871 protein-coding genes, 9 tRNA genes and 14 pseudogenes (2 of these 894 running past the window's edge) are annotated in these 893154 nt (G+C 65.2%); 445 read left to right on the top strand and 449 right to left on the bottom strand.

The genetic code is table 11. The features are described from left to right. A protein-coding gene (locus NMQ09_RS13350; RefSeq protein ID WP_255191078.1) for a zinc ribbon domain-containing protein crosses the window boundary here: on the bottom strand, positions 1-222 show its 5' portion. Its footprint begins 201 nt before the window's first position; the window shows 222 of its 423 coding nt (coding positions 1-222); its start codon is at positions 220-222; the stop codon falls past the left edge of the window. Positions 223-455: 233 nt separating this feature from the next. On the opposite strand from NMQ09_RS13350, the gene NMQ09_RS21230 reads away from it, so the two are divergent. Next, a complete protein-coding gene (locus NMQ09_RS21230; RefSeq protein WP_486637568.1) occupies positions 456-548 on the top strand; it encodes a DUF7989 family protein in 93 nt (30 codons plus the stop codon). A gap of 199 nt (positions 549-747) precedes the next feature. Further along, positions 748-1173, top strand: coding sequence for a universal stress protein (locus NMQ09_RS13345; RefSeq protein WP_255191077.1), 426 nt, complete (start codon positions 748-750; stop codon positions 1171-1173). A gap of 66 nt (positions 1174-1239) precedes the next feature. Here the strand turns inward: NMQ09_RS13345 and NMQ09_RS13340 are convergent, their stop codons facing one another. From NMQ09_RS13340 to NMQ09_RS13330, 3 genes are all read right to left on the bottom strand, one after another. Then, complete coding sequence (locus NMQ09_RS13340; protein ID WP_255191076.1) at positions 1240-2052, bottom strand: universal stress protein; 813 nt, start codon at positions 2050-2052, stop codon at positions 1240-1242. 51 nt (positions 2053-2103) lie between these two features. After that, positions 2104-2436, bottom strand: coding sequence for a hypothetical protein (locus tag NMQ09_RS13335; protein ID WP_255191075.1), 333 nt, complete (start codon positions 2434-2436; stop codon positions 2104-2106). A 225-nt stretch (positions 2437-2661) separates the two neighbouring features. Continuing rightward, positions 2662-2808, bottom strand: coding sequence for a hypothetical protein (locus tag NMQ09_RS13330; RefSeq protein WP_255191074.1), 147 nt, complete (start codon positions 2806-2808; stop codon positions 2662-2664). 142 nt (positions 2809-2950) lie between these two features. Between NMQ09_RS13330 and NMQ09_RS13325 the strand changes: the two genes are divergently transcribed. Next, positions 2951-3808, top strand: a complete 858-nt coding sequence (locus NMQ09_RS13325) for an NOP5/NOP56 family protein (protein WP_255191073.1) — start codon at positions 2951-2953, stop codon at positions 3806-3808. Then, positions 3801-4439 carry a fibrillarin-like rRNA/tRNA 2'-O-methyltransferase gene (locus NMQ09_RS13320; protein ID WP_255191072.1) on the top strand — a complete coding sequence of 213 codons (639 nt, stop codon included), beginning with the start codon at positions 3801-3803 and terminating at the stop codon, positions 4437-4439. Before NMQ09_RS13325 ends, NMQ09_RS13320 begins: the two co-directional genes overlap by 8 nt. Before the next feature lie 376 nt (positions 4440-4815). On the opposite strand, the gene NMQ09_RS13315 is transcribed toward NMQ09_RS13320, so the two are convergent. Continuing rightward, entirely contained in the window at positions 4816-6732 is a 1917-nt protein-coding gene (locus NMQ09_RS13315; protein ID WP_255191071.1) for a DEAD/DEAH box helicase, read from the bottom strand. Between the two features lie 77 nt (positions 6733-6809). Here NMQ09_RS13315 and NMQ09_RS13310 point away from each other — a divergent pair. Then, positions 6810-7093: pseudogene (locus NMQ09_RS13310) on the top strand (hypothetical protein); the annotation flags it as partial. On the opposite strand, the gene NMQ09_RS13305 reads toward NMQ09_RS13310, so the two are convergent. The 6 genes from NMQ09_RS13305 to NMQ09_RS13280 form a co-directional block, all read right to left on the bottom strand. Beyond that, positions 7082-7462 (bottom strand): hypothetical protein, encoded by a 381-nt coding sequence (locus NMQ09_RS13305; protein WP_255191070.1) that lies wholly within the window; start codon positions 7460-7462, stop codon positions 7082-7084. The pseudogene NMQ09_RS13310 and the gene NMQ09_RS13305 sit on opposite strands and share 12 nt — an antisense overlap. A gap of 287 nt (positions 7463-7749) precedes the next feature. Next, positions 7750-9405, bottom strand: a complete 1656-nt coding sequence (locus NMQ09_RS13300; protein WP_255191069.1) for a hypothetical protein — start codon at positions 9403-9405, stop codon at positions 7750-7752. Positions 9406-9587: 182 nt separating this feature from the next. Further along, on the bottom strand, positions 9588-10319 hold the full coding sequence (locus tag NMQ09_RS13295; RefSeq protein ID WP_255191068.1) for a zinc metalloprotease: 732 nt from the start codon (positions 10317-10319) through the stop codon (positions 9588-9590). 68 nt (positions 10320-10387) lie between these two features. Beyond that, positions 10388-10648: a hypothetical protein gene (locus NMQ09_RS13290; protein ID WP_255191067.1), complete on the bottom strand. Its 261-nt coding sequence runs from the start codon at positions 10646-10648 to the stop codon at positions 10388-10390. A gap of 318 nt (positions 10649-10966) precedes the next feature. After that, the gene (locus NMQ09_RS13285) at positions 10967-11350 is read right to left on the bottom strand and encodes a hypothetical protein (RefSeq protein WP_255191066.1); all 384 of its coding nucleotides are present in this window, start codon (positions 11348-11350) and stop codon (positions 10967-10969) included. A gap of 32 nt (positions 11351-11382) precedes the next feature. Then, on the bottom strand, positions 11383-11934 hold the full coding sequence (locus tag NMQ09_RS13280; RefSeq protein ID WP_255191065.1) for a GNAT family N-acetyltransferase: 552 nt from the start codon (positions 11932-11934) through the stop codon (positions 11383-11385). Between the two features lie 149 nt (positions 11935-12083). On the opposite strand from NMQ09_RS13280, the gene NMQ09_RS13275 reads away from it, so the two are divergent. From NMQ09_RS13275 to NMQ09_RS13265, 3 genes are all read left to right on the top strand, one after another. Continuing rightward, positions 12084-12641, top strand: coding sequence for a hypothetical protein (locus NMQ09_RS13275; protein WP_255191064.1), 558 nt, complete (start codon positions 12084-12086; stop codon positions 12639-12641). A 58-nt stretch (positions 12642-12699) separates the two neighbouring features. Further along, complete coding sequence (locus NMQ09_RS13270) at positions 12700-13152, top strand: pyridoxamine 5'-phosphate oxidase family protein (RefSeq protein WP_255191063.1); 453 nt, start codon at positions 12700-12702, stop codon at positions 13150-13152. 116 nt (positions 13153-13268) lie between these two features. Next, positions 13269-13538, top strand: coding sequence for a hypothetical protein (locus NMQ09_RS13265; RefSeq protein WP_255191062.1), 270 nt, complete (start codon positions 13269-13271; stop codon positions 13536-13538). 122 nt (positions 13539-13660) lie between these two features. Here NMQ09_RS13265 and NMQ09_RS13260 read toward each other — a convergent pair whose 3' ends face one another. From NMQ09_RS13260 to NMQ09_RS13250, 3 genes are all read right to left on the bottom strand, one after another. After that, positions 13661-14080 (bottom strand): hypothetical protein, encoded by a 420-nt coding sequence (locus NMQ09_RS13260; protein ID WP_255191061.1) that lies wholly within the window; start codon positions 14078-14080, stop codon positions 13661-13663. A gap of 148 nt (positions 14081-14228) precedes the next feature. Beyond that, on the bottom strand, positions 14229-14936 hold the full coding sequence (locus tag NMQ09_RS13255; RefSeq protein WP_255191060.1) for a DICT sensory domain-containing protein: 708 nt from the start codon (positions 14934-14936) through the stop codon (positions 14229-14231). A gap of 63 nt (positions 14937-14999) precedes the next feature. After that, complete coding sequence (locus NMQ09_RS13250) at positions 15000-15368, bottom strand: DUF7344 domain-containing protein (protein ID WP_255191059.1); 369 nt, start codon at positions 15366-15368, stop codon at positions 15000-15002. Positions 15369-15585: 217 nt separating this feature from the next. Here NMQ09_RS13250 and NMQ09_RS13245 point away from each other — a divergent pair, with 217 nt between their 5' ends. The 3 genes from NMQ09_RS13245 to NMQ09_RS13235 all read left to right on the top strand — a co-directional run bounded on the left by NMQ09_RS13245 (position 15586) and on the right by NMQ09_RS13235 (position 18099). Next, positions 15586-16002 (top strand): cobalamin B12-binding domain-containing protein, encoded by a 417-nt coding sequence (locus tag NMQ09_RS13245; RefSeq protein WP_255191058.1) that lies wholly within the window; start codon positions 15586-15588, stop codon positions 16000-16002. Then, on the top strand, positions 15999-17084 hold the full coding sequence (gene meaB / locus NMQ09_RS13240; RefSeq protein WP_255191057.1) for a methylmalonyl Co-A mutase-associated GTPase MeaB: 1086 nt from the start codon (positions 15999-16001) through the stop codon (positions 17082-17084). The genes NMQ09_RS13245 and meaB overlap by 4 nt, the downstream gene beginning before the upstream one ends. 82 nt (positions 17085-17166) lie before the next feature. Beyond that, positions 17167-18099: an alpha/beta fold hydrolase gene (locus NMQ09_RS13235; protein ID WP_255191056.1), complete on the top strand. Its 933-nt coding sequence runs from the start codon at positions 17167-17169 to the stop codon at positions 18097-18099. A 116-nt stretch (positions 18100-18215) separates the two neighbouring features. Here NMQ09_RS13235 and NMQ09_RS13230 read toward each other — a convergent pair whose 3' ends face one another. Genes NMQ09_RS13230 through cobN form a run of 5 tightly spaced genes read right to left on the bottom strand, consistent with a single transcriptional unit; the run spans position 18216 to position 25681 of the window. Continuing rightward, the gene (locus NMQ09_RS13230; RefSeq protein WP_255191055.1) at positions 18216-18905 is read right to left on the bottom strand and encodes a cob(I)yrinic acid a,c-diamide adenosyltransferase; all 690 of its coding nucleotides are present in this window, start codon (positions 18903-18905) and stop codon (positions 18216-18218) included. Between the two features lie 36 nt (positions 18906-18941). Then, positions 18942-20261: a cobyrinic acid a,c-diamide synthase gene (locus NMQ09_RS13225; RefSeq protein ID WP_255191054.1), complete on the bottom strand. Its 1320-nt coding sequence runs from the start codon at positions 20259-20261 to the stop codon at positions 18942-18944. Further along, positions 20258-21052 carry a cobalt-precorrin-7 (C(5))-methyltransferase gene (locus NMQ09_RS13220; RefSeq protein ID WP_255191053.1) on the bottom strand — a complete coding sequence of 265 codons (795 nt, stop codon included), beginning with the start codon at positions 21050-21052 and terminating at the stop codon, positions 20258-20260. The genes NMQ09_RS13225 and NMQ09_RS13220 overlap by 4 nt, the downstream gene beginning before the upstream one ends. Then, positions 21049-21807: a precorrin-8X methylmutase gene (locus NMQ09_RS13215; RefSeq protein WP_255191052.1), complete on the bottom strand. Its 759-nt coding sequence runs from the start codon at positions 21805-21807 to the stop codon at positions 21049-21051. Before NMQ09_RS13215 ends, NMQ09_RS13220 begins: the two co-directional genes overlap by 4 nt. After that, positions 21800-25681: a cobaltochelatase subunit CobN gene (gene cobN / locus NMQ09_RS13210; RefSeq protein ID WP_255191051.1), complete on the bottom strand. Its 3882-nt coding sequence runs from the start codon at positions 25679-25681 to the stop codon at positions 21800-21802. The genes NMQ09_RS13215 and cobN overlap by 8 nt, the downstream gene beginning before the upstream one ends. A 48-nt stretch (positions 25682-25729) precedes the next feature. Here cobN and NMQ09_RS13205 point away from each other — a divergent pair, with 48 nt between their 5' ends. Then, a complete protein-coding gene (locus tag NMQ09_RS13205) occupies positions 25730-27868 on the top strand; it encodes an ATP-binding protein (RefSeq protein WP_255191050.1) in 2139 nt (712 codons plus the stop codon). A gap of 40 nt (positions 27869-27908) precedes the next feature. Here NMQ09_RS13205 and NMQ09_RS13200 read toward each other — a convergent pair whose 3' ends face one another. The 8 genes from NMQ09_RS13200 to cbiG are packed head-to-tail and all read right to left on the bottom strand — an operon-like array spanning position 27909 to position 34719. After that, positions 27909-29195, bottom strand: a complete 1287-nt coding sequence (locus tag NMQ09_RS13200) for an outer membrane protein assembly factor BamB family protein (RefSeq protein ID WP_255191049.1) — start codon at positions 29193-29195, stop codon at positions 27909-27911. Next, a complete protein-coding gene (locus NMQ09_RS13195) occupies positions 29195-29572 on the bottom strand; it encodes a DUF3209 family protein (RefSeq protein ID WP_255191048.1) in 378 nt (125 codons plus the stop codon). Before NMQ09_RS13195 ends, NMQ09_RS13200 begins: the two co-directional genes overlap by 1 nt. Before the next feature lie 32 nt (positions 29573-29604). Next, complete coding sequence (locus NMQ09_RS13190; protein ID WP_255191047.1) at positions 29605-30837, bottom strand: CbiX/SirB N-terminal domain-containing protein; 1233 nt, start codon at positions 30835-30837, stop codon at positions 29605-29607. Continuing rightward, positions 30834-31517, bottom strand: a complete 684-nt coding sequence (locus NMQ09_RS13185; protein WP_255191046.1) for a cobalamin biosynthesis protein — start codon at positions 31515-31517, stop codon at positions 30834-30836. Before NMQ09_RS13185 ends, NMQ09_RS13190 begins: the two co-directional genes overlap by 4 nt. Then, a complete protein-coding gene (locus NMQ09_RS13180) occupies positions 31514-31786 on the bottom strand; it encodes a ferredoxin (protein ID WP_255191045.1) in 273 nt (90 codons plus the stop codon). Before NMQ09_RS13180 ends, NMQ09_RS13185 begins: the two co-directional genes overlap by 4 nt. Positions 31787-31814: 28 nt before the next feature. Beyond that, on the bottom strand, positions 31815-32852 hold the full coding sequence (gene cobJ / locus NMQ09_RS13175) for a precorrin-3B C(17)-methyltransferase (RefSeq protein ID WP_255191044.1): 1038 nt from the start codon (positions 32850-32852) through the stop codon (positions 31815-31817). Between the two features lie 5 nt (positions 32853-32857). Further along, positions 32858-33757 carry a precorrin-3B C(17)-methyltransferase gene (locus NMQ09_RS13170; RefSeq protein WP_255191043.1) on the bottom strand — a complete coding sequence of 300 codons (900 nt, stop codon included), beginning with the start codon at positions 33755-33757 and terminating at the stop codon, positions 32858-32860. Beyond that, positions 33754-34719 (bottom strand): cobalt-precorrin 5A hydrolase, encoded by a 966-nt coding sequence (gene cbiG, locus NMQ09_RS13165; protein ID WP_255191042.1) that lies wholly within the window; start codon positions 34717-34719, stop codon positions 33754-33756. The genes NMQ09_RS13170 and cbiG overlap by 4 nt, the downstream gene beginning before the upstream one ends. Before the next feature lie 380 nt (positions 34720-35099). Between cbiG and NMQ09_RS13160 the strand changes: the two genes are divergently transcribed. Continuing rightward, positions 35100-36245: an outer membrane protein assembly factor BamB family protein gene (locus NMQ09_RS13160; protein ID WP_255191041.1), complete on the top strand. Its 1146-nt coding sequence runs from the start codon at positions 35100-35102 to the stop codon at positions 36243-36245. Positions 36246-36316: 71 nt separating this feature from the next. Here the strand turns inward: NMQ09_RS13160 and NMQ09_RS13155 are convergent, their stop codons facing one another. The 7 genes from NMQ09_RS13155 to NMQ09_RS13125 form a co-directional block, all read right to left on the bottom strand. After that, positions 36317-39403 (bottom strand): DUF7286 family protein, encoded by a 3087-nt coding sequence (locus tag NMQ09_RS13155; protein ID WP_425607239.1) that lies wholly within the window; start codon positions 39401-39403, stop codon positions 36317-36319. Between the two features lie 63 nt (positions 39404-39466). Beyond that, positions 39467-40525, bottom strand: a complete 1059-nt coding sequence (locus tag NMQ09_RS13150; RefSeq protein ID WP_255191039.1) for a DUF7284 family protein — start codon at positions 40523-40525, stop codon at positions 39467-39469. Then, positions 40519-41016 (bottom strand): DUF7285 family protein, encoded by a 498-nt coding sequence (locus NMQ09_RS13145; protein WP_255191038.1) that lies wholly within the window; start codon positions 41014-41016, stop codon positions 40519-40521. Before NMQ09_RS13145 ends, NMQ09_RS13150 begins: the two co-directional genes overlap by 7 nt. Then, positions 40994-41938, bottom strand: a complete 945-nt coding sequence (locus NMQ09_RS13140; protein ID WP_255191037.1) for a DUF7283 family protein — start codon at positions 41936-41938, stop codon at positions 40994-40996. The genes NMQ09_RS13145 and NMQ09_RS13140 overlap by 23 nt, the downstream gene beginning before the upstream one ends. Positions 41939-42033: 95 nt before the next feature. Continuing rightward, the gene (locus NMQ09_RS13135) at positions 42034-43764 is read right to left on the bottom strand and encodes a secretion system protein (protein ID WP_255191036.1); all 1731 of its coding nucleotides are present in this window, start codon (positions 43762-43764) and stop codon (positions 42034-42036) included. A 5-nt stretch (positions 43765-43769) separates the two neighbouring features. Next, a complete protein-coding gene (locus NMQ09_RS13130) occupies positions 43770-45689 on the bottom strand; it encodes a type II/IV secretion system ATPase subunit (protein ID WP_255191035.1) in 1920 nt (639 codons plus the stop codon). Positions 45690-45912: 223 nt separating this feature from the next. Further along, the gene (locus NMQ09_RS13125; RefSeq protein WP_255191034.1) at positions 45913-46425 is read right to left on the bottom strand and encodes a DUF7382 domain-containing protein; all 513 of its coding nucleotides are present in this window, start codon (positions 46423-46425) and stop codon (positions 45913-45915) included. 74 nt (positions 46426-46499) lie between these two features. Here NMQ09_RS13125 and NMQ09_RS13120 point away from each other — a divergent pair, with 74 nt between their 5' ends. The 4 genes from NMQ09_RS13120 to NMQ09_RS13105 all read left to right on the top strand — a co-directional run bounded on the left by NMQ09_RS13120 (position 46500) and on the right by NMQ09_RS13105 (position 51468). Continuing rightward, complete coding sequence (locus NMQ09_RS13120; RefSeq protein WP_255191033.1) at positions 46500-47555, top strand: ATP-binding protein; 1056 nt, start codon at positions 46500-46502, stop codon at positions 47553-47555. Positions 47556-47653: 98 nt separating this feature from the next. Next, positions 47654-48307, top strand: coding sequence for a DUF7310 family coiled-coil domain-containing protein (locus NMQ09_RS13115; RefSeq protein WP_255191032.1), 654 nt, complete (start codon positions 47654-47656; stop codon positions 48305-48307). Continuing rightward, a complete protein-coding gene (locus NMQ09_RS13110) occupies positions 48304-48795 on the top strand; it encodes a DUF7311 family protein (protein WP_255191031.1) in 492 nt (163 codons plus the stop codon). The genes NMQ09_RS13115 and NMQ09_RS13110 overlap by 4 nt, the downstream gene beginning before the upstream one ends. Before the next feature lie 357 nt (positions 48796-49152). Next, positions 49153-51468: a CARDB domain-containing protein gene (locus NMQ09_RS13105; RefSeq protein WP_255191030.1), complete on the top strand. Its 2316-nt coding sequence runs from the start codon at positions 49153-49155 to the stop codon at positions 51466-51468. A gap of 210 nt (positions 51469-51678) precedes the next feature. Here NMQ09_RS13105 and NMQ09_RS13100 read toward each other — a convergent pair whose 3' ends face one another. The 11 genes from NMQ09_RS13100 to cobA all read right to left on the bottom strand — a co-directional run bounded on the left by NMQ09_RS13100 (position 51679) and on the right by cobA (position 61421). After that, complete coding sequence (locus NMQ09_RS13100) at positions 51679-52377, bottom strand: MinD/ParA family ATP-binding protein (RefSeq protein ID WP_255191029.1); 699 nt, start codon at positions 52375-52377, stop codon at positions 51679-51681. Then, entirely contained in the window at positions 52374-52739 is a 366-nt protein-coding gene (locus tag NMQ09_RS13095; protein ID WP_255191028.1) for a DUF7857 domain-containing protein, read from the bottom strand. The genes NMQ09_RS13100 and NMQ09_RS13095 overlap by 4 nt, the downstream gene beginning before the upstream one ends. 33 nt (positions 52740-52772) lie before the next feature. Beyond that, a complete protein-coding gene (locus tag NMQ09_RS13090) occupies positions 52773-53924 on the bottom strand; it encodes a TrkA C-terminal domain-containing protein (RefSeq protein WP_255191027.1) in 1152 nt (383 codons plus the stop codon). After that, positions 53924-55075, bottom strand: a complete 1152-nt coding sequence (locus tag NMQ09_RS13085; RefSeq protein ID WP_255191026.1) for a DUF8167 domain-containing protein — start codon at positions 55073-55075, stop codon at positions 53924-53926. The genes NMQ09_RS13090 and NMQ09_RS13085 overlap by 1 nt, the downstream gene beginning before the upstream one ends. Beyond that, positions 55072-56370, bottom strand: coding sequence for a DUF7125 family protein (locus NMQ09_RS13080; RefSeq protein WP_255191025.1), 1299 nt, complete (start codon positions 56368-56370; stop codon positions 55072-55074). Before NMQ09_RS13080 ends, NMQ09_RS13085 begins: the two co-directional genes overlap by 4 nt. A gap of 215 nt (positions 56371-56585) precedes the next feature. Next, complete coding sequence (locus NMQ09_RS13075; RefSeq protein WP_425607238.1) at positions 56586-57503, bottom strand: transcription initiation factor IIB; 918 nt, start codon at positions 57501-57503, stop codon at positions 56586-56588. 249 nt (positions 57504-57752) lie between these two features. Continuing rightward, positions 57753-58556, bottom strand: a complete 804-nt coding sequence (locus tag NMQ09_RS13070; protein WP_255191023.1) for a cobalt-precorrin-4/precorrin-4 C(11)-methyltransferase — start codon at positions 58554-58556, stop codon at positions 57753-57755. Then, positions 58553-59293: a cobalt-factor II C(20)-methyltransferase gene (locus NMQ09_RS13065; protein ID WP_255191022.1), complete on the bottom strand. Its 741-nt coding sequence runs from the start codon at positions 59291-59293 to the stop codon at positions 58553-58555. Before NMQ09_RS13065 ends, NMQ09_RS13070 begins: the two co-directional genes overlap by 4 nt. Next, complete coding sequence (cbiT, locus tag NMQ09_RS13060) at positions 59290-59847, bottom strand: precorrin-6Y C5,15-methyltransferase (decarboxylating) subunit CbiT (RefSeq protein WP_255191021.1); 558 nt, start codon at positions 59845-59847, stop codon at positions 59290-59292. The genes NMQ09_RS13065 and cbiT overlap by 4 nt, the downstream gene beginning before the upstream one ends. Positions 59848-59937: 90 nt before the next feature. Next, positions 59938-60561, bottom strand: a complete 624-nt coding sequence (locus tag NMQ09_RS13055) for a precorrin-2 dehydrogenase/sirohydrochlorin ferrochelatase family protein (RefSeq protein ID WP_255191020.1) — start codon at positions 60559-60561, stop codon at positions 59938-59940. Further along, positions 60561-61421, bottom strand: coding sequence for a uroporphyrinogen-III C-methyltransferase (cobA, locus tag NMQ09_RS13050; RefSeq protein WP_255191019.1), 861 nt, complete (start codon positions 61419-61421; stop codon positions 60561-60563). The genes NMQ09_RS13055 and cobA overlap by 1 nt, the downstream gene beginning before the upstream one ends. A 161-nt stretch (positions 61422-61582) precedes the next feature. Between cobA and NMQ09_RS13045 the strand changes: the two genes are divergently transcribed. Continuing rightward, positions 61583-62137, top strand: a complete 555-nt coding sequence (locus NMQ09_RS13045) for a GMP synthase subunit A (RefSeq protein WP_255191018.1) — start codon at positions 61583-61585, stop codon at positions 62135-62137. A gap of 194 nt (positions 62138-62331) precedes the next feature. Here NMQ09_RS13045 and hflX read toward each other — a convergent pair whose 3' ends face one another. Both hflX and allB read right to left on the bottom strand, forming a co-directional pair. After that, on the bottom strand, positions 62332-63645 hold the full coding sequence (gene hflX / locus NMQ09_RS13040; protein ID WP_255191017.1) for a GTPase HflX: 1314 nt from the start codon (positions 63643-63645) through the stop codon (positions 62332-62334). Positions 63646-64107: 462 nt separating this feature from the next. Beyond that, on the bottom strand, positions 64108-65481 hold the full coding sequence (allB, locus tag NMQ09_RS13035; protein ID WP_255191016.1) for an allantoinase AllB: 1374 nt from the start codon (positions 65479-65481) through the stop codon (positions 64108-64110). 162 nt (positions 65482-65643) lie between these two features. Between allB and NMQ09_RS13030 the strand changes: the two genes are divergently transcribed. After that, on the top strand, positions 65644-66609 hold the full coding sequence (locus NMQ09_RS13030; RefSeq protein WP_255191015.1) for an NAD-dependent epimerase/dehydratase family protein: 966 nt from the start codon (positions 65644-65646) through the stop codon (positions 66607-66609). A gap of 193 nt (positions 66610-66802) precedes the next feature. Here NMQ09_RS13030 and NMQ09_RS13025 read toward each other — a convergent pair whose 3' ends face one another. Beyond that, positions 66803-68080 (bottom strand): MFS transporter, encoded by a 1278-nt coding sequence (locus tag NMQ09_RS13025; protein ID WP_255191014.1) that lies wholly within the window; start codon positions 68078-68080, stop codon positions 66803-66805. 393 nt (positions 68081-68473) lie between these two features. On the opposite strand from NMQ09_RS13025, the gene NMQ09_RS13020 reads away from it, so the two are divergent. Together NMQ09_RS13020 and NMQ09_RS13015 are read left to right on the top strand one after the other, a co-directional pair. After that, positions 68474-68833 carry a hypothetical protein gene (locus NMQ09_RS13020; RefSeq protein ID WP_255191013.1) on the top strand — a complete coding sequence of 120 codons (360 nt, stop codon included), beginning with the start codon at positions 68474-68476 and terminating at the stop codon, positions 68831-68833. Between the two features lie 106 nt (positions 68834-68939). Next, positions 68940-69146: a dodecin family protein gene (locus NMQ09_RS13015; protein WP_255191012.1), complete on the top strand. Its 207-nt coding sequence runs from the start codon at positions 68940-68942 to the stop codon at positions 69144-69146. 108 nt (positions 69147-69254) lie between these two features. On the opposite strand, the gene NMQ09_RS13010 is transcribed toward NMQ09_RS13015, so the two are convergent. Then, the gene (locus NMQ09_RS13010; RefSeq protein ID WP_255191011.1) at positions 69255-69830 is read right to left on the bottom strand and encodes a MaoC family dehydratase; all 576 of its coding nucleotides are present in this window, start codon (positions 69828-69830) and stop codon (positions 69255-69257) included. A 309-nt stretch (positions 69831-70139) separates the two neighbouring features. On the opposite strand from NMQ09_RS13010, the gene NMQ09_RS13005 reads away from it, so the two are divergent. The 3 genes from NMQ09_RS13005 (at position 70140) to NMQ09_RS12995 (ending at position 72536) form a co-directional block, all read left to right on the top strand. After that, a complete protein-coding gene (locus NMQ09_RS13005) occupies positions 70140-70346 on the top strand; it encodes a hypothetical protein (RefSeq protein WP_255191010.1) in 207 nt (68 codons plus the stop codon). A 158-nt stretch (positions 70347-70504) separates the two neighbouring features. Further along, positions 70505-70993 (top strand): helix-turn-helix transcriptional regulator, encoded by a 489-nt coding sequence (locus NMQ09_RS13000; protein WP_255191009.1) that lies wholly within the window; start codon positions 70505-70507, stop codon positions 70991-70993. 160 nt (positions 70994-71153) lie between these two features. Then, a complete protein-coding gene (locus NMQ09_RS12995) occupies positions 71154-72536 on the top strand; it encodes a CARDB domain-containing protein (RefSeq protein ID WP_255191008.1) in 1383 nt (460 codons plus the stop codon). A gap of 291 nt (positions 72537-72827) precedes the next feature. Here NMQ09_RS12995 and NMQ09_RS12990 read toward each other — a convergent pair whose 3' ends face one another. The 3 genes from NMQ09_RS12990 to NMQ09_RS21180 form a co-directional block, all read right to left on the bottom strand. Then, entirely contained in the window at positions 72828-73331 is a 504-nt protein-coding gene (locus tag NMQ09_RS12990) for a DUF7344 domain-containing protein (protein WP_255191007.1), read from the bottom strand. A gap of 82 nt (positions 73332-73413) precedes the next feature. Further along, positions 73414-74871, bottom strand: a complete 1458-nt coding sequence (gene tnpC / locus NMQ09_RS12985) for an IS66 family transposase (protein WP_255191006.1) — start codon at positions 74869-74871, stop codon at positions 73414-73416. Positions 74872-75152: 281 nt separating this feature from the next. Next, the gene (locus NMQ09_RS21180; RefSeq protein ID WP_425607237.1) at positions 75153-75314 is read right to left on the bottom strand and encodes a DUF7563 family protein; all 162 of its coding nucleotides are present in this window, start codon (positions 75312-75314) and stop codon (positions 75153-75155) included. Between the two features lie 671 nt (positions 75315-75985). Here NMQ09_RS21180 and NMQ09_RS12980 point away from each other — a divergent pair. The 3 genes from NMQ09_RS12980 to NMQ09_RS12970 all read left to right on the top strand — a co-directional run bounded on the left by NMQ09_RS12980 (position 75986) and on the right by NMQ09_RS12970 (position 78614). Continuing rightward, the gene (locus NMQ09_RS12980) at positions 75986-76312 is read left to right on the top strand and encodes a winged helix-turn-helix domain-containing protein (protein WP_255191005.1); all 327 of its coding nucleotides are present in this window, start codon (positions 75986-75988) and stop codon (positions 76310-76312) included. A 494-nt stretch (positions 76313-76806) separates the two neighbouring features. After that, positions 76807-77082: a PadR family transcriptional regulator gene (locus tag NMQ09_RS12975; protein WP_255191004.1), complete on the top strand. Its 276-nt coding sequence runs from the start codon at positions 76807-76809 to the stop codon at positions 77080-77082. 191 nt (positions 77083-77273) lie between these two features. Continuing rightward, positions 77274-78614 (top strand): DUF1616 domain-containing protein, encoded by a 1341-nt coding sequence (locus tag NMQ09_RS12970; protein WP_345781266.1) that lies wholly within the window; start codon positions 77274-77276, stop codon positions 78612-78614. A 333-nt stretch (positions 78615-78947) separates the two neighbouring features. Here the strand turns inward: NMQ09_RS12970 and NMQ09_RS12965 are convergent, their stop codons facing one another. Beyond that, positions 78948-79484: a DUF7344 domain-containing protein gene (locus NMQ09_RS12965; RefSeq protein ID WP_255191003.1), complete on the bottom strand. Its 537-nt coding sequence runs from the start codon at positions 79482-79484 to the stop codon at positions 78948-78950. Positions 79485-79862: 378 nt separating this feature from the next. Here NMQ09_RS12965 and NMQ09_RS12960 point away from each other — a divergent pair, with 378 nt between their 5' ends. The 8 genes from NMQ09_RS12960 (at position 79863) to NMQ09_RS12925 (ending at position 90156) form a co-directional block, all read left to right on the top strand. Beyond that, complete coding sequence (locus NMQ09_RS12960) at positions 79863-80441, top strand: acyltransferase (protein ID WP_255191002.1); 579 nt, start codon at positions 79863-79865, stop codon at positions 80439-80441. Next, positions 80438-81550: a DegT/DnrJ/EryC1/StrS family aminotransferase gene (locus NMQ09_RS12955; protein ID WP_255191001.1), complete on the top strand. Its 1113-nt coding sequence runs from the start codon at positions 80438-80440 to the stop codon at positions 81548-81550. Before NMQ09_RS12960 ends, NMQ09_RS12955 begins: the two co-directional genes overlap by 4 nt. Further along, positions 81540-82559, top strand: a complete 1020-nt coding sequence (locus tag NMQ09_RS12950; protein WP_255191000.1) for a Gfo/Idh/MocA family protein — start codon at positions 81540-81542, stop codon at positions 82557-82559. The genes NMQ09_RS12955 and NMQ09_RS12950 overlap by 11 nt, the downstream gene beginning before the upstream one ends. Beyond that, positions 82556-84019, top strand: a complete 1464-nt coding sequence (locus tag NMQ09_RS12945; protein WP_255190999.1) for a nucleotide sugar dehydrogenase — start codon at positions 82556-82558, stop codon at positions 84017-84019. Before NMQ09_RS12950 ends, NMQ09_RS12945 begins: the two co-directional genes overlap by 4 nt. A gap of 180 nt (positions 84020-84199) precedes the next feature. Then, on the top strand, positions 84200-85843 hold the full coding sequence (locus NMQ09_RS12940; RefSeq protein ID WP_255190998.1) for an alkaline phosphatase family protein: 1644 nt from the start codon (positions 84200-84202) through the stop codon (positions 85841-85843). Then, the gene (locus tag NMQ09_RS12935; protein ID WP_255190997.1) at positions 85843-87885 is read left to right on the top strand and encodes an oligosaccharide flippase family protein; all 2043 of its coding nucleotides are present in this window, start codon (positions 85843-85845) and stop codon (positions 87883-87885) included. Before NMQ09_RS12940 ends, NMQ09_RS12935 begins: the two co-directional genes overlap by 1 nt. Positions 87886-88115: 230 nt before the next feature. Further along, a complete protein-coding gene (locus NMQ09_RS12930) occupies positions 88116-89666 on the top strand; it encodes an alkaline phosphatase family protein (protein WP_255190996.1) in 1551 nt (516 codons plus the stop codon). Between the two features lie 190 nt (positions 89667-89856). Then, positions 89857-90156, top strand: coding sequence for a hypothetical protein (locus tag NMQ09_RS12925; protein ID WP_255190995.1), 300 nt, complete (start codon positions 89857-89859; stop codon positions 90154-90156). A 116-nt stretch (positions 90157-90272) separates the two neighbouring features. Here NMQ09_RS12925 and NMQ09_RS12920 read toward each other — a convergent pair whose 3' ends face one another. Further along, a complete protein-coding gene (locus NMQ09_RS12920) occupies positions 90273-90740 on the bottom strand; it encodes a pyridoxamine 5'-phosphate oxidase family protein (protein ID WP_255190994.1) in 468 nt (155 codons plus the stop codon). Positions 90741-91124: 384 nt separating this feature from the next. Here NMQ09_RS12920 and NMQ09_RS12915 point away from each other — a divergent pair, with 384 nt between their 5' ends. Next, on the top strand, positions 91125-91253 hold the full coding sequence (locus tag NMQ09_RS12915; protein ID WP_255190993.1) for a hypothetical protein: 129 nt from the start codon (positions 91125-91127) through the stop codon (positions 91251-91253). 119 nt (positions 91254-91372) lie between these two features. Beyond that, positions 91373-91741, top strand: a complete 369-nt coding sequence (locus NMQ09_RS12910; RefSeq protein ID WP_255190992.1) for a hypothetical protein — start codon at positions 91373-91375, stop codon at positions 91739-91741. Positions 91742-92127: 386 nt separating this feature from the next. Here the strand turns inward: NMQ09_RS12910 and NMQ09_RS12905 are convergent, their stop codons facing one another. From NMQ09_RS12905 to NMQ09_RS21175, 5 genes and pseudogenes are all read right to left on the bottom strand, one after another. After that, complete coding sequence (locus tag NMQ09_RS12905; RefSeq protein WP_255190991.1) at positions 92128-92907, bottom strand: hypothetical protein; 780 nt, start codon at positions 92905-92907, stop codon at positions 92128-92130. A gap of 621 nt (positions 92908-93528) precedes the next feature. Beyond that, on the bottom strand, positions 93529-93780 hold the full coding sequence (locus tag NMQ09_RS12900) for a hypothetical protein (RefSeq protein ID WP_255190990.1): 252 nt from the start codon (positions 93778-93780) through the stop codon (positions 93529-93531). Positions 93781-94915: 1135 nt separating this feature from the next. Then, positions 94916-95188, bottom strand: a complete 273-nt coding sequence (locus NMQ09_RS12895; RefSeq protein ID WP_255190989.1) for a hypothetical protein — start codon at positions 95186-95188, stop codon at positions 94916-94918. Beyond that, a pseudogene (locus NMQ09_RS12890) lies at positions 95185-95652 on the bottom strand (IS630 family transposase); the annotation flags it as partial. The gene NMQ09_RS12895 and the pseudogene NMQ09_RS12890, both read right to left, overlap by 4 nt. 166 nt (positions 95653-95818) lie before the next feature. Next, positions 95819-96085 (bottom strand): annotated as a pseudogene (locus tag NMQ09_RS21175) (helix-turn-helix domain-containing protein); the annotation flags it as partial. A gap of 595 nt (positions 96086-96680) precedes the next feature. Between NMQ09_RS21175 and NMQ09_RS12885 the strand changes: the two are divergent. Continuing rightward, on the top strand, positions 96681-97532 hold the full coding sequence (locus NMQ09_RS12885) for an eIF2B alpha/beta/delta subunit family protein (RefSeq protein ID WP_255190987.1): 852 nt from the start codon (positions 96681-96683) through the stop codon (positions 97530-97532). Between the two features lie 3 nt (positions 97533-97535). Here the strand turns inward: NMQ09_RS12885 and NMQ09_RS12880 are convergent, their stop codons facing one another. Then, positions 97536-98237 carry a ThuA domain-containing protein gene (locus NMQ09_RS12880; protein WP_255190986.1) on the bottom strand — a complete coding sequence of 234 codons (702 nt, stop codon included), beginning with the start codon at positions 98235-98237 and terminating at the stop codon, positions 97536-97538. 291 nt (positions 98238-98528) lie between these two features. On the opposite strand from NMQ09_RS12880, the gene NMQ09_RS12875 reads away from it, so the two are divergent. Together NMQ09_RS12875 and NMQ09_RS12870 are read left to right on the top strand one after the other, a co-directional pair. Then, on the top strand, positions 98529-99638 hold the full coding sequence (locus tag NMQ09_RS12875; protein WP_255190985.1) for a Gfo/Idh/MocA family protein: 1110 nt from the start codon (positions 98529-98531) through the stop codon (positions 99636-99638). Positions 99639-99685: 47 nt separating this feature from the next. Beyond that, on the top strand, positions 99686-101881 hold the full coding sequence (locus NMQ09_RS12870) for a pentapeptide repeat-containing protein (RefSeq protein ID WP_255190984.1): 2196 nt from the start codon (positions 99686-99688) through the stop codon (positions 101879-101881). A 142-nt stretch (positions 101882-102023) separates the two neighbouring features. On the opposite strand, the gene NMQ09_RS12865 is transcribed toward NMQ09_RS12870, so the two are convergent. From NMQ09_RS12865 to lrpA1, 6 genes are all read right to left on the bottom strand, one after another. Next, positions 102024-102623, bottom strand: a complete 600-nt coding sequence (locus NMQ09_RS12865; protein ID WP_255190983.1) for a nitrous oxide reductase accessory protein NosL — start codon at positions 102621-102623, stop codon at positions 102024-102026. A gap of 106 nt (positions 102624-102729) precedes the next feature. Then, positions 102730-103401 carry a nitrous oxide reductase accessory protein NosL gene (locus tag NMQ09_RS12860; RefSeq protein WP_255190982.1) on the bottom strand — a complete coding sequence of 224 codons (672 nt, stop codon included), beginning with the start codon at positions 103399-103401 and terminating at the stop codon, positions 102730-102732. Between the two features lie 100 nt (positions 103402-103501). Next, entirely contained in the window at positions 103502-104260 is a 759-nt protein-coding gene (locus NMQ09_RS12855) for a helix-turn-helix domain-containing protein (protein WP_255190981.1), read from the bottom strand. A 98-nt stretch (positions 104261-104358) separates the two neighbouring features. Beyond that, a complete protein-coding gene (locus NMQ09_RS12850; protein WP_255190980.1) occupies positions 104359-105063 on the bottom strand; it encodes a nitrous oxide reductase accessory protein NosL in 705 nt (234 codons plus the stop codon). 98 nt (positions 105064-105161) lie between these two features. Next, on the bottom strand, positions 105162-105647 hold the full coding sequence (locus tag NMQ09_RS12845) for an SRPBCC family protein (protein WP_255190979.1): 486 nt from the start codon (positions 105645-105647) through the stop codon (positions 105162-105164). 87 nt (positions 105648-105734) lie between these two features. Further along, complete coding sequence (gene lrpA1 / locus NMQ09_RS12840; RefSeq protein ID WP_255190978.1) at positions 105735-106163, bottom strand: HTH-type transcriptional regulator LrpA1; 429 nt, start codon at positions 106161-106163, stop codon at positions 105735-105737. Positions 106164-106345: 182 nt separating this feature from the next. Here lrpA1 and NMQ09_RS12835 point away from each other — a divergent pair, with 182 nt between their 5' ends. Further along, complete coding sequence (locus tag NMQ09_RS12835; RefSeq protein WP_255190977.1) at positions 106346-106657, top strand: hypothetical protein; 312 nt, start codon at positions 106346-106348, stop codon at positions 106655-106657. Positions 106658-106728: 71 nt separating this feature from the next. Here the strand turns inward: NMQ09_RS12835 and NMQ09_RS12830 are convergent, their stop codons facing one another. The 7 genes from NMQ09_RS12830 to NMQ09_RS12800 all read right to left on the bottom strand — a co-directional run bounded on the left by NMQ09_RS12830 (position 106729) and on the right by NMQ09_RS12800 (position 113706). Then, positions 106729-107664: a thiamine pyrophosphate-dependent enzyme gene (locus NMQ09_RS12830; RefSeq protein ID WP_255190976.1), complete on the bottom strand. Its 936-nt coding sequence runs from the start codon at positions 107662-107664 to the stop codon at positions 106729-106731. Between the two features lie 3 nt (positions 107665-107667). Beyond that, positions 107668-109575 carry a 2-oxoacid:acceptor oxidoreductase subunit alpha gene (locus tag NMQ09_RS12825; protein WP_255190975.1) on the bottom strand — a complete coding sequence of 636 codons (1908 nt, stop codon included), beginning with the start codon at positions 109573-109575 and terminating at the stop codon, positions 107668-107670. 242 nt (positions 109576-109817) lie between these two features. Continuing rightward, positions 109818-110969, bottom strand: coding sequence for a chorismate synthase (gene aroC / locus NMQ09_RS12820; RefSeq protein WP_255190974.1), 1152 nt, complete (start codon positions 110967-110969; stop codon positions 109818-109820). A 185-nt stretch (positions 110970-111154) separates the two neighbouring features. Further along, positions 111155-111892, bottom strand: coding sequence for a 7-cyano-7-deazaguanine synthase QueC (gene queC, locus NMQ09_RS12815; RefSeq protein WP_255190973.1), 738 nt, complete (start codon positions 111890-111892; stop codon positions 111155-111157). A gap of 4 nt (positions 111893-111896) precedes the next feature. Next, the gene (locus NMQ09_RS12810) at positions 111897-112670 is read right to left on the bottom strand and encodes a 7-carboxy-7-deazaguanine synthase QueE (RefSeq protein ID WP_255190972.1); all 774 of its coding nucleotides are present in this window, start codon (positions 112668-112670) and stop codon (positions 111897-111899) included. 2 nt (positions 112671-112672) lie between these two features. After that, positions 112673-113161: a 6-pyruvoyl trahydropterin synthase family protein gene (locus NMQ09_RS12805; protein ID WP_255190971.1), complete on the bottom strand. Its 489-nt coding sequence runs from the start codon at positions 113159-113161 to the stop codon at positions 112673-112675. Between the two features lie 188 nt (positions 113162-113349). Beyond that, complete coding sequence (locus NMQ09_RS12800; RefSeq protein WP_255190970.1) at positions 113350-113706, bottom strand: winged helix-turn-helix domain-containing protein; 357 nt, start codon at positions 113704-113706, stop codon at positions 113350-113352. 144 nt (positions 113707-113850) lie between these two features. Here NMQ09_RS12800 and NMQ09_RS12795 point away from each other — a divergent pair, with 144 nt between their 5' ends. The 4 genes from NMQ09_RS12795 (at position 113851) to NMQ09_RS12780 (ending at position 119381) form a co-directional block, all read left to right on the top strand. Beyond that, a complete protein-coding gene (locus NMQ09_RS12795; RefSeq protein WP_255190969.1) occupies positions 113851-114543 on the top strand; it encodes a competence/damage-inducible protein A in 693 nt (230 codons plus the stop codon). Between the two features lie 261 nt (positions 114544-114804). Beyond that, positions 114805-117426 (top strand): leucine--tRNA ligase, encoded by a 2622-nt coding sequence (gene leuS, locus NMQ09_RS12790; protein WP_255190968.1) that lies wholly within the window; start codon positions 114805-114807, stop codon positions 117424-117426. Positions 117427-117531: 105 nt separating this feature from the next. Further along, entirely contained in the window at positions 117532-117819 is a 288-nt protein-coding gene (ddfA, locus tag NMQ09_RS12785) for a DdfA family disk-determining factor (RefSeq protein ID WP_255190967.1), read from the top strand. A 305-nt stretch (positions 117820-118124) separates the two neighbouring features. Then, entirely contained in the window at positions 118125-119381 is a 1257-nt protein-coding gene (locus tag NMQ09_RS12780; RefSeq protein WP_255190966.1) for a polysaccharide deacetylase family protein, read from the top strand. Between the two features lie 36 nt (positions 119382-119417). Here the strand turns inward: NMQ09_RS12780 and msrA are convergent, their stop codons facing one another. From msrA to NMQ09_RS12760, 4 genes are all read right to left on the bottom strand, one after another. After that, on the bottom strand, positions 119418-119954 hold the full coding sequence (gene msrA, locus NMQ09_RS12775; protein ID WP_255190965.1) for a peptide-methionine (S)-S-oxide reductase MsrA: 537 nt from the start codon (positions 119952-119954) through the stop codon (positions 119418-119420). A gap of 108 nt (positions 119955-120062) precedes the next feature. Continuing rightward, positions 120063-120413 carry a hypothetical protein gene (locus NMQ09_RS12770; protein WP_255190964.1) on the bottom strand — a complete coding sequence of 117 codons (351 nt, stop codon included), beginning with the start codon at positions 120411-120413 and terminating at the stop codon, positions 120063-120065. 48 nt (positions 120414-120461) lie between these two features. Beyond that, positions 120462-121778: a M28 family peptidase gene (locus NMQ09_RS12765; protein WP_255190963.1), complete on the bottom strand. Its 1317-nt coding sequence runs from the start codon at positions 121776-121778 to the stop codon at positions 120462-120464. A 61-nt stretch (positions 121779-121839) separates the two neighbouring features. Next, a complete protein-coding gene (locus tag NMQ09_RS12760) occupies positions 121840-122475 on the bottom strand; it encodes a ribonuclease H family protein (RefSeq protein WP_255190962.1) in 636 nt (211 codons plus the stop codon). A gap of 179 nt (positions 122476-122654) precedes the next feature. Here NMQ09_RS12760 and NMQ09_RS12755 point away from each other — a divergent pair, with 179 nt between their 5' ends. The 7 genes from NMQ09_RS12755 to NMQ09_RS12725 all read left to right on the top strand — a co-directional run bounded on the left by NMQ09_RS12755 (position 122655) and on the right by NMQ09_RS12725 (position 131572). Further along, positions 122655-124280: an ABC transporter substrate-binding protein gene (locus NMQ09_RS12755; protein ID WP_255194593.1), complete on the top strand. Its 1626-nt coding sequence runs from the start codon at positions 122655-122657 to the stop codon at positions 124278-124280. Positions 124281-124368: 88 nt separating this feature from the next. After that, positions 124369-125358 carry an ABC transporter permease gene (locus NMQ09_RS12750; protein ID WP_255190961.1) on the top strand — a complete coding sequence of 330 codons (990 nt, stop codon included), beginning with the start codon at positions 124369-124371 and terminating at the stop codon, positions 125356-125358. Then, positions 125355-126362: an ABC transporter permease gene (locus tag NMQ09_RS12745; RefSeq protein WP_255190960.1), complete on the top strand. Its 1008-nt coding sequence runs from the start codon at positions 125355-125357 to the stop codon at positions 126360-126362. Before NMQ09_RS12750 ends, NMQ09_RS12745 begins: the two co-directional genes overlap by 4 nt. Position 126363: 1 nt before the next feature. Further along, positions 126364-127632, top strand: coding sequence for an ABC transporter ATP-binding protein (locus NMQ09_RS12740; RefSeq protein WP_255190959.1), 1269 nt, complete (start codon positions 126364-126366; stop codon positions 127630-127632). Beyond that, a complete protein-coding gene (locus NMQ09_RS12735; protein ID WP_255190958.1) occupies positions 127629-128945 on the top strand; it encodes an ABC transporter ATP-binding protein in 1317 nt (438 codons plus the stop codon). Before NMQ09_RS12740 ends, NMQ09_RS12735 begins: the two co-directional genes overlap by 4 nt. A gap of 119 nt (positions 128946-129064) precedes the next feature. Next, on the top strand, positions 129065-130564 hold the full coding sequence (locus NMQ09_RS12730) for an FAD-dependent oxidoreductase (protein WP_255190957.1): 1500 nt from the start codon (positions 129065-129067) through the stop codon (positions 130562-130564). 81 nt (positions 130565-130645) lie between these two features. Next, positions 130646-131572: a DMT family transporter gene (locus NMQ09_RS12725; RefSeq protein ID WP_255190956.1), complete on the top strand. Its 927-nt coding sequence runs from the start codon at positions 130646-130648 to the stop codon at positions 131570-131572. A gap of 21 nt (positions 131573-131593) precedes the next feature. Here the strand turns inward: NMQ09_RS12725 and NMQ09_RS12720 are convergent, their stop codons facing one another. The 3 genes from NMQ09_RS12720 to NMQ09_RS12710 form a co-directional block, all read right to left on the bottom strand. Continuing rightward, positions 131594-131794 (bottom strand): DUF7511 domain-containing protein, encoded by a 201-nt coding sequence (locus tag NMQ09_RS12720; RefSeq protein ID WP_255190955.1) that lies wholly within the window; start codon positions 131792-131794, stop codon positions 131594-131596. A gap of 155 nt (positions 131795-131949) precedes the next feature. Beyond that, positions 131950-132411 (bottom strand): pyridoxamine 5'-phosphate oxidase family protein, encoded by a 462-nt coding sequence (locus tag NMQ09_RS12715; protein WP_255190954.1) that lies wholly within the window; start codon positions 132409-132411, stop codon positions 131950-131952. A gap of 121 nt (positions 132412-132532) precedes the next feature. Then, the gene (locus NMQ09_RS12710) at positions 132533-133930 is read right to left on the bottom strand and encodes an ADP-dependent glucokinase/phosphofructokinase (protein ID WP_255190953.1); all 1398 of its coding nucleotides are present in this window, start codon (positions 133928-133930) and stop codon (positions 132533-132535) included. Positions 133931-134165: 235 nt separating this feature from the next. On the opposite strand from NMQ09_RS12710, the gene NMQ09_RS12705 reads away from it, so the two are divergent. Beyond that, a complete protein-coding gene (locus tag NMQ09_RS12705) occupies positions 134166-135140 on the top strand; it encodes a nucleotidyltransferase family protein (RefSeq protein ID WP_255190952.1) in 975 nt (324 codons plus the stop codon). A 42-nt stretch (positions 135141-135182) separates the two neighbouring features. Here the strand turns inward: NMQ09_RS12705 and NMQ09_RS12700 are convergent, their stop codons facing one another. Continuing rightward, a complete protein-coding gene (locus NMQ09_RS12700; RefSeq protein WP_255190951.1) occupies positions 135183-136076 on the bottom strand; it encodes a universal stress protein in 894 nt (297 codons plus the stop codon). Positions 136077-136155: 79 nt separating this feature from the next. Next, entirely contained in the window at positions 136156-137400 is a 1245-nt protein-coding gene (locus NMQ09_RS12695; protein WP_255190950.1) for a glycosyltransferase, read from the bottom strand. Between the two features lie 101 nt (positions 137401-137501). Here NMQ09_RS12695 and ppsA (NMQ09_RS12690) point away from each other — a divergent pair, with 101 nt between their 5' ends. Then, positions 137502-139772 carry a pyruvate, water dikinase gene (gene ppsA, locus NMQ09_RS12690; RefSeq protein WP_255190949.1) on the top strand — a complete coding sequence of 757 codons (2271 nt, stop codon included), beginning with the start codon at positions 137502-137504 and terminating at the stop codon, positions 139770-139772. 6 nt (positions 139773-139778) lie between these two features. Further along, positions 139779-141110: a RimK family alpha-L-glutamate ligase gene (locus NMQ09_RS12685; protein ID WP_255190948.1), complete on the top strand. Its 1332-nt coding sequence runs from the start codon at positions 139779-139781 to the stop codon at positions 141108-141110. Positions 141111-141223: 113 nt separating this feature from the next. Here NMQ09_RS12685 and NMQ09_RS12680 read toward each other — a convergent pair whose 3' ends face one another. The 3 genes from NMQ09_RS12680 to NMQ09_RS12670 form a co-directional block, all read right to left on the bottom strand. Next, the gene (locus tag NMQ09_RS12680) at positions 141224-142075 is read right to left on the bottom strand and encodes a class 1 fructose-bisphosphatase (RefSeq protein ID WP_255190947.1); all 852 of its coding nucleotides are present in this window, start codon (positions 142073-142075) and stop codon (positions 141224-141226) included. Continuing rightward, complete coding sequence (locus NMQ09_RS12675) at positions 142072-142860, bottom strand: class I fructose-bisphosphate aldolase (protein WP_255190946.1); 789 nt, start codon at positions 142858-142860, stop codon at positions 142072-142074. Before NMQ09_RS12675 ends, NMQ09_RS12680 begins: the two co-directional genes overlap by 4 nt. 179 nt (positions 142861-143039) lie before the next feature. Further along, positions 143040-143969: a DUF7983 family protein gene (locus NMQ09_RS12670; protein ID WP_255190945.1), complete on the bottom strand. Its 930-nt coding sequence runs from the start codon at positions 143967-143969 to the stop codon at positions 143040-143042. Positions 143970-144099: 130 nt separating this feature from the next. Between NMQ09_RS12670 and fen the strand changes: the two genes are divergently transcribed. Further along, positions 144100-145080: a flap endonuclease-1 gene (gene fen / locus NMQ09_RS12665; RefSeq protein ID WP_255190944.1), complete on the top strand. Its 981-nt coding sequence runs from the start codon at positions 144100-144102 to the stop codon at positions 145078-145080. Between the two features lie 149 nt (positions 145081-145229). Here the strand turns inward: fen and NMQ09_RS12660 are convergent, their stop codons facing one another. After that, on the bottom strand, positions 145230-145832 hold the full coding sequence (locus tag NMQ09_RS12660; RefSeq protein ID WP_255190943.1) for a hypothetical protein: 603 nt from the start codon (positions 145830-145832) through the stop codon (positions 145230-145232). A 257-nt stretch (positions 145833-146089) separates the two neighbouring features. Next, positions 146090-146887 carry a hypothetical protein gene (locus NMQ09_RS12655; protein ID WP_255190942.1) on the bottom strand — a complete coding sequence of 266 codons (798 nt, stop codon included), beginning with the start codon at positions 146885-146887 and terminating at the stop codon, positions 146090-146092. Between the two features lie 228 nt (positions 146888-147115). Here NMQ09_RS12655 and NMQ09_RS12650 point away from each other — a divergent pair, with 228 nt between their 5' ends. The 3 genes from NMQ09_RS12650 (at position 147116) to NMQ09_RS12640 (ending at position 148997) form a co-directional block, all read left to right on the top strand. After that, complete coding sequence (locus NMQ09_RS12650) at positions 147116-148303, top strand: hypothetical protein (protein WP_255190941.1); 1188 nt, start codon at positions 147116-147118, stop codon at positions 148301-148303. A gap of 66 nt (positions 148304-148369) precedes the next feature. Further along, complete coding sequence (locus NMQ09_RS12645) at positions 148370-148597, top strand: antitoxin VapB family protein (RefSeq protein ID WP_255190940.1); 228 nt, start codon at positions 148370-148372, stop codon at positions 148595-148597. Beyond that, positions 148584-148997 carry a type II toxin-antitoxin system VapC family toxin gene (locus NMQ09_RS12640; RefSeq protein ID WP_255190939.1) on the top strand — a complete coding sequence of 138 codons (414 nt, stop codon included), beginning with the start codon at positions 148584-148586 and terminating at the stop codon, positions 148995-148997. The genes NMQ09_RS12645 and NMQ09_RS12640 overlap by 14 nt, the downstream gene beginning before the upstream one ends. Positions 148998-149069: 72 nt before the next feature. Here NMQ09_RS12640 and NMQ09_RS12635 read toward each other — a convergent pair whose 3' ends face one another. After that, the gene (locus tag NMQ09_RS12635) at positions 149070-150812 is read right to left on the bottom strand and encodes an ATP-binding protein (protein WP_255190938.1); all 1743 of its coding nucleotides are present in this window, start codon (positions 150810-150812) and stop codon (positions 149070-149072) included. Between the two features lie 147 nt (positions 150813-150959). Between NMQ09_RS12635 and NMQ09_RS12630 the strand changes: the two genes are divergently transcribed. The 7 genes from NMQ09_RS12630 to NMQ09_RS12600 all read left to right on the top strand — a co-directional run bounded on the left by NMQ09_RS12630 (position 150960) and on the right by NMQ09_RS12600 (position 157067). Then, positions 150960-151382 carry a CBS domain-containing protein gene (locus NMQ09_RS12630; RefSeq protein WP_255190937.1) on the top strand — a complete coding sequence of 141 codons (423 nt, stop codon included), beginning with the start codon at positions 150960-150962 and terminating at the stop codon, positions 151380-151382. Positions 151383-151439: 57 nt separating this feature from the next. Then, on the top strand, positions 151440-151841 hold the full coding sequence (locus tag NMQ09_RS12625) for a DUF2267 domain-containing protein (RefSeq protein WP_255190936.1): 402 nt from the start codon (positions 151440-151442) through the stop codon (positions 151839-151841). Positions 151842-152007: 166 nt separating this feature from the next. After that, complete coding sequence (locus NMQ09_RS12620; protein ID WP_255190935.1) at positions 152008-152349, top strand: cupin domain-containing protein; 342 nt, start codon at positions 152008-152010, stop codon at positions 152347-152349. Positions 152350-152431: 82 nt separating this feature from the next. Continuing rightward, positions 152432-152695, top strand: a complete 264-nt coding sequence (locus NMQ09_RS12615; protein WP_255190934.1) for a DUF7861 family protein — start codon at positions 152432-152434, stop codon at positions 152693-152695. A gap of 252 nt (positions 152696-152947) precedes the next feature. Beyond that, positions 152948-153721 (top strand): response regulator, encoded by a 774-nt coding sequence (locus tag NMQ09_RS12610; RefSeq protein ID WP_255190933.1) that lies wholly within the window; start codon positions 152948-152950, stop codon positions 153719-153721. Positions 153722-153830: 109 nt separating this feature from the next. Further along, positions 153831-155927 (top strand): PAS domain-containing sensor histidine kinase, encoded by a 2097-nt coding sequence (locus NMQ09_RS12605; RefSeq protein WP_255190932.1) that lies wholly within the window; start codon positions 153831-153833, stop codon positions 155925-155927. Between the two features lie 180 nt (positions 155928-156107). Beyond that, positions 156108-157067 (top strand): Gfo/Idh/MocA family protein, encoded by a 960-nt coding sequence (locus NMQ09_RS12600; RefSeq protein ID WP_255190931.1) that lies wholly within the window; start codon positions 156108-156110, stop codon positions 157065-157067. A gap of 36 nt (positions 157068-157103) precedes the next feature. Here the strand turns inward: NMQ09_RS12600 and NMQ09_RS12595 are convergent, their stop codons facing one another. Next, the gene (locus NMQ09_RS12595; protein ID WP_255190930.1) at positions 157104-158213 is read right to left on the bottom strand and encodes an OBG GTPase family GTP-binding protein; all 1110 of its coding nucleotides are present in this window, start codon (positions 158211-158213) and stop codon (positions 157104-157106) included. Positions 158214-158422: 209 nt separating this feature from the next. Here NMQ09_RS12595 and NMQ09_RS12590 point away from each other — a divergent pair, with 209 nt between their 5' ends. Continuing rightward, positions 158423-158626: a VNG_1110C family protein gene (locus NMQ09_RS12590; RefSeq protein WP_255190929.1), complete on the top strand. Its 204-nt coding sequence runs from the start codon at positions 158423-158425 to the stop codon at positions 158624-158626. 7 nt (positions 158627-158633) lie between these two features. Here NMQ09_RS12590 and NMQ09_RS12585 read toward each other — a convergent pair whose 3' ends face one another. Next, entirely contained in the window at positions 158634-158828 is a 195-nt protein-coding gene (locus NMQ09_RS12585; RefSeq protein ID WP_255190928.1) for a helix-turn-helix domain-containing protein, read from the bottom strand. A gap of 328 nt (positions 158829-159156) precedes the next feature. Between NMQ09_RS12585 and NMQ09_RS12580 the strand changes: the two genes are divergently transcribed. Next, the gene (locus NMQ09_RS12580) at positions 159157-159462 is read left to right on the top strand and encodes a DUF7116 family protein (RefSeq protein WP_255194592.1); all 306 of its coding nucleotides are present in this window, start codon (positions 159157-159159) and stop codon (positions 159460-159462) included. Here NMQ09_RS12580 and NMQ09_RS12575 read toward each other — a convergent pair. The 5 genes from NMQ09_RS12575 to NMQ09_RS12555 all read right to left on the bottom strand — a co-directional run bounded on the left by NMQ09_RS12575 (position 159454) and on the right by NMQ09_RS12555 (position 165089). After that, complete coding sequence (locus NMQ09_RS12575; protein WP_255190927.1) at positions 159454-160653, bottom strand: pyridoxal-phosphate-dependent aminotransferase family protein; 1200 nt, start codon at positions 160651-160653, stop codon at positions 159454-159456. The genes NMQ09_RS12580 and NMQ09_RS12575 overlap by 9 nt on opposite strands. A 103-nt stretch (positions 160654-160756) precedes the next feature. Further along, a complete protein-coding gene (locus tag NMQ09_RS12570; RefSeq protein WP_255190926.1) occupies positions 160757-161779 on the bottom strand; it encodes a threonine ammonia-lyase in 1023 nt (340 codons plus the stop codon). A gap of 140 nt (positions 161780-161919) precedes the next feature. Further along, the gene (locus tag NMQ09_RS12565) at positions 161920-162276 is read right to left on the bottom strand and encodes a winged helix-turn-helix domain-containing protein (RefSeq protein WP_255190925.1); all 357 of its coding nucleotides are present in this window, start codon (positions 162274-162276) and stop codon (positions 161920-161922) included. Between the two features lie 234 nt (positions 162277-162510). Next, the gene (gene otsB / locus NMQ09_RS12560) at positions 162511-163428 is read right to left on the bottom strand and encodes a trehalose-phosphatase (protein ID WP_255190924.1); all 918 of its coding nucleotides are present in this window, start codon (positions 163426-163428) and stop codon (positions 162511-162513) included. 5 nt (positions 163429-163433) lie between these two features. Further along, a complete protein-coding gene (locus NMQ09_RS12555) occupies positions 163434-165089 on the bottom strand; it encodes an alpha,alpha-trehalose-phosphate synthase (UDP-forming) (protein ID WP_255190923.1) in 1656 nt (551 codons plus the stop codon). A 306-nt stretch (positions 165090-165395) separates the two neighbouring features. Between NMQ09_RS12555 and NMQ09_RS12550 the strand changes: the two genes are divergently transcribed. Continuing rightward, positions 165396-166535 (top strand): M24 family metallopeptidase, encoded by a 1140-nt coding sequence (locus tag NMQ09_RS12550; RefSeq protein ID WP_255190922.1) that lies wholly within the window; start codon positions 165396-165398, stop codon positions 166533-166535. A gap of 90 nt (positions 166536-166625) precedes the next feature. Here the strand turns inward: NMQ09_RS12550 and NMQ09_RS12545 are convergent, their stop codons facing one another. The 4 genes from NMQ09_RS12545 to NMQ09_RS12530 all read right to left on the bottom strand — a co-directional run bounded on the left by NMQ09_RS12545 (position 166626) and on the right by NMQ09_RS12530 (position 169343). Beyond that, positions 166626-166772 carry a hypothetical protein gene (locus NMQ09_RS12545; RefSeq protein ID WP_255190921.1) on the bottom strand — a complete coding sequence of 49 codons (147 nt, stop codon included), beginning with the start codon at positions 166770-166772 and terminating at the stop codon, positions 166626-166628. A gap of 76 nt (positions 166773-166848) precedes the next feature. Next, a complete protein-coding gene (locus NMQ09_RS12540; RefSeq protein WP_255190920.1) occupies positions 166849-167430 on the bottom strand; it encodes a DUF420 domain-containing protein in 582 nt (193 codons plus the stop codon). A 106-nt stretch (positions 167431-167536) separates the two neighbouring features. Beyond that, positions 167537-167929, bottom strand: a complete 393-nt coding sequence (locus NMQ09_RS12535; protein ID WP_255190919.1) for a hypothetical protein — start codon at positions 167927-167929, stop codon at positions 167537-167539. Between the two features lie 67 nt (positions 167930-167996). Further along, positions 167997-169343, bottom strand: coding sequence for an FAD-dependent oxidoreductase (locus tag NMQ09_RS12530; RefSeq protein WP_255190918.1), 1347 nt, complete (start codon positions 169341-169343; stop codon positions 167997-167999). 238 nt (positions 169344-169581) lie between these two features. On the opposite strand from NMQ09_RS12530, the gene NMQ09_RS12525 reads away from it, so the two are divergent. Beyond that, a complete protein-coding gene (locus NMQ09_RS12525; RefSeq protein ID WP_345781265.1) occupies positions 169582-171213 on the top strand; it encodes a protoglobin domain-containing protein in 1632 nt (543 codons plus the stop codon). Here NMQ09_RS12525 and NMQ09_RS12520 read toward each other — a convergent pair. The 6 genes from NMQ09_RS12520 to NMQ09_RS12495 form a co-directional block, all read right to left on the bottom strand. Continuing rightward, positions 171210-172331 carry an aminotransferase class V-fold PLP-dependent enzyme gene (locus tag NMQ09_RS12520; protein WP_255190916.1) on the bottom strand — a complete coding sequence of 374 codons (1122 nt, stop codon included), beginning with the start codon at positions 172329-172331 and terminating at the stop codon, positions 171210-171212. The genes NMQ09_RS12525 and NMQ09_RS12520 overlap by 4 nt on opposite strands. 81 nt (positions 172332-172412) lie before the next feature. Next, positions 172413-173471, bottom strand: coding sequence for an NAD(P)/FAD-dependent oxidoreductase (locus NMQ09_RS12515; RefSeq protein ID WP_255190915.1), 1059 nt, complete (start codon positions 173469-173471; stop codon positions 172413-172415). Next, complete coding sequence (gene trxA, locus NMQ09_RS12510) at positions 173468-173812, bottom strand: thioredoxin (RefSeq protein WP_255190914.1); 345 nt, start codon at positions 173810-173812, stop codon at positions 173468-173470. The genes NMQ09_RS12515 and trxA overlap by 4 nt, the downstream gene beginning before the upstream one ends. A 323-nt stretch (positions 173813-174135) precedes the next feature. Continuing rightward, on the bottom strand, positions 174136-174537 hold the full coding sequence (locus NMQ09_RS12505; protein WP_255190913.1) for a helix-turn-helix domain-containing protein: 402 nt from the start codon (positions 174535-174537) through the stop codon (positions 174136-174138). Positions 174538-174630: 93 nt separating this feature from the next. Then, positions 174631-175662 carry a sulfite exporter TauE/SafE family protein gene (locus tag NMQ09_RS12500; RefSeq protein ID WP_255190912.1) on the bottom strand — a complete coding sequence of 344 codons (1032 nt, stop codon included), beginning with the start codon at positions 175660-175662 and terminating at the stop codon, positions 174631-174633. A gap of 1 nt (position 175663) precedes the next feature. Then, positions 175664-175813 carry a DUF7512 family protein gene (locus tag NMQ09_RS12495; protein WP_255190911.1) on the bottom strand — a complete coding sequence of 50 codons (150 nt, stop codon included), beginning with the start codon at positions 175811-175813 and terminating at the stop codon, positions 175664-175666. A 709-nt stretch (positions 175814-176522) separates the two neighbouring features. Here NMQ09_RS12495 and NMQ09_RS12490 point away from each other — a divergent pair. The 3 genes from NMQ09_RS12490 to NMQ09_RS12480 all read left to right on the top strand — a co-directional run bounded on the left by NMQ09_RS12490 (position 176523) and on the right by NMQ09_RS12480 (position 178554). Continuing rightward, the gene (locus NMQ09_RS12490; protein WP_255190910.1) at positions 176523-176963 is read left to right on the top strand and encodes a thioredoxin family protein; all 441 of its coding nucleotides are present in this window, start codon (positions 176523-176525) and stop codon (positions 176961-176963) included. Positions 176964-177089: 126 nt separating this feature from the next. Next, entirely contained in the window at positions 177090-177629 is a 540-nt protein-coding gene (locus NMQ09_RS12485; RefSeq protein WP_255190909.1) for a DUF1684 domain-containing protein, read from the top strand. A gap of 127 nt (positions 177630-177756) precedes the next feature. After that, the gene (locus tag NMQ09_RS12480) at positions 177757-178554 is read left to right on the top strand and encodes a ZIP family metal transporter (RefSeq protein ID WP_255190908.1); all 798 of its coding nucleotides are present in this window, start codon (positions 177757-177759) and stop codon (positions 178552-178554) included. 146 nt (positions 178555-178700) lie between these two features. Here NMQ09_RS12480 and NMQ09_RS12475 read toward each other — a convergent pair whose 3' ends face one another. From NMQ09_RS12475 to NMQ09_RS12465, 3 genes are read right to left on the bottom strand one after another with little or no spacing between them, the layout of a single operon-like run. Beyond that, on the bottom strand, positions 178701-179159 hold the full coding sequence (locus tag NMQ09_RS12475; protein ID WP_255190907.1) for a YeeE/YedE family protein: 459 nt from the start codon (positions 179157-179159) through the stop codon (positions 178701-178703). Next, positions 179156-179647: a YeeE/YedE family protein gene (locus NMQ09_RS12470; RefSeq protein WP_255190906.1), complete on the bottom strand. Its 492-nt coding sequence runs from the start codon at positions 179645-179647 to the stop codon at positions 179156-179158. The genes NMQ09_RS12475 and NMQ09_RS12470 overlap by 4 nt, the downstream gene beginning before the upstream one ends. 20 nt (positions 179648-179667) lie before the next feature. Then, the gene (locus NMQ09_RS12465) at positions 179668-180864 is read right to left on the bottom strand and encodes an MBL fold metallo-hydrolase (RefSeq protein ID WP_255190905.1); all 1197 of its coding nucleotides are present in this window, start codon (positions 180862-180864) and stop codon (positions 179668-179670) included. Positions 180865-181107: 243 nt separating this feature from the next. On the opposite strand from NMQ09_RS12465, the gene NMQ09_RS12460 reads away from it, so the two are divergent. Both NMQ09_RS12460 and NMQ09_RS12455 read left to right on the top strand, forming a co-directional pair. Beyond that, a complete protein-coding gene (locus NMQ09_RS12460) occupies positions 181108-181353 on the top strand; it encodes a sulfurtransferase TusA family protein (RefSeq protein ID WP_255190904.1) in 246 nt (81 codons plus the stop codon). Between the two features lies 1 nt (position 181354). Further along, on the top strand, positions 181355-181921 hold the full coding sequence (locus tag NMQ09_RS12455; RefSeq protein WP_255190903.1) for a DsrE/DsrF/DrsH-like family protein: 567 nt from the start codon (positions 181355-181357) through the stop codon (positions 181919-181921). A 64-nt stretch (positions 181922-181985) separates the two neighbouring features. Here the strand turns inward: NMQ09_RS12455 and NMQ09_RS12450 are convergent, their stop codons facing one another. Further along, on the bottom strand, positions 181986-182372 hold the full coding sequence (locus tag NMQ09_RS12450; protein ID WP_345781264.1) for a ubiquitin-like small modifier protein 1: 387 nt from the start codon (positions 182370-182372) through the stop codon (positions 181986-181988). A 124-nt stretch (positions 182373-182496) separates the two neighbouring features. Between NMQ09_RS12450 and NMQ09_RS12445 the strand changes: the two genes are divergently transcribed. Continuing rightward, positions 182497-183897, top strand: coding sequence for an FAD-binding oxidoreductase (locus NMQ09_RS12445; RefSeq protein WP_255190902.1), 1401 nt, complete (start codon positions 182497-182499; stop codon positions 183895-183897). Positions 183898-183902: 5 nt separating this feature from the next. Continuing rightward, the gene (locus NMQ09_RS12440) at positions 183903-185306 is read left to right on the top strand and encodes an NAD(P)/FAD-dependent oxidoreductase (protein ID WP_255190901.1); all 1404 of its coding nucleotides are present in this window, start codon (positions 183903-183905) and stop codon (positions 185304-185306) included. Positions 185307-185343: 37 nt separating this feature from the next. On the opposite strand, the gene NMQ09_RS12435 is transcribed toward NMQ09_RS12440, so the two are convergent. Continuing rightward, on the bottom strand, positions 185344-186018 hold the full coding sequence (locus NMQ09_RS12435; RefSeq protein WP_255190900.1) for a hypothetical protein: 675 nt from the start codon (positions 186016-186018) through the stop codon (positions 185344-185346). Positions 186019-186208: 190 nt separating this feature from the next. Here NMQ09_RS12435 and NMQ09_RS12430 point away from each other — a divergent pair, with 190 nt between their 5' ends. The 4 genes and pseudogenes from NMQ09_RS12430 to NMQ09_RS12415 all read left to right on the top strand — a co-directional run bounded on the left by NMQ09_RS12430 (position 186209) and on the right by NMQ09_RS12415 (position 190754). After that, complete coding sequence (locus tag NMQ09_RS12430; protein ID WP_255190899.1) at positions 186209-186871, top strand: helix-turn-helix domain-containing protein; 663 nt, start codon at positions 186209-186211, stop codon at positions 186869-186871. Between the two features lie 76 nt (positions 186872-186947). Beyond that, positions 186948-187997: a diphthamide biosynthesis enzyme Dph2 gene (dph2, locus tag NMQ09_RS12425; RefSeq protein ID WP_255190898.1), complete on the top strand. Its 1050-nt coding sequence runs from the start codon at positions 186948-186950 to the stop codon at positions 187995-187997. Positions 187998-188076: 79 nt separating this feature from the next. Then, positions 188077-189129, top strand: a pseudogene (locus NMQ09_RS12420) (NAD(P)/FAD-dependent oxidoreductase); the annotation flags it as partial. 257 nt (positions 189130-189386) lie between these two features. After that, complete coding sequence (locus tag NMQ09_RS12415; protein ID WP_255190896.1) at positions 189387-190754, top strand: sodium-dependent transporter; 1368 nt, start codon at positions 189387-189389, stop codon at positions 190752-190754. 16 nt (positions 190755-190770) lie between these two features. Here the strand turns inward: NMQ09_RS12415 and NMQ09_RS12410 are convergent, their stop codons facing one another. From NMQ09_RS12410 to NMQ09_RS12395, 4 genes are all read right to left on the bottom strand, one after another. Then, a complete protein-coding gene (locus NMQ09_RS12410; protein WP_255190895.1) occupies positions 190771-191091 on the bottom strand; it encodes a hypothetical protein in 321 nt (106 codons plus the stop codon). Between the two features lie 132 nt (positions 191092-191223). Then, positions 191224-191442 (bottom strand): YgaP family membrane protein, encoded by a 219-nt coding sequence (locus NMQ09_RS12405; protein ID WP_255190894.1) that lies wholly within the window; start codon positions 191440-191442, stop codon positions 191224-191226. A gap of 177 nt (positions 191443-191619) precedes the next feature. After that, positions 191620-192702: a glutamate--cysteine ligase gene (locus NMQ09_RS12400; protein ID WP_255190893.1), complete on the bottom strand. Its 1083-nt coding sequence runs from the start codon at positions 192700-192702 to the stop codon at positions 191620-191622. A 387-nt stretch (positions 192703-193089) separates the two neighbouring features. Then, positions 193090-194559 carry an aldehyde dehydrogenase family protein gene (locus tag NMQ09_RS12395; RefSeq protein ID WP_255190892.1) on the bottom strand — a complete coding sequence of 490 codons (1470 nt, stop codon included), beginning with the start codon at positions 194557-194559 and terminating at the stop codon, positions 193090-193092. Positions 194560-194772: 213 nt separating this feature from the next. Here NMQ09_RS12395 and dpsA point away from each other — a divergent pair, with 213 nt between their 5' ends. Beyond that, positions 194773-195324 carry a DNA starvation/stationary phase protection protein DpsA gene (dpsA, locus tag NMQ09_RS12390; RefSeq protein WP_255190891.1) on the top strand — a complete coding sequence of 184 codons (552 nt, stop codon included), beginning with the start codon at positions 194773-194775 and terminating at the stop codon, positions 195322-195324. Between the two features lie 134 nt (positions 195325-195458). Here the strand turns inward: dpsA and NMQ09_RS12385 are convergent, their stop codons facing one another. Together NMQ09_RS12385 and NMQ09_RS12380 are read right to left on the bottom strand one after the other, a co-directional pair. Then, positions 195459-195743, bottom strand: coding sequence for a hypothetical protein (locus NMQ09_RS12385; RefSeq protein ID WP_255190890.1), 285 nt, complete (start codon positions 195741-195743; stop codon positions 195459-195461). Positions 195744-195822: 79 nt separating this feature from the next. Next, positions 195823-196149 carry a hypothetical protein gene (locus tag NMQ09_RS12380; RefSeq protein WP_255190889.1) on the bottom strand — a complete coding sequence of 109 codons (327 nt, stop codon included), beginning with the start codon at positions 196147-196149 and terminating at the stop codon, positions 195823-195825. Between the two features lie 247 nt (positions 196150-196396). Between NMQ09_RS12380 and NMQ09_RS12375 the strand changes: the two genes are divergently transcribed. Both NMQ09_RS12375 and NMQ09_RS12370 read left to right on the top strand, forming a co-directional pair. Beyond that, positions 196397-196969: a helix-turn-helix transcriptional regulator gene (locus NMQ09_RS12375; protein WP_255190888.1), complete on the top strand. Its 573-nt coding sequence runs from the start codon at positions 196397-196399 to the stop codon at positions 196967-196969. Between the two features lie 109 nt (positions 196970-197078). Next, positions 197079-197234 carry a hypothetical protein gene (locus NMQ09_RS12370; RefSeq protein ID WP_255190887.1) on the top strand — a complete coding sequence of 52 codons (156 nt, stop codon included), beginning with the start codon at positions 197079-197081 and terminating at the stop codon, positions 197232-197234. Between the two features lie 299 nt (positions 197235-197533). On the opposite strand, the gene moaA is transcribed toward NMQ09_RS12370, so the two are convergent. Continuing rightward, positions 197534-198493, bottom strand: coding sequence for a GTP 3',8-cyclase MoaA (gene moaA / locus NMQ09_RS12365; RefSeq protein WP_255190886.1), 960 nt, complete (start codon positions 198491-198493; stop codon positions 197534-197536). Positions 198494-198770: 277 nt separating this feature from the next. Here moaA and NMQ09_RS12360 point away from each other — a divergent pair, with 277 nt between their 5' ends. After that, positions 198771-199451 carry a helix-turn-helix domain-containing protein gene (locus NMQ09_RS12360; RefSeq protein ID WP_255190885.1) on the top strand — a complete coding sequence of 227 codons (681 nt, stop codon included), beginning with the start codon at positions 198771-198773 and terminating at the stop codon, positions 199449-199451. 11 nt (positions 199452-199462) lie between these two features. Here NMQ09_RS12360 and NMQ09_RS12355 read toward each other — a convergent pair whose 3' ends face one another. The 3 genes from NMQ09_RS12355 to NMQ09_RS12345 all read right to left on the bottom strand — a co-directional run bounded on the left by NMQ09_RS12355 (position 199463) and on the right by NMQ09_RS12345 (position 202854). Beyond that, positions 199463-200257, bottom strand: coding sequence for a helix-turn-helix transcriptional regulator (locus NMQ09_RS12355; protein ID WP_255194590.1), 795 nt, complete (start codon positions 200255-200257; stop codon positions 199463-199465). Positions 200258-200791: 534 nt separating this feature from the next. Further along, entirely contained in the window at positions 200792-201256 is a 465-nt protein-coding gene (locus NMQ09_RS12350) for an NYN domain-containing protein (protein ID WP_255190884.1), read from the bottom strand. 95 nt (positions 201257-201351) lie between these two features. Further along, positions 201352-202854 carry a DUF790 family protein gene (locus NMQ09_RS12345; RefSeq protein ID WP_255190883.1) on the bottom strand — a complete coding sequence of 501 codons (1503 nt, stop codon included), beginning with the start codon at positions 202852-202854 and terminating at the stop codon, positions 201352-201354. A gap of 190 nt (positions 202855-203044) precedes the next feature. Here NMQ09_RS12345 and NMQ09_RS12340 point away from each other — a divergent pair, with 190 nt between their 5' ends. After that, positions 203045-203932, top strand: a complete 888-nt coding sequence (locus tag NMQ09_RS12340; protein WP_255190882.1) for a mechanosensitive ion channel family protein — start codon at positions 203045-203047, stop codon at positions 203930-203932. A 118-nt stretch (positions 203933-204050) separates the two neighbouring features. On the opposite strand, the gene NMQ09_RS12335 is transcribed toward NMQ09_RS12340, so the two are convergent. Next, a complete protein-coding gene (locus tag NMQ09_RS12335) occupies positions 204051-205460 on the bottom strand; it encodes a DEAD/DEAH box helicase (RefSeq protein WP_255190881.1) in 1410 nt (469 codons plus the stop codon). A 116-nt stretch (positions 205461-205576) separates the two neighbouring features. On the opposite strand from NMQ09_RS12335, the gene NMQ09_RS12330 reads away from it, so the two are divergent. The 4 genes from NMQ09_RS12330 to NMQ09_RS12315 all read left to right on the top strand — a co-directional run bounded on the left by NMQ09_RS12330 (position 205577) and on the right by NMQ09_RS12315 (position 211025). Then, positions 205577-206647, top strand: coding sequence for a nucleotide exchange factor GrpE (locus tag NMQ09_RS12330; protein ID WP_255190880.1), 1071 nt, complete (start codon positions 205577-205579; stop codon positions 206645-206647). A 207-nt stretch (positions 206648-206854) separates the two neighbouring features. Further along, positions 206855-208765: a molecular chaperone DnaK gene (gene dnaK, locus NMQ09_RS12325; RefSeq protein ID WP_255190879.1), complete on the top strand. Its 1911-nt coding sequence runs from the start codon at positions 206855-206857 to the stop codon at positions 208763-208765. A gap of 70 nt (positions 208766-208835) precedes the next feature. Next, positions 208836-209984, top strand: a complete 1149-nt coding sequence (gene dnaJ, locus NMQ09_RS12320; protein ID WP_255190878.1) for a molecular chaperone DnaJ — start codon at positions 208836-208838, stop codon at positions 209982-209984. Positions 209985-210275: 291 nt separating this feature from the next. Further along, positions 210276-211025 carry a hypothetical protein gene (locus NMQ09_RS12315; protein ID WP_255190877.1) on the top strand — a complete coding sequence of 250 codons (750 nt, stop codon included), beginning with the start codon at positions 210276-210278 and terminating at the stop codon, positions 211023-211025. 42 nt (positions 211026-211067) lie between these two features. Here the strand turns inward: NMQ09_RS12315 and NMQ09_RS12310 are convergent, their stop codons facing one another. Both NMQ09_RS12310 and pdhA (NMQ09_RS12305) read right to left on the bottom strand, forming a co-directional pair. Continuing rightward, entirely contained in the window at positions 211068-212060 is a 993-nt protein-coding gene (locus NMQ09_RS12310; RefSeq protein ID WP_255190876.1) for an alpha-ketoacid dehydrogenase subunit beta, read from the bottom strand. Continuing rightward, on the bottom strand, positions 212057-213193 hold the full coding sequence (gene pdhA / locus NMQ09_RS12305; RefSeq protein WP_255190875.1) for a pyruvate dehydrogenase (acetyl-transferring) E1 component subunit alpha: 1137 nt from the start codon (positions 213191-213193) through the stop codon (positions 212057-212059). The genes NMQ09_RS12310 and pdhA (NMQ09_RS12305) overlap by 4 nt, the downstream gene beginning before the upstream one ends. 495 nt (positions 213194-213688) lie before the next feature. Here pdhA (NMQ09_RS12305) and NMQ09_RS12300 point away from each other — a divergent pair, with 495 nt between their 5' ends. Both NMQ09_RS12300 and NMQ09_RS12295 read left to right on the top strand, forming a co-directional pair. After that, positions 213689-214576: a cell division protein CdpA domain-containing protein gene (locus tag NMQ09_RS12300; RefSeq protein WP_255190874.1), complete on the top strand. Its 888-nt coding sequence runs from the start codon at positions 213689-213691 to the stop codon at positions 214574-214576. A 177-nt stretch (positions 214577-214753) separates the two neighbouring features. Next, complete coding sequence (locus NMQ09_RS12295; protein ID WP_255190873.1) at positions 214754-215773, top strand: cell division protein FtsA; 1020 nt, start codon at positions 214754-214756, stop codon at positions 215771-215773. 130 nt (positions 215774-215903) lie between these two features. On the opposite strand, the gene NMQ09_RS12290 is transcribed toward NMQ09_RS12295, so the two are convergent. Next, entirely contained in the window at positions 215904-216092 is a 189-nt protein-coding gene (locus NMQ09_RS12290) for a hypothetical protein (RefSeq protein WP_255190872.1), read from the bottom strand. Between the two features lie 160 nt (positions 216093-216252). Here NMQ09_RS12290 and NMQ09_RS12285 point away from each other — a divergent pair, with 160 nt between their 5' ends. The 3 genes from NMQ09_RS12285 (at position 216253) to NMQ09_RS12275 (ending at position 217670) form a co-directional block, all read left to right on the top strand. Continuing rightward, positions 216253-216654, top strand: coding sequence for a DUF7961 family protein (locus tag NMQ09_RS12285; protein WP_255190871.1), 402 nt, complete (start codon positions 216253-216255; stop codon positions 216652-216654). 10 nt (positions 216655-216664) lie between these two features. After that, positions 216665-217279, top strand: coding sequence for an METTL5 family protein (locus NMQ09_RS12280; protein WP_255190870.1), 615 nt, complete (start codon positions 216665-216667; stop codon positions 217277-217279). Between the two features lie 76 nt (positions 217280-217355). Further along, the gene (locus tag NMQ09_RS12275) at positions 217356-217670 is read left to right on the top strand and encodes a hypothetical protein (protein WP_255190869.1); all 315 of its coding nucleotides are present in this window, start codon (positions 217356-217358) and stop codon (positions 217668-217670) included. 19 nt (positions 217671-217689) lie between these two features. Here the strand turns inward: NMQ09_RS12275 and NMQ09_RS12270 are convergent, their stop codons facing one another. After that, positions 217690-219462, bottom strand: coding sequence for a rhomboid family intramembrane serine protease (locus tag NMQ09_RS12270; protein ID WP_255190868.1), 1773 nt, complete (start codon positions 219460-219462; stop codon positions 217690-217692). Positions 219463-219660: 198 nt separating this feature from the next. On the opposite strand from NMQ09_RS12270, the gene NMQ09_RS12265 reads away from it, so the two are divergent. Continuing rightward, a complete protein-coding gene (locus tag NMQ09_RS12265) occupies positions 219661-220500 on the top strand; it encodes an alpha/beta fold hydrolase (protein WP_255190867.1) in 840 nt (279 codons plus the stop codon). Between the two features lie 63 nt (positions 220501-220563). Here the strand turns inward: NMQ09_RS12265 and tuf are convergent, their stop codons facing one another. The 3 genes from tuf to NMQ09_RS12250 all read right to left on the bottom strand — a co-directional run bounded on the left by tuf (position 220564) and on the right by NMQ09_RS12250 (position 223368). Continuing rightward, positions 220564-221829 carry a translation elongation factor EF-1 subunit alpha gene (gene tuf, locus NMQ09_RS12260; protein WP_255190866.1) on the bottom strand — a complete coding sequence of 422 codons (1266 nt, stop codon included), beginning with the start codon at positions 221827-221829 and terminating at the stop codon, positions 220564-220566. 109 nt (positions 221830-221938) lie between these two features. Further along, positions 221939-222463: a DUF7122 family protein gene (locus tag NMQ09_RS12255; protein ID WP_255190865.1), complete on the bottom strand. Its 525-nt coding sequence runs from the start codon at positions 222461-222463 to the stop codon at positions 221939-221941. Next, the gene (locus NMQ09_RS12250; protein ID WP_255190864.1) at positions 222460-223368 is read right to left on the bottom strand and encodes an RsmB/NOP family class I SAM-dependent RNA methyltransferase; all 909 of its coding nucleotides are present in this window, start codon (positions 223366-223368) and stop codon (positions 222460-222462) included. The genes NMQ09_RS12255 and NMQ09_RS12250 overlap by 4 nt, the downstream gene beginning before the upstream one ends. Before the next feature lie 161 nt (positions 223369-223529). On the opposite strand from NMQ09_RS12250, the gene NMQ09_RS12245 reads away from it, so the two are divergent. The 4 genes from NMQ09_RS12245 (at position 223530) to NMQ09_RS12230 (ending at position 226828) form a co-directional block, all read left to right on the top strand. Further along, positions 223530-224165 carry an HTH domain-containing protein gene (locus tag NMQ09_RS12245; RefSeq protein WP_255190863.1) on the top strand — a complete coding sequence of 212 codons (636 nt, stop codon included), beginning with the start codon at positions 223530-223532 and terminating at the stop codon, positions 224163-224165. A gap of 155 nt (positions 224166-224320) precedes the next feature. Further along, positions 224321-225691, top strand: coding sequence for a geranylgeranyl reductase family protein (locus NMQ09_RS12240; protein ID WP_425607236.1), 1371 nt, complete (start codon positions 224321-224323; stop codon positions 225689-225691). Between the two features lie 123 nt (positions 225692-225814). Then, entirely contained in the window at positions 225815-226564 is a 750-nt protein-coding gene (locus NMQ09_RS12235) for a hypothetical protein (RefSeq protein ID WP_255190862.1), read from the top strand. Between the two features lie 66 nt (positions 226565-226630). Continuing rightward, positions 226631-226828: a DUF7333 family protein gene (locus NMQ09_RS12230; protein WP_255190861.1), complete on the top strand. Its 198-nt coding sequence runs from the start codon at positions 226631-226633 to the stop codon at positions 226826-226828. A gap of 58 nt (positions 226829-226886) precedes the next feature. On the opposite strand, the gene NMQ09_RS12225 is transcribed toward NMQ09_RS12230, so the two are convergent. Then, positions 226887-228233, bottom strand: a complete 1347-nt coding sequence (locus NMQ09_RS12225; protein WP_255190860.1) for a cytochrome P450 — start codon at positions 228231-228233, stop codon at positions 226887-226889. Between the two features lie 89 nt (positions 228234-228322). Here NMQ09_RS12225 and NMQ09_RS12220 point away from each other — a divergent pair, with 89 nt between their 5' ends. Beyond that, positions 228323-228988 (top strand): helix-turn-helix domain-containing protein, encoded by a 666-nt coding sequence (locus tag NMQ09_RS12220; protein WP_255190859.1) that lies wholly within the window; start codon positions 228323-228325, stop codon positions 228986-228988. A 134-nt stretch (positions 228989-229122) separates the two neighbouring features. After that, positions 229123-230460, top strand: coding sequence for an aminotransferase family protein (locus NMQ09_RS12215; RefSeq protein WP_255190858.1), 1338 nt, complete (start codon positions 229123-229125; stop codon positions 230458-230460). Between the two features lie 45 nt (positions 230461-230505). Here NMQ09_RS12215 and NMQ09_RS12210 read toward each other — a convergent pair whose 3' ends face one another. From NMQ09_RS12210 to rocF, 4 genes are all read right to left on the bottom strand, one after another. After that, entirely contained in the window at positions 230506-231093 is a 588-nt protein-coding gene (locus tag NMQ09_RS12210; RefSeq protein WP_255190857.1) for a small multi-drug export protein, read from the bottom strand. Positions 231094-231152: 59 nt separating this feature from the next. Then, entirely contained in the window at positions 231153-232307 is a 1155-nt protein-coding gene (locus NMQ09_RS12205) for an NAD(P)/FAD-dependent oxidoreductase (RefSeq protein ID WP_255190856.1), read from the bottom strand. A 261-nt stretch (positions 232308-232568) separates the two neighbouring features. Then, entirely contained in the window at positions 232569-233267 is a 699-nt protein-coding gene (locus tag NMQ09_RS12200) for a DUF4013 domain-containing protein (RefSeq protein WP_255190855.1), read from the bottom strand. A 206-nt stretch (positions 233268-233473) separates the two neighbouring features. Further along, entirely contained in the window at positions 233474-234394 is a 921-nt protein-coding gene (gene rocF / locus NMQ09_RS12195) for an arginase (RefSeq protein ID WP_255190854.1), read from the bottom strand. Positions 234395-234513: 119 nt separating this feature from the next. Here rocF and NMQ09_RS12190 point away from each other — a divergent pair, with 119 nt between their 5' ends. The 3 genes from NMQ09_RS12190 to NMQ09_RS12180 all read left to right on the top strand — a co-directional run bounded on the left by NMQ09_RS12190 (position 234514) and on the right by NMQ09_RS12180 (position 236915). Continuing rightward, positions 234514-235194, top strand: a complete 681-nt coding sequence (locus NMQ09_RS12190) for a metal-dependent transcriptional regulator (protein WP_255190853.1) — start codon at positions 234514-234516, stop codon at positions 235192-235194. 146 nt (positions 235195-235340) lie between these two features. Beyond that, entirely contained in the window at positions 235341-236264 is a 924-nt protein-coding gene (locus NMQ09_RS12185; protein WP_255190852.1) for a ZIP family metal transporter, read from the top strand. Between the two features lie 117 nt (positions 236265-236381). Beyond that, complete coding sequence (locus tag NMQ09_RS12180) at positions 236382-236915, top strand: Rrf2 family transcriptional regulator (RefSeq protein ID WP_255190851.1); 534 nt, start codon at positions 236382-236384, stop codon at positions 236913-236915. 203 nt (positions 236916-237118) lie between these two features. On the opposite strand, the gene gyrA is transcribed toward NMQ09_RS12180, so the two are convergent. Continuing rightward, on the bottom strand, positions 237119-239665 hold the full coding sequence (gyrA, locus tag NMQ09_RS12175) for a DNA gyrase subunit A (protein WP_255190850.1): 2547 nt from the start codon (positions 239663-239665) through the stop codon (positions 237119-237121). Between the two features lie 69 nt (positions 239666-239734). After that, positions 239735-241666: a DNA topoisomerase (ATP-hydrolyzing) subunit B gene (gene gyrB / locus NMQ09_RS12170; RefSeq protein ID WP_255190849.1), complete on the bottom strand. Its 1932-nt coding sequence runs from the start codon at positions 241664-241666 to the stop codon at positions 239735-239737. Positions 241667-242001: 335 nt separating this feature from the next. On the opposite strand from gyrB, the gene NMQ09_RS12165 reads away from it, so the two are divergent. Beyond that, on the top strand, positions 242002-242745 hold the full coding sequence (locus NMQ09_RS12165; RefSeq protein ID WP_255190848.1) for a DUF2250 domain-containing protein: 744 nt from the start codon (positions 242002-242004) through the stop codon (positions 242743-242745). Here NMQ09_RS12165 and NMQ09_RS12160 read toward each other — a convergent pair. Next, positions 242684-243982, bottom strand: coding sequence for an RNA-guided endonuclease InsQ/TnpB family protein (locus tag NMQ09_RS12160; RefSeq protein WP_255190847.1), 1299 nt, complete (start codon positions 243980-243982; stop codon positions 242684-242686). The genes NMQ09_RS12165 and NMQ09_RS12160 overlap by 62 nt on opposite strands. A 285-nt stretch (positions 243983-244267) precedes the next feature. On the opposite strand from NMQ09_RS12160, the gene NMQ09_RS12155 reads away from it, so the two are divergent. The 3 genes from NMQ09_RS12155 to NMQ09_RS12145 all read left to right on the top strand — a co-directional run bounded on the left by NMQ09_RS12155 (position 244268) and on the right by NMQ09_RS12145 (position 250061). Then, a complete protein-coding gene (locus NMQ09_RS12155; RefSeq protein WP_255190846.1) occupies positions 244268-248437 on the top strand; it encodes a DNA topoisomerase VI subunit B in 4170 nt (1389 codons plus the stop codon). Then, complete coding sequence (locus NMQ09_RS12150) at positions 248434-249525, top strand: DNA topoisomerase IV subunit A (protein WP_255190845.1); 1092 nt, start codon at positions 248434-248436, stop codon at positions 249523-249525. Before NMQ09_RS12155 ends, NMQ09_RS12150 begins: the two co-directional genes overlap by 4 nt. A 110-nt stretch (positions 249526-249635) precedes the next feature. Next, positions 249636-250061 (top strand): hypothetical protein, encoded by a 426-nt coding sequence (locus NMQ09_RS12145; protein WP_255190844.1) that lies wholly within the window; start codon positions 249636-249638, stop codon positions 250059-250061. A 30-nt stretch (positions 250062-250091) separates the two neighbouring features. Here the strand turns inward: NMQ09_RS12145 and NMQ09_RS12140 are convergent, their stop codons facing one another. Then, positions 250092-250790 carry an MBL fold metallo-hydrolase gene (locus NMQ09_RS12140; RefSeq protein ID WP_255190843.1) on the bottom strand — a complete coding sequence of 233 codons (699 nt, stop codon included), beginning with the start codon at positions 250788-250790 and terminating at the stop codon, positions 250092-250094. Positions 250791-250873: 83 nt separating this feature from the next. After that, positions 250874-251611, bottom strand: a complete 738-nt coding sequence (locus tag NMQ09_RS12135) for a fumarylacetoacetate hydrolase family protein (protein ID WP_255190842.1) — start codon at positions 251609-251611, stop codon at positions 250874-250876. Between the two features lie 160 nt (positions 251612-251771). On the opposite strand from NMQ09_RS12135, the gene NMQ09_RS12130 reads away from it, so the two are divergent. Beyond that, a tRNA-Glu gene (locus NMQ09_RS12130) sits at positions 251772-251846 on the top strand. A gap of 292 nt (positions 251847-252138) precedes the next feature. Here the strand turns inward: NMQ09_RS12130 and NMQ09_RS12125 are convergent. The 3 genes from NMQ09_RS12125 to infB all read right to left on the bottom strand — a co-directional run bounded on the left by NMQ09_RS12125 (position 252139) and on the right by infB (position 256344). Further along, positions 252139-252945, bottom strand: coding sequence for a potassium channel family protein (locus tag NMQ09_RS12125; protein WP_255190841.1), 807 nt, complete (start codon positions 252943-252945; stop codon positions 252139-252141). Between the two features lie 115 nt (positions 252946-253060). Next, positions 253061-254137, bottom strand: coding sequence for a PGF-CTERM sorting domain-containing protein (locus NMQ09_RS12120; protein ID WP_255190840.1), 1077 nt, complete (start codon positions 254135-254137; stop codon positions 253061-253063). A gap of 407 nt (positions 254138-254544) precedes the next feature. Further along, positions 254545-256344, bottom strand: coding sequence for a translation initiation factor IF-2 (gene infB / locus NMQ09_RS12115; RefSeq protein WP_255190839.1), 1800 nt, complete (start codon positions 256342-256344; stop codon positions 254545-254547). 192 nt (positions 256345-256536) lie between these two features. Between infB and NMQ09_RS12110 the strand changes: the two genes are divergently transcribed. Continuing rightward, positions 256537-256782, top strand: a complete 246-nt coding sequence (locus NMQ09_RS12110; protein WP_255190838.1) for a PRC-barrel domain-containing protein — start codon at positions 256537-256539, stop codon at positions 256780-256782. A gap of 4 nt (positions 256783-256786) precedes the next feature. Further along, positions 256787-257245 (top strand): NOB1 family endonuclease, encoded by a 459-nt coding sequence (locus NMQ09_RS12105; protein ID WP_255190837.1) that lies wholly within the window; start codon positions 256787-256789, stop codon positions 257243-257245. A 21-nt stretch (positions 257246-257266) separates the two neighbouring features. Here NMQ09_RS12105 and NMQ09_RS12100 read toward each other — a convergent pair whose 3' ends face one another. From NMQ09_RS12100 to NMQ09_RS12090, 3 genes are all read right to left on the bottom strand, one after another. Further along, positions 257267-258382, bottom strand: a complete 1116-nt coding sequence (locus NMQ09_RS12100; protein ID WP_255190836.1) for a CPBP family intramembrane glutamic endopeptidase — start codon at positions 258380-258382, stop codon at positions 257267-257269. Positions 258383-258490: 108 nt separating this feature from the next. Beyond that, positions 258491-259786, bottom strand: a complete 1296-nt coding sequence (locus NMQ09_RS12095; RefSeq protein WP_255190835.1) for a glucose-6-phosphate isomerase — start codon at positions 259784-259786, stop codon at positions 258491-258493. Positions 259787-259823: 37 nt separating this feature from the next. Further along, on the bottom strand, positions 259824-260207 hold the full coding sequence (locus tag NMQ09_RS12090; protein ID WP_345781263.1) for a DUF8152 family protein: 384 nt from the start codon (positions 260205-260207) through the stop codon (positions 259824-259826). A gap of 18 nt (positions 260208-260225) precedes the next feature. Here NMQ09_RS12090 and NMQ09_RS12085 point away from each other — a divergent pair, with 18 nt between their 5' ends. Further along, the gene (locus NMQ09_RS12085; protein ID WP_255190834.1) at positions 260226-261647 is read left to right on the top strand and encodes an FAD-binding oxidoreductase; all 1422 of its coding nucleotides are present in this window, start codon (positions 260226-260228) and stop codon (positions 261645-261647) included. Between the two features lie 14 nt (positions 261648-261661). Here the strand turns inward: NMQ09_RS12085 and NMQ09_RS12080 are convergent, their stop codons facing one another. Together NMQ09_RS12080 and NMQ09_RS12075 are read right to left on the bottom strand one after the other, a co-directional pair. Next, positions 261662-262732, bottom strand: coding sequence for a sensor histidine kinase (locus NMQ09_RS12080; RefSeq protein ID WP_255190833.1), 1071 nt, complete (start codon positions 262730-262732; stop codon positions 261662-261664). Between the two features lie 127 nt (positions 262733-262859). Beyond that, positions 262860-264575 (bottom strand): thiamine pyrophosphate-binding protein, encoded by a 1716-nt coding sequence (locus tag NMQ09_RS12075; RefSeq protein ID WP_255190832.1) that lies wholly within the window; start codon positions 264573-264575, stop codon positions 262860-262862. A gap of 146 nt (positions 264576-264721) precedes the next feature. Here NMQ09_RS12075 and NMQ09_RS12070 point away from each other — a divergent pair, with 146 nt between their 5' ends. From NMQ09_RS12070 to NMQ09_RS12055, 4 genes are all read left to right on the top strand, one after another. After that, positions 264722-265582, top strand: coding sequence for a UbiA family prenyltransferase (locus NMQ09_RS12070; RefSeq protein WP_255190831.1), 861 nt, complete (start codon positions 264722-264724; stop codon positions 265580-265582). A 121-nt stretch (positions 265583-265703) separates the two neighbouring features. Further along, complete coding sequence (locus NMQ09_RS12065; protein WP_255190830.1) at positions 265704-265889, top strand: HEWD family protein; 186 nt, start codon at positions 265704-265706, stop codon at positions 265887-265889. Positions 265890-266066: 177 nt separating this feature from the next. Continuing rightward, positions 266067-266375: a divalent-cation tolerance protein CutA gene (cutA, locus tag NMQ09_RS12060; RefSeq protein WP_255190829.1), complete on the top strand. Its 309-nt coding sequence runs from the start codon at positions 266067-266069 to the stop codon at positions 266373-266375. Positions 266376-266492: 117 nt separating this feature from the next. Beyond that, on the top strand, positions 266493-266969 hold the full coding sequence (locus tag NMQ09_RS12055; protein ID WP_255190828.1) for a 50S ribosomal protein L11: 477 nt from the start codon (positions 266493-266495) through the stop codon (positions 266967-266969). A gap of 286 nt (positions 266970-267255) precedes the next feature. On the opposite strand, the gene NMQ09_RS12050 is transcribed toward NMQ09_RS12055, so the two are convergent. From NMQ09_RS12050 to NMQ09_RS12035, 4 genes are read right to left on the bottom strand one after another with little or no spacing between them, the layout of a single operon-like run. After that, entirely contained in the window at positions 267256-268032 is a 777-nt protein-coding gene (locus tag NMQ09_RS12050) for a hypothetical protein (protein WP_255190827.1), read from the bottom strand. A 55-nt stretch (positions 268033-268087) separates the two neighbouring features. After that, complete coding sequence (locus NMQ09_RS12045) at positions 268088-268984, bottom strand: class I SAM-dependent methyltransferase (RefSeq protein WP_255190826.1); 897 nt, start codon at positions 268982-268984, stop codon at positions 268088-268090. Continuing rightward, positions 268981-270141 (bottom strand): glycosyltransferase family 4 protein, encoded by a 1161-nt coding sequence (locus NMQ09_RS12040; protein ID WP_255190825.1) that lies wholly within the window; start codon positions 270139-270141, stop codon positions 268981-268983. The genes NMQ09_RS12045 and NMQ09_RS12040 overlap by 4 nt, the downstream gene beginning before the upstream one ends. A gap of 4 nt (positions 270142-270145) precedes the next feature. Continuing rightward, positions 270146-270526 carry a 6-pyruvoyl trahydropterin synthase family protein gene (locus tag NMQ09_RS12035; protein ID WP_255190824.1) on the bottom strand — a complete coding sequence of 127 codons (381 nt, stop codon included), beginning with the start codon at positions 270524-270526 and terminating at the stop codon, positions 270146-270148. Between the two features lie 123 nt (positions 270527-270649). On the opposite strand from NMQ09_RS12035, the gene NMQ09_RS12030 reads away from it, so the two are divergent. Beyond that, positions 270650-270832 (top strand): hypothetical protein, encoded by a 183-nt coding sequence (locus NMQ09_RS12030; protein WP_255190823.1) that lies wholly within the window; start codon positions 270650-270652, stop codon positions 270830-270832. 75 nt (positions 270833-270907) lie between these two features. Here NMQ09_RS12030 and NMQ09_RS12025 read toward each other — a convergent pair. From NMQ09_RS12025 to NMQ09_RS12000, 6 genes and pseudogenes are all read right to left on the bottom strand, one after another. After that, positions 270908-271138 (bottom strand): annotated as a pseudogene (locus NMQ09_RS12025) (2-oxo acid dehydrogenase subunit E2); the annotation flags it as partial. A gap of 117 nt (positions 271139-271255) precedes the next feature. Further along, the gene (locus NMQ09_RS12020; RefSeq protein ID WP_255190822.1) at positions 271256-272269 is read right to left on the bottom strand and encodes a zinc-dependent alcohol dehydrogenase; all 1014 of its coding nucleotides are present in this window, start codon (positions 272267-272269) and stop codon (positions 271256-271258) included. Between the two features lie 118 nt (positions 272270-272387). Beyond that, positions 272388-273155, bottom strand: a complete 768-nt coding sequence (locus NMQ09_RS12015) for a CDP-alcohol phosphatidyltransferase family protein (protein ID WP_255190821.1) — start codon at positions 273153-273155, stop codon at positions 272388-272390. Positions 273156-273185: 30 nt separating this feature from the next. Next, positions 273186-273557 carry a DUF7475 family protein gene (locus NMQ09_RS12010; RefSeq protein ID WP_255190820.1) on the bottom strand — a complete coding sequence of 124 codons (372 nt, stop codon included), beginning with the start codon at positions 273555-273557 and terminating at the stop codon, positions 273186-273188. Positions 273558-273658: 101 nt separating this feature from the next. Further along, positions 273659-274267 carry a hypothetical protein gene (locus NMQ09_RS12005; RefSeq protein WP_255190819.1) on the bottom strand — a complete coding sequence of 203 codons (609 nt, stop codon included), beginning with the start codon at positions 274265-274267 and terminating at the stop codon, positions 273659-273661. A gap of 154 nt (positions 274268-274421) precedes the next feature. After that, positions 274422-275366 (bottom strand): DMT family transporter, encoded by a 945-nt coding sequence (locus tag NMQ09_RS12000; protein ID WP_255190818.1) that lies wholly within the window; start codon positions 275364-275366, stop codon positions 274422-274424. A gap of 185 nt (positions 275367-275551) precedes the next feature. On the opposite strand from NMQ09_RS12000, the gene NMQ09_RS11995 reads away from it, so the two are divergent. Beyond that, the gene (locus tag NMQ09_RS11995) at positions 275552-276034 is read left to right on the top strand and encodes an Lrp/AsnC family transcriptional regulator (protein WP_255190817.1); all 483 of its coding nucleotides are present in this window, start codon (positions 275552-275554) and stop codon (positions 276032-276034) included. On the opposite strand, the gene gatE is transcribed toward NMQ09_RS11995, so the two are convergent. Continuing rightward, positions 276035-277942 (bottom strand): Glu-tRNA(Gln) amidotransferase subunit GatE, encoded by a 1908-nt coding sequence (gatE, locus tag NMQ09_RS11990; protein WP_255190816.1) that lies wholly within the window; start codon positions 277940-277942, stop codon positions 276035-276037. A gap of 273 nt (positions 277943-278215) precedes the next feature. Here gatE and NMQ09_RS11985 point away from each other — a divergent pair, with 273 nt between their 5' ends. Next, on the top strand, positions 278216-278470 hold the full coding sequence (locus NMQ09_RS11985; protein ID WP_255190815.1) for an amphi-Trp domain-containing protein: 255 nt from the start codon (positions 278216-278218) through the stop codon (positions 278468-278470). 67 nt (positions 278471-278537) lie between these two features. On the opposite strand, the gene NMQ09_RS11980 is transcribed toward NMQ09_RS11985, so the two are convergent. After that, the gene (locus tag NMQ09_RS11980; protein WP_255190814.1) at positions 278538-279146 is read right to left on the bottom strand and encodes an HD domain-containing protein; all 609 of its coding nucleotides are present in this window, start codon (positions 279144-279146) and stop codon (positions 278538-278540) included. 7 nt (positions 279147-279153) lie between these two features. After that, complete coding sequence (locus NMQ09_RS11975) at positions 279154-279849, bottom strand: phosphoribosyltransferase (RefSeq protein ID WP_255190813.1); 696 nt, start codon at positions 279847-279849, stop codon at positions 279154-279156. A 163-nt stretch (positions 279850-280012) separates the two neighbouring features. Here NMQ09_RS11975 and NMQ09_RS11970 point away from each other — a divergent pair, with 163 nt between their 5' ends. The 3 genes from NMQ09_RS11970 to ppsA (NMQ09_RS11960) all read left to right on the top strand — a co-directional run bounded on the left by NMQ09_RS11970 (position 280013) and on the right by ppsA (NMQ09_RS11960) (position 283904). Beyond that, positions 280013-280321 (top strand): DUF7344 domain-containing protein, encoded by a 309-nt coding sequence (locus NMQ09_RS11970; RefSeq protein WP_255190812.1) that lies wholly within the window; start codon positions 280013-280015, stop codon positions 280319-280321. A 76-nt stretch (positions 280322-280397) separates the two neighbouring features. Next, positions 280398-281357 carry a PhzF family phenazine biosynthesis protein gene (locus NMQ09_RS11965; protein WP_255190811.1) on the top strand — a complete coding sequence of 320 codons (960 nt, stop codon included), beginning with the start codon at positions 280398-280400 and terminating at the stop codon, positions 281355-281357. Between the two features lie 222 nt (positions 281358-281579). Next, positions 281580-283904, top strand: coding sequence for a phosphoenolpyruvate synthase (gene ppsA / locus NMQ09_RS11960; RefSeq protein ID WP_255190810.1), 2325 nt, complete (start codon positions 281580-281582; stop codon positions 283902-283904). Positions 283905-283970: 66 nt separating this feature from the next. Here ppsA (NMQ09_RS11960) and NMQ09_RS11955 read toward each other — a convergent pair whose 3' ends face one another. Beyond that, entirely contained in the window at positions 283971-284258 is a 288-nt protein-coding gene (locus NMQ09_RS11955; protein ID WP_255190809.1) for a hypothetical protein, read from the bottom strand. Between the two features lie 443 nt (positions 284259-284701). On the opposite strand from NMQ09_RS11955, the gene mfnA reads away from it, so the two are divergent. The 4 genes from mfnA (at position 284702) to NMQ09_RS11935 (ending at position 289536) form a co-directional block, all read left to right on the top strand. Beyond that, complete coding sequence (gene mfnA, locus NMQ09_RS11950) at positions 284702-285784, top strand: tyrosine decarboxylase MfnA (protein ID WP_255190808.1); 1083 nt, start codon at positions 284702-284704, stop codon at positions 285782-285784. Between the two features lie 65 nt (positions 285785-285849). Continuing rightward, complete coding sequence (locus NMQ09_RS11945; RefSeq protein WP_255190807.1) at positions 285850-286689, top strand: MBL fold metallo-hydrolase; 840 nt, start codon at positions 285850-285852, stop codon at positions 286687-286689. Between the two features lie 101 nt (positions 286690-286790). Beyond that, positions 286791-288554, top strand: coding sequence for an AAA family ATPase (locus NMQ09_RS11940; RefSeq protein WP_255190806.1), 1764 nt, complete (start codon positions 286791-286793; stop codon positions 288552-288554). Positions 288555-288612: 58 nt separating this feature from the next. After that, a complete protein-coding gene (locus tag NMQ09_RS11935; protein ID WP_255190805.1) occupies positions 288613-289536 on the top strand; it encodes a phosphoribosyltransferase HisG-related protein in 924 nt (307 codons plus the stop codon). A gap of 1 nt (position 289537) precedes the next feature. Here the strand turns inward: NMQ09_RS11935 and NMQ09_RS11930 are convergent, their stop codons facing one another. After that, on the bottom strand, positions 289538-290251 hold the full coding sequence (locus NMQ09_RS11930; protein WP_255190804.1) for a polysaccharide deacetylase family protein: 714 nt from the start codon (positions 290249-290251) through the stop codon (positions 289538-289540). Next, positions 290244-290492 (bottom strand): hypothetical protein, encoded by a 249-nt coding sequence (locus NMQ09_RS11925; protein WP_255190803.1) that lies wholly within the window; start codon positions 290490-290492, stop codon positions 290244-290246. Before NMQ09_RS11925 ends, NMQ09_RS11930 begins: the two co-directional genes overlap by 8 nt. Before the next feature lie 2233 nt (positions 290493-292725). Here NMQ09_RS11925 and NMQ09_RS11920 point away from each other — a divergent pair. Together NMQ09_RS11920 and NMQ09_RS11915 are read left to right on the top strand one after the other, a co-directional pair. Further along, positions 292726-293121 (top strand): DUF5805 domain-containing protein, encoded by a 396-nt coding sequence (locus tag NMQ09_RS11920; protein WP_255190802.1) that lies wholly within the window; start codon positions 292726-292728, stop codon positions 293119-293121. Further along, positions 293111-294157 (top strand): tyrosine-type recombinase/integrase, encoded by a 1047-nt coding sequence (locus tag NMQ09_RS11915; RefSeq protein WP_255190801.1) that lies wholly within the window; start codon positions 293111-293113, stop codon positions 294155-294157. Before NMQ09_RS11920 ends, NMQ09_RS11915 begins: the two co-directional genes overlap by 11 nt. Before the next feature lie 409 nt (positions 294158-294566). Here the strand turns inward: NMQ09_RS11915 and NMQ09_RS11910 are convergent, their stop codons facing one another. Next, positions 294567-296324 carry a transposase gene (locus NMQ09_RS11910; protein ID WP_255190800.1) on the bottom strand — a complete coding sequence of 586 codons (1758 nt, stop codon included), beginning with the start codon at positions 296322-296324 and terminating at the stop codon, positions 294567-294569. Between the two features lie 276 nt (positions 296325-296600). On the opposite strand from NMQ09_RS11910, the gene NMQ09_RS11905 reads away from it, so the two are divergent. From NMQ09_RS11905 to NMQ09_RS11895, 3 genes are all read left to right on the top strand, one after another. Beyond that, a complete protein-coding gene (locus NMQ09_RS11905) occupies positions 296601-297107 on the top strand; it encodes a hypothetical protein (protein WP_255190799.1) in 507 nt (168 codons plus the stop codon). Between the two features lie 110 nt (positions 297108-297217). Continuing rightward, complete coding sequence (locus tag NMQ09_RS11900; protein WP_255194587.1) at positions 297218-298522, top strand: IS4 family transposase; 1305 nt, start codon at positions 297218-297220, stop codon at positions 298520-298522. A gap of 609 nt (positions 298523-299131) precedes the next feature. After that, positions 299132-299608, top strand: a complete 477-nt coding sequence (locus NMQ09_RS11895) for a hypothetical protein (protein WP_255190798.1) — start codon at positions 299132-299134, stop codon at positions 299606-299608. A 209-nt stretch (positions 299609-299817) separates the two neighbouring features. Here the strand turns inward: NMQ09_RS11895 and NMQ09_RS11890 are convergent. Next, positions 299818-300448, bottom strand: a pseudogene (locus NMQ09_RS11890) (IS630 family transposase); the annotation flags it as partial. 130 nt (positions 300449-300578) lie between these two features. On the opposite strand from NMQ09_RS11890, the gene NMQ09_RS11885 reads away from it, so the two are divergent. Beyond that, complete coding sequence (locus tag NMQ09_RS11885) at positions 300579-301814, top strand: trypsin-like serine protease (RefSeq protein ID WP_255194586.1); 1236 nt, start codon at positions 300579-300581, stop codon at positions 301812-301814. A gap of 257 nt (positions 301815-302071) precedes the next feature. On the opposite strand, the gene NMQ09_RS11880 is transcribed toward NMQ09_RS11885, so the two are convergent. After that, positions 302072-302434: a ribbon-helix-helix protein, CopG family gene (locus NMQ09_RS11880; protein WP_255190797.1), complete on the bottom strand. Its 363-nt coding sequence runs from the start codon at positions 302432-302434 to the stop codon at positions 302072-302074. 502 nt (positions 302435-302936) lie between these two features. Between NMQ09_RS11880 and NMQ09_RS11875 the strand changes: the two genes are divergently transcribed. Continuing rightward, entirely contained in the window at positions 302937-304298 is a 1362-nt protein-coding gene (locus NMQ09_RS11875; protein ID WP_255190796.1) for a hypothetical protein, read from the top strand. A 6-nt stretch (positions 304299-304304) separates the two neighbouring features. On the opposite strand, the gene NMQ09_RS11870 is transcribed toward NMQ09_RS11875, so the two are convergent. Both NMQ09_RS11870 and btuC read right to left on the bottom strand, forming a co-directional pair. Next, on the bottom strand, positions 304305-305582 hold the full coding sequence (locus NMQ09_RS11870) for an ATP-binding cassette domain-containing protein (RefSeq protein ID WP_255190795.1): 1278 nt from the start codon (positions 305580-305582) through the stop codon (positions 304305-304307). After that, positions 305579-306676 (bottom strand): vitamin B12 ABC transporter permease BtuC, encoded by a 1098-nt coding sequence (gene btuC / locus NMQ09_RS11865; protein WP_255190794.1) that lies wholly within the window; start codon positions 306674-306676, stop codon positions 305579-305581. The genes NMQ09_RS11870 and btuC overlap by 4 nt, the downstream gene beginning before the upstream one ends. Before the next feature lie 61 nt (positions 306677-306737). Here btuC and NMQ09_RS11860 point away from each other — a divergent pair, with 61 nt between their 5' ends. From NMQ09_RS11860 to NMQ09_RS11845, 4 genes are all read left to right on the top strand, one after another. Continuing rightward, positions 306738-307868: a PGF-CTERM-anchored ABC transporter substrate-binding protein gene (locus tag NMQ09_RS11860; RefSeq protein ID WP_255190793.1), complete on the top strand. Its 1131-nt coding sequence runs from the start codon at positions 306738-306740 to the stop codon at positions 307866-307868. Between the two features lie 54 nt (positions 307869-307922). Beyond that, a complete protein-coding gene (gene srp19 / locus NMQ09_RS11855) occupies positions 307923-308204 on the top strand; it encodes a signal recognition particle subunit SRP19 (RefSeq protein ID WP_255190792.1) in 282 nt (93 codons plus the stop codon). Next, positions 308204-308431: an H/ACA ribonucleoprotein complex subunit GAR1 gene (locus NMQ09_RS11850; protein WP_255190791.1), complete on the top strand. Its 228-nt coding sequence runs from the start codon at positions 308204-308206 to the stop codon at positions 308429-308431. The genes srp19 and NMQ09_RS11850 overlap by 1 nt, the downstream gene beginning before the upstream one ends. A gap of 97 nt (positions 308432-308528) precedes the next feature. Then, complete coding sequence (locus tag NMQ09_RS11845; protein WP_255190790.1) at positions 308529-309593, top strand: presenilin family intramembrane aspartyl protease PSH; 1065 nt, start codon at positions 308529-308531, stop codon at positions 309591-309593. Positions 309594-309869: 276 nt separating this feature from the next. Here NMQ09_RS11845 and NMQ09_RS11840 read toward each other — a convergent pair whose 3' ends face one another. The 4 genes from NMQ09_RS11840 to NMQ09_RS11825 all read right to left on the bottom strand — a co-directional run bounded on the left by NMQ09_RS11840 (position 309870) and on the right by NMQ09_RS11825 (position 313066). Beyond that, positions 309870-310184, bottom strand: coding sequence for a hypothetical protein (locus NMQ09_RS11840; RefSeq protein WP_255190789.1), 315 nt, complete (start codon positions 310182-310184; stop codon positions 309870-309872). Positions 310185-310582: 398 nt separating this feature from the next. Beyond that, positions 310583-310921, bottom strand: coding sequence for a hypothetical protein (locus NMQ09_RS11835; RefSeq protein ID WP_255190788.1), 339 nt, complete (start codon positions 310919-310921; stop codon positions 310583-310585). An 88-nt stretch (positions 310922-311009) separates the two neighbouring features. Next, positions 311010-312494, bottom strand: coding sequence for a cysteine--tRNA ligase (cysS, locus tag NMQ09_RS11830; RefSeq protein WP_255190787.1), 1485 nt, complete (start codon positions 312492-312494; stop codon positions 311010-311012). Positions 312495-312556: 62 nt separating this feature from the next. Continuing rightward, on the bottom strand, positions 312557-313066 hold the full coding sequence (locus NMQ09_RS11825) for a DUF7523 family protein (protein WP_255190786.1): 510 nt from the start codon (positions 313064-313066) through the stop codon (positions 312557-312559). A gap of 91 nt (positions 313067-313157) precedes the next feature. Between NMQ09_RS11825 and NMQ09_RS11820 the strand changes: the two genes are divergently transcribed. The 5 genes from NMQ09_RS11820 to NMQ09_RS11800 all read left to right on the top strand — a co-directional run bounded on the left by NMQ09_RS11820 (position 313158) and on the right by NMQ09_RS11800 (position 317882). Then, positions 313158-313406 carry a BolA family protein gene (locus tag NMQ09_RS11820; RefSeq protein WP_255190785.1) on the top strand — a complete coding sequence of 83 codons (249 nt, stop codon included), beginning with the start codon at positions 313158-313160 and terminating at the stop codon, positions 313404-313406. A gap of 73 nt (positions 313407-313479) precedes the next feature. Next, positions 313480-313941, top strand: a complete 462-nt coding sequence (locus NMQ09_RS11815; RefSeq protein WP_255190784.1) for a PH domain-containing protein — start codon at positions 313480-313482, stop codon at positions 313939-313941. Continuing rightward, complete coding sequence (locus tag NMQ09_RS11810) at positions 313938-315749, top strand: PH domain-containing protein (RefSeq protein WP_255190783.1); 1812 nt, start codon at positions 313938-313940, stop codon at positions 315747-315749. Before NMQ09_RS11815 ends, NMQ09_RS11810 begins: the two co-directional genes overlap by 4 nt. A gap of 118 nt (positions 315750-315867) precedes the next feature. After that, a complete protein-coding gene (locus NMQ09_RS11805) occupies positions 315868-317277 on the top strand; it encodes a class II fumarate hydratase (protein ID WP_255190782.1) in 1410 nt (469 codons plus the stop codon). 371 nt (positions 317278-317648) lie between these two features. Next, positions 317649-317882, top strand: coding sequence for an HVO_2901 family zinc finger protein (locus NMQ09_RS11800; RefSeq protein ID WP_255190781.1), 234 nt, complete (start codon positions 317649-317651; stop codon positions 317880-317882). 226 nt (positions 317883-318108) lie between these two features. Here NMQ09_RS11800 and NMQ09_RS11795 read toward each other — a convergent pair whose 3' ends face one another. From NMQ09_RS11795 to NMQ09_RS11775, 5 genes are all read right to left on the bottom strand, one after another. Continuing rightward, complete coding sequence (locus NMQ09_RS11795) at positions 318109-319572, bottom strand: MATE family efflux transporter (protein ID WP_255190780.1); 1464 nt, start codon at positions 319570-319572, stop codon at positions 318109-318111. A 132-nt stretch (positions 319573-319704) separates the two neighbouring features. After that, positions 319705-320184, bottom strand: a complete 480-nt coding sequence (locus tag NMQ09_RS11790) for a DUF8108 domain-containing protein (protein ID WP_255190779.1) — start codon at positions 320182-320184, stop codon at positions 319705-319707. A gap of 71 nt (positions 320185-320255) precedes the next feature. Further along, positions 320256-321236 (bottom strand): segregation and condensation protein A, encoded by a 981-nt coding sequence (locus NMQ09_RS11785; protein WP_255190778.1) that lies wholly within the window; start codon positions 321234-321236, stop codon positions 320256-320258. Then, on the bottom strand, positions 321229-324801 hold the full coding sequence (smc, locus tag NMQ09_RS11780; protein WP_255190777.1) for a chromosome segregation protein SMC: 3573 nt from the start codon (positions 324799-324801) through the stop codon (positions 321229-321231). The genes NMQ09_RS11785 and smc overlap by 8 nt, the downstream gene beginning before the upstream one ends. A 60-nt stretch (positions 324802-324861) precedes the next feature. After that, positions 324862-325137 carry a DUF7518 family protein gene (locus NMQ09_RS11775; RefSeq protein ID WP_255190776.1) on the bottom strand — a complete coding sequence of 92 codons (276 nt, stop codon included), beginning with the start codon at positions 325135-325137 and terminating at the stop codon, positions 324862-324864. Positions 325138-325438: 301 nt separating this feature from the next. Between NMQ09_RS11775 and NMQ09_RS11770 the strand changes: the two genes are divergently transcribed. The 5 genes from NMQ09_RS11770 (at position 325439) to NMQ09_RS11750 (ending at position 330478) form a co-directional block, all read left to right on the top strand. Next, entirely contained in the window at positions 325439-326797 is a 1359-nt protein-coding gene (locus NMQ09_RS11770) for an ABC transporter substrate-binding protein (protein ID WP_255190775.1), read from the top strand. 94 nt (positions 326798-326891) lie between these two features. Continuing rightward, a complete protein-coding gene (locus NMQ09_RS11765; protein ID WP_255190774.1) occupies positions 326892-327824 on the top strand; it encodes a branched-chain amino acid ABC transporter permease in 933 nt (310 codons plus the stop codon). Next, a complete protein-coding gene (locus NMQ09_RS11760) occupies positions 327821-328972 on the top strand; it encodes a branched-chain amino acid ABC transporter permease (RefSeq protein ID WP_255190773.1) in 1152 nt (383 codons plus the stop codon). Before NMQ09_RS11765 ends, NMQ09_RS11760 begins: the two co-directional genes overlap by 4 nt. A 1-nt stretch (position 328973) precedes the next feature. Further along, a complete protein-coding gene (locus tag NMQ09_RS11755; RefSeq protein ID WP_255190772.1) occupies positions 328974-329750 on the top strand; it encodes an ABC transporter ATP-binding protein in 777 nt (258 codons plus the stop codon). After that, complete coding sequence (locus tag NMQ09_RS11750; protein WP_255190771.1) at positions 329747-330478, top strand: ABC transporter ATP-binding protein; 732 nt, start codon at positions 329747-329749, stop codon at positions 330476-330478. Before NMQ09_RS11755 ends, NMQ09_RS11750 begins: the two co-directional genes overlap by 4 nt. 198 nt (positions 330479-330676) lie before the next feature. On the opposite strand, the gene NMQ09_RS11745 is transcribed toward NMQ09_RS11750, so the two are convergent. Beyond that, entirely contained in the window at positions 330677-331408 is a 732-nt protein-coding gene (locus tag NMQ09_RS11745; RefSeq protein WP_255190770.1) for a helix-turn-helix domain-containing protein, read from the bottom strand. A gap of 194 nt (positions 331409-331602) precedes the next feature. On the opposite strand from NMQ09_RS11745, the gene NMQ09_RS11740 reads away from it, so the two are divergent. From NMQ09_RS11740 to NMQ09_RS11725, 4 genes are all read left to right on the top strand, one after another. Further along, entirely contained in the window at positions 331603-332460 is an 858-nt protein-coding gene (locus NMQ09_RS11740; protein WP_255190769.1) for an SDR family NAD(P)-dependent oxidoreductase, read from the top strand. 49 nt (positions 332461-332509) lie between these two features. Further along, positions 332510-333610 (top strand): pyridoxal phosphate-dependent aminotransferase, encoded by a 1101-nt coding sequence (locus NMQ09_RS11735; protein ID WP_255190768.1) that lies wholly within the window; start codon positions 332510-332512, stop codon positions 333608-333610. A gap of 86 nt (positions 333611-333696) precedes the next feature. Beyond that, positions 333697-334014, top strand: a complete 318-nt coding sequence (locus NMQ09_RS11730; protein WP_255190767.1) for a hypothetical protein — start codon at positions 333697-333699, stop codon at positions 334012-334014. 467 nt (positions 334015-334481) lie between these two features. After that, the gene (locus NMQ09_RS11725) at positions 334482-334760 is read left to right on the top strand and encodes an Ig-like domain-containing protein (RefSeq protein ID WP_255190766.1); all 279 of its coding nucleotides are present in this window, start codon (positions 334482-334484) and stop codon (positions 334758-334760) included. A 26-nt stretch (positions 334761-334786) separates the two neighbouring features. On the opposite strand, the gene NMQ09_RS11720 is transcribed toward NMQ09_RS11725, so the two are convergent. Together NMQ09_RS11720 and NMQ09_RS11715 are read right to left on the bottom strand one after the other, a co-directional pair. Beyond that, positions 334787-335101 (bottom strand): DUF7521 family protein, encoded by a 315-nt coding sequence (locus NMQ09_RS11720; RefSeq protein ID WP_255190765.1) that lies wholly within the window; start codon positions 335099-335101, stop codon positions 334787-334789. Beyond that, positions 335098-335451, bottom strand: a complete 354-nt coding sequence (locus tag NMQ09_RS11715) for an ArsR/SmtB family transcription factor (protein ID WP_255190764.1) — start codon at positions 335449-335451, stop codon at positions 335098-335100. Before NMQ09_RS11715 ends, NMQ09_RS11720 begins: the two co-directional genes overlap by 4 nt. Before the next feature lie 184 nt (positions 335452-335635). On the opposite strand from NMQ09_RS11715, the gene NMQ09_RS11710 reads away from it, so the two are divergent. Both NMQ09_RS11710 and NMQ09_RS11705 read left to right on the top strand, forming a co-directional pair. Further along, positions 335636-335830 carry a multidrug transporter gene (locus NMQ09_RS11710; protein WP_255190763.1) on the top strand — a complete coding sequence of 65 codons (195 nt, stop codon included), beginning with the start codon at positions 335636-335638 and terminating at the stop codon, positions 335828-335830. A 130-nt stretch (positions 335831-335960) separates the two neighbouring features. After that, positions 335961-337121, top strand: a complete 1161-nt coding sequence (locus NMQ09_RS11705) for an ArsA family ATPase (RefSeq protein ID WP_255190762.1) — start codon at positions 335961-335963, stop codon at positions 337119-337121. A 36-nt stretch (positions 337122-337157) separates the two neighbouring features. Here NMQ09_RS11705 and NMQ09_RS11700 read toward each other — a convergent pair whose 3' ends face one another. The 6 genes from NMQ09_RS11700 to NMQ09_RS11675 form a co-directional block, all read right to left on the bottom strand. Further along, positions 337158-337697 (bottom strand): hypothetical protein, encoded by a 540-nt coding sequence (locus NMQ09_RS11700; RefSeq protein WP_255190761.1) that lies wholly within the window; start codon positions 337695-337697, stop codon positions 337158-337160. Positions 337698-337844: 147 nt separating this feature from the next. Next, positions 337845-339182: a glycerate kinase type-2 family protein gene (locus NMQ09_RS11695; protein ID WP_255190760.1), complete on the bottom strand. Its 1338-nt coding sequence runs from the start codon at positions 339180-339182 to the stop codon at positions 337845-337847. Between the two features lie 72 nt (positions 339183-339254). After that, positions 339255-340229, bottom strand: coding sequence for an SDR family oxidoreductase (locus tag NMQ09_RS11690; RefSeq protein WP_255190759.1), 975 nt, complete (start codon positions 340227-340229; stop codon positions 339255-339257). Positions 340230-340328: 99 nt separating this feature from the next. Next, positions 340329-341078: a Yip1 family protein gene (locus NMQ09_RS11685; RefSeq protein WP_255190758.1), complete on the bottom strand. Its 750-nt coding sequence runs from the start codon at positions 341076-341078 to the stop codon at positions 340329-340331. A gap of 117 nt (positions 341079-341195) precedes the next feature. Then, on the bottom strand, positions 341196-341975 hold the full coding sequence (locus NMQ09_RS11680) for an endonuclease V (RefSeq protein ID WP_255190757.1): 780 nt from the start codon (positions 341973-341975) through the stop codon (positions 341196-341198). 22 nt (positions 341976-341997) lie between these two features. Then, the gene (locus tag NMQ09_RS11675) at positions 341998-342942 is read right to left on the bottom strand and encodes a rhomboid family intramembrane serine protease (protein ID WP_255190756.1); all 945 of its coding nucleotides are present in this window, start codon (positions 342940-342942) and stop codon (positions 341998-342000) included. A gap of 106 nt (positions 342943-343048) precedes the next feature. Here NMQ09_RS11675 and NMQ09_RS11670 point away from each other — a divergent pair, with 106 nt between their 5' ends. The 4 genes from NMQ09_RS11670 to NMQ09_RS11655 all read left to right on the top strand — a co-directional run bounded on the left by NMQ09_RS11670 (position 343049) and on the right by NMQ09_RS11655 (position 346274). Next, a complete protein-coding gene (locus NMQ09_RS11670; protein ID WP_255190755.1) occupies positions 343049-343489 on the top strand; it encodes a DUF5788 family protein in 441 nt (146 codons plus the stop codon). Then, on the top strand, positions 343486-345288 hold the full coding sequence (locus NMQ09_RS11665) for a DNA polymerase/3'-5' exonuclease PolX (protein WP_255190754.1): 1803 nt from the start codon (positions 343486-343488) through the stop codon (positions 345286-345288). The genes NMQ09_RS11670 and NMQ09_RS11665 overlap by 4 nt, the downstream gene beginning before the upstream one ends. Positions 345289-345292: 4 nt before the next feature. Beyond that, positions 345293-345754 (top strand): Mut7-C RNAse domain-containing protein, encoded by a 462-nt coding sequence (locus NMQ09_RS11660; protein ID WP_255190753.1) that lies wholly within the window; start codon positions 345293-345295, stop codon positions 345752-345754. 121 nt (positions 345755-345875) lie between these two features. Continuing rightward, positions 345876-346274 carry a hypothetical protein gene (locus tag NMQ09_RS11655; protein WP_255190752.1) on the top strand — a complete coding sequence of 133 codons (399 nt, stop codon included), beginning with the start codon at positions 345876-345878 and terminating at the stop codon, positions 346272-346274. Positions 346275-346407: 133 nt separating this feature from the next. Here NMQ09_RS11655 and NMQ09_RS11650 read toward each other — a convergent pair whose 3' ends face one another. Beyond that, positions 346408-347637 (bottom strand): Cdc6/Cdc18 family protein, encoded by a 1230-nt coding sequence (locus NMQ09_RS11650; RefSeq protein WP_255190751.1) that lies wholly within the window; start codon positions 347635-347637, stop codon positions 346408-346410. A gap of 419 nt (positions 347638-348056) precedes the next feature. Here NMQ09_RS11650 and NMQ09_RS11645 point away from each other — a divergent pair, with 419 nt between their 5' ends. The 3 genes from NMQ09_RS11645 to NMQ09_RS11635 all read left to right on the top strand — a co-directional run bounded on the left by NMQ09_RS11645 (position 348057) and on the right by NMQ09_RS11635 (position 355133). Further along, the gene (locus NMQ09_RS11645) at positions 348057-351233 is read left to right on the top strand and encodes a bacterio-opsin activator domain-containing protein (protein WP_255190750.1); all 3177 of its coding nucleotides are present in this window, start codon (positions 348057-348059) and stop codon (positions 351231-351233) included. A 370-nt stretch (positions 351234-351603) separates the two neighbouring features. After that, complete coding sequence (locus NMQ09_RS11640) at positions 351604-352323, top strand: helix-turn-helix domain-containing protein (protein WP_255190749.1); 720 nt, start codon at positions 351604-351606, stop codon at positions 352321-352323. Between the two features lie 293 nt (positions 352324-352616). Next, a complete protein-coding gene (locus tag NMQ09_RS11635) occupies positions 352617-355133 on the top strand; it encodes an efflux RND transporter permease subunit (protein WP_255190748.1) in 2517 nt (838 codons plus the stop codon). 3 nt (positions 355134-355136) lie between these two features. Here the strand turns inward: NMQ09_RS11635 and NMQ09_RS11630 are convergent, their stop codons facing one another. The 3 genes from NMQ09_RS11630 to NMQ09_RS21075 form a co-directional block, all read right to left on the bottom strand. Further along, complete coding sequence (locus NMQ09_RS11630) at positions 355137-355430, bottom strand: HalOD1 output domain-containing protein (RefSeq protein ID WP_255190747.1); 294 nt, start codon at positions 355428-355430, stop codon at positions 355137-355139. A gap of 64 nt (positions 355431-355494) precedes the next feature. Then, complete coding sequence (locus NMQ09_RS11625) at positions 355495-357354, bottom strand: transposase (protein WP_255190746.1); 1860 nt, start codon at positions 357352-357354, stop codon at positions 355495-355497. Between the two features lie 154 nt (positions 357355-357508). Continuing rightward, on the bottom strand, positions 357509-357961 hold the full coding sequence (locus tag NMQ09_RS21075; protein ID WP_345781262.1) for a GNAT family N-acetyltransferase: 453 nt from the start codon (positions 357959-357961) through the stop codon (positions 357509-357511). A 15-nt stretch (positions 357962-357976) separates the two neighbouring features. Here NMQ09_RS21075 and NMQ09_RS11620 point away from each other — a divergent pair, with 15 nt between their 5' ends. From NMQ09_RS11620 to NMQ09_RS11610, 3 genes are all read left to right on the top strand, one after another. Then, on the top strand, positions 357977-359317 hold the full coding sequence (locus NMQ09_RS11620) for a transposase (RefSeq protein WP_255190745.1): 1341 nt from the start codon (positions 357977-357979) through the stop codon (positions 359315-359317). A 314-nt stretch (positions 359318-359631) separates the two neighbouring features. After that, positions 359632-359949 carry a histone acetyltransferase gene (locus NMQ09_RS11615; RefSeq protein WP_255190744.1) on the top strand — a complete coding sequence of 106 codons (318 nt, stop codon included), beginning with the start codon at positions 359632-359634 and terminating at the stop codon, positions 359947-359949. A gap of 533 nt (positions 359950-360482) precedes the next feature. Beyond that, positions 360483-360830, top strand: a complete 348-nt coding sequence (locus tag NMQ09_RS11610) for a DUF192 domain-containing protein (protein ID WP_255190743.1) — start codon at positions 360483-360485, stop codon at positions 360828-360830. A gap of 27 nt (positions 360831-360857) precedes the next feature. On the opposite strand, the gene NMQ09_RS11605 is transcribed toward NMQ09_RS11610, so the two are convergent. From NMQ09_RS11605 to hpt, 3 genes are read right to left on the bottom strand one after another with little or no spacing between them, the layout of a single operon-like run. Beyond that, positions 360858-361511 carry a DUF3267 domain-containing protein gene (locus NMQ09_RS11605; protein WP_255190742.1) on the bottom strand — a complete coding sequence of 218 codons (654 nt, stop codon included), beginning with the start codon at positions 361509-361511 and terminating at the stop codon, positions 360858-360860. A 14-nt stretch (positions 361512-361525) separates the two neighbouring features. After that, a complete protein-coding gene (locus tag NMQ09_RS11600) occupies positions 361526-362083 on the bottom strand; it encodes a class I SAM-dependent methyltransferase (RefSeq protein WP_255190741.1) in 558 nt (185 codons plus the stop codon). A 53-nt stretch (positions 362084-362136) separates the two neighbouring features. Next, positions 362137-362694, bottom strand: coding sequence for a hypoxanthine/guanine phosphoribosyltransferase (gene hpt, locus NMQ09_RS11595; RefSeq protein WP_255190740.1), 558 nt, complete (start codon positions 362692-362694; stop codon positions 362137-362139). A 254-nt stretch (positions 362695-362948) separates the two neighbouring features. On the opposite strand from hpt, the gene NMQ09_RS11590 reads away from it, so the two are divergent. The 3 genes from NMQ09_RS11590 to NMQ09_RS11580 all read left to right on the top strand — a co-directional run bounded on the left by NMQ09_RS11590 (position 362949) and on the right by NMQ09_RS11580 (position 366243). Then, entirely contained in the window at positions 362949-364517 is a 1569-nt protein-coding gene (locus NMQ09_RS11590) for a (R)-citramalate synthase (protein WP_345781297.1), read from the top strand. A gap of 158 nt (positions 364518-364675) precedes the next feature. Continuing rightward, on the top strand, positions 364676-365692 hold the full coding sequence (gene thyA / locus NMQ09_RS11585) for a thymidylate synthase (protein WP_255190739.1): 1017 nt from the start codon (positions 364676-364678) through the stop codon (positions 365690-365692). Continuing rightward, a complete protein-coding gene (locus NMQ09_RS11580; RefSeq protein ID WP_255190738.1) occupies positions 365689-366243 on the top strand; it encodes a dihydrofolate reductase in 555 nt (184 codons plus the stop codon). The genes thyA and NMQ09_RS11580 overlap by 4 nt, the downstream gene beginning before the upstream one ends. A 164-nt stretch (positions 366244-366407) precedes the next feature. On the opposite strand, the gene NMQ09_RS11575 is transcribed toward NMQ09_RS11580, so the two are convergent. Both NMQ09_RS11575 and NMQ09_RS11570 read right to left on the bottom strand, forming a co-directional pair. Next, the gene (locus tag NMQ09_RS11575) at positions 366408-366680 is read right to left on the bottom strand and encodes a hypothetical protein (protein ID WP_255190737.1); all 273 of its coding nucleotides are present in this window, start codon (positions 366678-366680) and stop codon (positions 366408-366410) included. A 341-nt stretch (positions 366681-367021) separates the two neighbouring features. Next, positions 367022-367597 carry a carboxymuconolactone decarboxylase family protein gene (locus NMQ09_RS11570; protein ID WP_255190736.1) on the bottom strand — a complete coding sequence of 192 codons (576 nt, stop codon included), beginning with the start codon at positions 367595-367597 and terminating at the stop codon, positions 367022-367024. A 139-nt stretch (positions 367598-367736) separates the two neighbouring features. Here NMQ09_RS11570 and NMQ09_RS11565 point away from each other — a divergent pair, with 139 nt between their 5' ends. Continuing rightward, positions 367737-369893: a thioredoxin domain-containing protein gene (locus NMQ09_RS11565; protein ID WP_255190735.1), complete on the top strand. Its 2157-nt coding sequence runs from the start codon at positions 367737-367739 to the stop codon at positions 369891-369893. 89 nt (positions 369894-369982) lie between these two features. Here NMQ09_RS11565 and NMQ09_RS11560 read toward each other — a convergent pair whose 3' ends face one another. Then, positions 369983-371182: a M24 family metallopeptidase gene (locus NMQ09_RS11560; protein ID WP_255190734.1), complete on the bottom strand. Its 1200-nt coding sequence runs from the start codon at positions 371180-371182 to the stop codon at positions 369983-369985. Positions 371183-371398: 216 nt separating this feature from the next. Here NMQ09_RS11560 and NMQ09_RS11555 point away from each other — a divergent pair, with 216 nt between their 5' ends. The 4 genes from NMQ09_RS11555 (at position 371399) to aroA (ending at position 374857) form a co-directional block, all read left to right on the top strand. Next, positions 371399-372655 (top strand): hypothetical protein, encoded by a 1257-nt coding sequence (locus NMQ09_RS11555; RefSeq protein WP_255190733.1) that lies wholly within the window; start codon positions 371399-371401, stop codon positions 372653-372655. 160 nt (positions 372656-372815) lie between these two features. Continuing rightward, positions 372816-373160, top strand: a complete 345-nt coding sequence (locus tag NMQ09_RS11550) for an ArsR/SmtB family transcription factor (RefSeq protein ID WP_255194585.1) — start codon at positions 372816-372818, stop codon at positions 373158-373160. Continuing rightward, positions 373161-373487, top strand: a complete 327-nt coding sequence (locus tag NMQ09_RS11545; RefSeq protein ID WP_255190732.1) for a DUF7521 family protein — start codon at positions 373161-373163, stop codon at positions 373485-373487. A 74-nt stretch (positions 373488-373561) separates the two neighbouring features. Then, entirely contained in the window at positions 373562-374857 is a 1296-nt protein-coding gene (gene aroA, locus NMQ09_RS11540; RefSeq protein ID WP_255190731.1) for a 3-phosphoshikimate 1-carboxyvinyltransferase, read from the top strand. A 150-nt stretch (positions 374858-375007) separates the two neighbouring features. Here the strand turns inward: aroA and NMQ09_RS11535 are convergent, their stop codons facing one another. Together NMQ09_RS11535 and tpiA are read right to left on the bottom strand one after the other, a co-directional pair. Further along, entirely contained in the window at positions 375008-376006 is a 999-nt protein-coding gene (locus tag NMQ09_RS11535; RefSeq protein WP_255190730.1) for a DUF7718 family protein, read from the bottom strand. A 119-nt stretch (positions 376007-376125) separates the two neighbouring features. Continuing rightward, on the bottom strand, positions 376126-376770 hold the full coding sequence (gene tpiA, locus NMQ09_RS11530) for a triose-phosphate isomerase (protein WP_255190729.1): 645 nt from the start codon (positions 376768-376770) through the stop codon (positions 376126-376128). Between the two features lie 598 nt (positions 376771-377368). On the opposite strand from tpiA, the gene NMQ09_RS11525 reads away from it, so the two are divergent. Both NMQ09_RS11525 and NMQ09_RS11520 read left to right on the top strand, forming a co-directional pair. Next, positions 377369-377956: a GNAT family N-acetyltransferase gene (locus NMQ09_RS11525; RefSeq protein WP_255190728.1), complete on the top strand. Its 588-nt coding sequence runs from the start codon at positions 377369-377371 to the stop codon at positions 377954-377956. Between the two features lie 196 nt (positions 377957-378152). After that, positions 378153-379394, top strand: coding sequence for a tripartite tricarboxylate transporter permease (locus NMQ09_RS11520; protein WP_255190727.1), 1242 nt, complete (start codon positions 378153-378155; stop codon positions 379392-379394). A 6-nt stretch (positions 379395-379400) separates the two neighbouring features. On the opposite strand, the gene NMQ09_RS11515 is transcribed toward NMQ09_RS11520, so the two are convergent. Beyond that, positions 379401-380216: an SDR family NAD(P)-dependent oxidoreductase gene (locus NMQ09_RS11515; protein ID WP_255190726.1), complete on the bottom strand. Its 816-nt coding sequence runs from the start codon at positions 380214-380216 to the stop codon at positions 379401-379403. Positions 380217-380399: 183 nt separating this feature from the next. Here NMQ09_RS11515 and NMQ09_RS11510 point away from each other — a divergent pair, with 183 nt between their 5' ends. Together NMQ09_RS11510 and NMQ09_RS11505 are read left to right on the top strand one after the other, a co-directional pair. Next, positions 380400-380579: an HVO_2753 family zinc finger protein gene (locus tag NMQ09_RS11510; RefSeq protein ID WP_255190725.1), complete on the top strand. Its 180-nt coding sequence runs from the start codon at positions 380400-380402 to the stop codon at positions 380577-380579. Positions 380580-380581: 2 nt separating this feature from the next. Next, positions 380582-380848 (top strand): elongation factor 1-beta, encoded by a 267-nt coding sequence (locus NMQ09_RS11505; RefSeq protein WP_255190724.1) that lies wholly within the window; start codon positions 380582-380584, stop codon positions 380846-380848. Between the two features lie 143 nt (positions 380849-380991). On the opposite strand, the gene NMQ09_RS11500 is transcribed toward NMQ09_RS11505, so the two are convergent. Beyond that, the gene (locus NMQ09_RS11500) at positions 380992-381666 is read right to left on the bottom strand and encodes an RNA ligase partner protein (RefSeq protein WP_255190723.1); all 675 of its coding nucleotides are present in this window, start codon (positions 381664-381666) and stop codon (positions 380992-380994) included. A gap of 96 nt (positions 381667-381762) precedes the next feature. Between NMQ09_RS11500 and NMQ09_RS11495 the strand changes: the two genes are divergently transcribed. Further along, positions 381763-382884 (top strand): RNA ligase, encoded by a 1122-nt coding sequence (locus NMQ09_RS11495; protein ID WP_255190722.1) that lies wholly within the window; start codon positions 381763-381765, stop codon positions 382882-382884. A 99-nt stretch (positions 382885-382983) separates the two neighbouring features. Here NMQ09_RS11495 and NMQ09_RS11490 read toward each other — a convergent pair whose 3' ends face one another. Further along, the gene (locus NMQ09_RS11490) at positions 382984-384504 is read right to left on the bottom strand and encodes a flippase (RefSeq protein ID WP_255190721.1); all 1521 of its coding nucleotides are present in this window, start codon (positions 384502-384504) and stop codon (positions 382984-382986) included. Between the two features lie 138 nt (positions 384505-384642). Continuing rightward, complete coding sequence (locus tag NMQ09_RS11485) at positions 384643-385029, bottom strand: FxLYD domain-containing protein (RefSeq protein WP_255190720.1); 387 nt, start codon at positions 385027-385029, stop codon at positions 384643-384645. Between the two features lie 262 nt (positions 385030-385291). Between NMQ09_RS11485 and NMQ09_RS11480 the strand changes: the two genes are divergently transcribed. The 4 genes from NMQ09_RS11480 to NMQ09_RS11465 all read left to right on the top strand — a co-directional run bounded on the left by NMQ09_RS11480 (position 385292) and on the right by NMQ09_RS11465 (position 388138). Further along, a complete protein-coding gene (locus tag NMQ09_RS11480; protein ID WP_255190719.1) occupies positions 385292-386221 on the top strand; it encodes a sulfide-dependent adenosine diphosphate thiazole synthase in 930 nt (309 codons plus the stop codon). A gap of 36 nt (positions 386222-386257) precedes the next feature. Then, positions 386258-387025 carry a DUF7001 family protein gene (locus tag NMQ09_RS11475; RefSeq protein ID WP_255190718.1) on the top strand — a complete coding sequence of 256 codons (768 nt, stop codon included), beginning with the start codon at positions 386258-386260 and terminating at the stop codon, positions 387023-387025. A 43-nt stretch (positions 387026-387068) separates the two neighbouring features. Next, positions 387069-387536 (top strand): universal stress protein, encoded by a 468-nt coding sequence (locus NMQ09_RS11470; protein ID WP_255190717.1) that lies wholly within the window; start codon positions 387069-387071, stop codon positions 387534-387536. Between the two features lie 152 nt (positions 387537-387688). After that, positions 387689-388138: a universal stress protein gene (locus tag NMQ09_RS11465; RefSeq protein ID WP_255190716.1), complete on the top strand. Its 450-nt coding sequence runs from the start codon at positions 387689-387691 to the stop codon at positions 388136-388138. A gap of 21 nt (positions 388139-388159) precedes the next feature. Here NMQ09_RS11465 and NMQ09_RS11460 read toward each other — a convergent pair whose 3' ends face one another. Then, positions 388160-388612, bottom strand: a complete 453-nt coding sequence (locus NMQ09_RS11460; protein ID WP_255190715.1) for an ArsR family transcriptional regulator — start codon at positions 388610-388612, stop codon at positions 388160-388162. 317 nt (positions 388613-388929) lie between these two features. Here NMQ09_RS11460 and NMQ09_RS11455 point away from each other — a divergent pair, with 317 nt between their 5' ends. The 6 genes from NMQ09_RS11455 to NMQ09_RS11430 all read left to right on the top strand — a co-directional run bounded on the left by NMQ09_RS11455 (position 388930) and on the right by NMQ09_RS11430 (position 393190). Beyond that, on the top strand, positions 388930-389271 hold the full coding sequence (locus NMQ09_RS11455; protein WP_255190714.1) for a winged helix-turn-helix domain-containing protein: 342 nt from the start codon (positions 388930-388932) through the stop codon (positions 389269-389271). A 2-nt stretch (positions 389272-389273) separates the two neighbouring features. Next, entirely contained in the window at positions 389274-389591 is a 318-nt protein-coding gene (locus tag NMQ09_RS11450) for a DUF7521 family protein (protein WP_255190713.1), read from the top strand. Then, positions 389588-389785 (top strand): hypothetical protein, encoded by a 198-nt coding sequence (locus NMQ09_RS11445; RefSeq protein ID WP_255190712.1) that lies wholly within the window; start codon positions 389588-389590, stop codon positions 389783-389785. Before NMQ09_RS11450 ends, NMQ09_RS11445 begins: the two co-directional genes overlap by 4 nt. Further along, positions 389782-390123: a DUF7521 family protein gene (locus NMQ09_RS11440; RefSeq protein WP_255190711.1), complete on the top strand. Its 342-nt coding sequence runs from the start codon at positions 389782-389784 to the stop codon at positions 390121-390123. Before NMQ09_RS11445 ends, NMQ09_RS11440 begins: the two co-directional genes overlap by 4 nt. Positions 390124-390301: 178 nt before the next feature. Next, positions 390302-391066 carry a sensor domain-containing protein gene (locus NMQ09_RS11435; protein ID WP_255190710.1) on the top strand — a complete coding sequence of 255 codons (765 nt, stop codon included), beginning with the start codon at positions 390302-390304 and terminating at the stop codon, positions 391064-391066. A gap of 546 nt (positions 391067-391612) precedes the next feature. Continuing rightward, positions 391613-393190: a hypothetical protein gene (locus tag NMQ09_RS11430; RefSeq protein WP_255190709.1), complete on the top strand. Its 1578-nt coding sequence runs from the start codon at positions 391613-391615 to the stop codon at positions 393188-393190. Positions 393191-393227: 37 nt separating this feature from the next. Here NMQ09_RS11430 and NMQ09_RS11425 read toward each other — a convergent pair whose 3' ends face one another. From NMQ09_RS11425 to NMQ09_RS11405, 5 genes are all read right to left on the bottom strand, one after another. Then, positions 393228-395693, bottom strand: coding sequence for an efflux RND transporter permease subunit (locus NMQ09_RS11425; protein ID WP_255190708.1), 2466 nt, complete (start codon positions 395691-395693; stop codon positions 393228-393230). A 105-nt stretch (positions 395694-395798) separates the two neighbouring features. Next, the gene (locus NMQ09_RS11420) at positions 395799-397439 is read right to left on the bottom strand and encodes a globin-coupled sensor protein (protein WP_255190707.1); all 1641 of its coding nucleotides are present in this window, start codon (positions 397437-397439) and stop codon (positions 395799-395801) included. Positions 397440-397755: 316 nt separating this feature from the next. Continuing rightward, entirely contained in the window at positions 397756-398058 is a 303-nt protein-coding gene (locus NMQ09_RS11415) for a DUF8036 family membrane protein (RefSeq protein ID WP_255190706.1), read from the bottom strand. 55 nt (positions 398059-398113) lie between these two features. Further along, entirely contained in the window at positions 398114-398401 is a 288-nt protein-coding gene (locus NMQ09_RS11410; RefSeq protein WP_255190705.1) for a winged helix-turn-helix domain-containing protein, read from the bottom strand. Positions 398402-398534: 133 nt separating this feature from the next. Next, positions 398535-399446, bottom strand: coding sequence for a DMT family transporter (locus NMQ09_RS11405; protein WP_255190704.1), 912 nt, complete (start codon positions 399444-399446; stop codon positions 398535-398537). A gap of 104 nt (positions 399447-399550) precedes the next feature. Between NMQ09_RS11405 and NMQ09_RS11400 the strand changes: the two genes are divergently transcribed. Then, a complete protein-coding gene (locus NMQ09_RS11400) occupies positions 399551-400417 on the top strand; it encodes a DMT family transporter (protein ID WP_255190703.1) in 867 nt (288 codons plus the stop codon). A gap of 11 nt (positions 400418-400428) precedes the next feature. On the opposite strand, the gene NMQ09_RS11395 is transcribed toward NMQ09_RS11400, so the two are convergent. Continuing rightward, positions 400429-400698, bottom strand: a complete 270-nt coding sequence (locus NMQ09_RS11395) for a HalOD1 output domain-containing protein (RefSeq protein WP_255190702.1) — start codon at positions 400696-400698, stop codon at positions 400429-400431. A gap of 338 nt (positions 400699-401036) precedes the next feature. On the opposite strand from NMQ09_RS11395, the gene NMQ09_RS11390 reads away from it, so the two are divergent. The 5 genes and pseudogenes from NMQ09_RS11390 (at position 401037) to NMQ09_RS11370 (ending at position 404992) form a co-directional block, all read left to right on the top strand. Then, entirely contained in the window at positions 401037-401312 is a 276-nt protein-coding gene (locus tag NMQ09_RS11390; RefSeq protein WP_255190701.1) for a DUF5827 family protein, read from the top strand. A 69-nt stretch (positions 401313-401381) separates the two neighbouring features. Next, on the top strand, positions 401382-402491 hold the full coding sequence (locus NMQ09_RS11385) for a thiamine ABC transporter substrate-binding protein (RefSeq protein ID WP_255190700.1): 1110 nt from the start codon (positions 401382-401384) through the stop codon (positions 402489-402491). 10 nt (positions 402492-402501) lie between these two features. Beyond that, positions 402502-404481 carry an ABC transporter permease gene (locus NMQ09_RS11380; RefSeq protein WP_255190699.1) on the top strand — a complete coding sequence of 660 codons (1980 nt, stop codon included), beginning with the start codon at positions 402502-402504 and terminating at the stop codon, positions 404479-404481. Next, positions 404478-404681: pseudogene (locus tag NMQ09_RS11375) on the top strand (ATP-binding cassette domain-containing protein); the annotation flags it as partial. The gene NMQ09_RS11380 and the pseudogene NMQ09_RS11375, both read left to right, overlap by 4 nt. 29 nt (positions 404682-404710) lie before the next feature. After that, positions 404711-404992, top strand: a complete 282-nt coding sequence (locus tag NMQ09_RS11370; RefSeq protein WP_255190698.1) for a hypothetical protein — start codon at positions 404711-404713, stop codon at positions 404990-404992. Between the two features lie 84 nt (positions 404993-405076). Here the strand turns inward: NMQ09_RS11370 and NMQ09_RS11365 are convergent, their stop codons facing one another. Continuing rightward, complete coding sequence (locus NMQ09_RS11365) at positions 405077-405655, bottom strand: MBL fold metallo-hydrolase (protein WP_255190697.1); 579 nt, start codon at positions 405653-405655, stop codon at positions 405077-405079. 140 nt (positions 405656-405795) lie between these two features. Here NMQ09_RS11365 and NMQ09_RS11360 point away from each other — a divergent pair, with 140 nt between their 5' ends. From NMQ09_RS11360 to NMQ09_RS11350, 3 genes are all read left to right on the top strand, one after another. Continuing rightward, complete coding sequence (locus tag NMQ09_RS11360) at positions 405796-406950, top strand: metal-dependent hydrolase family protein (protein ID WP_255190696.1); 1155 nt, start codon at positions 405796-405798, stop codon at positions 406948-406950. A gap of 61 nt (positions 406951-407011) precedes the next feature. Then, on the top strand, positions 407012-408121 hold the full coding sequence (locus NMQ09_RS11355) for a helix-turn-helix transcriptional regulator (protein ID WP_255190695.1): 1110 nt from the start codon (positions 407012-407014) through the stop codon (positions 408119-408121). 102 nt (positions 408122-408223) lie between these two features. After that, a tRNA-Glu gene (locus NMQ09_RS11350) sits at positions 408224-408298 on the top strand. A gap of 430 nt (positions 408299-408728) precedes the next feature. Here the strand turns inward: NMQ09_RS11350 and ribB are convergent. Together ribB and NMQ09_RS11340 are read right to left on the bottom strand one after the other, a co-directional pair. Further along, complete coding sequence (gene ribB / locus NMQ09_RS11345) at positions 408729-409460, bottom strand: 3,4-dihydroxy-2-butanone-4-phosphate synthase (protein ID WP_255190694.1); 732 nt, start codon at positions 409458-409460, stop codon at positions 408729-408731. Then, the gene (locus tag NMQ09_RS11340) at positions 409457-410845 is read right to left on the bottom strand and encodes an FAD-binding oxidoreductase (RefSeq protein WP_255190693.1); all 1389 of its coding nucleotides are present in this window, start codon (positions 410843-410845) and stop codon (positions 409457-409459) included. Before NMQ09_RS11340 ends, ribB begins: the two co-directional genes overlap by 4 nt. Positions 410846-411130: 285 nt before the next feature. Here NMQ09_RS11340 and NMQ09_RS11335 point away from each other — a divergent pair, with 285 nt between their 5' ends. The 6 genes from NMQ09_RS11335 to NMQ09_RS11310 all read left to right on the top strand — a co-directional run bounded on the left by NMQ09_RS11335 (position 411131) and on the right by NMQ09_RS11310 (position 417727). Further along, positions 411131-411976, top strand: a complete 846-nt coding sequence (locus NMQ09_RS11335; RefSeq protein ID WP_255190692.1) for a TatD family hydrolase — start codon at positions 411131-411133, stop codon at positions 411974-411976. A 137-nt stretch (positions 411977-412113) separates the two neighbouring features. Further along, on the top strand, positions 412114-412692 hold the full coding sequence (locus NMQ09_RS11330; protein ID WP_255190691.1) for a DUF2150 family protein: 579 nt from the start codon (positions 412114-412116) through the stop codon (positions 412690-412692). Between the two features lie 208 nt (positions 412693-412900). After that, a complete protein-coding gene (gene hmgB, locus NMQ09_RS11325) occupies positions 412901-414238 on the top strand; it encodes a hydroxymethylglutaryl-CoA synthase (RefSeq protein WP_255190690.1) in 1338 nt (445 codons plus the stop codon). 174 nt (positions 414239-414412) lie between these two features. Beyond that, positions 414413-415750 carry an aminomethyl-transferring glycine dehydrogenase subunit GcvPA gene (gcvPA, locus tag NMQ09_RS11320; RefSeq protein ID WP_255190689.1) on the top strand — a complete coding sequence of 446 codons (1338 nt, stop codon included), beginning with the start codon at positions 414413-414415 and terminating at the stop codon, positions 415748-415750. Further along, the gene (gcvPB, locus tag NMQ09_RS11315; protein WP_255190688.1) at positions 415747-417225 is read left to right on the top strand and encodes an aminomethyl-transferring glycine dehydrogenase subunit GcvPB; all 1479 of its coding nucleotides are present in this window, start codon (positions 415747-415749) and stop codon (positions 417223-417225) included. The genes gcvPA and gcvPB overlap by 4 nt, the downstream gene beginning before the upstream one ends. 259 nt (positions 417226-417484) lie before the next feature. Further along, the gene (locus NMQ09_RS11310; RefSeq protein ID WP_255190687.1) at positions 417485-417727 is read left to right on the top strand and encodes a hypothetical protein; all 243 of its coding nucleotides are present in this window, start codon (positions 417485-417487) and stop codon (positions 417725-417727) included. Positions 417728-417958: 231 nt separating this feature from the next. Here the strand turns inward: NMQ09_RS11310 and NMQ09_RS11305 are convergent, their stop codons facing one another. Continuing rightward, positions 417959-418120 carry a DUF7838 family putative zinc beta-ribbon protein gene (locus tag NMQ09_RS11305; protein ID WP_255190686.1) on the bottom strand — a complete coding sequence of 54 codons (162 nt, stop codon included), beginning with the start codon at positions 418118-418120 and terminating at the stop codon, positions 417959-417961. A gap of 565 nt (positions 418121-418685) precedes the next feature. Between NMQ09_RS11305 and NMQ09_RS11300 the strand changes: the two genes are divergently transcribed. The 5 genes from NMQ09_RS11300 (at position 418686) to NMQ09_RS11280 (ending at position 426753) form a co-directional block, all read left to right on the top strand. Next, positions 418686-420473, top strand: a complete 1788-nt coding sequence (locus tag NMQ09_RS11300) for a hypothetical protein (protein WP_255190685.1) — start codon at positions 418686-418688, stop codon at positions 420471-420473. Positions 420474-420558: 85 nt separating this feature from the next. Next, on the top strand, positions 420559-421782 hold the full coding sequence (mct, locus tag NMQ09_RS11295) for a succinyl-CoA:mesaconate CoA-transferase (RefSeq protein ID WP_255190684.1): 1224 nt from the start codon (positions 420559-420561) through the stop codon (positions 421780-421782). Between the two features lie 11 nt (positions 421783-421793). Further along, positions 421794-423008: a GNAT family N-acetyltransferase gene (locus NMQ09_RS11290; RefSeq protein WP_255190683.1), complete on the top strand. Its 1215-nt coding sequence runs from the start codon at positions 421794-421796 to the stop codon at positions 423006-423008. A gap of 256 nt (positions 423009-423264) precedes the next feature. Then, positions 423265-424227 (top strand): hypothetical protein, encoded by a 963-nt coding sequence (locus NMQ09_RS11285; protein ID WP_255190682.1) that lies wholly within the window; start codon positions 423265-423267, stop codon positions 424225-424227. Positions 424228-424926: 699 nt separating this feature from the next. Continuing rightward, a complete protein-coding gene (locus NMQ09_RS11280) occupies positions 424927-426753 on the top strand; it encodes a hypothetical protein (protein ID WP_255190681.1) in 1827 nt (608 codons plus the stop codon). A gap of 214 nt (positions 426754-426967) precedes the next feature. Here the strand turns inward: NMQ09_RS11280 and NMQ09_RS11275 are convergent, their stop codons facing one another. Continuing rightward, positions 426968-427564, bottom strand: a complete 597-nt coding sequence (locus NMQ09_RS11275) for a DUF7344 domain-containing protein (RefSeq protein ID WP_255190680.1) — start codon at positions 427562-427564, stop codon at positions 426968-426970. A gap of 779 nt (positions 427565-428343) precedes the next feature. On the opposite strand from NMQ09_RS11275, the gene NMQ09_RS11270 reads away from it, so the two are divergent. Next, positions 428344-429291 carry a transcription initiation factor IIB gene (locus NMQ09_RS11270; protein ID WP_255190679.1) on the top strand — a complete coding sequence of 316 codons (948 nt, stop codon included), beginning with the start codon at positions 428344-428346 and terminating at the stop codon, positions 429289-429291. Between the two features lie 91 nt (positions 429292-429382). Here NMQ09_RS11270 and NMQ09_RS11265 read toward each other — a convergent pair whose 3' ends face one another. The 4 genes from NMQ09_RS11265 to NMQ09_RS11250 all read right to left on the bottom strand — a co-directional run bounded on the left by NMQ09_RS11265 (position 429383) and on the right by NMQ09_RS11250 (position 431792). Further along, complete coding sequence (locus NMQ09_RS11265) at positions 429383-429559, bottom strand: hypothetical protein (protein ID WP_255190678.1); 177 nt, start codon at positions 429557-429559, stop codon at positions 429383-429385. 60 nt (positions 429560-429619) lie between these two features. Next, entirely contained in the window at positions 429620-430822 is a 1203-nt protein-coding gene (locus NMQ09_RS11260) for a site-2 protease family protein (protein ID WP_255190677.1), read from the bottom strand. An 84-nt stretch (positions 430823-430906) separates the two neighbouring features. Then, entirely contained in the window at positions 430907-431317 is a 411-nt protein-coding gene (locus tag NMQ09_RS11255) for a universal stress protein (RefSeq protein ID WP_255190676.1), read from the bottom strand. 43 nt (positions 431318-431360) lie between these two features. After that, positions 431361-431792, bottom strand: a complete 432-nt coding sequence (locus tag NMQ09_RS11250; protein WP_255190675.1) for a universal stress protein — start codon at positions 431790-431792, stop codon at positions 431361-431363. A 126-nt stretch (positions 431793-431918) separates the two neighbouring features. On the opposite strand from NMQ09_RS11250, the gene NMQ09_RS11245 reads away from it, so the two are divergent. From NMQ09_RS11245 to NMQ09_RS11205, 9 genes are all read left to right on the top strand, one after another. Beyond that, positions 431919-432284, top strand: a complete 366-nt coding sequence (locus NMQ09_RS11245) for a nascent polypeptide-associated complex protein (protein ID WP_255190674.1) — start codon at positions 431919-431921, stop codon at positions 432282-432284. Next, complete coding sequence (locus NMQ09_RS11240; RefSeq protein WP_255190673.1) at positions 432281-433027, top strand: methyltransferase domain-containing protein; 747 nt, start codon at positions 432281-432283, stop codon at positions 433025-433027. The genes NMQ09_RS11245 and NMQ09_RS11240 overlap by 4 nt, the downstream gene beginning before the upstream one ends. 351 nt (positions 433028-433378) lie before the next feature. Next, complete coding sequence (locus NMQ09_RS11235; protein WP_255190672.1) at positions 433379-434131, top strand: DUF7260 family protein; 753 nt, start codon at positions 433379-433381, stop codon at positions 434129-434131. Between the two features lie 358 nt (positions 434132-434489). After that, the gene (locus NMQ09_RS11230) at positions 434490-435512 is read left to right on the top strand and encodes a PstS family phosphate ABC transporter substrate-binding protein (RefSeq protein WP_255190671.1); all 1023 of its coding nucleotides are present in this window, start codon (positions 434490-434492) and stop codon (positions 435510-435512) included. A gap of 15 nt (positions 435513-435527) precedes the next feature. Continuing rightward, positions 435528-436529, top strand: coding sequence for a phosphate ABC transporter permease subunit PstC (gene pstC / locus NMQ09_RS11225; RefSeq protein WP_255190670.1), 1002 nt, complete (start codon positions 435528-435530; stop codon positions 436527-436529). Next, on the top strand, positions 436526-437425 hold the full coding sequence (gene pstA / locus NMQ09_RS11220; protein ID WP_255190669.1) for a phosphate ABC transporter permease PstA: 900 nt from the start codon (positions 436526-436528) through the stop codon (positions 437423-437425). Before pstC ends, pstA begins: the two co-directional genes overlap by 4 nt. 1 nt (position 437426) lies before the next feature. Next, positions 437427-438263: a phosphate ABC transporter ATP-binding protein PstB gene (gene pstB / locus NMQ09_RS11215; RefSeq protein WP_303841856.1), complete on the top strand. Its 837-nt coding sequence runs from the start codon at positions 437427-437429 to the stop codon at positions 438261-438263. Between the two features lie 2 nt (positions 438264-438265). Next, positions 438266-438949, top strand: a complete 684-nt coding sequence (phoU, locus tag NMQ09_RS11210; RefSeq protein ID WP_255190668.1) for a phosphate signaling complex protein PhoU — start codon at positions 438266-438268, stop codon at positions 438947-438949. Between the two features lie 55 nt (positions 438950-439004). Next, positions 439005-439481, top strand: coding sequence for an arsenate-mycothiol transferase ArsC (locus NMQ09_RS11205; protein ID WP_255190667.1), 477 nt, complete (start codon positions 439005-439007; stop codon positions 439479-439481). 53 nt (positions 439482-439534) lie between these two features. Here the strand turns inward: NMQ09_RS11205 and NMQ09_RS11200 are convergent, their stop codons facing one another. Both NMQ09_RS11200 and NMQ09_RS11195 read right to left on the bottom strand, forming a co-directional pair. Beyond that, complete coding sequence (locus tag NMQ09_RS11200; protein WP_255190666.1) at positions 439535-439843, bottom strand: transcription factor S; 309 nt, start codon at positions 439841-439843, stop codon at positions 439535-439537. Between the two features lie 149 nt (positions 439844-439992). Further along, positions 439993-440250 (bottom strand): DUF5789 family protein, encoded by a 258-nt coding sequence (locus NMQ09_RS11195; protein ID WP_255190665.1) that lies wholly within the window; start codon positions 440248-440250, stop codon positions 439993-439995. Between the two features lie 144 nt (positions 440251-440394). Between NMQ09_RS11195 and NMQ09_RS11190 the strand changes: the two genes are divergently transcribed. The 3 genes from NMQ09_RS11190 to NMQ09_RS11180 all read left to right on the top strand — a co-directional run bounded on the left by NMQ09_RS11190 (position 440395) and on the right by NMQ09_RS11180 (position 443056). Next, on the top strand, positions 440395-441690 hold the full coding sequence (locus NMQ09_RS11190; RefSeq protein WP_255190664.1) for an MFS transporter: 1296 nt from the start codon (positions 440395-440397) through the stop codon (positions 441688-441690). Positions 441691-441757: 67 nt separating this feature from the next. Next, complete coding sequence (locus NMQ09_RS11185) at positions 441758-442255, top strand: DUF5797 family protein (RefSeq protein WP_255190663.1); 498 nt, start codon at positions 441758-441760, stop codon at positions 442253-442255. 48 nt (positions 442256-442303) lie between these two features. Beyond that, on the top strand, positions 442304-443056 hold the full coding sequence (locus NMQ09_RS11180; protein WP_255190662.1) for a cyclase family protein: 753 nt from the start codon (positions 442304-442306) through the stop codon (positions 443054-443056). Between the two features lie 4 nt (positions 443057-443060). Here NMQ09_RS11180 and NMQ09_RS11175 read toward each other — a convergent pair whose 3' ends face one another. From NMQ09_RS11175 to NMQ09_RS11160, 4 genes are all read right to left on the bottom strand, one after another. Beyond that, a complete protein-coding gene (locus tag NMQ09_RS11175; protein ID WP_255190661.1) occupies positions 443061-443471 on the bottom strand; it encodes a DUF7988 family protein in 411 nt (136 codons plus the stop codon). Between the two features lie 45 nt (positions 443472-443516). Continuing rightward, positions 443517-444326 carry a HesA/MoeB/ThiF family protein gene (locus NMQ09_RS11170; RefSeq protein ID WP_255190660.1) on the bottom strand — a complete coding sequence of 270 codons (810 nt, stop codon included), beginning with the start codon at positions 444324-444326 and terminating at the stop codon, positions 443517-443519. A gap of 46 nt (positions 444327-444372) precedes the next feature. Beyond that, positions 444373-445503, bottom strand: a complete 1131-nt coding sequence (locus NMQ09_RS11165) for a YihY/virulence factor BrkB family protein (RefSeq protein WP_255190659.1) — start codon at positions 445501-445503, stop codon at positions 444373-444375. A 111-nt stretch (positions 445504-445614) separates the two neighbouring features. Beyond that, positions 445615-446121: a macro domain-containing protein gene (locus NMQ09_RS11160; protein ID WP_255190658.1), complete on the bottom strand. Its 507-nt coding sequence runs from the start codon at positions 446119-446121 to the stop codon at positions 445615-445617. Positions 446122-446235: 114 nt separating this feature from the next. Here NMQ09_RS11160 and NMQ09_RS11155 point away from each other — a divergent pair, with 114 nt between their 5' ends. Beyond that, the gene (locus tag NMQ09_RS11155; RefSeq protein ID WP_255190657.1) at positions 446236-446400 is read left to right on the top strand and encodes a hypothetical protein; all 165 of its coding nucleotides are present in this window, start codon (positions 446236-446238) and stop codon (positions 446398-446400) included. Positions 446401-446638: 238 nt separating this feature from the next. On the opposite strand, the gene NMQ09_RS11150 is transcribed toward NMQ09_RS11155, so the two are convergent. Continuing rightward, positions 446639-447835 (bottom strand): MFS transporter, encoded by a 1197-nt coding sequence (locus tag NMQ09_RS11150; protein WP_255190656.1) that lies wholly within the window; start codon positions 447833-447835, stop codon positions 446639-446641. Between the two features lie 219 nt (positions 447836-448054). Then, a complete protein-coding gene (locus NMQ09_RS11145) occupies positions 448055-448495 on the bottom strand; it encodes a universal stress protein (protein ID WP_255190655.1) in 441 nt (146 codons plus the stop codon). Positions 448496-448603: 108 nt separating this feature from the next. Between NMQ09_RS11145 and NMQ09_RS11140 the strand changes: the two genes are divergently transcribed. From NMQ09_RS11140 to NMQ09_RS11130, 3 genes are all read left to right on the top strand, one after another. Next, positions 448604-448813: a heavy-metal-associated domain-containing protein gene (locus tag NMQ09_RS11140; RefSeq protein WP_255190654.1), complete on the top strand. Its 210-nt coding sequence runs from the start codon at positions 448604-448606 to the stop codon at positions 448811-448813. Positions 448814-448873: 60 nt separating this feature from the next. After that, entirely contained in the window at positions 448874-449809 is a 936-nt protein-coding gene (mch, locus tag NMQ09_RS11135; RefSeq protein WP_255190653.1) for a methenyltetrahydromethanopterin cyclohydrolase, read from the top strand. 161 nt (positions 449810-449970) lie between these two features. Further along, positions 449971-450222 (top strand): hypothetical protein, encoded by a 252-nt coding sequence (locus tag NMQ09_RS11130; RefSeq protein WP_255190652.1) that lies wholly within the window; start codon positions 449971-449973, stop codon positions 450220-450222. A gap of 135 nt (positions 450223-450357) precedes the next feature. On the opposite strand, the gene NMQ09_RS11125 is transcribed toward NMQ09_RS11130, so the two are convergent. Further along, positions 450358-452013 carry a GTPBP1 family GTP-binding protein gene (locus tag NMQ09_RS11125; RefSeq protein ID WP_255190651.1) on the bottom strand — a complete coding sequence of 552 codons (1656 nt, stop codon included), beginning with the start codon at positions 452011-452013 and terminating at the stop codon, positions 450358-450360. A 180-nt stretch (positions 452014-452193) separates the two neighbouring features. Between NMQ09_RS11125 and NMQ09_RS11120 the strand changes: the two genes are divergently transcribed. The 3 genes from NMQ09_RS11120 to NMQ09_RS11110 all read left to right on the top strand — a co-directional run bounded on the left by NMQ09_RS11120 (position 452194) and on the right by NMQ09_RS11110 (position 453844). Next, positions 452194-452373, top strand: coding sequence for a hypothetical protein (locus NMQ09_RS11120; RefSeq protein ID WP_255190650.1), 180 nt, complete (start codon positions 452194-452196; stop codon positions 452371-452373). Beyond that, positions 452373-452639: a hypothetical protein gene (locus tag NMQ09_RS11115; protein WP_255190649.1), complete on the top strand. Its 267-nt coding sequence runs from the start codon at positions 452373-452375 to the stop codon at positions 452637-452639. The genes NMQ09_RS11120 and NMQ09_RS11115 overlap by 1 nt, the downstream gene beginning before the upstream one ends. A 92-nt stretch (positions 452640-452731) precedes the next feature. Further along, entirely contained in the window at positions 452732-453844 is a 1113-nt protein-coding gene (locus NMQ09_RS11110; protein ID WP_255190648.1) for a nitric oxide synthase oxygenase, read from the top strand. An 18-nt stretch (positions 453845-453862) separates the two neighbouring features. On the opposite strand, the gene NMQ09_RS11105 is transcribed toward NMQ09_RS11110, so the two are convergent. The 6 genes from NMQ09_RS11105 to NMQ09_RS11080 all read right to left on the bottom strand — a co-directional run bounded on the left by NMQ09_RS11105 (position 453863) and on the right by NMQ09_RS11080 (position 460122). Beyond that, a complete protein-coding gene (locus NMQ09_RS11105) occupies positions 453863-454888 on the bottom strand; it encodes a Bug family tripartite tricarboxylate transporter substrate binding protein (RefSeq protein ID WP_255190647.1) in 1026 nt (341 codons plus the stop codon). Between the two features lie 543 nt (positions 454889-455431). Beyond that, positions 455432-455504, bottom strand: a tRNA-Thr gene (locus NMQ09_RS11100). Between the two features lie 230 nt (positions 455505-455734). Then, entirely contained in the window at positions 455735-457132 is a 1398-nt protein-coding gene (locus NMQ09_RS11095; protein WP_255190646.1) for an outer membrane protein assembly factor BamB family protein, read from the bottom strand. A gap of 342 nt (positions 457133-457474) precedes the next feature. Beyond that, positions 457475-458455: a class I SAM-dependent methyltransferase gene (locus NMQ09_RS11090; RefSeq protein ID WP_255190645.1), complete on the bottom strand. Its 981-nt coding sequence runs from the start codon at positions 458453-458455 to the stop codon at positions 457475-457477. A gap of 65 nt (positions 458456-458520) precedes the next feature. Continuing rightward, positions 458521-459555 carry a proline racemase family protein gene (locus NMQ09_RS11085; RefSeq protein ID WP_255190644.1) on the bottom strand — a complete coding sequence of 345 codons (1035 nt, stop codon included), beginning with the start codon at positions 459553-459555 and terminating at the stop codon, positions 458521-458523. A 168-nt stretch (positions 459556-459723) separates the two neighbouring features. After that, positions 459724-460122: a CopG family transcriptional regulator gene (locus NMQ09_RS11080; protein ID WP_255190643.1), complete on the bottom strand. Its 399-nt coding sequence runs from the start codon at positions 460120-460122 to the stop codon at positions 459724-459726. Between the two features lie 194 nt (positions 460123-460316). Between NMQ09_RS11080 and NMQ09_RS11075 the strand changes: the two genes are divergently transcribed. The 7 genes from NMQ09_RS11075 (at position 460317) to NMQ09_RS11045 (ending at position 470114) form a co-directional block, all read left to right on the top strand. Continuing rightward, positions 460317-460565 (top strand): MTH865 family protein, encoded by a 249-nt coding sequence (locus NMQ09_RS11075; RefSeq protein ID WP_255190642.1) that lies wholly within the window; start codon positions 460317-460319, stop codon positions 460563-460565. Positions 460566-460822: 257 nt separating this feature from the next. Continuing rightward, entirely contained in the window at positions 460823-462793 is a 1971-nt protein-coding gene (acs, locus tag NMQ09_RS11070) for an acetate--CoA ligase (protein WP_255190641.1), read from the top strand. A 166-nt stretch (positions 462794-462959) separates the two neighbouring features. Continuing rightward, positions 462960-465158 (top strand): bacterio-opsin activator domain-containing protein, encoded by a 2199-nt coding sequence (locus NMQ09_RS11065; protein WP_255190640.1) that lies wholly within the window; start codon positions 462960-462962, stop codon positions 465156-465158. Between the two features lie 333 nt (positions 465159-465491). Next, the gene (gene acs, locus NMQ09_RS11060) at positions 465492-467477 is read left to right on the top strand and encodes an acetate--CoA ligase (protein ID WP_255190639.1); all 1986 of its coding nucleotides are present in this window, start codon (positions 465492-465494) and stop codon (positions 467475-467477) included. Between the two features lie 68 nt (positions 467478-467545). Further along, positions 467546-467953, top strand: a complete 408-nt coding sequence (locus NMQ09_RS11055) for a DUF4212 domain-containing protein (protein WP_255190638.1) — start codon at positions 467546-467548, stop codon at positions 467951-467953. Then, positions 467950-469650 carry a solute symporter family protein gene (locus NMQ09_RS11050; RefSeq protein WP_255190637.1) on the top strand — a complete coding sequence of 567 codons (1701 nt, stop codon included), beginning with the start codon at positions 467950-467952 and terminating at the stop codon, positions 469648-469650. Before NMQ09_RS11055 ends, NMQ09_RS11050 begins: the two co-directional genes overlap by 4 nt. 2 nt (positions 469651-469652) lie before the next feature. Further along, entirely contained in the window at positions 469653-470114 is a 462-nt protein-coding gene (locus NMQ09_RS11045; protein WP_255190636.1) for a universal stress protein, read from the top strand. A gap of 85 nt (positions 470115-470199) precedes the next feature. On the opposite strand, the gene NMQ09_RS11040 is transcribed toward NMQ09_RS11045, so the two are convergent. Then, positions 470200-470457 (bottom strand): DUF8119 family protein, encoded by a 258-nt coding sequence (locus NMQ09_RS11040; RefSeq protein WP_255194625.1) that lies wholly within the window; start codon positions 470455-470457, stop codon positions 470200-470202. Between the two features lie 158 nt (positions 470458-470615). On the opposite strand from NMQ09_RS11040, the gene NMQ09_RS11035 reads away from it, so the two are divergent. Further along, entirely contained in the window at positions 470616-471164 is a 549-nt protein-coding gene (locus NMQ09_RS11035) for a tRNA (cytidine(56)-2'-O)-methyltransferase (protein ID WP_255190635.1), read from the top strand. 212 nt (positions 471165-471376) lie between these two features. On the opposite strand, the gene katG is transcribed toward NMQ09_RS11035, so the two are convergent. Then, entirely contained in the window at positions 471377-473521 is a 2145-nt protein-coding gene (katG, locus tag NMQ09_RS11030) for a catalase/peroxidase HPI (protein ID WP_425607235.1), read from the bottom strand. 543 nt (positions 473522-474064) lie between these two features. Further along, the gene (locus tag NMQ09_RS11025; RefSeq protein ID WP_255190633.1) at positions 474065-475237 is read right to left on the bottom strand and encodes an outer membrane protein assembly factor BamB family protein; all 1173 of its coding nucleotides are present in this window, start codon (positions 475235-475237) and stop codon (positions 474065-474067) included. A gap of 146 nt (positions 475238-475383) precedes the next feature. Between NMQ09_RS11025 and NMQ09_RS21070 the strand changes: the two are divergent. Next, positions 475384-475551 (top strand): annotated as a pseudogene (locus tag NMQ09_RS21070) (zinc ribbon domain-containing protein); the annotation flags it as partial. Between the two features lie 100 nt (positions 475552-475651). Here NMQ09_RS21070 and NMQ09_RS11015 read toward each other — a convergent pair. The 3 genes from NMQ09_RS11015 to nrfD form a co-directional block, all read right to left on the bottom strand. Beyond that, positions 475652-475846: a hypothetical protein gene (locus NMQ09_RS11015; RefSeq protein WP_255190631.1), complete on the bottom strand. Its 195-nt coding sequence runs from the start codon at positions 475844-475846 to the stop codon at positions 475652-475654. A 93-nt stretch (positions 475847-475939) separates the two neighbouring features. Beyond that, positions 475940-476761: a BtpA/SgcQ family protein gene (locus NMQ09_RS11010; protein ID WP_255190630.1), complete on the bottom strand. Its 822-nt coding sequence runs from the start codon at positions 476759-476761 to the stop codon at positions 475940-475942. A 33-nt stretch (positions 476762-476794) separates the two neighbouring features. Then, positions 476795-478144, bottom strand: coding sequence for an NrfD/PsrC family molybdoenzyme membrane anchor subunit (nrfD, locus tag NMQ09_RS11005; RefSeq protein ID WP_255190629.1), 1350 nt, complete (start codon positions 478142-478144; stop codon positions 476795-476797). Between the two features lie 209 nt (positions 478145-478353). On the opposite strand from nrfD, the gene NMQ09_RS11000 reads away from it, so the two are divergent. From NMQ09_RS11000 to NMQ09_RS10985, 4 genes are all read left to right on the top strand, one after another. Next, positions 478354-479436 (top strand): NADH:flavin oxidoreductase/NADH oxidase, encoded by a 1083-nt coding sequence (locus NMQ09_RS11000; RefSeq protein ID WP_255190628.1) that lies wholly within the window; start codon positions 478354-478356, stop codon positions 479434-479436. A 66-nt stretch (positions 479437-479502) separates the two neighbouring features. Then, positions 479503-480294: a M14 family metallopeptidase gene (locus NMQ09_RS10995; RefSeq protein WP_255190627.1), complete on the top strand. Its 792-nt coding sequence runs from the start codon at positions 479503-479505 to the stop codon at positions 480292-480294. A gap of 83 nt (positions 480295-480377) precedes the next feature. Further along, positions 480378-480869 carry a YeeE/YedE family protein gene (locus tag NMQ09_RS10990; RefSeq protein WP_255190626.1) on the top strand — a complete coding sequence of 164 codons (492 nt, stop codon included), beginning with the start codon at positions 480378-480380 and terminating at the stop codon, positions 480867-480869. A gap of 184 nt (positions 480870-481053) precedes the next feature. Further along, positions 481054-481527 (top strand): YeeE/YedE family protein, encoded by a 474-nt coding sequence (locus NMQ09_RS10985; RefSeq protein ID WP_255190625.1) that lies wholly within the window; start codon positions 481054-481056, stop codon positions 481525-481527. Positions 481528-481621: 94 nt separating this feature from the next. Here the strand turns inward: NMQ09_RS10985 and NMQ09_RS10980 are convergent, their stop codons facing one another. Further along, complete coding sequence (locus NMQ09_RS10980) at positions 481622-482281, bottom strand: HAD family hydrolase (protein ID WP_255190624.1); 660 nt, start codon at positions 482279-482281, stop codon at positions 481622-481624. 232 nt (positions 482282-482513) lie between these two features. Between NMQ09_RS10980 and NMQ09_RS10975 the strand changes: the two genes are divergently transcribed. The 5 genes from NMQ09_RS10975 to NMQ09_RS10955 all read left to right on the top strand — a co-directional run bounded on the left by NMQ09_RS10975 (position 482514) and on the right by NMQ09_RS10955 (position 487054). Beyond that, positions 482514-482939, top strand: coding sequence for a universal stress protein (locus NMQ09_RS10975; protein ID WP_255190623.1), 426 nt, complete (start codon positions 482514-482516; stop codon positions 482937-482939). A gap of 44 nt (positions 482940-482983) precedes the next feature. Beyond that, positions 482984-485254, top strand: a complete 2271-nt coding sequence (locus NMQ09_RS10970; RefSeq protein WP_255190622.1) for an amino acid permease — start codon at positions 482984-482986, stop codon at positions 485252-485254. Between the two features lie 54 nt (positions 485255-485308). Beyond that, positions 485309-486031 carry a universal stress protein gene (locus NMQ09_RS10965; protein WP_255190621.1) on the top strand — a complete coding sequence of 241 codons (723 nt, stop codon included), beginning with the start codon at positions 485309-485311 and terminating at the stop codon, positions 486029-486031. 110 nt (positions 486032-486141) lie between these two features. Beyond that, complete coding sequence (locus tag NMQ09_RS10960; protein WP_255190620.1) at positions 486142-486618, top strand: universal stress protein; 477 nt, start codon at positions 486142-486144, stop codon at positions 486616-486618. Between the two features lie 34 nt (positions 486619-486652). Continuing rightward, a complete protein-coding gene (locus tag NMQ09_RS10955) occupies positions 486653-487054 on the top strand; it encodes a universal stress protein (protein WP_255190619.1) in 402 nt (133 codons plus the stop codon). A gap of 140 nt (positions 487055-487194) precedes the next feature. On the opposite strand, the pseudogene NMQ09_RS10950 reads toward NMQ09_RS10955, so the two are convergent. Continuing rightward, positions 487195-488136 (bottom strand): annotated as a pseudogene (locus NMQ09_RS10950) (formate/nitrite transporter family protein); the annotation flags it as partial. Positions 488137-488289: 153 nt separating this feature from the next. Here NMQ09_RS10950 and fer point away from each other — a divergent pair. The 3 genes from fer to NMQ09_RS10935 all read left to right on the top strand — a co-directional run bounded on the left by fer (position 488290) and on the right by NMQ09_RS10935 (position 490131). After that, positions 488290-489522, top strand: coding sequence for a ferredoxin Fer (gene fer, locus NMQ09_RS10945; protein ID WP_255190618.1), 1233 nt, complete (start codon positions 488290-488292; stop codon positions 489520-489522). Between the two features lie 108 nt (positions 489523-489630). Next, a complete protein-coding gene (locus NMQ09_RS10940; RefSeq protein ID WP_255190617.1) occupies positions 489631-489843 on the top strand; it encodes a hypothetical protein in 213 nt (70 codons plus the stop codon). A 93-nt stretch (positions 489844-489936) separates the two neighbouring features. Beyond that, the gene (locus tag NMQ09_RS10935; RefSeq protein ID WP_255190616.1) at positions 489937-490131 is read left to right on the top strand and encodes a hypothetical protein; all 195 of its coding nucleotides are present in this window, start codon (positions 489937-489939) and stop codon (positions 490129-490131) included. A 26-nt stretch (positions 490132-490157) separates the two neighbouring features. Here NMQ09_RS10935 and NMQ09_RS10930 read toward each other — a convergent pair whose 3' ends face one another. From NMQ09_RS10930 to trkA, 3 genes are all read right to left on the bottom strand, one after another. After that, entirely contained in the window at positions 490158-491855 is a 1698-nt protein-coding gene (locus NMQ09_RS10930; RefSeq protein WP_255190615.1) for a cation:proton antiporter, read from the bottom strand. Next, complete coding sequence (locus NMQ09_RS10925) at positions 491848-493593, bottom strand: cation:proton antiporter (protein ID WP_255190614.1); 1746 nt, start codon at positions 493591-493593, stop codon at positions 491848-491850. The genes NMQ09_RS10930 and NMQ09_RS10925 overlap by 8 nt, the downstream gene beginning before the upstream one ends. Before the next feature lie 294 nt (positions 493594-493887). Beyond that, positions 493888-495222: a Trk system potassium transporter TrkA gene (gene trkA / locus NMQ09_RS10920; RefSeq protein WP_255190613.1), complete on the bottom strand. Its 1335-nt coding sequence runs from the start codon at positions 495220-495222 to the stop codon at positions 493888-493890. Positions 495223-495355: 133 nt separating this feature from the next. On the opposite strand from trkA, the gene pyrF reads away from it, so the two are divergent. Then, positions 495356-496147, top strand: a complete 792-nt coding sequence (gene pyrF, locus NMQ09_RS10915) for an orotidine-5'-phosphate decarboxylase (RefSeq protein ID WP_255190612.1) — start codon at positions 495356-495358, stop codon at positions 496145-496147. A 2-nt stretch (positions 496148-496149) separates the two neighbouring features. Here the strand turns inward: pyrF and NMQ09_RS10910 are convergent, their stop codons facing one another. Next, a complete protein-coding gene (locus NMQ09_RS10910; RefSeq protein WP_255190611.1) occupies positions 496150-498297 on the bottom strand; it encodes a CDC48 family AAA ATPase in 2148 nt (715 codons plus the stop codon). 339 nt (positions 498298-498636) lie between these two features. Here NMQ09_RS10910 and NMQ09_RS10905 point away from each other — a divergent pair, with 339 nt between their 5' ends. Together NMQ09_RS10905 and NMQ09_RS10900 are read left to right on the top strand one after the other, a co-directional pair. Further along, positions 498637-499536 (top strand): hypothetical protein, encoded by a 900-nt coding sequence (locus tag NMQ09_RS10905; RefSeq protein WP_255190610.1) that lies wholly within the window; start codon positions 498637-498639, stop codon positions 499534-499536. A 79-nt stretch (positions 499537-499615) separates the two neighbouring features. Then, a complete protein-coding gene (locus NMQ09_RS10900; RefSeq protein WP_255190609.1) occupies positions 499616-501334 on the top strand; it encodes a pyrroloquinoline quinone-dependent dehydrogenase in 1719 nt (572 codons plus the stop codon). Between the two features lie 17 nt (positions 501335-501351). On the opposite strand, the gene NMQ09_RS10895 is transcribed toward NMQ09_RS10900, so the two are convergent. After that, complete coding sequence (locus NMQ09_RS10895) at positions 501352-502173, bottom strand: class I SAM-dependent methyltransferase (RefSeq protein WP_255190608.1); 822 nt, start codon at positions 502171-502173, stop codon at positions 501352-501354. Next, entirely contained in the window at positions 502170-502472 is a 303-nt protein-coding gene (locus NMQ09_RS10890) for an amphi-Trp domain-containing protein (protein WP_255190607.1), read from the bottom strand. Before NMQ09_RS10890 ends, NMQ09_RS10895 begins: the two co-directional genes overlap by 4 nt. A 183-nt stretch (positions 502473-502655) precedes the next feature. On the opposite strand from NMQ09_RS10890, the gene NMQ09_RS10885 reads away from it, so the two are divergent. Next, the gene (locus NMQ09_RS10885) at positions 502656-503387 is read left to right on the top strand and encodes a GNAT family N-acetyltransferase (protein WP_255190606.1); all 732 of its coding nucleotides are present in this window, start codon (positions 502656-502658) and stop codon (positions 503385-503387) included. 49 nt (positions 503388-503436) lie between these two features. Here the strand turns inward: NMQ09_RS10885 and NMQ09_RS10880 are convergent, their stop codons facing one another. The 6 genes from NMQ09_RS10880 to NMQ09_RS10855 form a co-directional block, all read right to left on the bottom strand. Next, complete coding sequence (locus NMQ09_RS10880; RefSeq protein WP_255190605.1) at positions 503437-504288, bottom strand: ABC transporter permease subunit; 852 nt, start codon at positions 504286-504288, stop codon at positions 503437-503439. Next, positions 504285-505238 carry an ABC transporter ATP-binding protein gene (locus tag NMQ09_RS10875; protein ID WP_255190604.1) on the bottom strand — a complete coding sequence of 318 codons (954 nt, stop codon included), beginning with the start codon at positions 505236-505238 and terminating at the stop codon, positions 504285-504287. The genes NMQ09_RS10880 and NMQ09_RS10875 overlap by 4 nt, the downstream gene beginning before the upstream one ends. Positions 505239-505352: 114 nt before the next feature. Next, a complete protein-coding gene (locus NMQ09_RS10870) occupies positions 505353-505496 on the bottom strand; it encodes a hypothetical protein (protein WP_255190603.1) in 144 nt (47 codons plus the stop codon). Between the two features lie 115 nt (positions 505497-505611). Next, positions 505612-506085 (bottom strand): DUF7384 family protein, encoded by a 474-nt coding sequence (locus NMQ09_RS10865; RefSeq protein WP_255190602.1) that lies wholly within the window; start codon positions 506083-506085, stop codon positions 505612-505614. Further along, positions 506078-506254, bottom strand: a complete 177-nt coding sequence (locus NMQ09_RS10860) for a hypothetical protein (protein WP_255190601.1) — start codon at positions 506252-506254, stop codon at positions 506078-506080. The genes NMQ09_RS10865 and NMQ09_RS10860 overlap by 8 nt, the downstream gene beginning before the upstream one ends. A 55-nt stretch (positions 506255-506309) precedes the next feature. Continuing rightward, positions 506310-507407 carry a putative sulfate/molybdate transporter gene (locus NMQ09_RS10855; RefSeq protein ID WP_255190600.1) on the bottom strand — a complete coding sequence of 366 codons (1098 nt, stop codon included), beginning with the start codon at positions 507405-507407 and terminating at the stop codon, positions 506310-506312. A 143-nt stretch (positions 507408-507550) separates the two neighbouring features. Between NMQ09_RS10855 and NMQ09_RS10850 the strand changes: the two genes are divergently transcribed. Further along, complete coding sequence (locus NMQ09_RS10850) at positions 507551-508615, top strand: YhjD/YihY/BrkB family envelope integrity protein (RefSeq protein WP_255190599.1); 1065 nt, start codon at positions 507551-507553, stop codon at positions 508613-508615. A 24-nt stretch (positions 508616-508639) separates the two neighbouring features. Here NMQ09_RS10850 and NMQ09_RS10845 read toward each other — a convergent pair whose 3' ends face one another. Both NMQ09_RS10845 and NMQ09_RS10840 read right to left on the bottom strand, forming a co-directional pair. Next, on the bottom strand, positions 508640-509533 hold the full coding sequence (locus NMQ09_RS10845) for a dihydrodipicolinate synthase family protein (protein ID WP_255190598.1): 894 nt from the start codon (positions 509531-509533) through the stop codon (positions 508640-508642). Positions 509534-509575: 42 nt separating this feature from the next. Then, on the bottom strand, positions 509576-510301 hold the full coding sequence (locus tag NMQ09_RS10840) for an alanyl-tRNA editing protein (RefSeq protein WP_255190597.1): 726 nt from the start codon (positions 510299-510301) through the stop codon (positions 509576-509578). Between the two features lie 123 nt (positions 510302-510424). Between NMQ09_RS10840 and NMQ09_RS10835 the strand changes: the two genes are divergently transcribed. Further along, positions 510425-511912: an amidase gene (locus NMQ09_RS10835; RefSeq protein WP_255190596.1), complete on the top strand. Its 1488-nt coding sequence runs from the start codon at positions 510425-510427 to the stop codon at positions 511910-511912. Positions 511913-511981: 69 nt separating this feature from the next. Here NMQ09_RS10835 and mutS read toward each other — a convergent pair whose 3' ends face one another. Further along, positions 511982-514660 carry a DNA mismatch repair protein MutS gene (gene mutS, locus NMQ09_RS10830; RefSeq protein ID WP_255190595.1) on the bottom strand — a complete coding sequence of 893 codons (2679 nt, stop codon included), beginning with the start codon at positions 514658-514660 and terminating at the stop codon, positions 511982-511984. 401 nt (positions 514661-515061) lie between these two features. Between mutS and NMQ09_RS10825 the strand changes: the two genes are divergently transcribed. Further along, on the top strand, positions 515062-515871 hold the full coding sequence (locus NMQ09_RS10825; protein WP_255190594.1) for a class I SAM-dependent methyltransferase: 810 nt from the start codon (positions 515062-515064) through the stop codon (positions 515869-515871). 396 nt (positions 515872-516267) lie between these two features. Here NMQ09_RS10825 and NMQ09_RS10820 read toward each other — a convergent pair whose 3' ends face one another. Continuing rightward, positions 516268-516537 carry a HalOD1 output domain-containing protein gene (locus tag NMQ09_RS10820; protein ID WP_255190593.1) on the bottom strand — a complete coding sequence of 90 codons (270 nt, stop codon included), beginning with the start codon at positions 516535-516537 and terminating at the stop codon, positions 516268-516270. A gap of 169 nt (positions 516538-516706) precedes the next feature. Here NMQ09_RS10820 and NMQ09_RS10815 point away from each other — a divergent pair, with 169 nt between their 5' ends. Next, positions 516707-517471, top strand: coding sequence for a universal stress protein (locus NMQ09_RS10815; RefSeq protein WP_255190592.1), 765 nt, complete (start codon positions 516707-516709; stop codon positions 517469-517471). A gap of 25 nt (positions 517472-517496) precedes the next feature. On the opposite strand, the gene NMQ09_RS10810 is transcribed toward NMQ09_RS10815, so the two are convergent. From NMQ09_RS10810 to NMQ09_RS10800, 3 genes are all read right to left on the bottom strand, one after another. Beyond that, on the bottom strand, positions 517497-517703 hold the full coding sequence (locus NMQ09_RS10810) for a hypothetical protein (protein ID WP_255190591.1): 207 nt from the start codon (positions 517701-517703) through the stop codon (positions 517497-517499). Positions 517704-517943: 240 nt separating this feature from the next. Then, positions 517944-518546 carry a VIT1/CCC1 transporter family protein gene (locus tag NMQ09_RS10805; RefSeq protein WP_425607234.1) on the bottom strand — a complete coding sequence of 201 codons (603 nt, stop codon included), beginning with the start codon at positions 518544-518546 and terminating at the stop codon, positions 517944-517946. Then, the gene (locus NMQ09_RS10800; RefSeq protein WP_255190590.1) at positions 518528-518809 is read right to left on the bottom strand and encodes a DUF211 domain-containing protein; all 282 of its coding nucleotides are present in this window, start codon (positions 518807-518809) and stop codon (positions 518528-518530) included. Before NMQ09_RS10800 ends, NMQ09_RS10805 begins: the two co-directional genes overlap by 19 nt. 114 nt (positions 518810-518923) lie before the next feature. On the opposite strand from NMQ09_RS10800, the gene NMQ09_RS10795 reads away from it, so the two are divergent. Then, positions 518924-520225, top strand: a complete 1302-nt coding sequence (locus NMQ09_RS10795) for a TIGR00341 family protein (protein ID WP_255190589.1) — start codon at positions 518924-518926, stop codon at positions 520223-520225. Positions 520226-520514: 289 nt separating this feature from the next. On the opposite strand, the gene NMQ09_RS10790 is transcribed toward NMQ09_RS10795, so the two are convergent. The 3 genes from NMQ09_RS10790 to NMQ09_RS10780 all read right to left on the bottom strand — a co-directional run bounded on the left by NMQ09_RS10790 (position 520515) and on the right by NMQ09_RS10780 (position 522100). Further along, the gene (locus tag NMQ09_RS10790) at positions 520515-521465 is read right to left on the bottom strand and encodes a formyltetrahydrofolate deformylase (protein ID WP_255190588.1); all 951 of its coding nucleotides are present in this window, start codon (positions 521463-521465) and stop codon (positions 520515-520517) included. Between the two features lie 123 nt (positions 521466-521588). Continuing rightward, positions 521589-521882 carry a hypothetical protein gene (locus NMQ09_RS10785; RefSeq protein WP_255190587.1) on the bottom strand — a complete coding sequence of 98 codons (294 nt, stop codon included), beginning with the start codon at positions 521880-521882 and terminating at the stop codon, positions 521589-521591. 65 nt (positions 521883-521947) lie between these two features. Then, positions 521948-522100, bottom strand: coding sequence for a C2H2-type zinc finger protein (locus tag NMQ09_RS10780; protein ID WP_255190586.1), 153 nt, complete (start codon positions 522098-522100; stop codon positions 521948-521950). A 183-nt stretch (positions 522101-522283) separates the two neighbouring features. Between NMQ09_RS10780 and samp2 the strand changes: the two genes are divergently transcribed. Then, the gene (samp2, locus tag NMQ09_RS10775) at positions 522284-522502 is read left to right on the top strand and encodes a ubiquitin-like small modifier protein SAMP2 (protein WP_255190585.1); all 219 of its coding nucleotides are present in this window, start codon (positions 522284-522286) and stop codon (positions 522500-522502) included. A gap of 39 nt (positions 522503-522541) precedes the next feature. On the opposite strand, the gene ilvA is transcribed toward samp2, so the two are convergent. The 3 genes from ilvA to NMQ09_RS10760 form a co-directional block, all read right to left on the bottom strand. Further along, positions 522542-523768 (bottom strand): threonine ammonia-lyase, encoded by a 1227-nt coding sequence (ilvA, locus tag NMQ09_RS10770; RefSeq protein ID WP_255190584.1) that lies wholly within the window; start codon positions 523766-523768, stop codon positions 522542-522544. Then, a complete protein-coding gene (locus tag NMQ09_RS10765) occupies positions 523765-523929 on the bottom strand; it encodes a hypothetical protein (protein WP_255190583.1) in 165 nt (54 codons plus the stop codon). The genes ilvA and NMQ09_RS10765 overlap by 4 nt, the downstream gene beginning before the upstream one ends. Positions 523930-524067: 138 nt before the next feature. Further along, on the bottom strand, positions 524068-524859 hold the full coding sequence (locus tag NMQ09_RS10760; RefSeq protein WP_255190582.1) for an SIMPL domain-containing protein: 792 nt from the start codon (positions 524857-524859) through the stop codon (positions 524068-524070). 362 nt (positions 524860-525221) lie between these two features. Between NMQ09_RS10760 and NMQ09_RS10755 the strand changes: the two genes are divergently transcribed. Together NMQ09_RS10755 and NMQ09_RS10750 are read left to right on the top strand one after the other, a co-directional pair. Continuing rightward, complete coding sequence (locus NMQ09_RS10755) at positions 525222-526223, top strand: DUF8073 domain-containing protein (RefSeq protein WP_255190581.1); 1002 nt, start codon at positions 525222-525224, stop codon at positions 526221-526223. A gap of 348 nt (positions 526224-526571) precedes the next feature. Next, entirely contained in the window at positions 526572-526751 is a 180-nt protein-coding gene (locus NMQ09_RS10750; RefSeq protein WP_255190580.1) for a hypothetical protein, read from the top strand. Between the two features lie 62 nt (positions 526752-526813). Here NMQ09_RS10750 and NMQ09_RS10745 read toward each other — a convergent pair whose 3' ends face one another. Continuing rightward, positions 526814-527782: a bifunctional 5,10-methylenetetrahydrofolate dehydrogenase/5,10-methenyltetrahydrofolate cyclohydrolase gene (locus NMQ09_RS10745; RefSeq protein ID WP_425607233.1), complete on the bottom strand. Its 969-nt coding sequence runs from the start codon at positions 527780-527782 to the stop codon at positions 526814-526816. A gap of 72 nt (positions 527783-527854) precedes the next feature. On the opposite strand from NMQ09_RS10745, the gene epsC reads away from it, so the two are divergent. Continuing rightward, complete coding sequence (epsC, locus tag NMQ09_RS10740) at positions 527855-528718, top strand: serine O-acetyltransferase EpsC (RefSeq protein ID WP_255190578.1); 864 nt, start codon at positions 527855-527857, stop codon at positions 528716-528718. A gap of 39 nt (positions 528719-528757) precedes the next feature. Here epsC and NMQ09_RS10735 read toward each other — a convergent pair whose 3' ends face one another. Both NMQ09_RS10735 and NMQ09_RS10730 read right to left on the bottom strand, forming a co-directional pair. Next, positions 528758-529624: a methylenetetrahydrofolate reductase gene (locus tag NMQ09_RS10735; protein ID WP_255190577.1), complete on the bottom strand. Its 867-nt coding sequence runs from the start codon at positions 529622-529624 to the stop codon at positions 528758-528760. Between the two features lie 125 nt (positions 529625-529749). Then, a complete protein-coding gene (locus NMQ09_RS10730) occupies positions 529750-531126 on the bottom strand; it encodes an aminomethyltransferase family protein (RefSeq protein ID WP_255190576.1) in 1377 nt (458 codons plus the stop codon). A 475-nt stretch (positions 531127-531601) separates the two neighbouring features. On the opposite strand from NMQ09_RS10730, the gene NMQ09_RS10725 reads away from it, so the two are divergent. From NMQ09_RS10725 to NMQ09_RS10715, 3 genes are all read left to right on the top strand, one after another. Next, a complete protein-coding gene (locus tag NMQ09_RS10725) occupies positions 531602-531736 on the top strand; it encodes a hypothetical protein (protein ID WP_255190575.1) in 135 nt (44 codons plus the stop codon). A gap of 82 nt (positions 531737-531818) precedes the next feature. Then, positions 531819-532124, top strand: coding sequence for a hypothetical protein (locus NMQ09_RS10720; protein WP_255190574.1), 306 nt, complete (start codon positions 531819-531821; stop codon positions 532122-532124). A gap of 287 nt (positions 532125-532411) precedes the next feature. Then, positions 532412-534211: a BCCT family transporter gene (locus tag NMQ09_RS10715; protein ID WP_255190573.1), complete on the top strand. Its 1800-nt coding sequence runs from the start codon at positions 532412-532414 to the stop codon at positions 534209-534211. 31 nt (positions 534212-534242) lie between these two features. On the opposite strand, the gene NMQ09_RS10710 is transcribed toward NMQ09_RS10715, so the two are convergent. From NMQ09_RS10710 to NMQ09_RS10695, 4 genes are all read right to left on the bottom strand, one after another. After that, positions 534243-534668, bottom strand: coding sequence for a universal stress protein (locus NMQ09_RS10710; protein ID WP_255190572.1), 426 nt, complete (start codon positions 534666-534668; stop codon positions 534243-534245). A gap of 76 nt (positions 534669-534744) precedes the next feature. Continuing rightward, on the bottom strand, positions 534745-534903 hold the full coding sequence (locus NMQ09_RS10705; protein ID WP_255190571.1) for a hypothetical protein: 159 nt from the start codon (positions 534901-534903) through the stop codon (positions 534745-534747). 37 nt (positions 534904-534940) lie between these two features. Further along, entirely contained in the window at positions 534941-535111 is a 171-nt protein-coding gene (locus tag NMQ09_RS10700; RefSeq protein WP_255190570.1) for a hypothetical protein, read from the bottom strand. Positions 535112-535152: 41 nt separating this feature from the next. Then, positions 535153-535578 carry a universal stress protein gene (locus NMQ09_RS10695; RefSeq protein ID WP_255190569.1) on the bottom strand — a complete coding sequence of 142 codons (426 nt, stop codon included), beginning with the start codon at positions 535576-535578 and terminating at the stop codon, positions 535153-535155. 91 nt (positions 535579-535669) lie between these two features. Here NMQ09_RS10695 and NMQ09_RS10690 point away from each other — a divergent pair, with 91 nt between their 5' ends. Next, positions 535670-536890, top strand: coding sequence for an NAD-binding protein (locus NMQ09_RS10690; protein ID WP_255190568.1), 1221 nt, complete (start codon positions 535670-535672; stop codon positions 536888-536890). Positions 536891-537032: 142 nt separating this feature from the next. Next, complete coding sequence (locus tag NMQ09_RS10685; protein WP_255190567.1) at positions 537033-538880, top strand: BCCT family transporter; 1848 nt, start codon at positions 537033-537035, stop codon at positions 538878-538880. On the opposite strand, the gene NMQ09_RS10680 is transcribed toward NMQ09_RS10685, so the two are convergent. Next, positions 538877-540595 (bottom strand): formate--tetrahydrofolate ligase, encoded by a 1719-nt coding sequence (locus tag NMQ09_RS10680; RefSeq protein WP_255190566.1) that lies wholly within the window; start codon positions 540593-540595, stop codon positions 538877-538879. The genes NMQ09_RS10685 and NMQ09_RS10680 overlap by 4 nt on opposite strands. Positions 540596-540960: 365 nt before the next feature. Between NMQ09_RS10680 and NMQ09_RS10675 the strand changes: the two genes are divergently transcribed. Genes NMQ09_RS10675 through NMQ09_RS10665 form a run of 3 tightly spaced genes read left to right on the top strand, consistent with a single transcriptional unit; the run spans position 540961 to position 545294 of the window. Then, the gene (locus tag NMQ09_RS10675) at positions 540961-543495 is read left to right on the top strand and encodes a GcvT family protein (RefSeq protein ID WP_255190565.1); all 2535 of its coding nucleotides are present in this window, start codon (positions 540961-540963) and stop codon (positions 543493-543495) included. A 51-nt stretch (positions 543496-543546) separates the two neighbouring features. Beyond that, entirely contained in the window at positions 543547-544320 is a 774-nt protein-coding gene (locus tag NMQ09_RS10670) for an electron transfer flavoprotein subunit beta/FixA family protein (RefSeq protein WP_255190564.1), read from the top strand. After that, entirely contained in the window at positions 544317-545294 is a 978-nt protein-coding gene (locus NMQ09_RS10665) for an electron transfer flavoprotein subunit alpha/FixB family protein (protein WP_255190563.1), read from the top strand. The genes NMQ09_RS10670 and NMQ09_RS10665 overlap by 4 nt, the downstream gene beginning before the upstream one ends. An 805-nt stretch (positions 545295-546099) precedes the next feature. Here NMQ09_RS10665 and NMQ09_RS10660 read toward each other — a convergent pair. Continuing rightward, complete coding sequence (locus NMQ09_RS10660) at positions 546100-546843, bottom strand: helix-turn-helix domain-containing protein (protein WP_255190562.1); 744 nt, start codon at positions 546841-546843, stop codon at positions 546100-546102. A 92-nt stretch (positions 546844-546935) separates the two neighbouring features. Between NMQ09_RS10660 and NMQ09_RS10655 the strand changes: the two genes are divergently transcribed. Continuing rightward, entirely contained in the window at positions 546936-548468 is a 1533-nt protein-coding gene (locus tag NMQ09_RS10655) for an aldehyde dehydrogenase family protein (protein WP_255190561.1), read from the top strand. A 287-nt stretch (positions 548469-548755) separates the two neighbouring features. Next, a complete protein-coding gene (locus NMQ09_RS10650; protein ID WP_255190560.1) occupies positions 548756-549673 on the top strand; it encodes a YncE family protein in 918 nt (305 codons plus the stop codon). 54 nt (positions 549674-549727) lie between these two features. On the opposite strand, the gene NMQ09_RS10645 is transcribed toward NMQ09_RS10650, so the two are convergent. The 19 genes from NMQ09_RS10645 to NMQ09_RS21225 all read right to left on the bottom strand — a co-directional run bounded on the left by NMQ09_RS10645 (position 549728) and on the right by NMQ09_RS21225 (position 567298). Further along, complete coding sequence (locus NMQ09_RS10645; RefSeq protein WP_255190559.1) at positions 549728-550537, bottom strand: CBS domain-containing protein; 810 nt, start codon at positions 550535-550537, stop codon at positions 549728-549730. Positions 550538-550574: 37 nt separating this feature from the next. Then, entirely contained in the window at positions 550575-552068 is a 1494-nt protein-coding gene (locus NMQ09_RS10640; RefSeq protein WP_255190558.1) for a DHH family phosphoesterase, read from the bottom strand. Between the two features lie 38 nt (positions 552069-552106). After that, positions 552107-553615: an NADH-quinone oxidoreductase subunit N gene (locus NMQ09_RS10635; protein WP_255190557.1), complete on the bottom strand. Its 1509-nt coding sequence runs from the start codon at positions 553613-553615 to the stop codon at positions 552107-552109. Beyond that, positions 553615-555147, bottom strand: coding sequence for a complex I subunit 4 family protein (locus NMQ09_RS10630; protein WP_255190556.1), 1533 nt, complete (start codon positions 555145-555147; stop codon positions 553615-553617). Before NMQ09_RS10630 ends, NMQ09_RS10635 begins: the two co-directional genes overlap by 1 nt. Further along, positions 555144-557183 carry an NADH-quinone oxidoreductase subunit L gene (gene nuoL, locus NMQ09_RS10625; RefSeq protein ID WP_255190555.1) on the bottom strand — a complete coding sequence of 680 codons (2040 nt, stop codon included), beginning with the start codon at positions 557181-557183 and terminating at the stop codon, positions 555144-555146. The genes NMQ09_RS10630 and nuoL overlap by 4 nt, the downstream gene beginning before the upstream one ends. A 4-nt stretch (positions 557184-557187) precedes the next feature. Continuing rightward, the gene (gene nuoK / locus NMQ09_RS10620; protein ID WP_255190554.1) at positions 557188-557493 is read right to left on the bottom strand and encodes an NADH-quinone oxidoreductase subunit NuoK; all 306 of its coding nucleotides are present in this window, start codon (positions 557491-557493) and stop codon (positions 557188-557190) included. Further along, positions 557490-557921 carry a hypothetical protein gene (locus tag NMQ09_RS10615; protein ID WP_255190553.1) on the bottom strand — a complete coding sequence of 144 codons (432 nt, stop codon included), beginning with the start codon at positions 557919-557921 and terminating at the stop codon, positions 557490-557492. Before NMQ09_RS10615 ends, nuoK begins: the two co-directional genes overlap by 4 nt. Further along, positions 557918-558184 carry an NADH-quinone oxidoreductase subunit J gene (locus tag NMQ09_RS10610; RefSeq protein WP_255190552.1) on the bottom strand — a complete coding sequence of 89 codons (267 nt, stop codon included), beginning with the start codon at positions 558182-558184 and terminating at the stop codon, positions 557918-557920. Before NMQ09_RS10610 ends, NMQ09_RS10615 begins: the two co-directional genes overlap by 4 nt. 50 nt (positions 558185-558234) lie before the next feature. Next, the gene (locus NMQ09_RS10605; RefSeq protein WP_255190551.1) at positions 558235-558696 is read right to left on the bottom strand and encodes a NuoI/complex I 23 kDa subunit family protein; all 462 of its coding nucleotides are present in this window, start codon (positions 558694-558696) and stop codon (positions 558235-558237) included. Further along, positions 558693-559772 (bottom strand): complex I subunit 1/NuoH family protein, encoded by a 1080-nt coding sequence (locus NMQ09_RS10600; RefSeq protein WP_255190550.1) that lies wholly within the window; start codon positions 559770-559772, stop codon positions 558693-558695. Before NMQ09_RS10600 ends, NMQ09_RS10605 begins: the two co-directional genes overlap by 4 nt. Continuing rightward, entirely contained in the window at positions 559772-561418 is a 1647-nt protein-coding gene (locus NMQ09_RS10595) for an NADH-quinone oxidoreductase subunit D (protein WP_255190549.1), read from the bottom strand. Before NMQ09_RS10595 ends, NMQ09_RS10600 begins: the two co-directional genes overlap by 1 nt. Further along, complete coding sequence (locus NMQ09_RS10590; protein ID WP_255190548.1) at positions 561415-562119, bottom strand: NADH-quinone oxidoreductase subunit B; 705 nt, start codon at positions 562117-562119, stop codon at positions 561415-561417. Before NMQ09_RS10590 ends, NMQ09_RS10595 begins: the two co-directional genes overlap by 4 nt. After that, positions 562116-562523 carry an NADH-quinone oxidoreductase subunit A gene (locus NMQ09_RS10585; RefSeq protein ID WP_255190547.1) on the bottom strand — a complete coding sequence of 136 codons (408 nt, stop codon included), beginning with the start codon at positions 562521-562523 and terminating at the stop codon, positions 562116-562118. Before NMQ09_RS10585 ends, NMQ09_RS10590 begins: the two co-directional genes overlap by 4 nt. 195 nt (positions 562524-562718) lie before the next feature. Then, a complete protein-coding gene (locus tag NMQ09_RS10580) occupies positions 562719-563351 on the bottom strand; it encodes an AIR carboxylase family protein (RefSeq protein ID WP_255190546.1) in 633 nt (210 codons plus the stop codon). A gap of 3 nt (positions 563352-563354) precedes the next feature. Continuing rightward, complete coding sequence (locus NMQ09_RS10575; protein WP_255190545.1) at positions 563355-564515, bottom strand: 5-(carboxyamino)imidazole ribonucleotide synthase; 1161 nt, start codon at positions 564513-564515, stop codon at positions 563355-563357. 102 nt (positions 564516-564617) lie between these two features. Continuing rightward, on the bottom strand, positions 564618-565553 hold the full coding sequence (locus NMQ09_RS10570) for a winged helix-turn-helix domain-containing protein (RefSeq protein WP_255190544.1): 936 nt from the start codon (positions 565551-565553) through the stop codon (positions 564618-564620). Positions 565554-565964: 411 nt separating this feature from the next. Further along, positions 565965-566139, bottom strand: a tRNA-Trp gene (locus tag NMQ09_RS10565). 46 nt (positions 566140-566185) lie between these two features. After that, a complete protein-coding gene (locus NMQ09_RS10560) occupies positions 566186-567097 on the bottom strand; it encodes a DUF5794 domain-containing protein (RefSeq protein WP_255190543.1) in 912 nt (303 codons plus the stop codon). A gap of 3 nt (positions 567098-567100) precedes the next feature. Beyond that, complete coding sequence (locus NMQ09_RS21225) at positions 567101-567298, bottom strand: DUF8099 family protein (protein WP_486637481.1); 198 nt, start codon at positions 567296-567298, stop codon at positions 567101-567103. A gap of 190 nt (positions 567299-567488) precedes the next feature. On the opposite strand from NMQ09_RS21225, the gene guaB reads away from it, so the two are divergent. The 3 genes from guaB (at position 567489) to NMQ09_RS10545 (ending at position 570306) form a co-directional block, all read left to right on the top strand. Then, on the top strand, positions 567489-568991 hold the full coding sequence (gene guaB / locus NMQ09_RS10555) for an IMP dehydrogenase (RefSeq protein ID WP_255190542.1): 1503 nt from the start codon (positions 567489-567491) through the stop codon (positions 568989-568991). A 160-nt stretch (positions 568992-569151) separates the two neighbouring features. Further along, on the top strand, positions 569152-569598 hold the full coding sequence (locus NMQ09_RS10550; protein WP_255190541.1) for a hypothetical protein: 447 nt from the start codon (positions 569152-569154) through the stop codon (positions 569596-569598). A 60-nt stretch (positions 569599-569658) separates the two neighbouring features. Then, positions 569659-570306 (top strand): DUF6517 family protein, encoded by a 648-nt coding sequence (locus NMQ09_RS10545; protein ID WP_255190540.1) that lies wholly within the window; start codon positions 569659-569661, stop codon positions 570304-570306. A 111-nt stretch (positions 570307-570417) separates the two neighbouring features. Here NMQ09_RS10545 and NMQ09_RS10540 read toward each other — a convergent pair whose 3' ends face one another. Then, entirely contained in the window at positions 570418-572079 is a 1662-nt protein-coding gene (locus tag NMQ09_RS10540; RefSeq protein ID WP_255190539.1) for a gamma-glutamyltransferase family protein, read from the bottom strand. 145 nt (positions 572080-572224) lie between these two features. Here NMQ09_RS10540 and NMQ09_RS10535 point away from each other — a divergent pair, with 145 nt between their 5' ends. The 6 genes from NMQ09_RS10535 (at position 572225) to NMQ09_RS10510 (ending at position 579023) form a co-directional block, all read left to right on the top strand. Then, entirely contained in the window at positions 572225-572434 is a 210-nt protein-coding gene (locus NMQ09_RS10535) for a hypothetical protein (protein ID WP_255190538.1), read from the top strand. A 938-nt stretch (positions 572435-573372) separates the two neighbouring features. Next, a complete protein-coding gene (dinB, locus tag NMQ09_RS10530) occupies positions 573373-574632 on the top strand; it encodes a DNA polymerase IV (protein ID WP_255190537.1) in 1260 nt (419 codons plus the stop codon). A gap of 108 nt (positions 574633-574740) precedes the next feature. Then, positions 574741-576030: a J domain-containing protein gene (locus tag NMQ09_RS10525; RefSeq protein WP_255190536.1), complete on the top strand. Its 1290-nt coding sequence runs from the start codon at positions 574741-574743 to the stop codon at positions 576028-576030. 96 nt (positions 576031-576126) lie between these two features. Beyond that, positions 576127-577191, top strand: a complete 1065-nt coding sequence (locus tag NMQ09_RS10520; protein ID WP_255194537.1) for a saccharopine dehydrogenase family protein — start codon at positions 576127-576129, stop codon at positions 577189-577191. A 305-nt stretch (positions 577192-577496) separates the two neighbouring features. Continuing rightward, positions 577497-578120, top strand: a complete 624-nt coding sequence (locus NMQ09_RS10515) for a DUF1326 domain-containing protein (RefSeq protein WP_255194536.1) — start codon at positions 577497-577499, stop codon at positions 578118-578120. A 12-nt stretch (positions 578121-578132) separates the two neighbouring features. After that, positions 578133-579023 carry a DUF2182 domain-containing protein gene (locus tag NMQ09_RS10510; RefSeq protein WP_255194535.1) on the top strand — a complete coding sequence of 297 codons (891 nt, stop codon included), beginning with the start codon at positions 578133-578135 and terminating at the stop codon, positions 579021-579023. 49 nt (positions 579024-579072) lie between these two features. Here NMQ09_RS10510 and glmS read toward each other — a convergent pair whose 3' ends face one another. Then, a complete protein-coding gene (gene glmS, locus NMQ09_RS10505) occupies positions 579073-580887 on the bottom strand; it encodes a glutamine--fructose-6-phosphate transaminase (isomerizing) (RefSeq protein ID WP_255194534.1) in 1815 nt (604 codons plus the stop codon). A gap of 622 nt (positions 580888-581509) precedes the next feature. Between glmS and NMQ09_RS10500 the strand changes: the two genes are divergently transcribed. Then, positions 581510-581659, top strand: coding sequence for a hypothetical protein (locus tag NMQ09_RS10500; protein ID WP_255194533.1), 150 nt, complete (start codon positions 581510-581512; stop codon positions 581657-581659). Positions 581660-581678: 19 nt separating this feature from the next. Then, on the top strand, positions 581679-582062 hold the full coding sequence (mce, locus tag NMQ09_RS10495; RefSeq protein ID WP_255194532.1) for a methylmalonyl-CoA epimerase: 384 nt from the start codon (positions 581679-581681) through the stop codon (positions 582060-582062). Between the two features lie 3 nt (positions 582063-582065). Here mce and NMQ09_RS10490 read toward each other — a convergent pair whose 3' ends face one another. Then, complete coding sequence (locus NMQ09_RS10490) at positions 582066-582620, bottom strand: twin-arginine translocation signal domain-containing protein (protein ID WP_255194531.1); 555 nt, start codon at positions 582618-582620, stop codon at positions 582066-582068. A 196-nt stretch (positions 582621-582816) separates the two neighbouring features. Here NMQ09_RS10490 and NMQ09_RS10485 point away from each other — a divergent pair, with 196 nt between their 5' ends. Then, entirely contained in the window at positions 582817-583239 is a 423-nt protein-coding gene (locus NMQ09_RS10485) for a zinc ribbon domain-containing protein (RefSeq protein WP_255194530.1), read from the top strand. Between the two features lie 16 nt (positions 583240-583255). Here the strand turns inward: NMQ09_RS10485 and glmU are convergent, their stop codons facing one another. Further along, positions 583256-584437, bottom strand: a complete 1182-nt coding sequence (gene glmU, locus NMQ09_RS10480) for a bifunctional sugar-1-phosphate nucleotidylyltransferase/acetyltransferase (protein ID WP_255194529.1) — start codon at positions 584435-584437, stop codon at positions 583256-583258. Positions 584438-584862: 425 nt separating this feature from the next. Here glmU and NMQ09_RS10475 point away from each other — a divergent pair, with 425 nt between their 5' ends. After that, positions 584863-585072 carry a DUF7563 family protein gene (locus NMQ09_RS10475; RefSeq protein ID WP_255194528.1) on the top strand — a complete coding sequence of 70 codons (210 nt, stop codon included), beginning with the start codon at positions 584863-584865 and terminating at the stop codon, positions 585070-585072. A 61-nt stretch (positions 585073-585133) separates the two neighbouring features. Here the strand turns inward: NMQ09_RS10475 and glmM are convergent, their stop codons facing one another. Continuing rightward, positions 585134-586447 (bottom strand): phosphoglucosamine mutase, encoded by a 1314-nt coding sequence (glmM, locus tag NMQ09_RS10470; protein WP_255194527.1) that lies wholly within the window; start codon positions 586445-586447, stop codon positions 585134-585136. Positions 586448-586632: 185 nt separating this feature from the next. Here glmM and NMQ09_RS10465 point away from each other — a divergent pair, with 185 nt between their 5' ends. Next, complete coding sequence (locus NMQ09_RS10465) at positions 586633-586893, top strand: MarR family transcriptional regulator (protein WP_255194526.1); 261 nt, start codon at positions 586633-586635, stop codon at positions 586891-586893. 4 nt (positions 586894-586897) lie between these two features. Here NMQ09_RS10465 and NMQ09_RS10460 read toward each other — a convergent pair whose 3' ends face one another. Both NMQ09_RS10460 and NMQ09_RS10455 read right to left on the bottom strand, forming a co-directional pair. Further along, positions 586898-587908: a lipid II:glycine glycyltransferase FemX gene (locus NMQ09_RS10460; RefSeq protein WP_255194525.1), complete on the bottom strand. Its 1011-nt coding sequence runs from the start codon at positions 587906-587908 to the stop codon at positions 586898-586900. Between the two features lies 1 nt (position 587909). Continuing rightward, positions 587910-589529, bottom strand: a complete 1620-nt coding sequence (locus tag NMQ09_RS10455) for an alkaline phosphatase family protein (RefSeq protein ID WP_255194524.1) — start codon at positions 589527-589529, stop codon at positions 587910-587912. 225 nt (positions 589530-589754) lie between these two features. Here NMQ09_RS10455 and NMQ09_RS10450 point away from each other — a divergent pair, with 225 nt between their 5' ends. Further along, positions 589755-590858 (top strand): DegT/DnrJ/EryC1/StrS family aminotransferase, encoded by a 1104-nt coding sequence (locus NMQ09_RS10450; RefSeq protein ID WP_255194523.1) that lies wholly within the window; start codon positions 589755-589757, stop codon positions 590856-590858. Positions 590859-590867: 9 nt separating this feature from the next. On the opposite strand, the gene NMQ09_RS10445 is transcribed toward NMQ09_RS10450, so the two are convergent. Further along, entirely contained in the window at positions 590868-592010 is a 1143-nt protein-coding gene (locus tag NMQ09_RS10445; RefSeq protein ID WP_255194522.1) for an NAD(P)/FAD-dependent oxidoreductase, read from the bottom strand. Positions 592011-592071: 61 nt separating this feature from the next. Then, entirely contained in the window at positions 592072-593559 is a 1488-nt protein-coding gene (locus tag NMQ09_RS10440) for a sulfatase (RefSeq protein WP_255194521.1), read from the bottom strand. 148 nt (positions 593560-593707) lie between these two features. Between NMQ09_RS10440 and truA the strand changes: the two genes are divergently transcribed. Both truA and NMQ09_RS10430 read left to right on the top strand, forming a co-directional pair. Further along, complete coding sequence (gene truA, locus NMQ09_RS10435; protein WP_255194520.1) at positions 593708-594544, top strand: tRNA pseudouridine(38-40) synthase TruA; 837 nt, start codon at positions 593708-593710, stop codon at positions 594542-594544. A 56-nt stretch (positions 594545-594600) separates the two neighbouring features. Then, positions 594601-594843 (top strand): hypothetical protein, encoded by a 243-nt coding sequence (locus NMQ09_RS10430; RefSeq protein WP_255194519.1) that lies wholly within the window; start codon positions 594601-594603, stop codon positions 594841-594843. Positions 594844-594847: 4 nt separating this feature from the next. Here the strand turns inward: NMQ09_RS10430 and NMQ09_RS10425 are convergent, their stop codons facing one another. The 3 genes from NMQ09_RS10425 to NMQ09_RS10415 form a co-directional block, all read right to left on the bottom strand. Continuing rightward, positions 594848-595549 (bottom strand): helix-turn-helix domain-containing protein, encoded by a 702-nt coding sequence (locus tag NMQ09_RS10425; RefSeq protein WP_255194518.1) that lies wholly within the window; start codon positions 595547-595549, stop codon positions 594848-594850. Positions 595550-595625: 76 nt separating this feature from the next. After that, positions 595626-597272: an AMP-binding protein gene (locus NMQ09_RS10420; RefSeq protein ID WP_255194517.1), complete on the bottom strand. Its 1647-nt coding sequence runs from the start codon at positions 597270-597272 to the stop codon at positions 595626-595628. Continuing rightward, the gene (locus NMQ09_RS10415) at positions 597269-598087 is read right to left on the bottom strand and encodes an alpha/beta fold hydrolase (protein ID WP_255194516.1); all 819 of its coding nucleotides are present in this window, start codon (positions 598085-598087) and stop codon (positions 597269-597271) included. The genes NMQ09_RS10420 and NMQ09_RS10415 overlap by 4 nt, the downstream gene beginning before the upstream one ends. 150 nt (positions 598088-598237) lie before the next feature. On the opposite strand from NMQ09_RS10415, the gene cofD reads away from it, so the two are divergent. The 5 genes from cofD (at position 598238) to NMQ09_RS10390 (ending at position 602746) form a co-directional block, all read left to right on the top strand. Beyond that, the gene (cofD, locus tag NMQ09_RS10410; RefSeq protein ID WP_255194515.1) at positions 598238-599230 is read left to right on the top strand and encodes a 2-phospho-L-lactate transferase; all 993 of its coding nucleotides are present in this window, start codon (positions 598238-598240) and stop codon (positions 599228-599230) included. Between the two features lie 3 nt (positions 599231-599233). After that, positions 599234-599995 carry a beta/alpha barrel domain-containing protein gene (locus tag NMQ09_RS10405; RefSeq protein WP_255194514.1) on the top strand — a complete coding sequence of 254 codons (762 nt, stop codon included), beginning with the start codon at positions 599234-599236 and terminating at the stop codon, positions 599993-599995. 60 nt (positions 599996-600055) lie between these two features. Continuing rightward, entirely contained in the window at positions 600056-600631 is a 576-nt protein-coding gene (gene cmk, locus NMQ09_RS10400) for a (d)CMP kinase (protein ID WP_255194513.1), read from the top strand. Further along, a complete protein-coding gene (locus tag NMQ09_RS10395; protein ID WP_255194512.1) occupies positions 600631-601533 on the top strand; it encodes an RNA-guided pseudouridylation complex pseudouridine synthase subunit Cbf5 in 903 nt (300 codons plus the stop codon). Before cmk ends, NMQ09_RS10395 begins: the two co-directional genes overlap by 1 nt. Positions 601534-601903: 370 nt before the next feature. Further along, positions 601904-602746 carry an alpha/beta fold hydrolase gene (locus NMQ09_RS10390; protein ID WP_255194511.1) on the top strand — a complete coding sequence of 281 codons (843 nt, stop codon included), beginning with the start codon at positions 601904-601906 and terminating at the stop codon, positions 602744-602746. A 199-nt stretch (positions 602747-602945) separates the two neighbouring features. Here the strand turns inward: NMQ09_RS10390 and NMQ09_RS10385 are convergent, their stop codons facing one another. Beyond that, complete coding sequence (locus tag NMQ09_RS10385; RefSeq protein WP_255194582.1) at positions 602946-603245, bottom strand: DUF5658 family protein; 300 nt, start codon at positions 603243-603245, stop codon at positions 602946-602948. 337 nt (positions 603246-603582) lie between these two features. On the opposite strand from NMQ09_RS10385, the gene NMQ09_RS10380 reads away from it, so the two are divergent. The 3 genes from NMQ09_RS10380 (at position 603583) to NMQ09_RS10370 (ending at position 606107) form a co-directional block, all read left to right on the top strand. Continuing rightward, a complete protein-coding gene (locus NMQ09_RS10380) occupies positions 603583-604092 on the top strand; it encodes an OsmC family protein (RefSeq protein ID WP_255194510.1) in 510 nt (169 codons plus the stop codon). A gap of 651 nt (positions 604093-604743) precedes the next feature. Further along, on the top strand, positions 604744-605913 hold the full coding sequence (locus tag NMQ09_RS10375; protein ID WP_255194509.1) for a hypothetical protein: 1170 nt from the start codon (positions 604744-604746) through the stop codon (positions 605911-605913). Between the two features lie 2 nt (positions 605914-605915). Next, positions 605916-606107 (top strand): DUF8119 family protein, encoded by a 192-nt coding sequence (locus NMQ09_RS10370; RefSeq protein ID WP_255194508.1) that lies wholly within the window; start codon positions 605916-605918, stop codon positions 606105-606107. Between the two features lie 64 nt (positions 606108-606171). Here the strand turns inward: NMQ09_RS10370 and NMQ09_RS10365 are convergent, their stop codons facing one another. After that, positions 606172-606450, bottom strand: a complete 279-nt coding sequence (locus tag NMQ09_RS10365) for a DUF8028 family protein (RefSeq protein WP_255194507.1) — start codon at positions 606448-606450, stop codon at positions 606172-606174. 305 nt (positions 606451-606755) lie between these two features. Next, positions 606756-608987: a CDC48 family AAA ATPase gene (locus NMQ09_RS10360; RefSeq protein WP_255194506.1), complete on the bottom strand. Its 2232-nt coding sequence runs from the start codon at positions 608985-608987 to the stop codon at positions 606756-606758. 202 nt (positions 608988-609189) lie between these two features. On the opposite strand from NMQ09_RS10360, the gene larC reads away from it, so the two are divergent. Further along, positions 609190-610569 carry a nickel pincer cofactor biosynthesis protein LarC gene (gene larC / locus NMQ09_RS10355; protein WP_255194505.1) on the top strand — a complete coding sequence of 460 codons (1380 nt, stop codon included), beginning with the start codon at positions 609190-609192 and terminating at the stop codon, positions 610567-610569. A 470-nt stretch (positions 610570-611039) separates the two neighbouring features. On the opposite strand, the gene NMQ09_RS10350 is transcribed toward larC, so the two are convergent. Further along, entirely contained in the window at positions 611040-611414 is a 375-nt protein-coding gene (locus NMQ09_RS10350) for a hypothetical protein (protein ID WP_255194504.1), read from the bottom strand. 602 nt (positions 611415-612016) lie between these two features. Between NMQ09_RS10350 and NMQ09_RS21170 the strand changes: the two are divergent. Together NMQ09_RS21170 and NMQ09_RS10345 are read left to right on the top strand one after the other, a co-directional pair. After that, positions 612017-612175, top strand: a pseudogene (locus NMQ09_RS21170) (ATP-binding cassette domain-containing protein); the annotation flags it as partial. Between the two features lie 429 nt (positions 612176-612604). Beyond that, positions 612605-612775 carry a hypothetical protein gene (locus tag NMQ09_RS10345; RefSeq protein ID WP_255194630.1) on the top strand — a complete coding sequence of 57 codons (171 nt, stop codon included), beginning with the start codon at positions 612605-612607 and terminating at the stop codon, positions 612773-612775. Between the two features lie 19 nt (positions 612776-612794). Here NMQ09_RS10345 and NMQ09_RS10340 read toward each other — a convergent pair whose 3' ends face one another. The 4 genes from NMQ09_RS10340 to NMQ09_RS10325 form a co-directional block, all read right to left on the bottom strand. Further along, positions 612795-613949 carry a glycosyltransferase family 4 protein gene (locus NMQ09_RS10340; RefSeq protein ID WP_255194503.1) on the bottom strand — a complete coding sequence of 385 codons (1155 nt, stop codon included), beginning with the start codon at positions 613947-613949 and terminating at the stop codon, positions 612795-612797. 38 nt (positions 613950-613987) lie between these two features. Continuing rightward, on the bottom strand, positions 613988-615424 hold the full coding sequence (locus NMQ09_RS10335) for a sugar transferase (protein ID WP_255194502.1): 1437 nt from the start codon (positions 615422-615424) through the stop codon (positions 613988-613990). Between the two features lie 387 nt (positions 615425-615811). Then, positions 615812-618265 carry an MFS transporter gene (locus NMQ09_RS10330; protein WP_255194501.1) on the bottom strand — a complete coding sequence of 818 codons (2454 nt, stop codon included), beginning with the start codon at positions 618263-618265 and terminating at the stop codon, positions 615812-615814. A gap of 185 nt (positions 618266-618450) precedes the next feature. Continuing rightward, complete coding sequence (locus tag NMQ09_RS10325; protein ID WP_255194500.1) at positions 618451-618705, bottom strand: hypothetical protein; 255 nt, start codon at positions 618703-618705, stop codon at positions 618451-618453. 481 nt (positions 618706-619186) lie between these two features. Here NMQ09_RS10325 and NMQ09_RS10320 point away from each other — a divergent pair, with 481 nt between their 5' ends. Beyond that, positions 619187-620995, top strand: a complete 1809-nt coding sequence (locus NMQ09_RS10320) for an ABC transporter ATP-binding protein (RefSeq protein ID WP_255194581.1) — start codon at positions 619187-619189, stop codon at positions 620993-620995. Positions 620996-621068: 73 nt separating this feature from the next. Further along, positions 621069-621911 carry a hypothetical protein gene (locus tag NMQ09_RS10315; RefSeq protein WP_255194499.1) on the top strand — a complete coding sequence of 281 codons (843 nt, stop codon included), beginning with the start codon at positions 621069-621071 and terminating at the stop codon, positions 621909-621911. A 95-nt stretch (positions 621912-622006) separates the two neighbouring features. Here the strand turns inward: NMQ09_RS10315 and NMQ09_RS10310 are convergent, their stop codons facing one another. The 6 genes from NMQ09_RS10310 to NMQ09_RS10285 all read right to left on the bottom strand — a co-directional run bounded on the left by NMQ09_RS10310 (position 622007) and on the right by NMQ09_RS10285 (position 629175). After that, entirely contained in the window at positions 622007-622456 is a 450-nt protein-coding gene (locus NMQ09_RS10310) for a hypothetical protein (RefSeq protein WP_255194498.1), read from the bottom strand. A gap of 434 nt (positions 622457-622890) precedes the next feature. Further along, the gene (locus NMQ09_RS10305) at positions 622891-623814 is read right to left on the bottom strand and encodes an NAD-dependent epimerase/dehydratase family protein (RefSeq protein ID WP_255194497.1); all 924 of its coding nucleotides are present in this window, start codon (positions 623812-623814) and stop codon (positions 622891-622893) included. Positions 623815-625089: 1275 nt separating this feature from the next. Continuing rightward, on the bottom strand, positions 625090-626259 hold the full coding sequence (locus NMQ09_RS10300) for a phosphoenolpyruvate carboxykinase (ATP) (protein ID WP_255194496.1): 1170 nt from the start codon (positions 626257-626259) through the stop codon (positions 625090-625092). Between the two features lie 147 nt (positions 626260-626406). Continuing rightward, on the bottom strand, positions 626407-627306 hold the full coding sequence (locus tag NMQ09_RS10295; protein ID WP_255194495.1) for a glycosyltransferase family 2 protein: 900 nt from the start codon (positions 627304-627306) through the stop codon (positions 626407-626409). A 54-nt stretch (positions 627307-627360) separates the two neighbouring features. Next, the gene (locus NMQ09_RS10290; protein ID WP_255194494.1) at positions 627361-628278 is read right to left on the bottom strand and encodes an FkbM family methyltransferase; all 918 of its coding nucleotides are present in this window, start codon (positions 628276-628278) and stop codon (positions 627361-627363) included. Between the two features lie 141 nt (positions 628279-628419). Continuing rightward, positions 628420-629175 carry a polysaccharide deacetylase family protein gene (locus tag NMQ09_RS10285; protein ID WP_255194493.1) on the bottom strand — a complete coding sequence of 252 codons (756 nt, stop codon included), beginning with the start codon at positions 629173-629175 and terminating at the stop codon, positions 628420-628422. 190 nt (positions 629176-629365) lie between these two features. Between NMQ09_RS10285 and NMQ09_RS10280 the strand changes: the two genes are divergently transcribed. Further along, positions 629366-630366, top strand: a protein-coding gene (locus tag NMQ09_RS10280; RefSeq protein ID WP_255191903.1) for an IS630-like element ISNma5 family transposase whose coding sequence is annotated in 2 segments (ribosomal slippage) — positions 629366-629858 and positions 629858-630366 — 1002 coding nt in all. Because the reading frame shifts where the segments join, the coding sequence is not laid out codon by codon here. A 65-nt stretch (positions 630367-630431) separates the two neighbouring features. Here the strand turns inward: NMQ09_RS10280 and NMQ09_RS10275 are convergent. Then, positions 630432-631337, bottom strand: coding sequence for a glycosyltransferase family A protein (locus NMQ09_RS10275; protein WP_255194492.1), 906 nt, complete (start codon positions 631335-631337; stop codon positions 630432-630434). A 179-nt stretch (positions 631338-631516) separates the two neighbouring features. On the opposite strand from NMQ09_RS10275, the gene NMQ09_RS10270 reads away from it, so the two are divergent. Next, a complete protein-coding gene (locus NMQ09_RS10270; protein WP_255194491.1) occupies positions 631517-632467 on the top strand; it encodes a glycosyltransferase family 2 protein in 951 nt (316 codons plus the stop codon). Between the two features lie 312 nt (positions 632468-632779). On the opposite strand, the gene NMQ09_RS10265 is transcribed toward NMQ09_RS10270, so the two are convergent. The 4 genes from NMQ09_RS10265 to aglF all read right to left on the bottom strand — a co-directional run bounded on the left by NMQ09_RS10265 (position 632780) and on the right by aglF (position 637029). Further along, positions 632780-634042 (bottom strand): hypothetical protein, encoded by a 1263-nt coding sequence (locus NMQ09_RS10265; RefSeq protein WP_255194490.1) that lies wholly within the window; start codon positions 634040-634042, stop codon positions 632780-632782. Between the two features lie 61 nt (positions 634043-634103). Further along, positions 634104-635243 (bottom strand): glycosyltransferase family 4 protein, encoded by a 1140-nt coding sequence (locus NMQ09_RS10260; RefSeq protein ID WP_255194489.1) that lies wholly within the window; start codon positions 635241-635243, stop codon positions 634104-634106. A 22-nt stretch (positions 635244-635265) separates the two neighbouring features. Then, the gene (locus tag NMQ09_RS10255) at positions 635266-636252 is read right to left on the bottom strand and encodes a GDP-mannose 4,6-dehydratase (protein WP_255194488.1); all 987 of its coding nucleotides are present in this window, start codon (positions 636250-636252) and stop codon (positions 635266-635268) included. 6 nt (positions 636253-636258) lie between these two features. After that, positions 636259-637029 carry a UTP--glucose-1-phosphate uridylyltransferase AglF gene (aglF, locus tag NMQ09_RS10250; RefSeq protein WP_255194487.1) on the bottom strand — a complete coding sequence of 257 codons (771 nt, stop codon included), beginning with the start codon at positions 637027-637029 and terminating at the stop codon, positions 636259-636261. A gap of 213 nt (positions 637030-637242) precedes the next feature. Here aglF and NMQ09_RS10245 point away from each other — a divergent pair, with 213 nt between their 5' ends. Both NMQ09_RS10245 and NMQ09_RS10240 read left to right on the top strand, forming a co-directional pair. Continuing rightward, positions 637243-637941, top strand: a complete 699-nt coding sequence (locus tag NMQ09_RS10245) for a phosphatase PAP2 family protein (protein WP_255194486.1) — start codon at positions 637243-637245, stop codon at positions 637939-637941. A gap of 561 nt (positions 637942-638502) precedes the next feature. After that, positions 638503-640380, top strand: a complete 1878-nt coding sequence (locus NMQ09_RS10240) for a PGF-CTERM sorting domain-containing protein (protein ID WP_345781288.1) — start codon at positions 638503-638505, stop codon at positions 640378-640380. A 194-nt stretch (positions 640381-640574) separates the two neighbouring features. Here the strand turns inward: NMQ09_RS10240 and NMQ09_RS10235 are convergent, their stop codons facing one another. Continuing rightward, positions 640575-641348 (bottom strand): hypothetical protein, encoded by a 774-nt coding sequence (locus NMQ09_RS10235; protein ID WP_255194580.1) that lies wholly within the window; start codon positions 641346-641348, stop codon positions 640575-640577. Positions 641349-641470: 122 nt separating this feature from the next. Here NMQ09_RS10235 and radB point away from each other — a divergent pair, with 122 nt between their 5' ends. From radB to NMQ09_RS10175, 12 genes are all read left to right on the top strand, one after another. Further along, positions 641471-642172 (top strand): DNA repair and recombination protein RadB, encoded by a 702-nt coding sequence (gene radB / locus NMQ09_RS10230; RefSeq protein ID WP_255194485.1) that lies wholly within the window; start codon positions 641471-641473, stop codon positions 642170-642172. 7 nt (positions 642173-642179) lie between these two features. Further along, positions 642180-643031: a triphosphoribosyl-dephospho-CoA synthase gene (locus NMQ09_RS10225; protein WP_255194484.1), complete on the top strand. Its 852-nt coding sequence runs from the start codon at positions 642180-642182 to the stop codon at positions 643029-643031. Continuing rightward, positions 643028-643675 carry a DUF447 domain-containing protein gene (locus NMQ09_RS10220; protein WP_255194483.1) on the top strand — a complete coding sequence of 216 codons (648 nt, stop codon included), beginning with the start codon at positions 643028-643030 and terminating at the stop codon, positions 643673-643675. Before NMQ09_RS10225 ends, NMQ09_RS10220 begins: the two co-directional genes overlap by 4 nt. Before the next feature lie 94 nt (positions 643676-643769). Then, entirely contained in the window at positions 643770-643937 is a 168-nt protein-coding gene (locus NMQ09_RS10215) for a hypothetical protein (RefSeq protein ID WP_255194482.1), read from the top strand. A gap of 85 nt (positions 643938-644022) precedes the next feature. Further along, a complete protein-coding gene (locus NMQ09_RS10210) occupies positions 644023-644862 on the top strand; it encodes an NAD(+)/NADH kinase (RefSeq protein ID WP_255194481.1) in 840 nt (279 codons plus the stop codon). A 67-nt stretch (positions 644863-644929) separates the two neighbouring features. Then, the gene (locus NMQ09_RS10205; protein ID WP_255194480.1) at positions 644930-646465 is read left to right on the top strand and encodes an aldehyde dehydrogenase family protein; all 1536 of its coding nucleotides are present in this window, start codon (positions 644930-644932) and stop codon (positions 646463-646465) included. 176 nt (positions 646466-646641) lie between these two features. Next, positions 646642-647649, top strand: a complete 1008-nt coding sequence (locus NMQ09_RS10200; RefSeq protein WP_255194479.1) for a WD40/YVTN/BNR-like repeat-containing protein — start codon at positions 646642-646644, stop codon at positions 647647-647649. A 135-nt stretch (positions 647650-647784) separates the two neighbouring features. Next, positions 647785-647979, top strand: a complete 195-nt coding sequence (locus NMQ09_RS10195; protein ID WP_255194478.1) for a methytransferase partner Trm112 — start codon at positions 647785-647787, stop codon at positions 647977-647979. A gap of 7 nt (positions 647980-647986) precedes the next feature. Continuing rightward, complete coding sequence (locus NMQ09_RS10190) at positions 647987-648577, top strand: DUF7524 family protein (protein WP_255194477.1); 591 nt, start codon at positions 647987-647989, stop codon at positions 648575-648577. Positions 648578-648824: 247 nt separating this feature from the next. Then, positions 648825-649949, top strand: a complete 1125-nt coding sequence (locus tag NMQ09_RS10185; protein ID WP_255194476.1) for an acyl-CoA dehydrogenase family protein — start codon at positions 648825-648827, stop codon at positions 649947-649949. 134 nt (positions 649950-650083) lie between these two features. Further along, positions 650084-650689, top strand: a complete 606-nt coding sequence (locus NMQ09_RS10180; RefSeq protein WP_255194475.1) for an HAD family hydrolase — start codon at positions 650084-650086, stop codon at positions 650687-650689. An 86-nt stretch (positions 650690-650775) separates the two neighbouring features. Then, complete coding sequence (locus tag NMQ09_RS10175; RefSeq protein WP_255194474.1) at positions 650776-651738, top strand: TIGR03557 family F420-dependent LLM class oxidoreductase; 963 nt, start codon at positions 650776-650778, stop codon at positions 651736-651738. Between the two features lie 28 nt (positions 651739-651766). Here NMQ09_RS10175 and NMQ09_RS10170 read toward each other — a convergent pair whose 3' ends face one another. From NMQ09_RS10170 to NMQ09_RS10160, 3 genes are all read right to left on the bottom strand, one after another. Beyond that, positions 651767-651931, bottom strand: coding sequence for a hypothetical protein (locus tag NMQ09_RS10170; RefSeq protein WP_255194473.1), 165 nt, complete (start codon positions 651929-651931; stop codon positions 651767-651769). A gap of 501 nt (positions 651932-652432) precedes the next feature. Beyond that, positions 652433-653869, bottom strand: coding sequence for a heme o synthase (locus tag NMQ09_RS10165; protein ID WP_255194472.1), 1437 nt, complete (start codon positions 653867-653869; stop codon positions 652433-652435). A gap of 131 nt (positions 653870-654000) precedes the next feature. Continuing rightward, positions 654001-654282: a DUF7111 family protein gene (locus tag NMQ09_RS10160; RefSeq protein WP_255194471.1), complete on the bottom strand. Its 282-nt coding sequence runs from the start codon at positions 654280-654282 to the stop codon at positions 654001-654003. A 120-nt stretch (positions 654283-654402) separates the two neighbouring features. Between NMQ09_RS10160 and NMQ09_RS10155 the strand changes: the two genes are divergently transcribed. Beyond that, a complete protein-coding gene (locus NMQ09_RS10155; RefSeq protein WP_255194470.1) occupies positions 654403-655320 on the top strand; it encodes a DUF3267 domain-containing protein in 918 nt (305 codons plus the stop codon). A gap of 36 nt (positions 655321-655356) precedes the next feature. After that, positions 655357-655662, top strand: coding sequence for a PadR family transcriptional regulator (locus tag NMQ09_RS10150; RefSeq protein ID WP_255194469.1), 306 nt, complete (start codon positions 655357-655359; stop codon positions 655660-655662). Between the two features lie 28 nt (positions 655663-655690). Here NMQ09_RS10150 and NMQ09_RS10145 read toward each other — a convergent pair whose 3' ends face one another. Together NMQ09_RS10145 and NMQ09_RS10140 are read right to left on the bottom strand one after the other, a co-directional pair. Beyond that, positions 655691-656992, bottom strand: coding sequence for a digeranylgeranylglycerophospholipid reductase (locus tag NMQ09_RS10145; RefSeq protein ID WP_255194468.1), 1302 nt, complete (start codon positions 656990-656992; stop codon positions 655691-655693). 88 nt (positions 656993-657080) lie between these two features. Beyond that, complete coding sequence (locus NMQ09_RS10140; protein WP_255194467.1) at positions 657081-658223, bottom strand: acyl-CoA dehydrogenase; 1143 nt, start codon at positions 658221-658223, stop codon at positions 657081-657083. Positions 658224-658352: 129 nt separating this feature from the next. Between NMQ09_RS10140 and NMQ09_RS10135 the strand changes: the two genes are divergently transcribed. Beyond that, positions 658353-659399 (top strand): phytoene/squalene synthase family protein, encoded by a 1047-nt coding sequence (locus NMQ09_RS10135; protein ID WP_255194466.1) that lies wholly within the window; start codon positions 658353-658355, stop codon positions 659397-659399. On the opposite strand, the gene NMQ09_RS10130 is transcribed toward NMQ09_RS10135, so the two are convergent. After that, positions 659400-660737 carry a hypothetical protein gene (locus NMQ09_RS10130; protein WP_255194465.1) on the bottom strand — a complete coding sequence of 446 codons (1338 nt, stop codon included), beginning with the start codon at positions 660735-660737 and terminating at the stop codon, positions 659400-659402. Positions 660738-660836: 99 nt separating this feature from the next. Then, positions 660837-661691: a 3-hydroxyacyl-CoA dehydrogenase family protein gene (locus NMQ09_RS10125; RefSeq protein WP_255194464.1), complete on the bottom strand. Its 855-nt coding sequence runs from the start codon at positions 661689-661691 to the stop codon at positions 660837-660839. A gap of 183 nt (positions 661692-661874) precedes the next feature. Here NMQ09_RS10125 and NMQ09_RS10120 point away from each other — a divergent pair, with 183 nt between their 5' ends. From NMQ09_RS10120 to NMQ09_RS10110, 3 genes are all read left to right on the top strand, one after another. Further along, positions 661875-662432 (top strand): DUF7409 domain-containing protein, encoded by a 558-nt coding sequence (locus NMQ09_RS10120; protein WP_425607264.1) that lies wholly within the window; start codon positions 661875-661877, stop codon positions 662430-662432. A 374-nt stretch (positions 662433-662806) separates the two neighbouring features. Beyond that, positions 662807-664741: a hypothetical protein gene (locus NMQ09_RS10115; RefSeq protein ID WP_255194462.1), complete on the top strand. Its 1935-nt coding sequence runs from the start codon at positions 662807-662809 to the stop codon at positions 664739-664741. A 31-nt stretch (positions 664742-664772) separates the two neighbouring features. Then, positions 664773-665825, top strand: coding sequence for a hypothetical protein (locus tag NMQ09_RS10110; RefSeq protein ID WP_255194461.1), 1053 nt, complete (start codon positions 664773-664775; stop codon positions 665823-665825). 184 nt (positions 665826-666009) lie between these two features. On the opposite strand, the gene NMQ09_RS10105 is transcribed toward NMQ09_RS10110, so the two are convergent. Both NMQ09_RS10105 and NMQ09_RS10100 read right to left on the bottom strand, forming a co-directional pair. Next, complete coding sequence (locus NMQ09_RS10105; RefSeq protein ID WP_255194460.1) at positions 666010-666393, bottom strand: Zn-ribbon domain-containing OB-fold protein; 384 nt, start codon at positions 666391-666393, stop codon at positions 666010-666012. Positions 666394-666499: 106 nt separating this feature from the next. Then, a complete protein-coding gene (locus NMQ09_RS10100; RefSeq protein WP_255194459.1) occupies positions 666500-667666 on the bottom strand; it encodes a thiolase domain-containing protein in 1167 nt (388 codons plus the stop codon). A 134-nt stretch (positions 667667-667800) separates the two neighbouring features. Here NMQ09_RS10100 and NMQ09_RS10095 point away from each other — a divergent pair, with 134 nt between their 5' ends. After that, complete coding sequence (locus NMQ09_RS10095) at positions 667801-668871, top strand: M42 family metallopeptidase (protein WP_255194458.1); 1071 nt, start codon at positions 667801-667803, stop codon at positions 668869-668871. Between the two features lie 24 nt (positions 668872-668895). Here the strand turns inward: NMQ09_RS10095 and NMQ09_RS10090 are convergent, their stop codons facing one another. Beyond that, positions 668896-669144, bottom strand: coding sequence for a hypothetical protein (locus NMQ09_RS10090; RefSeq protein WP_255194457.1), 249 nt, complete (start codon positions 669142-669144; stop codon positions 668896-668898). Positions 669145-669380: 236 nt separating this feature from the next. On the opposite strand from NMQ09_RS10090, the gene NMQ09_RS10085 reads away from it, so the two are divergent. Next, positions 669381-670634: an ABC transporter substrate-binding protein gene (locus NMQ09_RS10085; RefSeq protein ID WP_255194456.1), complete on the top strand. Its 1254-nt coding sequence runs from the start codon at positions 669381-669383 to the stop codon at positions 670632-670634. Positions 670635-670797: 163 nt separating this feature from the next. Here the strand turns inward: NMQ09_RS10085 and NMQ09_RS10080 are convergent, their stop codons facing one another. The 7 genes from NMQ09_RS10080 to NMQ09_RS10050 all read right to left on the bottom strand — a co-directional run bounded on the left by NMQ09_RS10080 (position 670798) and on the right by NMQ09_RS10050 (position 677435). Beyond that, complete coding sequence (locus NMQ09_RS10080; protein ID WP_255194455.1) at positions 670798-671502, bottom strand: ABC transporter ATP-binding protein; 705 nt, start codon at positions 671500-671502, stop codon at positions 670798-670800. A gap of 1 nt (position 671503) precedes the next feature. Continuing rightward, positions 671504-672532, bottom strand: a complete 1029-nt coding sequence (locus NMQ09_RS10075; RefSeq protein WP_255194454.1) for an ABC transporter ATP-binding protein — start codon at positions 672530-672532, stop codon at positions 671504-671506. Next, entirely contained in the window at positions 672529-674244 is a 1716-nt protein-coding gene (locus tag NMQ09_RS10070; protein ID WP_255194453.1) for an ABC transporter permease subunit, read from the bottom strand. The genes NMQ09_RS10075 and NMQ09_RS10070 overlap by 4 nt, the downstream gene beginning before the upstream one ends. A gap of 4 nt (positions 674245-674248) precedes the next feature. Next, the gene (locus NMQ09_RS10065; protein WP_255194452.1) at positions 674249-675685 is read right to left on the bottom strand and encodes a branched-chain amino acid ABC transporter permease; all 1437 of its coding nucleotides are present in this window, start codon (positions 675683-675685) and stop codon (positions 674249-674251) included. Positions 675686-675945: 260 nt separating this feature from the next. Further along, a complete protein-coding gene (locus tag NMQ09_RS10060; RefSeq protein ID WP_255194451.1) occupies positions 675946-676236 on the bottom strand; it encodes a GYD domain-containing protein in 291 nt (96 codons plus the stop codon). A gap of 361 nt (positions 676237-676597) precedes the next feature. Further along, entirely contained in the window at positions 676598-677119 is a 522-nt protein-coding gene (locus tag NMQ09_RS10055; RefSeq protein ID WP_255194450.1) for an SRPBCC family protein, read from the bottom strand. Between the two features lie 31 nt (positions 677120-677150). Beyond that, the gene (locus NMQ09_RS10050; protein WP_255194449.1) at positions 677151-677435 is read right to left on the bottom strand and encodes a DUF8072 family protein; all 285 of its coding nucleotides are present in this window, start codon (positions 677433-677435) and stop codon (positions 677151-677153) included. Positions 677436-677545: 110 nt separating this feature from the next. Between NMQ09_RS10050 and NMQ09_RS10045 the strand changes: the two genes are divergently transcribed. Both NMQ09_RS10045 and NMQ09_RS10040 read left to right on the top strand, forming a co-directional pair. Next, positions 677546-678553 (top strand): DUF3179 domain-containing protein, encoded by a 1008-nt coding sequence (locus NMQ09_RS10045; RefSeq protein WP_255194448.1) that lies wholly within the window; start codon positions 677546-677548, stop codon positions 678551-678553. 63 nt (positions 678554-678616) lie between these two features. Next, the gene (locus NMQ09_RS10040) at positions 678617-679534 is read left to right on the top strand and encodes a DMT family transporter (protein ID WP_255194447.1); all 918 of its coding nucleotides are present in this window, start codon (positions 678617-678619) and stop codon (positions 679532-679534) included. A gap of 58 nt (positions 679535-679592) precedes the next feature. Here NMQ09_RS10040 and NMQ09_RS10035 read toward each other — a convergent pair whose 3' ends face one another. Next, positions 679593-679952 carry a DUF7344 domain-containing protein gene (locus NMQ09_RS10035; protein ID WP_255194446.1) on the bottom strand — a complete coding sequence of 120 codons (360 nt, stop codon included), beginning with the start codon at positions 679950-679952 and terminating at the stop codon, positions 679593-679595. A gap of 194 nt (positions 679953-680146) precedes the next feature. Next, on the bottom strand, positions 680147-680437 hold the full coding sequence (locus NMQ09_RS10030; RefSeq protein WP_255194445.1) for a transcriptional regulator: 291 nt from the start codon (positions 680435-680437) through the stop codon (positions 680147-680149). Positions 680438-680705: 268 nt separating this feature from the next. Here NMQ09_RS10030 and NMQ09_RS10025 point away from each other — a divergent pair, with 268 nt between their 5' ends. Further along, complete coding sequence (locus NMQ09_RS10025) at positions 680706-681680, top strand: nucleotidyltransferase family protein (protein WP_255194444.1); 975 nt, start codon at positions 680706-680708, stop codon at positions 681678-681680. Between the two features lie 9 nt (positions 681681-681689). Here the strand turns inward: NMQ09_RS10025 and NMQ09_RS10020 are convergent, their stop codons facing one another. Both NMQ09_RS10020 and NMQ09_RS10015 read right to left on the bottom strand, forming a co-directional pair. Continuing rightward, entirely contained in the window at positions 681690-682382 is a 693-nt protein-coding gene (locus NMQ09_RS10020; protein WP_255194443.1) for a sensor domain-containing protein, read from the bottom strand. A 159-nt stretch (positions 682383-682541) separates the two neighbouring features. After that, a complete protein-coding gene (locus NMQ09_RS10015; protein ID WP_255194442.1) occupies positions 682542-683378 on the bottom strand; it encodes a proline dehydrogenase family protein in 837 nt (278 codons plus the stop codon). Positions 683379-683540: 162 nt separating this feature from the next. Between NMQ09_RS10015 and NMQ09_RS10010 the strand changes: the two genes are divergently transcribed. Together NMQ09_RS10010 and NMQ09_RS10005 are read left to right on the top strand one after the other, a co-directional pair. Then, entirely contained in the window at positions 683541-683837 is a 297-nt protein-coding gene (locus tag NMQ09_RS10010) for a UPF0175 family protein (RefSeq protein ID WP_255194441.1), read from the top strand. Then, positions 683834-684394 (top strand): PIN domain-containing protein, encoded by a 561-nt coding sequence (locus NMQ09_RS10005; RefSeq protein WP_255194440.1) that lies wholly within the window; start codon positions 683834-683836, stop codon positions 684392-684394. The genes NMQ09_RS10010 and NMQ09_RS10005 overlap by 4 nt, the downstream gene beginning before the upstream one ends. A 4-nt stretch (positions 684395-684398) precedes the next feature. Here the strand turns inward: NMQ09_RS10005 and uvrA are convergent, their stop codons facing one another. After that, a complete protein-coding gene (uvrA, locus tag NMQ09_RS10000; RefSeq protein ID WP_255194439.1) occupies positions 684399-687350 on the bottom strand; it encodes an excinuclease ABC subunit UvrA in 2952 nt (983 codons plus the stop codon). Positions 687351-687645: 295 nt separating this feature from the next. Between uvrA and NMQ09_RS09995 the strand changes: the two genes are divergently transcribed. The 8 genes from NMQ09_RS09995 (at position 687646) to NMQ09_RS09960 (ending at position 694294) form a co-directional block, all read left to right on the top strand. Continuing rightward, positions 687646-688581 carry an ABC transporter ATP-binding protein gene (locus NMQ09_RS09995; RefSeq protein ID WP_255194438.1) on the top strand — a complete coding sequence of 312 codons (936 nt, stop codon included), beginning with the start codon at positions 687646-687648 and terminating at the stop codon, positions 688579-688581. After that, entirely contained in the window at positions 688581-689363 is a 783-nt protein-coding gene (locus NMQ09_RS09990) for an ABC transporter permease subunit (protein WP_255194579.1), read from the top strand. The genes NMQ09_RS09995 and NMQ09_RS09990 overlap by 1 nt, the downstream gene beginning before the upstream one ends. Position 689364: 1 nt before the next feature. After that, positions 689365-690147 carry an ABC transporter permease subunit gene (locus NMQ09_RS09985; RefSeq protein ID WP_255194437.1) on the top strand — a complete coding sequence of 261 codons (783 nt, stop codon included), beginning with the start codon at positions 689365-689367 and terminating at the stop codon, positions 690145-690147. 113 nt (positions 690148-690260) lie between these two features. After that, the gene (locus tag NMQ09_RS09980) at positions 690261-691199 is read left to right on the top strand and encodes a hypothetical protein (RefSeq protein ID WP_255194436.1); all 939 of its coding nucleotides are present in this window, start codon (positions 690261-690263) and stop codon (positions 691197-691199) included. A gap of 141 nt (positions 691200-691340) precedes the next feature. Continuing rightward, on the top strand, positions 691341-691742 hold the full coding sequence (locus NMQ09_RS09975) for a universal stress protein (protein WP_255194435.1): 402 nt from the start codon (positions 691341-691343) through the stop codon (positions 691740-691742). A 124-nt stretch (positions 691743-691866) separates the two neighbouring features. Next, positions 691867-692160, top strand: a complete 294-nt coding sequence (locus NMQ09_RS09970) for a thiamine-binding protein (RefSeq protein ID WP_255194434.1) — start codon at positions 691867-691869, stop codon at positions 692158-692160. Positions 692161-692346: 186 nt separating this feature from the next. Further along, entirely contained in the window at positions 692347-692967 is a 621-nt protein-coding gene (locus NMQ09_RS09965) for a dienelactone hydrolase family protein (RefSeq protein ID WP_255194433.1), read from the top strand. An 85-nt stretch (positions 692968-693052) separates the two neighbouring features. Continuing rightward, positions 693053-694294 carry a type 2 periplasmic-binding domain-containing protein gene (locus NMQ09_RS09960; RefSeq protein WP_255194432.1) on the top strand — a complete coding sequence of 414 codons (1242 nt, stop codon included), beginning with the start codon at positions 693053-693055 and terminating at the stop codon, positions 694292-694294. Here NMQ09_RS09960 and NMQ09_RS09955 read toward each other — a convergent pair whose 3' ends face one another. The 3 genes from NMQ09_RS09955 to NMQ09_RS09945 form a co-directional block, all read right to left on the bottom strand. Further along, entirely contained in the window at positions 694295-694915 is a 621-nt protein-coding gene (locus NMQ09_RS09955; RefSeq protein WP_255194431.1) for a universal stress protein, read from the bottom strand. Positions 694916-695050: 135 nt separating this feature from the next. Then, positions 695051-695851, bottom strand: coding sequence for a universal stress protein (locus NMQ09_RS09950; RefSeq protein WP_255194430.1), 801 nt, complete (start codon positions 695849-695851; stop codon positions 695051-695053). After that, entirely contained in the window at positions 695844-697244 is a 1401-nt protein-coding gene (locus tag NMQ09_RS09945) for an APC family permease (RefSeq protein WP_255194429.1), read from the bottom strand. Before NMQ09_RS09945 ends, NMQ09_RS09950 begins: the two co-directional genes overlap by 8 nt. A 132-nt stretch (positions 697245-697376) precedes the next feature. Here NMQ09_RS09945 and nthB point away from each other — a divergent pair, with 132 nt between their 5' ends. Genes nthB through NMQ09_RS09930 form a run of 3 tightly spaced genes read left to right on the top strand, consistent with a single transcriptional unit; the run spans position 697377 to position 699110 of the window. Next, positions 697377-698060: a nitrile hydratase subunit beta gene (gene nthB / locus NMQ09_RS09940; protein ID WP_255194428.1), complete on the top strand. Its 684-nt coding sequence runs from the start codon at positions 697377-697379 to the stop codon at positions 698058-698060. A 20-nt stretch (positions 698061-698080) separates the two neighbouring features. Beyond that, entirely contained in the window at positions 698081-698701 is a 621-nt protein-coding gene (nthA, locus tag NMQ09_RS09935) for a nitrile hydratase subunit alpha (protein WP_255194427.1), read from the top strand. Position 698702: 1 nt separating this feature from the next. Then, positions 698703-699110 (top strand): nitrile hydratase accessory protein, encoded by a 408-nt coding sequence (locus NMQ09_RS09930; RefSeq protein WP_255194426.1) that lies wholly within the window; start codon positions 698703-698705, stop codon positions 699108-699110. A gap of 66 nt (positions 699111-699176) precedes the next feature. Here the strand turns inward: NMQ09_RS09930 and NMQ09_RS09925 are convergent, their stop codons facing one another. Genes NMQ09_RS09925 through NMQ09_RS09910 form a run of 4 tightly spaced genes read right to left on the bottom strand, consistent with a single transcriptional unit; the run spans position 699177 to position 703559 of the window. Beyond that, positions 699177-700349: an XdhC family protein gene (locus tag NMQ09_RS09925; RefSeq protein WP_255194425.1), complete on the bottom strand. Its 1173-nt coding sequence runs from the start codon at positions 700347-700349 to the stop codon at positions 699177-699179. Continuing rightward, positions 700346-701263, bottom strand: a complete 918-nt coding sequence (locus tag NMQ09_RS09920) for a Rossmann-like domain-containing protein (protein ID WP_255194424.1) — start codon at positions 701261-701263, stop codon at positions 700346-700348. The genes NMQ09_RS09925 and NMQ09_RS09920 overlap by 4 nt, the downstream gene beginning before the upstream one ends. After that, the gene (locus tag NMQ09_RS09915; protein ID WP_255194423.1) at positions 701260-702585 is read right to left on the bottom strand and encodes a vWA domain-containing protein; all 1326 of its coding nucleotides are present in this window, start codon (positions 702583-702585) and stop codon (positions 701260-701262) included. Before NMQ09_RS09915 ends, NMQ09_RS09920 begins: the two co-directional genes overlap by 4 nt. Before the next feature lie 5 nt (positions 702586-702590). Next, positions 702591-703559, bottom strand: coding sequence for an AAA family ATPase (locus NMQ09_RS09910; protein WP_255194422.1), 969 nt, complete (start codon positions 703557-703559; stop codon positions 702591-702593). A gap of 173 nt (positions 703560-703732) precedes the next feature. Here NMQ09_RS09910 and NMQ09_RS09905 point away from each other — a divergent pair, with 173 nt between their 5' ends. After that, a complete protein-coding gene (locus tag NMQ09_RS09905) occupies positions 703733-704962 on the top strand; it encodes a molybdopterin molybdotransferase MoeA (RefSeq protein WP_255194421.1) in 1230 nt (409 codons plus the stop codon). Then, on the top strand, positions 704959-705621 hold the full coding sequence (locus NMQ09_RS09900) for a nucleotidyltransferase family protein (RefSeq protein WP_255194420.1): 663 nt from the start codon (positions 704959-704961) through the stop codon (positions 705619-705621). The genes NMQ09_RS09905 and NMQ09_RS09900 overlap by 4 nt, the downstream gene beginning before the upstream one ends. Positions 705622-705786: 165 nt before the next feature. Here the strand turns inward: NMQ09_RS09900 and NMQ09_RS09895 are convergent, their stop codons facing one another. Next, complete coding sequence (locus NMQ09_RS09895) at positions 705787-706317, bottom strand: acyltransferase (RefSeq protein WP_255194419.1); 531 nt, start codon at positions 706315-706317, stop codon at positions 705787-705789. A gap of 96 nt (positions 706318-706413) precedes the next feature. On the opposite strand from NMQ09_RS09895, the gene NMQ09_RS09890 reads away from it, so the two are divergent. Further along, the gene (locus NMQ09_RS09890; protein WP_255194418.1) at positions 706414-707046 is read left to right on the top strand and encodes a class I SAM-dependent methyltransferase; all 633 of its coding nucleotides are present in this window, start codon (positions 706414-706416) and stop codon (positions 707044-707046) included. 116 nt (positions 707047-707162) lie between these two features. On the opposite strand, the gene NMQ09_RS09885 is transcribed toward NMQ09_RS09890, so the two are convergent. Together NMQ09_RS09885 and purD are read right to left on the bottom strand one after the other, a co-directional pair. Next, complete coding sequence (locus NMQ09_RS09885) at positions 707163-708041, bottom strand: UbiA family prenyltransferase (protein ID WP_255194417.1); 879 nt, start codon at positions 708039-708041, stop codon at positions 707163-707165. A 141-nt stretch (positions 708042-708182) separates the two neighbouring features. Then, positions 708183-709475, bottom strand: coding sequence for a phosphoribosylamine--glycine ligase (gene purD, locus NMQ09_RS09880; protein WP_255194416.1), 1293 nt, complete (start codon positions 709473-709475; stop codon positions 708183-708185). A 420-nt stretch (positions 709476-709895) separates the two neighbouring features. Here purD and NMQ09_RS09875 point away from each other — a divergent pair, with 420 nt between their 5' ends. From NMQ09_RS09875 to NMQ09_RS09860, 4 genes are all read left to right on the top strand, one after another. Continuing rightward, positions 709896-710177 carry a helix-turn-helix transcriptional regulator gene (locus NMQ09_RS09875; protein WP_255194415.1) on the top strand — a complete coding sequence of 94 codons (282 nt, stop codon included), beginning with the start codon at positions 709896-709898 and terminating at the stop codon, positions 710175-710177. 260 nt (positions 710178-710437) lie between these two features. Further along, on the top strand, positions 710438-710854 hold the full coding sequence (gene ribH, locus NMQ09_RS09870) for a 6,7-dimethyl-8-ribityllumazine synthase (protein WP_255194414.1): 417 nt from the start codon (positions 710438-710440) through the stop codon (positions 710852-710854). Further along, the gene (locus NMQ09_RS09865) at positions 710851-711999 is read left to right on the top strand and encodes a pyridoxal phosphate-dependent aminotransferase (protein WP_255194413.1); all 1149 of its coding nucleotides are present in this window, start codon (positions 710851-710853) and stop codon (positions 711997-711999) included. Before ribH ends, NMQ09_RS09865 begins: the two co-directional genes overlap by 4 nt. 103 nt (positions 712000-712102) lie before the next feature. After that, positions 712103-713359: an MFS transporter gene (locus tag NMQ09_RS09860; RefSeq protein WP_255194412.1), complete on the top strand. Its 1257-nt coding sequence runs from the start codon at positions 712103-712105 to the stop codon at positions 713357-713359. Positions 713360-713551: 192 nt separating this feature from the next. Here NMQ09_RS09860 and NMQ09_RS09855 read toward each other — a convergent pair whose 3' ends face one another. Then, on the bottom strand, positions 713552-714604 hold the full coding sequence (locus NMQ09_RS09855) for a hypothetical protein (RefSeq protein WP_255194411.1): 1053 nt from the start codon (positions 714602-714604) through the stop codon (positions 713552-713554). Between the two features lie 657 nt (positions 714605-715261). On the opposite strand from NMQ09_RS09855, the gene NMQ09_RS09850 reads away from it, so the two are divergent. Together NMQ09_RS09850 and NMQ09_RS09845 are read left to right on the top strand one after the other, a co-directional pair. Next, a complete protein-coding gene (locus tag NMQ09_RS09850; protein ID WP_255194410.1) occupies positions 715262-716173 on the top strand; it encodes a winged helix-turn-helix domain-containing protein in 912 nt (303 codons plus the stop codon). A 177-nt stretch (positions 716174-716350) separates the two neighbouring features. Further along, positions 716351-718906, top strand: a complete 2556-nt coding sequence (locus tag NMQ09_RS09845) for an efflux RND transporter permease subunit (RefSeq protein WP_255194409.1) — start codon at positions 716351-716353, stop codon at positions 718904-718906. 18 nt (positions 718907-718924) lie between these two features. On the opposite strand, the gene NMQ09_RS09840 is transcribed toward NMQ09_RS09845, so the two are convergent. Continuing rightward, positions 718925-719692: an enoyl-CoA hydratase/isomerase family protein gene (locus NMQ09_RS09840; RefSeq protein ID WP_255194408.1), complete on the bottom strand. Its 768-nt coding sequence runs from the start codon at positions 719690-719692 to the stop codon at positions 718925-718927. 25 nt (positions 719693-719717) lie between these two features. Then, the gene (locus NMQ09_RS09835) at positions 719718-720338 is read right to left on the bottom strand and encodes a class I SAM-dependent methyltransferase (RefSeq protein ID WP_255194407.1); all 621 of its coding nucleotides are present in this window, start codon (positions 720336-720338) and stop codon (positions 719718-719720) included. A 170-nt stretch (positions 720339-720508) separates the two neighbouring features. Between NMQ09_RS09835 and NMQ09_RS09830 the strand changes: the two genes are divergently transcribed. From NMQ09_RS09830 to NMQ09_RS09820, 3 genes are all read left to right on the top strand, one after another. Next, positions 720509-721108 (top strand): TlpA family protein disulfide reductase, encoded by a 600-nt coding sequence (locus NMQ09_RS09830; protein ID WP_255194406.1) that lies wholly within the window; start codon positions 720509-720511, stop codon positions 721106-721108. A 145-nt stretch (positions 721109-721253) separates the two neighbouring features. Next, the gene (locus NMQ09_RS09825) at positions 721254-721931 is read left to right on the top strand and encodes a TlpA family protein disulfide reductase (RefSeq protein ID WP_255194405.1); all 678 of its coding nucleotides are present in this window, start codon (positions 721254-721256) and stop codon (positions 721929-721931) included. Between the two features lie 3 nt (positions 721932-721934). Then, positions 721935-722618, top strand: coding sequence for a cytochrome c biogenesis protein CcdA (locus NMQ09_RS09820; RefSeq protein ID WP_255194404.1), 684 nt, complete (start codon positions 721935-721937; stop codon positions 722616-722618). Here NMQ09_RS09820 and NMQ09_RS09815 read toward each other — a convergent pair. Continuing rightward, complete coding sequence (locus NMQ09_RS09815; protein ID WP_255194403.1) at positions 722594-723787, bottom strand: iron-containing alcohol dehydrogenase; 1194 nt, start codon at positions 723785-723787, stop codon at positions 722594-722596. The genes NMQ09_RS09820 and NMQ09_RS09815 overlap by 25 nt on opposite strands. A 70-nt stretch (positions 723788-723857) precedes the next feature. Between NMQ09_RS09815 and NMQ09_RS09810 the strand changes: the two genes are divergently transcribed. From NMQ09_RS09810 to NMQ09_RS09800, 3 genes are all read left to right on the top strand, one after another. Then, positions 723858-724394, top strand: a complete 537-nt coding sequence (locus NMQ09_RS09810) for a CinA family protein (protein WP_255194402.1) — start codon at positions 723858-723860, stop codon at positions 724392-724394. A gap of 191 nt (positions 724395-724585) precedes the next feature. Continuing rightward, positions 724586-725308, top strand: coding sequence for a DUF4336 domain-containing protein (locus NMQ09_RS09805; RefSeq protein WP_255194401.1), 723 nt, complete (start codon positions 724586-724588; stop codon positions 725306-725308). Then, positions 725305-726216, top strand: a complete 912-nt coding sequence (locus NMQ09_RS09800) for an alpha/beta fold hydrolase (RefSeq protein WP_255194400.1) — start codon at positions 725305-725307, stop codon at positions 726214-726216. The genes NMQ09_RS09805 and NMQ09_RS09800 overlap by 4 nt, the downstream gene beginning before the upstream one ends. Before the next feature lie 29 nt (positions 726217-726245). Here the strand turns inward: NMQ09_RS09800 and NMQ09_RS09795 are convergent, their stop codons facing one another. Then, positions 726246-727604, bottom strand: coding sequence for a S8 family serine peptidase (locus tag NMQ09_RS09795; RefSeq protein ID WP_255194399.1), 1359 nt, complete (start codon positions 727602-727604; stop codon positions 726246-726248). A gap of 222 nt (positions 727605-727826) precedes the next feature. On the opposite strand from NMQ09_RS09795, the gene NMQ09_RS09790 reads away from it, so the two are divergent. Further along, entirely contained in the window at positions 727827-728663 is an 837-nt protein-coding gene (locus tag NMQ09_RS09790; protein ID WP_255194398.1) for a universal stress protein, read from the top strand. Positions 728664-728702: 39 nt separating this feature from the next. On the opposite strand, the gene NMQ09_RS09785 is transcribed toward NMQ09_RS09790, so the two are convergent. The 7 genes and pseudogenes from NMQ09_RS09785 to NMQ09_RS09755 all read right to left on the bottom strand — a co-directional run bounded on the left by NMQ09_RS09785 (position 728703) and on the right by NMQ09_RS09755 (position 734753). Further along, positions 728703-728897: a CbaC protein gene (locus tag NMQ09_RS09785; RefSeq protein WP_255194397.1), complete on the bottom strand. Its 195-nt coding sequence runs from the start codon at positions 728895-728897 to the stop codon at positions 728703-728705. Continuing rightward, positions 728897-730636 carry a b(o/a)3-type cytochrome-c oxidase subunit 1 gene (locus tag NMQ09_RS09780; RefSeq protein ID WP_255194396.1) on the bottom strand — a complete coding sequence of 580 codons (1740 nt, stop codon included), beginning with the start codon at positions 730634-730636 and terminating at the stop codon, positions 728897-728899. Before NMQ09_RS09780 ends, NMQ09_RS09785 begins: the two co-directional genes overlap by 1 nt. Before the next feature lie 14 nt (positions 730637-730650). After that, positions 730651-731136 (bottom strand): annotated as a pseudogene (locus NMQ09_RS09775) (cytochrome c oxidase subunit II); the annotation flags it as partial. Then, on the bottom strand, positions 731133-731297 hold the full coding sequence (locus NMQ09_RS09770; protein WP_255194395.1) for a cytochrome oxidase: 165 nt from the start codon (positions 731295-731297) through the stop codon (positions 731133-731135). The pseudogene NMQ09_RS09775 and the gene NMQ09_RS09770, both read right to left, overlap by 4 nt. Before the next feature lie 108 nt (positions 731298-731405). Continuing rightward, the gene (locus NMQ09_RS09765; protein WP_255194394.1) at positions 731406-731930 is read right to left on the bottom strand and encodes a cupredoxin domain-containing protein; all 525 of its coding nucleotides are present in this window, start codon (positions 731928-731930) and stop codon (positions 731406-731408) included. 105 nt (positions 731931-732035) lie between these two features. After that, positions 732036-733220, bottom strand: coding sequence for an MBL fold metallo-hydrolase (locus NMQ09_RS09760; RefSeq protein ID WP_255194393.1), 1185 nt, complete (start codon positions 733218-733220; stop codon positions 732036-732038). Positions 733221-733307: 87 nt separating this feature from the next. Further along, the gene (locus tag NMQ09_RS09755; RefSeq protein WP_255194392.1) at positions 733308-734753 is read right to left on the bottom strand and encodes an NCS2 family permease; all 1446 of its coding nucleotides are present in this window, start codon (positions 734751-734753) and stop codon (positions 733308-733310) included. A 229-nt stretch (positions 734754-734982) separates the two neighbouring features. On the opposite strand from NMQ09_RS09755, the gene NMQ09_RS09750 reads away from it, so the two are divergent. The 3 genes from NMQ09_RS09750 (at position 734983) to NMQ09_RS09740 (ending at position 738920) form a co-directional block, all read left to right on the top strand. Continuing rightward, positions 734983-735633: a potassium channel family protein gene (locus NMQ09_RS09750; protein ID WP_255194391.1), complete on the top strand. Its 651-nt coding sequence runs from the start codon at positions 734983-734985 to the stop codon at positions 735631-735633. A gap of 650 nt (positions 735634-736283) precedes the next feature. Then, positions 736284-737321, top strand: coding sequence for a DUF5787 family protein (locus NMQ09_RS09745; RefSeq protein ID WP_255194578.1), 1038 nt, complete (start codon positions 736284-736286; stop codon positions 737319-737321). 153 nt (positions 737322-737474) lie between these two features. Next, complete coding sequence (locus NMQ09_RS09740; RefSeq protein WP_255194577.1) at positions 737475-738920, top strand: MATE family efflux transporter; 1446 nt, start codon at positions 737475-737477, stop codon at positions 738918-738920. Between the two features lie 8 nt (positions 738921-738928). Here the strand turns inward: NMQ09_RS09740 and gatB are convergent, their stop codons facing one another. Continuing rightward, complete coding sequence (gene gatB, locus NMQ09_RS09735) at positions 738929-740413, bottom strand: Asp-tRNA(Asn)/Glu-tRNA(Gln) amidotransferase subunit GatB (RefSeq protein ID WP_255194390.1); 1485 nt, start codon at positions 740411-740413, stop codon at positions 738929-738931. A gap of 74 nt (positions 740414-740487) precedes the next feature. Further along, entirely contained in the window at positions 740488-741585 is a 1098-nt protein-coding gene (locus NMQ09_RS09730; RefSeq protein WP_255194389.1) for an LEA/WHy family protein, read from the bottom strand. Between the two features lie 284 nt (positions 741586-741869). Here NMQ09_RS09730 and NMQ09_RS09725 point away from each other — a divergent pair, with 284 nt between their 5' ends. After that, the gene (locus tag NMQ09_RS09725) at positions 741870-742649 is read left to right on the top strand and encodes an RNA methyltransferase (RefSeq protein WP_255194388.1); all 780 of its coding nucleotides are present in this window, start codon (positions 741870-741872) and stop codon (positions 742647-742649) included. Between the two features lie 7 nt (positions 742650-742656). Here the strand turns inward: NMQ09_RS09725 and NMQ09_RS09720 are convergent, their stop codons facing one another. The 4 genes from NMQ09_RS09720 to NMQ09_RS09705 form a co-directional block, all read right to left on the bottom strand. After that, on the bottom strand, positions 742657-743859 hold the full coding sequence (locus NMQ09_RS09720; RefSeq protein ID WP_255194387.1) for a M20 family metallopeptidase: 1203 nt from the start codon (positions 743857-743859) through the stop codon (positions 742657-742659). A gap of 447 nt (positions 743860-744306) precedes the next feature. Continuing rightward, positions 744307-744379: transfer RNA gene (locus NMQ09_RS09715), tRNA-Arg, on the bottom strand. 15 nt (positions 744380-744394) lie between these two features. Then, positions 744395-744682 (bottom strand): twin-arginine translocase TatA/TatE family subunit, encoded by a 288-nt coding sequence (tatA, locus tag NMQ09_RS09710; protein WP_255194386.1) that lies wholly within the window; start codon positions 744680-744682, stop codon positions 744395-744397. 153 nt (positions 744683-744835) lie between these two features. Continuing rightward, complete coding sequence (locus tag NMQ09_RS09705) at positions 744836-745123, bottom strand: GYD domain-containing protein (protein ID WP_255194385.1); 288 nt, start codon at positions 745121-745123, stop codon at positions 744836-744838. 122 nt (positions 745124-745245) lie between these two features. On the opposite strand from NMQ09_RS09705, the gene pyk reads away from it, so the two are divergent. The 5 genes from pyk (at position 745246) to NMQ09_RS09680 (ending at position 750115) form a co-directional block, all read left to right on the top strand. Continuing rightward, positions 745246-747003: a pyruvate kinase gene (pyk, locus tag NMQ09_RS09700; RefSeq protein WP_255194384.1), complete on the top strand. Its 1758-nt coding sequence runs from the start codon at positions 745246-745248 to the stop codon at positions 747001-747003. 39 nt (positions 747004-747042) lie between these two features. Beyond that, entirely contained in the window at positions 747043-747498 is a 456-nt protein-coding gene (locus NMQ09_RS09695) for a DUF7312 domain-containing protein (RefSeq protein ID WP_255194383.1), read from the top strand. A 43-nt stretch (positions 747499-747541) separates the two neighbouring features. After that, positions 747542-748174 carry an NfeD family protein gene (locus NMQ09_RS09690; protein ID WP_255194382.1) on the top strand — a complete coding sequence of 211 codons (633 nt, stop codon included), beginning with the start codon at positions 747542-747544 and terminating at the stop codon, positions 748172-748174. 77 nt (positions 748175-748251) lie between these two features. Continuing rightward, on the top strand, positions 748252-749418 hold the full coding sequence (locus NMQ09_RS09685; RefSeq protein ID WP_255194381.1) for an SPFH domain-containing protein: 1167 nt from the start codon (positions 748252-748254) through the stop codon (positions 749416-749418). A gap of 79 nt (positions 749419-749497) precedes the next feature. Continuing rightward, positions 749498-750115 (top strand): winged helix-turn-helix transcriptional regulator, encoded by a 618-nt coding sequence (locus tag NMQ09_RS09680; RefSeq protein ID WP_255194380.1) that lies wholly within the window; start codon positions 749498-749500, stop codon positions 750113-750115. Between the two features lie 22 nt (positions 750116-750137). Here NMQ09_RS09680 and NMQ09_RS09675 read toward each other — a convergent pair whose 3' ends face one another. The 5 genes from NMQ09_RS09675 to NMQ09_RS09655 form a co-directional block, all read right to left on the bottom strand. Beyond that, on the bottom strand, positions 750138-750791 hold the full coding sequence (locus NMQ09_RS09675; protein ID WP_255194379.1) for an HAD family hydrolase: 654 nt from the start codon (positions 750789-750791) through the stop codon (positions 750138-750140). A gap of 79 nt (positions 750792-750870) precedes the next feature. Next, a complete protein-coding gene (locus tag NMQ09_RS09670; protein ID WP_255194378.1) occupies positions 750871-751107 on the bottom strand; it encodes a DUF7123 family protein in 237 nt (78 codons plus the stop codon). A gap of 238 nt (positions 751108-751345) precedes the next feature. Then, entirely contained in the window at positions 751346-752179 is an 834-nt protein-coding gene (locus tag NMQ09_RS09665; protein ID WP_255194377.1) for a sulfite exporter TauE/SafE family protein, read from the bottom strand. Further along, positions 752176-752856 (bottom strand): SCO family protein, encoded by a 681-nt coding sequence (locus NMQ09_RS09660; protein ID WP_255194376.1) that lies wholly within the window; start codon positions 752854-752856, stop codon positions 752176-752178. The genes NMQ09_RS09665 and NMQ09_RS09660 overlap by 4 nt, the downstream gene beginning before the upstream one ends. Before the next feature lie 69 nt (positions 752857-752925). Continuing rightward, the gene (locus NMQ09_RS09655; RefSeq protein ID WP_255194375.1) at positions 752926-754545 is read right to left on the bottom strand and encodes a TraB/GumN family protein; all 1620 of its coding nucleotides are present in this window, start codon (positions 754543-754545) and stop codon (positions 752926-752928) included. Between the two features lie 169 nt (positions 754546-754714). Between NMQ09_RS09655 and NMQ09_RS09650 the strand changes: the two genes are divergently transcribed. Beyond that, the gene (locus NMQ09_RS09650) at positions 754715-755320 is read left to right on the top strand and encodes a nitrous oxide reductase accessory protein NosL (protein WP_255194374.1); all 606 of its coding nucleotides are present in this window, start codon (positions 754715-754717) and stop codon (positions 755318-755320) included. A 98-nt stretch (positions 755321-755418) separates the two neighbouring features. Here the strand turns inward: NMQ09_RS09650 and NMQ09_RS09645 are convergent, their stop codons facing one another. From NMQ09_RS09645 to NMQ09_RS09630, 4 genes are all read right to left on the bottom strand, one after another. Next, positions 755419-756336, bottom strand: coding sequence for an ABC transporter permease (locus NMQ09_RS09645; protein ID WP_255194373.1), 918 nt, complete (start codon positions 756334-756336; stop codon positions 755419-755421). Further along, positions 756333-757070: an ABC transporter ATP-binding protein gene (locus NMQ09_RS09640; RefSeq protein ID WP_255194372.1), complete on the bottom strand. Its 738-nt coding sequence runs from the start codon at positions 757068-757070 to the stop codon at positions 756333-756335. Before NMQ09_RS09640 ends, NMQ09_RS09645 begins: the two co-directional genes overlap by 4 nt. Beyond that, positions 757067-758992 (bottom strand): NosD domain-containing protein, encoded by a 1926-nt coding sequence (locus NMQ09_RS09635; protein ID WP_255194371.1) that lies wholly within the window; start codon positions 758990-758992, stop codon positions 757067-757069. The genes NMQ09_RS09640 and NMQ09_RS09635 overlap by 4 nt, the downstream gene beginning before the upstream one ends. A gap of 281 nt (positions 758993-759273) precedes the next feature. Continuing rightward, on the bottom strand, positions 759274-759816 hold the full coding sequence (locus NMQ09_RS09630; protein WP_255194370.1) for a winged helix-turn-helix transcriptional regulator: 543 nt from the start codon (positions 759814-759816) through the stop codon (positions 759274-759276). Between the two features lie 225 nt (positions 759817-760041). On the opposite strand from NMQ09_RS09630, the gene NMQ09_RS09625 reads away from it, so the two are divergent. Beyond that, complete coding sequence (locus NMQ09_RS09625; RefSeq protein ID WP_255194369.1) at positions 760042-760392, top strand: DUF7471 family protein; 351 nt, start codon at positions 760042-760044, stop codon at positions 760390-760392. A gap of 27 nt (positions 760393-760419) precedes the next feature. Here the strand turns inward: NMQ09_RS09625 and NMQ09_RS09620 are convergent, their stop codons facing one another. Beyond that, complete coding sequence (locus NMQ09_RS09620; protein WP_255194368.1) at positions 760420-760677, bottom strand: hypothetical protein; 258 nt, start codon at positions 760675-760677, stop codon at positions 760420-760422. 272 nt (positions 760678-760949) lie between these two features. Between NMQ09_RS09620 and NMQ09_RS09615 the strand changes: the two genes are divergently transcribed. The 3 genes from NMQ09_RS09615 (at position 760950) to hemG (ending at position 763825) form a co-directional block, all read left to right on the top strand. Further along, the gene (locus tag NMQ09_RS09615; RefSeq protein ID WP_255194367.1) at positions 760950-761261 is read left to right on the top strand and encodes a HalOD1 output domain-containing protein; all 312 of its coding nucleotides are present in this window, start codon (positions 760950-760952) and stop codon (positions 761259-761261) included. Positions 761262-761459: 198 nt separating this feature from the next. Next, a complete protein-coding gene (hemH, locus tag NMQ09_RS09610; protein ID WP_255194366.1) occupies positions 761460-762530 on the top strand; it encodes a ferrochelatase in 1071 nt (356 codons plus the stop codon). Continuing rightward, entirely contained in the window at positions 762527-763825 is a 1299-nt protein-coding gene (hemG, locus tag NMQ09_RS09605) for a protoporphyrinogen oxidase (protein WP_255194365.1), read from the top strand. The genes hemH and hemG overlap by 4 nt, the downstream gene beginning before the upstream one ends. A 42-nt stretch (positions 763826-763867) precedes the next feature. Here hemG and NMQ09_RS09600 read toward each other — a convergent pair whose 3' ends face one another. The 4 genes from NMQ09_RS09600 to NMQ09_RS09585 all read right to left on the bottom strand — a co-directional run bounded on the left by NMQ09_RS09600 (position 763868) and on the right by NMQ09_RS09585 (position 768001). Beyond that, positions 763868-765529: a M48 family metallopeptidase gene (locus NMQ09_RS09600; RefSeq protein WP_255194576.1), complete on the bottom strand. Its 1662-nt coding sequence runs from the start codon at positions 765527-765529 to the stop codon at positions 763868-763870. Positions 765530-765770: 241 nt separating this feature from the next. Continuing rightward, complete coding sequence (locus NMQ09_RS09595) at positions 765771-767042, bottom strand: amidohydrolase (protein ID WP_255194364.1); 1272 nt, start codon at positions 767040-767042, stop codon at positions 765771-765773. A 58-nt stretch (positions 767043-767100) separates the two neighbouring features. Further along, positions 767101-767568 carry a DUF7960 family protein gene (locus NMQ09_RS09590; protein ID WP_255194363.1) on the bottom strand — a complete coding sequence of 156 codons (468 nt, stop codon included), beginning with the start codon at positions 767566-767568 and terminating at the stop codon, positions 767101-767103. Positions 767569-767677: 109 nt separating this feature from the next. Next, positions 767678-768001: an uS10/mL48 family ribosomal protein gene (locus tag NMQ09_RS09585; protein ID WP_255194362.1), complete on the bottom strand. Its 324-nt coding sequence runs from the start codon at positions 767999-768001 to the stop codon at positions 767678-767680. Between the two features lie 105 nt (positions 768002-768106). Here NMQ09_RS09585 and NMQ09_RS09580 point away from each other — a divergent pair, with 105 nt between their 5' ends. Next, a complete protein-coding gene (locus tag NMQ09_RS09580) occupies positions 768107-768544 on the top strand; it encodes a bis(5'-nucleosyl)-tetraphosphatase (protein WP_255194361.1) in 438 nt (145 codons plus the stop codon). A 58-nt stretch (positions 768545-768602) separates the two neighbouring features. On the opposite strand, the gene NMQ09_RS09575 is transcribed toward NMQ09_RS09580, so the two are convergent. Both NMQ09_RS09575 and gfcR read right to left on the bottom strand, forming a co-directional pair. Further along, a complete protein-coding gene (locus NMQ09_RS09575; RefSeq protein ID WP_255194360.1) occupies positions 768603-769031 on the bottom strand; it encodes an RDD family protein in 429 nt (142 codons plus the stop codon). 85 nt (positions 769032-769116) lie between these two features. Next, on the bottom strand, positions 769117-769755 hold the full coding sequence (gene gfcR / locus NMQ09_RS09570; protein WP_255194359.1) for a transcriptional regulator GfcR: 639 nt from the start codon (positions 769753-769755) through the stop codon (positions 769117-769119). A 168-nt stretch (positions 769756-769923) separates the two neighbouring features. On the opposite strand from gfcR, the gene NMQ09_RS09565 reads away from it, so the two are divergent. The 3 genes from NMQ09_RS09565 to NMQ09_RS09555 all read left to right on the top strand — a co-directional run bounded on the left by NMQ09_RS09565 (position 769924) and on the right by NMQ09_RS09555 (position 772777). Beyond that, positions 769924-771168: an HAD family hydrolase gene (locus NMQ09_RS09565; RefSeq protein ID WP_255194358.1), complete on the top strand. Its 1245-nt coding sequence runs from the start codon at positions 769924-769926 to the stop codon at positions 771166-771168. An 84-nt stretch (positions 771169-771252) separates the two neighbouring features. Then, on the top strand, positions 771253-772188 hold the full coding sequence (locus NMQ09_RS09560; protein ID WP_255194357.1) for a dihydrodipicolinate synthase family protein: 936 nt from the start codon (positions 771253-771255) through the stop codon (positions 772186-772188). Between the two features lie 49 nt (positions 772189-772237). Next, a complete protein-coding gene (locus NMQ09_RS09555) occupies positions 772238-772777 on the top strand; it encodes an HAD family hydrolase (RefSeq protein WP_255194356.1) in 540 nt (179 codons plus the stop codon). A gap of 72 nt (positions 772778-772849) precedes the next feature. Here NMQ09_RS09555 and NMQ09_RS09550 read toward each other — a convergent pair whose 3' ends face one another. Together NMQ09_RS09550 and NMQ09_RS09545 are read right to left on the bottom strand one after the other, a co-directional pair. Beyond that, on the bottom strand, positions 772850-773635 hold the full coding sequence (locus NMQ09_RS09550; protein ID WP_255194355.1) for an iron-sulfur cluster assembly protein: 786 nt from the start codon (positions 773633-773635) through the stop codon (positions 772850-772852). Then, positions 773635-774699, bottom strand: a complete 1065-nt coding sequence (locus tag NMQ09_RS09545; protein ID WP_255194354.1) for an amidohydrolase family protein — start codon at positions 774697-774699, stop codon at positions 773635-773637. The genes NMQ09_RS09550 and NMQ09_RS09545 overlap by 1 nt, the downstream gene beginning before the upstream one ends. Positions 774700-774940: 241 nt before the next feature. On the opposite strand from NMQ09_RS09545, the gene NMQ09_RS09540 reads away from it, so the two are divergent. Beyond that, positions 774941-775984: an NAD(P)-dependent alcohol dehydrogenase gene (locus NMQ09_RS09540; protein ID WP_255194353.1), complete on the top strand. Its 1044-nt coding sequence runs from the start codon at positions 774941-774943 to the stop codon at positions 775982-775984. A gap of 101 nt (positions 775985-776085) precedes the next feature. On the opposite strand, the gene NMQ09_RS09535 is transcribed toward NMQ09_RS09540, so the two are convergent. Continuing rightward, on the bottom strand, positions 776086-776331 hold the full coding sequence (locus tag NMQ09_RS09535) for a DUF5822 domain-containing protein (protein ID WP_255194352.1): 246 nt from the start codon (positions 776329-776331) through the stop codon (positions 776086-776088). A gap of 116 nt (positions 776332-776447) precedes the next feature. Between NMQ09_RS09535 and panB the strand changes: the two genes are divergently transcribed. Beyond that, positions 776448-777260 carry a 3-methyl-2-oxobutanoate hydroxymethyltransferase gene (gene panB, locus NMQ09_RS09530; protein WP_255194351.1) on the top strand — a complete coding sequence of 271 codons (813 nt, stop codon included), beginning with the start codon at positions 776448-776450 and terminating at the stop codon, positions 777258-777260. Positions 777261-777328: 68 nt separating this feature from the next. Here panB and NMQ09_RS09525 read toward each other — a convergent pair whose 3' ends face one another. Then, the gene (locus NMQ09_RS09525) at positions 777329-777550 is read right to left on the bottom strand and encodes a helix-turn-helix domain-containing protein (protein ID WP_255194350.1); all 222 of its coding nucleotides are present in this window, start codon (positions 777548-777550) and stop codon (positions 777329-777331) included. 244 nt (positions 777551-777794) lie between these two features. Between NMQ09_RS09525 and NMQ09_RS09520 the strand changes: the two genes are divergently transcribed. Further along, complete coding sequence (locus tag NMQ09_RS09520) at positions 777795-777989, top strand: XapX domain-containing protein (protein WP_255194349.1); 195 nt, start codon at positions 777795-777797, stop codon at positions 777987-777989. Positions 777990-777999: 10 nt separating this feature from the next. On the opposite strand, the gene NMQ09_RS09515 is transcribed toward NMQ09_RS09520, so the two are convergent. From NMQ09_RS09515 to NMQ09_RS09495, 5 genes are all read right to left on the bottom strand, one after another. Then, positions 778000-779844, bottom strand: coding sequence for an FAD-binding protein (locus NMQ09_RS09515; RefSeq protein ID WP_255194348.1), 1845 nt, complete (start codon positions 779842-779844; stop codon positions 778000-778002). Between the two features lie 5 nt (positions 779845-779849). Next, complete coding sequence (locus NMQ09_RS09510; protein ID WP_255194347.1) at positions 779850-780737, bottom strand: succinate dehydrogenase/fumarate reductase iron-sulfur subunit; 888 nt, start codon at positions 780735-780737, stop codon at positions 779850-779852. Position 780738: 1 nt separating this feature from the next. Beyond that, entirely contained in the window at positions 780739-781104 is a 366-nt protein-coding gene (locus NMQ09_RS09505) for a succinate dehydrogenase/fumarate reductase transmembrane subunit (protein ID WP_255194346.1), read from the bottom strand. Then, a complete protein-coding gene (sdhC, locus tag NMQ09_RS09500) occupies positions 781104-781532 on the bottom strand; it encodes a succinate dehydrogenase, cytochrome b556 subunit (RefSeq protein ID WP_255194345.1) in 429 nt (142 codons plus the stop codon). Before sdhC ends, NMQ09_RS09505 begins: the two co-directional genes overlap by 1 nt. Before the next feature lie 136 nt (positions 781533-781668). Beyond that, positions 781669-782739, bottom strand: a complete 1071-nt coding sequence (locus NMQ09_RS09495; RefSeq protein WP_255194344.1) for a succinylglutamate desuccinylase/aspartoacylase family protein — start codon at positions 782737-782739, stop codon at positions 781669-781671. A 107-nt stretch (positions 782740-782846) separates the two neighbouring features. Between NMQ09_RS09495 and NMQ09_RS09490 the strand changes: the two genes are divergently transcribed. From NMQ09_RS09490 to NMQ09_RS09480, 3 genes are all read left to right on the top strand, one after another. Then, positions 782847-783602, top strand: a complete 756-nt coding sequence (locus NMQ09_RS09490; RefSeq protein WP_255194343.1) for a GNAT family N-acetyltransferase — start codon at positions 782847-782849, stop codon at positions 783600-783602. Positions 783603-783754: 152 nt separating this feature from the next. Then, on the top strand, positions 783755-784108 hold the full coding sequence (locus NMQ09_RS09485) for a HalOD1 output domain-containing protein (protein ID WP_255194342.1): 354 nt from the start codon (positions 783755-783757) through the stop codon (positions 784106-784108). Between the two features lie 121 nt (positions 784109-784229). Then, positions 784230-784544, top strand: coding sequence for an MTH1187 family thiamine-binding protein (locus tag NMQ09_RS09480; protein ID WP_255194341.1), 315 nt, complete (start codon positions 784230-784232; stop codon positions 784542-784544). 4 nt (positions 784545-784548) lie between these two features. Here the strand turns inward: NMQ09_RS09480 and NMQ09_RS09475 are convergent, their stop codons facing one another. The 5 genes from NMQ09_RS09475 to NMQ09_RS09455 all read right to left on the bottom strand — a co-directional run bounded on the left by NMQ09_RS09475 (position 784549) and on the right by NMQ09_RS09455 (position 792054). Beyond that, positions 784549-786735 (bottom strand): TRAP transporter permease, encoded by a 2187-nt coding sequence (locus tag NMQ09_RS09475; RefSeq protein ID WP_255194340.1) that lies wholly within the window; start codon positions 786733-786735, stop codon positions 784549-784551. A gap of 90 nt (positions 786736-786825) precedes the next feature. Continuing rightward, positions 786826-787881, bottom strand: a complete 1056-nt coding sequence (locus tag NMQ09_RS09470) for a TAXI family TRAP transporter solute-binding subunit (RefSeq protein WP_255194339.1) — start codon at positions 787879-787881, stop codon at positions 786826-786828. Between the two features lie 737 nt (positions 787882-788618). Continuing rightward, positions 788619-789164, bottom strand: coding sequence for a DUF7519 family protein (locus NMQ09_RS09465; protein WP_255194338.1), 546 nt, complete (start codon positions 789162-789164; stop codon positions 788619-788621). Continuing rightward, positions 789161-791104 (bottom strand): DUF58 domain-containing protein, encoded by a 1944-nt coding sequence (locus NMQ09_RS09460; RefSeq protein ID WP_255194337.1) that lies wholly within the window; start codon positions 791102-791104, stop codon positions 789161-789163. The genes NMQ09_RS09465 and NMQ09_RS09460 overlap by 4 nt, the downstream gene beginning before the upstream one ends. After that, positions 791101-792054 (bottom strand): DUF4129 domain-containing protein, encoded by a 954-nt coding sequence (locus tag NMQ09_RS09455; protein WP_255194336.1) that lies wholly within the window; start codon positions 792052-792054, stop codon positions 791101-791103. Before NMQ09_RS09455 ends, NMQ09_RS09460 begins: the two co-directional genes overlap by 4 nt. A 189-nt stretch (positions 792055-792243) precedes the next feature. On the opposite strand from NMQ09_RS09455, the gene NMQ09_RS09450 reads away from it, so the two are divergent. From NMQ09_RS09450 to rpsB, 13 genes are all read left to right on the top strand, one after another. After that, positions 792244-792327, top strand: a tRNA-Ser gene (locus NMQ09_RS09450). A gap of 73 nt (positions 792328-792400) precedes the next feature. Then, positions 792401-792895, top strand: coding sequence for a 30S ribosomal protein S13 (locus NMQ09_RS09445; protein WP_255194335.1), 495 nt, complete (start codon positions 792401-792403; stop codon positions 792893-792895). Continuing rightward, a complete protein-coding gene (locus NMQ09_RS09440; protein ID WP_255194334.1) occupies positions 792895-793416 on the top strand; it encodes a 30S ribosomal protein S4 in 522 nt (173 codons plus the stop codon). The genes NMQ09_RS09445 and NMQ09_RS09440 overlap by 1 nt, the downstream gene beginning before the upstream one ends. Position 793417: 1 nt before the next feature. Next, the gene (locus NMQ09_RS09435; RefSeq protein ID WP_255194333.1) at positions 793418-793801 is read left to right on the top strand and encodes a 30S ribosomal protein S11; all 384 of its coding nucleotides are present in this window, start codon (positions 793418-793420) and stop codon (positions 793799-793801) included. Positions 793802-793804: 3 nt separating this feature from the next. Continuing rightward, positions 793805-794554, top strand: a complete 750-nt coding sequence (locus NMQ09_RS09430; RefSeq protein WP_255194332.1) for a DNA-directed RNA polymerase subunit D — start codon at positions 793805-793807, stop codon at positions 794552-794554. A 119-nt stretch (positions 794555-794673) separates the two neighbouring features. Next, a tRNA-Leu gene (locus tag NMQ09_RS09425) sits at positions 794674-794758 on the top strand. A 186-nt stretch (positions 794759-794944) separates the two neighbouring features. Then, on the top strand, positions 794945-795298 hold the full coding sequence (locus NMQ09_RS09420; protein ID WP_255194331.1) for a 50S ribosomal protein L18e: 354 nt from the start codon (positions 794945-794947) through the stop codon (positions 795296-795298). Beyond that, positions 795295-795732 (top strand): 50S ribosomal protein L13, encoded by a 438-nt coding sequence (locus NMQ09_RS09415; RefSeq protein ID WP_255194330.1) that lies wholly within the window; start codon positions 795295-795297, stop codon positions 795730-795732. The genes NMQ09_RS09420 and NMQ09_RS09415 overlap by 4 nt, the downstream gene beginning before the upstream one ends. After that, on the top strand, positions 795726-796124 hold the full coding sequence (locus NMQ09_RS09410) for a 30S ribosomal protein S9 (protein ID WP_255194329.1): 399 nt from the start codon (positions 795726-795728) through the stop codon (positions 796122-796124). The genes NMQ09_RS09415 and NMQ09_RS09410 overlap by 7 nt, the downstream gene beginning before the upstream one ends. 12 nt (positions 796125-796136) lie before the next feature. Beyond that, positions 796137-796331 carry a DNA-directed RNA polymerase subunit N gene (locus NMQ09_RS09405; RefSeq protein WP_255194328.1) on the top strand — a complete coding sequence of 65 codons (195 nt, stop codon included), beginning with the start codon at positions 796137-796139 and terminating at the stop codon, positions 796329-796331. Then, positions 796331-796510, top strand: coding sequence for a DNA-directed RNA polymerase subunit K (locus tag NMQ09_RS09400; RefSeq protein ID WP_255194327.1), 180 nt, complete (start codon positions 796331-796333; stop codon positions 796508-796510). The genes NMQ09_RS09405 and NMQ09_RS09400 overlap by 1 nt, the downstream gene beginning before the upstream one ends. Then, positions 796507-797712 (top strand): phosphopyruvate hydratase, encoded by a 1206-nt coding sequence (gene eno, locus NMQ09_RS09395; protein WP_255194326.1) that lies wholly within the window; start codon positions 796507-796509, stop codon positions 797710-797712. Before NMQ09_RS09400 ends, eno begins: the two co-directional genes overlap by 4 nt. Continuing rightward, on the top strand, positions 797709-798488 hold the full coding sequence (gene rpsB / locus NMQ09_RS09390) for a 30S ribosomal protein S2 (RefSeq protein ID WP_255194325.1): 780 nt from the start codon (positions 797709-797711) through the stop codon (positions 798486-798488). Before eno ends, rpsB begins: the two co-directional genes overlap by 4 nt. 749 nt (positions 798489-799237) lie before the next feature. On the opposite strand, the gene NMQ09_RS09385 is transcribed toward rpsB, so the two are convergent. Next, positions 799238-800038, bottom strand: a complete 801-nt coding sequence (locus tag NMQ09_RS09385) for an IclR family transcriptional regulator (protein WP_255194324.1) — start codon at positions 800036-800038, stop codon at positions 799238-799240. A 341-nt stretch (positions 800039-800379) separates the two neighbouring features. Between NMQ09_RS09385 and NMQ09_RS09380 the strand changes: the two genes are divergently transcribed. The 9 genes from NMQ09_RS09380 to NMQ09_RS09340 all read left to right on the top strand — a co-directional run bounded on the left by NMQ09_RS09380 (position 800380) and on the right by NMQ09_RS09340 (position 810492). Next, complete coding sequence (locus tag NMQ09_RS09380; RefSeq protein WP_255194323.1) at positions 800380-801630, top strand: Zn-dependent hydrolase; 1251 nt, start codon at positions 800380-800382, stop codon at positions 801628-801630. A gap of 194 nt (positions 801631-801824) precedes the next feature. Continuing rightward, positions 801825-803429, top strand: coding sequence for an ABC transporter substrate-binding protein (locus NMQ09_RS09375; protein ID WP_255194322.1), 1605 nt, complete (start codon positions 801825-801827; stop codon positions 803427-803429). A 148-nt stretch (positions 803430-803577) separates the two neighbouring features. Next, on the top strand, positions 803578-804537 hold the full coding sequence (locus tag NMQ09_RS09370) for an ABC transporter permease (RefSeq protein ID WP_255194321.1): 960 nt from the start codon (positions 803578-803580) through the stop codon (positions 804535-804537). Then, on the top strand, positions 804537-805418 hold the full coding sequence (locus tag NMQ09_RS09365; RefSeq protein WP_255194320.1) for an ABC transporter permease: 882 nt from the start codon (positions 804537-804539) through the stop codon (positions 805416-805418). The genes NMQ09_RS09370 and NMQ09_RS09365 overlap by 1 nt, the downstream gene beginning before the upstream one ends. After that, positions 805415-807535 (top strand): ABC transporter ATP-binding protein, encoded by a 2121-nt coding sequence (locus tag NMQ09_RS09360; RefSeq protein ID WP_255194319.1) that lies wholly within the window; start codon positions 805415-805417, stop codon positions 807533-807535. Before NMQ09_RS09365 ends, NMQ09_RS09360 begins: the two co-directional genes overlap by 4 nt. Next, a complete protein-coding gene (locus NMQ09_RS09355) occupies positions 807532-808191 on the top strand; it encodes a DUF1028 domain-containing protein (protein WP_255194318.1) in 660 nt (219 codons plus the stop codon). Before NMQ09_RS09360 ends, NMQ09_RS09355 begins: the two co-directional genes overlap by 4 nt. 477 nt (positions 808192-808668) lie before the next feature. Beyond that, a complete protein-coding gene (locus tag NMQ09_RS09350) occupies positions 808669-809838 on the top strand; it encodes a thiolase domain-containing protein (RefSeq protein WP_255194317.1) in 1170 nt (389 codons plus the stop codon). Next, positions 809835-810194, top strand: coding sequence for a Zn-ribbon domain-containing OB-fold protein (locus tag NMQ09_RS09345; RefSeq protein WP_255194316.1), 360 nt, complete (start codon positions 809835-809837; stop codon positions 810192-810194). Before NMQ09_RS09350 ends, NMQ09_RS09345 begins: the two co-directional genes overlap by 4 nt. Before the next feature lie 67 nt (positions 810195-810261). Next, positions 810262-810492 (top strand): hypothetical protein, encoded by a 231-nt coding sequence (locus tag NMQ09_RS09340; RefSeq protein WP_255194315.1) that lies wholly within the window; start codon positions 810262-810264, stop codon positions 810490-810492. Positions 810493-810847: 355 nt separating this feature from the next. Here NMQ09_RS09340 and NMQ09_RS09335 read toward each other — a convergent pair whose 3' ends face one another. Together NMQ09_RS09335 and NMQ09_RS09330 are read right to left on the bottom strand one after the other, a co-directional pair. Continuing rightward, complete coding sequence (locus NMQ09_RS09335; RefSeq protein ID WP_255194314.1) at positions 810848-811603, bottom strand: enoyl-CoA hydratase/isomerase family protein; 756 nt, start codon at positions 811601-811603, stop codon at positions 810848-810850. Further along, positions 811600-813111, bottom strand: a complete 1512-nt coding sequence (locus NMQ09_RS09330) for an acyl-CoA synthetase (protein ID WP_255194313.1) — start codon at positions 813109-813111, stop codon at positions 811600-811602. Before NMQ09_RS09330 ends, NMQ09_RS09335 begins: the two co-directional genes overlap by 4 nt. 316 nt (positions 813112-813427) lie before the next feature. Between NMQ09_RS09330 and NMQ09_RS09325 the strand changes: the two genes are divergently transcribed. The 7 genes from NMQ09_RS09325 (at position 813428) to NMQ09_RS09295 (ending at position 820093) form a co-directional block, all read left to right on the top strand. Beyond that, positions 813428-814801 (top strand): ABC transporter substrate-binding protein, encoded by a 1374-nt coding sequence (locus tag NMQ09_RS09325; protein WP_255194312.1) that lies wholly within the window; start codon positions 813428-813430, stop codon positions 814799-814801. A 2-nt stretch (positions 814802-814803) separates the two neighbouring features. Next, on the top strand, positions 814804-815637 hold the full coding sequence (locus NMQ09_RS09320) for an ABC transporter ATP-binding protein (RefSeq protein WP_255194311.1): 834 nt from the start codon (positions 814804-814806) through the stop codon (positions 815635-815637). After that, a complete protein-coding gene (locus NMQ09_RS09315; RefSeq protein ID WP_255194310.1) occupies positions 815634-816332 on the top strand; it encodes an ABC transporter ATP-binding protein in 699 nt (232 codons plus the stop codon). The genes NMQ09_RS09320 and NMQ09_RS09315 overlap by 4 nt, the downstream gene beginning before the upstream one ends. After that, positions 816329-817369 carry a branched-chain amino acid ABC transporter permease gene (locus NMQ09_RS09310; RefSeq protein WP_255194309.1) on the top strand — a complete coding sequence of 347 codons (1041 nt, stop codon included), beginning with the start codon at positions 816329-816331 and terminating at the stop codon, positions 817367-817369. The genes NMQ09_RS09315 and NMQ09_RS09310 overlap by 4 nt, the downstream gene beginning before the upstream one ends. Positions 817370-817475: 106 nt before the next feature. Beyond that, positions 817476-818738, top strand: a complete 1263-nt coding sequence (locus tag NMQ09_RS09305) for a branched-chain amino acid ABC transporter permease (protein WP_345781295.1) — start codon at positions 817476-817478, stop codon at positions 818736-818738. A gap of 131 nt (positions 818739-818869) precedes the next feature. Next, positions 818870-819892, top strand: a complete 1023-nt coding sequence (locus NMQ09_RS09300) for a 3-oxoacyl-ACP synthase (RefSeq protein WP_255194307.1) — start codon at positions 818870-818872, stop codon at positions 819890-819892. A gap of 36 nt (positions 819893-819928) precedes the next feature. After that, on the top strand, positions 819929-820093 hold the full coding sequence (locus tag NMQ09_RS09295; protein ID WP_255194306.1) for a hypothetical protein: 165 nt from the start codon (positions 819929-819931) through the stop codon (positions 820091-820093). Here NMQ09_RS09295 and NMQ09_RS09290 read toward each other — a convergent pair. The 3 genes from NMQ09_RS09290 to NMQ09_RS09280 form a co-directional block, all read right to left on the bottom strand. Further along, a complete protein-coding gene (locus NMQ09_RS09290; protein ID WP_255194305.1) occupies positions 820088-820414 on the bottom strand; it encodes a hypothetical protein in 327 nt (108 codons plus the stop codon). The genes NMQ09_RS09295 and NMQ09_RS09290 overlap by 6 nt on opposite strands. 120 nt (positions 820415-820534) lie before the next feature. Further along, on the bottom strand, positions 820535-821023 hold the full coding sequence (locus NMQ09_RS09285) for a DUF4870 domain-containing protein (protein ID WP_255194304.1): 489 nt from the start codon (positions 821021-821023) through the stop codon (positions 820535-820537). A gap of 234 nt (positions 821024-821257) precedes the next feature. After that, positions 821258-821917: a phosphate ABC transporter permease gene (locus NMQ09_RS09280; RefSeq protein ID WP_255194303.1), complete on the bottom strand. Its 660-nt coding sequence runs from the start codon at positions 821915-821917 to the stop codon at positions 821258-821260. Positions 821918-822060: 143 nt separating this feature from the next. Here NMQ09_RS09280 and NMQ09_RS09275 point away from each other — a divergent pair, with 143 nt between their 5' ends. Next, positions 822061-822507 (top strand): universal stress protein, encoded by a 447-nt coding sequence (locus tag NMQ09_RS09275; protein ID WP_255194302.1) that lies wholly within the window; start codon positions 822061-822063, stop codon positions 822505-822507. Positions 822508-822579: 72 nt separating this feature from the next. After that, complete coding sequence (gene pdhA, locus NMQ09_RS09270) at positions 822580-823719, top strand: pyruvate dehydrogenase (acetyl-transferring) E1 component subunit alpha (RefSeq protein WP_255194301.1); 1140 nt, start codon at positions 822580-822582, stop codon at positions 823717-823719. Here the strand turns inward: pdhA (NMQ09_RS09270) and NMQ09_RS09265 are convergent, their stop codons facing one another. From NMQ09_RS09265 to NMQ09_RS09250, 4 genes are all read right to left on the bottom strand, one after another. After that, positions 823720-824553 (bottom strand): phosphatase PAP2 family protein, encoded by an 834-nt coding sequence (locus NMQ09_RS09265; protein ID WP_255194300.1) that lies wholly within the window; start codon positions 824551-824553, stop codon positions 823720-823722. Positions 824554-824561: 8 nt separating this feature from the next. Next, entirely contained in the window at positions 824562-826310 is a 1749-nt protein-coding gene (locus NMQ09_RS09260) for an ABC transporter substrate-binding protein (protein ID WP_255194299.1), read from the bottom strand. A gap of 71 nt (positions 826311-826381) precedes the next feature. Further along, on the bottom strand, positions 826382-827218 hold the full coding sequence (locus NMQ09_RS09255) for a phosphatase PAP2 family protein (RefSeq protein ID WP_255194298.1): 837 nt from the start codon (positions 827216-827218) through the stop codon (positions 826382-826384). Continuing rightward, positions 827218-828864 carry an ABC transporter substrate-binding protein gene (locus NMQ09_RS09250; protein WP_255194297.1) on the bottom strand — a complete coding sequence of 549 codons (1647 nt, stop codon included), beginning with the start codon at positions 828862-828864 and terminating at the stop codon, positions 827218-827220. The genes NMQ09_RS09255 and NMQ09_RS09250 overlap by 1 nt, the downstream gene beginning before the upstream one ends. 395 nt (positions 828865-829259) lie before the next feature. Here NMQ09_RS09250 and NMQ09_RS09245 point away from each other — a divergent pair, with 395 nt between their 5' ends. The 6 genes from NMQ09_RS09245 (at position 829260) to NMQ09_RS09220 (ending at position 836470) form a co-directional block, all read left to right on the top strand. Then, a complete protein-coding gene (locus tag NMQ09_RS09245) occupies positions 829260-829535 on the top strand; it encodes a ribonuclease P protein component 4 (RefSeq protein ID WP_255194296.1) in 276 nt (91 codons plus the stop codon). Between the two features lie 456 nt (positions 829536-829991). After that, on the top strand, positions 829992-832034 hold the full coding sequence (locus NMQ09_RS09240) for an ABC transporter substrate-binding protein (RefSeq protein WP_255194295.1): 2043 nt from the start codon (positions 829992-829994) through the stop codon (positions 832032-832034). A 25-nt stretch (positions 832035-832059) separates the two neighbouring features. Beyond that, the gene (locus NMQ09_RS09235; protein WP_255194294.1) at positions 832060-833016 is read left to right on the top strand and encodes an ABC transporter permease; all 957 of its coding nucleotides are present in this window, start codon (positions 832060-832062) and stop codon (positions 833014-833016) included. A gap of 4 nt (positions 833017-833020) precedes the next feature. Beyond that, positions 833021-834037 carry an ABC transporter permease gene (locus tag NMQ09_RS09230; protein WP_255194293.1) on the top strand — a complete coding sequence of 339 codons (1017 nt, stop codon included), beginning with the start codon at positions 833021-833023 and terminating at the stop codon, positions 834035-834037. Next, entirely contained in the window at positions 834037-835107 is a 1071-nt protein-coding gene (locus tag NMQ09_RS09225) for an ABC transporter ATP-binding protein (protein ID WP_255194292.1), read from the top strand. Before NMQ09_RS09230 ends, NMQ09_RS09225 begins: the two co-directional genes overlap by 1 nt. Then, on the top strand, positions 835100-836470 hold the full coding sequence (locus NMQ09_RS09220) for an ABC transporter ATP-binding protein (RefSeq protein ID WP_255194291.1): 1371 nt from the start codon (positions 835100-835102) through the stop codon (positions 836468-836470). Before NMQ09_RS09225 ends, NMQ09_RS09220 begins: the two co-directional genes overlap by 8 nt. Before the next feature lie 17 nt (positions 836471-836487). Here NMQ09_RS09220 and NMQ09_RS09215 read toward each other — a convergent pair whose 3' ends face one another. From NMQ09_RS09215 to NMQ09_RS09195, 5 genes are all read right to left on the bottom strand, one after another. Further along, positions 836488-837096 carry a DUF8054 domain-containing protein gene (locus NMQ09_RS09215; RefSeq protein WP_255194290.1) on the bottom strand — a complete coding sequence of 203 codons (609 nt, stop codon included), beginning with the start codon at positions 837094-837096 and terminating at the stop codon, positions 836488-836490. 391 nt (positions 837097-837487) lie between these two features. Beyond that, positions 837488-837560 (bottom strand) — tRNA-Gln (locus NMQ09_RS09210). Between the two features lie 585 nt (positions 837561-838145). Further along, positions 838146-838571, bottom strand: coding sequence for a metal-dependent transcriptional regulator (locus NMQ09_RS09205; protein ID WP_255194289.1), 426 nt, complete (start codon positions 838569-838571; stop codon positions 838146-838148). 31 nt (positions 838572-838602) lie between these two features. Beyond that, entirely contained in the window at positions 838603-839097 is a 495-nt protein-coding gene (locus NMQ09_RS09200) for a ferritin-like domain-containing protein (protein ID WP_255194288.1), read from the bottom strand. A gap of 74 nt (positions 839098-839171) precedes the next feature. Next, positions 839172-840152 (bottom strand): radical SAM protein, encoded by a 981-nt coding sequence (locus NMQ09_RS09195; RefSeq protein ID WP_255194287.1) that lies wholly within the window; start codon positions 840150-840152, stop codon positions 839172-839174. Positions 840153-840443: 291 nt separating this feature from the next. On the opposite strand from NMQ09_RS09195, the gene NMQ09_RS09190 reads away from it, so the two are divergent. The 3 genes from NMQ09_RS09190 (at position 840444) to NMQ09_RS09180 (ending at position 843111) form a co-directional block, all read left to right on the top strand. Then, the gene (locus tag NMQ09_RS09190) at positions 840444-841424 is read left to right on the top strand and encodes a transcription initiation factor IIB (protein WP_255194286.1); all 981 of its coding nucleotides are present in this window, start codon (positions 840444-840446) and stop codon (positions 841422-841424) included. A gap of 117 nt (positions 841425-841541) precedes the next feature. Then, positions 841542-842441 (top strand): thiamine-phosphate synthase family protein, encoded by a 900-nt coding sequence (locus tag NMQ09_RS09185; protein WP_255194285.1) that lies wholly within the window; start codon positions 841542-841544, stop codon positions 842439-842441. Between the two features lies 1 nt (position 842442). After that, positions 842443-843111, top strand: a complete 669-nt coding sequence (locus NMQ09_RS09180; protein ID WP_255194284.1) for a class I SAM-dependent methyltransferase — start codon at positions 842443-842445, stop codon at positions 843109-843111. A gap of 368 nt (positions 843112-843479) precedes the next feature. On the opposite strand, the pseudogene NMQ09_RS09175 reads toward NMQ09_RS09180, so the two are convergent. After that, positions 843480-844172 (bottom strand): annotated as a pseudogene (locus NMQ09_RS09175) (aldo/keto reductase); the annotation flags it as partial. 94 nt (positions 844173-844266) lie between these two features. Between NMQ09_RS09175 and NMQ09_RS09170 the strand changes: the two are divergent. Next, positions 844267-845607 carry a transposase gene (locus tag NMQ09_RS09170; protein WP_255190745.1) on the top strand — a complete coding sequence of 447 codons (1341 nt, stop codon included), beginning with the start codon at positions 844267-844269 and terminating at the stop codon, positions 845605-845607. A gap of 36 nt (positions 845608-845643) precedes the next feature. Here NMQ09_RS09170 and NMQ09_RS09165 read toward each other — a convergent pair. The 5 genes and pseudogenes from NMQ09_RS09165 to NMQ09_RS09145 form a co-directional block, all read right to left on the bottom strand. After that, positions 845644-845784: pseudogene (locus tag NMQ09_RS09165) on the bottom strand (aldo/keto reductase); the annotation flags it as partial. Positions 845785-845894: 110 nt separating this feature from the next. Beyond that, positions 845895-846884, bottom strand: coding sequence for a CPBP family intramembrane glutamic endopeptidase (locus tag NMQ09_RS09160; RefSeq protein ID WP_255194283.1), 990 nt, complete (start codon positions 846882-846884; stop codon positions 845895-845897). A gap of 103 nt (positions 846885-846987) precedes the next feature. Next, the gene (locus NMQ09_RS09155) at positions 846988-847953 is read right to left on the bottom strand and encodes an NADPH:quinone reductase (RefSeq protein WP_255194282.1); all 966 of its coding nucleotides are present in this window, start codon (positions 847951-847953) and stop codon (positions 846988-846990) included. Positions 847954-848050: 97 nt separating this feature from the next. After that, the gene (locus NMQ09_RS09150) at positions 848051-848518 is read right to left on the bottom strand and encodes a pyridoxamine 5'-phosphate oxidase family protein (RefSeq protein ID WP_255194281.1); all 468 of its coding nucleotides are present in this window, start codon (positions 848516-848518) and stop codon (positions 848051-848053) included. Between the two features lie 78 nt (positions 848519-848596). Further along, positions 848597-850279, bottom strand: a complete 1683-nt coding sequence (locus NMQ09_RS09145) for an acyl-CoA mutase large subunit family protein (RefSeq protein WP_255194280.1) — start codon at positions 850277-850279, stop codon at positions 848597-848599. Positions 850280-850443: 164 nt separating this feature from the next. On the opposite strand from NMQ09_RS09145, the gene NMQ09_RS09140 reads away from it, so the two are divergent. Beyond that, entirely contained in the window at positions 850444-850809 is a 366-nt protein-coding gene (locus NMQ09_RS09140) for a HesB/IscA family protein (RefSeq protein ID WP_255194279.1), read from the top strand. Here the strand turns inward: NMQ09_RS09140 and NMQ09_RS09135 are convergent. Then, positions 850806-851006: a dodecin gene (locus NMQ09_RS09135; protein WP_255194278.1), complete on the bottom strand. Its 201-nt coding sequence runs from the start codon at positions 851004-851006 to the stop codon at positions 850806-850808. The genes NMQ09_RS09140 and NMQ09_RS09135 overlap by 4 nt on opposite strands. Positions 851007-851116: 110 nt before the next feature. Here NMQ09_RS09135 and NMQ09_RS09130 point away from each other — a divergent pair, with 110 nt between their 5' ends. Together NMQ09_RS09130 and NMQ09_RS09125 are read left to right on the top strand one after the other, a co-directional pair. Beyond that, on the top strand, positions 851117-852004 hold the full coding sequence (locus tag NMQ09_RS09130) for a nucleotidyltransferase domain-containing protein (protein WP_255194277.1): 888 nt from the start codon (positions 851117-851119) through the stop codon (positions 852002-852004). A gap of 134 nt (positions 852005-852138) precedes the next feature. Beyond that, on the top strand, positions 852139-852309 hold the full coding sequence (locus NMQ09_RS09125; protein WP_255194276.1) for a hypothetical protein: 171 nt from the start codon (positions 852139-852141) through the stop codon (positions 852307-852309). Positions 852310-852348: 39 nt separating this feature from the next. Here the strand turns inward: NMQ09_RS09125 and NMQ09_RS09120 are convergent, their stop codons facing one another. Continuing rightward, positions 852349-853026, bottom strand: a complete 678-nt coding sequence (locus NMQ09_RS09120) for a 2,5-diamino-6-(ribosylamino)-4(3H)-pyrimidinone 5'-phosphate reductase (protein ID WP_255194575.1) — start codon at positions 853024-853026, stop codon at positions 852349-852351. Positions 853027-853195: 169 nt separating this feature from the next. On the opposite strand from NMQ09_RS09120, the gene NMQ09_RS09115 reads away from it, so the two are divergent. Genes NMQ09_RS09115 through NMQ09_RS09105 form a run of 3 tightly spaced genes read left to right on the top strand, consistent with a single transcriptional unit; the run spans position 853196 to position 856957 of the window. Then, positions 853196-854467: a Single-stranded DNA binding protein gene (locus tag NMQ09_RS09115; RefSeq protein WP_255194275.1), complete on the top strand. Its 1272-nt coding sequence runs from the start codon at positions 853196-853198 to the stop codon at positions 854465-854467. Then, a complete protein-coding gene (locus NMQ09_RS09110; RefSeq protein ID WP_255194274.1) occupies positions 854464-856140 on the top strand; it encodes an RPA family protein in 1677 nt (558 codons plus the stop codon). The genes NMQ09_RS09115 and NMQ09_RS09110 overlap by 4 nt, the downstream gene beginning before the upstream one ends. Before the next feature lie 52 nt (positions 856141-856192). Then, positions 856193-856957 carry a metallophosphoesterase gene (locus NMQ09_RS09105; protein ID WP_255194273.1) on the top strand — a complete coding sequence of 255 codons (765 nt, stop codon included), beginning with the start codon at positions 856193-856195 and terminating at the stop codon, positions 856955-856957. A gap of 173 nt (positions 856958-857130) precedes the next feature. Here the strand turns inward: NMQ09_RS09105 and NMQ09_RS09100 are convergent, their stop codons facing one another. Genes NMQ09_RS09100 through NMQ09_RS09090 form a run of 3 tightly spaced genes read right to left on the bottom strand, consistent with a single transcriptional unit; the run spans position 857131 to position 860351 of the window. Next, entirely contained in the window at positions 857131-858366 is a 1236-nt protein-coding gene (locus tag NMQ09_RS09100; RefSeq protein WP_255194272.1) for an ABC transporter permease, read from the bottom strand. Positions 858367-858385: 19 nt separating this feature from the next. After that, positions 858386-859600 carry an ABC transporter permease gene (locus NMQ09_RS09095; RefSeq protein ID WP_255194271.1) on the bottom strand — a complete coding sequence of 405 codons (1215 nt, stop codon included), beginning with the start codon at positions 859598-859600 and terminating at the stop codon, positions 858386-858388. Beyond that, positions 859590-860351 carry an ABC transporter ATP-binding protein gene (locus NMQ09_RS09090; RefSeq protein ID WP_255194270.1) on the bottom strand — a complete coding sequence of 254 codons (762 nt, stop codon included), beginning with the start codon at positions 860349-860351 and terminating at the stop codon, positions 859590-859592. The genes NMQ09_RS09095 and NMQ09_RS09090 overlap by 11 nt, the downstream gene beginning before the upstream one ends. 485 nt (positions 860352-860836) lie before the next feature. On the opposite strand from NMQ09_RS09090, the gene ddfA (NMQ09_RS09085) reads away from it, so the two are divergent. After that, complete coding sequence (gene ddfA, locus NMQ09_RS09085) at positions 860837-861127, top strand: DdfA family disk-determining factor (RefSeq protein ID WP_255194269.1); 291 nt, start codon at positions 860837-860839, stop codon at positions 861125-861127. 76 nt (positions 861128-861203) lie between these two features. Here ddfA (NMQ09_RS09085) and NMQ09_RS09080 read toward each other — a convergent pair whose 3' ends face one another. Next, a complete protein-coding gene (locus NMQ09_RS09080) occupies positions 861204-862601 on the bottom strand; it encodes an NAD-dependent succinate-semialdehyde dehydrogenase (protein WP_255194268.1) in 1398 nt (465 codons plus the stop codon). A gap of 131 nt (positions 862602-862732) precedes the next feature. Continuing rightward, positions 862733-863236, bottom strand: a complete 504-nt coding sequence (locus NMQ09_RS09075) for an SPW repeat protein (protein ID WP_255194267.1) — start codon at positions 863234-863236, stop codon at positions 862733-862735. A 387-nt stretch (positions 863237-863623) separates the two neighbouring features. Between NMQ09_RS09075 and NMQ09_RS09070 the strand changes: the two genes are divergently transcribed. After that, the gene (locus NMQ09_RS09070) at positions 863624-864676 is read left to right on the top strand and encodes a S1C family serine protease (RefSeq protein WP_255194266.1); all 1053 of its coding nucleotides are present in this window, start codon (positions 863624-863626) and stop codon (positions 864674-864676) included. Positions 864677-864728: 52 nt separating this feature from the next. Here NMQ09_RS09070 and NMQ09_RS09065 read toward each other — a convergent pair whose 3' ends face one another. Next, the gene (locus tag NMQ09_RS09065; protein WP_255194265.1) at positions 864729-865472 is read right to left on the bottom strand and encodes a TraB domain-containing protein; all 744 of its coding nucleotides are present in this window, start codon (positions 865470-865472) and stop codon (positions 864729-864731) included. 134 nt (positions 865473-865606) lie between these two features. Here NMQ09_RS09065 and NMQ09_RS09060 point away from each other — a divergent pair, with 134 nt between their 5' ends. Next, a complete protein-coding gene (locus tag NMQ09_RS09060) occupies positions 865607-866077 on the top strand; it encodes a bifunctional nuclease family protein (protein ID WP_255194264.1) in 471 nt (156 codons plus the stop codon). A gap of 9 nt (positions 866078-866086) precedes the next feature. On the opposite strand, the gene NMQ09_RS09055 is transcribed toward NMQ09_RS09060, so the two are convergent. Next, positions 866087-867127, bottom strand: coding sequence for a transcription initiation factor IIB (locus NMQ09_RS09055; protein WP_255194263.1), 1041 nt, complete (start codon positions 867125-867127; stop codon positions 866087-866089). Positions 867128-867298: 171 nt separating this feature from the next. Beyond that, a complete protein-coding gene (locus NMQ09_RS09050) occupies positions 867299-867748 on the bottom strand; it encodes a universal stress protein (protein WP_255194262.1) in 450 nt (149 codons plus the stop codon). A 97-nt stretch (positions 867749-867845) separates the two neighbouring features. Here NMQ09_RS09050 and NMQ09_RS09045 point away from each other — a divergent pair, with 97 nt between their 5' ends. Together NMQ09_RS09045 and NMQ09_RS09040 are read left to right on the top strand one after the other, a co-directional pair. Next, a complete protein-coding gene (locus NMQ09_RS09045) occupies positions 867846-868280 on the top strand; it encodes a universal stress protein (RefSeq protein ID WP_255194261.1) in 435 nt (144 codons plus the stop codon). 52 nt (positions 868281-868332) lie between these two features. Further along, on the top strand, positions 868333-868758 hold the full coding sequence (locus NMQ09_RS09040) for a universal stress protein (protein WP_255194260.1): 426 nt from the start codon (positions 868333-868335) through the stop codon (positions 868756-868758). Between the two features lie 52 nt (positions 868759-868810). On the opposite strand, the gene NMQ09_RS09035 is transcribed toward NMQ09_RS09040, so the two are convergent. Next, entirely contained in the window at positions 868811-869038 is a 228-nt protein-coding gene (locus tag NMQ09_RS09035) for a hypothetical protein (RefSeq protein ID WP_255194259.1), read from the bottom strand. A 183-nt stretch (positions 869039-869221) separates the two neighbouring features. Further along, positions 869222-870790, bottom strand: coding sequence for an ABC1 kinase family protein (locus tag NMQ09_RS09030; RefSeq protein ID WP_255194258.1), 1569 nt, complete (start codon positions 870788-870790; stop codon positions 869222-869224). Between the two features lie 216 nt (positions 870791-871006). On the opposite strand from NMQ09_RS09030, the gene NMQ09_RS09025 reads away from it, so the two are divergent. Then, positions 871007-871894 carry a universal stress protein gene (locus NMQ09_RS09025; protein WP_255194257.1) on the top strand — a complete coding sequence of 296 codons (888 nt, stop codon included), beginning with the start codon at positions 871007-871009 and terminating at the stop codon, positions 871892-871894. A gap of 110 nt (positions 871895-872004) precedes the next feature. Further along, the gene (locus tag NMQ09_RS09020) at positions 872005-872235 is read left to right on the top strand and encodes a hypothetical protein (protein ID WP_255194256.1); all 231 of its coding nucleotides are present in this window, start codon (positions 872005-872007) and stop codon (positions 872233-872235) included. A 47-nt stretch (positions 872236-872282) separates the two neighbouring features. On the opposite strand, the gene NMQ09_RS09015 is transcribed toward NMQ09_RS09020, so the two are convergent. The 3 genes from NMQ09_RS09015 to NMQ09_RS09005 all read right to left on the bottom strand — a co-directional run bounded on the left by NMQ09_RS09015 (position 872283) and on the right by NMQ09_RS09005 (position 874709). Beyond that, entirely contained in the window at positions 872283-872702 is a 420-nt protein-coding gene (locus tag NMQ09_RS09015; protein WP_255194255.1) for a universal stress protein, read from the bottom strand. Positions 872703-872737: 35 nt separating this feature from the next. Continuing rightward, a complete protein-coding gene (locus NMQ09_RS09010) occupies positions 872738-873148 on the bottom strand; it encodes a universal stress protein (RefSeq protein WP_255194254.1) in 411 nt (136 codons plus the stop codon). 82 nt (positions 873149-873230) lie between these two features. After that, positions 873231-874709 carry an AMP phosphorylase gene (locus tag NMQ09_RS09005; protein WP_255194253.1) on the bottom strand — a complete coding sequence of 493 codons (1479 nt, stop codon included), beginning with the start codon at positions 874707-874709 and terminating at the stop codon, positions 873231-873233. Positions 874710-874916: 207 nt separating this feature from the next. Here NMQ09_RS09005 and NMQ09_RS09000 point away from each other — a divergent pair, with 207 nt between their 5' ends. Then, on the top strand, positions 874917-875450 hold the full coding sequence (locus tag NMQ09_RS09000; RefSeq protein ID WP_255194252.1) for a cob(I)yrinic acid a,c-diamide adenosyltransferase: 534 nt from the start codon (positions 874917-874919) through the stop codon (positions 875448-875450). A 161-nt stretch (positions 875451-875611) separates the two neighbouring features. On the opposite strand, the gene NMQ09_RS08995 is transcribed toward NMQ09_RS09000, so the two are convergent. The 3 genes from NMQ09_RS08995 to NMQ09_RS08985 all read right to left on the bottom strand — a co-directional run bounded on the left by NMQ09_RS08995 (position 875612) and on the right by NMQ09_RS08985 (position 879180). After that, positions 875612-877552: an archaea-specific SMC-related protein gene (locus NMQ09_RS08995; RefSeq protein ID WP_255194251.1), complete on the bottom strand. Its 1941-nt coding sequence runs from the start codon at positions 877550-877552 to the stop codon at positions 875612-875614. 85 nt (positions 877553-877637) lie between these two features. Continuing rightward, positions 877638-878243 (bottom strand): rod-determining factor RdfA, encoded by a 606-nt coding sequence (gene rdfA, locus NMQ09_RS08990; RefSeq protein WP_255194250.1) that lies wholly within the window; start codon positions 878241-878243, stop codon positions 877638-877640. Positions 878244-879105: 862 nt separating this feature from the next. After that, positions 879106-879180 (bottom strand) — tRNA-Val (locus NMQ09_RS08985). A gap of 172 nt (positions 879181-879352) precedes the next feature. Between NMQ09_RS08985 and NMQ09_RS08980 the strand changes: the two genes are divergently transcribed. Both NMQ09_RS08980 and NMQ09_RS08975 read left to right on the top strand, forming a co-directional pair. Continuing rightward, positions 879353-880303: an MBL fold metallo-hydrolase gene (locus NMQ09_RS08980; protein ID WP_255194249.1), complete on the top strand. Its 951-nt coding sequence runs from the start codon at positions 879353-879355 to the stop codon at positions 880301-880303. Between the two features lie 13 nt (positions 880304-880316). After that, entirely contained in the window at positions 880317-882059 is a 1743-nt protein-coding gene (locus tag NMQ09_RS08975) for an adenine deaminase C-terminal domain-containing protein (RefSeq protein WP_255194248.1), read from the top strand. Here the strand turns inward: NMQ09_RS08975 and NMQ09_RS08970 are convergent. After that, a complete protein-coding gene (locus NMQ09_RS08970; protein WP_255194247.1) occupies positions 882056-883429 on the bottom strand; it encodes an NAD(P)/FAD-dependent oxidoreductase in 1374 nt (457 codons plus the stop codon). The two genes, NMQ09_RS08975 and NMQ09_RS08970, sit on opposite strands and share 4 nt — an antisense overlap. Positions 883430-883608: 179 nt before the next feature. Between NMQ09_RS08970 and NMQ09_RS08965 the strand changes: the two genes are divergently transcribed. From NMQ09_RS08965 to NMQ09_RS08955, 3 genes are all read left to right on the top strand, one after another. Continuing rightward, positions 883609-884397, top strand: coding sequence for an enoyl-CoA hydratase/isomerase family protein (locus NMQ09_RS08965; RefSeq protein ID WP_255194246.1), 789 nt, complete (start codon positions 883609-883611; stop codon positions 884395-884397). A gap of 141 nt (positions 884398-884538) precedes the next feature. Continuing rightward, positions 884539-885507, top strand: a complete 969-nt coding sequence (locus NMQ09_RS08960; RefSeq protein WP_255194245.1) for a D-2-hydroxyacid dehydrogenase — start codon at positions 884539-884541, stop codon at positions 885505-885507. Between the two features lie 54 nt (positions 885508-885561). Then, positions 885562-885987: a universal stress protein gene (locus NMQ09_RS08955; protein ID WP_255194244.1), complete on the top strand. Its 426-nt coding sequence runs from the start codon at positions 885562-885564 to the stop codon at positions 885985-885987. A 1-nt stretch (position 885988) separates the two neighbouring features. Here the strand turns inward: NMQ09_RS08955 and asd are convergent, their stop codons facing one another. From asd to NMQ09_RS08940, 3 genes are all read right to left on the bottom strand, one after another. After that, positions 885989-887023, bottom strand: a complete 1035-nt coding sequence (asd, locus tag NMQ09_RS08950) for an aspartate-semialdehyde dehydrogenase (RefSeq protein ID WP_255194243.1) — start codon at positions 887021-887023, stop codon at positions 885989-885991. A gap of 179 nt (positions 887024-887202) precedes the next feature. Continuing rightward, complete coding sequence (locus NMQ09_RS08945; RefSeq protein ID WP_255194242.1) at positions 887203-887394, bottom strand: 30S ribosomal protein S17e; 192 nt, start codon at positions 887392-887394, stop codon at positions 887203-887205. Positions 887395-887581: 187 nt separating this feature from the next. Next, entirely contained in the window at positions 887582-888811 is a 1230-nt protein-coding gene (locus NMQ09_RS08940; protein ID WP_345781286.1) for a cation:proton antiporter, read from the bottom strand. A gap of 268 nt (positions 888812-889079) precedes the next feature. Between NMQ09_RS08940 and NMQ09_RS08935 the strand changes: the two genes are divergently transcribed. Continuing rightward, positions 889080-889556, top strand: coding sequence for a YbaK/EbsC family protein (locus NMQ09_RS08935; protein ID WP_255194241.1), 477 nt, complete (start codon positions 889080-889082; stop codon positions 889554-889556). 27 nt (positions 889557-889583) lie between these two features. On the opposite strand, the pseudogene NMQ09_RS08930 reads toward NMQ09_RS08935, so the two are convergent. After that, positions 889584-890120: pseudogene (locus NMQ09_RS08930) on the bottom strand (peptidase dimerization domain-containing protein); the annotation flags it as partial. A 310-nt stretch (positions 890121-890430) separates the two neighbouring features. On the opposite strand from NMQ09_RS08930, the gene NMQ09_RS08925 reads away from it, so the two are divergent. From NMQ09_RS08925 to NMQ09_RS08915, 3 genes are all read left to right on the top strand, one after another. Further along, positions 890431-891513 (top strand): Bug family tripartite tricarboxylate transporter substrate binding protein, encoded by a 1083-nt coding sequence (locus NMQ09_RS08925; RefSeq protein WP_255194239.1) that lies wholly within the window; start codon positions 890431-890433, stop codon positions 891511-891513. Between the two features lie 174 nt (positions 891514-891687). Then, positions 891688-892542, top strand: coding sequence for a hypothetical protein (locus NMQ09_RS08920; RefSeq protein WP_255194238.1), 855 nt, complete (start codon positions 891688-891690; stop codon positions 892540-892542). Then, positions 892542-893154 carry the 5' end (the start) of a tripartite tricarboxylate transporter permease gene (locus NMQ09_RS08915; RefSeq protein WP_255194237.1) on the top strand. It continues 902 nt past the right edge of the window, so the window shows 613 of its 1515 coding nt (coding positions 1-613); it begins with the start codon at positions 892542-892544; its stop codon lies off the right edge, out of view. Before NMQ09_RS08920 ends, NMQ09_RS08915 begins: the two co-directional genes overlap by 1 nt.

Genomic DNA, 893154 nt, shown 5'->3' with positions numbered 1-893154 from the left:
GACGAACCGGTCGATCCGTGAGAGTTCGGCCGTCGCGACGTCCATGGCGGCCGCCATCGAGCCGGCTGCCGACAGCTGCTGTGTCGGCAAGAAGACGTAGAGCGCCGAGACGAACAGGCCAGCGAACAACAGGGCACGAACCCAGTCGCGAAGCAGGGCGTGACCTGCCCCGGGTAAGAACACCGAGAGGCCGGCGGCGGCCAGCGCGCGAAGCCAGGTCATTGTCGATACAGACCACTCGTTAGCGAACGGGGTTAATACTCTCGTTTTGATTCTGGCACTGGTGACACTGTGAATCAGTGATCGGTCGGAACGAACGCCGAGCCAGGCGGTGACGACGCAGCCGACCGGAACTCGACTCGAGCGTCTCGCCACGTGGTATATTAACACATAATACTGTGAATACACATTCTCCGAAACACCCATATACGAGAGAGTCGGTACCGTGTATCACGATGAAAACGCAGACTATGAAAGACGTCAGTCACACCCCTCCGAACGGAGAGTCCGTGACGAACGTCTGGCATCGAGGAACCGAAGACGACTGATCGCGCTTGCGGACGAGCCTGGACCGACTAGCGACTGCCGATGATCGTGAACGATCCTGATCGCGCGATGGTCGAGAACGAGTATCGGACCTCCGTCCTCGGCCAATCGTTCACCTGAATGGACACCGTTACGGCCGTCGCTGCGGGCGCGGTCGTCAGCGGGGACAATCATTATACCGTATCCAAGACCAGTGAGCGCATGGCAATCGTCGCCGCAGTCGACCGATCCGACCGCGCCAGCACCGTCATCGCGGAAGCTGCCGAACTGGCAGTCGCGTTCGGCGAACCTGTTCACGTCGTCCACGTGATGACTCGCTCTGAATTCGCCGACCGCAACCTGGCGAACGTCGAAGAGAGCGGAAAACCGGTCGAGATGGATCGAATTCGCGAGTTCGCACGGGACGTCGCCGCCGAGGCGGCCGAGGAGCTCGAGGTACCGTTCGAGGCGGTCGGGCTACTGGGAAAACCAGCCGAACGACTCGTCGAGTACGCCGACGAACACGACGCTCGGTACGTCGTCATCGCCCCTCGGAAACGGTCGCGAACCGGGAAGGCGTTGTTCGGGAGCGTCGCTCAATCGATCATCCTGAACAGCGATCGACCGGTCGTCACCGCCACGCAGTAGTACCGGCGTGCTCATCGAACGGTGCCACCGAGCGGTCACCACCCGTCGGTGACGCGTTCTGACGCGCTACGCTTCCTCGAGTGTCCGGACGGTCAGCACCGGCACCCTCGCGTTCGGGACGACCCGCTGGGAGACGCTGCCGACGACGAGCCGTCCGAGCGTCGACTTGCTCTCTGTCCCCATCACGATCAGGTCCACGCTGCTCTCGTCGGCGTGTGCGAGAATCTTTTCGTGTGGCTCTCCCTGCACGACCGTTCGCGTGGCCTCGAGTCCCGACTCCTCGGCGCGTTCGGCGATCTCGGCCGTCGTTCTCCGTCCGTGTTCGTCGAACGACTCGCGAACCTCCGGCGCGTTTGACTGGACGTCGACCGCGTAGAAGGCGTGGAGGCGGGCGTCGAACGCCGACGCGAGCGCCAGCGCGTGCTCGACTGCGCCGCCAGATCCCGACCAGCCGTCGGTCGCGACGAGCACGTCGTCGATCGGCCGCGGGACATCGGCGACGCCGCCCCCGACCGTGAGCACCGGTCGGGACGAGTCACGGATCACCTCGAGGGCGACGCTGCCGACCAGTACCTGCTCGAGCCCGGTCCGGCCGTGGGTCCCGAGCACGACCAGGTCGACGTCCGCCTCCTCGGCGTAGGCGAGGAGTTCGCTCGAGGGGCGGCCTTCGCGGACGGCCGTCTCGACGGTAAGTCCCGCGTCGGTGGCCTCAGTCGCGGTCGCCTCGACGTACCCTTCGTGTCGTTCGCGGTCGGCGTCGTCGACGACCGACAGCACGTGGACGGTCGCGTCGACCGCTCGTGCGACGTCGATTCCCTGCAGCACCGCGTCCGTGGCGACCTCGCTGCCGTCGGTCGCGACGAGTACGTCGTCGTACATATCTGAGGGTACGGAGGCCACCGTCTTGAAACGTCACCTCTCGGAGGATCGCTACACGACGCCGACCTCACCGCCCGCGGGTGGGCCGTCGGGCTCGACGGCCTCGAGGCCGTCGACGTCGTGGACGCCGACGCCGGCCTCGAGCGTCCGTCTCACCACGGCGAGGTCCTCGCCGCGTTCGCCCACCAGCGTCACGCGGGCGCAGAGGTCGACGACGGTGTCGTTCAGGCCGGGCTGGAGGCCGCAGATCTCGGCCTGCTCGACGCGTTCGACCGCATCTATTCGTTCGACGGTACGTGCAGCGCCGTCTGCGAGGCTGCCGGCGGCGTTCACGGGAACGCGCACGACGAGCGTCGCGTCGACGGCTCGTGGCTGTCGTGCCATGACTCCCCCGTCGAGGATCGAACTCGAGGGCGGGCCGGCGCCCGCCTGCTGGCCACCACACCGCCGACCGGCGGTGTACACCGCGGGGGTGTCCCCGCACACCGCACAGTCCTGTCTGGCCGAACGAACGTCAGCGCCGGTCGCACACTGGCCGGGTCGAAACGCACGACCCACGAACCAGAAGCGACGACCGCGGTGAACAACCCGTCCGGCCGGAGAAAGGACCTATGCGGCGCGGACGGACATCGGATACCGGGAGCCCCGTCCACGCACGATCGTCCCGAGCCCGATCGTGGGCTTCGGAACGAGCGACCCATTCCCGGCGTTCGAGAGCGCGCGGGCGAGGGTGCGATTGTGCGTGGTACGGGTCATCGGTTGGTCGTGGTCGCGTGCTGGCGCGACCGTTCGATCACAACATTTGCACGTGGTTACATAATGGTTCCCCAGCCATGCGGGAACGTGTCACAGTCGAGAAGACGCGGCCTTTAATCGTTCCCGGCGGGAACGGACGGCCATGACCGACACCGAGGCATGGTTCGCGGCCGGCGACCCCGACGACCTCGAGGCGCTCGCCGCCGCTGTCCGCGAGGACTCGGCGGACGAGCCACGTGCGTGGCCCCGGCTCGCCGTCGAAGCCGGCTTCGCGGCCGACGAGGAGGCGTACTACGATACCCTGAAGGCGGCGACCACGGCGGCGACTCGAGCGGCCGTCGAGGAACGCGAGCGGGCCGACGACCGCCAGCTGGTCCACGCGGTGCGGGCCATGGACGACTGCCGGCGGACGGCGAACGAACTCGCCGAACGGCTCGCCGAGTGGGCGGGCACCGTAGATCCCGACGCCGAGGTGGGCCTCGAGTACGCCCACGACCTCGCTGCACGCGCTCCCGAGCCCGGCCAGGAACCCCTCGTCTCGCTCGCGACCCGCGTGGCGGACCTCGCCGACGAGGCCGACGACCTCCGCGAGTACGTGGAGACGCGGGCGCCGGACGTCGCACCCAACCTCGCCGCGCTCGCGGGGCCGGTCCTCGCGGCGCGGCTGCTCTCGCTCGCCGGTGGGCTCGAGTCCCTCGCGAAGAAACCCAGCGGGACGATCCAGGTGCTCGGAGCCGAGGACGCCCTGTTCGCCCACCTCCGGGGCCACGCCCCCTCGCCAAAACACGGGATCATCTACACCCACGACGCGGTTCGCGGAACGCGCCGCGAGGATCGGGGCTCGGCGGCGCGCGCCCTCGCCGGCAAGCTCGCCATCGGTGCAAGGATCGACCACTACTCGGGCGACTACCGCCCGGAACTCGAGGCCGAACTCACAGATCGCATCGAGACGATCCAGGCGCGAGCCGACGACTCGAACGGGGGTGGCGACGATGAGTGACGCCGAGCTCCCTGCGGGCGTCGAGCGCCGGGAGATCGACGGCCGGGAGCGACTCGTGACGCGCGGCGAGCCGGTGTACGGCGAGCCAACCGACGGCGAGTGGCGCGCCTGGGATCCGAACCGCTCGAAGCTCGGCGCGATGTTCGAGCTGGGGATGGACACCGGCCTCGAGGGCGGCGAAACGGTCCTCTACCTCGGCGCCGCCAGCGGAACGACGGTGAGCCACGTCGCCGACTTTGCGGGGCCGACCTACGCCGTCGAGTTCGCCGCCCGGCCCGCCCGCGATCTGCTCGAGGCCGCCGACTCGCGCCCGCGGCTGTTCCCCCTCCTCGCGGACGCCCGCAAGCCCGAGACGTACGCGCACGTCGTCGAGGCCGGAGCCGACGCGATCGTCCAGGACGTCGCCACGCGGGGACAGGCCCGAGTGGCCCTCGAGAACCGCCGCTTCCTCGCCGACGACGGCCGGCTGCTCGTCGCGATCAAAGCCAGAAGCGAGGACGTCACCCGTGACCCGGACGCGGTCTTCACGGACGTCCGGGCCGAACTCGAGGACGGCTACGAGGTGCTCGAGGCGCGCCGACTCGAGCCCTACCACGCCGACCACCTCGGGATCGTCGCGCGGCCGCTGTGAGTGTTCGGTGAGATTTCGGTGAGCTTTCGGTAAGTGTTCGGTGAGTGTTCGGTGAGCTTTCTGTGACTCGAGCGGCGTGGTCGCTCGAGTCGTGCCTCGAACACCTCGAGTCGTCTACCGGTGTGGCCGCCGTTCGATACCGGATGGATGGTGTCGACAGCTCCGGATCGCACGAAACGCGACGAGGGGCTGCCCCTCTCGCGCGGGCCTCGCGGGCTCACGGCTCCTCGCGGAGCCGTTCGCATCGCTCGGCCCCCGCTCGAGAGTGAGTCCACCACGCCTCCCCGGCGGCGCAGCGGTGTCGAGGCGCGCCGTCGCTGACGCTCCGGCGCGACTCGGGGTGCGCCGCCGCTTCCCGTGGGGTGGTGAGGGGGGGCTACCGATCGACGGTGTGTTCCCTGACGGTCAGCCCCTTCCGGCCGAGGTGCTGGAGCTGTCGGCGGGCGAAGTCCTCCTCGCGCGTGCCGCGCGTCGCGAGCACGTAGACGAGCGCGCCGCCGGCGGGGCGCATCGTCCGGCCCGCTCGCTGGGTGCCCTGCCGGCGCGAACCGCCGAGCCCCGAGGCGACGATGGCGAGGTCGGCCGTCGGCAGGTCGATTCCCTCGTCGCCCACGCGCGAGATCACGAGCAGGTCCCGTTCGTCCCGGCGGAACGACTCGAGCAACCGCCGGCGCTCGTGGTGGGGCGTCTCGCCGGAGAGGAACGGAACGTCGAGGGCGTCGGCGAGCTCCCGGCCCTGCTCGAGGTAGTCGACGAAGACGAGTGCCTTCGAGCCGGGGTGGGACGCGAGCAGGAATCGAATCTCGTCGATCTTCCCGCGATTCGAGGCCGCGATCTGGTACTTCTCGCGTCCGTCGGCCGATCCGTACGCGTTTCGTTGTTCGTCGTCGCCCCACGGCACGTACCGGATCTCGAGTTCGGGTTCGGCGACGAAGCCCGCCTCGAACAGCGCCTCCCAGTCGGTGCCGATCGGCGGGCCGACGAGGGTGAAGATCTCGGCCTGGCGGTCGTCTTCCCGGATTGGACTCGCGGAGAGACCCAGCCGGTGGCGGGACTGCAGGCGGGCGCTGCGCGAGTAGACGTCGCTCGGCACGTGATGCACCTCGTCGAAGACGAGCAGTCCCCACTCGCGGTCGTCGAAGAGTGAGCGGTGGCGGTCCATCCCGGCGATCTGGTAGGTCGCGACCGTCACCGGACGGACCTCCTTGCGGCCGCCGTGGTACTGGCCGACCTGGTCGGGCCCGAGGCTGGTATACTCGAGGAGGCTCTCCTCCCACTGGCGGGCGAGATCGCGGCTGGGGACGAGCACGAGCGTCTCGCCTTCGACTTCGGCCATCGCACCCATCGCAGCCACCGTCTTCCCGCTCCCTGGCGGCCCGACGAAGACGCCCTCGCCGCCCTCGACGAACCGGTCGATCCACTCGCGCTGGTACTCGCGCGGGCGCAGGTGGAGTTCCATCGGGAGCGGTTCGCCGCGCTCGAGGTCGCGTTCGTCCTGGACGGGGTAGCCCGCCTCGTAGAGGATGCGCTTGATCGCCGCCTCGGAGCCCTCGCGCACCCAGTCTTCGGTTTCGGAGATCGGCGCGTGGACGTGCTCCTCGTCGAGCTTCTGGCGGGCGACGTTTCCCATCACCGCCGGACTCTCCGCCTCGAGGACGGTGTAGCCGTCGGGGTGGGTGCGCAGCCGGAACTGGTTGGCGCGGTCGAACTGGCTCTCGACGTACGTCTCGAGTTCGGGCGAGCGCTGGCCAAGCGCCTGGCGCATCGTGCGAACGAGTGCGTCGAACGACTCGTGGGGGGCGCTCCAGACGTCCTCGGGGCGGACGACGTAACGGTAGCCGCCCTCGCCGTTCGCGTCCGCGAGGTGGGCGAACGACGACAGCTGCGCGCGGGTGAACTGATCCGGCCGGTCGACGACGATCTCCCGGCGCTTCGGGAAGACGACGACGCGCTCGCGGTCGGTGAGGTCCTCGAGTTCGCTCGGGTACCAGACGACGGGGTCGGCCGAGACGGCGAGCCGTTCGACGTCGCCGCGCTCGGCGAGGGCCTCGAGGGCCTCGCTCGCCACCTCGTGGGTGCACTCGAGTTCGCGCGCGACGGCGCCGGCGGTGACGACGGGGCGGCCCTGGCGCTGGCAGACGTCGTGAAAGGTGGAGAGGGAGATCGGGACGTCTTCGTCGCCATCGGCAGCGGGGTCGTCGGCCGCGGAATCGTCTGCGGCTGGGTCGTCGACGTGGTCGTCAGTGCGGTCGTCACTCGCGTCCTGGTCCGGGGGAAGACGGTCGTCGGTCACTGGCTGATGGTATCGGCCTCGGGGGTAAACGGGTTACGCTCGGGGGTGGGTAGCCGTGATCTTGCGCCTGCTCCGCAGATACCCATCCCGACGCCGACCTCACCGTCCTCCACGTCGGTGGCGTCCCATCGATGAGGATGGACGATGCGGTGGGGCAGACGCTCGAGGACAGCAGCGAAGCTGCGTCCGAACGCGCCGAACCGGCTTTCGACCGCGCGCCCACACGATCGGTAGCCACGACGTAGATCGAGACCGCGCAGTGGGCCGATTGCTGGTCGGGAACGTCGCCGAGACGGTGTCCGACTCAGATATCGGGTCCGATCGTTCGTTGACGGAAGCCCTCAGCCGTCTACTGGTCTGATTTGTTCTCGGTCGAGTCCTCGATGATCTCTTCAACTTCGTCCTCCCGGGGACGCCGATCGACGCGTTCATCCACGGCCTGAACCTGTGCCTGGACTTCTTTGACCTGCTTTTCGACCGTTTCACCGATAGTCTCTTCGACCGTTTCACCGACGGTCTCTTCGACCGTTTCCTCGACCGCTTGCGTCATCCAGTCAGGATCGAAGCGGGCCATCTTCCAGACCACGTGGACGACGTACGCCGAGAAGACCCCCAGCCCGAAGGCGAGCCCGATGCCGAACTCGAGCGTCACGATCAAGACAATTGCGAGGACGATCAACACCCCGTAGGCGAGGTCGACGATTGCGTCGACGTGGATCGGGTTCAGCATCGACGACCCGTAGCCCCGATCGATCGAGAGGGGTCTCGGTGATAACCGACGTGTCCGCCTCGAACAGATCGCTGAGTCGATTCAGTTCGCCGTCGCTCGCGTTGCCACACGCATTCCCGATCGAAGCACATGATGGTGTACGTAGGGGGCTCACGATTGAAATCCTTTGGCAGAGAGGCGCGCTGACAGCGGCCAGTCGTCAAGGATTCGATCGTCGTCCCTCGACGAGGTGATCGGCTTGCATCGGTGCAGATCGACGCATCAGGCGGTGAAATCGGTCGTAAACATCACCCCATCGACGTGTCGTGTCTCTCCCCGTCGAACGTCTCGAGGATCGCCGCCTGACACTCCTCACCCTGCGGGTTCTCGACCACGACGTCGCCGCCGCCGGGCACGACGGGCGTCCCCTCGGCGAACGCCTCGACGCTCGTGAGGACGGGCCCGAAGGGAAACTCGCCGAACTCCTCGGTGACGGCGATCGTCCGTTCGCCTTCGACACCGCCGACCGGCTCGCTGATCGTCCCGACCAGGTCCTCGTCGGGTTCCTCCCACCAGATCACGTTCAACAGGACGTCGGCGACGTCGCCGGTCACGCGAACGGTCTCACAGTCGAGGAAGTCGAACGTCCACTCCCTGGGGTCGGCTTTCGGCTCTTCGTCGTTCCGATCGTCCGGCTCGGCCGCGAGTGAGCGAATCAGGCGCGCCCAGGCGTCGACGCGGTCGCCGTCGATCCGGTTCCCCGCCGCGACCAGTTCGCCCTCGTGGGCCGTCGCGAGCGACGCGACGACGCTCGAGTCGGCGGCCTCGAAGTCGGTTCGATCCGGCGTTCCGACCCAGGCTCGCCCCGCTCGAGCGCCGCCGGCGACGAGCCCGCGGCTGCTTCGCGCCACGCTGAACGCGGGCGTCCCGTCCAGTTCCCTGAACTGCCGTCGATCGCCGTCGGCAGTGTACGCGGCGACGAAGCCGTCCCCCTCGAGAGTGATGGCTGCCCTCGAGCGCGCCCGGGCGTCGAAGACGGCCCCTGCCGAGCCGACGACCAGGAGGTCGTAGCCGACGCCCTCGTCGCTCACCGCGAGGTCGTTCGCCCGCGTCGGGCCGGCGGTCTCGAGCGCGACGTCGTCTTCCCACCGGACCGAGCCGCGCTCGTCGATGCCGACGACCCAGGCCCGCGAGCCACCCTCTGGCGGCTCGTAGTGCCCCGAGAGCACGTAGCCGTCGTCGACGGGCACGATCCCGGTGAAGACGTCCTGTCTGACCGTCTCCGCGAGGTCGCGCTCGGTCGCCGGGATGCGCTCGAACCAGTTCAGCGAGCCGTCGGCCGCGACCGAGACGAGCCAGCCGCCCCCGCCCAGCATGATCCCCGGGGACTCGATGCCACAGAGCAGGTAGCCGTCGTCGGTCACGACGCCGTCGGCGAGGTAGCTGTAGGCGGAGGCGTCCTCGAGGCTGGCGAACGATCGCTCCCAGCGTACCTCGCCGTGCTCGTCGACGCGGACGAGCCGGCTGACGTAGACGGCAGGGCCGTCGTAGTAGGTCCAGCCGACGAGCAGGAAGCCGTCGTCGGCGGGCAGCGAAAACGCGAAGCCGTCCTCCGGGATCGGGCCGACGACCTCGTCCTCGAGTGCCTCGAGCTGGTCGGGGGAGGGGTAGCGCCGTTCCCAGACGACGTCGCCGCCGGGAGTGAGCTTCGTCGCCGTCGCCACCGCCGGCCCGGTGTCGTCTCGGGCCGTTCCGACGAGGAGGGAGCCGTCGTCGGTCGTACGGACGTCAGCGTACGTGTTGAACGGCCCCTCGTCGGCCGTCAGCTCCCACTCCTCGACGGCTCGGTCTTCGACCTGTCTGACAGGTTGATCCTCGGCCCCGGTGAGGCACCCGGCCACCGGGCCGACCGTGACTGCCGCCGCCGTCGCGAGAACGAAGTGCCGCCGGTCGACGTTCGACATGGCCCGGCGTTGCACGACCCTACGCATCAATCATTTTTCAGTTCCACGAGAGGGTTCGGCGAACGGACACGAGTAGCGACGGGCTATCGTTCGGAAGGGGTGACGTACGCAACCTCGAGCCGTGATACGGAGAACGTACGCGGATTCGATCGTTGTGCAGCGAAATCCTACGCGACCTCAAGTCACGGTGTAATTCCACCTCTGTACGCCTCGAGTTCGCGGTGCGCACAGTCGGAGAACGTGAAGGTGAGCTTCCGGCCGCGGCCTGCCGTCTCGGGCAGGACCGCGCCACAGCACGACCAATGGTCGTAGCCGGAGTCCCAGGCGTACGCGCTGAGCATCGGCGTCGCGACGACCGCGTCGCCGTGCTCGTAGGCGCTCCCGTGTCCATGACGCAACCCCAGGGCGTGGCCGACCTCGTGGACGAGCACCTGCATGACCCGGTCGGCCCTCGAGTACGGGACCGGGTCGGGACGGCCGTCCGGGAACGACACCGTCTCGAGAAATCGCGCGCCGCCGACCGACGCGACGTGAGGGATTCCGAAGCCCGTCGGCGCGTCGCGCACGTCGCCGTCGGTAACGAGGAGATTGACGTCCGAGGCGGGGTCGACGCCTCCCAGCCCAGTCGCTCCCGCAGCGACCCGCGCGGGCCACTCGCCACGGATCGTCACCGACGCGCCGTGTTCGATCTCGACGGGGACGACACCGCCGTAGGAGACGTCGACTGACCAGCGCTCGACGTCGAGGGCAAACGCGAGATACGCTTCGATTCGTTCGACGACGTCGTACTCGGCGGCGCGCTCGGAGAGCCAGAATCGAACCTCGAGCTCGTCGACGGGGGCTCGAGTCGCGTACGCGAGCGCGCTCAGCGAGCCGACTGCGCCGACTGCGCCGAGGAACGTCCGTCGGTTCACGCGTCCTCCTTCCGAGGCGTCGCTCCAGTACGTTCGTCTTCACATGCGCAGCCGTTATCGGCGTCGGCCTACGGGACCGTTCGCCGCACGTCGACGGCGCGGGGTCCCGCCCGGTCGAGCCGGATCCGGATCCAGTCTGGGAGGTCGTTGAAACCCGTCGGCTCGAGCAACACCAGCTCGTCGTCGACCCCCACGAGGCGGCGATCGGTCGTCGTCTCACGAATGCACGGCCGCCACGCCCCGGTGTGGAGCCGTCGCTCGACCTGCCAGCCGGTGTAGTACCGGCCGTTCGATCCCCGGTACACGCGTTCGTCGTCCAGTCCGTTCACTGGTCGGCCACCTCGCGTGCTCGACCGTCGTCCGCCGTGGGAGTGTTCGGCCCCACCATCGTACCTGATCGACGGTACCGAGTCCGAATCTATCACCGATCGGGTGTACATGCGAGACTATTAATACACGATTTCGTGACTGTCCGGAAGCGGTGGGAGTCGCACCGATTGCACTCGAACACGAGGGTCTGTGGTCAGCGGACGGCCGCCATCGATCTGCACTCGATGCGGTCGCTCTCACGGATTGACGCGTCGAAAACGGCGGTCGGTCGGAAACGAGCCGTGCGCTCTCCTCGCTGGGAGCGACTCGAGTGGCGATCAGTCGTCCTCGAGCGCGTCGGCGATTCGCTGGAGGGCGCGGTTGGCGTCGCGGACCTCGTCGCGGAGCTGTCGGACCTCGCGGACGAGTTCCTCGTTGCCGACTTCCTGTCCTGCTGCGCCGCCGGGGCCGCCACCCATCATGCCGCCCATCATCTGCGCGAAGGGGTTCCCGCCACCCATGCCGCCCATGCCGGGACCACCGCCACCGCCGAACGGATCGTCGGGTCGGTCGTCGCCCTCCTCGGCGCGCTTCTCGCGGATCTCCTCGACGCGCTCGCGGAAGGACTTCTCCTCGTCGTCGTTCGACCCCTCGTCCGCACCGGTGTCGTTTTCGTCGGTCATGACTCCGACTTCAGCCGCCCGCCGGAAAAGGATTGCCATACGTCTGAGTGGCAGTGTCGACTGACGCGGCGCTAGCCCCCGGATTCCGTCGGTTCCGGTGGCCCACGCTCGAGTCGCTGCTCGAGGAATTGCCGTTCGGCTTCGGTAAGATCCCGGCCGCGGAATTCCTCGAGCCCAGCGCGGTAGCGCTCGCTCGCCGTCGGCGACGGCTCCCGGTCGCCACCGTCGGCGTCGTACTCGAGGACGAGTTCGGCGATGCCCGTCGTCTCTCCGGTGTAGGCGAACCCGGACCGGTGGAGGGCCTCGTAGGCGTAGGGGTTGTTGACGGCGATTCGGAGACGCTCGTAGCCGCGCTCGAGTGCGCGGTCGCGGACGTACCGCAGCAGCGCCGGGCCGAGTCCTTCGCCGCGGCGGTCGCGGTCGACGGTGACGTACCGGAGCCAGAGGGTCGTCTCGTCGGTTCGATCCTCGTTGAACGCGACCGCAGCGACGACGTCGCCGTCCTCGCGGGTAACGGCTTTCCCGGTGGTCGTCATCACGAATTTGCCGGCGTAGCTAAAGCGCTCGTGATCGAGCCGGAGCTTCGGTCCGTCCGGCGGCCAGCCCAGTATCTCGTGCTCCACGGGCGTCGTTCGGCCGGGGGCGCCGTAAACGTTCACGGTCGTCGGCCTGTCCCCGTCCGATCCGTTCGCGATCCCGCGAAGCGGTCACGTCGTCGACCCGGGGTGTGCCGGTCCAACGCTTTTGCATCGCTTCGTCCTAGGGCGAGCACATGAGCGCCGAGTCCGATACAGAGCAGACGACGGGGTTCGGAATCGAGAGTCGCTACGGCTGGCCGATCGGCGGCGCACTGGGCGGGGTGATCGGCGCCGCCGCGTTCGGCCTCCTGCTCTGGCTGTTCGACCCAGAGTTCGTCGAGGTCGCCATCCCCGGCATCTACGGCATCGAGGCCACGGGGATCACCGGCTGGCTCATCCACCTCGTCCACGGGGCGGTCCTCGGCATGCTCTTCGGATTTCTGGTCACCCGCAGACCCATCCTCGGCATCCTCAGAACGGACGTCGAGACCGACGCCATCGCCGGCCGCGGGAACTGGGTTCGCCTCGTCGCCGCCGGCTTCGTCTACGGGCTGGCGATCTGGGCGATCCTCCCGGTGACGATCCTCCCGCTCTGGGTCGAGGTCTTCGGCGCGGCGGCCGCCGGCGGCTTCCCGACGCTCGTCGTCGAGAGCATGCTCGGCCACTTCGTCTTCGGGATCGTCCTCGGACTCGTCTTCGCCGTGACAGTCGACCTCCGGGACCGCGGCGCATCCGAACCGCTCGAGGAGTGACGGCTTCGTCGACGCGTACACGAAGAGTGTTATCACGGCTCGGAGCGACAGTGAACCCGTGCAACTCCGCGGCCCACTCTCCCGGTCGACGGTCGAATCGTTCCTCGAGTCGACGGCGGTCCCGCTGCGACTGGCTTGCCACCGGCCCGACGGCTCGCTCTGGATGCTCTCGCTGTGGTTTCGCTACCGCGACGGGACGCTCCAGTGTGCCACTGGCGCCGACGCCGACGTCGTCACGTTCCTCGAGCACGATCCCGCCGTCGCGTTCGAGGTGTCGACGAACGATCCGCCCTACCGGGGCGTCCGCGGCAACGGAACGACCACTGTCGAGCCAGATCCCGAGAAGGTCGTCCTGCGGGAGTTGCTCGAGCGCTACCTCGAATCGACCGAGACGCCGTTCGCCCGTCGACTCCTCGCCGACGACCGCGAGGAGGTGACGATCACGATCGACCTCGAGACGGTCTACGGCTGGGACTTCTCCGGGCGGATGGCCGACGCGCTCGAGGAGTGAGCGAACCCGTGGCTGCTCGAAGGGGGGCGGAGGATGACTACGGGGCGCGAGTGCACTACTGTAGCAGCAAGAGAAATAGCACTATATTTTTGACAGTACTCAGAATAGTTAGAGGCATGACAACCGGAGACGGATCGGGTACTTCAGAGGTGCGATTCAGAAAGCGTCTTGTGAGGGTGATCGTTTCGATCGTCGTACTGACCGGTGTGACTGTCGTTCTCGGGTACGGCGGCTGGATTGTCTTGACGCTCACCGCCAAGATTAGCGGATACGATCCGGAGACAGCCGACGGCGAGTTGCTTCGTGAGCGGTTGTTGGTGTGGCCCGACCGCAACAGAGAAGTAATGCGCTCTAACGGAAGAACGAGTCTTCCGTTGAGACCGTAGCGGATAAGCGGCATTCCTCCTCTGAATCGGTCACGTCGGTTCTAACAGTCATCAGGAAGTTCATCCAGAGTCTGCTGGATACACAGCGCGGACTGACCGGCCATAATCACCCCCGACATCTATTATTTTGTAGACGAAGTATGTTTTTCTTCGCTTGAATAAACATCAGTGACAAAACCGCTTCCACCTGACCACCTTATAATTGCAAATACGCGTGGTTGGTCTCTAGAGATCTCTCCGATAGTATTGATTTCAACAGTTCTATCGTCATTAGTTACACGAATTGTGTATCTGCCGGGATCGGTAACCGGTTCCCATATGGCAACATTTGTTTTCTCACCATATCTTTCCGAGAGGGAAACGGTTTCGGTGAATACATCTGACCCCGTCTCGCTGATTGAGAGTTCCAGATCAACAGGCTCATCTGATGTGTTTTGAAGAGTGATATTATCCACAAACGCTTCTGGCTCGTCCTGCCAACTGAGGCAGCCAGAGAGGCCAGAACTACAACCCAGAAGAACCATCATTTGTCGGCGGCGCATTATTGCTCTTCAGCACCCAAACGGCAAATAGCTGTTTATGTCAAATGGCGTGTGCCTGCCCTACATGCAGCATGTAACCCCTGGCAGATACCGGATAGACTGACGGTCTTACTGCTGACGCTCCCATCCGCGCTGAACGCGAGCAGGATCAACCGTACGTCCGCCGAACGTACGCCGAGAGGTCGTCCACCAGTTCGGGGTCGTACGTCCAGAAGCCGTCGTACTCCCCCTGCGACCGCTCCTCGGCCAGCAGGGCACACTTCTGGTCGTCGTCGCCGTCGCCGTCGAACGCGAGGAACCAGTAGTCTCCGATCTCGCCGTCGTCCTCGAGGTGGACGGCGACGTCTGAGCGCTCCGGGACGGTGCTGTCGTCACGGACGTAGACGTGGACTTCGAGGGCGGTGTCGTCGACGAGTGCGTCGTAGATCGGGCGTTGCTTCTCGAACGCCGCTGGCCGCTGAAACCCAACCAGGAGCGTCCCTCGACCGACGCGCCACGCGCGGTTCTCGATCTCACGCGAGGCCGACAGGAGCTGGCTGCGGTCGAGCGAGACGAACACAGAGTTCTCGAGGATCTCGAACAGCGTTCGATAGCCCTCGGAGAGAATCGCCGGGTCCCAGGGTCGTGGAACCGGCGGCTCGAGGAGCTCGCGGAGCGTCTCGATCGCGATGGCGCCGACGAATCCCTCGTGGTCGTGGACGACGACGAACCCGTCGACGTCGCCCGGAAGCGATCGGGTTTCGACCGCCACGTTCCGGCCGTCGAAGTACGCCTCGACGTCGGGGTCGTCGCTCGAGTAGACCGTGAGCCGCTTGCGCCTCGTCTCGACCGTGGCGCGGAACTGTTCGAACGTCATCGGAAGGTGGCGAACTGGCGAGTTCGCGGGCTCGACGGTCGTCGGTCGTCCGGTTCGAGAGATTCAGGAGCCATGCGTGCTGGTTTCCCACTCGAGTCCGCGTCGAACGAACGACGGGACCGGGTCCGTCCAGTTCGCACGCGTGACGAACTCCCCGTCCCGGTCGATCAGGCCCACGTCCTCGAGGAGCGGGAGGTGCTGGTGAACGAGGGCCGCGTGGAGTTCGTCTCGGTCTTCGCGGGTCGCGATTCCTGCCTCGAGGTGCGTCCAGCCGGCGATCACGTCGGCGAGTTCCGTAGTCGAGACGGACTCGTGCTCGAGGAGGAAGTAGAGCGCGTACCGTCGGTGACGATTCCGGAGGGCGACGAAGAGGTCGTCGTCGATTGCGTCGACCGCCGTGCTCGACCCGCCGTGGTTTCGTCCGTCGGCCATCGGTGACTATTCTACCCTCGTAACTGTAATGATTGTCCCTGATCGAGTGGCGTTAGGAGCTGGATCATCTCCTGGGCCGACGCACGCCGCCCGGGACGTCGGCGTTTCGTCGTCGAGTTGGTGGCCCGTCGATCACTCCTCGAGTGCCGACTCGGCCGTTTCGGCAGGTTCAGAAACTTCCGTTAAAGTCAAACGACCGGCCACGAAAGGGTGTGACATGAGCAGCGAACAGGAGCAACGGTCCATCCGGTGTCTCGTCGCCAAGGTCGGCCTCGACGGCCACGACCGCGGAGCCCACGTCATCGCACGCGCGTTTCGAGACGCCGGCTTCGAGGTCATCTACTCCGGGCTGCACAAGGCCCCGGAGGACATCGTCCAGGCGACGGTCCAGGAGGACGTCGACGTCCTCGGCATCTCGATCCTCTCTGGCGCGCACAACACCCTCGTCCCCAAGGTGATGGAGGGACTCGAGGAGTACGGCGCAGCCGAAGACACACTGGTGCTCGTCGGCGGCGTCATCCCCGACGAGGACAAGGAGGGACTCAAAGAAGAGGGCGTCGCCGCCGTCTTCGGCCCCGGAACGTCGATCGAGGAGACCATCGAGTTCGTCCGGGAGAACGTCCCCGAGCGATGAACGCCGACGACGAAGCACTCCTCGAGGACCTCCTCGAGGGGAACCACCGGGCGCTGGCGCGAGTGATCTCAAAGATCGAGAACCGTTCGCCGGGTTATCGCGACCTCGTCTCCGAACTCTACGCACACACCGGCGAGGCAGACGTCATCGGGATCACCGGTAGTCCGGGGGCGGGGAAATCGACACTCGTCGACAAGCTCGCCGAAACCTACCGCGAGCGCGGCGAGACGGTCGGTGTCATCGCTATCGACCCCTCGTCGCCGTTCACCGGTGGGGCGGTTCTCGGCGACCGCATTCGGATGGCCTCGACGATCGGCGACATGGACGTCTTCGTGCGGTCGATGAGCGCCCGCGGCACCCTCGGGGGGCTATCGACGGCGACCGCCGACGCCGTGAAAGCGATGGACGCCTTCGGGAAGGACAAGATCATCATCGAGACCGTCGGCGCTGGCCAGAACGAGATCGACATCGTTCGCACGGCCGACACCGTCGCCGTCCTCGTCCCGCCCGGTTCGGGCGACTCGATCCAGACGCTCAAGGCGGGCATCCTCGAGATCGCCGACGTCTTCGTCGTCAACAAGGCTGACCGACCCGGTACGGATCGGACGGTTCAGGAGCTGCTAGAGATGATCGAACTCGGCGAGGGGACCGGCATCGTCGACGTCGGCCACCACGGCGCCGACGCGATGGCCGACCACTCGTGGGGCGATGAGGACGCGGCCGAAGACGCGGACGACGGGACGTGGACGCCGCCGGTCGTCGAGACGGTCGCGACGAAAGGCGACGGAATCGAGACGCTCATCGGCGAACTCGCCACCCACCGGTCGTTCCTCGAGGAGACGGGACGGCTCGCCGAACGGACGCGGCTGCGCTACGCCGAGGAGATTCGTACCCTGTTGCGCGAGGACGTCCACGCCCTCCTCGAGGACGAACTCGAGCACGCCGGCGGCGTCGCCGAACTCGCAGAGGCCGTCCGGCAGGGCGAGACCGACCCGTACACCATCGCGAATCGGGCGCTCGAGCCCGTCGAGGAGTGTCTCGGCGACCTCGAGTCCGGCCCGCTCGAGCGGACCTCACGGTAGCCGCCACCGGCGCGTGAACGCCTCGGCGGGGTCGATCTGTCGCCATCCGCAGGACTAAAGCCATCGCCGTCGAATCGGGGGTATGAAGCTCCGAACGGCCTTCGGTCTCGCAGTCGGTGCAGTCGGTGCAGCCGTCGTCGGCGACCGCGTCCTGCGGCGACGCGCTGGCGACCTGGAAAACCCACTCCCGGGCGTCGAGCGAACCTATCGATGGCGTGGAATGAACGTCGCGTACACGGCGGCTGGCGACCCGGATGACCCCGACGTGCTCCTGTGCCACGGCGTCAACGCGGCGGCGAGCAGCTACGAGTTCGAGCCGATCTTCGCCGCCCTCGCCGAGAACTATCACGTGATCGCAGTCGATCTGCCCGGGTTCGGCCGGTCGGATCGCCCACCGCTGGTCTACTCCGCCGACCTCTACGAGGAGTTCGTCAGCGAATTCGCCGCGGACGTGACCGACGAACCGATCGTCGTCGCCTCCTCGCTCTCGGCGTCGTTCGCGACCGCCGCAGCCCACGACACCGACGTCGCCGCACTCGTCCTGATCTGTCCGACTGCCGAGACGGCCGACGACCGACCCTGGTTGCGAACGCTCGTCCGGACACCCGTCGTCGGCCAGACGCTGTTCAACCTGCTCTCGAGCGGTCCGTCGATCCGACGCTTCCTCGCCCGTGACGGCTACTACGACGGCTCGAACGTCGACGACGCGGAGGTCGACTACGCCTGGCGCAGCGCCCACCAGTCCGGCGCTCGTTTCGCCCCCGCCTCGTTCGCCTCCGGGCTGCTCGATCCGGACTTCGACCTCGCGACAGAGCTCGCCGCCCTCGAGATCCCGGTGACGCTCGTCTGGGGCCGTGACGCCGAACTCGTACCGCTTCGAAAAGGACGGGAACTCGCCGAAGCTGCCGACCTCGAGCTGCTCGTCGTCGACTACGCGACGCTGCTTCCCCACGCCGAACACCCGACGGAGGTCCTCGAGGCGCTCGAGACAGCACTGGCTCGAGCCGAAGAGTAGCGACGTTCCGACGCACCGAGCGCGTCAGCTCGACACGTTTGTTACCCGGCCGTCCGGTCGATTCAGCAGTCCGTCGTGACGAACGACCAGCTGGCGTCCGGCCGAACGATACCCGATCAGTACTCGGTTCCCTTTCGTGCCCGTTGCCCGGCGTCGATCGGGTGTTTCTCCTTGCGGACGTTCGTCACCAGATCGGCGTCTTCGAGGACGTACGCTGGTCGCTCGTGTCCGCCGGTGAGCACCAGTTCGAGGCCCTCCGGTTTCTCACGAACGAGCTCGAGGACGTCCTCGGGGTCGATCAGCTCGCGGTTGGCTGCATAGAGGATCTCATCGAGGATCAGCATGTGGGCGCCCTCCTCGGGGTCGGCTTCGAGGTCCAGTGGCGCCGTGAGATCGACCTCTCTCGCGCCGTCGACGATCTCGCGGGCGCGCTCGAGGCCGCCTTTCGCTTTCGCTTCGTGTTCGTCGTCGTCGGAGCCATCTACAAATCTGTGCCAGCCGTAGTTGCCAGTGTTCTCGTAGCTCAGTCCCGGTATTTTTGCGATTGCATTGTACTCTCCACGGACGTCCTCGACGCTCGAGGCCCCGCCTTTCATGAACTGCAGGAGGTGGACGCGGTAGCCGTGGCCGGCCGCACGGATGGCCATCCCGAGTGCGGCGGTCGTTTTCCCCTTGCCGTCGCCCCACCAGACCTGGGTCTGCCCGAACTCGTCGGGGGCGTCGGGTTCGATCTCCCTGGCAACGGGGGTCCGTCCTTTACCGGGCGTTCGTTCGATCGGGTCTTTCGGGTCGGTGTCGTCGGTCATAGTCATCGTTGGTAGGTGGTCGTCTTCGTCTCGTCGTTACAGTCCCTCGAGGAACCGATCGAACGCCCCGCTCTCGGCGTGGACGTGGACGTACGTTCCGAGCGAGTCGTACTCGGTCAGCCCGTCGTGGTCGCCGTCGATCCCCTTCCCGCGGACGGTCTCGAAGCCGAAACGGGCGTCGCCGTCGACGTCGGCACTCGAGTAGTGAAACTCGTGACCCCGAAGTCGCTCGCCCACGTCGGCGGTCAGCGTTCCGTCCACGGCCTCGAGTTCGACGTGATCGAGTGCCTGATAGCGGTCGTGCATGGTCACGTCGGCGGGCAAAATCGAAGCCATCGTGTGGGTGCCCCCCTCTGCGGTCGTGAGCGTCTGGGACATCGCCATCAGGCCACCACACTCCCCGAGGACCGGAAGCCCCTCGCTCGCTCGCTGGCCGAGTTCCTCGAGTGTGCCGGCCGACTCCAACTTCGCGGCGTGCAGTTCCGGATAGCCACCCGGAAGGTAGATACCGTCACAGTCGGGGACGGGGTCGCCCGCGAGCGGCGAGAACGTGACCAGCTCCGCCCGTTCGCGGAATCGCTCGAGGGTCGCCGAATACCGGAAACAGAAGGCTGCGTCGTCGGCGACAGCGACTCGAGCGTCGACGGCGGGACCGGGTTCGGGGCTCGCGGCTGGCGCTGGCGGCTCGCTCGCCACGCCGGCCAGGCGCTCTGCCTCGAGCGTCTCGGCGGCCTCCGCCAGTGCCTCCTCGGGAAGCGCGGCCTCCTCGCCCATGTGCAAGCCGAGGTGACGGTCGGGGATCTCGAGGTCCGGTTTCGGTGGAATTCGGCCGAAGTACTCGAGGTCGTCGGGCAGGGCGTCGCGGATCCCCTCCTCGTGTCGGCCACCGTGGGCGCGCTGGGCGACGATGCCGGCGACCTCGACGTTACGGCCGATCTCCTCGGCGTAGGCCTGAAAGCCGAGTGCAGTCGCTGCCACGCTCTCCATGCCGGCTTTCGCGTCGACGACGAGGACGACCGGGAGACCGAGGGCCTCGGCGACCATCGCCGTACTCGAGCCGTCGCCGTCGTACAGTCCCATCACGCCCTCGACGACACAGACGTCGCCCTCGCCGCGGGCGTAGTTGCGCCGGACGCCCTCCTCACCACAGAGCCACAGGTCGAGGGTACGAGAGGGCCGGCCGGCGATCGCCTCGTGGTGGCTCGGATCGATGAAGTCCGGCCCGGCCTTTGCGGGCTGGACGGAGTGGCCCGCGTCCTCGAGTGCCCGCACGATCGCCAGCGTCGTGACGGTCTTGCCGACGCCGGAGCTGACGCCACCGAGGACGAACCCCGGCGGGCCACCTGCTCCGGTCATTCGATCGCGACCTCCCGGCGAACCGCGAGCACGACCAGGTCAGAAAAGGGCGTGTCGTCCTTTCCGTCGCCACCTGCGTGCTCGGAGAGCTCCCCGAGCGTAGAGCGGTGGATCTGTTCGTCGTCGTGGGTCAGTTTCTCGAGTACCAGCGCCTCGAGGTCCGGGTCCGCGCCGGCCTCGAGCAGGAACTCGGCGATGTCCCCGGGCATGATGTCGTAGGGCCGGGGGAGCACGAGCAGGTGGCGCTGGCCGACGGCTTCGGCGAGACGATCCATATCACTGGAGACGTCGCCACGCTTGTGGAGGGTGACGAACTCCGAATCCTCCTTGGGTGTGCGGGCGCGACTCGCCGCGAGTTGAATCGAGGAGATGCCGGGGATCATCCGTACCGGAACGTCGGGATCCTCGCGTTCGACGGCGTCCTGGACCTTCCCGACGAACTGATAGCCCGAGTGGTTGGGGTCGCCCATCGCGACGGCAGTGCCCGACTCGCCGGCAGCGACCCGTTCGGCGAACTCCTCGAGGGCCTCGGCCTCGTCTTTATAACCACAGGTCATCAGGTCGGCGTCGGTACACTCGGAAACGAACTCGACGACGGTCGTAAAGCCGACGACGACGTCCGCCTCGCGGATGGCGCGCTCGCCACGTGGGGTCAGGTACTCGAGGTTGCCCGGTCCGACGCCCACGGCGTAGACGGGATCGTCCGTCGCTTCGTCGATATCCGGCTCCGCCGCCGCAGCAGCGAACGTCGCCGGGTCGGGGCCTGACTCGAGGTCGTACTCACCGCTCATCGCGCTTCCTCCACATCCTCGCTCGCCCGCACCTCAGCCGTCAACTCGAGGTCGAGTTCGTCCGTCCGGACGTCTTTCGCGACGTGGATCAGTTCGTTCGTCAGCGCGGCTGCGAGGCCGCTACCACCGCGCCGGCCGACGTTCGTAATCGCCGGAACACCGTACTCCTCACTGACCTCACGAATCCGCTGGCGGCTCTCCTCGGCCTTGACGAAGCCAACGGGGGTCGCGACGATCACGGCCGGACGGGTGCCGTTCTCGATGCAGTCCGCGAGTGCGAAGGCGGCCGTCGGGGCGTTGCCCACCGTCGCGATCGAGCCGTCGTAGACGCCTTCCTTGTCGAGCTCGAACACCCCCGAGGCGGTCCGGGTCATCCCCGTCTCTTTCGCGAGCTCGGCCCCGTGGCCGATCGCCTTGTGCTTCTCACAGTCGTGGCCGCGGCCGGTGATGCCTGCCTGGGCCATTGTGATGTCCGTGACGATGTTCGCTCCCTCGAGGATGGCTCTTGCACCCGCGCGGACGGGAGCGTCCTCGTCGTCTCCGAGGTCGTCCCCGCCGGTAAAGCGGATCAGGTGCTGGAACTCGATGTCGCCCATCGAGTGGACCGATTTCTGCCGGATCCGGTCTGCGAGCGTCTCGTCGGGGACGAACTGCCGGACGATGTCCATGCTCGTCTCGGCGATGTCCATCGCCTCCTGTGTCGTTGCGCCCAGATCCGCGTACTCATTCTCGTATTCACCGTCGGTTTCAGTCATCGTTAGTCACTCCTGCAACTTCGTTTGTCGTTCGTGCTTCCAGGTCACCCTCCACGGAGAGGTTGATGTCCCGGAGTCTGTCCTCGATCTCTTCGTTCGCGTCCCAGAGATCCCGGTCGATGGCCTCGAGTAACGTCGCCGTGATGGACTCGAGGGCCCACGGATTGACGTCTTTCATCCATTCCTGGCGATCCTCGTCGAAGGCGTAGGCCTCGGCGACGTCCTCCCAGAGACGGTCGCTGATGACGCCCGTCGTGGCGTCCCAGCCCAGCGTGACGTCGACCGTCGTCGAGAGGTCGCCCGCGGCCTTGTAGCCGTGTTCTTCCATCGACTCGAGCCAGTCGGGGTTGAGCACGCGAGCGCGCATCGACTTGCGGACTTTCTCCTCGTTGGTGTAGACGTCCACGTTGTCGGGATCGCTCGAGTCGCCGACGTACGACGCCGGCTCTTCGCCCGAAACTTCCGACACAGCCGAAATGAAGCCGCCGTGGAAGGCGTACCAGTCCGAGGAGTCGAACTCGTCCTGTTCCATCGTGTCCTCGAGCTTGACCGTGGCGTCGACGCTCGAAAGTCGCCGCTCGAACGAATCGTGGGCATCAGAGACCCGGCCGCGCGAGCCCATCGCGTAGCCGCCCCACTGGACGTAGACGCTCGCGAGATCCGACCGATCGTCCCAGTTACCTTCGTCGATGGCCTTGTTCGTCCCGGCTCCGTAGCCGCCGGGTTTCGTCGTGAAGACCCGGTCCATGACGGCGTCGCGGGCCTCGTCGCCCTCGAGGTCTTCCTCCTCTTCGAGTTCGGCCGCCTCTTCCTCGACGTGTTTCTTGACGTAGTTCATCTCGTGGGGCTCGTCGAGGTCGACCACCGCGTCGACGGCGTCGTGGATAACCCCAGCCGCGGCGGGGAAGGCGTCCCGGAACAGTCCCGAAACCCGGGTCGTCACGTCGATCCGCGGTCGGTCGAGTTCCTCGAGTGGGATCGGCTCGACGTCGTCGATCCGGCCCGCGTCGGTCCAGACCGGCTCGACGCCCATCATTGCGAGTACCTGAGCAATGGTCTCTCCACGGGTGCGGATCGTGGGGGTTCCCCAGGCGACGACGCCGATCTCTTCTGGATATTCGTCGTTCTCGTTGTAGTGGCGCTCGAGGACGCCCTCTGCCACCTCTTTTCCAACTTGCCAGGCGGCTTTCGCCGGCACCTTGCGGGGGTCGAGCGTGTAGAAGTTCCGCGCGGTCGGCAGCAGGTCGACGCCGCCGCGGGTCGGTGCGCCCGACCCTCCTGGCGGGACGTACTCGCCCTCGAGGGCGTCCGCAGTCTGTGGGATTTCCTCGGCGGCTCCCTGGACGCGGGGCTGAGCTTCCTCACAGATGAACGCCAGCGCCTTCCGCAGGTCGTCGTGTGCGCCCGGTTTGGCCTTCGCGTCGCCGATGGTCTCGAGGTCGACGATGAGCAGGTTGATGTTCACTTCATCGTCGGGGCCCCCCTCCAACTCGGAGACGGGAACGTCGAAGTCGTGTTCGGCGAGCGTCTCGATCAGTTCGACGCTTTGCTCGTAGACGATATCGGCGGCCTCGGCGTAGGTCATGCCGAGATCCTCGTCGTAGGTTCCCGGCGAGGAGAGCATGGTCTCGTAGTCGACGCCGAGTGCGCCCGCCACACTCTCACGGAGACTCGGCGCGCCGGGATTCTCGAGGCGCGTGAGCGCGACGAGGTACTCGACCAGTCGCTCACCCTCCGGCGGCTCGCTCATCGTGTGTAAGCCCATCCGGATTTGGGTTGTCTTGACGTCGGTGAGGTACTCGTGGATGCGCTCGACGAGTTCGTCGATGTCGACCTCGTCACCTTCGACGTCTCCCTCTGCCAGACTCGAGCCGGCCTCGTCGGGTCCGCGGACGTCTGCCTTCTCGTCTATGGTACCAGCGATGCCGAGTTCCACCGCGAGGTCCAGTTCTTCGACTTTCTCCCGGAGGAGGGCCTCGAGGTGCTCACCATCGTCGCTTCGGGCGTCTTCCATCCCGGCCTGGCGGTACTCACTCGCCAGTTCCTCGAGTTCGGCCAGGTCGTCGTAGGTCCCTGCCGCCCGCATGACGGGTGTGAGGTAGTCGACGATGGCGGCGTAGGATCGCCGTTTGGCCTGGGTCCCCTCGCCGGGGTTGTTGACGATGTAGGGGTAGACGTTCGGCAGGTCGGAGACCAGGGCGTCGGGGGCGCTCTCGCCGTTGAGCCCGACGGTCTTTCCGGGAAGCCACTCGAGGCTGCCGTGGGTGCCCAGGTGGACGACGGCGTCGGCCTCGTAGTGCTCGCGCAGCCAGGCGTAGAAGGCGTAGTAGTCGTGTGGGGGCTGCAGATCTGAGTCGTGGTAGACCTTCGAGGGGTCCATCCCGAAGCCACGCGGGGGCTGAACGGTCACGAGAACGTTGCCACACTCCATGCCGGGGATGGCGAACGGTCGTTCCGGTGGCTCGCCCCACTCCTCGATAATGTGTTCCTGGAAACGCTCGTCGGCGTCGGCGAACCACTCGGCGTACTGGTCGGGGGAGACGACGTCGACGCTCAGCTCGCGGACGTCCTCGGGGGCGACCCAGCGGTCCTCGAGGGTGAGCTGGGAGGTCAGCTCCTCGATCAACGCCTGGCCGTCGTCGGGGCGGTCCTCGAGATCGTAGCCGCGGGCCTCGAGTTCTTCCAGTAAGTTGATCGTGCTCTCGGGGCTGTCCAGTCCGAACGCGGTCCCGATGCCGTCGTCACTCGGCGGGTAGTTGTGGAGGACGACGGCGACCTTCTTGTCCTCGTTCGGGGTGTGTCGAAGCTGTGCCCAGTTGACCGCCAGGGAGGCGACGTGCTCGACCCGATCTTCGATCGGGAAGTGCTGTTTGGGCACGCTGCCGACGCCGGCCTCGTCGTCCATGCGCTCTTTCCCGCTGATCGGATGGGTGATGACGTTGCCGTCGAACTCCGGCAGCGCCACCGAGAGGGCGAGTTCGAAGCCCATCACGCCCGTGTCACTCGCCTCGTAGCGCGACCGCGAGCGCATCGTCGTGATCGCCTGCAGGACGGGAACGCCCAGTTCCTCTAAGAAGATGTCCTCCGTTCCTCCCTCGTCGCTCGCCGACCGACCGCGCTCGCTCATCCCCAGCGAGAACATAAAGGAGCTGACGACAGCATCGACGATCGGTCCGTCCTCGTCGCTGAACCAGTTCTTGGCGACCCACTCGGCGTTCTCTTGACCCTTCTCGTCGGTCGCGGGATTACAGAAGGCGGGCAGGACGTTCACGCCCTTTTCCTCGAGTGCGCGGACGAGCGCGTCCACGTAGCGGGTGTTGGCGTGGGTCCAGTGGGACTCGTAGAACCAGACGCCCACCGTCGGTTTGTCGGAATCGTGGGTCTCGAGTAACTCCTCGTACTCGACGGCGGGGTAGTCAGGGTGGTAGACGCCCTCCGTCGGCAGTTCGACGGGGTCGTCGACCTCGCCGTCGTACTCGCCGTACTCGCCGGCGAGATAGCGACAGCAGTGCTCGAGGTTGACCACGCCACCCCGCTCTAAGTACTCGTAGACCTGCTCGCGGTCGTCCTCGGAAACCGTCGTGTCCTCGAGTGCGTACGCGTCACCCGTCGCTTTCACGACCAGCGGGACGCCAGCCTCCTCGAGGCGGTCGGTCGCCAGGTCGTAGCCCGGCATGCTGTCTTCAGCCCCGTGGAGCCAGAAGACCGCGGCGTCGACCGACTCGAGTGCGTCGAGGTAGGCCTCGAGTTCGGCTTCGTCTTCGAGGTCGCTCTCGGAGCGAACCACCAGGTCGATTCCCTCGAGTCGGGTCGCAGCCTCCTGTAGCGCGCCCAACTCGTTTTCCGTCGCAGTGTATAGCCCGATCGTCGGCATCGATAGTAAAGCATTATTTCGGTACTACAAATAAGGTTTCACATCGACATGGAGCGTCACCGAACGCCGTTTCCGGCGATCGTCGGACAGGAGGAACTGAAGCGGGCGCTGTTGGCCGTCGCGGCCAACGACGCGCTCGACGGGCTGCTCGTCCAGGGGGAGAAAGGGACCGCCAAATCGACGGCCGTCCGTGGACTCGTGGACCTACTGCCCGAACAGGAAGCCGTCGCGGACTGCCCCTACGGCTGTCCGCCCGACGATCCGGCCGGCCAGTGTGAGTCCTGCCGATCGCGTGATCCCGCGGATCTCGAGGTCGAGACCCGTCCCGTCCCGCTGGTGACGCTTCCGCTCGGGGCGACCCGCGAACGCGTCGTCGGGACCCTCTCGGTGGCTGACGCGCTGGAGGGCGAGGCCGAGTTCGACCCCGGCCTGCTCGCCCGCGCCAACCGGGGCATCCTCTACGTCGACGAGGTCAATCTGCTCGAAGATCACCTCGTGGACGTCATCCTCGATGCGGCCGCGAGCGGGGTCAACCGCGTCGAACGCGACGGCGTGAGTGTCTCCCACCCCGCCGAGTTCACCCTCGTCGGAACGATGAACCCCGAAGAGGGAGACCTGCGCCCACAGCTTCGGGACCGCTTCGCCCTCCAGGCAACCGTCGTCGGCTGTCGCGACCTCGAGGATCGGATCGAGGTCATCGACCGCGCCCTCGAGCGAAACGAGGACCCGGAGACGTTCGTCGGGGAGTACGACGAGGAGACCGCCGCCCTCGCCGAGGAATTGCTCGAGGCCCGGACACTCCTCGAGGACGTTTCTCTCCCCGCCGATTTCAAACGCGACATCGCCGAGCTCTGTCTCGAGGCGGGCGTCGACGGCCACCGCGCCGACATCGCCATCGCCCGCACCGCCCGGACGCTTGCCGCCCTCGACGGCCGAGGGAAGGTGATCCAGCCCGACGTCGAGGAGGCCGCCCGGCTGGCACTTCCCCACCGGATGCAGAGCCGCCCGTTCGAGGACGCCCCCGATCCGGAGGACGTCCTCGAGGATCACTTCGACGACGAGGACGATCAGGAGGACGAGGGGGGAAACGACGACGGTGAGGCTGAGGCCGATGAGCCGGCGGACGCAGATGGTGACGACGAAGCGGAAACCGACGAGCGCACGGAGGACGACACTCGAGGAGACGACGAGGACGACGGGGATGATCCCGGCGACGGTGACGACGACTCGAGTGGCTCCGGCGGTGGCGGGGGCGGGGGCAGTGGATCGAGCGGGTCCTCGAGCGAATCCCCTGCCGACGACGACGGAGAAGGGGACGACGGGCCGGATAACGACGAGGACTCTCCCGGCGAAGGCGACGACGAAGAGGAGGCGACGCCCTTGGTCCCGGGTCAGCGACGAGCCGAGATCGGCAATTCGGGAAGCCCACCCATCGAGGACCTCGAGGCTGAAACAGCTGCCTCGAGTGACGGCTCTCGCGCTCGGGTCGAGGCATCTGACCGGGGCCGTGGCGCACGGGTTCGGACCGAACGCGCAACCGCAGACGAGGCCGCCGACGCGGCCGCCTCGATCCGAGCCGCCGCGGCAGACGGCCGAACGCGCGTCGAGGAAGGTGACCTGCGCAAGTCAGTCAGGCGGTCTCGAGCGGGCACGCTGATCGTCTTCGTCGTCGACGCCAGCGCCTCCATGCGTCCGGCGATGGCCGACGCCAAGGGGACGGTCATGAGCTTGCTCCAGGACGCCTACGAGCAACGCGACGGGGTGGCGTTCGTGGCCGTCGCGGGCGAGCAAGCCGAGGTCGTCCTGCCGCCGACCGACAGCGTCACCCTCGCCGCTCGTCACCTGAAAGAACTCCCCACCGGAGACCGGACGCCGCTTCCATCAGGTCTCGAGGAAGCCACCCGGATCGTCACGCGAGCCGACGCCGACGCGAGCCTCGTGGTCGTCGTGACCGACGGCCGGGCGAACGTCGCCGAGGGGAGCCCGACGGTAAAAACGCGGGAGGCGGCCCGTCGGCTCGCTCGAGCCGACTGCGAGACCGTCGTCGTCGACGCGAGTGACGATGGCGATCGGACGGGACTGATCGGCGTCCTCGAGGGCGAGATCGGCGGTCGACGAATCCCGCTTTCGGAGCTGTCGGCCGAACGGGTAGCCGAGACGGCTGCAGCCGTCGAACACGGCGAATAACTAAAAATCGAGTTCTTCTAGACGGTCTCGCGTCCGCCGATCAGTGCTCGAGTCGCCACGTGTGGAGCCGATACTCCCCTCGAGTGACCCCCTCGTCGTGGTACTCGACGGGTTCTTCGATCACGGCGAGTCGATCCCCGGCGAGGTCGCCGGCACTCGAGATCCCCTCGATCGGGTGGGTCTCGAGTGGCCCCGACTGGGCCTCGAGTAGATGCACGGCGTGGGTCTCGGCGTCGCGCTCGCGGAAGTTCTGTGCGGAGGGGATCGCCACGAACTCACCGGAGGCGAAGACATAGCGGGCGAAGCCACGGACGTCGTGTGACCAGGAGACCTCGCCGGACTCGGGGTCGACCCCAACTGCGGTGTGTTCGTTCGGATGGCGGCCGTCGGGATCGCGGGTCTCCTCGGCGAAGGTGTTTCCAGTGACGAAGACGGCCGTGCCGTCGGCGGCGACGGCGTGGTTCGGGTAGGCGTAGACCGTCTCGCCCTCGAGGTCGCGTTCACTCGCGAGGTCGACGCGCCAGATCTCTCCACAGTTCTCGTCGAGGTGGTAGCCGTATTTGTCGCCGTGGCTGGCGACAGCGATGCCCGCCTCGGTGAAGGCCACGTCGCCGACGCGACGCTCGCCCGGCGTGCCGGGGTCCCAGTTCGCCACTTCCTCGCCGGTCTCGAGGTCGAGGACGACGAGGCCGTGGTCGTGATCGTGGTTGTCGGGACAGCGGTTGTACGCCACGGCCACCCGTTCGTCGTCGACGTCGAAAGCGATCGGCGAGGCCCGGACGTCGAAGGTCCACTCGAGGTCGCCCTCGCGGTCGAAGCCGTAGACGACGCTCGACCACTCCTGGACGTCGCCGTCGCGTTCGTAGCGGCGGGCGGCGGCGACGATCGTTTCGCCGGCAACCTGCACGTCGACGACGAACGGTTGGGCGAAGAACGTCTCGTCCGCGGGCGAACCGACGTCCTCGGCCGTGACGTACTCCCACAGGAGGTCGCCGGTCTCGGTCGAGAGGACGCAAATTCGTCCCTCGGGACCGCGTTCGCCGGTTACGAGGATGCCGTCGTCGACGTCCATCGAGACGACGTAGCGCTCGTCGTCGCCCTCGACTGACCACCGCTCTTCTGCCTTGCCCTCGGCGAGGTCGGTGGCGATTACACGCCCGCCGGCGAGACCAGCGAAGACGGTCTCCCCGTCGACGGCGACCGCCGAGCGACGCCAGTTGTGTCTGCTCGCGGCCGGGCCGAGGTCGCCCAGAGAGAGGCACGTCTCTGCCTCGAGGACGCCATCGTCGTCACTGTCGTCGGCACGCGGCGGTTCGTTCACGCTCATCACTCCTCGATCGGGAACGCCTCGTGGAGGGTGTGGTGGGTTTCACCCAGATCCTCGAGGAGGCCGTCGGTTCGTTCGCGGAGCCGTCGGATTCGCTGTTCGGCATCCCGGACGGCGACGACCCGGCCGCGGAGGTAGGCGCCGTGTGGGTCAGTTGAGTCGGCATCCGAGGCTTTCTCCTCGAGATCGACCAGCGCCGCGTCGAGGTGACGCTGGATCTCGTCTAACGTTTCGGCGTTCGCCAGCGCTGCGATCGGGCCGTTTTCCTCCAAGGCGTCGCCGATCTCGGCTTCGGCGTGTTGTTTGACGTGTTCGTCGACGGTGCCGTTGACGTTCATTAGTGCGAGTCTCAGTGCTTCGAGTTCTGCGCAAGCCATTGTTCTGTTAGTGTGTTATGTCGTCTGCTCGGTCACAGCGTCTGCTGGACCAGATCGGAAACGATGCGGTCCCGTTCGAGGTGGGACGAAACGATGCGTTCAGTGTCCTCGGGGGTGACGCCGCCGTACCAGATCCCGTCGGGATAGACGGCGACCATCGGCCCCTCGCCACACTGGCCGAGACAGGAGCTCCGGGTGATATGGACGTCACACTCCTCGGCGTCGCGGGCCTCCTGGCGCAGGCGCTCGAGGACGGTCGCCGCGCCACTGGCCGCACAGGTCTGGTTGGTGCAGACGGCGACGTGGTTCTCGGGGGCGTCGTGGACGTGTGGGTCGTCTCCGACGTTCTCGCGGTCGGCGTGTTCGGCCTGGTGGACGAGCGAGCGAAGCATTGCGCGAGCGCCACCCTGGTCGTCCTCGTAGCCGTCGAGTTCGACCTTGTACTTGCAGGTGTCACAGGACATCTCGACGCCGTCGGCGCGAGCCTCCCGGAAACGATCGGCGAGCACCTTCACGATGCGCTCGTCCGTGCCAAGCGGATCGCCCGCCCCCGCGGCGACGTAGGGGTACTCCGCGTCGAAGTCTGCCGCCCCGTCCCGGATCCGCTGGGTCAACACGCCGTCGCCCAGCATGTACGGCAGGACGACCACCGCGTCGGGGCGCCCCTTCGCGACGGTGTGAAGGGCGTCCTCGAGTCGGGGCTCCGTGACCCCGATGAAGGCCGTCTCCACGCGGGAGAACTCCCGGCCCTCGTAGAGCAGCCGGGAGAGTTTGTGCGCGTCGGCGTTGGCGTCCGGATCGCTCGAGCCCCGGGCACAGACGACGACCGCGACGTCGTCGTCCTCGCGGTCGACGCCGAGATCCTCCTCGACGGCGCGAGCCCGTTCGTCGAGCAACTCGACGAGTGCGGGGTGGACGCCCAGGTGGGCCCCGCAGTGAAGCGCCAGCTCATCGTATTTCGCTCGAGCGGTCTGGACCGCCAGTGGCACGTCGTTTTTGACGTGGCTCGCCCCGAACAGCGACAGGGGGACGACCGAGAGGTGCTCGCAGGTCGGCGCGAGCCCCTCGATCGCCTTGGGGATCGACGGCTCCGCGAGTTCGAGGTAGGCGACGTCGACCGGAACCTCGACCCGATCCTCGAGCATCGCCGCTAACTCGCGGACCTGCTCGTTTGACTTCTCCCGCCGCGAGCCGTGGCCGACGACGAGGACGGCGTCGTCCTCGAGTGTGTCCCCGACCACCTGTCCGCTGTTCTCGGTGCTCATACGTTTTCAGCCTGCTCGAGACTTCGCTGGAGCTTCCGTCGGCGACTCGGTGCGTACAGTCCCGTTTCGTCGCTCTCGTCGTACACCCAGGTTCCAAAATCGGGGGCGGCCGAATCCTCGAGCCCGAACCAGTAGCCCCCGGAGGAGGTCTCGCTTATCTCGCCCGTTGGGGCTTCCACGGGACAGCTCTCGAGAAGGTCGTCGATGACCTCGAGCAACGCTCGGTCGTCGGCGACGAACGAGATTCCGACGGTGCCACTCGAGGACTTGAAACAAACCGTGCCACAGCCCTCGAGCAGTCCCCGGAGCAGTTCACGCTTGTGAGCCGAGAAAGCGCTAAAGCGGTAGTTCCCGCGGCCGTCGACCGGGAGGCCGAGGGGACCACTCGCGCCGTAGAGGTCCGAGCCGTCGATCGAGACCGTGTACTCCTCTTCGGTCCGGGTGATCGAGGTGTCGTGGGCGTACTCGCGGGTGGTCGTCTCGTGTGCGAGGTCGGCAAAGTCGCCGCCTGCGATGGCCGCGAGGACAGCCGCGCTCTCCTCGTCGTTCGTGACGACCTCGAGGCCCTTCGCGGTGACTGCGCCGCTGCCGGCGACGTGGCCCCAGAGGTACGCTGTCGCGGGGTGGCCGGCAAGCAGGTCGGCAGGGGGATCGAGGGCGACCCCTCCCTCACGACTCATTCGTCCACCTCCCGAACCTCGATCGCGTCGACGGGACAGGCCTGGGCGGCCTTTTTCGTGTCCTCGATCCGGTCGTCGTCGAAAGTGGCGACGACCCGACCGTCTTCGACCGTGACGGTCTCCTCGCCCGTCGCGTCGTAGATCGGGTCGGCGTCGGGGTCGACCGTCGCCAGGCCGTCTTCGTCCTCGACGAATCGCGGATCGCGGGTCAGGCAGGCGAAGATGCCGTCACAGGCGTCCTTCTCGAGGGTGACTTCGTATTTTGGCATGTGGTGTGTTGGGTTCGTGGTCGGGTCCTCAGTAGTCGTATTTCGTCTCGTAGCCACGCGGGGTGACCATCCGGTCGTCCCAGACGTACGTTTCCTCGTTGCCGACGACGATGGTCGTCGTCATGTCGATGATCTCGCTTTCACCGAGCTCTTCGAGTTCGCCGAGTTCGGTGATCATCACCTGCTCGTCCTCGCGGCCGGCACCGTGAACGATGCCCACGGGCGTGCCGGGATCGCGGTGCGTGAGGAGAATCTCACAGCACTTCTCGAAGTTCTCCCGACGCTTGCGGCTCCAGGGGTTGTAGATCGTGATGATGAAACTCTCCTTTGCGACCGAGTGCAGCCGGGACTCGATCTCGGGCATCGGCACGAGGTGATCGGACAGCGAGACTGAGACGGTGTCGTTCACGAGGGGGGCACCCAGACGGGCCGCACACGACTGTGCGGCGGGGACGCCCGGGATAACCTCGAAGTCGACCATCGAGGCCGTCGCACCCTTCGACTCGAGGATCTCGAGTGCCAGCCCCGCGAGCGCGTAGACGTTCGGGTCGCCGCTGCCGACGATCGCCACGTCGTTGCCCGCGAGCGTGCGGTCGACCGATTCCTCTGTCCGGGAGACCTCGCCACACATCGGCGTGTCGTAGATGTCGTCGGCCTGCTCGACGATCTCGTCGGGCAGGAGCTCGATGTAGGTCGTGTAGCCGACGATGTGCTCGGCCTCGAGCAGTGCGTCTTTCGCACGCTGGGTCATCCCCTCCGGATGGCCGGGGCCGAGGCCGACAGCCATCAGCTGGCCGGGCTCGCCGTCGAAGTCGTCGACGGTCGCGCCGACTTTCTCCTCGGTGCTCTCTTTCTTGCTCGAGGCCCCACACTTCGATCCCGAACTGCTCGAGTCGCTCGAGCTCGAACCTGAGGCCCCGCATTTCGATTCCGAGGACGAGCTCGAGTCGTCGCTCTTCGACGCGCCGCACTTCGAGCCCGAAGCGGAACTCGAGGTCTCGCCGCCGTCGGTTTTCGCGCCACACTTCGAGGTCGATTCGTCGGAGTCGGTGTTGGTGTCAGTCATGGTTATCAGAAATCGTCGACGTCACGCCCGCCACGCGGGGTGACCAGGTACGTTCGATCGTCGTTGCTCCAGGTTTTCGTCTCGTGGTTGCCGATGATGAGCGAGGTGCCCATTCCCGAGACTTTGTCGTCGTGATTCACAGCGTCGCCAAGCGTCGTGACGAAGTGACCCTCGCCGTTGCGGCCGGCGTCTTCCCGGCCCGCGTCGTTGACGATCGCCACGTAGGCGTCGTCGGTGCGTTCCTCGCGGACGATCTCGACGGCCTTCTCGTAGTTGCGCCAGCAGTTGTAGAGGACGATCACGAAGTCGGAAATCGCCGCGGCACGCAGTTTCTCCTCGATCTCGTCCCAGCCACGCCACTTATCGGACAGCGAGACGGTACAGAAGTCGTTACACAGGGGTGCACCGACCATCGCCGACCCGCCGAGTGCGGCGGTCACGCCGGGGACGATCTCGATTGGAATGTCCGTCGCTTCCTCCTCTTCGGCCATCAGAAAGAGGAGGTCGGACTTGCCGTAGACGGAGGGGTCGCCACCCGAAACGTGGGCGACGTCCTCGCCCGCGCGAACGCGCTTGAACGCCTCCTTCGCCAGTTCGATCTGGCGTCCCATCGACGACCGGACGATCTGCTGTTCGTGGCCGTCCTCGCGATCGCCTTCGTCTCGCGCTGCGGTGTCAGCGTCTCGAGTGACGAACCCGTCGTCATCCACCTCGTCCTCAGGTGGCAACGTTCCGTCCTCACGGAGGAACGACTGGTAAAGATTCGAGGCGATCACGCAGTCGGCCGTCTCGATGACCTCTTTGGCTCGCTTGGTCATGTGGTCGGGCAGGCCGGGGCCGATGCCGACGACGTAGAGGGTGCCGTACTCGTCGGGAGTGCCGGCAGATTCGTTGCCCGAACTCATCGGCCGATCGCCACCGTTACCTCGTCCTCGTAGCCGATCTTCTCGAGTACGAGTTCGTTCTCACGGCCACCGGCGATGGCTGACGCCTCCGAGACGCCCGGCCAGCCGATCAGTTCCTTCGACTTCGAGGGGGTCGGTCCCTCGTGCTCGAGCAGCGTCCCCTTCTCGAAGGCGACGACGCCGAGGCCGAGTTCGTCGGCCGCGGCGAGCAACCCCTCCTCGTCTTCTTTCCGGGTCGCCGTCGCGACGAACTCGACGTCCGCTATCTCGTACTCCGTTCGCTCGAGGGCGGTCTCCCAGGCTTCCAGGAACGTCTCTTTCTTCGCCCCGGAGACACTTCCGGTGCCGACGACGACGCCATCGTCCTTGTTGCGCTTGAGGACCGTAACGTCGTCGCCGACCAGCACCGCCTTCGGGCCGTCGAGTCGTGCGACGGGACCGAGTTCGTCGTCGAGGACGGCGAGGTTCGTCGCCACGGTCGAATCGCCGTTGACGACGTGGGCGTCCATCGCCTTCGCGCGGGCCTCGACGCCCTGCTTACCCGCCGCCTCGCTCGCGGTGGTCATCGCCGGGATCGCACCCATCGTCGCGAGATCCTTCGCGACCTGGTTCGCACCGTGGTGGCCACCCGTGATCGGGATCGCCCAGGTCAGTTCTTCGTCGATGACGACGATCGCCGGGTCGTCCCACTTGTCCTCGAGTAAGTGGGCGGTCTTTCGCATCGCGATGCCGCTCGCCATCAGCCCGACGAAACAGTCGTACTCGCCCCAGTACTCCTCGAAGACGTCTGAGTGATACTCGAGGATGTCCACCGAGTCGTAGCGATCGTCGATGCCCTCGACGATTTCCTCGGCGGTGTCCATCTTCCGCTTGAAGGCGATGATGGCGATCTCCTCGGCGACCTCGCCGTCGCTGTCGGGGGTCGAACAGTGACCGCCGTCGCGGTCTGATTCCGAACTCATCGTGCCCCTCGGCTGGGAACGGTTCTCGTTCGAACGCTCATGCTCGACAGCAGACAGTGCTCACTAATACAATCTACGTTTCTAATTAACAAGTTGAGTTTAGGAAAAGCGTTGTTTCCTAGGCCCAAGCTGTGTTTCACTCCCTCGTCGGTGACTGTTCCAGTTGCACCCCGATGACTCGAGGTCGCCGACAGCCAGTTCGACGAACGGACTCGAGTGGCCGTCTCGCTGCCCTATTCGTGATCTCTCACCCAATCAGTCTTGGTATTACAACTTTCGAAATTTTCATTATAGGTTAGGAGGTAGCAAGCAACCACATGTCCAAGCGCAGACAGACGCGCCGCCAGTGGCTCGCGACGTGTGTCGGATCGACCGCCGCGATGGCTACTCTCGCCGGCTGCACCGGCGGTTCGGACGACCCCGACACATCCCCACCGGAGGACGACCCCGGCGTCGCCGACGACGACAGCGACTACGGCAGCTGGCCGATGATCCACTACAACGCTGCCAATCGACTCTCGGTCCCCCACGACGGCCTCGACGGCGAACCCGAAATTCTCTGGACTGCCGAACTCGAGGGGACCGTAAGTCCACCAGTCGTGTACGACGACGTCGCGTACGTCAGTCACGGAAGTGGCTTCTACACCGCCCTCGATCTCACCGAACGCGGCGATACCGTCTGGGAACACGAAACGGGCGAGCGAGGCACGCCCGCCGTCTCGGATGCGGCCGTCTTCGTCGCCGGTGACGGTGTCGAAGCGCTCGATCACGACGACGGTGACGTTCTCTGGAACACCGGCCACGACGAATCGGTCGAATCACTCCGGATCTACGACGACCTGCTCTACGCTGGCCTCGAAGACCGTGTCATCGTCCTCGACGAAACCGGTGAGGAACGACTCGAGATCGACGTCACTGAGACGGTTCAGTCGCTTGCGGTTGACGACGAACGTGTTTACGTTCGATCTCGTCCAGACCTGGATGAAGACGACTTTGTGATAGCTGCGTATGATCTCGACACTGGTGATTCGATTTGGGAACACGAAATCTTTCACGCACAACAGTGGTTCGATGATCGTCTGACCAAAACATTCCCACTTGTTGATGGATTAGTGTATACTGTTGATCGTGAATCGCTTATCTCGATCAATGGGGAAAGTGGCGAATTACAAACAGTTGCTGAATTCGAACAGTCTTCGTGGAATCGACCCACTATACATGACGACTGTGCTTATATTCGGATAGACGAATTAGTAGCATATGATTTTAACCAAGGTCGGAAGTCACCTACGTGGGACCCTGAAATAAACACTACTTATCCTGTTGTAGTCGCAGGAGATTCGGTCTACACCATACGAAGTACGAGTTTTTCGGCACCACCAGATATTACGTCAGTAGAATACGAAACGGGAGCTGTTAATTGGGAAGCCCAACCACCAGAATTAGACGAGGCTCATTTTCCGGTGGTCCTAAACGAACTCATCCTTTTATCAATTGATGATCCAGGAATTGTAGCATTTGGCTAATACTTTTTGTTTTCATACCAGTATATATGCCCTAAAGGGTTAAAATTGTTCGGGAAAGGTGGGTATGAAGATCAGCTATGAGGGTCATCACACATAGAAGTATCGGACTCTGCGTTCGGGCCAACATCTTCCCAGGTCTCGGAACAGAATGTGGTTCCATCTAGCGATCCCTGGCCATCAGCAACCGCAGGCACCGGCCCACCGCGCTGAACGACGGCTCCGGGCATCACGACGATCACTTCCGTCTCCGTCTCGAAGTCGATCGCCTCGTTCTTCCCGACCTGCACCGTTTCGCCGTCGGAGAGTTCGACCGTTATCGGACGATGTTCGGCGACGTAGGTGAGCCGATCGCTGTCAGCAGGGTCGCCGATGGTCGAACTGACTTCGAACCGAGAGTACTCGCCCCTGACGTCGACGGACCAGGTGTTGATCGTCGCGTACCACTTATTCGGTATTGCGAACACGACCGGCAGTCCCGGCCACGGCATGCGATTGTCCGTCTGCACCGCCATCGGATCGTGGTGGACGTCCTCGTCGAACTCGAGGTCGAGGACGCCTGCGTCTTCCGGTCTGATCGCTGAATCACGTTCGCGATTGATCGAGGTCGTCGTCAGGTACGTCGGCGAGCCGGAGACTTCGTACTGGGCGTCGTCGAGTACTGGTGAGCCCTCGAGGTCGATCGGCTCGGGATCGAAGTCGGCGTTCGCGAATCCCTGCACGAAGTCGAGTGCGTCGTCGAGATAGCCGAGTCCGGCCCCGTCACCGATATCGTCGAGTTCGGATTCGACGGCGTCCAGTTGCTCGTCGTACTCGTCGTCGAACTCCCCGAGCCAGTAGTAGATACGATCGAAGTACGCCTTCCGAATCTGGGCTTTCGCCTTCTCTTCGGGCGTCTCGTACGGTCCCCCGTCGTCGACGTACTGGTCCTCGAATCGGGCCTGAATGTCCTCGATTGCCTGCTTCGGTGGCGTCTCCCCGTCGGTTAGTTCGGCGACCTCGACGCGGAGCGGGTCGTCGTTCCACTCGGCGGTGAAATTTCCGTGCACGGTTTCGAGCTCTTCGGTCAGCGCGTCGATCACGGCCTGCCGTTCACCCGGGATGACGTCGTCCGACTCGAGCACCGTGCTCGACTGCTCGAGAACGCTCTCTTCGGCCGCGGATTCGAGGCCGTCTGGATCGCTCGACTCGAGTGCAGAGGTCAGTTCGCTCTCGATGTCACGCTCTGCAGTGTCGTAGGACTCCGCGCTCGTCACTTCGACGAGCGCGTTCTCGAATCCCGTCTCGAAGGTCACGTCGTCGTGGTGGCCGTAGTCGGTCTCGATCGGGTTCGATGCGACTGGGAACTCGTTGGTTCCGGTGTAGTACTCGCCCCCTGCGTCGAAGCCGTACGAGCCATCGATCGTCGTCTCCACCTCGACGTCGACGGTGTCGGTGGTGGAGACGGTCGTGTATTCCGTCTCGTTTCCGGTGGTGTCCTTGTAGCCGTGGACGACGCGCACCTCGACGGCGGCCGTTCCGGAGAGTTTGTGAATCGTTCGATCGTAACTGTCGCCCGCTCGGATCGGCGTGTGATCGACGTCTACACTCGCAACGCCGCGAACTGACTCGGAGTCGCTATCCCGGTCGCGTTCCCAGTCACTTCCATCGGGTGGGCTGGGCGTGGGTAGCTGGCCGGACGAAGTGCTCTGGTCGGTCGTCACGTCGATTCGATAGAGTTCGTCGACGATGTCTCCCGGGCTCCGTTCGTACTCGCCGTCGGGGACGTCGTACATGTACTCATCCGGCATCTCCCTGTCTTCCATCTCGGATTCGATCTGCTCGGCCTCCGCTTCGAGGTAGTCGACGACGTTCTCGCCCTGGTACTCGAGTAGCGTGGCCTTGGCGACCATATCGACCGGGACCTCGATTTCGTAGGTTGCCGCGTCCATGCTCTCGATGCCGTCCTGGATGAGGTCAGAGAGTGGTGGCACGTCCGGGAGGTCGCCAGTCGCTTCGTCACCGAACACCCAGTCGTTGATCAAGCCGCCGTCGTCACACACCTGCTCTTCGAAGTCGACCTCCTCGTTGAAGCCGATTATCGTGTCGTTTTCGTCGCGTTCGACGATCTCCTCGAGGTCGTCTTCGAACGTGACGTTGTCGCTCGGAACCATGTCGTTCAGGTCTGCCTCGAGTTCGACGTCGCTGATCGTCGTGGCGAGGTCGAGGCTCGTACAGACGTACTGGGGACGCATCGTTCGATCGGCGTGTGGATCGCGGGTGCCGAAGACGTCCTCCTGGACCGAGAAGATAGCGTGGTTGGCGAGCACTTCGGTGTGGTCGGTATCGATGACCTCCTCGAAGGCGTGATCTTCGGGTCTGGTAGTCTCCTCGCCGAATCGGTCCCAGCTCGCTTTCAGGTACGCCATCGGATACAGTCGAAGGGCGAGCTCCTGGCCGAGTCCGTCGGGGTCGGTCGCATCGGGTGCTCCTTCGCTGTCGAAAAATCCTTTGTTGAGTTGTGCTTCGTACTCCGTCATCCGTTCGTGCAGTTCGAAGACCGGCGAGCCTGCGCTGACGCTGAGCGATCGCGTCTCCGTCGGGAGTTCTTCTCCGCCGACGACGCCGTCGAATTCGACGCCGTGGACGGTCGCGTGAATCGTTCCCTGCTCGACGTCCTCGTCGAAGTAGCCGATCTCGAGGTCGACCCGGTCGATGGCCTCGTCTGGATCGATCTCGCCGTCGCCGGGGTCGCTCGAGACTGGCGGGAGTGACACTGTCGACTCGGCGTCCGGGCCGACGGACTGGCCGGCGGCAGGCAACCGATCGGCGGCTTCGAGGTAGACGAGCAGTTTGACGTACTTTCGGAACGCCTCACGGTCGTCGTCGGCAGCCGAAATCGCATCGATATCGCTGCCGGCCGTCGTGTTGATCGGTGCTGCGCCCGCCTGGTGCGTCGCATCGAGTACCGCGGTGCGAAGCTCACTTTGTGCGGCGGTCACGCTCCGGTCGAGCACGAGTTCAGCGTCACGGTCGATCACCGGATCGGGGCGCTGTTCGAGCACGGCGATGATCCCGACGCTCGAAACGAGTAACAACACCGCGATCATCGCGAACGGAATGCGTGCGCGGTCGTCATCTGCAATCGATATGCTCCGATTCGGTCGGTTACGGCCTGTCATCGGTTCTATTTCGGGCCCTGTACGGCTCCGTTCGGTTGCCAGCGGTGACTGTTCACGTTCATATTATCGATCCCAGGTTTGTACGGTGATCTTGATCGTTCCGGTCGAGACGACCGCGTCGAACTCAGACTCGAGCGCTTCCACCTTTTCCTCGGTCGGAACGTCGTCGTCGAGTTCGGCGTACGCCTCCTCGATTTGCTCGCCAGCCGGACTGTCGCGCATGTCGTCGGCGATCACTGCGGCGAGTCCCTCGTCGTCGCCTGCGGTCCCTGCGAGTGCTTCGTTCGCCGCGATGGCGTTGGGTGACGTTCCGGTCACGTGGTCTTCGACGTCGGCCCCGGTGGCGTCGGCGAGCGTTCGGTAGTTGTACAGCGTCATTGAGTTCTCGGTGAGCGTCGACTCGAGGGTGTACTGCGTTGCCTCGGGCGGGAAGTAGCCCTCGACCGTGGCGTGGGCGATGTCCTCGCCGACGAGGTCGAAGCCGTCTTCGATGCCGCTCCGGCTGGCACTGCGCTCTTGCCCGTCGACGAACGACTCGGCAAGCGTCTTCGCCTCGACCGGAGGAACGGTGCTCGAGACCGCCATCGTCGAACTCGAAACGTCGGCGGTGCGCGGTGGTCGGTCGCCGGCGGTGGCCGTGCCGTTGATCGACGCTCCTTCGTAGGGTTCCCAGGTTGCAATTGCGTAGGTTCGGCCCTCACTGCCGACCAGCCGATCGCGGATCGCCGCGTCGACCGACCGTTCGACGTCGTACCCGTAGGCGAAGGGCTTGGTATCGTTTATCTGGAGGTTCACCAGCGCAGCCTCGCCGAGCAGATCCGCCGCCGAGCCGTAGGTCGTGATCTGGTAGAGTTCGCCGATTTCGTCGGGGTCGAGGTCCGGGTGGTCGTAGTGTTTGCTGTCGGTCGTCGCGTTGCCAGCCTCGTTCTCGGCTCGCAAATCGTACGTGATCGTCACCGTCGAACCGGACAGCGTCTGGATTGCGTGATCACCGCGGTCCCCGCCGATCGACTCGTCGTCGCTGTGGAGGTAGACGCCGATCAGTAACACGCTCGTGCTGACGATCAGCAGCGCCAGTGCGACGTCCATCACCGTCGAGATCGCCCGATCGTCGGTCACCATACCGACACCTCGAGCGTCCCCGACCGGACCTCGGCCGAGCTGACGACGGCGACCGGGATCGTTCTCGTGGCGACGGACGCGTCCTCGGGTGGTCCCTCCGACTCGAGGTAGCGCTCGAGTTCGGCGACCTCTGCCGGTCTCGTCTCGTGTGGATATCCCGACGGGAAGGCGGCCTCCGCGACCGTCCGTTCCTCGCCCCCGTCGATTGCGGTCACGCGAACGTAGACGGTCGCGCCGGCCGGAAGCGACTGGTCGGTGACTCTATCGTAGAGTTTGGCGTCACCGTCGTGGGTGGCGTGAAAGACACCGTCTTCTTCGATCTCGTCCCAGATACGATCGATCGCCCGGTCGGCGGTCGTAGATTCCGACGTACCGGGAAGGGTGACCTGAACGTACACCGCGTAGATGCCGATACCGACGACGAGCATCGACACGGCGACGATCGCCGCGATCGGCTCGGTCTGGGCTCTAGACGATGACGAGTGTGACATAGTAGTTCCCTCCGTCGTTGAGGCCGATTAGCAGGTGGTCGTGATCGAACTCGACTTCTCGTTCGATTTCGTTTTCCCATACCTCCAGATCGTCGATCTCCAGGTCGTCGTCCTCCCACGTCTCTTCGGTCAGTTCGCCGTCTTCCTCGAACGTAACGCTGAACGTGACGGGTTCGTCGCCAGGCTGGCGGAGGTTCGAGGAGCTGATCTCGATCGGGATCTCCCCCGAACCGGTCGTGAATCGTTCGCTGTCCGATTCCTCGAACTCGCCGGAGCCGGCGTAGTCGCCTGTCACCTCGAAGTGAACGTCTCGGCCTTCGACGCCATCGTATCGCAACGTCACTTCCCGAACGTTGTCTCTGATCTCGCCTTCGCCCGGCAAGCTATCGGTCTCTGTGACCTCCACTTCGGCAGACTCCGACAACGGCTCGAGTTCGTCGATTCCGGCGTCGATCGTGAGCTGTCGGGCGTGGAGTTCGCCGTTCGCCTGGAGGGCGTTGCCGGTGTTCTCGTCGAACGCTGCTTCGACGTCCTGTTTGAATACGGCGAACGCGTGCGTATCACCGTCCTGAAGTTCCGTCTCGTACTCGTCTGCAAATTCCGCACCGTGGACGAGGTTCTCCAACCGTTCGTCACCGTTCACTGGGACGACGATTCCGTACGAGAAACTCGCGTGTGACGTTCCGTGGTCGTTCTCCATGGTGATGGTCTGGCGGTTGATCGTGACCACGTCCGCATCGTGGTCGTAAGAGGCGCTGGCTGTGAGTTCACTCGCGGTTGCTCCTTCGATGGTGTTCGCTGCCTGTTCTGCGTCTGGGGGAGGTCCCGTCGAGACTCCCAGCGCGAGGCCAGCGAGCGCGATACTGACGATCGCTACTGCGACGTAGACGTACCACGCGTCGGCTGGTGCCTCCAGATCCATACCGGGTTTGATTCCCGTTCGTATATAAATTCAAACAGCTGGGAACTAGGTCCATTCGACATCTTCAGATAAAATCGCCACCCTGTTGGGCACGATCAACCGATATCGACGATGGCGACGTCGATCAGCGCGACGGTCAGCGTGAACAGGATCATCGACGATACCAGGGTTCGACCGATGTGATAGCCGAACAGCGTCCGGTCCATTCCGTGTCGAAGCGCGTACGACAGTGGTGTCATGATGAACGCCAGGAGGATCAAGTAGACGGCCACGACGATCCCGAGTCCGTCGACCGCCAGCGTCGTTGCGTCCTCGAACCCATCGGCCATGCTGAAACTCTCCTCGGTAAGCATCCCTGCCATTCCGACGGTCGCACCGCCGACCATCGGTCCGAAATAGGCGGCGGTGTTGTCGAGCGTGCTCGTCACCTGCACGAGTGCGCGTTTCGTCTCCGCCTCGACTTCCTCGAGTTCTTCCAGGTGGTCGGCCATCGAGACGATCGCTCGACCGGCTGGCTTCCCCTCGTCGCCGGCGATTGCGAGGAGCGCCGCCATGCTGTGTGCTCGCTGACTGGGGACGTCCCGAAGCGCCCCGTACGTTCCGAGGAACGCTTCCTCGACGCTCGTGTGAAGCCGACGCTGGACACCGGCGGCGTGGGTGAATACCTCGCCGGTTTCTGCGGGAACGCGGTCGGCGGCCAGTTCAATCGCTGATTCGACGGATTCTCCCTCGGCGACCTGTCGCCCGACGATGTACAGGGCGTCCGTCAGGTGTTCTTCGACGTCTCTGACGTAGTGACGCAGTGTGAGGATCGGGCTGTAAACCGAAAGTAACGCGACTCCGAGGCCGACACCGAACGCGACGACCGTCGAGAGATACGCTGGGCCGAACGCCGCTACCGTGACGTAGACGACGCCACCGGCGACGATCCCCCATCCGGATCGCAGCCAGAGTCGGTTCGGTAGCGCCGGATGGTCCCGGTCGATTTTCGGCGGCGGGAACGCGACCGGCCGGCGGACGAGCAGCCACAGTGCCGCGCCGATCAGCGAGAGCGGTAACACGATGTTGTAGAGGAGGACGAACATCCAGATGTTGAGGTTGACTCCGGCCAGCGGGGCTGCGGGCACGAGCGCGATGAGCGCGAGCGGTAGCAGGATGCCGAACGCGAAGAGCATGGTCGTCGGCGCCCGGATCGACGCCGTGAACTCGGCCATCTGGCTGCGGGTCCCATCGAGAATCGCGGACAGCGACCGGTCGAGCGTGCGACCGCGTTCGCCCTCTGGAGCGTCCTGTGCAGTCGCGAGAAGCGTCGACGACCGCCGGAGCGCCGGAAAGTACTCCGCCCACTCTTCGGCGAACGACAGCAGTCCGGCGTGGGGGGTCCCCTTCGCTCGATTGAAATGGGCGCCGAGACTCCGTGAGAGTGGTCCGTTGCCGGTTCGCGCGGCGAACCGCACGGCGTTCTCGAGCGACGGCTGGATCTGCATCCGTAACACCGCACGGCCGATGAGGTTCGGCGTCTCCCCCAGCGCTTCAGTCCGGCGAAACGCCGCTGCCAGGTGTGGCCACGAGTGGACGGCGTGGACCGCTGCGAGCGATCCGGTGAGGACGAACACCGCGACGAAGAATACCTGAACGTCGTACAACAGCAGGGGAAGCGGCACGAGTGCACCGACCACTCCGGCACCGTACCCCGCCCTGACGATCGTCTCGGCCTCGTACGGGGCCTCGATGAACCGGATCGATTCGACGAGTTCGTCGCTGGCCTCCACGTCGTAGGGATACAACCTGGCGAGGACGTGTACGGCCGTCGTCGTGAGTGACACAGTCGTCACCTCCGGGTGGTGTACTCGGCGGCGACCTCCGCCGGTGTGATTCGTCCGTCCGCTGCGAGCGTTTCCATCAGCTCCGTTCGCTCGGCGATCGCTCGCCTGACGTCGGCGTACGCCTCGGTTGGACCGGCCATCGCGTTCACGAATTGGCTCTCCCCTCGATCGATCCGTCCGGTCGGCGCCGCTCGCGTTCCGTCGAGTTCGTAGAGCGGCTCGAACCAGATCTCGTCGCCGTTTCCGAGCACTTCCTCGACGCGGGCGACGCGTCGGCTGCGTCCCTCGGGCGTCCGGTACGCCTGGACGGTGACGACGAGATCGGTGGCACCGAACGACGACGGCTCGACTTTCAGATCAGAGACGACGCGCTCGTAGACGTCGGCGGCACCGTCGCCGTGGATCGTTCCGAGGACGGCGTTCGCGTTTGCACCGACGCGCATCGCCTCGTAGAGCACGCGCGCTTCTTCACCACGGATCTCACCGACGACCAGTGCACCGTCGCCCAGGCGGAGGGCTGTTCGGAGCGCGTCCGCCGGACTGATCTCCGGACCGTCGCCGGTGCCCGTCCGGAGTGCCTGGACGTCTCGACCGACCGACTGGAGCGGCCCGACCGGCAGCTCCGGCGTGTCCTCGATGATCACCGTTCGCGTCTCCGGCGGTACCTCGTAGAGCAACGTCCCGAGCAGCGTCGTCTTCCCGGCGCCACGGGTGCCGGCGATCAGCGCGGCCGCGTTCCGCTCGATCGCCGTCGAGAGGAAGCCCGCCACCTCGGGCGGCATCGTGTCGTTGGCGACGAGCGCCGGCAACGTGAAGCGGTCGTCCGACTGTTCACGGAAGGCGAAGCCGATACCCGCGGCGACCGGATCCGTGACGCCAGCGATCCGGAGTCCTCGGCCGTTCGCCAGCGACGCGGTCGCGTCGATCGTCGGCTTCGCCCGTGAGAACGCCCGACCGCTGGTCCGCCTGACCCGCGAGGCGAGCGCCTTCGCTCCGGTTTCGGTGAGGTGGACGTTCGTCTCCATCGCCATCCCGTCGAGTTCGACCCGCAGCGGGTTCGCCGCCACCGGCGAGGTGACGTAGACGTCGGTCACGTCCGGATCGGCGAACAGATCCTCTAAAATACCGTAGCCGTCGGTGTGTTTCTCGAGTATCGACGTCACCGTCGGGTCGACCGGCTCCTCCGAGACGTACTCGATCGCCCGCGACGGCGCCCGGTCGCCGTCGACCCATCCCTCGGCGATCGCCTCGTAGCCGTCGACGAGCAGCTCGTGTCGTTCCGGCGACAGCGTGAGGTCGACGACGTCGAGTGCGTACAACGGGAGTTGCCCCTCACGTTCGTAGACTCGGACCGTACTCCCGGATTCGAGCTCCCTAACGTCGACGAGCCTGGCCGTCTCGTCGATCGATCGATCGACGTAGTAGTACGCGATCGCTAACCCGACGAGCGGGGAGAACGCGTCGGGATAGTCCGTGGCCGTGCCGACGGCCTCGAGCAGTCCGGACTCGACGGCCACGTCACCAATCACGTCGACTCTCGACTCGAGTCCTCTGGCCGCACCGAGGGGGTCCCGGGCGACGTCGCGTGCGAGGACGTCGTCTCGGTCCCCGAGCAGTTCGACGAATCGGCCGGCTGCGCCGAGAATCGACGCCCCGTCGCCGTCGTATCGGTGTTTCAACCCGTTCGAATGGACGACGATCGCCTCCGCCTCGCGCGCTGTGAGTGCCTCGACGACGGACTGGCGACAGTCCGCCGACTGGACGAGATCGCCGCTACACGCCGAGGCGTCGACGAGGAGCGTGCGGTCGTCGAACGCTAGCTCACAGTCACAGTGTCCAGTCGAATCGTCGTCGCCGAGCAGGCCGTCGAGACCGATCGTCGAGAGGAAGTCGTGAATCGAACGGGCGCCCCCCTCCAGTGACATGCTCTATCTGGGATCGGTCTCTGGTTTAAAATTATACACCAGTACGAGAGGCGATGCGACAGTCTTCACGACCCCTGCCTCTCAAAAATGTGGTCGTCGACGGTACGCATCGACGCGAGGTGGAGCGGTGCTCCGGTCGCCGTCGGTCACGTCTGGCGAGACTGCGACCCCGATGGGGCCGCGAGACGGTTCACGGTGTCCTGATCCCGCCTCACGACGACCGTTATTCGACCACCAGTAGCTCGTCGTTTGCTTCGTCGTCCGTCCAGTCCGTGCCCGTGGGTGGCCGAACTTCGAATTCGATGGTGCCAACGGCCTGATCTGGTGCGAGTCGGATGTTCTCGTCTGCGAACGTGAACTCTGCTTCGTTAGAATCCTCTCCAGTGTGTTCTACTATCGCGCCGTCCATCCGCGCGTCGCCCGCCGTCGCGATGACTCTCGCATCGGTGACGTTGTTCCCGTCTTCGTCGACGACGTACACGCTGAAGGCGCTCGTATCGTCGCCGTCAGAAAGGTCGAGCTCCGCGCTTTCGAACTCGACCTCTACTTCGGTATCGCTTTCGAACGTATCGATTCCACCCAGGATCTGCATCATGATCCCGAGTGAGACTACACCGACGATCAACGCGATCACGAGTCTGATCGGCAACCCTTCGATCGCACGGTCGTCGTCGGCTAACGATCGGCTGAATCTGGGCGAGCGGTTCGTCGGTTCAGTTCGTTGATCAGTACCCATGCCCCAGTTGGTCCCACCATCTAACTTAAATTTTGACTCAAAAGTTAAAGTACGACCGCGGGGCAAGCATCGGTATGAGCTTTGTCATCGGTCGGGGGGTCGACGCCGAACCGACGCAGGTGGGACATCTGGGCCGGTATCGCGCACTCGACGGCAGCGAAGGTGCCGAGTTGTACGTCGACCTGGACGGACCCCACGCGATGCTGATCGTCGGCAAACGCGGCTACGGCAAGTCGTTCACGCTGGGTGTCGTAGCGGAGGAACTCGCGCGCGCACCAGGGGTCGCACCGGTGATCGTCGACCCGATGGGCGTCTTCTCGACGCTCGACGATCCAGCAGACGGAGAACCGGTTCCCGTCGAGCTCATCACGGAGCCGGCGATCTCGGCCGACGTGCTCGATCCCCGGTCGTGGTGTGCACTGCTCGGTCTGTCACCCGAGAGCGGCGCTGGCGGGCTCGTCTGGCAGGCAGCACAGGAAACGCGAACGCTCGAGGAGATGCAGGTGCACATCGAGGAGGCCGATGCACCGGACGTCGACAGACGGGCGGCGAGCAACCACGTCTCGCTAGCCCAGTCGTGGGGGGTGTTCGATCCCGACGGCCTCGATGCCGAAACTCTGGCCAGCACGGCCGTCTCCGTCGTGGACGTCTCCGGACTCGACACGGCACCGATGAACGCGGTCTGTCGCGGCATCGGTGAAGCGCTCTACCGTGCGCGGGTTGACGAGACGATCGATCGGCTCCCGTGGCTCCTGATCGACGAGGCCCACACGTTCTTCGACGGCGTCGCGGAGTCGGCGCTGCACACGATCCTCACGCGCGGTCGCGCCCCGGGAGTCAGCCTCGTGCTCGCGACCCAGCGACCGAGCGCTGTCTCCGAGATCGCGATCTCACAGTCCGACGTGTTGATCTCTCACCGCCTGACCGCACAGGCAGACCTCGAGGCGCTGTCGACCGCCCAGCCGACGTACATGAACGACTCGCTCGACGAGCGACTGCCGACCGATCCCGGGGAGGTGGTCGTGATCGACGACGCAACCGAGACGATCCACGCCGCACAGATCCGGTTCCGTGATACGCCACACGGTGGAGGAAGCCCGAGTGCACGCGAAGTGGCAGGACTCGAGTGACGGTCGGACACCGACGTCGATATCACCGAATCGGTTGACGTCGACGTCGGATCGCGGCGCTGTCGAGGTTTAAATGTGATCGAGCAGAAAGCAGGGATATGACCGACGTCGATCGGCTCGAGCAGCGTCTGTCGGCCGTCGAGCGCGTCGTCGTCGACGGCGACGTGGCGCTCGACGAACTGGCGACGCTGGCCTCACTGTCGGAGACTGTCTCGACACTCGAAACGCGTCTCGAGGAGCACGAGCGCCGACTCGCCGATCTCGAGGCCGCGGTCCAGTCGATCGAGGGATACGTCGGGAACGTCGAGTCGATCAACGACGACGTGGAGCGACAGGCAGCCACGGCGGTCGCGACGGTCGACCGACTCGAGCGTCGGATGGAGGCGCTCGAGGTCGAACTCGACGACCTTCAGGGCGGGATTCTCGAGGGCGAGCGAGAACGTGACGAAGAGACCGTCGCTGAACGCAACGGGTCTGTCGGTACCGAACGCGACGAGAGCGTCACGCTCGGGTTCGAGGCAGGCGAGGCCGGGAAACCGACGCCGGAGCAGTCAGTGAGCGAGCTCTTCGGCTCGGATCGCGGGTCACGAGCGACCGTCGACGACGGTGTAGACAGACCGTCGTCCACCGCGAACCAGTCGGCAGTCGACTCAGCACTCGAGGAGGACGAGCCGTCTGAACCAGCCCGTTCGGAGGGTGATGGCGGAACGAACGACGGCTTGCTCGACGCACTCCGGTCCCGGCTTTCATGATCCGCTACGTGCTGGCAGCCTTACTCACGGTGGCAATCCTGTCGCTCGCCGCGGTCGCGATCGACGCCGGTGGAAGCGACAACACCGAACGGCAGGTGCAGACGGCGATTGCCGACATCGAGCGGAACGCCGTCGCGTTAGCGGAGCACGAGGAACTTTCGCCGACGGGACACCCGGATCCACAGCGGGTCGTCGAGGTGTCGATCCCGGCGCGGTCGCTCACGACCGAAGGCGTCTCACACGTCGAGATCGAGCCGCTCGAGGAGGCAGACGCGAGTATCGCCAGATACGTCCTGGACGACGGGACCACGAACGAGGAGCTCGTCGATCAGCGAATCGTCTACCGTGACCCGACGGACAACCGGACGACGGAACTCGGCGGTACCGGGACGCAGCGTCTCAGGCTGGTGCTCTTGCCGGACGAAAACGGTGAGCCGGTCGTGGTCGTCGAGCCGCCGGAGACCGACGGCTTCGTGTCCTCGACGTAGCGGACGAACCGAGTTCGCGAGCGCGTCGGGAGCTGATACTACTGGACAACAGTCAGTACCCACTCGATCGGGCTGTGGCCGGCCGTCGGACTCGCTGACGGCCGGTCGCGTGCGATCGATGGGTGAACCGTTTTGTCCGGTAGTACGAGATCGTGGCCGTCGAAACGAGTGACACCGAACTGACGTTCACCGACGACTACTGTGAGGCGTACTGGTGCGAGCAGGGGTGCGGTGGCGTTCAGTGGCTCCGCTTGTCGTCACGGCAGTAACTGGCGACCAGGATCAGCCATGATTACTGTTACTCCGTGGCAATCATTGCCGTAAAACAATAAGTACGGTCGGGAATCAAACCGGGTGATGGCCCCGCTGATTACGGACGACGGGACGCGACTGGTGGCTCTCGTAGTCGTCGCACTCGGGATCGGTCTCGTCCTCGCCGGCTCGGCAGCCGCCGACGAGGCCGCTGAACTGGAATCGCTGGACGGTGACGGTACCGAAGACGACCCCTACGTCATAACCACTGTCGAAGAGTTACAGGCGATGAACCAGGATCTCGAGGCCCACTACGTTCTCGGGAACGATATCGACGCCAGTGAAACCGACCGCTGGAACGCTGGCGCTGGCTTCGAACCGATCGGCGATGGCGAGTACGGGGATCGAACGAGAACGCCGTTCAGTGGCACGTTCGATGGACAGGGTCACACCATCACTGACCTCGCTATCGACCGACCCGGCGAATCTCACGTGGCCCCGTTCGGTGAGAACGATGGCACAATCAAGAACGTTCGGTTCGAGAACGTCGATGTGTTCAGCAGTGATCGCAACGTTGCCGGCGCCGTTGCAGACAACCACGGCACGATCAAGTCAGTCTCGGTGACCGGGTCCGTCGAGGGACAGGACCGCTGGACGGCAGGTCTCGTCGCTCGCGGAGATGAGGGCGCCACGATCGAACGGTCGATGGCCGACGTCGAGGTGACCGGCGACGAGTATGTCGGTGGACTGGTCGGCGACAACAGCGAGCAATCGATCGTCCACTCGTACGCAACTGTGACTGTGGAAGGGAACGATCGAGTGGGCGGACTAATCGGGTGGAACAATGCAGACGACGGAGTGAGAAACAGCTACGTAACTGGCACCGTCTCGGGAGAGAGTGAGGTCGGCGGTCTGGTCGGCTGGTTCGCCGGTCCCGTCAGCGACGGATACGTCGCCGTGGACGTCACTGGCGATGATACGACCGGGGCGTTGGTCGGCGCCGAATACCATTCCAGGTACGTGAGTGATGGGACCGTCTCGAACGTCTATTACGACACGAGGCGCTCCGCTCTCGACTCGACCGGTGAAGATAGCGACTTCGGAACCGGTCTTCGAACCACCGAACTGACGGGTGCCGACGCCGAACGGAACGTGGACTTCGACTTCGACAACTTCTGGACGGCCACCGACGAGTATCCGGTCCTCGAGTGGCAGGTCGAAGCCGTCGACCTGTCGGTCTCCCAATCCGCCATCGGCGAGGGCGAAACGACTCCCGTCACCGTCGAACTCACGCTCGACGACGGCTCGACGGTTACCGCTTCGGAGGTCGCCGACTACGACTCCGAAGCAGCCGTCGCGTCCGTCTCGGAGGGGGTGCTCGAGGCGAACTCGGTCGGTGAGACCGAGATCACGGCGACCGTCGCTGGCGAGAGCGATACCGTTACCGTCGAAGTGCTCGAGCCGCCGAACATCGCGTTCGTCGACGCCGAGTTCGACGTCGAGGCTGCCGTCGAGGGCACGACCGTCGGCCTCGATGCGACCTACGAGAACACCGGCGGTCCCGGCTCCGAACGCGTCAGCGTTGCGGTGGGTGACGAAGACGTCACCTCGACGCAGCTCCAGCTCGGGGCCGACGAAAAAACGACCGAGTCAATCGAGTGGACCGCAGCCGAGTCCGGAACCGTGACGGTCGACGACGAGCCTTACGGTGAACTGACCGTCGTCGACGCCGAAAACGTCTCCCTCGAGGCGATCGAACTCCCCGACGAAGCCGCCGAAGGCAGCGAGTACGAGATCGGCCTCGAGTTCGCGACCGACCTCGACACGCCTGTCCTCGAGACCGTCGAACTCCGCGTCGACGGCGACCGCGTCGCGACGGAGGTCGTCGAGATCGACGCCGACGGCTCGGCCGACCCGATCAGCTACGCACACGACGAGCAGGGCACGGCGACGCACGTCGTCGAACGGCACAACGAGACGGAGACTGGTATCGTCGAGATTCTCGAGCCGGCCGAATTCGAAATCGAGGACCTCGACGCCCCCGAGTCGGTCGAGGAGGGTGAGCAGGAGACGGTTTCGGCAACGGTGACGAACGTCGGCGGCGGCGAGGACGACGCCGAACTCGAGCTCAGGATCGACGGCGAGGTTCAGGACACGCAGACAGTCACGCTGGATTCGGGCGATTCCGAACCCATCCAGTTCGACGTCACGTTCGACACCGACGGCGACGTCACCGTCGGAATCGCGTCGCCGGACGACGAGCGTGAGGTCAGTGTCGCCGTCGAAGCGGCTGGCGACAGCGCTGCGATGGCAACCGGTGACGATGCCGGCGCCGACGACGACAGTATCCCTGGACTCACCGCCGTTGCTGCCGTCCTCGCGGTTGCGCTCGCGCTCGCCGCCGTCGCTCGGCGCCGGTGAACGACGGCGAGGTGACGTCGGAGCGCTTGCTCGAGTCGCTCGAAAACTGAGCGCCTCCGGACTGCTGTACTGATACTGCCGGAGAAAACGGTTCACCCATCGATCGCACGCGACCGGCCGTCAGCGAGTCCGATGGCCGGTCACGGCGCGATCGAGTGTTCACTGACTGTTGTCCAGTAGTATGAGTTCTACAGTCTCTCAGGATTGTGTTCAGCCGGAAGTGGAGCGTCCGGAGAGCCGTGCCTGTGCTCGTTCGAGTCGGTCCGCGACCGATCGGAACGCCTCGACTGCCTGTGCGTCGGGCGCGTGATCGCGGACTGGCATCCACCGGGCCTGTGCGTCGGCGACCGCCTGTTGACGATCGACGCGCGTTATCTCGACGCCGAGTGCTCGACCGAGTCGGTCAGCGACCTCCTCGTGGGCCTCGCGGTCGGTCTTGTTCAGAACGGCGGATGCGACCGGCGTCTGGAGCGCTTCTGTGAGTCTGTACGCCCGGAACGCGTCGACCAGTGCTGCCTCGTTCGGCGTCGTGACGAGCACTGCGAGGTCGGCGTTCCGGAGTTCGATTCCGACGTCACGGGCGAGTCCCGCGGGACAGTCGACGACGACGCGCCCCCACTCCCGTTCGACGCGTCGGAGTACCCGACCGAGTTCCTCGAGGTTCGACGCACGGGCTCCAGAGAGCGTTCGCCCACAGGGGAGGAGCGTCACCGGACCGACGTCTTCGATCGCGTCGACCGGCTCGACGCGGCCGGCGAGGACGTCGTGGAGGTCGGGGCCAGTACCTGGTGGGAGGTCGGCGGTCGCCAGATCGGCGTCGACGACGACGGCGTCGAGTTCGCGGCCGAGGTTCCACGCCGTCGTCGATTTGCCGACGCCGCCTTTTCCTCCCGAGACGGCGACGATCATCGCTCTCGTTCGAGCACCTCGTTCGTCGGGCGCCAGTCGTCGAGGTCGGCGAGCACCGTCTCCGGTGTCCGATCGCCGACGGCCACGCGGCGGTCACTCGAGACGACCTCGACTGCGGGATCGACCGGCTGCGCCGGGCTGGCGAAACCGATGCCGCGGCTGCGATCCGGTCGAATCGTCGTCTCCCAGACGCCGTCGTTCCACCGTGGATCGACGACGCCGTTACGGCGTGGCGGCCAGACGGGGCCGTCGAGCAGGCTTCGCAGACGGACGGTCTGTGGCGTCGACTGCGTGTTCCTGACCACGACCGCGACTCTCGTAACCTCCCTCGTCCGTTCGGCGTTCGTCTCGACCTCCACCATACTGCTACTGTGATCGTACCGAAATTTAAACTTCTACACCGATCCGGTCGGCTCTCCGTCGGCCGGCGCGCCGTCGAACGCTTCCAGGTCGTCCGGAGAGGCGAGGAGCCAGAGCTCATCACCCGCGGTCAGCGTTTCGCTGTCGTCGGGGAGGGTGAGGAGGTCGCCGTCGCGGTCGATAACGAGCACCTGTCCGGGTAACCAGCCGGCGAACTCGCCATCGAGTGGTCCGTCGGGTTCGACGGTCGTTGCATCGACCGTCTCGTCGACCGTCCGGAGTGTCGAGGCGAATTCGTACCCGTCGGTTGGATCGTCGGGACGGGTGACCAGTCGGTAGCGTTCGTCGGCCGAGAGCGAAGCTGCGGCGTCGGCGTCGACGATGACCGTCGCGATCGAACCGTTGGCGCTCCGGAGTGTCCCGGTCGCGACCAGTCGGCTCTCCTCCTCGGCCGACCAGATCTCGACTGGATCGCCGAGGGTCGCGTCGTGTGCGGGATCGGCGCTGATCGCGAGCGCGACGGTCCGTGGCGGAAGCATCGAACCCAGGCCGGTGGGTCGGTGGCCGACGAGGACGCGGTCGACGGTTCCATCGTCTGCCATCGTGACGTTGGCGTACCCGACGTCGTAGTCGCGCTCGAGGTGGCGTTCGATCCGGTTGGATTGCTCCGAGACGGCGAGTCCGTGTGGTAGCCTGACGGTCGTTCCGGACAGCGATCGACGCACCGACGCATCGATCGGCCGATAGCCGTCCGCGTCTTCGATGGTCTCGGGAAGCCCGACGTCGATGGCGAGCCTCGCGGATCGAACCGCGTCGGCCGCCTCACCGCGTTCGTCGATTCTCGTGAGGTCGACGACCTGACAGGCGATTCGGTCGCCGAGGCGGCCACTGGCTGACGCGACGAACCCACTACTCGCGAACACCGCGAGCAGATAGCCAGCGCTGAACTGGTGATCGAGGGGAACGTCTCCGACGAGGGTGCTCGAGCCGAGAACGACGTACCAGAGGTAGCCGGTAACTACCGAGAGGCCGACCAGAACTGGCATCCCGTCCGGGGATGCCCTGGTCGTCATCCACCGGTATCCCGCTGCCACAAGCAGGCCGACGACTGCCGCTACCAGCGTCGTGCCGGCGACGCCGATTGCGGCCTCTCGCAACAGCCCGATGAGGTCCAGACGGTCGAGCATCACTCGCTCACCACCTGCTTGGGTCCTGCGACGAACGCCCGATCTCCCCCGGTTGCGTGTTCGTCACCGACGGCGAACTGCCACCCCTCGTCGTCGTGCACCCCGAGCACCTCCATGGATGTGATCGAATCGGCATCGGGACCGTCGATCACGGTTACGGGCTGACCGGCCGCTTCAAGGAGCGCTGCCACCTCGAACTCGTGGTTGTCACCATTCGGCAGGACTGCGATACGGTGTCTCGTTCCCTCGAGCAACCGTCCGGCGTCGGACGTCTCGACGGCGACCGTGAGTTGCCCCTCTCCACCGTCGAAACCGAGATCCGCGGTTCGATGGGTCGTCGCGAGGGTGTCGGCGTCCGATCGACGCTCCTCGGCCGGATCCGACCCGTCGACCTCCGTCCCGACCGAGAGCACCGTCGCGCGGACGGCAGTTTCACCGGTCTCGACCGCGACGGTGTCGCCGGGTTCGATCCCGGTCGGGAGGAGTCCGGACACCGTCACCGCCCGGGTTCCCGCCGGGAGCGTCGTGGCCACACCTTTGGCCGGTGGGGCAGCAGCGATCGTCGCCCGGCCGCGTCCGTCGATCGAGACCCCGACGAGCGAGAGGTCGTACTCGGCCTCGAGACGACACTCGAGCCGACGCTCCAGTTCCGAGAGCTGGAGGTCGGCCGGGAACCGCCAGGCACCGTCCTCGAGGGCGGTGCGCAGCGCGGGGGGTAACGGCGGGTAGCCCTCGAACTCGCGGATCGAACCGGTCGGACGGATCGTCACGTGCCCCATCGCGTCGACGGCGTCGATCGCGTCCGCCGAGAGGACCTGTCCCCTGACGATCGGAACCGTCCGGTCCTGTGGAAATTCGGTGGCGATCCGGTTACCGTAGCTCACCGCGACGACGCCGAGCAGGCCGGTGACGATCGCCACCATCGAGAACCGATACCCGTGTGAGAGGCCCGCTCCTGGGTCGATGACGCCCATCGCGACGGTGAGTGCGACCGCGACCGGGACGGTGACGACGCCGGCACCGGCGGGAAGCGGACGGTTCCGAAAGACGGTCGCGCCGATCGCGGTCAGTCCGACTAGTATGGCGGGAACGAATCCAGTCAGCAGGCCGTACGAAACGCCGACCAGTGACTCGTATGGAAGCTCGGTCATCGGTTCTCTTCGTTCGGGTTCGGCGGTGATTCGATCGGCGCCACGCCGTTTCGGTCGGCGAACTCGAGTTCGATCGTTTCGGTGAATCCCGCGTCCGGACGGTACTTGGGCACCGTCAGGTAGTGTTCGACGTCGGTGCCGACGCCGGGCGCAACGGCCTCGAGTTCGAACACCGCATCGGCGGCGCGGAGCGTTGCCGATCGATTCGGGGAGTCGTCGAGACAGTGCAAGATAGCGAGGCCGTCGGTCTCGTCTATCCGCGCCGTAAGCGCGTCGAGGAACGAGACGTACGCCGACCTGTTTCGTCTCTCTAACCCGTCGATCGGGTCGACGATCAGATTCGCCGCGTCCGGGAGCTTCTCGATCAGCGCGGTCGCCTCCTCGAGCGCGTCTTCACCGGTTACACTCCTGATCGTAGGGGCACCCGATGTGACCGACGCAGACTCCATCGCGCGACGGACGCCGTTGCGCGATCGTTCCGTCGAGAGGTAGAGCGTTCCGCGGACGTCGGTGGCGCGATAGAGGAGCTGTTCTGCCTGGCTGGCCGGATCGGCTACGAGTGCAACGACGGATCCGGCAGGGATCCCGCCACCGAGTCGGCGGTCGAGTTCGTTCGTCCCGGTGGGCAGTCGATCGCCGGCGAACGCCGGTGGTGCTCGGTCGACCGGCGACTGGGCAGACAGTCGCTCGACGATTTCGTCGAACGCCGCTGTGACCTCGTCGTTCACCAGTGGCGATGTCCGATCGGGAACACAGCCTAACAGTGGGACGCCCTCCCAGCGGGTCGCCCGCGATGGGATTTCTGAACGGCGGTTCAGAACGGCCCCGTAGACGGGGACGCCGAGTCGACGAGCCATCTCGATCGTCGTTTCTGCGGCCTCGAGGCTCCGCTCGGTGTCTGCACCGACGACGATTACCCCCGCTGCCTGACGCAACGGATCGACGACGTCCGGGCCGGCACCGGAGGGGCAGTCGATCAACACCTGTGTCCCATCGGCGTCGAGGTAATCGTCGAGTGAGTCGAATTCGAACGGATCGGACGGCTTCGGCGCGGGGACGACGCCGACAGTCGGCGATCGCGGGTGTGGTTGGGCGACCTCACGAAGATCGACGCCGTCGTCGATTTCGGCGAGCGTCGGCTCCCGATCGAGACCAGCCATTACGTGGAGGTTCGGGAGCTGTCTATCCGCATCGATGGCGAGCGCTGGCGTGTCCGCACGGGCGAACGCTTCGGCGAGTCCGAGCGTTACCGTCGACGTTCCACACCCCCCTTTCGATCCAGCGATGGCGATCATGCCGCTATTGTTCCCTTCTTCCCTTTTGAAGTTAGGCAGCAGCGGGGCCTCGAGTGGCCCACCTGACGCTCAGCAGTGGCCGACTCACCGACGGAAGCCGAACAAGTTATAGTAGCCACTGAAAGTCATTGCACACCTGCTCGCGACTCAGCGGCCAGTACTGGCGAGATTCCGTCAGTACTGGCCGCTCTGCTGCGAGCAGTGTGTAAATCGTTTCAGTTGTTACTATAGCGAAGCTGCTTTAGCTCCGATATCCTCGAGTGGATCGTCATCCGCGAGACGTCGGCTACGTCGGCCGCATCGGCCTGTCTCACGTCGACGCCCTGCTCGGAGGCGGCGACGTACAGACAGGCTGCGGCGACGCCGCTTGGGTTCTTCCCGCCCAGGGACTCCGACTCGACGAACGCTTTTGCGTACTCCCGGGCGCGCGCCTCACACTCGCTGTCGAGGCCGAGCGCCGTGGCATATCGAGGCAGGTACTCGAGCGGCGAGATCGGTCCCACAGGGAGGCCGAGTTCCTGGTTGAGTGCGTCGTAGGCCACGAGCAGTTCGTCTCGGTCGGCTCGTGCGACCGTCACGACCTCTTCGATCGTCCGGGCGATCGACTGAACGCGACAGGCCGCGTACACCGCGCCGGCCGAGAATCCTTCGATTGATCGGCCACAGAGCAGGTTTTCGGTCTGTGCCGAATCGAAGAGCGAACAGGACTGATCTTTGACGGTCGTCGGCAGCGACAGCGCCGAGACGATTCGTCGAATTTCCGTGAAGCCGTACGCTTTGTTTCGCTCGGCTTTCGAGGCGAATCGTGCACGGTTGTGCAGCCGACGCATGCGTACCAGCTGGCGTGCATTCGGGCCGCTCACGTCGCTGTCCGGACCGAAGCCGATCCGTGTCGTCAGCCCATTGTCGTGCCGTGAGCGATCCACTGGTGCACCCGTCCGTCGAACGTTCGTCTCCGATTCCGAACGCCGCCACTCCGGGCCGCGGTCGAGTTGGTCGACAGTGTCGACAAGGCCGCACTCGGAGCAGACTTTCTCGCCGTCGACCGTCTGGAGTGAACCCCCACACGCTTCGCAGGTGTCCGCTGCTGTACAATCATCGGTAGATTCGGCACAAGGATTAAGTTCACTCATTATATTATCCATATGATCGAATTTCCGGTGCTAATAGACGGTAATTACTGGCTGTATATAATTACACCTGTTATGGATTATCGGTAGACAGTTTGCGGCCAATGGAACGGGGGCTTGATACGGATCGCTGTTCCGTGTTACCGGTGGTCGTTCGAACGGGGCAGCGATCACCCGGCGTCGGTTCCGGACACGGCAACGGTCGTAGCCGACGCGTGGTCGACTCGGTGTACCAGTGTCGGCTCTCGGCGATCAGCGGTTCGCCCACTCGCCGTAGAGGTAGGACCGTTCGTAGCCCGCACCCGTTACGGCCTCGCCGATCAGGACCAGCGCGGAGGCGCGATAGCCGGCCCCCTCGACCGTGTCGGCGATCGTCTCGATCGTCCCGGTCATCACGTCCTCGTCGGGCCAGGAGGCGTGGTAGACGACTGCCACGGGAGTCTCGGGGTCGTGACCGTCCTCGAGCAGCCGATCCATCGTGTCGCGAACCGCGTGGGTGCCCAGGTAGATGCAGGTCGTCACGTCGCCCATCCCGACGAAGTCGCTGATGTGGTCTTCCTCCTCGGTCAGGGTCTTGCCCTGCGGGCGGGTGAACGCCACGTGGTTGGCGACCTCGTTCAGCGTCAGTTGCGTCCCGAGGGTGGCACTCGCCGCGAAGGAGGAGGTGACGCCGGGGACGAAGTAGGTCGGCACGTCCTCGGCTTCGAGGGCGTCCATCTGCTCGAGTGCGGCCCCGTAGATCGCGGGGTCGCCGCTGTGGAGGCGAACGACCTCCCGACTCTCGTGGTAGGCAGTCGCCATCAGCGGGATCAGTTCCTCGAGATCCTTGCCGACGGAGTTGACCAGTTCGGCATCCGCACAGTATTCGTCCAGCAGCTCGCTGTTGACCAGCGAGCCGGCGTGGACGACGAGGTCTGCGGCCTCGAGCAGCCCCTTGCCCGTGACGGTCAGCAGACCCGGATCGCCGGGGCCCGCACCGACGAAGGGGATCCCCTCGCGGACGTCACCCGCGGTGTACTGGGTCTCACCGTCACTGGATTCCGCGTCGTCGCTCATGCCGAGCCCTCCGATTCGGCGGCTGCGTCTCCGTCCGTCTCCGCTCCCTCGTCGACGTCGAACTTCACCGTCGCGAGGTCGCGCTCGAGGCCGTCCCGCTCCGCATACGCGAGCGTGTAGTAGTCTCGCTCGTCGATCTCTTCGGGATCATCGGTGACGATCGTCTCGCCCTGTTCCATGAACAGTCGCCGACCGAAGCGAACGTCGTAGCCCGCTTCGGTCAGTTTCTCGTACGTGGTCGGTGCGTCGGTGACCTTGAACAGGACCATCCTGTCGGGGCCCGTCGGTGCTGCTCCGTTGGCAGCCTCCCGGAGTGCCAGCCCCGTCCCGGACTCGATCTCGACGCCCAGCGCCGTCGCGAAGGCGGTCATCGCGCTCACGCCGGGGACGACCTCGAGGTCCACGTCGGGGTGGAAGGTATCCAGCGTCCGGCGAAGGTGGCCGAACGTCGAGTAGACGTTGGGGTCGCCGAGCGTGACGAACGCAACGTCCTTCTCGCGCGCCTGTGCTGCGACCGCTTCGGCGGCCTCCTTCCAGGCACTTCGCAACTCCTCTGGATCGCGAGTCATCGGGAAATCGAGGTCGCCGATCTTCGATTCGTCGACGTACTCGAGTGCAACCGACCGCGAGAGGCGACCGGGCGAGTAGACGATCTCGGCGTCCTTGAGGACGCGCTTACCCTTGACGGTCACCAGTTCGCCGTCGCCGGGGCCAAGCCCCACACCGTAGACGGTCACGCCAATCCCTCCGCGTCCCGGCGGCCGACGACCATGTAGACCGGGTTCTGTGAATCGAAACTCGTCGCGCCGACGAGTTCGTAGCCGTGGCTCACCTGCAACTGGACGACCCCCTCGAGAATACCGCGCTCGCGGAAGGCCTCGACGGCCCGGCCGGCGACCTCCAGACGGGCGACGTTCATCACGATCCGGTCGACGTCGGTCTCGACGGCGTGGTCAAGCACGGCCTCGAAGTTGCGACTGCCGCCGAGGAACATGGCGTCGGCGTCTTCGGGCAGGCCCTCGGGCGCCTCGGCTGCACGCACCGTTACGTCGGCGTCGTACTCGTTGGCCGCAAGGTTCTTCTCCGTGACCTCGAGGCGTTCGGGGTTGCGCTCGATCGCAGTCACGCGCTCGACCCGGCGAGCCGCCTCGATGGTGATCGAGCCGGTACAGGAGCCGACGTCGACGAAGTGGTCCGGCGGTTCCAACGCGAGTTTCTCGAGTGTCACCGCCCGGACCTCCGGCTTCGTCGGTCCGGCTTTCGCGTCGTGTGGCAGGGCTACCTGGGGCATTATCCGTACCCTTCGACCGATGCTTAAAAACAATTTTGTTTGTGCTATCGAAAGCAGGTTTTCACTGTTTGGGCTAACACTCCCGATGGCTTACTCGAGGTCGTCGATCAACTCCCACGCCCGTTCTCGAGCCGCCTCCTCGCGGCCGTCCTCGAGTAACGCCCACGTCCGATCGTCCTCGAGGACCGACCAGAGGGCTTCACGGCGCTTCGCTGTCGGTACCTCGTCGGCTGCCTGCAACTCCTCGCGAAGCTCCGCCTGCAGGGCGACCATCGGATCGGCACGCTCGAGCAGCGGCTCGAGCCGCTTTCGGAGGTACTTCGACATGGCAGGGCTCGCCCCGTCGGTAGAAATCGCGACCGTCACTCGATCGGATTCGGCCCGGCTCGGCGTCACGACGTCGCCGCGTTCGTCGACCCGGTTGACCAGACAGCCGGCCTCGCGTGCGGCCGCCGCGAGGGCGTCGTTGAGCCGTTGATCGTCCGTCGCTGGCACGACGAGGGAGGCGCCGGCGACGACCTCGGGGGCTTCGGCGGGCTCGAGCGTTCGACGGACCAGCGTACACTCGAGATCCTCGAACCTGTCGACGAACTCGGACGCAACGACCGTTACGTCGGCCACCTCGGCGAACGTCCGTGCTTTCCGGTGGGCGACGGGGCCGCCGCCGACGACGACTATCGCACGCCCCTCGAAGTCGTGAAAGAGCGGGAGCATCAGGCGGGTTCGAAGGGGACGAGCTGTGCCTCGATCTGGTCCCGGAGCGCAGCCACGTCGCCGACGATCGCCGTCGCGGGCGGTTTCACCGACTCCTCCTCGACCACGTCGACGATCGTCTCGAGCGTCCCGCAGACGACGTGCTGGTCCGCCCAGGTGGCTTTCTGGACGAGCGCGACCGGTTTCCTGCCGTCGACCCCGTGTGAACGCAATGCGTTCACGTTTCGCTCGAGGGTCCGCACACCCATGAGAATGACTAACGTGGCGCCGCTCTCGACGGCCGCCGAGATGGCGTCCCAGTCGAGCGCGCTCTCGTCTTTCGCGGGGGTTTCGTGGCCCGTGATGACGGTAAAGCGCGAGGAGACGTCCCGGTGGGTGAGCGGAATGCCGGAGACGCCAGGGGCAGCGAGGACGCTCGAGACGCCGGGGACGACCTGGAAGGGAACGCCGTGATCGGTTAGATGCTGGGCTTCCTCCCCGCCGCGGCCGAAGACGAACGGATCGCCGCCTTTCAGCCGGACGACGGCGTTGCCCGCCCGGGCGTACTCGACCAGCAGTTCGTTGATCTCCGACTGGGGCGTCTTGTACTCGACGCGTTTGCCCACGTCGACGACTTCGGCACTCGAGGGCAGACTCTCGACCATCGCCTTTCGGACCAGCGCGTCGTGAAGGATCACGTCGGCGGTTTCGATCAACAGCCGGGCTCGGACGGTGAGCAGGTCGGGATCGCCCGGGCCAGCCCCGACGAGGTAGACCGTCCCGGACGACGCACGAGACCGGTCGGGAACCGACGGCGACGAACCACGATCCAGTACTCTCGCCCGAGTTCCGCTCGATCCAAAACCACTGTCGTCCTCCATCGGTAGTAAGGCTAAGTTGTTATAACTTCAATCTACTTGTTTACCGGGCGAGTGGAGTCGACGATTCGCCGCCTAGTGCAGGCAGCCCTTCACGCTCGCCAGCGTGTACACGACGGCGCGGTCCGGGCCGTTTTTATCGGCTGGGTCGCTACAGGCCGTCAATGACGAAGATCGTCGTGGTGGACAACCACGGACAGTTCACCCACCTCGAGCACCGGGCACTTCGCGACCTCGGCGTCGACGCCGAGTTGATCGACAACGACACCCCACCCGAAGCGGTCGACGCCGACGGCGTCATCCTCTCCGGCGGTCCCGACATGGACCGGGTCGGCCGCTCGGCCGAGTATCTCGAGGACGGCCGTCCCGTCCTCGGCATCTGTCTGGGAATGCAGCTCATGGCCGAAGAACTCGGCGGCCGCGTCGGCAGCGGCGACTACGGGGGCTACGCCGACGTCACCGTCGAAATCCGCGATCCCGAGGACCCGCTGATCGGCTCGCTCGCCCCCGAGACCCGCGTCTGGGCGAGTCACGCCGACGAAGTCAAGGAACTCCCCGAGGGGTTCACACTCACCGCGAGCAGCGACGTCTGCGGCGTCGAAGCGATGAGCGATACCGATCGACATCGCTACGGCGTCCAGTGGCACCCCGAAGTCGCCCACACCGAGGAGGGTGAGGCGGTCTTCGAGAACTTCCTCGAGATCTGCGAATCCGCGTAACGACGAGCGGCGACACGCCGGAATCGCGTTTTCTCCGAACTTCGGCTCCCGTCTGTCCGAACCATCCGTCTTCTGTCCCTGTGGATCCCATCGCGACCGATCGTGGTGCGTCACCGGTGCGTTCGATCTCGGCTCGCGACGACGTGTCGATGCGTCGCGTACCCGTAGTCGAAACGCACGGGATCTGCACTGGGTCATACCGGGTCGACGGACTCGGCCGTCGCCCGTAACCGCTCGAGTACCGACGGCCGGCCGCGACACTCGATGGTGACCTCGTCACCCTCGTACGCCACGGCGTCGACGATCGCTCGATCGTACGCCCGCGAGAGAAGCGCCATCGCCTCGTCGCAGTTGGGAAGGCTGAGCGTCACCCGCGCTTCCGGGAGTCGGGATTGGATTGCCGCCGAGAGCGCCTCGAGGTTCGTCCCCTCGAGTACGCTCACCGGGATGGGATCCTGTGCATCGTCCGGAACGAGCGACTCGGCGATCGAGTGACGGCGAGCCAGCTCGCTCGAGGAGAGCCGATCCACCTTGTTCAGGACTGTCACCAGCCGCTCGTCGTCGACGTCCTGGGCGGCCAGGACCTCGAGTGCGACCGTGAGGCGCTCGCGGAACGGCTCCGGTGGATCGCTCGCGTCGACGACGAGGACGACGACGTCCGCTACGGCCGCCTCCGACAGCGTCGAGCTGAACGACTCGACGAGGTCGTGTGGCAGGTCGTCGACGAATCCGACCGTATCCGTCACGAGAACGGGACGACCGCCGATCGTGGCCCGTCGCGTCGTCGTCTCGAGGGTCTCGAACAGGCGATCAGCGATCGACGCGGTGGCATCCTTTTGTGAGCTGTCCACCGGCTTCGAGTCGATTGCCTCGAGCGAGAGGTCGTCTCCGAGCCGATGCAACAGCGTCGACTTGCCGGCGTTGGTGTAGCCGGCGATGGTGACGAGGTCGAATCCCTCCTCGCGACGCCGTTCGCGGAACTGCTCGGTCGGGTCCGGGAGTTCGGCGAGCGTCCGCTCGAGGCGGGCGATTCGGTCGCGGACGTCGTACACGGGCGATCCCTTCTCGGTGCGTTTGTTGAGCAGCCCCTCGTCCGCTGACTCGATCAGCCGCGGGAGTTCATAGCGCAGCGTGGCCAGTTCGACCTGGAGCTGCGCCCGACGTGAGCCGGCCCCTCGCTCGAAAATCTCGAGGACGAGCCGGTATCGATCGACGACGGCCGTTCCCTCGGGCATCGCCGACGCGATCGCGTGGTGCTGTGCCGGCGTGAGTTCGTCGTCGACGACGACGCGAGCCACGTCGTGGCGCTCGACGGTCGCCGCGAGAGAGTCGAGTTTTCCGGCGCCGACGTACGTTCCCGGCTCGGCCGGACCGACCTGGGTCACTTCGGCGACGACGGTCCCGCCGGCGGTGCGGACGAGATCCCGGATCTCGTCGGTCTCGACGGGGGCCGCTTTCGATCTGCTCACCGCGACTGTACGTCTACCGCGTGTTCTCGATGTTGACATTGTGTGTGCTGCGTTCGTGGATACTCGAACTCGGTGCCAGCACTCGCTCGGGAGTGCTGTGGCTGCGTGGTCGAATACGGACCGGGCGGTTCGATCACGAATCAGGCAATTCGATCACGGACCAGGCATCCGGATCGCCATCGGTCGACGCTGATCGCGACGCTCACGACGATCGGACGGTCGGTGCGAGCCCGGCCTAGCGGAAAGAAGTGGTCTCCATGGACCTCGGGACGAAATTCGCGAACCCGATACTAATCTGTTCTGGTGGTGTGTGGAGGGGAGTCACGCGGGGAGTTGGGCCGAAACGGCGGGATCGACTCGAGGCGAGTCGCAGTCGCCGGTCAGACGCAGTCGCCGATCAGACGCAGTCGCCGATCAGAAGCCGACGCCGAGTCTGATCGGCTCGCTCCGAACCCCGCGTCTGGACCTGCCCTGCACCATGCGAAACATAGCGGTACTGTATCAGTCTTCGACGCTCGAGACCCGTGTCCCGTAGCCCGACTCGCCGACGACCTCGCCCTCTTCGTACACCACTTCCCCACGGACGACGGTCGTCGTCGCCTTCCCGACGAACGTCTCGCCCTCGAACGGCGTCACCGTGCTCTTCGAGTGGAGTTCGTGGCGATCCGCGAGCGTCCACTCGTGGTCGGGGTCGACAATCGTGAAGTCGGCGTCGGTGCCGACCTGCAGCGACCCCTTCTGCGGATACATGCCCCAGACCTGGGCCGGCCGAGTCGAGTGGTGGTAGACCCACTCTTCGAGCGTCAGTCGCCCCTCGGTCACGAAGCTGAGCATGACGGGTACCTCGGTCTCGAGGCCGACGAACCCCGAGATGGAGTCCCAGGTGTTTCCGAACGGATCGTCGACGCCCTTCTCATCGTCGGTGTGGGGGGCGTGGTCGGTCGCGATGCAGTCGATCGCGCCGTCCTCGAAGGCGCGCCACAGCCGCGCTCGCTCTTCGGCGTCGCGGATGGGCGGCTGGATGCGCGCGACGTTGCCTTTCTCCCGGAGCACCTCCTCGGTGAACCAGAGGTAGTGGGGGCAGGTCTCGGCGGTGACGTCGACGCCGCGGGCTTTCCCCCGCGCCACCGCTTCGGCACCCGACCCCGAGGAGACGTGGTACATGTGGACCGCCGCGTCGGTCTCCTCGGCGAAGGTGATCATCCGCTCGATCGCCTCGCGTTCGGCGATTACGGGCCGAGAGTGGGCGAAGTCGATCGGTTCGTTCCGACCCTCCTCCCTGAACTTCGCCTCGGTGTAGTCGATGATCTCGCCGTTTTCCTCGTGAAAGCCGAGTCGCTTCCCCGTTTCGCGGACCCGCTCCATCGCCTCGAGCACCTCGCCGTCGGTCGGCGCCGGAACGTCTCCCACTGTCGAGCCGAGGAAGATCTTGAAGCCGGTCGCACCCGCCTCGTCGAGCGCCGGAATCCGGTGGAGGTTCTCGGAGGTGATCACGGCGAACGTCCCGAAGTCGACGTGGGCGCTCGCCTCCCCGCGGTCGAACTTGCGCTCGAGGTGTTCGGGCCGGTCGATCACGGGGTCGGTGTTCGGCATGCCGACGACGGTCGTGACCCCGCCCGCTGCGGCCGCCCGCGTCGCCGACTCCCAGTCTTCTTTGTACTCGAGGCCGGGTTCGCGGTTGTGGATGTGCGCGTCGACGATCCCCGGCACCAGGACCTTCCCCTCGGCGTCGAGGGTTCGGTCGGCGTCGGGAAGCCGATCGCTTCGGCCCACGGCGACGATGGTCCCGTCTTCGACGGCGACGCCGGCGTCGGGGACGCGCCCCGCAGGCGTCACGACGGTGCAGTTCGACACGACGAGGTCGACGGCGGTCATTGCCGGGGGTTCCCGAGCGGCGCGGATATAGCTTGTGTTGCCCGCCGATCCGCCGTCGGCTGCTCGTCGTCTGTATCGATCTGCCCGAGCGTTCTCGGTAAGCACCCGATAGGATCGGGTACGGATGTGATACTAAACGACCGGGGGCTGGAAGCGCTGGGCATGACCGTTCCACCCGTCCACGATCGGACGGTGCTCGTTACCGGTGGCGCTGGCTTCGTCGGAAGTCATCTCGTCGACGCGCTCGTCGAAGAGAACGAGGTCCGCGTCCTCGACGATCTCTCGACGGGCGAGTGCACGCACGTCCACGACGATGCGACGTTCATCGAGGGATCTGTCAGTGATCCGTCGTTCCGCGACCGGGCGATGGCCGGCGTCGACCTCGTCTTCCACGAAGCGGCGATCGTCGACGTTCCCGAAAGCGTCGAGAACCCTCGGGGGACACACCGCGTGAACCTCGAGGCCAGCCTCGACCTCCTCGAGGACGCCCGCCGCGAGGACGCCCGGGTCGTGTTAGCCTCGAGTGCGGCGATCTACGGCCATCCCGAGGCGCTGCCGGTGACCGAGTCGACCGTCAGTGAGCCCACCTCGCCGTACGGCGTTCAGAAACTCGCCCTCGACCGGTACGCGCGCGTGTACGCAGCGTTGTACGATCTGCCGACCGTGGCACTTCGATACTTCAATGTGTACGGCCCACGCCAGCGCGGCCCCTACAGCGGCGTCATCTCGACGTTCCTCGAGCAGGCGGGGGCGGGCCAGCCGATCACGATCGAAGGCGACGGCGAGCAGACGCGCGATTTCGTCCACGTCAGGGACGTCGTCCGGGCGAACCTGCTCGCGGCGACGACCGAGCACGTGGGCGAGGCGTACAACGTCGGCACCGGCGACTCGACGACGATTCGGGAGCTAGCGGAGACGATCCGTGACGCCACGGGTGCGGACGTGCCGATCGTCCACCGCGAACCGCGCGAGGGGGACGTCAGACACAGCCGGGCGGACGTCTCGAAGGCGAGGGACCGACTGGGATTCGAGCCGACGATCGACCTCGAGTCAGGGATTCGCGATCTGGCGGGTCGGGAGTCACTCGAGGGGGACGTCTCGTCCGCGATTCACGACCGCCGTGGATAGCGTACTATAGTACTCGTTGAAACGAGTTACACCCGGTCACAGCCGAGCGGCCAGCCTCGGTAACGAGGCCGAGGCTGGCCGCCGACGTTCGTGACTGGGTGTGCAATGACGTTCAACGTATACTATAATCGAACCGAGATAGACAGACGGGTGGCAGTGACGTTCAGCGGCTCCGATAGCGCGATAGCGATCGTCAGTCCGCCGGGTCGGCCCGGGGCGTCGGAGGACGTCGCCGGGAGAGCGTCGTCGCGAGCAGGCCGCCGGTGGCCGCGAAGACGGCGAGGACGACAAACACGTACGACACCGACGGAGCGTGGGTGAGGACGGTACCGACGATCGCCGCACCCAGCGCACCGATGCCGAAGATTGCGAGGTAGGTGTAGCCGAAGGAGATGCCGCGCGCTTTCGGCGGCGAGTACTTCGCGATCGTCGCCTGCGTGAGCGGCTGCATCGCAAACAGTGAGAACCCGAGGGCGACGCTCATCAACACCAGTTGCCAGAGGCCGGCGCTGGCGACGGGGGCGAACACGAGCGCAATGACTGTCAGCACCGAGAGCATGATGACCAGCCCGCGGTCGGGTTCGATCGAATCCACGAGTCGACCCCCGACGTACTGACCGCCGATCCCGACCATCAACAGCCCCGCGTAGAGGTACTGTGCCAGGTCGAACGCCTCGGCCAGTGGACTCTCCGGATCGAAGACGCCGGGTTCGACGTCACCGATCGCCGTCTCGAGAAAGCCGCCGAGGAGGTCGGGAAGGAACGTCAACATCCCGCGGTAGTAGAGGCCGTTGAGCGCGACGACGACGAAGACGGTGAGAAAGGCGATCGTGAACAGTCGACGCGTGTCGCCGACGACGTCCGCGATCGACCGGCCCTTCGAGGTAAACTCACGCCCACCGCCAGTCCCGACGGCTGCGGTTTCGTCGAAGCTGATGAACACCCCGACGATCGCGGCGATCAGCGCCGGCACCGCCAGCACGCCGGCAACGAACCGCCAGTCGAACGCCAGTAACAACAGCGCCGTCACGAGCGGACCGAGCGCGATGCCGACGTTGCCGGCCATGCCGTGGTATCCGAAGGCACGACCGTGTTCGGTGACGCCGTTGCTGATCAGGGTGAGTCCGGCCGGGTGGTACACACTCGCAGCGATTCCCCAGACGGCCAGCGCGAGGCTGATCGAGAGAATGCCGTCTGCGATGCTCAACAGGAGAAAGGAGACGCCCATCCCGGCGAGACAGGCAGAGATCAACGCGCGTGAACCGTACTTGTCGACGAGAATTCCACCGGGGAGTGCGCCGACGCCGAACAACCCGTACCCGATCGCCACGGCGATCCCGAGCACCGCCTCCGTCGTCCCGAATTCGAGCAACCAGATCGTCATCAGGATCGGGATCGACAGCTCGTAGGTGTGAACCATCGCGTGGCCGACCATCGTGAATCCGACGATCGATCGGTCGTTGTCGTTCATGAACGCCTTCCCCTCCGGAATCGACTTCGCCTGGCAACGTGACGGACGCGTCCGCTCATGTGCAGGGTATCGTACGGTCTCTCGGATAGTGCTTTCCGATTGCCGACAGCTGGTTCGGTGACGACTCGAGTGAGTCTGCGCGAGTGACCGACGCCGTTCAGGTTTCGAGAACGGTATCGGGGACGTAGCAGAGACGGCACGGACTCGTGACGGTCGTCGGCTCCGTCACGTCGAACGATTGCGTTTCCACGAGGGGAGTGGATCGTTTACCGTCGCTCACGAACCGTTATCCAGACTGGCGTCGCACAGCCGGTATCTCCGGCCGTTCGTGGATCGCCGGCTGGATGGTGTATGCCGCCGATAACTAACGGTATGCTCGTCGTTCGTTCAGCCATGGCGCTCATCGATAGCATCGTGGTCTTCGTCGTGAGCCTCCTGATCGGCGCGCTCGGCATTTACGTCGGGGCGAACCTTCTCGTCGACGCGCAGGATTACACGTACGCGATCGTCACCGCGCTGATCGGCGCGGTCGTGTGGGGGGTCGTCGGGTTCTTCCTGGGATGGATCCCGCTGCTCGGGCCGTTGCTGGTGTTCCTCGCGTACCTCGCAGTGATAAACGCCCGATACCCTGGCGGCTGGACGGAGGCGATCGGAATCACCCTCGTCGCCTGGATCGCCGTGTTGATCGTCCTGTACGTGCTCGCCCTCGCTGGACTTACGGCGTTCGACGCCGTGGGCGTCCCGGGCGTGTAGCGAGCACTTTCGGGCGACAACGTCACACTGGCGGTCGCAACGACTGCCGAGGCTTTTTTCACGCACCCTCGTCTCGAGAGACGGTCCGAACGACCAGTGATACGTAATGACCACAGTCAAAGTGATCAAAGTAATGGGAACGTCGGAAGAATCCTGGGAAGACGCCGCTGCCGAGGCGGTAGCGACCGCGAGCGAGACGATCGACGACATCACCGGAATCGAAGTCGAATCCAAGACCGCGGACGTCGAAGACGCCGAGATCGTCGAATTCAAAACGACCGTTCACGTCGCGTTCCCGGTCCACGGCGAATAGCTATCGGAACCGTTGAACGACAGTGCACAGCCGATCACGACCGTCGACGGTCATCCTCGTCGACGAGGTCGAGGCCGACTGCTCGGCTGTGACCGGGTGCAACTCGTGTTAACGAGTACTGTATCCCGAGTCGGTCTCGGGGGCGTCGTCGACCATAACGACCGCCTCCCCGTTGACGACGACGTCGGCTTCGTTCTCGACGATCGTCTCGAGTCGGTATCGGTCGCCACCGAGGCTCTCGACGACCTCGACTCTCGCGGTGAGTTCTTCGCCGATGGAGACGGGGGCGACGAACTCGAGATCCTGACTGAGGTACACCGTGAGCCCAGGTATGCGCGCGAGTGCAGCGCTGATGAGGCCGGAAACGAGCGTTCCGTGAACGATTCGCCCGCCGAAGCGCGTTTCTGTGGCAAACGCGTCGTCGAGGTGGAGCCGGTTGGTATCACCGCTGGCGTGGGCGAACGCTCGGACGTCCTCCTCGGAGATCGTTTTCGAGAACGTGACGACGTCACCAACGTCGATCGCGGTAGGCTCGTCGACCGTCCGGTCGTACTCCCACCGCTCGTGTTCGTGCTGGATCGATCGATCGACGGTGCCGCCGTCCTCGAGCTCCGATTCGGAGTCGTCGACGGACTCTTCGGGAACGCCGAGCGCAGCGAGCGTCGCCCGATTAGCCTCAAGCATACTCGAGACGGCGTGATCTGATGCCCGGTTCCAAGCTCTGAGCGTGTGTGTGAGCGGGGTCATCTGTCTGTCGCGTACCACGTGGAGCCGAAATCGTCGACGGGCGATTCTCCCTGGAATGGTACGTCGATACGGTATCGGCCCTCTTCGATGATAAGGATTTTGCACACAGCTGCCAAAAATTGAGTGCCGGTAAACGGGATATTTCTCTAATTCTATACTTACTGGCTAGAACGCGGACAGATTTGGGATAATCGTCACAAACGTCCAGCGCTGTTTATTCGGGGAGAAGGTGTCAGACGACAGTGCATGAATCGCACGATCATCGTCATCGTCGTCGCACTCACAGTGCTGGTAGCCGGCTGCGGCGGCCCAGGAGACGCACCGGAAGACGAGGACCTACCGGAGGAAGACCCCGGCGACCCCGCTGAAGAAGGTCCCGACGATCCAGACGAAAGAGACGATGAGGTCCCGTCGATCGGCCACAGTAGCCTGACGTCACTGGCAGTTATCTGAGGCCGAAAGTGTGCCGATCGAACGACCTGATATTCGTGATGACTTAAAGATAAAACAATATCAATATTATCTTTACAAAAATGCTTTGTGGCGGGGTAGCGTCGAGAACGAATACTGGCACAGCAGACTGGAGGAGAGGCCGATTATGAGTCCAAATTATGTATAACGTCGCCACCCCGTCGATCGACAGCTCGATTGGCACTCTCGGCCAGGTGATCGAATCGGCGGTGGCGTCCGTTCCGTGTGGCATCGGGTGGAGTTCGATCCTCGCGCTCGAGTTAGGTCCGCACCTGGTTGCCCTCCTCGGCATTGTCGCGCTCGCCCTCCTCGGCGGTGGGTTACTGATTCGAAATCGGTTCGACGAGTCGAGCTCGTCGATAGCGGAAACGCAGTCGGTGGCTCGCGAAGAGTTCATGACGGATCAGGAGAAGATACGACACCTCGTCAGGTCGAACGGCGGGCGGATGAAACAGTCGGCAATCGTCGACTCAGTCGACTGGTCAAAGGCCAAGGTGAGCCGGTTGTTAGCTGATTTAGAGGACGACGGTGAGATCACGAAGTTACGACTGGGACGTGAGAATCTAATCTGTCTCCAGGGACAGGAACCGCCGGCGTCGAAGTCCTCGGATGGGGCGGAAAGCGAGTGACCTGTTTTCGTGTTGGTGAGTGATCGCCAATAGACGTTTACGGATCCGAACGAACGACTGTAATCGTCTTCAGTGAGTGGCATTATTTCCTTTCTCTCCGTAATGGTTGTGTCGGTTTATGCGCCAAAACCACGATGAGCCTATGCCTTCACGGCACAACATGAACGCACGCAATCAGCTACTCGTCGTGGTCATTTCGCTGATGCTCGTGTGCTCGAGTGGGGTGGCGATGGCGGCGACGGCAGCGCCAGCAGCCACGAGCGTAGACGAGCACGACGACGACCCCGACGCACCCGGCGAGGACGAACCCGACACACCGGACGAGGAAGTTGACGAGCCCGAAGAGGAACCGATCGACGAACCAACCGAAGAAGCGCCGATAGAGGAGGTCACGATAACCGTCCACATCGAAGAGCTGAACGTCTTCCTGATCGACGGCCACGAGATGGTCGACGAGGAGATGCCGGTCGAGGATGACGAAGAGTACCCCGACGAGGAGGACGACGTTGAGGAGGAACACATCGACGACCGTGACGGGATCACGATCGAGCACGTCAGCGTCGTCGTATTCCTCGACGATCTAGACGAGATCATCGACGAAGAGATGCCGGTCGACGATGACGAAGAGATGCCGGTCGACAATAACGAGGAGGAAGAACCCCTCGAGAACGACGTCGATGACGAGGAAATGCCGGTCGAGAACGACGTCGATGACGAGGAAATGCCGGTCGACGATGATGCCACGGTCCAGGTTACCATCGAGCGGGTCACTGTCTTCGTGGTCCTCGATGACGTGGCGCCCGAAGAGCCGCCCGTTGAGGAGGAGCCTGAGGTCCCCGACGAGGAGGAGCCTGAGGTCCCCGACGAGGAGGAGCCTGAGGTCCCCGACGAGGAGGAGCCTGAGGTCCCCGACGAGGAGGAACCTGAAGTCCCCGACGAAGAGGAGCCTGAAGAACCCGATGAGGAACCTGAAGTCCCCGACGAAGAGGAGCCTGAGGTCCCCGACGAGGAGGAACCTGAAGAACCCGACGAGGAGCCAGCAGAGTCGTTCACCGTCGATGAACTCGATGCACCTGAGACCGCAGAGCTCGGGGAGACGATCGACGTCACTGCGACCGTGACGAATCCCGGTGACGAAGAGGCAACCCAGGACGTTCAATTCCGGCTCGAGGGGGATCTCATCGACTCCCAGTCGGTGACGCTGGACGCCGGTGAGACTGACGACGTGACGTTCGAGGTCGACACGACCGGACTCGAGGCCGGCGAGTTCGTCCACATGGTGCTCACCGACGAGTTCGGTCAGGTCGCGTTCATTGAACTGACCGAAGAGGACGAGATCGTGGATGACGAAGTTGACGACGAGGACGACGTAGTGGACGACGAGGACGACGTAGTGGACGACGAGGACGACGTAGTGGACGACGAGGACGACGTAGTGGACGACGAGGACGACGTAGTGGACGACGAGGACGACGTAGTGGACGACGAGGACGACGTAGTGGACGACGAGGACGACGAGCAGGCTGCCCTGCACCTGCTGTAACTACGCCGAACCCGACTACCGCGGTCTTTTTTGGTCTATCACGGCGATTAGCAGTCGGCGTGGTCACGTCAACCGCCTCGGGGCTTGTCCCCGGGGCTTGTCAGTAAACTCCGGGCACGAAACGGCGGGTCGGGAGCCGACGACGACGAGCGGGAACTCGCGTCCTCGAGAACGCCTGTTCGACTATTCGGCGACCGTTGCTCCGGAGCCTCGGCGACCGTCGTTCTGGAGGCGGTCAGTTGTCACCGCGGGTCCAACGGGTCCAGGGGACGCGACGGTCACTCTCGTCAGTTAGCTCAACAGACTGTAGAGACTGCTCGCGGCGACGGCCAGTAACACGAGTACGCTCCACATGACGGGATCGACGCTCGAGACGAGTGGGACAGTCGTTGCGGCGAGGACGATCAGCACGAGGCCGAGCACACAGAGACCGAGGTGGAGCTGCAAAATCGTCTCTTGACCATCGGTGTCGCCGTCGACGTACTGGTAGACCTCGTCGAAGTGCGGTCCGGGCTGGATCGTCTTGACCTCCGGGTCGTACTCGATCACGGCGTCCTCCTCGAGCTGTGGGAGGTGTGTCTGCTGGAGCGAGACGTAGACGCTCTTATAGAGGTTGTTGGGGACCGGTGTGGTGTCGGTTTCACCCTCGGCGATCGTCGTCGCGACGTCGGAAACGTCGACTCGCTCTTGATGTTCTGCGAGTAGCTGGACGATCGCCCGTCGCCTGTCGTTGCCGAGAATGTGGAAAATCTCGCTTTCAGCGAGTGATCCCGATCGACTCGTCTGTACAGACATACGTCAAGAAGGAGGGTCGCCCTGCTCGTTGACTCGTTGTAGTTGGATAGCGTGATCAGGACTCACCGGTTAGTGATGCCTCTCATCCTAATCTGAGTTCTTGCCCACCGAGGATGGACTGGAGCTGTTCAGGTGGATCAAGTCCTCGTCGTTTCCACGTGGCTAACATGGTCGTGATCGTCTCGTGAATCTGGACCCCTTCGGCTGAGCGGAGGGTCCGGAACATCTTCCGCAGCACCACTTGCTCGCGCAGAGCGCGCTCTGCGCGATTATTCGTCGAATCGACGTCTGGCTCTGTCACGAACGTCAGCCAGTGGCCTAACCCGTTCCTGATCTTCTCGATCAGTTTCTGAACCTCCTGTGACTCATACTCCTCCCTGATCAGCCCTTCCAAGTGTAACGACGCCTCCGCCCGCATCTGCTCGCGGGCGGAGGCAGACGGGTCCTCTTCGTCGAACGCCGTTAAGTCATCGTGGAGATCGTGCAACTCCGCAGAAAGCCACTCTGCTTCCTCATACCGCTCAGCAACGTACTCTGCCTCCCGTAACAGATGCGCCCAGCATCGCTGGAGTTTCGTGTGGTAGCTCCGGTACGCCGACCAGCCGTCACAGCTGAGCGTCGAGTCCTCGGCGAATTCCTCGCCGAGGACGTCCTCTAACACCTGGCTTCCACGACTCTCATCAACCCAGAACAGCACCTCTTCGTCAGTAACAAACGTCCACGCCCAGTGTTGCTCTCCATCAACAGGAAAGCCCGTCTCATCACAATAGACGACGTCACTCTCCCGAACACTGGCTTTGACGTCTTCATACGCGGGTCGCAGCCGGTCTGCGACCCGCTTGGTCAGGTTGTAGATTGTCCGGTGGGAGATGGGGAGATCGAGCTCCCACTCAAACAACTCTGCCTGCTTTCGGTTTGGAAGTCGCTGATGGAACCTTCCAAGGGCGGTTTGGGCCATGATATTTGGCCCAAACCGCCCGGTTTCCGGGCAGTCAGGATGTTCAGCAACGACCTCGTTTCCACAGGAACAGTGGTGTTTGCCGAGTTCGTACTCGGTGACAGTGGTTGGAATGGGGAGTGGTATATCGATAATCGTCCGTGAGACGTAGCTGTCCGGGTTAGAGAGTGTCTGCTCACAGTCTGGGCAATATCCCCGATCAACTCGAATAGTCTCCTCTGGTTCCGGAGGCGGTCGAGTTGTTCCCTCGTGACCTTCGTCACGTCCTGGAGAGGAGTCGCTGGCGGCGTCAGCGTCGCCGCCAGCGTCGTCCCCTTGGTCTTCGTTCTCTTCCTCGTCGCTGTCATCGTTGCCAGGTGATCCAGCCGCGCCACCCTGCTTACTGGGTGGTGTGTTTGGGTTTTCGTACCACTTGAGGCGTGCTTGCAGATTCTCGATCTGCTGTTGCTGTGCTGTGAGTTGACGACGGAGAAGACGGTTCTCGAACTCTTTGACTACGAGCTGCTGGCGGAGATGCGTACTGTCCTCAGCGCGGATCGCGGAATCTGTCGATTCCGGCGATCCGCCAATCCCCAGCGACACACTTGATTTACCATTGAGAGACCATTCATGAGACTGCTACGAAATCGGTCTGGCAGCAAGTCGCTATCCAACTACGACTCGTTCTCCACCACCTACCGTCATAGACGTACGTTGTTTCTGGAACAGAACATATGAAGCTAGTGCATGACCATTAATGGTGGTTTAAACTGTTCGGTGAGACGACGGGAGTCGACGCGACCAGCGTCGGATAGGACGGTGCCCGACGCCCAGGAACAGGACAAATCGAGTGGTCGTGAGTTCGAACTGTGACAGTTGCGGGCTCAATCTCCCGGGAGGTGTCCGCCAGATTGCATCTCTCGATACGTGGTGCACGCGGGACAGCCGTGGACTACGTCGCCGTTATCCCCGAAGACGCGCGCAAATTGCTGGGTCACGTGCGTTCCGCAGTTACGGCAGCGAGCGCCCGCTGTCGACTCTTCCATCGGTGTCCAGTTGTGGTGGGTTGGTGTCATGGGTTGTCGGTGAAGCTGGTCAGTGCGCGACACTCGAGTGAAACGAGCGAGTGCCGTGGTCGATCGCGCGTGTGGGTTCTGTCCGCTGGCGAACGCGCCCTGTCGAACGCACTCGAGGGGAGATGTCGTCTCCCTCGGTTGCGTGATTCGCCGGGAGAACGGCGACGGCACGTCGGTCGGTCGGACATCATGCTACCGGGGACGTCAGACGTGAATAAAGGACGTAGACTGTTCACCCGAGCGGTGGTTCAAGACGCCTGGTAAATTAGCCGTTTCCCGTCGTGTTCGGACTGGAGTTCCCGTTTCGGCGGGGTTTAACGTCTTCAGGCGTTCGTCGACGTAAACGTGAATTCAGTCGCTTTGTTCTGAGATTCGGCCGCCAAACGATCCGTTAGAATGAATGCTCCCCACCGAAACACCGCGTTTCTCCCTCGAAATAGTATATTTCGTCGGTGTACGACCGCCTTTCCCGATGTAAGGTACGGCGTTATAAAATACCATGTCGGGTTACCAGTACCATCGTTGGAGCACGCCTATGGCAACCGAACCGATCGGAGCAAGACCCCGTACTGGACCCGATTGTGCTCGGAGTACCGAGATCAGCTCTCTCCGAATCCCCGCTGTGATGGGTGAATGTGAACATGTCAAGTCAAGCAAATGACGCCGCGACGGAATCGAATTCGGCTCTCGCACTCGATGCCCTCGGTGATGAATGCGCACGGATCATCCTCGTCGCGACGAGCGAGGGACCACGAACCGCCAAAGAACTAACCGCACGAACCGACAGTTCGTCGGCGACGGTCTATCGGCGGATCAACAACCTCCTCGAAAGTGACCTCATCGCCGAGTGTATCCGGTTCGAAGAAGACGGCTCTCACACGACGGCCTACGAGGCAACCGTCGACCACCTCCGTGTCGACATCGATACCGGGGGGATAGACGTGACCCCGGTCCGATCGGACGAGTAGCGACGTCGGCCGTGATATCGTTCTCGTGAGACAGCGTTCACCCGATCACAGACAGGTGGCGCCCTCGACCCCGTTGCCGAGGCTGGTCGCCGACGTTCGTGGCCGGAGTGTGCACTGCCGTTCAACGGTGCCGCTCTCGTCGACGCTCGAGCACCCGTCGGATCACACACGAGCGAACCGACCGACGAGAACGTTCGACTGTGCCGACACGTTCCCAGTTTTCGACTGTTCGGAACGGATTGTGAGCCGCCGAGTCGATCGGTTGCGGAAATCGAACTCCCCACTCCGACGCGCTGTAACCGATGAAAACGAGGCATTCGACGATCCACGTTCGATGTGTCGTGTTCTCCCTCTGGGCGATCGTGTTGGTTTTGGTGTCACTCATCGAAACGACCTGATTCATTCGACGAAACAGTCGTGAAATGAGCCGTAAAATCCCTGTATGAAGCGGATAACAAATATCCAGTCAGCGGAACGGTCCACGTGATTGAGCAATGCACGACCTCACTGGGTTCCAGCGTGACCTGCTGTACGTGATCGCCGGCGCAGACCGCCCGTCCGGGCAGTCAGTCAAAGAAGAAGTCGAGAAGTACTACAGTTCGGAGATCAACCACGGCCGGCTGTATCCGAACCTCGACACGCTCGTGAACAAGGAGCTGGTCGAGAAGGGACAGCTCGACAGACGGACGAACTACTACGCGATCACCGAGGCAGGTGAGCAGCGGATCGACGAGCGACGCGAGTGGGAAGAGCAGTACGTCGAGTTCTAACCCGGAAGTCGTGCGTGGCGTCCGCTCGAGCGGTGTGGACGTCGATCTCCGGTTACTGGTCGTTGTCCCAGTAACAGAGACATAACAAAGCCGGTGACGAGTGATCGCTCCAACGATTCGAGAATGTCTGATACTCCGTCCGGTGGGAGAGCGAGCCGACGTCGAGCCGTGTGGCTGGCGGTGATCCGGCGATGAGTCTCCGGTCAGCGACGCGGACGCGACTCGGCTACGTTCGGCTCTATCCGGTGGACCTCGCGACGGTGTCGCTCGCGGCGGTCGCCGCCTACTTCCTCGTGACGACGTACGGTTCCGGGAGCACGCTCCGTCTCCTGGTGACGTTTCCGCTCGTCCTGTTTCTCCCCGGGTACGCGCTCGTTTCGTTTCTGTTCCCAGCGACGGCCAGGCCAGCCCGAGAGAACGCGCACAGTGACGCCGAGGGACGACCCGGCGGGATCGACACGGTAGAGCGGCTCGCGCTCGCGGTGGCGCTCTCGCTCGCGCTAGTTCCGATGATCGTGATCCCGCTCGCGCTCACCGAGTGGGGGCTGCACGCAGAGCCGGCCGCAGCCGCGTTCACGGCCGTCACCGTCGGCTTTGCGCAACTCGGCGTCGTTCGCCGGCTGCTCGTTCCAGAGCCCGAACGGTACACCGTCTCACCGCTTGCCGCCCTCGAGCGATTCCAGCGCAGGCGTGAGGAAGGGACGCTCGAGGCGGCGTCGTCGGTGGTGCTCGCGCTCGCGATCGTCGTCGCCGGCGTCGCGATGGCGGGCGCGTTCGCAGCACCGAACTCGGCGACGGGGTTCACCGAACTCGGTCTCTACACGGAAGACGAAGATGGCGAACTGATCGCTGGCGACCTTCCGTCGACCGTCGGGCCGGGTGAGGAGATTCCGCTCACCGTCGTCATCGAGAGCAACGAGGGTGAGACGGTAAACTACACCGTGGTGATCCAGGAAGAGGTGATTGAGGACGGCGAGGTGGTAGAACGGAACCACCTCACGGAGTTCGGTGCGTGGAGCTGGGACGGGGGCGTCGTAAAAGCTGACCGCAACGTCACGCCGACGGTGGACGAGGGAACGGTCCGGATCGCCGTCCTCCTCTACGAGGAGGACGCACCGGCCGACCCGACGAGAGCGAACGCCGACGAAGACGTCTACTTCTGGGTGACGGTCGGAGAGGACGTCGACGAACTGGCGGACGCGATCGATATCGGCGAAGAAACGGGCGATGCAGACGCTGGTGCTGAGGCTGACGGCGACCCCGACGAGGCTACCGACGCGGACGTCGACGATGACGGAACTGCGGATGTCGACGGTGGCGAAGACGAAGCCGATGGCGTCGGTGAAGACGGGGCCGATGGAGACGAGGTCGATGGTGATGACGTGGACGAGACTGATGACGTCGAGGAGGACGAGACTGATGACGTCGAGGAGGACGAGACTGACGACGTCGAGGAGGACGAGGACGACGATGGGGGTGGAGGTCTGGACGACCTCATCGGGTCACTGTTCGGTGACGACGAGGACGACTGATACCGCTCGAGTGGCAGGATCGCGCACTCCGTTTCTCGAGGCTCTGTTTCAGTTCGTTCTGGTTCCAGTCCCTGTGGGTCGTTTGGCCCCTCGGTTGGTTTCGCCCGCTTACTCGCCACGTTGGCGGACGAAGCGGCACGCAGCTGCTCGTGGCTCGTCAGGCCTGAACGAGTAGGTACACTCGGTAGCAGTCAGTCGGATTCACCTGGGAGCCAGCGCTGAGAGGGACGAACTCGTCCGTCACAACGCTGTGGAATCGGTCGTCGACTACTGACGAGAAACGAGAACCACGTCGATTCGACCGCCGCTCGAGCGCGCCCACGGCCTGCTGACTTACCGTCGTGAGGTGGAGCGGGGCAGCCCAAGGCCAGGTCGGCGAGCGGCGTGCTGGGCAGCGGCGACGGCCAGAACGGCCAGGCTCAACAAGAGGGCGACGATCGGGGCGGCCGCGGCCGAGAGCGGCCCGATCGAAAGGGCAGTCAGTCCGAGTGCGAGCGCGCCAGCGACCGAGAGCGACGCGTACAGGGTGTGCCAGGGCCGTTGCCGGTCAGGGCTTCGATCGAGGTACGGTTCGAACGTCTTCACGTTGGGCAGCAACTCGATCCGGTGACCGTCGGGGTCCCAGTCGACGATACCGTGATCCTCGAGCATCGGGAGGTGCGTCTGGTACAGCGAGATGTAGACGCGCCGACGTTGTGCCCGCGTCACGTCGTCGGCGTCGACGTCGTTCTCCCACGCCGCGACCTGTTCGACGAGCGGTGAGAGGTCACACGTTCCACCTCGTTGTTTCAGATACTGCACCGTCCGTCGACGACGGGCGTTGCTGAAGACGTCGAACAGCTCCGCCTGAGTGAGATTCTCGTCGGTCATCGGTCCCCTCGACTTCCTGTGAGCGTCCCCGTGGCGGCAATCATCGATATCTCACACAACCGACTGTGCGGGATACGCACTTTACTATCGGCCAGCTACCCCTGCGCAAGGACGTTATACCAGTTAGACGCAATGAAGGACTCGAGATCCAACGATTCAGGAGGATAACGACGAGTCGGTTCCAGGGGACCGCCGCCTGGCGGTGGTGACTGGATCGTCGATGTAATTCGATGCTACTGGCCAATCAGGTCGGGGATAACAAAGCGCCGTTACCGGATGTATCAGCACGATTGCCCCCTCTGGGTATCGATTTGCCATGACTCAACGGACACGGATTCACGACGAACCTGCTGACCTCGTCACTCGAGGTGATCGTCGATGACCGACGTCGTCTGCGGCGAACGGCCGGCGATCGACGACGGCGCGACGGTTGGCTACGGCGACTTCGAGGAACCGACGCGGATCGGCGACGACGCGACGATCCGTTCGGGGTCGATCGTCTACGGGAACGTGACGATCGGCGACGACTTCACTACCGGTCACGACGTGCTCGTCCGCGAAGAGACCACGGTCGGTGACGACGTGCTCGTCGGGACTAAAACCGTCATCGACGGGCGGACGACGATCGGCTCGAACGTCAGCCTCCAGACGAACGTCTACGTCCCCACCGAGACGACCATCGGGGACAACGTCTTCCTCGGCCCCGGAGCCGTCCTCACGAACGACGAGTATCCCATCCGCACCGAAGCCGACCTCGTCGGACCGACGGTCGAGGACGGGGCATCGATCGCGGCGAACGCGACGATCCTCCCCGGCGTTCGAATCGGCGAGAACGCCTTCGTCGCCGCCGGCGCCGTCGTCACCGACGACGTGCCGCCGGAGACGCTCGCCGTCGGCACACCAGCACGGACGCGACCGCTTCCGGAACCGCTCGAGGGACCCAACCAGCTCGCATGACCGACGTTCCAATCGCCGATCCCGAGGTGAGCGATCGGGCCCGTGAGCGGGTCGACGCGGTCCTCGAGAGCGGCTATCTGGCCGACGGCCCCGAGGTCAGACGCTTCGAGACGGCGTTCGCCGACTACTGTGGGACGGAACACGCCGTGGCGACGTCGAACGGAACGACGGCGCTGCAGACGGCCCTCGAAGCCCTCGGCGTCGAGGAGGGCGACGCGGTCGTCACCTCACCGTTCTCGTTCGTCGCGAGCGCGAACGCGATCCGTCTGGCGGGTGGGACACCCGTGTTCGCCGACGTCGGTCTCGAGACGTACGCGCTCGATCCCGAGCACGTCGAGGCGATCGTCGCCCGTCGCGACGACGTCGTCGGGCTCTTGCCCGTCCACCTCTACGGACTGGCGGCGCCGATGCCCGAACTACTCGAGATTGCCCGCGAGCACGACCTGTTCGTCCTCGAGGACGCCTGTCAGTCCCACGGCGCGGCGATCGACGGTCGGCGCGTCGGGAGCTTCGGCGACGCGGCCTGTTTCTCCTTTTACCCGACGAAGAACATGACGACCGGCGAGGGTGGAATGGTCACGACCGACCATGAGGCCGTCGCCGACCGTGCGGCGGGCTACATCAATCACGGCCGCGACGCGAACGGCGACGGCGGCTACGAGCACGTCGAACTCGGGCACAACCACCGGATGACCAACGTCGCCGCTGCCATTGGCCGAACGCAACTCGAGCGACTGCGGTCGTTCAACGCCGCCCGGCGCGAAACGGCCGCCTACTACGACGAGCACCTCGCCGGGCTACCGGTCGAGACGCCGACCGTTCCCGAGGGGTATCGACACGTCTATCACCAGTACACGCTCCGGGTCGAGGATCGGGATGCCCTCCGCGAGTCGCTCGCCGAGCGCGGCGTCGACTCGGCGGTCTACTACCCGACGCCGATCCACAGGCAGCCGGCCTACGAGAGCGTGAGCGCGGCCGCGACGGAGCTGCCGCGAGCCGAACGCGCCGCCGAGACGGTGCTGTCGATTCCCGTCCATCCGAATCTCACCACCGACGACCGCCACACGGTCGTCTCAGCGATCACCGACCACTACGACGATGAACCCTGATCAGTCCTCGACTCACTCGTCCTCGCTCCGCGCCGGCGTCGTCGGCGTCGGCTCGATGGGTGAAAACCACGCGCGGGTGTACAGCGAACTCAGAACGGCGGATCTCGTCGGCGTGGCCGACCTCGACGAGGAACAGGCCGAACGCGTCGCACGCGAGTACGGAACCGAAGCCCACTCGTTCGACCGACTGCTCGAGACCTGTGACGTCGTCACCGTCGCCGTCCCGACGGCGGCCCACCACGAGACGGTCGGGGCCTGTCTCGACGCTGGCGTCCACGTCCTCGTCGAGAAGCCCATCGCCGACACGCTCGAGGCGGCCCGTGACCTCGAGCGCCGCGCGCACGAGGCGGGAGTGGTGCTCCAGGTGGGCCACATCGAGCGGTTCAACCCCGCCGTCGAGACGCTCGCGGCGCTGGTCGACGACCTCGACGTGATCGCCGTCGAGGCCGAGCGACTCGGTCCGCCCGTCGACCGCTGTGGAGACGACGGCGTCGTCCTCGATCTGATGATCCACGACGTCGACGTCGTCCGGTCGCTGCTCGGCGCCGATCCCGAATCGATTGCCGCCATGGGTACCGACGACGGCGAGTACGCGACTGCGAAACTCCAGTACCCCGGCGGCGTGATCGCGTCGTTCACGGCGAGCCGCGTCACCCAGAAGAAGATCCGCCGACTGACGGTCACCGCCCGCGAGTGCCTCGTCGAGGTCGACTACCTCGACGGGTCGGTACTCATCCATCGCGACTCGTTCCCCGCGTACGTCACCGACGACGGCCGAAACCGGTACCGCCACGAGAGCGTCGTCGAGCGCCCGCGCGTCGACAACGGCGAGCCGCTACGCCGGGAGCTCGAGTCGTTCCTCGAGGCAGCGAGAACGGGGGCCGAGCCGGCCGTTCCAGCGGTGGACGGCATCCGCGCGCTCGAGACGGCCCAGGCGATCGATCGACTCGTCGCGGCCGATCGAACGCACGTCGCCTCGGGGACCGAACTCGAGGTGCGTTCGCGATGACGGACGGCGAGGCTCCCGTACGGCTGTACGGATCGAACGCCTCCGACGCCCGCCAGCGGGCGGCGTTCACGTCGGGTACGGTTCCCGTCGCCGTCTACGGTCTCGGGAAGATGGGGCTTCCCCTGTCGGCCGTCTACGCCGAAGTGACGGGCCGGGTGACGGGCGTCGACGTCGATCCGGCCGTCGTCGAGGCGGTGAACGCCGGGGAGTGTCGCGTGGTCGGCGAACCCGGCCTGCCCGACCTCGTCGAGGAGCAGGTCCGGCGCGGTCGACTCCGCGCGACGACCGACGGGGTGGCGGCCGCGACCGAGGCGAGCGTGCACGTGATCATCGTCCCGACGTTGCTCACCGACACGCGCGAACCAGACCTCTCGACGGTCGAGTCCGTCGTTCGGGATATTGCTGCCGGTCTCTCGCCGGGTGACCTCGTGATCGCCGAGTCGACGCTCCCGCCCGGCACCTGCCGGGAGGTAATCCGGCCGGTTCTCGAGGAGCAAAGCGGACTCGAGCGCGGCTCGTTCGGCGTCGCGTTCTGCCCCGAGCGGACGGCCACGGGCTCTGCGTTACGGGACATCCGTGGGCAGTACCCAAAAGTCGTCGGCGGCGTCGACGCGGAGAGTGCTCGCGCCGCGTCGCTCGTCTACGGTGAACTCACGCACAACGAGGTCCACGTCGTCTCTGATGCGACGACCGCGGAGGCGGTGAAGGTGTTCGAGGGCGTCTACCGCGACGTCAACATCGCGCTCGCTAACGAGTTCGCCCGATTCGGGGACGACCGTGGCTTCTCGGCACGGGAGGCCATCGAAACCGCGAACCGAGTCGAGTACTGTCACGTCCACGAGCCGGGGCCCGGCGTCGGCGGCCACTGCATCCCGTACTACCCGTACTTCCTGTTTTTCCGGACCAACGAGCCCATGGCGCTCACGCGAACGGCACGGGACGTAAACGAGGGGATGCCCGCCTACACCGTCGAGGTTCTCGCCGACGCACTCGCCACGGCGGGCCTCGAGCTCGCCGACGCCTCCGTGCTCGTCCTCGGACTCACCTACCGGGCTGGCGTCGAGGAAACCCGCGCGTCGCCCGCTCTCGAGATCGTCGAAACGCTTCGCGAACGGGGTGCGGACGTGTACGCGACCGACCCGCTCGTCGATCCGGCCGACTACGGCGCAGAACCCGTCGACGTAGCCGAACTCACCGCCGCCCACCGTTCGTTCGACGGAATCGTCCTCGTCACCGCCCACGAGGCGTTCGACTCGATCGACTGGGACGCCCTCGAGCCCGCCCTGATCCTCGACGGGCGGGACGCCCTCGAGCGCAAGGACGACGACCGACTCACGACCCTCGGCGGCTCGGCGGGGAACCGGCCGCGCGTCCTGAAGCCCGACCACGAACGCCCCGTCGCGCTGGAGCGCACGGACGGTGGGGCCGAGTCGGAGGCGGAACCGGACCGCCGCCAGTGACGCGGTTATCTGCGGCTCCCGTCGAGTAGGCACCCCCAACAGGAACGCGGTCGACGCCGTCCCACCCGTCGTCGACTGAAGCCGCTCGATAACAAAGGGTGAATCCGTCCACCCCTCACCCGATGAACGGTACGACCGACGGTAAGCGATTTCTGAACTCGAGGGATCGGTGGTGAGCCGATGAAGACCGTCGTCCTCGGCTTCGACGCGCTCGACGTTCGGTATCTGGATCGGTACGCCTCCTCGCTTCCGAACCTCACCGCGCTTCGTGACCGAGGGATCGAGGCTCCGCTCGAGTCCACCCACCCGCCGTGGACCGGGAGCGCCTGGCCGTCGATGTACACCGGGGTCGATCCGAGCTATCACGGCGTCTACGACTTCTTCGACTACGACGGCTATCCGGACGAGGGACGGCTCGTCTCGCGGGCCGACGTCCGTCAACCCGCCATCTGGAACTACCTCTCGGCCGAGGGAATCGCCTCGATCGTGTCGAACGTCCCCATAACCCACCCCGCAGAGCCGATCGAGGGCGTGCTCGTCCCCGGCTACCTCGCCGCGGAGGACGAGCCGGGCCACCCCGAAGGGATTCGCGACGAACTCTCTTCGGCGATCGGCGAGGCGTACACCGTCTACTCGAGCGGCGAACTCAGCAGCGACTCCGATGAGAAGTTCGCGGGCTACCTCGAGTTGCTCGATCGCCGGCGACGGGCGGCCCGCTGGCTGCTCGAGAGCCACGACTGGGAGTTCGCCTTCTTCCAGCTCCAGAAGACCGACGCCGTCTTCCACAACTTCGACGACGACGACCACTTCCGGGTGATATACGAGGCCGCCGACCGCCTCGTCGGCGACGTCCTCGAGGTCGTCGACGAGGAGACGAACGTGATCGTCTGCTCCGATCACGGGATCGGCCCCGTCACGGGCTATCAGATCCACGTGAACGAGGTGCTCGCCGAGCACGGGCTCGTCGAGGCGACCGACGAGACTGACGATGGCCTCTGGCTCGGCCCCGAAAAAGCGGCCCTGATGGGTGAGACGGGGGCCGACACCGAGACGGAACCCGATTCGGCGGGGCGAAGCCCACTCGAGCGTACGGTCCTGGCCGGCAGTCGCGTCGCGTCGGGGCTCGGGATCGAGCCGGGCCACGTCTACGGGGTCGCAGAGCGGTTCGGCCTCGAGTCCGCGCTCGTCCGACTCGCCCCCGACGTCGTCCGGGAGGTGGCAGGCAAGAGCGTCGACTGGCGAGCCTCCCGGGCGTACTGCCCGAGCAAGACCCAGCTGGGCGTCCGGATCAACCTCGCCGGCCGCGAACCGGAGGGTATCGTCTCCCCCGACGAGTACGAGGCCGTCCGCGACGACGTGATCGAGCTCCTCGCTGGCCTCGAGACGCCCGACGGCGAGCCGGCGTTCGAGTTCGTCTGCCGGCGCGAGGCGGTCTTCGACGGGCCGTACGCCGAGGACGCCCCAGACGTCCTGTTCCGACCCGCCGGAATGGTCCACACCGTCTCGACGAAGCTCTACGGCCAGCGATTCGTCCCCGTCGACGATCACGATCACCAGGTCGACGGCGTGTTCCTGGGGGTCGGGCCCGGCTTCGCGGACGGGTACGAAGCGGACCGGCTCTCGCTGACCGACGTCGCGCCCGTGACGATGGCGCTGCTCGGCCGGCCGGTACCATCTCGGATGACGGGGACGGTTCCCGACGGGCTGCTCGACGAGCCGGTAGACCGGGCCGAGTACGGTGACGTCCCCTACGCGACCGGCGCCGCCCCCGAGGACGACGAGGACGACGTCACCGAGCGACTCGAGGACCTCGGCTACCTCTGATGGCGGATCGCACGCGCGAGCTGTCGGCGCTGCTCTCGAGTGCCGCCTTGGTGCTGGTCGGCGGGATCATCGCCTCGGTGGCGAAACTCGGCGAGCGGGTGGTGATCGGTCGGCTGCTCTCGCCCGACGCCTACGGCGAGGTGAGCGTCGGACTCGCGCTGCTCACGTTCACGGTGACGTTCGCGCTCGCGGGGACTACCCAGGGTGTCTCCCGGTACGTCCCGCGATACGAGGATCGGACGGATCAGCGGGGCGTCTGGGTCAGCGGCCTGCTGGTGGCGGGGACGCTCGCTCTGGTGGGCGCGCTGGGGCTGTTCCTCGCGGCCGAGTGGCTCGCCGCGACCTTTTTCGAAACGGCCGAAGCGGTGACGTTCGTCCGGCTGCTCGCGCTCGCGCTGCCGTTCACCGTCGGCTTCCGGATCGCTGTCGCGGGGATCAGGGGCTATGAGAACACCGTGTTTCGGACCGTCGCGGAGGACTTCGTCGATCCCTTCCTGCGAATCGGTCTGATCGGCCTCCTGTTGCTCGCCGGGATGGGGATCGTCGCCGCCGGCGTCGCCTACCTGCTCGCGGCCGTGGCGACGTTCCTCGTCGCTCACCTGCTGTTCGCGCGGCTCATGCCGCTTCGCGGCCCGTTCCGTACGCACACGCGAGAACTCGTTCGCTTCTCCGCGCCGCTCGTCGTCTCCACCGTCGTGGGCGTCATGCTCACCCGGACGGACACGCTCATGCTCGGCTACTTCCGCAGCTCTTACGAAGTCGGCATCTACGACGCCGCCTATCCGCTCGCGAACGGGCTGCTCGTCGCGCTCACCGCCTTCGGCTTCCTCTACCTGCCGATCGCCTCTCGGCTCGACGCCGACGACGACCGCGACGCCGTCGACGACATCTACGCCACGACGACGAAGTGGGTGTACGTGCTCACCTTCCCGGCGTTCTGTCTGTTCGTCGTCTTCCCTCGAGACGTGATTCACCTCTTTTTCGGCCCCGCCTACACCGACGCCGCGCTCGTGTTGCCGATCCTCGCGACCGGTTTTTTCCTCTCGGCCGCCGCCGGAAGAGATCGAGAAACGCTCTCGGCCGTCGGCGCAACCACCTGGATCGCCGTCGGCAACGTCGTCGGCCTGACGCTCAACGTCGTCGTCAACCTCCTCTTGATCCCCCGCTATGGCTACGTCGGCGCGGCGGTCGCCTCGGTGACGTCGCTGATCGCCCTCCACGGCGTCATCTGCGCCATCCTCGCGATCCGCTATGACATCACGCCCCTCTCGCCGGCCGCCACGCGGGCGTACCTCTCTCTCCCCGTCGTCTTGCTCCCCGCCGCCGTCCTCCTCTCGCCGTGGCTCTCGGTCTCGATACTCACCCTCGTTCCGTTCCTGGTCGTGGCCGGACTCGCCTCTCTCGCCGTCGTCGGCCTTGCCGGGGGCCTCGAGCCCGACGACGTGGTCGTCCTCGACCTACTCGAGGAGGCCGCCGGATTCGAGTTCCCGTACGTCCGCCACTGGATCCCCGACTCACGGGAGACCGAACCGCTCCTCGCCAGCGTGCGAGCACACCTCTCGACCGGATCCGAGTATCTCACGACCGGACTCGAGCACCTGAGAGAGCGGCTCTCGACGGGCGTCGATCGATCGGCGACGCTGTTGCTCGTCGTGGTAACGCTGGCGGCGGTCGGTCTCTCGAGCGCCGCGAACCGGCTCGGAGATCGACTCGAACTCGACCGCGATCGCCTCGGCGACCGTCTCTCCGCCGATCTCGAGCGCTCGAGGGCGTGGCTCGTCCCTCGTCTCCGGCACGCGGGCAAACGGCTCTCAGACGGGCTCGAGCGCTCGCGGGCGTGGCTCGTCCCTCGCCTCCAGCACGCGGGCGAACGACTCTCGATCGGTCTCGGGTACGCCCGTGCGCAACTGGCCGACGCCTGCTACCGCACGAAACGGGTTCTGGCGGTGGCTCTCGAGCGGACGCGAGAGCGGCTCGCTGCCGACCTCGGCTACCTCAAAGAGCGAGTGTTGGCGGACCTCGAGCGCTGGCGTGACCGGTGAGCCCTCGTCACAGTCGCCGTCCTCGACGGTGGAGAACGGAGACGATACCTGCTGGTAGCGGCCCCCCGAAATACCGCTAAGCGGGGGCTGAACCCGTCGTCGACGCCAGAAACACGTCGATAACAAAGGAACGGGGCGCACACTCCTCGATCGATGACCCGACTCGAGGGTGGGATCGCAGCGGCCGACGATGGACGCGTACTGCGCCGACCGAACACGACGAGGCACGAATGAGGACGGTCGTCATCGGTATCGACGGACTCGGCGTTCGCCACCTCGATCGGGACGCGTCGTCGATGCCGACCATCACCGGGTTGTGCGACCGGGGAATCGAGGCACGGCTCGAGTCCACCCACCCGCCCTCTGTCGGCTGTGCCTGGCCATCGCTGTACACGGGATGCGAGCCCAGCCACCACGGCGTCTACGGCTCGCTCACGTACGACGCCTACCCGAGCGACCCACAGCCTGCCTCTCGCATCGACGTCCGTCGGCCCGCCATGTGGGACTACCTCTCGAGTGAGGGGACGTCCTCGGTGGTGTTGAACGTCCCCGTGACACAACCGGCTGATCCGATGAACGGCGTGCTCGTCCCCGGAGACTCGCCGGCTGGAACCGAACCGGCCCACCCGATGGGGATCCGGGACGAACTCGCCGACGAACGTGGTGATCCGTTCACCGAACCGCCAACAGACGAACGGACAGGCGTCGAGACACTCGTCGACTCGGTCGACCGGCGTCGTCGTGCGGTCAGCTCGCTCCTCGAGCGAACCGACTGGGAACTCGCCGTCGTCCGGCTCGACGAACTCGAGACTGCCGTCGGTGAGGCCGACGACGCGAGCGAACTCGAGCCGCTTTACCAGGCCGTCGATGCGTTCGTCGGTGGCGTCCTCGAGACCGTCGGCGAGGAAACCAACGTCGTCTGCTGTTCGACACGCGGTGTCTCTCCCGTCGCCGGCTATCGCATCGCCATCAACGAAATCCTCCGCGAGGTCGGCTTTCTCGAGCCGACCGACGGCGGCGAGCCGCCGACGCCCTCGTTTCAGATCGGCCAGGGTGACGGTCGCGAGCACCGCGGGCCGATCGAACGGGCGCTCCGGGCCGGCGACCGCGTGATGGCCAGATTCGGACTCGAGTCCACACTCGCCGAGTTCGTCGACGGGTCGTCCGATTCGACCAACGACCGGATCGACTGGTACTCGTCGATCGCGTACTGTCCCGACGAGACCTGCATGGGCGTTCGAATCAATCTCGCCGGCCGCGAACCGTACGGGAACGTGCCGCCGTCGAGATACGAATCAGTCTGTGACGAACTCGTCGAGCTCCTCACGGCCCTCGAGACGCCAGACGGCGAGCCGGCGTTCGAGTTCGTCTGCCGACGCGACCACCTCCACGAGGGGCACTTTTTCGAAGGCGCTCCGGACGTCTGCTTCTTGCCGAAGGGGATGAACCACACCGTCTCGGCGGCACTGTCCGGTCGGCGGTTCGAATCGATCGACACCGTTGGACTCGGGTTCGAAGGGGTGTTCGTGGGCACGGGGCCCGGATTCACGGGGACGGCCCCCACACGCCGACTCTCGCTCGTCGACGTCGCGCCCATTACGATGGCGTTGCTCGGTCGTCCCGTCCCCTCGCTGATGACCGGTTCGGTTCCCGACGGGCTGCTCGTCGATCCGGCGGTCCGGGCTCGCTACGACGACCTCGTCTACGGCGCGGCGGCGACGGACCCGCTCTTCGACGACGGCGACGTGGGAAGCCGACTCGAGGACGCAGGATACCTCTGACGAATCCCGTCGCGGCTCGTGCGTCGGGTCCGAAACGCGCATCGTGCCCCGACCAGCAGGAACCTGACAGGGCATCGGCTCCCGGCCCGCAGGGATTGGACAGCGTTCGTGAACGGTACTGCCCCCCTTCTAAGAGCCCTGTATATCGAGGACCGATGTCTATCACGACGGCAACACCACCTGGGGTACAATGATCGAAACCGATGCGCTGATCGCCGCGATCGCGAACGAGACGCGGCGACAGATACTGATCGCGCTCGCCGAGGCAGGGCCGGCGCGGCCGATCGACGTCGCCACGCTCTGTTCGCGACTCGACGTCGACGACGACTCGAGCACGATGATCCGCATGCATCACGTCCACTTGCCGCTGCTCGACGACCTGGCGGTCGTTCGGTGGGATCGGACGGCGAACGAGGTCGAACCGGGACCGCGACTGAGGGAACTCGGGCCGCTGTTGAGCCACTCCTCTGCGCACCTCGCCCGGCTCTGATACCGGCTGTTGTCAGGCATTCCCGAAAACCGCAAGTCGGCCCGCGATCCGGTACTCAGTTCCGACAGACAGGATGTGCTGGCGATCGACGACCCACCACTGTGCAGCGCAGTGCCCTACTCTGCGCTGACAGCCTCGCGGTCGACGTCCGTCCGTCGACCGTTCAGCCCGTCCGGCTCGAGCTCGTAGAGGACGATGTCGAGATTCGATTTCTCCGCCCCCCAGATCTCGAACAGCGGGCGTTTGGCAGCCCCGTACTGCTCGATCCGGTCGACGGTCAGCTCCGCCGGATCGATCGCCGTGAGCGTGCCGGTCGCGACGACGCTCAGGTAGGTCGATTCGGGCGCCTCGTCGTACACGACGAGGCGCGCCTGCGGTGACGAACCGAGAAACTGGCGCTTCTCGCTTTCCGGCGTCGACACCAGCCGAAGGTAGAACGTTCGACCGGTGGCGTCGTAGCCGTACGAGATCGGAATCGCGTACGGTTCGTCCCCTCGAGCGAGGGTCAACACCCCGGTTTCTCTACGTCCGAGGAACTCGTCGATCTCCCCGTCGGTCATTTCGGTCTCCTCGGCGAGTGTCATGGTCGTATACGTCCAGAACGTTCGCCTACGCTTAAAACTGTCTTATATGGTACTTGGTCCGATCGACTCGACTTCACCGTCCGGACGAGGGTGGGGCTGCTCGTCGCCCCGTCGTGTGTCGAGTCGCTATAGTACCCGTTGAAGAGTTCGACCTTGAGGCAGTCCGCGCGTAACGATGACGATCATCACCGCTGCTGACGTCCGCACCACTGGTCGCGAGCCCTGGCCGGAAGACGGGTACGAGGCAGAGACCCTCGAGGCCGAGCGGGCCCGCGCGACGGTCCAGCCGATCTGCCCTGGCGGTGAGCAGCCGACCGACGCGAAAACCCCGGCGCTGCACGTCGGTGACCACGTCATCGAGACCGTGAGGTCGCCGGGACGACGATGCTCGTCGTCGAACTACCGACTAAGAGCGCCGCCGAGTACGAGTTCAAGAAGAACACCATCATCGCGGATGTGAACCTCGACTACCCTGCGGACGACGATGTCGTCTTGGTGGTGTTCTCGAAGTAGACCGACGTTACCGTCGAACCACTCGAGCGGTACTCGTTCCCACGATCACGGCTGAAGCTCGAGCAGTCGACCCATGATCGTGATCAGTACGGTGACGCCGACGGCGGAGGTGAGCAGTGATGGCGGTCGCGACCACCGCCGACGGAGACGCCCAGGAGACCGTCGACGAGCTCAACGAGCGAGCGCTCACTCAGTATTTGACCGTCCTCGAGGACTACGACCGCGCTCGCGGCGTCGACGGCTTATACATGGTTGTCTCCCAGTCCGGTCGGGTGTACTTCGTCGACGCGCGCCTCGGTGCGTGCGAGTGCCCGGACCACCAGTACCGCAACCGGCGCTGTAAGTACATCCGGCGCGTGGCGTTCGTGATCGGCGCCGAGCCGATCCCGATAGGGATCGACCCGCAGCTTGCACTCCACGTTTCCGGTGAACCGATCTTGGAGTACCCCACCAACGACCGCGATCCCGTGGGTAATCCCGATGAGTGACGCACTTCCCACGACATCCGACAGTGAACCGATCGCCCGTCTACCTGTAAATCTCCTCGTAGTCGACTCCAACGTTCGTCTCGTTGGCGGTGACTTTATGTCGACTCAGTCGATCGCCTTCTATTAGGAATCAAATGTGGTGAGGTTATAATCAGATCACTTCGTATGATCGATCAAGTTGTTTGATCTGGCGGTAACAGTCCAGTATGGTGTCGCCATGGTGACAAGACGATAGAGCAGTCCGTTCTCACAACTATGTGCTTTCTACTGATAAATCTTCTCAACCATACGGTCGAGCATTCTCAAGGCACCAATGTAGCTTAGCTCAACCGTCTCCCTCACGCTAAGATTGACACACCCGTGAGTTCTTTAGTGAGGTTATTTATTCATGACGTGTCGCTACCACCTGGTGCAGCGTCTAGATTCACATCCCATGCCGTACTAGCATAATCAAGGAGAACCATCAAGATTCCATTGTCAGACTCCGTCTCTATATACGTCTGTATGGATGGGGCGACGTCCAAATACGCCCATGTATGCTCGTAATCGAAAAATATCGGAGCCTCGTCTACGCTGCCGGTCTTTTCGAGTTCTACTTGTAAATTAACAGTAGTTTTGTCATCTAGAAGTTGCGGTAGAGTCACTTCTGCTGAGACTCCGGCATTCGGGTCAACGTCTGTTATTTCCATATCCGCCCCATTATACCCGTCGCTATCTGCGTTGTACCAAATGTGGTCGGATCCTAGCAGTGTCCATTCATTGGTGTCCACGGTTATACCACAGGCATCTTCGATAATGGCAGCATCTCTGACTCTGGTCCTCCGGTTAGATAAGGTGCCCGCACCTGTTGCCAACCACCGATCATCTCCACTCATTTCAACAACAGTTAGGTAAAGTTCCGAGGACGACTCTGAATACCGACCCTCAGTACTCGCTTCGTCGTCAGACGCTACTGATTGGGACTCCATCACATAGTTCACGTTATGTCTGTCGAGAAGCTCCTTCACCTGTTTGTGTTGTCCTTTCCTTAGAAGTTTCTTAACTGCCTTTTCAACACCAGCATCCTCTGCCGGTACCGGTTGATTATCTGGTCTTCCAGAGACGGTGGAAATTCCGCCTAGTGCGAACAGTGCGCCAGCCGAGGTTATGACATTTCTTCTGCGCATTGCAACTACATGTTCAACACCTATAGTAATAAGCTTTGCTTATTATACATCTTTTGAGATAGTAGCTATAATTCACATTTCTCTTCTTGAGTTTTTGGATAGGTGATGACTTCAGAGGGTTTGATACTCAGGAAGTAGCCGTAGTAGGCGATATGGCCAGACAGTGCTCGCCGCTGGCTTGATCGCCCCACCAGAACGAGAAAGCAGTTAATCTGCACCAAGACCGTCTCAAACCGTTTTTCGATGGGGTTCCGTTCATGGTAGTTGAATTAACTGCTCAACTTGCGACGGACAAGAGAAGAAAATGGCTGCCAACATCAATCAGAACTTCGGTCTTGATGAGCTCGTGTTTTTCTTCAAGCCGAGAGAGGGGGCCGCCGCGGGATCGGACTCCCCGGCGGCCGAATACAACGATCTCGGGTAGGAATTTCGATTCTGTGTCAATCGCGGAGCACAACTACTTCTTTTCTCCGTCTTCCTCGATCTGTTTCTTGTCAATTACGACGACTCCACCGTCAACGGGTCACTCTGGGCAGTTATACATAAATGACACACGAGATTCAGCTCAATTTGCGTAGGCTGGACGTTCAGCACAAAATAATCCTAGATCGCTTCACACACTCAATAAAGTCTATTCAAAAGGTGGGTTGCTACTTTCCCAGCGACCCACATACCGACTAAAAATGCTGCAGCAACGACTGTTATTCCTACAGCAGAGGTAACAATCCAGTTGAGTAGAAAGAGATTGAGTATCATTACGAGAACCGCGTAAACGACGTACATCACGGGTAGACCAATTACAAAAGCGGAACCGAAATACACCACACTGGGCAGTACCAGCGAGTGATTGCCTTCAGCGTGACTTGTTGCCATGCAGTCATGACTTCAACACGCATCAATATAAAATGCTCGGTCTACCTGGATGGTTGTCAATTCTATACAGTTGTTACTCTGAAATCGAAGATAGTTGGTCCAGAACGAAGCGGACAGTTTTGTCCACCCAACAGTTCACATCTATCAGTATCAGCGGTTCGGAAACTGCCCGAAGACCTGCACCCCAAGAGAAGTAGACCGCACAACAGCCCCGCCTACCACCACAGACGCCAAAGCCCACCTCTATCGACTCCGCTGTTCTCCACCCATCACATTGTTCGTACACTCGGCTTTCGATATGGTCGCGCGTCCAGTGTTGCTGATGTACGACGACATCTACAAGACGGCCCCTTGATTGTGATGGTCTTCGCCGCTTTGAGCGCGAGTCTCGTGACGCAGAACCCGAACTCGCCGCTCGTGCCTGAGATCTTGCCGTCAAGTTCGCCGCAGTACATGGGCTGACACCGAGTCAGCTACCCACGACTGAACAGCAGTTGCTGATTCGATCAGGAAATCCGTGATGATTGAAGTCTCGTATCGGCTCCGGCTTTGTGAAACCGTACTCAGTGCTGGCCAGAGAGTACAACAGCTGTTGAAGCATCCCATTAGCCGGTGTTCTCCCGGTCTTGCTATAGTAACCGTTGAAAGTCATTGCACACCCGGTCACGACCGTTGGCGGTCAGCCTCGTCGAGAGGATCGAGGCTGACCGCTCGGCTGTGACCGGGTGTAAATCGTTTCAATGAGTACTATAGTACTGAGAAGGCGTACTGACTCGGGCGAATCAGCCCGAGTTTGTCGCCGAAATAACCGCTATCCGTATGGTATTTGGCCGAGAAACGCTCGAAACAAGGCGGTCGGGACGACTGGGTCTGTCCCGACAGTCCGAGATGAGGTAACGAGCAGATTCGTCAATACCCGCAGATTGTACAGTGCGACGGCGAACAGAAAGTAGAACAACCGCACCGTGAACGTCGGTGAAGACGTTCTCGGTAAAAACTCCGTGATCTTCCGGTAGGACGTCTCAATACCCCAGCGACGGCGATATGCTCCGGTGAGTGGACAAGCGATCTCGACGTCGGCACTGACGTTAAGATCGCGGTTGGTGATCAGACAGAAATAGTCGTCTCCTCGTGTTCAATGCGGCACGACGACGAGCCGGACTGTCGTCCGGCCCGTCGGCGGGTTTGACCGAGCCATCTCGTACTCTGCGATGAACGTGTCGTTATCGTGCTCGTCAATGAACTGCTGCACCTTTCGCGTTTGCGGTGCACGCATCAGGAACTCAACGTCGAGTTCCTCGAGTGTCAGGGCGAGGTGAACATGGTAGAAGCCACGATCGAGATAGAGTCGGTTGATTTCGACGTACTTGCGGACGTCTGAGATGAGTTGGCAGAGTAGAGTGATCACTGTAACACCTGAATATCGGGAAGGAAGATCTCAATCCAGTCAACAGCGAAGCTGAGTCGTTGACTCAACCGGAGAAACGTCTCGGTGAGAAACTCACGGAAGTGGTCTTTGCCCCCGAAGATAGTTGGTGAGATATCGCGTTTGAGATCTTTCCACAGCGGTTCGATCGCGTTCAACGTTGGCGAGTACGGTGGAATGAAGACGAACTCGATACCGAGTTCATCGTCCCGTTCCTGGGTGAGTTTGGCGTGATGAGAGCCGAAATTGTCGGCCACGAGCAGAATCCTGCCCCGCGTATTCTGCTCGCGGATCTCTTCGAGTGCCTCGACGATCGTCTCCTTGACCAGCCGCTCTTTGTACGTGATCACGCCGTTCCCAGTCAACGCGTAGAAGCCGATCGACCGCCACGGCACTGCTACTAACGGTTTCTTTATCTGGACGGTGCGATCGTACGACCACATTCGCTGGGAGTTCTCGAACGGTTGTGGTCACGACCCATCGAAAGAACCCGAAGACAACTGGATCATCCTCCGAGGTGTCTCGATTGTTCTCGCCGAGCGCCTCGATCAGGCGCTCGGCGAGAATCTCCTCAGCGTCGGCAGGACTTCGAGGATCCATCGGCCGTGGCTTCGCGTAGTGCATTCCTGAGTCCCGGAGCTTCCGGGCGAGATGGGTCGGGTGGTAAGTAACGTCGTAGTGATCTTCGATGAGTGCGTGAATCTCGCGTGGTGTCCACGGCTGGCCGTCCTCAAGCGTGGTACAGATTTCAGCCCACTGCGTGGGGGTATGCTTCGGCGGCCGGCCGCCGCCGAAGCGTGGGCGTAGGCCCTCGACAGCCTTTTCATTCCATACGCGTGTCCAGCGACTACTCGTTGGTTGAGAAACGCCAACAGCCACACCCGTCTGCTATTGAGTCTTTCCGGCGTAGAGATTCTTAACGAAACAAAGTCGCCGGACGAGACGGGTCTCGTCCGCCTTCTGGGCCTCCTCAATTGCCTGGTTTAATTCCGCGTTCGACAGATGCTCAACGACCTCAAACCGACGTGCTCCCGCTATCACGAAGAATACGCTGGCTACGTATTCATCTGTTGCGCTAATCACTCACCTCCGCCAACTCGTCGGTATCGCTCCCCTCCGGGGCTACCGATCCAAGCGTGAATCGGACGCTTGGATCGACAATACAGGCGGTATGAAATTGTACGCGCGGTCGGTTCTCTCCGCTGGATCCGTTGTACAGACGTGAGGAGTCTCTTCGTCCCCGTAATAGAGCCAGTCGTGAACGCCGATTGCGACATCGACTGGCCGAGTAAACACGCGGTTGCGAGCTGCCTCGTCGAGGATTGCATCGCGGACGCGGTCGAACTGGTCGTCGACCGCGCCCGCGTCAAGTCCACGCAAATGATAGAGGGGTGCCCTCACAAGCGGGTTTCGAGCGGTTGTAACGAGTACTATACCCGGAAGCTCTTTGGGCCGGTCGAGAGTCCACTCGAGTATGATCGACGAGACGGTCGAGGAGATCAAGGAAATGCAGACGCACAGCTCCTCGGTAGTCGCCGTGAAGGCGACGCGCGCGCTCGAGGAGCTACTCGATCGGGAGTTCGCCACCGCCGAGGAGTACGTTCGTGACCTCGAACGAAACGGGACGGCGCTCAGGCGGGCCAACCCGTCGCACGCGTCGCTCCAGAACGCCATCCGGAACGTCGTCGACGAGGTCGAAACGGCCGACGCCGCGGACGTCGCCGAAGCGAAAGCACACACCGCCGAAGCGATCGACCGAGTCGTCGCTCGCGTCGAATCCGCGAAGCGCCTGGCCGCAGAACACGCACTCGAGGTTCTCGAGGACGGCACGACGCTGCTCACCCACGACTACTCCTCGACCGTCATCGAGGCGCTCGAGCTCGCTACCGACGAGGGTCGAACGTTCGAGGTCTACGTCACTGAGGCCAGGCCACGGTACATCGGCCGAAAGACTGCCCGGACCCTGGCCGAGATGGACGGCGTCGAGGTCACGCTGATCACCGACAGCGCGGGAGGGTACTATCTCGAGGAGTGTGACCGGATCGTCGTCGGGATGACGTCGATCGTCGGCGAGACGCTCTACAATCGCGTTGGCACCTTTTCGCTCGCTGCGGCAGCCAACGAACTCGACGTCCCGGTCACCGTCGTCGGCTCCGCCTCGAAGATCATCGCCGACGGGTTCGTCTTCGAGAACGACTACCGGCCGGGCAGCGAGGTGATGCCCGAACCCGCCGAAGGGTTCGACGTCCTGAATCCCGCGTACGACGCGACGCCAATCACGCTGCTCGAGAGCGTGATCACCGACGAAGGGCAACAGACGTTCTGACCGTCAGGACCGCTCCCGGTGGCCGAACGTTCGCGGCGAGCCGTCGACCGGTGTCGCCCAGTCGACGGCGTTTCTGAGTACCCGCCTGACGGTCTCGTGCTCGTAGATCGGATACGTCTCGTGGCCGGGCCGGAAGTAGAAGATCCGGCCGCTCCCCCGACGATAACAGCAGCCGCTTCGGAACACCTCGCCGCCCTCGAACCAGCTCGTGAAGACGAGCCGGTCGGGTTCGGGGACGTCGAACGGCTCGCCGTACATCTCCGTCTCCGGGAGTTCGAACCACGCACCGAGCCCGTCGGCGATGGGGTGGCCGGGATCGACGACCCACAGCCGCTCGAGGCCGCCGTCCTCGCGCCACTGCAGGCTACAGCTCGTTCCCATGAGTCGCTTGAAGAGCTTCGAGTAGTGTGCCGAGTGGAGCACGAGCAGGCCCATTCCCTCGAGCACCCGCTCGTGAACCCGTTCGACGACCGCGTCGTCGACCTCGTCGTGGGCGTCGTGTCCCCACCAGCAGAGGACGTCGGTCGACTCGAGGACGTCCACGGTGAGGCCGTGTTCGGGGTCGTCGAGAGTCGCCGTCTGTACGTCGTGTTCGTCGGCGAGTGCGTCCGCGATGGTCGCGTGGATGCCGTCGGGATAGACTGCGGCGACGGCCTCGTCCTCGCGCTCGTGACGGTACTCGTTCCAGATCGTGACGGCAGCCATAGGAGGACCGCCACCTCGAGCGTAAAAACTCGGCCGATCGAACGGCTCCTAATTCGTGATTACGGCTCTCCCCGTCGGATCCGACACCGATCGCAGTGTTACAGACTGCGATAAACATACAAGATTTTATGACATTCGTCAAGAAGAGGCGATTAGTAGGTCACAATCCTTATTTCGATCGCCCGCTCCCCCTCTAGTAATGAATTCTCGGCACCGTACGCGAACGACTTCGAAAGAGGAGATTGACCGCCCGCTCATCGGCCGTTGTTGGCGTCAATCGGGGGTTTCTCGATGATCGGCGCGGGCGTCGGCGTCGGTATCGTCGGACTCGGTGGGATGGGTCATCTCCACGCCCAGAATCTCCGCGAACTCGGCGCCGACGTCGTCGCAGGTGCGGACCTCGTTCCCGAACAGCAGCGTGCGTTCGCCGACGAGTTCGGTGCCCGAACGTACGACGACCACGAAGCGCTCGTGACTGACGACGCCGTCGACGCCGTCGTCGTCACGACGCCCAACCGATTTCACGAACCCATCGCCATCGCGGCGCTCGAGGCCGGCCGGGACGTACTGGTGGAGAAACCCCTCGCCCACACCCTCGAGAGCGCAGAACGGATCGCCGAGGCGGAAGCCGAATCCGACGCCATCTGTATGGTCGGCTTTCACAACCGTCACGCCGCCTCGACGGCGCTGTTCGACGCCCAGCGAGAGCGCGGCCGGTTCGGCGACCTGACCCACGTCGAGGCGAACTACGTCCGCCGGCGCGGCGTTCCCGGTCCTGGCTCGTGGTTTACGAACGACGACCTCGCCGGCGGCGGCGCACTGATCGACATTGGCGTCCACGCGCTCGACCTCGCCCTCCACGTGCTCGAGTTCCCCGCCGTCGAAGAGGTCTCGGGCGTCACCCGAACCACGTTCGGCACGCGCGAGGAGTACGCCGACCCCGACGGTTTCGGCGCCAAGTGGGACGCCCAGGCCGAGACCTACGGCGTCGACGACTCGGTCACCGCATTCCTCAGGCTCGCCGGCGGCCGAACGATCGTCCTCGAGGCCGCCTGGGCGACCAACCGCGAGCCCACCGCCGAGTTCGTCGTCCACGGCACCGACGCCGGCGCTCGGTTCGACGTCGGTGACACCTCCCTCACCATCCTCGAGGCCGGCACCGCCGGCGGCGATCACTACGCCGACGTCGAACTCACCGGCGACGCCACCCAGACGGGGTACAAAGAACAGGACGCGACCTTCCTCGAGGCCGTCCTCGCCGGAGAACCACCAGAGACGAACACACTCGAGGAGGCGCTGGTCGTCCAGCGAGTCATCGACGCGATCTATCGCTCGAGTGAGACGGGACAGGCAGTCCAACTCACCGAACGCGAGGCGGCGCCGCGGCTCGGGAACCGGTAGTACTCGATCCGAAACCGTTACGGGCCCACGCTCGAGCAACGGAACTGATGATCGACGGTAACGAGTCGGATCCGGAGATCGACCCCGACCGGCTCCGGTCGGGTGCGCACCTGGCCGGGGCGGACCTCTCGGGGGTCGGGCTGCACGGCGTCGACCTCTCCGAGGCTGACCTCCGGGGCGCCGACCTCTCGGACGCCGCGTTGAATCGCGCGACGCTGGCAGACGCCAGGCTCGAGCGGGCCGACCTCGCCGGTGCCGACCTGTTCGAGGCGGACCTCTCGGACGCCACGGTGCGCGAGGCGACCCTCACGGACGCGCGGCTGGACTGTGCAGACCTCCGGGGAGCGGACCTCCACGACGCGGCGCTGTCAGGGGCGTCCCTCGGGTGGGCGACGTATTCGATCGACCGGCTGGTCGAGGCGCGGCTCGACGGCGCCGAACTCCGGGGCGCGTCGCTCCCGGGCGCCGACCTTCGCGGCCTGGACCTCTTCAGGGTGACGTTCCGGGAGGCGGACCTCTCCGAGGCCGACCTGCGGGGGACCACGCTCGCCGCGGGCTCGCTCGCCGAGTCGGACCTCGCCGGCGCGACCCTGGCGGACGCCGACGCCGTCGGTGTCGACTGCCAGTGGGCGACGTTTACCGAGGCCGTCCTCGCCCGCGGGGACTTCGCCGACGCCACGTTCGACAACGCGACGCTCTCCGGTGGCGACCTCCGTTCCGCGCGGCTCGCGGGAGCGAGTCTGTGGCGGGCGACTCTCTCGGACGCCGACCTTCGGGGCGCCGACCTCTCGAACACCGACCTCCGGGAAGCGACCCTCGCGGGTGCCGACCTCGAGGGCGCAGACCTCTCGGGGGCGACCCTGGCCGACGCAGACCTGTCGGGGGCGACCCTGACGGACGCGACCCTCGCCGGCGCCACGCTGTTCGAGGCGACGCTCGCGGACGTCGACCTCGCCGAGACGGACCTGACCGACGCCAACGTCCGCGGGGCGGATCTCTCGGGCGCGGACCTCGGGGGGACTGACCGGTCGGACGAGTGGCTCTTGGGCCCCGACCCGTCGAGGGCCGACCTGCTCGCGGTCGAGTTCGTTGACGCCACGCTGCCGGCTGCGGACCTTGCCGGTGCCGATCTGGCCGGCGAGGACCTCTCCGGGGCGACCCTCTCGGGCGCCGACCTCTCGGCTGCGGACCTGCGCGGGGCGGACCTCTCGGGCGCGGACCTGCGGGGTGCCGACCTGTCGGGAGCGGCGTTGACCGACGCCGACCTCTCCGACGCGACCCTGGCGGACGCGACGCTCGCGGAGGCGTCCCTGCGGCGAGCGACCCTCTCGGGCGCCGACCTCTCGGGTGCGACGGCGACCGACGCCGATCTGGGAGGGGCGCATCTCCCGGGGGCAACGCTTCGAAACGCCACGCTTGCCGGGGCGACCCTCTCGGAGGCCGCGCTCGAAGGTGCGGACCTGTGGCGAGCGACGCTGACCGACGCCGTGCTGACGAGGGCGGACCTCACGGACGCGAACCTGAACGAGGCGACCCTCGCGAACGCCGAGTTGACCGACGCCGACCTCCGCGGTGCGGCGTACGGCGGTTCGTACTGCTGGGAGGTCGACCTGACGGCCGCCAGACTCGGCGACGAGCCGGAGATCGAGGGCGTGCTGTTACACCCGTTTCCCTCGGTCGCCGACCTGCGCGAGGTGGACCTTCGGGACGCGAACCTGCGCGGTGCCGTCCTCCCCTCCGCCGATCTCTCGGGGTTCGACCTCGAGGAGACGAGCCTGCGCCGGGCGACGCTCGTGGGCGCGGACCTCTCGGCAGCCGATCTACGGGAAGCCGACCTGGTGGGCGCGGACCTCGCCGACGCCGACCTCTCCGGGACCGATCTCTCGGAGGCCACGCTCGAGAAGGCGACGCTCTCGGGGGCGATTGCGCGGGGTGCCGACCTCTCGCGCGCGAGCCTGAAGAAGGCGTCACTCGAGGACGCGGCGCTGGTCGGCGCCGACCTCTCGAGCGGCTACGCCACCGCGGCCACGTTCTCCGGAGGCGATCTCCGGGACGCGACGCTACGCGACTGTCTCTTGGACGGGGCAGACCTCTCGCGGGCCACGCTGACCGGTGCCGATCTCTCGGGGGTCGAACTGGACGCGGTCACGATCTCCGGGGCGACGTTCCAGTCGTCGACGCTCTCAGCGGACCAGCGACGGCGGGTAGAACGCTCGGACGCGACCCTTCGCGGAAGCGATTGACGCCGCCGTCGAGGGTTCGACCCGTCGGGACCCGGCGCCCGGATCGTCGAGCTCGGGCCTAGTACTCCGCCAAGCGTCGACTGCAGGGTCGAACCGGCCTTCGGCGACGAATTCGACCCTGCAGAGCAGGCTTGGCAAAGCACTAAAAGTGGCGGTACTCTCTCGCGATCTCTTCGTCGATCTCCTCAAACGTCACGACGTGTTCGTCCTCGAGATGGTCGTAGTCGGCGACGAGCCCGTACGCGTCGTCCTCGTTCTCGAACGGGTAGGGATTTCGTCCCATCGGCTGGTCGATGTGTCCCGTCTCGTACTCTAAGACGTACGTCGCCTCGAAGGCGTCGATGAACTCGGCCGTCTCGAACTCGGTCATCCAGAAGCTGGCGACCGGCGCGTCGGGACCGCCGAACGCCTCGGGCTTGGCGAAGTAGGCGACCGCACAGCCAGGCGTACAGCAAAAGCCGCGGTCGCCGTTCTCGTGAACGAGCTGGGCGTTCCACTCGGGGAAGTTCGCCGGAAGCATCGCACAGACTTCACAGCTATCGTCCGGAAAGTCGGCGAGTTCGTCGATCGGGACGTCGTCGTACGACTGGGCGGGCGTGTTCCCGGCGGTACCGCCGTCCGGCTGGGACAGCTCGTCGTCGTCACCGAAACAGCCCGCGAACGCGGCGACAGAACCGACGCCGATCGTCCCGAGGAGCGCTCGTCGGCCGACCGGTGTGTCACCGGTCGAATCTCTGCTCATGGAGTATCCCTCGGTTCGCGAACGGAAAAACCCGTCCGGTACAGGACTCGAAACTACTCGAGGCGTGGCCGCCCTCGTGGGCCGTGGAGACGATATTCAGTGATCGTCAGTGGCCGTGGTCGTCGTCCGCTCCGTCGCCGTCGTCGCGTTCGTCCTCGAGTCGCGGGGCCCGGTAGAACTCCGCGATTTCGCGGTCGACGTCCTCGAGCACGATCACGTGGTCGTCCTCGTTCAGGTCGTCGTACGTCTCGACGTAGGAAACGGCGTCGTCCCGATCCTCGAACGCGAGTGGACTGCCCATCGGCATCGGGAAGTCCTGACGCTCGCGGTCCTGTTCGTAGACGAAGTAGCCCTCGGTGGCGTCGACGAGATCGCCGCTCTCGAAGCTCGTCGCCCAGACGCCGACGATCGGCTCGTCCGGATCGCCGGACGTGAACTTCTCGGGGGCGAAGTAGTACGCGACGAGACAGCCCGTCGAACAGAAGTACTCCCGGTGTTCGTCTTCGTGGACGACCTGCCCGTTCCAGTCGGGGTACTCCGCGGCGGTCATGCTGCAGACGGCACACTGCCGATCGTCGGGGAAGTCAGCCGGTTCGTCGATCGCGAGTTCTGCCTCCCCGGTTTCGTCGTCGGCCGCATCGGATTCGTCGTCTCCCTCGTCGACCGGTTCGTCGTCCGCCTCGTCACCGAGACAGCCGGCAAGGCCGATCGCCGTTCCCGCGCCGATCGTGCTGAGCACCCACCGTCTATCGACCGATCGCTGGTCGGGTCTGGACATGACCGACAGTTGGTCCGCACCAGTCAAAACGCGTCTGGTCCAGCCGTCGAACCGGTCCGTCGGGACCCATCGCCGCCTTCGGAGTGGCGCATTTCCGCGGTCAGATGTGTGAAGGGGCGCCCGCCCCGGCACACCGATCCAGGTACCGTTCGACGAGCGTCGATTCGGCTACTCGAAGGCGATAGGACAGCGTCGATGCTGGCACGTCGAGTTCGTCAGCGAGCTCCTCGAGCGTGATCTCCCGGGGTCGCTCGTAGTAGCCGTTCGCAGCTGCCTGTACGATCGCCTGTTGTTGCGGGCCAGCCAACTCGGGTGCAGCGATCCAGTCTTCGTCCCACTCCCTCGGTGTCCCGACGTGTCCGACGTCGACCGTCACGCCGTCCCCACAGGCCGCGTCGATGCGATCGTACACCTCACGGACTGGCTCGGCAGCCCGAACCAGTAGCCGCCACCGTTCCCGACCACCCTGCTGGCTGTGCTCGGTGACCGTCCCTCGGCGCAAATGTGTCGACACGAGCGAAAGAACGGACGGCTCCCCCGAGAGTTCGTCGACGGCGACGTATACCAGCCGCCGTCCCGGGGCACACTCGAGGGGCGAGTACGAACTCCATCCACGACACCGTCCGTCACCGATCGCCCGTGGGAGGTACTCGCGCTCCTCGAGAACCGTCTGCAGTCGATCGACCGCTTCCGGCGGGCCGGTGAGTCGAACGAAGCGTACGGCCGACCGACGGCCGGTCGTGACGTCAACCACCGACAGCCGAAGCTGTGGCTGGTCGAAAAAGTAGTCTACGACCGGGCCGGTGCCGGGTTCGTAGGCCAGCGTGAAGCTACATTCGCGGAGGCGATCTACTCTCACTGTGTTTTGGGTAGTTCGAGAGTACGTCCGGTCGAACGGTTCGATGTCGAGGCTGGCACGCGTCGGTCGACGTGGATCGTCGACCGTCCCCGATTCGATCAGTGATCGTGGCCGTGGCCGTCGTCGCCGTGGCCGTGGCCGTGGCCGTCGTCGCCGTGGCCGTGGCCGTCGTCACCGTCCTCGAAGAACCGACTGCGATACAGCATCGCCAGGTCCATGTCAAAGTCCTCGAGCGTGATGATGTCCGCTTCGTCGTACTCGTCGAACGCCTCGACGAACGCCACCGCGTCGTCGCGGTCGGCGAACGGCGTCGGGTTGCGCATCATGATGTCGTCGACGTGATCCGGATCGGTCACCCGGACGTAGTAGGCGTCGGTGCCGTCGACGAGGTCTCCGGTCTCGTAGTCGGTGACCCAGACGCCGACGATCTCCGAATCGGGACCGCCGAACTCCTCGGGTGCGGCGTAGTACGCCGAGAGACAGCCGGCAGAGCAGAAGTACTCCCGGTGACCGTCCTCGTGGACGAGCTGGGCGTTCCAGTCGGGATACTCCCTGGCGACCATGCTACAGACGGCACACTCACGCCCCTCGGGGAAGTCGGCCTCGTCGAACGCGAGCTCCCCCTCGCCGTTCGTGTCGTCGGCGTCGCCGTTCGCGTCGTCGCCGTCCGCACCGTCGTCAGTTCCACCGTCGTCGTCCTCATCATCACCACCCAGACAGCCGGCGAGCCCGACCGCCGTCCCAGCACCGATCGTTCCGAGCACCCATCGCCTGTCGACTGTCCGGTCGTCGAATCTGGACATACTTCCACGTTGACCGACAGCTGCAAAAGCCCGTTTGGTTCAGCCGTCGAACAGTTTCGACGATCGAACCATTGGTGCCCGGTCCTGGCCGGTCGGTCTTACTGGCTCTCGAGCACGCGTCGCGTCCGTCGGTGGCGGTGGCGAAACATTGGCTCGAACCCGATCCGCGAGAACGGCTCGAGCACGTCGCCGAGGCCACCCAGCGGGAGTTCGAACTCGACCCGATCGCGAACGATCGTCTCCGGTCCGTCGGCGTAGAAGGCGTGGGTGTGTTCCCACCGGTCGAACGGGCCGTCGACCATCTCGTCGCGAAAGTACGCCGTGCCGTTGCGGCGCTCGCGGGCGGTGATCAGCGAGGTCCAGGACTGGCGCGGCCCGACGCCGAACGGCCGCATCGACAGCTCGATCTCCGCTCCCTCCTCCAGAACTGCTGGTTCCGGCTCGCCGTCGGGGCCGATCACCCCCTCGACGCGAAGTTGCATCCAGTCCGGCGTGAGCGTCTCGAGTCCCTCCACGCGGGAGTGAAACTGCCAGACCTCCTCGAGCGGGGCGTCGACGCGTGTGACGCGCTCGTAACTCGGCATACTCCGAAAGACGCGTCCGTCGGTGAAAACTCACTCCCCTCCTCACGTCGGCCAATCGAGCGGCGTCACTCGACGTCTCGGCGGACGTTACTTCAGCCGTTCCTGCAGGAACGACGGGTGGGCAGCCGTGACGCCCTCGATCTCGAGGATCTCCTCGGAGATGATCTCGCCGAGCTCGTCGCCGTCGCTCGCCCGGACTTCGGCCATCAGCATGTGGTCGCCGCTCGAGGTGTACAGCGACTCGACGTCCTCGAGTTCTTTGAGCGCTTTCGTCGCCTCGACGTAGCGTTCGCTGGCGACGTCCATCCCGACCAGCGCGATCGTCTGGCTCGAGAGCTTCTTCGGGTCGACGTCGGCCGAGTAGCCGACGATGACGCCGTCGTCCTCGAGCTGTTTGATGTACTTTCGCACGGTTGGCTTCGAGACGCCTGCGCGGTCGGCGATCTCCGCGTACGACGCCTGGGCGTCTTCCTCGAGCACCTCGAGGATCCGGTTCGCCGTCGATTGGGTACTCATGTCGTACTATTTTGCTCGCGCGGGAAAATATCTTTTGTATTCGAAAACAACGGACTGCCAGCGGAATGTGGGCGCCGTCGGTCGATTCACGACTGACGGTCAGGAATATTGACGGACGGAGTAGAGTCGACGCTCGAGGGGCAACCGTCGGACTTATTCGCTCCCCCAACCGACGACCACCGATGGTCGACGCCAACCTCGTGCTTGGCCTCTTCTGGGTCCTCTGCGGGCTGGTGATCCTGATTCCTGCCTTCCTGATCGCATTTCGCGGACGGGCGGACCTCCACGTTCACTACGACGAGGACGTCGACCCCGACTACGTCTCGCGACGGGCTGGGTCGACCGCGCTCCTCATGGGACTGCTCGTCGTCGGTTACGGGGTCCACCAGGCGCTGTACGGCTTCTATCCGGCGGCGTTTGGAGGCTTGCTCGCCGCGCTGCTCGTCCTGAGCCAGCTCACCAAACGGTTCGCGCAGGGCTGGGGCGCGGCGTGAACTCGTCTCGTGACGGGCGCGCTCGTCGTGATCGGATCGGGAAAAACGGTCGGTAATCGGGGTCTGCCGGGCTACGTGTGTCGCTCGAGGAGGTCGTAGCTGCGCTCCCACTCGTAGTCGTCGTCGAAGTAGCGCTCGGCCAGTGGCGTCTCGGGTAGCTCGCCGTTGGCCAGCTTCTCTTCCTGGTAGGAGGGGCTCTCCTCGTCGACGTAGTAGCGGCCGGTGAGGACGGTGCCCTCGTGGAGGGCGTCCTCGGTCTCGAACATCATCTCGGCGGCCTCGCGCCGATCGGTGACGTCGAAGTCGTAGTCGTCGGACTCCTGGACGTCGACGTACGGGACGTACTGGCGCGCATCCTTGTTCCAGGTCGGACACTGGGTGAGGAAGTCGATGTGGGCGAAGCCGTCGTGCTCGATCGCCTCCTTGATGATCTCTTTGGCCTGGTTCGGGTTCACGGCCGCGGTGCGGGCGATGTAGGTCGCCCCGGCGTTCAGCGACATCGACAGCGGTCGAAGTGGCGACTTCGCGCTGCCCGAGGGCTGCGTATTGGACTTGTGACCTTTCGGGCTCGTGGGCGAGGTCTGGCCTTTCGTCAGGCCGAAGACCTCGTTGTTGAACACGATGTAGGTCATGTCGTGGTTCTCCCGGGCCGTGTGGATGAAGTGGTTTCCACCGATGCCGTAGCCGTCGCCGTCGCCACCTGCGGCGATGACCTCGAGGTCGGGGTTGGCGAGCTTGGCTGCACGGGCCACGGGCAGCGAGCGGCCGTGGATCGTGTGGAAGCCGTAGGTGTCGAGATAGCTGTTCAGCTTGCCCGAACAGCCGATCCCGGTCACGGTCAGGACTTCGTCGGGGTTCTTCCCGACCTCCGGGAGGGCCTGCTTCAGCGCCTTGAGGACACCGAAGTCACCACAGCCCGGACACCAGGTCGGCTGGGGCTCGAGACCGGGCGTGAACTCGTCACGGTCGATCTCGCGTTCTGCTCCGATTGCGTTGAATGCACTCATGGTCTAGTCACCTGCTGCGGGTTCGATGCGTACCTGTGCGCTCGGCTCCTCGTCCGTCTCGGCGACGTTGACCTCGTAGCCCTCGACGACCTCGGCGGGTTCGAACGGGTTGCCGTTGTACTTGAGAAGACTGGTCATCTTGTCGCCGTAGCGGCCGAGTTCCTTCTGGATCAGGCCACGGAACTGGGCGGTGGCGTTCATCTCGACGACCATCGCCTCGTCGACGCTCTCGAGGAATTCGGTCATCTCCTTCTCGGGGAACGGCATCATATCGGAGACGGTGACGCCTTTGACGGAGTGACCGTCCTCGTTTAGCCGCTCGACTGCCTCGGCGACGGCACCGTGGGAGGATCCCCAGGTGATGATGCCGTAGTCGGCTTCCTCGTCGCCGTAGTAGGTCTGGTTCGAGGGGTGTTCCTCGTCGAGTTCCTCACGGATGTGGGTGAGCTTCTCCATCCGACGCTCCATCTGGATGACTCGGTTCGTCGGGTCTTCCTCGATGTGGCCGGCCGGGGTGTGTTCGTTACCCGTCGCGAGGTAGCGACCACCCTCCTGGCCCGGCAGCGAGCGCGGGCTGACGCCGGCGTCGTTGTCCGGATCGTGCTGGAAGCGCAGGAACTTGCCCGAGGCGTCGTGGGCCGCCTCCGCCAGCTCCTCCTCGGTGAGCGTCGAGCCCAGCGTCGGCTCTGGCTCGCGGTCGAAGAAGCTCACCGGGACGTTCTTGTTCTCGCCGCTGAGCTTCTGGTCGTAGATCACGATCGCCGGCAGCTGGTACTCGTAGGCGATGTGGAACGCGAGCCGGGTCTGCTCGTAGGCCTCCTCGATGTCACCCGGCGCGAAGACCACTCTCGACGAATCGCCCTGGCTCGTGTAGAGGACGAACTCGAGGTCGCCCTGCTCGGGTTTCGTGGGCATCCCCGTCGACGGCCCTGCACGCATCGACTCGACCAGGACGACCGGCGTCTCGGTCATCTCGGCGAGGCCGAGTGGCTCACTCATCAGGGCGAAGCCACCGCCCGAAGAGCCGGACATGGCCTTCGCGCCGGCGTGGCTGGCACCCAGCGCGAGCGCCGCTGCGGCGATCTCGTCTTCGACCTGCTCGGAGATCCCACCCATGTCGGGGAAGTTCTGGCTGAGGATGGTGAAGACGTCCGTCCACGGCGTCATCGGGTAGCCGGCGATAAAGCGACAGCCAGCGTCGATCGCACCGTAGGCGATCGCGTTCGAGCCCGACAGCAGCGCCTGCTCCTCGTCGTGTTCACCCTCGGGAATCCGCAGGTCGTGGGTGAACTCGTACTCGTCGCGGACCATCTCGTAGGTCTCGTGGAGGATCTCGAGGTTGGGCTCGAGAATCTTCTCCGGCATCGCGTCCTCCATCAGGTCCTCGATGTGCTCGAGGTCCATCTCGAGCAACGCCGCGGTGACTCCCACGCCCGCGGTGTTGCGCATGACCTCGCGACCGTGTTCTTTCGCAATCTCGCGAAGGTCGAGGGGATAGACGTGCCAGTCGTTCTCCTCGGCACGCTCCTCGAGATCGAGTTCCGCGACGTCCTCCTCGCTGAGGAGGCCCTCGTCGTAGACGATGACCCCTCCCTCGCGGAGTTCGTCTAAGTTCTCTGAGAGCGGCTTGAGCTCCTCGTTCCCGTAGACGCTCTCTTCCTGCGGGTTCCGGGCGAACGAATCGCCCAGCGCGAGCAGGAAGTTGTAGCCGTCTCCTCGTGACTGTACCTCGTGGCCTGCTGCGCGGATCTCGACGTACGTGTGACCCCCCCGGATCCGTGACGGATAGTGCCGGTGGGTAAAGACGTCCAGACCCGAACGCATCAGCGCTTTCGCGAAGTTCTGACTCGTCGAGTCGATCCCGTCTCCGGAACCGCCCGCGATTCGCCAGATGAGTTCGTCGTCGCTCATAGTAAGGTCCTGGCCCTGTAGACCAGCGGTATTCGAATCTTGTCCCTACCGAACCTAAAGCCTTTGCTATACATTAACAAGGATCTATCGTGAAGAATGTGCGCCCTTGTACCATTTTATCATGATAATAACGCAGGTATCCGACGAATCAGGGTGAAAACGTACACTATCGTACACGCGCTATCTAATTGACCGAGAGGGACACCGACAGCCGGGGAATCGACTCGAGCGGTGAGAACGGGTTACTCGTTGCGGGGGTTGCTCGGGTGGTAGTCGGTGTCGTACTCACCCGGCTTCCCGTCGACGCGGTCGGGGTTGATCCGCCCAGAGAGGAGCATAAAGTCAACGAGCGTCAGCGCGAGCATCGCCTCGACGACGGGCACACCGCGAGGCGGCAAGACGGGGTCGTGACGACCCAGCACCTGCTCTTCTTTGACCTCGCCGGTCTCCCAGTCGACCGTGGTCTGGGACTTCGGGATCGAGGTGGGTGCGTGGAGGGTCACCTCGCCGTAGATCGGCTCGCCGCTCGAGATTCCGCCCTGGATTCCGCCGTGGTCGTTCTCGACCGGTTTCGGGTCGCCATCGGGACCGAACTCCCAGCCGTCGTTGCGCTCTTTCCCCGTGTACTCGCGAGCCTCACGCCCGAGGCCGAACTCGAAGGCCGTCGTCGCAGGGATCGCCATCATCGCCTGGCCGAGCCGCGCCGAGAGCGAATCGAAACGGGGCGCACCGAGCCCGACGGGAACGCCTCGAGCCTCGAACTCGATGCTGCCACCGATGGAGTCGCCTTCTTCCTGATACCCCTCGATTAGCTCCTGCATCTTCTCGGCCGTCTCGGGGTGGGCACACCGAACGTCGTTTTCCTCCGAGTGCTCGAGCAGCTCTTCGAAGCTCACCTCCGGCGCTTCGATCTCGCCGATGGAGTTGACGTGGGCTTTGAGTTCGATTCCCTCGAGGGCGAGCAGCTTCTTGGCGATCGCGCCCGCGGCGACCCAGTTTACGGTTTCCCGCGCCGACGAACGGCCGCCACCACCCCAGTTGCGTGTGCCAAACTTCGCCGAGTAGGTGAAGTCGCCGTGGCTCGGCCGCGGCGCGGTGATGAACGGCTCGTACTTGCCGGATCGAGCGTCTTTGTTCTGGATCACCATCCCGATCGGCGTGCCCGTCGTGTAGCCGTCCTGAACCCCGGAGTTGATCGTGACCGCATCGGGTTCACCGCGGCTGGTCGTGATCATCGACTGGCCCGGCTTTCTGCGGTCGAGGTCCTCCTGAATGTCTTCCTCGGAGAGCTCGATGCCGGCAGGACACCCCGAAACCGTACAGCCCATCGCCTCCCCATGACTCTCGCCGAACGTGGTCACCTGGAAGAGGCGACCGAAACGGTTACCGTTCATTGACCACCCTTCGGTGGCGCGCACACTTATCGGTGCAGGGTTGGTGCAGGAACCGCCACAGGTTCAAATACGATGGCGAGGCCACACCCGGTATGCCGTGACCGCAGCCGTGGCGACGACAGTGGAGCGCGACGCACGTCGTCACGGTATCGAACGCGTCGCCAGTTCGCTACAACGCGCCCCCGTCAGTCGCTCGTCCCATCCTCGACGTACTCCGGCCGCTCGGCGTACTCGATCGGGTCGCGAACGCCGACGCGCTGGAACGCTTGCAGTCGGAACGCACACGAATCGCAGGTTCCGCAGGCGGGAACCTCCGCGCGATAACAGCTCCAGGTGTGCTCGAACGGCACCTCGAGTTCGATCCCGCGGCGGGCAATGTCGGTCTTCGAGGCCTCGACGAACGGCGCCTCGATCGAAATCTTCGTCTCCGGCCTCGTCCCAACCTCGACGACCCGTTCGAAGGCCTCGAAGAACGCCGGGCGGCAATCGGGATAGCCCGAGAAATCCTCGCTGTGGGCGCCGATGAACACCGCCTCACAGTCGTTTGCCTCGGCGTAGGAGACTGCCATCGCGAGCAGGTTCGCGTTCCGGAACGGAACGTAGGTATCGGGAATCTCCTCGCGCTCGAGGTCGGCGTCGGCCACCGCCAGCTCGTCGTCGGTGAGACTCGAGGCACCGACCTGGGTCAGATGAGCCGTTTCGACGCGGCAGAACGCCCGAACGTCGAGGTCGTCGGCCAGCCGACGGGCGCACTCGAGTTCACGATCCTCCGTTCGCTGGCCGTAGGAGGTGTGCAGGGCGTACAGCTCGTAGCCGCGCTCGCGAGCCTCGTAGGCGGCGGTAGCGCTGTCCATCCCGCCGGAGAGGAGGACGACGGCGCGACGAGCGGACGATTCATCGTGGGGGGTAGTACCAGTCGTCATGAGGTTACGTTTCGGGGGCATCGTTCCAGAGATCGACGTGGACGCGCGGAGTATACCTGAATCCGTACTCCAGCGCGAGGTTGGCAACCCGACTGCGGGTCTCGGCGAGCCGTTCGCGGGTGGCACCCTCGGGCATGAGCAGGACGTCCTCGTTCCGGATCGTGACCGAGGCGGCGGCGCGAAGTCGCTCGAGGAGCTCGACGATCTCCGGGAGCTCGTCTCCGTCCGTGACGACGAACTTCAGCTGGAAGCGGTAGCGTTCGACGAGCTGACAGAGAGGCTCGAGATCGATCCGGTCGCGCTCGTGTCGCTCGGCCCACCCGCCGCCCCCATCCTCGTCCGGCCGTCGGTCGGGCGTCGGCGTCGAACTCTCGAGTTTGGGGCTAATCGACGCGAGGTCGATTGGAGCGTCGCGGTAGATCGTCCCGTTCGTCTCGACGGTGACGTGATAGCCCCGTTCGTCGAGCCGCTCGAGTAAGTCGACGGTCGCGTCGTGAATTAGCGGCTCGCCCCCGGTGACCACGACGTGGTCAGGTTCGTTGGCGTCGACGTCAGCGAGGATCGACTCGAGAGGCTGCCAGGCGTGGGTCGGCTCCCAGGAGGTGTGATAGGAGTCACAGAACCAACAGCGGAGGTTACAGCCGCTCGTGCGGACGAACGTCGAGGGGACGCCGACGAGTTTGCCCTCACCCTGAAGCGAGGCGAACAGCTCGTTGATCGGGAGTGCGGGGTCGTCGGTGGTGACGTCCTCGCGATCGACGGTGTCGGTGACGGGCATCGTCAGTGAAGGCCACCGCCGCAGAGTTCGCTCGTCTCGCGCACGGAGACGGCGACGTCGGCGACGTTCTCTCCGAGTGCTGTCGTGAGCTTTTGCTCGAGCACGACGCTCATGACCTCCGCCGTCGGCGGGTGCTCGAGGACGACGACGGCGTCCCCGTCACCCGTGGCTTCGAAGGCCTCGATCAGCGGGTCACCCGCCTCGAGGAGGAACATGTGATCCCACTCGGAGAGTACGTCAGTAATATCGCCTTTGTCCACGACCCACCCCTCGTCGGTCAGGTCGCCGACGACGGTAACCGAGATCTCGTAGTTGTGCCCGTGGGGTCGGGCGCATTTGCCCTCGTGGTGGAGTAGCCGGTGTCCGGTGCTGATTCGGATGGGTCGGTCACGGCCGACGTGGAGGATGCGACGGCTCCCGATCACGTCCTCGCCACTCGGTTGTGCGTCGGCCAGGTCGTCGGGACGGACGCTCTCGAGTTCCTGAGTCATACTCTGGTATTCTCCAGAGATTACTTAGCTCTGACTATCGGTGTGTTACCGTACGTCAGTAGTTACTGATCAGCATCGGCGACTGAGACACGGCAGTCAGGCAGTGTGGTCTCCAAATCGCGACGCGTGAGCACTCGAGGACGTCCGGGACGGTCGAACGGGTCTGGACCGACGAAACGTGTGTTCGGTCAGCCGCGCTGTTCTTCCAGCCGGTTTTTCGCCTCGGTTCGACGTTTGTGCGCGAGCCGTGGCTGCTCGTCACCGAAGTCGATCTCGAGTTCGTCGACCGTCCGACGGTAGATGTTGGTTCGGCGCCCCTCTTCGGAGAGCTGTCGCCCTTCACACTCGAGCAACCCGGCGTCGACGAGCTCTTCGATGCGTCGGTAGCAGGTTGCGATCGGAATTTCGATGTCTTCGCTCAGTGCCTGTGCGGACTTTGGCGTTCCGGCAGCACAGAGGATTTCGGCGCTGTACTTGTTTCCGAGCGCCGAGAGTACGGCTCTCGAGTCGACGTCCTGTCCGTCAGTCCAACCTCCACGTGCCATGATACGCGTAGTAGCCAATTATCAGAAGTGAACCTTACGGTTATCGTGAGTGCCTGCGTTTCGTGACACTCACGTGAGTTGATCGGTGAACTGATCTGGGACGAGGACGACACGGGTTTTACACGGGAACGCGTACGGCGGGCTATGGAGGTAGCGATCGTGACGGTCGGAGACGAACTGCTCGCCGGACGGACGACGAACACGAACGCGACGTGGCTCTGTGAGCGATTCGACGAACGTGGCGTGCGCGTCGAGCGCGTCACGACGCTTCCCGACAGGGTAGCAGACATCGCGCGGGTCGTCAACGAGTATCGCGCGGAGTACGACGCCGTCGTCGTGACCGGTGGCGTCGGGCCGACCCACGACGACGTCACGATGGACGGCGTCGCCGCTGCGCTCGGCCGGCCGCTCGAGGAACACCCCGAGGCCCTCCGGTGGCTCGAGGAGGAGCGAGGCTACGCGCGCGAGGACCTCACCGAAGGGACGGCGCACCTGCCGAAGGGGGCTCGGGCGTTACACAACGAGGTCGGCGTCGCGCCGGGGGCCGCTCTCGAAGGCGTCTACGTGCTCCCGGGCGTTCCGACGGAGATGCGCGGGATGTTCGAGACGATCGCCGACGAGTTCCACGGCGAGCTGATCTATCGCGAGGTCGTGGTCGCGGACGAACCGGAGAGTGCGCTACTCGATCGACTCGAGGCGCTTCGATCGCAGTTCGACGTCACCGTCGGGAGTTACCCCGGCGACGCGGTCCGGATCTCGATTCAGAGTGAGAACGAAGCGCAGACCGAAGCGGCGGCTGCGTGGCTCAGCGAACGGACCGAGAGGAGAGACGACTAGCGGTACAGAACCGCCAGCCAGGCGGCGACGAGCAGCAGACTCAGGATCAGGACCCCCCATCCGGCGATCGCTATCGGGAACGCGGTCTCGAGGACGGCGTGCGTCAGTTCACTCATGTTCGGCGGTGTGTGCCGGGCCCTCTTAACGTTTACAGAATCGACGCCGCCCGATTCGACCGGCGGCCGCTCGAGTGGCGTGACCGAGCGGCCGAACAGTGATATGGCCAGCACGCACAGGAAACGCACGAGAACGAACAGAACGATGACGAACCACTACGATCACGCTCAAATTCAGGAGTTCTGGCAGTACGTCTGGCGAGAGGACGGCGTCTACACGCTTCCCGAGGACGCCGACGATCCCACGTACGTGCTCGGGATGTTTCCGTACACGTCCGGGACGCTTCACATGGGGCACGTTCGAAACTATGCGATCACGGATGCCTACGCCCGCTACCGCCGCATGCGTGGCGACGACGTCCTCCATCCGATGGGGTGGGACGCCTTCGGGCTCCCGGCGGAGAACGCCGCGTTCGAGCGCGACACGGACCCGGAGTGGTGGACCCGGGCGTGTATCGAACGGATGCGCGAGGAACTCGAGTCGATGGGGTTTGGCTACGACTGGTCTCGCGAGATTACGACCTGCGAGCCGGCGTACTATCGGTGGAACCAGTGGCTGTTCACGCGGCTGTACGACGCGGGACTCGTCGAATACGGCTCGGCGATGGTCAACTGGTGTCCGGACTGCGAGACGGTGCTCGCCGACGCGCAGGTTGACGACTACGACGGCGACCCCGTCTGCTGGCGGTGTGAGACCCCCGTCGAGCGGCGCGAGCTCGACCAGTGGTTCTTCAAGATCACCGAGTACGCCGAAGAGCTCTACGACGGGCTCGACGACCTCGAGGGCTGGCCCGACGGTGTGCGCGAGATCCAGCGCAACTGGATCGGTCGTCAGGAGGGCGCCCGGATCGCGTTCTCGGTGCCGGACCACGGCGAGGTGGGCGTCTTCACCACCCGTCCGGACATCGTCTACGGCGCGACGTTCCTCGCGCTCTCGCCCGGCCACGAGCTCGTTGCCGAGTTGACGGCGGCCGACCGCGATCTCGCCGACGCCGTCGACGCCGTCCGCGAGGGACGGGCGGGCGAGGCCGGGTACGCCGGCGTCGAGACGGGGGCCGAGGCGGTTCACCCGCTAACTGGCGAGGCGGTGCCGATCTACGTCGCGCCGTACGTTCTCGAGGACGTCGGCACCGGTGCGGTGATGGGCGTTCCAGCCCACAACGAGCGCGACCACGCGTTCGCCCGCGAGAACGACCTGCCGATCGTGGCGGTGGTCGAACCCGATGCTGGCGCGTCGCCCGTTCCGACGGAGCCGTACACCGGTGAGGGGATCCTGAAAGCCAGTGGAGAGTACAGTGGTCTCGAGAGCGCCGTGGCACGCGAGCAGCTGCTTGAGGCGGTCGAAGAGATCGAGCCACACGTCAACTACCGGCTCCGGGACTGGCTCATCTCCCGGCAGCGCTACTGGGGGACGCCGATCCCGATGGTTCACTGCGACCGGTGTGGTCACGTTCCCGTCCCGGACGAGGAGCTGCCCGTCGAGTTACCCGAGTTCGTCCGGACCACCGGCAATCCGCTCGAGGCCCAGGAATCGTTCGTCGAGACGACCTGTCCCGACTGCGGCGGACCGGCTCGCCGGGAGACGGACACGATGGACACGTTCGTCGATTCCTCGTGGTACTTCCTTCGCTTTCTGTCGCCCGATCTCACCGAAGCGCCGTTCGACGCCGAACGGGCGAACGAGTGGCTGCCGGTGGACCTCTACGTCGGCGGCGACGAACACGCCACCTTGCATCTGCTCTACGTCCGCTTCTTCACGAAGGCACTGGCCGACCTCGGACTGCTCGAGGTCCGCGAACCGATCGAGCGCCTTCTCAACCAGGGAACGATCCTCTACGACGGCGAGAAGATGTCCACCTCGAAGGGCAACGTCGTCGCCCCACAGGAGTACGGCGCGGAGACGACCCGACTGTTCGTCCTCTCGGCCGCGCATCCCGAACAGGACTTCGAGTGGACGGCCAACGACGTTCGCGGGGCCTACGACCTCCAGGAGACGCTGTTCGAGATGGTTACCTCGTTCCTCGCGGCCGACGACGGCCGTGACGAGCGAGTGCAGCGAGACGAGTACCTCGAGCGCGAGATCGATCGGACGATCACGGCCGTCACGGCGGAGTTCGAGCGGTTTCGGTTCCACCGCGTCGTCTCCGAGATCGCCGGACTCGCGCGGCTGCTTCGGCGCTATCGCGAGTACGGAACGCCCCACGACGAGACGTACCGGCGTGGCTTGCTGACGCTTTCGGCGCTCGTCGCCCCCGTTGCACCGCATCTGGCGGAGGAACTGTGGAACCGCCTCGGCGGCGACGGGCTCGTCGCTGAGACGGCGTGGCCCGACCCGGCCGAAGACGCGCCTCGCTACCAGGAAGAGCGACGCCTCGTCGAGACGACGCTCGAGGACGTTCGCGACATCGTCGACGTCGTGACGATCGACGATCCGACACGGATCGAGCTGGTCGTCGCCGCCTCGTGGAAGTATCGGGTTCACGAGCTCGTTCGGAACGCAGAACCCGGTTCCGAAGTCGAGCGGGTGCGCGCCGAAGGGGTCGACGCACCGAACGCTGCGGCGTCGACGTTCGCCGCGGACCTGGCCCGACGGCGCGCAGAGCTCGATCCGGTCCTCGACGGAGAACGAGAACGGGCGCTGCTCGAGCAGGCGTCCTGGCTCGTACACGACGAGTTCGACGCCGACGTGACGGTTCGACAGGCGATCGACGACGGCGAACTGGCTGGGCGGGCGAAACCCGGCAAACCGGCGATTCGAATAAGCTGAGTGGGCGACGTTCGAGCCCAAACGTGCTAGATTCGACGAATGAACCAACTGGTTGAACCGAGAAGGACACACTTATTTTGCACGCATTGGTACGTAGTGCAAACGATGGAAGAGGGGGGAGACCGAATCGACGTCTCGTACCGAACGCCACCGAGCCAGGCGGTCGTCGAGGCCGTCGCGGACGCGGAAGGCGTTTCACCGGAAGCGCTCTGCCCACCGGAGTACGAGACGCTACACGACGTCGTCGATCCGCAGGCGCTCGACGATCTCTTCGCTCCGAAAGCAAACGGCATCGAACGGAACCTGGGTCGGGTCACGTTCGAATTCTGCGACTACGTGGTGACGATCGAACCCGACGGGTCGGTTACGCTCGAGCCGACGCCTTCTGAGTGACGCGTACGTCGGCTCCGTTCGTCCGAACCGACAGCTCGGAGGTGAGTTCCCTACGGTCGGAATCCGAGCCAGTTCGGCGTCTCCGAACGGCGGTAATCGCTCCATTCCAGCCGGTACACGGTTGATAACTCGACGAAGTAACCAGCTACCGCGACCCGGGCGCGCCGCCGGGCGCACGCTCCGGAATCGAGCGTCCTGTGTCTCGTTGCGGTCGACGTCGCCAAAGAAAGCCCCGACTGTCGTCCCCCGATGACTGTCCAGTACTCTATAACTAATAGTCCGGTCGGACTGTCGTCTGCAGACCGATGAAGCGACGCACGTACCTCGCAACGGCGACCGCACTGGCTCTCGCTGGTTGCACGGGCGCGGACGACGATCCAAACGGAGACGACGATGACGATACCGGCGCCGACACCGATTCCGGTGGTGGCTCGAGCAACGGCGGTCCACTCCCCGATCCCGAGCCCCCGGAGGAAGACGTGACGTTCGACGACTTCGAAGACCTCTCGCCCTGGGAGGTCGCGCGGGGATCGCTCTCGGCGGACGAGCGTCGGTCGATCCTCGGCACGCAATCGGCCCGCCTCGAGAGCGACGGTTCGGCCGACCAGGTGCGGATCGTCCGCCACCTCGAGGAACCGCTCGACTGTACGAACTCGAGCCCGGGGCTGGCGGTCGCCACCGATCGGACGGTCGATCCGGTGATCCACCTCTCTGACGCCAGCGGGAACAAGGTCGTCTTCCGCCAGCGGGTCGAGGGCGGCCTCCCGCTCGTCCACCACAACTTCGGAATCGATGGCGTCATCGGCGAGCCGGACATGAGCGCCGTGACCAAGATCGAGATTATACTCTGGCTGGGTGAGGGGGCGTCGGGTCGGCTGTGGGTCGACGACTTCCACTTCGTCTCCCGGCCGAGCACCGGCGCGGTGACGATCCAGTTCGCCGGCGGCTACGAGACGGACTACACGATGGCGCGGCCGATACTCGAGGAGTACGACCTCCCCGCGGCGACGTTCGTCACGCCGGGACGGATTCGTGGGGACGACTCACACGATGGGAATCGGCTCACCGAAGCCCAGCTCGCGGAGCTCGCCGACGCCGGCTGGACGGTCGGCAGCCACACGGCCCACGATTCGATCCTCACGAACGTAGACGAAGCCGAGCAGGAAGCGGAGATTCGCGAGGCCAGCACGTGGCTCGAAGAGCACGGCTACGAGGACGGGGCCCGCTACTTCTCGTACCCCGCCGGCAGGTACGACGAGACGAGCCTCGAACTCGTCGCCGAACACCACGACCTCGGTTTCGCTGGCAGCTACCCGGCCCAGGGGCAGGCGACGAACCCCCACCTCTGTTCGCGCGTCTCGTCACCCGCAGCCGCGGAGGCGCGCCACCTCCTCGCACAGACCATCCACTGGGGCGGACTCACGTCGTTGACCTACTACCAACTCGAGGACGACGGACTCGCGACGTTCGAGCAGACGATGGCCGCGATAAGCGACCTCGAGTCGAGCGGCGATCTCGAGGTGCTCACCCTGGCCGACGTGGAGTCGGCGTACCTCCCGTGATCCTCTCACGCTGCGGTCGTGCGCGACAGTCGACCGTCAGTCGTCGACGCGCACCTTCTCGGTGAACCGCTCGCGGACTTTGTCGATCTTCGGCGCCGCGTGCATCCGGCAGTAGGCGTCCGTGGGATTTTTCTCGAAGTAGTCCTGGTGGTACGCCTCGGCCTCGTAGAACGTTTCGAGCGGCTCGATCTCCGTCGCGATCGGATCGTCGTAGACGTCGGCGGCCTCGAGTTCTTCGACGAACGCCTCGGCGAGTTCGAGCTGGCGACCGTCGTGGGCGTAGATCGCCGACCGGTACTGGCTGCCGACGTCGGGCCCCTGCCGGTTCACCTGGGTCGGGTCGTGGATCGTGAAGAAGACCTCGAGCAGGTCGTCGTAGCCGACGACGTCGGGGTCGTAGGCAAGCTGGACTACCTCGGCGTGGCCCGTCTCACCGGTGCAGACCGCCTCGTAGGTCGGACCCTCCGTGTGCCCGCCGGCGTAGCCGGAGGTCACCTCGTCGACGCCCTCGAGCTCCTTGAGCGCCGCTTCGACGCACCAGAAACAGCCGCCACCGAACGTGGCTCGTTCCATACCGTAGCTGAGGTGCCCGGTGAGGAAAGATGTGACGGCACCGGTTCGAACGCCGGTATCCGGATTATCGATCGCTGGTTCGAGTCGGCCGGCTGCTCGCCACGTCGATCAATCCCTCGAGTCGTCCGTTCGCTCGGACACGGCCGATTCACGATGGGAGTCTGGCCCCGGGCCGTCGGCGAGCGTGTGGGGATCGGCCGGCTCGTCGCCGTGTTTCGCGTCGTCCCGCTCGAGTGCGTACAGCACCGGCCCGGCGACGGCGAGCGCGAGCAAGCCGGGGACCGGCGCCGCCGGGACGAACAGATACGTCAGCAACGCCGCGCCGCAGGAGCCGAAGACGATCGCTGCCCACAGCCGCGGCCGGCCCACGTCGACCCGGCGGGCGTCACGGTAGACGAACGCCGAGAGGCCGACGACCAGTGCACCCCCGACGAGGGCGGGTCCGAGGAGATCCATCATCGCCCGTGGGTTCGAGCCGGCGGGAAAAAACGTTCCGGGAGACCGGCGCTACTCGAGGTCGTCGTAGGGCCAGTCGCCGGTAATCTGCATCCCCTCGGCGAGATCCTGTGCCTCGAGGTCGGCGGCGATCTCGGCGGGCGATCGACGGTCGATCTCGACGTCGTCGCTCGCGAGGTGGACGACGAGATCGGTCAGGAGAATCGCCTGTTCGCGGAGATCACGCTTTTCGATCTTGTCGAGCGTGTCGGCGAAGGTGTGTCCCCAGCCACGGCCCACCTCGTCTGCAGTGCTCATCACGTGGTAGCCCGGGACGCCGTGGGCGACGAACGGCCAGTGGTCGCTGTGGGGGCCGAGCCTCGGGATCGTCTCCACCGGGTGGCCGTGACGGTCGGCGATCTCTTCGACGGCGGCCTCGAGGTCGTCGAAGCCGTGGGTGGTGAACTCGAGCGTCCGGGCGCGGACGACGCCGTCGTTGTTGACGATCGCTTTGATCGTCTCGTGGGCTGTCCGTTCGGCGTGGTAGCTCGAACCGACGAGGCCGACCTCCTCGGCGCCGTAGGCGACGACCTCCACGCGGGTGTCGAGCTCGTCCTCGCGGGCCGCGAGGGCGTTCGCGAGTTCGACGACCATCGCGGTGCCCGCGCCGTTGTCCATCGCTCCTTCGGCGATGTCGTGGGCGTCGACGTGGCTCGTCACGAGGACGCGCTCGTCGGTATCGGGGCCGAGTTCGGCGTGGACGTTCTGGCTCTCGGCGTCGTGGACGTCGGCCTCGACCGACACCTCGACCGGCTCGCCCTCGAACCGGCGGGCCAGCCGGGCGCCGACTTCGCTCGAGACGCCGACGGCGGGAATTTCGCCGATCGGATCGTCCGGCGTCCCCACCGAGCCCGTCGGGGGGAGACAGCCCTCGACGTGGTTCCGGTAGACGAACGCGGCGGCGCCGGCCTCGACGGCGTGGTAGTACTTCTCCCGTCGGTGGACGTATCGGTCGTAGTAGGAGGGAATGTCGCTGCGAACCATCACGACGGCGCCCTCGACGTCGGCGGCTTCGAAGTCCTCGGGGAGGCCGTAGCCGAGGTCGACCAGCTCCGCCGAGGCGGTCCCCGACGGGCTCCGTGGCAGGGCGATACAGTCGAGTTCGAGGTCGTCGGCCGCGATCGAACTCGCCCCGCGCGTCCAGCCCTGAATCTCGAAGGGCTCGAGACGGGCGTTTCGCGCGCCGGCTTCGTCGAGCGCGTCGCGGGTCAGTTCGGCCCCCTCGCGCTCGCCCTCGCTACCGGCCATTCGGTTGCCGAGGTCGACGAGTCGCTCGAGGTGGGTCCATCCGACGTCGCTGGTGAACGTCTGCCCGATCCAGGATACCATACTCCGACGGGTGTGCCGACGGAGCCTAATCCTTCGGGAAGCGGCGGCTCGCGCGGGGAGATCAGTCCGATGCCCGACTGCCGCCGTTGCGGTTGGCTCGGGACGGTGGCGGGACGCCTGCGACGGTCCGTTCGGGCGGCTCGGGGAGGACGCACCGGTCGAGTTCGCGGTTGACGTGTTCGTACTGGGTGGGGGCGTTCGCGAGTGGGTGCGCGGGGTTCTGACCGCTGTCGATACGAGCGGCGCGGAGTTCGCCGAAGCCGTTGACCCGGGCCTGGATCCCTCGCCAGTGGTTGGCACTCGCGGAGGGGATCGAGAACGGGCGGGGCGGCCTCCTGTTGGGGTGATTCGCCGCGAGGACGGCGTTGTTCACGTTACTGGCGAGGTCGTCGTGGTCGACGAGGACGCCGACCCGTGCGTCCGGTGGCGCGCGGGCGGCGAGGACGTCGAGTCCGAGGTGCAGCGCCCGATACTCGGCGACGTTGTTGTCCGGCGGCGTATCCGGCGTCGCGACGCGGGCGACGCGGGTACCGTCACGCGTCTCGATCACGGCGCCAAGCCCGCCACCCGACTCGCGGAACGATCCGTCGGTAGCGACGTAGAAGTCACGGTGGTGGGTGCGCGGAGGATGGGCGATGTGAGGAGTCGGCGACTCGTCGAACAGGTCCCGCAGCGCGGGGCGGCCGTGAGCGGCCATGTTTTAGCAGAGATCGTTGGCAAACTTAAATGTACGGGCGCCTCGCGAGCGAGTTGCGCTCCGGAACGTGAGAGCTGTGCAAGTTAGCACGTAACACCCCACACCTGCTCCCGACTGACCAGTCCTGGAGCCTGTATAATCCAGTATTTATAAGTAGTGTACTCGTCAATCGTATGAGTATGTGTGGCGCCTACAAGGATACGGTAGACCGCCGAGACGTACTACGGTACACAGGTGCTGCGGTGACCACTGCAGGACTCGCATCGTTCGCCGGTTGCATCGGCAACGGCGACGACGATGACGATACCGGAGACGGCGAGGGTGGCGACATCGAGATGGATTCGCTCACCATCACGCAGGGTGAGTTCCCGGACGTCGAGGACCCGAACGACCACATCACGGGGCCGTACTTCAACGTGTACGACCACGTGTACGAGCCGTTGTTCGACGTCACGCCGGGTGAAGAACCCAACCCCCGTGTCGTCGAATCCTGGGATCACGGCGACGACGGCACGGTCGAGCTGACGATCCGCGACGACGTCGTCTTCCACCAGGGCCAGCAGCTGGTGGCCGAGGACATCGCCTTCACGCTCGAGCGACAGATCGATCCCGAAGTGCCGCCGGTCTCCGACCAGGTCGCGGGCCTCGGCTCGATCGAGGGTGCGGAAGCGATCGACGAGACGACGCTCGAGCTGTCTTACAGCGGTGCGCCCCAACTCGCGGAGTTCGAGTTCGGTAACTACCTTCGGGCGCTCAGCCAGGAGTGGTACGAGTCGGACGCACCGACCGTCGACGGCGTCATCTCCGGCGACGACGAGGAGGCGTTCAACGGGACGGGTCCGTTCCAGGTCGTCGAGTACAACCCAGCACAGAACCGGATCGTCATGGAGCCGTTCGACGACTACTGGGGCGAGGTCCCGAGCATCAACGAACTGATCTTCGAGGGCGAAACCTCCGACTCGGGTCGCGTGAGTTCGCTGCTGGCGGACGAAACCAACCTCATCGACAACGTCCTCCCGGACGACGTCGGCGAAGTCGAGGCAAGCGGTGACGCGCGGATCGAACAGGTGACCTCGTTCCGGAACATCTTCCTACCGATGAAAAACGAGGTCGAACCGTTCGACAGCCAGGAGTTCCGGCAGGCGATGAACTACGCCGTCGACAATCAGGAGATCATCGACGAGGTCCTGAGCGGATTCGGCGAAGCGATGTCCCAGCCGGTCCCGCCGGGAATCAACGGCTACAACCCGGACCTCGATCCGTACCCGCACGACTTAGAAGAGGCCGAGGCGCTCGTCGAGGAGGCCGGCTACACCGAGGACGACCCGGCCGAGATCACACTCACCGCGCCCGAGGGCCGGTACCTCAACGACGCCGACGTCGGCCGGCGTGCCGCCGACCAGATCGACCAGCTCCCGAACGTCGAGTGTGACGTCGACATCGTCCCGTTCGACGTCGTCTCCGACGCCGCCTCTGCCGGCCCAGACGACGAGGAGATCCCGTTCTTCCTGATCGGATGGGGTGTCATCACCGGCGACGCCGACTACGGAATGGTCGGCTTCTTCCACGAGGACGGCGGTGTCCAGACCTTCCAGGACGAGGAACTCCAGAGCGAACTCGAGGCCACCCAGGTCGAAGAGGACCCCGACACCCGGGAGGCGATGCTCCAGGACGTCAACGAGTTGGCTCGCGAGAAGGCGCCGTGGGTCTTCCTGCACCTGCAGGAGAGCATTTACGGCCTCGACGAAGACATCCAGTGGGATGCTCGCGAAGACGAGAGCATCTACGTCTGGGAGATGGACTGATCGGGCGGGGCTTTCACCCGATCGGGTGTCGCGGCACTGAACACCGAAACTATCTTACTCACGAACGCTAAGCCACACTACAGTCGGAATGTCTCTCGCAAAGTTTCTGCTCAGGCGGTTCTTCCAGGGAATTTTCGTCCTCTGGGGCGTCGTCACGGTCATGTTTGGGCTCCGGGCACTCTCCCCCGGGGATCCGGTGAACCTGATCGCCGGACAGGTTCCAGACCAGGCGACGCGTGACCAGATCCGTCAGGATCTCGGACTCGATCAACCGATGTACGTCCAGTACCTGGACTACCTGGGCGACCTGCTGACGGGGAGTCTGGGCTACTCGTACAATCAGCGACGGGCGGTGAACGACATCGTGGTCCAGCACTTCGCCGCGACCGTCGAACTCGCCGTCGCGGCGACGATCGTCGCGATCGTCATCGCGATCCCGCTCGGCGTCGTCAGCGCGACCCGACGCAACCAGCCCGCAGATTACGGGGCCACGCTCGGGTCGCTCGTGGGGATCAGCACGCCGAACTTCTGGCTCGGCCTCATGCTGATCCTGCTGCTCGCCGAGGGTGCCGGCCTCTTTCCAACCTCCGGCCGGAGCGTCGCCTTCCACGAGGGAGTGATCTCGCTCGTCACGACCGGGAGTCCGAGCGACCTGCTCGAGTGGCTCAGGTACATTATCCTGCCAGCGGTCACACTCGGGACGTACTTCACGGCGCTGATCACGCGCCTGACGCGAAGCGGGATGATCGACGAACTCGGGAAACCGTACGTGGCCGCGACGGAGGCCAAAGGATTACCGAACGTCCTGATTCGCTACAAACACGTGCTTCGAAACACGCTGATCCCGATCGTCACGGTACTCGGGCTGCAGCTCGGGACGCTGATGGGCGGCGCGGTGATCACGGAGGAGGTGTTCAACTGGCCCGGACTGGGACAGATGTTCATCACCTCGCTCCGGAACGGTGACTGGCCGGTCGTCCAGGGAATCGTCCTGTTCATCGCAGTCGCGTTCGTGGTGATCAACATCTTCGTCGACGCGCTCTACGCACGGCTGGATCCGCAGGTGATGGACGAATGATTTCTGATCGCATCAGATCGAGCCTGAAAACGGAGTTCAAACAGAGCCTGATGGCCAGAGTTGGGGTCACGATCATCGTCGCGATCCTCCTCATGGGCATCTTCGCACCGGTGCTGGCGACGCACAACCCGCACGCGCAGGGGTACACCGATGACAACGGTGCCTCGTATCCGCCGCTCGGGTTGAGCTACGACACGACGGTCGCCCAGGAGGGTGAGCGAGTGACACACACCGTCGAAGGAACCGGCGAACACGTCCTCGGAACGAACAACCTCGGCCAGGACATCTACTCGCGGTTCCTCTACGGTGCCCGGACCTCGTTACTCGTCGGCATCTCCGGGACGTTGCTCGCGGCCGCGATCGGCGTGCCCGTCGGCCTGGCTGCTGGCTACTTCGGGGGCCGGGTCGACGACGGACTCATGCGAATCGCGGACGTCATGCTGGCGTTCCCGTCGCTCGTCCTCGCGCTCGCGTTGATGGGCGCGTTCGGCCGCGGGACGATTGGCATCCCCGATCCGATCGTGATGGCCGGCTTCGCCGAGGGAATGCCGGAGACGATGACGTTCCCGGGGATGGTGGCGGTCGTGGTCGCGCTCGTGACCTGGGTCTGGTTTGCCCGCGTCGCACGCGGCGAAGCGATCTCGATCCGAAACGAGGCATACGTCAAGGCCGCACGTTCGATCGGCGCGAGCCACCGGACGATCTTGCTCCGACACGTCCTGCCCAACAGCCTCACGCCGATCATCGTACTCGCGACGATTCAGGTCGCGGCGATCATCATCCTCGAGAGTGCCCTCTCGTATCTCGGGTTCTCCGGGACGACGCTCTCGTGGGGCTTCGAGATCCAGAACGGACAGGATCGGCTGCGCACGCAGTGGTGGATCGCTACCATCCCGGGGATCGGCATCGTCCTCGCCGTGATCGGTATCAACCTGCTGGGCGACTGGCTACGGGATGCCCTCGATCCGAACATCGAGGGCGAAGGTGCCGGAGGTGCTGGCTAATATGACCGAGGAACTCCTTCGAGTCGAGGGGCTGAAGACCCGCTTTTTCACCGACGAGGGGCAGGTGAACGCCGTCCACGGCGTCGACCTCTCTATCGAGCGCGGCGAGACGTACGGCATCGTCGGCGAGAGCGGCAGCGGAAAGAGCGTCACCGCCCGCTCGATCATGGACCTGATCGAGCCGCCGGGGGAGATCACCGACGGCGAGGTCTGGTACCACAACGCCGAACTCGCCGCATCGATCGCCGACGACTACCCGGACGCCGTTTCCGGCGACCGCGTCGACCTCCTCCGGGTTCCGCGACCGGTCCGACGGTCGCTGCGCGGAACCCACTTCAGCATGATCTTCCAGGACCCTCAGAGCAGCTTCAATCCGAGTATCACCGTGGGCGAGCAGATCGCCGAGGCGGTGGAGGTCCAGCGACGTGCGACCGCGAACCCCCGGTCGACCCGGGCGCGCTCGAGGGAGTACACGCTGGGCTCGATGGCGCTCGGGACGGTCCTCCCGTCGAAACGGTACGTGACGAAAGCGAGTCGCGAGCGCGCGATCGAGTTGCTCGAGCTGGTCGGCATCCCCGACCCCGTCGAGCGCGCCGACGAGTACCCCCACGAGTACTCCGGCGGGATGCTCCAGCGAGCGATGATCGCCCAGGCTCTGGCCGGCGAACCGGACGTGTTGATCGCCGACGAACCGACGACGGCGCTCGACGTGACCATCCAGGCTCAGATCCTGGACCTCCTCGACGACCTCAAGGAGGAGACTGGCATGACGATCCTGCTGATCACGCACAACCTGGGAGTCGTCGCCCGGATGTGCGATCGCGTCGGCGTCATGTACGCCGGCGAGATCGTCGAACGCGGCACGCTCGAGGACGTCTTCGACGAGTACGTCCACCCCTACACAGAAGGGCTGCTCGGTAGCATCCCGGATCTCGAGGGGGCTGCCGACCGGCTGCAGCCGATCCCGGGCAACGTTCCGAGCCTGCTCGACCACGAGATGCCCGATCGGTGTTACTTCGCCGATCGGTGTCCGAAGGCGATGGAAGAGTGTCTCGAGAAGCCGCCCGACTTCGACGCTGCGGGAAGCGACGAACATGCGACGAAGTGTTACCTCGCGGAGGTCGCCTACGACGAGTCAACGGCGCTCCCCGACGACTACTTCGGGGACGCTTCCGAGCCGGCTGGCACTCACGACCTGGAGCCGGAGCGAGCGAGTCGGCCACACTCGGACGGAGGAACGGAGGCGGCCGACCGGGGTGATCGTCGATGACGGTGACGGACGAGCCGCTCGTACACGTCGAGGGCCTGACGAAGTACTTCTACGAACGAGACTCCATCGTCGATCGCCTCCTGGGTGACGACCCTGTCGCGGTTCGCGCCGTCGACGGCATCAGTTTCGACGTCCACCGCGGCGAAACGCTCGGCCTCGTCGGCGAATCCGGCTGTGGCAAGTCGACGACGGGTGAGACCCTGCTGCGTCTGCAGGAGCCGACCGACGGCGTCGTCGAGTTCGACGGCCAGAACGTCTACGAACTCACGGGCGAGCAGCTCACGTCGTTCCGCCGAGACGCTCAGGTCGTCTTCCAGGATCCGTTCTCGAGTCTCGATCCCCGAATGACGATCGGTCAGATCGTCAGACAACCGCTCGACGTCCACGACGTCGGAACGAAACCAGAGCGCGACGAGCGGGTGCGCGACCTGCTCGAGCGCGTCGGGCTCTCTGCGGATCAGTTCGACCGATACCCCCACGAGTTCTCCGGCGGCCAGCGCCAGCGCATCGGCATCGCGCGAGCGCTCGCGCTCGAGCCGGAGTTTCTCGTGCTCGACGAGCCGACGAGCGCGCTCGACGTCTCCGTGCAGGCGCAGGTGCTGAACTTACTCGACGACCTCCAGGACGAGTTCGACCTGACCTACCTGCTGATCAGTCACGACCTCTCGGTTATCCGCCACGTCTGCGACCGCGTCGCGGTGATGTACCTCGGTGAGATCGTCGAGGTCGGGCCGGTCGAGGCGCTGTTCGCCGAGCCGAAACACCCCTACACGCAGGCGCTGCTCGAGAGCGTTCCCCGGGCGACGACGGCCGAAAAGGAGCGGGATCGCGAGCCGATCACGGGCGACGTGCCCTCGCCACGGGATCCTCCATCCGGATGCCGGTTCCGAACCCGGTGTCCGATGGTGATCCCGCCCGAGGGGGTCGAGATCGACCAACAGACCTACCGCGAACTCATGGATCTCCGCGAGCGGATCGAATCGAGAGAGCTCGCGCTCGAGGCGGTGGGCGAAGACGAAACGTACGCGGTCGGCGAGGACGACCTCGACGCGGGCGACGTCTCTACGTTCGTCGAGACGACCAAAGCACGCCTGTTCACCGACGACCTCCCGGCCCGTCACGAGGCCGTCGTCGACGAGGCGCTCGCGGAACTCGCCGCGGAGAACTGGGACGAGGCGACAGCGACGCTCAGCGAGGAGTATGGGAGCGTCTGCGAACGCGAGAACCCGGAGCTCGGTGGCGGCGAACATCCGGCCGCCTGCCACCTCCATCGTGTTGAAAAGGCAGAACGGACTCACGTCCGGTCGCGCTGACTGGCAGGTGGCTGTCCGATCGTCGATAGCCAGTTCGTCGATTACTAAAACGTCGATCGAAAGAAGATGAGTTATCTATCTGAAGTCGATAGGTGACGATAGCGACCTACAGATCAACAATGTCTGGCAAGTACGACCTCGTTATCGTCGGTGGCGGTATCAGTGGTGCGTCACTCCTGTACACGACTGCGAAGTTCACCGACATCGACTCCATCGCGCTGATCGAGAAGGAACCGGAACTCGCCGCGATCAACTCTCACTGTACGAACAACTCCCAGACGCTACACTTCGGGGACATCGAGACCAACTACACGCTCGAGAAGGCCGAGGAGGTCAAAGAGGGTGCAGAGCTGCTGGCGGGCTACCTGGAGAACTACGACGCCGACCGCAAGATGCACGACAAGCGCTCGAAGATGGTCCTCGGCGTCGGCGACGAGGAAGTCGCCAAACTCGAGCGCCGCTACGAGGAGGAGGGCTTTGGCGACCTCTTCCCGAAACTGCGGGCGATCGGCCGCGAGGAAATCGCCGAACTCGAGCCGAAGGTCGTCGAGGGGCGCGATCCGGGGACGGAGATGCTCGCCCTGCAGACGCCCGACGGCTACGTCGTCGACTACGGCGAGGCCTCGAAGTCGTTCGTCGAGCAGGCCGAGGAGGTCGACGGCGTCGACGTCTACACTGGGACCGAGGTCACGGACGTCACGCCCACGCTCGACGGCTACACCATCGAGACGACTCGTGGCCGCTTCGACTGTGACGCAACCGTCGTCGCCGCCGGCTCCCACAGCCTCCAGCTCGCCCAGGAGCTCGGCTACGGCCAGGACAAGGTGTTACTCCCGGTCGCGGGCAGTTTCTTCCTCGCCCGGGACCTGCTGAACGGCAAGGTGTACACGCTCCAGATGAAGAAACTCCCGTTCGCCGCCGTTCACGGCGACGCGGACGTCCACGACGCCGGCGTCACGCGCTTTGGCCCGACCGCGAAGCTCGTGCCCGCGCTCGAGCGTGGCCGGCTCTCGACGACGAAGGACTTCTTCGACGTCTTCGGGCTGAACGCCGCCTCGTTCCTCAGCTACGGGAACATCTTGGCGGACCGGATCCTCCTCCCCTACGTCCTCAAGAACCTCGTCTACGACCTCCCGAAAGTCGGTCCGAAGGCCTTCCTGCCGCACGTCCAGAAGGTCGTCCCGACGGTCGAACTCGAGGACATCGAGCGGGCGAAGGGCTACGGCGGCGTCCGCCCGCAGATCGTCGACACGAAGCGCCGGTCGCTCGACATGGGCGAGGCGAAGATCCTCGGCGACGACATCATCTTCAACATCACGCCCTCGCCGGGCGCCTCGACGTGTCTCAAGAACGCGATGCAGGACACCCACACCCTGATGGAGTTCTTCGACGACGAGTACGAGTTCGACGAGGAGGCGTTCCGTGCGGACACCATCGACAACTTCCCGCGTGCGAGCGCCGACGGGACCGTCCCCACCGCGGAGACCGACGACGAACTCTTCGAGACGGAGACCACCGACGACGCTTCGGACGCTGACGGTGACGACTCCGACGACTCCGACGACTCCGACGACTCCGACGCAGACACCGTCGGCGACATTCCTGCTGCAGACGACTGATCGAATCCGTCACCGCCCGCCTCCGCCGGACTATTGTTTCGAAGCGAAACACATAGGGCCGCCTGGCGTCACTGAGCGACCGTGAGCCGGTATCGAAGCCTCGTCCTCTTTCTGGTGCTCGCTGCGGTCTGGGGAACGGCGTTCGTCGCGATCAGTGCAGGGCTGAACCACTTCCCACCCGTCCTGTTCGCCGCGTTGCGCTACGACATCGCAGGCGTGGTGATGCTCGCCTACGCCGTGTACGCAGCCGACGACTGGCTACCACAGGGCCGCGATCAGTGGACAGTGGTCGCCGTCGGCGCGTCGTTGATGATCGCCGCCTACCACGCGTTCCTGTTCGTCGGTCAACAGCACACGCTGGCCGCCGTCGCCTCCATCCTGGTCGGTCTCTCGCCGATCCTGACGACCGGTTTTGCGCGCGTACTCACGCCGTCGGACGCCCTCTCGCCGGTGGGTGTCGTCGGCGTCCTCCTCGGCCTCGTCGGCGTCGTCATCATCAGCCAGCCCGACCCGTCGAACCTGCTCTCGACCTCGTTCGTCGCCACCGTCCTCATCTTCCTCGCAGCCGCCTCCTTCGCCCTCGGCGGCGTCCTCACCCGTCGGATCGGCGCCTCGATCGAGATCGAGACGATGGAAGCCTGGTCGATGCTCGGTGGCGCGCTCCTGATGCACCTCCTCAGCCTCGCCCTCCGGGAACCCGTCGACGTCGCGGCGTGGACTCATCCCGAGGCGGTCGCCTCGCTTTTGTACCTCGCGATCGCCGCCAGCGCCTTCGGCTTCCTGCTCTACTTCGACCTGCTCGAGCGCCTCGGTGCCGTCGAGATCAACATGGTCTCTTACGTCGCGCCGATCTTCGCCGCCATCTTCGGCTGGCTCTACCTGGGTGAAGTCATCGACCTGGCGACCGCCGTGGGCTTTCTCGTCATCGCTACCGGCTTCGTCCTGGTCAAACGCCGGGCGCTGCGCGAGGAGTTCGTTCACGTCCGGCGGCTGCGCTCGAGGGGCTAAAACGGGAAAACGTGCGCCGCGTTATCGCATCTCCTCGAGCGAGACGAACGAGCCCTCACTCGCCGTGATCCAGTGAGTGAGGATCTCGTCCTCGTCACAGTCGCGGGGAAAGATCGTACACTCGGTCGGCCTTCCGTCGCGGTCGACAGTCACGTGTTCGAACCCAACGGCGACGTCGGGACCGTCAGAGCCGGACAGCGGCGAGTGTGGCGTCGTGGCCATTGTAATCTACCGTACTACAGATGTTTCTCCTACTGGCGTATATTTCTTCCCATTCGTTTCCAGATCAGTGATTAAGATCTCTAATCGGAGGCTTTTGAGGAGAAATCGCATCGGTTCGTCACAGAAATAGCGTTGGCAAACGTTCGGCGATCGGATCACTCGCCGTCGCGTCCATGTGCCACGATCTCGGTCCGTCCCGTCAGATTGTCGGGGTCGAGACAGAAGTCCACGAACGGTACCTCATCACGCGGCCGCTCGAAGATGTCGACCCGTGGCATCTGGACCGCCCACAGCCCCTGGACGACGGCCGACTCGTACGGTAACTCGTCGACCTCCTCGAGGGAGCCCGTCGCGACGACGCTTTTCCACCCCTCGTCGGTTTCCTCGAACGTGACGAACGAAACCGGTCTGTCGACGACTGACGCCTTCTCGCTCTCGTCGGTGATCGCGAGCCGAAAGTAGAACCTCTCGGCGTCCGCGAAGTAGCCGTAGGACACTGGAACCGTGATCGGGGGCTCGTCGCCCGGCGTCGAAAACGAGAGGATGCCCGTTCCACCGTCGCCGAGAAAGTCGTCCAGTTCGTCTTTCGGGAGCTGCAGCCATCGAAGTTCGTGCATGGTCGAGCGGACGTCTCGAGGCCAGTAAAATTCCCGTACAGGCGTTCCGAACCGTTCGACCCGTGAGACACTCTGCGAGCCGAACCGATACGGCATCGACGACCCGCCACTGGGCAATCGCTCAGCCGAGTTCCTCGCTACCGGGATCGCGGTCCGTGAGGAGGGCGAGTTCGAGGATAAAACTCGAGCACGAGACGATGTCGCCGATGCCGACCGTCCCCGCCGGCTCGTCGACGACGCGGTTCGGACAGGCGGCGACCGTCGGCGTATAGAGCGTGCCGTCCTCGGCTGATTTCTCGACGTGGTCGGCGAGCAACTCGATCGCCTCGCGGCCCTGCGTCGACGGCTCGTATTCGAGTCCCGTCTCGAGGTCTTCGGGGGCCGTGATCTCCCCGCGGGCCGCCTTCGTCGCGGCGGTGACGGCGGCAAACTCGAGTCCGCGCCGGGCTGCCTCCGGCTCGGGGTGGGCGTCCATCACGGCGAGGTGGTACGCCATCGCGTGGAGCTGGATGGCGTCGACGCCGAGTTCTTCACGAAGCGCTGCGAGCATTCGGTAGTGAGTGAGGATCTCGCTCACCTCGAACGGCGTCTCCTCGGTCGGTTCCTCGTCCGCCACCTCGAGTCCCGCGTCCTCGTGGAGCAGGGTGAGCTCGTGGGTGTCCACGCCGATGACGTCTGCCTCGGGTAAGATCCACTCGTACATGCTCGCTCTGAGCTCCTCGTCTTGGGTCACGGCGTACTCGATATGCACGTCGAGGTCGTCGCCGGATCGAAGCCGGCGCAGGACGTCCCGCGCGTGACGGTGTGCCTCCTCGTAGCCCTCCTCGACGTGGTCGGGCGTGAGGTTGTGATAGCCCGCGAGCAACGCCCCGTCGACGACCGCACCGACCTGGTCGATGGTTTCGTCGAGGTCGCCGGCGACCAGATCGAACTCCGGCGGTCTCGAGGCAGCGATGAACCGGGTGTCCGCCGCGGCACGCACGCCGAAGAGTTCGTCCCCGGCCCGGAACTCGAACACCCAGTTGATCTTGGTTCGGTCCGCGTTGGTGAACGCCTCGAGGGGAACGTAGCTGACCTTCCCGTCCTCGACGATCGGATAGCGAACCGCGTCGGGGTGCTCGAACATCGACCGCTGGCGCTCTGAGACCAGGTACGTGAACGTGATCGGCGCCGCCCCGAGCGCGGTCAGCAGGTTCGTCATGATCCCGGCCTGGCCGCCCAGCTGCTGGCTGTCCGGCCTCAACTCCGACTCGAGCGTGGCGGCGAACTCGTCCGTCATCGCCGCCTCGTCGCCGTGGCCGGCCGCCATCGTGTGGGTAATCGCCGTCGCGAGCTCTCGCTTCGACGCGAGCGGACTCGGCGGCGGGTGCGCACCCGGCTCCGGCGGTCGGTCGAGGTACGACGCCAGTTCTTCGTCGACCCGGACGATCGCGTCGACGTTCGCGTTGTACGCGACGAACACCGGCAACTCCTCGAGCGCGGCGACGTCGGCCTCGAGCCGTGCGTGTGCGTCGTCCATCCCGTCGGCTACTCCCAGACCGAGCGCCATAATGGTGTAGCTGTGAAAGGGTTATGGACCGGCCCGTGGGAGTTCGGACGGGAACCGCCCGGATACGCATGCGTGTACACCGATCGTTCGACGGACACGAATCGAGTGACGGACGCAAATCGAACCGAATCGGACGGCTCGAAACCGAACGCCGGAGTCGACCGATGGGAGTGACCACCGATCGACAGACCGCCGAGGGGTACCGATGAACGCCGTCGTCCTCGCTGGCGGCTACGCGACCCGGCTGTGGCCGATCACGAGACACCGGCCGAAGATGTTCCTCCCGCTCGGGGAGACCACCGTCCTCGATCGACTCTACGCCGAACTCGAGGCGGCCGATCGGATCGAGACGGTCTACGTCAGCACGAACGAACGCTTCGCGCCCGACTTCCAGACCCACCTGGAAGACAGCACCTACGACAAGCCACGGCTGTCGATCGAGGAGACGCGCGAGGAAGACGAGAAGCTCGGCGTCGTCGGCGGGCTCGCCCAGCTGATCGACCGCGAAGGGATCGACGATGACCTGCTGGTGCTCGCCGGCGACAACGTCTTCGACTTCGCGATCGAGGACTTCCTCGCGTACTTCGACCGACGGGAGGGGCCGACGATCGCCGTCTCCGACGTCGGCGATCGAGAGCGGGCCACCGCCTACGGCGTCGTCGACCTCGAGGGCGATCGCGTGGTCGGCTTCGCGGAGAAACCCGACGAGCCGCCAGGGACGCGCGTGTCGATCGGCTGTTACGCATTCCCCCGGGAGGCGCTACCGTTGTTCCGGACGTACCTCGAGGGAGGGAACGACCCGGACGAACCCGGCTGGTTCGTCTCGTGGCTCCAGTCCCGGGAACCGACGTACGCCTACTCCTTCGATGGCGCCTGGTTCGACGTCGGCACCCGGAAGAGCTACCTGGACGCCGTCTCCTGGCGACTGGACGGTGAGTCGCTGGTCGCCGACGCCGCGTCCGTCGAGCGCTCGAGGCTTGGACCGAACGTCCACGTCATGTCCGGGGCGACGCTCGTCGACGCCGACGTCGAACGGACGGTGGTCTTTCCGGACGCGACGCTCGAGGGGACGACCGTGCGGCGGTCGGTCGTCGACGAGGGGGCCACGCTCGGCGAGCTCGAGCTCGTCGACGCGATGGTCGGCGCGTACACGCAGATCCCGGGCGGCTCGCTCGAGTGATGGCGGCTGACACAGGACGGTCGGCACTGGAACCGACGCGCGTTACGGCGACTCGGCGCTGACGGGGACGCAGAACACCGGGACGTCGGCCTGCCGGACGACGTTCTCGGTGACGCTCCCCAGGAACCACTGCCCGACGCCCGTCCTGCCGTGGGTACCCATGACGATCAGGTCGACGTCCCGGTCGGCCGCGGACGCGAGGACCACGTCCGTCGGCGAGCCGGATTCGATCGAGCCGGTGGCGTCGACGCCCACCTCGCTGGCGCGCTCCCGGACGGAGGCGACCGCCGCTTCGCCCCGGTGCTCGAGTGCTTCGGGAACCTCGTCTTCCTCGCCGAGCGCCGAGAAGGGACTCGGATCGAGGGCGGACAGTGCGTGGACGGTCGAACCGAGTCGGTCCGCGAGGGCGATCCCCCACTCGGCCGCGATTTCGGCCCCGTCGCTGCCGTCGGTCGGCAGGAGGAACCGCTCGAACGCCACGTCCTCGAGCGCTGGCGCGTCCGCGTTCGGGGGAACCGCGAGCACGGGCGTTCGAGCCGTCCGGAGGACGTTTTCGGTGACGCTGCCCAGCAGGATTCGGTCGATCCCGGTTCGGCCCTTCGTCCCCATCGCGATCACGTCAATCTCGCGCCGGTTGGCGTACTCCCTGATCGACTGGAACGGGACGCCACGCCTGACGGCCGTCGTGACCTCGAGTTTCTCGTCGTGGGCTCGAGCCAGTTCTGCCACTGCATCGACCGCCTCGTCCGCCTGCGCCTCGAGCGACGAGAGCAGGTCGTCGTCGTACTCGGACGGTCCGTGCCCGACCTCGACGACCGAGAGAACGTGCACGTCGGCGCCGGTCCGCGACGCGAGCGCAATCCCGTGTCTCGCCCCCGAGAGCGCGCCGTCGCTGGCGTCCGTCGGTATCAACAGCCGCTCGATGAGCCGGCTCATGAGAGGCTACTCACCGCCTCGGCGGATAATGGTACAGGGGACCTAAGAGATCCGACATTTACGGGGATGGTCGGGGCGGTCACGGGTCGAGGTCCAGCACCTCGAGAAAAACCTCGAGCAACTCGGCGAGCTGTCGCGGGAGCAGGAAGTGCTCGCGGACGTGCTCGCGAGCGTTCGCCCCGAACGTCGCCCGGCGCTCGTCGTCCTCGAGGAGCGTTACGACGCGACCCGCGGCGGTCGAGACGTCGTCCGGTTCGACGAGGTAGCCGTTCTGGCCGTCTTCGATCTGGAGTGGGATGCCGCCCACGCTCGAGCCGACGACCGGGGTGCGCTTCCAGAGTGCCTCCGAGACGACGAGGCCGAACCCCTCGCGGAGTGACTTCTGGACGACGACGTCAGACCGGCGCTGGAGGACGTTCACGCCCTGGTCCGGCAGGTCGGTCAGCACGTGCACGTTCGGGTCTTCGACCGCCTCCTCGGCGACCTGTTCGTACAGTTCCAGCCCCTCGGGATCGTCGCCGGCCATCCCGCCGACCAGCGCCAGCTGGAGGTCCGGAATCGACTCGCGGGCACGACGGTAGATCTCGAGCGTGCCGAACTGGTCTTTCCACGGATCGAAGCGCGACACCTGCGTCAGCAGTGGCGCGTCGAACGAGAGAGGATCCAGCCGGTCGCACTCGGCCGTGACCGCCTCCTCGTCGAGCGACCGGTTCTTCGCCGCGAGCGGGTCGATCGAGGGGTGGATAACGCTCGCTGGCGGGCCGTCGATCGCCTCCCCGTACGCCGCCCGGCTGAAGATCGCGTGATCGGCCCGTCGAGCGGCGTCGGCGACGAACGTCAGGTACGCCTCGACCGGGTCGGTGAGGTCGATGTGACAGCGCCAGACGATCGCCGCTTCCGGCATCGCCTCGCGGATCGACTCGATCATGCCCAGTGGCTGTGGGTCGTGGATCACGACGACGTCGTACGTTCTTTCGAGTTCGGCTGCGTTTTGCTCGTTCACGTCGTGATACGTTGCTTTCATCTCCTCGGTCAACGGCGACCCGCTCCCCTGGAGCCCGTTGTGCATCGCCTTCGTCACCTCGAAGAAGTCGTCGCTGGCGTCCATCACGAGCCAGTTGTCCTCGAGGCCGAGGTCGCGACAGACGGGCACGATCGACCGGAGCAGTTCCGCGACGCCGCCGCCGGTCGCCGTCGAGTTGACGTGGAGGATGCGGGCCTCTCCGAGCGTCGCGGCGAGTTCTCGAAGGTGCTCGAGCCGTTCGTCGTCCGTCACGGCCGCGTACGCCTCGATCGACCGATCCGGGAGCGAGGGCGGGTGCATCGTCGGTAGCCGGCCCTACCACGACGGTACTGGTATCAGTTGTGGGGGTGGAACTCGCCCGCCCGATTTATGGCCGTGCCCGTGGTCGAATCGTCGCATCGATGAGCGACACCGAATTCGTCCAGTGGCTAGAAGCGTGCAGCGGCGCGGATACGGGTGCCGTCGGCGGCAAGAGCGCGAACCTCGGCGAGCTCGCGGGCCTCGACGTGCCGGTGCTCCCGGGATTCACCACGACCGCGTCGGCCTACGAGTACTACGTCGAGGAGACGGGGATCGGGGAAGCCATCGCCGACGACCTCGAGGGGCTCGACGTCGAGAACGTCTCCGACCTGCAAAACCGGGGCGAGCGAATCAGACGGACGATCTCCGAGGCCGCGATGCCCGAGGACCTGTCGTCGGCGATCGTCGACCGTTACGACGCGCTGGCGGCCCGCCTCGAGCTCGACGACCCCGAAGTCGCCGTGCGAAGCTCCGCGACCGCAGAGGACCTCCCCGATGCCTCCTTCGCCGGCCAGCAGGAGACGTTTCTCAACGTCGCCGGCGAGACCGAACTGCTCGAGTCGATCAAACACTGCTTCGCGTCGTTATTTACCGACCGGGCGATCGCCTACCGCGAGAACAACGACTTCGATCACTTCCAGGTCAAGCTCGCCGTCGCCGTCCAGAAGATGGGGCGGGCGGATCTGGCCGCCTCGGGCGTGCTCTTCACCCTCGACCCCGACACCGGCTTCGAGGAGGTCGTCACGATCGAGGCGGCGTACGGCTTCGGCGAGCCGATCGTCCAGGGGGTGGTCGACCCCGACCGGTACGTCGTCTTCAAACCGACGACCGGCATCGTCGAGAAACAGCTCGGCGGGAAAACCCAGCGAATGGTCCGCCGAAACGGCGGCACCAAGCTCGAGCCGGTCCCCGAGGACGAGCGCGACGAGTTCGCGCTCAGCGACGAGCGGATCCGGGAGCTGGCGACGTACGCGACGCGCATCGAGGAGCACTTCGGGACGCCACAGGACGTCGAGTGGCTCGTCGACGGCGACCTCGAGGAGCTGTTCGTCGTCCAGGCCAGGCCGGAGACGGTCCACGGCGCGGCGACGGAGAACGTCATCCGGACGTACAGCCTCGAGGAGTCGGGGGAGGAACTGCTCACCGGCGTCGCGATCGGGAACGCCGTGGCAACTGGTTCCGTCCGGGTGCTTTCGGACCACCGGCAGATGGATCAGGTCCAGGAGGGGGACGTGCTTGTCACCGAGATGACCGACCCGGACTGGGTCCCCGTCATGAAGCGCGCGAGCGCCATCGTCACCGACAGGGGCGGCAAAACGTCTCACGCCGCGATCGTCTCCCGGGAGCTGGGCATCCCCGCGATCGTTCGCACCGGGAACGCGACCGACGCGTTGGCAGACGGAGACCTCGTGACGGTCGACTGCTCGACGGACACCGGACGAGTGTACGCGGGTGAACTCGCGTTCGAGGTCAGCGAGGAGGTGGTGGACGAGATCCCCGAGACCGAGACCGACGTCAAGCTGATCCTCGGCGACCCGGGCCGGGCGTTCGCGCTCGCGGCCCTGCCGGTCGACGGCGTCGGCCTGGCGCGCGAGGAGTTCATCGTCACCTCCCACGTCGGCTCCCACCCGCTCGAGTTGCTCGCACGCGGCGAGGAAGCCCAGTTCGTCGACGCGCTGCGAACCGGCATCGCGAAGATCGGCGCCGCGTTCTACCCCGACGAGGTCATCTTCCGCCTGAGTGACTTCAAGACCGACGAGTACCGGAACCTCGAGGGCGGCTTCAAGTACGAACCCGAGGAGGCCAACCCGATGCTCGGCTGGCGCGGCGCCTCGCGCTACTACGACGACGAGTTTCGGGAGGCGTTTCGCCTCGAGTGTGAGGCGTATCGACAGGTCCGCGAGGACGTCGGACTCGACAATGTCACCGTGATGGTTCCGTTCTGTCGAACGATCGAGGAGGGCGAACGCGTCCTCGAACTCCTCGAGGAGTTCGGCCTCTCGCGCGAGGAGATGGACGTCTGGGTGATGGCGGAGCTTCCATCGAACATCGTCCTCGCGGATCGGTTCGCGGCGCTGTTCGACGGCTTTTCGATCGGCTCGAACGACCTCACGCAGCTGACCCTCGGCGTCGACCGGAACTCAGAACACCTCGCCTCGCTGTTCGACGAGACCGACGACGCAGTGACGAGGTCGATCGAGTCGCTGATCGAGACGGCCCACGACCACGATCGGCCGGTCGGCATCTGCGGCGACGCTCCGTCGACGATTTCGGGGTACACCGAGTTCCTGCTCGAGGCCGGGATCGACTCGATTTCCGTCTCGCCGGACGTCGCGGTCGAGACGATCCTGACGGTTTCTGAGCTGGAGTAAAGTTGCATGACCGATCCCCCGCTCCGGGTTGGCGTCCTGAGCTTTCACGACAGCAAAGAGTCGAAGGCGATCTGTAACGCCATCGAGGCGCTCGGTCACGAGCCCGTCTGGCTCCGTGAGAAGAACGTGCTCGTGCGCTTTACGGACGAGGAGTTCTCCCTGGAGCCAGATGCGGACGTGGTGATCAACCGGCTGCTGTTGTCGACGACGAAACAGCCCGTCGAAGCGGTCGGATTCGCGAACGCGATCGCACACTTTCGGCCGATTGTCAACCATCCGGACGCCGCCGCTCTCGCCTCGCACAAGATCGCGGCCGCCGCCGCGCTCGTCGCCGAGGGCGTCCCCGTTCCGAAGACGGCGCTCGCACTCGGGTCGGAACCACTTTCCCGCGTTCGACCTGAATTCGGTGCGGAACACGTCTACAAAACGATCGTCGGCACTCACGGTGGTGGGGCGTGGAAAGTTCGTCGGACCGACCTGCTCACCGGGACCGTCGGAACGCGCCGGGCGTTCTTGCAGGAACTCGTCGCCACCGCGGGCGAACGGCCACGGGACCTCCGTGTCTACGTCGTCGACGACTGCGTCGTGGGAGCGATGATCCGCTACGCCGCCGACGACGATTGGCGGACGAACGTCGCGCGGGGCGGCTCGGTCGAAGACGTGACTGGCTCCCTTCCCGCGACCGTCGAGTCGATCGCGAAACGGGCGACGGCCGCAGTCGGACTGGACTGTGCCGGCGTCGACCTCATCGAAGGCGAAGACGGCTGGGTCGTTCTCGAGGTCAACCCGACTGCCGGATTCAGAGGGCTCTATCGAGCGACGGGCCGAAGTCCAGCGCCCGACATCGCGGCACTCGCGATCGAACGCGCCGGCGGGACGGTCGCCACCGACCGCGTCACGACGCTCCGGAAGACGCTGGACGATTCCGTTCCCTCCTGTGTTCCGAAGCTCGAGCCATCGGCTGAGAGTGATGCGCCGACCGTCGGCCTCACCGAACGCGTCGTCGTCAGCGGCACGACCGACACGAGAGCGGTGATCGGACGCGCCGATACGGGTCGATCGCAAACGCGCATCGATCTGCAACTCGCAGCGGCGATCGGCGCTGGCCCCATTCAGGTCGGCGATCCCGCGGCAAGCAGGGACGAAACGCAAGGCCATCAGCCGGTCGTCGACGTCGTTGTCGGGATCGCCGGCACCGAACGAACCGTCGATGCGATGGTCGAGGATCGGTCGGCGTCGGCGTATCCGCTACTGCTCGGTCGCGACGTGCTGGGGGAGTTTCGAATCGACGTCGGCAGACGCTACGACGAGCGTGGCGACGACCCGTTCGAGGAGTGATAATGACGGTTGTAACTGTGTACCGGTGATCGCCGTCCCGGTGGGGCGATCACCGGTACGAGACGACAACCATCGTTATGAGAGTCCGCTCGGACGATCGCGATCGGGTCGGCTCACTCGAGCGCCGTCTCGAGTCGGTCGATTAACTCGGTATTACCGACGTGGACGGGTACCCGATCGTGGAGCTCGTCCGGTTCGACCTCGAGGATCGATCGCGTGCCGTCCGAGGAGCGTCCGCCGGCGGACTCGAGGACGTAGCCGATCGGGTTCCCCTCGAACTGGAGCCGGAGTTTGCCCCGGGGACTGTCCTCGAGGGCGGGGTAGGCGAAGATCCCGCCGTAGGTGAGCACCTGATTGACGTCGCCGATCATCGCGCCGCCGTAGCGGAGCTTGTGATCGGGGTTGGACTCGATCTCGCGAACGTACGCCTCGAAGTCCGCCGGCCAGTCGGGAACCCGACCGCCGAAGCCGTAGATGAGGGGCTCGTCGGGCAGGGTCACGTCTTCCTCGACGACGGTGCGCTCGCCGCCGGTGAGTTCGTATTTGGTGACCGTCCCGTCGTGGGCGTAGGCCATCGTCGTGATCGGGCCGTAGAGTACGTATCCGGCGGCGACGAGTGAGGTTCCCGGGGCGGGCAGGGGCTCGTCGTAGATCCCGAACACGGTCCCCATCGTGTTGTTCGACTTGAGGTTCGACGAGCCGTCGAGCGGGTCGGCGGCGACGTAGAGGTCGCCGTCACCGACCTGGGAGATCTCGACGCGCTCTTCGCTCGCGTACTCGGCGACGCCCTCGATCGCGGCCAGCCGCTCGGCGAGCAACTCGTCGGCGAAGACGTCCGCCTCGGCCTGGGTCTCGCCACTGGGGTTCTCCTCGTCGACCTCTCCCCGGCGGCCGACCAGTCCTTGCCGGATCTCGGCCGACGAGCGGGTGATGACGTCGACGACTTCCTCGACGGCGTCGCTCATTCCTCGAGTGCGGCGTCGGCGGTCTCGCCCTCGTAGATGACTTTCTCGAGCGCGTCGAGGATGCGGGTGGGGTCCTCACGCTGCCAGACGTTGCGTCCGACGGCCAGGCCCTTCGCGCCCGCGTCCATCACGGCCTCGACGGTCGAGAGGAACTCGTAGTCGGAGGTCTTCGAGCCACCGCTCATCACGACTTTCATGTCGCCGGCACTGTCGACTGCGTGGGCCATCGCTTCCTTGCTGCCCGGGTACTTGATCTTCGCCACGTCGGCTCCGAGCTCGAGTGCGATCCGGGTGGCGTAGGAGATGACGTCGGGTTTCGTGTCGTTCTTGACCCCCTGACCACGCGGATACGCCCACATAACGACCGGCAGGTCGTGGGCGCGGGCGTCCTCGTGGATCTCGCGGAACTCCTCGGCCATCTCGACTTCGTGGTTCGAGCCGCCGTAGAGGGTGAAGCCGACGGCGTCGGCGCCGATGTCGGCTGCGTACTCGACCGAGCAGTTCACCGCCGAGTCGTACTCACCCATCCAGAGCGTCGACGTCCCGTTCATCTTGAGCAACAGGTTCACGTCGTCTTCGTAGCTCGGGTAGTAGCCCTCGGCGATCCCCTTCTGGACGGCCATCGCCGTGACGGCGTCGTGGGTCGCCGTCTCGAAGACCGTCGAGGGGTCGAGCTTCTCGGGTACCTCCGTGAAGTCTACGGGCCCGTGCTCGAGGCCGTGGTCCATCGCCAGGATCAGTGACTTTCCGTCCCGAACGATCGGTGAATCGTCGATGTTGAGCATTCGGTGAAAGATGCTACAGGACCGTATAAATCTCTGCTGGTCGGCGATGCTAAAAAGTACTCTGCCCAGTAGTAAATCGCTCGAGAGCGGCGTGGGGGACGTCAGCAGTCGACTTGCAGTTCGGACGCGACACCGCTGTCGAGTCGGCCAGATATGCGTGCGTATCGATATTTCTGGCGCTAGTCGGCCGACAGTGCCTCCTCGAGTCGATCCTCGAGATCGTCGAGTTCGGCCAGGAACTCCGCCTCCTCGACGCCCTCGAGTGCGTCGATCCGGTCGGCGATCCCCTGCAGGCGTGAGAACTTCTCGCGCTCGTCGACGCCGGTCTTCTGGACGTACACCTGCTCGTCGACGTCGTAGACCTCATCCGCTTCGAGATCGGTGACGGCCAGGACGACGTCCAGTTTGTCCCGGTCGACGCCCAGCACCCACTCCCGGGGAATCGCTCGCTCGTCGAGGGCGGCCAGCACCGTCTCGTCGTCTTTCGGCCGGCGACGGTCACGGGTCGTTCGCCTGACCGTCCCGAACTGGCCGTGGAGCTCTTGCCCGGGGCCGAGGCGCTCGAGCAACGGCTCCCGCGTCGATCGGCGGAGTCGGTCGGCCCCGCGTTGGACGTCAGAGAGCAGGACGTAACAGTCCGTCAGCGAGTCGGTGTCGAGCGCCGTCGGGTCGGTCAGATCGAATCGCTCGAGGAGGGCGGCCAGCAAGAGCGCGTCGTCGTGGACGCGTTCGGGTGGCGTCCTGGCTTCCGCCGGCGAGCGGAGGTACGGACTCTCGCCGCCGGCAGCCTCCGCAGGAGCGTGCGCGATCGCATGGTCGTCCACGTGGTAGTCACTCGAGAGCGTCACCACGCTGGCGTACGGCTCGACGCCGGGCGGCAGGTCGGCGACGGGGATCGGCCCGTCAGCGAGCCGGTCGACGAACACCTCGAACTGCTCGCGCCAGAGCGACCGTTCCTCGTCGCGCTCTCTGAACCGAACGACGAGCCGGTCGGCTCCCGCCGACTCGATCGTGAACTGCCGGCCGGAGACGGGCGTTTCGAGGGCCGCGCCCGGCTCGAGGGTGTGACACCGCTCTCGTAGCTCGGCCCAGTCGAAGTCGGTCGTCATGTCCGTCCGTTCGACTGCGGGCGCGAAAAAACCGGAGCCCGGCGCTGGCAGCCACGGGGGCGACCGCTGGGTGGCGCACGGGCGAGAGAGAACCCACGATTCAAATCGCAGTCGCGCCAATAGTCGGACAATGGGGAACGCAGCACTGCGCGACGTCGCCGTCATCGAGGAGATCCCGTTTTCCGACCTCGCGGGCTCGATCGTCGCCGTCGACGCCCACAACTGGCTCTACCGCTACCTGACGACGACGGTCAAGTGGACCGCGAGCGACGCCTACACCACGCCCGACGGCACCGAGGTCGCGAACCTGATCGGCATCGTCCAGGGGCTGCCGAAGTTCTTCGAACACGACGTCACGCCTGTGATGGTGTTCGACGGCGGCCCCTCCGAGCTCAAAGCCGACGAGATCGAGTCCCGGCGCGAGCAGCGGGAAACGTACGAAGAGCAACTCGAGGTCGCCCGCGAGGAAGGCGACGCGGTCGCCATCGCCCAGCTCGAGTCCCGGACCCAGCGGCTGACACCGACGATCCAGGAGACGAGCCGCGAACTGCTCTCGCTGCTCGACGTCCCGATCGTCGAGGCGCCTGCCGAGGGGGAAGCCCAGGCCGCTCACGTGGTCCGACGCGGCGACGCCGACTACGTCGGCTCGGAGGACTACGACGCGCTGCTGTTCGGCGCGCCGAAGACCCTGCGCCAGCTCACGAGCAAAGGAAACCCCGAGCTGATGGACCTCGAGGCGACGCTCGAAGAACACGACCTCACGCTCGAGCAGTTGATCGACGCCGCGATCCTGATCGGGACGGACTTCAACGAGGGCGTGACCGGAATCGGCCCGAAGACGGCGATCTCCGAGCTCACCGAACACGGCGACCTCTGGTCGGTGCTCGAGGCTCGCGGCGAGCACGTCGAGCACGCCGACCGCGTCCGGGAGCTCTTTCGGAACCCGAACGTGACCGACGCCTACGAGTTCGAGACGAGCCTCGAGCCCGACCTTCCGGCGGCCCGATCGTACGTCTGTGAGGAGTGGGGCGTCGACGCCGACGAGGTCGCTCGCGGCTTCGAGCGGATCGAAGAGAGCGTCACGCAGACGGGGCTCGACCGCTGGACCTAGCCCTTCCAGGTATCCGTCCCCGGTTCGATTCGCCGACGTCGTTACGAACGTTTGGCCTTGTTGAAACCCTCAATCGGCGATAGGTTTCAGCGGCCGTGCTGAATACAGAGCGCATATCTTGCATCGATTAGTGAACTGCTTTGCCCGGTTCAGAAGTCGGGAAAGTCACCATCACGTTGGCGGACGTATGCAGGTTGGTACGAAAAATCCTCGTCAATAAATTCTCCACCTTTAATTCGTTCTAACTTAGATTGAAGGAATGGTTCATCTAACCGTTCACCATCCGTGACAAGATATGTAGTCACATCGTATTTCTCATTATATTCACTATATGTATCATCCTCAGTGATATGATCTTGAATTGCTTGGGGGACATCTGATTCATCCTCTGGCCGAATGACCATCTGTGTGATGTACCCCGTGTGCGTTACCTCTCCGTCAAGACGGTAATAAATCGGTATTCGACCATGTGCTTCGAGGCCTGCTTTGGCCGAGGTCCAAGGTTTTCCGGCCCGATGTGTTACTTTGGGAAGTTCGACCAACTCTTCCAACCGGGGCTTGTGATTGCTAGCAAGTACTGCTGGATCAGGTCGCTGGCGCATCAACTTTGCTTTCTTCGACCAGTTCTTGCTCGTAGTCGCAGTCGCTCTTCGTTCTTTGGCCCGTTGTTTAGCCTCTGGGAGATGCTGGAGCATTTCGTCAACAGAATTGGTTGCTTCTCCGTCTTCCCCTGAATCAGTATTTTCGGTCATACAACTACTCCTGAACGAGATGATGATAATGTTCCGGTATTTGTACATTTCTCATAGATTCATTACCTCTCTCGGAGTGGGTTACTCTAAATTATTCTTGAAACGTTCCAAGTAACTACTGACGAATGCAAAACTCATCCTCTCTATGCAGCAGACAGCTTCTGACAGAATCTGGGTAGAACGTTCAGCCTCTGCTGAATAGACGGCGCGAGTGCAGCATCACAGAGATTCGCGCTGCTCATACAGTGTCAGGAGCGTCATTTCGGGAGGAATTTCGTGACTAGCTCTTCGTGTTCGTCATCCAATACTAGTATCCAGCCGTCGTTTCCACCTCTGTAGTGGACTGTCTGTAAGACCTGCTGATCGAGGGCTGCTTGGACAGGGGCCAATGCGTCGAATCGGAGCCAATCGCTCCCATGTTCAAATTCCTTCGAATATGACCGACCGTCCGAACGCAGGGTGACACTGATCGTTGTACGTCGCCCGCTATCGTCAGCGTCAACCGAGAGTCGGTAGTCGTCGAGCCCATCTGCACAGTCGATAACGGCACGGAGAAACTCTCGATAATCCGTCCCGTACTCGTAGATCATCTCCGCATCGAGGTGGAACCCCCGGCCGGTACAAAACAGGTAGTCGAACAGGGAATCCCGGAGCAGTGAGAGACTCGTAGGTCGTTTATCCGGCGGGTGGATCCACCCGACCCCCTCGGACGCCTTCTCTCCAATCATAACGCCCATGTAGCGAATTTTGTCGTTCACCTCAATTCGTTCGAAGCCGTTGGGGTCGAGCGACGGATCGACCAGATCTGACCGGAGTTCGTCGATAGCACCAGTGGTCTCGAACTCCTGAAGGATTTTTACGTACGCCGCGTGCCCCACCCCATCGGTAATGGCGTCGTCTATCTCGTCTCTGTATGCTTCTAGCTCTTCGTAGTCCCTGATAGTCGGAACGTAACCGAGGATGAACGTGACGTCGTCAGCGTTGAGGCGCTCGTTGGTCTCCAGTTTTGTGATGATCTCGCCAACGTGTCTCGTGGTCTTATCCCCGCCCGGCATACTCTTTCAGATTGTCCCGGACTACGGATAGCAGTCACGGTCTTTCGACGCGTCGACCTGTCGCTGGATCGCTGTCGACCCAGTAGGTGGTCCCAGCACGTACAGGATTCATCCCGTCCCCGTTTCTGCTGCACCCATCCTCTATATTCAGCACGCCTCTCTTGTCAGGTAGTGAGGAGTTCAACAGAGCCGAACGTTTTACGTGAAACACGTCGACATTTCCACAGGATGGGTGATAGCTACAGGTTCATCGCGCCGGTGTACGCCGATCGGCTGTCGGCGACGACCGTCGAACGGGTCGTCGACCGCTTTCTCGAGGCCGGGTTCGAGTCGACGACGACCGACGCCTGCGTCGAGTACAGCGTCGACTCGGGGTCCGATCCCGAGCGGGAGGTCGCGACGCCCGGCCGGGCCGGCGACGCGATCGCGGCGAACGGCAACGGACACGTCTACCTCTCGCTCGACGGGTTCGAAGCGGGGGTGCACGTCGCCCTCGAGAAGACAGATCCAGCGGAGCCGTCGCTGCACGTGTTCGACCGCGAAGGGGCGCTAGTCGGCGACGACATCCCCGAGTCGGTCGCCGTGCGGCGGGGTGAACGGTTCCTCCAGGCGCTCGCCGGGACCGTGATCGAAACCGATCCGTGGGGGGCGATCGGAACCTTCCTCGACGAGGGCGGGATGAACGTCGGGTACCCGAACGCGCCGCCGGCCGAGGCGACGCTGTCGACGTTGCCGTGGGTGACCGTGTTCGGCCCGGTGTGGTGTGACCACCTCGGCGGCCGGGACCGGCTCCTGGGGGCGCCCGTGTGGGACGCGCGGACGCTCGAGAACGGGTCCGTCGTGCTCCGGAAGACGGAAGCCCCGGACCCCGAGTGGTACGCCAACGATCCGCTCTCGAAGAAGGTGGTAATCGAGCCGACCGACTACGTCTTCCAGGGGTGGACGACGACGGACCCGGACGAACTCCGGGCACAGGAACTCCGGACGTCGCCCCGGGGGTACCTCGACCCGTTTCGGTCGTTCGACGAGGGGGACTACGGCACCGACATCCTCCTGTGTAAACACCACGCCCCGTTCGAGATGGGGGAAACGACGTACGCGGACCGCCTGGACAACGACCTCGACAGCACCTATCGATGCCAGGTGGCGACGGTGCAACGCCGCGGCGAGACGCTGTGGACGACCGGCTCCGACGAGTTCGTCCGCCGCCTCGTCGACGACGACGGTGACCCCATCGGCGACCGGCCGGCCGACGTCCCGCCGGAACGCGAGCTGCTCTCGCTGACGATCCTGCTCGAGGACCAGCGGGAGAACCCACCGTCGTGGTACGCCATCGACGACCCGGGCGACGAGAGCATCAGCGCACGGCTCAACTCGTTCATCGTCCAGTCCCACGAGCACTCCAGTATGTGGTAAGACGAGTGATCGGCGTCGGATTTCGTCGACGCGACGTTTTTACGTATGGGTACCCATACGCAGGCTATGAGCAAGAACATCGCGATCGCCGACGACGTCTACGAGCGGCTGAAACGCGAAAAGGGCGATCGGAGCTTCAGCGAGGTGATCGCGGACACGCTCGACGAGCGCGCCCGACTGGCGGACGTCCACGGCGAAGGCGTCCTCAACCCGGATGCCGTCGCTGCAGCCCGCGAAGAGATTGGCCGCCTCTCGGAGGGGACGCTGTCCCGGCTCGACGATGAAACTCTGTGATACGTCGGTACTCGTCGACATCGATCGGGGCGGCGTCGAAGAGCGCGTCCGCAAACTCGACGCCGAGGGTCGCCACGCCGTCAGCATGGTGACCGTCACCGAACTCCGTCTCGGGATCGAACTGGGGTACGAACCGACCTCCGAGGCGTACCGCGACGCCGTCGACGGGCTCGACCGACTCCTCGCTCGCTTCGAGGTCCTCCCGGTCACCCGGGCCGTCGCGGTCGACGCCGCGGCCGTGATCGCGACGCTGAAACGACGCGGCGAACCGCTGAACGACCTCCACGACGTGTACGTCGCGTCGACCGCCCGCACCGAACGAGTGCCTGTGTTGACGGCGAACGTCTCGCACTTCGAACGGATCGACGACCTCGAGGTCGTCGACTGGACCACGTTCTGATCGCCGCTCGTTCACGGTCCCCGCTCGTTCACGGTCCCCGCTCGTTCGTCCGCGTTCCCATCGCCAGTCGCGTCACTCCTCCGGCCGCTTCCCCGCGAGCACCTCGAGGACGTCGTCGGCGACCGCGTACGTCCGTTCGTCCGGGCGGTCGAGCAGCGACTCGGTTCGCAGCTCCGACAGCAGACTCTGGACGGCGACGGGCGACCGGTCGACGCGCTCGGCGAGCGCCTCGGTTCGCATCGGTCCATCGCAGGCCAGGATCGTGACGACTTCCCGGGCGGTCTCGAGCGAACACCGCGAGTCCGCGCTGGCTCGCTCGAGGCGTTCGCTCACACCCGGTAGCTCGAGCGCTTCGGAGAGTTGCTGGCGATCGTCGACGACCACCCACTCGCCCGCTGCACCGTCTTCGTCGTCGTCCCCGCCGTCCGCGTCCGATCCGGAATCGGTGTAGCCGAGTTCGACTGCGTCGACCTCGGGCTGGATGATCGTCGACTCCTCGTCCGCCCCATTCTCGGGGTCGGCCGTCCGTTCGCGGAGGCGATCGACCTCCGCCTCGCGCTCTGTGAGCTCGGCTTCGAGGCTCTCGAGTTCGGCCTCTAAGACGTCGCGCTCGAGTTCGAGCCCGTCGACCTCGGCTTCGAGTTCTTCGATCCGTTCGTCCCGTCGCTCGAGCGCCGCCTCGGCCTGCTCGAGGTCGGCCGCGAGTTCGTCCCGTTCGGCCTCGAGTTCGACGAGTTCGTCGTGAAGCCGTCTGAGCTGTTCGCTCGAGTCGGGGAGCTGTGACTGGACCGTCTCCGGTTCGCTGAGCGCCTCGGCCAGCTGATTCGCGGCCGTCGAGACGTTTCGAGCGGAGGCGAGCTCGTCCTGGAGGTCGTCGATCTTCGACTCGCGCTGGTCGAGCTTTCGCTCGAGCTCCTCGAGTCGGCTCTCCTCGCGCTGTTTTCGGTCGCTGATCTCCTGGAGGTCGCCGACGAGGGCGTCGGAGACGGACTTGAGTTCGGGGCGTTCGAAGTCGTCGAGGCCGGGAGTCGCGCCGGCGTCGAAGGTGCGTTTGCGTCGGAACTGGATCTTGCGGACGCCCTCGTCGGTCCAGTCGGTCTGGATGAACGCCTGGCCGTCGTCGAGTTCGGAGACGCGTTCGGCGTACTCGGTGTCGATGATTCGGCCGACGACCTTCGTGTCGTTGTCCCAGGTCAGCCGGTGCCAGACCAGCCAGTTCGCCTGGGTGATGAAGTCCTTCTTGACGTCCGCCGGTCGCTGGCTGATCCCCAGGATGCCGAGGCCGTGTTTTCGCCCCCGTTTGCCGATCTTGATCAGCATCTTTCCCGTCTCGCCGACGCCGCCGCCCTCGGGGATGTACTCGTGGACCTCCTCGACCACGAGGAGGAAGGGTTTCTTGAGCTTCTTCTCCTTGACGAACAGCTGCCGAGCCGTCTCTCGCAAGAGTTCGTCGGCGACCTCTTCGTCGAGGTAGCCCGAGACGTCGAGGATGACGGGGACGTTCTCCTCGAGGGCCAGTCGCGCCATCTGTTCGGCGTGTTCCGGCCCGATCTGGACGTCACACTCCTCGTCCGCGCCGGCGTGGAGCATCTCGTACTCCTCTTTCAGCCCGTAGTACTCGCCGTCGGTGTCGACCACCAGGAGTGGGTAGCCTGACTCGAGCAGCTCCTCGGCGATCACCGACGCGGTGTTCGACTTCCCGCTGCCGCTCTTGCCGGTGACGAACCCCCGGCCGGTGAGCACCTGGACGACGGGCAGGCTCACGTCCTCGCCGGTTCCGGTCTCCCCGACGACGATCGTTCGCTGCTCGCTCACGGCTCGCTCACCGGGGCCGACCCGTCCGCTCGCGATACGGTCATGATATGCGTACAGTTCGATGGGGAGAACTTGAATATTGGCGTCGCTCGAGTCGGCGGCTACACTACTATACCGGTCGTCGTGGTGGGGACTACCTGGACGCCCATGCCAGTCGAAAACCTCGCACGGAACGACGTCGTGACGGCGACGCCGGAGACGCCGATCCAGGAACTCGCAGCGACCATGAACGATTCGGACGTCGGCAGCATCGTGATCACCGACGGCCCGGACCCGGTCGGGATCGTCACCGATCGCGACCTCGCGATGCGTGTGCTCGCCGAAGGGGCCGACCCGGCCGAACACACCGCCGAGGACGTGATGTCTGCAGAGCTGTGTACCATCGACCGCCACGCCGGCTTCTACAAGGCCACCGAGCTGATGAGCGAGCACGGCGTCCGACGCCTGCCGGTCGTCGACTCGGACGGGAACCTCGCCGGGATCATCACCGCCGACGACCTGAACGAACTGCTCGCCGACGAACAACAGGAGCTCGCAGGCGTCGTACGCGCTCAACGGCCGCCGTACTGACGCCGAGGATCGGTTCAGCCCGTGGACTTTTCCCTCGGTCCGTTGAAGCGAGCGGCGATGAACTACAAAGAGTTCGTCGGCCAGGTCCAGCACCGACTCGAGCTCGCGGAGTTCGGCCAGGCGGTTCGATCCACGCGGGCGACGCTCACGACGCTCGGCGAACGGCTCCACGAGGGCGAGGCGACCGACCTCGCGAGCCCGCTGCCGATGGAAATCGACCGTTACCTGACCGCGGCAGCGTCGGGCCAGCGGTTCGACTACGACGAATTCCTCGACCGGGTGGCAGAACGCGAGGGCGTCGATCGAGCGGACGCGAACCACCACGCCCAGCAGCTCGTCGCCCTGCTCGCCGAGGTCGTTCCGGCGGGAAACCTCGAGAAGGCGCGCAACCAGCTTCCCGACGACTACGAGCCGCTGTTCGAACTCGCGGACTTCGAGGCGAGCGAGGACGAGGAGTGACGGCGACGCGTCGTGTCCGCTCGCTCGAGGCCGGAGTTCGGAGCACGAGTCTCCGGCTCAACAGCTCGCACATCTCCCGATACCGGCTGTTTCAGGCCACAGATCGCTCTCTACGGGAACGAGCAGAGGCAACAGCGTTAAGCCGATGTGGGGTAAGCGGTAACAAATGACTCTCGCCTCGATCACCGAGCTGGTCGACGACCTCGAGCCGAACGAACTCCAGCACAAGGAAGTACTCAGTACAGGACCGCTCACCGTCGAAGTAGGAAAGTACCCCACTGCCAGTGCTGCCCCGAAGAACCCCCACAACGAGCAGGAACTGTACTACGTCCTTTCGGGGTCGGGCAAACTCCGCGTTGGCGACGACACGCACGACATCGAGGCGGGTGACCTCGTCTTCGTCGAACCCGACCTCGAGCACGACTTTTTCCACATCGCCGAAGAGATTACAGTCCTGATTATCCTCGGACCGTCGACGACTCCCACCTCGTACGGCATTCGCGAGTGAGACGCCCAATCCGGGTTCCGCTGTCGCCCAGCGCCACTCCGTTCGAAACGCCGATCGCGTCGCGACACACTTCGCCGAACTCATGACTCACGACCGAATTCACGCGCGAAAACCGACACACGATCTCGAACGGTGGTCCGTCGGGACCATCGAACACATTACCGACCAGGACGGACACTGCGTTTTCGAGGTCCGGACCGACCGGGGAGAGACGGTCGAACTCACCGTCACGGTCGCGATCAGGGAACTGGTGCTGTCCCGGCTGAACCTCGAGGACGGTGAGTCACCGGTCGGTGCTCGAGTCTGGTATCGAAAGCACGGCTACGATAACACTTCGACGAAATGACGATGGTTGTGCTTACCGGTGATCGCCGTCAGACCTGACTCCGACAATGTGTCCGTTCCGCACAGCGTGAGTTGCGACTCGAGCTGGCGAGGCGGGGAAATACGCCAATACCGGTGGGCAACTCAATACCGGTTGGTAACTACTGTACGCGGGGGCTCTTCGGAGTGGCCAGCCAGCCGGACTCTCAGCCAGAATAGTAATATTTCCGAGCAGTAAACAATACTTATGTTTGTGTGGCGTTCTCACCCTCCTATGGACGACGAGGACTCCGGTTCAGCCAGTCACGGTCGCGTTTCCCTCTCGAGTGACGAGCTCTTTCGGGTGCTCGCGGACTCGAGACGACGGACCGTCCTGTTTCACCTCCGTCAACACAGGGTTGGGACGCTCGAGGAACTGCTCGACGTACTCACCGCGGTCAGTACGGACGACCTCGACGAGGACGACCGAGCGGCCCTGTCGACGTCGTTGCTCCACAGTCAGCTCCCAGTACTCGAGGACCACGGCCTTCTCACGTACGACCCGGCGGATGGCATCGTCGAATCGACGCGGCTCCACGGCGAGATCGGCGAGTGGCTCGACCTCGCGGTTCGTCAGGAGATTCGCATCGAGAGGGCGCACGAGTCAGCCGACCGAGCCGACGCGGACGAGGAGATCACGGTGTTGCTCGTCGACGACGAGCCGGGGCTCCCCGAAACCATCGGAGCCTACATCGAACGCGAGAACGACGACATCGCGGTCACGACCGCAGCGAGCACGCACGAGGCCGTCTCGACGCTCGAGGAGGCGTCGTTCGACTGTATCGTCAGCGACTACCAGATGCCGGCCATCAGCGGCCTCGATTTTTTGAAAGTCGTTCGCGAGGAGGACGCGACGGTTCCGTTCATCGTCTTTACCGCCAAGGGAAGCGAGCGAGTCGCCAGCGAGGCGATCGCGACCGGCGTCACCGATTACGTCCGGAAGGGACCGGATCCCGAACGGTTCGACGTGCTGGTCGAACGGATTCGCACGGCCGTTACCCGGGAGTAACCCGTCGTCCCCCGATCCGAGCCCATCGCTCGGCCGCTCTCACTCCGTCCGGCGGGCAGAACAGGCACCAGTCAGTGTGTATCACCCCAACTGCGTTCCCACCCGACCGATGACCGACTCCCGACCCGAGTACGAGCGGTTGATCGACCGCATCACAGATGCGTACTGCGCGGTCGACTCCGACTGGCTGGTCACGTACTGGAACGAACGAATGGAGACGGTAACTGGCATCCCAGCAGCTGACATCGAGGGTGACGTTCTCTGGGGCGCCATCCCCGAACTTGCTGGTTCGTCCCTCGAGTCACACTGCCGTGCGGTCATGGACACGCACGAATCGCGGTCGGTCGAAACGCCACTCCCCGGATCGTCCGGCGCCTGGCTCGAGGTAACCCTCTACGCCGACGAGAGCGGCCTGTCGCTCATCGCCCGTGAACTCACCGAGCGAAACGCCCGGGAGGCTGACGTTCGACTCGCGGAAACGGTGTTCGAGAACACGCAGGACGCACTCTTTCTCATCGACGTCGACGAAGCCGGTGACGAGTTTCGACTCGAGCGAGTGAACCCGATCTACGAAGCCCACACCGGGCTGACGAACGACGAACTCAGCGGACAGCGACTCCGGGACGTCTTCGGTGACGAACATGGAGGGGCCATCCTCGAGAACTACCGCGCGTGTGTCGCCCGACGTGAGCCACTCGAGTACGAGGAAGTCCTCGCGGTCCCCGACGAACAGTCCTATTGGGAAACGCGAATTGCACCGGTCGTTATCGACGGCCGGATCGAAAAGATCGTCGGCGCGACGCGCAATATCACCGAGCGCAAAGAACGCGAACGGCAGTACGACGCCATCTTCAACCAGACCTACCAGTTTACGGGCTTGCTCGATACCGACGGGACGCTGCTCGAGGCGAACGACTCCGCGCTGGAATTCGGGGGCTTCGACCGCGAGGACGTGGTGGGAAATTCACTCTGGAAATCCGGCTGGTGGCAGACCAGCGTGGAAGCCCAGGAGACCCTGAAAGCCGCGATCGAGTCGGCAGCCGACGGCGAGTTCGTCCGGTACGACGAAGCGGTCCAGGGCGCTGACGGGGCCGTAATTATCGACTTCTCGCTTCGGCCGATCACGGACGAACGGGGCGACGTCGTCTTGCTCGTGGCCGAGGGACGAAATATCACGGCACATAAACGACGGGCCCAGGAACTCGAGCAAAAGCGGGAGTTTCTCCGGCAGATCCAGCGAACCGCGGCGATCGGCGGCTGGGAAGTCGACTTCCGGACGGGGCGGATGCGATGGACGGAGGAAGTCTACCGCATCCACGAGCTTCCCATGGCGTACGAGCCGACGGTCGAGGACGGGATCGAATTCTATCACCCCCAGGACAGAGCGACGATCACGGACGCGTTCGAGCGGCTGCAGACGACGGGTGAGGGCTACGATCTGGAGTTGCGGATCGTCACCTCTACCGACGAGGTCCGGTGGGCCCGAACGCTCGGAACGCCGTGGTACGACGACGATGGCGACCTGATCGGTGCCCGGGGCGCGTTTCAGGACGTTACCGAACGCAAGGAGCGCGAACGGACGCTCGAGCGGACCAACGACCGTCTCGAGGAGTTCACCGCCGTCGTGAGCCACGATCTCCGCAACCCACTTACCGTTGCACAGGCCGGCCTCGAGCTCGCCCGGGAGAGCGGGTCGCCGGAGGACTTCGACCGGATCGAGGCGGCACACGGGCGGATGAACGCGCTCATCGACGACCTGTTGACGCTCGCACACAAAGGCCGGCAGGTCGAACGGACCAGCCCGATCGAACTTGCCGTCCTGATCGAGTCGGTCTGTGAGACGCTACCGGGTGGCTGGCGCCACCTGGAGGTTACACTCGAGGACTACTGCCTCGAGGCCGACGCGTCGCGGCTGCGGCAGTTGATCGAGAACCTGCTGACAAACGCGGTAACACACGGCGGCGAGGACGTGACGATCCGGGTCGGCCCCCTCGAGGACGAGGAAGGGTTCTACGTCGCAGACGACGGGCCAGGTATTCCGCCATCGATGCGTGAGGGGATCTTCGAACAGGGATACTCGACGGTCAGTGACGGGACTGGCTTCGGCCTCGCCATCGTCAGGGGAATCGCCGAAGCCCACGGCTGGACGGTCACGGCGACAGAAAGCGCCGACGGCGGTGCTCGATTCGAGGTGGCGACCGGCTAGCTCGGTCAGCCGTGACGGACGCTCAGTTCGTCGATCGGTTTCGAACGTCCTTCTGCACGAGACGACAGTCAATCGATCGGGTACGTCGTGATTAACAATACGATCGGTCGGTCCGTTTTCAGATATGGTGGTGTACATGCGCACTCGAGCGCCGTCCCGCGAACGCTGGAGGTGTCTCCGATGAGATACGCCGTCGTCGGTGCCGGTTCCTGGGGAGCGAATCACGTCCGGACCGCCGCGTCCCTGCACGAGGAAGGATTGCTCGACGAACTCGTCGTCTGCGACGTCGACGAACGACGGGCCCGCCGGCTGGCTGAAGCGTACGACCTCCCCTTTCGAACCGACGTCGCCGACTGTTCGATCGACGCAGCGACGGTAGCCACGCCCACGAGGACCCACCACGACCTCGGCACGCGGCTCCTCGAGTCGGGCGTCGACCTGCTCGTCGAGGCGCCCCTCGCCGCGACGCCCGCCGACGCCCGGGACCTCGTCGAGACCGCCGCCGACCACGATCGAACGCTCGCCGCCGGCCACTCGCTGCGATACCTGCCCGCTCTGGTCGAGCTCAGGCGTCGCATCGAGGGGGGCGAACTGGGTACGATCGAGTACCTCCAGACTAACTATTTCTCGTTTCGTGCCCCCCAGACGACGGCCGGCGTCCTGGACTCGATCGGCATCCACGACGTCGACATCTTCGCGTACCTGCTCGATCCGACGGACCTCGAGCCCGACCCCGACACCGTCCTCGTGGACGAGACCGATCGAGCGACGACGCTCGTCGTCGACTACGGTGAGACCGTTGGCGTCGTCAACGTCTCCTGGGAAACGCCCGCCGCAGGGACGTGTCGACACCTGCTCGTCGCCGGCGACGAGCGCTCGGCGTACGTGGACTACCTCGACGACGTCGGGCTCGAGCTCCACGACGACCGCGACGGTGGATCCGAGCCCAGATCTATCGACACCCGCGGGGAAGGGCCGCTAAAGGCGGCGCTGATCGACTTCCTGCACGCAGTCGAGACGGGAAGCGAGCCGAGAGTGTCCGGCCGGATCGGTGCCGAGGCCGTGTCGGTGCTCGAGCGGGCGCGGGAGCCGACTGGCCGGGACGCGCCGCTCGCCGGTGAGGTCGACGAGCGCAGCTGAATTGGGACCGCGACGCTGCGGAAGAGCCGACACGCGCTACCGGCGAAGGATCAGCTTCAGGACGTCCTCGTCCTCGAGGACGTGTTCGGTGCCGACCTGCTGTTCGTCGTGGGTCGCACTCGGGCCGGAGACGCGGGCGAACCGGAAGCGCTCTTTGAACTCGCCGCCCAGCTTCTCGACGGCGTCTTCGATCGTCGACCCTTCCTCGATCACGAGCGGCTCCTCCCAGTCGATTCCGCGGCCGGGCTTGTCCATGTAGACCCGGATGAGTCCGAGGTTCTCCCAGAGCCGGTCTTTGAGCGCCTCGAGTCCTCTCTCGGCTTCGGCGCTGATGAACGTCACCGCCTCGGGGTCGAGGCCGCGTTCGCGGAGCTGTTCGTCGACGGTTTCCTTGTAGTCGGGCGTGATCAGGTCGACCTTGTTGACGCAGGTGATCGAGGGGATGTACTCGCGGTTTTCCATCAGGCCGTCGATGAGTCGGTCGATCGTGACCGACTCGCCGAGGTTGAGGTCGGCGTTGACGTAGCCCTGATCGCGAAGCACCTCCTTGATCGTATCCTCGTCTAGGTCCTGGTCGGCGCTCGAGGTGATCTTGATCCCGTCTTTGATCTTCGGGCGAACCGTCACCCGGGGCGGGTCCTGGTCGACCCGGATGTTGATGTCGTACAGCTCCTCCTGGAGGCGGTCGTACTGGTCGATCTCGAACACCGAGAGGACGAAGAGAATGAGGTCGGCGTTGCGAACGACCGAGAGCACCTGCTTGCCGTCGCCCTTTCCGGTCGCTGCGCCGCTGATCAGTCCGGGGACGTCGAGCACCTGGATGTTCGCCCCACGGTGTTTGAGCATCCCCGGCTGGACGTCGAGCGTCGTGAACTCGTACTCGCCAGTTTCGCTCTCGGCGTTCGTGAGCGAGTTGAGCAACGACGACTTGCCGACGCTCGGGAACCCGACGAGCGCGACCGTCGCGTCGCCGTGTTTCTCGACGGAGTAGCCAGTTCCCCCGCCCGCCGAGGACTGATTCTCGAGTTTCTCTTTCTTCTCGGCGAGCTTCGACTTCAGGCGACCGATGTGCGCCTCCGTCGACTTGTTGTAGGGCGTGCTGGCGATCTCCTCTTCGATTGCTTCGATCTCCTCCTCGAGCCCCATGTATCTGTACGCAGCCGTTCGTCCCGAAAAACACTTTCCATGCGTCGCCCGATCGGCCTCGGCTCCAGCCGCAGCGAAAATCGAGTCGACGCCCTGCTGCTCGGATCTCTTTTTTCGGTCCCTTACGAGGCGTCAAAACCGGTAGTTACCGAATCCAACCGAACTTCGACACACATAAACGGCGGAGTAGCGATCATGCGAACGGACGAATGCCAGATCCCTCGAGCCTGCGTGACAGCACGCAAATCGTTCTCCCCCGTGAGGAGTTACGCGGCCTCGAGGCACAGCTCGACGAACGATTCACCGTCACCGTCTTCGACGAGCGAAACGGACACTGTCGGATCATCGGCAGCCCCGTCGAGATCAAGAACGCGAGCCAGTTTCTCGCACGCAACGGCGTGAGTCTGCGCTGATCGCAGCTCACCCGTCGAACAGTTCCCGGATCACCCTCGCTTCTGCCTCCCGCAGGTGTTCGGACGCCGTGCTGGCCGTACATCCGAGGTGGTCGGCGACGTCCGCCGCCGTCGCCCGCCGCGGCGTTTCGTAGTAGTTGACCTCGAGTGCAGCCTGGAGGACCTCGCGTTGGCGCTCGGTCAGCGCGGACCGGACGCCCACTGGACGGCCGGCGGACCTGCCGAGCCGTTCGACCCGGACGTCGATCCCGTCGGCTGGGAACCGACGTAGCCGACGGCCACGGACGGACTCGAGGCGGTCGTCGAGCGGTGGCGAACGGAGGGCGTCCTCGTCGAAATCCCAGATGGAGACGTGTGTGGGGAAGCGACTGGATGAGCGTCCGTCGATGGTTCACGATCACGGACAGCCGTCGGTGTCACGACCGTCCGTCGGGACGAATGCGCACCGTCGGCCTCCGCGATCTGTACGATTCAGAACAACGCTTATTACGGTGGGTGGTGTAGGAACGTATTGAATGGGTCCTGTTAACATGCGACTCGTCGAGCAGGCCAGGTCGATTTTCGCAGAGCTCGGGTACACCGTCGAAGGAACCGGTCCGGAGTTTCGGGCAGAGCGTGCGTGGAAAGTCGTCCACGTGAACCCCGTAAGCGACGCGCGAGAGCTTCCGTCGTCAACGGGAGAGTTTCAGTGTTTCGTCGCCCAGCCCGACGACGCCGACGACTTAGAGCGCCGCCTTCGCTCACGAAACCCGGACTACGAGTGGGCCATCATCGTCGTCGACGGCGAGGAGTATCAGGTCGAGCGCGCACCACCGGGACCGACCGTCTCAGCGTAACGCGCGACGCGCCGCCGCAACCCCCGCGTCGGGGTCGACGTCGGCATCCATCGATTCTAACACGTCACCGAGCGCCGTCACCACGAACAGTACGTTTTCCGGGCGGGCCGAGTGGCCCATACAGCCGATCCGGAAGATCTCGCCCGCGAGGTCGCCGAGTCCGCCCGCGACCTCGAGGTCGTAGCGCTCGAGCAACTCGCCACAGACCTCACCGTCGTCGACGCCCGCGGGGACGCGGACGGCGTTCAGGCTCGGCAGCCAGTACTCGTCGGGAGCGTTCATCTCGAGTCCCATGCCCTCCATCCCGGCTTTCAGCGCGCCGGCGAGGCGCTCGTGGCGCGCCCAGCGCGCTTCGATGCCTTCCTCCGCGACGAGCCGCAGGGCTTCGCGGATCGCGTAGACGTTCGTAATCGGGGCCGTGTGGTGATAGGATCGCTCGTCGCCCCAGTAGCCCTCGAGCAAGGTGAGATCGAGGTACCACGAGCGTGGCTCTTCCTCCCTCGAGAGGACCTTCTCCATCGCTTCATCAGAGAGGGTGAGCGGGCTCGCGCCCGGTGGACAGGAGAGACACTTCTGGGGACCGGAGTAGGCGACGTCGATGCCCCACTCGTCGACGCGCAGTTCCACGCCGCCCAGCGAGGTGACGGTGTCGGCGATCACGAGCGCGTCGTGGTCGTGGGCCGCCTCGGTGAGTTTCGGAACCGCGGGCTGTAAGACGCCCGTGCTGGTCTCGGCGTGGACGAAGCCGAAGACGTCCGGCTCGTGTTCGGCGAGGGCGGCCTCGACGTCGGCCGGATCGAGCGGCTCGCCCCACGGCGCGTCGACCTCGACGACTTCGCCGCCGGCGCGGCGGGCCATCGACGCCATCCGGCCGCCGAAGTAGCCGTTCGTCGGCACGAGCATGGTATCGCCCGGCTCGACGACGTTGCCGATGGCCGCCTCCATCGCCGCCGAGCCCGTTCCCGAGACCGGGATGGTCCACTGGTTGTCCGTCCGGAACGTGTACCGAAGGAGCTCCTGTACCTCGTCCATGATCTCGACGAACGACGGATCGAGGTGGCCCACCAGCGGCGTGCTCATCGCCCGAAGCACCCGCGGGTTGACGTCGCTCGGACCCGGCCCCATCAGCGTCCGATTCGGCGGCGTCAGTTCGCCGACCTGCGGTGCGTCGCTATCGTCGTGTGTAGCCATGCGAGGACGTGGTACTGGGACCAACAAAAACGTTCACGCATCGGCAGTCGTCTCTTCTGCGGACGCTGATGTCCCCACACCCCGGATCGGCGTCTCTCGAGTGCTACGCCTCGGTCACGAGATCGACGAGCTTCGCCCTCGAGAGGTTCCGCCCGGAGAGCTGGACGACGACGGTCGATCCAGCCACCTCCTCGCCGAGGCGCTCGAGCGCGGCGACGCTCGCCGCGCCGGCCCCTTCCACGACGACGTGCTCGTCGAACAGCAGCCGGCGCATCGCCGCCTCGAGGTCGGCGTCGTCGGCGAGGACGAACCGATCGAGTCGCTCGCGAAGGACTGCCATCGTCACCGCGAACGGGACGCGCGTGGCCAGCCCTTCCGCGAACGTCTCCATCGACGTGTGGGGCTCGAGGTGGCCGTCGCGCCAGGCGTGATACAGGCCGGGTGCGGCCGCCGACTGGACCCCGATCACCTCGGCGTCGGTGAGTTCGCCGACGGTGAGACAGTAGCCGGCCGCGCCGCTGCCGCCACCGACCGGGCAGCAGACGTAGTCGACGTCGGGGCAGTCCTCGACGACCTCGAGGCCGGCGGTCCCGACGCCGGCGACGAGCGCCGGCTCGTTGGCCGAGTGAACGTAGCGATAGCCTTCCGTCGTCGCCTGACGCTCGGCCCACTCCCGGGCCTCGTCGAAGTCCGCACCGTGGTGTTCGACGCGCGCGCCGAACCGTTCTATCGCCTCGACCTTGGCCGGATTCGCGTCCTCGGGGACGGCGATCACGACCGGAACGTCGAACTCGCGGCCGGCGTAGGCGACCGACTGACCGTGGTTGCCGGTGCTCGCGGCGATCAGCCCCCGGTCGCGAAACTCCTCCTCGAGCTGTGAGACGAGCGTGATCCCGCCACGGACCTTGAACGCTCCCGTGGGAAGGACGTCCTCACGTTTCAGGTAGACGTCGGCGGCGTACGCTTCGGACAGGGCTTCGCTGCGAACCAGCGGCGTCCGCGGGAGGTGCTGTCGAACGATCCGGCGTGCACGGTAGACGTCCGCCGTCGTCGGCGGGGTTAGCTCGTGGTACGGAAACACCGTCGTCGAGTCGGGCGAGTCGACCGGTTCGTAGTGAGTCGGCATACGGCGACAGTCGACGCCGGCTCACAAATAGCGCTCGACTGACAGTGGCGTCGAGAGCAGCCGCTCACAGAGGGGCGAAACGCGAGCCGTTCGACCGGGACTGAACGAACTCGCCATCTCGGGAGCCACAGCGCGTTGGGTTACTGCTTTGCGTCGTCGTCGGACGTCTCCTCTTCGCCCCGGGCGAACGCCTCCTCGGCGGCGTTGTCGGCGCTCGTCGGGCTCGGCCCCTCGATGAGGCCCTCGAAATCGTCTACCTCGTCGTACTGGTCCTGGTAGACGAGCGCGGCCTTTCCGAGCGACGTGATCTCGTACAGTCCGGACCGCTCTGCCGGCCCGATCTTCTGGACGAGACCGTAATCTTCGAGCACCGGGAGTCGCGTGTTGATGTTCTTTCGGCTCTTTCCCGTGTGGTGTGCGAGATTCGTCGCGACGTTCCGGCCCTTGTCCTCGAGTTCCTCGAGGATCAGGAAGTCAGTTGGCTGTCGGAGTTTCACTGTAATTCACTCTCGGTACATACTACATTTCCGATGGTAACTAATACTTTCGGCCAAATGCGGTTATCGCTATTGGATATTGCGATCCGAGATTTTAAGTGGTTGCAGCAGATATCGTTCGATCGGGTGTGGCCGGAGGCGATCCCCCTGCAACCCACCCCCTTTGCCACCATCCGGTGGCCCTGCTATGCGCCTTCGCCACCCCCTTCACTCTCGGGTCGGTACTCGAATCACCTACCCTTCGTCTGACCCCATCCACCCAGTCGACAGTGAGGACGCACCGAGCCGAGTGCCAACGTAGCCGCCTGGTGCACGCAGCGCCGGTGCAACGGAGCGTCGTCGCGTTCGTCCCTCGAGTAGCTCGACGCCAACGGTCGCGAGCCAGCGCAGCAGTGTCGCGACCGCCGTCGGCGACGCGACCCGGCAGGAGGCCGCCGTCGGGCGGTCGTCGCCCACTCTGACACCGAGTCCGTCGGGCTCGACGGCGCGAAACGCCGACTCGTCGGTGACGTCGTCGCCGACGTAGATCGTGTACGCCCCGTCGCTTCGGCGCTCCTGGAGGAGTTCGATGGCGTCGCCTTTTCCCCACGGTACCGACGGGCCGAGCTCGAGGACCCGCTTCCCCCTCGAGAGGTCGAGCGCGTCGTCTCCGAACCGCTCGACGCTGGCTTTCGTGAGCCGTTCGACGACCGGTCTCGCCGCAGGTGGGGTCGATCTGACGTGAACGGTCCCGGTCAGGCGCTTGTTCTCGACGGCGGCTCCGGGGATCGACTCGAGCGCGACCTCGAGCGCCGAACAGACCTCCTCGACGAGCGTCGCGCGCTCGCGTGCGACGGGATGGACTCCGACCGAGCCGTCGCGTTCGAGCTCGAGGCCGTGGTTGCCCGCGAACGTCGACGGCCCGTCGACCCGCTGGCGGACGTCGGTCAGCGCGCGCCCGCTAACGATCGCCGTCGAGACCGACTCCTCAGCAGCGAGTGCCTCGAGCGCCGCCGCGTTCGCCGGCGTCGGCGTCGCGTCGTCCGGCTCGTCGACGATCGGGGCGAGCGTCCCGTCGAAGTCGAGGCAGACGAGCAGTTCGGATGCCTCGCGGAGGTCGTTCCGGAGTGCTGGCAGCCGCTCGGCGATCGACCGCGGCTCCGTCTTCGACATTCGGCTCACCTCCGTTGTGGCCGACCATCCGGTCTCCCGGCGATCACGCTCGAGCCGTGAAGCCGGCTCAGCTCGTCGAACTGGGCGTCCATCCACGACTCGAGGTCGTTCTCGAACACCCGCTCACGGAGGTCGGTCAGCCGTTGCGCTCGTTCGTACGACGGGGCCGACAGTGCCGTCTCGAGCGTCTCCGAAAACGCCTCCCGCCGTCTCGGGTCGATCGTGTACGCCGAGTCGCCGAGGAGGTCGTGGCTCCCGACGGTGTGACTCAGAAGGAGCGCGCCGTCGCCGTCCACGCAGGAGGCGGCGTACTCCTGGGCGACGAGGTTCATCCCGTCGACCAGCGGGCTGACGATCATCACGTCCGCGCGGCGGTAGAGCGCACAGAGCGCCTCGTGATCGAGGTACTCCTCGGTGTAGACGATCGGCTGCCAGTCGTCGGTTCCAAAGCGATCGTTGATCCGCTCGACCTCGTTTCGGACGTACTCGCCATGTCCCTCGTACGCCGGGATCTCCGTTCTGCTCGGCGTCGACTTCTGGACGAACGTGAACTCGCCGCGCCACTCCGGGCTGCGCTCGAAGAGACGCTCGACGGCTGCAAGTCGCTCCGGAATGCCCTTGGTGTAGTCGAGCCGGTCGACGCCGAGGCCGATCGCGTTCCCCGCTGGTATGTCGTGTTGCGTCCGGAACGACTCCCAGCGGTCCACGTCGACTGACCGGCACGTTCGATCGTACGCCGCCGCGTCGACGCCCATCGGCTCCGCCACGAGCCGCGTTTCGGACCCGCCGTACCGGACGGCCCGGCGGCCCCAGTCGACGTTCGCGCCGGGGACGAACCGCTCGACGCACTCGAGGAACGCCTCACAGTACCGATCGACGTGGAAGCCGAGCAGGTCGTTCCCGAGCAGGCCCTCGAGCAGTTCGTCCCTGGCGGGACAGTGCTGAAAGACGTCGGCTGAGGGCCACGGGATGTGCCAGAACTGCGCGATCGTCACCGTGTCGGGGACGGCCGCCCGAATCATCGCCGGTGCGAGCCCGAAGTGGTAGTCCTGGAGCCAGACGACCGCGTCCTCGTCGACGCGTTCGACGACGGCGTCGGCGAACTCCTTGTTGACGGACCGGTAACACTCGAGGTCGCCCGGTCGAGACTCGACGACCCCGGGGAACTCGTGACACAGCGGCCAGAGAACCCGGTTGCTGAACCCGCGGTAGTAGGCGTCGACCGCCTCCTCGGAGAGCCACACCCGCTTCAGCGTGTAGTCCTCGGTTTCGGGCGGCACGCGGACGCAGCCGTCGTCGTCGGTCACCTCGCGGTCGGCGGCGCCGTCGCCCCAGGCGATCCAGGTGCCGCCAGCCCGTTGCAACACGGGGTCGAGCCCCGCGGTCAGACCACCCGTCGGACGGTCCACGCTGATCGTCCGTGCGTCCGTCGCTCGAGTGATCATCGACGAGCCGCCGGCCGTGCTGGCGTCGCCGGACGCCGGTCCGCCACCGGTCACGCTCGAGTCGTCGGCCGACGACTCGTACTCGTGCCGGTACGGCTGTCGGTTCGAAACGACGACGAACGAGTCCGCACCCGTCGGTCCGACGTCGTCAGCCGGTCCCGTTCGTCCGTCGCCACCGTCGCTCGTCGGTGATTCTCGATCCTCGTTGTGAGGCATCTGCCACGACCGAACACCTGCACCACGGGTTCGTTCCCTCCCTGCAGGCTCAGGGTACTCTAATAGGGAGGGGATTTCGGTCGTCGAATCCGACGGATCACAGCAGTGGGAAGTATGATGTGGTTTACTGTGGTATGGTTTTGTTTATCATGGTGCGTTCGGCCAGCCGTTCGAGGCGGGATAGACCGGCCGTCGGTCTACGACCACCGGTTCAGGCCGTACGCACCGGCTCGAGCCGTAAGGAACGACTACTGTACCGTTCGGCGGTCCACGAACGTTCATCTGTCGGGGGTGCGAACGGCCACTATGACCGATCCGTTCGACCGACGACTCCGTGACTGTCGACGACGACTCGAGGCGGCCGGCGCCGAGGCGGTCGTCTGTTTCCCGAGTTCGAACCTCACGTACCTCACCGGATTCGAGGAGTCGCCATCCGAACGACACCTGCTGCTCGTCCTCCCGACCGTCGGTGCTCCAGCGTTCGTCGCCCCCACGATGTACGCCGAACAGCTCGCCGAAACGCCCGTCGAGGACGTTCGTCTCTGGGACGACGGCGACGACCCGGTCGCGCTGCTCGAGGACGTGCTCTCTGACCGCGGAATCCGCGACGGCTCCGTCCTCGTCGACGATCGGATGTGGGCGCTGTTCACCCAGGACCTTCGGCGGCTGCTCCCCGACGCCTCCTTCGACCTCGCGAGCGTCGTCTTCGAGGCGCTCCGCCTGCGAAAGGACGACGTCGAACTCGAGGCGCTCCGTCGGGCGGGCGAGATCGCAGATCGCGTTTCGCTCACGCTCAGAGCCCGCTGCGAGGAACTCGTCGGGACGACTGAGGCCGCCCTCGCCGACGACATCGGTCGGCTGCTGGGTGAGCACGGCGGCGGAGCTCCCTCGTTCTCACCGATCGTCGCGTCGGGTCCCAACGGCGCGCGGCCACACCACCACAGCGGCGACCGGGTGATCGAAGCCGGCGATCCCGTCGTCCTCGACTTCGGCGCGTACGTCGAGGCCGACCTCGAGTCGGGGACGGCCCGTTATCCGGGCGATCAGACGCGAACGATCGTCTTCGCGGGCGAGCCACCCGCCGAGTACCGGGAGGTCCACGCGATCGTCTGTGAGGCACAGCAGGCCGCCGTCGACGCCGTCGAGCCGGGGGTCACCGCCGGCTCGATCGACCGTGCCGCCCGCTCGGTCATCGAGGCGGCAGGCTACGGCGACGCCTTCGTCCACCGCACCGGCCACGGCGTCGGCCTCGAGGTTCACGAACCGCCCTACATCGTCGCGGGCAACGACCGCGAACTCGAGCCCGGAATGGTGTTCTCCGTCGAGCCCGGGATCTACCTCGAGGGCCGGTTCGGCGTCCGGATCGAGGACCTCGTCGTCGTCACCGAGGACGGCGCCGAACGGCTCAACGACTCCCCGCGGGGCTGGCGGGCGGACGACGCGTAGGCGGCGCTCGCATCCACTGGGGGCTGGCGGGCGGACGACGCGTAGGCGGCGCTCGCATCCACTGGGGGCTGGCGTGGACGCCGATCCCGACTACGTCTCGTCGTCCGATCGGGTATCGACGCCACACACCTGCAGGACGTGGCGGATGTGAAAATCCTTCTCCGACGGATCGTCCGCCTCGAGTGCCTTCTCGAGGTGTTCCTTGCAGTCCTCGCCGAGTGTTGTGTTCGCGCTCACGACCACCGGTAGCGGGGCGAGGAGCAAAAATCCGACCCATATCCGTCACCTCATCATCCGTTCCTCGAGTGTGAAGTCAGTACGTGTAGCCGTAGATGTGGTTGAGCAGCAGGTAGGTGACGACGCCGAGCACGAGGCTGAGGATCCACGTCGCGGCGGCGATCCGGCCGATCCGGGCGTGGGCGGTTCGACGGAGCTCCGCCGGGGTGTGAGTCAGCCCGAGGAGCAACGCGTACAGTACGACTGGAACGGCCACGATCGAGAGGAGGATGTGCACGGCCAGCATGACGAGATACGCGTAGCGGACGAGCTCGGGGCCGTCGAAGAGCTTCTCCCCGCCGCCGCCGCCGACCCTGGTGAGATAGAGCACCAGGAACAGCAGGATGAGCACGAACGCGCCGACCATCGCCAGCCGGTGTTTGTCGACCTCGCCCGCCCGGATCCAGTACCAGCCGAGGACGAGCAGCACCGTCGTCGTCAGGTTGATGACCGCGATGAGGTGAGTAAACAGGTCCACCTGCGCTTCCGTGAGCTCCGGGTAGATCGGCAGGTCGAGCAGGAACGTCCCGATAACCAGCGCGTAGCCGACGACCGTCAGGAGGATCGTCACCCCGAGCGTGTTCTCTCGCAACCGTCGTTGCGCAGCTGCGGTAGCCATTGTCGGGAGTTAGGACGGATCTCGTATCTGTCTTGCTCTTCTGGATCCAGACTCGGCGTCCTCGGCTCCACGCCGTAGTCTCCAGTCGAACGGCCGGTCCAGCGCGCTACCGAACAGCGGCGCAAAGCCGCTCTGGGACGGCCGTTCGCTCGACGGCCGACACGACTGCGAGGCCGACGATACTCCCGAGGACGACGACGTCGAGGAAGAACAGCAAGCCGCCAACGACGAGTCCGAGCCCGAGGAAGATCGGGACACAGAGCAGCACGACGCCGGAGACGACGTAACTGAGCCGCTCGCGTCGTTCGTCGGGAATTCGGTCACGGACGACCCACGCGACCGGGCCAAACATGACGGCTGCGCCGATCGCGAACGCCACGACCCAGCCCCATGGACTCGACTCGTACTCACCGATCCGTGCCCCCGTAACGAGAGCGATCGCGCCCAGCGAGCCGACGAGTACGAGTTGCCGAAACCGGCGTGATTCGAAGTCGTTCACGTCTCTACGTTGTCACACACCGTTGAAAAGCCTGACTCCGATTCCGACACTCCGGCTGTGAGCCGAATTACTCGAGTTGGCCGTTCAACACCTTCGCCGCGGTGAGGACCGGGTCCCAGGTCGGGCTAAAGGGCGGGGCGTACGCGAGGTCGAGGCCCTCGAGTTCGGCGACGGTCAACTCGGCGTGGAGCGCGGTCGCGACGGTGTCGATGCGTTTGGCCCCCTGTCGGCCGACGAGACTCGCCCCGAGGACGCGCTCGCTCTCGCGGTCGGCGACCAGCGTGATGGTGAGGTCGGTCGAGCCGGGGTAGTAGTGTGGGCGCGTCGGCGCCTCGATCGTGACCGAGACGGGATCGAAGCCGGCCTCACTGGCGGACTCCTCGTCGACGAGACCCGTCCGGGCCGCGCCGAGCTCGAACGCCTTCACGATCGCCGTGCCGGCCGTCCCGCCGGTGAGCGTTGGCGAGCCGGCGACGGTGGCTCCGATCGCCCGCCCCGCGCGGTTGGCCGTCAGCGCGAGCGGCACGTGATCCGGCTCGCCGGTGACGACGTTCGTCGCCTCGGCGACGTCGCCTGCTGCGTAGACGTCGTCTTCGCTCGTCCGGCCGTACTCGTCGGTCGCGATGGCACCCGTCGGCCCGAGTTCGATCCCCGCCTCCTCGGCGAGGTCGACGTTCGGGGCGACGCCGACGCCGACGATCGCCAGGTCCGCCGGAACCTCATCGTCCTCGAGTGTCACCGCCTCGACTCGCTCCTCGCCGTCGAAGCCGGAGACGGCCGTTTCGAGGTGCAACTCGACACCTTCCTCGCGGAGGTGCTCTTCGACGACGCGGGCGGTCTCCTCGCCGAACGGCTGGAGCGTCCGGGGGAGCATCTCGAAGATCGAGACCTCGAGGCCCCGGGCTGAGAGTGCCTCGGCCATCTCGATGCCCACGTAGCCGCCGCCGACGATCGCGGCCGTCTCGGGCGCGCGCTCGTCGACGTAGTCGTCGATGGCGTCGGCCGCGTCCATGTCGTGGATCGTGAACACGCCCTCGAGGTCGATTCCGTCGAAGGGCGGCTCGATCGCGCGTGCGCCGGTGCCGATCAGCAGGTGGTCGTAGGGCTGGTCGAAGCGGTCGCCGTCGGCCTCGACGGTGACCGTCTGCTCTTCGGGGTCGATCGCGACGACCTCGTGACCAGTCCGGAGGTCGATATCGCGCTTCTCGACGAACTCCTCGGGCGTCACCGCGACGAGGTCCTCGAGTTCCTCGACCTCGCCTTTGACGTAGTAGGGCATCCCGCAGGCGGCGTAGGAGACCCACTCGCCTTTCTCGAAGACGATCACGTCCAGGTCGGGGTCGTCACGTTTCGCCTTGCTCGCCGCGCTCATTCCGGCTGCGTCTCCGCCGACGATGACGAACGTCTCGTCCATACAGGGCCGTACGGAGGCACCCGATTAAAGTATTTCGCAGATTGTACAATATTGGGGAGCGGGACCGACGAACTCCGGTTGGGCGGCTTCCTCTCGTAGCCACTGAACGTCGTTGCACTTCTGCTCGCGATCCAGCGGCCACCCTGTCGAGAATACGGTGATCATCTATGATCGTAAACACTGGATCAGTTTCTTAATATTGAAATGATTGTCCAGCGGGGTACAATGTATGGATCCAATGACGATTTTTGGGGATGGGGAACTAAATCAACACGTCGATCCCGACGCACTTCTCGACGACATCGATCTCGATGCCGACGAAATCGCCTGGCGAAAAGCGTTCATCGGCTTCGACGACGAAGACGAGCGTCGACTCTCGAATCTCGAGCCGCTGTTTCGCGACCGCCAGAACGAGATCGCCGACGACTTCTACGAGAACCTGACCCACCACGACGGCACGCTCGAGGTGATCGGTCGGTCGCCGAAAGGAATCGAGGCGCTGAAACAGACCCAGCGCGCCTATCTGGTCTCGCTCGCGACGGGTGAGTACGACGAGGAGTACTTCCGGAACCGCGCGCGCATCGGCAAACTCCACGAAATCCTCGACATGCCGATGAAGTACTACGTCGGCCAGTACGGCGTCTACTACGACCTGATCCTCTCTGAGATCGACGAACGCGTTCAGACGCGGACCGTCGACGCCATCGAGGAGTGGGTCGACGAGGAGATGGACGCGAGCGACGACTCGTTCCAGTCCCGGATCGTCGACCGCTTTCGCGGCTTTACCGACGAGGGCGAAGACGAGGAGGGAGGCCTCGACCCGTCGCTCGAGCGAGCCGTTCGTGAGGCGATTCACGACGGGATGGCGGACGTCCTCGCGGTGCTCCGGATCGTCAACCTCGACTTGCAGGTGGCGGCGGACACCTACTACGAGAGTTACACCCAGAAGCTCGACCGGGAGGTCGAGCGACGAAAGGCCCTCGCCTACGGCGTCAGGCGCGACGTCCACGAGCCGATCGAGGAACTCGACCGGGCGTCAATGTCGGTTGCCGAAAGCGCCCAGGAGATCAACGACCTCGCGGCGAGCCAGGCCGACGACACGCACGCGATCACCGACGAGATCGAGTCCTTGAGCGCGAGCATCGAGGAGATCGCGGCGACCGCCGACCAGGTCAAGGAAGTGGGCGATCGGGCGGAATCGCTCGCCGAGGACGGCGTCGAACAGGCCGACGCAGCGCTCGAGGAGCTGGCAGCCGTCGAAGAGGTCACCGCGGAGCTGACCGACGCCGTCTCCAGGCTCGAGGCGCGAACGAAGGCGATCGACGACGTGATCGATCACGTCAACGACCTCACGGAACGGACGAAGGTACTCGCGGTGAACGCCACCGTCGAGTCGAGACGTGGCGACGCGACCCAGGAGACGCTCGAGGTGATCGCGACTCAGGTCAGATCGTTCGCCGAGGAGGCGGCCCAGGACCTGACCGACATCGAAACCGAGGTCACGGGAATCAAGTCGGTCACGGCAGAGACCGTCGAGACCGTCGAAGAGACGACCGATCGACTCGACCAGGGGACCGAACGCGTCGAAACTGCGATTGCAGACCTCGACCAGATCCACGATGCCGTCTCGGAAGTGACCTACGGTATCGAGGAAGTTGCCGTCGCCGCAGCCAGCCAGGCGACCAGCGCGGAGGCGATCCACGCGACGGCCGAACGGTCGTCACGGACGGCCGATCGCGTCTCCGCCGAGACCGAATCGGTGGCGGCGGCGACCGAAGAACAGACCGCGAACCTCTCGGAGATCGCTCGAACCCTCGAGAAACTCACCTCGGTCGAGGACGTCAAGCGCAGGCCCGTTTACGAGCGCTAGGGTAGGTCGGGAGCCAGCGCCTCGAGCAGCGCGTCGACGTCCGCGGCAGTGTTGAACGCGTGGACCGAGGCCCGGATCGCGTCAGGATAGGGGAGTGATCGAACGGTGATCCCCGCGTCCGAGAGCCGCCCGACCGTCGTCTCCGGCTCGTCGACGTCGATCGTCACGAGCCCTGACTCGAAGTCGCGGGGGCTGAGCAGCCGTTCCTCGGGGACGCCCGCCTTGAGCCGGTCGGTCAACGTCTCGATGCGCCGTTCGATCGTCTCGAGGCCGACGGATTCGATCACGTCGATGGCGGCCTCGAGGCCGGCGTACGGAGCGGGACTCGCCGTGCCGACCTCGAATCGCCGTGCACCGGCGGCGTACTCGTAGTCGGGTGCGTTGGGGTCTTCGACGCTTCGATAGCCGATCGCGCTCGGGACGAGGTCACGTTCGACGCCCTCGCGGACGTAGAGGAAGCCGGCGCCGAACGGGCCGAGCAACCACTTGTGACCCGCAGCGGCGACGAAGTCGGCTCCCCACTCGCCGACGTCGAGGGCGGTCTGGCCGGGCTCCTGGACGGCGTCGACGAGTACTCGCGCGCCGGCGTCGTGGGCGATCTCGACGAGGTCGCCGATCGGCAGTCGGGTGCCGTGACTCCAGGTGAGCGAACTCACGCAGAACAGGTCGGCGTCGGCCGCCACGGCTTTCACGTCTTCGAGGTCGAGGTAGCCGGCCTCGGTCTCGAGAACCCGAACTTCGACCCCGGACTCGCGCTCGAGGCGGCGCCACGGCAGGATACCGGCCGAGTGCTCGAGGTCGGTCCGGACGATGACGTCACCCTCGTTCCAGTCGATCGCGCCAGCGACGCGGTTGATGCCGTCGGTCGTGCTCGCCGTCAGCGCGATCTCGTCGGGCGAGGCGCCGACGAAGTCGGCGACCGTGGCTCGAGTCGAGTCGTAGGTATCGAACGCCGACGTGTACATCCCCTCGTTCGCCGGGGCCTCGTACTCGTGGTGCTCGAGCGCCGACTCGATCGCCTCGACGACGGGGCGCGGACTCGGGCCGCTCGCACCCGTGTTGAAGTAGACGCCGTGCTCGAGGGCAGGAATCGCTGCGCGAAGGTCGGTGGGTTGCATACTATCGGGTCACTCGAATGCGTCGTCTCGGCGGCGCGTCTTCAACACGCCGATCCCGACGGCGACGCGAGGTCGAGGCGCTTACGCGGGGGCGGAGGCCTCGAGTCGCTCGGCCGCCTCCTGGTCGAGCCAGCCTTCCGCGTCGAGGGCGGCCATACTTCCGGTCCCTGCGGCGGTGACTGCCTGTCGGTATTTGGGGTCCATCACGTCGCCGGCGCCGAAGACGCCGGGGACGGCCGTCTCGGTCGTCATTCCGTCCTCTGTGAGAAGGTGACCGTCCTCGTCGAGCGGGACGGGTGTGTCCTCGAGGAACGCCGTGTTCGGAACGTGGCCGACGCCGTAGAAGATGCCGCCGACGTCGACTTCCTCGCGTTCGACTTCCTCGCCGTCTCGCGGCTCCACCGCTCGACTTTCCGCGTCGGTACGCGACGCGCTTTCCTCCAGGCGCTCCGTCGGGTGGCCGTCGGGGTGGCTCACCAGCGTCGCGCCGGTGACGCCTTCGTCCTGGCTGCCGTGGATCTCGAGCAGTTCCGCGTTCCAGCGGAACTCGATCTGCTCGTGCTCGAGCGCGCGACGGGCCATGATCTCGGAGGCTCGAAGTTCGTCGCGGCGGTGAACGACGGTGACCGAGTCGGCGAACTTCGCGAGAAAGAGCGCCTCCTCCATCGCGCTGTCGCCGCCGCCGATCACGAGCACGTCGTCGCCACGGTGGAACGCGCCGTCACAGGTCGCACACGTCGAGAGGCCGTAGCCCATCAGCTCATCTTCGTTCTCGGCACCGACCCAGCGGGCGCTCGCGCCGGTCGCGACGATCAGCGCCCGCGTTCGCAGGGTGTCGCCGGTCGACAGCTCGAGGGCGAACGGGCGGTCCTCGAGGGCGGCCGACTCGACGGTCGCGTGGACGAACTCGGCACCGAACGCTTCAGCCTGTTCTTTCCCGCGCTGGATTAGCTCCATGCCGCCGATCCCCTCGGGGAAGCCGAGGTAGTTCTCGACCTCGGTCGTTAGCGTGAGCTGGCCGCCGGGCTCGGGGCCCTCGAGGACGACCGGCTCGAGGTCGGCCCGGGCGGCGTAGACGGCCGCCGAGAGGCCGGCGACGCCGGAGCCGACCACGACGAGTTCGTGCGTTTCGGCGCTCATTCGCTGTGGTTCTCGATCATCGCCTTGAGTCGTTCGGCCGGCTGCACACCGACGACCCGCTCGACCTGTGCGCCGTCAGCATAGAGCAAGAGCGTGGGAACGCCCTGGACGCCCATCTGTCCGGCGAGGATCTGATGCTGGTCGACGTCGACTTTCGCGATCGCAGCGTCGGTTTCGCGTGCGAGTCCCTCGAGAACCGGTTCGATCATCTTGCAGGGCCCACACCAGTCGGCGTAGAAGTCGACGAGGACGACGTCGTACTCGGAGACGACCTCCTCGAGGTGTGACTCGTCCTCGATCGCGACGGGTTCGCTCGGAACTTCGGCTGGGTTCTGTGACATCACGCTCACCTACGGCCCCGACCGTTTTAACAGTTTTGGAAACACCATACAATATCGGGCGTGCGGTGGCTCGACTGTCGGCTCATCTGGGGTCGACGAACGTCGTAACCCGCTCCGCTCGAGCACGGTGCTTTGCGCCGCAGTTCAGCCTGGTGGCCCGGATCGAACGCCGGTAATGCGGTTCAGTACGGTGCTGAAAGCCGAGCACAGCCGTTCGTCGACTAGTCACTCGACGAACCCTGTCTCTGAACAGTAGTGGGAAAAAGAGGAAGAGATGTGCAAATCGAAGTGAGAGTCGAACTCCTGTTGACGCCCGCTCCGGCTCAGTTTTCGGCCATCACTTCCTCGACCCGCTGGTCGTACTTATCCTCGAACTCCTGGATGAGCTGGCCCATCTTGGCGTACCAGTCGTTGAGCATCCGCTGCATGTCGTCGGCGATCTGCTTCGGGTCGGTCGGGTAGTAGACGTGGTAGTAGCCACCCTGGTCGTAGTTGACCTGTTCTTTCTGGATGAAGCCGGTCTGGAGCAGCCGCTGGATCGAGCGGTACGCGGTCGATCGCTCGCGATCGACGCGTTCGGCGACCTCGTCGATCGTCAGCGGTTCGTCGCTCTCGACGAGCGCACGGAAACACTCCTTGTCGAGCTGTTTGAGACCGTGAATACACTCCAGCAGCCCCTCACACTGCATGTCTTGCTGCAGGTATTCGGACATCGAGTTTGCCATCGTCTTGCCGGCAATAGGGGATGCGGTGCTAAAAGGGTTTTGTGTATCGTGTACAATGCCGGTTGCCGAACCGTGGTCGAGCGGAGAAAGTGCTCAACCCGTCGACGGCGCTTCTGCGGCTTCAGTACGGAGGGTCGTGATCGTACTGTAGATGATGGCTCCGCTGACCAGTAGCGCCGAGCCCATGATCATCACGAAGCTGACGGTGTTCAGGACCTCGAGCGCGAGGGCGTTGGCGAGTTCGCCGACGGCGACGGCGACGGCACCGCCGAGCAGCATCAGCCCGAAGTAGATCTTGATCCCGCTCTCGTCAACGATGGCCGTCGCCGCCGAGCCGATCCGTGCGCCGAGTGCACTCCCGGCGAGCAGCGGGCCGACGATCGTGAGGTCGACGCCGCCGCCCTGGGCGTAGAGGAACGCACCGGCTCCGCCGGAGATGACGATCTCGAAGAGGTCGGTCCCGACCGCAACCGGCACCGGCACGCCGATGAGATAGAACATCGCGGGCATGCGGATGAAGCCGCCGCCGACGCCGAGGAAGCCCGACAGCAGTCCAGTCACGAGCGCGACGGCGAGAATCATCCACAGCGAGACCTGGACGCCACCGCGGAGGGTGATCATCGGCGGGAGGTGGTACGACTGGATCTTCTTCGCGATGTCGGGGATGTCGTCCGGATCGATCTCGGCGTCCGGATCGTGGTGGCCACCGCCGCCACCGCTGCCGTCGTCTTTCAGCGCGGTGTAGGTGACGAACGCGCCGATGCTCCCGAGCAACAGCACGTACATCACGCCGATGATGATCTCGGCCGTCCCGAGCTCCTCGAGGTGGAACACGAGCATGCGGCCCACCTCGATGCCGGTGACGGTCCCGACGATCATCAGGCCGCCGAGTTTGTAGTCGACCTGGCCCAGGTCGTGGTGTTTCAGCGTCGCGATGACGGCCGTCCCGAACACGAACGCCATTCCACTGCCGACGGCGACCCGAGCGGGGTAGCCCATCACCAGCAGCGCGGGCGTCACGAGGAACGACCCGCCCATGCCGAAAAAGCCGAACAGGATGCCGACCATGAAGCCGAAGCTAACGAACAGCGCAATCGTCGTGAGTGCGATTCCAAAGAGCTCCATGTTACTTCCTCGTGATCGTTTCGATCAGGGGTGGTGCTGCGACGCGTTCGACGGCGCCGTAGCCGACGTAGAGCACGACTGCCTCGACGAGTACGGCACCGACGAGCACGGCTGCCTGCACGGTTGGCGAGAGCCCTTCGATGCCGATCACAGGTATCGACCCCCGTCTGCGTTCGGTTGTGTGTGAATCATGGGTTTCTACTCGGTACTCTCTACCCCGGGGTAGCGTATAACGCTTTTGGGCTAATTGTACAATATTACTACCACCTATCCCACTACTATCCTACTGGAATATTCTAATAAGTTATGGGAATATATTTGGGTTCCTATCAACAGATCTCGTCCTCCAGGCGCTCTAAGCCCATTTCGCACGGCATTTGAATAGCGATCGACCTCGAAGATCGCACAACAGTCTCATCGATCAATAATTTTCACGTGTCTCCTCTGCTCTACCGAACATAATCAGAGTAGTATTTAATATAGTATTGCACAATATTCACAATATAGTTTCCTCCCTTCGCGTACGAGAGCAGCGGATGCGATGGTCCGTTCGGCAACCGATGAGGAACCCGCCCTGTGTTCGCCGCGATGCTCGAGCGAGACGGCCATGTGGTTCGAATCGTTGCCGTCGTCTCGCAACCACGTTCAGACCACGCGAGCGCCTACTCGAGGTGGTACCGCTGGGGCAGAGCGATCGTCGTCATTGGAACGGTTTCCACTCGATTACAGCCGAGCAGCCAGCCCCGGCAACGAGACTGAGGCTGGCGGACGTTCGTGGTCGGGTGTGCAATTTCTCTTCCAATCGCTATTGCACGAACCTCACCTAACTGTTATGGCGACCGAGTGCGTATCGGCTCGTGATGAGCGACTCCATGGACGTCGACGACGAACGACAGCGGATCCGTGAACGGAAGAAACGAGAGCTGCAACGCCGACTCGAGAACGAAGCCGATCCCGGCAATCACGGCGCCGGGTCCGAGAGCCCGAGCGAGCCGATCGCGATCGACGGCCCCAACCACCTCGAGGAGGTCGTCGCGTCGTACCCGGTCGTCCTCGTCGACTGTTACGCCGACTGGTGTGGGCCCTGTCAGCTGCTCGAGCCGACGATCCAGGCACTGGCTGCGGAGACCGACGCCGCCGTCGCGAAGGTCGACGTCGACCGCCACCAGCGCCTCGCTCAACAGCTGGGCGCCCGTGGCGTCCCCACGCTCGTGCTCTACGCCGACGGCCAGCCGGTCGAGCGGACGGTCGGCGCCCAGTCTCGCGCGACGCTCGAGGGACTGATCGAGCAGCACAGCTAGCGGTTCCTCGAGCGTCGATGCTCGAGGGAGACAGAGTGTGTCGCAGGCACGCGGACCGACGGCGTCGACTCGAGATAATCGAGAACGAGGTGCCGAATTTACAGCCGTGCCCCACGTACGTGCACCATGACGACTGACTGGCGGCGGACGATCGAAACGCAACGCGAGGGGAAAGACCAGTACTTCGCCGAGCATCCCCACTCGCCGATCCCGCCCGAAGAACGCGACGCGTTCGACGGCCTCGAGTACTATCCGATCGACGATGGCTACCGGTTCGAACTGCCGTTGCACCGCTACGACGAGCCCGAACGGGTCGTCGTCGGGACGAGCACCGACGGCGAGCAGGAGTACCTGCGCTGGGGCGAGTTCCGGTTCACCGTCGACGGCGAGAAGGTCACCATCCAGGCGTACAAGTCCGACCCGAACGACGAGCGACTCTGGGTCCCCTTCCGCGACACGACCAGCGGCGAAGAGACCTACGGCGCCGGCCGGTACCTCGACCTCGAGGAGAAGCCACACCGAATGGGTGAGGACACCTGGATCCTCGACTTCAACGAGGCGTACAGTCCGACCTGTGCGTACTCCGATCTGTACGAGTGTCCGCTCCCGCCGATGGAAAACTGGCTCGAGGTGCCGATCGAAGCCGGCGAGAAGGCGTATCGCTAGAGTACTCGTTGAAACGATTTACACCCGATCACGAACGCCTCGTCACGGCGAAGTCGGGCGATCGAGCCAGTCGAGGAGACGACCGCCACTGGCGCTATATACGTCCTGTTCGATGCAAGACCCATAGATGGAGTTCGTGGAGAGCCTCGCGCTGGTGTTCGTCGCGGGGTTCATCACGGCGCTGGCGACCGGACTCGGCGCGCTGCCGTTTTTCTTCTTCGACGAGATCAGCGACCGGGGTAACGTCGTCCTCTGGGGACTCTCCTCGGGAATCATGGTTTCGGCGTCGGTGTTCGGCCTCATCGACGAAGGACTCGCGGAGGGGACGCCACTGCAACTGCTCGTGGGGATGGCCGTCGGCGTCTTGCTCGTCGTCGTCGCCCGTGACGTCCTGATGGACGCCGACATCGACCCGCGCGAGTACGAGGAGGCCGACTTCAAGAAACTCGTGCTCATCCTCGGCATCCTGACGGTCCACAGCTTCCCCGAAGGTATCGCCGTCGGCGTCTCCTTTGCCGACCTCGGCCTCGAGGACGGAGTGGCGTTCCTGGGCGTTACCGTCCCCCTGTTGGCGATCTTCATGACCGTCGCGATCTCGATCCACAACGTTCCCGAGGGGACGGCGATCTCGATCCCGCTGAAGGCAATGGGCGTCTCGAAGTGGAGGATGGTCTGGTGGGCGGTCTTCTCGAGTCTCCCCCAGCCGATCGGAGCCGTAATCGCGTTCGCGTTCGTTCGGATCGCCCGTGAACTCCTCCCCTACGGCTTCGGCTTCGCCGCCGGGGCGATGATCTACCTCGTGCTCACGGAGTTCGTTCCAGAGGCGCTCGAGATCGGCGAACGGCTGCCGAGCGGTGGCAAGCCCGAACTGGTGGTCGGAATCGTCCTGGGTGTCCTCGTGATGGTGCCGCTGGCGTTCATCTAGACGAGAAACTCTGGTGGTGGGACCACCTGACGCACCGACGGCCAGCCCGCTACCGACGATCTCGCTGAACGAGACCGGCACTCCGAGCAGTTCCATCGGTCGTGTACGAAAATGATGCAGCCTCGAGCGACGTTCGAAGTCGTGGGTCAGTCGGCGCGTGCCGGTGCGGATTCGGACGCCGCGGCCCGGCTCCGCCAGACACCCTGGAGATAGGCGCCGGCGAACATACCGGCGATCGCCCAGAGGATGGTGACGTTGCCGATGCCGAGGCTGGCGTAGGCCGCGCCGGGACAGATTCCGGAGAGGCCCCAGCCGACGCCGAAGACCGCGCCGCCGATCAGGACGTTACGGTCGAACGACTTCAGCCGGCGGCCGTAGGTCCGTCCGGTCAGCGGCGCGCGATCGGTGACCATGGGCATCACCGTGAAGGCGATCCCGGTGACGATCGCCGCGCCGAACATGACGAACAGCAGCCCGAAGTCGGTGAACTGGAGGAAATCCAGCACCACCTCGGGACGGGCCATGTGGCTGAAGCCAAGCCCGAAGCCGAAGATCAGCCCGCCGACGAAGATCAGCGGCATGAACAGGGGATGGCGACCGCTCATGGCGTCACCCCCACCGCCTGGACGAGCTGGGCGGTCACGATCGCGACCAGCAGGAACGTCATCACACCGGCGATCGACGTCTTCGAGGCCGAACCGACGCCACAGACGCCGTGCCCGGAGGTACAGCCCTTGCCGATGCGGGTGCCGATGCCGACGAAGAGCCCGCCGACCAGCAGCCGCCAGGGCTGGACGTCGGTCGTCCAGGCCTCACCCTGCCAGAGGACGGCGTAGACGGCCGCCCCCAGGATGATCCCGATCGTGAACACGACGCGCCAGTCCCGGGAGGCGCGGTACTGCTGGAACCGTGACTGGTCCGAGACGTACGACAGCGTCGACTCGAGGAAGGTGCTCGCGCCGGCGTGGATGCCCGTCCCGAGGTAGATGACGACCGCGCCGAGGCCGACGAGTAGTCCGCCGACGGCGTAGCGCTCGATCCCGTGGGGGAACAGCTGGTCAGCCAGCGACAGGGGAATGAGTTCAGCGAACATTCCTTAACGGATCACTCGGTTCAGTCACCCGTCAGCGCGTCCTGGCTGGCGGCGCAGTTGTTCGGACCGAGCTCGAGTTCGAACGCCTCGTCGTCGTCCTCGACGTCGTTCTGGCCGAGGTTGGTGGGGATGATCGTCTCGTAGTTGGCCGGGCGCGGGGGCATATCAGAGAGGACCAGCTCGACGAACGCGTCTTCGTCCATCGAGAGGGCGTCCATTTCGGCTTCGAGCTGGCCGATCGGCGCGGTGTAGGTGCCGTCCTCGGCGGGTTCGGCGGCGTCGCTGAAGTGGGCACCACCGATCAGGGTCTCGTCGGGGAGCGTCAGCACGCGCTCTTGCAGAGATTCGTAGAGCATGCTCGCGGCTTCGGGGGCGCCGTCGTCACCCTCCTCTAAGTCTGGTCGGGCGACGCTCTCGGTGAACAGCCCGTCACCCGTCGCGAGCACGCTGTCACCGATCAGGTACGACGTCATGTCGGTGGTGTGGCCGGGCGTGTAGACGGCCTCGACGGTGACCTCACCGACCTGGAACTCGTCGCCGTCCTCGGCGAGCGTCACCTCGTCGACGTAGGTCGCGCCGCGGTCGGCGGACTTCTGGGGGATGACGCCCTCGACGCCCTCCTCGACGAGCGCGCGCACACCAGAAACGTGGTCGGCGTGCATGTGCGTGTCGAGTGCGTACGTCAGTTCGACGCCGAGTTCCTCGGCGTCTTCGAGATAGCGGTCGGTAAACGCCCGAAGTGGGTCGATTACGGCGGCTTCGTCACCGTCGTAGACGAGGTATCCCAGGCAGCCACTCGAGGGACGCTGGTACTGCACCACCGTGCCAGGGCCGTCGTAGCGGCTGACCTCGACGGCCTCGTAGATGCGCGCCCAGCCGTTCATCCCGTCCTCGAGGTGGACGGCGTCGTAGCCGTTGTCGATGAGGACGGCCGCAACGTGCTCGCTCGAGCCACCTTTCGCACAGAGCACGACGATCTCGCGATCCTCGGGAATCGGCTCGAGCACCGACTCGTCGACATCCTCCTCGAGGAACTCGAAGTAGGGAACGTTGATCGACTCGGCGTTCTCGCCGTCGATGTGCCACTCCTCGTAGTCAGACGCCATCCGGGCGTCGAGGATCGTTACCGCTTCACCCGCGTCGATTCGCCCCTTCAGCTCCTCGGGGACGATCGATTCGACCGGAACGTCCGGCGTTGGAAAGTCCATGTCGTCCATGTTGTACATCCCTCCCTACCGGCCGCTCCCACATAAGAGTTTGCATAGTATTTCCCAAATAGCACAATACAGCGTGTGGCGGAAAAACAGCCTAATTGAGCCCATTCCGCGTGTGAAGCGTTGGGTTTGGCAGTATCGAACATTCCTCGTCGAAGGTGGCTGTTCGGAGGTTGTACAAGAATCGATATTCTTATAACCCTGCAACCAATATTGTGTGGTAGCTCCAATACAGAGAACTAGACCATGAGCACAGAATTCACCGTTACGGAGACGCTCGACGTGAAAGGACTGTCCTGCCCAATGCCCATCGTGAAGACCAAGCAGGCGATCGACGACCTCGAGGCCGGCGAGGTGCTCGAGGTGGTCTCGACCGACTCGGGCAGCATGAGCGACATTCAGGGCTGGGCCGACGGCACCGACGGCGTTTCCCTCCTCGAACAGGATGAGGGCGACGACGTCTACAAACACTACGTCGAGAAGACCGACTGAGATGAGTACGGACACGCCAACGCCAGCGGACGATCCAGCCGAACTCCAGGCGCAGCTCGAGGCACTCGAGGAGCGCCTGACCGACCTCGAGGCGGCCGAGGGCGACGACCAGAAGCAGATGACGATCATCGCCACCAAGGGCAGCCTCGACATGGCCTACCCGCCGCTGATTCTGGCGAGTACCGCCGCCGCATTCGGCTGGGACGTCGTCGTCTTCCACACCTTCTGGGGGCTCGACATCCTCCACGAGGAGAAGTCGAAGAAGCTCAAGCTCTCGGCTGTCGGCAACCCCAGCATGCCGATGCCCAACGCGCTCGCGGCGCTGCCCGGCATGGACGCGATGGCGACGAAGATGATGGCGAAGAAGATCGACGACAACGGGACCGCCACCATCGAAGAGCTCATCGAGCTCTCACTCGAGTCCGGCGTCGACCTCCAGGCCTGCCAGATGACCATCGAGCTGATGGGCTACGACGAAGCCGAGTTCTACGACGGCGTCACCACCGGCGTCGGCGCCGCCACCGCCCTCCAGCACATGGCCGACGCCGACGTCCAGCTCCTCGTCTGAGCCGGCCGGTTCGACTCGCTTCTCGAATACCACGGCCCTCGAGCCGCGGGACCCGGCGACCCCGTCACGTCGGCGTGTCGGTACCGCACACCGCTCCGCCGTACACCGACGGCACCAGCCGGAAGACGTCGCCGTCCTCGAGGACGGTCTCGAGGCCGTCGAGATGACGAATATCCTTCTTGTTCTTCGTGACGACCGTCTGGCCGGCCAGACCGGCCCCGTCGACGAGTCGGTCTTCGAGGACCGGATACGCCGCCTCGAGTTCGCAGAGCAGATCGCCTACCGTCTCCCCGTCGGGCTCCCAGACCACGCGCTCCTCGCCGACGTCCTCGCGAAACGGACCGAAGAAGATACACTCGAGCTGCACGTGCGGAAGTTCCTCCCGGTAGCCCTTGTACTCACCGGCCACGGATTGGTGTGGAATGGTCTTCGCTCGATGCGTCGGGCTCACGACGTGGCCTCCTCGCGAGTGGCTGGTGTCTCTCTGCAGCGACTGCACGAACAGCAGGGGCTGCCAGAGTGTCAGCAGGTAGCTATCTATCCCGCCGTTTCGTACGTCACGGGAGGCGTGACAGATGACCCTCGACTCCCCACTCGACGAACCGGCGTACGAAACGCTCGCCCGGCAGATCCACGGTGAAACGCTCCGACCCGGTGACGATGGGTACGACGAGGCCCGGACGATCTGGAACGCGATGATCGATCGGCGACCGGCCGTCATCGTTTGTCCCACCGGCGCGGCCGACGTGATGACCGCGGTCGCGTTCGCCGGAGAGCACGACCTCCCGCTCGCTGTCAAGGGCGGTGGCCACAACGTCGCCGGCAACGCCGTCTGCGACGACGGTCTCACGATCGACCTCTCCCCGCTGTCGTCGGTGCGGGTCGATCCGGGCGAACGAACTGCCCGCGTCGGCCCCGGGGCGACGATGGCCGACCTCGACCACGAGACGCAGGCGTTCGGGCTCGCGACGCCCGCCGGCTTCAACTCGGAGACCGGCATCGCCGGGCTCACCCTCGGCGGCGGCTTCGGCTGGCTCTCGCGCAAATACGGGCTGACGATCGACAACCTCCGCTCGGTGGACCTCGTCACGGCCGACGGCGAACTGGTGCACGCCAGCGAGGACGACAACCCCGACCTGTTCTGGGGGGTCCGGGGCGGCGGTGGCAACTTCGGCGTCGTCACCGCCTTCGAGTTCGACCTCCACGAGGTCGGGCCGGAGATCCTGGCCGGGTTGATCCTCTACCCGGCCGAGGACGCCCCCGAGGTGGTCCGCCACTGGCGGGATTTCGTGGCCGATATCCCCGACGAACTCACCGTCTGGGTGGTCGTCCTGACGGCGCCACCGTTCCCGTTCGTTCCCGAGGCGTACCACGGGAGCGCGGTCGTCGCAGTCGTCCCCGTCTACGTCGGTGATCCCGAGGACGGGACGGCGTTGCTCGAACCCCTGCGGTCGTTCGACGATCCCATCGCGGACAACGTGGAGCCGCGCTCGTACGCGGCGTGGCAGCAGTTCTTCGACCCGGCGTACGCGCCGGGCGCCCGGAACTACTGGAAATCGCTGAACTTCGCCGCCTTCTCCGACGAGACGATCGACGCCTGCCTCGAGTACGCCCTGGATCGACCGACTCCGGAGTCGAAGTTCGCCATGGCTCACCTGGGGGGTGCCACTACCCGCGTCCCGGCGGACGCGACCGCTTACCCCCACCGCGACACCGAGTTCGTCGTGAACGCGGTCGCGCGCTGGACCGATCCGGAACAGGACGAGGAGTGCATCGAGTGGGCGCGGGAAGCCCACGCCGCCCTGGCCGAGCACTCGACCGACGGAACGTACGTGAACTTCGTCAGCGAGCGGACGGGCGAGGAGCGCGCCGCCTACCGCGGGAACTACGACCGACTCGTCGAACTGAAGACGGCGTACGATCCCGAGAACCGCTTCCGGATGAACCAGAACGTGCGGCCGAAGCCACGAACGTAGCGTCGATGACCCTCTCGACCGTTCCACGATACGACGGCACTCGAGGCGCCGAACAGGGCGGGCACGCGGTGGTGATCGGGGCCGGGATGGCCGGCCTGCTCGCGGCGCGGGTCCTCGCGGACGAGTTCGACCGCGTCACGGTCGTCGACCGGGACCCGCTGCCGGACGAGCCGATCGCTCGCCGCGGCGTTCCGCAAGCCGAGCACATCCACATCCTGCTGGAAGGCGGACGAGCGACGCTCGAGGACCTCTTCCCCGGATACGGCGCGGAACTGCTCTCGAACGGCGGGCTGGTGATCGACGCCGCTCGCGACGTCAACTTCTACGCCGAGGGGGACTTCCTCGCCGAGGGGCCGCGACGGATCCCACTGTACTGTGCGACCCGGCCGCTGTACGAGCAGGCGATTCGCCGTCGGGTCGCCGACCTCGAGGCGGTCCGCCTGCGGCCGGGCTGTCGGTGGCGAGACTACCTCGTCGACGAGCGCGCGACGACCGTCGAAGGCGTCGCGGTGACGGACGGGAATTCGGGGACCGAAGAGCTTCCCGCCGAACTGGTCGTCGACGCCACCGGTCGGACCAGCCGGACGCCGGCCTGGCTGGACCGACACGGCTACGCGCCGCCCGCCGTCGACGAGGTGTCCGTCGACCTGGCCTACAGCACGGTTCTCCTCGAGCGTCCCGCAGACGACCGTCGTGCGTTCGTCGTGACGCCCACGCCACCACGGACTCGCGGCGGCGCGGTCCACACCGTCGAGGACGACCGGTGGGTCGTGACGCTGTTCGGGCTGCACGGGGACCACCCGCCGACCGATCCGGCGGCCCTCGAGGAGTTCGCCGCGGGGCTCCCGACGCCGGAGTTGCACCGCCTCCTCCGCGAGCAACCGCGGGTTTCCGAAGAGGTCTCTCACTACCGGTTTCCGGCCAACAGGCGGTACCGCTACGAGGACCTCGAGCGATTTCCCGAGGGCCTGGTCGTCGTCGGCGACGCGATCGCGAGCTTCAACCCGATCTACGCCCAGGGCATGTCGGTCGCCGCGTTCGAGGCCGTGCTCCTCCGGCGCGCGCTGGCGGCCGGCGGCCGCGACGACCTCGCACTGCGGTTCTTCGAGCGGGCCGCGGAGACGATCGACGCCGCGTGGGCCATGGCCGTCGGCTCCGACCACCAGTTCCCCCAGACCACCGGGCCGAAACCGCGAGGGACCGACGTGATGAACCGATACCTGTCCCGGCTGCTCCGCAGGGCCCACGCCGACGGCGTGCTGGCCGACGCCTTCTTCCGCGTCCTGCTGATGGAACGGCCCCCCAGTTCGCTGCTGCACCCCGGTATCGCCTGGCGCGTGCTCGAGCCCACGCGATTGACCCGAGGAGTCTTCTCGCGTCCGAGTCGCGAACCGACACACGGCCAGTGAGAACAGCGTCCGAACGCCGTTCACGACCCCCGGACCTTCACCGTGCCGGGGCGAATCGAGGGGCGTGAACCCGGAGCGCGTAGCCGATGAGCGGAACGCCGACGACCGTCGGTCCCAGCCAGCGAAGCAGCGGCGGCACCATCGTGAGATTGACCGTGATCGCGGCGGTCACGGTGGCGATGTACGCGCCACCCATGAACCCGATATGCCAACGGATCCACGGGGGCCGATCGGCAGGTGGCCGGCGGAACTGCAACAGCTGCGCCACGGCGAAGCCGGCGCCGATGCCGCCGAACGCGGCCAGCGCCGGGGCCAGCCCGGGCGACGCAGTTACCGTCTGCCAGCCACCCACGCCCACCATCACCCCGCCGACGACGACCATCGACCCGTGACCGGTGTAGTCGAGGGCCGTCGGCGCCGTCAGCCCGGCGCGTCGTCGCCCGATGGCCCGGTACCCGCCGAAGACCAGGTAACCGCTGAAGACGGTGATCGCCAGCAGGAACCAGTTCGCGGTCCAGATCGCGAGCGGGGCCGCCGTCACGACGACGACGACCATCGTCAGCACGTACGCGAGCCCGGCGACGTTGTGCCGTCTGCCGCCTTTTCTCGTGACGATCGCGCCGATTCCCGCGCCGAGTGCCACGACGCCTGCGACGACGTGGACACCCAGGACGAGGTCGGCGACCAGCGAGTCGACAGTCGACTCGATCACCAGTCAGCCCCCTCCCGACGATCGGGCGCAGCTTCGAACGTATCAAACATACGATTATTCGTCGGGCCGCCGTGGAGGAATAGATTTCCCCCACATGTTGGGTTGGTGCGCTGGCAGCCGGCGCTCGTCAGCGATGCCGACCGGCAGAAACCCCAAACTGTTGGTACCCAGCCGTGAAGTGGCCGACAGGATGATTACGGCATCGTTACGGATCCAGTTGCCCGAGGACGTCTGGATGGCGGACGTCTCTCGAGCGTTTCCCGACGCGACGTTCCGTCTGTTGACCGGCGTTCGAACCGGCGAGTCGGCGGTCGAACTGGGCGAGGTCGTCGCCGAAGAGCCACGGGAGATCTCGGAGCGAATCGCGGCTCACCCGTCGGTCATCGCCTACCAGCGCCTCGAACTGGCGGACGACCGCTCGCTCGCGAAGTACGAGACGACCGATACGCGGCTGTACGCGTTCGTCGAAGCGTCCTCGCTTCCGCCGGAGTTCCCCATCGTCGTCGAAGACGGCTGGTACGAACTGGACTTCACCGGCACGCGTGCGCAGTTCGACCGGCTGCGAGCCGCGCTCGAGCAAGTCCCTCGCCCGTACGAACTCCAGTCGCTCGTCGAAACCGACGAGACGGCCGACCTGCTCACCGACAGGCAGCGGGAGGTGCTCGAGGCGGCGCTCCGGGAGGGCTACTTCGAGGTCCCCCGCGAGTGCACGCTCGAGGAGCTCGCCGACGACCTCGGGATCGACAAATCGACGGCGAGCGGGATCCTTCGACGCGGCGAGCGCCGGGTTCTGGCGCACGTGCTCACCGGCGTCCGTGGCGAGCGGCTCCGCGAATCCGAGGGGGTGCGCTAAACGCGCGATTCGAGTGGCAGGCTTCGCCAGGGTGGAAAGCGGGGCCGTTTTACGTCCGTGACCGCAAGGGAAGCCAATGAGCCAGGAGTCGGAGTACAGCGACGGCGACCTCCGAAACACGGGAATGCGGTTGAAACACGACCGCGAGTGGGACTACGAACTCGAGCGAATCGTCGACGCCATCGAGGAACGCGACGCGACGACGGTCGGGCTGCAGTTCCCCGAGGGACTGAAACGCCGCGGACCGCAGGTCGCGGACGACCTGCGTGAACTCGTCGGCGACGACGTGACGTTTCTGCTCTCGGGCCAGCCGTGTTACGGCGCCTGCGACCTCGACACGTACCTGATGCGCCGGACGGACGTCTTCGTCCACTTCGGCCACTCCCCGATGAAGGAGTCGGAGAAGATCATCTACGTTCCGCTGTTCTCGAACGTCGAGGTGACGCCGATCATGGAAGAAGCGCTCGAGACGCTCGAGTCGCCGGAGGAGACACCCGAAATCGGCCTCGTGACGACCGCCCAGCACATGAACCGTTTCGAGGAGATGTGTGACTTCCTCGAAGAGCGGGGCTACGAGGTCATGACTCGCCGGGGCGACGAACGACTCACCCACGAGGGACAGGTGCTCGGCTGCAACTACGCGAGCGCGGACGTCCCCGCCGACCAGGTGCTGTACGTCGGCGGCGGCAAGTTCCACCCGCTCGGGCTGGCGATGGAACACCCCGACAAGCACGTCGTCATCGCCGACCCCGTCAACAACGTCGTCACCGTCGCCGACACGGAGAAGTTCCTGAAACAGCGCTACGGCGCCGTCCACCGCGCGATGGACGCCGAGAAATGGGGCGTCATCTTCTGTACCAAGATCGGCCAGGGCCGGTGGGACGAAGCCCAGGAGATCCTCGAGGACAACGACGACGCCTACCTCATCACGATGGACGAGGTCACTCCCGACCGCCTGCGAAACTTCGACATGGACGCGTTCGTCAACACCGGCTGTCCGCGGATCACGACCGACGACGGCCCTCGATTCCACAAGCCGATGCTCACCCCCGGCGAGTACCGGATCGCCGTCGGCGACGAACCGCTCGAGAACCTCTCGTTCGACACGTTCCACGGCACCTGGTAGGAGCGCTCGGGCGACCGACACGACGCAAAGCGGACCGATTATACGTTTCTATCGGCTAGTGGGTGTCATGACCGACGAGGCGACCGAGTCCAACGGAGACGTCGTCGAGCACCGGAAACTGCTCATCGCGGGCACGGGAATCGCCGGCCTCACGGCGGCGATTTACGCCGGCCGGGCGAACAACGAGCCGCTCGTGCTGGAGGGCGACGAGCCGGGCGGCCAGCTGACGTTGACGACCGACGTGGCGAACTACCCCGGATTCCCGGAGGGGATCAGCGGGCCCGAGCTGGTGAACGAGATGAAAGCCCAGGCCGAGCGCTTCGGCGCCGAGATCGACCACGGCGTCCTCGAGTCGGTCGACGCCTCAGAACGGCCGTTCCGCGTCGAGTTGACGAACGGCGACGTCTACACGGCCGACGCGATCATCGCCGCCTCCGGCGCGAGCGCGCGCACCCTCGGCGTGCCCGGCGAGGACGAGCTGATGGGCTACGGGCTCTCGACGTGTGCGACCTGTGACGGGGCGTTCTTCCGCGACGAGGACATGCTGGTCGTCGGCGGCGGCGACGCCGCGATGGAAGAGGCCCACTTTTTGACGAAGTTCGCCGACACCGTCTACCTCGCCCACCGCCGCGAGGAGTTCCGCGCCGAACAGTACTGGATCGACCGCGTCGAGGAGAAAGTCGAGGCCGGCGAGCTCGAGATCATGAAAAACACCGAACTGCTCGAGGTCCACGGCTCTCCCGAAGACGGCGTCGACCACGTCACGCTCGTCCACAACGAGAACGGCCACCCGACTGACCGGCTCGACGAGTCCGAAACCGAGCGGTTCGACTTCGACGTCGGTGCCGTCTTCCTCGCCATCGGCCACACCCCCAACACCGACTACCTCGAGGACACCGGCGTGCAGATGGACGACGAAGGCTACCTGAAAACCAAAGGTGGCACCGACGGCGGCCAGACCGAAACCGACGCCCCCGGCATCTTCGGCGCCGGCGACGTCGTCGACTACCACTACCAGCAGGCCGTGACGGCGGCGGGCATGGGCTGTAAAGCCGCCATCGATGCCGACGCCTACCTCGAGGAGCTCGAGCGCGCCGAGACCGCGACCGAGACCGCCCCAGCCGACGACTGATAATGACGGTTGTAACTGGTTACCGGTGATCGCCCCACCGGGACGGCGATCACCGGTAAGAGACTACAACCATCGTTATGAGACGGTCTGGCTCTCGCACCTGTCTGGATAGGAGAGCGTTTCTGACCGGTCACCGCCTGGTTACTTTCGCTCGTTCTCTCCGCGTGCGCCACTCTCACCGCCGCTCGTCGAAGGGCCACGTTGACACCTGAAACCGTACTCGGGTTTTTTTGACGCATCTCTCGGCCGACCTGTCGATGAGTTCCCTCGAGATTCCGCGAGAGACCTGGGCCACGCGCACCGGGTTCATCCTCGCGGCGGTGGGAAGCGCCGTCGGGCTCGGGAACGTCTGGCGCTTTCCGTTCCAGGTCGGACAGGAAGGCGGCGCTGCCTTCCTGCTGATCTACCTGCTATTCATCGCCGCCATCGGATTTCCGGCGATGCTCGTCGAGTTCGTCGTCGGGCGGTACACCGAACGGAACCCGGTTGGGGCGCTCCAGCAACTCGCGACCGGGCCCGCCCGATACATCGGCTGGATCTTCATCGTCACCGGCTTCGTCATCCTTTCCTACTACAGCGTCGTCGCCGGCTGGACGGTCCGGTACTTCCTGCTCGGGCTACAGGACGGCTACATCGCCGACGCCGAGGGCTCGGCCGAGCAGTTCGGCTCGCTCGTCGTCGGCCTCGAGATCGCCCTCCTGCACGCGCTGTTCATGGCCGTCGTGATCGTCATCGTCGCCTTCGGCATCCAGCGCGGGATCGAACTCGCGGTGAAGGTGATGGTGCCAGCGATCATCGTCATCGTGCTCCTCCTGGCTGGCTACGCGTTCACGCTCGAGGGGGCAGGTGAGGCGTACGCGTACTATCTGTCGCCGGATTTCGGCGTCCTCGCCGCTGACTGGCAGAGTATCGTCCCGGCCGCGGCCGGGCAGGCGTTTTTCACCCTCTCGCTCGGCATGGGCGTGATGATCACCTACGCCTCCTACCTCGCCGAGGACCGTAATCTCGCCGAGGACGGCGCGATCATCATCGGCTTCGACACTGGCATCGCGTTCGTCGTCGGGCTGATCGTCTTCCCGATCCTCTTTACGGCCGGTGTCGACCCCGCCGATCCCGGCGCGGGCGCGATCTTCGTCAGCCTCGCGGCCGCGTTCGGCGAACTCACGTTCGGCTGGCTGATCGGCGCGATCTTCTTCGGCACCGTCGCCATCGCCGCGCTCTCGAGTGCGATCAGCATCATGGAGGTCGTCGTCTCCTACCTGATCGACGAGAAGGGAGTCAGCCGGGTGACCGCGACGGCCGGAATCGGCGGTGCGATGTTCCTGCTGGGGCTTCCCGTCACGGTCGACCTGATCTTCCTCGACCTCCTCGACCTGTTCGCCGACCAGATCCTGCTCGTGCTCGGCGGGCTGTTGCTCGCCATCTTCGTCGGCTGGGTGATTCCAGAACTCGCACGGGACGAACTGAGCCTGGGTATCGGCAACCTGGGATCGCTCGGTGAGCTCTGGATCTGGCTCGTCCGCGTTCCCGTGATCCTCGTGCTGCTCGTCGCACTCGGCCTCGGTGTACTCGATTACGTCGACTTCCTGACGGGGCCGTTCGCGGAGTGGCTCGGCGGCGCGTGAGACCCCGCGTGCTCCGTCAGTCCGCAGCCCAGACGTTCGGCAGCAAGCCGAGTCGACCCCCGAGAAGCAACAACAGCCCGAGGAAGATCGACGACGTGAACAGCACCTGCAAGAGCGTCTCGCCTTCGATCCCGAGCCCGACGATCACGGCGGCACCGACCCATACGAGCCAGCCGAGGGCCTCCCACACGAGTCCCTGATAGAACCGCCACACCGCGAGCGAGAGGACGAACCCGCCGAGCAGCGCCGACAGGAGAATCGGCTCCGGATCGACCATCGTCGTCAGCACGATCACCCCACCGAATCCGAGGACGGCCACCCAGTCGAACGCGTCCATCGCCATGCTCGAGGGTTTCGTGCAGAGGAAAAACGTGTGTCGATCTATACCCGGGGTCGAGTGCCGTCACGTCGTCGGACAGCTCGACCCGAATCGTTCCGTCTCGAGTCAGTCGTCACCTCACGACGGCCCTCACTTCCGTTTGCAGGTGTCGACGCCGAGGAGCTGGTACATCGGACACGACTGGAACGCCCCGGTTGCCACCAGGACGAGGCCGACGACCAGCGCGATCGCCCCGACGACGGCCCCGAATTCGAGGACCTCGACGAGAGCCGCGATTCCGACGACGGCGAGCAGGATGCCGACGACGAGCCGTGCTGTCCGATCGAGTCCACCGACGTTCGTGTTCATGGGTGGGACGTCCACCCACGACTGAATAAACCGTCTGGTACGTTCGTCGAACAGTGCAGTGACGATGCCGAGCCGGGTTACCATTCTCGGTGCTGAATTCTCGTGAGACGATGGTACCCCACAGTTCGAACCGAACGGGGACGGCGATCCCGACGAGCGACGCGTAGAAACGACTAATCAGGCCGTCTCTATGAGCAGCGACTCACACAGCGCGTCGACACCCGCTTCCTCGAGAAGCCGGCGCTGTCGGCTCGAACCGCTCTCGCGCTCGTATACCGCCTTGATGCCGTCGATCCCCAGTCGCTCACACTCGCGATCGACGACTTCGCCGAGGTCGACGGTGCCCTCGAGGTCACGATCGATGAAGTCGGCGTCGTGTCCGTAGCGGATCGCCCGCCACTTGTTCTCGTCGAGCAGTTCGCGACGGTGTCGGTAGCCGGGCGTTCCGTCCGCGTACTCCTCGGCGAGGCTCTCGACGAGCGCGTGGGAGTACTCGACGAACGCCATCACGACGTCGGCGTCGGCCTGGCCGTCGGGCGTGCGGATCTCGACCGTCCCGTGGCCCGTGTGCGGGCGGACGTCGAACCAGAGTTCGCCGCGGTCGCCGATCGCGTCGGTCTCGAGCATCAGACGCTCGTACTCGTCGAACGCCTCGTAATCCTCGAAGTGCGTCGGCATTCCGGTGTTCGGCAGCCCCTCGAAGATCTTTGCGCGGGCGGACTCGAGGCCGGTGTCGTAGCCGTTCCAGTACGGTGAGTTCGCCGACAGTGCGAGCATGATCGGTACGTACCACCGCAACTCGTTCGCGATCCAGACCGCCTTGTCGGCGTCGTCGACGCCCACGTGGACGTGCACGCCGGCGGTGGTGTTGCGGTGCTGAGGGTACTGGATGCGGTCGAGCTGGGAGCGGTAGCGGGGCTTTTCGGCGTGCTCGAGTTCGCGCCACGTCGCGAGCGGGTGGAGACCCGCGGCCGCGACCTGAAAGCCGTGGGTCGCGGCGTGTTCGACCAGCGCTTCGCGAACCTCGAGCATCGTTCCGTGTGCCTCGTCCAGGGCTTCGATCAGCGGCGTCTGGGTCTCGATGACGAACTTGAACAGCTCGTGATCGAGGCGACCGTCGAGGATCTCGGGCGGGTCGTGTTCGTAGACGAGTTCGTCAGATCCGCTCGTGGGGCGGCCGTGCTCGTCGACGACGAAAAACTCCTCTTCGATACCCAGCGTACCCATCCGCGTGAACGATTCCGGCGACCCGCGTTCCATCGTTTCCCCGTTTCGGCTCCGGTGGTAAATACGGTTTGGAGTCGGCAGCGTCCGGGATGTGGTCCGGGTTCGGGCGTTTGAACGCCGTCGCTCGCAGTGCTCAACGGCTTTGAAGAGTATCACCCGGAACACTAACGTCCAGCCTCATCCCGTGGCGGCGTGCCGCGTCGGCTGGCTAACCCTCGTGCCGGGTGGGGACTATCCCAGTGTGTCGCGCGCCCGGGTTCGCCGTGCTGTCATCGCACCCGTGTGGGTCGGCTCGGCCGGGGACTTGAGGCACGCAGTGGTTCTAGGGACCGACCGGTAGAAAACGCTTTCCCGTCGCCCGATCGACGGCCGGACACCGCGATCCGGGGGCTCGAGTCGGCGTCGTGAATCCGTTCGCCGTCAGAGCACGATACTCTTCTGGCGCATCATCGCGTGGATCGAGGCGTCGATTCCCTCGCGACCGATGCCGGAGTCTTTGTTGCCGCCGAAGGGAATGTCTCCCAACCCGTGGGAGGGGGCGCCGTTGATCCGGACCGCGCCAGCGTCGACCCGGTCGGCAACCTCGAGCGCGCGGTCGTAGTCGCTCGTGAAGACGGCCGCGTCGAGCGCGAGGTCGGAGCCGTTGGCGAGCTCGAGGGCCTGCTCGCGGTCTTCGAACGCCGTGACGACGGCAACGGGTCCGAACTGCTCCTCGTCGATCAGTCGGGCGTCGTGGGGGACGTTCGCGAGCAGGGTCGGCTCGAAGAACTGGGAGGCGAGTTCGTCCGGGACACCCTCGGGAGCGCGGCGTTCACCGCCGCGGACGAGGTCGGCGCCCTTCTCCACGGCGTCCTCGACGAGTGCCGCGACGTAGTCGGCCTGGGACTCGTCGATGAGCGGGCCGAAGGCAGTCCCCTCGTCGAAGAGATCGCCGGCCTGCCAGGCGTCCATGGCCGACTCGAGTCGGTCGACGACCTCGTCGTGGACCGACTCCTGGGCGAGTACGCGGGAGACGGCCGAACAGCGCTGCCCGGCGTACTTGAACGACCCTTTCGCACAGGCGCCGGCGACGGCCTCGAGGTCGGCGTCCTCGAAGACGATCGCAGGGGCGTTGCCACCGAGTTCCATGTGGAGGTTCACCATCCCGCTCTCCCGGGCGACGTGTTTGCCCGCGCCCGAGGAGCCGGTCATGGCGATGCAGTTCACCCGGTCGTCACCGGCTAAGACGTCGCCGATCTCGCTCGCCGAACCCGGAACGAAGTTGAACGTGCCGTCGGGCATCCCCTCAACCCCCGAAACGACGTCGGTGAGGATCGCTGCCGAGATGGGTGTCTTGCTCGCGGGCTTGAGGACGACGCTGTTGCCAGCGGCGAGGGCGGGTGCGACCTGCAGGGCGGTGGTCGCAAGCGGATAGTTGTAGGGCGTGATACAGAGTACCGTTCCGATTGGCTCGTGTTTGACGATCGCGTTCCACCCCTCGTGTCCGTCGGTCGATCCCTCGCGGAACTCGCCGTTGCTGACGACGGTCCGTGCCTCCTCGGCCCCTCGTCGAAAGCGCTCGGCGGCTGCACCGACCTCACCGCGCGCCGAGGAGATCGGCTTCCCGGCCTCGCGGACGATCACCTCGGCGAGCTCTTCCTCGCGTTCTTCGAGCCCGTCGGCGATTCGTTCACACCACCGTGCCCGTTCGACGACCGTCGTCTGGCGCAGCTCCGACTTGATTCGGTGGGCGGCGGCGAGCGCCCGTCGGGCATCCATCGGCGTGGCGGCCGCGACCTCCGCGAACGTGGCTCCGTCGGCCAGATCGGTGACCGAAAGCGTTCCCTCGGTCTCGAGCCACTCGCCGTCGACGTACAGTCGCTCTCTCCGGTGTGCGATTCTCGTTGCCATAGCGTTCCGTAGGGCAGCCCTACTGAAGAAATTTACTCACGAATGAAGTAACAGTTCCAGCTAAGTCAGTGTTCGCCGAGCCGACGAGTTACCGAGCGAATACGTCACCCAGCGGAAGTACTTCTTAATACTGAAAAAACAATTTTTGGTTCGGCAAAAAATGTTCTATGCCGGGTAACGTTTAAGGGAGTAGATCGTGTACGGACAGACGTGATGAGTACCCAGAAGACCGTCCGCCAGCAGGCAGGCACCGTCGAGGAGAACAGCCTCCGACTCGAGCGAGAAAAGGCCGAGCAGATCGTCGACGCGCTGAACACAGAGCTCGCGAACGCGTACGTCCTGTACCACCAGCTGAAAAAGCACCACTGGGTCGTCGAAGGTGCGGAGTTTCGCGATCTGCACCTCTTCACCGAGGAGGCCTACGAGCACGTCGAGGAGGGTGCGGACCTCATCGCCGAACGCGCCCAGGCGATCGGCGGCGTCCCCGTCTCGGGACCGACGAACCTCGAACGGCGGGCGACCGTCGAGTTCGAAGGTGAAGACGTCTACGACGTCCGCACGATGCTCGAGAACGACCTCGAAATGTACGGCGAAATGATCGAGTCGATGCGCGACAGCATCGAACTCGCCACGAACCTCGGCGATCACGCCACCTCCCAGATCCTGCGCGAGATCCTCGTCGACCTCGAGGAGGACGCCCACCACTTCGAACACTACCTCGAGGACGACACGCTGGTGCTCGAGGAGGCGACGCACAACCGATAACGTCGACTTCGCCGTCGGGTTCCGCTGCGGCGGCGAGAGAATCGCCGCGGCTCGCGTCGCTCACGACCGGGTCAGCGAGAATCTCGCGGTCGGCTGACTCGACGAGCAGGTGGCCGGCGTCTCCTGGTCCTGTGTCAAGCTGAACCGGGTCGAATTCGGTCGATCTGGTCGATTCGACTCTGTACTCGATGCGTCACGGCACTAGCAACCCCCCTTTCAGATCGGTTTGCTTCGACCTGGGTTTCGGTCTCGACGAGAGAAACGTTGTAATCGGTTGCTGTCTGGTTTGACGCCTCAGCGATCTGTGGATCGGTGGGCGCGTTCAACAGTACGGCTATCGACACACCGATCCCGATCAGTATCAGTATCAGCAACAGCTTCGATTCGGCCAGTCGATTCGATGATTCTCCCACACTCATTCAAATCTGAGTGTAGTTGCATTAAAAAGAGTTCGGTTGTGGTGAACCGACGTGGATTGGTTGAGTCCGTTACTCGGCCTCAAACTGTCCTGGTCGCAGCGACAGTCGCATCATCGTCGATATCAAGCGACATGTCGTACTCTGCAGCCGATTCGGGCGTCTCGGTATCGACGTCCTGCTCGTTTGCAGCCGTGACGCTCACGTCGTACTCTGCAGCCGATGCGGGCGTCTCGGTGTCGACGTCATATTCGTTCACAGCAGTGACGCTCACGTCGTACTCTGCAGCCGATGCGGGCGTCTCGGTGTCGACGTCCTGCTCGTTTGCAGTCGTGAGGCTCACGTCATACTCGTCCGCGTCTGCCGATTCGATCGTCGTATCCATCTCTGGACTTTCGTATGCTGCCATTGCGACGCCGGTTAACGCGAGTAACACGACGAGCGCAAGGGCCACTGGTTTACCATTCATAGCTATCTCTGCGGTCGATGATCTTCAGACAGATCTCGACGACCGCAGCGAATCGTTCTGTGAAACAGATTTTATTACTTTATTGTCAATAGTTACAGAACCGCGTTTCGCTGTTTCGAAACGGTTGGAAACGAGTTTCGAACGACGAAAATATAACTATATGTGCTGCCACTTCCCATCCGAATATATGTCCGTGCTGAACTTTCGCTCCGGCGACTTGCTGGCAGCAGTACTCTTGCTGACTTCTGCCATGTTGCTCACGTATCAACTACTCAATCCAGTACCGGTTATCGTTTCAGTAGAGGGGACGACGTTACAGGTCAACTCTATCGACTCCGTCGTGGTGCATTCGTACGCGAACATGGCGATTATTATCTCGGCTGCAATTAGCATCGGCGCGAGCGGAATGTATCTGTATCTCTCCGAGACGTCCCCCTCCAAAGCTATCGACGGTTCCGAAACGCGAGAGGACCACGTCTCCAGTGCTGTAGCTGCTGCGCCCACGGATCGTTCAGCTGATGAGTCTGGCACCAGTACACCACGGATAGCTCCCGATTCGTTCTCCGAAAACGAGCGAACAATATATCAACTCGTTCTCGAGCACGATGGACAACTCGAGCAGCGAAAAATCGTCGATCAAACTGATCTGTCGAAAGCAACCGTGAGTCGGACGCTCGATCGGTTGGAGATGAAAGGAGTACTCGAGCGAAGGCGGCGCGGTGTGGGCAACGTCGTCGTTCTTCGATCAGTGGTATCGTAACGAGCGGGTTTCGCGCCGACGACTACCCCTTTCCCTCGAGAGACGGGGTCGACGTCATCCGGGCGTCTGACTGAAGTTCAAGGGCGAGCGTGTTGGCGTCGGTGTTGTGATGTCGAAACTGACGTTCCCCGGTAGAGCGGACTCACCGACGCTGGACAACGCACGGGACATCGGCCGTATCCTCCTCTCTCTCGTGCTCGTTACGTTCACCACCTGGGTCGGGCTGCTCGTCTTCTTCGAGATCGTAACCACCGTTTTGCTGTGATCACTGATCATCCGTCTTTAGCTAATACTCAGAGTAATACCGAATAACACCGTTTTGGAGGTGGGTTTCGTCAGTATACGACCGCTGCGGGGCGAAAAAGCAGTCTCTGCATTATCTGTACTGTTGACTCTCAGCCGCATCAGCGGTTCAGCCGCTAGATTCGTTCGACTAATACCATTAAGCATAATTCTGCCACGGAGTATAACCAGCAGTCTTAGCTAAAGACGAATGGATCACTGATATGCGATAGTCGCTGTAGCACCCAGCAGTCAGCAGCAGCCGCTCGTTGGACGACAACCCTAGACGCCGATGTACTCCTCGTTGAACTCCCACTCGCCGTCGCCGTTTCTGATCATGTACTCGCCGTAGTAGGGGACGCGGTTCGCGACGACCTCGCGGAACGCCTCGCGGATCTCGGGTCTGGTCATCTCGCCCATCGGGCGGAGGTCGTCGTTTCGGTTCAGACAGCCTTTGAGGTAGCCCTGGTGGGTCACCCGGACGCGGTGGCAGTTCGCACAGAATGTCGGATTCTCGACGGGATCGACGATCTCGACCATCCCCCCGTCGACCCAGTAGCGCTTGCGGTCGTGCATCTCTCGGTGTTCGATCTCGTCGGCCTGCTCGGCGAGCCAGTCGTGGACGCGCTGGATGTCGATCGCCCACTCCGGCTTGCCCGTCAGCTCGGGCATGTACTCGATAAGCTGCAGCTGGAGGCCATCGTTCTCCGCGACGTGCTCAACCATCTCGGGGACGTACCCCGCCGTGTGCTCGAAGACCACCATGTTGAGTTTGACCGGGTCGAGCCCCGCCTCGAGCGCCGCGTCGACGCCCTCGAGCACCCGGTCGTACGCGCCGCTTTTCGTGATCTCGGCGAACGCCTCCGCGCCGAGGGCGTCCTGGGAGACGTTCACCCGCTCTAAGCCGGCCTCGACGAGCGCCTCCGCACGGCCGGGGAGAAAGGTCCCGTTCGTGGTCAGTGAGACCTCCATCGAGTTCGGCGTCCGTTCGATGATCTCCTCCAGGTCCTGGCGAAGCATCGGCTCGCCGCCGGTGAACTTCACCGCCTCGACGTCGAACTCTTCGGCGACCTCGAGAAAGCGAACGACGTCGTCGGTCCTCATCTCGTCGTCCTGAGGATCCATCGGTCCCCTCGTGTCCCCGAGCCCCTCGTTGTGACAGTAGACGCAATCGAAATTACAGCGATCAGTGAGCGAGACCCGAACCCCGGTCACCTCACGTCCGAAGTCGTCCGTGAGCATGGGAGAACGTTGAAGCCGAAACTAATTAAGCACGTGGGAAAATCCGGACCTCGATAACCGAATTCAGTTACTGTCGACAGATATGCTGGCCAGCACAACGGTCGAATCGAGCGGCCGCCGGCGACGGTGATAAACCGAGAGCGGTGGTCGAAGACACGACGGCTGTCACGTCACACCGGGACGACTGCCGGTTCGACTGACAGTCTCGTCCAGTCGCGAAACCACGGCGGAATACGGCGGCCCACGTTCTTTGTGGGCGGACGTAGTGAGCGTACCCATGAGTACCATCGCCGAACTCACACTTCCGGCCGAGGGGTTCGCCCTTCGACGGACGCTCGAGGCGGCCCCCGACGTCGAGGTCGAGGTCGAACGCGTCGTTGCCTACGAACCGGATCAGGTGATGCCTTACGTCTGGTTTTCGGGATCGGAGTCGGCGTTGACTGCCCTCGACGACGCGCTCGCGGAGGATCAGAGCGTCGAGAACGCCGAGTTGCTCACCGACCTCGATGACGAGCGACTCTACCGGATGCAGTGGGTCGCGGACGTCTCCGTGATCGTCCACGTCCTCACCGAAGAGATGGCGACGATCCTCGACGCCTCCGGTGAAAGACGACAGTGGCGGCTTCGGATCCTCTTTCCCGAGCGTGAGGCGCTCTCACGCACGTACGAGTTCGCGACCGACCAGGGGCTCTCGCTCTCGATCCAAAAAATTCACGAACTGGACGAGCAGCGAGGCGGGCGGTACGGACTGACCGATACCCAGCACGAGACGCTCGTGAAGGCACTCGAGGGCGGTTACTACGCCATCCCGCGCGAAGTCGACATGGAGTCGCTGTCGGACGACCTCGGGATCTCTCACCAGGCGCTCTCAGAACGGCTTCGTCGCGCCCACCGTGCGCTCGTCGAGGAGGCCGTCTCGATCGGGCCACAGGAGGAGTTCGAGACGGACGATCACTGACCGTACCCCGATCACCTCGCTGTGCGTTCGGTTGCGAGCGGCTGTGCCTCGTCGTGGTAGGTGCTGTACGTCGATTCTGCCCACGCTCGAGCCGCCGGTGCGGTGGTTTCGATCAAGACTCGTACCGTACCGCTGTCCTGATCGTAACAGCTGATAGCGACTCGGTCATCGAAGAGGCTGACACCGTATGGCGGAAGCTCGTCGTGGGTTACCACCGTGAGGTTACCACTCTCGAGCGGTTCGGAACAGTGCTCCGGGTACGTCTCGAGGATGTATCTGGCGACGGTCGGTGGATCGATGATCACCGTCCGCATCCCATCGACGATCTGCTGGCGAAGCACGTCCTTGCACGGCTCGAGCAGGGCGACGTCGGATCCGACGAACCGGAACTCGCTCGTTTCTCGAAGGAGCGTCGCGAATCGGTTCACGGGACGATACGGGTCGTCGGGTTCGGCGACCGTCAGAGTCGCATCGGTACACATCTCGATCGTGAACTCACGTTCGTCCTCAGGAAGCCAGTGCCAGACGTCACGAAGCGTTCGCTCGGTCTCCATCCGGTCGATCACGTCCTCCATCGCGGACGCGACGAAGGTTCCCAGCTGCGTCGCACCGTACTGATAGCCCTCCCTGCGAACCCAGTTTCGGCTCTCGAACTCGCGCAGCGTCCGCCGAATCGTCGACGAGGAGACGCCAGTTAGCTCCCCGAGCTCGGACCGACTCCGGGGACGAGCCGAGAGTGCGACGAGCGCCGTGATTCGGTGTTCAGACCGAACGAGGTACGCGACGTCGTCGATCGGCGACTTCATCATACTGCGTACATTGTCACGCACCCACATAGTGGTTGCACACGATCGTGGATCCGATGCCACGAGTGGGGAACCCCACGAGGGTAGCGAGGGCGTGGGTCAGAAATCGAGCGGCGCCTCAGCCTCGACCGGCGCCGGGTTACGTGCAGAGCAGGCGCAGAGCCTCGCCGTTCACGGTGGGGATACGCGCCGTCAAAAGATGACGCGAGCCATGTTAATTAAATAACCCAGAAGAGTAAGGATTGTCAAGCCGTATTCCGACGAAAATTGGAGTTGGCTTGGGGTCTCCACTATCAAAAAGCAACCCTGCGTCGGAACGGCTTGCTCACTCGGCGCAATCTGAGTTGGGTCGATGGCACGGCCCGTGGGGTGCAAGCGGATACACCGAAGGAAACCACGCCTCTTTCGAGGCCCGACGCACAAGCCCACAAACCACAGCCAGACCCCTTGTAGTCTGGTCAGGGTGCCTTCGGGGATGCGAGAACGACTCGCTGTCCCACGAAAGAATCCTCGCGCTTCAGCGCAGGGAGGATGTCAAGACTCGAGTGTGATCGACTCGTCGGCCGCGTTCCGGAGGGCGTCCGAGCGCCCGTGCTCGCCCGGAGCGATGGCGACCGTCTCGATGCCGTTTTTGCCCGCGTACTCGAGGACGGGTTTGAAGTCGGTGTCCCGCGAGGCGACCGCGAGGGTGTCGAGGATCCCCTCGGCGATCAGGGCGGTGGCGTCGACGGCCAGTTTGACGTCGACGTCGCCGCTCGTGATGACGACCTCGAAGCCGCGGGCCTCGGCGGCCTGGATCAGGCCGGGCGTGGCGTGTTCGTCGAGATAGAGGCGGATCACGCCCGTGCGTCCGAGGGCCGTCGCCGCTTCGCGCACGTCGTCGAGGTCGACGTCGAACTCGTCGCGGAGGACGTTCGGCCCGTCGACGAAGAGCCCGACCGTCGGCTCGGCGTCGGATTCGGAGTCAGAGTCGAGACGGGCGCGAACGCTATCGAACATGAGGGGTCGTAGTCAGGGGCCGGAAATAGGTGTGACGAAAGACGCGTTCGTCGGCGACGCTCACTCGCAGTCACCAGTTCGGTGGATCGTCGCGATCATCGCTCCCGAAGCGTCCCGCCGCCTAGCCCCTCCCACTCGACGCGGTAGCCGAGCGCGGAGAGGGCGGCGCTCGAGTCCGTTACCCCCACGTCCTCGAGGACGGCTTCGGCCTCCGACAGCGCCATTCCGGCCTCGAGGTCGTCGGCCAGCGTCTCGAGCGTCGACGGGCGGATCAGCGTCCGGCCCACGCGCTCGTGGTCGGGGAAGGACGTCTCGGCGAGGGCGTCCTCGCTCACGCCGTGGCGGGTCGCAAGGTCGGCGAGCGTGAGAACGTCCGCCTCGGGTCGGAGTTCGTCGGGCAGGGCGACCACACTCTCGGCGACCAGCTCCCGCTCGTACTCGCGAAGGACGTCGGCGACGTCTTTCACCCGGACCGAGCCGGTGTAGGGGATCGCCCGGTGGTCGAGCGCTGAAATCTGCTCGCCCACCCCGAGGGACTCGTCGACGGCCACGAGCATGTCGACGTCCTCGAGGCCCTCGAGCTGGCCGAGCTTCTTCTCGACGTACTCGGGCGTCCAGAAGCCCATGATTTCGAAGTAGATGCGGAAGGCGGCGTGCTCGTAATCGAACGCGAAATCCGGGATCATCACTCGCGTCCCCGTCGCGAGGGGTTCGGGCTCCCGGATCAGGTCCCACTCGAGATCGAGGCTCGTAAACCGGCCAGCGAAGTCGGCCTCGACCCCGCTGTCAAAGGAGACCTCGGCGACGGGGTCGGCGTCCGGGACGGACACCGGATCCTCGTGGGTGAGGGTGAGCGGTCGCTCGGTTCCCCGATCGTCGATCGTCGCCTCGAGTCGCCACTCGTCGGCTTTTGCGACTGTCCGCAGGAGACGGGCAAACCGGGTGCCGTACCGCCGGGTTGCCCGAAAGATCTGGGTGGGCCCGGTGACGATCACCTCGCGCCCGTCAGGCGTCTTCTCGATCTCGTACAGCAGCCGCAGTCGCTTGATCGCGGAGACGAGCGCCTTCGGATCGCTCGAGCGGACCCGAACTTCGGTGGCGTCGAACAGCGCCGTCTGGGCGAGCGAGAGGTTGTACTGGGCGAGCAGGTCGTCGGGGTCCCACCGGGAATCGATCGCGGTCAGCACCTGGCGCTCCTCGAGGTCGGCGTACAGCGAGTCGGCGACGTCGTCGGCCGAAACACCGAGGGACTCCCCGGCGCGCACGAGCGCCATCGCCCGCTCGTCCTCGGTCACGACGCCCACGGCCTCGGCCGCCTCGAACGCCGCCCTTCTGGCAACGGCGGGCTCGAGCGAAGCTTTCGTCTCGAACGTCGCGTCGCGCTCGAGCAGCGCCGCGAAGCCGCGGACGAGCTTGAAGTGGTCGGCCTCGCGCTCGAGGTCGGCGAGCGCGGCCTCGAGGACCTCGCGCCGTTCGCCGACGTGACCCTGGAACGTCCCGATGACGCGCGCAGCGAGCGGCCGGTGGCTTCGCTCGGCGAACTGCGGGTGGAAGCCGCCGCCGGCACGGGAGACGCGAAGCAGGTCTTTCGTCAGCATCTACTCCCTGGTGAGGGTGACGAGTTCAAAAGTCACCCGGACGTCGGCGTTCACCGCGACGCGTCCGCCGGCCGGATCGTCCCCGAACCTATCACCACAGGACAGGATCGATCGTGGACAGATCCGAGCCGCGTACAGTCAGTTCGGGGCGCGAAAAAGGACTTTTAGGAGGGGGGCCAGTAGTTACGTGATGCACAAATTACAAATAACGCCCGACGGGAACTGGCTCGCTCAGACGCTCGGCGGCTACGGGCCGGCACTCCTTGAAGCCGCCACTACGGTGGCGCTCTTTCTCGTCTCGTTCGCGATCATCTACTGGCTCGGCAAACGCGTCCTCGTGAGTCTCACCGGGCGCTCACTCGAGTCGCGCGGGTTCGCCGAGGGACTCGTGGGTCTCACGAAGAGCGTCGTCGGCATCGTCGTGCTGGTCGGCGCGCTCGCCCTCGCCGCGACCATCGCCGGATTCGGGACGATCCTCGTCGCGTTTTCGGCCCTCGCGGGCGCTCTCGTGCTCGCCGTGGGGTTCGCGTCTCAGGACCTGATCGCGAACTTCGTCGCCGGCGTCTTCATCGTCAAAGACGAGCCGTTCAGGGTGGGCGACACGGTCGAGTGGGACGGCAACGCCGGCGTCGTCCGCGAGATTCAGCTCCGCGTCACGAAACTCGACACGGTCGACAACGAACTCGTGACCGTGCCGAACGCCGAACTGGCCAACTCGGCGCTCGTCAACCCGAACGGAAACGAACAGCTCAGAGTGAGCTACGACTTCGGTATCGGCTACGACGTCGACATCGCCCACGCCAGGGACGTAATCACCGACGAGGCGAAGCGGGTCGTGGGCGCGCTTCCCGACCCCGCGCCGGAGGTCGCGGTGGCCGACCTCGGCGACTCCGCGGTCGTCCTCTCCGGGCGCCTCTGGATCGATCCCGAAGCGCAGAGTCCGGCCGGTGTTCAGGCGACGTTCATCGAGGCCGTCAAGAACCGCTTCGACGCCGAAGGGATCGACATGCCCTACCCCCACTCCGAACTCACGGGCGAACTCGCCGTCACCGAGCAGGCCGACGTGCGCGTCGCCTGAGGCGGCACGCTCTGTCATCCCGAATCGTTCGACCGTCTTCGAGGCGGTGACGAACCTCGAGGCGATGTTCGAGTCGGGCGACACATACACCGCCTAGACCGCCAGCGTCGCGTCAGTGTTAGCGCCGACGGTCGGCGACGCGCTCCTCGGCGGTGTCGCCGCTGACGACCTCGTACAGCAGGGCGCGCCCGCCGTCGTCCTTGGGCCGGAGGATCCGCCCGAGGCGCTGGGTGAACTCCCGTTCGCTGCCGCTGCCCGAGAGGACGACCGCGACGTTCGCGTCGGGGACGTCCACTCCCTCGTCGAGGACGTTCGAGGTGACGACGCGCGAGTACGTCCCCTCGCGAAACCGCTCGAGAATCTCTCGACGTTCACTCGCGCCCGTCTGGTGGGTCAGCGCGGGGAGCAGGAAGCGCTCGGCGACGCCGTAGGCGAGGTCGTTGTACGCCGTGAAGACGATGACCCGATCTTCGCGGTGGTCTTCGAGGATGTCCTCGAGGGCGTCGAGTTTGGCCTCGCTGCCGAAGACGATCTCACGAGCGCGCTGTTTGGCGAGCAGGGCCTCTCGAGCGCGCGGATCCGAGCCCGACCGCATGACGAGCTTCTGGTAGTCAGAACCGCTTCGAAGCTGGACGTTCGACCGGGCGAGGTAGTCGGTGAAGACCTTCTGGTGGCGGTCGTACTCGTCGCGCTCGGCCGGCGTCAGCGCCACCTCGAGTCGCTTGAGGTCGTAGTCGGCGAGGTGGTCGCCGGCGAGTTCGTCGACGTCGACCCGGTGACAGCAGGGGCCGACGAGCGCCTCGATCACTTCGTGGGCACCGTCGGGCCGTTCGAACGTGGCAGTGAGCCCCATCCGTGCGGGTGCGGCGAGCAGGCGGGCAATCTCGCGGTAGCCCTCGCCGCCGAGGTGGTGGGCCTCGTCGAAGACGACGAAGCCGAACCGGTCGCCCACCGAATCAGCCTTGAGGTACGCCGAGTCGTACGTCGAGACCGTGAGCGCCTCGAGGCGCTGTTCACCGCCACCGAACCGGCCGACTGGGATCGAAAACTCACGCTCGAGTTCTCGTTGCCATTGCTCGAGCAGGTCGATGGTGGGGACGACGACGAGCGTCGGGACTGAGAGGCGTTCGATGGCCTTCAGCGCGACGACGGTCTTTCCGCTGCCGGTGGGGAGTTCGAGCACGCCCGCGGGGGCGCACGCCACCGGCAGCGGCGGTGTGTGATCGTCGAGCCCGCCCCAGCGGTCGGTCTCGAGCCAGTCTTCGAGGGCGTCGCGCTGGTAGGTGCGAAGCTCGTACGCCGAGTGCAGCGCGGGGAGAGCCTCGAGGTCGAGGACGGCGTCGTCGAGCGGCCGGCCGGTCGCCTCGAGGAGCTGTCGAAGCTCGGCGTAGCGAAAGGCCGGCGCTCGAACGACGTCGGTTCGGCTATCGTACTCGAGCCACGGCGCGTCGGTGGCGATCGATTGGGGAACCTCGTCGCCGTCGACGCGGATCGTCCCGTCCTCGGAGGCGAGCTCGATGGGGTCCACGACGGGTGCTTCGAGGTGGGACGTACATAGGCGCTCCGGGAGAGTCGGATCGGGCGGGGGGAGACCTGCGAAGGCGGACCTCAATCCTTTTAGTACCGCTGTTCTTTGACTGAGACATGAGCGAAGACGAGGGTACGAACCCGGCTACCCAGGATGTTCCGTCCGGGGAGCAGTCCAGCGGCGACGACGCCGAGGACGACCCTTCGACAGCCGACACCGGACGTGAGTCGACCGACGAAACGAGCACGTCCGAGCACGAACCCGCCGACCAGGTGCCCCAGACGAGCGACGACGTCAGGCGACTCCTGGATCGACTCACCGAACTCGACGACGAACTCGCCCACGAGGTCAACGCGATCGTCGAGACCGCCCGCGAGCGCAACCAGACGGTCGAGGAACAGCGCGCGGAACTCGAGGACCTCACGGAGCGACTCGACGAACAGTCAGAGACGATCGACCGCCTCCAGGAACGATACTCGGAACTCGAGGCCGAACTCGAGCAACGGGAGGCCGAACTCGAGCGACGCGACGAGCGAATCGACGAACTCGAGGGAGCGTACGCGCGGACGCAGGCTGACTTCCAGAACTACAAGAAGCGGGCGAAAAAGCGCCAGGAGCAGCTCAAAGCGCGTGCGACGGAGGATCTCGTCGTGCGCCTCGTCGGCGTCCGCGACAACCTGAATCGGGCGCTCGAAGAGGAGAGTGACGACGTGGCGGCGCTTCGTGAGGGCGTCGAGATGACGCTCCGCGAGTTCGATCGCGTCCTCGACGACGAGAACGTCGAAGAGATCGCTCCCGAACCGGGGACCGAAGTCGATCCCCAGCGCCACGAAGTGATGGTGACCGTCGACAGCGCGCTGCCGGAGGGGTCGATCGACGACGTGTTCGCCCCCGGCTACGAGATGGGCGGGAAAGTCATCCGGAGCGCCCAGGTGACGGTGAGCAACGGCGAACTCGCGGACGACCGTGACGACGCGACGGACGACGAGCCCGCGGCCGACGCGGCGGTAGGAGAGTCCGGCCACGAGTCTGACGCCGACGCCGACGATCCCGACGAGGAGGCCGATGGCGACGACGAAGCGATCGAACTCGATGGCGAGATCGTAGCCGACGGGGACGTCGATTCGAAAGCGGAAGATTCGGACGACGAGTCGAACCAGGCCGAGAACGCCGCTCGAGACGACTGATAGGGACAATTGGAGTTACCACCGATCGTCGGGCTCGCCGCTGGAGATCGGCGGTAGATCGTTCCAACAGTCCCGATGACTGATTCGACGATTTTCGACGACCGATCTGGCTGAGCGGACGCTCCCTGGCTCGGGGATGTGAATTTAATTCGCACCCGCGACTCGTGTAGCAACCTTTAAAACAAAGTGCACACAACTACCCCCGTAATGGCGAGCAACAAGATTCTCGGTATCGACCTTGGGACGACGAACAGCGCGTTCGCCGTAATGGAAGGTGGCGATCCGGAGATCATCGTCAACGCCGAAGGCGATCGGACGACGCCCTCGGTCGTCGCGTTCACCGACGACGACGAACGGCTCGTCGGCAAGCCGGCGAAGAACCAGGCGATCCAGAACCCGGAGAAGACGATCGCCTCGATCAAGCGCCACATCGGCGAGGACGACTACACCGTCGAGATCGAGGACGAGGAGTACACGCCTCATCAGATCTCGGCGATGATCCTCCAGAAGATCAAGCGCGACGCCGAGGACTACCTTGGCGACGAGGTCGAGAAGGCCGTCATCACGGTCCCGGCGTACTTCTCCGACCGCCAGCGCCAGGCGACCAAAGACGCCGGCGAGATCGCCGGCTTCGAGGTCGAACGGATCGTCAACGAGCCCACCGCCGCGTCGATGGCCTACGGCCTCGACGACGATTCGGACCAGACCGTGCTCGTCTACGACCTCGGCGGTGGGACGTTCGACGTCTCCATCCTCGACCTCGGCGGCGGCGTCTACGAGGTTGTCGCCACGAACGGTGACAACGACCTCGGTGGCGACGACTGGGACGAGGCGATCATCGATTGGCTCGCCGACGACTTCGAGGCCGACCACGGCATCGACCTCCGCGAGGACCGCCAGGCGCTCCAGCGGCTGAAAGACGCCGCCGAGGAGGCCAAGATCGAGCTCTCCTCGCGCAAGGAAACAGAGATCAACCTGCCCTTTATCACCGCGACCGACGACGGCCCGATCCACCTTGAGCAGAGTCTCACCCGCGCGAAGTTCGAGTCGCTCACGACGGACCTGATCGACCGCACGGTCGGCCCGACTGAGCAGGCACTCGAGGACGCCGGCTACAGCAAAGACGACATCGACGAAGTGCTGCTCGTCGGCGGTTCGACCCGGATGCCCCAGGTGTCGGCGAAGGTCGAGGAACTCACCGGGCAAGAGCCCCAGAAGAACGTCAACCCCGACGAGGCCGTCGCGCTGGGTGCGGCGATCCAGGGTGGCGTTCTCGGTGGTGAGGTCGACGACATCGTCTTGCTCGACGTCACGCCGCTCTCGCTGGGTATCGAGGTCAAAGGCGGCCTCTTCGAGCGGCTCATCGAGAAGAACACGACGATCCCGACCGAGGCGTCGAAGATCTTCACCACCGCGGCTGACAACCAGACCTCGGTGCAGGTGCGAGTCTTCCAGGGCGAGCGCGAACTCGCCGAGAAAAACGAACTGCTCGGCGAGTTCCACCTGACCGGCATCCCGCCGGCGCCCGCCGGCACGCCCCAGATCGAGGTCACGTTCAGCCTCGACGAGAACGGCATCGTCAACGTCGCAGCCGAGGACAAAGGAACCGGGACCAGCGAAGAAATCACGATCGAGGGCGGTGCTGGCCTTTCGGATGCCGAGATCGAGCGTATGCAGCGCGAGGCCGAAGAACACGCCGAGGAGGACAAACAGCGCCGCGAGCGCATCGAGGCCCGCAACACCGCCGAGGCGACGATCCAGCGCGCCGAAACGCTGCTCGAGGAGAACGACGAGGTCGGCGACGACCTGCGCTCGAGCATCGAGGCCGCAATCGAGGACGTAGAGGAGACGGTCGACGACGACGAGGCCGACGCCGAGGAGATCGAGGCGGCGACCCAGGAGCTCAGCACGGAACTCCAGGAGATCGGCAAGCAGATCTACCAGGAGGCGGCGGCTGGTGGCGGTCCGGGTGCGGCCGGTGCTGGCCCCGCAGGCGGACCCGGTGGCATGGGCGACGGCCCGAACCCGGGTCCGGAAGGGACGGCTCCCGGCGACGAGGGCGAGGAGTTCGTCGACGCGGACTTCGAGGACATCGACGACGAAGACGACGAGCGGTAATCGGGGATTCGACCCGGTTTCCGCAGAGCGTTCGTTTCAAGTGTTTCAACGGATTACCGGGTGACAACGAATGAGCGAGGATTTCTACGACGTACTCGGCGTGAGTCGCGACGCGTCGGCCGAGGACATCAAGCGAGCCTATCGGAAGAAGGCCGCGAAGTACCACCCGGACGTGAGCGACGACCCCGACGCCGAGGAGAAGTTCAAGAAGATCCAGAAGGCCAAGAAGGTGCTCACCGACGAGGAGAGCCGCCAGGCCTACGACCGGCTGGGTCACGACCGGTTCGAGCAGGCCGAAAAACACGGCTTCGACGCGGGCGCCGGCGGCGCTGGCGGGATGGGCGGCGACCCGTTCGGCGGCATGGGTGGGATGGGCGGCGGCCTCGGCGACCTCTTCGAGCAGGTCTTTGGCGGTGGTGGCCGCGGTCGCGACCGACCGCGCAAGGGCCGCGACCTCCGGACCACCCTCAGAATCGACCTCGAGGAGGCGTACGAAGGCGTCGAGAAGGCGGTCACGATCGAGCGACCCGAGACCTGTGAGACGTGCGATGGGACGGGGCACCCGCCCAGTGCCGAGGCCCAGACCTGTCCGGAGTGTCAGGGCCGCGGCCAGGTGACGCAGGTCCAGCAGACGCCGCTCGGACGCGTCCAGCAGACGACGACCTGTCGGCGTTGTGAGGGGGAGGGGACGCTCTACTCCGAGACCTGTGACGACTGCCGTGGCGAGGGGTACGTCAGGCGGGAGGCGAAACTCTCGGTCGAGGTCCCCGAGGGGATTCGGGACGGTCAGACGCTTCGGATGGAAGGCGAGGGTGCTCCGAGCCCCAACGGCGGCCCCTACGGCGACCTGCTGATCGACGTCGCGGTCGCCGACCACGAGGCGTTCGAGCGCGACGGCGACGACCTCCGGTACCGATTGGCGCTCTCGTTCCCACAGGCCGTGTTCGGCGACACCGTCGAGGTGCCGACGCTCGACGGCGCCGCCGAGTTCGAGGTCCCCGGCGGCACCCAGAGCGGAGAGACGTTCCGACTCGAGGGCAAGGGGATGCCCCGGCTCCGCCGGCGCGGCCACGGCGACCTCTACGTGAAAGTGCAGGTCGTCACCCCCGAGCAGCTGAACGCCGAACAGCGCGAGGCGCTCGAGGCATTCGCCGAGGCCGGCGGTGAGGAGATCGAGGTCGAACAGGGCTTCTTCGAGCGACTCAAGTCGAGTTTCTGACGGCGTCTCCCGTTCGTAGACGACGCGATCCGTTCTCGTGCGAGGGGCACACTCCACGTGCGTATCGAACACTGAACGCAAAAGGCTGGTAACCTCGATCGGACCATTATAGTACCCGTTGAAAGTCATTGCACACCCGGTCACGAACGTCGGCGGCCAGCCTTGACGACGAGGCTAAGGCTGGCCGCTCGGCTGTGACCGGGTGTAAATCGTTTCAACGAGTACTATATTTCCAGGGAACGACTGACTCGAGTCGGCGCGCTTTTGCACCCGCGCTCGATACTCCCGGCTATGGACGCGGTAACGGTCGCCGACCTGCTCACGCGAGACCGACGGACCGACCGACCGGCGCTCGAGGACGAGACCGGACGCGAGTTCGACTACCACTGGACCCTGACGTCCGCCTGGAAGGCCGGGAACTTCTTGCGTCACACCGGCGTTCGCCGAGGCGTTACCGTGGGCGTCGTCGGCGACGGCCCGTTCGCAGTGCTCGCCTTCCTCGGCACGGCGCTGCTCGAGGGGACGACGCGCTTTGCCCCGCCGACGGCGCTCGGAGACGACGAGGCGTTCCGCACGCTCGTGGCGCCGACCGACGAGCTCGCGGCGTACGACCTCCCCCGCGGCGCCCAGCGCGTCGGCTACGGCACGAAGCCCGACTCGCCCGACGTCCACTACTTCGACGCCGGGCTGTGGAGCGAGAATCCGTCGTTCCCGCCCGTCGCGATCGATCCCGACACGGCGCTCGTGACCGACGGCGACCGGACGCTCACCCACGGCGCGGCGATCGACGCCGCGCGCGAGGTCGTCGACTCGTACGGAATCGGCGAGGGGACTCGAGTCGCCGTCGGTTCGCTCACGGACCTCCGGGTCGTTGCGGCGGGGCTGCTCGCACCGATCCTCGTCGGTGGGACGGCCGTCCTCCCCGGCGACGGGACCGAATCCGGATCGATCGACCTCGTCGCTGGCGAGTCGGGAACGCTCGAGCGACTCGACGTCGACGAGGGAGGCCGAATCGACCTCGAGACGCTCGAGGTCAACTGAGCGTCTGTCGCTCGAGCGCGCGACATCGATCGAGTCGGTCGATTACACGCGCATCGTCGACTCGACTGCGTCGACGATCCGGGCGGCGTTGGGCAGGTAGAAGTCCTCGAGTGCGTGCAGCGGGACGTGCGTGTCGAGGCCGGTGACGCGCTCGATGGGGGCCTCGAGGTAGAACAGTGCTTCCTCCTGGATCGTCGCGGCGAGTTCGCCGCCGAATCCGCCGCTCATGGGGGCCTCGTGGACGACGACGGCCCGGCCGGTCTTCTTTACGGACTCGGTCACCGTCTCGACGTCGAGCGGGGAGAGCGAGCGCAGATCCACGACCTCGACCTCGACGTCGCCCGCGAGTTCCTCGGCCGCGCCGAGTGCGGGTTCGCACATCGCGCCCCAGGTGAAGACGGAGACGTCCGCGCCCTCGCGGCGCACGTTCGCCTCACCGATCGGAACGGTGTACTCGCCGTCGGGGACCGGCCCGCGGAACGACCGGTAGATCCGCTTGGGTTCCATGACGATCACGGGGTCGGGGTCGCGGATCGCACTCGAGAGCAGTCCCTTGGCGTCGGCGGGCGTGCTCGGGATGACCACGTCGAGGCCGGGTTCGTGGGCGAAAAAGGCCTCCTTCGACTCGGAGTGGTGTTCGGGCGCGTGGATACCAGCGCCGTAGGGCATCCGGACGACGAGCGGGCAGGTGTACTGTCCCTTCGAGCGATACCGGATCCGCGAGGCGTGGCTCACGAGCTGGTCGAACGCGGGGTAGGAAAAGCCCGAGAACTGCATCTCGGCGACCGGGCGCATCCCCGACATCGCCAGGCCGATGGCGGAGCCGACGATACCCGACTCCGCGAGCGGCGTGTCTACGACGCGTTCCTCGCCGAACTCCTCGTAGAGCCCCTCGGTGGCGCGGAAGACGCCGCCATTCTCGCCGACGTCCTCGCCGAGGACCATCACACGCTCGTCGCGGCCCATCTCGACTGCGAGGGCGTCGCGGACGCCCTCGACCAGCGTCAACTCCTGCGTGGTGACCGCCGAACTCATGAGTGTCTGAACGCCTCCTCGCCGTAGCGTTCGCGGATCGATTCGAGCTCCGCCAGCTGTGCCTCGAGCCGTTCGGGCGGCTCTTCGCGCAGGTGCTCAGCCAGCTCCGAGACGTCCGCCTCCGCGGCTTCGGCCTCCTCGATGGCTGCCGAGAGCTGTTCCTCGACGCGATCCTCGATCGCCGACTGCGTCTCCGAGTCGAGGCGGCCGGTTTCGTAGAGGAACCGCTCGAGCCGGTTCACCGGATCCCACCGGCGCCAGCGCTCGGCTTCCTCCTCGTCGCGGTACTGGGAGGGATCGTCCGCCGTGGTGTGGGCGCCGAAGCGGTAGAGGACGACCTCGAGCAGCGAGGGACGGAGCTCGTCCGCGGAGGGACACTTCGCCTTCAGGACGGCCTCGCGGGCGACCTGGTAGACCGCGAGCGGGTCGGTGCCGTCGACGCGGACGCCGTCGATGCCGTAGGCGTCGGCCTTCTGGGCGATCGTCTCGCTGGCGGTCTGACGTTCCCGCGGGACCGAGATCGCCCACTGGTTGTTGTTACAGACGAAGACGACGGGGGCGTCGAAGACGCCGGCGAAGTTCATCCCCTCGTGGAAATCGCCCTCGCTGGTCGCACCGTCGCCGAAGTGACACATCGCGACGGTGTCGGTCTCGCCCTGGAGCTCCTTGCCCCACGCGAAGCCCATCGCCTGGGGGAGCTGGGTGGCAATTGGGATGTACTCGGGCAGGACGTTCACGTCGTCGGGGATGGCGTAGCCGTCGCGGTGGCCCCGGAGGGGTAACAGCAGTGCGGTGAGGTCCATCCCGTGGACGTACTTCAGGGCGTGTTCGCGGTAAGTCGGGAACACCCAGTCGTCGCCGTCGAGGGCGTAGCCGCTTGCGACCTGGGCTCCCTCCTGGCCGGTCATCGGGGCGTACGTCGAGATTCGACCCTGTCGCTGGAGGCTGATCATCCGTTCGTCGAACCGGCGGGCGAGCCGGACGTCCTCGTACATCGAACGGAGTTCGTCGTCGGTGAGGTCCGGCACTGACGCGCTGGGAAGGACGCTGCCGTCCCTGTCGAGGACGCGATAGACGTCCGAATCGGGTCGGTCGTGGTCGATGCTGGCAAGTGGATCTGGGAGACTACTCATGGCTAGTGCTACTGCTGGAGAATGGTCGGGAAACGGCGATACCTCGGCGCGGAGTCCACTCAACGCGTGGCATACAGGCGATGGGCCCCCATCGTCGGTGGGTCGGCCGATTCGAACGTCGAGTGAGTGGCCCGTTCGAACGCCTGGAGGCGGGAATTATTCCCGCCGAATGTAAAGTTCTCCGCCAGTGTAATTTTCAGTGTGGGTGCACCGAGCTCGCTACGGGAGTCGTCAAACGATGCAGTCGGTCGCGGACTGGCGGAGTCCATACCCACTCAAACCCCGTGGGCACTCTTAACTTTTGTGTGTCATGACAGAGCTTGTCGTACGATTCAGTCAGTCTCTACCCGAGAATGGCGAAAGAAAATCGAAAAAATTCCGGAAGAGCCGTGGATTCTTCGATATCGTCACTGGCGTTTCACTCGAGAAATGGTCTCGCGGACTGACTCTTTTTTCGTCCAAAAAGTCATGATACTGGAGTCGAAAGAGGTGACAATGCCAGCCGAACGGTCTACGGACGGGTACCTGTTCGACCTCTATCGTCGGTACGTCGGCGAACCGGAGGCTCGTACCGACGTCTACGTCGGATTCGGGTTGTTTCTCGGCGGAATCGGCCTCGCGATCGTCGCCCTGTTGCTGTTCGCCTGGAGTAGCACGCTCGAGGCACGGTCGTCGGCGTACTTCGCGTGGGTGCAGCCGGCGTACGCCCTCGGGATGGTCGCGCTCCCGGCGACGATGCTCGGGATCGTCGCGCTCCTCCCTTCCGAACGACGGGTCCGCTACGCCTCCATCGTCGGTGTCGCGACCACGCTCGTCGCCGTCGGCGGATTCGTCCACCTCTATCCCGCCGACTGGAACTTCTACGAGAGCGGCGAAACGGCGTTCAGCACCGTCCACGTCGTCGCCGTCTACGCGATCGGTCTGGCGAGTATTTCTGCGTCGACCGGCGCGGCACTGATCGCGCACTACCTCGATCTGGCGCGAGCGGCCGAGAGCGTCGAACTGGGCTCCGACGACGAGGACGAAGAACACTACTCCGACGAGGAGATCCGCAGCGACATCGACGCGGCGATGGAGGATGTCGAACTCTCCTGGGGCGGCGTCGAGAAGACCGAACACAAGCGCCTGAGCTTCACCGAACACGAGTTCGAGGGCGTCGACCTCGACGTCGGAACCAAGACGAAGCGCTCGAGCGGTGTCGACTCCCAGGTCGCCGGCCTCAAGGGGCTGAAAGGCGGTGAGACGAAGACGACGACCTCGAGTAGTACGGTCGACGATCAGACGGAGAAGCTGAGAGCGCTTCGTGAACAACAGCAGGCAGAGGAGCTAGCGACGGAGGAGTCGTCGGGACTGTTAGCCAGACTCAAAAATATCTTCTTCTGACAATAGAGTTGCTGTTTTGCTCGAGAGCATCGCAATCGGTAATTTCGACTGTAGCGAGAGTTTTCGAGTCTCGAACATAACTGTTCGGGTAGCTGGCATATACATTTTTATTGTGGATTTGTTAATGATGTATAGAATTTACATAGATTTATAATCGACCGGCATCCTTGGCAAACCATGGCCAAAGGCCTAGACGTTGGGACGATGAACATCCTGTCTGCCCAGCAGGATGGCAACGACACGGTGTTTGTACAGCAGCGCAACTCCTTCGTGGAGATCGAGTACTCGGACATGGCCGAGCAGATGCTCTCACGAAGCGACGTGCTCCACATTCGGAAAGACGATAAGGTGTACGTCGTCGGTGACGACGCCCTGAACTTCGCGAACATCTTCAACAAGGAGACGCGCCGCCCGATGAAACACGGGATTCTCTCCTCGGACGAGAAGAGCGCGATTCCGATGATGAAACTCATCATCGAACAGGTCGTCGGCGAACCCGCCTATCCGGACGAGAAGCTCTACTTCTCGACTCCCGCCGATCCGATCGACTCCGACCTCTCGACGCTGTACCACCAGAAGACGATCGAATCGTTCCTCAACGAGATGGGGTACGACGCCGAGCCGATCAACGAGGGGATGTCCGTCATCTACTCCGAGCTCGCGGACAACAACTTCACTGGCCTCGGGATCTCCTTCGGTGCCGGGATGACGAACGTCTGTCTGGCCTACTACGCGGTGCCCGTCATGAAGTTCTCCGTCGCCCGCGGTGGTGACTGGGTCGACGAGTCGGCCGCCCGTGCCACCGGCACCCCGGTCGACAAAGTAACCTCGATCAAAGAGGACGACTTCGAACTCGACTTCACCACCGACGTCGGCGGCGTCGAGGGGGCGCTCTCGATCTACTACGAGAACTTACTCGACTACGTCATCGAACACATCGTTCGCGAAGTCGACGACGAAGACGTCGAGGAGGGACTGGACGTGCCCGTCGTCGTCACCGGCGGTACCTCGAGTCCGAACGGCTTCGAGGCGCTGTTCCGCGATCACTTAGAGGACGCCAACATCCCGTTCTCGATCAGCGGCGTCAGCCACGCCGACGAGCCGCTGTACAGCGTCGCCCGTGGTGGCCTCGTCGCGGCCCGCTCGGACGAGGACGTCGACCACGGCGAAGCGGAAGCCGAAGCACCGGCCGAATAACGGCCGTTCTCTCCTCTTTGCCGCCTTCGACGCGCGAGTACCGTCGCTCGAGTATAGAGAGGCCGTTGTAGCCAGTTACCGACGGTCGATACCGTCAGGTCCTGGTGTGGCTGTCCTGGTCGATTCGGGATCACTCCGTGCGTTCGTTCGTCTGCTCGTAAAACCGTTCGAACGCGTCCCGCCACGACTCGTGGTCTTCACCCTCGCTCTCGTGGTCGACCGGCACGTCCGCGAACCCGCATCGACCACACGCGATGGTCGTGACCTCGCCCAGCGACAGACGCTCGAGTGACGACCCACAACGAGGACACTCGTCCATACCGTTCCCTGTGCGTAGACGTTCTTAATACTATGCGCTCACGCGGTCGAACGCAGCGGCGATCGTTCGACGACGGGGCGAAGCGACCAGCTTCTCGACTCGACCATTACTACTAAGCATTTACAAAGGTTTTTGTATGCTGCCCATGTATCGTCTGTCGATGAGCACCACCTCGCCCCCCGACGTCGGCCGGACGATCGAACGGTGTCGACCCGCGGACGTCACGCCAGTTCAACTCGAGGCGGACGCACTGGAGTCGACCGCGCCGGAGTACCTGCGCGACCTCAGGCGCGAACTGTACCACGAAGGGCTGTTTCCTGCTCGAGTGATCGTCAGCGCGCGGTTCGACGAGGACTGTTCGCTTCGAACGCAAGAGGAGGTCGACCGCATCCGGGGCTACGTCCACGCCGCCTCCTTTCTCGGTGCCGGCGCCGTGACTGTCGAGTGTGACACCGTCTGCGACGTCGAAAAGGTTCGACCCGCGCTCGCCGCCTGCGCCGAACGCGCCGAGCGCGAGGGACTGACGTTCGATCTCGACGCCCCCATTACGCTCGAACACTGACCGTTGGGTGATGCCTTCGCGGCGCACCCTCGCCCGCCGACTCGAGTCCGTCACCGACTTCGCCGAGCCGTCGGTCGACTTAGAGCAGTATCTCACCCCGCCCGACGTTGCCGCACACGTCCTTCATTTCGCGTCACTGCAGGGCGATCTGACCAACCGACTCGTCGTCGACCTCGGCACCGGGACGGGGATGTTCGCCATCGGCGCCTCGCAGTTCGCACCGGCGCGCGTCGTCGGCCTCGACGTCGACCCCGAGGCCCTGACGCTCGCTCGAGCGAACGAACGACGCGTCGGTGGTGAGACGCCGATCGACTGGGTTCGTGGCGACGCGGCCCGCCCCCCGCTCGGGGTCGACTCGGCGATCGTTCTCTCGAACCCGCCCTTTGGCGCCCAGCGCCGCCACGCCGATCGGCCGTTCCTCGAAAGCGCACGCGCGCTCGCAGCCGTCTCCTACACCATCCACAACGAGGGAAGCCAGTCGTTCGTCGAGTCGTTCGCCGCCGACCACGGCGGCGAGGTCACCCACGCCTTCCGTGCGACGTTCGACCTCGAGCACCGCTTTGCCTTTCACGCCGAAGCGTCGCGCGAACTCGAGGCGGAGGTCTTTCGGATCGAGTGGGCCTGACGAGGCGTTAGTCACGAGGTGTCCCTTCCTCTCGACGACCGATACGATTGTCACGTAATCGAACCATCACGTTTTCATGGTCTCCGATCCCGACTCCGACCTCGACCGAAGCGCTGAACCCGACCGAACGGACGGCGGGTACGACGTCGGCCTCGACGAGCAAGAGCTGTACCTCGTCGTTCGGACAGCCGTGAAGGACGCGATGCTCGACGTGGTCGGGACGCTCGTGTTGCTCGGGTTCGCGCTCGGCCTCGTGTGGATCGGCGGCTGGATGGCGATCGACGGCGATTCGACGGGGTTCGTCGCGGCGGGTGGAGCCTTCGTCGTGGCCGGCGCCCTCCTCGCCGCCGTTGCCCTCGAGCTGCTGCCACCGATCCGCGACTGGTTCTGACGGATGCCGTTCGGGCTGGCTACTCCTCGCTCGCGACCGGAACGACCGTTCCGTTCGTCTTCGCGAAGATCGTCCCGTCGTCGTGTTCGAACGTGAGGCCGTTGGCTTCGGCCGTCGCGTTCTCGGCCGGAATCGGGACGCTCGAGACTGCGCCGCCCGGCCCCTCGACCTCGAGCGTGAACGCACCGTCGTCATCCGGGACGACGCTCACGTTTCGCCCCTCGATTCTGACCTCGGCCCGAACGGGGTCTGAGGTGTGAGCGAGCTGGCGATCGTCGCCGTCGGCCCAGAGCCAGACCTGGTAGGCGGTGTCGTTGCCGGCGGCGGTCCAGCCGTCGCGCTCGACGTGAACGGTCTCGCGCCAGCCGGGCCCGCCGACCTCGACGGTCGTCCCGCCGTCGAACGCCAGCCGCTGGGCCGACACCGCCTCGATCCAGATGTTTCGGTCGGCGCTCGAGACGATGACGCCGCTCGACTCGACCGTCGTGTTCTGGCCGAACGCCGAGACGTCGACGATGGAGATCATCTCGTTTTCGACCCCTTCCGCGTAGCTCACCGAGTAGTCGCGGACGTCGATGGCGGCGTCGGGATTCGTCGAGGCGTCGGGAGCGAACAGGTTCGCCGGGATCGCGGGACCGCTGATGAGGGCGACGACGAGGACGACGGCCGAAAGCGCCGCCCCCTTTCGCGTTACGTCTCTGAGTCGCGACTCGGAGGGGCTCCCCCTGGCGAGCCGTCGAATCCGGCCTCGAGCGTCCGCCCTGTGTCCGCCGAGGCCGAGTTCGAGGATGCGCTCGAGTCGGCCGGCCAGCGGATCGGCAGCCGAGCGGCCGCGAAGCGACGCCGGGAGCAGCGGCCGGTCGGAGGCGACCACCGCGAGCGTGACCACGATGGCGAGCCCGGTGACGATCACGACGCCGGGGCCACGAAACAGGACGTAGGTGTTTCCGCCCTCGAACCAGTAGATCGCCCACAGTCCCTTCGAGAAGGCGAAGACGAGGAGGGCGATCCAGAGCCGGAGCGGGTCGGGGCGGTACCGCCGCCGGGAGAAGACGATCACGGCGATGAGAAAGCCGAGGAAGAAGCCGAGTGCGTGTCCCTGGACTGCGGTCGTCGCCCACCCCGGCGCCGACGGGGGTCTGGGCTGGGCCTGGTAGGTAAAGACCGCGTTGGTGAGTGCCCGGTAGGTCGTCGACACGACGCTCTGGACGCCGATCGTCGCGACGAGCGTCGCGATCGGGTAGCGGACGATCGCGAAGCCCGCGAAGGCGTAGACGACGCCGGAGAAGCCGATGACGGGGCCGAGCGCGAACAGGCTGACCACCAGCCCGATCGCGATCACGGCGAGGGGAAAGACGACGAACGCCCGAATCCACGGGGTCGCCAGCCACGACCCAGTCGAGCCCTCGTCGCGGTCGCGCGGATAGTGTCCCCAGGCGTACTCCGCGATCGGCGCGGCGACGAGCGTTCCGACGAGGTTCCCGATCAGGTGTCCCGAACTGGCGTGAGTGAACGACGCCGTCGCCATCCCGAGCGGGTAGAAGTACGACCACGCCCGGTAGGGGAGCACCACCGGATTGTCGAAGTCGGTGATCCCGTCCTGGACGAGCAGGTAGACCGCGAGGACGAACGCGACGACGACGAGCGTTCCCCACGGGACGCCGAACAACAGCCGACTCCGGAGCCGACTCCTCCACCGGTGGCTCGACGCGTCGACCGACCGGAGTGCGAGGATCGACGCCACCAGCGCGACGGCCAGGCAGACAGCGACCACGACCTCGAGCGGGACCATCATCGATTCTTGGGGTCGGTCCGTATATCAATGTGGGTGGAACCCGAAGCCGACGGGTCGATAGAGAGAGCCTGTGATAGTCCTCATCGCCGGTCCGTTTCGAGGCCGAGACTGTGCTTGCTTTCGAGTAAAACGGCGCTGACGGGGCCGCGAACCGTTTTGGTCGTCGGCAACGTGCGTCGCGTCGAGAGGAAGCCCATGTCACTGCTGCCACGACCGAAGACGGATCAGCTCGTCGATCGGTACCCACACGTTCGAGTCGGTGACGGCCCGAAGACGCTCCTCGTGATCCCCGGGCTCGGCGACGCGATGTTCGACGGGGAGTACGGCCGGTCCGGCGCCTGGGCCGTTCGCTACTCCTTCCGGCGGTTTCTCGACGAGTACACGGTTCGCGTGGTGAGCCGGCCGCGCGGCCTCGCCGAGGGGACGTCGATCCGCGAGCTGGCTCGCGACTACGCGCGTGTGCTCGAGACCCAGATCGGACCTGCCTCGGTGCTCGGCATCTCGATGGGCGGGCTAATCGCCCAGGAGCTCGCGAACCTCCGACCCGACCTGGTCGACCGGCTCGTACTCGCCGCCTCCGGCTGCCGGCTCGCCGACGAGAGCGTTCAGATCGGCCGTCGGCTCCGCTGGTACGCCCTCGAGGAGGAGTGGACGAAAATCCGCACGGAGCTCCTTCGGGAGATGTACACGGGCTACAGACGGACGCTGTACCCGCGGCTCTCGGCGACGGTCGGCCGGCTCCGGCCCCCGACGCCCGCCGAACCAGCCGACGTCGTTGTCTCGATCGACGCAGTCCTCGAGTACGACGGTACAGACCGACTCGAGGAGATCGAGCCCCGAACGCTCGTCATCGGCGGCGACGAGGATCCGTTCTTCCCCGAGGAGATCCTGCGGGAAACGCACGCCGGCATCCCCGACGCCCAGCTGGCGATGTTCCGGAACGCCCGTCACGGCGCCTACCTCGAGCGAAAGGAAGGGTTCGACAACTGGGTGAAGGGGTTCCTCGCCGACGAGACCCGGGCCGCTTCACTGTGACGGCGATCGGGCCTCCTCGCTGTGACGGCGGTGGGCTGACCGGCGCTCGAATCAGGTAGCGGGTCAGGCCTCCTCGATCTCGAGCACGCGTCCCGCGGCGACCGTCTGACCCATGTCCCGGACGGCGAAGCTGCCGAGTTCGGGGATCTCGCTCGAGGGCTCGAGGCTGAGGGGCTTCTGTGGACGGATCGTGACGATGGCCGCGTCGCCCGCCTGGATGTAGTCGGGGTTCTCCTCGGTTACCTCTCCGCTCGCGGGATCGAGCTTCTGGTCGAGGGTTTCGATCGTGCAGGCGACCTGGGCGGTGTGGGCGTGGAAGACGGGCGTGTAGCCCGCGGTGATCACGCTCGGGTGTTGCATGACGACGATCTGGGCCTGGAAGGTTCGGGCGACGGTCGGCGGCTCGTCGGCGGGGCCACAGACGTCGCCGCGGCGGATGTCGTCCTTGCCGACGCCGCGGACGTTGAAGCCGACGTTGTCGCCGGGCTCGGCGCGCGCGATCTCCTCGTGGTGCATCTCGATCGTCTTCACCTCGCCGCCCACGTCGCTGGGCTGGAAGGAGACGCTGTCGCCGGTCTCCATCACGCCGGTCTCGAGTCGACCGACGGGGACGGTGCCGATTCCCGAGATGGTGTAGACGTCCTGAATCGGGAGACGCAGCGGCGCGTCAGTCGGCGCCTCGGGTTCGGGCAGCCCGTTCAGCGCCTCGAGCACCGTCGGGCCGTCGTACCAGGGCGTGTTCTCCGAGGCGTCGGCGACGTTGTCGCCCTCGAACGCCGACATCGGGATGAACGAGGCGTCGTCGACGGCGAACTGGACCTGTCCGAGCAGTCCTTTCACTTCCTCGACGACCTCGCGGTAGCGCTCCTCGTCGTACTCGACGACGTCCATCTTGTTCACGCCGACGATCAACTCGCCGATGCCGAGCGTGCGCGCTAAGAAGACGTGTTCTCTCGTCTGGGGCTGGACGCCGTCGTTGGCCGCGACGACGAGCACGGCGTTGTCGGCCTGCGAGGCCCCGGTGATCATGTTCTTCACGAAGTCGCGGTGGCCGGGCGTGTCCACCACCGTGAAGTAGTACTCGTCGGTGTCGAACTCCTGATGGGCGATGTCGATCGTCAGGCCACGTTCGCGCTCCTCGGCGAGGTTGTCCATCACGTAGGCGAACTCGAAGCCGCCCTTGCCCTTCTCCTCGGCTTCCTCGCGGTGCTGTTCGATCACGTGCTCGGGGATGTTTCCCGTCTCGAACAGCAGTCGGCCGACCAGCGTACTCTTCCCGTGGTCGACGTGGCCGATGATGGCCAGGTTCTGATGTGGCTTGTCAGTCATGGTCGCTCGTCCCAGGGTGTGATACGTGCTACCAAAGCAAAGCCGTTGATTGAAAGTCGTCTCGAGTGATGCGTCGGGTCAAGTCGGCAGTAGTATCGACGGACGACGGTCACAGGTCTCGCTGTCGACCCTTCGGCACCATCGAGCGCAACTCGCCGTGGATGTACAGCCCCACCCCGAGGGGCTCGAGTTCGCCGGCCACCTGATGGGCGGCGATCAGGTAGCCCCAGTCGCCATCCCACTCGAGGTCCTGGTCTGCGCCGTCGACGAACCGTTCGGCCTCCTCGCGGGAGAGTTCGATCACGTTGCGCGTCGCGTGGCGGCCGAAGCGCTGGATCGCGTCCGTCGTCGGCTTCCAGTGTTCCTGGCGGGTGCGCAGGCAGGTCATCCCGAGCGCCTCGAGTTCGACCGTCGACGGGGACTCGCCCGCGTAGACCCAGATCTTCCCCGAGCCCTTTTCCCAGAACGTGTGGTCGTCGAACGTCTCCGGTGGGATAGCAAAGCGCTCCTCGAAGTAGCCGACGACGTCCTCGCGGCTCGCCCGCCCCTCGACGGTGCGCTCGTCGCTCGTCTCGGGCAGGCGGTCGAACCGCTGGCCGACGTTTTGCTCGAGGTCGGCTCCGTCGTCGCTCATGCCCCCACCTCCAGTTTCGCGACGAAGAAGCCGCCCGTGTCGTTCTGGTGGGGATAGATCCGTGCGGCCTCCTCGAGACTCGAGTCGTACTCCTCGCCTTCCCACTCGGTGAGCCCCGGCGAGTGCATGAGGCCGAGGTCGAAGGGGACGACGCGACAGTCCTCGCGCTCGAGGGCGTAGTCGACGACGGCCTCGTTCTCTTCGGGGGCGAACGTACAGGTCGAGTAGACGACCGCCCCGCCCTCGCGGGTGGCCTGGATCGCTCGCCGGAGGATGCCCTTCTGGATGCCGACGACCGACTGGACGTGACCGATCGACCAGTCGTCGAGGGCGTCGGGGTTCTTCCGGATCGTCCCCTCGCACGAGCAGGGGGCGTCGACGAGTGCGCGGTCGAACTCGTCGAAGGCGAGGGGGTTCATCGAGTAGTTGCGCGCGTCCTGGTTCGTCACGACGATCGACGTCGCGCCGAGGCGTTCGGCGTTGAAGCGCAGCGCCGAGAGCCGCCCGAGGTTGCTGTCGTTGCCTACCACCGTTCCCCGGTCGTCCATCAACGCGGCGAGCTGGGTCGTCTTCCCGCCCGGGGCGGCACAGGCGTCCCAGACCCGCTCGCCCGGCTGCGGATCGAGGACGACTGGCGGCACCGCCGACACCTCCTCCTGGCCGTGGGTGAAGCCGTGAAACGAGGCCCACGTCGACCCAGGCGAGTCCGTCTCGAGGCGCAGCACGCGCGGGTTCCAGTCGGCCTGCTCGTAGCCGACGCCCTCTTCCTCGAGCGTCGCGGTCGCCCGATCGACGGACGCCTTGATCGCGTTCACCCGGACGGCGGTCCCGAGCGGGCGGCGGCAGGCCTCGAGGAACGCCTCGAAGTCGTCGACGACGGGTCGGTACCGCTCGAGTGGTTCCATGCTCGTCGGGTTCGACCGCCCCGCGTTTGTGGGTTTCGAAGCGCCGATCACCCGGGCTGACGTGTCTCGGGTCGACGCCGTACTGGGATTCCCATCGAACTGGTATTTCGGCAACATTTATTAGGAACCTTGTGGACACCACCAAACAGATGGTGAGAGCTATGGCGTCGAAGACAGCCGAACTGACCGCGGTCTGTTACGTGCGTGCACCGCTGCTCTTAGAGCCGGTGGACCAGCAGGTCGAGACCCTGCAGGCGTGTGAGGCGGACGGAACCGTCGACACGGTCCTGCTCCGAAGCTGGCCAAAGGAGGTCGCGCGCACGGAGAACAGCCCGTACCAGGAGGTGCTCGAGGCGTTCGAACGATTCGACCGGTGGGCCGACGAGCGGGGCGTGAGCGTGCAGCCGCCGTTCAGAGAGCGCACCGTGACGTCGACGGTGACGGGCGAGTCGAAAGACGTTCTCGTCACGCCGATGCTCTGTCTCGCCGTCTACCGAAACGACGAGCTCCACGCGGTGTTCCCGCACACCGACGGTGAGGAGACCGTGACGGCCTCCGAGGCGATCGCCACGCTTCGAACCGGTGAACTCCCCACGCCGCTGGGAGCCCCACCCACCGAGCCAGAGCGGGCGAACGCCTGTCCCGAGTGTGACGGCGACCTGCTCAACGGGCAGGGCGTGTTCGCCTGCCTCGACTGTGGCTTCACCGCCTCGCTCACTGCCGACGGTCGGTACGTCGAACTCGAGCTGTCGACGCCCGAAGCGCCCGAATTCGACGTTGCACCCGACCTGCGCTGATCGCCGGACCACACCGACTGCCGGTCGACTCGCTCACCGGCGCATGCGATCACCGAGCAATCGGATCGACTGAACGTCCGGTTCCCGTTGCATTCAGGACGTCAGAACGCTTCCTACCCATTTTTTATCGAGGGGACATTCCGAGGTGGATAGAGATGTCCACGGAATCCCACGACGTTGTCGTCGTTGGCGGTGGGACGGCCGGCTGTTTCGCCGCAACGACCGCCGCACAGGACGGCCTCGACGTCGTTCTCGTCGAGCGCAAGACCGAGGAGGAGGGCGGATACATCGCCTGCGGCGACGGGATCAAGGGCGCGAGCAAGTTTCCCGACGTCGTCGACCGCGATCGGCTCGACGAGGAGGCGTTCACCAACCACGGGATCAGCCGTGCACTCTTCGAGAACCCGCTGACGGGCGAGACGATCGACATCCCGTTCACCGAGTCCGGTGGCGTCGTCGACCGCTACAAGTACGGTCAGATTCTCCTCGAGGAGACCGACCGCGCTGGCGCGGAGATCCACTACGAGACGGTCGTCCAGGACGTCGTCCAGCCGAACGGTCGGGTCGAGGGTGTGCGGGCGATCCGGGAGGGTGAGCCGGTCACCTACGAGGCCGAGGTCGTCATCGACGGCGCCGGCGCGCTGTCGATCTTACAGGACAAAGCCGACCTCTCTACCTCGACGTTCGATACGAACGTCAACTACTCGCAGTTTTGCTCGGCCTACCGCGAGGTCCTCGAGGTGCCCGAGCCCGTCGACTGGCACGACGCGCTCGTGTTCAAACCGACCGAGGAGCTCGGCTATCTCTGGTACTTCCCGCGATCGGCGACGGAGATCAACGCCGGGCTGGGCTTCCAGATGAACAAGCCGCCGATGAAGCTCGTCGAGGTGCTCAAAGCCGACCTCGCGAGCCGGGCGGAGTTCCAGGGGGCGACGGTGAAGAACAAACTCGGTGCGGCGCTGCCGACGCGTCGGCCCTACGACTCGGCCGTCCACCCCGGCTTCGTGGCCGTCGGCGACGCCGCCGGACACGTCAACCCGTGTACGGGCGGCGGCATCCCCGGCGCCGCGAAGGCCGGCCACTGGGCCGCCAAGGTGGCCGCCGAAGCGATCGGCGACGGCGACGTGAGCGAGGCCGCGCTGTGGGAGTACAACCGGCGCGTCCAGACCGACTTCGGCAAGCGCTTCGCCGCGATGGACCTCTACAACATCTTCGGCGGCGCCCACGAGATCGAAGAACTCGTCTCGGTCATCACCTCCCTGCCCGGACAGCAGATCGTCGATGCGCTCGGGAAACGCGGGACCGCCTCCATGGGCCTCGGGCTGAAGCTCAAGACGCTGCTGAAGACGGTCGGCCACTGGGACGTCCTCTACGAACTCTACAAGATCCAGCAGGAGGCCAAGACGCTCAAGGACGTCTACGACTCCTATCCCGACGACCCGCGCCACTTCGACGCCTGGCAGGCCGAACGCGACGCCGTGATGGACCGCGTCTACGAGCTCACCGGTGCCGAGCCGAAGTACTGATTGTCGGCCCGCTCGCCGAGTCCGTCCCCCAAACGCCTTTTTCCGATCCCTCACCCATCGACGACCGTCTCCCGGCCGAGAAAAACCCGAAAGTTAACGGTTCACCGCGCGCGTTCGTTCCGTATGGCTACCCGCGCACAGCGAAGTGGTGGTGGCGGCATCGTCGGCGCGGTGAAGGTCGACCTCGAGCGGCTCCACGGTGCCTGGATGGAGATCCCGTTCCCCCGACAGCGTGGCCGCGGCCACTCCGTGATGGGCAAATGGAAACCCGAGACGACGCCGCAGAAGATCGCCTACCACGCCTGGAGCATCCTCGGCGCACTCGGGCTGCTCGTCCTCTACCCGTTGACTGTCCTCGGATTCGCGACCCGCTTTTACGCGAGTAAACTCGACTCGACGACGACCCGTCTCGGGGTCGCCGGCGTGACGGGGCTCGCGCTGGTAATCTGGGGTGCCCTCACCGTTATCGCTCACTTGCAACTGCCGTTCGACGCGTTCCTGGCCGTCGCCGCGGCGAGCGCAGCCGCCGTCGTCTCGACCGCGCTCGCGGCTACCTTCTCGAAGGTCGGCGGCCGGGTGACAACGGTCGTCCTGGCGTACCCGTTCGCGATGACGGCGATCTTCCTCCCGCCGGTCGTCGCCGCGCTCGTGACGCCGTCGCTCGAGCCGTACGTCCTCGACCCGAGCTACGACCTGGCGGTCTGGGTGCTCGACAACGTCCTGTTCGTCGGCGGCCTCAACGAGTTCCTGCGGGCGAACTACGAACTCGAGGGCGTCGCCTACGCGGCGATGTGGGTCGGCTTCTCGTTCCCGCTCGGCTGGTTCCTCGGCTTCCTGGTCGCGCTCGCGAACCTGGCTCGCCCCTCGAACTGACCGACGGCGGTGAACTGATTAGCGGTTCCCGGTATCGTAATGTGAGCTGAATCCGAACGGTCGCGTATGGCACTCGAGCTAGATACGGTCAAGACGATGGTTGCGTTCGTGCTTGTCATCGCGATCGGCACGGCTTTGTTGTTCCCGATGCCCGGGATGACGACCAGTACGATCCTGATGATGGTCGTCCCGTCGATGGTGATCTTCGGACTGATCATGCTCGCTATTGGCGTCGCACACGGCCAGTATCGCGCGACGCACTGATCGCTCGGCCACGATTTTCACGTCGATCACGAGCGACCGACGACGGCCGCGTTCGGCCTCACCGGCGGTGGACGGTCATGGGAATCTCGTGTTTCGGCCGCGCCGTGATCGTCGCCATCAGGTCGAGCTCGGTCCCGGGGACGAGCTCGAGGTGATACTGCTGGTAGACGGTCGCGAGGATGAGTCGCGCCTCGAGCATCGCGAACCGATCGCCGATACAGCGTCGGGGCCCCGCCGCGAACGGGAAGTACGCGAGTTTCGGCAGCGAGCGTTCCATCTCGTCGGTCCAGCGTTCCGGCCGGAACGCGAGGGGATCGTCGTACCATCGGGGATCGCGGTGGACGACCCACTGGTGCATCCGAACCGTCGCCCCTGGGGGGATCTCGTAGCCGCCGACGATGTCCGGCTTCACTGGCTCGCGAACGATGCCTGGCACCGGTGGGTACAGTCGCATCGACTCCTTGACGACCCGCTCGGTGTAGGTCAGCTCCTCGAGGTCCTCGATCGTGGGGGCTTCGCCGTCGAGGACGTCGTCCAACTCTTCTACGAGCCGCTCCTCGACTTCGGGGTGTTTTGCCAGGAGGTACGCCGTGAGCGTCAGCGAGAGCGCGGTCGTCTCGTGACCGGCGAGCAACAGCGTCACGACTTCGTCGCGGATCTGCTCGTTCGAGAGCGTGTTCCCCTGGTCGTCGGTCACCTCGAGTAAGGTCGAGATGACGTCTCCCTCGGTCGGGTTCCGCCGTCGTTCCTCGATCAGGCCGTAGACGACCGCGTCGAGTCGCTCGCGGGCGCGCCTGATCCGCCGGCGCGACGGGGTCGGAACGCCCGGTGGTAACACGAAGTGAGAGAGGGTCTCTGAGGCGAGCATGAACTCGTCCAGCGCCGACCCGACGACGTGGACCTGGTCGTCGATGTCCGCGCCGAACAGCGCCCGGGCGACGATCTTCAGGGTCACCTCCATCATGTCGTCGTGAAAGTGACGCGTCTGGCCGTCCTCCCACGTCTCGAGGGACTCCTCCGTAAAGTCGGTCATCATCGACGCGTACTCCTGAATTCGGTTCGGATGGAACGCGGGCTGGAGGAGGTGGCGGTTGCGTCGCCAGACTGCGCCCTCGCTGTTGAGTATGCCGTTGCCGGTGATCGGCCGGAGGACGTTCTGGAAGTTCTCACCTTTGATGTAGTTCTGGTTGTTCTGGACGAGCACCTGCTCGATGTGGTCGGGGTGGTTGAGCTGGTAAACGGGGCCGCCGGGGTCCTCCCAGGCGGCGATATCGCCGTACTCGCGAGCCGTCCGCGTCATGAACTCGTACGGGTTGCGGAGAAACGCCAGCTGATTGCCGAGTACCGGAAGCCCCTCGGGGCCCGGCGGCCGGTCGTCCGAGAATGGAGGTGTGTCGCTGCTCATCGGTGTCCGTTCAGACGGTCCGGTCGGGTCTATGTCTATATCCGAGCATCCTAGGTGGTTTTATACGACGTGGGAGGTAGAGGACGACGATGAGGTACGCGACGGTCACGCTGACGTGGACTCACGGAGACGGCCATCCGATCGACGCCGTCTTCGCGGGGGAGGATGCGGTGCGTATCGAAGCGATCCGGTACGTGAGCCCGGTGCAGGAGGGACAGTACGTGGAACTGCTCGAACTCCGGGGCGACCTCGAGCGCGCCCGATCGCTGCTCGCGGACGCACCCGAGGTACTCGAGTACGACGTCGCCGGCGCCGACGGCCAGGGCGTCGCCTACGTCCAGTGTCGGACGGCCGGACTCGTCGACGACCTGCTGGCGATCCTCCGGAAACACGAGATCGTTCTCGAGTGGCCGATGCGGTCGCTCGAGCGACCCGAGAGCCGCGGCGTCGAGGTCTCCGTGTTTGGGACGAGTCGAGCGATCCAGCGGGCGGCGGCGGATCTCCCCGACGGGGTCCGTCTCGACCTCGCACGACTGGGCGAGTACGAACCCGACGACGACCGACTCTCGGCGACGTTGACCGAGCGCCAGCGGGAACTGTTCGAACTCGCCGTCGACGAAGGCTACTACGAGGTGCCGCGGGAGACGACCCACCGCGAGCTGGCCGACATGCTCGGCCTCGCACCGGGGACCGTGAGCGAACACCTCCAGCGGGTGGAAGCGAAACTGGTCGACGCCTACACCGCCTCGAGCTGACGGCGCGGCCGTCGAGCCACCCTGGGAAGGCGTCGATGACATTTGGCGTCAGTGAAACCGCACTGTGTCGAACGAAATTCAATTGAGGAAGAAAAACCCAAATTCTTATCACCATTCTCCCCACTCAAGTGGATATGTCGCAAAATTCGCGAAGCGACCTCTCACAGGCGTCACCCGGATCGATCCCCCACTGGTACGCCGCGGGAACGGAACCGGTCACGATCGTCGACGGCGACGGCGCGTGCGTGTACGACGAGGATGGGACCGAGTACCTCGACTTCGCCTCACAGCTGTACTGCGTCAACGCGGGCCACGGCGAGGGGCGGATCGCCGACGCAATCGCCGACCAACTCGAGCGCGTGGCGTACGTCTCCTCGGCCAAAGACAACGACACCCGCGCCAAACTCGCCTCGCGGCTCGCCGAGGTTGCGCCGGATTCGCTCTCGGACGTCTACTTCTCGGTAACGGGTAGTGAGGCCAACGAATCCGCCGTCCAGCTCGCCCGGGAGTACACGGACGGACAGAAGGTCTTGACCCGCTGGCGCTCGTACCACGGCGGCACCTACGGTGCGGGGAGCCTGACGGGTGACCCGGAGACTCGTTCGACCCTCGAGCGCCACGCCACCACCACCGGCGCGGGGAAGTTCCTCCCGCCGATCCCCCGGGCGTTCGACGGCGCGACGGGCGAGGAGCTCGCCGAGCGCGCGGCGAACCACCTCGAGTTCGTCATTCGCAACGAGGGGCCGGAATCGATCGCGGCGATCCTCACCGAGCCCGTCGCGGGCACGAGCGGTGCCTACCCGGGCCCGCCGGGCTACTTCGAGCGCGTCCGCGAACTCTGTGACGAGTACGACATTCTCCTCATCTCCGACGAGGTCATCGCCGGCTTCGGCCGCTGTGGCGACTGGTTCGGCATCCAGACCGAGGACGTCGTCCCCGACATGATCACCTTCGCGAAGGGCGTCACGAGTGCCTACGTCCCACTTGCGGGCGTGCTCGTGAGCGAAGAGCTCAGCGACTGGGCTCGCGAGAACGGCACGGAACTCGGTCAGACGTTCGCGGGCCACCCGGTCGGCTGTGCGGCCGGGCTCGCCGCGATGGACGTCTACGAGGACGACCTGATCGAGAACGTCCGCGCGCTCGAGCCCCACCTGGGCGAGTCGCTCCAGGCGCTCGAGGATCGCTACGACGCCGTCCACTCGGTCCACGGCCGGGGCTTCCTCTGGGGCGTCGAGTTCGCCGACCCCGAGACGGGTGAACACTTCTTCGACCCCCGCGTCGACGAGGCCGAATCGGCCGACGACAACCCCGTCAAGGCCGTTCAGATGGCCGCACAGGAGGGGGGCGTCATGTTCGGCAGCGGTCGACCGAACGTACAGGTAATCGTCAGCCCGCCACTGTGCACCACCGAAGCAGAACTCGACGAGGCCGTCGCAGTGCTCGAAGAGGCCATCGAGACGGTCTTTGGCTGAGCGCCGGTGCAGCCGAACTGACAGCCACTCGTTCTACACCACCGATCATAACACCGATTCGAGGAGCACCGCCCCGGTTACCGAGAGCGCAGTGATGACGACGGTCCACGCCGCGATACTCACGGTCATCCAGCCGAGCGTCGACCGGCCGCGTGCGCCGAGGACGAGCGCGAGGAGCGCAGCGAGGTGGACCCCGGTCGCAATGGGCGCGAGGAGTGCGAGCCCCGGAAGGCCGTAGGCGTTCCAGATGCGTTCCGCTCGAGCGCGCCGACGCGAGCGCTCGCCGTCGCGGCGGGCGGCGAGCCACGCCGAGAGTCGGTCGGCTGCGAGGACGAGTCCGTAAATCGGGACGACGTTCCCGGCGAAGGCGACGACGGCGACGAGGACGGGATCGAGCCCGAGCGCGACGCCGATCGGAATCACGACAAGAATCTCGAGCAGCGGCGTCGCCGCGAGCACGAAGACGAGGACGTACTGCCAGGGGCCACTCGCCGTCTCGAGCCACTCGCGGGCGCGGGCGTCGAGGCCGGACTCGAGGAGCGTGGGTGCCGATTCCGTGACCAGCGCTAGCCCTGGCGGCGTGGCTGTGATGACGGTCACGAGCCAGTCGACGACGGTGAAGGCTGCGGGCACGAGGAGTCAGAGAAGCCGCCGATGCGTCTCGGGTGCGATCGTCGGCCCGAGTGGTCGAGTTACAGCGACGACCAGCACGTCCGGGCGTGGTTCCAGGAGGTGAGGTCGGCGATCCAGCGGGCCGCGATGAACTTCTTTAAGTTCTTCGCGGGGAGCCCGCCGAAGGTGTTGATCGGGAGCAACGCGACGTCGTGGGCGACGGCCTTCTCGCCGACCGAGACGACGGTCCCTTTGTCGTCGTACTCCCACGTTTTCAGCGGGCGGTTCTCGATCGCCCGCGAAATGTTCTCCCCGACAAGTTCGGCGGCCTGCCAGGCCGCCTGGGCCGTCGGCGGCGCGGGCTGGTCACCCTGGTCGAGGATCGACGAGTCGCCGATGGCGAACACGCGTTCGTCCGAGGTCTGGAAGTTCGCCTCGGCCTCGACGCGGTTGTGCTGTTTCTCGAGGTCGGCCGTCTCGAGGGCGTCCTGGCCGGTGATACCGCCGGTCCAGACGAGGACGTCGTACTCGAGGGGGTCGCCCTCGTCGAAGTGGAGAACGTCCGCCTCGGCCTCGGTGATCGGATCGTCGGTGTGGATCGTGACGCCGGCTTCCTCGAGCAGCTTGCGTAGCGCGCCCTGGATCTCGGGGTCGTTGCCCGGGAAGATCTCGTCGAGCGCCTCGACGATGTGGATCTCGAGCGGGGCGCGGTGCTTGTCGCGGAACTCGGCGATCTCACCGGCAGTCTGGATGCCCGAGAGACCGGCACCGCCGATGACGATCTGTGCGGGTTCGCCCCGGGTCGCCTCCTGGCTGGCGGTCTTCACCGCGTCGTGGATCTCGAGGGCGTCTTCTAAGCCCTTGAGCGTCAGGGAGTGCTCTTCGAGGCCCGGAATACCGTAGTAGGCCGTCTGGCTGCCCAGTGCGACGAGGACGTAGTCGTACTCGACGTCCTCTCCCTCGGCGAGTTCGACGACGCGGTCGTCGACGTCGATGCCGGTTACGCGGTCCTGAATGAACTTCGTCATCGGGTTCGCGATGTCCCGAACCGGAATCGTGACGTCCGAGCGGACGCCCGGGTCCCGGATGACCCGGTGAACCTCGTGGAGGACCAGGTGGTAATCGGTCTCCGAGACCCACGTGAGCTGTGCGCTGCCGTCCAGTTCCGACTGGAGGCTCTGTATCGCGCCGGCACCGGCGTATCCAGCACCGAGAACGACGACGTTTTCCGTCATGATGGACAGTCGGGATGCGGATGATACAAAGGTGTTGAAACTGTGGCGAACTCGTCATACGTTCTCACTGAACACGGCCTTCGGTCCGCTCGCGCGGCCGAACTCGACCTCGTGACCCGACCTGCTCCGGGCTATCGACCGCGTCTCGCTTCGAGTTTTGGTCGACGAACCGGCCGACGCGTTCGCACGAGCGGAAAGTCGACGTGGAGGCATCGCACCGAAACGTGGACCGACGCATCACTCGAGCGGCGTGTGTGGATCTCAGACCGCGGCTCGTTCGCTCGAGCGGTCGTCGTCCCGGTCGTCGACGGCGACGACGTGGAGGTCTCCCCACGCGTGTCCGATCACGTAGTACGCCGCAACGAGGGCGTAGAATCCGACGATCGCACCGAGGACGGCTCCGAGAAACGGAACCACGTTGAGGAGACCGCCCACGAACGACCCGACGAGGACGATTCCCAGCGCCAGCAGCCACCTGGCTGCGTAGGTGCCACTCGAGAGAACCGGGCGGAGCGTCTCGAACTCGAATCCGGCACCGATCCGCCGCTCCGACGCGACGTGTGCCAGTGCTGCCGGCGTGACGTATGCCACCGCCACGAACAGCACGAGCGTGACCAGCCCGCCGAAGATCGTCCCGGCGGCGGTGGCCGAGCCCGGACTGTCGCCGGTGGCGAGCCAGACGCTCCCGATCAGTACCGAGCCAACCACCACCGGCACCAGCGAGTACGCGAGCAGAACCACGAACGCTTTGGCGCCGTCGACGGTCAACTCTCCCCAGTCCTCGAAGACCGGTGCATCGTCGTCACCGTGGGCGGTTCGATCCAGTACCCGGAGGATGTATCCCCAGACGATGAACAGCGGGATCAACAGGAAGCCAAACAGTAGCAGGACACCACCGATGATGCTGGTCTTCCACACGTCGTCGCTGTTTTTCAGATAGGTGACTGCGTCTGTTAACATGATTCGTTCTTGATCAACTTCCGCTGCTTGCGGTTCGATCACGTATTATAGGGCTGACACTCGCATAACCTTTCGCTATATACGGGTTTCCGATAGGTCGGGCCCTCATCCCAGCGTCTATCTGCATTTCGACGACGTGGGTACTGTAGCGTACTTGTCTAAAATTCCGCCCCTGTTGACGGTCACCGGAGCGCGAGTCGCCGTAGTTAGAGAATGCGTTTGCCGAACGCGCTCGCGGTGAGTCCGGCCGCCAGCTTCGCCGTCTCGTTTTTCTCGTCGAGAATCGGGTTGACCTCCACGACGTCCATCGACCGCACGATTCCGTCGCGCTCGTCGTGCTTCGAGACGCGCTCGAGTGCGGCGTGGGCCTCTCGGTAGGTCGCGCCGCCGCGGACGGGCGTTCCCACACCGGGGGCGGTCTTCGGGTCGACCCAGTCGAGATCGAGACTGACGTGGACGCCGTCGGTGTCTCGCGTCGCGACCTCGAGTGCGTCCTCGACGACGGCCGTGATCCCTCGTTCGTCGATGTCGGCCATGGTGAACGCCGTCATGTCGCTCTCCTTGATGAGGTCGCGTTCGCGCTCGTCGATGCTCCGGAGGCCGACGTACGCGACTGCCTCCTCACGGACGCGCGGTGCGTGTGCCCACTCGAGTTCGCCGAAGAGCCCCCGTCCCAGCGTGGCGGCAAGGGGCATCCCGTGGACGTTTCCGCTGGGGGACGTCTGTGGTGTGTTGAGGTCGGCGTGGGCGTCGAACCAGATCACCCCGAGATCTGCCTCGCGCGAGGAGCCGCCCATGGTTCCGATCGCGATCGAGTGGTCGCCGCCGAGGACGAGCGGGAACTCCCCGGCCGAGAGCGATTCGGCGACCTGTTCGCGCAGGCGCGAGCAGACGTCTTCGACCTCGCGCAGGAATTTCGCGTTCCCCGCCCGTGGCGGATTCGCGTCGGGATCGCGTTCTTCTGCGCGCGGCATCAACAGGTCGCCCGCGTCGACGGTCTCGACGCCAGCATCCTCGAGTTCGTCGCTCAACCCCGCGTACCTGATCGCCGACGGGCCCATGTCGACGCCGCGTCGGTTCGCGCCATAGTCCATCGGTGCGCCGATGATTCGAACGGTTCGGCTCATTGGCCTCTCTTCGTCACCGTTCGTTTAGTCGATACGGTTCCCATGGTCGACTATCATGTGGGCGGCCGCTCGAAGACGACGCAAGGTTTAGGAGTAGACGCAGCTAAACTCGACGTACGATGATGCTGAGCGACGTGATGGAAGACTACCTCAAGGTCATCTACCAGCTCCAGCGCGAGTCGGACGCCCGAATTAGAACGTCCGAGATCGCCGCGGAACTCGACGTCACGTCGCCGACGGTCACCAGCATGCTCGAGAAACTCGAGGAGCGAGGGCTCGTCGACCGCGAGAAGTACCAGGGTGTGAAACTCACCGACGAGGGCCGAACCGTCGCTCTCGAGGTCGTGAGACACCACCGACTGCTCGAGGCGTACCTGACCGAACACCTCGATTACGACTGGGCCGAAGTTCACGAAGAAGCCGACCGGCTCGAACACCACATCAGCGAGGACTTCGAAGCGCGCGTCGCGGACGCGCTGGGCGACCCAACGGTCGATCCACACGGTTCGCCGATCCCGAGTGCGGACCTCGAGCCACTCGAAACCACCGACGCCGAGTCGATCACCGGCTTCGAAGAAGGCGACGTCGTCGTCGTCGAAGAGGTCGCCGACCACGACCCGGAGGTGCTCTCGTATCTCGCCGATCACGGCGTCGAACCCGGGATCGAACTCGAAATTCTCGAAATCGCTCCGTTCGGGATGATCACCGCCCAGGCAGTCGGACGATCGGAGCCCGTCTCGTTGCCGGAAGACGTCGCTCGAGACGTGCGAGTCGACGCCTCGAAACGCGCCGAACACTGATCTTTCCTCCAGTTTTCACCGACGTCGATGTGCCGATAGACACCTCTCAATCGTCGCTTCGAAGGACAACATATTAGTTTAGACGCGTCTAATCTGTGCTCGATGAAGACGATCTACACTGACTGCTGCCGAGGTGGGGCCGGTCGATGAGCGACGACTCGCCGCTCGAGCGGCTCCCCCGGTGGGCGCTCGCCGTCGGCCCGCTCGTTATTCTCGGCGCCGTGCTCGGCGTGCTCTACGTTACCTCGCCGTTCGGCAACGTGGAGTCGATGAGCGACGCGAGCACGCTCGAGGTCCTCTGGATGCTCACGATCGTCGGCGCGATCGCCGGGATCGTACCGGTCGCGATCGGCATGCTCTGGTTCCCCTTTATCCGGGCGCTCGATCACCGATATCTGCACGCGTTCCTCGCACTCGCCGCCGGGGTGCTCGTGTTCATCGCTTTCGAGATGACCGAGGAGGTCTTCGAGCACAGCGCCGAGGCCGAGCACACCACACTGGCGTTGGGGCTCGCCGCCCTCGCCATCCTGGGAACGTTCGCCGTCATGTACGCCGTCAGCGAGTGGCGACAGCGAACGGCGGCGAGCGGCGAGAAAAGCGGCCTCCAGATCGCCTACCTCGTCGCGATCGCGCTCGGATTACACAGTATCGGCGAGGGGATGGGAATCGGCGTCGCGTTCGTCCTCGAAGACGCGACGCTCGTCACGTTGCTCGTGCTCGGCTACATCATGCACAACGTGATGGAGGGCCCCACCGTCGTCGCCGCCGTCGCGCGCGACCGGGCGACGCCACCGCTCCATCACTTCGCTGCGATGGGCCTCATTGCGGGTGGGCCGGTGATCATCGGCGGCTGGATCGGGAGCCTCGCCAACTCGAGTCTGCTCGCAGCGGTCTTTTTCGCCATCGCCGTCGGTGCGATTCTCCAGGTGCTCATCGAGATGGCCCAGCTCATCCGGTTCGACGCCGAGGCCGTCATGACCCGGCTGAACGCGGCGACGTTCCTCGTCGGTGTGGGTCTGATGTTCCTGCTCGAGGACGTCATCGTCGAAGGCTGGGTCCTCCCGGGCTGATCGATCCCTCCACCGTTCGAACACCGCCACACGACTGCACCGATTTCCCCAACGATCGCAGACGAAACTGGCTCCCAACCCGCCCCATTTAAGGAAATATACTACGAAGGAGTCCCCATGTCATCGATCGAACTCACTCCGAGCCAGAAGAAGATCCTCCGCGCGCTCACGAACCTCCACAACGACGCCGAGAACGCCATCAAGGGCGAGGACATCGCCGCCCAGGTCGACCGTAACCCGGGGACGATTCGTAACCAGATGCAGAGCCTGAAGGCGCTCCAGCTCGTCGAAGGCGTACCGGGGCCGAAAGGTGGGTACAAACCCACAGCCGCCGCATACGAGGCACTCGAGATCCAGCAGATGGACGAGCCCGCGTCGGTTCCGCTCGAGCACGAGGGCGAGCCCGTCGAGGACGTCATCGTCGAGGAGATCGACCTCTCGAGCGTTCACCACCCCGACCTCTGCCGGGCTGAGATCCACATTCAGGGAGCCGTCGGCGAGATCAACGAGGACGACCGGGTCGTCGTCGGACCGACGCCACTGTCGAAACTCGTCGTCGAAGGCACCGTCGACGGAAAAGACGACACGAACAACATCCTCATTCTGCGGATCGAAGATATGGTGGCTCCCGCAGAAGAACCAGAACACTAGGTCGTCCGCAGTCGAATCGCTCGAACGGCCACAGAATCGGCCGAACGAACCGCCGCCGCCCGACGCTCGTAGTCCCGTCTTCAGCACGTGCGTCTTCTGCTAGCAATCACGACCGTGTTGGGTGCTCGACGGGTGTCCCTCGACCCGAGACGCCGTCGGGCGATCGTACTCGTTTCAACGGTTACGATTGCGCAGACTCGCGTCTACTCGTCCTCGGGTGCTGGCTCCGTGGATGCGCGCTCGTCACTCACGTCGTCTGACTCTTCCGCCACGTCGTCGTCTGACGCTTCTCCTGCTCCGTTTACGTCTGGAAGGACGTCCACGCTGGCGACTGAATCGCCCGATTCGACGTCCATCACCGTCACGCCCATCGTGTTGCGCCCGACGGTGGATACCTCGGCCGCACGCGTCCGCATAATCTGTCCCCGATCGGACATGATAACGAGGTGGTCGGCGTCGGTGACCGCCTTCACGTCGATTACGGAGCCGTTGCGGTCGCCGGTTTTGATGTCGATCAGCCCCTTGCCGTAGCGAGACTGGGTGCGATACTCCGAGAGCGGCGTTCGCTTGCCGTAGCCGTTCTGGGTCACCGTCAACAGCGCCCGGTCGTCACCCTCGTCGGTCGCGACCAGTCCGGCGACGGCGTCGCCGGCCTCGAGTTTGATCCCGTTGACGCCGCGGGCGTTCCGGCCCATCGCCCGGACCTCGCCCTCGTCGAAGCGGATCGTCATGCCGTGCTCGGTCGCGATCACGAGGTCCTTCGAGCCGTCGGTGACCGCCACGTCGACCAGTTCGTCCCCGTCCTCGAGGCTGGCGGCGATGATCCCCGTCGAGAGGATGTTTTCGAACGCCTCGCCCGCCGTGCGCTTGACGTAGCCGTCGCGCGTGACCATCGTCACGAACTCGTCGGCATCGAGGGCGTCGGTGTCGACGATGGCCGTGATGTTCTCACCGGGTTCGAGGTCTACGATATTGACCGCGGACTTCCCACGGGCGGTGCGGCCCATCTCCGGAATCTCGTAGGTCTTGAGCTGGTAGACTTTCCCGCGGTTGGTGAAACAGAGCAGGTAGTCGTGCGTGTTCGCCCGGAACACCGACGTCACGCGGTCGCCCTCCTTGACGTCCGCGCCGATGATCCCTTTACCACCGCGACCCTGGGGGTCGAACGTGTCGACCGGCATCCGCTTGACGTAGTCGTCCTCGGTCATGACGACGAGGACGTCCTCCTGTGGGATGAGGTCCTCGTGGGTAACTACCCCCTGGTCCTCGACGATCGAGGTCCGGCGCTCGTCGTCGTACTCGGCTTTGATCTCGCGGAGTTCCTCTTTGATGACCTCGAGCAACTCCGTCTCGCTCTCGAGGATCGTCTCGAGGCGTTCGATCTCCGCCGTCACCTCCTCGTACTCGGCTTCGATCTCGGCGGCCTCCATCGAGGTGAGGCTGCCCAGCTGCATCCGGACGATGTGCTCGGCCTGAGCTTCTGAGAAGCCAAACGTCTCACAGAGGGCCCCCTTCGCCGCGGATCGATCCGCCGAATCCTGGATCAGGTCGACGACCTCGTCGACGTTCTCGAGCGCCTTGAGCCGACCCTCGAGGATGTGCGCGCGGTCTTCGGCTTCCGCGAGGTCGTACTCGCTGCGCCGCCGGACGACCTCCCTGCGGTGGGAAACGTACTCCTCGAGGGTCTCCTTGAGCGTCAGGACGCGGGGCTGGCCGTCGACCAGCGCGAGGTTGATGACGCCGAAGGTGCGCTCTAAGTGATTCTCGAGCAGCTTGTTCTTGACGACCTCGGTGTTCGCGCCGCGTTTGAGCTCGATGACGACGCGGACGCCGTCACGGTCGGACTCGTCCCGGAGGTCCGTGATCCCCTCGAGATCGCCCTCGTTGACGTCCTCGGCGATGCGCTCGACCAGTCGGGCCTTGTTCGACTGGTAGGGGAGTTCGGTGACGACGATGCGTTCGCGACCGTTCTTCCACTCCTCGACTTCGAACTCGGCACGGACGCGGATGCGCCCGCGGCCGGTGGCGTAGGCGGAGTAGATCGCGTCGCGGCCGACGATGTTCGCGCCCGTCGGGAAGTCGGGTCCCTTCACGTGCTCCATCAACTGCTCGACGGACACGTCGGGGTCGTCGATGAGCGCGATCGTGGCGTCGATCACCTCGCCTAAGTTGTGTGGCGGAACGTTCGTCGACATGCCGACGGCGATCCCCGAGGAGCCGTTGACCAGCAGGTTCGGGAACGCCGCGGGGAGCACGTCGGGCTCTTGTAAGCGATCGTCGTAGTTCGAGGAGAAGTCGACCGTGTCCTTCTCGATGTCCTCGAGTAACTCCTCGGCGATGGCGGCCATGCGCGCTTCCGTGTATCGCTGGGCGGCGGGCGGATCACCGTCCATCGAACCGAAGTTCCCCTGGCCGTCGACCAGCGGGTAGCGCATCGAGAACTCCTGGGCCATCCGCACGAGCGTGTCGTAGATCGCCTGGTCGCCGTGGGGGTGGTAATCACCCATCGTCTCCCCGACGATCGAGGAGGACTTGCGGTGGCTCGAGCCACTCGTGACGCCCATCTCGCCCATCGCATAGAGGATGCGGCGGTGGACGGGTTTCAGACCGTCCTCGACCCGGGGCAGGGCGCGACCGGCGATGACGCTCATCGCGTAGTCGATGTAGCTCTGTTCCATCTCGTCCTCGATGCGGACGGGCTCTACCGATGCGGCGTCGATGTCCGTTGGGTCTGGTACTTCCGAACTCATGTGGTGACCTCGTCTCGTCGTGATCGTGGTCGGCGCTGCGTGCGTCGCGCGTTCAACTCACCTGTCATCTCAGATGTCGATCCACTCCGCTTCCGGCGCGTGATCCTTGATGAACTGCTTGCGTGGCTCGACGGCGTCGCCCATCAGGACGGAGAACATCTTATCCGCCGCGGCCGCGTCCTCGATCGTGATCTGCTTTAAGATGCGGTTGTCGGGGTTCATCGTCGTCTCCCAGAGCTGTTCGGGATTCATCTCGCCCAGCCCCTTAAAGCGCTGGACCTGGGTCGGGTTGCCGTCGCACTTTTCGGCGACGATCTCGTCGCGCTCTTGGTCGGTCATCGCGTCGTACGTTTTCCCCCGGTAGCGAATACGGTACAGCGGCGGCTGGGTCGCGTAGACGTAGCCGCCCTCGAGCAACGGCCGCATGTGGCGGTAGAAGAACGTCAACAGGAGCGTCCGGATGTGCGCCCCGTCGACGTCGGCGTCGGTCGCCATGATGATCTTCTTGTACCGGATCTCCTCGACGTCGAACTCGTCGCCGATTCCCGCGCCGATGCCCGTGATGATGTTTCTGATCTCGTCGTTCTCGAGGATGCGATCGAGTCGGTGTTTCTCGACGTTTAAGATCTTCCCCTTGATCGGGAGAACGGCCTGGAACTCGGGGTTCCGGGCCTGTTTGGCACTCCCGCCGGCGGAATCACCCTCCGCGATGAACAACTCGGCCTCGTCCGGGTCGCGCGTCTGACAGTCGGCGAGTTTTCCGGGCAGGGACGTGGACTCGAGGGCGGATTTCCGACGGGTCAGCTCTTCTGCCTTCTTCGCGGCCTTCCGTGCCTTCGCGGCCTCGACGGCCTTCAGGATGATCGCCTGGGCGGTGTCGGGGTGTTCCTCGAAGTAGGTGCCCAGCCCCTCGTGCATCGCGCTCTCGACGATTCCTCGGACTTCGGAGTTGCCGAGTTTCGTCTTCGTCTGCCCCTCGAACTGGGGGTCGGGGTGTTTGACCGAAATCACCGCCGTGAGCCCCTCGCGGATGTCCTCGCCGCGGAGGTTCTCCTCGATGTCCGAAAGCAGGTCGTTTTCGCCTGCGTAATCGTTGACGACGCGGGTGAGCGCCGTCTTGAAGCCCGTCAGGTGTGAACCGCCCTCGCGCGTGTTGATGTTGTTCGCGAACGCGTGGATCGATCCCTGGAGCTCCTCGGTCGCCTGCATGGCGACCTCGACGTGGATGTTCTGGTCCTCGCCCTCGAAGTAGATGACGTCGTCGTGCATCGCCGAGCGCGTCTCGTTTAAGTACTCGACGAACTCGCGGATGCCACCGTGGTACTCGTACGTTTCGGCGACCGCTTCGCCGACCTCGTCGGTCTCGCGCTCGTCGCGCAGGGTGATCCGGACGCCCGAGTTGAGGAAGGCGAGTTCGCGAAGCCGGTTCGAGAGCGTCGAGAAGGCGAATTCGTCGGCTTCGAAGATCTCGTCGTCGGGCCAGAACGTGATCTGCGTCCCCGACTCCTCGTCCGGGTCCATGTCGCGGACTCGTTCCATATCGCCCAGGGGTTCGCCCCGCTCGAACGCGTGGGTGAAGACCCCGCCGTCGCGTTTGACCTCCACCTCGAGTCGCTCTGAGAGAGCGTTCACCACCGAGACGCCGACGCCGTGGAGGCCGCCGGAGACCTGGTAGGACTTGCTGTCGAACTTGCCGCCGGCGTGGAGGACGGTGAGGATGACCTCGAGGGCGGGCCGGTCGTACTCCTCGTGGGTGTCGACCGGGATCCCGCGGCCGTCGTCAGTGACCGTGACGCCACCGTCGTCGCGGATGGCGACGGTGATGTCGTCACAGTGACCGGCTAGCGCCTCGTCGATCGAGTTGTCCACCACTTCGTAGACGAGGTGGTGGAGTCCTCGAGAATCCGTAGAGCCGATGTACATCGCCGGACGTTTTCGCACGGCCTCCAGGCCTTCTAAGACCTGGATCTGTCCGGCGCCGTACTCGCGTTCCTGGGACATGAGAAACCTGTCTCCGGATAATAGTCGGTAGTTTATAAAACTCACGTACGCGCGCGAGCGCGAAGCGAAGAATTGTCTCTTATCTATCAAAACGGCAGACCTGTCCTCGAGGAACGACAGACGACGCCTGTCAGACGGAAACCCCGTTCGTCTCGGGAGGCGGTCGTCGCGACGAACCGGTCGACGTGACAGGTCAGGAATCGACACTCGACTCGCCCGGGATGGGCTGTTCGAGTCCACTCCGTCCGAGTCGCGGGGAGTCGACCCGAGAACGGAACCCGCCACGGCGTCGCGCACGGGAAAGCAGTATACGCCTCGAGCGTCTACCGCCTCGCATGGCGGTCTCACGGGCCGAGATCGAGCGTCTTCGGACGGAAGCCGACACTATCTTCACCCGAATCGACGCCGTCGAGACGGCGCTCGAGCGCGCCCGGACCGAGTCGGGCGACCACTGGGAGAGCGGCGAGCTCACGCTCACCCTCGAGACACCGGCCGGCGAGTCGATCGACGTCACCCTCGACCTCGAGGCCTCCGCCGCCGAGAACGCCCAGCGACGGTACGAACGCGCGGGAACACTCGAGGCGGAGCTCGAAGAACGCGAGGCCGTGGCAGGCGAACTGGACGCCGAGCTGACGGCCATCGACGGGACGTGCGAGGAACTGGCCTCGAGCGGGCTCGTAGCCGTCGACTCGGCGGGCGACGGTGGCGTAACCGACTACCGGCTCTCCGAGACCGGCGAGCAGCTGCTGGCGCACCTCGAGAAACGCGAAGGGAGAGTCGACTTCCTGCGCTGGCTCGAGGACGCGGCGACGCTCGCCCGGCGGCTCTGGCGTGGAGGCCCCGACTACCCACAGCTGACGGCCGTCGAGGTCGGGCTGGACCTCGGGCACGTCCGCCAGCTCTACCGGGCGATGGAGGCGGTCAGGCTCGTCGAGACCTACGACGGCTCGATCATCAAGGGAACGGAGCGCAAGCTCAAGCCCAAGACCGAGACTCACCGCAAGCACACCTACTACGTCAGTAACCCACGACTGAAGTCGTGGGCTTGTCAGTGGACTCCCCTTCTGCCGTCGATTTGACGGAGGCATGGAACTTGCCGTTCAGGTTCAACATCCCTGACTTTAGCGCACACTGACAGGGTGCGCCTCCACTCGAAGACTTCTGCCCCGAGCGGAGACGGTTGAGATGCTTACGAGCGATGTTCTTGCTCGCGTTATAATCCGCGTTCAGTTCGTACTCACACTTCTGACACACGAACTGGTGTTTCGACCGCCGATTCGATTCGTGGGTAAACCCACAAGACGAACACCGCTGGCTTGTGTACGCCGGACTCACCTGTTCGACCTCGATACCGAACATCTCGGCTTTGTATTCGACGTACTGGTACAGGCGTCGGAACGCCCATGCGTGGAATCGCTTTGCACCAGCCATCCGCTTGCGAATATCGGTCAGGTTCTCGAACGCGATATGCGTACAGTCGTGGTCGCGGGCTTCTTCGAGAATCTGGTTTGAGGCCCGGTGGAGTTCATCCTGCATCCAGCGGTGTTCGCGGTCTTTCATCGACTGAATCGACAGGTGCGCAGACCGCGTTCCCGTCTGTTGTAGCGACCCGCGAGTCTTCTCGAACTCTCGGCGTCGATGATTCATCTCGTCAGCGTTCCCGATAAACGCGCCTGTGGAAGTGACGGCGAGCGAACCGTCCACGTTCAGGTCAACGCCAAGGACTGTTCTGTGCTTGGCATCGGAAGAAGGGGTCGTAGACTGTTCGTCACGTTCGAGTCGGCGCATTCGTGCATGAAGATAGAACGACTCTGTGGAACGGTCGTACTGTAACGTGGACATGCGGAACTCGTAATCCTCGTTCAACAGGTAGTCACCAATCGGGGTTCCATCTGGATCAGTGGGAATCACGTAGTCGCACTCGACACGACCGTTCACTGTGGACAGAGAGACGTGGTCGCGGTGGAACGTCGCGCTTCGTTTGTCGTAGACAACGCTCCACGCATCGAAGTGCGGTTGACTCGTCCTGTCTCCGTTCTTGAGGCGGGCGACACCGCTTTTTGTGGCCTCGATAGCCCGTCGAATCCCTTTCTGGACGAGGTTCGCGGTCAACTCCGTCTCACTACGAAGTCTGTCGTAGAGGGCGTTCTCTGCTTTCTGCTTCGAGGTTACACAGGAGTCGTGTGGGTGTCTCCACGCCCACTCTGCGGTGGTGTTCGCACAATGGAGGAACTGGTCTTTCGTTTGATGGAGGTCGTCGCACCGCTCCTCAGGTACGTCGAGTTTGACGGTAACGGTGCGAATCACGTCCCCCATCCGTGTTTCACATACTGGACTATTTCTTTATAACTTCTACGACTGACGTTGGGGAGTCGGACTGCTATCGCTTGTGGGTTGATTCGAGCGTTGTCGGATTCCTCTCACGACTAACGTCGTGGGCTTCCTCCTTGCATTTCTGTGACGACGACGGCCGCTGACCGCATCCTTCAAGACCTCGAAAGCGAGTGAGTGCTGGTCACAATTCGCATCGCACGCCAGCCAACGTCCACTTTCACTCCGGTAGCGCACACCTTTTAGCCCCGCCGCGGATATGGGAGGACGATGACGTCGTTCCAGTCGACACTCGGCGACGAGCCGGGGATCGCCGAGGAGCTGGCCGAGAACCAGCGAGCGATCTCCATCGCCGAGTTCTTCGAGAAGAACAAGCACATGCTGGGCTTCGACAGCGGCGCTCGAGGCCTGGTCACGGCCGTCAAGGAGGCCGTCGACAACGCCCTCGACGCCGCAGAGGAAGCCGGCATCCTCCCCGACATCTACGTCGAGATCCAGGAGGATGGTGACTATTACCGGCTGATCGTCGAGGACAACGGACCGGGAATCACCAAGGAGTCGCTGCCGAAGGTCTTCGGGAAACTGCTCTATGGTTCGCGGTTCCACGCCAGAGAACAGTCGTTGACTCCGAGCCAGCGACTCCTGGTCCGGCGAAACGGCGAGATCGAGTTCGTCGAGATCGGGACGCTCTGTGACGCGTACCTACCCCAGGACGGCGACGGAACCGCACCGATCCCCGACGAGATCGAGGTGCCGTCGTTCAACCGCGAGACCCTCGAGATGACCTGGCAGCCGGTCACGCACGCGATCCGGCACGAAACCGAGGAACGTACCTACGAGATTACGACACAGAAGGGGCGGACCGTCGAGGTGACTGGCAACCACAGCGTTTTCTCTCTGACAAAAGACGGTGAGACGACGGAAGTCAAAGCCGGCGAACTCGAGGCCGGCGACGTCCTCTTGACGCCGCGTCGGCTCCCGGGTCCCGAGGACCCCCTCGAGGAAGTCAACGTTCTGGAACATATAGCAGCCGAACAACTCGAGGGACGCCGGCTCTACGTCTACGGCTTCGAAACCGAGACGCTCGCCGAACTCAGGACGGGCGAACTGATCCGGAAAAAGCCCACCGAGGACAGCAGCCGGGAACGGTACTACTACCGATACGAGGGCGTCGACGTCCTTCGTGACAGTCTCGAGCAAAACTACATCGAGAAGGGGTACCTCCCCGCACAGCTCGTGTTGAAACTGGGGTGGGAGGAACGGGCTGCCGACTGTGAACTCAAGACCTACCAGGTCGGTGGTAAGGAGACGACGATGCCGGTTACACTCCCAATCGACGACGCGCTCGTCGAGATGCTCGCCTACTACGTCTCCGAAGGGCACGTCGGTGACCGACAGGTTGGATTCACTTTCGGATCACACGAGATCGAACTCATCGAGGCGACGGAGCAGGCGGTCGCGGGAATCACCGGCTCGAGCACGACGGTCCAGCGGGAACGGAACTCGACTCGGGTCAAGGCGTTCGCCTCGCCACTCGCGATGTTCCTGGAGTCTACGTGTGGGTGCTCCGCGGAGGAAAAGCGTATTCCGGAGTTCGTGTTCCGGGCACCGCCAGAGCGACAACAGCGGTTCATCGCCGCGTTGTATCAGGGCGACGGCTCCGACGCGCACCCGAGCAACGAACTCTCACATACGACGACGAGCGAGACGCTCGCACGACAACTCGCCGTCCTCTGGAACCGTCACGGCGTGCTGGCGAGTACGGAGACAGTCGAAAACGCAAGCGGCTACGCAGAGGAATCGACGACGGCCTATCGAACGAAAGTCTACGGTGAAGACGTCAACGTGTCTGACGTCTTCACCACGAAACGGGACACGTCCCAACAGCAGTACAAACGGATTCCGACGTCCTTACTCGAGGACGTCCGCGCCGGTCACGTCGGGAATATGACCGTCCCAGACACGATTCCGGGGCTGTTGATGGGTGCAGGTGTCGGCTCGAGCGTCGAACACGCGGAGATCTACCAGTCGCTGATCGAGGACGCCCTCGCGGGCGAGTACGTCGAGAAACCGCGATACGTCCACAACCTCAGAGAAAAGGGACTTCTCGACGAGGATCACAGGCCCACCGACCGTCTCGAGGAACTCTGGGAGACGATCCAGACTCTCCACGGGTTCACCGACACGGACATGTGCCTGCTCCCGGTGAAATCGGTCGAAGAAACCGAACCGCCGGAGTACGTCTACGACATCTCGGTGCCAGGCGCGACCGGCTCCGACGAGAACTTCGTCGTCTGTAACGAGGGACCAGTGAGCGTGAAAAACAGCCGTGGCCAGCAGGGTATCGGTATCTCCGCGGCAGTCCTCTACAGCCAGCTCACCAGCGGCAAACCTGCGAAGATCACGAGCCGAACCCAGGGTTCCGAGGAAGCCCAGTACTTCGAACTCATCGTCGATACCGACGAGAACGAACCCGAGATCAGCGTCGATCGGACCACGAACTGGGATCGTCCCCACGGCACGCGCATCGAACTCGAGATGGAAGCGAACATGCGCGCGCGCCAGCAGCTCCACGACTACGTTCAGCACACGGCGGTCGTCAACCCCCACGCGCGCCTCGAGCTCAGGGAGCCGAAGGCCCACTTCAAGTTCGAGCGAGCGACCGACCAGCTTCCCGAGGAGACCGAGGAGATCCGCCCGCACCCCCACGGGGTCGAACTCGGCACCGTGATCAAGATGTTGAACGCGACCGATTCGCACTCGATCTCCGGCTTCCTCCAGGAGGAGTTCACCCGCGTGGGCAAGAAGACAGCCGACTCGATCGTCGACGCCTTCCGCGACCGCCACTTCGGCCGCGAGATGACCTGGACGCCGCCCGCAGCCACTGACGGCGTCGACCTCGTCGCCATCGTCGAAGAGGCGACCGTCAACAAGGGTGCGGAGGCGACGACCGCCTTCGCGGAAACGATCGCCGACGACCTCTCGAGTCGGGATCGGTTCGCCCACCACGAACTGCTCGCAGTCGTCGCCGACGCCGCGGCGGCCGTCGAGGCCGAGCACGGAACGACGTTCGGCGACACCGTTCAGGAGAACGCCGTCGAGGCGGCCTGGAACGCGGTCGTCGGGATCGGCGACGACGAGCAGGCCGACGAAACCGACGGCGAGCTCGAGGAGGATCACTCCCGGATCGTCACGGACCTGTACGAGCTCGCCGACGAGGCGACGAGTACCCGCAAGGACGACGCGGTCGTCCACGCCTTCGCGGTTCGACTCGCCGGGACGTTCGAGGACGAGGACGACCACCGACACCGACTCACCCGGAAACAACTCCGGGAGTCCGTCGACCGCGCGGCCGACCTCACCGAGGAGTACGACGACGTGGCCTTCGGCGACACCGCCCGAGAGAACGTCACCGACGCGGTCTGGGACGTGATGGGAACCGTGCCGGACGACCCGCCGCTCGTGCGCGAGCTGGCGGACGACCGGGACGCCGCGAGCAATCTGGTCGACGCGATGCGGGCGACCGACATCATGGCGCCACCGACGCGGTGTCTCTCGCCCATCTCCGCCGAGTTGATCGAGGCGGGCCTGAAAAAGGAGTTCGACGCTGACTTCTACGCCGCGGCGACCCGCGACGCCGGGGTCCACGGCGGCGACCCGTTCGTCGTCGAGGCCGGTATCGCCTACGGCGGCGAGATCGAGGCCGAGGGAACCGTCGACGTTCTGCGCTTTGCCAACCGGGTCCCGCTCGTCTACCAGCGCGGGGCGTGTGCGACGACGGACGTCGTGAAGGGCATCGGTTGGCGAAACTACGGGCTGGACCAGCCCGGCGGCTCCGGTCTGCCGAACGGTCCGGCCGTCGTGATGATTCACGTGGCGTCGACGAACGTCCCCTTCACCAGCGAGTCGAAAGACGCCGTCGCGAACGTCCCCGAGATCGAAGACGAGATCGAACTCGCGATCCGGGAAGCGGCCCGCGAACTCAAGAGCTACCTCAATAAGCGCCGCTCGATGGAGAAACGGCGCAAGAAACAGAACGTCCTCGGACAGATCCTCCCGGAGATGGCCCAGAAGGTCGCCGACGTGACCGGCCGGCCGGAACCCAACATCGACGACGCCATCGCCCGGATCATGAACAACGTCCTCGTCGAGCGCCGGATCGAGGCAAACGGCGACGGCCGGTCGGTCCAGGTCGTCGTCGAGAACCACTCGAGTACGAGCGAATCGTTCGAACTGACGGAGATCGTCTCGGCCGAGCCAACGAACCTCACCGACGGCGCGACCGTCGTCGAGATGGACGGCGAGTGGTTCGTCAAGTGGGACGCCGACGTGCCGAGCGGCGAGGAGGTCGCCCTCGAGTACGAGGTGAGTGCGGACGCATCGTTCGACCTCGACGTGAAGGGGGTCGAGGCGGAGAAACTGACGGTGACGGACCAATGAGCACGGACAAGAGCCAGCAGGCCCAGGAGCGCCTGATCGACCTCGCGGCACAGTTTTACGACCAGTTCGAACTGGGGGAGATCCCCCACATGGCCGTCCCGACGCGGACCAAGAGCAACATCGAATACGACGAGGAGATGGGGGTGTGGGTGTACGGCGACCGGACCTCGACCCGGTCGGCGAACTCCGTCCGCGGCGCGCGCAAGCTGCTGAAGGCCGTCTACACGATCGAATTCCTCACGAACCAGCTCGAGCAGGATCGATCCTCGACCCTGCGTGAACTGTACTACCTCTCCGAAAGCTGGGACAACGAGAACGCCCAGTTCGGCGACCAGGACGAGTCCAACGGCCTGATCGAGGACTTAGAGATCGTCTCGGGGGTCACTCGCGAAGACTTCCACATGCGCCCGGAGGAGTCGGGCGCGACGATCATGGGGCCGCTGCACTTACGCGAGCAGACCCGCCGTGGCGAGCGCGAGATCCACTGCCAGGAGGACGTCGGCGAGGGCGGCTACCAGATTCCGAACAACCCCGACACGATCGACTTTCTCGGCTCGGACGCGGAGTTCATCCTCGCCGTCGAGACCGGTGGGATGCGCGACCGGCTGGTCGAGAACGGCTTCGACGAGGAGTACGGCGCGCTGATCGTCCACCTGAAGGGCCAACCCGCCCGGGCGACCCGCCGCATCACGAAACGCCTGCACGACGAACTCGACATCCCGGTGACGGTCTTCACCGACGGCGACCCGTGGTCCTATCGGATCTACGGCTCCGTCGCCTACGGCTCGATCAAGTCTGCTCACCTCTCGGAGTACCTCGCCACCCCAGAAGCGCAGTTCATCGGCATCCAGCCCGAGGACATCGTCGAGTACGACCTGCCGACCGACCCCCTCAGCGACTCCGATAAGAACGCCTTAGAGAGCGAACTCTCCGATCCCCGGTTCCAGACCGACTACTGGGAAGAACAGATCGAACTGCAACTCGAGATCGAGAAGAAATCCGAACAGCAGTCGCTGGCCTCCTACGGGCTCGACTTCGTCACTGAGACGTATCTTCCGGAACGACTCGAGAAGATGGGCGTCATCTAGGACGCACGTCGAGTCGTCGTTCCGGAAGAGCGTTGTCGGAACGACTCGAGAAGATGGGTGTCCTCTAGGATTCGCCAGCTTTTTCCCCGCGATTCACGCACGCACAGTCAATGCGGGATCTCGTCAGCAGTGTGAAGTCTGCGCTGACCGCCCTGAGCGCCGTCCTGGTCGTGGCCGTGGTGTTGTTCCTCCTCGTGGCGACGCTGCTCGTCGGAATCGGCACGATCGTCGGACACGTCGGCAACCTCGCCGGTTCGTCGTCGGGCGACGCACCGTCGGCCGAGTTCGGGGTCGGTGCGATCGACGGCGAGGCAACCGTGGTCCACGACGGTGGCGACGAGTTCCCTGCCGACGAACTGCTCATCCGCGTCGACGGCGAGGACCGAGGGACCTGGGCCGAACACGACGGGGCGGGCGAGATCGTCACGGAAGGTGATGCGATCACCATCGACGACGTCCACGACGGTGAGGAGGTCGCGGTCCTGTGGATCGGCGGTGGCGGCGGTGGATTCGAACTGTTCTCCGAGACCGTCTGACGCGCCGAAAACCGGTCGGAATCGAATCGTTCACCGATCGAGGACCACGGGCACACCGCGGCTCGCGACGTCGACGACGAACGCCTCGTCGTCCGCCTCGAGCGCTTCGAACGTGTCGTAGTGGATCGGCAGAACGAGTCCCGGCTCCATCGCCGCTGCGAGGGCGGCTGCCTCGTGGCGATCCATGGTGAAACTGCCGCCGATCGGCGGAAGGAAGACGTCGACGTCCAGCTCCTCGTGGACCGGCAGTACGTCGGTGTCGCCCGGCCAGAAAACGGTGGCGCCGTCGATCGTCACCCCGTAGCCGCAACCGGATCCTTCAGGGTGGTAGGGCTCGCCGTTCGCTCGCGTGTGTGGGCCCCCGGGTTCGTTGTACGCGGGCGTCGTGTAGAGGTCGAGCGGGCCGACGACGAACGTCTCGTCCGCGCGGACGCGCTCGACGGTGTACGGCAACGACTCGGGCTGTGCAACGTCGCGGTCGATCCGATCGGCGTCGACGGCCTCGTGAACCACGACGAGCGCGTCCTCGTGGGCCACTCGCCGAATGCCGTCGGGATCGTAGTGGTGGTCGTGGCTGACCAGGATCAGGTCGCCGTCGCGGGCGTCGTACTCCTCGAGGACACCGTACCGGCCGGGATCGACGTAGACGACCGCGCCGGTGCGCCCCTCGATTCTGACGGTCGCGTAGCCGAGCCAGTCGACGGTCACCGCGCCGTATCGCGCTGTCATGGCAGGACCTTGGCTGACGACCCCGAAAAGGATTCGGCTCGGGACGTGCTCGAGCGTCGTTTCAGAACCTGCCGGCCGACCGATCAGGGGATGCGAACCGAGTGCTCGAGGGTGCCCACGCCCTCGACCTCAATCTCGACCGCGTCGCCGTCGGCCAGCGGGCCGACGCCTTCGGGCGTCCCGGTGGCGATCACGTCGCCGGGCTCGAGGGTAAGAAACGTCGTGATCTCCGCGATGAGTTCGGGGATCGGGAAGATGAGCTGCTCGAGGCTGCCGTCCTGTTTCAACTCGCCGTTGACCCGCGAGCGAACGAAGGGATTCTCGGGGAGCTCGTCAGGGGTGGCGAGCACGGGGCCGATCGGGGCCGCGCCGTCGAATGCCTTCCCGCGCACCCAGTTCTGTTCCTGGCGCTGGTCGTCGCGGTTCGAGACGTCGTTGACGCAGGTGTAGCCCGCGATAACGTCCATCGCGTCGGCCTCGGGGACGTGGCGACACTGCTCGCCGATCACGACGCCGAGTTCGGCCTCGTAGTCGATGCGCTCTTTCCCGGCTGGGACGGTGACGGTGTCGCCGTGAGCCGCCAGCGTGTTCGGCGGCTTGAGAAAGAGCATCGGTCGGTCGGGGACCTCTGAGTCCATTTCCGCGGCGTGATCCGCGTAGTTCTTCCCGATGCAGACGAGCTTCGAGGGCTCACACGGCGGGAGGATATCGATCTCGTCGCCGTCGAAGTCGTAGGTTTCGTTCGCGAAGTGGACGGAGCCGTCCTCGAGCGTGCCGCGTCGGACTGCGCCGGCCGGATCGCGGAATCGAACGTACTTCATGCGCGGTCAGTTGTGCCCCGAACCCAAAAGCGTTGAGAAGGCGGTGACGGCCGTCGTGCGATCTGGTGACACCCTCGAGTCGGAACGGAACGCTTTTTACTAGGCCACGGCAACGAACGAGTGCACATCAGCACCCGAGACGAGGGTGAGGTGCGCGAACGCTCCGTTGGTGTAGTCCGGCCAATCATTTCGGCCTTTCGAGCCGATGACCTGGGTTCAAATCCCAGACGGAGCACTTCTCGGCGAATAAACTCGTGAGCCGAGAATGCGACCCTGGATTTGAATCAGACCAGTCGCGCGCAGCGTAGCGAGCACGTCTGGGCGTGGTTCAAATCCCAGACGGAGCATTTCTGTGGTGAGCAATTCCGCGAGCCACAGAAATCCCAGACGGAGCAGTTTGCTGTGAACAACCCCGTGAGCAACAGGCTTCCGTGCTGTAGCTACTGGTTGAGTCACGGTCTGGTAACCGAACGGGAGCGATTCGGGACGGCCTGGCGTCGTTTACGCCCTGGACGTCCTGGCGTCGTTCACTCGAGTTTCTCCCCGCAGTGGGGACAGTACTGGCCGCTGGGATCGTCGTCACCCGCCTGTTCGATGAATCCCGAGGCGAGGATCGACGCGGGGAGGGCGAACAGACCGATTCCGAGCATCGCAACGATGGCACCGACGAACTGTCCCAGTGGGGTGATTGGATGGACGTCGCCGTAGCCAACGGTCGTGAGGGTTGCGACACCCCACCAGAAGGCCCGCGGAATCGAGGAGAACGCTTCCGGCTGGTATGGGTTCTCGATGTAGTACATCACGCTCGAGGCCAACACGAGAAGCAAGATATTCGAAGAGAACGCCAGCACGAGCTTCTCTTTTTTCTCCTCGATAACGACGCTGAACGACTGCATGGCCCTCGAGTACCGAGCGAGCTTGAGCAGTCGGAACAGGCGAATTAATCGAAGGGCGCGGAGGAATCGGAGATCCGCCTGGAAGCCAGCAACGACTAAGTAAAACGGCAAGATTGCGAGGAGGTCCACGATCAACAGTGGTCGTGAGGCGAACTTGAGGCGGCCAGTGATGGGGCCCTCGAAATCGGGATTGTCGACCGACGACCAGACGCGGCTGACGTATTCGATCGTGAACACGACGACGGAGAAGAGTTCGAAGTAGTGGAAAAACGAGCCGTAGGACACAGCAAGCGCGTCGACGGTTTCGAGGATTACGGCCGCGACGTTGGCGGCGATCAGCGCCATGATGAACCAATCGACGTAGTTCCCGACCCGTCCTCCTAACTCCGGCTCGAAGAGTTCGAACGCTTGCCTACGCAGCGTTCTGTAGTTCCCCATCGACATGACTCTGAAATCATAAGCAATAGGAGATATACTCTCCGGTGATGTTTGTGAGATTGGAAGACGACCGATGTCGTCGACGACGGTCGAGCCGCGTAGTTACTGCCTCGATTCAGCGTCCGCTCCTCGAGCGGGCGGCCGCCACGAGCCCGCCGATCAGAAGGGCGACGAGAGCGACGGGGGCGCCAAAGCCCGGCAGTTCGTCGGCGTCGTCGCTTCCATCGTCGCCGCTATCGTCGTCACCGCCGGCGACCGTCTCGTTGCCTTCGTCGCCGTCATCACCGCCCTCACCTTCGCGCTCGTCTCCAGTGTCGTTCTCGTCCTCGTCCTCGTCCTCATCCTCGTAGGCTTCCGCCGGCGGATCGAGCTGGAGGACGACGACGGCCTGGCCGTGTGAGCCGTCCGGTTCGTAGGTCCAGCCGCCGCCGGCTTCCTCGTAGGAGACGGCGTCCTCGAGCGGATCGACGTCGGATTCCCAGGCCTCGTTCTCCACCTGGATGTAGCCGACGACCTCGATCCAGTCGGCGTATTCGCCCTGGACCTCGGCCTCGCCGTACTCGACGGTCTCGTCTTCGGGGAGCCCGTGCCATTCGAGACAGTGGCTGTCGAGGTAGCCGTCACCCTGTGGGAGATCGGGTTTGGTCCCAAACTGGTCGGCGTCGAGGGGTCGTTCGTAGTGCTCGGTCAGCGGGTACTCGACGGTGAACGGATCGGCCGAGGTGTGCCACTCGAGTTCGTCACCGGTCGGAATCGCCACGGACGTGTTCGGGACGCTCTCGCCGACGATGACCTCGCCGTTTTCGTTGAGCAGCGTGACGCAGATCTTTCCGGAGCCGTCACCGAGGTACGGGCTGCGGTACTCGTCACGGGGGTTGATGTAGCTGATCCAGGCTCCGTCCCGGTCGGCGGCCTCGAACCAGGGATCGTCCTCGTCGGGCACTTCCTGGACGTACTCCGCTTCGATCGGTGGCGCAGTCGGATCGACGCCCGCGAGCACGGCCGGGTTCGCGTGTGCGCGGTGGTCGTCGGCATCGATGGCAGCGACGGAAATGGCGTCAGTTCCCGGCGGAGGTGCGTGGGTCGCAGCCGCCGTTACGCCGGCCATCGCGACCGAGAGGGCAACGAGGACAGCGAGGGCGATGGGAACGATCGACGAGCGGTTCGGTGAGCTGAGTCGTAGCGCGGACATGGTTGGTGTCTAATCGTACTGCCGTCCTCGGATCGGCTCGTGGCCGGCCCATCGACGGACCCGCCGTCGGTCGGCGCCGTAGCGGGACGGCAGAACGTACTCCGATCGATGACAGTCACCTACGTAGATATGATTCTGCTACTGGCTGGTGAAATATAGTAGCGAGATGCTACGACGACGGGTGGCGATGCCTACTCGACGGAAGTGCGGAGCTACCAGCCAGAAGTTCGGAACTACCTGGCAGAAGTACGGGGCTACCCCCGATCGAGATCGGAATTCAGACGGATCTGGTGATCGTTGGGGAGAAATACGTTCCTACCGCACCGAATCTCGATGACGAAAACCGGTGGACGGGCCGTGAGTCGCTCGGCGTGCAGTTCACAGCCGGACGGAGGGCTCGGCGCTCGTTACTTGCCCCAGAACGGATCGCGTTTTCGGTGTTTCTCGAGATACATGTTCAACGCCTCGAGTTCGTCGCCGGGGATCTCCGTCGTGAGTTCCTGTTCGAGGATCTTCGCGTGTTTTTCGGGAATTTCGGTCCAGAGTTCGTCGTCTTCGTTGATCTGGCGGCCGACGGTGGGGCCGTCGATGGCGACCGAAACGCGCTCGCCGGCGCGAGCTTCGTCGACGTCTTCGCCCTGCTCCTGGATGCCTTTGACCTGACCGACGCGCTCGGGTTCGTTGCCCTCCCACTTCACGACGAAGGTGTTGTTTTGCAACGTCCCCGAATTCACCTCGACGCCGACGACTGCGGGATCGTTCTGGCGGAAGACGTGATCTGGAAGAATCCGGAACCGGGCGGGTCTGGTGATGTTCTCGAGGATGGTGTCCTGCTGGGCGCGCTCGAGTTCCTCGACGAATCCGGTGTACTCCTCGACAAGCTGGTAGATGACTTCGTCGGTGAACAGCCGAACGTCGTCGATCTCGGCCCGCTGTTCGGCGTCGGGGAGGACGTCGACGTTGAACCCGAGGATGACGCGCTGTTTGGGGTCGTCGGCGGTCGAGGCGACGGAAATGTCGCGCGGGGCGACGTCGCCGACCTCGGCGCGGACGATCGGCACCTCGGCTTCCTCGAGCGCGTCGGCCATCGCCTCGAGGCTTCCCAGGGTGTCGGCTTTGACGACGACGCCTTGCTCCTCGGTGTCGACGGCGATGTCCGCGAGTTCGGCTTCGACCTCGTGGACGACCTCCTCGAGGTCGCGGTCGCGGACGACGCGGACGGGTGCGCCGGCCATCGCGTCGTCTAAGTCGGGGGCGGCGATCTTGATCCCGGCTGCGGCGCCGACCTCGTCGACCTTCTCGAAGCGGCTCTCGGTCCTGATCTCGGCGAGTGGGCGGGGCTGTAACAGGGCACGGACGTCGGTGACGATCGGATCGTTCGTCCCGCCGACGACGACCTCGTCGTCGGTGCGGATCGTCCCGTCGTAGAGGACGGTGTCGATCGTGGTCCCGAATCCTTTCTCGTCTTTGACCTCGAGGACGGTCCCGACGCCGGGGCCGGCGACGTCGATCTCCATCGCCTCTTTCATGTACCGCTGGGAGAGCCCCATCATGACCGCGAGGAGGTCGGGAACGCCCTCGCCGGTCATCGCGGAGACGGGGACGACGCCGACGTTGCGCTGGAAGTTCTGGACGCGCCAGTAGAGGTCCGCGGAGAAGCCCTCGTCGCTCAGGTTGCCGATGATCTCGTAGAGACGGGTGTCGAGGTCGGAACGAACGCGGTCGGACTGTGATTCGTAGGTCTCCATGATCGGCTCGCCCTCGGTCGGGTTCCAGCCCGGCACGGTGTCGACCTTGTTCGCAGCGACGATGAAGGGCGTGTGCGAGCGTTTGAGGATGTCGAGCGCCTCGAGCGTCTGCGGCTGGAAGCCGTCGTTGACGTCGACGACGAGGATGGCGATGTCGGCGAGCGCCCCGCCACGCGAGCGGAGCGTGGTGAACGAGTGGTGCCCCGGCGTATCGATGAACAACAGCCCGGGGAGGTCGAAGTCGTCTGGGTTGACGAGCTCGCCGGCGATCTTCGAGACGACGTCTAAGGGGACGGCGGTGGCGCCGATGTGCTGGGTGATGGCGCCTGCTTCACCCTCGATGACGGCCGAGCCGCGGATCTTATCGAGGAGACTGGTCTTTCCGTGATCGACGTGTCCGAGGACGGCGACGATCGGGGTTCTGAGAGAGGCTGGGTCGCGTGTGTCCGTGTCCGACATGGTAAACCACCAGAGAAGGTCTTACCTGGAACGTCCGTAGCGCAGTAGTTAAACCCATCGTCACGGCCCACAGATCGTGGTCTCGTCGAACCTCCACCCCGGTTCGTCACCGTCGATCGCACCCGAGCATCGTCTCCGATTTGTCTGACGTTCCCCGTGGTGTTTAATACCGATTAGTAAGTACGGGAAGTCATGGGCAACATACTCGCCGAAAATCTCTCGGGGAAGTCCGTCATGGGATCTGACGGGACTGAGCTCGGGATGCTCTACAACATCACGATGGACGTCAAATCCGGGAAGCTCTACGATCTGGTCGTCGAGCCAGACGACGGAATCGCCACCGAGTCGGTCGACTTCGAACAGGACGAGTCGGGCCGCTGGCTCGTCTCCGTCAGCCGCGTTCAGGCCGTGAAGGATTACATCGTCGTCCAACGCTAACCGTATGCACGTTCTCGATTCGTCGGCTTTTATTCACGACTATCACACGACAGCACAGACTGCGACGATCCCGCTCGTCCGCGAGGAACTCGAGGGAGAGAGCGTCTACCGGTACGACGCGATGGAGGGGTCGGGGATGCACATCCACATCCCGAACGGCGATACGATCGAGACGGTCCGCCGCGCGGCCCGCGAGTCGGGCGACCTCGAGGTACTCTCTGACACCGACGTTCGTCTGGTCGCGACGGCGTTCGAACTCGACGGCCACCTCGTGACGGACGATTACGCGATGCAGAACGTCGCCGAGAAGCTGAACGTCGACGTCGAGTTCATCGCCCGGGAGGGCATCGAGGAACAGTTCGACTGGCGATTCCAGTGTCAGGGCTGTGGCCGCGAGTTCGACGAGTCGAAAGAGCGGTGTCCGATCTGTGGCTCGGACGTCGAGCGGAAGAACCCGACGTAACCGACGGGGCGTCTGCGTCGCTCACACCGTCGCGAAGTTGATCCCGAAGATGAGAGCGTTGTACACCCCGTGGACGGCCGCCGGGATCAACAGATTCTCCGTTCGCTCGTAGATCAGCCCCAGCAGGAGCGACAGTACGAAGACGAGTCCGAGACTCGAGAGGATCGCGCCGAAGCCAGCGGTCGCGTAGGCGAGCAGGTGGACGGCCGCGAAGACGACGCTCGCGACGACGATCGCACCGCCGCGGGAAAAGACGCCGTACATCGACTTCTGGATCACGTTCCGGTAGAGCAGCTCCTCGAACGGGCCGATGATCAACAGCGCGAACGGAATCGAGTAGAGCAACAGTTCGGGGTTCTCCTGGCCTTCCTGGATGCTCGAGTGCTCTGCGGCGTCGACGCCGACGACGGTCATCACGATCGAGACGGCGATCGCGACGCCGAACAGCGCGACGATGCCGCCGACCCCCCACGCCAGGTCCCGAAGCGTCGGCATCCGGAGGTCGATGAACGACCGGTCGAGATTCTTGACGTAGAGAAAGCCGGCGGTGACGACGACGATGCCGAGCCCGAAGCTCAGGTAGCCGAGGACGCTTATCAGGAGCGTTCCGGGTTCGTCGACCAGTAAAAATACCGGGATCGCCAGCGGAAGGACGGCGATCTGTGCCGCGACCAGTCCGAGAACGCCGACGATCGTCAGCTGAAACGTCAGCGCGGTCCGTCGTTTCAGTCCGCTGTTCGAGATGCCTGCGTAGTCGGCGATGGCGATCCCCACGCCGCAACCGGCGGCCAGGAACGCGACGAACACGCTCGCGATCGTCACCGAACCGATGGGAAGCGAGACGGATCCCGTGATTCCCTGGTTCAGCGCGTAGCCGGCGAGAAGGACGAGTGCGAGAAGGCTGCCTGCCGTGAACGGCGCACCGACGGACCGATCGACGAACCCGTACCGTCGGCCCAGAAACGTGGCGACGGCGACGACACCGAGGGCGACGGCGATCGGAACGACCGCTCCGTCGACTCCCTGGCGGAGTGGAACCAGCATTCCCGCCACCGCAATGGCGGCGAGGACGAACCCGACGGCGACGACGGCGTCACCCTCGAGCGAGTCGTCGCTCGTCCGGGCGTGCTCGCTCATAGGTGATTGTTCGGCCGAACGATAATAGGGGCTCCGGAACCACGGTCGCCGGGGCGGCGTCTCATACAGCCCACTGACGGTTCCTAACGGCTGGATGAGAGCCAGTCGTCAGCGCTCGACGCGCAGCGTCGTCTTCTCGGCGACCGCGTCGGCCTCCTCGAACTTCCCACCGCCGAGCAGGCCGCGGGTCGCCTTCTTCGCCCACTCGACGGCCGGCTGGTCGAAGGCGTTCACCCCAGCGAGTTCGCCCGCCAGGACGCAGGCGGCTTCCATTCCGTAGAGCAAGCCGCCGAGTTCTGACGCGTCGACGCGCTCGAGTTCGATCCGGACGTTCGGCCGGCCTGCGGCGGCGAGGCTGGCCTCGGTCGCCTCGAACTCCGCCTCGAGCAACTCGCCCAGTCCCGTCCCGCCGAGGTAGGCGAGGTCGTCGACCTCGGTCTCGGGGATCGTCACGGCCGCTCGCTCGCGGGGGACCACGAACGAGACGAGCGTGTTCCGGGGGCCGGCCCGGTAGAGCTGGAGCTGGGAGTGCTGGTCGGTCGCGCCGAGGGCGCGAACCGGCGTCTGGCCGAGGCCGTCCTTACCCAGGCTCTCGGCCCACAGCTGGGCGAACCACTCGGCGTAGGTCTCGAGCGATTCGGCGTAGGGCATCATCGCGTTCACCGACGCGCCCCGGGCGGCGAGCGCGTGGGTCGTCGCGCCGTAGGCGTAGGCTGGCGTCTCGAACAGCGAGCCAGAGAGCGTCTCGGCCTCGGCTCGGGCGCCCTCGAGCAGCGCCTCGAGGTCGCCCCCACCGACGGCGGCGGCGACCATGCCGACAGCCGAGAGTGCCGAGAAGCGGCCGGGCACGCCGTCGGGGACGGCGAGCTGCGGCAGGTCGTGGCGCGCTGCGAGGTCGGCCAGCGGACCGGACTCGCCCGTGGTAACGATCGTCCGATCGGTCCAGTCGACGCCCGCCTCCTCGAACGCCTCGCGGACGACGAGGAAGTTCGCGAGCGTCTCTGCCGTCGTCCCCGACTTCGAGACGACGTTGATTGCCGTCTCCTCGAGCGGCAGCGACGCGAGGCGGGCGCGCACCCACTCGGGGTCGACGTTGTCGAAGTAGACGGCGTCGACGTCGGTGCCGAGCGCGTCCGTGATCGTCGCCGCCCCGAGCGCGCTGCCGCCGATGCCGACCGTGACGATCGCGTCTGCGTCCGCGACGGGCTCGACGGCCGCCCGGATCTCGTCGGGGTCGGTCCGGTCGGGCAGGTTCAACGCGGCGTAGCCCTGTTCGTCGTCCGCGCGTCCGGCCTCGATGCGTTCGTGCGCGACCGCGACGCGCTCGTCGAGGCGCTCGAGCGCGTCTCGCGAGACGCCCGGCGAAGCGACCTCGGCCAGCGCGTTTCCGATGTCGACGTCCATGTGCGAGAGGGCGGTCGCCGGCGGTAAAGCCGTTCCGTCACGCGTCGGTTCGCGCGAGGATCCGCTCACACAGCTCGCGAGCCGTCTCGAGGTGTGCGTCCGCCTCGTCGTGGCCCGTCCGGCCCGCTTGCGCGAGCAGGTGACGAACCTGTTCGACGCGCGTTCTCGTGGTCGCCTCGTCGAGGTCGCTCGTCGCGACGTCGCCGGCGATCGCCTCGGCCTCGCCGAGCCAGCGGTTCGCCGTGCGGTCGATCGGGAGCTCGGCAGTGGCTGCGAGGTGGTCGTGGAGTCGTCGTCCCAGCTCGTCGAGGTCGGGGTCAGAGTCGGCGTCGGCCATGTGGTCACGGACGAGCGCGACCGCCGTGGTCGTTATGCTCGAGGAGCCGGCCTGCCGTCCGAACCCGGAACACGTTGGTACCATGGTCCCCTACGGCCCTGTATGTCAGACTGTTCGTTCCTCTCGGGGCTCGAGCTCGACGACGACCAGGTATCGTTCGACGAGGGGCGGCGAGAGAGCCACGGCGCCGACTGGGGGGCGCAACGGGCGGGCCGGGTGGTGCTCCCCGACGCCGTCGTCTACCCGGAGTCGGCGGCGGACGTCTCGGCCGTGCTGGCCGCCGCGACCGACCACGGGGTGCCCGTGACGCCGTACGCCGCCGGGTCGGGACTCGAGGGCAACGCCGTCCCCGCTCACGGCGGGATCAGCCTCGATCTGACCCGGATGGATTCGATCGTCGACTATCGCCCCGACGACTTCCAGATCGACGTCGGTCCCGGCGTCATCGGCGCGGCCGTCGACGAACACGTCGCCCGGGACGGGCTGTTCTTCCCGCCGCTGCCGTCGTCGGGCGACATCTCGACGGTCGGCGGGATGATCGCGACTGACGCCAGCGGCATGAAGACGGTCAAGTACGGCGAGGTTAGCGACTGGGTACGCCGGCTGGAAGTCGTCCTCGCCGACGGGACGGTCCTCGAGGCCGGGACGCGAGCGGCCAAGAGCTCGAGCGGCTACAACCTCAAAGAGCTGTTCGTCGGCAGCGAAGGGACCCTCGGCGTGATCACCGAGGCGACGCTCGAGCTGTCGGGCCGACCCGAACAGATCCGCGGCGGGCGGGCGATCTTCGAGACGCTCGACGACGCCGCCGAGGCGATCTCCGAGACGATCCGCACGGAAGTCGACGTGGCGACGATCGAACTGCTCGACGACACGAGCGCGACGATGGCCAACGCCTACCTCGACACCGACCTTCCCGACGCCCCGATGGTCTTTCTCGAGTTCCACGCCAACCACGGGATCGACGAAGAGATCGCCCTCTGTCGGACGATCTTCGAGAGCCACGACGTCCTCGAGTTCGAGATCGCTGCCGACGAACGCGAGATGGACGAGCTCTGGCGCGCCCGGCGAGAACTCGCGTACGCGGCGACGAGCTACGATCCCGATCGGGTGCCGATCCACCCGGGCGACGTGACGGTCCCCATCAGCGCCTATCCGGAGATCGTCCGCTACGCGAAGGGCCTCGAAGCCGAATACAACCTCGTCATCCCCTGTTTCGGCCACGCGGGCGACGGCAACCTCCACTACACCGCCCTGATCGACCGCGACGATCCCGAGGAGGTCGAACTGGGCGAGGAGCTCTACGGCCGGATCGTCCACCGGGCGATCGAGCTCGGCGGGACGGCGACGGGCGAACACGGCGTCGGCGAGGGCAAACAGCGCTATCTCGAGCCCGAACACGGCGAGGCGGCGGTCGAGACGATGCGCGCGATCAAGCTGACGCTCGACCCGACGGACACGCTGAACCCGGGGAAGCTCTTTCCCGAGACGGTCGACGGCGGACGGCTCGAGCGGCCGCCGGAGTGATCGAACCGACGCCGTCAGGCGAGCGGTAACTCGACCGTAACGATCGTTCCCCGGGGCTCGTTGTCCTCGAGGGAGACCGAACCGCCGTAATCCGTGACGAGCGAGTCGACGAGGTAGAGTCCGAGGCCGCCATCGTCTCCCCTGGCCGGCTCGAAGACGCGTTCTTTGTACCGATCCATGATGCCCGGCCCGTTGTCGGCAACGCGGAGCACGGCCACGTCCGCATGCGTCTCGAGGGTCACGGTCACCTCCGGTCGGATCCGATCGTTGTGCTCGACGGCGTTGTCGACGAGGTTGTCGACGACGACCGAGAGGATCTCGTCGCCGTGGATGACGACGTCCGGTTCGATTGCATGCTCGAGTTCGACGCCGTCGTAGGCCTCTCTGCTGGTCTCGAGTTGGCGCTCGAGGAGGCGCGAGAAGTCGACGGTGTCGAGCGTCGCCGCCCCATCCGCTCGGTCGACCAGCACCTGTGCGTTCTCGACGAGCTCCGTAATCTGGTCGCTTTTCGTCTGGATCTTTCGTGCGTTGTCGACTGGGGCGACACCGCGTCGCCCCTCGGCGATGCCCGTCGCGTACCTGTCGATCACGTTGACCGCGTTGCGGACGTTGTGACGCAACAGGCTGTTGAGAAAGCTGAACGAGTCACGTGCCCGCCTGATCTGCTCGACCTGGTGACGCGAACGCATCTCGTACATCCCGATGAGCAATCCGGCGTTCGCCCCGATGCCGGCGCTCACCAGCAGGATGAACAGCGGATCCTCGATCGTGACGCCGACCATCAACTGGTAGAAGATCGGCCAGAACGTCAGCGAGAGCGCGCCGATCAGGCCGGTGAAACACCAGATCGCCACCCGGAAGACGAAGTCGGCCTCGAGTTCGCTCCCGACGAGCCAGTAGCCGCCGTAAACGAGCCCGACCGAGAGGACGACGATGAAGAGAAAGCCGAGCGGAAACAGCCAGGCCGGCCCCTCGAGGTAGTACTGCTGGGTCGTGACGTAGCCGACGTACAGTCCGAGGAGTACGACACCGAGACCGGAGATCACGACCGAGCCGCCGTCCCAGTCGTAGAGGGGAGTTACCATCGTACTGTCCAGGAGTTATTCCTGATACTAATGTATTACCAACGCGAATATGGCAGACGACGGTCAGGACGGCCTCTGGAGCCGTTCGGCGTCCTCGGCCGTCTCGAGCGTCGCCTGGAGCTGGCGATCAGTCGTGGACCAGGACGTCGAGCACCGTCGGCCCGCTGGACTCGAGCGCGCGCTCGAGGGCGGGTCCGATTTCGTCGGGCGTCTCGACGAGTTCGGCGTCGGCGCCGTGGCTCGTCGCGTTTGCGACGAGGTTTACTGGGGGCTCGAAGTCGAGCCCGGTGAGGTCGTAGTCGTCGGCGTCGCCGCCTTTGAGCTTCGCCGCGTTCTCTTTGAGGATGCGGTAGTTGCGATTGTCAGAGATCACGACGGTGAGGTCGACGTCGTGTCGGGCCGCCGAGTAGAGCGTGTGCGGGTAGTAGAGGTACGAGCCGTCGCCGATGAAGCCGATCACGTTCCGCGGCTCCTCGCGGTCTCCCTCGGCGATGGCCGCGCCGACGGCCGCCGGGAGGCTGTAGCCGAGGCCGCCGCCCTTGTTCGAGATCAGGCCGTACGCGTCGAAGGGCCAGTGGGTGAGCAGGGCGTACTTCGAGGTCACGCCCTCGTCGACGACGTACGCATCCGGCGCGACCGCGTTGAGTTCCTCCACGAGTCGGGCTTTCGACGCGCGCGTCTCGCCCTCGGTGGGGTCGCCCTCGCCGACCTGCTCGAGCGTGTCGGCGAGGGCGACTTTCGTCGCCCGAACCCGTTCGAACCGCTCGTTTCGAACGTCCTCGTCGAGCCGCGCTTCGACGCGGGCAGCGAGGTCGGCGAGCGCCTCGCCTGGATCGCCCAGGACGGCCGCGTCGGCAGGCTGGTTCTTCCCGAGCTCCCACGCGTCGTCGCTAACGTGCACGTACGTCGCGTCCGGCGGGAATAGCTCTCCCTCGTGGCGAACGACCGTGGTGTGCGTCGAGCAGCCGACGAACACGAGCGTGTCGGTCGCCATCAACATCGACGCGAGTTCCTCGTCCGGCGGAACGTGTGAAACCCACAGGTCGTGGTCGGCAGGGAAGCTCACCTCACTCGAGAGGATCTCCCCGTGGACGCGCAGTCCGGCTGCCTCGGCGAGGTCGACCGCCGCTTCGACCGCTCCGGCGCCGGCCCGGGCGACGCCGTCGCCGACGACCATCGCCGGGCTGTCGGCCTCGACGAGGGCGTCGGCCGCGCGCTCGAGTTCGGCCGCGTCGCCACGTCCGGCCGTCGGGATCGAGCCCAGCCGTTCGGGTTCGGCGTCGGTTTCGGCCATCGTCACGTCGAGCGGGAGCGAGAGGAAGACCGGCCCCGTCGGCGGCGTGAGCGCGACCCGGAACGCTCGACGCAGCATCGCCGGCAGCGTCTCGACGTCGAGCACCTCGGCGCTCCACTTGGTGAACGGCTCGGCGGCCGCGACGGGATCGCCCGAGAGGATCGGCTCCTCGTGGCGGAAGTCCGTGCTGTGGTTGCCCGCCGTCACCACGAGCGGCGCGCCGGCCATCTTCGCCCCGTAGAGGTTCCCCAGCCCGTGTGCCAGCCCCGGCGTCAGGTGGAGGTTGACGACGCCGACGGGATTGCACGCGGTGACGTTCGATCCCGCCACGCCGTCGGCGTCGGCGTGGTAGCGCCGCGTGCTCGCGTAGCCGGCGGCCATCCCGACGGCGATGTCCTCGTGGGGGGCCATGACGTACTCGAGCCCACTCCCGTCGAGTGCGTCGATCACAGGTAGCTCGGTCGTTCCGGGATTGCCGAAGACGTACTCGACGCCGTAGGCCTCCAGCGCGTCGACGAACAGCTCCGCACCGGTGTACCGATTCGTCATACTCTTCTCTGTTATTGGCGCGCTCATCAATGCACTGTCTTCGGCCGATCCTGACCCGTCCACCCCGTCGCCGTACCCGACTGGGATCGCTCGCCGCGGCTCGTGGCACCCACGAACTTATCCGACCGTCCGTGGTGGCCTGAGCCATGGCGCTCGCTCGAGCGGGGTCGGGACTCGAGCCGACCGTGCGAGCCTACCTCTCGCAGGTCCACCCCGTGTTCATGCTGCCGCCGCTCGCGGCCTCGCTGTTCGGCGGCCTGCTCGCCGGCGTCGTCGACCCCGTCCTCGCGTCGATCCACGTCGTCGCGATGTTCGCGGCGGTGTACACCGCCCACGTCAAGGACGGCTACGTCGACTTCTACGTCCGCGACGAGGACGACGACCACCCGATGACCGAGACCGGCTGTCGCGTCGGCCTGGCGGGCGCGACGACGCTCTTTGTAGGCTGCTGCGTACTCCTCTCGCTGCTCGCCGGCTGGGTAGCTCTCGCCCTGACGCTGCCGACGTGGCTGATCGCCTACCACCACGCCCCACAGCTCGATACGAACCCGGTGACGGCCACGACCGGCTACCCGATGGGAATCGCCCTCGCCACCCTCGGCGGCTTCGCCGTCCAGACGGGGACGGTCGCGCTCGTCCCGCTCGGCTTCGCGCTCGTCTTCCTCGTCCTCCTCTCGGGGATCAAGGTGATCGACGACGCCGGCGACTACGCCTACGACCGCTCGATCGAGAAGCGAACCGTCGCCGTCGTCGTCGGCCCCGCTCGAGCGGACGCCGTCGCCTACGGACTGATGGGGGTCGCCCTGGTCGTCGTCGTCGGCTTCGTCGCGTTCGGCGTATTTCCCCCGTCGGCGTCTGGTGCCGCGCTCGCGTTCGCCGTCGTCGCGCTCGTCGCCCGCCGGGCCGAGCCCGAACTCGCGACGATGCTGCTCATCCGGGGCTCATACGTCTTCCTCGCCGTGCTCGTCGCTGCGGTCTGGTTCGAGCCGCTCGCAGGCGTCGTATAATCTCGCGTTCTCGAATGTCGTCCGACCAAACTGGTCAGATGACCACCTCGTCACGGTGAGTGGGCGGCAGTGCTTGCCGGTCAGGAATACGATTATATGTATCCAGTTCCCAAACCTGGTAATGAGCGCACAGCTGAAGAAACCAACCGTACGCGAGTGCGAGCGATGCGGACGGCGAGAACGGTGGGACGCGGAGCTCGAAGCGTGGCAGATCGAACGCGAAGATGGCGAGAGACTGGCCGGCAACCCCCACTGCATCCACGAGTGGGACATCAACGGCACGTTCAACCCCCTCAACGGTCACTGAGACGAATTCCGGTTGGTCCGGCGTAACCGCGAACCGACCGCGGTCGCGCCAGAACAGCCGTTGTTCGCACGCCGCCCCGCTCGATCGCAACCGCTCGCTCGAGGCGACCAGCCCTTGAGCCGTCTGGCCGCCCCGTCGACCGCATCTTTTTCCAGCCTCTCCGTCGTAGCTCCTCGCATGCCCACCGTCTACATCACCGTCCCGCTGCCGGCGGCCGACGAGCTCGTCGAAACGCTGCTCGAGGAGCGCCTCGTCGCCTGCGTCAACCACCTGCCGATCAGGTCGACCTACCGGTGGGACGGCGAGATCCACCGCGACGAGGAAGCACTCTTGCTCGCGAAGACGACCGACGAGGCCTACGACGACCTGGTCGACCGCATCCAGGAACTGCACCCACACGACGTCCCCTGCATCGAACGGTTCGACGAGGATCACGTCCTCGAGTCGTACGCGACGTGGTGTGCGGACGTCGTCGACGCCGAGTAACGGGAGATTCTCGCGCCAGCGGGACGAACACCGGCGCCGAATCGTCCACGTCAGTCCGTGACGCGGCGACTAGCCGAAAAAGCAACCCTTAAAACTCGTGCGCGGGTTCGTTCGGATATGGCTGGAACCATCGAAGTGCTCGTTCCGGGTGGCCAGGCCAACCCTGGCCCGCCGCTCGGTCCCGAGCTCGGACCGACGCCCGTCGACGTACAGGCGGTCGTCAACGAGATTAACGAGCAGACTGCGGCGTTCGACGGCACGGAAGTGCCCGTCACGATCGACTACGAGGACGACGGCACCTACGAGATCGAAGTCGGCGTCCCACCGACGGCGGCACTTGTCAAAGACGAAGCCGGCTTCGAGACGGGAAGCGGCGAGCCACAGAAGGACTTCGTCGCCGACCTCTCGATCGACCAGGTGAAGAAGATCGCCGAGCAGAAGAAACCCGACCTGCTCGCGTACGACAATAAAAACGCCGCGAAAGAGGTCGTCGGCACCTGCGCCTCGATGGGCGTCACCATCGAGGGCGTCGACGCTCGCGAGTTCAAGGCGAAAGTCGACGACGGCGAGTACGACGACGTACTTGCCGAGTGAAACGAGGCAAGTGCCCGGAACGCGAGCTGTGCGAGCGTTCCGACGTCCTGGCTGAGTGAAACGAAGCCAGGGCTCGAAAACGAGCGAAGCGAGTTTTCGTCGTCTTGCCGAGTAACGCGAGGCAAGTGCCCGGAACGCGAGCTGTGCGAGCGTTCCGACGTTCTGGCCGAGTAACGAGAGGCCAGAGCTCGAAAACGAGCGAAGCGAGTTTTCGTCGTCTCGCCGAGCGAAGCGAGGCGAGTGTCCGGAGTGACTGCGTGCATGGCGCCCGCAGCCGGCGTTTCAATCAGACGACGAGCAACAGCGCCGCGTAGCCGCCGGCACCGACGGCGAACGCTCCGAACCGACTCTCGCGTTCCTCGGGAAGCTCTTCTTTGATCACGTTGAGCACGATCCCCCCGGCGAGAAACGCGAGTAGCAGGGCGACCGCGGCCTCGTGAATCTCGAGCAGAAGGCCGACCGCCGCTCCGGCGAGGACGGCTCCCGCGAGCAGCCAGCGGCCGGTTCGGTGGTACGCGAGCTCGTACTGGGCACGGAGCCCGTAGTCGTTGCTCAGCATGTGGAGGCCCATCGCGACCGCGTAGAGCACGAGCCCAGCAGTTGATCCCTCGGCGTCGACCAGGAGGTAGCCGATGAGCCCGTTGTAGGCGGCGAACGAGCCCACGTGGATCCGGAACTGCAGGCGCTCGTCGCCGCGTTCGTCGGTCCCGGTTCGGCTCGCCACACCGTCGCCAGCCGCTCGAGTCCGACTCGCGACGTTCCCACCGTTCCGGGGGGCAGTCGCGTACCGTTCGAGGCCGTAGAAAGCGACGAAGCCGACCAGCGCGAGCAGGTAGACGTGTCGCTCGAGGAGCGTCACCGGAACGGCGACCGTCTCGACGACCGTCCGGGCGGCCTCGCCGACGTCGGGCAGGAGGTGAACGAACACGTACGCGACGGCGACCCCGCCGGCGGCCGACAGCCACCGACTGCGTGGCGACGTCTCGAGCGGAATCCGGTCGGCCACGAGGTGGACGGCGGCCAGACAGCCAGCGAGGACGGCCGGGAGCAGGACGGCCTCCATACCGGGGGTTCGGCCCGATGTGAGTTAATGGCCCGCCACACACGGGCCAAACCGGTCACACGCGAGCGAGCACGTCGAGGTGGTGAGCCACGAGGACGAATTCGCCCCGCTCGAGTTCCCGGCGTCGTCGCTCGACCCACCGCTCGCGAGCCGCCGGCTCGAGCGCCTCGCTCGAGTAGTCTGTGAGCGCGCCGTCGATCGTCTCGAGCAGGTGTCTCAGAAACGCCGCTTCGTCGGCCGGATAGCCCGAGTCGTGGGGGCTGACGAGCCAGTCGGCCCCGCCGGCGGCGAGCACGTCGTGGCCGTGTGCCGGCAGCCGCGTCATCAGCCGACGGCCCGCCCGGCTGCTCCCCGGCTGGTCCCGGAGCTCGTCCATGTGGCGGTGATACAGTCGTTCGATCGTCTCGTCGAGCGGATCGACCGGCGAAAAGGCCGTTCCGCCGTCGAACGTGATCGGGGCGTACAGGACGCCACCGTCCCGGGCGAGCTCCGGAAGCGTCGTCAGCGCGCGCTCGAGGTCGACCACGTCGAGAAACGCCGCAGCGATCACGGCATCGGCCTCGTCAGCGATGGAGAAGGCGTCCGCCGTCTCGAGTGTGACCTCGAGCAGGCATCGATCGTCCCGACGCGCGACGAGCCCGTCTGCCGTCCGTTCGACGGCGTAACCCGCCGACTCGAGCCACGTCGGGAGGTTCGCCTTCGCGAACGCGATGCTCCCGGCGTCGACGTCGACCGCGCGGTAGGAGACGCATGGCGGAAGCGCATCCCACGCCGCGAGGCGAGCGACCATCGCCCCGATTCCGGCGCCGACTTCGACGATTCGGACGGGCTGATCCTGGCCACGTGCACACGCGGCGAGCTCGTCGGCCAAGCGCGACCAGACCCGCCGATTCAGCGCGCGGTCGTCGACGGTGCGCTTGCTCTCGAGGTAGGCCTGTACCGAGTCGGTCACGACGAGTCACCCCCGCTCGGCCTGTCGCGTGCACCCTCGAGTCGCGAGCCGGTCGCCGGCCCCGATCGGCCGCCAGCGCCGGTATCGATGCGTGCACGGAGGAACGAGCGAACGCGATCCATCGTCTCTGCCCAGGTCGGGTGGGCAGCGGCGGTCTCGAGCGCCGCGTGACCGAGGGCGGCCAGCCGGTCCCGATCGGTCGCGAGTTCGGCGACGAGCGCGCCAATCTGCCCAGCGTCGTCGGGATCGACGAGGAAGCCGGCTCGCCCGTCCGCGACGAACTCGCTCGCCCCGCCGACGGCGCTGGCGATCGGGACGACGCCGTACTCCATCGCCTCGAGGTAGACCATCCCGAACCCCTCGTAGCGGGCGGGGACGGCGAGGACGTGGCTGCGCTCGAGGATCGACTCGAGTTCGCGGTTGGAGACTTCGCCGGTGAACGTGACCCGGTCGGCGATTCCGAGGACGGTGGCGCGCTCGACGGCCCTGCGGGCGGTCGCCGGGTCGGCGTCGTGACTCCCGACGACGGTCAGATGCCACTCGGCTTCGTCGCCTGGATCGGATCCGTCGACGTGAGCCAGTCCCGACAGCAGCGTCGAGAGTCCCTTTCGCGGGAGCAGGTTTCCGACGAACGCCACCCGGAGGGGGCCCGACTGGGCCCGCGCTGTCACCCGTTCGGGCGTCACCGCGGCTCCCTCGATCCGGCCGGCCGGCGGCGCGACCAGCGTCGGCACCGTCGCGAGTTCCCGCGTTCGATCGCGGGTGTCCGCACTCGTGCAGACGGCGGCGTCGACGGTCTCGAGATAGCGACGCTCGATCGTCCGGTAGAGCGGCCCGAGTCGCGTCTGTGGCCCACCCGAACGCAACAGGTGGACGAGCGCGACGATCGCTCCCGGCCGGTCGAGCCGAGGATTGTGTCGCCACAGCGACGGGTGGCAGAGCTCGTCCTGCACCAGGACGTCGAACGGCCGGTTCAGCCGCGAGCGAATCGACCGCGAGCACGCGTCACCGAGGTGTCGCGGATAGCTCCGCCACGGGATCGCGATCACCTCGACCTCGTCACCTCGTTCCTCGAGGTGGGAAACGAGCTTCCGGTCGTATCGGAACCCACCCGAGGTTCGATCGAGTCCGCCGTAGACGACAAGTCCGACGTGCATGGCGTCAGTCGAGTCGCCGGTCGTGGGAGACGCGAGCCACGTCGTCTTCGTGTACGGTGACCCGGAGCTCGGTCGCCGTCTCGGGCGCGAGTGACTCGAGCAGTCGATCGCCGGCGATCCGGGCAAGGTGTTCGACGCTCGGGTTCAGTCCCTCGAAGGCGGGCAACTCGTTGAGCGTTCGATCGCGATACCGTTCGACGAGCGCGTCCATCGCGGCGGTCACGTCGTCGATGTCGACGAGGTAGCCGTACTCGTCGAGTTCGGGGCCGCGGAACGTCGCCTCGACCGTGTAGTGGTGGGAGTGGAGTTCTCCCTCGGGACCAGGGTCGGGTACCGTCAGGTAGTGCTGGGCGACGAACGATCGCGAGACGGCGACAGCGTACATGAGCCCGGATACGGATGGCTGGAACGTAAATCCCGGCGGCGACAGGGGCGATCAGAACCATCCTCGTGATCGTGCAATTGGCTGATACGCTTAACCGTTCGCACGGAATGATAGTACTTGCACATGAACTTCCTGTTCGACACCGGGCGACCGTCCGACGACGTAACTGACCGAGCAGCGGCCGAGGAGCCGACCGAAGGGACGAAATCGCGACGGACCAAGCTCCTCCAGGGAGCGACGGTCTTCGTCGTGATGTTCGTCGTTCTCTGGTGGGCGCTGTCTCGCGCCCAGCAGGACGCGGAGTGATCGACGTGCAGAAGAACGTCGGTTCGCCGACCTGACGACGTGCGGGACACCGATCCGATTTCCATGGATCTCTGTCTCGACGATCACTATCACGTCGACGTCGTCGAACCGGACGATTCGGCCTCGCCAGCCGCGGTAGGCGTTGACGTGTGGATGGTCCTCGAGAGCCCGTGCCAGACAGCACGCGAGAAAACCGGTGAACGACAGTGCTGTGCCCGTCTCTTCCCGTCGGTCGTGGAGGCGTGCGCTGACCTCGGTGACGTCGAACTCGACGAGTCCGTGGACGTCGCTTCGCCGGCCGGCCATGCGCATCGCGTCGACGGTCCCGCGTCGCTGGACCGGGAACGGCTCGGTCGTTTCGCGTCCTGATATGGGATTCACTCACCGCCGGGCCGGATAGGCCCTGGCTCGACGACCGAACGGTCAGTCGTACGTCAACAGCACCTGGATCGCGTCTCCGGGTCGCTCCTCGAGCAGCCGGTAGGCGTCGTCGGCGCGCTCGAGCGGGAACGCGTGGGTGAACAGCGACTCGACTGCGAGCTCCTCGAGCCATCCCCAGGCGACCTCGTGGCGTCGCTCGCGCGACCAGCGCCCCTCGTGTTCGGGGGCGATGGTGCTGACCTGGCTGCTTCGGACGTCGATTCGGTCGCGGTGGAACCGGCCGCCGAGGTCGAGTTCGACGGGCTTCGTCCCGTACCAGGAGCCGACGACGACGCGGCCGTCGAACCCCGTCGCCGCGATGGCGTCGTCGAGCGCGTCGGGGTTGCCCGACAGCTCGTAGGTGAGGTCGGCCCGGTCGCCCGTCGTCGACTCGAGCTGATCGCCGACGTCCCGGCGTTCGGGATCGATCGTCCGGTCGGCACCGAACGCCTCGGCGAGCGACTGACGAGACGCGAGCGGATCGACCGCCACGAGGGTCTCCACCGGTGCGTGCGCAAGCAGGGCCGTCGTCAGGAGGCCAACGACGCCCTGTCCGAAGACGGCGACGCGTTCGCCGATCGTCGGTCGGCCGTCGAGGAGGAAGGTGACCGCCGTCTCCACGTTCGCGAGCAGCGTCGCCTGCCGCGTCGGGATCGCCTCTGGGACCGGGACGAGCGCGTCGGGCGGGGCGGTGAAGTGGCTCTCGTGTGGGTTGTACGCGAAGACGCGTCGCTCGAGCCACGCCTCGCTCACCGCCGCGCCGACGGCGTCGACGCGGCCGACCGCGGCGTAGCCGTAGCTGAGCGGAAACGAGAGGTCGTCCTCGAGGGCGTCGATCGTCTCGTCGGCGGGGAGGGAGTCGGGCGCCTCGCCCCGGTAGATCAGCCCCTCGGTGCCGGCGCTGATCGCCGAGGCCAGCGTTCGAACCCGGACCTCGTCCGGGCCGGGCTCCGGGACGGGGCGGTCGCTGATCGCGACCGTGCGTGGGCCCGTAAAGGAGAGGGACCGAGCCGTCACGATCGTCCACCCCGTCGAGCAAGCCGCGAGGTGGGGCGTCGTCGGCGAATGGTTCGAACGTTCACGTCGACTGGAACTTCGGCCGGCGACCACTTGAGTTGTACGCACGGGTCGGCGATCAGCTCGGGTATCGACTGACGGCCAGCCAGTCCCGGCCGAAGTTCAGGAGGAACGGAACCATCACGGCCGTCGTGAGGTACCAGGAGGGTCGCGGGCCAGGAACCGGAAGGAGTGCGAGGCAGATGGCGACCATCGCCGCCGCACCGAGGAGCCGTCTGCCCTGGCTCGGTGGGAGCGGTGCCACCGGCAGCCCGCGACGGCGGCGCAGCCAGGTTCCGACGACGAAGCAGTAGCGAGCGAGCCCGACGGCGAGGAAGGCGATCGGCGCACTGCCGGCGACGACGGCAGCAGTCGCTCCGGCGAGTACCGTCAGGGCGTCCAGTTCGACGTCGAGCCGATCGCCGAGTTCGGTCACCGCGTCGGTCGCACGGGCGACGGCCCCGTCGACGGCGTCGAGCGAGGCGGCGAGCGCGAAGAGTACGCCAGGCGCCCAGACGAGTGTCCCCGTCGGATTCTCGAGGGCGAGAACGCCCGCGAGTACGGCGAGTACCACGCCGCGATGGATCGTCACCACCGTCGCGAGCGTGAGTCGCTGTGGGCCCGCCCGGCGATGTGTGACCTCGATCGTCCGCCGAACGATCAGCACCTCGACGGCCAGCATCACCCCCACGCCGACGAGAAATCGACCGGTCGCCTGCGCTGACCAGTACGACCCGACTGCGACCAGCGCGACCGACCCGACGAGGCCGACCACCACGGCGGCGACCGATCGGCGACGGATGGTGGTCGGGCTCGAGTAGCCCGGGCTGTCGGCTCCTCCGGTCATTTTCGACCACCACCCGACTCGAGTGACTGCTCACGAGTCACGAACGTAGAGGACGACGAGCGTGACGATCAACAGGCCCTGTGCGAGTTTGTCCACGATTTCGGTGAGCGAGAGATCGGCGATGGTCGTCGGCTCGTTCACGACGTACCAGAGGATCACCTGTCCGCCGGTGAACGGGATCCCGGCAAGGTAGACCAGCCGGCGGCGGACGTCGAGGAGAACGAGCGCGATGCCGACGAGAAAGCCGGCCGTCGCGACGAGGAACGCAACTCCCATCCAGTGAGGGAGGAAGCCGACACCGAGGACGAGGTGAACGGCTGCGCTCACGAGGGCGAGAGTAATTGCGAACCAGTGGATCCAGGTGAGTGAATCGGCCTCGAGTCGCTGTGCGACCGGACGCATCAGTGATAGTTCGATCGGCAACGGAAAACGCTTTTCGGCGTCTTCCGCTCGCCGACTGCGTCGGAGGGACGGTTGGAACGACGTCCCGCCACCGACTCCTGTCAGACCTTGTTCGCGGGTGGGACGACCCGTTCGTTCTCCGGATTCACGCCGCGGCCACCGATCGACGCGCGAGCGCCGGCGCCGACGCCGACGATCGCGGCGAGTGCGACGATGGCGAATCCGTACGGGGCAGCGAGCGTGGCGAGCCCAGCCAGAACGCTTCCCACGAGCAACCAGATGGCCCGACTCTCGACGCCGAAGCGTTTGGCGACGTAGCCGCCGACCGCGACGAATCCGATCGCCGTCCACGCGGGGAGAAAGACGGCCCCCACCGCGATGAGTGGGACGGCGAAGATCACGCCGATGCTCGATCCGGCGAGCAGTTGACCGGCGTAGAGGAGCGAAGCGAGCGCGAGCAGGCCCGGGATGCCAACGATCGTCGAGATGACCGGACTTCGGCTGGCCGTCTCGACCGTTTTACGACCGTGCCCTGGCGCGAGCCCGAGAACGAGCACGCCGAGCAGTAACGTCACACCGCCGTTGACTGCGGCCTGTGCTGTGGGGTCGAGCCCCAGGTAGAATTCGACGACACTCCCGAGCGACGCTACGTAGCTGTAGCTGTCGAGTGCCGGGTCGACGACCCAGCTGCTGAACTGCAAGGGCACCATATCCGTATCATCAACGGTCGCAACAAAATATATTTCGGTGACGTATAAAGGTTGAAATATTTGACTGTTAAGGCCATAAACAATAACCAACGGTTGTGTGACGACTGTTGGCCGTCGTGGCCGGGGGCGACGAACGCGACGCGTCGGCTGCCGATCAGCCCCGGACGTGGCGCTCGAGTCCCGAGCGCAAGACGTTACGGAGCGTCTCGCCTTTAACGAGGACGAATCCGGCCAGGATGATGAGGAGTCCGACGATCGCGAGCGAGTCGACCACGTAGCCGAGGATGGCTGCGCTTACGACCATCGCGACGGCCGGTTCGGCGTAGCCGACGAGGTTGACCTGCGTCGGGCCGCTCCGGTCGAGCAACTCGAAGTAGAGCAAGAACGCGAACACTCCAGAGACGAGCGTCAGGTAGAGAAACGAGACGAGCGCCGGCAGCGTCGGCTCGATCGCCGAGACGGATTCGCCACGAACGAGCGCCCAGCCGAGGAGCACGCCGGCACCGAGCACCATCGCCCACGCCTGGAGCGTCTCGAGCGGGAGTCCCGTCTGCAGGGGTCGAAGCAGGACCGACCCGATGGCGAACGCCACGGCCGAGGCGAACACGAGTGCAACGCCGAACGTCAGGTCACCGCCGAGTGACGCCGGCGTCGGCTGGGCGACGGCGACGACGCCCACGAGACCGAGGAGGAGCCCGACGACACCGAGAGTCGACAGTCGTTCGTCGGGAATCACGGCACCGGCGAACGCAGCGGTGAGAATCGGCGTCAGACTCACGATCGTCGCCGCAATCGCCCCTGGGACGTACAGTTCGCCGACGTACAGCAACGCGTGGTACAGTGCGATGACGAACACCGCTGCGACCGCCACGGCGAGCCACTCGTCCCGTCCGTTCGGCCAGAGCCGGTCGGTCACGACGTACGCGTACCCGAAGACGATCGCACCCGCCAGCGCGTACCGCAGGCCGGCGAACAGCAGCGGTGGAACGTACTCGAGGCCGATCTCGATGGCGACGAACGAGGTGCCCCAGCAGAGTGCGAGGACCGAAAAGAGCGCTCCCGTCCGATAGCTTTCTGGAAGTGACGCGTACATCTTCATAGCCAGTTCGAAGGAACAACCTAAGTTTAAGCATTTCTTTAACCACGTCTGTTTTCTCGGGTGTACGATTCAACATATGTGTCTAATTCGAATTGGCCTTCTCAATGGGTTCCATCGTTGTAGAATTCTCCAACCTGGAGATGGTTATTCGAAGCACCCATGTCGGTGTGCGTCGAAAGCGACGCATGGACGAACGCGACGTTCGACTGTTGAAAGCGATCTCCGAGCTCGGAACGGGAAGCCCCGAGGCACTCTCGGAGGCGACCGGCATTCCCGTCTCGACGATCCACTACCGGCTCTCCAACCTGCGCGAGGACGAGATTATCGTGAACGATCGCTACGACGTCGACCTCGAGCGCCTCGGCCTCGGCGTCACCGTCATCGTCGAGGTCCACGCCGACTACCAGGGCTCCTACGAGACGTTCGCCGACCGGATCCTCGAGATCGAGGGCGTCACGAACGTCTACTTCACGATGGGCGAGACGGACTTCATCGTCGTGGCCCGACTGAGCGGCAGCGACATGGTCGAGCGGCTGGCCACCGAGTTCGAGGATCTCGAGGGCGTCGAGCGGACGAACTCGACGTTCGTCATCTCGGCGATCGAAGAACGGGAGGCGCTCCAGAGCTACAGCCTCGAGACGTTACTCGAGGAGCTAGTCGACGACTAATCAGGCTCGGTTCCCGATCTCCTCGCGGAGAACCTGGCTCACGACCTCGCCGTCGGCCTTTCCGCGGAGGGCGCCCATACACTCACCCATGAGTCCCGAAAAGGCCGCCATCCCCTCCGATTCGACCTGTTCTGCGTTCCGTTCGACGACCTCGAGGACGGCCTCGCGGACCTCCGCTTCCGCGACGCCACCGAGCCCCTCCGCCTCGACGGCCTCTGCAGCCTCGAGCGAGGGGTCCTCGGCGAGCGCGGTCAGCAGGTCGCCGGTCGCTTCCTTCGGTACCTCGCCGTCGTCGACGAGCTGCAGGCTCTCGGCGAGGTGATCGTCGGTCAGCGCTGCGACCGGGACGTCGTCGCGGCGCAGTTCCGTGAGCGTCGACTCGAGCGTCGTCGCCGCGAGCGTCGGGTCGACGCCGTCGGCCGACGCTCCGTTCGCGTCGCTCGCGGAGACGCCGTCTCCGACGACGGCCTCGAACAGCGGCATGTGCTGGCCGTAGGCGACCTGCTCGGCGAGGCCGGCGTCCAGCCCGTACTCGGCCTGGTAACGCTCGACTTTTTCCGTCAGGAGCTCCGGCTCCGGAACCTCGCTCGGGTCGGGTTCGACGGGCGGGACGTCCGTCTCGGGGTACATCCGCGCCGCACCGGGCAGCGGCCGCAGGTACCTGGTGGTGCCGTCGTCGTTCGCGCCGCGGGTCTCCTCGGGGACGCCCTCGAGCGCCGACTCGGCCCGGGTGGCGGCGGCCTCGATGGCCGACTCGGCGACCTCGGTGTCGGCGGCGACGATGGCGACGGCGTCGTCTTCGCCGGCCCCAACGCGCTCCCGGAGTGCCTCGACCTCCGCCTCCGTCACGCCGTAGGCCGGCAGCTCGTCGGTGTGGAAGATGCCGCCCGCACCGTGGCGCTTGGCGTGGTCGGAGAACTCGGTGCCGAGCCGGCGGTCGGGTGCGATCTCGCGGCCGACGAGGCCGTCGAAGCCGTAGAGGGGGACGGCCATCACGGCGCCACCCGAATCGAGCGCGCCCCGGATGACGCCGCTGTCGGTCTCGGCGAAGACCTCGCTCACGTTTCGGGGTTCGCCCACGCTCGCCTCGCGGGTCTCGAGTTCGGCCGCGATGTCGACGAGTTCCGCCTGTCGACCGACCTCGGTCCGGACGATGTCGTCGATGTCGTCGAGGCTTTGAACGCCTTTGATCTCGACGCGTGCACCCTCCTCGATCGAGACGTTGACGTCCTGACGGATCGTCCCGAGTCCGCGTTTGACCTTCCCCGTCGAGCGCAACAGCATGCCGATTCGCTCGGCCGCTTCACGGGCCCCCTCGGGCGACGTGATGTCCGGTTTGGTGCCGATCTCGACCAGCGGGATGCCGAGTCGGTCGAGGCTGTAGACGACCCCGTCGTCGGTCTCTTCGACCCGCTGGGCGCTCTCTTCCTCGAGCATGAGATCCTCGATCCCCACCGGACCGTCGCTCGTCTCGATCTCGCCGCCGGTGGCGATCAGCGACGAGCGCTGGAAGCCGGAGGTGTTCGAGCCGTCGACGACGATCTTGCGCATCACCTGCACCTGATCGACGACCGTCATCGAAAGTAGCTGGGCGACCTCGAGGGTCGTCTCGAGCGCTTCCGCGTCGAGTTCGTGTGGCGGCTCGTCGTCGTCCTCGACGAGACACGTCGAGTCGTACGCGAGGTAGGTAAACTCGCGTTCGACTTTGCTCTCCTCGAGGGCGGCCTCGTCGATCTCTCCGAGTTCACTCCGGGTTGGGTGGAGGTAGCGGGTGAACCGACGCGTCGCCGCCTCGGGATCGCGAAGCGTCGTCGGACAGTTACAGAACAGCTTCGTCGCCGTGTCGAGTTGCTGGTGGATCTCCAGCCCGGCGACGAGTCCGAGTTCCTCGTAGTCGTACTCGGTCATTGGCGAGCACTCGGAGTCGGAGGGGTAAAAAACCGTCCAGTCTGTCCCGTCGGTCACTGACTCGTTGGAAGCGTGTCGGGCGAACGACGCTTGCGGGAGGCTGTGTGGGGGCTGAAACGATCGGGGCACCTGCTCGATTCGCCACGAGCGGACGGCTACCTGACGTTCAGATAACGATGTCGGCGCGGGTCGGTGTCTCCGGTCGGACGGATCGCGTCGGTGCCTGCCGTTTCCGCGCCAACGTATTTGCGTTCGGCTGACGGCTATTCCAGCATGGCCGAACAGACCAGTGACACCCAGGACGTCTCACGAACGGAGGCCGCCGAGTTACTGCAGGAACTCGCCAGCGAACTGCGAGGCGACGGACACGCCGACGTGCGGGTCGGAAACAAGATGCTGACGCTGTCGCCGGCGTCGGTCGTCGAGTATGCCATCGAGGCCGAAGAGCGGTCACCAATGCTCGGGAGCCCTCACGAGGAGATCACCATCTCGCTCTCCTGGACGATCGAGGACGGGGAGGACGTCTAAATCGCGTCCGCTGCCGATCTCACACTCGAGGGACGCGAGATGCCGTTCGTCGATCCTCGCTCACCGCTCACCGATCGCGGTCGCGTTTCGCCGACTCGTACCGCTCGCGAGTCTCGGTGAACAGTTCCCGGCCGACGTCGGTTCGAATCCGGGGCGCCGCAGTCGCGAAGAACTCGTCGAGGCGGTCGTACGCCTCGAACGCATCGCACTCGCCGGGATCGTATCGGCCTGCTCGCTCGTACCGGACCGCCTGGAGGCACATGTCGATGAGGTCCATGTCCTTGACGAACCTCGATTCGGGCGTCTCGCGGGCCTCGTACTCCTCCCAGCGCGCTCGGAGTTCGCCGCCGTCGTCGACCGACTCGAGTACGGTCTCCATCGCTGCCCGCTCCCGTCGTTCCTTCTCGGCTGGGTCGATCGAGTCGGCGCCCGGGTCTGCCCGCGTGGCGACGTCGCCGGTCTCGGCTTCGGCGAGGTCGTGAACGAGCGCCATTCGAATCGCCCGATCGACGTCGATGCCGGCCCGCGGGCCGTAGTGGAGCGTGAGAAGCGCCACGCCCCAGGTGTGGGCGGCCACCGACTCGGGCGCCTCGATCCCCCGCAGCTGCCAGCCCGTTCGCGTCTCGTCTTTGAGCGCGAGCCAGCGGAGCGGAGCCTCGAGTTCGTCCTCGCTCACGGATCGATCACTCGGCCAGGCGGTACTCGCCGGGCCCGGCTCCCTCGATCACGCCACGGCGCTCCATTTCGGCGAGCACCTCCGGCAGCCGATTGGGCTGGGCGATCTCCATCTCGATGCGCTTTACGTCGTGGTACTCGGCGAGGTAGTGGCGGAGCTCGTCGGCCGTGTACGACTCCTGATCGGCCTTTTCCATGACGCCCGAGAGGAGATCGACCATGTCCTCGATGAAGTTCCAGGGATAGACGACCCAGGCCCACTCCGCTAAGCGTTCGCCGACGTAGTCGGGCTCGAACTCGCTCGTGTCGAGCAGCTGGAGCGTCGCCGTCCGGACCTCGCCCGCGTCGCGCTGTTCGACGTACGCCTCGGCGCGGCTGATCGAGCCGCCGGTGTCGGCGATGTCGTCGATGACGAGCACGTCCTTGCCCTCGACGCTCCCCTCCGGCATCGGGTACCTGACCGTGGGTTCGCCGGTCTTCTGGGCGGTGCCGACGTAGTGTTCCATCTTCAGACTCGTCAGGTCGTCCAGCCCGAGGAAGTCACAGAGACACCGGCCCGCGAACCAGCCCCCGCGGGCGAGCGCGACGACGACCTCCGGTTCGAACTCGTCGCGACGGACCTCGTCGGCGACGTCCCGGCAGAGGCCGTAGATGTACTCCCAGTTAGTGATCGTGCAGTTGAACTCCTCCGGTAGTTCGGCCATAGCGTGTGTCCCTCGGTGTGTACCGACGGATGGGGGCCGGTTAAGTCGTCCGTCTCGCAGCGGCGGCTGTGCGAGCCGACTCGACGACGGCACGCACCACCCAAAAGCAATCACCAATAACAATAGAGTTTTACCCACCCCTATCCATTCTCGAGGAACGAACATGAACACAGCAGTCGCGTTTTCGCTCCTCGCCAATCCCGACCGGCAGGACGTCCTCCGCGAACTGACCACAACCGACGGACCGTGTACCGTCGACGAGCTGACGGCGGTGATCGCCGACGGCGGCGAGGACCGGGCGACGCTCGAGCGAGCCGAGGTCGAGCTGGTCCACCGGCACCTCCCGAAGCTGGCTGCACACGACGTCGTCGAGTGGCACGGCGACGCGATCGAGTGCACCGCCGCGACTGCCCAGCTCGTCGAGTTGCTCGAGGCTACCGACGAGCTGCTCGAGGTCACTGATAATCGGTGAACGAACTCCGTACGTTCGCGTGGTGCGCTGACACGCCGACGGTGGATTGATAGCCCAGCCGTCCGACGCCGACAGTATGGAGACGATTCGCGTCCTGCAGGTCGACGCGTTCACGACGGAGCCGCTCACCGGAAACCCGGCCGGCGTGGTGCCCGACGCCAACGGGCTCACGGCCGACCAGATGCAGCGAGTCGCCCGCGAACTGAATCTCAGCGAGACGGCCTTTCTGCTGGAAAGCGACGTCGCCGACCGCCGACTCAGATACTTCACGCCCACCACCGAGGTCGACCTCTGTGGCCACGCGACGATCGGCTCGCTCGCCTTCCTCGCCGACGAGGGACGGATCGACCCTGGCACGTCGACCCTCGAGACGAACGTCGGCGTCCTCGAGATCGACCTCGAGGCCGACGGAACGGTGTGGATGACCCAGGAGCGGCCGACGATCCGCGAAGTCGACCTCGAGTACGGCCGCGTCGCCGGCGCGCTGGGTATCGATCAATCGGCGCTCGAGGCCGTCGGCGTGAAACTTCCGCTTGCGGTCTCCTCGACCGGACTTCCCTTCTTGATGACCCCCGTCGCGTACCTCTCGAACGTGGGGGACGCAGACCCCGACCTGGCGGCGGTCGAGGCGCTGTCAGCCGACGTCGACGCGATCGGCGTCTACCTCTTCTCGTTCGACACGCTCGAGGCGAGCTCGACGCTGCACGGGCGGGCGTTCGTCCCCGCGGCAGGCGTCCCGGAAGACCCGGTGACGGGAACGGCCAGCGGCGCCGTCGGTGCCTACCTCGAGTGGTTCGGCGCGCTCGACGGGAGCACCACCGTCGACGCTCACAGCCCCGACGAAACAGTGCGCGCGATCGACGTCCCTGCGTCCCACGATGAGCTCCAACTCGAGCAAGGCCACTTCGTCGACCGACCGGGCACCGTTCGCGTGCGGACTGGTGACGAGGTTCGAGTCGGCGGCCGCGGCGTCGTCGCCCTCGACGGACAGCTCGTCGTCCCCGAAGCCGAAGACGACGACATCCTCGAGGTCTGATCGACGTCGGCGGTCCGTGCGCTACACCTGGGTTCGCGTCCCGATTTGGCACTCGTCCTCGAGCGTCGGTTCGGCGGCGACCAAGGACGGATGCGCGACCGACGCAAATTGCGTCCAGACGGCGATTCGAGCTGCGTCCAAAAACTCATTCGACACTGAATACTGAAACAACTGGGTCCTTCGCAAGGTTCTTTATTCGTTCCGCTGTCCACGCACACACAGATGGCTGTACTCTGGCTGGACGAGATCAGCGCCGACGACCTCGAGACGGTCGGCGGCAAAGGTGCCTCTCTGGGCGAACTTACGGGGGCTGGGTTGCCGGTACCGCCCGGATTCGTGGTCACGGCCGGGACGTATCGGTCGTTCATCGAAGAATCGGGAATCGACGAGGAACTGTTCGAGGTGGTGGACGTCGACGTCGACGACTCGGGCGCGCTCGCCGACGCGGCCGACCGCGCACAGGAACTGATCCTCGAGACGCCGTTTCCCGAGGAGCTGCGCGAGGAGATCCTCGAGGCGTACCACGACGTCGGCGACGGCGAGGCGTTCGTCGCCGTTCGCTCGAGTGCAACGGCCGAGGACCTCCCGGACGCCTCCTTCGCCGGCCAACAGGATACGTATCTGAACGTCACCGAAGAGCACCTGCTGGATCGGGTCCGCCAGTGCTGGGCGTCGCTGTTCACCCAGCGGGCGATCTACTACCGACAGGAGCAGGGCTTCGATCACTCGCTCGTGAACATCGCGGTCGTCGTCCAGCAGATGGTCGACGCCGAGAAGTCGGGTGTCATGTTTACCAGTCACCCCTCGACAGGTGAGCCGACGATGATCGTCGAGGCCGCCTGGGGGCTCGGCGAGGCGGTCGTCTCCGGGGCGGTCTCGCCGGACAACTACGTCGTCGACCGCGGCGATCGATCGATCGACGTCACCGTCGCCGACAAGAAGGTGATGCACGAAAAGGACGAGGCGACCGGCGAGACCGTCGAACGCGAAGTCCCAGAGGAAAAGCGGACCGAACGGGTTCTCTCGCGGGCGGAGATCGAACGGCTCGTCGAACTCGGTGAACGCGTCGAAGAGCACTACGGTACGCCACAGGACGTCGAGTGGGCCATGATCGGCGACGAGGACTACATGCTCCAGTCTCGCCCGATCACGACGATCAGCGACAGTGGCGCGGTTTCCACGACCGACGAATCGGGAAGCGTCGACGTCAGTTCGGGCGTCACCGATGGGAGCGGCAACGTCGGCGCACAGGCCGCCGCCTCGCGGGCGAGCGGCGTCGGCGAGATCATCGTCGACGGCCTGGGCTCGAGTCCCGGCAAGGCGACGGGCGCTGCTCGAATCATCGACAAACTCGATGAACTCGACAAGGTCGGCGAGGGCGACATCATCGTCACCGAGATGACGACGCCGGACATGGTGCCGGCGATGAAACGTGCCGCCGGCATCGTCACCGACGAAGGCGGGATGACCAGCCACGCCGCTATCGTCTCGCGCGAACTCGGCGTCCCCGCCGTCGTCGGCGCGGGGACCGCGACGAGCACCTTAGAGGACGGCCAGTCGATCACCATCGACGGCGACAAGGGCACGATTACGAAAGGCGAGGACGTCGACGTGGACCACGACCCGATCGAGGAGGTTCGCCCGCAGTCGCCGGTGAAACCGATGACGGCGACCGAAGTGAAAGTCAACGTCTCGATCCCCGAGGCCGCCCAGCGGGCTGCGGCGACGGGCGCCGACGGCGTCGGCCTCCTGCGGATCGAGCACATGATTCTCTCGCTCGGCAAGACGCCCGCGAAGTTCATCGAAGACCAAGGCGAGGACGCCTACGTCGGTGAACTCATCGACGGCGTCCGGGCCGTCGCCGACGAGTTCTACCCTCGACCCGTTCGCGTGCGCACCCTCGACGCCCCCACCGACGAATTTCGCCAGCTCGAGGGCGGCGAGGACGAACCGGCCGAACACAACCCGATGCTCGGCTACCGCGGTATCCGGCGCAGCCTCGACCGACCCGACGTCTTCGCCTACGAACTCGAGGCGTTTAGCCAGCTGTACGAGATGGGCTACGACAACGTCGAGATCATGTTCCCGCTCGTGAACGACGCCGAGGACGTCTACCGCGCGAAAAAGCAGCTGCGAGCGGCCGGCATCGATCCCGAAAAGCGTCGCTGGGGCGTGATGATCGAGACCCCCGCCTCCGCGCTCTGCGTCGAGGAGATGGCCGAGGCGGGGATCGACTTCGCCTCCTTCGGAACGAACGACCTCACCCAGTACACGCTGGCCGTCGACCGCAACAACGAGCACGTCGCCGGTCGGTTCGACGAACTCCACCCCGCCGTCTTGCGGCTGATCAGCGACGTGATCGAAACCTGCCGTGAGCACGACGTCGACACCAGCATCTGCGGACAGGCCGGCTCGAAACCCGAGATGGCCCAGTTCCTCGTCAAGCAAGGCGTGAGCTCGATCTCCGCAAACATCGACGCCGTCCGTGACGTCCAGCACGAGGTCAAACGCGTCGAACAGAAACTGTTACTCGATTCGGTTCGCTGACTCCCTCGAGTCGCGGGCTCAGTTCAACCTCGAGTTGCGGGCGTCGTCCCTCCTCGAGCCGAGAGTTCACGGCTCCGTGGTTCGCAGAGTGGCCCACTCGAGTCGGTCGCTGAAACCCAGCAAGAGTGCCAGGGTCGCCGCGGTCACGAAGACGACGGCGACCACCGACAGGAGGCCAGCGTCGACCGCGACTCTCGCGGCTTCGACGGCGAGGTCAGCGAGCCACAGTCTGCTCATCACGGCGGCCGCCAGGACGGCGAAGCCCCACTCGAGGAGCGTCGGCTCGCGACGGAGGCGGTCGCGGTGGGCTGTTCGTTGGCTGTCTCGCAGCAGTAGCTCGTAGTCGGGTTGCATGGACTGTCGTGGTGATGGTGGTCGTTGGAACCGACCGCAAGCAGCCACGCCATCGGCTCTCGATGGTCGTAAGCCGTCCAGTCACCGACACCGAAGCCGGGATCGATCGCGGTGTGAGCGCAGAGAGCTGGAAGTGCGGCCGGGCTGGGCGAGTGCCGTATCGACGGCTGTCCGGCCGCACTGGAACACAGAACGCGGCACGGGCCTACCGTCGAACGAGGGCGAGTCCGTCTGGGATCGTCATACCTCGGACGTCTCCACCCACAGTATAAGCTTCGTGTGAGGTGTGTCACCCTGGTCCAATCGGTTGCTCGGACTGCTCGCTGCTCGACGCTTCGGGGTCGTCCCGTGATCTGCACCCCGATGAGCCCGAAACTGGCTGGTCTCGAGCGTCGAGAACACAACGGCTAAATCGCGGACGTTCGTTTCCACCGATAGCTGCTATGCGAGCCGAGCCACAGTCGTTCAGCCGCGTCCTGTCGTCGATGTGCACCGAGCCACATCCGGCAGCGCGCGAGGCGGCCGAACGATTTCTGGCGACCAACCCCGGGGACCCCGCCACGTACCCGACGATCGCGGCGCTCGAGGCAGAAGCGATCTCGCTGCTCGGCGAGGTCACGGGGCTCGAGGACGCATCGGGCTACGTCGCGAGCGGCGGCACGGAGGCGAACGTTCAGGCGGTTCGGATCGCCCGCAACCGGTCCGAAACGACCACCCCCAACGTCGTCGTCTCTGAGTCGGGCCACTTCAGTTTCCAGAAGGCGGCGGACGTCCTCGGTGTGGAGTTGCGCCTCGTCCCCGTCGGCGACGAGCGACGCGCCGACGTCACGGCCGTTCGCGAGGCCGTCGACGAGGACACCGTGCTCGTCGTCGGTGTCGCGGGGACGACCGAGTACGGCCGCGTCGACCCGATTCCCGAACTCGGCACGATCGCGCAGACGGTCGACGCCCTCTTCCACGTCGACGCCGCCTGGGGTGGGTTCGTCCTTCCCTTCACGGACCACGAGTGGCACTTCGCCCACGCGCCCGTCGATACCATGACCATCGATCCTCACAAGATGGGGCAGGCGGCGATCCCTGCAGGTGGGTTACTCGTCCGTGAGGCCGAACTGCTCGACGAACTCGCCGTCGACACCCCCTACCTCGAGTCGACCTCCCAGGCGACGCTCACTGGCACCCGATCGGGAGCGGGCGTCGCGAGCGCCGTCGCCGCGATGGAGGAACTCTGGCCCGGCGGCTACCACGCCCAGTACCACCGCGCTCGAGCGAACGCCGAGTGGCTCGCCGACGCACTCGCCGACCGCGGCTTCGACGTGGTCGAACCCGACCTCCCCATCGTGGCGGCGTCGGTCTCCGACCGGCTGTTCGAGGCGCTTCGCGAGGCGGGGTGGCGTCTCTCGCGCACCGGCGCGGGCGAGATGCGGATCGTCTGCATGCCCCACGTCACCCGGGCGACGCTCGAGGAGTTCGTCGCCGACCTCGACCGCCTCGCCACTCACGCGGCTCCGGTCGCGAACGACGGTTAGGAGCTTGAGCGATCGACTCGACTCGAACGACAACACTTACCGGTGAGCCTCGCTCACTCGAGGGTATGCCTACGATCACGAGCGACTGGGGAGACTGGCTCCCGCGTGCGATCGAATCGGCCGACCCCGACGGGGTCGCAATCTGGTATCTCGGCTGTAACGGCTTCGTCCTCAAGGGGAACGAGGGGACGACGATCTTCATCGATCCCTACGTCGGCCTGGGCGATCCACCGCGAACCGTCCGGATGATCCCCGTGCCGTTCGACCCCGCGGACGTCGCCGAGGCCGACGCGATCCTCGCGACGCACGAACACACCGACCACGTCCACGGGCCGAGCCAGGCACCTATCCTCGAACGGACGGACGCGACGTTCTACGCACCCGACGACAGCCTCGCGGTCGCCCTCGAGGAAGAAGCCTGGACCGACGAGTGGTCCGTCGACGACGAGCAGTTTGAGGAAGTCAACGAGGGCGATCGCTTTGAGCTCGGCGAGTTCACGGTCCACGTCGAGGCCGCGAACGACCCCGACGCGACCCATCCGGTGAGCTACGTCGTCGAGCACGACGCCGGGACGTTCTTTCACGGCGGCGATACGAAGCCGTCCGAGGCGTTCGAGCGCATCGGTTCCGAGTACGACATCGACCTGGGAGTCCTCGCCTTCGGCACCGTCGGGATGATCCCCGACAAGCAGACCCGGGAGCCCAAACGGACGCGGTGGTACAACGACGAGAACCAGGTCGTCGAGGCCGCCGCCGCGCTGGGCCTCGAGCGGCTGCTGCCGAGCCACTGGGACATGTGGCGGGGGTTGACCGCCGATCCGAAAGCGCTGCACCACCACGCGGCGAGTTTCGAGTATCCGCGACGGCTCGAGCTCGTCGAGATCGGCGACCAAATCGAGCTCTGACCTGCGAGAGACGACCGCTCTCCGTCAGTCAGTTCGGCCGATTGTCGTCGCGCCTGAAACTCCCGGTCCATTTATGGTAATGCTCACTTAACGTTGGTCTCATGAGCAGCACCGCCAGTACGGACGACGTCATCGAAGTGAGCGCTGACGGGTTGACGATCCGGAAGTCGTTCACACCCGATGAGTTTCCTGTTCCAGCAATCCGGTTCGAGATCGAGTCGACACACGACAGCGAGGTCTCGTTCCGGATGGTCGAACCGATCCCGGAGTCGTTCCCGATGGACAACGTCGGGTTCCATCCCGAGTACCACAGCGACGCGTGGACGGCCTTCCAGGACAACCACGTCGAGTTCGCCGGGACGATCGAACCGGACGAATCGCTCGTCACCGTCTACGGCATCCGTATCGACGACGAGGACGAAGCCGCAGCGTTCCTGGTCGAACCGACGATCCAGGACGTCCGCACAGACGTCTCGTCGGTCGCATCTGAGTCGGACAGTGAAGCGGTCGACGATGCGACGATCGACGACATCGTCTCGGACGATCGAAACCAGGTCGTCAAGGACATGATCTCCGGCGACTCCGACGCCGTACCCGGACTCGAAGACGATGAGGACGACGAGGATGGCGATCTCGAGCTCGACCTGGACCTCGGTGACGTCGATCTCGACGAGGTCGACGTGACCGACCCTGACGCTACAGACGACGACGTGCCGGACATCGAGCTCGGATTTGGCGAGGACGAACTTCCCGACACCGACGACGAGGACGACGAAGGCCCGGCGATCGAACTCGACCTCGAGGCTGCGGCGGAAGCCGTCGACCAGGCGGACAGTGCAGACGACGAAGACGGCGACCTCGAACTCGACCTCGACGACGAAGGCGACGGCGATGGCGAAGACGACGAAGCAGCCGACAGTACAACGTCTGAACTCGAGGAGGCGGTCGAAGAAACGGACGAGGACGAAGCCGAGGCCATCGAGGACGAAGACGCCGAAGACGCCGAAGTAGTCGACGACGTCGAGGACACGGACGAGAACGTCGAAGAGACGGACGAGAACGTCGAAGAGACGGACGAAGACGCTGAAGACGAGGCAGACAAGGTCGTCGACGATGTCGAAGAGACGGACGAAGAGGATGAAGCCGTCGACGACGATGACGCCCTGGCTGAGGAGTCGGACGAGGACGACGCTGACGAGGAGCCCACCCAAACCGAGACCGACGTCTCCGTCGAGGCTGACGAACCAGCACCTGTCGCGACGCTCGACTCCGTCGGTGCTCGACTCGCCACCGAACTCCGAGAGGGGACGCTCGAGGACGACGACCTCGACGTCCTTCGCTCGGCTCTCGATCTCGAGCCGAAGCCGAGCGAGGTCGCAAAGGTCGACCACCTCCAGTCGCGCGTCGAAGAAGTCACGGCGTACACCGCCGCACTCGAGGAGTTCCTCGACGAGAACGGGACTGGCGAGCAGCTCATCCAGGAGTTCAAAGCCGAACTGGCGTCGTTCGAGGACGACCTCGAGTCGATGGCCGGCCGACTCGATGCGACCGAGTCGAACGTCGAGACCGTCGACGGACGCGTCGACGAACTCGACTCGAGCGTCGACGCCGTTGTGTCCGATCTCGAAGCAACCGACGAACGACTCGACGACGTCGACGAGGACCTGCTGTCCGTCACCTCGGAACTCGACGAGGCCGTCGACGATCTCGAATCCGTCGATGAGACGGTCGACGACCTCGAAGAGTCGGTCGACGACCTCGAAGAGTCGGTCGACGACCTCGAAGAAGACCTCGAGGCGGTCCGCGAGGACGTCGACGAGATCCAGGCGTGGCGTGACCAGCTCGGCTCGATGTTCTCGAACTGAACGGTCGCCGAGTTCGAAAACGTAACCCGTTTACCCGTCGGCCATCGAGGGGTGACCGATGGGCGAGACGATTCCGATAGCTGTCCCACGGAAGGGACGCCCGCTCGAGTCCGTGCTCGATCGACTGGCACGCCGGCTCGACGTCACCGACCTCGCGGACGACGTCATCTCGACGTTGCGTCACGAGAAGGCCGTCACGAAAGGAGCTCTCGAGGCCGACACTGCTGACGTCTACCATCGTCTCGCTGCCTACAGCACCGTCGAGGAGCCGATGGGCCCTGAGTACACGCTCGTTCGTGACGACCGCGACGGGAAGCCTCGCCGCATCGTGTTCGACAGCGTGACGATACCGCTCGACGACGTCGACGGGGTCCCGGATGGGAGCGCGATTCAGCTCGTCGGTCGCGAGGAGCCGTTTCGCGCTCTCAGAACCCACGAGTTCGCCCTCGGGTTCGACAGCGCAGATCTCGTTCTCGAGGAGGTCGTCACGCTCCGTCCCGAACCGCTCGGTCGGATCGAGGACGTCAACGCCCGGATCGACCCCGCCGATACCGACGTTCGGGTCGTGACTGGGCTCGGGGACACGGTGTATCACACGCTGATGGCGACTCCCGAGGTCGCACCACCGTCGGAGGCGATCGACCGAGCGTTTCTCGAGACGTACACCGGCTCGCTCTGTATCGCGCCGCGGTACGAACGGCTTGTCCAGGCCGTCCTCGGAACCCAGGTGCTCGACGGGGTAACCTTCCAGTATCCGTCAGCGGATCTCGAGGAGGAAGCGGCCATCGCCGACGCCGGGGTGGGCGTCTACCTGACGGTGACCGGCTCGACCGCACGCGAACACGGACTCGTACTCGGTGATCGACTGTTCCCCAGCGAGACCGTCCTAATGGAGAACACGGCCGAACACGACGAGACGGTCGAGGCCGTTCGATCGCTGCTCACCGCACCGCGGGCGGAGACGGCGCTCGCGATCGAGTGAGTCAGGCTTTCGACTCCATCGGGTCGAGGTACGCGTCGACGTCCGCGTACCGTTCGACGGCGAGTTCCGCGAGGATGTCGTCCATCCGCCGTGGGTTTGGCCCCCACAGCCCCGGATGGACGAGCAACTGCAGGTGATCGGGTCGACTGTCAGGGAACGGTGACTCGGCCCGCCACTTCTGACTCGAGTCCGAAACGTACGTCGTCTCGCTGAAAAACTGTGGCCCATACGTGTTCACGAATCCGTCGAAGTCGACGTCGAGCACCCACGACGGCGGCCGATGGAAAGACACGACGTCGACCTCGTCACCGATCAACTGGCCGATGACGTCGCATTCGGCACGCACCCGAGTGCTGAGTTCGTCCACGTTCGGGCGACTGCTCCAGTAGTGGTGCGTATCGAAGTGAAGGGCAACGTCGTGACCTAACGCAACGATTTCGCTGAGTGCGTTCACGTGGTCGACCTCGAGTAAGTTGTACACCGGCGTCGTCAGGAGCACGCAGTACGTCGATTGGACGCCGAGGGAGGCTTCGATCCGGGCCATCTCGAGCGCCCGCATCGGCGAGAGATCGACGTCGTGGCGAAGGACGATCTCGTTCGACTCGAGCGACGAAAAGTCGGTGAACGTGTAGCCGTCCTCGAGTAGTGAGGTGAGCAGCTGCTCGTACTCTTCGAACGTGTAGCGCAACCGGCCGAGGGAGGCGAGTTCAGGCATCGTCGTGAAGGCGAAGGAGATAGTCGGCGGCGGTGCGGTCGGTGTTACGCGTCGTCGGCAATCGTACGTCTTCAGACGACGGACCGTTGCAGCAGGAAATGACGCTCCCGGCTAACGGCACCGTCTGGGTGTACCCTGGACAGGTCTCCCGAAACGCTCGTGACCGCTGAAGGAGGTACCGCCCGTACTCCCGCCGGGCGGCGGATGCAGCGGCGGTGAACCGGACGCGAGGATCGGTCATGCCCCACTGGTTGGGGGAAAAGAAACATTGTTAAACGCAACGTTCAGTTCGGTTGGTTCTCCATACTCGGTGACTGGATCTACTGGCTCGAACGGCCCGTTCGAGAAATTCGAGTGGTTGAATTTCTCGAGCATTTGAAATTCCGTCGAGGGTGACCTACTGCAGTGGCCGTCGTCTCGGCCAGACCGGCGCGTCGAATGCTGTTTTTCGTGTGCCAACACACCCAGTTATCGTCTCACAAACTCGAGCACGTATCGACCGACTATTCGGCTCTCTCCGGCCTGTGACCTCGTGTGCGGCAGGACTGCCTTGTCGTCCACGGAATCTGGTGGGGCCACACCCGGCCGATTAGATATAGCGTTATTTGATTTACGAGGTGGAGAGTGAACAGGCTCGGTCGTTCGAACCGATATCGAACGCCACGATCGACAGTCTCCGAATCCGTTTTCGACTTCCTCGAGCGGATGTCGAAGTCGACGATGAACGACGTTCTCACTGACAGAGCCTGCATGGAAACGCGTCGAACGAACCGTGCAGGAACCGGGCGCCACGGCAGGTCGTCGACAGGCAATCGAGGTGCCGGCTGGGCCCGTAGACCGACGCTCTCCTGCTGCGTTCGGCGGACCGGCGGCCAGAACTTGCAACACCGGTGTTCACTTCGTCGCCCATCCTGGACGAAAGAGGGAGCTCGGTCGACGACGGCCGATTACCCGACCCGTGCGCCTACTCGGAATCTACCTGAGTTCGACTCGATTTCGCAACTCGAGTCTCGATTATCGGCCCGTCGATCGAGCAGCAGCTCCCGAACGAAGACGACGTCGATCCGTCGAGAGCCACGGGACACTGGTGCGGTCCACCGAGAACACACCCGGATACCGGGTGCCTCGACTCCTCCCTCGAGTCAGTACCAGTGGCTGTATCTCGGTTCACAGGTGCCCTCACGAACGTCGGTAGCCGGGTCCGAAGACCGAAGCCAAGTGTACTGTCTCAGAGCGACAGACCGCCCACAGGCGACTCCAGGGCCGTAGGGCATGGATTCCCATGGACACAGGCGGCTCGCGATCCACGGCCGTCACAGGCCGTTTCACCCAGGGATCCGGCCGTCACAGACGGCCCCCAACTGCCAGTACGAACTCAGTCATTGCGCGACGGGCAGCGTGGAACTCGATACCAATAGTACTCGAGCGACTCGTCGATCACAGCTCGCCATGGTGGAACGCTGGGTTCGTCATCCCTCGTGATGGCGGTCGTCCAGCTGGTTCGACTCGCTAGCGGAGAACGATCCAGCCGGAGTCGAGACCGAGCGAGCCGCTCGCCTCGGCCCGGACGTAGCCCACGTACAGAGCGGTGGGTTCCGTCCTGATCGACATTCACCCCACTCCCCGAAGTGGCGCCAGTGCATCTGGCGTCACCTACTTCGATTGCGTGCTGATCTCCTCCGCTATATCGGTCGGTTGAGCGCGGATCGTATCGTCGCCCGGCGACTGCGAAGGTCTCACGTCGGTACCCGTGGCTATGTTCTATCGTGCGGCCGCCGAATCCGCGTCGCCGAGTCTCTCGAATACGACCCTCAATCAGACACGTTCGGCAGCGCGAACCTGTTTCTCGGTCGTACCGACACGGCTCTCGCTGCGCATCCGACGGGACGTTCCCGTCGTGAATGTGCTCGAGGACAAGCCCTGGAGAGTTTACCCCGACGTTCTATGAGCTGTCGTCAATCCGAACGCCGGTACATCGCCGGTGAACAGACTGACGGGAGCCAACCGGGATCGGCGTCCGGCCAACTGTCGAAGAATCGTCGGTAAACGCTGCTGGGAAACGAATCTGTGGCACGTTGGAAGCCGCTTCGAGGGTTGCTGACTGGTGTGTGATCGTGTCGTCTCTCGTCGGTTACTCGCCAATCGTATCAATTGGTGTGGATTATACCGCGTGAGCGAACGGCTGCTGTATTCGGCGAGTGCGATCAGCTTGGGGGAACCTGTCGTCGAAGTGATCCTGATTCGAGTAGCGTTTGCCCGCTCTGAGCACGCACAGTGTCGCTACCCGAAAGCCCCAAATCTTGACTGACGTACTTATTCCTCTCTGTTTTTAATCCTAAACTACGTCCACACTACATATTTAATCTCCACTAGAATCCCCATTACTGCCAGCAAAACAGATACGCCAGTCAACATTAGGATCTTAATCTGAATGTAGGGATAGATTGAAGGTCCGGCCGCGAGAGCGCTTCGATATGGGAGAGTCTCGCGACACATCTAACACATCTGTCAGGGCGTACGTCCCGGCGTACCAGAAGGCAGCGTGGAAAGATCACGCCGACGAGCTCGAGATGAGCCTCAGCGAGTTCGTTCGTGCCATGGTACAAGCCGGACGACGGGGGTTCGAAACCGGTCACGAGGAACCCGATTCTTCGGACGCAACCCCTGGGGGTAACGCCCTCGAAACACAGGTCCTCGAGTTACTCGCCGCTGACACGTATTCGTGGGAGGAACTCCTCGAGGCAGTGACAGACGACGTCGAGTCGCGACTGGACGACACACTCGGGGAACTCCAGTCGGCCAATCGAATTCGATACAGCGGACGCCACGGCGGCTACACGCTCGTGGAGGGTGAACCGAATGGCGATTGAGCCAGATCCCGGGGCTGCGGACGCAGTCGACGATCCGATCGCGTACTTTCTCGAGGATCAGCGCTACCACGGCCGAAGCGATCGGACGATCGAGGCGTACGAACGGGTACTCAGGCGGTTCGAGGCGTTCGTCGGCGAACAGATGGGGGCTTCGCCTACCCCGGCGGAGGTCGGCCAGCGCGAGTGTATGGCCTGGGTACACTCACTCCGGGGCTCGCTCGAGCCGAGCACGATCGCGATCTACGCCTCCTACGTCCACCGGTTTTACGACTACATGGCCAAAGTCGGCGTCTTCGACGCCAATCCCATGGCGCTCGTGCTCGAGGAGATGGACGAGTCGATCGACACGAACCCGACGCGGCGGGAGCTCTCCGTCGCCGAGATGCGGACGTTCGTGGCCGAAATTGCCCACCCGCTCGAGCGGGCGGTCGTCGTGACGCTGCTGAAGACGGGGATGCGCGTCGGCGAACTCTGCAACCTCGACCGTCAGGATCTCAACCTCGAGGTTGACGAACTCGACGTCGACGTGCCCCCCAGGGTACAGCTCGAGGGACGGCCGCGATCGCTCTACGTCGACGCCGACGCCGTGCGTGGCGCGACCGTCAACGGCGAGGTACGAACCGCGTCGAACAAGCGAAAGCGATCGACGGTCGTCCCGGTCGACGACGAACTCGAGCAGGTCCTGCTCGAGTGGCTGGCGATTCGACCGGACGCCGTGTCACCGGCCGATCCGCTCTTTCTGGATACGGGCGGGTCGTGGGGACAGCGGCTACAGCCGTCGGACGTCCGGTACGTCGTCGAACGCCACGCCCGTCGTCACGGCTGGTATCGGACGGGGGGCGGGGCGGCGGAGAACGTGACGCCTCACTACTTCCGGCACTTCTTTACGACCCATCTGCGAGATCGGACGGGCGATCGCGGCGTCGTCAAGTATCTGCGCGGCGACGTCGCCAGCGACGTCATCGACACCTACACCCACAACTGGGGCGATCGAGTTCGGACGGTGTACGAACGACACGTCTATTCGCTGTGTTGAGTGGTCTGACGCTATCGGCCACATCGTGGCGTTATACGCCTGGCCGAACGGGTGAGCCGGCGTCTGGCCAATCCTGCCTGCAGTCGAGGCGTCGACTGCTACCGGCCGCAGAATCCGGTCAGTCGGTGTCTCTCGGGAGGCTTTTCATCACCGAAATGAAAGGAGCTCTGTTCGACACACTCCGAATAAACTCCATAATGATATACACAACTGACGTCGGTGCGATGCGAATGCCGGTCAAAACGTTCACGAAAACGCGACAATCGCCTTCGAAAATGGGTTACGACTGGTCGAAAGCACTTCTCAAACACAACAAAAAAGTGATTTACAGACCGAACGTCCAAAATAAGGTCGAAAACAGCGCCGCTACCTACAGATATCTCTCACGAGATGCAAACCAGAACGCGAATTAAATGAGTGTGATCAACTCCTTCTTGAGCCACTCGAGAAATCTGGAGAGGGTGATACGGGGTTTCTTTCTCGTTTCGATCACCCCAATCCGCTCCTGGGCGAGAAAGTCAACCAGTAGCCACAGATTGTAAATGATACAGCCAAATGCAAAATGGAACCATCGGACTTCGATCTCCGTTGACGTCGTCCATGCAGCACACTTCTTCACCGATGAGTAGGAGTTCTCAATTGCGGCTCGATCACTGTACTGCTCAATTTCCTTTCTCGCCCATCGTCGATCCAACGCGACCTCATCGCTCACTTCGAGATTCGTGATAAACGGTTGCGGAGATCCCTCCTCATTTGCATCGTCGTCCTCATCAGGGGGTAGTACCACAATATTCGTATAGACTTTCGTGTTCGATACATCATGCTTCACAGGGCCGTGGATGGGGAAGTCGTTTTTGACGTATAATGGGGTATCATTCTCTTCATTGTATCCGCGTTTCAACTGATCGAACCGATCACACATCGGTCCGATCCGATGTTGGTCTTTCACTGCCGGGATCACGTACTTCAAATCCTTGTTTTCAAGCGTGTAAATCACGTCTGCGGCATGAAACTCCCGGTCAGCGTACACCATCCGAATGTTCACGTACTTCTCGGCGATCGAAAGGAGTCGCCGGGCGACATCGCCCACGTAATAGGACTTATCATCACCAGCATAGGCATCGGTGTCAGCGTAGTCAGTACTACCGAGCGGACAGACACCAACGATATAGTGCGAGTTGTCTCCGACGATTACGGCAGTCGCAAATTTGTGACACCAGTCGTACTCTTTGCCGTCAGGTGCCCCTTGGACCCACACTACCTCATCTCGATCACCGTAGTACGCGACGTACGTGATATCCAGTGCGACTTTCGCTCTGGTTCCAAACCGTGACCCGTTCTCGTGTTCGAGTTCGTTGAGTCGGGGCTTCACGCGCGTGTACGTCTTTCGTAATGCGAAGTTCATCACCGTCGAAATCTGATCAACCGACATGTTCTTCATCGATTCCAGCAGCGTCTCCCCAGATGGACCATCCTCGTAGAAGGCATCATCTAGATCTGGGTCTGGATTCTTCAGATCACCATGGATTATTCCTGCATCGTTTGCTGCCGATTGCTGGATTGCTGCAACCGACTCCAAGACGAGCAACTCCTCTTCGTCATAGATGGCGTCGTCTGGACGCGGAATCGATAGTGAGGGAATGATACTCCGTTTCAGCTCTTCGAGTACATCTCGTCCTTTCTTTCGCAACAGCCGTTGCACCGTTCGATTTGACGGAGGATCATCGGTGGTATCCTCGTGCTGTTGCTTCAGAAGATCACATCCAATAGGAGCACCGCGTTCAATCGCGATCGATTGAATATCGTCCGCAGCTGATTCCACAACCGATTGGAGGTTCTCAAATCGGCCCTCAAGTCGAACCGGTTTACATGTACTTTCAGAGGGGAGATTGTCTGGGTCGAACCCAAACGCCTGTGCAAGTTTCGGTCGGTCCTCGAGTCTCCCTGGAATGCCTGTAAGCGGGTGATCCTCTACAGTTGCCCACAGATAAGCGAGGAACATGGGGCGAAATGGCGTCGAAGAGGTCCATTCGGGACATGTGTCCTGGTGTTTGTACCGATCTACGTCTAGCTCATTGGCGAGCGTAATCCAGTCGCTCTCCGCCTCAATGAGTTCATCAACTTGTCTCGTTAGAGCAAGCTGGTACCGGTCATCAGTTTCACTCATAGCAGATTTATCACTTGTATTTGACTGGGAGCAGTCGGCGAAGCGTGTGAGGACAGATCATGGGAGTACACTGTAGATACAATTTGAACTGATTTATTGGGATGTCGGTTCTGGAGGTTCTGGAAATACGTTCGGGATTGAGCCACATAAGCGGAATTAGCGAACCACTATTCAGACTATATGATGATACAGCATTCACTCTAGTTCATTTTGTACTTCAGTACATTATAAATCGATGTATAGGATGAATAGATTTCCAACACAGAGTAGTACCTAATGCCAGACGATGTTCGGGATACGTCTCCAGACTTCGATGAAATTGATTACACTGAGCTATCAGATTTCTTTGACCGAAAAGGAGCGGTTGAATTGATCTCGCTACTTAATAGTGAGGGGTATCGGTTTGACGAGATCGACGATCTATTGGATGTGAGTCGTGGCTATCTCAATGATCGGAGAGACGAAGCGGTCCACCTCGGACTAATCGTACCGGACCAGGCGTATCGGGATGACACGCTCCGTCGCGTGTGGACCTTGACTGCGTTGGGCCATTACATCAGACAGCGAATGCGTCATCTTGGACTCACAGAGAGTCACGAACGATTGGTGAATGCAAGACGGGAATACACTGATCGCAAAGAGGAGTTCCTCGAGTGGGTTGATGATCCAGACGAAATACAAGAGTATACAAAAATGATGTGGGAAGATCAGCGACCACATCCATCGGAATTACCTGAAGAAATGAAGGAAGTGTTCCGGCAAATTGACGAAGACCGATTCTGAATCCACTTTAATAATAGTAGCTGGGCATCCGTCTTTAGCTAAGCGAAGAACCGCATGACAGCGGCGGCTTATCGGTGGCACTTTTCGGAAGGAATGAGGAGGCTTCAGCTATGCACACAGAACCCTCCTCACGTCATATTGAACGTCATCTCACTAACCTCCTTCCCTCTGAAGCGCTCGAAGACCACGCTGATGCCGTCGGCGTGGTCGAGCGCGAGGGGAAGCTTCAGATCCCGCCACTTGTCTGGTCGTTCGCGTTCGGCTTCGCCGCAGGCGAAAGCCGAACACTTGCGGCCTTTAGACGCACCTACAACTCCACTGCTGACGAGTCGCTCTCACCGGGAGGCTTCTACCAGCGGTTGACTCCGACGCTCGCAGAGTACCTCCGCGACCTCGTCGAATACGGGTTCGACGAGGTCGCTGTCCCTCACACCGTCTCTGATGAGCTCGACCGCTTTAGGGACGTGATGATTGCTGATGGAACCGTCCTGCGGTTGCACGAGTTGCTCTCTGAAGCGTACAAAGCACGTCACGAGGAGCAGGCTGGAGCGAAGCTCCACCTGCTCCACAACGTCACTGACCAGACAGTCGAACACTTCAACGTCACAGACGAGAAAACGCACGACAGCACGTTGTTTAACACAGGATCGTGGCTGGAAGGACGGCTAGCGATCTTCGACCTCGCCTATTTCAAGTACCGGCGGTTCGCGTTGATCGACGAGAACGACGGCTACTTTGTGAGCCGACTGAAAAAGAGCGCGAACCCGGTTGTAACGGAGGAATTACGGGAATGGCGCGGCCGCGCCATTCCCTTGGAAGGCGAGAAGATCTTCGACATCGTGGATGACCTCTCCCGGAAGTACATCGACGTGGAAGTCGAGGTTGAGTTTGACCGACGAGAGTACGCGGGCACGCAGTCACGTGATACGAAACGGTTCCGCGTCGTCGGCGTCCGCAACGAGGACGCCGACGACTACCATCTGTACATCACGAACCTTTCTCGGGAAGAGTTTCTCCCGGCCGATCTAGCGACGATCTACCGATGTAGATGGGAAGTAGAGCTGTTGTTCCGTGAACTGAAGACGCAGTACGAACTGGACGAGTTCGACACGACGAAGAAGCACATCGTAGAGATTCTGCTGTACGCAGCGTTGTTATCCTTGGTCGTGAGTCGTGATTTACTCGGTCTGGTCATAGAGCACGCTGATGATGGGATCGTGTTTCCGCCGGAACGCTGGGCGGCGACCTTTCGGTCGCACGCCCAGCTCATCCTCCGCGAACTGAGAGAGTATCTCGCCTACTCACCGCCGCCACTGCTACAACGACTGATCGAAGACGCTCAGAAGATCCACAAGCAACGACCAATCCTGCAAGAACACCTCGCTACTACCATCCAACCGGCTGCTGAGGCTTAGCTAAAGACCAATGAGTAGCTGGGTATCATAGAACTATCCACATGCCTACGATATGGCGATTCAGATGGGCGATAAGTACAGGAAATTCAGACATCAATTCTGGGATGAAACCGAATTATCGACTGAGGGATAATTATAGCGACGAGAATCGTTATCCCCAGAACCCACCACTAAGAAAGCGATGTAAGATACACTAATATCAGGACTGTCAGTATAGATATTGGCCCAAACACCTTGAGGACATTTTCACGCGTAAGTTCCATACAAATAATTGCCAACAATAAATTATAAATCTTTCTGGTCTGTTGCTGTCTATTCCATTCGTAGGTGTAGTTACCGAACAACTCATTTCAGTTCATCTCCGGTTCTGAATAAAGAAACCGTATTACCAACTACTGTAAACGAGAGTTGCGGTGGGGGAGACGAAAGTCGAGCCGGGCCTTCTCTGAACGTCGGGTTACATCTTGCTGGCATCAATGGACAGAATAGCTCATTGTCGTCAGTCTCGTCGTACTCAATGAATCAACTGTTCCGTAGATATGGCAAGTCGGTCAAATAGCTGTTTGAGTCACCCGAAGACATATGGTGGTACACATCAAATATTTGAATATGGACCGACGGAAATTCCTTGCTGTCGGTGGCCTTGGTCTTGGAGCAGGGTATGCATGGAACAGATCTCGATCTCCGTCAATCCCTAGTGGTATGACTGTAGATACGCTATACTACGAAGGGAATGTTTTCGATGCACGTGATGTATTTGGGTCAAGAGAAGAGTCACACACGATCATAACAAATAAAGAAACTGCAGCCACCGAATTTAGAGATGTCGGTCAAGTTTCTGACTTCATCAAAGAAACCAATTTTGAAGAATCATATATTCTTGTTGCTCAAAATGGAATGCGATCAGAAGACGATCTTGAATTGAATTCGATTGAACGCATTGAAAATGGCCTTCAGGTTGCTATTTCTATAGATAAACCACTTCTTCCCGACCATGATGACCTCATAACACATTCGCTTCTCATTCGGATTAGCGATGAAAAAAGCTTGCCGGATTCAATAGATGTCCGTATAGACGGGTATTGATTACCGTATTGCCCTGACAAAACAAAATGCACTATGGAGTCTTTGTATTGTACAGATCACCCTTATCGAGCGATCACAGATCCCGCAGTTCGGTGCTACTTGGCGTCCGTTAGCGGCATCCATCGATATCAACAGATGTTGTATCAGGTATATCAGACCCATTGTAAGATATTTTAACTAAAAGGGGGTGGGTATTCAGATCGTCATGGTCAAGATAACTTTTGCAAATATGGACTGAGAAATTGGTCGATCCAGGACTTGGCAAATCCAAGTCGATTGGTGAGGGTGTTGAAGAGACGGCGAGCGAGAGTGCGGAACGCGCTCTCGCTCGCCACGACGGTTGGCGAGGCATTGCGTTGAGCACTTTCCAGACCTGCTCGATTGGGTTAAGATGCGGTGAGCCAACCGGAAGAAAGACGAGATCGATACCGAGTTGATGTGTGCGCTTGCGCGTGTGTTCACAGATGTGTGACGAGAAGTTGTCCAAGACGAGCAGAATCCGGGAACACGGATTCTGCTCGCGAACCTCCTCCAATAGAGCACAGATGTTCTCTTTCGATTGATCTTCAGGGAACGTCAGGACACTTTCACCGTTGAGCGTATAACACCCGACCGCTGGTTCGTCAAGCTTCACCAGCGGTCGTTCCAGTGTCGGATCATCGACGTACCACAGTCGATGTGAATTGTCGTAGGGTTGTGGATGCGAAGCATCACAAAAACCAACAACAGTTCCCCCATCCGTACAAATATCGTCGTCGAGGACCCAGCCTCCGTCTCATCATCAGGACGCTTGTTATGTGCTGTCTCTGTTTCCTCGTCGAGCGCGTCTGCGACTCGTTCGCACTTAATAGAGCGGAGATCCAGATCACTCTCGAATTCCAAAATCCACTACTTGTAGTTATTATCATAGATATTTAGATTCACCAATAGATTTATTACTGATCAGAACATTAACTATTTTGTGTCATTCATGACACGCAATAACGACTACCATTTGATGGGAAAGCGACGATTCATCAAGGCACTTACTGGACTGGGCGTCTCCTCAGTTGCTGTGAGTTCCTTGAGCAAGAGTGCACTTGCAGAACTAACCGATGATCCAGAAAAAGAGGTGCCAAGAAGAAAATTTGTACGAACAGATGTCCGTGAAAGTGCAGAAATTGAAGATGAATACTACACGATTCCCCGGGATGAATGGGAAAATACCCAAAGCCGTTATAAAGCGGGTCAGGAGCTAAAACGGAGCTTAGCAAGTAAGGATATAGATCCTACAGGAATCGATGTAGTCGTCAAAACCAAATCTGGGAACAAAGTGGTTTCAGTTCAGATCAACCGTGAGCGCCGTGATCGGATGTCTGTAAATGAAAGTGAACCGTCTATTAAGGATTCAGTCCCTGAAGCCTTATCCACGACATTAGAATATGGTGGGAAGAGTACAACTCTTGATGTCCCCATTATTGTAGAAGAAGAAGCGGGTTTCCAAGAGACTGATGAGATGGAGGGAGAAGAGTTGGAGGAGGATGAAGCAACAATTGAGTCTCAATATTATGATTATCAATACCGCCCTATCCCCGGAGGGTGTAAGATCATCACAGAAGGGGAAGATGGAGAATATTTCGGTTGTACTGGCGGTTACAGAGTTTACGACCTAGACCTCGGTGAGTATGCCTATGTAACTGCGGCTCACTGCTTCGATGCAGAAGAAGGCAAAAACATGGGGCAAAACACAACTATAGTCGGATCAACCAACAAAGTTGCTTATAGTAGTAGTGACCTTTGGGGATCTCGAATGGATTCCGCCGTGGTAGAAATTACTGGCTCTCCTGATCTAACTGACAAAATGGCAGATCGTTATTCCGGAGACAATTATCGTGATAACCCAATCAGTGGTTATGTAACCACTGACTGGCTCCAAGATAACGAAGACGGTGGAGCAACACTGATGAAGCAAGGGATAACTACTGGGTTCTCATCAGGTGAATTGAATAATGTATCTGTGTCAAATGATTACTTTACCACAACTGCACCTCGGGATGACGGTGATTCAGGCGGACCACATTTCTATATTGATGGTCAGACTGGCAGCGGCGACATCTATATGGCTGGGATTCATCGAGGTGCGACCTCTTGGGGGAATGCCCGTGGAATCATTTGGGAGAACATCTTGGACGAACATAACTTATCTGATGGGCCAGGGCTGGATTGATTATAATTGAACATTATTGGTGCACTATCGCTAGTCTGGATAACGATCGAAAAGGAACTCTCTCAACTTGCTAGCAGTGAGCGGTTCTTCCCTATTGAGAACCGTCGCAGCATCAAGCATGAGGAGTCGAGCCTCTTTACTCTGTAGTCCATCCCCCCCTGTAGCCACGTTCCGAGTGCAAGGAGCACTCCTTATCTGGATCCATGAAATCTTCAACGGGAGGGGTGCTATCCATCTGGCCACTGCCAGGCGACCCATCAGCTGTTGTTGACTCTTGTGAGGAATCTTCTTGTTGAGTGACCGTATTGGTGCTTCCGATACTTTCCTATCAGATCCGCCGGTGAAGAGTCATCGTCGACGTCGTCCTCGAGGTCAGTGATCCGCTCCTCAAGCCCAGTCACGTGTTCAGTAAGCTCCTCAACTTGAACTACGAGCGTATCCACAGTTTCGGTATCGGATGTAGCCGTATCGATGCCGGTTGTTACTCCCTGTGAGATAGAAGGCCGATTCATCAACAGGTGGCGAATGTATTCTGACCGGCTACTAAATCCCGCTTCGTCAGCCTCATCATCCAGATCGTCTAGTAAGTCCGGCTGGAGACGGAGTGTAATCGGTTCCATTGCGTTTCAGCTACACAAAATATAGGATTACAGTTAATTATTAGTGTATTCGTATCCATGTCTGATCAGCTACGGCTATCTTGGTTTTTGAGAAGCTTGCGCAAGATGTAGCGGACTTCGATTATGCGTAGCTGGATAGGTAGCGGTTCGAATACAGCGTGTTAATACCGAATTCGAGCTCACGGTGAAGGGGCGTAATTGGTTCAACATCGGATCGGCTACAATTCAGCGCACGACCTTCTCATTGATTTCTGATATACTGGCGAAGGCTTTCGTACAACCCTAATAGCAGTGTATCTATCCCGTGCACGTTTCGTGTCGTTCGCAACTCAACGACGTCAACGACCCCCTCGTCGCTCGACGTATTGGGGGTCACGATGGACGGTCTCAGCCGTCAGTTCGGCCGAATAACTGACCGACACCATCTCGAGGTGGATCACTGCTTGCCGACTCGCCGAAGCCGAGACGAAACGTATTTTGTTACGAAACAAGAATTTCGTGTATGCAATCTAGACGACGATTTCTTCGCCGGGCCACTGCAGGATCGAGTGTGCTCGCACTCGCCGGACTCTCGGGATGTGTGGACGGCGGGTCCGTGGCAGAGAGCGACGACGCGGGAGGCGCTGACGAGGAGCGCGACTACACGTCGTGGTTGTACGATCCCGGCCTGTTTCTCGAGCCCGAACTCACGATGTTCACGAGCATCGACGTGCGACGAGCGACGGAGCTGTTCGAGGCGAGTGTCGAGGACGAACTCCCCGAATTCGACGACGCGTTCGACGACTTCACGGGCGTCGAAGCGCTCGAGCGGGTGACCGGGCTGGCCTTCGGAGCGCAGGAATCTGAGGATGAGGCGGTCGGGATGAGCGTCGCGATGACCGGGACGTTCGACGTCGACGCCCTCGTCGACGAACTCGCACACGAGCAACTGGGCGACGAGGAACTGATCGGGCCGACGGAGTACGACGGATACGAGGTGTACGTGATCGAGGACGAGGACGAGCTCAGTGGGATGGCGATGAGCGCCGATACCGTCGTGTTCGGCTTCTTCGGCGGCGTCGACGCCAGCTCGACGGAGCCGGTTACGGTGATGATCGACGAGTACGAGTCGGCGAGTTCGGGGTACTCCGACGGTCGCGAGGACGGTGCCTACCTCCTCGACCGGCTCGAGGGTGAGCTGTCGGTGACCGGGATCGAATTCGACGCGGCGGCGCTCGGACTCGAGGAGCCACAGGACCCGATGGCTCAGGAGCTGTTCGACGGGCTGAGCGCGGTCGGCTCTGCGAGCGACGTGACCGACGAGGGGGCCGTGTCAGTCGACGCCGTGTTGGTGTACGAGACCGAGGAGGACGCAGACGGCGAAGCGATCGAGTCGGCGATCGACACGCTGGTGATGAGCGAACCGGCGCTCGAGGACGAACTCGAGAGGCTCGAGATCACCGAAGACGGCCGAACGCTGACCCTCTCGCTGACGTTCGACCCGGAGGAAGTCGACGTCGACGATCCGTTCGACGATCCGTCGATGCTCCTGTTCGTCGGCGTGTTTCCGGCGCTCGCGGTCGTTAGCGCGTTCGTGCTCGATCTGGGTTCGACGGCGTCCCCTGAGGCTCAGCTAGCAGTCGACATCGATGAGAGGGCCGATGCCGAAGAAGTGACCGTCACCGTGACGTCCGCCGCCAACGCAGCGGACGCGTATCTCCGGACCGATACGACCGTGATCCACGACTTCGAGGTCGTCGTTGGCTCCAGTTATACGCTCAGTGTCGAAGACGGTGAGTATGCGCCTGGAGACACGATCATGGTGATCGGCGTGACTGAAGACGGTACCGAGACCGTGGTCGCCTCGTTCGAGACCGGGGACTGACCGGAGTCAGTCGTCGTCTGCCTCGAGCGAGCGCGGTATGCGTCGGTTGCCGTCATCGAGTGCTCGAGCGACGCCGTCGAGTATCCCCGCTGGCGTCGCCTCGACGGCGTCCTGTCGAAGCTCGTCGTACAGCCGTTCGGCGCGCTCGCCGGCGTGATTCCGTTCCGCGAACGGCCGGGTCTCGACGACGACGAGCGTCGGTGAGACGGTCGAGAGCGCCTCGAGGACGAGCTGATTGCCGGCGCCGACTTCGAGGTCCGCCAGCACGACGCAGGCGGCCGCGTAAAGTCGATTCTCGAGCGTCGCGAGCGCGTCGCGTGAGAGCGGCGCGAACGGTTCGACGGTGAGCCGGTCGACCGCGAGCCGTCGCGCCACCGTCGCCGCGACGTCGCCGCGCGAGACGGGGCCGACGGAGACGTCGACGCCGGCAGCCTCGAGTCGGGCGACGACGGTGGCGGCCGTCTCCCCCGACCCGAGAACGTGGACGGGGCCGGGGACGGGCTCGTCGCTGGCGCGCGACGACAGCGCGGTGACCGTCGGCGTGCCGGTAAAGGGGTTGGTCGTCACGGCTGCGGTCGCGTCGAACGCCCGGGAAATAGTTTCTGCGGACAGGACGTCCTCGGCGGGACCCTGCCCGCAGACGACGCCGTCGGCCAGGACGACGAGGCGATCGCAGTACCGGGCGGCGAGGTCCAGGTCGTGGATGGCGGCGACGGCGGTTTTTCCGTCGTCGGTGAGCTCACGGACGAGGTCGAGCGTCTCGACCTGGTGGTTGACGTCGAGGCTCGCCGTGGGTTCGTCGAGCAAGACGACCGGGGTGTCCTGGGCGATCGTCCGTGCGAGCAGCACGCGTTGGCGTTCGCCGCCGCTGACCGCGTCGATCGAACGGTCGGCCAGTTCGGCCGTTCGGGTTCGCTCGAGCGCGCGGTCGACGGTGGCGCGGTCCTCAGGCGTCGGCGAGCCAAAGCGCGAACGGTGGGGGTGTCGGCCCATCTCGACGACGTCCCGGACGTCGAAGGCAAACGAGAGGTGGGTGTCCTGTGGAACGACCGAGACGAGCCGGCTCGAGGCCCTCGAGGAGAGTCCGTCGACGCCGACGCCGTCGACGTCGACGGTTCCCGAATCCGGCGTCAGCACGCCGCTTATGGTCCGCAAGAGCGTGGTCTTCCCGGCCCCGTTCGGGCCGACGAGGCCGACGAATTCGCCCCGGTCGACGTCGAAGGAGACGTCCCGGAGGACGGAGACGTCGCCGTAGGACACCGAGATGGAGTCGACGTCGATCACAGCGAATGCACCTCCCGGCGTGTGAGCAGGTAGAGGAAAAACGGTGCGCCGAGTGCAGCGGTGACGATGCCGACGGGGACCTCGGCGGGACCGGCGCGAGCGACGGTGTCGGTGGCGACGAGGAACGAGGCGCCGGCGAGGGCGCTGGTCGGAAGCAGGATGCGGTGGTCGGGGCCGACGATCAGGCGCATCATGTGCGGGACCACGAGGCCGACGAAGCCGATGACGCCCGCGACAGCGACCCCCGCGGCGGTGACGACGCTGGCGACGGCGAGCAAGAGTAGCTTCGTCCGTTCGACCTCGACGCCGAGGTGGTGGGCGTCCTCCTCGCCGAGCAAGAGGACGTTCAACTCGCGGGTGTACGCCCCGAGGACGGCCACGCCCAGGAGCGTGACGGGCAGTGCGAAGCCGACGTCACTCCAGGTGGTGTTGCTGAGGTGTCCCATCATCCAGACGACGGCCTGGCGCAAGCTGTCGCCGCTGTGAACGAGCATGTAGGAGATCATCGCGCCGAGAAACGCCTGGATGGCGACGCCGGCGAGCAAGAGCGTGGCGACCGGCGTGCGGCCGCCCTCGGTCGCGATGGCGTAGACCAGAAAGGCGGTCGCGATCGCGCCGACGAACGCCGAGAGGTGGAGACTCCCGAAGGGAACGAGCATGGGGAAGGCGATCGCGGCGACGGCTCCGGCCGCTGCACCGGCCGAGACGCCGATGATCGACGGGTCGGCGAGCGGATTGCGGAAAAAGCCCTGCATCACGGTTCCGGCGGCAGCCAGCGAGAAGCCGACCGTCGCCGCGAGCGCGATCCGTGGGAGTCGGACGTCGCCCACGATAATCTGGTGAGTGTCGGGAACGTCGAATGCGAAGACGGAGGTGTACTCGAAGCCCGGAACGGGAACTCCCCAACCGAGCACGGGAATCGTCGTCGTGCCGGCGGTGACCCCCGACGGGACGACGAGGGCGTTGAGTGCGGCGAGCGCGACCGTCACCGGATCGATCCTGACCGGACCGATCGCTGCGCTCCCGACGGCGACGACCACGAGGAGGACGGTAAGCCCTCCAGTCCACGAGACGATTCGGCCAGGCGACTCCATTCGTTGACAACCTCGCTTGCTTTAGTCAAATATTTGTTGGAGTGTGTCCGAGAGTCGGACGATGCGAACGTTACAAATCGTTCTGATTGCGACGCTGGTGGCCGTCTCCGCATTCTCTCCGGCGACGGTTGCTGCTGGAACCACACAGGCAGTGGAGTGTGAATATCCGCTGACGGTGACCGATGCGACAGGCGAAGAGATCGTCCTCGAGGAACCGCCCGAGTCGGTCGTCGCTCTCCAGGCGAGTGACGCCCAGACCGTCTTCGAGATCGGTGCCGAAGACCGCCTCGTCGGACTGCCCCACACCGACGCGACGAGCGGCCTCGATCGCGAGAACTATGCCGACGTCAGCGATGGGTGGGCGATCAACCACGAACAGGTGATCGCTCTCGAGCCGGACGTCGTTCTGGCAGCGAACATCACGGCCGACGAGGACGTCGAGACGCTCCGTGAGGCGGGGCTCACCGTTTATCACTTCGACGCTGCCGACTCGATCGAGGACGTTCGGGAGACCGTCCTCCTGACCGGCGAACTCACGGGCGAGTGTGACGGGGCCCAGGAGACCGCAGACTGGATGGACGACCAACTCGAGATCGTCGAGACCGCCCTCGAGGACGTGGATCGGCCGCTTGCCTACTACGCGATGACCGGCGACGACGGCTGGACCGCCGGTTCCGGGACGTTCATTCACGAAGCCCTCGAGACCGCTGGCGTCGAGAACGTCGCCGAGGGAGCGGGGATCGACGGCTACCAGCAGATCAGCCCGGAAACGGTCGTCGACGAAGATCCCGAGTGGATCATCTACCCCGACGGGAACGACGAACCGCCAGTCGCCGAGGCAGTTCAGGCGACGACCGCCTATCAGGAGGGTAATTTCGTCACCGTCGACGACAACCAGATCAACCAGCCCGCACCGCAGATCGTCGCCGTCGTCGTGGAGATCGTCGAAGCGGTCCACCCGGAGGCCTACCAGCAGGCGAGTGACGAACTCGAGGCGACGGACCCCGGAGATGACGCGAGCGACGACGAGAGCCAGGAGGAACGTGACGACTCGAGCGACGAGGAGAGCGGAGATGCGAGTGACGACGAAGACGGCATCGAGAGCGACGACGACTCCGTGCCCGGATTCGGTGTCCCGGTCGCGATCGCGTCGCTGCTCGTCGCCGGTTGCGTCCTCCTTCGAGGCCGGTAACGGCGGTCATCTCTTTTGAAAAGCGTTTACTCACCTGACCGCACAGGTCGAGTCATGGTCGAGAACGTCATCTGGCCCGCCTATCTCGATGTGGACTGCTCACGGGCCGAGGGACGACGCGTCCCGGAGGAACTGGCAGTCGAGGAGCCGACGGTCGACGAAATCGCAAAAGCCGTCCAGCAGATCGGCTACGACGTCACGATCGAACGGGACAAGGCGTACTCGAGAGAGCCCTGGCGTGAACGCGGCCGAGTCGTCGTCCGCGGCGCCCACGACTCGACGAAGAACGATCTCGTTCAGGCCGTCGCCGCGTACGTCCTGGCGATGCGAGAGTGATGTATCGAGTTGGACAGGTCGTCCGGGTCGCCCAGGGGCTGGCGATTCTCCGGGCGGCCGGAGACGATCCCGCGTCGATCGGGACGATGGTGCTCGACGATTCGCTCGCCGAAGTCGGTCGCGTCGTCGACGTCTTCGGCCCCGTCGAACGACCGTATCTGGCAGTGACGCCGAACGACGACGTCCACCTGCCCGCGCTGGTCGGTGAAACGCTGTACGCGCGATGATCGCTCGAGCCAGTCACTGTGCGCTGGGGACGGCCGAGCCGGACGGTGTCGAACGAAGAGCGCAACACCGATACGAGCCGACCGACAATCCGGCGTCATGAACGATCGGAGTCGAATTCTCGCCGCCGTCTTTCTGACGGTCTGTCTGTTTCTCGGCGTCCAGCTGGGCGCGCTCGCGCTGGTCGAGCCGTTCCAGGAGGCCGACTACCAGGCCGTCGAAGACCCCCAGGACCCGACCAACAGCCTGCTCTACCTGCTGATCATCCTCGTCGCGACGGGCTTCATGCTCGCGGCGTTTCGCTACGACGCCCAGTGGCTGATTCGCGGCCTGATCATCGGGGTGAGTGTGATGCTCGCCTGGTTCGTCTTCGGCGAGGTGATCCCGCCGGTGGTCAGCTACGCCGGCGTGAACCTCCTCGCCGTCGTCGCCTCCCTCGCCGTCGGCGCGGGGCTGCTCGTCTACCCCGAGTGGTACGTCATCGACCTCGCCGGCGTCCTGATCGGTGCCGGTGCCGCCGGCTTATTCGGCATCAGCTTCGGACTCTTCCCGGCGATCCTCTTGCTAGCCGCGCTCGCCGTCTACGACGCCATCAGCGTCTACAAGACCAAGCACATGCTCACCCTCGCCGGCGGCGTGATGGACCTCCGAATCCCCGTCGTGCTGGTCGTCCCCACGACCCTCTCGTACACCCACCTCGACCCGGAGAGCACCGAGGGAATCGTCGAGGAGCGAACCACCTCGAGTGCGGGTGACGGCAGCCACCGAGAGAGTGCGGGAGCCGGCGATCTCGAGGACGAGCACACCCCCGGCGACCGTGGCCACGACGCCGACGACCTCGACGAGCCCTCGAAGGAACACGGCGACCGCGAGCGTGACGCGCTGTTCATCGGGCTGGGCGACGCGGTGATCCCGACGATCCTCGTCGCCAGCGCGGCGTCGTTCGTCGACGTGCCGGCGATCGACGTCCCGATGATCGCGCTCAACCTCCCGGCGCTCGGTGCGATGGTCGGCACGATCGCCGGCCTGCTCGTGCTCATGTACATGGTGTTACAGGGACGAGCCCACGCCGGACTCCCGCTGCTCAACGGCGGTGCGATCGGCGGCTACCTGCTCGGGGCGCTCGCCAGCGGGATCCCGCTCGTGGCGGCGCTCGGGTTGTGACCGAACTACTGTCGCCCGCCATCGGTGGCCCGAGGTCGGCTCTTCGCTCGTGTGACTCGAGCCTGTTGCTGATTCGCTCGTTATCAGTACGGACGTGTAAATACAGCCTGGTGGAGCGGTCTGTTCACATTTACACCCAGACAACTTTTGTGTGTCAAACGGGGCGAATCAATTCCACTGATCTACAGAACTGATCGCCCGCTCTGAACAGAGACGCTTACCGGCCGCATCAGCGTTCGGGGAAACATAACTGGACCCCGACATGTACTCGGACGATCAACGCCCCTCGTCGAAGACCGCCAGCATGTCCTCACCGAGGTCGGTACGATAGATCCGGTAGTACATGTACGGACCGAGCAGTAGCGCACCGAGAACCAATTTGAACCACCCGATACGGGTATCCTGCATCCACGCCTGCGGCGGCCCACTCGGGGACCAGGGCGAGGGGAAAATTGACGGAAACCGGGAGAGCAAAAACGGCTCGACGACGAACTGCAAGAAGGCGACGAGTAGTGTCATCACTACGAGCAACTCAACGAAGAACCGACGCGTGCTCTTGTTCTGGAGAATCTTCCGGTATTCCTCGTGCATCTTTGTACTACCTCTTTACTTCCCAATCCGACGTTTGGCCGGTCGTGATAAAATGATTAGAGGCATCTCGGATGTGTTGCTATTCATTTATTTTATCCGTCGAATAACTCTTCCCCATTTTACACCGGGTTTTGATAGATTGTGTATGGGTTGTTACTTGTTGTGGTAGGTGTACACCCAGTCTTGACCGCTCTCAGCTACTTCGAACAAATCGAGTTGCCGTGCAAGACTCGCGCCCTGTCTCCGGCACATCTCGCTCGACCCATATATCAAGTGTCTCAAGCGGCGTACAACATCCAGAGAATTAGTGCAGCATAGAGATTACGTCTATTCCGCCATAGCTGTCCTGAACTAGCCGTGAGAACTAGTCTGCAAAGCCAGTACTGTGGACGTGGATATCATGAGTCGCTTCGATTACGAAGTTCAAAGCCCAGCCCGATAACTCCGTAAAGGATGAGTAGCCCAGCGAGAAGGAACCAATTTCCGTCAAGATATTGTAGGACGCCGATTGCGATAAATACGCCATACATAACCGGCTGGTAGAGCGGATCGTTTCGAATACCTGAAACTGTCGCTGTGAGCAACATGGGTACGACGATGAGCCAAAGCACGACTGTATAGAGAGTGGGCGGTCCAAAATACACGAATTCAAAGTAGGTGCCAGCCCCGACAATTGCCACTATAACTAATAAAATTCCCGGACGGATTCGATTTTGAAGCGTGTGGAGGGCGGTCATTCAGATGAAAGTGAGGTGTTCACCGTGATATAGATGTCTGCTGAACGACAGACGCTTCGCCTGTACTGACCGATCTTGGAACGCGGGATCAGCCGTCCGACGGGAGCCGGTAGGTCGGCCCCTCGTCGGTGTCTTGCACCTCGACGCCGAGGGCCTCGAGTTCGTCGCGCAACGCGTCGGCTCGCTCGTAGTTGCCCGCCGTCCGCTCGTCCTCGCGGATCTCGAGGACGAGGTCGACGACGTCGCCGGCGAGGTCGGCCTGCCCGGTCGAATCGCCGTCGAAAGCGAGGCCGAGCACCCAGCCGAGTTCCTCGAGCGTCTCGACCGCCCGCCGGAGGCCGCGGTAGTCGTACTCCTCGGCGTCGACGTGGCGGTTGACCGCGGCGGCGACCTCGAGCAGCGCGGACTGGGCCTCGCGGGTGTTGAAGTCGTCGTTCATCGCGTCGGTGAACGACTCACGAGCCGTCTCGACGGTTTCTCTGAGCGCGGCGGCTTCGACCTTCGTCCCCGCGTCGGGGGAGTCGATAGCCGCGGTCGCGCGTTCGTGGGCGCGCTCGAGTCGTTCCCACCGCTCTTTCGCCTCGGCGATCGTCTCGTCAGAGTAGAGCTGCTGGCTGTTGTAGGAACCGGCGGTGAGGAACGTTCGGAGGACGTTGGCGCCCCACCCCTCGACCGCGTCGGCGACGGTGACGAAGTTGCCCAGACTCGAGGACATCTTCTCCTCGTCCATCTGGAACAGCTCACAGTGCAGCCAGTACGTCGCAAACGGCTGGCCGGTGGCGGCCTCAGACTGGGCGATCTCGTTCTCGTGGTGGGGGAAGACGAGGTCCCGGCCGCCGACGTGGACGTCTAAGGTTTCCCCGAGGTGGGTCATGCTCATCGCCGAGCACTCGATGTGCCAGCCGGGTCGGCCCGCACCCCACGGCGAGTCCCAGGTCTGGCCCTCTGGCGGGCGCTCCCAGACGGCTCCTTTGGCGTGCTCGCGGACGGCCTCGGGATCGACGCCGCCGGCCTTCCAGAGCGCGAAGTCCGCCGGGTGGCGCTTTTCCGATCGCTCGTCGGGATCACCCTGGGACTCGATCTCCTCGAGGTCCTGGTTCGAGAGCTTGCCGTACTCCGAAAAGCGAGTCACGTCGAAGTAGACCGAGCCGTTCGACTCGTAGGCGTAACCCGACTCGACCAGCGTCTCGATCAGCTCGATGATTTCGGGGACGTGCTCTGAGACGCGCGGGTAGACCGTCGCCCGGAGCAGGTTGAGCGACCGCATCGCGGCGAGCGTCTCCCTGACGTAGGTGCGGGCGACTTCGGCTTCGGACTCGCCCAGGTCGTCCTGGCCGACGCGGGCGACGATCTTCTCGTTGACGTCCGTGAAGTTCTCGACGTGGCGGACGCCGTAGCCGAGGTGTTCGAGCCAGCGGTGCATCACGTCGACGTGCACCCACGAGCGGGCGTGGCCGAGGTGAGGCGGGTCAGAGACCGTCAGGCCACAGTAGTAGAGCAAGACGTCGTCGGGGTCCTGTGGCTCGAACGGCTCCTTCTCGCCCGTCAACGTGTTCGTCACGTGCAGGGTCATTGCCCGCCTCTACCCGCGGGCGAACATTAAACCGTTTGTTGACGCCTCGAGGCGACCGACCGTCAGTCCCGAGCGAGCCGTGGTACCCCCTCGAGCGCTCGCTCGACTGCCCGGACCGCGGTCGCCCCGTCGAGTCGGTCGACGACGACGACCATCGCCTCCGTGCCGACGCCCGCGGCGAGGACGTCGGTTCCTTCGAGTTCGAGCGCCTGGATCGTCGCGGCGAGCGCCGACGCGTCGACGGCCCCCGTGGCGACGATGGCCGTCCGACTCCCGTCTCCGGGGCCGAACGCCGTCCCGCCGACGACCAGCAGGGCGTCCTCGAGCTCGTCGACCGGCTCGATCCCGCTCTGCATCGAGACGCGGGCGTCGGCCGCGCCCGTCTCGTAGTCGGGCAGCTCCTCGGCGTACCGCCGGAGCGCCGTCGCGACGGCGTCGACCTCGCCGTCAACCTCGCCGTCGACCTCGAGAAAGCGGGCGGCGGCGGTGTAGTTGACGACGCCTGCCCGGAGCGCTACGACGAGAAACGGGTGCTCCTCGACGGCTCGGCGCGTCTCAGCTGCGAGTGACATGTCGGCGACCGCGTCGGCAGAGCGCTTAAACCCGGCGGTCGATTCGTCCGGGACCGCGGCGCTTTTGGGCCGAGCCCACCACGGTCCCGGTATGACACCCGAAGACGTCGAGCGACTCATCGAGGCCGAACTCGAGGACGCCGAGGCGACCGTCACGCGCGCTCGAGACAAACACGACGACGACCACCTCGCGGCGACGGTCGTCTCGCCTGCGTTCGAGGGACTCACGCTGGTTTCCCAACACCAGCTGGTGTACGATGCGCTGGGCGAACACATGACCACCGACATCCACGCCCTCGAGCTCTCGACGTACACCCCCGAAGAGTACGAAGAGTACTAGGCCGGATCGAAACCGAACGCACCGAACGACCGAGAACCGGGGCTTTATCGTCTGTTGTTGATACAATTCAGGTATGGAATCGCTGAATCCACGGATCAGGGTCCTCTGGATCGCGCAGGCAGCGCTCGGCGCGATCGTTCTCGGCGTCGTTCTCGCGGGGGTCGACGGCCAGCTCTACTCGTTGCCGATCGCCCTCCCGCTCGGTGCGGGGGCGCTCGTCTTGCTCCTTGGCGTCACCTACGCCGTCCGCCTCTACCAGAAGTGGCGCTTCGAACTCCAGGAGGACTCCCTCTACCTCGAGCGGGGCGTGATCACGTTCGTCGAGACGTCCGTCCCGTTCGTGCGCGTCCAGCACGTCGACACCCGGTTTGGACCCATAGAGCGCGCGCTCGGGCTCTCGAGCGTCGTCGTCTACACGGCGGGCTCGCGCAACGCCGACGTCAGGATCCCGGGGCTGACGCCCGATCGGGCGCGAAAGCTTCAGGACACGCTCCGAGACCTCGCCGTCGAGAGCGAGGGTGGCGACGCGGTATGAACCGACTCCACCCGCTGACTGCCGTCATGATGGCGCTCAACCGGGGGGTATCGGGTGCGTTCCTCGCGTTCGTGCTCGTCACGGTCCTCGCGGCTGTCTTCGACCTCGTCAGCGGCGGCTGGACAGTCGTCGCCGCGCCACTCGGGTTCGCCCTCGGGGCGGCCTACGGGATCACCTACTACTCCCGGTTCGAGTACGAACTCACCGCGGACACGTTCGACCTGGCCTCGGGGGTCTTCTCCCGCCGGGATCGGGAGATTCCGTACCACCGGGTTCAGAACGTCGACGTCAGACAGGGCGTCGTCTTCCGGCTGTTCGGCCTCGCCGTCGTCAACGTCGAGACCGCCGGCGGCGGCGCGACCGAAGCGGTGCTCAACTTCGTGAGCGAGGACGAAGCCGACCGCCTCCAGCGCGAAATTCGGCGGCGAACGGCCGAGTCGAAAGCCCGGCGTCGGAACGCCAGACAGGCGGCCACCGGCGCGCAAGACGAAACCGACGAAGCGCCAGCCGACGTCGACGCCGAGGAGACCACCCTCGAGGACGCCGACGCCGACCGAATCGACGAGGCGGACCTCGAGGGAGTAGACGCCGAGACCACGGACACCGAGGCCGATACCGTCAGCGCGGACACAGACTTCGAGGCCGTCGACGTAGACTCCGAGGCCGCCGACGAATTCGGCGAGGTCGAGTGGGACGAAGGGCCCGACGACGGTCGGCTCGCCGAACGGGCTGACGAGGCGGCGGTCGACGACTTCGTGGCGGAGTACCGGCCGAAGCTCCTCTTCCGGCTCGACTCGCGCGAACTGCTGCTGTACTCGCTCGCCTCGTTCCGGCTCGCCGCCGCAGCCGGCGTGGTGTTCATCGCCTTCCTCGCCGCCGAGACGGCCCTCGAGTTCCTGCTCACCGTCTCCGAGCCGGTCGGCGGGCCGGCGGATCTCGCCACCGCGACGCCCCGGAACTACGTGATCCTGAGCCTGGTCTCGTTCGTCCACCTGGTCGTCTTCACCTACCTGCTCGGGGCGGGCTACACCTTCGTCAGCTACTACGGCTTCCGGCTCGGCCGGGCCGGCGACGACCTCGTCTACGAGCGCGGCCTGCTCCAGAACTACAGCGGCTCGATCCCGGTCGAGAAGGTCCAGTCGGTGACCGTCACCGACAACCCGATCCAGCGGCTGATCGGTTACGCCGGCCTCTGGGTCGAGACGGCGGGCTACGGCCCCGACAGCAGCGGCGGCAGCCAGTCGGCCGTCCCCCTGGCCAAACGCGGCCGCGTCTACGGCTTCGCCGAACGCTTCACCGACCTCGAGAAGCCGTCGTTCCACCGGCCGACGACGGTCGCTCGTCGCCGCTACCTCGTGCGCTACTCGCTCGTCGCCGGCGCCGTCGTGCTCGTCGCCTACGGCATCACGCTCGCGACGCCGCTCGAGGCCTGGTACTACGCCACAGTCGTCTTCCTCGCGGTGCCGGTCGCCGCTCACCTCCGGTGGGTGCACCTCGGCTACTACGTCGGCACGGACCACCTCGTGATCCGCTCGGGGTTCTGGCGCCGCCAGACGACCGTGATCCCCTACTACCGGGTGCAGACGATCAACAACCGGCGGTCGATCTTTCAGCGCCGACTCGGGCTCGCCTCGCTGGTCGTCGACACGGCGAGCTCTCAGACGTTCTTCCGGGGGACGCCGACGATCTACGACGTGAACCTCGAGGTTGCCCGGGAGGTCCACGACGAGTCCCGCGAGAAGCTACAGGTGGCGATCCAGGAGCGGTCGGGTCCGGACGCAGGCGACGGGACGATCGAGTTCGTCTGACCTGTCGCCGCTCCACCTCAGCTGGGTCGTTCTCGTTCTCGGTCGGCAAGAGCGGTCGACGAGGTCAAGATCGGCACGTTTCGGTGGCTTTTACCCCACCCGACGTGACGTCTCGCGTATGGCAGAGGATTACCGAATCGAGGAGGACAGCCTCGGCGAGATGCAGGTTCCCACGGACGCCTACTGGGGTGCTCAGACCCAGCGTGCGATCCAGAACTTCCCCATCTCCGGGATCACCTTCGGCCGCCGGTTCGTCCGAGCGCTCGGCGTCGTCAAGAAGGGGGCAGCCCAGGCCAACCGCGACCTCGGGCTGGTCGAGGAGGAGGTCGCTGACGCGATCGTCGAGGCCGCCGACGAGGTCATCGCCGGCGAGCACGACGACCACTTCCCCGTCGACGTCTTCCAGACCGGGTCGGGAACTTCCTCGAACATGAACGTCAACGAGGTCATCGCCAACCGCGCCGCCGAGCTTATGGGCGCGGAGATCGGCGACCGCGTCGTCCACCCCAACGACCACGTCAACTACGGCCAGTCGTCAAACGACGTCATCCCGACGGCGATGCACGTCGCGGCACTCGAGGCCGTCGAGAAGGACGTCATCCCCGCCCTCGAGACGCTCCGAAAGGCGCTCGAGGAGAAAGAAGCGGAGTTCGCGGACGTCGTCAAGACCGGCCGAACCCACCTCCAGGACGCGACGCCCGTGACCCTGGGACAGGAGTTCGGCGGCTACCGGACCCAGATCGAGAAGGGGCTTTCCCGCGTCGATATGGTTCGTGACCACCTCGGCGAACTCGCCCTCGGCGGCACCGCGACGGGGACGGGCCTGAACACCCACCCCGAGTTCCCCGAACTCGCCGCCGAGTACATCAGCGAGGAGACGGGCGTCGACTTCCGCGAGGCCGACGACCACTTCGAGGCGCAGGCCGCCCACGACGCCATGTCCGAGGCTCACGGCGCCCTGCGCGTCGTCGCGGGCTCGCTCAACAAGATCGCCAACGACCTGCGCCTGCTGGCGTCGGGGCCGCGAAACGGCCTCGGTGAACTCGAGCAGCCCGAGAACCAGCCCGGGTCGTCGATCATGCCCGGCAAGATCAACCCCGTGATCGCCGAAGCAGTCAACCAGGTCCACAAGCAGGTCGTCGGCAACGACGCCGCCGTCGCCGCCGGCGCCGCCGAAGGCCAGATCGACCTCAACCTCTACAAACCCGTGCTGGCGCACAACTTCTTACAATCCGCCGAACTGATCGCGAACTCGAGTGAGGTCTTCGCCGAGCGGTTCGTTTCCCCGCTCGAGGCCAACGAGGACCACTGTGCCGACGCCGTCGAGCAGTCGATGGCCCTGGCCACCTCGCTCAACGTCCACATCGGCTACGACAAGGCCAGCGAGGTCGCGAAGGCGGCGCTCAAGGAAGGGAAGACCGTCCGCGAGGTCGCCCTCGAGAAGGGCTACGTCGACGAGGAGGAAGCCGACGAGGTGCTCGATCCCGCCGCGATGACCGAGCGCGGCATCCTCGGACAGGATCACTGAGCGTCACTGAGCGAGCTTCCCGGGTCGTCACACTGGGACGTACGTGAAGCGATCCCGTCGTCCTGGAACACACACGAAACGAACCCGTCGCGACTCTGTGCAGGAGAGTCCACGAGACTCGGCTGCCGTCGGTCGTGGCAGAACGGAATCATATACTCGCTCGGCGAGAGTGCCAGAATTTGCCACGGCAATTTGTAACAGCCCGTTCTGGCAGCCGATTGGATACTCGGATTCGAGTACTATCCAGATTTTGTCCGTCTTTCTTCACGGAACGTCCGATCTAAATCGGCACAGAGACACCGAATCACCCACGTTCTCGACGGAATAAAAGAACCCAAGCAGTTTTTACGGAGGGTATCGTCAGACGTAATATGCACACCTGTCGAAACTGTAATCAGTCGTTCCAGACCGAGCTCGCCCTCGAGTTACACCGAGATACGTGTGCGGAGGGACAGCTTTTCTGTCAGGTATGTGGTGATCGGTTCCGGGAGCGAGACGCCACACAGGACGGGTGGCACTACGAGTGTCCGAACGAGGACTGTGACGGGGAGGGACTCCACGAAGATCTGATCGACGTCCGGCGCGTACGAGCGGCGACGCACTGAGAGCCGTTTCACCGGGTTCCGTCTTTTTCACTCGCGTATGGGTTTCACTCCATCTCGAATCACGACTGTCGATACCGTCGGCTGGACGTCGATTCCAGCGCTCGCGACTCGTCCTGTAGGGACTCGTGCGGATTGCTGTACCGATGTACCGCTGCAACGCCAGGGGTCGCGATTGCACCGGAACTGCCACGGCGGTCCGTATCGGTATCCAGCCACGAGGGCGCTGTCAGTCCTCGAGCGTCGCTGTCGCCGACTCGATTTCGGTCTCGGGTTCGGCCTCACGTTCGTCCGCCTCGTCCTCTTCTAGGAGCGACCCTTTCCACGTTCCGCGGGTGAACCACGCGACGGCGGCGATCATGCCCACGACGTTGCCGGTGACCATGCCGAGCCAGATTCCGGTCGTCCCCCAGGCCAGGACGAACACGAGGACGTATGTCGTCGGAACCCGGCCTACCCAGAGAGCCAGGACCGAGAACGCGAGCGCCGTCTTCGTGTTCCCCGCGCCGCGGAACGCCCCGAGGATCACCTGCAAGACGCCCATGAACACGAACATGACGGCGGCGAACTGGAGGTACGTGCTGCCGTAGGCGAGCGTCGCCGCCCGCCCCTCGACGTCGGCGGTCAGGAAGACGGCGACGATCGGCTCCGGGAAGAGAAACGCCACCAGCCCCGCGACGCCCATCACCACCGCGACGACTCCCGACGCCAGCCACGTCGCTCGCTCGGCTCGCTCCGGTTTTCCGGCACCCAGATTCTGTCCGACGATCGTGTCCGTCGCCTGTCCCATCCCCATCGCCGGGAGGAACGCCAGCGAGATCAGCCGGTTTCCGAGGCCGTAGGCCGCCACCACCGCGGGCGGGAACGTCGCGACCATCGCCGTCATCGTGACCATCGCGAGCGAGCTCATCGACTGCTCGAGCGCGGTCGGCACGCCCAGTCGCGTGATCTTCCAGACGTAGGCGGGACGGGGAACGAGGTGGCCGGCTTCGATCTCCGGGCCCAGATCCGTATAGAACAGGACGTAGACGCCGATCGCGGTCGCCACTGCCCGCGAGAGGACGGTCGCGACGGCGGCCCCTTCGATCTCGAGGCGGGGGAAGGGGCCGACGCCGAAGATCAACAGCGGGTCGAGCGCGAGGTTGAGTACGACGCTGACGATCATCACCCGCATCGGGGCGTGGGTGTTGCCGTAGCCCCGCATGAGCGAGACGAAGACGAAAAAGCCGAACAGAAACGGCATCCCCAGGAAGAAGATGCGCATGTAGTCGGCGGCCAGCGGAATAATCCGCGCACTCGTCTCGGCGTCGGCGGGCAACAGCCCGAGCATCGCGTCGGTCACGAGGTAGCCGACGATTCCAAGCGTGATCGCGACGAGCGTGATGAACGAGAGCGTCTGCCCGGCGATCAGGCCACCCTCGTCACTGCCAGCGCCGGTGTGCTGGGCGATCAGGATCGCCCCCGCCGCGGTGAAGCCGCCCCCGATCGCGATCAGAAAGAAGATCAGCGGAAACGCGAGGCTCAACGCACCGACGGCGTCGGGCGAGAGCGCACCGAGCCAGAACGTGTCGCCCACGTTGTAGGCGACCTGCAACAGCTGGATGACCACGAGCGGCCACGCCAGCCGGAACATCGGCCGGACGAGCTCGCCCTCCGTCAGATCGTTCGCACTCGAGGGTTCCGTGGAGGGCATTACGGTTCGAAATAGCGTTCCGAATACTTGAACGCTCGTAGTGGATGATATCACGGCACACGAGCGATACCCGTGAACGCTGTTGACTACCCGCTCGAGCAGTTACCGACCGACGTCGGATCCGACGGGAACTCAGCGGCCGTCTCGATCTCGATCCCGCTCTCGCTCCCACGCCGCGGTTTCTGGGTCGGCCGCCGCGGTCGGCTCGGCCTCGAGCCGGTCGGCACAATCCGCACAGTAGACGTTCGTCCCCCACTCCGGAACCGCGATCGTCGTCCCGAACAGGACGCGCCGCTCGGCGTAGCGTCGGCGTTCGCCGCCACCTGCCGGTCGGCCACACTCGTCACAGTCGAGTCCAGATTCGGCGATCGGCTCGACCGTGACGTCCCGCCGCGTCCCGATCGTGTACACTGGATACGCCGACGCCCGCCACGCCTGCCAGCAGATGACGAGGCCGGCGAGAGAGAGGAGCGCGCCGAGCCACGGGTAGCCGAACCACGTCGGCAGCAGACCGAGCGACAGGAGAACCCAGCCCCAGAGGACCACGAACCCGACCCCGTTTGCGATCCGACGGACGTCCGAATCGAGACTCGAGGGCCGTGAGTCGACCATTCAGACGGATGCTCGGCCGAGTCACGGGTAATCCTTTCGATGGGCCGCTCCGATCCGCGCCCGAGTGCCGGTCAGTCCGCGATCGCTTCGCTCGGCTCGGCCTCGAGCGTCGGCTGCTGGATCCAGAGGTCGCCGAAGAGGTCGTCCTGCTCGAGTTCGAGTCGACTGCGGTGGGCGAGAAAGAGTAACGCGAGGTAGGTCATCACACGCGAGCCGCCCACGTCGTCGATCTCGGCGAACAGCACCTCCTCGCGGCCGTTCTCGTAGTGGACCGCGAGTTCGGCCTCGACGTCGTCGATGACCGTTTCGATGTCCTCCCCGTGGGCGGTGTGGGTGACGTCGTCCGCGGTGGGCTCGTCGTCCACCCGGAAGTCGTCGGCGGAGTGATAGCTGAGCTCCTGGGTGCCCCGCCGCCAGCCGCTCGGTGAGTCGCTCGTGTCGTAGGACCGAGACTCCTTCCACCACGTGCCACGTTCGGCCTCGCGCAGCTCTCGAACGAGTTCGTCGAGCGTCTCGGGCTTCCCGCGAGCGTGTTTGCGCTCGAGTCGGCGATCCATCTCGGCCTCGAGGCTCTCGATGGGATCGAAGCCCGGCTCGACGTCGGCGTCGGGGTCGTCGGCGAACGGAGCCTCCCACGGCGGGAGCTCCTCCTCCTCGGGTTCGTCGACGGCGAACAGCTCGTCGCTTTTCATCCGCAGGAGGACGCTCGCGTAGAACAGCGCCCGGCCTGAGGTTCGGAGGTCGGCATCGTCGAGCGCCTCGAGGAACTTATCCGTCACCCGGACGACGTCGATGTCCCAGGGATCGATCTCGCCGTCTTTGGCCAGCTGGACGAGGAGTTCGACGGGTTCGACGTCTTCGTCGTCGGTGGCGGGTTCGACCGCCGACTCCTCGGTCCCGTCGTCGAACTCGAGGGTCGTTCCCTCACTGGCTCCCGGCGGCTCACGGTCCTCGTGACCGGCGATGGTCAGCGGGATGTCCTCTCGCGGTTCACTCCGTTCACCGCTCGAGTGGTTCGAGGCCCGCGTTGCCTCGGGCTCCCCGTCAGTCATCCGCCGGCACCCCCTCGTCGCGCAGGTCGATTCCCGTCACAGCGGAGACGTTGTCGCCCTGCATCGTCACCCCGATCGCCCGTTCGGACCGCTCGAGCATCGCCGAGCGATGCGAGACGACGACGAACTGAGCGTTGCCTGCGAGGTCGTCGACCATCGAGCCGACGCGTTCGGCGTTGACCGCGTCGAGGAAGGCGTCGACCTCGTCGAGCGCGTAGAACGGAGCCGGATTGTGTCGCTGGATCGCGAAGATAAAGGCGAGCGCCGTCAGCGACTTCTCGCCGCCGGACATCGCGTCCAGGCGCTGGATGGGCTTATCACCCGGCTGGGCTTTCATCGTCAGCCCACCCTCGAACGGGTCCGCTTCGTCTTCCAGGTGAAGGCTACCGGTCCCCTCCGAGAGCTTCTCGAAGATCTCCGTGAAGTGGGCGTCGATCTCCTCGTAGGCGTCCATGAACGTCGCCTTCTTCTGACTCTCGTAGCGTTCGATCCGCTCACGGATGCCCGTCGCCTCCTCGACCAACGTCGCCTTCCCCTCTTCGAACTCCTCGAGTTCCTCGCGGACGTCGTCGTACTCGTCGATCGCCAGCATGTTCACCGGCTCGAGCGCCGCCATGTCGGCCTCGAGCAGCTCGACCATCTCGACGACCGTCTCGTGGTCGGGAATCTCCTCGGGGTCGTACTCACCGACCTCCTCCTCGAGCGCCTCGATCTCCCACGCGAGGCTCTCGACGCGTTCGCGGGCCGACTCGAGTTTGCTCTCGGCGGCGTTCACTCGATCGCGTTGCTGGTCGCGAGCCGTGCGTACCTCCGTGAGCGTCTCTCTGAGGTCGACCCGTTCGGCTTTCAGCTCCGCGAGTTCCGCCTCGAGCTCCTCGACGAGGTCGCGTTTCTCCTCGAGCAGCTCCCGTTTCTCCTCGATCGCCGCCTCGAAGTCGTCGATCCGCCCCTCGAGTTCTGCCTTGCGGTTCTGTGCCGTCTCGATCTCGTCGTGGAGCTCGGAAACGGCGTCCTCGGCGTAGCCTTTCTCGAGTCCGAGTTCGTTCAGCTTCGCGTCGAAGGCGTCGAGTTTATCCTCGCGCTCGTCGATCTCGGCCTCGACGTCTTCGATCTTCGCGGTGAGCTCCGGGATCTTCGAGTCGGCGAGTTCACGTTCGAGGTCGCCGATCTCGGCGTCGATCTCCTCGATTTCGGCGGTCTTCGTCTCGATCTCCTCGGAGATGTCGGTCATCCGCTCGTCGACCGACTCGCGTTCGCCGCGCAGCTCCTCGAGGTCGCCCTCGAGGGAGTCGATCTCGGCTTCGATCCGTTCGCGTTTTTCCGCGAGGGTCTCGAGTTCGCCCTCGATCGAGCGGACCTCGTCCGCCGCGTCGGTCTGGCGGTCACGGGCGTCGTCGAGGCGCGATTCGACGTCGCGCTGTTCTGCCCGGATCGACTCGCGGCGATCCTGTAACTCGGTGATCTGTTTGGCGACGCGCTCGAGTTGCCCCTCGCCGCTCTGGGTAAACGAGTAGCGCGACCCCTTCCGGGAGCCGCCGGTCATCGCGCCGCTTTTCTCGACGAGGTCGCCGTCGAGGGTGACCATCCGATAGTCGCCCATGTACGACCGGGCCGTCTCGATGTCCTCGACGACTAACGTGTCCCCGAGGACGTACGAGAAGACGCCCGCGTACTCGGGATCGAACTCGACGAGGTCGAAGGCGAAGCCGACGACGCCCGGATCGGTCGGCGCGTTCGGGAGCCGGCGTTCGCGCATCTTCGTGATCGGGAGGAACGTCGCTCGGCCCGCGTTGCGCGACTTGAGGTGCTCGATACACTGCTGGCCGATCACGTCGTCGTCGACGACGACGTTCGCGAGTCGGCCACCGGCGGCGGTCTCACAGGCGACGGCGTACTCCCCCGACACCGAGCCGAGCTGCGCGACGGCTCCGTGGACGCCGCTGATGCCCGCGTTCAGAATCGTCGTCACCGCGCGACCGAACGAGGAGTCGCCGCTCTCCCCGGCGTTGGCCTCGAGTTCGGCGTACTCCGCCTGTTTGGCCTGGAGTTCGTCGTCGAGTTCGTCGAGTTCGTCCTGGAGCTGGCGCTTCTCCGACCGGAGATCCTCGACGACGCCCGCGATGCTCTCGCGGTTGCGTTCGGCCTTCTCGAGTTCCCGCTCGAGGTCCGACCGTCGCTGCTCGAGGTCGGGTAGCGACTCGCGCTTGTCCTCGATCGTCGCCTCCGCCTCGGCGATGGCGTTCGATCGACGGCGAGCCTCGTCGAGCAGCCGATCCTGCTCGCGCTGGCGGTCGTTCTTCTCGGTCTTCGCTTTCTCGAGGTCGTCTTTCAGGCGGGCGAGGTCGGCTTTCACCTCGTCGTACTCGGTGTCGACGGCCTCCAGTTCGCGCTCGAGTTCGGCGACGGTCTCCTCGCGTTCTGTAACCTCGACTTTGACCGAGGCCTTCTCGAGTTTGAGTTCGCGCATCTCGGCCTCGAGTTCTTCGACCCGCTCTTGCTTGCGGTCGATCTGGACGAACGCTTCCCGGCGCTTGTCTTCGGCTTCCTCGATCCGCTCTTCGGTCGCCTCGATACGATCCTCGAGTCGTGAGCGCTCGCCTTTGACCTCCTCGATCTCGCGTTTGATCCGGAGCTGTTCGTCCTCGCCGGTGCGCTCGATCTCGGCGTTCAGATCTTCGAGGTCCTCCTCGAGACGCACGACTCTCCCCTGGCGTTCGTCGAGTTCGCGCTGGAGGTCGGCCAGTTCCTCTTCGAGCCGGTCGACTCGGTCCTCGACGCGGGAACGCTCTTCGCGTTTCTCCTCGAGTTCGCTCGCTTTGAGGTAGCCCTCGTACTCCTCTTTCTCGCGGCGGAGCCGGCGATAGCGCAGGGCCGTCTGGCGCTCGTCCTCGAGCTGGGCGAGTCGGTCGCGTTTCTCGTCGATTCGCAGTTGCGCCTCGTCGATGCGATCCTCGACGACCTCGAGTTCCGCGAAGGCGTCTTCCTTTTTCGCGTCGAACTCGGCGACGCCGGCGATCTCGTCGATGATCCCCCGGCGGGCGTGTGGCGTCATGTTGATGATCTCGGTGACGTCGCCCTGCATGACGACGTTGTACCCCTCGGGGGTGACGCCCGCCTGCGCGAGCAGGTCCTGGATGTCAGAGAGGTTCACCGACCGGCCGTTGAGGTAGTAGTATGAGTAGTAGTTGTCGGCGGTCTGTTTGACTCGCCGACGGATGGTGATCTCCTCGACGTCGCCGACGTCGTCGGTTCCCGCGGCGCTCGCGACCTGCGACCGCGTGAGCGTGCCGTCTGAATTGTCGAGTGCGACCTCGACGGTCGCCTCGCGCGGGCCGCCGGATCGGTCGCCGTCTTCGTGGCCGGGGTTGTAGATGAGGTCGGTCAGCTTCTCGGCGCGAATTCCACGGGTGCGTGCGAGTCCGAGCGCGAAGAGGACGGCGTCGATGATGTTCGACTTCCCCGAGCCGTTCGGGCCGGTCACGACGGTGAAATCTTCGTAAAACGGGATGTGCGTCTTGCGGCCGAAGCTCTTGAAGCCGTCTAAGACGAGTGCCTTGATGTGCATCTCCTTCTCGAGCCCTCCGTAACGCTGCGTCGTCTCACGATTGCACCGGGACGCCGTCCGTTACGCGACGATAATTTCGTCAGTACCTGAGTCTTCCGTTTCGTCCTCCGGTTCGTCTTCGGCTTCGGCCGCAGCCGCTTCGACTTCGTCGGGCGCTGCCTCCTCTGCTTCGTGGCTCCGTCGCTCGGGGACGCGCGTCGGCGTCTCCGTGTCCAGTTCGGCCTCGAGGATCCGGATCCGTTCTTTCGCCTCGACGAGTTCGTCGGTGAGCCCTTCGATCGTCGACTCGAGTTCGGCGACGGTCGACTCGAGTTGCTCGACGCGATTTTTCGTCATACCTGCTAACGGTCTGTCCGAACACATAAACGTATGTCAGACAACCGTATCCGTTCTGGTAAGTCGTTTTCGACCGACGAATTGTCCGTCCGGAGTCGGACGCGAACGGGCCCGTCTGGGGAGTTTTGTCGTGTGCGAGCGTGTATCTGCCCACTGCGTGGCGACCCGTTGCACACCTGGTTGTCGAAGCGGTGACCGGCCCGCCGACCGTCACTATTAACATGTACACATTCGGCTCTATGGTGAGTGATTGTCTATCATGTAGTATGGCGCATCAGCCACTGGAGGGTGCAGACGAGCTATGACCACAGGATCACCTGCGGGAAGGGACGTAACTGACGACAGCGGAGGAATCGACCGGAGAGACGCGCTGAAACTCGTCGGGGGGTCGGCCATCGCGGTCGCACTCGCGGGCTGTGCAGATCTCCTCGAGGACGACGACGACGCCATCGAGGACGCCGAGGTTCCGGACGAACCGATCGAGGCCGGACTGCAGACGTTCCTCGAGGGGGCACCGGCGGTACTCGGCGTCCAGGCGGAGATGGGTGCGGAGACGGCCGTCCGCCGCATCAACGACAACGGCGGCATCGCCGGGCGGCAGATCGAGCTCGACATCGTCGAGGAGGGCGAGGAGGCCCTCGAGAACTACGTCCAGTTCGTCGAGGACGGTAAGGACGTGACGTTCGGGCCGATCTCGAGCGGGAACCACGAGGCGATGGTCCCGGAGATCAACTCCCAGGGCGTCGTCAACGTCGCGACCGACGGGACGGTGACGACGCTGTACGAGGACCACGAGGACGGCTTCCCGCCGGACCAGAACGACTACTCGTTCCGGTTCCAGAACCACGACGTGATGGAAGCGCTCGCGGCGGCGGTCGAAGCCGTCGAGGTGCTCGGTGCCGACGAGATCGACACGGTCGCGGGGATCAACCCTGGCTACGCGTTCGGATTCGACGAACAGCGGATCTTCTCGGCCGGAATCCAGCAGCTCGCGGGCGCGGAGGTCGTCTACGAGGGCGAGCCCGACCTGGGGACCGACGACATGTCGACGCACATCGAGCAGGTCAACAGCGAGGAACCCGACGTCCTCTTTACGAGCTGCTGGGGCGGCGACGCGACGCTCCTGCTCGAGCAGGCTCACGGGGCCGACATGTTCGACAACGTCGAACTGGTCGTCGGGCCGGTGTTGTATGGCTCGGCCAACGACCTGAGCGAGGGGCTCGTCGACGGCCCGATCCGGTCGGGCTCACGCAACTTCTACTGGGACGAGCCGAGCACCAACCGCTGGACGCCCGCGGCGGACCTCTTCGAGGAGGTTCAAAGCGAGTACGACGCCGTCCCGACGGCACACTTCATGAGCGGTTACGGCGCAGTTACCGCGTGGGCGACGGCCGCGGAGAAGGCCGTCCGAATCCTCGGCCGGTGGCCCGAACAGGACGAACTCGCGGAGATCCTCATCGGCCACGGCTTCCACACGCCCGCCGGCTACCACACGATGGCCGGCGACCACCAGTGTTACTCGAACGCCCACTTCGGCGAACTGGCCTGGTCGGACGACCTCGACGCCGCAGTCCTCGAGGACGTGAACGTCTACGCACCTGAGGACGTCTCGCCGCCCCAGGGTGAGGTCTCACTCGAGTGGATCGAGGGCTGGGAGTAGTTCCATCGACCGACAACGTTATTCGAAACTTACATATGATCCAGTCAGTACTAAACGAGAAACGGACCGGACGAACGCACGGAAGGTGAGATCGATGGTCGATTCGTTCATCGTTCACACGCTCAACGGTCTCTGGTACGGGTTCATCCTGTTCATGATCGCGTCGGGACTGACGATCATCTTCGGCGTGCTTGGGATCTTGAACCTCGCACACGGAGAGCTCTACGCCCTCGGTGCCTTCGTCGTGTTCAGCGTCGTCGGCTACGCGACCGGATTCGTGGCCAGCCCGGACGACCCAGTTTCGGCGGTGACGTTCGGCGTCGTCGTCTTGGTCGCGGCACTCCTCGCGGCTGCCGTGCTGTTGCCGGTCGGCGCGCTCATCGAGACGGTGTTCGTGCGGCCGATCTACGACAGAGAGGAGGTCTACCAGTTGCTGTTGACCTACGCGTTGCTGTTGATCTTCATCGACGTGATGAAGTTCGGCTGGGGGGCGACGCCGCTCGACGCGGGGACGTACAGTGGACTCAACGAAATCCCGACCACGGAACTGGCCGGCTTTGGCTACCCGAGTTACAACATCCTCGCCATGCTCGTCGGCCTGGCGGTGTTCGCCTGGCTCGTCTGGTTCTTCGACCGGTCGAGAACCGGCCGAATCGTCCGCGCGACCGCGATCAACCGCGACATGGCGACGGCCATCGGCGTCAGTACCGACCGCACCTTCACGCTCGTCTTCGCGATGGGCGCCTTTTTCGCCGGCTTCGGCGGCGCGATGGTCAGCATCGGGCCGCAGACGGCGTTCCTCGAGATGGGACTCGACCCGCTGGTGCTGTCGTTCGTCGTCATCGTCATCGGCGGACTCGGGAGTTTGAAGGGTGCGTTCGTCGGCGCGTTGATCGTCGGCGTGCTCAGCCGGTGGGCGATCTGGCAGTATCCGCCGGTCGAACTGGCCGCGCCCTTCGCGGTGATGTTGCTCATCCTGCTGGTCAAACCCGAAGGACTGTTCGGCACGTGGGGTGAGATCGAATGAGCCGACTCTCGCCGCTCGAGGAACGCGACGGCGACACCGTCGTTCGCGTGCCGTTCACGCGCGGGCTCACCCTGACTCCCGGACAGACGGTCCTCGCACTCGTCGGCGTCGTGCTCCTGTTCGGCCTGCCGTTTCTGGCCGGCATCGTCGGCCTCTCGTGGAGCCGGCTGTTCAGAGGGCTCCTGTTCGGGATGGCCGCCGTCGGGCTGAACCTGCTGTTGCGCCACACCGAACTCGTCTCGTTCGGTCACGCCGCCTTCTTCGGCGGCGGGGCGTACGCGGTCGCCGTGATGGCCGCTCACTACGAGGTCTCGGAGGGGCTCCTCTTGCTCCTCGCAGCCGTCCTCGTCGGGACCCTGCTCGCCGTCGTCATCGGCTACTTCGTGGCGGGCTACGTGGACATCTACTTCGCGCTGCTCACGCTGGCGTTCAACCAGGTGATCTTCGCGACCGTCTTCCGCAGCGCCTACTTCAACTACAACGACGGGCTCGGGGTCCGCGTCGGCGGCGACAACCCGACTCTGTTCGGCCTCGCCTGGACCGATCTGGGCTACGATCTCGTGCTGTACTACACGACGATCGTGCTCATGCTCGTCATGCTGCTGTTGATGTGGCGTCTCGTCCACTCGCCGTTCGGGCGGGCGCTCGACGCGATCGGCCAGGATCGCACCCGCGCCCGGTTCATCGGCATCCCGGTCGAGCGCTACGTCTGGTACTCGTTCATCATCTCCGGACTCTACGGCGCGTTCGCCGGCGGCGTCTACGCGCTCCAGCGTCTCCACGTCCAGCCCGAGCCGACGCTCTACGTGTTCGTCTCCGGTGAGATCCTGTTCATGGCGATCCTCGGCGGCTTCACCACCCTCGTCGGCCCGCTCGTCGGCGGCGTCATCCTCGTCTACTTGCTCGAGGCGACGCGCTTCTCGTTCAACTACTACCATGCGCCCATCGGGATCGTCCTGCTGGCGATCGTCTTCTTCATGCCGAAAGGTATCATGGGCTCGCTGCCCGACGTCGGTGCGGGACTCAGCCGACGAGCCTCCGATCCCGGGCTCCTCGGCGACGACGTCCGGTCGATACGCACGAAGATCCACCGAAGCGTCACTCGCGCCACGACCACCGTCAGAATCCTCATCTTCGGGGTGAAATGAGATGCTCGAAGCACGAAAGCTACGGAAGGAGTTCGGAGAACTGCGCGCGACCGACGACGTCTCGCTCGAGTTCGGTCGGACGCCGGGCGAGAAGGTGTTCATCGTCGGCCCGAACGGGGCCGGCAAGACCACGCTCGTCAATCTCCTCACGGGGCTACTCGACCCCGACCAGGGCGCCGTCGTCGTCCACGAAGAAAATGGCGACGGGACGACGGTCGAGCGCGACATCACGGACGTCGACCCGGAGCGGCGGGTCAACGAGGGGCTCGTCAGGAGCTTCCAGATCGTCCACGTCTTCGAGGAGATGACCGTCCGCGAGAACGTTCGCGTGGCCGTCCTCTCCCGGCACGACAAACTGTTGAGTATGCGCTCACGCGACGACCAGCACGAGGAGGTTGAGGAAACGATCGACGGCCTGCTCGAGCAGTTCCGGCTCGAGGAGATCCAGCACGAGGTCGCAGAGACGCTCCCACACGGCGACCGCAAGCTGCTCGACGTGGCGATGTCGTTCGGGCTCGACCCGACGTACCTGCTGCTCGACGAGCCGACCTCGGGCGTCGCCACCCGGGAGAAAGAGTACGTCATCGAGACCATCGTCGAGGCGAGCGAGGCGAACGACGTCACGACCGTCACTATCGAACACGACATGGATCTCGTGAAGGCGTACGCCGACCGACTCGTCGTACTCGTCGACGGAAGCGTCTTCCGCGAGGGCGACCCTACCCTGCTCGAGACCGACGACGAACTCCGCCGCGTCCTGCTGGGGGTGACCGAATGAGCGACCCGTTGCTTGAGGTGTCGGACCTCCACGCGGTCGTCCAGGGATTCGAGGTCACCCACGGGATCGACCTCACCGTCAACGAGGGTGAGGCGGTCGCGCTCGTCGGCCGCAACGGCGCCGGAAAGACGTCCACGTTCCGGGCGATCATGGGACTGACGCCGGTCTCGGCTGGGTCGGTCCGGCTCGGCGGCGAGGAACTGCTCGACCTCCGGCCGGAGCTCATCCCGCGTCGCGGGATCGGCTACCAGCCGGAGAACCGGGACCTCTTCACGGGGATGACCGTCGAGGAGAACTTCCGGCTACCGATCTGGACGGCCGGCGACTCGCGCGGCATCGAGGACGAAGACGCCGTCGTCGAGGACGTCTTCGAGCTGTTCAGCGAACTCGAGCACCGGCGAAACGCCGAGGTGCAGAACTTAAGCGGCGGGCAGGGGAAGATGACTGCGATCGGTCGGGCGCTCGCGCTCCAGCCGGATCTGCTCATCCTCGACGAACCGCTCGAGGGGCTCGCCCCGGTCGTCGTCGAGAACCTCAAGTCCTACATCCACGAGATCATCGACCGGGACATCTCCGTGTTGCTCGCGGAGTCGAACGCGAGCCACGTTCCCGAACTCGTCGACCGGATGTACGTCATCGAACGCGGCGAGATCGTCGACAGCGGCGACCCGGAGGTGCTCGCCGAAGACGAAGAGATCCAGCTGCTCATGCAAGGCGGGGGCAACTGAGAAAGGAACCGTCGGACCGATTCACACACAGATCGCACTCGAGCGAGCGTCATCGGGGTGGCGAGCCGCGAGCTGCGGTCGGGTGTTCGATGCCTTCCGTCCACCACTCTGCGGGGCCGATCTGTGGCGTGCTGACGCCTCGATCGGTACAAAACGGACCGATTCCTTTTCCGGACACCGTCGACGCAGCGACCAGCGTTACGGACTCGAGCGATCGACCGGCGTCTCGTCCTCGAGTCCTGCGAGCGCGGTCATCGCCGCGTCGAGTAGTTTTCGTTCGCTTCGTCGAAGGTTCATCGACACGGCGGTTTTCGAGATGTCGAAGTGGTCGGCGAGGTCGTCGAGCGTCGCCCCGCGCGGGGTTTCGTAGTAGCCCGATTCGTTGGCGGCCTCGAACGTCCGGCGCTCGGTTTCGGTGAGCGACCGACAGCCGTCGAGTAAGTGCATGGCGCTGTCGGAGTTCTCGAGGAGGTCGAAGAGCGTCGTCGCGCCGAACTGGTCGCGATTTTCGACGCTGTAGTCGTTGTCCCGGTCGAGTTCGGCGAGCGCGTCGTCCTCCGCGTCGTCGTCGTCGAAGCCGACGTGCCAGCGCTCCCGGCCGTCTTCGATCTGGAACGGACCGGTGATGTAGCCCCCGTTTCGCTGGATGGTCCGCATCGCGTTGGTCTGGTCGATCACCGTCCCGATCTGGGCGACGTTGTCGCGCTTCGAGAGAATGTAACAATCCCGCATGTGGCGGTGGTCCTGGAGTTCGTGCAGCCCTGCCTCCAGTGCGGATTGTGAACCGCCTTTCGCGATCAGCCGCGTCTCGAGCTCCGCAGCGTCGGTGTCCAGCTGCCACTGGACGGCCGAGAACGCGACGTCGACGTCGTCGGTCGTATCGATGAACGGGCAATCGTACTGCCGCATATCGATATTGAGGTCGATCATCGGTTGATAGCTATCCACTAGCACGAAAGACCTTTAATATTTATAATTATGCGTGGCCCCTTCAGGCAACTTATACGGATACGGCCGGAACGAAACGACGTTTCGAGCGACGTGTCCCCGGCGTCTCGGCGTTGTTGATATGTTAACGGTCGCGTTTAGGCACGAACCTAGAGAACATATAACACGAAACAGCGATGTCTCAGGAGCAACTCTCAGCGCCGGAAGTCACCCGCGATCGAATCCACACCGTCGACGACGAGTCGTTCGTCGAGGAGAACGTCTGTATCGTTACCGGAGCGGCCTCCGGGATCGGACGGGCGACCTCGCTCGTCGCGGCGGCCAACGGCCTCACAGTCGCTGCGACCGACCTCGACGAGGAGGGGCTCGAGGGAACGGTCTCGAAGGGAGAGACACTCGAGGTCGCCGGATCGATCGAGCCCATTGCCGGCAACCTCGCGGTCGACGCCGACCTCGAGCGGCTCGTCGAGGAGGCGGCGAGTCTCGGTGACGTGAAGTACCTCGCGAACGTCGCCGGCCTCCAACACATCGACAGCATCGATGAGTTTCCGATGGAAATCTACGACCAGATCCACGACGTGATGCTCAGAGCGCCGATCTACCTCTCGAAGCTGTGCATTCCACACTTTCGCGAGACGAGCGACGGGCGGGGCTGTGTCGGGAACATGGCCTCGGTCCACGGCCACTACGTGACGAGCGACAAGGTCGCGTACAACGTCTCGAAGTTCGGCCTGCGCGGGCTCACCCAGTCGATCGCCGCCGAAGGAGACGGAAAGATCCGGTCGTTCTCGGTCAGCACGGGCTACGTGAAGACGCCGCTGGTCACGAACCAGCTGGCGGATACCGCCGAGCAGCGCGGTATCAGCGTCGACGAAGTGATTCAGGACGTCATGCTCGGCCAGTCTCGAGTCAAGGAGATGATGGAGCCAGTCGACGTTGCGAATCTCTTTCTCGTCGGCTTCTCGCGGCTCGGCCGCCACCTCGACGGCGGCGACCTCCTGTTCGACGGCGGGATGACGTTGACCTACGAGTGAGCTGAACGACGACGAAAGAGCCACTTTCCCCGCCGACACAGTCCCTGGCATGGAGTACGAGACGCCCCTGTTCTTCCACGTGATGGGGTACGCGGCGCGAGCAGACGGTGACGTGATCGACATGGTTAGCGGCAATCCGGATTGGGAGCCGCCAGCGGCGCTCCGGGAGGCCCTGCACGAGTACGCCGACCTCGAGCCAGACGCCTTCCAGTACCCGCCGAGTGAGGGGATGTACGAGCTGCGCGAGGAGATCGCCGCCCGTCGCGGCGTCGACGTCGAGGAGGTGGTGATCACCCACGGGGCGGGGGAGGCGAACTACCTCGCGATGGCGCGGGCGCTCGAGCGCGATTCGGGATCCGAGATCGTCCTCACCGACCCCGTTTACTCGTACTATCCCGGCAAGACGACGATGCTCGGCGGAACCCCCCGGTACGTCGCGACGGCGGCGGACGGGCAACTCGACCCCGCGGACGTCCGCGACGTGGCGAGCGCCGAGACGGCGGCGATCGTCGCCAACTCGCCGAACAATCCCACGGGGGCAGTCTACCCCGAGGAGACGATGCGTGAACTCGTCGAAATCGCCGAAGAGTACGACGCAATCTTGATCAGCGACGAGGTGTACGACCACTACGACCTCTCGGGGAACTTCACGAGCGCGCTCGCGTTCGACTCCGATCACCGGATCGTCACCAACGCCTTCTCGAAGTCGATGGCGATCACGGGCTTTCGGGTCGGCTACGCCATCTTTCCACCTCACCTCGTCGAGAACGCCAAGAGCCGCCACATGCTCGTCAACGTCGCCGGGAGCCGGCCGTCGCAGTACGCGGTGTACCACGCCCTGCGCGAGACCGGGCCCGAGTACTACGAGGCGAATCGCGACCTCCTTCGCGAGCGGGTCGACTCGTTCACCGCCGCCCTCGACGCCGCCGGGGCCGAGTACACCCGCCCCGAGGGCTCGTTCTACGTAATGGCCCGATTCGAGGGGTTTCCAGGGACGCTCGAGAACACCGAACGGCTGATCGACGAGGCCGGCGTCGCCGGGATGCCTGGCGAAGCGTTCGGGAGCGCCCGTTCAGACTGGCTGCGCTTCGCGCTCGTCACCCCACGGGTCGACAAGGCCGCCGAGCGACTGGCGGCGTACTTCGAGTAGCGGCGACCCGTCGCCGAGACGCGCCACGGATAACTGCCGAACCAGTACACGTGACTCCTTTCGTGACACTCACTCGAGTCGGCCGTATGGGAACGCTCGAGGAACTCCTCGAGGCTGGGTTCGGGGCGCTCGTCCTCTCGTTCGGCGTCGTCGCGGGGGTGTCGGTGTACTGGACGGGGTCGCTCGACGGGCTCTCCGCCGTCGGCTGGCGGTTCGCTCGAGCCGTCGCGTTGACGTTCCTCCCGCCGCTTTCGAGCGCCGCGTGGCCGAACGTCCTCGCCGCCCTCACGGGTGTGGGTGTCGTGGCCACGCTCGAGGAGTCCTACACGCTGCGGGCCGCGGGGTTCGTGGCTGCGTACGTCGCCGTCGCCGTGCTGGTCCACTACCTGCTGGTGCCGGCGTAGCCGGTCGGCCCGGTCAGCGGGAACCGCTCCAGGGACACTCGGTGCAGGCGTACAGGCCAGCGCCGTCGACCGTGGCACCGCCGCAGTCCGGGCAGTCGAACGACCGGGGGCGACTCGAGGCGCGACGGGCGCTCGAGTCGCCGTCTCACCGGAGCGTTCGGAGCGCGCCGAGTGGACGTGTACGGATCGTTGTACCGATTTACCGGTGATCGCTGCCCCGTTCGAGCGATCACCGGGAACGAATCACAACAGACCGTATAAACGACGGGCACAGTTCCAGCCCGTGGATTTCACGACCGATCATTTTGACGCTGTCTAGTCATGAATTGGCCATGGGTGAACGCTCGTCGGTCAGCTGCGTTGCCGAATCGAATCGAGTTCGCTTTCCGACCAGACGAACCGTACTGCACGCGGCCGCGGTATCGGGATGGGTAGCGTTGGCAGGATGTGCCGACGTTCTGGGAGGGATGAATCCCGACGTGGTCGTGTTCAACCGAACGGACGTCGAACGAACCGTCGACGTGACGCTCGTCGACTCGAGCGGCGAGGAGCTGCTGGCGGCGTCGACGACGATCGCGCCCGACGACGCCTTCGAGCGCGACGACGTGCTTCCCTCGTCGGGACAGGTCACGCTCGCCGTCGCGGTCGAAAACGGACCGACCGCCGAGCGCGAATTCGACGTTTCGGACGATTCGTCCCTCCAGGCTCGCATCGACGAGGACGACGTCGAGTTCGACGAGGCGTGACCACGCGAACCGCGATCGATACATCTTCACTCGGTGCGGTCGACCGGCGTCCACAGTCCGTACAGGATACACAGTAATCCGAGAACGCGGCTCACTTCGCCGAGGATGCCGTAGAGAAACTCCCCGAACACCGTCACGAACAACGGTCCGGCGAGGAGGAGGACCGGTGTCCAGAAGACGAGGAAGAACCCGACTGCGATGAACAACATCGGCCGTTTCCGACTCTGTAAGTACCCTCGAAGGGCGAGGTACCCGATCGCGAGTCCGAGTATCGTCGAGACGATGGTCAGCGCGAACGCGATCATCCCCTGAAGCTGCGGACTGAGAACGAGCGGCGTCATCGATCCCTCACCTCGTCGACGAACGTCGTAAAGCGGTCGGCCATCCGGTTACGCCGGGAAACGCGCAGTTCGAATCCGTCCGTCGTGAGGTCGACGACGATTCGGTCGAGCGTCGCCGTGTAGACGTTGTAGTGGTGGCCATCGGCGTCCAGCTGTAGGTCTTTCTCGACCAGATCGTGTTCGACTAACGCCTCGAGTCGGCGGTAGACGGTCTGCGGCGAAACCTCGCAAACGTCGCTGAGTTCGTCGGCGGCCATTGGTTCGGTGATCGTTTCCCGGAGAATCGTCAGTGTACACTCGTCTGCGAGCAGCTCACCGATCGTGCGTACCGTTTCGTCCCCTGGTCCCATCGTTTCATTCCCCGTTGCCGTTAGACAGGGGCCACAGTTCCAGCGGCTGGAACTGTGGGTGTCAGTAGTTAGCTCTCCGGCGTGTAGTTCAGTTCGACGAGAGGTATTAAGAAACTGTCCTGTACTCGCGGTCGACGAGAGAACCGCCCGTCGAGCGGGACGCCACTGGCACACAACGATCACCATGACCGTACTATTGCACCGGAGTGCGTCGAGACTCGGTACCGCAGTCGGCATCCTCGCCGTCGCCGTCGCGATCGTCGGTACCCGATTCTTCGGCTGGGAGTGGGGGGCAACCGATCAGCTGGCCCCGCTCGTGGTCGGAATCGTCGCCGCCGTCGCTGCCGGAATCGTCGTGTTACGCGCGATCGGCAACTGACGGTCCCGAACCCGAAACCGTCGAACGCCGCTCGAGACGACACACGGCGTCGATCGGACGGACGCTCGAGCCAGCGCACCCGACGATCGCGACCGACGAATACACGTGTGGGGACGCGGTACGGACGCGTATGAGTGGACTCGACGTCGAGCCGGTCGACGAGACCGACGCCGACGAGGCGGACGACCACAGCATCGAGGTGACGCCGACGGAGGCCATCGACGACGAGGAGCGCGCGACGATCGACGTCGAGCCGTCGGACGAACCCGTCGACGGACCCGACTACGTCCTCTACGGTGGCAAAGGCGGCGTCGGAAAGACGACGATGGCCGCAGCCACCGCCCTCGACAGCGCCCGCCGGGGCGTGCGCACGCTCGTGGTCTCGACCGACCCCGCCCACTCGCTGTCGGACACGTTCGAGCGCGAGATCGGTCCCCGACCCGAGCGAATCGACGAGGACGCCCCGCTGTTCGCCGCCGAGATCGATCCCGACGCAGCCCTCGAGGAGGGCCAGACCGTCTTCGACGCCGAGGGCGGACTGGGCGGCCTTGGCGGCGGACTGGGCGGACTCGGTGCCGAAGCGGGCGACCTCGGCGACGCCTTCGGCGGGGAGTCCCCGATGGAGGCGATGTTCGGCGGTGCGATGCCCGGGGCGGACGAGGCCGTGGCGATGCAGACCTTACTCGAGTACTTAGACGACGACCGGTTCGAGCGCGTCGTCGTGGACACGGCCCCGACGGGCCACACCCTGCGGCTGCTTCAGTTACCCGAGATCATGGACACGATGATGGGGCGGCTCATTACCTTCCGCCAGCGTCTCAGCGGCATGATGGAGAGCTTTAAGGGGATGTTCGGCGGCGAGGACGCGGACGCGGGCGCCGACCTCGAGAACCTCGAGGAACTGCGCGAACGGATCGAACGGCTCCGTGCGGCGCTTCGTGACCCCGAACGGACAGATTTCCGGATCGTCATGGTGCCCGAGGAGATGAGCGTCCTCGAGTCGAAGCGCCTGCGCGCCCAGCTCCAGGAGTTCGAAATCCCCGTCGGGACGGTGGTTGTCAACCGGGTGATGGAGCCCCTGGCCGACGTCACCGACGACGTCGAGGGTGAGTTCCTCCAGCCCGACCTCGACTCGTGTGCGTTCTGTCAGCGTCGCTGGGACGTCCAGCAGACGGCGCTCGCGGAGGCTCACGAGCTGTTCCGCGGGACCGACGTTCGGCGGGTGCCGCTCCTGGCCGACGAGGTCAGAGGCGAGGAGATGCTCGGCGTCGTGGCGGCCTGTCTGCGGTGAGCCCCGACCTCGAGCGCGTCGATTCCGGACCGACCATCAGCGGTGCGGCTCCTCGGTGACGTCGACTCCACGGGGCGGACGCCTCATCCCGTCGGTGACGGGCGAGAACCACCACACGAGCCGGACGCTCGCCAGTGACCACACGACGCCGAGGACGAGCCCGACGACCCACGGCGAGGTGACGTCGAGAAACCAGAGCGTGCCGACGCTCGAGAGCATCGACACGGGCATCCAGAGTGTCGACCAGCCAACCTCGTCGGGCTCACCGTCGTCCCGGTCGGCCCCGACGGACAACCCGGTCGCGTTCTCGAGCCGGCGTGCGAGCCGGTCTCGCTGAGTCGCGAGGATCCGTCGTTCGCCGCGAACGACCGCTGCGAGGCCGCCGTCACCCAGGGACCGATCGATCGCGAGTCCGGCGACGGTGCCAGCGAGCAAGAACGGAGCGAGTTCGACGAACGACGGCATCGCTCCGGACCGCAGCAACCAGAGTGGGTACCCCGTCCCGAGTACCAGGAGCCCGAGGGAGAGTCCGGCAGGCGTCAGCACCCGGTCGGGAAGCGTCCGGAGGTCACTCACGACTCGGCGTTCGCGTCGAACCGATATAGTGATTGTTCACGTATTCGACGAGTTCGAGGCCGTAAGCCGCCACGAACCGCGACGCTGGACAGCGGCTCGTTTCCACGGCTGGAGTACGGCACCGTTACGACCACACGAGCCGAGCCGTCAGCCCTCGAGCACCAGCACCCGCAAGTCGTTGACGTTCGTCCCCGTATAGCCAGTCTCGAGCAGCGCACCGACCTCCTCGAGCGCCGCGTAGGCGTCGTTGTTCTCGAGCGCCCGTCGCCCCTCGTCGACGTCCTCGATCGTCCCGCCATCGACGATCGCCCCCGCGGCAGTCGTCGGCCCGTCGATGCCGTCGGTGTCGACGCTCGCGAGCACCGCGTCGGTCCCCTCGCTGGCGAACTCGAGCGCCGCAGCCAACGCGACCTCCTGGTTCGGCCCGCCCGTTCCGTCGCCGCGGACCGTCACCGTCGTCTCGCCGCCCGAGAGCACGACGGCCGGTGGCTCGAGGGGGTCCCCCGTGGCTGCGGCCTCCTCGCCCACCGCGGCGTGGAACCGGCCGGCTTCCCGGGCCTCGCCGCGAACGCGACTCGAGAGAACGAGCGGGTCGTACCCTCGCTCGCGAGCGGCGGTCGCCGCCGCGTCGACGGCCGTCCGGTTATTCGCGAGCAGGTGCCAGCCGGCGCGGTCGAAGGCCGCGTCCTCGGCTGTGGGCGTCTCCTCGAGGTCGCCGTTCGCGCCACGCTCGAGTCGATCCACGACGGCGTCGGACACCTCGCGACGGAGGTCGTAATCGTCGATGACGGCGAGTGCATCGTCGAACGTGCTGGGATCGGGCACCGTTGGCCCACTACCGATCACCGAGGGATCGTCACCGACGACGTCGCTGATCGCGAGCGTGGCGACGGTCGCCGGAGTAGCTGCCTGGGCGAGTCGACCCCCCTTGATCGCCGAACAGTGTTTTCGAACCGCGTTGATCTCGTGGATCGACGCTCCTGAGCCGAGCAGCGCCTCGGTCGTCGGTCGCAGGTCCGACAGCGAGAGCCCCTCGGCGGGCGCACACCACAGTGCGCTCGTCCCGCCGGTGACGACCGCGAGGACGAGCGTCCCCTCGTCGGCCGCCTCGGCGCGCTCGAGCACGCGACGCGTCCCCGCGACGTTTCGCTCGCTCGGCATCGGGTGATCGCCCGTCCAGACCGCCACGCGATCGGTCGTCGCCCCGTCCGTCGTCACGGCGACGCCGTCGTCGATCCGCGTCCCGAGCACCGACTCGAGTGCCGACGCGACCCCGCCGGCGGCCTTCCCGCCGCCGAGGACGCCGAGTCGATCGTACGCCGTGAGGTCGTACTCGGTCTCGAGGATGCAGAGGACGTCGCCCTCGAGTTCGACCGTCGCCTCGAGGACGCGCCCGGGATGGGCGGCGTCGATGCCGGCCTCGAGACAGGCCAGGGCGGCGCTCCGAGCGCCGGTGGTCGCGTGGCGGGCTCGATTCTGGAACATACGGCGAGTAGTCGCGGGCGAGCAGCAAAAGCGATCGGCTCCGGTCGTCGCCTCGGCGATGGAGACGGGCCGCTAGACGAGTTTCCTGACGATGCCGTAGGCTGCGTCGCGCAGTCGATCGGGGAGGTATCGGGCGTAACCGCCGAACTGAGCGACGGGGCCGACGGGATACCGTGCCGGAGGTGCAGAACAGGTCGCCGACTCGAGGATCGCTGCGGCGACGTCCTCGGGGTCGAGCGCCAGTGGACCGCCGCCGCCGATCAGCTTGAGGTCGTCGATGAGTTCGTACAGCGACTCGTAGGCGGGCGTCCGGTTCCGGGGGAGTTCCTCGTTCGTCCGTTCGACGAAGTTCGTCTCGACTGTGCCGGGCTCGATCAGGGTCACGTCGATGCCGAACTCCTCGACCTCTGCTCGCAGGGCGTCGCTCATCGCCTCGAGGGCGAACTTCGAGCCCGCGTAGGCGCCCGCACCGGGGGTCGAAAGCTGGCCGTACACGCTCGAGACGTTGACGATCCGGCCCTCGCCCTGGGCGCGCATGTGGGGGACGGCAGCGCGGGTGAGCCGGTGGGGGCCGTAGACGTTGACGTCGAACTGCCGGTGGAGGTCGCGTGTGGAGACGTCCTCGAGCGGCCCGAGTTGGGCGTAGCCGGCGTTGTTGACGAGACAGTCGATCGCCCCGCCGAGCTCGACGGTCTCCTCGATGGCCGTCGCGACCTGGTCGGGCTTCGTCACGTCGAGGGCCATCGTCTCACAGCCCGCCTCGGCGAGGTCGGCGACGTCATCGGGGTTTCGCGCCGTCGCGACGACCAGCCAGTCTTCCTCGAGGAACGCCCGCGCCGTGGCGCGGCCGATCCCCGACGAACAGCCGGTGATGAGGACGCATCGCTTTCGGGTGTACCGTCGGTCGCTCGCGCCGGTTGCCGTCGCCTCTTCGTCCATCGTCGTTTGCGCGCCCGTCGTGGTGCTCGAGTCGGTGTCGTCGCTCGAGTCGCTCTCGACGAGCGGCTCGTCTTCGTCGAGCTGCTCGGATTCCGCTGCGCTAGCCATGCGCGTGTCGTTCACGCGAAGCTACCTAAGTACCGACGATTTTTCGCGGGCGTCGGCGACTCGTCTCGCCGGCGCAGCCGTGCCGCTCGCGTCGTCGGCTCAGGAGAGGGCGAACAGGAGGCCGCCGATAGCGAGTGGAATTCCGACGACGACCGCAGCGACGGGCCGCGAGAGGTCGTGGCACTCCTCGATCCCGGCGGTGAGGAGCACCCACTGCCAGCCGAGGACGGCGAGGCTGACCACGAGCAGGGGCGCCTCGAGGGGTGCAAGCGCGTTCGCCAGCTGGTCGGGGTAGGTCTCGACCGGGCCGGTGAACGTGGTTCGGCCGAGCACGTACTGGAGGCCGACGAGGCCGGCCGCGAGGCGGACGAACTCCGGGACGGCTCCCCAGGCGGCGACGGCGAGCGTCTCGGCGAATCCACCGTCGCCGTCGGCGAGCCGGGCACCGACGAACAGCGTCACGCCGACGATCGGCCAGAGGACGAACGGGCCCACGAACAGCCACGGGAGCACCTCGTTCGTGGCCTCCTGGACGATCGCACCGGCGTCGCGTTCGATCGTCTCGGGTTCGTCACAGCCCTCGTCGAAGCTCGACCCGCCAACGTCGGGAGTGGAGCCGTCGCACACCCACTCGGGCGGCCGGTCGGGATTGTCCACCGTGACCGTCTCGTCCATCGTGCCGGCGAGCATCACCCCGAGGTACGTCACGCTCCCCGCGAGGGCGATTGCGAACGCGAGGACGACGACGAACCCGACGGCGAGACGCGTCGCCGCTGGCTGTTCCGCAAAGAAGGTCCGCGGCGACCGAACGAATTGCCAGACGGTTCGACTCGCTGACTGGAGGGCCATAGCGGATCGTAACAGGAGAACGAAAAGTAGCTTTCCGTTCGAACTCGAGTCTGAGGCGAGTACCCGGACCGGTCGCTTCGTTCGCTCGAGCGAGCGACCTCGTGGTCGACCGGCGGGTCAGTGCTCGGCTTTCGCCTCATCGGCGTAGGCGTCAGCCAGCCGGATCGGCTCGGGGAGTTTGTACCTCGAGGCGAACGCGAGGGCGACGTCGGCGGCCGTCTCGGGGCCGACGCGGTGGCCGGGGCTCACGTAGAGGGGGTTGACGTGGCGATTCGGGGAGTCGTACTGCTTCGTCTGGACGGCGTACCCCAGCAGCGTGCCGTCCGGGGCATCCACCCGCGCGTTCGCCTCGATAGCGACTCGAGCGCCCGCCGGTAGCTTCTCGGTGTCCTCACGTGGCCGGCCGCAGAGGAGGCTCTTGGCGACCCCGATACTCGGCACGTCGAGGACGACCCCCACGTGCGTCGCGATGCCCGCCTGCCGGAAGTGGATGCGGCCGCTGCCGTCGAACAGGAAGAGATCCGGGTCAACCGACAGCGCTGCGAGCGCCTCGAGGATCGACCCCCCTTCGCGAAAGGCGAGCAGGCCGGGGACGTACGGGATCTCGAGGGGCGTGACGGCGTGGACTCGCTCGACCACCTCGCCGGCTTGCATGGCGACGACGGCGCTCAGGGCGCGTTCGTCCTCGGGCTCTTCGAGCAGGAACGATTGATCGACGCCGGCGACGATCGGCGGGTCGGCGTCGCTCGCGGTGGCGGCCAGTGGATCGGCGAGCGTCGCGGGGTCGACCTCGAGGTCGTCCTCGAAGACGGCGACGTCGGCGATCTCGTGCTGGAGCGCCTCCATCTCCTGGCGCGTGCGGTCGGGGTCGGGTGCGAGGTCGGGGCGTGTGGCCATCGTGAGCAGTGGACGAAGCGCGTTAGAAGCGACGACCCGGTCCGCCTGGACCACCAGGGCCGCCAGGACCGCCGGGGCCACCGAGTTGCAGCTGGCTGGGCGCCCTGACGTTCTGCGTTCGCTTTACGTACTCGCCGTAGGCGAGGCCGATCACGAGCCCAACGAGGTGGGCAGCGTGGGCGATCCCACCCAGGCCGGCGGCACCGCCGCCGATGAGCGCGAGGCTGATGATGGCGATGCCGGCCGTGAGGATCCACAGCGGCATCGGGATGATGAAAAAGAAATAGACCCGGAGGCTCGGGTTCAGGATCGTGATGACGCCGAGGATCGCCAGGGCCGCGCCGCTCGCACCCAGAACGCCGGGCGTGGTGGGGGTAATGGGACCCTCGAGGAATCGGACGGCGATCTGGCTGAGACCGGCGATGACGCCGCTGGCGACGAACAGGAGCGCGAACTTCCGCGAGCCGATGTAGCGCTCGACGATCGGCCCGAAGAAGAAGATCACGATGCTGTTGAAGACGATGTGCATGAGGTCCGGGAACGGCGAGTGAGCGAAAATGGACGTAACCCACGTCCAGACGTACTCGGGGTTCTGCGGGGAGAGAACGAACAGCGCCCGGTGGAGTCCCGGACCGCCGAAGAGCAACACCAGTAACTGGGCGGCGTACGTCAGCCACATGAGCAGGAGGATCGTGTACGTCATGTTCCCCCGGAAGTACGACAGCGGCCCGCCTGGCCCCGTGTCGATCGGAAGCTTCGAGGAGAGGCTCGAGGACTTCGACGTCCCCCCACCGTTCACGCCACCGTCGAACCCGCTGTCGAACACCCCCTGTGGATCGTTCCAGTTCTGCAACCCCCTGCAGTCGTGGTTCTCCGGCAGCCGGTGTTCGGCACAGTGTGTCCCCCCACAGTGTCGACAGTTGTAGGGCATGCTTTCCTGTTTCCCACACACGTCGCACCTGGCCATTGGCCGGGGGTATGCGGCCAACCGGTATGGGGTTTGGGGTTCCAGACGGCCGACCAGTTCGGACGGTCGGACGTAGCTTTTTCATCGCGCGGGCCCAACTCGAGGTGTGCAACCGTACGAGCGAAAGCAGTTGCTCGAGCGCGTCGAACGCGAGGGGGCGACCGTCGGCGCGGACATCCCCGACCGGATCGAAGTTCAGGGTGAGGAGTTCGACCTCCGAACCTTCGTCTTCGAGATCAAGCGCCGGGAGACGGTGCCGCCGGGCGAACGCGAGCGCGTCGAGCAGGCGAAGCGAAACCTGCGGCGGGAACGCCTCGAGCGCCTCGAGCTGATCGAAGAGGGCGACATCAGCCGCGAGGAGGGCGAGGAGCTCGCCAACAGCATCATCGGCATCGACCGGGCGCTGAACGCCCTCCAGCGCCTCGGGCCGACCGACTTAGAACGCGAGGAGAAAGCCCAGCAGGCCGCCGACACCAAACGCTGGCTGTCCTTTCTCAAACAGGCGCTGGGTAGCGACGACGACGCGGCCTCCCGGAGGGGCGTATGACGACGAACGCCGAACTCGCCGGGCGCTTCGAGGAGTTCGCCGACTTACTCGAGGCCGACGACGTCGAGTACAAGCCCCGAGCCTACCGCCGGGCGGCGGAGGCCATCGCCGCCTATCCGGTGCCGGTCGCGGACCACGTCGCGGCGGACGACGAGGACGCCATCCAGGAGATAGAGGGCGTCGGCGACGCCATCGCCGCGAAGATCGTCGAGTACGTCGAGACGGGCGCGATCGAGGAACTCGAGGAACTTCGCGCCGAGTTGCCCGTCGAGATGGCCGACCTCACCCGCGTCGAGGGCGTCGGCCCGAAGACGGTCGGGAAACTGTACCGCGAACTCGGGATCGAGACGCTCGACGACCTCGAGGCGGCCGCCGAGGCGGGTGAGATCCAGTCGGTGAAGGGCTTCGGCCCGAAGACGGAGCAGAACATCCTCGATAATCTCGAGTTCGCCCGCCAGGTCGGTCAACGGCAGTTGCTCGGCGAGGCCCGACCACTCGCCGACGACGTCCTCGCCTACCTCGAGTCGCTCGAGGCGGTCGAACGCTGTGCGGTCGCGGGCTCGATCCGCCGGTGGCGGGCGACGATCGGCGACGTGGACGTGCTGGCGGCGACCGAGGAGCCCGAGGAAGTGGTCGAGGCGCTGCTCGAGTGGGACTCCGTCGACGGCGAGATCGAGTCGGGGCCGGCGAAAGCGAGCGTCCGGGTCGGCGAGATCCGGGTCGACCTCCGGGTCGTCGTTCCCGAGGAGTTCGGCTCGGCGCTGCAGTACTTCACGGGGAGCAAGGACCACAACGTCAGCCTGCGCAACTACGCGATCGACCGTGGGATGAAGCTCAACGAGTACGGGGCGTTCGACGTGAGTGAGGTCGAGGACCACGAGGCGGGTGAGGGAACCGACGGTTCGCGAACGTCGTCGGGCCGACGGTCCGACGGAAGGCAGCGCGTCGGCGAGCGCGTGGCGGGCGAGACCGAGGCGGGGATGTACGAGGCGCTCGGGCTGTCGTGGATCCCGCCGGAACTGCGCGAGAACCGCGGCGAGATCGATGCCGCGGCGGCGGGCGAGTTACCCGACCTGGTGAGCCGCAAGGACGTTCGTGGCGATCTCCACACCCACACCGAGTGGTCCGACGGCAACAACACGATCGAGGAAATGGTCGCCGCAGCCGAAGAACGCGGCTACGAGTACTACGCCGTCGCCGACCACGCCGAGGGCCCGGGCGTCGTCGGCGGGATGGGCCTCTCAGAGACCGAAATCGTAGAGCAGGTCGAGGCGATCCGCGAGGTGGACGCGGCGACAGAGATCGAGGTGTTCGCCGGCATCGAGGCCAATATCGACGCCGAGGGCGAGATCGGCCTCTCCGAGGCGGTGATCGACGCGCTCGATCTGATCGTCGCCTCGCCACACAGCGCGCTCGACCAGGACGCGGAGACGGCCACGGAACGGCTGTGTCGGGCCGCCGAGCATCCCGCCGTCGACATCCTGGGCCACCCCAGCGGCCGGCTGCTCAACCAGCGCGAGGGACTCGCGTTCGACGCTCGGGCGCTCGCCCGCGCCGCCGCCGAACACGACACTGCCCTCGAGGTCAACGCCAATCCCCGGCGGCTCGACCTCTGGGGAAGCGCCGTCCAGGCCGCCATCGAAGAGGGAGCGACGATCGCGATCAACACCGACGCCCACCGGCCCGCGACGCTCGAGTACATGCGGTGGGGCGTTCACACCGCCCGTCGGGGCTGGGCCGAACCGGCGGCCGTGGTCAACACCTGGTCGCTCGAGGAACTCCGGGCGTTCCTGCACTGACTGAATGCACGTTTTGATCGACGTCATGTGCGGCGGGATCGTCGCCTACTTGCGGATGTGCGGCCACGACGCCGTCTACGCGGCCGACCGCGACCTCGAGGACGACGACGAACTGCTCGCGGTCGCCACGGCCGAAGGCCGAACGATCCTCACGCGGGACGTCCAGCTCGCGACGCGCGCCGAGGAGTCGATCCTGCTCGAGTCCCGGGACGTCGAGGACCAGCTCGAAGCACTCGCGGCCGCGGGCGTCGACCTCACGCCGAGCGACGAGCCCGAACGCTGTGGCGCGTGCAACGGACCGCTCGAGGCCGTCGACCGGACGGAACCGACGCCCGGGTACGCTCCCGATCCCGTAGACGGGCCGATCTGGCGGTGTCGAGACTGCGGTCAGCACTTCTGGCAGGGGAGTCACTGGGATCGAGTGTGTGAGACGCTCTCGAGGGTTCGCGATCGGACGACGGTGTGAGATTCGCGGTCGGTCGGCTGCTCGAGCGAATGGACGTCCGTCGACGAATTTGCGATAATCCAATGTGTATTGTGTTAACCAACCACAATCAATTTGTAACCGCAGCTGTATGGTATCGGGTATGACTGTCGAGCGGCTCGAAGACGGCAAGCGAGTTATCGAGCGATGGGATCGGGTGTTCGAGGCGCTGATGGCCGAGCCACGTCGGCAGCTGGTCGTGACACTCCTCGACGCAGGCGCCGGCCAACCGGTTTCGCTGCCGGAGGCTGCGATGTCGCCGACCGTCCCTCCAGACCGCGAGACGCTCGGCACTCACCTGCACCATCGGCATCTCCCGTTGCTGGCCGATTCGGGATTCGTTCGATGGGAGGCGGACCCGTTTCGGGCCTGGCGCGGGCCGAACTTCGAGGAGGTTGCGGTGGTCGTGACCCTCCTCCAGGAGAACGCCGCGGTAATTCCCGATACGCTCGTCTATGGCTGTCGTCGACTCGAGCGAGAACGCGAGCAGCGGAGTCGATGACCGACCGGCGCGACCTCGTTCTCACAGTGGTCGAGACACTGGCCGACGTCGACCGGATTCTCCGAACGGAACTCGAGTACACCCCCTGCGACGCCGTCGATACAGAAGGCAGCCCCCGTTCTGACCGCCGCCGTCACGCGTCGAGTGTGGAGAGCCTCGAGTCCCGTAACAGCACCTTCTTCACGATCGACGGGTCCTCGAGCAGCCGGTGTTTGGCGTGTGCGCCCCGGCCCCGGCCACGGCCCTCGCGTTCTGACTGGATCACGTTGAGGAAGTTCAGCTCCTGAAGGATCTCCTGGACGCGTCGCTCGGAGAGGGCGTCGAGACCGAGCCGGCCGGCGATCCCCTTGTACTGGCTGTAGATGACCTTCGTCGGGAACTCCTCGCTGATACTGTTCTCGGTCAGCAGCGTCAGCGCGTAGAGGATTGCCTTCGCCTGCTGGGGCGAGCCCTCGATGAGTTCGTTGAAGCGGTCGGCCTCGGTCTTCTCTTTGGCCGCCCGGACGTGTTCCTCGGCGACTAAGGCGTCGTTGCCCTTCTTCGCCAGTCGGCCGGCGTTCCGGAGGATGTCGATCGCCTTGCGCGCGTCGCCGTGCTCCTGGGCGGCCAGCGCCGACGTCAGCGGGATGACGTCGTCGGTCAGCACGCCCTCGTGGAACGCATCACGGCGTTTCTCTAAGATGTCCACCAGCTGCGTCGCGTCGTAGGGTGGAAACACCAGTTCGTCCCGCGCGAGACTCGACTTGACTCGTTCTGAGAGCCCGTCGGGAAAGTCGATCTTGTTCGAGATGCCGATGATGCCGACCCGGGAGTCAGAGATCCGGCGATTCTCGCCGGCCCGCGAGAGCTTCCGGAGAACCTCGTCGTCCTCGAGCATGTCGATCTCGTCGAGGATGACGATCGTCACGTCGGTACAGGCGTCGACGGCCTGCCAGAGTCGCTTGTAGTAGTCGCCCGTGCCGAGTCCCCGGTCGGGAATCGACACCCCGCTTCGGTCGGGCTCGTTGACGGCCTGGCCGATGGTCTTGACGATGGCGGCCTCCGTGTTCTGCTCGCCGCAGTCGATGAACGCGTACTTGACGGTGATCCCGTCGCGGTCGGCCTCCGTGATCACCCGCTGGGTGACCGACCGCGAGATGAGCGACTTCCCGGTGCCGGTCTTCCCGAAGATGAACAGGTGCGTCGGCTCGCTGCCGAAGATCGCGGGGTTGAGCGCTTCTGCAACGCGTTGCATCTGCTCGTCGCGGCCGACGATCCGATCCGGGCCGGGGAGGTGGGTAATCTCGAGCAACCGTTCGTCGGCGAAGATCGGGTCGTCGTACTGAAAGAGCGGGTCACGACCGACTGACTCGTCCGGGGGCATCAGTTGACGGAGGGTTGTGATCCGGCTGTGATAAACTATAGGGGTCCGTCGCGGATGTAACTGGTCGGCGCACTCACAGCCGGAACGTCGAGCGTACGGCGTCGAACTGGCCGAACCTGGTCTCGAGTCCCACGCTGGAACGCCATCGGTTCTCGAACACCTCCCTCGCGAGTGTAACGGGACCGAACGACGCGGCGACGAGGTAATACGTGCCTTACCGACGATACGGTGTCGATAATTAACCGCCGAGCGCCGGGAATCGCGACTGTGTCCCGGTGTGCGCTTGCCGGCTCGGTCCGACGCGGTCGATCCGTTCAGTCACGACTGTGGGGAACTCGGCGAAACGGCCGGACCGATAGAACGGCGGTCGTCGCTTCCGAAATGGGGACCCACACCGGGGACTGTGAGGTGAGGCGACCGTGAGCGGCGAGGAGCTCGTCGTGGTCGGCGACGTCAGTGTACTCGTGGTCGGCGACTCCGACCGAACCGAGGCCGCACGAACGGCACTCGAGGCGGCGGTCCCGGGTCCAACGGTGCTCACGGCGCGGACGCTCGCGGACGCACTCGAGCGCCTCGACGAGCGCGACGTCCACTGCGTCGTCTGCGACCTCGAGTCGGAGTCGTCGCCGCTCGAGCCGATTCACTCGCAGGTGGCCGACGTGCCGATCGTCGCGATCACCGAGGAGTCGGCGGCGGAGGCCGCACTCGAGGCGGGCGCGGCCGATGTCCTTTCGCCAGCCGCGCCACCGGCGGTCGCCGCCTCGCGGGTGAAAAACGTCGTCGAACGACACCGCCGACCCTCGCGTTCGGCTGCCGAGCGATACCGACGCGTTCTCGAAGCCGCTGACGCGCCGATCGTGGTTCTCTCCGACGATGGCGAAGTCCAGTACGCCAGCCCGGCGCTCGAGACCGAGACGGGGGTGACGCCGGCCGAACTCGAGCGACGACCGCTCTCACGATACGTCCACCCCGACGACCGCGAGGAGGCAGGCGAGCTGTTGTCCGAGGTGGTCGCGGGCTCGCTCGGGACGACCGGGCGGGGTCGGTATCGGTTTCGTCACGCCGACGGCACCTGGACCGTCCACGAGGTGACGGTCACGAACCGCCTCGAGGACCCAGCCATCGCGGGCATCGTCGTCACTGTCTCACCGGCCCGGGCCGCGGCGTCTGCAGCCGATCCGGTATCCCGAGCCGCCGACCGACTCGAGGGGGCGTTCCTCTCGCTGGGCCGGCAGTGGGAGATCGTCCACGCGAACGAGGCAGCCAGCCGGCTGTTGATAGGCGACGATTCCACGGACGCTCGGCCGGACGCGCTCACGGGGACCGTGATCTGGGACCGCCTGCCGGAGTCGGTTCGAGGAACGTTCTACGAGCGACTCAACGAGGCACGGGCGAGCGAGTCGCTCGTCACGTTCGACGTCGAGTATCCGCCGATCGAGTCCTGGCTCGCCGTCGAGGCCCACCCATCCGAGTCGGGACTCACGATGTACGCTCGCGAGGCGACAGTCGCTGACGGTGTCGAAGACCGTCGCGAACGGCTCTCCCTGTTCGAGTCCGTCATCGACGCACTCGAGGACGGCGTCCTCGTCCTCGAGGGAACGACGGTCGAACTGGCGAACGCGGCCGCCTTCGACCTCCTCGGTGCCGACGTGATCGTCGGTCGCGACCTCACGGCGCTCGTCGACGCTCCCCTCGCCGAATCGATCCGCGAGCGCGCCGACTCGCCCGTGGTCCGGCGGGCCGAGCCGATCAGGGCGACGCTCCATCCAGACGAGCCGAGCGACCGGGAGCCGACGCCGGTCGCCGTCTCCGTCGTTCCCCTCCTGGGCGACGATCGCGTCGTCTGCGTCGTCCGCGACGAGACCGACCGACGCGACCTGTGGGATGCGCTGACGAGCGTCCGGGAGACCGGCTCGGCGCTGCTCGAGGCGGGAACGAACCTGGAGGTGACACAGACGACCGTCGACGCCGCCGTCGACGGGCTCGGGACCGACTTCGTCGGGTGTTACCTCCGCGACGACGCGGTCCTCGAGCCGGCTGCCTACGCGACGGCGGACGACGCGTCGCTCCCACCGTTGCCGACGTTCGGGATCGACGAGACGGCCCTCGGCGACGCGGTCGACGCCGCTGGTGCGTCGGTTCGCGACGGAACCGATCTCGAGCGAGTGCTCTCGGCCATCGGCGTTCGCGCCGATCGCGTGCTGATCGCGCCGCTCGACGGACGCGGCGTCGTCTTCGCGACCGTGACCGACCCGGAGCGACTCGACGAGCGGGCGGTGGCGTTCCTCGAGTCGCTGGCGGCGATGGCCGCAGTCGCCCTCGGCCGGGTCGAGGGCGAAGCAGCGGTCCGCGAGCGCGAGCGTGACCTCGAGCGTCAGCTGGGGCGTTTCGATCGACTCGCCGAACTCGGCGACCGAAAACGAGCGATCGGCCGACGGCTCGTCAGGGCGGACGACCGCGAGACGGTCGAAGCGAGCGTCTGTGAGGAACTCGCGTCGATCGACTGGCTCTCTCTCGTCTGGATCGGCGAGGTCGACGTGATCGAAGACACCATCACGCCGCGTGCGGTGGCCGGCGACGAGACCTACCTCGAGTCAGTGACCGTCGACGTCGATCCGGACGCGAGAGAGCCAGCGGGCCGAACGGCGGCTACCCGCGAGCCAGCGGTGGTCGAGAACGTCGTCCACGAGGAGCGCGACGGAACGTGGCGTCAGGAGGCGCTCGAGCGAGGAATCGGGTCGATCCTGAGCGTGCCGCTGTCGTACGACGAGTACGTTTACGGCGCACTGACCGTCTACGCCGATCGACCGGCGGCGTTCGACGAAGTCACGCAGGCCGTTCTCGTCGACCTCGGCGAAACGATCGCGTACGTGATCAACGCTATCGAGACGAGACGGGCGCTGCTCGTCGACGGCGTCACCGAACTGGAGTTGCTCACGACGGCGCCTGACGATCCGCTCGCAACGCTCGCCCGTCGCGCAGCGTGCACGCTCGTAATCGGGACCGTCGTGCCCCGGTCGGCCGAGCAGTCGACGATCTTCGTGACCGTCCCGGACGCGTCGACGGCCGTCGTCAGCGACGTCGCCGCGGACCTCGAGGCGATCGATTCGGTGCAGCCCGTCTCGGCGGACGACGAGGAGTCGCCACTCGAGCTCACCGTCGTCGGGTCGACGATCGCGTCGACACTGGTCGATCACGGTGGGGTGCTCCGGTCGGTGGCGGCGGCCGGCGACCGGGTGACGCTCATCGTGGAGGTACCACAGGGCTCGGACGTTCGCTCGTTCGTTCGACGCCTCGGCGAGCGATATCCGCGGACCGAACTCGTCGCCCGGCGCGAACGGGAGCGACCCGTCCGAACTCGGCAGGGGTTTCGCACCGAACTTCGCGAGGAACTCACCGACAGACAGCGTCGAGCGCTCGAGGCTGCCTACTACGGTGGCTTCTTCGAGTGGCCTCGAGAGCGCACCGGCGAGGAGGTCGCGCGGTCGCTCGGCGTCTCACAGCCGACGTTCAACCGCCACTACCGGGCGGCCGAGCGGAAACTGTTCACGCTGCTGTTCGACGAACGACCGGTCGACGACGACTCGTCGACGTGAGCACGCTCGAGTCGATTTCGTCGACGGCGCGTTCGAACCACGTTCGTCGTGAGGGCGGTGACGGACGCCCGTCGGCAACTCCGAAAGCACCGTACGCCGCTCCGTAAGCACTTATTACTATCAGACCGGCGACTCCCGTTCGTGGTGGCCTCCGACTCGAGTAATTGTTCGACGACAGGAAAGGCGACGTTTCTCGATCGAGTGGATCCTTCTCTCTGGCTGATACGTGAATATCTATTGTACCGTCTCGATCCAGCGTGTCCGTGTATAGCGCCATGGACCATCTACCCGGAGTGGCTATATGGAAATCAATGAGTGCGTCTCTGCTAAGCTGTACTTACTGCGGCCTGCTGGCCGCGGCGGTGGTCTCATGAGTACCGATGCGATCGTCTCCGAACGGACGTGCCTGCGCTCGCAGGCCGACGGCGGGATCGTCGCGGAGGTCAGACTCGACCACGCCGACCTCGCTCTTCGCCCGACGCTCGGACGCGTGTCCGACGTGTCCGTCGAGCCGGAGTACTGGACGACCGTCCGTCCGGGACGTACCCTCGCGTATCTGGCGGTCTCCGGGGATCGGTTCGACGAGTTCGAGAGCGCACTCGAGCTCGATCCGACCGTTCGCGATCCCGTCCTCGTCGATCGATACCCCGATCGACACGTCTACCGCGTCGAGCTGACCGAGCGCGCGATCAGGTTCACCCCCGCGATCGCCGACGTCGGCGGCCGCGTGCTCGACATCTCGAGCAGCCGCGACGGCTGGCTCGTCCAGCTTCGACTGCCCGATCGGGACGCGCTGGTCGCGCTCAACGAGGCCTGTGGTGAGCTGGACGTCTCGTTTTCGGTCAACCACCTCCGGACGTCCGACGACGGCGAAGACGGCGTCGTCGGCCTCACGGCCAAACAGCAAGACCTGCTCACCGTCGCCTACGAGGAGGGTTACTTCGACGTCCCTCGGGGAATCTCTCAGGACGAACTCGCCGACCGACTCGGCGTCTCGAAGTCGGCGATCTCACAGCGGCTCCGGCGAGCGATCGCGGAACTGTGCCGGAGCACGCTCTCGGTGACCGACGACGCCGACCAGCCACACTGAGAAGCCGTTTCTCCTCACTAAGAAGCCGTTTCGCCCACTCGAGCGGCTCCAGCCGGCCGTTCCCCGTGGGACGATCGACCAGTTCTAGTATATAGGCCTTTTGCCGGATTAGACGGCCGGTAACTGTGCTGCCCGTTATACTCACAGCCGGGTCGACGACTCGAGTAGATGCACCGAAACTACGTCGAACCGATCGATCGACGAGGCGGACCGACCGTCCCTGCAGGCGAACCACCCGGCGTCCCATCCGACAGCGGACGCCACTCGTTCCGAAGTCAGTGGGGTGAGCGGAGGTGATCGGACCGGCGCTCGAGAAGCTCATCGACGCCGTCACGACGCACAATCGAGTCGTGATCGTCGTTATGTTGCTCCTGACGGCGGGCATGGTCGCCGGCGTCTCGAACCTCGACACGACCCAGCAGGCCGAAGAGGACCCGGACGAGTTCGGGGACATCGAAGAGCTCGACGCGCTCGAGTACGTCGAGGAGCGCTACGCGGACCGCGAGACGGAGAACGTCTCCTACGCGGCCGTCTACGTCAGCGCCGACGACGGAAACGCCCTCTCGAAGGCGGCGCTCCTCGAGGCGCTGCACTACCAGCAGGCGGTCCTCGAATCGGACGAACTCACCGACGCGCTCGCGACGGACGGCGACGTCGTCGGCGTCGCGAACCTGGTCGCGATACAGCTCGCCGACGACCCCGCCGCCGATCTCGAGGCCCAGCTCGACGCACTCGAGGCGGCCGACGACGAGGCGGTCGCGGCAGCCGTGTCGGCGACGCTCTCCCCTGAGTCGGAGGCGTTGCAGTTCGTCCCCGCGAGCTACGAGCCCGGGAGCGAGACGAGCCCTGACCACCGGCTCCTGTTCGCGCTCGAAACGACCGACGAGGAGGCCTACAGCGACGCCACGGCGGTCCTCCACGAGGAAGCTGGCGAGCGCGATGACCTCGAGTTCTTCACGGTCGGCGAACACGCCTGGGCCGAGGGGAACCAGCAGCTGAACGAGAACACGACCCAGCTCATCCTGCCGGTGGCGCTGGCGCTCATCCTGGGCGTCCTCGCGTTCACCTACCGCGACCCCGTCGACGTCGTCGTCGGGATGACCGGCGTCGTCGTGTCGATCTGCTGGATGTTCGGCATCCTCGGCTGGCTCGGCGTCGCCGCCGGGATGACGATGATCATTGGACCCGTCCTGATCGGCGGGATCAGCATCGACTTCGGCTTCCACGTCTTCAACCGCTACCGCGAGCAACGCGGACCCGACGACGGGATCCGCGAGCCGATGAAGCGCGGCGTCCGCTCCGTGGCGGTCGCATTCGGCCTCGTGACGGTCACCGCGGCGGTCGGATTTCTCGCGAATCTCGCCAACCCGCTGACGCTGATCCGGCAGCTGGGCGTCGGCATCACCCTCGGCGTCGCCTCCGCGTTCGTCGTCTTCGTGACGCTCGTGCCCGCGTTGAAGGTGAGCGCCGACGGGCTACTCGAGCGCGTCGGATTCAACCGTCGCAAGCGGCCGCTCGGTCACGGCCCCTACCTGCGTCGCGCCCTCGGCGCGAGCGTCACCCTGGCGCGATACGCGGCCCCGGTCGTCGTCGTCGTGGCGCTCGTCGCGGGGGCCGGCGGAGCCGTCGCCTGGACCGCCCTCGACGAGGAGAGCTTCCAGGAACAGACCGATTCGGCGGCCGAGTGGAAACAGAACCTGCCCGGACCGCTCGCCTGGGACGATCCGGACATCTTCGAACACGACCGGTACGTCCAGGAACGCTACCAGACGCCGGACGACGACGAAGCCGCCCACGCACAGCTGCTCGTTCGGGGCGACGTCACCGACGACGCCGCCCTCGAGGCCGTCGACGACGGGCTCGAGACCGCCGACGAAACCGGCTTCGCGTTCGAGCAGCCGGGTGTGAACACGGCGGTCTCGCCGCTGTCGGTGATGGACGCCGTCGCCGAAACCGACGAGGAGTTCGCCGCCACCTACGAAGCGGCCGATACGACCGGCGACGGCGTCCCCGACGAGAATCTCGAGGCGGTGTACGACGAACTCTACGCGACCGCACCCGCGGAGGCGAGCCAGGTGATCGAACGCACCGACGGGGAGTACGACTCGCTGCGCGTGATCGTTCCCGTCGACCGAAGCACCACCTTCGACGAACAGGCCGACGGCGCCCGTGAGGTGGCGGCGACCGTCGAGGCCGGGAACGCGGAGCTGACGGCGACGCCCGTCGACATGGCGACGATCAACCAGGCCGTCCTCGGGGAGATCACCCAGGGCATCCTGCACACGCTGGTGATCGCAGTGAGCGTGATCGCCGTGGGACTGGCAGCCATCTACCGCGTGAGCCGGGACAGCGCGACGCTCGGACTCGTGACGGTCGTTCCGATCGCGCTGGTGATCGGCCTCGTCGTCGGTGGTATGCACCTCTTCGAGATCCCGCTGACGATGCTCACGGCCCTCCTGATGAGTCTGGTCGTCGGCCTCGGCATCGACTACAACATCCACATTAGCGACCGGTTCGCCCAGGAGCTCGAGGCCGGCCGCGACGCACTCGAGGCGCTCGAGCTCGCCGTCACCGGGACGGGCGGCGCGCTACTCGGCAGCACCCTCACCTCCGCCGGGGCGTTCGCGACGCTCGTCTTACATCCACACCCTCAGCTCGAGAGCTTCGGCGCGATGGTCGTACTCGCGCTTCTGGCCTCGTTCCTGCTGAGCGTGGTCGTCCTGCCGAGCATGCTCTACCTCTGGGCGCGGCATCTGGGAACCACCACGCCCGAGCGATCGGTGGCACCGGCCGTCGCGTCCGAGGACTGACCGCTACTCGAGCGATCCGACTGTTCGACGGCGCCTGGGCCGGCTGGTAGCAGACGTGCCGTCGCGTTCTACCACCGTCACCCGCTCCGAGCCGTCGACGGTGACCGTGTAGTCACGGTACTGAAACGAGAATACCGCGTCCACAGCCGAGCGCGGCCCGACCGGCTGAAACAGTTGCTCGAGTACCTCCAGGTCGATAACGTCGTACAGTGGCGGATCGAGCGTTTCGACGGGTTCGTTCTCGTGCGCTGCGATCTTCCGTGCAACGTTCACACAGAGTGCGTCGTCCTGTGGCATACTATCAGTTCTCGGTAATCCGGTCGAAATTCGTAACTTCGCAACGGCGATTCGTGGGGTCGAATCAGGTGATCAGATCGAGGCCGCTGGCGTTCGCTAAGATGTCACTCTTTTCTGAGAGGTCTGCCACTTCACCGATGTCGGTCGGGTGGAGGTCATCGACGAGCGCGGTCATGAATTCGTTCGCCGTGTACTCGTAGTTGCCCTGGTCGTCCTTTACCTGCAAAGGTTCGTCCGCCTCATGCGGGACGTAGTCACGCTCGTTCGCCGCCGCGAGCACGTTCGCCCCCATCCACATGTTGTTCAGGAGGATCGCCCAGTTGAACAGGAACACCCGCTGGTTCCGCATCGGCGTCGCTGATTTCGGCATGAAGTCGTGTTTCAGCATCCGATACGCCGTTTCGATACCCCAGCGGAGACGGTAGTCGGCGGCCAGCGCCGCGCCGCCACCATCGACGGTCTCTGGGTCGATGTTCGTGTAGAACGCTTCCCAGTTCTTCGGGTCTTCGAGGCCGGTGTCGGCCCGCTTCAGCCGCTTCTCCGACGGGTTCACGAACAGATAGTGGTCGGCGTCGTCGGACGCGCCAATGCCGATTTCGTAGGGCTGAGAGTTCCACGAGTCTTCACGGAGTTCCGTGCCCATGATGAGGTCCTCGAACGCGCCCATGTTCCGGGGCGCGGTGATGACGAAGTCCTGGTCGCGCTCCTTCAGCTCGTCCTTGATCTTCTCGGTGTAGAAGTCCTTGTCGAGAAACACACGCCCGATGTCGAACTTCGCTTCCGAGTAGTTGAGAAGCTGATTCAGGTGGTAGGCCCGCCGGTTCCGCCGTTCGACCGACCGCGCGGCGAACGTCATCGGCACCGGCGTTCCCACGAGCGAAACGGTGGCGAACTGCCACGAGTGCGAGTAGTTCCGCCCGGGCTTCGTCCCTTCGACGGCACCGGGCTGTTCGCGTTCTTCGTCCGGCGTGTCTTCGTCGTCGATTTTCCCGAACCACGGCCACCCGGTGAGGTCTACGGCGAGATCGGGGCGGTCGGGGAGCAGATTGTAGCGGTCGAGCAGGTCCAGGTACTGCTCGAAGGCGCAGATGAACATCCCCCGAAAGTGGCCGCGTGAGGACTCGCGCACCTGATTCCAGAGCGCCTTCGAAGTCGGCGTCTTCCGCGCCCAGTAGTACGGTTTCTGCCGGAGACTGTCCCGGGCGTTGTTCGGATGGATGTTGTGGTGGGACGCGAGTTCGTACGGCTTGAACACCTCCCACTTGTCGTAGTACGGGTCCGTGCGACCGAGTTGGATGCAGGCGTAGCCAGTCGTCTTCATCGCCCGCGTGAGCTTCACGAGTTCCGGTGCGTCCATCCCGTCGGCCATGGCCTCCGGGTCGGGCGCGTCACGGAGATCGGCCATCTCGACACTCTCGTCTTCGGCCCACCGCGCGACGTTCTCCGTCGCGGTTTCGAAGCGTGCGAGTTTCTCGTCGGGGATGCGGTCGCGGATGTTGTCGATGGTGCGCTCGCTGACGCGCTCGGAGACGTGCATCTCCTCGTGGACCGCGTGGTCATCCATCTGCTCTTCGAGCCTGTAGGACGGCGTGTCGGTGAGTTCTTGGCCGAGAATTAGGCGTTGGGCTTCGGCGTCGGTGAGATCACGGGCGAGCCCGTCGACGTCGAGTTCGAACCGCGTGGTGCGGAGCACCCCGATGCGACCGACGGCCTCTCGTGGGGAGAGGCCGCGCTGGAGAGCGTCACGTAGCTGGTCTTCAATCGGTATCGGGTCACCGAGTGTGGCGACCTTGACGTCGGGCTGTTCGCCGTAGGCGTTCTCGTCAGAATTCTTCTGGAGGTTCGTTCCCGCTACGAGGTTCTCTTTAGCGCCGGACGGGTCGGCCATTTCCCACGAGCCGTTGAGCCCGCCATCGTCCGCCATTTCCAAGACAATTGATGGGTAGCCGCCGTTAAAATACCGTTTCGAGTCTCAATTGATTAGGCATTATCCATAGTGGAACAGTCGATGAATAGGTGGGTGAACATTGTGTTCCAGTACGACCGAGACCATCAACCCATCTGACGAGGTAAAGACTCTATTCGTTTGACCGCCAGTCTTCCTCTAAAAGTCCATAACAGTGGAGGTCAAGGTATTGCCCCTCATGGAAGACGTGATCTTGAAGAGTCCCCTCGTGAGCGAATCCAAGTTTGTCGGCCAGCCCACGCGAGGATTGGTTGGAATCGAAGATTCGAGCTGTGATTTTGTTAATCGGTAGGTAGTCGAATCCATAATCAATCACCAACCGGCAGGCCTCGGTGGCTACCCCTTGCCGTTGGGATTCAGGAGCCACATAGCAGGTGAGTTCAGCGTTACCCCAGTTCTTGTCAACGTCTACGAGCCGAACTCGGCCTACCGCCTCTTCACGGCAGATGAGCAACGCGACTCCTGAATTCTGTTCCTCAAATCTATCAGCGGTCAAGGCAGAGTACCACGGGTCACCTGACCCGTGGGTGAATGCCGACAAATCACTACACTTACAACGATTCACGACAATTTATTGACGATGCAAGATGCAGGACTGACCCAGACGCTTTCTTTTGGATTAACCATCCAAACGGGTAGTCCTGACAACTTGTACAAAGGGTGTCTCGAAGCCCGACGAGTTCGCAACGAAGTCAACCGCCTCGACCGTGAGGGATGGGACTGGGACGACATCCACGACACCGTAGTGGATAACGCCAACCTCGTGAAAAACACGACTCAACTCCTCGTCCAGAAAGCACTGGGTGAGATAGAGACGTACCACGACCACAAAGACAACGAGTGGGGCCGACCGTTTCCCTACATTGACGAGACGTATCCAATGCGGATGAATCACAACGAAGGATACGCCCTCACTGTAGATGATTCGGGAGATGTTCGCTTCAGAGTCAGTTACAAACCGTACAACCACGTCAAAGGCGTACTTCGCGGTAGTCCCAACCACCTCGAACGAGTCAAGAACGCTCTTAACTCTGACTCGTGGAGAGTGGGCGTAGCTGAACTCGTGTATAAACACGACGAATGGCGAGTACACGTCACAGTCACCCACAAGACACGCACCGTAGCGTCTCCAGACTACGCAGAGACAGTAGTTGGTGTGGACATTAACGAGGACTGCGTGGCACTCACCGCGCTGAATAGAGCTACTGGTGACGTACTCGATTCAGTCGTCATCGAGTACCCCGACATCAAACGAGTTCGCCACGAGTTTTTCACCAAACGGAAGCGGATGCAGAAAGTCGGACAATCCGCGTTCGAGAACGTGGTCCAAACCGAAGAACAAGACTTCGTTCACGACCAACTCCATAAAGTATCGCGCGACGTAACACGATGGGTTTCGCAATTCAACGAACCGGTAATCGTCTTTGAAGACCTCAAAGACATGCGAGACTCAATCGATTACGGCACGCGAATGAACCGGCGCTTGCACTCCTTGCCGTTCGCCGCACTCCGAGATATGGTGACGTACAAAGCCGCTTGGGGTGGAATCCCCTCAGACGATGTTGACCCGGCGTACACGAGTCAACGCTGTCCGCGAACGGAATGCTTGCACACCGAGCGAGCGAATCGGCGTTGGAAGCGGTTCAAATGTATGGAGTGCGACTTCCAAGACCACGCTGACCGGAAAGCAGCGGTTTGTGTGGCGCAAGAATGGTTCCACGAGCAGAATGAGAATGTGCCGTCTCTCGAAACCCTTCCAAGTGTTCGGAAGGTGAGACGGACGGCATCGGGCCTGTGTGAAGAGGCCGACTCTCACGGAGCAGTTTTCGCTTCGGGTGTTTACCGACACGGAAAGTCGGCGCGAGACTCGCAGAGTCAAGCGCGAGAGGAATTAAAGACCGTTGCCCCGACTACAGGGTAGACACGGACGCCACGGGTCACCCGACCCGTGGTACTTCACTTTCCATCTCCTGTTTATTCCGAGGTCCGGGAGCACCGAATCCCTGCCAGAGCTCCGGATTATTAATCATCTCGTGGAGAAAGTCGATGTCTTCCTCTTCAATTGTTCGGAGGGTAACGGACTCTCCACGCAAATACACAGCACCAGGCATGCCCACACCTTTTCAATAATGGAAGAAATAGATTGGGTTGAATTGACGGAAGATGGCTACAACTATCCTGTACGAAGAACTGCATCCAAGCCAACTTTACATCAGCGCACGGAAAATGCGAGACGTGATAGAGTGGTTTGACTTCGACGACCCCGAATATGACGCTCTCCCGGTATATATCCTCGATGAAAACCTGACCCTCTTAGATGGGCATACGCGTGCGTTTGTCGCATATCTTGGTAATGTGGATTCGCTACGAATCCAAGAACTGGATGACTCCGACGTGGAAGAGTTGAATCTTGAGTTGTACCGGGAGTGCATTGACTGGTGCCAAGAGGAGGGTGTGACCGACCTTTCTGACCTCGTAGGCCGAGTAGTGAGCCACACGACCTATGAAACGAAATGGATCGACCGATGTCATTCCTCCGAATACTACGAATAGTTGTCTTGGAACTGCATTTACAGATTCAGGGATAGTGGTTAGCAGAAGCTCTGTCCTCTGCGAATGGGCCTTGTCAAGCGGGACAATGTCGAGCGTTGTAAGCACGCGGACAGAATAGTCTATTACCGGAAATCAGGCTATCATCCAGATTCTGATATTCCTAGCGGAAGCTCACGCTGTTTTAGTCTGTTGAGTAAGTCTTGATACTTACGGAACTAACAGCTACAAAGTTGCGAATCTCGATTCGATTACCGAGGACTGCTATAGTACTCGTTGAAACGATTTACACCCGGCCACAGCCGAGCGGCCAGCCTCGGCAAGAGGCCGAGGCTGGCCGCCGATGTTCGTGGCCGGATGTGCAATGACTTTCAACGTGTACTATAGCCGCTGACCACACTCCCCGCAATGAATGTCAGTCAGACGAACGGATGACGCGACCGAACGCGCCCGCGGCTCGACGGCAGCGATTCCAGCGCCGGACGGTGCAACGACCAGCGGAAAGGTTTTTACGCCGATCACACCGACTCGAGCGCGTGCGACTGGTCTTGGATCCGGACGGCGACGCCGAGGTGCTGGCGAGCGAGGTCGACACCGCCGACTCGATCCTCGCGCAAACTCGGGGGCTAATGTTTCGACGGTCGATTCCCGACGACTACGCGCTCGCGTTTCGATTTCGACGGGCGAAGACCCGTGACGTCCACATGCTGTTCGTCCCCTTTTCGATCGACGTCGTCTGGATTGTCGACGATCGGGTCCGACGGATCGAACGGCTCCGGCCCTGGATCGGCTACGCCCGGGAGAAGTGCGACCTGCTCGTCGAACTCCCCGCCGGCGCGGCCGATGGACTCTCGGTGGGCGACGAACTCGTCCTCGAGGAGTGATCGGACTCACGGGCCGGGGGCGTCCGTCTACTGCTCGAGCGGTTCGTAGACGTACGAGCGGCGGATGTCGACGTCGTAGGTGATCGTTCCTCGAGGCAGTCGCCGGAGGTACCACACGGCGTAGAGATCGCCGATCGAGCCAGCCGTGTTCAGAATCAACACGAACGCCGCTGTGATCGCAACGGTTGGAGCCGGAGCGGCCAGTAACGGAACGCAGACGGTCGTGAGGACGACGAGCGGCGCCAGGCCGACGCGAAGCAGTTCGTCCCGCTCATGGAACTGGCTGAAGGCCGCCGCATAGAACGCCCCCATCGTGGGGACGACACCGTAGGAGACGTCGTATCCGTAGTAGGCGAAGGCGGCGCCATGGAGCAGTTCGTGGATGACGGCCGTCACGACCAACGCGACGAACAGGGGTACGGCGAGGGCAGTCAGGTCGATCACGTAGCCCGTCGTCCCCCCGTCGGTCGTCACCTGGGCGAGCGCAGAGACCACCTCCGCTCTCTGGACCAGTAGCAAGAGGCCGCCGAAACCGAGCGTTGATCCGATCCCCAGGAGCACCGACCCGAGCAGCAAGACGGGCGTCGGATACTCGAACGCGTACGGCTCGGCGTAGCCGTCCGGCGCCGGGGGAAACTCCGGTGCTGTCGTCGCGTCGTGGTTTTCGAGGGTGGTCGTCACGGGAGGCGAGTGGGCTACCGCTTCGTGCCGACCACGACGAACGTCTCACGGCGCTCGTGGGCGTCCGTGATGCGAAAGTCGGCCTCGAGGAGCGCCGACTGGGCAGTCGCGAGGTCGCGATACTCGTCCTCGTCGTGAGCGTCGCGCTCCCCGGCACCCGTCGCTGACCAGTCGACGATCACGAGGCGGCCACCCGGCCGGAGGACGCGAGCGACCTCCTCGAGTGCCGGCTCGAACCCGTGGTGATACGTTCGGACCGAAACGCCGCCGTCGAGGGAGTCGTCGGGAAAGGGGAGCGAGGTAAAGTCGGCGGTGATTGGTGTGACGTTCGCCGGCACCCCCTGGTCGCGGTAGGCTGCGTGGAGGCCCGGCCTGACGTCGACCGCGAAGACGGCGTCGACGACCGGGGCGAGCTCGCTCGTGAAGATGCCGCCACCGCTGCCGAAGTCGGCCACGCACCAGTCGGGGGCGGGATCGAGGAACGTCCGGAGCTCCTCGCCCGAACAGTACCGAAAGGCGTTCGGGCTGGTGAGTTTCGCCACCCGCTCCGGGTCGTATGGGTCTGGGGACATAGTGATCTGTGAATCGAAGAATCACAACCCCGTGAGTTAAACGTACGGCCCAGTCACTCGACGACGACGACCTCGCCGTCCTCGACGCGCACGTCGAGGAGGCTCGTCACCTCGACTGGCAACTCGGCGTCGACGTCCACCCGGCGGAGGACGACCACGACGTCGACCAGCTCGGCGCCGATCGACTCGAGGGCGGCGCAGACGGCCTCGATCGTTCCGCCCGAGGAGAACACGTCGTCGACGAGGAGGACCCGGTCGCCGGCGTCGATGCCGTTTACGTGCATCTCGCTCTCACCATAGCTCGTCTCCTGGTGGACGGCCACCTCGTCGGGAAAGCCGTAGGCGCGCTTGCGGACGACGACGAACGGCACGTCTGTCTCGAGCGAGAGCGCGGTCGCGTGGTGGATGCCCATCGACTCCGGGGCGACGATTTTGTCGACGGCCTCGAGATCGACGCGATCGCGGATGCCGTCGGCGACCGCACGCAGGACGTCGGGTTCGACCAGCGGGATACCGTCGGTGACGCCGTGGACGAAGTACTCGTAGTCGTCGCGTTCGACCACCGGCGCCTCGCGCAGCGACCGGACGAGCGGGCGGAGAGTTCCCTCCATGATCGTCGTCGACTACGACGTGCGGGGGAAAGGGTGTTCCCCTCCGGTTACGACGCGCGGCGAAAGGCGTCCACCTCCCACTACGACGTGGGGAAACGAGCGTCCACCTCCGACGAACGTAACAGAAACCCTGACGAAACGAAGGCAAATTTCTGCTTTTCCAACGCCCTTTTATAGTCGACGTGAATACCTGGACCTACACATGGCACGAGAGACGCCCACTGTGGAGGATAGAGTAAGTCGCCGCAAGGCGGCTGGCCGGGAAATTCGACCCCGAAACTGATTCTCAGCCCTTCACAGTCGGCCGCGATGGACTCCAGGTAGCCGACGATCGGACCGTTGAATTGCTCGACACGACGCTTCGCGACGGTGAGCAAGCGCCAGGCATCTCCCTTTCCCCCGACGAAAAAGTCGAGATCGCCCGCGCGCTCGAGCGAACCGGCGTGGCCGTCATCGAGGCGGGCAGCGCCTGCACCGGCGCGGGCGAACGACAGGGCATCTCCCGCGTGACCGACCTCGACCTCGACGCGCTCGTGACGAGCTTCTGTCGCGGACTCCAGGTCGACGTCGACCTCGCGCTCGACTGCGACGTCGATGGCGTCCACGTCGTGGTGCCCTCGAGTGACCGCCACGTCGAGGGCAAGGTCGGAACGACTCACGAGGGCAACCTCGAGACGACGGCCGAGCTCGTCGAGTACGCGAACTCCCACGGCCTCTGGGTCGAGGTCATCGGCGAGGACGGTTCGCGTGCGGACCTCGACTACCTCGAGGAGCTGCTGGGCACCGCCCTCGACGCGGGTGCAGACCGGGTCTGTTTCGCCGACACGGTCGGTCACACGGGCCCCGAACGAACGTACGAGGCCGTTTCCCGCCTCTCCGCGCTCGGTCCGACGAGCGTTCACACCCACGACGACCTCGGGCTCGGCGTGACGAACGCCCTCGCGGGTATCTCCGCGGGTGCGGACCTCGTCCACTGCACCGTCAACGGGCTCGGGGAGCGCGCTGGCAACGTCGCCTTAGAGGAGGTGGCGATCGCTCTCGCACACGTCTACGACGTCGAGACGCTCGAGCTCGCGGAGCTGTACGAACTCGCGCAGGTCGTCTCCCGGGCGACGGGCGTGGCGCTCCCGCCAAACAAGGCGGTGATCGGCGAGAACGCCTTCACCCACGAGAGCGGCATCCACACCGACGGCACGCTCAAAGACGAGAAGATGTACGAGCCCTACCCGCCGGAGACGGTCGGTCGGGAGCGTCGGCTCGCCCTCGGCAAACACACCGGACGGGCGGGCGTGAAGGCCGTGCTCGAGGAACACGGCGTCGAGGCGAGCGACGACGAGCTCGCCGAGATCGCGAGTCGGGTGACCGAACTCGGCGACCGTGGCCGCCGGGTCACCGACGCCGACCTGCTGGCCGTCGCCGAGGACGTCACTGGCGACGACCGCGAGCGCACCGTCGAACTGCTGGGGCTCACCGCCATCAGCGGGAGCGACGTCCCGACCGCGAGCGTCCGACTCGACGTCGCGGGCGAGGAACACGTCGCCTCCGGCACGGGTTCTGGTCCCGTCGACGCTGCCGTCTCCGCCGTCCGGAAGGCGCTTGGGACGGCCGCCGACGCCCAGCTCGAGGCCTACCAGGTCGACGCGATCACCGGCGGCACCGACGCCGTCGTCACCGTCGAGGTGACGATGAGCCGCGACGACCGCTCGGTCACCGTCGCCAGGAGCGAAGCCGACATCACGCGCGCGAGCGTGACGGCGATGGTCGACGCGCTCGATCGGCTGCTCGAGGACGACCAGGACGTGCTCGCGCCGGCGGACGATTAGCCGGGCCCGTCGGCCCCGACCGACGGGTGACCGTCGGTTTCGTGACTGACCCAACCGAGCCGTGAGCCGACGGTGTGAACGAGAGTGGAATCGCGCCTCGAGTTCAAAACCGGTCGTGAATACGGGTTTATTTGTATTCTCCGACGAAAGCCCGTCTCATGCGCGAGTATCTCGAGCTCGTCGACGCGGTGCTCTCTGCGGGCACCTACAAGCCGAACCGGACCGGCGTCGACACCATCTCGTCGTTCAGCCAGCACTACGCGATCGACCTGGCAGCGGGGTATCCCCTCCTGACGACCAAAAAGATGGACGGCTACCGCTGGAACTCGATGCTTCATGAGGTCTGCTGGTACCTCTCCGGACAGGAGCACATCCGGGAGCTGCGCGAAGAGACGAAAATCTGGGACGCCTGGGCGGACGAGGCGGGCCACCTCGACACCGCCTACGGGCGATTCTGGCGACGGTACCCGATCCCCGAAGCGGACGCCCGCCTCGAGGGCGAGTCCTGGCCCGACGAGGCCCACCGGTGGGTGACCGAGGAGGCCGACGGCCGGCTGACGTTCGACCAGTTGCAGTACGTGATCGACACGCTCTCTGACAGCCCGAACTCCCGTCGGCTGGTCGTCAACGCCTGGCACCCCGCCAACGCGGCCATCTCGACGCTGCCGCCGTGTCACTACACGTTCGTCTTCAACGTCCAGGGGAATCGGCTCAACTGCCACCTCACCCAGCGGTCAGCCGACACCGCACTCGGCGTGCCGTTCAACATCGCCGCCTACGCCCTCCTGACGAACGTCGTCGCCCAGCAGACCGGCTTCGAACCCGGTACGTTCGCTCACACGCTCGTCGACGCCCACGTCTACTGCGGCCGTGGCGAGCGCGGCGAGTGGTACGCCGACAACCTCGAGGCCCTCCAGTCCCGGCTCGCCGGGGTCGACGAGCGAGAGGCGTACCTCGAGGTCAAATCGTGGCTCGAGGCCGAGGCGCCGCCCGAAGCCGAGGGCGACGAGCGCCTCGACCACGTCCCCGGCCTGCTCGAGCAGTTGTCGCGAGCGCCCCTCGAGCGTCCGGTCCTCGAGGTCGCGGACGTCTCGATCGACGAGCTGACCGCCGAGGACGTCGAGCTGCGCGAGTACGAATCCCACGACGGAATCAGGTTCGGAGTGGCAGAATGAGTGAGGATACGGACACGCCCGCCGCCGAGTCCGGTCACGAACTGGTCGCCATCGTCGCCGTCGCCGAAAACGGTATCATCGGCGCCGACGGCGACATGCCGTGGGACGTCCCCGAGGACCTCGCGCACTTCAGAGAGACGACGGTGAACCACCCCGTCATCATGGGACGGATCACCTACGAGGGAATCCTCGAGGCCCTCGGCGAACCCCTCCCCGGCCGAACGACGGTCGTACTGACGAGTCGCGGACTCGAGGAGGAATCGACCGACTACGAGAACGTCGTCGTCGCGAACGGGCTTGAGGAGTCACTCGAGGCGGCCGCCGCCGCCGCAGACGAGCGCCACGACGGGGTCGACCGCATCTTCGTCGCGGGCGGGGCGACGATCTACGAGCAGTATCTCCCCGCCGTCGATCGGCTGGTGCTGACAGAAATTTACGACGAACCCGACGGGGACACGTCCTTCCCCGAGTGGGACCGCGAGGAGTGGACCGAAGTCTCGCGAGACGAGCGCGACGGCTTTGCCTTTCTCGAGTTCGTCCGCCGCAGGTGAGGGCGTCGCTCGAGTCGACGCCGTCGGTTCGGAAAGCGGTTCGTCACAGCCGTCTCCTCACGCAAACTCGCTGGCACACCACGGCGAATTCGTCGTCGCGGATGCCTGTTGCGGTGAACGTCATGGAGTCGCTCGACAGACCACGGAAAAACGGTAACGTTCCCTCAGTTCGCTTTCGACCGCGTAAAGCGGTATTCGATGGTTCCGAGTCCCGGGACGTCGATCGTTCGGTGTGTCCCCTGCTGCTGGCTGAGGTGTCGATCGATGGATCGGTAGGTGACGATGACGACGACGCTCCCGGCGAGCGCGGCGGCCGACAGCGTCGGATACGAAACGGCGACCAGCGGTGCGTAGAAGACGAAAAACAGCGCCAGGAAGGCGCGGAGGGAGATATCTACTGGCGGTTCGACGGACTGTGGTGATGGCTGTTTAATCATTGGTTTGATGCTAAGTGGTTGCGCTGATAGTCAGTTGTATCTGCACGGTTAAAAGCTTTCATATTCCAAATACTTTCTGGCGAGTGTTATCAATAGACATTGATTGAGAGGGGTCGAGAGTAGGATATTCGTGGAGTAATTGGTGGCATGGTAATGTGTCTCGGATAAATCAGCGATCTTTGATTTTCGCGTCCCGGGCGCTCGCTCGGGCGTATCGCCAGGCGTCTCACACGTACGTGTCAGTGGTCACGAAGACTGGCCGAGAATCGTCCCGCACACGACGATCGGCTGTCCCACGATCGGGCACACCGATGGCCGTTCGTGGGCGCCAGGGTTGACTGCTATAGGTTCTCGAGGTCCCAGCCGACGAACTCGACTTCGGTGTCGACTGCGAACGCGTCGAGTGCCCTGGCGAGGCCGAGGTAGAGGCCGGCGAGCGCGCCGATCCCCACGATCACGTCGTCGTCGAAGTGGTCGGCCAGCCGGTCGTGAACGTCGTCGTCGACGTCGCCCTCGACGAAGGCGTCCACGTAGTCGACGGCAGCGGCGAGCTCCGGCTCGAGTGCCTCGTGATCGCCGCTCGAGATCGCCCGGATCTGCTCGCGGGTCATGCCCTCGTCGAGTGCGACGCGGACGTGCTGGTGCCACTCGTAGGGTGCGTCGGCGTGGCAGGAGGTCGCCAGAATAACGGTCTCGCGTTCGTGTGGGGTCAGGCCACTCTCCTGCCAGACCGTCGAGCCGTACGAACGGAACGCCTCGAGAACGGCCACGTTGTTCCCGAGCAGCCGATAGACGTTCAGGGTCCCCCCTTCCAGCTCGTGGGCTCGCTCCGCTTCCTCCGTCTCGGAAAGCGTGTCGAGCAGGGCTCGTTTCTCCGCGGGCAAATCGTCCGGGTCGACGTATGGAACGCGAACCATAGCATCCCGTCACGACGAGGTGACGTATATCCCTAGATTGCGGCACGTCCGAAGGGAACCGTTCGGAACGTCCACAATATGTGTTTGTTCTAGTAGTAAGGTGCGCCGTGCTTTTATCATCTGTGGCCCTAGGGTCCCCATGGACGACCCAACCCAGCGCAACCGGCTCGACGCAGAGGAGAGCCCGTACCTGCGCCAGCACGCGGACAACCCCGTCAACTGGCAGCCGTGGGACGAGGCGGCGCTCGAGGCGGCCCACGAGCGCGACGTGCCCATCTTCCTCTCGATCGGCTACTCGGCGTGTCACTGGTGTCACGTCATGGAAGAAGAGAGCTTCGCCGACGAGGAGGTCGCCGCGGTGCTGAACGAACACTTCGTGCCGATCAAGGTCGACCGCGAGGAGCGCCCCGACGTCGACAGTATCTACATGACCGTCTGCCAGCTCGTCACCGGCAGGGGCGGCTGGCCGCTCTCGGCGTGGCTCACGCCGGACGGCAAACCGTTCTACGTCGGCACCTACTTCCCCAAGCACTCTCGGCGGGGGATGCCCGGCTTTCTGGACGTCCTCGAGCGACTCCGGGAGTCGTGGGAGGACGATCGGGAGGAGGTCGAGTCCCGCGCACAGCAGTGGACCGACGCCGCGAAGGGGCGACTCGAGGAGACACCCGACTCGATCCGGGCGTCGGCACCGACGAGCGACGTGCTCGAGTCGGCCGCGGACGCGGCGGTCCGGAGCGCCGATCGCGAGTACGGCGGCTTCGGGAGCGACGGCCCGAAGTTCCCCCAGCCCGGGCGGATCCACGCCCTCCTTCGTGCCCACGACCGGACGGGCCGAGACGAGTACCGCGACGTCGCCCTCGAGACGCTCGACGCGATGGCCGCGGGCGGACTCTACGACCACGTCGGCGGCGGCTTCCACCGCTACTGCGTCGACCGCGACTGGACGGTGCCCCACTTCGAGAAGATGGGCTACGACAACGCCGAACTCCCGCGGGCGTACCTCGCTGGCTACCAGCTGACCGACGACGATCGGTACGCCGCGGTCGTCCACGAGACGCTCGAGTTCGTCGATCGGGAGCTAACGCACCCCGAGGGCGGCTTTTTCTCCACGTTGGATGCCCAGAGCGAGGAGCCCGAGACCGGCGAGCGCGAGGAGGGCGCGTTCTACGTCTGGTCGCCCGAGGAGGTCCACGAAATCCTCGAGGACGAGACCGACGCCGAGCTCTTCTGTGCCCGCTACCAGGTCACCGAGTCGGGCAACTTCGAGGGGACGAGCGTGTTGAACCTCGATGCGTCGATCGAGGAACTGGCCGCGGAGTACGATCTCGAGGCGAGCGAGGTCGAACGGCGACTCGAGGCCGCCCGCGAGACGATCTTCGAGGCGCGCGAGGAGCGCCCGCGACCGAACCGCGACGAGAAGGTGCTCGCGGGCTGGAACGGGCTCATGATCTCGGCGTTCGCCGAGGCCGCGATCGTCCTCGGAGAAGAGACCTACGCCGAGTCGGCCGTCGACGCCCTCACGTTCGTTCGCGATCGTCTCTGGGACGACGAGGCGGGGCGGCTGGCTCGCCGCTACAAGGATGGGGACGTGGCCGTGGACGGCTACCTCGAGGACTACGCCTTCCTCGCTCGTGGGGCGCTCGACTGCTACCAGGCCACCGGTGCGGTCGACCACCTCGCGTTCGCGCTCGAGTTAGCACGGACGATCGAGGAGGAGTTCTGGGACGAGGTGCAAAAGACGCTCTACTTCACGCCCGAGAGCGGCGAGTCGCTGGTCACCCGGCCCCAGGAGCTCGACGATAGCTCGACGCCCTCCTCGGCCGGCGTGGCCGTCGAGACACTGCTCGCCCTCGAGGAGTTCGCCGACGACGACCTCGCGGGGATCGCCGAGGCGGTCCTCGAGACCCACGCCAACCGTCTCACCTCGAATCCGCTCCAGCACGTCAGCCTCTGTCTCGCCGCCGACCGCCTCGAGTCAGGCGCGCTCGAGGTGACGGTCGCCGCCGAGGAAGTGCCCGACGAGTGGCGCGAACGGTTCGTGACCTCCTATCGACCCGACCTGCTGTTCGCCCGCCGGCCGCCGACGGAGGAGGGACTCGAGGCGTGGCTCGAGCGCCTCGAGCTCACGGAAGCGCCGCCGATCTGGGCCGGCCGCGAGACGCGCGAGGGCGAGCCGACGCTCTACGTCTGTCGGGATCGGACGTGTTCGCCGCCGACGCACGACGTGGGTGAGGCGCTCGAGTGGCTCGAGGAGTTCGGTGGGGGCGGCGACGGCGACGTGCTGTACTCCAGATAACGATGGTTGTAGTCTCTTCCCGGTGATCGCCCCACCGGGACGGCGATCACCGGTACACAGTTACAACCGTCATTATGGCGCCGTCGCGGTCAGCGCTCGAGTCGGTCCGACCGGCTGGCGGGCTCGAGCGACACCGGATACTCGGTGAGGTTCTCGTAGCCATCCTCGGTGACGACCACGAGGTCCTCGATGCGGACGCCGCCGACGTCGGGGTCGTAGAGGCCGGGTTCGATCGTGATCACGTGACCCGGCTCGAGTTCGCCGCCGGCCGGCGAGACGCTCGGCGCCTCGTGGAGCGCCAGCCCGACGCCGTGGCCCGTGCTGTGGATGAAGCCCGTCTCTGCACCGGGGTCGCTCCGGAGAGTGTCGAAACCGGCGGCTTCGATGACGTCACAGGCTGCGTCGTGGACCTCGGCGCCCGTGACGCCCGGCTCGACGGCCTCGAGGGCGGCCTCGTAGGCCTCTCGCGTCACCTCGTAGCGTCGGCGCATCTCGTCGGTCGGCTCCCCGCGGAGGAACGTCCGGGTCACGTCGCCGAAGTACTTCGTCTCCTTGTCCCGTGGGAAGATGTCGACCACGATCAGTTCGTTCGCACGGAGCGGCCCGCTCCCGCGGTCGTGGGGGTCCGCGCCGTCGGCCCCGCAGGCGACGATGGCGTCGTCGAGCCCGCAGTTGTAGTGCAGAAGTTCGATCTCGAGTGCCGTCTTGACGCGCTCGCTCGTGAGCGGCTCGCCCTCGTGGACGAGGACGCCGTCTTCGATCTCGGCACCGGCGATCAGCCCCTCGACGACGGCCATCGCGGCCTCGTTCGCCCGCTGAGCCTCGCGCACGTGCTCGATCTCCTCGTCGGTTTTTCGTGCGCGAATCTCCTCGACGATCCCCTCGGGTTCGACGACCACCGAGAGCTCCTGTTCGCGGAGCCCGTCCGCCGTCCCCGTCGGGAATCCTTTCGGCACGGCGACCGACTCGACGCCGTGGTCCGCGAGGAACGCCGCGACGACGCGAACGCGTCCTTCGTAGGTGCCGTACCCCTCCAGCAGCGATCGGTAGTCGTACTCCGAGAGCCGAGTGACGGTGTCCACGTCGGCTTCCTTCACGGCGCGGCCGTACTCGAGGCCCGAGACGAGGACGTGTACGCCGTCGTCGGTCACCAGCGTCACGTACGCGTCGGGGGCGTCGAACCCCGAGACGTACCGCTGGTCGGGATCGGTGGAGTCGTCGTCGATGAGGTAGCCGTCGATGGATTCGCGCTCGAGATAGCGGTGCAACGGTGAGAGGTCGACGTGCATGGCAGGACGTCTGTGAGCGGGACGCATAATTGCGCGGATTACGGAACGTTAGACGAGACACACCCGAACGGCAGTTTCACGACCCAGTCCTCGAGTGTGTACTTGCGCTGCAGTCACACTGGACGACAGTCAGGAATACAAATACGTTTCGGGAACTTGCCCGGCCGCGCAGTCCCTGGCCCGTTATATGGGTCCCTGGTACGAGGCTCGAAGCAGATGCAATCAGACGATTCCGAACGAAGACGATCCCGGATCGGCCGGCGTCGGTTCGCCGGTATGCTCGGTGCCGGGCTGGTCGCCAGCTCGACTGCCGGCTGTCTCTCGTCGATGCCGATGCTGGGCCAGCAGGTCCGGTACGCCGACGTCGACGTGCCCGAGTCCGACGAGCCGACCTATCGCGAGTGGACGCCCGCTAGCTTCTCTCGGACCGACGGAGACGTTCCCCGCGTCGACTACCTCGCCCCGCGAGAGGTCTACGGCGACGACGCGTTCGTCACCGGCACCCACGACCTTATTACCGGCGTGTTCGCCTCGTACCTCGATTACCTCGGGGTCGGCTACCGGAACTACGACGACCTGATCAATCTCGGGGACGCCGTCGTCGGCCGTGGCTCGTTCGACGCGACGTCGGTCCGGGAAACGGTTCTCGATAGCGGCTACGAGGCGGCCGGCGAGTACGAGGGGTACGACCTGTTCGAGCGCCCGGGAACCGACCGTGCCGTCGCCGTTCGCGACGGCACGATGGTCTACAGCGGGGTCGAACGCGCCCCCGCAGTCGTCGAGGCGGTCGTCGACGCGGGGGCTGGACGACGCGAGCGACTGCACGAGGTCGACGACGCGTTCGACACGATCAGCCGGAACCTGGGGGCGATGCCGGCGATGTCGTTCTGGCGCGCCACCGACGGCGCGGGCGAACCGCTCGGAATCGAACTGTTCGAGGGGCACGATCCGCGATGGAGCGTGGTCTGTTCCACGTCCGACGCCGAGTACGCCTACGAGGTGATCCACGTTCGACTCGGGACGGCGGCGACGTTCTCCGAGCGACGCCTGAAAACCCATCTCGAGGACCGCAACGAGTGGGCCAGGGCACACACCGCCGACGTCACCGTCGACGGGTCGGCCGTCGACGTCGCCGTCAAATGGACGCGCGAGGAGGCGCTCGAGTGGGCCGGCGACCAGGAGCGACCGGCCCCGCCCCAGATCACGTGGGAGACGACGGTCGAAGACGGCGGCGACGCGGTTCGTATCGCACACCTGGCCGGCGACGCGGTCGACGCGGCCGACCTCCGGCTCGTCTATCCCGGAACCGACGTCCCAGTCGAACCCCAGTTCGACGACCGGTTCGACACGGTCGAGCCGGGCGACGAACTGACGGTCGACGTCGGCGACCGATCCGACGCCACGTCCCTCCAGGTCGTGTACGAACCGAACGAGTCCCAGGTGCTCGTCCTCGAGTACCAGCACCTCGAGTGAGACCGTGCGCCAACGATGGACGACCGAACCGCCGGCGCCACGGGGGCACGTCAAAGACGACCGACCGATGCTGGTCCGCTCGATGCTCGAGGGGCGCAAGTGGTATCGACTCGGAAGACAGTCCGGTGGGGTTAACTATCGGATGACCGATCCCGAAGACGTGACCACGGAGCCGTCGCTCGAGACCGTCGTCGCCCTGCTCGACGACGAGTACGCCCGATCGATCCTCGAAGCGACGTGTGAAGAACCCATGACAGCGACCCAGCTCGCCGACCACTGCGACGCGTCGCTCTCGACGATCTACCGGCGGCTCGAGCGCCTCGAGGCGGCGGACGTCGTCCACGAACAGACCCGGATTCGCGAGGACGGTAACCACGATACGATCTACGCGGCTACCCTGGCTGAGGTCCACCTCCGCCTCGACGACGACGGGTTCACGTACGAACTGACCCGGCGCGACGAGGACGTGGTCGACCGGCTCTACCGGCTCTGGGGTGAGCTCTGAATGCTCGAGGACGTTCGAACGATGGAACTCGCCGTCGGCGCGTTCGCGCTCGGCGCGACGGTGCTCGGTCTCTACATCGGGATTCAGGCTCTTCGCGCGATGCGTCGATACGAGGAGCCCTCGCTGTGGTACCTCGCGCTGGGGCTAGTGTTGCTAACGGCTGTCACCTACACGACGTCATTCGTCGGCACGATCCTGATCAACCTCCGCCTGCTCTCGTTGCCCCAGCAGGACTGGTTCTGGCTCGCCGTCCACGTCACCCAGTTCGCTGGGCTCGCCCTGATCGCCTACGCGCTCCACCGGCGGCCGTCACGGCGAACACCGTGAGCTGCTCGTGGACAGCTGTCGCCGTTCCGGCGGATACCGGTACCGTGATAGGCGGACCGAACGACAGGCCGACCATGGACGTCACTCTCACACCCTCGAGCGTGCGCGGCGAGGCGCGCGCCCCACCGTCGAAGAGTTACACCCACCGGGCGATCCTCGCGTCGGGCTACGCCGACGGCGCGCTGGTCCACGACGCCCTCTGGAGCGCCGACACGCGGGCGACCGCCCGGGCCGTCGACCTGTTCGGCGGCGCCGTGAGCCGCGACCGCGAGACCGGACGCCTCGAGGTCGACGGCTTCGGCGGTCGTCCCGACGTCCCGCCGGACGTACTCGACTGCGACAACAGCGGAACGACGATGCGGCTGGTGTCGGCGACGGCCGCGCTCGCCGACGGGACGACCGTCCTCACCGGCGACGCCTCGCTTCGCTCGCGCCCGCAGGGACCGCTGCTCGAGGCGATCACCGACCTCGACGGCGTAGCGATGAGCACCCGCGGGAACGGCCAGGCGCCGCTCGTGATCACCGGCCCCGTCTCTGGCGGGACGGTGTCGATCCCCGGTGACGTCTCCTCGCAGTACCTCTCGGCGCTGCTGATGGCGGGTGCGGTGACCGACGAGGGAATCGAACTCGAACTCGAGACCGAACTCAAGTCCGCGCCGTACGTCGACGTCACGATCGAGGTGCTCGACGAGTTCGGCGTCGAGGCCCGACGAACGGCCGACGGGTTCGCCGTCGACGGCGGCCAGCACTACGAGCCGACCGACGGCGAGTACGCCGTCCCAGGTGACTTCTCGTCGATCTCGTATCTCGCTGCCGCAGGAGCCGTCGCCGGGGACGACGCCGTGCTCGTGAAGGGGGCCTACCCGAGCGCCCAGGGCGATATTGCGATCGTCGAGATTCTCGAGCGCATGGGCGCCGAGATCGACTGGGACGAGGCCGACGGCGTGCTCGAGGTCGCGGCCTCGGACCTCGAGGGGATCGAGGTCTCGGTCGAGGACACCCCCGACCTGCTGCCGACGATCGCGACTCTTGGAGCCGTCGCCAGCGGCGACACGCAGATTACGAACGCCGAACACGTCCGGTACAAGGAGACCGACCGGGTGAGCGCGATGGCCGAGGAACTCGGGAACATGGGCGTCGAGACGACCGAAGAGCAGGACGCGCTGACGATCCACGGCGACGAGTCGAGCCTCGAGGGCGCGACCGTCGACGGCCGCGGCGACCACCGGATCGTCATGTCGCTCGCGATCGCTGGACTGGTCGCCGACGGCGAGACGACGATTCAGGGGGCAGAGCACGTCGACGTCTCCTTCCCGAACTTCTTCGAGGTGCTCTACGAACTCGGGGCCGAACTCGAGCGACACGACTGATCGAAGCTCGAGGTCGCTCGAGTCGGTTCGAAGCGGGATCTGATACGCGCTTCAGAACTGACGAGAACGCAGGAACCCATAGTTCGTGACCAACAGCCACATCCAGTGGCAAAACTGCTGGCTCTCCCGACCCGACTCTCAACGGTTACGCTAGCGACCGCCCTCGAGTAACCAGCCGGCCTGGGGGCTGTCAGCGGCCGTTGCCAGATAGGCGGTAACCGTCTCTCGTTGCTCACCGAGTGTCTCACGTGCCGATCGGAGCTCGGATGCCTCGAGCGGCATCTCGTAGCTCCACTCTGCCTCATCGGCCTCGATACCCCGGTCGTGCTCGAACTCGCGGACGAGCTCGTCGAGATTCGTCTCGAGGTGCTCGAACGCCTGTTGAACGGCGTCATCTGGTTCGATTGGCTCGGTGACGTCTTCGACGTCGATGCTACCAGCCTCGCCGTGAATCCGTATCCGGAGTCCATCCTCGGTGACGTCGGACCCGTTTTCGGTCGGGTCGTGTACGTATCGAACGACGGTCTCGTGATCCACTCCTGTCCAGTAGGTGATAGTGATCTGAAACCGAGTGACTGCGCCATTCTTGGTGCTGACGCCGATGTGAGATCTCATGTTTGCCGGCCCGGCTAACTCCGTTTCTACTTCGCGGTCGTACGCCGAGTTGTACTCCAGTACCAGCATTCCGAACCCGACACTCGTGACGGCGAGTCCGGTCACGGTACCGAGATACGGCACCACCACCGCAATCGCGGCTGCGACTGCTCCCACTGCAACGACGAGCCACCAGTTCCCGGCGACCAGCCGTCCGACCGCCAGGTACCCGACTACGGTTGCAGCCACCGCGAGCACGGCGTAGACGAGCAACAGCGGGAGTGCGAGAGCCGCGAGCCCAAAAATGACGAGAACCAACAGGACGAGGATAAAACCGACGTTGACGCCAACGCCGTAGATCACCACCTCGGACGGGTTGTATCGGGCCCGGTCGGTCACCCGGCGGCCACGGTCGGAGTTGGCAACGACGAGCAAGCCGCCGATCAGGACCACGAGGGCGGCCACAACCACGTCCCCGGGAGACGTCTCGGTGACGCCTACCGCCCGCCAGCCGTTCATAACACCACTACCCGTGACCTCGGAGAGCAGGCCCATTTTCAACCACTATCTCTGTGTTCGTAATGTATTTTATGATTACATAGGTCTCGTCTATGAATGGTCGTCACCCGATGGTGAAAATAGGGAGCGAGTCCGACAGCAAGGCCACTCTGCAGTTACAGCGGCGCGACGAGGTCCTCGAGCGCGGCTTTCGGGTCGTCGGCCTTGGCGACGCCGCTGGCGAGGAGTACGCCTTCCGAACCGAGGTCGGCCGCGGCGGTGACGTCGTCGCCGGTGCTGATGCCGGCGCCACAGAGCACCGGGACGTCGGGGTCGACGTTCGCGGCGGCCGCAACGGCGTCCTCGACGACGTCCGGGTCGGCCTGGCTCACGGGCGTGCCCGTGCCGATGAGTGCCGGCGGCTCGACGGCGACGGCGTCGGGGCCGAGCGCCGTGACCGCGCCGATCTGGGCCGGATTGTTCGCACAGACGACGGTCTCGAGCCCGGCCCGTTCGGCCGCCCGGACCGAGCCGTCTATGTCGGCCAGTTTGAGCCGGTTCTCGGAGTGGTTGACCAGCGTGCCGACGGCACCCGCGTCGGCGACTGTCTCCGCGAGCACGTGGCCGGTGTTGCTGCCGTGATCGATCGGGTCGACGTGCTGGGCCCACGTCTCTGCGCCAGTCTCGGCGACGCGCGCTATGTGGGCCGCCTGGGCCGCCACGGCGACGCGGGCGGTCGTCGTCTCGTTCACGTCGCGGGCGGCCTCCGCGACGGCCACTGGATCGCACGGATACGTCTTCAGGTTGACGAGGACGAACATACTCGAGAGGGGTTTCGCCCGTGGGAAATAGTTTCCGAGTTCCAGAACGACCGACGGATGCAACGATGACCAGTGAACCGGCATAACGGTCCATAGAGGTGGCCGACGACGCCACCCGCCGTCTGCACAGGGCTCGTCGGCGAATTGACTAAAACCATCAACATTTAACTCGGTGGTCGAATCAAACCATATTTAGTTTCTTCTCCAGGTAGTGGAGGCGAGATAATTCTGAACCACTGTTTATCCCAGTTACCAACACCCCCATAATAATCCCCAGCGTACGTGAAACCGGTGGGGAACGCCTCTGTGGGCAACCATCCTTGCCGCCTCGCCATCATCGGCAAGGAGTCACAGTATCAACCTGTGCACCTGTGACGATGTGGATTGCTTCTCCCCACGCTTCAGCGTTCATCTCGCTCCATCGAGATGCTCACTGTACCCATGTTTTTTTATCGACAGTCGACGTCGGATGTCCCCCTCGAGCAGTGTGGTGTGTCCCACACATTCGCCTCGCTGGCGGACTACTACAGGGTGTATGCCGAAGCGCGGCCCATGCTCCCCACAAATACTTTAGGGCGGGCAGGCCGTACCTCGACTCATGTACGTGCGGGACGCGAAAAACAGGGAGGAAGTCTGGCTGCTCGACCAGATCGAGGCGATGGGGCTCGACGACACGGCGTTCCGCTCGCGCGACTACGTCCTCGCCATCGACGAGGAATCCGGCGCGAAAGCCGGCTTCGGCCGCATCCGGATCCACAAGGTCGACGACGGCGAGGACGTCTGCGAGCTGACGAGCATCGGCGTCCTCGAGGAGTGGCGCGGCCAGGGCGTCGGCGCCCACGTGATCGAGCGACTGCTCGAGTACGCCGGCGACGAGGGGTTCGACGAAGTGTACGCGCTCACGAGCGAGGCGGCCTACCTCGCTCAGTTCGGCTTCCGGGGGCTCGACGAGTCCCAGCTCCCGGCACCGCTCGAGCAGCGGCTCACCGAAAAGCGAGCGCAGACCGATCCGGACGCCGTCCCGGTCCGAATCGACCGTCGACGGTTCCGGATGCCCGACCGGCTTCGCGAGTCGTTCAAGCGGGCGACCGAACGCCACGACGACGGCGGGGAAGACGACGCGACCGCCGAAGACTTCGGCATCGATCCCGAGACGGCGACGTACAAGTACGACACCGGTCGCTAGGGTGGCGAGTGTTCGATCAGCGACGGCTCGAATAGCGTCGGTTCCGCCGTCGTCGATAGTCCACCGCGTGCTCGATCAGTGACTCTCGCTCGTGGGTGAGAACGACCGATCGAACGGCTCGCGAGTGTCCGGCCCATCGCCTCGAGTCACGTCACCGCCCCCGAGTTTACATACTGAAAGGCGACCAGACCAGTCGATGGTCGTCCCTGCCGTCGAGTTCGTCGTGGACGCCCCGCTGACGGCGCAGGTGGTCGCCTGGGCGCTGGCGGGAGCCGTCCTCGGCTCGATCAGCGGGTTGATCCCCGGCCTACACGCGAACAACTTCGCGCTGTTGCTCGCCGGGGTGGCCCCGTCCGTTCCCGGTCCGCCGCTGCTGGTCGGCATTGCCATGCTCTCGGCGGGCGTCGTCCACACCTTCGTCAACGCGATCCCTGCCATGGCGCTTGGCGTCCCCGACGCCGAGATGGCCGTCACCGCCCTCCCCGGACACAGACTGGTACTCGAGGGACGCGGCTACGAGGCCATCCGGCTCTCGGCGGTCGGGAGCCTGCTGGCCGTACTCGTCGCCGTCCCCCTCGCCGTGCCGATCACGTGGGCCGTGACGGCCGCCTACCCGACGATCCGGTCGAACCTCCCGCTCGTGCTCGCACTCGTGGTGGCCGGGCTGGTCGTCTCGGAATACACCTGGCGGGCCCGACTCGCCGGCCTCGTCTCGTTCGCCCTCGCCGCTGCGCTGGGGGCGTTAACGCTCGACCTCTCGCCGGACGCGCCGCTCGAGGCGGGCGGGATGCTCGCGCCGATCTTCGCGGGGCTGTTCGGCGCGCCGGTGTTGATCGACGCGATCCGCGGCGGTGGCGTTCCGCCACAGGGCGACGACGCGATCCGGATGCCGAGTGCACTCGTCGGCGCGACCGCGCTCGCAGGGGCAATCGCCGGCGCCATCGTCGGCTACATCCCGGGTATCTCGGCGGCCATCGCAGCCGTCGCCGTTCTCCTGCTGGTTCCGGGCGGAACCGGCGACCGGGGCTACATCGTCGCCACGAGCGGCGTCGACACGGCGAACACGATATTCGCGCTGTTCGCGCTCGCAGCCATCGGCCAACCGCGGACGGGCGTGATGGTCGCCTTCGAGAACGCGAACGCGCCGCTACATCTCCCGGTGCTGATCGCCGGAGTGGTGCTCGCCGGCACCCTCGGATTCGTCCTCGTGATCGTCGTCGGCGACGCCTACCTCGAGTTCGTCGGCCGGGTCTCCTACTGGCGCATCTCGGCGACGGTGCTGGGGCTCCTGTTCGTGCTCTCGTATCTGTTCACCGGGCTCGTCGGCGTCGTCGTCTTCGTCGTCGCGGCGGCGATCGGGATGGTTCCGGTCAGGTACCGCGCTCGACGGGTTCATCTGATGGGCGTCTTGATCGGACCGTTGATGATCGGCCTCTGACGGCGGTCACCGGGAACCCGACCAGACTCGCCGCGTGAGCCGCGCGGCGAACCGCCGGGAGAGGAGTTTCGAGAGGTGGTAGCGGACCCGATCGCGCCGACCGGGGACGACGATCCGGCTGCCGGCCATCGCCCCCTCGTAGCCCGCCTTCGCGACCGTCTCGGCCTCGAGCAGGTCGCCGCCCGCGACCGCGGAGCGTTCCATCCCACCCCGGCGCATGAAGCCCGTGTCGGTCTCGCCCGGACAGAGCGCCGTCACCGTCACTCTCTCCCCGGCGAGTTCCTCAGCCAGCGCCAGCGAGAACGAGAGTACGTACGCCTTCGTCGCGCCGTAAACGGCCGCCGTCGGCGTCGGCACGGTGCCGGCGATCGACGCGACGTTGAGGATTCGACCGCGGCCGCGATCGCACATGTCGTCCAGGAACTGATCGGTCAGCGCCGTCAGCGCCTCGACGTTGAGCCGGATCATCGCCCGCTCGTCCGCCCAGTCCGTTTCCGCGAACGGACCGTAGACGGGGACGCCGGCGTTGTTGACCAGCGTGTCGACCGCACGTCCCGTCTCGTCGACCCGGCCGGCGACTCGAGCTGACGCGTCCGGCTCGGTCAGATCGAGCGCGACAGTCGCCACGACAGTTCCGGGTTCGGATCCGAGGTCGCGCTCGAGTCGGGCCAGCCCGGCCTCGTCACGGTCGACGGCGATCACGTCGTGGCCGTGTCGGGCGAACTGCCGGCTCAACTCGCGGCCGATGCCGCCGGCGGCGCCGGTCACGAGCGCGACGCCGAGCCGTTCTGGCCGACTCGAGTCTACGGATCGGTCGGTCATGGCTGGTGGTGTGCGGCGGAGCGACGTAGGTCTTCCCAAATGACTATCACTTCGGGGTGCAGAGCGTCGCTCGAGCGGCTCGAACGGCAGGCGCGAGACCTCGAGGATGCGCGTCGATACAATTGGCTCGGGCCGGAGTGTGGAAAGACAACGGTTAAAAGCGACCGGGCGGAACGTGGAGGTATGAGTACGACGGACCAGCGAGAGACGCGCTCCTGTGTCTCTTGTGGGATCAACATCGCGGGAACGAACGCTGCCGCGTTCAAGTGTCCCGACTGCGGGAAACAGATCTACCGCTGTGCGAAGTGCCGCAAACAGAGCAACCTTTACGAGTGCCCCGACTGCGGGTTCACGGGTCCGTAACCATGGGAAAAGTCGCCGCCAAAATCAAGGTCATGCCGAACAGCCCAGACGTCGACCTCGACGCGCTCGAGGAGCAACTCGGTGAGAGCCTCCCCGAGGGCGCGAAGATCAACGGCGTCGAACGTGAGGAGGTCGCCTTCGGCCTCGTCGCGCTCTACCCGACCGTCATCGTCCCCGACGGCTCCGGTGGAACCGAGGCCGTCGAGGAGACGTTCTCGGCAGTCGACGAGGTCGAGAGCGTCTCCGTCGAGAACGTCGGCCGCATCTAACGAAGACGCGCGCTGCGACGCACCGGCGTCGAAGCCGACACCCCAATTTTACCGTCCGGACGCCGTCGACCGCTGCGTTGCTCGACGGCGTCCGACGCGACACACTGACCGTCTGCGCGCCAGCGGCGGCTCAGACGCACTCCTCAGTCGCCCTGCCGCCCGGCGCCGTGATCGACGGCCTCGAGGTACTGTTCGATCAGGTCGGGAAACTCTCGGCCGCGGATGTAGCGCAGGCCGAAGTCCTCGGTCCAGCCGATGATCCCCCAGTCCTCGGTGACGACGCCGGCGTCCAGCTCGCGGGCCAGGATGAGCAGGTCGAAGTCCTCCCGGGAGTCGAGGACGCCGGTGCGCATCGCCGTGCGATACTTCTCACGCAAGTCGGCGACGACGGCGTCGACTTCGGTCTTGTACTCGTGGCCCTCGAGTGGCTCGTCCGCCGCCGTCTCGGCGCGTCGAACGGCCTCCTCGGAGACGCGCAGGCCGCGGTTGACGCGCTCGCTCATCTCGTCGACGAAGCTGTAGACGACGTTCGCCGGGATCGAGATCTCGTATCGGTCGGGGTGTTTGCGAACCACCCAGGTGTTGAGTTTGCGGTACACCTCGTCGTCGACGTCCCGGTCGTCGAGCATCGAGGTGAGTTCGTCGTGGATCGTCGGCGGCATGTAACAGGAGATACCGAGGTGCAGCCGTGCCTGGGCGATCAGCTCGAGCAACCGCAGGTTCGCCTCCTCGAGCGACTCGCCGTCCTGGCGGATCTCCTCGGTGATGAACAGCGAGGTGTCGAGTACGAACCGCTGTCTGAACGGTTGGGCGGACATAGCGAGACGTTGGAAGCGGAGCGGGAAATAAGTGGCCGACGCGTCTGACTGGCGGCGAGCATCTATTACGCCAGCACCTGTAGCCACGACCCACTGATGACGGGCACGGACTACCACCGGCTGCTCGGGATGGGCGAAGAGGCGTTCGAGAACCTCGAGGACCACCTCGAGCGACGCGAGTACGAGGGACGCGAGTACCGTCACGTTCCCGACTACCGGCGGGGCGTCGAGCGCGGGACGGCGTTGATCGCCGACACCGTCGTCCGAGGCTTCCCGAAGGTGCCCCGGACGCTCGTTCTCGCCGAGGGCGTCCCGAACCACTTCGATGATCGGGTCGTCGTCGTCGAGGAGAAGTTAAACGGCTACAACGTCCGCGTCGCCGAGATCGAGGGCGAGCGCCTCGCGTTCTCCCGAAGCGGGCAGATCTGTCCGTTCACGACGCGCTACCTCGAGCGGCTGGTCGACCTCGAACCGCTGTTCGAGGACCACCCCGAGGCGATGGTCTGTGGCGAGATGATCGGTCCGGAGAATCCCTACACGGCCCACGACTATCCCGGCGTCGACTCCCTCGAGTTCCGGGCGTTCGACTGGCGGGATCGGGTGTCGGGTGAGTCACTGCCGGTCGACGAGCGTCGGGAACGGTACGAGTCGTTCGACGTCCCCCAGACCCGGCTGCTCGGCGAGTACGATGTCGAAGACGCCGCCGAGGAGGTCCGCCGGATCGTCCGCGAACTCGACGAGGAGGGCCGGGAGGGCGTGATCATGAAGTCGCCCGACGTCTCGACGCAGCTGAAGTACACCACCTCGGCGGCCAACCAGGGCGACCTCGCGTACGCGTTCACACTGCCGTTCGACTACGGCCAGCCGTTCATGTTCCGGCGGCTCATCCGCGAGGCGTTCCAGACGGTCGAGTGGGACGAGGGGGACGACGAGGCCAAAGCCCGGGCCCACGAACTGGGCGAGGCGATCTTGCTGTCGATGCGTGACACCATCCAGACGATCGACGAGGGCGGACGCGTCGACGAGGAACACACCGTCCGGGCCCACCCCGAAACGGTCGACGCCTTACTCGAGCACCTCCGCGGTCAGGGGCTGACGGTCGACGTCGAGGACGACCGCCGGGAGGGCGACGATCGCGTCGTCACGTTCGTCAAACGGGTGCAGTCGACGAACGACAAGACGCGCAACTACCTCGAGGGCCACATCGTGAAGGAGTGATACTGACGGTTGTAACTGGTTACCGGTGATCGCACCACCGTCACGGCGATCACCGGGAAGAGACTACAACCATCGTTATGAGCGCGACCGCTGTCCCGGTTAGCGGTTCAGCAGGCCGGCCGGGAGCCACTTCTGGACGCCGGGGCCGAACGCCGCGACCATGTGGGCGTCGTTGTCGGTGAACGCGTCGGTGGCGATTAGCGAGGCACAGTAGACGGTGAGGACGACGATCGGGAGGACGAAGACGATCAGCGTATCGGAGTTGACGAAGAGGACGACCGGGAGCCCCGCGATGGTCGCCGGGAGTCCCGAGAAGACGATCTTGCCGAAGTCGCGGGTGAACGGGTGGACGCGGTCGAGGTAGTACAGCTCGACGAGCGTCATCGCGCCGACGAGGACGAGCGCGGTCGCCGAGCCGATCGCGGCGCCCTCGATGCCGTAGATCGGAATCAGGACGATCGAGACGACGAAGTTCGCCCCAAACAGCACTAACGTGTTGACGAAGACGATTCGCGCGTAGCCCATCCCCTGGAGCAGCGTCCCGTCGGGACCGCCGAAGGTGACGTTGAACAGGAACGCCGCACAGAGGAGGGCGACGACGGCGCTCGCCTCGGCGTACTGGGGCGTGTAGAGCACGGCGAGGTACGAACTCGCCCCGAGTGCGAGCGTGATAGCGATGGGCAGTGTGAAGCCGGCGATCCAGCGGGCAGCGACGCGAAAGCGTTCCTGGACGAGGGCGGTGTCGTCGCGCGTCTCGGCGATGAGCGGCTTGAAGACGGGGGCGAGCGAGCTGAAGATGATCATCAGCGCCGAGCCGAGCATGTAGCCGACCCGGTAGATGCCGACGTCGTCGGAGTCGAGGTAGAAGCCGAGCAGGAAGTAATCGACGTGTCCCATCAGGACGTAGACGACGCTCGTCATCGCCAGCGGCACCGAGTATCGCACGAGCGGGCCGGGGGCGACGAACTCAACTTTTGCGGAGACGATCTGCCAGGCCTTGTAGGTGAAGACGACCGCGCCGACGGTGATCGCGACCAGCAGGCCAACGAGGTAGCCACCGATCAGTCCGAGCAACCCGAAGCCGCCGAGCAGCAGTCCGGCGGTGACGATGAAGCGGACGATCGGTCGGACCAGGTCGCGCATAATGACCCGGTACTGGAGCTTCTTGATGCTGTAGTAAGAGGTGAGCAAGACGTTATAGATCGCCAGCATCGGGATAGTGACGCTCAGCAGCAGGAGGGCGATCCCGAGCGAGGGCTCCTGGAAGAACTCGCCGATCGTCGAGGCGCTCACTGCCAGTGCGACCGCGATCAGCGACGAGGTGACGAGGACGGTGCCCGTCACCTGGACGATCACGCCCTTGGCCTTGCCGTTCTCGCCGTCGTCGAGGTACTGGGGGACGAAGTAGTCGATCGCGAGCGGGAGACCGAGATTCGCGAACACCTGCATGAAGAGGATGACCGACGTCGCCAGCACGAACAGGCCGTAGACGGAGGGGCTGACGAAGCGGGTCATCAGCATGACGATAGCGAAGCCGAAGACGCCGTTGGCGACGTTCCCGACGAAGGTGATACTCCCCTGTTTCGCGAGGACAGAGACGCCTTCGTCGTGGTCGGTCATAGGTGGGACAACCCTCGAGGCGACCGACCGACCGGCGGCTGATCGCAGCGGGAAAGCACAGCCGCCGTGTGCGAATACGCGTCCATACGTCGGTTCCTCTCGACTGCCATCCGTCAGTTCCGCTCCGGGGAGGTCCGCTCACACACCCGTCGCTGGCTCGAGTTCGTAGTCGTCGACCGCGGCTGCATCCTCCCCGAAGCGTGGGTACTCGATCTCGAACGTCCACTCCTCACCCGAGGTCACGTCCTCGACGCGTTCGATGACGGTATCGAGTTCCTCGCCTTCGTCGTCGAGAAACGTCGCGCTGATCTCGACGTAGCTCAGTTCCCGGTCGCCGACGTTCTCGACGACGCCCCAGACGTAGACGCGCTCGTCTTCGGTCCCCGGATTGTCTCGGCCGAGGTCGGCGTACACGATCTCGAGGTCGCCCGGATCGGTGATCTCCTCGCCGTTCTCCTCGAAGTACTCGAGACAACCCGAGCCCGCAGTCACGGCGGCGGCGGCGAGGAACGCGCGGCGGTGCATACTCTACAGAGCGTTTGAACGGACGAGGCTTGAGCCTTCGGGCACGTACCGCTCTCTGTCGCCGTGGCGGATGCCGGTCGGCTCGAGGGCTGACGTCCGTCTCGACTCCCGGGCCCATCGTCTGGGTGATTCGGAGAATGCGTCATCTACTTTTCGCCTCACGAATCGGCCGAATTCCGGGACGTTCGTCCTCGACGGACGGTTCAACCCGATGAACCGAATCGCAAGCCTTTTTCACCACTGGAGAATACCACCAGGTTGTATGAGCGACTTCGACCAGTTCAGCGACGTCGGTGAAGCGGACGTAACGCGCGCGATCGGCCAGGAGTGGACCGAGGAGTTCATGGACTTTTCGGACAGCGACGTCATTATCGTCGGTGGCGGCCCCTCGGGGCTCATGGCAGCGAAAGAACTCGCCGCCCGCGGCGTGAAGACGATGGTCGTCGAGAAGAACAACTACTTAGGCGGCGGCTTCTGGCTCGGCGGCTTCCTGATGAACAAGGTGACGGTTCGCTCGCCGGCCGAACAGGTACTCGAGGAACTCGAGGTCTCTTATAAGCAGTCCCAGGACAGCGAGGGGCTGTACGTCGCCAACGGGCCCGAGGCCTGTTCGGGGCTGATCAAGGCCGCCTGCGACGCGGGCGCGAAGATGCAGAACATGACCGAGTTCACGGACATCGTCATCCGCGAGGACCACCGCGTCTCGGGCATCGTGATGAACTGGACGCCCGTCCACGCCCTGCCGCGTGAGATCACCTGCGTCGATCCGATCGCCGTCGAGGCCGACCTCGTGATCGACGCCACCGGTCACGACGCGATGGCGATCACCAAACTCGACGAGCGCGGCGTGCTGAACGCGCCCGGCGTCCAGGACGCCCGCGAGCGCGGCCAGGTGATGGACCAGACCGGCTCCGAACAGTACGGCGCCCCCGGCCACGACTCCCCCGGCCACGACTCGATGTGGGTCGGCAAATCCGAGGACGCCGTCGTCGAACACACCGGCCTCGTCCACGATGGCCTCATCGCCACCGGGATGGCCGTTGCCACCGCCTACGGCCTGCCGCGGATGGGCCCAACCTTCGGCGCCATGCTCGTCTCCGGCAAGCGCGCCGCCCAGGTCGCCCTCGACGAACTCGAGGTCGACGCCGACCCCGTCGAGCTGACGAGTCGCGCGACGCCGGCGGACGACTGACGAGCGAGGACGAATTTCCCGTCCCAACACACACCCATGGTCGACCGAGTCACCCTCTACCGGGCACCCACCACTGTCGCCGACGTCGACGCGATCGCCGACTGGCTCCGCGATCGGATCGACGCGACCGTTTCCGTGCGCGATCGGTTTCTCGAGGTCCACCGCACCGACGACCTCGCAGAGCGGTTCGCGAAGGCGCGAGTCCTCTCGCCGTACGATCCCCGGACGGGGAACACGATGCTCGGCACGATCCGGTACGAAGAACGCGCCCTCGAGTACCCCGAGCGCGAGGGCGGCGTGCTCTACGATGGGGTGGCGGTCCAGCGGGCGTTGAACGCGGCGGTTCCCGACGAGGAACTCGGCCTCGAGCACGCCCACGTCGCCGTCCTCGACCGGGCGATCGGCACCTGGGGCGACCACGACGGGCGGTGGCACAAACGGGTGACCGTCCTCGGCCAGCCCGCGATCGTCTCCGTCCCCGGGCTGTACGAGGCACCAGCGAAGCCGGAGGCGTACTACAAGGCGAAGCAGAAACACGCACTGCTGTCGGGGGACGCACCGCCCCGGGAGGTGCTCGAGAATCAGGTCGAGGGCGAGTTCCTGATCGAGGACGACCCCAGGACGACCGACGCGTTGATGGGATACGTCCTCCAGGCGGTCCACTACCTCGAGACGGGCGAGGCGTTCTGTGACGACGAGCGGTGCCGGCTGTTCAACGCCCACTACCACGAGGACCTGATCGAGGCCCAGTTGTGCGACCCCGCGTTCTGTGAGCGACACGCCGGCACGTACGGCCGAGGGTGAGCGACGAGCAGCCCTTTTTGTCCGTCGTGTTCAATGGGTAGGCATGTACGACTCGGTCCTCGTGGCCACGGACGGGAGTGACGACGCGTCGGTCGCCGTTACCCACGCGATCGAACTGGCACGCCGACTCGAGGTCCCGCTGCACGCCGTCGCGGTCGTCGAAACCCGGACGGCCTACGACAACGCGATCGTCGACCCCGAAGAGGTAGAGCGCCGGCTTCGGGACGAGGCGGAGACGACGCTCGAGGAACTCGAGGCGCGGGCCGCGGACGCCGACGTTGCGGTCGAAACGGCAGTCCGTGAGGGCGTCCCACACGAAGAGATTCTCACGTACGCGGACGAACACGGCGTAGACACCATCGTCGTCGGCGCGTGCGGGCGCTCGTCGTTCAGGCGAGCCCTGCTCGGCAGTACGGTCGACGCGATCGTTCGGCTCTCCTCCGTCCCCGTGGTGGTGGTCGGCGAGGACGACGATCGCAGCCCGGCACCGGAATTGTATAGTAGCCACTGAAAGTCATTGCACACCTGCTCGCGATCAAGCGGCCAGAACTGGCAGCGTAAGCCAGTTCTGGCCGCCCCACTGCGAGCAGTGTGTAACCCGTTTCAGTTGTTACTATAGCCGTAGACCGAACCTTTAGGTCGCTCCTCGAACCATACCGAGCCATGACACTACTCGTTCCGTTCGACGGCTCTGAGCTGTCGACGGCAGCGCTCGAGAAGGCGACCCGGTACAGCGACCTCACCGACGAGGACGTGGTGGTGCTGTCGGTCGTACCGGACGACGACGAGTACGCCCGTGAACGGGGCTGGATCGACGCGACCGAGGGGTTCGATCCGGACGTGGTCTGCAGGAAGTTGCGTGGGGCGGCCGAACGCATCGCGCCCGACGCCGACGTTCGCCACAAACTCGTCGACTCCGACGAGCCGACGGCGACGCCGACGACGAACGTCGTCCGGGCGATACGCGACGTGGCGGCCGACCTCGACGCGTCGGTCGTCTTCGTCGGTTCTGAGAACGTCGGCTCGGTGACGACGCCACTGTCGAGCGTCGGTGGGCCCGTCGCGGCAGCCAACCAGGGCTACGACGTGTACGTGGTTCGCCACGCCGAGTGACGCACCCGAACGCGACGGCTCTCACCGTAGCTCGGTACTCGCTTTCCGTCTCGAACGTTCGTCGGGTTCGTCGTCGATGAACTCCTCCCGTGCGGTTTCGAGTCGCCGGGTGAACGAGTCGACTTCCTCCCGCGACACGCACCGCACGTCTTCCCACGGGACCGCCTCGAGCAACTCGACGACATCGGCGAGCAGCACCGCCGGTCGCGCCGAAGCCGGAGAAACCACCTGCCACTCGCTCGAAGCGACGTCGGCTGTCGCCGAGACACGTGGGCGTGAACGGGCGAGCCCGTCAGCCTCGAGTTGCTTCAACGACCGGTAGACGGTCGACGTCGAGAACTCCGTTTCGTCGACGAGTTCCGGTCCCGTCCGGGGGCCACCGGACGATCGAAGTGCGAGCCAGACGGCGACGCGCGGGTCGTCGACGTCGACGAGCGCGTCCGGCAGCGCACACGACGTGTTAATCGATGACATTGTCGTCTGCTACCAGTCAGAGTGGCAATCAGATAAGAATCGGGGATCCGGTGAACGGTGCTCCGGCGTTCGGAGCCCCTCGATCGGTATCGACCGAGAGATCGGTTGGCTCGCCGGGGCTGTCCCGAGTCAGGACACGCACGCCTCGCGATGCTCGAGTTCGATCGTCGCTCTGCCGGTCACACCTTTGAATATTCAATGTCGAACGTGTCGAACGCAATCATCTCGGAGACCACCACCTCCATAGCCGCCGACCGACGGTTTCTGACCCGGAAACTGTGGGGGCTTTTATATCACCTGTCCGTACAAACTGTCGAATGACCGACGATGAGGACGAAGCCGTGCTCGAGCTCCTCGAGGACGAGTACGCGAGATCGATCCTCATCGAGGCCAGCATCGAACCGATGTCCGTCGACACGCTCACCGAGCGCTGTGGCGCCTCGCCGCCGACGATCTACCGGCGGATCGAACAACTCGAGGAACACGAGTTCGTCCAGTCCTACCAGGAGCTCGATCCGGACGGCCATCACTACAAAACCTACAGTACCCGCCTCGAGCGCGTGGCGATCGAGGTGGGTGACGGCGAGATGGAGATCGACGTCTACCGCCGCGAGGAAGACCCCGCAGACCGGTTCACCCGGCTGTTCGAGGACCTCTGACCATGATCGCCATCCCACTCGAGGCGGCGACGGGCGGCTCACAGAGCGCCGCCGCGCTCGTCTTCGTCGGCCGGACGATCGCGTTCGCCATCGCCTGCTGGATCGCCTGGCGGACCTACCGCGGCTACGAGCGGGTCCGGGCACCGGCGCTGCTCTGGCTCGCGCTCGGGATCGCCCTGCTGGCCGCCGTCCCGACGATGGTTCGGTTCCTGATCCCGACAATCACCGACGTGACCCCGCTGACGACGACCCTCCTCGCGACGAGCAGCGAGATCGCGGGCCTGCTCGCGATCCTCTATGCGGTGTACGGACGACCATGACCGACGAACACGACCCCCGACCCCGACTCGCCCGCCCGGTTCGACGGCTCGCCGTCGGTCGAAGCCGCTCGAGCGACGGGAGGCGACGCCGGCCGGCCGACGAGAGCCGGCGCCAGTCGATCGACGCGAATCAGCACTGGCCGATCGACGAGGATCGACGCCGGTCGATCGACGCCCGGGGGTGGGCGGCGTGACGGGCAGCCTCGTCGGCGCGCTCTCGCTCGCGCCGGCGACGACCGTCTTCGGGCTGGACGAGGCGACGACGACGTTCCTCCTCGGGCTGGCGAGCGCGCTGCTCGGCGCGTTCGTCGCGTGGACAGCCTACCGGGGCTACGTCCGAAACGACAGCCGACCGATGCTGTTTCTCGCCGTCGGCGTCGTCTTTCTCACCACGATCCCGTTCGTCCTCGCACACGTGATCGACCAGCTGACGGCGGCGACCGACGCGACGGTGTTGCTCGTGATCACCGTCTGTCACCTGGTCGGGCTCGTCGCCGTCGTCACCTCGCTCAGGAGGCCCGACCGAGCATGACCACCGACCGACCACGCCCGCCGTTCGCCGGCCGGTTTGTACATCGGCAGCCTCGTCGCCGATCCGGTGAGGACCAACACCATGATAACACAGCACGTCGTCAGCTCGTCACGACCGGCTACGATCGGTCGGGTTTCGACATTGGCGGCCCGCCCCCCGCGGGTCGCCGGGGGGAACGATGAACGCTGCTGAGGTCACGTCCGAACTGGAACGGGGTGGTCGCTGGTTCGTCGGCGTCGCCGCCCGTCGACAGACGTACTACAACCTGCTCTATCTCCTGTTGACGTTCCCGCTCGGGGTCGCCTACTTTACGTTCCTGGTGACCGGCTTCGTCACCTCCGGCGTGCTGATCATCCTGCTCGTAGGTATCCCGATGCTGCTCGTCGTCCTCTTTCTCGTGAACGAGCTGTCGGCCGCCGAGCGAGGGCTCGCCGCCGTCCTCCTCGACGTCGACATCCCGGCGTCAGAACCGCCTCGAGACCTCCGCGAGCGAGCCTGGCGGCTGGTCTTCAGCCCCGGCACGTGGCTGGGCGTCGTCTACCTGTTCAGCAAGTTCGTCATCGGCGTCGTGACGTTCGTCCTCCTCGTCTTCGGGCTCACGTTCACCTACGCGCTGGTGACCGCGCCGTTTCACTATCAGGATGCCACGGTCGGCATCTACCTCGCCGGGCCGATCGAATTCGTCCCCGAGTTCGTCTACCAGCACGACGGCTGGACCATCGACGTCGTCTCCCCGGTGACGATCTCGATCGCCGAGGGCGAACTCGTCTCGGTGTACGCCGACTCGCTGGCCGCCGCACTGGTCATCTCCGGGATCGGCGTCGTCGTCGGCCTCGGCATCCTCCACCTGTTCAACGGCCTCGCGTGGCTCTACGGGAAGTACACCGAGGTGATGCTCAGCCGGACGCAGCCCTCGATCTTCACCGAGCTTCAGGAACCGTAAGAGTGCGGCGACTCGAGCACGGGATCACGATACCGTCGTCTGACGGCCTCGCTCGAGCACAGGCTCGGCCGTGGCATTTCCGATCGTGCCACCGGCGCGATCGGACCGGAATATTGGACGAATTTTGGACGGAGTTCGGAAAATAGTCAAACACCATCGAGATCGCTTCTCGAATGGTGGGTGGGACACGCTCCTCACCAGTTTACCCCGGTTGATCGGTGATCGGGGAACGATCAAACAGAAATCACATCACCTATGGAACAAGACGAACTCGACGCCTCGACGGCGAACCCGAGCAGTAACTCCGTTCTCTCACTCGCTGCTGTCCGAGACGGCGATCCCCATCCCGTTAGACGGCCCCCCCCCTGTCCAAGCCGAATTGCGGATGAATTTTGGAATAAGTTCGGAAAATCCTAAAGCCACTTTCGCGAGTCGAACGAACCGAGGTACCGACGAGTCAACCGCGATGCCCTCCAGTCGATCCGTTCGCGGTCCCCGGTCGGCGACAGGGCGTCGAATCATCAGTCAGCCGAACTATCGATACTAATGCGAGAGAACCGCTTCGACCCGACGCGAGTCGCGCACCGAGACGAACGAACACCCAGTACGGCCCGCCGGCGATTCCTGGCGGCAGTCGGTGGAACGGCAGCTATCGCGCTGGCCGGCTGTGCGGATAACGGCGACCCGGACGACGACGGCGAAGAGCCGGACGACGATCACGACGACGACGATCACGACGACGAACTCGAGACCGTCGACCCGGCGATCGTGGTTCCGGGCGTCGTCGAAGACGGCGAACCCGTGTACGGCGAGTACCTCACGTTCAGGGATTACGCGAGCGTGAAACACGCCGTCTACATCTCCGGGGCCGTCGCCCGGGACAGCGAGTTCGGCCACGAGAACTACCGTCCCGAACTCGCCGAGGACTTCATGCGCGAGCGAGGTGAGGCGTGGCTCGAGCTCGTCGAAACGATCGAGCACACCTTCTGGGACGACGGCGCGATCTCACCCCAGCTCACCGCCGAGGGCGACGAGTGGTACCCCGACGGCGATCCGGCCCTCCCCGACTATCCCCTCGGCGGCTACGCCTGGCACATGCACCATCGCGGTGGGCGCTTTTCCGAGCACGGCGACCTCGAGGATCGGATCTACTTCGAGCCGGCCGATTACGTCTCCTCGTTCACCCGGCACGTCCTCAACGAGCACTACGAGGACGGCGAGTTCCACCACGCCGACGGAACGGTCGACCAACGAAGCATGGCTCACGGCCTCGGTGCCATCCACTCGGCGTCGTACGCGTGGGTGCGGTGGAACGGCGACAACGACGACATGGCACTCGCCGACGAGGACGTCCTCGCGACCTACCTCGAGTACGACACCGACGACCTGGTGGACGTGATGCGCGAGATCAAGCCGATCCTCGACGACCACTGGGACGACGACGTCGGGATGTACGACTTCGGTGACGGGACGACGTACCACGTCAACTGCGTGGCCGGCCTGTTGCTCGGTCACAAGGCGATGTACGAGGTGCTGTACCAGTTCGGCGGCGACGACGAGGACGCCGAGGAGCTGGCCGATCGGACCGCCCGGATGGTCGCCCCGCTGCTCGGCGAGGACGTCGGGATGCCCTGTGGACTGCCCGAACTGGTCGAGTACACCGCCGACGGCGTCGAGCCCGCATCCGACACCGCCGACGTCGGTGCGACCTGGGAGTTCATCACGCACGTCACGGCGGGCTGGTCGCTCCCCCGCGAACGCGAGGGCGAGAACTCTCCGCAGTTCCTCACCGAGAACCATCCGGACGTGCTCGAGTCGATCACCGAATTCGCCGACTGGCAGATGGAGATGGGGCTCCTCGAGGGCGCACAGCTCGACGACGACGGCTACCCGGTCGCCGAACTCGCCTACGGCGAGGGCGAGATCACCGACGACAGCCACACGGCCTACGCCGTCGGGATGTTCGTCACCGGCCTCGGGATCAACTACCGCGCGGGCGACCTCGTCGAACGCGCCCGCGACTGGGACGACGCCGACGACGAACTCCTCGAGCGCAGCGAGGAGTTCCACGACCGCTACGTGGAGCTCTCTGAGTACGTCTTCGACTACTTCGTCCAGCACTGAGACGCGGCGTCACTCGCCGCTCGTGTTCTACCCCAGATCACTCGTCTCGCTCGAGCAGCCGCTCCCGGAGCACGAGCAGGGCGGGGAGGAAGACGACGCTCGAGACGAACGCGTACACGACGACGAGCGCGGTGATGAACCCGAATCGCTGGAGCGACGGAACGAGCGTCAGCGTGAGCGTGGCGAAGCCGATCGCGGTCGTCGCCACGCTCGCGAGCAACGCGCCACCGGTGCCGACGACGGTTCGCTCGAGCGCCTCCTCGAGCGCTGCGGTCCGTCGTTCCTGTCGGTACCGTTCACAGACGTGGACGGCGTAGTCGACGCCGAGGCCGATCCCGACGCCGGTGATGATGGCGGTCTCGGCGTTGTACGGAATCGAGAGCGCCGTCATGGTTCCGACGGTCCAGGCGAGCGCGGCGAGGACGGGGACGACGGTGATCGGTCCGTCCGTCCACGAACCGTGGCGGACGCGAAAGAGGACCGTCAGCAGCGTCGCGATGACGACGAACGCCACCAGGAAGGTCCCGAACACCGTCTCCACGATGGCCCGGTCCCGGGTCGCCTCGAGGATCGGGTCGCCGGTGGCGGTCGCGGAGACGCCGGGCGACGCCGAAATGCGCTCGGCGACGAGCGGGAGTTCCGCCGGGGCCCGGTCTGCATCGTCGACGGCGATCGTCACCAGCACCGACTCGTACTCGCCGGCTTCGGTCCGGGAGACGACGGCCCCCATCGCGTCGGGATCGACGTCGTAGGCGACGTCGTACACGCCCTCGATCTCGGTGTCGGGGAGTCCGTCGCCGGTCGTGTCGGCCGCCTCGAGCGCGTCGGCGACGGTTTCATTTTCGGCGGCGAGTTCCTCGAGCGCGTCGACGGGGCCGTACACCGGCGGCCGCCCGTCGGCCGGCGTCGCGAGAGTGAGCCGGTCGTCGAGCTGGCGTTCGGCCTCGTCGATCGCCTCGAGCGTCTCGGGATCGGTGACGTTCCCCTCGATCAGGATCTCAGCCTGCGGGTCGTCGGGTCCGTCGAACCGCGTCTCGAGGAGCGTCGCCTGGGCGCTGAGCGCGTGGTCGCTCGGCTGGATCGCGTCGGGCAGCGATGCCATCCACGCGGGCTGTTCGCCGGGCAGGAAGTCCTCCCGTTCGGTCGCGGTGTCGACGTGGGTGAACCCGTAGGCACCCCCGAGCGTGAGCAGGAGTGCGACGACGACGACCGCGATGGGAGCACGCCTCGCGAGGATCGCCGTCCGCCCCAACGGCCGCTCGAGGGCGGGTCGCCGGCCGAGCGGTCGGAGCCGCCGGTTTCTGTGGGCCTCGAGCTCGAGTGTGAGCGCCGGGAGCAAGGAGCCGAAGACGACCAGCGCGGCGACCATCCCGACCGCGCTCACCACGGCGAACTCTCGGAGGAGCCCGATCGGACTGCCCAGCCCCGAGAGAAAGCCCACGACGGTCGTCACCGTCGTGATCCCGATCGCCGCGATCACGCTCCCGAGCCCGACTCGCATCGCCGACTCGTGGCTGCCGGTCGCTCGTTCTTCCCGATAGCGCGTGAGCACGTGGAACGCGTGGTCGACGCCGAGCCCGACGAGCAGGCAGGGAACGGCCACGAGTAACTGGGTGACGGGGAGTCCCATCCAGCCGATCGCACCCCCGGTCCAGACGAGGACGAGTGCGACCCCGACGAGCACGAGCAGGACGTCGACTGCGTCCCGGTAGGTCGCGGCGAGCACGGCGACGACCGCGAACAGCGCGAGCGGCCCCACCAGCGCGAAGCTCTCGCCGGTCGCCTGCGCCCCGCGGTCGAACGCGAGCGCCTGGCCGAAGACGAACGCCTCGGTCGTCTCGATTCGCTCGTCGACCACGTCGTCGATCGCTCGCTGGGCCTCGAGCAACTCCTCCTCGTCGACGTCCGGGTCATGAACGACGACCACGAGCCGCGCGTCGGCCGACCGCTCCTCGGGATCGACGTCGGTCGGTAACAGCGTCGTCGTGTTCGGCTGCCCGTCGGGGACGAACTCGTCGGCCGCGAACGCCAGCTCGAGGTCGCGCTCGAGTTGCTCCGGTGATCGGTCCTCGAGCGTCTCGATCTTTTCGCCGATCGCGTTCCCGTCGGCAGTCGCCAGTCGCAGGTTCGCGGCCAGCGCCATCGCGTTGCCGACCCCGGCGGTCGACCGGTCGTCGGCCAGCGTCGCGTCGACGGTTTCGTTCGCCCGGAGCTCGCGCTGTACCTCCATCGTCTCGAGGATCGACTCGTGGGCGAGCGTCTCCTCGCCGTGGACGACGACGAGCGTCGTCGGGTGGTCGTCTCGTTCGAACGTCTCCTCGACGGTCTCCATGGCCCGGGCCGCTTCTGACTCGACGTCGAACTCGGTCACCTCGAGCCCGTCGAGGGAGGCGAGTCCGCTTCCGAGCACGGCGGTGACGAGCAACAGACCGACGATGACGAGTCGGCGGTGGCTGACGAGCGTCGCGGCGTACCGGTCGGCGAGGTCGTCTGGTCGCGTCATCGGTCAGGTTCTCGAGGGGGACACAGCGCAAGCCGACGTACTGCTACAGCAACGGCCGATTCGAACGTCACTCGCTGTGGGGGGTCGACGCGATTCCGACACGAGCTACCGTTCGTAGATCGGCCGTCGCTCGACGGACTCGACGGTCGCCAGCCGACGAACGTTCTGGACGATCTCGGTGAGGTTCTGGCTCTGTTGCTCAGCGGCGACGGCGACCGTCTGGGTCTCACTCGAGATCTGATCCGCGCTCGTCGCGGCTCCCTCGACCGTTCGGTTGATCGCTTCGGCGCTGGTCGCCTGCTCGGTCACCGCGTTCGCGACGATGTCGACGCCGTTCGAGACGTCTTCGACGACGTCGTGAATCGTCCTGAAGTCGGTTACCGCCTCGTCGATCCGGTCGGTGCTCTGGGAAAGCCGGCTCACCGTCTCGTCGACGGCCTCGACCGTCTCGTCGGTCGTGCGTTTCATCTCCTCGATCTCGGCTTCGATCCGGTCGAGGTCCCCCTGGGCCTGTGCGGCGAACGACTGGACCTCCTTCGCGATCACCTGGAGCGTCTCACCCGCGTTCTCACCCCTGGTCGCCTCGACGGAAGCGTTCGTGCCGAGCACCTTCGTCCGTTCTGCGAGCTGGTCGATCCGGTCGACAACCTCGTCGATGGCACCCATCTGCGACTCGAGGCGGTCGACGGCGTCCGTGGTCTCCACGGCGGCGTCCTCGACCGCGGTGAGTTCCTCGAGCGCCGACTCGGCCTGTTCGACGCCGTCGTTCGCCAGCGATGCCGCCTCGCCACCCGCCTCCTGCACCGCCTCGGCGGCCGTCGCGACCGCCTCGACGTTCGCGCTCAACGACTCGACCTCGGCGGCGATCTCGTCCATGTCCTGTGCCTGGCTCACGACGTGATCGTTGATCTCCTGGGCGCTCTCGGCCGTCGCCTGCGAGGCGCTCTGGAGGTCCTCGATCGGCTGGCGAACGTCCTGCTGGACCCGAGACGCGAGCTCCCGCCGCTGGTCGACTTCCCGGTCGATTTTCCGCGTATAGCTCTCGAAGTACGTGTCCGCGGCGATCTGCATGTCGAGGTTCATGATCTTCAGCACCGAGAGGACGTCCGCCATTCCGTCGTGAATCGCCGTCCTGACGGCTCGCTCGAGCGACTCGTCGAGGCCGTCGGTTTCTGAACCCCCGTCTCCGCCACCGAAGAGCTGTCCGACGAACCCGCGCGACCCTCGCCCACCGTCCAGCTCCTCGTCGAGCCACGTCTCGATGGCGTCGACGGTGAGTTGCTGGACGCGCTCGTCGAGCGTCGAGAGGATCAGGTCGTAGTAGACGCCGTACTGGCCGACGTAGTACTTCATCGGCATATCGAGCAGTTCGTGGAGCTTCCCGATTCGCGCCCGGTTGCGGAAGTACGTCTCGCCGTACTCGCCGGTCGCCAGCGAGACGAGGTAGGCCCGCTGGCTCTGTTTCAACGGCTCGATCCCCTTCGGCGACCGACCCATGATCTCGAGCGGGCCGTCGTAGCTCGTCAGGTTCTCGTAAAACCGCTCGGCGATCTCGTCCTGATGGTCGCGAAGCAACGGCTCGAGGTCGGTGAGTCGGCGCTCGTCCTCGTCGTCGAAGCCGATGAACGCCTTGCGAAACTCGAGTTCAGCCTCATCGACGCCGATCGACTCGAGGAGCGCGTCGGGATCGACGTGCTCGTTCAGTCCTCCCTGACCGAAGACGGCCATCGGGTCAGTTTCACCCATCGCAGCTCACCTCGGCAGTGGTGAATCGACGACGCGAACCGAACGGTCGGCGAGTAGTCGTTCGGCCGGCCAAAACGGAGTGCAGTATGATCGCGGCGGTCGTGGTGGATTGGAACGGGGTTCGCATGAACGATCGATGTCCCGTAGTCGACTTCATGCTTTTCCGGACTCTTTCCAAAATTCGTCCAAAGTGAGTCCAGATTCCTCTCTCTGGAAGTGCTATTGGCCCCCGTGGCACTAGTAGTCTCGGTTTCCTATAGAAAGTTAACAGAACCCAAACGGCTTCAGGGGGTGAGACCGGGTGTCTCGAGGCGGTTCACCGCCAGGTGATCCGTGTGAGGAAAATCAGTGCTGCCGTCTGTAGGCCACACAGGAGCGTGATGCTGAGCTGGAAGTCGAGTCCCCCCCGCCCGAACCACCTGATGAACTGGGCGTCGAACAGGTAGAGGTAGAGCCAGAGGGCGTTCTGAACGAGCAGAAAGCCGGCGAAGACGAGTAACCCGAGCGTGTGACTCGCGCCGTGGCGCCGGTAGTTTCCACCCCACACGTACGTGAGCATGAGCAGTAACACGATGTTGACACCGGCCGCGAGACGTGCAACTTCGAGTAACACGCTCATTGTCTCACCTCTTTACCCCCACTACGTATATGCGCTGTCCAAAATTCGTCCCAATTCATTGTTCCTCCGGACTGACGGTGTCGAGGATCTCCTCGACGGTTTCCCAGTTGCTTCGTACCTGGTCGGTGAACAGATAGACGGCACCGTAGCCGTCTCCACCCTTCTGTACGACGTTGTTCTCCATCAACACATCAAGGTGGTGGCGGACCGTCGTGTAATCGAGGTCCAACTCCTCTGAGAGCTGGTTCGCATTGCGCGGTCGTTCCTGGAGCACGCGAAGAATCCGAGTCCTCGTCTCACCACCCCGGGAACTGGCGAGCAAATACCAGAGCACACCATCCATCTATCACCACCTACGAAAGTCCATCTTTGACGACACTACTCGCGCCCCCCGTTGTAAATCATGCGTTTCAAGGGTGTATTCAACTTGGCGATGAGACAGCAACCTGATATTCGACGATCGGGTCCAGAGCCCGTCATCCGCCGGGCCGGCGCCGCTCGCGCTCGATCGTCGTCACGTAGATCCCCGCGAGGACGACTAACCCGCCGACGATCGTGATCACGTCGGGAACCTCTTTGAGCAACACCAGCGCGAGGATCGTCGACCCGATCGGCTCGCCCAGCCAGGCGACACTCACCACGACGGACTCGAGGTGTTCTAACACCCAGTTAACGACGGTGTGACCGAAGACGCCGGGACCGACGGCCATCGCGAGAAAGAGTAGCCACTCTCGAGGTGGATACTCGAGGTAGGCGTGGCCCTGGGCACCGACGACGACGAACAGCGTCAGCACGCACGCGGTGTAGACGACGGTGACGTACGGGAACAGCGAGACGCGCTGGCGGATCGATCGGCCCGCGAGCACGTAGGCGGCGAGGGTGATCGCGCCGAGCAGCGCGAGGGAGTTGCCGTAGAGCGTGGCGTCGGAGATCGGCGCTTCGCCGGCGTCGCCGAAGGACATCGCCGCCGCCCCGACGATCGCGACGACGATGCCGATCACGGTCGCGCGGTTCACCCGCTCACTCAGCAGGAGGGCGGCGCCCGCAGCGACGAAGATGGGCTGGGTCTGAACCAGCGTCACGCTCGCGGCGACGCTCGTGTGATTGAGACTCTCGAACCAGGCGGCGAAGTGCACCGCGAGCGCGACGCCCGCGACGACGGCGAACCCCAGGTCCCGCATCGAGAGCCGGCGGAAGTCCTCGCGGTAGCGCCAGACCGCGATCGGGGCGACGAGCAACGTCGTGAACAGCACCCGATAGAGGGCGACCACCGAACTCGGGGCGTGACTCCAGCGGACGAGGATCGCGCTCGTACTCGAGGCCAGGATGGCGAACCCGAGCGCGGCGACGGGCGTCACCTCGAGCTCCGACGTCGTGTCCCCGTACACGTCGCTTCCATGACGCACGCGGCCTAAAGCAGTAGCGGATCCGGCACGCGAGGCCGACGCGCTCGAGCCGACGATTTTTTGATGGATGGCGCCAGCCACAGTCCATGGACGACGACACAGTCGGGGTCGCGCTCGTGATCCTTTCTGCGATCGGTTTCGGCACGCTCGGGATCTTCGGCGTGATCGCCGCCGAGGAGGGGCTGTCGATCCCGACGGTGCTTGCGCTCCGATTCGGCCTCGCGGCGATCGTCGTCTGGATCGTCCTCTGGTTGCGGGGCCGGTTTCGCCTCCTCACCGGCCGGCTGCTCGCGATCGCGTTCGCACTCGGCGCGTTCGGCTACGCCACCCAGAGCGGGCTCTACTTCCTCGGCCTCGAGTTCATGACTGCGGGGATGGTCGCCATCGTCCTCTACACCTACCCGGCGTTCGTCGTCTGCATCGTCGCCATCTTCCACCCGAGTCGGGTGACGACGGTGCTCCTCGTCGCCCTCGGGCTCTCGATCGGCGGCGTTGCCCTCATCACCGGCGCCGATCCCGCGGGCGCCGACCCACGGGGCGTCGCCGTCGTCCTCGGCGCCGCGCTCGCGTACTCGCTTTACATCGTCGTGAGCCAGCGGGCGCTGACGACGGTCGACGCCGAGCTCCTCACGGCGTTCGTCCTGCCCGCCGCGGCCGTGAGTTTCGTCGTCTTCGGCGCCGGCACGGGTTCGCTTGCGCTGCCGGGCAGCCTGACTGCGTGGGGCGTCACCCTCGCGATCGCGATCCTCGCCACCGTGATTCCCGTGCTCGCCTTCTTCGCGGGGATCGCGAAAATCGGTGCGAGCCGGGCGAGCATCATCAGCACGGCCGAGCCGGGTGTGACGGTCGCACTCGGTGCACTGGTACTCGGCGAGCCCGTCACGGCCGTGACGATCGTCGGCGGGGTGCTCGTCGTCACCGGCGTAATCCTCATCCAGCGTGAGGGGGCCTGAGCAATCGCTGTTCACCGGCAGCCGTCTGCTCGGTCACCGACAGCGTCATCGTCCCCGTCGGCGTCTCGGCCGGAATCGCACACGCAGACGTCAGTGCCGTCACCGACGCAGACGACCTTCTCACCGGCAGTCAGGGAGACGACAGTCCGCTCCTCGCCGGGCGATCGTGCCCGGTGGGCGAACAGTCGGTCGAGCGCCTCCGCATCGACGACCGTGTACAACGACTCGAGTGTCTGCGGATCGATGCCGTCGGCCGTCGCGAGCGCCTCGACGGTCGCCATCGACGGCGGGAGATTCCGTCCCGTCTCGGTGTTAACTCTGCACACAGGGGTCCGATTACAGACCGATAACAGGGAATTCGAACACATGTCACTCGAATACCATTAGTAGCATTTAACCGTTCTGGCCGCTCGGTGAACAGCCCCGTACTCGGACCGGCAGGATCCCCGCTGACGATTACGATATATGCAATGTAGAACCACACCACAAATCGGGCGACGAAACTGCGCCCACCAGTCGCTTCGGGCACCCGCTCGAAACGGGAGCCAGATCGGAGGATCACACGGAGCCGGACGGGAAAACCCACAGCATTTAGCACACCACGGCTGTAGCATCGGGCATGCCAGTGCCGAAAGACGAGTTCGAGCAGTTGTATCCGTGTGACTTCTACACCGCCGAAGACCTGCTCGAGGACGATCAGATGTACACCGTCTACGAGATCGCCCGTCTCCTTCAGGAACTCGACCCGGACGCCGAACTCGACGTGGAGACCGAGGAAATTCTGCTCGACTGGGCGATCCCGTGGATCATGACCAACGCCGACGATCTGGTCGTCGGCGAGCCGCGAACCGACGACGAACCCGGCTTTTACGGGCTGAAAACCGACCCCGAGTGACTACCCTTGTCGTCGACGCGGAAACGGCAGATCACAGCCGTTAATACCACCGGGTATAACAACCGAGTAATGGACCGACGAACGTTCGTTAGTACGCTCGGCAGCGGCGCGGCGCTTGGCCTCGCCGGCTGTCTCAGTCGCGACGACGGAACCGAGGACGGCGGTGCCGGCGAAACCGAGGACGACGGGACGCTCACCGTCGTCACGTACAGTTCGATGATCGACGGGACGAACCCCGCGGGTCCGTGGCTCAAGGAGGCGTTCGAGGACGAGCACCCGGACGCCGAACTCGAGTGGATACAGCTCCCCGACCAGGGAATCGCCCACTACGTCCAGCAGGCGAACGCGGGCCAGGGGATCGACGCCGACGTCTACCTCGGGCTGAACGTCGACGACCTCGTCACGGTCGACGACGGCCTCGACGGCGGCGACGGCGGGCTGTTCCGCGAACTCGACTTCGCGTCGGTCGAGCGAGCCGACCGCGTCCGCGACGGCCTCGAGATGGGCGATCCGCACGGGCGCGTGCTGCCCTACGACACGGGCTACATCTGCCTCGTCTACGACGAGAGCGAGGTCGACGAACCGGAGACGCTCGAGACGCTGACCGAACCCGCCTACGAGGACGTGCTGGTGACCCAGAACGCGCAGACCTCCGATCCCGGACAGGCGTTCCTCCTGTGGACGATCGACGCCTTCGGCGAGGGAGGCTACCTGGAGTACTGGCGCGAGCTCGGGGCCAACGGCGTCCGGATCCTCGACGACTGGACCGACTCGTACTACGGCGCGTACATGGAAGAAGAGCGCCCGATGGTCGTCTCTTACTCGACCGACCAGGTGTTCGCGAGTGCCGAGGGTCACGACCTGACGCGCCACCAGGTCGCGTTCCCGGACGACCAGGGGTACGCCAACCCCGAGGGCATGGCGATTTTCGAGGACGCCACGAACGTCGCGCTCGCCTACGACTTCTTCGACTTCGTGCTCTCGAGTGCGGCGCAGGCGGAGATCGCCCAGCGGAACGTCCAGTTCCCCGCGGTCGAGCCGGAGTACGCCGACCTGGACGAGGCGTTCGACCGGTACGCCCACGTACCGCCGGAGCCGGTGACGGTCGGTTACGACGACCTCCGCGAGAACCTCGACGGCTGGGTCGACGACTGGGCGCGCGAGTTCGCCAGCCGATAACGACGCCACCGTGTCACCGTCACCAGTCGCCCAGCCCGCCGTCCACCGCGGCTACGTCCGGCGGTGGCTCGAGCGCCACGCCCTGCGCGTGTCCGCGCTCGGGACGGCGGTCGTCCTCCTCGTGATGCTCTATGTCCCCGTCGGCGTCGTCTTCGCCAACGCCGTCGTCGAGGACGGTGTGCCAACGCTCGGTCACTTCGTCGACGTCCTGACCGATCCGTTCTACGTCGGCGCCCTCGCCGACGTGGTCGCGGAGCCGCTAGCGATCGGAACGCACCTCGGCTCGATCGCGGGCTGGCTCGCCGCCGTTTCGATCTCGCTATCGCTCGAGTACCCGATTCCCGGCGTGAAGGTCCCGGTTCCGTGGCTCGCCGTCGAGACGCCGGGCGTTCGGATGGGGCTGTTCGGCTTCACCGCCTATCAGGCCGCGCTGTCGACGGTCGCGAGCGTCGCGCTCGGGATTCCGGCTGCGTACGTCCTCGCGAACTACGAGTTCTCCGGCCGGCGAACCCTCCGATCCCTGACGATCCTCCCGTTCGTTCTGCCGGGAATCCTGGTCGCCGTCGGGTTCTACGCCACGTTCGGACGCGCGGGCACCCTCAACGGCCTGCTCGGCCTCGTCGGGCTCGGTCCGTACGCGTTCATCGAGTCGAACCCGCTCGCGATCGTGATCCTCGCACACGCGTTCTACAACGCGCCGCTGGTCGCCCGGCTCACCGTCACCGCCTGGGAGTCCGTCGACGCCAGGACGATCGAGACCGCCAGGTGTCTCGGGGCGAGCCAGCGACGGGCGTTCTGGGACGTCGTCGTTCCACAACTCGTCCCGGCCGTCCTCACCGGCGCCCTGCTGACGTTCATCTTTACGTTCATGACGTTCCCCATCGTGCTCGCCCTCGGCGGGCTGCAACTCGCGACCGTCGAGGTCTGGATCTACGATCGCATCCAGCGGCTGAACTACGCCGAGGCCGCCACGCTCGCGATCCTCGAGACGATCCTCTCGCTGGGGCTGACCTACGCCTACCTCCGCTACGAGTCGACCACCGCCGGCCTCGCTCGAGCGCCGTCGCCACCCCCGAGAGAGCCGTTGTTTCCTGACCTGCGGACGGCGCTCACGCCGACGCGACTCGCCGTCGTCGGCTACGGGCTCCTCGCGCTGGTCGTCTTCGTCGGCCCGATGGCGAGCCTCGTGGCGGGGAGTCTCACCGACGGCTCTGGCTTCACGCTCCGCCACTACGCGTTCTTGCTCGAGCGCCAGCTCGAGGGGGAGTCCTTCCAGACGCGTCCGTTGCCAGCCATCCGAAACTCGGTGCTCTTCGGGCTCGCGACGCTCGTCGTGGCAGTCCCGATGGGCGTCGTCGTCTCGGTAACGACGGTTCGCGCCGGCCGGTGGGGTCGGTTCGTCGACGCGCTCGCGATGCTCCCGCTCGCCGTCAGCGGCATCGTCTTCGGCATCGGGCTCGTGCAGGGGCTGGTCTTCGGGATTTCGCTGCCGGGTGGGTGGCGATTCCAGGTGACGGGAGCGGTCGCGATCGTCGTCGCCCACGCGGTCGCAGCCTACCCGTTCGTGACCCGAATCGTCTCGCCGTCTCTCTCGACCATCGACCCGGCGATGATCGAGTCCGCCCGCGCGCTCGGCGCCTCGCGGGTTCGGGCGCTAATCGACGTCGAACTCCCACTGATCAGGGGCGGAATCCTCGCTGGCGCGGCGTTTGCGTTCGCCATCTCGATCGGCGAGTTCTCGTCGACGGTGATTTTGGCGAGCGGGGGCGAAAGCTACACGATGCCGGTTGCCGTCGAACGCTACCTCGGTCGCCGATCCGGGCCCGCGACCGCGATGGGAACGCTCCTCTTGCTCGTCACCGCGACGAGTTTCGTCGTCATCGACCGCGTCAGTGCGACCGCGGACGCGAGCGTACGGACGAACGAGAACCCGAACGCGGATCGCGGGCACGAACGCGCACGGAAGACCTCGGAGGGGAACGAACCGTGACCGAACTCCGACTCGAGGGCGTCACGAAGCGATACGGACCGGCGGGGACCGGAACGGTCGCGCTCCGGGACATCGACCTGAGCGTTCGGGACGGTGAGTTCTTCACCCTCGTCAGCCCCTCCGGTTGCGGGATGACGACCACGCTCCGGACGATCGCCGGGTTCGAGGAGCCGACGGCGGGAACGGTCATGTTCGACGGCGTCGTAGAGACTCGCGACGGCGATCGGCCGTGGTTGACGTCGGCGACGCATCCTTCGAGGTGACGGCCGTTCCCGACGACGCGGATCGCGTCAGCGTGTGCGTCCGGGCGGCCGCGCTGTCACCCGCCGCCGAGCGCAACCGGTTCTCCGTCGCCGTCGAGACCAGCGAGTTCCACGGCGAACACCACCACGCGTACGGCCGGTGGAACGACAGGACGGTCGTCCTGCGACTCGAGGGGCCCCGACGGCGATGTCGCCGTGGGGTTCGCGCCGGAGGACGCACACGTTCTCCCGTCGCGGTGATGACGTGATTCGTACTGGCTGTTGTGTCCGTTTCACGAGAGAAGCGCAAGACGGTTCGCGGTTGCATCGGTACCGACTCACAACAGTCGTTCTCAGAGCTGTCGGGCCATCCGGGCCGCGAGTTCGACGTGGTCGTACGGCTCGTTCGTGACGCTCGGCCCGTGGCCCGTGTGGAGCTCTCGCAACTCGGAGTCGACCCGTCCGCGGACGCGGTCGATGCTCTCGATGAGCGTCGCGCGGTCACCCTCGGGGAGGTCGGTTCGGCCGAAGCCGCCGTTCTGGAAGATCAGATCGCCCGCAAAGAGGATCTCCGGCTCCGCGGCGTAAAAACAGAGGTGGTCGTCCTTGTGACCGGGCGTGTGCAAGGCGACGTACTCGTAATCGCCGAGTTCGACCGTCGCTTCGTCTTCGATCGCGTGGTCGACGCTCGCCTGCGCCGGATCGTACCCCCAGACGTCGATGTCGAAGGCGTCTTTCACCGCCGGAACGTTCCCCACGTGATCGGGGTGGGTGTGGGTCAACACGACGGCGTCGAGGCGCTCGACGCGGTCCTCGAGCGGCGCCACGACGTCGAAGTTCGCGCCGGTGTCGACCAGCACCGTTCGCTCACCGTGGACCAGGAAGGCGTTGCTCGTGAAGGTGTGGACACCCTGTGCGAGATTGGCGATCATGGACACCGGTACGGGGGGTCACGGTTTGTGCGTGTCGAAGCGGGCGTGATCGACCGCCGCCTGGTGACACAGGAGCAGCCGGGCCAGCTGCGCGTGGGTTTGGCCACGACGCTTTAGTGCGTCCCACACAATTTTGTCGCATGATCGCTCTTCGGGGTGGGACAGTAATCGACGCGACCGGAACACGACGCGCCGACGTCACCGTCGAAGACGGCCGCGTTACGGCCGTCGGCACCGAAACCGACGCAGCCGACCGCGAACTCGACGTCGACGGCCGATACGTGGTTCCAGGGCTCATCGACACGCACGTTCACCTCGCCATGGACGGTCGCCCCGACGTCTCGACGCTCCGGGGGGAACAGGGGTACGCGGGCGCGTACCGGGTCACGGCGAACCTCGAGACGCTGCTCGAGGCCGGCGTCACGACCGTCCGCGATCTCGGCAGCTGGGGATCGATGGCGATCGACGCCGCACGAGCCGTCGAGACCGGGGTCGTCGACGGCCCCCGGATCCTCGCCGCCGGCGAAGCGATTACCATGACCGGCGGCCACGGTCACTGGTTCGGCCGCGAGGCCGACGGCCCAGCCGAGGTCCGAAAAGCCGCTCGCGAACAGCTCAAACGCGGCGCCACCACGGTCAAATGCATGGCCACCGGCGGCGTCCTCACCACCGGCAGCCGAACCGGCGCACCCGAACTCACGCGCGAAGAACTCGAGGCGGCCGTCGGCGTCGCCCGCGCCGCGGGCGTTCCGACGGCCGCACACGCCCACGGGGTCGAGGGGATCGTCGCCGCCACCGAGGCGGGGATCGACAGCGTCGAACACGGGACGTTCATGGACGCCGACGCAGCGACGCGACTGGCCGACAACGGGACGTACTGGGTGCCGACGGCGAACGCCCTCTACGGCATCGTCGAGCACGGCACCGGCGCTGGCATCCCCGACGAGGCCGTCGCGAAAGCCGAAGCCGCGCTCGATCCCTACGCCGACGCCTTCGAACACGCCCTCGAAGCCGACGTCCCGATCGCCATGGGAACCGACGCCGGCACGCCGTTCAACGCCTTCGCCGACGTCCCGACCGAACTCGAACGACTCGTCGACCACGGCCTCTCGCCTGCGGCGGCGCTCGAGGCGGCGACCATCAACGGGGCGACGCTCCTGGGGCTCGAGGACGTCGGCCTCGTCGAACCCGGCTACTGCGCGGACCTGCTCGTCCTCGACTCGAATCCGCTCGAGGACGTGACGGCGTGGCAACGTCCGGAACACGTCGTTACAGACGGCGTGATAGTTCACTGATCCAGACTACGTTGCCTCCTATTCACAAGCTCTTTTAGCTCCGGCACGTACTGGTAGACGAATGCCTCGGTCGGTTCTGGTAGGACTCCTCGTCGTCGTGCTCGTCGTCGCCGCTGTCGGTGTGGGCGGATCGATTGCGGCCGATCCGTTCGAAGACTCGGACGCGGCGGACGGGCCTGCAATCGAAGAGGTAGACACCGACAGTTTCGAGAGCACCACGTTCGAGCTGACCGTCCACGAGAACGGAGACGCAACGTGGACCTCCCGGTACGAGCGCCAGCTCTCTCCCGGCGAGAGGGAGGCGTTCGAGGAGTTCGTCGAGGAGTTCGAAGCGAACGACGAGGTCGACCTCTACGTTCGCTTCACCGAACAGGCACACGCACTGACGGACCGAGGTGCTGACCACACCGGCCGCGAGATGGAGGCGGTCGATTTCAATCGCTCGGCGGGAATCGACTACCGGCCGAACCGCATGGGCTACGTCGAGATGTCGTTTACGTGGCGCGGGTTCGCCCCCGTCGACGACCACACCATCACCGTCGGCGACGTCTTCGCGGGCGGCCTCTTCATCGACGACGATCAGTCGTTCGTCATCCAGCCCGGAGACGGACTCACCTTCGTGACCGCCCAGCCCGACGGACAGTACAGCGGCACGGCCATCGAAGACGCCGACTCCATCTCCTGGAGCGGCCAGCGCGACTTCCCACCCGGACAGCCGCGGATCGTCCTTGAGCCGACGGATGGTGGTGGCGGCACCGACGCCATGACCTGGCTCGTCGTCGCCGGGCTGGTCGTCCTCGGGCTCGGTGCGGGAGTCGTCTGGCAGCACCGTTCCGATGGGACGACGGCGGACCCCCACGGCCGTAGCGACACCGAGACGACGGAGCAGCCGTCTGCCGTCACCGAGACGGGCGCCGAGTCGGGCGCGATCGGTGACGAAGAGCTGTTGACCGACGAGGACCGCGTCGTTGCCCTCATTCGCGAGAACGGCGGCCGAATGAAACAGGTCGCCATCGTCGACGAAACCGGCTGGTCGAAATCCAAGGTCAGTATGCTCCTCTCGGACATGGAAGAAGACGAAACCATTAGCAAGCTTCGCGTCGGCCGCGAGAACATCATCAGCCTCGACGGTCACGAACCCGAGGCGGCCCGTTCCCCGTTCGAGCGCTAAGCTGTCGGCTCGGCCGTGTCATTTGCGGGCACGCAAGCGTCGAAACGTAACCCTTAAACATCGTTCCACGCAACCTTAGAGTGCGGACAACGAGACGAACGCGCTCCGTTGGTGTAGTCCGGCCAATCATATTGCCCTCTCACGGCAATGACCAGGGTTCGAATCCCTGACGGAGCACTTCTCCCCGCCACATTTTCGTGATGTTCACCGTAAACTGATCAGCGGAAAACTATAACCTGACGCCGTATGGCGATTCACCACGACCCAGTGAAGCGGGAACTCTTGGACACGAACCGTCCGCCAGTTCCCGCTTCAGCTTCCCAGGTCTCCCGGTTGAAGTCGGTGCAGTCCAGCGATTCGCCACGTGAAAATCTGTTCGAGGGCGTCAAGGTCAAGCAGTACCCAGTCGTCGGTGAGGTCGTCGGCGAGGTCGTTGACGAATCCACTTTTCGAGCTAGCAGGCGTGACCGGGCGACGTGTACGCTGTTTCTAGCGATTCGAGTTCGCCGTCCCGGTCGTAGAAGGTCATACGTTGCCTAATCAGTACTACGATACTGACCTGTGCGTTTTGGGCGCGTAGATCGTTGCTGCTCGCCACGGCGACCGATCATCCGAACCGGTCGACGAGACGTGCCCCCTCCACGTAGTGGACACCGTTCTGGTCCGCGTACGTCTTCGCGGAGGCTGGCGAGCGTGCCCGTCCCGTCTCGTCGTCGAGCATCTCACAGACGACCACAGCCGGCGGCAGCTCCGCCGCCACCGCCAGCGCCACTCCGAGTTCCGTGTGTCCCTGCCGGTCGGCCAGCAGGTCGGGGGCTGCACGCAGCAGGTGGACGTGGCCGGGTGTTCGGAACGTTTTGGCGAACTCGAGCGTCTCCGGGGCTGCGGCGGCTGTCCCGATGGTGGCGATGGTGCGCGCACGGTCTTCGTCGGTGACGCCCGTGTGGGTGTCACGGTGGTTCACCGTGAGCGAGAACGACGAGCGCTCGTCGTACTCGAGGTCGTGATTCGCCGTCGCGGGGTGGTCGAGCGTCTCGTGGAGGAACGGCAGTCTCCAGTGTCGGGCCACGCGGTCAGCGACGGCCACGCAGATGAGGCCGCCGGCGTCGTTGCGCAGCCGGGTGACGATGGCGGGCGTGACGGCTCGTGCCGGATAGACGAGATCCGTCTCGCCCTCCCGGTCCGAGGCGTCGTGAATCAACACCGGACTACCCGCTCGAAAGGCCGCAATCACGTCGTCAACGGGGACCGACGGTCCGTGGTCGTTCTCGAACACGGCTGGGAGCGGTCGTGATCGTTCCGAGAGCGGTGGGTCGGTACCGTGTTCGAGGCGCTTCATGGTTCGGGTTCGATGTTCTGGTTCACGTGGAAGAAGTTATCCGGGTCGTACTTCGCTTTGATTTTCCGCAGTCGTTCGTAGTTATCGGCGTAGGTGGCACGGATACGGTCCTCGCCTTCTTCCATCATGAAGTTGACGTACGAGCCGCCGGCCGTGTGGGGGTGGACTGCCTCCCAGTAGTCCTCGGCCCAGCTCGTGATCAGGTCCTCGTTGGCGGGATCGGGGTCCACGCCGGCGATGACCATCGACCAGGTCGCGTCACGATGCGCCCAGGCGGTTTCGTCCGCATCCACGCGCTGGGCGGCGCCGTCGATGGGGTAGAGGTGCATCGTCGATTTGGCCGTCGGAACCTCGGCGAAGCGCTCGTGTTCGGCGATGGCCTCGTCGGACAGTTCGCGGACGAAATCGCCCTTCCAGTACCACTGTTCGTCCGACGGGTACAGGTCGTCGAACAGGCTCTGGAGGGCCGGATACGGCATCGGCTCGACGTGTTCGAACAGCGGGTCGGCGACGTCTCGAGCCGATTGGATCACGTCGTCGGCCTCGGCTTCCGATCCCAGACAGCACCACAGCAGCCCGCAGACCTTCTCGCCGTGGATATCCTCGGGGAACGGATCACCCGGGATTTCGTGGATCGCGTAGAACGCGTAGACGTCCTCGGGTGCTTCCGGCAGCCACTCGCGGTACCAGCGCATCGTGGTCTCGAGTTCGTCGATCGGCCAGAACAGCGGTCCGGCGACGACCGTCTCGACCGGGTGTAACTGAAACTCGAACGAGGTGACGACGCCGAAGTTCCCGCCGCCGCCGCGCAGGGCCCAGAACAGGTCCGGATTCTCGTCCGCGCTCGCGTGGACGAGCTGTCCATTAGCCAGGACGACGTCGGCGCTCACCAGGTTGTCGATGGTGAGCCCGTGTTTGCGGCTCAGATAGCCGTGCCCGCCGCCGAGGGTCAGCCCGCCGACGCCGGTCGTCGAGATGACCCCGCTGACCGTCGCCAGGCCGAAGGCGTGCGTGGCGTGATCGACGTCACCCCAGGTGCAGCCGGGTTCGACGTGGACGGTCTTCGCCTCGGGATCGACGCGGATGCCGGTCATGGGCGACAGGTCGATGACCAGGCCGTCGTCGACGGTTCCCAGACCGGCACCGTTGTGACCACCGCTGCAGATCGCCGTCTCGAGACTGTGTTCGCACCCGAACGTTACGGCTTCGATCACGTCCGCGACGTTTGCACACCGGGCGATCAGCCGCGGGTGCGAATCGATCATCGCGTTGTAGACGGCGCGCGCGTCGTCGAATTCGGGGTCGCCGGCGTGGAGGAGGTTGCCTCGAAGCGCCCCCTCGAACAGTTCTATCTCCGCGTCAACGTCTGTAGGTGCTGTTGCCATGGTTTCAGTCCTCCTTCTCTCGTTTGGAGAACGGGTATAGCTCGGCAATACGTGTGAACCGTCGTCACCAAGCGCAATGTTAGCTACTACCACAGACATGAGGTAGCTACCTGCTGCCGATTCGGCAGTGGGCGCTGTTGACGCAGCCGTTGCAAAACTACCAGCAGTTGCAACCGGAGGGCTGTCCACCATGTGGAGCCCGCACGGACGAGGTGCGCTCAGGCTCCAGATCGGTTTCAGTTGAAAGTCGGTGCGTTTTCACCGCTCGCGCCCGCACCTCGAGTCATGAGCGAGTTCGAGAGCCCGGTGCTCGACAACCACATCCACATCGATCCCGACCACGGCCGCGGGCTCGAGGCCGTCGAAGACTTCGCCCGCGCGGGAGGGACGCACCTGATCGTGATCAACAAGCCCTCCTGGCATCTCGGCGTCGAGGCCGACGCGGGTGAGGACTTCCGTCCCGTTTTCGAACGAACGCTCGAGATCGTCGCGGAGGCGACCGAGCTGCTCGAGGGACGCGCCTGGGCGTGCCTGGGCGTTCACCCCGGCTGTATCTCACAGCTGATCGGGGGGCACGGCTACAATCCGCAGGAGGCGAGCGAGATCATGCGAGGGGGAATCGACGTCGCCGCCGAGTACGCCGATCGCGAGGACGTGCTGGGGCTGAAGTCCGGACGACCCCACTGGGACGCCCCCGACGACGTCTGGGAGGCCTCGAACGCCGTCATGCGCCGGGCGTTCGAACTGGCGGCCGAGCGCGACTGTGCCGTGCAGCTCCACGCCGAGGACACCGAGGACATGAGCGAGGTGGCCGAGTGGGCCGAGGCGGCCGGACTGCCCGCCCACCGGGTGATCAAGCACTTCGCTCGCGGAACGCTCGAGGGGCCAATTCCGAGCGTGACGAGCCGGGAGGACGAGCTCAGGGTGGCGGCCGAACGCGGCGCACCGTTCCTCATGGAGACGGACTTCATCGACGACCCCGACCGCCCGGGGGCAGTGCTGGGACCGAAGACCGTCCCGAAGCGCGTCTCGTGGCTGCTCGAGGAAGGGTACGCCGGGGCCGTCCACAACGCCCACGTCGAGACGCCGGCACTTGCCTACGGGATCGACACCGAGGCGACACTCGAGTAGCCGCGAGAAAAGCCCCGCCGCAAGCGGTCGAGACGCGAACGGTACGCAGACGGCCTTAACGGCATCGATTTCGGCCGACGTTTTCCGTTTCGCACAGGTAGAGAAAGGCATTTCAAGCGGCCGGTGTAGGTTGCAGTATGAGCAATCCCCCCACCGAGTACTACTCGGAGGAACGCTGGCAGAACTGGATCGACCGCATCAAGGACGAGGAGATCGATCCAGAGGACGAGTCTTCGGCGCGGCTGCTGTTGAATTTACAGGACGACACCGCGATCGCGATCGCGAAGATCGTCGCCGCCTACGACGACGGGGAGCTCGACCAGGACGGCGCGCTCGAGGAGCTCGCCGAGGTTCGGGAGATCGTCCTCTCGGAAGTCGACATCGACGACGAGGAGAAACGGCTGCTCGTCGACGGTGTCCAGACGAGTCTCGTTTGCGTCTTCTTCGCCGCAGAGGAGTACGTCGTCGGTGGCTCCGCCGAGGAAGGGAGCGTGACCGACTATCTCGGCGCGGCAGTCGACGCCGAAGCCGAAGAGGACTTAGACGCCGCCCTCGGCTACGCCGCCCAGGCAGGCACGCGGATCATCGACGGCGAGGAGCTCGACATCGCGGTGGTCGAAGAGCTCGAGTACGGACTCGTCACGGAGTGGATCAACGGCCTCGACAGCCTCCAGAGCGCGATGAGCGACCCGGAGGTCGTCGAAGAGGACGAGTAGAACGGGGGTTTTTCGGACTCGTCGTCGAGCGCACTAACCGCCCGATAGGGACGAGTACGAAGATCGATCCCGAAGCGTGTGACACCGACTGTCTGCTGCACACCGTCACGGTGACGTGACGTCCGCTTGACTGGTGGCGGAAGGTATTTCGACGTTCGTCGAACTGTCGAACGACAATATCTTGTATCAGCGGCCTCACCTAGCAGCTATGACAGCTGTCGGAATCGATGCGATCGAGGTCTGGACCGGCAATCTCAAACTCGATCTTCCGGGAACGTTCGCCCCACAGAAGGGCGAGGATCCCGAGAAGTACACGAAGGGACTGGGTCTGAACGCCAGTTCGTTTCCCGACAGTTACGAGGACATCGTCACGATGGGCGCGAACGCCGCCTATCGACTGATGGACCGAAAGGGCCTAGAGCCCAAGGATATCGGCCGAATCGACGTCGCGACCGAGAGCGCCTTCGACAACTCGAAACCGGTTTCGACGTACGTCGCAGGCTGTCTCGAGGGCGTGTTCGACGGCGACTTCCACCACGCGAACAAAGGCGAGCGCAAGTTCGCGTGTATCGCGGGCACCCAGAGCCTCGACGACGCGTGCAACTGGATCCGTGCGGGACGCAATCGTGGTCGCGGGGCGCTCGTGATCGCGACGGACACGGCGCTGTACGCCCGCGGCGACGCCGGGGAGGCGACGCAGGGTGCGGGCGCGGTCGCGATGTACATCACCGAAAACCCGTCGCTGGTCGAACTCTCGACCGAGCAGGGCTACGGTTCGGCCGACGAGACTGACTTTCTCAAACCGAACCAGCAGTTCCCGAGCGTCGACGGCAAGCGCTCGGTACAGGTCTACCTCGCGCGGATGCGCGAGGCGCTCGAGGACTACGAGAGCGTCGCTGGCGACGTCCACCCCGACGACATCGCGTTCATCCCGTTCCACACGCCGTTCCCGGGGATGGTCCGGAAAGCTGGCATGCTCGGCTATCGTCACATCACGCGCGATACCGCCATCGAGGACGACCTGGCGGCGGAGATCGGTCGCCAGCCCCGCGAGGAGGCCTTCGACGACGAAGCGGCCTACCACGACGCGCTCCGGGAGTACATGAGCGCACTCAAGGGCACCGACCGGTACGCCGACTGGTACGGCTCGACGATCGATCCGACGCTCACGCTCTCCCGGGAGGTCGGCAACTGGTACACCGGGTCGGTCCACCTCGCCCGCGTGAGCGCGCTGAAACACGGCCTCGAGAACGAGCTCGAGCTGGCCGGCGAGCGGGTGCTCGTCGGCTCCTACGGCAGCGGTGCACAGGCTGAGATCCACGCCGAGACGATCCAGGACGGCTGGCGCGAAGAGATTGCAGCCCTGAATATCGACGAGCAGCTCGCCTCGCGGTACGAACTCACCTGGGCGGATTACGAGGAGATCCACGACGCTCACAACCACGATATGGACGTCGACATCGAGCCGCGAACGACGCCCGAAGCGGAGTTCGTCTTCGACGGCTGGGGGCCGATGGGCGAACGCAAGTACCGATTCGTCGACTAATCGTTCAGTTTCGAACCCCCCGAATCGGTCCATCCAGGAGAATCGACTCCAAAAGGGGTGCGTTCATAACCTTTTACTCACAAGTAGCGAACAGCGTGTCTCGGAACGAAACGCACGGCCGATCACGGGCGGCGGCGATCGCGTACCCTCCGGGACAGAAACCTCACTACTACCATGCACGGATCACGGACGACGGGGAGTCCGTACGCTCCCCACACGGACGACGAAACCGCGGCGATGCTCGAGGAACTCGGCGCCGACTCGGTGGACGACCTCTTCGACATCCCCACAGCGGTACGATTCGACGACGAGTTCGGCATCGAAGCGCGAACCGAGCGCGAGGCGCGTGCGCTGGTCGAATCGATCCTCGAGAGCAACGACGACCTCACGGAGCTGCTCGGTAGGGGGCACTACGGCTACTACGTCCCCTCGCTGGTCGACCACCTGGCGGACCGTTCGGAGTATCTGACCTCCTACACGCAGTACCAGCCCGAAGTGTCTCAGGGCTTCCTCCAGGCGCTGTTCGAGTACCAGTCGATGCTCGTCGAACTCACGGGACTCGAGATCGCCAACTGCTCGATGTACGACGCGGCGACGGCGCTGGGCGAGGCGGCGACGCTCGCCGACCGTCTCCGGCACACGAGCGGCCACCGCGTGCTCGTCCCCGACCTCTTACTCGAGGGGCGACGGAGCACGCTCGAGAACTACGTCGCCGGTACGGAGCTCGTCGTCGAGGAGTATCCGACCGAGGACGCGGCGGTCGACGTCGACGCGCTGACCGACCGGGTCGACGAGGACGTCGTGATGGTCTACGCCGAGAACCCGACCGTTCGCGGCACGATCGAGGAGAACCTCGCGGCGATCGGTGAGCTCGCCGACGACGCCGACGCGCTGTTCGTCCTCGGCTCCGACCCCGTCGCGCTGTCGCTGCTCCAGCGGCCCGCCGACGTCGGCGCGGACGTCGTCGTCGGTGACGCGAGCGTGCTCGGGCTGCCGACGAGCTACGGGATGGGGCTCGGCCTCTTCGCCACCCGCGAGGCGTACCTCCGACAGGTTCCCGGCCGCCTCGTCGGCGTGAGCGAGGACGCGACCGACCGGCGGGCGTTCACGCTTACCCTGCAAACGCGCGAACAGCACATCCGCCGTGAGCGCGCGACGAGCAACATCTGCACGAACCAGGCGTGGGTCGCCCTCCGAACGGCGATGCACGTCGCCTGTCTCGGCGCGTCGGGACTCGTCGACCTCGCGAAGCGCGACGTCACACGCGCAGAGGAGCTTGCACGACGGGTCGACGAGATCGTCGGCGTCAAGGCACCCGTCCACGACCGTCGGCACTTCCGGGAGTTCGTCGCCCACGTCGACCAGCCCGCGCAGGCGGTCGCGGACGACCTCGAGGAACGCGGCTTCGCGGTGCACGTCGTCGGCGAGCACGAGATTCAACTCTGCATCGCGGGCGTCTCAGATGCGACGCTGGACGAGTTCGTGGAGGTCTTCGAGGAGGTGGCACCATGACGCGAGAAGGCACCAGGTACGACCAGGCGCGGTGGACGAACGACGGCCAGTACGAACCGTTGCTCTCGGAGAAGGACCGAACGCGCGTCGAGATCGACGGCGACGACTCGCCGCTCCCGGACGAGCTCACGCGCGACGCTCTCGAGCTGCCCGAACTCTCCGAGCCGGAGCTCGCGCGCCACTACACCCGGCTCTCGCAGATGGTGTACGGTATCGACAGCGGTCCGTACCCGCTCGGATCGTGTACGATGAAGTACAACCCCAAGTTCACCGAGGACGTCGCGGCCCTCCCCTCGGCGGCCGTCCACCCGGATCGCTCGGCGGCGTCGATCCAGGGAACGCTCGAGCTCATGTATCGGCTGCAGGACTACCTCGGCCGGATCGGCGGCATGGACGCCGTGACGCTCCAGCCACCGGCCGGTGCGGCGGGCGAGTTCGTCGGCGTCCGCGTCGCGGCGGCCTACCACGAACACAACGGCGAGGGCCACCGCGACGAGGTGATCATCCCCGAGAGCGCCCACGGAACGAACTTCGCGACCGCAGCGCTGGCCGGTTACGACGTCGTCTCGATGCCGAGCGACGACGAGGGCCGCGTCGACCTCGAGGCGCTCGAGGCTGCCCTCTCTTCTAACACCGCCGCGCTGATGCTCACGAACCCCAACACGCTCGGGCTGTTCGAGCGGGACATCATCGAAATCGCCGAGATGGTTCACGACGTCGGCGGGCTGCTCTATTACGACGGCGCGAACCTGAACGCGCTGCTCGGGCGCGCTCGTCCAGGCGACATGGGCTTCGACGTGATGCACTACAACGTCCACAAGACGTTCGCGACGCCTCACGGCGGGGGCGGTCCCGGGGCCGGCCCGGTCGGCGTCGCCGAGGAACTCGAGCCGTTCCTGCCGTCACCCCGCGTCCGCGAGACCGGAGACGACAGCGAGAACGCCTACGAGCTGTTCGAGCCCGAACATACTATCGGTCACGTCCACGGCTTCCAGGGTAACTGGCTCGTGCTCGTGAAGACGTTCGCCTACATCGCCCGGCTCGGAGACGAGGGGCTCACCGATGCCAGCGCGAAGGCCGTCCTCAACGCGAACTACCTCGCGAGCCAGATCGAGTACGACGTTCCCTACGGCCCGTTCCACCACGAGTTCGTCGCCAGCGCGGGCGACCAGGACGCCGCCGACGTCGCCAAGCGCATGCTCGATTACGGCGTCCACCCGCCGACGACCAAGTGGCCCGAGATCGTCCCCGAGGCGCTGATGACCGAGCCGACGGAGGTCGAAAGCAGGGAGACGCTCGACCAGCTCGCCGCGGCGTTCAACGCCGTCGTCGACGAGGACGACGAGACGCTCGAGGCCGCACCCAGCCGGACGTCGGCCCGGCGCATCGACCAGACGAGCGCCGCGCGAAACCCTCGGCTGTCCTGGCACGCGCTCGAAGAGGAGACGGCGACGGATTCGTCGCGTACGCCATAATCTGGGCCTTCTCAACCCCACGAACGACGATCCAGTTCCGTTCGCGATCTCGACCTTGCCCACGCGCGTATCGGCCGGAGTGATCGTCTGTCTGTAAACCATTATGTCGTGTATGGCGACGTGCCAATCGCCGGCGTCGACGTCGAGTTTCGTGACTCGGACGAGGGTAACGCCAGATCCCGGATCGTCAGTCACAACGGACGGCGAGCGGTGAGCGACGTCACGTCCGAGCCCCCGCCACGTCGCGATCACCGGCCACGTGGTCGTCGGCTCGAAAGCGTGCAGGGACGTCCTCGAGTCCATCACCGACGACGTGCTCGCCGTCTCGATCGGAACCGAACAGGATATTGGCCGGCTGGCGAGGTGGTGGGGGTGTGACGACGCAGAAACGACGAGGGGGTACGACCTGACCGTCGACCTCGAGTCGGCGCCGTCGCGGGTCGTCGTCCGGCAAGCCAGGGACTCGAGCGAGCCGATCGAGACGCCGTGGAAAGCGGACTGATTCTCGCCTGCCACTCTTCAGGGGATCTCACCGGCACCGGCTCGAGCCGGACGCGTTGCTCGATCACACCGACAGGTAGCGGGTCAGAATCGGGTGGGAGCAACCGGAAAGAACGCCGTCGGCGGCGATCGGGTCACGAGTCGTCCGTTCATCCCGACTGTTGTGAGCCGGTACCGATGCAACCACGAACCGTCTTACGGCTGTGTCGGCACCCAGTCACAACAGCCGGTATCAGGCCGTGCTCGAATCGATGCCGTCGATCTGGACGAAGCCGTACTCGCAGTCGGTGCAGTGCCACTTCACTTTCTCGCCGAGGTGAACCGTCGTACTCGCAGCGCGGTAGAACGTCTCGGAGCCACACTCCGGGCAGGTTCGCTCGAGTTCGAGAGCCATGGGCGTAGTCGGTTGTGGGTCGTGTTTAACGTACTGATTTTGGCGGATGGGTGAGACGGATGTCGTCGGAGCCCGATCATATACACCCAATATCGATATATCAATTGGGCTGGTGGCGAGAGGCAGCGTACCGGGGTGTCGCCGAACGAACTCCCCTCGAGCGGGTGACCGCGAACGCACCGCTGGAACGGCCTCGATACCGTCATCGGCTGCTGGCGCTGGGCCGCACGAGAAATCGGGCCGAAGTGGGCGACGAACTGGCCAGTAGGCACGGGATAGCGAGTTGCTCGCGTTCACCCCGGAGTGGGCGGCTGTAAGGGCAGGTCTCCCACTCGAGTGGGGACGGGACTTGGGGAACGTCGAGGCTCGAGGGAAGCGTGGGGCCCGATGGGAGAACATCGGGGCTCGATGGCGTTCTGATCCGAGTAGCGCCAGGGCAGCCGTAGACGCTGCCTTCTCGAGGTATACGTAGAGAATAACAAATTCCACCCGTAGACGATCATCTCGATCAGTACATGAGAGTCGATAGTTCATCGGATCGGGTGGGTAGCGCCGACGGGCCAGTATGAGACGGGCTGCCCTGAACGTCCTCCTCGCGATCGGCTTTCTCGCCATCGCGGGGGCGATCGTCGTGGCCCATCGTTCACCACCGGTCGGCTACGAGGCCTCGATCTACGCCGGAACGCCGACGGGAACGTGGATCGGGCTCGCAGTCGCCTTTGCCATCGCGATTCCAGTCACGCTTCTCCACCGGGGACGCGATCAGGCGTTCGGGATCGCGCTCGGTGGGACGGCTGTCACGACGATCGTGAGCATTCCCGTGATTCGAAACTATCGGTTCATCGGGATGGGCGACGCGTTGACGCATCTCGGCTGGGTGCGCGACTTCGTCGACGGGGACATGCTCCCCCACCAGCTCTTCTATCCCGGCGTCCACAGCATCGCGACTGTCTTCCACCTCGTCGGCGGGGTGTCGCTCGAGCGGGCCGTACTCTTTACGATCGTCTTCGTCTTCGTTCCGTTCGTCATCTTCGTGCCGCTGGTGGTACGCGACCTGAGCGGGAGCGCAGCCGCCGTCGGGTTCGCGGCGATCGTCTCGTGGTTCGTCCTCCCGATCAACAACGTCGCGACGCACATGGGCGCGCACACGAACTCGAACGCGCTGTTTTTCGTTCCCGTCGTCCTCTTCGCGCTGGTCGCGTACGCCAGACGACGCGGCGGGGCCGAGGTGTTGCCCCTCGGCGTCTCGCCGTTTGGTGCCCTGTTGGTGCTCACCGGTGTCGGGCTCCTGTTCGTCCACCCACAGCAGATGGTCAACGTCGTCATCGTTCTCGCGGCAGTGGCGTTCGTTCAGTACGTCGCCCGCCGCCGACTCGAGGACCATCCGATGCTCGAGCATCCGACGGTGTACGCTCACACGGCCGTTCTCGGCGGCTTCTTCGTCGTCTGGTCGCTCAGCAACGAACGGTTCCGTCGGGCAGGGAGCGGGCTGATCTACGGACTGCTCACCCAGGAGATCGGCGGTGGTGGCGAGGTCGACCAGCGCGGGGCCTCGCTCGCCGAGATCGGCGGGAGCCTGAGCGAGCTGTTCGCGAAGATGTTCCTCGTGAGTGCGCTCGTCGGCCTCGTCGTCGGGCTGTTCGTCCTCGCGACGTGGCTCGGATTGACTCGAGTCGATCGCGAGACGAAGTCGTTCGTCACCTACTTCGGGATCGCGCTGTTCCCGCTGGGAGCGATGTTTCTGGTCTACTTCTTCGGGACGGGAACGATGGCGTTCAGGCAGGTCGGGTTCATCTTCGTGGTTCTCACGGTCCTTTCGGGAGTCGCGCTCGCTCACTTCTTCGGCTGGCTCTCGAGGGGGATCACCACGCCCGGCGCGAGCACCCTCGCTGCCGTCCTCCTCGGGGCCTGTCTGGTGCTCGCCGCATTGACGATCTTCTCCTCGCCGTTTATCTACAATCCCACACAGCACGTCACCGACCAGCAGATGAGCGGCTACGAGTCGGCGCTCACCCACGGTGACGATCGGCTGTACGCCGGCTTCGGCTTCGGCGTCAACCGGTACGGCGACGCGATTCACGGCACCGAAGGGACCGAACGGGGCAACTACTACGGCGCTGGCGACGGCGTCGTCAACGTCACCGAGTTCGAGGCCGGCAACTACGGCGGTGCGTACGGCGGAGAGGACTACTACTTCACGGTCAGCGCGTTCGACGAGACGCGTGAGTTCGAGATCTATCGCGGACTCCACCACAGCGAGTCCGCCCTCGCCGGGGTCGAGTCCGACCCGAACGCGAACAAGGTCATCTCGAACGACGAGTTTCGGATGTACGCCGTCTCGTCCGAGGGGTGAGAGTGACGTCAATGATGGACTGCCTTACACGGCGAAGTAGACGCATAACAATGGCCGAAACCACTGTGAAAACTGATACGAACTCATGCCTGCCCTCGACGACCTCCGCGTGCTGGATCTGACGCGCGTCCTCGGCGGACCGTACTGTACGATGTTGCTCGCCGACCTCGGTGCAGACGTCGTCAAGATCGAGCCACCGGGTGGTGACTTCGTCCGCGACACCCCACCGTTCCACCAGGACGACGACAGCTTCGGCGGCTACTTCCAGAGCGTTAACCGGGGTAAACGCAGCCTCGAGCTCGACTTCACCGACGAAGCCGATCGCGCCGACTTCCTCTCGCTCGTCGAGGAAGCTGACGTCGTCGTAGAGAACTACCGCGTCGGAACGATGGAGAAGTTCGACCTCGAGTACGAACGCCTCGCCGCGATCAATCCGCAGCTCGTCTACGCGTCGATGCGTGGCTTCGGCGATCCACGGACCGGTCCGAGCCCGAAGCAACACGAGCCAGCGTTCGACCTCGTCGCCCAGGCGCTCGGCGGCGTCATGCACCTCACCGGCCAGGAAGACAGCCCACCAACGAAAGTCGGCTTCGGGGTCGGCGACATCTTTACGGGAACCTTACACGCGGTTAACATTCTTGCCGCGTTGCACTACCGCGAACGAACCGGCGTCGGCCAGTACGTCGACACGGCGATGTACGACGCGATGGTCAGCCTCGCCGAGCGAACCGTCTACCAGTACTCCTACACTGGTGAGGTGCCCAAGCGCCAGGGGAACTCCCACCCGACACTCTATCCGTACAACGCCTACGAAGCGACCGATGGCTACGTCGTCATCGCCGCCCTCGGTGACCGTCACTGGCACGCGCTCTGTGAGGCGATGGACAGACCCGGGTGGATCGTCGAATATCCGAGCGCACAGGACCGCCTCGAGAGCCGCGACGAGCTTCACGCCGAGATCACCGCCTGGGTCGCCGAACGGACGGTCGACGACGTGACCGACACGCTGAGTCCCGCCGTTCCCTGTGGTCCCGTGCAGACGATCGAGGACATTTACGAGAGCGAACACATCCGCTGTCGGGAGATGCTCGTCGAAGCACCCCTCGCCAACGGTGAGGAGACGGTGACGATCGCCGGGACGCCGATCAAGATGACCAAGACCCCACCCCGGCCGAACGGTCGTGCGCCGTTGCTCGACGAGCACCGCGACGAACTGCTCGACGACCCGGAGGATCCGATCGAGCGGATAAGAATGGACGGGCGCTCGTCTCACGTCGGGCTCTCAGACGGTGGTTCGAACGACGACTGACGGTGATACGTATGGCCACCGATCACACACAGTCCAACGGCGGTGACGCGACGGCCGAGCGACGAGCCCGGACACGAGACGGCGACACCCACGACGCCGCTGAGTCCGGCGAGCGAGACCGTGAACAGAACGCCGAAACGAGAGCCGATCCATACGAGATCCGCCCGTACGAGCCGGACGACCGGGAGGATTTCCTCGAGCTCTACGACCTCGTCCTCGGCGAGCGCGACGACGGCTGGTTCCGCTGGAAGTACGAGGAGAATCCCTACACCGACCACGTCCCGATGACCGTCGCAGTCACAGACGACAGGGTCGTCGGCACGAAGCCGTGTTTCGCCCTCGAGTTGCGTGCCGGGAACCAAACTGTCCGTGGCTATCAGCCGGCAGACGTGATGGTCCACCCCGATCACCGGCGCCGAGGACTCTACTCTCGGACGACCGAGTTGCTGAAAACCCACTACCGGGATCGCGATCCGTCGCTCTTTTTCAACTTCCCCAACCCGGCGACGCTCTCGGGAAGTCTCAAGCACGGCTGGCAGGTCGTCGAGGAAGTGCCGACGTTCTACCGCGTCCAGCGGCCCGATGCCCTGGTCGACGATGGGCGGCTCTCGCGGTTCGCGAGGATGGCCCGTCCTCTCGCACGTGGGTACCTTCGCGCGCGTGATCTAACTATTTTGTCTGAAGCGCTCACCGTCGACTGGTACGACGACGTTCCCGTCGAGCCGTTCGTCGAGCTGTACGAACGGGCAGTCCCGTCGACGTTCCACGCTCACCGCGACGAGACGTTCTACCAGTGGCGCTTCCGGAACCCCCAGTGGGAGTACGAATCGTACGTCGCCCGTCGACACGGCGACGCGATCGCCGGCGTCGTCGTGGGGACGCGTGACCGGGATGGAACGGATCAGGTGTGTCTCACCGACGTCGTGCCGCTCGAGTCAGCCCCGGATCGAGAGGCAGGGCTGATCGCGATCTTGAAACGGGTGCTCGCCGATCGGCGCGACGCGGACCTCGTCGCCGCGAGCGGACGGGCGATCCCGCCATCGCTCCTTCGTCGGTTCGGTTTCCACGCCGACGACTCGCTTCCCCTCTCGGCGCTGACGGTGCCGACGACGCAGGTGGCGTACCCGATCGCCGACGACGGCGGTCACGAGTGGACCGTCGCCGGACGTGCGATCACCGATCCGACGAATTGGACCGTTACGTTCGCCGAACAGGACACGTTATAACACCCAGGTCGGCTCTGTTTCGTGCCTCGGTCAGCCGCCGTCGCGTCGCTGTCCGGCGGTAATACTGAACTACTCCTTACAACGACCGCTTTGTATCCACGTGAACCGGACGATCTGGATTCGACGAGAGTAGTTCGTTCGTGTACGCTTTCTCAATGAACCTGCCACGATAGGAGATGTTAAATACAATCTCTGTAAATTTAACCCATACCAGCAAGGAAAAGTTTATGAGGAAAACACCGGGTTACTCGAATGCATGGCGCAGAAACCCCGCGCTAACGAGACCGCGATCGACTCGAACTCCCTCCGTAACACCGAGGTAACCCGTCGCTCGTACGTCCGCTCGCTCGCAGCGGTCGCCGCGGCGACGACCGGAGCCGCGATGGTCGGCTCGGCAGCGGCCGACGACGACTACGAGACGATCACGCTCTCGTCCGGCGAGGCTCGAACGATCAACGTCAGCGACGGCGAAACGTTCGAGAACAAGCTCATCGACGTCTCCGCAGACGGTGCCGGCGTGACCATCATCGCAGACGGCAGCGACTGGACGATTCGCAACATCGGCTTCCGCGGGCGACACAGCCTCGACGGACCGATCTTCGGCGTCGCCGACACCGGCGACGGCGAGAGTACGATCGAGAACGTTTACATGGGCGACGGCACCGACGCGCCGCGCCAGCAGCGTTACCCATCCCACGGCATCTGGGTAACCCCCCACCACTCGGGGCACCTCGAGATCGACGGCGTCTACGTCTACGACGCCAACGACAACGCGTTCTACGCCTCCGCACCGGGCTCGAACGGCAACGGCCAGCTCGGCTCGGTCCACATCAAAAACTGCTACGCGCGGGACAACTGGGTCTCGAGCTTCCGGCTCGCCCGCGGGCGGGTCGAGAACTGCGTCGCCGTCAACACGGACTCCGGCCGGAACGGCCGGCCGCTGTGGGTCTGGCCGACCGGTCGCCACGACGACGAAGTCGAAGTCGTCGACTGTCACTTCATCGCCGGTCCGTACGACTACGCGGCGGTGCTCGGCGCCGACTCCCCGGGCCGACCCGTCGACGTCTACATGGAGAACGTCCAGACCGACGGGACGATCCACGAGAACTCCAACGACCTCACCCTCCGCGACGGTGGCGACAACGGCAACGACGCCCGCCACTTCGTCCCCGAGGGCTGCCCCGAGAGCCCCGAGGAAGCCGCAGGCGGAGCCGACTGATCACCCACGGCTCTCGCCCGCGACTCCGCTGACGATTCGGCCCTTCAACCGCTGACGACCTGACCCTTCATCCGCTGACGATTCGGCCCTCTCTTTCATCCGTCGACGCTTCGACTTCCTGCTGGCGCCCGACTCCCACTTCACACAGCGCCCGCTGACGACTCGACTTCGATTTCGTACTGACGTCCGCGTCCGCGAACTGACGATTGTGGGTTCTCGCGATCGCCTCCTCGCTCTCCGAGTCATCCCGTCGTTCCACCCGTTATGGAGATTTGCTGCCACCGTATTCCTGCGGGCGATCCGGCGTCAGTGCCGGCGGTCTGTCGCGACGTTCTCGCGTTCACCGTGAGTCGCGCGGCGTTACGCCGAACCGGCGGTAGCAACACGATCGTATCGACACCTCGAGACGTCTCCCGCTGGTCGACGGCCACCCGTTCAGTACTGTTACTCGAACGATAGGTAATATAGTATTACTGACGACAGTCACAGCACCCGGACATCACTAAGTACGCCAGTGTCCGAGTCAAAGTTGGTAAAACACGATTGAATCGATAGACTGCGCTGTGATGCAGTAGATAAATTCGTGAAGATACAGTAATGGTTCCGTGAACAACAAATAAGTAACTATTTACAGTCTGTAAATTTAACTGATCCGGGAAGGGAAATCTTTATGCGAGTATCCAGAAGTTACTCGAGTGCATGGCACGCGAACCTTCGGTACTGGAGGATGAAGTCGTCGGATCCGCGGACGATTCGACCGGTGATGGGAGTACGGACGGATTCTTACATCGGCGATCGTATCTGAAGCTGGCCGGTGCGGCGGCCGCCGTGAGTACTGGCACGGCAGTTGCAGCCACTGCGACAGCGGCGGAGTACGACGTGATCGAACTCGATCCTGGTGAACGGCGCGTCGTCCGCGTGAACTCCGGCGAAACGTTCGAAAACGTCCTGTTCGACGTCTCCGCGAACGGCGCCGGCGTCGCGATCACCGCACGCGGGACCAACTGGACGATCCGAAACATCGGCTTCCGCGGGCGACACAGCCTCGACGGACCGATCTTCGGCGTTGCCGACACCGGCGACGGCGAGAGTACGATCGAGAACGTCTACATGGGCGACGGCACCGACGCGCCGCGCCAGCAGCGCTACCCATCCCACGGTATCTGGGTCGCTCCCGACCACTCGGGACACCTCGAGATCGACGGCGTCTACGTCTACGACGCCAACGACAACGCGTTCTACGCCTCCGCACCGGGTTCGAACGGCAACGGTCGGCTCGGCTCGGTCCACATCAAAAACTGCTACGCGCGGGACAACTGGGTCTCGAGCTTCCGGCTCGCCCGCGGGCGGGTCGAGAACTGCGTCGCGGTGAATACGAGTTCGGGCCGGAACGGCCGGCCGCTGTGGGTCTGGCCGACGAATCGGCACAACGACGAAGTCGAAGTCGTCGACTGTCACTTCATCGCCGGCCCCTACCCCTACGCGGCCGTCCTCGGAGCGGCGTCTCGCTCACGGTCGGTGGACGTCTACATGGAGAACGTCCAGACGCGGGGGACGATCCAGCACAACTCCAACAACCTCAGTCTCCGTGACGGCGGCGGCAACGGCAACGACGCCCGCCACTTCGTCCCCGAGGGCTGCCCCGAGAGCCCTGAAGAAGCTGCGAGCGGCGCGGCGAGTACCGGCTCTGGCTCGTCCAGTGGAACTGTCGAACCCGAACCCGAAGCGGACGACGAGGACGAGTTCGAGCACGTCCTCCTCTTCGACGGCAACGACGAAGCCGTCACCCGCTACGAGTTCGTCGTCGACGGCGACGTCAGCCCGTCGAACTACCAGGGAGCGACGATCGACGACGGCGTCGTCGTCGAGGACGGCCACGCCTCCGGCGTCGTCGCGAACTGGAAGGACGCGTTCTACTTCAACGGCGACCTCGAGGAACTCACCGTCGACGGACCGGCGACGGTGTACCTCGACGACGAGGCGATCGACCCCGACGAGTACGGCGAGGAGTTGCCACACGTCCTCGAGGTCGAAGGTCAGGGTGAGGCCGCGAGTTTCGAGGTGACGGTCGACGGCGAGATCGCGTACGCTGGCGAGGGAGAATCCACTGACGAGGTGACGATCGTCTCCGGGACCACCGTCGAGAGTTCGATCACCGAGGGGAGCCAGGCGTTTCGCTTCTCCGGCGTGATCGCGAGCCTCACGATCACCGGCGAGGTGCGCGTGACGGTCGACGGCGAGGAGATCGACCCCGACGAGTACGGCGAGGAGTTGCTGCCACACGCGCTCGTCATCGACGGCACCGAGGCGTCGGGGCCGAGCACGTACTCGTTCCGCGTCGATGGTCGCGTCGCCAGACCGAACTTCGACGATCCGTCGGTCGACGAAAACGTCATCGAGGGGCGGGCTATTCGTGGAATCGTCTCGGACTGGCTCGAGGCGTACTGGTTCGACGGCGAACTCACCGACTGCACGGTGCTCGGCGATGCGAACGTGTACATCCAGTACAACGCTCGAGATCAGTAGCGGTCGACGTCGGACCGTGCTCCGGCATAGCCGATCGATTCGATGAACCCTGTGTCGAACGCGTCGGCTCTCGCGTGTGGTCTCGGTAGAAGATGGCTCCCGCGCCGGGAACAGGTTTGCTGGCACGCGAACTGCTCCGATACTGGAGACGGTCGTCGGGAGCCGTCTATCGCTACGTAGTCGATCCTAAAAAACCCTTCTCGACGCGTCGACGTCACTCGATCCGCGATAACTTTCCGTCGACCGCCTGCTGGCGGCGATGGTTGACGAACACGTGTGCGAGCGAGAGCGCGAGAAACGCACCGACGACGACGCCGGCGACGGCGCTCGTCGGAACGATCGTCAGCGGTGGCACCCCGAGGTACGCAGCCGTGACGACGGCAGCACCGACGACGCTCACGACTGCGTACCAGCGGTCCCACCGATCCGTCTGATGGGTGTCGGTGTCGAGGTACATCATCAGCAGATCGGCGTTGTCAGAGAGCTCGATCAACCCGCGATCCTGGTCGTACTCGATGATGCCAGCGTCGTCCATCTTGGGCAGGTGGGTCTGGTAGAGGGCGACGTACACCCGCTTTCGCTGGTCGGAACTCAGCGCGTTGACCGTCGTGTCGTTCTCCCAGGCGGCGATCTGTTCGGCGAGTTCACCGAGCGTCACTGTGCCGTCGGTCTCGAGCAAGTAAGTGAGTACTTCCCGCCGTCTACGGTTCTTCAGAAGCTCGAAGATTACGTCCTTGGAGAGCCGTCCATCGTCACCATCGTCGGTGACTGACGTAATCTCTTCTGGTAACGAGGTATCCATCGATGACATTAGTGAAGTGCCTCGTCGTAAAGAGTCGTTACGTGCGTAGCCACCGTCCGGTGGCTCGCTCGCTCGGGTTTCTCTCCCCACGACGGCGATCGATGTCGGTTCGAACGGTCGCTCGCAATCACGATTGACACACCACTTTCGAGGCCAACGTAGAAACTATTAAATACGGTCACTTTTCGCAACGGCTGCGAACACCGTACGGTGTGACTTCCTCGGTGCCACTCCTCGCCACGGACCACCCCTCGCGTCGGCTCCCTCGCCCGCAAATCGGCTCGAGTGGGCGATGACTCGAAGCGTCCCGGTACCGCACGCTTTCGGCTGCGTACCGAAGCCGTACGTGATGGACGTGGACGAGACATACTGGACGAGCGTGGTGTGTGTGGTGGGTCGACCGGGGGTACGGGATACGTTGTCGGATGCGGTACGTTCGACGGAGACGACATAAACATAGGTGACGGTTTGTCCGACCAAGCAACGTTTACAGACCGAACGACGGCATTTACCCCGGTAGCCGCCACACCAATGTTGACGGGTTATGCCACTCCGCCAGTGACGGGAGAGTGGGGTAGTCGAAGCTGGCAGGATCGGTGTACTGGGCCGACTCGACGGGTCGTCAGTGGAGCAGCCAGTCGTCGACCGAGCGGAACAGCGGTCGAACGACACAGAATCGGCCGTTCGTCGCGCGCCGCTTCAGCCCCCGACGGATCGGCGTAAGACTCCCTTTCTATCGAAACCATGTGAACCCCTTACAGTGGGTGGGCCGCTCGCTTACGTCACTGATGACGCAGTCGATCACCAACCGTACCAGAGACGAATCAGAGACGAGTGAGACCGGCCGGTGTCCCGACTGCGAGACCGACACGATCGTTCACGACCCCGATCGCGGTGAGCGGGTCTGTCGAGAGTGTGGACTCGTTCTCAGCGAAGATCCGATCGATTACGGCCCGGAGTGGCGAGCGTTCAACGCACGCGAGCACCAGGAACTCTCGCGCGTCGGCGCACCACTCACCCAGTCGATGCACGACCGCGGGCTAACGACGACCATCGACTGGCGAAACCGCGACGCGAACGGCCACTCGATGTCCGCCGACAAACACGGTCAGCTCCACCGACTGCGCGTCTGGCAAGAACGCATTCGAACCAAGAACGCCGGCGAGCGAAATCTGAAGTACGCGCTCTCGGAGATCGATCGCATGGTCAGCGCCCTCGGCGTTCCCCGCCCGGTCAAAGAGACGGCGAGCGTCATCTACCGCCAGGCGCTCGACCGTGATCTCATCCGCGGCCGATCGATCGAGGGCGTCGCTACGAGCGCGCTCTACACCGCCTGCCGAAAGGAGGGCATCCCCCGCAGCCTCGAGGAAGTCACCGCCGTCGCTCGCGTCGACCAGCGCGAGATCGGGCGCACCTACCGCTACATCGCGGACGAACTCGACATCAATTTAGAGCCGACAAATCCGCGCCAGTTCGTCCCGCGCTTCTGTTCGGAACTCGACGTGAGCAAGGACGTCGAGACGAAAGCGATCGAGATCATCGACGAGACGACCGAAGCCGGGCTCCACTCCGGCAAGTCGCCGACCGGCTACGCGGCCGCAGCGATCTACGCCGCTGGCCTCCTCTGTGACGAGACCGTCCCCCAGCGAGCGGTCGCCGACACCGCCCAGACGACCGTCGTCACCGTCAGAAACCGCTATCGCGAGCAGCTCGAGGCGATCGACCAGCCGGCCTGATCGATCGGCCTCGTACGAACCACTGTCGTCAGTTACGGCGCACTCGCGAACCGTCTCCGACCGCGCCAGCACCTCGGGACAGCAATCCGTCTCACATTATCGACCGTTCGTCTTCGGCGTAGACGTCCTCGTTGAGCAGCGCGTGGAGGTTGCTGTAGGGGACGAACGCGATGAACCGATCGTCGGAATCGTAGAGTTCTACCCCGTCGTCGGCGTGGTCGTACCGATCGCAGTGGATCTGTCCTTCCGGGAGGATCGCGCGAAACATGTCCGATCGTACGACGCCCAGGAGCATAGTGATTGGCTCGCTGTCACCGAGTCGTACCAGTTACCAGCGATGGGGCGTCGAGTCGGTCATCGAGACCTCCTCGAGCGGCTGGTCGCGCTCGTCCGGCTCTCGGGGCCCTCGGACCATGCCGATGCTCAGCGCCCGCGCGAGGTCAGAGCGCGTCACCATCCCGACGGCACCGCCGGCTTCGTCCATGACGAGCACCCGGTCGGCGCCGCTTCGCTGGAGCGTGATCATCGCGGGGACGAGCTCGTCGTCGACGTCGAGCGTCTCCGGGTCGGTTCGCATCACGTCCCGGACCAGCATCGCCTCGCGCTCGACGGACGCGACGTCCTGGACGTCCTCGAGGGTGACGATTCCGACGACGTGTCCGTCCTCGACCACCGGGAAGCCGGAGTGGCGTTCGCGAAACATCCGCTCGAGTAAGTCGCTCACCGTCTCTTCGGGACGAGCGGTCACCAGTTCGTTCGACGGGATCATCACGTCTGCGACCAGGAGGTCGCCGACGGCGGCCTCGAGGGCGGTCTGGCGTGCCTCACCGGCGGCGGCGATGTAGACGAAGAAGGCGATCGCGATCAGGACGAAGTTGAGCGCGAGCAGGCCGAAGAGGCCGAGGGCGATGGCGAACAGCTGGCCGACGCGGGCCGCCTGCTGGGTCGCGGCCGCGTAGGGACGGTTCCGGGCGAGCAGCGACCGAAGGACGCGTCCGCCGTCGAGGGGAAACGCCGGCAGCATGTTGAACGCCGCGAGGAAGACGTTCATCACCGCGAGGTAGGCGACGACGAAGCGAATACCGCCGAACGCCGGCGGCACGGCGAACAGGAGGAGGTAGGAGCCGACGCCGATCGCGACGCTGACGACGGGTCCGGCGATCGCGATCACGAACTCGTGGCGCCAGTCTTTGGGCATCTCGGTGAACGAGGCGACCCCGCCGAGCAGCCAGAGAGTGATCGACTCGATTGGGACGTCGTATCGCATCGCCGCCACCGAGTGGCCCAGTTCGTGCAACAGGACGCTCACGAACAGCCCGATGGCCGCCGCGAGCCCGAGCACCCAGATCCACTCGGTGCCGGCGAACGCGTCGGGGTCGATGCCGGCGCCGATGACGAGATTGAGAATCTCCGCCAGCTCGACGAACTGCACCGCGATGACCCACGCGAACACCGGCAAGATCAAGAGGAACGTGACGTCCAGCTTGATCGGAATCCCGAGGATCGAGCCGATCCGGTAACTTCTGAACATACCGATTCTAGGCAGCCGATCGGTAAAACGTCTTTAGCCGTCAGGTCGTCGCCGGTCTCCGACCGGTTCGCCGGATTCACCGCCTCACTTGACGACCGTCACCGGAGCCGGCGCACGCCGAACGACGAGCTCGGCGACGCTCCCGAGCAACAGCCGGCTCGTTCCGTCACGGCCGTGGCTGCCCATCACGACGTGGTCGACGTCGCGCTCCTCGACGCAGGCGACGACCTCCCGCCAGGGAGAGCCCCGCTTTACCACCGTTTCGACCGCCACGTCGGCCGGAATCTGCGCTCGAGCGTCCTCGAACAGTCGCTCTGCAAGCTCCGTTTCAGCCTCGAAGCGCTTGCCGGCCTCCGTCGACGGGTCGTCCCAGTCGTCGCCGACGGGGTCGACGACGTGGACGAGCGTGAGGTCGGCGTCGGCGAACCGCTCGAGGGCGAGCTCCAGGGCGGCGTTCGACTGTGGCGATCCGTCGATCGGAACGAGTACCTCCATGCCCGCCCGTTCGGGCGAGGGGACGATAATAGTACTGTCCAGGCTACCGGACGACCGTCACGGGGATCGGCGACCGGCGGACGACGACCTCGGCGACGCTCCCGAGTCGCAGCCGGTTCGCCCCTCCCCGGCCGACACTGCCGACGACGACGTGATCGATCGGCTCCTCCTCGGTGTAGGCCACGATCGACTCTGCGGGCTGCCCGACGTTCGTCTCCCGCTCGACCCGATCTGCGGGCAGGTCGACGCGCTCGAGCGCGCGGTCGAACAGCGCCTCGACTCGCTCGCGTTCTTGCTCGAGCCACTCCTCGGTCAGCGGCTCGGCCGTCGCCTCCTCGGGATCGCGGTCGAACGGATCGATGGCGTGAAAACAGACGATCGTCGCGTCGGTGTACGTCTCCGCAGCGTACTCGAGGCCCGCCCGTGACTGGTCGGAGCCGTCGAGGGCGACGAGCACGCGTTCAGGTGCGGACATACGGACCGTTCGTCGACGTCCGGAATAAGCGTACTGGAGCCAGAACATCCACGGCGGCTCCGGTGGGCGTGAGTTGTCTCACGGTCGTTCGGTAGCCTTTTCCCGACGGATGGCAACGTGTCGGGTATGTTTGGAGGAGGCGGTGGGCTCGACCCACGCAAGATGGAACAGATGATGAAGCAGATGGGCATCGACGTCGACGAGCTCGACGCCGAGGAAGTGATCATCCGCACCGCAGACCACGACCTCGTCTTCAGCGACCCCGACGTGACGAAGATGGACGCCCGCGGGCAGGAGACCTACCAGATCATCGGCTCGCCCGAAGAACGCGAACGCGGCGCTGCCGACGAGGGCGGCGACGCTGACGCAGCGATCCCCGACGACGACGTCGAGATCGTCGCCATGCGAACCGGCGCGACCGAGGACGAGGCTCGCGAGGCGCTCGAGGCCCACGACGGCGACCTCGCAGCGGCGGTCGAGGAGCTCGAGTGAGCGGTCACGTGAGACGCGTCCTGCTCGTCCACGACGACCGCGAGTACCTCGTCGAGCCGGGCGAGGAGTTCGGCACCGACCTCGGCGTGCTCGAGGTCCCCGAGGACGTCGAGCCCGGGGAGACGCTCGAGACGCACCTCGGGACGGCGTTTCGCGTCCGCGCGCTCCGCGGGCCGGACCTCTTTCACCACTTCGAGCGGACGGGCGCACCGATGGTTCCCCGCGACGTCGGCCTCGTCATCGGCGAGACCGGGATCTCGGTCGGGGATCGAGTGCTCGACGCCGGCACGGGGACCGGCGTCCTCGCCGCGTCGATGGCCCGCGCTGGCGCCTCGGTCGTCACTTACGAGCGCGACCCCGACTTCGCCGACGTCGCCCGCGAGAACATGGCGCTGGCCGGCGTCGCCGACGCCGTCGAGGTCCGAGCCGGTGACGTCCTCGAGTCGCTCGAGTCGCTCGTCGACGAGCCGGAGTTCGACGTCCTCACGCTCGATACGGGCGACGCGCCCTCGATGGTCGAACAGGCACCGACGCTGCTCGTCGACGGCGGCTTCCTCGCGGTCTACAGCCCGTTCGTCGAGGATAGCCGCGAGGTCGTCGAGACGGCGCACGAGGTCGGACTCACGGACGTCCGAACCCACGAGACGATCCAGCGCGAGATGGACTTCGACGGGCGGGGCTCGAGGCCGTCGACGGCGCCGGTCGGGCACACGGGCTACCTGACGGTCGCACGCACGACGTAAGCTCCCGTCACCCGAGTGCCAGCCTAACCAGGTAGGGATCGGCGCTATTTCTCCACCGGCAGAACGTGCGGATGCGGTCGGGACACAGCATCCACGATCCTCACTCCACCGACCGTGTTTCCCCGACCACCCGGCAGCGAACCACGAGAAAGACGTTTCGGGCCCCGGGTCGATTCACAGGGATAGTGAGCCGGAAGCCCACGACGGAACCGTCCATACTCACGGGTAGCGATCCAGCCCCCGTCAGCACGGATCGCTATTTATCGATCAGTAGGAATCCGACCCACCACGTATCTGAATTAAGAGCTATTAGTGGTGTTTAATACGATGGCGACACAAACTGCGGCTACTGTGTCCCCGGAACCCAGCCTCGATCCGTTCGAGGAAGCCAGGCTCGCAATTAGGGCCGAACGTCGGGAGCTGATCGACGAAAAACAGGCGTTCGAGGCGTTTCTCGATCGAGTCAAGGGCCTCGACGTCCACCAGCCCTCCCAGACGCAGTCGCCGCTGCTCGCGACTGCACCCCAAAAACTGGACTGCGTCGTAGACGCGTACGCCGAAACCGTGGCAACTGTTCCACACTACACGGACGTATACGACGAACCCATCCTCGAGCACTTCGCCGGCGAACTCGGGGTGGAGCTGGCAGCGGCCGTCACGAGCGGCTCGCAGTTTCACCCGGAGTTGAAACGCCTGTTGCTCGAGGGAAGTCGACAGGCGATCACGGCCCGTGAGCGAGTCCTCGACCTGCTCGAGACCGAAGCGGACGAACTCGAGCGGGCCGAACGAGCACTGACGGCAGTGCTCGAGGAACTCGAGTCGCTGCTCGCCCAGCCGCTCGAGCAACTCGAGTTCAACGCGTTGCGGTTGACCCGCGTGCGCCTCATGCGGCTCGAAACCGACTGTAATACCCTCGCCGCGAGCCGCCAGTCGTGGATTCAGAACCGCCAGCGGGCGATGATCCTTGACCACACCGATCTCGGTCACTACCTCTACGGAGAGTGTGAACACACGTATCCGGCACTCGCGACGATCGCCGAGATCGGCGAGTCTATCGACCGGACTCGACGGCAGCTCGATTGCCGTCTCTCGACGGCACGCTGAGTCGCCCACTCACCAGTCCAGCGATCACTCCGTCTCGAGACGACGAACGCCGGGCGGTCGCCCCAGCGGTTGTTCGTCCATCGTCGCTCGCATGAACGGTTCGTGAACGTTAGGAATCGGACCGCCCGTTGTCGACTGACGCGGCTCGTCCCGTCCGCCGGAATCCATCGCCATCACTTGATCCAGAGGCGATTCACGACCGAGAGCCAGATCTCGAGTATTTCTCGGAGCCAGTCTCATGTGTACTATATAGACGAGTGGTCGAGAACGTCCACCAACGGCCGAGAATAGATACGTACTCGGTACAACATATAACTATTAGAACAGTTCTTGTGTGGTCGTCGAAAACGACAAGTCGATGGCACCCAGCCAGAATCCAGCGGGACGTATTACCCGACGAGCAGCGATCACGACTATCGCATCCGTTGGCGTGCTGAGCGTCGCGGGCTGTCTCGGTAGCGACGACGACGGGCTCTCGGGAACGATCGACGCCTCGGGATCGAACACGGTCGCGCCGATCACCTCGTGGGCCGGCGAGAACTTCGAAAACGAGTACCCGAACGTCCTGGTCGACGTCGCACCGGAGGGGACCGGGGCCGGCTTCCAGGAGTTTTGCCGGGCGAACTCCGACTACCAGAGCGCGAGCCGGATGATCACCGAGGACGAGGTCGACCTCTGTAGCGAAAACGACGTCAACTACGGCTTCCTCGAGGTCGGCCTCGACGGACTGTCGGTCGTCAAGAACTCCGAGAACGACTGGGTCGACGAGATTACGCTCGAGGAACTCAAGCTGATCTGGGAGTTCGAGGCGACCGGCGAAGTCACCCGCTGGAGCGACGTCCGCGAGGAGTGGCCCGACGAGGAGATGCAGTTGCACGCCCGTGACAGCGCCTCCGGGACGTTCGACTACTTCACCCGCGAGATCAACGGCGAGATCGGGAACGTCCGTGACGACTACTCGGCGACCAGCCAGACCAACGAGATCATGGCCGCGGTCGCCGACAACGAACACGGCTTCGGCTGGGGTGGTCTCGGATACCTGCGTGAGATCGAGGACGACCAGCCGATCGAGGCCGTCCCGGTCGAGAGCGACGTCGACGGCGAGTTCTACCTCCCGACGCAGGAAAACATCGAGGAGGGGCTGTACTCGCCGCTGGCTCGTCCGCTGTTCGCGTTCGTCAACCTCGCGAGCCTCGAGGAACGGACCGACCTCATCGGCTCGTTCGCCCGCTTTTACACCAACGACGCCCAGGAGTTCGCCCGCGATGAGGGCTTCTACGCCGCTCCGGACGCCGTGACCGAGGAGAACCACGAGAAGATCGACGAGTGGCTCGAGGCGGTCGGTGCCTCGCCTGATGACCTCACCGTACAGCGCGCATAAGCCTCGAATTCCCCAATGAGTACCGAATCACACCACGAGTCGGGGTCCGGGATCAGCGGCGGTGGGCCCGCCGAGGCCGATAACGCGGCCGACCGCAGAGCCCGACGCATCCTGTTTGGTTGTGCCGCGATCACGGTCCTGACCACGCTCGCGATCTTTTTCGTGTTGATCGACAACGCGGCGAGTTACTTCTTCGGCGCCAAGGTGACCGAGATGCTCATGGGTGCGAATCCCGAGCGGACGGTCACGTTCACCGAGTTCTTCACCGGAACGCGGTGGGCACCCGACCACGCGACGCCCGCTCACGGCGTGCTCCCGATCGTCTTCGGGACCCTCGCGATCACGGTCGGCGCGGCGTTCGTCTCGATCCCGATCGGAACGGCGACCGCGATCTACCTCTCCGAATACGCTCCCGCCAGCGTTCGATCGAAGCTCAAGCCGACCCTCGAGATCCTCGCCGGGATCCCGACGATCGTCTACGGCTACTTCGCGATCGCGTTCATCAACCCGGTTCTCGTCGCCCCGATCGCGTCCGCGCTGTTCGGCATCAACATGGGCCGATACAGCCTACTCTCGGGGATGTTGGTCGTCGGCATCATGACGATCCCGATGGTCTCCTCGATCAGCGAGGACGCCATGTCGGCCGTCCCGGACGAACTCAGAAACGGCGCGTATGCCCTCGGCGCGACGAAGTTCGACGTCTCGACGCGAATCGTCCTGCCGGCGTCGATCTCGGGCGTCTTCGCCTCCTACATCCTCGCCGTCTCTCGAGCGATCGGCGAGACGATGGCCGTCACGCTGGCAGCCGGGTTCACCGCGAATCTCACCGCCAACCCCTTCGCCGAGATCATGACGATGACGGCGTACATGGTGAAGATGGCACGCGGGACGACTGCGGTGGGGACAGTGGAGTATCAGTCGCTGTTCGCCGTCGGCTTACTGTTGTTCGTCATGACACTCACGATGAATTTGCTCAACGACTGGTTCAAACGCCGCTTCCAGGAGGAGTACCGATGAGTACCGATACCGACACCGACCTGTTCAGTGACGTCGACCTCGGCTGGGAGCACCTGAAGAACCGACTCTTCCTCGGGGTCATCTTCGCCGCGTCGATGTTCGGCGTCGTCATGCTCGCACTCCTGTTGTTCGACGTCGCCACCGACTTCTACGTCGGCCTGACCGAGTACAACATCAGTCTGGTCGATTTCTTCACCCGGGATGGCTCCCGGCGTGAAGAGTTATCCGGATTCAGAGGTGCGATCGTCGCCTCGGTCATGCTGATGGTCCTGGTGACGATCCTGTCGTTTTTCGTTGGCGTCGGCTCGGCGATCTATCTAGAGGAGTACGCACCTGACAACCGAATCACCCGTCTCATCGAGGCGAACCTGGCGAACCTCGCGGGTGTCCCGTCGATCGTCTATGGCCTACTCGGACTGGCGGCGTTCGTCAACGGGATCGGGATGGGGCCGATCTTGCTCGCCGGGGCGATCGCCCTCGCCTTGCTCGTCATGCCGATCATCATCGTCTCCGCACAGGAGGCGCTGCGGTCGGTTCCCGACGGGGTGCGCAACGGCTCGTACGCGACGGGCGCGACGAAGTGGCAGACGATCCGGCGGGTCGTCCTGCCGGCGGCGATCCCCGGCATCATGACCGGGACCATCCTCGCACTCGCCCGCGCGATCGGCGAGACGGCTCCGCTGATCATGGTCGGAGCGATCTTCATCAACCGGATGCCCTACGGCCCGTTCGACCGCTTCAGCGCGATGCCGACGACGATCTACAACTGGGCGAACGAACCGAGCCAGCACTTCATCCACCTCGCCGCGGTCGGTATCGTCGTGTTGCTCACGTTCCTGTTCGTCATGAACGCGGTCGCGATGTACATCCGACACAGATACGAGACGGAGATCTAACATGTCCACGACAAACGACGATCACTCGCTGATCACGACCGACGTACAGACCGAGACTCGAGATCGAACCGACCGGTCACACGACATCGTCCTCGAGGCCCGGAACCTCGACGTCTACTACGGCGACGACCAGGCGATCTCGGACGTCTCGATGGCGATCCCCGAACGCGAGGTCACCGCGCTGATCGGCCCCTCGGGCTGTGGGGAGTCGACGTTCCTCCGGTCGATCAACCGGATGAACGACCGGATCGACGTCTGTCGCGTCGAGGGCGAGCTCTCCTTCCACGGGAAGAACGTCTACGACGAGGACGTCGATCCCGTCGCCTTGCGCCGGAAGATTGGACAGGTGTTCCAGAAACCGAACCCCTTCCCCAAGTCGATCTACGACAACGTCGCCTACGGCCTGCGCATTCAGGGAAAAGCCGACGAGGTCGACCTCGACGCCGCCGTCGAACGCGCCTTGCGCGGGGCGGCCCTCTGGGACGAGGTGAAGGACAAACTCGAGTCCTCGGGACTGGACCTCTCCGGCGGCCAACAACAGCGGCTCTGTATCGCCCGCGCGATCGCACCCGACCCCGAGGTCATCCTGATGGACGAACCGACCTCCGCGCTCGACCCCGTCGCCGCCTCGAAGATCGAGGACCTGATCGACGAACTCGTCGAGGAGTATACCGTCGTCATCGTCACCCACAACATGCAACAGGCCGCCCGGATCTCCGATCAGACCGCCGTCTTCCTCACCGGCGGCGAACTCGTCGAGTTCGATGAGACGGCAAAAATCTTCGAGGACCCGGAAGACGACCGCGTCGAGGACTACATCACCGGAAAGTTCGGATAATCATGCCACGAACCGACTACCAGCGACAACTCGAGGCCCTCCGCGAGGACGTCCTCGACATGAGCGACCTGGTCCGCGGCCGGCTCCAGCAAGCCATCCGCGCCCTCGAGGACGGCGACGTCGAGCGCGCCGAGGCGGTGATCGAGGGCGATTACCAGATCAACGAGCGGTACCTCGAGCTCGAGGGGGCGTGTATCGAACTGATCGCCCTCCAGCAGCCGGTCGCAGGCGACCTGCGCGTCATCGCCTCGTCGTTCAAGGTGATCACCGACATAGAGCGGATCGGCGATCTGGCGACGAACCTCGGAAAGTACACGACGCCGGCCGGCGGAATCGAGCATCCGACCGTCGACGTCGAGGAGATCGGCGAGTACGCCCTCGAGATGGTCGACGCCGCGATGGGTGCGTACGCGACCGACGATGCCGACGCAGCGAGGGAGGTCGCTGCCATGGACGACCACCTCGACGCGCGCTGTGCGGAGGCGAGTTCCGCCGTCGTCCGTGAGCTGCTCGAGGCGGATCCAGCGGCCGAAGCCGACGACTGGACGGACGCCGAGACCGCCCTCGCGGAGGTCTCCCGGATGCTGTTGATCCTCCGGGACCTCGAACGCGTCGGCGATCACGCGGTCAACGTCGCCGCCAGGACGCTGTACATGGTCGAAAACGACGACGAGTTGATCTACTGACCGACCGTACGATGAGCGACACTACGAACGAACCGACGCGAGGGGATACCGAACCATGACGGAACGAGAACATCGATCGAACGAACGAGGAACCGACCCGACCACGATCGCCTTCGTCTGCGTGCAGAACGCGGGACGAAGCCAGATGGCGACCGCGTTCGCGCAACGAGAGCGCGAGGAGCGCGGCCTCGAAGACCGCGTGCGAATTCACTCCGGTGGGACGGACCCCGCCGATCGCGTCCACGACGTCGTCTGCGAGGTGATGGCGGAGGTTGAAATCGACCTCGCCGACAGCCGCCCGCGGGAGATTACGCCCGGGGAGATCGACGACTGCGACGTCGTGATCACGATGGGCTGTGACGCCGAGGGGATCTGCCCGATGACCTGGCGCGGGGACGCCCGCGACTGGGACCTCGAGGACCCCCACGGCGCGTCGGTCGACGGCGCGCGCGAGATCAGAGCCGAGATTCGACGGCGGGTCGAGGCGCTCTTCGACGAACTCGAGGCGGCGGAGAACGAGAGTAACGGGTGAAACGGCGTCGAACGAGGTCGACACTGGGCGACGTCAGAATCGCCCCAGCGGTGTCAGTTATCGTCCTCGCGCCACTTGTGTTCGCAACTCGAGCAGATGAAAAAGCGCGTCTCTGACTCGTCGGCCGACCGAATCTGTTGCATGTACCAGTACGCCCGATCGTGCCCGCACTCGGGACAGCGAGCGTCCGTCTCCGGGAGCGACGTCTCTTCTGAGGACTCGATCACTTCGCTGATCTCCTGGTCTTCCGTGATCGTATACTGGGCGGCGTCACCCTTCGGTTTCGTGAAGCCACAGCTGCCACAGACCCAGGTGTCGTCCTCGGCTTTCATCATCGAACCGCATTCGTCGCAGAACTCCATCAGTGTCGGGGATACGCGGGCGGAACATCTTAAACGACCCGTTTGCGCTCACTTCCATCGAGCCGTGTTCGCGCACCGCAGCCGCTCCGTCCGTTGACTCCCCGACTGCCCGCTCACCTCCTGCTGCCCGCTCACCTCCTGCTGCCCGCTCATCCCTCGCCTTCGGACTGGAACGGCTCGCCGACGGCACGGCGGGGGAGGACGTTGAACACCTCGCCTACGAGTTCGTCGCGACTCGCGTACGTCTCGCTGCCCGTCCGGGAGACGACGTCGCCGAGGTTCGCCTCGCCGTCGGCGAGCAGAAGGGTGACGTCCTCAAGGCCGTCGACCGCCTGTGCTCTGGTAACGGGGTAGTCGAGTTCCTCGAGGGTCGTCTCGACGCGGCTGAGTTTGATCTGTCGACCCATACCGCACTCGAGTCGCCGGAACGGCTTGTACTCCTCTGTGGGGTGATCGTGACAGTACACCCTGCGGAACGGTCGGCGCGTGGTCAGGGCAGCGTTCGTTTCGCTTCGAAACGATGATTGCGTTCAGCCACGGATGTGGGAGTAGTGCGAGGGATTTTGCGTCGAGCGTTCGCGCTGTTCGCCGTCGACCGGCGAGTGCTGGCGCTGGCGTTCGCGCGAATGGCCGACGGCGTCGGCAACTCGTTTCTGATCGTCGTCATCCCGCTGTACGTGGTGAGCGACGTCGTGGGCGGGCAGACGTTCGGGCTGGCGGAGTCGATGATCATCGGGATCATCCTCTCGCTGGCAGGCCTGCTCAACAGCAGCGTCCAGCCGCTGACGGGGCGGCTCTCGGATCGGGCGGGGAAGCGCAAGCTGTTCATCCTCTTCGGCCTCGGCGGACTGGCCGCCACGAACCTCGCGTACGTCTTCGCGGGGTCGTACCTCTCGCTCGTGGTTATTCGCGGGCTCCAGGGGGTAAGCATCGCCTTCATCGTCCCGGCTTCGATCGCGCTCGTGAACGAATTGGCGACGACAGGAGACCGCGGCGGCAACATGGGCGTTTACAACACCTTCCGACTGATCGGCTTCGGTGCCGGCCCGGTCGCCGCGGGTGCCGTCGTCAACGCCGGCCCCTACTCGCTTCCGCCCACCGGCGGCGTGACGGTCAGCGGCTTCGACGCCGCCTTCTACTTCGCGACGGTCATGGCCGCTCTCGGACTTCTGCTCGTGACGATTCTCGTCTCCGACCCCGACGTGGCGCGAGCGAACGCCGGCGCCGACCTCTCGATCCCGATCCGGGATCGAACCGGGTCGAAGCTGCTCGATCCGATCTTCACCCTCGGCGTCGTCACGCTCTTTCTGGCGGCGGCAATCGCGCTCTTTGCGACCATCCAGCCCCAGGTCAACGCCAAACTCGAGCAGGGGGCCACCTGGTTCGGCCTGCAGTTCTCGGCGTTCATCCTCGCCCAGGTGCTGTTTCAGACGCCGGTCGGACGAGCGAGCGACCGCTACGGCCGGCGGCCGTTCATCCTCGTCGGGATGCTGCTACTGATCCCGACGACGCTCGGGCAGGGCTTCGCGCCGACGCCGGAGACGATGTTCCTCGTCCGATTCCTCCAGGGCGCGGCCGGGGCGATGGTGTTCGCGCCGGCGCTCGCCCTCGCCGGCGACCTCGCGGGCAAAGGCGAGTCCGGGACGAAGCTGTCGGTGCTCACGATGGCCTTTGGCTTCGGCATCGCGGCCGGCCCGCTCATCTCGGGGGCGCTGATCGGCTACGGCTTCGTGGTACCCTTCGCGTTCGGCGCGGGCCTCGCCGTCTTCGGCTCGATCCTCGTCTACACGCAGGTCGAAGAGACCCTCGAGGTGGCCGGGGGGACGCCGACCACGGGCGACGACTAAGTCGAGCGACCTCGCCGCGCGTGGGATGACGCAACGCAAAAATAGCGGTTTCCCGTACGGTTCGACGATGACGCTCTCCGAGGAGGCGAAAGCACGACTGGCCGACGTCGTCGAACTGCAACCGACGAAAAACGCCGAGCTACAGGAGCGCTGGGAGCTGGAGAGCGGCAGCGAGGTCCACCAGTACCTCGAGAACGAGCTCAAAGAGTACTACTTCCGGGACGACAACAGCTTGATCCGCGCCACTGCGGAGGCCGCCGACCTCGTCGACGTCGAACCCGGGGTCGAGAGCGTCGACGAGGGGCCACCCTCTCGCGTCCGCGTCCCCGAACTCCAGACGCAGATCCTCGAGGTGCTCGCCGGCCCTGACGAGCGCTCCCAGAGCGTCGTCGCCGTCCTCCACGCCCTCCGGGAGGCGTTCGACGTCGACCCCGACACCGACGAGGTCCGCTCGGGCCTCCAGAGCCTCCGCCGGAAGGGCGTCGTCGAGGTCGAGTACCGGACCGTTCCGACGTTCAGGCTCGCCATGGCGCGCGAGGACCTCGAGGTCGAGACCGCCGACTGACCGCCCGAGACCGCGCGATACACCACGCTCGAGCGACTAGCGATCCGCATGCCAACCTACGACCTCTCGCACCAACTCGAGGATGGGATGCCGGTCTACCCGGGCGATCCGCCCGTCGAGATCGAACCCACGGCGACGCTCGAGGCCGACGGCTACCGCACCACGGGACTGTCGATCGACACCCACGCGGGGACGCACGTCGACGCGCCGGCACACCTCGTTTCCGGTGGCCGGACGCTCGAGGAATACTCCCTCGAGACGTTTCGCTTCACGACGCGCGTCGTTGACTGTCGGCCGCTCGAGGACCGCGAGCCGATCGACGCCGACGCACTCCGTGACGCGTACGACGCCGCAGACACCGACGCACTCCGTGACGCGTACGACGCCGCAGACACCGACGCACTCCGTGACGCGTACGACGCCGCAGACACCGACGACGATCCACGCGACGCCGACTTGCTCCTCGTCCGGACCGGCTGGGAAACTCACTGGGGGACAGATCGCTACTTCGACCACCCGTACCTGACGGCCGACGCGGCCGACTACCTGCTCGAGCGACGCTGTCATCTCGGGGTCGACGCGCCGAACGTCGATCCCACGCCGACGCCGGCCGCTCGAGCCGACGAACCCGACGGCTATCCGGTCCATCACGCCCTCCTCGGCGACGGTCGGCTGCTCCTCGAGAACCTGTGCGGACTCGCGGCGGTTCCGGAGACGTTCGAACTCCACGCCTACCCGCTGAACCTCGGCGACGCCGACGGCGCTCCGGTCCGGGCGGTCGCAGTCCTCGACGAGGAGTGAGTCCTCACTCGAGCGAGACCGCAAGTTGCGTCCCCTCGAGGCGCCGATAGCTGGATTCTGACTCGCGGACGACCGTGAAGGCCTCGAGCCGGATCACGAGCCGGCCGGGGTCGATCGTCGCCCGGAGGACCGGTCCCTGGCTCGTCACGACGACGTACGGCGGTGCGGCGACCGGCGGCGCGGCCAGGTCGTGTCCCGTCGCCTCGACGGCGGCCGCGAGGACCGACGGAAGGCGAGCGAGCAGGCCGCGAGCGTCGAGGCAGGTTCGAAGGGGCTCGACGACGGCAGCGCGATCGCCCGTCGAGTCCTCCTCCCACCGGTGGGCGACGGCGTCGGCACAGGCGTCGATGCCGGCGATCACGTCCTGATGCTCGTCGGCGATCCGTCGTCGGGCGTACTCGGCGGCTCGTGACACGCCCGTCACTCTCGTTCCGGAGACGAAATGCGTTTCACTTCCGGCTCACCGTTCGATCCGACACCGGCCACCGTAGTCGACGTCCTCGATCGAGTCGATCCCGTCCGGTCCGCAGACCGGACAGTCGGGGTCGCGCTCGAGCGGCGTCCGGACGACTGTCGCGTCCGTGGCGTCGTACCGAAGCAGGTGGTCCTCGAGGATCCCGTCGCGCTCGAGGAGAAGTTTGAGCGTCTCGGTCGCCTGGAGACAGCCGATCGTGCCGGGGAGGGTGGGGAAGATCCCCATCGGCTCGCCGGAGGGAGCCACGTCGGGGTCCGGCGCCTCGGGGAGCAGACAGCGGTAGCAGGGGCCGCCGGGACGAAAGACCGTCGTCTGTCCCTCGAGTCCGTAGACGGCGCCGTGGACGAACGGCACGCCCTCGAGGCGACAGACGTCGTTGAGGAGAAAGCGTGCGGGAAAGTTGTCCAGGCCGTCGACGACCACGTCGGAGCCCTCGACGAGTGCCTCGGCGGTGTCGGGTTCGACCCGGACGGAGTGGGTCTCGACCGTCACGTCGGGGTTGAGCGCCCCGACGAACCGGGCCGCGCTGTCGACTTTCGGCTCCCCGACATCGTCGACGCCGTGGATCGTTTGGCGCTGGAGGTTCGACGGTTTGACCGTCCCGTCGTCGACGATGCCGATCGTGCCGACGCCGGCCGCCGCCAGATACTGGATGATCGCCGAGCCGAGTCCGCCGGCACCAACGACGAGCACCCGGCTCGTCAACAACCGGTGCTGGTCGGCTTCCTCGAACGACTTCACCAGGAGGCTCCTCGAGTACCGATCGCACTGGGTCGAATCGAGCGACTCGTTCATACGTCGGCTCCACCCGGAGGCGGGATAACGGTTGGTGACCGACGGGTTACGATTGCCGTTCCCGCCACGTACCGATCGAGAGCACCGAGGTGCGCTCGAGCAGCCGGCGCCCGACGCGTTTCCACGACGGTTCAGTCCGTCGCTCGAGTCGACGGCTGAGCCACTCGTTCTCGCGCTCGAGCCGACGGAGTTCGGTCTCGAGTTCGTCGGTTCGATCCTCGAGCCGGTAGCGACGCGATCGCTGGGCGCGGAGGTCGTTTCGTAACAGGGCGTGTTCGCGCTCGAGCCGCTCGTGGGCCCGCTCGAGTCGCTCCCACTCGGCTCGTTCGCCGACCGCCCGATCGTGCTCGTCGCTCGACTCGTGGTCGGAACCCTCGTCGTCGCGGACAGCGGGGAGGTGGCCGCTCGAGGCCGCGTTCACGACGCCGCCCAGCAGCAGGACGAGCCCGCCGAAGTAGAGCCAGGTCAACAGAAGGAGGATCGCACCCATCGCGCCGGCGGCGTCGGACTCCGCCGAGAACGCGACGTAGACCTGAAAGAGCGCCTGGAGGGCGGCCCAGCCGACCGCGGCGACGACGACGCCAGGGAGTACCTCGCGAGCGCGCAGGTTCACGTCGGGAAATGTATAGTACATCGGGAAGAAGGCGACCGTGAGCCCGACGACGAGCACGAGCGGGTTGAGAACGCCGACGAGCGGGCTGTCGGGGACGAACGCGAAGACCGCCGTCGCGACCGCCGCGGCGACGAGCGCGAGTACGATGGCGACGAAGACGACGAGGGCGTCCGTGAGCTGGCCGACGAACGACTGCTCACCCGTCGACTCGTAGATTTCGGAGAACGCCGTGTCGATCCCGCGGAAGATCTTCAGCGAGCCCCACAGTAACGTCACGAGCCCGATGACCGACGCGCCAGTGGTGGCGACCGAGCCGGCGATGGCGTCCTCGAGCAACTCGTTTCCGGCTTCGGGGAGGAGCCCCTCGGTCGTCTCGGTGACAGTAGCTGCGAGCCCCTCGTCGCCGACGGCCGAGACGAGAAAGAAGACGAGCACGAGCAGCGGAATCAGTGAAATGAACGCCTGGTAGGCGATGCCCGCGGCCATGAACGTAACGTTCTCTTCACTGATCCCTTGAATGACGGTCTTGACGAACGAGACCGGTTCGCGCAGCGACGCGGCCATGGTCGGACGAGAGTCCGGATCGAAATAGCCGGACGGCTTGCGACCGCATCGGTCACGTCCTGCCCGGCGCCTGCGAGTAGGCCGCCGCAGGCCGCGGGTTCAAGGCCGCCGTCATCCCTCGAAGCCGTCGACGACCGACCGGATCAAGTCGTACTCCTCGTCGCTGTAGGCGATGAACCGGACCTCCTCGAGCGTTTCCGGCTCGTAGTCGGCGAGTTCCTCGCAGATGAGTTGGGCGCCCTCCTCGAGGTCGAAGCCGGCGACGCCACAGCCCAGCGCAGGGATGACGACCGACGCACAGCCGAGGTCGTCGGCGCGCTCGAGCGTATTCCGGGTCGCGTCTCGGATACTCTCGGCCGTGGCCTGTCCGTCACCGTAGTGAGGCATCGCGGCGGCGTGGATCACGTACTCGGCGTCGAGGTCGTAAGCATCGGTGACGGCGACCGCGCCGAGATTGACGGGTCCGTTCTCGATCGCTTCCTCGTTGAGCTCCTCACCAGCACCGCGACGGAGCGCGCCGGCGACGCCAGAGCCCATCCGCAGGCTCGTCCCGGCGGCGTTGACGAGGGCGTCGGCGGACTGTTCGGCAACGTCTCCCTGGACGACGTCGAACTCCATACGACCCACTACTCGTCCCGGCCAAATCAGCGTTGGTCGTAGACGACGTGTCAGCCCACATCGTCTTGGGCCGACCAAAACCCTTTTAGATTTAGGCTCACCTAATTCGTGGTGATGGACGTTCCCGCCCGAAAGCAGGAGGGAGTCGCGGACGAACCCGAGGTTCCAGAGTCGATCGTGACCAGCCACGAGACCCGACCCGGCAAGGTCGTGTTCACCGAACGAGACAACTCCAACGGCTGGATCGCGACCGATCTCACCGTCGACCTCGATCCCTGAACCGTTTCTCTCCCGCGCTCCGGTTCACTGTTCGCAGCGGAGCGGCCAACTGGCGAGATTCCGCCAGGGCTGGCCGCTGAATCGCAAGCAGGTGTGTACTGACGTTCAGTGGCTACTATAGTACTCGTTGAAACGATTTACACCCGGTCACAGCCGAGCGGCCAGCCTTAGCCTCGTCGTCAAGGCTGGCCGCCGACGTTCGTGACCGGGTGTGCAATGACTTTCAACGGGTACTATATCACTCTCGTCGTGCGATTCCGACGAGGAGGATGAACGCGATACCGGCGGCAACGGCCAGCATTGTCCACGCTGCCGCGTAGCTCACGCTGTCGACGAGCAGGCCGAAAACCGGGGGCGCGAGCAGCGCACCCGAGTTGAGCGCGATCTGTCCGCCAGCGGTCGCACTCCCCATCTCATCCGGTGAAACGAGTGAGCCGATACACGAGTAGTAGACCCCGGTAAAACCGAGGACGAAGAAGCCAAGCAGTGAGAACGTGACGAGCGCCACGTACGGTGATCCGACGACGGTGACGGCGAGAAACAGCACGAACGACGCGCCAGCCTGCAGGATCAGGATGTACAGGGTCGAGGTCGTGAGAGGAGCGGAGAGTCGATCGGCGAGCCAGCCGAAGACGACGCGTCCGGTACTACCGAAGACCTGGGCGGCTGCGAGCGTGATACCCGCGAAGACGACGGTCGCGCCGACGTCCTCTTCGACGTAGAGGATCGTGTACCCGATCGTCGTGAACAGTCCGGCGCCGAGGAAAAATCCCGCCGCCGTGAGCAACGTGTATTCGGGAGTCGTGAAGTGAGCGCGGATTCCGAGCCCGTCACCGTCGGTCCTGCCGTCATCAGCGTCGTACACGACCCAGAAGACGACGCTGATCACGACCGCGAACCCCGCCGAAAGCAAGAACGCGACCTCCCAGCCGAAGTGTGTCGAACCGAACCAGGGGACGAGCACGGCGCTGATTCCGCTCCCCGCCGTGACCCCAACCTGCTTGATCCCCATCGACGTGTTGAGCCGCTCGTCGGGAATCGCGTTGAACACGGCCTTGTTCGTCCCCGGCATCGCCGTCGCGTAGAACGCGCCGAGAACGAACACGCCCACGAGCAACGCCAGGTACGTCGGCGCGATGGTGATCGCAGTGACGCCGACGGCGAGGCCGAGCAGGCCGACCACTAAGACCAGACCCTCCCCGTACTCGTCGGTGAACGAGCCGACCGGAACCAGAAACAACGTGTACCCGAGCGTCAACGTCGTCAACATCACGCCCACGAGGGTCGCCGAGACGCCGAACTCGTCGCGAACGAACGGCGTCACGGCGTACACCGCGTAAAAACAGATACTGGCAGTTACCTGCCAGAGCAGGATGAGCGCCGTGTACTGCTTCCATCCCCGGACCCCGAATCCGGTTTCGAACGCGCCGCTCATCGTCCGCCCATCACCGCAGCCCTGGTTTTCGTTCGGAGGTTCGTCACCGTTGCCTGACGTTTCCCAGTCTCGCCTCCGCCTTCGGTTCGATCACACCGTTCTCCGAGGTTCGAGCCACCACACAGGCCGGATTCGACAGCCCGTGCATCCGTCTTTGCGCCGGCGCTCGCGATCGACGTCCCGAACCCTTTCCGAATTCGACACGATCGACGACTCGCCTCACGTCGGTGCAACGATCACTGGGCATTCGCTGTCGAGGATCACGGCCTGTGTGACGCTTCCGAACAGTACTTTACCCACAGGCGACCGACGACGCGCACCGAGGACGATCGCGTTCACCTCGAGTTCGTCCGCTACCTCGAGGATGGCGGTGGCGGGGTCACCGGCGACGTCGTGCACTGCCGTCTCGATACCAGCGTCCTCGAGTAACTCGACGAGGAGGTCGGCCGTGTCGGGCAGCCCCTGGAGATCCTTGATGTTTCGGTTGATCTCCTCGATGTACGTCGAGCCGGCCTCGTCAGCCGGCGAATCGATCTCCTCGTAGACGTACAGCACGTCCGCTCGAACCTCGTCGACCGACTGTGGCAGATCGACGACTGCCTCGGCCTGGGACCGCACCCGGTCCTCGCCTATGTCGATTGGGATCAGTATGCGATACATGTGAACCACCACAGAGACATACTATATCAATCCTGGTACGCAGACAGGTCACCTGCCCGTCGAGTGAAGCCGAAACCCTCAATCAGCGTGATGCGAACGGATACAATGATGGAACAGACGACGCTCGAAGTGAGTGGAATGGCGTGTGGTGGCTGTGAATCGACCGTCCGTGACGCACTCGAGGCACTCGAAGGCGTCTCGTCGGCCACGGCGAACCACGAAGCGGGCGAGGTCCGCGTCGAACACGATCGGTCGATCGTCGACGAGACATCGATCGCCGACGTGATCGAGGACGCCGGCTACGAGGTCGCGGCCTGACCCCGTCGGAATCGTGAAACGACTAATAAACGGTTTCAGTGGGGAGGACGAGGTTCGAGTATGGACAGTCTCAACCGGATGGCGATCGAACTCGTCGACGAGGCCCTCGAGTTCGCCGAGGAACTTTCCGTCGGCGCGTACGAACTCGAGAACGAGGCGACCGTCCTCGACTTCGGCGTCGAGTTCGACGGCGGGATCGAGGCCGGCCTGCTGTTGACCGAGATCCAGACGGCGGGGCTGGCGACGCCCGGACGCGACCTCACGGAAGTCGGTGGCGTTCCGCTCCCACACGTCGAACTCTCGACCGATCAGCCGGCGCTCTCGCTGTTGTGTTCACAGAAGGCGAGCTGGGAACTCACGACCGAGGACTTCGAGGGACTCGGCAGCGGCCCGGCCCGGGCGCTCGTCGCCGAAGAAGCGGAGTTCCACCGCGTCGGTGTAGCCGACGCGTTCGACCTGACGGCACTGGCCGTCGAGAGCGACGCGCTTCCCACGGCGGCCGCCGCCGAACAGGTCGCCGACCTCGCCGAGGTCGACCCGAACGGCGTCTTCCTGCTCGCCTTTCCCACGGCGAGTCTCGTCGGAAGCGTGAGCAACGCCGCCCGGGCGGCCGAACTCGCCACCTTCCGGCTGGCCGAACTCGGCTACGACCCGCTCGAGATCGTCTCCGCGATGGGACGGGCCCCGGTCGCCCCCGTCGCCGACGACGAGGGGGAGGCCATCGGCCGGACGAACGACGCCGTCGCCTACGGTGGGACGGCCCACCTCGTCGTCCGCGAGGAGTTCGACCGGTTCGACGAGGTAGCCTCGAGCGCGGGCGACGAATACGGCCGGCCGTTCGTCGAGGTGTTCGACGACCTCGAGTGGGCCTTCGACGAGGTGCCCGCGGAGCTCTTCGCTCCGGCGAAAGTCACGATCGACGTCCTCGGCGGGGGGACGTACGTCTACGGCGAGACGGACGAGGCGTTGCTCGTGGAGTCGTTCGATCTCCGGTGAGGTCCGACGACCCGAAACTGGTCGGAGAGCTTATCATTCGCCGTTCCTGACGACGACGCGTGAAACACAGGAGCTTCTTGACAGCCCTCCCCCTCGCCGTGGCTCTTTCGGGCTGCCTGGACGGCGGTCGCGAGACGATAGACGCGTCTGACGTGGACGCGATGATCGCAGTCACAGTCGAGGAAGAATTCTCGGGAACCATCGTCCTCGAGGCCGATTGTCGGGACGAAGCGAGCCAACTCGAGCCCGGTGACGAGCTGCGGATCGAGCGGGAGTACGACGACGAAGACTGTTCGTACGACCTCCGCGTCGACGGTGAGTCGGCCCGCCAGGAGACCGTGGACGCGACGGAATCCGTCAAGTTGCGGGTCACTGAAAGTGGATCTATCGCAGGCGCTACGGTTCCGGCGTGAGCCGTAACGAAAGACGCGCGAACGGAGTCCGTTCGCGGCTGGGAACGATGGTTGTCGTCTCTTACCGGTGATCGCCGTCTCGGTGGGGCGATCACCGGTAACCAGTTACACCCGCCATGATGACTCGACCGGTCCTCACCGCCCAGGAGAGACGTCTGTGACCGTCCCGACGCCCTTGCTGCGCCCCTCGCGGAAGACGAACTTCTGTCCTTCCTCGACGAGGTACGGGCGGAACTTGAATCGAACCCTCGTTTTGCCCGTGTCACCGGGCAGGAGCCGCCCCTGCTCGGGGTAGAAGGCCGCCGCCTCGCCGATCGTCTCGAGGTGGACCACGGGTTCGTAGCCGTCCCCGATCCGCGTCGGGTGGTTGAGCACCATCACCTCGGCCTCGAACTCCCGGACGGGTTCGGGGTCGGCGTCGGCGGGCAACAACACCATTCCACGCTCTAAGGCAGACTCCTTGACGCCCTTGAGGGCGATGCCGACGATGCGACCCGCTCGAGCCCGGTCGACGCGGTGGTAGTGCATCTCGATCGAGCGAACCTCGACCGCCTGGAAGCGACCGTCGGGCATCGGCCCGAGTAAGAGTTCGTCGCCCGCCTCGACCTCGCCGGACATCACGGTGCCGGAGGCGACCGCGCCGACGCCCGTCACGGCGTAGCTGCGGTCGATGTACATCCGGAACTCTCCCTCGTCGCTCGAGGTCTTCGGAAGGCGGTCGAACAGCTCGTCGAGGACGTCCAGGCCGTCCGTCGTAACGGCGCTGGTCTCGACGATGGGGACGACGGTCTCACCGATCTCCTCGAGGGCGGCGTCGACGCCGTGGCGTTCGACCCGCAGGGGTGACTTACCGACGTCCCGCAGGAGGCGTTCGACCTCGCGTTCGACCGTCTCGACGCGTTCGTCGCTTACGGCGTCGATCTTCGTGATCGCGACGATCGTCGGGAGTTCGGTGGCGAGCAGGACGCCGAGGTGTTCGCGCGTGGTGCGCGTGGGGCCGTCGTCGGCCGCCACGACGAGCAGCCCGTAGTCGAGTTTCTGCCCGACGAGTCCGCGGATGGTGGTCCGCAGCCAGGGCTCGTGGCCGACGGTATCGACGAACGAGACGAGCCGGTCGGCTTCCTCGACGACCTTCGCCCGGTCGGCCTTCCGGTCGGGATTTCGGACCCGGACCGGCCCGTCGTCGTCGAAGCCGTAGACGGCGTAGGAGAGGTCCGCTGAGAGCCCGCGTTCGACCTCGTGGGGCTGGACGTCGAGGAACGCCCGCGTCCCGCCGTCGCCGTCGTCGGCGTTGCCCGTGACGAGCGAGCCCACGAGCGTGCTCTTTCCGTGATCGACGTGGCCCGCCGTCCCGATGACAACGTGCTCGTCATCCGTCTCGAGGACGGCCCCGTCGCGGATATTCGCGAGGCCGACCAACCCACGCCCAGACGATCCCGTCGCCTGGCCTGCTTCGGAGTCGAGCGACTCCGAACCCCCGTGTACACCCCACGTCTGGACGTCGTCGATGTGGGCGTCGGCCTCCTCAGCGAGCAAGGAGAGGACGTCCATCGACTCCGAGAAGGTGTCCGGATCGATCCCGGCGAGACCGCCGTCGTCAGTCACTCCGACGACGTACGTCGCCTCCCCGTCGCCGGAGAGGACGCGGTGTCGGAGCTGGGCGGCCAGACTCTCCCGCCGTCCGTCCACCAGGTGGACCTCTCGGGAGAGTCGCTCTTTGAACTCCACGCTGCCACCGTCCTGTTCGCCACGTTCCAGGGCCCGCTCGAGTAAGACCCGGTCACGGCTCATGTGCCCCGCTAGAGGCCCACACAGCAAAAGGCTTCTCGTCGACTGACACCGTTTGCCACGGGAGAGAGACGTCACGATCCGGATATCGAGCGATTCGTTCCTCGAGTTACGGTTCCGTCCTCGTCCCCGGCACGGGTGACCGGGGCCGGTTTCAAGCAACTCGAGCCCGTAGTACCACGCATGAGCGTCACCGGGCTGTGCCAGATCTGTGAGTCGCGCCCCGCCCAGGACCGCTGTGAGAACTGCGGCACCCTCGCCTGTGAGGTGCACTACGAGCGACGCCTCGGGCTGTGCGCCGACTGTGCCGCACAGGCACGGCCGGACCGAGGCGCAGAGGAGACCGACACCCACCGATTCTGATGACGTCGATCCGCGACCTCCTGGCCGAATCGCTCGCCGTCGGGGAGACGTTCACGCTCGAGCTCGAAGAACGCGACGGGACGCTGGTCGCCGACCACCCGTACAACGCCAGCCCGATGGACGTCGCCGTCGTCGAGGGGCTCGATCGGCTCGAGGAGACGCCACCCGACGGACCAGTCGCGGTCGAGATCGTCGGCCGGATCGTCGACGACCGGATCGCCGGGCGGGTGGTGAGCTCCGGATCCGACGAGACTGGAACGGGCTGATCGTTCCCAGCGTTTTCGACCGGCGACAGAGTCGTTCCTCGAGGCCGGGAACGACCGGTGTCCATAAATCGACTCAGCCCTCCGTTCCAGACATGCACGCGCCCGTGCCGGCGTACGATCCCGACGCTCTCTACGAGGAGGCGGCGGCGTTCGTCCGGCAGTGTTACGCCGAACTCGACCGGGAAGCGGAGATCGAGGACCGACTGGCGGCAATCGAGGCTTCGATCGCCGAAACGGGCCACTACGAGCACACGTTCGACGAACTCGCCCACGGCGCGCGGATGGCCTGGCGCAACAGCAACCGCTGTATCGGCCGGCTGTTCTGGCAGCGACTCCACGTGCTCGACGAACGGGACGCCGACGACGCCGAGGCCGTCGCCGACGGGCTGTACCGGCACCTCGAGTACGCCACGAACGACGGGGCGATCCGGCCGACGATCACGATCTTCAAACCGATGGTCCGTGGCGAACAGCAGGTCCGGCTCTGGAACTACCAGCTCGTCCGCTACGCGGGCTACGAGACCGACGACGGGATCGTCGGCGATCCGGACTCGCTCGCGTTCACCGAGTACTGCCAGTCCCGCGGCTGGGCGGGCGAGGGGACCGACTACGACGTCCTCCCGCTTGTTATCCAGCTCCGTGACCGGGAACCGAAGCTGTTCGAGATCCCCGACGAACTCGTCGCGGAGGTGCCGATCCGTCACCCCGACTACGAGTGGTTCGACGAGCTCGAGCTCAAGTGGTACGGCGTCCCCGTCGTCTCGAACATGCGCCTCGAGATCGGCGGCCTCCAGTACACGGCCGCGCCCTTCAACGGCTGGTACGTCGCCACGGAGATCGGCGCACGGAACTTCGCCGACGAGTATCGCTACGACGTCCTCCCAGAGGTCGGCGACCGGATGGGGCTCGACACCTCGAGGGACCGCTCGCTGTGGAAAGACGAGGCGCTCGTGGAGCTGAACAAGGCGGTCGTCCACTCCTACGACCGCGAGGGTGTCACGATCGTGGACCACCACACGGCGGCGCGGCAGTTCGAGGAGTTCGAGAAGCGGGAAGCCGAGGCCGACCGCGAAGTGACGGGCGACTGGACGTGGCTCATCCCGCCGGTGTCGCCGGCGACGACGCACGTCTTCCACAAGAAGTACGACAACGAGATCAGGACGCCGAACTACTTCTATCAGGACGCGCCGCACGAGGACGGCTGAGATTATCGGTTGGTGTGTTTACTCTTCTTCGGCGAGCCGCCTGAATTCGTCGAAGCCACCGATGGCGTCCTCGACTTCCGCTTCCTGCTCGTCGACGATCCCGACCCAGAGCTCTTCGGCTTCTTCCATGTCGCCGTACTCGACGAGATTGCCCGTGTCCTCGCTCCACTGCTGGGTGTCCTCGTCCTCGACCGCCACCTCGATCGCCTCGGAGAGCGTCTGTCGGACGTCCTCGGGCGTCCCAGCCGGCGCAAGTTGGGTCAGCGTGAACTCCGTGATCCAGGACAGACTGTCCCCGTAATCGGTGATCGGATCGATGTCGGGGAAGGCGTCGGAGAGGTCCATGTCGGTCAGGTTGACGATCGCGGTCGCCTCGCCGGAGTCCTCGGCGGCGACGGCCGAGGTGTTCGTCGCGAAGCCCGCGGCGACCTCACCGCCGATCACCGCTTCCATGGTTGGGCCACCGCCATCGTAGGGCACGGCGGTGTCGTACTCGAGGTCGTACTCATCTCTGAGCAACAGCGTCGTGAGGTGACTGTCGCTGCCGGCGCCCTGGTAGCCGAACCCGGAGATCTCACCGTCGGCGTACGCGTCGCGAAGTGACCCGAAGTCGTCGACGCCGGCGGCGTCGGCTGCGTCGTCGTTGACGATGAGCGTGTAGCCGAAGATCCCCGAGTAGGCGACCGGGTCGAAATCCTCCTCGATGTGGAAGGTGTCGACCTCCTGTGCCCGCCAGGTGAAGTGTGCGCCGACGGAGTTGATCGTGCCGAACGTGTAGCCGTCGGGCTCCTGGACGGAGAGCCACTCGGAACCGACCATGCTGCCGGCGCCTTCGCGATTATCGATGGCGACCGACTGGCCGAGTGGCTCCTCCATGAGTGGGGCGAGCTGCCGGGCGTACTGGTCGGTCCCACCACCTTCTGCCCACGGGACCATCCAGGTGAGCGACTCCGTCGGGAAGTCTTCCTGGGCGGCACCTGGAACTCCCAGCAGTCCGATTCCTGTCGCGACCCCCGCCGTCTTGATGAATGCACGTCGGTGCATAGCCAGCAGTGTTGAAAATGACTGGTAAAGTAGGCGTCGACCGTTACAGCCGTTTGCGGAAGAATTTCCGGCGACGGCGTAGAGCAATACGTGATTAGTACTGGCCGTAACACATTCACACACGCTGGATACTCGGAGAGCGTCGTCGACGGCCCGTCGTTCGTACGGAAACGTGCTGTTAGCGGCGAGGAAATAGCTCGAGAAGGGCGTGTTCCAGCTGTCGACTGCGCAACCGAATCGGCGGCCAGTCGACGGCATCGACTGCGTGCTACCGAATCGGGGTGGATCGCCCAAGCAGGCGACGCGATAAACGGTATGTTTTTCGCCCGACGAACACCTTGCGTTCCGAACCGTTGGTAACCCTGACCATCGGTTCCTTCCACCCCTCCACCAGTCGTGCAAGCGCCTCACGGCACCGCTGCTGTTCTCGAGTCACACCGCAAGAAGCCGGCGGAGGTGTGAATCAGGGTCGCAGCAGGGCTGCTCGCTGATTCAAATCCTGGTGGTGTCTCTGCTGCTCACGAAGTTGCTCGCAGCAAAATAAGCCGGTGGAGGGATTTGAACCCTCGACCTAATCCTTACGAAGGATTCGCTCTGCCAGCTGAGCTACACCGGCGCGCGTTGCGCCGTCGTCGGCGTACACTTCTACGTAGGTTCGAACCCGTCCATAAGGATTGCGAATCGTGTCGAGCGTGCCACGGTAAAGCGCAGTTCTCGAATGGGACCCGAAGGCTGAGAATCTCCCCGTCGAATCACGACTCCCCCAGTGCTGGCTGTTTCCCGGTGAGGAGTGTGTCCGCCCAACCCAGTCGTTGCGCCCGGTACGAGACCACCCCTATCGAAGCGTTACCGGTGCTCGGAGTCGTCTGTGAGCCGTCGATTCACCAGGTAGGCACCGCCGCCGAGTCCGGCGAGTGCGCCACCGATCCCGAAACCGGGAAGCCCGTCCTCCGACCCACCATCGTCACTCGAGCTGTCGCCATCAGAACCGCTGTCAGTCGATCCGCCATCGTCTGATCCACCGTCGCTCGAGTCGGCATCGGCTGCCCCGTCGGCACTCGTGCTGGCGGCTGCAGCTGCAGCAACAGCGGCCCAGTCGTCGTGGTGGCCGAGCGCGCCCTGCGTCACACGGGAGCACTCGCTCGAGCCCGAGACGCCCGCGTCCAGTGCGTACACGTTGCCGTCGCGACTCCCGACGTAGAGTACCCCGTCGACTACCGTCGGCGACGAATCGACCTGGCCGCCGGTTTCGAACGACCAGACCTCGTCGCCGTCTGTTGCATCCAGGGCGTACACGTGGCGGTCGTGGCTGCCGATGAAGACCGTCTCGTCTGCCACTGTTGGCGACGAATAAATCCAGCGGCCGGTTTCGAACGACCAGATCTCGCCTCCGTCACTGGCGTCCAGTGCGTACACGTTGGCGTCTGTGCTCCCGACGTAGACCGTCCCGTCTGCCACCGTCGGCGACGAATCTATGGGGCCATCGATCTGGAACGACCATTGCTCTTCACCCGAAGTTACGTCAACTGCATACACGTGGTCGTAGAAGCCAAAAAAGACCGTTTCGCCGACTACTGTTGGTGAACTGGGTATTCCCTCCTCGAGTTCGAACGACCAGCGTTCGTCGCCGGTGGTTGCATCTAAGGCGTACAGCGTATGATCGTTAGAGGCGACGAACACCGTCTCGTCTACGGCTACCAGTGCATTGGAAAACCAACTCTCGGTTTCGAACGACCACCGCTCCCCGCCGGCTGCCGCATCCAGGGCGTACACGTTTCCATCCTGGCTGGTGACGTAGACCACTCCGTCGAGCACCGTCGGCGACGACCCCACACTGTTACCGGTTTCGAACGACCAGACTTCCTCTCCAGTGGCTGCTTCCAGCGCGTATACGTTGTTGTCCCCACTGCCAACGTACACCGTTTCGTCGACGACGTTCGGTGACGACCAGGCGGTGTCGCCGGTTTCGAACGACCAGACTTCTTTGCCACTGGTTGCGTCGATCGCGTATACGTGGTGGTCGCTGCTGCTGAGGTACACTGTTCCGTCGACGACCGTTGGTGAGGAGGTGACGAGATCACCGGTTTCGAACGACCACAGTTCGTTTCCGCTTGCTCGTGCGGTCCCGATACCCGACAGTCCGATAACCGACGCAGCGCCGATCGCCGCCGTCGTTCCGAGAAATCGTCGTCTGTCGACCGTCGAACCAAGTCGACGTGGCGTTCCTGAAGCGTTCTCTTGCATGCGTTCCGATTCCAACCCGTAATTATAAAATTACCTACTTTTCCCCAGATTACTAAATAGTAACTGCGAAGTTACCATATGGTAACCCACGTGGCCACACCAGGCCGGTTGCGAACGCGCCCTGTGGTTCCGTCCAGGAAACCGATTCGCAGTGGCCGTTTCGATGTCTCTCGACCGACATTGCTGTCTCGAGCGGTGGCCCCGGACCGTACGTGTTCACGGTCGTCGTTACGGCTGCGTGTCGAATTTCTAACAGCGCGTTCGAAACCGGGGCTGCGCGAGCAACGACAGCAACCGCCCTCTCGAATCACAGAACGAACACGGGAGAATCACCCCGTCGAGTCACCGCTCGAGTCGGACGTCGAGACAGACGTTCAGTTCGTGGGGGGCGTACGAGCGGACGGTTCGGCGGGTTTCGACGGATACCTCGTACGCCGATCCGGCAGCCTCGCGGATCGCGCGCTCCCCGGGGCCGTAGGGGTCGTCCTCGTGCTGGATGTCGTAGTAGTGGAGTACGCAGTCGTCGCCGGCGACCGTGACGGCCGACTCGAGGAAGGCATCGGCGCTGTGGGGGAGGTTCATCACGATGCGGTCGGCCCAGCCTTCGTAGTCGGGGGCAACGGCGCGGACGTCGTCGCAGATGGCGGTGATCCGGTCGGTGACGCCGTTGCGGCGGGCATTTTCCTCGAGGTACGCGATCGCACGCTCGTTGACGTCGACGCCGACGCACTCGGCGCCGCGGTTCGCGAACGGGATCACGAACGGCCCGACGCCGGCGAACATGTCGAACGCCCGCTCGTCGGCCTCGACTTGCTCGGCCACGCGGTGACGTTCGGTCGCGAGCCGCGGCGAGAAGTAGACTTCGGCGAGGTCGAGGAGAAACTCACAGCCGTACTCGCGGTGGACGGTCTCGGTGCCGTCGCCCGCGAGCACCTCCCAGTCTCGCACGCGCGTTTCGCCTTTGATCTTCGATGCCTTGTTGAGGACGGCCTCGACGGGAAGGTCCGACTCGAGGATGGCCTCGGCGAGTTCGAGTGCGCGCTCGTCGGCGTCCTCGTCGAGGAGAACGACGTCGCCCAGCCGCTCGTAGGAGAGCTCCTCGCCGAGCACGTCGGCGGGCGTCGTCAGGGTCTCGCGTTCGGGGACCTCGTAGGAGACGACTTCGAGGTGGCCTGGAACCGCGCCGGGGTCGGTGACGGGGATGTAGAGCCAGCCCTCGGCGACGGTGATCTCGAACTCGTCGGCGATCAGGTCCGCGTCGGCGAGTTCGCGACGCGTCGTCTCGCCTTCCTCGCGCGGCACGCGAACGCACGGGACGTCCATACGGGCACTCCTCGCGGGGTGGCCGTAACGCTGACGTTTTTCCGGGCCCCGGTGCCCGGCGGCTGTCACCGGAGGAAAAAGCCCTCGGCGAACGGATCGTCCGGATCGAGCAGCAACTCGTTCCGTCCGACGACGTGGGCGCTGCCGATCACCTCGGGAATCACGGCGTCGTGGCCCTCGAACGTCGCGTCGTCGACGACCCGTCCCGTGAACGTCGAGCCGACGATGCTCTCGACGACGAACGGCTCGCCGGGCTCGAGCGAGCCGTTCATCCGCCGGCGCGCGAGGCGAGCGCTCACGCCCGTTCCCGTGGGACAGCGGTCGACCTCGCCGTCGGCGAACACGCAGACGTTCCGGCTGTCGGCGTCGCCCTCGGGCGGGCCGGTGAAGATCGTCCCGTAGAGGAAGCTCAGGTCGTCCTCGGCGGGGTGGGTGATCTCGAGCGCGTCGGCGACGGCGCGTTTGATCTGTCGGCCGAGGTCGATCGCTCGCCGGTAGCCCGACGCGTCGAGGGAGAGATCGACCGACTCGGCGTTACAGAAGGCGTAGAACGCGCCGCCGAAGGCGACGTCGACGGTCACCTCGCCGACGTCGGGGACCGAGACCGTCTGCTCGCGCGCGTAGACGAACGACGGGACGTTCTCGAACGCGACGCGGGCGACGCGGCCCGCTTCCCACTCCGGCCGGGCGGTCACCAGCCCCGCAGGGGTCTCGATCGTCAGCGATTCGGCGTCCGGATCGACGACCCCGGCTTCGGGAAGCACGGTACCGAGGGCGATGATGCCGTGGCCACACATCGTGCTGTAGCCCTCGTTGTGGGTGAACAACACGCCGACGTCGGCGTCGGGGTGGCTCGGCTCGACGAGCAACGCGCCGTACATGTCCGCGTGGCCGCGGGGTTCCCACAGCAGCCCCGTCCGCAGGTGATCCAGGTACTCGCGGGCGTAGCGTCGCTTCTCGAGGATCGTCTCCCCCTCGATCGGCGGGAAACCGTCGGTCACGATCCGGAACGGCTCGCCGCCGGTGTGGGCGTCGATCGTTCGAATTCGGGGCCACGCTTCGGGCGGCTCCCACTCGAGGTCGATGGGATCACTGTCCATGTCTTCCCTCCACGTTCGGTCTGAATGCGTGGGAGTCTGGACCCGTATACGTTCGGCTCATCGGTTGTGCCGTTTTCCCGCCACGGTGAAGTACGTTCCTCGCGCGTGCCGTCATCCGGGATCCGTGTCCCTCAGCCATCGAATATTCCCGCACTGCCGTCGGCCACGTCACGCCGAACTGCCGTCGGTGGCGTGGCGGTAGGTTCCGAGCAGTTCCTCGAGGATGAGACACTCCTGGTCGCTCGGTTCGTAGTGCGTGTCGATGAACCGTTCTGCGGCCTCGTAGTTGCCACGGAGCCCGTGTTTGCGGACGGTGATGACGGCGTCGAGGAAGAAGGTCCCGCCGTCGGCACCCAGTTCTCCGTACGCGTTCTCGTCGATGTTCAGCTCGGCTTTGATCTCGTCGAAGTTGAACGTCTCCGGTTCGTGGTCCGTGTTGATGAGCGTGAGGACGTACTCGGCGGAGAAGCGGTAGAACTCCGACTTGCTCTCGAACATACCGTCTTCGACGAGCGCGTCGATCGCGTCGACGACGTCGTCCGGGTACCTGACGGTATCCTTTGCCATGTCCTCGAACACGTCGCTCCTGAACAATGACTGTTACGGATACTGGTCACGGGAGTGATCGTTCAACGGGCGCGGACGACTGCCGGGGTGACTCGTGGGCGCCGGAGCGGACGTCGACGACGGTGGTCGTCGGTTGACGACCGGCATCAACTACCTCAAAATTTATTATTTACCCGCCTGAAGGGGTAGTCGCTATGGCAGATGAAGCGGAACTCCGCGAGCAGTTCACCGAGGCGTTCGAAGGCGCAGACTACCCAATCTCGAGTCCGATGGACCTCGTTCCCGCCTTGCCGAACGGGCCGGGAACGACGTTCGAGTCGGGCGACTTCTCGATGACGGCGATGGAGCTGAACACCAAGCTCTCCGGGGACTTCCCGTACGAGAGCGTCGACGAGTTCGTCGACGAGGTCATCGAGGAACTGAAAGAACAGGACCACATCTAGCGTCGAGTCCGCTCCGTTCTCGTTCGGACCTGTGTACGAGCCACCGACTGGTCGATCCGAGTTTCATGGCGTACGGCCACGGACTCGCCTGCGGATGGTGACGCTTCGCGAGCGACGCGATAATTCGACCGGCGGATGGCTCGACGATTGACGAATTTATTGCCGACGAACTCCGGGCGATCCTCGTCGCCACCCGTCTCGACGACCCCGCGTGAGGAACGTTTATTCGTCTCAGTACCTTGCCCCCATACGAGAGTATGGTCGATCGGAACGGGCCGAACCGGGGCGCGGTCGCACCCGGTTCGCCGCAGCGCCCACCATCGACGTTCGTCGAACAGGCGAACGTCGCCGACGGGGAGGTGTACGAAGAGTTCGAGGAGGAGTGGCCCGAGTGCTGGGAGCGTGCGGCCGCCCTTCTCGAGTGGGACCGAGCGTACGAGGCGGTGCTCGAAGACGACGACGCACCCTTTTACCGGTGGTTCGCCGGTGGGCGGCTGAACGCGTCGTACAACTGCCTCGACAGGCACCTCGAGGCCGGCCGGAAGAATCACGCCGCCATCTGGTGGGAGGGCAAACGCGGCGAGTCACAGACGTACACCTACCGGGAGCTGTTCGTCGCCGTCAACGAGTTCGCGGCGACGCTCCGCGAGCTCGGCGTCGAGGAGGACGACGTCGTGACGATCTCGCTGCCGATGATTCCCGAGCTCCCCATCGCGATGCTCGCGTGTGCGCGAATCGGCGCGCCACACTCGGTCGTCTTCGCCGGGCTTTCGGCGGACGCGCTCGCGGCACGGATGGACGCCGCCAACAGCGAGTACCTGGTCACCTGCGACGGCTACTACCGCCGTGGGGACGCGTTCAACCAGAAGCGCAAGGCCGACAACGCGGTGCTCACCGTCGAGCAGGACGTCACGACAGTGGTCGTCGATCGGCTCGGCGAGGCCCTCCCGCACGTCCTCGGTGAGAACCAGTACGACTACGACGAGTTAGTCAGAGCGCACGAAGGGGCGAGGGTCGAGCCCGTCTCGCGGGACGCCGAGGACATGCTGTTCTTGATGTACACGTCGGGGACGACGGGGCAACCGAAGGGCGTCGTCCACACGACCGGTGGCTACCTCGCCTACACAGCGTGGACGACACACGCCGTGCTGGACGTCGAACCCGAGGACACCTACTGGTGTTCGGCGGACATCGGCTGGATCACCGGCCACTCCTACATCGTCTACGGGCCGCTCGCGCTCGGGACGACGACGCTGATGTACGAGGGGGCGACCGACTATCCGGATCGTGATCGGCTCTGGGAGATCGTCGATCGGAACGCCGTCGACGTCTTCTACACCGCCCCCACGGCGATCCAGGCGTTCATGAAGTGGGGCGAGGAGTACCCCGAAGCCCACGACCTCTCTTCGCTCCGGCTGCTGGGGAGCGTCGGCGAGCCGATCAGTCCGCGTCCGTGGCAGTGGTACTACGAGCACGTCGGTAACGAAGCCTGCCCGATCGTCGACACCTGGTGGCAGACCGAGACCGGCGGGCACGTCATCACCACGTTACCGGGCGTCTGTGAGATGAAACCCGGTGCAGCGGGTCCACCGTTGCCCGGACTCGACGCCCGGATCGTCGACGACGCAGGAGAAGAAGTCGAACCGGGAGCCAGCGGCTACCTCACGTTGCACCGTCCCTGGCCGGGGATGGCCCGGACGCTGTACGACGGCGACGATCGGTACGTCGAAGAGTACTGGCAGCAGTTCTCCGATCCCGACGCCGACGAGTGGGTCTACTTCAGCGGTGACGCGGCCCGGGTCGACGAGGGCGGCTACGTCACGATCCTCGGCCGGGTCGACGACGTGATCAACGTCTCCGGTCACCGACTGAGCACCATGGAGATCGAGTCGGCGATTCTCGACGTCCAGGGCGTCGCCGAAGCCGCCGTCGTCGGTGGTACCGGGATGACCGGAACGCACGTCTACGCCTACGTCAGCACCGAGAACGACGCCGAATCCGATGCGACGATGTCCGAACGGATCGTCTCGACCGTCGAGGCGGCGATTGGCCCGATCGCCAGACCGGAGGAGGTCGTCTTCACGTCCGAGTTACCGAAGACTCGTTCGGGGAAGATCATGCGCCGGCTGCTCGAGGACATCGCCAGCGACGAGGAACTGGGAGATACGAGCGCGTTGCGAAATCCCGAGGTGGTCGGAGAGATTCAGACGGCGACCCGGGAAGAGTGACCGGACCGCCTGCGCCGGGTTTCGCGCTTACAACTGATGCGAAACCAGGGCTCCCTGTTTCCCCAAAGTGAACCGCCTGCGCCTGCTTTCGCCGAAGCGGGCCGACGGGGAATATGGAGTCGACCGTAAGAGATACTTTCATTCGCGCCGTCGGAAAGCGCGAAGTATGAGCGTCGAGGAAACAACGCCAGACATCCTCTCACGAACCCAGTACGAGGCGCTCCTCGACGCGGCGGCGACGTACCGGGAGGCGCTCGTCGTTCGACTCGCCGGCGAGGTCGGCCTTCGACCGGCGGAACTGTCCCGACTTCGTCCAGGTGACGTGAGGCGGGTACAGGTCGATCCGCTTCGCTACCTGCTCACCGTTCCGGCCGACGAGACCGACGCGATCGACCGAACGGCGTACCTGCCGACCCGAGTCGAACGCGAACTCCGCCGGTACGTCCGGAGCAACGCCATCGGCGACGACGACCGGATCTTCCCCGTTACGCCACGTCGCCTCCAGATGCTCGTCTCGGAAGTCGCCGACCGGGCTGCCGACCTGCGAACCGACCCGTCGCTCGCGGCGGTCTCGAGCAGTGACCTCCGGCGATTTTTCGCGTACACGGCCCTCGTCGAACACGACGTCAACCCACGGGTGGTGAAAGCCGTCGGCGGCTGGCACAGCTTCGAAGGACTCGAGCCGTACCTGCCGGCGCCGACCGAAGGGACGATCGTCGACGCGTTCGAGCCGGTCGAACGACCCGAGACAGCACCGGCCGAACCGACCGAGGTCGACGACGACACCGTGATCAGATCGCTGTTGACCGCGACCGAGCGGTGTGCGCTGGTTCGCCTCGACGAGGAGGGATACGTCGACCGGTGGAACCGCGGCGCTGCGGCGACGTTCGGCTACCGGGCCGGCGAAATTCTCGGCACGCACGTCTCGACGTTTTACACCGACGAAGACGTCGAACGCGGCGTCCCGGAACGAACCCTGCGGGCGGCGGCTGCGGGGTCCGGCGTCGAGGACGACGGCTGGCGCGTCAGAAACGACGGCTCGACCTTTTTCGCGAGCGAGCACATCGCGCCCGTCCGCGACGAGGACGGTCGTCACCGCGGATTCGCCGTCCTCGTCTTCGACGTCACCGAGTTCTACGAGCACCTCGAGTCGACCCAGCCGACGAGCGACGAATCCGCGGGCGTCTCGCTCGTTGATCTCCACCGGGACGTCACGAACGCGCTGCTCGAGGCGTCGACCCACGAAGAGATCGAGACCGACGTCAGTACGACGCTCGCCGAAGGAGACGCCTACTCGTTCGCCTGGATCGACCGACGGACGCTCTCGAGTCGCCACCTCGAGTGGCGGGCGGTGGGCGGGCTCGAGCCCGACGACGTCGACGCGCTCGCCTCGTCACTGGACACTGCCGAGCACGACGAGTCGAGCGACGAGCCGGCGACGGCGAGTTCGGTCGACCGCGACGTGTCCGTCGACCTCCCGAACGGCGGTCGGTTCGCTGGCGCGGTCGCGACGGTTCCCATTGTCTCCGGGGAGACGGTGTACGGGACGCTCCGGATCGGATCCACGCGTCCCGACGCGTTCGACGACGTCGAACGCGAGTGGCTCGAGACGATCGGTCGACAGGTCGGTCACGCCATCGCTGCCGTCAGACGGCGCAACCTGTTGCTGTCGGATACGGTGGTCGAACTCGAGTTCGTCTGTACCGACGACCGGTCGTTTTTCGTCGACGCCACCGACCGGCTCGCCTGCCGGTTCGAACTCGATTCACTCGTTCCGATCTCGGAGTCGAAACACCTCTACTACGTCCGTCTCGGCGGCGCCTCGCCCGGCGACGTCTTCGAACTCGCCGAGGACGATCCGGGAATCGAAGACGCCCGGCTGATCGAGAGCTACGAAGCGGGCTATCGTGTCGAGTTCGTCGTCGACGGCTCCTCGCCGACGCTCACGCTCACAGAGTACGGGGCGACCGTCCTCGAGACCATCGTCGAGGGGGGCGAGGCGACGATCGTCGCCGAGTGTGCGGCCGACGCCGACCTCCGAACGATTGTCGACGGCCTCCGTTCGCAGTTTCCGGGCTCGGAGCTCGTTGGCAAGCGCGAGGTCGAGCGCTCCGTCCAGACCGCACGGGAGTTCCGTGCGGGGCTCGAAGAGCGGCTCACGGACCGCCAGGAGGCGGCCCTCCGGGCTGCGTACTTCGGCGGCTACTACGACTGGCCCCGGGAGAGTACGGCCGAGGAGATCGCGGACGCGATGGACATCTCCTCGCCGACACTTCACAACCACCTGCGAAAGGCCCAGCACGAGCTGCTCCGAACGTTCTTCGACGAGTCGTCGGTCGACGACGCAGCACGCGGCGGCGAGTGACGGTCCACCGGTACCGGTTTCGAGGGGACGACCACGGTCCGTCACGATCGACGTCACGGACTCGAGCCCGAATCGACCGGCTAGCCGCCGACGATCGCCGATACTAATCATCTAGAGTGGGTAACTCGTCCGCCGGTCCACCCCCCCGGCTACCCCGTGAGTTTCAGCCGTCCGGTGCGGTCCGCCTCTAGAGCTACGGCGAACTGTACCGATCGAGACCATATATCTGCAGGCCAGAGACTGGAATTTACGCGTTCTCCGTCAAAATTTGCGCTCGTTTTGCACACCTAGATTCGGTGTTTACTATGCACATGCCACTTGGAGTTGCATACCATGTCAGAGGAAGACGTGCGTGGTGATGGTGGCCTCGAAGCACGACTCGAGGAGGAAGCGACCTTCGAGCCACCCGAGTCGTTCGTCGAACAGGCGAACGTCACGGACGAATCGATCTACGAAGAGTTCGAGGAGAACTGGCCCGAGTGCTGGGAGCGGGCGGCAGACTTTCTCGAGTGGGACCGAGCGTACGACGAGGTACTCGTCGAGGACGACGCGCCCACGTATCAGTGGTTCACGGGCGGGAAGCTGAACGCCTCGTACAACTGCCTCGATCGCCACGTCGAGGACGGCCGCGGCGACGCCGTCGCGATCGAGTGGGAGGGCGAACTCGGCGAGACGCGAACGTACACCTACGGCGACCTGCTCGAAGAGGTCGAGGCGTTCGCGGCGGCACTCCGGGACCTCGGCGTCGAGGAGGACGACATCGTGACGATGTACATGCCGATGGTTCCCGAGTTGCCGATTGCGATGCTCGCGTGTGCGCGTATCGGTGCCCCTCACTCGGTGGTGTTCGCGGGCTTCTCCGCGGAGGCGCTCGCGACGCGAATGAACGCCGCCGACAGCGAGCACCTGGTCACCTGTGACGGCTACTACCGCCGCGGCGACGCCCTCGATCACCTCTCGAAGACCAACGAGGGGCTCGCGGACGTCGAACAGGACGCCACGACGGTGGTCGTCGACCGGCTCGGCGACGACCTCGAGCACTCGCTCACAGAGGGCCAGCACGACTACGACGGGCTGGTCGCAGCACACGAGGGCGCGTCGGTCGAGCCGGTCTCGCGGGACGCCGAGGACATGCTGTTTATGATGTACACCTCCGGCACGACCGGCCAGCCCAAGGGGGTGAAACACACGACGGGTGGCTACCTCGCCTACGCCGCCTGGACGGGCCACGCGGTGCTCGACATCAAGCCCGAGGACACCTACTGGTGTTCGGCCGACATCGGCTGGATCACCGGCCACAGCTACATCGTCTACGGACCGCTCGCGCTCGGAACGACGACGCTGATGTACGAGGGCACGCCGGACTATCCCGAGAAGGACCGCTTCTGGGAGCTCGTCGAGGAGTACGAGGTCGACATCTTCTACACGGCGCCGACGGCGATCCGGGCGTTCATGAAGTGGGGTACGGAGTACCCCGAAGCACACGACCTCTCCTCGCTGCGCCTGCTGGGGACGGTCGGCGAGCCGATCAACCCCCGTGCCTGGAAGTGGTACTACGAGCACATCGGCGGTGAGGCGTGCCCGATCGTCGACACCTGGTGGCAGACCGAAACTGGCGGCCACATCATCACGACCCTTCCCGGCATCTGTGAGATGAAACCCGGCGCGGCCGGCCCGGGACTCCCCGGCCTCGACGTCCGCGTCGTCGACACTGCAGGCGAGGAGGTCGAGCCCGGCAACGCCGGCTACCTCACCATCGACAAACCGTGGCCCGCGATGTTGCGCACCCTCTACCGGAACGACGAACGGTTCGTCTCCGAGTACTGGCAGGAGTACTCAGATCCCGACGCCGACGAGTGGGTCTACTTCCCCGAAGACGGCGCGAAGATCGACGAAGACGGCTACATCACCGTGCTGGGTCGCGTCGACGACGTGATCAACGTCTCCGGCCACCGCCTGGGAACGATGGAACTCGAGAGCGCCATCGTCGCCACTGCGGGCGTCGCCGAGGCCGCCGTCGTCGGCGGCGACCACGAGATCAAAGGCGAGGCCGTCTACGCCTACGTCATCCCCGAGGACGGCTACGAGGGCGGCGAGGAACTCGAGGACAAGATCGTCGACAACGTGGTCGAGGGCATCGGCCCGATCGCCAAACCAGAGGATGTGATCTTTACGCCCGAACTGCCGAAGACGCGCTCGGGCAAGATCATGCGTCGCTTACTCGAGGACATCGCCAGCGGCAACGAGCTCGGAAACACCTCGACGCTTCGCAACCCCGAGGTCGTCGAGGAGATCGCAGCGCAGGTGCAAGAGGAGTAAACGAAAAACGAATCATTACAGACACATGAGTGACACCAACTCGATCGACGAACGCGGAGGTGGACAGGATGACAGATGAACGTGCAGAGACCGATGGCGGAACCGCCACGGTGGGAGACGCCGGACAGTCCGTCGACTACCTGGACGAGGAGATCAACATTTTCAAGCCAGCGACCCCGTTCATGCGGGACAACCTGAAGATGATCTTCGGGTTGTTCACCGTCTGGCTGGTGTTCATCTTCGGCCCGGCGACGGCGAGTTACTTCGCCCCGGAGTATATGTTCGAAACGCGGATCCTCGGTGGCTACCCGCTCAGTTTCTTCCTGACCGCCATCGTCGCACCGGCCGCCGCGCTGGCGCTGTCGGCGGTCTACGCCTGGTACCGTGACAAGCTCGACGACAAGTACGGCGTCTCACACGAATCCGAAGGGGACGCCGGTACGGCCACAGCCGCGACCGACGGTGGTAACCAATGATCGAGCCGATCCTCTTACAGAACGGCTACGAGACTGCACTCGATCCCGGTTTTAAGCTCATTCCGGCGCTGACGATCGTCGCGATGATGGTGCTGTTCCTGGGTGTCGGCTGGTTCTTCCGCGTCGCGGCAGTCGACGACCTCTGGGTCGCCGGCCGCTCGATCGGCCCGATCGAAAATGGGATGGCGATCGGCGCGAACTGGATGAGCGCCGCGTCGTACCTCGGCGTCGCCGCACTGGTCGCGACAGCAGGGTTCTACGGACTGGGGTTCGTCGTCGGCTGGACGACGGGCTACTTCATCCTGCTCATCTTCATGGCCGCACAGTTCCGTCGCTTCGGGAAGTACACCGCACCCGACTTCGTCGGTGACCGCTTCTACTCCGACCGCGCACGCGGGATCGCCGCGTTCACGACGCTCGTCATCGCGTTCGTCTACGCGATCGGTCAGGGCAGCGGGATGGGGCTGATGGCCCAGTACATCCTGGGACTGTCCTACGAAGCCGGCGTGATCCTCTTTATGGGCGTCACGATCGCCTACGTCGCCCTCTCCGGAATGCTTGGTGCGACGAAGAACATGGCGATCCAGTACGTCATCCTCATCCTCGCGTTCACCATCGGCCTCTACGCCATCGGCTGGACGCAGGGCTGGTCGACGGTCCTGCCGTACCTCGAGGCCGGTCCGCAGACCGCAGAACTCATCGACGCGTTCAACGACGAGTTCGCCGAACCGTTCGCCGTCAACAGCTTCTACATGTGGATCGCGCTGGTCGTCAGCCTGATCCTCGGTACCTGTGGCCTCCCGCACGTCCTCGTGCGTTTCTACACGGTCGACAACGAACGGACCGCCCGCTGGTCGACCGTCTGGGGCCTCTTTTTCATCTGTCTGCTGTACTGGGGGACCGCCACCTACGCCGTCTTCGGCGGCCTGCTGTACGAAGAGCCCGCACAGCCGGGTGCCGAAACCGCCATGACGCTGGGTGTCGAGGGAGTGGATTCCTTCATGGAGATGCCTCCCGGCGACAGCGACGCACTCGTTGCACTGGCCGCCCAGCTCGCCGACCTGCCGGAGTGGCTCGTCGGCATCGTCGCCGCCGGGGCGGTCGCCGCCGCACTCGCGACAACCGCGGGGCTGTTCATCTCCGCGTCTTCCGCGGCTGCACACGACATCTACACCAACCTCTACAAGCAGAACGCGACCCAGCGCGAGCAGATGATCGTCGGCCGGACGACGATTCTCGTGATCGGCGTCCTCGTCACGATCGTCGCGCTCGACCCGCCGGCGCTGATCGGTGAACTCGTCGCGATGTCGTTCGCGATCGCCGCCTGTGTGTTCTTCCCGGTGTTCTTCCTCGGTCTCTGGTGGGAGAACGCCACCCGTGAAGGCGCACTCGCCGGCATGCTCACCGGTATCGTCGTCTCCTTCGGTGCGATCCTGAACGATACGGCCATTCCGATGTACACCGGCGTCGAGGGAGCCGTCTCGGCGGAGCTCGCCACGATCGTGCCGGGGCTCGCCTCGGCGCTCGTCGGCGTCCCGCTCGCGTTCATCGCGATCATCGTCGTCTCGCTGGTGACGAACGATCCACCCGAAGACGTCAAACGGCTCGTGCGCCAATGTCACAGCCCCAAACCGATGCAGCGAATGGAGTCCGCCGAAGACGCCGCCGCCGACGGTGGCTCCCCCGCTGACGACTAACCATGTACGAGAAAATACTCATCCCCACCGACGGAAGCACAGTCGCACAGAACGCCGTTTCCCACGCCGTCGACCTCGCCGACCGCTACGACGCCGAACTCCACGCGCTGTACGTCGTCGACATCAGCGCGATCGACGTCAGCCTCGGCACCGAGCAGGTCCAGCGGATCAAAGACGGCCACTTCGACGAGATGCCCGAACTCCAGGCGCGAGCGCGTGAGGCAACCGAAGCCGTCGCCGAGCAGGGCGAGGAACTCGGCCTCGAGGTCGTCGAGTCGATCGTCGCCGGCCGACCGCACGCGGAGATCGCCCGCTACGCCGAAGAGCACGACGTCGACATGATCGTGATGGGCTCTGCCGGTCGCGGCGGCGTCCGTCGGGCACTGCTCGGCAGCGTCGCCGAGCGAACCCTCCGAACTGCGACGATTCCGGTGCTCGTCGTCGACATCCGCGAAGAAGACTGATACCGACGGTTGTAACCGTTTTTTCGTCGTCGACGTGCGATCGGACGGCCCACCGCCTCCGACGCGAGTAGCCGACTCGAGTCGCTCACCCCGACTCGCGGCCGGCCTTCGCGAGCTCGAGGTTCCAGACCAGCCCGAAGTACGCAACGATTCCGGAGACCATCAGCAGGTAGTACGCCCACGTCGGACCGTCGACGACCCGAAAGATCAGCTCGACCATCGTCACCCAGACGATTGCGAACACGAGGTCGACGAACATTCCCCACTTTTCCTCCCGGGCGGTCGCGATCCACTCGCGAACGGTCGTCACCGGTCGATCACCCGTCTCGAGACGTCCTCGCAAACCATACCGAAGCGTTCGGCAGGACACCCAAAAAGCCTGCTGTCGTGACCGTTCACCGTCGAGTGGCCGGCGACGATCGCTCGAGAACACGACGCCACCGACGAGCTCGTGACTGTCGAACCCGAACCCACATATGCGCCACGGGGCAAGCACTCCCCATGAACGAGACGCCCGAGGTCGCCGTCCTCCGCCTCGGTCACCGGCCAGGTCGAGACGAACGGATGACCACACACGTCGGCCTCACGGCCCGGGCACTCGGCGCAGACCGGGTGCTCTTTCCCGACAACGCCGGCAGCTCGCTCGAGACGGTCGCCGACATCACCGATCGCTTCGGCGGGCCGTTCGCGGCCGAACTCACCGACTCCCCGCGAGCGGTCGTCCGAAACTGGGAGGGGCGCGTCGCCCACCTCACGATGTACGGCGAGCCCGTCCAGGACGTCGAGTCCGAGATCCGGACGACGCTCCAGGACGACGGCGAACCGTTGCTCGTCGTCGTCGGCGCCGAGAAGGTCCCCTTCGACGTCTACGAGGCCGCCGACTGGAACGTCGCCGTCACGAACCAGCCCCACTCCGAGGTGGCCGGCCTGGCCGTCTTCCTCGACCGCCTGTTCGACGGACGCGAGCTCGAGCGCGAGTGGGAGGACGCTGACCGACGCGTCATCCCGCAGGAGACGGGCAAACAGGTGGAGTCGCTCGAGGAAGAGTAACGATCGCGGTCTAAAATCTCTCGCGTTCGGTCCAGTTCGGCAACGGGTTAGCAACGGCGCTCGTCCGACGGCACGCCTCGGCTTCGGCTGGTGTCTGGAAGGAGCCTCAGCAGGCCCTCACCGTGCTCGGTTCACGACACCGGTTCAAAACGAGGGCCGCGGGAACACACCCCCCAACGTCGCATCCAGCTCCGAGCTGGTCTCAGCGCCGCTTACTCGAGGTCGAAGCGGTCGAGGCTCATCACTTTGTGCCACGCGTCGACGAAGTCCTGCACGAACTGCTCTTCGCCGTCCTCGGCGCCGTAGACTTCCGCGATGGCGCGAAGCCGGGAGTTCGAGCCGAAGACGAGATCCACGCGACTGGCCGTCCACTCGACCTCGCCCGTTTCGCGGTCGCGAAGCTCGAAGACGTCCTCGTCCTCGTCGGTCGCTTCCCACTCGTAGCCCATGTCGAGCAGGACTTCGAAGAAGTCGTTGCTCAGCGTCTCCGGCTCGTCGGTGAAGACGCCGAGATCGGAGTTCCCATAGGTGGCGGAGAGCGCGCGCATGCCGCCGACCAAGGCCGTCATCTCGGGGACGGTCAGCGTCAGGAGGTCGGCTCTGTCGACCAGCAGCTCCTCGGCCGAGCGCTCCATCACGTCACCCTCGGTGTAGTAGTTGCGGAAGCCGTCGGCGTCCGGCTCGAGCCACTCGAAGGACTCGACGTCGGTCTGTTCGGCCGTGGCGTCGGTACGGCCGGGTTCGAACGGCACCTCGACGTCGTAGCCGGCGTCTGCCGCCGCCTGTTCGACGGCCGCACAGCCGCCCAGCACGATCAGGTCGGCCAGCGAGACCCGCACGTCGTCGGATCGCGAGTTGTTGAACTCGGCCTGGATCTCCTCGAGGACCGTCAGCACCGTCGCCAGCTCTTCGGGCTCGTTGACCTCCCAGTTCTTCTGGGGCTCGAGACGGATGCGCGCGCCGTTGGCGCCGCCGCGCTTGTCGCTGTCGCGGTAGGTGGAGGCCGACGCCCAGGCGGTCTTGACCAGCTGGGAGACGGAGAGCTCGGACTCGAGGATCGCGGCTTTGAGCTCGGCGACCTCCGCCTCGCCGATCGGGTCGTAGTCGGCGTCGGGGAGTGGGTCCTGCCAGAGGAACTCCTCTTCGGGAACCTCGGGACCGAGGTAGCGCGCTTTCGGGCCCATGTCGCGGTGGATGAGCTTGAACCAGGCCTTCGCGAAGGCCTCCTCGAGTTCCTCCGGGTTCTCGTAGAAGCGCTTTGCGATCTCACGGTAATCCGGATCCTCCTTGAGCGCAAGGTCCGTCGTGAGCATCATCGGGGTCTGGCTGCCCTCGGGGTCGTGGGCGGCCGGCGCGGACCCCTGTGCCTCCTCGTCGACCGGCGTCCACTGGTAGGCGCCGGCGGGGCTCTCGTCGAGTTCGTACTCGTACTCGAAGAGGTTCTCGAGGAAGTCGTGGTTCCACTCGATCGGCGACTCGGTCCACGGCCCCTCGAGGCCGCTGGTGATCGTGTCGTCGCCCTTGCCGGTGCCGTACTCGCTCTCCCAGCCCAGTCCCTGCTGCTCGATCGGGGCACCCTCGGGGTCCGGGCCGAGGTGATCGTCGGAGGCCGCGCCGTGGACTTTCCCGAACTCGTGTCCGCCGGCGATGAGCGCGACCGTCTCCTCGTCGTTCATCGCCATGCGGCCGAACGACTGGCGGATGTACTCCGCCGACTTTACGGGGTCCGGATCACCGCCTGGCCCCTCGGGGTTCACGTAGATCAGGCCCATGTGGTCGGCGGCGAGGTCGCCCTCGAGGGTTCCCTCCTCGTCGTGGCGTTCGGAGCCGAGCCACTCCTCTTCTGGCCCCCAGTCGACGCCCTCGTCGGGCTCGAAGGCGTCCTCACGGCCGCCGGCGAAACCGTACGTCTCAAAGCCCATCGACTCGAGGGCGACGTTGCCGGAGAGGACCAGCAGGTCGGCCCACGAGAGGCTGCGGCCGTACTTCTGTTTGACCGGCCAGAGTACGCGCCGGGCCTTATCGAGGTTGACGTTGTCGGGCCAGCTGTTGAGCGGGGCGAACCGCTGTCGGCCGCCGGCGGCACCGCCGCGGCCGTCGGTGGTGCGGTAGGTGCCCGCGCTGTGCCACGCCATCCGGATGATGAGCGGCCCGTAGTGCCCGTAGTCGGCTGGCCACCAGTCCTGAGACGTCGTCAATACGTCTTCGATGTCCGCTTTCACCTCCTCGAGGTCGAGTTTCTCGAACTCCTCGGCGTAGTCGAACTCCTCGCCCATCGGGTCGACGGGACGAGCGTTCTGATCGAGGATCTTCAGGTTCAGCTGTTCCGGCCACCAGTCTTGATCAGACCCAGTCATCATCGGACAATTGTTGCTTTCACATCTTAAGGTTATCCATCCCCACACCAAAATTGCCTATTCGCGCATTAAGATTGCCAATTTGAACAACGAGGTTGTCTTATATCCCAACCGAGAACGATACTATATCCGAGAATACGGTACCCACTTGGCTGACCCCACTTGGTGAGAACGTCCTGTCTCGTTTCGGCGTCAGAGTCGGCAAATCGCTCGATCACCTTCGTTCGTGCGTCGCCAATCTCGGTTCGTGTAACTGGTTCCTTGAACGATCCGCGAGCTGTTCCGGCAAATTCGTATTCGGTCACGTCGTCACGGTGTGCCTGACTGGTTCCAACCATCCCTCCGCCGATTACGGCACAACCGACGCCCTTCAAAACAGTCCTCCGATCTGGTCCTTGACGCGAATCATCGACCAGAAATGAAAATACAGAGTATTGTTTAAATAGCCATTTATTAGAATAGTACAACACCTATCTGAAATATTTGTGGTAAAGAAGATCTCTAAATAGGTCTGTAGCGGTGGCGGAATTCGGCGTGAGACGCTTATTCCGGGTTAAACGACAAAACGAACGACCCGTTCGAGAGGTAGAGTTCCCCCTCGAGTTCGACCGCCGCAACCGGTCGCGACTCGTCTCCGTCGTACTCGTATTCGTGCAGTCGGTTTCCGGTCTCTCTGTCGTGGATCGTAACCATGTGTGGATACGCCGAGACGGCTGCGGGCGTGTGGCACTGCTCGGTCCCGCGGACGGCAAGGACGTGGTCGTCCGACGCTGCGACAGCTGTCGGTGCGGTGTCGAGCGACTCCTGCCAGCGCAGTTGGCCATCAGGTGACACCGCGAGGAGTTCCTCGGTAGTTCCGAGAAAGACCGTCCGATCGACGACGACCGGTTCCGCTGTCGTCGTCTCGCGGTCGAGTGACCACCGTTCTGTCCCGTCGCTCCGATCTAACGCCCGTACCGTCCTGTCGACTCCGCCCGCGTATATGGTCTCGTCACCGACAGCGAAGCCGACGATTCGACCGGCGTTCGAGGTCCTCCACTGTCGGTCACCGTGAGTGGTGATCGATTCGATCGTTCCGTCGTCCACCGCGATAACGAGCGAGTCGTCGTCGCCTCTCGGCAAACACGTCGGTTCACCCTCGAGCTTGTACGTGAACCGGTCGTCTCCGCTGTCGGCCTCCAGTGCGACGATGTTCCACTCGTCGTTTTCGGCCGACACGACGACGCACACGAGGTCCCCGACTGTGATCGGCTGTCCGGACACGGAGCCAGTACACGATGTGCTTGCTTCTCCCGACACTGCCGTCTCCCACTCCAGCGCGCCGGTGGATACCTCAAGTGCCACACAGTGGTTTCTGTCGGTGACGACGTAGGCGGTTCCGTCACTGACGGTCGGCGGTGCGATCGACGGATTGCTCGAGGTAAACTCCTGGATGGCGTGTCGGTCGTCGCTCTCTCCGGGAACCGTCCACTCGGAGTCTCCAGTGTCGGGGTTGAGTGCAACGAGTGTACGGTCGAACACATCGGTATCCGACGCGGCGAGCAGGAGGCCACTCCCGGATTGGTGCCCGAATCTGGCACCGGCGATCGGGTACTCCCACCGTGATGGGAACGACGGCTCCGCGTCGTCCCTGCGTCTTACGTCCTCTAAACAGCCGGCAAGACCGATAAGTGCTACCGTCGTGGCTCTCTGGAGAACGTTCCGTCTGGAGGGCATACCTCGATAATGCCGCTCGAGCGCAAAATGTTTTTTGCATAGGGAAATTCCATACATCATCTCACCCGTAGTCACAACTTCGGGGTCTCAAATTCGACACACCACCAACTCAATGACATCGTCACTCTCGTCCTCGAAGATAGTGAATCGACGTGGACGACGTGAATCCAGCATACACGTCTCAGCGGTGTAGTCACGGCGAGTGTGGGTTGACTCACGAGGACGACCGTGATGGTGATGAGTTTGAGCGTCAGAAGTGCGGAAAGGAGTTACACAGCGATTACAACGCCGCTCGGAACGTCTGGTGGCGTCTCGAACCACTTGATCCCGAGGCAGTTGACCTCCACCAATTTTACAGTCTATCCCGGCGCCGTCCATCAATTCAACAGCGGAGAACGAACTGCGTTCGAGTACCTAGAACGGCTTTCGGCTGACCACGTCACGCGGATTCAGCAGGTAGACGCCGGCCAGGAAGAGCGCCAGCACGACGACGAACAGCCGAGCGACGTCCCCCGCGGAGGACGGAACCGCCGGGTCGAGCGTGCTCGCGAGGAGCAAGGCGACGGCGATCCAGATCGACCCGACGACCACCCGCTGGCGAAACTCCATAGACGGAGGTTCGGCTTCCAGGCTATGAAAGCGACGGATTCAATCGAGCGGCCTGCTCCCAACACAGCCATCGACGAACGACGACAGTGGCCGTCACGCTCGCCGATCGTCGGCCGCCTCGAGGAGGTCGCGAACGCGCTCGAGCGACACCGGATTCGTCGTCTCTCCGCCTTCCTTGAGCGCGGTCCCGACAATCGCACCGTCTGCACCCGCCTCGAGAAGGTCGCCGACGGTGTCGACCGTCACGCCGCTGCCGACGAAAACGGGCACCGACCGCTCGAGGTCGGCGACCGCGCTGGCGACGCGGGAGACGTCCTCGAGCGCCGTCTCGGCGCCGGTGCCGGCACCCGAGACGACCACGCCGTCGGCCAGACCGCGTTCAACCGTCTCGCAGGTCGCTCGCTCGAGGTCGCTCCCGTCGAGGGGCGACGCGTGCTTGACGTGGACGTCGGCGAGGACGGCGACGTCGGCCTCGAGGCGTTCGCGGAGCCGGAGGGTTTCGTGGGCCCGTCCCTCGAGGAGCCCCTGGTCGGTGGCCGCCGCGCCGACGTGGACGTTCACGCGGACGAACGAGGCGCCTGTCGCGGCGGCAACCGAGAGCGCCGCCGTCGCGTCGTTTCGCAGGACGTTGACCCCGACGGGGACGTCGACCGCGTCAGTGAGTTCGGTCACGACGGCAGTGAGGTCGGCGACGACGTGTGCGGGAACCGAGTCGGGGTAGAAGGGAGCGTCGCCGAAGTTCTCGACGAGGAGGCCGTCGACGCCGCCCTCGAGGAGCGTCGTTGCGTCCGCGAGCGCCCGGTCACGGATCGCGTCCCTGTCGCCGTCGAATCCCGGTGAGCCGGGCAGCGCCGGCAGATGGACCATCCCGACGACCGGCGCGCTGGTTGAAAACCGATCGAGTGTCGTGGGCATGGGGCGTACTCGTGCCCACGAGCTGTTAAGTCCTCACTCGGCCGGTTCGGCCGGCTGTTCCTCCTCGAGCCCGCGTTTCTCCCGGAGGTGTTCGATGGCGTGGAGTTCGACCACGGGGATGATCTTGGCCACGACGAGGAAGAACAGTCCGACCATGGCGATGGTGCCGATGACGGAGAAGATCTCGATGATGCTCGGGAAGTAGGTGCCGGGGACGGCGTAGTAGAGGTCGAACGTCGGGTACTGCATCCCCTCGACGACGAAGAGGATCTTCTCGAGGAGGGTCGCGGTGAGGATCGCCACCCCCGCGACGGCCGAGCGCAGTTTGGTGAACAGCGACGGCCGGATTGCCTGTGCGAAGGTGTAGGCGAGCACACCGAAGGCGAGCCCGATGGCGATGGCGTAGACCGGGTGGGCGATGGTGGCACCCATGACGGTCCGCTGATCGAGCGGCGCGGCGAAGACGCCGCTGATGATCTGCTGGAGTTGTAGCCAGAGAAACAGCAGGGTGAAAAAGCCGAGCCAGAGCGTCAGGCCGCGGAAGACGTCGTCGGTGATGATGTGCTCCCAGCCGTAGGCCCGGCGGAACGCGAACGCGATGAGGATCACGCCGGAGATGGCCGACGTGAGTGCGATAGTGAGGAACTGCGGTCCCTGGACGGCGCCGAACCAGCCGGGCATCGTCGGAATCAGCGCGAACAGCCACGGGATCACGCCACCGTGGAGCAACAGCGGTGCGAGGATGATGATCGCCAGCGCGAGCCACCAGATCATCCGCTCGACGACCGGATCCTCGTCTTCGGAGTAGCCGATCGTCAGGAGCTTGTAGATCGGCTCGAAGTGGTTCGGGAGCTCGTCACGCAGCCGGCTGACGTCGTACCGAAGCGTCAACAGCAGGTACGTCGCGGTCAACACGAAGTAGAGCGTGATGACGGTCACGTCCCAGACCAGCGGCGAGTTGTTGATCGTCACGTGGTAGTAGCCGAGGATGGACGTGACCATCCGGTCCGGTCGACCCAGGTGGATGATGATGTAAAAGCCCGCCGCCGACAGGCCGGCGATCGTCAGCAGTTCCGCCAGTCGGGCGACCGGCATGTACCGGTCCATTCCGAGCAAGCGAACCGCCGCCGAGAGGATGATCCCTCCGTGGGCGATGCCGACCCACCAGATGAACGCGCCGATGTACACTCCCCACGTCACACCGCCACCGCTGCCCCAGTCTCCGAGGCCGGTGATGACCAGCCCTTCGGCGAGCTGTACACCCCACATCACGAGAAAGGTCCCGAACGCGAGGGCGGCGACGGCCAGCAACACGAAGTACCGCTTCGAGGTGTGTTGAATCGGCCGAAGAATGTCGTCGACGGTGGGTGATTTCGTACTCATCGTGCGAGTCTCCACCTAGCTACATCGACACACTACTTTGGCCCGCGCCTTGCAACTGCAACCAATCAACCGTCGGGGTCGTCCAGTCGGTCGAACACTCGCCGGTCGAACGCCCCTGAACCCTATGGTCGACCACGCCAGTCATGAACTCTCCGGCAAGGTCGTCGTCCTTCGAGGCGGTTTTCTTCGGCCGAGTCCATCCTCGAGTGATGACCGACCTGTTCTCGCCGCTCACCCTGCGCGACCACAAACTCCCAAACCGACTCGCCGTCTCGCCGATGTGTCAGTACTCCTGTGAACCGGACGGGCTGGCGACCGAGTGGCACCGCGTCCACCTCGGGAGCCGCGCCGTCGGCGGCGCTGGGATCGTGCTCACCGAGGCGACCGCCGTCGAGCCGCGCGGCCGCATCTCGGGCCACGACCTCAGTATCTGGAGCGACGAGCACGCCGCGGCGCTCGCGCCAATCGCTGCGTTCGTCCGCGAGCAGGGCTCGGTGCCGGGGATCCAGCTCGCCCACGCTGGTCACAAGGCGAGCAAGAGCCGGCCGTGGGAGGGCAACGAGCCGATCGAGCCCGACGCCGGCGGCTGGGAGGTGCGCTCGCCGTCGCCCGAGGCGTACCCGTTCGACGGCCCGCTGCCGGCGATGGAGCGGATGAGTCGCGACGACGTCGCCGAGGTCGTGACGGCGTTCCGGGCGGCCGCCGAACGGTCGCTCGAGGCCGGATTCGAGATCGCGGAGGTTCACGCCGCCCACGGCTACTTACTCCACGAGTTCCTCTCGCCAGTCACGAACCGCCGCGAGGACGAGTACGGCGGGAGCTTCGAGAACCGAACGCGGATCGTCCGCGAGGTCACCGCGGCCGTTCGAGACGTGTGGCCCGACGACAGGCCGGTGTTCGTCCGCATCTCGGCGACCGACTGGCTCCCCGACCGCGAGTCCTGGACGCTCGAGGACTCGGTCCGGCTGTCGGCCGACCTCGCCGAGCTCGGGGCGAACCTGATCGACGTGAGCGGCGGCGGGCTCCACCCCGACCAGCGGGTGCCGACGGGGCCGAACTACCTGGTGCCGCTGGCCGAGGAAATCCGCGAGCGTGCCGACGTCGCCGTCGGGGCCGTCGGTGGAATCACCGAGCCCGCCCAGGCCGACGCGATCGTTCGGAACGAGCGGGCCGACCTCGTCCTCGTCGGCCGGGAGTTCCTCCGCGACCCGTACTTCGGCCTTCGCGCGGCCGACGAACTGGACGGCGACCGCGAGTGGCCGATCCAGTACCGACGGGCCGTCCGCAAGTAGCCGACGCCCCTGCACGCACCGGGCTCGATCGAACGGCCTTTGATCGTTCCAAACTCACACCCACCAATGAGAGTCGAACAGCTGGGATCGGGCACGCCCGAACTCGCGGTTCTCGCCGGCGTCCACGGCGACGAGCCCTGTGGCGTCCGGGCCGTCGAGCGACTGCTCGAGGACCGGCCGCCGGTCACCCGCCCCGTCAAGCTCGTCGTCGCGAACGAGCGCGCGCTCGAGCGCGGGGTGCGCTACGTCGACGAGGACTTAAATCGCGCGTTCCCCGGCGACCTCGACGCCGACAGCCACGAGGGTCGGCTGGCGTTCGACCTCACGCGAGAGCTCGAGGGCTGTCTCACCTTCTCGATGCACTCGACGCAGAGCCACGCCGACCCCTTCGCGGTCGTCGACGACGTGACCGACGTCGCGCGGACCGTCTGCGCACAGCTTCCCGTCACCTCCCTCGTCGAGACCGGCGACTTCGTCGAGGGACGGCCGTTCACCGCCGTCGAGACGATCGAGGTCGAGTGTGGGCTCCAGGGCTCACGGAAGGCCGCGGAGAACGCCGACCGGCTGACGCGGGCGTTCCTGACCGCCGTGGGCGCGCTGCCGGGTGACACCGTCGGTCGAACGTTGCCCGTCTTCCGGCTCGTCGACCGGATTCCGAAGACGCGCGCCGACAGCTACGAGGTGTTCGTCGAGAACTTCGAGCGCGTCGACCCCGGCGAGCCGTACGCCGCCGCCGACGGCGCCCGCCAGGTCGCCGACGAGCCCTTCTATCCGGTACTCATGTCCTCCTACGGCTACCGGGACGTCTTCGGCTACGCCGCGAAAAAGGTCGACGAACTCTCGCCGACGACCGGCTGACCCGCTCTCGACGGCGTCAGAGATAGCCACAATTTTCCCCGCGTCTGGAGGGTTGATACGCCTCGCGTCCCTCCAAATCGGCGATGATTGCACTCGAGTTACTCGCATCGATACTCGCGGACCCCTTCCCCGAGGGGATCAGTCACTACGCCGTCGGGGGCCTGTTCGTCGGGCTCGGCGTCGCCGTGATCTACCTCGGCACGGGCCGGATCGCCGGCGCGAGCACCTTCCTCGAGTCGACGCTTTCGTACGGCTCGAGCCTGTCGCGGTTCCAGCAGTATCGTCCCTCGCGCGACTGGCGGGTCGTGTTCACGCTGGGGATCGTCGCCGGGGCAGCCGTCTACGCGGTGACCGTTGGTGACGGCGTCTGGACGACCGAGGTGCAGGCCTGGCGGCTGTTGCTCGGCGGCATCCTCATCGGGATCGGTACTCGAGTCGGGAAGGGCTGTACGTCGGGCCACGGCGTCTGTGGCGTCGGCTCCGTCTCGGGAACGTCGTTCGTCGGCGTCGCAACCTTCCTGCTGGTCGCCATCGGGACGGCGCAGCTGGTGATGGCGCTGGGGGTGGTTCCGTGAGCGGCGAGGTCCGAGCGAGGCGAGGACCTCGGACTGGCGAGCGGGGAGTTGTGCGACCCGCGAGCGGCGAGGTCCGAGCGGTGCGAGGACCTCGGACTGGCGAGCGGGGAGTTGGGCGACCCGCGAGCGGCGAGGTCCGAGCGAGGCGAGGATCTCGGAACGGCGGACGGAGAGGTGACTACCGATGAGCGCCGAACACGAGGCTCACCCGCTGTTCCTGCCGCTCGTGTTCGCCGGCGGCCTGCTCTTTGGCTTCGGGCTCGGGTTCAGCCACATGGCCCAGCCGGAGGTCGTCCTCTCCTTTCTCCAGCTTCGGGACCTCGGCCTGCTGTTCGTGATGTTCGGTGCAGCCATCGTCACCGGCCTCACGTTCTTCCTCGCCACGCGCTTTCTCGGCGACGCGCCGCTCACCGGCGACGGCTACGGCCGTCGGCTGAAGGCCCTCGACCGAAACGTGCTCTTCGGCGGCGCCATCTTCGGCGTCGGCTGGGGGCTGTCGGGCATCTGTCCCGGCGCGGCCTACGCCAGCCTCGGCATCGGCAACCTCCCCATCCTCTGGGGCATCGCCGGGATGTTCATCGGCGCGTACGCCCAGGGCTACGTCCGCTCTGCGAGCGACGAGCCGCGGGTGGTGGGGACTCGAGCCGGGGACGACTGATCCCGTCGAGACCCACCAGTAGCGAGAAAGTGAGACGCGGAGAGGCGAATCGAATCCGATCGGGATGCGAGCGAACGCGACTACCCGTGCCCCGTCACTCGAGGCCCGCCACCACCTGCGGAACCGCCGCGGCGACGGCGTCCTGCTCGACGTGGGCGACCGCCCGCGGATCGGGGTCGGGGCCGTCTTCGAGCAGCACCTGGATCGCCTCGAGTCCGGCGTTCGTCGCGCCGAAGACGTCGGCGTCGACCTCGTCGCCGACGTATACCGCCTCCTCGGGGGCGACATCGAGTTCGTCGACGATCGCGTCGAACGCCCGGCGATCGGGTTTGCCGGCCTCGAGTTCGCCGGTGACGAGCGCGGCGTCGAAGGCGCGCTCCCAGCCGAGGGTGGCGAGTTTGTCCCGCTGGGCGAGCACGGGGCCGTTCGTCAGGAGACCGACGCGGTACTCCTGGCGGAGCGCGTCGACCATCGACTCGACGCCCGGCAGCGGGGTCAGCGCCTCGGCGATCGTCTGCCGGTAGGCCGCGGCGACCGCGGCGGGTTCGGCGTCGGTGTCGTACTCGGCGAGTAAGTCCGCGAAGATTGGTTCGCGCGTCTCGCGGGTGAGGTTGCGCCGGTGAGCCTCGAGGTAGGCCTCGCGGGAGAGCGGTGGGGCGCCGGCCGCCTGGGCGGCCTCTGAGAGGATCGTCGCACGGTCGCGTTCGGGGACCGCCAGGGTGTAATCGAGGTCGAAGACCACGGCCCGAGGCATGGGTGTGGGTTGGGGACCGAACGGGCTTGAAGCTATCCGTCGTTCTCAGCTGGCAGCGGTCGTCAGGCGGATTCGAGGCGTCGCGCCCGCTCGTCTCACCGACGTGAACGGCCGGGTAGCGGCTCACCCGGGGGACAAACGTGGAATATAAATGGTCGGGGCAAAAGTGGCCAGTCATGAACGGTTCGTCGGAAACGATAGCCAAACTCCGTTTCGCTGGCGGTGATCGCCAGTGACCGATCTGCTGGACCGGCCGCTCGTGCCAATCGCCGGTCCCGACGACGCAGCCGAGACCTACGAGGGGGTCCGGCCGTACCTGCTCGAGAGCCCAGCCGACGTGCTCGTCGTCCACGTGATCGAGAAGGCAGGCGGCGCGCCGGACAAGGCGGGGCTCACACAGCGCGAGGAGTACGCCGAGGACGCGTTCGCCGCGTTCCGGAACCGAGCCGCGACGGACGGCATCGACGTCGAGACGCGGCTGTGCTACGGGACGGACGTCGCCGAGACGGTCGTCGACGTCGCCGACGAGGAAGACGCCACGGCGATCGTCTTCTCCTCCCGGGGCGGTGGCCGCTGGCTGGACGCGCTTTCGGGCGGCGTCCGCTCCTCGCTCGTGACCGAGAGTGACCGACCGGTCGTCGTCCTTCCGGGGGGCTGATCCGCGATGAACGCACTCGAGTCCACGCGTGGGGGTGGTAATCGATGACCGAGGAAGAGCTCGCGAAGGACCTCGGCCTGCTGTCGGCGATGACGATCGGCATCGGGACGATGATCGGCGCGGGCATCTTCGTGCTCCCGGGTGAGGTCGCCCAGGAGGCCGGCCCGATCGTCGTCGTCTCCTTTCTCATCGGCGGGCTAATTGCGATGATAAACGCCCTCTCGGTGAGCGAACTCGGGACGGCGATGCCGAAAGCCGGCGGGGGCTACTACTACGTCAATCGCGCGCTCGGACCGGTATTCGGCTCGATCGCCGGGCTGGGCGACTGGATGGGGCTGGCGTTCGCCTCGGCCTTCTACGCGGTCGGCTTCGGTCGCTACCTCGCCTTCTTCGTCGAGATCCCCAACCTGGTCCTGCCCGGGACGGGATTCGTCTTGCTTACGGGCGTCCAGATCGGGGCGCTGCTGGCCGGGATCGTCTTCGTCGGCGTCAACTACATCGGCGCGAAGGAGACCGGCGGCATCCAGACGGTCATCGTCCTGATCTTGCTCGGCATCCTCGGGCTGTTCGCCGCCGGTGGCGGGCTCGCCTTCGACTACGGCACGCTCGTCTCCGAGGGTGGCTGGGCGCCGTTCGGCACCGGAGCGGTCCTGCCCGCCACTGCGCTCGTGTTCGTCTCCTTTCTCGGCTACGCGAAGATCGCGACCGTCGCCGAGGAAATGAAGAATCCGGGCCGGAACCTCCCGATCGCGATCGTCGGCAGCGTCGCCATCGTGACGGTGATCTACGGCATCCTCGTGACGTTCATGGTCGGCATCGTCCCGTGGCCCGAGCTGGATCTCGACCGGCCGGTCGAGGACGCGGCCAACGTCGCCTTCCTCGAGATCGGGGCCCCGGAGCTCGTCGCTGGCGGCGTCGCGACCCTGATGGTCGTCGGCGCCCTGCTCGCCACCGCGTCGTCGGCGAACGCGTCGATCCTCTCGTCGGCGCGAATCAACTTCGCGATGGGACGTGACAAGATCGTTACGCCGAAGCTCAACGAGATCCACCCGCGCTTTGCGACGCCGTACCGATCGATCCTGCTGACCGGCGGGCTGATCGTCGCGTTCATCCTCGTCCTCGGTGGGGACGTCGCGGCGCTGGCGTCGGCGGCGTCGGTGCTCCACCTCATCGTCTACGCGCTGATGAACGCGGCGCTGATCGTCTTCCGCGAGACCGACGTTGCCGAGTACGACCCCGACTTTACGGTGCCGCTGTACCCGATCACTCCGATCCTCGGAATCACGCTCTCGCTGGGACTGATCAGGTTCGTTGCGCCGCGGGAGATCGCACTCTCGGCGCTGTTCGTCGTCGGTGCCGTACTCTGGTACTTCCTCTACGCCCGCTCGCGAACCGACGTCCAGGGCCACCTCGGCCAGTACGTCCTCGATCGGGCCGACGAGATGCCCGAGCCTGCGGTGGCTGCCGCCGACGCCGTCTCGCCCGACGGCGGCGAGTTCACCGTCCTCGTCCCACTGTCGAACCCCGAAACCCAGTCGCACCTGCTCGAGATTGGCTCCGCGGTCGCAAACCAGCGCGACGGCCGCGTCGTCGCGGTCAACGTCGTCGACGTGCCCGACCAGACCTCCCTCGAGGCCGCCCGCGAACAACAGGACTTCGAGGAGTCAGAACGGCTCCTCGAGACTGCTCGCCGGGACGCAGAGAAGTTCGGCGCTCCCGTCGAAACCCACACCGTCCTCTCCCACCGCCCCATCGAGCAGATCTTCGACGGCGCCCGCCGGTACGGCGCGGACGTCTGCGTGATGGGTTGGGGCCCCGACGCGCTGGGCCCGGGCGGTCGCGCCGAGTCCGCGATCGACGAACTGGCTCACTCGCTACCGTGTGACTTCCTCGTGTTCAACGACCGCGGCTTCGATCCCTCCAGAATCTTGCTTCCGACGGCCGGTGGCCCTCACTCCGAACTGTCCGCCGCAGCCGCGCGGGTCTTCCAGGAGGAGTTCGACTCGGACGTCACCCTCCTGCACGTCGCCGACGACCTCGAAGAAGGGCGGGCGTACCTCCGGTCGTGGGCCGCCGACAACGAACTCGTCGAGGTGGAGCTCCGGGTCGAGACGGGCGACGTCCAGGCGGCAATTGCTGAGGCCGCACGAGACCACACGATGGTCCTCATCGGCGCCACCGAGGAGGGTGTCCTCTCGCGGCTCGTTCGCGGCTCGCTCGTACTCGACGTGCTCGACGACGTGGAGTGCTCGGTGTTGCTCACCGAACGCGAGAGCGAGCGCGGGCTCCTCGAGCGCCTGTTCGGACGCGGATAGCGAACCCCGCCGTCACCGATTCTTTTTACGCTCTGACCCCATCGTTCGCCACGAATGTCCGACCCACCGCCGTGGAAGGTGTTGCTCCCGGTTCGTGCCCTCGAGTCCGAACCACTGACGCCCGGCTTACTCGAGTTGCTCGCACCGATTCCCGCCGTCGTGGTCGGCTACCACGTCTCGCCCGAGCAGACGTCGCCCGAACAGGCCAGATCACAGTTCGAGGCCCGCGCACGACCAGCGGTCGACGAGATGGTGGCGGCGGCGATCGAAGCGGGCGGAACCGTCGAGTCCCGTCTCGTGTTCACACCGAGCGAGCGGAAAACGATCGATCGCATGACCACCGAGGCCGATTGCAACGTCCTCTTGCTTCCGAAGCCGGTCGACGACGTCGAACGGCTCCTCGTCGCGGTCAGAGGCGAGGTGAACGCCGACCGGCTGGCCGACTTCGTCGCGACGGTAGCCGCGAACGGAGACCTCGAGATCACCATCCTCCACGTGGCCCGGAGCGACGGTGGACGCGACGACGGGACGCGGCTGACCGGAGCGGTCGCGTCGGCGCTCGTCGAGTCGGGCCTCGACCCGGCGGCCGTCCACGAGTCGGTCGTCGTCGACCCCTCGCCGCTCGCGAAAATTCTGGCGGAAGCCGAGGCGCACGACGCGCTGATCGTCGGCGAGAGCGGCCGATCGCTCCGGTCGTTCGCGTTCGGACCACTCTCCGAGCGAATCGCGAATCGCTCGGTGGGGCCGGTGTTCGTGGTCGGCGGCGATCGAGGATAGTCGAAGTCGCCGGGCCCGACGACGTCCACGCCGACGTGGTACTCGGGCCCGGCACCGCCCTTCCCGTCGGGATACGCACGCTTATGTGGCCGGTGGGACGATGACCGGGTATGCCACTGGAGACGCTCGTCGTCGCCGTCGGACCGACGGAAGAACGACGAGTCAGCGAACTGACGAGCACGGTTCTCGACGTCGCCACACCGGCAGAGGCGACGGTCGTGTTGTTCCACGCGTTCTCTCGGACAGCCTTCGAGGAGGGCGTCAAAGAGACCGGCTTCGACCTCGAGGACCCGCCGGAGCCGGCGGCGGTGGCCGCGCGGCTCGAGAGCATCGACGCGATCTCCCGGGCGCTCGAGGACGAAGGGATCGACTACGAGATCCGAAGCGCGATCGGCTCGCCGAAAGACGCGATCCTCCGGGCGACGGCCGACGCCGACGCCGACCTGTTGTTCATCGGCGGCCGAAAACGCTCGCCGGTTGGAAAGGTGATCGTCGGGAGCACGGCCCAGAAGATCCTGCTCAGCGAGTCCTGCCCGGTCGTGTTCGTCCGCCAGGGGATCGACGAGGGGGACGACTCACAGAGTTGAAACGGTTTTATCACCGTGTGCACAACGGACGGGTATGGACCTCATCGTCGTCGCGATGGACGACTCCCCACACGCGCGCAAGGCACTCGAGTACGCACTCGAGCGGTTCCCCGACCGGACGATTCGTGCCGTCCACGTCCCCGAAGTTTCGGAGTTTCCGACCGGTACGGAGACGACGGACGAGATCGTTACCGAACGGGTCGCCGAAATCCTCGAGGAAGCGGAAGCGATCGCCGCAGAACACGGCCGGGAGATCGAGACCGAGACGACCTACGGCCACGCGGCGAAGGCGCTCGTCTCCTACGCGAACGACCACGACGCCGACCACATCGTCGTCGGCAGCCGTGGCCGAAGCGGCGCGAAACGACTCCTCCTCGGAAGCGTCGCCGAGACGATCGTTCGCCGGGCGGACTGTCCGGTCGTCGTCGTCCGCTAGTACTCCGCCAAGGGTCGAACCGGCCTTCGGCGACGGATTCGACCCTGCAGATCGGGCTTGGCAACGCACTACCGCCCTCGTTCTGTATAGCTGACTCCTTCGGGCTCGTCATCGGAGTCTCCCTGCGTGGCTGGCCCCGCGTCACCGGTAGCCCGGGCCGGGACGTAGGATCGACCGGCGGAGCCGCCGAAGACCCACTCGCGAATCGACAGCTGGCGCTCGACCCCGTCCTTGCGGGCGGCCTCGAGGCGGCGCTCGGTCGTCTGGAAGTAGTTGACGACGGTCACGAGCAACACGCCCCCTACCGTGTTCCCGAGCAGGACGGGCAGGACGAATCCCGTCAGGCCGGCCAGGATGGCGATCTGCCCGTTGAGGACGAGGTACATCACCTCGGTGAAGGAGACGACGACGTGGAAGAGGTCGGCGTAGGGAATCGCGAGAAAGGCCATGTAGACGAGGAAAAACCGGGTGATCGTGTCGCGGGCGGCGAAGTCGAGCCAGACGACGCCGGCGACGATCAGCCCGGCGAACGCGGCCTTGAAGAAGAGGTCCCAGAAGGGGGTTTCCATGCCTTTCATCGCGATATCGGTGGCAGCGATGGCGGCCGGGTCCGAGAAAACGCCGGTGTACGCCAGCACGACCGCGCCGAACGTCCCGCCGACGAAGTTTCCGATCAGAACGACGATCCAGACCCGAAGCAGGGCCGGGAAGCTCGCGAGGCGCTCGAGAACCAGCGCGACCGGCGGGAGCGTGTTCTCGGTGTACAGCTGGTAGCCGCCGAGGATGATGTAGACGAACCCGATGGGGTACAGAAGGCCACTGAGGATCGGGTCTCCGCCGGTCGATGCGGTCATCGAGGCGTAGACGAGGAACGTGAGCGTGATCGCGAAGCCGGCCGCGAGACCGCTGAAAAACAGCTCTCGGAGGCCGGTGTCGATCTCGTCGTCCGCGGCGGCGATGATCCGCTGGAACACCTCGTCGCTCTCGAAGCGGTCCCTGACGACGGCACCAACCGCGGGTGCGCCGTGTTTCGACTGTTCGACGCTCTTCCGAAGCGAGGCTTCGCCATCCGAGTCGGTCATTGCCCCGATTCGGTGGTGACGGGTCAAAACGTCTCGTATCTTCCGCCGCCAGCGCCGCGGATCAACATCGCAGGCGAGAGCCGTCGGTGAGGGCCTCGCAGGACGGTTCCGGGGCCACCCATCTTGACAACCGTGGTCGGTGAACGGGCACCCATGTACGACACGATCCTGATTCCGACCGACGGTAGCGACGTCGCGGCGTCCGCAGGCGAGTACGCGGCCTCGCTGGCGGGCGCGTTCGACGCCGACCTGCACGTGCTCTCCGTGGAGGAGCCGCGAGACCGCGCCGAAGACGAGGAGTTGCCGGCTGAACAGGCGGTGGGCGCCACGTCGGCCCTCGCCGACGACGCCGGCCTCGAACCCACGACGAGCGTGCGAGAGACCGACGGGGACGTTCACCGGGAAATAATCGATTACGCCGAGGAGCACGACGTGAGCTGTATCGTGATGGGCACCCACGGTCGGACGGGCCTGAGCCGATTCGTCCTCGGAAGCGTCGCCGAGCAGACGCTCCGGGAGTCGCCGATTCCCGTCGTGACGGTCCACGAGGGGACCGACGTCGAGCCGACGATCGACCGACTGCTGGTCCCGACCGACGGCAGCGACTCTGCGGCCGCCGCCGTCTCCCACGCGATCGACCTCGCGACGGCGACCGACGCGACGCTCGAGGTCGTCCACGTCGACGGGCGCCGGCTCCAGCGCGACCCCGACCGGTACGAGTTCCCCGGCGCGGACGAGAAAACGGGCGTCGACGCCGTGGACGAGGCCGTCGAACGGGCACTCGAGGCCGGCCTCGAGCCGGTTCACGCCACGGTCCTCCCCGGGCGGGCCGACCAGGCGATCCTCGCCCACGCCGCCAAACGCGACGCCGACGCCATCGTACTGGGCACGCACGGTCGAACGGGAGTCCGGCGGTACCTGCTCGGGAGCGTCACCGAACGTGTCGTCCGCTTCGCCGGGGTGCCCGTCTTCGCCGTGAAGCCCGAACCGGGGCCGACGACGACCGTCGAGTACCTGGACTACGCGGTGATCGAGGAACGCGAGTGGTCGCTCGAGGACGGCGACCTCTTCGAGCGGGCTGCGGAGACGGCCGGACTGGACGAGGCAGCGTACGGGACGCTCGAGGTCGAGCAGGGGGAGTACCTGCTCGACGCCGCCGAGTCGGCGGGACTCGACTGGCCCTTCTACTGTCGATCCGGGGGCTGCGTGAACTGCGCAGCCGTCTGCCTGGAGGGCGAGGTCGAGATGGACGTCAACCGGAGTCTCTCCGAGGAGGAACTCGAGGAGGGGCTTCGGCTGACCTGCGTCGGAACCCCGACGGGCGACACGCTTCGGCTCGTGGTCAACGCCAAGGAACTCGAGTCACTGGAAGACCGGGTGATGTGAGTCACTGCTCTGGATCGTCTCGTCGACGGGTGAATCGGACGTCGACACGAGAGACGGCCACGAGTTCCTGAACAACGCTTATTGGACGATCTGTGGACAGGTGAGGGTATGCTCGGCCACTACGAACTCGGCCTGATCACGCTGATCCTCTCGGTCATCGTCACGATCACGGGGTTCATCATCATGGCGAACCGCTACGGCTACGGACCGAGAGGGACGATCCGTGAGGTAAACCGGTGGGGGCACGTCGTCCTCGGGGTCTTGCTTCTCATCTTCGTGATCCTGACGTACGTCATCACACCGCCACAGACGATTCCCTGACCGAATTCGACGGTAGGCGGCTCACGGACATCGGCTCGAGGAAGCCGAACCGGTATCGGTGACGTTTACCGAACGGGTGTCGTATTCCTCTCCATGTTCGAAACGGAAGCCGCCTCGAGTCGCATCCGAAACCTGGTGATTTACGCCGTGGGCGTCGGACTGGCCGTCCTCGGTGCGCTGGGAATCTCGGAGGCGATCGAGCTGTCGATCGTGCTCGCGGCGCTCGCGTTCGTCGGCGGACTCGCGCTCGTCGTCTCCGTTCACGAGTACCTCGGTGGGCCCATTTAACCCGGGACTCGAACGGACACACCGGCTCACTGCCGGTCGAATCGCGTCGTGAATCCGTATCGCTCGAGCGTAACCAGCCTGTCGAGGTGATCGCGCTTGATCTGGGCTTTCGACGTCTCGTCGTCGAACACCGCCTCGATGGTATCGACCAGCTGATCGCTCGCCAGGACGTTCGGGACGTTGACGTACGTTGCACCCGCATCGAGCAGCTCGCTAGCTTCACGCGAGGACCGACACCGGAGGATCACGTCGGCGTCCGTCTCGAGGTCGAGCACCGTCTCCGAAACCGGTCGGTGATCGACCGTCGAAATGATCAGCCTCGCCGAATCGGCGCGGGCGTTCTCCCACGGATACTGCGACATCGCGTCGCCGAAGACGTAGTGTCGACACTCCGCTCGCATGTCGTCCCAGAGGACCGGGTCGTTGTCCATGACGACGTACGGCTGGTCGAGTCGCTCGAGCGTCTCGACGATCCGCCGTCCCTGGCGACCGTAGCCGAGGACGACGACGTGATCGTCGAGCCCTTCGGGAACGTAACTGCGTTCGTCGATCTTTCTGGTCTGTCGCTCGCCGACGAGTCGCTGGACCACCGACTCGTAGATCACCTCCTTGAACTCCCGGGCGAACGACGTGAGGATCATCGTCACCGCGGCGGCGAGGATGATCGCCTCGAAGACGGTGTCCGTGATCGTCCCGAGGAGCCACGCCTGGATGGCGATGACGAGTGCGAACTCACTCACCTGGTTGAGGTTGGAGCTCGCGAGGAACGCGGTCCGTGAGTCGTATCCCTCGTAGGTGAACGCCAGGAGGAGGACGAACGGGTTGACGAAGAGCACGAGTCCGATCAGTACAGCGGCGACGACGAACGTCTCCACGGTGGGGATCGAGACGAGCGCCCCGATCGTGACGAAGAAGATGGCGACGAAGAAGTCCTTGATCGACTCGATCCCGTTTCTGACACCCAGCGCCTCTGCACCCTCGCTCCGGACGGCGATGCCGGCGGCGAACGCGCCGACGACGATCGAGATGCCGACCAGCTCCGCCGCCGCGATGAACGCGATCAGGATCGAGATGCTCCCCATCAGGATGAGCTCCTCGAACCCCTCGGCGAGCCTGATCAGCAGGGGGTAGCCGTGTCGGTAGATCAACAGCGCGGCGGCGAGAAAGAGGACGCCGTAGCCGATACTCGAGGTGACGGCCTCGGCGGTGAACACCTCGACCGAGAGGATCAACACGAGCGCGATCGCGACGAGGTCGTCGAAGAAGTGGATCGACGACGCCAGCCGGCCGTGGACGAGATTGTCGCGGATCTCCTCTTTGAGGAGGCCCGCGCCGACGATCGTCGAGCTCAGCGTCGCGGCCGCGGCGAAGTAGATGGCGTTGCGGACGGGTGCGTCGAACCCGTACAGCTCGCCGAACAGGAAACCGACGCCGAAGGCGATCGGCGCGACGACGACCAGTTGCGTAACCGCGGCGGTTTCACCGTCTCTGAGGACCGACTGGAGGTCGCCGAAGTTGACCTGGATGCCGAAGACGAACACGAGGAAGGCGATCCCCCACTGGGCGAGTTCGACGATGTCCGCCTGCGCGAAGCCGAGCGTCCCGGTGATCAGCCCGGCGATGATGTAAAACGGCACCGGCGAGAGCCCGAAGTGGTTCGCGACGAGCAACAGGACTCCCGCCGAGACGAAGATGGCCGCGAGCGCGATGACGAGGTCAGCCATCGATCTCACCTCGCGTGTCGGCTGCCTCGAGCCCATCGCGCTCGAGGTCCATCCGCTGGCGTCCCTTCCGGCGGATCCGTTCGATGTCCGCCTCGATCGCCTCGCTGAACGTCTCCTCGTCCGTGAAGTACCGCTCGAGGTAGTCGCTCAGCTTCTCGGCGGTCAGGTACGTGCTCATGACGACGTAGGCTGCACCTAGGTCGTAGAGGGTGCGTGCGTCGTTGATTCGTTCGGCCTCGACGAACACCATCGCGTCGTCGCTCACCTCCTCGAGCAACGCCCGGTTCACCTCGACCTGGACGCTCGAACTGAGCACGAACCGGGCGTTTTTGAGGTTCGCCGCTTTGCGGACCTCGCTGTGTCGGAAGTCCCCGAAGATGTAGTCGAACCGTCCTTCGGCCTCGAGCGCTTCGACGTGTTCGGTCTTTCGGTCGATGACGACGACCTGGCCGTACTCCTCCTCGAGCAGCGGGAGCGCGCGCTCTGTGACCTCGTCGTAGCCGATGGCGATCGCGTGATCTCGGTACTCCCCGAGTTCGGTGTCCTGTTTCCCTTCCGACTCGAATCGGCTGAACCACGGTCCTACGCGCTCGTAGATCTCGTGGTTGTACATGACGATGTACGTCGAGACGCTCATCGTCAGCAGCGCCATCAGGCTCAGGTAGCCGAGGATCTCGGATTCGATGTATCCCTGGGCGAACGCGAGCGCGCCGACGACCAGCGAGAACTCGCTGACCTGGACCATGTTGATCGACCCGAGGAAGGACGTCTCGACGGTGAACCCTTCCCGATCGATGAGGTAGAACATGATCCAGAAGTTCCCGATCATCAGCACGAGCGAGGCGATGATCGCCTCTTGCCAGTAGAAAAGCAGCGCCTCTACGCCCTCGATCTGGAGGCCGATGCTCGCGAAGAACACGAGGATGAAGAAGTCGGTGATCGGCGTGATACGATCCTCGAGTTCCTTGCTGTAGGGTAACTGTGCGAGGCTGATGCCAGCGAGGAACGCGCCGACCTCGACAGAGAGGTCGAAGCCCTCGGCGATGGCGATGAACAGAAACGCCCACGCGATGGCGACGATCAGGAAGACGTCCTTGTTGTCCGCAATTCTCCGGAACAGCCGTGGAAGGAGGTAGCGAGAGGAGGCGATCGAGAAGATCCCGATGAACGTCATCATGACGAAGATGACGCCGAGGGTCGTGGCGATCTCGGTGGCGTTGTCGAGTGAATCGGCCGCGAACAGCGCGAGGACGATCACGAGGTAGATGTCCTGGACGATGAGGACGCCGACGTCGATCTTCCCCGGGAGCGACGTGATCTCGTCCTTGTCGGTGAGGATCTTGACGATGATCGGCGTCGCGCCGAAGACGGTCGCGAGCGCGATGACGAGGATTTCGGTCGTGCCGAAGCCCAGCGCCCACGCCACGAGAAACGCCAGCGCGGTCTGGAGGACCGTCTGGCCGATGGCGACGTTAGTGATTGGACGCAGGATCTCCCGAATGTCGTCAAAGCGCATCTTCATCCCGAGCAGAAAGAGGAGAAATCCGAGTCCGAGTTCGGCCATGAGGTCGACGAGCCCCTCGTCGGTGACGACGTCGAATAAGACTGGGCCGAGGATGATTCCGGTGAGAATGTAGGCGATGATCGTCGGCTGACCGGTCTGTCGGGCGATGATCCCGACGGCGGTCGCTACGACGACGATGATCGCGAAGTCCGCGGCGAGAGCAATCTGGCTCATCGGGTGTTCTGACTCTTGATACGGCTTTGGTTATCCGAGGTTTATACGTTGGCTTTTCCGACGTGATTTGCAGGGTCGTCTCGCGACACCCGGGCCCAACTTTTGATCTTCAGTTGAGGAGACGATCAGGAACAATTAACCGTGAGGAACTGAGACTGAGAGCTATGGTAGACTGGCTCGTCCTCGTGCTCCTGTTTTTCGCCGCTGGCGCATCGTTCTGGTACGTTCGGACGGACGGCACGCGACGGTGAGCCATCCCGACGGGACGTCTTCCAGCCGACGCCGGTGGCGGTACTAGATCAGCTCGAAGACCTCCTCGAGCACGGCCGAATCGACGAAGACGACGAGGTGATCGCCCGACCGGATGGTCGTCGTCCCGCGCGGGGTCACGAGGTCGCCCCCGCGCGAGATCGCCCCGATGACGACGCCGTCGGGGAGGTCGGCCATCGCGTCGACGATCTCCCGGCCGGCGAGGACACTGTTCGGCCCGACTTCGATCTCGATGACCTCGGCACGGTCGTGCTCGAGCATCGCGATCTTCTCGGTGTAGTCGGCCCGGGTAAAGCGGACGATCTCCTCGGCGGTCTCCTCGCGCGGGTTGATCGCGACGTCGACGCCGACGGTCTCGAAGAGGTCGGCGAACTCGAGGTTCTCGATCACGGCGACGGTCCGGTCGACGCCGAGGCGTCGCGAGAGCAGCGAGACTAACAGATTTTTCTCGTCGCTCTCGAGGGCGGCGATCACGACGTCGGCCTCGTCGACGTGTTCGCGGGCGAGGAAGTCGACGTCGGTGGCGTCGCTCTCCATCACCAGCGTGTTCGGCAGCGCCTCGGCCAGCTCGCGGGCACGGTCGCGGTCTTGTTCGATCAGCCGTGGTCGAAAGCCGTGTTCTTCGAAGAGTCGGGCGGTCTGGTAGCCGATCTCGCTGCCGCCGACGATGACGATCTCCTCGGTGCCGTCGTGGTCGTCGGCGCTGACTTCGTCGGCGAACGTCGCGACGGAGTCCGGGCTGCCGATGACGACCACCCGATCGGACGGACAGATCTCGGTATCACCCTGGGCGACGAACATCTCGTCGTCCCGAAAGACCGCCGCGAACGTCATCGAGTCGTAGCAGTCGGCCTCGCTGACGGTGCGACCGGCGACGGCGCTGTCGGGATCGATCTCGAACTCCGCCATCCGGACGAGCCCGCCGGCGAACATGTTGACGTCGGTCGCGCCGGGCAGCCCCGAGATCCGAAAGATCGTCTGGGCGGTCAGCAGGTCCGTACAGACCATAAAGTCCACACCGAAGGCGCCCTGGGAGCCCTGCCAGGTCTCGAGCAACGTGCGTCGCCTGACCCGGGCGATCGTGAACGCCTCGCTCTCGGTCTCGACCGTCCCGCAGACGACGGCGTTGACCTCGTCGTCGTCGGTGCTGGCGATCACCAGGTCGGCCCGGCCGAGCCCCGCCTCCCGGAGCGTCTCGAGTTCGGTTCCGTCGCCCTCGATCGCGAGCACGTCGAGCGTGTAGGTCAGCTCCTCGACGAGGTCGCCGTCGCGGTCGACGATGACGACCTCGTGAGAGTCCTCGAGGTTGGTCGCGATCGATCGCCCGACTTCGCCGGCGCCGACGACGATTACGTACATGCCGTCACCTCCGAGCGCATTCTGTAATTCCTTTTCCGTACAGGGGCAAATACGTTGCGAAAAACCGCTCCTCGGTTCGGACGCAGAACGCACCTTCGTAACCTACTTGGCACGGTCGCGCGCTCTCTCGAGCATGAACTTCTTCGACCGGCTCCACGACCGCATCGTCGCGGTCGACAGCGTCGTCAGCGTCGGCCTCGACCCCGACCCCGCGCGCATTCCCGACCACCTCGCAGACCACGACCTTCCGCGCTTCGCGTTCAACCGCCGGATCATCGACGCCACCCACGACCACGCCGCCGTCTTCAAGCCGAACGCCGCCTTCTACGAGGACCCCGACGGTTGGCGCGCACTCGAGGAGACCGTCGCCTACGCCCACGGCAAGGACGTCCCCGTTCTGCTCGACGCCAAGCGCGCCGACATCGGCAACACGACCCGCCAGTACGCGAAGATCCTCGAGAAAGTCGACGCGATCACGGTCAACCCCTACATGGGTCGGGACTCGCTGCAGCCGTTTCTCGCCGACGCGGAGTCGGGCGTGTTTATCCTCTGTCGGACCTCGAACCCCGGCGGGGCCGACCTGCAGGACCTCGAACTCGAGACGGGCGAACCCCTCTACAGACGCGTCGCGGCACTCGCCGACCTGTGGAACGAAAACGACAACGTCGGCCTCGTCGTCGGCGCGACCACGCCCGAGGAACTCGAGGCGGTTCGCGAGGAGGTTCCCGACCTCCCCTTCCTCGTCCCCGGCGTCGGCTCCCAGGGCGGCGACGCCGAGGCCGCCGTCGAGTTCGGCCTCGCCAACGGCGTCGGCCTCGTGAACTCCTCGCGCGGGATCATCTTCGCCGGAGACGGTGAGCAGTTCGCAGCGGCAGCCGGACAGGCCGCAAAGCGGCTGAAGACGCGGCTGAACCGCCACCGGTGAGGCTACTCCGCTCCGTCCAGTTCGAACCGCGCGTCGCCCGCCGTCGTTGGCTCGAGTCCCGCGAGCGCCCGCTCGAAGTGGTCGGCCGTGAGGGCGAGGTCCTCGAGCGTCCGGTCGCCGTCGACGTACTCCTCGACGGCCATCGTCGCCGCCTCGCGACAGATCGACTCGAGATCCGCACCGACGTAGCCCTCGGTCCGCCGGGCGAGTCGCTCGAGGTCGACGTCGTCGGCCAGCGGCTTTGCGGCGGTGTGGACCTCGAGGATCGCCGTCCGGGCGTCCTCGTCGGGGACGGGCACGTGGAGGTGGCGATCGAACCGGCCGGGCCGAAGTAACGCGTCGTCGAGGAGGTCGGGCCGGTTGGTGGTGGCGATCACGACCACGTTCTCGAGCGACTCCAGGCCGTCGAGTTCGGTCAACAGCTGGGAGACGACGCGTTCGCCGACGCCCGCATCGGCGCTCGTCCGACCGCGCTCGCCAGCGAGGGCGTCGATCTCGTCGAAGAAGACGATCGCCGGGGCGTTCTCGCGGGCCTTCGAGAAGATCTCCCGGACGCCGCGTTCGGATTCGCCGACGTACTTCTCGAGGAGTTCGGGTCCCTTGATCGAGATGAAGTTCGACTGTGACTCGTTGGCGACCGCCTTCGCCAGCAAGGTCTTGCCCGTTCCCGGTGGGCCGTAGAGCAACAGCCCCTTCGCCGGGGTGAGGTCGACACGTTCGTAGGCCTCGGGGTGCTCGAGGGGCCACTGGACGGTCTGTCGGAGGCGGTTCTCGACGTTCTCGAGGCCGCCGACGTCGTCCCAGGAGACGTCGGGCACCTCGACGAACACTTCACGGAGCGCCGAGGGTTCGATGCCCGTCAGCGCGCGCCCGAAATCGCGCTCGGTTATCTCGAGTCCGTCGGCCGGCCGGTCGCCGTCGGTTCGAACCCGCCGCAGAGCCTCCATCGCGCTCTCGCGGACGAGTCCCTCGAGGTCGGCGCCGACGAAGCCGTGAGTGCGGTCGGCGTAGCGGGCGAGGTCGACGTCGTCGGCCAGCGGGACGTCACGGGTGTGAATCTCCAGGATCTCCTCGCGGCCGTCGCGGTCGGGAACGCCGACCTCGACCTCGCGATCGAACCGGCCGGGGCGGCGCAACGCGGGGTCGAGGACGTGCTCGCGGTTGGTTGTGCCGACGACGGCGACCCCCGCCCGGCGCTCGAGGCCGTCGAGCAGCGAGAGGAGCTGGGCGACCATCCGGGACTCGGCGTCCCCGGCCGTCGCCTCGCGCGACGGGGCGATGGAGTCGACCTCGTCGACGAAGACGATCGCCGGCGCGTTCGTCTCAGCGCGCTCGAAGACTTCGCGGAGGCGTTCTTCGGACTCGCCGTAGTACTTCGAAACGACCTCGGGACCCGAAATCGTCTCGAGGTGGGCGTCGACCTCGGTCGCCACCGCCCGCGCCATGAGGGTCTTGCCGGTTCCCGGCGGCCCGTAGAGCAGGACGCCGGTGGGTGGCTCGATGCCGAGGTCGTCGAACAACGCCGGATTGGAAAGCGGCACCTCGACCAGTTCGCGCACCGCCTCGAGTTCCGCCTCGAGGCCGCCGACGTCGTCGTAGGTGACCGCAGAGCGGGAGTGACTCGAGCGGTGCCACGACTCGAGCTCTGGGGCGGGCTCATCGTCGACCGTGATCGCGGTCCACTCGCGCACGACGACGGGGCCGGACGGATCGGTCTCCGTCACCTGGATCGGCACGCGGCGACGGGAGGGGTCGGGGAGTGAGTCGTAGCCGAGGGTGACCGTGAGCACCTGCCCCTCGACGGCCGCTCGGTCGACGAGGGCGTCCCGGACGTGCAAGCCGACGTCCGCCTCGAGCGTCAGTTCCTCGGGCAGCGCGATCGTAACTCCCTCGGCGTCGGCGACGGCGACGGGATCGACGGCCACCCGATCACCGACGGCCACGGCCAGCGAACGCCGGAGGCGAGCCGTTAGCCGAACGCCACCGTCGTCGACGTCACCGGTAGCCACGGTCGCGACCGCTCGCCGTCCGTCGGCTCCCACGCTGACGTGGTCACCCGACTCGAGTCCGAGGTCGGCCATCGTCTCCGCACCGAGCACGACTACTCCCTCGGCCGTCTGTCGTCGCGCCACCGCCACCGATAGATTCATGCTATCTATGCACCTGTGTCACGTCAACCCACATGAACGCAGGGGGTCGATTCCCACCGCCGTCCGTCGCGGGCGTTCGCCTCACCTCGCTCTAAGCACCCCGACGGCCGAATCACGGCCGTGACCCCACGTCACTCCGTCGACCCGCCTTGCGACTGACTCCCGACAGCTTTGCATCTGCTCTGCACGTCGTCCCGGTGTTCACACGTTTGCCGAACCTGTCAACTTATCGTTCCAACCAGATGTGGTTGAATATTTATAAAAAGTGCTATACACTACAACGTTGGCCCCACACCACGGCATGGCTCGTGAGAGCACGTGCCACACGAAAACTCACACATGACCACACAGATCACGGACGAATCCCAGCGTCAGCTGGCCCGAACGCTCGGCATCGATCGCGTTCGGGACGGTGAGCGGCTGACGCTGGCACACGTACGCGAATCGATCGAGGAAGAGACCGATCCGGCGTTCGCTTCGATGGGCGAATCGATTCGGCACGACCTCTCGGGGAAGCTCGACGCGTCGTTGCTCGAAGCGGAACTCGAGAACCTCGCGATCCAGCTCGAGCGGTTACCCGAGGTCCGGGAAGCGGGCATTCCGGCGGGGGAGGACGAACCCGAGCGGCTGTATCGTGAGGTCGTCGAGCCGGGCTGGCGCATCTACGATCACCTCGTCGAGGTGGGCTTCTTCGAGAGTGCAGAGGAGAACCTGCCGCGATTCTCGCCGGAACACATCGAACACACCGCTCACGAACTGATTCGGACGGCGCAACTCACCGACGAACTCGCCGACCTCGGGTTCGACGAGCGAGAGCGGCTCGCACTCGTGATGAACGTCGTGAACAACAACGACCGGCTCGCACGGTGGGTGCCGACGAAAGAGATCCCCGACGGCGTCGAGTTCGACGTCGAACACGTCCCGCCGTTACACCAGCGGGCTGCCGGCGGCGTCTTGCTGTGGATCAACGCCCTCGACGTACACTACTGGCAGAAGAAGTACTTGCTCACCGACGAGATCTTAGACGACGGCTACCGGGACGCCAAAGCGATGCTCGCCGGGGTGTATCTGCTGTCCCGGGCGGCACTCGACGTCGCCGACGACGGGCCGCTTTCTGACGCGCAGTTGACCGCCGCGCTGACCGCGGGGGCGGCGATCGCGATCGTGAATCAGGAGGAGATCTGTAAGGACGCCTTCTGGATCACCGAGGAGATGCGGGCGCCGTCTCCCGCACGGTGACGTCCAGCCATCGAACCGATCTTCGAACACCAGCGGATCGACCACCGACCGACTACCAACCGACCACGAGACACCAACCATGGGAATCGAAGAAGACAGGGCCGTTCAGGCCGCACAGGACACGATCGTACGAGAAACTGACCAGGGCTATCGGGTGCTCGGCTCTCCGGAGGAGTCGATCACCCACCAGCACGACGTCGACCGAATTCCGAGATTCGACGTCACCGAGGAGATGCTCCTCGAGTCCGGCGAGAATCCGGAGGCGTGGCTGACCTACGGCGGCAACTACGAACAGCACCGCTGTACGACCGCCGACGTCATCACGCCCGACAACGTCGCCGACCTCGAACTCGAGTACGTGATGCACGTCGGCGCGGGCTCGAGCATGGAGGGAACGCCGCTGATCGTCCCCGGCGACCCGCCGGTGATGTACCAGTCGAACGGGCCGAACCACGTGAAGGCCATCGACGCCCGGGAGGGTGAGGTGCTCTGGAGTTACACCTACGCCGTCCCCTCGGACGTCGTCCTCTGCTGTGACGACAACAACCGCGGCGTCGCCGTCCTCGACGACAAGGTGTTCATGACGACGCTCGACTCGGGCGTCGTCGCGCTCGACCGCTACACCGGCGAGGAGGTGTGGTACACGAGCACGGCCGACCACGAGGCCGGCTACTCCGCGACGTGGGCACCCGTCGTCTACGACGGCAAGGTGTTCACCGGCAGCGCCGGCGGTGAGTACGGCGTCCGCGGCTTCCACACGGCCCTCGACGCCGAGACCGGCGAGGAGGTCTGGCACGTCTGGACCTCCCCCGAGGAGGAGTGGGTCGGCGACAGCATCGAGCAGTCGTGTGCGACCAACTGGATGAACGCGACGATCGACACCGAAAAGAACCGCCTCTACCTGCCGATCGGCAACCCCGGACCGGACTTCGACGGCTCCGTCCGGCCGGGGCCGAACCGCAACAGCGCGAGCACGCTCGCGCTCGATATGGAGACCGGCGAGCACCTCTGGTGTCACCAGGAGGTCGCCCACGACGTCTGGGATTACGACTCCGCCGCGCCGCGGATCCTCATTCGCGACATGGAGATCGACCACCGAGACCTGACCACCGACGTGGTCGTCTCCGCGGGCAAGACGGCGTGGGTCTACACGATGGACACCGACACGGGCGAGTTACTCGAGCGCAGCGAGCCCGGCGTCCAGCAGCTAAACATGTACAAGATGATCCCACACATCGACGAAGGTCGGCGCATGCCCTTCATGCCCGGCGCGATGGGCGGGAACGACTGGCAGCCGCCGTGTTACAACCCCGAACTCGGCCTCGCGTACTTCAAGATGAACAACTCGCCCCAGGAGGCCTGGTGGCGCTTCGAGGAGTACGAGGAGGGCAAGAAGTACTGGGGCGGCATCTTAGAGGACGAGACCGAGGCAGTCCCGGAGGACTACAACGACCACATCAGCGCCATCGTCGCGATCGACCCCGAGACGGGCAAGCGCGTCTGGCGCGACTGGATCGACAGCGACGCCTACATCTGGGGCGGCACGATGACGACCGAGACCGGCGTCGTCTTCACCGGCACCCAGAACGGCGAGTTCATCGCCTACGACGGCGAGACCGGCGAGCGCCTCTGGGAGTACGACGTCGGCGAGGTGTCGATCGCCGGCAGCCCGATGAGCTGGTACGATCCCGAGACCGAAAAGCAGCACGTCGCCATCCAGATCGGCGGCAGCGGCTGGCTCCGTCGGGGAACCGGCGGCCGCGACACGCGGCTCGCGGTCTTCTCGATGGAAGCCTGATCGACCAACCCCGATTTTTATGCCGGCGACGCCGTTACGAGCAGGTACGCTTCGTCCGATTTTCGTCGTGGGAGCCTTTGAACCGTCTCGAGTCGAAAGTCCGCCTCCTCGATGCGCTCGAGCCAGTACGTCTCGGGATCCGCGTCGATACCTGCTGGCGTGAGCGGCAACTCGAGTACGCCGAGAACCCCGTCGGGGGCGAGGACGCGGGCGAATTCCTCGAGTGCCGGCTCGATCGCCGTCGCGGGGAGGTCGTGAAGCACTCGGCAGGCCGTGACGACGTCTTGGGAGTCGTCGGCGATGGGGAGCCGGCTCGCGTCGCCCCGGACGGGCATCGCCTCGAGGCCGGCCCGGCGGGCGTTCCGTCGCGCGAGGGCGGGCGCGTTGCCGAGGATCACCCGGTCGTCGAAGACGTCCAGGCAGACGACGGCGGCCGACGCCGGAAGCTGGTCAGCGAACCCGACGAGCGAGCGTCCCGTTCCGCAGCCCACGTCGAGCAAACGGGTGCCGTCCTCGATGGTGAGTTCGTCGGCGAGGGCGACGTACTTGTACCGTTCGAGTGCCCACGGCGGCGGCGAGAGCAGCGTCCGGAGCGTCGAACCGACTCGAGCGAGGCCGAGCCCGATTGCGACGACGGCGACCGTTCGGTCCCACCGGCTGGTGCCCAGTCGCCAGCCGACCGCGCCGCTCGCCGCGACTGCCAGTGCAACGAGCAGTCGCCGCCCACGTCGCCGCCAGTGGTAGATCCCGAAGTAGTACCGCGGGGTGACGGCCCGAACGAGGCGACGACCGCCTCGATCCCGCGTGGACGGTCCACACCGGTTGCGTTCGGCGGTCACTTCACGTGCAGATCGCCCCCGCCGTTCGGTTCGGTGAACTCGAGTTCGACCTCGAGTTCACGCTCTCGGTGATTCGTGAACTCGATCTCGACCTCGATCGGCTCGCGGTACTCGAAGGGGAGTTCCCACTCCGTACTCGAGATCGTCAGCGTGGTTCCGTCGTCGATCGAGTCGGCGAGGTCGCGGAGGAACGTCGCCGTCTCCTCCCGGGAGAGGTAGACCTCCCGTTCGAAGAAGCCGTCGGTGATCACCTTGCGCTCGGTCGCCCGATCTGCGGGGAGGTTGACGTCGTTTCCCATGAGTCTGTCTGCCACGTTAGTACTAATAAATGTCTTCGAGTGGAAGCGACCGATCACGACAGGATTGTGGGTGATCGGCCACTGGTGACACGAGATCGGCCCCGGTATCGATGAATTCGCGACATTCTGTGATCAATGTTAACGCACAGCAACTACTAAACCGTCGCTCTTCGTACGGAGGGTATGGAGACGATCGAGCGTCCGACGTTCGAGTCAGCAGCCAGCAGGCGCATCTACGAGTACGTCGAGCGACACGGCACGGTGAAACGCCACGTGCTCATGGACGTCACTGCGCTGCCGTCCGAGGAGTTCCAGGCCGAACTCGAGCAGCTGAAAACGACCGGCTACCTCGAGGAGGAAGGCGGCACGCTCCAGATCGCCCTCGAGTTTGGCGCGGTCGAGGAGCACAAAACTGACGACTTTTCGTTCGTCGTCCGTCCGGGCCGCCAGGCGGACTTCGACGGCCTCATCGACACCATCCGTGACGTCACCGCAGAGGAGACGTACGTGGTCGCCGAGACCATCGCCGAGCAACTCCTCTACGAGAACGCCGTCAGCCGGCACAACACTGTCAACTCTCGACGGTTCTTCGTCGCGACGGTCGACGGCGAGGTGGTCGGCTGGACCCACCTCGACATGCCCCAGGTCGACCAAATCCAGGAAGTTGCCCAGCAGACCGTGGGCGTCCGCGAGTCCTACCGGGGCTACGGCATCGGTAGCCGGCTCCTCCAGCGCGGTCTCGAGTGGGCCGAGGCCAACGGCTACCGGAAGGTGTACAACAGCGTCCCGATGACCAACGACCGCGCGCTCGAGTTCCTCACCGAACACGGCTGGGACACCGAGGCCATCCGCCGGGACCACTACACGATCGACGGCGAGTACGTCGACGAAGTGATGATGGCCTACCACTTCTGACTCTTCCGACAGCGACGAACGCCGTTCGACGGACGACGTCGGCTCCGGCTCAGTTCAGGGTCGCCCGCCTGAATCGGAGGTAGCCGATTCCAAGCGGCACGGCGATCCAGAGCCCGACGATCACCCAGGCGAACCAGTTCTCGAGGTAGAACGGGGCCTCCCCGGCGACCCGGCCCGCTGCAGTGAGGTCGAAGTCACCCGCACCGGCGAAGTCGACGAGCGTGAGGGCGATTGCGCCGAGCGCCTCGCCCGGGCTGAGTCGCTCGAGGAGGAGGTACCAGGCCGGGAGGCCGTCGAAGCCGGGCAGTTCGTTCTCGAGCACCCAGTAGAGTGTCATCGGGACGGTGGCCCAGAGCATGTCGAAGACGGCATAGACGGTGATGACGAGGCCGAGCGCCTTCGCACGGGTTCGCACGCTGGCGGAGATGCCGACGGCGATCGCGACGTACACCAGGCCCATGACGAGCGAGAAGAGAAAGAGACCGACGTAGTCGAGCACGTCGAAGCCCTCGTACAGGACGGCGATGACGAGTGCACCGACGACGAAGCCGATCGCCGTCGGCACGGCGACGACGCCCGCCCGCCCGAGTACCTTGCCGACGAGGACGTCCCGGCGGGTGTTCGGCAGGCCGAGCAGGAAGCGAATCGTTCCCGACTCGCGTTCGCCGACGATCGAGCGGTAGCCGACGACCAGCCCGATGATCGGGATCAGGAAGCCGATCGGCGAGTACAGAAACGCCAGCCCCTCCTCGAACGCTGGCGTCGTCCCGCTCTCGGCGAGCAGGTACGGAATCGTCGAGAGCCCGGCGACGAGCAGGATCAGTAGCCCGGTCAACGCCCACAGCAACAGCGAGCGGCTGGCGTCCTCGAAGTCCTTGCGGGCGACGTGGACCCAGCTCATGCGTCCACCTCCGGCCGCGGGTCGGTCGGCTCCGACCGGCTCCGATCGCCGGTCGTCAGCGCCGCGAACAGGTCCTCGAGCGACGCCTCTTTCGAGGTGAAGTCCTGGATGTCCGCCCCGGCCTCCTCGATGGCGGTGACCACAGCGGCTTTGCGTCTCGAATCCTCGAGGACGGCGACGACGTCGGAGCCGTCCGCGAACACCTCCGAGATGCCCTCGAGACTGCGGACCGCCGAGAGCACAGACTCGTCGACGGCGTCGACGGTGACCACGAGTCTGGAGTCGGCGTCGAACTGGGCTTTCAGCCCCTCGATCGTGTCCTCGGCGACGAGTCGGCCCTCGCGCATGATCCCGACGCGGTCACACACCGCCTCGACCTGCTCCATGATGTGACTCGAGAAAAAGACCGTCGCGCCGCGGTCGACCTCCTCGAGGACGATTCGTCGCATCTCGCGAGCCCCGTTCGGATCGAGACCGCTCGAGGGTTCGTCGAGGATCAACAGGTCGGGCTCGCCAGCCAGTGCCATCGCGAGCGCCAGGCGCTGGGCCATCCCGGTCGAGAAGCCGCCGGCTTTGCGATCGGCGGCATCCGAGAGTCCGACGCGCTCGAGCAACTCGTTCGGGTCATCGTCGGCGCCTTTCGTGTCGATCGCGAACTGGACGTGCTTGCGGGCGGTCAGTCGGTCGTAGACGTCGAAGTCCTCGGGAAGGACGCCGGTCGACTGCCGTACGGCGAGCGACTCCGTCTCGACGTCGTGGCCGAGGACGGTTCCCGACCCCGACGTGGGCGCCACGAAGCCGAGAAGCACGTTGATCGTCGTCGACTTGCCGGCCCCGTTCGGGCCGAGGAAGCCGTACACCTCACCCCGTTGGACCTCGAGGTCGAGCCCGTCGATGGCGGTGACGTCGCCGAAGCGTCGATCGAGGTTTCGTGTTTGGATTGCAGCCATTACTGGACAGTTGGATAATAAATAGATAAAAGGACGGCAGACTTATCACATCGAGAAGTGCCGTGGCTGATCGGTCGACGTTACCCATGCGATGGTGATCGGCGAGCGAAGGCGCTAGATGACCGCCTTTACCCAGTCTGCGGTGACGAACTTGTACCGACACCCCTCACAGAGCGCCAGTTCGACGACCTCGCCCGTCGACAGGTGGAGGTGATACCGCCGGATTGGGAGGTTCGCTCCACAGTTGGTACACGTCATGGGACGCCGGACTCCGGTAGCAACTACACGAACGAGTGGTATAAAACGGACCACTCCTGGGACGGCTTCCGGCCGTGAACGACCCCAAAATCGGACACACGTCGTTGGACCGATATCAGCTTCGGGGATCGACGTCCGGCCCCGGATACGTCCCTCCCTCGAGCGCCTCGTAGAGGCTTTCAGCGTCGAACAGGCGGGCGAACGCGTCGGGCGTCCGGACGCTGATCGAGATTCGCGGCTGGAGGGATAGCCCCGCCTCCGCAGACCGAAGCCCATCGTCGTACGAGAGCAGGTGCGCCGCCCCGGCCCGATAGGCGGAGGCGAGCGCGGGGTGATCAGCCTCGGGGTGGTCGACGGCGACGCGCTCTCGCTCGAGTCGCGCTCGGTGGTCGGCGGCGAGGTCGGGATCGGCGAAGCCCGCGACGAGCGCCTCGGTTTCCTCGAGGAGGGGGTCGCTGGCGACGAGTTCGACCCAGGAGTGGCGCCGGACGTGATCGAGCGCCTCGCGGGCGTCGCCGTCGACGAGCAGGTCCGCGGCGAGGACATCGGCGTCGGCCACCACCCGGGCGGGGTTGGGGCGCTCAGGCATCGTCGACGTCCCCTCTGGCCTCATCGTCGACACCTCGTTCGTCTCCGTCGGTCCCTCGTCCAGCATCGGCGTCGTCGGCCGATCGTCGTCGCTCGAGTGCCTCGCAGATCGCCGACTGCGAGACGTCGTGTGTCTCGGCTCGATCGAACAGCACCTTCCACGTACTCATCGAGGAACGGTTCGGCCGTGGAGGTGAAAAATCGGTCCGTTCTTCGGACCCGCCGTCACCGGTCGATCAACCAGTAGGCGACGGTCCCCAGGACGAACGCGAGGCCGACGTTGCCGAGCAGGCCCACGAGCCCGACGACGACGACGACGGCGAGCGCGGGGAGGCTGTCGATCGGGGCGATCGCGGCCCGACCGAGTTCGAACGCGACGAGAACGAGCAGGACGCCGAGCAGCGCGAGGGGGAACGCCGCGAGGAGCGCGCCGGTGGCGACCAGCGCGAGCGCGAGGTAGCCGACGCCGAGGATGACGTTCGCGCCGGCGGTTCGGGCGCCGAAGGCGTACTTCCCGGCGAGGCCGCCGCTGCCGTGACACATCGGCACCCCGCCGGCGGGAACCGCCGCGAGGCAGGTGACGCCCATACTTTCGGAGAGGTCGTCGGCCGACACCCGCCGGTCGTAGAGGTCCGCACAGAGCAGCGAGGTCGCGATCGCCGCGTTGCCGACCGTCATCGCGAGCTGGGCGACGGTCCCCTCGAGCGCTGCCGTCGAGAGCGACGGCGTGCCGGCCGGGAAGAGCGTCGCCGCGGGGAGCTGTGGCGACGGGACGCCCGCGACGACCACCGCCGCGCCGGCGCCGATCGCGAGCACGACGAGGGGACTCCCTCGCCGGAAGCCGACGACCGCGAGGAGCGAGACGAGCGCGAGTCCGGCGAGCGCGACGGAGACGTTCTCGAGTGAGAGGGAGACGGCCGCCTCGAGCAACAGCAGCGCGACGGCGAGCTGAATGCCGCGGACGACGGGTTCGCCGACGACGCGCTGGAGGCGACCGACCAGGCCGAGGCGACCGGCGACGACGAGGACGCCGCCGGCGAGCAGGCCGGCCGCGGCGAGTTCGGGGTAAGAGAGGACGCCGACGATCGCCAGCCCCACGAGCGCCTTCATGGGCTCGACCGAGAGCGGCATGCCGTAGTACAGCCCCCAGACGATCTGGAAGACGCCGAAGCCGACCAGGACGTGGGGAAGCGAGACGCTCGTCGTCAGCGCGAGCGCGACGAGCAGGGGGAGCACCGTAATCGAATCCCCTAGCGCACCCGTCAGTTCGGACCCGTCGAACTCGAGGTCGAATCTCGCCGCTGTTGACGACGGGGTGGCCATTAGTGGGTGAATCGGGCACTCGCACCTTTACTGTTGCCAGTAACTCTCCAGAGTTACACCAAGGTCACGAGGTGACCGAAACCAGTTACTCGAGATTTTCACAACGGGGAAGTCGGTTCAGGGAGGAGGACGCTCACGAAGTAATGGAAGGCCGTAGACAACGCGTCCGGACGATACTCGAGGCGATCGTCCACGAGATTCGGGTAGAGCGGATTACGTTCATGGCGGGAAGTATCGCGTACAACGCGTTCGTCTCACTGTTGCCGCTTTTGTTTCTGCTGTTGGCAGTGGTGTCGGCCATCGGCGACCAGCAACTGGAGTCGGGGCTCATTTCGGTGGTTCGTGCGACGGTCACCCCTGGTGCCGGAGAGGTGCTCGTCAACGAACTCAGGAGTACGTCGACCGAAGCGTCGATTTTCGGCCTGGTGGTCCTCGTGTGGGGGATGTTGCGCATCTTCCGGAGCCTGGATGCCGCGTTTTCGGACATCTACGAGACGGAAGCCAGGAACACGTTCGGGAACCAGATCGCCGACGGACTCACGGTCTTCGTCTCGATGGCGGGCGTCATCCTCGTGGCCGTCCTCGTCGAATCGCGAGTCACGTTCGGGACCACCTCGACGCTCGGCTGGCTCGCACACCGACTGGTCCTCCTCGCGTTCATCGCGCTGGCGCTCTACCCGATGTACTACCTGTTCCCCGACGAGCCGGATATGCACCCCCTCGAGGCGGCCCCGGGGGTGTTGTTCACCGCCACCGCGCTCGTCTGCTTCGAGTCGCTGTTTCAGCTCTACGTCGCATACAGCTCCGATGCGGCCCAGAACAGCGTCCTCGCCGGGATTCTCGTGTTCATGACGTGGCTCTATCTCAGCGGGCTCGTCGTGCTCGTCGGTGGCGCGATCAACGCGGTCCTCTCGAACCGGAGTGAGGACGTCAACATTCGGCCCGTCTTCGGCGGCGTCCCGCCCGTCCCAGCGCCCGCGGACGGCCTGCCGCCCCAGCATGAGGACCCCGCAGGCGCACTCGAGGCCCTCCAGCACCGGCTCCCGACCGCCAGCGACGTGACCGTCGTCGTCGACGGCGAATCGATCTCCCTCCCGGTTCCCGAACGGGTCGAAACGGACGACGACAGCTCCCGGCTTCCCTTCGTGAACGACACCGTCGGCATTTCGCTTCGGTGGCGTCGCGGCGACGGCGACGTCGACGAGTGAGCGCGTCTGCTACGACGTCGGCTCTCAACCGTCAACTGCGTCGTCGACCGTCTCGGCGATCTCCGCTCGCCCCTCCTCGGGAACGGAGACCAGCGGCGGCCGCACGGCGTCAGTCGGAATCACCTCTCGGTGGGCCAGCGCGGTTTTCGTCGCGGGTGCAAAACCGTGCTCGCCACACGCTTCGAACAGCGGCGTGAGGACGTCCGACTGCAGCCGTCGCCCTCGCTCCTCAGCCGCGTGCTCGAGCACCGCGCCGTACCGCTCCGGATACACGTTCGACAGCGCGTTCACGCCGCCGTCGGCGCCCATCCGTAGCGCCGGGACGAGCAACGAGTCGTAGCCCTGCAAGAGGAGAAACTCCGCCGGCGTCCGCTCCATCGCGGCCAGGAAGTACTCGAGGTCGCCGCTCGAATCTTTCAGGCCGACGATCTGCTCGTGCTCGGCGACGGCGGCGAGCGTCTCCGGGGCGATCTCCTGGCCCGTGCAGACGGGAATGTTGTACAGCAACAGCGGCAGCGGCGACTCGTCGGCGACCGCCTCGAAGAAGCGCTCGTTGCCGACTGGGTCGTTCGTCGTGTGGAAGTACGGCGGGACGACCACGGCGGCGTCGGCGCCGACGCGGGCCGCGTCCTCGATCGCCGACAGCGTCTCGACGACGCTCGTCGCGGCCGCCCCGGCGAGCACCGGCACCTCGCCGTCGGCGTGCTCGACGGTCAGCTTCGTGACCTGGTGCCGTTCTTCGGGCGCCAGGCTCGCGAATTCGCCGGTCGTCCCACAGGGGAACAGCCCGTCGATCCCGCCCGCAAGCAGGTGGTCGAGCAGCGACTCGAGCGCGTCCTCGTCGACGTCGCCGGTCCCGGCGTCGAACGGCGTGACGATCGGACACGTGATTCCGCGCAGTAACTCCTCGAGGCTCATATCCACTCCTCCCGGGACGGCCGCAAAAACGTATCGCCCCGATCACTCGAGCAGCCGGAACCGGATCCGTTCTTCGTCGGGGCCTCTCGTCTCCCGTCCTGTCACTTCGAATCGACCGATCTCGGCCGTGTTCTCGACGTGCGTGCCGGCACAGGCGGTCTGATCGATCGGCGCGTCGGTATCGCCGATCTCGACGATCCGGACCTCGGTAATCGAGTCGGGGAGCAGGTTGAGTCGGGTTCGATCGGGGTCGAGCCGTTTCTCCGCGACCGCCCGCTCGAGGGTGTACCACCTGACGGGGAGGTCGTCTTCGATCAGCTCGTTCAGCCGCTGCTCGATCCGCTCGAGGTCGGCGTCGGTGAACCGCTCGTAGGCGCAGTCCAGCCGTGCGCGATCGGCGTAGAGCTGGTTGCCGGTCGTTTCGGCGTCGTACTCCTCGAGGGCGACCGCCGAGAGCAGGTGCTGGGCCGTGTGGTAGCGACTGTGCGCTCGCCGGCGGTCGGCGTCGAGTTCACCAGAAATCGTCGCGCCGGGTTCCGGCGGGTCGGCGTCGCCCTCGAGATGGTGGTAGATCGTATCCCGCTTTTTCACGTCCGTTACCCGCCAGGAGTCGCCGTCAACACGGATGACGCCGGTGTCAGCTGGCTGGCCGCCACCCTGGGGGTAAAAGCACGTTCGATCGAGCACGACGCGGTCGTCGACGACGCGTTCGACGGTCGCCTCGAACTGCACGCGAGTTGTCTCCTCGAGGTAAAGGGGTTCGGTCACGGTCGAACGCACGGATCGCGACGTATAAACCGATTCCCTGTTCCCGTTCGATTCGGCCGACGACCGTCAGGATCGAACGTACGAAGGTTGTTGCCAGCTGACGATCTTGTATAATGGTACCACATGTCTTCTCAGTTCACCGTGACCGAGACGACGATCGGCGACGTTCACCGAGCGATGGAGACCGAGGAGATCACGAGCCGCGAGCTCGTCGAGACGTACCTCGAGCGGATCGACGCGCTCGATCGGGACGGGCCGGAACTGACCGCGATCGTCACCGTCAACCCGAACGCGCTCGAGCGCGCCGCGGAACTCGACGAGGCGTTCGCCGACGACGGGTTCGTCGGACCGTTGCACGGGATCCCGGTGCTCGTGAAAGATCAGGTCGAGACCGCCGGGATCACGACGACGTTCGGTTCCGAGGCGTTCACGGGGTACGTCCCCGAGGACGACGCGACAGTGGTGAGGAAGTTGAAAGCGGCGGGGGCGATCGTCCTCGCGAAGACGAACCTGCCGGACTGGGCCTCCTCGTGGTTCGCCACCTCCTCGGCGCTCGGCCGGACAAAAAACCCCTACGACCTCGAGCGCGACGCGGGCGGCTCGAGCGCCGGCACGGGGGCGGGGGTCGCGGCGAACCTCGGCACCGTGGGCATCGGCGAGGACACCGGCGGCTCGATCCGCGTCCCCGCGAGCTTCTGTAACCTCTACGGCATCCGGGTCACGACGGGGCTCGTGAGCCGGACAGGGCTCGCATCGCTCGTCGAGCGCCAGGACACGGCCGGGCCGATGGCACGCACGGTCGAGGATATGGCGCTGGTGCTCGACGCCATCGTCGGCTACGATCCGGCCGACGAGTGGACCGTCGCGACCGAACTGACGCCGGAGGGACCGTACGCCGACCACCTCGACGAGGACGGCCTCGAGGGCGCCCGCCTCGGCGTCCTGCGCGACGCATTCGGCGCCGCGGACGATTCCACTGTCGCCCCGGTGACCGAACTGGTCGAGGACGCGCTTTCCACGATGGCCGACGCGGGTGCCGAACTGGTCGATCCCATCGAGGTCTCTCGGCTCGAGGAACGGATCGAGGAGACGATGCTCTACGTCCTCCAGTCGAAACACGACATCGACGCCTTCCTGGCCGAGCGGGACGTCCCGGTCGGCTCGGTCGAGGAACTCTACGAGCGCGACGCCTACCACGAGAGCCTCGACCTGTTCGAGGCGTTCGCCGAGGGTCCGGACGACCCGGCCGACGACCCCGATTACTGGCGGCGAACCGTCGCCCAGGAGTCGTTCCGGCGGGCGCTTCTCAGGCCGTTCGCCGAGCACGACCTGGACGCGCTCGTCTTCCCGGACGTTCAGGTGCTTCCGCCGACCGAACGGGACCTCGAGGAGACGTACACGACGGCGGAGTTCCCGACGAACACGGTGATCGCCTCCCAGACGCTCTGTCCCGCCGTCTCCGTCCCCGGCGGCCTCACCGGCGACGGCGTCCCAGTCGGTGTCGAACTCCTCGGGAAGCCGTACGAGGAACACCGACTGCTCGAGCTGGCGGCCGGCTACGAGCACGCGGCCGACCCCAGGCAGCCGCCAGAGCTTCCGGCGGAGGACTGATCGACCCGCTCCTGGGCGAGATATGGACGCAGGCGTGCGTGGACGCGGGCAGGTCATCGCCCGGCGTGGTCACTCCCCGAGTTTCCGTTGCCACGCCTGGACCTGGCTCATGAGTTCGATCGGCGGAACCTCGTTCACGTCCGTCTCGGCGAGTTCCTCGAGCACCGATTCGGCGGTGGGGTCGAGCGACTCCCCGCTCTCGTCTCCGCCGACGTCCGCGCCCGAGCCGTCGTCGCTCGAGGTGTTCGCACTCGAGCCGCCGTCCGTGCTCGCCGTGCTCCGGAACTGGCCCGAGCCGAGGTCGAAGACGACCTGCTGGCTTTCGCCGCCGCCACCCTCGCCGCCGCGGACGTCGATCGCCTTCTCCTCGCGGAGCCGCTCGAGGACGTCCCGGGAACGGTCCACGACGGGTTCGGGAACGCCGGCGAGGTCGGCGACGTGGATACCGTAGGAGCGATCCGTCGGGCCGTCGCGGACGGTCCGGAGGAAGGTGACGTCACCGTCGCGCTCGTCCGCGGCGACGTGGACGTTGTGGACGCCCGGGAGCCGATCGGCCAGCCCCGTCAGCTCGTGGTAGTGCGTGGCGAAGAGCGTCTTCGCGCGGATCTCGTTGGCGAGATACTCCGTCGCCGCCCAGGCGATGGAGATTCCGTCGTAGGTCGCCGTCCCGCGGCCCACCTCGTCTAAGATGACGAGTGAGTCGTCGGTGGCTGCGTGTAAGATGTTCGAGAGTTCGCTCATCTCGACCATGAACGTCGACCGGCCCTGGGCGAGTTCGTCGAGCGCGCCCACACGGGTGAAGATGCCGTCGACGAGACCGATCCGGGCCCCCCGCGCCGGGACGAAGCTCCCGACCTGGGCGAGCAGGACGATACAGGCGACCTGTCGCATGTACGTCGACTTTCCGGACATGTTCGGTCCGGTGACTACCAAAAAGCCCCGCTCGTCGTCCAGGTGGACATCGTTCGGGACGAACTCGGTGGTCTGTTCGACGACCGGATGCCGGCCCTGCTCGACGTCGATCGCCTCGGCCTGGTGGAGTTCGGGCCTGACCCAGCCGTTCTCGGCTGCGTGTGACGCCAGGCTGGCCAGGGCGTCGACGGTCGCGAGCGTCCGGCCGACGTCCTGCAACAGTTCGGCGCGCTCGGCCACTTCCGTCCGGAGCTCCTGGAACAGTTCGTACTCGAGGTCGCCTCGCTGCTCTTCGAGCCGGAGGATCTCGCGCTCTTTCTCCTCGAGTTCGTCGGTCGTGAACCGTTTCGAGTTCTTCAGCGTCTTGATCTCCTCGTAGTGGTCCGGCACGCCGTCCGCCGCCGACTTACCGACCTGGATGTAGTAGCCGTCGGTCCGGTTCCGGTCGACGGTGACGTGGCTGAGCCCGTACTGGCGTTTTTCTCGGTCGGCGAGCGTCTCGAGCCACTGGTTGACCTCCTCGTACTGGTCGATCACCGCGTCGAGTTCTTCGTGGTAGCCACGCTCGAGGAGGCCACCCTGGGTGACGGTCGACGGCGGCTCCTCGGCGAGCGCCTCGTCGAGGGTCTCAGCGAGGGTGGCCGCAGCCTCGCGGTCGGGGCGGTCGACGATCGCGGCCAGCGGCGACTCGGCGAGCGTCGGCTCGGCGGCGATCGCCTCGCCGAGTCGCGGGAGAACCGCCAGGGAGTCTCGCACCGCCAGCAGGTCGCGGGCGTCGGCGCTGCCGTGGGTCGCCCGTGAGGCTAACCGCGCTAAGTCGTAGGCCTCGCCGAGGCGGTCGCGGAGCTCGTCGCGGGCGAGCGCCGCCGAGGCGAGGGCGGCCACACAGGCCTGGCGTTCCTCGAGGACCGCGAGCGAGCGCCGCGGCCGGCCGAGCCACTCTTTCAGGAGGCGGCCGCCGGCGGCGGTCTCGGTGTGGTCGATCGTCGAAAACAGCGTCCCCTCGCGCTCGCCGTGCATCGTCTCGGTGAGCTCTAAGTTTCGCTGGGTGGTCGCGTCGAGGGTGACGTGGTCGTCGCCGTGGTGGGCCTGGATTCGGGTCATCGAGGCGAGCACGCCTGCGCCGGTCTCCTCGACGTAGGCGAGGATGGCCCCGGCGGCGGCAATCGCGGTGTCGCCGATCGGGAGCCGATCGACCGTCTCGCGGCCGAACTGCTCGCGAACCCGGCTCGCCGCGCGCTTCGGGGCGAACGCCTCCGCGTCGTGGAGGGTGAGCGTCGCGTCGCTCCGCTCGCGAACGCGGTTCAGCAGGTCGTCGTCGTTGCGAGCATCCGGCCCAGGCAGGACCTCGACCGGATCGAAGCGATACAACTCGGTGAGCGCCGCCTCCGCGTCCTCGCCGTCGGCGACGAGGAAGCGGCCCGTCGTCACGTCAGCGAACGCGAGGCCGTAGGCGTCCTCGCCCTCGACGATCGCCGCGAGGTACTGGGCGTCCGCGTCGGTCGTCTCGAGTAAGGTTCCTGGCGTCACGACGCGAACGACCTCGCGGGCGTGGCCCGAGTCGGTCTCGTACTGGTCGGCGACGGCGACCCGGTAGCCGCGTTCGACCAGGGCCTTGAGATACGGCGTCAGGTCGTCGAGCGGAACGCCCGCCATCGGGTACGACTGCCCCTGGGAGGACTTCGAGGTTACCTTGAGGTCGAGTTCCTCCCCGACCAGTTCGGCGTCCTCGCCGAAGAACTCGTAGAAGTCACCACACTGCATCGCCAGCACGTCGGCGTCGGTCCCCGCCTTCAGCGAGAGAAACTCCCCGACGATCCCCGTCGCCTCGGTCATATGCGGTCAACTGTCCTTCCACCGCTAAAGTCCTGCGGGTTCCGCGGTGGAAGTGGTCCGCCGAGGGACGCCGTCGCCGCGAAGCTCGTCGACGCGGCCAGTATCGGTGACTCGAGCGAGCCCCTGGATACCGGAAACCTGGCTCCGTTGACATTCTATTTCCAGAGCACCGGTTCACCCTGAATATAGGGCACGTATGTATCAGTGTCAGTCGTTGGCCTCGGAAGCGATCGTACCAGGGGAATAAACCGAGTCGATCTACCCGACACCGTTATGCTGTTTGCTATCGTGTAACATTCTGCGTCTTCTCGAGTGATCTCCCGATTGCCCGAGCGGCTCGCGGAGACGGGAGGGCGTATCACGACTCGCGATCGGATCCGCTCGCGAGCGGGTATGAGAACATGGACGAAACAGACTATGCTGGCGTGACGGAGAGCCAGAAGGAGACGTGGAAAGCTGGCGATTTCAACGAGATCGCCCGCCAAAACGTCGTCATGGCTGAGACACTCTGCGAAGCGGTCGATCCACATCCCGGCCAGCGCGTGCTGGACGTCGCGTGTGGCAGTGGAACGGCGGCGTTGGTCGCGGAGCGACGATACTGTGAGGTCACGGGCATCGACTACGTTCCCGGATTGATCGAACGCGCCGAGGCGCGTGCCGAGGCCAACGGGCAAGCTATCGACTTTCACGTCGGCGATGCGCAGGATATGCCGTTCCCCGACGACAGCTTCGATGTGGTACTCTCTGTGTACGGGGTGCAGTTTGCACCCGATCAGGAACGGGCAGCACGCGAGTTGCTTCGGGTGTGTAACTCCGGAGATAAAATCGGTCTGGCGAGCCCGATGTCGGAAGGCTGGAGTGGAGACTGGTTTGCTGCGCACGCTGAATACGCGCCTCCACCGCCCGGCGTTCAGTCTCCCCTTCGTTGGGGAACAAACGAGGGACTCGAGGAGCTACTCGGCGTGGGTGTTCGGTCGCTCGAGAATAAGCGACGGACGGCCCTCCAGTACTACCGGTCGATCGACCACGCTGTGGAGGTGTTCAGTACGTACTTCGGCCCGACGATCCGAGCGCTCGAGACGATCGATCCCGCCGACCGAGAGAACCTGTTAGACGACCTCGGTACCGTCATGAGTCGATACAATCGCACGACGGATGGGACCGCAATTATCGAGAATCAGTACCTTCAGACCGTCGCGACCAAAGAGTGAATTCAGAATAGTCGCCGTCGGCCGGAGTTATCGGCCCTCATCCGTCGAAATACGGTTCGCAGCTGTGAATTCAGAACACATCACTTCCTCGACTGTATTCGGTTCGACAGGTGAGAGATCGGCCCTCTAAAGCGGTGGAGACTGCTAAGCCTCGATTCGTGGTGAAGGAGCCGGAGTGGCAAAGGCCGATACTGAACACGTCCCAGCGTGGCCCTCTAGATGGACTGAGTGCCAAACAGGCAACTTCATGGGACTGAGCCCGAATAGGTGTATTCAGCAGACCACTTTTGACAGCTAACGAGAGCACCGATGGTCACTGCGATAACCGCTTCTCCTGTGCTGACCACGTCGGGGATTGAACGTACAATTCGAGACTGTTTCAGCGGAGCCAAGTGTCTACATCGTAGCGAGTTCGGCCTCGGCGTCCTCGAGCGTCGGCCGGACCGACACGGCCCCCGTGTGGTCGACGGTGATCGTGCACTCGCCGTACTCGAAGGAGACGGTCCCGGTGAAGTCGGTCCGTTCGTGTGAGTGCGGGCTGAGCAGCGCCTCGAGCGCGTCGACGTCGACGACGTCGTGCAGCGGCGGGTCGAGGGTGGCGGCGTCGACACCCTCGTGATCGGCGATTCGCTGTGCGAGTTCGACGTCGAGTCGTCCTGACTCCATGGGGACGGATCCCACGAGGCGATATATAAATATCAGTCAGACAGACGACTGACGGATACGCGACGCCGGTCGCCCCCGTGGTATGGGGTTCGCGACAGGTTCGATCCATCGGTGGACGGTGTCACCACTATTAGGCTCGAGACCGTGTAGTACGAGAAGCCCCTCACCAATGGCTGACAGACACGACCATCGCGTGCTCGTCCCGGTCGACGTTCTCGGCGGCGAGACCGTCCCGACGACCGTCGTCCACGCGTTCGCGTCGGTCCCGGTTGTTCTCCTCGGCTACCGCGTGATCCCCGACCAGACCGCGCCGGGACAGGCCCGGGAACGGTTCGAAGCCCAGGCGCAGGCGAAACTCGAGGAGCTGCGGACGCTCTTTGCGGACGCCGGCGGCGACGTCACCACCCGACTCGTATTCACCCACAACCGATTCAAGACGTTCGAACGCGTCGCCCTCGAATCCAAGTGCGACGCCGTCTTGCTGTCGAACCCGGCGCCGTCGCTCGAGCGGATCCTCGTCGCCATCAGGGGGGACGTCAACGTCGAGTACATCGCGCGGCTGGTTGCGGCGGTGGTCGCCGACGCGGGGATCGACGTGACGCTCTTTCACGTCGCCGCGAGCGACGAGGACCGGGAACGGGGGCTGGACTGTCTCGAGGTGGCCCGATCGACGCTCGTCGAGCAGGGAGTCGGGCGCGAAGGGATCGACGTCACTGTCGTCGTGGACGACTCGCCGACCGACGCCATCCTCGAGGCGGCCGCCGACCACGACCTGCTGGTCGCCGGAGAGAGCCGACCGTCGATTCGTCGTCGGATCTTCCGCGATCGGGCCGAGCGGCTCGCCAAGCGGTCGGTCGATCCGGTACTGGTGATCCGCGGGGAGTACCTGGAGTCTGATTCGGAGGAGACGGACGTAGGCGACGAACCGTCGTGATCGCCCCTCGAGCGCGGCCCGTGGCTCAGCCCCCAGGTCCCCGGTAGGTACGCTCGAAGTAGAAGTAGACGACGTGGCCTGCCGAACAGCGTACGTGACGGGTGTGGTGGCGCTCGTCCTCGGGTTTCGTCGGATCGGGCTCTGCACTCACCTCGAGGCCGACGTACCCCCTCGGTAACGAGATCGCTACCGGTTCATCACAGGCCGGGCAGGCGACAGTCTCGATCGGCACGATGAGTTATCCGTCCGTCACGGGCATAGGACGACGGCCTAACAGGTGAGGACCCCGAACGGTCGGCGGCGCTCGGACGGTATAGTAACCGTTGAAAGTCATTGCACACCCGGTCACGACCATCGGCGGTCTGCCTCGTCGACGATGCCGAGGCAGACCGCTCGGCTGTGACCGGGTGTAACTCGTTTCAACGAATACTATAGCAGAATCTCCGTTTCCTGTCGCTCGCGGCGAGCCCCGTCAGCCCGGGAGCAGAACGCTGAGAATCGCGACGACGATTCCGGCCAGCCCCATCCGAACGGCGGCGACGTACCAGCGCTGCTGGGAGATCGAGCCCATGTAGGCGCCGACGCTGGCCAGGAGCAGGATGCCGACCGCGATCGAGCCGAGTACGGCCTGTTCGATCGAGAGGACGACCCCCTCGAGCAACAGCGGAGCCAGCGTGAGCAAGACGGCGAGGACGGGGCCGGTGCCGGAAGCGAGCGCGTGGAGGATCTGTGCGGTCCGGAGGTCGCGCGAGAGCTGTGTGTCGTCCAGACTGGTGAGCATGGCGTCCTCGAGCTCCTTGCGTGCCCGGCTGGTCTCGGCGCGTTCGATCTCCCAGACGCTCCAGATTCCGGAGGTGCCGAGCCCGACGGCAGCGCCGAGGCCGATCCCGACGATCGTCACGCCGTCTGTGACGCCGCCGAGGTAGGCACCGATCACGACACCGATGCTGGTGAGCGTCCCGTCGAAACCGTTGGCGACGAAGTAGCGCCGCGAAAGCGCCCGGACGTCCTCTTTCTCGAAGACGCGGCGGGCGTCCGCGAGTCGCGCTCGGAGCGTCACGGCCCGGAGACCCACGAATCCTCGACGATCCGTTCGCCTGCGGAGACCTCGTCGGTCGAGTGGATCGAGCCGCCGAGGTCGCCGATCTCGGCTTCGATGGTGTCGAACTCGAGGTCGGGCCCCTCGATCGCGATGCGGACCGTCTGGACGTTCTCGTCCATCTCGACGACCTTGGCAGTGGCCCCCTCTACGCCCTCGAGGTCGCCGAGCCGTCCGGTGAACGCCACGAGGTCGGGATCGTGCGGTTTCAGCACGTCGAGAACGAGTCGTCGGATCATTGGATACGGTCGGCTACGGGCGTCTCCGACAAGTGTGTGACGACGCGACCGTCATCCGGACGGGCTACTCGAGGCGGGCCTAGACGTATCCGCCAGTCCGTGGTGGCTCCCCCCATGCGCTATCTCGAGATTGCGGTTCCGGACGGTCGTCGCCGGGCCGTCCTCGATATCCTGGAGGAGGAGGGGATCGACTACGTCGTGAGCGACGAGACGAGCGGCCGGGGCTATGCCGCTGTCGTCCGCTTCCCGCTCCCGACGCGTGCCGTCGAGCCGACGCTCGATCGCCTGCACCGGGCCGGAATCGGTGACGAGGCGCGCGTGATCGTCATCGATGCCGAGACGGTGCTTTCGAACCGGTTCGAGACGTTGCTCGATCAGTACAGTCACGGCGGCACGAAGGGCGAACGGACCTCGAGGCAGGTGCTCCGGACGAAAGCCGACGAGCTCACGCCCACGTTCCCCATCTACGTCGCGATGTTGCTCATCAGCGCCATTGTCGCCACGGCCGGCCTGCTAGCGGACTCGCCGGCGGTCGTGATCGGTGCGATGGTGATCGCGCCGCTGATCGGCCCCGCGCTCGCGGCGAACGTCGGCATCGTCACCGGCGACAGGGGGTTGCAATCGACCGGCTTTCGCTACCAGGCGGTCGGCCTTGCCGTCGTCGTCGCCGCCTCGATCGGGCTGGCGACCCTCGCGCGGCTGGCCGGCCTCGAGCCCGCCGGGGTCGACATCGTCGTCGTCGCCGAGTTGCAAGAGCGGGTCTCGCCGAACGTGTTCTCCCTGGCGGTCGCACTGGGTGCCGGCGTCGCCGGCATCCTGAGCCTCACGCGGGGGTTCTCCGAGGCCATCGTCGGCGTAATGATCGCGGCCGCGCTCATCCCGCCGGCCGCAGCCGTCGGGATCACGGTCGCGTGGGGAATGTACGGTGCGGCCGTGGGTGCGGGTGCCCTCGTGGCCGTCAACGTCTTTTCGATCAACTTCGCTGCCCTCGTGACGCTGTGGGCGGCCGGCTACCGCCCGCAGGGACTGTTCGAGGTGTCGCCGACCCGCCGGCCGACCTACGCCTACGCGGCCATCTTCGGCGTCGCGCTGGTCGTCCTGGCTGCCCCACTGGTCGGCGTCACTGCCCTCGACTTCCAGGCGACGCAGCTGTCCTCGACCGCGACCGCCGAAGCCGAGGCTGCCCTCGAGGAGCCCCGGTACGACGGTCTCGAGCTCGAGTCCGTCGAGGTGACGCTCGACGACGACTATCCGCTCCGATCGATCGACCAGGTCGTCGTCACCGTCTCCGGCGACGATCCCGGGGTCGTGCCCGAACTGGCCGATCGAATCCACGACGAACTCACGGCTACCGCCGACGACCCCGTCACCGTCGAGGTCCGTTTCGTCGCCGCCGAACAGCGAGGTGGGCAGTGAGACGAACGCGCCGTCCACCGCCGAGAGAGACTGCGGCGACGACCACCACTCGAGTGTGACTGCCACGGCGACTACCGCTCAAGGGCCGATCCCGTGAGCTCACAGTCCGTACTGATCAGGCGCTCGTCGCTGTCTACTGCTCCCCGTGACCGCCTCCAGAACCACCGGTTGTTCCGTCGGCAAAACGAGTGCCCCGGAACCGTCCCTAGTGCTTTGCCAAGCCAGATCTGCAGGGTCGAATCCGTCGCCGAAGGCCGGTTCGACCCTGCAGTCGACGGTTGGCGGAGTACTAGTCGTCGTTCGCGACGGCGGTTCCGATACCGTCTATCGGACGATCCGGCGTGAACTCCTCGAGTTCCTCGGGGAGGCCAAGCTGGTAGCCGTCGCCGCCGTTTCGGACGGTCGTTCGGCCCCGGTGAACCGAGACGTCGCCGTTCAGGTGGAGGGAAACTGCCTCGAGCAACGCGTCGGCCTCGAGTGGCTGTCCACGTCGTTTGATCGCTTCGACGTCGGCGTCGTCGGGGACGTCGAACGCGCGCTGGGTGATGATCGGCCCCTGGTCGAGATCGGTGGTGACGTAGTGTGCCGTCACGCCGGCGACGCGGACGCCTCCCTCGAGCGCCTGCCGGTAGGCCTCGGCGCCGGGGAACGCGGGCAACAGCGACGGGTGGACGTTGATGATGCGATCTTCGTACCGGAAGACCACGTTCGGGCTGAGGATGCGCATGTACCGGGCGAGGACGATGAGATCGGCATCGTACTCCTCGAGGAGCGTGAGTAACTTCTCTTCGTCCTGCTGACCGCCGTCGACGCCGATGTCGTGGAACGGAACGTCGTAGTGCTCGGCCAGCGGCCGGAGGTCGTCGTAGTTTCCGATGACGACGCCGATGTCGGCGCCGAGCTCGTCGTTCGCCCAGGCCTCGAACAGGGCCTCGAGGCAGTGGCTCTCTTTCGTGACGAGGACGGCGATCTGCTGGGTTTCGCGGTCGGCGGGGAATCGGACCTGCACGTCGAGACCGAGGTCGTCGCCGAGCTCGTGGAGGTCGTCGCGGAGCTTCGCCTCGGTGCAGACCATCCCCGAAATATCGACGGCGAGATACATCCGGAAGACGCCGTCGCGGACGGCCTGATCGAGGTCCTCGACGTTGACTCCGCGCTCGAACAGGAGGCTCGTTACCCGGGCAATCAGCCCGGTGTCGTCGTCTCCGATGACCGTAATTTCGGCGAGATCGGTCGTCATCGGCACCACCTCCGCTCGAGCGGCGTTCGGAACATCACTCGCCTCTCAAGTCGTGGGTGGCTAAAAGCCCTGCTATCTTCGAAAACTACCCGACCGAATCGGGGTGTCGAACGAGTGACGCGATCAGTCGAACGCCTCAGCCGAGAGCGACGCGTCGACGCTGAACGTCGCCTCGTAGCGCTCGAATCCCGTTTGCTCGAGTCGCTCGACGGTGATCGCCTCGGCCGGGACCCCGAACTCGTCGAGTTCGTACCGGAGGTCGTCGACGTAGTCGTCTCGACAGCAGGTCGTACAGAAGGGACCGGCGAACCGGACGCGAAATCGGCGACCGGCGGTCTCGAGGAGCGTCGCACTCACCATCGGCTCGCGGTACCGGTTGTAGACGTCGATGGCCCGGGAGAGAGTGTCCTCGAGCATATGTCGACAGTACGGATCGATGGTGTCCGTATCCGCGTTCGGTCGGTGTGACGTCGGTGGCCGGCTCAGTGCTCCGCGTGAATGTGCTCGCGGAGTCCGGCGGTGTCGTCGAACGACTCATCACAGACTGCACAGGTGTCGTGGTGCAACGCGACGTGCTGGGTGACGCCGGCTGCCGACTGGAACTGCTCGTCGCAGGTGGAACAGGTGTATGCCATTGTGTTAGTAACTCAGCACCCGCTACCTTAAAAAGAGTTACTAGGAAAGGTGGTACTGGACTTCCTACATACTAGTAACGAGGGGTCGTTCACTGGTAGTCGATCGACTCCACGCCCGACTCGTCGATTCTGTATGCGACGCTCGAGCGACGCGCTCAAGGCCCACGACCCGAACACACGACTATGCGCGTTACCGTCGACGTCAAAGGCGAGGGGACCTACGAGGTCGACCTCGAGGACCGCGTTGGGAACGGCGAGGAACCGACCTACGCCGACCTGCTCACCGACGTCGAACTGAGTCCACACGAGGTAAGCGTCCTCGTCGACGGCCGTCCCGTCCCCGAGGACCAGCCAGTCGAGGTCGACCACGTCACCGTGTTGCGACTGATCAAAGGCGGCTAGCTCGCGGCCGGCTGTCACCCCGCAGCCACGGCGTCCGAGTCAGGCGTTGACGTGCCTGACCTCGTAGCCGTGGCTTCGGATCGTTCGGATGAGGGCTCGAGCCTGTCCCGCGCCGCTGGTCTCGATCTGGAAGACGAGGTAGGCCTCGCCGACGTCGAGTTCGGGCGCCGAGCGGTCGTGGCGAACCGTCTGAATGTTGGCGTTGTGTCCGGCGATGACCCCCGAAATTTCCTCTAACTTTCCGGGCTGGTCGGTGATGCGAACGCGCAGGCGCAACAGCTGTTCGCGGTCGGTCAGCGCGTGCACCAGGACCGTCTGGAGCATCGTCATGTCGAGGTTGCCGCCACAGAGCAACGGCATCACCGTCTCGCCCTCCACGTCGAGCCCGTCACTGATGACGGCGGCGACTGACGCCGCGCCGGCTCCCTCGACGACCTGCTTGGCTCGCTCGAGCAACAGCAAGATCGCCCGGGCGATCTCGCCGTCGGTGACCGTCACGACCTCGTCGACGTGCTCCTCGATGAGCGACAGCGTCAGCTCCGAGACGCCGCCGGTGGCGATGCCGTCCGCGATCGTGTTCACCGACTCGAGCGAGATCGGGTTCCCCTTCTGTAAGCTATCCGGAACGGTCGCGGCGCCGCTGGCCTGAACGCCGACGACGCGCGTCTCCGGGGAGCGTTCGGCGAACGCGGTGGCGATACCCGAGATGAGCCCACCCCCGCCGATGGGGACAACGACGGTGTCGACGTCGGGGAGGTCCTCGTGCATCTCGATCCCCAGCGTGCCCTGGCCGGCGACGATTGCGGGATCGTCGTAAGCGTGGACGAACGCGGTGCCGTCGCCGGTGAGCTCTTTCGCGTGGGCCATCGCCTCCCGGAAGTCAGTGCCGACGAGTTCGACGTCCGCCCCGTAGCCGCGGGTCGCGTCGACTTTTGCCTGGGGTGCCGTCCGCGGCATGACGATGGTCGACCCGACACCGAGGGTCGTCGCCGCGAGGGCGACGCCCTGGGCGTGGTTCCCGGCGCTCGCGGCGACGACCCGGTCGACGTCGTCGCCACACTGAGCGATCTTGTTGTACGCCCCGCGCGTTTTGAACGATCCCGTCCACTGGAGGTGCTCCATCTTGAGGTGCACCTCGCCGCCGGTGAGATCGTCGAGTGAGGTGCTTCGCTCGACCGGCGTGCGTCTGACCACCGACTCGTCGTCGAGTCGGTCGCGGGCGGCCTCGATGTCCGCGAACTCGAGGGGGACGTGATCTCGGCTCATCGGTTTTCGCGAACTGCAACGGCGTGGGCACTCTGTGTCGCGTCGAACGGCGGTCGCCCGGTGACGGTCCCGGGATCGAATCGCCCGTACTGGGAGGGGAGGTCACAGCCCGTCTCGACGGTCGTTCCGGTTCGTCCTGACGTCCAGTCAACTGTGCTCATGGTAGATGGACACTATCACGCGACTGTAAATAGCTGTCAGGGTAGCTCACTGGTCGCTGCAGCGGGAAACGCGCGACCGAACGGCCAGCGCTTTCGACGCAGGGCAGCCAGCACGAAGCGGTACGGTGGACACCCTGCTCAGGCCATCTCGTACTTGACGGTGACCGATGCACGCACCGTCACGTCGTCGGGCCGAAGCTCCGTCCCGGGCGCTTCGGCGTCGACGTCGTCCCCGGCCAGCTCTGCCGTATCGAATCGCTCGCGGACCGGGCTGACGTCGGCTCCCGAGGTGTCGACGTGCCGAGCGTCGACGATCGACGCACCAACTTCGGTGGCGACGAAGTCAGCCTCGGCACGGGCGTCCTCGAGCGCCTCCTCGAGCGCGTCGTCGCGGAGTTCGTCACGTCGGTCCTCGGAGAGGGTGAACTCGATTCGGCCGACTTCGTCGGCATCCCCGTCGTCGACCGCGGCGCGAATCACGTCGCCGACGTCGTCGACGTCGTGAACGTCGACGCTGTAGGTGTGGGTTCCGACGTAGTACCGGTACTCCTCGGCGTCCGCCTCGGTTCTGGGTTCGACGCCGTCTGCGCGCATGGCGTCGTGGTCGTACCGCTCCCGGATCCTGAACCGATCCGTCGTGAGGTCGTCCTCCTCGAGTCCGTGCTCGAGGAGGCTCGCTTCCAGCTTTGCCGCCCGCGTGGCGAGGTCGCTTCGAACGGCCGCCGCGTCGTCCCCGGTCAACTCGACGCCGAGTCGAAGCCTGGCGAGGTCTGGTTCGGCGGCCGATTCGCCCGACGCCCTCACCGTAATCGTCCGCCTCGACGCGTCGGGAGTCGCGGCCTCGCCTCCGTCCTGAGCCCGACCGAGACAGCCCGCGAGCGCCGTTGTCACGACCAGACCACTTCCCGTGAGTAGTTCTCTTCGCCTCATACACGATCGTTCACTCAGTTGGAAGATGATCGTTTGGGTAGCTGAAACGATCGTTTTAGCTACACCGCTTGGGGCTCGCTCGAGCCGTTCGACGAGTGGTCGTGCCACCGCTCACCCGCACCGAATCTATAACAGTATGAACTCCGAAATGATGCAATTATAGTCCGATAATTTACAAAAAATCGAACGTGGGCTGGAGTGGCGAGCGAACGAAACTGGATGGAGGGGTCGGTTGACCACTGGTGAGCGAACGAGTTACCTCGAAGGACGAGCGTGAGCCGCGGAGTGACCGGATCTAACTTAAAGGTCAACACTATTTATCATGAATACTGATGGGGAACCTCGTTGTGTCATAATACACCATGGGTGTTGGTAGCAATCTTCGGAAGATGGGTGCGTTTCTCGAGGCGTGTGAGGGTGAAGGTGGCACCGTACACGCGGTCGAGGTCACCGAAGGTGTCGATTCGGAACCCGGGCTCACTGCCGACGTCGAGCTGACCATCTCGATGAAACCAGCAGCCAACGGAGTGGACGGCGTCGCACCCGCAACCGTCGAACTCGACAGCGACGGCCGCCTCCAGCTCGTCCTCGAGTCGGCGGTTCCCGTCGTCCCGGCGTCCGACCACGGGCTGGAACTGGAGCCGGCCGAGGCGACGATCACCGGTGACGGGACGATTACAGTCGCACTCGACGCGTCCGTCCCGAACGGGAGTCAGCCGACCGCGGCCGAGGAGTCCACAGCGCGTGCCCGATCCTCGAGTCAGCGCTCGGCTTCCAGCAGTGCTGACGACGGACCGGCCGGCACTCGCAGGCGAAACCGGCCGCCGTTCAGGGATCCAGAACTGCTCGCGTCGGTGTACGACTCCTGTGAGACGTTCGCCGAGATGGCCGAGGTGATCGAGATGGACGTCACCGCCGAAACCGTTCGGCGGTACATGATCGACCACGGGATCCACGAGCCGAACTCGTACGATACCGACTCGGGTGAAGACGACAAATCGGAGGACGACGTCGAACCCGAACCCGATTCCGAAACGGTGACGAACGCTGCGGAGCGTCCGGAGACGCGTTCGGAATCGGAGCGAGAAGCCGACCAGCCGCCGGTCGTACTCACCGACGGAATCGGACTTCCCGACGGGGTGAGTCTCGACGTCCTCGTCGAGTCAGTCTCGCGATCGAACACGATCTACGAAGTCGGACAGGACGTCGGGCTCGACCGCGAGGAGACGCTCGAGCTGTTGCGACGGCTGAACCTGGTCGATCTCGTGGTCGGCCGACTCGCCAGGGAACACGAGCGAGACATCGGTCGCGAGGAAATCGTCGCGCGACTCCGCCAGGTCTCCGCGACGCAGCCAGCGCCGTGACCGATTGTGCAATGACGTTCAACGGGTACGAGAGTAGCCGTGACCGTTCGAGCGGGTTCGTCGACAGGTCGTCTGCACGTGAGATCGCCCTCTCCATCAATCTCAAATACTGTATCTAATTTTGTTACTTATGTCGTGAATCGCGGTCTCCGAGTACGACGCGGGAACGACTGCCGAACCCGACCTCGCAACCGACGTCTCCACGACGGCCACCCCCTCGAGCATGGGAATGCTGAGACAGCGCGTTTGTGACGACGACACGTGACAATATGTGTCGATAACGAACAACAATGATTCATTCGAGAGGCACGTCGAAATGGTTAATTTGATCGGGCCGAGCTATCCGGTATGAGCCAGGATCATACCGCCGATCGAACCGCCTCCAACGACGCACAAGCGCCGGACTTCTATCTCCCGGGAACGCCCTCACCGACTGCCGTCGATCGCGTCTGGGGAATGATCACGTGGCTGTTGCGTCCCCGCGGACGCGTTCGGGTCGAGCAGCCCCGCGAGTTCGAAAAGCGCTGACTCGAGCGAACGTCGTAGCTGAATCTTCACCACAGCAGTTCCGAATCGCCCGCAACGGAACGCTATGGCTCGTCTCCAGCCCGTCGCTCGGAAGCGCGAACGACGTTTTGGGCCAGCATCGCGAGCGTTACCGGACCGACGCCGCCGGGAACGGGCGTGATCGCACTCGCCTTCTCCCGTGCACTCTCGAACGCGACGTCGCCGACCACCCTCGAGGCTGTTCTACCCGTCGATTCCGTGGGGACTCGAGCGCTCGAGTGGTCCCCGGTCGACGCGCTCGACGGGCGACGGTTCACGCTCACGTCGACGACCACGACGCCCGGCGAGAGCATCGAGCCATCGACGAGTTCGGGGACGCCGGCGGCGGTCACGAGGACGTCCGCGCGGCGGGTGACCGACGCGAGATTCGCCGTGTGTGAGTGACAGACCGTAACGGTGGCGTTTCCGCACGGATCGTCCCGGAGCAGGTAATTCGCCAGCGGCTTCCCGATCGGCTCGGACCGACCCACGATCACGACGTCGGCCCCCGCGACCGCCACGTCGTGCCACTCGAGGAGCCGACACACGGCCGCGGGCGTGGCCGGTACGAACCGGGGATCGTCTGCGACCAGCCGGCCGAGATTCTCGGGGTGAAAACAGTCGACGTCTTTCGCGGGATCGATCCGCGTCCGGACCGCGGACAGCGGCACGTGATCGGGGAGTGGGGCCTGGACGAAGACGGCGTCGACTCCGGGATCGTTACACACGTCCTCGATCACACGGGAGAGGCGCGCTGCCGGATGGTCGGGCTCGAGGCGGACGTCTCGAGTGTCGATGCCGACGTCGGCGCACGTCTCGTGTTTCAGCGCCACGAACCGCTCGTCGGCCGGCTCGTCGCTCATCAGCACCGTCGCGAGCGTCGGGGTCACACCCCGTTCGGCGAGGTCAGCGACTCGCTCGTCGACCGACTCGAGGACGGCGGTTGCGATCGGCGCGCCACGGAGCAGTTCAGTCGACACGTATCGACTTCGTGGGGCCTGCGCTTGTAGCATTCGCCGGATAGTCGGAAGTCGCCACTCGAGGTCGAACCTCTTTGTGTATCGAATTCGAATGAACGGGGAGAGATGGGCTACGAATACACCGGCGACACGCACGAGGCGCTCGGTGAATCTTACGCGGCGGACGCCGACCCCTTCCCGACGCGGTCGTCGATGAACTTTCCGCAGTGGGATCATCGGCGAGCCGAGATGGGGCTGCTCAGACGCCTGTTCTTCCCCAGGTGCTGGAACGCCGACGAGCTGCTCGAGGACAGGTCAGCGATCCGAGACACGCTGTCGGATCTCGGGACGATTTACTGTCGGGGAATCCGACCGTACACGGGGAGCGATCCGTCCGACACGGTCGACGACGTGCTCGATCGGCTGCCGGAACTTCGGGAAACGCTGAAGCGAGACGTCGAGGCCGCGTACAAGGGCGACCCCGCCGCGAAGTCTTACGTGGAAGTAATCCGTTCGTATCCCGGCCTGTTAGCCGTCACGATGCAGCGGGTCGCACACGAGCTGTACGAGGCGAGCGAGCCGGAGTACGCACGGGAGCTCACCGAGTACGCGAAGACAGTGACGGGGATCGACATCCATCCGGGGGCGGAGATCGGGGAGTACTTCTTCATCGATCACGGCACCGGCGTCGTCATCGGGGAGACGGCGACGATCGGGGACTGGGTTCGACTCTACCAGGACGTGACGCTGGGCGCCCTGCACTTCGAAGAGGAAGAGGACGAGGCGAAGACGCTCAAGAAGGGGTACAAGCGCCACCCGGACATCGGGAACAACGTCGTGATCGGCGCCGGCACGAAAGTCCTCGGGCCGGTCACCGTCGGGGACCACGTCAGCATCGGTGCGAACTCCTGGGTGACGGAGGACGTGCCGGCGCACACGAGCGTGTTCGTCTCCGAACACCCCAAACAGGAGCGAAAGCGCAGCGAATGAGGGACCGCCCCCGCCGCCCGCCCGCGGCTTCCATCCTCGTCACCGATACCGACCCAGCGTCTCCGATCGCCACGACTCGAGATCCGGCACCTGGTTGAACGCGTAGATGTGGACTCCACGGACGTCGTAGTACGGGTCGGTGGCGTACGGCGCGAGCCCCTCGATGAGCGGTTCAGGAACGTACGTTCCCCGGGAGCCGACGAGGTGTCGGACGAAGCCGAGGAGGCCGCTCGTCTTCTGGAGGAAGCGAACCGAATCGCCAACGCCCACCTTCTTCGAGATGGTCAGCAGTCGCTGGTACTTCATGACGCCCGGAACGCCAACCTCGACGGGCAGGTCGACGCTGCGCTCGCGAATCTCGGCGATCCACTCGAGGATGGTGTCGGGATCGTAACACAGCTGCGTCACGACGTACGTAGCGTAGGGTTCTTTCTTCGCCATCGACTCGGCGAGAACCTGGTCGTCGAGGAACGAGTGACCCTCGGGATAGCCGGTGATTCCGACCTCCTCGAACGCGTAGTCCAGCTCCTCGAGCGTCGACAGGAACTCGTACGCCGAGGTGAACTCACCGACGGGTTCCTCGCGGTCGCCGCCCGGGACGAAAATGTCGGTGACACCAGCGTCGGTGAGTCGCCCGGCGAGCTCCTCGAGGTGCGCCTCGTCGCGAACGTAGCGCGCCGCGACGTGGGGGACGACCTCGTAGCCGCGCTCGCTCGCGCGCTCGGTCCACTCGATCGTCGCCTCGAGGCCGAGCGTCGGCGAGGTGGTGATGGCGACCTCGGCGCCGTCGGGCAGGTACTCGAGTTGCTCGTCCATGCTCTCGAACGGCATCAGTTCGAAGCGTGGCTCCTCGAGGAGGGAAACGACGCCTTCGGCCGTCGGGATCGACTGTATTTCTGAGGCCATGGTCGTGCGCTCGTCGCGTCACGCGCCGGGGCCGCATCGTCGCGGCGGCCGCACGCGTTCCGGGTGCCTGTTGGGACTCGAGCCCCTCGTACCTGACGGTCGTCGACGCCCGTTCTCGCTCCGGCTCACTCCGACGCGTCCTCCTTGGCGTGGAGTTTCGCCTGCTCGCGGGCGCTCGGGTTGACCGAGGGCTTGAACGGCACCTCCGAGACTTTGGCGTACACCGGCTCGCCGGGCTCTTCTGCGTACTCGTCGGGCAGGTGGACCTGGTACTCCGTCTCGATGTCGCCGTCGTAGACCGCCATCGGGTCGCCGTCGAGCGTCTCGGCCGGGACGAAGCCGAGCGCGAGGTTCGTCTCGAGTTCGGGGTTGTGCCACGGCGACGTGACGTAGCCACAGGGCTCGTCGCTGTCGGGTTCGGAGATGAGCCAGAAATCGGGCGCGTAGTCCCTGATCGGTTCGCCGGCCAGCTTGAGACCGACCAGCTTGTGGACGAAGGGGTACTCGCCCTCGTCGATCAGCTCCTGCTGGCGCTCGAGTTCCTCCTTGCCGATGTACTCTGCGTCTTTGTCGTCGGGCACCTGATAGCCGAGGTTGACCTGGAACGGCGACGTCTCGTGGTCCATGTCCTGGCCCCACGAGAGGATGCCCGCGGCGATCCGGCGGTGGTGGGCGGGGGCGACCTGCATGCCGCCGTGGTCGCGGACGGACTCGAGGACCGGATCCCAGATGCGTTCGGCGTTCTTCGACGCATCCTTCACGTAGATCTCGAAGCCTTTCTCGCCGGAGAAGCCGGTCTGGCTCACCAGTACGGGGACGCCGTCGACTTCCGCTTCCATCAGCCCGTAGTAGGGGATCTCTTCGACCTCGTCGCCGACGATCTCGACCATCACGTCGACCGACTTCGGGCCCTGGATCTGCATCGGCGCGACGTCGATCTCGTCGATCTCGACGTCGAAGTCCATCCCGACGTTCACGCCCTGGAGCCACTGCATCAGCGTCGAGTCCGAGATCGAGAACCAGAACTCGTCCTCGCCCGGGCGCAACAAGACGGGATCGTTGAGGATGCCGCCGTCCTCGTTACAGAGGATGACGTACTTGCCGCGCATCGGCTCGATCTCGGTCGCATCGCGGGTGATGACGTAGTTCGTGAGCGCCTCGGCGTCGGGCCCTTTCACGCGAATCTGGCGTTCGACCGCGACGTCCCACAGCGTCACGTGGTTGACGAGCGCGTCGTACTCGGCCATCATCCCACCCTCCTCGGGCTCGAGCATCCCCCGCGGGTGGTAGATCCGGTTGTACACCGTCGCCCGCCAGGCGCCGTTCTCCACGAACGACTTGTGGAAGAACGGCGACTTGCGAACGCGCGTCGAAACGAGCATCTCGATACCTGGATCGCCGGACTGACGCAGGTTTCGCGGCAGTACCCGGTCGGACTGGTCGACGCTCGGGTAGTTCGGATGATCCTGACTCTCCGTCTGTGGCGGTTCGTTGCCGGACATTACTACCTACATATCCGGCAATACTCATAAAAGTGTGAGCTAGCCGGCGGTTCAATCCGCGAGAGAGTTTTCAGAAACGGCCAGTACGAAGCTCCTAACGTGCAGATTCTGTGATGGCGACCCAGCTGAAATCGACGCTCGAGTCCGTCGACCACTCCTATCAGAATCCGTATTGGTTGTGGAATTCGAGCCGTTCGGTGAGGGGCCGGCGAGGTGATCGGCGCGGACCGACGATCGCAGTCGTCGCCACTGGCGATCGTTCGGTCGATCGACGTCGACAACACTCGCGCGTTCCCTGACACGTCGCGTTTTGCTGCGCCGAACGCCAGCGACCGGGTTCGTCGACGAACCGCCAACGACGGTCGAGGAGTTGGCCCGAACCCCCACAGCGTTCGCCTAAACAGAAACGAAATATTCTGAAGCCGAAAAATAAGTCCACAATCCTTAACAGCGATCGGAACGAACCCTACTCTGCATGCAACGTGAACCGGACCCCGACGTGACGCAGTCGAACGACTTCGTGAACTACCTTCCCGCGATGCCGAGCACCTCCGACCAATCGAGTCTCCTCGAGCGCTTCGTCGACCGCCTGTTCGGCCGTGGCCGCTGACGGCGAGCGGAGATCGAACGCCCCGTTCTCCGGGATCGGAGACTGGGTATGCCTTTTTGTCCGTCCAGAGAGACGATAGGGTATGTTTCCGTTTGCCGATGACGCCCCTCACTGCAACCGGTGTGGCGGTGAACTCGACGGCGGCGAGGAAGGCTGCCCCCGTTGTGGATTTAACCCCAGACAGATGGGGCTGCGCGTCTCGATGGCGTTGTTGTTGGTCGTCGTGGTGTCGATGACGGTAGTCATGCTTACGATGCCGTTCTCGACGGCGGTGGCACCGTACCTCATCGGGCTGGCTGCCGGCTCGTTCGTACTCGCTGTCGTGACGCTGCTCGTTTCCTTTCTCGCCACGCCGTCCCGGCTCGGCTTCATCTTCGCCCGGTTTTGAGTTCATCGCCTGGTGTTCACGCGGCCAGGTCGTCACTGACTGTATAGATACCTCGACTTTCATTATATCGGTACGGTGGATTATTTTTAGCAAAATTATATATACGTCGCCAGTATTCGATGCAATGAAGTTGGTAGCACATAGCACCCGGCACGTACTCGCACGGCAGGTGGTTGCAGACGTCGAGTTGGGCGATTGGGACTAGCCCGTGCGATCGCTCAGACCGACCGCGGTGTCATGACCGCTTCGAACCACGATCGACGTCAGCACGAACACGGAGGGAAACTATGGCAGATGAAGGCAAACGAGGAATACAGGGAGAACTGTTTCACGCAGACACGAGTAGAGAACCGGGCGACAGAAACTGGCAGGGATACGGATTCGACATCAATCCACCCGTCTTTCTCGTCGCGGGCGGGTTGATCGTCCTGTTCATCGTCCTCTCGCTCGCGTTTCCGGACCAGGCGGGGACGGTCTATCAGGACGCTCGCGTCGCGATTTCGGACTACTTCGACTGGCTGTTCATCCTGGCGGCGAACGTCTTCATCATCTTCATGGTCTACCTCGCGATCAGCAAGTACGGCGTGATCCGCCTCGGCGGGGTCGACGGCGAGAAGGAGTTCAGCGACATTTCGTGGATCGCGATGCTGTTCAGCGCGGGGATGGGGATCGGGCTGATGTTCTTCGGCGTCGCCGAACCCGTCTTCCACCTGTTCGATCCGCACCTGGGCGCCGAAGCGGGAACCGAAGGCGCCGGCGAAGTGGCGCTGGCCGTGTCGCTGTTCCACTGGGGCTTTCATCCGTGGGCGATCTACGCGCTGGTCGCGCTCGGCCTCGCCTTCTTCTCGTACAACCGCGGGCTGCCGCTGACGTTCCGGTCGGTCTTCTACCCGGTGCTCGGGGAGCGGATCTACGGCTGGCCGGGCCACGTCATCGACATCTTCACCATCTTCGCGACGCTGTTCGGCCTCGTGACCTCGCTCGGACTGGGCGCGTTGCAGATCAACGCGGGACTGACGTTCGTCGGCGACGAGGTGGGCACGTTCCCCGCCGTCCCGGACGCCACCTGGGTCGCCGTCGCGATCATCGCCGTGGTCACGGGGCTGGCGATCGTCTCGGTCTACCTCGGCCTCGACAAAGGGATTCGACGGCTCAGCAACCTGAACCTCACGCTGATGATGCTGTTGCTCGCGTCGGTGTTCGTCCTCGGCCCGACGCTGTTCATCCTGGGTGCGTTGCCACAGGGGATCGGCGCCTACATCGGCAACTTCTTCGAGCTGTCCTTTTTCGGCAACAGCTTCGACAACCACTACTTCCAGGGCTCTGAGTTCTACGGTCCCGGCGGTGAAGGCGAAGGCGAGTTCCTCGTCGACTGGACGGTGTTCTACTGGGCCTGGTGGATCTCCTGGTCGCCGTTCGTCGGGATGTTCATCGCCCGCATCTCGAAGGGACGCACCATCCGCGAATTCGTCGGCGGCGTGCTCCTGATCCCCGTCGTCTTCTCGTTCGCCTGGTTCGCAGCGATGGGCGGCACCGCCCTCAACTTCGAACTGGGCGAGGAGACCGCCGGCGTGGTCAGCGGCCCGATGTTCGACGTCGGCCTCGAGGTCGCGATGTTCGCGATGTTCGACGCCATGCCGGGCACGGTGATTCTGTCGATCCTCGCGATCGTCCTCGTCACGACCTTCTTCGTTACCTCCTCGGACTCGGGCTCGCTCGTCCTCGAGCACCTGAGTACCGGCGGCAAACACGAGACGCCGGCAGCCGGGCGCGTCTTCTGGGCCGCCTCCGAGGGACTCGTCGCCGCTGCACTCCTGGTCGCCGGCGGTGACGCGGCCATCGAGGCGCTCCAGGCGGCCGCCATCGCCAGCGGCCTCCCGTTCGTGGTGATCCTGCTGTTCATGATCTACGCGGTGAGGCAGGGACTCAAACGGGAGTACAGGATCCTCCAGTCCGACGAGTTCAACGAGTTGATCGACGACCTCGAGGACGAAGACGAGGTCGTCGTCACGACCCAGCGAGGCGACCTCGTGACCGAGGTCAGAACCAGAGACGACCGGGTCGTCGACGTCGACGTCGGCGACTGACGGTCGGTCGATTCGCTCGAACCGGTCGAATCTAGGCGGCGCGCACGACGGTGACGGGCGTCGAACACAGCCGGACGATCTTCTCGGCGTTGGATCCGAGGTACTTCTCGAGCGTCCCGCGGCCGCGTTCGCCGACAACCACGCTGTCGACGTTCTCTGCCTCGGCGTACTCGACGATCTCCTGGGCGACCGACCCGGTTTTGACGACGCCGATGCCCTCGAGTCCCCGTCGCTCGGCCTGTTCGACCACCTCGGTGACGACCGCTTCACCGTGCTGGCGATACTCGTCCATCTCCTCGTCGCTTACTCCGACCGTGAGAAGGTACGTCGCCTCCGTCTCGACGACGTAGATCACGTGTACCTCGGCATCGCACGTCTCCGCAAGGTCGAGTCCGTGTTCGACCGCCTCCGACGCCGTATCGCTTCCATCCGTTGCGATTAGTAGCTTATCCAGCATAACCGTACGTCCACCGTCGTATTCGGCGGACTGAACAATATAGCTTTGGTACCAAATGGCGCGACAAATAGTGTCCCTATCGGTCGAGGTTGATTTCCCGGAAGTAGATCGCGAACGCGACGAACGTAAGCAGGGTGCCGGCGAAGAAGTAGTTTCCCGACAGGAGCTGTGCGAGGCTCGCGACGGCGAACACCACCGCGAGAATCGTGGCGACGGTCGCGACGAGGTTGGCCATGGCCCACACACGACCGCGACGACCTTTATACATATTGTTACGTTCTCGACTCGTTCCACTCGGTCACCAGGCCGACGACGCCGAGCCCCATCGCGACGGCCCCGACGAGGAGCGTCGTCGTCGAACCGCCGAGCGTCCCGCTGGCGAGCGCGAGAACGCCGCCGACGAGCAAGAAGAGCCGAACAACCGTTCGTAGATTCCAGTGCATCCCTGTCTGACCACGCAGGTTGGCACGCGCTCTCTCGCCCATCAGCGCTCGGCGGCCACCGTCACCGGGGCGTCGGCCATTCGAACGACCTTCTCGGGCGTGCTCCCCAGGTGCCTGTCGATCGCGCCGTGGCCTTGCTTGCCGAGCACGACGACGTCGACGTCGTTTCGTTCGGCGTAGTCGACGATCTCCTCCGCCGGCCGGCCGGTCTTGACGATTCCCCTGCCTTCGAGCCCCCGCTCGGCGGCCCGCTCGACGACGTCGGTGACGACCTCCTCGCCGTACTCCCGGTAGGCCTCGAGTTCGTCATCGGAGAGGCCGACAGTCAGGATGTAGGTGGCTTTCGTCTCGACCACGTACAGTGCGTGGACCGTCGCGTCCATCGCCTCGGCGACGTCGAGGCCGTACTCGATGCCGGCTTCCGCCTCGTCGCTCCCGTCGGTTGCGATCAGAACGGTGTCGTACATTCGTTTTCGAACCCGTCTGAGGTATCCACGCTCCGCGGGATAACCGTTACCCTCACCAACGCTTATGGCCCGACCCGTCGAACGACGCGACGTGGCCAGCGATCCACCGGAACTCCCGCCCGACTCGAGTCTCGAGACGCTCTTCTATCACACGGAGCGGGTCCAGCTCGTCGACTGGCGGGCGGTCTCGAAGGCGAAGACGGCGGTCGCCCTGACCGGGACGGCGGCCGTCCTCACGTTCGTGACCGGCCTCTCTCACCTCAGTCGACCGGAAGGGCGCTACGACGGGCCGCTCGTGGCGGTCCTCCCCGTCGATCCCGGCCTGCTCCGGTTTACGGGCGTGTTGGTCGCGTTCGTCCTCGCGGGGCTCGTCTTTGGGCTCACGCGACGAACGCGCCTCGCGTGGTATCTCTCCTTGCTCGTCCTCCCGATCGCCGCGCTGTTGCCGCTGACGACGTTTCGGACCACCGACGTGCCGCTGCTCGCCGCGGTCGCCCTCGCGACCACGCTGCTGGCGATCAACGGCGACGCGTTCGACCGACGGCTCGAGCTCTCCTCGCTCCAGCTCGCCTCGCTCGCTTCGATCGTCGGCGTCGGCGTCTACGGCACGGTCGGCTCCTACGTCCTCCGCGATCAGTTCGCCGGACTCGACAGCTGGGGCGACGCCGTCTACTACGTCGTCGTCACGATCGCTACCGTCGGCTACGGCGACGTCACCCCGCTTTCGACCGGCGCGAAGTGGTTCTCCCTCTCTGTGATCCTCTTCGGAACGGGCGCGTTCACGGTCGCCATCGGAGCACTCATCGTGCCGGCGATCGAAAAACGAATGGCTGCAGCCGTCGGACAGATGACCCCCTCAGAACTCAGCCTGCTCGATGCACACGTCCTCGTCCTCGGCAGCGGCGACCTCACACCGTCGCTGCTCGAGACGCTCGCCGACGAAACCGACGTCGTGGTCGTTACGACCGACAGCGAGTCGGCCGCCGAACTCGACGCGGCCGTCGACGTCCTCACTGGCGATCCGACCGACGAGGCGGTACTCGAGGACGCCAGGATCGACGCGGCGGCGGGCGTGGTCGTCGCCACCCGGGACGACGCCAGGGACGTCCTCGCGATCCTCGCCGCCCGGAACGCCAACCCGGACGTCCGCATCGTCGCTGCAGCGACCGACCGCACACACCTCGAGAAACTCGAGCAGGTCGGCGCCGACGAGGTCATCAGTCCGACGGCGATCGGCGGCCGCCTGCTCGGCCGGTCGGTGCTCGAGGGGACGTCGGCCGACGACCTCCTCGGAGGGGGTAACTCGTCGTGATCGCCGAGCCCCGACCGGACGGTGCCGGAGCCGATCCACAACCGGTCGGAATCGAGAGGTGTCGGGGTTTCCGAGAGCGGCTCCCGTGGCGGTGACGAGCGGTTACGAATGGACGAACACGAACGAACGGAACTCGAGGACAATGGGACTCCAGGGTGTCGGCGTCGTCGAACGGTTGCTCCGAAAGCTGCTGGGCCCGCTCTGTGTCCTCTCCGGCGTAATCGTCGTCTCGGGGTTTTTCTTCCCCGAGCTCGTCGGCGAGACCGTCTCCGGCCGGGCGTGGCTCGTCGTCTCACTGCTCTTTTTCGGCTCCGGGCTGACGTACCTCGCCGTGTTGCCGGCGGACGCCGACGCCGAGCCGACCGAGGCCCAGCTGTTGCTGTCGGTTCGCCATCGCTCCATCGCCGACACCGTCGGCGCGTTCTGCGCCCGCCAGGATCCCGTCACGGCCGGGATCCCCCTCGTCGTCTTCGCGCTCTTTTTCGCCGGCCAGCTACTCGCTCCGGATGGCACCGTCGCCGCCGTCGGCACGGCACAGGCGCTGGTCACGACCAACGCCGGCTGGCTGTTCACCGCCGTCGTGCTCCTCTCGCTTTTGTGCTGTCTGGCCCTGCTCGTGGGGCCGTGGGGCGCGATCAAACTCGGCGGCCCGGACGCGGAGCCCGCCTACACCTACCCCGTCTACTTCACCATGTTCTTCACCGCGGGGATCGCCGCCGGCATCGTCTTCTGGGGGCCGGCCGAGGCGCTGTTCCACTACGAGACGCCGCCCCCGCACGTCGACGCCCCAGCCCGATCGGAGGCCGCCGTCGACGCCGCGCTCGTCTACGCGCTGTTTCACTGGGGCTTTTCGGCCTGGAGCGCCTACGTCGCCGTCGGCGTCCCCATCGCCTACTACGTCTACCAGCGGGGCGCGCCGCTGCGAGTCTCGTCGATCCTGACGCCGTTTCTCGGCGTCGAAAATCTCGACTCGCCGTGGTGTCGGCTCGTCGACCTGCTCGCGGTGTTCGCGACCATCGGCGGCATCGCCACCTCCATCGCGCTCGTCGGCGAGCAGTTCCTCACCGGGATCGACTTCCAGTGGGACGTGGCCCTCGAGACGGGCGGCTCGCTGCTGTTCGTCGCGGGACTGACGATCGTCTTCGTCGCCTCCGCCCAGAGCGGCGTCCACCGGGGGATCCGGCGGCTCGCGGGCGTGAACGTCGCCCTCTTCGGCCTGTTCGCCGCGCTGTTCCTGCTCGTTGCGCCCCGTGCGTTCGTCCTCGAGACCAGTTCGCGCGCGGTCGGTGGCTACGCCCTCGAGTTCGTCCCGTTGAGCGTCCACCTCGGTAACGGACCGATCGCCGACGACTGGGTCGCGAACTGGACGATCTGGAACTGGGCGTGGTGGCTCTCCTGGGCGCCATTTGCCGGCCTCTTCCTGGCGGCGCTCTCGCGGGGGCGACGGATTCGGACCGTCGTCCTCACGGGCTTCGTCGCGACCTCGCTCGCGACGATGGCCTGGTTTCTCCTGCTGGGCTCGACCTCGCTTTCCCTCCAGCACGCCGGCGACGTCGACGTCCTCGCGGCGATCGACGCCCACGGCGGCGCCGAGGCCGTCGCCGGCTTCCCGATCTTCGAGGCGCTCTCGCTGAGTCGGCTGCTCATGTTCCTCTTTCTGGCGCTGATCGTCGTCTTCATGGCGACGTCAGCCGACACCTCCACGCTCGTCGTGGCGGTGCTGACGACGAGACGCGAGCACGCTCCGACGACCGGCGCGGTCGTCTTCTGGGGGATCGTCCAGGGGCTCGTCGCCGTCTCCGTGCTGGTCACCGACAGCGTCGAGGTCCTGCAGGCGATGGCCGTGCTGGCCGGCGGCCCGTTCGCCCTGGTCGTCCTCGTCGCGCTCGCGGGACTCGCCGGCTCGTTCTACCGACACGAGCGCGGTCGACGGTCGAGCCTCGGCGCCGCTCGCGCGAGCGTCCGGGATGGGGACGAGGGCGAGGACTAGAACAACCCGGAGACGCTGCCGTCGTCGTGGAGATCCATGCCGGCGGCCGCCGGCTCCGAGGGCAGGCCGGGGAGCGTGAGGACGTCCGCGGTGAGCACGACGAGGAAGCCGGCCCCCGCCGAGGGGTAGATCTCTTTCACCTCGAGCGTCCAGTCTTCCGGGACGCCTTTCTGGCTCGCGTCGTCGCTGAGCGAGTGGAACGTCTTCGACATGCAGATCGGCACGTCGTCGAAGCCCAGGCCGGTGAGCCGCTCGATGTCGTCTCTCGCGTCGCCGTGGAACTCGACGCCGTCGGCGCCGTAGATCTCGGTGGCGACGGTTTCGATCTTCTCGTCGATGGGGGCCTCGAGCTCGTACAGCGGCTCGAACGTTGACGCTGACTCGGCGGCCTCCACGAGGCGTTCGGCGAGCTCGAGGCCGCCCTCGCCGCCGTCTTCGAAGACGGTCGATTCAGCGGCCGGCACGCCGAGGTCGTCCTCGCAGTGGTCGAGGACCGCCTCGATCTCCGCGTCGGTGTCCGTCGGGAAGCGGTTGACGGCGACGACCACCGGGACGCCGAACTGCCGTAAGTTGTTGACGTGCTTGTCGAGGTTCTCGAGTCCCCGGTGGACGGCGTCGACGTCCTCGGCCTCGAGCGCGTCGACGTCGGGCGGCCACATGTCCTGGCCGTGGTACTTGAGCGCCCGTACCGAGGCGACGATCGTGACCGCGTCGGGCTCGAGGTCGCCGAGTCGGCAGACGATGTTCATGAACTTCTCGGCGCCGAGGTCGGAGCCGAAGCCGGCCTCGGTGATGACGTACTCGGCGCAGTGGGCGGCGACCTCGTCGGCGATCAACGAGTTGGTCCCGTGGGCGATGTTCGCGAAGGGGCCGCCGTGGACGAACGCCGGCGTCCCCTCGATTGTCTGGACGACGTTGGGTTTCAGCGCGTCTTTCAGCAGAATCGCGGCGGCGCCCGTCGCCCCGATGTCGTCGACGGTAACGGGGTCGCCGTCCCCGTCGTAGGCGACGATGATCCGGGCGAGGCGTGCCTTGAGGTCCGCGATGCCGTCGGCGAGACAGAGGACGGCCATCAGCTCCGAGGCCGCGGTCAGGACGAAGCCGTCCTCGCGGGGCACGCCGGTGACCTCGCCGCCGAGCCCGACGACCGTCTCGCGCAGGACGCGGTCGTTCATGTCGATCGCCCGCGGCCAGTTGATCCAGTTGACCGCGACGTCGAGCTCGTTGCCCTGCTTGATGTGGTTATCGAGCATCGTGGCGATGAGATTGTGCGCCGACGTGAGCGCGTGGAGGTCCCCCGTGAAGTGGAGGTTGATGTCCTCCATCGGGAGCACCTGCGAGTAGCCCCCGCCGGCCGCCCCGCCTTTCACGCCGAACACCGGCCCGAGCGACGGCTCGCGGATCGCGACGGCCGCGTCCTCCTCGAGCTGGTTGAACGCCTGGCCGAGCCCGACCGTCGTCACCGTCTTCCCCTCGCCCAGCGGCGTCGGCGTCATCCCGGTGACGAGGACGAGCTTGCCGTCGGGATCACCCCCCTCCCGGAGCCGCTCGATCGCCTCGAGTCGCACCTTCGCCTTGTGTTCGCCGAGTAGCTCCAGATCGTCTCGCTCGAGCCCGAACGGCGCAATGACGTCCGCGATTGGTCGTTTCTCGGCGTCCTGTGCGATCTCGTAGTCGGTCGGCATCGATCCGTCGTCCCCGTCTTGGGAAGCCATACTGACGAGGTTTTCGCGACGTGGGCATAAGTGTTGACGTACCCGTAGCGTTCCGTATGCGACGTGGACGACTGTGAACCGTCCGACGCGAAACACCGGGACAGCGGACGTGGCCCAAACCACAAGGTGGCACTCTCCTGTCAGGATTTGGAATCGGTGGTCCGCTGGCCGGTCCGATCTCCGATCGGCTCAGCCGCTCTCGCTCGTCTCATAATGAATCTGCCATTTATGTTGTCTTTTTATGGTCTGCGAGGTGTTCTCTATATAACGAAGATGATAGTGAGTGGTGAGAACCGAGTCCCGAGACTCACAGATCGGACACCTGGTATCGGACAGCCGTCGACGGCCAACGGCGGGGGTCGTCGATGAGCTCCAGTGACTTCCCGTCGTCCGCGGAGACCGTCATTATCGGGGCTGGAATCGTCGGGAACAGCCTCGCGTACCACCTCGCAGAGGAAGGACGAGCGGACATCCTGCTGCTGGACAAGGGGCCGCTGCCGGACCCGGGTGGCTCGACGGGCCACGCCTCGAACTTCCTCATGCCCGTCGAGCACGCAAAGGAGATGACCCACCTCACCCGGCGGAGCATCGAGCAGTACGAGGACATGGACACGTTCGTCAACAGCGGCGGGATCGAGGTGGCCCGCACCGACGAACGGATGGCCGAACTCGAGCGACGCGTCCAGTCGGCGAAAGCCTGGGGCGAGAAGGGCCGACTCCTCGACGTCGAAGAGATCGAAGAGCTGGTGCCGTACGTCAACACGGACGTCATCAAGGGCGGCTTCTACAGCGAGGGCGCCGGCACCTGTGACCCGCTGCGGGCCGGCGAAGTGATGCGGGCTCGAGCGGACCACGCGACCGACGGCGGTCTGACCGTCTCGCCGAACACCGTGGTACTCGACGTACACGTCGAGGGCGGGGCGATCCAGGCGGTCGAGACCGATCGCGGCACCGTCGAGGCCGACGAGGTCGTCATCGCCGCGGGGCTGTGGAGCCCGAAAATCGCCGAGATGGCCGGCGTCGAGATCCCGCTGACGCCTGCAGTCCACCAGATGGTGAGCGTCGGGCCGATCTCCTTTTTCGAGGAGTACGAGGGTGAGATTTCCTTCCCCGTCGTGCGCGATATGGACACCCAGATGTACGAGCGCCAGCACGGCAACGATCTCGAGGTCGGCTCCTACCAGCATCGACCGATCCTCTGGGACGTCGACGACGTGCCGTCGATCGAGGAGTCGCCGCTGTCGCCGACTCAGCCGCCGCTGACCGACGACGCGTTCGAGCAGTCGATGGAAGACGCCTTAGAGATCGTGCCCGAATTGCTCGACGACCCCCAGGCGGGCGTCCGCCACGAGATCGACGGCCTGCTGTCGGTGACTCCCGACGGCATGCCGCTTTTAGGCCCGCTCCAGGACGTCGACGGCCTGTGGTCGTGCGCCGCCGTCTGGATCAAGGAGGCGCCGGCGATCGGCGAGGCCGTCGCCCAGTGGATGACCCGCGGCTGGTCGGAGATCGACCTCCACGGCTCGGACGTCAACCGCTTCTACGAGTACGGAAACTCGCGAGCGTTCGTGAAAAACCGCGCCCACGAGGGCTTCCAGAAGATCTACGGCATCGTCCACCCGGCCGAGCAGTGGCAGAGCTCCCGGCCGTTGCGGACGAGCCCGTTCTACGATCGCCAGCAGGAACTCGACGCCCGCTTCTTCGAGGCCGCGGGCTGGGAGCGACCGCAGTGGTACTGGTCCAACGAAGACCTCGTCCGGACGTACAACGAGGAACTCGAGGGACTGCTCCGGGGCAACGAGTGGGACGCACGGTGGTGGTCGCCGATCATCCTCGGCGAGCACCTCCACATGCGCGACCACGTCGCCATGGTCGGCGACATGGGCTTCGGGAAGTTCGACTTCGTCGGCTCGGACGTCGTGGACTACCTCGAACGGATGGCGGTCGGCCGGGTCGACGTCGACGTCGGCAAGACCGTCTACACGCCGATCCTCGCCGAGAACGGCGGCTTCGTCTCGGACCTGACGATCGCCCGGCTCGGGCCCGAACAGTACCGGGTCATCACCGGCGGCGCCGCGGCCGGGGCGGATCGCGCCTGGTTCGGCGGGCACATCCCCGAGGACGCCGACGTCACGATGATCGACCGCTCGGAGTCGCTCTGTACCCTCGGGGTCTGGGGGCCCGACGCCCGGGCAGTCGTCGACTCGGTGACCGAGGAAGACGTCTCCCACGAGGCCTTCCCGCCGTACACCGCCCAGAAACTCACCGTCGGCGAGGTCGACGCCTGGGCGATGCGCCTCTCCTACGTCGGCGAACTCGGCTGGGAGATCTACGCCCCGGCCGCGAAAGGCGGGCGTCTCTGGGACACCATCGCCGAGGCCGGCGCAGAGTACGATATCCGCCCCGTCGGCATGGGCGTCTACGGGACGACGGGCCGGATGGAGAAAGGCTACCGGCTGTTCGGCCACGAACTCGAGCTCGAGTACAATCCCGCCGAGGCCGGGTTGACGTTCCACGGCGTCAAGACGTCAGACTTCATCGGGAAGGAGGCGTACGCCGAGGCCATCGACGAGGAGAACGCGGCCACGCTGTGTACCCTCTCGGTGGACGACCACACCTCCGAGTCGGGCGAGCGTCGGTTCATGCTCGGGAACGAGCCCGTCCTCGACGAAGACGGCGAAGTCATCGTCGACGACCACGGCCGGGAGGCCTACGTCACGAGCGCCGGCACCGGCCCGAGCGTCGGCAAACACCTGCTGATGGCCTACCTTCCTCCGGCGTACGCCGACGAGGGTACCAGCCTGCAGGTCGAGTACATGGGTGAACAGTACCCGGTGACCGTCGAGGTCGCCGGCAGCAGACCGCTGTTCGACCCGGAGAACGACCGGATCCGCAGCTAGGATCGCGAACCACCTTCGAGGCCGAAAACGGCCACATCCACACACGTCAGCATGAACGTATTGGCCTGTATCAAACGGGTACCCAACACCGGTGCACAGATCGTCCTGACCGACGACGAACAGCGAATCGACGCGAGCAACCTCGGGTTCACCATGAGCCCCCACGAGGAGTGTGCCATCGAGGAGGCCATCCAGCAGGTCGAGGCCCACGGCGGCGCCGCGCACGTCCTCACGCTCGGTCCCGACGAGGCGACCGAACAGCTCCGGACGGGGCTGGCCATGCAGGCCGACGAGGCGACGCTGCTCGAGACCGACGGCGAGGAGTGGTCCCCACGTGCGACCGCGAGCGCCATCGCGACTGCCGTGAACGCCCTGGCCGACGACGGCGTCGAGTTCGACCTCCTGCTGTTTGGCAACGAGTCGGCCGACGCAGCCAACTACCAGGTCGGCATCCGCGTTGCGACCGAACTGGGGCTTCCCTGCGTGACCGGGATCAAAAACCTCGAGGTCGAGGACGGCACGGCGATCGCGAAACGCGAGATCGGCGGCGGCGAGGAGGTGTACGAGGTCGACCTTCCGGCGATCGTCACGGTCAAAGAGGGGATCAACGAACCCCGCTACGCCTCGATGCGTGCGAAGATGCAGGCGCGTCGCACGGCGGTCGACCGCCGCGAACCCGAGGGTGAGACGGGGGCGGGCTCTCTCGAGAAGCTCCGCCTCGAGGCACCCGAGCGAGACGACGACGACGCTGAGATCCTCGGCGAGGGAGCCGAGGCCGTCCCGCACGTGATCGAGGTCCTCGAAGAGGAGGTGGAGGTGATATGACTCTCACGCTCGTCGAACACGAGAGCGGCGTGCCGGCGGAGCCCTCCCTCGAGGCGCTCACGATGGCGCGCGACCTGGCGGACGCCCACGAAACTGCGCTCGAGGTGGTCGCTTTCGGCGACGAGGCGGCCGGCCTGGCGGAGGAACTCGGCCCCTACGGCGTCGAAGAGCTCCACTGCGTGCGCCACGATCGACTCGAGGGCTACGCACCCGAGGCGTGGGCCGAAAGTGTCGCTCAGCTCGGCTCGAAGCTGGACGCGAGCGCCGTCGTCGCTCCCGGGACGGACCGCGGGCACGACGTGCTGGCTCGCGTCGGCGCAACGCTCGACGCGCCGATGGCGACCAACTGCGTCGAGATCGACGTCGCCGACGGCGCCGCGGCGTACGACGTGACCCGCCACCGCTGGGGCGGCAGCTTACTCGAGCACGCCCGACTCGAGGCCACCACGAAGCTCGTGACCGCTGCCGCACACGAGTTCCCGATCGAGGAAGCCGAGACGACGATCGAGCCGTCGGTCGACGAGTTCACGCCGTCGCTCGAGGACGTCCACTTCCGGGTTCGGGTCGACCGGGTCGAGACGTCCGACGAGGAGGGCATCCCGCTGGGCGAGGCGCGGGTCGTCGTCGGCGGTGGTCGAGGCGTCGGCGGACCCGAGAAGTACGACACGCTCGAGGAACTGGCCGACTTCCTCGGCGGCACCGTCGGGGCCTCGCGGGCCGCGATCAACGAGGGCTGGCGCCCACACGACGACCAGGTCGGCCAGACCGGCGCGAAGATCAGCCCGGACATCTACATCGCTTGTGGGATCAGCGGCGCCGTCCAGCACATGGTCGGCTGTAAGGGTGCCGACACCCTCCTCGCGATCAACACCGATCCCGAAGCCGCGATCATCCAGAAGGCCGACTACGCCGTCATCGGTGACCTCCACGAGGTCGTCCCGGCGTTGAACGACGCACTTCGTGACACAACGTAGTCGATCGCCTGAGAGTCGAGGTTCGACGACCGTCTTCGACCCAACGTTTTCGAACGACTAGAAGAGTAGGTTCCCCTTACCGTCGGCGAACAGATCGACGACGGCAATGGGGATCAACCCGATCGAACCCGAGGGGACCGCCCAGAATTTACAGTTGATAGATAAGTATTGGATGGACGAACTCGTCTCGAGAGATTACAGCCATATGGTTGTAATCTTTCTGCGGTTCTAACGACTCAATTTTTGTTGGTCAGTCGGCCTAACCCGGACGTATCGACAGCACATCTCGAGATATCTAATATTTAAATACTGCAATCTTATCTATCATGATTTGATTTTGAGATAGGCTGGCGACGGGACCATTCAAAGAGCGAGACGGTTGCTACAGGCAACACGCAGCCGAATCGTTCCAGACTGACGGCTGTGTTTCGATGCAACCGCAAGATGGCCCACGGTTGCACCAGTGCCGACTCACAGTCGTCGTTTTCGGTCGAAACCCGCGATCGTCCCGGTTGCTGGTCCACACTACCGAACGTTCGCGACGGTCGAAACCGAACCGGACGCATTCGTCCCTTTGGCACCTCCTCGAGTCAGTCTACGGTGTCTCCCCGTCAGCTTTCAACACCAGGCACCGACGCGCCACCGGAGTCCGTTGGTACCGACTCAGCATCGTTCCCAGAGCGATTCACTCCAGTGCTACCGATCGACTTCGAGGCACATTCGCTCACGACAATCACTTTTGATGATACATAATATTGCAAATCTATTGGCTCAACAGTCATCCAGGTTAAGAATCGGACGTGGCTTAGTAGAACTCGTCGGATCCGGCGTCGTCCGGATCGAGGAGCTTCGATTCGGCCTTCCGGAGGTGATCGAGCAAGGTCGTCTTCGAAACGCCGAATTCGGCCGCGAGTTCGCGCGTCGAGACGCCGCGGGGCCACTGGTAGTAACCCCGCCGACGGGCGAGTTCGAACGCCTCGCGCTGGGCGGCCGTGAGGGTATCCATCCGGCGTTTGTATCCAGGTGCACGGGACGACCGAGTTGCGATTCGCTCGACCGACACTTCGGCACAGCCGTCCTCGCTGACGCCCTCGAGTGCCGACTCGACTCCCTCGCGACCGCCAGCGAAGCAGACCTCCCAGACTTCCCGTCCGTCCTCGATTCGGACGGGAGAGCTGTGGACGAAGCCGTGCTCGAGGAGCGTCGGGCAGATCATCACGCCCGGGTCGTACTCGAGGAAGAACTCGCGGGCGACGTTTCCCGGCACGGCGGTTTCTCCGCCGCCGAACCGCTCCTGTAGCTCGAGGACGTCGCCGGCCAGCGGCGAGTCGTCGATCGCCTCGAGGAGCGCTTCGACTTCGTTCGTGGTGTCGCCGTAGGCCGTGAACAGCCCGTTGACGGACTGTTCCTCGGTCGTCGGAGCGGTGTAGATCGCGTGCGCTAAAATGCCGCCGCCCAGTCGATCAGTTGCCTCGATCGCCCAGCACTCCGGATGCCAGAGCTCGAGCGTGAGCCTCGTTCCTCGTACGGTTGAGCTATCAGTACTCATAGGTGGTGTGTGACGGTGACCCCCGCGACACCGTCGCTACCCTCCCATGGGAGGTTCGCCCTATTCAACCCCGCGGGATAGAGTTAGGCGTCATGGCGACACAGAACGCTGAGACTTACGGCCACTACGTCGCTGGCGAGTGGACCGACGGCGACGGCGAGGAGACCTTCGAGAGCCACAACCCCGCCACCGGCGAGAGCCTGGCGACGTTCCACCGGGGGACCGAGTCGGACGTCGACGCCGCGCTCGAGGCGGCCGAGGAGGCGTTCGACGAGTGGCGATCGCTCAGCTACATCGACCGCGCCGAATATCTGTGGGACATCTACCACGAGATGCGCGAGCGCACGGACGAACTCGCCGAGATCGTCACCAAAGAGTGCGGGAAAGAGATCAGCGAGGGTCGGGCGGACGTCGTCGAGGCTTACCACATGGTCGAGTGGGCCGCCGGTAACGCCCGCCACCCTCACGGCGACCTCGTGCCGTCGGAGATTCCGAGCAAGGACGCCTACATGCGCCGGAAGCCCCGCGGCGTCATCGGCTGCATCACGCCGTGGAACTTCCCCGTCGCGATCCCGTTCTGGCACATGGCGATCGCACTGGTCGAGGGCAACACCGTCGTCTGGAAACCCGCCGAGCAGACACCGTGGTGCGCCCAGATCATCGCCGAGATGATGGACGACGCCGGAATTCCGGAGGGCGTCTTCAACATGGTCCAGGGCTTCGGCGACGCCGGCGCCGCCATCGTCGACGACGACCGCGTCGACACCGTGCTCTTCACCGGCAGCGCGGAAGTCGGCCACGAGATTTCGGGCAAAGTCGGCGGCGAGCCAGGCAAACTCGCGGCCTGTGAGATGGGCGGCAAGAACGGGATCGTCGTCACCGAGAAGGCCGACCTCGACATCGCCGTCCACTCGGCGGTCATGTCCTCGTTCAAAACGACCGGCCAGCGCTGTGTCTCCTCCGAGCGCCTGATCGTCCACGAGGAGGTCTACGACGAGTTCAAGGAACGCTACGTCGAAGCCGCCAACTCGGTCGCCGTTGGCGACCCACTCGAGGAGAACACCTTCATGGGGCCCGCCATCGAGCCCGCCCACGTCGAGAAGATCCACAAACACAACGAGTTAGCGGTCAAAGAGGGCGCCGAGGTGCTCGTCGACCGCGCCGAACTCGACGAGGCCGAAATCCCCGAGGGTCACGAAGACGGCAACTGGGTCGGCCCGTTCGTCTACGAGATCGAGTACGACACCGAGCTTCGGTGTCTGAAAGAGGAGTGTTTCGGCCCCCACGTCGCGCTCTTGAAATATTCGGGCGACATCGAAGAGGCCGTCGAGATCCACAACGACACTCCCTACGGGCTCGCCGGCGCCATCATCTCCGAAGACTATCGCCAGATCAACTACTTCCGTGACTACGCCGAAATCGGGCTGGCCTACGCCAACCTCCCCTGCATCGGCGCAGAAGTCCAGCTCCCCTTCGGCGGCGTGAAAAAGTCCGGCAACGGCTACCCCTCGGCCCGCGAAGCCATCGAAGCCGTCACCGAGCGCACCGCCTGGACGCTCAACAACTCCAAAGAGATCGAGATGGCCCAGGGCCTCTCCGCCGACATCACCACCCAGGACGACTGATACTACTGGACAACAGTCAGTACCCACTCGATCGCGCTGTGACCGGCCGTCGGATTCGCTGACGGCCGGTCGCGTGCGATCGATGTGTGAACCGTTTTGTCCGGCAGTATGACACTGACGGTTGTAACTGTTTATCGGTGATCGTCGTCCCGGTGGGGCGATAACCGGTAAAAGGCCACAACCATCGTTATGAGACGGATCGTTGTACCGTTTTGACGGTGATCGCTCGAACGGAGCGACGCCCGTCCATCACACGGTTTAAGTGGCGGTCGAAACTCCAGTGAGACATGAGCGACCGTCTCGTCGTCCTCAACAAGGATTCGGACTCGGTTTCGTACCTCGACCCCAACACCGGTGACACGGTGGCCGTCGTGGAGACGGACTTCAACCCCCACGAGGTGGCGATCTCTCCGGACGGGAGCCTGACGTACGTCACGTGCTCGCTGGGTGGGGCGCTGAACGTCATCGACAACGAGAGCCACGAGGTCGTCGAGCGATTCGAACACGAGCTGTTCGACTTCCCGCATGGGCTCGCCGTCCGCGAGTCGGCGGACGAACTCTGGCTGGTCTCGACGTATAGCAGCCAGGTATTCGTCTTCGACGTACCGACGACCGAGTTGCTCGAGGTCTTCCCGACCTACCAGGACAAGTCTCACATGGTGGCGCTCTCGCCCGACGAGTCCCGGGCGTACGTCGCCAACATCGGGAGCGACAACGTGACGGTGATCGACTGTAACGACCGCCGGATCGTCGGCGATCCCCCGGTCGGTGAGAGCCCGGAAGGGATCGGCGTCGACCCCGACACCGGCGAGGTGCTCGTCGCCAACCAGGACGACGGGATGCTCTCGGTGCTCGACCCGGAGACGCTCGAGGAGACGAACCGGGCCATGCTGGGTGAGACGCCGATTCGGACCGTCCTCTCTCCCGATAGCCGGTACGCGTTCGTTCCGAACCGCGAGTCGAACGACGTCTCCGTGATCGACACCGAGTTCGTCCGAAACGGTGAACGACGGCCGTGGGAGATCGCACGGATCCCCGTGGGCATCTGGCCGGGCGGCACCGTCTTCGATCCCGACGGCGACCGCGCCTTCGTCGCCAACAACAAGACGAACGACGTCTCCGTGATCGACGTGGACGCACTCGAGGAAGTCGACCGGTTCGAGACGGAACTCCACCCGGACGGGATCGCCTACCTCGCCGAGTGACCGGCCCTCATCGGTCTGCTCATCGCCTCCCTCTCCCGTCACCCGCCGGTCTATTCACCCCTGATCGGACTTCAACCGTTCGGTCGTCTCGACCAGCGGGTGGCGGGCGTAGTCGACGATTTCGATGTCCTCGAGCGACTCGAGCCCCTCTTTCTCGGCCGTCCGGGCCATTCCGAGGTCGATCCGCCGGTCGACGACGACGACGTAGGCGTCCATCTCGTCGATTCCCAGTCGGTCGGCGGCGAGCGTCCGATGGTGGCCGTCGGCCAACAACAGCGTTCCACCGTTGTCGATGACGACCAGCGGCTCGGCGAGGCCGTGCTCGAGTTCGTACCGGCGCCCCTCGAGTTCGTCGGCGTACACTCGACCCTGGGTCGGGATGAGTTCGTAGAGGTTGACGGTCCGTCGCTCCTGTGAGAACTCGACGTTGTGGATGTTCTCTAAGGTCTGCATGAGTTTGACGACCTTCTCGGGTGTCGCCCGTTCGATCTGGCTACGGATGACGTCGGAGTTTGAGATGATGCCGACGAGGTTGCCCGCGTCGTCGACGACGGGCAGCTTCCGGATCCCAGAGCGAAGGATGACGCGGGCGGCGTCGGTGACTTTCATCTCGGGGTGGGCGACGATAATATCCGTCGCCATCACCCTGAAGATCGGATCGTCGTCGTCGGACAACAGGAGATCCTGTGCGCTGATGAACCCCTCGACGCGACGGCGCTCACACACCGGAAAGCCGCTGTGGTCGTTGCTCTCTGCGATTCGCGTCGCTACCTCGCGGACGGTCGCGTCAGGTGACACCGTCGCCACGTCTCGCGTCATGTACTCCTTTACCCGTGGCTTGCCGTCGTCCGACGCGTGGTGCATGGACGGAGATACACTGCCAGTGCGCAAAAAGTCTCGGCTACGCGGATTTGCGTTCCTCTCGCTCGGTGGGGACGAACAGCCACTCGCTCGTCAGATCGTACGCACCGACGGCCACACCCGGCCGGGTTCGTATCGCCTCGAAAAAGCGGTCCGTGATCACTTCCTCGACGACGCTCTTGATCGAATCCGCCTGACCCGCGTCGTTCACTTCCCCCAGGATACCGATTTCGAGCTGTGCACCGGCCATGTCGGCGTGTCCGCCGGCGCTGCCGATCTGGTCGTACGCGTCACGAAGCGTCTCCCCGAGGTCGACGTCGCTCGCCCGTGATCGCGCCGAGACGTACACCATCTCGTCGACGAATCCGAACACGAGCGTCGTGTCGACGTCGTCCATCGTGAGTAGCTGGTCGGCCGCCTGTGGAAGCGCGTCGCGATCGGCGATCCGACCCGCGCTCGCGACGACGACCGAGCCCTCTCGCGTCCGGTTCTTGATCGCCCTGGCGATCGTGTCGAACGTCTCGCCTTCGACCGTCGGCGACTCGACTTGCTGGAGCACGCCCTCGTCGACGTGTGGGGAGAGCGTCGCCGCCGCGCGAAAGTCACTCGAGGAAACCTCGCGCGTGAAGTCGTTCGTGTCGATCCGGATGCCGTACAACAGTGCCGTCGCCGTCCGCCAGTCGAAGCCGACGCCGGCCCGGTCGAGGTACTCGGTGAGCACCGTACTCGTCGCGCCGGCGTCCTCGCGGAGGTCGCAGAACGTAGCCGGAACGGGACCGCGAGGCGGGTGGTGGTCGACGACGACGTCCACGCTGAGATCTTCGGGTAATCCATCGTTGACACCCGGCCGGGAGTGATCGACCAGCGCGAATCCCGCATACCCCTCGAGTGAGTCCTCGGGCTCGAGGTTCCGGAGGTCGAACTCGAGGAGGTTCACCATCGCCCGGTTCTCCTGGTGTGAGATCTCCCCGTAGTAACAGGGGTCGGCGTCGACGCCGACGTCGGCGGCGAGGTCACAGAGGGCGACGGCGCTCGCGATGGCGTCGGGGTCCGGGTTGTCGTGCATGACGACCGCGAGCCGTCCGTCGATCGTCGCGAGCTGTCGTCGCAACGCCAGTGCTCGTTCGCTCGACTCACTCACCGTCCGCTCGAGCAGTTCCGCAGCTACCTCGTCGCCGGGATCGACGACGTGATCGGCGATCGACGCCATTACCCGTCGATCCGCTTCGGTCACGTTTCCGCCGCCGTAAACGACGAGGACGGCGTCTTCGAACCGCTCGCTCACGAACTCGAGGGCAGCCCGGTTGTGATCCGTCCGGTCGCCAGCGATGCAGACGACCGCCGGCTCCTCGAGGGACTCGAGGAGGGACGGATCGGTCGGATCGCCGGCTCGGGCTCGAACGCCCTCCTCACGGAGGGTCGTGACGACGTCTTCGTCGTCGTCGATGACCAGCAACTCGCCGTCTCGGTCGGTCAACTGCTCGACGATTCGGAGTCCAACAGTCCCACAGCCGAGAACGAGCCGGGAGACCATATCGCGGGTTGCAACCGAGAACGGTAAAAGCTACCGGCTCAAGGGACGAGCGCCGCAGCTGCCTCGCTGGCGGCGTCGGCGATCGGCCCGAAGCCGGGCAGGACGGCGACGGTCATGACGGCGGCAAAGAGGATCGCCACGTAGAGACCGGTCGGCTGGGCGAGCGACTCACGCGGCGTGACGGGGTCGTCGATCCAGACCGCCTTGACCAGCCGCGCGTAGTAGTACAGCGAGAGCGCGCTGTTGACGACGAGCGCGGCGGCGACGACGAGCATAGACGTGCTGCCGATGCCGACCGCGCCGGTGAAGAGGAAGTACTTGCTCCAGAAGCCGCCGAAGGGCGGGACGCCGGCGAGGCTGAACATGAACACCGCCAGCGCCGTGCAGGCGATCGGTGCCTGGGCCGCGAGGCCGTTGTAGTCCTCGAACGTGCGCCCGACGCCCCAGTACTCGGCGAGGCCGACGAACAGGAACGCACCCGTGTTCATGAAGCCGTACACCAGCAGGTGCATCATCGCCGCGCCGAAGACGAGCTCGCTGCCGGCGCCCAGACCGGCGAGGCCGATCAGCGCGTAGCCGGCGTGACCGACCGAGGAGTACGCGAGCATCCGCTTGACGTTCTCCTGGGTCGCGGCGGCAAAGTTGCCGACGGTCATCGTGACGATCGCGAGCACGATGAACGCGAACGACCAGTCGATTCCCAGCTCGAGCATCGGCCCGATCGGGAACGCCTCCGTGAAGATGCGGAAGGCGATCACGAAGCCGGCGGCCTTCGAGGCCGAGGAGAGGAACGCCGAGATCGGCGCGGGTGCGCCCTCGTAGGCCTCCGGCGCCCAGAAGTGGAACGGGACGCTCGCGGTCTTGAACGCGACGCCGCCGATCACCATGAGGACGCCCAGCCCGAGCAGGCCGCTGTAGGCTCCGGCGTCGCCGAGGGCGTTTGCGATCGCCTCGAGCTGGAGGTGGCCGGTCGCCCCGTAGACGAGGCTGATCCCGTAGAGCATGATCGCCGAGGAGAGCGCGCCGATCAGGAAGTACTTCAGACCGGCCTCGACGCTGCCGCGGTTGTCCTTTAAGATTGCGACCAGCGCGTACGACGGCAGGCTCGCCAGCTCGAGCGCGATGAAGATCGTCACGAGGCTGTTGGCGGCGGCCATCGTCGACATGCCGGTCGCCGCGAGCAGGACGAGCGAGTAGTACTCGGCCTGGTAGGCGTGGCCGTCCATGTAGTCGTAGCTGGCGACGGCGACCATCGCGGTGACGACGGCGACGACGGTCATGAAAAAGAGCGCCATGCCGTCGACGACCAGCTGGCCGCCGAAGAGGTCGATGGCGCCGCCAGTCTCGGCCTGGCCGACGCCCGCGACCGTGAACCAGACGGCGACGCCCAGCGAGGCGAGCGCGCCGGCGGTCGCCGTTCCCGCGAGCAGCGTCCGGTTGGTCGCTCGCGGGTTGATGCTGTCGACGACGAAGAGCGCGAGCGCCGTCAGCGCGAGGATCAGCGCGGGGGTGAGTGCCGTCCACGGTGGGAGTTCGATCAGCGTCATCAGAGGTCACCTCCATGCTCCAGAATCGGATCGACCGCGTCCGTGATCAGCTCGAAGATCAACTCCGGGGCGACGCCCAGCGCGATGATTAGTCCGAGCAGGACGAACATCGGGGCGAGGTCGTGCAGCGGCGCACGGCCTACCTCGTAGTCAGTCTCGAGTCGGTACGGGCCGAAGACGGCCCGCTGGAGCGCAAAGAGCAGGTAGCCCGCGACGATGACGATGCCGAACATCGCCAGCGCGGTGAAGATCGGCGCGTACGGCAGGCTCTCCGAGCCGAAGGCGCCGAAGAAAATGAAGTACTCCGCGGCGAAGCCGCTCATCAGCGGCAGGCCCATGTAACCGAAGGCGCCGGCGACCAGGATGCCGACGGCGACCGGCATCCGGTCGGCCATTCCGGACATGTCGGTAACCATCCGGGTGTGGGTGGCGTTGTAGATGACGCCGACGGCCATGAACATCAGCCCCGAGATGAGCCCGTGGCTGACCATCTGGAAGGTCGCGCCCCCGACGCCGAACTGGGTGAGCGCAATCAGCCCGAGGATGACGTAGCCCATCGACGACACCGACGAGTAGGCGACGATCCGTTTGAGGTCGGTCTGGGCGAGCGCGAGCATCGCGCCGTAGATGACGCTGATGACGGCGATCGCCGCGATCGGGATCGCGAAGGCGGTCACGACCTCCTGTGGGAACATCGTGAAGTTGAACCGTAACAGCGCGTAGGTCCCCATCTTCAACAGGACGCCCGCCAACAGCACCGACGCGGGGGTCGGCGCCTCGACGTGGGCGTCCGGCAGCCAGGTGTGGAACGGGACGACGGGCACCTTCACCGCGAAGCCGAGGAACATCGCGACGAACACGAGCGACGTGAGCGTCGTGCCGTCGACGCCGAACAGTCCCTCGGGACCGACGGTGAGCATCGCCTCGGTGATCTCGGGCAGGGCGAAGCTCGTCACGGCGTCGCCGAGCCCGAAGACGAGCGCGATGAACGCCCCGAACATCACGAGCGACGCCACGTTCGTGTAGACGAAGAACTTGATCGCGGCGTACTTCCGGCGCGGGCCGCCCCAGACGCCGATCATCAGGTACATCGGGATGAGCACGGCCTCCCAGAAGATGAACCAGAGGAAGAAATCGAGCGCCGCGAAGACGCCGATCAGGTTCGCCTCGATGAACAGCAAGAGGCCGTAAAACTGCGCCTCCCGGTCGTCGATCGGCGTCCACGAACTCACGATCGCGAGCGTCGTGAGCACCGTCGTGAGGATCACGAGCGGCAGGCTGATCCCGTCCAGTCCGACGAACCACGAGATGGTGTACGGCCCCAGGTCGATCCACTCGGCCTGGGATTCGAACGCGAGGTCGCCGTCGAGCAAGGCGTTCCCGCTCCCGTCGAACGCCGCGAACAGCCACAGTGAGAGCGCCACGGGCACGAGGCTGACGACGAACGCGAGTTTACCGGCGATGCGATTCGGCGCGACGAACGTCACGAGCGCGCCGACCAACGTGACTGCGATCAGGGCTTCGATCATCATAGGAACCAGCCTCCGTGAACGCCGAGAGCGACGAGTAACGCCAGGAAACCAAGGACGATCAGCGCCGCGTAGTTCGTCACGACGCCGGTCTGGATCCGCTTGAGCCCGCGACTTCCGAACAGACTCACGCTCGAGATCCCGTTGACGACGCCGTCGATGACGCTCTGGTCGAACCGGTCGGCGGTTCGAGCCAGCGGCAGCGTGAGGCTCCGGGCGAGCCAGACCTGGTACTCGTCCTGGTAGTAGTTGCTTCGCGCGACGCGGTAGGCGCCGCCGAGTTTCTCCGTGTGCCGGACGGGTTCAGGCACGTTGTACAGCTTCCAGGCCACGCCGGCGCCGGCGAGCGCCAGGCCGAGCCCGAGGCCGGCGGCGACCAGCAGCGTGACCGTCTCCGAGCCGGCGATGACGCCGCTCTCGTAGGCGACAAGCTCACCGTAGGCCGAGTAGGTCAGCCCCTCGACCGCGCCGTACTCGCCGTCGAGCCAGAACTCGAGGAACGTGATGTCCAGGTTCAGGAGTTTGGCGACGGGCGCGAGGTTGGCGACGCCGGCGACGAGCGCGAGCACGCCCAGGGTCGCGAGCGGGAACTTGATGCTCCAGCCCACGGGGTGTGGGTCTTCCGCGGCCTCGCTTCGAGGCTCACCGTGGAACGTCAGGAACACCATCCGGAAGGTGTAGAAGCCGGTGAAGAAGACGGCCACGAGCCCCATGGCGTACGCGGCGAGGATGAACGGCTCGTTGAGCCCGACGATCAGCGCATCGTAGAGAATCTCGTCTTTCGACCAGAAGCCCGAGAACGGGATGATTCCCGCGAGCGCGAGCGCCCCGGCGAGGAACGTCCAGTAGGTGACGGGCGCCCTCTGCTTTAAGCCGCCCATCTTCCACATGTCCTGTTCGTGGTGCATGAGGACGATGACGGCGCCGGCCCCGAGGAACAACAGCGCCTTGAAGAAGGCGTGGTTCATGAGGTGGAAGACCCCGGCGACGTAGCCGCCGACGCCGAGAGCGAGCATCATGTAGCCGTACTGGCTGATCGTCGAGTAGGCGAGTACCTGCTTCACGTCGTCTTTGACACAGCCCATCGTCGCGGCGAACAGCGCGGTGAAGCCGCCGACGAAGGCGATGATCGCGAGCGACGTGGGGCTGAGTGCGTAGTAGCCGAACATCCGGGCGACGAGGTAGACGCCCGCAGCGACCATCGTCGCGGCGTGGATAAGCGCGGAGACGGTGGTTGGGCCTTCCATCGCGTCGGGCAGCCAGGTGTGCAGCGGGAACTGCGCGGACTTACCGATCACGCCGCCGAGCACCAGCAGCCCGGTGATCGTCACCCACGTGAGCGCGTCGACGCCGAACAGCGTTTCGTTCGCCTCGATCGCCTCCTGGGCCGCCGCGACGAACGAAGCGTCGCCGGCGAACTGGACCGTACCGAACGTCGCGGCGATGGCGACCAGCCCGAGCAGGAAGAAGTAGTCACCGAAGCGCGTCACCAAAAACGCCTTCTTCGCCGCCGAGGGCGCGCTGCGCGTGCGGAACCAGAAGCCGATCAGCAGGTACGAACAGAGGCCGACGAGCTCGAAGAAGATGAAGGCCATTAGCAGGTTGTCCGCGTAGACGAACGCGAGCATGCTGAACGTGAAGAGGCCGAGCTCGGCGTAGTATCGCGGCAGTCCCGTCTCACCCTCGGCGTTCATGTAGCCGAGGCTGAAGACGTGAACGAGCAAGGCGATCAGCGAGACGATCACGAGCATCAACGCCGAGAGCGGATCGAGCAAGATACCGAACGTGAACTCGATCCCCTCGACGCCCGTCTCGCTCGTCGGGTCGCCGGCCGCCCACTCGAGTAGCGTCTCGTGGTAGGTTTCGCCGGCCGCGACGGCCGCGAGCACCCACAGCGAGAACAGCAGCGACGCTCCCGTGGCGACGATGCCCGCGAGCGCGCCCTTCTTCGGCATGTGTTTCCCGAAGACGAGCACGACGACGAACGCCGCGAGCGGGAACAGGGCGATGGCTGGGGCGAATTCGAATGCAGTTTCCATCTGTTTACCACCTCATCGCCGACGGTACCGTGACGTCGACGTCACGGAAGTTGCGGTACAGCACCAGGATGATCCCGAGTCCGACGGCGACCTCCGCGGCGGCGAGCGCCATCGCGAAGAGCGCGAACACCTGCCCCGTGAGGTTGCCGTGGTAGAACGCGAAGGCGATCAGGTTGATGTTCGCCGCGTTCAGCATGAGTTCGACGGACATCAGGAACAGCAGCGCGTTTCGACGCGTCAGGACGCCGAACAGCCCGATACAGAACAGGGCCATCGACAGCAGGACGTAGTACTCGACCGGGACGCTCACGCGTCCTCACCCCCTGCGTCGGCGGTCTCCGATCGGGTTCCACCGTTTGCGGCCGCCTGTCGCCCGCCCGCCGCACCGCTCGAGGCGTCCGATGGAGCGCTCGAGAGCGCCGTCACGGGCTCGCCTTCCTCCTCGCGCTTTGCGAGTACGAGCGAAGCGTCGAGCGCCGCGTCGAGGACGATGGCGATCAGGATGAACGAGACGAGAAAGCGCTCGGTCCCGCCGATCGCGCCCTCGGTCGACTGCATCGTCGTCAGGTCGAGCAAGGCGTAGCCGATCTCGGAGGTGACGGAGATCCCCTCCGGGAAGCCGCGCATGCTCCCGAACCCGGTGTTCACGACGATCAGCGCCATGAGCCCGAAGAGGGCCACGGCGAGCACGCCGGGAACTAACGCCTTGCCGAGGCGCAAGCTCGGACCGGTCGTCATGTCTGTACCACCTCGTCTGCTGTCTCCGGTTGCGTGAGCATCACGGCGAACGTGATGAGAATGAGTACCCCGCCCACGTAGACGAGAATCTGCATCATGGCGACGAACTCGGCCGCCAGCATCACGTAGTGGACCGCGACGCTCATCAGCGCCACACCCAGCAGCAGTGCCGAGTGCCAGGGGTCCTGTAAGAGGACGACGCCGATCGCGCTACCCAGCGTGACCGCCGCGAACAGCGCGAACGCGATCAACTCGTATGTCATTGGTGTGATCTGGTTGGGTCTGCCTGTTGAAGATTTCGAGACTATCCGGCTTACTGGTAGTCGACCTCGCCGTCGCCCTCGCCGACCCACGCCCCCCGGTCGGGTTCGCGTGACTCGAGCGGGTCGATGTCCTTGTACCACGGGACGGCTTTCAGCTGCTCTTTGTTGTAGACGAGGTCGTGTTTGGTGTCGCCCGTGAACTCGAAGTTCTGGGTGAGCAAGATGGCGTCGACGGGGCAGACCTCCTCACAGAGCCGGCAGTAGATGCACTGACCGACGTGGAGGTTGTACTGCTCGCCGTTGCGCTGGTCGTCCATCACGATCTGGATCGTGTCGTTTGGACAGACGTTCTCACACTGGCGACACCAGATGCACCGTTCCTGGCTGAACTTGTGGATCCCCCGGAACCGTGGCGAGATCTCCGGCGCCTCCTCGGGGTAGGAGACGGTGAACGTCTCCCCGTCCAGCGCGTGTTTCATCGTCGTTGCCATCGATTTGAGTAGTCCGATCATGCTATCATCCCCACGATGACCGCGGTGAGTACCAGGTTCGCGAAGGCCAGGACGAGCATGCCCTTCCAGCCGATCTCGATGAGCTGGTCGATCCGCACGCGCGGGATCGCCGAGCGCAGCCACTGGGTGAGCAAGAACACCGCCCAGATCTTCACGAGGAACCAGACGATGCCCAGTTCAGCCGGACCGGGACCGGCGGGGCCGCCGAGGAAGATCGTCGCGATGATCGCACCCCCGAGGAAGATGTGTAAGAACTCCCCGAGGTAGATCAGGACGAAGTAGACCGAGGAGTACTCGGTCTGGTAGCCGGCGACGATCTCGGTCGGTGCCTCGGGCGTGTCGAAGGGGTTTCGACCCACTTCGGCGAAGTTCGCCGCGAGGAACAGTACGAACGCGAACGGGTTGACCAGTGCGTACCACGCCGGAATCGAGACGCCGGCGATCGTAACGAGCGGCTCTGCCTGGGCGGCGACGATCTCGCTCAGCTGGAGCGTCCCGGCGAAGATCACCACCGACATCCCCGTCACCACGAGCGGGATCTCGTAGGCGATGTTCTGTGCGACCGCGCGCAGGCCGCCAAGCAGCGAGTACTTGTTCGCCGAAGCGTAGCCAGCCATCACGAGCCCGATGCTCGCGATGCCGGCGATGGCGAAGACGTACACCAGGCCGACCTCGGGGTCGGCGAGTTGGATGCCCGATCCCATCGGAATCACGGCGAAGCCGAGCAACGCCGAGCCCGCGACGACGATCGGCGCGAGGTCGTACGCCGGCCGGTCGGCGTTCTCCGGGATGATCATCTCCTTCGAGAGCAGCCGAACGGAGTCGGCGACGATGATGAACAGTCCCGCCGGCCCGAGGTGGGTGACCGCGATCCGGTCGGTGAACGCGGCCGTGATCTTTCGTTTCGCCCACGGCCCGGCGACGCCGGTCATCGCGAGCATGATGTTGCCGACGATGAACGCGGCGATGAAGGCCGCGAGCAGCTCGCCAGCTATCCCGTACTCGCCGAGCCCGGTGAGGTCGCTGATCCGCTCGGGCAGCAGGTACGTATCGCCGTTCTGTAACGGAACGACCATCAGCGATCCACCTCCCCGAGCACGATGTCTAAGCTCCCCAGCGACGCGATCAGGTCAGGAATGTACTCGTCCTGCACCATCTCCTCGAGCGCCGAGAGGTTGTGGTAACACGGGCTGCGGATCTTGAATCGGGCCGGCTTGTCCGTCCCGTCGGCCCGGATGTAGATGCCGAGTTCGCCCTTCGCGGCCTCGACGGCCCGGTAGGTCTCCGTATCGGCGTCCGGTTTCAGAGTGCGGGGGACGTTGGCCTGAATCTCGCGTTCGTCCTCGGGCCACTCCTCGAGCAAGTCGACACACTGCTCGATGATCTTCGCCGACTCCTCGACTTCCTGCATGCGCACGAGCACGCGCGAGTAGTTGTCCATGCCGTCCTCGGTGACGACGTTCCACTCGAGATTCTCGTAGTAGCCGTAGGGGTCGTCGCGTCGGAGGTCGTAGTCGACGCCCGAGCCGCGGGCGACGGGACCCGTACAGCCGTAGGATTTGGCGACCTCGGGCTCGAGGATGCCGGTGTCCACACAGCGGATCTGGAAGATCTCGTTTCCGGTGACGAGGTCGTTGTACTCGGCGACTTTCGCGGGGAGGTCGTCGAGGAAGTCCCGGACGTTCTCGAAGAACTCCTCGCGCGGTTCGGGCAGGTCCCAGGCGACGCCGCCGAGCCGGAAGTAGTTGAACATGAGCCGCTGGCCGGTGAGGTCCTCTAAGATGTCCTGGACGACCTCCCGATCGCGGAACGTGTACTGGAAGACGGCGGTAAAGTCGCCGTAGACGTCGAGACAGAACGTGCCGAGTGCGAGCATGTGCGAGGCGATCCGGCACAGTTCGGCCGACATCGTCCGGATCACCTGGGCGTACTCGGGCACCTCGATGTCCGCTAAGTCCTCCGCGGCACGCGCATAGGCCCACTCGTTTAAGATGCCCGCCGAGACGTAGTCCCACCGGTCGGGGTAGGGCATGATCTGATGGCGGTAGGTGCCGTTCTGGCACATCTGCTCCTCACAGCGGTGCAGATAGCCGATGTCTGGGTCGACATCGACGACCGTCTCGCCGTCGAGCACCGCCTTCACGTGGAGCACGCCGTGGGTCGCCGGATGGTGTGGACCGATGTTCAGGAACATCGTGTCCGACTCGGCGTCGTGGTGGTCGGGCTGGATCGGGTTCGCGTGCTCGGAGAGGGTGACAACCTGTGGTTTCCCTTGGTCGTAGTCGAGGCTGAGCGGGTGGCCCTGCCACGTCTCCGGCAGCAGGATCCGGCGCAGGTCGGGATGGCCCTCGTACTCGATCCCGACGAGGTCGTAGTTCTCGCGCTCGGCCCAGTCGGCCGACCGGAAGACGGGTTCGGCCGTCTCGCTCACCGGCTCGTCGACCGACGTCGGCACGACGACGCTCACCTCCTGGGTCGGATCGGCGTACTGTTTGAGGTGGTAGATCGTCTCGTAGCGGTCGTCGTACTGCTGGGCCGTCGCACACGAGAGGTGATCGAAGCCCGCCTCCTCGCGCAGGTCGAACAGGACGTCCTGGACGGCGTCCGGCCGAATTACGAAGCCGGGGGCGTTCAGGTGATCGTCACGGGCGAGTGCCCGATCGCCGATCAGTTCCTCGAGGTCGTCCTCGGTGATGTCCGTGCGTACCAGTCCCGTGCTCATGGCGAATCAGCCCAGTTGTAACGCATGACGAGGTCGTCCTCGTCGATCTCCTTGGCCAGCTTCTGGACGAGTTCGTCCCGCGGCAGGTCGCCAAAGCGCTCGAGTTCGTACGGCTTGACGACGACGGGCGAGGACTCGCCGTTCTGGATCCGTTCCTGGAGTTTGAGGACGCCGTAGATGAGCGCCTCGGGCCGCGGCGGGCAGCCCGGAACGTGGATGTCGATCGGGATGATCTCTTCGGCGCCCTTGACGACGTTGTAGCCCTCCTGGAACGGCCCGCCGGAGATCGTACACGACCCCATCCCGACGACGAACTTGGGTTCAGGCATCTGATCGTAGACGCGCTTCATCCGGGGGCCGAACTTCGAGACGATCGTCCCGGGGACGATCATCACGTCGGCCTGTCGGGGGGAGGCACGCGGCACGCCCGCGCCGTAGCGGTCGATGTCGTGTTTGATCGCGTACGTGTGTATCATCTCGATGCTGCAGCAGGCGATGCCGAACTGCAGCATGAACATCGAGTTCCCCCGCACCCAGTTCATGAACTGATCGAACTTGGTGAGGATGAACGGTGAGGCGCCGAACGCCTCCCTGAGTTTCGAGTTGAACCGGTCGTCGACGCCGCCGCCCATGCGAGCGTCCCGGGTGTCGGTTCCTGGTGCGGTACTGCCGTAGATTTCCTGGCGTGGTTCGTTACTCATGGTCGATCGACCTCGGCTTCGACCTGACGCGGACTTTTCGCCCACTGTACGGCTCCGGTGCGCCACGCCCACGCGAGTCCGACGACGAGGATTCCGACGAACACCAGCATCGGTCCGAGCGCGTGTGCGAGCCCGACCTCGGCGACGGCATCACGGTAGACGACCGCCCACGGGAACAGCAGGACGGTTTCGATGTCGAAAACCAGGAAGAGAAGCGCAACCATGTAATACTGGATGTTAAAGCGGATGCGCGTTCCGCCGGTCGGCACCTCGCCACTCTCGTAGGTGGCGCGTTTACTCGTTTCGGGTACGCTCGGTCGCAGGAGATACGACACCGCCATCATCCCTACCGGGATCAGCAGCCCCACGAACGCGAGTGCCCCGACGGCTATCCATTCATTCATCTCCGTACCGTCTTGAGCTTCGAAAGCCACCCATATAAGGGTTGATTCTTCGCGTTTTTGCTGGTATCGGCGTCCTCGGGCCGTCTCTCCCGAAATTATTATCGCGAATGATCGGGTAGAATGTCGGTGCGTCGAGCCAGCCGTGACGAACGCCGTCGCTGCGTCTGCAACCGACGGAGAGCCGCTACGAGCCGGTCACTCACTCGAGAACTCGAGCGTACCGCGGTCGTGCAGCTCCCGGGAGACGTCGCCGACGTCCCCCTTGAGCCGCTCGTGGTAGGCAACCAGCCGATCCCGGAGGTCGTCGTGCTCGAGGGCGAGAATCTGGGCGGCCGAGAGCGCGGCGTTGAACGACTTGCCGGCGTCAACGGCGACGATGGGCGCGCCGGCGGGCATCCCGATCACGCTGTCGACGGACTTCTCCTGGACGGGGACGCCGATCACGGGAAGGGGATAGGCGATCGAGGCGGTCATGTTCGGCAGGTCGGCAGACTTCCCGCCAGCCCCCGCGATGATGACCTCGATCCCTCGATCCGCGGCCGTCTCGGCGTAGGCGTACATCAACTCGGGGGTGCGGTGGGCCGAGGTGACGTACGTCTCGAACGTAAAGCGTGAGTCGGGCGGATTCTCGAAGTCCGTCTGCTCTTCGAAACCGAGTTCGTCGACGAGGGCGTCGTACGCCCCCGGCCGACGGCCGCCGGTCAGCATCGTCTCGAGGTCCGAGTCGCTGCCCATCACGATGCCCACGTCGGGCGTCTCCTCCGGCGGCTTCTCCATCGCCGCCTCACGGTGCAATCGGTCGATCAGATCGGATACGCTGTCTGCCATGGGTTACTCGTTGAACGTAATTGAATCGCGGAGTTCGCGCGCCGTCTCGAGCAGCTCCGCGCGCGTCTCGCCCTCGCGCGCAGTGACGGTAATATGGCCCATCTTCCGCAGCGGGCGGGCCTCGTGCTTGCCGTACCAGTGGAGGGAGGCGCGGGGCGTCTCGAGAATTCGGTCGACGTTCGAAAGGCGTGCCTCCCGCGTGTCGTCGACGTCGGCAAGCAGGTTGGCCGTCACGGTGGGGCTGCGAAGCTCGGTCGAGCCGAGGGGCCAGCCGAGGACGGCGCGGACGTGGGCGTCGAACTGCGAGGTGACCGCCCCCTCGATGGTCCAGTGACCCGAATTGTGCGGTCGCGGGGCGATTTCGTTGACGAGAATCTCGCCGTCGGCCGTCTCGAAAAGTTCGATGCCGTACGTTCCCCGGCCGTCGAGTAACTCGAGGACGTCCGTCGCGACCGCCCGGGCCCGCTCGAGCGCGTCGTCGTCCGAGCGGGCGGGGACGACCGTCTCCCGGAGGATCTCCTCCTCGTGGACGTTCTCGCCGACGGGGAAGGTGGCGACCTCGCCGTCGCCCTTGACGGCGATTACAGAGATCTCGCGCTCGAAGTCGACGAACGACTCGACCATCGCCGGCCCGGCGACGGCCTCGAGGGTGTCCTCGGTCTCCTCGGCGGACTCGACGGGGACGTTCCCCCGACCGTCGTAGCCGCCCGTCCGGGCTTTGAGCATCACGGGCGCACCGAACTCTTCGATCGCCTCCCGGACGTCGTCGGCGTCCTCGACTGCCCGGAACGGTGGCACTGGGATTCCGGCCTCACGGAGCGCGCGCTTCTGGTGGAGTTTGTCGTGGATCAACTCGAGCGTTGCCGGCCGCGGATGGACCGGGATGCCGGTCTCTTCGCTCACGCGATCGAGCAGGTCCTGGTCGGCGAGCTCGATCTCGAAGGTGAGGACGTCCGCCCGCTCGGCGAGCTCGCGGATGCCCGCTTCGTCGTCGAAGTCGCCGACGAGCTGCTCTCTGCAGACCGCCGAGGCTGGACACTCTGGCGTCGGGTCGAGCACGATCACCTCGACACCGAGAGGTCCCGCCGCCTCCGCGAGCATCCGACCGAGCTGTCCCCCACCGACGACGCCGAGGGTCGGTCCTGGCGACTCGAGTGTGGTCATCGGGCGGCGGTTCTCCGCGCCGGCGCTTAAGGGTTCTCAATCGCCCACTCCAGCACGTCCGAGTCGCTTTACCAGCCCGCTCAGCAGTCGATCGCGGCCCGCTCAGCAGTCGATATCGAGGGTGAAGTCCTCACCGACGGTCACGCTGCAGGACCGGTCCTCGAGCGAGAAGCTGAACTCGACGATGACGGGATCGGTGTCGACGACGGTCTCCGTGACGGCGCCGAACGCCGCCAGTCGGTAGCGCCACGGTCCGACCTGCCGGGGACCCACCCCCGCCGACTCGAAGAACGCGCTGACGGCCGGAACGGTGAGGACGTACTCGAGCAGCGGCCCCTGCCCGCTCGTCCCGCAGCTGTCACACTCGATTCCCAGCAGACTGTGAAACCGTTGCCCACACCGCTCACAGCTCCCCGCTGCCGTCCGCTCGTGGGACTCACAGCCGTCGATCGAACAGTCGATCGGCGCGTGACAACTCCAGCAGAAGCCGTGGCCAGCCGTGGTTACCTTCGAGAATAACTCGAGCGTCGCCACGTCGACCAGCGCCGCCATCGACAAGTCGGTGGCCCCAGAGGCAGGAATCTGGACGAAGGTGAAGTTGCCGTCGTCGGCCAGCCCATCGCAGTCTTGACACCGGACGCTGACGATCTCCCGCCGATACTCTCCGACCAGTTCGCCACCGCAGAAGGGACAGGGCTCCTCGAGCGGCCGTTTCGGACGAGTTTCGTACTCGAACGACGAATACCGTTCGATCGATCGCATGAGGTTGTAGCCCAGCGGCGTGAGCACGTAGCCGTCTGTGCGTTTCTCGACGAGAGTGCCCGTTAGCTGACCGAGATGGTAATTGAAGTTGCCGCTGTCTTCGGCCCCCGCCCCGGCCAAGAGCTCGGAGTAGGCGATTCCCTCGTGGCTCTCGGTCACGTACGCGCTGAACGAGAACCGTTCCCAGAGGACGTGCATGATCTGCATCCGGGTCTCGTTGGCCAGCAGGTGGAATACCTCGTCGATTGCGTCGATGTCGTCCCCCATGTCACTCATTGAATTGATTTTACCTCGATGCGGTGCCGAGTCCCGCGCTGGCGTGTAGTTCGCATCCCCGTTCGACCGCCCCACACCCACGTCTGTGAGATAGTTCACACTGCTCACACTTCAAACTAGTTCTCTCTCAGGTAGCGTGCTGACCGAACGCTCGGTCACGACCGCGGTCGTGGACGGACGCGCTGGCTCCGTGTACTGTAGCTAGCAGAGTAGCCTCGAGGGAGATCGCGATGCGGACGATCTCGAGCCCATCGACGAGTGAGACTCGCTTGCTCGAGCCGGAACGAACGGTTACTCCTCGTGAGGCCGGAGGGATTTGAACCCAGAGGACTTCGCTTCGCTCGTCCTCTGGGTTCAAATCCCTCGCTCATCCAGTACTCACCGCTCACGAAGTTGTTCGCGGTGAAGAAATGGGGTCGGAGGGATTTGAACCCCCGATCGACTGATATCTCCGGTGCGCCTCGGAACTCCAGAGGGTCATCACACGGACACTGATCAGGTGTCCGATCAGTATATCAGTCTGGAGTTTCGTCCCAGGCGCGTTACCTCTGGAGTCAGTCGCCATGCCTGGCTTGGCCACGACCCCTCGAGCAATCCTTGGGTGATTACCCCTAAAGCCGTTACGATTCGGGTCAGAGCCAGGGGGCGCGGCCCGCGGTGTCCGTGGTGTCGTCGCCGGGATACGGGTCGTCGGCCGTCTCCTCCTCGAGGGCTTCGAGTGCCGGGTACGCCGGCTCACCGTCGGCCTCGGCGTCGACGTCGGGTTCGTCGTCGGGGCCGCCGTCGGTGGTCGCGTCGCCGACGAGTTCCTCGAGCGGCGAGGTATTGGGGTCGAACGCGAACAGCGCGGTGACGACGAGGACGGCCAGCGGGGCGTTGCCGAAGGGCATCCCGAGCAGCGAGAGCGGCAGCAGGCCGAGGGCGACGGCGCTGCCGAAGCGGAAGCGATCGATGTCCATGTACTCGCGGAGGTAGGGACTGCCGAGGGCGATCGAGAGCGCGAAGCCGACGCCGACAGCCGCCGAGAGGGTGGCGTTGGCCACGAGCGCCGGGTCCTCGAGCAGGGCGAACGATGCGCCGGCGGGCTCGAGACTGGCGACGAGGCCGAGGACGATGATGACGCCGGGGCTCGGCAGGTACTCGCCGACGGTCGCGCTCGCCGTTTTGGCGGCGATGGCGGCGATGACGACGGCGGCGAACCGTTTGAAGGTGTCGATGGCGAGAACGCTCTCGATGGCGGGTGCCAGCGCGGCCTGGACGGCGGCGAGGACGATCAACGGCAGCCCAACGAGGAGGACGATCGCCGCCTGTTCGCGGGGCGTACCCTCCATGTCCGCGAGGATCACCGCGACGGTGGCGCTCCCGCCGAAGATGAGCAGGCCGACCTGGAACGCGCCGACGGGATCGTCGAGCGCGCCCGCGAGGATGAGTGCGGGAAAGATACCGTCGATCAGGGGCAGCCCCATCACGAGTGCGAGTAGCTTGGCGTCACCGCCGACTAACCGCTCGAGACGAAGGGCGACCGGGTGCTGTGACGTGCTCATCGGTTACGAACGATGGCCGTCCCCCTGGGCCGACAGGTGGTGAGACGAACGGTCCGACACGGGCTGGCCCGAGACGAGCCAGTCGAGCGACCGTTTAAAAGCCTGCACTGTGAATGTGAAGTTCCCGAAGTTGAACGCGGTGACGAAGTCGTCGCTCGTCTGACCGGCAATCCGGGCCTCACTGGCATTCACAGTGCTCATGACAGGTTCGAGTACTCGTTTGACAATAAATATTGCGTGGGAAGTGGGGGCACACGGCGAGGGCAGAGACACGCGGCATGGCGAGGGTGGAGACACGCGGCACGATGAGGAGTGGGGCCGGGCGAGCGGATCGCTCCCACGGGACGGTCCGTCTCGCAACGTTTTTCCCGCACGCCGTCCGACGGTTTACATGGCGAACGACGTTCCCGAGCACGAGCCCTATTCTTCGAAACTCCAGGTACCGGAAGCGCTGACGTTCGACGACGTCCTGTTACGACCGAAAGAGAGCCGGGTCGAACCCGACGAGGCGGACCTCACCTCGCGCGTCTCGACGACCGTCGAGGTCTCGGTCCCCATCCTCTCGGCGGCGATGGACACCGTCACCGAGAGCGGGATGGCGATCGCGATGGCCCGCCACGGCGGCCTCGGCGTCATCCACCGGAACATGACGATCGACCAGATGGTCGAGGAGATCGAACGCGTCAAGAGCGCCGACGAACTGATCATCCCACTCGAGTCGGTCGTCACGGCCGATCCCGAAATGACGGTCACGGAGGTCGATGAAATGATGATCCGGGAAGGCGTCGGCGGCGCGCCCGTCGTCAACACCCGCGGGGAGGTGCTGGGGATCATCTCGAGTACGGACATCCGCCCACACCTCGAGGTCAACGAGGACGACCCGGTGACGGCGGCGATGACCGACGAGGTCATCACGGCACCCGAGGACGTCGACGCCCGCGAGGCGTTCGACATGATGTACGAGCACAAGATCGAACGGGTCCCGGTCGTCGACGAGGAGAAACTGCTCGTCGGCCTGGTCACGATGCAGGGCATCCTCCAGCGTCGGGAGTACAAACAGGCCGCTCGAGACGAGGCGGGGCGACTTCGCTGTGGCGTCGCCGTCAGCCCGTTCGAGCTAGATCGTGCGCGTGCAGCCGACGAGGCGGGTGCCGACGTGCTTTTCATCGACACCGCGCACGCGCACAACCTGAACGTGATCGACGGGGCTCGCGAGATCAAATCGGAGGTCGACGCGGACGTCGTCGTCGGCAACGTCGGCACGCGAGAGGCGGCTGCCGACCTCGTCGACTTCGCCGACGGCATCAAGGTCGGAATCGGTCCGGGCTCGATCTGTACGACGCGGGTCGTCTCGGGGGCTGGGATGCCCCAGATCACGGCGGTCGCTCAGGTCGCCGACGTCGCGGCAGAACACGACGTGCCGGTGATCGCCGACGGCGGCATTCGCTACTCCGGCGACGCGATCAAGGCGATTGCGGCCGGTGCGGACGCCGTCATGCTCGGATCGTACTTCGCGGGGACCGACGAGGCCCCCGGTCGGGTCGTCACGATGAACGGCAAGAAGTACAAGCAGTATCGCGGCATGGGGAGCGTCGGCGCGATGAAGTCGGGCGACGCGGATCGGTATCTCAAGGAGGATCCCGAGGACGACGAGGACTACGTCCCCGAGGGCGTCGAGGCCGCCACGCCGTACAAGGGAACGCTCCGGTCCGAGCTCCACCAGCTCGCCGGCGGCATGCAGTCGGGGATGGGGTACGTCGGCGCCGGAACGATCCCAGAGTTCAAGGAGCGTTCGGAGTTCGTCCGGGTCTCCTCGGCCGGCCAGGCCGAGGGACACGCCCACGACGTCGTCATCACCGACGAGGCGCCGAACTACTCGCCGAAGGGCGAGTGAGACTGTCGGCTGGGACGGTTTACTAAGGATCGTCGTCTCGAGGAGTCGATCACCGGTACGAGCCTCCAACCATCGTGAGAACGTATTCGAGCGATCACCCCAGCGTCGGCGGTCGTCGAGAAAGGTAACACATACGGTCGTTCGACACCGAGCAATGTTTGTGAATCGTCGCACGGTACTCGGATCCGCCAGTGCGCTCGCAGCGGTGGGGCTGGCTGGCTGCGTGGGGAACGTTCAGCAGCTGGCCGAAGGCTTCCTTCAGAGTCCGGTCCCCATCGAGATCTACAACGAGGGCAACGAGTACCACAACGTCTACCTGGTGGCCCACGAGGTCGAGTCGGGCCGCCAGAGCTACGACCAGGGCTTTTCTATCACACCGGGTGAGCGCGTTATCCCGGAGCACCTCTCACCGGTCGAACAACGCCTGCGAGTCATCAAACTAGAGGGCGCGCTCGGGTCGGACTTCGGCGACGAGGAGTTCGACGAGGACGACGTCGAGGAGCTCGAGGAAGTCGAGATCACGCCGGAGACTCGGATCGTTCTGATTCGGCTCCAGGACGACGGCCTCGAGGTCGACGTCCAGCAGCGAGAGCGCGAGAGCAGTTGACCGTCACGACTGTCTCCCGGCCGACGAACACTTATGAACGAACGTGTGTTCTGAGAGAACATGAACCGTCGAGCGGTCGTCGCGAGCGTCGGAAGTCTCACTCTCGCCGGACTGGCTGGCTGTCTCGGGGTCGTCGGATTCGACGAACACGAGGCGTCGCCGGGCGGCGTCGACGCCACGGCGCTCGAGGAGACGGGATACGAGCGCACGGCCGTCGAGGAACTCGCCGTCGAGGAGGACGTCGGCGCTCTGGGCTACTCCGAGCGGATCGTCGTTCGAAACCACATGACCGACCACGAGAAAGCTGTCAACCTCGGGCCGCTTGGCAGCCAGCGCGCCGCAGTGTTCGCCGTCCTCACGACCCCGAAGATCGGGGTCGTGGGACGGAACGTCAACCCCGTCGAAGAGATGTCGACCGCCGAGCTCGTCGAGCTGGTCGCGAGCAACTACGACGACGTCGGCGACGTCAGCCACGAAGCCGACGAGACGGTGACGATCCTCGAGCAATCGACGACGCAGTCTCAGTTCACCGCCGACGCGGCCTTCGACGGCTCGCCACTCGAGGTCGCCCTCCACGTTACCGAGGCCGTCGAGACCGATGACGACCTGTTCGTAACCATCGGCGTCTACCCTGAGCAGGTGGCGTTCGAAGAGGAGGAAAACGTCCGCGAACTCGCGGAGGCGGTCGTTGAAGACGGGAACCGGTGACGCCGCCGGACTGGTCGTCGGTCGTGTCGTCGACCGTCTGGTCGTCCAAAGACGGGAACCAGTGACGCCGTCGAACTCCTCGATGGAATCGGACGAGGGCTCGAGTGCGACTCAGTAGCCCACGACGTTTCCGTCCTTCCGTGGCTCGGTGGCACCCGACAGCGTCTTCTCTCGCCGGCGGACGAGCTGAGCGCCGCCGAACAGCGTCGGCGGGAGGACGCGCACGTCGTGTCCTCGTCTGGCGAGCGCAGCGGCGTTCGGCAGTCGTTCCTCAACGCCGAGGGCGCCGTCCTCGCGGTAGCGCCATCGGGGCGCGTCGAGGGCCGCCTGCTCGCTCATCCCGTAGTCGATCAGGTTCGAGAGCACCTGGACGTGGCCCTGGGGTTGCATGTAGCCACCCATGACGCCGAACGCCGCCCAGTCGTCGGCGTCGAGTCGGGCGATCGCCGGCACGAGGGTGTGGAACGGCCGCTTGCCCGGCTCGAGTCGATTCGGGTGGTCGGGATCGAGCGAGAACGACGCGCCACGGTTTTGCAGGGCGATGCCGGTCTCGCCCGCGACGAGCCCGCTGCCGAAACCCGCGAAGCGGGAGTTGATGTACGAGACGAGGTTGCCCTCCGCGTCGCCGACGGTCAGCAAGACGGTGTCAGCATCCTCCGCCGCGCGCGTCGGGACGCCGACTTCGGGATCGCGGATCGGCGAGTCGCCGATCGCCGTCGCGCGCTCTCTGGCGTACGCCTTCGAGCCGAGGGGTGGGATCTCCTCGTACTCGGGGTCAGTGACGTAGTGGTGGCCGTCGACGAACGCCAGCTTCATCGCCTCGGCGAAGGCGTGGACTCGTTCGGGCGAGTCGTAGGGATGCTCGCCCGCGCCGATCTCTTCTGCGATGTTCAGCGCCTCGAGCGCGATCAGCCCCTGGTTGTTCGGCGGCAGTTCGAAAATCTCCGCGCCGTTGTAGGTGGTGCTCACGGGCTCGAGGAACTCGGGTTCGAACGCCGCGAGGTCCTCGACGGTCAGAAAGCCACCCTTCGACTGGACGGCTTCGGCGATTGCCTCGGCGATCTCGCCCTCGTAGACGACGTCTGCGCCCGCTTCGGCGATCAGTTGTATGGACTCGCCGAGTCGGGGCAGTCGCACCGTCTGGCCCGGCTCCGGAGCCTCGCCGTCGAACAGGTACGCTTCGCGGGCGTGTTCGTCGCTAAAGAGCTCGGTCGCCCCCTGCCAGTAATAAGAGATGGCCTCCGAGACGGGGTAGCCCTCGAGGGCGTACTCGATCGCAGGTTCGAGCACGTCGCCTAGGCTCAGCCGACCGAGTTCCTCGACGGTCGTCTCCCAGCCGCGGGCGGTGCCCGGAACGGTGACTGCGTGCGGGCCGAGGAAGGGCATCTCGAGGTCGTCGGCGCCCGTCGCCTCGTCGACGGCGTAGCCGCGGGATTCAGGGTAGTACGCCGAGGGGTCGTCGGCCGTCTCGAGGGCGCGTTTCACGTTCTCGATCGTCGCGTCAGCGGGTGCGCCCCCGCAGGCGCGCATCGCGCCGACCTCGCCGTCGGCGGTGCGGTAGAGCGCGAAGACGTCGCCGCCCAGCCCCGTGGAGGTGGGCTCGACGACGTTGAGCGCGGCGGCCGTCGCGACGGCTGCGTCGAAGGCGTTGCCGCCGGTCCGCAGGATTTCGAGGCCGGCTTCCGCCGCGAGGGGCTGGCTGGTCGCAACCATCCCGCGGTTGGCGTAGACGGTCGAGCGCCTCGAGTCGAATCGGTCGAGGTCGTAGTCCATACCCACCGGTTCGAAGAGGAGTGTCTAAAACGCGGCCCTCGAGGCAGGGGAGGTGTGATACTCGGCTGTCGTGTCCGTTCTACGTTCGAATTGAATGCTGAAGGCGATAATAAAAACTCATACTGATAGGGGTATACCCATATTTATGAACGTCGGTGCCGGGCTCTTACTATTTTTTGTCGGATTCGTCTGCTTTCGATGGCCAGCAGCACTGCTCCACTATAGTATGATGCTCGATGAGAGTGCATTATCCGACAATGTAAGGGATATCATCCAGCTGCTCGGCATCCTGTGTATGATCGTCGGCTTCGGTGTCTCCCTTTTTTCGATGGCTACTTCCAGATTTGGTATTTGACGACAGTGGTTTAGGGTGGATTCTGCCTATCGATACCGTATTCAGCGCCCCGCTCGAACGTGTAGCGAGCGGATGGATCATCGATTTCGACGTGTAACAAACGCAGTCGTTGTGCTAAACTCATTCTCTGTATCTTGCACGCGCTGTCTGACAGCTACTGGACAGGTTGAGCGAAGCGTGCGAGATACAGGGCGCGAACGCGCCACGAGATACAACGTGCCTTGCGAGGATGGTGCTCGGTCAGAACAGGTTACGAGTTTATGTTTTCCGGACAGAGAACCGAAGAAACAAGCTCTTGAAACATAACTACCTACTCAATGATAGAATGGTTTGGAGGGGGACAAAACGTTATCAGTCTGCTTATTCCAGTGATCGGGATTTGTATTCTCTTGATTGCATCCAAAATCACCGATACGAATCGTGGTGGGCGGTACTTTCTACCGGCGTTTGTACTGTGGTTTAGTTACCGAGTATTGATTGGGCTTGAACAAGGTACCCTTGTTTCGTTCCCCCAGCCAGCCGGAATGATCAGTGCGATTTTGCTGTTAATTGGATTTATGAGCGCAATGTTCTACGGACTCTATGCCGTGTGGAAAGAACGAGATCCGTTTGTATCTCGAGTGTGAAGTCCTCTTTCTGGGCAGAGACGTATCCGATACATTCGAATTCAGTAGTCTGATTGGTCACCGAATTTGGCGTGAACGAAACGGAGTCGTTCTGGTGCATACACTCTCTATAGTCAGCAGACCAACCTTGACAACACCCGTCGGGACCGAGTGTCGCCGCCACAACTGTGCTCTGTACTGATCGGAGTGTCCGTTCACTTGATGGGCGACGTGGTCGTGGAACGACTGGTCGGTGCCCGGCAGCGCGATCTCACTGCGCGGACGGCTCGGACGCAACGTTCACGTCCGCTCGCACGAAGCCTCGAGTAGCGTATGTCTGACGGGCCACAGCTCCCGGGCGTCGACCGTGAGGACGGCGAGGATCGCATCGTCCTCCACGTCGACGCCGACTGCTTCTACGCCTCCTGTGAGCGCCTCCGCGAGCCCGACCTCGAGGGTGAGCCCGTCGTCGTCGGCATGGGGTACGAACCCGGCGAGACGGTCGGCGCGGTCGCCACGGCGAGCTACGAGGCCCGCGAATTCGGCGTCGAGAGCGCCCAGCCGATCTCGCAGGCGCTCGAGCGGCTGCCTCGTCGCGTCGACGTCGCGGACGACCCCGATCTCACGCTCGAGGAGACCGGCCACTACCGGCCCGTCGACAGAGAGTATTACAAGGACGTCGCGGCCGGGGTCAGGGAGATTCTCCACGACTGCGCCGACGTCGTCCGCGAGGTGAGCATCGACGAGGCCTACCTCGACGTCACCGAGCGAACGGCGTGGACGGTCGCCGACGGCTTCGCCCGCCACGTCAAAGACCGCATCCGCCGCGAGGTCGGCGTCACCGTGAGCGTCGGCGTCGCGCCAACGATGAGCGCGGCGAAGATCGCGAGCGACTTCGAGAAGCCAGACGGCCTCACCGTCGTTCGGCCGGGGGAGGTTCGGTCGTTCCTGGCGCCCCTCGAGGTCGAACTGCTCCACGGCGTCGGTCCCGTCACCGCCCGCGAGCTTCGGGGGATGGGCCTCGAGACGGCGGCCGACGTCGCCGACGCCGATCCGCGACAGCTCACAGAACGATTCGGTGAGCGGGGCCGGGAGCTGTACGACCGCGCCCGCGGCGAGGACGATCGGCAAGTCGAGCCGAGGGGCCGACCGAAGAGCTTCTCGCGTGAGTCGGCGTTCGACGCAGCCGTCGAGGAGCCAGGCCCGAAACGCGAGCGGGTCGAGACGCTCGCCGCCGCGGTCGCCGACCGGGCGCGTCGAGAGGGCGCCCTCTACCGGACCGTCGGGGTGAAAGCCGTCACGCCGCCGTACGACGTGCACACGCGCGAACGGTCGCTCTCCGGCCCCGTCGACGACCCCGACCTCGTCACGGAGCTCGCGCTCGAGCTCTTCGAGGAGTTCGCCACCCGTCGTGTGCGGAAACTCGGCGTTCGGCTCGCCAACCTCGAGTTCGATGCGGCCGATCAGAGCCGGCTGGACGGCTGGTCGGACGTCACGTCGGGCGAAACGACCCCGAATAGGAATGGGACGACGGTCGACCGGAACCGAGAGGAGCGAGTCAGCGGACAGACCTCACTCGAGGACTTCCCCTGACCGCGGTCGTCTCTCGAGGGTGACACGGCCCCACGAGTCATCGGAAACATTGAAATTATAGTCCCCGTATGCGTACTTCCGGGCAAGACGACGCGCTCGACGACCATTATGACAGATGACTTCTACGACCTGCTCGACGTTCCCCCGGACGCCACCCAGGAGGAAATCAAGGAGGCGTTTCGAACGCAGGTCCGTATCTATCATCCCGATCTCAACGACGACGATCGCGCACAGGCCCAGTTTACCGTTCTCAAGAAGGCCTACGACATCTTGGGCGATCCGGTCGAGCGCCAGGCGTACGACCGACTCGGCCACGCAGCGTACGTCTCGAAACGGACCTCCGGGCTCCCGTCGGCCGACCTCTGGCGACGCGAGCCGACCGACGAAGACGACGCAGTAACCGATCGGTCGACGTCGACGTCGACGTCGACGAGCGAACGGGCGGGCACCGACTCACGGACCACGGAGGCCACGAGCAGCCAGTCGCGCTCGAGTGCCACGCGCGATGCGAGTTCGGCTGGCGCGTCGAGTTCGAGAGACACTGCCTCGGAAGCACACGCGGCCGGGGCAACGGGAACAGCCACGTCGTCGCGTACCGCAACGGGGACGTCCACGTCGTCGCGTACCGCAACGGGGACGGCGACGGGTGACGGTCGCGCGACTCGAACGGCGAGCACCGCGACGAGCGAACGCCGGTCGTCGTCGGCCGGTGGGCGCACCTCGCTCGAGGCGTTCGTCCAGTGGTGGCACGGCAAGAACTTCGCGTGGCCGCTGATCTGGCTCGCGGCGCTGACTTACCTCACTGGGCTCGTTCACTTCGGGCTGGAGAACGCGGCCTCGCTGCGGACGCTCGGCGCCGAGCTCGCCGCTGTCGGCGTCGCCCCGGCGGCCATTTGGGCGGTGCTGTCGGAGAGCCGTTACGGCATCGACGTGCCGGCGGAGTTCGTCGCGACCGCCGAACCCGTGGCGTTGCCGCTGTCGCCGCTTGCGTGGTACGTCGTCCTCGCGGGTGCCGTCGCCACGTCGTTGCTCCTCGTGCTCAGCGCACGCCTCCTCTGGCGGCGGGACACGTGGGGGCCGATCACCTTCGACGAGACGATCGTGATCGCGCTCGCGCTCGGGGCGACGAGTTTCGCCGGCGGCGGTCCGCTGCTCACCGGGATCGTCCTCTTGCCGCTTCTGTTCGGCGTGATCGTCTACCGAACCCGCCAGCTCCCGGGCTGGGCGCCGTCGTACGGCTACGTGGTCGCTGTCTGTGCCCCGCTGGTCGCGCTCGTGGCCGGCGTGGTCGGCTACGCGTCGCTCCCGACCGACCTCGTCGCTTTCGTCGTCCTCCCCCTGGCTGGCGCGTTCGGGCTGCCGATCAGGGTGCAGGTTCGAAAGCGGGTCGGTCGGTAGGGGCGCTCGAGCGTGGGTCGTCGCCTCGGGAACGGCGCGAGCGCTCGTGCGGACGAGTCAGGAACGTTTTCGGTCGTGACAGTCGAACGGTGTTCCATGGACGACCTTCTGGTCTACGGCTCGTACGGCTACACCGGCCGCCTGGTCGCGCGGGAAGCGGTCTCGAGGGGTGGCGCACCCGTCCTCGCGGGCCGGAACCGGGACCGAGTTCGTGACCAGGCCGACGAACTCGGCCTCGAGTGGCGGGCGTTCGACCTCGAGGACGCGGACGAGCACGTCGGCGACTTCGACGCCGTGTGCAACTGCGCCGGGCCGTTCGTCGACACCGCTTCGCCGATGGTCGAGGCGTGTCTCGAGGCCGGGACGGACTATCTCGACGTCACGGGCGAGGTGGACGTGCTCGCCGCCCTGGCGAGACTCGACGAGGCGGCCACCGAAGCAGGGGTGACGCTCCTGCCGGGCGTCGGCTTCGACGTCACGCCCTCGGACTGTCTGGCCGCCTTCCTCCACGAGACGTTCCCGTCGGCTGAGAGCCTCGCGGTCGGGATCAGTGGCTGGGGCTCGCTCACGGCAGGAACGCTCCGGACGGGCCTTCGGAACGTTGGCGACGGTGGCGTGATCCGCCGGAACGGGAAGCTGCTGCGCGTGCCGACGGCGGCCGACACCCGCGCGTTCGACTTCGGCTCGGGACCGACGGCGACCGTCGCGGTCCCCCTCGGCGACGTCGTCACCGCCTACCACAGCACCGGCATCGGGACGATCGCGACCTACATCGACCTCCCCTGGCCGCTGATCCGGACGATGGCCGTCGGCCGCCCGTTCGAGCCCGTCCTCGCCACCCGCCCGGTCAGACGCGGCCTCGAGCGGCTCGTCGACGCGGTCGCCGAGGGGCCGGACGAGGCCGAACGGGAAACGGGGCGGCCGACGATCCAGGCCGAGGTGTGCGTCGACGACCGGATCGAACGGGCCCGCGTTCGAACGCCGAATACGTACGCGCTGACGGCCGACGCGATCGTGAGCGCCGCAACGCGGGTGCTGGCAGGGGAGGCCCCGGCGGGATATCGGACGCCAGCGACGGCGTTCGGCCACGGATTCGTCCTCGACCTCGAGGGCGTCGAGCGCGAACGGCTGCCGCCGCTGTCCCGCTCGAGCGACTCCTGACGTCGGTCCGACGAGACGCGGCGACGATTGTGCTTGGGAACGGAGATCGGCACACGCCGTGCGGGCGAGCACCGGCCACGGCCGACGAGCGACGCCGGTACTCGAGCGTCGAGGGCAGACACTGACAGACAATCCAGTACAGGATCGTGGGATCGCTGACTGCGGTGGTGAGACGGTACCAGGTGTGGCGCCCACAGCGGCTACCGGTCGGTCACGCATTGCAACGTCGTCGGCAACTGCGAAAACCGCACCAGTTACGTACATTTTCGTACCAGCCGTCGATCGACGAGAGGCGACGTGAATCCATGACAGACGACATCGACGACGTTCCAGACTGGACGATCGCGGGTGAGTTCTTCGAAGCGTGCAACTGTGCGCCGCCGTGTCAGTGCCTCTACTTCGAACTCCCGGACGACGGCGTCTGTACCGGGGCGTTGTTCTGGCACATCGAGGACGGGTCGTACGGTGATGCAGACGTGAGCGGCCTCACCGTCGGCCTCCTCCTGTACGAACAGGGCGTCCTCCTCGAGGGTGGCTGGGACACCGTGGTCCTCATCGACGAGGCGGCGACTGCAGAACAGACCGAGGCGCTCGAATCCATCTTCCTGGGTCGAGCTGGCGGCCTACTGGGCGCCGTCGCCGACCTCGTCGACGAGGTGAAAGCCGTCAGTCGCGTGCCGATCACTTACTCGGCCGAAGACGGACGCGTCTCGATGGCAGCCGGTGACGTCGTGACGGTCGAACTCGACACACTCGAGGGATTCGGAGACGTCCCCGGGGAGGTTTCACCCCACCCGCTCACGCCGCCGACGGAACGGGCAACGACCGGGACGTCCTCGACGGCAACCGTTTCCTACGACGAGCAGTTCTCCTGGGACGTGTCCGGAAACAACGCCTACCTCGGCGAGTTCGAGTACGGAAACGGGTGACCACGGGGAACGATGGCCGAGCCCCATCCACACGGTCGGCGACTCGGACGGCTCCCGATAGCCGTCCTCGTCGCGTTCACGGCGTCGGTGTTCGCCTGGCTCACCCTGGTCAACCACTGGCTCCCGATGCCGGGCGGCGAGAGCCACGATCACGGTGCAAGCGACCACGGCACGCACGACCACAGCACGCACGACCACAGCACGCACGACCACAGTACACACGACCACGGCACGGGCGAATCCGCGATGGCGATGACCGATCCCGGCGTTCCCGAGGCGATGGCGCTGGCGAACGGCGTCTCCGGGATCGGGCTCTACCTGCTCATGTGGGGCGTCATGATGATCGCGATGATGTACCCGTCGACGATTCCCCTGTTCCGACTGTACGAGGGGACGCTCCGAGACGCACCGACCACCGAACGACTCCCGAAACTCGGCGCGTTCATGGGGACGTACGCGGTGGTGTGGGGACTCACCGGTATCGTGCCGCTCCTGGTGAACTGGTTCGTCCCGATCGCCCCCATCGCGGCCGGCAACGAAGCGCTTCTCCTCGGTGCGTCGTTACTGGTGCTGGGGTCGTACCAGGTTTCGCCGTACAAACAGCAGTGTCTTGATTACTGTCGATCGCCGCTGGGATTTCTCACGGCCCACCACCGCCCCGGCGTCTCGGGTGCGATCCGTTTGAGCGGCCGGTTTAGCGTCTTCTGCATCGGCTGTTGCTGGGCACTGATGGGACTCATGGTCGTCGTCGGATCGATGAACGTCCTCTGGATGGCGATCATCACGGTGGTACTCTCGCTCGAGCGCCTCGTCTCGTGGGGCCCACGACTGGCAACGGCCGTCGGCGTCCTCGCCGGGGGAGCCGGGATCGGGCTGCTCGTGCTTTCTCTCCCCGTAGCGTAGTGGTTCCACCGGCGCGAACGCGGCCTCGCTCGAGGATTCGAGCGGGCTATCACTCCACCGTGACGCTCTTCGCCAGGTTGCGCGGCTTGTCGATCGGCCGGCCGAGCAGGTCCGCGGCGTGGTAGGAGACCAGCTGGAGCTGGACGTTCGCGAGCAGCCCCGCGAGTTCCGGCTCGGTGTCGGGGATCTCGAGGTGGGCGTCGGCGATCTCGGTCGCGCGGTGGCCGTCCGGACAGATCGCGACGACCGGTGCCCCGCGGGTGCTGGCTTCCTCGGCGTTCTTCAGCGTCCGCTCGTCTTCCTGACCGGTGAAGATCGCGAACACGGGCGTCTTGGGCGTCACGAGCGCCAGCGGGCCGTGTTTGAGCTCGCCCGAGGCGAAGCCCTCGGCGTGTTCGTAGGTGATCTCTTTGAACTTCAGCGCCCCCTCGAGCGCGACGGGATAGCCGAGTCCGCGGCCGATGAAGAAGTACGACTCGTGGTCACGGTAGTGGCGGGCGATCCGTTCAGCGTCACTCTCCTCGAGCACGTCGTCGACCTGCTGGGGGAGGCGGGCGAGTGCGGGGAGGTACGACTCGAGGTCGTAGGGAGTCTCGCCGACGACGTCCCGGGTGAGCCGGTGGGCGAGGAGTTCGAGGACGACGGCCTGCGAGGAGAACGTCTTCGTCGCGGCGACGCCGATCTCCGGACCAGCGCGGATGAGCACGGAGTCGTCGGCCTGGCGGGCCGCCGTGGAGCCGACGACGTTCGTCACCGTCAGCGTCCGGGCGCCCTCCTCGGTCGCCTGCCGGAGCGCCGAGAGGGTGTCTGCAGTCTCGCCGCTCTGGCTGACCGCGATCACGAGCGTCTCCTCGTCGACCGGTGGCGCACAGACGCTGTACTCGTTGGCTAACAGCGCTCGGGCGGAGACGCCGGCGGCGTTCAACACGAGCGAGCCGTAGAGTGCTGCATGGTAAGACGTCCCACAGGCGATCAGCTGGACGGACGAGACGTCCTCGAACGTGCCGGGCTCGAATCCCTCGAGGTCGATCGCCCCGCGTTCGGGATCGATCCGCCCCTCGATGGTCTGGGCGAGCGAGGTCGGCTGCTCGTCGATCTCCTTGAGCATGAAGTGGTCGTACTCGCCTTTCCCCGTCTGTTCGGGGTCCCAGTCGACGGTCTCCAGGTCCCGGTCGACGGAATCGCCCTCGAGGTCGGTGAACTCGACGCCGTCGGGGTCGACGATCGCGACGTCGCCGTCTTCTAAGTAGGCGACGGTGTCGGTGTACTCGAGGAAGGCGGGGACGTCGCTGGCGAGGAAGAACTCCTCGCCCTCGACGCCGACGACCAGCGGCGAGCCCTGGCGGGCGGCGTAGAGGGTGTGTTCGCCCGACAGCATCACGGCGATGGCGTAGCTCCCCTCGAGTTCCTCGACCGCGCGCCGGAAGGCCGCCTCGTTCCCGTAGCCTTCGTCTACGTACTGCTGGATGAGGTGTGGGATGACCTCGGTGTCGGTGTCGCTCGTGAACTCGTGGCCCCGCGCCGAGAGCCGTTCTTTGAGCTCGGCGTAGTTCTCGATGATGCCGTTGTGGACGACCGCGACGTCCTCGGTCGAGTCGGTGTGCGGGTGAGCGTTCTCGTCGGTCGGCGGGCCGTGCGTACTCCACCGGGTGTGGCCGATACCGACCCGTCCCCGGAGCGGTCGGTCCTCGATCGACGCCTTTAGCTCGGAAACCCGGCCGGAGCGTTTCTGGATCTCGATTCCCGACCCGTTCTGAACGGCGACGCCCGCGGAGTCGTAGCCACGGTACTCGAGGTTCTCGAGGCCGGTGAGCAAGGTGTCGATCGCATCGCCGTTCCCGACGTGACCGATGATTCCACACATCAGCCGTTCACCCCGATTAGCACCCGGTTTCGACCGGTCCCGAAATTGGTCGAGCTGAAGCTGGAGGGCGAAGAGTCGGCGGTCGAATCCGACCTGAGCGCACCGCCGGTCGAACGCGATCCGAACGCGTCGCTATCGACGGGGTGTGACGTCGCCACACCCCACACTGCCAGCCCCCGCGACGCGGTCGATCGGTCGTCCGAGAGGTCCGTTCGAGACTGAAAACGCTGGACGAACATGATAGCACTCAGAGTCGCCCGACCCATTACTATAGACGGGCTAACGATGGCCGTAGTCTCGGTATAACACGGCAGCGACATTCGTCACCCGTACTGCCGTATCGAGGGGAGAATGCGCTATAGTGGGTGCGATAACGAAACGAACGTTGACTTTTCCGCACCTGCGTGCCGGTGCGATGGGCGGAACGTCAACACCACACGCAGTACGCGCTCCAAACGGTACTGTCGTGGATCGTACGGTCAGCCGAACGATGGGAAACGAGTACGAACACGACGTTCGGCGGTGCTTACACGACCGTTCTCGAAAGCGGATAAATTCCGGATCCGAAACGTCCCGCGCTTGGCTAGCACATGCATGTGACTCGAGGTAGCACAGTCCCGGTATGCTCGACGAGCACTCACCCGAGACAATCGGCCGGCTGGCCGCGAAACACGGTCTCTCGCTGGACGAGGAGTCGTGCCGCCAAGCCCTCGAGACCGTCCGGGGGCTCGCGACACGGCTGAACGACGCAGAACGGAGGTATTTTTCGTGAGAGGTGTCTCGAGTCGACCATGCACTTCGACCACGCGGGCATCGCTACCGACGATGCCACGGCACTGGCCGACCTGTTCACCGACCTCTTCGGCCTCGAGGTCGCCCACGAAGAGGAGTTCGACGGGATGCGCGTCGTCTTCCTCGACTGTGGCAACGGCTACTTCGAACTGCTCGAGCCCCTCGAGGACGGCACGATCGCCCGCTACCTCGAGTCGAACGGGCCGGGCATCCACCACCTCGCGCTCGCCACCGACGACGTCGACGCCGCCCTCGAGCGGGCGCGCGAACTGGGCATCGACCTCGTCGACGAGGAAGGACGCCCCGGCGCGTGGGGCCACACCGTCGCCTTCTTACACCCGAAGTCGACCGGCGGGATCTTACTCGAGTTCGTCGAGCACTGACCGTCAGCGGTCAAGCGCCGTACAGGGCGCCGCCGTCGACCGTGCTTCCGTCCGCACGCCACCGTCACTGATCGTCACGACCGTCAGCGAACAGCCGCCGTCGGCGCTGCCAGTCTCCGTCCGGGCCATCGCGCCGTCGGATTCGACGACGACCGATACGGGAGCTGGGTCGGCGACGGCGATCTCGAGGTACTCGTCCGGCGGCAGCGCCTCGCTTCGCTCGAGGTCGCCGTCGTCGGCGCTGACGGCGAGCGCGATCGATCGCTCGTCGTCGGCCGCGTTTCGGACGAAGACGACGTGATCGGGCGCTCGATCGGGGCGCTCGTCGACGTCGCCGACCAGGTATCGCTCGAACGGCTCGTCGGCGTCCGTCTCGAACGGCGGCTCGATCTCGACGCCGGATTCGGCCGATTCGTCGGTATCCGTCTCGGAATCGTTCGCGTCGTCCGGATCGGCGTCGGCTCGAGTGGCGTGTTCTGCGGCGGTGCCGATGCACCCGGCGAGCCCGCCGGCCGCGACGGTCGCTCCGAGCCCCGCGAGGAAGTCACGTCGCTGCATACCCGCTCCGACGGGAGCATGCGGTAAACGCCTTTTTCAGGCCGCGTTGACGGTCTCTCTCGGCGGAGTGTCAGCCGGCGCCATCAACCGCCCACCGGTGGGTTCGGACCGAAGTGATACAAGCGCCGATCAGCGTCCGCGGATGCGGTGGCAGCCCACCAAAAGACTTATTGACAGACATCAGATGGGTTTCGGCATGTCCCTGCGAATCGCCCTGCAACTCATCGGCCTCCTTTTCGTCGTCTTCCTGGTAGGGGGGTGGATCCTCGCGATGGGGCCAATCGGATGGGTGGTGTTCGGAACGATGCTCGCCGTCGGGTTCGTCCAGGTCTATCGCCAACGGCGTCGACGTCACGAAGTCCTCGACGCGTACTGTGCAAACTGCGGGTCGGAGGTCGACGTCGACGCCTACGAGACCGAGCGAACGGACCAGGACGAGTGGCGGGCCAACTACTGCACCCATTGCGGCGCGCCGGTCACGGCACGTCCCGAGGCCGGCTCGAGTTCCCCGAGGCGGAGAAACTGCCCGGACTGTGGTGCACCGAACGACCCGGCGGCGCGGACGTGTACCTACTGTAACACCGGACTGAGCGAGCCGCCGTCGACTCGAAGGTCGTGACGAGGGCACCAGCCGATTACCGATCCCGATCGACGGGTTCCCCTGGGTCGGTCGTCGCGCCGGCCTCGAGTCGCAGCCCCGGCGTCAGACTCGTGTTGATCCCCGTCTTGACGCCGTCGCCGGCGACGACGCCGAACTTGCGTCGGCCGGTCGAGACGCGCTCGCCCTTGACGGTGAACTGCACGGACGCGTCGTCGTGGCGTAAGTTCGCGACCGTCGTTCCCGCACCGAAGTTGACGTCCCGGCCCAGGATGCTGTCGCCGACGTACGAGAGGTGACCGACCGTCGCGCCCGCCGAGAGAACGCTGTTTTTCACCTCGACGGCGTGACCAATTTTCGCCCCCTCGTCGACCAGCGTCGCGCCCCTGACGTAGGCGTTCGGCCCGACGGTCGCCCCCGAACGGATCAGCGCCGGTCCCTCGATCACGACGCCCGACTTGATCGTGGCCCCTTCCTCGACGACGACGGTCCCCTCGAGCGTCGCGTCCTCGCTCACGTCGCCGTCGATCCGTCGCTCGAGTTCGCCGAGTTTCCACTCGTTGGCCTCGAGCAACTCCCACGGCCGGCCGACGTCGAGCCAGCGCTCGAAGGTGATCGGGGAGACGGCGTACTCCTCGATCACGCGGGCGACGACGTCGGTGATCTCGTGCTCGCCGCGCTCGCTGGCGGGCACCTCGAGCCAGTCGCGCGCCTCGGCGGGGAAGGCGTAGGCGCCGGCGTTGGCGAGGTTCGTCGGCGGGTCGGCTGGCTTCTCGACGACGTCAGTGACCGTTCCGTCGGCGGTACTGAGCACGCCGTAATTACTGGGCTCGTCGACCTCGATCGCACAGATGGCCGGACACTCGGCGAACAGCCGCGCGATGGCGTCCGGATCGTAGAGGTTGTCGCCGTTGAGCACGACGAACGGCCCCTCGAGGTGCTCGCTGGCGACGTTCACCGCATGGGCAGTCCCGGCCTGTTCGTCCTGGACGGCGTAGGAAACCGGGACGCCCCGATACACTTCGCCGAAGTACTCGCGAACGGCTTCGGCTTCGTAGCCGATCACGAGGACGATTTCGGACGCACCGGCGTCGACGGCTGCGTCGACGGTGTGAGCGACCAGCGGTCGATCGGAAACGGGGAGCATCGGCTTCGGGAGAGCCGTAGACAGCGGTCGAATGCGCGTACCTTCACCTGCGGCGAGCACGACGGCCTTCATTGCTACCGGTCGATATCCTGGCTGGTCGGATAAATATACGGATGGTACGGCAAGCGGCGTTGTCGTGTTCGCCTCTCGCGTACCGCCGCCAGCTCTCCCCGCTCGATTTCGGGCCTCCTGTCGAGCGACGAAATCCGACGACGCTTCTGTCGGCTCGAGGCCGACGATGCCGACCGATCGTGCACCGACGGGTCGACCGCCCGACGAACGTCCCCGTCGCGCCGACAGAAACGACCGCCTGTCGTCGCTCGAGGGGCGTGAAATCACTCGTTACTGTATCGAAATCCTGAATTTCTACCGGACGTGACTGTGATCGAGGAGTCGAACGTGTGGGCTCTCGTTCGGCCATAACGTCGCGTTCCCGTCGCGGGCGAACGGTGTTATGCAGCCTATAGTAAATAGTGTACTGTGGCAATCCGTTGACGATGTCGACGGAACCAACCGACGCGAAGTGGACGCCGATGACGTCCCGCCAGCAAACGAGTTCGCCCCGCTGTGTGACCTGCGGGAACCAGGTCACCCGACAGTTCGCGCGCGTCTTCGGAGACAACCGCGACGTCGTTCACGCCTGCCCCGAGTGTTCGACCTACCGTGAAATGAAGACCTCCGATTTCATCCCCGAAGACGCTCGATAACTCGTTCTTCTCGGCCCTCCACTGCCAGCCAGCCGATCCCGGTACGGCTTTTCGGGACCACTTACGCCGTTTCGGTCACCAGTTCGCGCGCCTCCTCGAACAGCGCCGCGGCGCGAGCCTCGTCCCGTGCCTCGGCCGTGACGCGCACGAGCGGCTGGGTCCCGCTCGCCCGGAGCAGGAACCAGCCGTCGCCGGCGTCGACGCGCACGCCGTCTAAGGTGTCGACGTCGTCGTACCGCTCCCCGACGTCCTCGCGAACCCGATTCATCACGCCGGCCTTGTCCTCGAGTTCGATCGACGTGCGGCGGATGGGGTAGGTCTCGACCGTCGCGACGAGCGACGAGAGCGGCCCCCGGTCGGCGACGAGTTCGACGAGCTTGCACGCGGCGAGCGGGCCGTCGGGGCAGAGCGTTTCGTCCGGCCAGATCCAGGCGCCGCTTGGCTCCCCGCCGAAGACGACGTCCTCGCGGGTGGCGCGCTCGGCGACGTAGACGTCGCCTACCCGCGTCCGCGTGAGCGACGCGCCGACTGCGGCCAGCGCGTCGTCGACGGCGAGGCTCGTGTCGACGGGGGCGGCCACCCGGTCGCCGTCGCCCGCGGCCTCCCGGGCGAACAGCGCGAGCAGGACGTCCTTCGGGACGAACGTCCCCGTCTCGTCGACGGCCACCATCCGGTCCGCGTCGCCGTCGTGAGCAACCCCCACGTCGGCGTCCGTCCCCTCGAGGACGGTCGCGAGCGTCTCGAGCGTCTCCGCCGTGGGCTCGCTCGGCCGACCGGGAAATCGGCCGTCGGGCTGGCCGTTCAGCGTCCTGACCTCACAGCCGAGGTCGTGCAGAACGCGAGCGGTGATCGATCCGGCGCCGTTGCCGACGTCGACGACGACGCTCAGGGGCTCCTCGATCGACACCGCCTCGCGAAGTGCGGCCTCGTGGTGGGTCCGTGCCCCGTCCCGTCGGCGACGCGACCCGAGGGCGTCCCACGGCTGTAGGTCGTAGTCGCCCTCCCGCACGCGTGCTGAGATCGACTCGCGCTGATCGGGTCCGAACGCCTTCCCCGAGGGATTCCAGAGCTTGATCCCGTTGTCGGCGGGCGGGTTGTGCGAGGCCGTGACGACGACGCCGGCGTCGGCCTCGACGTACTCGACGGCGCGGGCGACCGTCGGCGTCGCCTCGACGCCGATCTCGAGGACGTCCGCGCCACACTCTCTGAGCCCGGCGGTGAGTGCGTCGGTCAGCAGCGCGCCGCTCTCTCGGACGTCGCGACCGACGACGACGCGCTCGTAGCCGTCGGAGGCGACTGCGCGGCCGACCGACAGCGCGAGTTCGCCGGTGACCTCACGCCCCACCGGACCACGGATACCGCTCGTTCCAAACATACGCGACACTCACCACGGCAGGAGGGTTAGTATGTGTGGATTATCGTCGCCTCACGGAAGCGCACGGGGTTGCTCGAGGAGCCGCAATCGGCGACATCTCAGCGCCGAGAGCGGTAGACACACCCTATCTTTCTGAACGATCTATGCCGTACTTATGCACGCAACGCCAAGCTGGCGGTGGAAGCATGTGCGCGACACGAACCGACTCGGGAGTCGCCGACTCCGACGCGGAGACGGGGATCGAGGCCCTCTCCCCGAGTGCCAAACTCGTCTACACGGTCCTCGAGCACGAGGGCGAGATGACCCAGGAAGAGATCGCACGCGAGTCGCGCCTCTGCTCGCGAACCGTCAGGTACGCCGTAGGAGTTCTCGAAGAACACGGGCTGGTGAGCAGTCGCGTCAGCCTCGAGGACGCCCGGCGGTCGATCTACCGCATCGCCGAGTGACGCCTCACCTGAGCTTTCGGTAGCGGTCGATCAGCACGTCGAGGCCGAACGCGCCCGACGTGATCGTGTAGTGGGTCTCGAGTCGGGGGTTGAACTTCGCCTTGTAGCGGTTGATGCTCGGGACGCCCGCGCCGACGAGGTCGTAGCGCTCGAGGCCGGCTCGCAGGCCGTCGCGCATGACGTACCAGTCGAGCAGATCGTTGATCGAGAGGTCGACGTCGGCATCGGGTTTGACCCCGCCTTGCCACCGATACCGCGTGGTGGACGACTCGACGACTACGATGCCGCCGAGGAACTCGCCGTCGACGCGACAGACGTACGGTCGAATGCTCCCGGCGGGGAGGGCGTCGTACAGCGATCGGGCGAACGCCTGGCTCATGTGGAAGGGACGGTCCTGACTCGCATAGCGCGCCTGCACCTGTTCGACGATGCGTTCGACGTCGTCGCCGTCGCCCTCTTCGACGACGTACGCCTCCTCGGCGGCGTTGCGGACGTTGCTCCGGGCGTCGCTGCTGAACCGCTTCAAAAGCTCGTCTTCCGTCCCCTCGAGGTCGACGACGTAGGTGTACCCCGGCGTGACCTCGTAGTCGTTCCAGGTGAACGGCCGGACGTCGTCGAACTCGGCGGCGACGAACTTCGTGTAGACGGGCGAGAGTTCCGCGTCGATCCACTCGAGACAGCCCTCGAGAAAGCGTCGAGTACGGCGGTCGGCCTTGCGCTGTTTGAGTTTGTCGACGTTCAACAGCGTCGGGCCGAGATAGACCGACCACGAGTACGGCGCGGGCGAGAACGCACCCGTGATCGGGCCCTTGTGGTACTCGAAGACGGGAAAGAGCCCGACCGCTTCCTGTCCTTTAAAACCCGCCAGCAGGTGCGGCGTCGTGTCGGTGTCGTCGGCCTGGATCGCGAGGGCCTCCGCCCGGTAGAAGGGGTTGGTTCGCTCGCCGCGCTCGACGTATCGGTTCCACTCCTCGCGATCGGCGTCGAGGTCGAGGGCGGAGATCTCGATACTCATTTTAGAGGTACCCCAGGTCCGAGAGGCGATCCTCGACGACGGCGTCGTCGGTCGCGACCGTTCGGCCGGGTTCGTAGGACGGGTACGCTCGCCGCTCGCTCGGCTCCACGAGCGGGAGCGGGTCGCCGTCCATCGCCGCGTCGATCGGCACCCCGAACAGCGAACAGATCGTCGGCGCGACGTCGAAGATCGTCGCCCCCGTGAGCGTCGCGTCTTCGTTCACGTCGCTCCCGGTCGCGGCGACGACGCCCGTCCGTTTGTGGTTCCAGGGCTCGACCGGCTCGCCGAATCGCTCGCCGGCTAGCTCCGCGACGATCGCGTTGTCGAACGCCGCAGGCACCGTCACGACGTCGGGTGCAGCCTCGAGTTCCGGCCCCTCGAAGTACCGCTCGCGCGGGGCGACGTCCTCGAAAAAGGGCTCGCCGTCGGGCGTCCGAACCGCCGAGAGCGTCTCGATCAGCTCGGCGCGGAACGCGTCGTACTCCTCGGGCGACACCTGGCCGTCGGGCTCGCGTCCCTCGAGGTTGATGCGGACGCCGAGTTCGCTCTTCGAGCGGACGTACGCCTTCGACTCGGGGAAGTCGACTTGCTCTGCGGCCGCCCGGATCACGTCGTTCGGCACCCGCCGACCGATCGGCTCTTTCAGTCCGACGAGGTCGAGCGCCGCCGCGACCCGCTGCGTCGTGATCCCGACTTTCGCCGCAGCCTCCATCGCCCGCTCGAGCGCCGACGGCTCGTGCTCACCGGCGTCCTCGCCCTCGACGAGGTCGTTCTCCCAGGCCCGCGACCAGGTGGGCATTCCCTCGCCGCCGCTTTTCGCCTCGAGATAGCCCGCCTCGCGGAAGAGCTCGTTCACCCGGAGCTCGTGGCCCTCGACGGGACCGATGCCGTGGTCGCTGACGACGAGAACGTTCTCGGGCTCGAACGCCTCGAGCGTTGCCTCGAGTTCGCGGTCGACCGCACGATAAACGGCCTCGACCGCCTCCTCGTCGCCGGGCCGTTCGTGGAACACCGAGTCGGTCTGCTGGAACTGGACGAAGCCAAACTGGGGCGAGAAGCGCTCGAGCAGGTACCGGAACGCCTCCCCCCGCAGTTCGATCGTCCGCTCGTAGCCCTCAATCGAGTGCTCGGGTTCGGGACCGCTCTGCGGGTAGACGCGATAGCCGCCACAGGCGGCGTTCACCTCCTCGAGGAGCCCCTCGGGGTGACACTCGGGTTCCTCGGGGGCAGTCATGCCCGGAATCAACGCCCCATCGAACTCCCGCGGTGGGTGCGTGACGGGGACGTTCACGACGACGCTCGTGATGCCGTGGTCGCTGAGCAGTTCCCAGACGGGTCGTTCGCGCACGTGCGTCGCGTTCACGACGTCCCAGTCGTAGCCGTCGAACGTCAGAAAGTCGTAGACGCCGTGTTTTCCGGGGTTCTTCCCCGTGTAGATCGACGGCCAGGCACTCGCCGTCCACGGAGGGATCTGCGACTCGAGTGGGCCGCTCGCGCCGCGGTCGAACAGCCGACACAGCGTCGGGATTTCGCCGGCCTCGAACAGCGGCTGGAGAACGGGGAGACAGCCGGCGTCGAGACCGACGACGAGGAGCCTGCGGTCGCCGTCGGAGTCGGTCATGGGTGAAGGGTCCACCGTTGTCCGCTTTGTTATTCGATATCCACAGCCGGATAAGCGACGCCTTCGTTTTCGACACTGTTTCGATCTCGTCGTGATCGACCGGCCCGTAATGGCTGCCTGTTCGATCGCTCGAGTCGGTAACCACCACATCACTAAGGGCTGATCGTTCATACGGACGGTCATGTCCGGACCGTCTACGACTGGCAGCCGCCGCTTATCGGATCGATGATCGGCGGGACGGCCACCCTCCTGACCCGCTCGGTGCTCGATTCGCGGCCGGAACCGCGGGGACTCGAGCCGTTCGTCGCGGCGTACACCGACCGGTATCGGTTCTACGGCTCCGGGAAGGCCGCCCTCCGGGACGGGCTCGCGACGATCGCCGAACCGGGCGAGAACGTGCTCGTCCCCGCCTACCTCCCCGATGCCGTCGTCGAACCGATCCGCGACCTCGAGCTCGAGGCCCGGTTCTACGCAGTGACCGACCGGCTCGCTCCCGACCACACTGACCTCGACGGTCGGATCGACGACGACACGGTCGCCGTGACCTCAGTCAACTACTTCGGATTCCCCCAGCCCGGACTCGACGAGCTCGCGGCGATCGCCGACGACTGGGGCTGTTATCACGTCGACGACAACGCCCACGCCGCCTGCTCCGTCGACGAGGGCACGCTTCTAGGGACTCGAGGCGACCTCGGACTGACGAGTCTCCACAAGCTCTTTCCGGTGCCGAACGGCGCACTTCTCTACCTCACCAACCCGGCCGTCGAGGACGCGTTCGAGCCGTCCCGGTTCACCGGCACGAACGACCGCATCGGTGTCGACGACTACCGATACCTCCTCAAGTCGGTCGCGACCGACGTCCTCGAGACCCACCCGGCCGTCGACGCCCTGGTCTCGAGGGGCGACGGCGAGCCGACGTCGACCCCCGACGGCCGCTACGAGGCGTCGAAGGTCCGCATGTCGAAACTCGCCGTCCAGATTCTCGAGACCGTCGACCCGGCCGCCGTTCGACGAACGCGGCGGGGACAGTACCGGGCCTGGCAGCGCGCCCTCGAGCGTCGCGGCGACGTCCGACCGCTGTTCGCCGAGCTGCCGGACGGGATCTGCCCCCAGGTGTGTCCCGTCTACGCCGACGACCCGCGCACGTTCCTCGCTGCCCTCGAGCGCGCCGGCGTCGACGACGCCTACACCTGGCCCCGCTTGCCGGGCGACGTGCTCGAGGACCCCGCCTACGCGACCGCGAGGCACCTCTCGCGACACGTCGTTGCCCTGCCGGTTCACCGGGCTCTCGGACGCGAGACGATCGAGGCGGTGACTCGAGGACGGTGACCGTCCCGCTTACCGTCCCCCGGCAAAGCGGAGCTCTTCCTGGACGAGATCGGCCGCGTTGCGGATCGCGCCGACAGAGGAGAGGTAGCCGGCACCGACGGTCGTCTTGAGGGCGGTGGCGGCCCGGCCGGTGAGGACCGCGGGGCCGAGCTGGGCGACGGCGTCGTTGCCCACGCTCACGAGCCAGCCCGGCGAGTCGAACGTGTAGCTCTCGAGTCGCGGTTCGAAGACGCCACCCTCGCGGTCGTACTCGACGAGTCGCGAGACGTTCTCGGCGACGGTTCGCGCCTGCCGGACCGCCGTCTGGGCGCTCGCGGGGACGGGCTCGCCGTTCGCGTCGACCACGCGCGCGGCGTCTCCCAGCGCGAACGTCCGGTCAGTCAGCCGAAGGTCGCCTCTGACGGACGGACGCGCGCCCTCGAGCGCGTCGGGACCGCGGATGCCGCCGGTCCAGACGAAGACGTCCGCGGGGAGCTGTTCGTCCCCCTCGAGGACGACGCTCGCCTCGTCGGCGTCAGTCACCGTCGTTCCCGTCCGGACGACGACGCCGGCGTTCTCGAGTGCGCGCCGAACCGCCCGCCTGAAGTTCGACGGGAAGTTCGGCGCCACGTCGTCGAACTGCTCGAGGAGCGTCACCTGCGCCGTCGCCCCCTCTTCGCGGGCGAGTTCGGCGAGTTCGCCCGCTACCTGGACTCCGGAGAGGCCGGCGCCGCCGACGACGAGCCGCGGGTCGGACCGACCGAACGCCTCGAGGGCAGCCGACCGAATCCGGGCGGCGTGCTCGAGGCGTTTGAGCGCGATGGCGTGTTCGCGGACGCCCTCGAGGCCGTAGAAGGCCGTCTCGGCGCCGATACAGATTGCCCCGACGTCGTAGGAGAGCGAACCATCCGAGAGGAAGACCGTCCGCTCGTCGGTGTCGACGTCCTCGACGCGGGCGACCCGAACCGTCGCGCGATCGACCGCGTCGGTCAGCGACACTGTGATGTCGTCGGCCAGCCCCGGCCGGCGGATCACCCGGTGGAGTTCGTGCTGGACCAGGTGATCGGGCGACTCGTCGACGAGCGTGAGCGCGACGTCGTCGGGGAGATCGCGCTCGAGCAGCCGCGTGAGCGTCAGTCCGGCGTATCCCGCTCCGAGGACCACGACGTGCATGGCCGGGAGTTCGGACTCGAGCGGCAAAGAAGTGCGTGCCGACGCAGTGAGGGTGCCGCGATCAGAGGTAGCCGAGGTCCGCGAGCCGCTCCGCCGTCGAGGCACGCATCGCGACGTCCCCCGTGTGTGTCGCTTCCTCGAGCCCCGCGAACTGCTCGGCGAGCCGCTCGCCGAGCCGGGCCGCCGTCTCCGGCTCCTCGGTCGCGAGATCGGTTCGCTCGAGCGGGTCGGTCGTGACGCGGTGGAGGCGTTCGAAGCCATCGTCGCCGGTCACGTACTTGTACTCCGTCGTTCGGATCGCCCTCAACTTCCGATCGAACGCGTAGACGCGCTCGGGCAGGTCGCCGAAGCGATCCTCGAGTCGCTCGATCGCGGGCTGAGGGGAGACGTACTCCGCGAAGACGGCGTCGCGGGGCTCGTGGCTCGCGGCCGGGTGCAGCGACCGGCCGCGGCTCTGCTCGCGCAGCTCGGGGTCCTCGATGTCGACCGCGTCGAGGAGCGTCTCCGGGAGGTCGAGCAGCTGGACGAGCTCCGTCCGTCGGCCGCCGCCGGTAAACGGGCCGCCGTGACAGACGAGCGGGACGTGCAATAGCGTGTCGTAGAGGTTGTACTGGTGGCCGAAAAAGCCGTGCTCGCCGACATTCTCGCCGTGGTCGCCACAGACGACGAGTACGGTATTCTCCCACTGGCCGTGCTCCTCGAGTGCGCGCCGGAGTCGCCCGAGCTGGTCGTCGACGTAGGCGAGTTCGCCCCGGTAGAGCGCCCGGAGGAGCCGGAAGTCACGCTCGTCGAGCTCGTAGTCTCCACAGTCGTAGGCGCGTGGGTCCTGTCTGATCGCCCTGGCTTCCTCGTAGCTCGCGTCGTCGGGGAGGAAGCGCTCGGCGTGCGCCCGCGGCGGATCGTACTCGACGTGGGGCTCGAGGTAGTTACAGAACAGGAAGAAGGGGCTGTCGTCGTCGCGCTCGCCCAGCCAGTCGACGATCCAGTCGGTCGCCCGGGCGGCCCCGTCGTCGCCCTGTGGCTGGATCAGCTCGCTGTAGAGTAAGTTGGCCACGTTGACGAACGGGTTCCCCTCGAAGAGCCGGTCGCGCAGCGCCTCGAGCTTCCAGCCGAGGTGTTCGGCCCGGACGACGGTTCCCATGTCGACGTCGGACTGGAGGTACTGCCAGCCCCGACGAAGCTCGTCGAAGCCGCGGTCGTAGCCGAACTCCTCGGTGATCCAGGTGTTGTTCGAGACGCCGATCGTCTCGTAGCCCGCGTCGGCGAACGCCTCCGCGACGGTCCGAACCGAGTCGTCGAGGTAGGTGTGACCGCCGTGAGCGCCGTGTTCTGACGTGTACGTGCCGGTGAACAGCGACGCGTGAGAGGGCAGCGTCCACGGCGCCGTGGCGAACGCCCGTTCGAACGCCGTCCCCTCCTCGGCCAGCGCCGACAGCGTCGGCATCGTTCGCTCGCTCACGCTCCTCGCTCGAGCGGTGTCGAGCACGACGAGGACGACGTTCTGCACGGGTTCATGTGACTCTCGCTCACGCCCGTTGGACTCGCTCATGTCGTCTGCACGTCCACCCCTCCCGGAGAAGATCACCCGCCCGGAGTATGCAGGGCATTCACCATATTCTCCACCCCAGGCTGGCAAATTCGACGTCACTGATGGTTCAACGAATAGTATAACAGGCCGCCGCCCCTGCATCGAGCCGATGCGAGCGTTCCGGGTCGCCTACGACGGCACGCCGTACTACGGCTACCAGCGCCAGCCCGACGTCCCGACCGTCGAGGACGCGATCTTCGACGGTCTGCGTGATCTCGAGGTACTGGCGGCGGACGCGGGAAAACCCGCGGGGTACGCCGCCGCCGGCCGAACCGACGCGGGCGTCTCCGCGACCTGCCAGACGATCACCCTCGAGGCCCCCGACTGGCTCACCCCGCGGGCGGCAAGCGCCGCGCTCCCGCCGTCGATCCAGGTGTGGGCGAGCGCCGAGGCGCCCGACGATTTCCACGCGACTCATCACGCCGTTCGTCGAACGTACATCTATCACCTCTACGCGCCGCCCGCGGACGAGGCGACGGCGTTCGCCGACGGTATCGACGACGACCGCTTCGCTGCCGCCCTCGAGTCACTCTCCGGCCCCGCCGACTTCCACAACTTCACGCCCGACGACCACAACACCGAGCGCGACCCCGACCTCTCGGCGACGCGCGACGGCGACTATCTCGTGGTGACCGTCACCGCCGGGGGCTTCGCGCGCGAACTCGTTCGGCGACTCGTCTCGCTCGCCCACGCGATCGGCGTCGGCGACGAACCGCTCGAGAAGGTCGACCGCGCGCTCTCGCCCGACCCGCTGCCCGGTCACGAGGGAATCGCGCCCGCCCCGCCCGAGCCACTCGTGCTCACCCACGTCGAGTACCCCGGCCTCACCTTCGCGGTCGACGAGGTGGCCGTCTCGAGCGCCCGGGAACTGTTCGAGGCCGACCGCCTCGAGCGACGGACGGGGGCGCGGATCTCGCGGATGCTTCGGGACGGCCTCCGGGAGTGAACTCGAGGGCGTTCGAGAGTGAAAACGTTTTGACGACGGGGTGCACACCTCGGCGCATGGAACTGTCTCCCGAAGAGTACGGCGCCTACTGGGGCGGGGCGGTCCGCATCGCCGTGGGTGTCCTCGTCGTCTTCTTCGGCTATCGCTTTGCCACCCCGTTGCTCGCCATCTCGGAGTTCGGCGCGACTGCTCTCGGGGTCGTCCTCTTCGCCGGCATCGTCGTCGCCGGCTGTTTCATCGCCGTCCTCGGCCTCGCCCGAGTCGTTCGGGCCGCGGTCGACGCGGAGTTACGAACGTGAGCCGTCAGTCCATCGACTCGAGTGCTTCGACGACCCGCTTGAGCACCTTCCGCTCGGCCCGGCGGACGTTCTTCGAGACGGCCGTATCGGAGACGTCGAACTCGTTGGCGAGCATCTGGAGGGTGGCGCCGCGGGGCTGGTCGAAGTAGCCCTTCCGGGCGGCGACCTCGAGCGTCTCGCGTTCGACCTCGGAAAGGATTCGACAGCCCTCGAGCAGGCGGGTCGCGGCGTCAGCGTTGTCGAGTAAGTCGAACATGTCGTCGAGTTCGAACGCGTCGCGGGACTCGACGGTGAACTCGTTGTTGCGCTCGAGGTCGGCGAGCGCGTCGTTCGCGCTCCGGTCCTCGTCGAAGCCGATCTCCCAGCGCTCGCGGCCGTCTTCGATGTAGAACGGGCCGGTGACGTAGCCCCCGTTGTCCCGAATCACGCGCATGGCGTTCGTCTCCTCGATCGTCGTCCGGATGAGGGCCGTCTCGTCTCGCTTTTTGAAGAGCTCACACTGGCGCATGTTCGAGTGCGCCTGCAACGTCGAGAGCCCCGATTCGAGACCCTCCCGGTCCGTGCCCTCGACGATCATTCGCGTCTCGAGTTGTCGGGCTCGCCCGTCGAAGTGCCACTGGACGGCTCGAAAGGAGACGTCGTGATCGTCCGTCGTATCGATGAACGGACAATCGTACTGCTCCATGTCCATCGTGAGGTCGATCATGGTGTGTTATTGCAAACCAACCAACATAGCTGTTTGGCAATTATTGTGAGAGTCGACCCTGGATACACAACGTCGCTCATGGGTCTATCCCGCCGAACCGGTCTTCGATGGCGGCACGATCGATCTTCGAGGGGCCGCTTTCCGGCATTTCGTCGACGAACGCGAGGTACTTCGGGATCTTGAACCGGGCGAGTCGCTCGTCGAGGAACGCCTCGAGCGCGGTGAGTGTCAGTACGTCCCGCTCGTCGCCGTCGCTTGCGCCGGCTTCCCATCCGGTTGCGAGTTCGACCACGGCTTTGCCGACGGTTCCCCACTGCTCGTCGGGAACGGGGACGACGATCACTTCTGCGACGGCCGGGTGATCTGCGATCTCGTCTTCGACCTCCGGGGGATAGACGTTCTCGCCGCCGCTGATGAACATGTTCTTCTTGCGTCCCTCGATGTGATAGAAGCCGTCGTCGTCGACCCTGGCGAGGTCACCAGTCGAGACCCACCCGGCGGCGGATCTCTCGTCGTCCGCGCTCACGTCCGGCTCGCTGTCGCCCTCGGTCCCGTCGCCGAACGTCTCCGCCGTCGCCTCGGGGTTGCGCCAGTAGCCGTCGGCCGCGTGGGGGCCCGTCAGTTCGAGTTCGCCGATCTCGCCGGACTCGAGTTCGGTTCCGTCGTCGTCGACGATCCGTGCGTCGGCGTGGAGCACCGGCTTGCCGACGCTCGCGACCTTGGCAGGATCGTACTCGTCCGGCATGGCGAAGTTGTTCGGTCCGATCTCGGTGAGGCCGTAGCCCTGAGAGAAGTCGACGCCGCGGTCACGCCAGGCGCGGACGATCGCGTCCCGACAGGGGCCGCCGCCGCTCTTGACGAACCGCAGGCTCGAGAGATCTGCTCGCTCCCACTCCTCGTGGGTAGCCATCGCCCGCAGCACGGCCGGCACCGCGACGAGCACGGTCGCCCCGCGGCGCTCGACCTGCTCGAGGATGCGGTCGGGTTCGACCTCGCGGTCGATGACCAGCGTCCCGCCCACGTTGAACATCGGGAGCGTGAGCACGTTCCAGCCGCCGGTGTGGAAGACCGGGAACACCATCGGCGTGACGTCGTCCGGGCGCAGCCCCCACGCCGTGATCGTGTTGAACGAGTTCCAGTAGATCGAGCCGTGTGTGATCGTCGTCTCCTTCGGCGTTCCCGTCGAACCGCCGGTGTGCAAGAGGAGGTGTGGGTCCTCGAGCGACCGCGGCCGCTTCTCGACGGGCGAGTCGTCGGCGGAGACGGCGTCGGCGTACGTCGGCCAGCCGCCGGCAGGGTCGGCCGTCTCGAGTTCGAGCACCGCCGGCTCGACGTCGGCCCGGGCGATCGCGTGCTCGACGCGTTCGACGTGTGGCGACTCGATGATCAGCAGCCGGGGGTCGACGAGGTCGAGCAACGCGGCGAGTTCCGGCGGCGCGAGGCGGTAGGACAGCGGCGCGAGCACGCCGCCGGTCTTCCCGGTCGCGAAGAAGAGATCGAACGCCTCGGCTCGATTTCGTGAGACCAACGCGACGCGTTCGCCCTCGGCGACGCCGTATTCCTCGAGCAGTCGGGCCGTCCGGTTCGCCCGTCGCTCGAGGTCGCCGTAGCTGTACCGCTGCCCGGCCGTCTCGTCGATCACGGCCGTCCGGTCCGGCGAGAGCGACGCCCGTCGGGCGCTCCAGTCGCCGACCCAGTCGTACTCGGGGGCTCCCCAGTTCATACTGCCTCCAGCGGACGGCCAGACAGAAAGTGCAGGAGGTGGTCGTTCACCCACGAGGCGCTCTCGATGAAACACAGGTGGTGGCCGCCCTCGAGAAGCTCGAGGCGGGCGTTCGGGAGCGCCTCGGCGAGCAGTCGGGTGTTCTCGACCGGGACCACCCGGTCGGCCGTGCCGTGGAGGAGCAGCGTCGGGGTCTCGAGGCCCCCGAGTTCGTCGCTCGCGTCGAACGCCTGGACGGCCGCCCCTTGCGCCGCTCGTGCCGCCTCGCTCGCGTCCATCTCGAGGCGCCAGTCGACGATCCGCTCGAGGAGGTCCGGGCACTCCTCGTAGAAGGCGTCCGAAACCGCCGGGGCCATCCGGTGACGGATCGTCTCCCGTTCGTCGGCGTCCTCGGGAACGGCGAACATTCGATCCAGGGTCTCCTCGGGAACCGGAACCGCATCTGGTCCGCCGGGAGTCGTACACAGTAGGGAGAGCGTCGCGGCCCGGTCGTACTCGAGGGCGTACCGCTGGGCGATCATCCCACCCATGCTCGCACCGACGACGTGTGCCCGGTCGACGCCGATGTCGGCGAGCACGGCCTCGAGGTCGGCGGCCATGTCGCGGATCGTGTACGGGCCGTCGGGTGCATCGGAGTCGCCGGTTCCTCGGTTGTCCGGCACGATCACGCGGTAGGCGTCCGAGAGCGCCTCACGTTGCCAGCGCCACATCCACTTCCCGTAGCCGAGTCCTTCGACGAGGGCGACGGGCTCGCCGTGCGCTGGCCCGTCGACTTCGTACTGAAGGGCGACGTCGCCATTGATCACTGTTGGCATACTCCATCTATGCACAGTTCGGATGAAGTACTTCCTCGTTTGGATATCAACCCTCGGCGAAGGCTGCCGAGGAACCCTCTCGAATCGAGAGCCGCCGCGGCTCGGTCGGGACCGAGAAGGGATTAAGTACCCCCGGTGAGAGTTGGAGGTATGGTCACGTTCCTCTCCGGGGGCACGGGAACGCCGAAACTGTTAGATGGCGCTGGGGCTGCGTTTTCACCGGAGGAGATTACCATCGTCGCGAACACTGGCGACGACATCGAACTGGGTGGGCTGTTCGTCTCGCCGGACGTCGATACCGTTCTCTTCCAGGGTGGTGGCGTCCTCGACCGCGAACAGTGGTGGGGAATCGACGGCGACACCCACCGAACGCACGACGCGCTGATGGACATCGCCGAAGCGGCGGATCTCCCCGAGGGGCCGCGATACCTCCCCGAGGATCAGCAGACGGAGGGGCGCGAGATTTCGCGCTGGCGTCGGTTCTCCGGCGTCGCCGAGTTCATGACGATCGGTGACCGCGACCGCGCGGTCCACCTCACCCGGACGAGCCTCCTCGACGAGGGCAAGCCGCTGAGCGAGGTGACGGCCATCCTCGCGGACGCGTTCGGATTGCCGGTCGACCTCCTGCCGATGAGCGACGACCCCGTCGCCAGTCTCCTCCACACCGACCGCGGCGTGATGCACTTCCAGGAGTACTGGGTCGGTCGTGGGGGTGAACCCGCCGTCGACCAGGTCGAGTTCCGCGGCTCCTCGCAGGCAGAACCCGCACCAGGAGTGCTCGAGGCGCTCGCCGACACCGTCGTGATCGGTCCGTCGAACCCGGTGACGAGCATCGGCCCGATGCTCGCACTCCCCGGCGTCGGCGCGGAACTCGCCCGGACGAACGTCGTCGCGGTTTCGCCGTTCGTCGGCGACGAACCCTTCTCGGGCCCCGTAAGCGATCTCATGGGGGCCGTCGGCGCGGAGCCGAGTACCGCGGGACTCGCCACCGCCTATCCCTTCGCGGACGCGTTCGTCATCGACGAGGAAGACGAGACGGAGTTCGATCGGCCGACCGTCCGGACCGACATCTCCATCGACGACAGCGAGGACGCCGCCCGCGTCGTCGAGGCCATCGAGGACGCGATCGACCTGATCGACTGACCGATGCCATCGACGTCTTTCTCACCTCCACTCGCGCTGGCGAGCCTCAGCGGGCAGTCGGACGCGTCGTGGGCCCGCGACGGCGCCACGTACGCTGGCTCGGCGTTTCTCGGCGGCATCGCCCTCGACGCCGAAGCTCGCACCGCTGCCCGTCGGCTGGTCGCCCGCGGCCGCGACGAATTTCTCCCACCCGATCCCCTCGCGTTCGTCGACCAACAGCTCGCCGCCCTCGAAGACGTCCCGATTCGGCCGGGGTTCAACGTCCGCGCCACGACGGCCGAGCCAATTCGGGAGGCCGCCGAGATCTGTCGGCGACGGGACGCGCTCCTCGAGATCAACGCCCACTGCCGACAGGACGAACTCTGTACCGTCGGCTGTGGCGAGTCGCTCCTGCGGGACGGCCCGCGACTGTGTCGGTACGTCAACACTGCGGCCGCGACGGGCGCGACCGTCGGGGTAAAAGTGCGGGCGGAGGTCCCCGGCGTCGACCTCCCCGCCCTCGCTCGTGGCCTCGAGGCCGCGGGCGCGTCGTTCGTCCACGTCGACGCGATGGATTCAGAATCCGTGATCGCCGACGTCGCCGACGCGACCGAGCTGTTCGTGATCGCCAACAACGGCGTTCGCGACGAGGCGACCGTCCGCGAGTACGCCGCCTACGGCGCGGACGCCGTGAGCGTCGGCCGCCCGAGCGACGATCCAGTGACTCTCGGTCGGGTTCGTGGGGCCGTCGACCGCCACCTCACACCCGGCGTTCGCTCGGTGTGATCCCGTTGCGGCCGATTGGCAATTCAAAACCCCTTTTAGCTGTGCAGTCGGAGGTCGGATATGTTACTCACCGTCTCCGGCCCGCCGGGTAGCGGGAAGAGCACCACGGCGGCGTTGCTCGCCGACCGGTTCGACGTAGAGCACGTCAGTGGCGGCGACATCTTCCGCCAACTCGCCGACGAGCGCGGCTACACCCCACTCGAGTTCAACAAGCTGGCCGAGGAGAACGACGAGATCGACCGCGACCTCGACCGGCGGCTGCGCGAGATCGCGATCCGCGAGGACGACCTCGTCCTCGAGTCGCGGCTCGCCGGCTGGCTCGCGGGCGACCAGGCTGACTTCCGGTTCTGGCTCGATGCCCCCGCCTCGGTCCGTGGCGAGCGGATCGCCGAACGCGAGGAGAAAGACCCCATTCGGGCGACCGAGGAGACCCGGGCCCGCGAGGCGAGCGAGGTCCAGCGCTACGAGGAGTACTACGGCATCGACATCCGCGACCTGACGATCTACGACCTCTCGGTGAACACCGCTCGCTGGGAGCCCGACGCCGTCCTCGACATGTTCGTCACGGCCGTCGAGGAGTACGACCCCGACGGCGACGAGGGCAAGACTCCCGTCACGATCGACTACGAGTTCTGATGGTGCTCCGTGGCCCACCCGACGACCGATCGCCGGCCGACCTCCTCAGCTTCGGCGTCGTCAACCTCGACAAACCGCCGGGGCCCTCCTCGCATCAGGTCAGCGGCTGGCTCCGCGATTCGGTCGCCGACGCCCTCGAGTCGGCTGACGCCGAGCCGATCGACCGGGCCGCCCACGCGGGAACGCTCGACCCCAAGGTGACGGGCTGTCTCCCGGTCATGCTCGGCGACGCGACCCGACTCGCTCCCGCCTTCCTCGAGGGCGAAAAAGAGTACGTCGCCGTCCTCGAGTGTCACGGCCCGGTCCCGACGGACGTCGCGGCCGTCGCCGCCGAGTTCGAGGGCGAGGTCTACCAGAAACCCCCACGAAAGAGTGCCGTCTCCCGCCGGCTCCGGACCCGCGAGATCCACGACCTCGAGGTACTCGAGACGACCGACCGGAAGGCCCTGTTGCGGATCCGCTGTGAGAGTGGTACCTACGTCCGCAAGCTCTGTCACGACCTCGGACTGGCGCTCGGCACGGGCGCACACATGGGCGACCTCCGACGAACCGCCACCGAGCCGTTCGACGACCGCGACCTCCACGCCGCCACCGACTTACTCGACGCCCTCGCCTACTGGCTCGAGGACGACGACCCCACGCGCCTCTACGAGGTGGTCGACCCCGGCGAACGGATCCTCGAGGAACTCCCGGACGTGACGATCGCCGAGAGCGCAGCCAGGGAGGTCGCGAACGGCGCCCCCGTCTACGCGCCGGGCGTGCTCGAGGTCCCCGCCGTCGATCGGGGCTCGCTCGTCGCCTGCTACACCCCCGACGGCGCGGCCGTCTGCCTGGGTCGGCTCGTCGGCGATCCAGAGGCGGAGACGGGGACGGTGGTGGATCTCGAGCGAGTACTCGTCTAGTACTCCGCCAAGCGTCGGCTGGTCGAACCGGCTTTCGGCGACGGATTCGACTCTGCAGAGCAAGCTTGGCAAAGCGCTAGAGCGGTCAGGACAGGAGAGGCAGTTACCGCAGGCGGATTCCTCCCACGACTAAAGTCGTGGGCTTCCTCCTTGCACCTCTGTGACCGCCAGCAGTCTCGTTACCTGTCAAAATCGGTCCGCAGAATACAGCGGTTGGATGCAGCAAATCGACTTCGCTTGGTCCGAGTGATCTGCGTCGAATTGGCAGTCCTGTCACTCACCGACTGGGTTTTGTGTAGCCTCTGCAGATCCGTCATCAGTTGCAACTATGTGACTAATCCACATTGTAAACCATCGGGTGAGAAGCCACATGTCCGAAACAATAGATACGGATGAAGACAAAGAGATAGCGACAGTGACGTCCGCCGATGGGACTGAAATCGTGTACGAGCGGTCGGGAAGTGGGCTACCGTCCGTCCTCGTTCACGGGTCCGTCGTCGATCGCGAGATCTGGGAACTCAGCGACGTCCGTTCGACGTTCGCGGAACACACCACGGTCCACGCCATGGACCGACGGTATCACGGCGACAGCAGGTCCCCTGACGAGTACAGTGGGAAACCAGAACCACAGTTCGACGACGTGGTCGCGGTCGTCGAGTCGATCGACGACCCAGTGACGCTCATCGGCCATTCCTATGGCGCGCTCGTTGCACTGGGTGCGGCCCCGCGAATCGACAATCTACGGAGTGTGATCCTCTACGAGCCTCCCATCGTCTCCGACGAGGCTGTAGCCCGCATAGCTGAGACGAGCGAAGAGATGATGGCTTTGTTAGAAGCGGGGCAGAACGAGCAGGCGCTCACACTCTTCCTCGACGACGTTGCCCAATTCGCGCCGGACGAACTCGACGCGATTCGCTCGGCACCGATATGGGACCGGTACGTGGAGACGTTCCATCAAACACTCTTGCCCGAGTTAGAAGCGGGTGCGGACAAGCGAGAGCGGGATCTCACACCGTTCGAAGACCTCTCTACGCCGACGTTACTTCCCGTCGGGAGTGAGAGCGGGTGGCTCAAAGAGAGTGCTGAGGAACTCCACGACACGTTACCGAACAGTCGACTCGCTACCTTCGATGGGCATGGGCACGCAGCGCATCTCGTCGCACCAGACCGCTTTACCGACGAGGTGCTGTCCTTCATCAGCGACGTGGACTAAGCGGTGATTTCCACCCACACTACTTCTGTGGTGCATTCGGGTCTTCCGAAAAGCCATAGGTGAAACAAATCCGCCACATTGGATACGACCCCGTATTCAGCACGCTGTTTTTGAGAGATAGCGCCGCTATAGCGAACGCGAACATGATCGACAGTTGTTACAAGGTACCCTCCACCACTCGAGCGCCCGTCCAGCTCACTCACAGCGCCGTCGAGATCATGACGAGGTTGATGACGACGGCCACCAGCCACGGAACGGCGAGCCCCGCGGGGACGACGAGCTGAAACTCCCGTGGCAACAGCGGCCGGCAGCAGAGCGCGACGCCAACGGCGAACGCTTTCAACACGAGCATCCCGACGAGTCCCCAGCCGTTTATCGCTGCCCGGGCGATCGGGTTCGACTCGGCTAACCCGAGGTGTAACCCGACGAACGTCGTCACCACGTCGCCGACCAGCGCGACGGCGACGACGATCCAGAGCGTCCACTCGAGGTCGCCCATCGCCTCGAGTTCCTGGTCGACCCGCTGGTACCAGTGTCCGCGATTCGCGTCGAGACCCATACGCTCCCGACCGGGGTCGAACCGGTCGCCGTCCACAGGGGAGTGGTGGCGTGTGCCACCGCACCACGGCGTACCGGAACCGGTCCCATTGTTATGGTAGCCGTAGACGCCCCTGTCTGACCGTAACACGGTCGTTACCGATCGACGACCGGACGGTAAGAGCCCCGTACCGTCGCGGTTCGTCCCGTGGGACCGACTCGCGTCGTCGGTGAGCCGGAGCCGTCGTGAGCGTTCTCCCACAGAACTATGCCGACGAGCCGACTACTATGCTGGTACCATGTCTCGAGACCTGCAGACCGACCAGGAGCCGTTGAAAGCCGAGTACGAGGAGAACCCAGCGGCGGCGACGATCACGCTGACGGCGACGGGCGAACAACAGGACGACGTCCGCTCCTGTAGCGTCGACATCGGGCGGGCGATCTACGAGGCCGAACTCCACGAGGGCGCAGCCGGCCCGGGAACGGGCGCCTGCTCGGGCGATCTGCTGCTCGGCTCGCTGGCGGCGTGTGCACAGCTCACCGCACAGGCGGTCGCCGACGCCTTCGGCGTGGACGCCGAGATCGAAACCGACGTCAGCGGCGATCTCGACCTCCGAGGCACGCTCGGTATCGACGCGGACGTCCCGGTCGGCTTCGAGGAGATCGAACTCGAGTACACCGTCCACGGCGAGCTCGAGGCGGAGACGGCGGACGCCCTCGAGCGGTACGCAGAACGATACTGCGTCGTGTACCAGACGCTGGTCGGTGGCGTCGACGTCGAGACGACGTGGACGTTCGACGGGCAGTAACGGCGGCTCGTCGTGGCGTCGCTCTCGTTCGGTTTCGGAACTCTCGAGCGGTGTGGGGAACGCAGCCCGAAATCCGGTGGCGTGTGACACCGGAGAGGGGTGATGAGGGTGGAGAGAGGCGGGAACCAGGGGGGCAGCGCCGGTACCGACGTCGACGACTGCCTCCGATCCGGACGTCAGTGTCCCCGTGGTCACCTGCACGGAGACACACGTGTCTGGGAGAGACGACGCTACCAGTGCTCAGGTTCATTCGTCCAGTCATTAAGTCAGTTCGTCGGTCCCCTCCGTCGGTCTGGGTCGTCTCCCGGAGCGACGGCCGACGGCGAAGTCGATGCAGGTGCTGTCAGATCGGATTACAGAATCGTCCGGTCGGATACAGCGAGCTGGTATCGTCGTATCGCATCACTCATCTTATACGTTGGCTGATAGCTGGCTCGGGCGCTCGACTCGAGTCCGAGAGAACGGGCGCGGGCGTCTCGATGTAGTGGTGGCACGCAGGCGACGGCGGTACGAGGCCCATTATCAATGGCGTGAAATGCAAGCCGAATCGTCTTTCACCCTGGTGCCGTCAACCAGAGTACCTCGACTGGATCCATCGTCGGTATCCCTCTCGAGACGGACGGCTGAGCGACGGTCTCGATCGCGATTCACATGTCTTCATCCGACGACTCGACGCCTTTCACAACCCTCGGCGATAGCGTCCCGACCGGACGAAGTCGGCGGGAATTCCTTCGAGCGGCGGCACTGTCGGGCTGTGCACTCGGATCCGCCCGACTCCTCGGCGTCGGTGACGTCCTCGGTGCCGACGGAGAGCAGACCGTCACGACCGCCCTGGTTCGAGCCGATCGAAACGATCCGTGGTCGATCGAGAGGCGAACGAAGACGGTCCCAGCCGAGTGGCACGCGTCGGTCACGAAAGCGTTCGAGCTGAACGAACTCCTCTCTCGGACCCGCATCGCCGGCTATCTCGGCAGTTCGGTCGTCCCGGGTGACTACCAGTCGGGTGGCGCCGAAATCACGGTACAGGTTACTACCTCCGGCGCCGACCGCGCGATCGATACCCTCGAGACGCTCATCGACGGCGTCACCTACGACGTAGAGGCGATCGAACGGCTCGAGGAACTCGACGATGGGATCAGATCAGACGACGTGGAGCCCAGACTCCTCGATTCGGTGGCTGGCGGCCGGATCCCCGGTGGCGTCGGCTGCGAGGCAGGAACCAGCGTGGCGACGCTCGCGCCGGGTCTCTACGAGCCGACCGACGGACAGGTGTACTTCACGACCGCGTACCACGCCTACCCCGGGGTCGCCGATCCCGAGGGTGAACCGCTCGTCCTTCCGATGACAGACGGCGGCCGGTCGACGATCGGTCGAGTTCGTCACAGCTACCGAACCGAAGACGTCGTCACCGTCGAACCGGTTCCCGGCTACGTTCCCGACAGCACCATCTCCGGGCCGCGTGACTTGCAGGTCTACGGTCAGCTCACCCGGTGGGGGCTGGCGGATCTCGTCGCCCGCGGTGAATCGCTCGAGAAGGTCGGGGCGATGACGGGACACACGACGGGCGATATTCAGGGGATCGACGCGTTCACCTGTCTCACCGAGGAGTTCTGCCGACGCGGTCAGCTCCGGTGGGGTGACGAGCGGGATATGACCGACGGCGACAGCGGCTCGGTAAGCTACTACGACGACCCCGAGCTACCGGACGACGGCGTTCTCGTCGCCGGGTTCAACAACGCTCGGACGTGGTGGCCGGGACAGAACTACATCTGGGGAACGGCCGCCTACCAGCTGACCGATACACACGGCTACCACTTCTAACGATGAGCCACGCACGCACGCTCCGATCGGTCGCAACGAACGCCTGGCGAGTCCTCGCCGACGTCGCCGCGATCGGTCTCTGGACCGTGCTGGTGACGCTCCTCGCGTTGACCGCCAGCTGGTCCTGGCTCCAGTTTTACACCCTGTTGCTCCTCGGCGTCGGCTGTTACGTCGTGGTGACTACAGCCTGGTGAGGACGTCGGCGAAACGCCAACACGATTGTGGTGAACGGGATCCGCCGCGAAGGGCGACCGGGCGTCAGCGTCGGTACGAGTGTCCGACGTAGAGGGCGAGGAGGTTCAACGCGAGCAACCCGAGAAACGTGAGCGTCTCGGCCGAGTCCGACAGTCCCGTCGCGAGCAGTGGCACGTACAGAAACGGTAACACGATCGCCGTCCAGAAGCTCGCAACGCGGACGGGTTTTGCGAGTGTCGGTGACACTCGTTCGAGCATTCTGCCGTCCGATTCGCGGGCGTTCGACGGCCCATCGCGGGTCGATGACGTCCGACGGTCGTGAGTCGCAGGGGGGCTGGCCATGGGTATACCTGTAACGTGTCATAGTAACCGACGACCGTCACATATACTCCCCCGAGCGTTTCGAGGGATTTCCGACGATTCACTCGAATAATCGATTCTCAAGACGAGTCTACGACGGTTCGAACGCGCTCGAGACGATTTACGATCCTCTCTCAGCCACCGAGTCGAACTGTGTTAACAATCACCATCAGACAGGAAGGATGATCGATCGAACGGTCGGTACGAACCCCGTAACAGAAGTGATAAATTGCCGTGAGAGCCAGTGGAGAGCGGCGGGTCGAATTCGACCCGGTCGAGTTACTGGATTACTGGAATCCGATTCGGCTACCACGACGGCCGGTGCCGGGCTCGACGGCCCTCGAGCCGCCCTTGAACTCCTCTTTGATCTGTTCGTAGTACTCGAGGATGTCGTCGGTGATCGTCGGCCGGACGTTCTCTAAGGCCTTCCGGAAGTGACGCATCTCGACTTCGTCGGCGTCGGCGTCCTCGCGCAGCGCTTCGATGGCCGCCTCGCGGGCGATCGACTCGAGGTCGGATCCCACGTAGCCCTCGGTGATCTCGGCGATCTCTCGGAGGCTGACGTCGGCGGCGAGCGGCATGTCCTCGGTGTGGATCTCGAGGATGCGCTCGCGGCCTTCGGTGTCGGGTTCGCCGATCATCACGAGGCGATCGAACCGACCCGACCGGAGCAGGGCGGGGTCGATCATGTCCGGACGGTTGGTCGCACCGATGACCATGACGTCGCCCATCTCCTCGAGTCCGTCGAGTTCCGTCAGTAGCTGGTTGACGACGCGCTCGGAGACGTTCGAACCGACGTCGCCGCCCCGGCCGGGGGCGAGCGAGTCGAGCTCGTCGAAGAAGATCACCGTCGGGGAAACCTGCCGGGCCTTCCGGAACGTCTGGCGGATCGCCTTCTCGGACTCGCCGACCCACTTGCTGAGCAGTTGCGGGCCGCGCACGGAGATGAAGTTGGCGTTGGTCTCGTTGGCGACGGCTTTCGCCATCAGCGTCTTGCCGGTGCCCGGCGGGCCGTAGAGGAGGACGCCGGCCGGCGGATCGATGCCCATCCGCTGGAACTTCTCCGGCCTGGTCAACGGCCACTCGACTGACTCTTGGACCTGCTCTTTGGCTTCGTGAAGACCGCCGACGTCGTTCCAGGTGATCTTCGGCAGCTCGACGAGCACCTCCCGCATCGCCGACGGCTCGACCTCGGCGAGCGCGCCCCGGAAGTCCTCGCGCTTGACGATCATCCGGTCGATCAGGCTCGGCGGGATGTCCTCTTCGTCGAGATCGATCTCCGGCAGGTAGCGCCGCAGGGCTTTCATCGCCGCCTCCTTCGTCAGGCTCTCGATGTCCGCACCGACGAAGCCGTGGGTCTCGTCTGCGAGGTGTGGGAGGTTGACGTCGTCAGAGAGGGGCATTCCACGGGTGTGGATCTGGAGAATTTCTTCCCTACCAACCTCGTCGGGGACGCCGATCTCGATCTCGCGGTCGAATCGGCCGGGTCGGCGCAGCGCGGGATCGACGCTGTCGACGCGGTTGGTCGCCGCGATGACGATCACCTGCCCACGGGCCTCTAAGCCGTCCATCATCGTGAGCAGCTGGGCGACGACCCGGCGCTCCACTTCGCCGGTGACGTCCTCGCGTTTGGGGGCGATCGAGTCGAGTTCGTCGATGAAGATGATCGACGGCGACTCCTCGCTCGCATCCTCGAAGATCTCTCGCAGCTGTTGTTCGGACTCGCCGTAGTACTTCGAGATGATCTCCGGGCCGGCGATCGAGAAGAAACTCGCGGAGGTTTCGTTGGCGACGGCTTTCGCCAGCAGCGTCTTGCCGGTGCCCGGCGGGCCGTGGAGCAGGACACCCTGTGGCGGTTCGATCCCCAATTTCTTGAAGATCTGGGGGTGTTTCATCGGCAGCTCGACCATCTCGCGGACGCGCTGGATCTCACCCTGTAAGCCGCCGATGTCCTCGTAGGTGATCCCGCCGCCGGTCTTCTCGTAGCCCGAGATCGGTTCTTCGCGCAGTTCGACGTCCGTGTCCTCGGTGATGAGTACGACGCCCTCGGGCTCGGTCTCGACGGCGATCAGCGGGATCGCCTGGCCGGGCGAGCGCATGAACGGATGGTTCGTCGAACTCATCACGGGAACGATGTCTCGGCCGACGACCGGCCGCTTGAGGATCTGACGTTTCACCATCCCGGCGGCGTCGGAGCCGAACTGGACCGACGCCTCTTCGGGTGGCGCGAGCACCAGCTGTTCGGCTTTCGTCGCCTCGGCTTTGCGGATCGTCACCCGCTCGCCGATCCCGACGTCGGCGTTCTGTCGGGTGAAGCCGTCGATGCGGACCGTGTCGGTGTTCCAGTCCTGCCGATCCGCCCGCCACACCTTCGCGGCGGTGCTATCGGCACCTTCGATCTCGATAATGTCACCCGGACTCAGCTTCAGGTGGAGCAGCGTGTCCGGATCGAGTCGGGCGATACCGCGACCCGAGTCGTTCGGGTACGCCTTCGCGACCTCCAGTTGGACTTCGTTCATGATTGCAGATGGACGGCGATGTTCCTACCTCCGGTTCGGGGGCGGATAGACTTTTTGCAAGCGTTCAGTTTCCCCACCATGCTAGATACTATCATAATACGGTCAGGGGCGGAGGTATATAGAGTCACCGGCGCCGGCCGATCTCGTGGACGTTTCGCCCGACACAGGTGGGTTTTTGTTCCCTCCTACCGGCGTGGTAGGTATGCGATTACTGGCGTTCGACGGACGCATGGGCGCGAGCGGCGACATGATCCTCGCCTCGCTACTCGACGCCGGAGCCGACCCCGACGCACTCGCCTCCGTCGAGGACGCACTCGAACTCGAGTACCGGATCGGAACGACGGTCAAGTGCGGGATCGAGTCGACGACCGTCGACGTGCTGTTGACCGACGAGGGGAACGACGCTCGCGATCACGACCACGGCCATCACCACGATCGCCACCACGACCGCGATCATCACCACGACGACCAGACGCACGCGCACGACCACAACGACGGCGACGACGACCACGACCACCATCACGACCCCGCGCACGAGCACGGCGACCACGACGACCACGATCACGTCCACGCCGAGGGCCACGGCCCCCACCGGAGCTACCTCGAGGTCGTCGAGATCGTCGAGGAGATGGGACTCCCGGCTGCGGTCGAGCGCGACGCCCTCGCCATCTTCGAACTGCTCGGGGAGGCCGAGGCGAGCGTCCACGGCTACGACCTCGAGGAGACCCACTTCCACGAGGTCGGCGCGGACGACGCCATCGCGGACGTCGTCGGCGCGAGCCTGTTGCTCGCCGACCTCGAGCCCGAACGCGTCGTGACCACGCCGCTGTCGACCGGCGGCGGGACCGTGGGCATGAGCCACGGCGAGTACCCCGTCCCGACGCCCGCAGTCGTCGAGCTCGCCGAGCGAGCCGACTGGACGCTCACCGGCGGCCCCGTCGAGAAGGAACTGCTCACGCCGACGGGGGCGGCCATCCTGGCCCACGTCGCCGACGGCGTCGAGACGCTGCCTGCGCTCTCGCTCGAGTCGTCGGGCTACGGCGCGGGCGGCTACGACCTCGACCCACACCCGAACGTGTTGCGCGCGCTCGTTGGTGAAACCACGGGCGGGCTCGTGAGCGACGACATCGCCGTCCTCGAGACGAACCTCGACGACGCGACGCCGGAGGTGCTCGGCGGCCTGCAGGAGACACTCGCCGAGGTCGGTGCGCGGGACGTCTCGATCCTCCCTGCGACGATGAAGAAATCCCGGCCGGGCCACCTCGTGAAGGTGATCTGCAAGCCCGAGGATCGCCAGCGGGTGGCGCGGCGCCTCGCCGAGGAGACGGGCACGCTCGGGGTTCGGGACGCTGGCGTAACCCACCGCTGGATTGCGAACAGGGAGTTCGAGACGGTGGCGCTCGAGGTTGACGGGAAGCGCTACGAGGTGGCGGTGAAAGTGGCGAGCGACGCCGACGGCGAGGTGTACGACGTGAGCGCGGAGTACGACGACGCGGCGGCGATCGGACGAAAGACCGGCGAGCCCGTTCGCGACATCATCTGGCGAGCGGAGCGAGCTACCCTGGCCAATCGGTCGGATTGAGAATCGAAGTATTCGTCTTCCTCCTCGTCGATGTCGACCTCGATTGACTGGCCGGTTTCCGCGGTCGTTGATTCCTGGTCGTCGGTTTGTGAGTGCGGTACGTACTGGTGAGTCAATTGCCACTGACAGTTCCCCGTCAATCTGTCCGACAACGAGTCTGGCCTTCAATCGGCGGACACGTTTCTCCGATATTCGACCAGTAATCGTTCGCTCGAACACGACGAAACGGGCCGCGACAGAAAGAATCTCGTCAGCGATGCCTCGAGTAGGTCACTCCGAGACGTAGGGTGTCAGGTGTCCGCTTCGGCGCGTCGTGATCGATCTCGGATCCGAGCGAGTTGCCGACCCGTTCACAGCTATAGCAATCGTTGAGTGTGAGCTATTGGTTGTACAGCAACCTACATTCGAAAAATAAAATGACGGTCGAAGTGTATCGGGAACACCGATACCATTCGATAGCTGCGCGTCAGTTACGTCTGGTTGTTGACCGGGTCGCCGATGCCGATGTCGATGTCACCGATAGAGATGCCAGTGTTAGCGTCCTGGTCAACTATTGCCGTGTTGGACTGGCCGACATCCTGGCTCTGGCTCACAGATGCGCTAGCGGACGTGCTGGACTTGTAGTTCTTATCGCTGACCGTAGTTGCGTCAGCAGTTGCGGTACCTACTTGCTGGTTGAAGTTGCCCTGGTTGACTTCAGCGATGTTCACCGCATCACCGGTTTCGATGTTGATTCCGTCGTCAACTGGCTCGTTGACTTGTGCCGCTGCCGTTCCTGCGAACCCCATAAACATGAGCCCGCCGATCATCGCTACCGCCAATGTGATTGCGATTGTGCGTTTCATTGTTTTTTACCGGGTGGACGCATCACACGCAGCGAATTACGATGTGACTCGTCGCAGGAAGTGATACACCACCACTTTCCTGCACACGTTTTGCTGTGACACGTCGCCCGGCCAAATCTCATTACAGGACCGTACTTATACCCAGAGAACGGTTTCGGGAGCATAAGCAGGTTAGAAGGCAGAATGAATACGTTCATTCACGGTGACTGAATCGTCAGTTCCAATGGTTGATATCCGGTTGCTGGTAGGACGATGCTATCTGACTCCCTGAAAATAGTTCATCCGAATTTCTTTCTCCGCCCCCTCCCCGAAATATCAGCTAGTAGTTGTACCGACGACACACAGTATGTGATGACATTTCCGAGCTAGTGATGAATAGACGTTATTTCCCGAGGAGTGTTGACACGGCTCAAGTGCCTACCCTCGACTATAGCAACCGCTGAAAGTCAATACAACCTGATCACACGGCGGCTGTGCGATCGGTGTAAAACTGCGAACCGACTAAGGGGCTCTGGCCAATACCGACATCGATCAATCGAATCGAGTTCGACACCGTCTGATTCAGCTACGTTTGGAGCGATGAAACGGTTCTCCGCGACGTCTCCTTTTGGTTCGATCGGCGCGAGGTTATCGCGTTCGCCGGCCCACCCAATGCCGGGACGTCGACGGTCGCGTCGTTGCTCGCCAGAATGTACGCACCCGATCGTGGCAACGTTCGAGCCAACGGTATTCCAAGAACCGATCTCGACGTTCAGGAGTAGCGCTCTCGAGTGAGCGCCATCAGACAGGGCTCGCACGTCTTCAACGATACGCTTTGACGGAACGTGACCATCAGGAACCGAGACGCGATGCAAGCCGAAATCAATGGAGGTTGTGAAATTCCACAGGTGATCGAGTTTTTCCCGAGAAACCAGGCGAGGGAAATCCCGTCCTCGATGATCACGGAGGCGACAACGACGGTGGGTCGCGATCGCTCGTGTGTTGAAAGAGGCAGACTTGCTGATACTGGACGAAGCGACGAGCGGCCTATAGTACCAACTGAAACGGGTTACACACTGCTTGTAGTGGAGCGGCCAAAACTGGCAGCGCAAGCCAGTTTGGCCGCTTGATCGCGAGCAGGTGTGCACTGACGTTCAGTGGCTACTATAGAGACGGCCCTCGAACAGCGAGCTCACGAGGAGATCAAATCGATGACCCGAGACGACGCGATGCTGGTGATTGCTCACAGGCTCTCGACGGTAACCAACGCCGATCGAATCTACACGATGGAAGACGGAGAGATCGTGGAGTCCGGACCCCACGAGGAGTTGCTGTCGAACCCGAGTGCGTACTCGTCGCTGTACGCGTTGCAGTCGCAGTAGGTCTGTAGCGACCCAATCGTCAGGACGAATCGTTCGTGTTGTTCGCCACCGCGAGGTGTTCACCGTCGGGGAGGTCCCCGATCTCCCGTAGATATCGGGTCGTTTTATCAACGGTGTGCTGCCACTCGTACCCTCCCGCCTCGATCGCTGCCCTCGGTGAGCGCACGGTGTGATCAAGCAACTCGTCTTCGAGCGCGCTCGCAAACTCGTCCGGGCACCCTGTCGTCGCGGTTTGCCCGCCTCTCTCGACAATTGATGTGAGCTGGTCGAGATCGCTCGTCACGACTGGCGTCCCGGTAGCCATCGCCTCTAACACCGTTCGTGGAACGCCCTCGGACCTGCTCGGAAGGACCAGCACGTCCGAACTGCGATACACCCCTGGCATCTCGTCGTACGGAACCTGCCCGTGAAACCGGACACTGTCCCGAAGGCCGAGGTCGCGAGCGATCGATTTCAGCTCACTCCGAAGCGGTCCGTCGCCACAGAAGTGTAATTCGACGTTCGGGAACGTTTCGCGAACCTGAGCGACGGCACAGAGTGCGTCGGTCGGCCGTTTTCCCTCGACCAGTCGGCCGACGAATAACACCACGGGGCCGTCGTGATCGATCGGCTCGCTCTCTGATTCGTCTGGCGTGAACCGTTCCGTGTCGATCCCGTTCGAGACGACCTCGATTCGGCTCGAGACGCCGAACTCCCGTACCCGTTCCCTGTCGGTCTCAGTATAGCAAAACACGACGTCGGCCTGGTCGAACGTCCACCGGCCGATCGATCGGAGATACAGGTCGAACGCCCACTCGGAGGCGTTCTGCGAGTAGAGGCCATGGTTGGTGATCGCGAGCGGCACGTCTCTGAGTGCGGCCTTCAGTGCGGCCAGGTTCGTCGAGAAATACAGGTGAGAATGGGCGTGGACGACATCGAACGCTGTCGCATCGAACAGATACCGAGCGACGCCAGGACTGACGTCGTTCCCGAGCAGTTCGAACGCCGGATCTTGCCGAACTACAGTGTACCCGTCGCGCTCCTCGATCCGTGGCAGGTTCGTATCCTGACGAACGGTAAGGACAGTGACGTCGTGGCCCATCGCTGCCTGATCGCGGCTCATGGCGTGAACGTGGTACGGTCCGCCACCGTTCACGTCCGGATAGACCTTCTGGGCGACTCGAAGAATTCGCATCCTCTCTGTCCGGTGTCGACGATCTCTGCTGGCCCGTCTCATCGTCGCACAACCTCGTACACGTCTCCGAACACGTTCCAGAGCTGACGGACCACGATCTTCACGTCGAACCAGATCGTCTGCTGGCGGATATATTCAAGATCGTACTGAAGCTTCGTGCTCGGATCGGTGCTCTTCGCGTCGTTGATCTGTGCCAGTCCGGTCAGTCCCGGTTTGACGAACCACCGTTTGCGCCACGTGGGAGTGTCCTGCTCGAGCAACTGTTCCTCGTTGACCCACGCGGCCCGCGGACCGACGACGCTCATCTGCCCGACGAGGATCGACCAAAGCTGGGGCAGTTCGTCCAGGTGTGTTTTCCGCAATACCTGACCGGCATGGGTGATCCGATCGTTTTCGTGGTCCTCAGTCGGGACGGCGGAGCCCTCTTCGGGGACCATGGTCCGGAATTTGTACACGACGAAAGTGTCCCCGAATCCAGAGGTTCGCTCTTGGCTGTACAGCACTGGTCCGGGACTGTCGAGCTTGATCACGGTCGCGATCCCGAGCATCAGCGGTGCGAGCGCGGCCAACCCGACACTGGCGAAGACCACGTCGAAGACGCGTTTGAACAGGTGATCGAGCGGATCCCACGGCTCGAGATCCACGTCCACCAGTTCATTCATTTCGTCCGTCGAAACTAGCACGCTGTTCGCGTACTCCCGGTGTACTTTGGCGTCGACACCCTGTTCGTGACAGGCGTTCAATGCGCCGAAGAACTCCGCACGGTCGGCGTGTCGGAATGCCAATACGACGGTGTCGACGTCGTAGTCGACGAGCAGGTCCCGAAGCCGTGACAGGCCGCCGAGATGTGGGAGCGTGCTCGCACTCCGTTGTGAGTCGAGATCGGCGTCGTCACCAACGATGATTCCACCGTCTGCAGCAGGCTCGCTAGATTCACGCACGGCGCTCGTGCCGATCGAAGGGCAGAGGTAGCCGAGAGCGGAGACTGGTACCGACGGGGCGATCTGCCTGATCTGGGCCGGGTCGTCGCCGACGACCAGCGTCCGTCCGGGCTCGCTGGGTGGCCGACGACGGATCCAGACGAACCACGCTGGAATCACGACCGCCAGCGTTCCGATCGTCATCACGAGCGTCGCTCGCGGGAGCCGATGTGACCATTTGAAATACCCGAGCGTCGCGAGTGCGAGGCCACCGACGAGGACGCGCTTCTGTGCGAGAAAAACGGTATCGAGGACGCGTCGCGGCTGTGGCTTGTACAGCGGAACGAGACTCCCGGCGACGGCGAGGACGGTCAGTGCGATTGCCCAGTAGAGCGACTCGCCGGTCAGGACGGTCACCTCGAGACGGTTGAACAGGGGTACGTAGGTCGTAAACACCCACTGGGTGAGCGGCTGGTTCGCGACGAGTACCGCCCCGGCGGTCAGGGAGATGACGCTGAGGACGCTCACCGCGCGGTACTGCCAGCCTGTTACCATTCATTGCGTGGCACATCCGCCGATAATATAGCCTATTTGATGTTTTCTCGTGGGGGTTTACTATCGGAAGATAAGTTGTCATCCTGACGATACCGTTTCGATGCAACGGGCGTACGGTAGTCGGTGAAACGGTTCGTACGCCGGTGCTTACTGGATCAAGTCGTCGAACCACGGGCTGGCATTCGCCGCCCCTATCGATATTTTCACCCCCAAAGTCGAGGTTTCGCCGGATAAATCGTCGTCATAGCTGTAACGACATCGCGGGACAGGTCACCCACTCGACGAGCGCCCGAGCTGAAATCTCGCATAGTCACACGATACCGGCCGTGGCGGTATCAGAGCCATCAGGAGACCTGCCACGCGTTACGCCGACCAGAGGCGACACCGTCACTCGAGAGAGATCGTCGAACCGTTCTCGACATCCGCTGCGGACACGGTAACGTCGCGATCACCGACCGTGTAATCACCGGGATAGGGAACCGTCACTTCCAGCGTCCCGTCCTGTTGTGCGGTCACCTCCCGCTCGTACGTGAGCGTTTCGCCCGAGACCGTCACCTTGGTTTCGATCGACACCATCTCTTCCGGTTCGACGGTTGCAGTGATCGTCGCTCCAGGGACGACGGCAAACGCGGTCTCTTCGTCGCCGACGTAGATCGCCTGGTAGTGCTCGAGCGGTACGGTGTCCTCGCCACCCGTTCCGAGGTTATCGTGGAGCCGCGCCTGCGAAATCTCCTCCGGGTACGTTCCGTCTTCGTCGTTCATCACGACGTAACCGACCTGACTCTCCTCGAACTCCTCGTACCAGCCGTCCGGATCGTCATCGGTCTGGAACGCTTCGAAATTGTCGAGGGCGTATGCGTACCGATCGGCCTCCTCGTTGACGAAGTAGTTGTACATCCGGTTATCGCCCCAGTTGCTCAGCACGAAGTTCTCCGGGTACTCCCGATCGACATCCGCGGCGTGGTCGTCGATAGCCATCGCCGCTTCGAACTCCCCATCGCTGTACGCCGTCTGTCCGACGATCGACGGGAGAAACAGCAAGCTCATTCCGAAGATCAGCAAGCAAATCCAGACGAGCGAGACGAGCGTCACGGTATCTCCCGGGACGACGAAACTCGGTTCGCGTGCTTGCTCGTCTTCCGTGGCGCCCCCACCGTCTGCCGCGGCGGTCTGTGTGTTCCGATCGCCGGATTCATTCTCGTCGGACCCGCGGAGCGGGGCCGGAACGCGGGCGACGTTCGCCCACGCGAGCAGGTGGACGAAGCCTAGCCCACCGAGTACCGCGAACGGGATCGTCAACTGCCCGGCGAAGCGAGCCTGGATCGCCGCCAGCACGAGCCAGAAGCTGCCGTAGACGGAGAGTAACGTCCACCCGGGCGCATAGCGCCGAACAGAGGTCCAGCAGGCCCATCCCAGAACTAAGAGCGCAATGTAGAACCAGACTCCGAACTGCGATAGGGGTCCGATGACGATCGCCTGGTCTACCGAGAACAACGACGTCGTCTCCCTTGCTCCTCCTCTGAAAAACAGGTCACTGGCCCGTTCGACGAGCCTGGTCCAGTCGCCCGGCCGCAGGTATCGGAACGTGAGGAGGCCGAAACCAGCGAAACCAATCTCGACGCCGACGAGTCCCCACGCAGGCCACTCGAGACGACGCCACAACTCTCCGAGTCCGACGACGGCAACGGCACCGATGACCACAAGCACCGGGATCGCCGCGGTGAACACCTCGTGCCACCCCCAGCCGAAGTGCAAGAACGCGGCGAGAACCGCCCCCAGCCCCAATCCGACGAGAACTGGCAAGTTCGCCAACGCTGGCGGAATGCCGGCCCGGACGTCGACCGCGACTTTCAGCGCGACGTACGCCGCAGCGGGAACGAGCAACAGGACACCTCCACCCCAGGCGTGGACCGAGAACGCGATGGCGAGACCCAGCGCGACGGCGGCCACCCACGTCCACGATTGCTGGAGGTGCTCGCGAATCGCCGCTTGCGTCGTCGGTGCTCCGGCCCGTCGCTGATCGAGGTCGACGGCCAGCCACGCGAGCGTCAGCATCGTCACGCCGATCCAGAAGTACTGGTGCGGCCGGTGCTCGAGAAAGCCAATAGTCGAGTACACGGCGTGCAGTGGAGTGATCGCTAGTAGGACGACCGCCACGACCCCGACACGAGCGTCGTCGCTGACGATCACGGCGAGCCAGTAGACGACGACGCCGAGCGCGAGCGTCGCGACGACGGGGAACCACGCGGCGACCATGTCCGCTGCCCACTGATCCCCGCCGAGCAACGTGGCGAACAGCCAGTTCGCGGCGTGAGTCAGCGGCCTCGTCTCGGCCGCCCTCTCCGGCATATCGGTTATCACGATCCCGTCGCTCTCTGCGAGGAGTTCCTCCAGCCAGTACCGGTAGTGGTACGGATCGTTCGACGGTGAGACGACATGCTCGCCGCGAATCACTGACGAATAAATTAGCGTTCGCGTCGCAAACAGCACGCCGAGCGCGGCGGCTAGCGCAGCAGCGGCGCGTCGATCGAGGTCGGTCGGGACCGCGAAATCGAGTCCGGTGTTCCGATCGTTTTCGACTGAAACTGGCCTACCTTCGATCCCGGCTCGAACGCCTTCTCGGCTCGAGACGCGGTACTCGCCGTCGACCTTCGTGACGATTCCGCGTGAGACGAGTTCGCCGAACGTTCCCGAACCGAGCGGTAGCTCGTCGAAGGTCCACGTGTCGTGTTCGGAGTCGATCGTGAGGAGTGTCTCGAGTATATGCACTCCGTCGTCGTACTCCTCGTGGAATGCTGTTGTCGCATCAGCGACTGTTGTGGGATCCTGTTCCTCGACCATCCTCCCCTCTCTGTGTACAGCGTGATCATTTCACCCCCGGAGAACGCTACGTCCGGGTCAGTGACCGGTCTGACGTCGGACGACCCGGTATAGTCTGCTGTGGGTGCACCTTTCGCGAGCCATTGTCGACAGGCAGTTATTGTTTTCCTCTACCTACACGCTTGAAAGACGAGTTCAGTACTTCATTATCGACCCCTGTCGAACTCGGAGAACAGCTCGTTCGCGGCGAAACCGGCGGAAAATATGTCGTTCGTGAGGGACGCGAGTTTACCCGTCCTATACGCGCAGACCGCCTCGAGCAGCGCGTCGTCTCCTGGCGTCGGTCGCGGCGCCTCGCCGTAGACGGCCGACGACGTCATGAGCGCGTTCTCACGAAACTGGCTGTGCGGGCGGTCGTCGTTGACGGCTGTTCGAGAGGCGAGGTGAAAGACGACGTCCACCTCAGGTGACCGGCCGACTCGAGAGGATCTCCTACGACTGCGACGCTCAGCAGGCGAACGACCTCGAGCAGCACGCGGGTGCGCAACTCGAGCAGGTCCAGTTCATCTCCCAGGAGAACGTCAACGAGCAGCAAGCCGCTATCGCCGAGAACGCGAACGGCTCCGGCTCGGCTCCGGCTCCGCGACGAAGTCTGGGCTGGCGCGTAACTGAACCGCCTCCAGAAGTCGTTCGCCAGCCGAATATCGTTCGTACCAACAGGTGTCGTGGAAATTGTCGCTTGTAAGCGGCGGAGGGTTCCTCAAGTGGCAATATCACTGTCGAAACCGGTTTGGAGCGCTGAACTGAGGCGACTTGCGTACACACGCGGGCGATGTCGAAACGAGGGTTAGCTGTTGGTTTCTCCGCTAAAACGACCGACGAGATTTTATGGAGACTGCTGATACAGACGGGAGAACCACTCTTCGACACTGCTGTGCTACAATGTCTCCCACTGATACGACGGACGATATCGCCTGGCGCAAGAAAGGACAGGCGTTATACCGGGTTGCGAAATTCCACCCTCCGTTAGCCGTCGCAATCGTCGTGCTGAGCGTCGTTGCGGCATTTCTCGAGGGGATCGGCCTCGGGTTCATCATGCCGATTCTCGAGGTCGCCCAGGGCGAACAGTCGGCCGAGAACGGCGACGCCTTCCTCGAGGTCTTCCTCATGCTGTACGAGACGGTAGGAATCCCGTTCACGCTCGGCTACCTGATCGCTGGCGTCACGGCCGTGATGACCGTCCGATTTACGACCTCGTTTCTGGTCAACTGGCTCAGTGCAGCGATCGTCACGAAATACGTCCGCTATCTACAGGAAGAAGCGTTCAATCACGCGATCGAGGCAGATGTCTCGTACTACGATCGGGAGGGGTCAGACGATATCCTCAACGCGATCGTCACGCAAGCAGAGTACGCAGGAAGCGTCATCAAGTACGCATTGCGCTGTGTCGAACAGGGATTGCTCGCCGCGATGTATCTCACTATTGCGTTGCTCATTTCGCCACTATTGACGGTTCTCACGGCGGTCTTTCTCGGCGGGATAACCGTGCTGTTCAGGCACGTCCTCGACACCGGCTATTCGCTCGGCGATAAGGTTGCGAATGCAAAAGAGGGAATCCAGAGCCAGGCCCAGGCGGGAACCCAGGGCGTCAGAGAAGTCAAAATATTCGGGATGATCGACGAACTCCGGTCGGGGTTCTCGAAATCGATCGAGCAGTTCGAACGAAACTCGATCAGGATCGAACGGAACGACGCAGCCATCACGAACTTCTACCAACTCATGACGGCAGTAGCCGTCTTCGGGTTGATCTACGCCGGATTGACGTTGTCCTCGATGACGCTCGCCGAACTGGGAGTCTTCCTGTTCGCGATGTACCAGCTCGGACCGAAGGTCAGTAGCTTGAATAAGTACGTTTATCGATTCGAAAGTCAACTCCCACATCTCGTTCGAACCCAGGAGTTCCTCGAGGAACTCGAACAGAACCGCGAGCCAACGGACGGATCGAGGCCGGTTCCGAAGCCGGTCGACCGGATTGAGTTCGACGACGTTCGATTCAGCTACGACTCGAGCGACGAGTCGGTGCTGCGTGACGTCTCGTTCGAGTTCACCCGCGAGGAGTTCGTCGCGTTCGTCGGCCCTTCGGGCGCAGGGAAGTCGACGATCGCCTCGCTGCTCGCGAGGCTGTACGAACCCGATCGCGGTGAGATTCGTGCCGACGGCGTCCCGATCGACGACACTGACATACAGGAGTGGCGCTCTCGAGTGGCAGTCGTCAGGCAAGACCCACACGTATTCAACGAAACGCTTCGGCGAAACGTCACGGCCGGGAACCGGGGTGCGACCCAGGCGGAGATCGAAGCGGCCTGTGAGATCGCACAGGTGACCGAGTTCCTCGAGGACCTGCCGGACGGGTACGATACCGTCCTCGGCGATCAAGGCGTGAAGCTGTCCGGTGGCCAACGCCAGCGGGTCGCGATCGCTCGAGCGTTACTGAAAGACGCAGACCTGCTGATTCTGGACGAAGCGACGAGCGATCTGGATACCGCGCTCGAGCAGCAGGTACACAGTGGAATCGAGTCGATGGAACGGGACTACGCGATGTTGGTGATCGCACACCGGCTCTCGACGGTGACGAACGCAGATCGAATCTACACGATGGAAGATGGCCGAATCGTCGAAGCCGGTCCTCACGAGGAGTTGTTATCGAACGCCGATACGTACTCCTCGCTGTATTCGTTACAGTCAGGATAAATAATCCTCTCAGCAAATAGCGTGATACACTTCTCGTCATGGAATTTGCACGGTCAATAAGGGGTGAGAATGTATGACTTACCGAATCATTTCGAAAGGAGTGTACACCCTAAAACGAGAGGGTGTATCTGACTTTATCAAAGGGGTTTTTCGATTTTCGATGAAGCAGATAGTGCCGAATAGTTATCGGAGGTGGTATGCCCGAAGAAAATATCCACTTCCAACTGATCTCGAAAATTACAGCAACCCACCGGATCCATTTGAGACACTTCTGGTGAAAACAGAGGATATCCAGCACTTTTCCGGCCGAAATTTCCCACCATATTACGGAAATGATGCCAGGCTAGGGACAGTTATGGGGGGAGACTGGGATAAAAGTGGTCCTGAAGATATCGACCCAGTATACGAGTCACGATACAAACTCTATCGTAGTGGTGCGGAGCGTTTTACCGAAAGTATCTTTTACAATTCACTTAAAGATCATTTCCAGAATAACACTCCGTGGGAAGAGACAGAGTGGTTTCAACATTGTGTTGATTTCATCAATGCAGAACAGTTAGTGACGAAAGGAGTTTCTACGCGGTCAGGTCTCAAACTACGATGTAAAGAAATCGACCTATTATTCGATAAAATAACAGAAGAAGGCTACAGAACTCAAGCTGAATTAGGAAATTACCCTGTCGCTGCGAAGGAAATAAATGTAGATGTCGGTCGTGATGGAACGCTTCTCTTTGTTAACGGTAGAAACAGGCTCGCAATCGCTAAAATATTGGGTATCGATACGCTTCCCGTTGGCGTATACGTTCGGCACAGGAAGTGGATGCAACACCGAGAGGATAGTGTGAGATCTACTTCACCTCACAATACCTCGTACGCGAACCATCCAGATCTTCTAGACATAGGACTGGATACGTAATGGAGACGGGAGATGAATAAAGTCACCACCTTTTACTAGTTAGTCGAACTAAAACTTTCGGCTCACTCCCATCACTAGAGGGAGCAAGATTCACGTCAGCCAGTTATATTCCCGTACGGTTCGACCAGGTCGGGATGGTCAAGGGAATCGACACGCTGCTCGCGAGTCCGTTCCCACTCATTGTGTCTCGTCCAGACCAGTGCCGGGATCGTATCGATCTCCAGGGCTCTCGCCAGAAACAATCGATGTTGTCCTCTGGTTCGCCAGAGCAGTTGTCCGTCACGGCCAATGTCGACGACCACCTCGTTGAAATACGGGTGGACGGCATCGTTGTTCTCGCCGAAGACGTCGTACCCTCGTTCGAGCAGTTCGTACTGAGTGAGGTAGCCGTTTCGCCTGAGGTTCGCGTACAACTCGTCGACTTCCTCGAGAGAACTGACGAACTCGTCTCGCTCCCATCCCGAGTAGTGTCCGTCCTCGAACTGTTGGTCGATCACCCGCTGGATCCCGTTGGATCTCCACGCCAGCCCATCGACGTACCGCATTTCCAGCAACACGTACTGCGGCCTGTCGCTCAGCGGGGTCGTGGATCGATCCCAGTCACCGCCGACGACAGAGCCGAACTCGCGGTCTGTCCCTGGCGATGCATGGGTAATCTCCGACGGATCGACGGGGATGAGCTTGAAAGGATTCTCATCGGAGTATCCCGCACAGTTTCGTGAGGAGACGAGTTGGTGGTACGCTCTGGTAGCTGTGGTTACGGTCTTGAAGAGACAGTCTGCTGACCTCGAAGAGAGTCTGTACGTGGCGCCACCACAGCCGGATCGATCCAGAGCGACGCGTCTGGACAGTTTGAATGTCGCGGATATCGGATCGAGCCGTCGATACCGTTCTCCGTAGAGCGCTCCCACGAGTGACCGGTTTCGCTTCACGATATAAAAGTTCGCGGCGGCTACACCGCAGACGGCTACCGCCTTCGTCAGCCGATGCTGGGTTCCGACAGCAACTCTCGAGTAGCCTGGCGAACGGCCGCGTCGCTCTCGGTCGATGGCTCCCATCCAAGCGCGGCCAGTTTCTCGATCGAGAGTCGCATCTTCGGGATGTCGCCCGTCCAGCCGCGTTCGCCGCCGGTATACTCGTATGCCGGATCGACACCTATCTCGTCGGCGACGATGTCTGCAATCCGATTCACGGACGTCGTCGTTCGCGTGCCGAGGTTAACAGACGTCATCGGACCGGTGGTCTCCTCGAGAACGTGGAGCATCGCGTCGATGCAGTCGTCGACGTGCATGTAGGACTTCTCCTGGCGGCCGTTTCCGAGAATCGTCAGCGTCTCCGGATCTGCCTGGAGCTTCTCGATGAAATCGGGGACGACTGCACCGCGAAGTCGCGGACCAACGATGTTTGCGAAGCGAACGTTCCGGACCGTCATTCCGTGTGAGTGGGCTGCGGTCGCCAGCAACCCTTCGCAGGCGAGCTTGCTCGCCCCGTAGGCGCTGATCGGCTCGAGCGGCGCGTAATCCTCCGGCGTCGGCCGCGGCGCCTCGCCGTAGACAGTCGACGACGAGGTGAACACGAGGGTGTCGACGCCGTGGGATCGCATCGCCTGCAGGAGCGACGACGTCATGAGAGTATTCTCACGAAACTGGCTGTGCGGTTGGTCGTCGTTCACGGCTTTCCGAGAGGCGAGGTGGAACACGACGTCCAGCTCCGGGTGGATGGCCGACTCGAGGAGTTCTCGCTCGAGCAGGTCGCCTTCGACGAACGTAGCTTCCGATGGTACCCACTCGCGCTTGCCGCTCGAGAGGTCGTCGACGACCGTGACAGAGTCACCTCGTTCGACCAGCCGTTCGGCGAGGTGTGAGCCGATAAAGCCGGCCCCACCTGTGACAGCCGCCCTCATGACCTCCGCATCCACAACCCGGACTATAGCTGTAATGCAGTTAGTCAAATAATACGAATTATACTGTGTTCTGTCTGTTGGAGAAAATATATAGTAGTTGATTGTATTAGTCGGACAGGCATATATTCCCTTCATCGATACCATTTTTCTCACTTATAAGTTATACTGATATATTGGTAGATGGCGTTTCTAGATGAATATAGATAGGCGAAGCAATTTAGCCACGGGTCCGAACCAGATACAGACGGTCTTTCCAAGACAAATCTTAAATTTTAGATTAGATAGAAAATATATCAATATAGTTTAGAGTGTTTTACGGGTACTGGACTCATACTCATGTTGGGAACTATGAGTGCAGCTCTCCACCTTTTTCATAAGGCCCTCAGAAGATATCGATCCGATGGACTCGTGTCGCTGTTGTGGTCGGTCAAGACATATTTTATGTATAGGACTCGAGAAGAAATACGGCAACGGGGACTGTTTCAGGGAACGAGGTCGCTTTCACTGATAACAGAAATTCGGTATCGATATCAACGAATTCGGTACGATGCTCCCGCTCAACCGTACAAGCCGATCTGGATTAACCCATCATCTATTGATCACTGGAACCGTGGGAGTGGGTGGTTGTGGGGTCTCGGACGAATCAAGGGCGGCACCTGGGATCGCCGAAAAAACTGCAAACCTCTGGACGATTTACGGATATATACTGGGTTGCGACAACGGTTCGAAGAAGGGCGTGAATGGGAGGATACTATATACTACGAGCAAGCAAAAGAGACAATCGAAACAGACGGGTCAATAGCGGGATATACCGATATAGAGGACTATCGAGAGATTCGGTGTCACTACGTGGATAATCTGTTTACCACGATCCGAGACGAAGGATACCGTCCTAATTTCAAGGGATATCACAATGTTCCGAAGTGTGACAAGAGAAAGACAACGTGGTGGTTTTGGACCCGTCTCGAACCCCTCGTAGTCATTGGGAGAGACGGTGAAATCTACTTGAACGACGGCACTCATCGGTTTACTATTGCAAGAATCCTCGGTATTGACTCAATCCCGGCCAATGTATTGTGTAGACACCATGAGTGGCAGCGAATCCGTGATAAATTCGACGCGGTCGACGATGTCTGCGAACTGAACCCTTCGCTTCAATCGTACGCCTGCCATCCCGATCTACAGGACGTGATCGACTGAATTCAATAGCCGATGGATCGGTTCGGGTGACGGGAGACCAGTGGAAGCCGCAGGTATACAGCCGTCAACTTGGTATCACTCCAATATTTCCGCTTCGAGATAGTCTGTCAACTCTTCTGGACCAGCACTTGTCGGAGTTCGCAACAATATAGTCTTCACATCTCTAAAGCATTTCCGATATGTATTTCCAATATCGTTGACAATGTCCTGCGGACAGATCGCTATAGAACCAGCCGAACAGACCGTCGCGCTATATTCTAGTAGCCAATCGAGTTCGAATAGGATTACTGCCGTTGACCGTTGCGCCAACTCTTCAGCTGATAAATACTCATGAGTAAACCGCTCTCGTTCTTCCCTGCTAAGATACACAGCCACGTCTAATTCCGGTGGACCTCCCAATCCTAGCTGATCATCGAATAGTTCTTCCGGAGGGACTCTGCGCCCCACCCCCATTCCGTCGTAGCGCCTCTCTCGCCAGTTCCACTGCAATTGATCAGCCACCCCGTCGAGAAACACCGATTTGGACAATATACTATTATCAGTGTTATATGAATAGATCACGATTGATCGATAATAGGGGTATATTTTTCCCTGGCCAGAGATTATCGCCAAATCGTCACTGAGAAACGAAATGTCGTCAGACTGCTGAATCCATCTGATTGTCGTCGATGTCTTTCCAGTTCCACCCCAACCCGTGAGGGCCACACCACGCCCGTTCACCGAAACTGACGCAGCATGCAAAAACGCGAACCCCTTCTTGCTCATCCAGGCTAGCCATAGTGGTTCGAACACGGACCGAACGAAATGCTTCGCGAGACCGGTTTGATACTCGGCGAAGAATCGATTCTTGAGTTTGAGAAGATAGCGAAGCGGATACAGTCCAGAATTATATAGTTTACCGTCGTAATATACGTCGATATTCAAGCTGTCGGTTTCCCAACCTTCAATCTCAAACGCGTATCCACGCTGGCCGATTCTATCGACCACGAGTGACTTGGGCAGCCCATACGACCGGACCTCATTGACATAATGCACGTCACCGCAAACCGAAATTTTCTGGCTTGCCTGTATCGTCTCGTTCTGGGGTAACTCGGTTGTCCGCCAATCATGTCCCGTGATTCTTATGTCGGGTTTAGACGACGACCGCGGTAGTTCACCGTACATTGTATCCAGTATATTACGGCAGAACGGGTCGTCAGAGAATGATACTGTGAGTGGGCCGATAGCAACAGAATCACGTTCCATAGCACTAATCATCAAAGCTATTTGCTTGGGGGCATAATTTGGCTACAACGTTTTCAATTCTGAAATTGTCAAACATTATTAGTCATCGTCGTATGGACGACTGTCGGAAAGTTAATTAGTTGGCGTCTAGCATCTCAGTAACCAGGCTCAGCCGGTAGCGACTCTGTCTCTGATCGTATTGTGGAGATGTCGCGCCACATCATATCCCCCCAAGTATATCGCCAGCAAATAGTAGTAGTACTGTATCCTAGCTGGATAGGCAACAATAGCCTTCAAGAGATTTTGTTTTGCACTGGGAACGTCTCCATTATCCCCATGGTCCAAAGCCAGCCCATAGTAACAGTTTGAACGATAATACCGTGACATTCTCGAGTTATGTCGGTCCAAAAATAACTTCCGGTCTGCCAGATGATCTTGTGAGGACATCTGACTCTCATGTCCTCGGTAGTAAGTGTAGAGTATCTCGTCCGTCCCATACATCGGTCCGTGGGTAATGAGTCGGAGACAGAGATCAAAATCAACAGTGTGGTTGAATTGCGTATCAAACCCCCCAATCTCATCCAGCGCTCGTTGTTCTATCATCGTCCCGCCAAACCCACCAATGGCGGACATGCCATGGTTTTCAAAATCGCCATCCGTTAATTGTCTATTGGGTGATGACTGGACGCCGGTTGTCCCGTCGTCCCAGATATGAAAGTACGATGGACACACTGCAATCGCCTCGGTAGCCTCAATTAGGGTTACGAGCGTTTCGATTGCCTGCGGGAGAAGTTCGTCGTCGGCGTCCAGGTAGACGACGTAGGCCCCGTCTGCGTACTCGAGTCCAGTGTTCCGTGCCCTGGCCAATCCCTCGTTCTCCGGCTTCCGGATAATACGCAGGTGATCGTAGTCGTACAGGCCGAGGATTGCCTGTGTGTCGTCGGTCGAACCGTCGTCCACGATGAGGTGCTCGAGGTTGCCGTACGTTTGACACGCCACGCTGTGGATCGCCCTGGAGAGGTATTGGCCGTCATTGTAGGTGTTCGTAATGACGCTGACGTCGACCATGGGAGTGGCCACCACTTCAGTTACTCATAGTTAACCGACTCGTATTGCCGGTCGTCACGAGACCGAGGGTTCGAGCGCGTCGCGTTCACCGTCTCGCGATCCTTCCTCGGGCCGTTGTGCACGGATGAAATGGCCGTCTTCCCACTCGTACAGTCGCTCGACCTCGAACCCTCTGTCCTCAAGCCATTCCCGTTCCGCATCCCCGTTCGACTTGCCCTTGTAGTAGCCACCCGAGTCAGCTGTGATGATATCCGCGTAAACGAGCCGACAGTCAGGACTCGAGAGAAGGTTTTCCATGCCGCGCAGGGCCTCGAATTCTGCTCCCTGGACGTCGATCTTGATGACAGTCGGGGCGGGGACGCCAGCGTCCACGAGGCGATCACCGCTCGTTCCTTGCACGGTGATTCCCGACGACGGGTCTTCGGTGATTCGTCCGTACGCACCAGCGTCCACGTGGTCCGTTATCTCGAGGGTCAGCTCTCCGGGTTCCTCCATTAGCGCACGCTGGTGGACATCCGCCGTCAATCCGTTGAGTCGCAGGTTTTCGGTGATCCGGGCGGCGTTGTTGGGGTTCGGTTCGATACTAACGACCTGGCCAGGTGGCAACGCCGCGGCCGCGAAACAGGTGTAGACCCCGACGTTCGCTCCGATATCCCAGAAGACGTCGTCGGATCGGAGTTGATTGAGAAGGTCTCCTGGTAACGGAAAGGACGTGTCCTTCTCGGGAAACCGTTTGAACTGTCGGTATTCGTCAATATTCGAAATCCGAAACCGCATCGTGAGCCCGTTCGTCGTGATCTCCCACGTCGACGGTACTAGGCGGTCGACGACGGACCGATAAGCCGTTGCAATAGCCGGTCGCACGTGCCGTCCCGCTGGGCTCCTGACCGACTTCGGGAGGTGGTTGCTCGCCTCGTATGACTTCGCTTTGAACTCTTCTGAGATCGAGACGATGGCTTTAGAGAGATCCATACGCGTTCTGCCTCAATTCCCATCTCGGGTACCCATTAAACTATTCTACGTACTCGTGACTGTGTCCCGTTCGATAACGCGCGATCTGGGAATTGGACGGGCGACAGCGCGGTGGTGGGCGACCACGCACGGTGTCTGTCCTTAGCCGGGAGACCGAATTGGCCAGCACTTCGGAAAGTCTGGGACGTGCCAGCGAAGTTCACTCGGCGGAACCGCCCCGCTCGTTCTGGGAACGAGGTAGGGATCGGCAACCGTCTTGGGTGTGGCGTCACCACCGACGACCGCGGTCTCGTGTCGGTCACTGACCACGTCGACAGCCCTGGGATCGGATTCCCCGTGTGGATAGCAGAACCGATCGACGTCGATACCGAGTTCGGCGTCGATTATCTCTTTTCCGCCGTTTACTTCCGCTTCAATGGCGTATCGATCGAGCGCCGGTAACCGAGCGTGGGTCCGTGTGTGGTTGCCAATCGTCACGAGTGGCTCGTCGACGAGCTCGTCGAGTTGCACTCGCGTCATGAACTCACATTTAACAGGCATGTAATCCGGCTCTCGGTCCCGTATGGCGTCTCCGATCACGTAGACGGTAACGGGAATCCCGTATTCGCGAACGAGTGGAAGCACTGTGTCGTAAAAACACTGCAGACCGTCGTCGAACGTCAACACGATCCGTTTTTCGGAAGCGGGAGTGAGGATCTCCGGCAAGTCGACGATCCGGTACTGCCTCGTCAGCCACTCGAGGTGGGACCGAAACCACGCCGGTGGAATGCTATCCCAGCCAACGCCGCCGACCGCGTGATAATGAAGCACCACGTCGTGTTCGTCCGGGAATCTCCGAGCGAAGTCGACTCGAGTGTTTCCGGCTTTGAGAACCGAACGGGCGGTACGGCGGAGCATAGAGCGGAGTGTCGTCACCACCGAAGGTGAAAGTTATTGTCGTTTTCAGGAGACGGTCCGGAATTGTAACTCCTACTCCCCACTACACCTCCAACAGTCAGCAGAACAAACCTGGCTCCAGCGTCGGAAACAATCAAGCCAGCTATAGTAACCGTTAGAATTTTCCGCCCAGATATTGTTACTGTAGTCAATGGACCATCTCGACGAGATCTCCGTCGAAGAACTCCAAGACGCTCTCGACAGGGTTGAGGAGAACAAGCCGACACAGCGGTTACTAGCGGCGATCGCGTACAAAAACGGCGTTACGCAGACCGAACTTGCAGAGTGGCACGACACCGGTCGAAGAACGATCTACAGCTGGCTCATGCGACTCGATACGGACGAACCGTTTGAGCAAGCCGTTTCTGATGCTCACCGCTCCGGAAGAAACCGGAAGCTCTCAGAAACACAGCAGGAAGAATTCGAACAAACCGTTCACGAACCTCCCAAGGAAGTCGGGATCGACGCGCCGGCGTGGACGCCGGCGCTCGTCCAGCAATATCTTGAGGAAACCTACGATGTCGAGTACTCAATCCCGAGCTGCCGGCGGTTACTCAAAGAAGCGGGATTGAGCTATCAAAAACCACGCCGTACAGCCGCCGAATCTGATGCTGACGAGCAAGAAACCTTCCGCGAAGAGTTCAAAAAAAGCGGCGGGAGATGGACGCCACAGTAGTCTGTATCGATCAGACCAAGAAATCCGTGCAAGTCGAGCCGCGTGCCGCGTGGTTTCCTCGCGGCACGCGGCCGGCCGTCGAATTATCCGGCCAACGCGACTGGACGTGCCTGTTGGGCGCGATCACCGAAGACGGTGATCGCTTTTTCGCTCGATTCGAAGAGTACGTAACCGCCGAACACGCCAAACATTTCATTCTTGCATTATGCGAAGAATTTGCAGATGATTTGCTCATCGTGCTGGATGGAGCGTCGTATTTCCAGGCGTCGGCCGTCACGGACCTGGCGGCCCGTGACGACCTCGACTTCGTCACGTTACCGGCGTACTCGCCAGAGCTCAATCCTGTCGAGGAGTGCTGGAGACAACTCCAAGCCGCTCTCAGCAACCGTTTCTTTGAGTCACTCGACGATCTTACAACGGCGATTGATACAGCTCTTGACCAGATCTCTATACCAAAAGTGAGCAATTATTTCTAATTTTTACTATAGCAGCGAACGGATCGGGCATCATCGCCCGAATCAACCGGGGCTCACCAGTGTGCTTACCCAGAGAGTCGCTTGATGAACGAAAGCGATCGGCGTGCCAGAGCGAGCACGCCATCTTGGAAATAAATCTGCTTCGCTCGGTCGGTGACGGAGTTCGGTCTTCCACCTTCAAGCCAGGAATACCGGTCCGCTTTGAACGCATCATAGTTCCACTTCTGGAGAAAATACTGCTCCGCTTCGTCTCGATCTCGCCATCGTCGAGAGAGGTACGCATTGTCACCACCGGGATAGTGCGGGATAACGACCTGGGGACAGGAAGCAAATGACCAATCAGTTTGCTTCCAGTGCGCGATAAAGAAGTCTTCGTGGTCAAACGGTTGTATCGAGTTTGGGTCCCACGAGTAATCCTCCAGACACTCGCGGCGAAAGAGGCCCACGTTCGCGATCAGATCGAACTCGAGCAGCGGGTAGCCTTCAACGAACTCGACTTCCTTTTCGTGAAGGTACGGGCTCAGGAGGAGCGTCCCGTCTCGTTCACCGAAGTCGGCACCCATCATCGTGATACGGTGTTCCGTGGGCTCGGCTAAACAGCCAGACACGGCACCGAGATCCGATCGATGGTTCATCAGCTCGAGGAGTACCGAGACGTTGTTCGGAACGTGATTGTCGGAGTCCAGCATCAGCAGGTACTCTTCGTCGGACGCCTCGACAATTCTGTGGCGACCGTAGCCAAGACCGGTATCGTACTCGAGACCGAGCACCTCGAGGTCGAACGGGTACTCGCCGTCGTACAGCTGCGTTCGCCGTTGTGCTTTCCCGGCGGGAGGTCCGTCGTCGGCGATGTAGACGGTCGAAAACTCGCCTGCCGGAATCGATTCGAAGAGTGCGCGCAACCGGTCGGTCCGGTCGAACACCTTCACACCGATCGCGACCGACTCGTCGCCGTTCCTCTCGAGGTCCATGGTACGTACTGGGTCGCCGGCCGGTTCGAGAGGCTGCCGTATCAACGTTGCCCCGTTACGCGCCGGTAGCAGCGGCTTAGCAGCGGCACAGACCAGTTGGGCTGTCGGTCGACGATGCCGTAGGCTGCAAAAACGTAATACCGATTCGAACGAACGGCGCTCCACGACGAGCCTCCCCGATGACCGACGCACCATCCGTCGCTGCTATCGTTCCGACGATGAACCGAGCCAAGCGCCTGGACGCAGCCCTGGCGAGCGTGTTCGCACAGACCTACCGGCCACTCGAGGCCATCGTCGTCGACGGTGGGAGTACGGATCGGACGCCATCGGTCGTCGATCGATACCGGGAGGAGTACGGTGACGATCGGATCACGTACTTTCGAAACGACGAGCCACAGGGACTTCCCGCGGCGCGAAATCAGGCTGCAACGGTGACCGACGCCACGTTTCTCGCGTTCCTCGACGACGACGACCGCTGGCACCCCGAGAAAATCGAGCGCCAGGTGGCGCAGTTCACAGCCAGCGATCACGAGATTGGTCTCTCGTACACGGGGCGCGTCTCGAGAACGGAGTCAGGCGAACACGTCCACACTGCACGGCCGTCGGTCGACGGCGACGCGTACCGTGACCTGCTGGTACACAACGTGATCGGAAGCCCCTCGAGAGCGATGGTGACCGCCGAGGCTTTCGAGGCCGTCGGCGGATTCGACGAGGAGCTTCGTCATCAGGAAGACTGGGACTTCTACCTTCGGATCGCTCGAGCGTACGAGATCGGCTGCGTTCCGGCCCCGCTCGTGACGCGACTCACCCATCGGGGCGGGATGTCCACAGACGTCACCACGCAGAAAGCCTACGGCGAGCGACTCCTAAACCGGTATCACTCCGAGTTACGAACCCACGGCGTCTACAATGCCGCGTGGGCGGCGCTTCACCGCGAAGCCGGCATCGCGTACGCTCAGAGCGGGAATACGGCAATGGGACGACGGGAACTGCGAGAGGCACTTCGATACGAACCGACGCTTCGAGGGGTGGTTTCGTACGTGTTCGCACTGTTCGGGCCGCCCGGATTCAGACTGGCTACCCGAATAAAACGCGCACTCGAGCGGGCGAGAAATCGACCCACGTACTGAGATATAGTAACCGTTGAAAGTCATTGCACACCCGGTCACGACCGTTGGCGGCCAGCCTCACCAACGAGGCCGAGGCTGGCCGCTCGGCTGTGACCGGGTGTAAATCGTTTCAACGAGCACTATAGCCGCTCGACTCTACAACACTCCGTAGCCGACGACGTGCGTTGCCGGACGACGGTGCTGGCTCCCGACGCATTCGCTGGGATACTCGGTGAGACTACCAGTCGCTAACCGTGAGAAATCTACTTACCATGGGTCGATGAACCGCCCGAGACGATGGGCCGAACGATCCTCCTGATACAATTGCTCGCCCTAGTTGCCGTCGTGGTGAGCGTTGTTTTCGTCCTCCGTTCCGATTTGGCGGCGAGCGTACAGTTTGCGAGCTTCGCCGCCCTGTTCGTCCTCGTCGTCGTGCTCACGTGGCCACTCACCGATCCGCTCGCTGACTGACCGCTCCCACCGCTCGACGACCGGCGCGGCGAGGACGACGAGCAGAAAGTCGAAGAACATCCGATGTCTAACCGTCGTTCCAAAGTTGCTGTTCACGAGGCCGTAGCCTGCCACGCCCGCGAGGTAAACGACGACGAGCATTGTCGCGACAGGGTACGCCAGATTGCCTCGTCGAAGCGAACGAACGGCACTGACAGCGAGCACGATCACGATCGGCGTGTACGCGGCCGCCGCGAAGTGAAAGAGCGAGTCGACGTGGAGCGGGAACGGGGCGAACTGGAAGTAGATCGAGGTCGCCGGCCCCGAGAGCACCACGTCGATCCAGGATTCGTAGGTGAGTCCCTCGAGGTACACCGCTCCCCCACTCATTCGGATTCGTCGCTGGTAATTCACCGACCCGAGCGGGAAGTACCGGGAGAAGAGCGCGGGTCCCAGGACCAACACCGGAAGCACGAGTCCAACGACGGTGGTCGTCGAGATTTCACGGTCGGTCGACTCGAGCACCACCCAGGTACCGGCGCCGGCAACGGCTCCGAGGACGAACAATAGCGCGAGTTCGACGCGGGTCAGGTAGAGAACACCGAGCAACGGAACTGCGAGCGTCAGTGACCGGATCGACTGATCGAGGAGCCCCCGAACGAGGAGCGCGAGCGAGACGAACGCCACCAGGAGCACGAACGCGTCCCGCATCGGGACCGAAGTGAAAAACGCCGGCAACGGCAGGAAGAGGACGAGGAGTGTGATGCCGTCGGTCGAGGTCGTCGACGGGTAGAGCCGGCGCGCGACGTAACTCGCGGGAATCGGGACCAGGACGGCGAAGAGGGCGTTGAAGACGGCGAGTACGGAGACAGACGGTTCGAAAACCAGGTACAGGAATGCCTGAAACGTGGCAAACGCGATGACCGTGTCGGAGGCGTCGGGATCGGCCCCCTCGAGGAGGTCGACGGCCGTCGTGTGGAAGTAGCCGACGTCCCAGACGTACGGGAGGGCCGGAACGACGACCAGTCCGAAAGCGAGGTGAATCAGGAAGGCGATCGGCGCGACTCGCCGGTAGAACGAGTCCTCGTAGACGAACAGGACGAGACCCAGGAGGAGACAGGCCGAGGCGATCGCGGCGACGAGCATCACACCACCGGGAATTCGACCCTATCCTCCGACGCGGGCCACGACGTCGGTGCGCTCGCTCTCACGTCGATCCCTCCTGGATAGCGCGCTCGAATTCCTCTACGAGGACTTCCTGTGTGTAGTTCTGTTCGACGAACGTTCGCCCACGGTCGCCGAGTTGCTGTCGTTTCGCCGGATCTGCGGCCAGCTTTCGAATGGAACGACAAAACCCCTCGACGTCGTCTGGGCTGTGTAGGTGCCCACACTCACCTTCGGACACAGTGTGCTCGATTCCACCGACAGAACTGCCGACGACGGGGAGGGCTGCTGCCATCGCCTCGACGACGGTGATGCAGAGTCCCTCGTACCACGATGGCTGGATGTAAATGTCGATCGAGTTCAGGAACTGTGGCAAGTCCTGTACGTATCCGAGTAATTCGACGTTTTCGATACTCGCTGATTCGATTCGAGACGCAAGCTCCCTGTAGGCTGGCCCTTCGCCGGCGATTTGAAACGTGATTCCGTCCTCTCGGAGTTCGTCCGCAATTGTGAGAAGCGTCCGGAAGTTCTTCTGGTCCGAAAGAACTCCAACGCTTCCAACGACTACCGGGTCGGTGGGGGCGTGTTCCCGACGCTCGAACTCGCGTAGCGGTATGCCAGCGATCGGAACTGTTTCGACGCATCCGTTCGCCAGTCCGAACTCATCGCGAAGCATCGCTGCGACGGCTTTCGAATCCGCAAGCACGACGTCGCTCATCGAATACGTAGTGCTGAACAGCCGCCTTCGCCTCGTGGACTTGAATCGTTCGTTGTGTTGCCACGTGACCACGACGGCGGTTCGGTTAACGACACCAGCGAGTCGAGCAGCGAGCGTGGAGTGAAAGAGTGACCCAACGATTACGTCAGCGTCAGCTACTGCCGAAACGAGCCGAAACACGTCACGTGGGCTGGTGAACTGTTTGCAGTCGAGTATCGATTCGGTATGCGGAACGTGGCGATCGACGAACGTCTCGTCGTAGCCGTTGATCGTTACGATGGTCACGTCGTATCGGTCCTCGTCCAGTCCGTCCAGTAATCGACTCATTCCAATCTGCGCCCCGCCGACCTCGAGATCGTTGATCACGTACAGTAGATTGCACGTGTCCGTCTCCGGCTTCGACAGGGAGTGTCCACTCCGTGCGGGTTGTGCACGTTCGGTTTCTGAGCGACTGAATCCGGTCATCTCGTCGCGGAGGCTGTCTCGATCAAGATCTGATCACCAGCGGTTCGTACCACTCGCGGTTCTCTCGATACCAGTCGACGAACTGTGAGACGCCGTCTCGAATTCCTACGCTTGGCTCGTAGTCGAGTAGTTCGCGGGCCTTCGTGACATCGGCGTGGGTGTGACGCGCATCACCCTCTTTCGGGTCGGCGTACTCGAGGCCGACGTCGGCGCCGGTTTCTTCGACGACGTGCTCGGCGAGTTCCTCGATCGTGATGGTTCGCGTCGAGCCGACGTTTATTATCTCGCCGTCGGCGGCAGACCGCTCGAGTAACGAGAGATTCGCTTCGATGACGTCGTCGACGTACGTGAAGTCGCGGGTCTGTTGGCCGTCGCCATAGATAACGGGTGACGCGCCGTTGAGACACCTGGAAGTGAAGTTCGTGATCGCCATGTTCGGCCGCATTCGTGGTCCGTACACGGTGAAGTAGCGGAGGCTGACGGTGGGGACGTCGTAGAGCTCGTCCCAGACGCGACAGTAGTGCTCTGCCGTGAGTTTGGTCACACCGTAGGGGCTCTGGGGAAGGGTCTGATGCTCCTCATCGTACGGCAGGTATTCCACGTCGCCGTAGACGGATGACGACGACGCATTGATAAATCGACGGACGCCGTATTCGTCGGCAGCAGTCAAGAGCGTGAGCAGGCCGGTCGTGTTGATCTCGTGTGGTTTCTTCGGATTCTCGACGCTCGTCCGGACGCCTGCCTGGGCGGCCTGGTGGTAGACGATATCCACGTCGTGGTTCGAAAAGAGGTCGTCCACGAGCGTACCGTCGGTGACCGAACCGGCGACGAACTCGAATCGCTCGCTACCGAGCGCTCGACAGCGTTCGATGTTGCGTTCTTTGATACGGAGATCGTAGTACGGCTCCATACTGTCGAGCACGGTGACGGCGTGGCCCCGCTCGAGGAGCCCGGTGGCGATGTGAGAGCCGATAAACCCTGCACCACCGGTGACGAGTGCACGTACCATGGGTGTTCAATCCGTTCCAGCGTTCGACGAGCGGGCAGCCTCCGACGCTGACTCGACAGCCCCCTCCGACTGACGGAGCAATTGCTCCGCACGGTCCCGGTCCGCTGGATAGCCGACGTCGATGCGCCACCCCTCCATGCGGATCGCATCGATAGTGCGACCGGACTGGATGAGCAGGTCGATCGCGTCCGGGAGTTCGTACTCCCCGCGATCGCTTTGCTGGATGAGGTGACACGCGTGAAAGATCGCCGGCGTGAACGTGTAGAAGCCGGTCATGACGAGGTTCGACGGGGGATCGGCTGGCTTCTCCATCACTTCCACGATCTCACCGTACTCGTTCGTATCCAGCACGCCGTATCGAGATGCCTCGTCGTACGGCACCTGTTCGACGAGGAAGGCCGCATCGGCACGATCTTCTCGCTGCCGGTTGACGACGTCCGCGAGGTTCGCACGGAACACGTTGTCCCCGAGCATGAGCATAAAATCGTCGTCGATGAACGATTCGACCTGCAAAATAGCGTGGGCCAGTCCGAGCTGTTCACGCTGATGGGCGTACGTGATCGGCACGCCCTCGTAGGCGTCTCCGTAGTGATCGATGATCTGTTCCTTTAGATACCCCACGACGACGATCAGCTCGTCGACACCGACCTCGAGCAGATTGTCGAAGACGTCCTCGATGATGGGACGTCCATCGACCTCGACGAGGACCTTCGGCTTGTCCTCGGTAAGCGGACGGAGTCGAGTTCCCTTTCCTGCTGATAAGACGACAGCTTGCATGGCCTACGACCACTCCAAATCCGGGTAAATAGCTTCCCCCTGTAATTTGTGAATACCAGTTTCAGCCGCCGATCTGCCTGTATCACCCACTTACAGCTCGAAGTCAACTGCCCCGCGCACAGTGGGGCGGGGAATCCGCCTCGCTACCTAGTTTGAAAGAGTTAACTGTCGGACTGTTGTACAGCGTGGTCGTCCGATCCCGTCTAGCACACAATGAACCGAGACGTCGGCGTTACCGAACTGGTCCGAACGATGCTTCCCGAGTGGGCCGTCCCGGTCTTCGAACTCATAGCCCTCCTCGGTGACGTGTTCGTCGTCGTTGGCGTGTTACTGGTAGTCGCAGTCGTGGACGTACAGCGGTCCGTCCGAGACGGTTCCGATCAGTTGCTGTCGAACAGGACGGCGTTCGTTCTGGCCATCGTCCTCGGTGGCCTCGCGCTCACACTCGTTCTGAAGGCGGCGTTTGGCGCCCCGCGACCCCCATCGTCGCTGCAGGCCGTCCCTCGAGACGGGGACGGCTTTCCGAGCGGACACACGATGGCCGCCACCGTTCTCTGGGTCGCGCTCGCTCGCTGGGGCCAGCGGTTCACGGCTCGTCGACGATATCAGCTGGCGGCACTCGCCGTCGGTCTGGTCGGCGTCTCGCGTCTCGCGCTCGGCGTTCACTACGTCGTCGACGTCGTCGCATCGGTCGCGTTCGGGCTCGCCTACCTTTCCCTGGCGACGAGGCTGACGAAGCAGAATCCAACGCTGGCGTTCGTCGGTGCGTCACTCCTCGGTGGCCTGGCAGTTGTGGTGACCGGCGGGAGCGTCGACGGCTGGCTGGCGTTCGTCGGCTGTGCAGGGGGTGCCACAACGTGGTGGAGTGTTCGTCGGTGGTCCGCTCTTCAGTCGGCTTCCTCCCACAACTAACGTCGTGGGCTTTTGCCTCGAATCTCTGTGACCGACGAACTCGAGCACCGATGGCGTTCTGTGCGCAACGTTCTCCGTAACTCCTCTTCGACCAGGCCGACCATCGTCATCGCGTCTCCCACTCGTCGGTGAATTTCCATAGGACGGCTTCTGGCACAGGACCTCGTCTCTAACCACCATAGGACGGCTTCTGGCACAGGACCTCGTCTCTAACCAACAGGATCGTACTACTCCGTTCTTCCACCCGACATAAACGCCCGCTAAAACGACGATAGGGGCACCTAACGCATCGATCGCGTTCCGGAGAAACCGGCTGCAGTGAGTGGCCTCGAGCGGACTCGAGCCGTGGGCTCCAGAAGGATTTTCGCGCCGTTCGATACATTGCGTTCGACGTTAGTCGTCGAATCTGGGTAGTCGTTCCATTCGATTTTCCAACCTACAGATAACAAAGACCGTCTTCGAAATATGGTGGTTTGCATCGCAGAAACTCAGCAACAAAAGAACCTCACGGAACACATCAAGCGAAACATGAATTACAGGACGGTCTCACGATCACAACTGATGACGACACTCGTCGCGGTGATGCTCGCCTTCTCGCTGGTTGCCGCAGCCGGACCGGCGCTCGCGGACGAAGGAGACAACAACGACGAGTTCCACGCCCTCGAGAACGACGAAGGCCTCTACCTGGTCTTCGGCGCCGATCTCGGCGATCAGACGCTCGAGGAGTATATCGAAACGCAAGCAAACCCCGGTGACGACGTCGACGTCGTCGAGTACACGGACGTCGAGAACGTCGAAGTGACCCAGGAGGGTCAGGCGGCGTCGGTTTCGATCGACGGCGGTGAAGCGGTAGCGATCCAGGACGCGACCCAGCAGAACGCCAACAGCCAGACGGGTGAAGCGACTGCCGTGAACGCGGAGGTCGACCGCTACAGCGCCGAGTTCGAGAACGTCGGTGACGTTACTCTCATCTTCGGCAACGGCGATGACCAGCGCTTCACTGGCTGGGGAATCGGCGACGGAGACGGTGAAGAGATCTCGGTTAGTCAGGTGGCCGAGGCGACGGTCCAGCAGGGACAGGAAGTCGCGCAGGCGAACGTCAACCAGCAGAGCACCGCGCTCGCGTTCGCCGAGAACGGAAGCGAAGCCGTTGCGTTCCAGCTCTCCCAGCAGTCCAACCTGAACCTTCAGGAGGGTGCAGCGAACGCGACGAACGTGTTCGCTGCCGACCTCGACGAGGACAAAGACAGACACGCCAAACACAAAAAGCACGATGGCGGCGTCGGGATCGATGCCGACCAGGATGCTGATGCCACCGTCGAGCAGGTTCAGGTAGTCGATCAGCTCAACGTCAACGAGCAGCACAGTGCAGTCGCGATCGCCGTCGGAAGTAACTCGAGCGCGACGGCGATTCAGATGACCGACCAGACCAACCTGAACGAACAGGTGGGCACGGCTGAAGCGGCTAACATCCTGATGCAAACGGCCGGGATGAACGTCGCGATGGCCGGTACCGACGCCGGCAACGATCTACTGACGAAAGATGGCAAGGAGAAACTCCACCCGGAGGAGAAGAAGGGTCACGATGACAAAGCGGACGTCACGCAGACCGCCGAAGCCAGCGTCACGCAGATCCAGAGCGTCGAACAGGCGAACTTCAACAACCAGAGCGCAGCCGTCGCGATCGCAGTCAACGACAGCCAGGCGACGGCCGTGCAGCTATCGTTCCAGCAGAACATCAACGCACAGATCGCCTCTGCAGATGCGCTGAACATCTTCGAAGCGGAGATTGGAGATGGCGACGAGCACAAGAAAGGCGAGAAAAAGCACACGGACGAACACAATTTCGACAGCCTCGTCTTGACGAACACCACGTCGGTGACACTCGATGGCGACGCCGTCGAAGGGGCCAGTCACCTCTCGTTCGACTACGACGGCAGCAACGAGCAGCTGAACGACGTCGAGCAGTGGTCCAACGCCGAAGTCCAGCAGAGCCAGGAGATCATGCAGGTGAACCTCAACCAGCAGCAGGGTGCGTTCGCCGTGGCCGAGGACAACGGCAGCGCCGACACGGTGCAGCTGACGATTCAGGAGAACGAGAACATCCAGTTCGCCTCCGCCGAGTCGACGACCGTCGCCGAAGGCGAACTCGTCGGTGACGACCCCGACGACCACAAGAAGGGTGAAGACGACCACGACAGGGACGAACACGACGACCACGACAAGGACGAACACGACGACCACGATAAGACCGAACATGACGATGAGAAGACCGGGCAGGACGACGATAGGTCGAGCGACCGAGTCGGACCGTCCGAGGACGACGATGGCAGTGTCGTAGACGACGAGCCCGGAGACAGTATCCCTGGCTTCGGAGTCCTCGTTGCACTCGTGGCGCTCGGAATCGTCGGCGCCGCACGATTCGTGAGCGAACGGTAGGGCGACCTCCAACAGTATTTGCACCGAACGCGGGCGATCGACCGGCGATCGCCGGAACTCGAGCGGATTTTTCGACGACCTCGAACGGACGCCAGTGACAACTGAAACGAGGTAACCCCGATCACAGAGGCAGCCAGACCTGGCGACACACCGACGGCTCTGGTGCTGACTCGCGAGCAGGTGGGGGCTGACGGTCAGTGGCTACCGGGCTCGCTCGTCCTGTCGTCCGTCTCTTCGCTGTCTCGACCACGGTGCTCGGCGAGCGCCTCGTCGATCGTCAGCTCTCCGGCCGCAACTCGGCGGGCGAGCGCCTCGTCGATCGATCGATTCGTCTCGCTGCGCTCCCGTGAGCGGTCCTTGATCACTTGCAGTTCGCCAGCCGTGGGTTCGATCGTCCGCGCGTCGACGACCTCGCCCTCGAGGCGGGCGATGTTGACCGCGGCGAGGACGTCGCCCATCCCGCGCGTGCCGGTGCCGAGATAGGGCGTGGTGCCCGTCTCGTCGACGAGTTCGACGCGGACGTCCTCGAGTTCGTTGACCAGCTGTGCGCCCTGGAGGCGTGCGCCGTCGCCGATCCGGACGACGGGGTCCGTGGCGTCGGCGACCTCGCGTTCGACGACGTCGACGGCGTCGGCCAGCGGCACCTGGAACGCCGCGACGACGACGTCGCCGGAGAGGACGGCGATCCCCGGTTTGCGGCCGGGATCGACGCCGACGATCGTTCGGCCACCGCCGCCACTGAGGGCAGCCAGCGCCCCGTCGACAGCCCGTCTCGCGTCCTCGGGGTCGGCGACGATCGTCGGCACGTCCCCGAACGTCCCCGCGTGCGCCTCGTCGGTGACGACGACGCGCGTCCGCTCGGGGAGCTGCTCGTCCGGTTCGATCGTCGTGAACGTCACCCCGCGGTCGCGGAGTTCGTTGACGACGCCGTGGTAACACTCGAAGTCCGTCGTGGCGACGACGATCACGCTCGAGGCTTTGCCCGCGGCCGATATAAGCGTGTTCAGCACGGTCGCGACGGCTCCCGCCGCGTCGACGCCGGTTCGTTTCGTTTCGTGGACTTTTTCCCCGGCTACCACGAACGTCACTCGTGAACGGGGAGGCGATTTCGACCGGCTGTCCACCGGTCGACGAGTTACTCGGTGGCGGGTTCGAGCGCGGGACCGTGACGCAGCTGTACGGCCCGCCGGCGTCCGGGAAGACTAATCTCGCGCTCTCCGGCGCGATCGAAGCCGCCGCCGAGGGGGGAACCGCCGTCTACATCGACACCGAGGGCGTCTCGGTCGACCGGTTCGAGCAACTGCTCACGGCGCGGGCCGACGACGTCGAGTCCGTCGCCTCGAGGATCGTGCTCGAGGACGCGCTCGACTTCGAGGAGCAGGCCGAGGCCGTCCGCGACGCAGAAGAGTTCGCCCCCCGCGCGGATCTGATCGCTCTCGACAGCGCGACCGGCTTTTACCGACTCGAGCGTGGCGAGGACGCCGCCGAAGGAGACGCCTTGCGAGCGGTGACTCGCCAAATTACGCACTTACTCTCGCTCGCGCGCAAACACGACCTCGCGGTCGTCGTCACCAACCAGGTGTTCGCCGACCCCGACTCGGACCGAACCCGGCCACTCGGCGGGAACACCTTGGAGCACTGGACCGGGGCCGTCGTCCGGATCGAACGCTTTCGCGGCGGCAACCGGCGAGCGACGCTCGAGAAACACCGCTCGAAGCCCGCCGGCGACGCCGTCACGTTCCGGATCACGGGCAACGGGCTCGAGGGAGCCGACGGCACGACACGGTTGTGAGCTGATCATGCGATCTCCCGCAGCAAACGGCGAACTTGCGCTCTTGCTCGAGGTCGCCGGCACACCGAAGCCGGGGAACGTCGACCGCCACCGCGACCTCGAGGAGCTGCGATTCGAACACTTCCTCGCGGGGGCCGTCGGCGCAGCGGAAGGACTGCGGATGGCCGAAACGGGCGCGGCCGTCGGCCCGGCATTCGAGCGCGCGGTGGCGGGGATGGCCGCCCAGCGGGGTGGAAACACCCAGTTCGGCGCGTTGCTGTTGCTCGTGCCGCTGGTCAGCGCCGCCCGCCGGGAGCTCTCTCAGCCCGTCCTCGAGTCGGTGCTGAAGGGGACGACCGTCGCCGACGCGGCGGCCTTCTACCGTGCGTTCGAGCACGTCGACGTCTTCGTGGGCGAGCCGCCGGCCGACCTCGAGGCGCTCGACGTCCGCCGCGGCGCCGACGCGATTCCGACGCTCGAGGAACGCGGACTGACGCTGCTCGACGTGATGAGTCTGAGCGCGGCGGGCGACGACGTGGCCCGCGAGTGGGTCCGCGGCTTCGAGCGATCGTTCGCCGCCGCCGAACGGATCGCGGAGGCCGACGGGCCCCTCCCCGATCGGGCTGCCGAGACGTTCCTCTCGTTGCTGGCCGAGCGTCCGGACACCCTGGTCGCGACGAAACACGGTGAGGGCGTGGCGAACGAAGTGACCGACCGCGCCGCATCGTTACGCGAGGCCGACGCGTTCGCGACGGATCGCGAGGCCGTCGAGGCGTTCGCCGACGAGCTCGTCGCCCGCGGGATCAATCCGGGGACGACGGCAGACCTCACCGCCGCCGGACTGTTCATCGCCCTCGAGCGCGAAGCCGTCGAGATATGAGCGAGGACGACGTGGAGGTGGCCGGAAACGGCGACGAGGCGAGCGACGACGGCGACGAGGCGAGTAGCGACGGTGACGAGGCGGCCGAGTGGCCCGTCGACCTCCGCGGCGTCACCGAATCGGTCATCACGACGCGCGGGCCGAACGACCGCTTCAACGTCGCCGCGCTCGGGCTGTTCGCCGGCGATCCGGTCACCGCGCGAACCTGGGGAAACACCCGCACCAGGCGGAACTTTCACCGCGAGGGCGGCGGCTACGTCCAGTTCGTCCACGACCCGATCACGTTCGTCGACGCCGCGCTCTCGATCACCGAGCGCGACGAGCCGATCCTCGAGTCCGCCGACGCCTGGGTCCAGGTCGCCGCCGAGCAGGTCGACGAGGGAATCGACGGCGAGACGCGCTGGGAAGAGTGGGAGCTCCGACCGCTCGAGGCAGCCGTCCTCGAGACGCGCGTGCCGACGATCGATCGAGGATTCGGCGCCGTGATCGAGGCGACCGTCGCCGCCTCGCGACTCGGCGTCGCGGGCTACGACGAGGAGATCCTCCGCGATCGGCTCGAGTACTGTGCGTCGGTCGTCGAGCGGGCGGGGGACGAGCGAGAACGCGAGGCACTCGAGCGGATTCGCGAGTACTCGTCGTGGTGACTTGTCACTCCTCGCCGCCGTAAGGAGAGTCGTTCGTGGCCGGAACTCGATGGGTGGCTACAACATTATGTATTGGTAACTGGTAGTACTCCTCATGGAGGACGATACGATCAAGTTCGGTGCACCGTTCGCTGGACTCGTACTCGGCCTGATCGTGCTCATCGTCGGGATCTTCATGGGTGGCCTGACGACCGTCGCGATCGTCGGCGGAGCCATCCTCGGACTGACGTACTCCGCGTTCGAGGTCGCAGCGGCCCACTGAGCGTCCACCCACACCGCCCGCGCCGCGGTGGCGAGTACCACGGACATCCGCACGCTTTTGGTCGGTCCGAGAAAAGAGAGTAGCAATGACCTCCGTCGAGTGGACGGTGGACGGGACGTCGCTCGTCGGGCTCGTCGGCGAGACGACCGCCGTCGACACGGATTCGGACGAACGAGCCGACAGAACGGCCGACCACGAGTCGATCGTCGCGGGCCTCGAGTCGACGGTCGCCGACGCCGGCGGCGACGTCGAGACGGGGTCGCTCGAGCGGGTGCTCGAGGCCGACCCCTCGTTTCTGGTGACCGTCGGCGAGGCGGCGCTGCTCGAGGCCGTTCGCGCGGCCGTCGACGTCCCCGTCCTCCCCGTGGACGCCGGCCGTGGCGTTCGATCGGTTTCGGCGGATCGGCTCCCGTCGGCGGTCGACTCGGTCGTCGGCGGCGACGGGGTCCGTCGAGACCACCCGATCCTCGGCGTCGACACCGACGACGGTGACCGATGCCGTGCGCTGTTCGACGTCGCGCTCGTCACCGACGAACCGGCGCGCATCTCCGAGTACGCCGTTCGGAGTCGTGACGAGCCGGTCACCCAGTTTCGCGCCGACGGCGTCGTCGTCGCGACGCCGGCCGGCAGTCACGACTACGCGAGCGACGCGGGCGGCCCGCTGCTCTCACCCGGCGTCGGCGGGGTCACCGTCGTCCCGGTCGGGCCGTTCGTCACCCGGACCAGACGCTGGATCCTCCCCGACGAGGGCCTTTCACTGTCGGTCGAGCGAGACGGCACCGTCGCCCTCGTCGTCGACGGATCCACCGCCGCGACCCTCACCGTCGACTCGCAGGTGACGATTTCGGCCGACAGCTCACTCCCCACGCTGGTCGTTCCCGAGAGTCGCCCGTTCTTCGGAGGTGCCTCGAGCGAATCCGACTGAGGGCGACCGCTTTACGGAACGCAAGTAGCAGCCTTTTTCACCACCGTGATCGAAAATATTGCCTGTTATGAGCCAGCAAACCGCAGCAGAGACTTACGGCCACTACGTCGCCGGCGAGTGGACCGACGGCGACGGCGAGGAGACCTTCGAGAGCCACAACCCCGCCACCGGCGAGAGCCTGGCGACGTTCCACCGGGGAACCGAGTCGGACGTCGACGCCGCGCTCGAGGCGGCCGATGAGGCCTTCGACGAGTGGCGCTCGCTGTCGTACATCGACCGCGCCGAATATCTGTGGGACATCTACCACGAGCTGCGCGAGCGCACGGACGAACTCGCCGAGATCGTCACCAGAGAGTGTGGCAAAGAGATCAGTGAGGGCCGGGCGGACGTCGTCGAGGCTTACCACATGGTCGAGTGGGCCGCCGGTAACGCCCGCCACCCCCACGGCGACCTCGTCCCCTCCGAGATCCCGAGCAAGGACGCCTACATGCGCCGGAAGCCCCGCGGCGTCATCGGCTGCATCACCCCCTGGAACTTCCCGGTCGCGATCCCGTTCTGGCACATGGCGATCGCGCTGGTCGAGGGCAACACCGTCGTCTGGAAACCCGCCGAGCAGACGCCGTGGTGCGCTCAGATCATCGCCGAGATGCTCGACGACGCCGGCATTCCGGAGGGCGTCTTCAACATGGTCCAGGGCTTCGGCGACGCCGGGGCGGCCATCGTCGACGACGCCCGCGTCGACACCGTGCTGTTCACTGGCTCGGCCGAAGTCGGCCACGAAATTTCGGGGAAGGTCGGCGCCGAACCCGGGAAGATCGCCGCCTGCGAGATGGGTGGAAAAAACGGCATCGTCGTCACCGAGAAGGCCGACCTCGACATCGCCGTCCACTCGGCAGTCATGTCGAGTTTCAAGACCACGGGCCAGCGCTGCGTCTCCTCCGAGCGCCTGATCGTCCACGAGGAGGTCTACGACGAGTTCAAGGAGCGCTACGTCGAGGCCGCCAACTCGGTCGCCGTCGGCGACCCCCTCGAGGAGAACACCTTCATGGGGCCCGCCATCGAGCCCGCCCACGTCGAGAAGATCCACAAACACAACGAGTTAGCGGTCAAAGAGGGCGCCGAGGTGCTCGTCGACCGCGCCGAACTCGACGAGGCCGAAATCCCCGAGGGTCACGAAGACGGCAACTGGGTCGGCCCGTTCGTCTACGAGATCGAGTACGACACCGAGCTTCGGTGTCTGAAAGAGGAGTGTTTCGGCCCCCACGTCGCGCTCTTGAAATATTCGGGCGACATCGAAGAGGCCGTCGAGATCCACAACGACACTCCCTACGGGCTCGCCGGCGCCATCATCTCCGAAGACTATCGCCAGATCAACTACTTCCGTGACTACGCCGAAATCGGGCTGGCCTACGCCAACCTCCCCTGCATCGGCGCAGAAGTCCAGCTCCCCTTCGGCGGCGTGAAAAAGTCCGGCAACGGCTACCCCTCGGCCCGCGAAGCCATCGAAGCCGTCACCGAGCGCACCGCCTGGACGCTCAACAACTCCAAAGAGATCGAGATGGCCCAGGGCCTCTCCGCCGACATCACCACCCAGGACGACTGAACGGCTGACCGCCGACTCGCCGAACCAACTCGAGTCTGACGCTCGAGGACCGCGCTGACGTTCATCCCGTCGACGTTTAACTCCCGGTCTTCCGATCGACTCGGGCAGATCGACTCGGGCAGATCGAGGAGGCGGGCAGGACAAGATTTCTCACCGACGACTCCCTATTCCGGCGCATGCCGACCGCCTACGTCGCGTTGAAGAATCGGCTGCTCGTGTGCGAGGGAAACGACGGATCGGCCGAGGGCTGGACGACGGCCGAACGGCTCGAGGGCTCCGACCCCAGGTGCGTCGTCGCGTCCGGCGGGACAGACCGTGTGCTCGTCGGCACCTTCGAGGACGGACTCTTCCGGAGCACCGACGGCGGCGAAACGTTCGAGCACCTCGAGACGGACGTCGAGAGTGAGGCGGTGATGTCGCTCGCGGTGAGCCCCCACGATTCCGACGTCATGTACGCCGGGACGGAGCCCAGTCGCGTCTATCGATCGACCGACGGTGGCGACTCCTGGACGTACCTCGAGGGAATCACCGACCTCCCCTCCGAGCCGGAGTGGTTCTTCCCGCCGCGGCCCGAGACCCACCACGTCCGCTGGCTCGAGGTCGACCCGTTCGATCCCGGGCGCCTCTACGTCGGTATCGAACTCGGCGCGCTCGTCCTGAGCGACGATGGTGGCGACAGCTGGCGGGAACGGCCGCCGGGCTCGAGACGGGACAATCACAGCCTGGCGACCCACCCAGACCGCGAGGGGCGCGTCTACTCGGCGGCGGGTGACGGCTACGCCCAGAGCGACGACGGCGGCGACTCCTGGGAGCAGGTGCACGACGGCCTCGAGCACACCTACTGCTGGAGCGTCGTCCCCGACCCCGGCGACCCCGACCGGGTGCTGGTCTCGAGTGCGAGCGGGGCGCGATCGGCCCACACCGCCCGGACGGCCGAATCGTACGTCTACCGACGCGAAGGGGACGATCCCTGGAAGCGCCTCGACGGTCGCGGGCTCCCAACGGGCGAGGGCGTCGTCCGGGCGATCTTCGCGACGACCGGCGAGCCCGGAGCGGTGTACGGCGTGACCAACCACGGACTCTTCCGCTCGAGTGACTTCGGGGACTCCTGGTCTCAGCTGGCCGTAGACTGGGCCGACCGACTCGAGACGGTGACGCCGCGCGGATTGGCCGTCGTCCGGTAGACGCTGTGGCGGATCTGTTCGAATCGGGCCGGAGGCGGAGTCTTGCAGCGAGCTGTCGGCCACCCGAGCGTCAGTCGGGCGGTCGATTCGCTTCGTTCCCGAAACCTTTTGCTCTCCGCGGACACCCGTAGTAGTATGAAAGAGTCGCTGCTTGAGATTCTCTGTTGCCCGATGGATAAACACGAACTCGAGCTCGAGGACGCCGAGTACGACGGCGACGAGATCGTTTCGGGGACGCTCGTCTGCAGCGAGTGCGGCGAGCGCTATCCCATCGAGGACGGCATTCCGAACCTGCTCCCGCCGGACATGCGCGAGGGGACCCCCGCCTGAGGCGACCGTGCCGGGGGAGGAACTCACCGTCAGCGTGGGCCGCGATGGCCCGGACACGATCACCGTGGACAGCGAGTCTCTCGAGACGCAGGCGTCGTTCGGGGTCGTCCTCGAGAGCCACTCGAGGCCCGTACACGTCCACTGTCGGCTCGGCGGTGCCCTCGCCCGGATCGCCACCCTCGATCGATCGAATTACTACGTCGATACCACCGAAGAGACGTTCGTGCCCGTCGTCGTCGGGGACGTCTCCGAACCCGTCGAGGGGACGCTCGAGCTGTCGACCGGCTACGGGGCCACGTCGGTAACGATCGACGTGACTGTCACGCCCGGCCCGCCGTCGGTCGAGGTCGACGAGTCGCTCGCCAGACCGCCACGGGAGCCGGACGAGCCGAACGCGTCGGCCGCCGGAGAACGGCTGTCCCAATCAGTCGTCGAACGGAGTTTCGACGCTGGAGCGCTCGGGGTCCTCGTGCTGGCGCTGCTCGCGATCGGACTCGCGGCGGCGACGGCGGCCGTCGTTGGTGGGGCAGTCGCTTTCGTCGCGTTCCTGGTCGTCGTCGCCGGCGTCGCCGTCGCGGCGTTCTTGCTCGTACGGTAACCGGCTCGTGCGGCTCTCGCAGTGCTCGAGCCGCCCTCGCGATGGAGAGCCGCCACACCTCCCCGGCGGCGCAGTGGCGTGCGTGTCCGGCGACGCTGTCGCGCCGCCGGGACACGCGGGATGCGCCGCCGCGACCTCGTGGTTCGGTCGGCCTGGCAGGCGACTGGGAGGGTGAGAAGCTGGTCAACGGGGACACCTGACCGATCGAGACACACATTTACTATCGCGTTGCCGAAATAGGGTGAGCATGGAAGTTTCGAACGAACAGCGGCTCATTCAGGAGACGATCCGGGAGTTCGCCGAGGCGGAGATGCGTCCCGTCGTGGACGAGGCCGACGAGAACCAGGTGTTCCCCGAGGAGGTCTGGGATGGGCTCGCGGAACTCGACCTCACCGGTCTGACGGTTCCCGAGGAGTACGGCGGCTTCGGCGCCGACGAGATGACGAAGGCGATCGTCAACGAGGAGGTCGCCTACGGCCACCTCTCGGTGGCGACCGCGCTCTCGGTTCACGCGCTGGCGACCTCGTGCATCGACGAGTTCGCGAGCGACGAATTGCGTGAGGAGTGGCTTCCCGAGATGGCCCGGGGACGGCCGGTCGGGGCGTTCGCCCTCTCCGAATCCCACGCGGGCTCGAATCCCGCAGAGATGAGCACCGAGGCGCGACTCGAGGGCGACGAGTACGTGATCAACGGCGACAAGCAGTGGATCACCAACGGTTCGCGAGCGGGCGTGATTATCCTCTTCGCGAAGACCGACCGGGAGGACCCGAACACCGTCACGCAGTTTCTCGTCCCCGCGGACGCCGAGGGACTCGAGGTGGGCAAGAAGGAGGACAAACTCGGCCTCCGCGCGAGCGACACGACGACGCTCATCTTCGACGACGTTCGCATCCCCGCGGAGAACCGGCTGACCGAAGTTGGAGAGGGGCTGAAGGCCGCCTTCTCAATTCTGACCGGGGGCCGAATTGCCATCGCAGCCCAGGCCGTCGGTGTGGCCCAGGCGGCGCTCGACGACGCCGTCTCTTACGCCAACGAGCGTGAGCAGTTCGGCAAGCCGATCATCGAGCACCAGGCCATCGCCCACAAACTCGCGGACATGCAGACGAACGTCCAGGCCGCCCGGCTGCTCACCCGCGACGCCGCCCGGAAGAACGACGCGGGCCTCGATCCGATGGCTGCGAGCATGGCGAAGTACTTCGCCAGCGAGACGGCCGTCGACGTCGCCAGCGAGGCGGTGCAGGTCCACGGCGGCTACGGCTACACCAAGGATTTCGACGTCGAGCGCTACTACCGCGACGCCAAGATCACGACGATCTACGAGGGGACCTCCGAGATCCAGCAGAAGATCATCGCCCGACACCTCACGGAGTGACGACCCCCGCTCCGTTCGTCCGACTCGTACCTACGGGGCGGTTACGTCCGAACGACGACGGTCGTCCGAACTGGTGTGAAAAGCGATAAGTGACGGCAGACCACAGGTCCGTGCGAGGCTTCTCTCGAGAGACGATGACTTCCACGAAAGCGATCTTCTTCGACCTGGACGGGACGTTGTTGCGATTCGACCGCCCGTATCGTGAGCTACTGGCGGAGACGTTCACCGCGGTGGCGGGCGAAGTGCGCGAGGCGTGGCTCGAGCAGTACACCGACGCGTTCTTCGAACTGTTCGGGGCGTGCGAGCCGGATCCGGCCGAACGGGCGTTCGCCAGTATCGACGCCCCCTCGAGCCCGGCCGCCCTCGCCGAGGAACTCCACAGGCGGGAGCGAGCGGCGTGTCGACCGCCCGAAGCCGTCCACGACGACCTCGAGCGACTGTCGGAGACGTACGCGCTCGGCGTCCTCACGAACGGCCTCCCCGGGTGGCAGCGGGCGAAACTCCGCGAGCACGACCTCGAGCGACACTTCGACGTCGTCGTCGCCACCTACGAGGTCGGTGCCCACAAGCCAGACGGGGCTCCATTCCGTGTCGCCGAGGAGCGGCTCCCGGCGCGGGCGTACGCGATGGTCGGGGACGCCGACGCCGACGTCGAGGGGGCGGAGGCCGCCGGGTGGGCCGCGCACCGCTACACCGGGTCCGGGTTCGGCGAGCTTCCGGCGGCGCTCGATTGGGAGTGAACGCCCGATACCGTCGCTGCCGTGATCGAGTCGTTCCTGCCGTCGCAAGCCCAGCCGTTAGCAGGGCGGTCGTGATAGGAGCCTCGATGACAGACGCACAGATCGGCTACACCCTCTCGAGTGAAGAACACCCCCCGAACGACCTCGTCCGAAACGCCGTCCGTTCCGAGGCGGTCGGCTTCGACTTCGCGTCGATCTCCGACCACTTCCACCCCTGGACCTCGACGCAGGGGAACTCGCCGTTCGTCTGGAGCGTGCTGGGGGCAATCGCCCACGCGACCGACGACCTCGACGTCGGTGTCGGGGTCACCTGTCCCACTATCCGAATGCACCCCGCAATCTGCGCCCACGCCGTGGCCACCGTCGCCGCGATGTTCGAGGGCCGCTTTACCTTCGGCGTCGGAACCGGCGAGAACTTAAACGAGCACGTCCTCGGCGACCGCTGGCCCGAACACGACGTCCGCCTCGAGCTGCTCGAGGAGGCGATGGAGCTGATGGACGCCCTCTGGGAAGGTGAGAACACGAGCCACCGTGGGAAACACTACACCGTCGAGAACGCCCGCCTCTACACCCTCCCCGAGGAGAAGCCGCCGGTGGCCGTCTCGGCGTTCGGTCCGAAGACCGCGTGGATGGCCGCCGAGTACGGCGATGGGCTGTGGACCGTCGGCATCAAGGAGGACGTGCTCGAGGCCTACGAGGACGCCGGCGGCGAGGGACCGACGTACACCCAGCTCGACGTCTGTTACGCCGAAACTGAGGAGGAAGCGATCGAGACGGTCCTCGAGCACTGGCCGAACACGGCCCTTCCCGGTGAACTCAGTCAGGAGCTACCGACGCCAGCCCACTTCGAGCAGGCAGCGCAGATGGTCGAGTACGAAGACATCGCCGAGGGGGCGACGGTGACGAGTCCAGAGCCGGCGGATCACCTCGAGAGTATCCACGAGGCGATCGATGCCGGGTTCGACCACGTCTACGTCCACCAGATTGGGCCGGACCAGGACTCGTTCTTCGAGTGCTACGAGGAATCGGTGCTGCCGGAACTCGACTGAGAACCGGGCGGTCGGCGAACGGCCGTCGTCACCGGTGGTCGGTCGCGCCGTGGTCGACTCGAGTCGGCTTGATTCGGCCGTGGGCCTCGAGTTCGTGGGCGTTCACGCGGCGACGGAGGTCGGCGACCGAGCTGACGAGGAAGTACGTTTCACAGACGGCACACTTGTCGACGACGAGCGTCTCTTCGGACATGGTGGGGGTACGAGTGTAGCACGCGGGCGAGGAAGCCGAGGTCGACGGCCGATATCCGTCCGAGGGCGGCTGAACACCGTATCACGGCTTCGGGAGGCGTACTCGCCGTAGGGTTAGCCTACTCTTACATATGGGTTTCTATCTCTATGGAAACCGCTTATTTATCAGTTCAAAACTCGAGAAGTACATGAGGCGTGAACGGTTTCGGCGATCGAACGTGGCCACAATAGCCACCCGTTCACGGTGAATCAGCCAGGGGCGGGAGAGGTCGATGGCCCAGACGACCAGCCGCTCGACAACGACGTCGTGGACGACGGCTGCGACGGCTGTGCGGATCTGGACGACACCGTCTCCCCGTACTCGCGGCTCGCTGGCGCAGTGTTGACAGGGAATGGCGACCTTCCGAAGGAGTTCGTCGACGTTCCGATCGGCACGCAGAGGAGTCGACGAGGTGGTCGGGTGGTTCGAGTCCGCTCGAGGCGTCGACGAATAACCGACGCGCTAGAGGAACGGTCCGGTGAGCACGTACGCGTCGACGACGATCGCGACGAGCACGGCCCCGAGGAAGGCGTTCGAAGCGTGGAACGCCCGGAACGCGGCGGCTTCGGTCTGCTCGAAGTGGAGCCGGACGGCGAACCAGAGGAAGACCCCGCCGAAGACGACGACGGCGGCGGCGTAGACGGCGCCGAGCGTGGTAATCCAGGCGAGGGCGATCGCGCCGACGAGCGTCGCGGCGATGTAGTAGACGATGTGTTTTCGGGTCTCGGTCTCGCCGCGAACGACGGGCATCATCGGGAAGCCGCCGCGGGCGTAGTCGTCCTTGTACGCCAGCGCGAGGTTGTAGAAGTGTGCGGGCGTCCAGAGGAAGATGACGCCGGCGAGCGCGAGCGCGGGAAGGCCGATCTCGTTCGTCACGGCCGCCCAGCCGATCAGGGCCGGGAGTGCCCCGGCCGCTCCGCCGATGACCGTGTTCTGGACCGTGTTGGGTTTGAGCAACAGCGTGTAGACGACGCTGTAAAATAAGATTGCGGCCAGCCCGAGCGCCGCGGCAAGGGCGTTGATCGTCAGGAAGACCGACAGCGACGCCGCGGTGAGAAAGAGCCCGAACAACAGCGCGTTGCGGACGGGGACGAGGTCGGTCGCGAGTGGCCGGTCGGACGTCCGGGACATCCGCTGGTCGACGTCGCGCTCTAAGACATTATTGAACGTCCCCGACGCGCCGATCGCGAGCACGCCGCCGAGCAGCGTCGCGCCGACCGTGTAGGCGTCGAGTGCCGGCCCTGCCGCGAGCGCCATGCCGGCGGCGGCGACGAGACAGAGCAGCCACATCAGCCGCGGCTTCATCATCTCGAGGTACGCCGCGGCCGTGAGCTTCGCGCGAGCGAGGCGGCCCGATGGCAGGCTTCGGGTGGGGGCCGGCTCCTCCTCGAGCGGGAGCGGCTCGGGCGAGACGTCGATCGCGTCGTCGTCGCTCCCGGTGGTCGCCTCGAGGTCCCACGCGAGCGCGAGAACGACGACGGTGAAGACGACGATACCGAGCGCGAGGTGGAGGCCGGGTACGATGGCCGCAGGCCCCATCGTCGCCGTAACTGCGCCGACGCCGATCTGGACCGCGTAGAGGGCGACGCCGGCGACGAGGGCGTACCGGACGCGACTCGAGCCGTCGCCGAGCCAGGCGGCGGCCGTCGAGGCGACGACGAGCAGCCCGACGATGACGGCCGCGAGTCGGTGGCTCCAGACGATGGTGAGCTCCGTCTGGCTCAGCGGGTCCGCAGGCGTGTGACAGAGCGGCCACGTCGTACACGAGGAGGCCGCGCCGGTGAGCGACGTGGTCGCGCCGACGACGAGCAGGAGGTAGACGCCGAGCGCAGTCGCTGCGAGCAGTCCCGAAAAACGCGTTCGTGTCCCGATTGGCCGGGGGAAGGGGTCCGATGCCACGGCTAGCTCTAGTGGGGGGATTCGGCCGACTGTACTTATCTGTCCCGTTTTCGACGGTCAAACTACTCGTAGCCCGCCGACGAAGCGACGCCAGGGAGCCGGTGGGGGGACGAACGGCTACTCGAGTCGGCTCACATCCCAAGGTCTTCGGCCGGTTCGGGAACTGGCAGATCGGTGGGCGAAACGCCCAGCAACTCCGCCGCGTGGTCGAGCGCCATGTCGAAGCCGTAGTAGCGCTCGAGTTCGTCCCCGTCGACCGTCGGCCGAACTTTCAGCATGGCGTAGCCGTCGACGTTCTGGGCGATGGCGGCCGTTCGATTCCCCCGTTCGAACTCGAGGCGGCGTTCGGCGTCGGTTTCGGTGTACGTCGCGATGACGTCGTTCTCCTCGAGGGTGTGTGCACCGTCGGTCATACACGTTCTTGCGGCGTCGGCGAAGGCCAAGCTATCGGTTTCGACCGGCAGAACGCCAGTTCGACGGGTCAGCGAACCGACATCGACATCGCTTTTACGCTCGTCCCGCGAGTGCTGACCGTGTCGTCCGCCGAGCCGACCGAACGCCAGCCGCTCGCCTCGGTCAGGGTCACGCGCTCGGTCGCCGTCCGACTCGGCGTGGTCTCGACGGCCTCGTTCTTCTGGTCCGTCGCCCTCCTGGGGGTCGTCCTCGAGGTGATCACCGGCCGCGCCCTCGAGCCGATCACGGTGGTCGCTTCCTCGCCGCTCGAGTTGCTCGTCGGCGTCCTGTTCGTGATCGTCCTGCTGGTGCTCGTCGTCGTCCCGCACGAGTTGCTCCACGGGCTGGCCATGACGCGCTACGGGGCGGCACCGAGCTACGGCGTCGGCGTCTCGGGGTTCGTCAGGCCACACGCCTACGTGCAGAGCTCGGAGCTGGCGTTCACGCGAAACCAGTTACTCGTGATCTTGCTCATCCCGTTCGTCGTCATCACGGCCACCGGGCTCGTTCTCCTGGCCGTCGTCCAGTCACCACTGCTGCTCGTCCCGATCGCAGCGAACGTCGCCGGCTCCGTCAGCGATCTCTGGATGGCCGCCGCCATCCTGCGATATCCCTCGAGCGCCCGCATCGCGGGATTGCCGACGGACCGGGGGCAAGGACTTGCCGTGTACGACGCGGCTAGCCGCCGATCCAGCCGCCGACGCTCGCTCGAGCGACGTCTCGCGGCGTTCGTCACGGGAGCGGCCGTGACGTTTACGCTGCTCGTGTTCGGCCTGTTTACGGTGGTGGTTACCTCGCTCATCGTCGGCTCCGGCGACGTCGTCCTCGGCGACCCCGGCGGGACGTGGTTTCTTCTCCGACACGAACTCGATCCCGATGAGTACGCCGTCTCGGTCGAACTCGGCGGCCCCGTGCTGGTCGCGTCGTCGACGCTTGGCGGGCTCGCCTGGGCCGCAGGTTCAGCGGTCGTTCACGCAGTTTCCCGCGCCGAATCGTAAGGCTCGAGCCACGCTCGAACGAACTGGCCACCCATCATGACCAGGTGGCTCCAGAGCGGCCGACGACGCGACATGTGTTATCTGCTCGTTGCCGAGGGCGAACTACGCGGCCAGCAACTGAAGTCGCGACTCGAGTCTCACTACGACGAACGACTCGAGCCGAAGTCGTTCTACGGCTCGCTGTCGGCGCTCGTCGACGGCGGGTTCGTCGAGAAACGGGCCGATGGCATCCACGACGCCTACGCGCTCACCGAAGCGGGCGAGCGGCGCCTCCGCAAGCACGTCGCGTGGGTGGAGGGGTGTCTCGAGGACGCAGCCGACCGGCCGCCACGGGAGCCGTGAACCGCGACGGGCGAGCGTCCGCTCGCGGTCAGTCGAACCGGCCCGGGCTCGCACCCGCCGTGCGCTCGAGCGTTCGGTCGAGAGCCGACGGGAGTTCGATCCCGCGACGGTTCTGCAGGTAGCGCGCCAGCAGCGGCAGGTCCTCGAGGTGGAGGAGTTTCGCGATCGCCCGCTTGTTCCCCCGGTTGGCCTTCGCCAGCGTGTTTTCGTCGAGTCGGCGAAGGTCGGCCATCAGCCGGTCGTAGCGCTCGTTGGGCGCGAGATAGAGCAGCTCAGTCATGAGCAGCCGGGTGGACATCTGCGGGGCGACGTCCCGGTGCCACAGTTTGTCGTACAGCGCCATCTGCTCGGCGGAGGTGTCCTCGACGCCCTTGTCGAGGCAGGCGTCGACCGTCGCCGCCGCGGCACGGGCGGACTTCATACCCTTGTGGATACCCTCGCCCCAGAGCGGATCGACCGTCGGGACCGTGTCACCGATCGCCATGAAGTTGTCCGTGCTCAGCCGCTCTCCGGGCAGCTGGATGTGCGCAGAGCCCCGATGCTGGACGCCCTCGATCCGTTCGGCGTCGCGGAATCGGGGGTCAGTCTCGAGCCAGAACTCGAGGTAATCGTCGATGCCGAAACTCTCGCGAGCGTTCTGCCGGTGGCTCTCGTTCTGGATGTAACAGAGGCCGACCTTCGCGGTGTCCTCGCCGGTGTGGAAGATCCAGGAGTAGCCACCTGGGGCGAGGTTGTGGTCGAGCCGGAGCATCATCGCGTCGGTCAGGTCGGCGAAGCCGGGGTGGTCGACGTGGATCCCCTCGAGTTCGTACTCGACGCCGATGGCGTGATTCTCCCGTTTGAGGTCGCTCACGCCGAGGGCCTTCGCCAGCGGCGCGCTCGGACCGGTCGCGTCGACGACGATCTTCCCGTAGACCTCCTCGTCGCCGTTGTACCGGACGCCGACGATCTCCCCGTTTTCCATGATGGGCGCCGTAACGCGGGCGTCGAAGCGATACTCCGCGCCGTCGGCACGGCCGTCTTCGACCAGGAACCGTTTGAAGTCGGCGAACTCGAGGACGGCGCCGGCCTGTTCCTGGACGAAGTGATCGTTCGGCGACTCGAGGACGACGGCGTCGGTGTAGTTCATGACGACGTCGTCGGGGATGGAAAACGCCGTCATCATCGACGGGAACGTCCCGGCAGTCGACTTGTTGCTCGTCCGTGGGAACTCGGCTTCGCGTTCGGTCTCGAGAACGACGACGTCGTAGCCTCGAGCGGCCAGGTCGCGTGCGCACTGTGCGCCGGCGGGTCCGGCCCCGGCGACGATCACGTCGTATTCGTCAGTCATACCTGAGTTACTGTGCTGGACGATAATCTGTCTTCGCTATACGTTCGACCGAAACGGATGTTAACGCACGTCGAGGTGTGGGTCGTCATCAGCGGAGGAGCTGGTCGCCGATGGTGTTTCGGAGGACCTCGCTCGTGCCCTCGTAGATCTCGTTGAGCTTGGCGTCGCGGTAGAACCGCTCGGCGGGGAAATCCTTGGTGTAGCCGTAGCCGCCGTGGATCTGGATCCCCTCGTTGGCCACCTCGCGGCTCACTTCGGAGGCATACAGCTTCGCCTGGGCGGCCTCCTTGATGTAGTCTTCGCCGCGGATCTTGTTGTCGGCGGCCTTGTGCATGAGCAGTTTGGCGGCCTGGATCTTCGTGTCCATGTCCGCGAGCTTGTGCTTGATCGACTGGAACTCGCCGATGGGCTGGCCGAACTGCTCGCGCTCGCTGGCGTAGTCACGGGCCTCCTCGAAGGCGGCGCGGGCGATGCCGATGCTGCGAGCGGCGATCGTGATGCGGCCACCGTTTAACGTCTTCAATGCCTGAACGAAGCCGTCGCCCTCTTCGCCGAGCAGCCGGTCTTCGGACAGTCGGAGGTCGTCGAACCGAAGTTCGGCGGTGGGACAGCCCTTGTCGCCGAGTTTCTCCTCCGTGCCCTCGACGTAGAAGCCGTCGTCCTCGTCGGGGCGGACGATAAACGAGGAGATGCCCTTGTTGCCTGCATCGGGGTCGGTCTTCGCGAAGACGGTGACCGTGTCGGCGACCGAGCCGTTCGAGATCCAGAGCTTGCCGCCGTTGAGGACGTACTCGTCGCCGTCGCGTTCGGCTGTCGTGTCCATCGCCGGGACGTCACTTCCCGCGCCGGCCTCCGAGAGCGCGAACGCGCCGACGTCGATTCCCTCGGCCAGCGGCGTCAGATACTGCTCTTTCTGGGCTTCGTCGCCGAACTCGTAGAGCATGTTGCCCGCCAGCGAGATGTGTGCAGCGACGATCGTCCCAATGCCGCCCGAGCCACGGGAAATCTCCTCGAGGCCGATCGCGTAGGAGTGATAATCGAGGCCGGCCCCGCCGTACTCCTCGGGGAAGGGCATGCCCATCAGGCCAAGTTCGCCCATCTCGGCGACGAGGTCGTGGGGGAACTCGTCGTCGTGGTCGATCTCACTCGCAACGGGGACGATCTCCTCGTCGACGAACTCGGCAACCATGTCCCTGATCTGCTCCTGTTCGGGGGAGAGCGTAAAGTCCATGCGAGAGCTATCGCGTGGTCAGTTCTTTATTGTTGTCTTCATCGGCGTTCGCGTTCGCGGGCGGGATCGAAAGTATTCCGCCGGGACCGGGGTGTTTTTCCGGGATGCGCTCGAAAGGGTCGCAAGTAGATGACAACGGGCCAGCCCGAACGGACAACTGAAGCCGACCTGGAGTGGTGTTACGAGGCGGTACACGGTGTTTCACGGACGTTTTCGATCACGATCGACCGGCTCGAGGAGCCGATGGCGAGACACATCTGCCTCGGCTACCTCCTCTGTCGAATCGCCGACACGATCGAGGACGCAGGACACATCCCCCCGGGGGTGCAGACGGATCTCCTCTCGACGTACGACCAGCTGCTCGATCCCGACGACCCGACCACGGTCGAGGCGTTCATGGCCGACGTCGAGCCGTGGATCCCCGAGGAGCCGAACACCGACTGGGAGGTCGTCGCCCGAACTCCGCGAGTGCTCCGAACGTTCGAATCGCTCGAGGGTGAGCCCCGCGAGATCATGCGCGAGCCCGTCCGGGAACTCGTCGACGGGATGGCGATGTTCACCGCCCGCTACGCGGACGAAGGTGGCCTCCGCCTTCAGACGCTCGAGGAACTCGAGGAGTACTGCTGGTACGCGGCGGGCACCGTCGGCACGCTCATCACGGGACTGGTCTCCCGCGGCGCGTCGCCCGATCGCGCCGAGGAGCTCCGGAACAACGCCCGGTCGTTCGCCCTGCTCCTCCAGCTCGTCAACATCGCCAAGGACGTCGAGCGTGACTATCACGAGGAGAACAACGTCTATCTCCCCGCCGAGTGGCTCGAAGAAGAGAACGTCGACGTCGAGGCCGTCACCTGCGAGGAGAACCACCACGGTGTGACGAACGTCATCCGCCGGGTGACAGGTCGTGCCGAAGGCTACCTCGACGACGCCCAGCACTACCTCGAGGTGCTCCCCGAACACCGCGGCAACACGCTCTCGGCCTGGGCAATCCCCTACCTGCTCGCGGTCGGCACCCTCCGCGAGCTCCGTGAACGACCGGAGGACGTCCTGACGGAGGGCAACGTCAAGATCTCACGCGCGGAGGTGTTCGCCCTCCTCCAGCAGTTCGAGCAGGGCGTCTCCCGGACGCACGTCGGCGAGCTTCGAAACGAGATGGCCGAGCGGCCACTCCACGAGTAACTAGCCGGTCATCCCAGCCTCGTTTTCCACCGCCAGCGCTCGACCGACGACCGAGAGCGGGTAGCCAGCGGCAACGACGAGCACCGCCGTCGGAGCCAGAAAGAGGCCGTAGACGAGCGGGCTCAGCCCGAACACGTACACCGGGGCGATCGCGACCGCCGCCGCGAACGGACCGGCCACGACCGGACCGAACGCGAGGGCGGCGCCCCGACCACGCGCCATCGCGTGGCCGAACGGGAGAAACGCCGCGGCCGAGAGAACGAACGACGCCACGACGACGGCGCCGGCGGGACTGAGAACCAGCCAGCTCACCGTGCCGCTGCCCAGCGCGACGGCCACGGCGACGGCGAGAAGCGACCCGGTCCGGACGTCGCCCTCGAGCTGACGCACGATCGCACCGAGGACGGCGTATCCCGCCGCGCCCGCCGCCAACGCGACCGAATCCAGCGTGATCGGCTGCCCCGCGAGCGCGTACCCGACCAGCGGCGCCACGAGCACGCCGGCGATGCCAACGAGGACGATCCTCCGCCCGAGTTCGTCCACGTCGCGTCCGCAAACGCGAGCGTGGAGCCGTCGGAGTTTGCCGGCGCTGCGCTCGAGTCGCGTCGCCGCCAGCGCGCCCCCCGAGACGACGAGCGCCGGGATGACGCCGGCGAGCACGCCGTGTCTGACGGCCAGGGGACCGATCGCCGCGGCGATCGTCGCGTAGGAGGCGGCCGTCGTGGCGACGTCGTCGTCGGGTCCGTACGTCACCACGGTTTTGGAGTCGAAGTCGCTCGCCAGTGGTCCCGGATCGCCGCCGTCCCACGCCACCGCACCGTCCGCGAGGTGGCCGTCCGGCGGCCGGTTCGTCACCACGTGTCCGTCCGGTGGGTGGATCGTGACCCGCTCCCCGCCGACGTGGTAGCGCGTCGCCGTCCCGCCCGCGTAGAAGTAGTCGACGAGCCAGGTGTCGCCGACTCCCGGCCGCGCCACGTCCGCGACGGCGTACGTGACGACGACGTCGTCACCCTCGAGGTCGCCTTCGACGTCGGTCACCTCCTCACCCGTCACGTGGGAGAACGGAGCCCACGCCTCCTCAACCGCGGCCTCGAGCGCTTCGGGATCGTCGCGGTAGCGGTCGGCAGCGGTCGCGTCGACCGGGACGCGTTCGACCCACTCGGCGTCGCCGCTCTCCTCGAGGTAGACGTCGAGGGTTCCGGGGCCGGTGGCTCCCTCGAGGTCGCCGTCACAGACGGCACAGATGACGGTCGGTGGTGGTGCAGCGACGGCGAGGCCGACGATGCCGGCACCGATCACGACGCTCACGAGGACGAATGCGGCGAGTGGAGGGCGCATCACTCGGATAACTGAAACGGATTGATAAATATCCTTCGGCGACAGTATTCGTGGTCCGCCACGACCGGAGCCGTCGCGCTCGGCGATCGGCCGGCGCGGCTAGTCGTACTCGTAGAAGCCCTTTCCGGTCTTCTTGCCGAGTTCGCCCGCCTCGACCTTCCGCTTCAGCAGGTAGGCCGGCTTGTACCGGTCGCCAAGCTCCTCGTACAGCGTCTCCGAGGCGTGCAGACAGATGTCGAGTCCGATGTGGTCGGCGAGCGTGAGCGGCCCCATCGGGACGTTGGTGCCGAGTTCCATCCCCGCGTCGATATCCTCCTTGCTGGCGACGCCCTCGTCGTAGGCGCGGATGCCCTCGTTGAGCCAGGGCATCAGGATGCGGTTCGTGACGAATCCCGGCTTGTCGTCTGACTCCCAGGTCGTCTTCCCGAGGTCCTCGGCGAGGTCGTGCGCGAGGGAGACGACCGCTTCGTCGGTCTTCTGTCCGACGACGATCTCGACGCCCTCCATGATGGGCACCGGGTTCATGAAGTGAAGCCCGACGACGCGCTCGGGCGAGTCCGTGGCCGCGGCGATCGACGTGATCGAGAGCGTGCTCGTGTTCGTCGCGAGCAGCACGTCCTCGTCGACGACCGCCTCGAGGTCCTCGAAGATCTCTTTTTTCACGTCCATGTTCTCGAGGGCCGCCTCGACGACGACGTCACAGGCGGCGAGGTCGCCGAGCTCGGTCGTCCCCTCGATCCGTTCGACGATCGCCTCGGGGGACTCCTCGAGGACCCCTTTCTCGTCGAAGCGCGCCAGGCTCCCCTCGATGGTCTCGAAACCGTTCTGGACGAAGTCGTCCTCGATGTCGCGCATGACGACCTCGTAGCCGTTCGTGGCGGCGACCTGTGCGATGCCGCTCCCCATCGTGCCTGCGCCGACGACGCCAATTCGGTCGATGTTTTCACGAACCATATCCGGCTTTCTCCCGATCCGCTCGTAAGTGTACCGATGAACCCGTCGACGGCGTTCGAATCACCTCCTTCGACGGTCACTCACGCCGACCCAGATATCAACTCACCAACACACTCAAGACCGACGCAGGAGAGTAACGTTCAAGAGCCGATGGTTCGAGGTACGGACAGTCCGGTGACTCGTGTGAGCAAGGAAAACGTCGTCGAAGAATCCGGTGACGCCGTCACGACCGTCGACCCCGCCGCTCGCGCGGAACTCGAGGCGGCCGGCATTGCGCCCGAGGCGGTCGCGAACAAGGAGTGGTCCTACCGGTCGCTGCTCGACGTCGGCGTCGACGAATCGGTGGCGACCGCGCTCCGCCGACAGTTCTCCCTGCCGTGGTCGTTCGAGGCCGACGGCGATCTCGACCGACGCTCGAGTGAGGTCCGTGGCCTGGGCGAGCGAGAGCGCGAATGGGTCGCCGCCAGCGCAGACGAGGACTGGCAGGCGTTCGACGCCGTCAGAACTCGAGCCGAGGACGACGAGTCGGAGGAGCAAAAAGAGCGGCCGTATCCGCGGCCGACCCCGGTGACGGCCGTCACGGGCGTTAGTCCCGAAAACGCGGAGCGACTCGCTGAGGCGGGGATCATCTCCGCAGAGCGACTCGCGACGATCGACGCCGGCGAAGTCGCGAAGCTGCTCGAGCTGGACGTACTCCACGTCCGGATGTGGCGGTACAACGCACGCGAGTTGCTCAGCTGATAACGATGGTTGTAGTCTCGTACCGGTGATCGCCGTCCTGGTGGGGTGATCACTGATAAACAGTTACAACCGTCATTATGGCTGGTTCCCACCAGCAAGATAGCTGGCCTTCTGTACTGTACCGTCGGTGTTCTACGGGCAGATCACTCGTTTCTACCCGTGACCGTGGCCCCTCAGTACGTGTTCTCTTCTTGAACGACAGGGACCCACTCTCGTTCCTGTCGCTCGTACCCAACCTCCGATCTATTACCGCGCCAATTCACAGCCATCGGGAATAACCATAGATTATTTATAATGTCTCCTCGAATTAGTTTCTGTTGATGAAGTTGATGTGTTGTAATATGACGAGTCTTAATACAAGGAGAATACAATAAATGGACGATGAACTAGGGGGGAACCACACACCGCTCGAGGATCGGTTCGAGCGACGACGGTTCCTGAAGTACAGCGGCGCAGTTGCCGGGATCGGCCTCGGATCGACGTCTGCGGTCGCCGACGACACGGACGAGGCGGCCGAACCGGAGGGGACAGTCGCAGCGGAAACGACCGACGTAGAGACGACGAGCACCGAAATCGTCTATCCACACGAAGAGCTAACTCAAACGTGGTATTACACGATTTTCTGTCCCGGTTTGTACTGTGAGCCGGGACCGTTCACTGTCACGGGATTGCTGGAAGTCGAACACGTCGAGACGGGACTGTCCCACTCGTTCGACGAACAGAGCTGGACACAGGGATACGAAACAGTAGCACGAACCTGGGAGCTCGGGACGCCCACCGAGTGGGCCGATGCCCTCGGCCTCGAGCATCCGGAAGGCCAGTGGAACGTCAACGGAGAGATGTTGCGTGACGGCGTGCTCGTTGACTCCGAGACGGTTCCAATAGAAGTCGGCTGTCCGTTGAAACCAAAAATCGAGGCCAAACGGGACAGCATCGGGACCATTAGAACCATGGCGGAGGGGTTCGGACTCCCCCGTGAGTCGGTCGATCAAAACGCAGAAGCACTCCTCGACGGCGAAATCGCAGACGAAGACGATTGCGCCGATGCCGAAGACGAAGACGAACTCGAACAACTGGAGGAGGCTCTCGATCGGATGATCGCCGCTGAGGAGGTCACCGAACGGTCCACAGCCGTCGCGACCGAGCCCGGAGGTACCCTCGAGCGGATCGCCGGGCTCCTCGTCGAGGTCGCGAAAGCACAGGGTACCAAACTCATCAGACGGAAAGCTGGTGGCTTGACGCGACGGTTCGTCAACGGTGTCGTCACCCGAGTGGTCGAGGGACTGAACACCCTTCTCGACAGTTACGCTGGCCGTGGCGTTATCGACGAGAACGTGTTCAACACGATCCAGCGTCGCCTCAATAGCATCGCCATTTACACCGCTGCCACTGTCAGAGCGATCGACGATGGCGATCACGACTACTTCGATCCCGAAGACGAACCCTGGGAGAAGATCATCGACGAGGCGTTCGACGGTGGTGCCACCGCTGCAAAGCAAGCGGGCGACGGGCTCGGTATCACCGACGCTATCGAGAGTCGCCTCGAGGACGTCCCCGGTGACGCCTCCGACCCACAGACTGGTCTCGAGCAGCTGCTGTTCAAGGGATACTACGAGTCACCGTGGGTACCCGAGATGCACGTGCCAGCACCCAGTGAACTCGAGCTACCCGACGTCGACGTAACTGTCCAGTTACCAACGGGGTTCTTACCGGACTGGGGGCTGCCTCCTATCGACGACGAGATCACCATCAGTATGGAGACGCCGGCCATCCCGCTACCGGACGTGCCGGTGTTTACCGACGTCCACGAAGTCCGAACCAGTCTCGGAACGGATCCTGGAGAACCGTCGGGCGTCAATACTTCGATCGACGACCGGATGGCAGTTCTGGAACAGCGCCTGGAAGAGCTCCAGCAGCAGAACGCCACAGCCCGCGGGCACGTCAGAGACGTGTTCGCTGGTGGGATTGACGCGATTGATGACGTCGCTGACGCCATCCACGAGAATGCAGACTGGCTCGGAAGCAAAGTCGGATGGTTCGAAGATACGCTCTCGAACATGACGGCAGGGCTGTTGATCGCTTCGGGGCTGCTGTTCGTCACTATCAAGGGCATCCCCCTGGCAATCAAGGCGGCCGCGGTCGCGGTCAAAGCAGCGGTGTTCGGTGCGAAGCTAGCGGCGTTCCAAACGTTGATCGACCTGTTCCAGGCCTCCGTCGGTGCCGGGGTCACGCTGTACTACGCGAACCTCCACCACGTGGGTGTGACCGGACTCGTCGAGGACGATCTGGGAGGTGTTTCGCATGGGTGATCCTCGTCTAGAAGCGCTCTACGAGTGCTTGATGGCTAACGACGTCGAGGGTGCCCTGGAACTGTACGACGATGCGGAAACAGCCCTTCAGGTGCAGGCCGACCGTGAACGGGGGTTGCGAACGCTCGCACGAGGTATTACCGCCCGCACGGATGCAGCCAATCAAGCCAATCGAGCGGCGCACCAGCTGCTCGAGTCCGCTACTCAGGCCCAGTCTCACCGACTCGAGCACACGTTCGAGTGGCTCGCCTTTAGCGAGGGAGACCTCCCCGCAGAGGAGTTCGCCGCTCGAGTGGAGACGCTCATCGAGGCACACAGTGCAGTCAACCAGCGTGCAGAAAAGCTCCACGACCACAAACACCAGGTTCCGCTCCCACCGCTGGTCATGCTGTTCGGATCCGACCAGGTGACCGTTCCAAAAGGTGCACCTCTCGAGCTCACCTACACGCTGGAAAATCTCGGCTCCCGACGTGTCGAAACCGTCGACGTCGATGTTCAGCACGTCGAAGAGTTCGGTGAAGTCGTCTCCGACCTCGCCGTCGATCCAGCCACGATCAGCGAACTTACAGCGGGTTCGAGCGCGGACCTGACGGTTACCGGCACAGCCGCAGCGGCTCGTCACGGAGCCATCGAGCTAGACGCCGTGGGTGATGGCGTCACCGAGACAGCGACGACTGTCGTCGAAATCGTCGACAAAGCAGGATACCTCCAGCAGGCGCTGGAAGCGCTCCTGAGCCTCGAGGAAGCCGTCACGGACAAAACCGACTCGTCGGACCGTGGGCGGGGTAGCCAGGGAGGTATCCCGGGAATCCTCGCCAAGCTAGAGACGACCAGCCGACGGCTGAACGAGTTGCTGGATGAACTCGAAGAGTATGGCAACACTCACGACGGAGCCGGTGGTGGACAGCCGATTCACTCGATCGACAATCGGATCGAGTCGGCGATCAACGAACTGGAGGCTGTGCAAAACCAGCTCGACGGGCTCTCTGGATCACAGCTGACCGAAAAACAGGCGGTCACACTGCGAATCCACGCTGCCGACGTCGTTAGCCTGCTCGAAGCTGCCGGTAGCGCCGAGGTCTGATCTCCTGAAACACGACCGAACATGCATTTTTGACGTTTCGTGAACGCTGAGCGAAGTGCCTGGCCGCGAAATCACTGCAAGCTGGGGCGGCGAAACCACCGACCGGCTCGCACGGTCGAAATCGAACGGTCCGTCGCCGTTTCGCGACGGGCCCCTCGATCCGATCGGAACCGGCCTCGTGGCACTACCGCGGTCGGAGCGCCAGCACTCGATCGCCCGTCGTCTCCGACGTCGCAACCTCGAGTTCGACGGCCGTCCCCGTCTCGACGGCCGTCGGATCGACCCCGACGACCTGGCCGGTGATCCGCACGGGGCCGAAGTCGGCGACGCCGACGACGTAGGGCGCGTCGTCGGCGAACGATGGCGTCGGAACGTGCGTGATCGTGAACGTCGCGATTTCGCCCGCCGCCGGCAGCGGCGTCTCCTCGAGGTCGGTCGCGCCACAGTCGGGACAGACGCGACGGGGCGGCAGCGAGCCGTGCCCCTCGGGACACTCGAGATAGTAGGGCTCGCCCTCCTCGACGGCCTCGAGCCAGTCGTCGTAGCCGGCGTCTCGTGCGTCGCTCATTCTCTCACCTCCAGAGCGAAGCTCTGGCGTAATCGCATTCGCTCACGGCGTTCGCTCATGCGACCACCTCCAGAGCAAAGCTCTGGCGTAATCGCATTCACTCCGTTCATGCGACCACCTCCAGTACGTGAACGACCGCACTCGCGACCGTCCCACCCGCGTTGTGCGTCAGGCCGACCGTCGCGTCGTCGACGTGGTCGCTGTTGGGGTGGTCCCCGCGGAGCAGTGCCGTCAGCTCGGCGACCTGCGCCGCACCGGTCGCGCCGACGGGGTGACCCTTGGCTTTCAGCCCGCCCGAGAGGTTCACCGGGAGGTCGCCGTCGGCGGTCGTCAGCCCGTCTCGAGCGGCCGTGATCCCCTCGCCGACGGGCGCGAGGTCCAGCGCCTCGAGAGCGAGTACCTCGGCGATCGTGAAGCAGTCGTGGACCTCAGCGACCTCGACGTCCGCGGCACTGATCCCGGCGTCGGCGTACGCCTCCGCGCCCGCCTCGCGGGCTGCAGGCGACTGCGAGAGATGCGTTCGGTCCTGAAGGGCGATCCGGTCGCCGCCCTGTCCCGAGCCGGTGATTGCGACGGGGGCCTCGAGGTCGTGTTCGGCGGCGTAGGCCTCGCTCGTGAGGACGACCGCTGCGGCGCCGTCGGAGATTGGACAGGCGTCGTAGAGGCCGAGTGGTGCAGAAACCATCGGCGCCTCGAGGACGTCGTCGACCTCGATCGCGCGCCGATACTGGGCCTTCTCGTTCGGGACGGCGTTCTCGTGGTTCTTGACGGCGACGTGGGCGAGGTCCTCGCGCTCGCCGCCGAACTCCTCGAAGTACGCCTGGGCCATCAGCGCGTACGCACCGGGGAAGGTCACGCCCGCGCGAACCTCCCAGAGGTCGTCGGCGGCGATGGCGAGCGCTTCGGTCGCGCCGCCGGTGCCGAGGTTGGTCATGCGTTCGGCGCCGCCGACGAGGACGACGTCGTGCTCGCCATTGCGGATTCGGCTGACTGCCTCGCGGACGGCCACCCCGCCAGACGCGCAGGCTGACTCGAGCCGCGTCGCGGGGGCGTGCACGCCCGCCGCCTCGGCCATCAGCGGTCCCTGGTGGCCCTGGTGTTCGGCCAGTTCGCCCATGAAGTTGCCGTAGAAGAGCGCCTCGACGTCCTCACGCGGAACGCCTGCATCCTCGAACGCCTCGATACTCGCCTCCGCGAAGAGGTCACGCCCCGTTCGCTCGGGACTACTCCCGAACTCCGTGAGGCCGACGCCGGCTACTCGTACGTCGCTCATACACACGGTCTAGCAAACCGACCTGCTAAAAGCTCGCGGTTGACGTTCGAACCTCGAGACCCGTGTCGATCGGCCGTCACGACTGAACGGCCGCCTTCCGCAGGTTTATCACGGGAACTCGCCCAGAAACGGGCATGGCAGAGGAGACGCTCGACTTCGACCTGCTGACCGAACTGACCGAAGAACGCGGCGTCCCCGGCTACGAGGATCGGATCCGAGACGTCGTTCGACGCGAGTTCGAAGACTCGGTCGATACGGTCCGGACGGACGCGATGGGAAACGTCGTCGGCACGCTCGAGGGCGCCTCGGAGTACTCGGTCGCCGTCGCCGCCCACATGGACGAGATCGGCTTCATGGTCCGACACGTCACGAGCGACAAGGACGACACACACGGCTTCCTCAAGCTCGACCCGCTCGGCGGCTGGGATGCCCGCATCCTGAAAGCCCAGCGAGTCACCGTCCACACCGACGACGGCGACCTGCCAGGGATCATCGGCTCACCGCCGCCGCACACGCTGGACGAGGAGGAACGCGAGAAGACGCCCGACGTCGAGGACGTCTACGTCGACCTCGGGCTCCCGGCCGAGACCGCGAACGAACGGGTCTCCCCGGGTGACCTCGTAACCCTGGACGCGCGGACCGAACGCGTCGGCGACACCGTCACCGGGAAGGCGCTCGACGACCGCGTCTGCCTGTTCGCCATGCTCGAGGCCGCCCGCCGGATCGAAGCGCCGGACGTGACGATCCACTTCGCCGCCACCGTCCAGGAGGAAGTCGGCCTCCGCGGTGCCCGCGCGCTCGGCGTCGACATCGACCCGGATCTGGCGATCGCCCTCGACGTTACCGTCGCCAACGACGTGCCCGAGTTCAAGAAAGGCGAACACGTCACTCGGCTCGGCGAGGGAACAGCGATCAAGCTCAAAGACTCGAGCGTCATCACCAGCCCCAAGGTCCACAAGCGGCTGCGATCGGTGGCCGAAGCGCGCGGGATCGACTACCAGCTCGAGGTGCTCCCCGCCGGCGGCACCGACACCGCGGGCTTCCAGCACAGCTACGGCGCGAAACCTGTCGGTGCGATCTCGGTCCCAACGCGGTACCTCCACACGCCCACCGAGGCCGCTCACGTCGACGACGTCGCCGGAACGATCGACCTCCTCGAGGCGTTCCTCGAGACCGAAGACGGGAAGTTCGACTACACCCTTTGAGCCGGGATCGCCTCCTCCGATCGCTCAGGAGCGGTAGCGAACCGACACCACCGTGGAGACTACGTCCTGTCCCTCGAGCGTCTCGGTCGAGACGTTCATCCCGCGGACGCGGTCTTCACCGACGACGTCGTGGACGACCGATCGCAACTCGTCTGCCGGCGCGCCGCGCTCGAGGATCGTCACGCGGAGCTGGTCGCGGTTCTCGGTCGCCGATCCGACGTCGTAGCCCTGACTTTCGAACGCCGCTTTCAGTTCGGCTGGCAACTCGCTCATACGTGTGCGTAGCGGCCACTGGAAGGAAAACCCCCACACTCGAGGCAATCGAGGAGTCAATCGCAACCGAACCGGAAACGCATCCGAGAACCCTGATTCGCCCGTCTGCGGACAGAACCGTATTGTCGGAGCAGACAGTGTGTTTCGGTAACGTGCGCTAATGGTAAATTATCCGCGTAACTATCTATTAACGCTAGACACGTTTTTTGCCCTATTGTACAGTGCTAGCTAGCGTCATGGGAGAGAAGCGCACTACACGACGCACGTACCTGAAGGTGACTGGTGTGGCCGCCGGGATCGGACTGGCGGGCGGACCGGGCTACGTGGGAGCCGTTCGCGGCCTCCAGCAGGACATTCCGATGGGATCGATTCTCCCGATCACGGGCGAACTCGAGGCCTACGGTGCCGGCATGGAAGACGCCGTGAACCTCGCGGTCGAGCACGCGAACGAGGCTGGCGGACCCCTTGGCGCCGAGATCACGATCCACAACCGGGACAGCGAAACGCGTCCGGAGGCGGGCGTCGACCGATACGCGGGCCTCGTCGCAGAACAGAACATCGTCGGCTTCGTCGGCGCGGCCTCGAGCGGCGTCTCGGCGCCGATCGCCGAGGTCGTCGCCGACGATCGCGTGATGATGGTTAGCCCCGCGAGTACGAGCCCCATCTTCGCGGACCTGGGGTGGGTCGGCGACCTGAAGTACTTTGGCCGGACGGCGCCCAACGACGCCCAGCAGGGCGTCGTGATGGCTCGGACGATGGACGACTACCTCGAGGCAGACACCGCCGGCTTCCTGTACATCGACAACCCGTACGGGGAGGGCCTCGCGTCGGTCGCGGAGGAGAACTTCGAGGGCGAGACGGTGTCGTCCGTGGGCTACGATCCCGAAGCGACCGACTTCACGTCCACGCTCGACGCGCTGTTCGAGCCCGATCCGGACGCCATCGGGTTCATCGGCTACCCCGGAGAGGGGGAGACGATCATGATCCAGTGGGACGAGGGGGGCTACGGCGGCGAGTGGGTCCTCAGCGAGGGGCTGAACGACCCCGAGTTCATCGCCGGGCTCTCGGACCAGCTCGAGGGGTTCTACCTGACGACGCCCGACCCCGAAGAGACCGTCGGCGCGGAGGCGTTCGAAGAAACGTTCCCCCGCGACGAGGTCACGCTGTTCGCTCCACACTCCTACGACGCACTCTTCCTCCAGGCGCTGGCGATGCACGCTGGCGGCGAGCCGACGGGAGAGGCGATCGCGGCGAACATCCTCGACGTCGCCAACGAACCGGGTGAGGAGGTAACCGTCGGCGAGTTCGATCGGGCAGTCGAGCTCCTCGACGACGGCGAGGAGATCAAGTACATCGGCGCCTCGAGCCCGATCGAGATGACCGAGAACGTCGAGAACCTGAACCAGTTCGCAATCTTGCAGATCAGCGACGGCGAAACCGAATCGCTCGAGACGATCCCATCCGAGGAGTTCGAGGGGCTGATCGACTGATTCGGGAGCCGACATTCGTCGGGACCTCTCGTGGAACTGTCCGACGACGTTCGATCGAGGGAGTCGTCACAGGAGAACTGGCCGACGACGTTCGATCGAGGGAGTCGTCACAGGAACTCGAGGTCGCGCGGATGCGCGGCCCTCGTCAGCCGAGGGAGAGCCATCAGCCGCCGAGGTAGAGTTGCTCGACCTCCTCGTTCTGGAGCAATTCGTCTCCCGACCCCTCGAACCGATTCCTGCCCATCTCGAGGACGTAGCCGCGTTCGGAGATCTGGAGGGCCTTTCGGGCGTTTTGCTCGACGAAGAGCACCGCCGTCCCGTCGTCTCTGATCTCGACGATTTTCTCGAAGACCTCGTCGACGAGATCCGGCGCCAGGCCGGCGCTCGGCTCGTCGATGAACAGCACGTCGGGATCGACCATCAGGCCGCGCCCCATCGCGAGCATCTGGCGCTGGCCGCCGCTCAGCGTGCCAGCGACCTGGTTCGCTCGCTCCTCGAGGATCGGGAAGCGATCGTAGACGTCGCGAAGCGCCGCCTCGGGAACCTCGTCCAGGATGTAGGCGCCCATGTTGAGGTTCTCTCGGACGGTCAGACTCGGGAAAATGTTCTCGAGCTGTGGGACGTAGCAGATCCCCTTCCGGGTGACGAGGTGTGGTTCCACGTTCGTGATGTTCTCACCCCGGAACTCGACCGTGCCGTCCCAGCACTCGATGAGGCCGAACAGCGCCTTCATGAGGGTTGACTTCCCGGCCCCGTTGGGACCGATCAGCGTCACCAGTTCGTCGGCGTGGACGTCGACGTCGACGCCGTGGATGATTTTCGCGTCGCCGTACCCGGTCTCGACGTTCCGAGCTTCGAGTAGTGCCATCTTATCCTCCGAGGTACGCGTCGATGACGCGTTCGTCCGTCCGAACGATCTCCGGCGGGCCCTCGACGAGCACCGCCCCTTGGTCCATCACGATCACCTCGTCGCTGATCCGCATGATCACGTCCATGTCGTGTTCGACGATGCAGAAGGTGTAACCTTCGTCGCGAAGCTCCTGAATCCGCTCTAAGAGATTCTCCTGGAGCGTGGGGTTGACGCCCGCGACGGGCTCGTCGAGCAGGATCAGGTCCGGGTCCGTCATGAGCACGCGGCCCAGCTCGAGCAATTTCCGCTGGCCACCACTCAGGTTCCCCGCGTACTCGTCGGCCAGGTGGTCGAGCTGGAGCAGTTCGAGGAGGGCTCGAGCCCGCCGCTGGATCTCGGCTTCCTCCTCGCTCACAGATTGCGGTCGGAGCCACGCGTTGACCAGCGACTCCCCGCGCTGCCCGTGCGGGCCGAGCAGCATGTTCTCCATGACGGTCATCCCCTGGAGTTCGCGCGTGATCTGGAACGTCCGGGAGAGTCCCGCTCGAGACACCTGGAACGGTCGGTTCGGCCGGTACTCGAGGTAGTTACGCCGGACCCACTCCTGGCCGTAGTAGGCGCCAGCGCCGAGGATGCCGCCCGCGCCGAGCCCGAGGGCGGTCGCGCCCGCGAGCACGGAAAGGCCGCCGCCGAGGGTCGCCGCCGCGCCGAACGTAAGCGCCCCGCCGGTTGCGCTGACGGCGCCCACCCAGATGCGTTCCTCCGCGCTGCTCGGACGCATGATCTCGCGCAAGTCCCGGCCCTCGAACAGGATCTCGCCGCCGTCGGGGTCGAAGAAACCACTGATCAGGTTGAACGTGGTGGTCTTGCCCGCGCCGTTGGGGCCGATCAGGCCGGTGATCTTCCCGCGCTCGAGGTCGAACGAGGCGTCGTCGACGGCCACGATGCCGTCGAAGGTCTTCCGGAGGTCGCGGACCTCGAGGATGACGTCCTGGTCGGCGTCGACTTCTTCGCGGGCGTCGGTCCGTTCGACATCGGGTTTGCTCATTCGCCCGTCACCTCCGTGCGGAACCGTTCTTCCCCCCACAGCCCCGAGGGTCGATAGTACAGAATCCCGATCAGCAGGAGGCCGATGATGGCGTTCCGAAGGATGGTGACCCGGCCCGCCACGCCCGGCGGAAACATGTCCGCGAACTCGATGGTGAACCGGACGAAGAGCCAGTACATCGCCGCGCCGAGGATGACGCCCTTGTTGTTCGCCTTCCCGCCGAGAATCACCATGAGGAAGACGATGAACGTGATGATGGGGTGGAACATCTCGTAGTTCAGCGACCGGACGAAGATGGCGTAGTACCCGCCGGCGAGGCCAGCGATGGCGCTTCCGAGCACCATGCTCTGGACCTTGTAGGAGAACGTGTTCTTCCCGAGCGCGAGTGCGACGTCCTCGTCCTCGCGGATCGACTTGAGCACGCGCCCGAACGGCGACTTCGCCGTCGCCTCCATGAGGACGTAGACGACGGCGACCGTCGCGATGACGGCGATGAGGAAGAATCGACCGTAGTCGAGTTCGTAGCCGACCGGGCTGAAGCCGACGAGCCAGAGCAGGTTCTGCTCCGTAGAGAGCCTGATCCCCGAGAGGGACGTTCCGGGGAGCGAGACAACGAAGTACCGGATGGTGAGCAGCCAGACCGTTGCGATGCCAACGACGCCGAGGAACGATCCCGCGAACGACAGCTCCTCCCACCGGAGGTACGCGCGGTAGAGACCGGCGAGAAACGCCGCGATCAGCACGAGCGTAAGCACCGTCGCGACGGCGGAGACCGCGTCGCCGTGGCCCTCACCGAACTGGTGGGCGGGCGCGAGCGTCAGCAAAAAGGCCAGGGCGATGACCAGCCCGAAGAGCCCCTCGCGAGCGGTGTAGTCGGCGTAGTGTTCCCGGACCTTGAGGCCCGCGACGACCCAGGTGGCGATCGAAGCCGTGCCGAGCAGTCCCAGTAGCGTCCAGGTGTGATAACCGGCCAACGAACCGACGGCACCGACCACCCCCAGCGCGAGGGCGGCCGCGAAAAGCGGCCAGTAATCCCACGGTCGCACGAGCGCCAGGTGGCCCTGTTCGGTGCCGGAATCGACCCGTGATCGACGCGAACGGCTCGCTGCAGCGTATCCCACGCCGAGCGTGACGACGGCGAGCAAGCCCTGTAACGAGCGCTCGGCGAGCGTCGAGCGCGCGTCGAGGATCGATAGCTTCGCCACGAAGAACAGGAGCACGCACCAGACGACGAAGACGACGGCGCCGAAGACCAGCGCCGCCGTGAGGGTCTCGCCTGGGAGCGGGAAGAGGTGTCGCAACGGCTGGTCGAATCCGCGGAGCGAGTCGGGGCCGTTCGCGAGCCATCCCTCAGTCTGCACGATGCGCACGAGGATGACCGAGACCCCGAGCAGCGCGATCGCGAGGTAGTCGGCGCGCAACCTGATCGCAGGGAGCGCGACCAGCAGGCCGAGCAGTCCCGCCGCGAGTGTGCCGGCGAGCAGTCCGACGCTCCAGGGCAGTCCCAGCCCGAACGCGTACGTCTGGATTGGGTAGGCGTCGGGCGGCGGCAAGACGAACAGCGCGGTCACGTACGCGCCGACCAGGAAGAACGCGACGTGCCCGAAGTCGAGCAGCCCGGCGTAGCCGAACTTGAGGTTCAAGCCGAGCGCGAGCAGCGCGAAGATCGCCACGAACGTGGCGGTGTGGATCAGGAGTCCCGATGCTGACATGGTATCACCGTCCGATGATCCCCTCCGGTCTGACGAGCAACACGATCAGGAGCACGAGAAACGCCATCGACACGCGGTGGACGCCGCCGAAGCCGAAGGTGAAGATGCCGACCTCCATCGCGATACCGACGACGTAGGCGCCGACGATCGCCCCGTAGACCGACGCCAGGCCGCCGAGGATGACCGCCGCGAACATGGGTAACAGCTGGTAAAAGCCCATACTGGGGACGATGTTGTGAAACAGCATTCCCACGGTAACGCCGGCGACGGCAGCGTACGCGCCCGCGATGATCCAGGTTGTCATCATCACTCGCCCCGTGTCGATGCCGGTCGCCTTGGCGAGGTCGAGGTTGTCCGAGGCCGCCCGCATCGCCGTCCCGAGCTTCGTCTCTTTCAACAGTGCGTGCAGGAAGATCATGAGCGCGCCAGCCAGCGCGATCACCGAGAGCCGCATCACCGACGTCCGAATCCGCGTCGCGTAGAGGAACTCGTCGGGGTTCCCGCCCGGTTGGGCGAGCACGACCGCGAGGACGACCAGGACGAGAACGCCGCTCAGCGACCCCACCATCTTCGGGCCGATCGTCTGGGCCGCCTCGTGCTCGCCCAGCCCCGATCGTCGCCACCGATACCCCCCGTACGTCGCGATCGCGGTGGCTCCCACGAGGACGACGAACGTGAGCCACGTGTACTCAAGCGAGGTGACGACCGGATCGCCGACCACTCCCGCCGTATCGGTCACCCGAAACGTCACCCCCCAGTCGCTGACGTAGAAGTCGAAGTACTTCGCCGCCGCGACGTTGATCTCCTGGCCGAAGATCGAGCGGACTCGCGGATACTCGTACCGCCGAACGGACCCGCCGTAGGTAGCGTGGGCCGTGTACCGGAGGAAAAACGCGAGCCCCATCGCGGCGATCAACATCACCGCGAGCGAGGCCTCTGCCTCCCGGAACCGCCTGAAGACGTACTTGTCGAACAGCGGGGCGATCACGGCGAGCAGCACCGCCGAGAGGACGAACGCGGGCAGCATGCCCGGAACGCCGGTGGCGACGTACACCCCCAGCAAGAGCGCCAGGCCGACGTGCACCGCGACGGCGATCCACGGGTGGACGTCGATCGGCCACCAGGCACCCCTGAACGACTGCCAACCGCCGAGCAGGTAGATGACGCCCAGCGTGCCCCCAACCGTGAGGGCGAACAGCAGGGCCGCCCCCAGGAGGACGACAGACTGATCGCCGCCGCTGACGTAACTGATCACCGGCATCGTTCCCGGCAAATTCACGAGGAGAGCGAAGTAGGCCCCCAGCATCAACAGCTCTCCGTGAGCGAAGTTGGGAACGTCCGCGATGGTGTAGACGAGCGAGAGCCCGATGGCCCCGAGCGCGATGAAACTCCCGGTGACCAGTCCGTTCAGGACGGCGTGACTCAACCCCGTGTCGACCATTCCCTCACCCACCTCCGGCGTCCCGGCCCTTCGGCTCCCCACCAGCGGCCGCGACTCGAAAATGTGTGCTGTGTTATCACGAAACTCATCCGAGGTTCCTAATACCGCACGTAGTTAGTATCTGTTGGAGTGTTCACCACGGAATTCTGAAATTGGGCTAACTAGTCGGCGGTAACTCCGTTTTTCCCAGTATTTTCGCGGGCCATTTCCGGCGACACGTCAGTTTCAACGCACCGGAAGCGGCACCGACGAGTGGGTCACTACATGGCTTCGACGACGTCGCGAAACTCCTCGAGGGAGAACGCCCGGAGTGTTTCGGTCGTCACGTTGCCGCTTTCCGCGAGCGTGAGCGCCGCCTGGGCAGCCGTTTCGTCGTCCGGGAAGTCGACGATGACGACGCCGTCGTACCGACCCATGGTGACGAAAAACTCCTTCCACGTCCCGCCGAGTGACTCGACCAGCTCTCTCGCGTGGTCCGTTCGTTCGGGGCTGTCCCGTACGTTTTCGATGCCCTGGTTGGTGAAGGTGGTCAAGAGGACGTACGTCTGCATACCGCGGACGGGTACACCGAGTAGATGCATAGTTGTATCCGCGCCAGCCCACACGAGCAGCTGTCGGGCTCACGCGTCGGATGGTCGAAAAGCGAGTGACACCCGGTCACAGCCGAGCGGTCAGCCTCGATCTCCTCGACGAGGCTGACCGCCGACGGTCGTGACCGGGTATGCACTGACGTTCAACGGTTACTATAGCACATTGACCCAGGAACGCGACGTCGACGACTCCCTCGTGTTCGTCGGCGACCGATTCGGCGACGCTCGAGCCGGCCGCTCCGACGGTGATCACGCGCACGATCGAACCCCGTGACATCGCCGACCAGTACGTCGTCGACGCCACCCACGGTAGCGCCAGCCGTCAGGGCATCTCGTGGATCGTCAACTCGACCTCTCGCGGTTCGCCCTCTACGTCCGCAACGAGTCGCGAGACGACGTTTCCTGCCTCCTCGAGCAGCCGCGGCTTGAGTTTTCGGATCACCCAGTCGATCGAGACGAATCGCGGGAGCGAGATGGCGTCTGCGTCCGCAGAGTGGGGATCGTAGCGAGCGTCGAAGTAGATCCGACTCGCCGTCGCCTCGTCGTCGGGTGCTGACTCGGGTTCGGGCTCGACGCGCCACTCGCCGTGGGCGTCGACGTCTTTCACCAGCTGCCACTCGAGCGAGGTCGGTTCGTCGATCGCCATCACCTTCGAGCGGGCGGTGTAGGTGAGCTTCCACCAGCTGAATCGCAGGTCGTAGCAGGTACCGACGTTGCCGTCGCCGTCTCTCGTGACCGACTCGAGGTGGTCAGCGTAGCGCGGGTACGCCGTGAACGTCCGCAGCTGGGGGAAGACGACCTCGGGGGAGCGATAGACCAGGGTGCTGAGGAGGATCCTGTCCACGGTCGAGGTAGTGCGGACTCGAAAGTAAACGTTACGCGGCGTCGGCCGGCTCGACGTCGACGACGGCGCCGACCATCGACCAGCCGTCGTCGGCCGGCCCCTTCCGACCGACGAGGACGGATTCGTTGTCCTCGCTCGAGACGAACCGGTAGTCGGCATTGTCGTCTGCTCGAGTGCCCTCGGCCTGGAACTCCTGCTGGAAGAACTCCGCCCCCGTGACGTGGAAGGTCGCCGTCGTTCCGTCGTCGAGCGTGAGCCTGACGGGGTCGGGGCTGACGTTGTGGATCCGTTTCGCGATCGGGTTGAGCGCTGCCATGACCGACGGAACGACGAGGTGGGAATAAACGGTTCCGAACGCGGGTGGACAGCGTTCGCCACCGCTGCCCCGCCGCAAGCCGTTTTATTCGACCCGACGAACGACCGGCCGTGAACGTCCGACAGGTCATTCCGAGAGACGCCATCCCGAGCATCGACGAGCCCGAATTCGCCAGGACGTACGCCGGGGCGGCCGACGACGAGGTGCTCGTCCTCGAGTCCTCGCCGCCGCGGGCCTACCCGGTTCGCATCCTCGACTACCACGAGATCGTCAACGACGACCTCGGGAACGATCCCGTCGCGGTCACGTGGTGTCCGCTCTGTGGGAGCGCCGTCGTCTACGAACGCGTCGTCGACGGGCGGACGCTCACCTTCGGCGTCTCCGGAAAGCTCGCCGACGACGACCTCGTGATGTACGACCGGGAGACGGGATCCGAGTGGAAACAGTCCCTCGGGACGGCCATCGCAGGCGAACTCGAGGGCGAACGCCTCGCGGTCCGGCCAGCGGCGATGCTGCCGTGGGAGGACTTCCGGGAGCGGTATCCGGACGGCGTCGTGCTCCAGCCGACCGACGCCGACAGCGAGGCGGCGAGCGACGACGACGAACCCGCACCCATCGACTACGACGAGCGCCCCTACGAGGCGTACTTCGAGCGCGACGGGTTCGGTTTAGACGCCCACCGCGGCGGGGAGAGCCAGAGCCGGGCGTGGGACCGCGACGACCTCGAGCCGAAAGCCGTCGTCCTCGGCCTCGAGCGCGGCGGCGAGGCGGTTGGATTCCCACTTCCCTGGCTCGAGGCGGCCGGCGGCGTCAGCCGGGCGACCGTCGGCGACACCGACGTGGTCGTCTTCGCGACTGACGCGGGACTCCACGCGTTCGAGGATCCGGGGCTCGCGTTCGAGCCCGCGGGTTCGAGTACGTTCGCCGCCGACGGGACGACCTGGGACGGCGCGACGGGCGAGAGCAAGGACGGACGGACGCTCGAGCGGATTCCGGCTCGCCGGCTGTTCGCCTTCGCCTGGCAGGACGACCACGGCCCGGACGCCTTCGTCGAGGGCGGGACGAGGTCGATCGGCCGTCGTCGCCGCTCGAGTTCTGAGCGCCCGCGTCACCGGTAACGCTCTCCGCTCCTGGCTGGCCGATTTGGAGAACGTTATGAGGATTGCCCGTCGATCGATTTCATGATCTTCGGGCTCTCCGATCCCATACTCGGGATCATCCTCGCGACGATCTCCGCCTTCGCGTGGGCGATCCAGTACCTCTGTATCAGGGTTGGGACCGACGACGGGCGCGTCCTCGACGCGGTGCTGGTGACGATCGTCTGTAACGTCGTAATCTTGGTTCCGCTCGTGGTGTTCTTCTACCCGAACTGGTACGCGGGGCTGTTCACGCCGGTGTCGATCGCCTCGTTCGCCGCGGCAGGGCTGGCCGGAACGCTCCTGGCGCGGCTGCTCATGTACAAGAGCATCGAGGCGATCGGTGCGAGTCGCACCTCGCCGATCATCTCGGCGAACGTCTTCTTCGCGACCGTCCTGGCCGTCGTCTTCCTCGACGAGGCCCTGACGGCGCTGCACTTCGCCGGCATCGTCTGCATCGTCGGCGGCGTCGCGGTGATCTCCTGGGAGACCGCCTCGGCGTCCGAACCCGACCAGTCGCTTCGCGAACTCGGGCTCTCGCTGTTGCTCCCCGTGACGGCCGCCGCGCTGGTCGGGATCGAGCCGATCTTCGTCTCGCTCGGGCTGGCGGAGGGGACGCCGGCGATTCCGGGCGTCACCGTCATGGCGATCGCTGGAGGCATCGGATTCGTTGGTTACCTGGCGTGGTACCAGGTGCTCTCGCAGGTCTCGCTTCGATCCGGCTCGACGGGCTGGTACGTCGGCGCGGGCGTCTCGAGCACGGTCGGGCTGGTCGCCTACTTCGCCGCCCTCGAGGTCGCACCGGTCGTGGTCGTCGTCCCCATCTTGCAGACGACGCCGCTACTCGTGGTCGTTCTGTCGGCGCTGTTCCTGCCCAGCCAACTCGAGCGCGTGACGGCGACGGTCGTGACCGCTGCGAGCGTCGTCGTGATCGGTGCGGCCCTCGTTTCACTCTCGGGATGACAACGAGAGGAGTTCGCGACCCGATCGACGACGTGACCGAGCCGAAAACCGACGGGCGCTACAGGTAGCCGGGCGAGACGAGATCCCGCTCCTGTTCGTACTCGAGCAAGCCAGCCTCGAGCAGCCGCGGTAGGTGGTCGTGGTACAACGAGATGTACACCTCCTTGATGCGTTCGGGCGAGAGCTCCACGACCGACCGACCCGCCTCGCGCTCGGCTACCGCCTCCGCGGCGTCAGCCAGCGTCAGTTCCTCCTCGTACGCCGTAACGACTTCGAGAAAGAGCCGTCGTCGTCGATCCGACAGCAGTCGAAGCGCCGCATCGACGGCTTCGGGGTGGAAATCGTCCCCCTCGAGGTGATCGAGGACCGTCAGCGCGACGTCGACGAATTCTTGGTTCCCATTTTGGATCTCAGTCATTGGTGCTCTCAGGAGGTATCCGACTGGGCACGCGAAGAGGGAGACGAAAGCCGTACGGTACCCAAGAGCGGCGGCCACTCCATCGGAGGTTCCTGTGGGGTACTAGCTGACCCCGTAAATAGGCGTGTCGAAATCGAATCCGGCACGACTGGCCCGTCCCACCACCGTCGACGGGCGTAGCGGGTGGCTATCGGTCACTCGATCGTGAACGTCGGTTCATCGACCGACTCGCTCTTACACGACGGACAGCGAGAGGGGCGATTGAGTAGCTCGTCGAAGCCGTCGAAGCCACACTCTCGGCACGTCGGCGGCGCGACGAGCAGCTGTTCGCCGTTCCCGCCCACCGATCGAGCCACGTGTTCGACGTGCCCCAGCGCGGCGTCGGGCGTGAGATCGAACGCCACAGCCAACGCGCTCGGTGTGGCAGGCTCTTCCCGGAGCGCGTCGGCGATCCGTCGTCGCGTCGTTTCGTCGGCCTCGCGCATGTCCGACCGAACGCACTGTGGCGATTTAGTGTTGTTCACGGAGGCCGATTTCACACCACCCAAGTACGGAGCCGATCGATCGACGTCGGCGTCGCACCAGTCGCCGATCGCAGCCAGAACGCCGTCGATCCTGCGACCGTCGGCGACTCGATCGGCTCGGCCGGTACGCCCACGCCAGTTCCCCCCGGATGTTCCACTCCGTTCGAGTCACTAATTAAATACGAAGTAAGGAGAAGTGACTTATATGCCGCCAGTGAAATCACGGGACATGAAGGCCGTCGTGCTTGCCGGCGGGTATGCCACCCGGTTATGGCCGATCACGAAACACCGACCGAAGATGTTCCTCCCGATCGGCGACTCTACCGTCGTCGACCGCATCTTCGCCGAACTCGAGGCCGACGACCGGATCGACGAGGTGTACGTCAGCACCAACGAGCGGTTCGCCGCCGACTTCGAGGCCCACCTCGCCGAGAACGAGTACGAAAAGCCCCGACTCTCCGTCGAGGAGACGACCGAGGAAGACGAGAAGTTCGGCGTCGTCGGCGCACTCGCCCAGCTGGTCGACCGCGAGCGCGTCGACGACGACCTGCTCGTCATCGCCGGCGACAACCTGATCAGCTTCGACGTCGCCGACTTCCTCGACTACTTCGAGGAGCAGGGGGCGCCGACGCTCGCCGCCTACGACGTCGGTTCGCGCGAGAAGGCCAAATCCTACGGCCTGGTCGAACTCGAGGGCGACCGCGTCGTTTCCTTCCAGGAGAAGCCCGACGACCCGAAGAGTACGCTCGTCTCGATCGCCTGCTACGCCTTTCCCCGCGAGCACCTCTCGTTGCTTTCGACCTATCTCGAGAACGGCAACAACCCCGACGAGCCCGGCTGGTTCGTCCAGTGGCTCCAGGATCGCGAACCGACCTACGCCTTCACCTTCGAGGGGGCGTGGTTCGACATCGGCACCCCAGAGAGCTACCTCGACGCCGTCGGCTGGCACCTGGATGGGGAGTCTCTCGTCGCCGAGAGCGCGACCCTCGAGAACGCCACCGTCGGCGAGAACGTCCACGTGATGGACGGCGCGACCCTCGAGGACAGCCACGTCGACTACTCGATCGTCTTCCCCGGGGCGACGGTTCGCAACGCCGACATCCGTCGGTCGATCATCGACGAGGGAACCACGCTCGCAGACCTCGACCTGGCCGGGGCGCTCATCGGCGCGCACACGACGATCACCAACGGGCCGACGGGGTGATGCCTGCCGTCAGTTCGACGGGTCGGCCGGCCCGTCCTCGAGCGCCTCTGGCTCGCCGAGCATGGCGACCGCCATCCAGCCGGCGACGGACGCGAACGCGTTCGAGACGTGCAAAAACGCGAGCCCGAGCAGCGCACCGATCGGCGCGGCGAGGAGCGCCTCCGGGAGCGTCTCGATCGTCCAGACGATCGGCTCGTCGTTGACCGTGACGAACTCGACCTCGTGTGGATACCGGAACGGGGCCGTGAGCAACGAGAGCGACGTGCCCAGCAAGAGGAGTACCATGAGCGCAGCGAAGCCGACCCAGAACTTCAACAGGAGAAAGCCCAGTCCCTGCCAGGTCGACGGCGCCTCGAGGTAGCGCCCGATCGTCGCCCACGGGCCCGCCGACGTCGGCGACCGAATGTCGTCGGCCGCCCGGAGCTCGAGGCCGAGCAGCGCGTTCGCGAGCCAGCGCTCGAGTCGCGCGAGGAGCCGGGAGCCGACGACGGTGCCGATCAGGATCGCGAAGCCGATCACCACGAGCGAGAGGATCGCGCCGAATGCGAGGCCAAACCCGAGCATCATCGCGTACGCAAAGCCCAGCGGAAACGCGAGTAGCAGGTAGAGCAGGTTCTTGTACGTCTGTCGGTCGACGACGATTCGGAAGCGGTCACCGACGGCGTACCCGCTGTCGCGTCTCGAGGGTGCTGACGGCGTCATCTCGACCTGGCTATTGGTGTACGAGGGGAAAAGCGGTCACGTCCGATTTCAGCCCCAGAAAGCACCCGCGCTCGGCTAGGACTCCGCCAAGCGTCGACTGCAGGGTCGAACCGGCCTTCGGCGACGGGTTCGACCCTGCAGATCAGGCTTGGCAAAGCACTAGGGTCGCAGGACGGCCCGGAGCGCAAACAGCGCGTTCTCCTTGCGCTCGCGGACGCGCCGGTAGAAGTACGAGAACCAGCGGTCGCCGTACGGGACGTACTGGTAGACCTCACAGTCGGCGGCGAGCTCGCGCTGGGCGCGCTCGCGGACGCCCATCAGGAGCTGGAGCTCGTACGGCGTCCCGTACTCGGCGTGACACTCCTGGGCGTAGTCGATCATCGCCGGATCGTGGCTTCCGACGGCGACCCCGTCCTCGAAGTGCTCGAACGCGTAAGCGATGCAGTCGCGGTAGGCCTCGTCGACCGCCTCCTTCGACTGGTGGGCGATCGACGCCGGCTCGTTGTACGCCCCCTTCACCAGCCGGACCTTCCCCGGAAGATCGGCGAGGCGTTCGAGGTCGTCGATCGTTCGCTCGAGGTTGGCCTGGACGCAGACACCCACGTTGCCGTCGGTCTCGAGGGCGTGGCGCTCGAACGCGTCGAGGGTCACGTCGGTCGTCGTGTGGTCTTCCATGTCGATCCAGACGAAGACGTCGCGCTCGGTCCCGGCCTCGACGATCCGCTCGAGGTGGTCCGCGAAGACGTCGTCGCCGTGGTCGAGCCCGATCTGGGAGGGTTTGACCGAGATACAGCAGTCGAGCCCGGCGTCGTTGAGGTCTGTAACCAGCTGGACGTACTCGTCGGCGTCGGCCGCCGCCTCGGCCGGATCGTCGTAGTGTTCCCCGAGCAAGTTGAGGATGCCGTTGATTCCGTCGTCGTTGATCGTCCGGACGTGATCGATCGCCGTCGCCGGCTCCTCGCCCGCGACGAAGTTGCTCGCGATCGGTGGGATCATGACTCGAGGTGAGAACGCAGAGGGGGTAAACGGGCACCCGACCATGTACGCCCGCCGGCGAGGGTCGAGGGATGACCGGAACGCGATGGACGAGGGCGGTCTGTCACCCGAATGCCCACGGTCCCGCCAACGCTTATTGCGATGCATTACGTTGCATTACACATGGAGAACGTCACCGCGCGGATGAGCGACGAGGAACTCGATCTTCTCGACCGGCTCGCAGCCGAGCGAGGTGGCGGTCGGAGTGACGCCATCCGCGAAGCGGTCCGCCGGGGCGCACGCGAGGAGCTGATCCGGATCGCGCTCGAGCGCTACCGCGAGGGCGAGGTCGGCATGCGCGGGGCGGCCGAGATCGCCGACGTCACCATCGCGCGGATGCTGCGCGAGGCGAACGACCGGGGCGTGCTCTCGAACTACGACGAGGCCGACCTGGAGGCCGACGTCGACGCGCTCCGATGACGGTCCTGGTCGTCGACGCGAGTGCGTTCATCACGCTGTCGGCGATCGACTACCACGACCTGCTCGCGGAACTCGAGGGAGCCGTCGTCGTGCCCCGCGAGGTCGCCGACGAGATCACGGACGAGCCGGCGGCGAGCCACCTCGAGGGGGCGTCCGGCTCGTGGCTCACGATCCCCGACGAGCGAATCCGCGAGGCGGATCCGGACGCCTACCGGCACGCGGCGGCGCACCTGGGGCGGGACGTCGAGGAGATCGACCTCGACGGCGACGTCGCCCTGCTCGCGCTGGCGACGGCCGGGACCGAGACGGCGGGCGGTGTGGCCAGTACCGATCCCGTGATCGTCACCGACGACCGCCCGCTCCGGGACGCTTGCACGGCCCTCGGGATCGACGTCTCCGGCTCGATCGGCGTCCTCGTCGCAGCGGTCGAGCGGGACGCCCTCGAGCCCGACGACGCAAAAGACGCGCTGCTGGCGATGGACGGGGTGGGTGCGCGGCTCAGTGCGAGTCTGCTCAGGCGCGCCGAGGGGCTGATCGACGAGGCGGCGAACGAGTAGTGGCTTAGTCGTCGTCCATCGGCGCCGTCACCGGCTCGACGCGTTCGCCGCGCGGACCCTCGAGGTCGACGTCGGGCAGCAGGTCCCGCAGGTAGTAGCCGGTGTAGGACTCGTCCGTGCGAGCGACTTCCTCGGGCGTGCCGGTGGCGACGACCTCGCCGCCGTTCTCGCCGCCTTCGGGGCCGAGGTCGACGATGTGGTCGGCGTTTTTCACCAGGTCGAGTTCGTGTTCGATGACGACGACGGTGTTGCCGTTGTCCGTCAGTCGGTGGAGCACGTCGATCAGCTTGCGCTCGTCCTCTGAGTGCAGCCCCGTGGTCGGCTCGTCGAGCAGATAGAGCGTGTCGCCGGTGTCGCGCTTGCCGAGTTCCTCGGCCAGCTTGACCCGTTGGGCCTCACCGCCGGAGAGCGTCGTCGAGGGCTGGCCAAGCTGCATGTAATCCAGCCCGACGTCTTTCAGCAGCTGCAGTCGGCGGCGGATCTGACTCGAGGACTCGAAGAAGTCGTACGCTTCCTCGACTGACATCTCGAGGACGTCGGCGATCGTCTTTCCTTTGTACCGGACGTCGAGGGTGGCGTCGTTGTACCGGGCGCCGTCACAGGCCTCACAGGGGACGTAGACGTCAGAGAGGAAGTTCATCTCGATCTTTACGGTCCCTTGCCCGCCACACTCCTCACAGCGGCCGCCCTTGACGTTGAACGAGAACCGCCCCTTCTCGTAGCCGCGCCGTTTCGCAAGCTTGGTCTGGGCGAACAGTTCGCGGACGTAGTCGAAGACGCCGGTGTACGTCGCGGGGTTCGATCGCGGGGTGCGCCCGATCGGCGACTGGTCGATCAGCCGCACGGTCTCGATCTCGTCGATCCCCTCGATGGCGTCGTGGTCCCCCGGAATGACCGAGGTGTTGTCGTTCATCTCCCGGGCCAGCGCCTTGTACAGCACCTTGTGCATGAGCGTCGATTTCCCGGAGCCAGAGACGCCGGTGATCGCGGTGAAACAGCCCAGCGGGAGCTCCACGTCGACGTCTTTGAGGTTGTGCTGGCGGGCGCCTGCGATCGTCAGCGACCCCGTCGACTCCCGGCGCTCCTCGGGGACCGGAATCGCCTTGCGTCCGGCGAGGTAGTCGCCGGTGAGCGACCCCTCACAGGCTTTCACCGCCTCGACGGGGCCGTTGACGACGACCTCACCGCCGCGCTTGCCAGGGCCAGGCCCCATGTCGATGACGTTGTCCGCCCGGCGCATCGTCTCCTCGTCGTGTTCGACGACGATCAGCGTGTTCCCGATGTCTCTGAGTTCACAGAGCGTATCCAAGAGACGGTCGTTGTCCCGCTGGTGGAGCCCGATCGAGGGCTCGTCGAGCACGTAGAGCACGCCGACGAGGCCGGAGCCGACCTGCGTGGCGAGCCGGATGCGCTGGCTCTCCCCGCCCGAGAGCGTCGCAGCCTCCCGGTCGAGCGTGAGGTACTCGAGGCCGACCTCGCACATGAAGCCCAGCCGCGCCCGGATCTCTTTGAGGATCTCCTCGGCAATCGTCAGGTCCCGGCCCGACAGTTCCTCCTCGAGTCCCTCGAAGTGCTCGAGGGCGTCGCCGATCGACAGCCGATTCACCTCGGTGATCGAGGTGTCGGCGACGAGCACGTGGCGGGACTGCTCTTTGAGGCGGGTACCGTCACAGGCCGGACACTCCGTGACGGCCATGTACTTCTCGATGTGCTCGCGGGTACCTTTCGACTCCGTCTCGAGGTAGCGCCGGTCGAGGTTCGGGATGACGCCCTCGAAGCGCTTCTGTTTGCGGCGAATGCCGTTTTTGGTCGAGCGCTTGAAGACGACCTCCTCGCGGGTGCCGTAGAGGAACTGCTGCTGGACGTCCTCCTCGAGATCTTCCCACGGCGTGTCGACGCCCAATCCAAAGTGGTCGGCGACGGCGTCGATGCGCGTGCGGTAGTACGAGCGGTTGTAGCTCCAGGGTTCGAAGACGTCCTTCAGCGGCTTCTCGGGATCGACGATCACCAGATCCTCGTCGACCTCCTTGGTCTTCCCGAGCCCCTCACACTCTGGACAGGCGCCGTGGGGGCTGTTGAACGAGAAACTCCGAGTCTCGATCTCGCTGAACTGGAAGTCGCTGTTGGGGTTGCCCAGCTCCTCGGAGAACTCGAGGACGAGCCGATCGTCGCCCTCGCCCGCGAGCGCGCCGGTCGAGCGGGTGTTCGAGTCGAGGTCCACGTCCTCGGGCGGGTCGGGGATAATTACCTTCAGGACGCCGTCGGCTTCGTCGAGCGCCGTCTCGACGCTGTCGACGATCCGCGGGCGAGCCTCCGTGGAGATCTTCACGCGGTCGACGATGACGTCGATCGTGTGGTCGTAGTTCTTGTCGAGGTCGGGCGTCTCGAAGCCGAGGTCGTACGCCTCGCCGTCGACCTCGACGCGGGAGTAGCCCTCGGAGACGAGTTCCTCGAAGAGCTCCTCGAACGCGCCCTTCTGGTCGCGGACGACCGGCGCGGCGATCATCGCCCGGGTTCCCTCGGGGAGTTCGAGGATCGCCCGGACCATGTCCTGGGCGCTCTGGGTGCCGACCTCCTCGCCCGTGATCGGATCGTACTGCGTGCCGACGCGGGCGTACAGCAGCCGGAGGTAGTCGTGCAGTTCGGTCACCGTCCCGACGGTCGATCGGGGGTTGTTCGCGGCGTTCTTCTGGTCGATCGAGATCGCTGGCGAGAGTCCCTCGACGGTCTCCACCTGGGGTTTGTCCATCTGGCCCAGGAAGTTCCTCGCGTAGGCCGAGAGGCTCTCGATATAGCGACGTTGCCCCTCGGCGTACACCGTCTCGAACGCGAGGGAAGACTTCCCCGACCCCGAGAGTCCGGTGACGACGGTGAACGCGTCGCGCGGGATCGAGACGTCGAGGTCCTTCAGGTTGTGCTCCTGTGCCCCTCGCACCTCGATGTACTCCGTGCTCATCTAGCCGGTGTCAACCACCGCAGCAACGAAGGGCTGTCGGTTGCGAACCGGTGCGGAGTGAAAGTGAACCGGCGGCTGGGCTGTGAACCGGCGGCTGGGCTGTGAGCCGGCGGTGTGGCCGTGAACCGACGATGTGACAGTGACCCAGCGGTGTGGCCGTGAACCGACGATGTGACAGTGACTCAGCGGTGTGGCCACGAACCGGCGATGCAGCCGGCGACTTCGTCGACACCGGGCAGCGTCCGGTCGTGTGAGTCGGCTGCAACTTTTTGCCGTGGCTCTCGAATGAGGGGGTATGTGTGCCCAGCTCGAGGACGCCGAAACCGCCCCGGATCTCGAACCGGCGCCGATCAGACTGGACGGGCTGACGAAGCGGTACGGCGATGTTACCGCGAACGACGACGTCACGTTCGAGGTCGACGCCGGCGAGATCTTCGGCTACCTCGGGCCGAACGGGGCGGGAAAGACGACGACGATTCGGCTATTGCTCGGGCTCATCAAGCCGACGGCGGGCACCGCGGAGGTGCTCGGTGCGGACGTTCGTGATCGACGGGCGCTCACCGAGGCCAAAGCCGACGTCGGCTACCTCCCGGACGACCTCGGCTTCGAGGAGCGACTGACCGGTCGACAGCAACTCGACTACTTCGCTCGAATGCGCGGCGACGAACGCCGGGATGAACTACTCGAGCTGTTCGAACCGCCGCTCGAGAAGCCGATCGAGACCTACTCACACGGGAATCGGCGGATGCTCGGGATCGTCCAGGCGTTCATGCACGATCCGGACCTCGTCATCATGGACGAGCCGACGTCCGGACTGGATCCGCTCAAGCAGGACCGGATGCACGCCTTCCTCGAGGAAGAACGCGACGCTGGAAAGACCCTCTTTTTCTCCTCACACGTTCTCAGCGAGGTGCAACGCGTGTGTGATCGGGTGGGGATCATCCGGGAGGGAGAACTCGTGGCCCTCGAGAACATCGAGACGTTGCTCAAACGGGGTGGCAAAGAGGTTCGGGTCCAACTGGCCGAGCCGGTCGACGAGGAGGCGTTCGTCACGGGAGAGATGATCGACCTCGAAGTCGTCGACAGCACGGTTCGGTTCACCTACACGGGCGAGCCCGCCGCGCTGCTCGAGCACCTCGTCGGGTTCGAGATCGAAGACGTCGACATCGGGGATCCACAGCTCGAGGAGATCTTCAAACACTACTACGGGGACGACGGCTCGGAGGCATGATGACGGCTATCCTCCGAAACGAGTCGGGCAAACTGGTCCGTGGGTCGCTGATCCTGACCGGCCTGCTCGTGCTGCTCTCGGCGATGTTCTTCGTCGTCTTCCCGAGCATCCAGGAGGAAGCCGAACTGTTCGAGGACGTGTATCCGGAGTACCTCCTCTTGATACTCGGAATCGAAGAGCTCCACACGATCGAAGGGTTCGTCGGCGGCTACGTATTCCCGTTCATCTGGATCTTACTGGGCGGGATCTACTTCGCCTACGTCAGCGCCGGGATGATCTCGCGGGACATCCGCACGCGACGGATGGACCTCACCCTCGCAAATCCCGTCTCTCGAGAGTCCGTCGTCCTCCAGAAGGTCGCTGCCCTCTGGGTTCCCCTGGTCGCGTTGAACCTCGGAATGCTGGTGATACTGGTCGCTGGTGTGGTCGCCCTCGGGGAGTCGATCGATCCGCTTGCCCTCGCGATGGTGCACCTGCTCGGGATTCCCTACCTACTGGTCTGTGCCGGCATCGGCATCGTCCTCTCGGTCGTCCTCGATCGCGTCGAAACCGCCCAGGCGACGGCGCTCGTGCTGGTGTTCGTTCTCTGGCTGGTCGACGGCCTCTCCCTGATGAATCCCGACTTCGAGTGGGTCGGCGCGTTCACCCCGAGTCGGTACTACGACCCGTCGGCGATCCTCGTCCACGAGGAGTACGCCATCCTCGACGCTGGACTCCTCTTCGTGGCGTTTCTCGCCCTGCTGGGCGTCGCCATCCTGCACTTCGTCCGGAGGGACATCTGAGATGACCGCAATTCTCCGCCTCGAGTCACGAAAACGCGTCCGGGGATCGGTCATCTTGGTCGTCGTCTTCGCCCTGCTATCGGCGCTGTACTTCTCGATGTTCCCCGGCGTCCAGGAGGAGATGGACGTCTTCGAAGAGGCGTTCCCGGAGTTCATGTTCGACATGTTCGGGATCGAGGAGCTCCACACGATCGAGGGGTTCATCGCGGCTGAAATTTACTCGTTTTTCTGGGCGCTGCTGCTCGCCGTCTACTTCGCGTACGTCGGTGCCGGGCTGATCGCGGCGGACGTCGCCGAACGACGGATGGACCTCATCCTCTCGAACCCGGTCTCGCGCGAGTCCGTCGTTCTCCAGAAAGTCGCTGCCCTCTGGGTCCCGCTAGTCGTGCTGAACGTCGCCGTTCCGATCGTCGTCTACGTCGGCGCACTCGCCATCGGCGAGTCGTTCAATCCGGTCGCCCTCGCGATGACTCACCTGCTCTCGATTCCGTATCTCCTGGTCTGTGCCGGTATCGGACTCGTCGCCTCGGTCGTCCTCGACCGGGTGCGAACCGCCCGGGCGACGGCGCTCGTGCTGGTGTTCGTCCTCTGGCTCGTCGAGGGCGTCTCGAGCGTGGACCCCGACTACGAGTGGATCGGCGCGTTCACCCCGAGTCGGTACTACGACCAGACGGCGATCCTCGTCCACGAGGAGTACGCCCTCGGAGACGCCGGACTGTTGCTGGTCGTCTTCGTCGTCCTGGTCGGGATCGCCGTCCTGCTCTTCACACGGCGGGACATCTGACCAGCGTACGTGAACGTGACCGTCACGCGAGAGCGAACGAGGACACGGGCTATATCGGTGTCGCCGGGGTACGGTTTCTACCGATGCCGAGACGACGAGCATTTCTCGAGAGAATGGGCACGGCGGCGACGGTGGCGGCCATCGGGACTCTGGGATGGTCCCCCGTCGCTGCCCAGGACGAGGACGAACCCGACCTCCCGGCGTACAGCCGGTGGCTCACGCTCGAGGACGACACGCTCGAGTTCACGGTCGTCGACTGGGAAGCCCTCGAGGCGTACGTCGAGGACGAATTCGAGGACGTAGGTCCGGACGAGGAGGTTCCCGAGGAGTTCGAGGACGACCCCATGATTGCCCCCGCCTCGCAGGGGTTGCTCTCGACGTACTTCTTCGTCGCGCTCACCCTCGCCCCGTTCGGGCTCGGGCGACTCCTCGAGGCCGAGGCGTTCGAGTCGACCGTCGAGAGGCTCCTCGAGGGCAACGAGGCGTTCGTCGTGACCGGCGAGATAACAGGTGAAGAGATCGACGAGCAGCTCACCGCCGAGCCGGTCGCCGACTTCATGCGACAGCTCGAGGTGACCGACGCGATCGGCGAGTACGACGTCTACACGCCGGTCGAGGGCGATGCGGACGCAGCGATCGCCGTCGGTGACGAGGCGCTCGTCGTCGCCGCCGGAGCCGACACAGCCGACGACGCGATGGTGACCCTCGAGACGGCCATCGGTGCCGCCGAGGGCGACGTCGACCGGGCAACCGACGACGAGGAGTTCGCGTGGCTCCTCGAGACGGCCGGCGACGGCGAGGTCTGTGTCGGCGAGTACGGCGATCTCGCCGAGCCGACGTTCGATTTCGACGGCCTCGAGGACGCCGAGGGCGTCGTCTCGTCGCTCACCGTCGAGGACGAGGAGACGTCGACCGGCGACTTCGCGGCGATCGTCGACGATCCGGACGAGGCCACGCTCGAGGCCGTACTCGGCGCCTCCGCCGACGAGCGGTCGATCGACGTCGACGGGGGTCGCGTCACTGCGACGGGGACGTGGCGAGAGCTCGAGTGACGGTCGACGGCACCGCGAGCAGTCCGGCTCGAGATTCCCCGAGACCCCGATCGAAGTCGAACGGAGCGTGATCGACGGCGAGTGCTCACCGGACAGGAGGTCACGACAGCCCTTTGACGGTCCCGGTCGAACGTGGGGCCGATGTACGGCGACATACTCGTCCCGACGGACGGTCGGGAGGCCACCCAGCGGGCGATCGAGGAAGCGATCGAGCTTGCGATCGTCCACGACGCGACGTTGCACACCATCTACGTCATCAACTCCGCCGCGATCGCTCCCGGCATCGACTTCGACGACCTCGAGGAACTCGGCCGGGGGGCGGTGAATCACGTCGCCGAGCTGGCGGCCGAGCGGGGAATCGAGGACGTCGAGACGACGGTCACGCACGGGCTTCGCCCCCGGGCGATTCTGAGGTACGCGGACGACCACGGCGTGGACCTGATCGTCATGGGTCGACACCGCGGACTCGACCGGTTCCTCCGCGGTGGCGTCTCGGACCGCGTCGAGGAAGAGGGCTCGATCCCGGTGCTCGTCGTCGAGTGATCGAGCCGCTTGGCAGCCCCCGGCAGACTGCCGACTCGAGCACCGTCATTGCCCCGCAAAGGAACTTGGTGCCCGACGTGGTGGTTTCCCCGGACGGTGGCGACTGCCAGCGTCCCACACGACCATGACCGCAATCGCCAGACTCGAGATCACGCCAGTTCGCGACCACGACATGTCCGCCGAGATCGCCGCGGCCATCGAGGTGCTCGAGGAGTTCGACGTCGAGTACGAGTTGACGCCGATCGGAACGGTCCTCGAGGCCGACGAGACCGGGCCGATCTTCGAGGCCGCCAGCGCGGCCCACGACGCGGTGGACGAAGATCGAGTGATCACGTCGCTCGAGGTCGACGACCAGCGACACCGCAACCAGCACACGGCCGACCGCATCGAGAGCGTCGAGCGCGAACTCGGCGGCTGACGACGACGTCCGACGAGGCGTGCTGGTAGAGGGGCCACTGAACGTCACTGCAACCCTGCTCGCAGTAGAACGGCCAGTGCTGACGAGAATACACCAGTACTGCCGTTTGATCACGAGCAGTGTGTAACCCGTTTCAGTTGTCACTAAAGCATCAAGTGGGTCGCCGTGGGAGTAACTCGAGAACCGATGATCGTCGACATTTCAGCGGACGGCGTCTCCCTCGAGGGCGAACTCCTCGTCCCGGACGGCGCGCCCGGACTCGTCCTGTTCGCACATGGCAGCGGCAGCAGCCGACACAGCCCGCGAAACAACTTCGTCGCCGACCGCCTCCGCGAACGGGGTGTCGGCACGCTGCTGTTCGACCTGCTCACCGAAGCCGAAGACGAGACGTACGAGACGCGCTTTGACATCTCGTTACTGACCGATCGACTCGTCGCCGCCACGCGCTGGATTCGCCAGCGAGACGACGTCGCGGAGCTGTCGATCGGCTACTTCGGCTCGAGCACCGGCTCGGCCGCCGCCCTCCGCGCGGCGGCGCGGCGGGACGACGTCGAGGCCGTCGTCTCCAGGGGCGGCCGGGTCGACCTCGCGAGCGAGGTACTCGAGGACGTGACGGCCCCGACGCTGTTTCTCGTCGGCGGGGCGGACCACCAGGTGCTCGAGTTGAACCGCGAGGCGTACGAGCGGCTGTCGGGCGAGAAACGCCTCGAGGTGATCGAGGGAGCCGGGCACCTCTTCGAGGAACCGGGCGCGCTCGAGGCGGTGGCCGACCACGCGGGGTCGTGGTTCGCCGACCACCTGGCGTGAGACGCCGACGACGTACCCGGGGCGACGTCAGCCGTGACGCGTCCGTCGCCAGAACGTTCAAGGCATCCGTGACGAGAGCTGGTGTATGGCCGCCGCGGCGTCGCTCTCGGAACCGCACGTCCTCGCTCACTGCAAGGAGCGGCTGTTCCCTGACGGGGAGCCGAACACCTACGCCGTCGTCGACACGCAGTTTTCGGCCGATCGCTGGCTCGAGGGCGTACCGATCGAGCCGTCGATCCGCGAGACGCTCGCGCCGTTCAACCACGTGAGAGTCGGCGGCGGCTACCCGGACCTGGTCGGCGTCCGCGCCCTCGAGTCGGACCTGCTCGCCGTCGAACGGTTCGGCGAGCAGCCGCCGCTGATCGCCGTCGAGGCGAAGGGATACACCGACCGGGGTGAGGTCGACACCGCACGGGGGATCGTCCAGGCCCACGACCGACTCCACGAGGCGAACGCGGCGTACCTCGCCGCCCCCACGACCGCCGTCTCGGAAACCGACCGAACCCTCGCACGGGAACTCAACGTCGGCGTCCTCGGCGTCTCACCCGACGGGACGGTGGAGGCGCTCGAGACGCCCCGGGTCGTCGGCAACCGGACGAGCGGGGAGGCAACGGCGATCCGGTTCCAGGCGAGCGCACAGGGCGTCGCGGACCAGTCGTTCGGGTTGAACCACCCGAAGAACTACCTGGGGTATCCGCTCGCGCACTACGCCGACGGCCCCACCGAGGCCCTGCTGGTCGAGAACCGGGTGGTCGGCGCCGTCGACGACGCCCGGCGGGGGGCGGCGTTTCTCGACCTGATCGAGGAGCGCCCCGACGGCGTCGCCCTGCGCCCGCTCGGACGCGAGGTCGTCCGCTTCGCCCTGTCCCGCTACGGCTCCGTCGAGGCCGCCCTCGACGAGTTCGACGGCTGGTACCGGAAATCCACGCGCTTCGCCGACCTCGCGCCCGACTGGGCCGGGCTCGCCCGCCGGGTCGTCTACGAGTATCCGGCGACGGAACTCCTCGTCGAGGAACTCCAGCACATGCACGACGACGGAATCACGAACCCGTCGCTGGTCGACCTCGTCGTTTACCTCCACGAACTCCACCCCTCGTTCACCGTCGAGCTGTTCGTCCGGGGGACCGAGGACGTCCGGCGTCGCGTCCTCTCGCCCGACGGCGAGCTCCGTCGAGGCGCGCTCGAGGACGGGTCGGTCTACCACTCGCCGACGGTCTTCCAGCTGAAGGCGATGCTGTACCACGTCGGCCTGCTCGAGCACCGCGGCCGGGAGCCGAGCCGGCTCGAGCCGACGACCGACAGCTGGGCGCTCAGGACGCCGGTCTGATCACTGATCGAGCCGCGCGAGTCGAGTCTCGCCGGAGAGCGCGTCGACGTGGACGTGGATTCGGCCGTCGTCCGTCTCGGTGGGGACGATCCACGAGCCGCTCGTTCGGTGGGGCTCGTCCTCGACGGAGGCGTCCTCGTAACCCTCCTCCGCGAGCACCTCGAGGGCGAGTTCGGCGGCGTCGTCGGCCTCCGGAACGGTTATCTGTCCTTTCACGCGGACGGTGACCACCGGAACTTCGGCCTTGCGGACGATCGTCTCGGTGACGCTGCCGACGATGACGCGGTCGAGGCCCGTCCGCCCGTGAGTACCCATCACGATCATGTCGATCTCGTGGTCATCGGCGTACGAGAGGATCTCCTCGTCGGGGACCCCGCGCCGGACCTCGGTGACGGTCTCGACGCCTTTTCGGCTCGCCTCGGTCTCGACCTGCTCGACCGCCAGTTCGGCGTCGCGTTCGGCCTCCCCTTCTTCGCCTTCGAGCGTGCCATAGGGGCCCTCGGGAACGATCGAGATCGCGTGCAGCGTCGAGTCGAACCGCTGAGCGATCGTCGCGCCGTGGACGACGGCCTGTCGGGTCCCGTCGCTGCCGTCGGTCGGAACGAGAACGTGCTGGTACATCTCGGTGCTGAGATTCGGGCGACGGCGGTAAATAGCTTCGACCTCCTTACGTCGCCGTCTCCACGCACCGGCCGGCTCGTCGACCGATCAGCTCTCGTGCTCGAGGGCCGATCACCCGTCGTGTTCGCAGGCGGATCACCTCCCGCCGGTTTCGAACTCGTCGGCCGTCTCCTCGAGTTCCTCGGTGCGTTCCTCGCGTTCGTCCTCGCTCATCTCGAGGTAGGGCCGACGCACGACGAGCACCGGGCTGATCGTCTGTGCGGCGATGGTCTCCGAGGGGTCGCCGAAGATTCGGTCGCGGATGGAGGGACGACTCTCGCCGACGACGACGAGGTCGTGATCGTCGGCCACCTCGACGATGGTCTCGAGCGGGTCGTCGTCGACGACCACCGTCTCCAAGATCCGGTCGGCGGCGACGCCCGCCTCGAGCAGCGTTGCGGTAGCCGACTCGAGGAGCGTCTCCCCGTCTGCTCGCTCGTCGTCCTCGAACGCGACGTGAAAGAGCGTGACGTCGGCGTCGCCGCCGGCGAGGACCGCGCCGACGAGTTCGGCGATGTGGGTGACGTTGACGTCGCCCCTGACGGGGACGAGGACGCGCTCGAGCGTCGGCGCCGGGTTGAGCAAGCAGACGGCGTCACACTCGAGTTCGACGGCGACGCGTTCGAACGTCTTCATCGGGTCGTGGGTGAAGACGAGCCGGGTCGCGACCGCCCCACCGGCGTCCTCGAACGCCCCCACGAGCGTCTCGAGCTCGAGCTGGGCTTTCTCCTCGAACTGCATGCGCGCCTGCCCGGGCGCGGTCTGTTCGGGAACCTCGTGGTAGCCGAGCAGGACGACGGGAACCGACGCGAGCGCGTCGACGAGCGCCTCAGGGATAGCCTCCCCGCGGAGGATCTCGACGGGGACGAGCACGCGGTGGGGTGAGACGTCAGTCATCGGTGAACCCTCCCTTGAGACGAACGTCTCGAGCGTAATAGGCGTACCAGCCGAGGGCGCCGACCATGACCAGAAATCCGACGACCTGTGAGGTCGGCTGCATGAACGCGATCAGGCCGAAACTCGAGAGCGCGCCGACGATCGGAACGATCGGATAACCCGGAACGGTGAAGTCGGGCTCGTACCAGTCGGGGTCCTCGCGGCGGATGACGAGCAGCGCCACGCAGATCAGCCCGTACATCACGAGGTGGAGAAAGGAGGCGACCTCGGCGAGCAGCTCCGTCTGCCCGGTGCCGACGAGGACGATGACGGGGCCGCCGACCAGCGCCAGCGCGACGTGTGGGGTGCCGTAGCGTAAGTTGATCCGGCTCGCCCCCGGCGGGACGATCGCGTCGCGGCTGATGGCGTACAGCGCCCGGGAGGCCGACAGAATCGACGCGTTCGCGCTCGAGAGCGTCGCGAGCAGGCCGGCAAAGAGGATGGCGACCGCGCCGGGGAGCCCGAAGAACTCGCGGGCGACCTCGACGATGGCGGTCTCACCGGCGGCCTCGAGCGCGTCGCTGCCGATCGCGCTGGTGGCGACGAAGATGGTGAGGACGTAGAAGCCGCCGACGAGGAGGACCGAGCCGACCATCGCCAGCGGCAGGTTCCGGCCGGGATCGGTGATCTCGCCGGCGACGGTCGCGACCTGGGCGAACCCGAGGTAGGAGGTGAACACGAGTGCGGCCGTCGTCAGGATCGGGAAGTACCCCTGCGGGGCGAACTGCTCGGGAACCGTCTCGGTTCCGAAGACGCCGACGGCGTCGAGGAGGCCGTAGAGGAGGAAGACGCTCAGCAACAGCAGCAAGACGGCAACGACGACGTTCTGGAGCGTCGCCGTGTTCTCCGTCCCGCCGATGCTCATCGCCGTCAGCCCGACGCCGACGGCGATCCCGAGGAGGACGACCAGCGAGCCGCCGCCGACCGGAACGCCGGCTTCCGCGAGGGTCGCCACCGCGTACTCGCCCAGCCCGACGAGGTAAAAGGCCGACGCGAAGACGAGGCCGAGCCAGAGGCTGATGCCGACGATCGCCCCGAAGACCGCGCCCATCCCGCGGGAGATGAAGTAGTAGCCGCCGCCGCTTTTCGGCATCGCCGTCGCCAGTTCCGAGGTCGGGAGCGCCACCAGCAACGCGACGACCGCGCCGATCGCGAACGACACCGCGGCGGCCGGCCCCGCCTCCCCCGCGGCCAGTCCCGGGAAGACGAAGATCCCGGCGCCGATCATCGTCCCGACGCCGATCGCGAGGCCGCCGGTGAGCCCGATCGTCCGCTCGAGTTCGGTCCCTCCCTCGTGGCGGGTCGCGTCCTCGGTGACGGTCCCGGCAGCCTCCGGCGGTGGATCGGGCTCCATTGGGTCGTCGTTTTCGGGCGAGGTGCAAAAGCCCTCGCTTCCGAACAGTTCGGATCGCAGACCATTCGGAGCCAGCTGACCGCACGAGCCGATCACGGAAACGGCCTTGAGGGTCGCGTCCGTGGGGTGGCTATGGACGGCATACACGACGTCGCCGGGATGGACGGGTTCGGGCCGATCCCATACGACGACGGCGAGGAGGAAACCTTCCACGAACGCTGGGAAGGGGAGACGTACGCGGCGTTCGTCGCGACGCTCGGGAACGGCTTCGCCTCGATCGACGAGTTCCGCCACAGCATCGAACGGATGCCGCCTCAGCTGTACCTCGAGTCGAGCTACTACGACCGGTGGGTGACCGCACTCACCCGGCTGCTGCTCGAGAACGACGCGATCGATCCCGACGACTTCGCGGCCCTGACCGAGGCGTTCGAAGCGGGGGAGGCGAGCGTTCCCGAACGCGAGGACCCCGACCTGCTCGGCGAGTTGAAAGCCGGCGTCGCTGACGCCTACGACTCCGACGCGTCGACCGCGGAGCCGGCGTTCGCGGTCGGCGACGCGGTCGTCGTCCGCAACGACCATCCCGAGGGACACACCCGCTGCCCGCGGTACGTCAGGCGTGCCCGGGGCGAAATCGTCGCCGACCGCGGCACTCACGTCCTCCCCGACGCGCGAGCTCACGGCCGAGACGAGGGCGAGCCGCTCTACCAGGTCGCCTTCGACGGCGAGGAGCTGTGGGGCGAGTCGGCCGAACCCGGCCTCGAGGTCACCCTCGACCTCTGGGAGTCGTACCTCGAGCCCGCCGACACGACTAATTGAGTCGGCGAACAGGGACTCTCATGGACGACACAGACGCGTTCGACGTCGACGAGCACGCGAGCGAGCACGACCCGCAGTCGCGGGCGCGCGCCCTCCAGTCGCTGCTGGTCGAGGAGGAGTTGCTCTCGAGCGACGCCGTCGACCGGATCATCGCCACGTACGAAGACGAAATCGGGCCGCTGAACGGTGCCCGCGTCGTCGCCCGGGCGTGGACCGACCCCGACTACCGTGAGTGGCTGCTCGAGGACGCGATGGCCGCCGCGTCGGCCGTCGTCGACGTGGATAGCGACGCGATCGACGTCGAGGTCGTCGCGAATTCGGCCGACAAGCACCACCTCGTCGTCTGCACGCTCTGTTCGTGTTACCCGTGGGCGCTGCTGGGGCTGCCGCCGACGTGGTACAAGACGCCCGAGTACCGCTCGAGAGCGGTCAAGACGCCCCGACGAATGCTTCGCGAGGAGTTCGACGTCGACCTGCCCGGGGACGTCGAGATACACGTCCACGACAGCACCTCCGAGCTCCGGTACATGGTGCTCCCCCAGCGGCCGCCCGGCACCGACGACCTGGGCGAAGAAGAGCTGGTCGAACTCGTAACCAGGGACGCCATGATCGGCGTCGAACGGCTCGGCGAGGGCGCCTGAAATGGTCGCCAACGAATCCGACGCAGACGCACTCGCCGCACTCGAGCTCGAGGGCGAGGGCGACGAGCCGCCGACGTTCCACGCGCCCTGGCAGGCCCGCGCGTTCGCCGTCGCCGTTGCCCTCTCCGAGGACGGAACCTACGAGTGGCCCCGATTCCAGGAACGCCTCGTCGAGGAGCTCGAGCGAGCCGAGAGAACGACCTCCGGCGACGCCGAGGCCGCCGAGGACCGCTACTACCGGGGGTGGCTCGCCGCGCTCGAGCGCCTCCTCGTCGAGGACGCCGTCCTCGAGGCCGGCGCGCTGAGCGAACGCACGCGGGCGTTCACCGACGGCGATCGTGACGCGTCGGAGTGGGTCGAAGGGGACCACGGTCACGAAGACGGACATATCCACGGGCACGAGCACTGAATTCGCGCTCGATAGACGGGATCACATACCGTGAGCAGTTCGTCGCGGCCGCCAGTCGAAGCCGAATTACTCGCCGGCTTCGACCTCGAGTTCGACGCGTTCGTGGATGTGTCCCTCTCGCGAGGAGAGGTGACGTGGCACCCGGTCGTTGTGCACAGCGAGGAGTTCGGCGACGATACTGTGGGCGATGCCGTACGGCGAGCCGCTCCCGAGGTCGAGCCCGATCGGCGTGTACAGCGTCTCGAGGTCGGCCTCGTCGAACGTCCGCCCTTCGGCCGCGAACTCCTCGAGCATCTCCTCGAAGCGCTCGCGGGGTCCCATCAGTCCGACGTAGGGGACCTCGGTCTCGAGCAAGGTCTCGACCGTCAGCCGGTCGTCGACGAAGTTGTGGGTCATGACGACCGCGTAAGTTCGCTCGCCGAGTTCGAGATCGTCAGCGAGCGAGCGCGGCGAGGTCGTGACGGTCCGGTCGGCGTCGGGGAATCGCTCCTCGAGGTCGACCCCGCCGCGAAAGCCCACGACCGTCACCCGGAAGTCGTTCCTGGCCGCGAGTTCCGTGACTGGGCCGACGTCGTGACCCGTCCCGAAGACCACGAGTTCCGGCGGGGCGGCGAGCCCGTCGACGAAGAGCTCGAGCGTCCGTCCCTCGTGGTCGACCTCGAGCGTGGCCGCCTTGCCGCGCGCGGCGAGGTCGGCTGCGGGCTCAGCGAGCGTCCCGACGGGCCACTCGTCGATCGAGCCAGCGTCGGCCTCGGGCGTCTCGAACCGGTCCGTGTCGGGGTGATAGTACGCACGGTCGCCGCGAGTGAGGGAGCCGTTGCCCTCGATGACGGTACAGACGGCGACGTCTTGGCCCTCGTCGAACGCCTCGACGGCCGGTCGGTAGGCCTCGGTCAGCGGCTCGAGTAAGACGTCGATGATGCCGTTACAGCCGACGCCGAGTCCCCAGACGTCGTCGTCATCGTCCATCAGATCGTAGGTGACGAGTTCGGGTCGGCCGGACTCGCGGACCGTCTCGGCGGCCCGGAGCAGTTCGTCCTCGAGACAGCCGGCGGTGATCGCGCCGACGCCCGTCCCCGCGGCGTCGAGCAGCATCTTCGCGCCCGGGCGGCGGTAGGCGTTGCCCTCGACGGCGACGATCGTCGCGAGGACGTCGGTGCCGTCGCCGTCCGCCTCGAGTTGCTCGTGGACGCGCTGTACGACTTCGGTTTCGGGTACGCTCCAGCTGGATTCTGTCATGGGTTGGTGTCCTCCGGACGTCGTGACCGGTCCGTCGCCGTCCGTTCGTCACGGCGATCGGCTGATCGGTCGTCCGTCGCGTCGAGTCGCACGCCGCGCGGGCGTCCGTCGACTGCGTATACCTTCGCTACGCCGGCGTCGTGTAAGTCGGTACCGCACGCGCCCTGCCGGATCGCCTCGCGCACGCGGTCGGGTTCGACGACGGCCGCACCGGCGACGATGTCGACGCCCACGTCGAACGCCGGCCCGGGGAGAACGGAGGCGGTCGCGCCCACGAGGACGACCGTCGCCGACGCCGGCGCGGCCTCGAGGTAGCGTTCGACGCCGCCGTAGACGAACGCCGAGCCGGTGACGAAGACGACCGACGCGCCGTCCATCGCCACCTCGGCCTCGCCGGGTTCGAACGTCGAGACGGCCACGCCGTCGGGGGCCGACACCGACGCAGGGTCGACGGGGTCGCGTTCGATTACCCGGACCTCGACGTCGTCGAACTTCCGGAACGCCGGCCGAAAGAGACCGACGGTCGTGATCGTCTCGACGTCGGACTCGAGCAGCGCCATCGGATCGCCCCGCTGCCAGTCGACGAAGGGAGCCGAGAGGGCGTTCAACGCGGCGACCCCGACCGCGATCGCGCCGTGATCTCGATCCTCGCGGCCGTCCGGAGACGGGCCGACAGCGCCGGTCGCCCACTCGAGCAGCGTCTCGACGTCGCGGTCAGTTGCCGAGGGCACCGGTCCGGGCGGCCGGTGAGCGAGGCCGGCGAGTCGCCGCGGAGGATCGTCGCCGGCCGTTCCATCCGCGAGCAGTTCGACCATCACCACGCCGTCGCCGACCGTGACGCGCTCGACCGTCGCGGCGGTCGCGCCGTTTGCCCGGAGCCGGTCGACGACGGCCCGAAGGATCGAGTCGGTCATCCGGACTCCGCCTCCGATCCCGACGCAGCCGCGAGCCGGCGCGGGTCGTACTCGTAGCCGACGGGGCCACCGACGCCGCGACGCTCGAGCTGGCGGGCGGCTTCTGCGACGTCGGCTGGCTCGGCGAACCCGAACAGGGCGTCGACGTAGGGGAGACAGGTCGCCATCCCCCGCGAGCGCGGTTCGTACCGCGGCGAGACCGCGAGCGGGTTGAGCCAGACGATCGCCCGCGACCGATTTGCGAGCCACGTAATGCCGGACTCGAGTAACTCGTCGTCGCCGACGTCGAGGCCATCGCTGACCACGACGACGACGGTTCGCCGGTCAGCCGCGTCGGGGTAGCGTCGGCGGAGCGTCTCGAGGGCCGTGCCGATCTGCGTCCCGCCGCCCCACTCGATTTCGGCCGCGCGCAGGGCAGTTGCGGGGTCGCCCCTCGCCGTCGCGAACGCGTCCGTGGCCTCGACGAGTTCGGTGTCGAACAGGAAGACGCGGGCCGTTCGGGCGACCTCGGAGAGTCGCGTCGCGAACGCGAGGAGGAACGAGCGATCGATCGTGTCGAGGACGGAGCCGCTGACGTCGAGTAAGACGCAACACCGGAGTTCGCTCGAGACAGGGTCGCGCGTCGGGAGGGAAATCGGCGTCCCGCCGGTCTCGAGGCTCGCGCGGAGTGCTCGGCGGGCGTCGACCCGGGAGCCGGCGACGGCGGGGTGGTCGCGCCGTCCACGCAGCGAGGCCAGTGCGGCGGCGAGTCGGTCGACAGCCCCCAGTGGCCCCGACGCGAGCGGTTCGTGCTCGGCGTCGACGCGTTCGCCCCCGCCGACGGCGCTGTAGTGCCTGGCGTCGTCGCCGCCGTGACCCGCCGGTCGCTCCCCGGTCGCGTGCCGGCGGCCGGTCGCGAGCCGGACGTCGGCCTCGTCGGATCCGTCGTCGTTCTCGAGCCAGGTTTCCGGTTCATCGCCCTCGAGCGTCGATTCCGGCCGCGTTGAATCGACATCCGCGTCGCCGTCGTCGGTCGCGACGCCCTCGAGCCCGCCCCTGAGCCGAGCCCAGAAGGGGGGAAACGCCGCCTCGAACGCCTCGAGGTCGCCCGACTCCGTGAGCAGGGTCGCCCGGAGCGCCGCCTCGACGCGGTCGCGCTCTGTGAGGCCGACGACGGCGAGCGCGCGGGCGGCCTCGAGTCCGCCGTCCGCCGGGACGGCCACGCCGTCGCGCCGGAGGTGAGTTGTGAGTCGGAGCAGCTCCGTCACGACGTGTCGGCGCGCGGTGAGAAAGTCCGGGATGGCGTCGGCGCCGCCCTGGCTACGATCGGAGTGGTGGCCCACGAGAATCACCCCTCGAGTCGGGCGTTTGCCCCCGCGGCAGCCTCGTGGAGCCGCTCCAGCAGGTCGTCGTCGACCCGATTGACGTCCTCGACTTCCTTGAGCAGGCAGCCGAGCGTTCGTTCGATCTCCGCCGGCGTGAGCGGCTCGTCTGACTCGTCGGCTCTGAGTTCGGCGACCGCCCGCGCCCAGTCGAGCGTCTCGGCGACGCCGGGTCGTTTGAGGAACGCTTCCTCGCGGAGGCGTTCGACGATCGCACACACCTCGGCGGCGACGACGGCGTCGAGGTCGGGCACCTTTCGGGTGACGATCTCGTACTCCGTCTCGAACGACGGCGCCTCGAGGTGGGCGAACAGACAGCGCCGTTTGAGCGCGTCGCTCAGCGCCCGGGTCCGGTTCGACGTGAGCACGACGATCGGCGGGTGCTCGGCCGCGACGGTTCCTAACTCCGGGATCGAGACCTGGAAGTCAGAGAGCACCTCGAGTAAGAACGCCTCGAACGCTTCGTCGGCGCGATCGATCTCGTCGATCAACAGGACTGGGGGGCGATCCCCGGCGGTGCGAAGGGCGCGAAGCAGGGGTCGCTCGAGCAGGAACGCCTCGTCGAAGACGGATCGGGGTTCGTCGGCCGTCGGCCCGTCGCCGTCGGCGTCCGTTGCCACTGTCCCCTCGTTCGCCTGGACGGCCAGCAGCTGTTTGGTGTAGTTCCACTCGTAGAGCGCGTTCTCGGCGGTCAGCCCCTCGTAGCACTGGAGTCGGATCAGATCGGTGGAAAAGCCGCTCGCGAGAGTCTTCCCGAGTTCGGTCTTCCCGCTGCCCGGTGGCCCCTCGACGAGCAGCGGCCGGCCGAGTTTCAGCGCGAGGTAGACCGTCGTCACCAGCCGGTCGTCGGCGATGTACGATTCGTGCTCGAATCGTTCGCGAAGGGCCGCTTCCGTGAGCGACGCGAACGGCTCGAGCGAGGAATCCTGGCTCATCGTGCTTCCATAGGATCCCCGTCGTAGGTAAGGTACGCGCCGGGGCCGTCCCGGAACGTCCACACAGTCGTGATCGCAGCAATGGTGTAGTCCTCGTTTCAACGGGGGCTATATTTGTCGTGAGCGGTTGGTAACGGTTACGAGACACGCTGCAGGCGTGTACACACGCACAAATGATCGAACCCAACCGACACGACGACGATTCGTTGCTCCCGTGGGAAGACGCCGCCGACCGCGTCCGTTCCCTTCGAGACGAGTGGATCGAGCGCCTCGAGACCGAGTTCGTCCCCCTCGATCACGTCGCGGGCCGGACGGTCGCAGCGCCGATCCGGTCGCCGGTCGACGTTCCCGGACGGAGTCACGCGACGATGGACGGCTTCGCCCTCGACGCGACGGACGACTACCCGCTCGAGGTCGTCGAGACGCCAGTCTATCCCGAGGACGAGCCGCCGACGCTCGAGCCCGGGACGGCCGTCCGAATCGCCACCGGCGCGTCGCTACCGCCGTCGGCGAACGCGGTCCTCAAACGCGAGGAGGCGGCCGTCGAGGACGGACAGCTCACGGGAACCGAGCTCGAGCCCGGGACCTACGTCTACGAACGCGGGAGTAACGTCGCCGAAGGCGACCCCCTGTTCGAGGCGGGCGAGCGCCTCGGCCCGAAGGACGCACTGTTGCTCGGCGACCTCGGCATCGACGAGGTGCCCGTCCTCGAGCGCCTCTCGGTCGGCCTGCTCGCGACCGGCACCGAGATCCACGAGGGACGCAACCGCGACCTCGACTCGCCGATGCTCGCGGGACTCGTCCGGGCCTGGGCTCACGAGGCGACTTACGAAGGGTCGGTGTCCGACGAGTTCGACCGCGTGTCGGCGCGAATCGATGAGCTGGCCCGCGAGCACGACGTCGTGATGACGACCGGCGGAACGAGCGTCGGGAAGAAAGACTACGTGATCCGCGCGCTCGACGAACTCGGCGACGTGCTGTTCCACCGCGTGCGCCTGCGACCGGGCAAGCCGATCGCCGTCGCTCGGCTTCCCGATCACGACGCGATCGCCTTCGCCATCCCCGGCAAACCGGTGGGAGCCCACGCCGTGACGAGCCTCGTGGCCCGCCCCTTCTTCACCGGCGAGGCGGCGGTACCCACGGTCGCCGCGGAACTGGCCCGCGACGTCGACGTCTCGACGGCCGGATTCACGTACGCGATTCCAGTGAGCCTCGAGGACGGCCGCGCGATGCCACTGGGCCACGTCGACTCGCCGCTGTCGATCTACGAGGAGACGTTCGATCCCAGCGTCCTCTCTTCGAGCACGCGGGCGACGCGCGCCGACGGCTTCGTGCTCACCGAAACGGCCCTCGAGGCCGACGAACCAGTCGACGTCGTCCCGTACGGCGTCGTCGAGCGATGAGTCCGGACCGCGATCCGCCGGCTGACCTGCCGATCGTCGATCGTGACGGGGTCGATCCAGGCGTCGACCTCGAGGACGGCCCCGCCGTCGCCGGACTCCTGCTCGCCGCCGGCACGAGCAGTCGCTTCGGGAGCGAGAACAAACTGCTCGAGGACGTCGACGGCGAGCCGATCGTCCGCCACGCCGCCCGAACGCTCGTCGATTCGCGCATCGACCCGATCGTCGTCGTCCTGGGCCACGAGGCCAGGCGCGTCCGGGACGCGCTCGAGGGGCTGCCCCTCGAGTTCGTCGTCAACGAGGCGTACGAGCGCGGCCAGGCGTCGTCGGTCCGAACGGGGATCCGGACGATCCGGGGGCGAACCGCGGCCGACGCCGTCGTCGTCGCGCTCGGGGACATGCCGTTCGTCGATCCCAGGACCGTCGACGCGCTCGTCGCCGCCTACGCCGCCGGAACGGGTGACGCGCTGGCGGCCGCCTACGAGGGCGAGCGCGGCAACCCGGTGCTGTTCGACGCTCGCTTCTTCGAGCAACTGACCGGCGTGGAAGGCGACATCGGCGGCCGTCGGATCCTGCTCGAGGACGACTCGAGCGCGCTCGTCGCCGTCGACGATCCGGGCGTGCGCCGCGACGTCGACGTGCCGGACGATCTTCCTCGGTAGTCGTCCGACTCGAGTCGGTTCGTCAGTCGTCGTCGATCGACTCGAGTGTCTTCACGACGAGTTCAGCCGAGTGGCGCCGGTATCGTCGCTCACTCACTGGGTCCTCGACGCGGACGGACGAAAATACTGACTGTGCCGTCGACGCGTGCGTTCGGATTTGGATGATCAGTCCAGGACCTCGTCGTCCCGCCCGCCGGCCGATCCCATCGGTCTGGCCGGAACGCCCGCGACCGTCTCGCCCGGGGGGACGTCTCGCGTTACGAGCGAGTTGGCCGCGATGCTCGCCCCCTCGCCGATCTCGACGCCCGGAAGGATTATCGCCCCCGCGCCGATCATCGCCCGCTCGCCGATCACGACCTCGCCCGTCCGGTACTCGTCCTGGAGGAATTCGTGACAGAGGATCGTCGCGTCGTAGCCGACCAGGGCGTGGTCCTCGAGGGTGATCAGGTCCGGCCAGAAGACGTCTGGCGTGGCCTCGAGCCCCCAGGAGACGCCCTCACCGACGGTCACCCCGATCCGACGCAGGAGCCACCGTTTGAGTTTCAGGCTCGGCGAAATCCGAACGAGCCAGATGACGACGTAGTTGATCGCGACCCGGATCGGGTTGCGGGCGCTCGTCCAGCGAGAAAGCGAGTTTCCGGCTCCGGGCGTCGGGTGGCGTGCCACGCGGTCGTGTCTCGAGCGATCTGCGGTCACTGGTATGGACGTTGCGGGGGACTGTACATCAAACCTATCGGCGCTGTCGCCTCGAGAACTCCAAGGGGCTTTACGTGTCCGTCACGAGTGACACACGTGAATTCTACCGACGTTCGACGCGAGTGGGCGCAACGCTCCGGCGAGTTTTCCCCGGCGTACTACGCCTACTACGGCCCGAACGAGACGAGCGACGTTGTTCGCCGCCTCCTCGAGCGGTTCCTCGACCGAGACGCGGCCGTCCTCGAGCTCGGCTGCAGTTCGGGTCGGCACCTCTCACACCTCTTCGATCACGGCTTCGATACCCTCGCCGGAATCGACGTCAACGACGACGCGTTCGACGTGATGGAGGGAACCTACCCCGACCTCGCAGCCAGCGGGGAGTTCTATCACGGCGCGATCGAGGACGTGATCGGCGAGTTCGACGACGACCAGTTCGACGCGGTGTACTCGGTGGAGACGCTCCAGCACGTTCACCCGGACGCCGAGTGGGTCTTCGACGAGCTGTCGCGCATTACGGCCGACCTGCTCATCACCGTGGAGAACGAAGGCGGTCCCGACCGGACGGGATCGACCGACGACGTGAACTACGTCAACGACGAGTTCCCGCTCTACTACCGCGACTGGAACGCGATCTTCACCGATCGGGGCTTCGTCGAAGTCGCCGTGACCTCAGAGCGGAAAGATACCATCCGGACGTTTCAGACGGCGTCGAGCCGTTCCGGTCGCTGAGCAGCGCGCGATCGAACGCTCGAGGAGTCATACGGTCTATTGTGATTCGTTACCGGTGATCGCTCGGATGGGACAGCGATCACCGGTAACACGTTACAATGATCCGTATCAGTCCGTCAACCGAGCACGCCGAGGAGTTCCAGCGTGAGGACGACGACCGCCAGAAAGACGTGCTCGCCGTCGACGACGAACCCGTAGAACAGTGGCGTTCGCTCCGGCGTGGCGAACGGAACGTAGCCACCCACGTAGCCGTGAAACGAGAGCAAGACGAGAAACGACGCCGGGAGGGCACCAGCGACGACGAACGCGACGACGCCGACCGCGACGGCGACGTTCGCGGCCTGGCTGACGATCCGCGTCGCCCGCGGCCCGTAGACGTTCGGCACCGTCCGAATGCCCTCCGCTCGATCGCCCTCGATGTCCTTCACGTCGAAGATCACCGCCGCGACCGTGATCATGGCGCCGACGTGCGCGGCGAGAAACAGGATCTCGAGTCGCCAGAGGTCACCGAAGTAGACGCCGACGCCCAGCGGGATCACTCCCCAGGCGGCGCCGACGACGAGGTTCTTCACGAGGAAGACCTGTTTCAGCTGGAGCGTCGAGTACAGCAGCACGACGAGCAGCGGGAGCACCAGGAAGCCAGCCAGCGGCAGCCCCCAGGCGATCGCCAGCGCGATCGCGACCAGATAGCCGAGAACGCCCAGCGCCAGTGACAGCCGCCCGTATCGTCGCGTGAACGCCGCTCGGCCCGGGACGTTTCGCTCGTCCTCCGCTAAGTCCGTCAGCCGGTTGACGCTGTAGACGAACAGCGTGACCGTGAACACGATGAACAGCGGCACGACCTCGAGGCGAAATCCGGCGAGGACGATCGTCGTGACGGCCACGCTCGTGGCAGCAAGCGAGATGAAGAAATTACTGTGGACCGCCACGAGGAGCGCAGCTTTCAGCGCGGGGAGTCCGCGTCGCGTGCTCGTGAGCGTCGGTTGGTTCGTCACGGTGGTCGGGCCTCGAGTGTCCGGTGGGAGCGTCGACGGCCTCGGCGGTCGCGTCGGACGCGTTTGTCGTTCACTCGGGACTCGGGCCAGGAAAGCCTTTAGCAACTCGAAAATCGAACCGCGACGCCAGTCCGTGCGCGGTCAGTCCCCGCGCAGCTCCGCCATGTGGTCGATCCGCCGCTGAACGAGCTCCGCCTTCCCGATGTCGTGGCGCATGTGCAGCCCTTCGTCGCCTGCGACCGCGAGGGCGTCCTCGGCGATCTCCTCGGCCTCGGCGATCGTGTCGGCCAGCCCGACGACGGCGAACGAACGGGAGGTGGTCGTGTAGATGCCGTCGTCGCGTTCGTCGACGCTCGCGTAGAACAGGAGGGCATCCCCGGCACTCTCTTCGTCGACCTGCACCTTCGCCCCCGCCTTCGGCTCCGTCGGGTACCCCTCGGGCACCGCGTACTTACAGACCGTCGCCTGCTCGGCGAACTCGAGGTCAGGTAGCGACTCGCCCTCGCGGGCCGCGACGAGGACGTCGAGGAAGTCGGTCTCGAGCGTCGGCAGCGTGTTCATCGCCTCGGGGTCGCCGAAGCGGGCGTTGTACTCGATGACCTTTGGACCGTCCGCGGTGAGCATGAACTGGCCGTAGAGGATGCCGCGGTAGCCCTCGAGGGCGTCGACGGTCGCTTCGATGATCTCGACGGCCCGCTCGTAGTCGGCCTCGGTCATGAACGGCAACTCGCGGCTCGCGTCGGAGTAGCTGCCCATCCCGCCGGTGTTCGGCCCCTCGTCGCCCTCGTAGGCGCGCTTGTGATCCTGGACGGCGGGGGCCGTCCGGACGGAGCCGTTGGCGACGAACGCCTGAATCGTGACCTCCTCGCCGATCAGCCGCTCTTCTAGGACGAGCTGGTCGTATTCGGAGTCGCGGATGTACGCCTTGCCCTCTTCGGGAGTGACCTGGTCGCCGATGACTTTCACGCCCTTCCCACCCGTGAGGCCGGCGGGCTTGATCGCGAGGTCGCCGCCGTACTCGTCGATGAAGTCGCAGGCGGCTTCGGAGTCGTCGAACGTCTCGAAGTCCGGGCAGCCCGGAACGTCGTTCTCGGCCATGAACCGCCGCTGGAACGCCTTGTCCGTCTCGATGCGCGCCTGCGCTCGCTTCGGGCCGAACGCGTAGACGCCGGCGTCCTCGAGTGCGTCCACGACGCCGACGTCGAGTGGTGCCTCGGGACCGACGACCGCGAGCGTCGCCCCCACGTCCTCGGCGTAGGCGACGACCGCCTCCGGGTCGGTCTCCTCGAGCGACTCGAAGCCCGCGGCGATCCGGGCGATCCCCGGGTTCCGGTTGCTCGCACAGGCGTACAGGTCGCAGTCGCTGTCCTCGATCGTGCGGGCGATAGCGTGTTCGCGTCCGCCCCCGCCGATCAGCAGCACGGTCTCGCTCATGCTCGACAACGGTCTGCACGGAAGTGTAAACCTTGCTCTTTCCCGTCCACGGGGTATTCACGGACGTGCATCGTTCCCTGCCGTCTCCGCTCGACCGACGACCGTTCCGTCTCGTCGCTTCTCGGTCGCCGTGTCGAACGCCGGTACATCCAGGCATCCTGAGACGAGATCGACCGACGGCTCCTCGTTACAGATCGGTGTCGTGTCGTGGTCGTACCATCTCGACTGGTTTCCCCCGAAACTCCAGGGCGCACCTGCCGTTCGAGACGGGGTCGCGACGCCGGGACCGCGATCGCGTGAGTCAGCACAGACCGACAGTTCTCGTGAGCGGACCGTCGTCGGATCCTGTCAGACATGTTTGGGCTCATGACAATCATCAATTCAATGTATTTAATTAATGCCCCCCTCGTATGGACAGTCATGTACGACCTCACCGGCTTCCAGCGTGACCTCCTGTACGTCGCAGCGGGACTCGAGGAACCACACGGCCTCGCGATCAAAGACGAACTCGAGAACTACTACGAGTCCGAAATCCACCACGGACGGCTCTACCCCAACCTCGATACGCTCGTCGAGAAGGGACTCCTCGAGAAGGGTACCAAGGACCGCCGGACCAACTTCTACACCGTCACCCGCAGGGGCAAACGCGAGATCGAGGACCGACGGAGCTGGGAAGACCAGTACGTCGAAGACCTCCTGTAAGGGCCGTCACTTCGTCGTGGCGGCAGCGACGGAGTGCTGTACCGAGTGACCGTCGCAATCGCGATCCGGTTTCGATTGCGCCGGAGCTGACGGACAGCGGTTCGGACGAGACGTCGGCCCCTCGAGCGTGCCAGCCGCCCGGACGATCGGATCGACAGCTGAGATGCGAACGTCGCAGACGGACGGATTTTACCGGGAGGTACCCCGTCACCTTCGCACGGAACGGTACCTCTTTTACCAACCCGCACAACCCAACGGATATGACCACGCTCGGACTGGTGGTCGCGCAGTTCAATCGCCCGATCACCGAGCAGATGGAGGAGGCGGCCCGCGAAGCCGCGGCCGACGCCGACGCGACGGTTGCCGAGACGGTTCGCGTCCCCGGTGCGTACGACGCACCGCTGGCGGCGGACCGACTCGCCCGTCGCGAGGAGATCGACGCCGTCGCCGTCCTCGGCTCGATCATCACCGGCGACACCGACCACGACCAGGTGATCGCCGACGCAACGGCCGGTCGGCTCTCCGACGTCAGCCTCGAGCGTGACACCCCCGTCACCCTGGGCGTCACGGGCCCCGGCATGTCCGCCGCGGAGGCCCGCGAACGCGTCGAAAACGCCGCCACGGCCGTCGAGGGTGCGATCGATCTCGTCGACGAACTTCCCGACCCAGAACCATGACCATGGACTTCACCGACCGCGTAACCCGTGTCGAACCGTCAGCAACGCTCGCCATCTCCGCGCTCGCGACCGAACTCGAGGCCGAGGGCGCGGACGTCGTCGACCTCTCCGTCGGCGAACCCGACTTCCCCACCCCCGAAAACGTCGTCCAGGCGGGCAAAGACGCGATGGACGCCGGTCACACCGGCTACACTACCTCGGCCGGGATCCTCGAGCTTCGTGAGGCGATCGCCGAGAAGCTCGCTGCCGATGGCCTCGAACACAGTACCGACGAGATCATCGTCACGCCCGGCGCGAAGCAGGCGCTGTACGAAGTCATCCACGCGCTGGTCGACGACGGCGACGAGGTCGTCCTGCTCGACCCCGCGTGGGTCTCCTACGAGGCGATGGTCAAGATGGCCGGCGGCTACCTCACCCGCGTCGACCTCTCGCCGTACGACTTCCAGCTCGAGCCCGCCCTTTCGGACCTCGAGAAGGTCGTTTCGGCGGAGACCGAACTACTGATCGTCAACTCGCCGTCGAACCCCACCGGCGCCGTCTATTCCGACGCCGCCCTCGAGGGCGTCCGCGATCTCGCGGTCGAGCACGACGTCACCGTCATCTCCGATGAGATCTACAAGGAGATCACCTACGGCGTTTCCCCCACCAGTCTGGGCACGCTCGAGGGGATGGCCGACCGCACCGTGACGGTCAACGGCTTCTCGAAGGCGTACTCGATGACCGGCTGGCGGCTGGGCTACTTCGCCGGGCCCGAGGAGCTGGTCAGCCAGGCCGGCAAACTCCACAGCCACTCCGTCTCCTCGGCCGTCAACTTCGTCCAGCACGCCGGCATCGAGGCGCTCGAGAACACCGACGACGCAGTTTCCGAAATGGTCGAGGCGTTCGAGGGACGCCGGGACCTCGTGGTCGACTTACTCGCCGAACACGACGTCGACGTCGCGGTTCCCGACGGGGCTTTTTACATGATGCTCCCCACCGGCGAGAACGACCAGGAGTGGTGTGAGGGCGCGCTCGAGGACGCCCACGTCGCCACGGTCCCCGGGAGTGCGTTCGGAACGCCCGGCTACGCCCGGATCTCCTACGCGGCCAGCGAGGAGCGCCTGCGCGAGGGAATCGACCGGCTCGCTGCCGAGGGCTACCTGTAAATTCGGTCACTCGTTTTCGGCCCGACTCGTCGACTCGAGCGACGGCACTCGGCCCGTGCCGACTTCCATAGAGCTTAGAGGAGGTCGAACCAACGACCGGAGCATGGACGCGAACGACCGATCGATCGCCCGCTTCACGATGATCGGTCACGCGACGTTCCACGCCTACGAACTCACGATCCCGCTGTTCGTCGTCGTCTGGCTCGACGTCTTCGACGTCTCGCCGGCCGTGTTAGGGACCGTCGTCGCCGTCGGCTACGCGCTCATCGGCGTCGGCGCCGTGCCGAGTGGCATTCTCGCTGACTCCTACGGCTCGAAGACGCTCGTCACGGCGTCGATCCTTGGGATGGGCGGTGGCTTTCTCCTGGTGAGCGCCTCTCCGGCGATCACCGAACACCTGGCGATCGCCGACTCCCCGTCGATCGCCGTCCTCGCGATCGCGCTGATCCTCTGGGGCGCCGCCGCCAGCGTCTATCACCCCGCAGCGCTCTCGTTGATCACTCGAGGAAGCGAGCGCCAGGGAACCGTCCTCGCCTACCACGGCGCGGCCGGCAACGTCGGCACCGCCTTCGGCCCGTTCGTCGCGGCGATCCTGCTCACGTTCTCCGACTGGCAACTCGTCGCCGCGCTGTTCGCACTGCCCGCCGTCGTGATCGCCGTCCTCGCGTTCCGACTCGAGTTCGACGAGACCGCGGGCGTCGACGAGGAGGTCACGACCGACGGCGGGGGCGAGGGCCAGCCGCTCCGGGAGGTGCTCGCCGGCACGAAGACGCTCTTTGCGAGCGCCTTCCTCGTCGTCTTCGGGATCGCGATGCTCGCGGGGATCTACTACCGGGGCGTCTTCACGTTCCTGCCGGACGTCCTCGCCGATCTCGCGGTGTTCGACCCCGTCGTCATCGCCGGCGAGTCGTTCGACCCCAGCCAGTACCTCTACGCCGGCTTGCTGATGCTCGGCGCCGTCGGCCAGATCGTCGGCGGGAAGCTCAGCGATCGGGTGAACCCGCAGGCGGCGATCATCGGCGCGTTCGCCGCCCTCGTGGCCGTCTCCCTGCTGTTCGTTCCGGCCGCCGAACTCGGCACCGGGGCGTTCCTCCTCGTCTGTGCCGTCCTCGGCGTCTGCGTCTACCTCTACGCGCCAATCTTGCAGGCGCTTGTCGGCGTCTCCGCCCCCGCCGAGGTCCACGGCCTCTCGTTCGGCTACGTCTACCTGGGCACGTTCGGCGTCGGCGCCGCGGGCGCCTCGATCGCCGGGATCGCGCTGACCTACGGCGGGCCAAGCCTCGTCTTCCTCGTCCTCGCGGCGTTTCCCGCCGGCGCGCTCGCGCTCGCGCTGATTCTGCTGGTTCGATCTCGACGCTGACTCGAGGGCGATCGTCCGCGGTTCGTTCGCTATGGCGCAGAGAGACGCACGCGGCGCGTTTCAAACAGCCCCCTCGCTGTAGTGATTAGCGTGAGTTTTCATATCCTCGGCGTGACAGATTGATGACATAATGAAATCGCAGTGACCGATATAGAGGATGAGTCTTGCACCGTGGATTGGCCATTACAATTGCTACAGCTCGGTTATGATGTCGATCGGCTCGTCGATCGCCTCGGCGTATCGGCGTGCGCTTTCGTACTGGAGGAGTACCTGTCCGCGTCGCTTCGCCCACTCGGTGTCATCGAACTCGCGCGGATCGTCGATCAGCGTTTGCAATCGGCTATCAGCATCCCGAACGACGCCGAGCGGAACCGTAGCGAGGTGAGCGACCAGTGGATCGTCGGCCTCAAAATGCGGTGCAACGGCATCGATAGTCGCGGTTTTTTCTGCGCGTAACGCTTCGGGAGTGGCTCCACGTTCGTACTCGAGTTCCTCCCAGTAGGAAACGTGAGGAACGTCGGCAAAGGCCTCGTACAGCGACACAGTCGGAAGTAACAGTGCGTACGTGAGAACGGTCTGTCCGTAGTTGCCGTCTTCGGGCAGGCCACGTCTGCTAGATGGTGATGCGCCGAGAAGCCGCATTGATCGTTGGGCCGACGCAATTGCTGAACTGGCGAACGACGGGACAGGTTCTTCTCCCACGGAAGTATCCTGGAGGAGTTCCTCGGGTGCTTCCTCTTGGCGGTGCTCGAATTCGTTCACGACTCGTTCGGTAACTGTCGGCAAGTCATCGGCGTAGTCCGACCCGTCCCGGGCTTGGACGAACGATTCGGCGTCTTCGATCGCCGCCGTGGCCCGTTCGAGATCGCGCCACTGAGCAGGGTAGTCGTCTTCTTCTTTTGCACGTTCGAGGCGGTTTTCGGCTCTGCCAATCGCCCACTCAATGGTCGCCCCACGCATAATCGCTTCCCCAAGCGTTCTCCCCCGGTATGGGACTGTCAGAGACTCGATGCGCTCGCGCACGGTCACCGCGTCCTCCTCGAAGGTTTCGGGCGGCAGTTCTCCGGGCGAGTTGTAAGCGAGGACCGAGACGAGACGTGACCGCCGGATGTGGTACAGGGACAGTGTCTGGCGACGAGCAGCGTGCATCGCGGGCGCTCCATAAGCTGGAACACGAGACGAGATGGTTACACGGTCGGGTGCCTCGTCACTGAGTTGCCCCCGAAGCTCCTCGACGAACTCCATGGAGTACCGATCGAGTGGGGGCTCGAGGCGTGGTTCGATCTCGTCGAACCGATCGACTGTCCGGTTGTATGCCGATTCGAGCAGTGGCATCGTGATAACGGGGTCCGCTTGGATCTGTGGCACTTCGATGCCTGCGATGTCGCGGAAGTCGCTGATCTCGGAGAAGCGTCTGATTCGCCGGCGCTGCCAGTACCCGAACCCGAGAGCACCAACGCCCGCGACTCCCGCACCAGCGAGAACTCCCCGTCTGTTCAGATCCATGTTGGAAGGTCTTGTCACCCCAATTTGATGACCGATAAATAAAAAGCTTCCAATAGTTACTGTGGTAGAGACAGCGTCGGCTGCGGGGTTTCGGTCCGACTGACGAACCGGAGCGGTCGCAGTCGTCTCATAACGATGGTTGTAGTCTCTTTAGTCTCTTACCGGTGATCGCCGTCCCGGTGGGGCGATCACCGGTAAACAGTTACAACCGTCATTATCAATCGGACCGGTACCTTGTGCAAGACTCACATTGCGTAGTCATCACCTCATCTTTGTCAGCCTCTGAAGAACACTGGCGCAAAACCATGGATTGGTTTGTTAATTCGCAACACAGAGAGCGAAGCGAGCAGTTCGTGACCCGAACGATGATACTGGTCGTTCCCGAAGGTGGTGGACATGCCGGACGAGGAGGAAGCGGCAGCGGCATTCGCCACGCTGTCCGATCCAACGCGGATCGCAATCTTGCGAGCGTTCGCGGAGGCGCTGGACGAACGGAGGATGCCCGACGGCGGGACGATGCCGGTGCTATCGTTTTCCGAGGTGTACGAACGGGTCGACGTCGACTCGACGTCACAGCTGTCCTACCACCTCGAGGAACTCGACGGCACCTACCTCCGCCACACCGACGACGGCTGGAAGTTCACCTACGCCGGCGAGGCGATCGTCCGCCAGTTTCTCGCGGGAGCGTACGCGGGCGACGTCGAGTTCGAGCCGTTCGAGACCGCGGGGAGCTGTCTGCACTGTGGTGCCGAAGCGCTCGTGACCGACGTCGAGGACCGGATGTTGCTCCACCGATGCGAGGACTGCGGTGGGGGGTTCGGCGCCATCCCGGTGACCCCGGCACAGGTCGTCGAACGCGAGGACGACGCCGTCCTCGAGAGCGTGGCGACGCGTACCGCGAGCTTCTTCGGGCAGTTCCGCGAGGGGGTCTGTGGAATCTGCGGGGGAATCGTCGACATCGAAGTCAGGGACCTCGAGGCGGAGGCGCCGGGAAATTTGCGGTTCGTCGCGACCGGCCGCTGTCGAAGCTGCTGGAGCAATTTCAACGGACCCGTGTCGGTGTGGGTCGCGACCCACCCCGCCTCTGTCGCCTTCCACTGGGACCACGGCGTCGACACCACGTCGCTGACCACGTTCGAGATGCTCCCTCGAGTGGTAGACAAGCGGTGGGCCACCGACCGTCTCGCCCCGGACGTGTACGAGGTCACGTTCCGCGTCGACGAGGACGTCCTCCGGCTGGTCGTCGACGACGACCTCTCGGTCGAGCGCGCCGAGCGCGTCCGACGCGATTCGGTCGGCGATCGCTGATCCGCTCGGATTTCGTACTCAACGGACGTTGAGCGATTTCGGCCCGAGAGCCGATCGGCCGGATCGACCCCGCAGAAAACCGGTGGATCCACTCAACGCGTCTTTTGAATCGGATTCGATATATGTCATTTCTTCGATAATACTTAAGCACGAGTCCGGGTGACGTCCGGGTACAGCATGAACGCACTCGACAGAACGGTCGACATCGTGACGACGCACAACGTCGCCGTCGTCCTCGTCGTGGGCTTGCTCACGGCGGGACTGGTCCTCGGCATCGCGAACGCCGAGATGGGTGGCGACGGCGGCTTCGCCGGCGCGGTCGAGACCGACGTCGACGAGGCGGAACAGTACGTCCAGGCGAACTACGAGATTGACGGAAGCGACGACCGGGCAGCGCACTTCCCCGTCTACGTGCGAGACGAGGGTGGAAACGCCCTCTCGACGGAGGCGATGATCGCGACGCTCGAGTACAAGCAGGCGGTCGCCGAGGACGACGCCGTCGCGGACGCACGGACGAACGACGAAGCCCTGAGCGTCGCCTCGTTTGTCGGGACCCAAGCTGTCGGCGATCCGGACGCCAGCCTCGCCGAGCAAATCGCGGCCCTGGAGGACGCCGATGACGAGGAGATCGCTGCGATCGTCGAGACGACGCTCGCGGAGGAGCCCGAAGCACAGCTTCTGGTTCCCAACAGCTACGAGCCCGGCACCGCCGACGCCGAGAGCACGCAGCTCGTCTTCGCGTTCGAACCCACCGAGGACGGCAAGGCGCCGGCCGACGCGCAGTACGCGCTGGCCGACGCCGCCGCGGACCGTACCGATCCCGAGTTCTTCACGCTCGGCGAGCCGGCGATGGACGCGATGTCCGAAACCAGCGTGGAGAACACGGTCTTCCTGGTGCTCCCCGTCGTGCTCGGGCTGATCCTCGCCGTCGCCGCCTTCGCCTACCGCGACATCGTCGACGTGATCGTCGGGCTCGTGGGCGTGATCGTCTCGATCGGCTGGATGTTCGGCGTCCTCGGCTGGCTCGGCGTCGAGGTCGGGCCCGCGGTCGTGATCGGCCCGGTCCTGATCGCCGGGCTGTCGATCGACTACGGCTTCCACGTGTTCACCCGCTATCGCGAAGCGCGCGAGGCGCTGGAGAACGAAGCGGCCCGTGAGCAGCGAGACTCGGTGGCCGCGATCCGGCTCCCGATGGCTCGCGGACTGCGCTCGGTCGCGGTCGCGTTCGGGCTCGTCACGATCACGGCAAGCATCGGCTTCCTCGCGAACCTCGTCAACCCCGTCGGCGCCCTGCGCGACCTCGGGATCGCCATCACCCTCGGGGTCGGCTCCGCGTTCGTGATCTTCGTCACCCTCGTTCCCGCGTTGAAGGTCACGATCGACGACGCACTCGAGCGGCTGGGACTGGACCGCCACAAGCAGCCGCTCGGTTCCGGCGCGTACGTCCGCCCGCTCCTCTCGAGTACGGTGACGCTCGCCCGGCGGGCCGCTCCCGTCGTGACCGTCGTCGCGGTCGTGCTGGCCGCCGGCGGTGGGGTCGCGTGGACGGCCCTCGACGAGGAGGCCGCAGGCGCCGAGAGCCCCGACGTCGCCGAGTGGAAACAGGAGCTGCCCGGCCCGGTCGGCTGGGAGGAGAACGAGGCGCTCGAAAACCAGGAGTACGTCGGCGAGCAGTTCCGCAGTGCCGCCGCCGCCGAGGACGACCGCGTGCAGGTCCTCGTCGAGGGGTCGGTGACCGACGACGACGCGCTGTACGCCCTCGAGGACGGCATCGACGAGGGCGTCGAGCGCGGCACCTTCGCCGAGGGTCGGACGGACACCATCGAGACGCCGACGACCGTGATCGAAGCGGTCGCCGCCGAAGACGACGAGTTCGCCGGGACCGTCGAGGAGGCCGACACGACCGGCGACGGGATCCCCGACAGCGACCTCGAGGCGGTGTACGACCACCTCTACGAGGTCGATTCGGATCGGGCGAGCGCGGTGATCGAGCGGGAAGCCGGCGAGTACCGTTCGCTGCGGGCGATCGGACCGCCCCAGGCGGCCGACGGGCCGGCAGTGGACGCCGACCGGGCCGTGAACCTGTTCGCGGTCGGCGACGCGATCGAGACCGAAGACGCGAGCGTAGCGGCGACCGTCGTCAGCGACGCCACGGCCGAGCAGGCGGCGATCGAGCAGATCACCGACGGGATCGTCCGCGTGATGGTCGTGGCCGTGACCGCCGTGTTCCTGACTCTGGTCGGCGTCTATCGGTGGATCCACGGGAGTGCTTCCCTCGGCGTGCTGACGGCGATTCCCGTCGCGCTCGTGCTCGGCTACGTCGTCGGCGGCATGTACCTGCTTTCAGTCCCACTAAACTTCCTGACGGCACTGCTGGTGAGCCTGGTGATCGGCATCGGCATCGACTACTCGATCCACCTCAGCGACCGGTTCGCCCACGAGCGCGGTCGCGGCCGGACCGACCGCGACGCCCTCGAGACGGCCGTCACCGGCACCGGCGGCGCCCTCCTCGGGAGCATGCTGACCTCGGTTGGCGCGTTCGCCGGGATGTTGATCCACCCCGATCCGTCCTTCCAGCACTTCGCGACGCTGGTCGTCCTGGCGATGGTCGCCGCGTTCGTCGCGAGCGTGGTCGTCCTGCCGAGCCTGCTGTATCTGTGGGCCCGCTACGTGGGGGCCGAACAGCCGGTCGACGACGGTGACCCCGACCTCGCGGCGTCCGCGCAGGATTGAAACCGGGTACCGGTCAGCTCACTCGAACTCGGGGTCTCGCTTCTCGACGAACGCCGCCATCCCCTCGCGCTGGTCGTGGGTGCCGAAGAGGCCGCTCCAGAGGCGCTGTTCGTACTCGAGGCCGGCCGAGAGGGGCATCTCGTGGACCTGGTTGAGCGCCTCCTTCGCGGCGGCCAGCGCGAACCGGGGCTTTTCGGCGAGCTCGTCGGCGAGTTCAGAGACGGCTCGCTCGAGGTCTTCCTGCGGGACGACCTCGTCGACGAGACCGACCTCGGCGGCCGAGTCGGCGTCGAGGCGTTCGCCGAGGAGCACCATTCGGCGGGCGACGGCGTCGCCGACGAGCCGGGAGAGGCGCTGGGTGCCGCCCCAGCCCGGGACGATCCCCAGGTCGATCTCGGTCTGGCCGAGGAGGGCGTTCTCGCTCGCCACGCGGAAGTCACACGCGAGCGCGAGTTCGCAGCCGCCGCCGAAGGCGTAGCCGTTGACGGCGGCGATCGCCGGCGCGTCGTGGGTCTCGATCGCCCGGAAGATCTCATGGCCGAGTTCGGCGTACGCCTGGGCCTCGTCGGTGCCGATCTCCTGCATGAAGCCGATGTCGGCGCCCGCGACGAACGAGTCCTCGCCGGCGCCGGTGAAGACGAGCACCCGGGCGTTCTCGGCTTCTTCGATCGCTTCCGAGAGCGCCAGCATCGTCCCGCGGTTCAGCGCGTTCAGGCTGTCCGGCCGGTCGACGGTGATGGTCGCGACGCCGTCACTCCGCTCGAGGGAGATCGTGTCCCATGACATACACCTCCCATCGGAGAGCGCTCTCTTAACCGTTCGGCTCTGGGTCGGGGAGTGCAGGGTACGACTGGGTCCCCCCGTGTGTGTTTCGTGCGACGAGCGTCGCCACCGCCGCGGTGCCGTCGGTCACCGTCCGGAGCCGTTCCTCGTAGTGGAGGACCGTCAGGTCGAGACACGCCCGGAGGAGATCGTTCGCCCGATAGCGGTAGCGGTCACTCGAGGGACCGATCTCGATCTCCTCGGCCGCGCGCAGGTGATGTTCGTACACCAGCACGCCGCCCGGCGCGAGCGCCTCTTTCAGCTCCGGCAGGAGGTCGAGCGCGGCGAAGTAGCTCACCGTGATCACGTCGTACTCGGCCTCGAGGTCGAATTCGGCGAGGTCGGCCCGGATCCAGTTCACCTCGACGCCACGCTCGTCGGCCCGCTCGCGGGCGATCTCGAGCGCCTCGTCTGCGACGTCCACCGCGTCGACGTCGTAGCCCGCTTCGGCGAGAAAGCACGCGTTTCGCCCGGTCCCGGTCGCCACGTCGAGTGCCCGCCCTGGCGGGAGTGCCTCGAGCCAGCGCTCGAGTTCCGGGGTCGGCCGGTTCGGCAGTTCGAACTCGTCGTCGCGGTGTTTCTCGTTCCACCGCGTTCGGTCGTCGGTCACGCTCGAGTCGACGCCGGCGATCGGCTTGGTTCCTGCGGGTCACGCGATCCGTTCCACGATCGAACCAGTGAGCCCTTTTTCGTCGCGGACGTACGGTCGACTATGTGTCGACGGGGCTACGCTGGGCGTCACGACGCGGCCGGTTCGTCACTCGAGTCGGGGGTGATTTCGTGAGACGCCGCGACGTCCTCGCGGGGCTCGCGAGCGCTGGCGTGCTCGCCGGCGCCGGCGTACTCCTGAGCCGGGGACCACCCACACCGGCGCCAAATTCGGAGTCGGCGGCGAGCGACGACGAAGAAGAGACGAACGGCGTGACGCGACCGCCGTTCGAGATCGAGACGATCGACGCCCCGGGAAGCGAGGCCGGCACGCTCACCGTCCCCCAGCCGGAGACGGTGATGGTCATCGACTTCTTCCAGACGACGTGTGCAACCTGTGCGCGAGAGATGGAGACCCTCGGTGCGGCCAGAGCGGCCGTCGGCGACGACGTCGTCTTCCTGTCGATGCTCGCCTACGGTCGGGTCGGGACGCCGGAGGCGGTCCGCGAGTGGTGGATCGACAACGACGGCGACTGGCCCGTCGGGATCCAGGAGGGCGACGAACTCCAGGAGTACTACGGCGTCTTCCGGTACCCGACGACGATCGTGATCGACGGCGCCGGCCGCAAACACTGGGACAACTTCAGCGAGAAGACCGTCGACGAACTCCTCGAGGCGGTCGACGCCGCCCGCGAGGCCCAGGCCGCCAACACAGAACGCACGGACGAGTGACCAGCCCGGTCGTTGGATTCACCGTCGAGTTCTACGATCGAACCAGTGAGCCCTTCTATCGTGAACCCCTACGTTCGATCATGGATAGTCGGACGGATCGAGGGTCGAACGTCAGGGCATCGGTGCTCGAGGGCGGGGTGTCGCCGTGAGACGCCGCGACGTCCTCGCGGGAGTCGGAAGCCTGGGCGTCCTCGCTGGCGCTGGCGTGCTCGCGAGTCGCGGCCTCCCGTCGTCCGGAACTGACGGCGGTTCCGAGCCAGCGGCCCACCGCCAGGACGGCGAAGACGGCGGTCCCGAACCCCCGTTCACGGTCGAGACGATCGACGCCCCGGGGAGCGAGGCCGGGACGGTGACCGTCCCTGGCGAGAACGACGTGATGGCCGTCATGTTCTTCATGCCGACCTGTGGCATCTGCCAGGACATGATGTCGGTCCACGGACGAGTGCGAAACGCCGTCGACGACGACCGCGTCACGTTTCTGGGGGCACTCCATCCGAACTACTCGAACACGACCGACATGACCGCCGACGAACTCGCCGGCTGGTGGGTCGAGTACGACGGGAACTGGCCCGTCGGTATCGCGCCCTCCGAACTCGTCGACTACTACGACGTCTTCTCACACCCCATCACGACGGTGTTCGACGCCGATGGCGAGCAGTACCTGAGCGCTCACGGCTACCTGGAACGTGACGTGATCGTCGAGCCCATCGAGGAGGCACTCGCGGCAGTCTCGGACGATGACGGGCAAGAATCCGGAGACGCCGACGAACCGGAATCCGACGACGAGCCGGCGACGAGCGACTCGAGCGAGGACTCGACGTAATCGATGCTCGACGCAGCTCTCGCAACGGCGCTCGCGTTCGCCCTCTTCGCCGGACTGGCGACGTTTTTCTCCCCCTGTGCGTTTCCGCTGTTGCCCGGCTACGTGGCCTTCTACGTGAGCCAGACCGAGGGAGAAGAGGCCTCACTCGGCGGTGCGATCAGCCGCGGACTCGTCGCGGGGGCCGGTGTTCTGGCGACCTTCGCCGTCCTGATGGGACTGACGTTCTGGATCGGGCACCGGGTGCTCGAGGGCGTCACGGCCTTCGAAGCACTCGTCGGCCTCGTGCTGGTCGTCTTCGGGATCCTCGTCGTCGCCGATCGAATCCCCTCGTTCTCGGTGGCGTTACCGAAGCGTCGCTCGAGCGTCCTCGGGTTCGGGATATTCGGCGCGGGCTACGCGCTCGCGGCGGCCGGCTGTGCCGCGCCGTTTTTCGTCGGCGTCGTCGTCAACGCGGTTTCGCTCGAGCCGGCCGGCGCTGCCCTCGTCATCGGAACGTACGCGGGCGCCGTCACGCTGTTGATGGTCTCGGTGACCGTCGCCACGGGAATGGGGCTGCTCGCGGGCGCAGGACAGCTCGCGCCTCACATGGGGACGATCAAACGGATCGCCGGCGTCGTGATGATCCTCGCCGGGCTCGGCCAGCTCTACCTCGTGGTCTTCGATTACAGCGCGTTCTTCGTGCTCTGACGGGATTCGTCGACGAACGCACGTTCGTACAGCTCGAGGAGCTGCGCTCTCGAGGCCACCCGCGGGTTCTCCAGGCTGTTGCCGTGGTCGACGGCCTCGTCTGCGAGTTCCGGCAGCGCGTCCCGGTCGACACCGAGTTCCTCGAGCCCCGCCGGAATGTCGACGTCGTCCGCGAGTTCCCGAACCGCATCGACGAACGCGCCGGCCGCCTCGCGGGTCGACAGCCCCTCCGTTCGGACGCCCATCGCCTCGGCCAGCCGGGCGTAGCGGTCTGGACAGGCGATCAGGTTGAACTCGAGCACGACGGGGAGCAAGACGGCGTTCGTGATTCCGTGGCCGGTGTGGAACGCGCCGCTGACGGGTTCGGACAGCCCGTGAACGAGCCCGAGCCCCGCGTTGTGAAAGGCGATTCCTTCCATCGCCGTCGCGACCTGCAACTCGGCGAGCGCCTCGAGATCGGTTCCCGCGACCGCGGGACGTAGCGACCGCCCGAGCAGGCGGACGGCCTCGAGCGCCAGCGCGTCGGTGATCGGGTTCGCCTCGGGGTTGAGGTAGGCCTCGATCGCCTGCGTGAGCGAGTCCATTCCCGTCGCCGCCGTGACCCGCGGCGGGAGCGACTCACAGAGCGCCGGATCGAGCAGGGCCACGTCGGCGAACAGCTCCGGTGAGCGCGTCGTCACTTTCACGTCGCGCTCGGCGTCGGTGATGACGGTGCCGGGCGTCACCTCGCTCCCGGTCCCGACCGTGGTCGGCACGCAAACCGTCGGCAGGCTCGAGCGGTCGACGTCTGGCGTCCCGCCGTAGTCGGCCCACTCGCCGCCGTTGGGCGCGAGTACGGCGATGGCCTTGCCGGCGTCGATCGAACTCCCGCCGCCGACGGCGACGATCCCGTCGACGCCCTCGTCGACGGCGCGTTCGGCCCCCCGTTCGACCGTGACACTCCGGGGGTTCGGCTCGACCTCGTCGAAGAGCGCGTACGGACGTCCGGCCCCCTCGAGGCTCTCGATCGCCGGCTCGAGCACCCCGACCTCGACGAGCGTCTCGTCCGTGACGAGCATCGGTCGCTCGACGCCGAGTGCGTCGAGCTGGGTCGCGAGCGTTCTCGAGCGATCCAGCCCCGAGACGAGTTCGGGGCCGTGCGTGAAGGTGAAGCTGAACGGTGCGGTCATGCGCCCAGTTTGGCCGGGGGAGGGATAAACTCGCCCGACCATTCACTACCCAGGCGGCCGTTTTCCCACCATGAACGAACGGATCGACCTCGACCTCGCAACGCGGGTCGGCGACGTCCTTCGCGAACGCGAGGAGACGCTCTCGGTCGCCGAATCCTGTACCGGCGGGCTCATCGGCGCCGCGATCACGGCCGTCCCGGGCTCGAGCGACTACTTCGAGGCCGGGCTGGCGACCTACGCCTACGGGGCCAAACGCCGGCACCTCGGCGTCACGCGGGAAGCGCTCGACGAGCACGGTGCGGTCTCCGACCCCGTCGCCCGCCAGATGGCCCGGGGCGTGCGAGACGTTACGGACACCACCTGGGGGGTCGCCACGACGGGCATCGCCGGCCCGGGCGGCGGCACCGACGAACATCCCGTCGGCACCGTCTACGTCGGCGTCGCTTACGCCGGCCCCTGGGGGTCAGAGCGCTCCTACGCGACCGTCTCTCGATACGAGTTCGACGGCGACCGGGCCGCGATCCGGGCGAAGACCGTCGACGCCGCCCTCGAGTTCCTGCTGGCGGAACTCGAGGCCGTCGACGCCGACGGCTCGTCACTCGAGTGAACGCTCACCGACGTCGGCGGTGTGCGGTGTCCGACGACGGCGAGTCGGTGTCCGATGACAGTGAGTCGGCGATCCGGTCGTCGATCGGGCGATAACGCAATAGTGTCCGGGCGGGAACCTGTCGTATGAACGACGCTCAAGTCGAGAGACGCCACCGCCGGTTCCGAGTGAGGACCGCCTGACCACCGTCGATGCTCACCCAGCACGCACCACGGCTGTGGACCTACGAGGAACCGCTTCGCTTCCTGAGCTTCGAAATCGGCCGCATTATGACGGTGATCCGGCTCTCGAGTGGCGAGCTCGTCGTCCAGTCGCCGGCCGAGTTGACGCCGGCACTCGAGTCGGCGCTTTCTGCCCTCGGCGACGTCCGCTACGTCGTTCCGGCGAGCAAACTCCACGGCCACCTGTACATGGAACAGTACCGCGCGGCGTTCCCGGCCGTCGAACTGCTCGCCGCACCCGGCCTCGAGGCCCGCCGGACCGATCTCACGTTCGACGGGCTGCTCGGCGACGTGCCGGATCCGCGGTGGGCGGCCGACGTCGATCAGGTCGCGGTCTCCGGCCACCGCTGGCTGACCGAGCTCGCCTTCTTCCACCGATCCAGCCGGACCCTCATCCTGGGCGACGTCGGCTACCACGTCGGCTCGAGCGCCCCGCTCAAAACTCGGCTCATGGCGCGGCTGGCGGGCGTCCACGGACGGATCAGCCCGCCCCGCGACTTCCGTCTGACCGTCGCGAACGAGGCGACGTTCCGACGGTCGATCCGGGACGTGCTGGCGTGGGACTTCGACCGGGTGATCCCGGGCCACGGCGAGATCGTCGAGACGGGCGGCAAACGGGCCGTGCTGGACGGCTTCGACTGGCTCCTCCAGTCGGCCGGCGACGTCGACGGAGACGGAGGAACCCGCACGTGAATCGACACGAGTTCCTCGACGTCGCCTCGATCACGCTCAGCGGCGTGTTCCTCAGACGGCCGTTCTTCGCACGCAGTCTCGAGAGCGTCCCGATCGACCAGGCCGTCGCCGAATCGCACTATGAGCCGTTCGCGTTCGAAGACGCTGGCGTCAGGAGGGTCGACGTCGAGACGCCGGCCGGTCCGCTCGAGACGAGCTACCTCGCCTGGCGCTGGCTCGGCGACGACCGGCCGACGCTGCTGTTCGTCCACGGCAGCGGCGAGGATCCCTTCGACTTCGGCCGGTTCAGCTCGAACTCGTTTCGCCGGCTGTTCGCGACCGACGACTGGACCGTCCCCGTGAACCTGCTCGCGATCCGCGCGCCGTTTCACGGCGACTCGACTCGAGCGTACACCGACGCCGTCGGAGCCCTCGAGACGTTCGTCTCCCTGCTCGCGGCGTCGGCGACGCTGCTCGAAGGGCTGCGCGAGCGATTGCTCGAGCGGGGCTGTCCCGCCGTCGTCGTCTCGGGGCTCAGCCTCGGGGGCTGGGTCGTAAACCTCCACCGGGCCTACTACGGCACCTGTGACCACTATCTGCCGATGCTCGCGGGGGCAGCGACCGGCGAGCTATTCGTCTCCTCGGTCTACCGGAAACTGGTCGCCGAGTCGGCGCTGGCTCACCCGGATCGCATCCGGGAGGCGCTCGACTTCGACGACGCCTTCGCGGCCGTCGACGCCGACGACTGTTCGCCGTTGCTCGCCCGCTACGACCGGCTCGTCGAGTTCGACGAGCAGCGAGGCGGCTACGAGGGACTCTCGCTCTCGGTGCTCGAGAAGGGCCACGTCACCGGCGCGCTGGCGACCGACCGGCTGCGGGCGCACGTGGCGCGTGCCACTCGAGACGCCGTTACGGGCTCGAGTCGGTGACCGTTGCCGTCCTGAACCGACGCGAGCGTTCAGTTGACTGGCTCTCCGGATCGCCAGGCGCCGATGACGTCTCGTAACACGTCGGTGTCCACCTCGCCGCCGCGCCAGTCGTCGATCGCCGCACGGAGGCCGTCGGTCTGGACCAGGCCGTCGGCATCGGCGTAGCGCTCGAGTTCGTCTACGTCGGCGACTGCCTGAGCAACGTTGAGTCGGCCTGCGCCCTGTTCCTCCTCGCTGAGTCCGATATCGTCGGCGGTATCTAACAGCGTACTCCGGACGGCCTCGCGGTCGGTCCGGCCGCTGGCGATGACCGACGCGGCTGCGCCAGCGACGTGTGGGGCTGCCATCGACGTGCCCGAGATCTTTGCGTACTCGTCGCGTGGAATTGATGACCGGACGGCGTCACCGGGTGCCGCGATATCGACCTCTGGGCCCTGCGACGAAAGGCTTGCCAGTTCGTCGTTCTCGTCGGTCGCCGAGACGGCGATGACCTCCGGGTGGGCAGCGGGATGACCAACACAATCAGTACACTCACCGTCGTTTCCGGCTGCGGCGACGAGCACGACGCCCTGGCTGGCCGCGTACTCGACCGCGTCGTCGATAACCTCGCTTTCCGGCCCACCAAGACTCATGTTGATTACCTCGTGGCCCTGGTCAGTAGCCCACACGATGCCGGCTGCAGTGTCGTCGAAGCTGCCTGATCCACAGCAATCGAGCACTTTCACGGCGTGGAGCGTCGCATCCGGTGCGACGCCCTTCACGCCGGTGCCGTTCATCGCTGCGGCGGCCGTCCCGGCGACGTGGGTGCCGTGGTCGTTGTCGTCGTCCCACTCTTCGTAACAGTCCTCGATGTAATTGGAACGGCAGAAAAACGTGGGAGTACAGTCGTCACCGGTATCACACGCTGGTTCGACAGCGCCCCATCCCGCACCGAGATTTTCCTCGAGCGTCTCGTGCTGGGCGTCGATGCCGGTGTCGAGAATCGCGATGCTGACGCCGCCACCGCTGTGCCCGCTGGCGATGGCGTCGTCCGCGTCGGTTATCTCGATCCCGTACGGCACGGTTTCGCCGAGGGCGTGCATCTGACCGTTTTCCTCGATATAGCGGACGTTGGGATTGTTCTGTAACCCCTTTAGCGCCTCTTCTGGGAAAAAGCCGGATACCGCCTCGCCAAGCTCCCCGAAATCGAACTCCCGGTGAACGTCGTCGGCCGCGACGCGCGCTTGGCTGGCCGTTCCGGGATCTATGCCGACGATGTATCGACCGGACGGTCCGTGACGGGTTTCGTCCGGATCGGTGGCACTAGCTGTCCCGAGCGCGACGGTCGTACCCACTGCACCGGTTCCAATACTTCCGAGTAACTCCCGGCGCGAAATCCCTTTACGCATGAATTCTCAGGGCCTATTCCCCCAAAATATAAATGTGTATTTATATTCGAAGTCTTTTATAACAATATAAATAAATAACACCCGTCGATTTTATGCCGATCTCTCGCTGTACACCCAATGGGCCACGGTGGCTCGAGGTAGACGACACCGGTTCACTGATTCCTCCTATCCGGAGCCACCTCGAGCCACAGGCGTAAGTGCCCGACGCGCTAACGTGGCCATATGTACGAGCACATTCTCGTGCCGACGGACGGGAGCGAGCCCGCGACAGCCGCCCTCGAGTACGCCGCCGAACTCGCCGCAACCGACGACGCGAGCGTCTCCGTCGTGACGGTCTCCGACGGGAGCGATCCCGGTGCAGGCGTCGTCGCGGCGGCCTGCGACCGAATCGCCGACGCCGGTGGGGCCGCCGAGGGAGCGGTGCTCGACGGAACGCCCCACGAGGTGATCCTCGAGGCGGCGAGCGAGCGAGCCGTCGACGCGATCGTGATGGGGACCCGAGGACGGCAGGGGGTCGGCCGGTTCGTGCTCGGCAGCGTCGCCGAACGCGTCGTGCGCGACGCCGACGTGCCGGTGTTCGCGGTCCGGGACGACGAAGACGTGCGGCTCGGCTACCCGCCCGAAACCGTTCTCGTCCCCGTCGACGGGAGCGAGCACGCGAGCCGGGCACTCGAGGCCGGCCTCGGGCTGGCGAGGGCGCACGACGCGACGGTCCACCTGCTGTCGGCCGTCGACACGCGGCCGACCGGCGTCGACGTCGGCTCGAGTCCGAACGTGGACGCGGTCGCGGCGTCGGCGCGAACGATCGTCGAGGAGGCCGAGACGGTGGCGACGGAGGCCGGCTTCGACGACGTCGCGACGATGGTGACCTTCGGCTCGGCACACCGCGAAATTCCGGCGTACGCCGCCGAGAACGACGTCGACCTCGTCGTCATGGGGACCCACGGTCGGAGCGGGGTCGACCGCTTCCTGCTCGGCAGCGTCACCGAACGTGTGTTGCGGACCGCGCCGGCCCCAGTGCTCACGGTTCGCGGGCCGGAATCCGACGCGTCGCGGTGACCCTCCCCTCGAGCGCGCCAGTCTCCCCTCGAGCGGCCGTTACCCCGGTTTCTGGGGTTCGGACGTGGTGAACACCGCCCACGAGACGAGCGCGACGATCACCACGACGCTCCCCACCGCGACCGCCAGGATCGACAGCTCGACGTCGAAAAAGGCGAGCACCGTTCGGAGCTCGACAGCGATCACGACGACCAGCGCGATCAGGACGATCAATTTAGCTCGTGAGATGCGCATCAGTGCCGGAGGGTGGCGATGAACTCGAGCGTGGCCTCGAGGCCGATCCTGGAACCGACGCTCGGGAGGGGATCGAACGGCTCGATACCGGGGCCGAACAGGCCGCCGCCGTCGACGATGGCCGCGAGCGGGATGGCGTAGGCGAGGATCACGAGGACGGCCGCGATGGCGACCCACAGCTTGAGATTGTCGAGGATGGCAGGTCCGTCCTCGGCACCGGAGAGCGGCGGCGGGATCTCGGCGTCGACGATCGGTTCGCTGTCGTTGTTGAGCGCCGTCGCGACCATGATCCCGAGGAACAGCACCGTGGAGACGAACAGGAGGATACCCCCGAGGGCCGTCTGGAGTTCGATCTCGGTGACCGAGCCGACGGCGATCTCGTACTCGAATCCGTCGTAGCGGGGTTCGGCCGTCCGGCGGGGGATGCCGATCAGCCCGCCACGGTACATCGCGTTCGTCATGATGACGATGCCGACGAACCAGAGGACGACCTGGACGAGCCCGAGGCCCCGTCCGACGAGCCGGTTGCCGGTCACCTGGGGGATGAGCCAGTAGGAGCCGGCCATGAACGTCAGGGCGACGGCGGTGCCGACCTGGGTGTGAATGTGGCCGGGGACCCAGAACGTGTTGTGGACGAGGTAGTTGATGTTCATCCCGGCGTTGATCATGCCGGTGAAGCCGCCGAAGGCGAACACCGCGCCGGCGAGTGCCATGCCGGTGAACGCCGGATCTTTCCAGGGCAAGGCGGTCAGCCAGTTGAAGTAGCCCTCGCCGCCGCGCTGGCGTGCGCCGTGTTCCATGCTCGCGACGACGGTGAAGGCGGTCAGCAGGCTCGGCAGCAGCAGGAACATGGTGTTGGTCATTACGATGTACTTGAATCCCTCCGCGATGCCGGGATCGAGGTACTGGTGGTGAATGCCGACCGGCGTCGACAGCAGGATAAAGAGGATGAAGACGACGCGGGCGAGCGGATCGCTGAACAGCCGGCCGCCCGAGAGCTTCGGGAGGAGGATGTACCACAGCAGATACGCCGGCAGCAGCCAGAAGTAGACGACCGGGTGGCCGAAGTACCAGAACAGCGTGCGCGTCAGTAGCGGGTTTACCGAGTCGACGATGCCGAGTGACCACGGAAGCAAGAAGACGAGCACCGACACGGCGACGCCGATCGAGGAGATGTACCACATGATCATCGTCGTCAGGACCATGAACGTCGGTAGCGGGATCCGCGCGCCGGGGTTGTCACCCTTCCAGGCCCACCACGTGCGAAACCAGTTGGCGCCGGCGAGCCAGGTCCCGACGATGAAGATCGCCAGTCCCGCGTAGAAGAGTGGATGTGCTCCGAGCGGCGCGTAGAACGTGAACAGCACGTCGGCGTCGATGTCGGTCACGTCGGTAAAGCCCGCGAGGATCGCGATGCCGGCCAGCACCGACCCGAGCGTCATCAACCCCTGCCACGTCCACGTCAGCCGCATGTCGACCGGCCCACGTTCTAAGCTGTCGGTAACCGCCCAGTGGAAGACGCCGACGAGAAAGAAGATCGTGAACGCGATCACCATGAAGACCCCGTGTCCGGTCAACACGGTGTAGTAGGTGGTCGAGTCGACGATCCTGAGGACGTCGGTCCGGTGGAGCGTCTGGATAAGCCCGAAGAGGGCGCCGAGTGCGAGCGCGGCGAACGACGCCCAGAAGGCCGTGCGAACCACGCGGGCCTGGGCTGGGTACTCGTCGACGAACGTCATTCGTCCTCACCCTCGAGTTCGAACTCGTCTGCCGGCTGGACGACGATGAGCCCCTCCATAGTGTGGTGGCCGGAGCCGCAGTACTCGTTGCAGATGAGGCCGTACTCGCCGGGCTCGTCGAACTCGACGGTTATCGTGGACACCTCACCCGGGATGACCATCGTGTTCGTGTTCGTCCCGACGACGCTGAAGCTGTGGATGACGTCAGCGCTCGTGATGTAGAACGTGACCCGGCTGTTCGCCGGCACCTCGATCGGATCCGGCTGGAAGATGAACGTCCGCGCGATGACGTACGCCTCGTACTCGTTCTGGCCGACCTGCTCGACACGCGGCTCGGCGAACCGCTCGTCCTCGCCGAGTTCGTTGGGGTCGACGTTCTCCTCGTCGCCGACCATCGTGATGCCGAGACCGACCGTGCCGTAGGTGATCGTCAGGATCAGCCCGACGATGAACACCATCGACGCACCGAGCCACAGTTTCTCGTACGTGTGGATCCTCATAGCAGCCCCACGACCGTCGGATCGTTCCCGACGAATTCCACGAAGTACATAAACAACCACATCGCGACGAGGATCAGGAAATACAACGCGATCAGGCTGAGCGTCCCGACAGGGTCGAATTCGTCGTGTCCGATCGTTCGCTTCGATCGTGAACTGGACATGGTGGGAATCCCACCACACACGGGCTCTTAATACGTCGAGGCCATTCCCGTGAAAAACCAGGGTGCTGACCAGTCCACGGTCGTGTCGGTGTCCAGGCTCGAGTCGCGTCAGTTGGTGTGAACCTCGATCGCCCCCGCCATCTCGGTGCCGTGGGTCTCACACAGGTAGATCGCCAGCTCCTCGCTCGCCTCGAGGACGAACCCCGCCGACTCGTCTTCGTCGTCCATGGACTCCGTCGAGGCGAGGCTCTCGTGGTCGTCGTCCCAGATGGCGAGGTTGTGTACCTCGCCGTCGCGGTTCGTCCAGACGAACTCGTACTCCCGATCCTCGAAGAGGAGGAGATCCGGGTTCTCGACGTCCTCGATGACGGCAGGCTGGCGACCGATCCACCTGTCCTCGTCGTCAGTGACGACGAGTTCGATCGTGTCCACGTCCTCCCAGTCTTCCGGCTCGCCCTGCGGATCGCCCGCTTCGATCACCTCGTCGACGTGCGCCTCGCGTTCGTCGTCGAGTTCCTCACCCTCATCGCCCTCACCCATCTCTTCGGCGCAGCCGGCCAAGAGTGTGGCCGCCGTCCCCGCAGTGAGGAGGCGCAACGTCGACCGCCGATCGTAGGAGTCGTTCCGGGACATACGTCGAGCTTGAAAGCCCGGCTGGATAAGCAGGTGGCCGACACTCGCGTAGTCGAACGGATCGGGTGACGTATTCGACTGCCGCTTCCCGCTGCCCGCCCACACTCAGTCGTTCGCGACCATACTGTCGGCCGACGCCGCACACCGGTTCGGGCCGAGTTCGAGTTCGGTCGCCTCCGCATCGTCTGCGAGCTCTCGGTGGCCGAGGTTGGTCGCGATGACCGTCTCGTAGTTCGGCGGCTTCGACGGCAGGTTCTCGAACATGTGCTCGACGAATTCCTCTTCATCGAGCGAGAGCGCCTCGTTGTGCCGCCGGAGATAGCCAATCTCCGAGTACATCGGCTCGCCAGGGGTGACGTCGATCGCCTGTCCGTCGTCGCTCAACGAGAAGTGAGCGGGCAGGACCTTCACGCCGTCCGGCTCGGCGAGGACGGTCTTGTGCAGGGAGTCGTACATGACTCGAGCGCCGTGTTTGGCGTCCTCGCCTGCGAACTGGAGCTCGGTGCGTGCGATCGACTCGACGAACAGCCCGTCGCCCGAAAGGAGCGTCTCGTCGTCGATCAGGTAGCTCGTCATCCCCGTGGTGTGGCCGGGCGTGAACAGCGCCTTCACGTCGACGTCGCCGACCTCGACCACCTCGTTTCGCTCGAGCGGGTCGTACGCGAAGGAGGGATCACGGGTTTCCACCCGGCGGCCGAGGTGGTAGGGGACGTCCAGTTCGGTCGCGAGGGTCCGGCCGCCCGAGAGGTGGTCAGCGTGGACGTGGGTGTCGAAGACGGCGGTAAGCTCGTAGCCCCGTTCGTCGGCGAGGTCGAGGTACGTCTCGTGGTGGCGCGACGGGTCGACGACGACGGCCTCGCCCGCGTCGGCGTCGGCGACGACGTAGCTCAGACAGCCTTTCGCCCGGCGCTGGACCTGCCAGAGCTCGAGGTGCTCCCGACGCGTCGGAATCTCGACGACGTCGTAGACCTGACTCCACCCCTCCATCCCGTCGCCGACGGTGGCGACGTTTCCGTAGCCGCGTTCCTCGAGCACCTCGGCGAAGGCGGCCGAAGCGACCCCTTTCGCACAGATGGTGACGAGGTCGTCGTCGGACTCGAGGCCGAGGTCAGACTCGAGGCCCTCGAGGTCGCCGCGCAGCTCCGAGTGGGTTGCGGAGTAGGCCACGTTGTGGGCGCCGTGGACGTGCCAGCCCTCGAAGTCCTCGGGATTTCGGGTGTCGATCAGGACGAAGTCGTCGTCCTCGTCGATCCGATCGCGCAGATCCGCCGCAGTAATCTCGGAAACCATGGCTGGTCGTCTCTGAGGAGTCGTGTCGGTATATGCGTGTGGGTGTGTGAACACGTAGACGTCGCCAGCCCGAACGCGGGTTGGGCGTTAGAACGTGATAGCGCCCATCTGGACGGAGAAGTAGATCACGAAGTACGCCACGAAGGCAACCGCGAGCGTCCACTGCCCGAGGCTGACGTCACGGCGTTCGCCCATCGCGGCCTTGACCAGCGGGTAGCTGATGATCCCAGCTGCGAGGCCGTTCGCGATCGAGGTGGTCAGCGGCATGATCGTGATCGTGAGTCCGCCGGCGATCGCCCACGCGGGGTCCTGCCAGTCGATGTCGGCGACGCCCTGGAGCATGATGATCCCGACGACCACGAGCGCGATGTAGGTCGCGTACTGCGGAATCGAGGCCATCAGCGGGACGAGGAACAGTGCGAGGAAGAAGAACGCACCGACGACGAGCGCGGTGAATCCGGTGCGGCCGCCCTCCTCGATCCCGGTCGCGGACTCGATGTACGTCGTCACCGTCGACGTGCCGATCATCGCCCCGAACGTCGTGCCGACCGCGTCGGCCATCAGCGGCTTCTCGGCTTCGGGGAGGTCACCCTCCTCGTTCAGGAAGCCGCCGATCTGGGAGACTCCGATGAGCGTCCCCGCCGTGTCGAAGAAGTCGACGAAGAAGAACGTGAAGACGACGAGCGCGAAGACGAGGGGATTGTCGCCGATCATGCCGAGTCCTTCGACGAAGCCCCAGAACAGCGGGGTGAAGTCGTACTGGACACCCTCCACCGTCTCCGCCGGCGTGAGGACGCCACGCTCGACGACGCCGCCGAGGGTAAGCGCCCAGCCGGCGATCGCCGTCGTCACGATCCCGATGATGATCGAGCCGCGGACGCCCCGGGCGTACAAAAGCAGCGTCAGGACCAGGCCCGCGAGCGAGAGTGCGGCAACCGGACTTTCGAGAACGTTCCCGAGCGTGACGAGCGTCGCGTCGTAGGCGACGACGATCTGCATCTCCTGGAGGCCGAGAAAGAGCAGGAAGACACCGATACCGGCCCCGACGGCGAACTTCACCGGCTCGGGGAACAACTCGAGGATGTACCGGCGCGCCCCGACGGCAGTGAGCGCGATGAAGATGACCCCCTCGACGAAGACGGCCGCGAGCGCGAGTTGCCACGGGACGCCGAGGGCGACGACGACCGTGAACGTGAAAAACGCGTTCAGGCCCATTCCGGGTGCCAGTCCAAACGGCCGGTTCGCGTACAGCGCCATCACCAGGATGGCGACGATCGACGCGAGAATCGTCACGACGGCGAGCATCTGGAAGATCTCGCCGCCCGTGTAGGTGACGCCGTTGATCGTCGCTTCGTCCCTGAACTCTCCCGTCTGGGCGTCCCAGAGGATCGCGTCCGAGAGGATCGCGGGATTGACGACGATGATGTACGCCATCGCCAGGAACGTGGTCAGCCCGGCGATCGTCTCCCGTCTGTAGTTGGTTTCGTGCTCATCGAATCCGAAGAAGTCGGCGATACTGTCTGATGCCCCCATGTTGGACGTTCGAGCATTGATACACGCATTAGTTAAAGTTTCCGGAGCAGATTCCGACAATTGTATGCACGTTTGTGACGATTTAGTGACTGATAGACGAGAACTCTGCGTCGAGTGGCCGATCGAAATCCGGGTTGGGCCGGTCGATCGAGGCGCGACGATCGCTCGAGAGCGCACAGTCATCGATTGGGACGAACGTATTTCAGCCCGGAGTGCGTAGGTTTCTGCCATGAAGTTCGTTATCGTTGGGTACGGCCGGGTCGGCTCGCGGACGGTCCGAATTCTCGACGGCGAGGGTCACGACGTCGTCGTCGTCGACAACGATCCCGATCGCATCGAACGCATCCAGACCGACGGCTTCGAGGCCGTCCGGGGCGACGGCGACGACGAGGAGGTGCTCCTCGAGGCCGGCGTCGCCGACGCCGACGCGATCGGCGCGTTCACGCCCGACCTCAACGTGAACTTCGCCGCCTGCATGGTCGGCAACCACCACGGCTGTCGGACCGTCCTGCGCATCGACGAGGACTACCGCGAGGAGATCTACGAGACGTACGCGGACGAGGTCGACGACATCGTCTATCCGGAACGACTCGGCGCCGCGGGGGCGAAAACGGCCCTGCTCGGCGGCGACTTCAACGTCGTCGCCGACCTCGCCGCGGACTTACAGCTCACCGTCCTCGAGGTCGGCGCGGAGTCGTCCGCGGTCGGCAAACGGCTGAGCGAACTCGAGTTGCCCGAGTCGGCGCGCGTCTACGCCCACGGACACGATCGTGAACCGCTGACGATACCGCTGCCGGGGACGGAGCTGGCCGCCGGTGACGAACTCGCGGTCATCGCAGAGACCAGCAGCATCGACGACGTCCGCTCGGCGGTACAGTGATCGCGGCCTACGAGATGGAGACGTTATCGTGAAAGAGCAGGCGCGCGCCGGAGGAGGATGGGAGCTGAACCGCCGACTCTGCGCGCCTGGGTGAGCCATTGGGCTTGTGGTGGCATAAACGTGTGTCAGACTATCGCACGACGAGTGTCAGACGAGTACCGGTGACCGGACGTCGTCACGGTGTCCTGTGATACGGATTATTGTAACGTTTTACCGGTGATCGCTCGAACGGGTCAGCGATCACCGGTAACGAATCACAATAGACCGTATGAGAAACCCGTCCGCTCGAGCGCCGTCGTCCGCAACGGATCGGTGAGCAGTCGACGGCAGCCGTTCGGTCGACTGGCTGAGTGGGCGACCGATTCGACGCTCGCCCCGACAGCGAGGCCGGAGGCCGGCTCGAGCGGTATCGGTAAGCGGTGGGGCCGGTGCCTGACCGGCCGGCCGCGTGGCCGTATTACCCCCCGTCCGTTGATGGCATCGAGGTGAACACGACGGACGGTACGTCGATCGTTGGGGCGGTCCTAACCTAACCGTATTGGCGCGCCCATCGAATTCGATGCTCGAACCATGTGTATGGAACCAACACACCAGTTCGATCGGTGAAAACCACAGCACACAAGCGAGCGCCGCTCCTCGAGTCGGGCGTGATCGACGGCTCCGACACCGAGTTCGGCTTCGAACTGCGGAGCTGCCGGTGGGCCGAACTGGCGTGGCCGCCCGACGACCGCTCGTCCGGGGCCGTCCTCGTCGCCCGCCAGCTCGGGACGAAACGGCGCCGATGGGATACGATCGTCCTCGAGTGCGATCCCGACGGCCTGCGTAAACGGGCGCGATTCGGCCCCGAACGCCTCGATAGCGACCTCCGGCACGTGATCCGAAACGCGCCCGCGGAGTGGGCCTACTACCGCGACGCGCTGCCAGAGCCGGGCTACTCGTGGCGGTACGTCCGTGAGGCGATCCACCGCGCCGACGACCGGGGGATCCTCGAGACTCGCCGGAACGGCAACCGCATCGAGATCCGCCGGCGGTGGGCCTACCCCGACTGGTTCGAGCGGGTGATCGCGATCGAGAACAAACCCGACCTCGACGCGGCCGCCGCCCGCGACCTCCGGCCACAGCTCGAGTTCGACGTCGCGCTGGCACTCGCCGACGAGGTCTGGGTCGCGACCCGTGCGACGGGCGAGCGGGTCGAGCCGGTCCTGTTCGAGGACCTTCCCGTCGAAGCCGGCATCCTGACCCTCGAGCCTGAAACACTCGAAGCGGACGTCGCCTGGTACCCACGGACGCTTTCGGTCGAGAAGCCAGGGACGCACATCCTCGAGCGACCGACGGGCGGCGACCGGGACGCCTCCGCCGCCCGATTCGAGTACGTCGACCCGGCGGAGAAGACTGAACTCCGCCTCGGGATCGCCGAGCGCGCCTACGAGCGCGGCTGGCGGTCGTTCGTCGAGACGATGCGTCCCGACTGTCGCCACTTCGAGCTTCGGGACCTGAACGGCCTGGTCCCACGCTGTGCGTCGAAAGGGCGGTGCCAGACGGCTGCTGAGTGTGCCGGCTCGTGTCCCGCCTTCGAACCCGAGCCGCCCGCCTGGCGGACCCGCGACTGGCCGCTCGAGGGCGGCCCGGGTCGACTCTGTCGACGGCTGCTCGAGGATCGCCGACGGCGGCGACGGCCCGGACTGTAGCGGCCGTCCCGGCCTGTAGCGTTCGCGTTCGACCGACCGTTCCGACTGCGCCGTCGGGAAACCGGCAACGGCGAGCCCGATGGGAGTCCTTTTCAGTCGGCCGGCCGACGAACGCACCAAGCCGTGGCCGAACCCGAGCGCAAGCGCGTCGACATGACGACGGGGGCAATCTCGCCGAAGCTCGTCCAGCTAGCCTGGCCGCTCGTGCTCGGCAACCTGTTGCAGACGTTCTACAACCTCGCCGATATGTTCTGGGTCGGCCGCGTGAGCGCGGAGGCCGTCGCGGCCGTCTCGCTCATGTTCCCGCTGTCGTGGATGTTCGTCTCGACGGCGATGGGACTGACGGCCGCCACGATCGCGCTCGTCTCTCAGTACGTCGGACGCGGGAACGACCGCATGGCCGACCGGGTCGTCGCCCAGACGATCCTGCTCGCGATCGCCGTCTCGTCCGTCCTCGCCGCGCTTGGACTGTACTTTCGGCGGCCACTGCTCGAGCTCATCGGCGCGCAGGATCAGGTGTTCGTCGAGGCGCTCGCATACATCGAGGTCATCTTCCTCGCGCTCCCGCTCACGTTCCTCTTCTTCGCGTTTCGCTCCTCGCTCCAGGGAGCGGGCGACACGAAGACGGCGATGTGGCTCGTGCTCATCTCTGCGGGGCTCAACGTGATCCTCGATCCCTTCTTCATCCTCGGCTGGGGGCCGTTCCCGGAAATGGGCACTCGAGGGGCGGCCGTCGCGACGTTCATCGCTCGCGCGTTTGCAACGGCGGCAGGCGTCTACATCCTGCTCGACGGCCGGTTCGGCGTCAGGCTCCGGCTCGGGGATCTGACACCCGACCTCTCGATCCAGCGCCAGCTGGTCGACATCGGCTACCCGGCGACGCTCGACGGCTGGGCGCGAAGCTTCGCCGCGGTCGCGATGGCGGGCTTCGTCGCCCGGTTCGGCGCCGCGCCGACGGCCGCCTACGGGATCGGCGTCCGGTACATGTCGATCACGTGGTCGGTCGCGGGCGCCCTCGGTGATGCGACGGCGACCGGGGTCGGCCAGAATCTCGGGGCGCGAACGCCCGACCGGGCCGCGCGAGTCGCCTGGGTCGCCACTGCGGGGACGATGGCCATCATCTTCGCCGTCGTCGCCCTCCTGCTCGCCTTCCCTGCCCAGGCGATGGCGATCTTCGTCGACGACCCCGAGGTGATCGCCGAAGGTGTCGTCTTCCTGCGGATCATCGGCCCCTTCTGGGCGCTGTACGCCGGGATGATGGTCCTTCAGGGCGGCTTCCGCGGGGCCGGCAACACGCGAGAGGCGCTGGCGCTCTCGCTGCTCTCGCGGTGGGTGTTTCGCATTCCAACCGCGCTCGTGCTCGCCTTTACCGCCGTGACGATCCCGTACCTCGGAATCACGGTGCCGACGGTCGGCTCGATCGACCTCGGCGTCGACGGCATCTGGTGGGCGTTCGCGTTCGGCATGGCCGCCTCGTTCGTCGTCGCCGTCGCCTGGTTCCGGCTCGGGACGTGGAAAGAGGCCGTCGTCGGCGAGGACGAGCGACCGGCGTCCGCCGACCGAAGCGTCGAGGAGGAGCGAGAGTACGTCGACGACTGACCGGCGCGCTACCCCTCGAGTTCAGCTCGCAACAATCCGTTCACGTCGCCGGGGTCCGCGCTGCCGCCCGTTTTCTGCATGACCTGGCCGACGAGGAAGTTGATCGCCCCTCCCTCACCGTCCTCGTAGTCCGCGACGGCGTCGGGGTTCTCCTCGATCGCCTCGAGGACCGCCCGTTGCACCTCGTCTTCGCCCGTCTTCCCGAGGTCCTCACGGTCGACGATCGTGTCGGGATCGTCGCCGTCGTCGAGCATCCCCCGGAGGACGGTCTCTTTCGCGTTCTTCGCCGTGATCTCGTCGGTGGCGACGAGTTCGACCAGGCGGGTAACCTCCTCGAGGCGGTCTGCGACGTCCGTAATCGCCATGTCGCGGTAATTGAGCTCGCCCAGTAGCTCGTCGGCGACCCAGGCTGCGGCGAGGTCGGGATCGAACTCGCTGGCGACGTCCTCGTAGAAGTCGGCGACCTGCTTCGTCGTGGTGAGCTTCGAGGCCGCCTCGTCGCTCAGGCCGTACTCCTCCTGGAACCGCTCGCGCCGGGCGGTTGGGAGCTCCGGAATGGCGATCTCGCCTTTCCAGTGGGAAACGCGAAGCGGCGGCAGGTCGGCCTCGCGGAAGTAGCGGTAATCTTTCTCCTCTTCTTTCGAACGCATCGAGACCGTGATTCCTCGAGACTCGTCCCAGTGGCGGGTCTCCTGTTCGACCGCGCGTCCCCGTCGAACGGCGTTTTTCTGGCGGGTTTCCTCGTAGGCCAGCGCCTTCTCTGCGCCCTTGTGACTCGAGATGTTCTTTACTTCCGTCCGGTTGGCGGCCTCGAGCGCCTCGAGGCCGATCTCGCCGTCGTCGTCGACTTCCTCGCCCGGGATGATCGAGAGGTTGGCGTCCACGCGCAGGCTGCCGTCACGACTCGCGTCGAAGACGCCGAGGTACTCGAGCACCTCCTCGAGTTCGGCGAGGAACGCCCGCACCTCCGCGGGACGACGGAAGTCCGGGGCGGTGACGATCTCCATCAGCGGGATGCCCGCGCGGTTGTAGTTCACGAGGGTGTACTCGGCGGTGTCGATGTTGCCGCCGACGTGCTGGAGGCTGCCGGGGTCTTCCTCCAGGTGCGCGCGCTCGATGGTGACGGTCCGACGCTCGCCCTCGACGGCGATCTCGAGTTCGCCGTCCTGGCAGATCGGCTCGTCGTACTGCGTGATCTGGAAGTTCTTCGGCAGGTCGGGGTAGTAGTAGTTCTTGCGGTGAAAGCGGGTCTCCTCGGGGATATCGGCGTCGATCGCCTTCCCGATCTTGACGGCGGCCTCGACGGCCGCCTCGTTCAACACGGGCAGCGAGCCGGGGAGACCGAGACAGACCGGACAGACGTTTACGTTGGGTTCGTCGGCCGGCTCGGTCGGACAGCCACAGAAGATCTTCGTCGCCGTCTCCAGCTGGACGTGAACCTCGAGCCCGATCACGGTGACGAGGTCCCCCTGCTGGACGGTTTGTGCGGTCATTGCCCCTGGTTCGGCTTCGGCGGGGTAAAACGTAACGGGACGCGGCGCTCGTCGGGACGCCACAGGGACGTCGGTCACGGCCGCGGCGATCGGTCGGTCCCATCACCTTCTACGCCGCCACGATTGCCATCGTGATCAACCCCGTCGTCATCGACCTCATCGTCACCAACCCCGTCGCCATCGACCCCATCGTGATCAACCCCGTCGCCATCGACCCCGTCGCCACCACCGTGGTCGGTTTCGATCGTCTCTTCGTGGGTGAGGTCGTCGAGCGCCACGGTGATCGTCGACCCGTCCGGCAGTTCGGCGACGGCCTCGAACTCGAGGCGGAGGTGTGACGTCTCGTCGTTCTCGAGGTGGCTGCGCCACCACGTCACGAGCCGCTCGTTCTCGAACGCCACCGTTCCGTCGACCGTCGTCTCCTCGCCTGACTCGATGACGTACTCGCGGTCGATTGCCCCCTCGCCGAGGACGACGTCGTTCACGGTGAGGACGTATCGGACGGCCGTGACCGAGACGTTCGCCCCGGGATTGTACACGTCGAACGCGAGCTCGAGTTCGGTCCGTCGCTCGTCGACCGCACCCCACTCCGCCCGCGTGGCGTTGACGAACAGCGTCTGTGCCCCGGCGACCGCGATCGGTCGCGTTTGCTCGGATCGGAACGACGAGAGGAGGTCGGTCTCGACGGTCCGGGTCTCCTCGACGGCGATCCCCCGATCGAACAGGTCGCTCGAGACCTCCTCCTCGACGACGACGTCGGTCCGCTCGCCGCTGGACACGTGTGAGGCCCACCACGCCGGAATCCGGTCGTGGTGAACCTGGGTGGTGAGCGTCTCGGTCGAGCGACCGGGCTCGAGCGTGAGCCGCTCGCCGGTCTCCGCGGCCACCTCGGCGTCGTTCAGCCTGACGGTGTATTCGGCCGAGACGGCTGCTGATTCCGCGCTCACGGGATTCGGATTGTCGACGACTAGGTGCGTTCGCACCTCGGTGTGTGAGCGCTCGACCGCGCCGACCTCGACGTCGGCGCCCTCAAGCGACGGGACACCGACGACGCCCGCGGCGTACCCGATGGTGAGTGTCCCGGCGGTGACGACGGCGACCACGAGGACGAACGTCACCAGGACCCGGAGGGCGTAACCGACGTGGCGGAGTGTCAGAGCGGCGCGGCTCATCGGGCAGTCGACCGAGAACGATCCACTACGCCGACCGATATGATACCGTCGGGTCGCCCCGATCCGATCGACGCCGATTCAGCTCGGTTCGGCCCGATCGTCGTCGATTCTCCAGACGGCGCAGGGTCCTGGTGGCCGTGAGCCACACCGCCGGTGGCGGCCGGTAACCGGCACTTTTTGTCCGTTCGCGCGAACCCCCACGACATGGCGACAGTGGACCGCGGATCGACGAGCCGCCTCGACGGGACCGACGGATCGTCGAGTCGACTCGAGGAGGACGACGGATGACCGCGGACGAATACCCCCTCGACGAGTCGGGCGGCGAGCGACGCGGCCGAACGCCGCCGGCCGTCGCCGTCGTCGACGCCAAGACGCCCGGCAACGTCGGCACGATCGCTCGAGCGATGAAGAACTTCGGCTTCGAGGAGCTGTTGCTCGTCGACCCGCCGGAACTCGACCCCGACGGCGAGGCCTACGGCTTCGCGGGCCACGCCCGCGAGGACGTCCTCCCAAACGCCCGGGAAGTCACCTTCGAGCGCCTCGTCGAGCACTACCACACGATCGGCTGTACGGCCGTCACGAACGAGGACGACCGCAACCATGTCCGCTTCCCGTTCTCGACGCCCGCCGAACTGGCCGACCGCCTGCCGACGGTCGAGGCCCCCACCGCCCTCGTCTTCGGCCGCGAGCGCGTCGGCCTCACCAACGCGGAACTCGCCCGGATCGACGAGATCTGCTCGATCCCCGCCAACGCCGACTACCCCGTCCTCAACCTCGGCCAGGCCGCGACGATCACCCTCTACGAACTGCGCGACCTCGCCCTCGAGGAGACCCAGCTCCCCGACGTCGAGCGCGTCCGGTCCCCCGAGCCGCTGCTCGAGCGGCTGTACGACGGGTGGGGAGAGCTACTCGAGGAACTCAACCATCCCGAAGAGAAACGCGAGAAGACGATGCGGATGATCCGCCGGGTGTACGGCCGAGCGGACCTCACCGAACGGGAGGTGAACACCTTCCTCGGGCTGCTCAGACGGGCGACCGAGCGACCGGATCAAAAAGGGAAATAACTCCCCGTCACTCACCAGCGAGCAGCTCTCGAGTCACTCGCTCGAGAATCTCCCGACCCGCCTCGACCTCGGCGAGGTCGACGTACTCGTCGATCGTGTGGGCCTGCTCGAGACTCCCCGGACCCCAGGTGATCGCCTCGAGTCCCGCGTCGTTCACGAAGTTGCGCACGTCGGTCGAGGCGCGGATGCCCCACGGCTCGGTCGACGCGTCCGTGACGGCCGCCGTGTGCTCGCGGGCGGTCTCGGCGAGCGGGCTGTCGACGGGAATCGCGGCCGCCTCGTACGTCGCCGTCCGGCGCCACTCGAGGTCGATACCCGCCTCGCGAACGTCTTCGACCAGCACGTCCACTTCCGCATCCACCGCTTCGAGCGTCTCGCCGGGGAGGACGCGACGGTCGAGCGTGACGAGCGCCTCCTCGGGGAAAACGGCCTTGTTCGAGTCGCCGCCGGCGACGACCTCGGTGACGGTCGCGTACGCCTGCCCGACCAGGTCGTCCTCGCGTTCGCGGAGCTCCTCGTCGTAGGCCTCGATGCGCTCGAGGACGACCCGGAGGTCGTCGATGGGGTTGTGCCCCCGCTCGGGCTGACTCGCGTGCGCCGGCTCGCCCGGCACGGTCAGCTCGTACCACCCGAGTCCCTTCGCGCTCGTGGCCACGCGAAACGACGTCGGCTCGAGGACGATCCCGTAGTCGCCGTCGAATCCGGACTCGAGCAGCGTCTTCGTCCCGGGGTCGCCCGTCTCCTCACCCATCGCCGCGTGGACGACGATCGATCCCTCGAGCTCGCCGCTCTCGAGGTCGGGTACGAACTCGAGCGCTGTGAGCATCGCGAGCGCGAGGCCGGCTTTCATGTCGACGCTCCCCCGGCCGTAGAGGCGGCCGTCCTCGATCACCGGCTCGTACGGGTCGTTCGTCCAGGCGTCGACGTCGCCGGCCGGCACGACGTCCACGTGGCCGTTGAGGACGAGCGCGGGACTCCCGTCGCCGACGCGCGCACCGACCTGCGGGCGCGTCTCGTCGGGTTCGGTGACGAGCGTCGACTCGATTCCGTGATGGCCGAACCACTCGTGAATGTACTCGGCGCAGGCGCGCTCGTTCCCCGGCGGATTTTCGGACTCGCGGCGGACGAGTTCGGCGATCAGCTCCTCGAGCGACGTGGGGTAGGCCTTCGAATCCGCGCTGTCCGGTCCTCCACCGTCACCCGTCGTCACGCCGACCCCTCCGCGGTCGCGAGTCGGGGAACGATGTCGTCTCTGCCCGCGTGAATCGGACGTGAGAACGTGTACTGCTCGCGTGGTCTGTCAGTGGTCGTCATGTCTTCGACAGGGTACTCACGGGACAAATAGTATCGGACTCCGGCGCGGTGGTCATGACTGCCGTCGAACAGTGCTCTCGAGGCTCGAGTCGCTAATCGGTGGGACGAGGCTCGAGTCGCTAATCGGTGGGACGAGGCTCGAGGCGACTGGCAGCGCGATGAGGCCCGGGGCGGCCAGCGATCGGATCGTGGGGAGTTCGCTCGAGGCAGTTGAGGGCCGTAGGTTCGGGCGTGACGGGATTCGAACCACGCCTGAGAACCTGCTCGCGTCGCTCGCAGAACCTCAGTCTGATTCGAATCCCGCACGATCCGTTATCGGCCTCGCTATCGCTCGGCACGATAACGGGCGTGACGGGATTCGAACCCGCGATCAGAAGGTTAGGAACCTCCTGCCCTCTCCGCTAGGCCACACGCCCCCTCGAGAAAAGCGATCAGTTGGTTTCCGTGTCGGTTTCCTCGTCCTCTCGCGTCACCGGCTCGGTGTCGACGAAGCTGTCGTCGTCATCGTCGAGGTCGTAGTTGCCGGTTTCACGCATCTCCTCGAGTTCGGTCTCGACCTTTTCACGCCCCTTCTGGAACTCGCCCATGGCCTCACCCGTCGACCGCGCCAGCTTCGGGATCTTGCTCGCCCCGAACAGCAAGATGGCGATGAAGAGGATTATCAGTAGTTCTGGACCCCCTGGAGTGGGGACGAACAGCGGTGCAATTTCGGCTACCATCTCTATGCGTGGCTTACCCGCTGCCAATTATAACCTTTTTGGACCGGCCAGTCGTTCACGATCCGTGATCTGTCGTGACGAATCGAGCGCCGAACGGCCGCGTTGCACCCGCTCGTCCTGGTTCGGTCGGTGTTCGGCCGAGACGCAGTGCCGTCAGATCTCGTCGACGAGATGGGCAAAGTCGTCGGTGTCGACGAGTGGAACGGTCTCGCAGTCGAGACCGTGACGATGGAGCGTCAGTGCGGACTTGAACGCCCCCTCACGATCCGGAGCGTCGAAGATCACCAGAAAGTCGTGCCCGCCGAGGATGGCGTACGACTCGAGCAGTTCCGCGTCGTGGGATTCGAGTTCGGTCTTGATCTCGCCCCAGATCGACGCGAGCTCCTGTGCGTTCTGGACCGTCCGGTCGTCGACGTCGATAAACGATGCGTAAGTGACCATACAACGGGCTAGCTGATACCGTCTCAAAACGGTTGGCGTGGCAGGTGCACGGCCGCGTGACGTCGGGTGGTGCTCGAATCGAACTCCCTACCTTTTTGCCAACCTTGGCAGTACGGTCGGGTATGAGAAACGCGAAGATCGTCTGTACGCTCGGGCCTGCCTCGAGCGATCAGCGCACGATCCGAGAGCTTGCGGAGGCGGGGATGTCCGTCGCGCGGCTGAACGCGAGCCACGGGACGCCGGCCGATCGGGCCGAGTTGATCGACCGCGTCCGGGCGGTCGACGAGGCCAAACCCGAACCCGTCGCCGTCATGCTCGACCTCCAGGGGCCGGAGATCCGGACCGCACCGCTGCCCGACGGGGAGACGATTCACCTCGAGACCGGCTCTAAAATCCGGTTCGTCGAGGGCGAGGAGGTGACGCCCGACGTGGTCGGCCTCTCGACGCCGATCGGTCGCGTCGAGGCCGGCGACCGGGTGCTCCTCTCAGACGGCATGATCGAGACGACGGTCGTCGACACCGTCGGCGGGGAAGTCGTCGCTCGCGTCGACAGCGGCGGCGACCTGGCAGGCCGACAGGGCGTCAACGTCCCCGGCGTCGACCTCGACCTCGAGATCGTCACCGAGAGCGATCGGGCAGAGCTCGAACTCGCAGCCGAGAAGGACGTCGACTTCGTCGCGGCGAGTTTCGTCCGCGACGCGGAGGACGTCTACGAGGTCAGCGAGGTGCTCGAGGAACTCGGCGCGGAGATCCCGACCGTCTCGAAGATCGAACGGGCGGGCGCCGTCGAGAACTTACCGGAGATCATCGACGCCTCCTACGGGGTGATGGTCGCTCGTGGGGACTTAGGCGTCGAGTGTCCGATGGAGGACGTCCCGATGATCCAAAAGCGGATCATCCGCCAGTGTCGGAACGCGGGGAGCCCGGTGATCACGGCGACGGAGATGCTCGACTCGATGGTCCACGCCCGACGGCCGACGCGCGCGGAGGCCTCGGACGTGGCGAACGCCGTCCTCGACGGCACCGACGCGGTGATGCTCTCGGCCGAGACCGCGGTCGGCGACCACCCGGTCGCGGTCGTCGAGTCGATGGACCGCATCGTCCGCCAGGTCGAAGGCTCCGAGGAGTACCGGGAACTCCTCGAGGCACGGGTGCCAGCGCCGGGTGACGCCCGGACGGACGCGCTGGCGCGGGCGGCGCGCTTTCTGGCGCGAGACGTCGGGGCGGACGCGATCGTCGCGGCGACCGAGTCAGGCTACACGGCGCTCAAGACGGGGAAGTACCGGCCCGGGGTGCCCGTCGTGGCGTCGACTCAGACCCAGTCGGTCCGCCGGAAGCTCGCCCTCTCCTGGGGGATCACGCCGCTTTTCGCCGAGGTGTCCGACCAGGGAGCCGACGCGGTGATCCAGCGGGCGGTCCAGTCGGCGCTCGACGCCGGCGTCGCAGAAAGCGGGGACACCGTCGTCGTCCTCTGTGGGATGATGACTCACCTCGAAGGTGCGAACACGACCAACATGCTGAAAGTCCACGTCGCCGCGGAGACGCTAGCGACGGGTCGCGTGGTCGTCGAAGGGCGCGTCTCGGGGCCGATCGCACACGTCACAGACGGGGGTCTCGAGGACGTTCCCGACGGCGGGATCGTCACGCTCGGTCCGGGCTTCGACGAACAGTTCGACGGCGATCTGCAACGGATCGGCGGGATCGTCGACGCGCGACGAGGGATGACCGGCTATCCCGCACTCGTCGCGCGCGAACTCGACGTGCCGATGCTCAGCGGCGTCGATCTCTCCGAGCTCGAGTCGGGGACAGACGTGACGATCGACGCCGAGCGAGGCGTCGTCTACAGCGGCGCCATTGAGGGCGGGGCCGAAAGAACGTAGGGCGGCGGGTTTTTCAGTTCGCACCGAGTACGCACGTGCATGGCAGAAGACGCGTCCGGTCCGGGGCCGGACGGCCGTGACGACGAACCCCGAGACGACGCCCGAACCGAGTCCAGCGACGGTGTAGAGTCGGACGAGACCGAGTTCGTGTTCGGCGACGCCCGACCAGTGGACGACGCCCGCCCCGTGAGTGACGACGATCAGTTCCACGACGATCACGAGCACGGACGCCACCGATTCGACGACGCGGGAGGTCCCGACCGTGATTCGGAACCGCAGCCGGCCGAGCACGAGCGAATCCCCATCGATCTCGCTGACCGACCCCGGGGCGACGAAGCGGTGGACGACGACTCGGACCCGTACGGTCCCGAGCCGAGTTCGACGCCGGTCGAACCGGGCGACCCCTCGCTCGAGAACGCGATTTTCGTCTTCCTCGGTGCCGTACTGATGCTCCTCGTGATCGTCCGGCTGGTTTCGCTTCTCCCGTTCGGATGAGCGTCGGTAAACACTTAATCGGGCTGAGACCCTAGCCCCGACTATGATCGAACTGCTCTTCGATAACTTGCCGCTCGCGCTGCTGGCGGCAGGCCTCGTGCTGATGGCGCTCGAGGCGCTTTCCCCGGGAGCTCACTTCATCGTTCTCGGCGTCGCACTCGCCGGCGCGGGGCTGGTCGGGCTGCTGGTCGGCGCGGTGTTCCCAATGATCGCCGCGCCACTCGTCCTCGCCGCACTGACGCTGGCGTTCGGTGCCGCCGCGACCTGGGTCTACCGCGAGTTCGACTTCTACGGCGGGAAGGGAACCGCCCAGACCAGCGACTCGAGCCGGCTCGCTGGTTCGACCGGCTACGTCACCGAGACCGTCACCGAGCGCGGCGGGCAGGTGAAACTCGACGATGGCGGTTTCGCACCCTACTACAGCGCCCGGACGACCGATGGGACGATCGAGGAGGGCGAGAAGGTGGTCGTCCTCGACCCCGGCGGCGGGAACGTCATCACCGTTACCCCGTACGGCGCGCTCGAGGAAGACGAGATCGACCGCGCACTCCAGCGCGAGGCCGCGAGACAGTCCCAAGAGGAAGGGGAGCCGGACGAGGAGTCGCTCGAAGAACTCGAGAGCCGACTCGAGGGAGCAAACGAGGATCGGACGACCGAGACTGAATCAGAGCGCTGAACGGCGCGACGCCGACGCTCGGTCGCGACGTGTTGACAGAGGGAACGTTTTTCACCGTACCGCCACAACGTCCGCATATGATTCCGGAGGCCATCATACTGCAAGCCGATCTCGGAACCGCCGGCTTAGTTCTCGGTGCGCTCGTGCTCCTCGTCGTCATCGTGGCGCTGCTGAGCGCGATCGAGATCGTCAACGCGTACGAGAAACGTGCGCTGACGGTGTTCGGGGAGTACCGCAAGATGCTCGAGCCGGGGATCAACTTCGTGCCCCCGTTCGTCTCGAAGACCTACCGGTTCGACATGCGGACCCAGACCTTAGACGTCCCCCGCCAGGAAGCGATCACGCGCGACAACTCGCCCGTGACTGCCGACGCGGTCGTCTACATCAAGGTGATGGACCCAAAGAAGGCGTTCCTCGAGGTCGACGACTACAAGCGGGCGGTGTCGAACCTCGCCCAGACGACGCTGCGTGCCGTGCTGGGTGACATGGAGCTCGACGACACGCTCAACAAACGCCAGGAGATCAACGCGAAGATCCGCACAGAACTCGACGAACCCACCGACGAGTGGGGAATCCGCGTCGAGTCCGTCGAGGTTCGGGAGGTCAACCCGAGCAAGGACGTCCAGCGCGCGATGGAGAAACAGACCTCCGCCGAGCGCCGTCGCCGTGCGATGATCCTCGAGGCACAGGGTGAACGCCGCAGCGCCGTCGAGAAGGCAGAAGGTGACAAGCAGAGTCAGATCATCCGCGCCCAGGGTGAGAAACAGAGCCAGATCCTCGAAGCCCAGGGTGAGTCGATCTCGACCGTTCTCCGCGCGCGCTCTGCGGAGTCGATGGGTGAACGCGCCGTCATCGACCGCGGCATGGAGACGCTCAAAGAGATCGGACAGAGCGAGTCGACGACGTTCGTCCTGCCACAGGAGCTGTCCTCGATGGTCGGGCGCTACGGCAAGCACCTCTCAGGCAGTGACGTCAAAGAAGACGGCCACGTCCTCGACAGCCTCGAGTTCGACGAGGAGACGCGCGAGCTGATCGGACTGGACGACATCGCCGAAATCATCGGCGAGATCGATCAGGAAGCCGAGATGGACGTCGAGGAGATGGAAAAACAGGCCCAGGCGATCAAGGAAGGCCAGGATCCGGCAGAGATCTCCGATCCCGAAGACGTGATCGAGGAGATGGACCAGGAGTTCTCGAGCGACGGCGGGACCGAAGCCGGGCCCGACGGCTCGAAGAACGACTAGAGCGTGCTGACAGTCCCGGTTCGGAAACCGAACCGGAGCGAAACTCGTTTTAGGGTACACCCCGTTTCGGACTGTAGTTATGGGACCGCGTGAGTCGGTCGACGAGGAGAAGCGGGCGACGCTCCGTCGGTTCGCCGCCGTCGGAGCGGCTGCCCCGCTCGCTCGCTTCTCGGAGTCGGCCGCGGCCGAGTCGGGCGAAAGCGACGCCCGCGACGCCATCGCTGGCTACCTCTCGACCACCCCGGGCGCACACTTTTCGAAGATCAGAGACGACCTCCAGCTCGGTACCGGGGAGACCCAGCACCACCTCCGCCGACTCGAGGAGGCCGGCACCGTCGAGCGCTACCGGGACGGAGACTACAAACGATTCGTCCCCGCCGGTCGGTTCGACGACTTCGAGAAGACGGCGCTGGGTTACCTTCGCCGTGAGACCCCACGCGGGATGCTGGTCGAACTCCTCCGTCGACCCGACGCGACCGCGAGCGACCTCGCCGAGGTCCTCGAGGTCTCCCCGCCGACGGTGAGCAAGTACGCCGGCGAACTCGAGGAAGCCGGGCTACTCGACCGGGAAGACGGCTACGCAGTCGAACGCCCCGAAACCGTCCTGCTGTTGCTCGTTCGCCACGCCGACTCCTTCGGCGGTCGGGCGTCGGAGCTGGCGTCGGTCGCCGACGAACTGATCCGCTACGAGGGGTGACGGTGACCGCCGGACGCCCCGGTCACTCGAGAATCGTCACCAGCTCCTCGAGCGACCGCAATTCGTACGTCGTCCCGTCCGGAAGCGGCGCCGACTCGTTGTGCGATCGTCGCAGGTACGCCGCCTCGAGTCCGACCGCCCGCGCGGCACGGACGTCCGTTTCCCTGTCACCCACGTAGACGCCGTCGTCGGCGTCGAGTTCCGCGAGCGTTCGCTCGAGGTAGTGGGGGTCGGGTTTTCGGCGGCGGCTGCCGTCGATCGTCGGTGGTCGTCCCCGAACGGCCGCAAAGGGGAGCTCGAAGTGCGTCGCGACGAACGAGACCGTCTCGTGGCGGTTGTTGCTCACGAGTCCGAGCGTCGCCTCGGGCGCGAGTTCGTCGATCGCGTCGACGTCGTCGTAGAGCGCTCGCTCGCCGGCGCGGAGTAGCTCGTGGGAGCGACGCGAGGCGTGTTCGTCTTTCGTTTCCCAGAACACGTCCGGATCGACGCCGAGGTCGGCGGCGTGCTCGAGTACCGGTTCGATCGCGTGTCGACGGAGGGCACGCCGCTGGGCTGGCGTCGGTTCGAGGCCGAGGGCCTCGATGGCGTCGTCCGCGGCTGCGGCGTAGATCTCGGGGTCGGTGCCGGTTCCCTCGAGGATCACGCCGTCCATGTCGAACAGGACCGTGTCGGTCATTCGGTTTGATTTTCGACAGGACAGCAAAAAGTAGTGTCGGTGCCCGTCGGCCGCCGGCGTCTCGGCGCTGGTCGAAGTTCTAGACGCTGACTTTCCAGGTCGTACTCGAGGAGTATCCCCACTTCTCGATCTCGACGTCGTAGTCGCCGTCCTGGAGGGCGGTGATGTTCGAACCGACCTCCTTGGCCGTCATCCCGAGCTCCTTGCCGATCAGCCGGGATTTGAAGTACGTCTTGGTCGCCGCGTTCTCCTTTAAATACTGGAGGATGCGGTGCTGTTTGGTCGTCAGCTCTGCGGGGGCCATCGCACTGCTCATATTTCACAGCACGGTGCCATCCCCTTTAGGGGGTTTGGTACGACTGGTTAATCGGCCTACGTCTGGCGATTTTGGGGGTGGGAAAGACCGTCTTGATCGGATGGAAAGCTGGCGTTGGTACGGGTGGTTAATCCGACCGTTCGGTCGAGTGTCACGAGTACGAGAACGTTTCCTCGAGCGCGCTCGGGTAAGCACTCGATGTGACTCGAGTAACAATCGATTACACCGGGGTGGCCGGTCAGAGTGGGTCGTAGTACGGGATCGGCGGGTGTGGCAGGTGGATGCCGATCGCCATGAGCCCGTGCTGGATGGAGATGTAGCCGAGCGCGATGAACGCGACGCCGAGGACGCGGTGGAGACGCACGCGCATCTCGACGCTCAGCGACCCGAAGAACGTGCCGTAGAGGAACAGCGACGGGATCGTTCCCAGCCCGAGGGCGGCGAGCGAGACGACGCCGCCGACGGGCGATCCCTGGACGAACGCGTAGAGAAAAGCCGGGTAGAGCAGCGGACACGGGAGCGCACCGTGGGCCGCGCCGAGCCCGGCGATCCTGGCGTCGCCGACCCAGGTGTCGACGCGAGCGAGGAGCCAGCGCTGGACGCCGCCGAGGGCCGATCCGACGATCGGGATGCCGACCGAGCCCCCGAGGACGCCCCGGCCGGCGAGATAGTGGAGCCCCATCGCGACGATCAGCGTTCCGACCAGCAGTCCGGTCCACGCGTGGACTTCGACCACGACGGCCGTGAGTTGCTGGGGGGTGACGAACACGAGCGTGCCAAGCAGCCCGAAGAGACCGCCGAGAACGGCGTAACTCGCCGCCCGACCCAGGTTAAACAGGGCGTGCTGGCGAACCATCCGCGTCGTCACGAGGTCGCGTCGGGCCCCATCTTCGCGGAGTCGATCGGCGTAGGTCGTCACCAGCGGACCACACATTCCGAGACAGTGTGCACCGCCGAGTAAGCCGATCAGGAAGAAGACGACCGGCCCGATCACCTCCGTGCCGATCGTCGGATCGAGCGACGGATCGTAACACGTCTCGAGCGGAGCGAGCAGTCCGAGCGTGACGGTCATCCCCAGTTATCGAGTATCGCCTGCGTGTCCTCGAGGATCAGTTCGGGGTCGGGACGGTCCGTCTGGTAGGCCCGTTCGACGTAGCCGTCGGGATTCACCAGGAACGTGACAGTGATGTGCTGAAAGTCGTAGGCCTCCTCGGGGCCGACCTTCTGGTAGCCGATCCCGAGGTCGTCGGTCACGATGGCTTCTGCCTGGGCTGCGTCCTCGGGGCGCAGATAGTGCCAGTTGCCCGCCTCGAGGTCGATGCGCATCGCCGTCGCGTTTTCCTCGAGTGCCGCCGCCGTGTCCCGCTCTGGATCGAACGAGACCGCGAGAAAGCGGACGTCTTCGAGGCCGTGCTCGAGCAGTTCGGCCTGTGCGTTCGCCAGCGCCCCGAGCAGCAAGGTACACTCGGCATCACAGTAAGCGTAGAAGGCCGTACAGATGAACGGGTCCTCGAGGGACTCGGTGTCGACCGTCTCACCGGACAGCGGGTCCTCGAGTGAAAAGTGTGGGAAGGGTTCGCCGTAGGCGGGGTAGGCGAGATCGGCGCTCGCCGTCGGCTGGATCTCCTCGGGGGGAGTCTCGAGGACGGCGTGTTCGGCGCCGTCGTCGCCAACGAGTGAGGTCAGACAGCCGCTGGCGGCGACCAGCGTTCCGGCTGCACCAGTCCGCAGGAAGGTACGTCGTCTCATTAGCTTCATCTAGCGGTCGATCGAGCAAGTAGCGTCTGGTCCGTCTCTCGAATGTGCCCGTCTGCGCCGTCACCCGAGGAGCCCGGAGAGGATCCGAACGCCCTCCCACGTGGCGTCTACGAGTTCATCGCCGAGCCCGCCGAGCCCGCCGACGTCGGCCGCGAGATACGGGAGGAACACGGCAACGAACAGGACGCTCGCGAAGAAGCTGCCCAGATTCGCCACCGTCATAATCAGGAGAATTCGGAAGAGTCCGACGCTGGCGTGGGCGCGGGTGAGCCGCGACAGCGGTGACTGCGTCCGGTCGCCCAGTACCGTTTTCATCCGCCAGACGTCAGAGAGGCGCACGTTCGTATACCGCAGCTCCACGTAGCCGATGAACAGCCCCGGCGTGATCATCGGGTTGACGCTCGTCAGCCAGGCGATGGAACCGCCGACGCCGGCGCTCGTCCAGTGGGCGCCGGCGAGGACGGCCAGCCCGGCCGCGGCGACGAAGTTCACGAGGAACCAGGCGACGAACAGCTGCACCAGAACGCCGTCCTGGGACCCGCCGAGTGCCACCAGGACGAACAGGACGACGAACGCGCCCATGAACACGTAGCCGACGGCGTGGTACAGGCGCGATCGGAGCCGCCCCGTCTCCACAGCTCCGAGCACCGAGTCCGCCGGCGGGAGTTCGCTCGGCGTCTCGAGGGACGCCTCGATGGCCGCTCGTCGACCCACCCCGACGACGGCGACGACGTCGTACCCCGCCTCACGCAGGGTGAGCAGTCGATGGGCGATCACCGCGTTCCGACCGTCGATCAGCGCGTCGGCATCGGACGAAGCGCGTGTGAACGCCTCGAGCGTCGCCGTGACGGGGTCGGCGTCCGTCAGTCGGCCGGCGACGACCGCCGTCTCGTCGAAAGCGCGTGTCCCGACAGCCAGGGCCAGCGCCAGCGGCGTTCCGAGGACGAGTCCGATTCCGACGATGGCGACGACGGCGTCGAGCGTCGAGAAGAGCGCTCCGGTGAGTCCGCCGGTCGGAACGACACCGGGCGGGAGGATCGCCGGGAGCACGAGCGGTCCCCACAGCAGGCTCAAGATGGAGCCGAACAGCAGCCCCCAGAACAGTCCGAGAAAGAGCCCCACTCGCCACGGCCCACCGAAGTCAGCCGTGAGCGCGGCGACGATCGAGTACTTCTCACGCAGCCCCAGTCGATTCCACAGACGCTGGGTGGTGTCCTCGAGGTTCCGATCGACGAGCGCGATCGCCGCGTCGTGGCGAGCGGCGGCCTCGGTCGCGGCTGCCACGTCAGCGCCGGGTTCGACCTCGAACCGATCGCGGTGGCGGTCCTCGACGTCCGAAAGCAGCCAGTGGCCGAGAAACTGGTACCCGGTCTTGCCGGACATGAGTTCGTCTGCGTCGATCTCGTCGTCCTCGGCGTCGTCTGCCCGTCGTCTGTACCGGAACTCGTCGAACTCGACGGCGACGACGTCGGGGCGCGCACGCTCGCTCGTCTCGAGGAGGCTGGCGACGTCGGCTGCGGAACCGTGGGTCGTCTCGACGATCGTCACGGAGCCCTCCCCGGCCGACGCGGCGGCTGGATCCAGCGGCGGCCCGGACTCGAGGACGAACTCGAGGTCGGTGCCGGGAGCCGACGGCCCGCCATCCTCGGAGTCGTCACCGGATCGGCTGTCGGCACTCATCGACCCGCACTTTATGTTGATATAGTATAAAGTTTGGCCAGGAACGATGTCGGTCTTCGGGCCGATGCCGTGAGACGACCGTCCAGACGCCCTCGTTCCGGCACAGTCACGAGGGGTCGTTCGGCGTTCACACCAGACGTCATTTATCGACGGGGTGGCTAGTGGCGGTATGGAGCGACACACGACATCGAATCACGGACCGTGCGCGTCCCGGCGGGCCGTTCTCGTCGCGACCGGGACCGCGGGTCTGGCGGCGCTGGCCGGCTGTTTCGGCGACGACGGCGAGGTCCCCGATCCAATCTCGCTCGACGACGAGCAGAGCTGTGAAGTCTGTGGGATGATCGTCGAGATGCACCCGGGCCCCAGCGGACAGGCGTTCTACGCCGACGAAGACGCACTGCCTGCAGGAAGAGACGTCGACGAGCCGGCGTACTTCTGTAGCAGCCTCTGTGCGTACGATTACGTCTTCGATCAGAAGGATCTCGGCTTCGATCCGACCGTCCTCTATCTCACCGATTACACGGCCGTTGGAGACGACTGGGAGGTGTACGACGAACAGGGGATGCTGTTCATTACCGAACACATCGAAGCCGAGTACTTCGCCGACGCCACCGAACTCACACTGGTGGCCGGCAGCGACGCCTACGGTGCGATGGGCCAGTCGATCGTCGGCTTCTCCGACGCCGACGACGCCAACGCCTTCGCCGAGGAGTACGGCGGACACATCCTCGAGCACGACGAGATCTCTCGAGAACTGATCGACGGCCTCGGGTAGCTGCTTCTGTTCGAATCGGTCGAGTTCCCTGTTCAGGCAGTCTCGGCTGGCGAAGAGAACTTGACGACGCACCGTACGTTCTGTCGGCCGTTACAGCGTCAGGATCGTCGAAGCGCGGCGGTCGCGACCGCGAGCGAGCCGACGCCCCAGACCAACAGTCCGATCACGCTCGAGAGCGGGGCGGCCGTCTGGGGGCCGGTGCCGGCGGCGACGACGACGGCCGTCTCGAGGACGAGCCCGCGGTAGGCGCTAAGCGGACTCAGTGCGAGGGCGTGGATCAGGCTCCCTTCGGGAACGATCCCCGAGGAGAGGCCGTAGACGAGCGCGAGGTCGGCCCCGACGAGCAAGACGACGAGGGCGACGACGCCGAGGGCGAGCGCGCTTCGGGCGGTGCTCGCGATCGCCGAGATGGCGAGTGCCACGGCGAGCAACACCAGGGCGAACAAGATCGTCAGGAGAACCACCCGGAGGTACAGAAGCGGCGAGTCGGCGCCGGTGTGGGTCGCGTAGAGGATCGACGCCTCTCGCTCGGTCAGTGCGACCGCGACGCCGACGAACGCGAGCGGGAGGGTAACCGCCGCGACCAGGCCGGCCGCCCGTCCCAGGTAGATTCCGCCGACGATCTGCCACGGCGAGACGGGGTACGTCCGCAAGACGTCGAGTTCGCCGCGTTGCTCGTCGCCGAGCACCGCGCGGTAGCCGAAGGCGACGGCGACGACGGGGACGAGGAGCTCGAGCGGGGTGAGCAGGTCGACCGCCGTCGGCACGTAGCCGGCCCGGAGGCCGCCACTGAGAACGGCGACGCCGAGCAAGACGGCGGTCAGCGCGAATCCGAGCAGCAGGAACGTTCGGGTTCGGACGACGGTCCACAGCTCGCGGCGGACGATCGTCGCGACGACGTGGCCCGGACCCGGAGCGGTTCGGTCGCCGATCTGGTCGTTCACCCGGGTGTCAGCTTTCTCCCGGGCGACGGTCTCGCCGGCGACGTCGTCGCCGGTTCCGGTCTCTCCGTTCATGCGGAACCACCCTTGACGCGGACCGTGCCAGCCTCACCGGCGACCGACGCCTCGAACGCGTCGAACAGCGAGTCGACGCCGAGCCGGTCGACGACCGCCGTCGTCTGCCCGTCCTCGACGATTCGCCCTTCGTCGATCAACGCGACCCGGTCGGCGTTCCGTTCGACGAGCGTGAGGTCGTGTGAGCTCAATAAGACGGCCGCCCCGGACGCCGCCAGACCGGAGGCGACGTCGAAGACGTGGACTGACATCCCTGGATCGAGGCCGCTCCCGGGCTCGTCGAGGACGATCACCGGCGGGTCGCCGATGGTCGCCTGGGCGATGCCGAGCAGACGGGTCATCCCACCCGAGAGCGCCTCGACGGGCCGATCCGCCGCCGCCTCGAGGCCGACGCGCTCGAGGTGGTCGTAGGCAGTCTCCTCGTCGTCGCCGACCAGCGACGCGTAGTAGCTGAGCGTCTCGAGGGTCGAAAATCCGGGGCGGAACTCGGGTCGCTGCGGGAGGTAGCCGATCGGTCGGGCAGTGTCGGGGCCGTGGTACTCGACTGAGCCATCGGTCGGCTCGTGGAGCCCCGTGAGGACACGGATCAGCGTCGACTTGCCTGCACCGTTCGGTCCGATCAGTCCCGTCACCTCGCCCGCTCGAACGCCGAGCGAGACGCCCTCGAGGACGGGGACGTCGCCGTACGACTTGTCTACGTTCGCTGCCTCGAGTATTGGTGTGTCTTCGGTCATGGTGTCTCGTCTGTCGCTCCACACGCGTGGTCGTCGAGTCGGTCGCCGTAGCCGGCCGCCTCGAGTGCGTCGGCGTTCGCCGGTTCACACCGCGGTGCCGTGTCGACGATGCTCTGTGCCCGCATTCCGGGGACGGTTCCCTGTAATCCCTTCGTCGCGTCGAGGGCGGGTGCCTGGGCGAGCGTTGGCGTCCCGTCGACGCGGTGGAGCCGTTCGTCGACGGGATCGGTCGCCGAGTACGTCCGGTCGAGGACGTCGCCGTCGGGCGTTCCGATGGCGCCCGCCCAGTAGTTACCCGCGCCGTCGTGCGTCCAGATGCGAAGCGGGCCGGAGGTCGCGGTCGCGTGGATCTCGTTGTTCAGGAAGTCGTTCCCGGCCACGCGATCGGAGGGGAGGACGGAGCGCGAACGCACGCCGACGTCGTTCTCGAGGAAGACGTTCGCCTCGTAGATCGAGTTCCCCGTCCCGATCCGCATGCCCTCGATCGCGTCGACGACGACGTTCCCCGCGATGTAGGAGTCGCTTCCGTCGGTGATGATCCCGCTTGGCACCCCGCGAACGTCGTTGTCGACGATCGCGTTGCGCTCGGGATCGGTCATGACGTAGATGCCGGCGTCGTGCTGGTCGCGGACCGTGTTGTTCGCGATCAGCGAATCCGAGGTGTACATGAAGTGAACGGCGTACCGGCCACCGAGGAGGTCGTTGTCCCGGACGACGAGGCCGTTCGCCCGGTGCATGTAGACGTTGTCGCGCCCGTCGGTGAGCGTCGACTCCTCGATGACACCCGACGCGCGCATGTTCATCACGCCCATGTATCCCTGTCCCCACTCCTCGTCTCCGTAGACGGTCACGTCCCGGACGACCGCGTCGTGGGAATCACGAAGCAGGATGCCGTTGGCTGCCGTCTCGATGGTCACCGCCTCGATCAACACGTGGTCAGCGTCGACGACTTCGACGCCGGCGTCGCCGTGGCCGTAGCCGACCTCCAGGGCCGCGTCCCACTCGTCCTCGTCGACCTCGGCGTCGGGGTCGCGGCCCGTGTCGCCCACGCCGGTGACCTCGAGCCCCGTCACGGCCGCCTCGTCGGCGGTCACGTGGACGACCGAGCCGTTCTCGTCGCCCCGGATCGTCACCTCGCCCTCTCCGGCGAGCGTGATCGGCTCGTCGATCTCGAGGACCTCCTCGTACGTTCCCTCAGGAACGACGACCGTCGTACCCGGCTCCGCCGCGTCGATCGCTTCCTGGACGGTGTCGGCGTCCTCGCCGACGACGGTCGAGACGGGGCGCTCGAGGTACGACCGCGACTCCTCGACCAAGCGGTCCGCCCCGGCGTGCTGGTCGTCGATTCGCTCACGAATCACTTCCGCACCTGCGAGGTCGAACTCCGCCTCGAGGACCGCTTCCCACGACATGACCGAGCCGCCGTGCTCGTCGGCGAACGCCTCGGCGTCGTCGCGGTCGGCGAACGGGACGACGGTCTCGCCGGCGGGCGAGCGGGCGTCGCTCCCGGCGACGTACCAGGCGTCTTCGGCGTGGACCCAGCCGACGAACTCGTCCGTCACCGGGTAGCCCTCGTCGCTCAGCTCGAAGTCGACCCCGCTGTAGTCGGTGACGTACACCGCGAGCGGATAGCCGAAGCGTTGTTCGTGGCCCTCCTGTCGGAGGTCGTCGACGAACGTTTCGACGCCGTAGTAGCCGACGACGTACTGGTACTGTGAGTAGAACACCTGCACGCGCGGAAGTTCGGTCTCGTCATCGAGTCCGAACTCGACCTGGTGTGAGATACCCATCGCGACGGTGTCGTCGAAGTGAACCGGGTCCGGATCGGTCGCGCCCACGTCGACGACGAACAACCCCGCAGCGCCGACCACCACGAGCGCCACGACGAGGCCGAACCAGACGGATCGAGGTATCTCGCGCACACCGGAACTAGGGACACAGCCGAAATATACCGTCTGGTTCGGCCGTCGAAGGACGGAGTCGGAAGAACACGCCGTCAGCGGCCCCGTCCCGTCGACTCGAGCGGTCGATCACGACTGACCGGTCAGCCGACACGACCGCTCGACGCGCACGAATCGAAACCGAGTACAACGGGCGCCGTCGAACTCGACAGAAGGGCTGGATCGAGCGCGACGCATAGTAAGCGATGTCCACCCGGTCACAGCCGAGCGGCCAGCCGTTCGGCATGGGTGTGCAACGACTGTCAACGCGTACTATAGTTCGAAGTCGACACCGCGTCCTCGAGGAGGTGGTCGACGAGGCGGGTGAAGCGGTCGGCGAGTCGGTCGGCGACCGAGGGCGTGACGCGCGCCAGCAGCTTGCCGGTTCGTTCGGGGGTGGCGAGGTGAAGCGTCACCCGATTTCGCTCGCCGTACTGCTTTTCGACGAGCTCGCACTCGAGGAGGTGATCGAGGTGCCACTCGAGTGTGCTTCGAACGACGCCGAGTTCGTCGGCCACCTCGTCCGGCCGGGCCGGGCCGAACTCGATGAGGTAGACGAGGACGTCGCGGCAGGTCTCCCGGCGGAGCAGCGCGAGCGCCCGCCGATCCCAGTCGTCGTAGTCGACCGGGTAGTAGTGAGTTCGTCCGTAGAGTTCCTCGGAGACGATCTCGCCCGAGCGTAACAGCCGTCGGACGTGATACTGCGTCTGTCCGACAGCCAGGTCGAGCTCGCGGACCAGCGCGTTGAAGTGAATGCCAGGATCGGCCCTGACCCGTCGTTCGATGGCGTGTCGTACGTCGCTCATGCTCTCGTACTCGACCGATGTACTTACTACACGAAAACGACCACGATATAGTAACGGGATGGCGCCAGGTACCGGAGCCCGGAACCGATCGAGGTGCGAAGGACTGTCCAGTCTCGACCCCACCGCTCGTCTCTCGGGGTCGACGCTCGACGGTGCACCCCTGTGGGACCGACCGCCGTGCAGTGACCCGGTGTCGGGAGACGATCCTCGAGTCGATCTGCACCCATGATCTACGTCGAACTACTCTCGCTGATGGCCTGGCCCGAGGTGCGCGACTCGCCGCTGTTGCTCACTATCCTCGTGCTGGCAGGGATTGGGACGACGGGACTCTTCTTGCTCGGGGTGGTCGCCTACCGGCGGCGGCGGACGACGCCGTATCTCCTCATCACGCTCGCGCTCGGCGCGCTCGTCATCAGAACGGTCGTCGGACTCGGAACCGTCTTCGAGGTCGTCCCGATGGGACTCCACCACCTCGTCGAGCACGGCCTCGACTTCGTCATCGCCGTGTTGCTGCTCTTTGCGATCTATCGGAGCGGATCGGTTGGCGCCGAGAAGAACGACCGTGATCGCCTCTGAGGCGACGACGCTGCCGACTGGAGTTCGTTACCGGTTCGACGACCAGTCGGGCCCCTGATCGCTCGGCGTCGCGCGGTCGCCGAGTCGAGCGATGATGATCGCGATCGCGACGGCGGCGAACCCGAAGATCAACATGCTCGCGAGGTAGCCGGCGTTGACGACGTCGGGCGCCGGGTCGAGCGCCTGAATACCGACGACGACGATCGCGCTGACGACGAGCCAGATCGCGGCGACTCCTCCGTACCATCCCAGACCCTTCTGACCGGACGACGATCGCGTGCTCATAACAGGATCTCGTCTGAACTGATGGATTGGCGGGCACAAAAAGGGACCCGATTCGTCGACGACGGCAGCGATACGCACGGCCACCTCGCTCGAGCGGTCCCTCGCGGTGACTTCCCAGTCGGCCACCGGTTCGGACGAGCTCGTGGACGATCCGGGAGACCTGTGGCCCCGAAGCCCTTAAGCGCGCCCAGGCGGAATTAGTGTATAGTGCAATACAATCAATATCAGCGTCTGCCTCAGACGCCAGTGTCCTCGTCGACGATCCGGTCGCCATGAACGTCCCCGCCACACTCGAGGTCGAGCTCGACGCCGTCACTAACGACGCGGGCGAGACCGTCTACGAAGTGTCGTACGATCGGCCGCTGCAGCCGACGCTGGCCATCGTCACGGCCGTCGCGACGATCGAGGAGTGTGAACCGACCGACCTCCGACCGCTCCACGACGTCGTCGACACCAGCGCACTCGATCGGTTCGTCGACGGCGCGTGGCAACGAGGGTCGACGCCGACCGTCGCGTTCACGTTCGCGGGATACGACGTCGAGTTCCGCGGCCCCGGTCACGCTCGGCTCGAGCCAGTTACGTAAGCGGCCACCTCGATGTCCGAATCGACCCGTCGGTTCTCACCGGACGGGAACGATGAGAGGGCGTTAGGTTCGTCGCTTCCCGAGTCTCGATCATGCACCCTCGGTTATCGAACGACAGTCGAGAGGCTGTCCGACCGACGCACCGAGCAGTAACTGTTGTTATGCCCCCATCCCTAGGGGCCGATAGCTGACTCACCAATGACGACTGGAATCATCCTGCTCAACTTCGGCGAACCGCCCGAACCGGAACGCGAGGTCGTCGTCGAGTACCTCACTAACATCTTCTTCAACAACGCCGACCTCGAGGGCGCGACGACCGAGGAGGAGGCGATGGCGCGCTCCCGAGAACTCGCCCGCCGGCGTGCCCCCGGGCTGATCGAGGAGTACGAGGCGATCGGCGGCTCGCCGCTGAACGCCCAGTCCGACGCCCAGGCGGCGCTGCTCGAAGCGGCCCTCGCCGACCGGGGGATCGACGTCGAGACCTACGTCGGCCACCAGTTCCTCGAGCCGTACGTCGCGGACGCCGTCGAGGAAGCCCGCGACGACGGCGTCGAGCACCTGATCGGGTTACCGATCTACCCGCTGTGTGGCCCGTCGACGACCGTCGCGGCACTCGACGAACTCGAGGAGGCCGTCGCGACTCACGAGGAGTGGGACGTGCGAGTGAGCCCAATCTCAGGCTGGCACAAACATCCCCTCTACACCCGGCTGCGCGCCGACGCCATCAGGGCACACGCCGACGAGCGCGGGGTCGACCTCGCCGACGAGGAGACGACGCTCGTCTTCTCGGCCCACGGCACCCCGACGCACTACCTCGAGGAAGGGAGCCGGTACGTCATCTACGTCGAGGAGTTCTGTGAGACGATCGCCGCGCTCGTCGGCGTCGAAACGTACGAGCTCGGCTACCAGAACCACTCGAACCGGAACATCGAGTGGACCCAGCCCGACGTCGAGGACGTGATCGAGACGGTGGACGCCGATCGCGTCGTCGTCGATCCGGTGAGCTTCATGCACGAACAGTCGGAGACGCTCTCGGAGCTCGACGTCGACCTCCGCGAGGACGCCGAGGCCGTCGGCCTCGAGTTCCACCGCGTGCCGGTTCCCCACGACGACCCACGCTTCGGCGAGGTGCTGGCCGACCTCGTCGAACCGTTCGTCGCGGGCTTCGAACCGGGCTACTACCAGTTCCGGCAGTGTCAGTGTCGCGACGTGGAGGGAACGATGTGTCTGAACGCACCCCAGCAACCAGCACCCGCCACGGACGAATGAGCCACGATCGACCACGCGTCGGGATCGTCGGCGGCGGCCTGACCGGGCTCGCGCTGAGTTACTACCTCGACGCTCACGGCGTCGAGAGCGTGGCCTTCGAAGCCACCGACGCCCCGGGCGGCGTGATCCGGAGCGGCCGGACGAACGGGACCGTCGTCGAGTACGGCCCCCAGCGGATGCGCCTGTCGGGGTCGCTGGCCGACCTCGTCTCCGACCTCGGGCTCGCCGGCGAACTCGTCGCCGCCGACGACGACCTGCCGCTTTTCGTCTATGCGGACGGGAAATTGCGCGAGGTCCCGACGTCCGCCTCGGCGTTCGTCCGAACCGACGCCCTCTCCTGGCGTGGAAAGCTCCGCTTGCTCGCCGAACCACTCACGGACCCAGCGAGCCCCGACGAGACCGCCGCCGAGCTCTTCACGCGGAAGTTCGGCCCCGAGGCGTACCACACCGTGATCGGCCCGCTGTTCGGCGGCATCTTCGGCTCCGATCCCGCCCGAATGCCCGCCAGACACGCCCTCGAGGGACTCATCCGGCTCGAGCAACGTGAAGGGAACTTGCTCGTCCCCGCCGTGAAACGGCTCGCGCGCAACGGCGACCGTGCGCCCGCCGTCGTCTTCGAGGACGGCAATCAGCGCCTTCCCGAGGCGCTGTACGAGGCGACGCGCGACCGCGTCCACCTCGAGACGCCGGTCGAGTCGATCCGCGAGCGCGACGACGGCGACGGGTACGTCCTCGAGGCCGACGGCGACCGCGCGGTCGTCGACGAGGTCGTGGTGACCACGCCCGCGGATGCGAGCGCCCAGTTGCTCGAGGCGGTCGCCCCGGACGCGGCCACGCGGCTTCGCGAGTTGCGGTACAACCCCCTCACGCTCGTCTATCTCGAGGCCGAGGCGCCCAAGCGTGGCTTTGGCTACCAGATTCGGAAAGACGAACCGTTTCACACCCTCGGCGTCTCCTGGAACGGCGTTGCTTTCGGTCGCGACGACCTCGTGACCTGTTTTTTCGGCGGGATGTGGGAGCCCGAACTCGTCTCCGAACCCGAGGGCCGACTCGCCCGACTCGCCTGTGCGGAGTATGAGGCCGTCACTGGCTGTGAGGCGGAGTTCCTCGAGGTCGAACGGATGCATCGAGGGTTTCCCGCCCACGACGACACCTGGGACGCCCTCGATGGGCTCGAGCTGCCCGACGGACTCCACCTCGCGACGAACTACACGAGTCGGATGGGCATCCCGAGCCGGGTCAGTCACGCGAAGCGGCTCGCCGGCCAGCTTGCCGGAACAAGCGCAGACGCCTGATCGGGCGGGCCAATTCTCGAGGGCTCAGAACCGATCCGGCGGCTACGATCGCTCGCTGACGATCGATCGAATGCGGTCGATTCTGTCCGTCGTCGACGGGTGTGTCCCGAGCACTCCTCTGGCGACGAATCGTCGAGTCCGGTCGAAAAATCGGTGTTCCTCCCACGGCGGTGGAACGATCGAGAACGCCGTCGCCGGGTCCCGTTCCCTGAGGTCCGCGGCCGGTCGGATCTCGAGTTCGGCGTCGAGCGTCTCGAGGGCGCTCGCCAGGCCCGCCGGGTCGCCGGTGATGGCGATCGCACCGTCGTCGGCCGCGTACTCCCGTCCCCTGGCGACGAACGCGACGGACGCATGGCTGACGATCCGAACGAGCTGGGCGAACGGTTCGACGACCGGATTGTACCCGTACCGGCTCCGCGAGAGCCCCGCGACGGCCCCGGGAACCGACAGCGCGGTCAGCACCGCGGCGTCCCGGTTCGCGACGTGGGCGAGTTCGTGGGCGAGGACGGCCTCGAGCTCGCGGTCGTCGAGCGTCTCGAGCAGGCCGCGCGAGCAGACGAGCGTCGAGGACGCGGGACGGTAGCCCACCGTCAGCGCGACCGGCGCTCGTTCGTCGAGGAGGCGAATCTCTGGGGCAGGGAGGTCGGCCTGACCGGCGAGGCGGGCCACGATCGACTCGAGCGCCGGCCTAGCCGTCGTGGCGGCGCCGCCGCTCCCGTCGACCTCGTTGCCCCCGTCGACGATCGCTGCGCCGTCGCCCCGTGTCACGCTCTCGAGTCGGCCCTCGAACTCCCGGAGGACGGCCGCGTCGCCGGTGAACTCGTTGCGGACGACGCCGCCGACGTGGGCGCCGACGAGCACCAGGGCGGCGAGGGCCGCGAATCCGACTGCGACCGCGTCGGTCGAGCCGACCGTCGCCGCCCAGTAGACGACGGCGCCGACGACCGTTCCGGTTCCCGCGAGGACGGCCGGTCGGGGGTCGGGCACCCGCTCGAGTCGGCCCCCGAGTCGCCGGACTTCGTCGGTGATTCCGTAGACTTCGTCGGGGTCGACCGGCTCGCTCTCTTCTTGCTCGGCAGCGCGTCGTTCGACGGCGTCGCGAACGCGCTCGAGGCGGTCGGGAGCGAAGACGGCGCCGAGGGCGACGGCGAGTACCGCGGCCACGATGACGACGACGAAGCCGCGCCACCAGGCGACGCTGAGGTAGCCGACGACGAAGACGCCGAGGACGAGCCAGTTGCCGCCGGCCGTCCGTTCGTCGTCTTCGTTCCGCGAGCGAACCCACTCGTGGGCGGCCCAGGCGTACGCGGCCGTCAGGAGGTAGAAGAAGCCGACGAGTACGCCGATCGCGAAGACCAACTCGGGAAGCACCTCTTGGAGGTACGGCACGGCGGCCAGCAGGACGACGATCGACGCGAGCAAGAGCACGTACGAGGCCAGTTCGACGGTTCCCTGTGCGAGCGCTCCCGCCGGCGCCGAGCGCGCTCGAGCCCGCCGAACGGTCCGCAGCGACCACTCGACGGTGACCAGACAGGTCGCCGCGATCGCGGCCACGAGCACGGTCGCCGCGGGAACGGGGACGACGCCCTCGAGCGCCTCGACGCCGTACCGGATCGTGCCGAAGACGGGGAGCGCGACGAGCAGGGGGGCGACCCCGACGACGGCGATCGAGAGCACCGCACTGAGGACGGTCGCGACGGCCATCCGGAACCAGAGGCCGACGCGGGCGCGGTTCACGCTCACGAGTCGCTCACCTCCAGGTGGGGTTCGAACTCGTCGGTCGACGAACGGGAACGCGACGGGGCGGCTCGCATTCGCTCGAGCAATTCGCTCCACAGTCAAATAGGCGTTTCCGACGCGAACAGGTTCTGACGATCGTACTCACTCGGTACGCATGCGATCGCCGCGAGCCCCTCACGGACGGTGCCGGTAGGCCGCTTGCCCCTCAGGGACGCTCGAGGCCGATCCGTTCGATCGCACCCGCGAGGGTGTCGACGCCGTGGCGGATGCTCTCCTCGTCGACGTCGAACGTCGCGGTGTGGTGGCCGCCGGGGTGGTCGGTGCCGACGCCGACGTAACAGGCCAGCCCACCGTTCTCTTGCACCTCACGCATCAGGAACGTCGCGTCCTCGCTCCCGCCGAGGACGTCGCGCTCGAGCACCGACTCGATCCCGTCGGTCTCGCCGGCCACGTCCGCGACGATCGAGACGAGCCCCTCGTCGCTCTCGGCGCTCGGGGCCTCTGCACCCGTCTCGATGTCGACGTCGCAGTCGTGCATCTCGGCGGCCGACTCGAGGACGCGGCGGGCCTTCTCGTCCATGTACCGCATGAGCTCGGTCGTCTCGCCGCGGACCTCGGCGACGAGGCGGGCCTCCTCGGCGACGATGTTCGCCGCGGCGCCACCCTCGACGATCCCGGCGTTGACCCGGGTGACGCCGTCTGCGTGTCGCGGGATGGCGTAGAGGTTGCCCACTGCCGTGGCGAGCGCCTGGATCGCGTTTCGCCCCTCCTCGGGCCTGGCACCCGCGTGAGCGGATTCGCCGGAGAAGGTCGCCTCGAGGTGACTCACCGCGAGGAAGCCGTCGATCCCCGCGACGACCTCGCCCGTGGGGTGGTCGAGGCCGACGTGGACTGCGAGCAGGTAGTCGACGTCCGCGAGGTGCTCGCTCTTTGCCATCGACTTCCCGCCGCCGACGACCTCCTCGGCGGGCTGAAAGAAGACCTTCAGCGTGCCAGTAAAGTCGCTTTCACGCACTGCGTCGAGGACGCCGATTCCGATCGTCGCGTGCGCGTCGTGCCCGCAGGCGTGCATCGCCCCCTCGTGTTCGGAGCGAAAGCCCTCGGCGGCGGGGACGTGCTCGGGATCGTCTGACTCCTCGCGGGGCAGGCCGTCGATGTCGACCCGGAGGCCGACGGTCGGCCCATCACCCTGCTCGAGAACCGCGACGGCACCCGTGTAGCCGCCCTCGAGGTTCTCGAGGACCGCCTCGTCGGCACCTGCGGCCCGGGCGCGCTCGTACCACGCCTCGAGTTCGGCCGTCTCGGGGACTCCCATTCGGTGCTCGCCGGCGATCGCGTCCCGACCGACGTACAGGTCGTCGACGTCGAGCGCAACGAGTTCCTCGACGATCCGTGCCGTGGTGTAAAACTCCCGCCAGGCGGGTTCGGGCTTGCGGTGGAGGTCCCGTCGGAGCGAGACGAGTGTATCGTCGTTCATGGCCGAGGATCGGCGGGTGAGCCCAAAGGAGTGGCGAAAGGGGAACGCGACGCCGCGATCAGTCGGACGGTCGGTCGGCGTGCGACCGGGCGACCGGCGCGTCGGTATCCTCGAGCGCCCAGCGCACGATCCGGGCTTCGACGAGGTCGCGTTCCGATGGCGGGTAGTCGGTCTCGCCGGCCAGCACGGCCTCGCTCTCTGACCACAGCCGTTGCTCGAGTGGTCGATGATCCGGCTCGTCGACGGTCCGACTCGTGAACGCCTCGAAATCTTCTCGGAGGTCGAACGACGCCCGGGCGACGTTACACCGCGAGAGTGGACTCATCCCAACCTCGAGCACCAGCTCCGTGACGGTCTTCCAGTCGTTCGCACAGAAGTGAATAGATACCTCGCCGACGACGTCCTGCCAGGCGATCACCTCGCCGTGTTTCAGCAGCTGGATCGCCCGGGGTGGCAGGTCGAGGCGGACCTCGACGTCGGGCGCTCCACAGAGACAGCACGGCTTTACGGTCTTGCCGGTGTACATGGTCGGCGGTTGGGAGGCACCAGTGAAAAACGGGACGCCAGCCTGGGTAGGCCGCGTCGGTCGGGCTCGAGGCCGGTCCGTCGATGGCAGCCGGATCTCCGGAGTCGGGTCACTGCATGTGGATCTGTTCGATCTCGGCTTCGACGTGTACCGAGGACGGGAACGCCCGCGAGGCGACGTCGCGCGCGAAGTCGTCGTACCCGTGGATCTCGAGTTCGCGGGTGAACACCGTATACTCCCAGGCGGGGAAGGTTCGGTCGTCGTCGGCGTGGAGGCGGCGATGCTGCGGGACCCGGTGTCGGTCCGGCGGGTGGGAGTGTGGGCCTTTGAGCGCGGCGCCTTTCTTCTCGGCGGTCGCTTTGATGTCGTCGACGATTCCATCGAGGGCGGCTCGATCGCCGCTCTGGAGCGTGAGGCGGGTGACGAAGGTCATAGCTGTACACTCGTCCACGCTCGTCGCGTAAAAATCTGCTGCGATCCGTCCGCGACGGGCGGACGGTCCGATATTCTCTTAACGGCTCACACGTTACGTGTAGTAATGGCAGTCGAAGCTACGAGCGCAGGCGCGATCCTCTTCCGCGACACGCGGGGCCGGCGCGAGTATCTTCTACTCAAGAGCCGCCCGGGCGACTGGGAGTTTCCGAAGGGCGGTGTCGAAGGAGACGAAGAACTACAGCAGACGGCTATCCGCGAAATAAAGGAAGAGGCAGGAATAGACCAGTTCAGACTACTCGACGGCTTTCGCAAAGACTACAGCTACGTCTTCGAGGCGAACGGCACGACGATCCACAAGACCGTTCACCTCTTCATCGCGAAATCCTACGAGGCGAGCGCTGAACTCTCGAGTGAACACCGCGACCTGCAGTGGCGCGACTACGAACAGGCAGTGAACACCGTGACCCAGGACGGTCCCCGCGAGATTCTCGAGGACGCCCACGAGTACCTCGACGAACTCGAGGAAGACGGCGAGATCTGAGTCGGCCGATCGACGAACGTGACCGGTCGGATTTCTCACCGGTCGTGCAAAAATCCCGTTAGCGCTGGCTGACGACGACCGTGTCCGCGACCAGGTCACCGACGCGCTGTTTCCGGTCGGTGATCAGGATCAGCGCGAGCCCGATAATGTACGCGAACGGCAGGTTGTCGACGATCAGCAGCAGGTTCCGGATGATCGACGCACCCATCGTACACTGCGAGCCGTCGGACTTGACCACGACGAGCCCCATGACGTGCTTGCCGGGCGTGTAGCCGTAGATCCCCTCGAGTAAGAAGACGTATACGAGTGAGCCGACGCCAACGACTATCATGGCCAACAGCCCGATGATGTCTCCGAGGAAAAACGAGGGAAGGAGAATCGCAAACGAGAGGATGCCTAGAATGATCGAATCGACGATAAACGCGAGCAATCGCTTTCCGACGACGGTTCCTTCAGACCCCATCTGTGGGGCTGGATGTTTATCCATGCTGCCCGAGTTATCAACCCTATTTTATAAAACCTTTTGATGAGGTCCCAACAGGTGCCGGGGTACTCGGCGTCGGTCGGAAGCGTTACTCGTCCCGGCCGACGCTGATGACCCGGAGCAACGAGTAGACGGGGACGCCCTCGAGTTCGTCGACGCCCTGTTTGTCGGCGAGGACGATGCAGGCCAACGGCTCGCCACCCTCGGCGCGGATCGCCTCGATGGCCTCTCGCATGGTCGTGCCGCTGGTGATGGTGTCGTCGACGACGTAACACTCGCGGTCTCGGATGTCGGCGAAGTTCCGCGAGAAGGTGCCGTGGAGCTCCTCGATGTCGCCTTCCTCCCACTGGTGTTTCGAGGGGATGTACGTCGCGAGGTCGGCCTCGAGTTCGCGGGCGACGAGGGTGGCGATCGGGCCGCCGGCCTTCTCGATGCCCACCGTGAGGTCGACGTCCTCACCGTGCTTCGTCAGCATATCGGCCATCGCCTCGGCGATCGCCCCCATGCGCTTGCTGTCACGGCCGATCGCCGACCAATCGACGTGAATGTCCTGTGGCCCACCAGCGTCGGTCTGACGATCCCGCCTCGGCGTCGCCGCATCGCTCCGCTCGACGAGCCAGCTCGCCGTCTCCCGGGAGACGTTCAGCTCGTCGGCGATCTCACCCTTCGAGAGACCCTGGTCGGCGAGCTCGGCCGCGCTCTCGATCAGGTCGTCGACGTTTTTCATATGTGATCGAATTCGACCGCCGTTTTTATAGTCGTGTCGTCGTCCGGGCGCCCGCGAGAATCCGCCGTCCATCGACGTCGACGATGTGACCGCTCGAGAAGCGGTCCTCGACGAGCGGTGCTGCAGCCGACGGAAAACGGTTATCCGGCTCCCCAGCGGTGTTCGTACATGGAGCGATACGACCTCGTCTACCGACTCTACGACGAGTTCGACACCCGGACGTTACGGGAGTACCAGGAGTTCGTCGACGTCTTTCCGGCGGTCGACTCGCGAGTCGCCCTCGAGCACTGGCAGGCCGCGAGCGAGGAACTCGAGCGACGCAAAGACGAGATCAGAGACGAGTTCGCGGCGGGCGAGACCCTCGCCGAGGTGGCCGCCCGCGTCTCCCGCGAGGGTGCGTTCACCGCGCTCGACCTCGAGGCGAAGTACGGGCGACCGGTGAACGTCCTCGTGCTCGACGTCGACGAGACGCTTCGCTCGGCAGGGCGGACGGACAACGAGATCCCCCGCGACACGCTGCACGTCCTCACCGAGTTCCACGAGGCTGGTGTGCCGATCGTCATCTGCACCGGCCAGACCTTAGAGAACGTCAAAGGCTTCGCTATCCAGGGGCTGGGGAGCGAGATCGTCCACTCGGGCGAGCTCTCGATCGTCTACGAGGCGGGCACCGGCGTGTTCACGCCAGGCCACGGCGCGGACACGAAGCAGCTGCTCTACGAAGAGCTCGAGGCGGAGATCCGCGACGTCTTCGACGACGTCCGCGCTCGCGTGCTGCCCGACGCCCCGGCGGAGCTCAGGCGCGGCTGTCACCTGCAGGGCAACGAGTTCAACGTCACGATGAAGCCGAACTTCGAGACGGGATCCTCGCAGGCGCGCGAAATCATCGACCGAGCACTCGTCTACCTGCTCGACTTGCTCGCAACGGCCGCCTCCGACGCCGCAGAGACCGTCCTCGAGGAAGCCCCGGCGTGGACGCGAGCGTTCTACGCCGCAGGCGACACCGAGATCCGGGCCGTCCTCGAGCGAGAAGGCGAGTACCCCGACGTCTCCGTCGACGACGTTCCCACGGCACTCGCGTCGATCTTAGAACGGATCGACGTGGCCTACTACGAGGCCGACGCCGCCGAGATCAGCAGCCTCGAGCTGAACAAAGTTACCGGCGTCGAGCGCGCCCTCGACGTCCTCGGCGTCGACGACCCGTTCGCGCTCGTGATGGGCGACTCGAAGAGCGACCTGCGCGTAATGCGGTGGGTCGCCGAGCACGACTGTGGGCTCTCCGCGGCCCCCGACCACGCCTCGCGGGAGACGCTCGAGCACGTCCTCGAGACCGACGAACTGGTGTTCGACCGCGGAAAGAGCGTCGACGTCTTGCGAACCGTGTACGCGCTCAACCGGTTCGCACGGCTGGGCTGATCCCGACGGACGGCGATCCGGGTGAGGGGGCGACGATCGCGTTCAACGCGGACGTTTATTGCCGTCCCCGGTGGAAACCGGGGTATGTCACTGCACGAACCGGGAGCGGTCGATCCGCTCTCGCTCGCCGGCGTCGTGCCGCCGACGATCACGGCCTTCGACGACGAGGAGTCGCTCGACCTCGAGCGGACGGCCGCCCACGCCAGGTTCGTCGTCGACCGCGGCGTCCACGGCGTCTTCCCCCTCGGGACGAACGGCGAGTTCGCGCTCCTCACGGACGCCGAACGCGACCGCGTCGTCGAGGCCGTCGTCGACGAGGTCGGCGGCGAGGTGCCCGTCATCGCGGGCGTCGGCGCACCCAGCACGCGCCAGACGGTCGCCCACGCCGAGCACGCCGAATCAGTCGGTGCCGATGGGGTCGTCGTCGTCACGCCGTACTACTTTCCCCTCGATGGACGGGGCGCGGTCGAACACTACCAGCGAGTGGCCGAGGCCGTCTCCGTACCGATCTACGTCTATCACATCCCCGGCCGGACGGGCAATCGGCTGTCGCTCGAGACCCTCGAGGAACTCGCCGCGATCGACGGCGTCGCCGGGGTGAAAGACTCGAGCAAGGACGTCCCCTGGCTCGTCCAGGCGATGGACGCCTGTCCCGACCTCACCTACCTCGCCGGCTCGGACTCGCTGCTCTTTGCGGGCCTCGAAGTCGGCTGTGCGGGGATGGTCAGCGCCGTCGCCAACGTCTTCCCCGAACTCGTCGTCGAGCTGTACGAGGCCTACGACGAAGGCGACGAGGCGCAGGCTCACGATCTCCAGCGGCAGGTGTTCGCCGTCCGGCGCGCGTTCAAGTCCGGCGGCGGCTACATGGCGGGCGTCAAGAGCACCCTCCCCATGCGGGGGTTCGACGCCGGGCCGTTGCGGAGCCCGCTCCGGCTGCTGGACGACGAGGAGGCCGACGCGCTGTCCGAGCAACTGGCCGCGATCGAGGGCGTGGGGGAGCACCTCTCCCTCGAGAAATAAGCGAGAACCGACCGAAGTCTTGAATCCCCCGCCGTTCGTCTCACCGCTCGTGACGGAGTACGACGCAATCGTCTACGACCTCGACGGCACCCTCGTCCACCTCGCCGTCGACTGGGCGGCGGCCACCGACGACGTCCGCGACGTGTACGAGTCGGCGAACCTCGAGCCACCCGGCAAAACCCTCTGGGAGCTCCTCGAGGCCGCCGAGGGCACCGATTTCCACACGGACGTCGAGAGGGTCATCGCCGCCCACGAACGTGAGGGCGCCCGGACCTCGAGGCGGCTCGCCCACGCCGACGAGTTGCTCACCCGCGAGGTCCCCGTCGGCGTCTGTTCGCTCAACTGCGAGGCGGCGTGTCGGATCGCCCTCGAGGAACACGGCCTGCTCGAGGCCGTCGAGGTCGTCGTCGGCCGGGACACGGTGACGAACCGAAAACCCCACCCCGAGCCGCTGCTCGAGGCCGTTCACGGACTCGGGGTCGAACCCGAACGGACGCTGTTCGTCGGCGATTCGGCGCGCGATAAGGCGACGGCCGACCGGGCCGGCACGAAGTTCGAGTACGTCGGGGACGGCCCGTCGGGACACTGAGTTGGGTCGTGCCCTCGCTCCCGACTGTCTCACACGAACGGGCGCGAGCGAACGGGAATCCGTCGAACCCGGTCAGTCGTCGGTCGACTCCTCGAGTCGCTGCTGCCGGGCTTCGTGAAGGCCGGCACAGACGCCACCCTGGGTCGACATGTTGACCCGGGCCAGCCGACCGCGCCGGTGGACGAGGTCGAACTCGTCAGGAGCGATCGGCTCGCCTTCCGGCGTCCGGAACAGCACGTCGTCCGGGCCGGACACGACGCCGGTCTCGCAGGCCTTCTCGAGGTAGCGCTCGAGCGGGTCGGCCGGGACGAACACCCCGACGGCCCGCTCGTGCAGGTAGACGACGACTTCGTCTCCTCCCTCCTCGAGATCGCGCTTACGAAGCGCCACGATCTGGTCCGGCGCAAAGCCGGCCTCGAGCAGGGCCTCGACGGCGTCGTACTGTCGGGCGACGCGCGCTTTCTCGTCGAGTTCGGCGCGGACGCCCGCGACGTCGCCGTCGGCGTCGGGGAACGCCTCGCCGAAGCGCAGCCCGTCGTTCACGCCGCGGTTGATCTCCGCCTCGTGCATGTGCTCACCGAGGGTGATCGTCGCCGTCTCGACCGCCGGCAGCGCCTCGATCGCGTCGCGGGCGTCGACGGCCATCATCCAGGCGAACGCCGGCGAACACCACGCCGTCGGGAGGGTGATTCGGACGGCGACGTGTGACCCGTCGTCGCCGATCTCGACTGAATCGACGTACTCGAGGTCGACGATCGAACGGTCGAGTTCCGGGTCCGTCACGGGCTCGAGGGCCTCGAGCACGTCCGCTCGCCGCGGCTCCGCCGGCGTCGGTCGCCGGGGTCGTTCCCCCGCCATCAGTCGTCGGCCGCCGCGGGTTCGCCCGCGTAGTGGTCCTCGAGGCCGAACGCCTCGGTAATCTCGTCCTCGCGGAACTGTCGTTTCCTCTCCTCGAGGTCGATGTCGTACAGCTCGGCGGCGTTCTCGCCCATCACCTTCTGTTTCGTCTCTATGTCCCACTCGACGCCGTACTCCGCGCGGTGTTCTGGGGTGAGTTCGGCCTCCATGACGGTCTCGACGAGCCAGTCGGGGTTCCAGAGCGCGTAGTCCGAACCGAAGAGCAGACGGTCCTCGCCGAGCCACCACAGCAGTTCGGACATGATCTCCGAGAACTTGCCCGGGCGGTTCTGGGCGAACGGCGCGGCGACCGCGAGCCCGCCGTAGACGTTCGGCTCCTGGCCGGCGATCCAGCAGAAGTCGTCGAGTCGGGGCAGGCCGACGTGTTCGACGACGAAGTTCAGGTCGGGAAACGACGAGGCGGCGTCGTCGACGTCTTTCACGTCGAAGGCGTCACGGTTTAGCGGCCGGATCGTCGGCCCTTTGTGGGGGTGGATATTCTCGATTCCGAGTTCGACGCACTTCTCTAAGAACTCGAACGCCTCCTCGTCGTCGAGTCGCCACCCCTTCGACTCGCCGCGCCACTCGGCGGTGTACACTTTCACGCCCTTGAGGTCGTACGTCTCGTGGAGTTCCTCGAGGTACTCGAGGCCTGGCTCACCATCTCGCGGGTCGAAGCTGCCGTTGAGCACGAACCGTTCGGGGTACTCGAGTGCGAGTTCGGCGTTCTGCTCGGTGGTGTTGAACCCCTCGTCGTAGAAGTCGGTGAGGTACGTCGGCTGAAAGATCGCCATGTCGACGGCGGCGTTCTCGAACAGGTCGGTGACCATCCGCTCGGCGCCGTACTGGCGATACTCCTCGTCGAGGTCCCACTGGCGTTCTTCCGGCGTGAACGTCGTGTGGTAGTCATAGAAACACTGGATGAACTCCTCGCCACCCTGGTGTGTGATGTTCTCCTCGCTCGCGTCCCAGAGGTGGACGTGACCGTCGATGACGAACACGTCCTCGCCGTCCTGGTGGTACATTGTGGCATGTGGGACCACACCACCATGGATTACTCTTTCTCCACGTTTCAATCGGTGTGAGTCTCCCAGTTCCGACGACGTTCGGCCGGCTCTCGTCAATCGTCTATTACCGTGATCACCTCGCCGCGGAAATAGTGGCTTAATCCGAGGGCTTGCAGACGCAACGCCGACATGCGGAACCTGTCGATCAGGACCGGCGCGAGGCTTTTTATCGACGTGTGTTGACTCGTCACGTGCTACCATGCACGCCGCGAGACTCCACGAGTACACCGACGACATGAGCGACGCCCTCTCGATCGACGAGGTAGACCGGCCGTCGGCCGAGCGGTCGGACGACGTGATCGTCGAAGTGTCCGGTGCCGGCTGGTGCCAGACGGACAACCACATCATCGAGGGAATGTGGACCGAGTACGCCCCCCAGGAGCTGCCGATGACGCTCGGCCACGAAAACGCCGGGATCGTCACTGAGGTGGGCGAGGAAGTGACGCTCGTCTCCGAGGGCGACCCGGTCATCTGCCATCCCGTCCAGACCTGCGGCATCTGCCGCCCCTGCCGGCTCGGCGAGGACATGTACTGTGAGAACAGCGACTTCAACGGCCTCACGACCGACGGCGGCTTCGCCGAGTACCTGAAGACGAACGAGCGCGCCGTCATCCCGCTGCCCGACGGCGTCGACCCCACCGAGATCGCCCCCCACGCTGACGCCGGGATCACCGCGTACCACGCCGCCAAACGAGCCGTCCGCGAGCTGAACCCCGGCGACATGGCCGTCGTCATCGGGATCGGCGGCCTGGGCCACATCGGGCTCCAGTGCCTCCAAGCGATGAGCGCCGCCGACGTCGTTGCCGTCGACGTCAAGGACGAGGCGCTCGAGCTCGCCGACCAACTCGACGCCGACCACACGGTCAACTCGAGTGATGAGGATCTCCCCTCGGTCGTCGCAGACCTCACCGACGGCGAAGGGGCCCAGCAGGTGCTCGACTTCGTGGGCCGCGACGAGACGACCGCCTACGCCCCCGAGATCGTTGCCGCCGGCGGTGACCACCACGTGATCGGCTACGGCGGCCACATCCACGAACCCTGCCAGGCGCTGGTCAACGGCGAGTTCTCGTTCAAGGGGACGCTCGTGGGCCGCTACGCCGAGTTACAGGAACTCGTCGCCCTCGTCGACCGCGACCTCGTCGAGCTACACACCGACCGCTACGAGTTAGCCGAGATCAACACGGTGGCCGAGCGACTCGAGCACGGGGAGATCGAGGGTCGGGCGGTGGTCACGCCTCCCTGAGAAGAATCGTCGTGTTCGCCGAGACGAAACGGCGGGCTCCCCGAGACGAACCGCCGCGCCTCGGGGCTGGCCGGTATCGCTGGCTGTGGCCCGATGGCCCATCAGTCATGATCCTGGGCCTGGGCGTACTTCGCGTAGGCGAAGACGGCGATCGCCGTCAGGAACCAGACGGGGGCACCGACCTGGATCGCGAACGTGGCTCGTTCGGTCCACGTCGAGAGGTCGACGGTCATCGACGCGAGAGCGACCAGGGGCGCGCCGACGAGGATCGTCGTGACGAACGTCACCTGCATCACCCAGCCGTAGTCGACCCCCTCCGGATCGGTCGTCTCGACGCGTTCTGGCACGACCGCAGGTCGCGGGGCTGTGCTATTAAGCCCGCCGTTTCCGGCGTCGATCCGGGACGTGACCGGCTCTGAGCCGAGAACGGTGGGGTTTAACCTGATGAGGAGTACCTGTAGGTATGCCATCCGTACGGGACGTCCGCGCGAAGGCAGGGAACGAACCGATCACGATGCTGACCGCGTACGACGCGCCGACGGCCGAGATCGTCGACGAAGCCGGCATCGACGTCATCCTCGTCGGCGACAGCGTCGGCAACGTCGCCCTGGGATACGAGACGACGGTTCCCGTCGACGTCGACGACATTGCCAGACACACCGCGACCGTCACCCGTGCGACCGAGGAGGCGCTCGTGATCGCCGACATGCCGTTTCTCAGCTACGGCACCGACGAGCAGACGAGTCTCGAGAACGCCGGCCGGATGCTCAAAGAGGCGGGCGCCGAGGCCGTCAAACTCGAGAGCGGTCCCCATACCGTTTCCCTGACCGAAAAGATGGTCCAGCTCGGCATCCCGGTGATGGCTCACCTCGGGCTGACGCCCCAGCACGTCAACCAGTACGGCGGCTACCCTCGCCAGGGAACTGACCAGGCGGCCGCCGAGCGCATCCTCGAGCTCGCCCTGGCCCACGAGGACGCAGGGGCGTTCTCGCTCGTCTTAGAGCACGTCCCGGCGAACCTCGCCCGCGACGTGACCGCGGCGCTAGACATCCCGACGATCGGGATCGGTGCGGGCCCCCACTGCGACGGTCAAGTGCTCGTCTTCCACGACGCCGTCGGCCTGAGCGAGTGGACGCCCTCGTTCTCGAAGCAGTTCGGCGACGTCAGAGGCGAGATGCAAAAGGCCGTCGACGACTACGTCGCCGCTGTCGAGACCGGTGAGTTCCCCGCCGAGGAACACAGCCACGAGGAGTCGGACCTCGACAGTCTGTACTGAGCCGCCAGCCGCCTGCACTGCGTCGGCGGGTGGTCGTCGCGTCGTGGGTAGTCTTTCTCGAACACCGCTCAGGCGACCCTGTACCCGCCGTCCTCCCGGCGGACGTACCCTCGCTCACGGAGCGCCCCTGTGATCGAGAGCACCGTTCCCTTCTCGAGCGCGAGTGCGTCGCGGACGTCGTCGGCCGTGGCCGTGCCCGCGACCGCGAGATACAGGTAGACGAGTTTCGCTCGAGCCGACTGGAGATCATCTGGAACCGATACCGACGGTCGCGTCGTCCGTTTCGTCATCAGTGACGCCCGAGGGGATCGACGATAATAAAACATCGGTACGACAATCGTCGAAAGCAGCGGCGACAGCAGGTGCTTTTGTGGAGGAGGGTGGGGGACGGAGCTGTAACGGGCGCTGCTCACCGATCCAGGTCTGTGTCGGCCGCGACGATCGTCGTACGAACGGTCGCGACCGTCGTGAGGCGACGCCGTGCCACGAGGTTGGCGCATCGTTTTTGTACTTTCACCGGAGAGAGTCTATCCGATGTCGATGCAACTCACCGTCCTCGCGCTCCTGACCGGCCTCCTGGCCGGTGCGCTGTTCAGGTTTCTTCACGTTCCGATCCCGGCACCGCCGGAGCTGCCCGGTGTCATGGGAATCGTCGGAATATTTCTCGGCTACAAACTGATCGACCACTTCGACGTCGGCGTCGACGTACTCGAGGTGCTCGGAATCTGAACCGAGCGGTCTAGTAGCTCCGGATCTTCGGTTCGTACGTCTTGTCTTCGCCCTCGAGGATGACGGGCCGGTACCAGACCGACGGTTTGCCGCCGTTCCAGGAGATCATCGTGTGTTTGAGCCAGTTCTCGTCGTCGCGCTCCTGTTTCTCGTAGCGCCAGTGGGCGCCGCGGAACTCCTTGCGCACGAGCGCACCCAGCGCGATCGTCTCGGCGACGTCGATCAGGTTTCGCGTCTCGTAGGTCTGCTGGAGGTCGGTGTTGAACGTCCGCGAGGGGTCGTCGACGTAGACGTCCTGATACTCCTCGCGACACTCGCGGATGACTTTCAGTGCGCGCTTGATACCCTCCTCGGTCCGGAAGACGTTCACGTCGGCGGTCATCGCCTTCTGGAGCTTCGCGCGGATCTCGGCGTGCTGGACGCCGTCGTCTTTGTCCATCAGGTGGTCGACGCGCTCGCGCTCGGCCTCGACGGCGCGCTCGACGGCGGCGTCGGCGTCGGCGACTTGCCCGGAGCCGTCGGCGACGGCGTCGCCGGTGGCGGGCTCGATACCAGCCTCGCCAGGCTCGATCGGGAGGTCGATGTCGCCCTCTTCCTCGACGCCCTCGGCGTAGCCGGTCTCGATCTGCGCCTCGCCGAGGTCCTTTCCGGCGGCGTGGTAGCCCGCGCGCTTGCCGAAGACGATCAGCTCGGGTAAGGCGTTCCCGCCGAGCCGGTTGCCGCCGTGGACGGAGACGCAGGCACACTCGCCAGCGGCGTAGAGACCGCCGATGCAGGTCTCGCCGTTCTCGTCGGTCTCGATGCCACCCATCGCGTAGTGCTGGCCGGGCTTGACCGGCATCGGCTCGACGAGCCCGTCGACGCCCTCGAAGTCCTCCGCGAGGTGGAGGATGTTCTCGAGGCGGTCGAGAATCCGGTCGGCGCCGAGGTGGCGCATGTCGAGGTGGACGTACTCGTCTTTGACGCCGCGACCCTCGTTGACCTCCGTCAGCTCGGCGCGGGAGACGACGTCGCGGCTCGCGAGTTCGCCGGCGTTGTTCGCGTAGCCGTGCTCGAACATGAACCGTTCGCCCTCGTTGTTGTAGAGGATGCCACCCTCACCGCGGACCCCCTCGGAGATCAGCACGCCGGTCGATGGCAGCGACGTCGGGTGGAACTGAATGAACTCCATGTCCTCGAGCGGGACGCCCGCCCGATACGCCATCGCCGGACCGTCGCCGGTACAGGAGACGGCGTTGGTGGTGTGGTCGAAGGCCTGTCCGGGACCGCCGGTCGCGAGGATGACGCCCTTGTTGGCCTTGAAGCCCTGAATCTTGCCGGTCTGGACGTCGTAGGCGACGACGCCGTGGCAGGTGCGGTCGTTCGGGTCGGGCTCGTCGGTGACGGCGAGGTTCATCACGAACCACTCGTCGTAGACCTGGACGCCGCGCTTGACGACCTGTTCGTACAGCGTGTGCAGCAGGTGGTGGCCCGTCTCGGCGCCCGCGTAGGTGGTGCGGGGGAACGAGAGCCCACCGAAGGGGCGCTGAGAGACCGTTCCGTCCTCCTCACGCGAGAAGGGCATCCCCCAGTGCTCTAAGGTGATCGTGTCCTTCGGCGCGTCCTTCGCGAGGGTCTCGATCGCCGGAGCGTCGCCGAGGTAGTCCGACCCCTTCATGGTGTCGTAGGCGTGCAGCTCCCAGTCGTCGCCCTCGCGCAGCGCGGCGTTGATGCCGCCCTCTGCCGCCCCGGTGTGGCTGCGCACCGGGTGGAGTTTCGTGACGATCGCTACGTCCGCTCCCGCTTCGTGTGCCGCGATCGCGGCGCGGAGGCCGGCTCCGCCGCCGCCGACCACGATGACGTCGTGTTCGTACATGATTGTTACCAGAATTTCAGGTTCTTCTTCACCGCTTCACGCTTGAGCTCCTGGATGTGCTCGGTGAGCGGGATGTCCTTCGGACACACCTCGGTACAGGAGAACTGGGTCTGACACCGCCAGACGCCGTGTTCCTGCTCTAAGATGCGGAGTCGGTGTTCTTTGAGCTCGGCTTCCTCGCGGTCGTCCATCGCGAACTTGTAGGCCTTGTTGATCGCCGCCGGACCCAGATACTGGTTGTCGCCCGCGGCGATGTTACACGAGGACATACAGGCCGCACACCAGATACACCGCGAGGACATCTTGATCTTCTCGCGGTTCTCCCGGCTCTGGCGCTGTTCCTCGAGTTCGCCCCCGGGCAGGTCTTCACTCTGGAAGTACGGCTCGACGGCGTGCATCTGCTCGTAGAAGTGCTCCATGTCGACCACGAGGTCTTTGACGACCTCCTGGTGGGGGAGCGGCTCGACGCGGACCGGCCAGCTAAGATCGCTGAGCTGGGTCTTACACGCCAGTCGCTGCTTGCCGTTGATGAAGAAGGCGTCCGAGCCACAGACGGCCTGTCGACAGGAGTGACGGAACGTGAGCGACGAGTCGTAGGTGTCCCGGGCGTACATGACCGCGTCGAGCACCGTCATCCCCTTCTCGTAGGGGACGTGGAACTCGTCGAAGCGCGGCTCCTGTTTGTCCGCGACCTCGGGATCGTAGCGGAACACCTTGATGAGGACGGTCTCGCCCTCGAGTTCGCTCGCGTCGGCGGCTTTCTCGCGCGCCGCCGCGTCTTCTTCCTTGCGCTTGAGCCGCTTCTGCTGGGGGGACTCCTCCCCCTTCATCTCCGGATCAGCCGGTGCTTCCTGCGTGTCGGGTTGTTCGGGTTCTTGCTGTTGGGTACTCATCTTAGATCCAGCCTCCCATGGCGAGTGCGACCCAGATTCCCTGGACGACCAGTGCAATTCCAGCGAGGGTAAGCACCACAAGCACTACTGTCTTCTGGGTGCCTTTCAGTCCCTGATTGATCAGCGCGTTGTAGACGCCGTTGACGCCGTGGAACGCCGCGGCGATCAGGAACAGCACCATCGTCAGGAAGTATCCGACGTCGGACATTCTCGCCTGCGTCTGCAGGAACGTGACGTCGGCTGCATGGTTGACGAAGTGGAGCAGGAAGAAGTGAAACGCGAGCGTGACGACCAGGAACGCCGCCGTGATCCGCTGGAGCAGCCACGCCGTTCCACCCGGAGCGAACGAGGAGTAGCGTTCGGCCATTAGAGACCCACCCCGTGGAGGAACGTCGGGACGCTGGCGATCGTGATGATCCCGGTGAGGATCAGCGACGCGTAGAAGCTCTTATCCTGGGAGTCGAGTCCGATCCCGAGATCGACCATCAGCAGTCGGATGCCGTTTAAGATGTGAAACACCGCGACTGCGAGCAGCCCGACCTCGAGGATGCGGATCAGGAGGAGCTCCTCGAGTCCCTGGAGCGTGGTCGTGTAGACGTCCGTTTCCTGCTGGATCAACGCCGGATCACCGCTCGCCGCGCCGATGGCGGTGCTCAGTACGGCGATGTGAGTGAACAGGTAGCCGATCAACATCCACCCGGTGAACTTGTGGAAGATCCATGCCCACATCCCAGCCGAGAACTCCTTCCAGCGGCCGAAGTCCTCGATGAGACCGCGATTGTAAGACTGGCTCATACTCTCATCCCGACGGTTGAGACCGTGAGCGTATAGAAGTTACTTTCCTCTCGTGAGCGGGAATGACCGTGCGAGAGGCGGTTTCAGGCAAACGTTGACGGGACCGAACGAGAGCGTCCGAGACGCGTCCCCGGCGTCACTCGAGGACGTCCGCGATCGGATCGCCACTGGCGAGTTCGCGCTCGAGGGCGAGGAGGGTGTCCTCGGAGAGGCCGACGAGGTGACACAGCGGATTGCCGGGATAGACGACGGGATTCTCGAGGACGCCGACGATCAGCCCCGTAAAGGGCGCTTCGACGGTGACGATGTCCTCTTCTTCTTTGAACGGGTTGGTGATGTCACAGATCGCCTCGCCCTCGCGGACGAGTTCGCCGCGGCCGAGTTTCATGTCGACGATGCCGCCGGCGTCGGCGCGCAGCCAGGTCTTCTCGTCGGCGTCGTCGATGACGGTTCGCCAGCCGGGCCAGTGGACCGACGACTCGCGGTGGAGGCCGAACTCCGCGAGGACGCTCGCGACGCCGGTCAGTGCGCGGTCGATCAACCCGCGTTGAAATCGGTGAGCTTCGCCCATCTCGACGGTGATCGTCGGGACGCCAGCTTCGGTCGCCTCGCGCCGGAGGGTTCCAGAGGGGCCTTCGCCCGCGATGATGACGTTCGAGCTGAACGCGTTGGCGACGCGGGCGACCTCGGGACGGTCCATGTCGGCTCTGACGTGGAGCATGTTCGTGCGTCCGCGCGTAGAGGTGTGAAAGTCGACCCCGAGGTCACAGGGTTCGATGAAGTTCGTGAAGATGCGGTGGGCCATCCGGCGCGCGCTGGTCGATCCCTCACGGCCCGGAAACGATCGGTTGAGGTCGCGGTCGTAGATCGGCAAGTAGCGCTCCTGTGCCTGAAACCCCGGCACGTTCATCACCGGGAGACAGACGAGCGTGCCGTGTAAGACCGAGTGATCCCAGTCGTGGGCGACCTCGCGAACGACTTCGATCCCGTTGAGTTCGTCGCCGTGGGCCGCCGCCGAGAGGAACACCGTCGGGCCGGGGTGTTCGCCGTTGATTACGGTGACCGGAATTCGGATGGGGTCTCCGAGGTAGGTCTCGCTGATTCCGTATCGGATGTTCGCCGACTCGCCGGGATCGACTCGTCCGCCGTTATAGGTGAAGACGTCGGACTCGTCGTCGGGTGGGTCGCGCGAACTGTCGTCGCTCATACACCGTTCTCCGGGGGGAACGACATAAACGTGTAGAATCGGTCCCGCGTCCCCAGCACGGGAAACCCGGCGTATACATTTTGTAAGGGGACGTCGTATTCGCACGCATGGAGATCCGCGAAGCCACCGCAGACGACGCCGACGTCGTCAGGTCCATCGCCCACCGCTCGCTCCGGTCCTCATACACCGACTTTCTCGGCGAGGAGACGGTCGAGACGGCCGTCGACCGCTGGTACGACGACGACGCGATCGCCAGCATGATCGAGAGCGAACACGCCCTCCTCTTGCTCGTCGAGACGGACGACGGCGTCGCCGCTTTCTCCCAGAGCGAGTTCATCGGCGACGGCCACAACGTCGGCCAGATCCTCTGGCTGCACGTCGATCCGGACCACCGTGGTGGCGGGACGGGTGTTCGCCTGCTGACGCGCACGCGAGAAAAACTATTCGAGACGGGGGCCGACGAGATCCGCGGCGTCGTCCTCGCGGAGAACGAACTCGGCAACGAGTTCTACGAGAACCAGGGCTTCGAACGGATCGGCACCCGTGAGATCGAGGTCGGCGACGAGACCCACACCGAGAACGTCTACGTCGAAAGCTCGCTCGAGCCCGACGAGGAGTGGCGCGCGCTCGAGTCAGTGACGGTCGAGGACGAGACGATCTTCGTCAGTTACGGCGAGGCCGCCAGGGGGTCGAAAGCGCCGTTTTACACGGCCTACCGGGACGAGGACGGCACACAGCGATACGGCTGGTTCTGTGGCAACTGCGACTCGTTGGACAACGCGATGGACGCGATGGGACGAATCGAGTGTAACGCCTGTGGGAATCGGCGGAAGGCGACCCGCTGGGACGCCTCTTACCTCTGACCGGCGGGATCGCTCAGCCGACCAGTCACTGTGACCGTTCATACAGTAATGTGGCCACGAATATGAGGTATGCCAGCGGTCGTAACAGCCGGTTAACTTTTGTACGACGGTGTGCAACGGTCAGATTGAAGATCGAATCCTAGTGTATCGCAATGCAAGCCGAAATACCTCCCAGTGACGAATCGCACGGTCCCCAGTACGATCGGACGAACGACCGCTACGCCTTCCAGTACGACGCCGACGGAAGTGCGACCATAACGACGACGATCGTCCACGCACTCGCTACCGTCGCGGACATCGACGTCTCCCAGGGCGAGTTTTCGCTCTACGACAGCGTCGATCCCGACGCCCTCGAGCGCATCTTCAGCCCCAAGACCGACGGGACCCGACGAACGGGTGGCCACGTGGCGTTCACCGCCCTCGATCACGAGATCTACGTGCACGCGAACGGTGACGTGTTCATCTACCCGCCGGCGGAGGCGCCACGACCGACGTCGAGTCACTGAGACGGAGCGTTGTACCGTGTTAGGCGATCGCTCGAGCGGTGCAGCGGTCACCGGGACCGAATCACAGCGGACCGTATGAGATGCCAGCAGCTATTTTTCGCTCGGCCGCGTCGGCTCGCGTATGACGGTCATCGGATTTCTGAGCGTCGCGCCGGTCGTCGAAAACAGCATGGCAAGTGAAGTCGCGAAGGCGGTCGACGCACTCGAGGACTTCGACGTCGCCTACGAGACGACGCCGATGGGGACGACGATCGAAGCCGAGGACATCGGCGAACTGTTCGCGGCGGCGCAGGCGGCCCACGAGGCCGTCGACGGCGATCGGGTGAGCACGCTGCTGAAGATCGACGACAAGCGAACGACGACCGCCGGTGCAGAAGAAAAGGTCGCATCGGTCGAACGAGAACTCGGTCGGGAACCGAGCGGAGACGCGACGTAAGCGGCTACTTACGACGACCGTTGATGCCGGCCGTGAGTCCACGGAGTCGCTCGAGCGGCGTCGACTCGCCGACGGCCGCCTGGGTGAGGTAGAGGAACGTGGCGATTCCGAGCGCGCCGACCTGGACCACGAACGCCTCGTGGACCATGATCACGATGCCGAGGACGAGGAAGACGCCTCGAAGGGCGTACCGTGGTGCCCGGTCGAGGTCGAACCGGTAGTTCAGGCCGTGGACGATGGTGAGGGCACCGAACAGGATGACCACGCTCGTCAGGATCAGGCCCGTCGAGAGTTCGCCCTGGTGGTTGACGATCTCGGGGTGGTAGATGAACGAGAACGGGAGTAGAAAGAGGGGAAACGAGATTTTCACCGCTTCGAAACACGTCCGCCAGAAGTTCGAGCCGGCGATACCGGTCGCGACGGCGACGCACGTGGCGATCGGTGGCGTCAACCCGGCGAGGATCGCAGCGTAGAACACGAAGAAGTGCCCGGCGAAGTCGGGCAGGAAGAACTGGTTGACGAGCGTCGGTGCGATCAACAGCGCGACGATCGTGTACGCAGCCGTCGTGGGCATCCCGAGGCCGAGCAGGATACAGATGATCATCGCCATGATGGCAGCGAACAGCAACACCCCGCCGGAGAGGTCCATTAGCGTGAGCGAAATCGCCGTCGGCACGCCGGTCGCCATGAGGATGTCGACGACGCCGTTGATCGCAGCGAGGATGATCGCGACCGGTGCGAGGACGATGATCCCCTCGCGGAACCCGTTCACCGTCTGTTTGAGCGTGTCGATGAGCGTCCAGAAGGTGAGCCGGAGACTCCAGGTGTCGTGCGCTTTCTTGGCCGTCGGAATTATCATGCCGAGGACAGCCATCGCGACAACGGTCCAGAACGCCGACGTCATGACCGTGTACTGGACGATCCCGAGCAGGTAGACCAGGATGAGGAGGGGAATTCCAAACTTGATGCCCTCGAGTGCGATCTCTAACTGGGTGAGCTGCTGATCGAAAATTTCGTCCATCTCGGGCTCTTCGATCTGGGGGGCCGCCGCGTAGTGAACGGCGACGACGATCACGATCATGAGGATCGTCGCGGGGATCAATCCCGCGACGATGACGTCGATGTAGGAGACGCCCATGATGAGCGTCGCCATCACGAACGCGCCGGCGCCCATCACCGGTGGCAGGACCTGACCGGAGGTCGACGCGACCGATTCGATGCCGCCAGCGGTCGCCGGTTTGACGCCGCTCCGTTTCATCATCGGGATCGTAAACGAGCCGGTCATGCCCGCGTTCGCAGTCTGGCTGCCGTTGACCGATCCGATGACGGCGCTCGCGATCACCGCCGTCTGGGCGACCCCGGAGTCGATGTACTTCGCCGATCGAACGGCCGCCCGGAGAATTAGGTCGAACGCGCCGAACGCCTTCAACATTCCTGCATAGAGCAAGAAGAGGGCGATCCACGCCGCGGTGAGCTGCGTGAGGAATCCGAAGAACCCGTCGACGCTGACGACGAGGATGCGGAGCATCCGCGTGTGTGAGATGCCAGAGTGGCCGAGCGTTCCCGGAATGAGGGTGCCGAACAGCCCGTAGGCCATGCCGGCGAGTAACACCGCGAGAAACGTGATCCCGAACGCACGCCACGTGATGTAGATCATCGTGAGCGTAAACAGCGCCGCCATGAACAGTTCCTGCCGGCTGGCGCCGCCGCGGCCGGCAAGGTCGAGGGCGTTGATGTAGACGTAGACGACGGTCGGGATAGCCAGCAGGACCACCACGATCAACAGGAGCGTGTCGCCGACGTTCTCGCGTGAGAAGAGGGCTTTGACGTCCGTCAAAATGAACCGTTCACCACCGCCGACGCGTTTGATCATCTCGTGGAGCGCGTACAGCACGATGATACCGCCCAGGAACCCGGCGCCGAACTGCCCACGGTAGGGAGACGTTCCGGTGAGCTGTGCCTGGAGGTACGCCATCCACATCACGTACAGCCAGAAGGGGATCGACAGGAACGTCAGGAGCGCCCAGAGCGTCGTCTTCTCTGTGAGGGACTCTCTCGAGAGCCGTTCGCGGAGGACCTCGCGGATCGGTCGGTCGGCCAGGTTCTCATCGACATCCCAGGCGACGCCCGTGTCTCGGTCTGTGAGGTCAGCCGATTCGTCGGCATCGTCTTCCGGTGGTTCTGCATCCATGTTATTTACTCTCGTTATGCGTACATATCCGTGCCACAGCCTCTCGTTGATCAACGAGGAAGAATTTGCGCCTCACGGTATCAGCGTCTGTTACTCGGCGTCCGCTTCACCCTCGACCCAGCTGTCGTCCCAGACGTCGTGGTCCTGGTAGAACTCGACCATTCCCGGGTGGATCTCGACGTCATCCATGAGCACGTCGGTCATCACCGACGGGTCGGAGTAGTCGAGCGTCGTCGGGTCGGACTCGCGCATCGTGTCGTGGTGTTCGTGTGCGACTCGCGCCATCTCGTAAACGGCGTCGGGGTGGACGTCGGGACCGAACGCCCACTGTCCCTGCAGCGCCCAAAAGTCGACCTCGTCGAGGCCGAGTTCGCTCGTGACGTCTTGCTGGTAGCCGTACGGCTCCTGTACGACGTGGGTCGCACCGTCGATCGCATTGATCGACTCGACGAACTGATCGTCGGCTTCGATGGCGTACAGCTGCCCGCCGCTCCTGGCGTCGACTTCCTGACACCAGCCGGAGAGGTCGACGCCGTTCGAACCGTACAGCGCGAGGGCGTCGACGCGACCTTCCTCGACGGCACCCGGAATGTCGTCGGTGTCGTCGTTGTTGATGTCGTTCGCGTCCCAGATACCGTCTTCTTTGAGGACCGTCTCCGTCAGTAGCCGCGTACCGAAGCCAGGTTCGATCGGGTAGATGGTGTACCCACCGTCGCGGAGGTCGGTCGTCGACTCGATGCCGGAGCCGTCCATCGCCACCCAGTGCATTTCGAGACTGGTGAAGAGGAACCCCTGCATCGGTAAGTTGTCGACGGGGTCATCGTCGAACGGTGAATTCCCGTTGATCGCCGCGGCCCACGAATTGTTGTCCACACCGATAGTACTGAACTCACCCGAGTCGAACTCGTACATGTTCGCCGTCCAGCCTTCGGTCTCCTGAACGTCTACCGTGAGTTCGTCGCTGTGTTCTTGTGCGGCCCTGGCCAGTGCCTGGGCGGCTGCCTGCGTCGAACTACCACTTGCCGTCCCGGCGATCGTAACAGTGTGGCCATCGTCGTCACCGAGACAGCCGGCGATACCCACAACCCCTGCTGCCCCTGCCGCTTTCAATACGCTACGGCGGGTCTGCTTGTCAAATCCTGCCATATGATCCACCGTTGTATTTTACCCACATAAAATTATGGATCTACCATTATAATGATTGATGAGTCTCGAACAGAGCACAGCTACTCACTCGTGAACCGCCTCGGGGTCAAGCCCCGAGGCACTCGGCCTGCTCCACCTGTAGAACTACCATAGTGCATTACCAACATCGGCTAGTTATATTTCCAGACGATAATAGCCTCGGACACTATCTTTCTACAAGGAGAGAATCCCGTCGTTTACGACGTCCTCAGAACGCTTTGCGTTCTGATGGGCATCGCAAACCTTCGGTTTGCTCAACGGGAGTGAATCCGACAACGCCGACACAATCACCGTTCAGCAGCAACACGGATATTTAAGTCCAATCGAAACATGGCATGACAGACACCGAGGCGGTCACACCGCCCACTCAAATGCACAATATCGGGACTCCGAGAGCCAGCACGCTCGAGACACCCTCTCGAACCGTTGTGGTGTCTCGGTCACCAAGATAACTCCGAGTCCCTTGCCGGGATAGGAGTAACGCCGGTGTGACCCCGCCTTCGGCCTGTCATGCCGACAGGTCGTAAACCAACAACTATCCCAACCCAGCGGTGCGGTGCCGTGGGAAGCCTCACCGTTTACGGCGAGGAGGAGGTCACGCAGGCTGCTGTACGTATTCCAGCGCAACCGTGAACCAGCTGCTGTTGCGCCGGTCACTGGGCGCAGCAATCCGTACAGCTGCCGCCTTACCGCCGTCCCTACCGGCGGTTCTGTGGACCGATCCAGCCCCGACGGCTCGCCCCGAGCCCGAGCGTGACGAGCAACGTCGCGACCAGCAGCAGGGCAACCGCGCTCGCCGGTTGTCCATCGGCCGCGAAGACGTAGATCGCATAGCCGAGCGTGGCAGCCGAGAGGCCGACGAGGAGACTCGAGCCAGCGTGGACGGCCTCGAGTCGGCGGGTGTCGGCCTCCCGTCCGAGCTGCTCGCCGAGGTCGATCGCGTTTCCGCCGAGGTCCCAGGCGAACACCGTCGCGACGGTCGCGAGCAGCGTGCGTTCGACCGATCCACCCTGGATGCCCCCGGCGACGACACCGAGAAAGAGGGCGAGACAGCCGAGGTCGACGGCGGTCCTGGATCCACGAGAAGCGCCGACGGCGAAGACGAGCGTCCCGACGAGACCGATCGCGACCGCAGTACTGGAGACGGCGGTCCCGACGACGACGGCGACGAGCGCGGCCATCGCTGCGAGAGCGCCGCTCACGACCGTCGGTCGGCGCGTCGGGTCGACGACGTGGTCGGTCACGGTGCATCACCCGCGTTCGCTCGAGCGAGCGCCTCATCGAGGGACCGATCGGCCGACCAGTCGACGACCGGGATTCCGGCTCGCTCAAGGTCGAACCGCCGGATTCGACGGGCGATGCGGGCGAGCCCCTGGCCCGCCGTCCGATCGGCCGTGGGATCGGGGCTGACGACGGTGACGGCGTGGCCGCGGGCGTCGAGTCGCCGTGCGACGTCAACCGCCCCCCGGTTGCACAGCGGCGTGAGCAAGACGACCTGCGTCCCGGACGACAACCGCCGTCGAATCGTCCGGAGCTGCGTAAGCCACGCCGTCTCTCGCTCCGGCGGGGACGTTGAACACTGCGGGTGCGTCGCCAGGAGCTCCCGAACCTGTGCCCGATGGTGGCTGCCCGATCCAGGCGCGAGCCAGCACGGGTCTGCCGTCTCCTCGCCGCGGCCCGTCGGCCCGAGCGCCGCGAGGCCGACCGAATCGCCGCGATCGAGCAGCGACGCCGCGATTCGCCCGGCCGCATCGACGGACCGATCGACGGCGTGTTCGGCCGCCGGCTCCGGGGCGAGGTACGCCGTCGCTCGAGCGTCGACGAGCACGAGCACGCGGGCCGCCCGCTCCTCGTGGAACTCGAGGGTCGCGAGGTCGCCGGTACGGGCGCGGCGGTTCCAGTCGATTCGATTCAACGGGTCGTTTCGTCGGTACTCTCGGACGGAGTGAAACTCGGTTCCGGAGCCGCCCTCGGTGACCCGGAGCCGCCCGGCGAACGTCGCTGCGGTGGATCGGAGCCGAACCGGGACGGCCGTCGGTCGCATCGACGGTTCGCAGACGATCCTCGTTGGCTGAGTAACGAGTGTTTCGCGCTCGCGCGACCGAGACAGTCCCCTCGTCACGAGGAGTGCCGGGTCGAACCGGTGGTTTCCGCGCCGGGCTTCGACCGTGTACTCGAGTCGAACGCGGTCGCCGGGGCGGAGAGCGGTTCCGAGTCGAGCCGTGCCGTCGGTCACGGCGATGCCGGGTGGGACGCCGTCGACGACTCGCAGGTCGGGAACCGGCAGCTCGCCATCGTTGGTGATCGTCAGCGTGACCTCGACGTCGTCTCCCGGGTCGGGCGTCTCGTCGCTCACCGTTCGCTCGAGGGAGACGTCGGGCCGTGGCGCGTCGAACGCTCGCGCGAATCCGGCGTAGCCGACGCCGACGACGCCGGCGAGGACGACGGCGGCTGACTCTGCGAGGGCACCGACGCCGATGGCGACGAGGGCGACCACGCCGATGCCGGCCCAGTAGCCGGTCGAACGGGGTGTCCGTTCGAGTCGGTCGTCGACGGACCTCGTCGTCGTTCTCGTGGCGACCGGCTCGTCAGTCGGCTCGTCGTCCCGACGTGGTTCGGGGGGCCGTTCGGCGTCGGGAGTCCCGAGGGCCGTGATGGCGGCGACGGATCGACGAATCCCTCGACGGGAGGCGGATTCGCCGGTCCAGATCGCCGCGATCCGTCGACGAAGCGGCAGGGCCGGCTCCTCGAGCGTCGGGGAGAGGGTCGCCGCGGCGACGGGGTCTGTCGTCCACGTCCCGTCGTCGACGCGTCGCTGGGCTTCCTCGGCGCTGAGTCCTTCGAATCGCGTCAGGACGGCAACGGCTGCGCCGCGAAGTCCGAGGACGATGCGGCGACTGGTGACGGCAAAGCCGAGGTCGTACGGCCGAAACTCGTCGACGACGTCCAGCAGGTCGGTCCCCGGCACGGGAACGCGCGTTCGCCGTTCGGGCTCGGGCGTTTCGGCTCGATTCCAGCCGTCGCGTCGTCTCGAGAGCGCCCCGATCGAGGCGAGCAGCGCCAGGAAGGCGACGACGACGATCGCCCCGTCGGTCGCCGAGACCGCGAGGAGTCCGCCGAGGATCGCGACCGCGGCGACGAACGCGAGAACGCCGCCGAAGAGGAACAGCCCATTGCGGGTCACGGTTGCTCGCCACCTCGTCTCCAGTCGGCTGCCGCTCGCTCGTCGTCGTCGCCCGTCGCGCGCCCGTTTCCGTCGGCGTACGTCGCCTCGATCGTCCGGAGGATCGAGATCGCCCGTGCTTCCACCTCGAGCGTCGTCTCCCGGTGGCCGTATCTGACGGCTTCGAACAGCCGGGTGAGTTCGTCGACGTGCTCGCGTTCCATCCCCGCCTCGACGGCTGCCGCGGCAAATTCGCCGGGCGTGCTCGTCTCCGGCCGATCGACCTCGAGGTGGCGGGTCATCTCGCGCCAGGCGCGGTAGACTTCGTTGTCGACGTCGTCGGAAGCGGCGATTCGGTCGGCAGCGCGGCCAGCAGCCGTGGCGATCCCGGCCGCGTCTTCCGGCCCCGACTCGAGTTCGCGATCGACGTCGACGCTCGTCTCTGCGTCGGATCGGCTCACGAGGAGCGCACCGGCAAAGATCGTCGTCACGACGAGGAGGAGTACCAGGACCGAGCTGAACGGAATCGAACCCGTCTCACCGTCGCTCGAGCCCCCACCAGGCAGGGTGGCGTTCTCGGCGGGTTCCGATGCGGTCACGTTCGCCATCTCGCCCGGATCGAACCACTGGACGAGAGTCAGTAAGACGATCACGGCGGCGAGCACCGCGCACACCGCGACGAGCGTTTTGACGAGCTCTCGCCGGTGGGCGATCAGATACCAGGCCAGCGCGAGTGCGAGCAACGTTACGACGACGAGAAGCAGGTACTCGAGGAACGGTGGGACGCCGTCGCCCGCGGCCGCCGACTCCGCCGGTGGCGGTGTGTAGACGGGAGCGTCGCCGGAGCCGACCGAGCCATCACCCGGACCGCCTGGTTCGATCGTCGAGGTGATGGTGGCTGCTGCGAGGGCAACGGCGACGATCCCCACCAGCGCAGCGGCGAACCGAGCGAGTGAGCGAGTCCGTGACACCGTGTTGGTCCGACTAATCGGTCGACGATAATAAGTTACGACGGTCTGACACCGGGAGCGATCCGGCCACTCGTCGGCGATCACCGGCTGAGGATTTCGTTGCGCTTAAGTATCCCACCCGGGTAGGTTCTGTTGCGATACGTGTAGGGGATCCGTCCCCGAGTCCAGATGGGCGACGATAGACACGGTGTCGTGGTAGCCAAGTAGGCCCAAGGCGCATGGTTGCTAACCATGTGGCGTCAAGCCTCCGGGGTTCGAATCCCCGCCACGACGTCGGAATACGCAGGCCGGCCACGTTGGGGCCGGCGTTTCACACCGCGCGTATACCAGCACATAGACACGACACATGAGCGAGGAAGAACAACGACAGGAGGACGACGACCTTCGATACTTCGTCCGGATCGGGCAAACCGACCTCGACGGGACGAAGTCCGTCGAGCGGTCGCTCTCGGAGCTGAACGGGATCGGTCGACGAACCGCCCGGATCATCGCCGAGGAGGCCGACGTCGACCGAACGGCGACGTTCGGTGCCCTCGACGAAGAGGTAATCGACGAGGTCGTCGAGCTCGTAGAGAACTACGCCGACGAAGTCCCCGAGTGGCTCGCCAATCGCCAGCGGGACTTCTACAGCGGTGAAACGACCCACGAGATCGGTAACGATCTCCAGTTGACCCGTCAGCACGACCTCAACCGGATGAAGATGATCAACTCCTACAAGGGAGTCCGTCACAAGCGTGGCCAGAAGGTCCGCGGACAGCGAACCAAGTCGACGGGCCGGACCGAGGGGACCATCGGGGTCAACGTCGAAGAGATCAAAGAAGAAGCCGAGGGTGGTGAATAATGGCGCTCGGAAGCAATACCAAACAGTACGAGACGCCGAATCACCCGTTCCAGGGCGAGCGAATCGCCACCGAGCACTCGCTGCTCGACCGCTACGGCCTGAAGAACAAAGAGGAGCTCTGGCGCGCACAGTCCGAGCTTCGTTCGTACCGGCGTGAGTCCCGCGACCTGCTCGCCCAGCCACAGGACGACGAGGTCGTCGCCCGTCGGCGCGAGGAGTTCCTCGGCCGACTCAAGCGCGTCGGCGTCCTGAACGAGGAAGGCGGCCTCGGCGACGTCCTCGGCCTCGAAGTCGAGGACGTCCTCGAGCGGCGACTCCAGACGGTCGCCTACCGCAAGGGACTGGCGAACACGCCTCAGCAGGCCCGCCAGTTCATCACGCACGGACACGTGGTCGTCGGCGATCGACGCCACCGCATTCCGTCGTACGTCGTCGACGTCGACGAGGAAGACCTCGTCGCGTTCGACGAGAACAGTCCGCTCGCGGACGAACTCCACCCGGAACGTGCGGAGGGTCAGTAACATGGCAGACGAAAAATGGGGCATCGCCCACGTGCACGCATCGTTCAACAACACCGTCATGACCGTGACCGACCTCACGGGCGCGGAGACGATCGCGAAGTCCTCCGGCGGGACCGCGGTCAAGCAGAACCGCGACGAGGCGTCGCCGTACGCGGCCATGCAGATGGCCGAGTCCGTCGCCGAGGAGGTCAAAGCAGCCGGCATCACGGGTCTGCACGTCCGCGTGCGCGGCCCCGGCGGCAATCTCCAGAAGTCCCCCGGACCCGGCGCGCAGGCGACGATCCGCGCGCTCGCCCGGTCGGGCATCGAGATCGGTCGCATCGAGGACGTCACGCCGATCCCACACGACGGATCGCGTCCCCCCAAAGGCAAGGGCGGCTACTAGACCATGAGCCAGGAGTACGACGTCGAGTTCGTCGAACGCGGGGATCGCAAGGCCCGGTTTCTCATTCGCGGGGTCACCCCCGCGTTCGCCAACGGCATTCGCCGGGCGATGGTCGCGGACGTGCCGACGATGGCCATCGACACCGTTCGGTTCGTCGAGAACTCGTCGGTCATGTTCGACGAACAACTCGCGCTCAGACTGGGGCTCGTCCCGCTGACGACGCCCCCCGAAGGTGAGTTCCGGGAGGACGACGTCGTTACCCTCTCGATCGACGTCGAGGGCCCGGGAACCGCCTACTCCGGCGACCTCGTCTCGAGCGACGACCTCGTCCAGCCGGCCGAGGAGAACGTTCCGATCATCGAGCTCAAAGACGGCCAGCGCCTCGAGGCCGAGGCCGACGCGGTCATAGAGCGCGGCAAGGAACACGCCAAACACCAAGGTGGCGTCGCCGTCGGCTACCGTCACCTCCAGCGCGTGACGGTCGGCGACGATCTGCCGGAGTTCGAGGAACAACCGCCCCAGATCGTCCGCGGCGTGATCGAAGAAGACGGCGACCTCGTTCCGACGAGTGAGTTCGGCCACGACCTCGCCACGCGGTACCCCGGCAAGGAAGTCCGCGTCGAGGACGTCCCGAACGCCTTCGTCTTCCACGTCGAGACCGACGGCTCGTTCACGGTCGAGGAACTGGTCCTGCGCGCGGTCGACTCGCTCGAGCAGCGCGCAGCCGAACTCGAAGAAGCAGTACAGTTGTAAACCGATGTTCCGACGCCCCACACCCCGTGCGACGTCCGCCGGTGCCGCGAGCGACGAGGCCGGCCGCGTCGAGGAAATCGAAAGGGGTTTTAGGGGGCGACGGGTAGACAGAAGTGCGAGCAGGGATAGCCAAGTCTGGCCAACGGCGCAGCGTTCAGGGCGCTGTCTCGTAGGAGTCCGCAGGTTCAAATCCTGCTCCCTGCATTTTTCGGCTCGACCGAACGGGAGAGCCGTGAAAATGGAACGTGCAGATTTGAGCCACGGGAGTCGCAGCGGCCGAGCACTTGCGAGGCCGACCGTCTCCCGACGGTTCAAATCCTGCTCCCTGCATCACTTCTGTGCCGACTGCCACCCAGGCAGTCTGCGCTCTCGAATACGTAGTAGACACCAATGAGTAGCAAAACGAATCCGAGGCTCAACGATCTCATCGCCGAGCTGAAGTCGACCTCGCGCGAGATGGACGCAACCGTCTGGCGCGACGTCGCTGATCGCCTCGAGAAGCCCCGAGCGAGTCACGCCGAAGTGAACCTCGGGCGGATCGAACGATACGCACGCGAAGACGAGACGGTGGTCGTCCCCGGCAAGGTGCTGGGGTCGGGCGCCCTCCAGAAGAACGTCACCGTCGCCGCCGTCGACTTTTCGGCGTCGGCGGAGACGAAGATCGATCAGGTCGGCGAGACAGTACCGCTCGAGCAACTGCTCGAAGAGAATCCAGACGGAACGAACGTGCGGGTGATCGCATGAGTATCGCAGAGTTCGACGCCGACGTCGTCGTCGACGCCCGCGACTGCATCCTGGGTCGCGTCGCGAGCCAGGTCGCCCAGCGCGCCCTCGAGGGCGAGCGGGTGGCGGTCGTGAACGCCGAAGACGCCGTGATCACGGGCGATAAGAACGACATCCTCGAGACGTACCGCACGCGCGCACAGCTCGGTTCGGACCGGGGACCGTACTACCCCAAGCGGCCGGATACGATCTTCAAGCGCGCCATCCGTGGGATGTTGCCGTACAAGAAACAGCGCGGCCGCGAGGCGTTCGAGAACGTCCGCGTCTACGTCGGAAATCCCTACGACGGCGAGGCGGAGATCCTCCCGGACACGTCGCTGGACCGACTCTCGAACATCCGCTTCGTGCACCTCCACGAAGTGAGCGAACAACTCGGTGCTAACGTCACATGGTAACGAACACGAGTGGCAAGAAGAAGACGGCCGTCGCTCGCGCAACGGTGCGCGACGGCGAGGGCCGCGTGCGAATCAACTCCCAGCCGATCGAGCTAGTCGAACCCGAGATGTCGCGGCTGAAGATGCTCGAGCCGTTCCGCATCGCCGGCGACGAGCTCCGCGACGGGATCGACATCGACGTTCGGGTCGAAGGTGGTGGCATCAGTGGGCAAGCCGACGCCGTGCGAACGGCCATCGCCCGCGGCATCGTCCAGCACATGAACGACGCCGAGCTCCGCGATGCGTACATGGAGTTCGACCGCTCGCTGCTGGTCAACGACGTTCGCCAGTCCGAACCCAAAAAGTGGGGTGGACCCGGTGCCCGGGCCCGCTACCAGAAGTCCTACCGGTGAGGTGAGCAGGACATGATGGTACCGGTCCGGTGTTTCACGTGCGGCAACGTCGTGAGCGAACACTGGGAGGAGTTCGAGAACCGAACGCGAGAGGGCGAAGAGGACCCCCAGCAGGTCCTCGACGAACTCGGCGTCGAGCGCTACTGCTGTCGCCGAATGCTCGTCTCACACGTCGATCTCGTCGACGTCGTCTCACCGTACCAGTAATGCAACAGAAACGTTACAACCGATACGAGAAGGCACGCATCCTCGGGGCGAGAGCGCTGCAGGTGTCCTACGGCGCGCCAGTGTTGATCGACACGGACCAGTCCGAGCCGATCCTGATCGCCGCCGAAGAGTACGACGCCGGGGCGTTGCCCTTTACCGTCAAACGAGGGTCGAAATGACGCTCATCACCGACGTTCGACTCCGCCAGGTGCTCGACTCGCGTGGGAACCCGACGGTCGAAGCCGACGTGCTCACCGAGAGCGGCGGATTCGGCCGTGCAGCGGCTCCCTCCGGCGCGAGCACCGGCGAGTACGAGGCGATCGAACGGCCACCGAACGAGGCGATCGCCGCAGCTCGCGACCACGCCGTCCCACGACTCGTCGGTGAGGCCTACGCGGGCAACCAGCGCGAGGTCGACGCATTCCTGCGCGCTGCCGACGGCACCGACGACTTCTCCGAGATCGGCGCCAACAGCGCGGTCGCCATCTCGATGGCCGCCGCGAAAGCCGGCGCCGACGTGCTCGGCGCGCCGCTGTTCCAGCACCTCGGCGGGACGTTCCGCGGCGAGAACTTCCCGATCCCACTCGGCAACGTCGTGGGCGGCGGCGAACACGCTGCCGACGCGACGGACATCCAGGAGTTCCTCGTCGCACCCGTCGGCGCACCGAACGTCGCCGACGCCGTCTTCGCCAACGCGGCCGTCCACGGGGAGGTGGCAGCCCTGCTCGAGGAGCGCGGCGTTCCCTCGGGCAAGGGCGACGAAGGCGCCTGGGCGCCGTCGATCGACGACGCGGAGGCGTTCGAGATCGTCGAGGAGGCTGTCGAAACGGTCGAAGACGACGTCGGCTTCGAGATCGGCTTCGGACTCGACGTCGCGGCCGCAGAGCTGTACGACGCCGAGGAAGGCGTCTACGAGTACAGCGACACGACGCGGGACGGAGACGAGCAGATCGACTACATCGCCGAGCTCGTAACCGAGTACGACCTCGTCTACGTCGAGGACCCCCTCGACGAGAACGACTACGAGGCGTTCGCCGAACTCACCGACCGCGTCGGTGACCAGACGCTGATCTGTGGCGACGACCTGTTCGTGACGAACACTGAACGGCTCGCTGACGGGATCGAACAGGGTGCGGCCAACAGCATCTTGATCAAGCCCAACCAGATCGGCACGCTCACGGACGCCTTCGACGCGATCGAACTCGCGACCCGGAACGGGTACGAATCGGTCGTCTCCCACCGGTCGGGCGAGACCGAGGACGCGACGATCGCACACCTCGCCGTGGCGACCGACGCCCCGTTCATCAAGACGGGTGCCGTCGGCGGCGAGCGAACCGCAAAGCTCAACGAGCTCATTCGAATCGCAGACGACGCGACATGACAGACGACAACGCACAACAGGAAGGGCTCGACGCTGCCGAGGAGGAGATCGACGAGGAGCCGGCCGAAGGAGCCGGCCCCGCCGCCGAACCCACCGAGGACGTCGAACCCGCAGACGTAGAGGACGCCGAGGCAACCGCCGAGGCCGAAGAAGACGAGGGACCGAGCCTCGACGACGACGTAATGTCTGACGAGGAGGCCGACCTGCTCATCCCCGTCGAGGACTACCTCGGGGCCGGTGTCCACATCGGTACCCAGCAGAAGACCAAGGACATGGAGCGCTTTATCCACCGCGTTCGGACCGACGGCCTCTACGTCCTCGACGTCTCGAAGACCGACCGACGGATCCGGACGGCCGCGGACTTCCTCGCGAACTACGCGCCCGAGCAGATCCTCGTCACCTCGAGCCGCCAGTACGGTCGCTTCCCCGCCGAGAAGTTCGCGGAAGCGGTCGGCGCTCGAGCGCGCACCGGTCGATTCATCCCCGGTACCCTCACGAACCCCAAGTACGCCGGCTACATCGAACCCGACGTGGTCGTCGTCACGGACCCGATCGGCGACGCCCAGGCCGTCAAGGAGGCCATCACCGTGGGCATCCCGGTCATCGCGATGTGTGACTCGAACAACCAGACCAGCAACGTCGACCTCGTCGTCCCGACGAACAACAAGGGTCGCAAGGCCCTCTCGGTCGTCTACTGGCTGCTCGCCAACGAGACCCTCGACCGCCGCGGCGCCGAACCGGCGTACGCGCTCGAGGACTTCGAGAGCCTGGTCTGATTCGGACCTGAATTCGAACGGTTTCGATTCTCATCGGCGTGGCGGTATCGATTCGACGAACCTGGGACACCTCTCGAGTCGAGGCTATCGATGTCGGTCCCACCGAGGACGTCGGCTCGAGTCGCCCCGTCTGCAGCCGCGGGAGGCCGCCGCATCGTCAGACGCGTGCTCCGATGGACGTCAGCGTCGCGTCCATACTTCGAACGGGGTGCACACGACGGGGAAGGTATGACGGCGTACTGGGCTTCGGAACCACAATCACCTGATTTAATATATGTATACCACATACTAGTTAGGTGCCAGACGATTATGCCAGCACACGACCGCTTCGAGGTGTACTGGTGCGTACGGGCGCAGTAAGGACACCTAGTGCTTGAAGAGCGACGTTCGATGAGGTGATGGCGAGAAATAGCTCGTAGCCCCCCCATACGCGGGCAAGGGTGCCTCTTCCGGTAAATATACAATCGTAGTAAGATGGATTAATTAGTAATCATGGACCTGAGTATTGGGAGCACATATAAGATGATGTACTATTAGATGCGCGGTGTGCTAGTTCGTTGACGTCGGGTGCGGCGACACACAGTACCGGGAACAACTCGAGTCGGTACCCGTCGACGATCGTTCTCCAAATGCGAACGCGGAAGAGTGTTGGATATAGCCGCCACCGTTTACCTGTCGGCCGCTTTTGTGAAACCGACAGCCAGAAATTACAATCGTACCTCTGTAACGTTACGCGATCGGGGCGTCTGTCACAACGTTCGACTGGCCGACGACATGTTGATGTTCGCCTCGATTACGTTCGCGCTGCGCATGACTAGGTCCGGGAGCGTGTCGGTAAACAGCTCGCCGTCGATCCGGCCCGTTGGTCCCGAGACGCTGATCGCACCGAGGACGACACCGTCCTCGTCTCTGACCGGCGCACCGATCGCTCTGATCCCCTTGACTTCCTCTTCGTCGTTGATCGCGTACCCTCGTTCACGGATGTCCTCGAGTTCGGCGAACAGCGCGTCGGAATTGGTGATCGTCCGCTCGGTGTTCCGACCGAGCCCATAGCGGTCGACGATGGCTTCCACCCGCCGTTCCGGCAGGTGCGCGAGGACTGCCTTTCCCGTCGCGGTAAAGTGAAGGTAGTCCGCCCGTTGTTGTTTCAGTGTGTGGTACTCGTCGCCGACGGCGTTCTCGCCGGCGGCTTTGTAGATGTTGCGTTCCAGTCCGTGTTGTTCACACATCAGGTGAGCGTACTCCCCGCTCTCTTCTGCGAGCCGGTCGACCTGTTGCTTCCCGTGTTCGTACAGGGGATGGTTGTGGCGGACGGACTTTCCCAGGTACAGAAACTGCAGACTGAGTCGGTACGTGTCGCCCGATTTCACCACGAGCTGTTTCTCACGAAGCGTCGAAAGGTAGGTGTACATCGAACTCTTCGACGTCCCAAGGTAGTCGGCGAGTTCGGTCACACCCGCCCCGTCGAGCTCCTCGAGGGCGTCGATCACGTCGCACGCTCGAGCGACCGTTTCGAGCGTTCGCGGTGACCGGGTTTCGGACTCGTCCATGCCCACGACTCGTCGTGAGAGTGTATAGGTGTTCTCATATCACAAACACGGACGGTGGCGAGCCCATTCTCAACTGGTCGAACACATCGTCGATTACGCCAGCGATTCGCTGCTCACCATCGCTGGACCACAATTTTCGCCACGAATACTACTCGATCGTCCCAAAACCGGCGTTCGCATATCGATAACGGCTGGCCCGTCTTCGGCATCGCGGACAATGACCGTCGAGCGACCGTATCGACAGCGTGACGATGGCCAAGCGCCGCGTCATCTCACAGACACGTACGGCCGCACGAACGCAAACACTTAACATACCCCTCACAGAACTCGGTGCGAAGAGCATGACAGTCTCTGAGAGACGACTTCGGGAGGACATCGAAGCCAACGCTCGCTTCGGCGCGTTATCCGACGTGGACGGCCACGGTCGAACCGTCCTTGCGGGGACGGAACCGAACGGCCGAGCACGCGACCGACTCGTCACCCGACTGACCGAGGTGGGACTCGAGGTGACCGTCGACGCCGTCGGGAACGTGGTCGGTCGGTGGATTCCCGACGGTGCCGATCCGTCCGCCCCGGCAGTGGCGACGGGAAGCCACCTCGACTCCGTCCCGTCGGGCGGGATTTTCGACGGTCCGCTCGGCGTCTACGGCGGTCTCGAGGCAGTGCGAGCGCTTCAGGAAGCGGATCGCGACCTTCGACGTCCCATCGAAGTCGTCTGTTTCACCGAGGAGGAAGGCCAGCGGTTCGGCAACGGATTACTCGGTTCCTCGGTCGCCACCGGCCGACGCTCAGTCTCGGATGCGCTGGCGCTCGAGGACGACGACGGAGCAACACTCGAGGAAGCGCTCGAGCACATCGGGTTTCGTGGCGAGGGTCGCCTCGACGCATCCGAGTGGGAGGCGTGGCTGGAGTTACACCCCGAACAGGGGACGATCCTCGAGCGTCGAGGAGCTCCCGCCGGAATCGTCTCGACGATCACCGGGATCACCCACTGTTACCTCGAGGTCGTCGGCGACGCCGATCACGCCGGGTCGACGCCGATGGACGATCGAACCGACGCGCTCGCGGCGGCGAGCGAGATCGTCCTCGACCTCGAGTCGGCGGCGGATCGAGTCACGGCGGAGGAGTCGCCATCGGCGGTCGGAACCGTCGGCAAGGCGGTCGTGTCGCCGAACGCGACGAACGTCATCCCGGGCGCTGTGCGACTCGGGGTCGACATTCGAGACGTGGCGGTGTCGTCGATGGAGACGCTCGTCGCCGAGCTGGAAGCGAGTGCCGATCGGGTCGAACGAGAGCGGACCGTGGACGTAACGATCACCCGACCGTACGACATCTCGCCCGAGTCGATGGCCGAGCGCTGCCAGTCGGCACTCGCGTCGGCGGGTGAGTCGCTCGGCGTCGAAACGATCTCGATGCACTCTGGGGCAGCCCACGACACGATGAACGTCGCGAGAGTGACCGACGCGGGGCTGCTGTTCGCCCCCTCACGCGACGGCATCTCTCACAATCCACGAGAGTGGACCGACTGGGCAGACTGTACAGCGGCGACGAACGTTCTCGCCGACGCCCTCGGACGACTGGCGGCCGAGTGAGTGGCCGACCTCGAGGGAGGGACGACCGTCGCGGAGCGTGACAGCGTTCGTGGCCGTGTAACTGGTCACCCAACTGCGTTCTCGGTGGCGAACTCGGACGCCGATCGATCTGGCTGAACCCCTGGCGTTCTTGTCGTCCGGCAAACACCTATACAAAAATTTATAACTACTCATTTTAATTGGCGTACGTAGGCATGGTACGCCATCACAGAAACGAAGAGGGGAGAGTATCCTCGAGCGGTCCGACCCGTCGACACGTCATCAGCGCAGCCGCAGCGGGGGTTCCGCTCGCGCTGGCTGGCTGTCTCGGGAACGGCGACGATGAGGCCGACGACGGCGCCAGCACGGGTCCGACGGGAGAACCCGGCTACGGCGGCGAACTCCGCTGGGGCGGGAGCGTCCCCGTCCAGAATCTCGATCCGCACTTCGAGAGCGCCGCCGCCAGCGCACGAGTTCTCGAGAACATCACCCAGGGGCTCGTCAGGGTAAACTGGGACTACGATCTGGAAGGGTTGCTCGCGGAGTCCTGGGAGAGTTCCGAGGACAACATGGAGATCACCTTCTCGCTACGGGAGGGGGTGCAGTTCCACGACGGATCTGCGTTCACGTCCGAAGACGTCCTCGCATCGTACACGCGTATCCAGGAGCGAGAGGGACTCGCCGCTGATTACCTCTCGCTGGTCGAGTCGATGGAGGCGCCCGAGGAGTACACGTTCGAACTCGAGTTGTCCGAGCCGTTCGCGCCCTTGCTCTTCCGGATGGCGACGTCGCACATGCACATCGTTCCCGCCCACCAGGCCGAGGAGGCCTCGATCGACGTGCCGATCGGGACCGGGCCGTTCGAGTTCGAGAGCCGCGAGATCGACGCCGAGTTCGTCATGGCCCGGTTCGACGACTACTGGGACGACGAGTATCCGTACCTCGACCGGGTGACGAAGACGGAGATTCCGGACAACGACGTCCGACTCGACCGGTTCCAGGCCGGAGAGGTCGACTTCATCAACGACGTTCCGCCGCGACACGCCGATGGACTGAAAGACGAACCCGGCGTCGACTTCATCGAACGCTTCCCGCAGTCGCTCGTCTACCTCGGGCTGAACTGTGACGAGGAACCATTCGACAACCGCGACGCCAGAATCGCCCTCGAGTACACCATCGACAGGGAAGAGGTCGTCGAGGCGGCACTGTACGGAAACGGTATGGTCGCCAACAGCCCCGCCACGCCCGGAAGCGACTGGGAACATCCGAGCCTCGAGGCGCGTCGGCAGGACTTCGAGAAGGCCCAGGAGCACCTCGAGGCGGCGGGCTATCCGGACGGCTACGAGGCGACGTTCCAGATCCCCGAGCAGTACAACGATCAGGTGACCGCCGCGCAGGTCATCCAGTCGTCGGCCTCGGAGGTCGGCATCGACCTCGACATCCAGCTCATCACCTGGAGTAACTGGCTGAGCGACGTCTGGGAGGAACGGAACTTCCAGGCGACGACCAGTTCGTACCTGGCGCTGTGGTACCCCGACGCGGGCTTCCACCGGCCGCTGCATCCCGAGGGTGCGTTCTTCTTCACCGGCTGGGACGACGACGAGTACAACGCGCTCGTCGACGATGCCAGACAGCTGTACGACATGGATGAACGGGCACCGCTCTACCACGAAGCCGCCGAGATGCTCAAAGAGAAGCGGTCGGGTCACATCATGCTGTACTGGCTGCCGACGCTAATGGCTCGGAACGAAAACTACCAGGGGGAGGTCATGTCTCCCGACGGATCGACGTTCAGATTCGAGGACACCTGGCTGGAGTGACGTCACCGATGAGCCGACAGATCGACGTAACGTCGTCCATCGAACGACTGGGAAGGGTGTCGTCACCATCGAGCCGACTGGTTGAAGTACCTACACAAACGAGACAAACTCGAACATGAGAAGCCGATACGTTCACTCAAACCGATAGATGGCGTTCGTAAACTACCTGCTGAAGCGCCTCGGGTTCATGGCGGTCACGCTGTTTCTGGTGACGGTGATCACGTTCGTGCTCACCAACATCCTGCCGGGGAACGTGGCGCTACTGATCCTCGGCCCCAACGCGACCGAGGCGTCGATCGCCCAGCTCGAGTCACAACTCGGGCTCGATCAGCCGCTGTACGTCCAGTACTTCGACTGGATCGTTGGACTGGTCCAGGGCGACATGGGAACGTCGCTTCGATACAACACACCGGTCGCCGAGCAGATCGCGGTCCGGCTTCCCCGATCGCTGATGCTCGCCGTCTCCGCGACGATCGTCTCGGTGAGCCTCTCGATCCCGCTCGGGGTCATCGCTGCGGTTCGAAAGAACCAGCCGGCCGACCTCACCGCATCGATGGTCGCGTTCGTCGGCCTCTCGCTGCCCATCTTCCTGTGGGGGCTGGTGTTCATCTACGTCTTCGCCATCACCCTCGGTGGGTTTCCGACCGGAAACTACGTCTCCCCGTGGGAGGACCCGGTCGCTGCGATCCATCACCTGATCCTGCCTGCGAGCGCGATGGGGGTTGCCCTCACTGCGTACATCATGCGGATGACGCGCTCGAGTATGATCGACGAGTTGAGCGAGGATTACGTCGCGTTCGCCCGTGCAAAGGGACTCGACGAGCGAACGGTCGTCCTCAGACACGCGCTGAAAAACGCCGCGATTCCGGTGATCACGGTCATCGCGTTCCAGTTCAGCTACGCGTTTGGGGGCGTCGTCGTGCTCGAGGAAGTGTTCTCCTGGCCGGGCATCGGCCGGCTGACGCTCACCGCCATCAACAGCCGGGACATTCCGCTCTTGCAGGGCTGTATCATCGTCATCGCGCTGATCTACATGCTTTCGAACTTCCTCGCGGACATGTTCTACGCGTACGTCGATCCACGGATCCGCTACGGAGGTGGTGAGTGATGTCGACGGGACGCTTCGAACTGACCGAGGAACGCAAGGCCCACTACGGCCGATTCGTCCGGAAGTTCCGACGGAACCAGAAGGCGATGATCGGGTTGCTCATCGTGCTCGGCCTCCTCCTCACGGCCCTCGTCGCGCCGATCATGGTGCCACACGATCCCGAGGCGACGGATATCCCGAACCGCGAGCAGTCCCCGTCGCTCGAGCACCCGATGGGGACCGACGACCTGGGCCGTGACATCCTCAGTCGCGTCATGATGGGGGCACAGATTTCGCTGTACGTCGGATTCACGTCGATCGGTGCCGCGATGGTCATGGGAACGACCATCGGCGTCGTCGCCGGCTACTACCAGGGGCTCGTCGACGAGTCCCTGATGCGCGGAATGGACGCGATGATGTCGTTTCCGCCCATCCTGCTGGCGCTGACGATCGTCGCCGTGATGGAGCCGAGTCTGAACAACGTCATCGTCGCCCTGGCGCTGGTCTACACCCCGTTCATCGCCAGGGTGGCACGCAGTGCTGCACTCTCGGTTCGAAACGAGTCGTACGTCGAGGCCGCGATCGCTCGCGGCGAGAGCGATCGGTACATCATCTTCAGAGAGGTGCTGCCAAACTGCGTCGGGCCGCTGCTCGTGCAGGGGTCGATCAACGTCGCGTTCACGATGTTGCTCGAGGCGAGTCTCTCGTTCCTCGGCCTGGGCGTCCAGCCACCGACGCCGTCGTGGGGGTTGATGATCAACTCCGGGTGGGCGTTCATGGGCGATGCACCGTGGATCGTCTTCTTCCCGGCGCTGGCCATCGGCCTCGCGGTGGTCGGCTTCAACCTGCTCGGTGACGGCCTGCGTGACGTCCTAGATCCCAAGGGGGAGATCATCGAATGAGCTCGCCAACTGATCCACTGCTTTCAGTCGAATCGCTTCGAACTCAGTTTCGCACCGAGGGCGGGACCGTCACCGCCGTCGACAACGTGTCGTTCTCGCTCGGTCACGGCGAGGTCATGGGCATCGTTGGCGAATCGGGTGCCGGTAAGAGCGTGACGGCGAAGTCGATCATGCGACTCATCCGAGAGCCGGGCGAGATCGTCTCCGGGTCGATACGATTCGACGGTCAGGACCTCCTCCGGCTCACGGAACGCGAGATGCGATCGGTTCGCGGGAACCGGATCGTGCTCATCCCGCAGGACCCGATGACGTCGCTGAACCCCGTGCTCACGGTGGGACAACAGATCGTCGAGACGATCACCCTCCACCAGGGGGTCGACGAGTCAGCGGCACGTAAGATCGCGATCGATGCGATGGCCGAAGTCGGCATTCCCGACCCCGAGACGCGGATCGACGAGTACCCACACGAGTTCTCCGGCGGGATGCGCCAGCGCGTGCTCATCGCGATCGGCCTCTCGTGTGAGCCCGATCTCATCATCGCCGACGAGCCGACGACGGCACTCGACGTGACGACGCAGGCGAAGATCCTCGACCTCCTCAACGAGTTGCGCGAGGAGCGTGGCGTCTCCATCCTGATGATCACGCACAACCTCGGCGTCGTCGCCCAGACGTGCGATCGCGTCGGCGTCATGTACGCGGGCAACCTCGTCGAAACGGGCCGAGTCGGAGACGTCTTCGACCGGCCGAGACACCCCTACACGCGGGCGCTCATCGACGCCATCCCGGACGTCGACGGCGATCGAAACCGACTGTACGCACTCTCGGGTTCGATGCCAAACCTGCAGTCGCTCCCGGACGGCTGCAACTTCGCCCCTCGCTGTCCGCACGCGACCGAGGCGTGTCGTACCGGCGGCGACCCCGCCCTCGAGCGAGTCGCCGGCGGTCCCGACGGACTACAGGCGGCGTGTCTCCACCGGGACGAGCTCGACCTCGCAGAGCCCACCGTCGGGACGGACGTCGGGAGCCGACGCCGCGAAGAGCACACCGAAGCCCTGCTCGAGGTACAGGGCCTCGAGAAGTACTTCTCGGCGGGCGACGGCCTGCTCGGAAACCTGCACCTCACGCGGACCGACGGCGGTCGGCCGACGCTCGAGCGCCGATACGTCAAGGCGGTCGACGGCGTGAGTTTCACCATCAACAGCGGCGAGACCGTCGGGCTGGTCGGCGAGAGCGGCTGTGGAAAGTCGACCGTTGCCCGGACGGTACTCAAGTTGCTCGAGCCGACAGGCGGCGAGGTCTACTTCGACGGCCAGCCCCTGCACGAACTCGGGAGTCGGGAGATCCGCAGTCTCCGCCAGGAGATGCAGATCATCTTCCAGGATCCGAAGAGTTCACTCAACCCGCGCAAGACCGTCGGGCAGATCATCGGGCGCGGCATGGAGAAACACGGAATCGCCACCGGAGACGAGAAACGTGAGCGCATCGAGGAGTTGCTCGAGCGCGTCGGACTGTCGGCGAACGACGCTGATAAGTATCCGCACCAGTTCTCCGGCGGCCAGCAACAGCGGATCGCCATCGCGAACGCGCTCGCGGTCGAACCGGACCTCATCGTCTGTGACGAACCCGTGAGCGCCCTCGACGTGAGCGTCCAGGCCCAGATCCTCAACCTGCTCGACGACGTCCAGGACGAGTTCGGCCTCTCGTATCTGTTCATCTCACACAACATCAGCGTCGTCCGTCACATCTGTGACCGCGTCGCCGTCATGTACCTCGGCAAGATCGCCGAGTTCGGCCCCGTCGAGGACGTCTTCTCCCCACCACACCACCCCTACACCGAGAGCCTGCTGTCGGCCGTTCCGGATCCGGATCCGCGACGTCGAACCGATCGCATCCTCCTCGAGGGCGTGGTTCCGAGTCCGATCGATCCGCCGACGGGGTGTGCGTTCCACACGCGGTGCTCGAAGAAGATCGGCGAGGCGTGTGAACGCGACGAACCGATTGCGGAGGCCGTCGACGACGACGGCCGTCACCAGATCGCCTGTCACCTCTCCGTCGAGGAGATGAACGAGCCGACGACGGGCCGGCCGGAACCCCGAACGGAGGCGAGCCGGCGGTGACGTTCTCGATCTGTGCGACGGTCGACGGCTGTCACGGCGTGACCGTCGCGACGAAGGCCATCGCCGTGGGCTCGACCGCTCCCTTCGTCTGTCGCGAAGGGGCGATCTGCACGCAGGCGACGACCAACACGCCGCTCGGGGTACGGACGACGCGACGACTCGCCGTCGGTGAACCCGTCGACGAGGCCGTCGAGGCGCTCCTCGAGTCCGATCCCGACCGGGAGACGCGCCAGGTCCACGGCGTCGACGGGAGCGGAACGACCGTCGCCGTAACCGGCGCCGAGTGCGTTCCCTGGGCCGGTCACCGGGAGGGTGACGGCTACACGGTCGCTGGAAACATGCTCGCCGACGAAACCGTCCTCGAGGCTGTAGCCGAGGCGTTCGAGGCGAACGCCGAACGTCCGCTCGCCGACCGGTTGCTCGCCGCGTTGCGTGCGGGTGAGGACGCCGGTGGCGACAAGCGAGGTGACCACGCCCAGAGCGCCGCCCTCGCCGTGTTCGACCCCGACGGCGCCCGACTCGAGCACGACCTGCGCGTCGACGAACACCGCGACGCCGTCTCGGAACTCGAGCGTGTGTACGAGGCCGCGCGCACTCAGGGACGCGAGTGGCACGACCGCTACCCGGCGGTCGACCTGCGACGGCACCCCCGGTAAACGGTAGGCGATCGACCTCACCCGTATTAGACAGAACCAAATCATGTATACATAGATTATGTAATCCAGGCATCTTATTCTCGAGACGACGACATGATAGGAGAGTTTCCGGCCCCTTGGGCCTATTTCCGACAGTATCTCCGTTCGTCTTCGCTCGCGCCGACACAGATCCTCGAAAAAATACGATCGTCGAGAAAGTCAGTTACAGCCGGTTTTGTGGCTCTTTGGTTCAGGTCTCCGTTTCACGACCTGAGTGGGAGGGAAAGGTGCCATACCCAACATATATCCCTTATACTCATGCTTCACACATATTCGAGTGCGACCGAACCGACGAGGGGTATCTCACACAGAGATCGATCACGGTCACTCGAGCGCGAGACGGTGGCGACAGCGTCGGCCTCGAGCAGTGGTCGAAACCGCGACGGCGTTCACTCGCGTGGGCGAACGCATTTGACCCCGGAGCGAGAACGAGAGACGATGACAGATGCACGGATCGTTGGCGTCGGAATGACCGATTTCGGCGTCCACGAGCGACCACTGATGGAGCTCTTCGCGGAGGCGACGTTCGAAGCGTTCGACGACGCGGGCGTTTCTGCTCCCGAGATCGACGCGTTCTACCTCGGCAACGCGATGGGCGGACAGACCGAACGGGACACCCACCTCGCTCCGACGCTCGCGACGCACGTCGGGATGGCAGGCATCCCGTGTCAGCGCTACGAGGACGCCTGTGCGACCTCCTCGAACGCCTTCAAACACGCCGTTCGCGCGGTCGAAGCCGGCCAGCACGACGTCGTCCTCGTCGGCGGCGTCGAACGGTGTACGCCCGCGACGGGCCTCGAGACGCCCGAAATGACCGAGATCTTCGCGACCGCCTCCCACCGTCAGTACGAACAGCCGACCGGGCTCACCTTCCCCGGCGTCTTCGCGCTGCTGACGAAGCGGCACATGCACGAGTACGGGACGACCGAGGAGGACCTGGCGGCCGTCGCGGTGAAGAACCACCGCCACGGCACCCACAACCCGCGGGCGCAGTTCGGCACCGAGACGACCGTCGAACAGGTGCTCGAGGGACCGGTCGTCGCCGATCCGTTCCGACTGATGGACTGCTGTCCGTTCTCCGACGGCGCGGCGGCGGCGGTCGTCGCGAGCGAGGAAGCCGCCGAGTCGCTCGCCGGAACGCCCGTCGGCGTCGCCGGCGTCGGGCACGCGACCGATATCGTCCCCCTCGCCGACAAGGTCGACGTGAAAGCGACCCAGGCGGCGCGTGACGCGGCCGCGGCGGCGTACGAGGACGCCGGCATCGGCCCCCAGGACGTCGACGTCGTCGAACTCCACGACTGCTTTACCGGCGCGGAGATCCTCGCCACCGAAGCGCTCGGACTGGTCGAGGACGGCGAGGGCGGCACCGCCGCCACCGAGGGGAGGACAGCCCTCGGCGGCGAGATCCCCGTCAACCCGAGCGGCGGGCTGAAGGCGAAGGGCCACCCCATCGGCGCGACGGGCGTCGCCCAGCTGGTCGAACTCACCGAACAGCTGCGCGGCGAGGCGGGCGATCGGCAGGTCGAGGACGCAACCCACGCGCTCGCGCACAACCTCGGTGGCGACGCCGCGACGACGGTCGTTTCCGTACTGGAGGTGGCAGAATGAGCGACGACGAGCTCCTCACGCACCAGACGTGGGCCGACGCCCTGCGCGACGGCGAACTGCTCGGCCAGCGCTGTCCCGAGTGTGGCCACGAAACCGCCGCTCCGAAAGCCGCCTGCGGTCGCTGTGGGTCGCGGGCACTCGAGACGGTGGCGCTCCCGACGGCGGGGACAGTTTACACCGAGACGACGATGTCCGTCGTCCCCCGGGGCTTCGAGGGGCCATACCAGGTCGGCGTCGTCGACCTCGGCGAGGCCCGCGTGCTCGCTCGCCTCGAGGGCGAGGTGGCGATCGGCGACCGGGTCGAACTCGAGGGCGCCCTCGAGGTCGACGGCGAGGTCGCGCCGCTGTTCTCGTAGGCCGGCCGCGTCGACAGCCGTCGCGTGACACAACGGTTATCACGTTCTCCGCCGGATGGGAACGCGTATGGCAGATCGGGAGGAGTGTCGGCTGTGTCGGGCCGAAATCTCGACGGAGCTCAGGGAGTGTCCCGAGTGTGGGTACAACCCGCGTCGAACGCTGTTGCTCGTCGGCGGGGCGGTCTTTCTCCTCGGACTCGTGCTCAGCGGCGTCGTGGGCACGTTCGGCGTCGCCATCGTGATCATCGGCGCGCTGTTCGTCGGGTCAGGGTTGTTCTACGCGAAGCCGACGCGGTGAGCCGGTTGTGATACGTGGCTCGTCAGTTCGAACACAGCGGCACAGTCGTCGCCCGGATGACCTGCTCTCTGGGCCAGAGGCCCATCTCTCGACGGAGTGAACGAGGCAAACGGAGGAGAGAGGGGTGTCCCACGGGCGATCCCTGCCCACGAACGCGAGCGGCAGGGCAGGGGAGTCGACTCACACGAAACACAGTGGATACCACACCCTCCCCAGCCGATTCGCTCGCTCACTGCGTTCGCTCACTCATCCCTCGCGCGCTTTCGAGGGACGGTTCGCTCGTCGCTCACCGTCCCTCAGCGCGCGCCGCCGTGGATGGCCCCTCTCGTCTCGAGGATCCACCCCCCATGAACATCTACGCGAGGAACGCTCGCATTCCCGTGAGCGCTTCGTCAGTTTCGATCTGCTCGACGAATTCTCGGCGTTCGCGCTCGAGCCGGTCGGCGATCGCATCCGGATCGGGGCCGAGCAGGCGTTTCGTCCGCTCGACCGAGCCCGGTTGCATCGACGCGACGTGCCGGGCCGACTCGAGCGCCCGTTCGTGGATCTCGTCGGCGGGGACGACCTCGGTCGCGAGCCCCCAGGCGACGGCCGCCTCGGGCTCGATCGTCTCGTTCTCGAGGAGGAGCCTGGCCGTGCGCTTCTCGCCGATGATCTCGGGGAGGAGGGCCGTCCAGCCGCCATCGGGACTGAAGCCGACGACGGCGTAGTAGGGCGTGATCGTCGCGTCGGGCGAACAGACGACGACGTCGGCGCCCAGGAGCAGGCCGAGCGAGCCGCCGGTCACCTGGCCGTCGACGGCGGCGACCACGGGAACGGGACACTCGAGCAGCGCCAGGATCACCTCGTTGAGGCGGCCGACGATCCGGTCGGCGTAGTCACCGATCTCGTCGCGATGCTCGTCGAACGCCCGGACGTCGCCGCCGGTCGAGAACGACGGGCCGGCGGTCTCGAGCACGACGGCACGGATCGCGTCGTCGGCCCCCACCGACTCGAGGGCCTCGAGCAGTTCCTCGAGCAGCTCCGGAACCAGGCTGTTGTGTCGCTCCGATCGATCGATGGTCACCGTCGCGACGCCCTCGTCAACGCTCGTCTCGACGCACCGGCTCATTCGAGCGCCTCACGCCTGATCTTCCCCGCCGCGTTTCGCGGCAGCTCCTCGACGGTGGCGACGTGTTTCGGAATCTTGTACCTCGCGAGGCGGCCGTCACAGAACTCGCGGACGGCCGCCGCGTCGATCGACGCCCCGTCCTCGAGGACGACGACCGCCTTGCCGACCTCGCCCCACTGCTCGTCCGGGACGCCGACGACGGCCGCCTCGGCAATCTCGGGATGGTCGTGGAGGGTGTTCTCCACCTCGGCAGGGTAGACATTCTCTCCGCCGCTGATGAACATGTTCTTGATCCGGTCGACGAGGTAGTAGTAGCCGTCGTCGTCGACGCGGGCGACGTCGCCGGTGTGTAGCCAGCCGTCCTCGAACGCCGCCTCGTTCGCCTCGGGGTTCTTCCAGTAGCCCGGGGTGATCCCCGGTCCCCTGGCGAGCAGTTCGCCACTCTCTCCCGGCGGGCAGTCGTTGCCGTCCGCGTCGACGACGCGCGTCTCGACGAACAGCGACGGCTTCCCGATCGAACCCGCCTTCTCGAGGGCGTTCGCCTCGTCGATGAGAAACAGCGCCGGTCCGGTTTCGGTCATCCCCATCCCCTGGCGGACGACGACGTCGTGGGCGGCGAGTTCCTCGAGCAGGTTCACGGGCATGGGTGCCCCGCCGGAGGACCAGGATCTGACGCCCGAGAGATCCGCTTCCTCGAACCCTGGCTGGTCCGCCAGCGCGCGGTAGATCGCGGGCACGCCGAAGAAGACGGTCGCCCGCTCCTCGAGCAACTCGAGGGCTTCCTCGGGGTCGAACGTGGGCTGGACGATCGCCGTCCCCCCGACGAGCAGCGTCGGGTTGGCGTACAGGTTCAGCCCGCCGGTGTGGAAACAGGGCAGGACGTTCAGCGTCGTGTCGTCGGCGGTGAGGTCGACGTGGACCCCGATGTTCAGGTAGTTGTACACCACCATGTCGAACGTCTGTCGGACGCCCTTCGGTCGGCCCGTCGTCCCCGAGGTGTAGAGGAGCCCCCACGTATCACTCCGCGGGCGGGCGTCCATGGCCCGGCGCCGGCCGCTGGCGGTCGCGAGCGCCTCCTCGTAGGTCCAGTCGTCGGGGCTGGCCGGCTCGCCCACGGCGACGAAGTGGTCGACGTCGACCGACGACCGAAGCGTCTCGACCGTTTCGGCGAATTCGGCGCCGTAGACGAGGACGTCCGGCGTCGAATCCTCGAGCACGTACTCGAGTTCCGGCGGCGCGAGCCGCCAGTTCAGCGCTACGTACGGCGTCTCGGCTTTGGCGCAGCCGTAGATCGTCTCGAAGTAGTGGGCGCCGTTGTGCGAGAGAATCACCACGCGTGATCCTGGCTCGACCGCGAGTTCGTCCGCGAGAAACTCGGCCACCCGACTGGCCCGTCGATCGAACGCGTCGTAACTCAGTTCGGTTCCCGTCCCGGTGTCGACGATGGCCGTCTGCTCCGGTGTCCGGTCGGCACGCCTCGACACCCAGTCGAACGTCAGCTCGTTCATCCATGCTGATTCATCGAGACGGTACAAAAGTAGCGGCGTTGGTAATAGAACCGTGGACGTCGACGCCGAACAACCGCGGACGTCGTCGATACGGGCGTTGGAGTGAGCGAGCCAACGCGTCGGCGCGCTCGAGCAACGATCGTACCCTGTCGTGATCCGTCGCTCGTCTCCTGTCGTGACCCGTCGCTCGTCGGGCCGAACGGTAGTCAGAGGCCCTGAAACGACGGTGAGCAGGCCACGATTGCCAGAACGACCGCTGCAGGTTTGTATACCAACCCCGGGACCTTTGACGATCTGTTGATAGCTAGTAATCGTCATGGTTGATAATGCCACTCGGAGGGGATTCGTCAAGCGAACGGGTGCGGCCGCTGCCATCGGGTCGCTCGGTCTCGCGGGTTGTCTGGGGAACGGCGATGACGACGACGGCGACGGCGCGGAAGCCGTCGCCGGGGAGACGATCAAGATCGGCGCACTCCAGCCCGTCTCCGGTGATCTCACCTACTACGGAGAGATCAGCCTCATGGGCTTTTTCTCCGGACTGGCGTACAAACACGACACCGATCCAATCACCGACCTGACGGTCGGAACCCGGACCATCGAGACGGACGACGGTCCGAACTACGAGATCCACATCCAGGATACGGAGTTCAGCGCCGACACGGCCCAGAGCGTCGCGACCGACCTCGTCGTCGACGAGGAGGTCGACGTGTTGGTCGGCACGTCGTCGTCCGACGCGGCCCGTCGATTGATCGGAACGGTCGTCGAGGACGCCGGCGTCCCGTTCATCGCGGGCCCCGCCGCGGACGGTGACATTACCGTCTCTTCCGAGCACTGTAATCCGCTGGTGTTCCGCACGAGCGAGCACACCGCGATGGACGCCCGTGCGGGCGGGACGTACGCGGCCGAGCACACCGACATCTCGTCGGTCGCCATCTTCGCCGCCGACTACAGCTTCGGCCACGGCGTCGCCGCCAACTACCAGGAAGTGCTCGAGGCCGAGGGGATCGAGGTGCTCGAGCCACGGTTCGTCGAGCAGGGTTACAGCGAGTTCGAAGGGCTGTTCGACGAGGCACTCGACCAGGGTGCCGACGGCGTCGTCGGCGGGTTCACGGTGGCGACCCTGCCGCAGTTCCTCTCGACGGCGGTCGGCTACGACATTCAGGTGCTCGGCGCGTTCGCGGAGCTGCTGACGACCCAGTCGATGGGCGGGACGATCGAAAGTGCCCTCGGCGAGGATTTCACCGCCGAGGACATCCGCGACGCGCGAATGGGGCCGTTCACGACGCGATACCACTGGAACCAGTACGACAACGAGATCAACGACGCGTTCATCGACTTACACGTCGACGCCTACGAGATGGTCCCCGACCTGTTCAGCGCGGGGACGTTCGTCGCCGGCTCAGCCCTCTCACAGGCGATCGCGGAGTCGGGTTCCACCGACGGCCAGGACATCGCGGACGCGATGCGAGGGATGACCGTTACGGACACGCCGAAAGGCGAGAACGCCTACCAGTTCCAGGAGCACAACAATCAGGCGGCCTCGGCGATGACCGTCGCCTGGCCCGTCCCGACGAGCGACGAGTTCGCCGACACGTGGGACGCCTCGGTCATGCCGAGCGAACCCGTCGAGACGCTCGCCCCGGAAGCGGTGATGGTGCCGTCGGAGGAAGCCAGCTGCGACCTCAGCTGATCATGCTCCTCTCGACATCCGGACTGACCAAGGAGTTCGGCGGAATCACCGCCGTCAACGACGTCGAGTTCACCCTCGAGGAGGGCGAACTCTGTTCGGTCATCGGCCCCAACGGAGCCGGGAAGACGACGTTTTTCAACCTGCTGACCGGCGTGCTCGAGCCGACAGACGGCACCATCGAGTTCGCGCCGTCGGACCAGCCGGCTGATGGGGCGGACGAGAACGGCGTGATCGACATCACCGACGCGCCGCCCCACGAGACCGCGCTGCTCGGCCTCCACCGCTCGTACCAGATCACGAACGTCTTCCCGACGCTGAGCGTCCTCGAGAACGTCCGCATCGCCGTCCAGGCCCACCGGGGCAGCGACTCCTGGCGCTTCTGGCGCAACGTCCACGCCTTCGACGACCACTTCGCGGAGGCCGAGGCGATCCTCGAGCGGATCGGCCTCGACCACTACGCGGATCGGCCGGCTCAGAACCTCAGCCACGGCGAGAAGCGCAACCTCGAGATCGGGATCGCCCTGGCGGGCGAGCCGGACCTGCTGTTGCTTGACGAGCCGACCGCCGGCGTCTCGAGCGAGGACGTGAGTCAGGTGACGGAGATCATCGAGGACGTCGCGACCGATCACGCGATCATGCTGATCGAGCACAACATGGACGTCGTGATGGGGATCAGCGACCGCGTCGTCGTGCTCAACCAGGGCGAGCTGATCGCCGACGGGGAGCCGGCCGAGATTCGCGAGAGCGAGGCCGTCCAGCGCGCCTACCTCGGCGGCTACGAGGAGGGCGCCTCAGACGCCGACGAGCCCGGAAACGCGGGGGTGACGGCCGGATGACGCTGCTCGAACTCGAGGGCGTCCACACCTACTACGGCGAGAGCCACGTCTTACAGGGCGTCGACCTCTCGGTCGAGGAAGGCGAGATCGTCGCGCTGATCGGTCGCAACGGCGTCGGCAAGACGACGACGCTCCGATCGATCCTGCAGCTAACGCCGCCGAGGGAAGGAACCGTTCTGTTTGCCGGCGAGGATATCACGGGTCAGCGGACCCACGACGTCGCCCGCAAGGGGATCGGCTGGGTGCCCGAGGAACGTCGGATGTTCGGTTACCTCACCGTCGAGGAGAACGTCCGGGTGTCGGTGCCACCGGACGGAGACTTCGAGGCGCTTCGAGAGTACGTCTTCGACCTCTTTCCCGCCCTCGAACGGTTTCGTGAGAAAGAGGCGAGGAACTTAAGCGGGGGTCAACAGCAGATGCTCGCCATCGCCCGTGGCATGGTCGGGAACAACGACCTCCTGCTCGTGGACGAACCGAGCGAGGGACTCGCCCCGATGATCGTCGACCAGGTCGTCGAGGCCCTTCGCGCAGTCTCCGCCGAGACGACGGTGGTGCTCGTCGAACAGAACTTCCCGCTGGCGATGGACTTAGCCGACCGCTTCTACCTGCTCGACCACGGCACCGTCGTCGAGTCCGGCTCGACCGAGGGCGTCACCGCCGACGACGAGCGAATCCGGAGGTATCTGTCCGCATGATCGGTGAGTACCTCGCGCTCGCGCTCGCGACTCCAGACGCTCCGCTGGTCGCCGACGCGCTCCAGCGCTTTTTCCGACCGAGTACGTTCGCCCGCCTCGTCGTCGAGGGACTCGGCAAGGCGGCGGTCTACTTCATCCTCGCCGTCGGACTCACCCTGGTCTTCGGGCTGATGGGCGTACTGAACTTCGCCCACGGCGCGTTCGCCATGCTCGGGGCGTACCTCGGCGGCGTTCTCATGGTCGTCGCTCTCGCAGGTGGCGCAGGGCCGTTCACGACCGTCGCGTTCTTCTTCGTCGTCGCCGCCGTCGTCTTCGCGCTCCTGACGGCAGTCGGTAGCGCCCTCGAGGTCTCGCTCATCCGGCCGATCTACGACCGGACGCCGATGTACCAGATCCTGTTGACGTTCGGCGTCGGGCTCATCCTCGAGGAGGCGACGCGAATCGTGGCGACGCTGCAGGGGATCCAGCCGGAGCCCCAGTGGCAGGCGCCGATGGGGACCCTCCCCGACGCCCTCGCAGCCAGATACGACATCCTGGGGGCGAACATCCGGGGGCTGTACCTGTTCGAGATCGGCCTCGGGGTGCTGGCCGCCGTCGGCGTCTGGCTGTTCCTCACTCGGACGCTGTACGGGCTGTACATCCGCGCCGGCAGCGAGGACCCGGAGATGGTCGAGGCGCTGGGCATCGACGTTCGCAAGGCGTTCACGATCGTCTTCGGCCTCGGTACCGGGCTCGCGGCGGTCGGCGGCGTCCTGTTGATGTGGGATCCGGTCTGGGGACCGAGCGTCCTGCTCAACATCGACGTCCTGCTCTACGCGTTCGTCGTCGTCATCATCGGCGGCCTCGGCTCGTTCAAGGGAACGCTCGTGGCGGCCGTCATCGTCGGCGTCGCCGACTCGTTCACGACGTGGCTGTTCACGACCGGGATCGTCGACTTCTCCGGCCTGCCGGAGATCACGATCTTCCTCTTGCTGGTGATCGCGTTGATCGTGCGGCCACAGGGGCTGTACGGCGTCGAGGAGGTGGGTGGCCATTAGCCCGAGCCGCGACGAGCCGACCGACGACGCCCGTCGGGAGGCCACGAACGGCGGCACCGAAGCCACGAACGGCGGCACCACCGCCGAAAGTGGGACGCCCACCCAGGTGGAGCGACTCGAGGAGTCGACGACCGACGGCCACTGGCTTCGCGAGTACGCTCGCGACCACGTCGTCCACGGGCTCGTGATCCTCGCGTTCTTCCTCTATCCGCCCGTCTACGGCCTCCTGGTCGACTCACCGCTCGGATTCGAGGCGGAAGCGTTCCTGCCCGGGCTGACGTTCATGATCGTCGTGCTCTACCTGGGGCTGTTCGCGATGAGTTTCGACTTCGTAAGCGGCTACACGGGCTACCTCTCGTTCGGCCACGCGGCCTTCTACGGGACCGGCGCGTACTTCGTCGTCCTCGCCGCGAACGGGCAGGTCCCCGGCATCCCGGACGGGACGCCGTTCATGATCACCATGCTCCTCGGTGCGTTCCTGGCCGGCGTGCTCGCGCTCGCCATCGGCGCGGTCTCGTTCCGCCTGACTGGCGTCTACTTCGCGATGATCACGCTCGGCTTTGCGCAGGTGCTCTACGAACTCATTCGGAACTGGGGCTTCGTGAGCGCGAATCCGCGTGAAGGAGCGACGATCTCGGGCGACGGCCTCGAGATCGGCGTCCCCTACGTCGAGTCACTCTCGTTCGCGGTCGGGCGGCTGACCGGCGACAGCTTCGAGAACGTTCTGGGTACCGGCATCGACATCTCGACGACGATGACCTCCTACTACGCGCTGGCGGTCGTCGTCCTCGTCTGTTACTTCGCGATGCAGCGAATTATCCACTCGCCGTTTGGCACGGTGATGATCGCCATCCGCGAGAACGAAGAGCGCGCCGAGGCGATCGGCTACAACGTCTTCTGGTACAAGATGGGTGCGTTCGCCATGAGCGCCTTCTTCGCTGCCATCGCGGGGGCGCTCTTTGCCGCCTACTCGCGGTCGGTCTCGCCGGAGAACACGTACTTCTTCCTCGTGACCGCCGACGCCCTGATCGTCACGATCGTCGGCGGCATCGGCACCCTCGCCGGCCCACTGTTCGGCACCGTCTTCCACGAGTGGCTCGAGGACGTGCTCTCGACGGAGAACGAAGGGGTCGCCACCTATCTCCGCGAGACGCTCTCGGAGGGCGTGCTGGCGACCGACATCGCGGGCTTCACGCTCGCTGACGTGATCAACTCGGCCGTCGACGGCCGCGCCCCGCTCTATCTGGGCATCGTCTTCGTGCTGTTCGTCCTGTTCGTCCCCAACGGCCTGCTCGGGTCGGTCCGCGACCGACTCGGCGGCACCGTTGCGAAACGCGCCCCCACGCTCCTCGAGCGCTACCGCCGGTAGCTCGAGGTGCGAATCCACGCACTTCGATCGATGAACCACACCAGTCACAGCGACACCCGACGACGAGCCGACGTATCGAACGACGCCACCCGCGAGCGACGGGCCGAACCGGACGACGGGGGTGTGCACCCGTGACGGCGGTCGGGCTCACCGGCTACGGCCGCTACCTCCCCGACGACGTCCTGACCGGCGAGGCGATCGCCGCGCAAAGCGGTATTCCCGAGTCGGTCGTGATCGAGAAGATGGGCGTCCGCGAGAAACGGGTCTGTCCACCCGACGAGGACCACGTGACCGACATGTGCGTCGCCGCCGCCGAACGGGCGCTCGAGGACGCCGCGATCGACGCGACCGACCTCGATCTCGTGTTGTATCACGGCAGCGAGTACAAGGACTTCGTGGTCTGGTCGGCCGCGGCGAACGTCTGTGAGCGCCTCGGTGCCGAGAACGCCTACGCGACCGAGAGCCACACCCTCTGTGCGAGCGCGCCGATCGCGATCCGACAAGTCGCCGCCCAGCTCCGGGCAGAGGCCGTCGAGACCGCCCTGCTCGTGACTGCGAGCCGCGAGGAGGAGCTGATCGACTACGAAAACGAGCGCTCCTCGTTCATGTTCAACTTCGGCTCCGGGGCGGCCGCAATGGTCCTCGAGGCCGAGCCTGGCTCCCGAACCCGGGCGCTCGTCCACGAGCACGCGGCCGTCACCGACGGCTCGTTTGCCCACGACGTGATCGTGCCCGCCGGCGGCTCGCTCGAGCCGACGAGCGAGGAGACCGTCGCCGCGGGCCGACACCACCTCGACGTTCCCGACCCCGAGGGGATGAAAGAACGCCTCGCACCCGTCTCGCTGCCGAACTACCTCGAGGTGGCCGATCGGGCGCTCGAGCGCTCCGGCTTCGATCGCTCGGCCCTCGACTTCGTCGCCGTCACCCACATGAAGCGGTCGTTCCACGAGACGCTGCTCGCGGAACTCGGCCTCGACCCCGAGACCGACGGCTACTACCTCGACGAGTACGGCCACGTCCAGAGCGCCGACCAGGTGCTCGCGCTCGAGGAGGGACGCCGAGCGGGGTTGCTCGAGGCGGGCGACGTGGTCTGCCTGCTCGCGGCGGGGACGGGCTACACGTGGTCGGCGTCGGTGCTGACCTGGCGCGGGTAAGGTACTTTACCTCGCTCCACGAGCGAGTGCTACTGTATGAGCAGAACCGAGTACCGGTGTACGTGCGGGGCGGTGCTTCGGTACAGACAGGACCTCCTGAAGGAGTCGGGTACCGTCGCGCCGACGTGGAAGTGCGATCAGTGTCTGACGCCGGTTCCTGGGCTGGTCGCAGAGAAGATCAGCCACCAGCACCCCTCATGAGCCGTCGAGACGCCGTCTGAGGGCCGCCTCGAGGCGACCGACGACGGCCGCGGCGAGTCGATCCGGGAACGCGGTGAGATCCCAGACGTACTCTCCGTCGCGGGTGACCGTAACCCACTCGAGGGAGCCACCGCGGTCGAGTTCGACCAGGACGGCCTCGAGCGTCGACTCGTCGAGACGAACGCCGAGGGTGCGCTCGAGGGCGCCAGCGAGCTGGCTCGTGGTCGCCACGAGTCGTCCTTCGAGGCTGGCGTCGGTGGGTGACGTGGCGATGGTTGGGGCGGACGTCGGCGTCGGCGGGGACGGCGGTCGGTCGGTCATCCTCGAGAGAGATCGTCGGGCGACCGCCGTGAGCGCTGGCCTGTGCTATTGCACGCTTGTTGAGCGCGTCGCTGCGCTCGAAACTGGGTTCTTCGAGAAGGAGTGCTGGCGAGAGACGCGTTAGACCTGGTTTTCGGCCATCGAGCCGACGACGGGAAGGGACCACTGCTCACCCTGGTAGGCCTTGTACATGAGCAGTAGCCACAGGACGAGCGTTCCCAGGAAGATCAGCGTCTGGACGAACGCGATCCCCAGTGCGATGAGCCAGCCGACGAACGGGATGGTCGCGTCGAACACCCACCTCAACATCATAAGCACGATGTGCAGTCCGAAGAGCCCGCCGAAGACGATCGTACTCTGCATCGCGTGGAACCGGACGAACTCGTTCTCCTCTTCGACGAAATAGAACACCAGTCCGGTGATGAAGCCGAGGAGGTACGTCAGCGCACCGGCGACGTTCTCTTCGAGTCCGCCTGCGACTTCCGTCCCCGATTCGTCGTCCGCGACGCTCGGCTCAGCGATGTCCGTCTCTGATTCGTCGTCCGTAACGCTCGAGTCGGGTTGTTCGGTTGCCAGTTCCGCGTCGTGATCTGCGTCTTCTGTCGCCATGTATTATCAGTAGGGTCTGTCTGGATAGTCAGTCGAATTCGTACAAAAATCAGAGAGGTACCACAGCATGATCAACATTTGGTAACTTCTGGGTAAGCTACACAGTTACCCAGAGGTAAGTTGGTGTGGTGTCCGGATTCGGTGGGCGGTGAGCGAACCGACGGGCACCAGTCTGTGGTTCGCGGTCGGTTTCGTCACAACCAGCGGACAGGTCGTCGTTCCGACGGACCCGGATCAGCCGCCGGCTTTCTTCCGTCTGCCCCGGTCGCGAAGCACGCTCACGCCGGGCAGGATGCGGACGATTCGCGTAACGTACCCGAATTTGAACAGCCCGACCTGTGAGAGGACGCCGAGCGCGAACAGGCCGACGAACAGCGGCGCACCGACGTCGAACAGGAGCGGCTCGAGGCTCGTCGACGCCTGCGCGGCCTCGAGGCTCGAGGGAGACACCGACCGGCTGGCGAGCGCCGCCCCCACGAACGAGGTGACGAGGACCGCAGCCGTCCGGGTCATGAACAGCCCGAAGATCGCTGCGAGGGCGCCGAGGAGGAGGGCGACACCCCACTCGAGGTACCACGTGCCGTCGACGAGCGCGGGGGCGACCAGGGCCAGTCCGAAGAACGTCCCGACGACGAAGCTCACGGCCGCGGCCGCGACCGAGAGGAGGAGGTAGGTGACGGCGATGCCGACGCCGGCGCCGACGAGCACGCCGGCGGCCGGGACGATCGCCCCCTCGAGCCCGGCCATCGCGGCGACGGTCGGTGCACCGAGGTAGCCGCCGGCCGATCCGAGGAGCGCCCCGACGGCACCGACGCCGTAACTCGACAGCGTCGCGCCGGCGAACAGCAGCGCCACGCCGACCAACATCACTCCGACTGCGGCGGGATCGATCATGATCGAGTACCTTCGTTCGAAGCGTGAAGTACGTTTCGCCTGACTGTCTCGGTACGAATCACGTCCGGCCGTCGCCTGCGTCGACCGAAACACTTCTGCCGACGGGGTGTGTGGGAGAGACTGACTTCACGTCGAGGATACCGATGTACGACGACGTTCTTATTCCGACAGACGGTAGCGCCACGGTCGACCAGACGCTCGCACACGCCCTGCCGATCGCCGAAGCCAACGACGCGACCGTCCACGCGCTCTCGATCGTCGACACCCGGATCGTGCAGGCGGCGACGGGCGAGACGCGGGCCGAGATCGAAGCGAAACTCGAGCGCGAGAGCGAGGCGGCCGTCGACGAGGTGGGCGACCGGGCGGCGGAAGCCGGACTCGAGACGATCGAGGTGGTCGAGTACGGGACGCCGTCGAAGGCGATCCTCGAGTACGCCGACGAACACGGCATCGATCTGATCGTCATCGGGACCCACGGAAAGAGCCCCCGGGAGAAACAGATCACGATGGGAAGCGTCTCGGAACGGGTCGTCGACAAGGCGTCGATCCCGGTGTTCGTCGTCCGAAGCCCGGGCGATCCAGTCGAGTGAGGACGTCGGCGTGACCGGTGAGTCGTTCATCCATACCTTTTTCCTGACCGTATTCGACCGTGCATCCAGGAGATGACTCGAGACGTACCTGACCAGGCGGGGGGCGTGGGCGTGTTCGACCGGGCACCGGACGACCAGGTGTCGGTGCTCGATGCCGACGGAACCGTGGTCGCGCCGGCGCTCGAGCCGGACCTCGACGAGGAGACGCTGGTATCGATGTACCGTGACATGCGCCTGTGTCGCCGCTTCGACGAGCGGATGATCAGCCTCCAGCGCCAGGGGCGGCTGGGGACGTACGCCTCGCTGGCCGGCCAGGAGGGGTCACAGATCGGCTCGACGTACGCACTCGCCGACGACGACACGATCTCTTACCAGTATCGCGAGCACGGGGCCGTTCTCTCGCGAGGGTTCCCGTGGGAGTACCTGCTGTACTGGATGGGTCACGAGGTCGGGAACGCGGCGCTGCCCGACGTCGGCGTCTTCCCGCTCAACATTTCGATCGGCGGGCACCTCCCCCACGCGGTCGGGTACGCGTGGGCGGCGAAACTGAACGGCGACGACGGCGTCACCCTCGTTCACTTCGGGGAAGGGTCGACCTCGGAGGGGGATTTCCACGAGGCGGCGAACTTCGCGGGCGTCTACGACGTCCCGATCGTCTTCTTCTGTAACAACAACCAGTGGGCGATCTCGACGCCCCGAGAGAAGCAGACGGCGTCAGCGACGTTCGCCGGGAAAGCCCGCGCCTACGGCTTCGACGGGATCCAGGTCGACGGGATGGACCCGCTCGCGACGTACGTCGTGACCGAGGCGGTCCGCGAGCGGGCCGCGAACCCGGCCGACGGCGAGGCGCGACCCACGATGGTCGAGGCCGTCCAGTACCGCTTTGGCGCACACACGACGGCGGACGATCCGACCGTCTACCGGAACGAGGCGGAGGTGAACCAGTGGAAAGAACGCGACCCGATCGCACGCTTCGAAGCCTACCTCCGAGAGCGGGGTCTGCTCGAGGACGAACGGATCGACGCCATCGAGTCGGCGATCGACGAGACGCTCGCCGACGCCGTCGATCGCGCCGAAGCCTACGAGGGCGACCCCGACGACATGTTCGAGTACACCTACGCCGAACCGACCGAGCGGTTGCTCGAGGGACGAGCACACCTCCGGGAGCTCCGGGAGACCCACGGCGACGAGGCGTTTCTCGAGGACGGGTGATCAGCCGCTGGCGAAGGGCCACCGGTGCTCGAGTCGCTCGGTGATCGACCAGCGGCCGACGAAGTGGGCGGCGAGGACGACGCTGACGGCCGCGAGAACGATGCCCGCGACGACGTCGACCACCCAGTGGATGCCGAGGTACATCGTCGAGACCGCGACGCTGAGCCCGAGGACGGTCGCGACGGCGAACCAGACCGGGTAGACGTCCCTGGTCCGGTAGGCGATGAAGGCGACCGTGGCGGCGAGGGAGGTGTGCAGCGAAGGGAAGACGTTGGTGTTTCGGTTGACCTGCCGGGTGAGGTGCTGGTACTGCGGGTACGTGTCGTACAGCAAGGCGTCGACGAGTTCGGGCATCACGTTCCGGGGCCCGTAGGCGATGATAAGCACGTAACAGACCAGCCCGAGCACGTAGTTGAGCGTGTACGCAGTCAACAGCTCGCGAAGCGGTCGGGTGTCTGCCAGCGCGAAGTACGCGATCAGGGGGAACACGAGCAAGAAGACGTAGCCGTAGACGTAGACGAACGAGAAGTACGCCGTCGTCCACGGCGTCGCCAGGTCCTGGAGCCAGACGATGAACTCGCCCTCGAACTCGTAGATCGTCCCGGTCACCTCCCAGCCGATCGTCCACGAGATATCGGGTACCGTCTCCCGGGCGACGCCGTTGAACAGCAAGACGACGGCGAGTACGGCGGTGATCGGTGCCGCCGCCTTCACTCGCGCTCGGAACTCCCGTCGTGTTCGGGCGAGTCGGTCGCGGCCGACGACGACGGCCGTCGCGACGAGGATCATGAGGGCGACGACGACGGTCAACTGGAAGAGGACGCGAATGAGCATGGTCAGGGTCAGTGTCTCGCGAGGAGGTGCCCCTCCTCGTCGTAGCGAAAGCCCGCCTCCTCGAACGCCGATCTCGCCGCCCGCTCGTCGAGTTCGCCATCGGAGCCGAAGAAGGGGACGGCCGGGTCTTCGCCCTCGAACGCGAGCGAGTCGGGGGTCCACGCGTCGGTGGCTGGCGTCGCGATCGGCCGAGCGTATCCCTCGAACACCTCCTCGACGAGCCACGCCTTGTCGAGGAGGCCGGCCACCGTTCGCCGGAAGTAGGGGTTGCTGAACGGGGCGTTTCTGGCGTTAAACCCGACGTGGTAGAACGTCGTCGACGGGGAGGTGAGCAGTCGAACCAACGACGATTCGGACACCGTCTCGACCGAGTACGCCTCGAGCGGCGTGATGGTGACGTCGGCGTCGCCCGCCTCGACGGCCTCGATCGCCGAGGTGCTTCGGGGGTGGACGAGTATTCGGAGTCGCTCGACGGTCGCGCCGGGGAGCGCGTCGTCGGTCGTCGTGAAGTGGTCGTCGAACCGCTCGAGGACGAGCACGTCGCGTTCGGTTCGCTCGGCGAACGCGAACGGACCGCTCCCGACGGGCGGGACGTTGTCCGTGACGAGCGCCTCGGTCGTTCCCTGAGCGACTCGAACGCCGGGAATCGACGCCTCGTCCGTCCGGTCGGCCCAGACGTGTTCGGGCAGGATCGGGACGGTGAACGCCCGCGATCCGACGTCGGGCCCTGCAGTCACCGAGAGCGAGAGCGTGTGCTCGTCCTCGAGCTCGATCTCGTCGACGAGTGAGGTGAGCCCGCGATACCGTGGGGCGGGTGACGGGACCGATCCGTCGCCGAGCGTGGTGTCCTCGAGCAACCGGTAGGTGAACGCGACGTCCGCGGCCGTGAGTGCCTCACCGTCGTGCCAGCGGACGCCCTCCCTGAGTTCGACGGTCGCCGTCGAGCCGTCCCACTCCCAGGAGCGAGCGAGCCACGGGCGAAGCTCGCCGTCGTCGACCGTGCCGAGCGAGTCGTACAGCAGGTCGACGACCGTCCCCTGTTCCCGGTACTCGACCGAGAGCGGGTTCAGGTTCTTCGTCGGCCGCGTGTCCACGATGGCCGCCCGGAGTTCCGCGTCTCGCTCCGGCGTCTCGAGTCCGAGATAGCCGAGCCGGGTCGCCAGGTGGCCGTCGTCCCAACCTCCGGCCCGATCGTCGCGCACGAGACGGTATTCTTCGGGGACGCAGATCGGCACGAACGGCTGTTCTTCGGCTACCCCCTCGAGAACGTCGACGACGGCCCCCCGTCGTGGCTCACCCTCGAGGGTGCGCTGGCGTTCGAGCAGTTCGTCGAACGCCATACTCGTGAAGCCGAAGGGGTTCTGCCAGCCCGACTCGTCGGCGTACCGGGAGTGAAGCGCCTCGTAGAGGAAGTCGGGATCGGTAAAGTCGGGGTGGCGACCGACGTAGAGGTCGAAATCGTGGTTGACGAGCACCGCGCGGGGTAACTCATCGCGAGCCAGGAAGTCGATGGAGACGCCGATGCCGACGGCCTCGAGGTTGTCGCCGAGCCGGCGGGCGAGCTGTACGGCTTCCCTGTCGTAGTCGGATGGAACGGTCGCGATCGTCACCGAGAGTCGATCGACGGCGTCGCGGGTGATGACGCTTCGGGCCTGTCGAACGCAGCCCGCCGTTGCGGCCGTGACGCCGGTTGCGGCCGCTGCGAGGAGAGCTCGACGGCTCGTGCCGTCGGTCTGAGTGATCGGTCCCGAATCCATCTGGATCTCACCGGAGTTTGGCCGCTCCGCTATAACAGTATTGCGCACACCCGGGGGCGAGGAGAGCTCGGTCACTCCCGCCGGAACGTGCGTGACAGGCGCTCACGGCTCAGCGAAAGCGACACGCGCCCGACGACGGTCGCCGCAAGCGCGACGCTGACGGCCGCGAGGACGACGCCGGCCACGACGTCGATCGCCCAGTGGATCGCCAGATACATCGTCGAGAGCGCGACGCTGCCTGCAAGGACGACCGCGATGGGCGTCCACGTCGGATACTCACTGTGCGTCCGGTAGGCGAAGATGGCGACCGTCGTCGCGAGCGACGTGTGCAGGGAGGGGAAGACGTTCGTGTTGTGATTGACCTCCCGGGTAAGGTGTTGATACTGCGGGTAGGCGTCGTAGAGCACGGTGTCGAGCAGCTCCGGCATCACGTTTCGAGGGCCGTACGCGATGACGAACACGTAACAGACCAGCCCGAGCGTGTAGTTGAACGTGTACGCGGCCAGCAGTTCGCGAAGGTATCGGGTGTTCGACAGTGCGAAGTACGCGACCAGGGGGAAGACGAGCAAGAAGACGTAGCCGTAGACGTAGACGAACGTGAAGTACGCCGTCAGCTCCGACGTCGCGTACGACTGAAAGACGAGGATCGAGTCGCCCTCGAGTCGATGGAACGTCGACGTCGCGTTCCAGCCGATCTGCCAGGAGATCGATGGAAACGCCTCCCGGGCGACCCGGTTGAACAACAGGGCGACGACGAGGACGGCGGCGATCGGGGCCGCCGTCTGCAGTCGTGGTCGCCACGCTCGAGCCGTTCGCGTAAGCCGGTCGCGGCCCACGACGAGCGGAATCGAGACGGCCAGCATGACGACCACGACGAGCAGTACTCGAGCGAGGATGCCCGTGAGCATCAGCGTCTCACCAGGCGGTCGTGCGCTGGATCGTACCGGAACCCGGCGTCCTCGAAGACCGCTCGAGCGGCTTCGACGTCGAGGTCGCCGTCGGTGCCGAAGAACGTGGTGGCCGGCCGCTCGTCTGCGATCGAATCCGGAAGCCAGTCATCCGAGAGCGCCGACGCGACCGGCGTCGCACGGCCGTCGAAGACCGCGTCGACGAGCCACGCCGCGTCGACGAGTCCCGCGACGGCGCGACGAACCTGTGGTGTGGTGAACGGCTCGCGGCGAACGTTGAACCCGACGTGGTAGAACGTCCGGGACGGCGACTCGAGTACCTCGACCGTCTCCCGGTCGGTCGCCGCCTCGATGGCGTGTGTCTCGAGCGTCGACGTCGTCACGTCGGCCGTCCCGTCGGCGACCTGTTCGACGGCCGATAAACTGCTGGGCTCGACGTCGATCCGTACTGTCTCCGTGGTCGGGCCGGGGAGCGCGTCGTCGGTGAGCGTAAAGTGCTCCTCGAACCGCGTGAGCGTCAGGTGATCGCGTTCGGATCGATCGTCGAGGACGAACGGGCCGCTTCCAATCGGGGGAGCGAACTCGTCAGTCACCGCCTCCCATCGACCCTGCCGGACCGCTGGATCGGCGTCGGTCGCGGCCTCGACTCGTTCGCGCCAGACGTGTTCGGGGAGAATGGGGACCGTGAGTGCCCGCTCCCGGACGTCGTCCCCCGCGTCGACCGAGATCGACAGCATCCGCTCGTCGACGACCTCGACCGCCTCGACCATCGACGAGCGGCCACGATACCGCGGGGCCGGCGACGGAACGACGTCCGCACCCAGGGTGGTGTCCTCGAGAAACTGGTAGGTGAACGCGACGTCCGCGGCTGTGAGGTTCTCGCCGTCGTGAAATCGGAGGTCGTCCCTGAGCGTGATCGCTGCCATCCCCTCGTCCCACTCGATCGACGTCGCGAGCCAGGGTCGGTACGCGTCTTCGTCCGCCGTGACGAGCGAGTCGTACAGCAGGTCGACGATCGGCCCGTGAGTCCGGTAGTGAGCCGCGACGGGGTTGAGGTTTCGCGTCGGACGCGAGTCGGTGACGACCGTCGTCAACTCGGCGTCGTCGCCCCCCGACGTGAGACCGAGGTAGCCGAGCCGGGTGGCGAGGTGCGATCCCTCCCAGCCGTCGAATCGGTCCGTCCGGACGGCACGTACCTCGTCTGGGACGCAGATCGGTACGAACGGCTGTTCTTCCGTGAGTCGTTCGAGCAACGCCACGACGACCTCCCGGCGGCGCTCACCTCCCGTCGTCCGTTGTTCCTCGAGGAGATCGTCGACCGCCGTGTTGGAGAACCCGAACGGGTTCTGCCAGCCCGATTCGTCGGCGTACCGGGAGTGGAGCGCCTCGTAGAGGACGTCAGGATCCGTGAAAGCGGGGTAGCGACCGACGTAGCAGTCGAACGCCCCCTCGAGCAGCACCGTCCGGTAGAACTCGACGGGAGAGAGGTAGTCGATGTCGACGGCCAGGCCGACGGCCTCGAGGTTCTCGGCGAGTGCTCGAGCGAGTTGCACGCCTTCCCGGTCGCCGTCGGAGGGGACCGTCGCGAGCGTGATCGACGACCGCTCGGTTCGGCTCCCGCTGACGGCGCTCTGTACCACGTCCATACAACCACTCGCGGAGAGCGCTAGCCCCGTCGTCGCGATCGCCCCGAGAAAGGAGCGACGGCTGACACGGGAGTCAGCGGCTGGAGGGCACCGACTCATAGCAGTCAGATATTTTCTCCCAACTGATAACAGTATTGTGACGATAACTCACACGGAGTCGCAACCGAGGCAGGCGAACCTCGGATCGACAATTCGGCCGGAGCCGACCCATAAGCCGAGCGTACCGCGTCGATCGGGGTGATTTGCGTCGGGGAAGGTGCCGTCCGACGGGCCCGTCGAGACGCGTATGTGCGGCTCTCCGATTGCGTCTCCTGGCTCGCCGCACCGCCCAACTGCGGCGACGCCGACGCGCCGGAACGCAAGACCGATAGGGGCGACGCCGAAAGTATCGAACCATGGGCGTCGCCGAAGAGCGAATCGAACGGCTCGAGGAACTCGCTCGAGCGGCCGCGGCGGCGGGCGAGGACGATCGTGCGCGCTACTACGTCCGTCTCGCTCGCCGGGTCGCCGAACGGAACCGCCTCTCGCTCCCCCGGACGTTCAGGCGGTTCACCTGTGACGCCTGTGACGCCTACCTCAGGCCCGGGACGAACGCCCGCGTCAGGCTGCAGAACGGCCACGTCGTGATCACCTGTGAGTGCGGACACCAGGCACGATACCCGTACGACTGAGGACTCACTGGTAGGCACGTCGAGCGCTCATCGGCTGCCCGTTACCCTCGAAACCGAGTCGGTTCCTCGTGGACGAGTTCACCAGCTTCGGAGGTCCCAATGGCGAGTCTCGTGCGCGTACACGGACCTCGTGTAGCGCATTTCGTATCATGCCGGATGACGATCGGAGCGCATGCCGGATGACGGGCAGGGTGCGTTCACACGACTCACCGCAGTCACCCCTCGCCCACTCACAAATCGTTCTTTCATCGTACGTGTGAAACGGCAGTATAAATCTCCGAACGCGATTCAAATTTATACCAGCCATTTAGTAAAATGTGAACTATAGTTATCATTTAGTAAGAGCTTTTAACTCGGAGAAACATGTCATGCTATGGCATCTTCGGGGTGCACCTGTGTGGTTTCACGCCGGGTGGAACCGCCGGGTTCCTCGGGGTGCGTCGAGGCGGGGTGCTCATGACTACACCAGCAACCGACGAATCCAACGTACGGACAGGAAGTATCGACCGTCGACGTCTCCTGCAGGGAATCGCGGCCACCGGCGCCGTCGTGACAGCCGGGTGTGCCGGATTCGAAGACGACGAAGACGAAGAAGGAGGGGACGACGACGAGGTAGCCGATCCAGCCGAGATTCAGGAAGGGGGCCGACTGGAACTGGCCATCGAGCGGGCAGGGATGGACCACGTGGATTTCGTGATGTCCGTCCTCGCGGACGACTCGATCATCTTCAACGCCGTCTACGACGACGTCTACGAGATGTCCCTCGACGGCGAGTTACACAACTGGATGGCCGAGGAGTACGAACTCGTCGAGGCACAGGACGTCGACGAACTCGACTACGAGCCGTACATGCGGGAACTCGAGATCGAGGAACTCGAGGAAGACGAGGACGAAGGCGTCTTCGTACCGGTTCTCGAGGAAGTTGACTGGCCGAACACGGTGTTGATCCACCATCCCGAGGACATGGCCGCCGCGGCCGAGGGTGACCTCGAGGAAGGCGATACCGTCCGCGTACTCACCCGTGACGAAGCTGGCGACGCCGTCGACGACGGCGTCTACGGAACGATGGTTCGCGGCCGCTTCCACGAGGGAATCGAGTTCCACGACGGCACGGAGCTGACCGCAGGCGACCTGATCGGCTCCTACGACCGCCACGTCGACAGCCTCCTCCACGGCCAGGTCGTCGACGCCTTCTTACACGCCGAAGCTCCAGAGGGCGAGGACGGCTACGAGTTCGAGCTGTACCATCAGCTGCCGGATGCGGGTGCCTTGCTCGAGGCGCCCGTGACGATCTTTCCCGAAGCGCAACACGACGTCCCACCGGGCGAACTCGAGCCCGAAGACTGGGTCGGGACGGGTCCGTACCAGATCGTCGAGTATACCGAAGGCGAGCAGGTCCTCCTCGAGCGCAGCGACAACTACTGGCTCGAGACGGTCGGCCTCGAGAACAAAGCGTGGTGGGACGGCCCCGACGACTTCCCCGAAGCACCGGTCATCGACGAGATCAACATCCGGTTCGTCCCGGAGGAAGGAACGCGCGTCGCCGGCCTCCAGGACGGATCGATCGATCTCGCGTACGAGTTGCCGGCCGCCGAGCGTGACGCGTTCGACCAGGATCCCGACTTCACCGTCGACTCCCAGCCCGCCACTGGCTTCAAGTTCATGTCGTTCCCGCTCGAGGACACCGACGAGGGCGGGGCCTTCGCGAACCAGGAAGTGCGGCAGGCACTGGCACACCTGATCCCGCGACAGGAGATCGTCGACGTGGTCGACATGGGCTGGGGTGAACCCGGCCAGGTTCCGATCCCGGAACCGCCGTCGGCGCTCGCCACCCAGGGGACCTACGATGAACTCGTCGCGTCGGACTGGGCACTGCCGGCCGAACCGGACCACGACGCGGCCGAGGAACTGATCGAGGAGAGTCCCCTCGATCCGCCGGTCGAGGTCACCATCGAGACCAACGCCGACGACGAGACCCGACAGGACAAGGTGACGCTGATCGTCAGCGAGCTCAACGAGAGCGGGCTGTTCGACGCCACGATGGAGACGCCGGCGGACATCGGCGAGTGGTCGACCACGATGCTGCAGGTCGACGGCTCTCGCTTCGACTACTCCGAACGAAACGCCGCCACCGTGATCGGCCTGGCGGGCACCTGGGAGCCCCACGGCTACAACGAGGCCTTACACGATCCGGACAACCACAACATCTGTTGCAACTGGTTCTTCCCGGACGGTACGTTCGACTGGATGGACGACTATCGCGCCTGCCGGTTCTCCGTCGACGCCGCAGAGGACCAGGACACCCGGCGGGAGCTGTACGACGAGATCTGGCCGACCATCGTCGAGGAGTCCGCGACGACGATGGTCGACTTCTCGCTCGAGACGGCCGTCGTTGGCCCCGACGTCGAGGGCTTCAACATCTACGTCGACCGCCGCCAGCACGTCGAGTGGTCGTTCCACGCCCCGTACGACGAACAGATCACGTGGCTGAACCGGTAGCGCAGACGTATTTACCCGTTCAAAAATGAGTCTTCGTCGGTTTATCCTCCACCGGCTGCTCGTTTCGATCCCGGTACTGTTCGGTGTCTCCGTCATCACGTTCGGCCTCGTTCATCTCACGCCGACGGACGTGGTAGACCTCATCATCGGGTTGAACCCGGACGTACAACCGGGCCAGGAAGAGCAACTTCGCCGCGACCTCGGATTCGATCGTCCGGTGTACGTCCAGTACGTCGACTGGCTCACCGACGTCCTGCAGGGCGACTTCGGCGAGGCGTACACGTTCGGCCCCGACGCCGGACCGCTGATCTGGGGTCGATTGCCCGAGACGATCGCGCTCGGCCTCTTCGGCTGGGTGTTCGCGCTCCTCATCGCGATTCCCACCGGAATCTACGCGGCGGCGAAGAAGGGGAAGGTGGCCGACGACGCCAGCCGCTTCGTGGCGCTGGCGGGCATCTCGATTCCTAACTTCTGGCTCGGCCTGATGCTCATCGCGATCTTCGCCGTCAGGTTCGACCTCTGGCCGGTGCTCAATCCGCAGGAACCGCTCCTGTCTCGATCGATGCTGTGGTGGCTGGTACTGCCGGGTGTCACCATCGGGACGGCCGCCTCCGCGAACATCATGCGGATCATGCGGACCTCGATGGCCGAAGAACTGAACAGAGAGTACGTTACGGCCGCACGGGCGAAAGGGCTGCCCGAGCGGACCGTGCTCTTGAAACACGTCCTGCGGAACTCGCTCATCTCGGTCGTGACGGTCGCCGCCTTCCTGACGGCCAACATCATCGCCGGCGCGGTCGTCGTCGAAGTCGTGTTCGGATGGCCCGGACTCGGCCACCTGTTCGTGGAGGCGATCTACGTTCGCGAGGTGAACCTCATCATGGGAATTACGTTGCTCACCGGCCTGGCGATCATCCTCGCCAACCTGCTGGCCGACATCGTCTACGCGATTCTCGATCCGCGGATCAGAGACGAGTACTGATACTATGTCCACGAAACGAGGTCGAATTCAGATCGAAGGCTTCCACGGAGAACACACAGTCGACCGCGAAGAGGTGCCGGTGGTAGACGACGACGCCAGGACGGACGTGGAGAGTCGCTGGTATCGGGTCGTCCGCCAGATCGTTCGTGATCGACTCGCACTGCTCGGCGCGCTTATCGTCCTGGTAATGGTCGTCTCGGCCATCTTCGCCAGGCCGATTACGGCCTGGGGATACGCCGTCCAGCCGATCGCGCTGAGCCCGTTCGATCCCATGAACACCGGTGTGGGCGCACCCTACGAATCGCCCTCCCTGGCACACCCGATGGGGACCGACCGACTCGGCCGTGACATGCTTTCACGAGTGATGTACGGTGCCCGGTTCAGCGTCTCCATCGGCCTCATCGTGACGGTGCTCGCCGCATCGTTCGGCGTCGTCTACGGTGGGGTTTCGGGCTACTTCGGTGGCAAAATCGACGACGTGCTGATGCGTATCGTCGACATGGTGTTCGCGTTCCCCGGCCTCGTCCTCGCGCTGGTCATCATCGCGATGATCGGCCGCGGCTACTGGGAACTCGTCGCGGCGTTCGCGCTCCCCGGCTGGGCCATCTACGCTCGCCTGATCCGCGGTGAGATCCTCAAGGTGAAACAAAACGAGTACGTGCTCGCAGCCAAGGCACTCGGTGCTCGAGACCGCACCGTCCTGTTCCGACACGTGGTTCCGAACGCCATCGCTCCGGTGATCGTCCAGGCCACCCTCAGCATCGGGGTCGTCGTCATCGGCGTCGCCGCCCTCGGCTTCCTTGGGCTCGGCTTCACCGCCGACACGCCGGAGTGGGGGACGATGCTCGAGACCGAACGCGATACCATCGTCTCCGCCGGCGGCACCTGGCGGTGGTGGGCGACCTTCTTCCCCGGGATCATGATCTTCATCTTCGTGATGGCGATGAACATGATCGGTGACGCCGTCAACGACGCCCTCGACGCACAGGGCGGCGAAACGACACAGATGGGTGGTGGCTAATGACGCTGCTCGAAGTGAGAGATCTCACGGTCAACTTCTACACCCAGGAAGGCGTCGTCAGGGCGGTCGACGACCTCTCGTACACGATCGAGCGGGGTGAGAAGTTCGGCATCGTCGGCGAGAGCGGGGCCGGCAAGAGCGTCACGGCGCTGTCGCTGCTCCGACTGATCGAATCGCCGGGTGTGATCGAAAGCGGCGAGATCCTCCTCGAGGGAGCGGACTTACTCCAGCTGAGCGAAGCGGAACTCAGGCAGATCCGGGGCAATCGCATCGCCATGATCTTCCAGGACGCCCAGACGGCGTTGAACCCGGTCTATACGGTCGGCGAACAGATCGCAGAGGCGATGCGTCACCACCTCGGATACGACGAAGAAGAAGCGAGAGCCGAGACGATCGAACTGCTCGACACGGTCGGCATCCCCGACGCCGCCTCGCGCTACGACGAGTATCCACACAACTTCTCCGGCGGCATGCAACAACGAGTGGTGATCGCGATGGCGCTTTCGTGCGATCCGGACCTGTTGATCGCCGACGAGCCCACGACGGCACTCGACGTGATGACGGAAGCGAAGATCCTCGAGGAGCTCACGGAACTCGCCGACGAGTTCGACACGGCCGTCCAGCTGATCACCCACGATCTCGGCGTCATCGCCGAAGTCTGTGACCGAGTGATGGTCCTCTACGCCGGGCAGGCCGTCGAGAAAGCGTCCGTCGAGGAGCTGTTCTACGACCCGCAGAATCCCTACACCGTTGGCCTGATGGCGTCGATCCCACGCATGGGGACCGGCGACAGACGGCTGGAGGCCATCTCCGGAACGATGCCCGATCTGATCGACGTACCCTCCGGCTGTCGGTTCCACCCGCGCTGTCCGTACGCAGAGGACGTCTGCAAGCGGAAAGAGCCACCCCTGGTCGAGCCGAGAACCGGACGCAAGGCGGGACCGGAGACCGAACGGGCGTCGCGATGTCTCGCCCACACCGGCGATCTCTCGAGTGACCTTTCGTTCTCGGTGACCGTCGACGATCCGGTCGAACCCAGCCGGCTCTCGCCGGGTGAGTCCGATGGCTGACGAGCCGATCCTCACGGTCGACGGGCTGACGAAGTACTACGAGTCGGAGGGTAGTTTCGTCGACACCCTGCTCGGCCGCTCCCAGCAGGTCAGGGCGGTCGAGGACGTCGACCTCGAACTGTATCAGGGCGAAACCCTCGGAATCGTCGGCGAGAGTGGCTGTGGCAAGACCACGCTCGGTCGAGCGCTTCTCAGGCTCGTCGAGCCGACCGCCGGCTCGATCACCTACCGGAACGAACAGCAAGACGGCTCGGTCCAGGAGATCGAACTGACCGACCTCTCGAGTTCCGCACTCCGGGACCTCCGGACGGACCTCCAGTACATCTTTCAGAATCCGTTCTCGAGCCTGAACCCGCGACTGACCGTCGGCGACATCATCGGCGAACCGCTCGACATCCACGACATCGCGGAGGGCGAGGCGCGAACCGACCGCATCTACGACCTCCTCGAGACCGTCGGACTGAACCCCAGTCACGCACACCGCTATCCCCACGAGTTTTCGGGCGGGCAGCGTCAGCGAATCGGCATCGCCCGCGCGCTCGCGGTCGATCCCGAGGTGATCGTCTGTGACGAGCCGGTCAGCGCACTCGACGTCAGCGTCCAGGCACAGATCCTCAACCTCCTCGAGGACCTCCAGACGGAGTTCGGGCTCTCGTACATATTCATCGCCCACGACCTGAGCGTCGTCGAGCACATCTCAGACCGGGTCGCGGTGATGTACCTCGGCGAGATTGCGGAAGTGGGACGGACGGAGAAACTGTTCGCGACACCTCGTCACCCGTACACGGAGGCGTTGCTGTCCGTGATTCCGGAGCCGGACCCCGCGTGGGTGGGGAACAAGATCCTGCTCGAGGGCCAGGTCCCGTCCCCGATCGATCCCCCCGACGGGTGTCGCTTTCACACCCGCTGTCATCGGGTGATCCCGCCGGATGGGATGGATCTCGAGCAGTCGACGTGGCGGTCGATCCTGGACCTCAAACTCCGCGCCCGGGAGGCGACCTCGATCGCAGAACTCGTCAGCCTGGGACCCGAGGGAGAGTTACGCCTCGGACTCGACGACGAAGACATCGGAACGGTAGACGACGCGGTTCGCTCGGCGTTCGGCATTCCGTCCCGGCTCCCGGCCCCCGATGCCGAAGCACAGCTCAGCGACGCGATCGAAACCCTCCACGAAGCGGGACCGACCGCCGCCGCCGAAACGCTCGACGACGGGTTCGTCTCTCCGTGTGAGACGACCAATCCCGAGTTATTCGCGGTCGACGGGACGCAGGAAGTTGCCTGCCTGCTCTACGACGAGCCATATCGCAGCAGCGAACTCGAGGCGCCCGACGACGACCGGAGCGAGGCTGCCGCGGACGACTGACAATTCGACAACTCGTTTCAGTCGTGGGCTGCAGATGGGTCACCGCCCGACGCCGTCCCGACGCTGTCTCCCGTGGCTCGGTCGACGGCGAACTCGAGAAACCGACGGTCACACCCCGCACAGTAGAGCCGCAGCACCCGCCGTTCGCTACAACAGGACTCGACCGGTTCGTCGTCGAACGCGATCTCCCCGGAACAGAAGAAACACTCGTCCTGAAACGACCGCAGTGACTGTAAGATTCGATACCGCTGTCGCGGCGGGACCGCGCTCCACTCGTCGCTTCGCTCGCGGAGCGTCGCATCCGTTGCGGCGTCGAACACGAGCGCCCCCTTCGACGGCCAGCTACGGACCGTATACACGATCTTGAACGCGACGTACGGCCGCTCGACGGCCTCGACATCCGCCTCGTCGACGCCGAAAATCCCCGCGACGACCGCCGTATCGACGCCCTCCCGACGGAACCGCTCGAGGTGGTAGGCCACTCGAGACTCGAACGAGGACGTGAACCGGAGCTGCTCGTCCCCGTCGGCCGGCCGGATCGCCCCGGCGTCACGGAGGAACGCCTCGGGATCGACGGAGTGTTCCTGCCGATATCGGATTCGTTCTTTGACGGATTCGTCAGACATTGACACACGTTCGATACATCACGTGTCCCAATCAGGATTGTGCCACTCATCAATCCCTGCGAACGTCGATTTGGGACCGTCATCACTCGACAGTCGGCTTGAGCCCGAAGGCGGCGACTGCTTCCCGACGATCACGATCGACGATACTCGAGCGCACCTCGTTCGCGCGAAAATAGTCCCGGGCGGATTCGAACAACGCGAAGACGACCGCTCACTCCGTTCGCGCTGCGTCTTCTCTCGTTCGAACCGCCGAGGATATTTGCGCCTCACGAAATTGTTCGGCGCAAAATAGTCCCGGGCGGATTCGAACCGCGAAGGCTCGAATCCTCTCGCCTTCTGGGCTCGAATCCGCTGGACGTATTTCGCGCTCACGGGGTTGTTCGCGCGAAAATAGTCCCGGGCGGATTCGAACCGCCGTCAACGGCTCCAAAGGCCGTTATGATTGGCCACTACACCACGGGACTGCAGCCGACGGTAGGGTCAGCGAGCACAATAGTGTTACTTTTCACGACGGCGAGCCGCCTCGAGCGCGCTGTTGACGGTTCCGACGGTATAACAGCTCTCTACTACGAACCGGCGGCGTCACTCGCTGCAGTAATGACTGGTTACGGGCTCGTCACGATACGGGACCGACACGCCGAAGGTGACGGCGATGTCCGTCGTCGACCGCTCGAGCGGATCTATGCTACATGTCACCAAACACCAGTCGGTCGGCGAATCGAGGGTGCTGAGACGTGACGTCGCCGGTACGTGATCGATAACTATACCGTCTCCCCAGGTGGTCGGTAACAGATCGCACTGATGACGCTCAGCCGTCGCATGAAGAACCTCATTCGCGAGCGCGGTCGCGGGGGACTCTACGAGTGTGGACACTGCGGCGAGTCGTTCGAGCTGAACAGACAGCAGTGTCCGCACTGTGGGTCCTATCGGATCGAACGCTCGAGGTACGACGACCTCGTTTCGCGCTAGTACTCCGCCAAGCGTCGACTGCGAGGTCGAACCGGCCTTCGGCGACGAATTCGACCCCGCAGGTCAGGCTTGGCAAAGCACTAGTCTGTCTGGGGGACTTCGAGGTAGCGACAGCAGTCCGCTTCCGGGTCGAAACAGTCGGGACACTCCGTACGTCGGTCGATGATCGTGTCGAGGCGTTCAGCGACCGTGTCGTCGATGACGCTCTCTAAGGCGCGGGCTTCCTCCCTGAAGTGTTCGACCTCGAGGACGTTCGCGAGGAATCGTTCGATGATACAGTACGTCTGGAGGGCGTGGTGGGCGCGCTCGAGTCCCTCGTCGGTCAGCCGTGCGCCCTTGTACTTCTCGTGCTCGACGAGGCCGCGCTCTTCGAGTTTGCCGATCATCTCGTTGACGCTGGCGGGGCTCACCTCGAGCATGTCGGCGAGCGTGCCGGTCGAGGCGGGGCCATCCTCGAGTCGCTGTGCGAGGTAGACCGCCTTGAGATACTGATCTGCCGTGTTCACGCCTGATCACCGTCCGTGCTCGTCGCCCCGTTCATGCTAACCGCTCCATCAGTTCGGTCACTTCCTCGGCACCCTCTTTCTCCTCTTCGCGGATCTCACGAAGCGTCTCGAGGACGCGTTCGCGATCGACGGCGAACTCGGTGTCCGAAGCCTCGATCGCCTCGATGAGATCGTCGTAGAACTTGTACGCCGTCTCCTCGTTACACAGCTGATCGTAGAGGACGCCGTCGGTGTCCTCCGGCGGGCCGTACCGGGCGGTGACCAGCGCGTTGATCTCCTCGTAGGGGACCGTCTCGGCCTCGAGGTCGTCGATCAGTGCCTCGAGTCGTTCGCGGTGTTCCGCCGACTCTTCTGCGGCCTCGGCGAGCAGCGCGCGCACCTCATCGTCGAGTGCCGCTCGTTCACCCTCGGGCAGCGACTCGAGGTGGTGGGCGGCGCGTGACTCGACCACCTCCTCCAGCACGACACCGATCTGGAGGAGCCGGGCGAGCTGGTGGTCGCTCGAGACGCGCTGTCCCAGACTCATGGTGTGCCCTCCGGGGTGACGATACTTAATCGTCCCTACTTCCCGAGGCTGGAGGTGATCGCGTGACCGGGCGACTACCGGAGCCTGGCCTCGTCGGTCTCGACCCGGGTGAGGCCGACCTCGCGGGCGTGCTCGACGACCGTGCGGTACTCCTCGTGGGTGATCCCGCGGCCGATCTCCTCGTAGCGCTCCTCGGATTTCGCCTTGTAGTACGGCGTGTACTGCGCCATGACGTTCACGTACGTCTCCGTGGAGAGTTCCTCTGCGACGTAGGTCAGGACGCGCTTCGCGCTCTCGACGTGGTTCGGCATCACGAGGTGACGGACGAGAAGCCCGCCGGTCGCCAGCCCGTGGGCGTCGAACTCGAGGTCGCCAACCTGGCGGTGCATTTCCCGGAGCGACTCCTGCACGTTCGTCCAGTAACCCGGCGCCTTCGAGTACGTGGTCGCCGCGGCGTCGTCGCCCCACTTGACGTCGGGCATGAAGACGTCGACGATCCCCTCGAGTTCGGCGAGGATCTCGGGGCGTTCGTAGCCGCCGCAGTTCCAGACGATCGGCAGATCGAGGCCGCGTTCGCGGGCGATGCGGACGGCCTCGACCAGGTGCGGCGCGTGGTGGGTCGGCGAGACGAAGTTGACGTTGTGACAGCCCTTCGACTGGAGGGCGAGCGCCATCTCGGCGATCTCCTCGGGGGTGACCTCCTCGCCCTGGGCCTCATGGCTCGTCTCGAAGTTCTGGCAGAAGACGCAGGTCATGTTACAGTTGGCGAGGAAGATCGTTCCGCTGCCGTGGCTCCCCTTCAGGCAGTTTTCCTCCCCAAAGTGGGGGAAGTACGAGGAGACGGAAGCGGTGTCGTCGACCCGGCAGGCGCCGATCTCACCCGCGGTTCGATCGACGCCGCAGTCGTACGCACACAGGTCACAGTCGGCGTATCGATCCCACAGTCGATCGGAGCGTTCCTGGAGGTCGGCGGCGGAGAGTCGTTGATAGTTCGGCGTCACCGCGTTTCCTCCGGCGACACGCGTCCCACCGCCGAGATCGGTGAACCGGCGCATACGCCGACTAGCCGGCGCGGACGCTTGGTCATTTTGTCGCTGCAGGTGATCACTCTCGATATCGCGACTGTCCAGCAGTGTAACCGACAGCATCAATTGTAGCCCCGATCCGGGGCGAACAACCTTACTTTAATGTTTTGATTTTTCATGCCATTACCGACGAATAACCAGTTTTTCGCCGTCATCGCGTTTCAATTCCGGAAGATTTAAATTGGGTGTCTCGGAATTGAGTAGATAACGAATCCGTCCGGGCTTTTGCGACAGGTTCGGCCGGTGAGCACCCGCCCTCGTATGCCAGACGTAACACCATCGACCAGAGTACGGCGAACCGCACGAGAGACCGACGAACGCGAAACCGAGAAGACCGCCGACGACCTGTCCTGTCCGGAGTGCAGCGGCCACCTGATCGTCGACGACGAACACGGCGAGACCATCTGCGAAGACTGTGGCCTCGTCGTCGAGGAGGACTCGGTCGACCGCGGCCCGGAGTGGCGCGCGTTCGACGCCGCCGAGAAGAACGAGAAGTCCCGCGTCGGCGCCCCGACGACGAACACGATGCACGACAAGGGGCTGTCGACCAACATCGACTGGCGGAACAAAGACGCCTACGGCAACTCACTCGACTCGCGCCAGCGCGAGAAGATGCAACGGCTGCGCAAGTGGAACGAACGATTCCGCACCCGGGACTCCAAAGAGCGCAACCTCAAACAGGCGCTGGGCGAGATCGACCGGATGGCCAGCGCGCTCGGCCTCCCGAACAACGTCCGCGAGACGGCCAGCGTCATCTACCGCCGCGCGCTCAATGAGGACCTGCTACCCGGCCGGTCGATCGAGGGCGTCTCCACCTCCTGTGTCTACGCCGCCGCCCGCCAGGCCGGCGTCCCGCGCAGCTTAGACGAGATCGCCGACGTCTCGCGCGTCGAGAAGAACGAGATCGCCCGCACCTACCGCTACGTGGTCCGCGAACTCGGCCTCGAGGTCCAGCCCGCCGACCCCGAGAGCTACGTGCCCCGGTTCGCCTCGGGACTCGACCTCTCCGACGAGGCCGAACTGCGCGCCCGCGCGCTGCTCCAGAACGCAAAGGAGAAAGGCGTCCACTCCGGGAAGTCCCCCGTTGGACTGGCCGCCGCCGCCGTCTACGCCGCCGCGCTGTTGACCAACGAGAAGACCACGCAGGCCGCCGTTTCCGAGGTCGCCGACATCTCCGAAGTGACGATCCGCAACCGCTACCACGAGTTGCTCGAGGCCGAGGACACCCTCGGACTCGCGTAGTCACACGACGAATCGACGCACCGTCGGCGACGGCGTGAACCGGCGGTGATTTTCCCGAAACGCGACGCGTTGCGTTCCCCACAGTTATTTCCAGGGCGCACGTAGCGTTGCCACCGAATGAAATTCGTCGAAGAACTCGTCGTCGAGGAGTTTCTCCCGACGGTCCGCTCGCTGCTCGCCGCCGAACTCCGCGAGCAGGGGCTCACCCAGCGGGAGGTCGCCGACGTGCTCGGCATCAGCCAGAGCGCCGTCTCGAAGTACGCCCACGGCGAAGTCAGGACCAACGACCGAATCGCCGGCGACGACCGCGTCCGCGCGCTCGTCGAGAACCTCGGCGAGGGACTCGCCGCCGGCGACGTCACGCCCGTTCAGGCGCTCGTCGAACTCGAGGTGCTCGTGCGCGACCTCGAGGCCGGCGGTGACCTCCTCGCACAGCTTCACGAGGAGGCCGTACCCGAACTCGCAGCGTACGACTCGAGTTTTCGCGTTCACGACCCCGAGAGCACCCTGCGTAGCAGCGAGCGCGTGCTCTCGTCGGTCCGTCGGGGCCTCCGAATCCTCGAGAACGCGAGCGGCTTCGCGGGGCTTATCCCCGCGGTGGGGTCGAACCTCGTCGCTTGCGTCCCCGACGCGGCGGACGTCGACGACGTCGCCGGCGTCCCGGGTCGGATCGTCGACGTGAAGGGAAAGGCGACCGTGCCGGCGGACCCGGAGTTCGGCGTCTCCGAACACGTCGCCACGGTCTTACTCGCCGCCCGCCGCCACGGCAGCGACGCCACGGCCGCCGCGAACGTTCGATACGACCCGAAGCTCCTGGCCGAACTCAGGGACCGGGGCCACCTCCTGGCCGAGTTCGACGAGTCGGGTGACGTCGACTCGAGCGTCGGCGAGGCGATCGAGGCCGAACCGGACGCGACAGTGCTCTACCAGACCGGCGGCGAGGGAATCGAGCCGATCACCTATATTCTCGGGCCAGATCCCGAGGCCGTCGCCGACACGATCCGATCGCTGCTCTAACATGAGTTCGTCCGAAGACGCACAGGCGTTCTACGGCCGCTGGGCGCGCCTCTACGACTACATCGCGCGCCGGACGCCCGGCGTGCCGGGGCTTCGCCGACGCGCGGCCATCGCGTGTCGCCTCGAGCCCGGCGACACCGTCGTCGAGATGGGCTGTGGAACGGGGGCGAATCTCCCCTATCTGCGCGAGCGGGTCGGCCCCGACGGGATCGTGATCGGGATCGACTTCACAGGGCCGGTGCTCGAGCGCGCCCGGGCGTCCACCGCCGAGTACGACAACGTCCACGTCGTCCGGGGCGACGCGACGGCGCCGCCGGTGCTCGAGGGAGTCGACGCCGTCCTCGCGACGTTCGTCGTCGGCATGCTCCCCGACCCCGCCGGTGCGGTCGACGACTGGTGTGCCCTCGTTGGGCCGGGCGGCCACGTCGTCCTCGCCAACGCCGCCCGGAGCCAAAAGCCGTACGCGCCGCCGGTCAACGCCGTCTTCCGCGCGATCGTCGTCCTCTCGACGCCGCCGACGACGACACTCCGCTACGAGGACGACCCCACCCGCCGGCTCGACGAGCGGATCGACGCGGCTCACGGTCGACTCCGCGAGCGCGCGTCGGCGATCGCCCACGAGACCCACCTCTTCGGGATCGTGCGGCTGACCGGCGGCCGGCTCACCTGACCGTCCGCCAGACACTGCCAGCTGTACTGCCCAGCTGGCTCCACTGGCGCGCGCCGAGCCGCGACGAGCGGAGCGAGGCGCGGCTCGAATCGTGCGAGGGGCGAGCAGCGCAGCGCGAAGCGCGAGCAGCGCAGTCGGCTGGGGAGGGCGTGGCGTCCACCGTGTTTCGTGCGAGCGAGACGGTCGTCGGAACTGGAACGAGCGAGACGGTCGTCAGAACTCCCGCTCGAGCCTCATACGCTCGAGGCTCGCACGCTCGAGCGCCGGGCGCGTCGTCGGCACGCCCACTCGAGCACCCGACCGGGTCGAGCACCCGTACCGAGTCGAGCACCCTACCGAACCGCCCCAAAAGGGACAGAACCGACAGTTCAGAATCCCAGCCGCCTCGCTAGCGACTCGAGCAGTCCGTCGCCCAGTTCGAACACCTCCGTCAGCTCCGCTTCCGAGAGCTCGAAGTCGAAAATTTCGGCGTTCGTCTCGATGTGGGATCGACTCGAGGCCTTCGGAATCGCGGCGACGGGCGACTGCTGGATGAGCCACCGGAGCGCGACCTGCGCCGCCGATTTCCCATACTCGTCGCCAATCGCCTCGAGTCGGTCGTCGCCGACGACCGCGCCCTCGGCCAGCGGGCTGTACGCCGTCAGGCAGACGTCGTGCTCGAGGCAGTACCTGAGGAGGTCACGCTGGTCGTGGTAGGGGTGGTACTTCACCTGGTTCGTGACGATCGGCGTCGCCGAGAGCCCGCGAGCGCGCTCGAGCTGGTCGACCGAGAAGTTACTCACCCCGATATGGGCGACGACGCCCTCGGCCTGGAGCTCGTTCATCGCGCCCAGGGTCTCCTCGAGCGGCGTGTGCGATCGCGGTGCGTGGATCAGGAGGAGGTCGATCGTCTCGAGGCCGAGGCGCTCGCGACTCCGGCGAGTGCTCTCGTGGACGGCGTCGGCGGCGAGGTTGTTCGTGTTCACTTTAGTGACCACGAACACCTCCTCGCGGGGAATGGGGCTTCGCTCGAGGGCGTCGCCGACGGCCGCCTCGTTGTCGTACATCTGGGCGGTGTCTATCAGCGGTCAAGGCAGAGTACCACGGGTCACCTGACCCGTGGGTGAATGCCGACAAATCACTACACTTACAACGATTCACGACAATTTATTGACGATGCAAGATGCAGGACTGACCCAGACGCTTTCTTTTGGATTAACCATCCAAACGGGTAGTCCTGACAACTTGTACAAAGGGTGTCTCGAAGCCCGACGAGTTCGCAACGAAGTCAACCGCCTCGACCGTGAGGGATGGGACTGGGACGACATCCACGACACCGTAGTGGATAACGCCAACCTCGTGAAAAACACGACTCAACTCCTCGTCCAGAAAGCACTGGGTGAGATAGAGACGTACCACGACCACAAAGACAACGAGTGGGGCCGACCGTTTCCCTACATTGACGAGACGTATCCAATGCGGATGAATCACAACGAAGGATACGCCCTCACTGTAGATGATTCGGGAGATGTTCGCTTCAGAGTCAGTTACAAACCGTACAACCACGTCAAAGGCGTACTTCGCGGTAGTCCCAACCACCTCGAACGAGTCAAGAACGCTCTTAACTCTGACTCGTGGAGAGTGGGCGTAGCTGAACTCGTGTATAAACACGACGAATGGCGAGTACACGTCACAGTCACCCACAAGACACGCACCGTAGCGTCTCCAGACTACGCAGAGACAGTAGTTGGTGTGGACATTAACGAGGACTGCGTGGCACTCACCGCGCTGAATAGAGCTACTGGTGACGTACTCGATTCAGTCGTCATCGAGTACCCCGACATCAAACGAGTTCGCCACGAGTTTTTCACCAAACGGAAGCGGATGCAGAAAGTCGGACAATCCGCGTTCGAGAACGTGGTCCAAACCGAAGAACAAGACTTCGTTCACGACCAACTCCATAAAGTATCGCGCGACGTAACACGATGGGTTTCGCAATTCAACGAACCGGTAATCGTCTTTGAAGACCTCAAAGACATGCGAGACTCAATCGATTACGGCACGCGAATGAACCGGCGCTTGCACTCCTTGCCGTTCGCCGCACTCCGAGATATGGTGACGTACAAAGCCGCTTGGGGTGGAATCCCCTCAGACGATGTTGACCCGGCGTACACGAGTCAACGCTGTCCGCGAACGGAATGCTTGCACACCGAGCGAGCGAATCGGCGTTGGAAGCGGTTCAAATGTATGGAGTGCGACTTCCAAGACCACGCTGACCGGAAAGCAGCGGTTTGTGTGGCGCAAGAATGGTTCCACGAGCAGAATGAGAATGTGCCGTCTCTCGAAACCCTTCCAAGTGTTCGGAAGGTGAGACGGACGGCATCGGGCCTGTGTGAAGAGGCCGACTCTCACGGAGCAGTTTTCGCTTCGGGTGTTTACCGACACGGAAAGTCGGCGCGAGACTCGCAGAGTCAAGCGCGAGAGGAATTAAAGACCGTTGCCCCGACTACAGGGTAGACACGGACGCCACGGGTCACCCGACCCGTGGTACTTCACGTGGCGGTAGCCGGCCTCGAGGGCGGTCTCGACGGCCCGGCGGCACTCGTCGCCGGACATACGCGCGGTTCCGAAGCCGAGTTTGGGAATCGCCGCGCCGCCCGCCTCGACGCTGTCGGTGATCGATTCGGGGCCCATAGCGGGCGTTCATCGGCGAGCCCCTTCAACGGTAGCGTGGCCACGAAAGAGGAGATTGCAGATCGTTCCTCGGCTGGTCGGGAAAGCGGTGGGTTCGACGCCGAACCGGGTCAAACGTTCGCGTCGGCGGCGTACACGCGTTCGTCGATCGAGAGGCCCCCGTAGAAGACGGCGACCCACGCGGCGACGAGGACGACGCCGATCAGGGCGCGAACGAGCCACAACTCGACGCCGAGCAGCAACGACGGATCGCTCCCGGTCTCGACGACGAGCACCGTAGGGAGCGTAAGTCCCTCGAGCAACGGCTCTTGCGTGAGACTGACGTAGATCACCCCGCCGAAGTGGACGCCGATCGGAAGTGCCAGCTGTCCGGTGAGGACGTAGCCGGCCGCGAAGAGGATCCCGCCGATGGCGCTGGTGACGACCATCCCGAGTCCGCCGCTGAGCAGGTGAAACGCGCCGAACACGGGGAGGCTGATCGCGACCGCCGCGCCGACGGCCGGCAAGGGGGCCACGGAACGGGCCCGGAGCCCCTCGGCGGCGTTCCCGATGAGGATGCCCCGGAAGACGACCTCCTCGAGGACGTTGTTGGCGAGGACGAACGTCAGCAGGACCAGGATCGTCGCGGCCGCCAGCGGCCAGCCGTCGACGCCGACGCCGGTCATCTCGACGGCGAACGTAACCCGTCCCCGTGCGGCCAGGTAGCCGAACGCGGCGATGACGGCGACAGCGCCGATGAGGATTCCGCCGAAGAAGTCCCGTACCCACCGTCTGGATCGTTCGAAGCCGTAGGAGCTGACCGACCGTCGATCGAGCCGAGACGCGACGGCGAGTGCGATGGCCGTCGCGGCCCCGACGACGAGAACGAGGTACAGGCCGGCCGCCAGGATCCACACGATGGGGACCGTTTCACTGGCGTCCAGGTCGACGAGCGTTCCGAAGAGCGGGGCGAGCAACAGCCGTCCGGCGATCACGGCGACGATCGCGAGTACGAGCGGGACGAGCACCCGCCAGGTCGCTCGCAACCGATCGTCGCTCCCGTACAGCAGCCGTCGAACAGTCCCGCGGTTCGCGGCCTCTCGAGTGGGAGTTTCTACCATAGAAACAACTGGTCCCGCCGAATCCAAGAAAAGGTATTCGAGGTTTCGGGGCGAGAAACCGACGACGCGCGTTTAAGTACCGACGCGGGAGAATCGAGCGGGACTACGGCTCGAGGACGAGTTTGCCGAAGACGCTCTCTTCCATCACCGCACGCTGGGCCTCGCCCGCCTCCGCTAAGTCGTAGGACTCCTCGAGTTCGATCGAGAGCGCGCCCGTTTCCATGAGGGAGCCCACCCCGCGCAGCGGGACGCGGAGGTCGGGCGTGTTGAACATGCTCATGAACTGGTAGCTGACGTCCTTCGAGCGGGCGGCGCCGTCGTTCGAAAAGCCGGGGTCCGGCGAGTTCTCACCGATGCCGACGACGCGGGCACTGGTGGCGGCCACGTCGGCGTCGAACTGGAGGTAGTCGTCCAGCCGGTGGTCGAGGATCACGTCGACGCCGCCGTCGGATGCCTCGAGGACGGCGTCGGCGAGGTCGTCCCGGCCGTAGTCGAGGACGGTATCGGCGCCGAGGGCCTCGAGGTCGTCGTGGTACTCTGGCGCGGCCGTGGTGATCACGCGGGCGCTCACCGCCGAGGCGATCTGGATGGCGGCGTGGCCGACGCCGCCGGAGCCGCCGTGGACCAGGCAGTACTCGGCCGGGCGAAGATTGGCGTGGTCGATCAGCGCGCGCCAGGCCGTGCCGGCGACGACCCCCGCGGCGCCGGCTTCCGCCGCGTTGACGCCGTCGGGGAGGTGGACGACGCGATCGGTCGGGACCGTTGCGTATTCGGCGTAGGCGCCCTGGGCGGCGGCGTTCCCGATTCCCGTTCCGAAGACGCGGTCGCCCTCGTCGAACCCCTCGACGGCCGATCCCGTCTCGGCGACGACGCCTGCGACGTCGACGCCGGGGGTGAACGGGACGGAGACAGGTTCGTACGACCCGTCCCGGAAGTAGGTGTCGACGGGGTTGACGCCCGCCGCCGCGACCTCGATCAGGAGTTCGTCCGCGCCGGGCTCGGGTCGGTCGACGTCCTCGACGTTCAGTACGTCCGGTCCGCCGTGCTCGTGGAGGCGTACAGCTCTCATTCCGGGTGTGAACACACTTCGAGCCGGTATAAGCGTACGTGTCGCGGACGGTCACGGAATCCGGCCGTTCGCCGGCGAGGGGTGGGGACCAATCCGCTCAGGGAACCTCGCCGGGGAGTTTCTCACCACGCATCCCGGTTATCTCCTCGGGGACGATCTCGAACCACTCGCGGTCGATTTCGTCCGAGTCGATCCAGCGGAGGTCGCCCGCAACTCCCTCGGCCTGGGAGAAGAGGAGGGCAGCGAACCGCTCGGAGACGTCGCTGTCCTCGAGCGGCCGGACCGTCCCGGTGACGACGACGCTCTCCCAGGCCTCGAGGGACTCCCACTCGTAGACGGTGAACGTGACCTCCGTGCTCGACTCGAGGAACCGTCGTTTCTTGCCGTCGCCCAGGCTCACGAACTCGACGACGAGTCGGTGCTCGGTCTCGTCGTAGCCGTAGGACATCGGGATGCCGTATCCCCGGTCGGCGTTCCCCATGCTCAACACGCCGTGTCCCTTCGAATTGAGCAGCGAAGCGATCTCGGCGTCGGACATCGCGTACCCGAGAGCATCGTCGGTCATGGGTGAGAGATGGCGGTATCAATGGGATAATGCTTTCGGCTATCGCGGCGGGTGTTCGAGCGGGTTCGACAGAACGGGTTAGACCGCACTTCCCGGCTGGAACTCGCCGAACTCGTCGCGGAGGACGTTACAGACCTCGCCGACGGTCGCGTACGCCTTCACCGCGTCGATGATGTACGGCATGAGGTTGTCGTCGCCGCGGGCGGCCTCGCGTAAGGTCTCGAGTTTCGCCTCGGCTGCTTCGTCGTCGCGTTCGCTGCGGGTCGACTCGAGCCGGGCGATCTGGCGACGCTCGTCTTCCGCGGTGACCTCCTGGACGTCCATCTCGACGTCCTCGTCGACCTCGAACTCGTTGACGCCGACGATGATGCGCTCGCCCGCTTCGATCTCCTTCTGGCGCTCGAAGGCGGTGTCCTGGATCTGGCGCTGGACCCACTGTTGCTCGATGGCCTCGAGCATCCCGCCGCGCTCGTCGACTTCCTCGAGGAGCTCGTAGGCTTCGGCTTCGACCTGGTCGGTCAGACTCTCGACGTAGTAGCTGCCGGCGAGCGGATCGATCGTGTCGGCGGCGCCGGACTCGTGGGCGAGGATCTGCTGGGTTCGCAAGGCGGTGCGGACGGACTCCTCGGTCGGCAGCGCGAGCGCCTCGTCTTTGCCGTTGGTGTGCAGACTCTGGGTACCACCGAGGACGGCGGCGAGCGCCTGGTAGGCGACGCGGACGACGTTGTTCTCGATCTGCTGGGCGGTGAGCATCGAGCCCGCCGTCTGGGTGTGGAACTTGAGCTGTTTGGACTTGGGGTTCTGCGCGTCGAAGCGCTCGTCCATGATGTCGTGCCACATCCGACGGGCGGCGCGGAACTTCGCGACCTCCTCGAAGATGTTGTTGTGGCCGTTGAAGAAAAAGGACAGCTGTGGTGCGAACTCGTCGACGTCGAGCCCGGCGTCGATCGCCGCCTCGACGTACTCGATGCCGTCGGCGAGCGTGAACGCGAGTTCCTGGGCCGCCGTTGCACCCGCTTCACGGATGTGGTAGCCCGAGATCGAGATCGTGTTGAACTTCGGCGTCTCCTCGGCGCAGAACTCGAAGATGTCCGTGATGATCCGCATCGAGGGCTCCGGCGGGTAGATGTAGGTGTTTCGGGCGGTGTACTCTTTCAGCAGGTCGTTCTGGATCGTCCCCCGGAGCTCCTCGCGGTCGACACCCTGACGGTCACCCACCGCGATGTAGAGCGCGAGCAGCACGGACGCGGGGGCGTTGATCGTCATCGACGTCGAGACCTCGTCGAGCGGGATCCCGTCGAACACCGTCTCCATGTCGTCGAGCGAGTCGATCGCCACCCCTGCCTTGCCGACCTCACCGGCGGACATCGGCGCGTCCGAGTCGTGACCCATCTGCGTCGGCAGGTCAAAGGCCATCGACAGCCCCGTCTGGCCCTGGTCGAGCAGGTAGTGAAACCGTTCGTTGGTGTCTTCGGGCGTCGAGAAGCCGGCGTACTGGCGCATGGTCCACAGCCGACCGCGGTACCCTGTCGAGTAGACGCCACGGGTGTACGGTTCGTCGCCCGGATAGCCGAGGTCGTCCTCGTAGTCGAGGTCGACGACGTCCGCCGGCGTGTAGAGTCGGTCGACTTCCTGACCGCCCGTATCCGTGGTGAACGTCTCCTTTCGTTCGCCGAATCGCTCGACGACCGGTTCGACGTGCGTTTCTTCCCACTCCGTTTTCCCCTCGCGGATCTCCTCGAGCTCGTCGGGGTCGAACATTATCGATACCGAAGGCACCCGGCAGCTTTAAGCTTGAGAAATGGTGCGAAATCCGCCACCGTCACCCGTAGCCGGCTCGAGTGCGTCACGGTCGACGTCGTCCTCGCGACGTCGTGGCTCACCCGAGCGTCAAGGTTAACACGTTCGCAGGGTAACGATACCCTATGAGTACCGAAAGCGTAGGCGGAGAGAGCCGACCGCGGATCGAAGTGACCGAGGACGCCGCCTCGCAGGCGCTGGCGCTCCTCAAGGACGAAGGACTCGACGTCGAGGAGGCGGGGCTTCGGCTGTTCGTCCAGCAGGGCGGCTGTGCCGGCCTCTCCTACGGTATGCGCTTCGATACGGCACCTGAGGAGGACGACACGGTGTACGAACACCACGACCTCCGGGTGTTCGTCGACCCGGCGAGCCTGAAGTACATCGAGGGAAGCGTCCTCGACTACGAGACCGGCCTCCAGGGCGCGGGCTTCAACGTCGAGAACCCCAACGTGGTTAGCGAGTGTGGCTGTGGCGAGTCGTTCCGAACCTAATCCTCGAGCTGGAACGCGACCGTCACCTCTGCCTGGTACTCCCGTTCGTCTGCCGTCGCAACCTCGACGCCCAGCTCGTCGACTTCGACCCAGTGGACGTTCTCGATGGTCTCTTCTGCGCGGTCGATGGCGTCGTCCGCGGCGTCTTCGAAGCTCTCCGTACTCGTACCGATCAGCGTGATTTTCTTGAAAACCATCTGTCGTACTACCCGGTTCGTAGCGACGCGGTGACGTAAGATAAATGCTGTCCTCGCACACACCCCCACAGGACAGTTGTCGGTCCGGCTCGAAGTCGCCGACACACTCCATGGCATCTCCATCCGTCGACGCGGCGCTCGAGTCAATCGAGACGGCCCACGACGTCCGAATCGTCGCCGCCCGGGACGTCGGCAGTCGCGCCTGGAACCTCGCCGACGCCGACAGCGACCGCGACGTCGCCGTCGTCTACGCCCAGCGGCCGCTCGAGTACGCGAGCCTCGGCGGCTACGAGCCGTCGCTCGAGTGGACCGACGGAGCGCTCGACTGTCGCGGCTGGAACGTCCGCCGGTTCGCCGAGCTGGTCGTCGACTCGAACCCGACGGTGTTCGAGTTCCTCCACAGCCCGCGTCGCTACCGGGAGTTCGGGCCGCTGGCCCGCCTCGAGGCCGACGTCGGCGACTCGTTCGCGCCGCTCGCGCTGTACCACCACTACCGATCGCTCGCCCGCCGGCAGTACCGCAAATACCTCCAGGGCCGGCTGCTCGAGGACGGCGAGCTCGCCTACCTCGTCCTCGAGGAGCGCGACGACGAGTGCCTCGCCCGCCCCGTCGACGGCGACCGGGACGACGCCGAACGGGTCCCGGTCGGGGCCTACGAGGAGGGACAGACGGATCGGACGGTCAAACGCCACCTCTACGTGGCCCGCGGCGTCTGCTACGCCCAGTACGTCCGGGAGACCCACCGGTTTCCGACGCTCGACTTCCCACGGTTTCTCGAGGCGGAAGGCGATCGATTCGAGCCCTCGTTCGTCGACCGGACTCTCGACCTCGTCGAGCGCAAACGACGAGGGAAGGGCGACGCCGTCGTCGGTCGACTGTTCGACCCGGCCGAGGTGCACCTGTCCGAGCTCGAGCCCGCCGACCACGCTGGCCGCCGGGTCGACCGAGCCCGCGTCGACGCCTTTCTCCGGGAGACGCTCGAGGCCGCGTTCGACTGACGTCCGTCGAAGGCCGGGGACGGACCGTCGTCGCCGACGATAATTACATGAGTGTCTAGAACTAGAATTATAGTTCGGAAGAATACAGAAAGTATATGCTGGGTGGCTATCGACCGACGCCTGACATCCCTCAGATGGCACTGATCGACGACATACTGGACCGGATCAGGCGGTCGGACGGGCCACAGGAGCGAGCGCGGACGGACGTTCACCGCGAGTGTCGCGCGTGCGGGACGGCGGTTTCCCAGGACGAAGCCACCTGTCCGACCTGTGGTTCGACCGACATCGCCGACATCCCGCTGTAGCGGGAACCGGGAGAACGCACGCCCACCTTCGGAAGGTCGTCACTCCCCGTCGGCGAAGCGAACGCGCCAGTACAACACCACGCCGTCGTCCATCCGTTCGACTCGCTCGAGGTCGAGTTCCGGGAACGCCTCGACGAAGCCGTCGCCATCGGCCAGCGTCGGGGCGTCGCGGCCGCCGATGATTCTCGACCCGACGAACACCGAGAGCTCGTCGACCAGCCCGGCGTCGAACAGCGAGAAGATGAGTTCGCCACCGCCCTCGACCATCACCGTCTCGAGCCCCGCCCGCTCGAGTTCGGCGAACGCTCGCGGGAGGTCGACCCGGTCGTCGCCCGCCGTGACGAACTCGAGGGTCGGCCGGGCGAGTGTCGCCCGGCGGTCGTCGCCCGCGGCCTCGCTCACGAGCAGGTACGTCGTCGCGGCGTCGTCGAGGATGCGGGCGTCGGCCGGCGTGCGCGCCCGCGAGTCGACGACGACGCGGGCTGGGTGTCGGGACTCGCCGGCCTCGAGCCGTCGCTCACACAGTTCCGGATCCTTGACGGTGAGGTGCGGGTCGTCGGCGAGGACGGTCCCGACGCCGACGACGACCGCGTCGCTCTCGGCCCGGAGGCGGTCGACGCGGGCGAAGTCGTCGGGACCGCTGATCCGTACCTGTTCGCGGCGTCTCGAGGAGAGCTTTCCGTCCGCGCTCATCGCGGCGTTGACGACGACGTGCATCGTCTCGAGCATACGGCTGCGACGGCTTAATCTCTCAGCCTCTCGCTCTCCGAGGAGCGAACCTCGCCGACAGCCGTCGTCGAGCGCCGGTGAGACGTCGCTGAACGTCCACGTTCAGTTTCACTCCGCCGCGGCAACGTTTTTTAAGGGTCCGGACGAAAGGCCGGTGATGGATCTCGACAACCGTGCCGAGGATCTCGCCTCCGACCTCGGTGTCGACAACGAGGAGGTCAAACGCGACTTACAGAACCTCGTCGAGTACAGCGTTCCACTCGACGAGGCCGTACAGAGCTTACGGCGGAAGTACGGCGACGACACCGGCGGCGGTGGTGCACCGACGGCCGCCGACGTCGGGGAGATCACGCCCGACTCGAGCAACGTGACGGTCTCCGCCCGCGTGCTGACGGCGGGCGAACGGTCGATCCGGTATCAGGGCTCAGACCACGTCATCGTCGAAGGCAAACTCGCCGACGAGACGGGCGTCATCGACTACACCGCCTGGGAGGACTTCGGCCTCTCACCGGGCGACACGATCACCGCCGGCAACGCAGGCGTCCGCGAGTGGGACGGCGAACCCGAGCTCAACCTCGGCGAGAGCACCTCGCTCAGCTTCGAGGACGAACCGCTCGAGGTGCCCTACGAGATCGGCGGCGAGGCCAGCCTCGCCGACCTCGAGACGGGCGACCGCGCGGTGACGATCGAGGTGTCCGTGCTCGAGTGTGAGCGCCGCACCATCGACGGCCGCGACGGCGAGACCGAAATCTTGAGCGGCGTCTTCGGCGACGAGAGCGGCCGGCTGCCGTTCACGAACTGGGACCCGGTTCCCGAAATCGAGGAGGGCGCGTCGGTCCGGATCGAGAACGCCTACGTCCGGGAGTTCCGCGGCGTGCCCGAGGTGAACGTCTCTGCGTTCTCGACGGTGACGTCCCTCGAGCGCGAAATCGACGTCGGGAGCGACGCCCCCGAACTCGGGATCGGCGAGGCAGTCGCGACGGGCGGCATCTACGACGTCCGTCTCGTGGGTAACCTGATCGCCGTCCGGGACGGCTCGGGGCTCATCCAGCGCTGTCCGGAGTGTTCTCGCGTCATCCAGAAAGGACAGTGTCGCACCCACGGAAGCGTCGACGGCGTCGACGACCTGCGGGTGAAGGCGATCCTCGACGACGGCACCGGCGCCGTCACGGTGATCCTCGACGACGAACTCACCGAAGAAGTGTACGGTGGGACGCTGGAAGACGCCCTCGAGGAGGCCCGCGACGCGATGGACCAGGAAGCCGTCGCAGACACCATCCGCGAGCGGATCGTCGGCCGTGAGTACCAGGTCCGCGGACATCTCTCGGTCGACGAGTACGGGGCGAACCTCGACGCGGAGTCCTTCGAGGAGAGCGACGACGAGCCGGCCGATCGTGCGACGGCCTTCCTCACGGAGGTCGACGCATGAGCGCCGACCGACCCGGCCGCGAGGTCGCCTACCGGCTGTTCGCGGCCGAGTACGACGACGCGTCGCTCTCACACACGGAAAGCGACGAGGAACGCGCCCCCAACTACGTCGTCACGCCGACGGGCGCACGCGTCAACCGCCTGTTCGTCGTGGGGACGCTCACCGAGGTGACGTCGGTCAACGACGAGATGGTCCGTGCCCGCGTGGTCGACCCCACGGGCGCGTTCGTCGTCTACGCCGGCCAGTACCAGCCCGACCAGCTCGCGTTCCTCGAGCGAGCCGAGCCTCCGCTGTTCGTCGCAGTGACGGGGAAAGCCCGGACGTTCCAGCCCGAGGACTCAGACCGGGTCTACACCTCCGTTCGGCCGGAATCCATCGCGACCGTCGACGCCGACACCCGGGACCGCTGGGTCGTCGGGACGGCCGAACAGACGCTCGACCGAATCGCCACCTACGCCCGCGCAGCGGACCTCGACGTCTACGGCGACGACCTCGCCGAGGCCCTCCTCGAGAGCGGTCTCGGAGACGGGCTGGCGATGGGCATCCCGCTGGCACAGGACCACTACGGAACCACGCCGGCGTACCTCGACGGGCTGGCCGACCTCTCCCTCGACGCGGCCCGCGTGGTCGCTGGCGACCGCGACCAGGTCCGCTCGTTCGACCGACAGCCCGGCGACGCGGCGCCCGACGCCGCGAGCTTCGCCGCGCTGGCCGCGATGGGTGACCTCGAGGTGCGCGCGTCGGCCCCGAGTGGGGCGTCGGAGCCGGCAGCCGACGCGACGGCCGAGTCGGCGTCGGAGCCAGCGGTAGCGTCGCCGACCGAATCCGCCGCGACGGCAGACGCAGGGACGGAAACGGACGTCCCGAGTACGTCGGCCGAATCCGAAAGCGCCGAGATTGAACACGAGACGGCGGGCGAACGCGAACCGGAAGAGACGGACGAACGCGAACCGGAAGAGACGGACGAACTCGAGACGACGGCAGCCGACGACGACGTCGAGACGACCACAGAAACGACCTCGTTCGACGAGTCGACCGACGTCGCCGAGCACGAGGACGGAGACGAACTCGGCGACTTCGAGGCGGCCGGTGGGGGAATGTACGAGATGGACGACGAGGAGCGCGAAGAGCTCGAAGAGGAGTTCGGCGCCGAGTTCTCGACCGGCGCCGAAGTCGGTGAGCCAGGTGAGGCTGGTATCGACGTCCCCGAGGCCGAGTCCGATCCCGAACCCGACCTCGTAGACGAGGACGAAGGAATCGAAGCCGTCGACGCCACGGCCCCCGCGACGGAGCTCGAAGAGCCAGCCGATTCGGCCGACGAGATGGACGACACCGCCGACGTCGCCGACTCAGCTGCCAACGCGGCTGCGTCTGACGACGACGGGGACTCTATCGACGAGGACGAGCAAGCCGCGGACGAGGGCGAGGAATCTATCGACGAGGACGAAGAGCCCGACGCAGACCTCGACCTCGAGGAGATCGACGTCCAGGAGTACGTCGTCGAGACGATGACCGACCTCGACGACGGCGAGGGTGCCGATCGCGAGGCGGTCGTCTCGACCGTCGCCGAGGAGACCGGCACGAGCGAGGCCGACGTCGAGGCGGCAATCCAGGACGCGCTGATGGGCGGACAGTGTTACGAACCGGACGACGAGACGCTGAAAGCGATCTGATGGTCGGCGTTCGGGCTCGCGTGTCGCTCGAGGGCGGTCGGAGGGGCCGGCCGTGACGCTCGAGCCAGTTCCCGACGAACCGGCGGCCGTGGCCACGCTCGACGAGGGGCGTGCGCTGGTCATCGCCGACTACCACGCGGGGTACGAGGCCGGCCTCCGGTACGAACGCGGCGTGGAGATTCCGAGCCGTGCCGACGAACGCCGGGAGCGGCTGCTGTCGCTGCTCGAGCGTACCCGGGTCGATCGACTGGTCGTCCTCGGTGACCTGATGCACTCGATCGGCGAGCCCGGCGGAGCCGAGCGAGGCGAACTCGAGGTGCTGTTCGAGTCGCTGCCGCCTGCGCTCTCGGTGACGCTGGTGAAGGGCAACCACGACGGAGCGATCGAGACGTGGCTCGAGGGCGTCGAGATCGTCCCCGGCAGCGGGGTCGCGCTCGACGGCCTTGGCGTCTGTCACGGCCACACCTGGCCGGCCCGCGAGGTCCTCGAGGCCGACGTGGTCTGTCTGGGCCACGAACACCCGTTCGTCCGACTCGAGGACGAAGTCGGTGGCAGTCACGTCGAACCAGTGTGGGTCCGGGGACGGCTCGACCCGGAGCCGTTCGCCGAGCGAACGAGCGACGAGGGGCTGCCGTGGCTCGAGGATGGGGCGCCGCCACGTCTCGTCGTCGTGCCAGCGTTCAACGACCTCGTCGGCGGGACCTGGGTGAACGTTCCCGGGCAAGAGTTTCTCGCGCCGTTTCTCCCCGAGGGGCTGGCCGAGGGGGAGGCGTATCTGCTCGACGGGACGCGACTGGGACCGTACCGGTCGATCTGACGGCCGAACGAGGCTTACTCGGAAGTGCAGACGGCGTCGGAGGCGGCTGAAACGAGATGCCAGCGCATCCCGCCGAACGGGTCGCGGGTGTGTCGGAACTGTCGGACACCCCCGAGCTGTCCTCGCTCGAGTCACTTCCCGTCTCCCGGAGGTGTTCCTCGGCGCCGCTCGAGTCACACCTCGAGGCGCTCGAGTCGGGCGTATCGGCCGGCCCGCCAGCCGGTGACGGCAGCCGCGACCGTTCCGACGACGAGCGCGATGACGCCGCCGACGGCGTAGACTTCCGGCGGGGTCCGCAGGAGCTGTTCGAAACCGACGAGCGAGGCGACGAGTCGGTTGAGTCCGAGGACAGCAGGGGGCGTCGCGACGAGGGCGACGAGGCCACCGAGGAGCCCGATGACGAACCCCTGGACGGCGATCGTCCCCGCGAGCAACCACCGCGAGAGCCCAATCGCCCGGAGCGCCGCCAGTTCGTCGCGTTGCTGGTATGCCACGAGGACGAACAGGTTCACCGTGAGCAACAGGCCGCCACAGACCGCGAGTGCGACCAGCGTCACGCCGCTGGCGACGACGAGCGCGCGGTCTTGAATCATCGCCCCGAGCTGTTCGTCGCTCGTGCGCACGTCGTACGCCGGATAGGTCGCCGCGAGGTCGTTTCGGACCGCGGTTCGATCTGCACCCTCGGCGACGTCGACCGTGACGAACACCGCCCGGTCAGTTCCCGACGTCCCGGCGACGCCCTGCAGCTCGGTGAGCGGCATCGTTACGGCGGGCGAGCCAAGGAACGCCGAGTAGTGTCCGGAGATACCGACGACGGTATACTCGTGGTTCGGTGCCGTCTCCCTGCTGGTGCCGACGTAGACGGTGTCGCCGACCGAGGCGTCGATCGCCGCGGCGAACGCCGGATCGAGTACGATCACGTCGGGTGCCGAGGCGGCGGGATCGTCGACGTCCTCGCCGTGGTAGTCCTCGAGCGAGAAGCCCCCGCCGTGCTCGAAGTCGAATCCGCCGTGGGTTTCCGGGATGCCGACGGCGGTGACGGGCTCGAGGTCGTCTGGATCGGTTCCGACGTACGTGCTATGCATCGCGATCGGCGTCGCGAACCGAACGTCCTCGCGCTCGTGGACGTCGGCGGCGACGGCGTGGGAGTCGACGATCGCGTTCTCGGTCCCTCCGGAGGAGGAATCGAGTGGATCGCTCGTGATCCAGATGTCCCGGTTGCTCTCGTCGAGCCGTTCCTGTCCGGCCTCGAAGACGCCGACGCCGAGGCTCACCAGCAACGTCACCGAGAGGACGGCCAGCGCGATCGCGACGACGGTCAGTACGGTCCGGCCGGGCGCTCGTCGCAACTGTGTGAGGGCGAGGCCGACGACGGCCCGAACGCGTGCGGCCGGGCGCAGGGGATTCACCGTCTCACCCCGGTGAGTGTCATCGTCCCACCTCTTCGAGGACGTTCGTCCGGATCGCGACCGCCAACGGGTACGGAACCGCGAGCAGGCCCGAGAGGAGCGCGACGCCGAAGGCGTACGGAACGAAGATCGGGTGGACGCGAACGACGGGTCCCGAGTCGATGATCGCTCCGGCGAGTTCGTTGACGGCGACGATCCCGCCGACCCCGAGTGCGATGCCGACGAGCGCTCCGCCGGCGGTCGTCACCAGCGTCGTGATCGCGACCACGGAGAGCCGACTCGACGTGGAGAAGCCAACCGCCGCGAGAATCGCGAGCGTCCGTCGGTCCTCGTCGACGGCCAGCCCCGCGGTCGTCGCGACGACGAGCGAGCAGACGGCGACGCCAACGACCAGTGCGATCGCACTCGTCGCGAGCGCTAACCCGTCACCGAAGAGCGTCTCGGGATCGACGCTCGAGGTCGTCTCGATCGTCGCGTACGGGTAGGCCTCCTCGCTGGCCGCCGCTGCGGAGTCGTCGTCACCCCAGACCAGGATTCTGTCGGCGAGCTCGCCGTGACCAGCACCGGTAATGGCCTGAAGTTCGTCGAGCGAGACGAGCACGACCGGAACGTCGGTGTCGGAGTTGGCGGACGAGCGCTCGACGCTCGCAACGGTCCACGTCTCCGGGTCGTCCCCGTCGTCCGTCGTCGTGACGACGACCTCGTCGGCTGCCGACGCCTCGAGCTGGGCGCCAGCGGCTTCAGAGAGGACGACCCCCTCGCCATCCAGGTCGTCGGTTGGGAGCCCGGCGACGGTCGCCGGCTCGTCTCCGGGGACGACGCCGACGGCGAGGACGCGCTGTGGGTCGTCACGCCCGGGCGGTTGCACCTGGATCGTCTCGACGAGGACCGGGGACGCGTGGTCGACGCCCGCCGTCGAGCGAATCCGCTCGGTTCGTTCGGTGGTGTCTCCGAGTCTCGAGCGCTCGACGCCGTCGACGGCCGACAGCGTACTCTCGTCGTGAGGGACGATGCGGACGTCCGCGTCGTCGTGGGTCGCGATGCCGTCGTCGGCGAGCGCGAGCGCGACGCCCGTGACGAGCAAGAGGAGCGCGATCGTCAGGCCGACGACGCAGACGGTCGCGAACAGCCGTCCCGTCGAGAGCGTCGTCGCCCGCGTCCGCAGCCGGGAGATCGACAGCCCCACGAGACCGATCCAGCGCGAGCGGCGCGACTGTCGAGGCTCATCGCTCATCCGCAATCACCGACCCGTCACGAAGGCTGATCGCTCGGTCGGTGACAGACAGCACCGAGACGTCGTGCGTCGCGATCAACACCGTCCGATCGTCGGCGACGTCGGTCAGCAACTCGAGCACGTCCGCCCCCGTCGCGGTGTCGAGTTCGCCGGTCGGCTCGTCGGCGACGATCACGTCCGGGTCGGTCGCGAGCGCCCTGGCGATCGCGACGCGCTGTTGCTCGCCACCGCTGAGTTCCCCGGGGAGGTGTGTGGCGCGATCCTCGAGGCCGACGCGCTCGAGCAGTTCCGTCGCACGCTTGCGACGGCTGCGCTTCGTATATCCCGCCTGGACGAGCGGGAGGGCGACGTTCGCCCGAGCGGACAGCGACGGGAGGAGGTGAAATCGCTGGAAGACGATGCCGACGTGTCGCCGGCGCGCTTTCAGTCGCCCCCGGTTCGAGAGCGCTGTGAGTGGCGTCCCGAACAGTTCGACGGTTCCGGACGTCGGAACGAGTAGCCCGGCGACAGCGTGCAGGACCGTCGACTTGCCGCTTCCGCTCGGCCCCGTCAGCCCGACGACCTCGCCGGTCCGGACGGTGAACGAGACGTCACGGAGTGCGGTCACCGATCGGTCGCGACCCGATCGAAACCGCCGACCGCTCGAGCCGTACTCGTGAGTGACGTCGTCGAAGCGAACGGCCGTCGAACCGTCCTCGCCTGTCGATCCGTCCTCAGTCGAGCGTCGGTTCGTGTGTGTACGAGGAAACATCTCACACGTGTGCAGCGTACCTCATCGGAGGCGCCACCGACCCATTGTTTCTGCTCACCTACCCGGACTTTCGTGAGTACATACGTTCGTTCACGCTCACGTATCCGTGACTGTCTCTGAATCCGATCTGAATGCGGGCTAACGTGTCTGTCGGTGCGTCAAGCGCCCCAATCCGGCGAGAGGGGGACAGAGCGCGACGGTGCCCTGCTCGAGGGACACCGTACCACCGACGTAAGCGGTGATTCACGGACCGACGTGGGCCGGACTATCGATGTCCGAGGTGGCGATCGATCACAGCGCAGCGCGGGAGCTCGTCGGCCAGGGACGACACACTCCGAAACCGTCACCGGACCGGTCAACTCTCGATGAGACGGGCACCACCGGTCGCGTTTGCGAGTGATCGACAGAATTCGGCGCTCAACGGGCGTGACGGGCGAGAATGAAAAACCGATAGGCTTTATGTGGGTGTGTGTGGCAGCCACGGTATGGATGCTGGGGAGTCAGTAAGTGTATCGGTCGTTCGCGCCGTCGCAGCGCGTGAAGACGTGCAACCGGTACAGCTTACCCCACCGCTTCACGACGCCGTAGACACCGACGCACTCGACGCGCTCTTTCGTTCGATCGATCCCGAGGACTCCGAATCCAACGTCCGGGTCGAGTTTTCCTACCGTGGATACACCATTCTCGTCGAGGGTCCCAGCCAGATAGTGGTGACCGACCGGGCCACGACCGCCGAATCCGACCACCGGCCAGCCGGAGACTCCATCGGGGATTGAGACGGATCGCCGTGACGAGTGTGGCGCAACCGCCCCACATTGCGGTTGTATCGGCAGAGCGCTACAGCAGACCGCCTCACTCGACGGCCGTCTCGTCCCCACCCCGGCGGCCGTGCTGGACCCAGACGGTCTTGCGGTTCACGAACTCCAGGATGCCGTCGCGTCCGAGTTCGCGCCCGTATCCGGAGTCTTCGACGCCGCCGAACGGGTGGCGCGGATCCGACTTGACGAGTTCGTTGACGAACGTCAACCCGGCCTCGAGTTCTCGACAGACGCGCCGTCCGCGCTCGAGATCCGTCGTCCAGACGCTGGCGCCGAGCCCGAACCGGGTGTCGTTGGCGAGTTCGATCGCAGCCGCCTCGTCGGGCACCGAGAAGACGGCGGCGACGGGGCCGAACACCTCCTCACGGGCGGCGGGTGAGTCCTCGGGGACGTCCGTCAGCACCGTGGGCGGGTAGAAGTAGCCCTCGCGCTCGAGTGGCTCGCCGCCGAGTTCGACGGTCGCTCCGGCGTCGACGGTCGCCTCGACCTGGTCGACGAGAGCTGCGACGAGGTCCGACCGCGCCTGGGGACCGACGTCCGTCACGGGGTCCATCGGGTCGCCGACGGTGAGGGCGTCCATCTCCGCCGTAAAACCGTCGACGAACGCCTCGTAGACGTCCTCGACGACGACGAACCGCTTGGCGGCGATACAGGACTGTCCGGAGTTGATCGTCCGGGCCCGCGCGCCGACGCGACAGGCCGCCTCGAGCGGTGCATCCTCGAGGACGACGAACGGGTCGCTGCCGCCGAGCTCGAGGACGGTCTTCTTGAGCTCCCCGCCGGCCGTTCCCGCGACGGCGCGGCCGGCTCCGTCGCTGCCGGTGAGCGTGGCGGCGGCGAGCCGGTCGTCCTCGAGGATACGTTCGACCTGATCTGCGCCGACGAGCAACGAGGTGAAGACGCCCTCGGGGTAGCCGGCCTCCTCGAGCACCGCTTCGATGGCGAGCGCGCAGCCAGGGACGTTCGAGGCGTGTTTGAGCAGCCCGACGTTCCCGGCAGTCAGGTGCGGCGCGATGAAGCGAAACGCCTGCCAGAACGGGAAGTTCCACGGCATGACGGCGAGCACCGGCCCGAGCGGTTCGTAGCTGGTGAACGCCGCCACGTCGGCGTCGGCCGCCAGCCGTTCGTCGGCGAGGAACTCGCCTGCGTGTTCGGCGTAGTACGCACAGACCCAGGCGCACTTCTCGACCTCGGCTCGCGCCGAGTCGATGGGCTTGCCCATTTCCTCGGTCATCACCGCGGCGTACTCGTCCTCGTTCTCGCGGAGGACGTCGGCGGCCGACTCGATGAGTTGCTCGCGTTCGGTCACGTCGCGGCGCCGCCAGTCGTCGAACGCCTCGTGGGCCGCCTCGAGGGTCTCGTCGATCGCTTCCTCGTCGTGATCCTCGTACGTCTCGACGGGATCGCCGGTTGCAGGGTTTACGGATTCCATGGGTGTGACTCCTCGCGGGGATCGAACCGCTCGGTAGAGCCACACCGACGCGACCTATATACCTGGGGCTCAGGCGCCAGCGTTCACCGGCAACCTCGACTCGTTCGAACCGCGTTCGCCGGCTGCGTCAGTTATCTCGCTCCAACCGGCGCACCAGCGGGCGCTTCTCGCCCGGCGGCGTAGGCCACGTACGCCGCGATCAGTGCGCCGAGCGCGCCGACGACCACGTTGCTCCAGACGAGACCTTCGGCCGCCACGTCGGCGCCTGCAACGGCGCCGACGGCGAACTCGCCCGCGAACGCGAAGGGCGCGACGATCGTCCACAGGCCCAGGAGCACGACGAGCGACATCACGCCCGTGCTGGTCGGGTGACCGGTCACGATTCGGTAGTAGTTGTAGCCGGCGAGCAAGAAGACTGCCCCGCCGACGATGACGTTGTTCCACAGGGTCGACGCCGCCGCCTCGTAGACGAACGGCGAAAGCAGAACCCAGAGGCCGATCAGGGAGACGATTCCGCTCAGCCACTTCTGATCCTCGGGTTCGCCCTGCCCCTGCGTCCGCGTCTCGCCAGGGTCGGATTCGTCTCGAAGCTGTGCCTCGTCGGTAGTCGGTTCGTCAGTTGGGGACTCACTCATGATCGATCCTCGTCCGGCGGTACTCCGAAGCCGTTCAAAAACCGGCTCGATCGTTTTGCTCGAGTGTTCGAAAGTAGCGGCCAGGGTCGCCCAAACCCATAATTTGCACTTTCTAGGACTCGATACAAAAGCCCAGGTTTCGACGTCAGTACAGTGTTACTGTCACCCCTCAGAAGGTCGAAACGATCTTGGGAGAGATCGACTCATCCCCGCCTGAGTTCGACGGCACCCGGTTGCTCGCTGTCGGATCCAGGTCGGGGTTCGACCGATCGCCAGTAATAGCGTATTACCGGTTGTCTCGAGGACCGTCCCGCGAACGGAGCGACGTCGGCGCGAGGTAGTGGGGGCAGGTGGTCGTTTTATCCCGTTCGGTGAAGTCCCTGTCCTATGCCTCCAGGACAGCCGACGCGCCGACGCGTGTTGCGTGCGGCCGGTGGCACCGTCGCGACCGTTGCGGGCGCTCGAGTCGGGTCAGCAACCAACGAGTCGTCCGACGAAACGCGGTACACGGACGTGTACGAGGAGACGATCGACGGCGTCGTGCTCGTCCAGGTCGCCGGAGTGGACGGCCAGAGCCCGGGTGGGCTGGGTTCGGGGTTCGTCTACGACGACGAGCACCTCGTCACGAACGACCACGTCGTCGGCCAGGAAGCGTCGGTGCAGGTACAGTTCAGCGACGAGTCGTGGCGATCGGCGACGGTCGTCGGGACCGACCCGTACAGCGACCTGGCCGTGCTGTCCGTCGAAGCGCTCCCAGACGGCGCCGAGTCGATCCCGATCAGCGAGTCCGACCCGGTCGTCGGGCAGGAAGTCGTCGCGCTCGGCAACCCGCTGGGACTCGACGCGTCGGTCTCTCGAGGAATCGTGAGCGGAGTCGACCGATCGCTGCCGAGTCCGACCGGATTCGACATCCCTGCGGCGATCCAGACCGACGCCCCGGTCAATCCCGGTAACAGCGGCGGACCGCTGGTGACCCTCGACGGCGACGTCCTCGGGGTCGTCTTCGCGGGCGCCGGACAGACCATCGGCTTCGCCATCGCCGCAGCCCTGCTCCAGCGAGTCGTTCCCGCGCTGATCGACGACGGCGAGTACGATCACCCCTACCTCGGCGTCGGCGTCGCGCCGGTCACACCGCCCGTTGCGGCCGCGAACGACCTCGAGGATACGGCAGGCGTCCTCGTCCTCGAGGTCGCACCGGACTCGCCTGCCGCCGACGCGTTCGAGCCGCCGAGTGAGACCACGGTCGTCGACGACACCCCCGTTCCCGTCGGCGGCGACGTCATCGTCGAGCTCGCGGGTGAAGCCATCCCCAACCAGGAACGGCTCTCGGCAGTGCTCGCACTCGACGTAACGCCCGGGGAGACGATCGAGGTCGACGTCGTTCGGGACGGTGAGCGTGACACGCTCGAGGTGACGACCGCCGCTCGTCCGGAGCCGTGAGCCGTCACGGACGAACGCGCCGACGTCGGAGACTCATACTGACGGTTGAAACTCACTCGATGGGGATTCGAACGACCTCGCGAGTCGGCGGCTCGATCGGCACGGCGAGGCCGTCGGCTGTCCCCTCGAGTGCCTCGAGTTCGTCGCGGATGCCGTTGTGGTGACCCGCGCCGACGATCGCGACCACGTCGTAGCCCTCGTGGCGGAGCGTGTGGAGCCGGCGAGCCATCGCGCGGTCGCGGCGGTCGATCAGCACGTCCGTGACCTCGGGGAGCAGCCGGCGCATCGCGTCCACCATCGGCTGGACGTCGTCGCCGTGCTCGACGTCCCGGAGCGGAATCGTCGTCGCCTGGAGCTGTGCGAGGCGTTCGGCAGGTGGCATCGTGCTCGAGCGAAGCAACAGCTTCGGGATCGTCTCCGGGCCGAGCCGACGGGTCAACTCGGTGAGGGTCTCGCCGATCGGCTCGTCGATCAACGCGACGTCGAGCTCGAGTTCGGCGGCGGTCTCGATGGCGGTCTCCATCTCGGTCTTTCCCGGATCGAGTCCGTACAGCCGCAAGACGGTTTGCTGGATGGTCTGGAGCGTGCCGTAAGCGATCGCCGCACCCGGCGGCATCGTTCGCCACAGCTCGTCGGCGGTGTGTCCCGCCCGTGTGAGCCGTTCGAATCGACGTTCGTCGAGTTCGATGGCGACGAGGTCGGGGCCGACCGCGTGGATGACCTCGCGAGTTCGACGACGGTGCGTCGGCGAAAAGTGAACGCTCGGTACGATGGTGATCGTCCCCTCACTGGACATGGATGATCGTTCGTCGCCGAGCGGCTTGAACCCACACCGCGACGGTCTCGTCTTCCTGACGGTTCGCGGCGACGGCTGCTATCGGCAGTACGACTCGCCTGTAGTACTTTGGTCCTCCACGACGAACGGCCTCTATGAGCAATCCCGCGGAGGTGAAAGCCGTCGGCGTCAGCGTCGACGAAGAAGGAGTCGGGGCGCCAGCCGTCGTCCTCGAGGCGCGCGAGGAGCTGTTACCGATCTTCGTCGGACCAGGCCAGGCGCGCTCGATCGAGGAGGCCCGCCAGAACGTCCCGTCGGAGCGGCCGATGACCCACGACCTGCTCGTCGAGATGATCACCGACTTCGGCGGCGCGTTCGACCGCGTCCGGATCGACGACCTCGCCGGCGGTACGTTCTACGCGAAAGTCGACGCGGAGCTCATCAGGGACGGTGAACGCCAGCAGAAAGTGTTCGACGCCCGGCCCAGCGACGCCATCGCGCTCGCGGTTCGGGTCGACTGTCCCATCACCGTCACGGACGACGTGCTCGACCGCGCCGGCGTCCCGGCCGACGCGCTCGACGTGGAAGACGTGGACGACGTCGACCGAGATATGTCGGGTTGGTGACAGCCGGATTCACGCTTCGGCTGTGGCGCCACCGTCGGCGTCTAGGCGGCTCGCTTCCTCGGCGGCCAGCAGTTCCTGGTAGCGGTTGCGGATCGTGACCTCGCTCATCTCGGTGACCTCGCTCACCTCGTGCTGGGTGAGTTCGGCGTCGGTGAGCAACGCGGCGGCGTAGATGGCCGCGGCGGCGAGGCCGACCGGCGATTTCCCCACGTGCAGCCCCTCGCGGCGACCCAGCTCGAGCAGCTCGCGGGCTCGGCGTTCGGTCTCGTCTTCGAGCGCGAGTTCGCTGGCAAAGCGCGGGAGGTACTCGAGCGGGTCGGCCGGCTGGATCTCGAGGCCGAGTTCGCGGTTGATGTACCGGTAGGCGCGCGTGAACTCCTGTTCGTCGACGCGGCTCACGGTGACCATCTCGTCGACCGAGCGCGGGACTCCCTCCATGCGCGCGGCGGCGTGGAGGCTCGCGGTCGCGACTCCCTCGATCGACCGCCCCGGCAGGAGGTCGCGCTCGAGCGCCTGCCGGTAGATCACCGACGCCGTCTCGCGGACGCTCTCGGGGAGGCCGAGCGCGCTGGCCATCCGGTCGATCTCGCCCAGGGCCTGTTTGAGGTTGCGCTCTTTGTGGTTGCGAGTCCGGAAGCGCTCGTCCCACGTGCGAAGGCGCTGCATGGTGCGGCGCTGGCGACTCGAGAGCGTCGAGCCGTAGGCGTCGCGATTCTGCCAGCCGATCGTGCTCGAAAGCCCCTCGTCGTGGAGCATCTTCGTCGTGGGGGCGCCGACGCGGCTCTTCTCGTCTCGCTCGGCGGCGTCGAACGCGCGCCACTCGGGGCCGCGGTCGACCTCGTCTTCGTCGACGACCAGGCCACACTCGGCACAGATCGTCTCGGTGCCCTCGCTCTCGAGGCGCCCGCCACACTCGGGGCAGGTGACGGTGGCTTCGTGTTCGCGTTCGCGTTCGTTCTCGTTCTGGCGTTCGTGTTCGTCTCGCGTTCGGGTCGTCTCGTGTCGGTTCGAGTCGGTGCGCTCGTGGGCGCTGAAGGTGATCTTCGTCATTTGAATACGGGGTGGAAGGGCGGCACTCGTCAGTCGAGCGGCGCTCACGTTTGCCACTCGTCCGGGAGCAATTCACCTAAAGTTAGTCTCAACGATTTATAAACCTTTCGCCAAAAGAGACGCCGTTCATAGGTCCACGGTTAGGTGAGAGACAGGCAAAACTGCCGTCGACTACCGGATCAGGCTCACTCGAATCGGCGCCCGGAAGGCGACGGCTTCGGTGACGCTCCCGAGGAGGATCGGGGAGTCTTCGCCCCGGCCGTGGCTGCCCATCACGATGTGCTCGACGTCCTCGTCCTCGGCGTACGCGAGGATCTCCCTATCGGGACGGCCGACGGCGGTCTCCGTCTCGAGGTCGACGTCGTGCTCGTCGGCGAGCTCGCGCGCCTCCTCGAGCACCTCCTCGCCCAGTTCGTGGGCGCGGTCGTACCACTCGGTCGAGCCGTGACGCGGTTCGACCTCGGCGTGGTACTCCGCGTCGGCGACGCTGTACCCCGGTTCGGTCGGGTCGATCACGTGCAGTGCGAGGATCTCCGCGTCGGGATACTCCCCGAGAGCGACCTCGAGGGCTCGACGCGACAGCTGTGACCCGTCGACCGGGACGAGAATTCTGTCGTTCACGTCGAACCCGTACACCGGGAGAACGCAAAAAGTTCACTACCGTTAAGCCCGTCGCAGGAGAACGATTCGTAGCCCCGGCACGAAGTGGCGATTGTACATGTACGATACGATTCTCGTCGCGATCGAGGATGAGTCGGCCCGCAAGACGCTCGAGTACGCGGTCGGACTCGCCGACCGGATCGACGCAGCGCTCCACGTGCTCACCGTCGTCGACGCGACGGGCAATCCGATGAAGTTCGGCGTGGCAGAAGTCGACGACCTCAACCGCGCCGCATCGACCCTCCGTGAGGAAGCCGTCACGGCCATCGACGACCGCGACGTCGAACTCCACGCAGCGGTCCGACGGGGCCGCCCCGACGAGGAGATCCTCGCGTACGCCGACGAGATCGAGGCCGGACTGATCCTCGTCGGCCGGCAGGGGGAACGCGACCTCCCCACTGCGATCCTCGGGAGTACGACTGACCGACTCGTCCGACAGTCGCCCGTCCCGGTCGCGGTCGTTCCGGACGCGAACGACGTCGAATCCGAGTGACCTGGTGCCGGGCCGACCAAACACTTTATTCGAAGCTGACGTTCGACGACGTGTGACCGCTCACTATCTGGTTCCGACGGACGGCTCCGAGCAGGCGACGAAGGCACTCGAGTACGTCCTCGAAACGTTTCCGGGGTCGACGGTGACTGTGCTCTCGGTGGTCGAACTCCAGGGACCGTCCGGCGAGTCGATCGCACCCGGCTGGTTCGACGACGAGGCACAGAGCGAAGCCGAGCGTCGCGCCGAAGAGACGCTCGAGGAAGCGCGCGAGCTCGCCGCCGAGTACGACGTCGACCTCCAGACGGCAATCGGCGTGGGCAGCCCGGCTCGATCGATCGTCGATCAGGCCGACGAACGCAACGTCGACCACGTCGTGATGGGCAGCCACGGCCGAAGCGGCGCGGCGCGTCTCCTGCTCGGGAGCGTCGCTGAAACGGTCGTCCGACGGGCACCCGTGACGGTGACCGTCGTCAGGTGACGGTGCCGTGGCGATACTGGCCGTCGGCCGGTGGAGCCGGGCCGGACTGGTGTCAGACGTCGTGTCGCCTCCGACAGTCGTCACAGATCGCGGCGTTGAACCACTTTCGTTCACCACACCCGTGGCAGAGCTGGTGCCACTCGAACTCGAGGTCGATCGTCCGATGCTCGACGGCTGCGTTGGTTGCCCCCCACTCGGCGTCGGTCGACTCGTCGACGTGGGCCGTCGTGCCGAACGCAGTCTCTGTCCGGCGACGACTGTCACCCCCCTCATCCCACATGGGCGGACGTGCACCCACGAGCAGGGTAAGTAACGACTCCCTTCCGACGAGTCGATCGATCGTTGGCCACCACGTACCAGTCGTCCGTCGGAATAAATATCTCATTTCTTACCTGGTGCAATAGCCGATGGCCTACGCCGACGGGCTGGCTCCACGCAGCGACGGCCAGGCCGGGCCGACGAGTCAGCGACGTCGACGGAGCCGTCCCCGAACGTACAGCCAGAGGAAGGCGACCGCGAACGCCACGCCGACGAGTTCGTACGGTTGCTCGTGAAACGTCAGGATCGCCGCGGCGACGACCAGCCCCGCAGCGATGACGGCGTAGCCGACGGCCCCGTCTCCGTCGTCGTCGTCGACGGGCTGGGTTCGAACGACGAGTTCGCCGCGCTCGAGTTGCCCGAAGACGCGGTCGAACCGGGCGGGTGCAGCCGCGATGACGGGCACGGACTCGCGCAGGTCGTCGCGCAGGTCCGCGAGCAGGCTCTCGAGCTCGCTCTCGATGAAGCCGTGATCGACGAGGAAGTCGCGGGTGACGGCGATGAAGTCGAACTCGGGATCGAGCGATCGGCAGACCCCCTCACCGACGGTGCCGGCGCGGATCAGCAACATCACGTTCGGCGGAATGCGGAAGGGGAAGTCGTGCAACATCGTCATCAACTCGGTGATGATCGCCCGCCAGGTGATCACGGAGCGTCCCTCGAGGTTCTCGATCACGAGCCGGAGCACGTTCCGAACGGCCACGCGGTCGACCGTCGGCTCGAGTACCTCGAGCGCGATGAGCGTGTTCAACAGGCCGTCGACGTCCCGACGAACGAGCGTCCGGTAGAGGCTGACGATATCCTCCTGGGCGCTCGGGGTCAGCCGCTGGCTCATCCCGAAGTCGTAGATGACGAGTCGGCCGTCGTCGGTCACCGCGAGATTGCCCGGATGTGGGTCGGCGTGGTAGACCCCGTCGACGAGTCCCATCTGCAGGTACGTCCGGGCGATCAGCGTCGCGAGCGCCGTTCGATCGATACCGCGGTCGGCGAGAGCGTCCTCGTCGGTGATCTTCGCTCCTGCGACGAACTCCATCGCGAGGACCCGTTCCGACGAGAGCTCCTCGTGAACGGCCGGGACGACGACCCGGTCGGGATCGAGATTCGCACCGATCTCGCGCATGATCGCCGCCTCGCGTTCGAAGTCGAGCTCTTCGAGGATGATCTCCTCGAAGTCGTCGGCGACGTTCTCGAGGGAGTAGCGCTGGTTCTCGGGGGCGAAGGCGGCGACGATCGGGAGGATCGCGTCGATCACCCGCAGGTCGCGCTCGATGATCGCCGTGATCCCCGGCCGGCGCACCTTCAGGGCGAGGCGCTCGCCGTCGTGCTCGACCGCGTAGACGAACGCCAGCGAGCCGCCGGCGACCGGCTCGAGCGTCTCGAGGTCGACCAGCTCGGCGAGTTCCTCCTCGACGACGGTCAGCGGATCGCCGCCGACGTCCTCGGGGACCTCGTCCTGGAGCGTCGCGAACGTCTCGGCGTAGATCGGCGGGACGACGTCCGGCCGCGTCGAGAGCACCTGCCCGACCTTGATGAACGCCGGGCCGAGCTCGAGCATGAGCTCGGTCATCCGCTCGGCGCGGCGTCGGTGGACCGCCTCGGGAACGCGCCGCGGCGGGCCGAACAGCAGGAACCGCCGCCGATCCCGCAGGAACGCCAGCGCGAACGGGAGAAAGCGGAGAACGACCTGGAGGTACCGGCGGTAAAATCCCCTCATCGTCGACGACTCGCAGGGAGCTCGATGGAGTGGCCGTACATACCGGCGTTTCGGACAACTGGCACAAATACGTGACTCATGGACGCCCCGGCGAAGCGACCGCGTGCGGACGGCACCATCCGTACGCCTCCTCCGGCGATCTCATCCGTCTCACCCAATCCGACGATCGAAAACCGACGTGGGGCTTCTTGACCGTCGCCGTCGTAGCCCCTCGAGATGTACGACACGATCGTCGTTCCGGTCGATGGAACCCCCGGTGCAGAAGGTGCGATCGCTCGAGCGCTCTCGCTCGCCGCCGACGACGACGCAACCGTCCACGCGATCTCGGTGATCGAGTCGTGGGACGATGTCGCCGACCTCACCGACGAACAGCACGAGCAGGTGCGTCGCTCGAGCGAGCGACGCGGTCGCGACGCGACCGCCCACGTGATGGAGCTGGCCGATTCGGCGGGCGTCGAGGTCGTCCGCCACGTCAGCGAGGGCGTCCCCTACCGCGAGATCGTCGCCTACGCCGACGAGGTCGACGCCGACCTGATCGTCATGGGCACCCGCGGCGAGGCCGCCCTCGAGGACGTCCGGCTGGGTAGCACCACCGAACGCGTGCTCACGACCGCCGACGTCCCCGTGATGGCCGTCCGCCTGGGCGACGGGCCCGAGTCGGTTCCCGACCCGTCCGACGTCAGGACCGGCCGGATCGTGATCCCGACTGACGGCAGCGACGCCGCCGAGCGGGCCGCCGAGGGTGCGCTCGACCTCGCCGAGGTCGTCGGCGCGGGCGTCGACGTCGTCTACGTGATCGACCGGACGGTGTACGACCTCGAGGACGCGCCGCGGAGCATCGTCGGCCTGCTCCGGGAAGGGGGCGAGAACGCTCTCGAGACCGTCGCCCAGGAGGCGACCGATCGTGGACTCGACGTCAACACCGAACTCCTTCGTGGGGTCCCGGAGGAAGAGATCCTCGCGTACGCCGACGGCGTCGACGCCGACCTGCTCGCGATGGGCACCCGCGGACGCGGCGTGGGCGCGAGCGCCGACCGACTCCTGGGGAGTACGACGGCGCGCGTCGTCCGTCGCTCCGAGCGACCGGTGCTGACGGTCAACTGAGCGTCCTCGAGCGGCGACCGCCAGCGACGGCTCTCCCGCCAGTTGTAGGATCCAGTAAACCCACTCCATAAAATATATTTTTCTGCCAGTTCAAGCAGGTCGGTACAGCAATGATCCCCCTTCCAGGCGGACCAGAACTCCTCCTCATATTATTTATCGTCTTCGTTCTACTGTTCGGGATACTCGGACGGTGGATCTACCGTGACGCGAAAGATCGGGGGAGTGACTGGGCGTGGCAGTGGGCAACTGGCATTCCCATCATGTTCATTCTCGGATTGGTTCCGGGCCTCCTCGCCACGATCATCTATCTCCTCGTTCGGGGGGAGAAGGTCGAGCAGTAGGCGTACCTGCTCGGCCTCCAGCGAGAACGCCAACGACGGCACACACCTCAGGCCGTCAACACCGGCACGTCGGCCGTCCGGACGACGCGCTCGGCGACGCTGCCGATCTTGTGGTCGCGCGAGTGGCTCTGGCCCTGGTAGCCGATGACGATCAGGTCGGCGTCGACCTCGTCGGCACAGTCGTGGATCTCCTCCCAGGGGCGGCCGTGACAGATGGTCCAGCTCACGTCGATACCGTCGTTCTCCGCCCGGTCGGCGAGCCCCTCGAGCATCGCTTGCCCCCGCTCTTCGAGCTGGTTGAGGACGATGGCCGAACTCGAGAGGGCGGGCTCGCCGTAGCGGTGGGTCTCGACGCAGTACAGCGCGTGCACCGTCGCGCCGTACCGATCGGCGAGCGTCAGGGCGTGTTCGATCGCGCGGTTCGCGGGGTCGCTACCGTCCGTCGGGACGAGTATCGTATCGTACATGGGTGTGAGAGTCGTCGGTGAGTATTCGGGAACGATCAGGCCGTGATCACGGGGCGGCCGGCGTAGCGGACGACGCGCTCGGCGACGCTACCGATCTGGCCGCCCGCCGGGCCGCCGAGCCCGCGGTTGCCGATCACGACGAGGTCGGCGTCGATCTCGTCGGCGTAGGTGTCGATCTCCTCGCTCGGGCGGCCGCGTCGGACCGTCGCCGTGACGTCGACGTCCGACCGCTGCTCGACGTCCTCGAGGAGCGCCGATCCCTGTTCCTCGAGGTCCTCGATGACGGCACTCGAGTCGGCGAGCGCAGCGGAGCCGTACCGTCGCGTGTCGACGACGTACACCGCGTGGAGGTCGGCGTCGAACGTCGAGGCGAGGCTGGTGGCGTGCTCGATCGCCCGGTTCGCCGCGTCGCTCCCGTCGGTCGCGACGAGAATCGTGTCGTACATTGGCGCCCACCGCTACCACGAACGCCCCCATATAATTCACCCGTCGTTCCCGCGTCACGGGAAGTCGTCGACGTCGCCGCCGTCAGCGACGCTCGACGAGTGCGTCGGCCCTGCTCCGGACGCGAATCGGCTCGAGCTTCCCGGCGAGCTCCTCGGCTTCGGCGAGCTTTCCGGGCGTCTCGGCGTAGATCGTGTAGAGCTCGTCACCTTCGTCGACCGGTTCGCCGGCGACGCGGTGAAGCTCGAGGCCGGCACGGTGGTCCTTCGGCGCGCCAGCCCGGCGCGCGAGGTCACAGAGCTGCCGGTTGTCCACCCGCGAGATCATCCCCGACCGGCCGGCCCGGATCGTCGCCGACTCCGACCCCGGCTCGAGGTCGTCGACGGAGACGTCGGGATCGCCACCCTGGGCGGCGACGATCTGCTGGAATCGCTCGAGCGCGCGTCCGGAGTCGAGGATGTCGGTCGCCGAGGCATCGACGCCACAGTGCTCGAGTAAGATGTCCGAGAGTCGGATCGACTTCAGCCGGAGCGGTTCGGGCCCGCCGCCCTCGAGCACCGAGAGGACGTCACGCGCCTCGAGGACGGGGCCGATGCCGTCGCCCGTCGGGTCGGTGCCGTGGGTGATCGCACAGACGACGTCCATCTCGAGGTGGTCGCCGACCCGCTTGAAGTCGTCTGCGAGCTCGCGGGCGGCGACGAGGCTCTCGACTTTCGCCCCCTCGCCGTAGGGGACGTCGATCAGGACGTGCGTCGAGCCCGCCCCGCGCTTCTTCGAGAGGACCGAGGCCATGAGCTGGCCCGGGGGGTCGATCGACAGCGGGTTCTCCGCGCGGATGATCTCGTCGTCGACCGGCGAGAGGTCCACGCCGCCGCCCCAGACGAGACAGCCGCCCGTCTCCGCGACGATCGCCTCGATTTCTTCGACCGTAAACTCGATCTCACAGAAGACCTCCATCACGTCCGCGGTCCCCGCCGGCGAGGTCACCGCCCGCGACGAGGTTTTCGGCATCGTCAGCCCGGCCTCGGCGACGATGGCGACCATAACCGGCGTCACCCGATTACCCGCGACGCCCCCGATCGAGTGCTTGTCGGCGACGATCGAGTCACCCCACGCGAGTTGCTCGCCGACTTCGGTCATCGCCTGGGTGAGGTGTTTGGTCTCCTCGAGCGAGAGGCCGTTCGCGTAGACGCCGGAGACGTACGCGCTCAACTCCACGTCCGAGAGTCGGTTCTCGTGGATGTCCCGGACGATCGCCTCGAGTTCGTGCCGGTCGAGTTCGACGTCGTCGAGTTTTTTCCTGACGTACCTGACCGACCGCGGCGTTCCGGCGAGCGTGACGTCGACGGCTCCCCGAAGGTGATGCAGCGGCTCCGTCACGCCGATCGTGCCGGGATCGACGAGTTCGTCGGTCACCTTGACGATCCCGGTCGTCGCAGTCCCGGCCTGGCGGATCCGAACGCGGTCGAGCGGGTGGGCACCGAGTTCGTCGGCGTCGGCCGTGTTCAGGAGGACCGTCGGCTGGTTCGTCCCGATATCGATCGAGGCGGCCTCGAGGTTCATTCGTACTCCCTTCGTGCGACCGCGAGGGCAAAACGGTGGTGGTCGGTTCGTCGTCGACGGGCCGACGACACCACCACGCACCGGACGGCGAGACACTGTGGATACTGGACAGCGGCGCCTCCGCCACGCTGGCGCGTGCGGGAGCGGGTGGGAGCGGGCGGGCGGGTACCGACCGGAATTAAGTATCGGCTGCCCTTTCTCTCACCCATGCCGATCTACACCGGTCGCGGCGACGAAGGGAAGACGGACCTGCGTGACATGACCCGCGTTTCGAAGGCGAGTCACCGGATCGAGGCGTACGGCGCCGTCGACGAACTCAATGCACTCGTCGGAACCGTCCGACCGACGGGCTACGAGGACGTCGACGAACAGCTCGAGGCCGTCCAGAATCACCTCCACGTCGTGCAGGCCGACCTCGCGAACCCGGACCCGGCCGAGGACGACCCGGTCGTTAGTGGCGACCACGTCGAGGAGATCGAAGGCTGGATCGACGGCTACGACGAGGAACTCGAGCCGCTCCGCTCGTTCATCCTCCCGACGGGCAGCGAGACGGGAGCCAAGATCCACCACGCGCGCACCGTCTGCCGACGCGCAGAGCGTCGTGCGGTCGCACTCGCGACCGAAGAACCGATCAACCAGCAGGTGATCGAGTACCTCAACCGGCTCTCAGACGGCCTGTTCACGCTCGCCCGCGTCGTCAATCAGCGTGACGGCGAGCCCGAGGGCGAGCCGACGTACTGAACGGCCGGCCGCGCTCGCCACCGGCCGAGCCACACGATTCGGTAGCGGCGGCTCGACGTATACACTGTGTGCACGTGTACATCGACGTTCGGCGGCGACGCCGTCGAACGCACCGCGATGACTTCCGGTGAGAACGACTGTCGAGTCCGGTTCGAGCCACCTCAGATTTCGGTGACGTAGTGGTGCTCGTCCGAAAGCGCCTGTGCGTCCTCGGGGAGTAACGCGACGACGAGACAGTCGACGAACTCCTCGAAGTACTCGACGAGGTCGGCGATGCGTTCGGAGTCGATCGCCTCGAGCGAATCGAGCAGCATGAACGGGACGACGTCGTACACGTCGTGGACGAGGTAGCCCGCCAGCGTGAACACGAGGCCGGTCACTTCCCGTTCGCTCTCAGAGAGGTGGTCGATCGTATCTTCGTAGGTGGCCCCCTCCTCGCTCGTTCGGACGACGTGGAGGTCGAACGCCGACCGCGACACCGTCCGCCGCCCCTCGCGAACCGTTCGTTCCCGCCGTTCGATCCAGATCCGCTCGATGTTCGCGTACTCGAGCACGGCGAGGATCGATTCCATGTGCTCGTTGAACGCTTCGACGGCCTCTCGCTCGATGCGGTCGACGCGGGTCCGCAACTCGGTAAGCTCCGCCTCGAGGTCCTCGCGTCGCGCCTCGAGTTCCTCGCGTTCGTCGAGCCGTTTCTCGAGGTCTGCGATCTGGTCGGCGACCTCGGCTCGTTGTGCTTCTTTCTGCTCGAGTGTGAGTTCGAGTTCGTTCGCCCGGCGGTGTGTCTCGAGGACGTCGCTGTAATCGGCGCCCTCGAAGCGCTCGGTTTCGGCCTCGAGTTCGGCGATCGCGTCCAGTTTCTCGTCGCGTCGCTCCTCGAGTTTGGCGATGCGATCGTCGTGGGCCTCGAGGTCGGTGTCGATGGTCGCCAGCCGACGCTTGAGGTCGTCGAGGCGGCGCTGTTTCTCCCGGCGCTCTTTCTGCCGCGACGAGAGGTCGTCGATCGTCCGCTGGAGCTCGTTCCGTTCGCTCAGCTTGTCTTGATGAAGCGAGCGCAGCCGCTCGAGGGTCGTCTCGATCCGATCGCGGTCGACCTCGGAGCCACAGGTCCAGCAAACGATCTCGTCGGTATCGGCCAGCAGCTGATCGGTAACGTCCCCGTCGTCGTCGGCCTCGAGACCGATGCCGCCATCTTCGAGCCGTTCCTCGTTGAAACGGATGACGCCCTGGAGTTCGCTCACCGTCGTCTCGAGTGACCGTTTGCGTTCACGAAGCTCCTGGATGCGCCCTTCGAGCCGGTCTGCGGACTCGAACTCTTCGTTCGTGAACTCGTCGTACTCGTCTTCGAGCCGCTCGCGTTCGCGTTCGAGTTCGCGTCGGCTCTCACGCTCGGTTTCGAGGTCGTACTCGATCGTCTCGAGTTCCTTTCTGGCGGCCCGCAGCCGGGAGAACGTCTCCTCGAGTTCGTCTTTCTGGCTCTGACTCTCCTCGAGGTCGGCGTCGAGTGTCTCGAGTTCGGCCTCGACGTCGGCGAGATCGGCCTCGAGTGCCTCGATCTCGTCGGCGAGTGCACGGTTTTGCTCCTCGAGACCGGGCAGCTCGCGGGCGAACTGCTCGAGTTCGTCGATCCGGTCGTCGAGATCCCGCTTTTCGGCCTCGAGCAACTGGATCTGCGCCTGGATCTCGTCGGTGTCGATCGGGCGCATGATGAGCTCGCGTAAGTCGTCACCACGGCCGACGGCCCGGCGAGCCTCGTTGGACTCGAGCAAGAACGCGAACAGATCCGCGAGTTCGGCCTGCTCGTCAGTGAGGTACGGGTCGCCGCCGAAGCTCACCGTGCCGTTCTGGCGCTCGAGCGAGCGCGTGTAGGTGTCGTCGCCGAAGGCCAGCTCGACGAACCCTTCGTCGGCGTCGCCTTTCAGCGAGGGGCGATCACTGCCGAGTGCGGCCATGATCGCCTGCAGGAACGACGTTCGATTCGTCGCGTTGCGGCCAGTGAGGACGTTGACTCCCGGCCGTAACGAGACGTCGGTCGCGTCGATCCCGCCGACGTTCGATACTGCTACCTCGATCTGATCTTCTATCGACTCTGCTGCGGACATATGTTAGAGGTCATGGGGGTTGATTATGAATACGCTCGACTTGCAGTTGCCACCGTGTGAGCCACAGTCGACCGACGACACGCCGTCAGCCACAGTCACAGCCACCTCGTTCGATCAGTTCCTCGACGGCGTAGTCGGTTCCGCAGTCGTTACAGACCACACGAACGTTGACAAACACCTCGTAAGGTCGATCGCGCAACAACTCGGCGTTCACCAGTTCCTCGATCGTCGAGTCGGTCACCACCTGCGTTCGGCTGATCAGTCGCTGAACGGTCTCTTTCTTGCGTTCGACGCGGTCACCCTCGTCTCGCTCGAGTGTGGCTTCGCGAACGTTCGTGAGGTACGTGTGGATGGCCTGATGGGTGACGAAACTTCGTAGTACGTCGTCCACGTCGATGCCGGCTCGCTCGAGTTCGCGCCGTTTCCGAATCGTATCCGAGCGCGACACGTCGTCGGCAGTGAGCGTGTGGTACGTACTCTCTACGTCGGCCGTGACCGTCGACTCACCGGCTGCCGACAGCGCAGCCCGCAACACGGCGACGTTGAACCCGGTTGCGAGGTCACGCAGGCTCTTCCGTTCGGTCCCGTCGCCGGTCCACTCGGCCTCGAGGCGTTCTCCCCAGCCGTCGAGACCGTACTCTTCAATGACCCGTTCGACTTTCGTCCGCCGTCTGTTTTTTTCACGCGCCATGGAGACACCGTCGTCCGCCCGGGGACGCGCGTCGACGAGATCGCCGAGCGGTTCCCCGGTCACTGACGTTGGCTTGGTTCCGTTCAGTTCGGCCGACTATGAACACGTTCGGACTCGACACGTTCCATCTCGTACAGCGCTGGCGAAAGGAAGTGTGAGAGAACCGTCTCCACGTACCGACCTGTCGACTCAGTGCATCCGCTGTGTTTCCGCAAGACCGAGGCTCACAGTCGATCACGACAGTGGACCAGATGATGTATCGTTACTTTAAGATTGTCATCTGCAAACTGCAGCGCTCGGCGATCAGAGCCGGGATCCAGTCGGTCGACGGCTCGGGAGTGAGTCGCTCGGCAGGCGTCGGCCGACCCGAGACGACGTGTCACCAGGACTATGCGATGGTGACTGGTGACGATCCGGTTTCGACAACACTACGCGTGTAACGGCACCCCCCTGATCGACGAACTCGGCGAGCGAATTTATTCGATTGGCAAGCATGTCGTCCAAGGCGCATTTCGGTGGCGCTGACAGTCCAGCAGCCGAACCGTCCCGCCAGCAGTCGTACCGGCGTGCCACGCGTTCTTCCATTCGTGAGCCCGGATCTCGTGGGTTGGGGCGGAACAAACAGCTCGGCAAGACGTTCCGGGACGCTCACTTCGTTCGCTGCGCAGTTGTGACTTCTAGGGTTCAAACTACCCGAGCGTAACGGATTTGCTGCTCTCGGAGTTGCTCGCGGCAGAAATAGGTTGGGGCAGATTTGAACGACGCCGAGACGTGCTCGCTTCGCTGCGCGCGACTCGTCTAATATCAAATCTGCCCAACGTAACGGATTTGCGCCTCACGGAATTGTTCGGCGCAAAATCAGTGGGTTGGGGCAGATTTGAACTGCCGACTTCCTCCGTGTGAAGGAGGTATCATAACCGGACTAGATCACCAACCCGCAGTCGGCTGTACCCGACCGCGAAACTTAAGACTTCCTTTCCGAATCCGGCGGCTGCTCCTCGTTCGGCGAGATGCCGCCCGCTCGAGGCGACACCGCCCGTTCCGGAGCCGTGTACGACGTGTCGGTCGCGGTGAGAAGGTTTACGCCCGCCGGGACACACTCTCCGACGATGTTCGAGCGACACCCGGTTCCCACCCCGTTCCCGGTGGATCCGGTCAACGTGTACGTCGCCGGTCGGACGATCGTCGACCCCGGGCCAGCGACCGACGAGGCGTGGTCGATCGTAACCTCGGCACTCGGCGCACGCGGCCTCGAGCCCGCGGACGTCGAGCAGGTGCTCGTCACGCACCCACACCCGGACCACTTCGGGCTCGCGCGACGCTTTCGCGACCGCGGTGCACGCGTCCTCGCGAGCGAGGCGACGGCCGCGATTATCGCGGCGTACGACGACCGCCTCGAGTACGAGCGACGCTACTTCCGCGAGGCGTTTCACAGACACGGACTGTCCGAATCGCTGGTCGAACGCGTCTTCGAGTTCACCGCGGCGCTGAGCAGATACGTCTCGGACTGTCCGGTCGACCGACTCCTCGCGGACGGCGACGTCGTCGACGTCGGTTCGACGGCGCTCACCGCCGGGGAAGTCACCGGCCACGCGCCGGGAGAGCTGTGTTTCTCGTACGAACACGACGACCAGCGGCGGGCGATCGTCGGCGATCACGTTCTCGCCGAGATCACCCCCAACCCGCTGTTGCAGCCGCCCGAAGAGCCGGAAGGTGACCGGCCGCGCGTGCTTCCGGCGTTCAACGAGTCGCTCGAGCGCCTTCGTGACCGCGGGTTCGACCGGTTGCTTCCGGGACACGGCCCGCTCGTCGACCGCCCGGAGAAGCGAATCGACGAGCTCCTGGCAGCCCACGAGGAACGCACCGCCACCGTGAACGCGCTCGTCTCGGGGTCCACGACAGCCGCCGAGGTGATGGACGGGTTGTTCGGCGACCTTCCCCCACAGGAGGTGTTCAGCGGGATGAGCGAGGCGATCGGCCACCTCGACGTGCTCGAGGAACGCGGGCTGATTGGTCGCCGAACCAACGGCGCAAACCGCATCACCTACGAGCCCGCGTGAGAAAGCCGGCGATATGAACGACCTCCAGCCCGTCGCTCTCGGCGACGAACCGGCCGACCTCGTACTCGAGGGCGGCCGCGTCTACTGTTCGAGTCGCGGCGCATTCCTCGAGCGGGACGTCGCGGTCGTCGGCAACCGGATCGCAGCCCTGCTCGAGGACGGAAGCGACGTCGTGGGTCCGGACACGCGGGTGCTCTCGGCGACCGACCGCGTGATCCTGCCGGGGCTGATCGACGCGCACACGCACGCCGACATCCACGCCACAACCGAACGGATGTGCCCGTATCTGCTCGCGGCGGGGACGACCTCGATCGTCACCGAACCCTCGGGGCTCGGAGCGCTGTTCGGTCCCGAGGGGCTCGAGACGTTCCTCGAGGTGACGGCCGACCTTCCGCTGTCGGTCTACCACACCGTTCCGCCCCAGCCGTTCGTCGACACGTTCGAACCGGCGCGGGCAGACGAAGACGAACTCGAGGGGTACGCGTCGCTGCTCGCACACGAGCGCGTCGTCGGCGTCGCCGAGATCGACTGGATCCACGTCGTCGGCCGCGACTCCCCGGTCGACGCCCTCTACGAGCGGGCGGCAGCGGAGGGTGTCAAAATCGTCGGCCACGGCGCTGGCTGTCGCGGTGACGCCCTCCGCGCGTTCGCGACGGTCGTCGACGACGACCACGAAGCGATCTCACCCGAGGAGGTGATCGAGCGAGCCGAACACGGGATCCACGTCGTCGGCCGCTGTGGCTCGATCCGCGACGATCTCGCCGCCGTAACCGAGGCGCTCGAGGACGTCGATCCCGCGAGCGTCTCCCTGTCGACCGACGGCACCTGGCCGACCGAACTGGTCGGCGGGTTCGGCATGGCGGAGGTGCTTCGGCGGACGATCGACGCGGGCGTCGAACCCGGAACAGCGATCGACATGGCGACGCGCAACACCGCCGAACACTTCGGCCTCGAGGGACGCGGCGTCGTCGCCCCGGGCGCGCACGCCGATCTGGTGGTGGTCGACGACCTCGAGTCGATGACGGTCGAGACGGTCATCGTGGAGGGATCGGTCGTCGTCGACGGGACTCCGCAGGTCGATCCCGAGGTGACTTACCCAGACTTCGTCTACGACTCCATCGACGTCGGGACCGGCCGTGATCGGTTCACCGCCCCGGTCGAGGCCGCACCCGACGGCACCGTTCGGGCGATGGAAGTGGGGCGTGGACTCCTCTCGCTCGAGACGGCCGTCGAACCCGCCGTCGGGGAGGGACGGTACGTCCCCGATCCGAACGCGGACGTCCTGAGCGCGACGCTGATCGACCGCGATCCGTCGACCGAGGATCGGGCGTTTACGGGCTTTCTCACCGGTTTCGGTCTCGAGTCGGGAGCCGTCGCGACGACGAACACCTGGGAGGTGGCTGGGCTCGTGACCGTCGCCGCCGATCCCGACGACGCGAGTCTCGCCGCTTCCCACGTCGCCTCGATGGGCGGGGGCTGGGCGATCGTCCGCGACGGCGAGGTAGTGGCTGACCTCCCGATGCCCGTCGCTGCCTTCGCGGCGGATCGTCCCGTTCCCGAGATCGCAGCCGAGTTCGAGACGCTCGAGGACGCCCTCCGGGAGCTCGGCGTCGATGTCGACCGACCCCTCCTGACGGTCCAGACGCTTACGTTCCCCGGCGTCCCGGCGCTGAAGCTCTCGACGTCGGGATACGCGGACGTTCTCGCGCGGTCGGTCGTCGGTCTCGAAGGCGAGGGCGAGGGCGAGAGTAATTAGATGACGTACTCGTCCTCGCGGAACTGGACGTAGTTGCCGTCACGGAACGTGTACTTCCGGCGCTTGTACGCCGCGAGGATCTTCGTCGCGCCGAGGCCTGCGGAGTACTTCTTCTTGAGCAGCGGTCCCTCGATGTCGGTGGCCGCCGTCATCCCCTGGACGATCTCGAACGCCCGGTCCCAGTCGTCGGGACCGTAGTCGGCGACGATGTCGGCGAAGGAGACGTTTCGGAGGATCTCGTCGCCGATGGCGCGCTTCCAGGCGTCGTTGTAATACTCGAGCGAGTCCGTCGCGGCGAGGCGGCCGGCGATCTTGCCCGTGCGGACGGCGACGTGGTAGCCGCCCTCGTGGAACGCCGAGGTCGTCCCCATCGCACCGCCGGCGACGGCGATGTTGGCCCGGACGGGGGAGTCGATCGGTCGGGTTGAGGAGATCGGGTACGTCTCGGTTCCCTTCGACTTGCCGCGGTTCTCGACGAGCGGGAACTCTTCTTCGACGTCGTACTCGTCGCCGTACTCGAACTCGAGCAGTCGGCTGACGTACTCGGCGCCCGTCGGAATCTTCTCGTCGGTGGGCTCGAGCAGTTTGTACGATTCGGGCGAGACGACGTCCTCGATGGTCATCCCGATAGGCATCGTGAGCCCGACGCGGGCAACGGTGCCGTCGTTCGGGAACACCCAGGGGTAGGCAGTCTCGCCGGGCATATAGCCCCACCAGAACTTCAGGCGATCCTTCTCGAAGACCTCCTCGGGGAACTCCCGGTACTCCTGGTAGGCGATGTGGTTGGCCGTCGGCGGGGAGAGGCACTCTGAGATGCTCCGTCCGGGCGGGGTGAACTGGTCGAGCGCTTCGAGGGTGATCCGGCGCTGGGGGCCGTCCGCGAGGATCACGTACTCGGCCTCGACTCTCTCGCCAGAGGAGAGCGTGAGCGTGTGCGTCAGCGTCTCGTAGTCGGTCTCGAGCGAGGTGACGCTCGTTCCGACGCGGAGGTCGGCCCCGGCGTCTTCGGCCCGTTCGTGGAGCCAGTCGTCCATGCGGGCGCGGTGGAAGGTGTAGCCGAACCTGGGGTAGGAGGCGTCGATCCCGGTCGTCTCGAGTTCGACGCGCGAGGTGGGCCCGATGAAGTCGACGCCGTCGAGCTCCTGGAGGATTACCTCGTCGGGAATCTCCCCGTGATCGAAGTCCATGATGTCGACCCAGTAATCGAGCATTCCGGCGGCGTCGGTCGAGTCCGGCCCGACCGCATCCCGATCTTCCCGTGGGACGCCCTGTTCGAACAACACCGTCTCGGCCCCGTGGGCGGCGGCCCGCTCCGCTGCGGATGCCCCTGCGGGGCCTCCACCGACGATCGCGACGTCAACGCGTTCCATACACCGTGGACACTCAACGCCTCGTATTAAACTGCCTGAAAATGCCCGGGCGATCGTCACAACCGTTTTCCCGTTTACTATCAACGAAAACAGCCGGTCTACGATGGTCGCTACCGTGGCGCGGCGGCGATCGGATCGATGTACGCACGTTTTTGCTCCCTCCGGTCAGACTGGCGCGTATGTTCGACTCCGATCACCTGTCCGTCACCGTCGAGGACGGCATCGGCCGAATCGTCCTCGATCGGCCGGAGACGCACAACGCCGTGGACGCCGAGCTAGCCGAGACGCTCACAGCGAGCCTCGAGGAACTGTCGAGCGACGATGACGTCCGCTGTCTCGTCCTCACGGGCACCGGTGGTATCTACTGCACCGGCGCCGACCTCACCACGTTCCACGGCGACGAGCGCGACGCCGAGACGCTCGAGTCGATCGCCACGCCGCTGCACGGCGCCGTCCGGGCGATGACGAGCGCACCGAAGCCGGTCGTCGCCGGCGTCAACGGCGTCGTCGCGGGCGGCGGGATCGGCCTCGCGCTCGCCGCTGACGTGGTTCTGGTCGCCGATGACGCCCGGTTCGAGTACGCCTACCCGAAGATCGGGCTCTCGGGCGACGGCGGCGCGACGTGGTTCCTGCCGCGCCTGCTGGGGCTGCGCCGGGCGCAGGCGTTCGCGCTGCTCGACGAGCCGATCGACGCGGCCGAGGCCGTCGAGCGCGGGCTCGCGACCGAGGCCGTCCCGGCCGACTCGTTCGACGACCGACTCGAAGCAGTCGCCTCCCGGCTCGCGAGCGGGCCGACGCTGGCGTACGCCGAGGTCAAGACGCTCCTCCGGGAGGGCGCGAACCGGACGCTCGACGAGCAGCTCGCCGTCGAGAAAGACCGGATCGCCGGACTGGCCGACACCGAAGACTACGCCGCCGGGCTGACCGGGTTTCTCGAGAAGGAGCCGGCGACGTTCGAAGGGCGCTGACCGCCGACTGCCGACCATCGACCGGCGTCCGGTTACAGGTCGGCCGATCCATCCGTCGAACGTCGGGCCGGCCAGTCGACCGTCGAGCGCCAGTTCGCCGGAACCGGTACGCTTTGGAGTCGGCCTGCCATCGACTCCCGTATGTCCGACGAACTCGACGTCCTCGTCCTTCGACGGGGGACGCACGGAATGCCGGTCGAGGAGTACGCGGCCGCGATCAGCAGTCGCCTCCCCGAGACGACCGTCCGGCTCGCCCGAACGCCGACCGAAGAGCGCGACGCGATCCAGAGCGCCCGCTTCGTCACGGGAATGACGCTCGAGGAAGCGCTCCTCGAGGCGGCCGACGAACTCGAGGTCTTCGCGTGCGCGTACGCCGGAACGGGTCACCTCCCGCTCGAGCGCCTCGCCGAGCGCGACGTCACGGTGACGAACGCGTCGGGCGTCCACGGGCCGAACATCGGCGAGCACGTGCTCGGAGCGATGCTGCGATTCACCCGTCGGTTCCACGTCGCCGCGCGCCAGCAGCGCCGGCGGGAGTGGCGTCACTACCAGGCCCACGAACTGCAGGGGTCGACAGTGACGATCGTCGGCCTGGGTGCGATCGGGACGTCGGTCGCGGCCCGGCTCGAACCGTTCGGCGTCGAGACGATCGGCGTTCGATACTCCCCGGAGAAGGGCGGGCCGACGGACGAGGTGATCGGCTTCGACGACGAGGCGCTCGAGGCGGCCCTCGCCCGCACCGACTACCTCGTGCTCGCCTGTCCGCTGACCGACGAGACGCGGGGGCTGATCGACGCCGACGCGTTCGTCACGCTCCCGCCGGAGGCGGTGCTGGTGAACGTCGCCCGTGGACCGGTCGTCGACACCGACGAGCTCGTGAGCGCGCTGCGCTCGAATATGATCCGTGGGGCGTCGCTGGACGTCACCGATCCCGAGCCGTTGCCCGAAGACCACCCGCTGTGGGGGTTCGAAAACGTCCAGATCACGCCGCACAACTCCGGGCACACGCCTCGCTACTACGACCGACTTGCCGACATCGTCGCGCGAAACGTCGAGCGCATCCGCGAGACGGGCTCCTCGGAAGGGCTCGAGAACCAGGTTCTCCCGTAGTCGTCAACCATCGTCCGTCGGAGATTTATAGGTAGTCACGTCGAAGAGCCGACGATGACGCTCACATTCGATGGACGCGTGATCGTCCCGGCAGCCGATCCCGACGACGCCGAGCGGACCGCCTCGTCGCTCGTGCAGCGGCTCGGCCCGACCAGCACGGTCGTCGTCGTCCACGTCGTCGAGAAGGCCGGCGGCGGCATCGACAAGGCGCCGATGGGCCAGCGGAAAGAGTACGCCGAGGCCGTCTTCGAGCGCGCACGTGGGCCGCTCGAGGCCACGGACGCGACCGTCGAGACGGAGGTCCGGTTCGGAACCGACGTCGTCGAGACGATCTTCGAGGCCGCCGGGGAGTGGAACGCCGACGCGATCGCGTTCATCCCGCGGGAGGGACGGCGAATCACCGAACTGCTCACGGGCGACGTCGCCCGGCGGCTGGTTCGGGAGGCGTCGGTCCCCGTGGTGGCGTTGCCGCAGGACTGAGTTAGAGGTAGCCGTTCTCGAGCAACAGCTCGCCGTTGAGCACGCTGGCGCCCGCTGCACCGCGCATCGTGTTGTGGGCCAGGCAGTTGTACTGCAGGCCGAACGTGGACTCGCGGATGCCGCCGACGGAGATCTTCATGCCGTCGCCGAGCGTGCGGTCGAGTCGTGGCTGTGGACGGTCGGGCTCCTCGAAGACCTCGATGAGCTGGTCCGGCGATGAGTGGAGCTCGAGGCCGGCGTACTCGCGCATGGCGTCGGCGGCCTGCTCGGGCGAGAGCTCCTCGGCGGTCTCGACGAAGACGTTCTCGAGGTGGCCGTCGAGCGTTGGGATGCGGTTACAGGAGGCCCCGACCTCGACGTCGTGGTAGTCGAGTTCCGCGCCGTCGAAGCTGCCGAGTAACTTCTTCGACTCGGTCTCGAGTTTCTCCTCCTCGCTGCCGATGTGGGGGATGGCGTTGTCGATGATCTCCATCGAGGTGACGCCGTCGTAGCCCGCACCCGACACCGCCTGGAGGGTCGCGACGTGGACGCGCTCGAGGCCGAACTCCTCGAGGGCGGCGAGCGTGGGGACGAACGTGATCGTCGAACAGTTCGGGTTCTTCACGAGCGCACCGTCCCAGCCGCGTTCGTCGCGCTGGATCTCGAGGAGGTCGAGGTGGTCGGCGTTCACTTCGGGGATGATCAGGGGGACGTCCTCGGCCATCCGGGCGTTCGAGGAGTTCGAGGAGACGACGTAGCCCGCCTCACAGAAGTCGGGTTCGACCGCCGCGCCGACGCTCGAGGGGAGCGACGAGAAGATGAGGTCGACGTCGTCTGAGACCTCGTCGGGGTCGGTCGCGGAGACGGTCATCTCGGCGACGTCCTCGGGGATGGGGCTGTCGACGCGCCACTTGGCCACGTCGCGGTACTTCGACCCCGCGCTCGAGTCGCTCGCGGTGAGCGCGGCGATCTCGAAGTCCGGGTGCGGGTCGAGCATGCCGATCAGTCGCTGTCCAACGGCGCCAGTTGCGCCGAGTATGCCTACGCGTACTGCCATTGACGGGCTTCAGTCGTGGGTGCTGAAAACGGTTTGGATATGGTTCGCACGGTCGATATTTGCCGGAACAGGACGGCCGTGGCGAGGGCCCGACCGTCGTCGACGGCGGCCGCGAGCACGTCGGTCCGGGAGGACCGGCGTCGCCACTCGAGCAATTGTCTCGAGACGAGAATGTCTGTTTATGCCGGAATCTGCGCGCTCTTCTTGCGGGTGACGTAGCCCGCGATGCGGTTGCGGACGCCCTTCGATTCGACGTTCGTCAGCTTTTCGACGCTGTCTTTGTTCTGCTCGAAATCGGTCGTGAAGGCGTCGGGGTATCGCTCGAGGAGGACGTTTCCCGTCTTTTTGACGTAGGCCGGTTTGATTGCCATGTCTGGGGGTTCCTTCCAGAGACTCTTATGTACTGCGATACGGGGCGTCTGGCCGCACCGTTCGAAGTACGGCCACACGCCGATATCCACTCGAAGACGGCAGCACGACCCATGCAGGCCGTTGTCAGTTCCGACGCAACTTCCCCAGGGTCGCGGTTGCACCGGGACGTCGTCACAGCGATCCGTCTCAATCGTCGGACTGAATCACCCCGAGTGCGGCCGCGAACTGTCTCGCAAAGCCCGCCTCGAGGACGACCGTCACGAGGATGACGAGAAAGACCGTGCCGAGCAGGATGTCGGCACCTGCAGGGTCCGAAGGAGGTGTCTCCGTCTGAAGACGGATAGCGAACAGGGTCGCGACTGACGCGGGGATAATTCCCCGGGGACCGACGAAGCTGATGAACAGCCGCTCGCGGATCGAAAACCCGCCACCGGCCGTCGAGAGGAGGACGATCAGCGGGCGGAGGAACATCATCAACACGGCGACTACCGCGAGTCCGGCGACGCCGAGCGCAAGCAGTTCCGCGAACTCGAGCAACGCCGCGAGCGTGATAAACACGAACGAGAGGACGAGCAACGTCACGTCCTGTTTGAATTGCAGGATGGACTCCCGGTGGGGCAGGTCGAGGTTCCCGAGGGTGAATCCAGCGGTGGCGGCGGCCGCGATCCCGGCCTCCGAGAACACCGAGTCCGCGATCGCGAATGCGACGACGGCCGCGGCCAGCGTGAGCAACCGGGCCACCTGTGGCGCTGCCGGGGACGGGAGGTCGACCTGTGTGAGGAGGTACCAGACGACGGCCGCGACCACGAGGCCGGTGAGAGCCCCCATACCGAGCCGCTCTGCAAACAGGAGGACGTACCCCCTCGGCGCGAGTTCCTGGGCCGTCATCGCCTTGAAGAGGACGATTGCGAGGATCGCAGCGGTGACGTCGTTGACGATGCCCTCGGTCTCGAGGGTCGTCGCGACTGCCTCTCGGACGGGGACTACTGCAAGAATCGGCGCGATAACCGTCGGGCCGGTCGCGACCAGGAGCGCGCCGACGAGCAGCGAGACATCCCAGCTCGCACCGAGCAGGAGCCGCACGGTCAGGGCAGTCCCGAGGAACGCTATCGCTGCACCGACCGTGATCAACCACCAGACTGCCCGCGGCGCGTTTCGGAGGGTTTCGACCTCGAGTCGAAACGACCCCTCGAAGACGATGATGGCGACGCTTACCCCGACGATGGTCGAGAGTGCTTCCCCGAAGGTGTCGGCCGTAATGATGCCAAGTCCCTCGGGGCCGATCGCGAGTCCCGCGACGATGAGGAACAGCACGCTGGGGACGCGGTACTTCGCGGCGAGGAACTGGGCTCCGACGCCGAGGCCGACGATGGCCGCGACGAGCGCGACGAGGCCGGGATCGACGTGGATAGACACCGGTCACCGACCTCCCGAACTGTGACCTTCGGCGTAATACTCGCCGGAGGGGGTGACGATCCCCCAGCGGTCACGAGAATTCACGACCGAGACGATGCGTTCTACCACGCTCACCACAGACGTACCACTCCTACCGACAAAACCGCTTGTCGCCGGAGGTGGATCTCTTCGACCCCGTCGTCTCCGGCGGCGGAGCGACTCCGGCTCGCCTCGGCAGCCGGTGCCCGAACCAGTACCTTTTCGATCCATGCGTTCGAGACTCGAGCCGATGCACCCGCGCGCAGTCGAATTCGCCGAACAGGTGCGAAGCGAGTACCGGTTCGAGCCCGACGTCGAGGAGTTCCCCGAGGGGACGAAGACGGCGGCCGACGCGGCCGAGGCCGTCGGCTGTGACGTCGCCCAGATCGCGAGTTCGCTCGCGTTCGCCGTCGACGGCGAGCTCGTCGTGGCCGTGACCAGCGGAGCCAATCGCGTCAGCGAAGCCGCGCTCGCGGACCACTTCGGCGTCGCCGCCGAGGCCGTCGAGATGGCTGACGCCGACCGGATCAAGGAGACGCTCGGCTGGTCGATCGGCGGCGTGCCACCGTTCGCTCACGAGAGTGACGTGCCCGTCCTGATGGACGAGACGTTGCTCGACCACGAGACGGTGTGGGCGGCCGCGGGAACGCCGACGGCAGTCTTTCCCATCGAGCCCGAGACGTTGTGCGAACTCGCCAGCGCCGAGCCGAACCCGGTCACCGAATAGCCGCGAGCGAACGTCTAGACACCGATTTCACTCCGCGAGTCCGCAGTAATCGATCACCGAGCACGCCAGCGTCTGGGCAGTCTCGAGCAGCGAGGTGACCGTGGTGTACTCGTCGACGCCGTGGAGGTTCGGGCCGTAGGGTCCGGTGGTGACGACCGGAACGTCGTAGTAGCGCTGGTAGAACCGCTCGTCGAGGTTGATGTTCGTCACGTGTCCCTCGAGTGAAGGGTCCGCCCCGTACGCGGGCGGAAAGTCGATAGTTGGCTGTCGCTGTGCGTTCAGCTCGTCCAGCGCTTCGACGACGAGGCAGGCTTTCTCGAGGGCGCTGACGCCCTGGTGCCCCCATGCGGCGTGGGCTTTCTTTCCGGGAATCGTCAGGTCGAAGAACATCACGCCCGCACTCGCGATACCGACGTTCGGCAGCCTGAACGGCTCAGGGATGATCGCCGCGTCGGGCACGTAGCCGCGCTCGAGGACCGAGAGGAGTCCGCCGACGCCGCCGGCCTCCTCCTCGATGGTACTCTGAACGTAGAGATCGCCGGCGAGTGTGACACCACTGTTCGACGATGCGTTCTCGCCCCTATTTAAAGAATTGTAGATGGCAATAGCAGGCCAGATAAATGTCTTATTAGTGTCATGATCTTATAAATAGTATCTTAGGCTGTAGGGTTGAGGAGTGAATATCGTTCGGACAGATCAGGTTGATTTTCCTGCAATAATGGGAGTAATAAGACGTTCGGTTCGTTATCCGACTGATTAATGAACGGCATATTTTCGGATATCAAGAATTGCTATTGAGTTTACAATCTCTACGACTTCCCGAAGTTCCTGATTAGAAGGTTTTATATACTCTTTGCACTACCAAGCAAATGGTATGGAAAGACGTACCTTCCTAAAATCAGCAGGGGTTGCAACGGCCGTGGGTATCAGCGGGTTCGCTGGTTGTCTCGGAAACGGCGACGACGATGACGGTGACGACACCGGCAACGGTGCCGAATCGGATCCGGACTTCCCGTCGGACACGCTGACGTGGATGATCCCGTGGTCCGAGGGTGGCGGGACGGACACCTACGCTCGCCAGGTCCAGCCGGGCGCGGCCGACCACATCGGTGAGTCGATCGACATCGACAACCGGCCTGGTGCCGGCAGCATGGCTGGCTCCGACTGGCTTGCCACCCAGGACAACGACGGCTACACCTTCGGGACGATCAACTCCGTCGGTGCGCACTTCACCTGGGCCGCCCAGAACGCGGACATCGGACTCGACTTCCACATCGAGGACGACTTCGAGCCGATCAGCACCATCGGCACGTTCGGCTACACGCTCATCGTCAACCGCGACATCGGCGAGGAACACGGGATCGAAGACTACGGCGCACTTCGGGACGCCTACCAGGACGGCGACATCTCCGGCTTCGGCTACCAGGGGATGGGGAGTGACAGCCACTTCACGACCCTCGTGCTCCGGGAGGACTACGGTCTCGAGTACGACACGGCCGTTCCGTACGACGGCGGTGGACCGACCGCAGAGGCAGTCCAGTCCGGTGAGGTGGCCGCTGGCTTCGCCACGAACACCTCCGCGATGAACGCAGAGCAGGGTGGCGAGGCGTACACCGTCGTCAACCTCATGGACGTCGACCTCACCGACACGTGGCCGGACATCGACCAGATTTCCAACTACGGAGACAGTCTGGCCTGGATCACCGAGTTCCAGCAGACGCAGGTCGCACCCGCTGGAACCCCGGAAGAAGAGCGCCAGGCAATCTCCGAGGCTATGGAGGCGGGTGTCAACTCCGACGACGCCCAGGCGTGGGCCGAAGAGACGGGCAACATCCTCCAGTACGGCGACATGGATGCAGCCGAAGAGGCGTGGTTTGGCATCGTCGAACAGCAGGAATCGCAGGTTGAAGCGGTCGTCGGCGGCTTCGACGAGTTCCTGGCGATGGCCGACGAATAAAGGGCCACTGCCTCTCGTAACACCTTTCATCGTGCAGCAACAGTAGCGAACGAAGGTCACGATGGTATTGTTACCAAATAACACAGTGTTCCTTACGACGACAGTACGGTGCTCGGTTGGCGCCGGGGGTTCGGAAATGGTTTCAAACACCTCTCTAACGAGTTTGATGGCACAATGGCACAGGATGAATCGACCGTAGACGGCGCACAGCCCAAGCTTCCGCCAGCGTTGGAAAGTATTCTCGACGTCGGGGAGAAGGTGCTACGCGAACGACCGACGATGGAACACGTGCTGTTGCTGTTGTTCTTCGTCACCGGCGTGTACATGTACTGGGGCGCTCGCGAGTTCTCCGATACCGCAGCCGAGTTCCCACAGCTCATGGCCGGGGCAACGGCAATTCTGTCGTTCCTGATCCTCACCAGGAACTACCTGAAGATCGTCGCACCGGTGCTCGTCGCGGGGCTCGGCATCTACGCGCTCTACACCGGCGGAACGGCGTTCGTGGACGACGGCAGTGGATTGTTCCGGCTCGTCGTCGGTGCACCGTTGCTGATCAGCGCAGTCGCGTTCAGAGAACGCGTCGGTGAATCCGCCGAGTCGTTCGTCGCCGAGCCGATGCAGATCCTCGGGGACGACGACGTCGACGTTCCTGCGCAAGAGGAAGAAAAAGCGGAGGAAGAAGACGAAGCGGACTCGGGCGCCATGTACGTCTACGAAATCGACGACCCGAAAGGCCCGATCGTCACCGGCTTGCTGTGTATCGGATACATGCTGTTGACGTTCACGATCGGGATGCTGTACGCGACGCCGATCTTCGTCGCTGCGTGGGCGCTGTGGGCGCGAATGGACGCGATCAGAGCGGCCGCACTCGTCCTGGTGAGCTTCGTGACTGCCTATCTGTTCTACGACATCATTCAGAGTGACGTCTCCGAAGGCTGGTGGACGGGCTGGGAGCCGACGCCACCGGATGACCTCATCGGCCTCTCCGTGTACGCCGTCGATCTCCTCGGACTGGGGGTGATCGTCTAATGGCCCTCGAAACGTTCATCGACGCCACGTTCGCGCTGTTCACGTTCGAGACGATCATCTGGCTACTCGCCGGCGTCATCGTCGGCATCATCGTCGGCGGACTCCCGGGACTCGGCCCACCGCTCGGGATGGCGATTATCCTGCCGATGACGCTCCCGCTCGAGGCAGCGGACGCGCTCATCCTGTTAGTCGGCGTCTACAGCGGTTCGATGTACGGTGGCTCGATCGCCGCGATCCTGATCAACACGCCGGGGGTGTCCTCCTCGGCGGCGACGATGTTCGACGGCTATCCGATGTCGAAACAGGGGCGAGCGGCGACGGCGCTGTCGATCTCGGCGACCGCCTCCGCCTTTGCCGGTCTGTTCACGATCACTGCACTCATCCTGTTCTCACCGTTTCTGATCGAGATGGTGCTCGCGGTCGGGACCCCCGAACGGTTCCTCGTGGCTTTGCTCGGGCTCTCGATGATTACGGTCATCACCCGCGGCTCGTTCGCGAAGGGGCTGCTCGCCGGTGTGGCGGGGTTACTGATCACGACGATCGGCTCCGCCCAGCCGATCGCGATGGACATGCGATACACCGATTCGCTGTTGCTCTTCGACGGAATCGACT

Source organism: Natronobeatus ordinarius, assembly GCF_024362485.1.
In the GTDB taxonomy this organism is placed as follows: Archaea; Halobacteriota; Halobacteria; order Halobacteriales; family Natrialbaceae; genus Natronobeatus; species Natronobeatus ordinarius.
The sequence above is the reverse complement of the archived record's forward strand: the minus strand, read 5'-3'. Positions and strand labels throughout refer to the sequence as shown.

What these genes read in the sequence shown, in the direction of transcription:
- NMQ09_RS21230 (WP_486637568.1), top strand. Translation starts at nt 456, where the DNA reads ATGAAAACGCAGACTATGAAAGACGTCAGTCACACCCCTCCGAACGGA.
- NMQ09_RS13345 (WP_255191077.1), top strand. Translation starts at nt 748, where the DNA reads ATGGCAATCGTCGCCGCAGTCGACCGATCCGACCGCGCCAGCACCGTC.
- NMQ09_RS13340 (WP_255191076.1), bottom strand. Translation starts at nt 2,052, where the DNA reads ATGTACGACGACGTACTCGTCGCGACCGACGGCAGCGAGGTCGCCACG.
- NMQ09_RS13335 (WP_255191075.1), bottom strand. Translation starts at nt 2,436, where the DNA reads ATGGCACGACAGCCACGAGCCGTCGACGCGACGCTCGTCGTGCGCGTT.
- NMQ09_RS13330 (WP_255191074.1), bottom strand. Translation starts at nt 2,808, where the DNA reads ATGACCCGTACCACGCACAATCGCACCCTCGCCCGCGCGCTCTCGAAC.
- NMQ09_RS13325 (WP_255191073.1), top strand. Translation starts at nt 2,951, where the DNA reads ATGACCGACACCGAGGCATGGTTCGCGGCCGGCGACCCCGACGACCTC.
- NMQ09_RS13320 (WP_255191072.1), top strand. Translation starts at nt 3,801, where the DNA reads ATGAGTGACGCCGAGCTCCCTGCGGGCGTCGAGCGCCGGGAGATCGAC.
- NMQ09_RS13305 (WP_255191070.1), bottom strand. Translation starts at nt 7,462, where the DNA reads ATGCTGAACCCGATCCACGTCGACGCAATCGTCGACCTCGCCTACGGG.
- NMQ09_RS13300 (WP_255191069.1), bottom strand. Translation starts at nt 9,405, where the DNA reads ATGTCGAACGTCGACCGGCGGCACTTCGTTCTCGCGACGGCGGCGGCA.
- NMQ09_RS13285 (WP_255191066.1), bottom strand. Translation starts at nt 11,350, where the DNA reads ATGGCAATCCTTTTCCGGCGGGCGGCTGAAGTCGGAGTCATGACCGAC.
- NMQ09_RS13275 (WP_255191064.1), top strand. Translation starts at nt 12,084, where the DNA reads ATGAGCGCCGAGTCCGATACAGAGCAGACGACGGGGTTCGGAATCGAG.
- NMQ09_RS13265 (WP_255191062.1), top strand. Translation starts at nt 13,269, where the DNA reads ATGACAACCGGAGACGGATCGGGTACTTCAGAGGTGCGATTCAGAAAG.
- NMQ09_RS13260 (WP_255191061.1), bottom strand. Translation starts at nt 14,080, where the DNA reads ATGCGCCGCCGACAAATGATGGTTCTTCTGGGTTGTAGTTCTGGCCTC.
- NMQ09_RS13255 (WP_255191060.1), bottom strand. Translation starts at nt 14,936, where the DNA reads ATGACGTTCGAACAGTTCCGCGCCACGGTCGAGACGAGGCGCAAGCGG.
- NMQ09_RS13250 (WP_255191059.1), bottom strand. Translation starts at nt 15,368, where the DNA reads ATGGCCGACGGACGAAACCACGGCGGGTCGAGCACGGCGGTCGACGCA.
- NMQ09_RS13245 (WP_255191058.1), top strand. Translation starts at nt 15,586, where the DNA reads ATGAGCAGCGAACAGGAGCAACGGTCCATCCGGTGTCTCGTCGCCAAG.
- meaB (WP_255191057.1), top strand. Translation starts at nt 15,999, where the DNA reads ATGAACGCCGACGACGAAGCACTCCTCGAGGACCTCCTCGAGGGGAAC.
- NMQ09_RS13235 (WP_255191056.1), top strand. Translation starts at nt 17,167, where the DNA reads ATGAAGCTCCGAACGGCCTTCGGTCTCGCAGTCGGTGCAGTCGGTGCA.
- NMQ09_RS13230 (WP_255191055.1), bottom strand. Translation starts at nt 18,905, where the DNA reads ATGACCGACGACACCGACCCGAAAGACCCGATCGAACGAACGCCCGGT.
- NMQ09_RS13225 (WP_255191054.1), bottom strand. Translation starts at nt 20,261, where the DNA reads ATGACCGGAGCAGGTGGCCCGCCGGGGTTCGTCCTCGGTGGCGTCAGC.
- NMQ09_RS13220 (WP_255191053.1), bottom strand. Translation starts at nt 21,052, where the DNA reads ATGAGCGGTGAGTACGACCTCGAGTCAGGCCCCGACCCGGCGACGTTC.
- NMQ09_RS13215 (WP_255191052.1), bottom strand. Translation starts at nt 21,807, where the DNA reads ATGACTGAAACCGACGGTGAATACGAGAATGAGTACGCGGATCTGGGC.
- cobN (WP_255191051.1), bottom strand. Translation starts at nt 25,681, where the DNA reads ATGCCGACGATCGGGCTATACACTGCGACGGAAAACGAGTTGGGCGCG.
- NMQ09_RS13205 (WP_255191050.1), top strand. Translation starts at nt 25,730, where the DNA reads ATGGAGCGTCACCGAACGCCGTTTCCGGCGATCGTCGGACAGGAGGAA.
- NMQ09_RS13200 (WP_255191049.1), bottom strand. Translation starts at nt 29,195, where the DNA reads ATGAGCGTGAACGAACCGCCGCGTGCCGACGACAGTGACGACGATGGC.
- NMQ09_RS13195 (WP_255191048.1), bottom strand. Translation starts at nt 29,572, where the DNA reads ATGGCTTGCGCAGAACTCGAAGCACTGAGACTCGCACTAATGAACGTC.
- NMQ09_RS13190 (WP_255191047.1), bottom strand. Translation starts at nt 30,837, where the DNA reads ATGAGCACCGAGAACAGCGGACAGGTGGTCGGGGACACACTCGAGGAC.
- NMQ09_RS13185 (WP_255191046.1), bottom strand. Translation starts at nt 31,517, where the DNA reads ATGAGTCGTGAGGGAGGGGTCGCCCTCGATCCCCCTGCCGACCTGCTT.
- NMQ09_RS13180 (WP_255191045.1), bottom strand. Translation starts at nt 31,786, where the DNA reads ATGCCAAAATACGAAGTCACCCTCGAGAAGGACGCCTGTGACGGCATC.
- cobJ (WP_255191044.1), bottom strand. Translation starts at nt 32,852, where the DNA reads ATGACTGACACCAACACCGACTCCGACGAATCGACCTCGAAGTGTGGC.
- NMQ09_RS13170 (WP_255191043.1), bottom strand. Translation starts at nt 33,757, where the DNA reads ATGAGTTCGGGCAACGAATCTGCCGGCACTCCCGACGAGTACGGCACC.
- cbiG (WP_255191042.1), bottom strand. Translation starts at nt 34,719, where the DNA reads ATGAGTTCGGAATCAGACCGCGACGGCGGTCACTGTTCGACCCCCGAC.
- NMQ09_RS13160 (WP_255191041.1), top strand. Translation starts at nt 35,100, where the DNA reads ATGGCTACTCTCGCCGGCTGCACCGGCGGTTCGGACGACCCCGACACA.
- NMQ09_RS13155 (WP_425607239.1), bottom strand. Translation starts at nt 39,403, where the DNA reads ATGACAGGCCGTAACCGACCGAATCGGAGCATATCGATTGCAGATGAC.
- NMQ09_RS13150 (WP_255191039.1), bottom strand. Translation starts at nt 40,525, where the DNA reads ATGGTGACCGACGATCGGGCGATCTCGACGGTGATGGACGTCGCACTG.
- NMQ09_RS13145 (WP_255191038.1), bottom strand. Translation starts at nt 41,016, where the DNA reads ATGTCACACTCGTCATCGTCTAGAGCCCAGACCGAGCCGATCGCGGCG.
- NMQ09_RS13140 (WP_255191037.1), bottom strand. Translation starts at nt 41,938, where the DNA reads ATGGATCTGGAGGCACCAGCCGACGCGTGGTACGTCTACGTCGCAGTA.
- NMQ09_RS13130 (WP_255191035.1), bottom strand. Translation starts at nt 45,689, where the DNA reads ATGTCACTGGAGGGGGGCGCCCGTTCGATTCACGACTTCCTCTCGACG.
- NMQ09_RS13125 (WP_255191034.1), bottom strand. Translation starts at nt 46,425, where the DNA reads ATGGGTACTGATCAACGAACTGAACCGACGAACCGCTCGCCCAGATTC.
- NMQ09_RS13120 (WP_255191033.1), top strand. Translation starts at nt 46,500, where the DNA reads ATGAGCTTTGTCATCGGTCGGGGGGTCGACGCCGAACCGACGCAGGTG.
- NMQ09_RS13115 (WP_255191032.1), top strand. Translation starts at nt 47,654, where the DNA reads ATGACCGACGTCGATCGGCTCGAGCAGCGTCTGTCGGCCGTCGAGCGC.
- NMQ09_RS13110 (WP_255191031.1), top strand. Translation starts at nt 48,304, where the DNA reads ATGATCCGCTACGTGCTGGCAGCCTTACTCACGGTGGCAATCCTGTCG.
- NMQ09_RS13105 (WP_255191030.1), top strand. Translation starts at nt 49,153, where the DNA reads ATGGCCCCGCTGATTACGGACGACGGGACGCGACTGGTGGCTCTCGTA.
- NMQ09_RS13100 (WP_255191029.1), bottom strand. Translation starts at nt 52,377, where the DNA reads ATGATCGTCGCCGTCTCGGGAGGAAAAGGCGGCGTCGGCAAATCGACG.
- NMQ09_RS13095 (WP_255191028.1), bottom strand. Translation starts at nt 52,739, where the DNA reads ATGGTGGAGGTCGAGACGAACGCCGAACGGACGAGGGAGGTTACGAGA.
- NMQ09_RS13090 (WP_255191027.1), bottom strand. Translation starts at nt 53,924, where the DNA reads ATGCTCGACCGTCTGGACCTCATCGGGCTGTTGCGAGAGGCCGCAATC.
- NMQ09_RS13085 (WP_255191026.1), bottom strand. Translation starts at nt 55,075, where the DNA reads ATGACCGAGCTTCCATACGAGTCACTGGTCGGCGTTTCGTACGGCCTG.
- NMQ09_RS13080 (WP_255191025.1), bottom strand. Translation starts at nt 56,370, where the DNA reads ATGATCGCCATCGCTGGATCGAAAGGGGGGTGTGGAACGTCGACGGTA.
- NMQ09_RS13075 (WP_425607238.1), bottom strand. Translation starts at nt 57,503, where the DNA reads ATGAGTGAACTTAATCCTTGTGCCGAATCTACCGATGATTGTACAGCA.
- NMQ09_RS13070 (WP_255191023.1), bottom strand. Translation starts at nt 58,556, where the DNA reads ATGAGCGACGACGCGGAATCCAGTGACGGTGAGACCCAGTACACCGCG.
- cbiT (WP_255191021.1), bottom strand. Translation starts at nt 59,847, where the DNA reads ATGCCCCAGGTAGCCCTGCCACACGACGCGAAAGCCGGACCGACGAAG.
- NMQ09_RS13055 (WP_255191020.1), bottom strand. Translation starts at nt 60,561, where the DNA reads ATGCTCCCGCTCTTTCACGACTTCGAGGGGCGTGCGATAGTCGTCGTC.
- cobA (WP_255191019.1), bottom strand. Translation starts at nt 61,421, where the DNA reads ATGGAGGACGACAGTGGTTTTGGATCGAGCGGAACTCGGGCGAGAGTA.
- NMQ09_RS13045 (WP_255191018.1), top strand. Translation starts at nt 61,583, where the DNA reads ATGACGAAGATCGTCGTGGTGGACAACCACGGACAGTTCACCCACCTC.
- hflX (WP_255191017.1), bottom strand. Translation starts at nt 63,645, where the DNA reads ATGTCAACATCGAGAACACGCGGTAGACGTACAGTCGCGGTGAGCAGA.
- allB (WP_255191016.1), bottom strand. Translation starts at nt 65,481, where the DNA reads ATGACCGCCGTCGACCTCGTCGTGTCGAACTGCACCGTCGTGACGCCT.
- NMQ09_RS13030 (WP_255191015.1), top strand. Translation starts at nt 65,644, where the DNA reads ATGACCGTTCCACCCGTCCACGATCGGACGGTGCTCGTTACCGGTGGC.
- NMQ09_RS13025 (WP_255191014.1), bottom strand. Translation starts at nt 68,080, where the DNA reads ATGAACGACAACGACCGATCGATCGTCGGATTCACGATGGTCGGCCAC.
- NMQ09_RS13020 (WP_255191013.1), top strand. Translation starts at nt 68,474, where the DNA reads ATGGCGCTCATCGATAGCATCGTGGTCTTCGTCGTGAGCCTCCTGATC.
- NMQ09_RS13015 (WP_255191012.1), top strand. Translation starts at nt 68,940, where the DNA reads ATGACCACAGTCAAAGTGATCAAAGTAATGGGAACGTCGGAAGAATCC.
- NMQ09_RS13010 (WP_255191011.1), bottom strand. Translation starts at nt 69,830, where the DNA reads ATGCTTGAGGCTAATCGGGCGACGCTCGCTGCGCTCGGCGTTCCCGAA.
- NMQ09_RS13005 (WP_255191010.1), top strand. Translation starts at nt 70,140, where the DNA reads ATGAATCGCACGATCATCGTCATCGTCGTCGCACTCACAGTGCTGGTA.
- NMQ09_RS13000 (WP_255191009.1), top strand. Translation starts at nt 70,505, where the DNA reads ATGTATAACGTCGCCACCCCGTCGATCGACAGCTCGATTGGCACTCTC.
- NMQ09_RS12995 (WP_255191008.1), top strand. Translation starts at nt 71,154, where the DNA reads ATGAACGCACGCAATCAGCTACTCGTCGTGGTCATTTCGCTGATGCTC.
- NMQ09_RS12990 (WP_255191007.1), bottom strand. Translation starts at nt 73,331, where the DNA reads ATGTCTGTACAGACGAGTCGATCGGGATCACTCGCTGAAAGCGAGATT.
- NMQ09_RS21180 (WP_425607237.1), bottom strand. Translation starts at nt 75,314, where the DNA reads ATGGAAGAGTCGACAGCGGGCGCTCGCTGCCGTAACTGCGGAACGCAC.
- NMQ09_RS12980 (WP_255191005.1), top strand. Translation starts at nt 75,986, where the DNA reads ATGTCAAGTCAAGCAAATGACGCCGCGACGGAATCGAATTCGGCTCTC.
- NMQ09_RS12975 (WP_255191004.1), top strand. Translation starts at nt 76,807, where the DNA reads ATGCACGACCTCACTGGGTTCCAGCGTGACCTGCTGTACGTGATCGCC.
- NMQ09_RS12970 (WP_345781266.1), top strand. Translation starts at nt 77,274, where the DNA reads ATGAGTCTCCGGTCAGCGACGCGGACGCGACTCGGCTACGTTCGGCTC.
- NMQ09_RS12965 (WP_255191003.1), bottom strand. Translation starts at nt 79,484, where the DNA reads ATGACCGACGAGAATCTCACTCAGGCGGAGCTGTTCGACGTCTTCAGC.
- NMQ09_RS12960 (WP_255191002.1), top strand. Translation starts at nt 79,863, where the DNA reads ATGACCGACGTCGTCTGCGGCGAACGGCCGGCGATCGACGACGGCGCG.
- NMQ09_RS12955 (WP_255191001.1), top strand. Translation starts at nt 80,438, where the DNA reads ATGACCGACGTTCCAATCGCCGATCCCGAGGTGAGCGATCGGGCCCGT.
- NMQ09_RS12950 (WP_255191000.1), top strand. Translation starts at nt 81,540, where the DNA reads ATGAACCCTGATCAGTCCTCGACTCACTCGTCCTCGCTCCGCGCCGGC.
- NMQ09_RS12945 (WP_255190999.1), top strand. Translation starts at nt 82,556, where the DNA reads ATGACGGACGGCGAGGCTCCCGTACGGCTGTACGGATCGAACGCCTCC.
- NMQ09_RS12940 (WP_255190998.1), top strand. Translation starts at nt 84,200, where the DNA reads ATGAAGACCGTCGTCCTCGGCTTCGACGCGCTCGACGTTCGGTATCTG.
- NMQ09_RS12935 (WP_255190997.1), top strand. Translation starts at nt 85,843, where the DNA reads ATGGCGGATCGCACGCGCGAGCTGTCGGCGCTGCTCTCGAGTGCCGCC.
- NMQ09_RS12930 (WP_255190996.1), top strand. Translation starts at nt 88,116, where the DNA reads ATGAGGACGGTCGTCATCGGTATCGACGGACTCGGCGTTCGCCACCTC.
- NMQ09_RS12925 (WP_255190995.1), top strand. Translation starts at nt 89,857, where the DNA reads ATGATCGAAACCGATGCGCTGATCGCCGCGATCGCGAACGAGACGCGG.
- NMQ09_RS12920 (WP_255190994.1), bottom strand. Translation starts at nt 90,740, where the DNA reads ATGACACTCGCCGAGGAGACCGAAATGACCGACGGGGAGATCGACGAG.
- NMQ09_RS12915 (WP_255190993.1), top strand. Translation starts at nt 91,125, where the DNA reads ATGCTCGTCGTCGAACTACCGACTAAGAGCGCCGCCGAGTACGAGTTC.
- NMQ09_RS12910 (WP_255190992.1), top strand. Translation starts at nt 91,373, where the DNA reads ATGGCGGTCGCGACCACCGCCGACGGAGACGCCCAGGAGACCGTCGAC.
- NMQ09_RS12905 (WP_255190991.1), bottom strand. Translation starts at nt 92,907, where the DNA reads ATGCGCAGAAGAAATGTCATAACCTCGGCTGGCGCACTGTTCGCACTA.
- NMQ09_RS12900 (WP_255190990.1), bottom strand. Translation starts at nt 93,780, where the DNA reads ATGGCAACAAGTCACGCTGAAGGCAATCACTCGCTGGTACTGCCCAGT.
- NMQ09_RS12885 (WP_255190987.1), top strand. Translation starts at nt 96,681, where the DNA reads ATGATCGACGAGACGGTCGAGGAGATCAAGGAAATGCAGACGCACAGC.
- NMQ09_RS12880 (WP_255190986.1), bottom strand. Translation starts at nt 98,237, where the DNA reads ATGGCTGCCGTCACGATCTGGAACGAGTACCGTCACGAGCGCGAGGAC.
- NMQ09_RS12875 (WP_255190985.1), top strand. Translation starts at nt 98,529, where the DNA reads ATGATCGGCGCGGGCGTCGGCGTCGGTATCGTCGGACTCGGTGGGATG.
- NMQ09_RS12870 (WP_255190984.1), top strand. Translation starts at nt 99,686, where the DNA reads ATGATCGACGGTAACGAGTCGGATCCGGAGATCGACCCCGACCGGCTC.
- NMQ09_RS12865 (WP_255190983.1), bottom strand. Translation starts at nt 102,623, where the DNA reads ATGAGCAGAGATTCGACCGGTGACACACCGGTCGGCCGACGAGCGCTC.
- NMQ09_RS12860 (WP_255190982.1), bottom strand. Translation starts at nt 103,401, where the DNA reads ATGTCCAGACCCGACCAGCGATCGGTCGATAGACGGTGGGTGCTCAGC.
- NMQ09_RS12850 (WP_255190980.1), bottom strand. Translation starts at nt 105,063, where the DNA reads ATGTCCAGATTCGACGACCGGACAGTCGACAGGCGATGGGTGCTCGGA.
- NMQ09_RS12845 (WP_255190979.1), bottom strand. Translation starts at nt 105,647, where the DNA reads ATGCCGAGTTACGAGCGCGTCACACGCGTCGACGCCCCGCTCGAGGAG.
- lrpA1 (WP_255190978.1), bottom strand. Translation starts at nt 106,163, where the DNA reads ATGAGTACCCAATCGACGGCGAACCGGATCCTCGAGGTGCTCGAGGAA.
- NMQ09_RS12835 (WP_255190977.1), top strand. Translation starts at nt 106,346, where the DNA reads ATGGTCGACGCCAACCTCGTGCTTGGCCTCTTCTGGGTCCTCTGCGGG.
- NMQ09_RS12830 (WP_255190976.1), bottom strand. Translation starts at nt 107,664, where the DNA reads ATGAGTGCATTCAACGCAATCGGAGCAGAACGCGAGATCGACCGTGAC.
- NMQ09_RS12825 (WP_255190975.1), bottom strand. Translation starts at nt 109,575, where the DNA reads ATGAGCGACGACGAACTCATCTGGCGAATCGCGGGCGGTTCCGGAGAC.
- aroC (WP_255190974.1), bottom strand. Translation starts at nt 110,969, where the DNA reads ATGAACGGTAACCGTTTCGGTCGCCTCTTCCAGGTGACCACGTTCGGC.
- queC (WP_255190973.1), bottom strand. Translation starts at nt 111,892, where the DNA reads ATGACGACTGGTACTACCCCCCACGATGAATCGTCCGCTCGTCGCGCC.
- NMQ09_RS12810 (WP_255190972.1), bottom strand. Translation starts at nt 112,670, where the DNA reads ATGCCCGTCACCGACACCGTCGATCGCGAGGACGTCACCACCGACGAC.
- NMQ09_RS12805 (WP_255190971.1), bottom strand. Translation starts at nt 113,161, where the DNA reads ATGACTCAGGAACTCGAGAGCGTCCGTCCCGACGACCTGGCCGACGCA.
- NMQ09_RS12800 (WP_255190970.1), bottom strand. Translation starts at nt 113,706, where the DNA reads ATGGCACGTGGAGGTTGGACTGACGGACAGGACGTCGACTCGAGAGCC.
- NMQ09_RS12795 (WP_255190969.1), top strand. Translation starts at nt 113,851, where the DNA reads ATGGAGGTAGCGATCGTGACGGTCGGAGACGAACTGCTCGCCGGACGG.
- leuS (WP_255190968.1), top strand. Translation starts at nt 114,805, where the DNA reads ATGACGAACCACTACGATCACGCTCAAATTCAGGAGTTCTGGCAGTAC.
- ddfA (WP_255190967.1), top strand. Translation starts at nt 117,532, where the DNA reads ATGGAAGAGGGGGGAGACCGAATCGACGTCTCGTACCGAACGCCACCG.
- NMQ09_RS12780 (WP_255190966.1), top strand. Translation starts at nt 118,125, where the DNA reads ATGAAGCGACGCACGTACCTCGCAACGGCGACCGCACTGGCTCTCGCT.
- msrA (WP_255190965.1), bottom strand. Translation starts at nt 119,954, where the DNA reads ATGGAACGAGCCACGTTCGGTGGCGGCTGTTTCTGGTGCGTCGAAGCG.
- NMQ09_RS12770 (WP_255190964.1), bottom strand. Translation starts at nt 120,413, where the DNA reads ATGATGGATCTCCTCGGACCCGCCCTCGTCGGGGGTGCACTGGTCGTC.
- NMQ09_RS12765 (WP_255190963.1), bottom strand. Translation starts at nt 121,778, where the DNA reads ATGGTATCCTGGATCGGGCAGACGTTCACCAGCGACGTCGGATGGACC.
- NMQ09_RS12760 (WP_255190962.1), bottom strand. Translation starts at nt 122,475, where the DNA reads ATGGCCGCTCACGGCCGCCCCGCGCTGCGGGACCTGTTCGACGAGTCG.
- NMQ09_RS12755 (WP_255194593.1), top strand. Translation starts at nt 122,655, where the DNA reads ATGTGTGGCGCCTACAAGGATACGGTAGACCGCCGAGACGTACTACGG.
- NMQ09_RS12750 (WP_255190961.1), top strand. Translation starts at nt 124,369, where the DNA reads ATGTCTCTCGCAAAGTTTCTGCTCAGGCGGTTCTTCCAGGGAATTTTC.
- NMQ09_RS12745 (WP_255190960.1), top strand. Translation starts at nt 125,355, where the DNA reads ATGATTTCTGATCGCATCAGATCGAGCCTGAAAACGGAGTTCAAACAG.
- NMQ09_RS12740 (WP_255190959.1), top strand. Translation starts at nt 126,364, where the DNA reads ATGACCGAGGAACTCCTTCGAGTCGAGGGGCTGAAGACCCGCTTTTTC.
- NMQ09_RS12735 (WP_255190958.1), top strand. Translation starts at nt 127,629, where the DNA reads ATGACGGTGACGGACGAGCCGCTCGTACACGTCGAGGGCCTGACGAAG.
- NMQ09_RS12730 (WP_255190957.1), top strand. Translation starts at nt 129,065, where the DNA reads ATGTCTGGCAAGTACGACCTCGTTATCGTCGGTGGCGGTATCAGTGGT.
- NMQ09_RS12720 (WP_255190955.1), bottom strand. Translation starts at nt 131,794, where the DNA reads ATGGCCACGACGCCACACTCGCCGCTGTCCGGCTCTGACGGTCCCGAC.
- NMQ09_RS12715 (WP_255190954.1), bottom strand. Translation starts at nt 132,411, where the DNA reads ATGCACGAACTTCGATGGCTGCAGCTCCCGAAAGACGAACTGGACGAC.
- NMQ09_RS12710 (WP_255190953.1), bottom strand. Translation starts at nt 133,930, where the DNA reads ATGGACGACGCACACGCACGGCTCGAGGCCGACGTCGCCGCGCTCGAG.
- NMQ09_RS12705 (WP_255190952.1), top strand. Translation starts at nt 134,166, where the DNA reads ATGAACGCCGTCGTCCTCGCTGGCGGCTACGCGACCCGGCTGTGGCCG.
- NMQ09_RS12700 (WP_255190951.1), bottom strand. Translation starts at nt 136,076, where the DNA reads ATGAGCCGGCTCATCGAGCGGCTGTTGATACCGACGGACGCCAGCGAC.
- NMQ09_RS12695 (WP_255190950.1), bottom strand. Translation starts at nt 137,400, where the DNA reads ATGCACCCGCCCTCGCTCCCGGATCGGTCGATCGAGGCGTACGCGGCC.
- ppsA (WP_255190949.1), top strand. Translation starts at nt 137,502, where the DNA reads ATGAGCGACACCGAATTCGTCCAGTGGCTAGAAGCGTGCAGCGGCGCG.
- NMQ09_RS12685 (WP_255190948.1), top strand. Translation starts at nt 139,779, where the DNA reads ATGACCGATCCCCCGCTCCGGGTTGGCGTCCTGAGCTTTCACGACAGC.
- NMQ09_RS12680 (WP_255190947.1), bottom strand. Translation starts at nt 142,075, where the DNA reads ATGAGCGACGCCGTCGAGGAAGTCGTCGACGTCATCACCCGCTCGTCG.
- NMQ09_RS12675 (WP_255190946.1), bottom strand. Translation starts at nt 142,860, where the DNA reads ATGCTCAACATCGACGATTCACCGATCGTTCGGGACGGAAAGTCACTG.
- NMQ09_RS12670 (WP_255190945.1), bottom strand. Translation starts at nt 143,969, where the DNA reads ATGACGACCGACTTCGACTGGGCCGAGCTACGAGAGCGGTGTCACACC.
- fen (WP_255190944.1), top strand. Translation starts at nt 144,100, where the DNA reads ATGGGGAACGCAGCACTGCGCGACGTCGCCGTCATCGAGGAGATCCCG.
- NMQ09_RS12660 (WP_255190943.1), bottom strand. Translation starts at nt 145,832, where the DNA reads ATGACCGAAAATACTGATTCAGGGGAAGACGGAGAAGCAACCAATTCT.
- NMQ09_RS12655 (WP_255190942.1), bottom strand. Translation starts at nt 146,887, where the DNA reads ATGCCGGGCGGGGATAAGACCACGAGACACGTTGGCGAGATCATCACA.
- NMQ09_RS12650 (WP_255190941.1), top strand. Translation starts at nt 147,116, where the DNA reads ATGGGTGATAGCTACAGGTTCATCGCGCCGGTGTACGCCGATCGGCTG.
- NMQ09_RS12645 (WP_255190940.1), top strand. Translation starts at nt 148,370, where the DNA reads ATGAGCAAGAACATCGCGATCGCCGACGACGTCTACGAGCGGCTGAAA.
- NMQ09_RS12640 (WP_255190939.1), top strand. Translation starts at nt 148,584, where the DNA reads ATGAAACTCTGTGATACGTCGGTACTCGTCGACATCGATCGGGGCGGC.
- NMQ09_RS12630 (WP_255190937.1), top strand. Translation starts at nt 150,960, where the DNA reads ATGCCAGTCGAAAACCTCGCACGGAACGACGTCGTGACGGCGACGCCG.
- NMQ09_RS12625 (WP_255190936.1), top strand. Translation starts at nt 151,440, where the DNA reads ATGAACTACAAAGAGTTCGTCGGCCAGGTCCAGCACCGACTCGAGCTC.
- NMQ09_RS12620 (WP_255190935.1), top strand. Translation starts at nt 152,008, where the DNA reads ATGACTCTCGCCTCGATCACCGAGCTGGTCGACGACCTCGAGCCGAAC.
- NMQ09_RS12615 (WP_255190934.1), top strand. Translation starts at nt 152,432, where the DNA reads ATGACTCACGACCGAATTCACGCGCGAAAACCGACACACGATCTCGAA.
- NMQ09_RS12610 (WP_255190933.1), top strand. Translation starts at nt 152,948, where the DNA reads ATGGACGACGAGGACTCCGGTTCAGCCAGTCACGGTCGCGTTTCCCTC.
- NMQ09_RS12605 (WP_255190932.1), top strand. Translation starts at nt 153,831, where the DNA reads ATGACCGACTCCCGACCCGAGTACGAGCGGTTGATCGACCGCATCACA.
- NMQ09_RS12600 (WP_255190931.1), top strand. Translation starts at nt 156,108, where the DNA reads ATGAGATACGCCGTCGTCGGTGCCGGTTCCTGGGGAGCGAATCACGTC.
- NMQ09_RS12595 (WP_255190930.1), bottom strand. Translation starts at nt 158,213, where the DNA reads ATGGGGCTCGAGGAGGAGATCGAAGCAATCGAAGAGGAGATCGCCAGC.
- NMQ09_RS12590 (WP_255190929.1), top strand. Translation starts at nt 158,423, where the DNA reads ATGCCAGATCCCTCGAGCCTGCGTGACAGCACGCAAATCGTTCTCCCC.
- NMQ09_RS12580 (WP_255194592.1), top strand. Translation starts at nt 159,157, where the DNA reads ATGCGACTCGTCGAGCAGGCCAGGTCGATTTTCGCAGAGCTCGGGTAC.
- NMQ09_RS12575 (WP_255190927.1), bottom strand. Translation starts at nt 160,653, where the DNA reads ATGGCTACACACGACGATAGCGACGCACCGCAGGTCGGCGAACTGACG.
- NMQ09_RS12570 (WP_255190926.1), bottom strand. Translation starts at nt 161,779, where the DNA reads ATGCCGACTCACTACGAACCGGTCGACTCGCCCGACTCGACGACGGTG.
- otsB (WP_255190924.1), bottom strand. Translation starts at nt 163,428, where the DNA reads ATGTCGAAGACGGAGCCGCGGTCGATCGCCGAGCGGCTGCCAGCACTC.
- NMQ09_RS12555 (WP_255190923.1), bottom strand. Translation starts at nt 165,089, where the DNA reads ATGCCTCACAACGAGGATCGAGAATCACCGACGAGCGACGGTGGCGAC.
- NMQ09_RS12550 (WP_255190922.1), top strand. Translation starts at nt 165,396, where the DNA reads ATGACCGATCCGTTCGACCGACGACTCCGTGACTGTCGACGACGACTC.
- NMQ09_RS12540 (WP_255190920.1), bottom strand. Translation starts at nt 167,430, where the DNA reads ATGGCTACCGCAGCTGCGCAACGACGGTTGCGAGAGAACACGCTCGGG.
- NMQ09_RS12530 (WP_255190918.1), bottom strand. Translation starts at nt 169,343, where the DNA reads ATGGACGAGACGTTCGTCATCGTCGGCGGAGACGCAGCCGGAATGAGC.
- NMQ09_RS12525 (WP_345781265.1), top strand. Translation starts at nt 169,582, where the DNA reads ATGACGATTTTTGGGGATGGGGAACTAAATCAACACGTCGATCCCGAC.
- NMQ09_RS12520 (WP_255190916.1), bottom strand. Translation starts at nt 172,331, where the DNA reads ATGCAACCCACCGACCTTCGCGCAGCGATTCCTGCCCTCGAGCACGGC.
- NMQ09_RS12515 (WP_255190915.1), bottom strand. Translation starts at nt 173,471, where the DNA reads ATGAGCGCCGAAACGCACGAACTCGTCGTGGTCGGCTCCGGCGTCGCC.
- trxA (WP_255190914.1), bottom strand. Translation starts at nt 173,812, where the DNA reads ATGTCACAGAACCCAGCCGAAGTTCCGAGCGAACCCGTCGCGATCGAG.
- NMQ09_RS12505 (WP_255190913.1), bottom strand. Translation starts at nt 174,537, where the DNA reads ATGGCAAACTCGATGTCCGAATACCTGCAGCAAGACATGCAGTGTGAG.
- NMQ09_RS12500 (WP_255190912.1), bottom strand. Translation starts at nt 175,662, where the DNA reads ATGGAGCTCTTTGGAATCGCACTCACGACGATTGCGCTGTTCGTTAGC.
- NMQ09_RS12490 (WP_255190910.1), top strand. Translation starts at nt 176,523, where the DNA reads ATGAGCGACTCCATGGACGTCGACGACGAACGACAGCGGATCCGTGAA.
- NMQ09_RS12485 (WP_255190909.1), top strand. Translation starts at nt 177,090, where the DNA reads ATGACGACTGACTGGCGGCGGACGATCGAAACGCAACGCGAGGGGAAA.
- NMQ09_RS12480 (WP_255190908.1), top strand. Translation starts at nt 177,757, where the DNA reads ATGGAGTTCGTGGAGAGCCTCGCGCTGGTGTTCGTCGCGGGGTTCATC.
- NMQ09_RS12475 (WP_255190907.1), bottom strand. Translation starts at nt 179,159, where the DNA reads ATGAGCGGTCGCCATCCCCTGTTCATGCCGCTGATCTTCGTCGGCGGG.
- NMQ09_RS12470 (WP_255190906.1), bottom strand. Translation starts at nt 179,647, where the DNA reads ATGTTCGCTGAACTCATTCCCCTGTCGCTGGCTGACCAGCTGTTCCCC.
- NMQ09_RS12465 (WP_255190905.1), bottom strand. Translation starts at nt 180,864, where the DNA reads ATGGACGACATGGACTTTCCAACGCCGGACGTTCCGGTCGAATCGATC.
- NMQ09_RS12460 (WP_255190904.1), top strand. Translation starts at nt 181,108, where the DNA reads ATGAGCACAGAATTCACCGTTACGGAGACGCTCGACGTGAAAGGACTG.
- NMQ09_RS12455 (WP_255190903.1), top strand. Translation starts at nt 181,355, where the DNA reads ATGAGTACGGACACGCCAACGCCAGCGGACGATCCAGCCGAACTCCAG.
- NMQ09_RS12445 (WP_255190902.1), top strand. Translation starts at nt 182,497, where the DNA reads ATGACCCTCGACTCCCCACTCGACGAACCGGCGTACGAAACGCTCGCC.
- NMQ09_RS12440 (WP_255190901.1), top strand. Translation starts at nt 183,903, where the DNA reads ATGACCCTCTCGACCGTTCCACGATACGACGGCACTCGAGGCGCCGAA.
- NMQ09_RS12430 (WP_255190899.1), top strand. Translation starts at nt 186,209, where the DNA reads ATGATTACGGCATCGTTACGGATCCAGTTGCCCGAGGACGTCTGGATG.
- dph2 (WP_255190898.1), top strand. Translation starts at nt 186,948, where the DNA reads ATGAGCCAGGAGTCGGAGTACAGCGACGGCGACCTCCGAAACACGGGA.
- NMQ09_RS12415 (WP_255190896.1), top strand. Translation starts at nt 189,387, where the DNA reads ATGAGTTCCCTCGAGATTCCGCGAGAGACCTGGGCCACGCGCACCGGG.
- NMQ09_RS12410 (WP_255190895.1), bottom strand. Translation starts at nt 191,091, where the DNA reads ATGGACGCGTTCGACTGGGTGGCCGTCCTCGGATTCGGTGGGGTGATC.
- NMQ09_RS12405 (WP_255190894.1), bottom strand. Translation starts at nt 191,442, where the DNA reads ATGAACACGAACGTCGGTGGACTCGATCGGACAGCACGGCTCGTCGTC.
- NMQ09_RS12400 (WP_255190893.1), bottom strand. Translation starts at nt 192,702, where the DNA reads ATGGAACGCGGGTCGCCGGAATCGTTCACGCGGATGGGTACGCTGGGT.
- NMQ09_RS12395 (WP_255190892.1), bottom strand. Translation starts at nt 194,559, where the DNA reads ATGGCAACGAGAATCGCACACCGGAGAGAGCGACTGTACGTCGACGGC.
- dpsA (WP_255190891.1), top strand. Translation starts at nt 194,773, where the DNA reads ATGAGTACCCAGAAGACCGTCCGCCAGCAGGCAGGCACCGTCGAGGAG.
- NMQ09_RS12385 (WP_255190890.1), bottom strand. Translation starts at nt 195,743, where the DNA reads ATGAGTGTGGGAGAATCATCGAATCGACTGGCCGAATCGAAGCTGTTG.
- NMQ09_RS12380 (WP_255190889.1), bottom strand. Translation starts at nt 196,149, where the DNA reads ATGGCAGCATACGAAAGTCCAGAGATGGATACGACGATCGAATCGGCA.
- NMQ09_RS12375 (WP_255190888.1), top strand. Translation starts at nt 196,397, where the DNA reads ATGTCCGTGCTGAACTTTCGCTCCGGCGACTTGCTGGCAGCAGTACTC.
- NMQ09_RS12370 (WP_255190887.1), top strand. Translation starts at nt 197,079, where the DNA reads ATGTCGAAACTGACGTTCCCCGGTAGAGCGGACTCACCGACGCTGGAC.
- moaA (WP_255190886.1), bottom strand. Translation starts at nt 198,493, where the DNA reads ATGCTCACGGACGACTTCGGACGTGAGGTGACCGGGGTTCGGGTCTCG.
- NMQ09_RS12360 (WP_255190885.1), top strand. Translation starts at nt 198,771, where the DNA reads ATGAGTACCATCGCCGAACTCACACTTCCGGCCGAGGGGTTCGCCCTT.
- NMQ09_RS12355 (WP_255194590.1), bottom strand. Translation starts at nt 200,257, where the DNA reads ATGAAGTCGCCGATCGACGACGTCGCGTACCTCGTTCGGTCTGAACAC.
- NMQ09_RS12350 (WP_255190884.1), bottom strand. Translation starts at nt 201,256, where the DNA reads ATGTTCGATAGCGTTCGCGCCCGTCTCGACTCTGACTCCGAATCCGAC.
- NMQ09_RS12345 (WP_255190883.1), bottom strand. Translation starts at nt 202,854, where the DNA reads ATGCTGACGAAAGACCTGCTTCGCGTCTCCCGTGCCGGCGGCGGCTTC.
- NMQ09_RS12340 (WP_255190882.1), top strand. Translation starts at nt 203,045, where the DNA reads ATGCACAAATTACAAATAACGCCCGACGGGAACTGGCTCGCTCAGACG.
- NMQ09_RS12330 (WP_255190880.1), top strand. Translation starts at nt 205,577, where the DNA reads ATGAGCGAAGACGAGGGTACGAACCCGGCTACCCAGGATGTTCCGTCC.
- dnaK (WP_255190879.1), top strand. Translation starts at nt 206,855, where the DNA reads ATGGCGAGCAACAAGATTCTCGGTATCGACCTTGGGACGACGAACAGC.
- dnaJ (WP_255190878.1), top strand. Translation starts at nt 208,836, where the DNA reads ATGAGCGAGGATTTCTACGACGTACTCGGCGTGAGTCGCGACGCGTCG.
- NMQ09_RS12315 (WP_255190877.1), top strand. Translation starts at nt 210,276, where the DNA reads ATGGACGCGGTAACGGTCGCCGACCTGCTCACGCGAGACCGACGGACC.
- NMQ09_RS12310 (WP_255190876.1), bottom strand. Translation starts at nt 212,060, where the DNA reads ATGAGTTCGGCGGTCACCACGCAGGAGTTGACGCTGGTCGAGGGCGTC.
- pdhA (WP_255190875.1), bottom strand. Translation starts at nt 213,193, where the DNA reads ATGAGTAGTCTCCCAGATCCACTTGCCAGCATCGACCACGACCGACCC.
- NMQ09_RS12300 (WP_255190874.1), top strand. Translation starts at nt 213,689, where the DNA reads ATGCCAGCCGAACGGTCTACGGACGGGTACCTGTTCGACCTCTATCGT.
- NMQ09_RS12295 (WP_255190873.1), top strand. Translation starts at nt 214,754, where the DNA reads ATGGCCAAAGGCCTAGACGTTGGGACGATGAACATCCTGTCTGCCCAG.
- NMQ09_RS12290 (WP_255190872.1), bottom strand. Translation starts at nt 216,092, where the DNA reads ATGGACGAGTGTCCTCGTTGTGGGTCGTCACTCGAGCGTCTGTCGCTG.
- NMQ09_RS12285 (WP_255190871.1), top strand. Translation starts at nt 216,253, where the DNA reads ATGAGCACCACCTCGCCCCCCGACGTCGGCCGGACGATCGAACGGTGT.
- NMQ09_RS12280 (WP_255190870.1), top strand. Translation starts at nt 216,665, where the DNA reads ATGCCTTCGCGGCGCACCCTCGCCCGCCGACTCGAGTCCGTCACCGAC.
- NMQ09_RS12275 (WP_255190869.1), top strand. Translation starts at nt 217,356, where the DNA reads ATGGTCTCCGATCCCGACTCCGACCTCGACCGAAGCGCTGAACCCGAC.
- NMQ09_RS12270 (WP_255190868.1), bottom strand. Translation starts at nt 219,462, where the DNA reads ATGGTCCCGCTCGAGGTCGTGGTCGCTGTCTGCCTGGCCGTCGCGCTG.
- NMQ09_RS12265 (WP_255190867.1), top strand. Translation starts at nt 219,661, where the DNA reads ATGTCACTGCTGCCACGACCGAAGACGGATCAGCTCGTCGATCGGTAC.
- tuf (WP_255190866.1), bottom strand. Translation starts at nt 221,829, where the DNA reads ATGACTGACAAGCCACATCAGAACCTGGCCATCATCGGCCACGTCGAC.
- NMQ09_RS12255 (WP_255190865.1), bottom strand. Translation starts at nt 222,463, where the DNA reads ATGAGCGACGACGGAGCCGACCTCGAGCAAAACGTCGGCCAGCGGTTC.
- NMQ09_RS12250 (WP_255190864.1), bottom strand. Translation starts at nt 223,368, where the DNA reads ATGGAACCACTCGAGCGGTACCGACCCGTCGTCGACGACTTCGAGGCG.
- NMQ09_RS12245 (WP_255190863.1), top strand. Translation starts at nt 223,530, where the DNA reads ATGGCGTCGAAGACAGCCGAACTGACCGCGGTCTGTTACGTGCGTGCA.
- NMQ09_RS12240 (WP_425607236.1), top strand. Translation starts at nt 224,321, where the DNA reads ATGTCCACGGAATCCCACGACGTTGTCGTCGTTGGCGGTGGGACGGCC.
- NMQ09_RS12235 (WP_255190862.1), top strand. Translation starts at nt 225,815, where the DNA reads ATGGCTACCCGCGCACAGCGAAGTGGTGGTGGCGGCATCGTCGGCGCG.
- NMQ09_RS12230 (WP_255190861.1), top strand. Translation starts at nt 226,631, where the DNA reads ATGGCACTCGAGCTAGATACGGTCAAGACGATGGTTGCGTTCGTGCTT.
- NMQ09_RS12225 (WP_255190860.1), bottom strand. Translation starts at nt 228,233, where the DNA reads ATGAGCAGCGACACACCTCCATTCTCGGACGACCGGCCGCCGGGCCCC.
- NMQ09_RS12220 (WP_255190859.1), top strand. Translation starts at nt 228,323, where the DNA reads ATGAGGTACGCGACGGTCACGCTGACGTGGACTCACGGAGACGGCCAT.
- NMQ09_RS12215 (WP_255190858.1), top strand. Translation starts at nt 229,123, where the DNA reads ATGTCGCAAAATTCGCGAAGCGACCTCTCACAGGCGTCACCCGGATCG.
- NMQ09_RS12205 (WP_255190856.1), bottom strand. Translation starts at nt 232,307, where the DNA reads ATGACGGAAAACGTCGTCGTTCTCGGTGCTGGATACGCCGGTGCCGGC.
- NMQ09_RS12200 (WP_255190855.1), bottom strand. Translation starts at nt 233,267, where the DNA reads ATGTTAACAGACGCAGTCACCTATCTGAAAAACAGCGACGACGTGTGG.
- rocF (WP_255190854.1), bottom strand. Translation starts at nt 234,394, where the DNA reads ATGAGCCGAACCGTTCGAATCATCGGCGCACCGATGGACTATGGCGCG.
- NMQ09_RS12190 (WP_255190853.1), top strand. Translation starts at nt 234,514, where the DNA reads ATGATGCTGAGCGACGTGATGGAAGACTACCTCAAGGTCATCTACCAG.
- NMQ09_RS12185 (WP_255190852.1), top strand. Translation starts at nt 235,341, where the DNA reads ATGAGCGACGACTCGCCGCTCGAGCGGCTCCCCCGGTGGGCGCTCGCC.
- NMQ09_RS12180 (WP_255190851.1), top strand. Translation starts at nt 236,382, where the DNA reads ATGTCATCGATCGAACTCACTCCGAGCCAGAAGAAGATCCTCCGCGCG.
- gyrA (WP_255190850.1), bottom strand. Translation starts at nt 239,665, where the DNA reads ATGAGTTCGGAAGTACCAGACCCAACGGACATCGACGCCGCATCGGTA.
- gyrB (WP_255190849.1), bottom strand. Translation starts at nt 241,666, where the DNA reads ATGTCCCAGGAACGCGAGTACGGCGCCGGACAGATCCAGGTCTTAGAA.
- NMQ09_RS12165 (WP_255190848.1), top strand. Translation starts at nt 242,002, where the DNA reads ATGGCGGTCTCACGGGCCGAGATCGAGCGTCTTCGGACGGAAGCCGAC.
- NMQ09_RS12160 (WP_255190847.1), bottom strand. Translation starts at nt 243,982, where the DNA reads ATGGGGGACGTGATTCGCACCGTTACCGTCAAACTCGACGTACCTGAG.
- NMQ09_RS12155 (WP_255190846.1), top strand. Translation starts at nt 244,268, where the DNA reads ATGACGTCGTTCCAGTCGACACTCGGCGACGAGCCGGGGATCGCCGAG.
- NMQ09_RS12150 (WP_255190845.1), top strand. Translation starts at nt 248,434, where the DNA reads ATGAGCACGGACAAGAGCCAGCAGGCCCAGGAGCGCCTGATCGACCTC.
- NMQ09_RS12145 (WP_255190844.1), top strand. Translation starts at nt 249,636, where the DNA reads ATGCGGGATCTCGTCAGCAGTGTGAAGTCTGCGCTGACCGCCCTGAGC.
- NMQ09_RS12140 (WP_255190843.1), bottom strand. Translation starts at nt 250,790, where the DNA reads ATGACAGCGCGATACGGCGCGGTGACCGTCGACTGGCTCGGCTACGCG.
- NMQ09_RS12135 (WP_255190842.1), bottom strand. Translation starts at nt 251,611, where the DNA reads ATGAAGTACGTTCGATTCCGCGATCCGGCCGGCGCAGTCCGACGCGGC.
- NMQ09_RS12125 (WP_255190841.1), bottom strand. Translation starts at nt 252,945, where the DNA reads ATGGGGAACTACAGAACGCTGCGTAGGCAAGCGTTCGAACTCTTCGAG.
- NMQ09_RS12120 (WP_255190840.1), bottom strand. Translation starts at nt 254,137, where the DNA reads ATGTCCGCGCTACGACTCAGCTCACCGAACCGCTCGTCGATCGTTCCC.
- infB (WP_255190839.1), bottom strand. Translation starts at nt 256,344, where the DNA reads ATGTCGGACACGGACACACGCGACCCAGCCTCTCTCAGAACCCCGATC.
- NMQ09_RS12110 (WP_255190838.1), top strand. Translation starts at nt 256,537, where the DNA reads ATGGGCAACATACTCGCCGAAAATCTCTCGGGGAAGTCCGTCATGGGA.
- NMQ09_RS12105 (WP_255190837.1), top strand. Translation starts at nt 256,787, where the DNA reads ATGCACGTTCTCGATTCGTCGGCTTTTATTCACGACTATCACACGACA.
- NMQ09_RS12100 (WP_255190836.1), bottom strand. Translation starts at nt 258,382, where the DNA reads ATGAGCGAGCACGCCCGGACGAGCGACGACTCGCTCGAGGGTGACGCC.
- NMQ09_RS12095 (WP_255190835.1), bottom strand. Translation starts at nt 259,786, where the DNA reads ATGGACGTCGACATCGGAAACGCGCTGGCCGAGGTCGCTTCGCCGGGC.
- NMQ09_RS12090 (WP_345781263.1), bottom strand. Translation starts at nt 260,207, where the DNA reads ATGGTACCAACGTGTTCCGGGTTCGGACGGCAGGCCGGCTCCTCGAGC.
- NMQ09_RS12085 (WP_255190834.1), top strand. Translation starts at nt 260,226, where the DNA reads ATGTCAGACTGTTCGTTCCTCTCGGGGCTCGAGCTCGACGACGACCAG.
- NMQ09_RS12080 (WP_255190833.1), bottom strand. Translation starts at nt 262,732, where the DNA reads ATGGTAACTCCCCTCTACGACTGGGACGGCGGCTCGGTCGTGATCTCC.
- NMQ09_RS12075 (WP_255190832.1), bottom strand. Translation starts at nt 264,575, where the DNA reads ATGACGAATCGGTACACCGGTGCGGAGCTGTTCGTCGACGCGCTGGAG.
- NMQ09_RS12070 (WP_255190831.1), top strand. Translation starts at nt 264,722, where the DNA reads ATGGCGCTCGCTCGAGCGGGGTCGGGACTCGAGCCGACCGTGCGAGCC.
- NMQ09_RS12065 (WP_255190830.1), top strand. Translation starts at nt 265,704, where the DNA reads ATGAGCGCACAGCTGAAGAAACCAACCGTACGCGAGTGCGAGCGATGC.
- cutA (WP_255190829.1), top strand. Translation starts at nt 266,067, where the DNA reads ATGCCCACCGTCTACATCACCGTCCCGCTGCCGGCGGCCGACGAGCTC.
- NMQ09_RS12055 (WP_255190828.1), top strand. Translation starts at nt 266,493, where the DNA reads ATGGCTGGAACCATCGAAGTGCTCGTTCCGGGTGGCCAGGCCAACCCT.
- NMQ09_RS12050 (WP_255190827.1), bottom strand. Translation starts at nt 268,032, where the DNA reads ATGGAGGCCGTCCTGCTCCCGGCCGTCCTCGCTGGCTGTCTGGCCGCC.
- NMQ09_RS12040 (WP_255190825.1), bottom strand. Translation starts at nt 270,141, where the DNA reads ATGCACGTCGGACTTGTCGTCTACGGCGGACTCGATCGAACCTCGGGT.
- NMQ09_RS12035 (WP_255190824.1), bottom strand. Translation starts at nt 270,526, where the DNA reads ATGTACGCTGTCGCCGTCTCGCGATCGTTCGTCGCCCAGCACTACCTG.
- NMQ09_RS12030 (WP_255190823.1), top strand. Translation starts at nt 270,650, where the DNA reads ATGAACTTCCTGTTCGACACCGGGCGACCGTCCGACGACGTAACTGAC.
- NMQ09_RS12015 (WP_255190821.1), bottom strand. Translation starts at nt 273,155, where the DNA reads ATGACCGGAGGAGCCGACAGCCCGGGCTACTCGAGCCCGACCACCATC.
- NMQ09_RS12010 (WP_255190820.1), bottom strand. Translation starts at nt 273,557, where the DNA reads ATGCGTCCGGTCGCACAGCGACTCGAGGCCGATTCACTCACCTGGATC.
- NMQ09_RS12005 (WP_255190819.1), bottom strand. Translation starts at nt 274,267, where the DNA reads ATGGTGCCCTTGCAGTTCAGCAGCTGGGTCGTCGACCCGGCACTCGAC.
- NMQ09_RS12000 (WP_255190818.1), bottom strand. Translation starts at nt 275,366, where the DNA reads ATGAAGATGTACGCGTCACTTCCAGAAAGCTATCGGACGGGAGCGCTC.
- NMQ09_RS11995 (WP_255190817.1), top strand. Translation starts at nt 275,552, where the DNA reads ATGGACGAACGCGACGTTCGACTGTTGAAAGCGATCTCCGAGCTCGGA.
- gatE (WP_255190816.1), bottom strand. Translation starts at nt 277,942, where the DNA reads ATGACCGAGTACGACTACGAGGAACTCGGACTCGTCGCCGGGCTGGAG.
- NMQ09_RS11985 (WP_255190815.1), top strand. Translation starts at nt 278,216, where the DNA reads ATGGCCGAACAGACCAGTGACACCCAGGACGTCTCACGAACGGAGGCC.
- NMQ09_RS11975 (WP_255190813.1), bottom strand. Translation starts at nt 279,849, where the DNA reads ATGGCCGAACTACCGGAGGAGTTCAACTGCACGATCACTAACTGGGAG.
- NMQ09_RS11970 (WP_255190812.1), top strand. Translation starts at nt 280,013, where the DNA reads ATGAACACAGCAGTCGCGTTTTCGCTCCTCGCCAATCCCGACCGGCAG.
- NMQ09_RS11965 (WP_255190811.1), top strand. Translation starts at nt 280,398, where the DNA reads ATGGAGACGATTCGCGTCCTGCAGGTCGACGCGTTCACGACGGAGCCG.
- ppsA (WP_255190810.1), top strand. Translation starts at nt 281,580, where the DNA reads ATGGCTGTACTCTGGCTGGACGAGATCAGCGCCGACGACCTCGAGACG.
- NMQ09_RS11955 (WP_255190809.1), bottom strand. Translation starts at nt 284,258, where the DNA reads ATGCAACCCGACTACGAGCTACTGCTGCGAGACAGCCAACGAACAGCC.
- mfnA (WP_255190808.1), top strand. Translation starts at nt 284,702, where the DNA reads ATGCGAGCCGAGCCACAGTCGTTCAGCCGCGTCCTGTCGTCGATGTGC.
- NMQ09_RS11945 (WP_255190807.1), top strand. Translation starts at nt 285,850, where the DNA reads ATGCCTACGATCACGAGCGACTGGGGAGACTGGCTCCCGCGTGCGATC.
- NMQ09_RS11940 (WP_255190806.1), top strand. Translation starts at nt 286,791, where the DNA reads ATGAGCAGCACCGCCAGTACGGACGACGTCATCGAAGTGAGCGCTGAC.
- NMQ09_RS11935 (WP_255190805.1), top strand. Translation starts at nt 288,613, where the DNA reads ATGGGCGAGACGATTCCGATAGCTGTCCCACGGAAGGGACGCCCGCTC.
- NMQ09_RS11930 (WP_255190804.1), bottom strand. Translation starts at nt 290,251, where the DNA reads ATGCCTGAACTCGCCTCCCTCGGCCGGTTGCGCTACACGTTCGAAGAG.
- NMQ09_RS11925 (WP_255190803.1), bottom strand. Translation starts at nt 290,492, where the DNA reads ATGACCGATCCTCGCGTCCGGTTCACCGCCGCTGCATCCGCCGCCCGG.
- NMQ09_RS11920 (WP_255190802.1), top strand. Translation starts at nt 292,726, where the DNA reads ATGGGAGAGTCTCGCGACACATCTAACACATCTGTCAGGGCGTACGTC.
- NMQ09_RS11915 (WP_255190801.1), top strand. Translation starts at nt 293,111, where the DNA reads ATGGCGATTGAGCCAGATCCCGGGGCTGCGGACGCAGTCGACGATCCG.
- NMQ09_RS11910 (WP_255190800.1), bottom strand. Translation starts at nt 296,324, where the DNA reads ATGAGTGAAACTGATGACCGGTACCAGCTTGCTCTAACGAGACAAGTT.
- NMQ09_RS11905 (WP_255190799.1), top strand. Translation starts at nt 296,601, where the DNA reads ATGCCAGACGATGTTCGGGATACGTCTCCAGACTTCGATGAAATTGAT.
- NMQ09_RS11900 (WP_255194587.1), top strand. Translation starts at nt 297,218, where the DNA reads ATGCACACAGAACCCTCCTCACGTCATATTGAACGTCATCTCACTAAC.
- NMQ09_RS11895 (WP_255190798.1), top strand. Translation starts at nt 299,132, where the DNA reads ATGGACCGACGGAAATTCCTTGCTGTCGGTGGCCTTGGTCTTGGAGCA.
- NMQ09_RS11885 (WP_255194586.1), top strand. Translation starts at nt 300,579, where the DNA reads ATGACACGCAATAACGACTACCATTTGATGGGAAAGCGACGATTCATC.
- NMQ09_RS11880 (WP_255190797.1), bottom strand. Translation starts at nt 302,434, where the DNA reads ATGGAACCGATTACACTCCGTCTCCAGCCGGACTTACTAGACGATCTG.
- NMQ09_RS11875 (WP_255190796.1), top strand. Translation starts at nt 302,937, where the DNA reads ATGCAATCTAGACGACGATTTCTTCGCCGGGCCACTGCAGGATCGAGT.
- btuC (WP_255190794.1), bottom strand. Translation starts at nt 306,676, where the DNA reads ATGGAGTCGCCTGGCCGAATCGTCTCGTGGACTGGAGGGCTTACCGTC.
- NMQ09_RS11860 (WP_255190793.1), top strand. Translation starts at nt 306,738, where the DNA reads ATGCGAACGTTACAAATCGTTCTGATTGCGACGCTGGTGGCCGTCTCC.
- srp19 (WP_255190792.1), top strand. Translation starts at nt 307,923, where the DNA reads ATGGTCGAGAACGTCATCTGGCCCGCCTATCTCGATGTGGACTGCTCA.
- NMQ09_RS11850 (WP_255190791.1), top strand. Translation starts at nt 308,204, where the DNA reads ATGTATCGAGTTGGACAGGTCGTCCGGGTCGCCCAGGGGCTGGCGATT.
- NMQ09_RS11845 (WP_255190790.1), top strand. Translation starts at nt 308,529, where the DNA reads ATGAACGATCGGAGTCGAATTCTCGCCGCCGTCTTTCTGACGGTCTGT.
- NMQ09_RS11840 (WP_255190789.1), bottom strand. Translation starts at nt 310,184, where the DNA reads ATGCACGAGGAATACCGGAAGATTCTCCAGAACAAGAGCACGCGTCGG.
- NMQ09_RS11835 (WP_255190788.1), bottom strand. Translation starts at nt 310,921, where the DNA reads ATGACCGCCCTCCACACGCTTCAAAATCGAATCCGTCCGGGAATTTTA.
- cysS (WP_255190787.1), bottom strand. Translation starts at nt 312,494, where the DNA reads ATGACCCTGCACGTGACGAACACGTTGACGGGCGAGAAGGAGCCGTTC.
- NMQ09_RS11825 (WP_255190786.1), bottom strand. Translation starts at nt 313,066, where the DNA reads ATGTCACTCGCAGCTGAGACGCGCCGAGCCGTCGAGGAGCACCCGTTT.
- NMQ09_RS11820 (WP_255190785.1), top strand. Translation starts at nt 313,158, where the DNA reads ATGACACCCGAAGACGTCGAGCGACTCATCGAGGCCGAACTCGAGGAC.
- NMQ09_RS11815 (WP_255190784.1), top strand. Translation starts at nt 313,480, where the DNA reads ATGGAATCGCTGAATCCACGGATCAGGGTCCTCTGGATCGCGCAGGCA.
- NMQ09_RS11810 (WP_255190783.1), top strand. Translation starts at nt 313,938, where the DNA reads ATGAACCGACTCCACCCGCTGACTGCCGTCATGATGGCGCTCAACCGG.
- NMQ09_RS11805 (WP_255190782.1), top strand. Translation starts at nt 315,868, where the DNA reads ATGGCAGAGGATTACCGAATCGAGGAGGACAGCCTCGGCGAGATGCAG.
- NMQ09_RS11800 (WP_255190781.1), top strand. Translation starts at nt 317,649, where the DNA reads ATGCACACCTGTCGAAACTGTAATCAGTCGTTCCAGACCGAGCTCGCC.
- NMQ09_RS11795 (WP_255190780.1), bottom strand. Translation starts at nt 319,572, where the DNA reads ATGCCCTCCACGGAACCCTCGAGTGCGAACGATCTGACGGAGGGCGAG.
- NMQ09_RS11790 (WP_255190779.1), bottom strand. Translation starts at nt 320,184, where the DNA reads ATGGTCGACTCACGGCCCTCGAGTCTCGATTCGGACGTCCGTCGGATC.
- NMQ09_RS11785 (WP_255190778.1), bottom strand. Translation starts at nt 321,236, where the DNA reads ATGACTGACGGGGAGCCCGAGGCAACGCGGGCCTCGAACCACTCGAGC.
- smc (WP_255190777.1), bottom strand. Translation starts at nt 324,801, where the DNA reads ATGCACATCAAGGCACTCGTCTTAGACGGCTTCAAGAGCTTCGGCCGC.
- NMQ09_RS11775 (WP_255190776.1), bottom strand. Translation starts at nt 325,137, where the DNA reads ATGACGAAAAATCGCGTCGAGCAACTCGAGTCGACCGTCGCCGAACTC.
- NMQ09_RS11770 (WP_255190775.1), top strand. Translation starts at nt 325,439, where the DNA reads ATGACCACAGGATCACCTGCGGGAAGGGACGTAACTGACGACAGCGGA.
- NMQ09_RS11765 (WP_255190774.1), top strand. Translation starts at nt 326,892, where the DNA reads ATGGTCGATTCGTTCATCGTTCACACGCTCAACGGTCTCTGGTACGGG.
- NMQ09_RS11760 (WP_255190773.1), top strand. Translation starts at nt 327,821, where the DNA reads ATGAGCCGACTCTCGCCGCTCGAGGAACGCGACGGCGACACCGTCGTT.
- NMQ09_RS11755 (WP_255190772.1), top strand. Translation starts at nt 328,974, where the DNA reads ATGCTCGAAGCACGAAAGCTACGGAAGGAGTTCGGAGAACTGCGCGCG.
- NMQ09_RS11750 (WP_255190771.1), top strand. Translation starts at nt 329,747, where the DNA reads ATGAGCGACCCGTTGCTTGAGGTGTCGGACCTCCACGCGGTCGTCCAG.
- NMQ09_RS11745 (WP_255190770.1), bottom strand. Translation starts at nt 331,408, where the DNA reads ATGATCGACCTCAATATCGATATGCGGCAGTACGATTGCCCGTTCATC.
- NMQ09_RS11740 (WP_255190769.1), top strand. Translation starts at nt 331,603, where the DNA reads ATGTCTCAGGAGCAACTCTCAGCGCCGGAAGTCACCCGCGATCGAATC.
- NMQ09_RS11735 (WP_255190768.1), top strand. Translation starts at nt 332,510, where the DNA reads ATGGAGTACGAGACGCCCCTGTTCTTCCACGTGATGGGGTACGCGGCG.
- NMQ09_RS11730 (WP_255190767.1), top strand. Translation starts at nt 333,697, where the DNA reads ATGGGAACGCTCGAGGAACTCCTCGAGGCTGGGTTCGGGGCGCTCGTC.
- NMQ09_RS11725 (WP_255190766.1), top strand. Translation starts at nt 334,482, where the DNA reads ATGAATCCCGACGTGGTCGTGTTCAACCGAACGGACGTCGAACGAACC.
- NMQ09_RS11720 (WP_255190765.1), bottom strand. Translation starts at nt 335,101, where the DNA reads ATGACGCCGCTCGTTCTCAGTCCGCAGCTTCAGGGGATGATCGCGTTC.
- NMQ09_RS11715 (WP_255190764.1), bottom strand. Translation starts at nt 335,451, where the DNA reads ATGGGACCAGGGGACGAAACGGTACGCACGATCGGTGAGCTGCTCGCA.
- NMQ09_RS11710 (WP_255190763.1), top strand. Translation starts at nt 335,636, where the DNA reads ATGACCGTACTATTGCACCGGAGTGCGTCGAGACTCGGTACCGCAGTC.
- NMQ09_RS11705 (WP_255190762.1), top strand. Translation starts at nt 335,961, where the DNA reads ATGAGTGGACTCGACGTCGAGCCGGTCGACGAGACCGACGCCGACGAG.
- NMQ09_RS11695 (WP_255190760.1), bottom strand. Translation starts at nt 339,182, where the DNA reads ATGTTCCAGAATCGAGCCCGCCACGCGACCACCGGCGCTCGGAGCGCC.
- NMQ09_RS11690 (WP_255190759.1), bottom strand. Translation starts at nt 340,229, where the DNA reads ATGGCTAGCGCAGCGGAATCCGAGCAGCTCGACGAAGACGAGCCGCTC.
- NMQ09_RS11685 (WP_255190758.1), bottom strand. Translation starts at nt 341,078, where the DNA reads ATGGCCCTCCAGTCAGCGAGTCGAACCGTCTGGCAATTCGTTCGGTCG.
- NMQ09_RS11680 (WP_255190757.1), bottom strand. Translation starts at nt 341,975, where the DNA reads ATGGCCACACGCCCCGACCTCGCACCCGACCCCGACCGCACGCGCCAG.
- NMQ09_RS11675 (WP_255190756.1), bottom strand. Translation starts at nt 342,942, where the DNA reads ATGGCCAGGTGCGACGTGTGTGGGAAACAGGAAAGCATGCCCTACAAC.
- NMQ09_RS11665 (WP_255190754.1), top strand. Translation starts at nt 343,486, where the DNA reads ATGACGACGAACGCCGAACTCGCCGGGCGCTTCGAGGAGTTCGCCGAC.
- NMQ09_RS11660 (WP_255190753.1), top strand. Translation starts at nt 345,293, where the DNA reads ATGCACGTTTTGATCGACGTCATGTGCGGCGGGATCGTCGCCTACTTG.
- NMQ09_RS11655 (WP_255190752.1), top strand. Translation starts at nt 345,876, where the DNA reads ATGACTGTCGAGCGGCTCGAAGACGGCAAGCGAGTTATCGAGCGATGG.
- NMQ09_RS11650 (WP_255190751.1), bottom strand. Translation starts at nt 347,637, where the DNA reads ATGCCCCCGGACGAGTCAGTCGGTCGTGACCCGCTCTTTCAGTACGAC.
- NMQ09_RS11640 (WP_255190749.1), top strand. Translation starts at nt 351,604, where the DNA reads ATGAGTACCGATGCGATCGTCTCCGAACGGACGTGCCTGCGCTCGCAG.
- NMQ09_RS11630 (WP_255190747.1), bottom strand. Translation starts at nt 355,430, where the DNA reads ATGCCACAGGACGACGCACTCTGTGTGAACGTTGCACGGAAGATCGCA.
- NMQ09_RS11625 (WP_255190746.1), bottom strand. Translation starts at nt 357,354, where the DNA reads ATGGCGGACGATGGCGGGCTCAACGGCTCGTGGGAAATGGCCGACCCG.
- NMQ09_RS11620 (WP_255190745.1), top strand. Translation starts at nt 357,977, where the DNA reads ATGCAAGATGCAGGACTGACCCAGACGCTTTCTTTTGGATTAACCATC.
- NMQ09_RS11600 (WP_255190741.1), bottom strand. Translation starts at nt 362,083, where the DNA reads ATGTCCCCAGACCCATACGACCCGGAGCGGGTGGCGAAACTCACCAGC.
- hpt (WP_255190740.1), bottom strand. Translation starts at nt 362,694, where the DNA reads ATGGAGGGAACTCTCCGCCCGCTCGTCCGGTCGCTGCGCGAGGCGCCG.
- thyA (WP_255190739.1), top strand. Translation starts at nt 364,676, where the DNA reads ATGCGCGAGTATCTCGAGCTCGTCGACGCGGTGCTCTCTGCGGGCACC.
- NMQ09_RS11580 (WP_255190738.1), top strand. Translation starts at nt 365,689, where the DNA reads ATGAGTGAGGATACGGACACGCCCGCCGCCGAGTCCGGTCACGAACTG.
- NMQ09_RS11575 (WP_255190737.1), bottom strand. Translation starts at nt 366,680, where the DNA reads ATGATTAAACAGCCATCACCACAGTCCGTCGAACCGCCAGTAGATATC.
- NMQ09_RS11570 (WP_255190736.1), bottom strand. Translation starts at nt 367,597, where the DNA reads ATGGTTCGCGTTCCATACGTCGACCCGGACGATTTGCCCGCGGAGAAA.
- NMQ09_RS11565 (WP_255190735.1), top strand. Translation starts at nt 367,737, where the DNA reads ATGGACGACCCAACCCAGCGCAACCGGCTCGACGCAGAGGAGAGCCCG.
- NMQ09_RS11560 (WP_255190734.1), bottom strand. Translation starts at nt 371,182, where the DNA reads ATGCACGTCGACCTCTCACCGTTGCACCGCTATCTCGAGCGCGAATCC.
- NMQ09_RS11555 (WP_255190733.1), top strand. Translation starts at nt 371,399, where the DNA reads ATGCAATCAGACGATTCCGAACGAAGACGATCCCGGATCGGCCGGCGT.
- NMQ09_RS11545 (WP_255190732.1), top strand. Translation starts at nt 373,161, where the DNA reads ATGCTCGAGGACGTTCGAACGATGGAACTCGCCGTCGGCGCGTTCGCG.
- aroA (WP_255190731.1), top strand. Translation starts at nt 373,562, where the DNA reads ATGGACGTCACTCTCACACCCTCGAGCGTGCGCGGCGAGGCGCGCGCC.
- NMQ09_RS11535 (WP_255190730.1), bottom strand. Translation starts at nt 376,006, where the DNA reads ATGGGCCTGCTCTCCGAGGTCACGGGTAGTGGTGTTATGAACGGCTGG.
- tpiA (WP_255190729.1), bottom strand. Translation starts at nt 376,770, where the DNA reads ATGTTCGTCCTCGTCAACCTGAAGACGTATCCGTGCGATCCAGTGGCC.
- NMQ09_RS11525 (WP_255190728.1), top strand. Translation starts at nt 377,369, where the DNA reads ATGTACGTGCGGGACGCGAAAAACAGGGAGGAAGTCTGGCTGCTCGAC.
- NMQ09_RS11520 (WP_255190727.1), top strand. Translation starts at nt 378,153, where the DNA reads ATGGTCGTCCCTGCCGTCGAGTTCGTCGTGGACGCCCCGCTGACGGCG.
- NMQ09_RS11515 (WP_255190726.1), bottom strand. Translation starts at nt 380,216, where the DNA reads ATGACCGACCGATCCGTAGACTCGAGTCGGCCAGAACGGCTCGGCGTC.
- NMQ09_RS11510 (WP_255190725.1), top strand. Translation starts at nt 380,400, where the DNA reads ATGAGTACGACGGACCAGCGAGAGACGCGCTCCTGTGTCTCTTGTGGG.
- NMQ09_RS11505 (WP_255190724.1), top strand. Translation starts at nt 380,582, where the DNA reads ATGGGAAAAGTCGCCGCCAAAATCAAGGTCATGCCGAACAGCCCAGAC.
- NMQ09_RS11500 (WP_255190723.1), bottom strand. Translation starts at nt 381,666, where the DNA reads ATGTCCGCCCAACCGTTCAGACAGCGGTTCGTACTCGACACCTCGCTG.
- NMQ09_RS11495 (WP_255190722.1), top strand. Translation starts at nt 381,763, where the DNA reads ATGACGGGCACGGACTACCACCGGCTGCTCGGGATGGGCGAAGAGGCG.
- NMQ09_RS11490 (WP_255190721.1), bottom strand. Translation starts at nt 384,504, where the DNA reads ATGACCGACCACGACGAAGGCGTCTCTGTCCTCGCGAAACAGGGGAGT.
- NMQ09_RS11485 (WP_255190720.1), bottom strand. Translation starts at nt 385,029, where the DNA reads ATGCACCGCCGCGCGTTCCTCGCCGCCGCCGCCGTGACTGCGGGCTCG.
- NMQ09_RS11480 (WP_255190719.1), top strand. Translation starts at nt 385,292, where the DNA reads ATGAGCGACTTCGACCAGTTCAGCGACGTCGGTGAAGCGGACGTAACG.
- NMQ09_RS11475 (WP_255190718.1), top strand. Translation starts at nt 386,258, where the DNA reads ATGGTCGACCGAGTCACCCTCTACCGGGCACCCACCACTGTCGCCGAC.
- NMQ09_RS11470 (WP_255190717.1), top strand. Translation starts at nt 387,069, where the DNA reads ATGTACGACTCGGTCCTCGTGGCCACGGACGGGAGTGACGACGCGTCG.
- NMQ09_RS11465 (WP_255190716.1), top strand. Translation starts at nt 387,689, where the DNA reads ATGACACTACTCGTTCCGTTCGACGGCTCTGAGCTGTCGACGGCAGCG.
- NMQ09_RS11460 (WP_255190715.1), bottom strand. Translation starts at nt 388,612, where the DNA reads ATGTCATCGATTAACACGTCGTGTGCGCTGCCGGACGCGCTCGTCGAC.
- NMQ09_RS11455 (WP_255190714.1), top strand. Translation starts at nt 388,930, where the DNA reads ATGACCGACGATGAGGACGAAGCCGTGCTCGAGCTCCTCGAGGACGAG.
- NMQ09_RS11450 (WP_255190713.1), top strand. Translation starts at nt 389,274, where the DNA reads ATGATCGCCATCCCACTCGAGGCGGCGACGGGCGGCTCACAGAGCGCC.
- NMQ09_RS11445 (WP_255190712.1), top strand. Translation starts at nt 389,588, where the DNA reads ATGACCGACGAACACGACCCCCGACCCCGACTCGCCCGCCCGGTTCGA.
- NMQ09_RS11435 (WP_255190710.1), top strand. Translation starts at nt 390,302, where the DNA reads ATGAACGCTGCTGAGGTCACGTCCGAACTGGAACGGGGTGGTCGCTGG.
- NMQ09_RS11430 (WP_255190709.1), top strand. Translation starts at nt 391,613, where the DNA reads ATGCGAGAGAACCGCTTCGACCCGACGCGAGTCGCGCACCGAGACGAA.
- NMQ09_RS11425 (WP_255190708.1), bottom strand. Translation starts at nt 395,693, where the DNA reads ATGACGCGACCAGACGACCTCGCCGACCGGTACGCCGCGACGCTCGTC.
- NMQ09_RS11420 (WP_255190707.1), bottom strand. Translation starts at nt 397,439, where the DNA reads ATGGGTGAAACTGACCCGATGGCCGTCTTCGGTCAGGGAGGACTGAAC.
- NMQ09_RS11415 (WP_255190706.1), bottom strand. Translation starts at nt 398,058, where the DNA reads ATGAGCGTGTTACTCGAAGTTGCACGTCTCGCGGCCGGTGTCAACATC.
- NMQ09_RS11410 (WP_255190705.1), bottom strand. Translation starts at nt 398,401, where the DNA reads ATGGATGGTGTGCTCTGGTATTTGCTCGCCAGTTCCCGGGGTGGTGAG.
- NMQ09_RS11400 (WP_255190703.1), top strand. Translation starts at nt 399,551, where the DNA reads ATGGACGACGACACAGTCGGGGTCGCGCTCGTGATCCTTTCTGCGATC.
- NMQ09_RS11395 (WP_255190702.1), bottom strand. Translation starts at nt 400,698, where the DNA reads ATGGCGACCGTCGAGGCGCTCGCGACGGCCGACGGCATCGATCCGCAG.
- NMQ09_RS11390 (WP_255190701.1), top strand. Translation starts at nt 401,037, where the DNA reads ATGCCAGTGCCGAAAGACGAGTTCGAGCAGTTGTATCCGTGTGACTTC.
- NMQ09_RS11385 (WP_255190700.1), top strand. Translation starts at nt 401,382, where the DNA reads ATGGACCGACGAACGTTCGTTAGTACGCTCGGCAGCGGCGCGGCGCTT.
- NMQ09_RS11365 (WP_255190697.1), bottom strand. Translation starts at nt 405,655, where the DNA reads ATGATCGCCAATCTCGCACAGGGTGTCCACACCTTCACGAGCAACGCC.
- NMQ09_RS11360 (WP_255190696.1), top strand. Translation starts at nt 405,796, where the DNA reads ATGATCGCTCTTCGGGGTGGGACAGTAATCGACGCGACCGGAACACGA.
- NMQ09_RS11355 (WP_255190695.1), top strand. Translation starts at nt 407,012, where the DNA reads ATGCCTCGGTCGGTTCTGGTAGGACTCCTCGTCGTCGTGCTCGTCGTC.
- ribB (WP_255190694.1), bottom strand. Translation starts at nt 409,460, where the DNA reads ATGAAGCGCCTCGAACACGGTACCGACCCACCGCTCTCGGAACGATCA.
- NMQ09_RS11340 (WP_255190693.1), bottom strand. Translation starts at nt 410,845, where the DNA reads ATGGCAACAGCACCTACAGACGTTGACGCGGAGATAGAACTGTTCGAG.
- NMQ09_RS11335 (WP_255190692.1), top strand. Translation starts at nt 411,131, where the DNA reads ATGAGCGAGTTCGAGAGCCCGGTGCTCGACAACCACATCCACATCGAT.
- NMQ09_RS11330 (WP_255190691.1), top strand. Translation starts at nt 412,114, where the DNA reads ATGAGCAATCCCCCCACCGAGTACTACTCGGAGGAACGCTGGCAGAAC.
- hmgB (WP_255190690.1), top strand. Translation starts at nt 412,901, where the DNA reads ATGACAGCTGTCGGAATCGATGCGATCGAGGTCTGGACCGGCAATCTC.
- gcvPA (WP_255190689.1), top strand. Translation starts at nt 414,413, where the DNA reads ATGCACGGATCACGGACGACGGGGAGTCCGTACGCTCCCCACACGGAC.
- gcvPB (WP_255190688.1), top strand. Translation starts at nt 415,747, where the DNA reads ATGACGCGAGAAGGCACCAGGTACGACCAGGCGCGGTGGACGAACGAC.
- NMQ09_RS11305 (WP_255190686.1), bottom strand. Translation starts at nt 418,120, where the DNA reads ATGGCTCTCGAACTCGAGCGAACCTGCCCGGAGTGTGGCTCCGAGACG.
- NMQ09_RS11300 (WP_255190685.1), top strand. Translation starts at nt 418,686, where the DNA reads ATGAGACGGGCTGCCCTGAACGTCCTCCTCGCGATCGGCTTTCTCGCC.
- mct (WP_255190684.1), top strand. Translation starts at nt 420,559, where the DNA reads ATGCCTGCCCTCGACGACCTCCGCGTGCTGGATCTGACGCGCGTCCTC.
- NMQ09_RS11290 (WP_255190683.1), top strand. Translation starts at nt 421,794, where the DNA reads ATGGCCACCGATCACACACAGTCCAACGGCGGTGACGCGACGGCCGAG.
- NMQ09_RS11285 (WP_255190682.1), top strand. Translation starts at nt 423,265, where the DNA reads ATGGCGCAGAAACCCCGCGCTAACGAGACCGCGATCGACTCGAACTCC.
- NMQ09_RS11280 (WP_255190681.1), top strand. Translation starts at nt 424,927, where the DNA reads ATGGCACGCGAACCTTCGGTACTGGAGGATGAAGTCGTCGGATCCGCG.
- NMQ09_RS11275 (WP_255190680.1), bottom strand. Translation starts at nt 427,564, where the DNA reads ATGTCATCGATGGATACCTCGTTACCAGAAGAGATTACGTCAGTCACC.
- NMQ09_RS11270 (WP_255190679.1), top strand. Translation starts at nt 428,344, where the DNA reads ATGACGCAGTCGATCACCAACCGTACCAGAGACGAATCAGAGACGAGT.
- NMQ09_RS11265 (WP_255190678.1), bottom strand. Translation starts at nt 429,559, where the DNA reads ATGTTTCGCGCGATCCTCCCGGAAGGACAGATCCACTGCGATCGGTAC.
- NMQ09_RS11260 (WP_255190677.1), bottom strand. Translation starts at nt 430,822, where the DNA reads ATGTTCAGAAGTTACCGGATCGGCTCGATCCTCGGGATTCCGATCAAG.
- NMQ09_RS11255 (WP_255190676.1), bottom strand. Translation starts at nt 431,317, where the DNA reads ATGGAGGTACTCGTTCCGATCGACGGATCGCCACAGTCGAACGCCGCC.
- NMQ09_RS11250 (WP_255190675.1), bottom strand. Translation starts at nt 431,792, where the DNA reads ATGTCCGCACCTGAACGCGTGCTCGTCGCCCTCGACGGCTCCGACCAG.
- NMQ09_RS11245 (WP_255190674.1), top strand. Translation starts at nt 431,919, where the DNA reads ATGTTTGGAGGAGGCGGTGGGCTCGACCCACGCAAGATGGAACAGATG.
- NMQ09_RS11230 (WP_255190671.1), top strand. Translation starts at nt 434,490, where the DNA reads ATGGCACCCAGCCAGAATCCAGCGGGACGTATTACCCGACGAGCAGCG.
- pstC (WP_255190670.1), top strand. Translation starts at nt 435,528, where the DNA reads ATGAGTACCGAATCACACCACGAGTCGGGGTCCGGGATCAGCGGCGGT.
- pstA (WP_255190669.1), top strand. Translation starts at nt 436,526, where the DNA reads ATGAGTACCGATACCGACACCGACCTGTTCAGTGACGTCGACCTCGGC.
- pstB (WP_303841856.1), top strand. Translation starts at nt 437,427, where the DNA reads ATGTCCACGACAAACGACGATCACTCGCTGATCACGACCGACGTACAG.
- phoU (WP_255190668.1), top strand. Translation starts at nt 438,266, where the DNA reads ATGCCACGAACCGACTACCAGCGACAACTCGAGGCCCTCCGCGAGGAC.
- NMQ09_RS11205 (WP_255190667.1), top strand. Translation starts at nt 439,005, where the DNA reads ATGACGGAACGAGAACATCGATCGAACGAACGAGGAACCGACCCGACC.
- NMQ09_RS11200 (WP_255190666.1), bottom strand. Translation starts at nt 439,843, where the DNA reads ATGGAGTTCTGCGACGAATGCGGTTCGATGATGAAAGCCGAGGACGAC.
- NMQ09_RS11195 (WP_255190665.1), bottom strand. Translation starts at nt 440,250, where the DNA reads ATGGGTCGACAGATCAAACTCAGCCGCGTCGAGACGACCCTCGAGGAA.
- NMQ09_RS11185 (WP_255190663.1), top strand. Translation starts at nt 441,758, where the DNA reads ATGACGCTCTCCGAGGAGGCGAAAGCACGACTGGCCGACGTCGTCGAA.
- NMQ09_RS11180 (WP_255190662.1), top strand. Translation starts at nt 442,304, where the DNA reads ATGCCAACCTACGACCTCTCGCACCAACTCGAGGATGGGATGCCGGTC.
- NMQ09_RS11170 (WP_255190660.1), bottom strand. Translation starts at nt 444,326, where the DNA reads ATGAACGAGTCGCTCGATTCGACCCAGTGCGATCGGTACTCGAGGAGC.
- NMQ09_RS11165 (WP_255190659.1), bottom strand. Translation starts at nt 445,503, where the DNA reads ATGGCCGCGTCGCTGCGCGAACCGGTCTCGTTCGTCAAGACCGTCATT.
- NMQ09_RS11160 (WP_255190658.1), bottom strand. Translation starts at nt 446,121, where the DNA reads ATGGAGTTCGACGTCGTCCAGGGAGACGTTGCCGAACAGTCCGCCGAC.
- NMQ09_RS11155 (WP_255190657.1), top strand. Translation starts at nt 446,236, where the DNA reads ATGGACGTTCCCGCCCGAAAGCAGGAGGGAGTCGCGGACGAACCCGAG.
- NMQ09_RS11150 (WP_255190656.1), bottom strand. Translation starts at nt 447,835, where the DNA reads ATGAGCGGCGCGTTCGAAACCGGATTCGGGGTCCGGGGATGGAAGCAG.
- NMQ09_RS11145 (WP_255190655.1), bottom strand. Translation starts at nt 448,495, where the DNA reads ATGTATCGCATACTGATCCCAATCGACATAGGCGAGGACCGGGTGCGG.
- NMQ09_RS11140 (WP_255190654.1), top strand. Translation starts at nt 448,604, where the DNA reads ATGGAACAGACGACGCTCGAAGTGAGTGGAATGGCGTGTGGTGGCTGT.
- mch (WP_255190653.1), top strand. Translation starts at nt 448,874, where the DNA reads ATGGACAGTCTCAACCGGATGGCGATCGAACTCGTCGACGAGGCCCTC.
- NMQ09_RS11130 (WP_255190652.1), top strand. Translation starts at nt 449,971, where the DNA reads ATGATCGCAGTCACAGTCGAGGAAGAATTCTCGGGAACCATCGTCCTC.
- NMQ09_RS11125 (WP_255190651.1), bottom strand. Translation starts at nt 452,013, where the DNA reads ATGAGCCGTGACCGGGTCTTACTCGAGCGGGCCCTGGAACGTGGCGAA.
- NMQ09_RS11120 (WP_255190650.1), top strand. Translation starts at nt 452,194, where the DNA reads ATGAGCGTCACCGGGCTGTGCCAGATCTGTGAGTCGCGCCCCGCCCAG.
- NMQ09_RS11115 (WP_255190649.1), top strand. Translation starts at nt 452,373, where the DNA reads ATGACGTCGATCCGCGACCTCCTGGCCGAATCGCTCGCCGTCGGGGAG.
- NMQ09_RS11110 (WP_255190648.1), top strand. Translation starts at nt 452,732, where the DNA reads ATGCACGCGCCCGTGCCGGCGTACGATCCCGACGCTCTCTACGAGGAG.
- NMQ09_RS11105 (WP_255190647.1), bottom strand. Translation starts at nt 454,888, where the DNA reads ATGCACCGACGTGCATTCATCAAGACGGCGGGGGTCGCGACAGGAATC.
- NMQ09_RS11095 (WP_255190646.1), bottom strand. Translation starts at nt 457,132, where the DNA reads ATGCAAGAGAACGCTTCAGGAACGCCACGTCGACTTGGTTCGACGGTC.
- NMQ09_RS11090 (WP_255190645.1), bottom strand. Translation starts at nt 458,455, where the DNA reads ATGGACGTCCCGTGCGTTCGCGTGCCGCGCGAGGAAGGCGAGACGACG.
- NMQ09_RS11085 (WP_255190644.1), bottom strand. Translation starts at nt 459,555, where the DNA reads ATGGACAGTGATCCCATCGACCTCGAGTGGGAGCCGCCCGAAGCGTGG.
- NMQ09_RS11080 (WP_255190643.1), bottom strand. Translation starts at nt 460,122, where the DNA reads ATGGCAAAGGATACCGTCAGGTACCCGGACGACGTCGTCGACGCGATC.
- NMQ09_RS11075 (WP_255190642.1), top strand. Translation starts at nt 460,317, where the DNA reads ATGGCAGATGAAGCGGAACTCCGCGAGCAGTTCACCGAGGCGTTCGAA.
- acs (WP_255190641.1), top strand. Translation starts at nt 460,823, where the DNA reads ATGGTCGATCGGAACGGGCCGAACCGGGGCGCGGTCGCACCCGGTTCG.
- NMQ09_RS11065 (WP_255190640.1), top strand. Translation starts at nt 462,960, where the DNA reads ATGAGCGTCGAGGAAACAACGCCAGACATCCTCTCACGAACCCAGTAC.
- acs (WP_255190639.1), top strand. Translation starts at nt 465,492, where the DNA reads ATGTCAGAGGAAGACGTGCGTGGTGATGGTGGCCTCGAAGCACGACTC.
- NMQ09_RS11055 (WP_255190638.1), top strand. Translation starts at nt 467,546, where the DNA reads ATGACAGATGAACGTGCAGAGACCGATGGCGGAACCGCCACGGTGGGA.
- NMQ09_RS11050 (WP_255190637.1), top strand. Translation starts at nt 467,950, where the DNA reads ATGATCGAGCCGATCCTCTTACAGAACGGCTACGAGACTGCACTCGAT.
- NMQ09_RS11045 (WP_255190636.1), top strand. Translation starts at nt 469,653, where the DNA reads ATGTACGAGAAAATACTCATCCCCACCGACGGAAGCACAGTCGCACAG.
- NMQ09_RS11035 (WP_255190635.1), top strand. Translation starts at nt 470,616, where the DNA reads ATGAACGAGACGCCCGAGGTCGCCGTCCTCCGCCTCGGTCACCGGCCA.
- katG (WP_425607235.1), bottom strand. Translation starts at nt 473,521, where the DNA reads ATGACTGGGTCTGATCAAGACTGGTGGCCGGAACAGCTGAACCTGAAG.
- NMQ09_RS11025 (WP_255190633.1), bottom strand. Translation starts at nt 475,237, where the DNA reads ATGCCCTCCAGACGGAACGTTCTCCAGAGAGCCACGACGGTAGCACTT.
- NMQ09_RS11015 (WP_255190631.1), bottom strand. Translation starts at nt 475,846, where the DNA reads ATGGAGTTTCGCCAGCGGGTGGTCGTCGGGTCGATCTGGATCGCCGTC.
- NMQ09_RS11010 (WP_255190630.1), bottom strand. Translation starts at nt 476,761, where the DNA reads ATGCCCACGACACTCGATCGGTTTTCAACCAGCGCGCCGGTCGTCGGG.
- nrfD (WP_255190629.1), bottom strand. Translation starts at nt 478,144, where the DNA reads ATGAGTACGAAATCACCCACCGTCGACGACATTCTTCGGCCGATTCAA.
- NMQ09_RS11000 (WP_255190628.1), top strand. Translation starts at nt 478,354, where the DNA reads ATGACCGACCTGTTCTCGCCGCTCACCCTGCGCGACCACAAACTCCCA.
- NMQ09_RS10995 (WP_255190627.1), top strand. Translation starts at nt 479,503, where the DNA reads ATGAGAGTCGAACAGCTGGGATCGGGCACGCCCGAACTCGCGGTTCTC.
- NMQ09_RS10990 (WP_255190626.1), top strand. Translation starts at nt 480,378, where the DNA reads ATGATTGCACTCGAGTTACTCGCATCGATACTCGCGGACCCCTTCCCC.
- NMQ09_RS10985 (WP_255190625.1), top strand. Translation starts at nt 481,054, where the DNA reads ATGAGCGCCGAACACGAGGCTCACCCGCTGTTCCTGCCGCTCGTGTTC.
- NMQ09_RS10980 (WP_255190624.1), bottom strand. Translation starts at nt 482,281, where the DNA reads ATGCCTCGGGCCGTGGTCTTCGACCTCGATTACACCCTGGCGGTCCCC.
- NMQ09_RS10970 (WP_255190622.1), top strand. Translation starts at nt 482,984, where the DNA reads ATGACCGAGGAAGAGCTCGCGAAGGACCTCGGCCTGCTGTCGGCGATG.
- NMQ09_RS10965 (WP_255190621.1), top strand. Translation starts at nt 485,309, where the DNA reads ATGTCCGACCCACCGCCGTGGAAGGTGTTGCTCCCGGTTCGTGCCCTC.
- NMQ09_RS10960 (WP_255190620.1), top strand. Translation starts at nt 486,142, where the DNA reads ATGCCACTGGAGACGCTCGTCGTCGCCGTCGGACCGACGGAAGAACGA.
- NMQ09_RS10955 (WP_255190619.1), top strand. Translation starts at nt 486,653, where the DNA reads ATGGACCTCATCGTCGTCGCGATGGACGACTCCCCACACGCGCGCAAG.
- fer (WP_255190618.1), top strand. Translation starts at nt 488,290, where the DNA reads ATGTACGACACGATCCTGATTCCGACCGACGGTAGCGACGTCGCGGCG.
- NMQ09_RS10940 (WP_255190617.1), top strand. Translation starts at nt 489,631, where the DNA reads ATGCTCGGCCACTACGAACTCGGCCTGATCACGCTGATCCTCTCGGTC.
- NMQ09_RS10935 (WP_255190616.1), top strand. Translation starts at nt 489,937, where the DNA reads ATGTTCGAAACGGAAGCCGCCTCGAGTCGCATCCGAAACCTGGTGATT.
- NMQ09_RS10930 (WP_255190615.1), bottom strand. Translation starts at nt 491,855, where the DNA reads ATGGCTGACCTCGTCATCGCGCTCGCGGCCATCTTCGTCTCGGCGGGA.
- NMQ09_RS10925 (WP_255190614.1), bottom strand. Translation starts at nt 493,593, where the DNA reads ATGAGCCAGATTGCTCTCGCCGCGGACTTCGCGATCATCGTCGTCGTA.
- trkA (WP_255190613.1), bottom strand. Translation starts at nt 495,222, where the DNA reads ATGTACGTAATCGTCGTCGGCGCCGGCGAAGTCGGGCGATCGATCGCG.
- pyrF (WP_255190612.1), top strand. Translation starts at nt 495,356, where the DNA reads ATGAACTTCTTCGACCGGCTCCACGACCGCATCGTCGCGGTCGACAGC.
- NMQ09_RS10910 (WP_255190611.1), bottom strand. Translation starts at nt 498,297, where the DNA reads ATGAATCTATCGGTGGCGGTGGCGCGACGACAGACGGCCGAGGGAGTA.
- NMQ09_RS10905 (WP_255190610.1), top strand. Translation starts at nt 498,637, where the DNA reads ATGACCACACAGATCACGGACGAATCCCAGCGTCAGCTGGCCCGAACG.
- NMQ09_RS10900 (WP_255190609.1), top strand. Translation starts at nt 499,616, where the DNA reads ATGGGAATCGAAGAAGACAGGGCCGTTCAGGCCGCACAGGACACGATC.
- NMQ09_RS10890 (WP_255190607.1), bottom strand. Translation starts at nt 502,472, where the DNA reads ATGGGAAACGACGTCAACCTCCCCGCAGATCGGGCGACCGAGCGCAAG.
- NMQ09_RS10885 (WP_255190606.1), top strand. Translation starts at nt 502,656, where the DNA reads ATGGAGACGATCGAGCGTCCGACGTTCGAGTCAGCAGCCAGCAGGCGC.
- NMQ09_RS10880 (WP_255190605.1), bottom strand. Translation starts at nt 504,288, where the DNA reads ATGAGCTGGGTCCACGTCGCCCGCAAGGACTTCGAGGACGCCAGCCGC.
- NMQ09_RS10875 (WP_255190604.1), bottom strand. Translation starts at nt 505,238, where the DNA reads ATGGCTGCAATCCAAACACGAAACCTCGATCGACGCTTCGGCGACGTC.
- NMQ09_RS10870 (WP_255190603.1), bottom strand. Translation starts at nt 505,496, where the DNA reads ATGACGTGTACCAACTGTGGAGCGAACCTCCCAATCCGGCGGTATCAC.
- NMQ09_RS10865 (WP_255190602.1), bottom strand. Translation starts at nt 506,085, where the DNA reads ATGCCTGAGCGCCCCAACCCCGCCCGGGTGGTGGCCGACGCCGATGTC.
- NMQ09_RS10860 (WP_255190601.1), bottom strand. Translation starts at nt 506,254, where the DNA reads ATGAGTACGTGGAAGGTGCTGTTCGATCGAGCCGAGACACACGACGTC.
- NMQ09_RS10855 (WP_255190600.1), bottom strand. Translation starts at nt 507,407, where the DNA reads ATGGCCACCCCGTCGTCAACAGCGGCGAGATTCGACCTCGAGTTCGAC.
- NMQ09_RS10850 (WP_255190599.1), top strand. Translation starts at nt 507,551, where the DNA reads ATGGAAGGCCGTAGACAACGCGTCCGGACGATACTCGAGGCGATCGTC.
- NMQ09_RS10845 (WP_255190598.1), bottom strand. Translation starts at nt 509,533, where the DNA reads ATGAGCCTCGAGGAGTTACTGCGCGGAATCACGTGTCCGATCGTCACG.
- NMQ09_RS10835 (WP_255190596.1), top strand. Translation starts at nt 510,425, where the DNA reads ATGTCTTCTCAGTTCACCGTGACCGAGACGACGATCGGCGACGTTCAC.
- mutS (WP_255190595.1), bottom strand. Translation starts at nt 514,660, where the DNA reads ATGACCGAGGCGACGGGGATCGTCGGGGAGTTTCTCTCGCTGAAGGCG.
- NMQ09_RS10825 (WP_255190594.1), top strand. Translation starts at nt 515,062, where the DNA reads ATGGACGAAACAGACTATGCTGGCGTGACGGAGAGCCAGAAGGAGACG.
- NMQ09_RS10820 (WP_255190593.1), bottom strand. Translation starts at nt 516,537, where the DNA reads ATGGAGTCAGGACGACTCGACGTCGAACTCGCACAGCGAATCGCCGAT.
- NMQ09_RS10815 (WP_255190592.1), top strand. Translation starts at nt 516,707, where the DNA reads ATGGCTGACAGACACGACCATCGCGTGCTCGTCCCGGTCGACGTTCTC.
- NMQ09_RS10800 (WP_255190590.1), bottom strand. Translation starts at nt 518,809, where the DNA reads ATGATCCGACGACTCGTTCTCGACGTGCTGAAACCGCACGATCCCGAC.
- NMQ09_RS10795 (WP_255190589.1), top strand. Translation starts at nt 518,924, where the DNA reads ATGCGCTATCTCGAGATTGCGGTTCCGGACGGTCGTCGCCGGGCCGTC.
- NMQ09_RS10790 (WP_255190588.1), bottom strand. Translation starts at nt 521,465, where the DNA reads ATGACGACCGATCTCGCCGAAATTACGGTCATCGGAGACGACGACACC.
- NMQ09_RS10785 (WP_255190587.1), bottom strand. Translation starts at nt 521,882, where the DNA reads ATGCTCGAGGACACTCTCTCCCGGGCCATCGACGTCTACAACCGGTAC.
- NMQ09_RS10780 (WP_255190586.1), bottom strand. Translation starts at nt 522,100, where the DNA reads ATGGCATACACCTGTTCCACCTGCGACGAGCAGTTCCAGTCGGCAGCC.
- samp2 (WP_255190585.1), top strand. Translation starts at nt 522,284, where the DNA reads ATGCGCGTTACCGTCGACGTCAAAGGCGAGGGGACCTACGAGGTCGAC.
- ilvA (WP_255190584.1), bottom strand. Translation starts at nt 523,768, where the DNA reads ATGAGCCGAGATCACGTCCCCCTCGAGTTCGCGGACATCGAGGCCGCC.
- NMQ09_RS10765 (WP_255190583.1), bottom strand. Translation starts at nt 523,929, where the DNA reads ATGAGCACAGTTGACTGGACGTCAGGACGAACCGGAACGACCGTCGAG.
- NMQ09_RS10760 (WP_255190582.1), bottom strand. Translation starts at nt 524,859, where the DNA reads ATGAGGCGAAGAGAACTACTCACGGGAAGTGGTCTGGTCGTGACAACG.
- NMQ09_RS10755 (WP_255190581.1), top strand. Translation starts at nt 525,222, where the DNA reads ATGGGTGTTGGTAGCAATCTTCGGAAGATGGGTGCGTTTCTCGAGGCG.
- NMQ09_RS10750 (WP_255190580.1), top strand. Translation starts at nt 526,572, where the DNA reads ATGAGCCAGGATCATACCGCCGATCGAACCGCCTCCAACGACGCACAA.
- NMQ09_RS10745 (WP_425607233.1), bottom strand. Translation starts at nt 527,782, where the DNA reads ATGCTACAAGCGCAGGCCCCACGAAGTCGATACGTGTCGACTGAACTG.
- epsC (WP_255190578.1), top strand. Translation starts at nt 527,855, where the DNA reads ATGGGCTACGAATACACCGGCGACACGCACGAGGCGCTCGGTGAATCT.
- NMQ09_RS10735 (WP_255190577.1), bottom strand. Translation starts at nt 529,624, where the DNA reads ATGGCCTCAGAAATACAGTCGATCCCGACGGCCGAAGGCGTCGTTTCC.
- NMQ09_RS10730 (WP_255190576.1), bottom strand. Translation starts at nt 531,126, where the DNA reads ATGTCCGGCAACGAACCGCCACAGACGGAGAGTCAGGATCATCCGAAC.
- NMQ09_RS10725 (WP_255190575.1), top strand. Translation starts at nt 531,602, where the DNA reads ATGCAACGTGAACCGGACCCCGACGTGACGCAGTCGAACGACTTCGTG.
- NMQ09_RS10720 (WP_255190574.1), top strand. Translation starts at nt 531,819, where the DNA reads ATGTTTCCGTTTGCCGATGACGCCCCTCACTGCAACCGGTGTGGCGGT.
- NMQ09_RS10715 (WP_255190573.1), top strand. Translation starts at nt 532,412, where the DNA reads ATGGCAGATGAAGGCAAACGAGGAATACAGGGAGAACTGTTTCACGCA.
- NMQ09_RS10710 (WP_255190572.1), bottom strand. Translation starts at nt 534,668, where the DNA reads ATGCTGGATAAGCTACTAATCGCAACGGATGGAAGCGATACGGCGTCG.
- NMQ09_RS10705 (WP_255190571.1), bottom strand. Translation starts at nt 534,903, where the DNA reads ATGGCCAACCTCGTCGCGACCGTCGCCACGATTCTCGCGGTGGTGTTC.
- NMQ09_RS10700 (WP_255190570.1), bottom strand. Translation starts at nt 535,111, where the DNA reads ATGCACTGGAATCTACGAACGGTTGTTCGGCTCTTCTTGCTCGTCGGC.
- NMQ09_RS10695 (WP_255190569.1), bottom strand. Translation starts at nt 535,578, where the DNA reads ATGTACGACACCGTTCTGATCGCAACCGACGGGAGCGACGAGGCGGAA.
- NMQ09_RS10685 (WP_255190567.1), top strand. Translation starts at nt 537,033, where the DNA reads ATGGGACTCCAGGGTGTCGGCGTCGTCGAACGGTTGCTCCGAAAGCTG.
- NMQ09_RS10680 (WP_255190566.1), bottom strand. Translation starts at nt 540,595, where the DNA reads ATGGCTTCCCAAGACGGGGACGACGGATCGATGCCGACCGACTACGAG.
- NMQ09_RS10675 (WP_255190565.1), top strand. Translation starts at nt 540,961, where the DNA reads ATGAGCTCCAGTGACTTCCCGTCGTCCGCGGAGACCGTCATTATCGGG.
- NMQ09_RS10670 (WP_255190564.1), top strand. Translation starts at nt 543,547, where the DNA reads ATGAACGTATTGGCCTGTATCAAACGGGTACCCAACACCGGTGCACAG.
- NMQ09_RS10665 (WP_255190563.1), top strand. Translation starts at nt 544,317, where the DNA reads ATGACTCTCACGCTCGTCGAACACGAGAGCGGCGTGCCGGCGGAGCCC.
- NMQ09_RS10660 (WP_255190562.1), bottom strand. Translation starts at nt 546,843, where the DNA reads ATGAGTACTGATAGCTCAACCGTACGAGGAACGAGGCTCACGCTCGAG.
- NMQ09_RS10655 (WP_255190561.1), top strand. Translation starts at nt 546,936, where the DNA reads ATGGCGACACAGAACGCTGAGACTTACGGCCACTACGTCGCTGGCGAG.
- NMQ09_RS10650 (WP_255190560.1), top strand. Translation starts at nt 548,756, where the DNA reads ATGAGCGACCGTCTCGTCGTCCTCAACAAGGATTCGGACTCGGTTTCG.
- NMQ09_RS10645 (WP_255190559.1), bottom strand. Translation starts at nt 550,537, where the DNA reads ATGCACCACGCGTCGGACGACGGCAAGCCACGGGTAAAGGAGTACATG.
- NMQ09_RS10640 (WP_255190558.1), bottom strand. Translation starts at nt 552,068, where the DNA reads ATGGTCTCCCGGCTCGTTCTCGGCTGTGGGACTGTTGGACTCCGAATC.
- NMQ09_RS10635 (WP_255190557.1), bottom strand. Translation starts at nt 553,615, where the DNA reads ATGACGCTGATCGAACTCCCACCGTGGACGGCACTCACCCCCGCGCTG.
- NMQ09_RS10630 (WP_255190556.1), bottom strand. Translation starts at nt 555,147, where the DNA reads ATGATGATCGAAGCCCTGATCGCAGTCACGTTGGTCGGCGCGCTCGTG.
- nuoL (WP_255190555.1), bottom strand. Translation starts at nt 557,183, where the DNA reads ATGGAAACTGCATTCGAATTCGCCCCAGCCATCGCCCTGTTCCCGCTC.
- NMQ09_RS10615 (WP_255190553.1), bottom strand. Translation starts at nt 557,921, where the DNA reads ATGACGACCGGTCCGAGCTTGCGCCTCGGCAAGGCGTTAGTTCCCGGC.
- NMQ09_RS10610 (WP_255190552.1), bottom strand. Translation starts at nt 558,184, where the DNA reads ATGACATACGAGTTGATCGCGTTCGCGCTGTTCGCGGCGGTCACGCTG.
- NMQ09_RS10605 (WP_255190551.1), bottom strand. Translation starts at nt 558,696, where the DNA reads ATGATCGGACTACTCAAATCGATGGCAACGACGATGAAACACGCGCTG.
- NMQ09_RS10600 (WP_255190550.1), bottom strand. Translation starts at nt 559,772, where the DNA reads ATGGTCGTTCCGTTACAGAACGGCGATACGTACCTGCTGCCCGAGCGG.
- NMQ09_RS10595 (WP_255190549.1), bottom strand. Translation starts at nt 561,418, where the DNA reads ATGAGCACGGGACTGGTACGCACGGACATCACCGAGGACGACCTCGAG.
- NMQ09_RS10590 (WP_255190548.1), bottom strand. Translation starts at nt 562,119, where the DNA reads ATGAGTAACGAACCACGCCAGGAAATCTACGGCAGTACCGCACCAGGA.
- NMQ09_RS10585 (WP_255190547.1), bottom strand. Translation starts at nt 562,523, where the DNA reads ATGAATGAATGGATAGCCGTCGGGGCACTCGCGTTCGTGGGGCTGCTG.
- NMQ09_RS10580 (WP_255190546.1), bottom strand. Translation starts at nt 563,351, where the DNA reads ATGGCAGACAGCGTATCCGATCTGATCGACCGATTGCACCGTGAGGCG.
- NMQ09_RS10575 (WP_255190545.1), bottom strand. Translation starts at nt 564,515, where the DNA reads ATGACCACACTCGAGTCGCCAGGACCGACCCTCGGCGTCGTCGGTGGG.
- NMQ09_RS10570 (WP_255190544.1), bottom strand. Translation starts at nt 565,553, where the DNA reads ATGAGTGACATGGGGGACGACATCGACGCAATCGACGAGGTATTCCAC.
- NMQ09_RS10560 (WP_255190543.1), bottom strand. Translation starts at nt 567,097, where the DNA reads ATGAGCACGTCACAGCACCCGGTCGCCCTTCGTCTCGAGCGGTTAGTC.
- NMQ09_RS21225 (WP_486637481.1), bottom strand. Translation starts at nt 567,298, where the DNA reads ATGAGCACTGTGAATGCCAGTGAGGCCCGGATTGCCGGTCAGACGAGC.
- guaB (WP_255190542.1), top strand. Translation starts at nt 567,489, where the DNA reads ATGGCGAACGACGTTCCCGAGCACGAGCCCTATTCTTCGAAACTCCAG.
- NMQ09_RS10545 (WP_255190540.1), top strand. Translation starts at nt 569,659, where the DNA reads ATGAACCGTCGAGCGGTCGTCGCGAGCGTCGGAAGTCTCACTCTCGCC.
- NMQ09_RS10540 (WP_255190539.1), bottom strand. Translation starts at nt 572,079, where the DNA reads ATGGACTACGACCTCGACCGATTCGACTCGAGGCGCTCGACCGTCTAC.
- NMQ09_RS10535 (WP_255190538.1), top strand. Translation starts at nt 572,225, where the DNA reads ATGAACGTCGGTGCCGGGCTCTTACTATTTTTTGTCGGATTCGTCTGC.
- dinB (WP_255190537.1), top strand. Translation starts at nt 573,373, where the DNA reads ATGTCTGACGGGCCACAGCTCCCGGGCGTCGACCGTGAGGACGGCGAG.
- NMQ09_RS10525 (WP_255190536.1), top strand. Translation starts at nt 574,741, where the DNA reads ATGACAGATGACTTCTACGACCTGCTCGACGTTCCCCCGGACGCCACC.
- NMQ09_RS10520 (WP_255194537.1), top strand. Translation starts at nt 576,127, where the DNA reads ATGGACGACCTTCTGGTCTACGGCTCGTACGGCTACACCGGCCGCCTG.
- NMQ09_RS10515 (WP_255194536.1), top strand. Translation starts at nt 577,497, where the DNA reads ATGACAGACGACATCGACGACGTTCCAGACTGGACGATCGCGGGTGAG.
- NMQ09_RS10510 (WP_255194535.1), top strand. Translation starts at nt 578,133, where the DNA reads ATGGCCGAGCCCCATCCACACGGTCGGCGACTCGGACGGCTCCCGATA.
- glmS (WP_255194534.1), bottom strand. Translation starts at nt 580,887, where the DNA reads ATGTGTGGAATCATCGGTCACGTCGGGAACGGCGATGCGATCGACACC.
- NMQ09_RS10500 (WP_255194533.1), top strand. Translation starts at nt 581,510, where the DNA reads ATGCTCGACGAGCACTCACCCGAGACAATCGGCCGGCTGGCCGCGAAA.
- mce (WP_255194532.1), top strand. Translation starts at nt 581,679, where the DNA reads ATGCACTTCGACCACGCGGGCATCGCTACCGACGATGCCACGGCACTG.
- NMQ09_RS10490 (WP_255194531.1), bottom strand. Translation starts at nt 582,620, where the DNA reads ATGCAGCGACGTGACTTCCTCGCGGGGCTCGGAGCGACCGTCGCGGCC.
- NMQ09_RS10485 (WP_255194530.1), top strand. Translation starts at nt 582,817, where the DNA reads ATGTCCCTGCGAATCGCCCTGCAACTCATCGGCCTCCTTTTCGTCGTC.
- glmU (WP_255194529.1), bottom strand. Translation starts at nt 584,437, where the DNA reads ATGAAGGCCGTCGTGCTCGCCGCAGGTGAAGGTACGCGCATTCGACCG.
- NMQ09_RS10475 (WP_255194528.1), top strand. Translation starts at nt 584,863, where the DNA reads ATGTCGACGGAACCAACCGACGCGAAGTGGACGCCGATGACGTCCCGC.
- glmM (WP_255194527.1), bottom strand. Translation starts at nt 586,447, where the DNA reads ATGTTTGGAACGAGCGGTATCCGTGGTCCGGTGGGGCGTGAGGTCACC.
- NMQ09_RS10465 (WP_255194526.1), top strand. Translation starts at nt 586,633, where the DNA reads ATGTGCGCGACACGAACCGACTCGGGAGTCGCCGACTCCGACGCGGAG.
- NMQ09_RS10460 (WP_255194525.1), bottom strand. Translation starts at nt 587,908, where the DNA reads ATGAGTATCGAGATCTCCGCCCTCGACCTCGACGCCGATCGCGAGGAG.
- NMQ09_RS10455 (WP_255194524.1), bottom strand. Translation starts at nt 589,529, where the DNA reads ATGACCGACTCCGACGGCGACCGCAGGCTCCTCGTCGTCGGTCTCGAC.
- NMQ09_RS10450 (WP_255194523.1), top strand. Translation starts at nt 589,755, where the DNA reads ATGATCGGCGGGACGGCCACCCTCCTGACCCGCTCGGTGCTCGATTCG.
- NMQ09_RS10445 (WP_255194522.1), bottom strand. Translation starts at nt 592,010, where the DNA reads ATGCACGTCGTGGTCCTCGGAGCGGGATACGCCGGACTGACGCTCACG.
- NMQ09_RS10440 (WP_255194521.1), bottom strand. Translation starts at nt 593,559, where the DNA reads ATGAGCGAGTCCAACGGGCGTGAGCGAGAGTCACATGAACCCGTGCAG.
- truA (WP_255194520.1), top strand. Translation starts at nt 593,708, where the DNA reads ATGCGAGCGTTCCGGGTCGCCTACGACGGCACGCCGTACTACGGCTAC.
- NMQ09_RS10430 (WP_255194519.1), top strand. Translation starts at nt 594,601, where the DNA reads ATGGAACTGTCTCCCGAAGAGTACGGCGCCTACTGGGGCGGGGCGGTC.
- NMQ09_RS10425 (WP_255194518.1), bottom strand. Translation starts at nt 595,549, where the DNA reads ATGATCGACCTCACGATGGACATGGAGCAGTACGATTGTCCGTTCATC.
- NMQ09_RS10420 (WP_255194517.1), bottom strand. Translation starts at nt 597,272, where the DNA reads ATGAACTGGGGAGCCCCCGAGTACGACTGGGTCGGCGACTGGAGCGCC.
- NMQ09_RS10415 (WP_255194516.1), bottom strand. Translation starts at nt 598,087, where the DNA reads ATGCCAACAGTGATCAATGGCGACGTCGCCCTTCAGTACGAAGTCGAC.
- cofD (WP_255194515.1), top strand. Translation starts at nt 598,238, where the DNA reads ATGGTCACGTTCCTCTCCGGGGGCACGGGAACGCCGAAACTGTTAGAT.
- NMQ09_RS10405 (WP_255194514.1), top strand. Translation starts at nt 599,234, where the DNA reads ATGCCATCGACGTCTTTCTCACCTCCACTCGCGCTGGCGAGCCTCAGC.
- cmk (WP_255194513.1), top strand. Translation starts at nt 600,056, where the DNA reads ATGTTACTCACCGTCTCCGGCCCGCCGGGTAGCGGGAAGAGCACCACG.
- NMQ09_RS10395 (WP_255194512.1), top strand. Translation starts at nt 600,631, where the DNA reads ATGGTGCTCCGTGGCCCACCCGACGACCGATCGCCGGCCGACCTCCTC.
- NMQ09_RS10390 (WP_255194511.1), top strand. Translation starts at nt 601,904, where the DNA reads ATGTCCGAAACAATAGATACGGATGAAGACAAAGAGATAGCGACAGTG.
- NMQ09_RS10385 (WP_255194582.1), bottom strand. Translation starts at nt 603,245, where the DNA reads ATGGGCGACCTCGAGTGGACGCTCTGGATCGTCGTCGCCGTCGCGCTG.
- NMQ09_RS10380 (WP_255194510.1), top strand. Translation starts at nt 603,583, where the DNA reads ATGTCTCGAGACCTGCAGACCGACCAGGAGCCGTTGAAAGCCGAGTAC.
- NMQ09_RS10375 (WP_255194509.1), top strand. Translation starts at nt 604,744, where the DNA reads ATGTCTTCATCCGACGACTCGACGCCTTTCACAACCCTCGGCGATAGC.
- NMQ09_RS10370 (WP_255194508.1), top strand. Translation starts at nt 605,916, where the DNA reads ATGAGCCACGCACGCACGCTCCGATCGGTCGCAACGAACGCCTGGCGA.
- NMQ09_RS10365 (WP_255194507.1), bottom strand. Translation starts at nt 606,450, where the DNA reads ATGGCCAGCCCCCCTGCGACTCACGACCGTCGGACGTCATCGACCCGC.
- NMQ09_RS10360 (WP_255194506.1), bottom strand. Translation starts at nt 608,987, where the DNA reads ATGAACGAAGTCCAACTGGAGGTCGCGAAGGCGTACCCGAACGACTCG.
- larC (WP_255194505.1), top strand. Translation starts at nt 609,190, where the DNA reads ATGCGATTACTGGCGTTCGACGGACGCATGGGCGCGAGCGGCGACATG.
- NMQ09_RS10350 (WP_255194504.1), bottom strand. Translation starts at nt 611,414, where the DNA reads ATGAAACGCACAATCGCAATCACATTGGCGGTAGCGATGATCGGCGGG.
- NMQ09_RS10345 (WP_255194630.1), top strand. Translation starts at nt 612,605, where the DNA reads ATGACCCGAGACGACGCGATGCTGGTGATTGCTCACAGGCTCTCGACG.
- NMQ09_RS10340 (WP_255194503.1), bottom strand. Translation starts at nt 613,949, where the DNA reads ATGCGAATTCTTCGAGTCGCCCAGAAGGTCTATCCGGACGTGAACGGT.
- NMQ09_RS10335 (WP_255194502.1), bottom strand. Translation starts at nt 615,424, where the DNA reads ATGGTAACAGGCTGGCAGTACCGCGCGGTGAGCGTCCTCAGCGTCATC.
- NMQ09_RS10330 (WP_255194501.1), bottom strand. Translation starts at nt 618,265, where the DNA reads ATGGTCGAGGAACAGGATCCCACAACAGTCGCTGATGCGACAACAGCA.
- NMQ09_RS10320 (WP_255194581.1), top strand. Translation starts at nt 619,187, where the DNA reads ATGTCTCCCACTGATACGACGGACGATATCGCCTGGCGCAAGAAAGGA.
- NMQ09_RS10315 (WP_255194499.1), top strand. Translation starts at nt 621,069, where the DNA reads ATGACTTACCGAATCATTTCGAAAGGAGTGTACACCCTAAAACGAGAG.
- NMQ09_RS10310 (WP_255194498.1), bottom strand. Translation starts at nt 622,456, where the DNA reads ATGCGGTACGTCGATGGGCTGGCGTGGAGATCCAACGGGATCCAGCGG.
- NMQ09_RS10305 (WP_255194497.1), bottom strand. Translation starts at nt 623,814, where the DNA reads ATGAGGGCGGCTGTCACAGGTGGGGCCGGCTTTATCGGCTCACACCTC.
- NMQ09_RS10300 (WP_255194496.1), bottom strand. Translation starts at nt 626,259, where the DNA reads ATGGAACGTGATTCTGTTGCTATCGGCCCACTCACAGTATCATTCTCT.
- NMQ09_RS10295 (WP_255194495.1), bottom strand. Translation starts at nt 627,306, where the DNA reads ATGGTCGACGTCAGCGTCATTACGAACACCTACAATGACGGCCAATAC.
- NMQ09_RS10290 (WP_255194494.1), bottom strand. Translation starts at nt 628,278, where the DNA reads ATGGATCTCTCTAAAGCCATCGTCTCGATCTCAGAAGAGTTCAAAGCG.
- NMQ09_RS10285 (WP_255194493.1), bottom strand. Translation starts at nt 629,175, where the DNA reads ATGCTCCGCCGTACCGCCCGTTCGGTTCTCAAAGCCGGAAACACTCGA.
- NMQ09_RS10275 (WP_255194492.1), bottom strand. Translation starts at nt 631,337, where the DNA reads ATGGACCTCGAGAGGAACGGCGACGAGTCGGTCGCGATCGGTGTGAAG.
- NMQ09_RS10270 (WP_255194491.1), top strand. Translation starts at nt 631,517, where the DNA reads ATGACCGACGCACCATCCGTCGCTGCTATCGTTCCGACGATGAACCGA.
- NMQ09_RS10265 (WP_255194490.1), bottom strand. Translation starts at nt 634,042, where the DNA reads ATGCTCGTCGCCGCGATCGCCTCGGCCTGTCTCCTCCTGGGTCTCGTC.
- NMQ09_RS10260 (WP_255194489.1), bottom strand. Translation starts at nt 635,243, where the DNA reads ATGACCGGATTCAGTCGCTCAGAAACCGAACGTGCACAACCCGCACGG.
- NMQ09_RS10255 (WP_255194488.1), bottom strand. Translation starts at nt 636,252, where the DNA reads ATGGTACGTGCACTCGTCACCGGTGGTGCAGGGTTTATCGGCTCTCAC.
- aglF (WP_255194487.1), bottom strand. Translation starts at nt 637,029, where the DNA reads ATGCAAGCTGTCGTCTTATCAGCAGGAAAGGGAACTCGACTCCGTCCG.
- NMQ09_RS10245 (WP_255194486.1), top strand. Translation starts at nt 637,243, where the DNA reads ATGAACCGAGACGTCGGCGTTACCGAACTGGTCCGAACGATGCTTCCC.
- NMQ09_RS10240 (WP_345781288.1), top strand. Translation starts at nt 638,503, where the DNA reads ATGACGACACTCGTCGCGGTGATGCTCGCCTTCTCGCTGGTTGCCGCA.
- NMQ09_RS10225 (WP_255194484.1), top strand. Translation starts at nt 642,180, where the DNA reads ATGCGATCTCCCGCAGCAAACGGCGAACTTGCGCTCTTGCTCGAGGTC.
- NMQ09_RS10220 (WP_255194483.1), top strand. Translation starts at nt 643,028, where the DNA reads ATGAGCGAGGACGACGTGGAGGTGGCCGGAAACGGCGACGAGGCGAGC.
- NMQ09_RS10215 (WP_255194482.1), top strand. Translation starts at nt 643,770, where the DNA reads ATGGAGGACGATACGATCAAGTTCGGTGCACCGTTCGCTGGACTCGTA.
- NMQ09_RS10210 (WP_255194481.1), top strand. Translation starts at nt 644,023, where the DNA reads ATGACCTCCGTCGAGTGGACGGTGGACGGGACGTCGCTCGTCGGGCTC.
- NMQ09_RS10205 (WP_255194480.1), top strand. Translation starts at nt 644,930, where the DNA reads ATGAGCCAGCAAACCGCAGCAGAGACTTACGGCCACTACGTCGCCGGC.
- NMQ09_RS10200 (WP_255194479.1), top strand. Translation starts at nt 646,642, where the DNA reads ATGCCGACCGCCTACGTCGCGTTGAAGAATCGGCTGCTCGTGTGCGAG.
- NMQ09_RS10195 (WP_255194478.1), top strand. Translation starts at nt 647,785, where the DNA reads ATGAAAGAGTCGCTGCTTGAGATTCTCTGTTGCCCGATGGATAAACAC.
- NMQ09_RS10185 (WP_255194476.1), top strand. Translation starts at nt 648,825, where the DNA reads ATGGAAGTTTCGAACGAACAGCGGCTCATTCAGGAGACGATCCGGGAG.
- NMQ09_RS10180 (WP_255194475.1), top strand. Translation starts at nt 650,084, where the DNA reads ATGACTTCCACGAAAGCGATCTTCTTCGACCTGGACGGGACGTTGTTG.
- NMQ09_RS10175 (WP_255194474.1), top strand. Translation starts at nt 650,776, where the DNA reads ATGACAGACGCACAGATCGGCTACACCCTCTCGAGTGAAGAACACCCC.
- NMQ09_RS10170 (WP_255194473.1), bottom strand. Translation starts at nt 651,931, where the DNA reads ATGTCCGAAGAGACGCTCGTCGTCGACAAGTGTGCCGTCTGTGAAACG.
- NMQ09_RS10160 (WP_255194471.1), bottom strand. Translation starts at nt 654,282, where the DNA reads ATGACCGACGGTGCACACACCCTCGAGGAGAACGACGTCATCGCGACG.
- NMQ09_RS10150 (WP_255194469.1), top strand. Translation starts at nt 655,357, where the DNA reads ATGACCAGGTGGCTCCAGAGCGGCCGACGACGCGACATGTGTTATCTG.
- NMQ09_RS10145 (WP_255194468.1), bottom strand. Translation starts at nt 656,992, where the DNA reads ATGACTGACGAATACGACGTGATCGTCGCCGGGGCCGGACCCGCCGGC.
- NMQ09_RS10140 (WP_255194467.1), bottom strand. Translation starts at nt 658,223, where the DNA reads ATGGACTTTACGCTCTCCCCCGAACAGGAGCAGATCAGGGACATGGTT.
- NMQ09_RS10135 (WP_255194466.1), top strand. Translation starts at nt 658,353, where the DNA reads ATGACAACGGGCCAGCCCGAACGGACAACTGAAGCCGACCTGGAGTGG.
- NMQ09_RS10130 (WP_255194465.1), bottom strand. Translation starts at nt 660,737, where the DNA reads ATGCGCCCTCCACTCGCCGCATTCGTCCTCGTGAGCGTCGTGATCGGT.
- NMQ09_RS10125 (WP_255194464.1), bottom strand. Translation starts at nt 661,691, where the DNA reads ATGGTTCGTGAAAACATCGACCGAATTGGCGTCGTCGGCGCAGGCACG.
- NMQ09_RS10115 (WP_255194462.1), top strand. Translation starts at nt 662,807, where the DNA reads ATGGACGATGAACTAGGGGGGAACCACACACCGCTCGAGGATCGGTTC.
- NMQ09_RS10110 (WP_255194461.1), top strand. Translation starts at nt 664,773, where the DNA reads ATGGCTAACGACGTCGAGGGTGCCCTGGAACTGTACGACGATGCGGAA.
- NMQ09_RS10105 (WP_255194460.1), bottom strand. Translation starts at nt 666,393, where the DNA reads ATGAGCGACGCACGAGACGCCGGCTACGACGACTGGCTCGAGGCCGTC.
- NMQ09_RS10100 (WP_255194459.1), bottom strand. Translation starts at nt 667,666, where the DNA reads ATGAGCGACGTACGAGTAGCCGGCGTCGGCCTCACGGAGTTCGGGAGT.
- NMQ09_RS10095 (WP_255194458.1), top strand. Translation starts at nt 667,801, where the DNA reads ATGGCAGAGGAGACGCTCGACTTCGACCTGCTGACCGAACTGACCGAA.
- NMQ09_RS10090 (WP_255194457.1), bottom strand. Translation starts at nt 669,144, where the DNA reads ATGAGCGAGTTGCCAGCCGAACTGAAAGCGGCGTTCGAAAGTCAGGGC.
- NMQ09_RS10085 (WP_255194456.1), top strand. Translation starts at nt 669,381, where the DNA reads ATGGGAGAGAAGCGCACTACACGACGCACGTACCTGAAGGTGACTGGT.
- NMQ09_RS10080 (WP_255194455.1), bottom strand. Translation starts at nt 671,502, where the DNA reads ATGGCACTACTCGAAGCTCGGAACGTCGAGACCGGGTACGGCGACGCG.
- NMQ09_RS10075 (WP_255194454.1), bottom strand. Translation starts at nt 672,532, where the DNA reads ATGAGCAAACCCGATGTCGAACGGACCGACGCCCGCGAAGAAGTCGAC.
- NMQ09_RS10070 (WP_255194453.1), bottom strand. Translation starts at nt 674,244, where the DNA reads ATGTCAGCATCGGGACTCCTGATCCACACCGCCACGTTCGTGGCGATC.
- NMQ09_RS10065 (WP_255194452.1), bottom strand. Translation starts at nt 675,685, where the DNA reads ATGGTCGACACGGGGTTGAGTCACGCCGTCCTGAACGGACTGGTCACC.
- NMQ09_RS10060 (WP_255194451.1), bottom strand. Translation starts at nt 676,236, where the DNA reads ATGCAGACGTACGTCCTCTTGACCACCTTCACCAACCAGGGCATCGAA.
- NMQ09_RS10050 (WP_255194449.1), bottom strand. Translation starts at nt 677,435, where the DNA reads ATGGCAGCGCTCAACCCGATCGCGAAACGGATCCACAACGTCAGCCCC.
- NMQ09_RS10040 (WP_255194447.1), top strand. Translation starts at nt 678,617, where the DNA reads ATGATCTTCGGGCTCTCCGATCCCATACTCGGGATCATCCTCGCGACG.
- NMQ09_RS10035 (WP_255194446.1), bottom strand. Translation starts at nt 679,952, where the DNA reads ATGACTGAGATCCAAAATGGGAACCAAGAATTCGTCGACGTCGCGCTG.
- NMQ09_RS10030 (WP_255194445.1), bottom strand. Translation starts at nt 680,437, where the DNA reads ATGCGCGAGGCCGACGAAACGACGCGACGACGGATCGCCGACGCGCTC.
- NMQ09_RS10025 (WP_255194444.1), top strand. Translation starts at nt 680,706, where the DNA reads ATGAAGGCCGTCGTGCTTGCCGGCGGGTATGCCACCCGGTTATGGCCG.
- NMQ09_RS10020 (WP_255194443.1), bottom strand. Translation starts at nt 682,382, where the DNA reads ATGACGCCGTCAGCACCCTCGAGACGCGACAGCGGGTACGCCGTCGGT.
- NMQ09_RS10015 (WP_255194442.1), bottom strand. Translation starts at nt 683,378, where the DNA reads ATGATCCCACCGATCGCGAGCAACTTCGTCGCGGGCGAGGAGCCGGCG.
- NMQ09_RS10010 (WP_255194441.1), top strand. Translation starts at nt 683,541, where the DNA reads ATGGAGAACGTCACCGCGCGGATGAGCGACGAGGAACTCGATCTTCTC.
- NMQ09_RS10005 (WP_255194440.1), top strand. Translation starts at nt 683,834, where the DNA reads ATGACGGTCCTGGTCGTCGACGCGAGTGCGTTCATCACGCTGTCGGCG.
- uvrA (WP_255194439.1), bottom strand. Translation starts at nt 687,350, where the DNA reads ATGAGCACGGAGTACATCGAGGTGCGAGGGGCACAGGAGCACAACCTG.
- NMQ09_RS09995 (WP_255194438.1), top strand. Translation starts at nt 687,646, where the DNA reads ATGTGTGCCCAGCTCGAGGACGCCGAAACCGCCCCGGATCTCGAACCG.
- NMQ09_RS09990 (WP_255194579.1), top strand. Translation starts at nt 688,581, where the DNA reads ATGACGGCTATCCTCCGAAACGAGTCGGGCAAACTGGTCCGTGGGTCG.
- NMQ09_RS09985 (WP_255194437.1), top strand. Translation starts at nt 689,365, where the DNA reads ATGACCGCAATTCTCCGCCTCGAGTCACGAAAACGCGTCCGGGGATCG.
- NMQ09_RS09980 (WP_255194436.1), top strand. Translation starts at nt 690,261, where the DNA reads ATGGGCACGGCGGCGACGGTGGCGGCCATCGGGACTCTGGGATGGTCC.
- NMQ09_RS09975 (WP_255194435.1), top strand. Translation starts at nt 691,341, where the DNA reads ATGTACGGCGACATACTCGTCCCGACGGACGGTCGGGAGGCCACCCAG.
- NMQ09_RS09970 (WP_255194434.1), top strand. Translation starts at nt 691,867, where the DNA reads ATGACCGCAATCGCCAGACTCGAGATCACGCCAGTTCGCGACCACGAC.
- NMQ09_RS09965 (WP_255194433.1), top strand. Translation starts at nt 692,347, where the DNA reads ATGATCGTCGACATTTCAGCGGACGGCGTCTCCCTCGAGGGCGAACTC.
- NMQ09_RS09960 (WP_255194432.1), top strand. Translation starts at nt 693,053, where the DNA reads ATGGCCGCCGCGGCGTCGCTCTCGGAACCGCACGTCCTCGCTCACTGC.
- NMQ09_RS09955 (WP_255194431.1), bottom strand. Translation starts at nt 694,915, where the DNA reads ATGTACCAGCACGTTCTCGTTCCGACCGACGGCAGCGACGGGACCCGA.
- NMQ09_RS09950 (WP_255194430.1), bottom strand. Translation starts at nt 695,851, where the DNA reads ATGACTGACGTCTCACCCCACCGCGTGCTCGTCCCCGTCGAGATCCTC.
- NMQ09_RS09945 (WP_255194429.1), bottom strand. Translation starts at nt 697,244, where the DNA reads ATGGAGCCCGATCCACCGCCGGAGGCTGCCGGGACCGTCACCGAGGAC.
- nthB (WP_255194428.1), top strand. Translation starts at nt 697,377, where the DNA reads ATGGACGGCATACACGACGTCGCCGGGATGGACGGGTTCGGGCCGATC.
- nthA (WP_255194427.1), top strand. Translation starts at nt 698,081, where the DNA reads ATGGACGACACAGACGCGTTCGACGTCGACGAGCACGCGAGCGAGCAC.
- NMQ09_RS09930 (WP_255194426.1), top strand. Translation starts at nt 698,703, where the DNA reads ATGGTCGCCAACGAATCCGACGCAGACGCACTCGCCGCACTCGAGCTC.
- NMQ09_RS09925 (WP_255194425.1), bottom strand. Translation starts at nt 700,349, where the DNA reads ATGACAGAATCCAGCTGGAGCGTACCCGAAACCGAAGTCGTACAGCGC.
- NMQ09_RS09920 (WP_255194424.1), bottom strand. Translation starts at nt 701,263, where the DNA reads ATGACCGACTCGATCCTTCGGGCCGTCGTCGACCGGCTCCGGGCAAAC.
- NMQ09_RS09910 (WP_255194422.1), bottom strand. Translation starts at nt 703,559, where the DNA reads ATGAGCCAGGATTCCTCGCTCGAGCCGTTCGCGTCGCTCACGGAAGCG.
- NMQ09_RS09905 (WP_255194421.1), top strand. Translation starts at nt 703,733, where the DNA reads ATGATCGAACCCAACCGACACGACGACGATTCGTTGCTCCCGTGGGAA.
- NMQ09_RS09900 (WP_255194420.1), top strand. Translation starts at nt 704,959, where the DNA reads ATGAGTCCGGACCGCGATCCGCCGGCTGACCTGCCGATCGTCGATCGT.
- purD (WP_255194416.1), bottom strand. Translation starts at nt 709,475, where the DNA reads ATGAGCGAGACCGTGCTGCTGATCGGCGGGGGCGGACGCGAACACGCT.
- NMQ09_RS09875 (WP_255194415.1), top strand. Translation starts at nt 709,896, where the DNA reads ATGTACGACCTCACCGGCTTCCAGCGTGACCTCCTGTACGTCGCAGCG.
- ribH (WP_255194414.1), top strand. Translation starts at nt 710,438, where the DNA reads ATGACCACGCTCGGACTGGTGGTCGCGCAGTTCAATCGCCCGATCACC.
- NMQ09_RS09865 (WP_255194413.1), top strand. Translation starts at nt 710,851, where the DNA reads ATGACCATGGACTTCACCGACCGCGTAACCCGTGTCGAACCGTCAGCA.
- NMQ09_RS09860 (WP_255194412.1), top strand. Translation starts at nt 712,103, where the DNA reads ATGGACGCGAACGACCGATCGATCGCCCGCTTCACGATGATCGGTCAC.
- NMQ09_RS09855 (WP_255194411.1), bottom strand. Translation starts at nt 714,604, where the DNA reads ATGGAGTTCGTCGAGGAGCTTCGGGGGCAACTCAGTGACGAGGCACCC.
- NMQ09_RS09850 (WP_255194410.1), top strand. Translation starts at nt 715,262, where the DNA reads ATGCCGGACGAGGAGGAAGCGGCAGCGGCATTCGCCACGCTGTCCGAT.
- NMQ09_RS09845 (WP_255194409.1), top strand. Translation starts at nt 716,351, where the DNA reads ATGAACGCACTCGACAGAACGGTCGACATCGTGACGACGCACAACGTC.
- NMQ09_RS09840 (WP_255194408.1), bottom strand. Translation starts at nt 719,692, where the DNA reads ATGTCATGGGACACGATCTCCCTCGAGCGGAGTGACGGCGTCGCGACC.
- NMQ09_RS09820 (WP_255194404.1), top strand. Translation starts at nt 721,935, where the DNA reads ATGCTCGACGCAGCTCTCGCAACGGCGCTCGCGTTCGCCCTCTTCGCC.
- NMQ09_RS09815 (WP_255194403.1), bottom strand. Translation starts at nt 723,787, where the DNA reads ATGACCGCACCGTTCAGCTTCACCTTCACGCACGGCCCCGAACTCGTC.
- NMQ09_RS09810 (WP_255194402.1), top strand. Translation starts at nt 723,858, where the DNA reads ATGAACGAACGGATCGACCTCGACCTCGCAACGCGGGTCGGCGACGTC.
- NMQ09_RS09805 (WP_255194401.1), top strand. Translation starts at nt 724,586, where the DNA reads ATGCTCACCCAGCACGCACCACGGCTGTGGACCTACGAGGAACCGCTT.
- NMQ09_RS09795 (WP_255194399.1), bottom strand. Translation starts at nt 727,604, where the DNA reads ATGCGTAAAGGGATTTCGCGCCGGGAGTTACTCGGAAGTATTGGAACC.
- NMQ09_RS09790 (WP_255194398.1), top strand. Translation starts at nt 727,827, where the DNA reads ATGTACGAGCACATTCTCGTGCCGACGGACGGGAGCGAGCCCGCGACA.
- NMQ09_RS09785 (WP_255194397.1), bottom strand. Translation starts at nt 728,897, where the DNA reads ATGCGCATCTCACGAGCTAAATTGATCGTCCTGATCGCGCTGGTCGTC.
- NMQ09_RS09780 (WP_255194396.1), bottom strand. Translation starts at nt 730,636, where the DNA reads ATGACGTTCGTCGACGAGTACCCAGCCCAGGCCCGCGTGGTTCGCACG.
- NMQ09_RS09770 (WP_255194395.1), bottom strand. Translation starts at nt 731,297, where the DNA reads ATGTCCAGTTCACGATCGAAGCGAACGATCGGACACGACGAATTCGAC.
- NMQ09_RS09765 (WP_255194394.1), bottom strand. Translation starts at nt 731,930, where the DNA reads ATGTCCCGGAACGACTCCTACGATCGGCGGTCGACGTTGCGCCTCCTC.
- NMQ09_RS09760 (WP_255194393.1), bottom strand. Translation starts at nt 733,220, where the DNA reads ATGGTTTCCGAGATTACTGCGGCGGATCTGCGCGATCGGATCGACGAG.
- NMQ09_RS09755 (WP_255194392.1), bottom strand. Translation starts at nt 734,753, where the DNA reads ATGGGGGCATCAGACAGTATCGCCGACTTCTTCGGATTCGATGAGCAC.
- NMQ09_RS09750 (WP_255194391.1), top strand. Translation starts at nt 734,983, where the DNA reads ATGAAGTTCGTTATCGTTGGGTACGGCCGGGTCGGCTCGCGGACGGTC.
- NMQ09_RS09740 (WP_255194577.1), top strand. Translation starts at nt 737,475, where the DNA reads ATGACGACGGGGGCAATCTCGCCGAAGCTCGTCCAGCTAGCCTGGCCG.
- gatB (WP_255194390.1), bottom strand. Translation starts at nt 740,413, where the DNA reads ATGACCGCACAAACCGTCCAGCAGGGGGACCTCGTCACCGTGATCGGG.
- NMQ09_RS09730 (WP_255194389.1), bottom strand. Translation starts at nt 741,585, where the DNA reads ATGAGCCGCGCCGCTCTGACACTCCGCCACGTCGGTTACGCCCTCCGG.
- NMQ09_RS09725 (WP_255194388.1), top strand. Translation starts at nt 741,870, where the DNA reads ATGACCGCGGACGAATACCCCCTCGACGAGTCGGGCGGCGAGCGACGC.
- tatA (WP_255194386.1), bottom strand. Translation starts at nt 744,682, where the DNA reads ATGGTAGCCGAAATTGCACCGCTGTTCGTCCCCACTCCAGGGGGTCCA.
- NMQ09_RS09705 (WP_255194385.1), bottom strand. Translation starts at nt 745,123, where the DNA reads ATGGTCACTTACGCATCGTTTATCGACGTCGACGACCGGACGGTCCAG.
- pyk (WP_255194384.1), top strand. Translation starts at nt 745,246, where the DNA reads ATGAGAAACGCGAAGATCGTCTGTACGCTCGGGCCTGCCTCGAGCGAT.
- NMQ09_RS09695 (WP_255194383.1), top strand. Translation starts at nt 747,043, where the DNA reads ATGGCAGAAGACGCGTCCGGTCCGGGGCCGGACGGCCGTGACGACGAA.
- NMQ09_RS09690 (WP_255194382.1), top strand. Translation starts at nt 747,542, where the DNA reads ATGATCGAACTGCTCTTCGATAACTTGCCGCTCGCGCTGCTGGCGGCA.
- NMQ09_RS09685 (WP_255194381.1), top strand. Translation starts at nt 748,252, where the DNA reads ATGATTCCGGAGGCCATCATACTGCAAGCCGATCTCGGAACCGCCGGC.
- NMQ09_RS09680 (WP_255194380.1), top strand. Translation starts at nt 749,498, where the DNA reads ATGGGACCGCGTGAGTCGGTCGACGAGGAGAAGCGGGCGACGCTCCGT.
- NMQ09_RS09675 (WP_255194379.1), bottom strand. Translation starts at nt 750,791, where the DNA reads ATGACCGACACGGTCCTGTTCGACATGGACGGCGTGATCCTCGAGGGA.
- NMQ09_RS09670 (WP_255194378.1), bottom strand. Translation starts at nt 751,107, where the DNA reads ATGAGCAGTGCGATGGCCCCCGCAGAGCTGACGACCAAACAGCACCGC.
- NMQ09_RS09665 (WP_255194377.1), bottom strand. Translation starts at nt 752,179, where the DNA reads ATGACCGTCACGCTCGGACTGCTCGCTCCGCTCGAGACGTGTTACGAT.
- NMQ09_RS09660 (WP_255194376.1), bottom strand. Translation starts at nt 752,856, where the DNA reads ATGAGACGACGTACCTTCCTGCGGACTGGTGCAGCCGGAACGCTGGTC.
- NMQ09_RS09655 (WP_255194375.1), bottom strand. Translation starts at nt 754,545, where the DNA reads ATGAGTGCCGACAGCCGATCCGGTGACGACTCCGAGGATGGCGGGCCG.
- NMQ09_RS09650 (WP_255194374.1), top strand. Translation starts at nt 754,715, where the DNA reads ATGGAGCGACACACGACATCGAATCACGGACCGTGCGCGTCCCGGCGG.
- NMQ09_RS09645 (WP_255194373.1), bottom strand. Translation starts at nt 756,336, where the DNA reads ATGAACGGAGAGACCGGAACCGGCGACGACGTCGCCGGCGAGACCGTC.
- NMQ09_RS09640 (WP_255194372.1), bottom strand. Translation starts at nt 757,070, where the DNA reads ATGACCGAAGACACACCAATACTCGAGGCAGCGAACGTAGACAAGTCG.
- NMQ09_RS09630 (WP_255194370.1), bottom strand. Translation starts at nt 759,816, where the DNA reads ATGAGCGACGTACGACACGCCATCGAACGACGGGTCAGGGCCGATCCT.
- NMQ09_RS09625 (WP_255194369.1), top strand. Translation starts at nt 760,042, where the DNA reads ATGATCTACGTCGAACTACTCTCGCTGATGGCCTGGCCCGAGGTGCGC.
- NMQ09_RS09620 (WP_255194368.1), bottom strand. Translation starts at nt 760,677, where the DNA reads ATGAGCACGCGATCGTCGTCCGGTCAGAAGGGTCTGGGATGGTACGGA.
- NMQ09_RS09615 (WP_255194367.1), top strand. Translation starts at nt 760,950, where the DNA reads ATGAACGTCCCCGCCACACTCGAGGTCGAGCTCGACGCCGTCACTAAC.
- hemH (WP_255194366.1), top strand. Translation starts at nt 761,460, where the DNA reads ATGACGACTGGAATCATCCTGCTCAACTTCGGCGAACCGCCCGAACCG.
- hemG (WP_255194365.1), top strand. Translation starts at nt 762,527, where the DNA reads ATGAGCCACGATCGACCACGCGTCGGGATCGTCGGCGGCGGCCTGACC.
- NMQ09_RS09600 (WP_255194576.1), bottom strand. Translation starts at nt 765,529, where the DNA reads ATGGCCGTCGCGACCGTCCTCAGTGCGGTGCTCTCGATCGCCGTCGTC.
- NMQ09_RS09595 (WP_255194364.1), bottom strand. Translation starts at nt 767,042, where the DNA reads ATGAACGACGATACACTCGTCTCGCTCCGACGGGACCTCCACCGCAAG.
- NMQ09_RS09590 (WP_255194363.1), bottom strand. Translation starts at nt 767,568, where the DNA reads ATGTACACCGGCAAGACCGTAAAGCCGTGCTGTCTCTGTGGAGCGCCC.
- NMQ09_RS09585 (WP_255194362.1), bottom strand. Translation starts at nt 768,001, where the DNA reads ATGACCTTCGTCACCCGCCTCACGCTCCAGAGCGGCGATCGAGCCGCC.
- NMQ09_RS09580 (WP_255194361.1), top strand. Translation starts at nt 768,107, where the DNA reads ATGGCAGTCGAAGCTACGAGCGCAGGCGCGATCCTCTTCCGCGACACG.
- NMQ09_RS09575 (WP_255194360.1), bottom strand. Translation starts at nt 769,031, where the DNA reads ATGGATAAACATCCAGCCCCACAGATGGGGTCTGAAGGAACCGTCGTC.
- gfcR (WP_255194359.1), bottom strand. Translation starts at nt 769,755, where the DNA reads ATGAAAAACGTCGACGACCTGATCGAGAGCGCGGCCGAGCTCGCCGAC.
- NMQ09_RS09565 (WP_255194358.1), top strand. Translation starts at nt 769,924, where the DNA reads ATGGAGCGATACGACCTCGTCTACCGACTCTACGACGAGTTCGACACC.
- NMQ09_RS09560 (WP_255194357.1), top strand. Translation starts at nt 771,253, where the DNA reads ATGTCACTGCACGAACCGGGAGCGGTCGATCCGCTCTCGCTCGCCGGC.
- NMQ09_RS09550 (WP_255194355.1), bottom strand. Translation starts at nt 773,635, where the DNA reads ATGGCGGGGGAACGACCCCGGCGACCGACGCCGGCGGAGCCGCGGCGA.
- NMQ09_RS09545 (WP_255194354.1), bottom strand. Translation starts at nt 774,699, where the DNA reads ATGTACCACCAGGACGGCGAGGACGTGTTCGTCATCGACGGTCACGTC.
- NMQ09_RS09540 (WP_255194353.1), top strand. Translation starts at nt 774,941, where the DNA reads ATGCACGCCGCGAGACTCCACGAGTACACCGACGACATGAGCGACGCC.
- panB (WP_255194351.1), top strand. Translation starts at nt 776,448, where the DNA reads ATGCCATCCGTACGGGACGTCCGCGCGAAGGCAGGGAACGAACCGATC.
- NMQ09_RS09525 (WP_255194350.1), bottom strand. Translation starts at nt 777,550, where the DNA reads ATGACGAAACGGACGACGCGACCGTCGGTATCGGTTCCAGATGATCTC.
- NMQ09_RS09520 (WP_255194349.1), top strand. Translation starts at nt 777,795, where the DNA reads ATGTCGATGCAACTCACCGTCCTCGCGCTCCTGACCGGCCTCCTGGCC.
- NMQ09_RS09515 (WP_255194348.1), bottom strand. Translation starts at nt 779,844, where the DNA reads ATGTACGAACACGACGTCATCGTGGTCGGCGGCGGCGGAGCCGGCCTC.
- NMQ09_RS09510 (WP_255194347.1), bottom strand. Translation starts at nt 780,737, where the DNA reads ATGAGTACCCAACAGCAAGAACCCGAACAACCCGACACGCAGGAAGCA.
- NMQ09_RS09505 (WP_255194346.1), bottom strand. Translation starts at nt 781,104, where the DNA reads ATGGCCGAACGCTACTCCTCGTTCGCTCCGGGTGGAACGGCGTGGCTG.
- sdhC (WP_255194345.1), bottom strand. Translation starts at nt 781,532, where the DNA reads ATGAGCCAGTCTTACAATCGCGGTCTCATCGAGGACTTCGGCCGCTGG.
- NMQ09_RS09495 (WP_255194344.1), bottom strand. Translation starts at nt 782,739, where the DNA reads ATGAGCGACGACAGTTCGCGCGACCCACCCGACGACGAGTCCGACGTC.
- NMQ09_RS09490 (WP_255194343.1), top strand. Translation starts at nt 782,847, where the DNA reads ATGGAGATCCGCGAAGCCACCGCAGACGACGCCGACGTCGTCAGGTCC.
- NMQ09_RS09485 (WP_255194342.1), top strand. Translation starts at nt 783,755, where the DNA reads ATGCAAGCCGAAATACCTCCCAGTGACGAATCGCACGGTCCCCAGTAC.
- NMQ09_RS09480 (WP_255194341.1), top strand. Translation starts at nt 784,230, where the DNA reads ATGACGGTCATCGGATTTCTGAGCGTCGCGCCGGTCGTCGAAAACAGC.
- NMQ09_RS09475 (WP_255194340.1), bottom strand. Translation starts at nt 786,735, where the DNA reads ATGGATGCAGAACCACCGGAAGACGATGCCGACGAATCGGCTGACCTC.
- NMQ09_RS09470 (WP_255194339.1), bottom strand. Translation starts at nt 787,881, where the DNA reads ATGGCAGGATTTGACAAGCAGACCCGCCGTAGCGTATTGAAAGCGGCA.
- NMQ09_RS09445 (WP_255194335.1), top strand. Translation starts at nt 792,401, where the DNA reads ATGAGCGAGGAAGAACAACGACAGGAGGACGACGACCTTCGATACTTC.
- NMQ09_RS09440 (WP_255194334.1), top strand. Translation starts at nt 792,895, where the DNA reads ATGGCGCTCGGAAGCAATACCAAACAGTACGAGACGCCGAATCACCCG.
- NMQ09_RS09435 (WP_255194333.1), top strand. Translation starts at nt 793,418, where the DNA reads ATGGCAGACGAAAAATGGGGCATCGCCCACGTGCACGCATCGTTCAAC.
- NMQ09_RS09430 (WP_255194332.1), top strand. Translation starts at nt 793,805, where the DNA reads ATGAGCCAGGAGTACGACGTCGAGTTCGTCGAACGCGGGGATCGCAAG.
- NMQ09_RS09420 (WP_255194331.1), top strand. Translation starts at nt 794,945, where the DNA reads ATGAGTAGCAAAACGAATCCGAGGCTCAACGATCTCATCGCCGAGCTG.
- NMQ09_RS09415 (WP_255194330.1), top strand. Translation starts at nt 795,295, where the DNA reads ATGAGTATCGCAGAGTTCGACGCCGACGTCGTCGTCGACGCCCGCGAC.
- NMQ09_RS09410 (WP_255194329.1), top strand. Translation starts at nt 795,726, where the DNA reads ATGGTAACGAACACGAGTGGCAAGAAGAAGACGGCCGTCGCTCGCGCA.
- NMQ09_RS09405 (WP_255194328.1), top strand. Translation starts at nt 796,137, where the DNA reads ATGATGGTACCGGTCCGGTGTTTCACGTGCGGCAACGTCGTGAGCGAA.
- NMQ09_RS09400 (WP_255194327.1), top strand. Translation starts at nt 796,331, where the DNA reads ATGCAACAGAAACGTTACAACCGATACGAGAAGGCACGCATCCTCGGG.
- eno (WP_255194326.1), top strand. Translation starts at nt 796,507, where the DNA reads ATGACGCTCATCACCGACGTTCGACTCCGCCAGGTGCTCGACTCGCGT.
- rpsB (WP_255194325.1), top strand. Translation starts at nt 797,709, where the DNA reads ATGACAGACGACAACGCACAACAGGAAGGGCTCGACGCTGCCGAGGAG.
- NMQ09_RS09385 (WP_255194324.1), bottom strand. Translation starts at nt 800,038, where the DNA reads ATGGACGAGTCCGAAACCCGGTCACCGCGAACGCTCGAAACGGTCGCT.
- NMQ09_RS09380 (WP_255194323.1), top strand. Translation starts at nt 800,380, where the DNA reads ATGACAGTCTCTGAGAGACGACTTCGGGAGGACATCGAAGCCAACGCT.
- NMQ09_RS09375 (WP_255194322.1), top strand. Translation starts at nt 801,825, where the DNA reads ATGGTACGCCATCACAGAAACGAAGAGGGGAGAGTATCCTCGAGCGGT.
- NMQ09_RS09370 (WP_255194321.1), top strand. Translation starts at nt 803,578, where the DNA reads ATGGCGTTCGTAAACTACCTGCTGAAGCGCCTCGGGTTCATGGCGGTC.
- NMQ09_RS09365 (WP_255194320.1), top strand. Translation starts at nt 804,537, where the DNA reads ATGTCGACGGGACGCTTCGAACTGACCGAGGAACGCAAGGCCCACTAC.
- NMQ09_RS09360 (WP_255194319.1), top strand. Translation starts at nt 805,415, where the DNA reads ATGAGCTCGCCAACTGATCCACTGCTTTCAGTCGAATCGCTTCGAACT.
- NMQ09_RS09350 (WP_255194317.1), top strand. Translation starts at nt 808,669, where the DNA reads ATGACAGATGCACGGATCGTTGGCGTCGGAATGACCGATTTCGGCGTC.
- NMQ09_RS09345 (WP_255194316.1), top strand. Translation starts at nt 809,835, where the DNA reads ATGAGCGACGACGAGCTCCTCACGCACCAGACGTGGGCCGACGCCCTG.
- NMQ09_RS09340 (WP_255194315.1), top strand. Translation starts at nt 810,262, where the DNA reads ATGGCAGATCGGGAGGAGTGTCGGCTGTGTCGGGCCGAAATCTCGACG.
- NMQ09_RS09335 (WP_255194314.1), bottom strand. Translation starts at nt 811,603, where the DNA reads ATGAGCCGGTGCGTCGAGACGAGCGTTGACGAGGGCGTCGCGACGGTG.
- NMQ09_RS09330 (WP_255194313.1), bottom strand. Translation starts at nt 813,111, where the DNA reads ATGAACGAGCTGACGTTCGACTGGGTGTCGAGGCGTGCCGACCGGACA.
- NMQ09_RS09325 (WP_255194312.1), top strand. Translation starts at nt 813,428, where the DNA reads ATGGTTGATAATGCCACTCGGAGGGGATTCGTCAAGCGAACGGGTGCG.
- NMQ09_RS09320 (WP_255194311.1), top strand. Translation starts at nt 814,804, where the DNA reads ATGCTCCTCTCGACATCCGGACTGACCAAGGAGTTCGGCGGAATCACC.
- NMQ09_RS09315 (WP_255194310.1), top strand. Translation starts at nt 815,634, where the DNA reads ATGACGCTGCTCGAACTCGAGGGCGTCCACACCTACTACGGCGAGAGC.
- NMQ09_RS09310 (WP_255194309.1), top strand. Translation starts at nt 816,329, where the DNA reads ATGATCGGTGAGTACCTCGCGCTCGCGCTCGCGACTCCAGACGCTCCG.
- NMQ09_RS09295 (WP_255194306.1), top strand. Translation starts at nt 819,929, where the DNA reads ATGAGCAGAACCGAGTACCGGTGTACGTGCGGGGCGGTGCTTCGGTAC.
- NMQ09_RS09290 (WP_255194305.1), bottom strand. Translation starts at nt 820,414, where the DNA reads ATGACCGACCGACCGCCGTCCCCGCCGACGCCGACGTCCGCCCCAACC.
- NMQ09_RS09285 (WP_255194304.1), bottom strand. Translation starts at nt 821,023, where the DNA reads ATGGCGACAGAAGACGCAGATCACGACGCGGAACTGGCAACCGAACAA.
- NMQ09_RS09280 (WP_255194303.1), bottom strand. Translation starts at nt 821,917, where the DNA reads ATGATCGATCCCGCCGCAGTCGGAGTGATGTTGGTCGGCGTGGCGCTG.
- NMQ09_RS09275 (WP_255194302.1), top strand. Translation starts at nt 822,061, where the DNA reads ATGTACGACGACGTTCTTATTCCGACAGACGGTAGCGCCACGGTCGAC.
- pdhA (WP_255194301.1), top strand. Translation starts at nt 822,580, where the DNA reads ATGACTCGAGACGTACCTGACCAGGCGGGGGGCGTGGGCGTGTTCGAC.
- NMQ09_RS09265 (WP_255194300.1), bottom strand. Translation starts at nt 824,553, where the DNA reads ATGCTCATTCGCGTCCTCTTCCAGTTGACCGTCGTCGTCGCCCTCATG.
- NMQ09_RS09260 (WP_255194299.1), bottom strand. Translation starts at nt 826,310, where the DNA reads ATGGATTCGGGACCGATCACTCAGACCGACGGCACGAGCCGTCGAGCT.
- NMQ09_RS09255 (WP_255194298.1), bottom strand. Translation starts at nt 827,218, where the DNA reads ATGCTCACGGGCATCCTCGCTCGAGTACTGCTCGTCGTGGTCGTCATG.
- NMQ09_RS09250 (WP_255194297.1), bottom strand. Translation starts at nt 828,864, where the DNA reads ATGGACGTGGTACAGAGCGCCGTCAGCGGGAGCCGAACCGAGCGGTCG.
- NMQ09_RS09245 (WP_255194296.1), top strand. Translation starts at nt 829,260, where the DNA reads ATGGGCGTCGCCGAAGAGCGAATCGAACGGCTCGAGGAACTCGCTCGA.
- NMQ09_RS09240 (WP_255194295.1), top strand. Translation starts at nt 829,992, where the DNA reads ATGACTACACCAGCAACCGACGAATCCAACGTACGGACAGGAAGTATC.
- NMQ09_RS09235 (WP_255194294.1), top strand. Translation starts at nt 832,060, where the DNA reads ATGAGTCTTCGTCGGTTTATCCTCCACCGGCTGCTCGTTTCGATCCCG.
- NMQ09_RS09230 (WP_255194293.1), top strand. Translation starts at nt 833,021, where the DNA reads ATGTCCACGAAACGAGGTCGAATTCAGATCGAAGGCTTCCACGGAGAA.
- NMQ09_RS09225 (WP_255194292.1), top strand. Translation starts at nt 834,037, where the DNA reads ATGACGCTGCTCGAAGTGAGAGATCTCACGGTCAACTTCTACACCCAG.
- NMQ09_RS09220 (WP_255194291.1), top strand. Translation starts at nt 835,100, where the DNA reads ATGGCTGACGAGCCGATCCTCACGGTCGACGGGCTGACGAAGTACTAC.
- NMQ09_RS09215 (WP_255194290.1), bottom strand. Translation starts at nt 837,096, where the DNA reads ATGTCTGACGAATCCGTCAAAGAACGAATCCGATATCGGCAGGAACAC.
- NMQ09_RS09200 (WP_255194288.1), bottom strand. Translation starts at nt 839,097, where the DNA reads ATGAGTCTGGGACAGCGCGTCTCGAGCGACCACCAGCTCGCCCGGCTC.
- NMQ09_RS09195 (WP_255194287.1), bottom strand. Translation starts at nt 840,152, where the DNA reads ATGCGCCGGTTCACCGATCTCGGCGGTGGGACGCGTGTCGCCGGAGGA.
- NMQ09_RS09190 (WP_255194286.1), top strand. Translation starts at nt 840,444, where the DNA reads ATGCCAGACGTAACACCATCGACCAGAGTACGGCGAACCGCACGAGAG.
- NMQ09_RS09185 (WP_255194285.1), top strand. Translation starts at nt 841,542, where the DNA reads ATGAAATTCGTCGAAGAACTCGTCGTCGAGGAGTTTCTCCCGACGGTC.
- NMQ09_RS09180 (WP_255194284.1), top strand. Translation starts at nt 842,443, where the DNA reads ATGAGTTCGTCCGAAGACGCACAGGCGTTCTACGGCCGCTGGGCGCGC.
- NMQ09_RS09170 (WP_255190745.1), top strand. Translation starts at nt 844,267, where the DNA reads ATGCAAGATGCAGGACTGACCCAGACGCTTTCTTTTGGATTAACCATC.
- NMQ09_RS09160 (WP_255194283.1), bottom strand. Translation starts at nt 846,884, where the DNA reads ATGGTAGAAACTCCCACTCGAGAGGCCGCGAACCGCGGGACTGTTCGA.
- NMQ09_RS09155 (WP_255194282.1), bottom strand. Translation starts at nt 847,953, where the DNA reads ATGAGAGCTGTACGCCTCCACGAGCACGGCGGACCGGACGTACTGAAC.
- NMQ09_RS09150 (WP_255194281.1), bottom strand. Translation starts at nt 848,518, where the DNA reads ATGACCGACGATGCTCTCGGGTACGCGATGTCCGACGCCGAGATCGCT.
- NMQ09_RS09145 (WP_255194280.1), bottom strand. Translation starts at nt 850,279, where the DNA reads ATGTTCGACCCCGACGAGCTCGAGGAGATCCGCGAGGGGAAAACGGAG.
- NMQ09_RS09140 (WP_255194279.1), top strand. Translation starts at nt 850,444, where the DNA reads ATGAGTACCGAAAGCGTAGGCGGAGAGAGCCGACCGCGGATCGAAGTG.
- NMQ09_RS09135 (WP_255194278.1), bottom strand. Translation starts at nt 851,006, where the DNA reads ATGGTTTTCAAGAAAATCACGCTGATCGGTACGAGTACGGAGAGCTTC.
- NMQ09_RS09130 (WP_255194277.1), top strand. Translation starts at nt 851,117, where the DNA reads ATGGCATCTCCATCCGTCGACGCGGCGCTCGAGTCAATCGAGACGGCC.
- NMQ09_RS09125 (WP_255194276.1), top strand. Translation starts at nt 852,139, where the DNA reads ATGGCACTGATCGACGACATACTGGACCGGATCAGGCGGTCGGACGGG.
- NMQ09_RS09120 (WP_255194575.1), bottom strand. Translation starts at nt 853,026, where the DNA reads ATGCACGTCGTCGTCAACGCCGCGATGAGCGCGGACGGAAAGCTCTCC.
- NMQ09_RS09115 (WP_255194275.1), top strand. Translation starts at nt 853,196, where the DNA reads ATGGATCTCGACAACCGTGCCGAGGATCTCGCCTCCGACCTCGGTGTC.
- NMQ09_RS09110 (WP_255194274.1), top strand. Translation starts at nt 854,464, where the DNA reads ATGAGCGCCGACCGACCCGGCCGCGAGGTCGCCTACCGGCTGTTCGCG.
- NMQ09_RS09095 (WP_255194271.1), bottom strand. Translation starts at nt 859,600, where the DNA reads ATGAGCGATGAGCCTCGACAGTCGCGCCGCTCGCGCTGGATCGGTCTC.
- NMQ09_RS09090 (WP_255194270.1), bottom strand. Translation starts at nt 860,351, where the DNA reads ATGTTTCCTCGTACACACACGAACCGACGCTCGACTGAGGACGGATCG.
- ddfA (WP_255194269.1), top strand. Translation starts at nt 860,837, where the DNA reads ATGGATGCTGGGGAGTCAGTAAGTGTATCGGTCGTTCGCGCCGTCGCA.
- NMQ09_RS09080 (WP_255194268.1), bottom strand. Translation starts at nt 862,601, where the DNA reads ATGGAATCCGTAAACCCTGCAACCGGCGATCCCGTCGAGACGTACGAG.
- NMQ09_RS09075 (WP_255194267.1), bottom strand. Translation starts at nt 863,236, where the DNA reads ATGAGTGAGTCCCCAACTGACGAACCGACTACCGACGAGGCACAGCTT.
- NMQ09_RS09070 (WP_255194266.1), top strand. Translation starts at nt 863,624, where the DNA reads ATGCCTCCAGGACAGCCGACGCGCCGACGCGTGTTGCGTGCGGCCGGT.
- NMQ09_RS09065 (WP_255194265.1), bottom strand. Translation starts at nt 865,472, where the DNA reads ATGTCCAGTGAGGGGACGATCACCATCGTACCGAGCGTTCACTTTTCG.
- NMQ09_RS09060 (WP_255194264.1), top strand. Translation starts at nt 865,607, where the DNA reads ATGAGCAATCCCGCGGAGGTGAAAGCCGTCGGCGTCAGCGTCGACGAA.
- NMQ09_RS09055 (WP_255194263.1), bottom strand. Translation starts at nt 867,127, where the DNA reads ATGACGAAGATCACCTTCAGCGCCCACGAGCGCACCGACTCGAACCGA.
- NMQ09_RS09045 (WP_255194261.1), top strand. Translation starts at nt 867,846, where the DNA reads ATGTACGATACGATTCTCGTCGCGATCGAGGATGAGTCGGCCCGCAAG.
- NMQ09_RS09035 (WP_255194259.1), bottom strand. Translation starts at nt 869,038, where the DNA reads ATGTGGGATGAGGGGGGTGACAGTCGTCGCCGGACAGAGACTGCGTTC.
- NMQ09_RS09030 (WP_255194258.1), bottom strand. Translation starts at nt 870,790, where the DNA reads ATGAGGGGATTTTACCGCCGGTACCTCCAGGTCGTTCTCCGCTTTCTC.
- NMQ09_RS09025 (WP_255194257.1), top strand. Translation starts at nt 871,007, where the DNA reads ATGTACGACACGATCGTCGTTCCGGTCGATGGAACCCCCGGTGCAGAA.
- NMQ09_RS09020 (WP_255194256.1), top strand. Translation starts at nt 872,005, where the DNA reads ATGATCCCCCTTCCAGGCGGACCAGAACTCCTCCTCATATTATTTATC.
- NMQ09_RS09015 (WP_255194255.1), bottom strand. Translation starts at nt 872,702, where the DNA reads ATGTACGATACGATACTCGTCCCGACGGACGGTAGCGACCCCGCGAAC.
- NMQ09_RS09010 (WP_255194254.1), bottom strand. Translation starts at nt 873,148, where the DNA reads ATGTACGACACGATTCTCGTCGCGACCGACGGGAGCGACGCGGCGAAC.
- NMQ09_RS09005 (WP_255194253.1), bottom strand. Translation starts at nt 874,709, where the DNA reads ATGAACCTCGAGGCCGCCTCGATCGATATCGGGACGAACCAGCCGACG.
- NMQ09_RS09000 (WP_255194252.1), top strand. Translation starts at nt 874,917, where the DNA reads ATGCCGATCTACACCGGTCGCGGCGACGAAGGGAAGACGGACCTGCGT.
- NMQ09_RS08995 (WP_255194251.1), bottom strand. Translation starts at nt 877,552, where the DNA reads ATGTCCGCAGCAGAGTCGATAGAAGATCAGATCGAGGTAGCAGTATCG.
- rdfA (WP_255194250.1), bottom strand. Translation starts at nt 878,243, where the DNA reads ATGGCGCGTGAAAAAAACAGACGGCGGACGAAAGTCGAACGGGTCATT.
- NMQ09_RS08980 (WP_255194249.1), top strand. Translation starts at nt 879,353, where the DNA reads ATGTTCGAGCGACACCCGGTTCCCACCCCGTTCCCGGTGGATCCGGTC.
- NMQ09_RS08975 (WP_255194248.1), top strand. Translation starts at nt 880,317, where the DNA reads ATGAACGACCTCCAGCCCGTCGCTCTCGGCGACGAACCGGCCGACCTC.
- NMQ09_RS08970 (WP_255194247.1), bottom strand. Translation starts at nt 883,429, where the DNA reads ATGGAACGCGTTGACGTCGCGATCGTCGGTGGAGGCCCCGCAGGGGCA.
- NMQ09_RS08965 (WP_255194246.1), top strand. Translation starts at nt 883,609, where the DNA reads ATGTTCGACTCCGATCACCTGTCCGTCACCGTCGAGGACGGCATCGGC.
- NMQ09_RS08960 (WP_255194245.1), top strand. Translation starts at nt 884,539, where the DNA reads ATGTCCGACGAACTCGACGTCCTCGTCCTTCGACGGGGGACGCACGGA.
- NMQ09_RS08955 (WP_255194244.1), top strand. Translation starts at nt 885,562, where the DNA reads ATGACGCTCACATTCGATGGACGCGTGATCGTCCCGGCAGCCGATCCC.
- asd (WP_255194243.1), bottom strand. Translation starts at nt 887,023, where the DNA reads ATGGCAGTACGCGTAGGCATACTCGGCGCAACTGGCGCCGTTGGACAG.
- NMQ09_RS08945 (WP_255194242.1), bottom strand. Translation starts at nt 887,394, where the DNA reads ATGGCAATCAAACCGGCCTACGTCAAAAAGACGGGAAACGTCCTCCTC.
- NMQ09_RS08935 (WP_255194241.1), top strand. Translation starts at nt 889,080, where the DNA reads ATGCACCCGCGCGCAGTCGAATTCGCCGAACAGGTGCGAAGCGAGTAC.
- NMQ09_RS08925 (WP_255194239.1), top strand. Translation starts at nt 890,431, where the DNA reads ATGGAAAGACGTACCTTCCTAAAATCAGCAGGGGTTGCAACGGCCGTG.
- NMQ09_RS08920 (WP_255194238.1), top strand. Translation starts at nt 891,688, where the DNA reads ATGGCACAGGATGAATCGACCGTAGACGGCGCACAGCCCAAGCTTCCG.